This window comes from Pseudomonas sp. MDT1-85 (assembly GCF_054898065.1).
In genome coordinates, this window is sequence record NZ_CM142715.1 from 3430284 (window position 1) to 4353029 (window position 922746).

Genomic DNA, 922746 nt, shown 5'->3' on the forward strand with positions numbered 1-922746 from the left:
CGAGGAATTCGCCAGGGTCTGTTCACACGTAGTCATAAGTCTCCACCATCAGAAATCGGGCACATGGCGTATCATTCGATTAATTTAAGATCATCGTAAAATGAGTAAATACTCATGACCCTGACTCAACTCGAGATTTTCTCGCTGGTGGCCGAACTACGCGGTTTCACAGCGGCGGCTCATCGTTTGGAGATTTCCCAATCCGCGGTGTCCCACGCGCTCAAGTCCCTGGAACAGGAATTGGGCGTCGAACTGCTGCGCCGGCATCAGTCTCAAGTCGAGCTGAGCGACATCGGCCAGCAGCTATTACTGCGCGCTCGGGCGATGCTCGGGCTGGCCAACACGGTGCGCCAAGAAGCGGCGGATGCTCGCGGAATGAAACGCGGCACCCTGCGCATCGGCTCGTTCGGCCCGACCTCATCGATCAAATTGCTGCCGAGGATCCTGCAGCATTACCGCGCCGCACACCCGGGCATCGAGGTTCACATCGACGAAGGGCCGGATCGCCAGGTGATCCAGTGGCTGGAAGAGCGACGTATCGATGTCGGCTTCGTGGTGTTGCCCCAGGAACGTTTCGACACTTTTAGCCTGATCGAGGACCAGATGGTCGCGCTGCTGCCTGCCAACCATGTGCTGGCCGGCCGCGACAGCGTGAGCTTGAGCGATTTGTGCCACGACCCTTTTGTGCTGACCGAAGCCGGCTCTTCGGAACTGGTGTCGCGCTTATTCAATGCGGCGCGGTTGACGCCGAACATTCGCTATCGCTGCTCGCAATTGATCAGCACGCTGGACGCCGTCAGCCGTGGCGATGCCCTGACCGTTATCGCCGAAGGCTCTTTGCCTGACGACAACGACAACCACTACGTGAAAAAACCGCTGTCGCCACCGGTCAGCCGCCAAGTCGGGCTGGCGGTGCTCGATCAGCGTCAGTCATCACCTGCGACATTGGCCTTTATCAAACTGGCCTCAAGCCTGAATGATCATTGAACGGCATAAGTGCTGTCGGCCAACTATCATGGCTGAACTCTTCTGGTCGCGCTGGATTTGCGAATGCCACTAAACGTCAAAAGCCGCCGTAAACGTGGCACCCGGATCGCTGTGACTGTTTTGAGCGGGTTGCTCCCGGTGTTGCTGGGGGGCGCCATTCTCTATCTGCAGGCTGAACGTACGCTCAAGCAAAGTACCGAACTGACTGGCGAAGAAGCCGTTCGCCAATTCGAGCTGATGCTCGACAACACCGCGCAAGCGGCGCAAGAGCTATTGCCGCTGGCCGGCCAGAACTGCAACGACGTCAAACTGGCCCTGCGCGAACAAGTCACCCGCCGACCATTCGTGCGCTCGACCAATCTTGTATGGAACACCAACCTCTATTGCAGTTCGTTGTTCGGTGAATATCAGGAAAAGATCAATCCCGGCGATTACACCCAAGGCAAGCTATGGCTAATGAACGGCAACCCGGTCACGCCCAATACCGCGTTGTTGGTGTATCGGCTGAGCGAAGGAAACCAGGGCGCCCTGACCACGCTGGACGGTTATCACCTGAGTAACGTGCTGCGCCTGATCGGTCGCAAAACATTATTGTTACTGCAAGTCGGGCCCCACTGGTTGTCGGCCGACGGCAAGGTCCACGACGATGCCCTGCCCGCCTTGCCCGTGGCGCAAAACACCCTGACCTCCTCGCGTTATGCCTTTACCGTGGCCGCCGGTTTCCCTGAAGGAGAAACCTGGCGTTACATGCGCAGTGAGTATCCTCCGCTATTCAGTCTGTTGATGTTCTTCGGTGTGGTGTCCGGCTCGATCGGGCATGTCCTGCAGAAGCGCTCGATGTCGCCCAGCCGTGAAATGCAGCGGGCGCTGGAGGCAGCAGAGTTCATTCCTTATTTTCAGCCCGTGGTGCATGGCGACAATAAGCAGTGGTCCGGCGCCGAAGTATTGATGCGTTGGCAACATCCCAAGGAAGGCCTGGTGCGCCCGGATCTGTTCATCCCGTTTGCCGAACATTCCGGGCTGATCGTGCCGATGACTCGCTCCTTGATGCGGCAGACTTCCGCATTACTGGCACCCTTGTCGGCATCGTTCGAGGGGCCGTTTCACATCGGCATCAACATCACCGCCAGTCACTGCCGGGACCTGGAACTGGTCGAGGACTGCCGCGAATTCCTCAGCGCTTTCGCCCCCGGCAGCATCAACCTGGTGCTGGAGCTGACCGAACGCGAACTCATCGAGCCGACAGCCATCACCTTGCAATTGTTCGAGCAGCTTCACGGGTTGGGCGTGATGATTGCAATTGATGACTTCGGCACCGGCCATTCAAGCCTGGGTTATTTGCGTCAGTTCAATGTGGACTTCCTGAAAATCGATCAGAGCTTTGTCGCCATGATCGGTGTCGATGCCCTCTCCCGGCACATTCTGGACAGCATCATCGAGCTCTCGGCCAAACTCGATCTGGGTATCGTCGCCGAAGGCGTGGAAACCGTAGAACAAAGTGACTATCTGACCGCCCACGGCGTGAACTTCCTGCAAGGTTATCTGTTTGGCCGGCCGATGCCCGGCGCAGACTTCATTAGAGCATTAAGTGGTCATTAACTAACCACTTTAAGCGCTAAGGTCATGATGATACGCACCAAATTGAATCAAAAGACTACTCTTGTTACATGAAGAAAAAGTCAGGATTTACTCTTGGCCAATTAACTACTACAATTTTTCATGCCTGTGCAGAACTGGCAGGTGAGCCATTATCACCGAGTCGCTTCAAGGCTCTTGGCTTATAGCTTTGTTTGCGGTTGGTATCAGCCAAACACACCATTGGAGTAAAGATATTGTCCAGACTCGCTGAATTCCGTGCAGCTGAAAAGGCCCTTCAAGAACAGCTCAAGCAGTTGGAATCGCTGAAGAACGATGCCGGGCTCAAAAAAGAAATCGAATTCGAAGAAAAGCTCCAGGGGCTGATGAAAACCTACGGCAAGAGCTTGCGCGACATCGTCGCCATCCTCGATCCAAACCCGGCGAAATCCGGCCTGCAACAGGCAGCAGCGCCTAAAACCCGCCGCGCTCGCGTGGTCAAGGTTTATCAGAACCCACACTCCGGCGAACTGATTGAAACCAAGGGCGGCAACCACCGCGGCCTGAAAGCCTGGAAGGAACAATACGGTGCTGCCACCGTGGATTCCTGGCTGCGTGGCTAAGCACTCGCGGTCATAAAAAAAGCCCTGCCAATGCAGGGCTTTTTTCATGGGCAGCGTCTAAATGCAACGATAGTCGTCGATCAACTCGTTACATGCTGATGAACTTTATGCTTAATCCCTTTGGCTATCTAAAAAATGCCAAACTCGCTGAGATCTACTGAATCGCAAACCTTAAACTAAAGTTTCAAGCTGTTTCGAGCCGCCGCTATGTCGTCCTGACTTGCCTTATAAAGGTCTGCCTGCCCCGCATAGGAAAGTACATAGGCCTTATCGGCGTCTACCGCAGCGACCAATGTTTGAGACAGCACATGTCGACCGTTCTGCGTAATCGTGCAGGTTGTTTCCACCGCCGATAGCCGGCTCAAGCTAGTCGTGTGAATTTTAGTGCAAACGCTCTGATAACCACCCTGAAAAAAGTCCTTTTGCACCGACTTACGCATTTCCAGCAGCACGCCCTCCAGGTTCACCTGATGACCACTTTCTACCTGAGTCATGGTCAACTCCATCACCATCACCGGCGTACCGTCCTGATCGTTTTTTACCGCGCGTTGCCGGGATACCTGCGGTTTAGCCTCATCTTGCGGAACCGCTTCCACGGTCCATCCGCTTGGCCAGGTCACGACCGGCGCCTCTGCATAAGCGGGGGTAACACCTGAAAGCAGACACATCAGGACGAACATCGATTGACAGAATCGGGTCATTGCAATGAACACTCACGAATTGAGCCGTAAAGTCTGAGCCTCACCCGGCTGTCAGGCAAGCCTGTGGTTTTGGTTTGGCGATGCTGAGGGCCTTGCGTATCATTGAGAACGTCCCCTAGCCCCACTTATTTTGCGGAGGGCCCATGAGCCTGCACGAACTCAATACATTTCCCGGTGTGACCGCCCAACCCGACACCGCCACCCAGAAGTTCGTCTTCAACCACACCATGCTGCGGGTCAAGGACATCACCCAGTCGCTGGATTTCTACACTCGCATCCTGGGTTTCTCGCTGGTGGAAAAGCGCGATTTCCCGGAAGCCGAGTTCAGCCTGTATTTTCTGGCACTGGTCGATAAAAACCAGATCCCGGCCGATGCCGCGGCTCGCACCGAGTGGATGAAATCGATCCCTGGAGTTCTCGAGCTGACTCACAACCACGGCACCGAGAACGATGCGGATTTCGCCTATCACAATGGCAACACCGACCCACGCGGCTTCGGCCATATCTGCATTTCGGTGCCGGACATTCGCGCCGCGTGCGAGCGCTTCGAAGCGCTGGGCTGCGATTTCCAGAAACGCCTGAACGACGGCCGCATGAAGAGCCTGGCCTTCATCAAGGACCCGGATGGTTACTGGGTCGAGATCATTCAGCCTGCACCGATGTAAATCAAAAATCAAAAGATCGCAGCCTTCGGCAGCTCCTACAGAATCGAGCCTGGCTTGGCTTTTGTAGGAACTGCCGAAGGCTGCGAGCTTTTGATCCACCCACAAAAAACCCCATGATCACTCATGGGGTTTTGTGTTTTCAGCGTCGGCGTTTATGCAGGCGCCGAGGCGCGGATCAAGTGATCGAATGCGCTCAGGGAGGCCTTGGCGCCCTCGCCCACCGCAATCACGATCTGCTTGTACGGCACGGTGGTCACGTCACCGGCCGCGAACACGCCGGGCATCGACGTTTCACCACGAGCATCGACGATGATCTCGCCGCGCGGCGACAGTTCGATGGTGCCTTTGAGCCAATCGGTGTTAGGCAGCAGCCCGATCTGCACGAAGATCCCTTCCAGCTCGACAGTGCGCAGCTCGTCCGACTGGCGATCCTTGTAGCGCAGGCCGTTGACCTTCTGGCCATCGCCAGTCACCTCAGTGGTTTGCGCACTGGTGATCACCGTAACGTTCGGCAGGCTGTGCAACTTGCGCTGCAACACCGCATCGGCGCGCAGTTGTACGTCGAACTCCAACAGGGTCACGTGGGACACGATACCAGCCAGGTCGATGGCCGCTTCGACGCCGGAGTTACCGCCACCAATCACCGCCACACGCTTGCCTTTGAACAGCGGACCGTCGCAGTGCGGGCAGTACGCCACGCCTTTGTTGCGGTATTGCTGCTCACCGGGAACGTTCATTTCACGCCACCGGGCACCGGTCGCCAAAATCACGGTCTTGGCTTTCAAAGAGGCGCCGCTGGCGAAATGGATTCCATGCAGTTCGCCATTTTTGCCCGGCACCAGCTTGTCGGCGCGTTGCAGGTTCATGATGTCCACGTCGTACTGCTTGACGTGTTCTTCCAGCGCCACGGCCAGTTTCGGCCCTTCGGTTTCCTGCACCGAGATGAAGTTCTCGATGGCCATGGTGTCGAGCACCTGACCACCAAAACGTTCCGCCGCCACACCGGTGCGAATGCCTTTACGAGCAGCGTAGATCGCCGCCGAAGCACCGGCCGGGCCACCGCCGACGACCAGTACGTCAAAGGCATCTTTGGCGCTGATTTTCTCGGCCTGGCGCTCGATGCCACTGGTGTCGATCTTGGCGAGGATTTCTTCCAGGCCCATGCGGCCCTGGCCGAAGTTGACGCCGTTCAGGTAGATGCTTGGGACGGCCATGATCTGGCGCTCGTCGACTTCAGCCTGAAACAACGCGCCGTCGATGGCGACGTGGCGGATGTTCGGGTTCAGCACCGCCATCAGGTTCAATGCCTGGACTACGTCCGGGCAGTTCTGGCAGGACAGCGAGAAGTAAGTCTCGAAGTTGAACTCGCCTTTGAGCGAGCGGATCTGTTCGATCACCTCAACACTGGCCTTCGAGGGGTGGCCGCCGACTTGCAGCAGGGCCAGCACCAAGGATGTGAATTCGTGGCCCATCGGGATACCGGCAAAACGCAGGCTGATATCGGCCCCTGGGCGGTTGATCGAGAACGATGGTTTACGCGCATCGTTACCGTTGTCGAGCAACGTAATCTGGGTGGAAAGACTGGCAACGTCTTTGAGTAAAGCGAGCATTTCCTGGGATTTCGCACCGTCGTCGAGGGAAGCAACGATCTCGATCGGCTGGGTGACCCGTTCCAGGTACGATTTCAACTGGGCTTTAAGATTGGCGTCCAACATACGGGCGATTTCCATGCTGTTTGGTGAATAGACAAAAACATAAAAAAAGCGCCCGAGCGAATCTCGCCCGGGCGTTTTTATTGGGCGGTGCAGCTTACTTAGGAGGTGCGGAGTTCCGCCCTGATGAAGCGCGTCACAGACTTAGATCTTGCCGACCAGGTCCAGAGACGGAGCCAGAGTGGCCTCGCCTTCTTTCCACTTGGCTGGGCAAACCTGGCCTGGGTGAGCAGCAACGTACTGAGCAGCCTTGATTTTGCGCAGCAGCTCGGAAGCGTCACGGCCTACACCGCCGTCGTTGAGTTCAACGATTTTGATCTGGCCTTCAGGGTTGATCACAAAGGTGCCACGGTCAGCCAGACCAGCTTCTTCGATCAGCACGTCGAAGTTGCGGGAGATAGCGTGAGTCGGGTCGCCGATCATGGTGTACTGGATTTTGCCGATGGCTGGCGAAGTGTTGTGCCAGGCAGCGTGGGCAAAGTGGGTATCGGTGGAAACGCTGTAGATTTCGACGCCCAGCTTCTGGAACTCGGCGTAGTTGTCAGCCAGGTCTTCCAGTTCGGTCGGGCAAACGAAGGTGAAGTCAGCTGGGTAGAAGAACACGACAGACCACTTGCCTTTCAGGTCAGCGTCCGACACTTTTACGAAGTCGCCATTTTTAAAGGCGTCAGCTTTGAACGGTTTAACTTGGCTGTTGATGATAGGCATCGATGACTCTCCGTCAGGGGTTAAGAAGTTGATGGGGTGAATCCTACCCAGTCGATCGCCGGTTGGCTCATTGGCAAACCTGATGCTGCTGATTGGTTTTCGCTATTAGCCGACAGTATTAATAGAAGAAAACGTGATCTACAGCGCCAATGGCTTTTCAGCGATGCGGGGCATTCCGAGAAACGGGCTGGCTTCAACATAGCGCATGGCCGACTTCATATCCTTCCAGCCCACGTAATTCATCAACGACTTCAAATCCCAACCGCTCTGATGGGCCCAAGTGGCAAAGCCACGACGCAAGGAGTGACTGGTGTAATGCTCGGCCGCAATACCGGCGCGTTCCAGTGCCTGACGCAATAACGGGATCACGCTATTGGCGTGCAAGCCCTCCTCGCTCAAATGGCCCCAGCGGTCGATACCCCGGAACACCGGCCCGCGGACCAACGCTGCTTCAGTGATCCATTGGATATAGGCCTGCACCGGGCACAGGCGCTGCAAGGCTGGCGTCTGGTATGTCTGGCCGAGGTTCTCGCGGTCGCTCTTGCTGCGAGGCAGGTAGAGGGTGATGCCTGAGCCGGCGCTGGCCCGCACATATTCAATCTGCACCCGGCACAACTCATCGCTCCGGAAACCGCGCCAAAAGCCCAGCAGGATCAGCGCTGTGTCGCGCCGAGCCCGCAGCAATCCCGGTTGATCGCCCTGCGCCTTGGCGGTTTGCGCTTCCTGCTCCAGCCAGGCCACCACTTGCTCCAGATGCTGAAGCTGCAACGGCTCGGCCTGTTTCTCCTGCGCCGGGTGCAGCGCGCGAATGCCCTTGAACACTTTGCGCACAACGGGCGCCTTGGTGGGATCGGCGAACCCCTGACTGTTGTGCCACTGCGCCAGCGCGGACAAACGTAACTTCAAGGTGTTGATCGACAGCACACCTGCGTGGGCCACGAGATAGCGCGCCACGCTGTCGCCGGTCGCCGGCAGGAACCCGCCCCAACTGACTTCGAAATGCTCAATGGCCGCGCGATAGCTGCGACGGGTGTTGTCGCGCGTAGCGGCTTGCAGGTAGCGATCCAGATCAGTCATGGGCTCAGTTCTCGAAAACGTACCGCTCTGGCGGGTGAAACCCGGATTACCGCTCATCACACGGGGTAATACCAGTATATCCCGCATGATAAATCACAGGATTTTAACTTTGTTAGCATCATGGTACATTGCGAATATTAGTGGTACGTACCACAGTATCAAATCGTAGGAGAACACATGGCACGTGGCGGCGTAAACAAGGCACTGGTGCAGGCGGCACGCTCAGCAATCCTCGCTCGGGGCGAACACCCGAGCATTGATGCGGTGCGGATCGAGATGGGCAATACCGGTTCAAAAACCACAATCCATCGCTATATGAAGGAGCTCGATGACGGCGCCGAGCCCGCGCAAGCACCTTCCGAGCCTATCGATGATGAGCTGACAAGCCTGGTGTCGCGCCTGGCGCAACGCCTGAAAGAACAGGCGCAAGAACCCATCGACCAGGCACGCGCACAGTTCGAGCAACAACGAAAAGAGCTGGAAACCCAACTGCACGAGGCCCGCGAGGCCAATACCGAACTGCACCAGCAATACGAAATTCAAAGCCTGGCGCTGACCCAGGAATCAGCAGAGCTGCAAGACACCCGCTCCATGCTGCAAACCGAGCAAACCCGCAACGCCGGACTGAACCAGGCGCTGGCAGATTTCGAATTACGCTTGCAGGACAAGGACGAGCAGATCCGCTCGCTGGAAGAAAAGCACCTGCATGCCCGTGAGGCACTGGAACACTACCGCAACGCCGTCAAGGACCAACGCGAGCAGGAACAGCGCCGTCACGAAGGTCAGGTGCAGCAGATTCAGATGGAGTTGCGTCAGGCGCAGCAAAGCGCACTGGTTCGCCAGGATGAAATCACCCAATTGCATCGCGACAACGAGCGCTTGCTGACTGAAAATCGCGGAACGCTGCGGGAGTTGAGCCTGTCGCAAGAGCAACTCAAGCACACCAACAACCGACAGGATCAACTGCTGGAACAGGTCAACCGTATCGACAGCGAACGCACCCTCCTCCAGGAACGCTTGCGCATCGCCTTGCTGGAAAGCCAGTCACTCAAGCAGATCATCGACGAACAGTCGCACATCAACAAAACGCTGGAAGTTGAACTGCTCAAGTTGCAGGCAAGCCTGGATGAAAGCGTGCGTCAGGCCGCTGTCGTTGCGACAGGGCCAGACGCATCAGCCTCGCGTCAGGACGATTAACCCGCGACTGGCGTACGCATGGTGACGAACTCTTCGGCGGCCGTCGGATGCACACCGATGGTTTCGTCGAAATCACGCTTGGTCGCGCCCGCCTTCAGCGCAATCGCCAACCCTTGCACGATCTCGCCAGCATCCGGGCCGACCATGTGGCAGCCCAAGACCTTATCAGTCTTGGCGTCCACTACCAGCTTCATCAAGGTGCGTTCCTGGCACTCGGTCAGGGTCAGCTTCATTGGCCGGAAACGGCTTTCGAAGATCACCACATCGTGCCCGGCCTCTCGCGCCTCTTCTTCGGTCAGGCCGACAGTGCCTATGTTCGGCAAGCTGAAGACGGCGGTCGGGATCATCTTGTAATCCACCGGACGGTATTGTTCGGGCTTGAACAAACGCCGCGCTACAGCCATGCCCTCCGCCAGCGCGACCGGCGTGAGCTGCACTCGACCAATCACATCGCCCAGGGCCAGGATCGACGGCTCTGCGGTTTGATACTGCTCATCGACCTCGACAAAACCTTTCTTGTCGAGTTTGACGCCGGTGTTTTCCAGCCCCAGGTTATCGAGCATCGGACGCCGACCGGTGGCGTAGAACACGCAATCCGCCTCCAACTTACGGCCGTCCTTGAGCGTGGCTGTCAGGCTGCCATCGGCCTGCTTGTCGATGCGCTCGATGTCGGCATTGAATTGCAGGTCCATGCCGCGCTTGGTCAACTCTTCCTGCAAATGCTTGCGCACCGCACCATCGAAGCCACGCAGGAACAGATCACCGCGATACAGCAGCGTGGTCTCAGCCCCCAGCCCGTGAAAAATCCCAGCAAACTCCACCGCAATGTAACCACCACCGACCACCAGAACGCGCTTTGGCAGCTCTTTAAGGAAGAACGCCTGATTGGAACTGATCGCGTGCTCGTGCCCCGGAATCTCCGGAATCTGCGGCCAGCCACCGGTAGCAATCAGAATGTTTTTGGTGGTGTAGCGTTTGCCATCGAACTCGACGGTATGCGGATCGACGATTTTCGCGTGACCTTCATGCAAGGTCACGCCGCTGTTGACCAGCAGATTGCGGTAGATGCCGTTCAGGCGATTGATCTCGCGATCCTTGTTGGCGATCAGCGTCGCCCAGTCGAACTTCGCCTCACCCGGGGTCCAGCCAAAACCTTGCGACTGTTCGAAGTCTTCGGCGAAGTGCGCGCCGTAGACCAGCAATTTTTTCGGCACGCAGCCGACGTTCACACACGTACCGCCCAGGTAGCGACTCTCGGCCACGGCGACTTTCGCGCCAAAACCGGCTGCAAACCGCGCAGCCCGCACACCGCCGGAACCGGCACCAATCACATATAAGTCAAAATCGTAGGCCATTTCTATCTCCTTGGCAGGTCACCAGCATACCTGCGGGCGGCCGTTGATCAAGCTTTGCGCTGAAATGCTCGGGCCGTGCGATGCGCGGCCCAACCTCCGCTTTCGATCAATGGCCCTTTGCAGATTGCGTTTTCGGTGTCCTCAGAGTGCGCCAAGCAATCAAAATCGCCATGAGTGCCAGGCCGAACGTCACCCACGAAACCAAACCGATTCCACCTTCGAATGCCCTACCCGCCTGCGTCATCAATTCTCTTGCTTGATCACCCGACAAGTCTGCCGCCACATGATGGGCGCCAGATAGCGTCTCACTCGCCAGCATCATCTGCACTTCGCTCAGAAACCCCGGAAGCTGCAATGCACTGCGATAGTAGGCGGTGACGAGACCGCCAAGCACTGTCGTCCCCAAAACTACGCCCACTTCATAGGCCGTTTCGCTAATGGCCGACGCAGCGCCCGCCTTTGCCGGTGGTGCGGCTGACAAAATCACATCATTGGACACCGTCGCGATCGCGCCTACGCCAATGTTCAGCAAGGCAAAAGCCACCACTAGAACGGTCAGGCTACTGCCCATGCTGGCGACCAGCAAAAACGCAGCCCCAGCAAACGCCATCAAAATCGGTATCAGCACATGCACCGGTAATCGCTGCGCAACAGGCACGACCGCCATCCCCACTACAATTGCCATGATTTGACCTGGGACCAACGCGAAGCTAGCACTCAAGGGCGACATCTGAAGAACGATCTGCAGGAACTGAGTGGCAAAGAATACGAAGCCGACGAGAAACGAGAGACTCATCAAATTGATCGCGACAGAGCCGCTAAAAGTGCCACTGCGGAACAGACTCAGGTCCATCAGCGGCACGGGCAGTCGTAACTGTCGACGCACAAACATCCCGCCTGCAACTGCGCCTACTGCAAATGTTGTCAGCACCATCCAGTCGATACCATTACTGGCGCTGTGTTTAATGCCATAAACAATGGCACCAAGGGCTACCATCGATTGCAGGATGCTTATCGGATCTAACGGTCCCGAAGCATCTCGCTCGGATTCGGGCAACAACAATGGCCCCAATACCAGCAGTGGCACCAACACGGGCACCGCCAACAGGAAAATCGACCCCCAACTGAAAAACTCCAGCAATACCCCGCCCACCAAAGGACCGAGTGCAGAGCCGACCGTCAACGTCGTAGCCCAGATCGCGACTGCTAATCTGCGTTCTTCTCGATCCTCGAACACCGAACGTATCAACGCCAACGTTGAGGGCATCAGCATCGCACCGAAAACGCCCATACAAGCTCGCCCGGCAATCAGTTGCGTGGCGGTATCGGAATACGCGGTTAGTACCGACACAATGGCAAAACCCAAGGACCCGGCCAGCAACAACTTACGATGACCGATTCGATCTCCCAGACTACCCATCGACACCAGCAATCCCGCCAAGACCAGCGAATAAGCATCGATCATCCACAACTGTTGGCTAGCGCTCGGACGTAGGGCCTCGGCAATTTTTGGTAGCGCGAATCCAAGCACCGTATTGTCAACTGTCACCAGCAACACCGGCAGCATCAGCACGCTTAGGCCTAACCAACGTTTTGATCTCGCTGCGCGGTGTGTCGCCTCACTTATGAATGCCATGGGTAAAACTCCTTACTGCACACAAAAAATTCACGGGACATTTTTCAATGCACCCATGAAACGTTTCCTACGCGCTTCCTTGGCGAGGATTTAATCAGTTCAGCAATGAAAAAACGTGCTGACAATCGACGGCTCCAGAGTTCAAGCGACTGCCCAATGTATTTGAAACGCCTTGTAGGTCGCTTCTGAATTCGTCGTAATCCTGAGCTGTACGATCAGTCTCACCGACTCGACAGAATTTAAGTGTTGATCGGCGAAAACGCCTTTTTTCCTCTCGCCCCCACAAAAGCAAACGCCCCGAACAAGTCGGGGCGTTTGCTTGGGCCTTCACCCGTGTGTTTTCACACCGTCTGAAGGTAGCTTTTCAATACAAGCAGCTCAGGCGCTATCAGTAAGCCTTGCCAGTCTTGTAGAAGTTCTCGAAGCAGAAGTTGGTCGCGTCGATGTAGCCTTCGGCGCCACCGCAGTCGAAACGCTTGCCTTTGAACTTGTAGGCCATGACGCAGCCGTTTTGCGCTTGCTTCATCAGGGCGTCGGTGATCTGGATTTCGCCGCCCTTGCCTGGCTCGGTTTGTTCGATCAGGTCGAAGATGTCCGGAGTCAGGATGTAACGGCCGATGATCGCCAGGTTCGACGGCGCATCTTCAGGCTTTGGTTTTTCAACCATGCTGTGAACGCGGTAGATGTCATCGCGGATCATCTCACCGGCAATCACGCCGTACTTGTGAGTTTCTTGCGGATCGACTTCCTGGATAGCAACGATCGAGCAGCGGAACTGCTTGTACAGCTTGACCATCTGGGTCAGTACGCCGTCGCCTTCCAGGTTGACGCACAAGTCGTCCGCCAGTACCACGGCGAAAGGTTCGTCGCCGATCAGCGGACGGCCAGTCAGAATCGCGTGGCCCAGGCCTTTCATTTCGGTCTGGCGAGTGTAAGAGAACGAGCACTCGTCGAGCAGCTTGCGGATGCCGACCAGGTATTTTTCCTTGTCGGTGCCCTTGATCTGGTTTTCCAGCTCGTAGCTGATGTCAAAGTGGTCTTCCAGAGCGCGTTTGCCGCGACCGGTGACGATGGAGATTTCGGTCAACCCGGCGTCCAGTGCTTCTTCGACGCCGTACTGGATCAGTGGCTTGTTTACCACCGGCAGCATTTCTTTGGGCATGGCTTTAGTCGCTGGCAGGAAGCGAGTACCGTAACCGGCTGCTGGGAACAAGCATTTCTTGATCATATAAGTCCTTGAAAGGGCTGTGTGTTCGAGTTTCGGCGCAGTCTAATCAGGCGGCGGGCACCTTACAATGCCCTGCGCTGGCTAACCGATGCCATCATAGAGAAATAAACCGGCGAATAGTTCAATCGCCTTCCGGTTCGACGGATCGAGCGGTCCCACTCTACGCCCATGAGCGCCGTTTGCGTGCATTTGACGTATCATGGCCCCCTTGATCCCGCCAAGAGGCAGTTATATGTCGGCAGCACAAAACGCAAACGGTTATTCGGTCAGCCAGGACAAGAACGGTCAGTGGTGGATAGTCAATTACCACGACGAACAGGTCGCCGGCCCATTGCCCAGCAAGGCGATGGCGGTGGAAGTGGCTGCGGTGTTCCAGGACGACCGCTCTGCCCCGGCCGCACCCCGTGAAGCAGCGCCAGCTCGGACCCCCCGCCGCAAGAAATGACCAGGACCGGCCCCGGTAAATGCCGTTCGAGCATTGAACGGGGGCCTCGGTGATGGGTTTATCTGTACCGAAATGGCCATTCGCTATAACCTCGCGCCAGCCCTTCCCTTCCCGATGACTGATTCCATGAAAACGATACTGGCGCTGTTTGCAGTTCTTGCCTTGGCGGGCTGTGCCTCGGCTGAAAAAACCTACCTGGACAATGGTGAACAGGGGCTGACCATCGATTGCTCCGGCGAGGCCAATTCCTGGGCCACCTGCTACGAAAAAGCCGATGCCTCTTGCGCCGGCACCGGCTATCGGATTGTCGGCACCGACGGCACACCGTCGCCCCAGGAAAGCGACAAGACCCTGGGCGTCGACGTCGGCAACTACAAAAATCGTAGCGTGGTCGTGGTCTGCAAGTAGCTACATGTGAATTTCGGCGAATTTGATCCCGAGCCCGCGCACGGTCTCGATCAAATCGTCGAGGCGACTGAAGGATTCGACCTCATCGTTATCATTCACCAGGAAAAAACTGCGCCCGGCGCTTTTCTTGAAAAACACGATCCACTCCCCCGGATTCGCCGGGTTCTGAATCACGTGGGTGGCAGAGATATGACCCTCTGCATGGCACTCCCGCACCTGCTCTCGCTTCATGCTCAAACTCCAGAAATGACAATGCCGTCAAAGCGCGACTTTGACGGCATCGATGCTGACTGGGGGTAGTTTATCAGCCGGATATGCACGCGGTGGCGGCATTGCGCACATCCCATGGGCGCAAAGGCACATTGGAGATGCGTTCATGCAGCTTGATGCTGCTGCCGCCGGAGCGGTCTTCGATGTCAAACACCGCTGCCGGCCCGGAGGAGAACTTCTGCGGCACGATAACCCGCACGCCTTCCTTGTGCGGCTCGACTTGCAGGGCTCCACGGCTATCAGCAAGCTTTTCGACCAGGCATTTCGCGTACTCATGGGGATTCTTGCCTGAGATCACGCTCATGGTGGGCAGTGTCTCATTGATGTCCGAAACACTCGCACATCCACCCACTGCCAATGCCAAGGGCCCGACCAGAACTCCCCACTTCATACAAAACCTCCGATAAAGACCTTCCGACAGCTCAAATGCTGGTTTTCTCCGAGGCTCACTGCTTTTATCGCTCATAGAATTCCGTACAACTGTTTTTAATTGTCAAAGCGCACCTCGAGAGCCGGATAATAACCTGTTCGGGCTGATAAACTGCGTCAATCGCCCATGCTATCGTTTTGATTTTGTAGAAAAAGCCCTTCTGGAGGCGCCTCATGAAATTTATCCACCAGCGCGAGCACCTCAACGAAGACGACATCGTCGTCATCCAGTGCTCCCAAATGTGCAACATCCGCTTGATGAACGACGCCAATTTCCGCAGCTTCAAGAATGGCGGCCGTCATACTTACCACGGCGGCGCATTCGACACCTTCCCGGCCCGCATCACTGCGCCGAGCACCGGCTTCTGGAACATCACCATCGACATGGTCACCCGCCGGCCGATCAGCGTGACCCGCAAGCCGAGCCTGACGCACTCGATCAAGATCATCCGTCGCTCCAGCTCGAAACTGAGCTGAGCCCACACGAAAACAGGCAGGTATGACCGTGGCCCAGACGACCAAGTACGTCATCAAATACAAACTCAACGGCGAACGCCGCTTTGAATTCGCCCAGCTGGAGAACGGCACGGAAGAAGAAGCCAAGGCTGCACTCGACGTCATTCATGGCCAGACTGAAGATGTCATCAGCGAGATCAGCGTGAGCAAAGCGCTGTAATGCGATCTGGAGCGACAACATGGACGTCTGCTCCCCTTTCGAATTCGACCGCAAGCGCCGGAGTGTCCACTCCCGCAACGCTCACTAAACTGGCCGCCTCGACCTTTTGGTCAAGGAGTCAGAACCCTTGTTTACCGACCCGATTCACAACGACGCTCTCGACTGGGCCAGGCTTGCGCAGCAACTCGATCAGGATGGCTGCGTGCTAATCCGGTCGTTTTTAAGCCATCAGACCTGCTATGAAATAAGCGCCCTGTACGATCAGCCCGAACCCTTTCGCTCTAAAGTGGTGATGGCTCGCCACGGTTTTGGCCGGGGTGAGTACAAATACTTCAAGTATCCGCTGCCGGATCCGGTGGCCCTGTTGCGAAGCTCGCTCTACCCTCGACTGGTTCCAATCGCCAATCGCTGGTACGAATGGATGGGCCTGCCGACCCGTTTCCCCGAATCGCACGAAACGTTTCTGCAACGCTGTCACGCCGCCGGTCAGGAACGCCCGACACCTTTGTTGCTGCAATACGGCCCGCAGGACTACAACTGTTTGCATCAGGACCTGTACGGCGAACACGTCTTCCCGCTGCAAGTGGCGATTCTCCTGTCAGAGCCGGGAGAAGACTTCACCGGCGGTGAGTTTGTGCTGACCGAACAACGCCCACGGATGCAGTCGCGCCCGCAAGTCATCGGTCTGAAGAAAGGCGACGCGTTGATTTTTGCCGTGAATCAGCGCCCGGTAAAAGGTGTTCGCGGCTATTACCGAGTGACCATGCGTCACGGGGTGAGTCGCCTGCACAGTGGAAAACGGCATACTCTTGGAATCATCTTTCACGATGCGCTATGAACCCATGAGCCCGATCACCTTCGATCTGTTTGCCGATGCCGAACCTGAGCAGCAGCCCAAGCGCGAGCAGATCGGCGAACAATCCTACGTGTTTAAAGGCTTCGCCCTGCCCTGGCTCGACCGGTTGCTGCCGGCACTGGAGGCAGTTCTGGCAGCGGCGCCCTTTCGGAAAATGGTCACGCCCGGTGGCTTTACCATGTCGGTGGCCTTGAGCAGTTGCGGCACATGGGGCTGGACGACTGACCCCAGCGGCTACAGGTACACCCGCGACGATCCGCAGACCGACCTGCCCTGGCCCGAGATGCCCGAGGTGTTTTTCGAGCTGGCGCAAGCGGCGGCGCGTGAGGCAGGGTTTTTGGATTTCGTACCGGATTCCTGCCTGATCAACCGCTATATTCCCGGTGCCAGGATGTCGTTGCATCAGGACAAAGACGAAGGTTCCTACGCGGCGCCCATTGTGTCGGTGTCCTTGGGGTTGCCGGCGACGTTTCTGTTTGGTGGATTCGAACGCAGCGCCAAAAGCCAACGCGTGCCGCTGTTGCACGGCGATATCGTGGTCTGGGGCGGCGTGGACCGTTTGCGTTATCACGGCGTACTGCCGATCAAGCAGGGTTATCACCCTCAGTTGGGCGAACAACGGATCAACTTCACCTTTCGTACCGCGGGATGAATCCGTTGAATTCGACCGCAAGACCCGGAGTGTGGCGTCTCTGCCGGCTGGTTAATCTGCATGAAACGGGTCAACGGACATGAAGCCATGACAACTCAATCGACAAAAAACGCCACCGAAAACGATCCTCGCTGGGCCGCCGTGGTCGCGCGTGATCCCCGCGCCGACGGGCAGTTTGTGTATGCAGTAAAAACCACCGGCATCTACTGCCGCCCCAGCAGCCTGGCGCGCTTGCCAAGGCCGAAGAATGTCGAATTCTTCGACACCGCCCAGCAAGCCCAGGAGGCGGGTTATCGCCCCAGCAAACGGGCCGCGAAAGATCAAAGCGACGTTGCCGCACAGCATGCCACCACCGTGGCCGCCGCATGCCGCCACATCGAATCCGCCGAGACCTTGCCGGCGTTGAATGAACTGGCGGACGCGGCCGGCCTGAGCAGTTTCCACTTCCATCGCGTGTTCAAGGCCATCACCGGCCTGACGCCCAAGGGCTACGCCACAGCCCACCGTTCGCGCAAAGTTCGCGAACGCTTGGCCGACGGTGGCACGGTCACCGACGCGCTGTATGACGCCGGATTCAACTCCAACAGCCGTTTCTATGAGGCCGCGGATCAAGTGCTGGGCATGAAGCCAGGCGATTATCGTGCGGCCGGACAGAACAACGACATTCGTTTTGCCGTCGGCCAGTGTTCTCTCGGGGCGATTCTGGTGGCGCAAAGTGAACGCGGCGTCTGCGCGATTCTGTTGGGGGACGATCCGCATCAATTGGTGTGTGATCTGCAGGACAAGTTTCGCCGCGCCAACCTGATTGGCGCCGATCATGAGTTCGAGCAGTTGATCGCCAAAGTGGTGGGTTTTATCGAAGCCCCGGCACTTGGCCTGGACTTGCCGCTGGACGTACGCGGCACGGCGTTTCAGGAGCGGGTGTGGCAAGCATTGCGGGAGATTCCCGTCGGCAGCACCGCCAGTTATGCCGATATCGCTCAGCGCATCGGCTCACCGAAAGCCGTGCGCGCCGTAGCCCAGGCCTGCGGTGCGAACAGCCTGGCGGTGGCAATTCCTTGCCATCGCGTGGTGCGCAGCGACGGCAACCTGTCGGGCTATCGCTGGGGCGTGGAGCGCAAGCGTCAGTTGCTGGAACGCGAAAACGCGGCTGAGTCCTGAATGCCGATATAGACCGCCACGGTCTCCGGGCCGGTGTAGACCTCGAAGTCCGTGACGAACTTGCGGCGAACCTGCGGGTTATCCTCGAAGTAAGCCCAGATCAGGCCCCACGTCTGGATGACGCTGTCGGGCATCGGCCCTTTGGCGCTGAACACCAGGTAATCACCGCCCTCAATTTGAATTTGCGCAAAGTCCTCGCAGAGCGCGGTGACCGCTGCACCCGCGGTTACATCGAAGTGGCCCGAAGCATCGGACTCGTAGTTGGAATAGACGCCGTACATAAAGGAATCTGGCTGTTTGTGGGCGATTTTGTCGAAAACAGCCTCAACGAAAAATTGTTCCCACATCGGGCCGATACGCGCGGTATCTGGCTGCTGTTCTGCGGCATTGAGGGTTCGCACCTGCAACCCCGAGACACTAAAGGGCAGCACTTCACGCAGCTTTACATCCATTGTCGCTATTTCCTTATGTCTACAGTTTGTCTGTTTGATTGGCGCCAGGACGATCAACGATTGACGTCGACCACCACCCGACCGCGCAATTGGCCGGCGAGCAGGCGATGCGCCGCGTCGACGGCTTCGCTCAAGCCGATTTCATGGCTGATCAGCGGCAGCAAAGCGAAGTCCAGATCCTTGGCCAGGCGATTCCAGGCCAGTATCCGCTTGGCTTTGGGCTGGGTCACGCTGTTAATGCCGGCCAGGGTCACGCCGCGCAAAATGAACGGCGCGACGGAGGCCGGGAAGTCCATGCCTTGGGCCAGACCGCAGGCAGCGACGGTGCCGTTGGCCCGAGTGCTTGCGCAAGCGTTGGCCAGCGTGTGGCTGCCGACCGAATCAATCACCGCCGCCCAACGTTCCTTGGCCAACGGTTTGCCCCGTTCGGACAACGTGGCGCGATCAATGATTTCAATGGCACCCAATTGCTTTAGGTAGTCGTGCTCGGCGGTGCGGCCGGTGGATGCCACCACGCGATAGCCGAGTTTGCTCAGCAGCGCGATGGCGAAACTGCCGACGCCACCGTTGGCGCCCGTCACCAGCACTTCGCCCTGCTCGGGATTCACGCCGTTATGCTCCAGCGCCAGGATGCTCAGCATCGCCGTGTAACCGGCCGTGCCGATGGCCATTGCTTGCGCGGCGGTGAACGCTTTGGGCAACGGGATCAGCCAGTCGCCATTCAGGCGAGCTTTCTGCGCCAATCCGCCCCAGTGTCCTTCGCCCGCCCCCCAGCCATTGAGCAGGACTTGATCACCGACCTTGTAGTCTGGATGACCGCTGACTTCGACAGTGCCCGCCAGATCGATCCCCGGCACCATCGGGAATTCGCGCACCACCGGACTGCTGCCAGTGATCGCCAGGCCATCCTTGAAGTTCAACGTGCTGTACGCCACACGCACCGTCACATCGCCTTCAGGCAATTGATCGTCATTGATATCTTGCAAGGTGGCCTGGTAACCGTTGTCGTCCTTGTCGATCAAAATGCCTTTGAACATCACTGCCTCCCGATGGAATCGCTCAGTTGTCGTGCTGTTGAAATAACACATGAAAACACATCGCCGTAGCCGACTTTAAGCCAATCCTCAAACTCGACTGGCCTTGGGTCAGTCATTACTGATACAAATTCGCTTCTACCGACGTCGGAGAACACTGCACATGAGTCAATGGCCAGACACCCGCATTCTTGACCTGCTCGGGATCGAACTGCCGATCATCCAGGGCCCCTTGGCTGGCGCGACGACGTCGGCCATGGTGATTGCGGTGAGCAACGCTGGCGGCCTGGGCTCGATGCCCGCCGCGATGCTGAGCATCGAGCAATTGCGCGAGGAGCTGAAAACGATTCGCCAACATACCCAGCGCCCATTCAACGTCAATTTTTTCTGCCATCAACCTCCGCCGCCCGATGAGCAACGCGCCCGGGACTGGAAGAACTTGCTGGAACCGTATTACCGGGAATTGGGGGTCGATTTCGACGCACCGACACCGGTGTCCAATCGCGCACCGTTCGATATTGCGGCCTGCGAAGTGCTCGAAGAGTTTCGCCCTGAAGTGGTGAGTTTTCACTTCGGCCTGCCGGAAAAGTCGCTGCTGGATCGGGTAAAAGCCACCGGGGCGAAAATTCTCTCTTCGGCGACTACGGTCGAAGAAGCCATCTGGCTGGAGCAGCACGGTTGCGACGCGATCATCGCCATGGGTTACGAGGCTGGCGGCCACCGGGGAATGTTCCTCAGTGATGACCTGAGCAGCCAAGTGGGGACCTTTGCCCTGGTGCCACAGATCGTCGATGCGGTGAAAGTACCGGTGATTGCGGCGGGCGGGATTGGAGATGCGCGTGGCGTCGCGGCGGCTTTTCTTTTGGGCGCTTCGGCGGTCCAGGTGGGTACGGCTTATTTGTTCACGCCGGAGGCCAAGGTCAGCGCGTCTCACCACAAGGCGTTGCGCACGGCCAAGGAAAGCGAGACGGCGGTCACCAACATTTTCACGGGGCGCCCGGCGCGCGGGATTCTCAATCGGGTGATGCGTGAGCTGGGGCCGATGAGCGCCAAAGCGCCGGCCTTCCCGTTGGCGGGCGGTGCGTTGATGCCGTTGCGAGCCAAGGGGGAAGCAGATTTCAGCACCCTTTGGGCGGGTCAGGCGTTTACATTGGGCGTTGAATTGACCTCGGCAGAACTGACCCGGCGGTTGGCGGATGAGGCGTTGGCGAAATTGACTCATCGCTAAACCTTGTGGCGAGGGAGCTTGCCCCAACTCCAGTCAAGCGCATAAGCGCAATCCATGTGGGAGCGAGCCTGCTCGCGAAGGCGGTGTGTCAGGCGACATCAATGTTGGCTGTGCCGCCGTCATCGCGAGCAGGCTCGCTCCCACAGGTTCCGCACCTATCCTGACCAGCACTAGGTCCATCCCCCTTGCATTCTGCACTCGGCAAGTTCCGTTTACAGGCAATTCGCTATATATTCCGCTATATAGCGTTTCATCTCGCCTACCACGGAGCCGTTCCATGACCATTCGTGCCTCACGCTTTGCCCCCGCGTGCCTGTTCACCGTATTTGCTTTCGGGTCCGCCCAGGCGGATGAAGTCCAGATCGCCGTCGCCGCCAACTTCACCGCACCGATCCAGGCCATCGCGGCCGATTTCGAGAAAGACACCGGGCACAAACTGGTCACCTCCTTTGGTGCAACCGGCCAGTTCTATACCCAGATCAAGAACGGCGCGCCGTTCGAAGTGTTCCTCTCGGCAGACGACACCACCCCGAAAAAACTCGAAACCGAAGGCGACACCGTCAAAGGCTCGCGCTTCACCTACGCCATCGGCACCCTGGCGCTGTGGTCGGCCAAGGACGGTTACGTCGACGCCAAGGGCAAAGTGCTGAGCGACAATCAGTATCAGCATCTGTCCATCGCCAACCCGAAAGCCGCCCCGTATGGCCTGGCCGCTACTCAGGTGCTGGCCAAACAGGGCCTTACCGAAAAGGTAAAAGACAAGATCGTCGAAGGCCAGAACATCACTCAAGCCTACCAATTCGTCTCCACCGGCAATGCCGAACTCGGCTTTGTGGCCTTGTCGCAGATCTACAAAGACGGCAAAGTCACCAGCGGTTCAGCCTGGATCGTCCCGGCCGATCTGCATGACCCGATCAAACAAGACGCGGTGATCCTCAATAAAGGCAAGGACAACCCGGCCGCCAAGGCGCTGGTCGAATACCTCAAAGGTCCGAAAGCCGCCGCTGTCATCAAATCCTACGGTTACCAACTCTAAATGACGCTATCGAGTGCCGATTATTCCGCCATCTGGTTGACCCTGAAACTGGCGTCCCTGACGACTATGATCCTGTTGGTCATCGGCACTCCGATTGCGTTATGGCTGTCGCGCACCCAGTCCTGGTTGCGCGGCCCGATCGGGGCGATCGTCGCCCTGCCCTTGGTGCTGCCGCCCACGGTGATCGGCTTTTATTTGTTGCTGGCGCTCGGCCCTAACGGGTGGATCGGTCAGTTCACCCAATCGCTGGGGCTTGGCACCCTGACCTTCAGTTTTGCGGGGCTGGTGATTGGCTCGGTGCTGTACTCGATGCCGTTCGTGGTCCAACCGCTGCAGAATGCTTTTTCCGCCATCGGCACTCGCCCACTGGAAGTGGCTGCCACCTTGCGCGCCAATCCCTGGGACACGTTTTTCAGCGTGATTGTGCCGTTGGCTCGCCCCGGTTTCATCACCGCGGCCATTCTCGGTTTCGCCCACACCGTCGGCGAGTTCGGCGTGGTGCTGATGATCGGCGGCAACATTCCCGACAAAACCCGCGTGGTCTCGGTGCAGATCTACGATCACGTCGAAGCCATGGAATACGCCCAGGCTCATTGGCTGGCCGGGGCGATGCTGGTGTTCTCGTTTGTGGTATTGCTGGCGCTCTACTCCAGCCGTAAAACCAAAGCGGTCTGGAGCTGATCGATGATTCATTCGCGCTTGAAACTGAATTATTCGGGCTTCTCCCTGAATGTGGACCTGCAACTGCCCGGCCGCGGAGTGACGGCGCTTTACGGCCACTCCGGCTCGGGCAAAACCACCTGCCTGCGCTGCATCGCCGGTCTGGAGCGGGCCGAGCAGGGTTTTATTCAAGTCAACGACGAAGTCTGGCAAGACAGCGACAAGGGGATTTTCGTCCCGCCGCATAAACGCGCCTTGGGTTACGTCTTCCAGGAAGCCAGCCTGTTCCCTCATTTATCGGTGCGGGCCAATCTGGAGTTCGGCCTCAAACGCATCCCTCGCCAACAGCGCCGGGTCGACATGGCCCATGCCACTGAGTTACTGGGGATCGGCCATTTGCTGGACCGCGATCCGCAGAACCTTTCTGGCGGCGAGCGCCAGCGGATCGGCATCGCTCGCGCCCTGCTCACCAGCCCGAAGCTATTGCTGATGGACGAACCGCTGGCGGCGCTCGATACCCAGCGTAAAAACGAAATCCTGCCGTACCTGCAACGGCTGCATGACGAACTGGACATCCCCGTGCTTTACGTCAGTCATTCTCAGGATGAAGTCGCGCGGCTCGCCGACCACCTCGTCCTGCTCAGCAACGGCAAGGCTTTGGCCAGTGGCGCTATCGGCGAAACCCTGGCCCGCCTCGATCTGCCGCTGGCGCTGGGCGACGACGCCGGCGTGGTGATCGAAGGACACGTCAGCGCCTATGACGCCGACTATCAGTTGTTGACGCTGCAGCTACCCAACACGGAGCTAAGCATTCGGGTCGCCCATTCGCCGATGGTCGAGGGCCAAGCGCTGCGCTGCAAGGTCCAGGCCCGAGATGTCAGTCTGAGCCTGCAAGGCGTCGAGCAAAGCAGCATCCTCAATCGCCTGCCGGTCACGGTGATCAGTGAAATCGGCGCCGATAACGCCGCTCACGTACTGATCCGCCTCAACGCGGCCGGTACACCGCTGTTGGCGCGGATCACCCGCTATTCCCGGGATCAATTGGGCGTGCACCCCGGGCAACAGCTCTGGGCGCAGATTAAAGCGGTGGCGGTGCTGGCATGAATCTGTCGGCACCCCGACGATAGCGCGCGGTCAATGGCTTAACGCCCCATGATTCGTCGCCCAGGATTGCCCGCCATGCCAGATACCGCGTTGCCCGATGTTCTGCCGCCCGACCTGCATTACGTCGATGACAGCCAGCCCGGCATTACCCGCAAGCGCCTGCGCGGCAAATTTTGCTACTTCGACCCGGCGGGTCAGCGCATTACCGATCCGGATGAAATCAAACGCATCAATGCGCTCGCGGTGCCACCCGCCTACACCGACGTGTGGATTTGCACCGACCCGCGCGGCCATCTGCAAGCCACCGGCCGCGACGCTCGTGGCCGCAAGCAATACCGTTATCATCCGCGCTGGCGAGAAGTGCGCGATGCCGACAAATACTCGCGCTTGCGGGACTTCGGCCAGGCCCTGCCGAAACTGCGCAAGCAACTGGAAGCACTGCTGGCCGCGCCCGGCTTCAGCCGCGACAAGGTCATGGCCACGGTGATTACCTTGCTCGATGCGACGCTGATTCGGGTCGGCAACACGCAATACGCCCGGGACAATCGCTCCTATGGCCTGACGACCCTGCGCAGCCGTCACGTCGAGGTCAACGGCAGCGCGATCCTGTTCCAGTTCCGCGGCAAGAGCGGCATCGAGCACCAGATCACCGTCAAAGACCGGCGCCTGGCGCGGATCATCAAGCGTTGTCTGGAAATCCCCGGGCAAAACCTCTTTCAGTATCTGGACGAAAACGGCGAGCGGCACACCATCAGTTCCTCCGACGTCAACGCCTACTTGCAGACGCTGACCGGCGCCGATTTCACCGCCAAGGACTACCGCACCTGGGCCGGTAGTGCCCTGGCATTGGCGGTGTTGCGCGAGTTGCAGTGGGAATCGGAAGCCGACGCGAAGCGGCATGTGGTGGAGATGGTCAAGAACGTCGCCCGGCAGCTGGGCAACACACCGGCGGTTTGCCGCAAGTGCTACATTCATCCGGCGGTCGTAGATGGTTTCATGCAGGGCGCATTATCCGAACTGCCGCGATCGAGGGGGCGTAAAAGGCTCAGGGCCGAAGAAGTCGCGCTGGCGGTACTTCTGGAGAAGCTTATCGAGACGGCCGAAACACCGTCAGACCTCTTCGAGGCGAACTAAACCGACGAACTGACCTGTCTGTTTTTTGCATGATTGCAAAGGGCTTCTATGCTTGATCTGAATACGATTAGCTTCGGTGACGCCATGGAAGACATTTTCGTTGTGACACGCTGCAACAAGATCATCATTCATGGTCGCCGGGCCGGAGAACCCGATCACCCACCACCCGATGCTGCCGTCTGGTATCGCATCGCCGATACCCGCACTCGCGGCTTCATCGGTGACGGCTTCGATCTCGAAGAGGACGCCGCGCGCGAATGTCGGCGGCTTAACGCGGTCAGCTCGCCGAAGTCCCGACAGGCCTGAAGCTGACCTGTTTTATTTCCGGGTCTATACTCAAAGGAGCTGAAGGATCAGCGACCCATCGGCAGAAAGCTCGCTCCTCGCGGGCTTTTTGTTGCCCTTTGCCCGATTTCTTTGAACGGAGGTGTATGTCATGTCCGAGAAAGAGTCCATCACCACCCTGCTTACCCTGCTTGACTCCCGTCAGGCGCGCCTTGCCGCTGCATGCAAGGAAATCGCCGATTGGGTTGATAATCAAGGGGGGCATCCGACAGCCCTCAGGATTCGCGATCGTCTGAATGACATCGAGAAAGACACGCCGCAGATTCGCAACGCGCTGTCTTCACTCAAACCTGTCGAGCCGCCACTGCCTCGGTTCAGATGAGTCGACCCAAGTACTTGAGCCAGGCACAAAGCCCCATTCAGGGCACCTGAACGGTGACAATCGTCACCAGGCTTATACCTGCCTGCCTGTCATGCGCTACACACCCACCCGGCCAAATTTGCCGGGATTTTTTTGTTTGTGCCTTTTCCCATTTCACACGGCCTTCACAACTCATCCCCTACAGTGCATCCACTCCTTTCAAGAAATCCCCTGGCCCGCCCGCATGCGGGCCTTTTTTTGCCTGCTATATAACGAACGAACGCCCTCGCCCGCCTGTCGAACGATTACACATCACGAAGGAGATACCCCATGGTCACTCACTTCAAAATCGGCGGGCACCTGGCCTGCGGACACAAAGGCAGCAACCTGACTTCCAGCAGCATACTGACCCGCGTGAAATGCAGAAGCTGCCGCAACACCGATGCGTTCAAAGAAGCGCGCAAAGCCGAACGCAACGCTGCACGTCGGGCCGCACGCAAGGCCAAAGCCACCCACACCGCCAATGACTGGCGCGCAGCCTGGACCCAGCGGCTGATCGAAATGCCCGGCTTGCAAAGACTGCCCCGTGGTTTTACCGGCCAGCCATTCGTGTAGCTGACTCCCTGACCCCCACGGGCGCTATAGGAGAGGAAAACACCGATGAACAGTAGATTGCTTCTACTTTTGATCGTCAGCCTGTGCCCCACACTGGTGATGGCTCAAGGGTGCGACGTCAAAACCCGATCTCAAAGCCCTTCAGTTCCCGTGATCGAAACACACAGCTGCTATGAATACGAAGGCATGCCAGTGGACGCCATCGATTGGTCCTGCAGTAACGAGAGCAAGGAGATGCTGACCAGCACCAAGAAAAAAGTCGAACAGTGCGGTGATCGCTATCGGGCTACCTGCCTGGGCACATTGACTCCAGAGGCGCTGGCCAACCCTCAGTCCATCAGCAAGGACAAGAACAGCAATCCCCTGAACATCCCCGACAATGCCCAGGTCATCACGTATTACTACAGCATCGAGAATCTGCCACAGGTCAAGATCGATTGCGAAACCGGTGGGGGAAAATGGACGGAGAAATAGCTGTTTTCTGAAACGACAAAGGCCTGCATGAGAAACCTCATGCAGGCCTTTGATACCCTACTACCCGTGTTTTATTAGTATTATAAGAAGTAGCTAACTTAAAGTAGCGAACGGAATCACGGGATCCGCTAGAGCAAAGCTGGAGTCATTCGCCATACTACTAAGATTATCCCATAAGATCTCAGCATTCGCGCCTAGCTTTTCTTTACGACGATAGATACTAATTTCCAATGCTATATCAGACTCTGTGTTGCCTGCACGAACCAGGTCCTTCCTTTCTAAATCGTTCCGAACGATCTCCAAAGGAAGCCATGCAACACCTAGCCCGGTTATCGCCATAGAACGAAGACCGTCGGCCAGAGAACAATCGTGGATTTTACGGAGTGCTGACAGATTTGGATTGCCCTTTAGCATTTTTTCAAGCGCCCAACTCAATGAACAATCCTGACGGTAATGAAGGTATGAAATCTCACCTTTAGGCGAACTAACGCTATTCAAAGGTTGCCCAAGCAAATTGGGCGCACTTACAGGAACTAGCCACTCGCGGCCTATCTTCAAACATTCAAGCTCGCCCAGTGATACGGTTTTCTTAAGGTGTTCAATGATGCCGTTATTGTTATCTGCAAAAGCGACAACAAAATCCACCGAGCGGTTTGTTAGGTGCTTGAAGCATTCAGGGAGGTTTGCGAAGTCTATAGAGAAACGAGTTCCTTCTGATTGCCTGCTTACCCTCGGCAACCAAGCTGGGAAAAACGCTCTCGACATGATATGCGGCGCTACAATAGAAATTTGCCGCCTGTTTTTCTCTTGAGTGCGGATAACCGAATTTCTTGTTTTTTCTAACAGCTCTACGATTTCGACAGCAGCAACATGGAACTCCACACCTGCATCGGTAAGCTCTAGCTGGTGACGTGTTCGGTCAAACACCGAAACACCCAACCACTCTTCCAAAGCGGTGATCCTGCGGCTCAAGCCGGAGGTTGTAACATTGCAATGTATCGAAGCCTGGGAAAAACTTCGAACGCGAGCCAGCACAATAAAATCCTTTAAGGTTCGAAAATCCGTCATCTTGCTGATCTCGCAATTTTTTGATGGTCATATCATGACATGCGCAACCAAGGGTCTGAAAGTCAAAAAAACGCTCTAGCATGAAGCTTTGTCAAAAATCCATGCTAAATCCGCAACGCACGGGATTTTCAAACTGATAAAACGTCAACGCCCAGCCAACACCGGATGCAGAAAAAAGGCATCTGCCTGCGCATCGCGCACATACGGCTAAAGGGTATTTAATTATATAACAGGGAAGTAAATATGAATAACCCACAGAAGACACTTATCTTGGGGTGCGCATCAACAGGCGCAAAATTCACGCCTCGCAACCACCATCTAACAGGGGATCAACTTCTCGATTCTATTTGTACAGGCGCTACTATCAAGGGAGACCAGGACGCCATCGTTAAAGAAGCGATCGAACTTTATAACCTGGGGTGCCGCTACTATCATTATCATGCTCGCAACCCGATAACGCAGGAGCAAACAACTGACAATGACATCTATCAAGCAGTGAGTCGAAATATACAAAGCTCCTGCAAAGATGTCCTTCTGAGTTTCGGGGCTAGTCGCAATGGTAAAGAAGTTCAAGAAAACATTAAGACGTTTGGTGAATGGGAACGGGTTAGCCAATGTGCTTTACCTCTACATTTCGGCGGGGCTCATTTTGTCACCATTCAGGCCGCGATAGAACTGCAGATCATATGCGAGCTAGAAAAGAAAATACAAAAACTCGACTTTGAATATATGCACAGCTCTGCTTTTTTCGAAGACATACAAAAATATGTACCCTCTGCACGTGTTGTACAGGCCACCATGGAAACAAACTCCACGAGTAAAGGTGCCGACTACGGGAGCACTTCACCTTCAATACAGTTTCAAGTCTACCGGAGTGCGATTTCAGCTCGCCGACAACTAGGACTGTTTCATGAAGTCGAATGGGTTCAACTTGCCCGAAGCTATGGCATGACACGCTTTGCCGTTGAACACCCCTCTCTACAGCTGGGCAGCTCCGGCCAGCTAAATATAATCTTATTATTTGGATTTTCCAGTCGCCTTCCGTTTCCGTCATCCTACGAGGAGTTTTGCAACATCATCGAAGTAGCCAAAAGTTTGGAGTTCGACATTTCCAATCCAGATTATAAAAAACGCAAGATAACCATCACTGTCGGTGCCGCCATTATCCCCCAGCAAGCCCACTTGCACTACAAAATGGTGGATGTTGGCCCACGCAAAGGAACCGAAATGTGTGCTTTAAGGCGGCTTGCTACATATGCCTGCCAACCTGGAAGTGGCGTTGATATTCTCCGTGTAGGCATGGAAGATACACCCTATGGGGTAGACGAGAAAGGACAGGTGCACATGAGTGACAACCAACAACTCATGGAGTATGTACTTGAAGAAATCAGCTATAATGGTGTGACGCCTGAGCTTAACCCAGAAACAATAATTAATCGTATGGGGCTCGATATTGTCAGGGACGAGCATCTCACAATACAACGCCAAAGGCCGCTGGGCGTATCAGAAAATGATGGAGCTTTTCAATGACTGATGTAAGCAGTTTGCGCCAGAACTCGGGTTATCGCTGGGTTATTCTTTTGATCGCAACGGTGGCCCAAGCGAGTGCCTGTTTCTTTGTACAAGGTATCGGTGCTATTGCAATCTTCGTCCAGCAGGATTGGAACCTGTCCACGATGCAAATAGGACTATTGGTTTCAGCTGCGCAACTAGTTCCTATCCTCGGCTTGCTAGTTGCTGGAGAATTATTAGACCGATTTGAAGAACGCATGGTCGTGGGTATCGGTACGCTCATCGTTGCGGTTGCACTTTGTGCCTCAACACTTGCTAACAGCTACCTATCATTGCTTATGTTTTTGATCGTGGTCGGTGCTGGCTACAGCACTGCGCAACCGGGTGGCAGCAAATCTGTTTCTAGCTGGTTCCCAAAAAGCCAGTTAGGTTTTGCAATGGGTATCCGCCAGGCGGGCTTGCCCTTGGGGGGTGCGCTCTCAGCGGCGGTACTCCCTTATATTGCCACCCGCTGGGGATGGCAGTACTCGTTTTTAGCGGGCGGACTGGTCGCATTGTTTGGCGCTATCACTTTCTTGAGTTTTTATCGCTCAGCCAATCCCAATAAGCCCCCATCGGTAAAATCCGATAAAAAGAAACTCAAAACTATTCTGGCCTCAAGAATGTCCATGCTAAGTGACCCGGCGATGAAGAACATTATGTTCTCGGGCGTTAGCCTTATTTCAGTCCAATATGGGATTTTGATATTCACGGCACTGTATCTTTATGATCTACTCGATTTGAGCATCACTGCCGCTGCCACATTACTTTTGATTGCTCAAGGAGCGGGCGTAGCGGGTCGTATTATTTTAGCGGCTTGGAGTGATCGTTGTAAATCTGGTCGATACTTCCCCGTATTGGTCTGTATGCTCGCCGTTATTCTCGGCCTAATTGTCCTCGTTTGGTCTCCTATGCGCTCTTTTTGGATGTTGAGCATATTAGTCAGCTGGCTCGGGTTCTTCGGGTTTGGGTGGTATGGCCCGTGGGTAGCCTACGTTGCTGATTCCGCCCCCTCGGACAAGACTGGTTTCGCACTAGGTTTAGCCATGGCGATTAATCAAGTTGCCATTGTCATAATGCCTCCCGCACTGGGCTTGTTGAAGGACGTGACACACAGTTATTTGCCGGGATGGAGCATCTTAATAGCCATGACCCTGACTGCACTGCTCTGCACGGCCTGGAGCACATTTGGCTCTTCAAAAACACCGTCGTTGATTAAGGAATAGCCGATGACTTATTTTTGGTCGCTACCATAAAAGGTTAATTTTGAATATCCATAAATATTTTAGTCATTCTGAGCTGTATGAGTTAGCGGAACGCTCCCATTCTGTAAGTCGTGTTTGCATTTGCACTAAAAAAACACTAACAGGATGGGAAAGCCCTCCGATTTCCCTGCCAGAAACGCTGTTACTCGACATTGGCACGCTAATGTATGACGTCGAGGAAGTGTTGACGCTCAGCGAATATCATCCCAAGGATACCCATTACTGGTCATTAGATGCTCCGATTGCACCACTCTACTTCCCCTACAACCTATGTAAAATTTCCGAATGCTCTATTTGCGGTCGCTGTTTTTTACGTTACACCGAGAGCGGTGCTTACCATATTGAGCAGAGGATTCGGAGCCTGGACCCATCCCTGATCATTAATGCGCCTTTACCTGAGACAGCTTGAAAACGGCGGAGGCGCATTTTTGCGCTCCGCCCAGCCGGAGGGGTGTGGTACGACTACCTGGCCCAAGCCGGGTTTTATTTTGCCCGCAAAAAGACAATGCCCGAACAGGCGAACACCGGGGGGGTTCTACAAAGGGGATAGCCGGCCGGCTGATGCCCCAATCTCGACCATCTGCCAGTCCGGTGCTAACCAGCGGTTGGTGAACGCCTACCTGGTGAAGTACTACGACAACGAGAAGGACGGCATTTCACTCACTGAGCCGAAATGAGGCAAGGCAAGCTGAAATGGGAAGATGACCAAGTAAACCCGGCTCTATAGCCCGGCTGCGAGAGCGCAAGAAAGCCAGCGGCCGGATTTTCTACTACTACGACACGGGGGAAAGGACCGCAGAGAGATTCCGCTCGGCAGCGACTACGGGCTGAAACGATCATGGAGTACGCGAAGCTGGAGCGGGATCGTTAGAGATGGGCAGATTTGGGTACTCCAAGGGAAAACAAAGGCCAAGCGGCGAATTGAGGTGACAGGTAAGCTAAAGGTTTTGATTGATCGAATCTCCCGAAAGTCAGGATATAAGGTCCGCTCGACGCGACTGATCGTGTCTGAGGATGGCACGCCAATGACGGTGGCGATGTTGCGTAGGGGGTTTGATATGGCCAAGGAGGCCGCTGGTGTGTCGAAGCCGGAGTTTCAAATGCGCGATTTGCGCGCAAAGACCGGTACGGACAAGGCTGAATCAAGTGGCGACATCATGCAAGCCAAGGATCAACTTGGGCTACCACCGTTGTTATGACGAGCAGTACAACGCCACCGAAAGGGCAAAAAAGTTTCGCCAACCAAGTGAGTTGCGGACCAACTCCCAAATAGCGGACCAGAAACAAACAAGGGTTTGCATTAGCTTTCGCCCGCAAACCCTTGATTTTTTAGATGGTGCCCGAAGCCGGAATCGAACCGGCACGCCCTTACGAGCGGGGGATTTTAAGTCCCATGCGTCTACCAGTTTCGCCATTCGGGCGGTAGCGCGGTAAAGCAGTCTGGAGACTGACCAATAACGATTGGCAGCTCTGACGCTTATGCAGCAGAGGGGGAAATATATACATCCCGCCCCGGTGAAGCAAGTTCGCAAATCCCCTTTTCAAGACTAAATCTTGCAGGGCTGTGAAAATAAAAAAGCTCCGTAGATCATGGATCTACGGAGCTCGTTTAAAGTGGAGGCCGAAGTCGGAATCGAACCGGCGTAGGTGGATTTGCAATCCACTGCATAACCATTTTGCTATTCGGCCTCAAACATCTGACGTCAGTAGCACGACATCAAACGTGTAAACTCGTATCTGGAAACAAGAGTCTAATCTAGCATCCAACCCTTTGAAATCTAAGGGGTTTTCGTATTCCCTAAGCAGGAATGGACGCAATTCTGGACTGGTTCGAAAGGCATGTCAAGAACTGGAGGAAAATAATTCCAGGTCGTGCCGCCGGTGTATGTTCCAAAGACCGCCGGAGCCTTAAAAGATTGCAGCCTTCGGCAGCTTCTACATGGATCGCGTACATCCGAAGGCTGCGATCTTTTGATCTTGTGCCCTTTAATGACTAACCGCCACCACCCGTTGCAACCTCTGTCGATACTGGCTGGGCGTTTCCTGCATTTCATGGCGCAAGTGTCGATTGAAGTTCGACAGTTGGCATACTCCACTTCAAAGCAGATATCTGCGACGCTGAAACTGCTTTGCGCCAGCAACCGGCAGGCGCGCTGGACCCGCAGCTTGCGCGTCAGGTCGGTCGGCAAGCTGCTGTCTGCGGCGCTCACCGCGCAGATGCCGGTGGAGCAGGCCCTGGCCTCGGCCCAGCAAACCACCGAACGCGAGATGAAGCGCGCTGGTTATCTGTAGGAGCGAGGCTTGCCCGCGAAGAACGATGACGCGTAATACCCGAAAAACGACGGCGCATTCTTCGCGGGCAAGCCTCGCTCCTACAGAGGGTCTTCGCAGACTCACGACCGCTTTTAATGCCTCAATGAAGGGCGTCTTTTTAGCTCTTATGAATGGATGGAAAAAAGGAAACGCCTGGAAGGAAAAAGCGCCCTCATCACCTTACGCTCAATCCAGGGCCAGCCCATGCCTCAAAGACGAAACCGATCCACCGATTGCGAAAGCTGACCCGCCAAAGTAGACAGCTCATCGGTGGTCGAGGCTGTCTGGTTGATGACCTTGCTATTGCCTTCGGACATGCCGGCAATCATTTCCACCTGGTGGGCGATTTCGTTGCTGGCCAGGCTCTGTTCGCCGATTGTGCGGCTGATGTCATTGACCAGTTCAGTGGTGTTGAGCGTGGCCTGGAGGATTTCGCGGATGGCGCGTTCGACGTCGGCGGTCACCGCCATGCCTTTGTCGACCTGCGCTACGCCCGCCTCCATGCTGGTGACCGCCTCACGGGTGCTTTGCTGGATGCGCGCGACCATGGTGGCGATTTCCTGGGTGGAGGCGCTGGTACGGCCCGCCAGGCTGCGCACCTCATCGGCCACCACGGCAAAACCACGGCCCTGTTCACCGGCGCGGGCGGCCTCGATGGCGGCGTTAAGCGCCAGCAGGTTGGTTTGATCGGCGATGCCCTTGATCACCTGAATGATGCTGAAAATCCCCTCGGACTCCTTGTCCAAGGTGCGGATCACCTGAGCCGACTGCTGCGCCGAACGTGCAATACCGTCCATGTCGCTGACCACCTGATGGATCACCCGACCGCCGTTCTTGGCCAGTTCCTCGGCCTGGTTGGCCATGTCCAGTGCGCGCTCGGCATGCCGGGTAATTTCCTCGATGCTCGCGGTCATTTCACTGGCGGCCGCGGCCATGGTGCTGGCGGCGACGCTTTGTTGCTGGCTGCTGCCCGCGACCTGATGGCAGCCGCTGCTCAATTGCTGGCTCATGCCGCTCACGCCATGGGCGTTGCTGCGAACCACCTCGATCATGCCGCGCAGGTCGCGTTGCATGGTCGCCAGGCTGCGAATCAAGGTGCTGGCCTCGTCCGTGCGGGTGGGTTCGACAATAGGTTCGCTCAAGTTGCCATGGGCGATGCTCTCGGCAATGCGACTGGCGATCTGCAACGGCCCCATGATGCTCAGAATCACCCAGCGTCCCTGGGCGAGTAGCAGTAACAAGCTGGCGATGAGGACGGTGCCGAGGGTGAAGTTAGCGCTGCTGATCGCTTGCTGAGTGCCCGCACTGGTCTGTTGGGTATTGGTTTCGATCAGCTCGCTGAGGGCGGCCATCTGGTCTTCCAGTTGGCTGAACGCGGTATTGAACGTGCCGAGTTGCTGCTGTGCGGTATCCGGATTTTCCAGCGCCAGCGCGACAATGCGTTCGGCGGCACTGATGTACGTATCAAGGCTGGGCTTGATCTTGTCCAGTGCTGCCTTGAGGGTGGCATTGATTGGCAGTTTGAGGTTGTCACCGAGCACCTCACGAAAACGTGCCGCATGTTCATCAATGGAGCTGCGCACCTCGGCTTTGCTGCTGGTGCTTTTGCCCAACCCGACCAGCATCGCCGAAAACACATCCGCGCGCAGCGCATCGTGCATCATGTCGGCTTCGAGGTGGTTACGCAGCGCGGTCATGCTGACCTCGTTGTCACTCACCGCTTCAGCCATCCGGGTATTTCCCAGATAGCTGACCAGGCTCACGATCAGGGCGGTGAGCAAACTGGTGCCGATCAACAAAAACAAACGCAACTTTATGGACATTTGATGATTCCCCTGGCGGCATCTGCATGGTCGGCTGACTTGCTTTGCTCTTGGGGTTATCGACTGTTCCAACCGGTTACTTAGGCTTATTTCCATTTGAGCCGGTTTTTACGACCTGTGGTATGCCCTTATCGCGTTTTGATCTTGTGATTCGGCGACGCAGCGTTCTCAGTGGCCGCGAATGTAGTGCTCCAGTTGCCGAATCAGATCGGCCTGCTCGACGATGGCTTCCTTGACCAGATCGCCGATCGACAACAACCCGATCAGCTCGCCGCTCTCCACCACGGGCAGATGGCGCAAATGACTGTCGGTCATGACCGCCATGCAGCGCTCGATGCTCTGCTGACTGTCGGCAGTCACCACCGGCGCGCTCATGATCTCGCGCACCGGTGTACCGACCGAAGATCGCCCCTGTAGAACCACCTTGCGGGCATAGTCGCGCTCGCTGATGACACCGACCACCTGCCCGTCTTCGATCACGGGCAACGCGCCTACGTTCTTCTCGGCCATCATTTTCAGGGCGTCGAGAACCATCTGGTCCGGTGCGATGCTGTGCACCTGCTGGTTTTGCACGACTTTCAGTTTGAGCAACTGTGCGGCTGTCTTCATCAACGTTCTCCGATACGGTTCAGGGCGGCAATCATGCCGCCGCGACTTCCACGATGCCGGCGTTCAGGCGCACCGGCCATACGCGCAGACGCTGCTCCGGGTACTCCAGGCAACTGCCGTCTTCAAGACGGAAATGCTGCTTGTAGATCGGCGACGCCACCACCAGATCACCCTTGAGGCTGCCGATCAGTCCGCGGCCGATGACGTTCGCGCCGGATTGCGGATCATGGTTGTCGATGGCGTAGAGGGTGCGCCCCTCAGCCTGCGGCAGGTAGAACAGCGCCACCTGCGCGCCGTCGAGCCAGACGACGACGCCGGAGTTGCTGACCAGATCCCGCTGGCTGCACACCGCTTGCCAGGCCTGAGCATTGGCCGCAGTTGCAGGGGCTTCGACACGCTGGGTAGTGGGCTGGCTCATCAGGCATTCTCCTCGGTGACAGGGATAAGGTTGAGTTCGGCGGCCATGATCGGCCGGCGTTGACCACGTTCCTGAACAAAATGAATGTCAGGGTCTGGGCGTTGATCGTTGACGAAGGTGCGGAAGCGCTTGAGTTTTTCAGGGTCTTTGAGGGCATTGGCCCATTCGCATTCATAGCGGTTGACCACCAGTTGCATCTGCGATTCGAGTTCCGCGCCCAGGCCCAGGCTGTCGTTGATGACCACGTCCTTGAGGTAATCCAGGCCGCCCTCCAGGCTTTCACGCCAGACCGAGGTGCGCTGCAATTTGTCGGCGGTGCGGATGTAGAACATCAGGAACCGGTCGATGTAGCGGATCAGGGTTTCATCGTCCAGGTCAGTGGCGAACAGCTCGGCGTGGCGGGGACGCATGCCGCCGTTACCGGCCACGTAGAGGTTCCAGCCGTTCTCGGTGGCGATCACGCCCACGTCCTTGCTTTGCGCCTCGGCGCATTCACGGGTGCAACCGGAGACCGCGAACTTGAGCTTGTGCGGCGAGCGCAGGCCTTTGTAGCGATCCTCAAGGGTCAGGGCCATTTTCACGCTGTCCTGCACGCCATAACGGCACCAGGTGCTACCGACGCAAGACTTCACCGTGCGGGTCGATTTGCCGTAGGCATGCCCGGTTTCGAAACCGGCCTCGATCAGCTCGGACCAGATGTCTGGCAACTGATGCAACTGCGCGCCGAACAAGTCGATCCGCTGGCCGCCGGTGATTTTGGTGTAGAGGTCGTATTTCTTCGCCACCACGCCAATCGCGATCAGCTTGTCGGCTGTGATCTCGCCCCCGGCAATGCGCGGCACCACCGAGTAGGTGCCGTTTTTCTGCATGTTGGCCATGAACGTGTCGTTGGTGTCCTGCAACGGCACCAGCGAGGCGTCCATGATCGGCTGGTTCCAGCACGAGGCGAGGATCGAGCCCACCGCCGGTTTGCACACGTCGCAACCGGTGTGACCACGGCCGTGCTTGGCCAGCAGTTCTTCGAAGGTGATCACCCCTTCTACCCGCACCAGCGCATAAAGCTCTTGACGGGTGTAGGCGAAGTGTTCGCACAAGCTCTTGTCGACGCTGACGCCACGGGCAATCAATTCATGTTCGAACACTTGCTTGAGCAGCCCCGCGCAACCACCGCAACCGGTGCACGCCTTGGTCTGCGATTTGAGCAGGCCCAGGTCGGTGCAGCCACCGTCGATGGCTGAGCAGATCGAACCCTTGGTGACGTTATGGCACGAGCACACGGTCGCCGACTCGGGCAATGCGCCCGGGCCCAGGGTTGGCGCGCCGGTGGACGATGGCAGAATCAGGCTGGCCGGTTCCGACGGCAAGGCAATGCCGTTCTGCATATATTGCAGCAGGGTGTCGTAATAGCTGTTGTCGCCGACCAACACCGCGCCGAGCACGCGCTTGCTGTCAGCATCCACCACCAGGCGACGGTAGCTGGCCGTCGCTTCATCAATGAACTGATAGCTGCGCGCACCCGGCGTCTGGGCGTGGGCGTCGCCGATGGAACCGACATCGACGCCGAGCAGTTTGAGCTTGGTCGACATGTCGGCGCCCTGGAACGGCTCCGCCACTTGGTTGCACAGCAGCGATGCGACGCCACGAGCCATCTGATAACCGGGGGCGACCAGACCGAAGAGGCTGCCGTTCCAGGCGGCGCACTCGCCGATGGCATAGATGTTCGGATCGCTGGTCAGGCACTGATCGTCAATCACCACGCCGCCACGCGGACCGATGTCCAGCGCACATTGGCGGGCCAGCGCATCTTGCGCGCGGATGCCGGCGGAGAACACGATCAGGTCGGCTTCGAGGAATTCGTCATTGGCAAAATTCATCCGGTAGCGGTACTGCTCGCCGGCGCTGATCGACTGCGTGCCACGGGACAAGTGCACACCCACGCCGAGTCGCTCGATTTGCGCCTTCAGCGCCAAGCCACCCTGCTCATCCAGCTGCACCGGCATCAGACGCGGGGCAAATTCCACCACATGCGCTTCCAGGCCCAGGCTTTTCAGGGCGTTGGCGGCTTCCAGACCAAGCAGGCCACCGCCGACCACCACGCCACGCCGGGCATTGGCCGCCGCGGCACGAATCGCGTCGAGGTCTTCAAGGGTGCGATACACCAGACGCGAGTCGCCTTCTGCACCTTCAATAGGTGGCACAAACGGATAAGAGCCGGTGGCCAGAACCAGTTTGTCGTACGAGACGCAACCTTGTGCGGTGATCACTTGACGGCGGTCGCGGTCGATTTCCAGCACCGGCACGCCCAGATGCAGGGTGACGCCCGGCGTCTGATACAGAGAGGCTTCGCCCAGGGCCAGCGACTCGGCATCGCGACCGCCGAAATACTCGGACAGATGCACACGGTCGTAGGCACGCATCGGCTCTTCGCTGAAGACATGCAGCCGATAGTGGTCGAGGGCGCCACGCTCGATGAGCTGCTCGACACAATGATGTCCGACCATGCCATTGCCGATCACGATCAGCGTTTGCAGTTTGTTCAATGCGGCGACATTGGAATTCATAGTAAGCACCCAGCCAAAGCCAATCACGGTTAAAAAAAGCAAAAAAAACGCCTGAAACCTCTCGGTTTCAGGCGTCTTTGCCTGTTCTTCGCGGTGTTCGACCTGGCGCCTTCGCCGGATCCACCGATGTTGCCCACGACCTGCTCGGCCGGTCGATCTTCGTTGATCGAGTGGGCTGCCCATCTTTTGTCGATGGACCTGAGGGGATCAATGCAGCCTTTGTGCCAGTCAGTGGGTCGATACTTCATTTTCGCTCTGAACAACCGGGGAATCCGCTTGCAGACTGCGCAATAGACGAGTCTTGCAGGGGTTAGACGGTGTTTCAGAAACCCGGTGCATGGAACCGTTGCGGGCACTCCCCACATGGCGAAAACTCTGTGCCGATGCACGTTTTTATGGCGTCGCGCTTTATAAAAGTGCATGCAGCGGTCAAGACCGCTCGCGATCAATGCCAGTCAGATAAGCCGTAATGCGATCTGTAGCAGCTGGCGAAGCCTGCGTTCGGCTGCGAAGCAGTCGTGAATCCGGCTGATGCGGTCTGCCTGACATACCGCGATCTCTGATTTTACGACTGCTACGCAGCCGAACGCAGGCTTCGCCAGCTGCTACAAAGAGTGCGTCGCGGCTGAAATTGCTTAACTGACCGGCATTTAGGGCAAGCTCCCTCGCCACACAAGCCCGCTCCCACATGGATTGCGCGTTTTTTCGAGGTTTTCAGCGCTTGTAGGAAGTGCGTGTCGGATTGCTAAACATCGACTAAGGGCGGCTGTTTAAGCGCACTCAAGGTTACTTCCTGCAAGCTACAAGATCTTGCGCCGTTGCCTACGCTTACGCCAGAATCCGCCGGCTTGTGCGCCTTGGGGTTGCTCGGTAACTTGATTCGCGTCACTGCCCATCAGTGATCGGGTTTAGCAGCCCGTGTTTGTTAGTGAGGTGCATAGCGTTTCCTTCAGTCAGGTATTCATATCCCTGCACTTGATGGTGGCTGTGCGCAGGGCGCCCTCGGGCGCGCCGGTTTTGCTAACTCCCCGGTCTGCTAACCTGCGTACAGCCGCCACCCTTCGTTTAGCAGCGACGTGTGAACGGCTCCATTTCAGGAGTTGGTAAATAATATGTTTAAGGTTACGCCTAATCCTCCGGACACCGATCCGATATCCCCGTACGAACCCGATTCAAAAAAACTCAATGAGGCCGCCGAGCGAGCCCTCGACTTTCACTTCCCGTCGAATGCCGACATCAAAGCCACGCCGCGAACACGCAGCACCCTGTTTTCCGTGGCCCCAGAAGCCACGGCCGAAACCCTGGCGGTGTTTTTGGTCGAGACGCTGGCCTCGGTCGATGTGATGGTGCATCAGTTGGTGGATCATCTGGAGGGGGAGTCGCGCTACGCCCTGCTGGGCATTTCAAACAGCATCATGGTGGCGGAGATCACCGCGAACCGAGTTCTGGATCACATTAATACGCCTGAGTAGGTGTGGACTGTTGTGGTGAGTGAGTTACTGACGCAGGGTGCGTAGTGATCCTTTTTTGGGGCCGCACCCCAGCGGGAGCAAGCTCCCTCGCCACAGGTTTCTCGGCGCCATTCGGGCAAGCGTCAATGCCGATCTGTAGCAGCTGCTACAGCTGCTACGAAGAGCGCGTCGCTGCTTAACTTGCCGGCATTCAAGCAAGCATTGCCTTCAGCAGCATCGCGTATTTGTACTTTCACGTATCTCGAGACCGCGACCTTTTGGCGCATGCCGGCTGGCCATCGATTGAGCGCCACAGGGCAACTGTTTGTTAACATCCCTGCGCTTTTTTTCATCGATTGATCAGCCACTGTAGATTCCCGGTCGCTACACAGGATGCTTTTTTCCATGAGTACGTTGTATACCCGTCGCACGGTCCTGCAAGGCATGAGCCTGTTGAGCCTTGGCCTGCTCACCGGCTGCGATGACAGCAGCAAGCTGTCGTTCAAGTACGGCAAGGACCTCAGCGACAAGATCATGGGACGTACCTTCAAGCTCAAGGACGCCCAGGGCGAGTACCGGATGCTGGGCAGCTACCGTGGCCTGATGCCGATGATCTTCTTCGGCTTCACCCAGTGTCCGGCGGTCTGCCCGACGACGCTGGCCCGTGCGGCACAGGCGAAAAAACTGATGGGCCGCGATGGCGAACGCCTGCAAGTGATCTTCATCACCCTGGACCCTGAACGCGATACGCCGCAAATGCTCGACGCCTACGTCAAGGCCTTCGATCCGAGTTTCGAGGCGCTGTACGGCACACTGGAAGAAACCGCCGCCACCGCCAAGGAGTTCGGCGTGTTTTATGAAAAGGTCCCGAGCGGTTCGACCTACACGCTCTCCCACACCGCGACCAGCTTCGTTTTCGACTCCCGAGGCAATTTGCGCCTGGGGCTGTCCGCGTCCCTTAATGCTCAAGAGTGTGCAGAAGACCTGCTCACCGTCATGGAGGTCTGCTGATGACTTCGTTCTGCGCACCACGTATTAAACAGCTAGGCATTAAACAACTGATGCTGGGCCTTTCCCTGATCGGCATGGCCTGGCAGGTTTGCGCCCAAACTCAGGTGAATGACGCCTGGGTTCGTGCAACAGTGGCCGGCCAGCATTCGACCGGTGCCTTCATGACCCTCCAGGCCAACAGCGACAGTAAACTGCTTAGTGTGCAGTCACCGGTAGCGAACACCGTGCAGGTTCACCAATCCAGCATGAAAGACGATGTGATGAGCATGAGCCAGGTCGAATTCGTCGCGCTGCCGGCCGGCAAACCGGTGAGCTTTGATCCCCATGGCTACCACATCATGCTGATGGACCTGACGGCTCAGGTTAAGGAAGGCGATAAAGTGCCCCTGACCCTGACGGTGGAAAACGCCAAGGGCGAGAAAGAGACGATCAAGGTTGACGCCGAGGCGCGGGCGCTCGGCATGCAGGATCACAGCAAGATGCATTGAGCGCTTTGCTGAGGACTTGTCGGCAACACTTCGTCAATAACGAATTGTCGGTGAAGAATAATCGGCTTTTCTTCACCGCGATCTCCGCTAGCATGATCCCGTCGGCTCCAGAACAAGACTACGCAGGGAGAGCGACATGCAGCCCATTAACATCGGCGAACTCTGGATGTGGGTCGCCTTCATCGTCTTCGTCATCGCCATGCTGGCTATGGATCTGTTTGTCTTCGGCGGGCGCAAGGCTCATCGGGTATCGGTGCGGGAGGCGTCGTGCTGGGTGATTGCCTGGTGCGCGCTGGCGCTGGCCTTTGCGGGATTGCTCTGGTGGTACTTGAATGCCGAGTTCGGGCCCGAGATCGCCCATCGCAAAACCCTCGAATTCCTCACGGGCTATTTGATCGAGCAGTCGCTGTCGATCGACAACATGTTCGTCTTCGTGACGATTTTCGCCTACTTCGCCGTGCCGCCGGAGTTGCAGCGCCGGATGCTGCTGTACGGTGTGCTCGGGGCCATCGTGATGCGTGGGGCGATGATTTTCGCCGGCGTGTGGCTGGTGTCGCAGTTCGGGTGGGTGCTGTATGTATTCGGTGTGTTCCTGATCATCACCGGGGTCAAGATGCTGGTATTGGCCCATCAGCGGCCTGACCTCCATAACAACCGCTTATTGCGTTGGATACACGGCCATCTGCGCGTCACCGACGGGTTTCATGGCGAGCGTTTTTTTGTGGTGCAAAACGGTCGGCACTGGGCGACGCCGATGTTTCTGGTGCTGGTACTGATCGAGGCCAGCGACCTGATGTTTGCAGTGGACAGCATCCCGGCGATCTTCGCCGTCACCACCGACCCGTTCATTGTGTTCACATCGAACATCTTTGCGATCATGGGCCTGCGGGCTCTGTACTTCCTGCTGGCCGACATGGCCGACCGCTTCCACCTGCTCAAATACGGTGTGGCGATCGTGCTGGTGTTCATCGGTGCCAAGATGACGCTGATACCGTGGTTTCACATGCCGATTGAATGGTCGCTGGCCGTTGTCGGCGGGATTATTCTGACTTCGGTGCTGCTGAGCCTGATCTTGACCCACAAGAAGGATCAAATGCGATCCCCGTAGGAGCTGCCGCAGGCTGCGATCTTTTATCGATCACGAAGATCAAAATCAAAATCAAAATCAAAATCAAAAGATCGCAGCCTGCGGCAGCTCCTACCAAGCCCCGCGACATCCTGTCCATCTGCTGCGGGTGGTACACGGTGGTCATCGACTGGTAACCTGCGCCCTGCTCTTTCAATGACGACGGTGACGCATTTGATCAGCAGTACCCCCCCACTGGCCCGCGATATCGACGGCAAAGCCATTTCTGCCCAGGTTCTCGACGAAGTTCGGGAAGAGGTTCTGGCCCTGGCCGGCCAGCAGATCTACCCCGCTTTGGCGGTCCTGTTGGTGGGCGACGACCCGGCCAGCCACGTTTATGTGCGCAATAAACTGCTGCGGGCCAAGGAAGTCGGTATCCGCTCCCTTGAATACCGTCTGCCGGAAACCGCCAGCCAGGCCCAGGTTCTGGAATTGATTGCGCAGCTCAATGCCGACGCCTCGGTGAACGGCATCCTGGTGCAGCTGCCCTTGCCGGCCCGTATCGATGAGCAAGCGGTGATTCATGCCATCGATCCGATCAAGGACGTGGACGGGTTTCATCGGGAAAACGTCGGCGGGCTGGTGCAAGGCATGGAGGTATTGACCCCCTGCACGCCCAGCGGCTGCATGCGCCTGCTGCATGAGACCTGCGGTGATGACTTGAGCGGCTTGCACGCGGTGGTCATCGGCCGTTCGAACATTGTCGGCAAACCGATGGCGACCTTGCTGTTGCGGGCCAATTGCTCGGTCAGTGTGGTGCACTCGCGCAGCGTCGATGCCCCGGCGTTGTGCCGTTTGGCGGATATCGTGGTCGCGGCGGTGGGCCGACCAGAGTTGATCGACGCCAGTTGGCTCAAGCCCGGCGCGGTGGTGATCGACGTCGGCATCAACCGCATCGCCAGCGAGTCCGGCGACCGTCTGGTCGGCGATGTCAATTACGCCAGCGCCCGTACCGTCGCCCGTGCGATCACCCCGGTACCCGGTGGCGTCGGGCCGATGACCATTGCCTATCTGCTGAAAAACACCCTGATCGCCAGCCAGTTGCAACGCGCCGCACAGGCCCGCGGGCAGCAGCCTGTGGACGACCTGGCGTTGAACTGAATACAACGCACACGGCCCACTTCAAGGTGGGCCGTATCGATAATGCCAGTCAGGCGCGGAACCTTGAAACCCGCGCGCTTTATAAAGCCTTGCGCACCTTGGTCCCAGCGAATCGCTGCGTCAGTTAAAGCCGCACCCAGTTAGCTGACTGAAGGGGCGGAATCACTGACGCTTTGCTACTGAATGTCAGGTCACGGGGCTGGCTCGGTATTTTGGCGACCGGCTGCAGAAAGCCGAGCAAGGCCTGCTGGGTGTCATTCCAGGCCGTCGGGTGTTCCATATCGAGGAAGTGCCCGGCGTTCTTGATGGTCTGAAACTGAGCCTGACGGCTATGAGCCGCAAAAAGACGAGCATCTTCCACCGAGGTGTACTCATCCCGTTCGCCGTTGATAAACAGCAGTGGGACTTCGATGGCATTGGCACAGGAAACATAGCAATGAGTATCTTGGGTCAGCACCTCATTGACGTGAAAATGCATCTGCCGGTATTCGTGTTCGTCCAGGCTGCTGACATGGCGCTCATTGAAACGCTTGAACAGCGACGGCAGGTGCTTGCCGATAGTGCTGTTGATCAAGCGCCCGACATTGCGCCGATCACAGGCCTGAAGAAAATGCCGGCCGCTCTCCAGATAATCGCGCATCGGGGTATTGATCCGCGCGGCGAATGAACTGATCACTGCCTTTTCGATTCGTCGTGGATGCTGCGCCAGCGCCAGCAAGGTCGCCGCCCCGCCCCAGGAAAAGGACATTACATGCTGCGCGCAAAAGTGCTCGATCAACTCCAACAGAATTGCGGCCTCGTCTTCCTTGCGGATCGGTTGGTCGTGCTGGTTGTGTTGTTTCGATTGACCGGCGTAGGGCTGATCGTAGAGGACTACGTTGAAGCGTGGCCGCAGGTATCGCACCGTTTGGGCAAAAGATGCGGTCGTTGCCAGCGAGCCATTGACCAGAATAATGGTCTTGTCGGCGGTGGCGTTGAGATAATGCTCGGTATAAACCTTGTACTTCTTACCAATCTCGACGATCGCAGTTTTCAATGTCATTTCATTCTCTTCCTTGAACAAATTGGATCAACACACAGCGTGAATGACTATCCGGCTTCCTCCGGGCAAGCCTGACAGCAAGAACCAGCGACAACGGTACAAGGGCGCTGAGATGAACACCATGACCATTAAGTCACAAACCGACCAGTGGCTCACAGTTAAGCAGGGATTCTTCCATCTGCAAGTACGCAAGCTTGAAAGTGGCGACCCTGACGCCCCGCCGACATCCGTCTATGATTGTTCATTACCCCCTCGATCCACCGAGGAGTTGGAAGATGTCGCTGACCCTTTACTACCATCCGCTGGCGTCGTTCTGCCACAAAGTGCTCATCGCGCTTTACGAAAACGGCACCGAATTCGAAAGAAGGATCATTGATCTTGCGGACGCTGCCGACCGCGCAGAACTGCAGGCATTGTGGCCAATCGGAAAGTTCCCAATTATTTGTGACCCTGCTCACCAGCGGAATCTGCCGGAGTCCAGCATCATCATCGAGTACCTGGAGCGACTGTATCCAGGCACACACAGCCTGATTCCAGACGATTGGGAAAGCGCGCTGGAGGTCCGGTTATGGGATCGTTTCTTCGACCATTATGTACAAGTGCCATTGCAACAGATTGTCAGTGATCGACTACACGCGACCAACGGTGATTTGACCAGGGAGCGGTCTACGCTGGAAACGGCGTACGGCATGCTCGAGCGCCGAATGGCGTCCAGAATCTGGGTGGCCAGTCCGGCGTTCAGCATGGCCGATTGCGCCGCCGCCCCGGCACTTTTCTATGCCAGGACGCTCGTGCCGTTCCCCGCCGACTACCGGCATTTGAGCGCCTATTTCGAGAGGTTGGTACAGAGACCGTCATTTCAGCGAGTGATTGCCGAAGCCAGGCCTTGGTTTTCGCTCTATCCGTTTGCGGAGGCCATCGAGCAGCGGTTTCGCCAGGCGCCGGAAAACGCATGACCCCGGCGTTTGCGATGTGGCTGGAAGGGATTTGAAAGGCTGTGAGCGATGGCCGGGGGTGTGAGGCCCTCCGTAGGAGCTGCCGCAGGCTGCGATCTTTTGATCTTTCCCATAGACGACTCGTTGCCTGAACCGGTTTCAAGCTCAAAAGATCGCAGCCTGCGGCAGCTCCTACAGTTACCCAGCGATCGTTGCGATGACACTTTCATTTCATGATCGATCCTCTTGTATGATGCCCCGCTTCAAGCGTGAGCCGCAGGCTAAGACCCGCCATCCCCAGGCCCGCAGTCGTCGAGGATTTTTCATGAATAGGCTTTACCGGACCTCCCGCCAGGGAGTGGCCGCCCCGTGGTTCGCGTTCAATCCCCTGAACCTGGGCCTGGGCCTGCTGCTGTCCAGCGCCGTGCCTTCGGCCTGGGCCGCGACCGAACTGCCGACGGTGACCGTCACCGGCGAAGACACCTCCGGTTATCAGGCCGACAGCGCTTCGGTCGGTGGTTTCGAGGCGGCGCCATTGCTTGATACACCGGCGTCGATTTCGGTAGTCAATGAAGCCTTGATCAAGGATCAGCAGGCCCGTCTGCTCAGCGAAGTTCTGCGCAACGACGCCTCGGTGGGTGAAAGCTACGCGCCGGTCGGCTACTACGAAAACTTCGTCGTGCGTGGCTTCTCTCTCAATTCCGCCAGCAGCTACAAGATCAACGGCCGTACCATCACCGGCGAGCAGAACGTCGGGCTGGAAAACAAACAGCAGGTGGAGTTGCTCAAGGGTCTTTCCGGTCTGCAAAGCGGTGTCAGCGAGCCCGGCGGGCTGGTCAACTACGTGACCAAGCGGCCCGCCGATGTGCGTTCGGTTACCGTCTCCACCGATGATCGCGGCAGTGGTTACCTGGCCACTGATGTCGGTGGCTGGTTCGGCAGCGAGCAGCAGTTCGGCCTGCGCGCCAACCTGGCCCACGAAGACCTGCATTCCTACGTCGAACACGCCAATGGCCAGCGCGATTTCGCCTCGCTGGCGTTCGACTGGAACATCAGCCCCAATGCGCTGCTGCAACTGGATGCCGAGTACCAGACCAAGGAACAGCGCTCGGCACCGGGCTATCAATTGCTCGGCGGTTCCAGCCTGCCGCACCACGCCTCGCCGAAAAAGCTGCTGGCACACCAGAGCGGTTCGAAGCCGGTCACCACCGATGCGCTGAACCTCAACGGCAACTTCGAATATCGCTTCAGCGACCAGTGGAAAGGCAGCCTCAGCGCCTCGCGCAGCCGGGTGGTGATCGATGACTACAGCTCGTTCGCCTGGGGCTGCTACGGCTCCGCCAGTTGCGCCAGCGCGGCGGTGCCGAACTACTTCAGCCTCGAGGGCGACTACGACATTTACGATTTCCGCAGCCCCGACGATACCCGCCGCAACGATGAGGTGCAGGCAGCCCTCAGCGGCCGCTTCGAAACCGGTGGCCTGGGCCACGAACTGAGCGTCGGGACTAGCGCGTTCCGCCGCGTAGTGGACAAACGCGATGCTATCAACCAAATGATCGGCAGTGCCAACATCAACAGCGAGCCGGCTGATTTTGCCCGCTACGACGGCCCGCTCAACGATTCCTACCGACGCCTGGACAGCCGTCAGTACGGGCTGTTTTTCAACGACCGGATCAGTTTCAACGAGCAATGGCAGGCAGTGCTGGGCGGGCGCGAAGTGCGCCTGGATGAAGAGACCTTCGACAGCCAGGGCGACACCACCCGGCACACCCAACGCTATGAGTTTCTGCCCCAGGCCGCGCTGATCTACAAGCCGCTGCAAAACCTGTCGCTGTACACCCGCTACAGCAAGGGCCTGTCCCTGGGTGGCGAAGCGGCGTGGTTCACCACCAATGCCTATGAAATCCTCGTGCCCACCGTGTCGCGACAAATCGAGGCGGGTATCAAATACGACTGGCAGCGCATCAGCCTGGCCGCGGCGCTGTTCCAGATTCGCCAGGCCTACCAGTACTCGCGACCGAATGACGACGGCACGTTCACGTTCACCCAACAGGGCGAACAGAAGAACACCGGGCTCGAGCTCTCGGCCAATGGCTGGGCCAGCCAGCGCCTGCAGATTTCTGCCAGTGTCGCGGCGATTCGCGCGCGGGTCACCGACAGCGGCACGCCAGCTTATGAGGGCCACCAGGCAATCAACGTTCCGACCCTGCGCGCCAACCTCTACGGCGACTATGCCCTGCCCTGGTTCGACGGCCTGGCACTGCTCGGCGGAGTGCAGTACAGCGCCAGCAAGTACGCCAACCGCCAAGGTGAAGTGCAGACCGATGCCTATGCCATCTTCAACATCGGCAGCCGCTACAGCACGCGCATCGACGGTTACGACACCGTGTTCCGCCTGACCGTGGACAACCTGTTCGACAAACGCTACTGGCGTGACGCCGGTGAATACATGGGCGATGGCTACGTGTTCCAGGGCGCCCCACTGACCGCCCGGCTGAGCGCCTCGATCAACTTCTGACCGTGCGCTCCGATTGTTTCAGCTGAGGAGCCCAGACCCCTAGCGACGGGCCAACTCGTGCCGGATGCATTGTTCGTAATACGTTTGCTTGATACCAGCAGGCTTGAGACGCGAGGGACTGTTATAGGTTTGTTCGGTAATTCCCATGGCCGTCATGCGCATCCACGGCCGGGGGAATTTTCGCGATTGCAGTTTCTTGCGTGCCCCGTAAAGCGTGAATCCGGAAAGCTTCGCCGCTTGCGCGTCGGCGGCTATGTCGGAGCCCCAGCTGCAGACGAAACGACTGTTCTTGCTCAGGTCCTTTGCCTGAGCCTCAAGCGAGAGAGTCACCAGGGCAAACGTTGCAGCCATCCATACCAAAGTCCGCATATCGCCAATGCCTAACCTTCTGAAAAGAAAGCAAGTTTGACCACGAAACGGAGATCCGGGGGCCAGCAGTTCGCCTCATCCTTATGTGTTTTTTTGGGTCTCGATCGGCACAGCAAAGACTCTTTCACGGTGTCCGAAACTTTTTTGAGCTTTAACCAAGCCTTGCAGTCTCTAGTTTGAGAGCGTCGTGGTTATCGACAGTTCATTGGCAGCGAACGCGCGGTCAGGCGGGTGGAGGCATCGATGTCAGATTTTGAGCATGTCATTCAGTCCTTTAATGCCAGGTTGGTGATGATCGGCTCTGGCTGTATCGGCAAAGGCGTACTCCCGCTGCTGTTGCGCCATCTTGAGCTTGAGCCGCAGCGACTGTTGATCCTCAGCCCCGATGACGATGGACGCTTGCTCGCGCAGGAATTCGGCGTCGCCCATAAGTCCGAGCAACTGGATCAGGGCAATTACGAGGCGGTACTGGACCCTCTGTTGAGCGCTGGCGATTTCCTGCTCAACCTCTCGGTGGGGGTATCGAGCCTGTCCCTGATTCAGTTCGCCCAGCGTAAAGGCGTGCTGTATCTGGACACCTGTATCGAGCCGTGGGAAGGCGGTTATACCGACCCCGACAAATCCCTGTCCGAAAGATCCAACTATGCATTGAGGGAAGCGGCACTTCAGCTTCGGGGCGAACGTGCGCAAGGTCTGTCCACCGCCATGTTGACCCACGGTGCCAATCCGGGGCTGGTGTCTCACTTGGTCAAACAGGCACTGGTCAACCTCGCCCAGGATTTGGGTGACACAACGCCCCTGCCCGCGACTCGCGAAGAATGGGCGCAACTGGCCAGCCGACTGAATATCCGCTGCATCCACATCGCCGAACGCGACTCGCAGTATTCATCGCTACACAAAATCGCCGATGAGTTCGTCAACACCTGGTCAGTGGACGGCTTCATCAGTGAAGGCAGCCAACCGGCGGAATTGGGTTGGGGCAGTCATGAGAAAGCGCTTCCCGAGGATGGTTATTACCACGCCTTCGGGTGCCAGGCCGGGATCTATCTGCAACGCCCCGGTGCCTCTACGCCGGTTCGTACCTGGACACCCTCGACGGGGCCCACCCATGGGCTGCTCGTGACCCATAACGAAGCCCTGTCGATTGCCGACTTCCTGACCCTTGGCCAGGGAAGGCAGCCGACTTACCGCCCGACCGTCCACTACGCTTATCGGCCCTGTGATGATGCCTTGCTCTCGGTGCATGAACTCGCCGAGCGCAGCTGGAAACCCCAGAGCGGCCAGCGCCTGCTCGATGACGAAATCCTCGACGGCAGTGACGAGCTCGGCGTGCTGCTGATGGGGCATGCCAGAAACAGTTACTGGTATGGCTCGCGCTTATCGATCCAGCAAGCCCGGGCCCTATGCCCCTATAACAGCGCCACCAGCCTGCAAGTGACGGCGGGCGTGCTGGCCGGTGTGATCTGGGCTATTCGCAATCCTCAACGCGGCATTGTCGAACCGGATGAATTGCCCTTCAGGGAGATTCTGCAGATCTGCATGCCTTACCTTGGCATTGTAGAAGGCATTTATTCCGACTGGACGCCCCTTACCGGACGTCACTCACTGATGCCCGAGCAGACCGATGAATCCGATCCGTGGCAATTCGTGAACGTCAGGATCACTTGAAGGCCTGACGTGGTTTGCTCCACGCCAGGTAACGTCTGCGGTACGGCTCAAATACCGGAACCGTTCTGAAATGAGTCGCCTGAACCGGACTCTCTTTGCCACGCCCGGTGCAGCAGCTCGATGACCTCTTCGTCGGATGTCTGCGAAAAGTCCGTGTACCAATGGCCGATCGAAATCAGCCAGTCGGGGATGAGCGGGCAAATCAGCTCGTCCACTTCGTCGCGCAGCGCCTCTGCCGTCTCAAGCGGTGCCACCGGCACGGCAACGACGATGCGAGATGGCGCTTGCAGGCGCACAGCCTGTATCGCGGCCATCATTGTGGCGCCTGTCGCCAGGCCGTCATCGATCAGAATCACCACCTGATCCTTGAGCGCCACCGGTGCGCGCGATGCCCGGTATACCCGCTCGCGACGCAACAATTCCTGCGTTTCCTTTGCAACCACGGCATCGAGCGTGCGTTGATCAATACCGTTAGCCCGCAGCGCATCGTCATTCACAATCTGTATGCCGCCACTGGCAATCGCGCCCATGGCGAACTCCTGATGGGTCGGTACTCCCAACTTGCGCACCAGCATCAGGTCCAGGCGAACCTCCAGGGCCGTGGCCACTTCATAGGCGACCGGAACGCCGCCACGGGGTAAGGCGAGAACGATGACATCGGCTCTTTTAGCGTATTTAAGCAACGGCTCCACCAGGCCTCGGCCGGCATCCACCCGGTCATGCAAGATGGTTTGCAATGAAGGACTAGTCATTTGAAAACCTCCCTGGGGCGGGAGCCCCAAAAATCGGGCGTTCGTTTGACGGCGGCCATCATTCCGATTGGAGCACCTGCCCCTAGACCGCCAGAATGCTGCAAGGCACCTGATACAGAATATGTTCGGTCGTGCTGCCAAGCAGCCGTTCCAGCCCCCGGTATTGGGTCCTGCCCACCACGACCACATCCATCTGATGCTGGTGGGCAAATTCGCTCAGCACCGAGACAGGGTGCCCCATGATGAAATGCCGACAGTCAGAGGGCACACCGAACCGGGCGGCCAATTTGAGAAAAGACTTTTCCAGGTCGCTGCGCAGTTCCCGGGTGAGCTGCGCGAGCGTCAGACCGCCGCCCATATCCGCCAGAAAAGCTGCCGAAATGTCACAGGCGTACAGCAGATGCAACTCGGCATTGCACTGCAACGCCAAGCTCGATGCCTGCAAGATAATCCGGTCATTGAATTCACTGTTCGAAGGCTCAGTGTCTGAGACGTCAACCGCGGCCACCACCTTCTGCGGCAAGGCGTGACCTTCGCCGCCCACCAGGTAAACCGGTACCGGACAATGGCGCAACAAACGCCAATCCAGCGGTGTGAAAAATGCGCGCTTGAACACGGGCTCATGCTGCACTTGCTTGATCAACAGATCCGGCTGCATTTGCGTGACGAGGTCAAGGATGTCCTGGCGCATGTTGTCGGCCCATGCAACTTCGGCTGTCACCTCGATCCCCCGGCCGTGCATCTTTACCACCTGCTCATCGAGCCAGTCGCGGTGCTCCTGCAGGTAGCTCGCCCGAGCCATTTTGCGGTCGCCCTCTTCGAGCAGCGACAGAATGTCCAACGAGGGAATCAGGCCGGCGATATGCAAGCTCGCCCCGCTGGCCTTGGCCAGGGCAGCACCATGGTTTATCGCAGGCGAATGACGCAGCAGCGGGTTGATGATCAGTAATAACCGTTGATACTGGCTCATGATCTGACTCCAGACAGATTGATCATCGACGCCGGCTCGAGAATCCAGCATCAGGCCCAGACGCCTCCCTTAAAGCTTCTTGGGCCTTGATTTATATCAACTCCTTGAATAAGGCATTGAAGGGGCCACTTGAGAAGAATAGTTCACATCGGTGCCGTGCATCCCGTGTCGTACTCATCCGCGATGGCCGTTCGCCTGAAAATGCCCACCAGATTGCGATCCACCTCACGCGCCACCAAAGCCCCTCTTCCGTGGCACTGGCGATCATCATGTTGCGCTCGTTGATCTCCTCCGACGGGTGCAGGTTGTTCATATCACGCTTTATAAAAGTGCGCCCTCCAGGCAACAGCCCGGAGAAGCCCTCTCTACAAGGTGTATGAAAATCCCGCTTGTAGGGTTCTCGGCGCGCCCGGATAGGCGTAAACGTTGCCAAAGGCGCCTTCATCGTAGTGGCTGTCGAACACATTCTTCAGGTCAAGGTTAAGCCGCAGGTGCTCGTTGACTTTGTAAAAGCCGAGCAGGTCGAACACCTCGTAGCTATCCATGGAGAAGGCATTGGCCGCGGTCTGGCCGGCGCGCTCGTCGACATACTTGGCGCCCAGCCCCAGGCCCAGCCCTTTGAGACCGCCGTCCTGAAATTCATAAACGTTCAGCAGACTGAAACTGTTGCGCGGAATGTTCAGCAGGCGGGTACCTGACTTCAACACGTTGTCCTGGGTGACTTCGGCATCCACGTAGGCGTAGCCACCGATCATCCGCCACTCTGGCGTGAGGTTGCCGGCCACATTCAAATCAAAGCCACGGCTACGGACTTCGCCCGCCGCAACGCTGAAGGTCGAGTCCACCGGGTCTGTCGTCAGGACGTTGCGTTTTTCGATCTGATACACCGCGGCATCCACGCTTAACTGACGATCAAGGGCCTGCCACTTGACGCCCACCTCGTAGGACTTGCCTTCTTCTGGTTTGAAACCGCCCCCCGTTCGACTGGCACCGCTGTTGGGCTTGAAGGACCGCGCCGTGTCGGCATAGATCGCCACGGTCGGGGTCAAGTCGTAGATCAGCCCCAGGCGCGGGGTGACGGCGTTGTCGCTGTTGGTCCAGCTCACACCGTTGACGAGATAGTTGTCGTAATCATGTTCGAAGCGTTCGAAACGTACGCCTGCCAAGGCTTTCAGGCGCTCGGTGAGCGTTACCTGGTCTTGCACGAAAGCGGCATAAGTCTTGAGGTTTTCCTGATCGTGGGTGGTGGTGCGAGTCAGCGCTGGACGCGGCTGCCCGTAAACCGGATTGAAAATATCGATGGGGTAGGCACCCACCGCCCCACTGGAGCGACGGATGATCGACTTGTAATCGTAATCCTCATATTCGATGCCCGTGAGCAACGTGTGGTCGAATCCACCGGTGGAAAAATGCCCGGTCAGATTCAACTGAACATCAAGGTCTTGCCACTCCAGCTTGCGATAGTTGAAGTTGCGCCCCAGCGTTCGGCCGTCGGCAGCGACACCGTTGGCTTCGATGGCATTGCCTTGCAGGCTGCCGTCGAGAAATTGCGTGCCGCCGCCCAAGGTCCAGTTGTCGTTCAGGAAATGCTCGAAACGCACTTGCGCCATGTTGTTGTCGTTGTGCAGCTTGCCGATATCCTTCTCACCGAAAAAAGTATCCCGCGACGCGACACCAATCTGATTGCGATAGCGAGTCACGCCCCGATCGAGCGGCGCGTTGTTGCGCATGAAATCGCCTTCGAAGGTGATACGGGTGGTGTCGTTAACCTGCCAACCGAGCACCGGCGCCACACCGTAACGCTCGTTTTCGACGTGATCACGGAAGGTTTCGCCGCCCTCGCCTATCACGTTCAGCCGATAGGCCAGTCGCCCTTCATCGTCCAGCGGTCCTGAGGCATCCAGCGTGCCGCGACGCATGCCCTGATCGTTGAGCTGACTGCCCAGGGTGACCGTGCGCTCGGCCAGGGGTTGTTTGGACACCACGTTGAAAGTGCCGCCCGGATCGCCACGGCCATAGAGCGTGGTGGCTGGCCCACGCAGGACCTCCAGGCGCTCGATGGTATTGGCATCGGGCATGTTCGGGTAACCGCGGTTGATCGGGAAACCGTTGCGGTAGAACTCACCGGTGGTAAAGCCACGCACGGTGAAAGTGGTCAGGCCCTGACCACCGAAATTGTTCGCACGGCCCACGCCTCCGGCGTAATCGAGAGCGTCTTGCAGGCGGGTGGCGCCGAGGTCTTCCACGACATCCTTGGTGACCACAGTGATGGATTGTGGGGTTTCATGAATCGGAGTGTCGGTGCGCGTCGCACTGGCCGAACGGGTTGCTCGATAGCCCTGAACCGGCCCTTGAGCCTGTTCTTCCAATGTGCCGTTGATGTCGATCGCTTGTAACTCTATTGACGCAGGATCGGTGCTTGTTCAGCCCAAGCGGGCTGGGAAATAGCTTGGATCACACACAAAGAAACGAGAGTTCGACGCATCGACATACAACCTTAAGAAGATGCCGGGCACACATTAGGAGCCCGGCGAAAATTGATGTTGGATAAAGACTGAGGCGCCTCCCATTCCGCCCGGCATAAACATCAGCGAAACGGGTCAGCGCATCAGTGCACAAGGATCAGAACGTCACACTGGCGCTGAGCCGTGCCGTGCGCGGCTCGCCGACATTGACCGCCAGCGCCCCAGATTGGAACGCACGCCATCGCGCAGGATCGAGCCGTCATCGTTGGTGCCGAAACCGCGCTTGACCAGGGAATCCCGCGAGCCGCCCAAGGTATTGCCCTGACTGACGCCGCTGACGAACTTCATCGCGTCGTCCAGCGAGCGCACCTGATAGTCAGCCAGGGTTTGCTGGGTGACGACATTGACCGATTGCGCCTCTTCCTTGATCGGCACATTGCTTTTGCTCGCGGTGCTGGCTTGAGAGGTGGTGTAGCTCGTGTCTTGGCTGACGCGGCTTGCCTGAATATCAGTGGTCGGCAGTTCGAGTGCTTGCTGTGCCCACAGAGGGCTGACAAACATAACGCAGGAGAGCGTTGGCAATGCGTGTTTCATGAAGACCTTGCGGCGGGCAAAGGGGTGGGGCTGGCTCAAGACGTCGCACTCGATGAGTTGGTAATAACGATTCTCATTGTATTGTGCGATAAATTCTCAGTAAACACCCTTCACGGCCATCTGCGCGCTCTTGATCCCCCGCATCGGCAGGGTTTGTGTGTTGACTGCCGATGTCTACTTCAGCAGGAGCTGTGTGTGCGTCAAAAAAATCACCTGTTAAAACAGCTGGTTGAAGCGCCTTAATTGATTATTGGACAGAAGGCTATATTTTTGACTAGTGACATTTGACAGGCCGTCTGGAGTGGTCGATACCTAAGAGGGTCGACGTATAACAAAAGATGTAACTCCATTAATAGATATACGTCGCCCCCTGCGTTTAAGCTCACGACCGAAAGTGCTTGTTTTTCAAAGGACCCGGGAGTTCGGACCCTGCGGTAGCTTTGGCCATCGCAAAGAATACCCTTCCCTGATGACGCGGCGATATCACTTATAGCGTTAAGTAACGTTTACACTTTCGACCAAGAGTTCTGATTGAGCGCGGCCCAAGTAACAGAACTCTCCTGCACTAGGGTGGCGCACACGCCAGATTATTGACTCACCATTTTTTGTCATCGTTATGTATGCATTACATGCTTCATTGTTGATACACCTGTTCCATCGACTTAACACTTTCGCGATTCCTCATTCTCCAAAGAGTTCATTGGAAGCGCGGTGGCATTGCTCATGCGCGAACAGGCATGCTTAACCCATAATTACGGAGCTTGCCAGAAATGCTGACGAGTACCCAAGGTGCCCACTGGTATCTTTTGCAGTGCAAGCCGCGTCAGGATGAACGGGCACAAATCAATTTATTGCGACAAAACTACGTCATATTTTGCCCGCAAATTATTAGCGAGCGCGTGATTCATGGCAAACCCCATCAATCGCTTGAACCTCTCTTCCCAGGGTATCTTTTCATTCAGCTGAGCCGTGACGACAAATGGGCGCCCTTGCGTTCTACCCGCGGTGTCAGCCGCATTGTCGATTTCAATCACGGCCCGGCGACGGTCCCGGACGACGTCATCGAGCATCTGCGCACCCGGTGTTTCAAACCACCAGAATTACACACACCCCAACCGTTCAAGCTTGGGGAAACGCTGCAAATAACCCGAGGGCCACTGTCGACACTTGAAGGTATTTTCCTGAGCATGTTGGGCGATGAACGCGTCATGATTCTTCTTCACTTCTTGAATAGAGAACATCAAGTTCGCGTGCCATTGACTGATATCGAGCGACCACGGCCTAATTTATAAATAAATCATTTCTCTTTTTAACTAGCGCACTTTACAACCACCTGTGCAACCCCCAAATACAACGCTGTAATTGCCAGCACTCTTTTAAATTATCGCACTCTGCCCAGTTATTAATTTAACTTACAAACTCCTCTCCCATGAATAAATTATTGATAGCTACCGGCATTACACCACCCCATTCATCCACTGTTTTTCCGGTCTATAGTCATTGAACTCACCCCCAGGAGCAATGATATGACCCTCAAGACCCGCGGCCCTTTCGCACTGATCATGATGTACTTATGTCCCGGAACGGCCTGGAGTCTTGATCCCCAGTCCATTGATATTTATGGGTTCGACTTCACCCCTACCCTGCTGTTTTCAGAAAGTTATGACGACAATTTCCGCGAACTGGAGCGGGCGCAGTCTTCCATGGTGACAAAAGTGGCGCCCACTTTCGAACTCAAGGCTGAAGACCGCAACAGTGCCTACCGACTTATCTGGCAGCCTACCCGGTACATTTATCATGACGACTCGGATGCTTCTAATACGGCACAACGCGTGCGACTCAATAGCATCATGGAATTCACCGACCGCCATCGCCTGAAACTTGAAGCGGAAGCACGTAAATACGAACGTACGACGTCGACCGCTGTCGATGGCGTCAATGACAAGATTCGCAGCAACCGCGTCAATGGTCTGTATACCTACGGCGCCAGGAGCGCTGCCAATCAGATCGATCTGGGCGCCAGTTACGCTCAACTTCGCTACGACAATTCAGGCGGGATCAACGACGACAAAGAGCGCAATACCACTGGCCTGACTACCACCTGGTACCACCGCATCGGCAGCAACACACGTGGATTGCTGGAATACGATCATACCGACTTTGATTACCTGTCCAACAGCCGTCTCAACAGCACATCCGATGCGGTCCTCGCCGGTGCCGAATGGGATTTCACCGCACGCACCACCGGTAAAATCCGCGTTGGTTATGAGCGCAAAAACTTCGATGACAGCAGTGTCGATGACCTCAGTAACCCGACCTGGCAGGTGGATCTGCGATGGAAACCACGAACCTATTCGACCTTCTCGTTTGTTGCCCGCCAGGCCATGGCCGAGGGCGACGACGGTGCTGATGCCGTCAAAACCACCTCAGCCCTGGTCGGCTGGCGTCATGGCTGGACCGAACGCATCACCACGGTGGCCGAAGTCGGGCTGGCTCGCTATGAGTACGAAGGGCAGGAGCGCACTGATGACCTTCGTGACTACAACCTCGCCGTGGAATACGCAATGCGCCGCTGGCTGGATATCGAGCTGGGCTATCGCTACCGCAAGGATGACTCCGATGCTGACAATCAGAGTTTTGAGCGCAACATTTTCTTGCTCAGCTTCAACGTAAGCCTTTAAGAGGTTTTCTTTATGAACTCGCGAATGCTTGGCTTGTTGTTCGTGCCGTGGCTGTTGCCCGCGACTTTTGCAGCAGACACCGGCGCCCAGTACAAACTGGCAGCCGGTGATGTATTGCGCATCACCGTGTTCGGTGAGCGGGATCTGAGCTTCGAGAAAATCCGTCTCAACGATGCCGGAATGTTCTCCTATCCATTCCTGGGTGAAATTGCCGCCAAGGGACTCACGCCCAAACAGGTAGAAAAGGTCATCGTCGACGGGCTGAAGCAAGGTTACCTGGTCGATCCCAAGGTCAGCCTCAACCTGATCGCCTATCGCTCGTTCTACATCAATGGAGAGGTACAGAAACCCGGCAGCTATCCGTTCGAACCCGGGCTGACGCTGGAGAAAGCCATCGCCTTGGGCGGCGGCCTGACCGAGCGAGCCTCGATCAAGCGGGTGACCATCGTGCGCGGCGATGGCTCCCCACCACTGACCGACAAAATCACGCGCGGCACCGCCATCGCACCCGGTGACACCATATCCATTGCACAAGGCTTTTTCTAATCATGGACAATAGCCCAAGCCTATATGTCGAACGTCCGATCCAGCCGCATGTGCCGCAGCATCAGCAGTACAGCGAGGAAAAGGACACCATTGACCTGCTCAAATACTGGAGGGTGATCTGGCGCGCCCATTGGAAAATCGGCTGGTTGGTACTGCTTGGCTGTGTGCTTGCGATGGCCACCTTGTCGTTCATTCCCCCGCAGTACATCGGCAGCACCACCTTGCTGATCAAGGAAAAAACACCACCGTTGCTGGTCTTCCAGCAAGCGACGGAGTCGAGCTCCGGTAACGTCGATTATTTGCAGACGCAACTGGCACTCCTGCAGTCGCGGGACCTTGCCGAACGGGCGGTAAGAAAGCTGAACCTCACCACGCACCCGGTGACCGATCCACGCCAGCAACCACAGCCATGGTTCGCGCCGCGTAGATGGCTGGCATCGCTTGAGCTTGGCCAATGGCTGCCCGTAGTAGGCCGTTTGGCACCGGTTCAGGTGGTGCCCTCTGAAGCCGATGTCTTCAATCAAGTCACGCAGAACCTCATGCAGCGTACCAGCGTCAAATTCGTCGGCAAGAGCCAGCTGATCAAAATAGAGGTGGAGTTGACCGACCCTGGCCTGGCGGCCGCTACCGCCAATGCGATTGCCCAAAGCTTCATCGACAGTCAGCTCGACAACAGTCTTAAATCCTCGCAGACCAATACCAGCTGGATGAACTCACGCCTGATCGAGTTGCGCAATAACCTGCGCAATGCCGAAAACAAACTTCAGGGCTATCGGGAAGAACAAGGCCTGGTTGACGTCGGCGGTGTCGCTACCATCAGCGCCAATGAACTGGAATTGACCGGCAACCGCATGATCGATGCCCGCCGTAATCTGGCAGAGGCCGAGAGCCAGTACCGCCAGGTACAGGCCCTGAGCAATGGCAACCTGAGCAAACTGTCCAGTGTGCCGGCCGTCCTGAGCAACCCTCTGGTGCAGAAATTCCAGGCGCAACAGGCCAAGGCCCAAGCCAAGGTCGAGGAATTGTCGGGGCGCTACGGGGCAAAACACCCGACCCTGGCTGCCGCTCGCGCCGAATTGCGTATGGCCACCGACAGTTTGCGCCTGCAGGTTCAGCAAGTGGTTGCCGGTATCGAACGTGAATACCAACTGTCCCTGGCCAATGAAAACTCACTGCGCAAGTCATTCAACAGCAACAAGGCGCAATTACAGGACATTTCGCGCAAAGAGTTCCAACTGCGTGAGTTTCAGCGTGAAGTCGACAGCAGTCGCGCGCTGTATGAGACCTTCATTACCCGTTTGAAAGAAACCGCGGCCACCTCAGACATGGACTCCACCAAGGCACGCGTCGTCGACCCTGCGATTGTTCCTCTGTTACCCAGCAAGCCGCGTAAAACACTGATTCTGGCGATTGTCGCCGTCGTGTCTGCGCTGGTCGGCGTAGCGCTGGCCTTGCTGTCGGAAACCCTGAACAAAACCTTCAAGACCGACGAAGCAATCGAAAGCACGCTTGATGTTCCCCTGCTCAGCGTGGTGCCGCTAGTCACGAGGAAAAGCCGCCGGCAACTCGCGCGACTGTTCGACGACAACGACCATCCGCGTTTTTGCGAGACCATACGCAACCTGCGCACCTGGTTGATGTTGCACAGCGGCGATACGTCGTCACAGGTGGTACTCGTTGCCTCGACCATGGCCGAAGAGGGTAAAAGCACCATCGCCAACAACCTGGCGTACTCGCTCACCATGCTCGAGCGTGTCTTGTTGATCGACGCCGACATGCGCAAACCCAGCCTGTCGCTCAACTTCGATTTCCCGGCAAACAGCCCGGGGTTGGCCAATATCCTGGCGGGCACTGCGCGGCTCGAGGACTGTATCCGCACTGTCGGCAATCTCGACATGCTGCCGGCAGGGACGCTGTCGCCACCACCGCTGGATCTGCTCAGCTCGCCGCGCCTGGCCCCGATGCTTGAGGCGCTGAAGTCGCGGTACCAACGCATCATTATCGACTCTCCGCCTGCACAAATGGTCAGCGATGCCTTGTTGCTGGCCAAGCATTCGGACGCGGTGATCTACGTGATCAAGGCCGAAAGCACGCCTGTCAGCCAGGTGCAGAAGTGCCTTGCGATACTGCAGCAGAGTCATGCGCCGGTGTTCGGTGTGGTGCTTAACCAGGTTGACCTGAGCAAGGCCCGCAAACAGGGCTACAGCCATTCCGATACGTTCCAGAACTACGACTACATGTCCCGGTAAAACCTTGCGCCTGTCTCACCCGTAGTCTTCCTCCCACATCTACCAAAAGCTGCTTCATCCCAGTCGAGCTATACCAGCGTGCGGGAACGAGGGCGTGCAGTATTCGCCGCCGAAGTCCAACCCATGCCCGGAGGTTGCGCCGATGACATCGCTCTATACCGCTCACATGACGCGCCGCCGAGGCCTGACCTTCTGGGGCCAATGGCTGTGCGCACTCAGTCTGACCAACCTGCTGCTGATGCTGCTCGTGTACTGGCGGGTCGGCAGCCTGACCAGTGAATACCGCGTTCTGATGATTCTCACCGTGCTCGGTTCGGTGCCGATTTACAGCATCATGCAGGTTTACCACAAGCGTCATGAGTGGTTGTCCGGGCTCGGTCGGCTACTGGCGGCCTGGATGATTTTGCTGGCCGTTCTGATCAGCATTGCCTTCGTCACCCAAACCAGCGTGATTTTCTCGCGGCAGGTGATCATCGTCTGGGCCGTGCTGGGTTACCTGATTCAGGCGGCGAGCTTTTTGCCCCTGCATTACCTGGCCCGACTGCATTCTCACAAGCTCTGCAACGAGCGCCGCGCGGTAATCATCGGGACGTGTCCGACCGCCCAAAAGCTGGCGAGAAAACTGTCCAGACGCAATCGCGTACCGCTACTGGGTTTTATCGCCACCGCCGACCATACCGGCCCGGCACCGAGCATTCTGCCGCTGCTGGGGCGCATCGATGAGGTTCGCGAAATCATCACCCGTCTGCACATACGTCGCGTGTACATCGTCTTGCCGATGGCACAAGCCGCCATTATTGAAGCGCTGTACATCGACCTGCTGGACACGAATGTCGACGTGGTCTGGATCCCTGATTTCGGCAGCATGGTGCTGCTCAATCAGTCGATCTCGGAAATAGAGCGAATGCCGGCCATCTACCTCAACGAGAGTCTTATCAGTTCGCACCCCGGCAGCCTGCTCTGCAAAGAGCTGTTCGAACGTAGCCTCGCCGCCGTGTCCATTATTGTGCTCAGCCCCTTGCTGCTGATCGTGGCGGCAGCCGTGAAGCTTTCATCGCCCGGCCCGGTGTTGTTCAAACAAAATCGCTATGGCTGGAACGCTGAGGTGATCAAGGTCTGGAAGTTTCGATCGATGCGTGTGCACGACGACCACGAAGTGCGTCAGGCCACCCGCGAGGATGACCGCATCACCCCGCTTGGGCGTTTCTTGCGCCGCAGTTCCATCGACGAGCTACCGCAACTGTTCAACGTGCTCTGCGGCGAAATGGCCCTGGTCGGGCCGCGACCGCACGCGGTCACGCACAACATCTATTACACCGGCAAGGTTCGCGCCTACATGGCCCGTCATCGCCTCAAACCGGGAATCACCGGGTTGGCCCAGATCACCGGGCATCGAGGTGAAACCCAGACGTTGGAAAAAATGCAGCAGCGCGTCGCCCAGGACCTCAACTACATCAACCAATGGTCGTTGTGGCTCGACATCAAAATCCTGGTCAAGACCCCTTTCACGCTGTTCTCCAAAGACACCTATTGAGGAGTCAGGCAATGATCGACCTGGAATTGATCGGGCATTACGCACCGAATTTGCTGGACGCCAACAAGGCATTTTCCTTCATCAATTTCGCGTCCGTCGGCAGTCTGTTCGACCGGGACCCGACATCCATCGCCTATTTTTGCGACGGCATGCTGATGTCGACCTTCATGTCGCGCATCACCGGCCGCACGATCGGCCGGGTCAGCTTCGACTTCACCTCCATCGCCGACGCTGTGTTCAGCTGCGCCGAGAAACAAGGCAAGCGCCTTTATTTTGTCGGTGCCCGGCAAGCCGAACTGGACCTGTTCCTCAATAAGATCAAGGCTCGCTACCCCGCGCTGATTATTGTCGGTCATCACAATGGTTATTTCGATGCAGCGCAGGCCGCGTGCATCCAGGCAGACATCTGCCGCAGTCAAGCGAACATCCTGATCGTAGGTTTGGGCGCCGGGCTTCAGGAGCAGTTCGAGCAGGATGCCCTGCGCGCCGGTTTCACCGGGGTGGCATTTACCTGTGGCGGTTTCATTCGCCAAGAGGCCACAGCCACTCACCAATATTACCCTGAGCTGATCAACCGCCTGCATCTGCGCGCGTTCTATCGGATGTACCGCGAACCGCACACCATCAAACGCTACCTGATCGATTACCCGACCAATTTTGTTCATCTGTTGGTGATGATCATCCGGCGAAAAGTGACCATCAATATCACTTATCCCTAAGCATCCAGCACCGAGCAACGACCATGCATATCCTGTTCATCCTCAAGGACTTCAAGCCCGATGGTGGCCTCGAGCGTGTCCAGCAACGCCTGGCCAGACAGTTTCTCAAAGATGGCCAGCGTGTCAGTTATTTCGTCATGAACGGCGACACGCCAGACGATGCAGGGGCTGCCACGCTCAATGGCGGCGGCAATGGAATCGTCGGTCTGCTCAAGTCCATCGTACTGCTGCGCCGGATTATTCGTCGCGGGCAAGTGACTCACCTCATCGCCGCCAAAGAACAAGCCAACCTTTGCACCTGGTTTGCCACCTTGGGTAGCCCATGCAAGGTTATCTATAGCCGTCATGCAGCACTGGATTGCAGCGAACAAAAAATCAGTCCCGCCACCCTGCGTCTGCTCTATGCGTTGTACCTCTGTGGCAACGGTCGGGTAGTGACGGTTTCCAACGGCTTGCGCCAGTCCCTCGCCGAGCGGGTGCCCTGGGGTCGCGAACGCATTCGTTATTGCCCCAATGCAGTGGTCACCGACCAACTGGTCAGTGCCGCACAGACGCCCATGCTCACCGGTTTGCCGACCGAGTTCTGGTTAGCGGTGGGACGGCTGGTAGAACCGAAAGGTTTCCACCTGCTGCTCGATGCCTATGCCATGGCCTTGCGCAGCGCCGCGCTGCCGGATCTGGTGATCATCGGCGATGGCCCGCAACTTGACGCGCTGACCTCACAGGCCAGCCGGCTGGGCATCGAGGGCCGTGTGCATTTCACCGGTTTCCTGAGCAATCCCTATCCTTTTTTCAGGCACGCACGACTGCTGATCCTGAGTTCGTTTCATGAAGGCTTGCCGACCGTGCTGATCGAAGCCTTGGCGCTGGGTACGCCCGTGTTGGCCTGCGACTGCGAAACCGGGCCCAGGGAACTGCTTGATAACGGCCGCCTCGGCGACCTGGTCAAGGTCAATGATGTAGCGGCGCTGGCCGAAGGGATGCTGCGTAGCGTGACCTCGCAAAGCCAGGCTGCGCCAAGCGGGGAAGTGGCCGCTGAAGCCGTCCGACAGTACACCAGTCAATCCGCCGCGCAAGCTTACTACCAGGTATGGAATCAATGAAAAGGTTGCTGATTATTCTGCAGGACTTGAGCGGGGGCGGCGCCGAAAAAATGATGGTGCGCCTCGCCGGAGCGCTGACTGATGCAGGCAATGACGTGACCTTGCTGATGCTCACCGGCGCAGGTGTGAACTCGGCTGGCCTCGACCCCCGGGTCAAACAGGTGGAATTGCACAGTGCGCGAAGCTCCCGGGCAGTGCCGGCGCTGGCACGCTTTCTTCGCCACAATCGCTTTGACGCGCAACTGGCGGCCCTCACCCATGTCAACGTCGTGGCCATCGCCGCTGCCGCGCTGTCCGGTACGCTGGCACGCCTGCACGTCAGCGAGCGCAACGCGTTTTCCCATGACAAACACGTCAATCCCGCATTGAAAGTGCGTACGGCCTATCTGCTGGCACCACTGCTGTATCGACTCATTCCCAATCCTGTGATTTGCGTCTCGCGCGGCGTCGCCCAGGACCTGGTCGACACCACCATTACCCGCCCGCAGGATGTCACCATCGCTGACAACCCGGTGCTCGACAACGATTTTCGCGACAAGGCGCCGGGACGTCCGAATCACCGCTGGCTGTCGAAAAAAACCACCCCGGTGATTGTCGCCGTAGGTCGCCTGGCACAGCAAAAAGGCTTCGACGTATTGCTCGATGCCTTCGCCCGATTACCCGATCCCAATACCCGATTGATCATTTTCGGCGAAGGCGCGCTCAGAACCGAATTGCTCGAGCAGGCCGTCACCCTGGGGGTGGCCGACCGATTCGATCTGCCGGGCTATACCAGCGATCCATTGGCGGAAGTGGCAGCGGCCGATTGCTTTGTGCTGTCGTCGCGTTTCGAGGGCAGTCCCAACGCGCTGGTCGAGGCCATGTCCACGGGCACCCCGGTGGTGGCGACGCACTGCCCTTATGGCCCACAAGAGATTCTCGACAATGGCACGGTCGCCCCGCTGGTGGCGGTCGACGACCCTGATGCACTGGCACAGGCCATCACCGTGGAACTGACGTTGCCGCGTGATGCAAACCGCCAGGCGCGCATCGATGCCGCAGCCCGTTTTGTGAGTGCCTGCGCGGCGAAGACCTATCTCGATGCACTGCTTGGGAGCCAGTCGTCATGAACACACTGGAAGTCAGGTACACCACGCTGCGCGACGCCTTCACGCTGTTCGGCGTGCTGTTTTACTTTCAGGTGATCGGTTTTTTTTTCGGGCTGGCCGATGTGGCGAATATGAACGCAGTCGAAAAAGACCTCGAAGGCAACGTGGTCAACCAGATTTGCGGGCTGATTACCCTGCTGGTACCGCTGTTCTTCTTCATCCGCAACAAGGTCTTCCTCAGCAAAAGCTTTTACAGGAACAACGTCTTTCTGCTGGTGTTCATGCTCAGCCTTGCCGTGTCGATCAGTTGGTCCCACGACCCGATGTTAAGTTTCAAACGTTTTGTGGCGATGATCAGCGTGGTCTTCTTCGCCGGTTTCGTCGCCTACAACTACAGCCTCGAAAAAATCGCCTTCATGCTCGGCTGCATCATTGGCGCCGCGGCACTGTTCGGCTTGCTACTCGCGCTGTCCAAACCCGACATTGCATTCATTTACGGCGGTATACGCGACGGTGCGTTCAAAGGGATCTTCCCGGATAAGAATGCCGGCGCCCGGCTCAACGCAGTCGCCATTGTCTTGCTGCTGCCGATGATCCGTCAGCACAACCCCTGGGCCATCCTCTGCGCGTTGTGTTCACTGATCACGGCGATGCTGGCCCAATCCGCCACCGCCATCGCCCTGATTGTTGCCGGCACCGTGAGCTATTGGTACTTCCTCACGTTGATCCGTTTGCACATCAACCGCTCACAGGCGGCATTCCTCGGCACGACGATCATCTACTTGCTGATCTGCCTCTTTTTATACGGCAATTACGCGCTGCTGCTGGAACTGACCGGGCGTGACCCGTCACTCACCGACCGCACGCGCATCTGGGAACTGCTTACACCGCTGATCGACGCCGAACTCCTCAAGGGTTACGGCTTCGGCGCCTTCTGGTCCAGCCCGAGCGCCGAGGTATTCATCAGCCGCTGGGGTTACATCGGCAATGCCCACAACGGCTACATGGAAACCTTGCTCAACGGCGGCATCATTCAGTTGATCGCGCTGATCCTCATGCTGATCGAGGCGCTGATCAAACATTATCAAGCCGTGGTGGCGGATCAGTCGGCACGCTTTCACGCCATCGCAATGGTCATCATCGGCTCGTTCATGCTTACCAACTTCGTGGCGTACGTCGTTCCCAACTACCGCTCCGCAGAGTTTCTAGTGTTCTGCGTTCTGGCCCTCTCATTCCGCCATCACCACCTGACATACCCCCAGTTGTCACCGGCAACCCTGCGTCAACGTCCGCCTGGCAAGGCATTACCACGCGACTCGGCCAAGGCGTAACAAGAGGAGAAATAACCGTGTCAGACCAAGCCCTCCCTTCACCCCATTCAGTGTGCGTCATAATCGCGATGTATAACGGCGCCGACAGCATTGAGCAAACACTGGCGTCCGTGGCCGGGCAAACGCGACTGCCCGATCACGTCATCGTCATCGACGATGGTTCCACCGATGATGGCCCCCAACGGGTCAAGGACTTCGTGGCGCCGTTTCGCCTGACGCTGTTGCACCAAGCCAACGAAGGCCAGGCCAGCGCCCGCAACCACGGACTGCAGCACTCTGAAGAGACTTTTGTGGCGTTTCTCGATGCCGATGACAGATTTTATCCGCAAAAGCTGGAGCAACAAGTGGCACTGTTTGAGGAACTGAGTCGTCAGGGACGGCCGGTGGCGCTGGTAGATTGCTACGTGCATAACGATTACAGCGACGGCAGGCGAATACTGGAAGACCGGCAAAAAAACGGTAGGCATTTCGACGATCTCATCCGCGCCAACGTCGTCAATGGCGTGTCCTCCGTGATGGTCAGACGCGACGTGATCATGCAACTCGGCGGCTTCAATGCCAGCCTGCGTTACTCCGAAGACCGCTTCATGTGGACCCGGATCGCCGAACACTGGGAGATCCACACGGTGCCAGAGGCGCTGCAGCAGCGCATGGTCAACAGCGACAACATGACCGCGCAACCGACAAGGTACTACCCGTACAAGATCAAGTTCATCGAAGCGTACCTCGCCCAGTTTGGCGCGCAGCTCAGCAAGCAGCAACGGATCGATTTCGGGCTGGGCGGCCACAGCGACTTTCTCGAACTGTTTTCCCGCAGAGGCGAGCATGCCCAGGTGATCGGTGTGTACCGGCGAATGCTGGAGTATTCCTGGCAAACGCTGATCTTCAGGAACGGCAAACCGACACTGCGCTTCCTCTACGCGTGCGTCCGATCATTGCGCAAGGCAGCTGCGTCAACCACCGCTCATTGAGCCGGTATCCGCCATGGCCAATCACCGTCTGGTTAAATTGATCTGGATTTTCACCGAGAAATTCGGACTGATCCTCCTGTCGATGATTACCTTTGTCGTATATGCCAGGCTGATGTCGCCGGCAGAGTTGGGTGTGGGCACGGTGATCATTGTGATCGTCGAGATGTTCGCCATCCTCTACTCGTCAATACTCGAAGATCCGCTGGTACGGTTGGAGCGTCTGGAAGAAAAACATGTTTGCACGGCCTTCTGGTTCGCGGTGCTGATCAGCCTGGCCTCCATCGTCGTCATATCGTTCGCGGCCATGCTGTATACGAAATCCCTGGTGCTGCAATGGATGACGGCGGCCGCCTCGGTGAAAATTCTCTTCACCATGATGGCGCGGGTCTATGTCGTGGAAATGCGCCGCGCCAGCAACTTCAAAATGCTGGCCTCGCGCACGCTATTGGGCAAAGTGGCCGGCGGCGTGGGGGGAATCGCCATTGCGTTTTGGGGATTTGGCGCCTGGGCCGTGATCGCTCAAGCGCTGATCATGGAGTTCGTTTCCATCGTCGTATTGATGCTCGGAAACCGCCGGCGGATTGCCTTCTACATTGACGGGCCCTTCCTGCGCGAATTGTTGACGGCCGGAGCACCGGTTGCCATCAACGTGATGAGTTGGCAAACCCTGCAGCGCGGCGTCAATGTGGTACTCGGCATCACCGCCGGCGCCCATGCCGTCGGCATGTTCAATATGGCCATGCGCATCATCGATCTGCCTCGCTCGGCGATCTATAACGGCCTCTTGAGTTATGCGCTGCCGGTGTTCGCCCGGCGCGGAAGCGATACTGCGCGGTTGATCGAGGTGATCAGCGACTCGACGGCCATCAGCGGGTTCCTGCTCACGCCTCTGTTCATCGGAATCGCGTTAACGGCCGAGGACATCATCCTGTTGATATTCGGCGCGAAATGGGCAGACGCCATTCCCTTGCTGCAAGTACTTGCCTGCACGGCGGCCATCGGCAACACCGCCATGTACGCCATGACAGCCCTGGTGGCGGTCAATCGAACCCACCTGACCGTCAAGGCTGAAGTGGCAACCACCCTGCTGGCGCTGGCGCTGGTTTACAGCCTGGGTCACCTCTACGCAGGCATGGCTGCAGCCCTGGCCTTGCTGGCGCGGATAGTGATCATCACGCCCCTGCAGGTCCGCGGGCTGAACACGGCAATAGGTTATGGCTGGCGAGCATTCATCGAATCCAATTATCGCAGCATGATCGCCTCGCTCATCATGGCCGCCGCCGTGGTGCTTGTTTCTCCGTACCTGGATTTTCGGGGCTATTGGCATCTGGCCGCCAACATCGCAATCGGCACGCTCACTTATGCGCTGGCCTATAGCGCGTTGCACCCACGATGGCCGCAAGAATTCAAATCGGTGTTCACTGCTCGTTGAATGCTCTGATCGACGCATCGAGGCTTGGTGTCGGTGTACAGGTGCGTTTCTGCGGTTGTGCCCGCCAGCCGGCACAACCACAGAATCGGATATGGACACCCGCTCCCGCAACCCGCAACCCGCATGAACCGCAGGGACCACACGACCCGCACGGACTGCACTCCTCATCTTGTCCAGTCTTCTTGTGACCGGAGCGCCTTATCATGGGAAAAACCACGCTGATTACCGGTGGGACCGGATACATCGGTTCCCATACCACCTTGGCCCTGATCAATGCCGGCCAGCAGGTACTGGTGCTCGATAATCTATGTAACAGCTGCCGCGAATCGCTCACACGGCTGGAGCGTTTGACCCTTACACGGGTCGACTTCATTGAAGGCGATATTCGCAATACAAAGCTGCTCGACGATATTTTCAGCCGCTACGACATCGATGCCGTGATGCATTTTGCCGGCCTCAAATCCGTCGAGGAAAGCGTTCGAAAGCCGCTGGATTATTACGCCAACAATGTTGTCGGCACGCTCAATCTGTGCCATGCGATGGCCCGCCACGAAGTCTTCAAACTGGTGTTCAGCTCATCGGCCACCGTGTATGGCGTCCCCCGGCAGATACCGATCATTGAAGACCTGGGCGCCGGCAAACCGATAAGCCCCTACGGTCGCACCAAGCTCATGACTGAAGAATTGCTCGCCGATCTGTGCCTGTCGGATCCGCGCTGGAACATCGCTGTGTTGCGCTACTTCAACCCCATCGGCGCGCACGAGAGTGGGCAGATCGGCGAAAACCCCAATGGCCGGCCCAACAACCTGCTGCCTTGCCTGACCCAGGTCGCGATGGGACGAGTGCCCGAACTTACAGTGTTTGGCAGCGACTATCCCACTGTCGACGGAACGTGCGTGCGCGACTACGTCCATGTGGTCGACCTTGCCGATGGCCATCTCAAAGCACTGCAAATATTGCAGAGCAGAAACGGCATCCATGCCTGGAACCTGGGAACCGGTATTGGCTACAGCGTTCTGCAGATCATCCGCGCCTTCGAGGACATCACCGGCATTAACATCCCCTTCCGATTCGCGCCGCGCCGCGCCGGCGATATCGCTGAATGCTGGGCCAACCCCACCAAGGCCGGGCGTGATCTGGGCTGGTACGCACAGCGCGACCTGGTGCGAATGATCATTGATACCTGGCGATGGCAGCTGCGTAATCCGCATGGATACCACGCCCAGTCCGATTTACCGGCATCGACTGCGTCAAAGCAACGGGTATGAGCAAAAGGCCCATGTCCAGGTATGCCCTGCTGATCGTCCTGGCGGCGGTTGTCTGCGCCGCGTCTGGCGCGCCCCCCAAGCCGCTCGCCAACGGTCTGGTGCTGTGGCTTGACGCTGCCGACGCCTCGACAATGACCCTCGATGACCACAGCCGTCTCTTGCGCTGGCACGACAAGTCCGGCAAGTCCAACGACGCTTCCGTAGACGATGCAGCAAGCACTGCGCTGCCGTTGCGCGTGGAAAACGCCATGAATGGCCTTGCAGTGGTGCGTTTCAGTGGTGCTTCGGCGTTCCTCGGCAAGGCGATTCGCGCTGAAAAAGGCCCCGTTACCGTATTGGTCGTGTCACGCCGACTGAGCGAACAAAGCAGCGCAGAGACCTGGCAGCGGCTGTTCAGCTCGCGCCCGCAAATCGCCGATAACGACAACGTGGCACCGAATTTCGCGATCAGCGTGCAACAGACCACCGCCTACGATCCGACCCTGTTTTTTCTGGAACTCAACGACGTGCCCATCGGGCCCTACGCGGTGGGGCGCAATGTGGTGGGCAGCACCGAAGACCTGCGCGGCGACATCGCCGAAGTACTGGTGTACGACCGCCGCCTGGCCTCGCTCGAAGAACGGCAGCGCGTATTTCAGTACCTGGCGAACAAGTGGTCTGTCGCCATGCCCAAGGCTGCCAATTCCTGGACCCGTGTCGGCCCCCTGGGCACAACACCGAAACAGATCAACGCCCAACTGCCGCTGTCTGATCAAGGCAATGTCGGCCAATGGAGGCTGGACCCACGATTCTGCGACGACTTCGATGGCGCGACCCTTGATGCCAGTCGCTGGCACGTCAACAATGCCAAGGGCACTGAATCGCTCGGGCGTAAGCCGGCGCTGTTCAAGCCGGACAATGCCTACTTGAGCGATGGCCATCTGAACATCGTTTTCCGCAAGGAAACCTTGCCGCAAAAATACGTACGACTCGGCTATGAAGGCTATAGCTCGGCAATGGTCCGTACGATCGAGCGCAGTTTTTACGGCTACTACGAAGCTCGCGCCAAACCGATGGACTCGGCAGGTTCCAGCGCCTTCTGGCTCGCGTGGACGGGGCTTGCCGATAACGCCACGGAAATCGACATCTTCGAAATCGGTGGCAAAACCAAAAACGCCTCCTTCGACCGTATGTACAACATGAACGCCCACGTTTGGGCCACGCCGCAAAGCACCGAGCACTTGAGCGATGGCAGCAACTGGATCAGCCCTTGGCGGCTGGCCAGCGACTTCCATGTCTACGGTTTTGACTGGCAGCCCGACACGTTGCGCTGGTACGTAGACGGCGTCCTGGTACGCGAGGCAAAGAACACCCACTGGTTTTTCCCGATGGAGATCGTCTTTGACAGCGAGGCCATGTGGAAGTGGTTCGGCGTTGTCGACGACGCCGACCTGCCCTCCACCTTCCGCGTGGACTACCTCAAGGTATGGCGCCGCGGTAGATAGCTGAAGTTCGATCGGTTTTTCTTGAACGGCCCCAACCGCTTTTCGTAGGAGCCAGGCTTGCCGGCGATGGCGCTCTTAAGGACGCCTTCGCCGGCAAGCCTCGCTCCTACAACATTGCCCCAAGCCCGGGAACACACACATAAAGAGGTCGCAACAATGAACGGTACGATGACTTCCGATCAAGCGATAGCCTGCCTAAACCTGGCGCTTGAACGTAACAAACAACTGTTCTGCGAAGCCTATCACTTGAGCCACGCCGCCCTTGATCTTCTCGACCAGCCCCATATGGACGTCGAACAGTTCACGCAGTATCAGAAGAAAAGACGACAGGCCGATCTTAAATACCTGGAAGCCATCGAGCACTTGCGATTAATCATGACTGAATACCCTGTGCATCTCTTATCAGCCAGACACTCAATACATCAGCCGCAGATTTCGACTGAGGAATGATGACGAATTTTGACCTCAGCGAGTCGCTGACTCACCGAGGATGAACACCATCATTATCAGGAGCCACAGCAGATACAGCCAACCCCCAGCCCTGATGGCGATAGAGGCCCAGGTAAAATATCAACAGCAGCAGAAACTGCCCGGCAGCGGCGAACATGTGCTGGCGCTGCTGACGCCGTTGATCAGTGGCAACCGCTCGCTCCTACAGAGGTTGTGGTTGCGGGGTCTTCGGTGGAGGTGAGTGAACCTGGAGTAGCAGCGTCGCCTGCGGTTTAAGGTGCCTGCACAGATCAACCGACCTTGTCGTTGCCCTGCTCTGGCGTTTCAATGCCGGGTTCTACCTCGCCAGTTTGTGGCCGGGTTTTGGTGGTCGATGCCGTCTGCTCATCAGGCGCTTCATGCGGGTAACCGGGCATCCCTCGGGCGTCACTCGGGCCTTGGCGATGGTCTTCAGCGTTCCTTTGCTTGTCCCTGTCTGTGGTGGCATTCGGGTCTTCATCGCGGCCAGCGGTACCGAGCACGCTGCCGTCGTCATTGGGGTTACTCAAATCCTCGGTGGGCTCATCCTTGGTGGTAGAAGGATCGGGTTTCATATCAGTCTCCAATACAAGGTAATGGGACTTCTTTGGAGACACTGTCAGTGCCGGAGTGCAGCGCAATTGACGAATGGTGCCTGCGACCTGAGCAATGATGTGTGTGCAAAAGGCTTTTTGCGGGCCAAAAAAATGGACCTCTTTTCAGAGGTCCATTTTTTATTCCGGGTTGCCGCAAGCAGGTCTGGCTCGACCCTCATCGCACTCTACAAGCACTCATCCATGAAACTCACCACCGTCCCCATGCAGCCAACCCGCTCCTCGACATGGGGCATGTGGCTGGAGTTCTCGAACAAGGCCCAACGCGCGTTCGGGATTTGCTCCAGATAGGGTTTGACCACCGTCGGTGTGGCTTCATCGTAGCGACCGGAGATCACCAGCGTCGGCACGTTGATATGCCGCAAGCGGTCGACAATGGTCCAGTCTTTCAGGCTGCCTATCACATGAAACTCCGTCGGCCCGCTCATGGCATGGTAAACGGTGGGGTCGGCATCGACCTGGGCAAACGTACGCGCGACTTCGTCCGGCCAGGGAAGGACGCGACACACATGGTTGTCGTAAAAAACCCTCGATGCTTCCTGATAGGCAACCGCTTGAAAATCCCCTGTCCGTTCGTATTCAAGCAATGTTTCATGCACACCGCCAGGCAGTAGTTTGCGTAAACGGTTGGCTTCCTCAACCCAGACGCGCATATCCGCAGGGGAATTGGCGAGGATCAAGGCCCGTAGTCCCGCAGGTTGCCGTACGGCGTGTTCACTGGCGAGCATGCCGCCCCAGGATTGCCCCAGCAGCGCGTAATTGTCGCTGATTTCCAGATGATCCAGCAGGTTGTCCAGTTCATCGAGAAACAGCGCTACGTTCCAGAACGAAGCGTCTTTTTCCGGTAGGTGGGTCGAGCGACCGTTCCCCACTTGGTCGTAATGAACCACCGGATAGCCACTCGCGGCGATGTCCTTGAAAGCGTCGACATAATCATGCGTGCAGCCCGGGCCGCCATGCAGAATCACCAGTGGCGTGTTTTTACCGTCGAACCGACCGGTGACGCGGTACCAGGTCTGATAAGGACCAAAAGGTGCGAAGCCTTCGCGTATTTCGATAGATGCCATTTCTCTTTGCCGTCCCTGAAAAACCGTACGGCACACGATACCGGGATCAGATCCTCGAAATAACTAGAGAAACAAATAGGTTTCTGCCCTATTTCAGCTATCGAGCAATCGATAGTGGGTAGCCCTGACTACAGCCTGGACCCGATTCTTGGCCCCGAGTTTATGCATGGCCGAGGTCAGATGGAGGCTGATGGTGGCCATTGAGCGATTCAGTTGTTGGGCGATTTCGACCGCAGTCAGGCCCTCAGCCGCCCATTTAAGGCACTCGCGCTCACGTTTGGTCAGGTGAATGGGCGGCGTGTGAGCCTCTTTGCCGAGCAACGGATAGGCCGCTTCCTGCAAGGCATGGGAAATCAGGCTGAAATCCGCCAGGGTCCGCCGGGCATCGCGCAACACACTGGCGCTGCTGCCGGTACGCAGCCCGGTCAAGGAGGCGAAACCGCCTCTGGGCAGATGAATCGGGACCGACACACCACAGGTCAGCTGAGTGTCTTCCAGATAACTCACCACTGGCGCATGGCACTGACTGATCACCGGCTCCAACAACGTGTCCGTCCCGGGTTTGTAAGACCAGACAAAGGGTGAAACACAATTGAGTGCTACCTGCTGGACAGGATCGATCTGGTAGTAACCCTCTGTACACCAACGCGTATGCCAATCGGCTGGAGTGTTGCGCAGTTTGAGCACCGAGGGCGTGATCAACTTGCCTTCATGGTCCAGTGGCACCGGGCTGTAGTCGTACACCAAGGCATCAAAGCCCAGCTCCTCGGCTAAGAGCATGGCGTTGTCCATCTGCTCATCCAGGCTCTTGCCCGACAACAGGCGGGGGTTGAGGTCAGATAGCTTGGTTTGCATCCATTGCGCTCCCTAATTAATTTCAATCCTGAAATTCAGCACGTAGAATGCCACGCGTCGGCGCGGGACTGCCAGACAAAACCTATAAGAAATACTAGCTTTTGGGCGCATGACTTACTCAGTAAGGTTGAGCCATTTGGTCAGCGTGCGAACCGGCCAGCATCATAAAGGGAGCGTGCGATGTGGCGTGAAATCGAACCGGACCAGCACTATAACGTTGAAGTCGACGGCCACAATCTGGTGGTTTACAGCTTTGGCGAGGGCGATGAAGTCCTGCTGTGCCTCAATGGAGGCCCAGGGCTTCCCTGCGATTATCTGCGTGACGCCCATGGCTGGCTCAAGGACAAGGGGTTGCGAGTTGTCGCCTTCGATCAACTCGGCACCGGCGCGTCTGACAGACCCGAAGACCCATCCCTGTGGGACATCACCCGTTATGTCGCTGAAGTGGAAACCGTCCGGCAGGCCCTCGACCTGGGCCGTGTGCACTTGATGGGGCACTCTTGGGGTGGCTGGCTGGCGATCGAATATGCCATTTACCACCCTCACGCACTCAAAACCCTGATTCTGGAAAACACCGTAGGCGATATCCCGCACCTGTCTCAGGAACTGGAGCGTCTGCGTGGCGCGCTGGGCAGTGAAACCGTGGCCATGATGCAACGCCATGAAGCCATGGGCACCCTCGATCACCCGCAATACCAAGCGGCGATCACTCTCCTCAACTATCGCCACGTCTGCCGTCTGGACGAGTGGCCGGCACCGGTCACGCGCTCTTTGGGCGACTGGAACATGGGGCCTTACACAACTATGCAGGGGCCGAATGAGTTTCTCTACGTTGGCAACCTGAAAAACTGGAACCGTCTGCAGGAAATGGCCGATTTCACCATGCCGGTATTGATTACCACCGGCCAGCACGACGAACTGACGCCGGCCTGTGCAATGCGCATGAAAATGGCGCTCAAGGATGCTGCGCTGCATGTGTTCCCCAACAGCAGCCATATGCCCTTCTACGAAGAACCTCACGCCTACTTTCCGGTGTTGCTGGATTTCCTCCAGCGGCACCGAGGTTAGTCGATGAATCTGTCGCGTTACCGTTTCATCCTGTCACGCCCCCTGCAATTGCTGCCGGTGCTGTTTGGCATCAGTCTCATCACGTTTGTGCTGGTGCGCTCGATTCCCGGCGACCCGGCGCGCGCCCTGCTCGGTTCGCGCAGTACGCCGGAGGGGCTGCTCAGGGTTCGCGCCCAGTTCGGCCTCGACCAGCCGCTGTGGATGCAGTACTTCTACTTCCTGAAAAACCTGTTCAACGGCGATCTCGGCCAATCATTGCTGTACAAGGTCGACGCCTTGACGCTGATCAGCACGCGAATCGAGCCCACGTTGTTTCTGGTGCTTGGCAGCGTGTTGCTGGCCATGTTGATCGCGGTGCCATTGGCCACCGTTGCGGCCCGCAACAAGGGTGGCTGGGGCGACAATCTGATCCGCCTGTTCACCACCGCCGGCCTCGGCATGCCGGCGTTCTGGCTGGGGATCATGTTGATCCTGCTATTCAGTGTGCAACTGGGCTGGTTCCCGGTTTCCGGCTATGGCCGTTCCTGGCTGGACAAACTGCACCACATGGTCCTGCCCTGCCTGACCATTGCCCTGGCGTTATCGGCGGTGTTGGTACGCAATCTGCGGGCGAGCATGTTGATGGAGTTGCAAGCCGACTACGTCACCGCTGCCCGGGCTCGCGGCCTGTCTGAAGACGCGGTGTTTCGACGCCATGTGCTGCCCAACTCGCTCGTACCCGCCGTCAACCTGCTGGCGGTGAACATCGGCTGGCTGATCAGCGGCACAGTGGTCATCGAGAGTCTGTTCGCCATTCCCGGGATCGGCCAGTTATTGGTCCGGGGCATCTTCACCCGTGACTACATGGTGGTCCAGGGCGTGGCGATGGTGCTGGCCTGCGCCACCGTGGCGGTAAACTTTCTCGCCGATGTGGTGACAGTGGCCATCGATCCACGCGTGAAAATCCGATGAGCAGTCAGGCAACGACCGCCCCCCGACTGAATCTGCGCCTGGGTTTGCGCAACCCTCGATTGGCAATGGGAGTGGGCCTGGCAATCCTGCTCGGTTGGCTGGTGCTGGCGATCTTCGCGCCCTGGATCGCGCCCTTCGATCCAATCGCCCAGAACACTGATATTCGTCTGCTGGCGCCCCATCTGGCCCACCCGTTCGGCACCGACAATTTTGGCCGCGACGTCTTGTCTCGAGTGATCTGGTCGGCCCGCATCGACTTGCAGCTGGCAGTGATCGGGGTGATTTTCCCGTTCCTGATCGGGACTTGTGTCGGGGCCTTGTCCGGCTACATCGGCGGGCGTTTCGACACGTTCTGCATGCGCCTGATCGATATCATCCTGGCCTTCCCGTTTCTGGTGTTGATGCTGGCGATCATGGCAATCCTCGGCCCCGGCCTGATGAGTTTCTATATCGCCATGGCCCTGGTGGGCTGGGTGTCCTACGCACGATTGATCCGTTCGCAAATCCTGATACTCAAGGAAAGCGATTTCGCCCTGGCCGCCAAAAGCCTCGGCTTCGGCCATGGGCGTATTCTGTTTCGGCACCTGCTGCCGAACGCGATGTTCGGCTCGATCGTGTTTTCCATGTCCGATGCAGTGCTGGTATTACTCAACGGCGCGGCGGTCAGTTACCTCGGCCTCGGGGTTCAACCCCCGACCGCCGAGTGGGGCACGATGGTCGCCGAAGGCCAGAGTTTCATCACCTCCGCCTGGTGGATCTGCACCTTTCCGGGGTTGGCGATCGTCACCCTGGCCATGGGCTTCAGCCTGCTGGCCGACGCTGTGGCCGAACATCTGGGTGAACGCTCATGAGTGCGCCTGTGCTGAAGGTCGAAGAGCTCAGCGTCATCGCCCGTAAGGGAGAGCACGAAGTGACTGTGGTGGATCGCTTGTCCTTTGACCTGGCCGAGGGTGAAGTGCTCGGACTGGTGGGAGAAAGCGGCTCCGGCAAGACCATGGCTTGTCGCGGCTTAATGAGGCTGCTGCCGTCGCCGAACCTGCGAGTCGAAGGCAAAACCGTGCAACTGGCCGGGGAAAATCTGTTGCATCTGGATGACGCCGGCATGCGTCGCATGCGTGGGCGTCAGCTGGGAATGATTTTCCAGAATCCCAGCAGTCATCTTGACCCGTTGATGCGCATCGGCGAGCAGATTGGCGAAGGCATTCGCCTGCACCAAGGCGCCAGCAAACGCGAAGCCCGCGCCCAGGCCATCGACGTACTTCGACAAGTGGGCATTCCCGATCCGCAGCGGCGAGTCGACAGTTACCCTCACGAGTTTTCCGGCGGCATGCGCCAGCGAGCGTTGATCGCCGTGGCCCTGGGTTGCAACCCGAACGTGCTGATTGCCGACGAACCGACCACCGCCCTCGACGTCACGGTGCAAGCGCAGATCCTGCGCCTGCTGTTGGATCTTCGTGACCAGCGTGGCCTGTCAATCATTTTGATTACCCATGACCTGGGGGTGGTTGCCCAGACCTGCGACTCGATTGCCGTGATGTACGCCGGACGCTTGTGCGAGCACGGCAACAAACACGAGGTGCTGGCGTATCCACGCCACCCCTACACCGCTGGATTGATCGACTGTCAGCCGGCCACCAGTCACGGTCACGCATTACTCAAGACCATCGCCGGGCAACCGCCCCTGCTCGACGCCCTGCCCCAAGGGTGTCGCTTCAATCCGCGCTGCCAGCAAATCGGCAATCGATGCACAACACTGATGCCGAGTTTGCAACCCGTCAGCCATGGACACCGCATCGCTTGCCATTACCCCTTGGCCGCCGGAGATCGCTCATGACCCTGCTCAAGGTCAAGGATCTGCAGGTGCGCTTCGCCGCGCCAGGCACGGGTCTGCTGGGCATGAACCGGCAATGGCTGACAGCGGTCAACGGCGTCTCGCTGACCCTTTCGGCCGGAGAAACGCTCGGGCTGGTCGGCGAGTCGGGCAGTGGCAAAAGCAGCTTGGGACGGGCGATCCTGCACCTCAACGATATCTACGCCGGGCAGGTGCTGTTCGACGGCATCGACATGGCCCATGCCGGGAAGGTTGATATCGAGCGGCTGCGTCATGAGACGGCGATGGTTTTTCAAGACCCTTACGCCGCCCTCAACCCACGCCTGAGCATCGGCCAGACTCTGGCAGAAGTGCTCCGGGTACAACGCAAAGTGCCGGAGCCACTGATTGCCGCCCGAGTCGATGAACTGCTGACTCTGGTTGGCCTGCGCCCCGAATTGGCCTCGCGCAAACCGCACGCCTTGAGTGGTGGCCAATGCCAGCGTGTCGGGATCGCCCGCGCGCTGGCCGTGGAACCGCGCCTGATCGTCGCCGATGAATGCGTGGCCGCGCTGGACGTGTCCATCCAGGGGCAAATCATCAACTTGCTGCTGGAGTTGCGCCAGCGCATGAACCTGGCGATTGTGTTCATTGCCCATGATCTGGCGATCATTCGCCGGCTCTGTGATCGGGTGGCGGTGATGTACCTGGGCAAGATCGTCGAAGAAGGCCCCGTGGAGGAAGTATTCCGCTCCCCGCGACATCCTTATACCGCCGCACTGATCCAGTCGATTCCGCAAATCGACCCGGCCCGGACGCTACCCACCGACCCTTTGCCCGGCGAACCAACCAGCCCTTTGCAACTGCCATCCGGCTGCGCCTTTCACCCACGCTGTCGCTACGTTCGTTCCACTTGTAACCAGGTGGCGCCCCCTACCCGTCAACTCGACGCTCGCCGTTACGACTGCGTGCTCGAAGAGCCACTGTCTTAAAAACAATGCACCCATCAAGAAGGAGTTTGACCATGCGATCCAGGCATTTGAAATTGCTCGCCGCAGCCACATTGACCGCTTGCACCCTTGCCAGCGGTATCGCTCAGGCGGCCGGTGTACTCACCATCGGTTGCCGTGAAGAAAGCACCACGTTCGACCCGATCAAGAGCGCGCAAAACCGCGATACCTGGGTGTTTTCCAATGTCTACGACACACTGATTCGGGTCGATAAGGCTGGCAGCAAGATGGAGCCCGGCCTGGCTGAAAGCTGGAAAGTTTCCGACGATGGCCTGACCTACACCTTCAAAATGCGCGCGGCGAAGTTCTCCGACGGCTCGCCGATCACGGCCGACGATGCGGCATTCAGTCTGTTGCGCACTCGCGATAACAAGGCCTCGCTGTGGAGCGATGCCTACAAACTGATCGACACGGCGAAAGCGGCCGATCCGCGTACCCTGGTGGTCACCCTGACCGCTCCGTCGGTACCGTTCCTCTCGCAACTGGCTTCGCCGACCGTGTCGGTTCTCTCGCAGAAGGCCATGACCCGCATGGGCGAAGATGCCTATGCCCAGGAGCCTGTGGTCTCAGGCGCATTTTTTGTCAAGGAATGGCTGCGCGGCGACCGCGTGAAGCTGGAGAAGAACCCGCATTTCTGGCAGGCCGAAAAGGTCAGCCTGGATGGCGTGGAATGGATTTCCATTCCGGACGACAATACCCGGATGCTCAAGGTGCAGGCAGGCGAACTTGACTCAGCGATCTTCGTACCGTTTTCGCGAGTCGATGCGCTGCGCAAGGATCCCAACCTGACCATTCACTCCGACCCTTCCACTCGGGAAGATCACCTGCTGATCAACCATGAGCACGGATTGCTGGCCAAACCTGAAGTACGTCAGGCACTGGACATGGCCATCAACAAAAAATCGGTGGTCGATACCGTCACCTTCGGCCATGGTCAGGAGGCTTACTCCTACATTCCCAAGGGCTCGCTTTACCACTACGCAGACAATTTGAAGCGTCCATTCGACCCAACCAAAGCCAAGCAGATGCTGAGCGATGCCGGCGCAGCGGGTATGAAGCTGAACTATGTGGTCAACGCTGGCAACGAAGCCGATGAGCAGATTGCTGTGCTGGTTCAGCAGCAACTGGCGGCCGTTGGTGTGACCGCCACCCTGCAAAAAGTCGACCCAACCCAGAGCTGGCAGATGCTGGTCGACGGTGACTACGACCTGTCCGTGATGTACTGGACCAACGACATCCTCGACCCGGACCAGAAAACCACCTTCGTTCTGGGCCACGACACCAACATGAACTACATGACCCGCTACAAGAATGACAAGGTCAAGAATCTGGTGTCAGCCGCCCGAGTGGAAGCGGACCCGGCCAAGCGTGAGCAGATGTACGTCGACCTACAGACGGTCGCCAAACAGGACGTCAACTGGATTGACCTTTACTACAGCCCGTACATCAACATTTCGCGCAAGAACATAGAAAACTTCCAACAAAACCCACTGGGGCGTTTCTCGCTTGAGGAAACGGTGAAGAACTGAGGAATAGTTGCGCTGAAGCAAGCGGCTCCAGCGCAACCCGGACTGATCCAGAAATAAAAAATGGACCTCTGAAAAGAGGTCCATTTTTAAGACAATCATCCCGGACTCCCGCAATACCTGCCGGCGGAGCCATACTTGGATGAGTATAAGGAAAATGGCAGGGGCGGCTGGATTCGAACCAACGCATGGCAGGATCAAAACCTGCTGCCTTACCGCTTGGCGACGCCCCTGTATCTTTATTGCGAGCAACATTGAGATGTTGCGTCCTTGCGCTACAAGCCCCCTGTAAGGGCCTCTGCAAGAACGGGCGGGAATTTATCAACTTTCGCTTCGTCTGGGAAGGCCAACACAAAAATATATTTGTTTTAAAACAGATGCTTACTCTTGATGCTGGAGGGTGCCATGGCGACTGTTACCGACACACTGAAGCTGTTTCTCGCCGGCGATGTCATGACCGCCCGCGGCATCGACTCAGTACTGCCGCATCCTGGCGATCCGCGTCTCTACGAAGACTACGTCAAGAATGCCGGCGTTTACGTCCGGCTGGCAGAAAGGCTCAATGGCCCGATTCCCCTCCCCGTCGACTTCACCTATGTCTGGGGCGACGCTTGCTGGTGTTCGGCCTCGGCGCCCCCGACAGCGGTATTGAACCGGACTGGGCCGCCACGGATAGGCGCGCGGGCGTCGCGCGGCTGGAAGATCTGTCGATGCAAAGCCTGCGCCCCGTGGCCGAACGGATTCTGGAGGGCAAAAAACCGGGGGATCTGGTGGTCGCCTCCATTCATTGGGGCGGCAACTGGGGGTTCGATATCCCGCGCGAGCAAGTCCGGTTCGCCCATGCCTTGATCGACGAGGCCGGAGTTGACGTGGTGCACGGGCATTCCTCGCACCACATCAAGGGCATTGAGGTGTATCGCGAACGCCTGATTCTCTATGGCTGCGGTGATCTGCTGAACGACTACGAAGGCATCGAGGGCCACACAGACTTTCGCGGCGATCTGGGCCTTCTGTACTTTGCCTCGCTGGACCCGGGCGGGCACCTGCAATCGCTGGACCTGATCCCCACTCGCCTCTGTCGCTTTCGCCTCTGTCGCGCCGAAGGGGATGACCGTCAATGGCTGCAGGACACCCTTTCTCGCGAGTGCGCACGCTTGGGTAGCAGCATCCAGCCGGGCGCGAAAAATGCCTTCGAGTTGCGTTGGCGGGAGCGTCTGAACACGTGAGAGCCCTGGCCGCGACGCAATCTATGTAGCAGCTGCCGAGCCCCAGCGAGGCTGCGTTCGGCTGCGTAGCAGTCGTGAGTCCGACAGATGCGGTTTGCCTGACGTATCGCAATCTCTGATTTTACGACTGCTTCGCAGCCGAACGCAGCCTCGCTGGGGCTCGACAGCTGCTACAGGCGAACGCAGGCTCGGCAGCTGCTACGGATAACATTACGGGGAACCTTCCCGGTTCTTTTTTTGTTTCTGCGTCGCTTTTGCATTTTTGTGCGACAGATCCCACTTCAGGGACTCCCGTACCACGCCCTCGTGGTGTTAGTTTGGAGAAGTTTCTGACTCATCGAACAGATATTTCTCACAAACTGCCTGCAAAGGAATGCCTCAACAATGGATTTATCACTCAAGCACCTGGCCGCGACAACCCTGATGCTGGCCAGCCTTTCGTCGTTCACCACGTCAGCGCACGCCAACATCACCCCGCAACAGAGCGCGTCCATCCTCAAGACTTTCAGTGACGCGTCAGTAACCGATTTCAGGCAGTTCCTGAGTCGCCTGGCCAAGAGCGACCTTGCCAAAACCAGCGATCTCGGCCCGGCAATCAGTGCCTTTCAGGGCAACAAGCCTCTCACCCCTGAACAGCAGAACGAAATCCACCGACTGCTTGGCCTCTATGCGCGGGTGAAATACGGCAATGCGGCCACCGAGACCCTGCGCGAGCTGGTGGCAATCCCGACCTTCCGCGTGGACGGCGTTGCTCAGCACGACAATCCCGAATTCATCAAGATCGCCGACAAGCTCAAGGACCTTGCCCAGGCCTTCAACCTGAACTTTCGCAACATCGACAACCGCGTCTATGAAATCTCCCTCGCCGGCAATGGCGACGAAGTCGTAGGCATTCACGCGCATGCCGATGTGGTGCCCGTGACGCCGGAGAACTGGGTCCTGAAAGACGGCACCCGCCTCGATCCGTTCAAGGTCACCCTGGTCGGCGACCGCCTGTATGGCCGGGGCACCGAGGATGACAAGAACGGCATCGTGGTGGCGCTCTACGCCATGAAGATCATCAAGGAAGAGAAGTTGCCACTGGCGAGGAATTTCAAGCTGCTGGTAGACACCACCGAAGAAACCACCGGCGACGCCATCCCCTATTACTTCGAACACAACCCGACACCCAACTACAACCTGGCGCTGGATGGCGGCTACCCGGTGGTGATTGCCGAGAAAGGCTACGGCACCGTCATGGCGAGCTTTGCCCGGCGTAACGCACAGGGTAAGGGTGCCGAAATCACCTCAATGACCGGCGGCCTGGCAACCAACCAGATTCCATCGACTTCAGTCGCCACCTTGTTGAGCGACAAGCCCGCCGAATTGGCCGCCAGTCTGCAGAAGGCAGGTAGCGATTATGCCAAGCGCAATGGCGGCGACTTCGAGGTGAGCGCCAAGGTCGTCGGCAAGGACGTCCAGCTGACGGTCACCGGCGTTTCCGCCCACTCCTCCGAGCCCGAGTCAGGCGTCAACCCGGTGGCAAGAATGCTGGACTTCATCAACAGCCTCGACGGGAAGGTCGCGCTCAAGCACAACCACATTACCGACGCCGCCCGCTACGCCGCCGAAAACTGGGGACTGGACTACCTGGGAGGCAAATTAGGGGTCGGTTTTTCCGATGACTTCATGGGACCGCTGACCGCCTCCCTGACCTATGTCGGGATGGATGAAAAAGCCTTCAAGCTCGCGGTCAACCTGCGCGTGCCGAAGGGCAAATCCCCTGAAGTGCTCAAGACCGAAATCGCCGACAAGCTTGGCGCCTGGAGCAAGAAGACCCACATTGCAGCGGCCTTCGACTACTCGATTGCCGAGCCGATGCACCGCAACCCTGAGGGTGAATGGGTCAAGGCCCTGCTGGCCGTGGCCAGCGAAAACCTTGGCATGGAACACAAGTTCGGCACCTCTGCCGGCGCCACTTCGGTCCATGAGTTGCCCAATGGTGTGCAGTTCGGCCTGGCCAGGCCCGAGGTCAAGTACACCGGCCACAACGACAACGAGTTCAAGACCGTCGACCAGTTCCTGCTGGACCTGCAGATCGTGACCGAAATGTTCGGGCGCATCGGGCAGTTGCCGAAACTCTGATCCCGCTTTCGGACCCGCTATTCTGGCGGGTCTGTCAGTCAAGACGTAATGTTATCCGTAGCAGCTGCCGAGCCTGCGAGGCTGCGTTCGGCTGCGAAGCAGTCGTAAAATCAGCAACTGCTGTGTGTCAGGCAGACCGTGTCTGCCGAACTCACGACTGCTACGCAGCCGAACGCAGCCTCGCAGGCTCGACAGCTGCTACATTCGAGTGCGTCGCGGCTGAAATTGCCTGGAATTCAGTGGGATCAATTTATGCCGCTAAGTTTTCATAAAATGCACGCCAATGGCGATGATTTCGTCATTGTGGACTCACGAAATTCGGCCAATCCAATCACAAGTGCCCTAGCTCGGCGAATGGGTGATCGGCACCGAGGAATCGGATTCAATCAACTCGCGGTGATGCTCGATTGCGATGATGCCGTTGCGCGCTTGATGTTCTGGAATGCCGATGGTTCCACGCTGGATGCGTGTGGCAGCGCTACGCGGGGGGCCGCGGATAGGCTGATGCGCGAATCAAATACGACGTCGATAGCACTGCGGACCAACCGTGGTCTACTCACGTGTGAGCGAACCTCAACCGGTACGATTTCCGTCAACATGGGGGAACCGCTTTTCGACTGGTCGGATATTCCCCTGGCCCTGGAACTGGATACCGCTGTTTTGCCACTGGCGGGTGAGCCAGCAGCGACCAGCATGGGTAATCCGCACTGCACCTTTTTTGTCGATGATCTAACCGCCGTTGATATAGCGACCCTCGGACCGACCATTGAAACCAACCCTCTATTCCCCCTCAAGACGAACGTGCATTTCGTCCAGATCATTAACCGAAAGCACATTCGATTGCGCATTTGGGAGCGCGGCGGTGGTATTCCCCTCGGTTCCGGTTCCTGCTCTTGTGGCGCCGCTGTTAACGGAATTCGTCGTGGCTTGTTAGACCCTTGCGTTGAGGTTGAATGTGATGGCGGCACCGTAACGGTTCAATGGGATGGCGTGGGACCGGTCTTTCTCATCGGGCCGGTAGAGACAACGTTTTCGGGAACTGTTCACGACAGCCTCTGCTTCAGGCCATGAATCGGCGGCCATCGCATAACTGACCTATTCTGAATCGACCGACAAAAGATCACCCTTTTGAGGTACCTGAGCTCGTTACAGCAATGGAGGCTGAATGATGAAGGAGCATTCGATTGAGTTTCGCGCTGGAGAGGCGCCTACGCCGCACTCTGCGCCCCTCGCCATGACCCGTTCCACCCAATCTCCCACGCTCAACAGCCGCATCGAGCTTTATACCCAGGAGGCGATGGTCAACTGGCTAGGCCCGTTGCAGCTAATGCGCACGGGCATACAAACGGCTGTCGCCACCACGATGGGAGCCTTCGCGGACCCGCGCGAGGTGCTGGCCATGCTCAACCCTCGGGACTCTAACCCGCCTATCCAGGTGGCTGCCGACGGTGACGTGTGGATCGACTATCTGGCCGATACTGGCGATGGCTGGGACTCCACCTACTCGATGGCGCTGTGTGTCAGCCATGCTGTCGAGTTGCCGGAACACCAACTCTCGCTGCCCCGCGGCGACGTGCTGCTGCTTGGCGGCGATCAGGTCTATCCCACGCCGGCCCGCAACGGTTACCGCACCCGTTTCCTTGATCCCTTCCGCGCCGCATTTCCCGCGCCGGTACCCAAGGAGCGCCCTGATGACCAGGACCAGCCCGTGCGGCAGCCGGGTGCACCGTGGATATTGGCGACGCCCGGCAACCACGATTGGTATGACGGTCTGCGCGGTTTTTCCCAACTGTTTTGCGAGCAGAAGCCCATCGGCGCCTGGGAAACCCGCCAGCGCACCGGTTACTACGTGCTGCAATTGCCCCATGGCTGGTGGATCTGGGGCCTGGATCTGCAGTTTGAGTCCATGATCGACCGACAGCAGAAGCAATACTTCGAGCAGATGCACGCCAAACTGCAGCCAGGCGATCGCGTGATCCTCTGCACACCCGAGCCGAGCTGGGTAGACGAGGCCGAACGACTAGCACGCGAAGAGAAGGCCTTGTCTTCGATCGAGACCCAAACGCCGCGCTTTCGCAGCCTGCGCGAGATCGAGGAACTCTTGGGTGACCACCTCGCGGTAGTCCTGGCCGGAGACTCGCACCACTACGCGCGCTATCAGCCAAAAGCGGGCACCCAGGCGCCGCAGCGCATCACCTGCGGAGGCGGTGGCGCCTTCTTGAATGCCACCCATCAACTTCCCGATCCGCCCAAGCCGATCAACGTTGGCGGAACCCGGCAGCACTATAAGCTGGCGGCGGTCTACCCGGACAAAAAGACCTCCGAGCAACTGCGTAATCGGGCATGGCGGCTACCTACCCGCAATCTCTCGTTCTGCGGCATGCTTGCCATCTTGTACCTGCTGTTTGACTGGATGGTACAAAGCGCCAGCACGGTGCCCCACCCGGCACGAGGCAATCGCAGCCTGATGGACGTGTTGTCTGACCTCCAAGCGTCTATTTCCAACATCAGCGAAGTTTGGCGACACCTGCTCCTGGTCATGTCACACAGTCCTTCGTCGGTGATGTTCGCCGTGATCATTGTGCTGGGTTGCGCAGTGTTCTCAGCCGCCGGGGTCAAGCGCACCCGAAAGCTCGCCTATGCCATTGGCGCGGCTCACGGGTTACTTCATCTGGGACTGGCGATCGGACTGCTGTGGCTGATGGGCCGTGTCAACATCCACTACTTGCAGTTCGAGGTAGAAAACCTGCATCAGGTTATGTTGTTCCTGGCGGAGACGCTGGTGCTCGGCGGCAGTTTGGGAGGCCTGCTGTTCGGTGCCTGGATGGTGATGGGCAACACCTTTTGGGGGCTACACAGCGAGGCGGTTTTTTCCTCGCAGTGCATCGCCGACCACAAATGCTTCCTGCGCATGCACTTCAAAGGCGACCAACTGACCCTTTACCCACTCAAGTTGGAGAAGGTCTGCCGGCGCTGGTCCCTGGGATCAGGAGTCGCCCAACTGGCGAAGGTGCAGCGCACCTGGAGGTTGCGGGCAACGCCTGAAAGCACCGGCCCGCGATTCGTGCCAGCCTCGGGTGCGCTCGAACTGCAACTGATCGAGCCGCCCATCGTGATTCTGCGTGGAAGAGCCGCCTCATGAACTCTTCGTAGGAGTCAGGCTTGCCGGCGAAGGCGCTTTCAAAGACGCCTTCGCCGGCAAGCCCGGCTCCTACACAGATGAAGCAGATATCAGAACCAGGTTTCCATCTGTATGCCGTACTGCCATACACCGCCGGCGTTGAAGTCCGACTTGCCGAAGTTGTCGGTGGAACTGTATCTGTCCAGGTCCGAAGACCAGTTCATCAGGCTTGCGAACACTCGCAATTCGGGGCGTGTGAGCAGGTCTCCAACGTCAGGTTTGAATGTCGGGGCGATCGTGAATTTCCAGAAGTTACCGTCGACCGCATTACGCTGCATGTAGCCCTTGGGGTCGAGGTCCATGGTTTGCCAGCTCATTTCGTAGGCCATCTCGAAATTGCTGTTGATTTCATTGGCCAACCGCACGTTCAGGGTCATCCAGCGGTAATCGTCACCCTTGACGTATCTGTCCTTGCTTTGTTCGGCCAGCAAGCTGGGGCCGATGCGCCAGCCAGGCGCAATGGGTGTCTCGCCATAAAGCGCCAGACGCAGCGCGCGGGCATCGTCGATCAGTTCGCCATCCGAACCGATGTTCTTGACCTCTGCGCCCAGACCTTGCCCATAGAGCAGTGCCGTTTTGAAGAAGCCTTCCCTGCCGAAAAAGTCTTTCTGGTGATTGGCCAGCATGCTGTGCAAGCCGGAATCCGCAGGCGTCAGGCCCGCTTCATTGGTGCGGGTGGCAAAGTCGTTTTTCTTCGAGCCAATGCCATTGAACATCCACTGCCACTGACCATTATCGAAGAACTGGTTGGAGGTCAGGATGTAGCTTTCCACATCGGCATTAACACCGCCCTCACTGAAATCCCCGTAGTTACGCCCGATCAAGGAGTAGTTTGAGCGCCAGTTCTTGTTCATCTGCACATCGTAGATACCTCCCCCGGTGCCGGCCAGAAAGATGACGTCCGAATCCAGCCAGTGGATATCGAAATTGTCCCTGTCGAAGCGTTTACCTGCCCATAGGGTGGAGTTCTCGAACGTCGAATTGCCTTTGAAGGCGGCCAGATGGTCGAGTTCGGTGAATACCTGACGCACGTTCAGGTTGCTCTCGTCGGCCGTCCAGTCATTGGAACTCTCCACACCGTCGGCGATGGACACCGTGAATTTGGAACGGGTGCCGTTCTGCGCATAGATTTCTTTCGACAGGTCTATGCGCATGTAGGTGTCGTCTTCGTTGCCGAGTCGCCCGACGGCGCCACCGACTGAACCGGCAGGCGTTGTATAAGGGCCGCCACGACCACCCCCCAGCCCATCGTTGATCAGCAATCCGGAACGGGCGTAACCCTTGAAGCTGAAGCCGTCAGTCAGGTGTCCGCTGCTGCCCTGCTTTTCCATGCTTTGCTGACGGGCTTCGAGTTTTGCCAGTCGAGTGTCCAAAGTAGGCGGCGCACTGGCTGCTGCAGTAGACGCAGCCGGCTGCAAGGCGGGCGTGGAAAGTTTGATTTGCTGCAATTCCCTGGCGAGTGCCTGGGTTTGCTGTTCAGCGGCGGCTGCACGTTTTTCCGCGGCGCTGGCACGGGCTTCAAACGCGGCCATTCGTTGTTCCAGAGTCGCGGCCTGAGAGGTCGCCGCCGAGGTGCCGAGCACGCCTGCGAGTAGCCAGCTTGATGCTTTCTGCATGGGGATCTCCTGTTTTGTTTTTATTGTTTTGTCCTGCGATCAACCTTTTCTTTCGGGAGTTGTGATTTGCCAAAATCGACGAAAAAAAGGATGCCTCATCGCAAATACGCTGCTACATTTGGCGATGTTAACGTTAACTTTTCTAAAAACAAAAATAAAGAGGGCTTTATGAAACAGCTCAAATCGTTCCTCCCCGCAGCACTGCTGACCCTTTGTGCCGGGCTTCCATCCCTCTCGAGCGCAGCCGATTTGACGATCTCGTGTGGGGCGGTGGGGGCGGAGTTACAACTCTGCAAGGAGGCTGTCGAGGCGTGGTCGAAACAGACCGGCAACCACGTCGAGGTGGTCTCAACACCTAACTCGGCAACCGAGAGGTTGTCGTTCTACCAACAGATCCTCAGTGCGCAGTCCAGCGACATAGACATCATTCAAATCGATATGGTGTGGCCGGGAATGCTGGCCAAACATCTGATGGATCTGCGCGAGGTGCTTCCTGCCAACGCAACACAAGGCTACTTCCAGGCACAGGTGGATAACGCCACGGTGAACGGACGGCTGGTGACGATGCCGTGGTTCACCGACTCGGGTCTGCTGTATTACCGCAAGGACTTGCTCGAGAAGTACAACCAACAGGTTCCCCAGACCTGGGAAGAAATGACCGCTACCGCCCGGAATATTCAACAGGCCGAGCGCACTGCCGGGAATCCCAATGCGTGGGGTTACATCTTTCAGGGGCGCGCCTACGAGGGCCTGACGTGTAATGCGCTGGAGTGGATCAGCAGCCAGCCGCAAGGCGGGCTGGTCAATCCGCAAGGCGACATCGTGGTCAACAGCCAGGCCTCAAGAACGGCGTTGACCCTGGCGAAAAGCTGGGTAGGAGACATCTCCCCGCGTGGCGTACTCAATTACACCGAGGAAGAAGGCCGGGGCGTATTCCAGTCGGGCAATGCGCTGTTCATGCGTAACTGGCCGTATGTCTGGGCCTTGGTGCAAAGCCAGGACAGTGCGGTAAAAGACAAAGTAGGGGTCGCTCCCCTGCCCCGTGGCGGCGAGACCGGCAGCCATGCCTCCACCCTCGGTGGCTGGGGTCTGGCGGTATCGCGTTACAGCGCCCATCCAAAACTTGCGGCAGAACTGGTGAGCTACCTGACCAGTGCCCAAGAGCAAAAACGCCGCGCCCTGATAGGCGCCTATAACCCGGTGATCGAGTCACTGTATCAAGACCCCGAATTGCTCGCGGCCATGCCTTATTACGCTCAGCTGCACAGCATTCTCAACGATGGGGTGATGCGCCCCGCCTCAATCACTGCCGATCGCTATCCACGGGTCTCCAATGCGTTCTTCGATCGAGTGCATGGCGTGCTGGCGGGCGAGTTGCCTGTCGATCAGGCGCTGGCCGAACTGGAAAGCGAACTCACGCGCATCAAACGCCGGAACTGGTAAGCCACAAGGAAGGAAATCACCATGTCTGTCTCTACTACCCATGCCCCCTGTGAGGAGCTGCTGCTCACCAGGGAAACGCCCGTACAACGTCGCCGCGTGCGCGCTGCCTGGCTGTTTCTGACGCCGATGCTGCTATGCCTGGCCCTGGTGGCGGCCTGGCCGCTACTGCGCACACTCTGGTTCAGCCTGACCGACGCCAACCTGGCGGACACCGGTGGCGGAACCTTCATTGGCTTGAGCAATTATCTGTTCCACAACGGTTCCAGCTGGTCGGGCATTTTGGTCGATCCGCAATGGTGGAACGCGGTGCGCAACACCTTGCATTTCACCGTGGTGTCGGTGGGGCTGGAAGTCGTACTGGGACTGCTGGTGGCGTTGCTGCTGAACATCAAGTTCACCGGCCGCTCTCTGGTGCGTGCGTTGATTCTGATTCCATGGGCGATTCCGACCATTGTCTCGGCGAAGATCTGGTCATGGATGCTTAACGACCAGTTCGGCATCATCAATCACCTGATGCTGAGCCTCGGCCTGATTGACGCGCCCCTGGCCTGGACGGCAGATGCGGACCTGTCGATGTGGGCGGTGATCATCGTCGACGTCTGGAAAACCGTGCCGTTTGTCACGCTGTTGATGCTAGCGGCCTTGCAGATGTTGCCAAGCGATTGCTACGAGGCTGCCAGGGTCGATGGCATTCATCCGCTGAAGGTGTTCTGGCGTGTCACGCTTCCCCTGCTGATGCCCGCCTTGTTGGTGGCGGCGATCTTTCGCATCCTCGACTCGCTGCGGGTATTCGACGTGATCTATGTGCTGACCTCGAACTCGTCGAGCACCATGAGCATGTCGGTGTATGCCCGCCAGCATCTGGTGGAGTTCCAGGACGTTGGTTATGGCAGCGCGGCCTCGACGCTGTTGTTTCTGGTGGTTGCGGTCATCACCATGCTTTATCTCTACCTCGGACGCCGTCAACTGGAGGTCCGGTCATGAACCTGCGCCTACTGAAAAAAGCGCTATTGCGCCTCGGGTTCTGGTGCCTGATCGGGGTGTTGCTGCTGTATGCGGTCTTCCCTTTCTACTACGCCATCGTGACTTCACTGAAGCCGTCCAGCGCCTTGTTCGAGGTGAGCTACTGGATCGAAAACCCCGACTTCTCCAATTACGCGGCGGTGCTCAATCAAGCCTCATTCCTGCGAGCGATCGGTAACTCGCTGGTGGTTGCGCTGTGCGTGGTGACGCTGGCGCTGTTCCTCAGCCTGACGGCGGCCTATGCCTTGGGCCGGGTGAAGTTCCGTGGGCGTGGCACGGTGTTGATGATGGTGCTTGGCGTGTCGATGTTTCCTCAGGTCGCGGTGTTGTCGGGGCTGTTCGAAGTGATCCGGGCCCTCGGGCTGTACAACACGTCCTGGGCGTTGATTCTGAGCTACACGATTTTCACCCTGCCCTTCACCGTCTGGGTGCTGACCACGTTTATGGGACAACTGCCCCATGAGCTGGAAGAAGCGGCAATCATGGATGGCGCTTCACCCTGGGTCACGCTGACCCGCGTGCTGTTGCCGCTGCTCTGGCCCGCACTGGTCACCACGGGCTTATTGGCCTTCATCGCAGCGTGGAACGAGTTCCTGTTCGCCCTGACCTTCACCCTCACCGACACCCAACGCACGGTGCCGGTCGCCATCGCCTTGATTTCCGGCGGCAGCCCCCATGAGTTGCCTTGGGGGTTGTTGATGGCCGCCTCGGTGGTGGTCACCGTCCCACTGGTGATTCTGGTGCTGATCTTCCAGCGCCGAATCGTTTCCGGTCTCACTGCCGGCGCGTTAAAGGGTTGATGCCCAACAAAGACAAGGAACAGCATCGTGATCAAATTGAAACTGGACAACGTGAACAAACAATTGGGCGGCGCGCGGATTCTTCGCGACGTCAGCCTGGAAATCGCGGCGGGTGAATTCGTGGTATTCGTCGGCCCTTCGGGCTGCGGAAAGTCGACCCTGCTACGACTGATCGCCGGGCTGGACTCGATCTGCGGCGGCGACCTGCTGATCGACGGGCGTCGGGTCAACGACCTGGAGCCGCGCGAGCGTGGCGTCGGCATGGTGTTTCAGTCTTATGCGCTGTACCCGCACATGAGCGTCTACGACAACATCAGCTTTGGTCTCAAACTGGCCAAGACTGAGAAGACCAGCCTGCGCGAGCGCGTGCTGAAAACGGCGCAAATCCTGCAGTTGGACAAACTGCTGCAACGCAAGCCAAAGGAACTGTCTGGCGGGCAGCGTCAGCGTGTGGCCATGGGCAGAGCCATGGCGCGGGAACCGGACATTTTGTTGTTCGATGAACCGCTGTCCAACCTGGATGCGTCCTTGCGGGTGCAGATGCGCAACGAAATCGCCCGACTGCATGCTCGACTCGGCTCGACCATGATCTACGTCACCCACGATCAGGTTGAAGCGATGACCCTGGCCGACAAAATTGTCGTGCTCAATGGCGGTCGCGTAGAACAGGTCGGCTCACCGCGCGAACTTTATGAACGGCCGGCCAGTCGCTTTGTCGCCGGTTTTCTCGGTTCGCCCAGAATGAATTTTCTTGCGGCGCGCCTGCATGCTCCAGGCGAAACCAGCCTGATCGACACCCTCGTATGGGGTATCACGTCCCTGCCCTTCGACAGCTCGAACCTGGCGGCAGGCACGCCGCTGAGCCTGGGGATTCGCCCGGAGCACGTATCGCTCAAAGCGGCGGATGAAACCGCCGGCGTCGTCGTGACCGCGGTCGAATACCTGGGCAGCGAAACCTATGTGCACCTCGAGACAGGTCAGGATGAGCCAATGATCTGTCGTTGTGAGGTCAACGCCGGATGGCAAGCGGGCGATCGGGTTGAACTGCTGCTGGACATCGACAACCTGCACCTGTTCGACGCCAACGGCGCGGCCTTAGGGCGCCACCCACACGCCATTGAAACCCTGCCGGATGGCGTCTCTCTGCGCTCGACACGAGCAAGCGCCCTATGACTGTGTATTTGAATCCTATGAACGACCCAATGTCCGCTGCCCTTGAGATTGCGCAGCATGCGCTGAGTGACGGCCTGTCTCGCGTCGTCGATGATTATCGGCCCGGTTATCATCTTGCCCCTCCCGCGGGCTGGATGAACGACCCTAACGGGGTGGTGTACTTTCGTGGCGAATACCACGTGTTCTATCAACACCATCCCTTCGAAGCGAAATGGGGCCCGATGTATTGGGGGCATGCCAAGAGTGCCGATCTGGTTCATTGGCAGCATCTGCCCATTGCGCTGGCGCCGGGCGATGACTTCGACCGCGACGGTTGTTTTTCCGGTAGCGCAGTGGTGTGTGGCGATACCCTAGCACTGATCTACACCGGGCATACCTGGCTGGGGGACGTGGGTGACGAGCGCTCGATCCGTCAAGTCCAGTGCCTGGCCACCAGCACCGACGGCATCCGCTTCGTCAAGCATGGCGCCGTGATCGACACCGCACCGCAAGACACGATCATGCACTTTCGTGACCCCAAGGTATGGCAGGAGGATGACGGCTGGTACCTGATTGCCGGCGCACGTCTGGGCGACGTGCCGTTGCTGCCGCTGTACCGTTCCACGGATCTGCACACTTGGGAGTTCCTCGACTATGTCTCCAGCGGCAGCGCGGGCGATGGTTATATGTGGGAGTGCCCGGATCTGTTCCGACTGAACGGGCGCGATGTGCTGCTCTACTCCCCCCAGGGCATGCACCCCCAGGGTTACGAACGGCTCAACAAGTACCAGACCGGTTATCGAGTGGGCCGACTCGATAACGAATGGCACTTCACCGGCGGGCCTTTTATCGAGCTGGATAACGGCCATGATTTCTATGCTGCACAAACGCTAGTGGCCGCCGATGGCCGGCGCCTTGTGTGGGCGTGGCTCGATATGTGGGAAAGCCCGATGCCGAGCCAGGCCCATCACTGGTGCGGCATGCTCGGTTTGCCGCGCGAACTTGAACTGCGTGCAGATCGCCTTTGCGTGTATCCGGCACGGGAGCTCACCGCTCTGCGCAAGGCGCCATTGCCGGGCACGCCCTGGTGGGATGAATCGGGAACCCGGTGCGTGCCGGAAGTGAATGGCGACATGCTCGAAATCCATGTGCATCTGGATTTGCGCGGCTGCACCGACGGCCACCTCGGAATCGCCTTGCGTTGCAGCGACGATGACCATGAAGAAACCCTGCTCTACTACGATGCGTCGCTGCAGCGACTGGTGCTGGACCGCAGCCGCTCGGGCGCGCAAGTCACCGGTCAGCGCAGCGTGTCGATAGACCCGACACAAGAGCGACTGGAATTGCGCGTGTTTCTCGATCGCTCGTCCATCGAGGTGTTCGACGAAAACGGGCGCTTCAGCCTCAGCAGTCGCCTCTACCCCCAGCCTGGCAGTCTGGGTGTGAAGCTCATTGCGAGCGGGAGTGGCGGACGTGTCGCCATTCCCAGAGCATGGCCTCTCGCCTCGGGATGGCTATGAACAGCGTCATACGAGTCGCGAGAAGCGCAGGCCATGTGTCATGATCCTGCGTCAACCTGACCGGCCTCGCCTCGCATGACTTCAGTGAAAGACGTTGCACAGCTGGCCGGCGTGTCCCTGATGACGGTTTCTCGAGCGCTCAATAATCCGGAAAAACTGAGCCCCGAAACCCTTCAGCGGGTGCGTCGCGCCATTGACGAACTGCAATTCGTACCGAGCCTGTCGGCGCGCAAGATGCGTGGCGACAACCTCCAGTCGCGAACCATCGGTGTGTTCGCGCTGGACACCGCGACCACACCGTTCGCGGTCGAGTTGCTGCTGTCCATCGAACAGACCGCGCAGCAGGCGGGCTGGAATGTGTTCATCCTTAACCTGTTGAGCAACCCGCCCACCGACCAGAACATCGACCTGATGTTGTCGCACCGTCCCGACGGGTTGATCTTCAGCGCCATGGGGTTTCGCCAGGTGAGCATTCCCGAGCGCTTGAAGAGCAAACCCCTGGTGCTCGCCAATTGCCTGGCAGATGACAGTGGCCTGGTCAGCTATGTGCCCGACGACGAAACGGGGCAGTATCGAGCCGTACATCACGCGTTGAGCCAAGGCTATCGGCGCCCTCTGTGCATCAATCTGCCAAAACAGAGTCTGGCCTGGGGTCTGCGACAAAAAGGCCTGCAGCGTGCCTGTCAGGCATTCGGCCTGGCGCCTGACGCACTCCTGCAATACGACCTTTCCGATCATGACGCCTATGGTGAAACCGCAGCCATCCTCGACCGACACATCATCGAGGGTCGCCCCCAATTCGACATTCTGATTTGTGGCAACGATCGGATTGCCTTTTGCGCCTATCAGCTGTTGTTGGGCCGTGGCCTGAAAATTCCCGCCGATGTCGCCGTGCTCGGCTATGACAACATGATCGGCATCGCCGAACTGTTCATCCCACCGCTGACCACGGTGCAACTGCCGTACTACGAGATCGGTCGCAATGCCGCCCGGCACCTGATCGAAGCCCTGGAGGTATCGGGCGCCCAGCCGGTTGATTGCCCATTGGTGGTCAGAACGTCGTTATGAGCTATCAAAACCCTTTACCGAGGAGCAAGCCCCTCGGTAAAGGGCTGCGTGATTACTTGGGTGGAACGAAGTTATCCAGCATTCGATTCACCGCCAATTCCCCCAGCATGATGACCTGCTGAAGCGCCAGCAGGGTATTGCGGTGGGTGCCGTCTACCAATGCAGCGATGTCGCTGGCCATGACACTCGCCGATGCCAGGTTCTCACACGTTTGAACCAGCAAGGTTTCATGATCGACATCCGGCGCGACCATGTACAGGGTGCTGGGTTTGCGTGGGGTGTTGTTCATGATCGCTGCCGGGTTGAGATAGAAATTGAGGGCGCGCTCGGCGGCTTCGTGGAATTTTTTTGAATCGTCAGATTCGTACGGGGATGCCGGATCGGTGTCCGGTGGGTTGGGCGTAACTTTGAACATAGTAGAAACTCCGATGCTTCTTAAAAGGAGCCAACACCATCTCGCTACCAAACGGAGGGTGGCGGCCATACGAAGGTTGGTAGACCGGGCATCGGAACCGGCGCTCCCGAAGGAGCCCTGCGCATGGCCACCATAAAACGCAGCCCTGAGAAAGGAATGCCGAAGGTGACGCTATGCGTCGATGCTGAGGGTCTACCAAACCCGATCGCTGCTATTCAGCGACAGGGAAACGATAGAGCTCAAGCCATCGGCGGACAAGCCGGCGGATTCTGTCTTAACCGTAGGTAACGACGCAAGGTCTTGTAGCCCTTCGGGAAGTAACACGGAGTGTCTTTAAACACGCATCGTTAAACGCGTGAAAGCTTTCAAAAAAATCGAGGAAACGTCCGACATTTTTCCGGGTGTATTGCGGCGCGGCCGACCCGTTGCCCGCTTGAAACCCTGCAGAGCGTTTGAATTGGGGTTCTGGTAGGCGGTGCCGGACCGGTCACCGCCCATTGGACGTTTTTTTCTTGTAGCTGCCCTTGGCTACCTGCTCGGCGAACGAGACATCAACCTGTTGCAGCTCGGCGATCAGGCCTTGGGCGGTGGCCGTCAGTGACTTGACCCAGCCAGCGGCCGGGGCGTCATGCTGGGGGTGCCCGATGACCATCGGGGCTTCGTGCAGAGCCGGGTCATACGCTCTCACTGTGGCAGCCAGATCGGACTCACTAAAGTCGAAACTGACGCCATTCATAGCGGTGTGCGTGCCGGGCTTGAAGATGTGCAGCGGTTTCATGGCTGTGCGCTGCATAGAGGTGATGCGCACAGCCTGGGCCAACGGATGGCCCAGGGCTTTTAATCGGGTTTAAAGAGTGTTTTTGAAGTTGGGGTAATCGAATTATGGCGGCTGGCGGTTACCAACTCCCGTAGGGAATGCCATATTTCTCTATGTAGCGTTTTGTATTTTCACTGACCGGGTAGGCATAACGCCCCTCATTCTTGCCCTGGTCTGGCCCCAGTGGCTCAATCTCTGCTTGGACTCGAGTCACTTTGATCGGACGATAGCATGAGTCTTTCACCCATGCCTGAACCACGCCGCCGGGCGCCAACCCCAGATAAACAGTCGCCATAAACCGAGCTTCTTTCTCAGGTGTTTGCGAGCAACGCTGGCTGGTTGAAGACTCCATCAGTTGACGGGCTTCGTCGGGAATATCCACCCATGCTCGATAGGTTTTTTGCTCTGCGATTGATTGCCATCGAACAAATATACGTTTGGGCAGATCGGCGCCGACCACTGTTTTCCCGCTACCACCCACCCCGACCCACCCACGAGCGGATTCTTTGCCATCTTCTGGTTCACCGCCGGCGGCGGTGCCGCTACCGGTCCTGAAAAAGACCTTTCCCTTGATATCCTGTACAGAACTGTCCTCCACCCAAACCTGCATATAGTTCGGCTCAAGGAACGTTAATTCCCACCAGCTAGACCTTGGGTCACTTTTTCCCAAGACGGGGGCTGTCGCCTGACAGCCAGTGAAAAGTAAAACGCCCAGCAGGGCTACTAATATTCTCATTACCAAAGCGTCCAATCAGGTACGTGAGGATGTTGCACGCGGACCGCATCCTCCGTAGGAGCATTGATGTAAACAGCCGCGATACCGCTACCATCCGTTCTACCAAGGGGATGATTCCAGTTGGCTGAGGTGTGGATGTACTTCAGTTTCAGCAACTGCTCTTCTTCTGGCGTGGTGCTGTAGTCACCGGTGACAAACCTGTCACAAAGAACCTCGAGTTCTTCTGGAATGGCATATTCAGATTTGTCTGGTACCTCTTTAAACCGGACACCTTTTTCCTTTGCCAGTTGATACATCACCCTCAAATAGACCTTTGAGAGCTTTCCACTTACTGAACGCTTGAGTTGCAACGCGGCATACACACGCTTCTTTCCAGAACTGAGCCTGTCTTGCTGAACCTTCGGTACTACAAACGACGCGGGCGTCACGATTTCCAATAGTTGCGGTGGCCAGCCTTTAGCGATCCACTGGCTTTTCACTCGCGCGGCGTCACGATAGATCGATGTGGTGATGACGTCTGTATTGATCGGCACCTCAAGTGTTTGCATTGGACTGACCAACACGCATTCCTGTATGTCGTCGAGGTAACTACCACCGATATCCGAATGGACGCCGGGTAGCGTAATTTCCGGGTGGTCAGGCTTGACGCGACTGAGCGCAAAGTTAGCCCGGCACTCATCACGAGCCACCAGATGGACGACATCCTTGAAGAACCTGCGATCCAGGTAAAGCTTTACGCCTGGCGCGATGGGACTTTTCACTCTCCCAAAATTGGTGAATCCGGCAATGGAGGGCACAGTATCGAATAGCCCGATAAAGCCCATATTGATTCCATTACTGTACTGATCGTTAAAGCTTCGGCTGAAGTCGTTGGCGTTACTGCGCAGCAGATCCCCCAAAGGACCTTGCTTGCCCCTTACGATCTCGTTGGAGAAATGCCGGGCGGCAGCTGCACCTCGGCTAAAACCGAAAGTATCGAAAGTCAGCGACACTATTTCACTATTGGGGTTCTCTTGCAGGACGTTGTTAACAAGCTGTTTGATAAGCGTAAATGAGTACTGAACACGGCCGGCAACACCGGTATCACCACGCCCCATACCCGAGCCAACCATGCTGTCTTTTTCATTGGCCTCAGTGCCTATGCCTTCTACATAAACAGCGCGTGATGCAATCTTCGTAGGCCCGTCGCCTTCAGCTATCACTGTCGAGTAATACAGGTCATGGAGTTTTTTTACATTGGTAGGACCCGCTCCATAACTGCTGTCCGGGTCACGCATGTAAGGCTTGCAACTGGTATCAATATCTTCTGGTGTGATGGCATGTTGCGCACCGCAGCGCAAACCAGCGGCTGTATTGTTGGCGTTGTTGCCAGTGCCATCAAAAAACACGCCTATGCGTAACGCAATACCGATTTTGTCTGGCGCTGGTGCGGGCTCTTTACCGTGCTTTTCGTATTCGGCCCAGCGCTGGGCATGAAGATCGACCGGCGTGACACCTGGATTACGATAGTTTTGTGGTTGATTGGGTATTGCCGGTTTGGGTACGTAGCCAGTCATTCCTTGATTCCTTGGTCCTTGTGGAGCAGACCGCAGGGTGACACTCAGGGTTCTTGGAATCAACGCATGGCACTTGGCTATTCAGTCCGTGCCCGCCGCCAGGTTGATATGTTCGCCCCGCTGACTGACGACTGAGCGGGGCGTCTCTTATTGCACGGGCTGCAACTCTATTTCACAAACCATCCCAACCTATGCCGGGCTATCCCGGAATAGCCCAGGTTTATCTCGCTCACGCCTTGGGATTTATCTCAGTCCTAAACATGAAGGTAGTACGACGCCCCCCTTTGCGTAAAACCCTTCCCCCCTCCAAAGTAGTCTGAAACTCCCACCCCGCTTGGGAGTATCAGCCGATGCGCAATCCCTGGCGCTTAGCCATAGTGGCGACCCAAGGTCAACGGTCAGGCCTCGATGACCGCATCTGCCCAGGAAAAAGTCATGACCATTGACGAACAAAACTCATTGCTGACAACGTCGATTACCGCCAATGCTTTGAGCGTCGCGGCGACCGGCGAGGATGTTTCGCTGGACGAAACGACGGGGTTGCAGAACGCCACCGCCACGCCAACCCCTGCGAGTGACGCTGACGACAACGACATTCTGGTAACGGTTCTACCCTCGGCCTTCGCTACCCGTTTGACCGCTCTTGGGGCAGGTACCGCAACGGGGGCGGCCTTGAGTGGCTATACCGGTGCAGCGGGCAACACGGGCAGCAATGCGTTCACCCTCACCGACGCGACCGGCATTACCGATATCAGCTTCGTCGGCAGCACTGGTGCACCGCTCAATGGCCTGGACAGCGGACTGGATACCCTCGATGGCACCAGCATCCTTCTCTATACAGACACGAACAACAACATCGTTGTGGGCCGAGCCGGGAGCGCAACCGGCGCGATCGTGTTCGCTGCCTATATTGAAGAAACCGGATCGCCGGTCACGGGCGGCAAGATCTGGACCGTGGCGTACCAACCGCTCAAGCATCCAGATACTACGAACGCCGATGACTCGCTCAATCTCCTGAACAAGGTCTTCATCGGCGCCAGTCAGGATCTGGAATTCAGCCTGGATGGGGCACCATCGGGCCAGCAGTTGTTCCTGATGTTCACGACCGAGGGCGCGACGGCTGATGTGAACGGCCGGATTCCCGGTGTCTCGATCATCGTCACCGGCCGGGATCCGCTGAATCAGTCGGCAAGCAGTGCTGCCATCACCAGCGCCGACACGGTCAACAGCAGTCAGGGCGGCGGTAACACGACCCTGGGCACCAACAACCAGGCGGTCACCGAACAGGAAGGCCTGCGCTTCAGCTTCGTCACCGGTTCCAGGGCGGACGTCACGATCCCCAACCTGAGCCCAGGCGAAGCGGGTGTCGAAGCGAACATCGATTTCACCCAGTACTTCGGCGCCCGCGCCGCGACCTTCAAAATCGTGCAGGAAACGGGCGGCACGACCGCGAAGATCTTGCTCACCGCCTACAAGAACGCCGATAACGTCAGCGGATCGCAGAGCGGCGTCAACTTCGTCGACAGCTACGCCAACGACAGCACCGAAAAAGTCGCGATCACCAACGGCAGTGTCACCGTGAAGACGTTCGCGGGCGTTACCATCACCACCGCTGTCATCACCTACAACGCCGACGGCACGGTGTTGATCACCGGGATTCCGACCGACTCGCAGATCACTTACGGCACGGCGACCGATCACAACCGCGTACTGATCGAAAACGCCGGGTTGCGACCGAGTCGATCTGACCGGCCTCATCAACGCGGTGGTGACGGTGACCGACGGCGACGGCGACACCAGCACCGACAGCGTCGGCATCGGCGACGACATCAACTTCGACGACGACGGACCGGCAGTCTCAGCCAACAACACGGTGCTGCTCGACGACGATGCGCTCACGGGTGGCAATGCTGGCGGCACGGGCGACGATGCAAACTCGGCTAACACAAGCGGCACGCTGGGCCACGACTTTGGTCAGGACGGGGCCGGCACAGTGGCCGATGGCACGCTGGGGATTGACGTCGATGACGACACCCCGATCGTGACGGCCACGTCGAGCCTGGTCTACGCGAACAGCAGCAATGGGACGTCTTTGACAGATGAAGGTGGAACAGGCGTCTTCGCTTACTCGATTGGCGCGGACACGCATGTGGCGCCCTACAGTGCGTCGAACTCCGACTTCCTGTCCGTGGCCCTCACGGGCGTCACGGTGGGAGCGAACGCGATCACCAACAAATCGGTGAGTTGGGTCTCGGAGACAGATAGCCAGGCGGTGTTCAACGTGGGCTTCACCTATGTGTCCAACAATCCAACACAGGGAGCGACCACCAACACCACCGGCACGCTGACCTTTGACAAGGTGGCTGACACCTATACCTTGAAACTGAATCAGGAGATTCAGAGCTTCAGCATCCTGAACACCTCGACGCCTGGAAACCCCCTTCAGGGCTATGCGCTCAATCAAGCCACGACCGCTGGATCGAATCCGCCGGTTTCGGTGATGACGCTGGCCAGCAACTTCTTTGTGCAGTTCGAGGGGTTTGGCGTGAACAACGGCCTCAGCGGGTGCGGACACGTTCGTGATCGCCGACACCGACGTCGACGGGCTGTTCTCCACGGCCTTGACTGTCATCGATGGCGGCTTTGCCACCGGCAGTGACACATTCAACTTCACGGCACCGGGTTCGAGCACGAACTACACCGAAGTACTGGCACCGGCCACCCACTTGGCGGCGTTCACCGCCGCCGCTGATATCGCGCTGGACGGCGCGAAGAACTACTACTTCGGCGTCGTTGGAGGCGACGGCTACCTGGCATTCGACGGCGACGGTTCGGGTATCACCACCATCATCCAGTTGGTCGGGGTGACTGATATAGCAAGCACCGACATTGTCTGAAAGCCACTGAGGGCACACGGCCTGGCTCCCACAAGGGGCCAGGCCGTTTTCATTGGGCCTATGCGATGGCGCCCCTTAGCGTCCTCATCCCCTTTCTCCCTCCCAAGTAGGCTGAAACTCCTACCCCGCTTGGGAGTATCGGCCGATGCGCAATCCCCGGCGCATGCTCATAGTTGCGAACTATGGTCAACGGTCAGGCCTCGATGACCGCAATTGTTCGGGAGAAAAATCATGGCTATTGGAATCACCGGCGTGGACGTTTCGCTGGACGAAACGGCCGGGTTGCAAAATGCCACCGCCACTCCAACCCCTCCAGGAGATGCTGACGACAACGACATTCTGGTGGCGTCCCTACCCTCGGCCTTCTCTACCCGTTTGACCGCACTTGGAGCAGGTACCGCAACAGGTGCGGCCTTGAGTGGTTATACCGGTGCCGTGGGCGACACGGGCAGTGATGCGTTCACCGTCACCGACGGAGCAAGCATTACCGATATCAGCTTCGTCGACAGCGCTGGGGCACCGCTCAATGGCGTGGACAGCGGACTGTTTACCCTCGATGGCACCAGCATCCTTCTCTACACAGATACGAACAACAACATCCTTGTGGGCCGAGCCGGGAGCGCAACCGGCGCGATCGTGTTCGCAGCCTATATCGAAGAAACCGGATCGCCGGTCACCGGCGGCAAGATCTGGACCGTGGAGTACCAACCGCTCAAGCATCCAGATGCTACGAACGCCGATGATTCGCTCAATCTGCTGGATAAAGTATTCGTCGGAACCAGTCAGGACCTGGAGTTCAGTCTGGCCAATGCGCCCTCCGGTCAGAACCTCTTCCTGATGTTCACGACGGTGAACCCGGCCACTGAAACGGTCGATGGTGTCGTGCGGATCACGGATCCCACCATCATCGCCACCGGCAAAAACCCCGCAGACCAGTCAAGCGGTGCCAATATCAACACGGGCGACACAATCAATACCAGCCAGGCGGGTGGCCCGACCACCTTTGGCACCAACAGCCAGATGATTACGGAACAGGAAGGCATTCGTTATTCGTTCGTCACCGGTGCCAGGCAGGATGTGACCATCCCCAACCTGGATCAGACCGAAGCAGATGTTGAATCCAACATCGACTTTACCGGCGTCGTCAATGCGAAGACGGCCAATTTCGACGTCGTGCAGTTGCAAAGCGGCAAGAGCGCTGTCGTAAAAATCAGCGCATTCAGCACCACTGCTGAACCTGGCGTGAATTTCATCAACGGCTATACGAACGATACGCCGGTGGCCATCACCAATGTGCTCGTTACCAACATCAGCACCGGGCAGGTGATTGAGAACTCAAACGGATCGGTGAATGATCCGGCCATTACCATCACCATTACTGACGGGGTTGCAACCATCACCGGCGTTTTGGCCGGCTACCAGATTCAATACACCACAACGGCGGATCACAACCGCGTGCTCATCGAGAACGGGGCGGCCCTCGACGCCAGGGGCAATAACCACGCCGATTTTGATATCGGTGGGTTCACACTGCTCCAAACTACTGTTACGACCGCCGAAATCGGCTCCAGGATCATCTTCGAAGATGACGGCCCAGCACTCGCCTTCGGCAACCTGATCGGGACCGGTAGCGTCCTGCCGCAAACTGGCTTCTGGAGTAATTCGGCCGGCACCGATGGGCTGAGTGCGGCCGGTCTGGATATTTCGGTGAACAGCCAGTTCACCCTCGTCAGGCCCGACAACACGACCACCACCGGCACCGCCACCCTCACCGAGCTGGTGCTCTCACCAGACGGCAATGGCGCGTACCAATTCGAAGGGACGTTGACCGGCGATTTCGACAACAACGTCGCTACAGCGGATACCACCATCGACTACACGCTGACCGCCTATGCCAATGGCAGCTATGCACTGGATCTGGTGCAAGGCTTCAGTTCGACGGTCGTGCTCAGCACCGCCGATGGCTCGCTCTCTGCCGGCGGTCCGGACCCAGTGCGCACATTGTTAATTCCGAAGACGAGTGACCCGACCATTCCTTCGGCATCCGAGGAGGTTGTGTTCTTTTCCGCGAAGGCGCTTGCGTCGACTTCGGACATCCTGACCGGTATCGGGCTTGGAGCACCCGACCCCACCGAAGCCCAGATACAGACCAACCCCCTGCCCTCGTACATCGACCCGAGGGCCATGAACGTCAGCACGTCCGGCATCGGCGTCGCCAATAACGTCCTCCAGGGAGACAACCTGGTGGCAATCGGCGCTACCGATGAAAGTTTCGTCGTTAATCCGGAGAGCCTGGTGACGGCCATGAAGGTCTTCATCGACAACTCTGTAGCGGGTTACAACACAGCGACCGAGGACCTGTACTACAGGATCTACTACGAGGATGGCACGACTTCGGACCTCATCGAGGTGAATACCCTGACTCCAGAGCCCCGTGGACAGGTGTCCTTCCTCATTGAGCAGGAAGGCACGACGCTGATCGACGCTGTTCAGCTCACGATGGGCCGAGGCGACATCAAGATCCCGGTGATCCAGTTCATTCAGGAGACCGAGAGCCTGGCCAGCGATATCCAGCTGACGTTCAACGCGACGGTGACGGACAGAGATGGGGATTCGGCGACGAGTACGTTCGACGCCAACCTGTTCGCCAACGACTTGGCAGGCAACTTCGACTACACGCTGGTGGGCACGGGCGGTGAACGTGATGCCTTCAACGTCGATTTGTCATTCACCGAGAACCTGTACCAGGTCACCGGCTTCGATGCGGACGCAAATCTGCGAGACACCTTGGTACTCAACGGCGACCAGAGCGCTACTGTCCAGATCGACAACAGCGGCACAGACAGCATCGTGTCGGTTGCCGAAACTGGCGGAGACGTCACGACTATCACCTTGGTCGGGGTTGATCTTCTGACTAGCGACATTGTTCTTGGCAGCGTCTAAGGCGTCGCGCGCGTAAAAGGATGCGAGGGTGGTGTAAACCACCCTCGCATTGTTTGGTCAGTTCCGATAGTAGATCCGCACGATCGCATCAACCCCGGCACCCAGCGGCAGACGCGCCAAAGGCTGTCAGATCGTCTTGTTCCGACGTGAAACCAAATCCAGTTCCACCCACGTGGACTCGGGTGGTTTTTCGTTGTTGGTGAGCCCGTGCTTCAGCGCATACATCAGCAAGTCGATGCGATTGATCAGATTAAGCTTTTGATAGATGTTGCTGAGGTGGTTGTGCACGGTGTGCTCGCTGATGCCCAGGCGCCCGGCTATGCACATGTATTTGGCGGACGGGTCCCCCACAATGGCGCGAATCAATTCCCTCTCGCGTAGCGTCAGCCGAGCCTGTTTTGCCTGCTCCAGATTGCATTTCAGATGTATTTTCCCGGTCGCCGCATAGCCGGAAAGCCCACCGGCCCAGGCTCTATCCAGTCCGGTGTCACGGTGGTGGACCGTGATAATGGCCTGGATGATCGATTCCGTCGGGTCTTCCGCCAGCACGATGCCGCGTGCACCCGCCTCTATTGCCTGGGCAACGGGGACGGCTTCGTACAGGCCCTTGAGCACCAGCACTTTCATTTCGGCGTTGCGGGTGAGTCCCGCAACGACCTCTAGCGGGTTCAACGCATCCGGAAAGAAACTGAAAAAAATGACATTGGGACGCAACTGATCGGCGAGATCCAGCGCATTGGTATAAGTGGTGGCCTGGCCGATCACTTCCATCCGAGGCTTTCTGGCATTGATCAAATCTTGAAGGCCCATGAGAACGAGGGGACGACAATCGATCAGCATCACGCGAATGGGTTTTCTATGGGTCGTCATTACTTTCCTGACTCCCTTGAAAAATGAACTCTGACCTCCCTCCCTTGGCCTTCCTGGATCAGCAGCTCGTTCACCTGCCCTCCGTGATCGAAGGACAGATGCGAACGCCGACAGGCCTGAACGGTGCCCGCCCGGATATTCGCCTTTGGGGACACTTCCCTGGCTTCAGAGGCAGGGGTTGCAGACATTTCCAAAAGCCGGGCAAAGCCATCGAGGAAACATAAATAGGAATAATCATCAATAACTTGCGCATGATGATGTTGCTCCCTCGAGCTGCTCAACTGAGTCTAGGTCAGCTCAGCGCGCCGCCAGCCCACCCATCCGCCAGTCGTCGATCCAAGCCTTACGCGAGTAGCCAGGCAGATGTCCCCAACACCCACTCGCCCTAAAAAATCAAGGTCTTAGGCTCGCAGGGGCGGCCTGCGACCAAGGTCCGCCTACGCTCAAAATCGTCAATTAACCGACGAGTGGTTTGCGCCCGGGCGCAATCGCAATACTGACGTCAATTTCTCGGCAAAACGTGCCTCGCCGAGCCATACGAATGCAGCCAGTCTGCTCGGATTGGCGTCCAGTCGTAACGGGGATACATAGTTGGTATTGCGGCTGGATCAGGGGGATGTGAAGTTTTGGCTGGAACTGCCGGGGCTCAACCAGCCATTAACGCTTTCGACACTTTCGGCGGGCAGCTTTCCCGCCCAGCGATTGAGTGTGAGGACATTAGTGACGAACTCGTATTGCGTCTTGAGCAGGTCACGACGAGCCCGGAATTCGTTGCGTACGCTGGTCAGGACATCGACGGCATTGACCATGCCGTAATCGAGCGCTTTTTCTGCCGCCACTCTGGACAGCTGTGCCGAGGACAGGGCATTTCGGCTCGCATTGATCTTTTCTCCGCTCGAATTGGCGGTCAGGTAAGCGCTGGTGATCTCTTTGACCACCCGGCGCCGGATCGCTTCCAGTTCCTGCTCGGCGGTAATTTGATCCTGGTAAAGCCCACGGACCCGCGCCGAAGTCGAACCGCCGCTGTACAGCGGCACTTGCACGCCAATACCGGCGACATAACTGTCGGTGCGCGGCGCCAGGGCATTGTTGTAGCCCTCGTTGGTCTGCTGCGCGCTCAGCGTTAGGCTCAGGGTCGGATAGTGCCCGCCCTTGCCGCTGCGCAACGCAGCGCCCGCTGCTTCGACACCGCTTTCGTTGGCCTTGAGCGCCGGGTTTAGCGCTATACCCTCGCGCACCCAGGTATCCAGACTCTGCGCCGAAACCCGTAGCTGCACGTCATCGCGAATCCGGTTGAGCCTCTCCTTGACCGGACGGCCGACGATCTCTGCCAGTGCCTCGCGACTGATACTGGCCTGGTTGCGGGCATCCAGTTCCTGCGCCGCCAGCAAATCTACCCGGGCCTTGAGGTCGAGCTGATCAGTAATCATTGCCAGCTGCTTTTCGTACAACGCATTGACTCGGTCCAGACTCTTTTGCGTGGTTCGACGCTCTGCCTTCACCAACTCCAGTTCATCTTCGGCCGCCAACGCGGTGAAGTAACGCTCTGCCAAGTCCATTGTGGCCTCGGCCTGGGCATCCAGCGCTTGCGATTCGGACTGCCTGGCCAGACTTTTGAATTTTTGGTAGTTCTCCCAAGCGGCCTTGTTGTAGAGGTACTGACGCAGCACCAGGCTGTAGTTTTCGCTATCGTAACTCTGCTCCACCAGGTCGCTCTCCTGATGAATCCGATTCGTCCCGGCGTTCAGCGATACCTGCGGGAACAGCGCACCCATGGCCTCGCGCTGATGTTCCTTACCCGCCTGCGCTTGCGCATAGGAGGCCAATACCCGCGGATCTTCCAGCCGTGACTCACGATACAACTGCATGAGGTCGGTGGAAAACGTCGAGGCACTGACCCCGGCCGGCGTTGTCGCAATGGTTTGCGCCAGGGCGGCACCCGCTGCCAGCATGAACGCACCGCCCAGCAGAACGGCCGACGCGCTCATGGTTATTCCTCGATCATCGATTGAGCCATGGCATCGCGGGCTGGCTGCATCAAGTACTGCAACAGCGTGCGTTGCCCGGTGATGATCAATACGTCCGCTGGCATCCCCGGCAACAACTTGCGCTCACCCAAGGTGCGTGCACCCTCCTCGGTTACCCGCACCCGCGCCAGGTAATAGGCCGTCCCGGTCTTTTCGTTGGTCAGCCGGTCAGCCGATACGCTGCTGACCTCGCCTTCGATCACCGGAGTGGTCGAGCTATTGAACGCGCCGAAGCGGATATCGGCACGCTTGCCGATGGCGATACGATCGATATCCACCGGCGCCACCTGCGCCTCTATGACCAGTTCGGAAACCGATGGAACGATGTCCAGCAGCGGCGTCGCCGGGCTCACGACACCACCAATGGTGTGCACGGTCATGCCAATCACCATGCCCGCGTCGGGTGCGCGGATGACGATACGACTGAGCCGGTCTTCCAGGGAGGAGGTTTTCTCTTGCAGGTCGTACATCCTGGTCTGAACCTCGGCCAGCTGCTTGGCGACCTCGGTATTGAAATCCTTGTCGACTTGCAGAATCTGCAGCTGTGTTTCGTTGATCTGCAGACGAGTCTTGTTAATCGCGGAACGGTGATCAGCCACCTCCGACCTGAGCATCCCCAGCTTGCGTTCCTGCTCGAGCAGACGTTGTTTGTCAACGAACCCTTGCTTGAGCAGGTCGGTCAATTCATTGATTTCACCGCTGTAGGATTTCTCCAGATGAACCTTGGCACTGATCATCGCCTCCAGTCCCTTGATCTGTTGACTCAACTGACCAATGCGCTCCTGCAGCACCGCTATCTGGCCCAGCCGTGATCCCCGTTGCGCGTTGAATACCTGGGTCTCACCCTGGCGCGCTTCGGCACCTCGCAGACTGGCGGGATCGGCTATCTCCCCAAAACTGATCGCCGCCAGTGCGTCGCGCTCGGCTCTGAGTCTTGCTTCCATGGCTTGGGTCGCGACCAGCTGGCCTCGGGTCATCTCGTATTCGAAGCGCAGCTGGGCATCATCAAGAATGATCAGCGGATCATCACCCTTGACGATGTCACCGTCATGGACCAGTACCGCTTTGACGATGCCCCCTTCAGGATGCTGGACCGTTTTGCGGTAAGTCTGCACGGTGACCACCCCCGGCGCGTACGCGGCACCGTCGAGGGGCGCGAGCGCCGCCCAGGTGCCGAACAGGCCGAAGGTCACCCCAACAATACCAATGCCCAGGCGGCGTACTTTACGATCAGATATCGGCAGGCCGGCGAAGCTTTCAATTTGACGACTGGGCATCGTAGGGTTCATCGGCATCACCCTTGCTGGTTTTGACCGAAGCCATGCTGGCGCCTGCCGACATGGCGTGCTTTTGTGCCTGCTGTCTCTGCGCGTTGAGTTCGGCGAGCACCTGCTCGCGTGGCCCGTAGAGACTGATAACCCCTGCGTTCATCACCATCAGCCGGTCCAGTTGCGACACGATGTTGGTTCGATGGGTAATGACAAACAGGGTCGCGCCGCTCTGCTTGATCTGCTGGATAGCTGCCACCAGGGCGCGATCACCGACTTCGTCAAGATTGGAATTGGGCTCGTCGAGAATAATCAGCCGCGGGCTGCCATACAGGGCACGGGCCAGTCCGATGCGCTGGCGCTGCCCTCCCGACAGCATGAGGCCCTCGCTGCCAATGACGGTGTCGTAGCCATCGGGCAACAGCAAAATCATTTCGTGAACGCCAGCGGTCCTGGCAGCTTGAATGACTTTCGCCGAGTCGACCTCGGCGAAGCGGGCAATGTTCTCGCTGACACTGCCTTCGAACAGTTCAATGTCCTGGGGCAAGTAACCTATATACGGCCCAAGTTCATGTTTGTCCCACGCGCTGATGTCCGCGCCATCGAGCCGGACCACGCCATGCACCGGCGCCCATACCCCTATCAGTGCCCTGGCCAGGGTCGACTTGCCCGCGGCACTTGGACCGATGATTCCGACAACGCAGCCGGCAGGTACGCTGAAACTTATGTTGTTGATGATCGGGGTTTTCGAGCCTGGTGCCGCGACGACCAGATTCTCCACCTGCACGTGTCCCTGAGGCGCAGGCAATGACATGCGTTCGGGCTGAGCCTGTTGTTTGTCGAGGATGTCGTTGAGACGGCCGTATTGCGAGCGAGCCGCAATAAAGCCCCTCCAACTGCCGATGATCAGATCGATGGGGGCCAATGCGCGCCCTAGCAGTATGGCCCCGGCAAACACCAAGCCTGCCCCTACCTGATGGTCCACGGCCAGGTACGCCCCAAGACCAAGAATCAATGATTGCACCAGGATCCGGAAGGTCCTGGAAAGCGTGCTGACGATGGCACCTCTATCGCTTGCCTGAGCCTGCAGCAACAGGACGTTTCTTTGGCGAAGTCCCCAACGGTCCATAAGGGTTTCAAGCATGCCCATGGATTCGATGACTTCAGCGTTACGAAGATTTTTCGTGGTGTAGAGCGTCGCGCCGATATGTTCCTTGTTCGCCTGGGCCAGCGCCGGCCCCGTCAGTTTCTCATTGATAAACGCGAGCAATAACAACAACAGCGCACTGCCCGTCGCTACCCAGCCAAACCAGGGATGAAACATGAACATCACGGCGATATAAATAGGCAACCAGGGCGCATCGAAGAAGGCGAACAAACCGTTACCGGAGAGAAATTGTCTCAAGCCCGTCAGGTCGTTGAGCGACTGGGCCGAAGCATCCATGCCACCACTGTCCAGAGCCCGTTTGAAACTGGCCTTATAGACCTGGCGACTGAGCAACACATCCAGCCGGGTACTGACCCGAACCATGATGCGCGAACGGATCCATTCCAGGGAGCCGAGCGTGATGATCAGCCCGGTCATGATCAGCGTCAGCATTGCCAGGGTTGTCAGGCTTCCGCTGGCCATCACTCGCCCATATACCTGAAGCATATAGAAGGTAGGCACGAGCATGAGCGCGTTGATGAAAAAGCTGAAAAAACCAACAGAAATAAAGCTGTCTCTACAGGCTTTCAACGCATTTTTCAGGCTGTTTTCAGGTGTGCTTCGCATTGCAACCCCTGCTCGCAAAAACCATCTTCTGGAGCTTAGATCATGCCGAACCCCTGTGTGCAGCCATCGGGCAGTCAAGCCCACGCACTGCGACAAAATCCATCGCAGTGCGCAGCGCTCGCGGGCTGGCGGGTGCCAACCGTTTACAGATCGGTGATTTCCTTATGGCGTGGTACCAGCGCCTTCATGACGCTCCATGCCACCAGATAGGCCAGCGCGCAGATGGCAAACATGATCATGTAGCCGGTATGAATATCACCGATCAGCTTGTAGTGATCGATCACCCAACCGCCGATCTTGGTCATCGCTACGCCGCCCAAGCCGCCGGCCAAACCGCCTATGCCGACCACCGAGGCGATGGACTTTTGCGGAAACATGTCAGACACGGTGGTAAAAATGTTGCAAGACCATGCCTGGTGCGCCGACGCGCCCACGCCAATCAGCAGCACCGGCACCCAGAAACTGATGTAACCCAATGGCTGCGCCAGTAACACCAGCAGCGGGAAGAAAGCGATCACCAGCATGGCTTTCATGCGACCGTCATACGGCGCGTCGCCGCGTGACATGAAATAGCTGGGGAACCAGCCGCCGCCGATACTGCCGACCATGGTCATGCTGTACAGCACGGCCAGCGGCATCACGATGGCCTGGCCTTTCATGCCGTATTGCGCCGACAAATAGGTGGGAAGCCAGAACAGGAAGAACCACCACACTCCGTCGGTCATGAATTTACCGAAGGCGAAGGCCCACGTCTGGCGGTAGGTCAGCAATTTGAACCACGATACTTTTTTGTCGGCGACAGCCGGTACCGGGCGGGTGACCACCGGCACGACCTGGTCGCTGCGGATGTAGGCCAGTTCCTGCGCCGACAGACGTTTTTGCTGCTCCGGTTTCTCGTACAGCGCAATCCAGACGCCCACCCAAACGAAGCCCAACATACCAATCACGATGAAAGCCGCTTCCCAGCCCCATAGGCTGGCGATCAGCGGCACGCAGATCGGCGCCAGGATCGCGCCCACATTCGCACCGGAATTGAATATGCCGGTGGCGAAGGAACGCTCCTTCTTCGGGAAGTATTCTGCGGTGGCCTTGATTGCAATCGGGAAGTTGCCCGCTTCGCCTATCGCCAGCACAGCGCGCGACAACATGAAGCCTGCGATCGAAACCGGAATCATGGCAATGCCGAACGCGCTGCTCACGGCACCTATCCCCTCACCCATCGGCACCGCAAAGGCGTGCATGATCGCGCCGGTCGACCAGATGCAGATCGTCAGCACATAGGCAGTCTTGGTGCCGATCTTGTCCACCACGCGACCGGCGAACAGCATGGAGATCGCGTACACAAACTGGAAGACAGAGGCGATGTTGGCGTAATCGCTGTTACTCCAGCCAAATTGCGTCGTGCGAGAGCCCGGCCCTGATCAGGTTTTCAGCATGACTTCAACAATCCCCCTCCCCGACCATCAATGGCTGAGCATCTCCAGCGGGCAACTACGGGTGATGGATTCGACTCGCTCGGCACTCAGCTCAAACTCCTCGAACCATTGCCCGCTCATCTCCAACCACGGACGAATGTCTGGCTGGCTGGTCTGGCCCAGGTCCGAGCTGTAGATCACACGGGGTACATCGAGCAGTACTTTGCAAAAGTCTTCCTTGCTCTGATAGCCGAGCAGGTAAGTTAATGCAGTCTGCTCGATGTACAGCGAAGGCAGGCTGCCCAGGTCGAGAAGGTCTTGCGCGTTCAGGCCAGTCAGTGGGTTTGCGGGCTGGTTGAGCATCAGGCGTGGCACTTGCAGGCGATCGGCCGCTTCCACCAGGCGCAGAACCTCTTCGCGGTTGGCGTGCCCGGTGGAGATCACCACCGGGTAGTCACGGCTCATGCGCAGCAGGTCCAACGTGGCAAAGGTCAGCTGACCGCTGCTGTCGCTGACGGTCAGCGGTTTGATCGGTCGCTCAGTCAGGATTGAGTGACTGAGCGAGCGGGCCAGCCGACTGGTATGCGAACGGCCGGTCACGGTGGGCAGGTGCACGACAAAACGCAGGTCGACGGCATCGTGCTGACACAGTGAACGCTCGACCACCCGCCAATCGAGGCCGCCGGCGATTTCATTGAGCACGATTGAACCGGATACCGGCAGTCCTTGTTCGCGGGCCTCCCAGGCTTGGGCGGCGGTACAGCCCAAGTGATTTTTGAGCACCACCCAACCGTCCAGCGCCTGGTAATGGTGACCGGCCTGCAGCGCGCTATGACGACGCAAATAAGCATCAGGGCCGGCGTGGTAGTGAACATCAATAAAGCGTGCGCGAGAGGCCGGGGTGGCGGTGGTCGAAGCACTCATGCATGAGCCTCCAGATCGATTCCCAAGTGTGCTCGCACACTGGCGCGCACGCGCGCGAGGTCATCGAGCAGCGGGCGCATCCCGGCACCGGGAACGCTGACGGCCAGGTGTTGCGCGGAGGTCTTGAAGCTGACATTGGTGGCCCTGACCAACTGCGAGTCCGCGCCGAAGATGCTCAACAGGCGCCCCGGCCAGGCCGCCACTTGAGACTCCACGTTGAGTGCGTTCAACAAACGAAAGCCTTGATCCAGACGTCGCCCGGCCTGTTCCTCGGCGTTCGCCGGCGCATCCGGTTGGCGCACCGGCGGCTTCGCATGAGCCGGTAGCACCCATTGATCGAGCAGCATCAGCGCGGTGTCGACATCACCGGCGCTGGCCAGCTCGGCCATCGTCCCCAGTCGGCGATCCAGGACTTTGTCGGCCTTGGTCGGTGAAGAGATCAACAACGCCCGGGCCACTTGCTGGCCCACGGTGGTGGCGAGCAATCCCTGAACCACTGCCCCGCCCAGGGCCGAACCGGCGATCAGGGCAATTGGCCCAAGCGGCTCGATCACCGCGGCCCAGCGCTGGGTGAAGCTGACAAAATCCTCGTGGTCTTCGGCCAGTAGCGAGAGCGTGTCAAAGATGATGATCCGATAGCCTTTGTCGACCAGCGACTCGGTCAATGGGGCGAAAAACTGTCCCTGGTCCCAGGCGGGCATGACCGGCGACATCACCACGACCAGTTCCGGGCCCAGACCAAACTGCACATGTACGGGGGCATTGCTGTTCATATCGATTCCTTTCCAGAAGAACACGCGCTGATCGCGTCAATCAAACAGTGTGCGAGCGCCACGCAGGGCCTGTTCCGCGCCGCGCAACGTCTGCTCGACGATGGTGGCAGCGGGCAAGACATCGTTGATCAGATCGGCGACTTCACCCGCCCAGATCGCGCGGACGTCGGTGTTGTCTTCGCGCAGCGCCTGGGCGTAGTCCTCGCCGACACTGGCCGGAGCCTTCACCAGTTCGTGCTCGAAACCCAGCCAGCGGGCAGTGAAGTTGTTGGCCAGCGCTCGACCGCTGTACTGCTCTGGCCACTCGATACCCCGCACCAGGTCAAACGCGCGAGTGCGCACGGTATCGCCAGCGGTGGCCCGGACCAGCCGTTGCTTGAGTTTGTTGGACGGCAGCGCCTCTTCACTGGCCAGAAACCGCGTGCCCATCATCACCCCATCGGCGCCCAGCAACAGGGCAGCGGCCAGACCCCGGCCATCGGCAATACCCCCGGCGGCGATCAGTACCACGTCGTCGCCCACCGCATCGCGCACGGCCGGGATCAATGGAAACGATGCCCGCCGCAGGCTGTGCCCGCCGGCTTCGGCGCCTTGCACGATCAGTGCATCGGCACCGGCCTCCAGGGCCGCCAGCGCCTGATCGACGTCATGCACCTGAACGATGGCCAGCGCCCCGCTCTGCTGGATCGGAGCGATAAAAGGCCGGGCATCGCCAAACGACAGGGCGACCACGCTGGGCCGATAAGACAGGGCGAGTTCCAGCAGTTCGAAGCGCTTGGCCACGGTGAACATCACCAGGCCAACGCCCCAGGGTTCCTTGACGTCTTTCATCAGCTCCAGCTCGGTTTTCATCCAGTCCGGATCGCCATAGCTGGCGCCCACCAGACCGAGCCCGCCGGCCCGTGAAACCGCCGCGGCCAGTCGTCCGCCGGAAGCACCGCCCATGGGCGCCAGGACCAGCGGGTTGGTGGTTTTAAGCAGTCGAGTCAGCGCAGAGTCGAAATTGCTCACGGTGTATCTCCTTGATGTACCGATAAAAGAATTCGCCGAGCGGCAAGCCCGCGACACGCAACGTGCGCGGGCCTGCACCTCGCTTAAACGAGCGCCGCGGCCACCGGGGCACAGGCTGCCGGGATGTAGTCGTTGACCTTGTACAAGTGGAACTCCCAGGTACCGGTCTCTTTCAATCGGTTGTAGCGGCTCAGAAATTGCTCATCGGAAAACAGCGAATCGAACTCTTCTTTGCTGCTCCATTGCGCCTGGTTGATCACCGTCTTGCCGTCGATGCTTTTGAACAGGCGGCTCCACTGGAACGACGGGTAAGCCTGCGCCACGTAACTCACTGCCGAGCGCAGTACATCGAGGGCGGCGTCCTGTTGGCCTTCGAAGACGTGCACGACGTTAACCAGAAAAATCGCGTCGCTCTCATCAGGGGTCGGTGCTTGGAATTCAGTCAGGTTGTTCATGGTTGCCTCCTGGCAAACGTAGATTAAAAAATTGTCGCGGCTCAGTGAATCAGTGAATCAGTGAATCAGTGAATCAGCGCGCAAGACTGTGCCGGTTTACCGTCCTGCCAGAGCAGAGGCGAAATGCGTTCGGTGACCAGCGAGCGCTCGACCCGACCGACAATCACCTCGTGGGTGGCGTAGGTCAGTCGGGCATCCACGCTGCAGAACAGCGTGGCCTGGGCGTCAGGCAGATACGGCAAATCGTCGAACGCCGCCCAGTCACCCTGTTCGAAACGCGCATGCCCCTTGAGCTGGCCGGCAAATACACCGACCAGTTGGCTTTGCGCCGCATCGAGCAGGTTCACGCTGAACCGTTGATTGGTCAGCAACGGCTCACACAGACTGGCCGAGCGGTTGATGCAGATCAGCAGCGAGGGCGGATCGGTACACAACGAGCTGACCGCCGTGGCGACCATGCCGCTGCGTGCATCGCCAACGCCGGTGGCAATGATGGTGACCGTGCTGGTCAGGCGCCGCATGGCCCGCTTGAAGTCCTCGGCCGGCTCCGGATTCAATGGTTCGACGGCCAGCGCCAAAGCGCTTCGGGCACTCATGCCACCGCTCCAATGATCCGCCGAGCGCTGTTGTGCGGCTGGCGCAGACCGGCGTCCTCCATGCGTGGCAAGACGTCTTCGAGAAACTCGTCGAGGCCACTTTTGTAGTCGAGCCAGGTCAGGCAGATACCGTCGATGCCCAGGTCGCTGTAGCGCTGGAATTGCTCGGCGATCATTTCGGCGGTGCCCACCAATGGCACCCCGGCGAAACCGGCCTTGAAGTGGAAGCGGAAGCGCTCGGCGTCTTCGGTGCTGGCGAACATCCCGCTCTGAATGCCGATCTCCGAGGTGACGTTATCCAGTGCGACTTCATCGCCATGCTGATTGACGTAGTAGTCGAGGTATTTCTCTGCTTCTTCCAGCGTGTCTTTCTGCACGACATAGGAGTAGACCCAGATCTGGAGCTCGCGGCCAAATTCAAGGCGTGCCAGGTCGCGGTAGGCCTTGATCTGCGCGCGAATGGTGTCGTCGTCATCTTCGTGCTTGAGGATCAGGAACGCCGCGTCGCAATGCTCGGCACAAAACCTTCGACCGCGCTCGGAACCACCGGCATTCATCAGGAATGGCTGGTTGAGCGGTTTGGGTTGGGCGAAACCTTGGGCAATGTTGAAGAAGTCGCCCTTGAAGTCGAAATTGGCCGGCTCGTTCCAGGCCATCCGGGCGACGTTCAGCCACTCATCGGCATGGTCGTAGCGCCGGTCATGTTCCAGCTGCACGCCGCCGTTGAACATGCCCATTTCTTTACCGTACCACCCGCAGATCATGTTCAGACCGAAGCGGCCACCGCTGATATGGTCGATGGTCGCGGCCTGCTTGGCCGCGAACAACGGGTGCACGGTCGACAGGTGCGAGGTGGTAAACAGGGCGATCTGTTCGGTCACCGACGCCAGCCCCGCGGCCCAGGTGTAGGTTTCGAACGACACGCCCATCGGATCGCTGGCGCCACCCCAACCGCGCCAGCGCCCTACCGGCAGCAGCAACTCGAGGCCTGCCTTGTCGGCTTTTTTGGCGATTTCCAGATTGCCGTTCCAGTCGCTGGCATTCAAGCGCTCCGGAACGGTGGTCAGGGTGCAACCCCCTTCGATATTGAGCGCGAACACCCCCAGCTTGATTTTGTTGGTGCTGCTGCGCATCGGATTGGTTTTTACCAAATGGTTCGAAGTCATCTCTCTTCTCCTTAAGTGAGCGTCATGTGCCGTCTCGCATGACGCCTGTTCATCGCACGCAGGTAGGCCGCTCAGGCGGCGCTCGGGGTCTTGGCCTCAGCTGCAAGCCACGGTTGGTCATAACGGTGCAGGCGTCGCGCCTCGGCCAGCGACAGGCCTTGCGCCACCGACTCGATGATGTCGCGCTCGGTCTTTTCCACCGATTGGGCGCGCTTGATGACTTCCTCGGCCTTGTCGATGGGGATCACCAGACAGCCGCTCGCATCGCCGACAATCAAATCCCCCGGATTGACCGTCACCGCACCGATCTGCACCGGCACCTGGGTAGCCTTGAGTTGCACGCGATTCTTTCCCGATTGCATAAACCGCCCACGGCTGAACAGCGGGTAACCGAGTCGGGTCACGGTGTCGATGTCGCGGGCAGCACCGTCGATCACCGTGCCGCGGATGTTCCGGCTCAAGGCCACATGGGTGAGGATGTCGCCCCAAACGGTAGCGTCCAGGCGCCCGGCATTGCTGGACACCACCACGGAGCCCGGGGGGACGTCGTCAATGTAGTTGGCGGCGTTCTTGAACCCGTCGTTCTGGTTGACCGGCTCGTAAAGCACGGTGAAGGCAAAGCCTGAGCAACGGGTGCCCGGGACTTGTTGAGCGATACCTTGCAACCCGGCATCAATGCCGAGGCTGTCGAGGGCATCACTCAGTGACGCCGTATCCAGAGCAGCGCATTGCTCCAACAGGGCGCGTTGTTGCACGGAGAGTGAAAGGTCGCTCATGCATGGCTCCTTGCGGGCAAAGCCCGGCCGTTGTCGGTTGGCGGGTTGAGTAGGCGAAGGTTGAGCACGCTTCTTTCGATGATGGCCGCGGCGCATTGCCGGGTGGTTGCGTGACCACCGCTGTCGTAGGTCTGGCAGTCGTGCTTGACCACCTGGGCCACCGCCTGCTCGATGGCCAGGGCCTGTGCGTGGTAGCCCAGGTGTTCGAGCAGCAATGCCAGAGACAGAAACATCGCGCTGGGGTTGGCCTTGTTCTGGCCGACATGCGCCGGGGCGCTGCCGTGTACCGGTTCGAAGTAGGCCCCGGCATCACCGATGTTCGCGCTGGGTGCGAAACCGAGACCGCCCATGACCCCGGCACCGAGATCGGACAGGATGTCGCCGAACATGTTCTCCGCGACGATCACCCCAAAGCGCTCCGGACGACGAATCATCCACAGGGCGACGGCGTCCACGTTGTCGATGTTGCAGGCGATGTCCGGGTAGTCCGTGGCAACGCTTTCGAGGATGCCCTTGGCAAACGCGCCGCTGTAACGCAACACGTTGGGCTTGTCCGCCAGGGTCACACGCGGGTAGCCGTGCTTGCGGGCATAGTCGAAGGCATAGCGAAACAGTCGGGTCAAACCGGCCCGGGTCTGCAATCGCACCGTCATCGTCGCATCCTCGGGCGAGTCGCGGTGCCAGGGCGCCCCGGCCAGTTCCCGCGCCTTGAGCACCGGTTCGAATTCGGCGGGTATCGCGGCAAAGTCCAGCCCGGCGTAGAGCCCTTCGGTGTTTTCGCGGATCACCGTGAAGCGAAACCGGCCTTCACCCAGGACATCGGTGACTGGCCGCACATTGGCGTACAGACTCAGGCGCTGACGCAGCTGAATCACCGGCGAGACGTAAACCCGCGAGGTGTTGCGCAAATGCTCCGGCAGCTCGGCCTCGGCTTCCTGCAAAGCCTTGCTGGTGATGGCGCCGAGCAACGTGGCGTCGGCGGCGGCGATTTTTGCCCAGGTCTCGGCCGGCACCGGGTCACCGCCGGTTCGCCAGCACTCCCAGCCGATCTGACCGAAATCCAGGTCGATGGGCAAGGCCAATGCCTCGAAGATCGGCAGGATAGCCTCGACCACTTCCACGCCGACACCATCGCCGGGCAGCACACAAACTCGATGACGCGGCTGGTCCGGCAACGTCGATGGATGAAGTGTCGCCATTACATTTTTCCTTCCGCGGAAAGGCGAGCCGGGAAACCGGCTCGGGAAATCACCGTCGGCCGTGCAGCGTGCCGCGCAAACAGGTCCTGCTCGTGCATCGCTCTGAGCGCCTGGAAGGTCGAGTTGATCTGCAACCGGGACATGGTGTCCTCCAGCCGTTGCGACACATCGAACGGCAGGTTGTAAGCGCCCAGCATCACGTCCATGAGCGGGGCTGGCAGACTGCTCAGAGGCACACTTTCAGCGGTGTATTCGGACAATTGCAGGGCCTTGACCAGGTCATAGCCATTGGCACTGCCAATGCGTTCCAGATAGGCGATGAACATGCCCAGGTGCAAGTTGCCCGCCCCTTTGCCCATGCCGCAAATCGAGGTATCGATGTATTCGGCGCCGGCATCGATGGCGGCGATGGAGTTGGAAAGTGCCAGGGAAAGATTGTTGTGCGCATGAAAGCCCAACGGCGCATGCACTCTTCTGGAGATCCGGCTGATCAGCAGTTCGACATCATCAGGAATCATGTTGCCGTTGGAGTCGGCAAAATAAATGATATCGGCCCCGGCCCCCTCCGCACGCAACGCAATGTCGGTTACAGCACCCGGTGTTTGCGTGGTGATATGGGTGATGTTGGCACTGGCCAGGAAGTTGAACGACTTGGCCAACTTGATGGTGTCCAGCCCTTGTTCAAGTTGATCGGCACGCAGGCATACCCGAATCATTCCGACGCCATGTTCGGCCAGCATTTCAAAGTCTTCGCTGACCACATTACGCGGGTGAACCATGACACACAGCCCTAGTTGGCCGTGTGTGGCGCGGCGTAATGAATCCAGATATTCAGGGCTGACCGAACTGCTCAGCCCATGTTCTTTTTTGCGAATGAAAGAGCCATTGCAATAGCCCACTTCAGCGTGAACTACGCCTACATCAGTCAAGTGCCCGACTGCATTGGCGGCATAGTCGGCAGTGAACTCAAAATTATTACGATAACCACCATCACGGAGCGTTACATCAATAATTTTTACTTTGCTCATGATCCAATTCCTTCTGTGGGTTCTCTTAAAACTCTGGACACGCACGCAAGTACGCTCCGGTTTTATCCAGTAGTAACGAGGCCGTAATACAGGATTATTCCTGACAGGTTTTTACGAGGCATGAGTCGAGGGCCGCGAAGGCCGAATACAAAAGTCAAACATGTTTTTTTCAGCGTTAGATGCCGCCATCGAACACGTTCAATGGGCAAATGGAATCATGGCTGTTTTTTTATTATGGGGGTGTCCGCAATCGGAGAGGCGCGCGCCGTGTCCGGTGAGATGGACTCTTGAAAACCCTGGCACAGGTTTTCAATCGTCGAAGGAAGCGTGTTTCTTATTCTTGGACTGATACTGGAATCTGCCCGCTTGTTTGTAAACTCCCCGTATTCACCCTAGGGGGTTAAAAAATTCACCTTGTGTTAATTCAATAGTGAACTACTCCCCTCTCAAAAAAACGTCTCAGAAATAATGCTCAGTCGGAAAACAACTGACCAGGAAGTCCATTAACGAACGAATAGGGGCTTCCTTGCGTAAATCTTCATGCACCACCAGCCAGATATCGATCATCAGATCCGAATTATGGAACTGGGCCTTTTCCAGCGCCGGGTCTTTCAGGCCATAAAAATTGGGCAACAGCGCGATACCGACACCGGCACGTGCTGCCGAGGCCTGTACTTCAAGGCTCCTGGCGCGCAATACCACAGGGCGCTCCGCAGCCACCTCGCGCAGCCACACCTGTTGTCGGGAGTGTTCCATGCTGTCGTCATAGACGATGTACTCGTACTGTTCGCTGGTGTGCTCTGTCAGATAATGCGCGCTGCCGTAAAGCCCAAACGACACGGTGCCGATCTTGCGCGCCACCAGGTCCATCTGGGTCGGGCGGCACAAACGAATCATCAGGTCCGGTTCGGGGTTGCACAGGGTGCCGATATCGTCCTGCATCAGCAGGCTGACATTGATCGAGGGGTGTTCACGACGCAAGCGTCCCAGGTGCGGGGCAATGAACTCGGACGTCAGCAGGGGCGGCGCACTGACCGAGAGGTCGGCGACCATTTCCGTTTGCACCGAAAGCGCCACCTTGGAAATCGCCTTGGCGTCTTTCTGCATTCGCCCGGCAATTTCGGCGATGCGATGACCAAACGGCGTCATTTCATAGTTGCGTTTGCGGCGGTCGACGAGTTTGAGGTTCAGTGATGATTCCAGCGCCGCGATCCGCCGCGCGACGGTGGCATGTTCCACGCCCAGCTCCCTCGCCGCGCTGCTGAGCGACTGCGTGCGGGCGAAGGTGACGTAATGGCGCAAGTTCTCCCAGTCGAACTTGCTCATGTCGCGCGATTCCAGACCCACGGGCCCGTTGCAGGAAGCATTGTGCACAGGTAACGAGTTCATGTGGCCTCGATCGATTCTCAATGGAATGACAATCCAGGCGGTCGACCCAAAGGCTTCCTTCCTGGAGATCCTTGTTTGGGAAAAAACATTCGATGGCGGCCACGCACTGACGAAAATACAACCCCCATCCGTGCGGGCTACGATGCATCGTTGTTCAACTCAGTCTGCGGCGATCTGCGCTCCTCCCTTGCGCGGCTCGGCACTGAAAAACAGGACTTTGACCACGATGACCAATACGGCCAACGCGGCAAATAGAAAACCACTGTACAGGGTGCCCTGCAAGCCCATGCGTGCCAGAAACCATCCGCCAGTTGTCGACCCGATGGTCACGCCCAGATTGATGAACGAGATGTAAATGCCCGTGGCGAACTCGGGCGCTTCCGGCGCTTCGGAGGTCAGCCATATTTGCGTGACGATCAGCCCGCTGGTATGGGTCGCGCCCCAGATCACCACGATTACCGGCATGGTCATCAGTGACGGGCCGGCGAACAGGTACAACAGCCCATAGGCACCGGCCAGCAGGATCGGGTGCAGGATGGTTGTCCGAACCATGTTCTGCCCGATCAGTTTGCCGGCATACAGATTGCCCGCGACGCCGCCAATCCCGAAGATCACCAGCAGGATGCTGATCATCTGCGCGCTCATGCCCGCTTCCTTGGCCAGGTACTCGGCGGAGTAGCTGTACACGGAAAACATCGCGGCAAAAATCAGCGTCGAGGCGGTAATGTTCAGCCAGAGCGGGAACTTGCGCAGAATGGCCAGCTGCTCTTTATAGGAAATGCGGGTTTTGTCGGGCGCGTCCGGCAGCCGGGCAATGATCCCCAGGCCAGCAATGCAGTTGACCACGGCGCAGAACAGAAACGAGGTTTCATAGGAAAACTGCGCCGCGATCAACGTCGTCAACGGCACCCCCAGCACCATGCCCATGCTGGTGCCGACAAAGGCTTTGGCGGCGGCGCGGGTAGACTCCTGCGGTGGGTACAGTGAAACAGCCGCGACAAAGGCCAGGGAAAAGTACACGGGGTGAAACAGCGCCGGGATGATGCGCAGCACCATCAGCGATTCAAAGTTGGGTGCGTAGGCCGACAGCACGCTGGTGCCGGCAAAAATGAACAACGCAATCGTCAGGATCTTCTTGCGATTGAAGCGCGACAACAGCAACACCATGATCGGGCCGAAGACCGCAATGATCAGCGCGAACAGCCCCACCAACAATCCGGCCTGGGACGCACTGATCGCAAAGCGCTCGATAATCACCGGAAGAATCCCGACGACGCCGAACTCAATGGTGTAAACGCCAAACAGGCCCAGTGCGAGAAAGTAGATCGGATGGAGCATTTTCATGAGTCGGACTCCAGCGTGACCACGACTTTGCCGAACTGCTCGCCCGCTTCCAGATACTGATGGGCGGCAACGATCTGTTCGAAGTCGAAGGTTTTGGCGATGACCGGACGCAACGTCCCCTCCTCCAGACCGGCGATGACATACGCCTTGGCGGCCTCGAGCAAGGCTGGCCGGGAGGTGATTTCGTGCAGCAGATAGCCGCGCAACGCCAGGCTTTTGCCCAGCACCTTGAACAGCGGGAAAGGCGCGGGCTCGGGGCTCAGAGCGCCATACACCAGAACGATCCCGCCAGTAGCGGCAACGTCGACCAAATGCTCCAGAAACGGCCCACCCACCGGATCGAAGATCACCCGAGCGCCCTTGCCTGCCGTGAACCGTTCAACCTGTTGATTGAAATCCGCCGACTCGCTGGCCACCACGTGCGCGGCGCCGGCAGACAACAACTGCTCGCGCTTGGCCAGAGTGCGGCTGACGGCGATCGGGATGGCGCCAACCTGATTGGCAATCTGAATCGCCGCCAGGCCGACACTGCTTGAGGCAGCCGTAATCAGAACGAATTCGCCGGGCTGCAATGCCGCGACATGAATCAACGCGCCCCACGCCGTGATGTACTGCATCCATACCGCCGAGGCTTCAGCGAATGACAGGTTGGCGGGATGCTTGACCAGCATCGCCGCCGGCACGACGGCCAGTTCGGCATAGGTGCCCCACTGCGCAATGGAGGCCGGTGGAATCAGGCTGACGATGTCACCGACCGTAAACTGGCCGGCGCGTGCGCCGACGGCCTCGACGATACCCGCCGCTTCATACCCCAGACGGGAAGGAAACTGTGCCTCTTCCAGATACTGGCCGGAGCGGAACATGGATTCTGCCCGGTTCAGACCAATCGCTTTGACGGTGATCCGTACTTCATCAGGCCCCGGTTCAGGCACGTCGATGTCATTGATCCTGAGCACTTCCGGACCACCATATTGGCTAAACCGCACGACGCGCGTCATTGACTGTCTCCTTGTTTCGTTGATTGGCGGTAACTGTAAAGTGAGTGCGAATACTGAAAAACAAGCTGCTGTTCCATTCTTAGCGGACAGTTATGTCCGCAACCGATGGCGCAAAGTCGTCCGCCACCGAGCGTGATCGCCGTGTCGCGAGCAGCCGCAGCGCGACATAGAACACCGGGGTGAATAACAGGCCGAACAGGGTCACCCCGAGCATGCCGAAGAACACCGCGACGCCCATGGCGTGACGCATTTCGGCACCGGCACCGGTAGAGAGCACGAGGGGTACGACCCCCATGATGAAAGCGATCGAGGTCATCAGAATCGGGCGCAAACGCAACTGACTGGCTTCAATGGCTGCGCGCACGATGCTGCGTCCCTGCTGTTCGAGCTCACGGGCGAACTCGACAATCAGAATCGCGTTCTTGCTGGCCAGCCCCACCAGCACCATCAGGCCGATCTGGGTAAAGATGTTGTTATCGCCCTGGGTCAGCCACACCCCGAGCAGCGCCGACATGATGCTCATGGGCACGATAAGCAAGATGACCACCGGCAGCAGCAGGCTTTCATAGAGGGCGGCCAGCACCAGATACACCAGCAGCATGCAAATCAGCAGGATCCACAACGTGGAGTCGCCGGAAATGATTTGCTGGTAGGTCAACTCGGTCCATTCGAACTTGATGCCCTTGGGCAGCGTCTCGGCCGCGATTCGCTCCACCGCGGCCTGAGCCTGACCGGATGAATAACCCGGCGCGGGGCCGCCATTCAGGTCGGCGGCGGTGTAGCCGTTGTAGCGCACGACCATTTCCGGCCCATAGGTGGGGTGAACCTCCACCAGGCTGGCCAGTGGAACCATGTTGCCGTCGGCATTGCGGGTCTTCAGTTGCCCGATATCATCGGCGTGGGCGCGGAACGGCGCATCGGCTTGCACCCGGACCTGATAGACCCGGCCCAACAAGTTGAAGTCGTTGACATACAAGGAGCCCAGGTAGATCTGTAACGTATCGAAGACATCGGTCATGGCAACCTGCGACTGCTTGGCCTTGACCCGGTCAAGATCGACCTTCAATTGCGGCACATCGATCTGGTAGCTGGAAAAGCTTGGCCCCAGTTCCGGTGCCAGCGCGGCTTGCTTGAGGAAGGCGCGAACCGCTTCATCAAGTTTTTCAAACCCCAGCGCGCCACGGTCTTCGAACTGCAACTTGAACCCGCCCAAAGTACCCAGCCCCAACACCGGAGGCGGCGGGAACACCCCGGTAAAAGCTTCCTTGATCGCGGAAAACTGCTGGTTCAGCGCCGAGGCGATGGCCCCGGCACTCATGTCCGAACCCTGCCGATTGGCGAACGGTTCGAGGATCACGAAGATGATGCCGGCACTCGATGAGTTCATCAGGCCATTGACCGACATGCCCGGAAACTCCAGGGTGTGGGCCACGCCAGGTTGCTTGAGGGCGATGTCGTTCATGCGCTGGATGACTTGCTCGGTGCGCTCCAGCGAGGCGCCATTGGGCAGTTGCGCCAGGCCGACCAGAAACTCTTTGTCCTGGGCCGGCACAAAACCACCAGGCAACGAATGGCCAAGCCAGGCCGTGAACCCCAGCAACAGTGCGTAAAGGCCCAGGGTTATGCCCTTGCGCTGAATCACCCGGCCCAGATTGCTGCCGTAGGCCTGCTCGCCCCGCGCCGAGAGTCGATTGAAACGGCTGAACAATGGCCCCAACAACCGATCGATAGCCCAACTGAGGCGATCTCGCGGTGCGTCGTGGGACTTGAGCAACAGTGCACAAAGCGCCGGTGACAAGGTCAGGGAGTTGAACGCCGAAATGATGGTGGAGATGGCGATGGTCAATGCGAACTGCTGATAAAACTGTCCGGTCAGCCCGGGCATGAACGCCAGGGGTACAAACACACTCGCCAGCGTCAGCGTGATGGCGATGATGGGCTTGCTGACTTCCTCCATGGCCTTATAGGACGCGTCCTTGGGGCTCAGGCCGCGAGCAATGTTGCGTTCGACGTTCTCGACCACCACGATCGCATCGTCGACGACGATACCGATGGCCAGAACCATGCCGAACAACGACAGGGCATTGATCGAAAAACCACACGCGAGCATCAGTGAGAGCGTGCCGATAATCGACACGGGCATCGCCAGCAGCGGAATGATCGAGGCCCGCCAGGTTTGCAGGAACAGGATGACCACCAGCACGACCAACAGCGTCGATTCGAGCAGGGTCTGGATCACCGCCAGAATGCTCGAGCGGACAAACTGGGTCGGGTCGAACACAATCGTGTAGTCGACGCCGGCCGGCATGTCTTGCTTGGCCTGGCGCATGATGTCGCGCGCCTGATCGGAAATCGCCAGGGCATTGCCGCCGGCCATCTGGAACACGCCGAAACCCACGGCAGGCTTGCCGTCGACCAGTGAGCGCAAACCGTAGTCCGACGCCGCCAGTTCGACACGGGCGACGTCGCGCAGAAAAGTCACCGCCCCGCCCGGCGAACTCTTGAGGATGATGTCGGCGAATTCCTTTTCCGTTTTCAGCCGGCCCTGAGTGTTGACCGACAGCTGCTGAGCCACGTCCGTACGCATGGGTTGACCACCGATGACGCCGGCCGCGACCTGCACGTTTTGTTCACGGATAGCCGCTACCACATCGTTGGCGCTCAAACCGCGCTGGGCTACTTTTTGCGGGTCGAGCCAAATGCGCATCGCATAATCGCCGCCACCCCAGATCCGGACTTCACCGACGCCCGGGATGCGCTCCAACTGGTTCTTGATATTGAGAATGCCGTAGTTGCGCAGGTAAGTAGCGTTGTACTGGTCATCGGGCGAGATCAGGTGAATCGCCAGCGTTTGGGTCGACGATGACTTCATCGTTACCACCCCCAGCCGTCGCACGTCTTCCGGCAGGCGTGGCAAGGCTTGCGAGACACGGTTTTGCACCAGTTGCTGGGCCTTGTCCGGATCGGTACCGACCTTGAACGTGACACTGAGCGTGAGGTTGCCGTCGCTGTTGGCCTGGGACTGCATATACAGCATGTCCTCGACGCCGTTGATCTGCTCTTCCAGCGGCGCCGCCACAGTCTGCGCCACCACCGCCGGGTTGGCGCCGGGGTACTGGGCGTTGACCACGATCAGCGGCGGGACCACATCGGGGTATTCCGAGACCGGCAAGCGAAACAGCGAGATGATCCCGGCCAGCAGAATCAGGGTCGAAAGGGCTCCGGCAAAAATGGGGCGGTCAATGAAGAAGCGCGAAAAGTTCATTGACCTTCCCTCGCATCGACGCGTTGGGCGAGCAAGGGTCTGACGGTATCGCCCGGCCGCGCCCGGTGCAGGCCGTTGATCACCACCCGCTCGCCGGCTTGCAGGCCGGAATCGATGATTCGCAAGTCGCCCACCAGGTTGCCGGGGCTGATGCGCCGATACTCGACCTGATCATTAGCGGTCACTACCAACACAAACTTCTTGTCCTGGTCCGTGCCGATGGCGCTGTCGTCGATCAGCACGGCCTGACGCGGTGGGCCGCCGCCGAGTTTGATCCGGGCCAGCATGCCGGGCCTGAGCAGGCCGTCGGCATTGTCGAAACTGGCGCGCACCCGCAACGTAGCCGACTGCACGTCGAGCTGATTGTCCATCGACCCCAGTTTGCCCTCGCGCGAATAGTCCGTTTGATTGGACAGCCCGAGCATGACCGGCACTTCATTGCCCTTCGCACTGCCGTGATTGAGGTAGCGCAGGAACGTTTGCTCGTCGACGTCGAAAGCGGCATAGATCGGCGAGAGTGATACCAGGGTGCTCAACGGCGCGGCATTTTCACCGGCGCTGACGATATTGCCCGCGGTCACCAGGGCACGGGACATGCGTCCGCTGACCGGCGCCGTGATGCGAGTGTGGGCCAGATCCAATCGGGAACTGTCGAGTATTGCCTGGGCCTGACGGACATTGGCTTGCGCTTCGCTGGCGGCGTTCTGTTTCTCGTCCAGGTCGCGCATGGCGATGGCATTGGAGTTGATCAGTCGTTGGGCCCGGCCCAGATCGGTTGCGGTGTACAGGCCTCGCGACTTCGCCGCCGCCAGACTGGCCTGGGCCTGTTCGACCCGGGCGGTATACGGCCTGGCGTCGATTTCGAAGAGCAAGTCGCCTTCCTTGACGATCGCGCCATCCTTGAAATGCACAGCAACGATCGTCCCGGACACCAGCGGCCGGATGACTACTTTTTCGACCGCCTCCAGACGTCCGGAATAGTTCTGCCAGTCGGTCACTGGCCTGGACAACGCCATGGCCACATCGACTTCGGCGGCCGCTGGCACCACGCTGGCCTTGGCGATAGTGGACGGTTCCCCGCGTAGCACGGTCACCAGGGCGACGACGATAGCGCAAGCAAGACTGGCGCGGAGCATGAGCGCACTGCCCGAACGTTTGGGTCGGATCGAGTCCATAAACAACTTCCCTGTTATTAAGCGACGTGAGTCGAAGCAATCTGTCGAGGATGGATCAAGGCGCGGTTTCGGGGTTGCCCAGGCTGCTGCCCAGCGCCTTGGCTTTCCCGGTTCGCCCCCAGCGCTGCATGACCGGTCGCTCGATAAAGTTGAACAACAGCCAACCACCGAAGATGGAGAGCGCAAAGGTGGCCGCGACGATCAACGTGGCCGCCCCGTTATCGAACAGTCGGCCGCCGAGCAGTTGTGTCGCGCAGGTCATGATCAGCAGATGGATCATGTAGAAACCAAAGGAGATTTCGCCCAGCCAGACCATCCAGCGACTGTTGAGCAACCCCTTGCGATCCTGCAGGTCACTGGCGGCAATCGCCGTGATCAGCGCTGCAATCGGCACCAGCGTTACCAGGTTCAGGCTGTACTGGAACGGCACCCACATGGCCGCCAGATACCCGCCGATCATCAGCGCGAAAGCCCTGGGCACGCTTAATTCGATCCAGCGCCCAGCCATGAGAATGCGGGCCATGAGCATGCCCAGCACGAACTCGAACATGCGCGCGGGCGGGAAGTAGTAAGACCACCACCATTGGCTCAGGGAAATCGGGTACTCATTGATAAACGGCGTGGCAGGTACCAGCAAACGTATCGCCACGTGCGTCAGGGCCAGGCCGGCGACCATCGCCCAGGCCCAGTGCCACAGGCGTTCCTCGGAAATTTTCCAGATCAGCTTGAGTGCCAGCGGAAACAGCAAATAGAAGAACAACTCGCAGCACAGCGACCAGGACGGCCCGTTGACGCTGAGGAAGGTGTCCATCCGTGGAATCCAGGAATGCACCAGCAACAGGTTGGGCAACCAGATTGCCACGCTGGCGGCAGGCACCGCAAACAGCGCCATCGCCAACACCCAGGTCGCGATGTGGTTAGGGTAGATTTTCAACAAACGGCGTTTCCAGAAGCCTGTCACGCTGTCGCCTTTGCGAGCCGACCAAGTGATCACGAAGCCACTGAGCACAAAAAAGAACGACACGCCGAGCCATCCACCACCGCTAAAGATCCGTTGAAAGGCATCGATCACATTGGCGTCGGCATAGGGGTTGAAACCGATGATCCGGGTCAGCGAGGCGTGAAACATGAACACCATCGCAGCCGCCAGAAAACGAATCCCGGTGAGCGAGTCGAGCTTGCTGTGGATATGCGAATGATAGAACTCTGCGTTTTTCATTTCCGATCCCCAAATAGTCATGGCACGCCCCAAAACACCTGCGTGTGCAGGCGTGCTCCCTGTAAAAAATCACACGACAATCTCAGCGGCGTTGCGAGCATTGCAGGCAATGTTGCGAGGGTCCGTTGACCCCAGGGGTACGGCTAAATGCAGACATTTTTAGCGGCGGAACGCGGGGCGAGCCGCCTTTTTTTGTGCTGGCGGCCGGTCCCCGGACAGGGACCGGCACGAAGGTCATTCCCCGTAAACGGCGTTGCACAGGTCGACGGTGAATTGCCCAAACATGCCTTCGAAGGCTGTGTTGGTGAAGGCGACGACCGTCAATTGCTCCGCCGGGTCGACGAACCAGGAGTGTCCATAGGCACCACCCAATCGCCAGCTACCGACCGATTCGGCTGTCTGTGCGGCAGCCGGGTCCTTGAGCACGGTAAAGCCCAGACCGAAGCCGCGACCGGGCCAGTTTTCCAATTCGTGCTCGCCCGTCTGGTTGGTGGTCATTTCATCGACCAGCGCTTCAGGCAACAACGGCGCGCCGCCTTTGCGCAGGGTTTCGAGCAGCTGGAGGAACTCACCAGCGCTGCCGATCAAGCCCGAACCACCGGAGTTGAAAGCCTGTGGGTCCAGGGCCCGGCTCGGCTCCAGCTTGATGCCGGCGGTGCCTTCGAAAACCGGCACCACTTCCAGCTCTTTCATGCGCCGCGGCTGTGGTTGATCGTTCAGGTACGCCGGGGTCAGGCGGCTGGCGTCGGACACCCCGAAACCGACATCGCGCAAGCCCAGTGGCTTGGCGATCAGTGCCTCGATTGCAGCGGCCAGCGAGGTGCCGGTGACTGCAGCGATCACGCCGCCCAGGACATCGGTCGCAATCGAGTAGCCCCACGAACTGCCAGGTTTGTACAGCAAGGGCGCGAGGCTCAGGCGGCGCAGGTTTTCTTCCAGCGTCACGTTGCTGCGCTCCATGCCATCGGAGACGCCGGCATCACGATAAGGACCACCCTGATCGCTTTCCAGAAAACCATACGTGAAGCCTGCGGTATGGCTCAGCAATTGACGCACCGTGATCGTCGCTGGCTGGCCGTCGCTCAGGGTCGGCTTGAAGTAAGGCAGCCAGCGGGTAATGTCATCATCCAGGTTGAGTTTGCCTTGGCCGATCAGCGCCAGTGCCGCCACCGAAACAATCGGCTTGGATACCGAAGACAGCCGAAACAAGGCATCCTCGCGCATCGGCAACTGCGTCTCGCGGTCGGCCAACCCGGCCGCGCGCTGGTAAATGAGTTTGCCGCGGTGAGCCACCAGCACCACTGCGCCCACCAGGCGCTGATCGTGCAAGGTCTGCTCCAGCACCGCGTCGATGCGCGAAGCCAGCTCGACGGGTTCAAACGAGCGTAGAGACTGTAATGGGCGAAGCGGTTCGTTGACTGACATTGGCGGACCTGAATAGTTAGGTGAATAAGTCGATGTCTCGATGGTAGAGGCGGCCGTTGTCGGGAAACAGAGGTTACAATTCCGAGGTCCACGGACCTTTTTGTCCGCAATCAAAGGAGTGAGTGTTGGATAAGCTCAATGGCATCACGGTGTTTGTGCAGGTAGCCGAAAGCCGCAGTTTTGTTGGGGCCGGCCGTTTGTTGGGGATCTCCGCCTCGGCGGTGGGCAAGAGCATCGCGCGCATGGAAGAGAAACTCGGCGCACGCCTGTTCCATCGCAATACCCGCAGCATCAACCTGACCAGCGAAGGCTCGTTGTTTCTGGAGCGCTGCCGCCGGGTGCTCAACGAACTGGAAGCCGCCGAGCAGGAACTCTCCAGTTCCAGCGAGACACCACGAGGTAAACTGCGCATCAGCCTGCCGCTGCTGGGCAACGTCCTGTTCATGCAGCTCTCGCGATTCATGCAGCACTATCCAGAAATCCAGCTGGAACTCGACTTCACCGATCGGCTGGTGGACGTGGTCGAGGAAGGTTTCGACGCCGTGGTACGCACTGGCCAGTTGCACGACTCCCGGTTAATGGCCAGGAAACTCGACAGCTTCGGCTTCTACCTCGTCGGCGCCCCCCGTTACTTTGCGAGCCACGGCTACCCGCAGAATGTCGAGCAACTGCAGGAACACCACTGCCTGCATTACAAACTGCCCTCCACGGGCAAACTGGAAAAATGGCCATTGTCAGGGCTTGCCGAAGGCACCGAATTGAAAGTACCGGCGACGATGGTCTGCAATAACCTGGAAATGCTGATCCACATGGCCCGCCAGGGACTGGGCATCGCCTGCGTCCCCGAGTTTGCGGTGCGCGAGGCACTGACGGCCGGAGAACTGGTGTCCATACTGGACGACAAAGTGCTGCGCACGCTGAACATCCAGGTGGTATGGCCGTCGAGCCGCTACCTGACGCCGAAGTTGCGAGCGTTTATTGATTTTGTTTGTGATGAGGGTGTTCGAAATCAAGGCTTTTGCGGGGCCGATAAAGCCTTGCCGTGACCCAACGAGCAGGGCTCATTCAGAACGATCCTGAAACCGCGCCCGATACCGCCCCGGGCTTTCCCCCGTCCACTTCTTGAACGCCCGATGAAACGCACTCGGTTCCTGAAATCCCAACTGCTCGGCTATATCGCTGATGCTCGCCTTGCTCTGGCGCAGCCGTTCAAACGCCACCGCACGCCGCACTTCATCCTTGATTTCCTGATACGAACAGCCTTCACGTCCCAGCTTGCGGCGAAAGGTGCTGGGGCTCAGGTGCTGTTCCAGGGCAAAGGACTGCAAGGTCGGCCATTCGCCGTAATGGCTGTGGCGCAGGCGCTGATGAACCTGCGACGCCAGCCCATGCTGGTTGCGAAAGCGGATCACCAGCCATTGCGGTGCGGTGCGCAAAAACACTTTCAGCGAAGCCAGGTCTTGAATCACCGGCAGCCGCAGGTAGTCACTGGCGAACTCGATTTCGGTGCGTTCGGTGCCAAAGGTCAGGTTGGGGCCCCAGAGCATGGCGTCATCACGCAGCGACAAACGCTGATGACGAAAGTCCGCCCGATCGATCGAAATGCGCCGCCCACCCAGCCAGCACAGCAGACTGATCATCAACACCAGAAACGTTTCCTCACCCATCCGGCTGACCTCGCTGTTCTGCGAACAGGTCTGCGAACAGGTCTGCAAGCTGATGACCGCACGCTTGCCACGCACACTCAACGTGCCGCGAAAATCACGCAGGAACAGGGCGAAATTGGCGAGGCACTGACGCAGGGCTTTTTCCAGCGTCGGCTCCTGAATCAATGCCCGACAGATCAAGGCAAAACTGCCTGGTGGCATTCCATGGGAATCCAACTGGAAAAATTCGTCGTTCAACTCACGAATCTGCACCAGCCACAACGCGGCGAAAGCCGTGGCCGGCACCCGTGCCGTCGGCTGATCCATCAGTGCCGGATCAATGCCCACTTGTTCGAGTACTGCCCGCAGACGCTGCGGTTCCTCACGTAGCGCATGGATCATGGGGTACATGAAGTAAACCGCCACCGAATCCGTTTCCCGCATTTGAAGGCCTCCCTCGTCACATCTGAACATGGCAAAAAACGCCATCACCCTTGAACAGTTTTGGCATAGGCCAGTGGCGCTGCTGATTCTAGACTCGTGCCCAACAAAAAAGACCTATTCAGAGAGCCAACATGAACCATTCCGATATTTTTGTAGTGAGCGCCGTCCGTTCTGCCATTGGCAGCTTTGGCGGTTCACTCAAGGATGTGCCGCCTATTCAGTTGGCAACCGACGTTTGCCGCGCCGCTATCGAACGATCAGGCCTGGCGCCCGAGCACATCGGCCATGCGGTGATGGGACATGTGATCCCGACCGAGGCGCGCGATGCCTACATCTCCCGGGTCGTAGCGATCAATGCTGGTCTGACGAAAGAAACTCCCGCCTTCAACGTCAACCGCCTTTGCGGTTCGGGTTTGCAGGCGATTGTCAGTGCCGCGCAAAGCTTGATGCTGGGGGATGCGGGCGCTGCGCTGGCAGGCGGCGTCGAGTCCATGAGCCGAGGCGCGTACTTGTTGCCGCAGGCGCGCTGGGGCGCACGCATGGGCGACATGCAGGCCGTCGACTACATGCTTGGGGCGCTGCAAGACCCGTTTGCCGGTTTCCACATGGGTATCACCGCTGAAAATATCGCCGAGCACTATGGCATCACGCGCCAGACCCAGGATGAATTGGCGCTTCTCAGCCAGCAGCGTGCTGCGCGGGCGATTGCCGAAGGGCGTTTTGCCGGGCAGATCGTGCCGATCGAAATTGCGACCCGCAAAGGGACAGTTTCGTTTGCCACGGATGAGCATGTACGGGCAGAGGTCAATGCCGAGCAATTGAGCCGCATGAAACCCGCCTTCAAAAAGGACGGTAGCGTCACCGCCGGCAACGCATCGGGCCTCAATGATGGTGCCGGCGCACTGATCATGGCCACGGGCCAAACTGTTCAGGAACAAGGCCTCAAGCCTATGGCCCGACTGGTGGGTTATGCCCACGCAGGCGTTGAACCTTCGATGATGGGGCTGGGCCCGATTCCCGCCACCCGCCTGGTGCTCAAGCGCGCCGGTCTGACCGTTGCCGACCTTGATGTGATCGAGTCCAACGAAGCCTTTGCTGCCCAGGCCTGTGCCGTAGCGCAAGAACTGGGCTTCGATCCGCAGAAGGTCAACCCCAACGGTTCGGGCATCTCGCTGGGCCATCCGGTGGGCGCCACTGGCGCGATCATCGCCACCAAAGCCATTCACGAACTGCATCGCTGCCAAGGCCGTTATGCCCTGGCGACCATGTGCATCGGCGGCGGCCAAGGCATCGCCGTGTTGTTCGAGCGGGTTTGATAAGGACATGCGCATGAATCTTCAGAACATTGGCGTCATCGGCGCCGGCACCATGGGCAATGGCATCGCACAAATCTGCGCCTTGGCCGGCCTCCATGTGACCTTGATCGACATTTCCGAGAGTGCCTTGCAAAAGGCAATCGCCACCGTCGATAAAAACCTCGATCGGCAGGTCGTCAAGAACACGCTGACGCACGAGCAAAAACTCGCTGCCCTCGACAAGATTCGCACCAGTACCGATTACAGCAGCCTGCAAAATGTGCAACTGGTGATCGAAGCCGCCACCGAAAACCTCGACCTGAAATTGCGGCTGCTGCAACAAATCGCCGCGCAGGTCAGCGCCGACTGTGTGATTGCCTCCAACACGTCGTCGCTGTCCATTACTCAACTCGCTGCCAGTGTTAGCCAGCCTGAGCGCTTCATCGGCCTGCATTTCTTCAATCCGGTGCCGGTGATGGGCCTGATCGAAGTGATTCGTGGCCTGCAAACCAGCGATGCCACCCATGCCATGGCGCTGGACATGGCGACCACACTCGACAAAACCGCGATCACCGCGGGCAACCGTCCGGGGTTCGTGGTGAACCGGATTCTGGTGCCGATGATCAATGAAGCAATCCTGGTGTTTCAGGAAGGCCTGGCCAGCGCCGAAGACATCGACGCCGGCATGCGCCTGGGCTGCAACCAGCCGATCGGTCCGCTGGCATTAGCGGACCTGATCGGCCTGGACACCGTGCTGGCAATCCTTGAAGCCTTCTACGACGGCTTCAACGACAGCAAATACCGCCCCGCTCCACTGCTCAAGGAAATGGTCGCCGCCGGTTACCTGGGACGCAAAACGGGGCGCGGCTTCCATGCCTATGCCTGAGCGTTGCTCGCGCTTCGCCGAATACCGGGACAAGGTGCTGGAGCTCTTTGCCAGCAAGGGTTTCGGTCAGGTCGGCATGCGTGAGCTCGCGACCTGCCTGGGGCTCGCCCCGGGCTCGCTGTATCACCATTACCCCAGTAAGCAGCACATGCTGCTCGACCTGATCGAGGAGTTTTACGAAGAGCTGCTGGCCACTTTGGGGCGTATCGAACAAGCAGCCCCGGCAAAACGCGACAGACTCAACCAACTGATCCGCGCGCACCTCAATCTGCATCAGGAAATGCCCTGGCATTTTCGTCTGGTGGAGCGCGACAGCGGCTGCCTGAATGAAGAACAGCAGCAACGGGTTCGGCAACTGCGCGAGCAGTACGAACGCAAGTTGCTGCTGATGCTCGGCGCCCGACTCCGATTCAGTGAACAGGCCCTGTTGGCCGCCGGTCATGCCATTGCCGCCTTGCTCAACAGCGCGCCCAGTTGGCTGACGCACTATTCGCTGGATGAACAAGAGCGCGATAACCTGATGGAAAACATGGTGAGTGGCGCCATCGAGCGGTTGCTGGCGCCAAAACGCACGCAAGAGGCGATGCCAGTCAGTTAAGCGCAATCCATGTGGGAGCGGCGGTGCGACGATTCGACTTGCTCGCGAAGACGGCGGCATAGTAAACATTGATGTTGCCTGACCCACCGCTTTCGCGAGCAAGCCCGCTCCCACAGGTTTCGCACCTTAACTGACTGGCCATTGGGGCAAGTCCGACAAATGACGCACAAACAAAAACGCCGCTCAATGAGCGGCGTTTTTGCGTTTAGCGCGGAATACGTGATTCACCTGTATTTTTGCGCGCCTCAGGCGTTGCAGTTCCAGGGACGGTCTCCATTCTCATCCTTGATGCGGGTCGGCAGGCCCATCACATCAAGCGCCTTGAGGAACGGCTCGGCCGGCAGCTCCTCGACGTTGGCCATGCGCTGCACATCCCATTCGCCACGGGCGACCAGCAGGGCTGCCGCCACAGGTGGCACGCCAGCGGTATAGGAAATGCCCTGGCTGTCGGTTTCTGCGTAAGCTTCTTCGTGGTCGGCCACGTTGTAGATGAACACTTCGCGCGGCTGGCCATCCTTGGTGCCTTTGACCAGGTCGCCGATGCAGGTCTTGCCGGTGTAGCCAGGCGCCAGTGAGCTCGGATCAGGGAGCACGGCCTTGACCACTTTCAGCGGCACGACTTCCAGGCCTTCAGCGGTTTTGACCGGTTGCTCGGAGAGCAGGCCGAGGTTCTTGAGTACGGTGAACACATTGATGTAGTGCTCGCCAAAGCTCATCCAGAAACGCACGTTGGGCACGCCGAGGTTCTTCGACAGGGAGTGCACTTCATCGTGGCCGGTCAGGTACAGGTTCTGCGCCCCTACGACCGGCAGGTCGTCGGTGCGTTTGACTTCGAACATTGTGTTGCTGGTCCACTGACTGTTCTGCCAGCTCCACACTTGTCCGGTGAATTCGCGGAAGTTGATTTCCGGATCGAAATTGGTGGCGAAATACTTGCCATGGGAGCCGGCATTGACGTCGAGAATGTCGATCGAATCAATACGGTCGAAATACTGTTGTTGTGCCAACGCTGCATAGGCGTTGACCACACCCGGGTCGAAGCCCACACCGAGGATGGCGGTGATGTTCTTCTCTTTGCATTCCTCGAGGTGCTTCCACTCGTAGTTGCCGTACCAGGGCGGCGTCTCGCAGATTTTGCCCGGTTCTTCGTGAATGGCGGTGTCCAGGTAGGCCACGCCGGTATCGATGCAGGCACGCAGCACCGACATGTTGAGGAAAGCAGAACCGACGTTGATGACGATCTGCGATCCGGTCTCGCGGATCAGCGCCTTGGTCGCCTCGACATCCATAGCGTTCAGCGAGAAAGCTTTGATATCAGCGGGCTCTTTGAGGCTGCCCTTGGCCTTGACGCTGTCGATGATGGCCTGGCATTTGGAGATGTTGCGCGACGCGATAGCAATACGACCGAGTTCATCGTTGTGCTGCGCGCACTTGTGGGCCACCACCTTGGCGACACCTCCTGCACCAATGATAAGTACGTTCTTCTTCAATTTTTCTCTCTCTCCTTCTCTGCCAGCTTACGAAAGACTGGACATGTAGTCGTTGTAACCAAACTCACGAACCACCTCGACACTACCGTCGAGTTGTTTCACCACGATGGACGGCATTTTCAGGCCGTTGAACCAGTTCTTCTTGACCATGGTGTAACCCGCTGCGTCGATGAACGACAGCCGATCGCCGATGGCCAAGGGACGATCAAATTGATACTCACCGAAAATGTCGCCGGCCAGGCAGGATTTGCCGCACACCATGTAGGTGTGTTCGCCCTCGCTGGGCGCCAGCTTGGCATTCAGGCGATAGATCAGCAGATCGAGCATGTGCGCCTCGATGGAGCTGTCCACTACGGCCAGGTGCTTGCCGTTGTAGAGGGTGTCGAGCACGGTGACTTCCAGCGACGCGCTCTGAGTGATGGCGGCTTCGCCCGGCTCCAGGTAGACCTGCACGCCGTATTTCTGCGAGAAAGCCTTGAGCCGCGCGCAGAACTCGTCGATCGCATAACCTTCACCGGTAAAGTGAATGCCGCCGCCCAGGCTGACCCACTCGACCTTGTGCAGCAGATGGCCGAAGCGCTCTTCGATGGTGCACAGCATCTGGTCGAACAGGCCGAAGTCGGCGTTCTCGCAGTTGTTGTGGAACATGAAGCCCGAGATCTGCTCGATGACCTGCTCGATCTTCACCGGATCCCACTCGCCCAGACGGCTGAACGGCCGCGCCGGATCTGCCAACAGATAATCCGAGCTGCTCACCTGCGGATTGACCCGCAGACCGCGCACCTTGCCTGCTGAAGCCTCGGTGTAGCGCTGCAACTGACCGATGGAGTTGAAGATGATCTTGTCGCAGTTGTCGAGCATCTCCTCGATCTCGTCGTCGGCCCAAGCCACGCTGTAGGCGTGGGTCTCGCCAGCGAACTTCTGTCGACCGAGCTTGAGCTCATAGAGCGACGACGACGTAGTGCCGTCCATGTATTGCTGCATCAGATCGAACACCGACCAGGTGGCGAAGCACTTGAGTGCCAGCAGGGCCTTCGCCCCGGACTGTTCGCGCACATAAGCGATCTTCTGCATGTTCGCCAGCAGCTTTTGTTTGTCGATGAGGTAGTACGGCGTCTTGATCATTTCGAGGCCTCCGGCAAGGCCAGCCAAAAAAAGGATGCGCATTGTGCCTTCACTGGCTACATATCGAAAGAGCAGAGAGTGCAGTTCGCTGAGACGTCCTTAATTGGATCCGGGAGCCAGCGTCACCGGCAACTTGAATGGCAGTCAGTCCGTTGTGCTTAGAATGATGTATAGCGGGGCGCCGCGCTACGACGCTGCCAGGTCTTTACGATGACGAACATTTTTTTGCGGTCGTGAATTTCCAGGAGTGAATGACGAAAAAATCCGAGACAGGAATGAGTCGAAAGCAGTCACCCCACCGTGCCCTCGAGATCAAGGGCTGATAGGGATTCGAAGCCCTTCTTGGTGCTTGCCAGGCCACCATAGGCCAGCTTCAGCCCGTGATAATTCTTTACATCTCAACCTGTGTTCCCAGTTCTATCACCCGATTCAACGGCAACTTGAAGTATTTCAGGTTGCTATTGGCGTTCTTGAGCAAAAACGCGAACAGAGTTTCTCGCCAGCGCGCCATACCAATGCGTTTGGTTGGGATAACTGTCTCTCGGCTCAGGAAATAGGTCGTACGCATCGGACTGAAATCCAGCTCAGCCAAGTGACAGAGGCTCAACGCCAGGGGGACATCGGGCTCCTCGATAAAGCCAAAGTGCAGACTGACCCGGAAGAAGCCTTCACCATAGGCTTCAACCTCAAACCGTCGGTCAGCACTCACCCTAGGGCTGTCTTCAGACACCACGGTGAGCAACACCACTTGCTCATGCAGTACTTGGTTATGTAATAGGTTGTGCAGTAGCGCATGCGGAACAGCATCGGCCCTGGCCGTTAGAAACACCGCCGTGCCTTGTACGCGATGGGGTGGTTGCGAGCCGATGCTGCTGATGAATAACGGCAGAGGCAGCGCGGTTTCGTCCAACCGTTCAACAATGATCTTCCGGCCCCGTTTCCAGGTGGTCATCAAAATGAACAGGGCAATACCGGCAATCACCGGGAATGCACCGCCCTGGAAGATCTTCGGTGCATTGGCCGCAAAGTACAGACTGTCTACCAGCAGAAAACCGAGCAGCATCGGAATCGCCAGCCAGCGCGGCGTTTTCCATAGCAGCAGGACGACCGCCGAGGACAGGATGGTTGTGATAAACATGGTCCCCGTCACAGCGACTCCATAGGCTGCGGCCAACGCACTGGACGATTCGAAGCCAATCACCAGCAGAACAACACCGACCATCAACGCCCAGTTAACGGTACCGATGTAAATCTGCCCCTGCTCCTGACTGGAGGTGTGCTGAATAAACATGCGAGGCACGTAACCCAGCTGGATGGCCTGGCGGGTCAGGGAGAAAGCGCCGGAGATCACGGCTTGAGAAGCGATGATGGTGGCCAGTGTGGAGAGCGCGACCATCGGCAGCAGTGCCCAGCCAGGCGCAAGCAGATAAAACGGATTGCGCACCGCCTCCGGGTTCTCGAGGATCAAGGCACCTTGGCCAAAATAATTAAGTACCAGTCCTGGCAATACCAAAATGAACCAGGCGCGGGCAATGGGCTTGCGACCGAAGTGGCCCATGTCGGCATACAGCGCTTCGGCGCCCGTCAGCGCGAGCACCACTGCACCAAGGATGGCCACACCGATTCCCGGATGAGCGATAAAAAAATGCGCTCCCCAGTATGGATTGAGCGCTTGCAGTACTTCCGGACGCTGCAAGATGCCATAGATCCCCAGCGCACCTAACACGACAAACCACAGCACCATCACAGGGCCGAACAGGATACCGATACGAGCCGTGCCGTGTTTCTGTATCAAGAACAGCGCCACCAGCACGATCACGGACAAGGGCACAACCCAGTGCTCGATTCCGTCAAACGCCAACTGTAGTCCCTCAACCGCAGAGAGCACCGAAATAGCCGGGGTGATCATGCTGTCCCCGTAAAAAAGTGCCGCACCGAAGAGACCAAGCAGAACGAGTACTTTACTCATGTACGGATAGGGAGCGGCCGCCCGGCGAGCCAATGCCGTCAGCGCCATGATGCCGCCTTCGCCCTGGTTGTTGGCGCGAAGAATAAACAGCACGTACTTGATCGAGACTACCCAGATCAACGACCAGAAGATCAATGACAGAATGCCCAGCACGCCATCGTGATTGGCCTGAACACCGTAATGACCGGCAAACACTTCTTTGAGGGTGTACAGGGGACTGGTGCCGATGTCCCCGTACACCACTCCGACAGCTGCGATGAGCAACCCCACTCCTGACGTTTTGGAATGGGAGTCTTCGTGTGCACCGGTCATTGTTTCACTCAAGGGTCGCGTCTCTGAAATTGCTAGGAGAAGTGCATGCCGTCCTTGGGCGATACGATTTGCCAGTGCCATTGGAACTGTATGGCGTATAGAAGATCTAGAAAATCGCAGCCAGTATCGGTGCAGGTAAAAACACCTACCGTAAAAAAATCGTAAAAATTCAGGTGAGTAACATTGTGTCTAAACGACTTCCAAGACCTCCATTTTCGGCAAGACTGGCATCCAGAACTTCTCATCAGTCATCTCGGGGCTGTTTCCGGCCATAGGCCGGCCAGCGGCCCTGAGCTATTCTGGCTGGCGGCCAATCTCGCCGGCCTGTGCATGGGCGCCAGTCAATCGGCCGGCCGCGCGATAGTCGGTCTGCTGGCGCCGCCGACGCGCCTGGCGGAATTTTCGGTCTGGGGGCTGGCAGTCAAACTGTCGGCGATCCTCGGCCCCATGACTTACGGCCTGACCAGTTGGCTATCCGGCGGCGATCACCGCCTGGCGATGCTGATCACCGGCAGCTATTTCGTTGTCGGCCTGCTGATCCTGGCTGGCGTCGACCTCGAGCGCGGGCGGCAGGCAGCTGTCAGCTGTACCGGGAGTCTCGAAAAGTGAGAGGGACTATCCATATCGGGTCAGTTTTCGCCTGTCGCGACTGCCTAAATTCGGCCAAAAGCCGCCATTTCGGGAGGCGCGATCTAACACCGCTCAGTGCTGCCCCAGCAAGGGCAAACCATTGGTGTTGTGCTTCACCGATGGATTCAATCGTCATTCAGTGCTTCCATTCGCTGAACTAAAGAAATGGTCATTACATTATGAAAATCAACATCGAAACGAGTGTTGCCGCTCCGATCGCTGACACTTGGCAAGCTTTCAACAATCCCGAGGACATCGTGCAATGGGACGCCTCTGACGATTGGCACACCACTAGGGCATCGAATGATCTGAAGGTTGGCGGGAAGCTGTTGTTGCGCATTGAAGCCAATGACGGCGGCCTGGGATTCGACTTCGCTGCCACCTACACGCAGATAGAGCTAAACCGACTGATTGAATTTCGAGACGACGACGGCCGCGTGGTTCGATTAGATTTTGTCGAATCTGACAAGGGCGTCACGATTCGTCAGACCTTCGACGCCGAATCAACGCAACCGGAAGATCAGCAGCGCAAGGAATGGCAAATCGTCCTTAACCGCTTCGCTCGATACGTCGAGCGGCAATTCACCACGGAGTAACAGCGAAGCCCATAGAGGCTGCACCCGATCACTTAAAGCTTCGCGTACTCGCTCATGCCTTGCAGTAGTCTCCCCGCTTCCGGCAGCGGGTTGGAATGGTCGCTAAAATCCTTAGCCACCCTGCAACTTAGCGAACGTCTGCATAGGGTCGGATCAAGCCCTTCGCGGCCGGCAACAGTCAAGCAGTGACGCTACAACCCTTTCTCCACAGATATTTTTTCAATCAGCTGCATCCAGATAATCCTCCCGCGGGTAGTACAGGTAGTAGCCATAGCTGCTGAACTGATCACTTTCTGGAGAGATTTGCATGAACGCTAAACGATTCCTGTGCATTGTCAGTACTACGCTTGCAGCTACCTGCTTGTTGGTCACAGTGCCAGCTGCCTATGCGCAAACAGATCTGCCCGACAGCATCAAGGTCCCGGACGGTCATAAGATCACGCTGGAGACCGTGGGGACGGGCGAAATCACGTATGAGTGTCGCGACAAGGCTAACTCCGTTGGCCAGACTGAATGGACTTTCGTCGGCCCCAAAGCGGTACTTAATGATCGCAACGGCAAACAGGTCGGCACTTACTTCGGACCACCTGCTACCTGGCAAGCTAAAGACGGCTCTAAAATCACCGGGACACAACTGGCAGTTGCCCCCTCAGGCACCGGCGACCTCCCCTATCAGTTGGTCAAGGCCAACCCTGCTGAAGGTAAAGGCGCGATGAACGGTGTCAGTTACATCCAGCGGGTGGCCGTTAAGGGCGGCGTAGCGCCTATGACCGAATGCTCCGCCGCAAACAAAGGCAAACGGGAGGTAGTGAAATATCAGGCTGACTATATTTTTTGGGCAGCCAATTAAGCCAACGATCCAGACCAGGTTGTTAGCGCACAAGTCGTCTACTCTGCTTCGATGGAACTCCAGCCCTATGGCTGGGGTATTTACCACCTGCTGATGGCTGAGAACCTTGTCCTTGCCCGAGCCCTGTTTTGACTATGAAGCCTGCCTCATTGCTTGCGCCCGAGGCGAGCAGCAGGCACTGAGGGACTTGTATGAGCAGGAAAGTGCTCGTCTTTTGGGTGTTGCCAAGCGCATCGCTCGTGATAACGCCCTGGCCGAAGACATCGTGCACGATGTCTTTATCAAGATTTGGACCCGTGCCGCCAGTTTCGATCCAGCGAGAGGCTCTGCGCGTGGCTGGATTTTCAGCGTAACGCGGCATCTGGCGCTCAACTTCATGCGTGATAGCGCCAGGGAGGTACAAGTCAGCGAGCAACGGGAAACGGCACTGCAAGCTTCAGCGTCCATGGAGGCAGCGCTAGAGAGTGTGGACGCCTTCGATTATCGAGCCCGTTCAGGGCGTATTTATGTGTGCCTCGAGCAACTAGAGCCGGCCCGTCGCAACTGCATCCTTCATGCGTATGTCGATGGCTATTCGCATTCAGAAATTTCACAGAAACTGGGCGCACCGCTGGGGACCGTCAAAGCCTGGATCAAACGCAGTCTGGTGGCATTGCGGGAGTGCATGGGATGACCATAATCCCGCAGGATGACAGCCCCGACAACATTGAAGAGCTGGCGAGTGAATATGTGTTAGGCACGTTGTCGGCAGAGCATCGCATCGAAGTACAAAAGCGTCTTGCTCAGGACGCCGATTTGCGAGCGGTTGTGGATGCATGGGAACAACGTTTGCTTGCGTTGACCGAACTGGCTGAACCACAAACACCTACGGCATTACTCTGGGGGCGTATCGAGCGCAGCTTGAACAGCATTGACCGGCGAGCACCACGAGTGACGGCCACCGCGCAGCCAATGTCACGGTGGAACCTTCTTCCGCTATGGCGTGGGCTGGCGGGGACAGGTCTTGTCGCAACGTTGTTGCTCGGAACAATGCTACTGACACAAACAGCTCCGGTGAATCCGACCACCTACCTAGTCGTTCTGGTGGCTCCGCAGAACCAGGCGCCCGGCTGGGTGATACAGGCGAGCAGCCCAAGAGAAATCCAACTGATACCATTGGGGGTCGCGCAAGTCCCAACCGACAAAGCACTTGAGTTCTGGACCAAAGCGGATGGCTGGCAAGGTCCGGTATCCCTTGGACTGGTCAAACCTGGGCAAACGCTTTCTGTCCCCTTGGATAGATTGCCGCCGCTGGAACCCAACCAACTCTTTGAGTTGACTCTAGAAAACCCCAATGGATCGCCGACTGGCAAACCCACAGGACCGATTCAGTTCATTGGACGGGCCGTTAAAGTGATCTGAGCGAGCGCTTTGGATGAAAAGGCCGCAGAGGCGGCCACTTGTACGGTCGCGGGCGTTGGTGGCTTGTCTGCATCTACCGGTCCAACCCGTGAACAAGCCCTACCTCGCTTGCACCCTCACAGACGATCACCCTGCGGGCGAGAAATTCCTCGGAGTCAAGCCGGATAGTACTTTGCACGTCATCGGCGACACCTACCAGTTGGACTAGATGCGCACCGTCCAGTCCTTTTCGGACCACGAATATCTGGTCTCCGCTGAGTTCTCGTACGGCAACCGGCGAGTGTGCTTCAGGAATGCCTGTAGCGGTGGGGTTTTTTTCTTCGCGCCGAGGAGTCGAGCAGCCTAACAAGCCGGTGCGGTTCCAGGCCATATTCCACCTCGTCCACAGTGTGGGCAAGACGTCTTTATTGAAGATTCTCAAGATTTGCGAGAGCGTGCTCTGGCGCCCTTCCTTTAGGCTCAGCCTGCGGAACTCCACCCACTGATCAAACACGGCCTCGAAGGTATGCTCTGTCGCAAAACGAACAGCACGGCGCTGCTGTTTTACGGTGCTCATAGGGATTGATGCCTTGGGCAACCAAGGCACGCGCTTCATCACGACGGGTACGCGCTTCTTTGAGGCTGATTTGCGGGTAACAACCCAAGGACATGCGCTTTTGCTTGCCCGTCCAGTGGTAACGAAAAAGCCAGACGTTTCCGCCGCTGGCCGTCACATTGAGTGTGAGACCATCACCGTCACCGAGGGTGTAGTCATTACCGGTAATTCGGGCGTGCCGAACGGTCATATCTGAGAGTGCCATAGCGAGCTCCTGAACAGAGTCAGGGCCAGATGCTCGTCTCGCTACCCAAGCTGCTCCAGCAAAAAACCGATTCAATGCACATCCAATCCAAGATCCTCATTCGGGACTTAAATCGGGACTTAAAAACACTGGATGGTGCTGGATTTCAGTGGTTCCCGCCGGAACGAAAAAAGGACCCGAAGGTCCTGATTTCAATCACTTACAGAATTCAGTGGAACTCTGCAGCGCAATATTTGGAGCGGGAAACGAGACTCGAACTCGCGACCCCGACCTTGGCAAGGTCGTGCTCTACCAACTGAGCTATTCCCGCGTCTTGGTGAGGCGCATTCTATAGAATCCTGATGCCCCGTCAACCCCTTGATTCAAAATAGTTTATTTCTTTTCCACGTCCGTCTTCAGATGCGGCCAGGCAGCCCGCAAGTATTGGACCATGGACCACAACGTCAGGCCAGCGGACACCAGCAGCAAGGCGTAACCCATCAAGACCCAGAAGCTGAAGTCCGAGGGATTGGCCAGCAGGATCACCAGCGCCAGCATTTGCGCCGCGGTTTTCCATTTGCCCAGGTTCGACACCGCAACATGAGCGCGGGCACCGAGTTCGGCCATCCATTCGCGCAGTGCCGAGACGACAATTTCGCGACCGATGATAACGGCGGCCGGTAGCGTGAGCCACAGGTTGCCATGCTCTTGCACCAGCAGAACCAGGGCAACGGCGACCATCAGCTTGTCCGCAACAGGATCGAGGAAGGCCCCGAACGGTGTGCTTTGTTCCAGACGACGGGCCAGATACCCGTCGAGCCAGTCGGTCGCGGCGGCAAATGCGAAGACCGAGGCGGACGCCAAATAGCTCCAGTGGTAAGGCAAATAAAACAGCAAAATGAAGATCGGGATGAGCAGGACGCGTAGAACGGTAATCAGATTAGGGATATTCATCGGCACAACTGGCTACGAGGTGAGTTGGGCATTCTACTCGCTGTGCAGATTTGCATAAATCAACTCTGCGAGCTTTTTGCTGATTCCGGGTGCTTTGGCGATCTCTTCGATGCTGGCACGAGACAGCTCCTGCAATCCACCAAAATGTTTCAATAAATCGCGGCGACGTGTCGGTCCGACACCGGCAACGCCCTCAAGCGTGGACGTGCGGCGAGTTTTCCCACGACGTGCGCGATGCCCGGTAATGGCGAAACGGTGGGCTTCGTCGCGTATCTGCTGGATCAAATGCAGCGCGGGGGAATCGCCGCGCAAGGTGAATTCATGGGCCGCGTCGTTGAGGTACAGGGTTTCAAAACCGGCCTTGCGCGTCGCGCCCTTGGCAACGCCCAGCAAAATCAGGTCGGGCACGGCCAGTTCGTTAAGCACGTCACGGGCCATGGACAGCTGACCTTTACCGCCGTCGACCAGCAGGATGTCCGGTAACTTGCCCTCCCCATCCTTCAATTTGCTGAAGCGTCGGGTCAGGGCCTGGTGCATCGCGGCATAGTCATCGCCCGGCGTAACGCCTTCAATGTTGTAGCGGCGGTAGTCGGATTTGATCGGGCCTTCCGGGCCGAACACCACGCAGGACGCCACAGTGGCTTCGCCGCTGGAATGGCTGATGTCGTAACACTCGAGACGTTGCGGTGGCTCGTCCAGGTTCAGCACTTCGGCCAGCGCATCGAAACGTGCCGCAACGTGTTGCCGATTCGCCAGACGTGCACCTAGCGCTTGCTCGGCATTGGTAACCGCCAATTGCTGCCAGCGCGCTCGTGTGCCGCGCACTCGATGGCTGATGGTCAATTCACGACCGCGCAGCTCTTCGATGGCTGCGATCAGGGTCGGAAAATCTTCGTGAACCACGTTGACGATCAGCTCGCTCGGCAAGTCCCGTTCAGGACTGCTGATGAAGTATTGGCCGAGAAACGCTGCCATGACTTCGGAAACGTCTTCCTCAATACCCACCTGCGGAAAGAAGTTCTTGCTCCCCAACACCCGACCACCGCGCACGCTGATCAAGTGTACGCAGGCGCCACCCGGGTTGACGAACGCCGCAATCACATCGATATCGCCCGTCCCGCCTTCCATGCTCTGCTGGTCCTGGACCCGACGCAGCAATGAGATCTGGTCACGCAATTCGGCGGCGCGCTCGAATTCGAGGTTGACCGCTGCTTCCTCCATGGCCGCAGACAACTCGTCCGCCAGGGCGTTGCTGCGCCCTTCAAGAAACATCACCGAATGGCGTACATCTTCGGCATACAACTCGGGCTCCACCAGCCCCACACACGGCGCCTTGCAGCGTTTGATCTGGTATTGCAGACAAGGTCGAGCGCGGTTCTTGTAAAAGCTGTCTTCACACTGACGAACAAAAAAAGCCTTTTGCAGCAGACTCAGGCTTTCGCGAATCGCCCCGGCGCTGGGATAAGGGCCGAAATATTTACCCTTGGCCTTTTTCGCCCCCCGATGAATGCTCAAGCGTGGGAACTGGCCATCCGAGAGAAAGACGTAAGGGTAGGATTTGTCGTCGCGCAGCAGGATGTTGTAGGGCGGACGCCATTCCTTGATCAGCGTCTGCTCAAGCAGCAAGGCTTCGGTTTCGTTGGCCGTGATGGTGGTTTCGACTTGGGCGATACGGCCCACCAGCGCGGCGGTCTTGGGGGCAAGACCGGCTTTGCGGAAATAGCTCGCCAAACGCTTCTTGAGATTCTTGGCTTTACCAACATAAAGCAGGCGCGCATCGCAGTCGAACATGCGATAGACGCCCGGCCGACCACTGACCGTCGACAGAAAAGCACTTGGATCGAAGATTTCAGTCATTTTCAGAGGCTGGCATCAACCATGCCGTGACGAACCGCCAGCAGCGTCAACTCGACATCGCTGCTGATCGAAAGCTTCTCGAAAATACGGTAACGGTAGGTATTCACTGTTTTTGGCGACAGACACAGTTTGTCGGAAATGATCTGCACCTTCTGACAGCCGACAATCATCAACGCAATCTGGATTTCCCGCTCCGACAACGCGTCGAAGGGCGAATCATTGGTTGGCTGAAACGATTTGATCGCCAATTGCTGCGCAATCTGCGGGCTGATGTAGCGTTGCCCGGCAAACACCAGGCGAATGGCCTGGACCATTTCCGGCAATCCGGCGCCCTTGGTCAGGTAACCCGCGGCACCTGCCTGTAACAGCCGGGTAGGAAACGGATCTTCTTCGCACACGGTGACCGCGACGACTTTGATGTCCGGATGACTGCGCAATAATTTGCGCGTGGCTTCAAGACCGCCGATCCCGGGCATCTTGACGTCCATCAGCACCACATCAGGTTTCAACTCACGTGCTTTAAGCAGGGATTCCTCCCCTGACTCAGCCTGGCCGACTACTTGCAGGCCATCGATGTCAGCCAGCATTCGTGTAATGCCTGTACGAACGAGATCATGGTCATCGACTACTAGCACCCTAATCAAGCAGACACCTCGCGATTTGGTCTTATTGGGTTGCCGGACACCTTAGCAAAAAGCAACTGGCAGACCTAGCGGCAAGCAGCATATAAAAAGTTTCAATTCATCTGGCAAGGCTTGCCACCTGTGTGTTTCAGCGATGCAGCTCATTGATATCACGCTGCATTCTCAGGAAACACTCGTCTTTACCGACCACCTTCAGACCCTTTCTCTCGTAGAGCATTTTCGCCGGATTATTTTCAAAAACAGTCAGACGCAATGACGGGCGTCGTTCCTTGCACGCCATGGCGAATACCTGATCGATCGTCCAGGAACCGGCGCCCTGCCCCTGGTACGCATTTAATAAATGCAATTCGCGGATATACAAGGCTCTAGCGTCTCGGCTCAGACTGACATACCCCATCAATGTGTCATTACACACAATCAGCCAGTTTTCGCGGCCTTCCCAAGCGACGTCGAAGGCATCATCCAGCCACAACAACTCATGTTGAATGTAGTAGCGAAGCATATTTCGACAAGTCAGGTCACGAGCAAAGTCCAGGTCCCGAGACGTTGCCGGACGCAATTCGAAACCCATTCAAGCCTCCGCCACAGCCACGATTTGCCCTTCCCAGCCGTCAGCATTGCGACGAGCAACGACCATAAGGTTCCCCGTACCCGGCGCCGCCACAATCAACGTCCCGTCCGCCGCCCAGATTGCACTGCGCCCTGCCGACTCCCAGCCACCCGTTGCGCCACCATGGTTGGCCATCAGAACCGCCATCGAATGGGTGCAAGCATAGCCTTGCAATAGCGCGGTATCTGGAGCGTAGCCGTTTTCTGTGATCAACACGCCCGCGGCATAAAGATCAGCGCCCTGCCCAGCCGCGGCAGCCGCGTGACTGGCGTGAGAAAAATCGGCGCAGACCGCCAGCGCGACAGTGTCGGTACCGATCTTCAATGTCGAACCGCCCGTTCCCGGGGCAAACGCCACTTCCTCGCCCGCGTGCAAATGTTGCTTGCTGTAAACCCCGAGCGAACCATCGGCGCCCAATACCAGAGCTCCGATCAATATCGGCGAATCGTCCGACAGACGAATCGGCATCCCAACGACACTGGTCACACCGACTTCTCGTGCGAAATCGCGCAGCGGTTGCAGCACCCCCGCGTCTGGCGCTATGGCCAGCTCCGCCGCCAGGCCGCGTTCGTACCCGGTCAGCGATAACTCCGGAAATACCAGCAATTGCACGCCCTGCTCCGCGGCGACCTGCATGAAACGCTGGTGCCGGGCAATATTGTCGGCCAGGTCGCCGGCAATGGAGATCGATTGAGCGGCGGCAATGGTCAGTGTTGTCATGGCTCGTCCTTGTGACGTTGTGGTGGTTGGGCGCAGCGCAAAGTGTGTCACACCCCCCGACGTACTCAAGCGATAGAAAAGCTCATGATCATCGATAGCATTTTCTGATTGAATCCGCGTACCGGCCTCTAGTAAGCTCGGCGCATTCATTGGAGACAGACCATGCTCAACGCCCTCTCACAGCTTCGTACCGTCAGCGCCCCGCGCTCGGTTGCGGCTGCCCGGGCGAATGACGTTTGTGCTTCGGTCAGCTTTTATTTTGGGTATTGGTTTAGCCACTGGCGCGCCTGATACCCATACGGCGCCCACTTTAAACGGGTCGCCACCAGAGAATTCTCAACCCCCGGTCGGCTCCCCGACCGGGGGTTTTGTTTTTTCAGCTCCCTGCATTTAGCTGCATACATTTTTAGCGTCAACCAGACAATTTGAGGATTCACGACATGAACTACGCCACTGATTACCGTTACGACAGTTTTACCGCCTGGCGATTTACCAGCCTCCGCTCGGGACAGCCTGCCGCCTCCGATCGGTCACCCACAGGTGGCAAGCACACACACGCAGCCAATCCGGCCAATTGTCGAACACCCCAGTAGGGCCGAGCGCGCGGGAACGAACCCGCCGCCAGCCCAGGAAGCCCGAATATGAACTCGTCCGTCTCTGCTCTGCCACTGTCCACCCTGAGCCCTGCCAATGAAGCGCTGACCTTGCGTCTGCCCAGCTCATTGCAACTCAAACAGCAATTACCCCTCAGCAATGCCCTGACCCGGCAAGTCGCCGACCACCGTCAGGCGGTTCGCGCGGTCCTCAACGGTGAAGACTCCCGCCTGCTGGTCATCGTCGGTCCGTGCTCGATTCACGACCCACGTTCAGCCCTCGAATACGCCGCCAACCTGGCCCGTCTGTCTGCCCAAGTCAGCGACGAGATGCTGCTGGTGATGCGTGCCTACGTCGAAAAACCCCGCACCACGGTTGGCTGGAAAGGCTTGGCCTACGACCCGCATCTGGATGGCAGCGACGACATGGCGGGCGGTTTGACGCTGTCCCGCGAATTGATGCGCGAAATGCTCCAACTCGGCTTACCCGTTGCCACCGAACTGCTGCAACCCATGGCCGCCGGCTACTTCGACGATTTGCTGAGTTGGGTCGCGATTGGCGCCCGTACCACCGAATCACAGATCCACAGGGAAATGGCCAGCGGCCTGAGCATGCCGGTAGGGTTCAAGAACGGTACCGATGGAGGTGTGGCTATCGCCAGCGACGCCATGCGCTCGGCTGCTCATCCGCATCGCCATTTCGGCGTCGATAGCCAAGGGCACCCTGCAATCATTCAGACACCGGGCAACCCTGACACCCACCTGGTACTGCGTGGCGGCCATCGCGGGCCGAACTATGACCGCGACAGCATCGCCCAAGTGCACAGCGATTTGACCAGACTCAAGATCCCGGCGCGGATCATGGTCGACTGCAGCCACGCTAACAGTGGTAAAGATCCATTGCGTCAGCCAGCCGTGTTCAACGACGTGCTTGAACAGCGCCTGCGAGGTGATCGCTCACTGATCGGCATGATGATTGAGAGTCACCTGTTCGAAGGCTGTCAACCACTGAGCCCGTCGCTGCGTTATGGGGTGTCGGTAACGGACGGCTGCCTTGGCTGGGCCGGGACGGAACAATTATTGTTGCAGGCAGCCGAGCGACTTCGAACGCAACGCCATACTCAACAGCCAGAGTGACCCATCCCCGCCTTCCGGTTTTCAATCGAAAACCGGAAGGCGATCGACGTTAAAACCGATTTATGAGTGCACTTGCACTAACGTGGCTTCGGACTGCTGGCTCACATCGTCGAGACGCTCGACCGAATAAGATACTCGGACCGTCAAGTCCTGATGCTCGCGCCAGAACCTGTAGGGAACGATAAATACCAGCGGTTGACCGGCCATTTCCCTGGAGACTTCACGATCATCGCGATGATTGAAATGCTCACCGTCACATTTCAGATAAACCAGTTCCCCCTCTTCGGCCTGAGCATTGTCGATCACGACGGTGACACCATCGATCGCATCTTGCACATCCAGCCAACCCTCATCGGCTTCCAGCACAGTGGGTGGCAAAAGCGGTTCTCGTTCCAGCGGGCCGATCAACAGTTGTGCAGGCTCCGAGAAACGTGACGCTTGCCCGTTCTGCTCGACGCAGTAGCCGATCGCAACGGCTTCCCCGAGATTGAGTGCAATACAGTCGGGACCCACCCAGAACGACAGTTCGTCGCCGACTGCGAAGGATTCGATTTTCAATGTGTCATTGAAGCTCGCTTGTGGCGTAACACCAGCCCAAGACAGCAAGACTCGATCTCCAGCCGCCATCCGGGCATACGGCCTGATCGTTACGCGTGCGCCTTGCGCGACTCGGTCCGGATCGAGCATGCCGCCCACCGCATCGTTCACAATCACCGGCAGCAAATCTGGCCGGGCATCACCGACGCCCAAATACAAACGCCCGGACTCCACAGGTTCGCAAAGGCGCGCAGTGTAGACAGTGTAATAAACCTCAAGTGACCCGCCGTCCAGCGCGGCGATGTGTACGGCCGATACGCAAAAGACAATTGACCTGCCCACCTGAGCTTCGCTGACAAACCGCGATACCTCATGCCGATACACAACACCCTCTGCATCGATACCTGTCCAGAACATGATCAGTTTGTCTCCGCAGGCCATATCCGGGTAAGGCGCGACGGTGATAATGGCCTTATTGTCGGACGGATCGAGCCTGGCGTTCTCCGCCTGATCCAGCCGTGGCGCCACCAGGCATTGCTCTACAACATTCAAGCTATCTGCTTCATAAGTAGCCATTCATACACTCCAGTCCTTGGAATCAATGCCGCCTTGAGGTCGGCATCGAACGAGGCTTATTGAAACCCGCAGTGCTGATTCGCGCTGCCGGACAATCGCGTCGGCTTGCGCGGTAAAAGGACGTTTCAGAAGTAGGTCATTGCGAGGAAGCTCGCCTTCATCGCTAAAAAGATGTCCGGATATTCCGACCAAGACCTCACGTTCATCCGAACTTTCGTACCATTTCTATTCCGTTTTCATCAGGTTACAGCGGCTTTTTCATACATCGCCGAGCAGGTGGTGTGCTTTAGAGTGCCCCCTTGAGCACACACCTGACCCTACTGCAAAAAAGGAATCTACATGCTACGGAATGCAACCACTCAGTATCCGATCCTGCTGGTCCATGGGCTGTTCGGCTTCGATCGCATCGGCAATCTGGAACTGTTCCATGACGTCAAACTGGCCCTGAGAAGTGCCGGCGCGAGGGTTTTCATCCCTCATCTGTCAGCCACCCACAGCAATGAAACTCGCGGCGAACAACTGTTGGCCCAGATCGATCGGGTGTTGCAAGGAACCGGTGCAAGCAAAGTCAACCTGATCGGTCACAGTCAGGGCGCACTGGCTGCACGGTATGCGGGAGCGCTAGCGCCGGAGGCGGTCGCTTCGGTGACCTCTGTCAGCGGGCCGAACCATGGCTCGGAACTGGCCGACTTTCTGCGCAAGGCGCTGACGCCCGGACGCCTGCCGGAACAGGTCGCCGGAGCGGTGGCCACACTGTTCGCCGACTTCCTGTCGTTGCTCAGTGGCAGCCGACACCTGCCGCAGAACGCCATCGCCGCGCTCAATGCACTGACTACCGAAGGCGTCGGCGCATTCAACGACAAGTACCCTCAAGGGTTACCGAAAACCTGGGGCGGCAAGGGTCGCGAACTGGTGAACGGCGTGCGCTACTATTCCTGGAGCGGCACCCTGCAGGGAAATATTGTCGATGAGGGGCTTCATGCACTCAATCCGCTGCACGGGTTCCTCCGGGCCTTCTCCCACTATTTCACCACCGAAGCCGAGCAGAATGATGGGTTGGTCGGCCGATTCAGCACCCATCTGGGTAAGGTGATCCGTTCGGACTACCCGCTGGATCATCTGGACAGCCTGGGCCAGACAACCGGTCAGGTCCGCCAGGGCATCGACCCGATCTCCCTGTATGTCCAGCATGCCGAACGCTTGAGAAATGCCGGCCTTTAAGCAATGCCAGGATGGCGCGCGGTAGGCGGAACTGATATTGACGGAATTGATATTGACGGAACTCATATTGACGGAACTTTGAGAGAGAAATAGCCCACTGAATCCGGTAGGCTCCGCACTTTATTGAACATTGAATGGAGTATTTTCCCATGGCCAAAGCCACTGCCCGTCACATCCTGGTTTCCAGCGAAAAAAAGTGCAACGAACTCAAAGCCCAGATCGAAGCCGGCGCCGACTTCGCCGAAGTAGCCAAAGACAACTCCACCTGCCCTTCCAGCCGCCAGGGCGGTGACTTGGGTTCGTTCGGCCCGGGCCAGATGGTCAAGGAATTCGACACCGTGGTCTTCAGCGCGCCGATCAACGTGGTGCAAGGCCCGGTCAAGACCCAGTTCGGTTACCACCTGCTGGAAGTGACCAGCCGTCAGGACTGATCAACGCTTTGAGTTTGCTACATAACGGCCCGCCTTTTGGTGGGCCGTTATGTTTTCGTTACGTGATACGGCTGGCGAGGGACGCGCCGCTAGCGTACAAATTGTGGTTATCGACCACCCGGCTCCAAGGCTGACAATGCGACTGGCTTTCCCTACTTTATTGTTCACTGCCGTGGCCCTGTTGCTGAGTGCCGCAGGTGTGAACGCTGCACCGCAACATGCGTTGACCGTGTACGGTGAACCGGCGAAATATCCCGCTGGCTTCAGCCATTTCGCCTACACCAATCCGCAAGCGCCCAAGGGCGGCACGATGCGTCGCTCGGCAATGGAAATCGGTCATTTCGACCATATGCTGCCCTACATCGACAAAGGCACGGGTGTTACGCAGATTGACGGCTTGATCTACTCGCCCCTGGCCCAGCGCTCGCTGGACGAGCCCTATACCGTTTATGGCCTTGTAGCCCAGCAGATGGAGCGTTCCGAGAACGGACTGTCTCTGCGCTTCTATCTGAATCCGAAGGCTCGTTTCGCCGACGGCAAGCCGATCACCGCCGAAGACGTGCGCTACACCTTCAACCTGCTGATGACCCAGGGCAGCCTGCGCTATCGCACGCAATTCGCCGACGTCAAAGGCGTCGAAGTAGAGTCGCCACTCACCATTCGGTTCGACTTCAAAAGCAACGAAAACCGCACCCTGCCCCTCGACATCGCCACTTTGCCGGTATTTCCCGAGCACTGGTGGAAAACCCGCGACTTTGCCAACGGCGGCGGTTACGAGCCGCCACTGGGCAGCGGGCCGTACCGCGTGAACAAGGTCGACTCCGGGCGCAGCATCACCTTCGAGCGTAATGCCGACTGGTGGGGCAAGGATTTACCGGTCAGCCGCGGCCTCTACAACTTCGATCATTTCAGCATCGAGTACTTCGGCGATACCGACGTCGCCCGTCAGGTGCTGCGTGGCGGCGCCTATGACTACAACCGCGAATTCTCCGCCACCGCCTATTCCATCGGCTACGAAAGCCCGGCCCTGAGCGACGGTCGCCTGCAAAAAGCCCACTTGGCCAAAGAGGCACCGCAAACGGCCCAGGGGTTTGTGTTCAACCTGCAAAACCCGATGTTCCAGGACCGCCGAGTGCGTCAGGCCCTGGCCATGCTGTGGGATTTCGAATGGAGCAACCGGCAGATGATGCGCAACATGTACATCCGCCAGCAGAGTTTCTTTTCCAATACCGACCTCGCCGCCCGGCAACTGCCCGATGCAGGTGAACGGGCGATCCTCGAACCGCTGCGCGGGCAGATTCCTGACGAAGTCTTCACCCAGGTCTTTGAAGCACCGGAAACCGATGGCAGCGGCGTGATACGCGATAAACAGTTGCAGGCCCTGAAACTGCTCGAAGAGGCGGGCTGGAAACCCGATGGCGATCAACTGGTCAACGCCAAAGGTCAACCGCTGAGCTTCACCTTCCTGATCAGCCAGAACGGCATGGACCGACTACTGCTGCCTTATAAGCGCACCCTGAAACAAATCGGCATCGACCTGAATATTCGCCACATCGACGCCTCCCAGTACGTAAACCGCCTGATGTCCCGGGATTACGACATGATCGTCACCGGCTACCCGGTTACCACCTCTCCGGGCAACGAGTTGTACAACTATTTTGGCTCGGCGGCGGCCAACGATCCCGGCTCCAACAACTATATGGTGCTGAAGAACCCGGCGGTCGACACGCTGGTCAACGGCCTGGTTCGCGCCACCACCCAGGCTGACATGCTGCGCTACGCCCATGCCCTGGACCGCGTCCTGCAATGGAACTTCTATTGGATTCCCAATTATTACCCGCCGGGCAGCTCGACCGTGTGGTGGAACCGTTTCGGCATTCCCTCTGTGCAAGCGAGCAATGACGAAGCCATCGAGAGTTGGTGGCAAGTGAGTACCACCCCGCTGACCAACCAACAGATGACCGCCGAGCTCATCAAGCGCGGCAAGCCTGGAGGACCGCACTGATGTGGGCTTACGTACTGCGGCGCTTGCTGCTGATCATTCCGACACTGGTGATCATTCTTCTGGTCAATTTCGTTATCGTCCAGGCCGCACCCGGAGGCCCGGTGGAACAAGCCATCGCGCAGTTGCAAGGCATCGGCGGCGCGAATGTCGGCGGCGGTTCCAGCGACGCCGTGCAGGGCAGTTCGCGTGCCAGCCGTGGGCTAGACCCGCAGTTGATCAAAGAGATCGAAAAACAATACGGCTTCGATAAGCCCGCGCCAGAACGCCTGTGGCTGATGCTCAAGAGCTACGCCCGCCTCGACTTCGGCAAGAGCTTTTTCCGCGGCGCCACGGTCACTGACCTGATTCTGGAAAAAATGCCGGTGACCATTTCCCTCGGGCTCTGGGCCACGCTGATCACTTATCTGGTGTCGATCCCTCTGGGCATCCGCAAGGCTGTGCACCATGGCAGCCATTTCGATATCTGGAGCAGCACCGCGATCATCATCGGTTATGCGATGCCGGCGTTCCTGTTCGCGATGCTCCTGATCGTGGTTTTCGCCGGCGGCACCTCGTTGAACTGGTTCCCGGTGCGCGGCCTGGTCTCGGACAACTTCGAGTCGCTGTCGACCCTGGGCAAAATCACCGATTACTTCTGGCACCTGGTGCTGCCGGTGACGGCGCTCGTGGTCGGCGGTTTCGCGACCCTGACCATCCTCACCAAGAACTCCTTCCTCAATGAAATCACTCGCCAGTATGTAGTCACCGCCCGGGCCAAGGGCTTGAGCGAACGCCGGGTGCTTTACGGTCATGTGTTTCGCAACGCCATGCTGCTGGTGGTATCGGGGATTCCGCAGGCGTTCATCAGCGTTTTTTTCGCCGGCTCGCTGTTGATCGAAGTGATTTTTTCCCTCGATGGCCTAGGGCGCATGAGTTACGAAGCTGCGGTGTCACGGGACTATCCGGTGGTATTCGGTTCGCTGTTCATCTTCACCTTGTTCGGCCTGCTGATAAAACTCATCGGCGACCTTTGCTACACCCTGGTCGACCCGCGTATCGACTTCGCCGCGAGGAACGCCTGATGTTCAAGCTCTCGCCGCTGGGCCGTCGTCGTTTCGAGCGTTTCAAGAAAAACCGCCGGGGCTGGTGGTCGCTGTGGTTGTTTATCGGCCTGTTCCTGCTGACTCTGGGCGGCGAACTGATCGCCAACGACAAACCGCTGCTGGTCAGCTATCAGGGCTCGCTGTATTTCCCGGCGTTCAAACGCCACACCGAGCAGGAGTTTGGCGGGCAACTGCCGTTCCAGGCCGACTACCGCAGCGATTACGTGCGCAAGCTGATTCACAAGGATGGCTGGATGCTGTTCCCACCGATTCCATTCAGCGACGACACGCCCAATTACGACCTCAATCAACCGGCGCCGAGCCCGCCGTCGAAGGTCAACTGGCTGGGCACCGACGATCAGGCCCGCGACGTGTTGGCCCGGGTGATTTTCGGCGCGAGGGTGTCGATTCTGTTCGCACTGGCGCTGACCTTCGTCAGTGCGTTGATCGGCATTGCCGCCGGTGCGCTGCAAGGCTATTACGGCGGCTGGGTCGACCTGCTCGGTCAGCGCTTGCTGGAAGTCTGGTCGGGGCTGCCGGTGCTGTACTTGTTGATCATTCTGTCGGGCTTCGTTGAACCGAATTTCTGGTGGCTGCTGGGGATCATGGCGCTGTTTTCCTGGCTGGCCCTGGTGGACGTGGTGCGCGCCGAGTTCCTGCGCGGGCGCAACCTCGAATACGTCAAAGCCGCCCGTGCGCTGGGCCTGACCGACCGCAAGGTGATCGTGCGGCACATTCTGCCGAACGCGATGAACGCCACCCTGAGTTATCTGCCGTTCATTCTGACCGGGGCGATTTCTACCCTCACGGCGCTGGACTTCCTCGGCTTCGGCATGCCGGCCGGCAGTGCGTCCCTGGGCGAATTGATCGGTCAAGGCAAGCAGAACCTGCAAGCACCGTGGCTAGGTTTGACGGCTTTCTTCACCTTGGCGTTGATCCTTTCTTTATTAGTGTTCATTGGCGAAGCGTTGCGTGATGCCTTTGATCCACGCTCTTGATCGATAACCATGACGCGGACTATTGATATGACTGACAACCTGATCGAAATCCGTGACCTCAACGTGGCCTTCAGCGGCCAGACCGTGGTGCGCAACCTGTGCCTGGACATTCGCCCCGGCGAGTGCCTGGCGCTGGTCGGCGAGTCGGGGTGCGGCAAGTCGGTGACCGCCCACTCGATTCTGCAACTGCTGCCCGAGACCGACACTCAAACCACCGGCAGCATTCGCTATCGCGGCCAGGAATTGATCGGCGCCGACATCAAGGTTTTGCGTGAGCTGCGCGGCAACCGGATCGCGATGATCTTCCAGGAGCCGATGAGTTCCCTCAATCCGTTGCACAGCATTGAAAAGCAGATCGGCGAAACCCTGCTACTGCATAAAGGGCTGGGCGGCAAAGCGGCGCAAGCGCGGATTCTCGAGTTGCTGCAACTGGTGGGCATCCAGAAACCCGAAGAGCGGCTCAAGGCCTATCCCCATCAATTGTCCGGCGGACAGCGGCAACGGGTGATGATCGCCATGGCGCTGGCCTGCGAGCCGGAGTTACTGATCGCCGACGAGCCGACCACCGCGCTGGATGTGACGGTGCAGCGCAAGATTCTGTTGCTACTCAAATCGCTGCAAAAGCGGCTCGGCATGTCGCTGCTGCTGATCAGCCACGACCTCAATCTGGTGCGCAGCATTGCTCAGCGAGTGTGCGTGATGCACGCCGGGGAAATTGTCGAGCAGGCGCCCTGCGAAACACTGTTCACCGAGCCGAAACACCCTTACAGTTGCGTGCTGCTGAACGCCGAACCGGAAGGTGAACCCCTATCCCGGGACGAGCGTGAAAAGGTCCTGGAAGTGAACAATTTGCAGGTTCGGTTCGCCATCGGTGGAGGCCTGTTTCAGCGTAAAACTTACCTGCGCGCGGTGGACGGCATCAGCCTGAATGTTCAGCGCGGCAAGACCTTGGGCATCGTCGGCGAGTCCGGATCGGGCAAGTCCACGCTCGGTCAGGCGATCCTGCGCTTGCTCGATTCCGAAGGCAGTATTCGCTTTCAGGGTGAGGCGCTGGATGGCTTGACGCAAAAGCAGCTGCGGCCGTGGCGCAAGAAGATGCAGGTGGTGTTCCAGGACCCCTTCGGCAGCCTCAGCCCGCGAATGTCGGTGGCGCAGATCATCAGTGAAGGCCTTGAGGTTCACAGCCAGTCCACCCCTGACGAATGCGAAGCACAGGTGATCCGTGTACTGGAAGAAGTCGGCCTCGACCCGCAAAGCCGTCATCGCTACCCGCATGAATTCTCCGGCGGCCAACGCCAGCGCATCGCCATCGCCCGCGCGCTGGTGCTGAAACCGGCGCTGATCCTGCTCGACGAACCGACCTCGGCGCTGGATCGCACGGTGCAAAAACAAGTGGTCGCCTTGCTCCGTCAGCTTCAGGAGAAACATGGCCTGACTTACCTGTTCATCAGTCACGATCTGGCGGTGGTGCGCGCCCTGGCCCACGACATGATCGTGATCAAGGATGGCAAAGTGGTGGAAAGCGGTGCCAGCCACGACGTGTTCGACTCGCCGCAGCATCCGTATACCAAAGAGCTGTTGGCGGCGGCGCATCCGGGGTGGGCATAATCTGTGTCATGCAGTTGGAGCGCGTCGCGGCTTTCGCGAGCAGGCTCGCTCCCACAGGGGATTTGTGAACGACACATATCCCCTGTGGGAGCGAGCCTGCTCGCGATGAGGCCCGCACAGACAACAAACATTCTGGACATGAAGCCCATGAACACCACCGAAAACCTCAAGGATTACCAGCGCGTTCGCACCCTGGCGATCCGCTCGCTGTTCGAAATCATCGAGCAATCGAGCGAGGGCACGGTGATTGTCGACCGCGATGCGAACATCGTCTGGATGAACGAGCGTTATGCCCGGCGCTTCGGTCTCGACTCGGCCGCAGGTGCGATCGGCAGGGCCTGTGAAAGCGTGATCCCCGGCAGCCTGTTGCGCGATGTGGTGCGCACCGGACGGCCAATCCTGCTGGACATGCAGGACACCCCCAAGGAACCGCTGGTGGTGATGCGCCTGCCGATTCACGACGTTGCCGGCGCAGTGATCGGCGCCATCGGTTTTGCCCTGTTCGATGAATTGCGCAGCCTGTCGCCGATGCTCAAGCGCTACCTGAGCATGCAGGAAGAACTGGCCTCCACCCGTTCGCTGCTGCGGGCGCGGCAGACCAAGTACAACTTCGCCCATTTCATCGGCACCAGCGCCGCCAGCCTGGAAGTCAAACGCCGCGCCCGGCGTAGCGCCAGTGCCGAGTCACCGGTGTTGTTGCTCGGCGAAACCGGTACCGGCAAGGAACTGCTGGCCCAGGCGATTCACGGTGCCTCGCCTCGGGCGCACAAAGCTTTCGTCAGTATCAACAGCGCGGCGATTCCCGAATCGCTGCTGGAAGCCGAATTCTTCGGCACAGCGCCCGGCGCGTTCACCGGCGCTGATCGCAAGGGTCGCACCGGCAAGTTGCAAATCGCTCAGGGCGGCACGCTGTTTCTCGATGAGATCGGCGACATGCCGCTGCCGCTGCAAAGCAAGTTGCTGCGGGTGTTGCAGGAAAAGGAATTCGAGCCGGTGGGCTCCAACGAAGTTATTCAAAGCGATGTGCGGGTGATCGCAGCCACCTCCACCGATCTGGAAGCGGCGATCAAACGCGGCGAGTTTCGTGCCGATCTGTATTACCGCCTCAACGTGCTGCCGATTCAGGTCCCGCCCCTGCGTGATCGACTCGACGACCTGCCAGCCCTCAGCGAAGCGATCCTCGAGGAGCTGCGCAGTCAGCACGAACTGAACCCCGAAGCCCTGGATTTGTTGGGTCAACACGCCTGGCCGGGGAATATTCGTGAACTGCGCAACGTGCTGGAACGCGCGGCGTTGCTCAGTGATGACTTGATGCTGAACGCGGCGGATATCCGCGCGGCGATTGGCAGTTTTACCCCGGTGCAGCGTGTGGCGCCTCCGGCCATCGAGCCGGTTGCCCATGAAACCTTCAGTGAGGCTCGCGAACGGTTTGATCGGCAGTTGATAGAATCCGCCCTCGCGCAATGCGGCGGGAAGGTTATCGAAGCAGCGGCGCGGTTGGGGCTGGGGCGGTCGACGTTGTACAAGAAGATGGTGGCGTTGGGGATTGCAGAATCTCCATAAAGAGACATGGATCTCTATTGGTAGATATGGCCTCTTCGCGGGCAAGCCTCGCTCCTACAGGGTGGTGCAATGGCGCAAAATACCCCCCATCCCGTAGGAGCGAGGTTTGCCCGCGAAAGCGTCAGCCCAGCCAGCAAAAATCTCAATACAGAGACGAAAATCTACACTACCCTCTCACAAATCAATAATTCCTTTTAATTTCAATAACTTATCTTCTGGCACGAAACTCGCTATAGCCCTTCCCACAAAGCTTCACCTACAAAAATAACAATCCAGGAGACACACCATGAGTGTGATCATTGCCTTGGCAGCTCTCACGCTGCTGATGGTGGCTGCTTACCGTGGCTACAGCGTTATCCTCTTTGCCCCGATCGCCGCCCTCGGCGCCGTCCTGCTCACCGACCCTTCCGCCGTTGCCCCAGTCTTCACCGGGGTGTTCATGGAAAAAATGGTCGGCTTCGTCAAACTGTATTTCCCGGTGTTCCTGCTTGGTGCCGTGTTCGGCAAGCTGATTGAGTTGTCGGGCTTCTCGCGCTCCATTGTCGCAGCGGCAATTCGTTTGCTCGGCACTCGCCAGGCGATGCTGGTGATCGTGCTGGTCTGCGCCCTGCTTACTTACGGCGGCGTATCGCTGTTTGTGGTGGTGTTTGCGGTCTACCCGTTTGCCGCCGAGATGTTCCGCCAGAGCAATATTCCCAAACGCCTGATCCCGGCGACCATTGCCCTCGGCGCATTTTCGTTCACCATGGACGCCCTGCCCGGTACGCCGCAGATCCAGAACATCATCCCCAGCACCTTCTTCAACACCACCGCCTGGGCGGCACCGTGGCTGGGAGTGATCGGCACGATTTTCGTGTTCAGCGCCGGTATGTTGTTCCTTCAGAGCCAGCGCAACAAGGCCCAGCGCAGCGGTGAGGGATACGGCTCAGCGTTGCGCAACGAGCCGGAAACCGCGCCGGACATCAAGCTGCCTAATCCATGGATCGCGCTGTCGCCGCTGTTGATGGTGGGCCTGATGAACCTGCTGTTCACCCGCTGGATTCCAGAGTGGTACGGCAAGACTCACAGCCTTTCGCTGCCGGGCATGGCAGCGCCCGTGACCACCGACATCGCCAAACTGACAGCGATCTGGGCGGTTCAGGCAGCCTTGCTGGTGGGCATCGTCATGGTGCTGGTGTTCGCCTTTCAGACGATTCGCGGCAAGTTGGCCGAAGGCAGTAGAAGTGCGGTCAGCGGCGCGCTGCTGGCAGCGATGAACACCGCATCGGAATACGGTTTCGGTGCGGTGATCGCCTCGCTACCGGGTTTTCTGGTGCTGTCCGGCTGGCTCAAAAGCATTCCCAACCCGCTGGTCAACGAAGCGATTACCGTGACCCTGTTGGCCGGCATCACCGGTTCGGCGTCGGGTGGCATGAGTATCGCCCTGGCGGCGATGTCCGAGACGTTCATCAGCGCCGCCCACGCCGCCAATATTCCATTGGAAGTGCTGCACCGGGTCGCCGCGATGGCCAGTGGCGGCATGGACACCCTGCCGCACAACGGCGCGGTGATTACTTTGCTGGCGGTTACCGGTTTGACCCACCGCGAGGCCTACAAAGACATTTTCTGTATTACGCTGATCAAGACACTCGCTGTTTTTGTGGTGATCGGTACTTACTACGCCACTGGCATTGTGTGAGGTATTCATGACGACTCTTTCGGGCAAGACCGCACTGGTCACCGGTTCCACCAGCGGCATCGGTCTGGGGATCGCCCTGAGCCTGGCCAAGGTTGGCGCCAATTTGATTCTCAATGGTTTCGGCGATGTCTCCAGGGTGATTGCCGAAGTCGAACAATTCGGTGGCAAGGTAGGCCATCACCCCGCCGACGTCAGCGACCCGGCGCAGATCGCCGAGATGATCGAGTACGCCAAGCGTGAGTTCGGCGGCGTGGATATCCTAGTCAACAACGCCGGCATCCAGCACGTGGCGTCGGTGGAAGATTTTCCGGTGGAGCGCTGGGATTCGATCATGGCGATCAACCTGTCGTCGGTGTTTCATAGCACCCGTTTGAGCCTGCCGGGCATGCGCACCAAGGGCTGGGGACGGATCATCAACATCGCTTCGGTGCATGGCCAGGTCGGTTCGGTGGGCAAGGCGGCGTACGTTGCGGCCAAGCATGGCGTGATCGGCCTGACCAAAGTGGTCGGCCTGGAAACCGCTACGACGAACGTCACCTGCAACGCCATCTGCCCGGGTTGGGTGCTGACGCCGCTGGTGCAGAAGCAGATCGATGATCGCGCCGCGACCGGGATCGACCCGCAGCAGGCACAACATGATTTGCTGGCCGAGAAGCAGCCATCCCTGGAGTTCGTGACGCCGCCGCAGCTGGGAGAGTTGGTGCTGTTTTTATGCAGCGAAGCCGGAAGCCAGGTGCGTGGTGCTGCGTGGAATATTGATGGTGGGTGGTTGGCGCAGTAACCTGCCGCCAGCCCCTGTGGCGAGGGAGCTTGCTCCCGTTCGGCTGCGAAGCAGTCGTAAATCGGTTTTGGGACAGCTTCGCTGTCCAGCGGGAGCAAGCTCCCTCGCCACAGTAGACTGTGTACACATAAGAAGAGGCCAAGCCATGTCCGACATCCTCTGGCAACCCGGCACCGAGCGCATCGGCAAGTCCCGCATGGAGGCCTTCCGGCGCTTCGTCAATCATCGACATTCCCTTGATATCGCCGGCTACCCTGCCCTGCACCAATGGAGCATCGATCAGCGGGCAGCTTTCTGGCAGGCCATCGTCGATTTCTTCGACATCCGTTTTCACGATCAACCGGACGCGGTGCTGATAGAGGGCGAACAAATGCCCAGCGCCCAGTGGTTCCCCGGCGCCACGCTGAATTTCGCCGAACACCTGCTGCGCCGTCGCGACGATGCCGTGGCGGTGGTGGCCATCGGCGAAAACGGCCAACGGGAACAACTGACCTGGGCCGAACTGGCGAGCCATGTCGCCGGTTTTCAAAACGGCCTGAAAGCCGCCGGTGTCGGCCCTGGCGACCGGGTGGCCGCGTGCATGCCGAACACCTGGCAAACACTGGTGGCGATGCTTGCCACCACCAGTCTGGGCGCGATCTGGTCCTGTTCATCACCCGACTTCGGTACCCACGGAGTGATCGACCGCTTCGGCCAGATCGAGCCGAAAGTGCTGATCACCTGCGCCGGTTACCGCTACACCGGCAAAGAGATCGACCAGACCGCCAAGGTTAATGAAATTCTCGGGCAACTGCCGTCCTTGCAGCAGTTGATCGTTGTGCCTTACGCACGCCCCCAGGCGCGCATCGAAGACTTCCGCAGCCAGGCCAACGTGACACTGTGGGACGATTTCTACGACCCGGGCGGCGAGCCGCAATTCGTTCCCGTGCCCTTCGCTCATCCGCTGTACATCCTCTATTCCAGTGGCACTACCGGCGTGCCCAAGTGCATTGTTCACAGCACCGGCGGCGTGCTGCTGCAACACGTCAAGGAACATGGCCTGCACACCGATCTCGGCGCCGGCGACCGCTTGTTCTACTACACCACCTGCGGCTGGATGATGTGGAACTGGCTGGTCTCGGCCCTGGCAGTCGACAGCGCCGTGGTGCTATACGACGGCTCGCCATTTCATCCAGGTTCGGAGCGTTTGATCGATCTGATCGACGACGAACGCATCAACGTCTTCGGCACCAGCCCCAAATTCCTCACCTCGCTGGAAAGCAATGGCATGAAGCCGTGCGAAAGTCATGATCTGAGCAGCCTTAAAACCGTGCTGTCGACCGGTTCCGCGCTGTCGCCGCAAAGCTTCGATTATGTCTACCGCGCGTTCAAGTCCGACTTGTGCCTGTCCTCGATGTCCGGGGGCACCGACATCGTTTCGTGCTTTGTGATTGGCAACCCAGTGCTGCCGGTACGCCGTGGCGAGATGCAGTGCAAGAGCCTGGGCATGGCGGTCGAAGTCTGGAACGACGCCGGGCAGCCTGTGATCGGGGAAAAAGGCGAGCTGGTGTGCACCCGCCATTTTCCGGCCATGCCCATCGGTTTGTGGCATGACCCAGACGGGGAGAAGCTGCGAAAGTCCTATTTCAGCCTGTTCCCCGGCGTCTGGGCCCAGGGCGATTACGCCGAGCAACTGCCCCATGGAGGGATGCTGATCCACGGCCGCTCGGATGCGGTGCTAAACCCCGGCGGCGTCCGCATCGGCACGGCGGAAATCTATCGTCAGGTGGAGAAAGTCCCGCAGGTGCTGGACAGCGTCGCCATCGGTCAGCAATGGCAGGATGACGTGCGAGTAGTGCTGTTCGTGAAGTTGCGCGACGGTGTCGAGCTGGACGAAGCGCTGCAACAACAGATTCGCCAGGTTATCCGCGCCAACACCACACCACGGCATGTGCCGGCGAAGATTGTCGAAGTCACGGATATTCCGCGGACCATCAGCGGCAAAGTGGTCGAGCTGGCGGTGAGGAATGTGGTACATGGCCAGAAAGTGAAGAACACCGATGCACTGGCCAATCCCGAAGCGCTGGAGCAGTTTCGGGATCGACCAGAGCTCAGCACTTAAAATTATGCGTGTGGGATTATGTTATTGAACATGCGCGCCAGGCCTCGGCGCATCAACAACAAGGGTGTTCAGTGTAATGAGTACCGGCTCGATAATTGCGTCGTCGCCACTCGCATCCAGCGCGGCGCGCAGGCTAGTCATATTGTTTTCATAGGTGCCTTTGTCTGTTCTTAGCTGGCTCAGCAACGAGGTGGCCACAGCCAGTGAGTCAGCATTTTCAAAGGCTTTGGCACCGGGGTGACAGGCGGTGCCCTCATCTGTAACAGGAAGACGCCCAGATGCAAGGTTCAGTAGCGCAGCCACGTCCAGCAACTGTCCACTGCCAGCGTCGCCCCCAGCGTCATGGGCATAGCCGACATCATTGGTCTGCGCACTGCCATGAAACAGCTCATGAATCAAGTCATCTGCAACGACGTCATGGTTGAAACCCAGACCAACGAAGTGCCTGTTGAGATTGGGAGTATAGATTTCGATGAACGGCGTATCGGATTGTCCGGTTGCGCCTTTCCATCGGTTGTAAGCATCCGCATTGAAAGCAGCAATGTTGTCAGTGTCCTTGAACGGATCGAGGACAAAGTTGCTCATGGAAACGCCTGCAACGTCTGCCCTGACCAATCTCAGATAATCGAGGAACCGGTTGAATGCAGCGCTCGAGTTGTTTCCCAACAGTATTTTGATGACGGCGTTGCGTTCTGCCGTGAAGTCATTGCGGGTCAATACCTGAATCGCGTTGTCGATTTTTGCACGCGCCCGCGGCAAGCTTTGCTCAATGAATTGCCGGGTATAACTGATGGGCAATGTCTTATTGTTGCGTGGCAACCGGACAGGTGCCACAAAGGTAAAGTTGCTCAGTTTTGGGCCCCAGGGTTTACCAAATCGATCCAGGGCATACCATTGGAAATTACTACGCGCCGCCAACACGGTGAGCGCGCTATCGGTTGCACCACGGGGCCGCCAGGTTCCCTGTCCGGTAGGTGCGCTATTGGCTGCACGGATCAGGTCGTAGCTTTTATGACTGCCATGAAGGTTGCCCAACTGGGATTTCGCCTGTCCGAGGAGCTCTATAGCTTGCCTGTTAAAGCGCAGCGCTCCCTTGTGGATGAGTTTTCCGGCTCCGAACAGCGCCGTCGGTACGCCATCCACGGGATTGAACAGAGATATGGACGTCGCGAAAGCGAGCTTGGTCAGGCGGGCGGCTTTGGACGCCACAGAGATAGCCTTGGCCGAGATGCTCAGCGCTTTGGCCCCAGCCCCCACAAAGGCCCCTCCCAATGCAATGGCATCCATGACGCAACCATAGATGCCGTCTACCACCCGATTAGCCTCTGCGGATGATATATCTTCAATGCACTTTTTAAAGGGTACGACCAGGTCGACAAAGTAAGTTGCTATTTTTTCGCCCTTTGCTCGCTCACGTTCAAGCTCTGTGGGTACGGTAGCGACTTGCTCAAGTTCTTCAAGCGTTATGATCGGATGGTTATTGACGATAAACTCGGCCATTCGAACAAGCTGCGGATTACTAAAGTTTTTATAAATGCTTCGCTCAACCTTTGTCGGTTCGGCAGCCGCAGGGAGCTCACCCATTTTTTCAATAATCGCCAGACCAGTATCGGCATAAGTATCGGCTAAGACGCCTAAAGCATATTCACCAAAACTAATCCGTAGCGCTTCTAGAGGCATGGGCAGGCTCTGTGCCTTCAGATCACCGTTAAAATCCATTCTGGCGGGGGCGTTGAACTTTCCGTTTTGGGTTATCAGCGCCCCAAGCGCATTGTTTTTACGTAATTCACCTCGTAACGTAAACAGTTCATAGCACGTCACCGTGCTTCCATGAGAAACACACATCACAATCCCGAAGCGCCCCTTGGCAGCATCTTTGCCTTGCTGGGTTTCATAGTCCCTCTCAAAGGTGAGCGGCCCACCCAAACGACTCGAAGATGTCTCTAACGCGCTACTGCGAACGGTAAAAAAGGTGACCTTTCCTTTAAGGAAGGCTTCCAGGTCATCAGGGAACATGTTTGAAAGAGCCAACCTCACATTCGCAACCAGCGAACTGTTCAGATTGACTAAATAATCCCGCAATTGACGGTGAAACTCATTATTATTGGGTCGCAGACGCCGCAACCGCTGAAACTCTTCGTGAATGCTGACTGCCGAGGGATCATGTTGGTTTGGAACTTTATAACCGGTGACAGCGGCATGCAAATTTGGCGTATTGGAAATATGTTTGTCGGGAAAAACACCACGCCGATCCCACTCCCCTCCCACCAAGTCACCCGACATATGTAAGTCGACCATGGACATGGCAGTAGGTGATGCATAAAGACCGGGGCGCTGATGAAGAGTTTTTTCTTCCAGGAAGTCACAAAGTGGCGCGGCGTCTTCCAACGCCTCCCGTGCAATATTTCTTCTGTCGGGCAGCGCGCGGGCCACCTGTGTGAAGTTTTCCGTGTACCCCTGGAACGCAGTTATCGCTCGCTCCGTGGTTTGCATTTCCGCTTGAGTGAGTTCCATCGTCGTCACGATGCCATTAAGCAACGCCCAGTCAACGACTGGATCGATCATCGCCAGATCCCGCAGTCGTGCCTGTGCTTCACTGAGGGGCTCCAGTTCGGCATACGCCATGATTTGCGCATACGTCATCACACGCGCAGCCCCCTTCCTGACGGTTTCCACCAGTGCTACTCCATGACAGAAGCTTACCCAGCCAACCGAACCCATCGTCAGCGACGACGGAATTCCCTTGACCAAAAACTCTGGAGCGATTCCCGCCAGTAGCAGATGCGTCGCCAATGGGGCCAAAGCAAAATCAACCGATTGTTTGGCACGGAGAAATGCTTGCAGCTCCTCGAGAACGACCGACGATGGGCGTTCAACGTTGCTCGGTGCATACAAGCCAAACCCGCCGACACTCTTTCGACGTTGGGTGCTACCAATGGACGGCTCCAGATCCAGCAAAATGGCCGTTATCAACAGCTGCCCGATATCTTGAGCAGCAACAACCTGTTCGGGCTTTGCGCCAAACCAATCCAGTTTTTCCAGATACTTCTTGGCGAATGCCTGTGAAAAAGAATGGTTTACCAACTCGACGATCCGTTCGGCGGTATTATCCTGTGTTACTGCGCCCCCCTTTGTTTTACGGTACAGCGTATCCAGCAGTTTGTTGCCTGGACTGAGACTTTGGGCAGTAACTTGACGAATGGCGGCGCACTGTTCCGCGGACAACGCGACCAATAATAGATCATCCGTATCAAGTTGCCCCCAATAGTTGCCCAGCTCGTCGACTGCAGGATCAAACTCAAAATAACCGATCAGATTTTTTGTTTGCGTCGCATTTTCCGGAGCTTTCAGATCATGAAACTTTAGCCACTGATCGAGCGTCACATTGTTATCCAGCCAGATAAAGCCACCCGCCTCTTTTGCAATATCCGTCAACACCGCCAGGGAATAACGGGTTGACTCGCTATATTGGAAATACCCAGCTGCAACGAGATCTATCCATCCTGAATCCCCATACACTTCCAGCTTGCCGGAATGGGTGATACGGATAAGACCGTCGTGATCCCGGATACCCGACTGGACAATCGCACTGGATACGGGCGACGTCCTGAGCAGGTCGTTAAACAAAACACTACCGGGCACATAGACTTCAGATAACGAAGACCCCACCTGCAATTCCAGTTCATAACCATACCAGTTGATTGACTGACCACCGGAATACTTGTCCAGAGCGCTTTTTAGCTCACGCAGTACTAATTCCCGCTCCGTAGCGTCTGATTCCGATCGTAGTTGCTGCTCCTTAATGGCAGTGACAGACGACTGATAAATTTTGTTTTTAAATACAGCACTCATAATTCAACTTAACCTAATTAACTAACTGACCATTTCAGAGAGCAAAGTCTTACTTCCCAGCACGAAACAAGCCAGCAAGAATTTATGAGCAGTCATTTCCAACTGTCCAACTAACCCACCAATAAGTTCGTCAACAGATTACTCCATCAACCCCCATTCGCCAGAAGATGAAACAGCCGCCAAAGTTCCGTCCCCATGAAGTTTCAGGCGCAACTTCAAGTTATTGACCGAGTCCGCGTGTTTTAACGCTTCATCCTCGCTGACCACCCCTTCCACTACCAACGCATATAGCGCGCCATCGAAGGTTTGCATGCCCATCTCCGCGGACTTTTCCATGATTGCCTTGAGTTCACCCAGTTCGTTGCGCCGAATCAGATCGCCAACGGTCGGCGTTCCCAGCATCACCTCCACCGCCGCCCGGCGCTGCCCATCGCGGGTCCGCACCAGACGCTGGGAAACGAAGGCCTTGAGGTTATTGCCCAGGTCATGGAGCAGTTGCGTCCGGCGCTCTTCGGGAAAGAAGTTAATCACGCGGTCCAGCGCTTGATTGGCGTTGTGCGCATGCAAAGTGGAAATTACCAGATGGCCGGTATCGGCAAATGCCAGAGCATGCTCCATAGTCTCGCGGTCACGGATCTCGCCGATCAACACCACGTCCGGCGCTTGGCGCAGGGTGTTTTTCAACGCCGCATGAAAACTGCGGGTGTCGACGCCGACCTCGCGCTGGTTGACGATCGACTTCTTGTGCCGATGGATAAACTCGACCGGGTCTTCGATGGTGATGATATGGCCGCTGCTGTGACGGTTGCGGTAATCGATCAGCGCCGCCAGCGAGGTCGACTTGCCCGAACCGGTCGAGCCGACGAACAGTATCAGCCCTTGTTTGAGCATCACGGTTTCGAGCAGCACCGGTGGCAGCTTGAGGTCTTCGAAGCGCGGAATGTCGAGTTTGATGTTGCGCGCCACGATAGACACATCGTTGCGCTGCTTGAAGATATTGAGCCGAAAGCGTCCGACACCGGTCAGGGAAAGCGCCAGGTTCATTTCCAGTTCGCGATCGAACTCCAGGCGCTGTTCGGCGTCCATGATGGACGCGGCAATGGCGGCGATTTCTCCGGGCTTGAACGGTTGCTCGGCCAGGGGCTTAAGCACACCGTCGAATCGCGCGCTGGGTGGCGCGCCCGTGGACAGGTAAAGATCGGAGCCATTGCGGCTGGCCAGAATCTGCAACAGTGCGTCGATTTCCATGGCAAAAAGCACCCGCGAAGCATTCAAATTGAAAAAAATGACCCAAAACGGATCATTCAGCGTCTACCACCCTGCAAGGATAGTAGACGCCGCCACACCGACTCACGCGCAGGACATTGTAATGAACGCACCACCGACCGCCAGCGACGCCCAGGCCTTGATTGCCCGACTGGACTGGACAGACAACCCGCTGGGCGCCTCCGATCACTGGCCGCAGAGCCTGCGCACCGCCGTGGACATTGTGATTCACTCGCCGATGCCGATGCTGTTGCTGTGGGGCCCGCAGCTCACCCAGATCTACAACGACGGTTTCGCCTTCCTCGCCGGCAGCAAGCACCCTCACGCTTTCGGACAACCGACGCACCAGATCTGGCCAGAACTGAAAGACTTCACCGACCCGATTTACAGCGCCGTCCTACAGGGCCAGGTGCGGACCTACAGCGAACAGCGCTTTACCTTGCAGCGCGACGGGCGAGATTCCGACTTCTGGCTGGATTTGACCTACAGCCCCATTCGCAATGAAAGCGCCGAGGTCGCCGGGATTCTGGTCACGGCCATCGAAACCAACGAACGCCGTCGCATCGCCCTGGAACTCGAGCAACGCTCCGCCGCGAGCCTCAAGGCCCAGCAGGAAACCGAGCAGCGCCTGCAACTGGCGCTGGCCGCCACCGATGCCGTCGGCACCTGGGACTGGGACATCGGCGAAGACCGTTTTATCGCCGACGCCCATTTCGCCCAATTGCATGGCGTCGACGCAGGCCTGGCCAGCCAGTTGCCCATCAGCGAATACCTCCACGGCGTGCACCCGGAAGACCGCGCCATGATTGCCCGCAGCATCAAGCATTGCATCACCCATGGCAGCGAGTACGCCGAGGAATATCGCTTGCTGCAAACCGACGGCCAATTGCGCTGGGTGTTTGCCCGGGGTCGTTGCTACAAGGATCATCATGGCCGGCCGATTCGTTTCCTCGGCGCCGCATTGGACCTGACCGAACGCAAACACATCGAACAAGCCCTTCGCCAGAGCCAGACCGAGCTGCAACTGATCATCAACGCCATGCCGATCCTGATCAGTTACGTCGACAGTGAGGAGCGCTTTCGCCTGAACAATGCTGCTTATCTGGAATGGTACGGCCTGACGCCCCAGGAGCTTTACGGCCGTACCATCCGCGAAGTGCTGGGCGATGAAGCCTATGCCCTGCGCGGCGAACACATCGCCGAGGCGCTGAAAGGCAAGGCCTGCAGTTTCAGCATCAGCGCCGCGCATCGCGATGGCAGCACCCGTCAGGCCCTGATGAACTACCTGCCGCGTCATGGCGCGGACGGCGCGGTCAATGGGTTTTACATCTTCGTGATCGACGAGACTGAGCGCAAACAGACCGAAGAAGCCCTGCGCAACCTCAACGAAACCCTGGAAGAACGCGTGAGCGCCCGCACTCAGCAATTGGCCGAAGCCAACCAGCGGCTGCAGAACGAGATGTTCGAACGCGAGCGCGCCGAAGACGCCTTGCGGCATGCGCAGAAAATGGAAGCGGTGGGACAGCTCACCGGCGGCATCGCCCATGACTTCAACAACATGCTTACCGGGATCATTGGCAGCCTCGATTTGATGCAGCGCTACATCGCCGACGGGCGTGCCGCCGAGATCGGTCGTTTTACCGAAGCCGCGGTGTCTTCGGCCCACCGCGCCGCCGCCCTGACCCATCGGTTGCTGGCCTTCTCCCGGCGTCAGTCGCTGGATCGCAAGCCGCTGAATGCCAATCAACTGGTGCATTCTCTGGAAGATTTGTTCCGCCGGACCAAGGGCGACCCTATCGAGCTCAAAATGCAGCTGGCCGATGAAGTCTGGCCGGTCAGCACCGACGTCAGCCAACTGGAAAACGCCCTGCTCAACCTGGTCATCAATGCCCGGGATGCCATGCCCGAAGGCGGCGAGCTGCTGATCGAAACAGCCAACGTTCACCTCGACGGTAGCGACATTACCCCACTGGAGCCGGTCAGGGCCGGGGATTACCTGATGATTGCGGTAAGCGACAACGGCACCGGCATGAGCCCGACAGTGTTGGCCAAGGCCTTCGACCCGTTTTTCACCACCAAACCCATCGGCCAGGGCACCGGCCTTGGACTGTCGATGATCTATGGCTTCGCCCAGCAGTCGGGCGGGCACGTCAGCCTTCACAGCCTGCCGGGCCAAGGCACCAGCGTTCGCCTGTATCTGCCACGGTTGCATGTCGCGGTACCGGAACACTCGTTGCTGCCGGCCACCGGCGAGACACCGGCAGCGGTTGCCGGTGAAACCGTGGTGTTGGTGGAAGACGATTCGGCGGTGCGCATGCTGGTGCTCGACCTGCTCAATGAGTTGGGTTATCACGCCCATGAAGCCGAAGACGCAAAGGCCGCCCTACCCTTGCTGGAATCCGACCTGCGGGTCGATCTGTTGGTGACCGATGTCGGATTGCCGGGCATGAACGGTCGGCAGCTGGCGGAAATCGCGCGTCAACATCGCCCGGATCTGAAGGTGCTGTTCATGACCGGTTATGCGGAAAAAGCCGCCGAACGCCAGGGCTTCCTGGAAGAAGGCATGGACATGGTGGCCAAACCGTTTTCCATTGACCTGTTGGCCAACAAGATTCGCACGATGATCGGCCAAGCGGACTGAGTTAAGGCATAATCGCGCGCCCCACGCTGGCACCAACATAGCCACCACCGTTGCAAGGTACTGCCAATGAAAGCCCAAGCCCGCCATATTCTGGTGAAAACCTCGGAAGAAGCCGAGCAGCTCAAACAACGCATCGCCAAGGGCGAAGCCTTCGATGTGCTGGCCAAGAAATACTCCACGTGCCCGTCCGGCAAACGCGGCGGCGACCTGGGCGAAGTGCGGCCCGGGCAGATGGTCGGGGTGATTGATGCGGTGATCTTCAAAAAACCGCTGCGGGTGGTGCATGGGCCGATCAAGAGCAAATTTGGTTATCACCTGGTGCAGGTGTTTTACCGGGATTGAGTGGCTGGCTTTAGGGCCCCTTCGCGAGCAAGCCCGCTCCCACATTTGATCGGTGGTGTTCACCCGTTATGTGTTCACTGAAGATCTAATAATGCGGGAGCGGGCTTGCTCGCGAACCGATTGCGCAGCAAACGGCCATCCTCCGCTTACCTTGGAATCAACGCCCCCGGCACCTGAATCACCCGACTCGCCAACCTGTGCCCCGACTCGGCAGCCTCAACCGGGCTGCCACCCTTGAGCCGACAAGCCAAATACGCCGCGCTGAACGAATCCCCCGCCGCCGTGGTGTCCACCACCCGGTCGACTACCTGAGCCGGCACTTCGAACGACTCACCGTCACAGCGAATCAGACACGCCTCGGCACCGCGCTTGAGCACCACTTCCGGTGTGCCCATCTGCTCGTAAGCGGCAAACACCGCCGCGCAATCGGAAAAGTGGAACAGCGCCTGCTCGTCGTCAACCGTCACCAACGCCAGGTCGATATAGGGCAGAACGCTGCGATAAGCCGCTCGTGCCTCTTCAATCGACGCCCACAGGCGTGGTCGATAATTGTTGTCGAACACGATCCGCGCATCCCGTTGCCGGGCTTCGATCAGGGTTTCCAGCAGTTTTTCCCGCCCCTGCACACCGAGCACCGCAAGGGTGATGCCGCTGAAATACAACACGTCGTAATCCGGCAGCGCCGCCAGAATCGGCGCGGCCGCTGGAGTGGTAAAGCAATCGCGCACTGCCGCTTCGTTGCGCCAGTAGAGAAAGCGCCGCTCGCCGGCCGCATCGGTCTGGATGCAATACAGGCCAGGCAAGCGACCGGGCAAACGCTGGACCATGTCTAGCCCGATGTTTTCGCTGGCCCAACTCTGGCACATCGCGTCGCTGAAACTGTCATCGCCCAGGGCGGTGACGTAATCCACCGTACCGCCATTGCCCAGTTCACGGGCCAGGTAGACCGCCGTGTTCAGGGTATCGCCGCCGAAGCTTTGTTGCAGCGTGCCGTCGGCGCGCTGCTGCAATTCGATCATGCACTCGCCGATCAGGGCGATGCGCGGGGTGTTGGGGCCCAGGGTGTTGATGCTGCTCATTGTTTTTGTAGTCTCTGGTGTTTCTGAGTTGTCTGGTATGGCCCCATCGCGAGCAGGCTCGCTCCCACAGGGGAAACGCATTCCATTGTGGGAGCGAGCCTGCTCGCGATGGCCGCACCTCGGTCTGGAACCTTAGAAACAGGTTTCCATGGTTTCGATGACATTCAGTTGCTCATCCACCAAACACCCAATGCGCCACTTGTCGAACGTCAGGCACGGGTGCGAAGTACCGAACGAAATGATATCGCCCACGCGCAATTCAACCCCCGGCGCCACGGTCATGAACGCGTGCTGGTCCATCACCGCCGTCACCTTGCAGGCACTCACATCATCGCCGGTTGCCGGCACCACGCCGGCCTTGTAACGCAGCAACGGCACCGGCAAACCGGCGTCATAGGCGACGTCGCGCTTGCCCAGGGCGATCACCGCGAAACCCGGTTCCGGCAATGACTGCACATGCGCCCAGACTTCCAGCGCCGGGCGCAAACCTTCGTGCAGGTCGCTGCGACGGTCGAGCACGCAGCATTGCGCTTCTTTGTAGATACCATGGTCGTGGGCCACGTAACTGCCAGGACGCAGCACGCTGAGGAAACGCCCGCCGGCATTCTGCGTTTCGAACGACTCGGCGATCAGGTCGTACCAGGCCGAACCTGACGCCGTGATGATCGGCTTGGCAATGGCGAACGCTCCACTGTCCTGCAATTGCATGGCCAGATGCACCAGAGAATCGGCGAACTCACGGATACCGCTCACCGCGTGATCGCCGTGAATCACCCCTTCGTAACCCTCGATCCCGGTCAGCGCCAACGCCGGTTGCGCCGCGATAGCCTTGGCCAGCGCCAGCACTTCGGCTTCGCTGCGGCAACCGCAACGACCGCCGACCACGCCGTACTCGATCATCACGTTCAGGCGCACACCGCGCGAGGCGAAATACGCGCCGAGGTCCGCGACGTTATCCGGGTGATCGACCATGCAATAGAAATCGAAGGTCGGGTCTGCCAACAGATCAGCGATCAGCGCCATGTTCGGCGTGCCGACCAATTGGTTGGCCATCAGCGCCCGATGCACGCCATGGGCGTAAGCCGCGCGGGTTTGCGTGGCACTGGCCAGGGTGATGCCCCAGGCACCGGCGTCCAGTTGGCGGCGAAACAGCGCCGGGGTCATGCTGGTTTTACCGTGCGGCGCCAGTTCCGCGCCGCTGTTGCTGACAAAGTCCTGCATCCAGCGAATGTTGTGTTCCAGCGCTTCGCGGTGCAGCACCAGCGCAGGCAGGCTGACGTCGCGCACAAGATTGGCGCCTGTGTGGGCAAAGCCCTTTTCCACGGCGGCAGTATTTTTGGCAGAAGACATAGTCGAACTCCTCACATTCGCGGCCGCAGGCAGCCGCTATTATTCGTTGATGCGACGGGCCAGGCTGTTGGCGCTGTCGATCAGCACCCGGCGATAGTCGTTGTAATTGTTCTTCGCATCGGCCCGTGGGGCGACGATGCACAGGGTCGCAATGGCCACGCCGTTCGGGTCTTTCACCGGGGCGGCGAAGCAATGGGTAAACGTGTCGGCGACGCTATCGAAGGAAAAGAATCCGTCGATAGCGGCCTGGCGGATTTCCTCGAGAAACCGCTCCAGCGGCAGACGTTCGCCATCGGGCAGGATGAAGTCGTCGGGGTCGATCAAATCGACGATCTGCTGATCGCTCAGGTGCGCCAGCAACAGGCGCCCGGAAGCGGTCCAGGGGATTGGCGCGTTCTCGCCGATGTCCGAGGAAATGCGGAAATGCCGCTCGCCCTCTTTCATCAACGCCACGGTGTATTTGCGCCCATTGAGCAGGCACATCTGCGCGGTTTCACGGGTCTGGCTGACGATCTCTTGCAAGGCAAGATCGGCCTCGCGGGTCAGGTCGAAATGACGCAAATGCGCCTGCCCGAGGAAGTACAGCTGACGGCCGAGGTAAACGTGACCGTCCTTGCCCACAGGTTCGAGAATGCGCCGTTCCAACAAGGACGCGACCAGTTCGTAGACCGTGGATTTCGGGCTGCCGATGCCGCTGGCGATTTCATTCGGGCGTAGGGGCTGGCCGATTTCCTTGAGGAAATCGAGAATGTCGAACGCCCGGTCCAGACCGCGAGCCCGGCGCTTGATGGTGTCTTCGGTCATGTTTCAGGTTCCCATTCAAAGTGCCGGGAGTTTAACCAGAGTGCGGTGGCGACCGTTAGGCCGCCATCGCGAGCAGGCTCGCTCCCACATTGGATTGCTTTACCCTGTGGGAGCGAGCCTGCTCGCGATGAAGTCACCGCGGTTCAGGCCTTTTTCTTGTACGCGATGCAGTCAATCTCGACCTTGCAGTCGACCATCATGTTCGCCTGCACACACGCCCTCGCCGGTGCATGTTCGCTTTTGAAGTACTCGGAAAACACTTTATTGAAACTCCAGAAATCCCGCGGGTCTTCCAGCCACACGCCGGTACGGACCACGTCTTCCAGACCGTAACCGGCCTCTTGCAGAATCGCGATCAGGTTTTTCATGGTCTGGTGAGTCTGCTCGACAATGCCGCCCACAATGATTTCGCCATCCAGCGCCGGCACCTGGCCAGACACGTGCAGCCAGCCATCGGCTTCGACGGCGCGGGCGAAAGGACGGGGCTGGCCGCCACCGGCGGTGCTGCCGGTGCCGTAACGAGTAATGCTCATGGGTGTTTCTCCTGATTGAAAAAGTTAAAAGCGAGTGTTCTTGAGGAATTCCGCCAGACGCGGCGATTGCGGGCGTTCGAACAGTTCCTTGGGCGGCCCCTGCTCTTCGATCCGCCCCTGATTCATGAACACGATCTTGTCCGACACCTCGAAGGCAAAGCGCATTTCGTGGGTCACCAGCAGCATGGTCATGCCGTCTTCGGCCAACCCCTTGATCACGTTCAGCACTTCGCCGACCAGCTCCGGGTCGAGGGCCGAGGTGACTTCATCGAACAGCATCAGGCTTGGGTTCATCGCAATTGCCCGGGCAATCGCCACGCGCTGTTGCTGGCCGCCGGACAACTGACCGGGGTAATGATCGCGACGTTCCAGCAGGCCAACCCGCTCCAGCCATTTTTCCGCCAGCGAAACGGCTTCATCCTTATGCAGCTTTTTGACCTTGAGCAAGCCAAGGGTGACGTTCTGCAGCGCGGTGAGGTGCGGGAACAGATTGAATTGCTGGAACGCCATGCCAGTCATGGCGCGATGCCGGGCGATGACTTTTTCCGGGTGCCGCACGCGCTTGCCGTTGACCTCGTGATAGCCGATGGATTCGCCATCGAGCAGAATCTGCCCGCCCTGGAACTCTTCGAGCATGTTCACGCAGCGCAGCAGCGTGGTTTTGCCTGAGCCGCTGGAGCCGATCAGCGTGACCACGTTGCCGCGCTGCAGGGTCAAGTCGACGCCCTTGAGCACTTCGAGCTGGCCGTATTGTTTGTGCAGGCCGCGGATGTCCAGCAGCGCTTGATCCTGTGTCGAAACTTGAGCTTGTGTCATGGCAAGGCCACCCGCTTTTCAATGTGCCGGCCGAGTAATTCGATGGCGTAATTGATGATGAAAAAGAGCAAACCGGCGAACAGGTAAAACTCCAGGGTCATGAACGTCCGGGCGATGATCTGCTGAGTGCTGAGCAGCAATTCGGCAACGCCGATCACCGACAACAGCGTCGAGGCCTTGACGATCTCGGTGGACGAGTTGACCCAGGTCGGCAAGATCTGCCGCAACGCCTGGGGCAACAACACGTAGCCCAGTGCCTGGTAAAACGTCAGGCCGATGGCCTTGCTCGCTTCCATCTGGCCACTGGGCAGCGCTTGCAATGCACCGCGCACAATCTCGGCGACGTGGGAGCCGCAAAACAGCGTCAGCCCCAAGGTGCCCGCCCCGAATGCGCTGATTTGCCAGCCCAGTGCCGGCGCCATGTAGAAGCAGGCCAACACCAATACAAACACCGGCGTGCCGCGAATGATGTCGACGTAAAACCGGAACGGCGCACGCATCCAGAACGTGCCATAGGTGAGCACTAAACCTGCAACGATGCCGAGCAGCGTGCCCAGCAAAATCGCCAGCGCCGAGCACTGCACACTGGTCAGAAAACCCTGCCACAGGACTTCCCGCGCCACCCATAACTCATGCAACCAACTGGGGGATTCGTACATGGGAGGCCTCCTATCGGCGAATCGCCAGACGCTGTTCGAGGTAACGCAGCATCATGGCAATGAGGTAACAGGCCGCAACATAGAGCGCTGTGGTCACCAGCCAGGTTTCAATCACCCGGTAGCTCTCGACATTGATCTTGCGCGCGTAATAGGTCAGCTCCGGCACGGCAATCGCCGCCGCTAACGAAGTGTCCTTGAACAGCGAAATGAAGTTGTTCGACAGGGCCGGCAGCACATTGCGCAGCATCACCGGCACGGTGACGTACGCCTTGACCTGCCACTCACCGAGCCCGATAGCCAGGCCGGCTTCACGTAGCCCCTTGGGAATGCTCAACAACCCGCCGCGAAACACTTCGGTCAGGTACGCCCCGGCATACAGCGACAGGGTGATGATGAACGACGGGATCTTGTCCAGACGAATGCCAAGGCTTGGCAACGCGAAGTAGATCAACAGGATCAACACCAGAATCGGCGTATTACGGATCACCGTCACATACACCGAAGCCAGCACCCGTAACGCGCGGTGCTTTGACAGCAAAGCAAACGCCATCATCAGGCCGATCACGCAACCGATGGCGATCGACACCAGCGCCAGCTCAAGACCCAGACCGAGCCCCGCCAGCAAGGTGTCGAAGTCGCGCCAGACGGCGGCAAAATTCAACTGATAGTTCATGGTCAGCAGTACCTTGAGCGGGGCGATTTAAAACCGCCCCGCTCTCACGGGATCATTTGTATTCGACGGGGAAACCGATCGTAGGTGTCGGAAGGTCTACACCGAACCACTGCTTGAACGACGCCGCGTAAGTCGGGAACTCAACGCCAGTCATGGCTTCATGCAGCACAGTGTTGACGAAGTTCAGCCAGTCCTGATCGCCGCGTTTGACCGCACACGCGTAGGTTTGCGGGCTCCAGGCATAGGCCGGGCTGCGATAGCGACCAGGGTTCTGCACCATCAGGTATTTCACCGACGACTGATCGGTGGCCGCCGCATCGGCACGGCCGGAGTTCACCGCCTGATACATCAAATCCACGCTGTCGTACTGGTCGACCTTGGCCTTGGGCAACGCCTGATGCACCAGTTCTTCGGCGTACACGTTCTGCAGCACCGCCACGATCACACCGTCACCGGCGGCTTTCAGGTCGTCGATTTCCTTGTATTTGCTGTTGGCCGGCAACAACAGGCCCACACCTTCGCGGTAGTACGGCAGGGTGAACGCCACTTGCTGGGCGCGGCTGGCGGTCACGGTGATGAACTGGCAACTCATGTCGACCTTGTCGGTCAGCAGATTGGGAACTCGCGCATCGGACGACTGCACCACAAACTCGACTTTGCTCGGGTCGTTGAACAATCCTTTAGCCACCATCCGCGCGATATCAATATCAAAACCCTGCAACTTGCCATCCGCTCCCTGGAAGTGCCACGGCGCATTGGTACTGCCCGTGCCCACGATCAACTTCCCACGGGCCAGCACGCTGTCGAGCTTGCTGTCTGCCGCTTGGGCGACACCCATGACAGCGGCCCAAGCCGCGAGAACGAAAACACACGCTTTAAACAAAGAAGGTCGGCGATGCATGGCAAGCACTCCAGGGTCATGTTTATTCCGCTATACCGGAACTTGGTATGTAACAACGGAATAGACAGCAGAAAGTGTGCCACAGAATCGGCAGAAAATCCTGGGTTATGAAAATCCAGTTGATTCAGTTGGTTAGAAAAAAACCATTGGAACTATCTCGCACGCCCCCTGGCATGCGTTCGCTACCGAACGCAACCCATTGGGAAGTAACGCCACATTCAGGTGCTGTGCGATCAATCCATGCACCCAGTGCCGGAGACAGACGCCGCGAGGTTCTTGACTGCAAGTGACCGCTCATCGGGTTTACTGACTTACCTGTCAGAACTGACAGTTGTGGAATGCCTATTCGAATTGCCTAATTACTCAGCACCTCAATGCGGTGCAAACCACTAAAAACGAACGATTCCAAAAAGGATTTTTGCAATGGCTAATTTGATCAAGAACGGTGACTTTTCTCAGCAAGGCAATGAATGGACAGCGACTAATCCAGAGAACGTGAGCTATGTAACCGGGCATTGCATTATCGCTGCCCCGGATTCGATCAGTCAGGACGTCCCCACCGGTCCCGGCGCCGGTGGACAGTTCATGCTGTCCGCAAGAATGAAAACTCTCCCCGGCTCTGCTGCCCGGATTCAAGTGCAGCCGATCCCCACAGGCGAGCCGGTTTACCTTGACCTCCATGGCGGTCAAGACTGGACCGTGTTATCCAAAAAATTCGAAGTCCAGATCTCCACGATAAAGTTCAAAGTCACGCTGGAAGCTAATGACGGTGAGTTCGGCACTTTGAGCTCTTACTTCGGCGATGTGACGCTATCGAAGCTTCTCTAGTACACCGCTGAGGCCTGACACGCGAGTTATTGTATGGCGCTGACTCGCGTTTTGTTTCGCGTTAGCACGCCGCCGATGCATCCCGAGAGAAAGGAGTTTTTCAATGAACTCGACAGCCCCCCACTCAACATTACCCCCCACCTACCGCAAGGCCCTGAAAACCTGGCGGCCGGTGATCCTGTATTTCGGCAATCAGCACTGTCCGGCCTGCGAAACAGCCGGGCCGATTTTTCGTCAGATTGGCGAACGATATCGCCATCACGCGAACATCTATATGCTGAACACCAGCGAATCCCCTCGACACCCGGACGTCACCGGCACACCCACTGTGCTGTTTTACAAGGAAGGGAAGCTTCTGAAGAAGCTCAAGGGGATTGGAACCCGGGAAACCCTGGAAGAAAATTTCAAAAAGCACATCGGCAAGCTCAGACCCAAACAGATTGCCCGCAAACCCCGCCACGACTTGCCATGGTTGCAGAAAACCTTCAGCACTTTGTGTACCGCGCCTCGGGCACGGGAGCTATTGAATGTACGGTTGATGAGTAATGCTTAAGGCCTGCGTTCGTACGCCCCCGTAGGAGCTGCCGCAGGCTGCGATCTTTTGATCTTATCGTTGCAACTGACGCCGAAGATCAAAAGATCGCAGCCTGCGGCAGCTCCTACGCCGACCGGGTACACCCGTGATTCTGCGGCGCTCGCTATTGAACCGCGGGCGCAAGCCCAGACCGCAAGTCTCGGCGGTATGGGCGTTGATTCTTGACCAGTTGTACATCGCTCGACGTACCCGTCAGTACCGGCAGGCCATGGGCAAATAACCGAAGATGAAACCCGCCAGGCTGTTCATCGTCCGGCGAAGCGCAACCGCGACAACATGCGCAAATCGCCCTCGAGATAATAGTCATCGGTCCAGCTGTCATCCGGAGCCAATGGCCGGACCTGCTTGAGTTGCAGTTTCTTTGCAAAGTAGCGGAACCGGTAATGCTCGTAAAAGCGCAGCAGTTCCAGCCCATAACGATCGGCCAGGTTGGTGTCGCCACGGATGATCAGGTAGTTCTCGTCATTGCCGTTGCTGGCCGCGGCGCTGAGGTTGTGGCTGCCGCTGATGATGGTCGGTGTGTCGGTGGTGAAGTCGACGACGATGGCTTTGGTGTGCACCAGCAGGTTGCCCTTCTGGCCTTTCATGTTTTCCTTGAGCCAGCCTTCCAGACCCGTATTGAGCAGCGCGGTGGCGGCGAATTGAGCGGTGCGGTCAGCGTGGAAACCGGTGATGCGGCTCACGGTGTTTTGCAGGCCGTACCGCAAGATGTCGTCGTTAGGCAAGCCGAGCAACGCGTTGAGCACTTCGTCCGGCAAGGCAAACGCCGTGACAAACAGCAGGTCTTTTTTGGCTGATTCGATGATTTCGACGAACTCACGCAAGTCGCCCTGGCCCGAGCGCGGTGAAAAGCCGGCGAACAGCGCCTGATCCGGCTGCATCGGATTGTTTTCCGTGAGCCATTCCCGGGTGGCGCCGACGTCCGCCGGCGTGGCCCAGAGCTGCTCGAAGGTTTGCAGATAACTGGCACTAACCCCAGCGTCGTCCAAAACATGCACAACGTTGGCCTGACGATAAACGCCATTGGCGGTGAAATTGGTGCTGCCGCAGAGTACCGCTTCGGGCTGATGCAGCCCTGCTGCGTCGAGCCGGCTCAGGACCATGAACTTGTTGTGAAAGATGTTGTGCGTGACCCGCCCGCGCTTGTTCGCCGCCGGGATTTTTTCCAGGCTGGCTTCGTTCAGCACAGTGGTGTCTTCGTCCGGTTGGGCGTGGTACAGAACCCGCACCTTTACGCCGCGCTCAAACGCGGCGTTCACCGCATCAACAATCACCTTCAACTGGTATTCGTAGATCGCAATGTCCAGCGCCCACTGGCCATCCTCGGCTCGTTCGATGAACCCGAGCAAGCGTGCGAGCAAACCATTTTCCAGCCATTGTCGCGGCGCGTCGGGCCAGGCTTCGATGGGCAGTTTCTTGTTGGCGCTGAGCAGCGCATCGAGGTCGGCGAATTTGCGCTGGAAGGCCTGGCTCGCGGCCACCGCCCGGTTGAATATCACGTTCTGCCCCGCTGGAAGGCCATTGTCGGTGGTGAGCGTCACTTCCAGAAACTCACCCAGCTGCGGCGCATCGGCGGTGCCGTAGGCCAAGTGAATCCGATAATGGATCGTCACACCTGGATTGACCGCGTAATCGGCCCACCGAAATTTCTGCAACGGCGCGGTATCGCTGGGGGTGGCGTGAAATTGGGGGAACGTATGAGTTTTACCGGGGAAAGTCAGGCTGTTGAACAGAAACAACCAGGGTTTACTGCCTTGCTGTTTTTCGATGGCGAAACCCAGCAGGCCTTTACGACGGGGTTCGGCCAGATCGAACGCCAGCAACACGCCGTTGGTGCCAGCGTAGGCTTTGACGCGAAAATCGTCTTGATCGTTGCGGGCTAGAACGCGCATGTGTCACTCCTGTGATTGGCTTGCTTACAGCAGCATAGGGCAGCGATGTAGATGAGCTGCGATTATCCGATTCCGAGGTGATGCCATCGCGAGCAGGCTCGCTCCCACATGGGATTTGTGAGCGCCGCGGATCAAATGTGGGAGCGAGCCTGCTCGCGATGGGGTCGATAGTGTCAGCACAAAACTCAACCTGAAATCAGCTCATCGATATGTCGATAATCAACCTGCAGCTGCGCTGCCAACATCTTTGCCCGACCGAGGCGAATCGGCCCGCGCTCAATGTCGATCAGCAGCCCCGGACACTCCAGTGCCGGCAACGTTGACCATTCCTTCACCCGTCCATCCGTCACCAGCAACAGCCTTTGCTGCTCTGCAGGAAAGCGTTTTTGCCGTGCCGCCAGCCAACGCCCTGCCTCGCCCAGCGCCGCCAGCATCGGCGTACCGCCACCGGCACCTAATCCCTCGAGCCAATCGCGCAAGCCCGCGGAGGCTTTCAAGCCTTGCACCTGCCACTTCGGCACATGGCCGCTGGCGGTCAGCAACGCCAAGCGTGCACGCTGTCGATAGGCATCGTCGAACAGTTGCGCCAGCAGGCCCTTGGCATCGCTCAACGCTTGATGGCGCCGGGTCGAGGCCGAGGCGTCGACGATCACCAGCCATAATTCATGAGGACTGCGGGTACGCAGGTGAAACAGCACATCGTCGCGTTGACGCGGTCGGCCATTGAGCAAGGTGCCAGGCCAATTGATCGAGCCGCTCAGGGCTGTATGACGTTTGCCCTGTTTACCGTGATCCAGCCGTCCTGCGCGGGGTCTGGCATTCGCCCCCGCGTCTGATCGAGGGCGAATGCCTAGGGCTTTTTTGGCCAGCTCGGCACTTCACGTCGAGCGCCGACCGGCAGCGCCTGGGCGGGCATTTCGCCCCACTGGCCCTGACCTTCGCTTGGGTTGGGATTCTGATTGGAAGGCGGCTGTGCTGCGGGGGATTGGTGCGGCGCTGGTGGCGAGTTTTCGCGACGGCGATGGCGCAAGGCAAACTCGGCGACCGCGTCGATATCTTCTTCGCCAATGGCATTCGCTCCGCGCCAGGCTGCATGAGCCCGAGCAGCACGTAGCCAGACCAGATCGGCCCGCAGGCCATCGACGCCAGCAGCAAAGCAGCGCTCGGTGATCTGCGCCAGCGCGGCATCGTCCAGCGGAATGCTCGCCAGTGCTGAACGCGCCTTTTGGCAGCGCTCGCGCAGTGCGTGCTGCTGGCTTTCCCACTCGGCGCAGAACCCTTGCGGGTCGCTGTCGAAATCCAGTCGACGACGAATGATCTGACCGCGCTCGGCGGGTGCGGTGTGACCACTGAGGGCGACGTTCAGGCCAAAGCGGTCGAGCAATTGCGGACGCAGCTCCCCCTCTTCCGGGTTCATGGTGCCGATCAGCACGAACTTCGCCGAATGCCGATGGGAAATCCCGTCGCGCTCGATCAGGTTGGTGCCGCTGGCGGCCACGTCGAGCAGCAAGTCCACGAGGAGATCGGGCAGCAGATTGACTTCATCGACATACAACACGCCGCCGTCGGCCTTAGCCAACACACCGGGAGAAAATTGTGCGCGGCCTTCGCTCAGGGCCGCGTCTAGGTCGAGGGTGCCCACCAACCGTTCTTCGGTGGCGCCCAGAGGCAAGGTGACGAATTGACCGCTGGCCAACAGATCCGCCAGGCCCCGGGCCAGGGTCGACTTGGCCATGCCGCGCGGCCCCTCGATCAGTACGCCACCGATTTTTGGATCGATGGCGGTCAGGTACAGCGCGAGCTTCAAGTCATCGGCGCCGACCACGGCGGAGAGCGGGAAATGGGGGCTGTCGGTCATTTTTAAATCTCAGTCATGGTCGGTGATCCATCAGCAAATATCACAGGCACCTTTATCCCTGTGGGAGCAGGCTCGCTCCCACAGATTTAAGCGCGTTAGCTGTCTTCTTCTATGTCCAGCAACAAATTCTCCAGCGCCTCGCGGTACTCGCCCGGCTCTTTCCACATCCCCCGCTGCTGCGCTTCGAGCATGCGCTCGGCCATGTCGCGCAAGGCATGGGGATTGTGTTCGCGGACAAACTCCCGGGTTGCCGGATCAAGCAAATAGGCGTCCGCCAGCAACGCATATTGGTGATCGTCGATCAACTGCGTGGTGGCGTCGAACGCAAACAGGTTATCGACCGTCGCCGCCAGTTCGAACGCGCCTTTATAGCCGTGACGCTTGACCCCGTCGATCCATTTCGGATTGGCTGCCCGGGAACGGATCACCCGGTTAAGCTCTTCCTTCAAGGTGCGGATCTTTGGCAAGTCCGGCTGACTGTGGTCGCCGTGATAACTGGCCGCCGCTTCACCGCTGAGGCTTTCGACGGCCGCCAGCATGCCACCCTGGAACTGGTAATAATCGTTGGAATCGAGCAAGTCGTGCTCGCGGTTGTCCTGGTTTTGCAGCACTGCCTGCACCTGGCTCAGACGCTGGGCGAATTGTTCGCGGGCGGCGGTGCCTTCGTCAGAGCCGCCGTAAGCGTAGCCGCCCCAGTTCAGGTAAACCTCGGCCAGGTCTTCGCGGCTTTGCCAGAGGCGACCGTCGATGGCGCCCTGCACGCCCGCTCCGTAAGCACCCGGTTTGGCCCCGAAGATGCGCCAGCCGGCCTGCCGCCGCGCCGCTTCTTCATCCAGACCGGAATCCAGCAGCGCTTGCCGCTCAGCGCGGACCTTGGCCGCCAACGGGTTGAGATCGTCCGGTTCATCCAGCGCGGCGACCGCTTGCACGGCGGCGTCGAACAGCCGGATCAGGTTGGCAAAGGCATCGCGGAAGAATCCGGAGACCCGCAAGGTCACATCCACGCGCGGGCGGTCCAGCAGGCTCAACGGCAGAATCTCGAAATCATCGACGCGCTGGCTGCCAGTGGCCCACACCGGTCGCACGCCCATCAGCGCCATGGCCTGGGCGATGTCGTCGCCGCCGGTGCGCATGGTCGCGGTGCCCCAGACCGACAGACCGAGCTGACGCAGGTGATCACCGTGGTCCTGCAAGTGCCGCTCAAGAATCAGATTTGCGGATTGGAAACCGATGCGCCACGCGGTGGTGGTCGGTAGGTTGCGCACATCCACCGAATAGAAATTGCGCCCGGTGGGCAGCACGTCCAGACGACCGCGACTCGGTGCGCCGCTCGGGCCAGCCGGGACGAATCGACCGCTGAGGGCGTCGAGCAGACCGCGCATTTCCGCCGGGCCGCAGGCGTCCAGGCGTGGAGCGACGACTTCGCGCAGGCTGTCGATGATGGCATGCACCTCGGACCAATTTGCTTTCTGTGGGAGCGAGCCTGCTCGCGAAAGCGGTGGGTCAATCGACATCAATGTTGAATGATCAACCGCTTCGCGAGCAGGCTCGCTCCCACAGGGACCGGGGTTGGTTTGAGGCGTGCTCAGTGCCTGCGAGATCAGCTGCGCGGCGAACAGTTCCAGACGCTCACGGGTATCGCCCGCCGTGCGCCAGGCTTCATCGCTGGTCGACAACAAGGCATCCGGCCGAGGACCGCTCCAGGGCTCGGCCAAAACGCAATCCAGCGGATCGAAGCCCAACGCGAACGCCTTGGCCAGAGCCCGCAGCAAGCTCGATTGCGCCCCACGACCGTCGCCGCGAGGAATACGCAGCAAGGCCAATAAGGTGTCGATTCGCAACCGCCCGGTCGGCGATTCGCCAAAAATGTGCAGGCCATCGCGAATCTGCGACTCCTTCAAGTCGCACAGGTAAGTATCCAGACGCGGCAACCAGATCGCCGCATCGGCGTCACTGTCGAGCTTTTCGTCCAGCTGCAGTTCACGGTCGATGTGCGTGTCGCGCACTAGTTGCAGAATGTCGCGTTGCAGCTCCCGGGCGCGGCGCGGATCGAGCAATTGCGCTTCGTAATATTCGTCGGCCAACAATTCGAGATTACGCAGCGGACCGTAGGTTTCAGCGCGGGTCAGCGGCGGCATCAGGTGATCAATGATCACGGCCTGCGTACGGCGCTTGGCTTGGGCGCCCTCGCCCGGGTCGTTGACGATAAACGGATAGATGTTCGGCAGCGGTCCAAGCAATGCGTCCGGCCAGCAGTTTTCCGACAACCCGACGCCCTTACCCGGCAGCCATTCGAGGTTGCCGTGCTTGCCGACGTGGATCACACCATGAGCGCCGTAGGTGTTGCGCAACCAGAAGTAAAACGCCAGATAGCCGTGAGGCGGCACCAGGTCCGGGTCGTGATAGACCGCGCTCGGGTCCACCTGGTAACCCCGGGCCGGCTGAATGCCAACGAAAGTCAGGCCGAAGCGCAGACCGGCAATCATCATTCGTCCGCCACGGAACATTGGATCGTTTTCGGGCGAGCCCCAGCGCTCCAGCACGGCTTGGCGATTGGCCTCGGGCAGCGCGTTGAACATCAGGTTGTAGTCGTCCAGCGCGAGGCTTTGTTGGCAGGGACGCTGGTCGAGGGTGTCGAGGTCGTTGCTGACGCCACCGAGCAATTGCTGGATCAACGCGGTGCCGCTGTCCGGCAACTCGGCCGGCAGCGGATAACCTTCGGCGTGCAGCGCTCGGAGGATATTCAGTGCGGCGGCCGGTGTATCGAGACCCACGCCATTGCCGATACGCCCATCGCGAGTCGGGTAGTTGGCGAGGATCAGGGCGATGCGTTTTTCGCCGTTGGGCACTCGCGCCAGATCGATCCAGCGCCGCGCCAACTCGGCGACAAAATCCATGCGTTCCGGTTGCGGCCGGTAGCAGACCACGTCGGACTGACTGCGCTCGCTGCGCCAGGCCAGGTCCTTGAAGCTGATAGGCCGACTGATGATCCGCCCGTCCAGCTCCGGCAGCGCGATGTGCATCGCCAGATCCCGCGGGCCGAGGCCTTGTTCGCTGGCGCGCCAACCGGGTTCATTGTCCTGGGCGCAGATCGCCTGAATCACCGGAATATTGCGGCGGAACGGCCGCAGGTGCGGTGTTTCGGGGCTGGACTGGGCGAAACCGGTGGTGTTGAGAATCACCCCCGCCTCGACTTCATCCAGCAAGTCCTCAACCACCGTCAGGCAGCCGGGCTCTTTCAGACTGGCCAGCGCGATTGGCAACGGGTTCAACCCCGCCGCCTGCAAACGCTGGCAGAAAATATCGATGAAACAAGTGTTCGCCGCCTGCAAATGCGAGCGGTAAAACAGCACCGCCGCCACCGGCTGATCAGCTTGCCAGTCGGCTTGCCAATCGCTCAGTTCAGCGGGGCTTTTTTGCGGGTGGTATATCGCGGTGCGTGGCAGGGTTTGCGGCTCGGACCATGGGTAGTCGCGGCCCAGCCAGCGATTGGCGAGACAGCGAAACAGGTCGAGCGCATTGGCCATGCCGCCCTGACGCAGGAAGTGCCAGAGCCGATCGCGGTCTTGCGGAGTTACGGTGCTCAGGTCACTGAGTTCCGGGTCCGGGCGATCATCCCCCGGCACCAGAATCAGCTGCACGCCGCGCTCGGACAATTCCACCAGACGCTCGATGCCGTAACGCCAATAGGCGATGCCGCCGTGCAGCGAGATCAGAATCACTTTGGCGTGGCGCAGCACTTCGTCGACGTAGAGATCGACCGAGGCGTGATTCTGCACCTGCATCGGGTTGGCCAGACGCACGCTCGGGTAATCATCGGGCAACTGCTGCGCCGCTTCGGCGAGCAACGCCAGGCTGGAATCGCCGCTGCACAGGATCACCAGTTCGGCGGGGGTTTGTCCAAGGTCGGCAATGTTGTCGTCCGACACGAAACCGCCGGGCTGGGTCCTGAGCAGGTGCATGGTTTAAACGCTGAGCGCGGCGCGCAATTGCGCTTCGAGCGCAGCGGCATCCAGATCCTGACCGATCAACACCAGACGGGTGGTGCGTGCTTCTTCAGCGCCCCACTGACGGTCGAAGTGCTTGTCGAAACGCGTGCCCACGCCCTGGATCAGCAGGCGCATCGGCTTGTTCGGCACCGCGGCAAAACCTTTGACCCGAAGGATGCCGTGCTGGACCACCAATTGAGTCAGCGCGTCCATCAGCAGGCTTTCGTCGGCTTGCGGCAGTTCGATAGAGATGGAGTCGAATGCGTCGTGGTCGTGCTCATCGTGATGACCGTCTTCACCTTCGTGGTGATGATCGTGATGGCTGTGGCGGCTGTCGATGTGTTCTTCGGAACCGGCGCCGAGGCCGATCAGCACGTCCAGTGGCAGACGACCGCTGCTGGCTTCGATGACTTTCACCGCTGGCGGCAGCTCTTCGGCGACTTCCAGGCGCACGCGGGCCAGGTCTTCAGCGCTGATCAGGTCGGCCTTGTTGAGGATCACCAGGTCGGCGCTGGCCAGTTGGTCGGCGAACAGCTCGTGCAGCGGCGATTCGTGGTCCAGGTTCGGGTCAAGTTTGCGCATGGCATCGACCTGATCCGGGAACGCAGCGAAGGTGCCCGCAGCGACGGCCGGGCTGTCGACCACGGTGATCACCGCGTCAACCGTGCAGGCGCTGCGGATTTCTGGCCACTGGAAGGCTTGAACCAAAGGTTTTGGCAGGGCCAGGCCCGAAGTTTCGATCAGGATGTGGTCGAGGTCGCCGCGACGAGCGACCAGTTCGCGCATCACCGGGAAGAATTCTTCCTGAACCGTGCAGCACAGGCAGCCGTTGGCCAGTTCATAGACACGACCGTTGGCTTCTTCTTCGGTGCAACCGATCGAGCACTGCTTGAGGATTTCGCCGTCGATGCCCAACTCGCCGAACTCGTTGACGATCACCGCGATGCGGCGGCCCTGGGCGTTGTCGAGCATGTGGCGCAGCAAGGTGGTTTTGCCCGAGCCGAGGAAGCCGGTAACGATGGTGACGGGGAGTTTGGCCAGTGTTTTCATCGGATGCCCTTTGGCAAGGTGGCGGGCATACGGGACGACGACCGCTGCTGCAAATGCGCGCGGAAGATTTCGCCACCGGATCACCCCGCCCGGTTGTAGTGAGAATTCGTTTCGAGGCAGGTCTCCTGGCTGACGGTGTGCCGACCTTGTTGGCCTGGCATTCGCTGCGCCTTCCCGCGAACCTGATGGATCAGGGCTTGCAGTGGCGTGGCAGCGAACATCACCGTTCACAGTTGCGGGGGCAGCCGCGGCATCGACCGCGTTCCCTTCTTAGCTTCGGCAGACGCCGAAGAACCTCGAAAGCGCAAGGCTACGCATCGTGTGGGGGCGGGTCAATGTCTTGTAGCGCCGCCACCGGCCCCATCGCGAGCAGGCTCGCTCCCACATTGAAATGCGGTCACCTGTGGGAGCGAGCCTGCTCGCGATGGAAACGCCTCGGTATCGAGTTGAGACCCCCTGCCAATTGACGCCCAACCCCCGCACATGCTCTCCTACACGCCTTGTTACGGGTGCCCTTCACAGGGTGAAACGGGAAACCGGTGAATCATGTGCTTTACTCTAAAGCCATGTCAGTCCGGTGCTGCCCCCGCAACGGTAAGCGAGTGAAGCGTCAGATCCACTGTGCCTGTCATATGGCATGGGAAGGTGATGCTTGCAGGTTTCGGCGTTAGCCCTGCCCCTCGCGAGCCCGGAGACCGGCCCGCAACACAAAGTGACTTTTACGTTCACTGAATAACAAACCCGCGGTGGGCGGGCGCTGTTCGAAATCTCTGCGTGCCCCGGCGTGCGGAGGTTTTCATGCGCTCTATTCACCCGCTGACAGACCAGAGGGAAGCGCCATGTCGATCATCAGCAGTACCGCCAGCAGCACCGCCAGCACTACTTCAACCCTGAGCCAACGCCTGACCGCCGCTTTTTGTGCGTCGATCCTTGGCGCGTGCCTTGTGTATTTCGCCGGTTTCTCGCACATCGAAGCGGTACACAACGCCGCGCACGATACCCGTCACAGCTCCGCCTTTCCGTGCCATTGAGACCTGCTGACATGATCAAGCGTATTGCGCAAACCGCAGGTTTCAGCGGGCTGCTGGCCGCCCTGCTGCTGACCCTGCTGCAAAGCTTCTGGGTGGCTCCGCTGATTCTGCAGGCCGAGACCTACGAAAAATCCGAGCCGGCCGCTGTCGAAATCCACGAGCATGCCGCGGGTGCTGTCACCGCTCACACCCACGACGCCGAAGCCTGGGAACCTGAAGACGGCTGGCAGCGCGTGCTGTCGACCACCGGTGGCAATCTGGTGGTCGCGGTCGGTTTCGCCCTGATGCTCGCGGGCCTCTACACCTTGCGCGCTCCACGCCGTACCTCTCAGGGCCTGCTCTGGGGTCTGGCCGGTTACGCGACGTTCGTGCTGGCGCCCACCCTCGGCCTGCCACCTGAGCTGCCGGGCACTGCCGCGGCGGATCTGGCGCAACGGCAGATCTGGTGGATTGGCACTGCCGCGTCTACCGCTGTCGGCATCGCGCTGATCGTGTTCAGCCGCCACTGGCTGATGAAGATCCTCGGCGTGGCGATTCTGGCCGTGCCTCATGTGATCGGTGCGCCGCAACCGGAAGTCCATTCGATGCTGGCGCCGCAAGCCCTGGAAGCGCAGTTCAAAATCGCTTCGCAGCTGACCAACATGGCGTTCTGGCTGGCCCTGGGCCTGATCAGCGCCTGGTTGTTCCGCCGTAAAAGCGATGGGCAATACCGCGCATGACTGACGTCAGCACAGCGCCGACCCTGGTGGTCGGCCTGGGCTGCCAGCGCGGCTGCCCCGTCGGCACGCTGCGGGCGCTGCTTGATCAGGCGTTACAGGCTCATCAAATCGAGCTTCGTGAGATCAAGGCCCTGGCCAGTATCGACCTCAAGCGCGAAGAACCCGCCCTGATCGAACTGGCCGAACAGCTGGCATTGCCGCTGATGTACTTCAGCAGCGAACAATTGGCCGGTTATGAACCGCAACTCAGCCACCACTCGGACATCGCGTTCGAACGCACCGGCTGTTACGGCGTAGCGGAAAGTGCGGCGCTGGCATTGGCCGAACAATTGGCTCAGGCACCGGCAAAGTTACTGATTCCACGACAAAAATACGCCCAGGCCACCCTTGCATTGGCCAGCGCCGCGTAAAATCCCCGATAATCCCCACCTTCGATCATGAGCAATCTTCATCTGAAGCCTGCCCATACCCTTTTTCTGACAGGAAACGACGATGACCGTCTACTTCATTGGCGCAGGCCCCGGCGACCCGGAACTGATTACCGTCAAAGGCCAGCGGCTGATTCGTAGCTGCCCGGTCATCATCTATGCAGGCTCCCTGGTGCCCGCCGCCGTACTGGAGGGTCACCGGGCCGAACAAGTGGTCAACAGCGCCGAATTGCACTTGGAACAGATCATCGAGCTGATCAAATCCGCCCATGCCAACGGCCAGGACGTGGCCCGGGTGCATTCCGGCGATCCGAGTCTGTACGGCGCGATTGGCGAGCAGATTCGCTACCTGCGTGAACTCGACATTCCTTTCGAAATCATTCCCGGCGTCACCGCCACCGCCGCCTGCGCGGCCCTTTTGGGCGCTGAACTGACCTTGCCGGACGTATCACAGAGCGTGATTCTGACCCGCTACGCCGACAAAACCGCGATGCCGGCCGGTGAAGAACTGGGCAGTCTGGCGCAGCATGGGGCGACCATGGCGATCCATTTGGGAGTCAATCATCTGGAGAAAATCCTCGCCGAACTGCTGCCGCACTACGGCGCCGATTGCCCGATCGCAGTGATCCATCGGGCGACCTGGCCGGATCAGGATTGGGTGGTGGGGACGCTGGCGGATATTGCCGAGAAGGTTGAAGCCAAGGGATTTCGCCGGACGGCGCTGATTCTGGTGGGCCGGGTGTTGGGCAGCGAACACTTCAGTGAATCGTCATTGTATCGCGCGGGGCGTGCGCATTTGTACAGGCCATAGGGCCCCATCGCGAGCAGGCTCGCTCCCACAGTTGACCGCATTCCAATGTGGGAGCGAGCCTGCTCGCGATGGGGCCAGTGAATTTCACCCATAAAAAAACGGTGCTCACGGGCACCGTTTTTTATGTTTGCAGCGAACACCTTAGTAGTAGGCGTTTTCTTTCTGCGTGTGGTCGGTCACGTCACGAACGCCCTTGAGCTCAGGAATACGCTCGAGCAAGGTGCGCTCGATGCCTTCGCGCAGGGTGACGTCTGCCTGGCCGCAGCCCTGGCAACCGCCGCCGAATTTCAGCACGGCGATGCCGTCTTCGACCACATCGATCAGGCTGACCTGACCGCCGTGGCTGGCCAGCCCCGGGTTGATCTCGGTTTGCAGGTAGTAGTTGATGCGCTCGTTGACCGGGCTGTCGGCGTTGACCATCGGTACTTTGGCGTTTGGCGCCTTGATGGTCAGTTGGCCGCCCATGCGGTCGGTGGCGTAGTCGACTACCGCATCGTCCAGAAATGCTTCGCTGAACGAGTCGATGTAAGCGGTGAAGCTTTTGAGCCCCAGCGCCGTGTCTTCAGGTTTTTCTTCGCCCGGCTTGCAGTAGGCAATGCAGGTTTCGGCGTACTGGGTGCCAGGCTGGGTGATAAAGACGCGGATGCCGATACCCGGGGTGTTCTGCTTGGAGAGCAGATCAGCCAGGTAATCGTGGGCGGCGTCGGTAATGGTAATAGCGGTCATGGAAACTCCTCGCAGGCTTGGACGCAGTTTACGCCAATCATCGCGCCGCACAAAGTCCCAGTGTTTTTGTCGGGAAAGATGCACCTGTCTAAACACCTGATCACCGCCGAATCCCTGTAGGAGATCAAGCTTGCTCGCGAAAGCGGTCTGACAGTCGACATCTACGCTGAATGTCAGACCGCTTTCGCGAGCAAGCTTCGCTCCTACAGGGGGTCAACGGTGTTTCAGAGGTTTTCGTAGCGATTCATGTCCAGCACGCCCTCTTCCACCGGGTCGGTGTCGTGGATGTAGCGGCTCAGATCGTGGAAATACTGCCAGAACTGCGGATGGCTGCGGCGAATGCCCCAGCGCTCGACGATTTTCTCGAAACTGGCAGCGTCCTTCGCGTTTTCCATCGCATCGACGAACGCGGGCAGTTGCCCGGCCGGGATGTTGAACATGAAGTTCGGGTAGCTGCTGAGCACACCCGGATAAATCGTCAACGTATCGAGCCCCGGCTGATAGCGCATCGACTCACCGAGCAGGAACGCCACGTTGCTGTGGGCGCGATTACGCAGCAGGCTGTAGACCTCGCGCTTGCCGCTTTGGGTCTCGATACGCAACATCGTGGCTTCCGGCAACTGATCGATGACCTTCAACCCCGCAGCCGGACGTGAAGTCAGGCGGCTCAAGGCCTGTTCGGCGTTCTGCAAAGCCAGATCGATGTTCGGCCGCGAGCAGTAAGCGCCATCGCAGCGGTTGATCGGGTCGGGCCTGGCATTGAGGTCGCCGTACCGGGCCAGCAATTGCAGGGCGAAATCGCGTTTTGGATCTTTTTCGTCCAGCGTCAGTGCCGTCGGTTTGTCGTTATCGATGTACTCATAATCCAGCCACATCTTGAACTTGCCGCCGTTCTGATACCAATCGTCGAGGTAGCCGTCCCGTGAGTCGGCCGGCATCAGACGCAAGAAGTTCTGCTCGGCACCGTTGCGAATCAGGTCGAAGTACAGCCGGGTCTGGGCCTGATGGGACACGTTGCCGAACACATCGAAGTTGACCGCCAACTGGTAATACGTACGTTCCAGCAATGGGTAATCGAACAGCCACATCGTCTGCGGCACGTCACCGATCAGACCCTTGTTCACCGAGGCGCTGTCGAAATGCCGGAAGATGCTCAGCAGCGCGTTGTCATTGCCGGCCCACAGGGTCGACCAGCTCGGCGCCGACAGATCGGCGTAGCTGTCCCGGCGCAGGGCTTCATATTCGTTGCGTTTGTCGCGGTAGGCGTGCCACAGGCTCAGAACACTGCCGACGTCATCGTTCTGCCCCGGCATCGCCAGCAACGGCGTGGCCTGGCCTCGATAGTTCGGGTCGGTGATGTAAAGGTCATGCTCCGGCGCCTGGAACAGCGCCCAGAAGTTGTCGCGAATCACGTCGGTGGCGATCTGGCCACGGCAGACCGGGCCACGAATAAAGGTGCGCACGAAGTATTCGGCGTTATCGAGCATGAACTGGTAACGCGCCTGAGCCGGGATCGCCTCAAAGGTCGTGAACGGATTGGCCCGTCGCTCCGGCCCGTAACCCGGCAGCGCGTTGACCTGCCAGTTACCGCTGTAAAACAGGCTTTTGATCCGCGCCATCTTCGCCGCGCTCAGCGGATAGATGATGTGGGTCTTGTGCACGATCACGCCTTGCACCGGCCATAAACGGTAGTAAACCTGAGTGCCCGGATCGTCATTCGGACGGCGGGTGTTAATCAGATCGATCGGCTGCCCCGTCGGCGTGCGCGAACGTACCCACTGAAAGAAATGCCCCGGCTCGCCGTCCTTGAAATAGATGTGCGCCAGGAACCAGTGCTCGAACAACCAGCGCCCGACCAGGCTCTCCCGGGCACCCGGCGCGTTGAGGAGGTTTTCCCACTGCACCACCTGCAAGGCTTCCTTGGCGCTGGGTACCAGACCCTGTTCATCAATTGGCGCGCCAGAAGCCAGCCAGCGGTGCAACGTCTGGTATTGCTGATCGGTCAGGCCGGTGACCGCCAACGGCATGCCTTCTTTCGGGTGGGAGCTGGCGTAGCCGTCGAACTCCGCCGGCATGGCGCACATGTTTTCCCGGTTCAGGCCCAGGACGATGTCTTCCGGCAACTTGGCGTTGGGTTGCAACGGGGTTTTGTGGCCCAGTTCAAGCATCCGCGCCATCAGCGCCGCCTGGCTGCCTTGGGCGTCGAGCACCGAATAAAAGCCCTTTTGCTGCCAGGCACGCTTGTCGAAGGCGTCATAAAACAGCCGGGTCGGCGCTGCGGCCTGACTGCGCTCACCATCATAGACAGGCGCCTTCGTCGCGCCCCGGGCCGCCCCTTCGCCACTGCCCAGATTGAGCTGACAGGCGGAGTCGTAGCAGGCATGGCAGGCCACGCACTTTTCAGTGAAGATCGGTTGAATGTCGCGGACGTAGGAAATATCCGGACCTTGTGCAGCGGCGCCCCCGCTTAAAAACAGCATCAATAGGCTGGTGACGACGCGATACGACATATCCCTGGTCCTGATCATGAGAAAACGCCGCGATTCTACCGGTGTGGCCTGCGCACCAACATGAACGATATTCATGCAAAACCCGCACATGCTCCAAAAGCGCACAGGTTTGTTATTATCCCGCCCCTTCGTCATGGCCTTACCGAGTAGTCCAAATGTCCGATCGCAGCGTTCGCCTTCAAGCTCTCAAGCACGCCCTCAAAGAGCGCATCCTGATTCTCGATGGCGGCATGGGTACGATGATCCAGAGCTACAAGCTCGAGGAGCAGGATTACCGTGGCAAACGCTTCGCCGACTGGCCGAGCGATGTAAAAGGCAACAACGACCTGTTGGTGCTGACGCGCCCGGACGTGATTGGCGCTATTGAAAAAGCCTACCTGGATGCCGGCGCCGACATTCTGGAAACCAACACCTTCAACGCCACCCAAGTGTCCCAGGCTGACTACGGCATGCAGGGCCTGGCGTACGAACTCAACGTAGAAGGCGCACGCCTGGCGCGCAAGGTGGCGGACGCCAAGACTCTGGAAACCCCGGACCGACCACGCTTCGTCGCCGGCGTGCTCGGTCCTACCAGTCGCACCTGCTCGTTGTCGCCTGACGTGAACAACCCCGGCTACCGCAACGTGACCTTCGATGAACTGGTGGAAAACTACACCGAGGCCACCAAAGGCCTGATCGAAGGCGGCGCCGACCTGATCCTGATCGAAACCATCTTCGACACCCTCAACGCCAAAGCCGCGATCTTCGCTGTGCAAGGGGTTTACGAAGAGCTGGGCGTCGAGTTGCCGATCATGATTTCCGGCACCATCACCGACGCCTCTGGCCGCACCCTCTCCGGCCAGACCACCGAAGCGTTCTGGAACTCCGTGGCCCACGCCAAGCCGATTTCCGTCGGCCTGAACTGCGCCCTTGGCGCCAGTGAACTGCGCCCGTACCTGGAAGAACTGTCGAACAAGGCCAGCACCTACGTGTCGGCCCACCCGAACGCCGGCCTGCCGAACGAATTCGGTGAGTACGACGAACTGCCATCGGAAACCGCCAAGGTCATCGAAGAATTCGCCCAAAGCGGCTTCCTGAACATCGTCGGCGGCTGCTGCGGCACCACGCCGGGCCACATCGAAGCCATCGCCAAAGCGGTGGCCGGTTATGCGCCGCGTGAAATCCCGGACATTCCGAAGGCCTGCCGCCTGTCGGGCCTGGAACCGTTCACCATCGATCGTAGCTCCTTGTTCGTCAACGTCGGCGAGCGGACCAACATCACCGGTTCCGCCAAGTTCGCCCGGCTGATCCGTGATGACAACTACACCGAAGCCCTGGAAGTCGCCCTGCAGCAGGTCGAAGCCGGCGCCCAGGTGATCGACATCAACATGGACGAAGGGATGCTCGATTCGAAGAAGGCCATGGTGACCTTCCTCAATCTGATTGCCGGTGAACCGGACATCTCCCGCGTGCCGATCATGATCGACTCCTCCAAGTGGGAAGTGATCGAAGCCGGCCTCAAGTGCATCCAGGGCAAGGGCATCGTCAACTCGATCAGCATGAAAGAAGGCGTCGAGCAGTTCATTCATCACGCCAAACTGTGCAAGCGCTACGGCGCCGCCGTGGTGGTGATGGCCTTCGACGAAGCCGGCCAGGCCGACACCGAAGCGCGCAAGAAAGAAATCTGCAAACGCTCCTACGACATTCTGGTCAACGACGTCGGCTTCCCGCCTGAAGACATCATCTTCGACCCGAACATCTTCGCCGTGGCCACCGGCATCGAAGAACACAACAACTACGCTGTGGACTTCATCAACGCCTGCGCCTACATCCGCGATGAACTGCCGTACGCCCTGACTTCCGGTGGCGTGTCGAACGTGTCGTTCTCGTTCCGTGGCAACAACCCGGTGCGCGAGGCGATTCACTCGGTGTTCTTGCTGTATGCGATCCGTAATGGCCTCACCATGGGCATTGTCAACGCCGGTCAGCTGGAGATCTACGACCAGATCCCGGCCGAGCTGCGCGACGCCGTCGAAGACGTGATCCTCAACCGTACCCCGGAAGGCACCGACGCCCTCCTCGCCATCGCCGACAAGTACAAGGGCGACGGCAGCGTCAAGGAAGCCGAGACCGAAGAGTGGCGCAACTGGGACGTCAACAAGCGTCTGGAACACGCGCTGGTCAAGGGCATCACCACCCACATCGTCGAAGACACCGAAGAGTCGCGCCTGTCCTTTGCTCGCCCGATCGAAGTGATCGAAGGCCCGCTGATGTCCGGCATGAACATCGTCGGCGACCTGTTTGGCGCCGGCAAAATGTTCCTGCCGCAGGTGGTGAAATCCGCCCGCGTGATGAAGCAGGCCGTGGCGCACTTGATCCCGTTCATCGAGCTGGAAAAAGGCGACAAGCCGCAAGCCAAGGGCAAGATCCTCATGGCCACGGTCAAGGGCGACGTGCATGACATCGGCAAGAACATCGTCGGCGTGGTGTTGGGCTGCAACGGCTACGACATCGTCGACCTCGGCGTGATGGTGCCGGCGGAAAAGATCCTGCAAGTCGCCAAAGAACAGAAATGCGACATCATCGGCCTGTCCGGTTTGATCACGCCTTCGCTGGACGAAATGGTTCACGTGGCCCGCGAGATGCAGCGTCAGGACTTCCATCTGCCGTTGATGATCGGTGGCGCAACCACGTCCAAGGCGCACACGGCGGTGAAGATCGAGCCCAAGTACAGCAACGACGCGGTGATCTACGTCACCGACGCCTCCCGCGCCGTGGGCGTGGCAACGCAGTTACTGTCGAAGGAACTGAAGGCCGGTTTCGTCGAGAAGACTCGCCTGGAATACATCGAGGTTCGCGAGCGCACCGCCAACCGCAGCGCCCGTACCGAACGCTTGAGCTACCCGGTGGCCATCGCCAAGAAACCGCAGTTCGACTGGAGCACCTATACGCCGGTCAAGCCGACGTTCACGGGTGCCAAGGTGCTGGACAATATTGATTTGAAAGTCCTCGCCGAATACATCGACTGGACACCGTTCTTCATTTCCTGGGACCTGGCCGGAAAATTCCCGCGCATCCTCCAGGACGAAGTGGTCGGTGAAGCCGCCACCGCGCTCTATGCCGACGCCCAGGAAATGCTCGCCAAGCTCATCGACGAGAAGCTGATCAGTGCCCGTGCGGTGTTTGGTTTCTGGCCCGCCAACCAGGTCCGCGACGACGACATCGAACTGTATGGCGATGACGGCAAGCCGTTGGCCAAGTTGCATCACTTGCGCCAGCAGATCATCAAGACCGACGGCAAGCCGAACTTCTCGCTGGCCGACTTCGTTGCCCCAAAGGACAGCGAAATCATCGATTACGTCGGCGGGTTCATTACCACTGCCGGTATCGGCGCTGAGGAAGTGGCCAAGGCCTATCAGGACGCTGGCGACGATTACAACTCGATCATGGTCAAGGCGCTGGCCGACCGCTTGGCCGAGGCCTGCGCCGAATGGCTGCACCAGCAAGTGCGGAAGGATTACTGGGGTTATGCCCAGGATGAAACGCTCGATAACGAGGCGCTGATCAAAGAGCAATACACCGGCATCCGCCCTGCTCCGGGCTACCCGGCCTGCCCGGATCACACCGAGAAAGCCACGCTGTTCAAACTGCTGGACCCGGAAGCGGAAGAACTCAAGGCTGGCCGCAGCGGTGTGTTCCTCACCGAGCACTACGCCATGTTCCCGGCGGCAGCGGTCAGTGGCTGGTACTTCGCGCACCCGCAGGCGCAGTACTTCGCCGTGGGCAAGATCGACAAGGACCAGGTGCAGAGTTACACCTCGCGTAAAGGCCAGGAGTTGAGCGTGACCGAGCGTTGGCTGGCGCCGAATCTGGGTTATGACAACTGAGAGCTCTTGATAACGGGAGCGTGCGTACTCGCTCCCGTTATCGGTCAATCAGATGCCACTTTGACTCAGTTAGACCGTGACGGCCCCGGTTGCGGCGAAAGCGTTCCCGGCTGTTCATTTGGCCCAGCGAGCGTCTGAAGATCCAGCATTTCTCTTCGGGTCAGGTTGATCAGTTTTTGTTTACGGAGTTTTTCAGCCTGTTTGCCCAGCTCTATGACTTCCTGGTCATACTCCTGCTCACTGACTTCACCGCGCTCTCGACGATCTTCCAGGTCGGACAGTCGCCCTACACGCTCATCGGCGACAGCGTCATTGATGACGCGCATGTCGTCTGGATATCGCTCTCGCAGATACGTCGTCCAGTAATCGCGAGACACCATGCTGTTCAACAGCGCATCGGAGCGCTCCGCTTCGAGGATGGAAGCGCGCGTGTCAGCCAACAATCGTCCTCTTATCGGGTTGTCGAACGCCATGTTCAGGGGTTGCCCCGGCAAATCCAGCCCGTCGGGCCAACCGCTGGTCAAACCTATGCGATAGCGCAGACGCACTTCCGCCCTGTCGCGATTGAGCGCCGCGGCTTCTGCCAAGACGTCGACCCTGTCCAATCGAAACAACTGCCGAGACAGACTGACCAACGCCTGACCGCGCAGCATTGGACGTCCGGGGGAAATGTTGCGCAAAGCGTGATACACGAACACTCGAACTTCAAGTTCGCTGAATGTCAGGGTTCGACCGTCGATGCAGGTGCCGTGAGTTTCGGCGTTATGGAACAGCAACTCCCGCAGTTCGCTGTTTTCGGTGGCAGCATCCATGACACTCCAGAGCCTGCGTGTCAGGTCTGCGCGAGCATATCTGAACTCATCGGTATCACGCAGCAGCCTGATCAGTTGGAAAAAGCGCTCATGATTGTCTTCTTCAGCCAGTTGTTCCCAGGTTGTTCGTCTGCCCGTTGCCAGCTCGGCGGAGGTGTCGGCGAGCCAAGGTTCCAGCGCTTCTTGCGCAATGTCGAGCGCCGGGTTGAGCAGCGGTTCAGCAGGCTGAACAGCGGCTTGGGCGTCCGAACCGTCAGAGTCGTCGTCTTCATCTTCATCATCGTCCGCCGAATCACCTGAATCATCCGAGCCCTCGGAGGCCGTGTCGTTTTCGGTCAGGCGGCGTTCTATCTGATGGTCCAGCTCCGTTCGTGAAATTCCCGTCACATTGCCCTGCCCGTTCGCATCACTGTAATCCCTGAGTTGTTCGAGGGATGTAAGCGACAGCTCCAGGTTGTCGGACAGATCTGTGCCGGCGAGCAAGCCGTTGTGGCTGCCATCAAGCAGCGCCGCTGGAAATTCCGTGAGGTCGTTGCCGCTCAGGTCCAGCACTCGCAGACGCTGAGCAGCCAACGCACCGTCCGGCCAATGCGTAATCGCGTTGTGGCTCAGATTCAGCGTTTCGATACGGTTGAACGCGGTCGTGCTGAAGCGTTCCAGGTTGTTGTGGCTCAGATCAAGCCAGCGCAGGCGCTCGCCGCCTAATTGTTGGTACAAGGGAGTCGGGTCGGAAAAATGGTTGGCGGCAAGCTCCAATCGCTCGAGTCGGCTCATGTATTGCACCGCCGCAGGCAGTGCCGTCAGCTCATTGGAGCTCAAGATCAACCTGTTGACCTGAGGAAAAGCATTCAAAAACCCATTGGAGCCATTTGCGGTCAACCTGACACCCGACAGATCCAGCGAGGTCACAGACGGAAGCTGCACCACCAGTTCCGGCAAATCACCCAATTGCAGGCCGTTCAGGTTCAGCGTCTGGTCAGCGGTACCCAAGGGATCTATCAGGCCATTTTGCCAGAGTTCGCGAATTCGCAATGCTGCCATCGAGCGCGTTTCAGAAGACACGATGCTGCGCGGCGTCCGCATTTGCCGGATATAAAGCCAACCATTCAATTGGCGCGTCAGCGACTCATACGTTTGATACCAGGTATTAATCTGCGCTTCTATCTGGACATCGCTCATTGCGTCGCGACGTAACTGCAAGACGCGGTTCACCGCTTGTTCCTGCGTCATGGCCGGATTCAAGCCCTGAAGGCGTCGTACAAATCCCTCGGGGCCCTGGATATCGGCCAGTTGTTCGGGCAAAGGCAGCAAATGACGGGCGATTGACCGGCCGTTTTCGGTGGGTGGGAAGTCAATGGGCACCAGCCCCTGATCAAAGCGTTGCAAAGCCCCCTCTGGCAAGCCTTTGGCAATTTCGATCCGCTGGCGTGCCGCCCTCAGCGAGGCCTCGCCTTGTACGCTGAATTCGTTCCCGCTCAACAGAGTGTTCATCAGGACATCGTCATGAGACAGCGCTGCGGGTGGCAGTGACGACAATTCGTTGTAGCGTACATCCAGCAAGGACAACGTTGGCAGATTTTCGGCACCTTCGGGCCAGGACTGCAACTTCGTCAAGCGCACATTCAAGGCTTTCAGACGAGTCATCGCGCTGACGTCCAGCTGTGTGAGCGGGTTACTGCCCAGGTCCAGGTATTCGAGATTGGTCAAGCCGTCAAATTGAGCCTGAACGGTCGGCGTCATGGCGATATTGTTGTTGTGCAGATCCAGCCGTGTTAACTCAGGATGAGCACTCGGGAAGATCGGAACTTCGGTCAGGCCCGTTCCACTGATGTCGAGCGTTTGCACGCCACCAAACGCCTGGGTAAACCCACGTACTTGCTCGATGGGTGCATCCAGCCATCCGAGACGAAGCGTTTTGACATGGGGAAACATGCCCATGGGCAAATGTGGCAAATGTGTGATCTTTTGAGCGGCCATCCGCAAGGCCGGGTCCGGCAACTCAAACACCGACACGTCTGCCGATAATCCGTAACGTTGGCGAATCGCACCACGCCAGCTTTTGACGAGGGCGTTGAACACATCGGCGCCAAACCCTGATACCGAGTCAGTTCTAAGTTGTGCTTGCCTCAATCCTGACCGTGGTGTGGGACTTACATAGAAGGGCCCGAAGATTTCCGCATGCTCTGCACTCAGCGCTTCAACGGCCGCTAACCGTGTCCTGGGCGTGTCCCAGACAGTCATGATTTCTGACTGAAACCCGCGCTCCATGAAACCGGGTGCTCCCATCAGGAAGGACAGTTCCCCACGTGCGTACTCGTTGACCATTTGGTGAATGTTACCGATGTGCCCCAGCGGGCCCTTGTAACGCTGCACATATTCAAACGCAGGCTTGAAGGCGTCATGGCTGAACGCAGACCAATCCAGCGAAAGCCCCGCCCACTGCTTTTCATGTCCTTTATAGAACGAATCGGGAATCCGGCTGATAGCCGTGTTTGACAAATCCAGCCGTTCGAGGTGCTCGAGCTTCTCAACGTAGGCAGGCCATTCCATCCGGGTGTGGGGAGCGTCAATTCTCAGTGATTTCAGTTGGGTCATTGAGGACAGATCGACCCGGCTGAGCGCGTCCGAGTTGAATCCGGTGTAGTTGATATGCAAGGTTTCCAGCCCCGAAAGCGCGCTCAGTCGCTCGGGAAAATCGGGCGCGAAAGCGTATATGTCGGATACAAACGTCAAACTTGTCAGTTGCCGCATCTCAGCCACCGCACTCGGCAACGACGAGAGCGACTGACGTCTGCCTGCCAGCCCGGTGAAGTAGCTTCCATCACCGCCTATCCAGAGTTTTTGAACATTGGGAAAACGTTCCAGAAATCCATCGGCGTTGAAGTCAGTCAGACCGCGCCCTGCCACTGTCAAGTCATGAACATGTGAAAAATCGGCGTCGATGCCGGGTAATGGCACATCACACATAAGGTTCAAACGACCCGCCTCCACCATTTCGGCGGCCAACGGTGCGTTGCGCCAACTGGTTTTGAGCGCCTGCGCGACTTGTGTATTCGGGTAAAAGCTTGCACTGCCGGGCGCGCCAACCCATTGATCAAGCGACCCGTTCAGCGCCTGCCATTCACGCGTTCGTGTCTGTAACACGTTGTAGATTTGCGCCTCGGTCAAACCCTGGTGCTGTCGGATAAAAGCGTCCGCCTGCTGTTCGCCTGGATAGAGCGTCTCCACTCGCGATGCCAAAGAAGGCGTCAAACCCCGACCCCGCCCACTGGCGTAATAGCCCAGCAGTTTTTCATTCACCCGCACCGGCGGTTTGAACGGTTTAGCGTGTGGATCAAGCAAGCGTAGCGCGTCAGCACGATGAGCATCGGCGTAGTCAGTGAGTTTTCGTTGCAGTTCGGCACTCTGACTGACCTCAGGCACGCCCAGGCTTGAACGTGCGTCATCGGGTAACGCATGCAGGAGGGAGGCATAAAAGTTATCACCCTGCCTTGGCACGCTATTGAGCGGCTCGCCGCGGTCATTCAATGCCTGAAACTGCGGGCCATTTTTAATCAGGTATTTTTTCTGTGGCGCTGTCTCGTTGCCAATGCTGTCCAGCAGCGTCCCGGTATCGCTTTGCTCGCGGACCTCCAGACGCACGGAGTCCGGCCAGCCTGGCAAGTTCTCGAGTGAATGCAGGGCCAGTCTTCGGCTATCAGCAGAGGCGATATTTTCACTGCGCAGCCCCGCATAGGCCCGTGTCTGGCGTCCTTGGCGGGCATACCAGCGTGCCTCCTCAAGCATCCTCAAAGGAAGGCGATGCCTGGCGTCCAGTCGTTCAAGTTCGCCGGGGCCGCTGTGGGCAAGAACTTCCTGCGCGGCGGCTTCGCTGAGCCCAGGGCACTCGCGCTGTAACCTCGCAACCCTCGGGTCGACCGGCTCGGCGCCCTTATAGAAGCGGTCGAAAAGAGACGGTTGGCGGGTCTGGGCGTAAGCGGAAAATTGCTTGCCGAATTCTGTCGGTCTGGCGTCACGAACACGCGCCCCTCCCCCGCCGAGCAAGTGCGTGATTTCTGACTCATCCAGCGCTGCCACAATGCGCGCAGGCATGTCCCCCTTCAAAACATCGACGCGACTGATCTTTATCGGAGGCTTCGCGGCAATACCCTGAAAATGCCGCGCGGTGCCGTATTTCGCCGGCATGCCGGACAGATCGCTCCCCTCGTACACTTCCAGCACCCTGTTGGCCGGCCACCGCGGCATTTCGGTCACCAGCGGCAATACCTGGAAATAGTCACCATCAACAGGTCTCGCGCCATTCAATTGTTCCATGACCTGTCCCGCCCTCGCATCAGCCTTGAATAGCCGGAGCGCATCCGTCAACTCAGGAGGCGGCGCGCTGTGGTCCACGTGCATTTTGCGCAGCGCAGCGTCACTGACGCCGCTGACATCCGCGGCCCGGAGCAGCGCTTCGTCAGCTAATTCCTGGGTGTCGTGTCCGATACGGCGCAAAAGGGTCAACCGATCCCAGTCCAGTGGGCGTTCAAGTGTGTGGCGCCAGGCGCCAAGGCCATTACTCTCCAGGATAGGCTGGTATGCAGCGGAATCGGTCGGATGCTTTATCCGCCATTTTTGAATGGCTTCGTCAAACACCTTTTCGTAAACCTTGTCGCCCATCCGGATGTAGGTTTTGCCGCTGATCACGTGCTGCCCCAGCCTGTTCGGAACGGCACTGGCGTCGAGCGCCGGGTGACTTTCATACCCGCTGACGTCGGGCTTCCATAGTCGGGTTTCGCCATTGGGCAATGTGACCGAATGCAAGCTCTCTATTACCGGCTCAGGCGGGACCGCCCGAAGTTTGCCGACGCCAACCCCGACACCGGCCATGACACCGATCAAAGCAATGTTCTCTGCGACGTCCACCAGATGTGCTTTAGCCGCTCGCTTATCGCCCTCGCTCCACTCGATGGCGCCCTCCACGGTTTCGTATAGCAATTGTCCCGCCATCACCGCCATCATCACTTCGCCAAGCACCGGGACAAACATCGACACCAGGTTCAAGCTCAGCAAACCAAATTCCATCAGTTGGGCCAGTTTCAACTCGCGCGCTTTGACGTCAACGTCGTCGGTGGGCACCGCATGGCTGCGCGCATCGGCAATGACTTTTTGGCAATGTTGCTGGTACAGATAGGCCCACAGGTCCTCATTCTCGGTCCAACCGCCGCGGCCCTCGTGTTTCAAGGACGACAAGGCAATGAAGGGATCCGGCTCCGGCTCCAGTTTGGGCGGACGTTCGGGCGGTATTTCCTTGATTCTGATCAACGGCGAAAGCGGAGTGGCATAGTCGATTATTTTTTTCCACGGCGATCGCCAAAGATCAGTCGGAGAGTCAGCGGCTTTCTGGGTGAACTGACTGAAGTAATATGGACGTTGATCGTAGGCGACAAACTGGCTGAAAAAACGTTGATAGGCGGTAGGGGCTGCAGCTTCGGTCTGTGAGGCATCTCGCGCCGTGAACAGACGCTTGAATGTTTCCTGACGTTGCGCCGCGGTATAACGCTTCATGGGATGCGCCGGATCATGGGGGATGTAAACAATCACCTCATCTGAATAACGGTACTTTTCACAGATAGAAAATGCTACGCAGCCCGTCATACGCTTTCTCATCAAGCTGACGTCTTCAAACCAGACTTGTTTTTTGCCCATCCAAGGGTGGATTTCACCGTCGATGACCGAAAGAATCATCGTGTGATCCCTGGGCTCAATGTCCCCGGTCAACAACGCTTGCTCCGCCGCGGCCCTCATTGTTGCTTTCTGGCTCGCAATAAAATGCTCTCGCAACGTCTCCCCAGGGACTGCATCGGCCGCCTGGAAGAAGGACTTCAGGTAGGTCTGATATTTTGCCCCAATGTCCAACCTGCGACAGAGGCCGAGAAAATGCCTGACCGGCAGATGGATGCTCACCGGCTCGAAAGTGCCGGGCGTCGTGGTCTCTACAACAAAGCCGGAGGTCTTGTGATAAGCGCCTTCGGCGCACTCGTAAGCTTCGAAATTATGCAACGTCGCCTGCAGCATCGGCAGCTTCATGACTTCGAAGGATGAGAGCTCAATTTCGAGGATGCCGGCGGCCAGCGTTCGCCTCAGGCACAGCAAGGTTTTGTTGACATCCACCTCCACCTGATACTCATCCTTCAACGCCTCGATCAGCAACGGCTCGGCGAATGCATCGATGTTTAGAAAGCTCGACATCGATTTGTCCAGCCGGGCCTGCGCGACGACACTGGCTTTGAAATTGGCATCGACATTGTTGCGTTGTTGGGGTGAAGCGCTCAGGTACCAATCAGGCGTGCGCGTTCCAGCGTCCTTGAATGCCTGTCTTCGTTGCGGTGAGGCATCGACAAGCCATTGGGGAATCGTTTTTTCAAGCACCTGGGCATGAATGCTATCCGTTGCCGATGGCCTGACGTTTTGGGTTGCGTTTTGAAATTGCGAGGACATGAGTCACTCCTTTATTAGGGAGCGACAGCACACCATCTCAGGCACGCTCGACTGCGGTATATAGTTATTGCAGACGTGGCAATCGGTGACGAAAAATTTCACCGGCCGAGCTTCTTACGCCATCGTTCTTTGATTGCCTGCTGATTGTCTATGCTTGGGCAACACGAATGCAGTGGAGGGGTTTATGGACGATCCAGTCGACAACAAACCGCCGACGTTGTGGCAGATGCTGCAGAGCGTCATGGCAGCGGCTTTCGGGGTACAGAGCGGGAAAAACCGGGCGCGCGATTTCACTCACGGCAAGCCGAGTCATTTTGTCCTTCTGGGGGTGTTGTTCACGGCCGTGTTTGCGCTGACGCTGTTCGGCATTGTGAAACTGGTCTTGCATCTGGCAGGGATTTGAGTCAGCCCGGTGACGGCCCTTGGACCATCGCCCGGACGGTGTCGGTTATTGATGACTCACCCAGAACACTGCGGTGCCCACAACCAGGATGATCAGGAACAAAATCGCCCAGGCATCGACCGTGCTATCGCTTTTCCTTGCTTTGGTTGGGTTGCTCATTGCATCGCCTCTTGTCGGTTTTATCGGTGATTGCATAAAGACTCGAGCACAGTTAAGACGATGATTGCCCGCACCACAAATGTGGGTTTTGCTCCCATGAGTTTCATTAGTCGTTTTGGTTCTTTACATATACTCAAACATCACTTTTGCGCATAACTGCAAACTGGTATCTTGCCTCCGCTCCGTTGGGAGTGCGCGGCCGTGCGCGCAGAATTGCCGAGGCAGCATCGGGTTCCAGCAAGCGAAAAACGCCACTGGATCCGACCGGCCCAAGCCTGAGAACAGGACTTATATGTACGTATACGACGAGTACGATCAGCGGATCATCGAGGACCGCGTCAAGCAGTTCCGTGATCAGACCCGACGCTATCTGGCAGGCGAGCTGAGCGAAGAAGAATTCCGCCCTTTGCGTTTGCAGAACGGGCTTTATATCCAGCGCTTCGCGCCGATGCTGCGTGTAGCGGTGCCTTACGGTCAGCTGACTTCGCGTCAGACGCGAATGATGGCCAAAATCGCCCGCGACTACGACAAGGGCTATGCCCACATCAGTACCCGGCAGAACGTGCAGTTCAATTGGCCGGCGCTGGAAGACATTCCGGACATCCTCGCTGAACTGGCCACCGTGCAAATGCATGCGATCCAGACCAGCGGCAACTGCCTGCGCAACGTCACCACCGACCAGTTCGCCGGTGTCGCGGCCGACGAGTTGATCGACCCGCGTCCGTGGTGCGAAATTGTGCGCCAATGGACTACTTTCCACCCGGAATTCGCTTATTTACCGCGCAAGTTCAAAATCGCCATCAACGGTTCGACGTCCGACCGTGCGGCCATCGAAGTCCATGACATCGGCCTTGAGCCGGTGCATAACGCCGCGGGCGAACTGGGTTTCCGTGTGCTGGTCGGTGGCGGCCTGGGCCGTACGCCGGTGGTGGGCGCGTTCATCAACGAGTTCCTGCCATGGCAGGACCTGTTGAGCTACCTCGACGCCATTCTGCGGGTCTATAACCGCTACGGTCGTCGTGACAACAAGTACAAGGCGCGGATCAAGATTCTGGTCAAGGCCCTGACGCCTGAAGTGTTCGCGCAGAAAGTCGACGCGGAAATGGAACACCTTCGCGGTGGCCAAACCACGTTGACCGATGCCGAAGTGCATCGCGTGGCCAAACACTTTGTCGACCCGCAATACAAGGCTCTGGACAACCAGACGGCCGAGCTGACCGAGTTCGACAAACAGCACCCAGGCTTCGCCCGCTGGCGCACCCGCAACACCCTCGCGCACAAAAAGCCGGGTTACGTTGCCGTGACGCTGTCCCTGAAGCCGACTGGCGTTGCGCCGGGCGACATCACCGACAAGCAGCTCGATGCCGTGGCCGACTTGGCCGAGCGTTACAGCTTCGGTCAGCTGCGCACCTCCCACGAGCAGAACATTATTCTGGCCGATGTCGAGCAGAGCCAATTGTTCGCCCTGTGGAGCGAGTTGCGCGAGCAAGGTTTCGCCACACCGAACATCGGTTTGCTGACCGACATCATCTGCTGCCCGGGCGGTGACTTCTGCTCCCTGGCCAACGCCAAATCGATCCCGATCGCCGAATCGATCCAGCGCCGTTTCGACGACCTGGACTACCTGTTCGACATTGGCGAGCTGGACCTGAACATCTCTGGTTGCATGAACGCCTGTGGTCACCACCACGTCGGCCACATCGGCATTCTCGGGGTGGACAAGAAAGGCGAAGAGTTCTACCAGGTGTCCCTGGGTGGCAGCGCCAGTCGCGATGCGAGCCTGGGCAAGATCCTCGGCCCGTCTTTCGCACAGGAAGCCATGCCTGATGTGATCGAGAAGCTGATCGACGTGTACATCGAACAACGTACCGAAGACGAGCGCTTCATCGACACCTATCAGCGTATCGGCATCGACCTCTTCAAGGAGCGCGTCTATGCAGCGAATAATTAAGAACAACGAAGTCGTCGACGAAACCTGGCACTTGCTGCCGAAGGACTTCAACATCGACGACATCAGCAACTGCGACGACCTTATCGTCCCGCTGCAACTGTGGCGCGAGCACAGCCGTATGCTCAAGGCTCGCGATGGCGGCCTGGGTGTGTGGCTGGACGCCGATGAAGAAGCCGAAGAAATCGGAGATGACGTCGATCAGTTCCAGGTCATCGCCTTGAACTTCCCGGCCTTCACCGACGGACGCAACTACTCCAATGCTCGCTTGCTGCGTGACCGTTATGGTTTCAAAGGCGAACTGCGGGCAATTGGCGATGTACTGCGCGACCAATTGTTCTATATGCACCGCTGCGGCTTCGATGCCTTCGCAATCCGCGCCGACAAAGACCCGTACGAAGCTTTGGAAGGTCTCAAGGACTTTTCGGTGACGTACCAGGCCGCAACGGACGAACCGCTGCCGCTGTTCCGTCGCCGCTAAGTACATCGCGTAAAAAAAGCCCTGAATCGGAAATTGGTTCAGGGCTTTTTTGTGTTCGGCGCCTACTTACCAGAAGCGTTGCTGGGTCAACCGGCTCCACCAGCTCAGCAATACACGATCGACCGAACCGCTGGCCGCGATACCGATGCGCTCCTGCAGGCTTTTGCGTTCGGCGTAATGCAAGTGATAGAGCTCGGACTGTTTGGCTCGTTCGGCAAGGTATTCATCGCTGGTCTTGAGTTCATCCACCAGTTGCTTGTCGAGCGCCGCAATGCCCAGCCAGATTTCTCCGGTGGCCACTTCGTCGATGGCCAGTTGCGGGCGATAGCGGGAAACGAAGTTCTTGAACAGCTGATGGGTGATGTCCAGGTCTTCCTGGAATTTCTCCCGGCCCTTCTCGGTGTTTTCACCGAACACCGTCAAGGTGCGCTTGTACTCACCGGCTGTCAGTACTTCGAAATCGATGTCGTGTTTTTTCAACAGGCGATTGACGTTGGGCAACTGCGCCACCACGCCGATCGAGCCGAGAATCGCGAACGGCGCACTGATAATTTTCTCGCCGATGCACGCCATCATGTAGCCACCGCTGGCCGCGACCTTGTCGATGCATACGGTCAACGGCACGCCGGCTTCACGAATCCGAGCCAGTTGCGAAGACGCCAAACCATAGCTGTGAACCATACCGCCGCCGCTTTCCAGGCGCAGCACCACTTCATCTTTCGGCGTGGCGAGCGTCAGCAGCGCGGTGATTTCGTGGCGCAGGCTCTCAGTGGCCGACGCCCTGATATCACCGTCGAAATCCAGCACGAACACCCGCGGTTTGGCCTCGGGTTTCTTCTTTTGCTTTTTATCGGTTTTAGCCTGGGACTTGCGCAAGGCCTTGAGCTGATCCTTGTCGAGCAAGGTTTGCTCCAGGCGTTCACGCAGCCCTTTGTAGAAATCATTGAGGTTGCTGACTTGCAGCTGCCCGGCCGACTTGCGCCGACCTTTGCTGCGCAACGCCGCAAAACTGGCCAGGACCACCAGAATGGCGATCACCAGAGTCACGGTCTTGGCCAGAAAAATGGCGTACTCGAACAAAAGCTCCACAGGGACTCCTTCAATCAATGCGCGGGGTAAACACGCGCGGGATAGCTCCAGCATACCCATCCGCCGGCCCGACGGCCAGCCGTGAAACCTCTGGCAACAGGCCTGTAACGGGCATTTCAAACAAGCGTATGTTTTTTCATTGACAGCTCACCGCCATCCTCATAACCTCGCCAAACCTTCAACGTACCGGGATGACGCGGACGTGGGCAGCATCTACTTGATTCGACATGGCCAGGCCTCCTTCGGTGCAGACGACTACGACGTCCTGTCGCCGACCGGTATTCGTCAGGCAGAACTCCTCGGCCAGCACCTGGCCGAACTCGGTGTCAGCTTCGATCGCTGCCTGTCGGGCGACTTGCGCCGCCAGCAACACACCGCCAACAGCGCGCTGGAACAGTTCGCCGCTGTCGGGGTGCCGGTGCCGGTGCTGGAAATCGATTCCGCTTTCAACGAATTCGATGCCGACGCAGTGATCCGCGCCCTGCTGCCGGCCATGTTGGATGACGAGCCCCAAGCGCTGGATATCCTGCGCAACGCCGCACAGAACCGTGCTGAATTCCAACGTATCTTTGCCTTGATCATCGAGCGCTGGCTCGCCGGCACCTACGATACACCGGGGCTGGAGAGCTGGCTGGGTTTCGTCGAACGGGTGCAGGCCGGTCTGCATCGATTGCTCGAACACGCCGACAATACCCAGAAAATCGCCGTGTTCACCTCCGGCGGCACCATCACTGCCCTGCTCCACCTCATTACGCAAATGCCCGCAAAACAGGCCTTTGAACTGAACTGGCAAATCGTCAACACCTCGCTCAACCTGCTTAAGTTTCGCGGTCGCGAGGTGGCCCTGGCTTCCTTCAACAGTCATGCACACCTGCAACTGCTGAAGGCTCCGGAACTCATCACGTTTCGCTGAGTCCGGATTATTGTGACCCTGGCTGTAATAACCCAGCTCTAATTACCCAAGAAAGGATCGAACCATGACCTCCGTAGCTGATGCCGTACAAGCAATGAAAGCCAAGTTCAACCCAGCCGCTGCTGCCGGTCTGGACCTGGTATTCGGTTTTCGCATCGACGACACCAAGAACTTCTCGCTGATCGTCAAAGACGGCACCTGCGAACTGCAAGAAGGCGAGAACCCGGACGCCCAAGTCACTCTGGTAATGGACGGCGAAACCCTGCAAGGCATCGTCGACGGTTCGACCGACGGCATGCAAGCGTTCATGGGCGGCAAACTGCGCGCTGAAGGCGACATGATGCTGGCGATGAAACTGTCCGAGCTGTTCCCGGCCTAAGCACGCCGCTCCCGTCTTTCGGGAGCACGTCTGGCTGCCAACGAATCCCGCCCCTTGTGGCGGGATTCGTCGTTTCCGCTCTCGCAAAACGGCTATCTGCGGATTTGCCGACTATATTCCTTCTGGCCGCATGCGTCAGACATCGGCTGTTTGCCCTCGCTTCTTTTTTGAAGACTTTGTGGAGAGCACTGCCATGAGTCCACCTGACGAGCACAACGACTTCAGTCGTCGCCGTGTATTGCAAGGTCTTTCGGCAGGCACCGTCGGTGCCTGGGTCAGCCCACTATTTGCAGGGAGTAAAACCATGCCCGATGCCCCGGCCGATCTGATTCTGTACAACGGACGCCTGCACACCGTCGACCGCAAAAAACCCCAGGCCAGTGCGGTCGCGATCAAGGACGGACGCTTCGTGGTGGTCGGCAGCGATGCCCAGGCCATGGCGCTGCAAGGCCCCGGCAGCCAAATCATCGACCTGCATGGCCGCACGGTAATTCCCGGTCTCAATGACTCCCACCTGCACTTGATCCGTGGGGGGCTGAATTACAATCTCGAACTGCGCTGGGAAGGCGTCCCGTCCCTGGCCGATGCCTTGCGCATGCTCAAGGATCAGGCCGATCGCACGCCAACGCCGCAATGGGTGCGGGTGGTCGGTGGCTGGAACGAATTCCAGTTTGCCGAGAAGCGCCTGCCGACGATTGAAGAACTGAACAAGGCCGCGCCGGACACCCCGGTGTTCGTGCTGCACCTCTACGACCGCGCCCTGCTCAACCGTGCCGCGCTGAAAGTGGTCGGCTATACCCGCGACACGCCGAACCCGCCGGGCGGCGAGATCCAGCGCGATGCCAATGGCGACCCCACCGGCATGCTGATCGCCCGACCCAACGCCATGATCCTCTACTCGACCCTGGCCAAGGGGCCGAAGTTGCCGTTGGACTATCAGGTCAACTCGACCCGCCAGTTCATGCGTGAACTCAATCGGCTGGGCGTCACCAGCGCCATCGATGCCGGCGGCGGTTATCAGAATTACCCGGACGATTATCAAGTCATCCAGCAACTGGCCAAAGACCAGCAGCTTACGGTGCGCATTGCCTACAACCTGTTCACTCAAAAACCCAAGGAAGAGCTGACCGATTTCAAAAACTGGACCAGCACTTCCCATTACGGTCAGGGTGATGACTTCCTGCGGCACAACGGTGCCGGGGAAATGCTGGTGTTCTCGGCGGCGGATTTCGAAGACTTCCTCGAGCCGCGTCCGGACCTGCCGCAAACCATGGAGCAGGAGCTGGAACCGGTGGTCCGCCACCTCGTCGAGCAGCGCTGGCCCTTCCGCCTGCACGCCACCTACAACGAATCCATCAGCCGCATGCTCGACGTGTTCGAGAAGGTCGACCGGGATATTCCGTTCGACGGTTTGCCATGGTTCTTCGATCATGCCGAAACCATTACCCCACGGAACATTGAACGGGTTAAAGCCCTCGGTGGCGGCATCGCCATCCAGGATCGCATGGCGTTCCAGGGCGAGTACTTTGTCGACCGTTACGGCGCGACGGCGGCCGAAGCGACACCACCGATCGCACGCATGCTCGCCGAAGGTGTGCCGGTGGGCGCCGGCACCGATGCCACGCGCGTGTCCAGCTACAACCCCTGGACCTCGCTGTACTGGCTGGTCAGCGGCCGCACCGTTGGTGGCCTCGCGCTGTACCCGCAAGGCTTGAGCCGTGATACGGCGCTGGAACTGTTCACCCACGGCAGCGCCTGGTTTTCCTCCGAACAAGGCAAGAAAGGCCAGATCAAGGTCGGGCAACTGGCGGACCTGATTGCGCTGTCGGCGGACTATTTCCACATCGAAGACGAAGCCATCAAATGGATCGAGTCGGTGCTGACCATTGTCGACGGCAAGATCGTCCATGGCAGCGTCGAGTTCGAAAAACTGGGGCCACCGCCCATCCCGGTGGTGCCTGAGTGGTCGCCGGTGGTGAATGTGCCGGGGCACTGGAAACCACTGGCGCCGCTGACTGCGCAAGTGCACCAGTGCGTGGGCGCTTGTGCGGTGCATGCCCACAGCCATGAGCGGGCGCGGTTGTCGTCAGCGCCGGTCAGTGACTTTCAAGGGTTCTGGGGGGCGTTTGGCTGTTCGTGTTTTGCGTTCTGAAAAGAGAAAAGATCGCAGCCTTCGGCAGCTCCTACAGGAATAGGTGATCCTCTGTAGGAGCTGCCGAAGGCTGCGATCTTTTGATTTTGCGCCTCTGCAACACCCACTGACACAAGCTTGATCTCGATCAGTTGCTCACCCCCTCGCAACCACTACTATCGCGCTTCCATCGAAGGCCACGGACGGCTCATTGGGAGCCTGCGGCCCAAAATTCTCAAGGAAGAGTCAATCATGCGGTCATTGAAAATCATTCTGCTGGCGTCAGCATTCAACGGCCTGACCCAACGGGCGTGGCTGGATTTGCGTCAGGCCGGTCACTCGCCCAGCGTGGTGCTGTTCACCGATGCAGACGCGGTGTGCGAGCAAATCGAACACTCCGGTGCCGATCTGGTGATCTGCCCGTTCCTCAAGGACCGGGTACCGCAACAGGTGTGGAGCAACCGCCAGCGTCCCGTGGTGATCATTCACCCAGGCATCGTCGGCGACCGTGGCGCCAGTGCGCTGGACTGGGCCATCACCCGCGAACTCAGCCGCTGGGGCGTGACAGCGTTGCAAGCGGTGGAGGAAATGGACGCCGGGCCGGTCTGGGCCACCTGTGAATTCAACCTGCCCCAAGGCTTGCGCAAATCCGAGTTGTACAACGGGCGCGTCAGCGATGCGGCAATCTCCTGCATCCGCGAAGTCGTGGAAAAATTCATCGCCGGTTTCATTCCGGTGCCCTTGGATTACAGCCAACGCCATGTGATTGGCCGCTTGCAGCCGAACATGAAACAAGCCGACCGGTCCTTCAGCTGGCACGATAGCTCGCGCTTCATCAAACGCAGCATCGACGCCGCCGACGGCCAGCCCGGCGTATTGGCGAGCCTGGCTGGCGGTCAGTATTACCTGTACGACGCTCACCTGGATTCGCGCAGCGGCATGCCGGGGGAGATTCTCGCGGTGCATGACGATGCGGTGCTGGTGGCGACCGGCGATACCAGCCTGTGGATCGGCTCGCTGCGACACAAACCCCAGCCCGGGGAAGAAACCTTCAAACGCCCGGCCCGGCATGTGCTCGCCGAACAGCTGGCGCAAGTACCGACCCTTGATTGGTCGATCGCCTCCCAGCCCTTCAACAATGAAAGCTATCAACCGATCCGCTATCGCGAATCAGGCCACGTCGGCGAACTGACCTTCGAGTTTTACAACGGCGCGATGAGCACCCAACAGTGCCAGCGACTGGTGGAAGCCCTGCGCTGGGCCAAGTCCCGGGATACTCAAGTGCTGCTGATCAAGGGTGGACGCGGCAGTTTTTCCAACGGCGTGCACCTCAACGTGATCCAGGCCGCAGCGGTTCCGGGGCTGGAAGCCTGGGCCAATATTCAGGCGATTGATGACGTCTGCCAGGAACTGCTCAGCACCCGGCAACTGGTGATCAGCGGCTTGACCGGCAATGCCGGGGCCGGCGGCGTGATGCTGGCGCTGGCGGCCGACATCGTCTTCTCCCGGTCCGACATCGTGCTCAATCCTCATTACAAAACCATGGGTTTGTACGGCTCCGAGTACTGGACCTACAGCCTGCCCCGCGCTGTCGGCCAGGCAATGGCGGAAAAACTCACGGAAGATTGCCTGCCGATCAGCGCCACCCAGGCGTTGCAACTGGGCATGGTCCAGGAAATCGGCCCGCGCTGCCCCGACGAGTTTGGCCTGTGGTTGTTGCAGCGGGCCAATGGTGCGTTGAGTGATCCGGCGTATCAGGCGATACGTGAGCGTAAAAGCCAGCTCGATACTCAACTGATGCAGCATTGTCGCAATGCAGAACTGGAAGAGATGCAGCTGGACATGGTGCAGAACCGCAAACAGTTTGCCGAGAAGTGCCGAAATTTTGTGTTCAAGCGCAAGGCGTGTGGCACGCCGCAGCGGTTGGTGGCTGAATGGGCGACTGTTCGGGATGTTGAATTGGCCGGGTGATCGGTAGCGCCTGCAAAAGATCGCAGCCTTCGGCAGCTCCTACATTGGAATCGCGCACGCCGTGAAATATCGGGCGAACACAAATTCTGTAGGCGGGGCCGCAGGCTGCGATCTTTTGATCTTGATTTCTATCCGCTGGCGGCGCCTGCTCTTACAATGCCCGCACCTCCCACATCGGCCAGCCCATGGACATCGATCTCGCCCGCACTTTTCTGGAAATCGTCCGCCACGGCAGTCTGGCCGCGGCGGCTGAAAAACTGCACGTCACCCAAACCGCGATCACCGCCCGGGTGCAGAAGCTCGAAAGTCAGCTCGGCAGCACGCTGTTCGTGCGCAACCGCGCCGGGGCGCGCCTGACGCCGAACGGTGAGGCTTTTGTGGTTTACGCCAATCAACTGGTGCAGACCTGGGAAGCAGCGCGCCGGGACTTGCCGCTGCCCGAGGGCTACCGAGATGTGCTGCACATCGGTGGCGAGGTCAGTCTGTGCAACCCGTTGATGCTCAGCTGGGCCGGCGAGCTGCGCGAGAAAATTCCCAGCCATGCCCTGCGCATGGAAATCCGCGACGGCGAAAACCTGCTGCGCCAACTGGAGCTTGGGGTGCTGGATGCGGCGCTGGTCTATCAGCCCGAGTACTGGCCACGCTTGCAAGTCGAGCAGGTGCTGGAAGAAAAACTCATCCTGGTACGCCTGGCCGGACAGCCTGATCCTTACGTGTATATCGACTGGGGCCCGGACTTCCGTCGTCAGCACGATGCCGCGCTGCCGGAAAAGGCCAAGGCTGCCTTGAGCTTCAACCTTGGACCGCTGGCCTTGCAGTACATTCTGGAAAACGGTGGCAGCGGCTATTTCCGCACCCGCGTGGTCCAGAGTTACCTGGAAAGCGGCGTGCTGGAGCCAGTGCCCAAAGCCCCGGAGTTCAGCTATCCGACCTATCTGGTTTACTCCCGGGACCGTGACTCGGCGACCCTGCAACGAGCCTTCGATTTGCTGCGCGAAGTGATCAAGACGGACGACGACTGGTCCCAGCGCTGGAACCCCTTGACCTGACGCCAGGCGTCTTGCACCGGAGCATGGCGCATGTGGCCTCAAGGTTGGGCCGGCCTCTGCGGTGGGATCGACTAATCTGCTGGTTATAACAATAACCACAGGTGAACGCAGTGAGGCAGACCACCGAAGCATTCCGCGCGCGCTACCGTGCCGACATTCATCAGCTCTACAACCCCTGGCTGCATGGCGCCTTTGTGTTGCTGTTCGGTTTGCTGGCCATCGGCGGATTCTGGAGCACCGTGCATCAGGTACAACCCCTGGAATGGCTGACGGTGCCGCTGACCCTGTTGTTTTTCAACTTCGGTGTCTATGTCGTACATCGGCATCTGGGGCACCATAAGAAGCGTCTGGCGCGAATGTTCTACGCCCGTCATGCCGGTGACCATCACAGCTTTTTCACTCCCGGCCACATGACCTACGACAGTGCCCGGGACTGGCGGGTGATTCTGTTTCCGGCCTGGCTGATTGTATTGCATACCCTCGTCATCACAGCGCCCGCCTGGTGGCTGTTGACTCTGCTCAACGGCAACGTCGCGGGGCTGTTCGGCGGTTGCATGGTCCTCGGTTACCTGACCTATGAAGTGTTCCACGCTTGCGAACATCTACCACCCGGCAACCCGCTGACCCGTTTACCGTGGATTCGCCAGATGCGCCGTTTGCACGCGCTGCACCATCGCCGCGAGCTGATGCAGGAGCGCAATTTCAATATCGTGTTTCCACTGATGGACTACCTGTTCGGCACCCTGTACTGGGAACCGGAGCAAGTACCTCCGCACCTGATGAGAGCGCCCATGACCCGCCTGCAGCACGTGGTCGACATCGCTGGAAATCCGATCGCCGTGCTCGCGTACGCCAGCACCGCGACACGTTGGCCGGAGTGGCATCCGTCCTCCCTCAAAGTTGATGGCCAGAGCGGTCCGTTATATGCCGGGGCGCGGTTCGAGGAAGACATTCGGGCCGGCGGGCGTGAGGGGCACTTGAGTTGGGAGGTCGACGAATACTTGCCCGGTCGCCGCTGGAGCGCTCGGGCCCAAGGCGATCATGGGCTGTCATTGATGGTGACTTACGAGTGCGAGGCCGAGGGCGACGGCACGCGGTTTGTCCGCACCCTGGAATATTGCTTCAGCGGTGTGCTGATGCGCATCGCCAATCGATTGTTGCTCAAGCGGCGCATCAAGCGTGAATCGGCGCAATCGATGCTGGCGTTACGCGAGATGGCGCAAAAACATCTGGCCTCGACAGGAGTCACCGCGTGAAAAGAGCCCTCAAGGTTCGGCATTTATTGTTGCTGTTGATCATTGTGATTGGCGGCTTCCTGTTGTTATTACCCACCAAAGTCCAGCCAATCGCGTGGACACCGTCACCGGCGCCCTCACTCATCGATGGCATCTACACAGACAATCAGCGCCTCAAAGGCGTGGAGCGTGTCGGCGCCGCCGACATCGACGGTCCGGAGGCGTTGCTGCTGGAGGAAGGCGTCCTCATTACCGGTCTGCATGACGGCCGGTTGATTAGTACCAGCCTCGACGGCAAGACCACCAAGGTGCTGGCCGATACCGGTGGCAGGCCATTGGGCCTGGCGCGCCATCCCAATGGTTTGCTGGTGATCGCCGATGGGGTCAAGGGTTTGCTGTCGCTCGATGCTCAAGGCCGTGTGATTGCATTGAGCACCACGGCCAATAACGTGCCCTTCGGCTTTACCGATGACGTGGTCATCGACAAGTCCGGGCATTACGCCTATTTCAGCGATGCTTCCAGCCGTTGGGGTTACGGCAAGGATGGCGAGGCGATCATCGAGCACGGCGGCGACGGTCGATTGCTGCGTTATGACTTCCAGACCGGCACGACGACGGTCTTGCTGGATAAGCTGGAGTTCGCCAACGGAGTGACCCTGGGGCCTGACGATGCGTTTGTGCTGGTCAACGAAACCGGCGCCTATCGCATCAGCCGCTATTGGCTGACCGGGCCGAAAGCCGGGACCCACGATCTGTTCATCGATAATTTGCCGGGGCTGCCGGACAACCTGGCATTCAATGGCCGCGACCGTTTCTGGGTGGCGCTGTATGCACCGCGCAATGCACTGCTCGACGCCACGGCGCCCTACCCTCTGGTACGCAAAATGATCGTGCGCGCGATGACGGTCCTGCCCATACCGGTGGAGAACCGCGCCTTCGCCCTCGGCCTGGACCTCGACGGCAAAGTGATTGCCAATCTGCAGGACGCCAGCAGCGGCAACTACTCACCCATCACCACCGTGCGCGAGTATGGGGACTGGTTGTATCTGGGGTCGCTGAAAGCGCGGCACATGGCGCGGTTGCCGTTGAGTACGGCATTGAAATAGGCGTTGCAAAAAAAGATCGCAGCCTTCGGCAGCTCCTACATTGACCGTGTGCACCGTGATCTTGCGGATACACCCGAACCCGTAGGAGCTGCCGAAGGCTGCGATCTTTTGATCTTGAATCAACGCGGATCCATCTCACCATCACGTACCGAATTGTCTGTCTCTTCGCGCACTCGCTCCGGGTCGATGTCAGTCACGTCATCCTGTTCCAGAGGCGTTATGTCCTCATTGTCCGGCAATTCATCGATGCCCGGTTCATCCTCGGGGTTGACAGTGGTGCGTCCCGGGCTCAGGGGTTCGGGATGTATCGGGATCGGGTCGTAGCCGCCCTGTTCTTCGCTGGGGTACTTTTCTTTATGGGGGGGCATGGGGCACCTCGCACGGGCCGCAAAGTCGGGCTCTGATCGTTCGAGGTGCCGGTATTTGTCCCCGTTCCAAATTTTCAGTCACCGGTCGTCGGTGGCTTGATATGGCACATCAGGACGATGCCTGAAGTTGTTTGACGATCTTGTCCTTGACCTGCAAGCGCTTCTCTTTGAGCTTCTTCACTGCGTCATCGCTGGGCGCATCTGATTGTGCGGTCTCAGCCTTCACCACCTCCGCGTCCGCCTGGGAGTACTTGTTGATCAGTGAATCCAGTAACGGATCCTTGGTGCGTTTTTGCTGGATCTCTTCCTTCGTGCAGCGTAAGTCCTGATAAAGGTCATGAGTCACCGGCATGGAACACCTCCGTTTGTTGATCGGTAGCAAACGCGATCGATTGCGCTCACCAGCTATCAGAATGGCCTTGCTTATGGTGTTCTGTCGACCGTCTATCAGACCAGCGGTGTCCGTTCGTCGCCCTGTCGCAAATGCGATAAAACCTTTGCACAAATGTCCATCTCCATTGAATAACGATCACCCGGATCGCCCATAAAAACCTGTGTGGAGAATGACCGATGGACGGATTCAATCTGCGTCACCTCGCCTTGGCCGTAGCCTTGAGCACCAGCATGGGCACGGCTTTTGCTGCCACTTCCAACGACTTCGTCGATGACGCGGCCGAGGTTGGCATCGCGGAAGTCGAGACCAGCAAACTGGCCCTGGAAAAAAGCTCATCGGCCGACGTCAAGGCGTTCGCCAAGATGATGGTTACTGATCATTCCAAAGCCAATGAAGAACTGGCGGCCCTGGCGAAAAAGCACGACATCGAGATGCCGGACACGACGACGGTGGTCAAACAGGCCAAGGAAAAAATTCTCGACCTGCGCGATGAATCCTTCGATACGGCCTATGCCAACAATCAGGTGAAGGCTCACGAAGAAACGATTGAACGGTTCAAAAAACAAGCCAACACAGTGACGGACGACAAGACCAAAGGCGCTGTCGAACTCAAGGCCTTTGCCCAAAAAATGTTGCCGGCGCTGGAAAAACACCTGGATATGGCGAAAAAACTCCAGGCGGCTCATCCCGATAAATAAGCCCCACAGGAACAAGGCGTGCCCGGTGATCGCTCATCGCGGGTAAGCCTTGATGCCAGTCAGTTAGCCCCCTGTAGGAGCGAGGCTTGCCCGCGAACAAGACTCCGCAGTTGTATCAGGTCCCCCGCGTCATCGTTCTTCGCGGGCAAGCCTCGCTCCTACAGGGCGCGGATCGCATTACAACCAACAGGTCTCAACCACCCAGTACGTTGCGGAGCTTACTCAACAGCGCTTCAGGGCCATAAGGTTTGCTCAGCAGATAAGTGTCGGGGCTGAGTTGGTGATTGCGCGAAATAATGTCCCGGGTGTGACCGGAGGTAAACAGCACCGCCACCGGAGGATTCTGCACCTTGGCCCAGGCGGCCAGGTCCGAGCTTTTGATCAGACCGGGCATGACCACATCGGTGAAGATCAGGTCCACCGCCACGCCATCGAGCAACATCTGCATGGCCAGGTCACCGTTGGCCGCGGTCAGTACCTGATAGCCCTCTTCACGCAACAAGTCCACCGCCGAGCCACGCACCGCTTCGTTGTCTTCGACCACCAGAATAGTTTCGTGCCCGCCTCGGTGCTGCGGATCATGGCGCGTTATTTCACCGGGCAACGGGCGCAAGCTGCGCGGGAAATACAGCTGCACCCGAGTGCCCTGCCCGACGACGCTGGAGATCTCGATATGCCCGCCGCTCTGTTTGACGAAACCGAACACCATGCTCAAACCCAGGCCGGTACCCTGGCCGTCGGCCTTGGTGGTAAAAAACGGTTCGAAGGCCTGTGCGAGCACTTGAGGCGGCATGCCGACACCCGTGTCAGCCACCGCGACGCAAACATAGTCGCCGGCGACGATGCCCTTGCCTGCGCAAAACTTGCGGTCGAGGGCAATGTTCTCGGCGCTCAGGGCAATGGTCCCCTCGCCATTCATGGCGTCTCGGGCGTTGATCGCGAGGTTGAGAATGGCGTTTTCGAGTTGATTGCGGTCCACGTAGAGATGCCATGGAGCGTCAGGCGCCGTCATCTTGATCTGGATGGTTTCCCCCAGCGCCCGTTGTAACAATTCTCCCAGGCCTTCGAAGATCTGCCGTGGATCGCAGACCGCCGGCGACAAAGGCTGGCGACGGGCGAATGCGAGCAATTGCGACGACAGTTTGGCACCGCGCTCGACCGCGGCAATCGACGCGCTGACCCGGCGTTGCACGTTGGCGTTGTCCGGCTCGTGACGCGCCAACAAATGCAGATTGCCGGCGATTACCTGCAACAGGTTGTTGAAGTCATGGGCCACGCCGCCGGTAAGACCGCCGATGGCTTCGAGTTTCTGTGACTGACGCAGCTGCTCTTCGGCCGCCAGCCGCGCTTCGACTTCGTCGGCGACGCGCTGCTCCAGGTTGCGGGTGAATTTGAGCAAGGACTCTTCGGCAGTCTTGCGTTCGTGGATGTCAATCAACACCCCAGGAAAGCGGAACGCCTCGCCTTGCTCATTGAACTCGCAACACCCGCTGGCCAGCACCCACAGGTAACTGCCATCGGGACGCAGAACCCGGTATTCGGCGTTATAGGGTATGCCGGTTTCCACCGACTGATTGATCAGCTCCTGAACCCAACTGCGGTCGTCGGGATGAATCTGCATCTCGGCGATGAGCGGTGGCAGGTTGGCCAGGTCCTGGTCGGGCGGGTAGGAAAACGTGCGGGCGAAGCGTTCGTCGGCAGACAGCACGTTAGCCTTGATGTCCCAGACGAATGAGCCGAGCAAAGCCCCGGCATTAAGAGCCAGGCGAACTCTTTCGTTGTCGGCGCGATAAGCGCTTTCGGCTTCCTGGCGTCGGCGCTCGGAAATCACATGATCAGTGGTGTCGACCACCATCGCCATGACCCCGGCGGGGTGCCCGTCATCATCGGCGACGGGACTGTAGTAAAGATCCATCCAGACATCTTCGGGTACGCCGTCACGCAACAGCACCAGGGCTTTGTTGTGATAGGACAAGGTACCGCCCGCAAGGCAGATATCCACCACATGCCGATTGAATTCGGCGACCTCTGGCCAGCCCAACTCCACCGGGGAACCCAGCAGGTAAGGATGCCGCCCACCGGCAAATCTGGAGTAGGCATCGTTATAGATCATGTAACCGGGCCGCCCCCACAGCATCACCATTGGCAGGGGTGAGGCGAGCAATAACTGCACCGCGCTGCACAGGCTCCCGGGCCAGGTATCGATGCGCCCGAGTTCGGTCAGGCTCCAGTCGAACGCGCGAATGCGTCCGGCCATTTCGCCGCTCCAGCCGGTACATCCGTGGCTATTGTCTAGAAACTGCATCGACTGGCCTATGTCCTGTGAATGACATGTCTTCAGGCAGTGCAACGGCGTGAGGAGACGGTGCGTGCCCGTTTGTTTCGAGCACCGCCAACGCCAATGGTTTCATAGAGGTATAGCTGATTCTCGACAGCCCCCTGTGACAAGCTGTCTCGCCACAGCCACAGGGAGGGGCATCAGTCGGTGCCGTATTTCGGCGAACGCGGCCCGTACAACAAGCCCGCCGGATGCCCTGCCGACAGCAGCCGTGCACTGGTAATGCCGGCAATCGGGTGACCGGCGTCGGTCGAACTGTTGATGATCTGTTTGACTGCCGCGGTAATCAACATGCCGATCAAACCGCCGCCACCGTTGTTGCCACCCTCTTCGCTCGACGCCCTGGCGGTACCGGTCCACAAGGTGGTGCCAGTCTTGAGGTCCACCAGTTTGGCGCTGGCGGTGACTGCGGTTTCGCTGCTGATCACCAGGTAGCGAGTGCCGTATTCACTCACGGTGATGTAGAGCGCGGCATCGGCACCGAAGATCTCTTGCAGTTTGTTGGCGGGTGCCTGGTGGATGTCCGCCGGGGTGGTCAGACCGTTCTGGCGAAACGTCTCATCGACCAGCGTGATCGGCAACACGTAGTAACCCGCTTCAGCCAATGGATACGTGACCTGCGACAGCAGGCTGTAGGACGCCTTGATGTCCGGCGAGTTGTTCAGCGGCGGCAGCACCAGAATGGTTTTTGGACGACTTTGTTTGTAAGCCGAATAGTCCACGGTCTTGGGACTGACACAACCGCCAAGGACTACCAGCGCCAGCAGGCAGGCCATCAGTTTCAAGGAGCGCGCAATCATTGGGTGTCTCCGGTCTTGGCGTTTTTAAGCAGAAAGTCCATGTACGGCGTCGACTCGGGAAACAAAGACTTTTCGGTTCTGAACTGCTGCACCATTTGATCGTCCTTGCCCATGCTCAGGTACAACAGCCCCAAATGAGCGTGGTAGCCAGGTGGCGGTGTCTTGCCGGTGGACTTGATCTTTTGCAAGTCGCGTTCCAGGGCTTCGGCCTGAGCTTCCTTGGGCTCTTCACCTTTGAAATACTCATAAACCTGTGGCTGATAACTTTCCCATTGGTAAAGGGTTTTCGGGCTGCTGCAGCCGGCTAACAGGCCACTCAACAGCAGCATGGACGCCATTAACGCCCACGACAGATAACGCTTGAACATGCTTGTACCGCTCCTTGTCATCGACCTTGATCAGTTGCCCGGTTTCCAGGCACCGGAATTCATACCGTCCACCAAACGATTGATTGCCTCGCGCATCGCCAGGTCGAGCACTTTGCCGTTGAGGGTCGAGTCGTAGGCAGCGGTCCCGCCAAAGCCGATGACTTCGCGATTGGACAAGGCATACTCGCCCGCGCCCTGAGTCGAATAAACGACTTCCGATGTGCTGATATTGACGATATTCAGGTTGACCTTGGCGTAGGCCACCTGAGTCTTGCCGCGCCCAAGAATGCCGAACAGCTGGTGATCGCCGGTCTCTTTGCGACCGAACTCGGTGACATCGCCGGTCACCACAAAGTCAGCCCCCTTGAGGCGCTGGGACTGGCCCTTGATCGCGGCTTCCTGCTGGATCTCGCCCATGTTGTCGCGATCCAGCACGCTGAAGCGGTTGGTTTGCTGCAAGTGAGTGATCAGGATGGTCTTGGCCTGACCGCCCAGGCGATCCACACCGTCGGAGAAAATCCCGCGCATGTAGCTCGAACGGTTGTCGAACTTGCCGACCGCCATGGGCACTCGAACTCCCGCATAGGCGCGGCTGGCGCTTTCGACTTTTTCTACCGGCAATGCCCGGGAGCTTTCGGTCGCACAGCCAGCCATCGCGCCCAATACTGCAATCGCGGCCCCTGATACCACCATCCGAGAAATCATTCTCACTGTGCATTCCTTTCTGAAAAACGGTTTATCCCGGCACGGCAACGGCCAGTACGTTGATGGCCAGCATTATGCCAAAGTGCCATCACCGAAGACAGTTTTAAAATTTTTGACGCCAGCGCATTGACCGACACTGTTTTCCTGCGCAGGTGACATCTTCGGTCAATGTCGCAGGGGTCAACGGAAATCCCGGCTGCGCACATGGATACCGTCGAGCAATGAACTCAGGTCGCTCAAGCGTCCGGCAATCAGGTGCCGCACCTCGCCCTCCTTTTCCCAGCGCCCATCGACCTTGAGCAATTGCGAGCCGACCAGTACCTGCCGTTGCCGTTCGGCCAGGTCGCGCCAGACCACCACGTTGACGTTGCCGAACTCGTCTTCAAGCGTCACGAAGGTCACACCGCTGGCGGTGCCCGGGCGTTGCCGGCCGGTCACCAATCCGGCGACGCTGACCGGTCGGCCGTGCTCGACATCCATAAGTTCTTTCGAACTGCGGCAACGCCGGGCTTTCAATTCACCCCGCAGCAAAGCCAGCGGATGCGGACCGAGGGTGGTGCCAACACTGTTGTAATCGGCTTGCAGGTCCTCGCCCACGGTGGGTTTGGGCAGAGACACCGCCGGTTCTTCCTGACTCGGCAAACCGGCAAACAAGCCGAGCTGCTTCTGTACCCCCGCCACCTCCCAGCGCGCCCGATGCCGGTCACCGGCCAACCCGCGCAACGCACCGGCATCGGCCAGTTGCTCCTGGGCGCGAGCATCGAGTCGTGCCCGTTCGCCAAGGTCGGCGATGTCGGCAAACGCCCCTTTCGACCGTGCGACTTCAATACGCCTGGCATCGTCCTCGCGAAAGCCTTTGATCATCCGCAACCCCATGCGAATGGCCGGTTGCGCGCCGGTGATCGGTTCCAGGCTGCAATCCCAGTCACTGGCCCGTACGTCCACCGGACGAATCTGCAAATGATGCCGGCGGGCGTCCTGAAGAATCTGATCCGGGCTGTAGAAACCCATGGGCCAACTGTTGATCAGCGCACAGGCGAACGCCGCCGGCTCGTGGCATTTCAACCAGCAACTGGCGTAGGTCAGCAAGGCGAAACTGGCGGCGTGGGATTCGGGAAAACCGTAATTGCCGAAGCCTTTGATCTGCTCGAAGATCTGCGCGGCGAACTCCGCCGTGTAGCCGTTTTTCTTCATCCCGTCCGCCAGTCGCTCCTTGTGCGGTTCCAGTCCGCCGTGGCGTTTCCAGGCGGCCATGGAACGGCGCAATTGATCGGCCTCGCCGGGGCTGTAGTCGGCGGCAACAATCGCGATCTGCATCACCTGTTCCTGGAACAGTGGCACGCCCAACGTACGCTTCAGCACCACTTCAAGTTCTTTCGACGGGTAGATCACCTCTTCTTCGCCCTTACGCCGCCGCAGATAGGGGTGCACCATCCCACCTTGAATCGGCCCCGGACGAACGATCGCCACCTCAATCACCAGGTCATAGAAAGTCGTGGGCTTGAGCCTTGGCAGCATCGACATCTGAGCCCGGGATTCAATCTGGAACACCCCGATGGTGTCGGCGCGTCCGATCATCTCGTAGGTTTGCGGGTCTTCGGCCGGCACCGTTGCCAGACTCAGGTCACGGCCACGGTGCCGACGCAGCAGATCGAAACAACGGCGAATCGCACTGAGCATGCCCAGCGCCAAAATATCGACCTTGAGCAACCCGACCGCGTCCAGATCGTCCTTGTCCCACTGGATAATGGTGCGCTCGGCCATGGCGGCGTTTTCCACCGGCACCAGGCTGTCCAGGGGCTGCTCGGAAATCACGAAACCGCCAGGGTGCTGGGACAGGTGCCGGGGGAAACCGATCAACTGCCCCGTCAGGCTCAGCACCCGGCGCAACACCGGGCTGTCGGGATCGAAACCACCTTCGCGCAGGCGCTCGACGGGCGGCGCCTGATCACTCCAGTGGCCGCAACAGTCGGCCAGGGCATTGACCTGATCGGGCGGCAAACCCAGTGCCTTGGCCACATCGCGGACTGCGCTGGCACCATGGTAAGTACTGACCACCGCCGTCAGCGCCGCGCGGGTCCGGCCATAACGCTGGAACACGTACTGCAGGACTTCTTCACGTCGCTCGTGCTCGAAATCCACGTCGATGTCCGGCGGCTCATTGCGCTCTTTGGAGAGAAAACGCTCGAACAGCAGCGTGCTCCGCTCCGGGTCGATCTCCGTGATCCCCAGCACGTAGCACACCGCCGAGTTGGCCGCAGAACCGCGCCCCTGACACAGAATGTGTTGCTTGCGGGCGAAATTCACAATGTCGTGAACCGTCAGGAAATAACTTTCGTACCCCAACTCGGCAATCAGCTGCAGTTCCTTGTCGATCTGCACCAACACCTCGGCTTTAGGGCCTTTTTCCCAGCGCCACTGAATACCCTTTTCAGCCAACGCCCGCAGCCAGGACGTGGCCGTTTGACCGTCAGGCACCAGTTCCCGGGGATATTGATAACGCAACTGACTAAGGTCGAACATGCAGCGCCGGGCGATGTTCAGCGTTTCGTCGAGCAGTGCCTGCGGATAAAGATCGCACAAGGCGGCGAGGCTGCGTAAATGCCGTTCCCCATTGGGGTGCAGACGTAACCCGGCCTCGGCCACCGGCAGGTGATGGCGGATCGCGGTCATGGTGTCCTGTAAGGCCCGCCGGCCGCGGGCGTGCATGTGCACATCGCCGCTGGCCACCGCAGGGATTCGCAGTTCCCGTGCCAGGGTCAGCAGCGCCGTCAATCGCCGGGTGTCGTCCTGCCCGCGATGTAACTGAACGCTCAGCCACAGGCGCTCGGCGAAGATCTGCTTCAGCCAGTGGCCCTGCTCAAAGTCATCGACGGCATCCGGCACCCACAACGCCAACAGCCCCGGCAAAGGCTCGCCAAAATCCTCCCGCAGCACCTGATATTGGCCTTTCTGCGTGCGGCGTCTGGCACGGGTGATCAGGCGGCACAGGGTTTGGTAACCCTCGAGGTTTTCCACCAGCAGCACCAGTTTCGGGCCGTCTTCGATGCGTATTTCACTGCCGATGATCAGCGGCAACTCCACAGCCTTGGCCGCCTGCCAGGCGCGGACGATACCCGCCAGGGTGCATTCGTCGGTGATCGCCAACGCTTGGTAGCCCTGCTTTTTCGCCCGTTGAAAAAGCTCAAGCGCACTGGAAGCACCGCGCTGGAAACTGAAGTTCGACAGGCAGTGCAGCTCGACATAATCGACACTCATGCGAACCAGCCTTGCAGCCACAACGGACCGTCTTCACCCACCGCTCGATAGGCCCAGCCCTGCTGACCGGAACGGGTTTCGATCAGGTAATAATCGCGGCGCACATCATCGCCGTCCCACCAGCCCGACTCGATGCGTTCCGGCCCCATGAGGATGCGCGTCGAGCCTTCGTGTACTGCCTGCGGTTCAGTCAGTAGCCAGCCCGGGCGTTGCACGGCAGGCAATACCTCACAGGTCTGGCTGTTGACACTGGCCTGCCACGCACATTCCGGCCGATGATCGGCCTGGAACCGCAAGCCCTGCACCGCGTCATCCCCCAATCGTGCGCGCAAGCGTTCGCGCAGTTGCTCCCAGGGCAAGGACTGCTGCGGACGATCATCGAACAGTTCCTGGTACTGGGGCACAAAGGCCGGTAGCTCTTCGGCGCGCAGACGAAAACCGCGTACCGGCGCCTCGACCTGAACCTGCTCCAGACGCCCTCGGGCCAGTTCGAACAGCATCGCCGGATCGCGCTCGGCACTGAGCAGGCCGACCTTGATCAGCGTGTCTGGCAACCCGGCGTGCTCCAGGTGCAGGTCAAAACGCTGCACACCGCTGTCCCGCCCGCAGAGGAACGCCGCCAGATCGCCGGTCAGCCTGCGCAATGGAAACAGCAACGCCTGATGGGATTGCACATCGAAGTTGAGTTCGATGCGCACATCGAAACGGTCCGGCGGCAGGTAAAACGCCAGCGCCAGCCGTCGCTCGCCGAACAGGGTGTCCAGATGCTTGAGCACCTGAGCCTCGAAACGCCGGGCCAGGCTATGTCGTGGCAGCGCCTGCACCTGACTCAAGGTGCGCAGCCCCATGCGCGACAGTGCCGTGGCAACGCTTGGTTCCAGAGCGATCCGGTCGACGGGCAACTGCCCCAGGTGGTGCTGCAAGGCTTCATTGTCCGGCACTACCAGACCGTCATAAACGTTGGCCAGCACCCGCGCCGCCACCGGATTGGGCGCGGCGACAATCCGGTGACGAAACCCCAGCTCGCCAAGTTCCGCCCGCAACCGCGCCTCGAACTGCGGCCAAGGCCCGAACAAGCCCAGGCTGGATTCGATTTCAAACACCACGGCTCGTGGGTAATGCACGCTGACCTGAGAGCTGAACCGATAGGCCCAGGCGGCCAGGAACTGCTGCCAGTGTTCAATCTCGGCGGCATCGTATTCCGCGGTGACGAACCCTTTGCTCAGGGCCTGAGCGGCGGTCATCGACTGGCCGGGCCTCAAGCCCAGCGCCCGCGCCGAACCGTTGACCGCTTGCAGCACCCGACGCTGGGCCGGGCCGGTCAGCAGCGCCAGCGGCTCATCGGGGTCGGGGCGCTGACGCAGTACCGCGTCCAGCGCCAATTGCGGGAAGAGAATGCACACCCAGCGCATGGCAACCTCAATGCCCGACGGCAAAGGCAATCGGCGCCGAACGGGCCAGCCCGCCCCGGCACTTGAGCACCCGCAACTGCGCAGGTTTGGCGTCAATGGCGATGCGCAGGGCCGCTGGTGACGGGTTAATGGCTTCACTGAGCGAGCGATAGGCGAACGCCAGGGTCTGACCGGTTTCCGCCGCCACCTGCAAACGTCGCAATGCTCGATCATCGGCCTTGTGCGGCCAGCACAACACCGCCCCGCAACTGCCTGAACGCAGGCATTGTTCCGCCGCCCACAGCGCATCGCGCTCGCTGGCGTGGATGATCGACAGTTGTCGCAGATCGACCCCGGCGTTCTGCCAGGCCTGGGGATACGGCACGTAAGGCGGCGCCACCAGCACGATGCGCTCCCCCGCCGCCGACAGCCGCGCCAGCGCCGGCCACACCAGTTGCAACTCACCCAAGCCCTGCCCGGCCAACAGGATTTCAGTCAGCGCCGCTTCCGGCCAACCGCCAGTGGGCAATGCCGCATCCAGCGCCGCATGCCCGGTGGGTTGCGGGCTGACAGTCGGTGGCGCAGGCCGGCCCTTCCAGACCTGGCCGCCATTGAACAACGTATCCAACGCAACGACGGCGCCCATCACCCTTGCCTCACCAGACCGCAGAACACGCCTTCGATGGCCAGATCCTGATCGGCTCGAACAATAATCGGCTGGTAAGCCGGGTTGCGCGGTAACAGGCGAACAGAATCGCCGACCCGTTCAAAACGCTTGATGGTGACTTCGCCGTCGAGCCGCGCCACGACGATCTGGCCGTTGACCGCCTCTGGATTGCGGCGCACGCCCACCAGATCGCCATCGAGAATACCGTCCTCGATCATCGAATCACCCTGCACCCGCAGCATGTAATCCGGTAGCCGCGAGAAGATCGACGGATCAAGCAGCAAACGGCTGTGGACTTCGGCATCGGCACCGATCGGCGCACCGGCCGCCACTCGACCGAGTACCGGAACATCCAGCAGCTCGGGCCGCGGCGGTTGATTCAGCAGCCGGATACCTCGCGCCTGATGCGCATTGACCTCGATAAAACCGGCTTCGGTCAGCGCGAGCACGTGCTTGCGCGCCACGCTACGGGAGGCAAAACCAAAGGTCTCGCTGATTTCAGCGAGGCTCGGGGGCTGACCGTGTTCGGCGATTCGATCGCGGATGAAGGTCAGGATGGCGGTACGGCGGGGAGTTAAAGTCGTCATGGAGTACATTTGTACTCTTTTGGGTTTTTCCTGACAAGCACTTGTAGGAGCTGTCGAGTGAAACGAGGCTGCGATCTTTTGACTTTGCATCAGCCGCGCTTGAGGATCTGGTCCATCACCCAATCGGTCTTCAACGCCTGCTCGGCCAGCGCCGGGTGCTGCGTTTCGCCACGGATGTGGGCATTCATGCCCAGCACGTGGTGCCACTGGATGTGTTCGTGATGTTCGATGTGCAGGCTGAGGTGTTCATCGGCCTCAAGCTGCACCGGGTGTTCGTCGAACACCGAAAAGCTGATCCGGCCTTGGCTGCCGATCACCTCGACCCGGTCCTCTCGACGGTCCGCCACGAAGTTCCAGCAGCCCATGCCCAACGCCCCGGAGGCAAACCGCCAACTGGCGCTGACGGCATCTTCGGCGGCATAGAGGCCAGCCTGATGCGCGGTGAAACCGGCGACCTCGACGATGTCACCCAGCAGGTACTGGAACAGGTCGAGGCCATGGCTGGCGAGGTCGGCGAAGTAACCACCACCAGCAATCGCCGGATCAGTGCGCCAGTTATCGGTGCCGCCAAGATCGCTCGATGAAGGCGCTTTGGTCAGCGTCCAGGTCAAGTGCCGGACTTCGCCGATCCGCCCTTGGGCAAGCCATTGCCGCACCTGCTGGAAGCGCGGCAACGAGCGTCGATAATAGGAAACGAACAGGTGCAATCCGGCCTCGGCAAAGGCCTTTTGCATCTCACGGCTTTGCCCGGCATTCAGCGACATCGGTTTTTCGACGCAGCAATGTTTGCCGGCGGCAGCCACTTGCAGGCTGTAAGCGTGATGGCTGTCGGGGGGTGTGGCGATGTACACCGCGTCCACCTCGGGGTCGTTGATCAGCGCGCCGGCGTCGGTGTAGACCCGGGCAATGCCATGGCGCGCGGCGTAATCGGTCACTGCTTCCAAACGCCGCCCCATCACCGCCACCAGTGCCGAGCCGGGCGCCTTGTAGAACGCCGGCCCGCTCTTGCGCTCGGCCACACTGCCACATCCAATCATGCCCCAGCGCACCACGTTCATAGACAATCCTTTGAGGTTTAGCCGATGCGCAATGCGCGCAGGTCGAGGCGACCGTCCTTGAGTGGTGGGCACCAGTAGTAGCCCCCGGTGATCGGTCGGCTGATGCGATACAGACCGTCGGTGATGCCGTCTTCCAGACCGCTCATGCGCCGCAACTGGGACTCGAATGCATCGAGGGAAAAACCGAAGGCCAGGAACATCAGGCCGGCGCGATCGCCTTCGATCCACGGCATCGAGCGACGGACCACGAAGGCTTCGGGTGTGAAGCTTTCCTGGGCGGTGCGTTTGACGTGGGCAGAGATCGGCGCGTCGTCGAGTTCTTCGTTGTCGCTCAAGCGCCGGCCCATGATGTTGTCCTTCTCGTGGGACGGCATGGCGTGAAAGCCTTTCAAGTCATGCTGCCACTGCTGGATCGCGGCGAAGCTGCCACCGACCAGTCCCTCAGCGCCTTCGCCCAACAACGCGGCGGCCACAGCGGCTTCGTCGTGAGGGTTTTCGGTGCCGTCTTCGTAGCCGGTCAGGTCGTGGCCGGTCATGTGGCGGAAGGTTTCGTTCATCTGCACCAGACGCAGGGCCGGTGCCAACGCGGCTTCGATCGCATGACTGCGATTGAGCAGTTCACCACGGTCAACACCGTGTAGCCAGCACCAGAGCGCGTGTTGGGTCGACGGATTGTCGACGCCGACACCGACCAGCGCAGGAAAAGCGCGCAGCCCGTCAATTTGCGCGTGCAGCGCTTTGACCAGGGATTCACCGAAACCGACGACCGCCGACTTTCCGTCCACCAGGCGCATCAGGTTATCCAGCGCAGCCGGCAGTGCCTCGGCGGATTCAAGGGCGAAGAACATATGACGAGCTTGAGGCGGAACAGGGGTGGCGAGAATGCCCGGCTGGTAATAACTCATATGAACTCCTTCAGAAAGAGCGTGAAGTTTAACCGGGGGATCGTTACTTGTGTGTTTTCAGGGCCAAAAGATCGCCTCGTAGCAGCTGCCGAGCCTGCGAGTCCATCCAATTACAGGGCTTTCAGGACCGGATGAGTCGGCAGCGCCAAAAAATCATAAGATGAGCCATGACAAGCGAGTCCGAGGTCTGCTAAAACGATTCATCAGTGCATCAGCCAATCCAGACGGGGTAGCGATATGACCACAGCACAAATCCTTTGCAACCTGTTTCCCACCGCCGACAACGTCCCGGAAAAATACCGCCTCAACGGCCCGACCGAGCAGCGCGAGTATCTGGTCGATGGCGAACTGAAAACCTGGTCCGGGCCCCTCGCCCAAGTCCGCAGCCCGGTGTACCTGAGCGGCGCGAATGGCGATGAACAGGTGATTCTCGGCAGCACGCCGCTGCTCGATGCCGAGACCGCATTGACCGCGCTCGACGCAGCCGTCCGCGCCTATGACCGCGGCCAGGGCCTGTGGCCGACCATGCGTGTGGCCGAGCGTATCCAGCACGTCGAAACCTTCCTGGCTCGAATGCGCGAACAGCGCGAGGCGGTGGTCAAATTGCTGATGTGGGAGATCGGCAAGAATCTCAAGGACTCGGAAAAAGAATTCGACCGCACCTGCGATTACATCGTCGACACCATCAATGCCCTCAAGGAACTCGACCGCCGCTCCAGCCGCTTCGAACTGGAACAGGACACCCTCGGCCAGATCCGCCGCGTTCCGTTGGGCGTGGCGTTGTGCATGGGGCCTTACAACTACCCGCTGAACGAAACCTTCACCACGCTGATTCCGGCGCTGATCATGGGCAACACCGTGGTGTTCAAGCCGGCCAAACTTGGCGTGCTGTTGATTCGCCCTCTGCTCGAAGCGTTCCGCGACAGCTTCCCGGCCGGGGTGATCAACGTCATTTACGGCAGCGGTCGCGAGACCGTCAGCGCACTGATGGCCAGCGGCAAGATCGATATTTTTGCGTTCATCGGCACCAACAAGGCCGCCAGTGACCTGAAAAAACTCCACCCAAGGCCTCACCGCCTGCGCGCGGCGCTGGGCCTGGATGCGAAGAACCCCGGCATCGTTCTGCCGGAGGTCGATCTGGACAACGCGGTCAATGAAGCCGTCACCGGTTCCCTGTCGTTCAACGGCCAGCGCTGCACTGCGCTGAAAATCCTCTTCGTCCATGAAGATGTGGTCGAGGCGTTCATCGAAAAATTCAACGCCAAACTCGCCAGCCTCAAACCCGGCATGCCGTGGGACAGCGGCGTGGCCCTGACGCCATTGCCGGAGTCAGGCAAGGTCGATTACCTGCACACCCTGGTGGCAGACGCGGTCAGCAAAGGTGCAGCCGTGGTCAACCCAAACGGCGGTGAATCCCGAGCATCGTTCTTCTACCCGGCCGTGTTGTACCCGGTGACACCGCAGATGCGCGTCTATCAGGAAGAACAGTTCGGCCCGGTCGTGCCGATCGTGCCTTACCGTCATCTGGACACCGTCATCGATTATGTCCTGGAATCGGACTTCGGCCAGCAACTGAGCATCTTCGGCACCAACCCGGTGGCGGTTGGCAGGCTGGTGGACACCTTCGCCAACCAGGTCGGCCGGATCAACCTCAACGCCCAGTGCCAGCGCGGTCCGGACACCTATCCGTTCAACGGCCGCAAGAATTCCGCCGAGGGCACGCTGTCGGTGCACGATGCGCTGCGGGTGTTTTCGATCCGGACCCTGGTGGCGACCAAGTTCCAGGAAAGCAGTAAGGAGCTTCTCAGCGAGATCATCAGCGGCCGAAACTCGAGCTTCCTGACCACCGATTACATCTTCTGAGGTCTGTTATTGCGCCGCCACCCGTCGAAGCTTCAGGCTCCAGCCTTGTTGCATCCCGGCGGCGGCCAACAGAATCGCGGCGACACCGATCCATTGCAGTGGCTCCAGGCGATGGCCAAAGGCGAACCAGTCAACGAAAATCGCCGCAATCGGATAGATGAACGACAGCGCACCGGTCAGCGCTGTCGGCAGCTTTTGAATCGCGCCGTAGAGCAACACATACATCAGACCGGTATGCACGATGCCCAGGGTTACCAGACTGGCCCAGGCATCGGGCGTTTGCGGCATCGCCGAGAAATGCGCAAAGGGCGCGAGCAACAGCACGCCGGTGCAGACCTGGATCAACGCGATCAGATGCGGTGGCGTACCGGTCAGGCGCTTGATGATCAACGCGGCAATCGCGTACAGAAAGGCAGCCCCCAGCGCCAGACCAATCCCCATCAGGTAATCGTTGCCGCCCTCGCCCTGCTCACCATGTGCGCTGACAATCGCCAGCATCCCGAGAAACGAAATGCCCAGCCAGAACAGTTTCTGCAGGGTGATTTTCTCCCCCAGAAACAGCGCGGCCAGCCCCACCAGCATGAATGGCTGGACGTTATAAACCGCCGTGCCAATGGCAATCGAGGCGCGGGAGTAGGACGCGAATAACAGCACCCAGTTGCCGACAATCGCCACACCGCTCAGTACGGCCAGCAAGAAAGTGGTGGACGTCAAAATGCCAGGGCGCAGAAAGCCGAACGCCGCGCAGATCAGCAATAAGGTGGCGGCACCGAACACGCAGCGCCAGAACACCACGTCCAGCACCGGTTGCCCGGACACCAGCACGAACCAGCCAATGGTCCCGGAAATGAGCATGGCTGCGGTCATTTCGAATGAGCCGCGACGTAGTGTTTTTTCCATCATTAACCTCCTTTGTTTGAGCCCAAAGTATGCCAATCCACCGAGGGGCTACTCCAGCGCAAAAAACAGGCTAAACTCGGCTTCCGCCTTTTTTATCAAGGCTTATTCAGCCGATGACCTAACAGGGGTTCCCATGACCGATAACATCGACCAAGTGCTGATCAGCGCGTTGATGGAAGACTCACGCCGCTCGCTCAAGGCCCTGGCACAGATCAGCGGCCTGTCCTCGCCCAGTGTCGCCGAGCGCCTGCGTCGCCTCGAAGAACGTGGCGTGCTCAAGGGATATACCGTCGAGATCGACCCCAAATGCTTCGGTTACCAACTCCAGGCCATCGTCCGCATTCGCCCGCTGCCGGGCCAGTTGCAGGAAGTCGAGCGACAGATTCAGGCCATTCCCGAATTCACCGAGTGCGACAAAGTCACTGGCGACGACTGCTTCATCGCCCGCCTGCATGTGCGCTCGATGGAACAACTGGACACCCTCCTCGACCGCCTCAACAGCCACGCCGAAACCAGCACCGCCATCGTCAAGAAGACACCGGTCAAGCGCCGGCTGCCACCGATGGCATGAGTGCTGTTTTGTTCGCAAAGGCGTAGTTTGATCTTTTTCCGGCGAAGGATTGGCGGTATGAAAACTCAAGCCATGTTACTGGCGGCGGTGATGCTCACCGGTTGCGGCACATTCCAGACCGTGGTGCGCAGTGACGAGGCAGCGGCGAAGAGTCTCAGGGAACAGAAAACCTACTGCGGTGCAGTTCCACGGATCTACAGCGGCGTGACTTATGATTTCTGCACTCTGCATGCGCCACCGGGCCCGGGCATCGATGAGTATAAATACAACAATGCCACGCCCTTTGTGTTGATCGACGTAGTCATTTCCGGCGCTCTCGACACCATGCTGCTGCCCTACACCATTTATCGGCAGCAGGCCGATGGCAGCATTGTCATTACCGAATAATCCTGGCCGCCCAGGCGCGCAGATGATCGGCGCCCCGATTTGCAAGCAATAAAAAACCCGCCGAAGCGGGTTTTTTACTCAAGGCTGGCGATTAATCATCGCGGCTCATGATGCCGAGCAATTGCAACAAGCTGACGAACAGGTTGTAGATCGATACATACAGGCTGATGGTCGCCATAATGTAGTTGCGCTCGCCGCCGTGAATGATGGCGCTGGTCTGGAACAGAATGCACACCGACGAGAACAGCACGAAACCTGCGCTGATCGCCAGTTGCAGACCGCTGACCTGGAAGAACAGGCTCGCCAGTGTCGCGCCCAATAGCACAAAGAAACCGGCCGTGATGAAACCACCGAGGAAGCTCATGTCCTTGCGGGTGATCAGCACATAAGCCGACAGGCCGCCGAACACCAGCGCGGTCATCGCGAAGGCCGAGCTGACTACTTCCGCTCCGCCCTGCATACCCAGGTAACGGTTGAGAATCGGGCCGAGCAGGAAACCCATGAAGCCAGTCAGCGCGAACGCAGAAACCAGGCCCCACGCCGAATCACGGAGTTTGTTGGTGAGAAAGAAAAGGCCGTAGAAGCCGATCAGCACCACGAAGATATTCGGGTAGCCGACACGCATCTGCTGCGCGACAAACGCCATCACGCCGCTGAATGCGAGTGTGAGGGCGAGTAAGCCGTAAGTGTTGCGCAGGACGCGGCTAACCTCTAGCTGCTCAGCCTGCACGCTGTTATTAACTGCGTAATCCTGTTCGCGCATGGCGACACTCCTGTTGGGTTTGAAACGTTCAGTCGCAAAGATCATAACAGACGCTCTGTAACAAGCCATGCAGAGAGTTTGACAGTGTGTTTCATTCAGGTATTATGGCGCCCGCAACGCAAACGGAGGTGTGGCCGAGTGGTTTAAGGCAACGGTCTTGAAAACCGTCGACTGTAACAGGTCCATGAGTTCGAATCCCATCGCCTCCGCCATCTTTATACGACAAAGCCCTGATTTTTCAGGGCTTTTTCGTTTCTGGGGTTTGGTAAACATGTCACCGCTCGGCATGTGTTCCATACCTATTATGGGAGCGTTCCATAACTCAGCCCATTTCGAACCTACCTGGGCCCTCCACGCCGAACCGGCTGCCAACGTAAATGCTGTAAAGATTGTTGAACGCGACTTCTGCCTGGGGCATTCTTCGCGACGCACATTTACATGGACGGTAATATTTGATGCGCCCCGCACCTATGGATGTGCCCATCCCCTGCGCCTGCACGCTCGATACCTCGCTTCATCCCAGCGGCCTGAAAACCTCTTTACGCCTTTATGGGCTAGCTCGCATCGTCGGTTTCAGCGACACACCTGCGAGCACACCGGTTGAAATTCTTTGCGCGACGTCCGGCGAAGGCAAGGCCATTCGCGCCTTCGTTTCAAGGCTGGACGCTGAGTTGGTTGCCAGGTCAATGCCTGACTCAGGCTATCGTGTGGTACCGCTGGCACAATTCGACCCCACTGGATTTATCCGGCAACACCAAGGTTGGCTGACCGTCCACATCACCTGCGGTTTTGCCTCACAGCGCGGCACATTACGATTCGCAGATGGCGACTTGCCAAGCTTGGGCTGGTTTATTCATGCCCAGACGGGCACCTGGAGCCCGGGACGCTTCATCCACTGGGGCGAAGAAGTCGCCGAGATATTGCTCAGTACCTACCGCAGCGTCGGCATGCCCAATTACAACGCTTGGCTCAACCAGCTTGATGGCTATTCCATGCAGGCCATGGACAACTGCGTCGAAATCGCCTGGCAGGCGTTATTGGCTTGCCGTCCCATGCGCGAAAACCACCGAGCACTGTTCAACCCTAGGGATGAGTGCTGGCGCTTTTCCGACTCGCCCATCGACCCCTATTACCCCATTTGAAACATTGAAATGGAACTTCCCATGAGCGGCAAACCTGCTGCCCGAGTGACAGACCCCACCAATTGCCCGCTTCCGGGGCATGGCACAAATCCTATTGTCAGCGGCTCTCCCAATGTGAACTTCGATGGCCTTGCCGCCGCTCGAATGACCGATAAATCCGCATGCGGTAGCCCGATCAGCGAAGCCGTCAGCGCTACGGTTTTCATCAATGGGCTGAATGCCGCAACCCAAGACAGTACCGGTGGCCACGGCAACGTAGTTATGGCTGGATCCGGCACGGTCATTATTGGCGACACCTTCGTACCAGCCCCCTTCAGCGGCCTGCTGCCGATGCCAGTGCACTTCAGCGACAAGTTCAGACTAGTTGACCAAGACTCGGGCGAGCCTCTACCCAATCTTGATTACGCCATCCAGCGCGCTGACGGCAGCATGGAACACGGCGTAAGTGATCCGATGGGGTATACGCATGTAGTGAGTTCGCACCTGCCCGAAACAATCAAACTGTTTCTGGAGGACTAAGGCATGGCAGCAGATGCTCTTCATACAACCGACTGCACACAATCCTCCCCAGACCAAAGAACAAGTTTCATTATTTCTGCTTTCCCAGAGGGGCAAACAGAGAGCGTCAAAATCTATACTGGTGACTTTCATCATGGCTGAAGTGGTTAGCAAGAATGGCAGAAAAATGTCTCCCGTAGCCACCAGAGCGGTGACGCCCGTCAAAGACGCCACCCCAAAAACTGTATCGCTGGACGCCAGGAAACAGATAAGGCGGGCCGAGAATGAGGAGTATTTGAAGGATAAGAACGTGAAGGCATTTTTGGTTGCCATTGCCGAATCCGAAGGCGGTAGCTACCACGCGAAATATGGTTATGGCTGGGCACCGGGTTTTCAATCCGGGAAATGGACTTTCACTGATGAGTCCACCCATCCGGGGGGCCGGTTACGGTGGAAAAACTACGGCATCGGGCATGTATCAAATTACCATTGCCACTTGGCGCGAGTATGCCGGAAAGATGGGACTCACCGACTTTACGCCTAATACGCAAGACCTTATCGCGGTCGACATTCTGCGCACCCTCGGTGTGATCGACAAGATCAAGGCCGGCGACATCCCGGGAGCAATGCCGAAGGCGGCAACGAGGTGGGCGGCACTCCCCGAAGGGCCTGGTAAGAAAAATCATTATCCGCCGCAACCGTATGCCGAGTATCCAAAGTTTTTGGCGAGCTACAAATCGGCTGGAGGGACTGTCAAATGAAGGCTTCAATCATTGCGCTCGTCGCACTTTATTGCATTGGCACCAGCGCAGCCTTTGCCGATGGCTCACAGGCGACAAGCGACAGGCGCGGGCCGGCAGGCATCGCCGTCGGTGAGCCCTTGGTCGCAGCCAGGGCCAAGCTCGTCAAGCAAGGATGGAAGCCGACGCGGATGCATACCACCGATGGCTATGAATATAGTGGCGTGGAGCGGGAGCTGGCTGCACGCAAGTTCTTCGAGGTCGATGTCTGCTCTTTTGATAGCTCGCGTTGCATCTTGTTCTACTCAAAGAACGGCGCTTGCCTGCGCGTCGACACCATTGGGGAGCAATTCAATGACATGACGGTTACGCGATGGGCCGATGAGTGTCCTGACGCGCCTCCAAAACCAAGTAAGCGCGGCGCGGGATAGCAACCGACCATTTTGACTGGGGCGACATTTGCCAGTGCCTGGCCCCTGCCGACAAGAAAGCACCTGCGCCACGGCGCCCTACCGCCCGAACAAAATCAAACAATCAAACCTCCCTGCAATAACCAAGACTGTGCGTACAAAACACCTATCCGGCACTCGCCAGGCGCCCTCGACTCGTGTTTGTCTTGGGCACGTGAAGAAGTGTTTTCGTTCGTGCTCTATTACTGGCAACACGTTTCGGTGGCCGATCGCGCTCCCTGGGTACCAGCCAACGGGCTGTCAGTCTTCGAAAACCCGTATCTCCCTTTCCGATACTAGAACGCGCGCCCGGCAGCAATCTTGACCATTGCGGCTATCATCAATGGCTTCGTCATCAAGCAGCCGGGTTCTGGTCTACGCTGAAAGCATGATCGGAGGGCTCCAACCATGTGCGGACGTCTTTCCCAATACCGGGGCATTCATGACTTTGTCGTAGCGCTCAGCATTCCAAACGCACTGATCAACTATGCAGGCGACCAGCCTTTCGAGTGTTACAACGCCGCGCCATCCACTCAGCTCGCCCTCTTTCACCAGGAAGGTCAGTTTCTGCGGGCCGACATGGTTCGCTGGGGCTGGCGACCGCATTGGATCAAAGACCGTGCCGCACCGATCAATGCCCGTATTGAGAAAGCCGCCCACGGCTCATTCTTCCGCACGATCTGGCCGCACCGGGCAATCATCGCCATCGACAACTGGTTTGAATGGGTTGATGAAGGCGGACCGAAGAAGCAACCCTACCTGATTCGCCAGCGGGATCGGGCGCCGATTCTGTGCGCCGCGATTGGCCAGTACCCGAGCGCCGAGTATGGTCCAAGCGAGCATGACGGCTTCGTGATCATTACCGCCGATAACGCCGGCGGCATGCTGAACATTCATGACCGCCGGCCTGTGACGCTTTCACCGGAACGGGCCCGCGAATGGCTGGACCCGGCCACACCCCAAAAACGCGCCGAACAAATGGTGCTGCTGCAAGGGGAGCCGAGCGAGGCGTTCGAGTGGCTCCAGGTAGACCGGGCAATCGGCAATGTGCGGAATCAGGGACCGGACCTGATACGACCGATTGGAGACTCACTTCTCTGACCTGGCTTACCGACCGCAGCGAAAACTACCAGCAGCGCTGCTTGCAGCAATATCAGTTCTGCTAATACTCTTGTCGCCATGAAAACACGCCGCCCCCTTACCCCTGAAGAAGTCGCCGAAAGCATCAGGCTCAAGGCTATTTACGAACAACGAAAGTCTGCTGCCAAAGCGGCTGGATCAAATCTCACTCAAGCGAATGTGGCTGAGGCTTGCGGATGGTCTGGCCAAAGCGCCTTCAGTCAGTACGCAACCGGCAAGGTTCCACTGAACGTCGAGGCGCTTCTGAAACTGGCAAAAGCCTTGCGCTTTGATGCCAGTGAAGTGAGCCCACGCCTGATGTCGACCGTTGCTAGCGTCCAGCCTTCCGAGCGCATCCAGCCAAGCGTAGTGATGTCGGACATCCAACCTTGGGATGACGACACGCCTCTGGATGACGATGAGGTCTACGTCCCCTTCCTGCGCGAAGTGGAACTGGCGGCCGGATCAGGCCGCTTCGTGATTGAGGAAAGCGACAGCGCCCGGCTCCGATTCTTCAAGAAAGACCTTCGCCATAACGGCGTTCAGTTCAGCAACGCGAAGTGCGTGGTTGTCAGCGGCAACAGCATGCTGCCAGTGCTGCGTGACGGCGCAACCGTGGGCATCAACGTCGGCAAGAGCTCACTGGGCGATATCGTTGACGGCGACATGTACGCCATCAACCACAGCGGTCAGCTACGTGTGAAGCAGGTTTACCGACTGCCGACGGGCATCCGCCTGCGCAGCTTCAATCGCGACGAGCATCCGGATGAGGACTACACCTTTGCCGAGATCCAGGAACAGCAGATCGTGATCCTCGGCCACGTATTCTGGTGGGGGATGTTTGCCCGCTGATTGAGTCGAACCGTAGACCAGTTTTTTTACCTATGAAGCCCGCCTGACGCGGGCTTTCTTATGACCATCGAAAATATTATTAGCAGTGCTATTTACTTAAAATATAAGCACTGCTACTTTTACTTTCAAACCAAGACAACGCCACCCAGCATCGAAAGTCGCGGCGCGAGCAACAACGAAGCATCACTTCTGCCCATTCATCGAGTGGGCAGTGGGATGTAGGCCTACATCAAAAGCGCAAGGCTCAACGGAGCAAAAGGTGACATCCAATGAACTGAGGTAAATGACCATGACTGTAGACATCAGCAATTACACAATCGCTACACCGCTTCCTATCTCCGAGACCAACCCCATCGCACTTGAGCTCATTGGCTGGCGGGCACTGCTCGAATGTCCGGAAGTCGTTTCGATGCTTCCAGATGGCTCGCTGCAAATGACGGCGCCGACGCTCGGTGCTTCGAGCAAAAGCACGCACCGGACTCGCTGCGAGTGGAAAGAGCCGGGTTATTGGCTGTTCACCAGTGCTGCCGATCACTGGAACCGACAAGAAATGCGGCTGACGAAAGTCAACTCGCTGCAGAAGGTCGTGATCGGCCAGATTCATGTAAAAGGTTCAGAGCGACCACCGGTAAAAGTGTTTTGGAACAAAGGCCGAATCACCATGGGGTTCCGCTCGAGTTATCTTCAAGAAGACCCGGTGAACTCCACGGTTCTGGAAAACGTGCCGCTTGGAGCACTTTTCAAAATCAACATTCACGCCAATTCGAATGGCGCGATCTCCGTTTCGGCGAGCTGTAACGGCGTCAAATCGACCTCCGCAATCATGCGCCTCGACAACACCTGGGACACGAAAACGCTGGCCTTCCACGGAGGTGTGTACAACCAGATCGATTACTCCGACACCACCGATCCAGAAGACGGTTCGGTCTGCATCATCAGCGACCTTTCCATCACCCACGCTTGATATCGCCTGAGTAAAACGGACCTGTAGGAGCCAGGCTTGCCGCACTGGCTCCTACGAAAGCGGATCAACGCTTTGCGTGCAGCGCATCAACGGGCAGCGATTGGAAGTCATCCACCACCTTGTCTGTAGTAATGACCGCATCAAGGCCCCAGTCGCCAGGCAGGTGCCAATCCTCTCCAAACATCTCCGCCGGATGCATCGTCCGTTCGGAACCATTGCCGCACGCCAGGGACTTCGCCGGACAATACAGATCGCATCCCCAACAGATCCGCTCGGGGTGCTTGGGGTTGACGGGGAAGTTCTTGGCCATGCCGATCTCCGATCATTGAGTGGCGTCGTTCCAACCTACAGCCCTTGGGCATTGCCAGCCTTGATACATATCAAGAATCGACATCGAGCCCCCTGCGCAGTCCCGAGCCATCGGTTTAATTGCTCAAAACTTGATAACAATCATTATTGTTCGCAGCAAAGCTTCCTAGACTCGGGCTCCTACTCGTCTGTGTTCAGGAAGCTATTATGCGTACCCCTTTTTCGCTATCACTCGCCCTGCTCTTGCTCACACCACTGGCTCACGCCAAGGAATACCCGATCGGGGAACCACAGTTGTGTCCCGGGCTGGAAGTCGGGGCGGTGTATCTGCAGCCGATAGAAATGGCACCTGCAGGGATGATGCGCGCCACTGCGGATTCCGACGTCCACCTGGAAGCCGACATTCGGGCTACTGCGGACAATCGACAGGGCTTTCAGGAAGGCAGTTTCGTCCCCTACCTAAACGTCTCTTTCAACCTGAAAAAACACGGCAGCGCCCCAGAGATCAAAGGCGATTTCCACGCCATGGTGGCCAATGACGGTCCGCATTATGGCGACAATGTGAAGCTGCTGGGCCCCGGTAAATATAAGCTGACGTTCACCGTCCTGCCACCCGGCGGTCATGGCGCCCTCGGGCGCCACACCGATAAGGAAACCGGTGTCGCTCCCTGGTTCGAACGCTGCGAACTGCACTACGAATTCATCTACGCCGGCATCGGTAAAAAAGGTGGCTATTGAATGAAGCGCCTGCATCTTGCCTGGCTGATTGTGGCCGGAACAGTTGCACCGTTGACGGTCCATGCCGAGTTGCCGAGCTTTGAGCTGATCCTGCGCGACGGCCACTTCACGCCTGCCTTGCTGGAGGTGCCGGCCGGACAGCGCTTCAAGATCGTTCTGAAGAACGTCGGCCAAGGTCCGGCCGAGTTCGAGAGCACGCCGTTGCGGGTTGAAAAAGTCCTGTCGCCGGGGGTGACGACCTTCGTGGTCATTCACCCCCTGAGACCCGGTCACTACCCCTTTTTCGACGAGTTCAATCCCCAATTGCCCGAAGGCGGCATCCTCGCGAAATAACCTGTTAGCGCACGGAGCTTCCATGAATCAATCAATGTTCATCGTCTGGCGCGAAAGCGTCGAGGCGTTGCTGGTGATCGGTATTCTCCAGGCCTGGGCCAGCCAGCAAGGCCAACGTAATCGTTTGGTCAAATTCCTCTGGGCGGGTGTGGTGCTGGGGTTGATGCTCTCGGGCCTGCTGGCGGTGTTGATTCTGTTTGCCGGTGAGGCCATGAGCGGGTCAGCCAGTGAATGGTTCCAGGCCGCACTCGCGCTGGTTGCCAGCCTGTTGATGGTGCAAATGGTGAGCTGGATGCGCCGCCACGGGCGCAGCCTCAACCACGACTTGCGACGACACGCCGATAGCCACCTGGCCCGACAAGGTGGCGCAGGTCTATTACTGCTGGCAATGCTCGCGATCAGCCGCGAAGGCAGCGAAACGGTGGTTTTTCTCTATGGCGCCGGCGCCCGGTTGCGAGGTCCGCAGCTCGGTTTGTTTGCCGTCGGCGGCGTATTGGGGTTAGTGCTGTCGGCGCTGACCATTACGCTGCTGCACAGCAGTCGCCGATTCATTTCATGGCAACGATTTTTTGCCATCAGCGAAGTCATCTTGCTCATGCTCGGCGCGGCGTTGCTGGTCAGCGGCACCGAGCGAATCGGCGGCCAGTTGCTCGCTCTGGATTTGCCGGACGTGGTTTACCGCTTCGTTGGCGAAGCGCTTTGGGACAGCAGCACGTTGCTGAGCGACAGCCATGGATTGGGTGGCTTTCTTGCCGGGTTTGCCGGTTATCGCGCGACGCCCAGCGGCATGACCTTGTTGGTGTGGATCGGTTATTGGCTGGCCGTCGGCGGCTGGCTACGGCAACGGACTGCGGAAAACCTGCCATGCCCGACCTGAGCCGGCGCAATCGATGGCTCCAACGACTGGGCGACGGGATGCGTCGCCATGCGCCCGTCATCCGTGGGGTGCAGTGGGCGGTTGTAGTGTTTTACGCGGTGCTGTTGGTGACCCCGGCGCTGTTGCCGCTACCGGACAGCCAGGCACGGATACTCGACAACCTGACCTTGCTCGCGCAGTTTCTATTCTGGGGGATCTGGTGGCCGTTCGTGTTGCTGTCGATGGTGTTGTTCGGCCGACTCTGGTGTGGCGTTCTGTGCCCGGAAGGTTCGCTCAGCGAATGGGCCAGCCATTACGGTAAAGGCCTGGGTGTGCCGCGCTGGTTGCGCTGGGGCGGCTGGCCAACATTGGCGTTCTGCCTGACGACCCTCTACGGCCAGTTGATCAGCGTCTATGACTACGCCCAGGCCGCGCTGTTGATTCTAGGCGGTTCGACCGTCGCCGCGGTCATCGTCGGGTTGTTGTTCGCCCGGGGCAAGCGAGTCTGGTGCCGTTACCTGTGCCCGGTCAGCGGTGTTTTCGCCCTGCTCGCCCGGCTGGCCCCTGTGCACTTCCAGGTCGATGAACAACGTTGGCTAGAAAATGCCGCCCCCCGCCTGCCGCCACCCAATTGCGCTCCCTTGCTCGATATCCGCCGCCTGCAAGGCGCCAGTGATTGCCACGCCTGCGGACGCTGCAGCGGGCAACGCGGTGCCGTTCAGCTGATCGCCCGCTCCAGCAATCAGGAGATTCTTCAAGCGGCGCAAACCCTATCCCCTTGGGATACACGCTTGCTGCTGTTCGGTGTAATCGGCTTGGCCATGGGCGCGTTTCAGTGGACGGTCAGCCCATGGTTTGTCGCCCTCAAACAATCCCTTGCGCAGTGGCTGGTCGAACATAACCAGCTCTGGGCCCTGCAGGACAACGCCCCTTGGTGGCTGCTGACCCATTACCCGCAGCTCAACGACAGCTTCAGTTGGCTCGACGGTTTCAGCATCGTCGCTTACCTGAGTTTGAGTTCGATCGTGCTCGGCACGGCGTTGATGCTGCTCCTGCGTCTGACGGCCCGACTGGTGCGAGATCGCACTTTGTATCAGCCCTTGGCGCTGACACTCACGCCTCTGGGTGCTGCCGGACTGTTTCTCGGGCTGTCGGCCACCACCGTCAAGTTGCTGCGTTATGAAGGTCTGCTGCTGGAGTGGGTGCAACCGGCCAGGGCCTGTCTGTTACTGGCCGCGATGGGCTGGAGCCTGCTATTGGGCTGGAAACGGCTGAGTCGCGAAGGTCTTTCCCGAGTGCGACGCGGGTCCGCCATTGCTTGCCTGCTCCTGGCCGAAGGCCTGGTGGGATTTGGCTGGTGGTTGCAATTCTGGGGCTGGGCTTGAGTTCCCCCAGCCCCCGTTACCCCCGCAACACGAAGGCTGGAAACAACTCGCGCATGGCCTCCCACAACTCTGGCAACAATGCTTGAGCCGACACGCTCGGCAACAGCGGATCGAACATCCGCTCGGTGCGAACCAGTTGCACGGCGAAGCGTTTGACGCCGAGCGCATTCAAGCGTTTTGCCAGGATCAGCAGACGCGCCGGCTCGAACAGATGCCAATGCACGGTGGTACGACATTCGTAGTCGACACCACTGGCCAGCAGATGCTCGAGGCTGCGCCAGTTGGCGGTTCCACTGCCCTCGACCCGGGTGATGGCCTGACAATCCTCGGGCAGCGCCTTGACGTCGAAACCGACCCAATCAGCACCGGTCAATGCCTTGGCGAATGCAGCAGGCTTGATGCCGGCGCTGTGCAAGCCGATGCGAAATCCCATTTCCCGCACCTCATCCATGGCCCCGAGCAAGCCGTCCTGCAAAGTGGGCTCACCGCCGCTGAACACCACGGCATCAAGCAAGTCCTGACGACGTTGCAGAAACGCCAACACCCGCCGCCAATCCACTTCCTCACTGCCACGAGGGGGAATCAGCTGCGGGTTGTGACAATAACGACAACGCCAGGCGCACCCCTGGCAAAACAACACGCAGGCGAGCTGTCCCGGATAGTCGATAGTGGTCAGGGGCACCATGCCCCCGACCCGAAGCATTCGACTCATTGGCGCCCGGCCAATGCCGCGCCTTCAGTGAAGTGCACGCGCTCGCGGTGTTCCGACTGTTTACCCGGATTGAACGCCGACACAGGGCGGTGATAGCCCATTACCCGAGTCCAGACTTCGCAGCGTTGACGTTGAGCCTGGGGCAATGTTTGCGATGCAGTCATGGTGAAGCTCCTTGCGGTTGAGTGGATCGAAATCAATGAACGGCGCCGGCCTTCTGTTCTTGCAGCAGCAGGACCTCGTCGCATTTGGGGCAGAACTCATGTTCGCCATCGAGGTAGCCGTGCACCGGGCAGATCGAGAAGGTCGGGGTCACGGTCAGGTACGGCAGACGGAAGCGGCCAAGGGCTTTGCGCACCAGTTGCTTGCAGGCCTCGGTCGAGGAAATTCGCTCGGCCATGTACAGGTGCAGAACTGTGCCGCCGGTGTATTTGCATTGCAGTTCGTCTTGAAGTTCCAGGGCCTCGAAGGGGTCTTCGGTGTAGCCCACGGGCAGTTGCGAGGAGTTGGTGTAATACGGCGCCTGCACACTGCCAGCCTGGAGAATATCGGGATAGCGCTTGAGGTCTTCCTTGGCGAAGCGGTAAGTGGTGCCTTCTGCCGGTGTCGCTTCCAGGTTGTAGAGATGACCGGTTTCCTCCTGGAAACGCAGCAACGTGGCACGCACATGATCGAGCATCTTCAGGGCAAACTGCCGGCCATGCTCGGTGTGCATGCCCTCCTCGTCGCCGCTGAAATTGCGCAGCATTTCATGCAAGCCGTTGAGGCCGATGGTGGAGAAATGGTTGCGCAAGGTGCCCAGGTAACGCTTGGTGTAAGGGTACAAACCGGCGTCCATGTGATGCTGAATGACTTTGCGTTTGACCTCCAGGCTCTCCATCGCCAGTTCCATCAGCGTGTCCAGGCGCTGCAACAAACCACTGGTGTTGCCCTTGAACACATAGCCCAGACGGGCGCAGTTGATGGTCACCACGCCGAGCGATCCGGTCTGTTCCGCCGAGCCGAACAAACCGCCGCCGCGCTTGAGCAACTCGCGCACATCCAGCTGCAACCGGCAGCACATCGAACGCACTTGATTGGGCTGCAGGTCCGAATTGAGGAAGTTCTGGAAGTACGGCAAACCGTAACGCGCGGTCATCTCGAACAAACGGTCGGCGTTTTCACTGTCCCACGGAAAATCATGGGTGATGTTGTAGGTCGGGATCGGAAAGGTGAACACTCGTCCTTTCGCATCGCCAGCCTGCATCACCTCGATGTAGGCGCGGTTGAGCAGGTCCATTTCGACTTGCAGGTCGCCATAGGCGAATGGCATTTCCTCCCCGCCGATGACGGGTATCTGCTCACGCAAATCCTGCGGGCACACCCAGTCGAAAGTCAGATTGGTGAACGGCGTCTGGGTACCCCAGCGCGACGGTACGTTGAGGTTGTAAATGAACTCCTGGATCGCCTGGCGCACCTCTTGATAACTCAGCTGGTCTTTGCGCACATAGGGTGCCAGGTAGGTGTCGAACGAGCTGAATGCCTGAGCACCGGCCCATTCGTTTTGCAGGGTGCCGAGGAAATTCACCATTTGCCCCAGGGCACTGCTCAAGTGCTTCGGCGGACCGGCTTCGACACGCCCCGGCACACCGTTGAGCCCCTCGTGCAACAGGGTGCGCAGCGACCAGCCGGCGCAGTAGCCGGCGAGCATGTCGAGGTCATGCACATGCAAATCCGCCTCGCGGTGGGCCTGGCCGATGGCTTCGCTGTACACCTCGTCCAGCCAGTAATTGGCAGTGACTTTGCCCGATACGTTCAACACCAGCCCGCCCAGTGAGTAACCCTGATTGGCATTGGCCTGGACTCGCCAGTCTTCACGGTCCAGGTACTCGTTCATCGAGGTCGCCACCTCGACCATGGTCCGGCGGTCACGACGCAAACGCCCGTGTTGTTCGCGGTAGACGATGTAGGCGCGCATGGCGAAGAAAAAACCGGCGTCCATCAGCACCCGTTCAACACGATCCTGGATCTGCTCGACATGCAGCCTTGGCAGTCCGTCCAGCCGGGCGATTACCGCCTGAAGCAAACCTTCAACCTCAACCTCGGTGTACTCCCCGGTTGCCTTGCCGGCAGCGATCAATGCCTGACGGATTTTGTCCGCATCGAAGGCAACCAGACTGCCATCGCGCTTGTGCAAGCGGTTACATCCTACTGAGATCAGCGTGCTCTGCATTCGGCCTCCAGATACTACATATAGATGTTTATAGACAAACAAACACAACATGCAGTGAAGACTACGGATAAAGGGCTGATCTGCAATTGATCGATATCAAGATTTGGCGGTGAAAAAAACGCCCGATGACGGCAAAAGAAAACCTAATGTGGGAGCGAGCCTGCTCGCGATGACTGCAGCACATTCAACATTGATGTCGACTGTTCTACCGCTATCGCGAGCAGGCTCGCTCCCACATTGGATTTGCTGTGTTTTACAGATCAGCTCAACCGCCACTCATGTTCATGAACCGCACAATCTGTACCTCCCCATCGGGGCTGAAATCGTGGCGCAATGGTTTGCCGCGCAGTGCTCTCTGGATTGCGTTGATCAACGGCTGGTCATCCAGCGGATACCGGCGCAGCAAGCCACGCAAATCCAGGGCATCGTCCTGCCCCAGACAAAGCAACAGCTTCCCTTCAACAGTCATCCGCACCCGATTACAGCTGCCACAGAAGTTGTGGCTGTTGGGCGAAATAAAACCGATCCGGGTATCGGGATGGCGTTCCAGGCGCACGTAGCGCGCCGGGCCACCGCTGTTCTCGGTGCTGTCGAGCAACCGGTGCTGGCTGGCGATCAGCGTGCGCACTTCGTCGCTGGAACAGAACGATTCGCCCCGGGAACGACCGACGTCGCCCAAGGGCATTTCTTCGATGAAACTGATATCGATGCGTTGGTCGATGGCGTATTGCACCAACGCAGGGACTTCATCGAAGTTGCGCCCTTTCATCACCACGCAGTTGAGCTTGATCCGCTCAAACCCCGCGTCCCTCGCCGCTTCAATGCCGTTGAGCACCTGGTCGAGATCGCCGTTACGGGTGATCGCCCGAAACTTCTGCCCGTCCAGGCTATCGAGGCTGATGTTCATCCGCTTGACCCCGGCGTCGACCAACGGCCGGGCCAGACGGCCCAGTTGCGAGCCGTTGCTGGTCATCACCAGTTCGCGCAAACCGGGCAAGGCGGCGATGTTGCGGCACAGTCCGACAATGCCGGGACGGATCAGCGGCTCGCCGCCAGTCAGACGGATTTTGCGTACACCCAGGCCAACGAACAGCGTCGCCAAACGCTGCAATTCCTCCAGCGTGAGTACCTGCTGACGCGGCAGGAACGTCATGTTTTTCGCCATGCAGTACACACAGCGAAAATCACAGCGGTCCGTCACCGACATCCGCAGATAATCGATCTGCCGTCCAAAACCATCCTGCATCACAGCGTTCATCACTTCTCCCGGTTTGCCCAATGCTCACTGCACCAGCGGTGAGTCGGCGCCCTGCAAGTGGATGCCACGAATATCGGCTGCACCGATCAGGGTTTGCAGGTATTGCACCAGCGCTTTCTGCCAGACGCCTTGCTGCAACTGCGTGCGGATCGCCGTCGACACCACTTCATAGGGCAGCGGCATGCCTTCGATTCGCTGATCGACACTGACCACATGCCAGCCGTAGCGACTTTCCAGCGGTTTGCTGGCCAGGCCCGGTGCCAGGGTGAATAGCTGACGCTCCAGCTCGGGCACGGTCTGGCCCTTGCTGATCTGTCCCAAAGAACCGCCTTGAGCTTTCGACGGGCAGGCCGAATATTTCACCGCCAGCTCGGCGAAACTGCCGGGGAATTCTTCCAGGCGTTGCAACAGGATTTCCGCCTGAACATGCGCCAGCTCGCGGGCCTCGACATCGTCCGGCGCACATTCGAGCAGGATGTGCCGCACCGCCAGCAACGGTGCGCTGTGGAAGCGTCCGCGATTGTTTTCGTAGTAACGCAGACTCGACTCCTCGTCGCACTGCGGCACTTTCACCTCACGTTCGAGCAGCAAACGCGTGGCCGCTTCTTCTTCGTTCTCACCGGCGCCGATCTCCAGCGACACGCCGAGTTCGGCAATGCGCTGCTGCAACAACTCGCGGATCACCAACGCCCTGGCGGCCAGGTACACCGCTTCCTCGCGGCTTTCGGCCGGGTGATATTGCAGCTCCTGGGCCATCGCCTCCGGGGTGATCGACACCTCGTTGACGCTGATGATCGGCCACTCCTGTTCACTGCTGGCGATCAACTGCGCCGGGGCGTCATCGGCCACCGCAGGCTCAACCGGCAGGGCTTCAAACTGCGCCTGTGCGACCGGCGCGATGTCGAGAACGTCCTCGGCTTTTTTTGAAGAACCGCAGCCACCGCTGCCCCCGTTACCGCCACCACATCCACATCCACCTGACATGATTGTCTCCTCAATACTTCTGACGAACGATTTGATAACGACGCCCCAGGTACCAGATCGGTGCGCTGATCATGTGTACGAGACGGGTGAAGGGGAACAGCACAAACAGGGTCAAACCGAGAAACACATGCAACTTGTAGATCAGCCCGACCGGCGCGATGGCCGCCGCTGCTTCCACCGGACGCAACAGCACGGTGTTCTGCGCCCAATCGGCGAGCATCACCATTACCGAGCCGTCCATATGCGCGGTGGACGCCGCAATCGTCAGCAGACCGAGCAGCAACTGCGCCAGCAGCACCAGCAGAATCAGGATGTCCGAAGGGCTGGAAGTGGCACGTACCCGAGGATCGGTGAGCCGCCGATTGACCAGCATCAGCAAGCCGATCAAGCACAGCAGGCCAAAGAATCCGCCGGACACCATCGCCAGCAGCTGCTTGTTCTCAGTGCTGATGACATGGTGATAAACCGACGCAGGCGTCAGCAGGCCGACGAAATGCCCGGCCAGCACGAACAGCACACCGATATGGAACAAGTTGCTCGCCACGCGCATGCCACGTTGGTTGAGCATCTGGCTCGAACCTGCTTTCCAGCTGTATTGCGACAGGTCGAAGCGGGCCCAACTTCCGATCAGGCAAATCGCCAGGGCGACGTAGGGATAGACCCCGAACAACAACAGGTTCCATTTAGACATTGCCCACCTCCTTGGCTGGCACGGCGGCCAACCCTTCATGCTGAAAATCCACCCAGTGCAACGGCACCGCGCTTTCCTCACGGGCCTTGCCCGGTGCGCTTGGCAGTCCACTGCAACGGTCCTGCTGTTCGGCCTGGAGGAAGTCCACGGCCTCCTCTTCCCAGATCTTGTCGAGGGCTTCGAGGGAGTCGTCGCGAGGTTCCGCCGCGACCTGCGCCCGCAGGTCGGCGACCGCTTGATGCGGCTCGGCCCCGGCAATTTGCAGCAACGCCCGGAAGCAGCTGGCATAGGCGCTTTCGCGCTCTTCCAGACGTGCGGCGAGCAAGGCCAGCAAGTGCGAAACATCCGCCAGGCCCTCGCGGGCCTCGATGTCTTCGCGGGTGGACAGGAACTCCAGGTACAGCGGGATGTAATCGGGCAGCTCTTTGACGCCGATGGCAAAACCGGCTTCTTCGTATTGCGCCATCATGTCGACCATGGCCTGGCCACGGTCGCGGGATTCGCCGTGCACATGCTCGAACAACAGCAGCGACAGCGAGCGCCCCCGACCGAACAGCGCACCGTAGTGCTCCTGCCCATCCATCAGGTCATTGGCGCAGATCAGCTCGAGCAATTCGAATAACGCACCGCGCTGCGTCGGGCTGATTTCCCGTGACTGGATGATCGCTTGCTCCAGTTCGTCGCGACCGCTAATGAGCGTCTCGGTCGGGTAGTCGAGCAGCAGCGAAATCACTTTGAGAATTTGCATGCTCATTCCTCCCACAACTGGACGGTTTTCAAGATGTCGCGGCGGTTGGCCTTCTTCGCACCGAACATGTTGGTGTCGGAACTGCCGCTGCAACCGCTGCCGAAACTGAAGCCGCACCCGGAGCGCTCGGCGAAGGCGTCGCTCATGGCGTCTTCACGGTGCGCACTCGGTACAACAAAGCGGTCTTCGTAGTTGGCGATTGCCAGGTAGCGATACATCTCCTCGACCTGCGCCACGCTCAAGCCGACATCCGCCAGCACTTGCAGATCCTGAACCCCGTCGACTTGCTCGGAACGTTTGTAGGCACGCATTGCCAGCAAGCGTTTAAGCGCACGCTTGACCGGTTTTTCATCGCCCGCCGTCAGCAGGTTGGCCAGGTACTTGAGGGGAATACGCAGGCTGTCGACATCCGGGATCACCCCGTTCATACCGACGGTGCCGGCAGTGGCGGCGTTCTGGATCGGCGACAGCGGCGGTACGTACCAGACCATCGGCAAGGTGCGATATTCCGGGTGCAGCGGCAGTGCGAGTTTCCAGTCCACGGCCATTTTGTAGACCGGCGAACGCCGGGCTGAATCGATCACCGACTGCGGTACGCCATCGGCCAAGGCCTGACGAATCACTGCCGGGTCGTTCGGATCGAGGAAGATCTCCAGCTGTTTCTCGTACAGGTCCTGCTCATTGGCGGTGCTCGCCACTTCGCTGATGCGGTCGGCGTCATACAGCAACACACCAAGGTAGCGGATGCGCCCGACGCAGGTTTCCGCGCAAACAGTCGGCATCCCGGCTTCGATACGCGGGTAGCAGAAGATGCATTTCTCGGACTTGCCGCTTTTCCAATTGAAATAGATCTTCTTGTACGGGCAACCGCTGATGCACATCCGCCAGCCACGGCATTTTTCCTGGTCGATCAGGACGATGCCGTCTTCTTCACGCTTGTAGATCGCCCCGCTCGGGCACGACGCCGCGCATGTCGGGTTGAGGCAGTGCTCGCACAGGCGCGGCAAATACATCATGAAGGTGTTTTCGTACTCGCCGTAAATGTCCGCCTGGATCTTGTCGAAGTTCTTGTCCTTGCGACGCTTGGCGAATTCGGTGCCGAGGATTTCTTCCCAGTTCGGGCCCCACTCGATTTTTTCCATGCGCTTGCCGGAGATCAGCGAACGCGGCCGCGCGGTGGGTTGATGCTCGCCCAGCGGCGCGGTGTGCAGGTGCTGGTAATCGAAGTCGAACGGTTCGTAGTAGTCGTCGAGGCTCGGCAGATCCGGGTTGGCGAAAATGTTCGCCAACACGCGGAATTTACCGCCGATGCGCGGGTTGATCGTGCCGTTGGCATTGCGGATCCAGCCGCCCTTCCACTTGTCCTGGTTTTCCCATTCTTTCGGGTAGCCGATGCCGGGTTTCGATTCGACGTTGTTGAACCATGCGTATTCCATGCCTTCACGGCTGGTCCAGACGTTTTTGCAGGTGATCGAACAGGTGTGGCAACCGATACATTTGTCCAGGTTCAGAACCATGCCGATTTGTGAGCGAATCTTCATCTCAGTTCTCCTCGATATCGGTCGGCAGGGGACGCGGCAGGTCATCGCCGGATGAACCATCGAGCCAGTCGACTTTGGACATTTTGCGCACCACGACAAATTCATCGCGGTTGCAACCGACCGTGCCGTAATAGTTGAAACCGTAGGCCTGCTGGGCATAGCCGCCGATCATGTGGGTCGGTTTGAGCACCACCCGGGTGACCGAGTTGTGGTGGCCGCCACGGGTCTTGGTGGTTTCCGAACCTGGCACGTTCACGATCCGTTCCTGTGCGTGGTACATCATCACCATGCCGTCCTTGACTCGTTGGCTGACCACCGCACGGGCGGTCAGTGCACCGTTGATGTTGAAGCACTCGATCCAGTCGTTGTCCTCGATACCGGCGCTTTTCGCGTCGTTCTCCGAGAGCCAGACAATCGGCCCGCCACGGCTGAGGGTGAGCATCAGCAGGTTGTCGCTGTAGGTGCTGTGGATGCCCCATTTCTGGTGCGGGGTGATCCAGTTCAGGACGATTTCCTTGTGGCCGTTGCTGCGCTTGCCTTTCACCCCTTCGATGGTGCGGGTGTTGACCGGCGGCCGATAACTCATCAGTTGCTCGCCGAACGCCTGCATCCACGGGTGATCCTGGTAGAACTGCTGGCGACCGGTGATGGTGCGCCATGGGATCCCTTCGTGAACGTTGGTGTAGCCGGCGTTGTAGCTGACGTGATCGTCTTCGAGACCTGACCAGGTCGGGCTGGAAATGATCTTGCGCGGCTGTGCCTGAATGTCGCGGAACCGAATCGCCTCGTGGGCCTTGGACAGCGCCAGGTGGCTGTGGTCGATGCCGGTGAATTCCGACAGCGCGGCCCAGGCCTTGACGGCGACCTGGCCGTTGGTTTCCGGCGCCAGGGACAGAATCACTTCAGCAGCATCGATCGCCGTGTCGATTTTCGGCCGACCCTGGCTGATACCGGCATCGCCTTCTTTGTGATTGAGTTCACCGAGGAATTTCACTTCGTCTTCGGTGTTCCAGTTGATGCCTTTGCCGCCGTTGCCGTGTTTCTCCAGCAATGGCCCGAGGGACGAGAACTGCTTGTAGATGTTCGGGTAGTCACGCTCCACCACATGCAGGTTCGGCGCGTTCTTGCCCGGCACCGGTGCCACACCGGCGCTTTTCCAGTCGGTGCCGCCAAACGGTTGGGCCAGTTCGCCGACGCTGTCGTGCATCAACGGGATGGTCACCAGATCCTTTTCAACGCCCAGATGCCCTTCGGACATGCTGGAAAACGCCTTGGCGATGCCTTTGTAGATTTCCCAGTCGGAACGCGATTCCCATGCCGGGTCGATCGCTGCCGACAACGGGTGAATGAACGGGTGCATGTCCGAGGTGTTCATGTCGTCTTTTTCGTACCAGGTTGCCGTCGGCAACACGATGTCGGAATAGACGCAGGTCGAGGACATGCGGAAGTCCAGTGTAGTGACCAGATCGAGCTTGCCGATGGCGCCCTCGTCCACCCATTCGGCTTCTTCGGGTTTGCAGTCGCCGACCTGGCCGATGTCTTCGTTCATCACCCCATTTTTGGTGCCGAGCAGGTACTTGAGCATGTACTCGTGGCCCTTGCCCGAGGAGCCCAGCAAGTTGGAACGCCAGATGAACATGTTGCGCGGGAAGTTGACCGGGCTGTCCGGCTGTTCGCAGGAGAAGCGCAGCGAACCGTCCTGCAACGACTTGACCACGTAGTCTTTCGGGTCCATGCCGGCCGCAGCCGCGTCGCGGCAAATGTGCAAAGGGTTAGTGTTGAGCTGCGGTGCGCTGGGCAACCAGCCGGCGCGTTCGGCGCGGATGTTGTAGTCCAGGGCATGCTCGGGGAACTGCGATTTATCGGCCAGCGGCGAGAGCACGTCGTGCATGCTCATTTTCTCGTGACGCCATTGCGAGCTGTGGGCGTAGAAGAAGCTGGTGCCGTTCATTTGGCGGGGCGGACGGTTCCAGTCCAGGCCGAACGCCAGGGGCAGCCAGCCGCATTGCGGACGGAGTTTTTCCTGACCGACGTAATGCGCCCAACCGCCACCGGTCTGACCGACACACCCGCAGAGCATGAGCATGTTGATCAGCCCGCGGTAGTTCATGTCCATGTGGTACCAGTGGTTCATCGCCGCGCCGACGATGATCATCGAGCGGCCCTTGGTCTTGTCGGCGTTATCGGCGAACTCACGGGCGATCTGGATGGCTTTCTCGCGGCTGACGCCGGTGATCTGCTCCTGCCACGCCGGGGTGCCGGGCACCGAGGCGTCGTCGTAATCCTTGGCCACGTTATCGCCGCCGAGGCCGCGATCGATCGCCAGGTTGGCGGCCGACAGGTCGAACACGGTGGCGACTTTGGCCACGCTGCCGTCCGCCAGCACCACGTTATGCACCGGCACGCGGCGGTATTGCACGGCATCGCCGGCCACGTGCTGGAAGTGCTCGTGGGACTCGCCGGCAAAATACGGGAACGCCACTTCGGCGACGTCATCGCCGATCAGGCTCAGCTTCAGATCGATCTCACGGCCTTCGCCGCCTTCACGAGGCAGGATGTTCCACTTGCCCTTCTCGCCCCAGCGATAACCGATGGAGCCCTGGGGTGAAACCAGTTCACCGCTGACATCCAGGGCGATGGTTTTCCATTCCGGGTTGTTTTCCTGGCCGAGGTTGTCGGTCAGGTCACTGGCGCGCAGGAAGCGGTCCGGCTGGTAACCGGCGCCCGGTGCCTTGTCGACCATTTGCTTGAGCAGCACCAGCACCGGCAAATCGGTGAAGCGCTTGGCGTAGTCGGTGAAATAGGCGCTCGGTTTGTCCAGGTGGAATTCTTTGAAGATCACATGGTTGAACGCCTGGGCCAGCGCCGCATCGGTGCCTTGCTTAGGGTTCAGCCACAGGTCGGTGAGCTTGGCGACTTCCGAGTAATCCGGAGTGATCGCGACCGTCTTGGTGCCCTTGTAACGGACTTCGGTAAAGAAGTGCGCGTCGGGGGTGCGGGTCTGCGGGACGTTGGAGCCCCAGGCGATGATGTAGTTGGAGTTGTACCAGTCGGCCGATTCCGGCACGTCGGTCTGCTCGCCCCAGACCATCGGCGAGGCCGGTGGCAAGTCGCAGTACCAGTCGTAGAAACTCAGGCAGGCACCGCCGATCAGCGACAGGTAACGCGAGCCTGCGGCGTAGCTGACCATCGACATGGCCGGAATCGGCGAGAAGCCGACGATCCGGTCCGGGCCGTATTGCTTGATGGTGTAGACGTTGGCTGCGGCGATGATCTCGTTGACTTCCTCCCAGTTGGAACGAATGAAGCCACCCATGCCGCGCTTGCTTTTATAGGAGTCGGCCTTGACCTTGTCCTCGACAATGCTGGCCCAGGCTTCCACCGGCGCCATGGTCTGCCGCGCATCGCGCCAGAGCTTGAGCAACGGCTTGCGGATTTTCGGGTACTTGAGCCGGTTGGCGCTGTAGATGTACCAGCTGTAACTGGCGCCACGTGGGCAGCCACGGGGCTCATGGTTAGGCAGATCGTTACGGGTACGCGGGTAGTCGGTCTGCTGGGTTTCCCAGGTGATCAGGCCGTTCTTGACGTAGATTTTCCACGAGCAGGAACCGGTGCAGTTCACCCCGTGGGTGGAACGCACGATCTTGTCGTACTGCCAGCGTGAACGGTAGACGTTCTCCCAGTCGCGAGACTCTTTGCGGGTCTCGCCATGACCGTCGGAAAACTCGTTTTGCTTACGGTTGAAAAACCGCAATTGATCCAGTAAATGACTCACGGTGTAGTCCTCTCAGGCTTTGTCGCGGAGTCTGTGCCCCGCCCACGCAATGGTTGGATGCAGCTCGGCTCAGCAGGGTGTCGCGGCGCCTTTGCGCGCGTACCACCACCAGGTCACCACGATGCAGCTCAGGTAAAAGCCGACGAACATGTAGAAGGCCATCTCCGGGCCGCCGGTCTGGGCCATCGAAGTGCCGAAGGATTTGGGAATGAAGAACGCACCGAAGGCACCCATCGCAGAGCTGAAGCCCAGGACGGCGGCCGACTCCTTGCCGGCGTTCTTCAGGGCCTGTTCGCGGATGGCCGGCGATTGCCCGGCAGACGCTTTTTCATGCTGGGTGCGGAAGATCACCGGGATCATCCGGAAGGTGGAGCCGTTACCGATGCCTGTGGTAACGAACAGCAGCATGAACATGCCGAGATAGCCGTAGAAGTTGCCGGGCTCACCGTTCTGCGGCAGGAAGTGCATCACGCCGAAGACCATCACGATCATCAATACGAAGTTCCACAGGGTCACCTTGGCGCCACCGAGCTTGTCCGCCAGCCAGCCGCCCAATGGACGTACCAGGGCACCGACCAGGGGGCCGAGGAAGGCGAATTTCAGAGCGATAACATCAGGAAAGGAAGTCTTGATCAGCAGCGGAAAGGCCGCGGAAAAGCCGATGAACGAACCGAAGGTCGCCAGGTACAACCAGCACATCAGCCAGTTGTGCTTGCGCTTGAAGATCACCGCCTGTTCGCTGAACGAGGCCCGGGCGCTGGACAAGTCGTTCATGCCGAACCAGGCAATCAACGTCACGGCGACAATGAACGGCACCCAGATGAACCCGGCGTTCTGCAGCCACAACTGGCCACCGTCCGGCAGCACTTGTGGCGATCCGCCCATGAAGCCGAACACACCGAAGGTAATCACCAGCGGCACACAGAACTGCATCACCGAGACGCCCAGGTTACCCAGTCCGGCATTCAGGCCCAGGGCCGTGCCCTGCTGGGACTTGGGATAAAAGAAGCTGATGTTGGACATGCTCGACGCAAAGTTGCCGCCACCAAAACCGCAGAGCAAGGCGATCAGCACGAACACGCTATAAGAGGTGCTCGGGTCCTGCACGGCGAAGCCCATCCAGATCGATGGCAACAACAGCGACGCGGTGCTCAGGGCGGTCCAGCGACGGCCGCCGAAGATCGGCACCATGAAGGAATAGAAGACGCGCAAGGTCGCCCCGGACAGCCCCGGCAACGCCGCCAGCCAGAACAGCTGGTCAGTGGTGAAGGTGAAGCCGATGGCGTTCAGACGCACGATCACCGTGCTCCAGACCATCCACACCGCAAAGGCCAGCAGCAGCGCAGGAATGGAAATCCACAAGTTGCGCGTGGCGGTCTGTTTGCCGCTACTTCCCCAGAATGCTGGGTCCTCGGGGCGCCAGTCATGAATGACCGGGCCTTTGTCAGGCTTTTGCAGAACGGACATGTTCTTCTCCTAGGGCAATGCTGGAAATCGGGGACGGGGTCAGCAGCGGTGCTTTACCCAGCACCGGGCTTTTGCGTATTTCGCTGAAGTACATCCAGGTGAGGGAGACCCAGACCACGCCGTACATCAACATGAAGCAGGAAGAGCGCACGCCGGTGAGGTCCACCAGGGCGCCGAACAGGATCGGCAGCACGAAACCGCCCAGGCCACCGGCGAGGCCGACGATGCCGGACACCGCACCCATGTTTTTCGGGTAGTCGTTGGCGATGTATTTGAAGACCGAGGCCTTGCCGAACGCGAAGGCAATGCCCATGACGAACAGCAGCACGGTGAACAGCGCGGGATTGAGGCCGATGTGGAAATCCACCGGGCCGTTGATCGTTTGCACTTGCAGTTGGGTCTGGGGATACGAGAGCAGGAACAGGCAGATCCAGCTGACCCACAACACCCACCAGGTCACGCTTTGCGCCCCCCAGCGATCCGACATCCAGCCGCCGACGGCACGCAGCACGCCACCGGGCAGGGAAAAACAGGCCGCCAGCAGCGCCGCGCTTTGCAGGCTGAAACCGTATTCCTGCACGTAGTACTTGGTCATCCACAGCGCGAGGGCGACGTAACCACCGAAGACGATCGAGTAGTACTGGCAGTAGCGCCACACCGCAGGGTCCTTCAGCGAGCTCAATTGCTCACGCAACGAGGCGCCGGTGGCGCTGCGGTGGTCCTTGTTTTCAGCACTGAGGAACCAGAACAACAACGCGGTAATAAAGAGGATCGCGCTGAAGACTTTCGGCACCAACTGCCAGCTGCCGGCAGCGATCAGCGCCGGGGCGAGAAACTTGGTCACCGCAGCTCCGGCGTTACCGGCGCCGAAGATGCCCATGGCGAAGCCTTGGTTCTCCTTGTCGAACCATTTGGCGACATAGGCAATCCCGACCGAGAACGAGCCGCCGGCCAGGCCGACGAACAAGCCCAGCACCAGGAACTGCCAGTAGGCGGTGGCGTGGCTGATCAAATACAGCGGCGCGACGCAGGCCAGCATCAACAGGAAGAACACGCTGCGCCCGCCAAAGCGGTCGGTGAGCAAACCCAGCGGCAAACGCACCAACGAGCCGGTCAGCACCGGGGTCGCGGCCAGCAGGCCGAACTGGGTTTCGTTGAGCTGGAGAAGGTCTTTGATCGGCACCCCGAGCACGGCAAACATCATCCAGACCATGAAACAGACAGTGAAGGCCAGCGTGCTCATGCCCAGCACCAAGCCTTGTCGTACACGCGGTGGGTTCACAATGCTCTCCAGTCAGTTAGCCATGGCGGCAGACTAGAGAGGCCAACCCCGCAAAAACTTGATCCATGTCAACGAAGGCCTAGGGGGCATAGGCCTATGCTTGTGCGGTCTACCTCTAAGGAGGTAGTACAGGAAAACCCTAAAACCGGCGGTTTATCAGCGTCTTAAGGTTTTCCACCAAGGTTTTTGCTGGCAAGGATCAGTCGACAACTCTTTAGAGGTAGCGCGCCCGGGATCGGCGGCAAAACCCATCCTGGAGCTGCACATGCTCGGTTTTCCTGATTTTTTCCGGGACCTGCGCTAATGATCCGCTGGTTGCGCAGTTCCCTGCCCGCTCGCGCCGGGCTGGCGGTGATCCTGATCGCCGTGCTGGCGCTTGCCAGTTCGTTGAGCGCCGGGTTGATCGCCTGGTTCAGCCAGGGCGATGCCGCCGCCATCAACACCGCAGGCTCGGTGCGCATGGAGACCTATCACCTGAGCTGGAAACTGGCCGCGGGTGCAACCGGCGAAGAAATCATCGCCATCAGCGACAGCCTGCAAACCCGCCTCAACAGCCAGTCACTCAAAGCGGTGCTGGAAGATGGCCCGACCGCTGCCCTGCAAATCAGCTACGGGCAAATCCAGCAACACTGGAACGAGGATTTGCGCCCGGCACTGGAGCGTGGCGATGCCGCCTATTTTCAAGTCCAGGCCCTGCCCTTCGTTGAACAACTGAACCAGTTCGTCAACCTGTTGCAGCGTCAAAGCGAACAGAAACAAGGCTGGCAACAGATGATCCAGGGCCTCGCCTTGTTCACCACCCTGTTCGTCCTGCTGATTGGGCTCTACGAATTGCAGTACGGAGTCGTCATGCCCTTGAAAGAGTTGGTGGACGCGACCCAGCGCTTTCGTCGCGGCGACTTCAAGGTGCGGGTCAACCATCAGTCCCACGACGAACTGGGCCAGTTGGCCACGAGTTTCAACACCATGGCCGAGACGATCGAAGACTCGCATCGCACTCTGGAGAGTCAGGTCCAGCAAAAAACCCTGAACCTGCAACAAGCCAATGCCGCCCTCGAGTTGCTGTACCAAAGCAGCCGAAGCCTGGCCACACGCCTGGCCAATGCCGAAGGTCTCGATGAATTGATTCGACGCTTCCAGCAACGCTTGCCCGGCTTGCGCCTGTCGCTGTGCCTGCAAGGCGAACTGCAGGCACCGGCCCAACAGTTACTGGCCCTGCACGGCGCGAATATCCGCGAAGTCTGCGCCAGTAGCGACTGCGCCACTTGCCAGAAACACCACAAAGCCAATCCGCAAACCTTCAGCATCAGCAACCAGGGCAGTGAACTGGGTGAACTGAAGGCGCACTTTGTCGACGGCCACCCCATGCAAGCCTGGGAAACCCAACTGATCCAGGCCCTCGCCAACCTGATCGGCACCTCGCTCTCGCTCAAGCGCCAACGGGAACAGGATCATCGCCTGCTGCTGCTCGAAGAACGCACGATCATCGCCCGCGAGCTGCATGATTCACTGGCCCAGGCCCTGTCCTACATGAAGCTGCAAGTCAGCCGCATGCAGACCCTGATGCGCCGTGGCGAACCGGTCCAGACCCTGGAAACCGTCACCGCCGAATTGCGCGAGGGGCTGAACAATGCCTATCGCCAGTTACGCGAGTTGCTGACGACTTTTCGCTTGCAGATTCACGACGCGGGACTGGTGCAAGAACTCAAGGACACCGCCGAGGAATTTTCCCGTCGCGGGGAGTTTCAGGTGCATCTGCACGTCGACACGCTGGCCTTTCAGCTAACGGCCAGTGAACAAATTCATATTCTGCAGATCACCCGCGAGGCGCTCTCCAACTGCTTGCGCCACGCCCATGCGCAAAACGCCTGGCTGCAACTGCGCCAAGACGGCGAGACCGTCAGGTTGTCGGTCGAAGACGACGGTCGCGGCTTCAGCGGCAACGTCGACCAACGCGAACACCACGGCCTGAACATCATGGATGAACGGGCTCGCAGCTTGCACGGCCAGCTGCAGATCATCTCCAGGGAACCCCAAGGCACCCGTGTCCAACTGGAATTCCACCCGGAATTTCTCGGGCAGCAAACAGAAGGTAGCGTCACATGAACCCGTCCCTGCAACACACCATCCTGCTGGTCGACGACCACCCGATGATGCGTCACGGCATCCGCCAGATGCTCGAACTCGAAGATGATTTCCTGATCGTCGGTGAAGCCGGCAACGGTGAAGAAGCACTCGTTCTGATCGAACCGCTGCAACCGGACCTGGTGTTGCTCGATAACAACATGCCGCAGATGAATGGCATCGAAACCCTGCGCCAATTACGGGCGATGCACCACACCGGCAAGGTGCTGCTGTTCACGGTGTCGGACGCCGAAGACGATATTCGCGACGCACTGCGCCTGGATGCCGACGGCTATCTGCTCAAGGACATGGAACCGGAACTGTTGATCCAGTACATCCGCGATGCCTTGAACGGCGCCTTGGTGATCAGCCCCGGCCTGACTCAAGTCATGGCCCAAGCGCTACGTTCTCCGCCTCGCCAGGCCGTGGTGGAATTGACCGAACGTGAACGTCAGGTGTTGAAAACCATCGCCAGCGGCTTCAGCAACAAGGTCATCGGGCACAAGCTGGGCATCACCGAAGGGACGGTCAAGGTCCACGTGAAAAACCTGCTGCACAAACTCGGCTTACGCTCGCGGGTGGAGGCGGCGGTGTGGGCCATGGAGCATCTGCGCAGTGCGGGCTGAGGGGTATGCCTCTTTGGAGGTAGGCCTGCAGAGGCATAGGTCATCCGGCTTGCGCTCTCTACTATGACGGTCAGCGGAGGTACGCCATGCTGACCCACCCTTCCATCGTTTTAACGTTGCGCCGTCATCATCTGTTCAGCCAACTGCCGGAGAAAGTCTTCGAGGAAGTCTGCAGCCTGGCCATGCTCAAGCGCCTTAGCTGTCACAGCACCCTCATGCATCAAGGGGATCCGGCCAGGCGTTTTTTCCTGCTGGTCAGCGGCCAGGTCAAGTTGTACCGGCTCACCGGTGAAGGCCAGGAAAACCTGGTGGAGATCATCCAGCCCGGCCAGACCTTTGCCGAAGCCTTGCTGTTCAGCCAGGCCCGGCTCTACCCGGTAAGCGCCACGGCGCTGAAGGACAGCGTGCTGGTGAGTATCGAGGGCAACCATTACCGCAATGCCCTGGAAGACCAGCCGAAAGTCTGTCTGGCGATCCTGGCGAGCATGAGCGTTCACCTGCACCTGCGTCTGCGTGACATCGATACCTTGACCATGGCCAGTGCGAGTCGCCGGGTGATCAATTTCCTGTTCCAGGAACGCAATCCGGTCAGCGGTCTGATTGTCTTGCAGGTGTCCAAACGTCTGGTTGCGTCGAAGCTGGGGATTCAACCGGAAACCTTCTCGCGGATTTTGCATCGTCTGGTGGAGTGCGGCCTGATCGCCATGGAGCGTCGCCATATCAGCATTCTCGCTGAAGAGGAGCTGGCGGCGTTTCAATAGTCGGAATTGACCGTCATCAAGGCGCGATGCCACGCACCTTGCACACTGGCAGAGTCCATCCACGGAGAGTGCAAATGCCCCGTTCAACCCTGCCTTTGGTTTACTCCTGCTCAGGTTGCTCCAACGTCGCCCAACTGGCCAACACCCTGGCCGTGCGACTGGACCGCAGCGGCCTGGCTGAAATGTCCTGCATCGTCGGGGTCGGCGGGCATGTGGCGGCGCTGGTCAACAAAGCGCGCTCGGGGCGCCGGATCTTCGCGCTGGATGGCTGCCCGCTGCAATGTGTTGAAAACTGCCTCAAGCAACATGGCCTGCATGCTGATGTGCATCTGATTCTCAGCCACTATGGGCTGCGTAAACGCCATGGTGAGGATTGCACGCAGGCGCAGAGTGATGAGTTGTTTGAAGGGATCAGGCAGTTGATTGCCAATGATGCTCGCCAGCATGTAAGCCGGCAGGAAACGATGGCCTGACGAACAACAAAAACCCTGTGGGAGCGGGCTTGTCGGCGCCCACAGTTGAGCAACTGCGGACCTGAGATAAATCCCAATGAGTAAGCGAGATAAATCCGGCCCATTCCAGGATAGGCTGACAAAAATTGGGACACCCTGTGCAATAGGGTTGCAACCCACGCAATAGAAAACGCTCCGCTGAGTCATCAACTGACGGGGCAAACATATCGACCTGCCGACCATACTTGCCCATGGATGCCGAAGGAATCTGCAGCCTGAAGCGGAAAAGGCCATCCTCGACTTAGCGTTAGCCCACCTGGAAGCCATCGCGAGGATGTTCGATAAAGATATTTAGCTGCGCTTTAAAAGGACACCCGTTGGCCGTGGCGACCGCTGGTCAGTGCGCAATAAAAAACGCATTGTCTTACGCATGATCATACGCAATAATTCGCAGGTAGCGGTACTCAACGCTTCCTGACGACTGAACTGACAACTGAACTGACGAGATAAATGACATGAGTGCACTCCTAGACCGAGCTGAGCAGGCAGTGTCTGCCACGGCTATGGCACGTAGTTTTGGAGCGCGATTGAAGGACATCGCCAGCGGGGAGGTAACCCACCTGGTGATATTCAAGGACAACGAACCAGCAGCGGTTTTAGTGGGCGTAAACGCCTACCAAGCGCTGCAGGACGAACTTGAAGATCTGCGCTCAGAACTACTAGCCATCGAACGCCTGTCCAGCCTCGACAATACAGTCACAGTGAGCCTTGAAGACATGGAGGCTCGCTTTAGTTAGGCAAAATGCAGATGAATTGGAATGTTCGGTTTCACCCTGCTGTAGAAGATGATCTCAAACAGCTCGGAAGCGCCGAAGCGAAACGCATTCTGAAAGTCATTCGGGAGCGCATCGTTTCAGGAGAGCCCGACAAGATTGGTAAACCCCTTCGGGGAGCCTTGGCCGGATACCGCCGGATAAGGACAGGTGATGTGCGCATCGTTTATCGCGTGAACGGTACTGAAATCGTTTTAGTTTTGTGCGTTGGTGCTCGCCGAGACGAAGAGGTCTACGATTCTGCGACTAAACGAGTCTGATTAAAAAACCCGCTTCGGCGGGTTTTTTCTTTTCCCGCCCGAGAAACCCGTGGCGAGGGAGCTTGCTCCCGCTGGGCTGCTCAGCAGCCCCAAAAAAGGAACAGCAGCACAGCCCAACGTCAGTCATCCACTCACCACAGCAGACCACACCTACGCAGGCTCAATTTTATCCAGCACCCGGTTTGCAGTGATCTCAGCCACCATAATGCTGTTTGAAATACCCAGCAGCGCGTAGCGCGACTCACCCTCCAAATGATCCACCAACTGATGGACCATTACATCGACAGAGGCAAGCGTCTCGACCAAAAAAACCGCCAAGGTTTCGGCAGTGGCCCCAGGGTCGACGGAAAACAGGGTGCTGCGTGTACGCGCGGTAGCTTTGATGTCGGCATTCGACGGGAAGTGGAAGTTCAGAGCCCGCTCGGCGGCCTCATTGAGCTTCTTTGAATCGGGTTCATACGGGGAGACCGGATCGATGTCCGGCGGGTTTGGCGTGACCTTGAACATGGTAAATCCTCGTTTACTAGTGGAGCTGCCACGTTCGTTTCCAAGCGAAGGGGTGGCAGCTGTACGCGGGTTGGAAAACCAGGGTAAACGAGCCCGGCAGACCTATAAGGTCTCCCACGCACAGCCGCCATAACGGAATGCACAGAGTGCGAAAAAGTACGTTATGAAGAGTGCCTTCGTGTCGTTTACCCGTCGAGTTTCCAAGCCCGACCGCTGAATGATCAGCGACACGGAAACGATAGAACCAAGCCCCACGACACACAAGCCGGCGGATTCTGGCGCAGCCGTAGGCAACGGCGCAAGGTTTTGTAGCTTTCAGGACGTAACCTTGAGGTTGCTTAAACAAGCAACCTCCGGCGATGTTTAATAAGCCAGAGCCCAAGTTTTTCGCGCTCGGCATCAAGCAATGTCGATTACCCCGCCGCCAACCCCTTCCCCGCCCGCTCCAGATTGCGCCACAACCAAACAGGCAACACATCAGGATCCAGACTGTCGATCAGATTCTTCAACGCCAACCCCAACTCCGTATCCCCCTCAATCACCAAACGCCGGCGAAAAAACAGCGTATCCGGATCTTCCTGACGACTCGCCAGTAGTAAAAACTCCCGCCAGTTACCACTGATCGTCACATGCGCCACGGCGCGCTCGGCAATCCGCAACCCTTTACTGCTGAGCGTCAGATACCAGGACAACCCCAGATCCGGAATCCGCAGACACAACCAACGCCCACGCAAAACCTCAAACTCACCATCGCGCAACGGCCCGGCGAGGCAGCGATTCAGCGCCTGTTGCAACGCCAGTCGCTGCACGGCAAAAGGCACCCGGCGCACCAACGGCAACACCCGGTCGGCACCTTTCAACAGCCACTTTTTTCGACTCAACACAGGCCGACCTCCTCGACACGCAGCATGCCGGCCTGGCCATGCCAATAACCATTGCACCCTTCGACAAACAGCGGCGGTGTCTCGCCCAGACGAACCCGTTGATAGGCCGCGACCACTTCGGCCATGCCCTGAGCGCGAGGGCTCAGACGCAACAGATCGGCGCCACAGGCCACCAATCCGGTGTAATCCGCCAGCAGATTGGTCACCTCCGCCGACATCGTTTGTATACCGTTGATGGTGAACAGCGCCTGCCCTTCCTGACTGGTCAACGGCAGGCCGTCGGGGTAGTTGATGCAGCAAAACTGGCAGTCGTCCTTGGGCCGGTTTTCCGCCCGAGCCGTAAAGCAGCGTGCGGAATAGGCCAACGGCAAATGCCCATACGCAAAGATTTCAACTTCCGGCACTGCATGGCCCAGTACGCGTACCTGTTCGATCACATCACCAATCAGCGCCGCCGAACATTCCACGGGCGGCACCCAGCGGGTCATCCCGCAGTCCAGCAGTTGCGCCAGCGTATGACCGTTGTACAAATTCAGCGCCGGGCCGCCCACGAACGGCAACTTGCGCTCGGCCAAAAACTGTACCGCGCCCATATCGTTGGCCTCCACCAGCAACTGGCCGTTGTCGCACAGCCGGCGCAGGCTGGAGAGTTCGGACGCCGCTTCGATCAGCGTCAGGCTGGAAAGCACCAATTGTGCCTGGCTGCACTCCTGCAACTCACGGCCCAAACCCAGCCATTGATCCAGTGAAAATGCCCGGCGTTTCGAGCACACGGTTTCCCCCAGGTAAATCACATCCAGGGGCAAGGCCGACATCTCGGCGTAAAAGTTGCTGAGTTGTTCTTTGTCCCAATAAAACAGAACCGGTCCCAGGCTGAGCTTCATGTCGCGCCCCTCATTGCCATGATCGATGATAAGCACCCAGAGTGGTCTGGCTGCCTTCGGACAAACCAGCCAGCACCTGACGCCATTCCTCCTTGACCCGAAAACTGCCCGGCGCGCCGCGATGGGCGTCCAGGGCCGCGCGCCAGACACGGGTGACTTGTTCGACATAGGCCGGGCTGCGTTGACGGCCTTCGATTTTCACCGCTTCGACGCCGATGGCCGTCAGTTCCGGCAGCAAATCCAGGGTGTCGAGACTGGTGGGTTCTTCCAGCGCATGAAAGCGTTTGCCGCCGACCAGGAAGCGGCCCTTGCACAACGTCGGGTAACCGGCCGGTTCGTCAGGGGTGTAGCGATCGATCAGGACTTCGCTGAGGCGTGCGCTCAAACCTTCGGCATCCTCGCTCCAGCGCACAGCCTTGGCTGGCGAACAGACACCGCACAGGTTCGGCGACTCACCGGTAATGTAGGAAGACAGATGGCAACGCCCTTCGGCCATGATGCACAAGCTGCCGAAGCCAAACACTTCGATGGGCACCGGGCTGCTGGCGGCGACCTGGCGTACTTGCGCCAACGACAACACCCGTGGCAGCACCGCGCGACGAATGCCGTAGCGCTGCGCATAAAACTCCAGCGCGGCGGCATGGGTCGCCGAGCCCTGGACCGACAGGTGCAACGCCAGTTTCGGGTGACGCTGACTGGCGTAGTTGAGCACCCCGGGGTCGGCGGCGATCAGCGCATCCACGCCGAAATCAGCGGCACGATCCACCGCCCGCTGCCAGCGCTCCCAGCCCTTGGGTTGCGGGTACGTGTTGACCGCGACGTAAAGTTTGCGTTGATGCTGGCGGATGTGGACGACCGCGGCGTCGAACTGCTTGTCGTCCATGTTCAGCCCCGCAAAATGCCGGGCGTTGGTGTCATCGCGAAAGCCGACATAGACGGCATCGGCGCCTTGGCGCACCGCCGCTTTCAGCGCAGGCAGATTCCCTGCCGGGCAGACCAGTTGCATGGGTAATCCTCATGAAAAAACGCATCCGGGCCATCGCCTGAGGCCCATGACGCGAAGGTCCGGGGCGATCGAAAAAGGCGCTGCCAGTCTAGCGAGACCGGCAGGCACGGCCTTGACGGCAATCAATTGCCATCAATGCATCAGGTCGGCGAAGGACAGGAACATCACGTTGTCGTGCTTGAGCACTTGCTGCTCGCACTCGATCACCGCCAGCCCATCTGCCCAGCACGCGGCGGTCAACATGGCCGAGCTTTGCTGAGGGTGCAGTTCCACGCTCAACTGGCCGTCGGCGCCGGGCGTCAATCGGGCCCGCAGGTACTGCCGGCGTTTGTTACGCTGCAACCAGTCGAACCCGGCTGGCACGGCCAACGGCACCGGCAGCACGTCAGTCACGCCTTGGGCCCTGAGCAGGAACGGACGCACCACCACCAATGCGGTAATCAGCGCCGCCGAAGGATTTCCCGGCATGCCAATCCACGGTTTGCCGGCCACTTCGCCAAAGGCCAGTGGCTTGCCCGGCTGGATGGCCAGCCGCCAGAAATCGACGTTGCCCAGTTCCTCGATCGCCTGTTTGAGGTGATCTTCCTCGCCCACGGACACGCCACCGGAACTCAACAGCAAGTCGCATTCCGAAGACGCCAGGCTCAAGGCATGCCGGCTAGCCGCCAACTCATCGACCATGGCGCCATAGTCGTGCACCTCGACGCCCCAGCCGCGCAACAACGCGGCGAGGCAATACCGGTTGCTGTTGTAAATCTGCCCCGGCGCCAACGGATCGCCTGGCTCACGCAGTTCATTACCGCTGCTGAGCAGGCACACCTGCAACGGCCGATAGACCTCGACCCGCGCGATACCTGCGCCGGCCAGCAACCCCAATTCTTGTGCGCGCAGGCGTTTGCCGGCCTTGAGCAATAGATCCCCGCGGCGAACTTCCTCAGCCTCCTTGCGCACATGATCACCAATGGATACAGGCGGGAACCAGACGCGCTCGCCCTCGACCCTACAGCGCTCTTGCGGCACGACGGTATCGGCACCCGGTGGCAATGGCGCGCCGGTAAAGATCTGCACCGTTTGCTGCGCGAGCAAGGGTGAACACGCTTGATCCCCCGCCGCAATTCGCCCGCCAATCGACAAACAACCACCCGCCTGGGGCAGGTCAGCTGCCCTGAGGGCATAACCGTCCATGGCACTGTTGTCCCAGGCCGGCAGGTTAACCGGGGAATGAATGTCCGCCGCCAAAACACGCCCCATGGCTTGATCCAGACGGACCATTTGCGCCAGGGGTGGCGGCGGTGCCTGGTCCAGCAGACGGCTGATGGCCTCGTCCACCGGCATCAGGTTGCCAATGTCGCACACCCGGCCGGTCATGAGCGTGTCCCGCAGGCGTCGATGACCCGCTGCGCTTGCGGTTTCAAATGCGGGGCGAAATTGCACGGGCCGGTGCGGCTGTCCAGTTGTTCGAGCAGGATCTTGTTCCAGGCAGTCCGGCAGGCACCCGGCGAGCCTGGAACGCAGCACACCAGCACGCCGTTACTCATGCCGGCCAGTGCCCGGGACTGCAGGCTGGACATGCCGATCTCCTCCAGAGAAACCTGCCGGAACAGTTCGCCGAAACCTTCCACATGTTTGTCCAACAGCGGCAGCACCGCTTGCGGTGTGTTGTCGCGAGCGGTGAAACCGGTGCCGCCGGTCATCAATACCACTTGCACCTTGGGGTCGGCGATCCACCGGGAAACGGTGGCGCGGATCTGATAAATGTCGTCCTTGACCAGATCACGATCGATCAACACATGCCCGGCTGTTTGCAGCAAATCCGTCAGGGTCTGTCCTGAAGTGTCGGTGTCAAAGGTGCGCGTATCGCTGATGGTCAGTACGGCGATGTTCAGGGGTTCAAATGTGCGTTGCGCCAGATGGGCCATATCCAGGTCTTCCCGTAGATGAGGGTATGGCCCAAAGCCTGAACCGGAATAGCGAGCGAGCCTATTCCTCCAAGGAGGTACCTCCACAGGGACATAAGGAGAATGTGTCGGACTCACAAAACCTGTGGGAGCGAGCCTGCTCGCGAATGCGGTATGTCAGTCGCACCTAATGGACCTGATACACCGCATTCGCGAGCAGGCTCGCTCCCACATTGTTCTTCATTGCTGCACGATCTGTTCAAGGCGCCAACCGGCTTCGCTTCCACAGACCATCGCGCAAACGGTAATCGAGTCGATCATGCAAGCGGTCAGCCCGCCCCTGCCAGAACTCCAGACGTTCAGGGTGCAGGCAGTAACCGCCCCAATGCTCAGGGCGCGACACGGTCTGGCCAACGAAGCGCTTGATGGTTTCGGCCAGCATGGATTCCAGCGCTGCGCGACTGGCCAGCGGACGGCTTTGCGGTGAAGCCCAGGCCCCCAGGCAACTGGCCATGGAACGAGAATCGAAGTACGCATCCGACAACGCCGGATCAAGCCTGGACACCTGCCCTTCGATACGCACCTGACGCTCCAGCCCCGGCCAGAAAAACGTCATCGCAGCATAGGGATTGGCGGCCAGTTGCTGACCTTTGTCACTCTGGTAATTGCCGAAAAAAGTAAAACCTTCATCGCTCAACCCCTTGAGCAGCAGAACCCGACAGTGCGGCCGTCCTTCACGATCGACCGTCGCCAGCACCATGCTATTGGCCTCGACAGGTGCGCACTCGGTGTCGCGGGCCTGTTGCAACCACTGCCGGAACATTGCCAGCGGATCGTCCAGCGCCGCCTCATCTTGCAGGCCATTAAGGGTGTAGTTACGGCGCATCTGAGCCAGGGAAAGCGGCATGACGGTGATCTCCAGAAGGTTTTACGCAGTGTGCGAGGCACTGCGCAAAGCCACCTTGATCACCATCAACACTGTCGCCTACTTGAGACGCAGCCGCCGGGCCAGTTTGTGCAGGTTGCTGGGGTCGACTTCCAGGATGCGCGCGGCGCTGGCCCAGTTTTCCCCGGACAGGCTCAGGGCCTGGAGGATTTTCTTGCGCTGGTAATCGTCGACGGCTTCGCCCAAGGGCTGGAACGGCAGATCAGCCATAACGTCCGGGGATGGCTCGACCACCGTCCCCGATGCCGCCATCGCGCTGTCGAGATCGAGAATTTCAGGCTCCAGCGTCATGATCAACGCGCGACTCGTACCGCGACTGAGCTGCTTCAACGCGGCCCGACTGATCACGTGTTCCAGTTCGCGCACATTGCCCGGCCAGGTGTAAAGCAGCAGCGCTCGCTCGGCCGCCGGTGACAGGCGCAAGCCGCGCAGGCCAAGCCGCGCCCGATTGAGTTCAAGGAAATGCCCGGCCAGCATCAACACATCGTTACCGCGCTCGCGCAGGGGCGGAATCGGCACCGGATACACCGAGAGCCGGTGATACAGATCGGCGCGAAACAAGCCGTCGCGGATGCTGTCCGGCAGGTGCCGGTTGGTCGCGGCGATGATTCGCACATCAACATGCAACGGCTTGTCGGCACCGAGACGCTGGATCTCGCCGTTCTGCAGGGTGCGCAGCAACTTCGCTTGCACGGCCAATGGCAATTCACCGACTTCATCGAGAAACAGCGTGCCGCCGTTGGCGGCATCGAAACGTCCGGCACGGTCACTGGTGGCGCCGGAAAACGCACCTTTGACATGCCCGAACAACTCACTCTCTGCCAGCGACTCCGGCAAGGCGGCGCAGTTCACGTGTATCAGCGGCTTGTGGTGGCGCCTTGAAAGACGATGCAAGCGCCGGGCGAACAACTCTTTGCCGACGCCGGTCTCGCCCAACAGCAATACCGGCAGATCGGAGTCGGCCAGTACATCCAGCTCATTGAGCAACTGATGCAACACCTCACTCTGCCCGAGGATCTCGCCCTCCTCGACCGGCATTCGCAAGTCCTGGGGATCGCTGCGGGACAGACGCAAGCTGCGGTTTTCCTGCTCGAGCCGGGTGACCCGCACGGCGGCTTCGATCTGCAAGGTGCAGCGCTTGAGCTCTTCCCGCGCGCGGCTGTCGAAGGTCCCGGCGTGCAGCGCATCGAGGGTGATCGCGCCCCAGATCCGCCCCTCGACATACAGGCTCACGCCCATGCAGTCATGCACCGGCAGCGGTTCGCCGACGTGGTTGTCGAGCAGGCCGTCATAGGGGTCCGGCAGGCGACTGTCGGGTTCGAACCAGGTCGGCTCGCGCGACGCCATGATTGCCGCCAGACGAGGATGCTGGGCGATGACGAACCGGCGCCCCAACGCTTCATGAACCAGCCCCACCGTCGCAACGGGCCTGAGGCTATCGTCATCCAGCCGCAACAAGCCCACGGCGCCACTGTTGAAGTATTCGCGCAGGGTCTGGACCAGTCGTTGCAACCGCACGGCATTGGGCAACTCGACGATCAGGTCGGCTGCCAGGCTTTCTCGCAGCATGGTAGTAATCACCCTCTATGGTTGGATTCACCCTAAAGCGTCAGGGTGTCTATCACCACAACTAAAAAATAATTCATGTTTTTCAATCACTTAAATATGGCATGCCGGATGCAATGAGCCTGGGGAACCGTTGAAACCCAAACAAGGAACCCTGATGAGCCAGACCCTATTGGAACAAAGCCTCGGCCAACTGGCCTGCGACATTCCCGGTGCCACCCGGATCTTTCATACCTTCAAACTGGACTTCTGTTGCGGCGGGCATAAAAGCCTGCGTGAAGCGGCCCTTGGCAAAAACCTCGATCCGGTCCTCATTGCCGACGCCCTGAACATTTTGCAAGACGCCGGCGAAACCCAGCACGACTGGCGTAACGAACCTATGGAACTGTTGATCGCCCACCTTCTGACGCGCTACCACGCCCGCCACCGCGAGCAACTGCCGGAACTGATCCGTCTGGCTCGTCGCGTCGAGCAGGTCCATGGCGCGCGTAGCAGCTGCCCCAACGGCCTGGCCGATCTTCTGACCGACATGCAACAAGAACTCGAAGGCCACATGCTCAAGGAGGAACAAGTGCTGTTCCCGATGCTGCAACAAGGCATCGGTGCTCAAGCGGCTCCGCCGATCCAGGTGCTGCGCTTCGAACATGATCAACATGGCGAAGCACTGGAGAAAATGCTCGCCTTGACCAATCACATCATCCCGCCTGCCGATGCCTGTAACACCTGGCGTGCGCTCTATCGCGGGCTGCTGGAATTCAAAGACGACCTGATGCAACACATCCATCTGGAAAACAACGTGCTGTTCATCAACGCCCTGAACCCTCGTCACTGATCGATTTTCGGAGGCCGCTTTCGCGAGCAGGCTCGCTCCCACATGGGGTGGTATTCCAATGTGGGGGCGAGCCTGCTCGCGAATAGCATCACCACGGATTTATGGGTTTTCCAGCACGATCAACCGTGCCAATAGAACATCGCCTTGGCCAGGATCACGATCAACACCATGTGCCCCAGGATGCTGCGGCGAATCCAGGTGGCGCGAGTCGCGGTCAGGCGCGCTTGGGTCAGCCAATAAGCCAGCAGCAAGTAATGGCCGATGATGCTCAGCGCCAGGATGATCTTCAGGCTCAGCAACGTACCAAAGCTGCTGGCCAACGGCTGACTCAATGCGCCCCGGTACTGCCACGCCAAGCCGATGCCGGCGCCATACAACAGCAACACCACGCCATGCAGCACCTTGCGCGAACGCACGGCAATCGCCTGATCCGCCGTGGATTGCGCGGTATCCGCCAACTGCTGACGGGCGCGATGCCAGATAGCCACCTCGAAAAACAACGTGCCGATGAAGGCAATCGCTGCCAGCAAATGCGTGACCAGTAAAAAGGGATACATCAGCGCCAGCCTCTGTCAGTTCGCGTGTTCATCCCGGATGACCGTCGACCCGGGCCCGCAACAGCATCGGCCCGTAGCGCCAGGCGTAAAGCGCAAACGCCAGCGCCCAGCACAGACCGGCCAACCACAATGCCGGCAAGGGAAAGAACTCGATCAACACGACCCGGCTCAGGCACGCCAGGTTGAGCAAGATGAACGCCAGGGTCATTCCCGACGGTGGTTCCAGCGCACGGCCGGTATGCCCGAGGCTGACCCGCGCGATCATCGCCAGCACCAGGCCACCCATAGCCCCTATGGTCAGGCAATGCACCACCAGACTCGGATTGATCGGCACGCCGAAATGCCACAGCGCCATCCCGAGACACGCCACCGCCAACCAGCCATAAGCCAGGTGCAGCGACCACAGTAACGGCACGCTCCAGAGTGCCCGGTCATGCCAGCGCACCAGTCGCAGCAGATGCCCCGCACCCAGCACCGCGAACAGCAGGCCCACCCAGACATTGGGGTTGAGCGCTGGTCCTGCGGCATACAACAATGCCACCAGCGGCGAGCCCACCAACAGCAGTCGATCCAGCCAAGGCCAAGCAGCAACGCCTTCCACCCGACCAAGGCCACGCTGGGTGAAGAACGGAATCACCCGCCCGCCGATCAACCCCATCATCGCCGCCACCAGCCAAATGCCGGTCAGCACACCCTGGCGCTGCCAGCCTTCATGCCCCTCGGCCAGACCGTACAGGGACAACCCGTCGGCCACGGCCAACAACAGCAGAACCACCACAATCGGGTAGTTACGTTTCTGCCGCACCTTCCACAAGGTGAAGCCCATGAGCACCGCCACCGCCAACGGGAACGCCATTTCCAGCACCGCGAGCAACGGCCACGGCACATTTGCCATCCAGGCCACCCGCGCCAATAACCACAGCAGCGCCAGAGCGGCCAACGGTTTGCCGCTGAGGCCGGGGCGACCGGTCCAGGTCTGCACGGCTGTCAGCAGAAAGCCCGCGATAATCGCCAAGCCGAACCCGAACAGCAATTCATGCCGATGCCAGCCCAGCCAACCGCCTGCCGGCTGCCAGTCGGAAATCGAGCCGCTGAAGGCCGCCAGCCACAGCGGAATGGCCAGCACCGCCAACAGGCAGCCGGCGAGGAAAAACGGCCGAAAGGCCAGCCGTAACAGCGGCGCGATTGCCATCGCTTTACGGCGGTCAAGCACTTGCATAAAGCCACTCCTTTACCTTGCTGCTGACCTGACGCAAACCCGCACGCGTCAAGGTAAGTCCGGGGGCAATGATCGGGTATTGGCGATCAATTGCCTTTGTCGCAGATCAAGGGTGCAAGGGGCGTGCCTTGCAGCTTTCTCGTATTCCTGTGGCGAGGGAGTTTTCCCTTGTGGGAGCGAGCCTGCTCGCGATAGCGGCGGTACATTCAGCATCAATGTCGGCTGACCCGCCGCTATCGCGAGCAGGCTCGCTCCCACAAGGTGTTTGGATCAGGGTACAAATGACCCATTAATAGTTATTTAAACCCTAAACCTCGAGGTCATTTTTACCCTCTTATCTGACAACCCCAATAAACAAAGGCCTCCAGGCATGGCCCGCGTCTTGCTCAAGCTTTCAGCAATCAAAGAAACCTTGATCCTTCTCGATCCCCAGGAGTCGTCATGAAAAAAGTCATCCAGCCACTGGCCTGGTTTGTGGTGTTGACCTCGGTTCTGGCGTTGGCCAGCGGCGTCTCGCTGGGCCTCGTTTGACTTGATCGCCATCCCCTCCTCAATCTTCAGGATGAATTCTCATGGTGCTTCATCGCGTCCATCACCAGATTCTGCGCAGTCATCACTTGTTCGAGCCGTTGAATGAAGAACAGCTGGATGAATTGATGAGTACCAGTCACTTGCTGAGCATCGACAAGGGCGAGCCGTTGTTTCGTCAGGGTGAGCCAGCCGATTCGTTCTATTTCATCATTGCCGGCGCGGTGAAAATCTACCGACTGACACCCGATGGGCAGGAGAAAGTGTTTGAGGTCATCAGCGATCGACAAACCTTCGCCGAGGCGATGATGCTGATGGACACCCCGAACTATGTGGCCTCGGCCGAAGCGATCTGCCCCACCCAGCTCTACCGGTTATCCAACAGCACCTACATGCGCCTGCTGCAGAGCAATAGTCGGCTGACCTTTGCACTGCTGGGCAAGCTCTGCGTTCGCTTGCATCAACGGGTCAACGAAATCGAGACCCTGTCACTGAAAAACGCCACCCACCGGGTTGTGCGTTATCTGCTGACGCAACTGGTGCGCCAGCAAACCGTTGACAGCCAATTCGAGCTGCCGATGGCCAAGCAGCTGATTGCCGGGCACCTGTCGATCCAGCCGGAAACCTTTTCGCGGATCATCCGCCGCTTGATCGATGAAAACATCATCACTCAGGACGGCCGTCAGATTGCCATTCTTGATCGCCTGCGCCTGGAACAGTTCGAGTGAGTGCCATGCCCGTCTGCCTGTATTGCCAACACGCCAATCCACCACAAGAAATCGAGTGCCGCCAATGCGGCATGCCCCTGCCGGCACTGGCCGCACATGCAGCGCAACGTCGGTTGCGCCGATTCAAGTGGTTCTGCATCGGCCTGACAATCTTCTGCGTAACGATGTTTTTCTGGCTGCCGCGCAGCATCAGCTGATGCTGCGTTGATCAAACCGAAGTTCAAGGCTGGGTCAGCTGGCGGTACAACTGCGGCAAGCGCAGAGGTAACTGCTCAGGCTGACGGATCAAGGTGTAGCCATTGGCGCCAAACATGTACGGCAGGTAATCCCCGGATTCGCGATCGATCGTGATACAGAACGGCGTCAGCCCCTGACGCCGCGCCTCCAGCACCGCCTCGCGGGTGTCTTCAACACCGTAGCGCCCTTCATACAGATCCAGATCATTGGGTTTGCCATCCGTGAGCAGCAGCAATAGTTTGCTGCGCCGCTTGCTCGTGCCCAATAGTTGCGTGGCCTGGCGAATGGCGGCGCCCATGCGCGTGTAATACCCCGGTTTGAGCCCTTGAATGCGACCTCGGGTGGTGTCGTCATAACGCTGGGTGAACGCCTTGAGTTCCTGCATGCGCACTTGATGACGACGCAGCGAGGAAAACCCGTACAGGGCGAAATCATCACCGAGCACCGACAAGGTTTCGCCGAACAGCAGCAGGCTGTCGCGGATGACATCGATGACGCGGTGTTCATTGTTCAAGTGGGCGTCGGTGGACATCGACACGTCGGCCAGCAACAGGCACGCCAGGTCGCGGCGAGTCTGCCGCTGCTCCATGAACAGACCGCGTTCGGCACACTGGCCATGCTCGCGCTCAACGTGAAAATCCAGCCAGGCCTGCATGTCCAGCTCTGATCCCTGAGGTTGCTGGCGTAACCATTGACGATCATTACGCAGGTGCTCGAACTGACGCCGCAAGCGGTGCGCCGAGGCCTTCAACCGTAATGGCAGCGGCTGCGCCTCACAGTCACGGGGCACCATCATTTGCAGATTGACGAAGCTGTCCTGCATTTGTTGTTTGCGGTAGTCCCACTCCGGCAACTTAATGCCCTCGCCGAGGGGAATATCGTCGACATCGGCCGGTGGCAAATCCAGGTGCAGTTTGAGACCGCCGCCCTTGCGCAGACGGGTGCGCGACAGGGTCAATTCATCCAGATCGTCGGCGACTCGGGAGGCGTCCGGGTCTTCGCTGTCGTTCGACCAGCGATCCAGGTCGACGTGCTCGGTCCAGCTGAACAGGTTCTCCAGACGCACGATTAACAACCCACCGTCGCGGCTGCCTTCATCGATCCGCTTGGCGCGTTTGCTTCCGCCCTTCTGCTCACCGGGCGGGGTTGTCAGCGATTCTTCCGACTCGTCGCCCAGATCCGCAGCCTGCGGGCTGGCGAGGTTTTGTGGCGGGTACAACCACAGCGGCAGCGGCCACGCGGCCCGTTCGCTGCGAGGGAAATGCTCAACACTGCCGGGTTCGCGTAGCGCCTGACATAACGCCCGTTCCAATGCGGCTTCGCTGGCGTTCAACGAGGCCGGATCGGGGCGCAATTGCAGATGGGCATCGACCAGGCGTTTATAGCGAGCGCGCAACGCGGGATAGCGTCGCAACAGCTGTTGCGTCCAGCGTTGATTGTCCCGCCCCCAGTGACGCATCTGCCCGGCCTGTGCCGCCAGCAATGCGAGCCAGCGATAGAGTTCCTCGTTCAGTGCGATTTCAGGGAAGACCGCCAGGCTCGATGGCAGCCGCAAATTATTCGCGTCACACCACGCCAACGGCACTTGTTTGCAGGTGCCGGCGATCTGCTGCAACAGGTTTCGACGCAGCAGCAGATCGCGGTCGCTGGCGGCTTCCACACCGACGCCATTGGCACCGCCCATGGCACGAAACAACAGCGCCAGCGGGCGTTGCTGGCTGGCCAATTCAACCCGTGCTTCAGGGAAGTCCGGGCTGGCACGCCGAGTGATGAAACGATGCCAGACACTGCCTACCCACTCTTCCAGTTCGACGGTAAACGCCATGATGCTTGCCCTTCCTGGAAACCAAAAAAACGGCCCGCTGTATCAGCCGGGCCGACCTTTTCTAGCCATTGCACTCGTTCATGAAGGTACAACCGCAGCCGGTGCGCGCAAGGCGGCGCGGCTACGTTGCTTGAAGCTGAGCAGGTAACAGAGCAAGCCTGCGAAGAAGCCGAGACCGGCGCCCAGACGCGCCCAGAACAGCACCTGCAGATGTTCGACCGTGGCCATGAATGGCAACGCAATCCCGTCGGCCTGCCAGCGTTGCAGGTAAACCTGGACGACCCCGGCAGCGGTCAGGAACAGCGTGATCATCACCATCGACAGGGTCATCAACCAGAAGCCCCAGATTTCGAAGGTTTGCGAACGCTCGTCAGCGGCTTCACCCAGCCCGCGCAAACGCGGCATGGCGTAGCTGATCAAGGTCATCACGATCATCGCGTAAGCACCGTAGAAGGCCAAGTGACCGTGCGCCGCCGTCAGTTGCGAACCGTGGGTGTAGAAGTTGACCGGTGCCAGGGTGTGCAGAAAACCCCAGACGCCCGCACCGAAGAACGCGGTGACCGTGGTGCCTTTGGCCCACAGCGTGGCGGCGCGATTCGGGTGTTGCCGGCGACGATTCTTCACCATGCTGAAGGCGAAGATCACCATGGCCAGGAACGGTAGCGGTTCGAGTGCCGAGAAGATCGAGCCGACCCACAACCAGACCTCGGGCGCACCGATCCAGAAGAAGTGGTGACCGGTGCCGATGATCCCGGTAATCAGCGCCATGGCGATGATCACGTACAGCCATTTCTCCACGACTTCCCGGTCGACACCGGTGATCTTGATCAGGACAAAAGCGAGCATCGAACCCATGATCAGTTCCCACACGCCTTCCACCCAAAGATGCACCACCCACCACCAGTAGAACTTGTCGCGGGCCAGGTTGCCGGGGTTATAGAAGGAGAACAGGAAGAACACCGCAAGGCCGATCAGCCCGGTCATCATCACCATGCTGACGGTGGTCTTGCGACCTTTGAGCAGGGTCATGCCTATGTTGTAGAGGAAGCCTAGGCACACCACCACAATGCCCATCTTGGTGATGGTCGGCTGCTCCAGGAACTCCCGGCCCATGGTCGGCAGCAACTCGTTGTGGGTCAGTTTGGCCAGGCCCGCATAAGGCACCAGCAGATAGCCGAGGATCGTCAGCACGCCCGCGGCGGCGAATACCCAGAACAGAATGATCGCCAACTTCGGACTGTGCAGTTCACGGTCGGCCTCTTCCGGAATCAGGTAGTAGGCAGCGCCCATGAAGCCGAACAGCAGCCAGACGATCAGCAGGTTGGTGTGCACCATCCGCGCCACGTTGAAGGGAATGATCGGGAACAGAAAGTCTCCCACCACGTATTGCACGCCCATGATCAAACCGAACAGCACCTGACCGAGAAACAGCATCAGGGCGAACACGAAGTACGGTTTGGCCACGGCTTGCGAGGCGAATTTCAGATGCGGATTAGCAATGCTCATCGCTTAGCCCTCCTTGTTTGGCGGCCAGCCATTGGTGTTGATGTTCGAGCTCCATTTGAGGAACTCGGCGATGTCATCCACCTCTTGCTCGCTCAACTTGAACTGCGGCATCGCTCGCCGACCCGGTACGCCCAGCGGCTGCATTTTCATCCAGGCATGCAGAAAGGGTTTGAAGCCCGCCTCCCCGCCGCGCCGCTGGAACACGTTGCCCAGCTCAGGCGCAAAGTAGGCGCCCTCGCCCAGTAGCGTGTGGCAGCCGATGCAGTTGTTTTGCTCCCAGACCGTCTTGCCGCGGATCACGGATTCGGTTAACTGCGCTTCATTGCTGCGCTCTGGAAAGGTCTGTTCCGTGTGATAGGTCAAGGCCAGGAATATCAGGAAGAAGAAGATGCTCCCCCCGAAGTAGATATTCCTGGCCATGCCTTTGGTGAAGGTCTCTGACATGGTCGCTTCCTCTTTGCTTGGCGTGCCCATGATAGGAAGCGAAGGGTTGAAACCTGCTTGATGGCGATCAAGAAAGGCAGATGGTTTTGGTCGGGTATTACCGACAACGCAGAACGAATGTGGGAGCGAGCCTGCTCGCGAAGGCAGAGTGTCAGTCAACATGGATGTGGAATGTGACGGCCCCTTCGCGAGCAGGCTCGCTCCCACATTGGAGTTGCGCTGTTTTACAGACTGTATTCTTAGTCGACCAACACCAACGTCAGCCCCACAACGGCCGCCAACACCAGCGCCCAGCTCAACATCAACCGCCGCCACAGTCGTGGCGCGCGACGCATTTCCATAAAGCCATCGGTGATCAGCCAGGCTTTGCCGACCGCCACCAACAAAATGGCAATCGACAGCAGCCACGTCGCGCCCATCTGTGTCAGCAGCACCGTGCACACGCTTAATGTGGCCAGCGCGGCCCAGCAGACGAGCAAAAACCCTGAAGCCGACATCACAACCTCCGTCAATTCAGAACATAGACCAGCGGAAACAGCACCACCCAGATCAGGTCGACCATGTGCCAATACAGCACACCCGATTCAAGCCCGCTGCGGTTGGCGGCGTTGTACAGGCCACGACGGCAACGCTCGGCCAGCCAGCCGAGGATGACCATGCCGAGCAGTACATGGAGAAAATGAAAACCGGTGAGGATCCAGTAGAGGGTGAAAAACGTGTTGTGCTCCATGCCCAGCCCCGAGGCCAGCAAGTGTCGGTATTCCGTGATCTTCAACACCACGTAGACACTGGCGGCGAGCAACGCTGCCAGCAGGTAGACAGCGCCGTGGCGGGACCGAGAACGTTTGACTTGCTCCTGGGCCAGCGCGGCGAACAGCCCGGCGGTGAGCAGGCTCAGGGTCATCGCCAGGCCTGTAGAAGTGTTGAGCAACTGACGGCTTTCGCTGAACAGTTGCGGTTTGAGTGCCTGGGTCACGGCGAACGCCAGAATCAGGATGGCGAACACCGACAGCTCGGCCAGAATGAAAAACCACATCGCCAGATCGCCCGGCAAGTGACCCGGCGCAACGCGTCTGGACTCAGCCGAAGTGGACATCAACCACGTCCATCAGCGCCGCAACCGTCAGCGGATCATCACTCAGCGGCTCGGCCAGGCAGGCCATGCACGCTTCACGCGGGCTCATGCCGGAGCGGATCATTCGCGCGGTGAAAATCAGCAACCGCGTCGAGGCGACTTCCTCCAGGTCATGTTGATCCAGCCTTCGCAGGGCCTGCCCCAGCCTGACCACTTGCGCCGCCAGCGCGCTGTCCACCTGCGCTTCCCTGGCGACAATGCGCTCTTCATCGGCCACCGGCGGATAGCCGAAACGCATCGCCACGAAGCGTTGTCGGGTGCTGGGTTTCATGCCTTTGAGCAGGTTCTGGTAGCCGGGGTTGTAAGACACCACCAGCATGAATGACGGCGGTGCCTGCAGCACTTCGCCGGTGCGCTCCAGGAACAACTCGCGACGATCATCGGCCAGCGGATGCAACACCACCACCGTGTCCTGGCGCGCCTCGACCACTTCGTCCAGATAACAGATACCGCCTTCACGCACCGCGCGGGTCAGTGGCCCATCCTGCCACCAAGTGCCTTGGGCACCGATCAAATGACGGCCGATCAGGTCGGCAGCACTCAAATCATCATGGCAAGCCACGGTGTACAGCGGCAGTTTCAGCCGATGGGCCATGTGTTGGACGAAGCGGGTCTTGCCACATCCCGTCGGGCCTTTGATCAGCACCGGCATTGCGTGTCGCCAGGCTTGCTCGAACAGCGCCTCCTCATTGTTGAGCGGTTGATAGAAGGGTTCGCAAGACTGGATTCGGTCCATGGGCTGCCTGTTCCAAAAGCGGATTCAAGCAACACGCTACGGGCCCCTGCGACAACCTGGCAAGTGACATGGCCGGCAAACTTGATCGCGGTCAAGCGAGCATTGGCCTGCTCGGGCATAGCCTTGCACGGCACTAAGAACCTGCGTTCTGCGCTGCCGTTTCAGCACATCGCAAAGGTCTTGCCTGAGGAGAAATGGAATGCTGATCAGCAATAGAAAAACGTTTGCTCTGACTTTCGCCACATTGTGTTCGGCGCTGGCCCTTGCGGTGACTCATGCGGCCCGGGCCGACGAGCCCGCCGCCGCTGCGGCCAGCCCGCTGATGGTCAAATCCGCCGGAGCGCCCGACATGAGTCAGGCCGAGTTCGACTCTTCCAAGGAAATTTACTTCCAGCGCTGCGCCGGCTGCCACGGCGTTCTGCGCAAAGGCGCCACCGGCAAACCGCTGACACCGGACATCACCCAGTCCCGCGGGCAACCGTTTCTGGAGGCGTTGATTACCTACGGTTCGCCGGCGGGCATGCCGAATTGGGGGACGTCCAATGCGCTGACCAAGGATCAGATCACGTCAATGGCCAAGTTCATTCAGCACGCGCCGCCGACGCCGCCTGAATGGGGCATGGCCGAGACGCTGAAAACCTGGAAAGTACTGGTCAAGCCTGAGGATCGTCCGAAGAAGCAACTGAGCAAACTCAACCTGCCCAACCTGTTTTCGGTGACGTTGCGCGATGACGGCAAGATTGCCCTGATCGACGGTGACAGCAAGAAAATCGTCAAGCTGATCGAGACCGGTTATGCGGTGCATATCTCGCGGATTTCCGCCTCGGGTCGCTACCTGCTGGTGATTGGTCGAGACGCGCGGATCGACATGATCGACCTGTGGCCGGTGGAGCCGACCAAGGTCGCCGAAGTCAAAGTGGGCATCGAGGCGCGCTCGGTGGAGACCTCCAAGTTCAAGGGCTACGAAGACAAATACACCGTCGCCGGCTCCTATTGGCCGCCGCAATTCACCATCATGGATGGCGAAACCCTGGAGCCCAAACAGATCGTCTCGACCCGCGGCATGACTGTCGACAAGCAGGAATATCACCCCGAACCCCGAGTCGCGGCGATCATCGCCTCCCATGAATGGCCGGAGTTCATCGTCAACGTCAAGGAAACCGGCAAGGTCATGCTGGTCAATTACCAGGACATCAAGAACCTCACCATCACCTACATCGATGCCGCGCCCTTCCTGCATGACGGCGGTTGGGACAGCACACACCGCTACTTCATGACCGCCGCCAACAACTCCAACAAAGTCGCCGTGATCGACTCCAAAGATCGCAAGTTGGCAGCTTTGGTGGAGGTCGGCAAAACCCCTCACCCAGGGCGCGGCGCCAACTTCAACCACCCGACCTACGGCCCGGTCTGGGCCACCAGCCACCTGGGTGATGATGGCATTTCCTTGATCGGCACCGACCCGGTCAAACACCCCCAATACGCCTGGAAACAGGTCGCCTCACTCAAGGGCCAGGGCGGCGGATCGCTGTTTATCAAAACCCACCCGGACTCCCGTCACCTGTATGTCGACACCACCCTCAACCCGGACGCCAAGCTGAGCCAATCGGTAGCGGTGTTCAACATCGACAAACTCGACGCCGGCTACACCGTGCTGCCCATCGCCGAGTACGCCGGCATCAAGCAAGGCGCGATGCGGGTGGTGCAGCCGGAATACAACAAGGCCGGCGATGAGGTCTGGTTCTCCGTGTGGAGCGGTCAGTCAGAGGAATCGGCGCTGGTAGTGATCGACGACAAAACGCTGAAGCTCAAATCAGTCATAAAGGACAAACGACTGATCACACCCACCGGAAAATTCAACGTCTACAACACCCAACACGACATCTATTGAGCTCCATCAATGCAAGGAATCCCCATGAAAAATACTCTGCTTTCACTGTTCGCCCTGACCGCTGCGCTGAGTGTGCAGCCGGCCATGGCCCAAGACGGACAGGAGCTGTTCAAGAGCAAACCCTGCGCTGCCTGCCATTCCATCGACACCAAGCTGGTCGGCCCGGCGCTCAAGGATGTCGCGGCCAAGAACGCTGGCGTGGCCGGGGCCGTGGACACCCTGGCCAGCCACATCAAGAACGGCACGCAAGGCAACTGGGGCCCGATGCCAATGCCGGCCAACCCGGTGACGGATGAAGAAGCGAAGACACTTGCAACCTGGGTCCTGAGTCTCAAATAGCCAACTGGAGGGCGTCATGAAGGTTTATCGACACGCTGCGATTCTGGCGGCCCTCCTCCTCATTTGCGCAACCGCGGTTGCCGCACCCGGCGCCAAGCGTCAGGCACAACTCGAACACCTGCTGGCCCAGGACTGCGGCGCCTGCCATGGCCTGCACATGACCGGCGGGCTGGGTCCCGACCTGACCCGCGCAACGCTGGCGGGCAAATCCAGGGACAGCCTGATAGCCACCATCGGCCAAGGCCGGCCCGGCACCGCGATGCCCGGTTGGGCCCCGCTGCTCAGCCCGGATGACATCCGTTGGCTGGTCGATCTTCTTCTCCAGGGATATCCCGCACCATGATCCGTTCAACCCTGCTTTTAGCGGCGACCGGGCTGTTGTTGTCCGCGTGTGTTCAGTCCCCCTTGCGTGGTACCGGCGATCTGGGCGTGGTGGTGGAGCGCGCCACCGGCAGCGTGCAAATCATCGAAAGCGACACCCGCACGGCACTGGCGCGACTCGAGGGTTTGGGCGATCTGTCCCATGCCTCGGTGGTGTTTTCCCGCGACCAGCGTTATGCCTATGTGTTCGGCCGCGACGGCGGGCTGAGCAAGATCGACCTGCTGACCCAACGCATCGATCAACGGGTGATACAGGGCGGCAACAGCATCGGCGGCGCGATCAGTCAGGACGGCAAACTCATCGCCGTGTCCAACTACGTGCCCGGCGGGGTCAAGGTGTTCGATGCCGAAACCCTGCAATTGGTGGCCGATATTCCGGCCACGCCCCTGGCCGATGGCAGCAAGCGCTCACGAGTGGTCGGCCTGGTCGACGCGCCCGGTCAGCGTTTTGTATTCAGCCTGTTCGATACCGGCGAGATCTGGACCGCCGATTTCAGTCAGGGCAACAGGCCGCGGATCAGCCGTTTCACCGACATCGGCCAGCAACCCTACGACGCGTTGGTGACCCCGGATGGTCGCTATTACATGGCGGGACTGTTCGGCGAAGACGGCATGGCGCAACTCGACCTCTGGCATCCGGAGCGCGGGGTGCAGCGAGTGCTCGGTGATTACGGACGCGGCCAGGCGAAATTGCCCGTCTACAAAATGCCGCATCTGGAGGGCTGGGCCGTCGCCGATCACCAGGCCTTCGTGCCCGCCGTCGGCCGTCATCAGGTGCTGGTGATGGATTCGCGCACGTGGAATCAGACCGCTGCCATCCCGGTGGCCGGCCAACCGGTGTTCGTCACGTCGCGGCCGGACGGTCGACAGCTGTGGGTCAATTTCGCCTACCCGGACAACGATCGAGTACAGGTCATCGACAGCGAAACCCATGCAGTGGTCGCCGATCTGCGGCCAGGGCCAGCGGTGCTGCACATGGAATTCACCGCCCGCGGCGATCAGTTGTGGCTGTCGTTACGCGATGGCGATCAGGTTCAGGTCTGGGACCCGTACAGCCTGAAGCAACTGAGCACCCTTCCCGCCACCGCGCCGAGCGGCATCTTCTTCAGCAGTCGCGCGCAAAAAATGGGCTATTGAAATGAACCTCGACCTGCTCAGCCGCCAACTGATCGACCGTTTCCAGCACGGCATGCCGCTGTGCGCGGAACCTTACAAGGAGATGGCGCGGATTCTCGGTTGTCGCGCGGCCCAGGTGATGGCTTGCCTGGAAGAAATGGATCAGGCCGGCACCCTCTCACGGATCGGCCCGGTATTCGAACACAGTCGCGCCGGGGCCAGCACCCTCGCCGCCCTCGCCGTGCCCGCCGAACGCTTGCAACAGGTCGCCGAGCACGTCAGCCAATACCCCGAGGTCAACCATAACTACGCGCGGGAGCATTTCTACAACCTGTGGTTTGTGCTGACCGGCCCTGATCGCCAACACATCGAACGTGTTCTCGAACAACTTGAAAAAGACACCGGCCTCATGCCGCTGGATCTGCCGATGTTGACCGCTTACCGCATCGACCTCGGTTTTGCCGTGGGAGAAAGCTCATGACGCCAGGGTTGAGTCCCAAACAGGCACTGGCGCTGCGTCGGCATCTGGAAGGCGGATTGCCGTTGGTATCGCGTCCCTATCAGGCCCTTGCCGAACGGATAGACGCCGACGAAAACCAGGTGCTCGCGCAAATGCACCAGTGGCATGAGCAAGGGCTATTTCGCCGGATCGGCCTGGTGCTCAACCATCGCGCACTGGGTTTTACCGCCAACGCCATGCTGGTTTTGGATGTTCCGGACGCGCTGATCGACGAAGTCGGCCAGCGCCTGGGTCGGGCGCACGGCATCACCCTCTGCTACCAACGGCCGCGGCGCCTGCCGCAGTGGCGCTACAACCTCTTTTGCATGGTTCATGGGCGCCAACGTGAGCGGGTCGAAGCGCAGATCCAGACGTTGCTGGAACAACACCTGCTGAGCGACCTGCCCCATCAACTGCTGTTCAGCACTCACGCGTTCAAACAGTGCGGCGGACGCTTTGCACCCTCACCAACCGGAGCCCCCACCCATGGATGACCTCGACCGTCGGCTGATCAACCGCCTGCAACTGGGCCTGCCGCTGGTGCGCCACCCGTGGCAGGCACTGGCCGCCGAACTGGAGAGCAGCAGTACCGAACTGCTCGGCCGCCTCCATGAATTGCTGGAAGACGGCATGCTCACGCGCTTCGGCCCGATGTTCGACATCGAACGCCTCGGTGGCGCCTTCACCCTCGCGGCGCTAGCGGTGCCGGAAGAACGTTTCGACGAGGTCGCCGAGCAACTGCACGCCCTACCTGAAGTGGCGCACAACTACCGACGCGAACACGCCTGGAACATGTGGTTCGTGCTCGGCTGCCCGACCGAACAAGGTATCGCCGAGACCCTGCAGCACATCGAAACCCTGACCGGCCTGCCGCTGCTCAACTTGCCAAAAGAGGAGACTTACCATGTCGGTCTGTACTTCCCGGTCTGAAGACAGCCTGGCTCACCGTTTGATCGAGTTGACCCAGGCCGGCCTGCCATTGCTGGACGACCCGTGGGCCTGGCTCGCCGAACAGCTGGACCTAAGCATCGAATCCACCCTGGATTTGCTCAAGCGCTTGCAGGCCGAGGGCGCCATCCGGCGCATCGCCGCCGTCCCCAACCACTATCGCCTGGGCTATCGCTACAACGGCATGACGGTCTGGGATGTGCGCGACACGGACATGTCGCGCCTTGGCGCACTGATCGGGGCGCAGCCCTTCGTCAGTCATTGCTATCGACGCCCTCGACGAACCGCGTGGCGCTACAACCTGTTCGCCATGGTCCATGGCCGCAGCCGCGAGGAAATCGACAGCTACCGCGAACACCTGCGCTACTTGCTGGGTGACGCCTGCGCCGCCGACGAGATGTTGGTGAGCAGTCGCATCCTGAAGAAAACCGGTTTGCGGCTACCGCCAGTACCACGCTGAACACGCGCTTGTTCAAGGAGATTTGCATGTTGAGGATCAGCCAATACCTGCTTGCCCTGACCGGCCAGGCGCCCGCCCCCAGAACCAGCCCACCGGGCAGCAACCGGCCGCCGGTGGTGATCTGGAACCTGCTCAGGCGTTGCAATCTGACCTGCAAACACTGCTACGCCACGTCCGCCGACAGTGTCTTTCGCGACGAACTGGATACGCCCGCCGCGCTGACCGTGATCGACGATCTGCACGACGCCGGGGTGAAGGTGCTGATTCTTTCCGGCGGTGAACCGCTGCTGCGCGACGATCTGTTTGTGCTCAGCGCCTACGCCCGCACCAAGGGTTTCTTTGTCGCGCTGTCCACCAACGGCACGCTGATCAATGAACAGAACATCGCGCAGATCCGTGCGGCGAATTTTGACTATGTCGGGATCAGCATCGATGGCCTGGAAGCCACCCACGATGCGTTCCGCCAACTCAAGGGCAGTTTCGCCAGCTCCATGCGGGCGATCCGCCTCTGTCGCGAACAGGGCATTCGCGTCGGCCTGCGCACTACCCTGACCCAAGAGAACCATCAACAATTGCCCCAATTACTGGCGCTGATGCGCGAGTACGACGTGCAGAAGTTTTATCTGTCGCACCTCAACTACAGCGGTCGCGGCAAACGCAGCCGCAAGCTCGACGCCCGGCAGCAGATGAGCCGCGAGGCGATGACGCTGATCTTCGAACAGGCCTGGGAAGACATCGAGCAGGGTCGCGACAGCGATTTTGTCAGCGGCAACAACGATGCCGACGCGGTTCTCTTGCTGCACTGGGTGGGCCTGCATCTACCCGAACATCAGCCGCGCCTGGAACACATGCTCCGCGCCTGGGGCGGCAACGCCTCGGGCAGTGGCATCGCCAACATCGACAACACCGGCGAAGTGCACCCCGACACCTATTGGTGGCAGCACTCGGTGGGCAATGTCCGGCACACGCCGTTTCGCACGCTCTGGCTGGACCGGCCGGACGCCTTGTTGCAGCAGCTACGCGTGCATCCGCGCGCCGTCGGTGGCCGTTGTGGCCAATGCCGTTGGTTGAGCATCTGCAACGGCAATACCCGCACCCGCGCCTGGGCCGAAGGCGACCTCTGGGGCCAGGACCCCGGCTGCCATCTCAGCGATGAAGAAATCGGTATGCCGCCATTAATGACCATCCCTTGCGTCATGCACTGAAGCACCCGCCTGGCGAGCCATCTGGCAAAGGATGGGGCCGGCCCACCTGATGAAGAACCAAGGACGTCCCATGCACCCATCAATTGTTTTACCGGCCGCACTTGCGTCCCCGTTCAGACCGGGCGAAGTGGCCCTGGTCGGCGCCGGCCCCGGCGATCCACGCTTGCTGACCCTGCGCGCCTGGAGCCTGTTGATGCAGGCCGACGCCGTGGTTTACGACCGCCTGATCAGCCCCCAGCTGCTGACGTTGATCCCCCTCACCTGCGCCCGGCATTACGTCGGCAAGGCCAGCGGCTGCCACAGCCTGCCCCAGAAACAAATCAACGAACTGCTCGCCGACCTCGCCGATCTGGGGCAGCGCGTGGTCCGGCTCAAGGGCGGCGACCCGTTCATATTCGGTCGTGGCGCCGAGGAGCTGGAGTATCTGCTGCAACGCAACATTGACTGCCAGGTAGTCCCGGGCATTACCGCCGCTTCCGGGTGCAGCGCTTACGCCGGCATTCCGCTGACCCACCGGGACCTGGTCAACTCTTGCCGCTTCATTACCGGGCATTTGCAGCGCGATGGTGAGTTGCAATTGCCCTGGAGCAGCCTCGCCGACAGTAGCCAGACGCTGGTGTTTTACATGGGGTTATCGAATCTCGGGATTATCGCCCAGCGCTTGATCGAAGCAGGAATGGCCGCCGACACACCGGCGGCGCTAATCAGCAATGGCACGCGTCCCGACCAGCACGTCGCCCGAGGCATGCTGCACCAGTTGCCGACCCTGGTGCTGGATTGCCCACCGGGCATTCCGACGCTGACGGTGATCGGCAAGGTGGTCGATCTGTTCGCCACCCAACAACAGGAATACCCGGCGCGCTTTTACCCCGCTCCCGTGTTGCAACGCCACGGTAAGGTGGCGATATGAGGCGCATGCTGCTTGCCCCATTGTTATGGATCGGTGCAGCCCATGCCGGCGCAACGGCTCCATCCTCCGACGCGGCCGCCGACCTCTACCAACAGCATTGTCAAAGCTGTCATGGCGCCAACCGTTTCGGCGGTACGGGGCCGGCCTTGCTGCCGGAGAGTCTGAGCCGGATCAAACCCGATGAAATCCGCAGCGTCATCCAGAACGGTCGGCCCGCGAGTCAGATGACCGGGTATGCCAATGTGTTCAGTCCAGCACAGATCGACGCGCTGGTGGATTACCTTCAGCAACCACCCGCCACCCCACCCACCTGGAGTAACGACGACATTCGCGGCAGTCATTCCATCCTCGCCGATATCAGCAAACTGCCCGACACGCCCCAGCATGGCGCCGATCCGCTGAACCTGTTTGTGGTAGTGGAAGCCGGCGACCATCACATCGACATCCTCGACGGCGATCGTTTCGAAGTGCTGGCGCGGTTTGCTTCACACTTTGCGGTGCATGGAGGACCGAAGTTCTCGCCGGATGGACGCTTCGTCTACGTCGCCTCACGCGATGGCTGGGTCAGCCTGTACGACTTGCACAACCTGAAGCTGATCGCCGAGGTCCGCGCCGGGCTCAATACCCGCAACCTGGCGGTGAGCAAGGATGGCCGCTGGGTGCTGGTGGGCAACTATCTGCCGGGCAACCTTGTGGTGCTCGATGCCCGCGATCTGTCACTGGTCAAAACCATCCCGGCGATCGGCCAGGACGGCACCGCGTCACGGGTCAGCGCGGTCTACACCGCCCCGCCACGGGACAGTTTCATCGTGGCGCTCAAGGATGTGAAGGAAGTCTGGGAGTTGTCGAGCGCCGGCACACCGGACTTCGAACCACGACGGATCCAGGCCGAAGATGTGCTGGACGACTTTTCCTTTTCACCGGACTACAAGCAACTGCTGGCCACGTCGCGCAAGGCCAAGGGCGGCCAGGTGATCGACCTCGACAGTGGCAAGGTGGTCACCGACATACCGCTGCCGGGCATGCCGCATCTGGGGTCCGGGACCTATTGGAAACGCAACGGTGAGTGGGTGTTCGCCACGCCGAACATCAGCAAGGGTCTGATCTCGGTCATCGACTTCAAGACCTGGAAACTGATCAAGGAAATTCCGACGCTGGGGCCGGGGTTCTTCATGCGCAGTCACGTCAACTCGCGGTATGCCTGGACCGACGTGTTCTTCGGGCCGGACAACGATGCGATCCACCTGATCGACAAACAGACACTGGAAATCGCCCACACCTTGCGCCCGATGCCTGGCAAGACGGCCGCCCACGTTGAGTTCACTCGCGATGGTCGCTACTTGTTGCTGAGCATCTGGGCCACCGATGGCGCGTTGATCGTGTATGACAGCAATACCCTTAAAGAGATCAAACGCCTGCCGATGAACAAGCCGTCGGGCAAATATAATGTCGGTAACAAGATTGAGTTTGTGGAGGGGACTTCGCATTAGGGCTTGGGTTTGGGCTTGGGTGTATATCCGTTTCTGCGGTAACGGCTTCTATTGGTTTCGCTTTTACAGCGAGTCACTTTCGAAAAGCCTGCGCGGCCCGGCGGAAAGTAACCAAAGCGCTTTTGCCCCTGTCGTTCGGTGCCTCGCCTAGGCTCGGCATGCCCTCGCTCCGGTCCTGCTCCGTGGGCCCGCCTCCACTGCGCAGAACCTCCACTCGGCCTCTCGAGGGGGCGAGTACCGCAACAGCAAAAGCGAGGCGGCCTGCGGGCCGACCTGGGCATCAAGCGGGCGCGCTTCGCTGACTTGATCGTTCATAGATTCTGGACTTGCAATGAGTACCTGTGGGAGCGAGCCTGCTCGCGAAGAGGCCCTGTCAGTCGACATCAATGTTGAATGTAAGTCCGCCTTCGCGAGCAGGCTCGCTCCCACAGTTGGATTTTTGGCGGGCATGACATAGGTGTCCACCGCCGATGACCTTGACGGACATCAGGTCGGCTATCAGGCCGCCTCGCTTTGGCTTTTGATCTGGCTTTTGATGTTGATCTTGACGTGCCCCGTCGGAAGGCCGAGCGCAGGTTCTGCGCAGTGGGCACCGCGGCAAGGATGCCGCGGTAGCCGCCCCCGGCCATGGATGGCCGATGGCGGCGGGCCCACGGAGCAGGACCGGAGCGAGGGTATGGCGAGCCTAGGCGAGCCACCGTACGTCAGGGGCGAAAGCGTTTGGTTACTTTGCGCTTTTCAAAGTAACCCGCCGTAAGGGCGGAACCCTAAGCCGCCGTTACTGCAGGAATGGATATGTACTCGGTCGCCTTCGCAACCCGTTCACCCATCACCCCAAGGTATAACCGTTATCAACCTTCCAATCCTGCCCATAGACACCCCGGGCGCCTTGGGACAGTTGAAAAATAATCACATTGGCCACCGCCGACGCATCGAGAAAATGACCAGGCAGCAGACGCTTGCCAAGGGTATCAGCGACGTCATCGAGCTCCCCATCGCTCAACCCCAGGTTGTCCCACATCGAGGTCGCGGTCGGCCCCGGCGAGACCAGATTGATTCGCACGTCATAACGCGCAAACTCCACCGCCAATGTGCGCGCCTGAGCCGCCAGCGCTGCCTTGCTGGCAATGCAGGCAGCCAGACCGGGAAAGCTCGAACCGGTCAGAAAACTACCGACAAACACCACCGAAGCCGGGTTCGCCAACTCACCGCGCAATGCCGCCAGGGTGTTCAACGCCCCGGCACCGTTGACCGCCCATTGGCGCTGAAAGGCCGGCATGTCCAGGCTGTCGGCCATTTCGGCAATGCCCGCGTTGGGCACCAGATAATCCACCCGCCCTAGCGCCGCCGCCCGCCGGGCCAGCCCTTGCAAGTCTTCCTCGCACGTGACGTCCCCGGCACACCATTGCAGCCGCTCGCCGTAGATCTGTTGCAAGGCTGGCAATTCACCGACGGTGCGTGACATCGCCAGCACCTTGACCCCGCGCGGCAACAGCGCGGCGCACAACGCTAGGCCAATCCCGGAGCTGGCGCCGGTGATCACCGCCAGACGATCCTGAAACTCGGTTTGCATCATGTTCTCCTGGGCATCGTTAATGCCAAGCACTGGGGACGTTGTGAGTCCCTATCTTTGAACAGATACAGAAATACTGACTTGACGGCGATCAGATTTTCTTGATGACACGTCGGGTAATCGGCCGATCAATGAGTCGAGTGCGACATCGCTGTCTGCTGCTGAAGCACCGCCTGATCGATCTCGCTGAACCGCAGCACACGACCGCCCTGGTCGGCGGCCAGCTCTTGCGCAGCCTGCTGACTGGAGAAGGACGCCAACACCACACCCATTGCCCCCTTGAGCTGGGTGCCGACCACGTAAAACGCATCCTTGGCATCGATCAGATGCGAATCATTGGGTGCGTTCCACGGGCTGCGGCCCATGTCGTGGACATACAACCGGGCCTCGCCATGATGATTTTCCGGTTGTAACCACCAACCGATCATCTCCGCGGTGGAGCAGAATTTCTTGATGCCGCTGCGCTCGACAACTTCGCCCTTGGGCCCGGGGAAGCCGTCGATGATCATGCCGCAAACATGGCATTCATCACTGGGATGGAAGGCAGCGGCGGCGTCGTTGTAGGTGACTTGCACGGGTTTGTCACAGGCCGCCAGCAGCAGACAGACCATCAGGCCCGCCATGGCGCGTATCGTCGTCGAATAAAGATTACTCATCGTCAGATGCTCCAAAACCAAGGTATGAATTCATGTCGCCCGTCGACGGAACAGCAACCAGGCCAAGCCCAAAGGCACCGCCACCCACAGCAACAGGCAGAACCAGAGCATCGAGCCCGGCACAGGCAAATCGCTGCCCAGCGTCAGCACGCCAGCGCTACCGGCGCCGGGCTCGAAACCGGAGAGATTGATCAGGCGATAGACGTCGGCGGGGTTGAGCAGCAGTAACCAGGGCAGCACCTTCGGGTTGAACTGCCCTTCGCTCAGCACCAGCAGTGCCAACAGCGCCAAGTCGAATACCAGCACGAAGAAGAACCACACCCCCAGCGCTAGCCCAGCGGCCGTGGACTTCTCGGCAGACACACTGCTCAGCACATAGGCCAGCCCAAGAAAGCCCCAGCCCAGCAACGTCGACGACAGCATGAATCGTCCAAAAGCCCAGAGCAGCAGGTTCAGTTCCACGTCCTCCACCAGCACCGCAATCGCGAGCATCGCGCAGCCGAAACCGATGAGGGTCGCCAGCGCCAGGATCAATCCGTGGCCTACGAATTTGCCAAGCAGGATGTGCCCGCGCCCCAGTGGATAGGTCAGCAACAGCAACAACGTGCCGCTTTCGTCTTCGCCGACGATGGCGTCATAGGCCAGCAGCAAGGCAATCAGCGGCATCAGGAATGTCGCCAGGCTGGCCAGACTGGCGATGGTCGCGGGCACCGAGGTGAAGCCCAATTGCCCGGAAGCCGCCGCCCCCAACCAGGCGATGCCAGTTGCCAACACCGCGAACAACAGGCTGATCGCCAACAACCAGCGGTTGCGCAAACCGTCATTGAATTCCTTGCGGGCCATGTTCCAGATCGGATTCATACGGTCTCTCCACTGGGGGTCGCACCGGCCCGGCCCATGTAATAGCGGTAGATGTCCTCCAGGGACGGTGGGGCGATTTCCACGTCGGCCGGCTCGTGTTCATTGAGCAATTGGCGCAACAGGTCCAATTTGTTGCCATTGAGCGCAGCCACTTCAAGACCCTCCACGCCCCAGCGCTGGGTGAGGTGCCCGGCGTTGTTCCAGGATTGCTGCAAGGGCCCGGCGTGCTTTAACCCATTGGCGCGGATCAGCGTCGGCAACCCGGCTTCCTCGCGCAGACTGCGCAGACTGCCGAGGGCCAGCAGGCGCCCCTGGGTCAGAATCGCGGCACGGTTGATATGCGCCTCGACGCCCGGCAATACGTGGGAACAGAGAATGATGCTGGTACCCTGGCTGCGCAGCCGATCAAGCAACCGATAGAGGTCTTGAGTGGCGATGGGATCAAGGCCGACGGTCGGCTCGTCGAGCAGTAACAAGCGCGGCACGCCGAGCAAGGCTTGCGCCAGTCCCAAGCGCTGGCGCATGCCTTTGGAATAGGTCTTGACCCGTCGATGCGCCGCGCCCGCCAGGCCGACTTCCTCCAGCAGCACGTCCACCTGCGCGGGCGCTGCGCCTTTGAGTCGGGCGAAATGACGCAAGGTCTCCAGGCCGCTCATCTGCGGATAAAAGGTCACGTTCTCCGGCAAATAGCCCAGCAAACGCCGAACCTGCGGATCACTGGGCAATCGGCCGAACACCCTGACCTGCCCTTCAGTGGCCTGAAGCAGACCGAGCACCAGTTTCATGCTGGTGGTCTTGCCCGCGCCGTTGTGCCCGAACAAGCCCAACACTTCACCTTCGCCCAGGCTCAGGTTCAATTGATGCAACACAGTGGTGTGCCCATAGCGCTGGCTGACGCCTTCCATGTCGATGACGTTCATGCGGTGGGCTCCTGGGTCAGGGGTCGTGTGGTGGGATTCATCAGTGGATGGCTGTCCAGGACGCCCGGCGATTTCATCACCGGAAAGGCCCGTTGCACCCAGCGCAGCAATTCGATCCCGGGGCTGTTCATCAACAGCCGCACCTGCGGGTATAGCCACAGCAAACGGTCGACGTTGTCGTTGGGTTCGTAGGCGATATCGCCCAGGCCATCGTTGTTGCGATCCCAGCCCAGGTAATCGCTCCAGTAATTGCCCCGGCCATCTGCCGACCATTCCTGCAAGCGGGTGGCGACGTATTTGACCTGCCGTTGGTTGCCGACAAAGGCGTTGTCGGCGAGCCGGTTGTCTTCGGAGCCGGCGGTGAGGTGAATGCCCACGGCGCTGTGCTCGAAGTGGTTGTGTTCGATGCTGTTGAACAGCGAGTTGTAGATGAACAACGCCTTGCCCTCGGCGCCGCTGATCATGCTGTCGCCGGTCGAGCCGTCGCGCACGTCTGTGACGAAATTGTCGCGCAAGGTTGAATAGGTGATGTAGTTCATCAGGATGCCGTAGTTCTGATCCTGTTCGGAGCGGTTGCCGATCACCGTGAGCTTGCGGCTTTGCATCAAGGCGTAGCCGGTTCGGGTGCGGCGGGTGGTGTTGCCGATCAGCCGGTTGTCGTTGGCGAACATGTAATGCACGCCGTAACGCAGGTCTTCCAGGGTATTGCCCTGCAGCAGGTTGCCGTTGGAGGTGTCGATGTAGATGCCATCGCGGGTGTCGCGCACCTGGTTGCCGATGACCCTGGCGCCATGCACCGCATACAAATGAATACCGTTGCCGCGATCCTGGGAACGCAGCGCCGGATCCCCCTGGATGCGGTTGTCGATCAGGCTCGCATCCTGAGTCCCGTCGACCCAGATACCGAAACCCTGGCCTTGCAGGCGATTGCCTTTGATCACCGCGCCACGGGCCTGTGGCTGGAGGAACACCGCCGCATTCATGGCCGTGAGGTCGTGCCCCCAATCCAGAAAGGTACAACCCTCGATCCGGACATCAGGCGCGCTGACGATCACGCCGTTACCCTGCCCTTGCGCCTGAAACACCGCGCCGGGCTCGCAAACAATCTGCATCGGTTGATCGACACTGAACGAGCCACGGTACTCGCCCGCCGGCAGGTGCCAGCGTTGTTCAGCGTCAATCCGCAACGGCAACGTGGTGATGGGTTGCACCGCCAGCGCACTGCCGGACATCAGCAGGAGCGCAAACGCGACCACCTTGATCGGATTGCACTTGATATCGGTCATCGGCCCGCTCCCATCGATTGGCAACCGTCAGGCCCGCTCGACCTTCATGCGGCCCACCATTTCCATGTGCAGCGCATGGCAGAACCAACTGCAGTAGTACCAATGCAGGCCGGCCTTGTCGGCGGTAAAGGTGATGGACGAAGTTTGCTGCGGGCTGATCTCCATGCTGGCGCCATGGTTGGTCATGACGAAACCGTGGGACACGTCCTCGATCTGGTCGATATTGGTGATGATCACGGTGACCTCATTACCCTGCTTGACGGTGAACTCGGTCAACCCATAGGCCGGGGCCATGGAGGTCATGTAGACCCGCACATGATTGCCGTCGCGGATGACCTTGTTGTCGGTCTCCAGGTTGATCCCGTCTTTCTTGGCCAACTCCACGGTGGCGGCGAAGAACGGGTCGTTGCGGTTCCAGATCTTTTGGGTCTTGATCTGGTCCCGGCGCGCCAGGATGCAATCGTGGGGTTCGGCAAACGCAGGGCCGTCATGCACCAGCTTCATCTCGTCGCCGGAGATATCGATCAACTGATCGTTCTCCGGGTGCAGCGGCCCGGTCGGCAGGAAGCGGTCCTTGGAGAATTTGCACAACACCACCAGCCACTTGCCGTCCGCTTCACTGGTTTCGGTCAGCGAGGCGTGGTTATGCCCGGGCTGGTAATGCACGTCGAGCTTCTGCTTGATGTAATTGACCTTCTCGCCCTTGTAGGCGCGTATCGCTTCCTCCATGTTCCACTTCACCACCTGGCTGTCGATAAACAGCGTGGTGTAGGCGTTGCCGCGACCGTCGAAGGTGGTGTGCAACGGGCCCAGGCCCAGTTCCGGCTCGGCGACGATCACCTCGCGCGGGTCCTTGAATTTATCGGCGAACAGGTCGGCCAGCCGGTCGATGGCAATCATCGAGACCGTTGGCGACAGCTTGCCGTTGGCAATGAAGTACTTGCCATCGGATGAGGTGTTGAGGCCGTGGGGGTTCTTCGGCACCGGGATATAGCGAGTGAATTCGGAATCCTTGCCATCGGTTTTACGACCGTCGACCACCGGCACTTTCGAGTCTTCCAGGGTGATGAACTTGCCGGCCTTGATCGCGGCCTCGATGCGCGGAATATTGAACACCACGACCCAGTCGCGCTCGTTGCGCATCATGCCGCCAAGGTCGTAAGCCTTCTCCGAGTTGTAGCAGGTGGACGCGGCGTACTTGCCGGTGTAATCGGCGTCGGAGTTGTCCAGGTTGCCATCGACAATCACCTGGAACGCCATCTCCATTTTCTCGGCATCGATGGCGTTGAACATGGTGAAGCTGTTCTTGTCTTGCAGGTCGAAGGTGCTGCCGTCATTGGGGTGCGGGATGACGAATTCGGCATTGGCGAACACGTACTTGGTGTAAGGCACTTTTTGCAGACGCAGGCCGTGAATGGCTTGCACGTTCGGCACGGTGAGGATCTTGTCGCACTTCATGATGTCCAGGCGGATGCGCGCGACCCGGGAGTTGGCCTTGTCGTTGATGAACAGGTACTTGCCGTCGTACTTGCCATCGGTCATGGAGATATGCGGGTGATGGCAATCGCCATTCTGAAATTTCGCACTGTCGCCCAGGATCCGTTTGCTTTCGTTGGTCAGGCCCCAGCCGGTGGCCGAGTCGACGTTGAACACTGGAATACGCATCAACTCACGCATCGACGGCACACCCAGCACCCGCACTTCGCCCTGATGGCCACCGCTCCAGAAGCCGTAGTATTCGTCCAGCTCACCGGGGCCGACATGGATTTTCGCCTGCGCATCCTTGACCGCCGCGGCCCAGGACTCACGGCTGAACACCGCGCCGCCGAGGGTCGTGGCCCCCGCCAGCACCGCACCGGTGACGGCACTGCTGCCCAGAAAACCGCGACGACTGAGTCCCGCGCGTTCTTCTTCCTGCACGGGTTTTGTGGATTTTGTGTCAGTCATGTTGCGTACTCCTTGAAGAGATAAAACGGTCACTGCAGAGGTGCGCTCGCGAGCTTCATTCAGCAGCCGGCACTTCCACGACAGGTATCAGTTGCACCGCCACGGGTGCCGGTTTGCCGCGCTTCTTGCGCTTGTTGATCAGCGGCGGGCATTTGTCTTCGTTGTGGTAGGTCATCTGGCAATCGAGGCAGTAGTGACACTCGTTGGCATTGATCCGACCATCTGGATGAATCGCCTGGATTTCGCATTCCTTGGCGCACAACTGGCAGGGGCTGCCGCATTCCTTGCGGCGCTTGAGCCAGTCGAACAGGCGCAATTTGGTCGGGATTGCCAGCGCCGCGCCCAACGGGCAGATGTAGCGGCAATAGACTTTGCGCGTGAAAATGTTGATGACCAGCAGCGCCACCGCGTAGAGCACGAACCACCACTGGCGGTCGAACCTGAGGGTGATGGCGGTTTTGAACGGTTCCACCTCGGCGAACAGCTCGGCGGTGGCCATCGATTCCAGGGAGATGCCGAAAAGCAGCAGCAAGATGATGTACTTGATCGCCCACAGCCGCTCATGGATCGCGAACGGCAATTCGTATTGGGGAATTTTCAACGTGCGCGCGGCTTCGTTGATCAGCTCTTGCAACGCGCCAAACGGGCACAGCCAGCCGCAGAACACGCCACGGCCCCACAGCAAGATGCTCGCGGCGGTAAAGACCCAGAGCATGAAGATCAGCGGATCAGTGAGAAACAGCTCCCAGCGAAAGTGCTCGAACAGCGCATGAACAAAGGTCAGGACATTGACCACCGACAATTGCCCCAGGGCATACCAGCCCAGAAAGACCACGGTAAAGAGCAGGTAACCACGACGCAGCCAGTGCAGAAAGCGTGGCCGACGGGTGAGTTTGTCTTGCAGAAACAGGATGGCCGTCAGCAGCAACAACGCACTCGCGAGGACGGCGATCTGGAAGTGTTTCTGGTACCAGATGTTCAACCACATCGGCCGGCTGGCTTCCTCGATGGCCGCCCGTTCCTCGGCACTGGGTGCAGGTCGCTCAAGGTAGGGCTCGGGCAGTTGACAAGGCAGTTCGAAGCTGCTGAAGGTGCCGCTGACCGGTCCCGTCTGACGCCGCACCAGGAGCTCCAGGGACCAGGGCGATCCCGGATCGAATCCGGCCGGTTTGCGCACAATGAACACCGACATTTCAGTGAACTCGGGCATGCCCTTGGCAAACACGTCGGAGAGCCGCTGATGGTCCATGTCGCGAAAGCTGATGACGTTGCCGAACTGGCGCAATTGCACCCGATCGAAAATCCCGCCGCGCACATAACCCGAGCCTTTATAGGAAAACAGCCCACGACCCAGCACCACGATAGCCTGCTCGCCGGGTTTGAGGTCCTGCATGAGGAAGCGATATTGGTTGTCGCCCAGCAGCGCGCGGCCAATGGTCGGTGGGTTCAAGTCGGCGGTGTACAGCTCGATAAAGGTGTCATCGACTTGATCCGGGCCTGCGTTGTCGACGCCTTCGGCTTCGGTGCCCTTGAAGGCGGCATCGACCTGCCCACGGGTCAGGTTCAACCGGCGAATGGCGCCGTTACCGGTCAGTTGCTCCCAGGTGGCAGGCTCGAAAAAGTCCTGGCGCACGACGGCGGGCTTGTTCACCACCCCACCCTTGTCCTCGATCAGCTTCAGCGATATGGCCACTTCATGGGCGGCACGCATGATGACTTCATTGACCACCATGGCGGTGACCGTTGCGCCGGCGATGGCATCCACGGTGACCGCGCTCGGGTCGCTGGAATGGCCGACGACTACCCGCTGGCTGACCTTGATCCCTTTGTATCGGGCGCTGAAGCCATGGAGTTTTTCTTCGGGGATGCCGATCAGCAGAATCGGTTCGTGGTGCTCCAGCACATAGGCGTCCTGAATCACCCCGGCGGTGTCGAGGATCACCTGAGTGTTGATCGGCTTGCCCGAGTAGGCCGGAATGTCCACCACATCCAGGCTCTGGAACACATACCCGATGACCTTGCCGGCCGCGGACAGCGTGCGCACCTTGAACTTGCCTTCGGCTGCGGACACCGAATCGGTTTGAGGGAAAACCTTCTCGATGCGCTGCTGCTCGATGTCGCCGTATGACTTGGCCTGCACCGTCGCGAACGCTGCGATCATCAGCAAGACCATCACCACCAACCCGACGCTCCAGATGCGCAGGTTGCCATGTGTCGAAGGCTGATGGATTGTCATGAACTCGCTGATTTCAATGGGGCTTGCGGCCATGTTAGGCAGCGTTGTGCGCCCTGCCCTTGATTGAAATCAACTCGATAACATTCCTTGCACCAGAGCGCTCCGAAACCTCAAACGGTGCGGGAAAACCGGCCTTTTTGCTCCCCTCCCAAATAGGCGTCAAACGCCATCGCCGCACTGCGCATCATCAAATGCCCTTGCGGCAACAGCACCAACTCGTCGCTGTGAATCTGCAACAGTCCATCACGCACCTGCTCGTCCAGTTGCGCCAGCCCATCGGCAAAATACTCGGTGAAGCAAATACCATGACCGGCTTCGAACTTGGCGAAATCGATCCTGCCGTGGCACATCAGGTCGCTGATCACTTCGCGGCGCAGCAAGTCATCGGCGCTCAAGCGATAACCACGATGCACCGGCAACAAACCTTGATCGATACGGGCGTAATACTGCGAAAGTTCCTTGACGCTCTGGCTGTAGCTGTCGCCGACCTTGCCGATCGAAGACACTCCAAGACCGATCAAGTCGCAGTCGGCATGGGTCGAGTAGCCCTGAAAATTGCGTTGCAGGGTGCCAGCGGTGCGGGCCAGCGCCAGTTCATCTTCCGGCAAGGCGAAATGATCCATGCCGATATAGACATAACCGGCTTCAGTCAGCCGGCGGATGGTCAATTCGAGCAACTCCAGCTTGCGCTCCGGTGGCGGCATGTCCGCCGGACGAATCAGCCGTTGCGCGCGTACCAGCTCCGGTAAATGGGCGTAGCTGTAAGCGGCAATCCGGTCCGGGCGCAGGGCGATGATCTTGCCGAGGGTGACGTCGAAACTCTGCACTGTCTGCAGCGGCAGACCGTAAATCAGATCGACGCTGATCGACTTGAATTGCGCCTCGCGCGCCGCCGCGACCAGTGCATAAATCTGCTCTTCACTTTGCTGCCGATTGACCGCCGCCTGCACGTCGGGGTCAAAGTCCTGCACGCCGAAACTCAGACGATTGAACCCCAATTGACGCAGCGACTGGATCTGCTCGGTGTTGATGGTGCGTGGATCGACCTCGATGGAGAACTCATGGTCATCGCTGTCGTCCATGTCGAACGCCTGGTGCAGGCATTCCATCAAGTCTGCCAGCTGTTCACTGGTCAAATACGTCGGCGTGCCACCGCCCAGGTGCAGTTGCGTGAGTTTGCGCGTGCTGTCGAACAACGCTGCCTGCATCACGATTTCACGCTTGAGGTACGTCAGGTATTCGACGGTCCGATGGGTTTTCTGGGTAATGATTTTGTTGCAGGCGCAGTAGTAGCAAAGGCTCTTGCAGAACGGAATATGGATATACACCGACAATGGCTTGGGCACCGCCGCCAGGTTGCTGTCGGAGGCGGCACGCTGATAGTCGTCGACGGCAAACGCCTGATGAAACTGCGGCGCCGTGGGGTAAGAGGTGTAGCGCGGCCCGGGGCGGTCATACTTTTCGACCAGGGCTCGATCGAAATCGAATGCAGGTTTCATGATCAATCAACTCGCAGGTGGGTTAATGCCTTGCACTGCCCAAATCCTTTTCAAACAGGCTGCAGATGGCATCCACTTCCGGCCGGCCGGCGGGAAGAATGCTGATGAAACGGTCCGACAATTCAATCAACTCGTCACGACTCAATTGCTCCAGCAATGGCCAGACAGATGCAAAATACTTGGAGAAAATCAGCCCATAGCGCCGTTCGATGGCGCGGATATCCAGCTCTTGATCACACGCCAGTCGCTCCATAACCATGTGCCGTATCTGATCCCCCGCCTCGAAACGCCAGCCACGACATGTCGGCAATTGGCCCCGGTCCAGTTGCTGCTGGTAACGCTCGATTGCATCGGTGTTTTGCGTATACAAATCGTCGATCTGACTGATGGCCCCCAAACCGAACCCGATATGGTCGCAATAGCCATGACAGGTAAAACCGTCACAAGTACGACGTAACCGGCCGCGCTCCTGAGCGATCGCCAGATCATCGTCGGGCTGCACAAACTGCCCCATACCGATGTAGTGATAGCCCTCGGCGATCAACTGTTCGAAGGCGATCTGGCGCATCGCGCCTTTATCGTCCTGGCTGCACAGTTCCCTGACCTTGTCGCCGAGCCTTGGCCGATAGCGGCGTGGTGGTCGGGTATAGTCGAACACCATCAGCCTGTCCGGCTCCAGCTCAATGATCGCCGCCAGCTTCAGCGCGAAGCTTTCTGGCGTTTGCCAGGCATGACCAAAACCCAGATCGACATTGATGGATCGATAACCAAAGGTGCGGGCGGCATCAATCAGTGAATGAATGGGGGCCGGGTTCTGGTAGCAGGCCACCGACATGTCACAGTCGGTGTCGATATCCGGAACGCCAATGCTGACATGATTGAATCCCTGGTCGCGCAACGCGCCCATGGTCGACCAATCGGTATGGTGAAGATCCACGTCGACGCTGTAGTCGCCGCACTCATGCTCGAGAAAGTTGAACCGGCCACGCAGATGACTCATCAGCCGTTCGAGATGAGCGATGGTGGGTGTTCCGCCGCTCAGATGAAATTGTTCGACCCGTTGCTCTGCACCCAGATGGCAACCAAGGAGGTCGATCTCCTGCTCCAGGCGCTGAAGATACTGTTCGATGCCGCCGTGCTCGCAGGAGACGTCGAGTGGGGAACAAAAGGCTGGCTTGAGGCTGGAAGGCAGCTGCACGTTCAGGGCGATCGGGCGTCGTTTCTGGCGGCTGACGCGCAAGGCACGGAGCAAATCCAGAGAGCCGATGCCGTCATGAAACTTCTGCGTGTCGGCATGACAGTTGGGGTCGAGTACGCCCTGATCGCACCGAGCGATCAGCTCGCCGGGGGCGTGAGAAAAATCGAGCATGACAGGTCTCCGAGACTGGCTGCGGATCAACAGTGTCCGGGATCGGCGATCAATGCTCCTTGACTTGTATCAAGCGCAAGCCAAGTGCTTGCAGGACAGACCATCGGTCAGAAACGGTCACCACGTCAGGTAAAACATCCCCTTGGCCAGCAGCACGATGACGACCATATGGCAGAACAGACTGCCATGGATGAAATGCAGGTATCGGGCGTTCATTCGGCCGCTTTTGAACAAAAACATGGCAACCAGGAAATGCAGCAGCACGCTCACGGCGACCATGATTTTCAACAGCAACAAGGTGCTGAACGATGAGGCCATTGGCGTTGCAAGGACGGGCAAATAGCGCAACCAGACCATGCCCAACCCCGCGCCGAACAATACCAACAGCACCCATGGCATCAGGGTGCGGGCGCGGCGGCCAATACCCTGCTCGACCAGCAGCATTACTTTGGCGGGTAACTGTTTGCGGATGCTTTCCAAAAAAAGGACTTCGAAGAACACCGTGCCGATAAAGATCAGGGCGGCAAACAGATGAAAGGTAAGAAACAGCGGATAGAGCATGATTTTTCGCCCTCGATTCAGCTGTCGGTTTCTCCTGAGAATACAGAGCAGCTCGATTCAGGCGATTGACATCAATCAAGAAACCCGCGAATCCCGGATGCGGCCTGGCCGCGTGTCGCAAATGCCCCTGCTTTTTGAAGGCGTTGCTGGTCAGACAGCCTCAAAGCTCACTCTGAAACTATTGTCTAAGCTTAAGCTTCAGCATGAGGGCTCAGCCATGTGCGGACGACTTTCGCAATATCGAGGTGTTCACGAGTTCGTGGCGGCGCTGAGCATGCCCAACGCCTTGGTCAACAATGCTGGCGATCAGCCGCTCGAGCTCTACAACGCCGCGCCGTCGACTCAGCTCGTCCTCTTCCACGAAGAAAGCGGCGTGCTGCATGCCGACAGGGTTCGTTGGGGCTGGCGACCGCAGTGGGCCAAGGGACACGCGACACCGATCAACGCCAGGGTTGAGAAAGTTGCCCACGACCCGTTCTTCAAGGAGATATGGCCGCACCGGGTAATTATTGCTATCGATAACTGGTTTGAATGGGTTTACGAGGGCGGCCCGAAGAAACAGCCTTACCTCATTCGTCGCAAGGATCGCGCGCCGATCCTGTGCGCCGCCATTGGTCAGTATCCACGATACGAAAATGAACCGGACGAGCATGACGGCTTCGTGATCATCACCGCGGACAGTCAGGGCGGCATGGTGGATATTCACGACCGGCGGCCGGTGACGCTCAATCCCGAACGGGCCCGGGAGTGGCTTGATCCGGCCACGCCAAAAGAACGCGCCGAACAGCTAGTGCGACTGGAGGGGGAGCCCGTTGAGGCGTTCGAATGGTTCAAGGTCGATCGGGCTATCGGCAATGTACACAATCAAGGTTCGGACCTGATCGTGCCGATCAGTGATTAACTTTCCTGACGCAGGCCTGGCACGCCACCTCGACTACTAGCGGCTTTTCAAATACCCCTTGAGGAAAATATCCCGGCGCTCCAGCCGACCGATGTTGTGGTGCTTGCAGATCTGATAGACCCGGTAAAAAAGTTGCCTATTGACCTGCGGGTAATCCGCCAGTGCTCGTTCGGCCAGTGCGTCGTAGTTTGATTCGGTGATGTACCGATAGATCTCGTGGAAGTAGAAATGGCCCATCTGGAAGCCCAGGGGTTCGCTGAAAAAGGTTGTGGGGATGGAGAAACTGTTCTCCAGATCGACCGCCTACCCCCCGCACTCCCCTCCCAGTTGCAAAAATTGGCAGCCCTTAATCCACTGAATCATTACTTTAAGGAGTCTTTCAACTGCGTCGCCTTCCCGTGCTCAACCAGGACAAGCCGTCTGGTGGGTGTCGTATCGCTGGGAAACATTGCCAGCACTCGATCCCAATCCGCGGCCGCTACTGTTCTGCAGGGCGTAGCGCAGGCTCATTAACCGGCGCTCGTCAGGATTAAAGTCCCCATAAATCTGGCACGTGCTCGCCTGGCTTGGTCTGGAACTATTCCGTCCGGAATGCGGTTTCAGGGGTCAGGCGAGTTTTTCCGTAAGCATCCGCTGGTGCATGGGGGCAAGGCGCGCCTTTCACTGGATCCCATTTCAGCGACAGATCAGTTCGGCTCGACAAGCAGGTCTTTGTCCTCCGCGCCTAGCGCGGGATCCTGATCTTCCAATTTGTCGGTTTCACGCTTCTTTTTCAGTCGGGCTCGAGCACGCTCGATGTCATAAGTCTTTCCATCGGCCAAGGCATCCAGGGTTGTTGAAATTCGATAGAAACCACCACACGGCTCGCAATAAATACGCAAGCCGCCCCCGAACGAAAGATCTTCCAGCGCATTGGTGTTTCCACACAGCGGACAGTTCATAGCCACCTCCTGACTATTCAGTACAGCCGCTTTCAGCCCGCCATAAACGCTGACAACCGGGATCGGTGTGGGTGACGAATAGCGGGGACATGTTGATATCGACATGGGCTATCCGTGGAGGTTGCTTGTTTTTTCTCGATGATCGAGCAACACCTGCGTGAGCCCCTGTAGGAGCTGCCGAAGGCTGCGATCGATCTTGATCTTTCAGGAGCCGCTGAAGGTCAAAAGATCGCAGCCTTCGGCAGCTCCTACGAGAGATGGGGTTATAGCCAGGACAGACGGATTCTAATCCGCAACCAACGGCTGCCTGGAGCGAATCGGCGCGATGACCGACTTTTCCTCGGTGTCGCGATGCAATAAGGAAACGTAGTAGTCATAGGTGGATATCAACGGCACCGGATCGTCATTGCGCGCCATCTCAAGCCATCGCCTTGTGTGTTCGATGTCAAAGAATTCGTTCTTGAATTTCATTTTCGCCACAAGGTTCGCCGAGACCTTGTAGCGTCCACATCCGGCCGAGCATCTGACTTCTGACCATTCTTCAGCCGGGTGAACAGTATTGGAGGCAGCCTGACAAATTAAGCACTTCATGTTCGATCTCCGTATCCATGAATTACCAACTGTAGACGATCCGCGACCCAGGAGCGTTCACTTGGCAGAAAGATAAGAACATCAAAAAGTGAAGAGCCCAGCGCAATGGCTGGGCTCCGGTTATCTTCTATTTTCGAGCATTTTGTCGGCGAGCGCTTTGGCCCTTTGGATTAGCAAATTCTGCCTGTCTTCGTGAGTGGCTTCTCCTACCACCGGTGCCGTCAGATTGCTTTCCGCAATCAACGCGGCACAGAAGTATTGATCCCAAACAGCGCTTTGCTCCGACGCCTGTCTGTTCATTTGGTCGGCGATCATATGCGGCTCCTTCTGATGAGGTAGCCTTTTTAGTTTACGCCCGAATCGTGGACAACCCCCGACGCGAAGGATGATCGGCACCTCATTGCAATGCGTCACTGGCGACAAGTCGTTTCCTCAACTAGGATTTTTAGCGCACAGGACTTCGCCCACTGTGTTGTCGGGCGACTCATCAAAGGAGAGATAGATGACATCTACTCGTATTTCCGAGCAAACCTATCGTGGATGGTCCAACCCCATCTTGCTCGAACTCAAGGAGAGAGAACATCAGCTAAGCCCTTCGGCACGCCAGGCTCTGCAAAATGTCCTGGTAGAGAGAAGGCTTCTTGACACCGGTAACCCATCCGGCAGCGATCGGCGAAAGGCTGATCCGGCCAAGTAAACGTCGGCTTCAATAGCGTTACCCCATCCGCTCATCATCTCGCTGCTGGCGCTCCGCCGGCAGCGTGTTTATAAGCCACTACCAAATTCCAGACAAAAAAAAGCCCAGGCAGCTGATGGACGCCTGGGCTTTAAAAATGCATAAACCGTGGTGGTGAACGCGGGGCAATATTAACCAATCGCGCGACTTGTAACAAGATATTCTGACTCACTGTCCAGTTACTAAATCCCTAACCCTTTAAATATCCACACTATTTTTAAGTCATCTGTTGACTGTTCCGCTCCCAACACCATCGCTTGCAACGGAAAAAGCCCCCCGTGCATCGCGCACCAGCTCACGCCATTCGGCGTTGTTGATGACTCCGGCCCCTTCCATTTCATCCGCCGCCTTCAGCAGTTTGTCGTAGTGTTCTTCACAATCCATCCCGGCCTCCGGTTTTCTCAAGAGCCGGTACCAGGCCTCAAGGGCTGTCTTTTTTCGATCATCATTCATAGCCAAACTCCCATGGACTGTCAGCTCTTGGAAGTTGATTCAGGAATGACCGTTCCTCAGTTCCGACATATGGCTCCGACATATGGCTCTGATATACGGCTCCGATATACGGCTCCGACTCGGTCCGGCCAGGTCCGACATACGGCAGCTGCGGGTTACAAACAATCCCGGACAGTCTGGCGCAACGCCCCTGACTTGGCCCACGGTGGCCCCTGATAAAGCGATACCCGGCTGCCATCCTTCGATTTCACGATGTCCAGAATTTCGTCAGCCGTGATGATGCTCGGTGCGGTGATCCGGTAGCCGTTGGAAATCGCCGATTGCGTCGATCCAGGAATATCCTGACGCCATAATGGCAGTACACACGCGGCATATTCCTTGGGCGCCTTCTCGCTGTACTTGCTGACATTGGGTTCGCCGGGCACCACGGATGCGGGTAATGAACAGCCCGCCAACACAGCCACCGTTATTCCCGCCATCAACCTGCGCATGACACTTCCCCATTCTGAAAAACGGGAAATGTAGCCTGTCCTTGCGCAGACATCCAGCGGACCATTGACGATCTCTATAACGGGGCTTAGTCCTGCGCCGGCCCGCCCCCCGAGTCGGGATCGGGATCGGGATCGGGATCGGGATCGGGATCGGGATACGATCTCGCATTCAAGTACGCCATCCACCGCTCATACGCTTCATGCTGCCATTTAGTGATCCGCTCCCATTCCGGACCGCTCAACTGATGCGCAGAGATCAGCTTCATCATCTCCGTGGTAGCCGCATCCAGGTCAACGATCAGCTCATGCGCATGGTGCCGAAAATCATCGGTAGTCGTCATTGTGAAGATGGCCTCGCCCCAGCGAATAAATCACTACCTCAATACGACAGCAGAGCTGTTTACTTCGTTAATGTTCCCGACCAATGGAAGCACCTCTCATCGCTATCCCTTCACACAGACCACCTGTCGCAAAGTGTGCAGCACTTCCACCAGATCACGCTGGGCGTACATGACTTTGTCGATGTCCTTGTAAGCCATCGGAATCTCATCGATGACCGCCGCATCCTTGCGGCACTCCACATGAGCGGTCGCGCGGATCTGGTCCGCGACAGTGAAGGTATTTTTGGCTTTGGTGCGGCTCATGGTCCGACCAGCACCGTGGCTACAGGAACAGAATGATTGCTCGTTGCCGAGACCTCGAACGATGAAACTCTTGGCACCCATGGAGCCGGGAATGATCCCCAGTTCGCCCTTCTGCGCCGATACCGCGCCCTTGCGGGTGACCAGGATGTCTTCCCCGAAGTGCCGCTCTTTCTGCACGTAATTGTGGTGACAGTTCACAGCCTCCAGCGCGACCTCGAAGGGTTTGCGGATCACTTGCCGCGCTGCCTGAATCACCGCCTGCATCATCAATGCCCGGTTCTGCCGAGCGAAGTCCTGAGCCCAGCCCACCGCTTCGACATAATCATCGAAGTGCCGGCTGCCTTCCTTGAAATAGGCCAGATCACGGTCCGGCAGATTGGCGATGTGCTGGCGCATGTCCGATTGAGCCAATTGAATGAACAGTGTCCCGATGGCATTGCCAACGCCACGAGAACCGCTGTGCAGCATGAACCAGACGCGGTTGGCCTCGTCCAGGCAGACCTCGATGAAGTGATTACCGGTACCGAGGGTGCCCAGGTGCTGACGGTTGTTGGTGCTGGCCAGTTTCGGGTATTTGTCAGTGATCGCCTTGAACCGTGAGCTCAGCGCTGCCCAGGCTTGATCGGCCTGGTGTGGGACGTGGTTCCAGGCGCCTTCATCGCGGCGACCACGGCTCAACGTACGTCCATGAGGCACGGCCTTTTCGATGGCACTGCGCAAGCCGTGCAGGTTGTCTGGCAAGTCGTCGGCGGTCAGTGAAGTGCGCGCGGCAATCATGCCGCAGCCGATGTCCACCCCCACGGCCGCCGGAATGATCGCGCCCACGGTGGGGATCACGCTGCCGATAGTGGACCCTTTGCCCAGATGCACATCCGGCATCACCGCCAGGTGCCTGAAGATGAACGGCATCTTCGCGATATTGATCAGTTGCTGCCGGGCTTCGCTTTCAACCGGAACACCCTCGGTCCAGAGTTTGATCGGCTTGCCGTTGGCGACTTCCAGCAGTTGGTAGACGGGCTGTTGCATGATTTCGACTCTCTTGCGATCAGACGAACATAACGCTCCATGCAGGTAAATGGGACTACTATTTCGTAGCGGGGAATTGCAGGAGGTCATCATGTGGCTTAACGAATATGAACAGCAACTTCGGCGCGACCTGCAAGGTGTAGCCTCGGACCTGAGGTGGTCGGCGGTAGAACTTTCGCGCATCGCAGAGCAGTTGCGCCTGGCTGGCAATGATGTGGACGCAGAGGCAACGCTAAGGCTGTGCGCGTTGTTCCAGGGCGATGAAGAACGATTGGCGGGCTATGCCGAGGAAGTGAAAGCAAAAGCCATCAGTCGAACGAAAAGTCATTAGAGAGTGATGTCCTACTGGCCACGTCGTTGAGTATTCCCCCTCCACAGGCGGGATGGACGGCAACGTTTACTGACCCGTCAGACAGCGATGAAAAAGCCCCTTAAGAGAGTCTTGAGTCAGTGAGAAACTTGTGGCGAGGGAGCTTGCTCCCGCTCAAGTGCGTAGCGCTCACAAAAATCGGCAAGGGTTGTCAGATTTCTGGGGCTGCTACGCAACCCAGCGTCGGAACGCCGCCCGGACCAAGCTCGCTCTCCACAAAGGTGCGCATGACCAAAGTCTCGCTGGACCTTGCCCGGCGGAAAAGTAGAGCCCGGCGAAACTGCTGCGGGCGCGGCCATGCGAGAGCTTTACGAAGAAACAGGACTTGGGGTTGATGGCCTGCTGTACCTCATGGAGCTGGAGACAACCAGTACCCGACACCATGTATACGAGGCGTCGGTCGTAAACCTGACAGTGGCTCGGCCACAGAATGAAATCTTCGACTGCATCTGGTATCCGTTGGACGCCGTCCACAACCTGAAAATAAGCGACGCCACGCTCAGAATCGTCAAAGCGTTTCAGCGTCGCTTGTAGGTTACAGGTATTCAGGCTTTAGCCGACGTCACTCGTGAGCTTCTCAGCCCAAATCGCCGCCACCGACCGGCATGACCATACCGGTGATATAGGAGGCTTCGTCGCTGGCCAGAAACAGGATAGCGCTTGCCTGCTCATCCAGCGTGCCGTAGCGCTTCATCAAACTGCTGTCGAGGGAAACCGCACGCCCTGCCCCGGATACCGCCAGCGCTGCTCTTCGCACACCGACTCCAGCAGTCGGGTGGGGACTTTCAGGATGAATTTTTCGCAATCACTGGAATAAGTCAGATCAACCGGATCATCAGGGTTGATCAGCAGTAACTCGCCAGGCGCGAAGTAGTGTTCCTGGCCATGGCCACGCCACAGGCAGTTGCCGCGCAGCAGCACTTGCAAGTGATAGATGCTGTCTAGCGCATGGGACATAACCCGCACGCTGGCGCCGTAACTGATGCGGCACAGGTCGAGGCTGGCGAATTTGCGATGATCGAGGCTGGCCAGCGGCCGGCCGGCCCTGGGCATCTGGACGCAATGATTGCCGACATGCTGATTGACGTAGCCTGATACCGCGTAAGGGTCGGCGTGGTCGAAGACTCTGCTGCGATGACTCAACAATTGCGCTTGCATCATCGGATCACTCTCATTGTTGTTATAGGGTGCGTCGGGCCATTCCAGGGCAGTGCTCGCATCGATGTGTCAGTTGACCGACCTGTGGGAGCGAGCCTGCTCGCGAAACGGCCATCAGCTTCAACATCAACGTTGACTGACACACCGCTTTCGCAAGCAGGCTCGCTCCCACAAAGGTCCGGCTGGGCGAGGATATCAGTCCTCGAGCGCACGAACCCGTTCGTGGCGTTGCTGCTCCTCAGGCTGGGAAGACGACTGCAGCGTGAAATCAAAATCGATTTCGGCAAAACGCCCGCTCACGCCATGGGCCGCCGCACGCTGCGGATCATCGCTGAAGGTGATTTTGGCAATCAGCTCATCACGGGTGGCGTAGGCGAAATCGTCATGCAGGTACTGATCGCCGTCGAGGTTGATCTGGGTGGTCAGGTGGCGATGATCCGCTGCCGAAATGAAGAAGTGGATGTGCGCCGGCCGTTGACCATGACGGCCCAGTTGATCGAGCAATTGCTGGGTCGGACCGTCCGGCGGGCAGCCGTAGCCCGACGGCACGATGCTGCGAAAACGGTAACGGCCCTCGGCATCGGTGACGATGCGTCGACGCAGGTTGAATTCCGATTGAGTGGTATCGAAGTACGAATAAGTGCCGCCGGTATTGGCGTGCCAGACATCCACCACCGCGCCGGCCAACGGTTCGCCGGCGGTATTCTTGACCTGGCCCTGCATGAACAGCACCACACCCGGATCGACGCCGTCATCCAGCCGCGCTTCGCCTTCCGATAGTGGCGCACCCGCCACGTACAGCGGCCCTTCGATGGTCCGCGGTGTGCCACCGGCCTTGCCGGCCTGCTCGTCTTCGGCGTCCATCAGCAGGTCGAGGTAATGCTCCAGACCGAGCCCGGCCACCACCAACCCGGCCTCTTGACGCGCACCCAGCACGTTGAGGATTCTCGTACGGCTTTTTCCGGGGGCCAATATAGAATTGGTCTGGCTCGATACCTTAAAGGTATTTAACCGATCAACGTCCGGAGGCCTCATGGAACTGCGTCACCTGCGGTATTTTCAGGTGTTGGCTCAAACCCTCAACTTCACCCGCGCCGCCGAACTGCTGCACATCGCCCAGCCGCCGCTGAGCCGGCAGATTCAGCAGCTGGAAGATGAACTCGGGGTGCTTCTGCTGGAGCGCGGCCGACCGCTGAAGCTGACCGACGCAGGGCGGTTTTTCCATGAACATTCCACCGCCCTGCTCGAACAACTCGGCAAGGTTTGCGACAACACACGGCGGATTGGTTTGGGCGAAAAGACTTGGCTGGGCATCGGCTTTGCGCCATCGACACTCTACGGCGTGCTGCCGGAACTGATTCGTCGACTGCGCAGCGGCGAGCCGCTGGCGCTTGAGTTGGGGCTCTCGGAAATGACCACGTTGCAACAGGTGCAGGCGCTCAAGGCCGGGCGCATCGACATTGGTTTCGGGCGAATTCGCATCGACGACCCGGCGATCATCCAGACTGTTTTGACTGAAGACCGGCTGGTCGCCGCCCTCCCCGCCGGCCATCCATTACTGGCCGGACCGATCAGCCTTCGTGACCTGGCAAAAGAACCCTTCGTGCTCTACCCCGGTAATCCGCGGCCCAGCTACGCCGACCATGTGATCGCGTTGTTTGAATCCTATGGCGTGCACATCAATGTGGCGCAATGGACCAACGAGCTGCAAACAGCGATCGGTCTGGTGGGTGCGGGAATCGGGGTGACGTTGGTGCCGGCCTCAGTGCAATTACTGCACCGCGACGACATTGGCTTCACCCCGGTGCTGGAAGACAACGCCACCTCGCCGATCATCCTCAGCAGGCGCGTGGGCGATGTATCGCCGGGGTTGAATCATTGTTTGCGGATGATCGATGAACTGCTGCCGCGCGAAGGTTCGACAATCAGGCCATGACCCCGGCAAACGCTCGGCGCCCGGCACGCATTTCGGTGCGAAGTTCGCCGATCAGGTTGGAAATATCGCGGACACTGGTCAACTCGTCGGGCGATACGCCGGTGATCAACAGCTCAATCCGCCCGGTGCTGCGATCGAAGACCTTGATCCGCAATGTTTCATCGCGATTCACGGTGCATTCGCAGGACAGCGGTTTGAAACCGGACTCCACAATGCTGCAAAGCTGGGGAACTGGAATCATGGCGAGCGCCCTCGGGGACGGTTTTCCGATTGGATCCACTCAGCGTAGATCAACTTCAATAAACCCGCGCCAGCGAACGCTAACAATTAGTGTTAGCTACTTCTCACTTTGAACAGTTAATCGCCCGACATCGCTCAGTGGGTATCTGCGCCCCATAACCAGTTCCAGATCCCTGGCAGCTCAACCGCCTCTGAACTGTCACGGACAGTACGCGCCATGGCCGCTCGCTGCAGTGCTGCCGTGTCGTCGTAAAACGCTTTCTGCGCCGTGACCAGACCTGTGGCACCGGCACTGTCGAGGAGAATTTGCAGGTATTCCCGGGTATGCCGGGCGGTATAGCGATTCAGGTCGTGAAAGGTCACCACCACCGGAATCACCCCGTCCACCGTCGGCAACTCGCCGAGGGCAATGCGCTCGCGGACTTCGGACAGTTGCCGCAGCATATTGGCCCGCCGACGGGGGCTGGCGTTGAAGCCCCAGATCTTGCCGTCATTGGCGCTCAGGTCGGTCAGCATTACGTGCATGCCATGCTGTTGATAGGCCGCAAAGGTGCGCTTGTCGTAGTTCCAGAATGGCGGACGCACCAGAGTCGGCGAGGCTTTGCTGATCACGGCGATGTCTGCGCTGCCATCCGTGAGCGACTGTTCCAGCTCTTCCGGGTCCAGCGAACGATGGTTGGTGTGCCGGGGCGTGGCGGTGTGGAAGCCCAGCAGGTGACCTTCGGCGTGTTCGCGACGCATGATCTGTCGACCCGCTTCACTGCCGCCGGCGCGTGAGTCACGGGTCTGCACGAAGAACACGGCTTTGATGTCGGGTTGCAGCGGATTGCGCGCAAGACTGTCGAGCACCGTGACGGTCGGGTTGTAAAAACCCGACGCGCTAGGCCCGTCGTCGAAGGTCAGCAGAAAGCGGATCGGTGCTTGTGTGCGCAGACCCAGTTGCGTCTGCGGCGTCATTTCAATGGGCGCGGCGATGCAGCCCAACAGGCCGACTGCGATAGCGAACGCGGAGAGAACCTTGACCAACTGTTTCATGTTTTGCCTTGGACCAGACCTTGCGGTCATCACGTTTAATGGCAAAAACCCCTCGCCCATACATCCTTCGACCGGTCTGCAGATCGCTGCAAGCCGAGGTTGGATAAGGGTACACAGTGTTTGGTTCCAGCGCCCGCTCCCGGACTCTGGCGCCCGTCTGACTGTTTTGCCCCAAAAATCAAAAGATCGCAGCCTTCGGCAGCTCCTACATTAAATGGCGTAGGAGCTGCCGAAGGCTGCGATCTTTTGATTTTGATTACCAGCCGATCAGGGTTTCAACGGACGCTCTTGGTCGCGATCCGACAGCTCTTTACCGTCGTCAGGATGCTTCCAGTCCGGCCGCGAACGCCTTTGCCGCTCGAGCTCTTCTTCCGTCGGTTCATCGATGTCCTCATCCGGGTCCGGACGCGTCGGTTCAGTGGCCATGTCCACCTCCCTTCCTTTTTCAAAAAGATCTGTCATCTGTTTTAAGCGTAGAACAGTTTCGGATGAGACGACTCAGAGCCACCACCGCAGCAAAAAGAAGAACCCCATGCTCAACAACATGCTGAGCAAGGTGTTGCGGGTGTAAATCACCAGGCCCACCGCCACCAGCGAACTGATCAGGTACGGGTTGTCCCATTGCAGGTTCAGCTGCTTGTCGGGCATGAACACGATGGGACCGCAGATTGCTGTAAGCATGCCCGGCACCGCGAAACCGAGGAACTGCCGGGCATTGCTGCTCAAACGCAGCGGCAGTCGAGGTTCAAGAAATACGTAGCGGTTCAGGAATACCAGCAGGCCCATCCCGATAATCACAGCCCAGACCATCATGTGCGCCCCACATAGAGTTTATTGCAGATAAAGCCCGCGGTCATGCCCGCCAACCCCGACAGCACCAGGGCCGAGCCCCATTGCCAATAGCTGAACAGCACCGAACAGAACAGTGAGACCGCCACGCAGACCACCGTCGGGACGTTGCGCACCACGGGTGTGATCAAGGCGATAAAGGTCGCCGCGATGGAGAAGTCCAGCCCAAGGTGTTCAAGGCCCGGAATGCTGCTGCCCAGCACAATGCCCGCCAGGGTGAAGAGGTTCCACGCGATGTAGAACGTCAGGCCCACGCCCAAGGCATACCAACGATTGAACTGCTGTTTGTCATGCTGGCTGGTCAGGGCGAACAACTCGTCGGTGAGCAAAAAGCCCAGCCCCACACGCCAGCGGCCCGGCAACGGGGAAATCACCGAACGCATGCTCATTCCGTAAAGCAAATGCTGGGAGGTCAGCAACAACGTGGTCAACAGAATCGAAAAGACCCCGGCGCCGCCCTTGAGCATGCCGATGGCGACCAATTGAGCCGCGCCGGCAAACACAATGCTCGACAGCCCCTGGCCTTGCAGCGGTGTGAGATTGGCCTCGATGGCCATGGAACCGGCCAGCAACCCCCAAGGCGCGGTCGCCAAGGACAACGGCATGATGGCCGCGGCACCGCGAAGGAATGCACTGCGCGGCATGAGTGAGTTGGACATAACGCTCTACAACCAGAGAAAGACCCCAGACTGTGCCAGCAGTCGCGGCCAATGGCTTGAACAATCTTGCGCACTTTTGGCGATCATCCGGCGCGAGTACCATGGAACGATTCACATAACGCGTCAGGGAATCGACATGCTCTACCGAATCGCCGCCGACGGGCTGGTCCTGTCTCACTTGTTGTTCATTCTGTTCGTGCTGTTCGGCGGGCTGCTGGTGCTCAAATGGCACCGCCTGGCCTGGTGGCACCTGCCCGCCGCCGCGTGGGGCGTGATCGTGGAAGTTTTCCACCTGACGTGCCCACTGACCGATTGGGAAAATCTCATGCGCCAAGCGGCCGGGCAAACCGGTTACGGCGGCGGTTTTATTGAACATTATGTGTGGCCGATTATTTATCCGGCCGGGCTGACCCCCACGATTCAGCTGGGGCTGGGCAGCGTGGTGCTGGCGATCAACGTGCTGATCTACCTGCGACTGATCCGGTTATGGAGGTTGCGGCACCCGACTCGTTCAGGGCAGTAAGCGGTCTGGTTGAGTTCAGTTGGCAATGACGCTCATGTTCCGGCCACTGGCCTTGGCCACATACAGCGCCTTGTCTGCTGCGCCGATCAAGTCTTCAGGCTGGCTCTGCGACGTCTGGTTATAGGCGCAGACCCCCAGACTGACCGTGACGATGCCTTCGGCGCTGCCGCTGTGCTTGATGTCCATTTGCTGAACCGCGCGCCGAATCTTTTCTGCCACCAGGAACGCCCCCACATAATCGGTGCCAGGCAGCACCACCGTAAACTCCTCACCACCGAAGCGGGCAGCAAGATCGCCGGGGCGCTGGATGTTGTCGGTGATAATGGTGCTGAGCTTGCGCAAACATTCATCGCCCGCCAAATGACCGTAGTGATCATTGAAACTCTTGAAATGATCGACATCGATCATCAGCAACGCAAGGCTGGTGTGCGTGCGCCTGGCGCGGCCCATTTCCGCCAGGATGAACAGGTCGAATTGACGCCGGTTGGAAAGCCCGGTCAGTGCATCCTCCAGGGCCAGCAACTTGAGGCTATGGTTGACCTCAATGAGTTTGTCCCGAGCCTCCAGCAATTCGTTCTGAATATTATTCTGCTGATTCATCACGCGGATCAGGCGATAACCGAGAACGCCCAGAAACCCCAGCAGCAATGAGACGATGCCCGCACTGAGTATTGACTCCTGCCGCCAGCCGGCCAGGACTTCCTGCTTGTCGAGCGCAGCAAAAACGATAAGCGGATAACCCATGACCCGTCGAAACCCCACAACCCGCTCCACCCCGTCCACGGAGGATTTGACGATTGCCGTACCGGAATCGCCCTTGGGCAACAGCTGGGTAAACAGCGGCCCCTTGGCGATGCTGGTGCCGATATCGGTTTCGTTGAACGGTCGGCGAACGACGATGGTGGCGTCGTCGGCGATCAAATTGACCACCCCGTTATTGCCCATGTCGATACTGTTGTACAGGTCCAGAAAATGGTTGAGATAGATCGAAGCCACCACCACGCCGGCAAACCGCCCATGGCATTGGCCCGCACAGCGTTGTTGGAGTTGGCGACCCAGCGTCCTTCTTCGTCGAAAATGAACAGCCCATGGATCTGCGCCAGTTCACCGCGCTGGGCCTGGAGCAAACGTTGCAGCCTGGGAATTTTTGCCGGTTCCATGCCGTCGTTTTCGAGGCGGTCCACCACGGCAAACAGCAGCGTGTCGGCCTGCTTGATCGATGCCTGCGCCTGTGAGGCCAGGGTTTGCGCCAGGTTGGACATCTCCACTTCGCTGCCGCGCAAATGATACTGCCGCGCGTTCCAGCCTTCCCCGATCGCAATGGCCGTCATGGACAGGCACACCGCAACGAGCAGGAAGACTGCGTATCGAACCCTGAGTTTCGACTCAACCTGGCCAGGCACCCAAGGCGTGGCGAGCCGGGTGCTTTCAATACGATCTTTGACGGACGGATGCCCCATGACGCTTCCTTAATCCCTTATGACATGGCGAATTTTCTCGTTCGCCCTTTTAGCGCCAGCCAGCCGTGGCTGGCGCTCGGACCACTATGACTCATCAACGAATACGATAGGTGATTTGCACGAAAATGCTCATCGCCCGTGATCGTCAGCCTACTTCTGAGTCTGCTTCACCACCTCAAGCCAGGCCGGATTCAAATGCGTCTGTTCGGTCTCGATACCCAGCGCGTCCATCCGCGCCTTGTGCTGGTCCATCTCACGGATCAGTTGGCTATGGTCGCTGGAGTTGCCGTCCAACTGGTGCATCTGGTTCAGTCCCAGATGATAAAAACGCAGCAGCTTCATGGCGCTCGGATCACCCTTCTCCACTGCCGCCGTGACCTGGTGCATGACGTTGGTGATGCTCATCAGGCTGCGCTTGAGCTGCCAACCGTAGACCGCTGGCGCCATCCATTCCTGGGTCCAGAACGTGCCGCGCATCAGCGCCGCCATCAGCAACAATGCGGCAAACACCCCGCCCACGTTGAAACGCAGATTGTCGCCGCCGGGCTCACCGAACAACGCCACCGCCGCCGTGGACAGCACCATCGCCAGCGCCAGGAACATCAGGGTGATGATCACCGTGCTGCGCCGCGTCTGGCGTCGATAGGTTTCGGCATTCATTGGCTGGATTTCGAACATCGCGACGGGGTTCCTTGCATCAATGGTAAAAGGCTCTGTGACAAAAAGACTGCGGGGCATTATCGCCTCTGCGGAGGATTTAGCTATGCTGGGGCTCCTTTTCATCTTTCCATCGTCAAACGGGGGAACATGGCGATACAGCGCAGTTCGTGCCATCTTCTCCATGGATACACACTATTCGGATGCCATGCGCCTGCCGGCGGGTGACATCGTTTTAAGGATCATTGAATGACCCAACGACATGTAATCAACGCCTCGGTCAGCCCTAAAGGCAGCCTGGAAACACTGTCCCAACGTGAAGTACAGCAACTGAGCGAAGCCTCATCCGGCATCACCTACACCCTTTTCCGCCAGTGCGCCCTGGCCATCCTCAATACCGGCGCCCACGTCGATAACGCCAAGACCATTCTGGAAGCCTACAAAGACTTCGAAATCCGCATTCACCAGCAAGACCGTGGCGTGCGCCTGGAACTGCTGAACGCCCCGGCCGATGCCTTCGTCGACGGCGAAATGATCGCCAGCACCCGCGAAATGCTCTTCAGCGCCCTGCGCGATATCGTCTACACCGAAAACGAACTCGACGCCTTGAGCATCGACCTGAGCACCTCTCAAGGCATCAGCGACTACGTCTTCCACCTGCTGCGCAACGCCCGCACCCTGCGCCCCGGGGTCGAACCGAAAATCGTGGTGTGCTGGGGCGGCCACTCGATCAATACCGAAGAATACAAATACACCAAGAAAGTCGGCCACGAACTCGGTTTGCGCAGCCTGGACATCTGCACCGGTTGCGGCCCGGGCGTGATGAAAGGCCCGATGAAAGGCGCGACCATCGCCCACGCCAAACAGCGCATCCACGGCGGCCGCTACCTCGGCTTGACCGAACCCGGGATCATCGCCGCCGAAGCGCCGAACCCGATCGTCAACGAACTGGTGATCCTGCCGGACATCGAAAAACGTCTGGAAGCCTTCGTCCGCGTCGGCCACGGCATCATCATTTTCCCGGGTGGCGCGGGCACAGCCGAAGAGTTCCTCTACCTGCTCGGCATCCTGATGCACCCGGATAATGAAGGCCTGCCCTTCCCCGTGGTCCTCACCGGGCCGAAAAGTGCCGCGCCGTATCTGGAACAGTTGCACGCCTTCGTCGGTGCCACCCTCGGTGAAGCCGCGCAGCAGCACTACGAGATCATCATCGACGACCCGGTTGAAGTGGCGCGGCAAATGACTCAAGGCCTGAAAGAGGTCAAACAGTTCCGTCGCGAGCGCAACGACGCGTTCCATTTCAACTGGCTGCTGAAGATCGACGAAGGCTTCCAGCGCCCCTTCGACCCGACCCACGCCAACATGGCCAACCTGCAACTGAGCCGCAACCTGCCCTCCCACGAACTGGCCGCCAACCTGCGCCGCGCGTTCTCCGGCATCGTCGCCGGCAACGTCAAGGACAAGGGCATCCGCCTGATCGAAGAGCACGGGCCCTACCAGATCCGTGGCGATGCCGCGGTCATGCAGCCGCTGGACAAATTGCTCAAAGCCTTCGTCGCCCAGCACCGGATGAAACTGCCGGGCGGCGCGGAGTATGTGCCGTGTTATCGGGTGGTGGCTTAATACGCAAAACCCTGTGGGAACGGGCTTGAGCTGGCGTTTAAACCACTGAAAACAAGGAACCCCGCGTGATGCGGGGTTTCTTGTATTTGGGAAACTCAGTCAGGAACCCATTGTGGCGAGGGAGCTTGCTCCCGCTGGGTTGCGAAGCAACCCCAAAACCTGCAACCGAGTGTTTTCAGGCACACCGCATTCAACGGTTTTACGACTGCTGCGCAGCCGAGCGGGAGCAAGCTCCCTCGCCACAACAAGCCCCATTGCCATAGAGCTTGGCTAGCCTCGTGGATCGAGATTATCCAGCACCCGGTTGACTGCCAGCTCCCCAAGCATGACCACCTGTTGAATCCCCAACATCATGTTGCGATGTGGCATGTCCATCAATCCGGCGAACTCACTGAGCATCATGCTCGCCGACGCCAGGGTTTCGCAGGCGTTGACCAGCAGGGTTTCGTTATCGACCTTCGCACCCACATGGTAAATGGTGCTGGGTTTGCGCTTGGTGTCTTTGGGGATGGGTGGCTTGAGATAGTGGTCGAGGGCGCGGTCGGCGGCTTCGTTGAGTTTTTTGGAATCGAGGGATTCGTAGGGGGATGCTGGATCGGTTTCCGGTGGATTGGGTGTCGGTTTGATCATGATGAAGCTCCTAGAGTCATGGAGCAGCCACGGTTCGCTGCGAGACGAAAAGAGGTGGCAGCTATACGCAGGTCGCAGACCGGGACTCTAGAACCGGCAGACCCGAAGGTCTCCCACGTACAGCCGCCATAACATGAACGGACAGGCGTACCTGTTCACGAACGGAGGATGTTGTGCGTCTAGAGATACACGGGCTGCGAGACCCGATCGCTGATTCGTCAGCGACCCGGAAACGATAGAGCCCGGCCTCAAGGCGCACAAGCCGGCGGATTCTGGCGCAGTCGTAGGCAACGGCGCAAGGATGTGTAGCCTGGGTGAGTGTCTGGAAGTGTCGCTTAAACATCGCTTGTTTAATGATCTGACACCGGGCCTTGTGGTGGCTGGACTGGCCTCATCGCGAGCAGGCTCGCTCCCACATTTGATCTGCAGCGTTCGCAAAAAATGGATTCACAGCAGATCCCTGTGGGAGAGAGTCTGCTCGCGATGAGGCCCGAAAAAACACCCTCCAACTTTCGGTCAATCCGCCAATCGCGCCGCAAGAGACTTGGCCTGGCTCGCCACATCAGTCACCGCCGTGCTCTCCCACCACATCCCGCGCAACGGTGGGCCCATGGCGAACAAACGGCTGGCGACCTGTCCCTCAGCGCTTAGTACCGCGCCGTCATCCGCGGCCGCAATCCCCAACGCCAATGGCCCCGGCCGCACCAGCCCGCGCGCCAATAGCTGCTGCGGCAATGGGCGCGCCACCCGCCGCCAGTCATACTCGATGCCACTGGAGTTGATCAGCGCCGCGCCATGCACCACGCAGGTCTCGGCCTCGCCACGGCGACGGATGCGGATATTCACCCCGCCGGCCGATGAAGGTTCCAACCTTTTGAACGATGCAGCATGAATCCGCAACCGCCCTTCCCCGTGCAGCCGTTCCACCAACTCGGCACTCAATGGCGGCGAACGATGATGATGGCTTTCCCACCACGGCCGCACATGCCGCACAAACTGCCGACGCTGCACATCCGTCGCCTGACTCCACAGCCGCCCGATATGCGCTCGCACGGTATCCAGTGGCGCTTGCCAGTCGATGCCCTGAGCGATGGCGTCGTGGCAATGCCGGCGCAGTTCGCGCATCAATTGGCGCGGCGTGCGGATGCTGTGATCCTCCGCCAAAAAATCCGCCCAGGCCGGAGGCTGTCGCCGCACGTGAGGCAGCAGACCATGCCGGGAAAACACTTCGATCGGCCCGCGATGCCCGGCCTGTTCCAGCGACACCACGGCATCGACCATGGTCAGGCCCGAGCCGATGATCAGTACCGGCGACTGCGGATCGAGCTGACGCATGGTGGCCACATCCCAGGGATCGAGCGCCGCTGCGTTCAAGCCGCTGGATTCGGTTTGCGGCGTGCGCGCGGCGGGGAACATGCCAGTGGCCAGTACCGCATAGGCGCCTTGCAAACGCCGGCCATCGTTCAAGGTCAGGCGCACCGAATCGATATCGATCCGCACATCGACCACTTCCGCGCGCACATGCTCCACCGTCGAGCCATGCCGCGCGCCCACCACCTGTGCCTCGGCCAGACGCTGCTGCACATACACGCCAAACAGACCGCGCGGCGGGAACAGTTCACTGACCGGCACATGCTGCTGATCCGACTCCGGCCAACCACCCGCCGCGATGTACTCGGTCAGCCATTGGGTCAAATCATCAGCGTTGTCGGGATCGACGCTCATCCGCGCCGCGTTGCCGTTGAGCGTATGGCCCAGTTCGACCGCGCTGTACGCTTCGCCCCGACCAAGTTCGGCCCGCGGTTCGATCACCAGCACCTGCCGCTTGCCCGGCAAACGCAACAACTGCGCCGCCAGCATCGCGCCGCTCAGGCCGCCGCCGATGATCAGGATGTCTACGTGACGGATGGCGGGGGTCAACTGTGCGCTTGGTGTTTCAGTCATGGCGTTCTCACGGATCCATTGAGGCGTACTTGAGCCACATTAGTAGCTTGCTCGGCAAACAGGAAGCTCACCATCCGGTGTTGACCGGCGAAGGTCAGATCACCACATTACGCACAAACCGCGCCGCCACCGCCCCATCATTGCGATAGGAATGCGGCTGGTTGCTAGCGAACATGAAGAACTCACCGGCAGTGATGTGTTGCTGCTTATCGCCCAGGACCAGGGTCAGGCAACCTTCAAATACGTAGAGCTGTTCGCTCCAGCCATCGGCGTCCGGTTGCGACGGGTAAATTTCGCCCGGTTGCAGGCACCATTCCCATTGTTCCACTTCGCGGGTGGCGGTGGCTTTTGACAGTAAAACGGCTTTGCTGCCGGGGATCGTTCCGGCCCAAGCGACTTCGTTGATGCGACTCGGGTCGCGGGCCTCCGGGGCCTGGATCAGATCACTGAAGGCCACGTCCAGCGCTTCGGCCACACGATCGAGGGTGGTCAGGCTGACGTTCTTCTCGCCGGCCTCGATAGCCACCAGCATCCGGCGGCTGACCCCGGACTTTTCGGCCAGTGCGGTCTGGCTCATGTCGGCGGCGTGGCGCAGACGTCGGACGTTCTGGCTGACGTGCTGGAGAACCGACGCCCGTTGGGTGGAATCTTTGTGCACTATATTGCTCACTTGATGGTGTTGCGCAGTATACTGCCCAACTTCCGGCGCATTGTGCGTCTCCCTCAGGTAGCGTGCAAGGTCATGACGTCGGTGAACTCCTCCCCTGCTTCCTCCCGTTTCTCACGGTTCAGCAAAGCTGAGTGCGTGTTGGTGTTGATCACCATGGTCTGGGGCGGGACCTTTTTGCTGGTCCAGCATGCAATGACCGTCAGCGGGCCGATGTTTTTCGTCGGTCTGCGTTTTGCTGCAGCAGCAATCATCGTTGCCCTGTTCTCCTGGCGTCATCTGCGCGAACTGACCCTGTTCGAACTCAAGGCCGGGGCGTTTATCGGCGTGGCGATCATGCTCGGTTACGGCTTGCAGACCGTGGGCCTGCAGAGCATTCCTAGTAGCCAGTCGGCATTTATTACCGCGCTGTATGTGCCGTTCGTGCCGTTACTGCAATGGCTGGTGCTGGGTCGGCGTCCGGGGTTGATGCCGAGCATCGGGATCATGCTGGCCTTTACCGGGTTGATGCTGCTGTCGGGACCGGCCGGCGCTTCGTTCAATTTCAGCCCTGGTGAAATCGCCACATTGATCAGCGCCGTGGCGATTGCGGCAGAGATCATTCTGATCAGCACCTATGCCGGCCAGGTCGACGTGCGCCGGGTGACGGTGGTGCAACTGGCGGTGACTTCGGTGCTGGCGTTTCTGATGGTGGTGCCGACTCAGGAAGTGATTCCCGGGTTCTCCTGGTTGCTGTTGTGCAGCGCATTGGGCTTGGGCGCGGCGAGTGCGGCGATTCAGGTGGCGATGAACTGGGCGCAAAAAAGTGTTTCGCCAACGCGGGCGACGCTGATCTATGCCGGGGAGCCGGTGTGGGCCGGGATTGTCGGGCGGATTGCCGGGGAGCGGTTGCCGGCGATTGCGTTGGTGGGCGCGGGGTTGATTGTGGCGGCGGTGATTGTCAGTGAGTTGAAGACAAAGGGTAAGGTTGCTTCGCCTGAAGAAGAATTGGAGCAGGAAGCACAGGGTTAAGCCCCCATTTCTACGTTGCTTGATAGATAGCCATCGCGGGCAAGCCCGCTCCCACAGGGTCTGGAGGTGTATACGCGATTTGTGTACAACCAAAATCTCTGTGGGAGCGGCGGTGCGGCGATCCGACTTGCCCGCGATGGGCCGGGACAGGCGAAATCGTGCTCCCTGAAACAAGGAAAAACAGAAATTTTCCATCCACTTTGTAGGATTCTGCGACAGCTTGGCGTTTGGTGATCCGGGAGCTGGCACGTATGATGCTTCACAAACTTCCGCAGATTAGAAGCCTATGTCTTTGATAGTTCTACTGCTTCTACCTTTTATCGGCAGCTGTCTGGCAGCCTTGCTGCCGCACAATGCGCGTAACACCGAATCGCTGTTGGCTGGCCTGGTTGCCCTTATCGGCACCGTCCAGGTCGCCCTCTTGTACCCGCAAATCGCCCATGGCGGCGTGATCCGCGAAGAGTTCTTCTGGCTACCCAGCCTGGGCCTGAACTTCGTTCTGCGCATGGACGGCTTCGCCTGGCTGTTCTCGATGCTGGTGCTGGGCATCGGCACGCTGGTTTCTCTGTACGCCCGCTATTACATGTCGCCGGACGATCCGGTGCCGCGCTTCTTCGCGTTTTTTCTGGCGTTCATGGGCGCCATGCTGGGATTGGTGATCTCCGGCAATCTGATCCAAATGGTGTTTTTCTGGGAACTGACCAGCCTCTTCTCATTCCTGTTGATCGGCTACTGGCACCACCGCGCCGATGCGCGACGTGGCGCCTATATGGCATTGATGGTCACCGGTGCCGGTGGCTTGTGTTTGCTGGCGGGGGTCATGCTGCTCGGCCATGTGGTCGGCAGCTACGACCTGGACAAGGTCCTGGCCGCTGGCGATCTGATTCGCGCACATGCCCTCTACCCTATTCTGCTTCCCCTGATCCTGATCGGCGCCTTGAGCAAAAGTGCGCAATTCCCCTTCCACTTCTGGCTGCCCCACGCCATGGCGGCACCGACACCGGTTTCGGCGTATCTGCACTCGGCGACCATGGTCAAGGCCGGGGTCTTCCTGCTCGCACGCCTTTGGCCGTCGCTGTCCGGCAGTGAAGAATGGTTCTACATCGTCAGCGGGGCCGGGGCCTGCACCCTGTTGCTCGGCGCTTATTGCGCGATGTTCCAGAACGACCTCAAGGGCCTGCTGGCCTACTCGACCATCAGCCACCTGGGCCTGATCACCCTGCTGCTGGGGCTGAACAGTCCGCTGGCCGCCGTGGCCGCGGTGTTCCATATTCTCAACCACGCCACGTTCAAAGCCTCGCTGTTCATGGCCGCCGGGATCATCGACCACGAAAGCGGCACCCGGGACATTCGCAAACTCAGCGGTCTGTTCAGGCTGATTCCGTTCACCGCCACGTTGGCCATGGTTGCCAGCGCCTCGATGGCCGGGGTGCCGCTGCTCAACGGTTTCCTGTCGAAAGAGATGTTCTTCGCCGAAACCGTGTTCATCAACGCGACGGCCTGGATCGAAATGACCCTGCCCATCGTCGCGACCATCGCCGGGACGTTCAGCGTCGCCTATTCCCTGCGCTTCACCGTCGATGTGTTCTTCGGCCCGACCGCCACCGACCTGCCGCATACCCCGCACGAGCCGCCACGCTGGATGCGTGCGCCGGTGGAATTGCTGGTGTTCACCTGTCTGGTGGTGGGGATCTTCCCGGCGCAAGTGGTCGGCCCGTTGCTCGCGGCGGCGGCATTGCCGGTGGTGGGCGGCACGCTGCCCGAGTACAGCCTGGCGATCTGGCACGGCTGGAACGCGCCGATGATCATGAGCCTGATCGCCATGTCCTGCGGCATCATCCTCTATCTGCTGCTGCGCAATCAGCTCAAGCGCGGGCGCTTCATGCACCCGCCGGTGATCAGCCACTTCAACGGCAAGCGCCTGTTCGAGCGCAGCCTGGTGATCATTATGCGCCTGGCCCGTCGTCTGGAGCGGCACATCAGTACCCGACGCCTGCAAACCCAACTGTTTCTGCTGGTGCTCGCTGCGGTGCTCGCCGGATTGATCCCGATGCTGCATAGCAGCCTGAGCTGGGGCGACCGGCCGAAAATTCCGGGCTCGATCGTGTTCGTGACCCTCTGGCTGCTGGCGATTGCCTGTGCCCTTGGCGCGGCGTGGCAAGCCAAGTATCACCGGCTCGCGGCCCTGACCATGGTCAGCGTCTGCGGCCTGATGACCTGCGTGACCTTCGTCTGGTTCTCGGCGCCGGATCTGGCGCTGACGCAATTGGCAGTGGAAGTGGTGACCACGGTGTTGATCCTCCTCGGTCTGCGCTGGCTGCCGCGACGGATCGAAGAGGTCTCGCCATTGCCGAGCAGCCTGCGCAAGGCGCGGGTGCGCCGTATCCGCGACTTGCTGCTGTCGATCACGGTCGGTGGCGGCATGGCGCTGCTGTCCTACGCGATGCTGACCCGCCAGACGCCCAACGACATTTCTTCGTTCTACCTCAGTCGCGCCCTGCCCGAAGGTGGTGGCAGCAACGTGGTCAACGTGATGCTGGTGGACTTCCGTGGCTTCGATACCCTTGGCGAAATCACCGTGCTGGTGGCCGTGGCCCTTGCCGTGTTCGCCCTGCTACGACGCTTCCGTCCGCCGAAAGAAAGTCTGCAGCTGCCGGCCCAACAGCGCTTGCTCGCGCCCGACGTGGTCACCGACCTGGTCAACCCGCGTCACGCCAGCGACACCGCGCTCGGTTTCATGATGGTGCCGGCGGTGCTGGTGCGTTTGCTGTTGCCAATCGCGCTGGTGGTGTCGGTCTACCTGTTCTTGCGCGGGCACAATCAACCCGGTGGCGGTTTCGTCGCCGGCCTGGTGATGTCAGTGGCGTTCATCCTGCAATACATGGTCGCCGGGACCCAGTGGGTCGAGGCGCAAATGAGCCTGCGACCGCTGCGCTGGATGGGCACCGGGCTGCTGTTCGCCACGGTCACCGGGCTCGGGGCGATGGCGGCCGGGTATCCATTCCTCACCACCCACACCTGGCATTTCACATTGCCGCTGCTGGGCGACATTCACATCGCCAGCGCACTGTTCTTCGACATCGGTGTGTACGCCGTGGTGGTCGGTTCGACGCTGTTGATCCTGACCGCCCTCGCCCACCAATCGGTACGCGGTCATAAAACCAGCGCGCAACCCAAGCCCGTGGCCAAAGCGGCTGCCACGCAAGGAGCCATCTGATGGAAGAAGTTATCGCAATCGCCATCGGTGTGCTGGCCGCGTCCGGCGTGTGGCTAGTGCTGCGGCCACGGACGTTCCAGGTGGTCATGGGCCTGTGCCTGCTGTCCTACGGCGTCAACCTGTTCATCTTCAGCATGGGCAGCCTGTTCATCGGCAAGGAGCCGAACATCAAGGACGGTGTTCCTCAGGATTTGCTGCACTACACCGACCCGCTGCCGCAAGCGTTGGTGCTGACCGCGATCGTCATCAGCTTCGCCATGACTGCGCTGTTCCTGGTGGTGCTGCTCGCCTCCCGGGGCCTGACCGGCACCGACCATGTGGATGGCCGGGAGCCTAAAGAATGAATCCAATGGCGCACCTGATCGCTGCACCGATTCTGCTACCGCTGCTGACCGCCGCAGTGATGCTGATGCTGGGCGAGAAACACCGCCCGTTAAAGGCCAAAATCAATCTGTTCTCCAGCCTGCTAGGGCTGGGCATTGCCGTGATGCTGCTGCAATGGACGCAAACCACCGGCGTGCCCGGCTCCATCGGTGTGTACCTGCCGGGCAACTGGCAGGTGCCGTTCGGTATTGTACTGGTGGTCGATCGTCTGTCGGCGCTGATGCTGGTGCTGACCGGGATCATCGGCGTTAGCGCCCTGCTGTTCGCCATGGCCCGCTGGGACGGCGCCGGTTCGAGTTTCCACGCGCTGTTCCAGATTCAATTGATGGGTCTGTACGGCGCCTTCCTGACGGCGGACCTGTTCAACCTGTTTGTGTTTTTCGAAGTGCTGCTGGCCGCTTCCTACGGGCTGATGCTGCACGGTTCGGGCCGGGCGCGGGTGTCGTCGGGGCTGCATTACATCTCGATCAACCTGCTGGCCTCGTCGCTGTTTCTGATTGGCGCGGCGCTGATCTACGGTGTTACCGGCACGCTGAACATGGCTGACCTGGCGCTGAAAATCCCGCTGGTGCCGGAAGCCGATCGCGGCTTGCTGCATGCCGGCGCGGCCATTCTGGCGGTGGCGTTCCTGGCCAAGGCCGGGATGTGGCCGCTGAACTTCTGGCTGGTGCCGGCCTATTCCGCGGCCAGCGCGCCAGTGGCAGCAATGTTCGCGATCATGACCAAGGTCGGCGTCTACACCTTGTTACGCCTGTGGACGCTGTTGTTCTCCGGGCAGGCCGGGGCATCCGCGTACTTCGGTGGCGACTGGCTGATCTACGGCGGCATGGCGACCATCGTCTGCGCCGCCGTGGCGATCCTCGCCGCGCAACGCCTGGAGCGCATGGCCAGCCTGAGCATTCTGGTGTCGGCAGGCATTCTGTTGTCGGCCATCGGTTTCGCCCAGCCGAACCTGATCGGCGCTGCGCTGTTCTATCTGGTCAGCTCGACCCTGGCCTTGAGCGCGTTGTTCCTGCTGGCCGAGTTGATCGAGCGCTCGCGTTCGGCCGACGAAATGCCGCTGTTCGATGACGGCGAGCTGCTTCCACGGCCCCTGAAATCCTTGCAGCCGCCCAAAGGTTTCAACCTCGATGACGACCGCAAAGCCGTGGTTGGCCAGGTGATTCCCTGGACCATGGCTTTCCTCGGTTTGAGTTTCATCGCCTGCGCCCTGCTGATCATCGGCATGCCGCCGCTTTCCGGGTTTATCGGCAAACTCAGTTTGCTCAGCGCCCTGCTCAATCCGCTGGGGCTGGGTAATGGCAGCGACGAACCGATATCGAACGGCGCGTGGGGGCTACTCGCCCTGTTGATTCTGTCCGGGCTGGCCTCGCTGATCGCTTTCTCGCGTTTGGGCATCCAGCGTTTCTGGGCCCCGCAAGAGCGGCCATCGCCATTGCTGCGGCGCCTTGAATGCGTGCCGATCATCATTCTGCTGGGGCTGAGCATTGCACTGACGTTCAAGGCTGAACCGCTGATGCGCTACACCCAGGCCGCCGCTCAAGCGTTGAATAACCCGCAGCAATACGTAATGGCGGTGCTCGGCACCCGCCCGATTCCGAACCCGCAGGCCAGCGCAGCACAAGTGGAGGTGCAACCATGAGGCGTCTGTTTCCTGCACCCTGGTTGTCGCTGGCGTTGTGGCTGCTGTGGCTGGTGTTGAACCTCTCGATGAGCCCCGGCAATCTACTGCTGGGCGCCGTGCTGGGGTTCTGCGCGCCGTTGATGATGCGCAAGCTGCGGCCGCTGCCGATCCGCATTCGTCGTCCCGGGGTGATTTTGCGTTTGTTCTTGCTGGTCGGGCGCGACGTGCTCGTGTCCAACCTCGCCGTGGCTTGTGGCGTACTCAACGCGGGCCGTCGTGCGCCTCGCTCGCGGTTCATCAAGGTGCCACTGGATTTGCGCGATGCCAACGGCCTGGCGGCGCTGTCGATGATCTGTACGGTGGTCCCCGGCACGGTCTGGTCGGAGCTGGCGCTGGATCGCAGCATTCTGTTGCTGCACGTTTTCGATCTGGATGACGAAAGCCAATTCATCCAGCACTTCAAGACGACCTACGAGCGGCCCTTGATGGAGATCTTCGAATGAGCGCATTGCTGTCGAACGCGATCCTGCTGAGCCTTTTCATCTTTTCGGTGGCGATGATTCTGACCCTGATCCGCCTGTTCAAGGGCCCCTCGGCCCAGGATCGAGTTCTGGCCCTGGATTACCTGTACATCATCGCCATGCTGATGATGCTCACGTTGGGCATTCGTTATGCCAGTGACACTTACTTCGAGGCGGCGCTGCTGATCGCCCTGTTCGGCTTCGTCGGCTCGTTTGCCCTGGCCAAATTCCTGCTGCGTGGCGAGGTGATCGAATGAGGCCTGAATTGTCTCTGTGGGTGGAAATTGCCGTGGCGATTCTGCTGGTGCTCAGCAGCCTGTTTACGCTGATCGGCGCGCTCGGGCTGTTGCGGATGAAGGATTATTTCCAGCGCATGCACCCGCCGGCACTGGCCTCGACCTTGGGCGCGTGGTGCGTGGCATTGGCTTCGATCATTTACTTTTCGGCGCTCAAATCGGCGCCGGTGCTGCATGCCTGGCTGATCCCGGTTCTGTTGTCGATCACCGTGCCGGTGACCACGCTGCTACTGGCTCGGGCGGCGCTGTTTCGCAAGCGCATGGCGGGGGATGATGTGCCGGCGGAGGTGAGTAGTCGGCGCACGGAAACGGGGAGTTAAGTTCAGAAAGTTTTGTTGACCGTGCTGACCTCATCGCGAGCAGGCTCGCTCCCACAGGGATTTTGTGAGCGCTGAAGATCCAATGTGGGAGCGAGCCTGCTCGCGATGGCAATAGCCGGGTCGAATCAAATCCAGGCCACTGCCAACAACCCGGCCCCCAACACCACACACAGCGGTGAATAAGCCCAGGTATCGAGCCGGGCAAACTGCGAATCCTTGACCTCCTTGAAAAACCCCACCAAATTCGAATCGCCAATCGCCCGGGCGAACATCAGCATCGCAATCGCGCTGATCACCCATTGCAGCGACCAATGATGCACCGTGGGCAGATACAGCCCCACCCGCAGGCACACCAGCATCGCTATCAGCAGTAAACCCACCGCCACCAGCAACGTGGCAAAGCCCGACGGCTTGAACGCGGGCCTTGATACCCCACCGCCCTCCCCGGGCACTCGCGGCACCGCCGCCTCGCTGCCCCACTTGCCACCCGCAGCCCAATACAGGTGGACCAGGCTGATCAATAAAAAGATTGCAGCAATCCATTGCGCGACCAAAAGGCTCATGTTCAGACATCCAGCGTGAAATGTTGCAGCAGGATGAACTTCCTTGCGCGTTTTTGTAAGGGTATTCGCTATCCCCCCGTAGGAGCTGCCGCAGGTTGCGATCTTTTGACCTGGCTTTGAAAAACAAGATCAAAAGATCGCAGCCTGCGGCAGCTCCTACGTGTTTCAAGTACACCCGAGAATTCCCGGGCGTACATAACTCGGTTTATTTCAGGGCCGCAGAGACTTTGTCCGCCACATCCTTGGGCACCCAGGCCTGCCACACGTCCGGGTGCGCCTTCATGAACGCCTCCGCCGCTTGACGTGGCGGCGTGTGTTTTTCGCTCATGTCAGCCAGGGCCTTGTTCAACGCTTCAATCGGCAAATCGACCTTGCTGAAGAACTCGGCAATCTGCGGGTATTGTTTCTGGAATGGCGTGGACACGCCGATGGACAGCTTCGAGGGTAACGAGCGAGTTGGTTTCGGATTGGGGTTGTCGGCGTCGGTCAGGGTTTTCCAGGCTTCGGCGTCGAACGGCGGTTCTTGCAGCTGAATCAGCTTGAAGCGGCCGAGCAACGGCGTCGGCGACCAGTAATAGAACAGGACTGGCTTGCCGCGACGAATCGACGAACTGATCTCTGCGTCCAGCGCCGCCCCCGAACCACTGCGAAAGTTCACGTAGCTGTCGTCCAGCCCATACGCCTTGAGCTTCTGCTTGTTGACCACTTCCGACGTCCAGCCGATCGGGCTGTTGAGAAAACGCCCTTTGCCTGGGGTTTCCGGGTCTTTGAACACGTCTTTGTAGCGAGGCAGATCACTGATACTGCGCAGATCCGGCGCCATCGGCTTGATGCCCTTGGCCGGGTCGCCCTTGATCACGTACTCCGGCACCCACCAGCCCTCGGTGGCACCCTTGACCGTATCGCCCAGGGCCGCGACTTTGCCCTCGGCCTCAGCCTTGACCCAGACCGGACTGCGACCGGCCCATTCTTCGCCAATGACCTGAATGTCATTGTTGGCCAATGCGGTCTCCAGGGTAATGGTCGTCCCCGGCAAGGTGTCGGTCGGCAAGCCGTAGCCCTTCTCGACAATGATCCGCAGGATATCGGTGATCAGGCTGCCACTTTCCCAGTTCAGGTCGGCGAAATGGATCGGTGCCTGAGCGGCGAACACCGGAACGGGTGAAACCAATAAACCGAACGTGGCCAGGGTAGCGGCCAGTAACCGTCGAAATCCCTTCATGCTTTTGCACCTCGTGCTGTTCACAGCAATAGCAGGATGGCCTGACAAAGAAGACCGCAAGCCTCTGAATACTCAGTCATCTGACTGTAGTTGAGGTTCCTGCTTTCGAGGGGCGAGGATTACTTTTCGCAAGGTTCCTGCAAGCGTGCAAGCTCTCTTCTGACCATGCTGGCGTACGCCGCCGGACGCAACAGGTAGATCTGTGACGCCACCCAACTCAGCCAGGCTCCCTGTAGAACGGCCTTTTGAGCCAACAAGCGCTGCGCCTCGGCGTGGGCACTGGTCTGGTTCTGTTCGTGAAAGTCGACGCGGGTCAGGGTCATTACTCGCTGGCCTTGAAGGTTACCAGTTCGCCCTTGCGCCACTTGGCGGCCTTGGCGGTCACCGCTTTCAGGGTTTTGGTCAGGCCTTCCTGCATTTGTTGATGGGCCGCGAACACCATCACCACGCTATGACCTTCCTTGAACACAATGCCGTAGCCGTCTGCGGTGGTCACGAACGCGTAATCCCCCAGCCCGTACACCGTCATCTTGATTTCGCGGAACTTGATGTCCAGCTTGCCACCTTCGCGGCTGGGCAATACCGAGGCGCTGAAATGATCGCCGACCTTGAGTTTAAGCCCTGGTTTGTCATCCACCACCAGCGCTGATTCAGTGTCGAGCTCGGCAATGTAAATGCCTTCAGCGTTCTGTTCGGTGATGTAGATGAAACGTGACTGAAACTGTTTAACCAGCTTTGCGCGCAAATCACCCAGTACGAACAAAGCATGCATATCGAGATTACTTACTGCCAAGGAAACATCCCCACATCTGAAAATGACGCCGTACGCCGGAAACGCGCACAGCAGAAAAAAGCGGCAATGCCGAGGTGTAGCCAAATGACCCGGGTCCAATCCTGGGAATGAGCAGAGGGCCCATTCATCGCGAGGTTTGAGAAGATTACTGGAACATCCCTCACGTCGTCTTGCCTGGCGGTCGTCAGATGTTGAAGGAAAACGCCCTTCTGACGGCCAGATAAAACCGGATTACCAACTTTAGGGAAAAATCTCTTTAAAAAAAGCACTTTTCCGACATATCGCCAGTAAAAAATTGCTTTAGATGGGCATCAATCGCCAACCATTGATGGCGATTCTAGAGCAGCCATGCTCACCGAGACTACCCATAACAACGTACACACGTCGGTAAAACCACGAAAAGGACTTCATATGTGCACACTGACTCACTTTGCCCAGCCTCACACACGGCACACAAACGGCTCGTTACCTCTGCATTCGATTGGGCTCCGGCCGCAGGACTTCTTGGCTGAAGAGCGTCTACTCCCGCGCTTTCAGGTGGTATTGGCCGGCAACGCCTTTTTCCACATCAGGGAAATATCCACCGGACGTGTAAGAGGTTTCCGCGGCAATCATAACGAAGCCTGCGCCCTTGCCCGTTCACTCGAGGCACGCAGCTGAGGCACCTGTGCATTCACTTCTATAGACGTTTCGTCATGTCGGCGACTTAACTCAGCCGCCGGCAGGCAACTACTGCCATACTGCCCGACCAATGAAACCCGTCCACAGGGCGGACGGCGTTCAATACAACAACTATTTCCAAGGGAAGACTGCTACGTGACGGAATTTGATATCGGTGAATTTTTTATCCGGGGCGAAGCCAGAGAGGTCGAAGGCGAATTCCAGGCAGTCATTATCATGCGCGCCAAACCGCCGTTGACCGCTGTGACGTATCACCAGGTCGAAAAGGATCGCTGGTTCAAGACCGCGGATGTCGCGGCCGTCGCCGCCCAGGAAGCCGCGAAAGCCCTGAAGCTTGCCGTTGATGAAGGGGCATTGAAAGCCTGATCATCGGATTTGCAGTCTATGCTCATCCCTGCTTTTGAATATCGCTATCGAACTCCTGAAGCGCGGTTCTCTCAGATGCCTCTCAGATGCAATGAAGCCGCACCTCGGACCTCGCACTCGACGCGACGGATTATCTGCAAGGAGATGAAGATGGATTCACCCACTCATGACTTGAAAGGCTTGTTCGACCAGCTCGGTCTGGACTCCAGCGAGAAGGCCATCGACGATTTCATTGCCTGTCATTCACCTTTGGCCGACGACAAGAAACTCATCGATGCCGAGTTCTGGACCCCGCAACAAGCTGGCTTCCTCAAGGAACAACTGCGTGAAGACGCCGATTGGGCGCATGTGGTCGACGACCTGAACCTGCGCATGCACCAGATTCACTAGCCTGAGGCTCAATGCAGGCTGTCGGGCCTCTCAGCGAGGACTTTGCGGCTTGTAACCCAGGCGCAAACCACCCCAATGCCGACCCTTGAGCATGATCGGCACCGACAGGTCGTGCATCAGTTCACCGGTGTCGCGGGTGTAAGTCTGCAACAGCACGGCCTGTTGATGGCTGCCACAGCGGAGCCCGGTACGGTCGGCGAATTTGCGTTTGGTGCGGTTTTGCAGGGTATCGACCTGTACATCACCGGTCAGCGGCTTGCTGAACACGGTGTTATGGGTCGGCACATAACCCTGCTGCGTGCAGGCGATGGCGAACACCAGGCCTTCATGGCGCGGCAGCAACGGTTCCTGGATCGTCGGCAATACCTGATCGGTGTAGCGGTCGAAGCGGGTCTGGTATTTGGCCGGGCTGGTGTTGGGGATCGCCTGATAATTGCGATCGAACAGATCATCGAGGCTGATCCGGCCCTGATCGATATCCGCTTCGAAGCGCGCCGCAATCTGACTCGCCCCTTCACGGGCCAGGTCGTAAATCCGCTGGTGATAGTCATCCAGCCCGACTTCGGCCAGGCGTTCGCTGATGGTTTCGGCCTGCCCTTCCATTTGCACCGCTGCCTGGGCGAGCCGCTGGGTCTGCTGGTCGCTGATCGCCAGATCGCTGCGCATCTGTTCGATGGCGTGGAACAGACTGTCGAGTTGTTCGCGGTTGGTATCTGCGCCCTGAGCGATTTCCCCGACCTGCCTTTCGACGCCGGCGGCCAGGCGCGCGATGTTTTCCAGGTGCTGTCCGGTGTGCTCGACTTGCGCGACGCCGGTATTGAGATCGCTGGCCAGTTGACGAATCTGCTCCACCACTTGCGCGGTGCGTTGCTGAATGTCGGCGACCATCTCCCCGACTTCACCAGTCGCCGTCGCCGTGCGCGCGGCCAGCCCCCGAACCTCATCGGCTACCACCGCAAAGCCGCGACCGTGCTCGCCGGCCCGCGCCGCCTCGATGGCCGCGTTCAGCGCCAACAAATTGGTCTGGCTGGCGATGGACTGGATTACCAGCGTGACCCGCTGGATATCGTCGCTGCGCAGGCTCAGGGCTTCGATCAGCTCGCGGCTGCTGCTGGCGCGCTGACTGAGTTGATGCATGCGCGCGATGGACTCGACCAGTTCCGTGCGCCCTGCCGCGCTGCTCTGATGAGCTTCACTGGCCGCGTTCAAGGCTTCCCGACTGAGTTTCGATGTAGCGTGTTCGGTGGCGATCATTACTTCGGCGCTGCTGACAATCTGCGCCGCGGCGTTGAGCTGCGATTGCAGTTTGTCCGCCAGTTGCTTGACCGAATAGGCCACGCCGGCGGCCGACAACGCGTTATGACTGGTGGTGTAGGAAAGATCGCGAGTCAACCCGGCGATGGTGCTGGAACTGTCCGCGGGGGTTGGGTCAGGGAGAGTGCGCGAGCGCAGGCGCGGCAACCAGATAATCAGCACGGCCAATGGCAGGCCAAGGTAAAGCGACCAGCCAGCCAATGCCATGGCGCACAGCAATAGCATCAGGGCAATGCTTTGCAGGGTCGGCGTCAGCCAAAGGTTTTTCGGCAAAAGTACTGGTGCAGGCATTGCCTCAACCAGAGATCCGTCTCTCGTCATCTTCGTCACCCCACGCGTCTTCTAATTGTTGTGATCGCATTAAACGCCACTACAAAGCCATTATCTATGGTCCATTAGTAGTGGGGGGTTGAAGCAGATCAATAGAAGTGCGCGGGTTTTTTCGCAGACGTCGAAACGCAAAGATCGCAGCCTTCGGCAGCTCCTACAGAGGTTCGCATAAACCTGTAGGAGCTGCCGAAGGCTGCGATCTTTTCAGAGGCAACCCGTTATTAACGGGTTACCCCACAGAATCAGGCCTGACGCTGGTGCTTGTCGATCTGTTCGTGACGCTCTTGAGCTTCGATGCAGTACTTGGTGGTCGGGCTGATCAGCAGGCGTTTCAGGCCGATGGCCTCGCCGCTGTCATCGCACCAGCCGAAGCTGTCTTCCTTGATGCGTTCCAGTGCCTGTTCCAACTGAGGCAGCATGCGCTGGTCGCGATCGATCGCGTTCACCAGCCAGGTGCGCTCTTCTTCGACGGAAGCCGCGTCAGCCGGATCGGCCGGGGTGTCCAGGCTCTCGATGGCGATGCGATTCTGCTCGATGCGCTCATGGGTTTCGACTTTCATGTTCTGCAACAGCTCGGAGAAAAAAGCATGTTGCTCGGCATTCATGTAGTCATCCGCCGGCATGGCCAGCAACTTGTCCTTTGTCATTGATATCTCTATAAAAAAACGTGCATTAAGGCGAATTAGGGAGCGATCCGTTGAACCTGAAGCGGTCATTGGAAAGGCGCCGTTTATTCCAAGCGCCACCCGGCACTCAATTTACGAGGGGCGGCAGTCTAAGGCCGACTTGAGGCCTCAGCAACTGAAAAGACAGCAAATCTGTCCGACAAAGCCCTGAAAGTGCGCTACGGCAGGCTTTTAGCCGCTTATCGGAGTGCGTTTATAGCAAGAAATTCAGTCGAGCGGCTGTATATAGAAGACAAACGGCTGCGCCACGCGGTTTAGGCGTGGCGCATTTTTGCGTTTAATCCGGCTTCAGCGCTTGAGTTTGCGCTTGTTGCGGTACTGGTCGATGACCACCGCCACCACAATAATCAGCCCCTTGATGATGTCTTGAATATAAGCATCAACGCCGACAAAGGTAAAGCCGCTGGCCATGACCCCGAGAATCAACGCGCCGATCACAGTGCCGGTGATCCGCCCGACGCCACCGGCCAGGCTGGTGCCACCGATGACCGCCGCGGCAATCGCGTCCAGTTCATAAGACATGCCCATCCCGGCCTGCCCGGTCGCGGCCCGCGCCGACGCTACCACCCCGGCCAGGCCCGCAAGCAACCCGGCGATGCTGTAGACGATCACCAGATGCCGCTTGACGTTGATCCCGGAGGTGCGCGCCGCCTGCATGTTGCCGCCGATGGCGTAGGTGTACTTGCCGTACTTGGTGTAGCGCAGGGCGATGTGAAAGATCACCGCCACCACCAGAAAAATGATCACCGGCATCGCGCCGTGTCCGATGGCCGTGTAGGAATCCGAGAGCATGCTCACCGGCTGACCTTCGGTGTAGTAGCGCGCCAGGCCGCGGGCCGAGACCATCATGCCGAGGGTCGCAATGAACGGTGGAATGCCGGTGATCGCAATGATGCTGCCGTTGATCGCCCCCGCCAGCAATCCCACCCCAAGCCCGACGATCACTGGAATCCACACCGGCAAGTCAGTCAGGGACGGAAACACCGCCCGGGCAAAGTCTGAGGTCTGGGCCAGGCTGGCGGCAATCATCGCCGACAACGCCAGCACCGAACCGGAGGACAGGTCGATACCGGTGGTGATGATGACCTGGGTCACGCCGATAGCCAGCAGGCCGATGATCGACACTTGCAGGATCATCAGCACCAGACGCTGGGAGTTCATCAGGAAGCTCTGGTCCCGCACGATCCAGCCGAACATTTCGAAGACCAGGCCGATGCCGATCAGCACCAGGAAAATGCTCAACTCGGTCGGAAAGCGCCGGCGACTCTTGACCGGTGCCACTGCAGGCTTGTTTTCCAGTATCGCGTTCATAACCACTCACCCTTCAAATGAAATCCATGTGGCAAGCCACGGGACTGTGTTCACCCTTGATTCAATGACACTGGGACATGCCCGAGGCCAGTTGCATCACCCGTTCCTGGGTCGCTTCGCTGCGGTCGAGGGTGCCCATCAGGTCGCCCTCGTGCATGACCATGACTCGGTCGCTCATGCCCAGCACTTCCGGCAGTTCCGAGGAAATCATGATCACCGCCATGCCTTCGCTGGCGAGGTAGGAAATAAGCCGGTAGATCTCGGCCTTGGCGCCCACATCGATGCCCCGGGTCGGCTCGTCGAGAATCAGGATGCGTGGATTGGTCATCAGCCAGCGCGCCAGCAAGGCCTTCTGCTGATTGCCGCCGGACAGCGTGTCGATGCATTGCTCCAGTGACGGCGTTTTCACTCGCAGCTTCTTGCACATGTCTTCACACAACGCCCGCAGGGCTTTCTGCTGGATGAAGCCGTTGCCGACGTAATGGGGCAAAACTGCCATTTCCATGTTCTCCAGCACCGACAGGCACGGGAACAGACCACTGAGCTTGCGATCTTCGGTCAACAGCGCGAAGCCCTTCTCGATCGCCATGTGCGGATCGCTGATGCGCACCACTTCGCCGTCGAGGCGGATTTCGCCACCGTCGCTTGGGGTGATGCCGAAGATCGCTTCGGCGACGTTGGTCCGTCCCGAGCCCATCAACCCGGCGATACCAAGGATTTCACCGGCATGCAGGTCGAAGGAGACGCCTTTGAAAATGCCGTCCAGCTTGAGGTCGCGTACCGACAGCAACAGATCGCCGATCGGCTTCTCGCGCACCGGGAACAATTGGCTCAGCTCACGACCGACCATCATCGAAATCAGGCTGTCGCCGTCCATGCTGTCGGCCCGTTGCAGGCCGATGTAGGCGCCGTCACGGAACACCGCCACTTCATCGGCGATGCTGAACACTTCATTCATTTTGTGAGTGATGTAGATGATGCCTTTGCCCTGGCTCTTGAGGTCGGCAATGATCGAGAACAGATGCGCGACTTCTTTATCGGTAATAGCCGAGGTCGGCTCGTCCATGATCAGGACGTCGGAGTCATAGGACACAGCCTTGGCGATCTCGACCATCTGCCGTTCGGCGATGCTCAGGTTGCCCACCTGCTCTTCCGGGTCGAGATTGATCCGCAAACGCTCCAGCAGTTTGGCGGTGCAACGGTGCATTTCGCGATGGTCGATCATGTGCAGACCGTTGAGCTGCTCGCGGCCGATCCAGATGTTCTCGGCGATGCTCATGTGCGGCATAAGGTTGAGTTCCTGGTGGATCATTGCGATCCCGGCCTGGAGCGCAGCCAGTGGTGTTTCGAAGACCACCGGTTTGCCCCGCAAGCGCAACTCGCCGGCGTCCGGCTGGTAGATGCCGGCAATGATTTTCATCAGGGTGGATTTGCCGGCGCCGTTCTCGCCCATCAGCGCCAGCACGGAACCGGGACGCACCCGCAGTTGTACGTCGGACAAGGCCACCACACCGGGAAACCCCTTGCTGACGTTGATGATCTCCAGCAGGTACGGCTCATCGACAGGTGTTGCAGTTGGCTGGACACCCATTAACGGGGTGCTCGAAGCAGTCGCTGAAGCGAACATGATCAGGTACTCCATCAGCAAGGTCGCGCGGCAACCTTGCGTGCTTATTGTTGTTATCGAACGGATGGGCTATTTGAACGTGTCGACGTTTTGCAGCGTGATCAGGCGATATGGCACCCACACGGCCGGCTCGACTGGCTCGTTTTTGGCCATTTTCACCGCCGTGTCGATCGAACCGTCCGCCTGACCCTTGGCATCCTGGAACACCGAGACCAGCAGAGAGCCCTTCTTCACCGCGTTCAAACCGTCGGGCGTACCGTCGACACCGGCGATCAGCACACTGCCTTTGGCGACGCCGGCCTGTTGCAGGGCCATTGCCGCGCCAATCGCCATCTCGTCGTTGTTAGAGACCACCGCGTCGAATTTGCGGCCCTGGGTCAGCCAGTCGTTGACCAGGGTCATGCCCTTGTCCCGCGACCAGATGCCGGTCTGCTCTTGCTCGATCTTGATGTTCGGGTACTTGGCCAGCACGTCCTTAACGCCCTTGGTGCGGTTGGTGGTGGAGTTGTTGGCCAAGTCACCGAGCAGAATCACGATGTCGCCCTTGCCGCCCATTTTGTCGGCCAAGTACTGCATCTGCATCTGGCCGGCCTCCAGATCGTTGGAGGCGACAGTGACCACGCCTTTGGGCAGGTTCATGTCATCGGGACGACGATTGACGTACACCAGCGGAATACCGGCCTTGACCGCCGCTTCGGTGATTTTCCTGGTGGCGGCGGTATCCACCGGGTTGACCACAATGGCGTCGACATTCTGGCTGATGAAGCTTTCAACCTGGCTCAACTGCCTGACCACGTCGCTGCGCGCATCTTCGAACTGCAGCTTGACGCCATCGGGATAGGACTTGGCTTTTGTGTCCATGGATTCGCGCAGGTAGGTCAGCCAGGTGTCATCGAACTGCGACATGCTGACGCCGATCTTCATGTCAGCGAGTGCGGCGCCGCTGGCGAACATCAGGGACAAGGCCAGCGAGGCGAAACGGATCTTGGTCTTCATGAAAGGTCTTTCTCCACATTCTTGTTGGTTTTATGGATAAGGCGTGACGATTTCAGTAAGTGAGCAAGCGGGAAAAGGATTGAAACGAGGCGCGTGGCAGGTCGCTTTGAAACGACTTTATTGGAATTTAATTTCCATATCAACTAATTTTAGAATTTTATTCTGATTTTATTCCATGACTCTCAAACGGGCTCAGTGCCACCACTTGATGCCGCTCGAAGCTTAGCCGCGCAGCGTCTAGCACGCGGGTGGTCGCCAGTGCATCACGGGCGTCGACCGGCAGTGGGCCACCGCTCTGTAACGCGGTTTGTAGCTGCAAATAGAACTGGTTCCAGCAGCCACGCTCGGACGGCACCCGCTCACGCACCTCGCCCTGCTCGAACCAGCCCCAGCGCCGGTGCTCTTCGACGCCCCAACGCTCGCCTTCGGATTTCGGCGTGAGCCCGGCGAGGGTCGCCGCCTCTTGCCCGTCCAGGCCATCGACGCTGTAGCAGCCCTGGGTGCCGGTCACGCGAAAGCGCGGGCCGGGAGTGTTTTGCAGGCAACTGCCGCCCAGGTGCGAGATCACGCCATTGGCATGGGTCAGGGACATAAAGAAGCCATTGTCGAAGACCTGGCCTTTTTCGAGGTAATCCAGTTCGGCGTAAACCCGGGTGACGGGGCCGAACAAGAGGAGCGCCTGATCCACCAGATGGCTGCCCAGATCGCGCAGGAAACCGCCGCCGCTGCCGTTGTTCACCGACTGCGGCGAATAGCGCTCGATCCGCGATTCAAAACGGGTGACCTGACCCAGCGCCCCGGACTCGATGAGTTTGCGCACGGTGAGAAAATCCGAATCCCAGCGCCGGTTCTGGTAGACGCTCAGTTGCACGCCCTGGCGCTCGGCCATGGTGATCAGGGTTTGCGCCTGCTGCGCATCAGCGGCGAACGGTTTGTCGCTGACCACTGCCACATCGTGTTCGATGGCGTCGAGCACCAGCGCCGGGCGACCTTTGAGCGGTGTGGAGATCACCAACACATCGACCCCGGCTTCGACCAATTGGCCGATACTGTCGAACGCCTGCACACCGGGATGTTCCGCCGCCAGCAGTTGTCGGCGCTCGGCAGAACGGGTGACCACGCCCACGAAGGTCGCCGCTGGCAAACTGCTGATCAGCGGAGCATGGAAAAACCGGCCGCCATGGCCGTAACCGACAAGTCCGATACGCATGATTAATTCCTGTATTCACACGGTCCGTAGGAGCGAGACTTGCCCGCGAAGGCGTCAGCACATTCAACATTGATGCCGGCTGAACTTCAGCCTTCGCGGGCAAGCCTCGCTCCTACAGGGGGTGGAGTTATTGGCAGAGTTCGCGGGTCACGCGTTCGAGCATCATCCGGTTGGACTCGTCCGGCCGATCCTCCCAGGCGAATACCGAGACTGTTGCGATGCCATCGAACTTGATCTCGCGCAACGTGCTGAAAAACGCTTCCCAGTCGACCTCGCCCTGGCCGATGTCCAGATGCTGGTGCACGGTGGCGGTGACGCCCGGCGGATTGACGATGTAGCGCAAGCCCGAGGAAGCCTTGTGGTTGTAGGTGTCGGCGATGATCAGGTGGCTCAGCTTTGAGCCGGCGTACTTGAGCATCGAGGCGATATCACCGACACCGTCGTCATAGAAAAACGTGTGCGGCGCAGCATAGAGGTAGTTGATCCAGTCGCGATCCAGCCCACGAATGATGTCGACCGACTCGTTATTGCGCTCGCAGAAATCATAAGGATGCGCCTGGATATCGAGCTTGATGCCTTCGCGTTCAAACTCGGGGATCAGCTCGTCCATGGAGCGCATGAACTGGTTTTCGCACACCAGCGGGTTGTCCGACTGGCCGGTGAACTCGGTGTTGACCAGTTCGCAGTCCATCTCCACGGCAATCTGGATCGCGCGCTTCCAGTTACGCACGGCGGCCACGCGCAAACCTTCATCGGCGGCAGCCCAGTGGTACATCGGTAATAAGGAAGAGAGTTTGACCCCGGTGTCGCTCAGGGCTTTGCGAAACTCCTTGATCCGCGCCTTGTCGACCCGTGGGGCTTTATAGAACGGCAGGAAATCTTCCCGGGGCGACAGCTCGATGTGTTCGTAACCGAGCTCGGCAACCTTGTCGACCATCTTGCCCAGGGACAGGTTGCGGTACATGTAGGGGTCTAGTGCGATGCGCATTAGTGTTGTTCTCCTTAGCCAGAAATCGACACCATCCCCTGTAGGAGCGAGGCTTGCCCGCGAAGGCGTCGGCACATTCAACATTGATGTCGGCTGAACGTCCGTCTTCGCGGGCAAGCCTCGCTCCTACAAGGGTCAGTGGTTAGCCGTAGAAGCGGGGGCGATCTGGCAGGCCGACTTTGACGATCTGCCCGCTGTTCTGCGCCTCGATGCACGCATCCGCCGCCACCGCTGCCGCAAAACCATCCCACGCCGACGGCCCGCCGACCTGCCCGGCCCGTACGCCATCGATAAACGCCTGCAATTCGACGTCATACGCCGCAATGAACCGATCCTTCCAGTCCATCAGAATCGCATTGGACAGCTTCGCCCCGCTGCGCAATTGAACTTGCGACGGTTCCGGCAGTTTGGCGATGCCGGTCTCCCCCACCACTTCGCACTGGATGTCGTAGCCGTACTGGCAGTTGACGAACACTTCCACATCGATGCGCGTGCCCTTGGCGGTTTCCAGCAGCACGATCTGCGGGTCTTTCAAATGGGCGTGGGCCTTGCTGGTCTTGCGCGGGAACACCACTTGCACCGACACATAATCGTCGTCGAGCAACCAGCGCAACACGTCCAGTTCATGGATCAGTGTGTCGGTAATAGCCATGTCGGTCTTGTAGTTTTCACCCACGGTCGGGTTGCGGTGGGCGCAGTGCAGCATCAGCGGTTCGCCGATCTGGCCGCTGTCGATCACTGCTTTCAACGCCCGATATCCTTCATCGTACGGACGCATGAAACCGACCTGCACCAGCCGCTTGCCGTGGGCCACTTCGGCCTCGACGATCTTGCGGCAACCTTCGGCGGTGACCGCCAGCGGCTTCTCGCAGAACACCGGTTTGCCGGCGGCAATCGCCGCCAGCACGAACTCTTCGTGGCTCGGGCCCCAGGAGGTCACGAGGATCGCTTCGACTTCCGGCGCCTTGATCAGCGCATGACCGTCGGGATAAACCTCGGCAGTCAATTTCAAATCGGAAACGACCTTGGCCGCTTGCTGCAAATTGATGTCGGTTACCGCGACGACCTGGCTGTTGAGCAAGGTCTGGCTGCAACGACGGATATGGTCCTGGCCGATGGCCCCGGTGCCGATGACGCCGATCCGCAACGAATTGGAAAGCAAAGACATATAAACACTCCTGTGGGTTCGTTCAGGGCAATCAGTATTGACGGGCCTGGGCCAGTCGTTCATTGAGGGTCTTGGCCACCGCATCGGTGCGGGCGCTGGTGGAGACTTGCGCCACGCCGACCCGCCACCACGACAGGTATTTGTGAATCATGGTTTTGGGCAGGACCTTGATGTCGATCAGCGTCGACACCGTCTGCAACCGCGCATCCGCCAATGCAGCTTGCAACTCTTCAACGGTGTTCACTTTGTAAGTCTTGCAGCCGTAAGCCGCCGCGCTCATGGCAAAATCCACCGGCACGAAACCGCCATCGAGCTTGCCGGTTTGCGGATTACGGAAACGGAACTCGGTGCCGAAGCTGTCCATGCCGTGTTCCATTTGCAGGTTGTTGATGCAGCCGAAGGTCATGTTGTCCAGCAGCACAACGTTGATCTTGCGTCGCTCCTGGATCGAGGTCGCCAGTTCCGAGTGCAGCATCATGTAGGAGCCGTCGCCCACCAGCGCGTAGACCTCACGTTCAGGCTCGGCGAGCTTCACGCCCAGTGCGGCGTTCACCTCGTAACCCATGCAGGAATAACCGTACTCGACGTGGTAAGTGTTCACGCCCTTGCTGCGCCAGCTGCGCTGCAAGTCGCCGGGCAAACTGCCGGCGGCGGCGACGATCACGGCGTCATCGGCCAGGGTTTCATTGAGCACGCCAAGCACACGGCTTTGGGTCAGGCAGGAACCGGTCAGCTCGATGAATTCGCGCAGCACCGCCGGGTCCATGTGGTCGTTGATTTGGGGGACGAAATCTTTCGCCTGGTATTCGACCTGATAAATGCGATCCACTTCCTCATCCAGTTGCGCCTTGGCCTGGCTGGTTTGATCGCCCCAGCTGGAGCGATAGTCGCCCAACACATCGGCCAAGGCGTTCAAACCGGTTTTGGCGTCTGCCAGCAGCTGCACGCCGTCGAGTTTCAGGGCATCGCAAGGGCTGATATTGAGGTTGAGAAATTGCACATCCGGGTGTTTGAACAAGGATTTCGAGGCGGTGGTGAAATCGCTGTAGCGAGTGCCGACACCGATGATCAGATCAGCATCCTTGGCCAACAAGTTCGCCGCCAGGCAACCGGTTTCGCCGATCCCGCCAACGTTCAGCGGATGGCTGGACACCACCGCGCTTTTGCCGGCCTGGGTTTCGGCGAAGGGAATGTCGAAGCGCTCGGCGAATGCCTGCAACGCTGCATTGGCGCCGGAGTATTTGACCCCACCGCCGCAAATAATCAGTGGTTTGCGCTTGCCTTTGAACAGGGCCAACGCATCGCCAAGCATCGCTTCGGTGGCCGGACGGCGCTCGATGCGGTGCACGCGTTTTTGCAGGAAGTAATCGGGATAGTCGTAAGCCTCGGCCTGGACGTCTTGCGGCAAGGCCAGGGTCACCGCGCCGGTTTCAGCGGGGTCGGTGAGCACGCGCATGGCGTGGATCGCCGCGGTCATCAGTTGCTCGGGACGGTTGATGCGATCCCAGTATTTGCTCACGGCTTTGAAGGCATCGTTGGTGCTGATGCTCAGGTCGTGGAACTGCTCGATCTGTTGCAGCACCGGGTCCGGTTGGCGGCACGCGTAGACGTCGCCGGGCAACAGCAGCAAGGGAATACGGTTGGCGGTGGCCGTCGCGGCAGCGGTCAGCATGTTCGCCGCCCCCGGGCCCACCGATGAAGAGCAGGCGTAGATCTTGCGCCGCAAGTGTTGCTTGGCGAAACCGATGGCGGCATGGGCCATGCCTTGCTCGTTGCGGCCCTGATGGACAATCAGGTCGCCGCTGTCCTGTTCCAGGGCTTGCCCCAGACCCAGCACATTGCCGTGGCCGAAAATGGTAAAGATCCCGGCGACGAATTTGCTCTGAACCCCATCGACCTCGATGTACTGGTTATCGAGGAATTTCACCAGGGCCTGGGCCATGGTCAGTCTTGTTGTGGTCATGCTTGCACCTTTTTGTGAATGCAAATCCGATCAATGTGGGAGCGGCGGTGCGGCGATCCGACTTGCTCGCGAAGACGGCGGCACATTCAACATTGAAGCCCGCCTGACACACCGCTTTCGCGAGCAAGCCCGCTCCCACAGTTGATCTCCATCAGCCCGAAAGTGTTGTCAGGCCAGGGATTTCTGCAGGTGATCCATGCTCGCGCCAATCGCCGTCTGGATATCCGCCAGGCCATGAACGCTGTCGGCGAACGGTTCGAACGACAGGTAGCCGCTGTAGCCGGTAGCGAGCAAGGTTTCGATCTGCGCCGCGTTGCCGAGGATGTCGCCCTCGCCCACCAGCACCCGATGGCCGTCGCGGATGGTTGCCAGTGGTGCCTCGGCATCTTCGACGCCGGAGATGTGCACCAGCCCGGTCAGCTCGGGGAAGAATTCATGTTCGCTGGCCAGGTGATGATGAAAGGTGTCATGTACCAGATGGAACACATCCAGCCCACCGATGGCTTTGATTGCATCGACCGCGGTGCGTTTACGCCGCAGCGAGCATTCTTCGAAACCCAGCGGCTCGATGAAACCGAGGATGCCGTGATCACGCAGAATCGGCGCCAGTTCATTCAACGCCGTGCGCAGCCCGGAAGCACGCTGCGCTTCGGTTCGTGGATCGGCGCGGTCGTTCAACGGGCACATCACCAAACCCTGCGCGCCGCAATCACGGGCATAAGCAGCAAGCTTCATCGCGTGTGCGTGGCGCTCGTCATTCCAGACATCGAACGGATACAGCGCGTTGATCGACAGCACGGTGATGCCTTTGGCCGCGCACAACTCACGCACGTGTTCGGGCGCGGTGCCGTCCTCGATCTCGACACCCTTGAGGTCGTTGCGGATCTCGATGGCGTCGGCCTTGAGGGTCACCGCCAACTCAATGAACGCGGGCAGGGACAAACGTGGGGCGACCATACGGTTCAGGGCGAAACGCAGGGGTTTGCTCATTTTTTGTTGTTCTCCGCACACGTGAATTATTTGGCTGTCGGCATGCTGAATTCAGGGCCCTTGGCGATGCTGTCGGGCCAGCGCTGCATCACGCTTTTGTAGCGGCTGTAGAAGCGGATGCCTTCTTCGCCGTACGCGTGGTGATCACCGAACAACGAGCGCTTCCAGCCGCCAAACGAGTGCCAGGCCATCGGTACCGGAATCGGTACGTTGATGCCGACCATGCCGACCTTGATGTTGCGGGCAAACGAGCGGGCGATGCCGCCGTCGCTGGTGAAACAGGACACGCCGTTGCCGAATTCATGGGCGTTGATCAGTGCCACGGCGCTGGCGAAATCCGCCACGCGAACGATGCCCAGCACCGGCCCGAAAATCTCTTGCTGGTAGATGCTCATCTCGGTCGTGACGTTGTCGAACAGCGTCGCGCCAACGAAGAAGCCGTTCTCGGCCCCCGGCACCTTGAAGTTGCGCCCGTCGACAATCAGCTGCGCGCCCTGGGCCACGCCTTCGCCGATAAAGCCTTCGACCTTGGCCTTGTGCTCGGCGGTCACCAGCGGCCCCATGTCGCTGTCGCCCTGCATGCCGTTGCCGACTTTCAGTTGATCGATGCGCGGCAGCAGCTTGGCAATCAGTTGGTCGCCGACATCACCGACGGCCACGGCAATCGAAATCGCCATGCAGCGTTCGCCGGCCGAGCCGTATGCCGCCCCGATCAGCGCATCGGCCGCTTGGTCCAGATCCGCGTCGGGCATGACGATCATGTGGTTCTTCGCTCCGCCCAGCGCCTGTACGCGTTTGCCGCGCGAGGTCGCTTGCTGGTGGATGTACTCGGCAATCGGCGTCGAACCGACAAAGGAAATCGCCTCGATGTCCGGGTGTTGCAGCAAGGCGTCGACGGCAGTTTTGTCGCCCTGGACCACGTTGAACACACCGTCCGGCAACCCGGCTTCGGTCAATAATTTCGCCATCAGCAAACTGGCCGACGGGTCGCGCTCGGAGGGTTTGAGGATGAAACAGTTACCGGTGACCAGCGCGATCGGGATCATCCACAGCGGCACCATCACCGGGAAGTTGAACGGCGTTACGCCGGCACAAACGCCCAACGGCTGGCGCAGGTTCCAGTTGTCGATACCGCCACCGATGTTGTCGCTGAAATCGGTTTTCAGCAGGTTCGGCGCACCACAGGCGTACTCGACGATTTCGATGCCGCGTGTCACTTCGCCCTTGGCGTCCGAGAACACCTTGCCGTGTTCGCGGCTGATGATTTCCGCCAGTTCGTTGTGATGACGGTCGAGCAGCTCCTTGAACTTGAACATCACCCGCGAACGGCGCAGCGACGATTGCTCGGACCACGCCGGGAACGCCTTCAGGGCTGAGGCGACGGCATCGTCCACGGTCTTCTGGCTGGCCAGTCCGACTCGCGCCTGAACGCTGCCGGTGGCCGGATTAAAGACATTGCTGAACCGCTCGCTGCCGCTGTCTTGCACCTGACCGTCGATGTAATGACCTATTACCGGGGCGTCACTCATTGTTCTTGTTCTCCGTTCGAATGTGGGAATTCAGGCTTTTAGTTCAGAGATCAAGCAGCCAACTGTGCTGCGGATCGTTATGGAACTGCCAGACACGTTTCGGGCCGGCCATCACGTTCAGGTAATACGACTCGTAGCCGTAGGGCACGCTGACCGGGTGATAGCCCTTGGGCACGACCACCAGGTCGCTGTTTTCCACGGCCATGGCCTGGTCGATGCTGCGATCGTCGGTGTAGACCCGCTGGAATACAAAACCCTGGGGCGGGTTGATCTGGTGGTAATAGGTTTCTTCGAGAAAGCTCTGGTGCGGCAGATCGTCGGTGTCGTGCTTGTGCGGCGGGTAGCTCGATGAGTGCCCGGACGGTGTGCGCACTTCCACCACCAGCAGCGAATGGGCTAGCTCGGTGTCTGGCAGGATGTCGCAGACGTAGCGGGTGTTGGCGCCCTTGCCGCGCACGCTGCGTTTCATGCTGTCGGGCTTGATCAGCCGTGGGCTGTAGGAGCTGCCGAAGGCTGCGATCTTTTCGCTTTTAGCTTCAGTAGTGGCGCCGGGCGCGGCGCAGACGGCGATCTGCACGTCGCTGAGTGCGACCACTTGCGCCTGACTGCCCGGGGGCAAGTACGCCGCGAACGGCGATTTGTCTTCGAACACCGAATGGCGATCGCCAATGTTGTCCCAATCGAACGCGCCCTGCCCCGGCGCTTCGCCTTTGAGGCTGACACGACCGCTGAGCAGCACCAGACACAGCTCCTTGTCACCAGCGCTGACCGGCAGGGTTTCGCCGAGGCTCAGGCGGTAAGCGGCGAAGCCGACGTATTCCAGCTCACCCTGCGCCAACTCGACCATCGTCCGACCGCGTGCATTGCTTTTGACCAACAGGCTCATCGCGCGGTCCTCTCGTTGAGCAGTGCACGTAAGGTGTCGTAGCCTTTTTTGGCATAGGCGTAACTCGGTGCCACCGCCGGATCCTGCTCGGCCTCCACCACCAACCAGCCGTGGTAATCGGCGCCCAGCAGGACATCGAGCAAGGCGCCGAAATCAATGTCGCCATCGCCGGGCACGGTGAAGGTGCCGTTGATGATGCAGTCCGGGAAGCTCCACAGGTTGTTGCGCGCCAGTTGTACCACCGGTTTACGCACGTCCTTGAAATGTACATGGCAGATGCGTTCGATGTGTTTGCGCAGCACCTGCAACGGTTCACCGCCGCCCATGTAGCAGTGGCCCGAATCGAACAACAGGCCGACTTCACTGCCGGTCAGCGCCATCAGTTTGTCGATGTCGGCCGGGGATTCGACGTAGGCCCCCATGTGATGGTGATAGGCCAAACGCACGCCTTGGGACAGGGTGAAGCGCGCCAGTTCGGAGAGTTTGTCGGCGTATTCCTGCCAGGCTTGTTCGGTGTGAAAACGTGGGCGTTCTACCAACGGAACGCGCTGGCCTTGAATCGAGTCGGCGACTTCACCGTAGACCAGCACTTTGGCGCCGTTCTTCGCCAGCAGCTCGACATGGCTGGCGATGGCGTCGATTTCCTCGGCCACGGAACGCCGGGCCAGACGACTGGAATACCATCCGGAGACCAGCGCCAGATCGTAAGGCCGCAGCACGTCACCGACGCCTTTGGCATCCTTGGGGAATTTACCGTTGAGTTCGAAGCCTTCGTAGCCGATTTCCTTGCCTTCGCTGAGCGCAGTGCTCAACGGCGTCTCGCCACCGAGGGACGGCAAGTCGTCGTTGCTCCAGGAGATCGGGTTGATGCCAATTCGGATAGCGGGCATGGCTGCACCTTTTATTGTTTTCTAAATTACCGTTGAGTCTGAGGCCGCCTTCGCGGGCAAGCCTCGCTCCTACAGATCACCGCAGATTCCCGTAGGAGGCTTGCCCGCGAAGAACGATAACGCGGTGTCACGTCAGGCCCGGGCCGTGCGCCAGGCATCTATCAATTCGACGAACGTGCCCTTCACCTGGCGGATCAGCGTTTCGTCGTCGATTTCACCGGCCATCCACGCGCGGCTCGGTTCCTGAAAAATCGTCCGGCCCACGGCGAAACCACGACAGGTCTGGCTCTGGCTGGCTTGCTGAAACCCTTCGGCCAACGCCGCCGCCGGGGCATTCAGGCCTAGCAGCACCACGCCACGGCAATACGGATCGCGTTCCTGAATCAGCTCGTCGAGTTGTTTCCACTCCTCGGCGCTTTGCGCTTCGATCTTCCACCACGCAGGATAGATGCCCAGGTTGTAGAGGCGTTTGAGCGCGCGATACAGCACGTCCGGATGCGTCGACGGGTGATCCTTGGGCGGAATGATCTCCAGCAGCAGTTCATGACCGCTGACCTGAGAGGCCTGATACAAACCCTTGATCTGCGCTTCCTGCTCCAGACGCAGCAGCGGCTCGTCGTCGGGGTGGAATTGCACCAGGCATTTGATGATCTGTTCTTGCGGCCAGGCGATCAGGTTACTGCCGATCGAGCGTCCGTGTTCGAACGCCAATGGCCGCGAACCCTGCACTTCCACCGGCCGCGCCACCCACCAGCCGCGACCGGTGGCGGCGTTCAGCGAGTCCTGGCCGAAGCGTTGATCCGCCAGCAAGCCGACATCGGCGTCGATGCCCTGCTCATGCAAATCCGCTTCGACCCGCTCCACGGCCTGGATAAAGAGTTGTTTGAGTTCGCCGATAGCGTTCAGGTCGCGCCCGCCCTTGTGGGCCAGCTCCACCAATTGCCCGCGATGGTCGAAGGCGAAGATGAACAGCTGCTTCCACTGTTTGCGCCGCACGCTGACCTGATGCAGACGCTGCAACACGGCGTCCTGATCCGGCCGGGTGATCGGCACTGGGCTGTTGAATAGATAGTCGAGTTCGGCGCGGGTCGGCATCGCCGGGGCGCAGGCATGGCGCGACACCACCAGACCGCCGCAGGCATTGGCCAACTGGCAGCAGCGCTCGTCGCTGGCGTCCTCCAGCCAGCCGCTGAGGAAACCCGACATGAAGGCATCGCCGGCCCCCAGCACATTCAGCACTTCGACGCGCACACCGGGATAGATCGCGCCGTCTTCGAGACGCGCCGGAATCGCTCCATGAATCACCGTGCAGCCTTGCGGGCCAAGCTTGACCACCAACGTCGCCGCGCTCAGTTGCCGGACGTTGCGCAATGCGGTGAGCAAATCCTCGGAGCCACCGGCGATCAAAAATTCTTCTTCCGTGCCGACGATCAGGTCGAAACGCGGGAGGATTTTCTGCACGTGCTGGCTGACGTTCTGATCAGCGACGAACCGGGTTTCGCCGTCCGCCTTGCCCGCCAGGCCCCAGAGCACCGGGCGATAGTCGATGTCCAATACCCGTTTGACGTTGTGCTTCTCGGCATAATCCAGCGCCTGAATGCTCGCCTTGTAGACGCCGTCGGTGGAGAAATGCGTGCCGGTGATCAGCAAGGCTTTGCTGGAAGCAATGAAGGCTTCGTTGATGTCTTCGGCGCGCAACGCCATGTCGGCGCAATTTTCGCGGTAGAACACCAAGGGAAAGGTTTCGCGGTCCTTGAGGCCCAGCAGGACCATGGCGGTCAGACGTTCGGGATCGACCTTGATGCCGCTGACGTCGCAGCCTTCGCGGGTCAGGGATTCAACGAGGAAGCGGCCCATGTGGTCGTCCCCTACCCGGCTCAGCATCGCCGACTTCAGACCCAGCCGAGCGGTACCGAAGGCGATGTTGGCGGACGAACCGCCGAGGTATTTGGCGAAGCTGCTCACATCTTCCAGCCGCGCCCCGACTTGCTGCGAATAGAGGTCGACGCCAAGGCGCCCGAGGCAAATCAGATCCAATTGACGCCCACTGGCAAAACGAGTCTGGCCCATGCTGGCTCCTGTTATTTTTATCTGCCTGCGTTCGAGGCGATGAAGGCACCGAACACTCTTGGTGGATGCAGACTAAAACGACCGAGGCCGAACAATCAATAATTATTCTAAATATTTTTTACGTGGAATATTTTTTCCAATAAGCTTCTACACAAGCGCTCCAGACACAGTGCATCGTTTCAGCAGACCCCCAAGGCGGGCGCAAGCTCAAGATTTTATTCCGGCCTACCCTGTAGACTGCGCACAGCCAACCTATTGTCAGGGGATGACGCGTCCTGTCATCTCTATAAGCACAAGCCAGAAGGATTCCTTATGTCCCGCACCGATCAGCCGGCTACGACCGAGAGCACGCCCGACAGCGATCTCGCCAGCCCTCCGATCAATGCCGAGCGTTTGTTGCAGCTGATCACCGATGAATACGAAAGCCTGCCGCGCCAGCTAAAACGCATCGCCAGCTACATGAGCCAGCAGAGCGACCGGATTATGGTCGACCGCATCAGCGACATCGCCCGTGAATGCGAAGTGCACCCGTCGGCCATCGTGCGGTTTTCCCAGCGTTTTGGCTTCAGTGGTTTCAGCGAAATGCAGGCGCTGTTTCGGGAGGCCTATACCCACAAAACCACGCCGGTGCAGAACTACCAGCAACGCATCCGCAGCATGATCGCCAACAAGTCGCAGAAGGCCTGTGGCGGCGACCTGGCGCGCGAGTGCATCAACGCCACCCTGTCGGGCATTGAACGGCTGGGGCTGGAACTCGATGACCAGGCCTTCGATAAGGCCGTGGACCTGGTGGTGAATGCCGACAACATCTACGTGGTCGGGGTGCGCCGCTCGTTCGCGGTGGCCGATTACCTGGTCTACAACTTGCAACACACCAACAAGCGCATCCATTTGGTGTCGGGTCTGGGCGGCAGTTACCGCGAGCAGATGCGCAGCGTGCGCGCCAATGATCTGGTGATCGCCATCAGCTTCACGCCCTACGGCAAGGAAACCCAGCACTGTCTGCGTATTGCCCAGCACAATCAGGCGAAAACCCTGATTATCACTGACAGCAACCTTTCACCGTTGGCCAAGCGCGCCAACACCGTGCTGCTGGTCAACGAAGGCAGTTCGTTTGCCTTCCGCTCGTTGAGTGCGACCTTGTGCCTGTGCCAGGCGCTGTTTATCGCCGTGGCTTATCGACTGGAATTGAAGGTTGATGAGATTCATGAGCAGGTGGGGTTTGAGGATTAGTGCGAGCTTCAAGGATCAGCGCGTTCACGGCGTATGCCGAGGGGCTTGAGGTGTTTGTCGGTACGCCGATCGTTTGAGAATTGTGGCGTCAGTTCCGAAGCCATCGCGAGCAGGCTCGCTCCCACAGGGGTTCTGCGTCGGATGCAGAAATAGGCGACCGATGGAGATCAATGGTGGGAGCGAGCCTGCTCGCGATGGCGTCCTCAGCCCATTTTCTTCAAGTCAGGCTCTAACGCCACCTCAAACCGATCCGCCAGAAACGGTGTGATGTCCAGCGGTAACGGCTCGTTGTTCACCAGTTTGTCCAGCAACACCCCGGTGATTGCCGACGTCAGGATGCCGGTGCGAAAATGTCCGCAGGCATTCAGGTAACCCTCTACCCCTTTCATCGGCCCGAGAATCGGCAGCTCATCCGGCGAACCCGGACGCAACCCGGCCCAGCAGCGTTTCAAATTGATGTCGGCCAGCGCCGGAATGCAACGCAGCGCGCCTTGCACCAGGCCGCTGATTTCCGGGTAGGTGGTGGTCACGTCGAAACCCTTGTCTTCGGTGGTGCTGCCGATCAGGATTTCGCCGTTGTCTTTTTGCGCCACGTAGCAGTCGCTGGTGGTCAGGCAACCGCGCAGGATCTTCGGCATGCGCTCGGTCAGCAGGATCTGGCCCTTCACCGGGTTCACCGGAATGCGAATGCCGGTGGCCTGCTCGCTGAGATCGGCAGCCCAGGCACCGGCAGCGTTGATCAGCGTATCGCAATGGAACACGCCGGCCTCGTCGGTCTGCACGCCGCTGACCCGCGAGCCGTGGTGCAACACGCCGATGACGTTGGTATTGAAATACAGATCCACACCGTTCTGCCGCGCGCCTTCGGTGTAGGCATCGGCCAGGCGGAACGGACTGACCTGATGGTCGCAGAGAAACTCGAGCGCGCCCCTCGCCTCATGGCTGACACTCGGTTCGGCTTCGCGCAGTGCCGCTTGATCGAGCCAGCGCACCTGATCCGCCAGGTGCGGAATGCAAGCGACGATATGCTCGGCATAGAGCCGGTCTTCATCGTCATAAATCACGAATTTCAGTCCGGTCTTTTCGAACTTGAAATCCATCCCGTGATTCGCCTGCAACTCCCGATGCAAGTCCGGGTACATCGCGTTGGACTGCAAGGCGAAATCGAAGAACGACTGCGGCAGGATGTGCGGCGTGCTGGAGTCCACCGCCACGGCCGCGCCATGGGCTTCGCGCTTGCGATTGGCCGACATCATGCGAAAGAAGATCACCCCGCAGCCCAGGCCCACCGACTCACCGATCGCCCACAGGCCGCCGGCCGAAGCACGGGTCGCGTTGCCCGGACGCTTGGCGTCGATCAACGCGACTTTCAGGTGTTTGCGCTTGGACAATTGATAGGCGCAGGATGCCCCGATCACACCACCGCCGGCGATGACCACGTCGTAGAACTTACTCATGGCTTGCGGCCTCCGTGCCGACAGACTGGAACGCGGAAAAAGGAATCGGGTCGACAGGGAAACGCGGTCGCAACCAACCCACATCCTGCCGGCCGGTGGCTTCGCGCAAACGGTCGGTGCAATAACCCACACACATGCGCCCCTGACAATCGCCCATGCTCATACGGGTGCGCATTTTCAGGCTGGCGAGGTCTTGCACGCCCTGCTCCAACGCCCGATCGATGTCGGCGCGGGTCGCGTGTTCACAACGGCAGATTACCGTGTCGGCGGCCGGCAATGCGGTTTGCCCGGCACCGCGTTCGGTGTAACGGTCGACGGCGGCACGAAAGCGCACGATGGACTTGAGTTTCGACAGGTAACGGTCGCGCCTGACAAGCGCCAGCTCCGAGTCCAGCACATCCCGTTGCAGCAGGATCGACACCGCCGCAATCCGTCCCGCGAGCATGGCCGCCTCGCCACCGCGAATCCCGCCCATATCACCGGCCAGATGCACGTGGGGCTCGCTGCTTTGCTGCCAGACATTGGCGCTGGCCCGCAGATAACCGTCATCGCTGAAACCGTGATCCAGGCCCATTTGCTGACTGAGTTGCGTGCGTGGAATGAAGCCGTAGCCGACCGCCAGGGTCTGCGCGGCAACTTGCTCGGCGCGGCTCAGATCCGGCTCCCAGGTGCTGGAATACGGCGCGACGGTCACCGAACTCAACTCGCCCTCGCCCTGTGCCTCCACCACGCCCCAGCCATAGTGCATGGCAATGCCGTGCAATTTCAGGTACGCGAGCATGCTCAAGCCATCAAGAAACAGCTGCGGCTTGTTCAACAGCGCGAGGCTTTCCCGAGCGATTTTGCCGAACGCGCACGCCTCGTAAACCCCGGCAACGCTCACCCCGGACGTGTGCAGTTGGCAGGCCACCAGCGGCAACAACGGGCCGGTGCCAGCGATCACCACCGGCCCCTGCGGTTTAACGACACCGCTCTTGATTTGCAGTTGCAGACCACCCAGCAGAATCACGCCGGGCAAGGTCCAGCCGGGAAATGGTACGCTGCGTTCATGGCAACCTGCAGCCAACAGCAACTGCGAATACTCGATCTCCTGCAAGCGCTCATCGGCGTCCAGCATCACCAGTGCGCGAGTTCCTTCAGCACCGACCACGCGATGGTTCAAACGCACGTCGATCAGGCCCGACTGCTCCCGGAACTCTCCATGCAGTTTGGCCAACGCTTCTGAATAGCGCGGCCCCAGATAGTCCAGTTGAACGTTATCGCGCAAGGGGCCGCGATAGACCACACCGCCGAGCCGCGAGGCTTCTTCCAGCAAAGTACACCGCACCGCATGCCGGGCAAGTTCAATGGCCGCGGCCATACCCGCCGGCCCGCCGCCGACGATCACCGGATGCAGGCTCATAACACCTCCTGGCCGGTGATGCGGTTGACTTGGGTTTCGACGTCCATGCCCTCACGCACGATCGTCTGGCAGGCACGACGTTTGTGCCGGCCATTGATTTTCACCAGGCAGCATTGACACACACCCATGCCGCAATAGGCACCGCTGACTTGATCGTGATCGTTACGGGCCACTCGGCGAATGCCCAGTGATTGAATGACCGTCAGGACGGTTTCGCCGATGGCGGCGCCGACGGTTTGGCCATTGATGCGCACAGTCATGTCCGCCTGCACCAGCGGCTGGATATCGAAGGTTCTGTCTTGGCGTTGCATTGCAAAGTTCATCCTTGAAAAGATCAGGTAAGGGTTGTTCCGCTCCATGCTGCACTTACGCCTTGCCGGCTAACCGGATAGCGCAACCGTTGCGCGCCAGAGCACTGTAGCCGATGCCGCAGGAAGCGCTTGGAACCCTTATATTAGGGAGTATCGCCGAAAGAAATATTGATCCAGGCCAGTGAAAACACCTGCGTCCTGGCAGACCGCTTTCGCGAGCAGGCTCGCTCCCACAGGGGTTATGGGGTGGGCACAAAACGTCTGAACCCCACGAATCAAGGTGGGAGCGAGCCTGCTCGCGAAGACGGCATGGCCGGCAACATCGTCGCTTTGGCACCCGAAAAGCAAAAACGCCGCTTCTACCTGAAGTAGAAGCGGCGCAGGCAAGTGCCTCAAAGGGGGTCAAGTGAACAAGGCAATCAGAATGATGATCGGGATCGGTACGCCGATAAAGAACAGCAATATAGAGCGCATGAGGGTTCTCCTGGGTTAGCGAACAGGTGGCAGCGTCGTGGTTGTGGTGGTGGTCACGTAGGCATCGGTTTCCAGGTACTCCACGGCATCCCGACGACGACCGCCGAAGATCGCGGCGAGGCTGGCAAAAAATGCACCGGCCAGCAGCGCGACAAACATCCACAACGCGGACAAGGCTGCGACTTTAGCTGCGGTGTCGGCTGCTTGTTGTGCGGCCAGTTTGGCATCGGCGACGGCTTTTTGGGTGCGGGCATAGACTTCATCGACACGACGTTCGGCGTCCGCTTGAGTGAGGTTGGTCCGCTGGGCGACCAGTTGAGCCAGGTAGACCCGATCCTCGGGCGCCAACTGACCGTCGTTGCGCAGGCTGCGCGTGAAGATCCGGGTGACGGTGCCATTGACGGCGTCCTCGCTGACGGCGACTGGCCGATCATCGCGAAACAGGCTGTCGATGAAGTAACCGTACGGGTCACCGTCGGTATTACCGACCGCGCTGCCGGCAGCCTGGGTCATGGCACTGGCAGCACCGCCGGCGACCGTTGCCCCGGCCTGTACGCCGCCGCTAACGATGTTGCTGACTGAGCCGACCACCAGGGTCGCGGTCACCAGCGTCGCGATACACCAGGCCAGGAAGCCATGGGCCGTGTCACGGAAGTAGACCTCATCGCCGTGCATGTAGGCCCACCTCACCCGCAGGCGACCGGCGATGTAGCCGCCGAGCCCGGACGCCACGATCTGGGTAAAGGCCAGCCAGACAATCGTCGAAATACCCAGGCTTTTGGCGCTGACGCCTTCATGGGCCCACGGCGAAACCGCCGAAAAACCCAAACCAAATCCAAGCAGCACGAGGATCAGCGACAACGCCGCAGCCGCCACGGCCCCGGCGAAGATAGCGGCCCAGGACACGCCCGAGAGCGTGCTGAACTCATCTGCGGCAGGATAAAAACCATCAGAGGATCTGTTCATTGTTGTAGTGCTCCAGGCAAGTGTTACAACTCGTCAAATGAGCAATTGCAGTCAACGTGCCAGTCGCGCCACTTAAATAAATCGTTCTATTTCAATTGGTTGAAAACAATGAACTTATCAGGATCATGCAGTTTGCAAGGAGTCAGTAATATCGGCGGGTTTTATGCATTGCGTTGGTAGCGCTTTTTTTCGGACCGCGAACGTATTACTTGCGCTTGTAGCTCTTCTTGCCGCTGGGCGTCAGGCAATACACCCCGCCTCTTGGCCCGGTGCAGAACGTTCCGGTGCCGCAGGCGCAGCCATCAGAATCCTGCAACAGCGTTTGCGGACGCGCTTGGCTTTCACTACCAAACATCGCCGAGCAACTTTTCTTCGAGCCACTGATGGAGCCGTCATTGCACAGAAACAGATCGCCGTCGCAACGATCGATGCCGCCCTTCTTCCCCGAACATGGCGTGTTGGCAGCCCAGGCAGACGAGCCGAACATGCACAACAACAGCAGAAACATCGGCATCCAGCCACGAACCATTAAAGTGCGCACAGTGCAGCTTCCCTTTAGAGTTATGGCCGGATGATATCAACGTTCCAGCCAGGCTCACGAGGCAACATGAAAGTTAATTTAAAAAGGCCGCGCGTAATTCTTGGCAAAATGAGCCCACTTCGTATTGAACCGATTATCAGGCAAGCCCTATGACCCGTATCTTGACCATCGAAGACGACGCTGTGACCGCCCGGGAAATCGTCGCCGAACTGAGTAGCCACGGCCTTGACGTGGACTGGGTCGACAATGGCCGTGAAGGCCTTGCGCGTGCGGTCAGCGGTGACTACGACCTGATCACCCTCGACCGCATGCTGCCGGAGCTCGATGGTCTGGCGATTGTCACCACTCTGCGCACCATGGGCGTGGCCACGCCGATCCTGATGATCAGCGCACTCTCCGATGTCGATGAACGGGTCCGCGGCTTGCGCGCCGGCGGCGACGATTACCTGACCAAACCGTTCGCCACCGATGAAATGGCGGCCCGGGTCGAAGTTTTGCTGCGCCGGCAAAACACCGTGACCGCCCACGCCACCACATTGCGCGTGGCCGATCTGGAGCTGAACCTGATCAGCCACGAGGCCAGTCGCGACAGCCAGTTGCTGACGCTGTTGCCCACCGAGTACAAGTTGCTGGAATTTCTGATGCGCAACACCGGGCAGATTCTGTCGCGGATGATGATTTTCGAAGAGGTCTGGGGTTATCACTTCGACCCCGGCACCAACCTGATCGACGTGCACATCGGCCGTCTGCGCAAAAAGATCGACCCGCCAGGCAAAGTCCCACTGATTCGGACGGTGCGAGGCTCGGGTTATGTCATTGCTGAACCCCTCTAAAGGCTGGCGCTCCTCCAGCAGTCGCTTGCTGGCGCTCTACAGTTCGTTGTTCGTGGCCTGGAGCGGAATTCTCATGGGGGTCATGTATTACGAAGTGTCCAGCTACCTGGACACCCTGGCCAAGCATTCGTTGATGCAACGTCAGCATCTGTTTTCACGCTTTTCGGGCGCGCAACTGGAGGACGCCCTCGCCGCCAGCGTGACCTTCGACGTTCGCGGCATTGATGCCTATGGCCTGTTCGATGACCAACGGCACCACCTCAGCGGCCCGTTGCGCCAGATCCCCGAAGGCCTGCCGCTGGACGGCAAGATTCACATCCTCAGCGACTGCGTCGACGCCGACGACCCGACCCTGCCCGCCGACAGCTGCGATGCCTCGGCGACCCGGACCCTGGACGGGCGCTGGCTGGTGCTGGTGCGGGACAATGGTTCGCTGTTTGCCGTGACCCGAATCATCCTGCACGCGCTGCTGTGGGGCGTGTCGCTTACCATTCTGCCCGGCATCGCCGGCTGGCACTTATTGAGACGTCGCCCACTGCGGCGGATCCGGGCGATCCAGGCCAGCGCCGAAGCCATCGTCGCCGGTGACCTGACCCGACGCCTGCCGCTGTCCAACCGCCGTGACGAGCTGGACATGCTCGCCGCCATCGTCAACGCCATGCTCGAACGCATCGAGCGTTTGATGAACGAGGTCAAGGGCGTGTGCGACAACATCGCCCATGACCTGCGCACACCGCTGACGCGCCTGCGGGCGCAGCTGTACCGGATTCAGCAGCAGGCCGATGACGGTTCGACGCTGGCTGTGCAACTGGATTCCGTACTCGGCGAGGCCGATACCTTGATGGCGCGTTTTCGTGGCTTGCTGCGGATTTCCGAGCTGGAGGATCGCCAGCGCCGTTCGGGTTTCGTGCAACTGGACCCGGTGCCGTTGCTGCAAGAGTTGCATGACTTTTATCTGCCGCTGGCCGAAGAAGGCGAGCTGACCTTTGAACTGCAAATGCCCGAGTCCCTGCCCCGACTCAACGGCGACCGGGCGCTGCTGTTCGAAGCCTTGGCGAATTTGCTGAGCAACTCGATCAAATTCACACCGCCGGGTGGCGAGGTGATTTTGCGTGGGGTGAATGACGCTGGGCATACGCGAATCGAAGTACTCGATTCCGGCCCCGGCATAGCGCTGGCAGAACGCGAAGCAGTATTTCAGCGTTTCTACCGCACCGAGGGTGGTCATCCGCAAAGCGGTTTTGGCCTGGGCCTGTCAATCGTCGCGGCAATTGTCAGCCTGCACGAGTTTACGCTGGAAGTGGGCAGCAGCGTGTTGGGTGGCGCGCAGCTGGTACTCGATTGCCGGCAGAGTTTGATTCCTCAGGCCTGACATCATTTTCATCACAAAGAAGCTCTATGTGGGAGCAATGATTACTGTAGGAGCCAGGCTTGCCGGCGAAGGCGCTCTAAAGGCTGCCTTCGCCGGCAAGCCTGGCTCCTACAGAGCGCAGTGTCAGACAATATCAATGTTGACTGGAAGGCAGCCATCGCGAGCAGGCTCGCTCCCACAGGATTTGCTTAAGTCAGCGATGACTCAATACCCCGGCACTTCGCGCAGAAACACCGGCAGATCAGTGATCGGCGGCAGGGCCGGAATTTCGCAGTACATCTGGACCACCCAGCCTCGGTGATAACTGGCGTGGTTGACCACATGCAACAGCATCGCGCCGGCGCTCATGACCCCGCTTTCGCCCGAGACGGAGGTGAATTCGATGGGTTTATCCAGCGAATCGTCGGTCTGGGCCGAGCTCCATCCACAGAACCATTGATCGATCTCCTGCTGCACCAGTCGCAGCTCGGTGAGTTCGGGATGGAGCAGACCATGGGAGGTTTTGAAGCCGTGGCCGCGCCCTTCCAGATGCGCTTGCCAAATGCAGTCGACCACGTAGATATGGTTCAAGGTGCCGATGATGTTGTTGAACACCGAGATCCGTTTGCGGTTGAGCTCTTCCGGTGGCAGCGCCATGAGGCTGTCGAAGAGTCGCTGATCGGCCCAGCGCCTGTAATCGGCGAGCATGCGGGCAGTGCGTACGTTGATCATCAGAGGTCTCCCATATCGATGGGCGCATTGCCAAGAATAGCTCCCCGCTGATCATCGGTCACGCCGATCGCATCCCTTGTAGCAGCTGGCGCAGCCTGCGTTCGGCTGCGTAGCAGTCGTAAAACCATACGCTGGGGTGGGTCAGATAACTGGAGATTATCGCGCATGACCACGAAGATCCCATCACGAGTTGCATACGGTCCCTGTAGGAGCTGGCGAAGCCTGCGATCTTTTGATCTGATCTTTGGCGGTCGCTGAAACGCCAAAGATCAAAAGATCGCAGCCTTCGGCAGCTCCTACATTCCATCCAACAGATCGCAGCCTTCAGCAGCTCCATCCAACGCCATCAAAACGGCAATTAACTGTCAATTAGCTGAACCATTACACACTTCAATAACCGAACCCCGTTTAACCGGCCATCAAGTGCACTTTTACGATTGACTTAACCCGCCTCGCTCAGTAAATTGCCCGGGCCGGCAACAACGGCCTTTTATCAACTCACAAAAGAATCCAATGGACACAGTATCTAGTCGCTGTCGGATGACTGCAGAAATGCAGGATCTGGCACATAACCCAGAGAATGACGGGACTCGACTTTTCGGTCGGGTGAGCTGCGCTAGAGCCTGAGGCTCCACCGTAACTTGCCTCACCGGAATCAGTTCCGGCCCAGAGGCATGTTATGAACTTCAAAACTACTGTAATGCCAGGCGTACGCGCCTTTGCATCGACCATGCGGGTCAAGCTTTGCCGTGAGCGTCTGTTGACGACTCGGCCCAGCGCCCCGTTTTCCACCCCTTCTGTCCACGCCAAGGCACAACCTCGTGCCAACTGGCGCGTCTGCCCGACGACGGGCCGGCTTCAGCAACGCTGGAGCTTCGACGAAAGCCAGGACCCACCGAGTCGGCGCATCGCGCGCCTTTTCCAGCAGGCGAGCCTGATGCTCGGCCTGTACGTTGGGGCACGCACTTTCAATTGATCTGAAGGCACTTTTTATTTTAAGGAGCTTTTGATTTCAAGGAGCTTCCAAAGTCCTTCCTGAACGGTTTTCTTAAAACGAAATCCGACAACTTCTTATTGCCTGTTAAAAACAAATTTTATTGGAATAGTTATGGACGAAGCCAGTAGTCGGTTCGCTGCCTATCACTTATTAGTTGATGGACTGCGAACGTTAAAACATCAAAACACAATCATCCGACTCGATCGCCTATTTGCGGCTCGACATACGTGCGCTCGTCTTTGATTAGCTGAGTATCTGTGTGTCGTGCCGCAAGCCTGCGGCAGGAGCACAGCAATGACCCTTGTAAAAACCGCAAAAAAAACCACCCGCAGCGCCTCCAGCGACAACGCCAAGCTGTCGATGCGTGCCGCCCGGGAAGCGCAAAACGGCCTGGCCGAAACCCTCACCAACCTCAACGCCACCGCTAACGGTTTGACCGAACTCGAAGCTGAAGGCCGTCTGGCGCGAGGAGGCCACAACGAAGTCGCCCACGACAAGCCGCCTCACGCCATCGTCCAACTGCTCAAAGCCCTGAACAATCCCTTCATCTATGTACTGCTGACCTTGGCCGGCATCAGTTTTTTCACCGACTACTGGCTACCGATCAGCCAGGGTGAAGGCGACGACGCCGACCTGACCAAGGTCATTATCATCATGACCATGGTCAGCCTGAGCAGCCTGCTGCGGTTCTGGCAGGAATACCGTTCGGCCAAGTCCGCCGAAACCCTCAAGGCCATGGTGCGCACCACTGCCACCGTCCTGCGTCGCCCACAAAAGGGCCGCCCGCCGGTGCTGCGCGAAGTGCCGATGCGCGAACTGGTGGCCGGCGATATCATGCAGCTCAGCGCTGGCGACATGATCCCGGCGGACATCCGCCTGATCGAATCCCGCGACCTGTTCATCAGCCAGGCCGTGCTGACCGGCGAAGCCTTGCCCGTCGAGAAGTACGACACGCTGGGGGATGTGGCGCAGAAGTCAGCGACCGGCAGCGCAGCCGATCAGTCCAACCTGCTCGACCTGCCGAACATCTGCTTCATGGGTACCAACGTGGTCAGCGGCACCGCCAAAGCGGTGGTGGTCGCTACCGGTTCGCGCACCTACTTCGGCTCACTGGCCAAAGCCATCGTCGGCTCACGGGTGCAAACCGCGTTCGACCGCGGGGTGAACAGCGTCAGCTGGCTGCTGATCCGTTTCATGCTGGTCATGGTGCCGATCGTGTTCCTGCTCAACGGCTTCTCCAAAGGAGACTGGAGCGATGCGTTCCTGTTTGCACTGGCAGTGGCGGTCGGCCTGACTCCGGAAATGCTACCGATGATCGTCAGCGCCAACCTGGCCAAAGGCGCCATGGCCATGGCCAGGCGCAAAGTGGTGGTCAAGCGCCTTAATGCGATCCAGAACTTCGGTTCAATGGACGTGCTGTGCACCGACAAGACCGGCACCCTGACGCAGGACAAGATCATTCTTGAGCACCACGTCGACATCAATGGCCAGCGCGACGATTCGCTGCTGGAACTGGCCTGGCTCAACAGCCACCACCAGAGCGGCCTGAAAAACCTGATGGACCAGGCGGTCGTGCAGTTCGCTGATCGTAATCCGACGTTCCGGGTGCCGTTCGCCTACAGCAAGGTCGATGAACTGCCGTTCGACTTCGTCCGTCGACGTCTGTCGATCATCGTCAAGGACAGCCGCGACGATCACCTGATGGTGTGCAAAGGCGCGGTCGAGGAAATGCTGAGCATCGCCAGCCACCTCCATGAGAACGGCACAGTCGTTGTGCTGGATGAGCAACGTCGCAACGACTTGCTGGCCCTGGCCAACGAATACAACGAGGAAGGTTTCCGGGTGTTGCTGGTGGCGACTCGTGAGATCCCGAAAACTCAGTCGAAGAACCAGTACAAAACCAGCGATGAGTGCGAATTGGTGATTCGCGGCCTCCTGACTTTCCTCGATCCGCCCAAGGAAACCGCCGGCCCGGCCATCGCTGCCCTGCGCGACATGGGCGTGACCGTCAAAGTGCTGACCGGCGACAACGCCGTGGTGACCAGCAAGATCTGCCGCGAAGTCGGTCTGGAACCCGGCACGCCGCTGCTCGGGCAAGACATCGAGAAGATGGACGATGCCACCCTCAAGGCGCGGGTCGAGGAACGCACGGTGTTCGCCAAGCTGACGCCACTGCAGAAATCCCGGGTGCTCAAGGCGTTGCAGGCCAACGGTCACACCGTGGGTTTCCTCGGTGACGGCATCAACGACGCCCCTGCCCTGCGCGATGCCGACGTCGGTATTTCGGTGGACAGCGGCACCGACATCGCCAAGGAATCGGCCGACATCATCCTCCTGGAAAAGAGCCTGATGGTGCTCGAAGAAGGCGTGCTCAAGGGTCGCGAAACCTTCGGCAATATCATGAAGTACCTGTGCATGACCGCCAGTTCCAACTTCGGCAACGTGTTTTCGGTGTTGGTGGCCAGTGCGTTCATTCCGTTCCTGCCGATGCTGTCGATCCACCTGCTGCTGCAAAACCTCATGTACGACATCTCTCAGTTGGCGCTGCCGTGGGACAAGATGGACAAGGAATTCCTGCGCAAGCCCCGCAAGTGGGACGCGAAGAACATCGGCCGTTTCATGCTGTGGATCGGGCCGACCTCGTCGGTGTTCGACATCACCACTTTTGCCCTGATGTGGTACGTGTTCGCCGCCAACAGCGTGGAAATGCAGGGCCTGTTCCAGTCTGGCTGGTTCATTGAAGGGCTGCTGTCCCAGACCCTCGTGGTGCACATGCTACGCACGCAGAAAGTCCCGTTCTTCCAGAGCACCGCGGCGTTGCCGGTGATTCTGATGACTGGGCTGGTGATGGTGTTGGGCATCTACATTCCGTTCTCGCCACTGGGCACACTGGTCGGTCTGCAACCGCTGCCGTGGGCGTACTTCCCATGGCTGGTCGGCACCTTGCTCAGCTACTGCGTGTTCGCGCAGATCATGAAGACGCTCTACATCCGTCGCTTCAAGCAATGGTTCTGATGGCCTGAACACCGCAATCCATGTGGGAGCGAGCCTGCTCGCGATAGCGGACTGGCAGGCAACACAAGTGTTGAATGTACAACCGCCATCGCGAGCAGGCTCGCTCCCACAGGTTTTTGTGTTCGCCGCATCTTTGCACCACCCTCCGGCTCCCGGGCCGTCAATTAAATGCAGTACGCAAAAAGGGAGAGTCCTCATGTCGGGAACTACTCTACTGATCAACCTCGCAGGCTCCATCGCCCTGTTGCTGTGGGGCACTCACATGATTTCTTCGGCGCTGTTGCGCGGCTTCGGCACGCCACTGCGTCAATGGCTGGGCCACAACCTGAATAACCGCTGGATGGCTTTGTTGTCTGGCATCGGCATCACCGGGGTCCTGCAAAGCAGCACCGCCGTCAGCCTGATGGCAACGTCGTTCACCGCGGCCGGGACGCTGGGACTGGCGCCGGCACTGGCGGTGATGCTCGGCGCCAATATCGGTTCGACCCTGGTGGTGCAACTGCTCAGCGCCGATGTGTCGATGCTCACACCGATCGTTCTGCTGGCGGGTCTGATCGTCTTTCGGCTGCGTGATGACTCGCGTTACGAAAGCGTCGGTTGCGCGCTGATCGGCCTGGGGCTGATGCTGCTGGCCCTGCACATGCTCGGTTCGACACTCGCCGAAGTGGAAGGCACACCGATCTTCCAGCTCATCATGCAGAGCCTCGATGGCGACCTGCTGATTGCACTGCTGGTGGCGCTGATCCTCACCTGGCTCTGCCACTCCAGCGTGGCCGTGGTGCTGCTGATCGTCTCGTTGGCCGCGACCGGCATGCTCTCGGCCAGCACGATTGTCGCGCTGGTACTGGGGGTGAATATTGGCGGTGCGCTGCCTTCGGTCATCAACGCCGGCTCGAGCGTCGGCCGACGCCTGCCGCTGGGCAATCTGCTGGTGCGGACGGTCGGTGCCCTGGCGGTCTTGCCGTTTGCCGGGTTGCTCGCTCAGGTACCGCTCGCGCCCTCGACGCTGGTGGTGTGCCTGCACACTGGTTTCAATCTGCTGCTGGGATTGGTGTTCATCGGCCTGACCGACGTGCTCGCCAATGCCCTCACCCGATGGCTGCCGGCGCCTGAGCGGGATGTCGACCCTGGCATGCCGCACTACCTGGATGAAGCTGGTCTGGAAGTGGCCAACATCGGCTTGTCGAATGCCGCGCGCGAAGCCTTGCGCATGGCTGACATGCTCTCCGCCATGCTTGGCCGGATGCTTCAGCTGCTCCATACATCGCTACCAGCCTGCGCCGATGACGTGCGGCGGATCGATCAATCCCTGGACCTGCTCAGCGCGGCGATTCGGGCCTATCTGGCCGACATCGGCAAGGAAGGCATCAGTGACAGCGATGCCGATCGCTCCCAGGAAATCCTCACGTTTGTGATCAACCTCGAACATGCCGCGGACATTCTTTCCAGCAGCCTCGCGCAGTTGGCCATGCGCCGCTTGCGCCGGGGTGAACAGTTCTCGGCCTTCGAACTGGGCAACATTGCCCCGCTGCACGATGCCGTGCTGGAAAGTTTGAGCCTGGCGATCACCGTGTTCCTGCGCGAAGACATCGCCACCGCGCACCAACTGATCCATCGCAAGGAGGTCGTCAGGAGGCTCGAAGCCTGCGCCAGCCGCGAGCACTTTCGCCAGTTGCAGGAAGACAAAAGTCTTTGGGCGGAATCCGGCGATATTTTCCAGCGGGTGCTGCGTGATTACCGGCGTGTGCATCACCACATCGCCGCGCTGGCGTATCCGCTGCTTGAACGTGCCGGTGAGCGCTCGATCGAAAATATCGATCTGGTGAAGGATAATCCGGCAAAAGCAACTTCTGACGCAGCGCAATCCTTGTAGCAGCTGCCGAGCCCGCGAGGCTGCGTTCGGCTGCGCAGCAGTCGTAAAATCAGAAATTGCGGTGCATCAGGCAAACCAAGTCAGCCGGACTCACGACTGCTGCGCAGCCGAACGCAGCCTCGCGGGCTCGGCAGCTGCTACGGATCGTGTTAAGGATTAACTGGCTGGGTTCTGAGCGGTCACCTGTGCATATATCGAATCGGCAGGGAACTCCTGAGCGCTGCCAGGCATCCTAAATTATGTGTTACTTCCTTTCGCTTTCGGAGGACGCTGTCATGCGCCATCTGTTGCTTGTAACTTCGCTAGTGCTTTGTTTGCCCGTTGGTTCGGCCATGGCCGATGTGGAGGCAAAAGATGTCGCCACTTCGGCTGGGGTCTCCGCATCGCTGTACTCGACGTTCAAAGATGACAAAATCGTGATTCCCGCACAGGATGACGCCTCTAGCTTCGTGGCGAGTGGCGGTACGATTCGCGGCGTTTACCTGGAGTCGGTGTTGAAGGAGATTCGACAAAATAATCCCGACCTCAAGGCAAGCGACGAAGACTTGGCCAAAGCGATCCTCGCTCAGTAAGGTCCCGTCGGTCGCTGAAACCTGTAAAAGTCAGCCGTGGGGCTCGCAACACTGGGATAGTGTTCGGGCCCTAGGTTGCTTACGCCCCGCCGTTCAGGCGCGCCCAGCCCGCAACCAATTGCGCGCTGATGCTAACGCCGCCGCACACCACAATCACCACATCATGGGCCTCGGCAATCGCGGGATGGTTCAGGTACGCCACCGCCAATGAAACGCCGCACGCCGGCTCGACCAACTGACGCAGGTCGTTGGCGTAACGAACCACGCCCATAATCGCCTCATCATCGCTGAGCACCACGCATTCGTGCGCAAAGTCGAGGATGTGCTCCACCGGCCAGGCCGCCACCTGCGCCGCGCCAAGTGATGTGGCGACGGTGTCGATGCGCGGCAATCTGACCGGGTGGCCGGCACTGATGGCGGCCGCGAAAGACGCCGCGCCCTGGGTTTCGCAAGCAACGATCCGACAATCCCTGCGCTGATGACGGATCAGTCCAGTGAGCAGCCCCGCCAGCAAACCTCCGCCGCCCACCGACGTCACCAACACATCGACCTGAGGACAGTCCTCAAGGATTTCATCGACCATCGTGCTGTGCCCTTCCCACAACACCGGATGATCGAAGGCTGGCACGTATTCCGTATCAGCACCCTTTGCGAGCTCTTTCGCCCGTTGATTGGCTTCGTCCCAGACCTTGCCGTGGACGATCACCTCGGCACCGGTTTTCCTGATCCTGGCGCGGGTGGTTTCCGGGGTAGTGTTCGGTACCACAATGCAGGCTTTCAGCCCAAGGTTGGCCGCGGCCACGGCGGTGGCTAACCCGGCGTTACCACCGGAAGGACAAACCACTTTGCGCTTGCCCTGCTCCGCTGCCTGGCTACACAGCAGGCCCATACCGCGCAGTTTGAACGAGCCGCTGGGTTGCAGGTTTTCCAGCTTGAGCCAGATTCGCCGGGCCGGGGTCGACAGGCCCGGGTGCAGAATCAGGGGCGTTCTGATGTGAAGCATCGTGTGCTCCTTGTGACGCCCTCGGCTCATCGAGATGTTCAACGAGCCGGGAGTGAATAGATAGAATCATCCTTATCCAAGCTTAGTTCACCCAGCCCTCCGGCTATCGTTCTGGCGATGCGCTGGCAACCCTGGTGATGACGATTGATTCCCGGAATCTACTGAAATCACCACAAATCTACTGTGGGAGCGGGCTTGCTCGCGAAAGCGATTCATCATTCAACATTGATGTCGACTGATACACCGCCTTCGCGAGCAAGCCCGCTCCCACATTAACGTGCGTAGAGGCTGATTTGGCTGTGGAGATCCACCCGCGCCTCGACCGAGTCATAACAGGCCAAAGTGGTATGCGGGGTCTGGAGCGGATGAACGTGGGTCGCGGTGATGACCATGACGTGACCACCCGCCGCTTCACCTGCGCGAATCCCCACGGCGGCGTCTTCGAAGATCAGGCAATCGGTGGGCTCGACCCCTAACCGACGAGCGGCCAGCCGATAACCCGCAGGGTCGGGTTTGCCGGCGCTGACGTCTTCCGCCGTGATCATCACACCCGGTTCGGGAATGCCTGCCGCCGCTATTCGGCGCAGGGCCAGCGCCCGTGGCGCGGAGGTGACGATGGCCCATTGGTTGGCAGGCAACGACTTGAGGAAACTCGCCGCGCCGGCCACCTCGACAATCCCTTCCACATCCTCGATTTCCGCCTCGGTGATCCACGCGGCTTCAGCTTCAGCGTCTACACCGGGCAAGGCCAGACGGTTGATGGTGTCGATGGCGCGAACGCCGTGGATGGTTGGCAGGAAGGTATCGACATCGACGCCGTGGCGCAGGGCCCAGATGGTCCAGATCCGCTCGGCGGCTGCGATGGAATTAAGGACCGTTCCGTCCATATCGAACAGAAAAGCGCGGTACGAGGTGTTGAACACGGTTGCTTGAACTGACAAAGGACGATTTCCAGAACCAGGCGAATGTTGTCACGCAATGTACATCACCCGCGTAGGAGCTGCCGTAGGCTGCGATCTTTTGATTTTGCTTTTAAAAGCGAAAGATCGCAGCCTGCGGCAGCTCCTACACGGTCCGGTTCGAATGCAAGGCGGTTTGCACACAATCGAGCAACTTTCCCACCGCCCAAGGCTTCTTGATGAACGCCACCCGATGCTTGACCCCCGAACTTTCCGGGGTTTCGAAGCCGGACATGATCATGATCGGTTTGTCTGGCCAACGGTCGCCGAACTGATTGGCCAGGTCCGCGCCATTGAGTTTGCCCGGCATGGTGATGTCCGTCAGCAACAGACCTACCTCCGGCGCGTGCTGCTCCAGAAACTGTGACGCGGCGTCCGCGCTGACCTGTGGTTCAACCGCAAAGCCTTCCTCCTGAAGAATTTCGCACAGAAACTCCAGGATCAACGGGTCGTCCTCAACCACAAGAATCAAACCGTCAGACAAGTGTGCGCCCGCCGTCGATACTGGACTCATGACTGTGCCACTCCCTGATTGCGCAAATAGTTTCGCAGGCTCAAATCCGCCACCTACAGGTATGAGCAGCGGACTTCGTGGAAATTCATTTTTGATACAGTCAGACGACGAAATCAGCTGAAGTGCATTCTTTGTCGCCAGTTGCTACAGATTGGTCCGGTTTTGATGCCGGTTTCATCGCGTCCTGGTCAAGCAGTATCTGGCCAAGGCTGGCGTGGAACTGCCGGTGGGCAAACTGGACATGGGCGTCTACAACTTGAGCGATCGCAACTACGAAACGCTCTACATGCAGGCCAATGCGGCCGCGCCTTACCCTCATGCCGAAGGGCGTCGATTGGCGGTCAGCTATTCGGTGGATTGGTAAACGCGCGCGCGGTTGGTTCGTGGGGGGCGAATTGTGGTTAAAATGCCGCCCCCTTTAAATGGCCGATCTTGCCCGATGAATCCAGACGCCCTCTCCGTCCTCCACGACCATTTGCTGACAGCGCTTGCGGATGCACCCGCGCAAACCCGTCGGCTGTTCCACGGCCGTGGCCGCTGCTGGCCGGGGCTGGAGCAGTTGACTGTCGACTGGCTGCAGGGCGTGGTGCTGGTCTGCGTGTTCAAGGAACCGCAAGCGTCGCAACTGGACGATTTGAAGCAGCGGCTGATGGCGATCACGCAATCGCCAGCATGGGCGAAATCCGGCGCGCACACCTTGCTGCTGCAACATCGATACCTGCAGGAAAGCACCACCGAATGGCTGCTCGGGGAGCCGATCGAGGAGATGACGATCACCGAGGGCGGCCTGCATTATCGCGTGGACCTGGGCCGCAAACAGAACACCGGCCTGTTCCTCGACATGCGCTACGGCCGCGATTGGGTGCGGGCCAATGCTGATGGCAAGCGGGTGTTGAACCTGTTCGCCTATACCTGCGGGTTTTCGGTGGCCGCCATCGCGGGTGGCGCTACGCATGTGGTCAATCTGGACATGGCTCGCTCGGCCCTGAGCCGTGGCCGCGACAATCATCGGCTCAATGGGCATGATCTGAGCAAGGTGAGTTTTCTCGGCCATGACCTGTTCAAGTCCTGGGGCAAGGTCATCAACAATGGTCCTTACGATCTGGTGATCATTGACCCGCCGTCCTTTCAGAAAGGCAGTTTTCTGCTGACCAAGGATTACCAGCGCGTGCTGCGCCGCCTGCCGGAATTGCTCAGCCCTCAGGGCACGGTGCTGGCCTGCATGAACGATCCGGCTTTCGGTGCGGACTTTCTGATCGATGGCGTCACCCGCGAAGCGCCGAGTTTGCGGTTTGAGCAAAGGTTGGAGAATCCGCCGGAGTTTCCGGATGCCGATGTTGAGTGCGGGTTGAAGGCGTTGGTGTTCAGGCAGGGTTAGATCAAAAGATCAAAAGATCGCAGCCTTCGGCAGCTCCTACGGGGGTTGGGTACACCCATTACATTGAGGTTGCATACGATCAATGTAGGAGCTGGCGAAGCCTGCGATCTTTTGATCCTGATTCAACGCGGCTGCAACACCAGGGCAAACAACTCTCCATGCCCACTCACATTAAGCTTGTGATAGAGATTGCGCCGATGCACCTTCACCGTTTCCGGGGAAATCCCCAGTTGCTGGGCGATGGCTTTGCTGGAGAAACCCTGGAGAATCAGCCGCGCCGTTTCTACTTCGCGCACCGACAAACGCGCATCGAAACGATCCAGCAGAGTCGCCAGATCGCCAGCCACGGCCTCGGCGGTCGGCCCTTCCGGGGGCACCAGTTGCAAATGACGGCGCATGGCCGCCAGCACCCAGTCGCGCACGCACAAAAGACGACCCTGCTCCTCAAGGGTGAACGTCGTCGAGCGCCCCAACGATAAACCGAGCACCGCGCCGTCGACGTTGACCATGAACTGCAACTCGTCGCGACCCACCACCGAGCGGAAGTAGCTCAGGTAATACTCGCTCTGCTGAAACTGGTCGGGAGCCACCGCGGCCAGGCTGTGCAAGCCATCGGCAATACCGGCACAAGCGGCCTGGTAGAACGGGTCGAGCAGGTACATGCCGGCGCTGTAGTCCGCCAGTTCTTCATCCTCGTCGGCGCCGCCCCTGGAGTCGAAATCAATCAGCAGCCGTGGCACCCGTCCCGATCGCATCACCGCGACCAACGCGTTATCCAGCGGCACCAGCAACCGCAATGTGTCCACCAGCGCACGCCAGAAACCGTCCTGCCCCAACGCGCCAAACACCCGCGCCAATCCCTGGTGCACCGGCAATTCTTTGAGCAACGCGTCCACGCCCTACCCCTTTCGAGTAACCCATGATGGGAATGGGTGAGTCCCCCGCCTGCCGATACGCTGCAAGCACCTGATCATCACCGGCCTGCAGCAGGCCAGGAGTGCCGCATCATGAGTTGTCATCGCTCGCATATCAACCTGGGACTGGGCGCCTGTTTGTGCGCTTCGCTCTCGGCGGTCGCCGCTGACGCCCCCACCGTGAACGTCTACAACTGGTACGACTACATCGGCCCCAACACCTTGCAGGATTTCAAGCGCGACACCGGAATCCAGCCGGTTTACGACACCTTCGACAGCGCCGAAGTCCTGGAAGGCAAACTGCTGACCAGCCGCAGCGGCTACGACGTGGTGGTGGCCAGCAACTTCAGCCTGCCGACGCTGATCAAGGCCGGGGCGCTTGCACCACTGCCCCGCGCGCAAATGCCTGACTACAAAAACATGGACACCGCGCTGCTGGCGAAACTGGCCAACAACGATCCGGGTAACCAATACGCTGTGCCGTATCTGTGGGGCACCAACGGCATCGGCTACAACGTCGACAAGGTCCGCGCCGCGCTGGGCGACAAGGCGCCGGTGGACTCTTGGGAGCTCGTGTTCAACGAAGCGAACCTGGCCGAGCTCGGCGGGTGCGGCGTGGCGATGCTCGACTCGCCTTCGGAGATGCTGCCGGTCGCGCTGCATTACCTGGGCCTGCCGCCCAACAGCACCAACCCCGAGGACTACAAGAAAGCCCAAGCGCTGCTGCTCAAGCTGCGCCCGCACATTGCCTACTTCAATTCTTCAAAATTCATCAGCGACCTGGCCAACGGCAACATCTGCGTGGCGGTGGGTTGGTCCGGCGCGATGCTGGAAGCCAAGACCAACGCCGAACAAGCGGGCAACGGCGTGAAGATCGCCTACAGCCTGCCGAAGGAAGGTGCGCCGGTGTGGTTCGACACCTTGGTGTTGCTCAAGGACGCGCCACATCCGCAGCAAGGCCTGGCGTTCATCGACTACTTGATGCGCCCCGAAGTCATCGCCCCGGTCACCGATCACTTGTCCTACCCCAACGGCAACCGCAACGCGACCAGCCTGGTGGCCGAGGCGACCCGCAACAACCCTGCCATTTACCCACCGGCCGAAGCCATGGCCAAGCTGTTCACCCTGGAACCTCTGCCCAAAGCGACCGAACGCGTACGCACGCGCGTCTGGAGCACTGTGAAAAACGGTCAGTGATTCCGAATGCCGCCCAGCCGAGCGCAATCCCATGTGGGAGCGAGCCTGCTCGCGATGGGGCCATCAGGTTCCACACTGGCGGCGACTGATCCACCGCTATCGCGAGCAGGCTCGCTCCCACAGGTTCCGCACCTGACTGGCATTTGTCAGTAAGCCCATTTTTTTTGCCACGAATTGACGATGAGAGAAACGATGAAACCACGAGCCCGCGACCTGAACATTCAGTTCGGCCAACTGCAACCCGGCCCCCTCAATGCCATCACCGATGTGCCCGGCGTACGCATCGGCCACAGCAATGTGCGAGGACAAACCGCCAGCGGCCGCGACATCTACACCGGTGTCACGCTGATCGAGCCCCGTGCCGGTTCCGCCAATCAACAGCCGTGCTTCGCTGGCGTCCATGTGCTCAACGGTAACGGCGACGCCACGGGGCTTGAGTGGATTCGCGAGGCCGGGCTGCTGACCAGCCCGATTGCCTTCACCAACACCCACAGCCTGGGGGTGGTACGCGACGCGCTGATCGTTTTGGATCGTCAGGAGCAACCTGACGACGGGCGCCTTTACTGGAACATGCCGGTAGTGCTGGAAACGTTCGACGGCTTGCTCAACGACATCAACGGTTTTCACGTACGTCCTGAACATGTGGCCCAAGCGCTGTGCGCAGCCGTCGGCGGCCCGGTCATAGAAGGCGCGGTGGGCGGTGGCAGCGGGATGATCTGTCATGAATTCAAGGGTGGGATCGGCACCGCATCGCGACGGCTGAATAGCGCTCAAGGAGGCTGGACCGTCGGCGCAATCGTCCAGGCCAACCACGGCATTCGTCACGAACTGCGCGTCGACGGTTACCCCGTGGGGCGTTATATGGAGCAGGTCGACTCGCCCTTCCTCAAAGCCTCCCTGCCGCATCCGGGCATGGGCTCCATCGTCGTTTGCCTGGCCACCGACGCGCCTCTTTTGCCGCACCAATGTACGCGCCTCGCGCAACGTGCCAGCCTGGGCCTGGCCCGCACCGGTGGCGGCAACGAAGACCATAGCGGCGACATTTTCGTCGCCTTCGCCACCGGTAATCAGCACGTGCCGCCGGCCGCTTACGAAGGCAAAGGCGCGCCCACCTGCGACCACCTGAGGATGGTCAACAACGACCACATCAGCGAACTGTTCCTGGCCGCCACCGAAGCTGTGGAAGAAGCCATCATCAACGCCCTGCTGGCCTCGAACACCACCCAAGGCAACGGCCATACGGTGCCGGGCCTGGACGCCAACACCTTGCTCAAAGCGCTGCGCCAGGCCGGTTGGCCGGGGGGATTAGACTAATGGTACTTGAGTGCCAGCCCCCGGCTTCTTACGATGATGATACGTGGCGGTTGGAGGTTTAAGCCGTTGCGTAGGTGGTGAGTGAACTGAACCCCAATAAGCTCACCACTTGTTTCATGCGCATCTTGAGCCTCTGGCTCTACTTCCTCCCCATCAAAGAGCTCGAGGCTCTTTTTTTGTCTTTCAAAAAGCATCGGCGTTGACCGGTCGGCAATGGTGAACATCCTGAGCCGCGTCGCTGCATCTGGATCCACCGAAAAGTTCACGACCGATCACCCGCGCAGCCTCCAGATGAACCGTCGGCGCCTGGACTTCCGATTCGAGCAGCAGCTCGGACGTCACAACGCAGGCACCGCAATAATCGAAAATCCCATGGTCGATCTGCGTCTTCATGGCGTCGGCATAACCATGGCGCGCATAGGTTCCCGCGTCGGCGCCACCGACACCCACAAGGTGAACCCGCAGATGGCGAAGCTTCTTCTCTAACTTGGCATCCATACTGAAATCGAATGCCCAGCCATTGGCGAACACCCGATCGATCCAGCCTTTGAGCAGCGCCGGCATCGACCACCAATAAACCGGATACACCAGCACCAGCGCATCGGCGCGATCGATCCTCGCCTGCTCGGCGGCAACATCGGCGGGGGGTGGTGCTTCCCGGTGATGGACGGCGAGATCGGCCGCGCCGAACAGCGGATCGAACCCTTGTGCCCAGAGGTCTGCGATTTCGAAAGAATTGTCGGGATCGGCCCCGGATAAACCTTCAGCGATTTGCTTCGCGAGGTTATGGGTGAGCGACCGGGGATCATGATGAGCCACAACGATGAGCGCGTGCATGTCGAAAACTCCTGCCAGGGAATGAGTGATTGAGGGCTAGAAGCGAGCCTTATATACTCTTGGTAAGTTACGATCAGTAAGCTACTTTTGGTACATAAGCATGTCAAGCACCGAAATACCCGAGCAGGATCCCAGCCCGCAACCGCGCCGTCGGATGTCGCGGGAGGAGCGCCAGCGCCAGTTGCTGGACGTCGCCTGGCAGCTGGTTCGAGAGGAAGGCACGGAAGCGTTGACCCTGGGCCGGCTCGCCGAACAGGCAGGGGTTACCAAACCGGTGGTTTACGACCATTTCACCACCCGCCCCGGGTTGCTGGCGGCGCTTTATCAGGAGTTCGACGCGCGTCAGACCGCACTCATGGACGCCGCGCTTCAAACCAGTGAACCGACGCTGGCCAGTAAGGCAATGGTCATCGCCTCGTCTTATGTTGATTGCGTGCTTCTTCAGGGCCGCGAGATACCCGGCGTGATCGCCGCGTTGACCAGCTCGCCCGAACTGGAAAAGATCAAGCGCGAGTACGAAGCGATCTTCATGGACAAGTGCCGCAACGCCCTCCTCCCCTTTGCCGGCACGGGCGAAATCACGCCAGCGAGTCTGCGGGCGATGCTCGGTGCAGCCGAGGCGCTGTCCCATGCCGCCGCGACCGGAGAAATCACGGCGGTGCAGGCGCAGGACGAACTTTTCGCAACGATCGTGACGATGGTCGAAAGGAGCGCCAAGACTCGCGCACAGCCGCAGTAGGCTCGCGCAGCGCACGCCTCAACGACGCCGATACTTGGCCGGAGTCTCGCCGACCTGGCGGGCAAATAAGCGGGTGAAGGTGGCAACGTCACGGTAGCCAATTTCAGCGGTAATACGCGCGATGCTCCAGCTGCTGTTGGTTAATAACTGCTTGGCTTTCTCCACCCGTGCCGCCTGTAGCAGGGCCAGCGGCGATTGGCCGGTTTGCGCCTTGACGCGCCGCAGCAGGGTGCGCGAGCTGACGTGAAAGGCCTGTGCCAACTGCTCAAGGTCGTAGCTCGCAAGCAAACGCTCGCTCAGCCACTGCGCCACGCTTTGCGCAAACGACGGCAGGCCTTTTGGCATCAACGTGGCGTCCATATAGGGTGCCTGGCTGAGCCGCTGATTTTGCAGCAGGGTAATCCGCGCCGTGGCGCTGGCCACTTGAGCGCCAAAGCGACCCTTGACGATATGCAGCGCCAAGTCGAAGGCCGAGCTAACCGCACCCGTGGTAATCACCGCGCCGTCCTCAAGCAAAATCGCCTCCTGGCTGACCTTGGCGGTTGGGTAGCGACTGATCAGCTCTGGCGCAAACAACCATGCGGTGGTGACATTGCGGCCGGCGATCAGACCCGCTTCGCCGAGTAGAAAACTGCCAATACAGACTGCGGCCACCGGCGTGCCGCGGGCAAAGGTCTTTTGGATAAAGCTGATCTCGCGCGCCAACAGCGCAAGCGTGGCAGCCCACTGCCCACGGCCGCTGATTTGCGGGCCGGGAATGATCAGCAGATCGTATTTGCCGGTTGGCTTTTTCACACCCACGGCAATCCCGCCCGCACAGGTAACGCTACGCCCGCCGAGCCCCACCACCTCGAGTTCAAACGGCGTGTGCTCGGTGTTTTTAAGCTCACGGGCAATGTGGCTGGCGATCAGCAGCACATCGACCACCGCGAACACTTCGGTACCCATGCAGCCGTCATAGGCCAGGATCGCGATGCGGCTAATGGTCATTTTCTACTTTTCTCGCGGCAACTGACTCGACTGGCGATATTGCCATTATAAATGTCGATCTAGCCAGCACCAAAACAAGCCTTTGCAGCACATGATTCGCCGTGCAACTCGCACCCCACCTCGAGCCGAGGCGGGATGAACTTTAATGATGAACGAGGCACGGCATGAAAATCACTCAACTGCGCAATGCAACCTTAATCCTGCAAATCGGTGATTACCGCATCTTGGTCGACCCCATGTTGGCGGGCAAAGATGCCCTGCCACCCCTGGGGCTATTCAATGGCCGGCGGCAACGCAACCCAACGGTTGAGCTACCGGAACTGGCCGAAAGCGAGCTGGCCCTGGTGACCCACTGCTTGCTCACTCATTGCCAGAAAGGCCACTTCGACCATCTCGACCGGGCGGCGAAAAAATGGCTGCGCGAACAGCAAATCCCGGTTATTTGCACGCCTCACGACGCGGCGTATCTAACCGAGCGCGGCCTGAATGTGCAGCCGCTGCCGGAGGATCATCACAACCCCTGCCGGTTTTTCGAAGGCACGATTAACACCCTGCGCTGCACCCATGGCGAAGGTTTGGTCGGAAAATTCATGGAACACGGCGTCGGCTACCTGATTGCAATGCCCGGCGAGCCAAGCCTGTATCTGTCCGGCGATACCATCATGACCGCCGCCATTCGTGACTTTGTCGCCAGCCAACAACCGGATGTATCGGTGATCCCGGCCGGCGATGCCAGCCTCGATATCGGTGGCGACATCATCATGGGCGTCGAGGATGTCATCGAGTTCACCCGTTTGGCCAAGGGCATAGTGGTTGCCAACCACCTGGAAGCCCTCAGCCATTGCCCGGTAACCCGCACCGAGTTGCAAACCGCAGCGTTCAGCGCCGGCATCGCTGCGCGTTTACGCATCCCACAGGATGGCGAAACCCTCGAGTTCAACCGTTAGGCTCAGCCACCCATATGGAACTCGCCTGACTCAACAGCTAGACCGTCCCCCCTTGATTGTCGATATCGAGGTGCGCCGAGACTTGCGCACAGCAACGGTAGGCTAAGCTCTTGGTAGCTCATCGCTCGCAATGCTCGCGCACCCGATAATTCATGGGTGACAGGCCCAAACCTTTCACGCAGGACTGACGTGATGACCGAGCCCCTCCTCAGCTTTGATGCACTCAAGCGAGCCGCTGCCGCAGGCGAGATCGATACCGTGCTGGTCTGCATGGTCGACATGCAAGGACGATTGGTTGGCAAGCGCTTCCAGGTCGAGTTTTTCATCGACAGCGGTCACGAAGAAACACACTGCTGCAATTACCTGCTGGCTGACGACATCGACATGGAACCGGTGCCGGGTTATGCCGCGGCCAGCTGGAGCAAAGGCTATGGCGACTTTGTACTGAAACCCGACATGGCCACCTTGCGTCGTGTGCCTTGGCTTGAGTGCACGGCACTGGTGCTCTGCGACGTGCTCGATCATCACCACAGAAGGGACCTGCCGCACAGCCCGCGGGCGATCCTGAAAAAGCAGATCGAGCGCCTGCGCGAACGCGGCTATACCGGCATGTTCGCCTCGGAGCTGGAGTTCTATCTGTTCGACGAGAGTTACCAGGCGATCCACGAGCGCAACTACCACAAGCCGAAAACGGCCGGCCATTACATCGAGGATTACAACATCCTGCAGACCACCCGCGAGGAGCCGGTCCTGCGGGCTATTCGCAAACACCTGCAGGCGTCCGGCATTCCGGTGGAAAACTCCAAGGGCGAATGGGGGCCGGGGCAGGAAGAGATCAACATCCGTTATGCCGATGCCCTGACCATGGCTGACCATCACGTGATCATCAAACACGCCTGCAAAGAGATCGCGCAACTGCAGGGCAAGGCGATCACGTTCATGGCCAAGTGGCGCTATGACGCCGCCGGTTCCAGCAGTCATGTGCACAATTCGTTGTGGGACAAAAATGCCAGGAAGCCACTGTTCTTTGATCCCAAGGCCGAGTTTGGCATGTCGAAGCTGATGCGCTCCTGGGTGGCCGGGCAGCTCAAATACGCCAACGACATCACCTGTTTTCTCGCGCCCTATATCAACTCGTACAAGCGCTTTCAGGCCGGCACCTTCGCGCCGACGCGGGCCGTATGGAGTCGGGACAATCGCACCGCAGGTTTTCGTTTGTGCGCGGAAGGCAGCAAGGCCATCCGCATCGAATGCCGCATCGGTGGCGCCGACCTCAACCCCTATCTGGCCTTCGCTGCCTTGATCGCCGCGGGCCTGGCCGGAATCGACGAGAAGCTCAGCCTGGCGCCGCCCTTCGAGGGCGATGCCTACGTCGACGAGCACTTGCCTGAAGTGTCGAAAACCCTGCGCGAGGCCTGCGCCGCACTCAAGGCGTCGAGCATGTTGCGCGAGGCGTTCGGCGATGAAGTAATCGAACATTACGTGCACACCGCCGAGTGGGAACAGAAAGAGTACGACCGGCGAATCACCGACTGGGAACTGCAGCGCGGCTTCGAGCGCTATTGAGCACGCCATGAGGACTACGAAGATTCAGCTCATCTCACCGGTCGATGGCCAGATCTATGTCGAGCGTCGGTGTGCCGATATGGCGCAGATCGATCAAGCGCTGGCCGACGCCGCAATCGCCCAGGTGCAATGGAAACGCCGGCCATTGAGTGAGCGCGCCGCGTTTTGCAGCGCCGCCGTGGACGCGATGCTGGCGATGAAAGACCAGATCGTGCCGGAGCTGGCCTGGCAGATGGGCCGCCCGGTGCGCTTCGGCGCCGGCGAGCTGCGCGGTTTTGAAGAACGTGCGCGGCACATGATCGCCATTGCGCCTGAGGCGTTGGCGGCAATTGAACCTGCGCCTGTCGCCGGTTTTCGGCGCTGTATCAAACGTGAACCGCTGGGTACGGTGCTGGTCGTCGCCCCCTGGAATTACCCCTACCTGACGGCCGTGAATACGATCATTCCGGCACTGATGGCGGGCAACAGCGTGATCCTCAAACACGCTTCACAATCGCTGCTGGTCGGCGAACGGTTCGCCGAGGCGTTTCGTCGCGCAAATCTGCCCGAAGGGCTATTCCAGAACCTGCTGCTTAGTCATCTTTATACCGCGGCGATCATTGTCTCTGAACGGGTGCAACAGGTTAACTTCACCGGTTCGGTCGACGGCGGCAAGGACATGCAAGCCGCCGCCATGGGCCGCTTCCTCGGCGTGGGCCTGGAGCTCGGCGGCAAAGACCCCGCCTATGTCCGGGTAGACGCCAACCTTGAGCATGCGGTGGAAAACCTGGTGGACGGCAGTTTCTTCAACTCCGGGCAAAGCTGCTGCGCCGTCGAACGTATCTATGTCGATGAAAAAATCTACCCGGCCTTTGTCGAGCGCTTCGTCGCCTTGACCCGCCAATACGTACTCGGCAATCCGCTGGACGAAGCCACCACCCTCGGCCCGCTGGTCACGCCGAGCGCCGCTGAATTCGTTCGTGGGCAGATCGCCGATGCGCTGGCACAAGGGGCCAGGGCGTTGATCGATCCAAAGGACTTTCCCGCGGACGCGCCGGGCAGCGCCTACCTCGCGCCGCAGGTATTGGTCGACGTCACCCATCAAATGTCGGTAATGCGCGAGGAAAGCTTTGGCCCGGTGGTCGGCATCATGCCGGTTACCAGCGACGACGAAGCCATCGCGTTGATGAACGACAGTGAGTTCGGGCTCAGCGCCTCGATCTGGACGCAAGACCTCGCTGCCGCCGAACGCATCGGCGACGAGATCGCCACCGGCACCGTATTCATGAACCGCTGCGATTATCTGGACCCGGCCCTGGCCTGGACCGGGGTGAAAAACAGCGGGCGCGGCGTAACGCTGTCGCGCCTTGGCTATGAACACCTGACCCGCGCGAAATCCTTCCATCTGCGCCACGAGATCTGAGCCATGAGCCTGACCGCGAACTGGAACTACCCCACGAGCATCCGCTTTGGCGTCGGCCGCATCGCCGAACTGGCCGAGGTCTGCCGCAGCCAAGGTATCCAGCGACCGTTGCTGGTCACCGACAGTGGCTTGGCGCGTGCCCCGATCACCGCGGCGGCGCTGGAATCCTTGCGCTCTGCCGGTCTTGGTGTCGCGCTGTTTTCTGACCTCAAACCCAACCCCGTTGAAGCCAACCTGGCGGGTGGGCTCGATGCGTGGCGTGCAGGCTTTCATGATGGCGTGGTCGCCTTTGGCGGTGGCAGTGGCCTGGACATGGGCAAGCTCATCGCGTTCATGAGCGGTCAGACCCGACCGGTTTGGGATTTCGAAGACATCGGCGACTACTGGACACGCGCCGACGAAAGCAGCATCGCCCCGGTCATTGCAGTGCCGACCACCGCGGGCACCGGTTCCGAAGTCGGCCGCGCAGCGGTGATCATCGACGAGCGCACGCACACCAAACGCATCATCTTTCACCCGAAAATGATGCCGCGCGTAGTCATCAGCGACCCAGCCCTCACCGTCGGCATGCCGGCAAAAGTCACCGCCGGCACCGGCATGGATGCGTTTGCCCACTGCTTGGAATCGTACTGTTCTCCCGGCTTTCATCCGATGGCCGAAGGCATTGCGGTGGAAGGCATGCGCCTGGTGGCCAACGCCTTGGTACGAGCGGTACACACCCCCTCCGACCTCGACGCGCGCGCGCAAATGCTGGCGGCTGCGGCGATGGGCGCTACCGCTTTCCAGAAAGGGTTGGGCGGGATGCACGCCCTCGCGCATCCGGTGGGCGCCCTGTACGACACCCACCACGGCATGACTAACGCCACTTTCATGCCCTATGTGCTGAAGTTCAATCGCCCGGCCATCGAAGAACGCATCACCCGTCTGGCGGCTTATTTGCGTCTGCCCTCCCCGGGCTTCGACAGCTTTCTGGCCTTCGTCCTCAAGCTGCGCAAAGACATCGGCGTGCCGCATACGCTGTTTGAGCTGGGCGTGGATGACAAGCAGGCCGATCTAATCGCGGACATGGCGATTGTCGACCCCTGCGCCGGCGGCAATCCGTTACCGTTGACACGAACTGGCGCGGCAGAAATTTTCGACGCGGCGTTCCACGGCCGGCTCTAGAACAATCACCTATCCATGGCCAACGTGTGAGCACGCAGCCTGGATGGGTTTCAACCGTTAGAGGCAGGAGCAGTACGACAGGGGGTTGAAGACAAACCCATTCGGCACGCACCACGCGGATGGATGTGGATCAAAACCTGAACAAGAGCACACGCTATGAGTCCAGTAAGCCAACCCGGCGCCACCGCGCCACAAGACGACGACCTCAAGGTGTTGCACAACATGGGCTATGCCCAGCAACTCTCGCGACGAATGGGCGTTTTCTCCAACTTCGCCATTTCCTTTTCGATCATTTGCATCCTCTCGGGTGGCATCAACTCGCTGGCCCAGGGCACCTCGGGTGCGGGCGGTGCGGCAATCGGCATCGGCTGGCCACTCGGCTGTCTGATCTCCGGGGTTTTCGCCATGGCCATGGCCCAGATTTCCTCGGCCTACCCCACCGCTGGTGGCCTCTATCACTGGGGCTCGATTCTCGGTAACCGCTTCACCGGCTGGCTGACGGCCTGGTTCAACCTCTTGGGGTTGATCACGGTGCTCGGCGCGATCAACGTCGGTACCTACTACTTCTTTTTCGGAGCCTTCGGACCGGCCCTGGGCATGGAAGACACCATCACCACACGAATCACGTTCCTGGCGATCCTGACCGGCGTCCAGGCGTTGTGTAACCACTTCGGCATCGGCCTGACGGCAAAGCTCACTGACTTCTCGGGCTACCTGATCTTCGCCACCGCGATCGCGCTGACCATCGTCTGCCTGATCGCCGCACCCAGCTATGAGTTCGCCCGGTTGGTGACCTTCGGCAACTATTCCGGCGAGGCCGGCGGCAACGTCTGGCCACAGGTGTCGAACAGCTGGATTTTCATGCTCGGCCTGCTCTTGCCGATCTACACCATCACCGGCTATGACGCCTCGGCGCATACCTCCGAAGAGACCCGTCAGGCAGCCTGGTCAGTGCCGCTGGGGATGGTCAGCTCGGTGGCCTGGTCGTTGCTGTTCGGCTGGGTGATGCTCTGCTCGTTCGTACTGATGCTGCCGAGCATGGACGAAGCGGCGAAGCAGGGTTGGAATGTGTTCTTCTGGGCGATGGACACTCAGGTGAATCCGACGATCAAGATGGCGCTTTACCTGGCGATTTTCATCTCGCAGGTTCTCTGCGGGCTGGCGACCGTGACCTCGGTCTCACGCATGATCTTCGCGTTCTCCCGTGATGGCGGCCTGCCCTTCTCGAAAGCACTGGCCTCGGTCTCACCGACCCATCGCAGCCCGGTGGCGGCGATCTGGACCGGTGCCACCCTCGCGGTATTGTTCGTCTGGGGATCGTCCCTGGTGTCGATCGGCGAAACACCGGTCTACACGATTGTGGTCTCCTGTACGGTGATCTTCCTGTTCTTCTCTTTCATCATTCCCATCGTACTGGGCCTGTTTGCCTACGGGACCTCGAAGTGGCCGACCATGGGACCGTGGAACATGGGGCGCGGGTTGTACTCGTTGTTCGCCATTCTCTCGATCCTTTCGATGGTGCTGATCTTTGTCATCGGCATTCAGCCACCGAACGATTGGGCGCTGTACATCACGCTCGGTTTTCTGATTCTGACGGCGATTGTCTGGTTCGCCTTTGAAGCCCGGCGCTTCCAGGGCCCGCCGGTGGGCGAGATGATCATCAAGCGTCAGGCAGAAATCGCAGCGGCTGAAGAGGCGTTGAATAAACAAGCGGGGGCGTAAAGCGATCTGTAGCAGCTGTCGAGCTTGCGAGGCTGCGTTCGGCTGCGAAGCAGTCGTGAATACGGCATCCACGGTTTGATTGATGCACCGCGTCGTCTGGTTTTGCGACTGCTGCGCAGCCGAACGCAGCCTCGCAGGCTCGACAGCTGCTACAGCGCCCCGCTTTTTTTGGCGCCGAACCGAATCCGGATCAACCAACAGGAAGCGCGCAGATGGACCGTCGCACGGCGAAAGATTTTGCCCCTGAACTGCTCGAACTGTACGACTACTACGCCCACGGCATAATCAACCGGCGAGAGTTTCTTGATCGTGCGGCGCTGTTCACCTTGGGCGGCATGACGGCCTCGGCCCTCCTCGCCGCCCTGAGCCCGAATTATGCGCTGGCCGAGCAGGTGCAATTTACCGACCCGGACATCATTGCCGAGTACATCACCTACCCCTCGCCCAAGGGTCACGGCCAGGTTCGGGGTTATTGGGTGCGCCCTGCGAAAGCCACCGGCAAGGTGCCGGCGGTGGTGGTCGTGCATGAAAACCGTGGGCTCAACCCTTACATCGAGGACGTCGCCCGGCGTCTCGCCAAAGCGGGGTTCATCGCGCTTGCCCCAGATGGCCTGACGTCGGTGGGCGGCTATCCCGGCAACGATGACAAAGGCCGGGAACTGCAGCAGACCGTCGACCCTGAAAAGCTCATGAATGACTTTTTCGCCGCCATCGAGTGGCTGATGAAGCATGACGCCACCACCGGGAAAGTCGGCATCACCGGCTTCTGTTATGGCGGCGGGGTTGCCAATGCCGCAGCCGTGGCGTATCCGGAATTAGGGGCCGCTGTGCCCTTTTATGGCCGTCAGGCAAAGGCTGAAGATGTCCCCAGAATCAAAGCCCCGCTGCTACTTCACTACGGCGAACTGGATACGCGCATCAATGAAGGGTGGTCCGCTTATGAGCAGGCGTTGAAAGCGGCCGGCAAGACGTATGAAGCCTATATCTATCCAGGCGTTAACCATGGCTTTCATAACGACTCCACGCCTCGATACGATGATGCCGCCGCCAGGCTTGCCTGGGACCGAACATTGGCTTGGTTTCGGCGCTATTTGGCTTGATTAATCAAATACGAATAATGGCGATAAGGAACTTGGCGCTTACGAAGAAGTAACCGAACAGGTCCTCCTTCATCGCCAATCTTGATATTGAACATACCGCCACCTAACCCATCGCGATTAATAAAATAATATTAAAAATTACTCTTCTATTGCCCATTGCATATTTATCGGCGCCTGCTTAACTGCAAAAACTGCTGATGACAGCAGTGTTCGCAACTACCACGGAAGGAGTCGTTATGAGCCGTTCACCTTCTCATCCCATCCCCCCTTATGGGGCCGCCATCCATGACGCGATCACGGAAGGCAATCTGCAGCAGATGAAGACGTTATTGAAACAACGCGATGCATCCAAGCCTGAACCCAAAGAGCTACAGACCGCTTACGATAGTTTAGCCAAGGAAGTTTCTCGGCAGGAACAGCGCTAGCTCTGTTTCCCCCTTATTGCAATGGAGGCAATAACCATGTCTGGTTCTAATCAGCAACCTGTCGGTTTGTTCCCGCTCGGCTACCGAATTGGTACTTCGATGCCGGGTGCACAAAGTCTGGCACTCAATCTTCTGGTCTTTACCCCTGATGAAACTGTCAACGGCACCGCTGCAATCACTCAGGCGACCAACCCGCCGCTGGATGTGCATTCCGATGTCTGGGGCGAGTACACCTACCTGACAGTCATGTCACCCGGCGCCAGCAAAATCCTGATCACCGCCCAAGGCAATCACGGCGGCCCGGGCTCGAATTCCATCGTGAATTTCAAGTTGCAACTGGTAGTGGGCACCGATTGGAAAGAAGGTATTGCAAACTACTCGTACTTTAATGGTCAGCAGTGGGTCGAGGTCAACAATGCTCCCGCCCATCTCATTGAGGCGGTGCCGTCCCACGTCTCTCCGCTGCCGTTGGAACCCGGCCCGGTGATTCCACCGGAGTCATCTTATCCGCCCATCATGCCGCTGTACGCCGCCCCGATTCAAAGTGCAATGGCCAGTGGTGACCTGGCCCAGATGAAAAATCTGTCGCGCCTGGTCCAGCAGCAACTGGATCAGCAACCCCAACTGCAGACGGCGCTTGAAACGGCCAAGGAAGAAATCAGCCGGCAGGAACGCCGCTGACTCGACCACGAAATATGCCCGACTTGTCTTGAATACAAATAAGGGAGTAGCACCATGTCAATCGGACTTTTTCATACCCGCCTCAACGTCAGTAATCACCTGCTGGGCGCACCGGTTTTAGCGCTCGATCTGCTGGTGGATACCGCAAAGAAAAAAGTCAGCGGGATTGTCAGTATTGTCCAAAGCACCTACCCGCCCCTCAACTTCCGTGCCCGTGTCTGGGGTGAATACTCTGAGGCCAAATTGGTGCCGACGGCGGAGAACCACATCATTCTCACCCTGGCGGGCAGCCCGAGCGGCCCTCTCAGCCAGATCGCCCAGACCTTCGGTTTGAAGGGCATTTTAGGCGGCGATTGGGCGAGCGGTTATGCCGACTACAAGTACCAGGAACAGGGCCACTGGCATTACGTGAAACACGCAGCGGTCAGCCAGGCTCCCGTTATTGTGCGCCCAGAGCATCCGCACCATGCAGTGCCGCTCTACGCCGTCGCGGTACAGCAAGCGCAAACCAGCGGTGACCTGGCGCAACTGAAAGCCGTGGTCAGCCAGGGTGAACAGCAACTGGCCCACAGCGGTGCACTGCGCAATGCACTGGACCAGTTGAACGTTGAAATCGCCCGGCTGGAGGCTCGCTAACCCGCACTGCCCGGGCTGGCCCCAACCTGTGGGAGCGAGCCTGCTCGCGATGACGGCGGTACATTCAGCGCCAATGTTGGCTGACCCGAAGCTATCGCGAGCAGGCTCGCTCCCACAGGGCTGCGGTGTTCAGTCCTTAACTGACTGGCATTAGCCGAGCCCGGGCTCTTTTCAACTTCAACAGGTAAATCCGGTCGCGCCACTGACCCAAGGAAGGCGCGAACACTTCGATGGATTCGTGCCGCGCACGCATTGTGCGCAAGGATTTCCCATGTCAGACAGTCGCCCTGCCCGCTACCTCAGTGAAACCGACCTCAAACGCTACGTGCCCGTGCATGTGGTCTGGGAAATCACCCTGGCCTGCGATCTCAAATGCCTGCATTGCGGCTCACGCGCCGGTCATCGACGCCCCGACGAATTGAACACCCGGGAATGTCTGGACGTCATCGATTCCCTGGCGACCCTCGGCACTCGCGAGATCACCCTGATTGGCGGTGAAGCCTATTTGCGCAAGGACTGGACCCAATTGATCCAGGCCATCCACGATCACGGCATGTATTGCGCCATACAAACCGGCGGACGCAACCTGACACCGGCGAAAATGCAGGCAGCGGTGGATGCCGGGCTCAATGGCGTCGGTGTTTCACTGGATGGACTGGCCCCGCTGCATGATGCTGTGCGCAATGTTCCGGGCTCGTTCGACAAGGCGGTGGATACCCTGCGACGGGCCAAACAGTCCGGGCTTGCAGTGAGCGTCAACACCCAAATCGGCGCGGCCACATTGCCCGATCTGCCTGAGCTGATGGACCTGATCATCGGCCTCGGCGCCACTCACTGGCAGATCCAGCTGACGGTCGCGATGGGCAATGCCGTCGATCACCCGGAGCTGTTGTTGCAGCCGTATCAACTGCTGGAAGTGATGCCGTTGCTGGCGCGTCTGTATCGCGAAGGTGTCGACCGCGGCCTGCTGATGAACGTGGGCAACAACATTGGTTACTACGGTCCTTATGAACACATGTGGCGTGGTTTTGGCGACGAGCGCGTGCACTGGAGCGGCTGCGCCGCCGGCCAGACCGTGCTGGCACTGGAAGCCGACGGCACCGTCAAGGGTTGCCCGTCATTGGCAACGGTGGGGTTTTCCGGCGGCAACGTACGCACCATGAGCCTGCACGATATCTGGCACTACAGCGAAGGCATGCACTTTGGCCGACTGCGCGGTGTCGACGACCTGTGGGGTTACTGCCGAAGCTGTTATTACAACGACGTCTGCCGTGGCGGCTGCACCTGGACGTCGCACTCCCTGCTCGGCAAACCCGGCAACAATCCCTACTGCCATTACCGCGCGCTGGACCTGCAAAAACGCGGGCTGCGCGAGCGCATCGTCAAACTCGAAGACGCGGCAAAGACCTCCTTCGCCGTCGGACGTTTTGACCTGATCACCGAACGCATCGACACCGGCGAGAAGGTCAACAGCGTCAGCGACAGCGGCCAGGTGATCAAACTGGCCTGGGCGAACCAGGGCCAGAAATCGCCAGACGAAGGACGTATTCCACCGCAACTGGCGCTGTGTCGCGGTTGCTTGCAATACATCCATGCACACGAAGTGACCTGCCCCCACTGTGACGCCGATGTCGCCGCAGCAGAAGCCATGCACCAGACAGACCGTGCCCGGCAACAAGCGATTATCAACACCTTGACCGGCCTGCTGGGGATGCCGAAAAATATCTTGATGTGACCGTTGTCACGCACAAAAAAAACGCCACTCTGGGAATGGCGTTTTGTGCATTGGCGAATCGAAGACAGAGACATTCGGTGCGTATCAGATCGCCAAGATCGCAGCCTTCGGCAGCTCCTACAATATTTTCGTACACCTGGAGCTGCCGAAGGCTGCGATCTTTGTGTGCGATACGAACGACAGAAACCATTGCCTGACTCCTTCACTTCAACGCAGCCCATCTGCGCTGTGGAGGAAGTATCGGCATTCGATTTCAGGTGAACAATACCGCTTTACTGCAGTTCACTACCGCATGCAGTGCAGCCGTTGGAATCTCGCAGCGTCAGCGCGATTCCCAGTGCCAGGACGATCAACAGCGCGGCGACGGCAAACGTTATCCGCATACCGTTGGCGACGGCAGCGGGAGGTGCCGTGGTGATGTCTGCCGTCGCCGAGGCGAAGGCAAACACCGCGCCCATGACCGAGGCTCCAGTGATCAGTCCGAGATTACGCGACAGGCTGAGCATGCCGGCAATCACGCCACGCTGGTCCGGGCGGATGTCGGTCATGATCGCGGTGTTGTTGGCCGCTTGGAACAACGCGTAGCTGGCAGTGATCACCGCAATGGGCGCGAGGTAACCGAAAATGCCGAAACCCGCCGGCATCATCGATAAAGCACCCGTGCCGAGCGCCATCGCGGCGAGCCCGACGACGGTCATGCGCCGAGTGCCAAAACGGTCCACCAGGCGACCGGCCGGCACCCCGGTCAGCGCAGCCACCAGCGGGCCGACTGACAAGGCAAGACCGACAAACGCCGTACCGAGGCCAAGCGCACCCGAAAGATAAAACGGCCCGACCACCAGCGTCGCCATCATCACCGTCGAAACGAGCGTGCTCATGGCCAGGCTTGGGCTCAAACCCGACTCGCGGAACAGCGCCAATTTAATCAATGGCGAGGCAACCCTGGCCTCAACGAATATAAAAATCCCGGCGCCGACAACAGCCGTCAGCAGCAGCGCAATGTTGAGCGGCCCCAAATCACCGCGCCCGATCGTCATGGCCAGCGCATACGCCGCAAGGGTCAGTGCCAGCAGCAACGTGCCGGCCTTGTCGAAACCCACCCGCGGCGCTTTCGCCCGCTGTGCATCCGCCGGCAAATAGCGATACGCGAGCCAGATGTTCAGAATGCCCAGTGGCACGTTGAGCAGAAAAATCGCCTGCCAGCCGAAGCCGGAAATCAACAACCCACCGAGTGACGGCCCCAGCGTGGTGCCGACCGCCGACATCGTGCCGAGTAATCCCATCGCGCTGGCGGTCTGCGCTTTAGGCACCGTCTCTGCGACAAACGCCACGGTCAAGGCCAGCATGATCGCCGCCCCGAGCCCCTGCACGGCCCGGGCGCCAACCAGCCACCAAAGCGACGGCGCGACACCACACGCCAACGATGACAGGGTAAAAATGCCAATGCCCGTCAGCAGCAAGCGCCGACGGCCGACGAGGTCACCGAGTCGTCCGACACTGACAATCAGCGTGGTGATCGCCAGCAGATACGCCAGAACGATCCACTGCACTTCCTGAAAGGAAGCATCGAACGCCTCGGCCAGTATTGGCAAACCCGCGTTGGCAATGCTGGTGTCGAGTGAGGGCATCAACATCGACAGCGAAAGGCTCGCGAGCGCCCAGGGAACCGAGCCTGATTGAGTGATGAGTTTCATGGTTTGGCCACGTTTTGAAAGGTAGATCAGCAGCGTATTCCCGCGCGTGGCATGGCGGAAGACGCATGACTTGCACTTGATAGGTGCGTTTGACGCCATGTCATCCGCACGCCGTGCTAACGTTGGGGCATGACGACTCCCGACCTGAATTTACTGATTACCCTGGATGTGCTGCTCGCCGAAGGCAGCGTCGCACGCGCCGCCCAACGACTGCGCCTGAGCCCGTCGGCCATGAGCCGGGCGTTGGCGCGATTGCGTGAAACGACGGGCGACCCGTTGCTGGTCCGGGCCGGACGCGGTCTGGTGCCGACGCCCCGAGCACTCGAACTGCGCGAACAGGTCAGTCGATTGGTGCAAGATGCCGGAGCCGTTTTACGCCCCGCCGAACAGCTCGACCTCAAGCAACTGATGCGCACGTTCACGCTGCGCACCAGCGACGGTTTCGTCGAAAACTTCGGCCCGGCGCTGATTGCCCGCGTCGGTGAGCAAGCACCCGGCGTGCGCTTGCACTTTGTGCAGAAGCTGAACAAAGACAGCGCCGCGCTTCGCGACGGTTCCGTCGACCTGGAAACCGGCGTGGTCGGCGGCGCGACGAGCCCGGAAGTGCGCACCCGCGCGTTGTTCGAGGATCGCTTCATCGGCGTTGTGCGCACGGGGCATCCGCTGAGCCAGGGAGCGGTCACCGCCTCCCGTTATGCCGCTGGCAGGCACATCCTGGTCTCACGTCGAGGGCTCGATAAAGGGCCGATGGATGAAGCCTTGGAAGTGCTGGGACTGGAGCGCGAGATCACCACCATCGTCGGCGGTTTCTCGGCCGCGCTGGCGCTGGCTCGCGCCTCGGACCTGATCGCCACCGTGCCCGCGCAACACACCCGAAACCTGCGCGCAGGCCTGCACGGTTTTGCCCTTCCGTTCGAGCTGCCGCCGATCACCATTTCGATGCTCTGGCACCCACGGATGGATGCCGACTCAGCGCATCGGTGGTTGCGTGAATGTGTTCGAGAGGTTTGTACGTAGCCCAAGGTTTTCTGCTCCCTCACATAGCACATCACCAACCTGCATCCCATTTCCATCGCCGGGGATGGCATGTCCATTTCACCCTCAAATGCGCTCACGGCATTAATGAACTAGATAGAACAATGCTCATTAGATGATGACTAAGGCAAGAACTGTAAAGCGACTTGCCAATCCACAGAAACATTAAAAAACAGAGACTTAGCCTCTCTTAACGTTTGATCTCAAGAGTGGCCGACTGCAGCACCAATAGAAAATTGTTGCCTTTGGTAACGGCTTCAGCCTAGGATTGTGAGATGGGTTCAACCCTGCGTTAGAACTTCATTGGATATGGACTTCCTACATGAGCGATGACTTATGAAACATAGCATTGGATTGCTGCGCATTTACTCTCTTGATCCCTCCAGTACAATTCAAGGCCATTTTTTTCATGCCAGGCATTGACGTCTTTGCATCATTTTTTGGCGTCCTTAATTTAGTTCAATGCTTCGACAAGCATTGCTTTGCATTTTTTTCTGGGTAAGCACTAGAGGGGCCTATGAAACCCATCGACAACATAATAATTATAGGCTTTGGCAGCATTGCTCAAGGGCTACTGCCGTTACTAGTCGCCAACTACACGGCGAAGATTATTATCTTCGACAAAGAAATGGATGAGACACGGCAACATATCGCCAAAGAGTTTTCGGCCGACTTGAGTCAGGAGTTCATCACCGAGGACAACTTTTCAGAGATCATCTCCCCGTTACTTGGCAAAAACAGCTTTCTCTTGAATCTGGCAGTATCCGTTTCAAGCATCGCGCTGATCAATCTTGCTCAACGACGCGGGGCGCTTTATCTGGATACCTGTATAGAGCCTTGGGAATATGCCAACGAGAAGGATCGCGGCTTCACCAGCAATCATTGCTTGCGCGAGGCTTTAAAGAAATACGCACACACTAATACTGCGACAACGACAGCACTTGTCGCGCATGGCGCGAATCCCGGATTCATCTCCATTCTGCTCAAAAAAGCCATGCTTGAAATGGCTGTCATTAATGGCATTCATGATCGTCCAACGACCCAGTCAGAGTGGGCTGCGCTGGCCAAGAAGCTTGAAGTGCAAGTTATACAGATATCGGAACGAGATACTCAAGTCACTTCAAGGACTCGTGAGCCTGACCATTTTATATGCACTTGGTCAGTGGACGGATTCATTACTGAGTGTTTACAGCCAGCGGAGCTGGGCTGGGGCTCTCATGAAGAGACGGTACCTCATGGCGCGAAGGTTTACGACCACTCATTGGAGTTGGCCGAACGAGGGCGAGACGTCAGGGTAAAAAGCTGGTCACCTAATTATTTAGAGTTTGGCGCCTATTTATTAACACACAACGAATCGCTGTCCATTGCAGAGTATTTAACTTTAGGAGACCCCGCTGCCCCCCACTATCGTCCGACGGTTTACTATGCCTATCACCCTTGCGATCAAGCGGTAGAGTCGATGCAACTGCTTAAAGGCGGCCATGAGAACGACATCGTCTCCAAGGAAGTATTGAAAGACGATATTATCTCCGGGATAGATGAGCTGGGTATTTTTCTCATTAGTAAAAAATATAAATCCTATTGGCTTGGGTCTAATCTATCAATTGGCAAAGCCAAAAAGATGGCAAAGTACAATAGCGCGACCAGTTTGCAAGTAGTGTCGAGTATCGTCGCGGGAATGAAATGGGCTGCACAACATCCTGACTCAGGTATTTTGGAGTCGGACAATATCGACTGGGAATATATCTTCGATTTTGCGGAGCCGTTCTGGCAACCTATTGTTGCGCAGGAAACAGACTGGAAGCCAGGCCTACCGGATGATGCCTTATTGTTTCAGAATTTCCGGATACCTTCTGAGCACTGAGTCAAACACAAATAGAGTGGAAAACATCATGGATGACGTTATCAGCAGTGTCAGTCAATACGGGGCTCGTTCGACACCAGACGCCGCTGTGGTTCTGGCAAATTTTCAATTCCCTCCCATTGAATTAAGCGTTGAAGAACGCGCTGAATGGAAGGAAATACTGTTTGACTCAATTATTACAGAATACGATGCCAGGCGTTTGTATTGGCACTTGGAAAGCCACTATGCAGAATATTTTCCGACGCTGGTGGAAGTATTAAACCCTTGGTTGCGGGACGAAATTGATCATGCATATGGTTTTGCATTGATCTATTCATCCTACACCGGCCTGCCGCTTGATGAGGTTGTACTGGAAGCCGAAATCAGAAAGCCTGACTTCACCATCATTGAGCCAATAGCCAATGATCCTTACAAGCTGCTCATCATGTTAGCGTATGACGAGATCATTACGACGCATGTTTATCATCGCAGCATCGCTAAATACGATCAGTTCGACTCCCAACAACTCTCGACATGGATCAGAAAAACCAAGAAAGACGAGGTGAGTCATTTTTTCTCGTTTGTGCAAAAAGCGAAAGAGCTATTCCCTGACCGAACAAACGAAGTCTCCTCCATACTTGATGAGATCTTTGACATCGACTTCCATAAAGAAAGCTACACCGGAACATTTGTCCTGGATCATAACACGCCAGATTTCCCCATCTCCAAACAGGAAATCAAGAACATGATCATCCCTGCTATCGTAAAGAAATTTAACGAATAGGGTTGCTGGCTTACCAGGAATAAAATAAATGAAACGGCCATTCTTAACCAAAAGACATTGGAGTTCCAGGGCTCTTTTTAATGAGATCGCTGACAGTGGATGGGTCAATCCGGGGATCGACCTCAAGTACCAGGAATTCTTCATGGCGGATTTGGTTTCAGAATATGACTCTGTAAACCTTTACCATCATTTGCACTCACGCAGAGGCACATTCTCACCCTACTTTGTTCAATATCTGGATTTCTGGTTTTCCGACGAGCGAAATCATGCTGATGGTTTCTTTGAACTTAATCGTCTTTTATTCGGCTCAAGCGAAGAAGAATTGATTGATCAGTTGAAAGCAAGGGTTGGCAACTTCGAGGGCCTGGATGAAATATTGTCCAGCGAGTTCAATCTGCTACTCATGTTCGCTTACGATGAGTATGTCTCGGTCAAGACCTACAAAAAAGATACATTTTATAGCGAATTTGGACACCCTGCGTTCAACACATGGATTAAAAACCTGATAGCCGATGAAGCCATCCACTTTGGGAATGCGATAAAAATCCTCAAACGTACCCATGCTGCACAATTGGACAAAGCTGAAGACGTGCTTCGCAGTATCGTTAATTTTGAAGGAGGGGCCTATCAAAACACTTTCCTCTTCGACCATGACGGCCCTCACTTCTTGCTTGATGACGCTGAAATCGGAAGTATTGTAATAGAAGAAATCTTATCAGCATTGGCCAAGGGTCAAAAATGAAAAATAGTTATTATGTGATCGCCTCCCTGATATTGATGATCTTCGGTGAGATTCTGACAATTTACAGTGAAGTGTACGCGTCAAAGCTGCCTGGCAAGTTCATGGAAACGCCTGAAATGTTTATCAAGCCCATGGTCCTTATAAGTATTGCCGGAATAAGTCTGGTTTTTGCCTATTGGCTTGGCTATCAAGGCACTGGAAATATTTGGGTGGTTACGGTCGCCTCACTGACGCTATTGCTTATTTTAGAGCCCATTGTCATCTACGCAATGCTCAAGGAGCTTCCTCAACGGGGTGCACTAATTGGCTTTATTCTAGGTGCGGCTGGATTAGTTTCAACCGTAGCCCTTTAATACACGATCAGGTGTCAATCATGATAACCCAAGAGAAAACAATGACCTGCACTGTCTGTGGCTATGAATACGATCCCGCGGTGGGAGATTCTGAAAACGGAATACCACCAGGTACTTCCTGGGAGGACATCCATGACGATTGGCTCTGCCCGGACTGTCAGATGCCTAAAGGGGATTTTGAGTAATCTAAAACAAGCCATCGAGAGGGGCCTGGAAGGCTGTGATTATGGGCTGGCTATAACTGGCCCAGCCTCACCCCTCAGCCTTCCTCCTCTGAAGCCCCTTCAACCGCAAACTCGCCCGTTGCGCCGCCGCCATTTTTTCCGGGCGCTTCATGCGCTTCCATTTTCTGATGTCGTCCTTGGTGCGGCCACAACTGACACACAACTCACCGCTCAACTGGCAAATGGAAATACACGGATTTTCGATATCCTTGGCCACGTTTCAATCCCGCGTCGAGCGCTTGGGCGCCAAGCGTTGCTGCCAGTTGCCGGCATTGGCGCGCTGACATTGTTCTTCAGAATCGAACTGCACATGGGCCGCTACCGGGCTGACGCGAACGTCCGCTTCGCTTAACGCCACGGCCGTCAGTTCGACCATGCGCTCGCCCTGCCCGCTCGCCAGCGCCTGATCCTTGGTAACTGATCCATAAACCCCACCTATCCAAAAACAGGTGGCGCGTTCAGCGCGTGAGATCGGGTGTGAAATCAAATCATTCTGGCGCGGAGACCATTCGTGGCGGTTACTTCATTTTTTGTGGCTTCATATCCACTACCGTCCCCGCCTGCACGTTTTTGATCGGTGACAGTAAGTGCGGCGAAATATTCCAGCGCTGGCTGGTGTCGGTTACCACTGTGACGGTCTTGCGGTTGAACTTCATGACGGTACCGGACAGGCGCTCACCATTGGGTGAATCGAAGCTTACCCGTGCTCCCGGATGGAACTGCATCATCGATTTATGAGCCTCCAACGACTCCAACATCTTCAGCCGTTCGATAATGTGATGATTCAATGTCACTAATTCATCGACGCTCAGATGATCAATATTGATACTCATGATGCCCTCCAATTCCAGGGTAGTAACGCCTCAACATCTTCAACCGATTCAGCCTGCGGTAATCGTTCCAGTACGTGGCGCAGCCACGTATAGGGCTCCTGGCCGTTAGCTTTGGCGGTTTCGACCAAGCTGTAGATCTGCGCACTGGCTGCGGCGCCCTTGGGCGTATCGCTGAATAACCATGCCTTGCGCCCTATGACAAACGGCTTGATTGCTCTTTCGGCGGCATTGTTGTCGATCGGTAAAAAACCGGCCTCCACGTAACGCTCCAGCCGGCTCCAGTTGCTGGCCAGATAACTGAGCGCCTTGCCGAGAGCACTTTGCGATGCGACTTGCGGGTGAGTTTTCTCCAGCCAGCTTTTCAACTGCGCGAGCACCGGCAAGCTCTGTTCCTGGCGACCGGCAAAGCGCTGCTCATCCGTCATTTCTTTCAAATCACGTTCGATACCGTACAACTTGTTGATCATCGTCAGCGCAACATCGGCCCGACCGGTTTTACCCTTGGGCTGCACTTTCTGCGCATCGACAAATTTGCGCCGTACATGGGCCATACAAGCCAAACGCTCGACACCCGGCTGTGCGGCCAAGGCGTTATAGCCGGCGTAATCGTCAGTCATCAAATAACCACGATAGTCGCCGAGCAGCCGCAATGGCACCTCCTGCGCTCGGCTGGTGGTGTAGTCAAAAAGAAGGACTGGTCGCTCCGGTGGGCCGCTGGCTTGTACCCACATCCAGGATTGGCTGGTCGGGTCTCGACCTGGCTCTTTCAGCACCTGCACTCGCGTTTCATCGCAGTGAACAATCGGACTTTCCAGTAACCGATCACGCATCAGATTCAGCAGCGGCTGGAAGTGTTCGCAGCACTGGATCACCCAGCGCGCCAGAGTTTGACGCGGGATATCGACACCGTGGCGAGCGAGGACTTTTTCGAAGCGGTGCAGCGGCAGGCCATCGACGTACTTGGTGGTCAGCAGCATCGCCAGCACGCTGGGGCTGGCCATGCTTTTATCGATCAGTTGCGCGGGTTTGTCGGCAGTGACCGGTGCTGTTTCGCAGCCTCGGCAGCCGTAGACCTTGCGGATATGTTTGATCACCCGGATCTGCATCGGCACGATCTCCAGCTGTTCGCTGGTTTCCTCGCCGATGGCATGTTTGCGGCAGCCGCAAACGCAGGTCAGTTCGTGTTCGGGGAGTTCGTGGATAACTTCGATGCGTGGCAAGTCAGCCGGTAGTGGCTTGCGTTTGCCACGGCGTTTGGTCGGGGCGACAACTTCTTCGTCAGCAGCAACAGGCGCTAGCGTGTCGATACTTTCGGCTTCATTAAACAGCGGCAGTTGTGGTGTCGCCGGATCAGCCGTTTGCTCAGACTTGCGCCCGAACAGGCGCTGACGAAGCAGCGCATTCTCTTCTTCAAGAAAAACGACCTTCGACTGCATCTGAGCAAGTAATTGCTTGAGCGCAGTCAGATCATCGGGAAAGTTGTCGGGCCTGGAAATCATGGCCCGGATTATACCCAATCAAGCAACAAATCGCGGCGTCAAAACCTGATGCGGACGGTTGCGCCAAAGGTCAAAACCGTCAAGCAGCCAGTTCAGTTCCTGGACGCTCAATACGATGGCTTCGTCAGTAACGTCGGGCGAGGTTTTGAAACGCTCGGACTCCAGGCGCTTAAGCCAAAGGCAAAAGCCATTGCGCTCCCAGTAAAGGATTTTCACTCGGTTCCGGGGGCGATTCAGAAAAACAAAAAGTACCGGGTCGAATACCGCCACCTTGATATCCAGTTCGACCAGGGCAGCGAGGCCATCGATGGATTTTCGGAAATCCACGGACTTGGGGTAGAGGTAGACTTTTTCGACTTTGGCGTCGGGTCGCATCATGGCGGACGGCTCCAGAAAAATTCGGGAGCACAGCATCCGCGATCATATGGTGGCTTTGAATGTGGGGTTCATGGCGCGCTTACGCAGAACCCGACTATTTGCGCTTGGGCGGTTTCGCACGCCTCGGTCAGGGTGGCGACCAGGCGACGTTCGATGTGGGCCTGATCGCGTTTGCTTAAAGACATCGGGTAAGGGTCCTTGAATGGCCGTCGATGGAAAGGGCTCATCATACGATAACGGGCTGATCCGAGAGTTGCTGCGTCTGTCCTGCCATCTTCGTGGGCAAGCCTCGCTCCTACAAGTTTTGTGGCGTTTACATTATTTGCAGGCGACGCAAATTCTGTAGGAGCGAGGCTTGCCCGCGAAGAGGCCCAAACACCCGCCGCAAATCCCGGCCCTGAAAAAGCAGGTGATGAATATTGCGAAGGGCCAGATAAAAGAAAATGCCTATTACCCCCCCAATACTCCACCTATTAGCTGACTGCTTTATAGGCGTCTAACCTTATTGGAGCGCTGGCGTAAGCTGGCCGGTTGAGACTTGATAAAAGATACGAATGAGTCAGAAGCGTACTAGGCTTGCCGTGGGCCACCGTGCTGGCAACTCGATTGCTGTTCTCCAGATTTCCCGTGTGACCACGACGATCGGTAGATCGAACGGCTACAGCCTATGTCATTGATTTCGCTCGTCGCTATTGCGCGCCCACCCCGGGCCGGATAGCCGGATGAATACGACCAAAGGTAGCGCACACATGGCAAATGAATCGAAATGCCCGTTCAATCACGCCGCCGCTGGCGGTGGCACGACGAACCGCGATTGGTGGCCGAACCAACTGAATCTGAAAATCCTGCACCAGCACTCGCCCTTGGCCGACCCCATGGGCGAAGACTTCAACTATGCCGAAGCGTTCAAGAGCCTGGACTTTCAGGCCCTCAAGCAAGACCTGCGCGCACTGATGACCGACTCGCAAGACTGGTGGCCGGCAGACTTCGGCCACTATGGGCCGCTGTTTATTCGCATGGCCTGGCACAGCGCCGGTACCTACCGCACCGGTGACGGCCGTGGAGGGGCTGGCTCCGGCCAGCAGCGTTTCGCACCGCTCAACAGTTGGCCGGACAACGTCAGCCTCGACAAGGCACGCCGGCTGCTTTGGCCGATCAAGCAAAAGTATGGCCGCAACATCTCCTGGGCCGACCTGATCGTGCTCACCGGCAACGTCGCGCTGGAGTCCATGGACTTCAAGACCTTCGGTTTTTCCGGCGGTCGGCCAGACGTCTGGGAACCGGATGAGGCCGTCTACTGGGGCTCCGAAAGCAAGTGGCTGGCAGGTGACACCCGCTACGAAAAAGACAAAAAAGAACCCATGCAAGAACCCGGCGAAGGCCCACTTGTAGCTGAGCCAGGGGAAAATGAGGACAGCCGTACCGACAAAGGGCGCAACCTGGAGAACCCGCTCGCCGCGGTACAAATGGGCCTGATTTACGTCAACCCCGAAGGCCCGGAAGGCAATCCGGATCCGCTCGCTGCGGCGAAGGACATCCGCGCGACCTTCGGGCGCATGGCGATGAATGACGAAGAAACCGTTGCGCTGATCGCCGGCGGCCACGCCTTCGGCAAGACCCACGGCGCCGGCCCTGCGGACAATGTCGGTGCCGAGCCCGAAGCCGCTGGTCTCGAAGCACAAGGCCTGGGCTGGAAAAGCACTTTCGGCAGCGGCAGGGGTGGCGACACCATCACCAGCGGCCTGGAAGTGACCTGGACCACTACGCCCACAAAATGGAGCAACAACTACCTGGAAAACCTGTTCGGCTTCGAGTGGGAACTGACCAAGAGCCCGGCGGGTGCGAGCCAGTGGACAGCCAAAGACGGTGCTGGCGCGGGCATCATTCCGGATGCTCACGACCCATCCAAGCGGCGTAATCCGATGATGCTGACCACGGATCTGGCCCTGCGATTCGATCCGATCTATGAACCGATTTCGCGGCGCTTCCTTGAGAACCCCGATCAGTTGGCCGACGCATTCGCCCGCGCCTGGTTCAAGCTGCTCCATCGCGACATGGGCCCCCTCTCCCGCTACCTCGGCCCGGAAATGCCCAACGAAGAACTCCTGTGGCAAGACCCCCTCCCGGCGGTCGACCATGCCCTGGTCAACGACAGCGACATTACCGCACTCAAAGGCAAACTCCAGTCCTGCGGCCTGTCCGTGTCGCAACTGGTGTCGACTGCCTGGGCCGCGGCTTCCACCTTCCGTGGCTCCGACAAACGCGGCGGGGCCAACGGCGGACGCCTGCGTCTGGCTCCGCAGAAATTCTGGCAGGCCAACCAGCCTGAGCAACTGGCGAGCGTACTGGCGAAACTCGAGAGCATCCAGAACGAGTTCAACAGCGGCGGCAAGAAAATCTCGCTGGCAGACCTGATCGTGCTGGCCGGTTGCGCCGGTGTCGAGCAAGCGGCAAAAAATGCCGGCCATACCGTGACAGTGCCTTTCACGCCGGGACGAATGGACGCCTCGCAAGAACAAACGGACGTCGAATCCTTCGGGTTCCTCGAACCCGCCGCCGATGGCTTCCGTAACTACCTCAAATCCCGCTACAGCGTAGCGGCCGAGGCCTTGCTGATCGACAAGGCGCAACTGCTGACACTCACCGCGCCAGAAATGACCGTGCTGATTGGCGGTATGCGCGTGCTGAACACCAACGTCGGACAGACCCGGCACGGGGTGTTCACGAAGCAGCCGGAAGCGTTGACCAACGACTTCTTCAAAAACCTGTTGGACATGAGCGTGGAATGGAAACCGGTCTCGGACGACAACCAGGAGTTTGAAGGACGCGATCGGAAAACCGGCGACCTTAAATGGACGGGTACGCGTGTTGATCTGGCGTTTGGCTCGAATGCGCAGTTGAGGGCGTTGGCTGAGGTTTATGCCTGCGACGACGCGAAGGAGAAGTTTGTGAATGACTTCGTTGCGGCTTGGGCCAAGGTGATGAATCTGGATCGGTTTGATTTGAGATGATCTGAGCAATACTGCTGAAACCCGCAACGCCTCCCTTTGTGGAGGCGTTGTGTTTTTTCTCCTTTCACATGCACGTTGGCAACTCACAAGACTCACAAGCTCCCCTACTCGGCGCGCGCATGCTCCAACACCACTTCCAGTGGGTGGCGCAGTTGCCTGTTGGCCCGACGTTTTACCTGACTGCGGCAGGAGTAACCCGTTGCCAGTGCTTCTCCCGTCTTGTCCAGCTTGCCGGCCCATGACTGCTCAAAAATGGTCCGTGAGGTGTCCTGGTTGCGTGCCTCATGGCCGTAGGTACCGGACATGCCACAACAGCCAGTCGCTTCCGTCACCAACTTGAGTCCAAGCCGGGCAAACACGGCTTCCCATTGCGAAGTACTGGCCGGCACATTGGTCTTCTCGGTGCAGTGCGCCAACAAACGGAATGTCTGAGTAGCGGGGTGCGGATTTTCAGGCAACACATCGAAAAGCCACTCCTGGGGTAGCAAGACCTTGGGGCAATCATTGAGCCCCGGTACTTTCTGATATTCCTGGCGGTAGACCAGCGTCATCGCCGGGTCCAGACCCACCAGCGGTACTTCGCAGTCGGCTAGCGCCTTGAGTTGACTGGCGTTACGGATCGCCGCTTTGGCGAAGGCGCCGAGGAAGCCCTGCACATGCAAAGGCTTGCCGTTGGCACTATAGGGCGCCAGAAACACGCGATAGCCCAACTGATACGCCAACTGGATAAAGCTCGCCAGCAGCGGGGTTTCGAAGTAACGGGTGAAAGCGTCCTGCACCAACACCACGCTGCGCTGACGTTGCGCGACGGTGAGCTCGCGCAGGGCTGGCACGCTGGCGACAACGACCTTGCAGCGGGTCAACGTGGCCTGCAAGTCGTAACGGTTGATCAGCGGGCTGTCGAGCATGCCGACGTGTCGCTCAAGCAAGCGGCTCATCCATTTTGAGCCCATTACCGCGTTGTACAGGCCCGGCGCGTAGGCCATGTAAGGAATGGTGAACTCCAGCGAGCCGATCAGGTAATCGCGAAGCGGACGTTGATAGCGACCGTGATAGAGCTCCAGAAAACGCGATCGGAATTCCGGGACGTTGACCTTGACCGGGCATTGTCCGGCACAGGATTTACAGGCCAGACAACCCGCCATCGCGTCGTACACCTCATGGGAGAAATCCGCCTCGCCACGCGAGCGCGCCAGGTTATTGCGTAACCGCGCGGGCAACCCGCTCAACCACGACAATCTGCCCCGCGCCGCTTCCAATACATCGATATTGGCCGCGCCTTGCAGACGCAACCATTCGCGAATCAATGACGCCCTGCCCTTTGGCGAATGCTGGCGTTCACGGGTGGCTTTCCACGACGGGCACATTGCATCGTTGGGGTCGTAGTTGTAGCAAGCGCCGTTACCGTTGCAGTGCACAGCGGTGCCGAAACTTTGCCAGACGCGCTCGTCGATTTGCCGATCCAGCTCACCGCGCAGCGTCACTTCGTTAACCTTGAGCAAGCCTTGGGCGGCATTCGGCGGCGTGCAGATCTTGCCGGGGTTGAGCTGATTGTGCGGGTCGAACGCGCCCTTGAGCGATTGCAGCGCCGGGTACAGCTCGCCAAAAAACTCAGGGACATATTCCGAACGCAATCCCTTGCCGTGTTCGCCCCACAGCAAACCACCATAACGCCGCGTCAGCTTGGCCACGGCATCGGAAATCGGCTTGACCAGCGCGGCCTGGGCCGGGTCTTTCATGTCCAGCGCCGGGCGCACATGCAACACACCGGCGTCGACGTGCCCGAACATGCCATAGGCCAGGCCATGGCTGTCGAGCAAGGCACGGAACTCAGCGATGTAGTCGGCCAGTTTCTCCGGCGGCACGGCGGTGTCTTCGACGAAGGGCTGCGGGCGAATCTCGCCTTCAACGTTGCCCAGTAGCCCGACCGAACGTTTGCGCATGGCGTATACGCGGGTCACTGCTTCGGCACCTTCGGCCAGCGTGTGGCCCAGCCGCTCGATCGTCGTGTCGGCCTGCAGACGCTCCACGAACGACGCCACACGAGCGTTCACTTGCGTCAGGTCTTCCCCGCTGAACTCCACCAGATTGATACCCTGCGTCGCGCGCTCGGCGTCCGTCGGGAAATACTCGGCGACGCTATGCCAGACAATGTCTTTCATTGCCAGCATCAACACTTTGGAGTCCACGGTTTCGATGGACAGCGGCTTGTGCGCCAACAGCGCGTTGGCGTCGCGCAGCGCATCCATGAAGCTGCCGTAGCGGACGTTCACCAATACCGAATACTTGGGAATCGGCAGCACGTTGAGCTTGGCTTCGACGATGTAGCCCAACGATCCTTCCGCACCGCACAGCACGCTATTGAGGTTGAAACGACCATGCTCGTCACGCAGGTGCGCCAAGTCGTAACCGGTCAGGCAGCGATTGAGTTTGGGGAACACCGACTCGATCAGGTCGGCCTGGGTTTCCTGAATGTGCCGCGCGGTGCGGTACACCTCGCCGATGCGGCCGGGCTGCGTACATGCCACCTCCAGCTCCGCATCGGACAGAGGCTGGCTGTGCAGACGCTCCCCGCCGAGCAGTACGCTGTGCAGTTCCAGCACATGATCGCGGGTCTTGCCATAGGTGCAGCTGCCTTGGCCGCTGGCGTCCGTGTTGATCATGCCGCCCACGGTGGCGCGGTTGGAGGTCGACAGCTCCGGGGCGAAAAACAATCCATGAGGCTTGAGCGCGGTATTGAGCTGGTCCTTGACCACGCCCGCCTGCACCCGCACCCAACGCTCGGCGACGTTGATTTCGAGAATGGTGTTCATGTGCCGCGACAAGTCGACCACGATGCCATCGGTCAATGACTGGCCGTTGGTTCCGGTGCCGCCGCCTCGCGGGGTCAGGTTGATCTGGCGAAAGCGTGGTTCGGCCATCAATGTCGCGATGCGCACGATATCGTCCGCGTCGAGGGGGAACACCGCCGCTTGCGGCAGACGCTGGTAAATCGAGTTGTCGGTCGCCAGCACGGTCCGAGTGGCATAGTCGGCGCTGAGCTGACCGCGGAAACCGCTGGCGCGCAGGGCTTGCAGAAATTCCGGGTACTGGGCCGCGGGTTCAACGGTCGTCAACGGGGCGATCATCGCAGGATGGTCTCTTGTAGGTCTAATCACTGGAAAATCAAAACACTTGTCGCCTGAGCATTAATAGGTCAGCCTCAGGTCGTCGGCTGCGCCAATGATCCTGCAGGTTCTGGTGCCGGACAAACGGATAATCCTGCCGCTATCGATGACTTTTACGAATGAATTACCGCCACCTCACCCCCTCGATGTCGTTGCTGCTGGCTTTTGAAGCCGCCGCCCGACATGAAAGCTACACCCGCGCCGCGATGGAACTCTCGCTGACCCAAAGCGCAGTCAGCCGCCAAGTCCAGGCGCTGGAGCAGCAACTGGGCCTGACGCTGTTTCGCCGTGAAGGCCGGCAGGTGCAGTTGACCGATGTCGGTCGTCTTTATCAGCGGGAAATGACCGAAGCGCTCGGACGCATCCGCAGCGCCACGTTGCAGGCCATGGCTTATCAATCAGGCAGCGGCACGTTGCGCTTGGCCACATTGCCGACCTTCGGCTCGAAGTGGTTGTTGCCGCGCCTTCATGACTTTTACAAAAGCCATCCTGGCATGCTGGTGCACATCAACTCCCGGATCGACGCCATTGACTTTGAAACCAGCGGAATTGATGCCGCGATCGTCGTCGGCAATGCTGATGTACCGGGCCTGATCAGTCATCGGCTGCACACGGAAGAACTGATGGTGATCATTTCTCCGCAAGCGGCCAAGGCCCATGACGCCTGGACCCCGGAGCGCATTGGCGGGCAGACCCTGCTCAATGTCGCGAACAATTCCAATGTCTGGGGCGAGTGGTTCAGCCACCACGGCTTGCCCCATCGAATGATGCGCCTGGGGCCGAGTTTCGAACTCACCTCACACTTGATCCAGGCCGTCAGAGCCGGCATCGGAATAGGTCTGGTGCCTCGTATTCTGGTGGCCGACGAATTGGCCAGCTCAGAGCTGATCAGCCTGGACCTGCCCTTCGCCAGTCAGCGCAGTTACTACCTGACCTACCCGCCACGCAACGAAATGCTGCCGTCACTCATGGCGTTCCGTACCTGGTTGCTGGAACAGATATGAACGCCCGGCAGAATGATCACCGCCCGAGGAAGGCGTAGCCAAAACCCACCACCTTGGCATCTTCGCCATAGCCGCCCAGGAATGAAACACCGACAGGCAGGTTGCCCTTGATGGTGCCTGCGGGAACCGTGATCTCGGGAAACCCCGTAGCGGAGGCAATGTACGACGACGCATAGGTGTCACCGGATTTGCAGACGTAACTGTCATCGGTCACGCCGTGAACCACCGAGGCAGGGCAATTGATGGTCGCGAAGAACAGGCTATCTACGTTGTTCTTCTTCATGATGTCCATCAGTTGCGCGCGCAACTGCGGGATCTTTCTGGAGAGGATGGAGATATACAGCGGCGAGTCGGTGCTTGCACCATTCGATACCGCTTCCAGTCCGGCCAGGCGTGCCGGGTTCATTCCATGCAGACCGTTTTCAGCCTGATTTTTCCTGGCCAGATCGAGAAACTGCGCCAGCGTTCGAGGTTGGCTGGTGTTGAGGGTGGCCAGGTAGCGTTCGAACTGCGGCTTGAATTCACTCTCTCCAACGGGGCCCAATACATCGCTCCATAGCGTTTCAAACGCCTTGGGAAGGTCGATGGAGACCACATGAGCACCGCGCTTGCCGAGGGTTTCCTGTGCCGTTTTAAAGACTGCATCCACCTCAGGGTTGGCGCCTGTGAAGTTAGTGATCACGCCAATGGTTTTGCCTTGCAGCGAGGAGCGGCTCAGCGCTTGCTCAAACTGTATTTTGTCTGCCGCAAGGTCAAGGGTCGCCGAATCGCTTTTGTCCTGTCCCTTGATCGCATCCAGCACGATGGCCTGATCCAGCACACTGCTTGTAATCACTCCGCCGGTATCGAAGGCGAGAGAGAGCGGAATGATGCCGCTACGACTGATCAGACCCAGCGAGGGTCTAAAGCCCACCGTACCGGTGACGCTGGCCGGCGCGCGGATCGACCCGCTGGTATCCGACCCCAGCGCAAAGGGTGCAAACGCTGCAGCGACGGAGGCGGCAGAACCGCTGCTGGAGCCTGAAGCGTCACGCTTGGTATTTCTGGGATTCAGCGTTTGACCACCAAACGAGCTGTAGCCAAACCAGCCAAAGGACGCAGCGAGTTCCGACAGGTTGGCTTTGCCGAGAAGAATCGCTTGCCCGTCGATCAACTTCTTGACGGCGAAGGCATCCTGGCTCGGCACCGACGAACGCAGTACGTAGGATCCGCCAGAGGTGACCATACCGGCGGTGTCGAAGTTGTCCTTCGCTACGAAAGGAATGCCGGCCAGCGGTGCGTACTTGGCATCGGGGTTTCTGGCGCGTTCGGCATCCCATTGCCTGGCCTGTTCGATCGCCTGATCATTGAGGGTCACCAGCGCATTGATGTTTTGGCCCTGATGGTTGTTCGCGCGAATGTTATCCAGATAGTGCCTGACCAGTTGCTCGGAACTGATGTCCCCATTATTCAATGCATGACGCATATCGGCGAGCGTCATGCGGTCGATACCGTCATCTGCTTGAGCACTGGCCGCCAATACCAGATACGAGCAAGCCACGAACTTTTTATTCAACTGCATGGGTAATTCTCCTAGTGGGGACAGGCGAACGAAACCAGCTCGCACCTCATGTGGGTGCAAGGGAATGGGAGGGAGGCAGGGGTAAAAAAGGCCGGCGTTATTCTGCCGGCCCCGGAAAGTTCTAAAGACAACGTCGAAGATCGCAGCCTTCGGCAGCTCCTACAGCAACTTGTTTTTCTGCAAAAATTCCTTGGACACACTCTCGATAGACTCACGGCCCACGTCGACCCGAGAATTGAGACCCGCAATGGTGTCGTCGTCCAGTCTGGAGGAAAGAGCGTTGAGCAATTCGCCGATCTTGGGATTCTCGTTAAGGACTTCAGTACGAATCACTGGCGTCAGCGCATAGCTGGGGAAGAATCCTTTGTCGTCCTTCAGGACAATAAAGCCGAACGCCGGAATCCGCCCGTCAGTCGACAGCACCAACGCCACATTCACCTGACCATCCCTGAGTGCCTGATAGGTCAATCCGCCGTCCATCCGGATGACGTTTTTACGCTCGAATTCAAACTTGTACGTGTCTTGAAGAGGTTTCAAACCATCAGGGCGTGAAAAAAACTCAGCGTTAGAGGCGAACTTATAGGCTTTGCCTGCTCCGAGATTTTTTGCCAGATCGCTGATCGAGACGATCCCCTCCTTATCGGCCTCTTCCTTGCGCATGGCAAAGGCATAAGTGTTATTGGCTTTTGATCGGTTCAGCCACGTAATGCCCTTCTCTGCGTCAAGGGTGCTGATCCTCTTATACGTTTCGTCAGCATCAAGTTTCTCCAGGACTTTGTTGTAGGTAATCAGCGAAGTGCCGGTGTATTCCCAATACACATCAACCTGACCGTTTTCTTGCGCCGCGCGCAATACAGATGACCCCAAGTCAGGGCGTTTATCGACGCTGTATCCATGGGTGCGCAGCAATTGAGTCGTCATTTCAGCAACCAGTTGCTGTTCTGTAAACTTCTTGCCGCCGACCACAATCGTGCTGTTGGCAAAAGCACTACCCACCAAACTTCCAACAAGACCCAGCGTAAAGATCAAACGGACCAGCATTCGATGAATCATCATGCACCTCGTATTATTAGTTTATGTCCAGGTCTTCAAATTCAATCGCGCCCGGCCAACCTCAAGCCCCGTGACACCGCGAGGGTTTGAATCAAACCGCACCCTAGATCCACCGCGATTGCCAAAAAGGCGGTCGACGCGGCACCAGCCAACATCATTGCGAAGTCGTTCAGGTCGATACCGGTAAAGATCAACTCACCTAGCCCTCCTCCACCCACCAGAAAGGCAAGCGGCGCAGTACCGACGTTGATGGCGAGCGCCGTACGTATGCCCGCGAAAATCACGTTCATCGCATTCGGAATTTCGACTTTCCACAGCGTTTGCGCAGGCGTCATGCCCATGGCCTCGGCCGCTTCGACCAAGTGCTGCGGCACCGCGCGCAATCCTTCATAGGTGTTGACCGCCACGGGCAACAAGGTCGCGACAAACAATCCAATGATGGCCGCGCCGCTGCCTACGCCGATAAAGCTCATGGCCAATGCCAACAGTGCGAGCTTGGGTATCGCCTGCCCCACATTGAGGAACTGCATAGTTGCCATGGCGTAACGCTGGTTCGCAGGACGGCTCATCCATACGCCCAATGGAAGCGCAACGAGCAGGGCCAGAACCCCACTGATGGCAACGATCTGCAAATGCTGAACGGTCAGGTAGCTGATATCGCCCCAGTAGTACTGGAGCCCTTCCCAAAATCTGATCATCAAGTCAGACATCGTCAGTGCACCGCCGGAGTAATGTTTTCAACAAGTCGTGCCAGGATGTCGGCCTGGTGGACATAGCCGATGAAGCGTCCGTCGCTGTCGTTGCATAACGCCCAGTTCTGGCCGCGACCCAGTAGTTGCGAGAGCACTTGGCGCAGATCATCGCCCGGCTTCACGATCAGTTGCGAGCGCAGGGCGATGCCGCTGTTTGCGCCCACGACCTGCATCTGTTCCCGTGGAGGGATCCTGCTGGCGACGTCAGCGGCACGCAGCAGACAGAGTCGTTTCATGATCCTGTCGCTGCCCATGAAGTTCTCCACGAACTCGCTGTTTGGCCTGGCGAGAAGATCATCCGAGCTGCCGAACTGCTCGATTTTTCCGTTATGGAACAGCGCGACACAGTCAGCCATCTTCACGGCTTCGTCGATGTCGTGACTGACAAAAAGCACGGTCTTGTTGACTTGGCGCTGGATGCGCATGAACTCGTCCTGGATCACTTCCCGGTTGATGGGATCGATCGCGCCAAATGGCTCGTCCATCAACATGACGGGCGGATCCGCTGCCAGGGCTCGGGCCACACCCACGCGCTGCTGCTGGCCTCCCGAGAGTTCGCACGGGTATCGCTTCAGAAATTTTGACGGCTCCAGCGCGACGACTTCCAGCAATTCCGCTGCTCGCTTGCGGCTTTTGGTTTTATCCCATCCCAACAGATTCGGGACGACGCAGATGTTTTCCTCTACGGTCATGTTCGGGAACAAACCGACTTGCTGAATCACATAGCCGATCGATCGTTTGAGGGTGACGCTGTCCAGTTCGGACGTATCGCGACCGCCAATTCTGATCGTTCCCGACGTGGGCGTGATCAGTCGGTTGATCATTTTCAAGGTCGTGGTTTGCCGCAGCCAGACGGCCCGAGCAGTACGCAGATTTGCCCCTCTTCAACGTTGAATGAGACATCTTCTACTGCGGTGATTGAGCCAAATTTCTTGTTCAGGTTCTCGATCTGGATCACGTCGTCGCTTCCTTCATTCGGCCAGTGGCCACTTTGTTCTTGTTCAGGCCTTTTGGCGTCAGGAGGAGCTGCAGGGCGTACAGCGCATAGTCGGCCGCAATGGCAATGATGCTGATGACGATGGCTCCGGCTAACAGCTGTCGGGTATCAGATTGAGCGATGCCGCGAATAATGAGACTGCCCAAGCCGCCGGCGCCGATATAGGCGGCGATAGCCGCGATACCGATATTGATAACGGTCGCCATCCGCACGCCCGCCATGATGAGTGGGACCGCTATCGGCAGCTCAACCTTGCGCAGCCGTTGCCAGGTAGACATTCCCATCCCGATCGCCGCTTCGCGCAACGCAGGATCAATGTTAGAGATCGCTGTGGTGGTGTTGCGGATGATGGGCAGCTGGGAATAGAGAAAAAGCGCAATGACCGCCGGCACTACGCCGATCCCATAACCAATCAGGGACAGCGCCGGGATCATCAGCCCGAACAGCGCGGCAGAGGGGATCGTCATCAGGACAGCAGCAAAGGCCAATACCCAACGGCGGGTTTTGGGGTGCTGGGATATCGCGATCCCGACAGGCACGCCGGTCAGAATCGCCAACCCCACCGCGATGGCCACGATGAGAAGGTGCTGTCCGAGTAGCAGGCTGATCAGCCCGCCGTTTTCCAGAATGAAACTCAAGGTTTCCATGGTTGTCAGGCCTTCTTCGCGTCATTGTTGTTTTTGCCGGCTGTGCATCTGGAAGTGGACGCCGGATTTGTAACGAACCTTACCTCGCTCCTGAACGGAGCCTGAGCTTTGGGTTCGACGATTTCTATCAAAAAACCGACGTCCCGAGGTCCGCCAGCGTGCAGTGCGAGGTGAAGGGTCGAGCGAGGAAGGAAGTATGCAGGATCGCCGAATTATCAAGGCTTAACTGAGCGTACCTCCTGTCGGGCCAAGTCATTAGCTTGCTATGCGGTTTTGTAGAGAGAGGGGTTTTTCGGCGGATTAGCGTTCGTTGACCAACGAGTTCGGTGACTGCAACTCAGGAATGAGCATCATCAAATTTCCGCCGCTCTTCGCCGGGCGTGCATCCCCACACACGACGGTAAGCAGCACCCAGATGTGACGCCGAGACGAACCCGCAGCTATAGGCAATGGAAGCAATGGGTTGGGTGCTTTCACGCAGCAACCGGCGTGCTTCGTTAAGTCTGAGTTCAAGATAGAATTTTTTCGGCGTCATCCCGAAGTGCTGATGCCACAATCGTTCCAATTGACGGTGCGACAGATTGCATCGGTCGGCGATCTCTTCGATGCCGACAACGTTCTCCAGATTATTTTCCATGAACGCAATGGCCGCCGTCAGCCGCTTATCGTGAATCCCGAACCGCCACTGTATCGACATCCGCTGATGTTCTTCCGGGGCTCTTATCCTTGCGTGCAGAAATTGCTCTGCGATGCTGGCGGCGAGTTGATTGCCATAATCAAGCGCGATTTGCGCCAGCATGAGATCGATTGCCGCCGTCCCCCCTGCACACGTCCACCGGTTTCCATGGTTGACGTACAGCTCTCTGGTGACTTCGATAGTGGGAAACTCTTCCGCAAATTGACCGATGGACTCCCAGTGCAACGTGCAGCGCTTCCCTTCCAGCAATCCGGCTCGGGCAAGAATGAAAGTACCGGTACTCAGTGCGCCGACCGTTATCCCTCGTGCCGCTGCGCGCTGTAAAAAGCGCAGCATCTTGGGTGGTTTTTGATGCTCGATGTCCAGGCTCGCCAGCACAAAAACGCGATCAACCTCGGGCGCTTGCTCGATCGCCAATGTCTGGATCTCGATGCCACTGCTGGAGCTGACCGGCCCACCCGTTTCCGTGAGAAGTGTCCACTGATAAAGCGTCTTTCCCGAAAGCCGGTTCGCGGCCCGCAAAGGCTCGCTGGCGCCAGCCAATGCCATCATGGAAAACTGAGGGAGAATGAGCAGCCCGATTCGCTTGGTGGTGTAACCCTTCACAGGCGTCGCTGGTTCACGGGGGCTCGTCATCGCCAGATCCTTATCAGGGGGCCAGATCCTTAGCAGAGGGGCCAGCCGTTCAGATAGTACCGCTTAGGCCGGCCCGAAGGAGTGGCTTTGGATTGGCTATGTTAGGGCCCTTGAGGGGAAACGTCGCTGGGGAATGCGCCGCGACGCTGGAAATCGCTGTAAGACCTCGTTGCGAGGCCTTACAGGATAATGGCGAGCGAATCAGCCGCGCGCGCGAATAGCCTCATCGATACTCTGGATCATCGATTCGAACACGGGACTGTCGACTTGATTCTGCTGGCCATGTTGCATGTGCGGCATGATCAGCGCGCTCGCACCTGCATCACCCGGATAGTGCCGGTGCAGACGCTCAGACTCTGAGGGCATGTGCAGGGTGTTCTCGGCGCCGTGGATAATCAGCGCAGGCGGGAAGTTTTTTGCGCCTTCCATGGACTGCTCCGGGTCATACGCCACATACGACTTATAGGACTTCGCAGTCACGTGGGTGCAGCCAGGCCAGCGGTCAGCACCACCCGCTTCGGTATAGCCGCCCAACTGCTGATCAACATAAGCCTGAGTTTCAGGATCAAGCGGATAATATCCAAGGCTTGTCGCTTCGGTTCCGGTATCAAACGGGGGAATAGGCGCGTCATCCGGGAGTTGGTGAATGGCTGCGTCCGCTACATCTTTGTCTGCGCGCAGGGCTTGCAGCTTGCGGATGTTGGTGTAACTCATCGGCACCCAAAACCGGATCTGCTCATCGCCTGCGGCAGCAAGCTCAGCCACTGCACCAAGGCTGGCCACCGCCCCCATCGCCCATGACGCTACCACGGGCATCTCACCAAAATTGTCGCGCGCCCATACAACCGCACCGAGGACTTCATCTTTCTGGTCTTCGAGGGTGACATTGGTGATCACCCTGTCACCCGCCTGGACGGTGTTTCGTATGTGCTTGTTGGTAAAAAATCCCGCCACGTCGTAGGTCATGACTCGATAGCCCCGGGCTGCCAGGGCGCGACCGAAAAGCTGACCGTACATCGATACCCCGCCCGTGAAGCCGGAGTTGAAGACTACAGGTGGAAGTTTGCGGGACGAAGCGTCGATTTCTTGAGGTTCGAATACCATTCCCTTGAGACTCAGCGTTTCGTCTCCGTACTTGACAGCAAAGTTGATTTCTTTAGTCGTAATGTTCGTCATCGCTTGATATCTCAAAGTTGGGCTACGGACGTAGATCAAATTACCAACTGGCCAGATGCTCCACGGAGAAGCTGGTCAACAGGAATCCGGGTTTCTGTAGAAACATGATGTGCAACGGCATCAACAAAGTTAAAAGTTTTGGGCAAATCAAACAGATCGGAATACGGCCCACCGTCGTTGTTGGTACCAACATGAGGTGCATCGGTTGCTTCCAGGAGAATCTTCTCTGCGCCGACTGTGCAAACAATCTGCACGACAAAACGCGCTGTTTCCTCGGGACTGACAGAAGTGCGATAGCCAGGGCCCTTGAACCACACATTACCTCGTCTGCTCGCCTCGGTGAGCAGAGCGATATAAGCCGGCTCCGCGGGACCCCGCTCGCTGTAACAGCTGCCTAGATGATCGATGATGACGCGGACATCGTCAGGGATCTGTCGCAATACGCGCAGATTGGTCTCTGCTTCTTTCGCGTAAATGTGGAGATGCTGGTGCGGGAGCAGGCGAGAATAAAACGCAGACCACTGCCCATCACTGAAGCGTGTATCAGATACAGTTTCAGGCCTTGCATCGTGTAGAACGATTCGGGCACCTACAACTTGCGAGTGCGCAAGACGTTCCTGTGTGGCGTAGGCAGGGTCCGCCTTAATTGTTCCTACCAGTTTGACTCCCCCGTAGCGCACGGGGTTTGCAACCTGGAGACGCTTGAGCTCTTCAAACGAAGCGAATACGTTTTCCGAGTCCGGCAAGATACTGAGGTGCACATTATTGATCACCGTCGGGGCAATTCCGGCAGTGATAAGTTTATCCAGATAAGCGGTAAGCGGATGCGGCTCCGGTAACGCATAAGGCAGCGAGCCAGCTACCCGGCGAAGATCTTGCGAAGTGTAAAAATGAACATGACTATCAATTCTTTTCGTCGAAGGCAGCATGATTATTGTTTCCTGCTTTTGTGCGAAAACAATAATCGTCGTCAGTGCTTCGTCGCTCCCGCCAACTCGACGTGTAGTATCAAAATTTCGCCATGTACGATTTGACGGGCACGGAGGATCTCAAGGAGAGAGGCGCCCTCGCAAAGCAATGCTTAATCAGATTTTCCAGTGGCCATTCAGGTGATGGCGAAATTTTGTTGTCGTGACATTCGTCAGTCACCTCTCTTACACCGGAGAGATCGTGGCAAGCGCACCAATCAAAATGGTCAACACCAGAAATCCGCCCAGGAAAAATGCCATCTTGCCCATGGGGCCTCCTACGTTATGAGTTTGCGGTGCAGCGGCTACCACAACTGCTGACCGTGCTGTCATTGTGAGCCGGAGGCTGATCCCATTACAGATGCAGATAGCCAAGAAAAATACGGATCAGAACGACATCGCCCCCGAACACCCCGACGGCTCATCGCGCCACCTTCTGGTTAGCGCTTACCTTGGGTGCAGAACGGCGGGACCGCACGATGGGCTGGCTGCAAAGGTTGGTAGCAGCCATCGCGACCGGCAGAATTCGGCCAGGTGGACATTCAGAAACCGTGCACCAGGTAGGCTCCTGAGGGAACTCGATATCGCAGCTTCTTGCATTTGCCGGGTGCAGGCTGATGCCCCGGCGGACGATCAGGAAACCAGATTCGGCATTTGCCCGGAGGCGGCATATGGCCGCGGGGAATCTCAACCTCAGCGTACGCCCGCTCTGGCTCGACATTAGCCATTTGCAATTTTCCTTCGGGCCCGGCTCTGCCAGCCGTCGGTGCATCCGAAACCCGATCTGTCTCTGCGCTAGCGAAGTTGCCAGCGTCGCGCCCAGTGTCCGGAGTGGATTGCTCAACAGCCGCCATTTCCACTTCGCGGCGCCTTTGGGTCTCCTCTTCCAGCCCCTTCTGTACTGCGACCAGGTCCTCTTTGGCATTGGGTGGAGTCCCCGAAGACTGGGCCTGCTGCGCCGCCTGGATCAATTGGAAATTGCGGTTGCGCAACTCGACGTTGCGACCAACCCGCATGTTCGAGCGCACCGCCAAGGTTTCAGCCTGCTGGTACTGCCCCTGCTGAAGACGCAACACACCGAGGTAATGCAGCGTCGCGGGATTGTTCGGCTGGATATGCAGGGCACGCTCCAGCGTGGCGGCGGCCTGGTCCAGTTGGCCATTTTCATACTGCCGCGAGGCTGTTTCGATCAGGGTGGTTGATGCGCTGTTGCTTTGTGCGGGCGCTCTTCGCTCGGCAGCGACAGAACAAAACGACGCGACGGCGCAGAACACCAGGATGAGGCCGGGCGGAAAACTCTTGGTTGGCATCAGGGGGCGGACTCGATTGAATTCGGAGGCACTGCCGTAAAACCGACCACAGCGCTGCTCGGCATTTCCGATATAGGGCCGCTATTGACCTGGCCAATACCCTGAAGTTCCTGCTGCAACGGCCGTCGCAACCAGTATCATTTTTTACCGCTTCCCAAGAAGCCCGACTGTCTGCAATGGGTTGTGGTCACTCACAGCGGATGTCGATATCAGACTTGTTCAGTAAAGGATAAGAATCCAGTTCAGCTTTTGACGTGTGCCCACTCTATAAACCGCTCTGAAAAGCCAACGACAGCGAAGCAGTCGCCTAACTTACGCGCTGGGCTCGTTCAGATTCATCCAGGTGCTCCAGCAGCACCGCTATCGTTGCATCCCGCAGCTTGATTGCCTCCATCCAGCCCGGCCCCTGCGCCAACAGCGGGGGACAGACGTTGACGTGGATTGCACCGTGGCGCGGGAACCACTGACCGTCGCGCAACACCCTGCGCGTGCCGCGGATTGCGACCGGCAGCAGCGGCACGCCGACACGCGCGGCGAGCACGAAGGCGCCCATGTGGAAGGTGCGTAAGCCTGGCTCGCGGGTAAAGGTCCCCTCGGGGAAGAACATCAGCGGCTGGCCAGCCTGTAGCGCCTCGGCCAGGGGCTCCGTGTCTGCGGCGCTGCGCTTCAGGTCGAAGCGTTCGACGAAGCGGGCGCCGAGCTTGCGCAGGAACAGGCCGGCGATCCACTGGTCAGCCAGTTCGCGCTTAGCAACGAAGCTGAACTGCGGCGGCAGGGCCGCGCAGAGTATGACGCCGTCGAGGTAGCTGGCATGGTTTGCGGCCAGCACGCTCACCCCTGACGCAGGCAGGCGCTCCAGCCCCGAGACGCTGAACGGCACACCCGCCAGGCGCAGGAACAGTCGTGCGGCCGCGCGGGTAAAGCTGCGGCACCAACGCTCGCACGGCAGGATCGCGACGCCAAGCCAGGTCAGCGGTGTGACCAGCCAGAACAGCAGCCAGATGTAAGCGGCATACAGCGCGGCGCGGCAGGTCTGCCAGCTGCGGCCGAAATGCGCGCGTACGGCCGGCAGCACCAGGCGCAGTAGCTGGCGCCACACGGCGAGGTGTGACCGACCCACTTCGCCGCGCTCATACAATTCACGGCTGGCAGCACGACGAATCTTGCCGCTGGAGGTCTTCAGTACGCTATGCGGTGGCGCCAGAACGATATCGTCGGGCGGCACACCGGTGAGATCGACCACGATGCGGTTGACCTCCTGCTGCAGGCGTTGCCGCGCGACAGTTTCCTTCTCGTAGCTTTCCGCCAACACCACCAGGCGCTCGGTGCCGGTGGCCGGGTCAGGACTGCCGAACACCGCAATGCAGCCTTTGCGCAGGCCGGGCAAATTGCCGACCGCCGCTTCGACATCATAGGGATAGATGTTGCGCCCGGCACGGATGATCAGGTCCTTCGCGCGGCCGGTCAGGTAGACCTCACCGCCGGCCATGTAGGCGAAGTCGAGCGAGTCGAACCAGCCATCGCGCAGCACCCGGCGGGTCTCTTCGGGGTTACGGTAGTAGCCACCGGTGGTGGACGGCCCGCTGAATTGCAGGTGACCTTCGCTGCGCTCGGGGACTTCAACCCCGCTGCTATCGACGATGCGAATCTGATGGCCCGGCAGCGGCCGGCCGCTGGAGACGAAGCGCAAAGTTGCGCTGGCGTTCGCTTCGGCGGGCAGTGCATTGCCGCGGGCCTGGAACGCCTCGCGCTGCACCCGGTCGATCAGCGGCCCTCGGTTCAAGGGAGGAAAGGCCACGCCCAACGTGGCCTCGGCCAACCCATAGACCGGCGCCAGTGCGGTGGGCGCCAAGCCATAGCGAACGAAACGTTCGGTAAAGCGTTGCAAGGTATCCGGGCTGACCGGCTCGGCACCGTTGAAGGCCACGCGCCAACTGCTCAAGTCCAGACCCTCGAGGTCGCCGTCAGCGAGTTTGCCCAGGCACAGTTCGTAGGCAAAGTTGGGCGCCGCCGACAACGTGCCGCGGAAGCGGTCGATGGCCCATAGCCAACGCGCCGGCCGCGCGAGGAAAGCCAGCGGCGACATCAGCACCAGGCTATAGCCGTAATACAGGCTGCCCAGCCAGGCACCGATCAGGCCCATGTCGTGGTACATGGGCAGCCAGCTGACGAACACGTCCTGCGGCCCCACTTTCAGAACCCCACCCATGGCGCGCAGATTGGCCAGCAGATTGGCGTGACTGACCATCACGCCCTTGGGTTGGCCAGTGCTGCCCGAGGTGTACTGCAGGAAGGCGATGTCATCCGGTTGCCGCGGCGGTGTGACGCACTCGCCGCCCTCGCCTGTGAGCTCGGCCACGCTGGCAATGCGCGTCAGGCTCGGGACTTGCGGCCGGAGCAGCCGGGCGAGCAGCTTCGCTTGCGTCACGGTAATCAGCACTTTGGCTTCGGCGTTGCGCAGGATGCCGGCCTGGCGGCGCAGATGGTCCTCTATCTGCGACAGGCGTAGCGGTGGGTAGATGGGCACCGGCACACCACCGGCCAACAGGATGCCGAAAAAACCATGGAGAAAATCGCGCCCTGTGGGCAGCATCAGGGCCACGGTCTGACCGGTCTGCAAGCCACTGCGTTGCAGCCCTGCGGCCACGGCCAGGGCGCCCTGGTACAAGGCGCCATAGCTGAAGTCTTCCGGCTGGTCACTTTCACCCAGCAGGCGCACGTGGGGATACTGCGGCTGATGGCGCACCTGCCATTCCAGCACCTCGATCAGGGTCCGCGCGGCGTCCGGCGTCTGTCCCGTTGCTGTCGGGGTCTCGCTGTAGTCTCTGGAGGGCAATGGGCGTACCGCCTCGGCGCCCTGCCTGCTGTGCAGCACGAGCAGTACATCAGCGAGTGTGTCCGCCGAGGCGAACAGGTTTTCCGGTAAGTGCACACCGAATTCGTGCTCGATGCGTGACCAGAGCTCGACCCGGGCCAGGCTGTCTACGCCCAGGTCCCGGTCCAGCACGCTGTGCAAGGTGACTTGCAAACCTTCTGCCGCCTGCGGGCGCAACTCGACCACGGTGCGCCGGGCAATTTCGAGCAACTTTTGCGCGTCCCCATCTGAATGGGAAATGGCGCGGGTTTCTGGAGGCGGACGAGACATCGGCGGCCCCTCATGACAGGACACTCTGTGTGTAGATCCTTGCCAATTGCCATTATGCGCCTATGGCGGCGACTGGGAATGCCATCATCGATTGCAGCGCTCGCAGGATGGCTGAGCCGGGGCTAGGCTCTCAAGGACGCAGCGCCTACAGAGAGATCGCCATGCCAGCCAGCCTTGCCCCCGGAGTGACGCGCCGAGAAATCTGGGCTTGGGCGATGTTCGATTTCGCCAACTCCGGCTACACAACGGTGGTGATCACCGCCGTGTTCAACGCCTACTTCGTCGCGGTGGTCGCCAAGGGCGAAGCCTGGGGTACGCTGGCCTGGACCAGCGCCACCGCCCTCTCCTATGTCCTGATCATCCTGACCGCGCCGCTGATCGGCGCCTACGCCGACGCCTTCGCCTGCAAGAAGCGCCTGTTGTTGTTCAGCACGGTCGGTTGCGTCGCCTTTACCTCTGGACTCGCGCTGGCCGGACCGGGGGAGCTCGGTATCGCGATCCTTTTCATCGTGCTATCCAACTTCTGCTTCGGCTGCGGCGAGAACCTGATCGCCGCCTTCCTGCCCCAACTCGCCCGTGCAGATGCCTTGGGCAAAGTGTCCGGTTGGGGCTGGGGGTTCGGCTATATCGGCGGCCTACTCAGCCTGGGCGCCTGCCTGGCCTTCGTCAGCTGGGCCCAGGCGCAGGGCCAGACTGCGACGCAGTTCGTGCCGGTGTGCATGCTGATCACCGCGGCCTTGTTCGCGGTAGCCAGCGTGCCGACCTTCCTGTTCCTGCGCGAACGCAGCCAGCCGCAGCCAGGACGCGGCGGCACGCCTATCGCGCAAGCGGCGTTGGCGCGCTTCGCGCAGACGCTGCGCGAAGCCGACCGCTATCGCGACCTGCTGCGCTTCCTTGCCTGCACCGTCTGCTACCAAGCCGGCATCTCGGCGGTGATCACCCTGGCGGCCATCTATGCCAATCAGGTCATGGGCTTCAATACCCAGGACACGCTGCTGCTGATCTTCGTGGTGAATATCACGGCCTCCATCGGCGCCGTGCTGTTCGGTTGGTTGCAGGATCGCCTCGGCCATCGCGCCACGCTGGCGCTGACCCTGTTGGGATGGCTCGGCATGGTCGGCATGGTCTGGGTCGCACGTGGCCCTGAGCTATTCTGGCTGGCGGCCAACCTCGCCGGTCTGTGCATGGGCGCCAGTCAATCGGCCGGCCGCGCGATAGTCGGTCTGCTGGCGCCGCCGACGCGCCTGGCGGAGTTCTTCGGCCTCTGGGGGCTGGCAGTCAAACTGTCAGCAATCCTCGGCCCCATGACTTACGGCCTGACCAGTTGGCTATCCGGCGGCGATCACCGCCTGGCGATGCTGATCACCGGCAGCTATTTCGTTGTCGGCCTGCTGATCCTGGCTGGCGTCGACCTCGAGCGCGGGCGGCAGGCAGCTGTCAGCAGTACCGAGAGTCTCGAAAAGTGAGAGGGACTATCCATATCGGGTCAGTTTTCGCCTGTCGCGACTGCCTCAATTCGTCCTGGCCAATTATCTGCCCTCCGCGAAGGGCAGCTAAGGGGTCGGTTGCAGTCATCGCTGAAAGCGGTCTATTGCCCCTACCGCTGATGCAGTAAGCAACATGGAGAACACCGACTGACTTCAGGAAACAGTTCCCTCCAAAGCCATAGGCGACCACTGATATCAGCTCAACAACCAGCGCGACATCAGACGCGTCGTCAACGGCATCAACCCATAGACCATACTGAATGACACCACCCCGGCAACCGCTACCTTGAATAGCCAGACCGGCAGACGCAGATCAGACAGTTCAAGCCCAGCCGCCAAAATCCACGGCACAAAAACGGTCAATGGCAAGACGATCATCCAGGACAATACCCATTGCTTCCATCGCTCGACGGTCACCCGACCTTGCAATGGCTCAAACCAGAATTTCGAATCATCCTCAGTACGGGGGTAGTCCTGCCGCAACCAGGGCAAGGATTCGCGCAACAAGGCATGACGTACCCGGGATTCCAGCCAGGCCGTGACATGCCCCTTGCTGACAAAGCGCAGGATGATTGCGTAGCGCAAGTGCGAGCCGACCGGTTTGAGCACATCCGTCGCCAGATAACCCGGAAACTGCCGATGGGCGTCGATGGCTTTGTTCATCCATTGCTCATACAACGCCTGATACTGCGGATTAACCTCATGCACAATCACACTGACGCCGATTTCAGCGTCAATGCTCATGGTTGCTGCCGCCGGAGCACGGCCCGCTGGTAGAGGCGTTCGCGCGCCAGAATCATCGGGTCGTGACTGGGTGCGATGCCATCGGGCAAGCGCCCGGGGTTGAAATCAAGCCGCTGCTGGGCGAGTTGTTGCGCCTCGGCCGGGACCAGCGCATCGAGGGTCAGAATCCCCAGCTCGACTTCCTCGTGGTTGCGCGACCAAGGGATCGAACCATCTTCGATGGCATCCCCCGGCGCCGCCAGTTGCACCACCAGACGTAACTTCACTGCCCCCTTGGCCAGTCGTGCGCCGATTTCGTCCTGCAAATAATCGGCTGGCATTGCGGCGGCTTGCTGATCACTCAATGCAGGCTCTGCCCGCAACGGTTCAATACGGTAGCGACCGATAAACACTTCACCCTGACGGTTGCTGAACACCAGGGTATTCACGCCAAAGTATTCGATACCGGCGTAACTGCTCGGCGCGGGCTTGGGTGTCTGAAGGAAGTGCTCCGCGCGTGGATGACTGGCCAGAAAGGTTTGCAGCGGCAGCGGATCCGGCGGCGTGGCGACGTTGGCGGCAATGCCTTGCAAAAAACTCAGAAAGTCTTCGGGCGTGGCCACCGGAAAGCCGTTGAACGAGTGCGTCACGATGTCCGTGAACTCACCGTCCGGCAGCGTAAAGCGAACGGCCAGACCGTGAGGACTGGCCTGCGGATCGCCGTCCTCGGTGGCCGGCACGCCGCTGAAGTTGGAGAACCTCAGCACCACCGGCACCGGTTGCCCCTGCAAATGGGCAGCCCGGCTTAGTACGGGAGCTGATGGCGAAGCCGCAAAGGTTCCGCTTAGCAATACACCCTTGGCATGGGTCATGCGAAATCCCGGGTGATGGCCGAACGTCGCGGCGAGTGCGTCAAGTAAAGCGTCGTAAAGTCTGTCCTGGGACATGGGGGCACTTCTCATGGGCGACACATTTTTCTGGTTGGCGGCAAAGGCAGAGGACGCGGCAAGCGTCCCTGCCAGCAGCGCGCCGATCAATAATCGGGTTGGCTGCATCGGATTCAGCCTTGGCGCAGGCCAGGATTGAGGGCGATGTGTTTGTACTCGACAAAGTCATCCATGGCCGCCACGCCGTTGAGGCGCCCCTGCCCCGACTGCTTGAAACCTCCTTCTTCGAACTCGTCGTAGACCACGGCCCAATCGTTGACCCACACCGTGCCCGCCTCCAGTTCGCGAGCCACCCGCAGCGCGCGGTCGACATCGCGGGTCCAGACACTGGCCGCCAGACCGAACTCGCTGTTGTTGGCCAGTTCGATCGCCTCGGCTTCGCTGTCGAATACCTGCAGCGTCAGCACCGGGCCGAAGGTCTCGCGCTGGACGATCGCCATATCGGGGTCGCTGACCCGCAGCAGTGTCGGGCGATAGAACGCGCCCCTGGCCAAAGGCCCCTCGGTCACCGGGCCGCCGCGAACGATGACTTGGGCACCGGCGGTAATCGCCTCCTTCACGATTTGATTGACCCGTTGCACGTTGGGCTTATCGATCAACGGACCCATTTCGCTGGCCGGGTCCGCGGCGGGCCCCACACGCACGGCTTCCAGTCGCGCGGCCAGACGCTCGGTCAACGCCGTGGCGATATCGCGTTGCACCAGCAGCCGCGAACCGGTCATGCAGAACTGGCCGGCGAATACTGTCAGCGCTTTCACCAGAGTCGGGACGGCTGCATCGAGGTCGGCGTCGTTAAACACCAACATGGGTGTTTTCCCACCCAGCTCCAGGCCAAAACGTTTGAGGTGTTGCGCACCCACGGCTGAAATCGCCCGGCCGGTGGTGGTGCTGCCGGTAAAACTGATTACCGGAACCCGGGGTGATTCCACCAGATGAATGGAGCCGGCCGCGCCCTGCTCGCTGAACAGATTGATCACGCCGCGCGGCAGCGACAGCGCCTCGCTCATGATCCGGGCCACCAGGCAGTTGGTCTGGGCGGTTTGTCCGGGCATTTTGATGACCGTGGTGCAACCCGCCGCCAGCGCCGGTGCCAGCGAGCGAATCATCAGCACCACCGGCGAGTTCCACGGCACGATGATGCCCGCCACGCCGACCGCCTGACGAATCACCAACGATAGCTTGCCGGGCCGGGGCTCGGCCGCTCGACCGTATTCGGCACGCGCCAGAGCAGCGTAATAGCGCAACTTGGAGGGCACCATGCCGACCTCGAACTCGGCTTCGGGTCTGATCTTGCCGTTTTCCAGCGCCAGGGTGTCGATCAGTTCATCGGCGTTGCGTTCGAAGGCGTCCGCCAGTTCCAGTAAAACCTTGGCGCGCAATTGGCGGTCATCTTTCCAGGACGATTCAGCGAACGCCCGTTGCGCAGCTTCAATCCCTTGTTGCGCTTCGTTCAAGCCACCTTCCGCGTAACGACCAATCAACTCGTAGGTCGCAGGGTCGATGGAGTCTTTGTAAACACCGGAGTCCAGCCATTGGCCGTCGATCCAGTTCAAAACCGGGGTGCTGTTCATAGAGGCAGGTTCCTGAGGGTCAAGCGTAAAGACGGGCAATGTGCTCGGCGGTGGCAATCACGGTGATGTTGGTGGCGACCGATGGCACGTCGGGAAAGATCGAAGCGTCCACCACGCGCAGCCCCTGCACGCCGATGACCCGCGCTTGCAGGTCGACCACCGCCCGCGCATCCCCAGGCTTGCCCATCGGGGCCGTCGAGGTCGGGTGGTGATAGGTGTCGAGACTGGCTTTGACACTGGCCAGCAAGGCCTCGTCCGAGTCGTTGCCTGGACCGGGGTTGAGCTCGGAATGAGTCAACGAATTCAAAGGCCCCGTGGTGCCGATTTTGCGGGCCAGGCGGATGCCATCCAGCAGACGCTGGCGATCCTTGGGCTCGGCGAGAAAATTCAGGTCGATGTTCGGCGCCACGAACGGATCGCGACTGGCCAGCGTCACCTTGCCCCGAGACAGTGGCCGGGTCAGGGCTACCGCGAGCACGAAGCCAACGCCGGTCGGACTCTGTTCATGGGGAAACAAGTGGGTGGCCGTGATATGCAGATCCAGCTCGCCATTCTCGGCAGAACGGCTGCGCGTCCAGAGTTTGGCCCCGATAGCGGGCGACTGGCTGCCGATCACGTCAGGCTTGGCGGCATAGGCGTTGTAATAGAACGGGTGATCCACCAGGTTCTGCCCGACTGCAAGCTCGGCGACTTGTGGAATCTGCAATGCATGCAAGTCCTCGCCAGGACCAATGCCGGAACGCAACAGGATCGCGGCGCTGCCGTAGCTACCCGCCGACAGGATCACTTCACCGGCCAGCAGCTTCTCACCGTTGCCCAGTTGCACACCGATCGCACGAGTACCGTCGAACAGTACTTTGTCCACCAGGCTGTCGGTACGGATATGCAGGTTGTCGCGGGCGCGCACCTCATCGGTGAGGTACGCCATGCCAGTGTTGACCCGCACGCCGTTGACGATGTTCATCGGGTACGGGCCCACGCCGTGGGCGTCAGCGCCGTCAAAGTCCTCAATCACCCTGTAGCCGTTGGCGAAGGTCGCGTAGATGAAGGCGCGCTGCATGGGAGTGACATCGGCCTTGCCCAATTGATGCACCGGCAGCGGCCCTTCATGGCCGTGCAACGGGCTGGCACCACCGCTGTGAGTTTCCAGTTTTTTGAACGAAGGCAGCAGCTCTTCATAGCTCCAGCCAGGCAGATCCCAGCGCTTGAAGTCGCTGGCACGGGCGCGGATGGCCACCGCTCCATTGATTGCCGAACTCCCTCCCAGCACCTTACCGCGCAAGGCGCCGATGGGGTGGTCGATGTAGCCCGGTCGGGTCTTGTAACCCCATTCGAACTCAGGATTGCCATTGGCGCCGACGATGTCACTGCTGGCAATGATCTCGGGGTAATTGTGCGGACTGTAGCTGTGGCCCGCCTCAAGCAATACCACCTGACGCTGGTTGTTTTCGCTCAAACGACGGGCCAAAACCGCACCTGCCGAGCCACCGCCGACAATGATCACGTCAACCGGGGCGCTGTGAGCGGCACGCTTGCCGGTACTACCGCTTGACTCCAACGCCTGCACCAAACCACTGCCCGCCGCCAATGTCGCGGCGGCCACAACACCGCCGGCCAGAACAGCACGGCGAGCAGGATTGTTAAGGGTACTCTTCATCCGTCTTCTTCCCTGTCAGACGCCAGATTGCGTCTGTTGGGAAAAAGCATATGGGAGGGCGCGCAGGCTCATAAGCCGGCAAAAGACGATTCCACGTTTCGTTATTCTCGAACGAATCAACGCTGTGGCTGCGAGTGAGCCGTCAGCATTTGCTCCCACACTGGCGGGCTGCCGATCTGCTCGATGAGGAAGTTGATCAGCGCCTGAAGCTTGGGCGAAGCTCTCTGGGATCGACGGTAGACTGCCGAGATATTGCCGCCACGCGGGGCATAAGGCGCAAGCACCTCCTTAAGCTCACCGGCGACCATCGCCTGCGCCGCCAGGAAGGTCGGCAAAATCGCCAGGCCCATACCGGCCTTGGCGGCTTCCAAAAGTTGATGGCCATTATTGGTGCGCATACGGCAGCGCACACGGAACGATTCCAGGGTGTTGTTCACCGGCAGCGTCCACATGCCGTGGGGTTCGCGATTCACATAGAGCATGGCGAAATGCTGGGCCAGCTCTTGCGGGGTTTGCGGTGTGCCGTGAGCGGCCAGGTACTCCGGACTCGCACAGATGATGTGACGGTTGGGCGTAATGGTCTTGGCGACCAGCGAGGAGTCAGGCAACTCGCCGATGCGGATGGCCGCGTCATACTGCTCTTCGTGCAGGTTGACGTGGCGGTCATCAAACTCGACATCCAGCCGCAACTCGGGGTAACGCACCGCGAATGACGACAGAATCGGCGTCAGGTAGCGAATGCTGAAGGCCATCGGCGCGGCAAGCCGCAGGACCCCGCGCAAACTCGATTGAAACGCCAGCACCGCGTCTTCGGCATCTTCGACATCGGCCAGAATACGCACGCAATAACGGTGAAACACCTCGCCAGACTCAGTCAGCCGGGCCTGACGACCACGCTCCAACAAGATGCTGCCCAGGCGCTTTTCCAATTGCTGGATCCGCAGGCTGACCATTGACTTGGCGATACCCAAACGCCGGGCGGCTTCGGAAATACTGCCGGTGTCCACCACCATGGCGAAAGAATGCATCTCGGACAGTTTGTTCAAATTTTGGTCATCCTGAGAAAGTCGGGAGCATACCTTCCCGATGGCATGCCCCCTCGGAGTTTTTTATGCGCACTGGCGGGATTTTTTAATGGCATCGGACAACTTTTCCGCCACCATGATGACGGTCGGGTTCAAGTTGATCAGCGGGATCTCGGGAAAAATAGACGCATCAATAACACGCAGCCCTTCTATGCCGTAAACGCGCCCTTCCTCATCCACCACGGCGTTTTGGTCATCCGGCAACCCCATCGGGGCCGTCGAACAAGGGTGCTGCAAAGTGCCCACACCTTTTGCCAGCACGGCACGAATTTGCTCCTTACTATCGTCAGTGGATGAGCCTGGATAGAGCTCTTCCACGATCATGCTTTTAAGCGGTTCGGTGTTGGCCAGTTTTCTGGCCAGACGGAAACACTCGATCATCCTGTTCATATCATCCTCACTGCTCAAATGATTCAGTTCGATAACAGGTGCCTCTCCGGGATCGCGACTTTTCAAACGCAGGCGGCCGTGGGACGTGCAATGCATCAGTTCCAGCCCCAGCGAAAACGCAACACCGGTCGGACTGCTGGCGGGGTCGAGCAAATGCGAGGGAGAAATAGCGATATCCAGTTCTTTATCCGAACCGGCATTGGATGAGTGGGTCCACCACTGCGCCCCCACCACCGGATGATCCTGCTCCTTCAACGCTTCTGTTCCACTGAAATTCATCCAGAAGAACGCATGATCGAGCAGTCGAACACCGACCGGCGCCTCTTTGACCAAGGGAATATCCAAGGCTTCAAGGTCTGCCCTGGGGCCCACACCTGAACGTAGAAGAATGGCAGCAGAGCCATAGGCGCCAGCACAAAGAATGACTTCTCTGCCGTGGACTTTTTCACCTCCAGCCAACAGCACGGACTGAACCTTGCCGCCTTCAATCAACACTTTGTCGATGAGGCTTTGATCCAGGATCGTCAGGTTTGGGCGAGCGCGGACTGCACGAGTGAGATAGGCCATCCCGGTGTTAACGCGTACACCGTTGATCACGTTCATTGGAATGGGGCCAGCGCCGTTATTGGCCTCTGGGTCATTAAAGTCGTCAACTTTGTTGGCTCCGCAAGCCCAAGCCGCCTCGACCATTGCGCGCTGTACAGGAGTGATGTACTCCAATGACATTTGGTGAATCGGCAGCGGCCCGCTGCGGCCGTGCCATTGTTCTTCACCGTGCGGGGTGCGCTCCATTTTTTTGTAATAGGGCAGCACCTCTTCAAAGCTCCAGCCTTTCAGGCCTTTGGCAGTGAAGCGCGCAAAGTCAAAAGGCAAGGCCCGGCAGGCAACGGCGCCATTGATGGCAGAACTTCCGCCCAGTACTTTTCCACGCGGAACGTAGACCGCTTGCGGTTGATCGACCGGCGTTGCGAAATACCCCCACTCATAACGTCCATCCGCGTTGGCGGCGATGATATTGCTACTGTAGATCACTTCTGGATACTCATCGGGCTCAAAGGCTCGACCCGCCTCAACCAACAGAACACTAAGTTGTTCGTCTTCCGACAAACGTGCCGCCAATACGGCGCCGGCAGAACCGCCACCCAGAATGACAAAGTCGAATACCTTGCTATTTACAGTCATCTTTCATATCCCTATTTATTGATGTGACGACTTTGATTTACATCGCAGGTCATGTTCAGCGCGTGGTGTTCAGCGCTTCGGTAATGACCTTGGCCACGTCTGCCGGGCGGGACTGATGCGGCACATGGCTGGTGGGCAGTGCCGTCGTTGTGGCGTTTATTTTCCTGGCGAGTGCGCGCTGAAGTTCAGGTGCAATCATGCGATCGCGCTCACTGACGATGTACCACGATGGCTTCTGCTTCCACGCGGCCACGCTGATGCGTTCGTCGAACGCTCGGGCATTGATGGCGCCTTGCGTGGCGGCCATCAATCGGGCCTGCGCGGCGGGCACGTCCGGGGCGAAATCCTGCGCCATACCGTGCTGCGTGAGCGACAGATACCCGGCCTTGTCGGCCACAAATTCGCGCATGCCCGGCGACGGCGGATAGTCTTTACCGAGCTCACCCGTGGTCTGCCCGACGTCCGGGGCGAAGGCGGCCACGTAAACCAGCGCCGCTACCTTGTCACTGGCACCGGCTTCAGTGATCACACTGCCGCCCCACGAATGCCCGACCAGCACCACTTTGCCCGGCGCCGTTTCAATAGCGCGACGGGTTGTGGCCACATCATCGGCCAGCGAATTCAAACCGTTCTGCACGGCCCGTACTTCCACACCCTTGGCCTGTAACAAGGTGATCACCTTCGCCCAGTCAGAACCGTCGGCAAACGCCCCATGCACCAGCACAACGGAAGGATCATTTGCAGCATTGGCACAACACACCGAACCCAGTGCGGCCAAACCCAAAGACATGGCGAGAACTGTCCTGCGTAACATCTGTATCTCCTTAAGTGAACCAACCAAACAGCGGCAATCTAGCCGCCGTGCTGCCTGGTCAACTAGGCCCCAATAGTTGGTTTCTCTTTCCCATACAGTGGACGATCCTTCTTGTATAGTTGGCCTCCTTTGGCTGAATGAACGTCGCCCAGTGCTCGATCTCAATGACCTTCAGTACTTTGTTATGGTGGTGGACCACGGTGGCTTCGCGCCGACTGCTCGGGCGCTAGGCATTCCAAAATCCAACCTCAGCCGACGGATCGCACTGCTCGAAGAAAGACTCGGTGTGCGCTTGATCATCCGTAACACCCGCAGTTTCAAAGTGACGGAACTAGGGCTGACGTACTACGCCCATTGCCGTTCAATGCTCAAGGAAGCAGAAGCCGCTGAAGCGGCGGTTGCCATGACCCGCTCCGAACCTGGCGGCTTGCTGCGTGTCACCTGCCCGACGGTATTACTGGAAGAATGCGTAGGCAGCATGATCACGCGATTCATGGCCATGCACCCGCGAGTCGAAGTGCATCTGGAAGCCAGCGACCGTCAAGTAGACGTGGTGGCCGAGGGCGTTGATCTTGCCCTGAGAGTACGCCCGCCTCCCCTTCAGGACTCGGACCTGGTTAACCGGGTTATGTCCCAGCGGCCACAATGTCTGGTCGCCAGCCCCGCGCTATTGCAGCGCCTGGGCGAACCCCAGGAACCGGAAGACCTGTCACGCTTCCCCAGCGTCCATCACGGCAGTCCGCAACGTGATTACAGCTGGACGTTGTTTCATCAGAATGGCGCGGAATTTACCATTCAACACCGCCCGCAACTCATCACCAAGGGACTGCCCATGCTGCGATGCGCGGCGATAGACGGCGTCGGTGTTGCACAGATGCCTATGTCCCTGGTGCACGACTACATTGATCGCGGGCAACTGGTGGTGGTTTTGCCTGACTGGGCTCCGAGGACTGAAATGATCTACGCCGTGTTTGCGAGCAGGCATGGGATGCTGCCGTCGATGCGGATGTTGATAGATTTCATGGTGGAGCAATTCAGGTTGTTGGATGACCCGGCGCGTGGGATGCGGGTGAGTCCGCTGGTTTGATAGGAGCCACGAGGGTGTAATTAGTTTTGAGTAAACGGTCATTTGGCAGGAGACTACCTACCCCAAGGAAATCCAATGACCGAGTCAAAACCCAAGCGCGCCAAACGAATCAAGCCTGATCCTGAGCTGGTTAAACTGGCTGACAGCCTTCCCAGGTGTCAGCAGAGATATCAAAAGTCGTGCCAGCCAGCATCTAGCCATTACTTTTCAAGGGGTTGGATGGCTGCGGTGGTGGCTTTGTCGACGTTCATGGTGAGAAACAGAAAAAAGTGCGCAAGAAGTTGCGCAGTACTGCGCAACTTCTTGCGCACCTCCGCAATAGTCTTCACTCGATGTCTACTCTGTTCGCGAAAGCCGGAAATCATGATAAACGACGGTCAATAGCTACCCTTGAACTGGCGGCTTTCGGCCAAAAGCAGTCGTTTGAGACTGGCTAATGGGTGTCCCCTTTTCCCTTTGGTAGTGTCCTTACGTTGGGGACGCGAAGCTAACAGCCGTTGAAAAACTATCTGCGTTGGCAATACTGCGTTAAAGACGGTCTCAAAATGCTCATTTACAGTTCGTAAACTCCGCTTTTTCGGCCGTTTTTGCTTTGTCTTGCCTGTCTCGCCTACGTTTTTCAACGGCCTGCTAGCGGGCTTGCACGACCTTGGGCAAGCCCGCTAGCAGGCATCAGCGATCAATTCCGCTCGGATTGCAGCAGGCGTGGCTTTAACATGCCGTTGGCGATTATCGACACGGGCTCTTCATCGCCGTGCTGCTGGCAGAGGAATTCGCGTATCGCTTCGGCGGTTCGCCTGGCGCTGGTCACCACGAAAAAATGCCCCTCTCCCTGCAGGACGTGCAGTTCGGCACGGCGAATGGTGCGGCGCAGGATGTGCGCATTGTACAGCCGCACCAGGGTGTCGCGTTCGCCGGTGAGGATCAGCGTGCGCTGGCGCAGACGGAACAGCCGCAGCAGGCTTGTCCAGCCGACCAAGGCGGTGAGTTGGTGGTAATAGGTTCGCGGGTTGACCGTGAGCATGCCGTTCACCACACCGAAGCGCAGCAGCGTCTGTATCGAATTGCGCGAGCCTCCTTGCTTGTGCAGTTTGGCGCTTTTTCTCCTGCCAAAAAAATCCAGGATGTCGGCGGGCTTCACCAGCATCGCCGGGCCGGCCGAGGTCGCCGCGAGGATCAGCCGGCGCACCATGCTCGGGTAACGCAGGGCGAATTCTTGCGCCAACGCTCCGCCCCAACTCACGCCGAACACATCGACCTGGTCGATTCCCAATTGCTTGAGCATCTCGGCGATCAGGTCGGCATGGCGCGGCAGACGCATCGGCCAGCGGGGCATTTGCGATTTGCCGACCCCGGGCACGTCCAACGTAATGGTCCTGTAGTCCACCAGTTCATCGCGCAGGGGATCGAAGGTACGGATCAAACCACCCAGGCCGTTGAGCAAGAGCAGCGGTGAGCCTTGGCCGCGGATTGAAACGTTCAACTGCAAGTCTTTAATGGTTAATTTGTGCGTTGTCATGGTTTTCCCCTTGGCCTACCCGCTGTTAAGACAGCGTCTGGCTTTTGCGTTGCAAAAAAGGGTGACATTTTTGGCATGGCTCTGCGAATCATCGAGATATCGTCGATTGGCTCCGCGCGGTTTAAAAGTACCGTTGGGCTGGGCATCTGCGCGGCGCGGGTCATACTGCCAATGGCGAGGAGCCATCGTCTGCTGTCGGGATGGCACACGAATCCACCCCCAAGTTCACCCCCCATTCCCAGGCGATTGCATGGGGCAACACCGCGCCGAAAAATACGACGGCTTTAAATTACTCAGAGTCAGCACGGCTCCGGCGAGAAGGCCCGGCCTGCTGAGTGCTTTGGAGGCGCCTGCATTTGTTCCGTGTTCTTTGACCATAAGTACCAGGCGATGAACAGGATAAAGGCAACGCTGAGCCATTTCACCGCGATGAAGACCGACTCGAACTGCAGGGCCAGTGCTGTAAGTCCGAGGGTGGCGCCAGCAGTCCAGGCAAACCTGATCTACAGGCCGCGTTGACGTCGATGTGCGTCGCTAATCCAGGATGAACAGGTCCCCTTCCACATCCGTATCGCCGTGTTTACGACTCTCCGCCGCAGCGTCGTATACGATCATCAGAACCTCCCCAGGCTGCTCGCCCGATTGGAACAGACACATGCCCTCAGCGTGATCGTTGCCTTGCCCGAAAGGCACCTCCAGCACCTTCTCCAATTGATCGGTGAAGACCACGCTTTCCTCGTCGGACGCGAAACCGCCGCGCCAGCGGAAGACCGTTACCGGACCGTCCTGCTCCATGGTGGGGCCCGCCAGGATCAGCAGATCGTCACCGCGGGTGCACAGGTCACGCAAGCCCAGGCCATTGAACGCGAAGAAGTGCTTGCGGTAGCGGCGCCCATCCCGACCGATCTTCTTCAGCACCAACGTGTCAGACGAGGCGTCGTTCAGCTCGGGTTCGATCTCCAACAACACGGCCCAGCCGCGTAGAACCGGTCCTCGCAGCCCCAGCAGAAGGCGCGATCCGATCAGCAAGCGTACTCTTCGTCCAAAGCATGCACTCGTCCTAGCCGACCCGTCCACCGCTGAAGGCTTAGGTCCCTTCGCTGCAGCAGCTAAGCAACCCGGATTAGTTCCATCAACTCCAAAAATAGCCGACTAACGGTGACCCTCGCAGGCACAAAGCCTGCAACAACCACCTCGACGAACATTTGACGTCAATCTACCGCCATACGTAATCAGCAGACCCAATTGACACAGCTCAATAGTGTCGGTTCGAGCGCAACTGTGGCCGCAACATTCCCCGCATACAGGATTATTGACATGATCGACCTCGCCACCTGGAATTTGAGCATCCCTGAAGGCAGCCCACCGGCCACCATAGAAACGCCTCGATTGGCGCAAGGCTTCAAGGGCCAGTATTTCAGTTCTGAAGCCGCTACCCTTTCCTTCTGGGCACCTGTGACCGGTTCCAGGACGGCCAACGCCATTTACCCGCGCAGCGAGTTGCGGGAAACCTATAGCGATGGAACGCTGCGCAACTGGCAGTATTCGGCGGCGGATAACATTCTGCGGGCGAGTCTGACCGTCAATCAGGTGCCCAGCACCGGGAAAATCGTGATTGGTCAGATTCACAACAAGGACAGCAACAGCCCCATGGTGAAGCTGGAATACCAATACAAAACGTCGGCTTCGACGGGAAACATTGTCGCCAAGGTGCGCATGCGCCCCGACGATGAAGAGGGCCAGGTCATTACCATTGCGACGGGTGTGCCGCTCGACCGCAACTTTTCCTACCAGATCCACCTCAGCCCGAAGGGCGCGCTGGGCATCAGCGCAGCAGGATACAACTGGAGAACCACCATCGACCCGAGCTGGAAGACCAAACCACTGTATTTCAAAGCGGGTGCGTATGTGCAGGACAACACCGGCTATCCCACCGAGGGCGGAAAAGTGACGTTCAGGATGCTGGAGATCCAACACAATATTTAGTCGCTTCTTTAGGTCACTACCGTTGGCACGCCGATCCGAAGGGTGAAGACTTTAGTGGGTTTCCTCGTCGATCGGCTACCAAGTGGCTAGCTGTCAGTGAACTCAACCGCGCGGGCGGCAGATGCCCTCGAAGCCTTTCAAAACCATTGCGTGCGCATACAGTGAGATACGCTGCTATCGCAGGCGGGTGTCGAAGGTGGCGGCACGCATCCTTACATGGTGCGATCACGTTCACTATCGCAAAGAAGGCGAGCGGGACGAGGAATGCAATCAGATGGGTGGCGGAGGCTACCCAGAGAAGATTTATCCTGAATTATGAACGCTCTTTCCTGCGCCCGGTGCTGGATTGAGTTAACTAACCGTAAGGGCGTCGGTCGATCGCACCATTTCGCGATTGGCAGCTATCGGCCAAAAGCGGTCATTTTGGTAGAAAATAAATCCGTCCCCTTTTTCCTCTCGAACCGAAGCTACGGTGGTCGTGCACCAGTACGACGAAGCCGGCCTGGCAGAAAGCTTCGGCGAAGCGCTCGATGCCGTGGTACTTGGTGCCGGCGTAGCCATGCGCCATAGTGATGGTCGGATGATGGCCCGTGCCTTCGGGGACGAATAGCCAGGAGCCGAGGTTGATGCCGCCATCAGCCGGGAAGGACACATTGGCTCTGCTGACCATGCAAGTGGGTCTCTCGTTAGTTGGCGTTCTTCGCGATGAAGCTTGCCGTCGCCGAAATCAACTCATCAACCTGCTTCTCGTCCTGGAACGCATTGAAAAAGTGATCCATCGGCCTGACGAACAGTTCGCCCTCGCCGTGGTGGTAGCGGATCAGGCTCTGGCCCAGGGCGGGTTGCGGGAAGACAATATCGTCCTTCGTGCCGACGGCGACGAACAGCGGGCCGTCATAGCCGGCGATCTCCGCAGCCGGAACCAGGGTGAGCAGACTGACGAAGAAAGCCGACTTGACCTTGAGCGGCTGCCCCTGCGGCATCGGCAACTCCACCGGCCTGTCACCGCTGGCCAGGGCCTCTTTGATCTTCTCGGCCCCCCACAGCAGCGGGAACGACGCCGGCATGTTGGTCGCCGGATTCCACAGCGCTACGGCGTCCAGTTTATGCGGTGTACGGGCCGCCACTGCGGTGGACACGGCACCGCCCATGCTCCAGCCGACCAGAGCCATTCGGTTGGCATCGACGCGGCCGGAGTTGGCGAGGTAGTCGAGCGCGCCCAGTCCGTCCGCTACATGCGCGTCCAGCGTGGCGTCTGCGCTATCTCCATCGCTGGCGCCGCCGGCGAAGCGATAGTCGATACGCAGACTGGCGATACCCTGGTCGGCCCAGATGCGCGCGGCGCGTGCAAAGATCCCCTCCTTGACAGCAGGTATCTTCACTTCATCCCGGCTACCACCAAAGCTGTGCAGCAGCAGAGCGACCGGTGGTTTTTCCACGCCCTCGGGCAGGTTGAGTGTACCGACAACCTTCATGCCATCTACTGTGAAGGTGACGGTTTGCTCAGCTGCTTGGGCAAACACGGAAAAGACGAGAAGAGCGATGGCCAGTGCCATACGGCTAAGAGAGGTGAACATGATGAATTCCTCAAGGATGATGGGCGGGTTGTATCTCGTCCGTTTACTGATCGGTTGAGGACTTCGCGTTCTTGTTGGCCGAAGATTGGCTGAGCAGCCCGACGCCGCTATACCACAGCGGGCCGAGGTTAATTCGGTTGGGATAGAGCTTGATCATCTGGTCAAAGTACTCACGAGGAGTCGGCTTCTGCGCCAGTAGCCGTTGTGCATCCAGCAGGTACTGGCGGGTTTCATCCAGGATGGCCGGATCGTCGGGGAGGGATTTCTGCTTGTGGCCCGCAACCACAGCACGTGGTTTGAGCGCCTTGACGCGATCTATCGCCTCTATCCAGGACTGCAGGCCGCCGTGCCCGCCTTCGAGCAGGTACTGATGCACACCGTTGTAGGCGACATCGCCGGCCACCACCAGGCCGATGGCAGGCACATGCAATACGGTGGTGTCGTCGGTGTCGGTGTGGCCGACCTCGACCGGGAGAACGACATTGCCTTCCAGCAGGAAGCCGTCGGCCGGAACCGGTTGGGCAAGAATCGGTGTCTCGCCAATCAGGCCGGGGAAGTCCTTGTCGAACACTCGCTCCCGGCCGACCGTCGCCTGCAGATGCATGAGTTTGATCGTGCCTTCGGTCGCATAGACGGTGACGCCGGGGAACCGCGCCATGAGCTGCTTAGCCCCGAACCAGTGGTCGCCATGCCCATGGGTGACATAGATGTATTTCAGTTGTTTGCCCGAGGCCGCTACCCAGTCAGCGACGCCTTTGGTCTGTTCGAGCGTCATCGGCGGATCGACCAGTACAGCCTCCTTCTCCCCGAAAATCAGGGTGGACGAAATCGGCGAGGATACGACGGGCTCGCCGTTCGGTAGTCGAGCGCCGGAGGCCCGTTGAACCCCATCCGAGACGAAAACCTCGTACGACAGCTTAGTGGTGTTGCCACCTTGCGCCTTGCCTGCTGCGGGATCGGTGGCATGGGCCAGACTGGAAATGGCAGCAAAAACAGTGGCGAGTACCGTGTGGGTGGATGTCATGTGCATGATGGAACCTCCATGAGGCCTACTATTGGGATCGCGGTTGCCACGTGTCGGACGCGACGAAGCCGTCCACTGCACCAGCCTGTTCAGCGCCTCAGTAAGTCTAGACTGTGAGGAGTCCACCAGGAGAACGAAATGAACCGTTCTTGGCTTCGCGGACGCTTGATGAGTGGGAGTAAACCATCAGCGTGATGGATCACAATCATTGGAATGGGGGGGGCAGCACCTGCAGCACGAGTGGATCACAATCGCTGGAACAAGATGTCAGCATCACTGGAATACACATCTGTCGCGGATCAGTCGGCCTCGCAGAGTTCCGTGGGGGTGAGAGAAACGTTCCAGGGCAGCAGTTCGTCGACCCGATTGATCGGGTGCTCGGCGATGCGCTCCAGCACGTGTGTCAAATAGGCTTGCGGGTTCAGGTCGTTGAGCTTGGCCGAACCGACCAGGCTGTAAATCGCAGCCGCTCGTTCTGCGCCGGCATCGGAACCGACAAACAGGTAATTCTTGCGACCCAACGCCACGGCGCGCAGCGCCCGTTCGGCGGCGTTGTTGTCTATTTCGACTCGGCCGTCATCGCAGCAGCGCGTCAACGCCTGCCACCGATTGAGGGCATAGAGGATCGCACCGCCCAATGCCGATTTCTTCGACAGTTGAGTCAGCGTCTGGTTAAGCCAAGCGTGTAGTTGTTCCAGCAGCGGACTTGCGCGGCTTTGCCGAACCGCTTTCCGCAGGTTGGGCGGTTGCCCGCGAATCTCGCTTTCGATGACATATAGTGCCGCAATCCGTTGCAACACCTCGGCGGCAAGCGGTGAAGCCTGCTCTTTGTAGACGTCGTAGAACTTACGTCGGGCATGAGCCCAGCACGCGGCTTCCTGAATGGTGCCCGTGGCATACAACTGAGCAAAACCGGCGTAGCCGTCAGCCTGCAAGATCCCACTGAAGCCCTTGAGATGAGTGCGCGGATGCTGCCCTTTGCGATCCGGCGAATAAGCAAACCATACCGCCGCCGGCGTCGTGTAACCCGCAGGTCGGTCGTCGCGCACATACGTCCACAGGCGAGCCGTTTTGGTTTTGCCGTTGCCCGGGGCGAGCACGCCAATCGGCGTGTCGTCGGCATGGACTTTATGGCCGCTCATGACGTGACGCTCAAGGGCGCCGATCAGTGGTCGCAGCAACTGACTGCTCTGGCCGACCCAGTCGGAGAAGGTGGAACGCTCCAGATCCACACCCTCGCGGGCGTAGATCTCGGACTGCCGATACAGCGGAAGGTGATCGACAAATTTGGAGACCAGGACATGAGCCAATAACCCTGGGCCAGCAAGGCCTCGGGCTATCGGGCGGCTCGGTGCCGGCACCTGGGCGATGTGCTCGCAGCATCGGCAAACCCACTTCGGACGGACATGGCGAATGACTTTGAAACGTGCCGGAACGTACTCCAATACTTCGGCCACATCCTCACCCAAATGGCGAAGTTTCCCACCGCAGCCAGAGCATTGCGACTCGGGCTGATGCACGTGCGTTTCGCGAGGCAGGTGTTCAGGTAACGGCTTGCGCCGAGAGACGGTGCGAGGTGGCGGTTCGGTTGGAGGCGTCAATTCAGTCTGACTGACTTCCAACTCTTCAAGACTCAGCTGGAGCTGGTCGATCATCGCCTCCAATTGCTCGGAGCTGCGACCGAACTGCGTGCGACGCAGCTTGGCGATCATCATCTTCAAGCGCTCAATCTCTGTCCTCTGGGCAGAGACCAGGGCCTTCAAGGTTTGAAGATCATTCGGCAGGGAGTCGGTCAGGAGTGTCATGACCGAATATTACTGGGGATTTTTTCAGCGCGGCAAGTCAGACCGCGAGGACGGGTGCTGTACGAATTGGCCTGCGCCCATCGATACCCTCCAACAGCATCGACAACTGCGCAGCGGTCAGTGACACACTGCCGCTGGTTGCTTGCGGCCAGACAAAGCGTCCTTGCTCCAGCCGTTTGCAAAACAGGCACAAGCCATCGCCATCCCACCACAACAACTTGATCCGGTCACCGCGTCGTCCGCGAAAGGCGAAGATCTGACCGGAGAACGGGTCGGCTTCCAGTTGAGTCTGCACCAAGGCCGCCAATCCATCGAAGCCACGGCGCATGTCCGTGACGCCGGCGGCGATCCAGATACGGGTTCCAGCGGGCGGGGCAATCATCGCAATAACTGCTGCAAGACGAATTGCAGCGTCTGCGGATCTGGTGCGCCCGTGATACGCAGCTTGGCTTTTCCTACCTCAACTGCGATCTCGGAATGACACTCTGCCTGTGGCTGGACGACTTGCGGCAGATCCATTGGCGCCTCGATCACCTGGACAGGCAAAAACGTTGCACTCTGGTTGACGGGGCCGAATGCCCCTTCCTGATATTGGTGCCGCCAGCGAAAGACCAGGTTGGCATTGACGTCATGTTCGCGAGCGATCAACGACACGGAGGCGCCCGGCTGGAGAGTGGCCTCGACGACTTTACGTTTGAACTCTGACGAGAAGTTGGGGCGGCGGCCAGTTCGACGGGCAGGGGCAGTTGTATCCAAGATAGTGCCCACTAAAAAATGGTGGACACTAATTTTGCTAATTTTTGAGGCTATCAGGAGTGGGTACTGACCGGACGGTTACGTTCCACCTAAGTAATCACTCAGCCCTTTACCGAGAGGCTTGCCCCTCGGTAAAGGGCTTTGATAGTTGCAATGCGAAGGGCGCATCCAGCTTCACCCTCAAACTCCCTTTCAAAAGCGCCAGCGGTGACTGGTCACCAAACGGCCGAGCACGCGCTGGGGCTGCTCCGCAGCCCAACGGGAGCAAGCTCCCTCGCCACAAAAGCATCTCCTTTTGGCGACTCTCGCAAATCATCTGCACTGAATCCCAAACACAAAAAAGCCCACTTGACCGTCACCGATCCAGTGGGCTTTCCGATTACGCTTCTACTTACAAAGCCATATCCGTCGCAGCATTAGCCTTCGGCGCCTTGGCCGGAGCAGCCGGAGCAGCAGCTGGAGCCACCACCTGACCAATCGCCGGCGGCGGAGTCAGCTGCAATACCTTGGAGGTATAAGCCCACTCTTCCGCAACCTTCGCAGGATTGCTGTTCAACTGAGTGCCATAGCTCGGCACGATCTGACGCAGCTTTTCCTGCCAGGCAGGCGTTGCAACCTTGTCCTTGAACACTTTCTGCAGCACGGTCAGCATGATCGGTGCGGCAGTCGATGCGCCCGGCGATGCACCCAGCAGACCAGCAATGGTGCCGTCCGCAGAAGCAACGATCTCGGTACCCAACTTCAGCACGCCACCGACAGCTTCATCACGCTTGATGATTTGCACACGTTGGCCGGCTTGCCACAGGCGCCAGTCTTCGGCTTTGGCGTTCGGGAAGTATTCTTTCAGGGCGTTGAGGCGGTCTTCGTCAGACAGCATCAGTTGGCCTGCAAGGTACTCGACCAGCGGGTATTCCTTGATGCCGACCTTGGTCATTGGCCACACGTTGTGCGTGGTGGTGGTGGTCAGCAGGTCCAGGTAGGAACCTTCTTTCAGGAACTTGGTGCTGAAGGTCGCGAATGGGCCAAACAGGATGACGCGCTTGCCGTCCAGCACGCGGGTGTCCAGGTGCGGAACCGACATTGGCGGTGCGCCAACGGAGGCTTTGCCGTAGGCCTTGGCCAGGTGTTGTTCGGCCAGGGTCGGGTTTTCGGTTACCAGGAACGAGCCGCCAACCGGGAAGCCTGCGTATTCCTTGGCTTCAGGAATGCCGGACTTCTGCAGCAGGTGCAGCGCACCGCCGCCCGCGCCGATGAAGACGAACTTGGCGTCGGTTTCGGTTTCGGTGCCGTCTTTCAGGTTTTTGTAGCTGACGCGCCAGGTGCCGTCTTCGTTCTTGGTGATGTCTTGCACTTCGCTAGACAGTTTCAAGTCGAACTTCGGCGTGGTTTGCAGGTGCGCGACGAACTGGCGGGTGATCTCGCCAAAGTTCATGTCGGTGCCGAGCGGGCTCCAGGTGGCCGCGACTTTCTGGTTGGGGTCACGCCCTTCCATCATCAGCGGAACCCACTTCTTGATCACAGCCGGGTCTTCGGAGTACTGCATGCCGGCGAACAGCGGGCTTGCTTGCAGGGCTTCGTAGCGCTTCTTCAGGAACTTGATGTTGTCATCGCCCCACACAAAGCTCATGTGCGGAGTGGAGTTGATGAACGAACGCGGGTTCTTCAGCACGCCTTGCTGAACTTGCCAGGCCCAGAACTGACGGGAGATCTGGAAGGCTTCGTTGATTTCAACGGCTTTGGCGATCTGGACGTTGCCCTTATCGTCTTCCGGGGTGTAGTTCAACTCGGCCAGGGCGGAGTGACCGGTACCGGCGTTGTTCCAGCCGTTGGAGCTTTCCTGGGCGACGCCGTCGAGGCGCTCGACCATTTCCATCGACAGACCGGGTTCCAGCTCATTGAGCCAAACACCCAGCGTTGCACTCATGATGCCGCCGCCAATGAGCAGCACATCGACTTTCTTTGCCTCTTCCGCGTAGGCGGACGTGATCCCCATCGACAAAGCCAGCCCCAGCAGGGCCGTGTTCAGTTTCTTAAACATCTGTAGCACCTATGATAAACGCCATCCGCCCCCAATCCTCAATCATGAGCAACCCAGGTGTACGGGTACGCAGGCAGCGTGCCGTGGGTTACTGCATCTACAAGGATTTGAAGGTGGGCACACAAGGCCGACGTGACTCCATCGACCTCAGTTATATGTCCCTCGTGCACTGACTTTTTATCATTATTGGCTCAGTTACTTGAGCGACATTGATTCTGTCGGACGTCTGTGGACGTACGAACCGAATAAGTCAAACCAAGTTAATGCGACAGAATATCACGCCTCGGCCAGCCTGCGCGCCCGAAAGGACTCAACAGTCTAGTCGGGACGAGACCCGCGCACTGCGGTTTCGCCCAAACGATTCAGCACAAACGCCTTGGCGTTGCGCGTCATCTGGTCGAGATGCCGGTCGCGCTGCTTCTCTGCATCGATCATCGCCCGCTTGCCGTGTTTCTGCAGCAGATACGTATGTATCTGCCGCACCTCCAGAGAACTGTAGATTGATGTGACATCCAGTAAACCCATCAAGCCTTCGGTGCCGTGATCACGGGTGTTCATCAGCACTTGAGTGCCGCGCACGCCCAACACCTGGAAGCCCATCGATTCGAACCAGGGCACCTTGGCGACGGTGCAGGTCAGTTCGGCATGCGGGTAGCGGCCGAGCATGTCTTTCAGCATCGCCCGGGCGACGCCTCGCCGCCGATGGCCGGCCTGCACCGCCATATACGCCACGCCACACGCCTGGGGATCGTCCTTGACCGGCAGGTACAGCAGAAAGCCGACGACCATCTCGGGGTCTTCGTCATCCGTTGCAACGATCAGTTCGACAGCAATGCCTTTGGCGCCGCTGAGCGCTTCGAGGTAGAGATGAACCTCATAACCCACCGCGTATTGATAGACGTTGTACAACGGGTTGCTCGGCGCGATGCCCACCATGCTGATGTCGGTCAGATTGTCGACGACCATCTGCAGGATCTGGCTGTTGATGGGCTCCGGGCACGGAGTGGCAAAGTGGGTGAGCTGGGGCATTGCGTTTCTGACTCCGGGTTAAGGCTTACTGAGCATCAGCCCCGCTATTGTCACAGATCGAGCCCCTCGCGGGAAAATCACCGCTCGGGCGCGACGATGCGGAAGCGGATGCTGATGTCGTTGGAGACAACCTTGTCGCCCCACTCCCCTTCCCCGATGTTGAAGTCGCTGCGTTTAACAACGATGTCGCCATCGAAAATCCCGATGGCATGTTCCGGTTTCAACAGCACCTTCACCTGCAACTCGCGCGTCATGCCCCTGAGCGTGAGGTTGCCGGTGATCAAGTAGCGATGGTCGCCCAGTGCTGCCACTCCAGTCGATTCAAAGGTCGCCACCGGATAGTTCGCCGTGTTGAACCAGGCAGGCTTTTGCAGCTCGCTGTTGGCATCGCTGGCCCCGGCATCGATGCTGGCAAGGTCGATGGTCAGCGTGGTGCGGGCCGCGGTGGGGTTCGCGGTGTCGAAATCGAGCGTGACGTCGAACTTGCCGAAGGTGCCATACGCCCTGGTGCCGAACTGGTTATAGGTGAACGAGATCTTGCTGGCGGTGGTGTTCACCTGGGTGTATTCGACGGCGTAGGCGCTGGGCAAGGTGCCGACCAGGAGGATGGCGAGCAATGCGGCGAAACGCGGGAATCGAGGGGTCATGGGATTCTCCGGTTGAAGCGCCTTGGGATTCGATCACCGCACAGGTGTGTCAGTGAACTTAAGCAAATATTCGATGTTTATTCCAGTGAAGCAGTGCCCCTGCGCCTCAAAGCCCCAACCCTGCAGACTTTGGACTCGCCGGAAAGCCCGATGCGCCTAAAGTTGTGTCCTTGGCCGCCGACTCCCTTTTGTTAATCCCTCTTGCGAAGGACCGTAAAGTAGTGAACCTGCAGCGTAAAATTGACGAGGTTTTCGGGGGAAAAGCCTTCGAACGGCCGCTGTTCTATTCCTGCCCGGGAGGTTTGCGATTTGGCCTTTCCGAAAAGGGAACTGCCATTGAACAGTTTCTTCTCGCGCTTCAAAAAGCACGATGCATTTGCGCGGACATTTTCCCTGACGAAGGATCGCTCGTTGTCTGTCTTCGTGTTCGCTCCGGGACAAATCCCTTTGCACTCCGATCTGCTTTAGCAGAGCTTCGAGCCGCTGGCATCGGAATCCCCTCGAATCATTCCCGATGGAATAACCCCATTCATCTGGATGACTGGTTTGATGAAAGTGAAGAAGAGTATTGGGTAAACGTCGCCTTTCATGCCCCTTTGTCGCTACTTCAGAATTTTCTCTGGTGTGCATTGGCGAAGGATTTTGGAGACATTCGGCCACGTCCGTTTTGTGACATCTACCTCTTCAACCTGAGCCAGCAGGTTATGGCATTTCCCTACGATGATCGCGGCATGGATGTCGTCGGTCCGAACAGGGCTGCTCTGGCGCAGCTATATCAGAAACATCAGCGTTTTTTACTAACCCATGATCGGCCAGTGATGGATGAGGTATTCGGCGTTTAGGAATCTCATCGTTGATAACGCTGATTAACATCATCAAATCAGACGGGCTCTGAACCCAGCAATGAACATCGATCGCCTCCTGAAGAAGCAGCAACTGAATGTACAAGAACAAAATGCCGTCAGTGCTTACGAACTCGCGCCGACCGCAAAAAAGTGGCGGATCGACGGCGTCCCTTCTGCATTGAACTGCTTCGGCAAAAGCCAAGGGATCGACTGGTCTGAAACGATCGTGCTCGAGCTAGAGGTAGATTTTCCCGGCATGCCCAGTTTGTTTGGTCTGCTGCTCACAGCGTTGGATCGCTTCATGAAATTTGAACTGAACACGGACTCCAGACATGAGCACGTGTTGAACGTCGAAACCTGGGAGGACGTTACGGACAAGCAGGATTTATCCACTTCCAACCGAGGGAGAGGACAAGGATTTGGGGCTATTGCTATCCAAGTACGCAATGCTCTAAATGCGGAATAAGGGAAAAACTTCACTGTGCCCGAAGGCGCTGACAACAATCCCTAAACGGTCCTTTACCCATCGCGCCATTACTGGATAATGCCAACCTGCCACCATCAGGCCCGAACCTTGATTCCTCAAGGTTTTTTATTGCTACAGCCTGACAGTCGCCTTCAAGGACGGACGATCGGCTACGAAACAAGGAGTCAACACAGTGATATCCCCGCAAGATTCAGCAATACCGCTTACCCGCACTCAGAAAATCACCTCATTGATCACCCGTGGTATGGCAGGCCTCGGCGTCGTGCTGGGCGCCATGTGGGCGTTAATCACTTATGCCGTGCCGGACCCTAGCGTGTTCGGTTTCAGCTTCATCAGCTGGAAAAACGTGGTGTTGCTGGTGAGCACATTTCTGTTTCTGGGAGCCGTTTCAATCGGCTGGCAGATTCGTAACTTCACGCCGATGCTCCGCGGCGCATTGCAGTTCTTCATGGTTGCCAGTTTGTCTTTTGGCTTCTTCATCTTGGGCACCGAATATGCCAAGCCCTCTTTCGAATTTGCCAAATTGCAAGCCAAGATCGTCGAAAACGAAGGCAACAACCTGCTCGGCAAGCGTATGGAAGTGCTGGATAACGTTCGCATCGAACTGGAAGGCTGCGAAAATATCGGCCGTCTACCCACCTGCACTTTTGAACTGACCAACCTGAATATAGATCGCAGCTTTCGCTTCGACGACGGCACCCGACTATTCGACGAGTCTGGCGGCCCTCTCAAGTTCGAGTCGATCCGGGTAGGCCAAGTCGAGGACAACGCCTGGCTACGCTTCCCGCTGATTCGCAACGTACCGACACGCGTTACGCTGATCTTCCAGCAGAGCAACAGCAAGCTGAGCAAAACGCCTGCGATCAAGTTAGTGTTTCGGGATGGGAATGATGAGGCGCTTACCGTCAAATTCAGTGAGATTGTAATGCGCTAGATGCTGGAAAAAGGGCTCTTTACCGGTTCCAGGAAAGTCCTCGGCGTTGAGGACTTTCCTGGTTTTTTCAAACGGTAGCGCCACCAACCCGAGAGATCAGACGCTCGGATGGGTGTGGTAAATCTTGCTGACGATGGTCCACTTGCCTTCTACCTTCAGCAGGTTGAAGAAGTCGGTGAAGCGGAACCCCGAGACGTTGTCGGTATCGACCCGCGCACTGGCAGCCGTGCCGACGATGTCGATGCATACGATGGCGGCTTTGGCTTCCGGGGATGGACGGAACGCATTGTCGATGACGTCGTAGAGATTCTGGATCGCGCCGCCGACGAGCTTGTCGCCATCGACGCCAAACATGGTGGCCTGCTCGTTGAAGGCGGGCTTCATCAGCGCACTATCGGCCTTCGCGCCGCCTTCGTTGTACTGGTTCAGCACCTCGACAATCGCATTGTATTCCTGAACGTAAGTAAGACTGCTCATTGCATGACTCCTGATAAGTAACTGACACGGGTTATTGCACGGAACCTGTGGGAGCGGGCTTGCTCGCGAAAGCGGACTGACAGTCGACATAGATGTTGAATGTTATGACGCCTTCGCGAGCAAGCCCGCTCCCACATGGATTGCGTTTAACTGAAGGTTGGTGGCTAGGTTTTCTGCGCCACTCGGGCAACTGAAGGCTCAATGCTGACCTTTTCCCACTTGGCGATGACCAAGGGGGCAATCGCATTGCCCAGCACGTTCAGGGTGGTGGTACCGCTGTCGATAATCCGGAAGATGCCGGCAATCAGTGCGACCCCTTCCAGTGGAAGACCGGCAGACGCCAAGGTGGCGGACAGGATGATGATGGCGAATCCGGGAACCCCGGCAGCCCCTTTGGACGTCAGCACCATCGTCACCACCAGCAGGATCTGCTGGGACAGCGACAGGTCGATCCCATAGAGTTGCGCGACAAAAATCGTCGCCACGCCGAGGAAGATCGACGCGCCATCCAGGTTGAATGCATAACCCACCGGCACCACAAAACTGACGATACGGCGCGGCACGCCATAGTGTTCCAGCTTGCTCATCAGCTGCGGCATGACCGACGCCGACGCGGCGCTGGAGAACGCCAGAATCAGCTCATCACGGAAATACTTGATCAGTTTGAAAATATTCTCGCCGATCAGGTAGCAAATACCGCCCAGCACCACCAGCGCAAAGACAATCAGTGCCAGGTAAACCACACCGATCAACTTGAGCAAAGGCAATAGCGAGGCAAAGCCAAAGGTCGCCACGGTAGCGCCGATCATGCCGAATACGCCGATCGGCGCATAAGCCATGACAATACTGACGACCTTGAACATGGCATCAGAGATGCCTTGAACCACCGCCACCACCGGTGCGCTTTTTTCTCTGGGAAGTGAATTCAACGCCAGGCCAAACAGCACGGCGAAGAACAGTACCGAGAGCAACTTCGCTTCCGACATCGCGACAAAAACGTTATCGGGAACGATGTTCTGCAGGATGACGAGAGCGCCCTTCGAAGGCTCCATGTTGACCGAAGCGGTGTTGTGGGAAATGCCCGAAATATCAGTGCCCGTGCCGGGCTCGAAGATATTGGCGAAACACAACCCCATCACAATGGCCAGGCCGGTAATCGCGAAGAAATACCCCAGCGACTTGACGCCCATGCGCCCAAAGGACTTGTTATCACCGCCACCGGCAATCCCCAGGATCATGCAACAGAACACAATGGGCACCACGACCATCTTCATCATTTTGATGAAGATATCGCCAAGGGGTTTGAGGACTTCAGAACTGATCCACCCTTGATACTGCGGGTGCGTATTGAAGTACCAACCGACGAGCACGCCAAGCACAAGCCCGGCAACTATTTGCCAAACCAAAGGGATACGTTTCATGTCTAGCCTTCTTGTTTGAATGAAAGGACTGCGTTACGTAGCAGTTGCTAGAGTCATGAGCTTCCAGCTCACTTGAATTCGAATGGCACAACAAGGTTGTGCCATTGCTTTTATTACTTGGCGAAGAGCTGGCTCATATCCTTGAATGCCTTGAACTCAAGTGCATTGCCACAGGGATCGAACAGGAACATCGTGGCTTGTTCACCGATCTGCCCCTTGAATCGAATGTAGGGTTCAATCACAAACTCCGTACCAAAGGACTTCAGGCGCTCGGCCAGGGCTTCCCACTGCTGCCACTCCAGGATGATGCCGAAGTGCGGAACGGGGACGTCGTGCCCGTCTACCGGATTGCTATGGACGCTCTCCTGAGAAGCAGTTCTTGGGTGCTCATGGATAACCAGTTGGTGACCGTAGAAATCAAAGTCGACCCACTGCGTGCTGGAGCGACCCTCTTGCAGCCCGAACACTTCACCGTAAAAAGTACGTGCCGCCGCGAGGTCATAAACAGGGATCGCCAAGTGAAAAGGAGAAAGGCTCATCGGAACTCCAATCAAGGTTGTTATCGGTTTTGTTTTGAGTACGGAGCCAATCGTAGAGCCGCAGACCAAGCAAAAAAATCAATATATATTTCTTAGAAACACAATTAATATTTGTGAATGATCAAAGAACTGAAAACACTCATTGCCGTCGCGCGGGAAGGCACCTTTGCCGCTGCCGGGAACAGGATCGGCCTGACCCAGGCTGCCGTGAGCGCCCAGATGCAGCGTCTGGAGGCCGAGCTGGGTTTCCAGATTTTCGACCGCAAGGGCCGCTCGGCCCACTTGAACAGAATGGGGCATCAGATACTTCTGCAGGCGCAGGAGCTGCTTCGCCTTTATGACAATCTGGGGTCCATCACGGTTGGGCTGCCAGCCAGTGTTCTGGTGAACATCGGCGCCATCGCTTCCGTGCAGCGTTCGTACTTACCGGATGCGCTCGCCAAATTTCACCAACAGTGTCCGCAATGCCGAACCCGTGTGATCCCCGGTCTGTCGATGGAGCTGGTCAACCTGGTGGATGCCGGCGAGATCGACATGGCGGTGATCATTCGCCCGCCCTTCTCGCTGCAAAGCGATCTGCGCTGGACGACCCTGGCCCTTGAGCCCTACCGGCTGATCGTTCCGCGCGATGTGCCCGGAGAAGACTGGTCGGCACTGCTTTCCAGCCAACCCTTCATTCGCTATGACCGATCATCGTTTGGCGGCCGGCAGGTCGATCGCTTCTTGCGGCAGATGCATTTCACCTTGCGTGAAGTGTGCGAGCTGGATGAACTGGAGGCCATTATCAAGCTGGTCGAAAATGGCGTCGGCGTAGCGCTGGTGCCGCAGACGGCGACCCATCAGGACTGGCCCGCCGGGGTGCGCGTGCTGGATCTGGGGCAACACACCTTTCATCGTGATATCGGCCTCGTCCATCGGGCCCGGAAAAGTTTTACCGAACCAGTACGGGTACTGGCCCAACTGATCGTTGAGCAGGTTCAGAGCGGCTACGAATAAGCCCCAATCATCCACTTCACTTTTTCCAGCGCCTCGCGCAGTGCGCCCATCTCCACAGAGCCCAGCGCCAGACGAAACGCATGCGGGACATTGGCCGAAGTGGCAAACGGTTCAGCAGTTGAAACCGACACGTTTTCGCGCATCAACGCCATGGCGATCTGGTCGGCCCGTGCGTCTTCCGACAATGGCAGCCAAAGAAAATATGATGATGGATGGCGAATGCAGCGCAGCCCCGCCAATACCTCGCCGGCCACGACCTGCCTCGCTTGCGCATCCTGGCGCTTTTCAGCTTCCAGTTGCATGACGGTGCCGTCGTCGAGCCATGCAGTGGCGATTGCCGTCATCACGCCCGGGGTGTTCCAGGTGGTTGCTTTGATCGTGCGCTCCAGCGCGGGGACGTGTTGAAGGGGGGCGACGACGAAGCCGACGCGCAGTCCGGTGGCCACACTCTTGGAGAGGCCTGACACGTAAATCGTCCTCTCGGGGGCGAGTACCGCCAGCGGCGCGGGGGGATTTTCCGCCAGGAAGGCGTAAGCGCCGTCCTCGATGATCAGCAGCTCATGCCGACGTGCAATCGTCACCAGATACTCGCGTTGATCGGCACTCATCACCCATCCCAGCGGATTGTGCAGGGTCGGCATCGTGTACACGGCGCGCACGCGTCTCTGCCGGCACAGATTTTCCAGCGCCTCAAGATCAGGGCCGTGATCGAGCACTGGAATGGGCACGATCTCAAGGTGCAGTGAGTCGGCCAGGGCCTTGAATCCTGAATAGGTCAACGCATCCGCCGCAATCACGTCACCGGGTTGCAACAGCGCCATCATTGTCACGGCCAGACCCTGCTGGGCACCGGTGACGATCAGCACCTGCTCCGCCTCGACCGTCAGACCTCGGACGCGCAGATGGCGCGCCACAGAGGCGCGCTCATGCGGGCGCCCCGCGTGTGGCTGGTAGCGCAGCAGCGATTCCAGATCGCCGGCCGATGCGAGCTGGCGCAGGGCATTTCGCAATAGCTCGGCCTGCCCTGGAAGCGCCGGATAGTTGAAGTTCAGGTCCGTCATGCCAGCCGCAACGCTATGCTGGTCGATGTTCTGGCCTGGCGACCACGAGGTTTCCCTGACGAAGGTCCCCCGCCCCATCTCCCCGCTGACCAGGCCCATGGCTTCCAGCTCCGCATAGACCCGGCTAGCCGTCACCAAGGCCAGGCCTTCCGTTACCGCCAATTGGCGGTGGGTCGGCAAGCGCGTTCCCGGCAATAGTCGTCCGGAGCGGATGTCCGCGGCAAATTCATCCACCAGTGATTTGTAGCGTGAACGAGGCATGCGCAAGTGTATCCATGACAATATTTTGATTGTATTGAGTTTCGTCCATACGATGCCTCCCATGCAACCTGCATAAAGGGGATCCTCAATGGAACGCACATCGAACCTGCAACATCACACCACGGAAAAGACCGCGAGCGGCTGGCTCAACGGGTTCATCGGCGTGCTCATTTTCAGCGGCTCGCTGCCGGCGACACGGGTGGCCGTTCTGGAATTTGACCCGGTCTTTTTGACGGTGGCCCGAGCCAGTATTGCTGCCCTTCTGGCGCTGTGCATGTTGCTGCTTTTCAACGAAAAACGACCGGCCAAGAGTCAGCTTCTCTCTCTGGCAATCGTGGCTCTGGGCGTTGTATTGGGGTTTCCGCTGCTGACGGCGCTGGCGCTGCAATATGTGACGTCTGCGCATTCCATCGTCTTCGTTGGCCTGTTGCCACTGGCCACCGCAGCCTTCGGGGTCTGGCGCGGTGGCGAGCGTCCCCGGCCGGTTTTCTGGTTTTTCTCGGTGCTGGGAAGCCTGCTGGTGGTGGGGTTTGCCGTCTCCCAAGGCCTGACCGCTTCTCCTGCGGGGGACATCCTGATGTTGCTGGCCATCCTCGCCTGCGGACTGGGCTATGCAGAAGGCGCGAAGCTTTCCAGAACACTGGGCGGCTGGCAGGTGATTTCCTGGGCTCTGGTGCTGTCGTTGCCCGTCATGATCCCGCTGACCTGGTTCCTGGCCCCGCCTTCGCTCTCGGGAATCACCCCGATCGCATGGTTCAGCCTGGCTTATGTCTCACTGTTCAGCATGTTTCTCGGCTTCGTTTTCTGGTACCGCGGGCTGGCTCAGGGCGGGATTGCCGCCGTCGGTCAGCTTCAACTGCTACAGCCGTTTTTTGGCCTGGCGCTGGCGGCCACGCTGCTGCACGAGCAAGTCAGCCTTGGCATGTTGGGTGTGACCGTTGCGGTGATCCTTTGCGTGGTCGGTGCGCGCAAGTTCTCGAAATAGACGGCTCCCCGTCGGAAACCGACTGTTGGTCGGCCTGGGAGCCGCAGGAATACTAACCTTTTAAGGTAAGGAATTTCAGCAAAGGCGTGCTGAGTATTTCGCTGCCGAAGAAGCCCGAAGCCATGAACGCGGACAAAAAGGTGCAGATCAAATCCAGCTGAATCCAAGACAGTACTTCGCGCAAAAAAAGCCCCTTGTCGGGAAACCGGCACGGGGCTTTTTTGATGTGGTCTAAAAATAACCGGGCGGGCGCGGCTAATGCCTGTCAGTTGCCGCGACATATTCTCTGTAGCAGAGCTGCCGAGCCCGCGAGGCTGCGTTCGGCTGCGAAGCAGGCGTGAAACCGGAGATTATGGTGTGTCAGGCAGACCGCGTCAGTCGGATTCACGACTGCTTCGCAGCCGAACGCAGGCTTCGCCAGCTGCTACATGACATTAGGCGGGCGCGGCTCGTTATGAACGACCTGCGTTCTCACGCTGAGCCAAGGCCATGAAAAAGAACGACCAGTGGAACCTGTCCTACTTCGCGATCGCTTTTATCGTGCTGAGCCTCATGCAGATGTTCTTTGGCGAGCGCCAAGCGGTGCAGCCCCTCCCCTACAGCCAATTCCTGCAACTGTTGAACGAGCAAAAAGTCAGTGATTTGCAGGTCGAGAAGGACCAGATCAGCGGCAAGTTGCAAGAGCCCATCGACGGACGCGACCGGTTCTCCACGGTGCGGGTCGATCCGGCGCTGGCGACCGAACTTTCTCAATCGGGCGTCGGTTTTACCGGAACCACCGAAAACACCTTTATGAGCAGCCTGTTGGGCTGGTTGTTGCCGTTTATCATCATCATGGTGTTCTGGCATTTCCTGTTTCGCGGGATGGCGGATAAACAAGGCCTTGGCGGGCTGATGAATGTCGGCAAGTCTCGGGCCAAGGTCTTTGTCGAACGTGACACCGGGGTGACCTTCGCCGATGTCGCGGGCATCGACGAGGCCAAGGCCGAACTGGTGGAAATCGTCTCGTTTCTCAAGAACAAGGAGCGATACGCACGCCTGGGCGCGCACATTCCCAAGGGCACCTTGCTGGTCGGCCCGCCCGGCACCGGCAAGACGCTGGTGGCCAAAGCCATCGCCGGTGAAGCCGGTGTACCGTTTTTCTCGATCTCGGGGTCCGAGTTCGTCGAAATGTTCATCGGGGTCGGGGCTGCCCGGGTACGCGACCTGTTCGAACAGGCCCGGCAGGCGGCGCCCTGCATCATCTTCATCGATGAACTCGATGCGCTGGGCAAGATGCGCGGCATGGGTACGCTGGGTGGCAATGACGAAAAAGAACAGACCCTCAACCAGTTGCTGGCTGAACTGGACGGCTTCGATCCCCGTGAGGGCGTCGTGTTGCTGGCCGCGACCAACCGGCCGGAAGTCCTCGACCCGGCGCTGTTGCGGGCCGGCCGCTTCGACCGGCAGATTCTGATCGACCGCCCCGATCGCAAAGGGCGGGAGGCGATCCTCAGGGTTCATCTGCAGAAAGTCACCGTGGAGCCAGGGCTCGAGGGTGCGCGTATCGCCGAAATCACCACCGGTTTCACCGGCGCCGACCTGGCCAACCTGGTGAACGAAGCGGCCATCGTCGCCACCCGGCGCGGTGCCGACGCGATCAGCCTGGACGATTTCACCGCAGCGGTAGAACGCCTCATCGCGGGGCTCGAACGCAAGAGCAGCCTGCTCGATCCCGAAGAGCGTCGGGTGGTGGCCTATCACGAAATGGGGCATGCGCTGGCGGCCAGCACGCTGCCGGCAATGGACCCGGTGCATAAGGTGTCGATCGTGCCCCGCGCCATCGGCTCGCTCGGCTATACCCTGCAGCGACCGACCGAGGATCATTTCGTGATCAGTTGCCAGACACTCAAAGACCGGATTGTGGTGCTGATGGCCGGCCGCGCTGCCGAGTACCTAGTCTTTGGCCAGATCTCCACCGGGGCCGCCGATGATCTGGGCCGCGCGACCGATATCGCCCGCCAACTGATCACCCGGTTCGGCATGAGCGCCGAACTCGGGCAGTCGGTGCTGGAGCGGCAAAACGCAACGTACCTGGGAGATCGCATGGCCACGGTGGGCGAAAAGGATTATTCGGAACAAACCGCCCGGGAAATCGACTTGGGCATTCGCGCCCTGCTCGATGAAGCCTATCAACGGGCCAAGGCCTTGCTGGAAAGTCGCCGGGCCGACCTGGATGAGGGGGCTCGCCTGTTGCTGGAGCGAGAAACCCTCACGCCCGAGGAATTCCCGCCTCTGCTGCCGTTGAAGCCAGCCCCGGCATTACCGCGACCGTGACCCCACTGATCCCCATTTAGTGTTTTTTCCGGCACTGTTCGCCAACAACGCTAGGCTTACAAACAATGTGGTGATTATTCGCCATTTTGCAGGGAGCGCAAAAATGGAAATCATTAACCGTTGGCAAAACCTCTCTCTAAGGATGGCCCAGGGAGGAATGCCGCAATGAAATTTTCCAATCATTACAAATGGACTGCCTTGGGCGCCATTGCGCTGACCCTTTTAAGCGTACTGATATTTTTGCTGATCAAATCCTATTCCTACGACACCTCGACCTACTTCGCGTCTCGCGACTTCGTTCGCCAACTCAAGCAGTTCGATGCCAATTGGAACGTGAAGATTCTGAGAGCAAAAATCGGCATGAACAACAACCTGCTGCTGGTGGCGCACCCTGAAGCAGAGCAACGTTGGGAGCAGCTCGACAACCTCAACGCTACCGGCCCGCTTTCGACCCTTTGGCAATCTCGACGGCAGGGTTATCTGGATGCGCTGGAAAACAAAACCCGATTGGTTGAGCAATTCAAACAGCACAACACGGTGTTGCGAACTTCACTGGATGCCCTGCCTGAGCTCGAAGATGACATTCAGGCGCTGCGGGAAGATTTCAACGACAAACACCCGGAGGGGCATCTTGCAGCGGCCGCACTGGTGCTCGATCTTACGTTGGACACCCTCGAATACGCCCTCTATGCCTCCACCGAAAGGGCTGAGGAAATCTCTGAACATCTGAAACATCTGAATGAATACATCAATCAACTGCCGTCGGAACAGCGCCCGCCTTTCACTGCATTTGTAGGGGCTGTGAATGCCATTGTTCGAGAGCAGCCCATCGTCAATGACCTGCTTGATCGCATCAGTGTGATTCCGGTCGCACAGCAGCTGGACAGCATCAACGAGTTATTGAACGAGACCCAACGGCGCACCGGCGCGACAGACCGCCAATATCACCTTTATCTCGGGATATGCGCCGGCATTATGGCGCTGCTGTTGTTGTACCTGGCGGCCCGGCTGGTTCGCAGTTATGCCGTGATCAACAAGATGAACAACGCGTTGCAAACGGCAAACGAGCGATTGGAACAACGCGTCGAGGAACGCACCCGCGAGTTGATCGAGGCCGAACGCGAATTGGTCGATGCTGCGCGAATGGCCGGCATGGCGGAGATCGCAACCAATGTGTTGCACAACGTCGGCAATGTACTGAACAGCGTTAACGTCTCGGCAGATTTGATCACCCGCAAATTGGCGATGAGCAAAACCCTTGGCCTGGGCAAAGCGGTAAACATGATGAACGAGCATGCCGAAGACCTGGGGCAGTTCATGACATTCGATGACAAAGGCAAACTGCTTCGCGGTTACCTCAATCAACTGGTCGACTCCATCGCGACCGAGCAATCGAGCATCGTCGATGAACTGACACAACTCACTAAAAGCATCGATCACATCAAGGACATCGTTTCCACTCAACAGGCCTATGCCGGCGCGGCCAGGCTGGTCGAGCCGTTGAACGTCGTCGATCTGTTCGAGGATGCGTTGCGCATGAATTCCGGCGCCTTGAGTCGGCACCATGTTGTCGTCATCAAGGACTATCAGGACACGCCAACGATCATCGGCGACAAACACCGGCTGCTGCTGATCCTGATCAACCTGATCAGCAATGCCAAATATGCGATGTCCAAGGTCAGCAACCGTCAGCGCCATATGACGCTGGGCGTCAAGATTATCGATAACACAACGCTGCGCCTCAGCGTAGAAGATCAGGGCGAAGGGATCGCTGCCGAGAACATCACCCGCATCTTCAATCACGGTTTTACCACGCGCAAGGAAGGCCATGGTTTTGGCCTGCACAGTTGCGCGCTCGCGGCGGTAGAGATGAACGGGCACCTGCGTGTCCATAGCGATGGACCGGGTCATGGCGCGGTTTTCACGCTGGAGATTCCGCTGGAGACTGTGCATGTGCCGGCAGCCGCGGTCCTGCAATAACGTCGGCCCGCCAATGCCCGTCAGTTAAGCGCAATCCCTGTGGGAGCGAGCCTGCTCGCGAATGCGGTGTGTCAGGCAACATTAATGTCAACTGACACTCCCTCTTCGCGAGCAGGCTCGCTCCCACAGGTTCCGCATTTGGCAGTAGTCACTCCGTCAACACGACTACCCCACCAAGGCCATCAACTGTTGACGCTGCGCATCCGTGAGCATCGGGCCGAAACCTGCACCGGCGTTTTCCGCCATGTAGCGCGGGTTGCTGGTGCCGGGGATGACACACGTCACCGCCGTGTGAGCCAGCAGGTACTTGAGCGCCAGTTGCGCCCAGCTGTTGACCCCCACTTGCGCGGCCCATCCCGGTAACGGTTTGCCTTTCAATCGAGCGAGCAAATCGCCGCCGCCGAAAGGTCGATTGCAGATCACCGCCACACCGCGCTCACGACACAACGGCAGGATTCGTTTCTCGACACCGCGGTCGTCCAGGGCATAGTTGATCTGCAAAAAGTCCATCGGCTCGGCTTTCAACACGGCCTCCACTTCGTCGTAGGCCGACGCGGTGTAGTGGGTGATGCCGATGTAGCGGATGCGCCCTTCTGCTTTCCATTGGCGCAGGATGGGCAGGTGGGTTTTCCAGTCCAGCAGGTTGTGAATCTGCATCAGATCGATACGGTCGGTCTGCAACAGCTTGAACGACTGCTCCATCTGCGCGATGCCTTCTTCGCGACCACGGGTCCAGACCTTGGTGGCCAGAAAGGCCGGCGAACGAGGTCGATGGATCGACAGCAATTCACCGGTCGTCTGCTCGGCGCGACCATACATCGGCGAGCTGTCGATCACCGTGCCGCCCTTCTCGAACAACGCGATGAGCACGGCGGGCAGTTGCTTGTAGGCGGCGTCGGAAGGTGCGACATCAAAGCCACGATAGGTGCCCAACCCGACCATGGGTAACGGCTCGTTGCTGGAAGGAATGGCTCGGGTCAGCATGTTCTTGCCTCCTGTTTCCGTCGACGGCGCCGATGCGGCAAAGGCCGGATCGAAGGTGAAGACCGCCGAAACACCGGCAGCCAACGTGAGTATTTTTCTACGGCTGAAAACAATCATAGGCAAAGACCAATGCCAGTCAGTCAAGGGGCGGAACCTGTGGGAGCGAGCCTGCTCGCGAAGAGGGAGTGTCAGTCGACATTAGTGTTGCCTGACACATCGCATTCGCGAGCAGGCTCGCTCCCACAAGGATTGCGCGTCACTGACTGGCATTGGGCACCTCTCCTGCACAGCTGAAATTGCTGAACTACACTCTGACGGCACTCAAGCAATAGCTGTCTTAAGGCCCAAAGCAGTCCATGTCGTCCACTAAACTTAGCCGAATGTCGCGAACCTTGGTGTCTCTCTTCGCTTTCATTGCCATTGCATACTTGGTGCTCTGCTTCGCACTGTTCGTGTTTCAACGCGCCCTCATCTACTACCCGCAACCACGCGCCATCGACGCACCCGAAACGCTGCTGACGTTGCAAGTCGCCGATGCACAGGTGTTGGTGACCGTCAGGCCGCACGACGGCCCGAAGGCGTTGATCTACTTCGGCGGCAATGCCGAGGACGTTTCCCGCAGCCTGCCCGACTTTTCGCAGGCCTTTGCGGATCATGCGATCTATTTGCTGCATTACCGAGGCTACGGTGGCAGTTCCGGGTCGCCGTCAGAAGAAGCGATTCAGCGCGATGCCATGACCTTGTTCGACATGGTCTACAACACCCATCCCACTGTCGCCGTGGTCGGGCGCAGCCTGGGTTCGGGCGTCGCCGTGCGCCTCGCCAGCCAACGCCCGGCTTCTCGGCTGATCCTGATCACGCCCTACAACAGCCTTGAAGACCTCGCCGTCCGCCAGTTCGGCTGGTTCCCGGTGAAGTGGCTGCTTCGGGACAAGTTCGAATCCTGGAAATACGCCTCTCACATCACGGTCCCCACGCTGTTGATTGCCGCCGAGCACGATGAAGTCATACCACGCTCAAGCACGGAAAAGCTCTACACACATTTCGCCAAGGGCGTGGTCTCGATGCAGGTGATACCGGGCACGGGCCACAACTCGATATCCGAGAGCCCTCAGTACCTCAAGCTGCTCGGCGCCGCGTTGTGAGTCAGGTGTAGGCCAACAGACGGCCGCAAAGCACCACTGGGTTCTGGACGAGATTGCCAGCAGGATTCTGCGGGTTTGGGGATGGCCGGCCCCATCGCGAGCAGGCTCGCTCCCACAAGGGATTTGCTGTGAACCCATTTTTTGCAATCGCCGCAGATCAAATGTGGGAGCGAGCCTGCTCGCGATGGGGCCCGCAGCCCCTCACTCGTCAACATTCAGCGCATAAAACTCATGCAACTTGGCCTGCAACAGTTTCTTGTCAGGCAGCTGAGTCTGATATTCCGCGATCAATGCGGGCGAAAGCGAACGGTTCAGGGCGTACTCGACGACTTCGTCATCTTTGCTGGCGCACAGCAAGACCCCGAACGCCGGGTTTTCATGGGGCTTACGGACGTTGCGATCCAACGCCTCAAGGTAGAAGTCCAGCTTGCCGAGATATTCTGGTTCGAAGCGTCCGACCTTGAGCTCAATCGCCACCAGGCAATTGAGCCCACGATGGAAGAACAGCAGGTCCAACGCAAAGTCGCGGCCGCCAACTTGCAATGGATACTGCGAACCGACGAAACAAAAGTCACGCCCCAGCTCGATCAGAAAATCCCTGAGCCTGCGCAGTAACCCGTCATGCAAATCAGCCTCGACATGGCCTTGCGCCAAATCGAGAAATTCGACCAGATACGTGTCCTTGAATACACTCATAGCCTCGGGATGCATTTGTCTCACCAGTGGTGAGACTTTTGCGGGATTGATGACGCTACGTTCGAATAACGCGGCTTTGAACTGGCGCTCCAACTCCCTTTTCGACCACTTTTCCTGAATCGCCATGCGCAGGTAAAACTCACGCTCTTCCGGACGTTTGCTTTGGTTGAGAATGATCAGGTTTTGGGTCCAGGGTAATTGTCTCAGCAGTGCTGAGACTTTTGCATCGTGCCTGTACGCCTCGTAAAACTGGCGCATACGAAAGAGATTCGGTCGGGTGAAACCACGTAATCCCGGCTGAGTACGCGCGAGGTGAGCAGCCAATTGAGCGACCACTCCATCCCCCCATTCCGCCGCTTCGTTCTTCCGGCTGATGTAAGCCCCGACCTGCCGGTGCAGTTCGATCAACTCGGTATTGACAGCCTGCACCGCTCGCTGCCGGGCGGTGATGATCAGTTGCGTGATTTCGTTAAAGCTTGCGCCAATGGACGGCGCAGTAGAGCTGAGGTCATTCACGTGAAGGCGTTCCTGTTTAGTAGGCGATGCTCTCTAGTACTCCTCACCTTGAAACAATAAAAATCACGAAGTGTTTCGGCGTGAAACAGTGTCACTGTGATTACGGAATTGGTCAGCAGCCTGCTGACCAATTCAATAGTGACAGCACCGCTGTCACAATTGCCCCCTCACGGATAACTAAACCCCTTAACCAACGTCAACTCCCCCACCGCCCGCATCGGCACCAGGAACGTCTCCATCTTTTCATTAGGCGTCCCCTCCTCCGTAATCACCGTAATCTGCGCCGTAGTCAGGGGCTGAACAGCCTCTTCCTGTCCCTCCTCATCACTGCGATACCCGCCACCGTAGTAGTTCACGTACACCAGATATTGCCCCTTGATCGGCGCCGGCATGGCGAAGATTTCCGGGCCGTAGCCGGTGGTGACGTCGACGTCGAGTGCGCCGCCGTTGGCCGCGACGCGATCGCCGTACCAGATGTGGCCCCCGTCAGGCGTGACGACATGCAGGTCGAGGTCGGTGCCGTCGCTGTCCCAGGCCAGCAGCACTCGCAACTTGGCCGGGGTGGCGCCGCCGCTGGTGTTGAGGAACTGGGTGCGATGCCGCTGTTGACCATCGGGGCTGCGGACTTCAACGCTGTTGCTGCCGTTGGGGAATGAGAACGGGCGATCGTAGCGGCCGGCGGGGTCAATTTTCAGCGGCATGCTGACGCCGTTGACGATGAGTTTGCCGGGCTCATTGCCCTTGGGCGCGGATTTGATCTGGCCGGTAATGCGAGCGGTATTGGCCTGCCCCACCGGTGTGTTGACCGAGGAAGCCGGGTAATTAACCGTCTGACGAAAGTTTTCGCCTTCGCCTTCAGGCGCGCCCGTGCGCCAGCCGCCGACGGGCGTGTCGAGTTTGACCGCGCTATCGGTGGCGAACGTGGTCGGCCATACGCAAAAGGAACAAAGGAACAGGAGGACCTGTGGGTAACGGAGTTTCATGGCCTATTCCAGCAAGAGGTGGCGGGCGAGCCCTTCGATGTAGGTTTCATCCTGGCCGTTGGGGTGTGCTTCGAAGGCCAGGTGCAGGTATTCGTGGGTCAGGTCGAGTCGGTCTTGCAGCGACAGCACGCCGCGCACGTAAATGCGCTGGCGTTCGCGATCGACAAAAGGACGGCCGAAGGCCAGGCGGCAGACAGCGAAGGTGTTGACTTCGTTGTAGCCGATCTCACTTTCGAGGCGTTGGCGCCAGCCGCGGCGTTGGCTGAGCAGCCAGTTTTGCGCGCCAGGCAACGCTTCGCAGGAGGCGACGGGGTTGTCCCAGCGGCTGAGGCTGGCACGCGGGTAAGCGTGCAGCAGGATGGCGTCGTAGCGTTGACCGGCATTGGCCTGTTCGACGGCTTGCAGCCAGGAGAGCTTGTCCGGCCCGGGTTGGTCGGAGTGATAGGTAACGTTGCTGCCGGCGAGGACCAGGTCACTGGTCCACGCGGCGATGTTGCGCGATTCGGTCGCGGCTGGGCGTGGGGCGACGCGCTGTCGGCTGCTGCTGTCATCGATGCTCAGGCAATCGCCGTTGCGGGTAGCGTTTTGCAGCAGGTAGGTGCGGATCGCAACGCTCAGGGCTTTGGCGGCTTCGGCGGGTTCCGGTCTGGCTTCGCGCTGCAGGACGCGCGCGACGTATTCTTCGCGGTCCAGGCGGGCGACGAGCTTGTCTTTGAGCAAGAACAACTCGCCGTCGCTATGGATATCGAGTTGATTGCCATTGGCGAACTCGACGCGATAGTCGCCTTGCAACGGCCCGGGCGCTAACACACGATCCCCCGACAGTACGCGTTTCAGCGGATAGCGCGCGAACAGGCCGACCTCGACGCACTTCCCCGCCTCGGCAGGCCATGACGAAGGCAACACCGTCGCCAGTGCCGGACCGTAATTGCGCAAGACCATTTGACTGGTGCCGCGCCCACCGGCCCAGATCGGTGTGCCGTCCGCCGTCCAGCCAGCAAACCCGCCCTGACGCGACGAAGGATCCTGATCCCCCAGCCAGCTCCAGGTTTTCACCCGTAACCGACCACCGAGTTCGCCCACGACATTGCCGTCAGCAGCATTCAGCACCACATCGAGCAACACCCGCCGCGCCTGATCCTGCGCCGGCATCACGGCCAATACCTTCAGCAACTCAGCCACCGAAACCCGGGTCTGCGGTTGCAACGACGGCAAATCCAGCAACCACTTCGGTGCTTGTCTCGCCTGCCAATACTCGCGCCACTGCGCGCCAGCAATGCCCAGACGCGCAGGCTCGAAATACAACCCGCAAGACCTCACCAATGCCTGATCGCGCTCAATCCTGCCGCCCACCGTGCAGCAATACACTTCTTCCTTCGATTGCCCGCGACACTCATAAGCCGGTTCACGCGCGCCGGTGTCCACCAGCCAGCCGTAGACAAACAGTTTCCACAAACTACCCAGCGGTGTCTGCAGATCAGCAGGCAATGGCTCACGTGAGATCACCTGCGTCTGGCTCAACGAAAGCCATTCACCCTTGAAGCCCAGTCGCAACGGCTCGTCCTGCGCTGTCGCCAGCGCAGGCATCAAACACAACAGCCACCAGACCAGACGCCGGGTCATGTCAGTGGACCGTGACCTGGCCGAGTGCCGGCTTCTGTTCCTGAGCCTGGTTCTGCGGTGCGTAGACTTGAGTGAAACGCACCGGCGGCAGGTTGAACTGGCCTTTTTGCGAGAAGCGCACCAGATGACGCAGACGCAGTTCGCCGCTCAGAGCATCCACCGGGATCGCGTAGGCCATTTGCCCCGGTTCGAAACGGGCCTTCTCCAGCGCGGTCGGCTCGGTGCCGGCCTTGCCCATCAACTTGATGCCCCACGTGGTGCGCTCGACGTCCGCGCCCGGTGGCAGCGGCACTTCGAGCATGCCGTAGCGCAGCGGTTTCGCGGCTTTGCTGGTGACGATCACTTCGTCCAGGTACAGGCTGTCGCTGGACAATGGTTTGGTGCCGACGGCTTCGAGTTTGAATTCGAACGCTTCGTCACCCGGCACCAGACGCGACAGACGACGAGTGATGGTCACGGCCATCGGGTCCACCGGCGGTTGCTTGCTCTGGAAGCTCAACGCGGCGCGAAGCGGGCGTTCTTGCTCCCCGGTCAGCGACAACACTGTCGGCACGGGCGCAGGCCCCTGCCACGTCCAATACATCTCACCGGTATCACTGTGTTGTTTCTTCCAGCCTGCACCCGGTGCGAGCGCGATGGTCGGCGATGCCTGTTCGATGCTGCGTTGCAGCCAGGTCAGCGCCAAGGCTCGTTCCAGAGTCGATTGTTGCGGCAACAAGCGTTGCAACAACGCTTGAGCGTGAGCCTGATCGAAGGCTTGCAGCGACAGGTTCAGCGCTTCGACAAACGGTTGAGAGCTGGCGGCCACTTGTTGTTGCGCAACTTCCAATTGACCATTGAACGCCGACGGCAGATTGACCTTGGCCTGACGCGCCAAAGAGGCGATCAGCACCCGAGCGCTGGCCAGACCCAATGCCGAATCCGGATCGCTCATAACCAGGCTCTCTGCGCCATCGTCCATCATGCTCGCCGCATGGCCTTCGCCGGCTTTCACCAGATCGTCGATCAAACCGCTGAGCAGCGTGTTCACTGGCAATTGCATCTGTTTGGCAAACGACAGAATCAACGCCCGCTGCAACAGCGGCGTGTTCTGCGCCTGCTTGGCGTACACCTCCAGCACCCGCTGCCAATGCTCCGGCGGCAGGCTCAGTTCCAGCGCTTTGCTGGCGTGCCAGTCGGCGTAATAGGCGTAAGCGGTGAGGAACGCATCCGGCTCACCGTCATAACCCCACCAGGTGAAGCTCGCCGACGGGCCGGCCATTTGCACCAGACGCAGGCGGCTGTTCTGCATGATCAAACGCAAGCGATCGCGAATCTGCGGGTTCGACGACAAGGTCGGATAAGCGATGCTCAACGGCAGCAAACGGCTGGCGGTCTGTTCGACGCCGCCGTACGGATAGCTCAGCAGATCATCAAGCGCCGAACGGAACAGCGCTTGCGGGCTGTCATCCAGACGCAGGCGAATATCTGTGGCGTCGGCCGGCAAGGTCAGCGGCGTATCACCGCTGGCCACGTCCAGGCTTTGGCTTTGCGTTACCTGCCAGCCTTCGCCGGTCGCGGTCAGACGCACGGCCAGGGCATCAGCGGTTTTGCCGTCCTGCACCAGCTCGGCGGTCCACTCGCCATTGGCCACTGTGAACGCTGGCAATGCGATGTAGTTGATGCCGTTGTTCAACGTGACCGGCACACGTTGCTCGGCGCCAGCGTAATGAATCACCAGCTCAGCCTTGACCGGTTTCTCGGCCTGACTGAACGCGAACACACCGAGATCCGGTTTGTCGCTGTTGCGGAACTTGGTCGGGCCGCTCCACTTCAGGTACAGCGGTTTTTCCGAGCGCACGAATTGCTTCTTCTGCCCGACCTGACCGTCATCGGCAATGGCGCGGGCGGTGATGCGCCAGCGGGTCAGCGAGTCTGGCATTTTGAAGGTAAAGCGGGTTTTGCCATTCGCATCGGTGATCAATTCAGGCTGCCACGCGGCGGTGTCGACGTCTTCGCGACGCGGCCGCTCCAGCACTTTCACGCCACGCTCGCTGCGGTTGGCTTTGCCCGGCGCGCCAGGGCTGCCCGGCAACGCGACGTCGTAGCTGATGAACGACAAACTGGCGCTGGTGCGCACGTTGTTGCGGCGTGGGTGATAGAAGAACTGGTCGATGGTCGGCGCGACTTCCGGTTGCAGCGCGTAGACCATTTCATCGACCACGCTGACCGTCAGGTGCGCCGGAATCGGCTTGCCAGCGAACTGGGTGGTCAGGTCAACCGACACGGTATCGCCGGGCTGATACGCCTCTTTATCGGTGGTGATAGCTACGTCGATTTGCGGCGCAACCACTTTGATGCCGGCGTTCTGGAAGCTGTACTGACCGCCCTTGGTGTAGAGCACGGAAAAGGTCAGGTTTGGCGCGAAGTTGTCCTTCACCAGGATGCGCGCGCGGTATTGGGTGTCGCTGAGTTTCTCCATCTTCAGCCAGTCGCTGCCCTTGGACAGCAGCGCCGTGGCCTCGACCTTGTCGCGCTCCAGCGACAACAGCGCATCGATAATCGGCTCGGGGAAAGTGATCAACGCGAGCGCTTCGTCGCCGGCCTTGTACTCGGGTTTATCGAGGACGATTTCCACGGTGCCGGGCACCGCTTTGACGCCATCGCCGGTGACCGAATGACCGGTCGCGCCAAGCACGCGGCCATGGTCATCCTTCAGCGTCAGGTTGTAAGTGCCCGGACGGTCGAAGGCCAGGGTGAAGCCTTTATCTTTTGCGGCAAGTTTGCCTTCGCCGGTGCTCTGGTCCTCCAGACGCACCCAGCTGTAGCCGCTCGGGTTGACCGCTTTGCTCTGCTCGCTGCCACCTTCGTTGGCATAGCTGAATGCAACCTTGCCACCCACCGCGCTGAACCGCTGAGGTGCGCTCAAGCGGAAACTCGCAGCACTGCGGTCGATGAGGATTTCCTTGGTGGTCTTGACCCGATACGCCGCGCCATCGCTGGCGAACACGGTAAGCATGTAGCGGCTCGGTTTCTCGGCGGCGGGCAGATCGAGGCTCGCGTTGCCCTTGGCGTCGGTGGTCAGCTCCACCGGGAATTGCCCGAGGTATTGCAGCTCGTTATCGACCATTGACAGTTGTTGGGCGCGCAGGCTCAAGCTCAACTTGGCGTTAGCCACCGGTTTGCCGTCCGGGTACAGCAGCACCAGACTGCCCCTCACCGGTTCGCCCGTGCGGTAATCCTGCTTGGCCAGGTTCAGCGAGATTTCGAAGTGCGGCTTGATGTATTCAGCGACACGGAAGGCACTGCTGTAGGCCTGATCCTTGTAGCTGAAACGCAGTTCATAACCGCCCGCCACCGCGTTGTCCGGCAACTGGAAGCGACCCTGAGTACCGGCCTTGGAATCGAGCTTCAGCGCCAACGATTGCAGCGCGGTGCCGGTGGCATCGAGTACGGTGACGTTGACGTCGGCAGCGGTCGCTGCCACGGAATCCCGCGCATTCTTGAACTCGCGCCCGACGATTTTCAGCGACACCCAATCCCCCGGCCGATACAGCGGCCGGTCGGTGAAGGCATAGAGTTTGGTGTCGTAGATTTCGCTGTCGTAATAGAAGTTCTCGGAGACGAACACCCCGCCCTCTTCATCCTCGCCGATCACGAACGAGCGCTCCGGGCTGACGTGTTTCAGGCGCAGTAAACCATCGGCATCGGTAGCGCCGCTGCTCATCACGCCCAGGCCATCGGTCCATAGCACATTGACCTTGGGCACCGAACTGCCTTCGTGTTTGCGCGCGGCCCACACCAGCAATTCATCGCCAGCAATCTTGCTCACGGCCACGGTGTTGGAAACGAAAACCATGGTGGTCGCGCGGTATTTGCCGATCAGCGCTTCCACCAGATACAGGCCCGGTTTCAGGTTGCCCAACGGGATGTACACGTTGCCCGGCGAGACACTGACGAACTCGCTGGAAGAACCGGCCAGGTTCACGCCGACAGGCGGCTGGATCGGTTTGGCTTGCCACAGCGGATAACGGAATTGACTGACCACCGGCAGGCCCGGAATCAACGCGAATTGCGGCTGTGCGTCGTAGGGCGTTGGCGCGGCGATGGCGGTGCCCATCTTCAGTTCCGGCACTTCCTCGGTGACTTGTTTGCGCGACTCATAGGAAAACGCCCGCTGCATCACCCGACGGGATTTGCGGTACCAGTTGTCCCACAGGTACGCGAGGGTGTTCGACAAGCCTTCGCCCTTGAACTGGCCATCGCTGACCACGCGGTGCAGGTTCTTCTGGCGCTTGAGGAAATCCAGCGGCTTGTCGATGCGATACACACGAATGTCCGCGCCGCCGTAAGGCTCCATACGGAACCGGCGGTAATCGCGGCCCGGCGCTTCGAGGCGAACCATCGCCTGTTCGTCGCTGGCGAAACTGCTGTCGGCCAGCAGGAAGAAACTCTCACCGGAGACCGGCGTATAGCCGCTTGGCTCGACGGTGTCTTCAGCATGGACCGCGGCCAGCGGCATGAACAAGGCCAACAACAAAGGCAGTTTTGAGCAAATGCGCAGCATGCGGGCACCGATCATTGGGAGAGGAAGTTCAGTCGATAGACGCCGATGAAGTTGGGGTTGGCTGCGTCGGGTATCCATCGGGTGTCCTTCCATGTCATGAGTTGTTGCAGGCTTGCGGAGCGCATGCCGTTGTCAGTGGGGGTGGTAGTGCCGGTGTGATAGGCGATGAAGCGGCCCATCCAGATCATCAGGTGCTGGTCGTCACCCTGATCGAAAAACATCAAGTCGCCGGGCCGGGCCTGGGCCAGATCGCGGCCGACCAGATGACTGTTGAACTGGATCAGTTTGATCGCGTTGACGTAGGGCCCGACCTTGCCGCCGCCCTGCTGCCATTGCTGGGCGAGGCCGCGTTGGGCGTCGCTCAGTTGCAGTTCCGGCGGCAGGTAGCGATTGGACAGGCCATTGCTGCGCAGCCATTTGTCGTCATGGACTTTCAGCGCTTCGTTGGCGGCAAACCGCACCAGCCCGGCGCAGTCCTGCTGATACCAGCGCGGGCTCGGGCCTTGGGTCAGTTGTTCCTGGGCGATGCGCACGAACCAGGCGCGGAATACCTGGGATTGCTGCGGGTCGAGCGCCGGGGCTTCGCTGGCAAAGGTGCGAGTCCCCAGCAGCAACGCCAACAGGCCGAGGCCTCGGATGAGTGCGGTCACAGGGCTTTCCACTCCAGCGGCAGCCACTGCCAGTGGCCGTCGGGCTCACTGCCTTTGGGCAAGGTCAGGGCGTATTTGCCATAGCCGCCGAGGGTGCGCAGTTTCGGGATCAGGTAGGTTTGCGCGGCGTTGTAAAACACCGGTTCCATGTCCTGCGGCAGGCTGTCGAGGGTTTCCTGTTGCATCAGTTGCGCCATGGAATCCGGGCCGAAATAGATCGGCATCAGCAGGTCTTTCGGCAGCACGTCAGCCATGGGCGGGAAGCGTTTGTCGAGGGTGCCGAGGGCTTTGTCGACCAGTTTGTCGTCGAGGGAAAACAGCAGCGTCGAACCATGGCGCGCCAGGCTTACGCGCATAAAGGCTTTGCCGGTGATTGCGTCCGGTTGCTCGGCATCCTTGGCCTTATAGGGACCGAAGTTGGAGCTGACCTGGCGCTGCCACTGATGGCTTTGGCCTTGCTGTTTCTCGACCACCGGGAACGCGTGATCGGCGACGTTGCCTTCGTAGGCGCCGACCATCGAGCCGAACAGGTTGCCCAGATCGCCGTCGAGTTTGGCGCTGTCATCGTCATTCAGGCTGGCCACCAGCAGCGGCGTGTACAGCCGCGAATCGGCGTACCAGCACAAGCCAGCGGCACCGGCCATGTGTTCGGTCAGGGCTTGGGCAACGGCGTCGTCGGCACCGAGTTTCACCAGCAGCGGTTTCTGTTGTTCGGCGGCCAATGGCAAGGCCACGCAGGCACTGGCACCCATCGGCATGGCCTGCCAGATTGGTGTGAAGTCGAAATCTGGCTGGTTTTCCAGTTCGTCCATGGCCAGAAAGCTGTGCCAGCCTTTGTCGTCCATGTCGAAACGCAGGCCGGCGAAATTCGGGATGAAGCGCTGATACCCCATGGCCAAAACGCTGGAATTGACCGAGAGACGCTGTTTTACCTCGGGCGTACGCGGTGGCAGGCCGAAGGCTTCGGGGAACAATTTGTCGCCGTTGAGCAAGGCGGCGATGGCCTTGGTCGAAACGCTGCCGGTGTCCTCCGAGGCGCCGTTTTCCGGGTCATAGAGCTTGGCCGGATTGGACAGCACCACCAGTTTGTCGCCATGGGAGGCGAACACCAATGACTTGTTGGCGTTGTAGTTGAGCTGATAAAGCGTGACGGCGTCGGCGCCGACTTTCACCTCGCTGAGTTTGCTCAGCTGCGTATCATCCAGCGCCACTTTCGCCAGCGGCTCCAGCACCTTGGCCAGCCCGCCGCGATCCATCACCAACAGGAAATCCTTGAGACGCCCATCCGCCCCGCGCCACAGCGCCACATCCGCCGGTTGATCGAACAGCTGCTCGATCAGGCTGTCCTGCAACTTCAGGTCATGCTCGTAAATGATCCGCCGCAGACTGCCAATCAAGCCGAGACGGTCGGCGTGGGCTTCGTAATAGAAGACGAAATCTTCGGTCAGGGTTTCCTTGAGAAACGGCACCGCCAGCAAATCCTTGGGCAGCTGGCTCAGGGAATGGGTTTCGAGCAAACCGTCCGGCCGGCTCATGCCCAGTTTGTCACTGGCCAGTTCCGCAGGCGGAGCCTTGGGTTTGTTCAGGAACCACCCTAACCCGCCTGCCACGCCAGCCACCAGGCACAGCCCGATTACCAGCGCCGGCCAGCGACGGGAAGTGTTGGCGGCAGGTGCGTCGGCGGCCGGGGAAGCGGCCGGGGAAACGGCCGGTAAAATAGTCCTATCACTCATGTTCACAAACCCAAATCATCCCTAGTGCGGGATGTTTAATAGTTGAAAGTCTTGACCAGCAGCAGGTCGCCGATCGCCCGCAAAGGCACGATGAAGGTCTCGCGTTTTTCGTCGACGGTGTTTTCGTTGAGCACCAGATTGATTTGCGAGGTGATCACCTCGTTCTGGTTGCTGGTCTCATCGAGGTTATAGCCGCCGCTGCCGAAGTTGCCCCAATAGTTCACGTAAACCAGATAGGTGCCATGCATCGGCGCGGTCATGGTGAACATTTCCGGGCCGGGGCCATCGACCCCGTCCGGGTCCAGGCCGCCGCCATTGCTCATCGCCGGACGAGCCCAGAACGCATGCTGGCCGTCGGGGGTAATGATGTGCAGATCGAGTTCGGCCTTGGGATCGTCCCAGCCCAGCACCACGCGAATGCGCGCCGGCGTGCGCAGGTTGTTGGCTTCATAGAATTGAACGCGCTTGAGCGACTTGCCCTCGGAACTGCGCACTTCGACGCTGTTGGACCCGGCACCGAACGCATATGGCCGGGCAAAACGTCCTTGGTCGTCGGTGTACAAATTCAGGGGATTGCCGTTGACCGCCAGGCTGTGCGGCGGTCGGAGGGCGCCGAGGGCCTTGAGCTGGCCTTCGATCATCGTGCGATTGCGTTGCACGCCCCGGTCGATGGGCGGCGTGGGATAGGCAACTCGAGGGTTTTCACTGCGGTCCAGCAAGCCGTGATAGCGCCAGCCGCCCACCGGCTCCGACAACTCGGCCGAGGGCTCGGCCCATGCGACCTGGGCGCCGACCAGCGTGATCAGCAGTGAAAGAACACAACGCATGTAACGCCTCCTGCCATGCATAACGAAACCTGGCGCCCGATCCTCGGCGCGGTGTTTGACTTTGACTGCTGGGCCTTCAAAAAATGATAGAGCCAGACGCCCAGTGCCAGTCAATTAAAGACTTGAACACGGCAGCCCCTGTGGGAGCGAGCCTGCTCGCGATAGCGGCGGGTCAGCCAACATTGATGCTGAATGTACCGCCGCTATCGCGAGCAGGCTCGCTCCCACAAGTTGCGCATCTAAACTGACTGGCATTACGCCACAGGCCGGCAATATAACATCGCCAGCAGTCCATTTTTCCGATCTTTTTCTGCACCGGACTGTCTTTCCCCGATAACCCGATCGTCGCCCCGCCACCCTCTCGCGTCTTCCGGGTCTTTAATGGTTGCAGGATTTAAAGCTACCGCAACCCTCTGCACACGCATCGGGAGACTGGACATGAAAATCGTCGTCATTGGCGGTACCGGACTGATCGGCAGACACCTCTGCAAAAACCTGCAAGCCCTGGGACATGAAACCCTGGCCGCGTCACCGAGCACCGGCGTCAACGCCCTCACCGGCGAAGGATTGAAAGACGCCTTGCAAGGCGCCGACGTGGTGGTCGACGTGGCCAACTCGCCCTCCTTCGAAAACGCCGCCGTGCTCGATTTCTTCGAAACCAGCGGGCGTAGCCTGCTCGCCGCCGAGAAAAACGCAGGCGTCAAACACCATATCGCCCTGTCGGTGGTGGGCACCGAGCGCATGCTCGAAAGCGGGTACTTCCGGGCGAAAATGGCGCAGGAAACACTCATCAAAAACTCAGGCATCCCTTACACAATCCTGCGGGCCACGCAGTTCTTCGAATTCATCGGAGCCATTTCGTATTCAGGCGTGCAAGAAGGCGACACCGTGCGTTTAACTTCCGCCGAGCTACAACCGATCGCCGCGGTCGATGTCGCGACGGCGCTGGCGAAAGTCGCCGTGCAAGCGCCGAGCAACCAGACCCTGGAAGTGGCCGGCCCTGAGCGCTGGCCGCTGGTTGAATTCGTACGCTTGTTTTTGCAACACACCAACGACCCGCGCCAGGCCCAATCGGACGACACGGTCCCCTACTTCGGCGCGCCGATCGATGACCACTCGCTCACGCCGGGAGAACACCCCATCATCGGGCCGACGCGCTTCGAGACCTGGCTCAAGAGCAGTGCTTGATAAACGAGGCCCTACACCAACCGCTCAATCTTCTGATGCTGCCAGACCATTTTGTAATACAGCGTCTGCAGCATCAGCATGCCCAGATAGGCCACCGGAAACGCCATCCAGACACCTTGCAGCCCAAAGCGCGCATCCAGCAGATACGCCACCGGCAACTGCACCCCGACCACGCAAACGATCGAAACCGCCACCGGCACCAACACCGTACCGCTGGCACGCATGATGCCGCCGATGATCGCCTGAAAGCCAAACACCAACAGGCTCCAGAGCATGATGTGCAACAGGTGTTCGGCCATCACCCGCGTGGAATCATCCGTGAGGAACAACCCCAGCAACCAGTGCGACAACAGGTAACCCAACACCACCAAACCACCGGTCAGGCACACGTTGATCAACAGCCCCGTGCGCAAAATCGGCCCCATCCGCTCGATGCGCCCCGCCCCGATGGCCTGCGCGCCGAGGATCGACGCCGTGATCGCAATCGACAGCGCCGGGAACTGCACGTAATTGACGATCTGCGTCACCGCCCCGTACGCCGCCGTCGCCTGAGAACCGTGCTGATTCACCAGCGCCAGAATCACCAACTCCGACAGCGATAAAACCACCATCTGCAACCCGGTCGGCAGCCCGATGCGCAACACCTTGCCGAGGATCTCCAGATCCAGCCGCATCGCCGCCAACATCTCCCGATCCGGCGCCAACGGATGCCCCTTGCGAATCAACCGCCACGCCAGCCACCCCATCGCCGACAAGTTACCCGCCAACCCCGCCCACGCCGCACTCTGAATCCCCATCGGCGGCAGCCCCAACCACCCGAGAATCAACGCCGGCGTCAGCGCCAACCCGACACACGTCGACACCACCAGCGCCAACAACGGCGACACCGTATCGCTCACCCCACGCAGCAACTGCGTGAACAACACAAATACCAACAGCGACGGCAAGATCCACATCATCACCTGCGCATACGCCACCGCATCGTCCAGCACATCCACCGGCGTGCCCAAACCCTGCAACGCCGGCCGGGCAAACACACTGCCCAACACCGCCGCCACCAACCCGATCATCGCCCCCAACAGCAACGTCGAACCAGCGATAGCCTTCACCAAATGCAACTCGCGAGCGCCCCAGGCTTGACCGATCAACACCCCGGCGCCAGCGCCGAGGCCAATGACCAGGGCGATGAAGAAGAACACCACGGGGAACATGCCCGATACCGCCGCGAGGGCTTGGGTGCCGAGCATTTGGCCGATGTAGATGCTGTTGATGGTGCCGGACATGGATTGGAGGAAATTCGACAGAACCATGGGGGCGAGAAACAGGAGGTAGGTTTGCCAGAGGGGGTGTTGAGGGGTGGGGATTTGCATTGAGGGTCCGTCTCGGGTGGGGGCTGGCATTTTGGAAATTCTACGCTAGGGGACCGGAATAACGCGCTTCTATTTTGCGGATTCGGGTAGCGTAGTAATGCCTGATTTCGGCTCAGTAAAAACACGCCGGATGCGTTGAAGTCCGGGATCTGCCTGGCTACCTGAAAAATCGGTGGAGTTGGAGGTCCAATATACGATCAGCAATTGTTACAAGTTCAATTTTATCTAGCTATCATGGCGCCCCCTGCTATTTAGCTGTATCGCCCGGCTTTTTTCGTTCGCATTGAGTCTGCGCGGCTCCTTTGAAAAAACTCAGTCACCACCATAAGCATATGCAAAAAAAATATATAAATAAAAATTGGATCCAATGCATTGTTTCTAAAGACTATTTCCTAAATAGACATTAGATCCACCCAGAAACATCCCGAATTATTTCGATTGACCGAAAATACGGCCTGCATATAATCAGCCTCCTCATGGCTGAACGACTACATTGGTTTCTATGGACAGAAAAGTTATCACGTCAAATTTATTATTGCTCGCTGCTGCTGTTATTTGGGGTTGTGCGTTTGTTCCACAAAAAATAGGCATGAGTTCGATCGGCCCCTTCTGGTTTACTGGATTACGATTTGCGTTAGGCACCCTGCTTATCATCCCTCTTGTTTTTTTTGAGAAAATCAACCGACCTCTTTCATGGAGAGATTGGTCGACGGGCGTTATCATCGGCTTGATATTGTTTGGCGGTATAAACCTTCAACAGATAGCGCTCAAATATGCTTCGGTAGCGAATACGGGGTTTATCACCGGGCTGTACATAGCCCTGGTTCCTATTCTGTGCAGCTTTTTAGGTCATCGATATTCTGTAGGTGTCTGGTTCGGCGTTGCCCTGGCCACGGTGGGTTTATACCTTCTGAGTGTTCATGGAAACTTTGATGTCAACCCGGGAGATCTGTTGACGTTGGCAAGTGCTTTCTTTTGGGCATTTCAACTTATAGCACTTTCAACAATCGGACATCGGCTGCCCTCTATTAGACTGGCCATCGTCCAGTCTGGAACGTGCGCTGTTCTTTCGCTTACCATTGCAATAGTGGCCGAGCCAATTTCATTGAACATGATCCATAACGCTGGCGTGCCGCTTCTGTATGGCAGCGTATTATCTGTCGCTATCGGGTTCACGTTACAGATACTTGCACAACGACATATAAAAGCAGCCCATAGTGCAATCATCTTGAGCATTGAATCTGTGTTCGCCGCTCTTGCAGGTTGGCTGATCTTGAGTGAGTGGCTTGGGCCCAAGGAACTCATGGGTTGTGCCTTGATATTGATTGGCACGATTTTGTCTCAGCTATCGCCGGAAAAACAGCGCAAGGAAAAAACTAACCTGGCCCAGGAAGCGCTGTGACTCAAAGTCTATGTGTGATTGGGACGAGTCGCCACCCTCTGTGCCAAGTCATTGATGCACCTAAAATTTTAGTATTACAGTTGCAAATAACCAAGGAGGAAGGTAATGAGCGTCACAGAAAAAGAGAGGCTTTCAGACGATGAACGCGAGTCGCTCACAGCTGATCCGGAGCGCCAAGATGAGGCGCACACCAAAGGCGCTTATGATTACTTGTCGGACAATACCCTGGCGGCTCGCTATTCAGTCATATCAGGTTTGATAGAACAGTATGATTGCGACCTTATACTTGATATCGGCTGTTACGTAGGTGGACTCAGAGGAGCTATTAATCGCACCCGGGCCTACCACGGTATCGATATTTCTCCGAATGCAATCAGTGATGCAATAACCAAATATGGCGACTATGAGCGTACGGAGTTCAGTGTTGGCGATATCCGCAGTGAGACCCTGAAGTTACCGCAATACCCTTGCGTGGTATGGGCGGGTATCGGCTTTGGTTATTCGGATAAGGACAGCCGGTGCTTTGCTGATTTATTCCAAAAAGCCTGGAAACTCTGCGACGATAATGGCTTGCTGATTTTTGAATGCATTGAAGACTACGCTTGGGTACAAACGCATATCGAAGCGACTAGCAGGCTTTTAACCGCTTTCCATGTGACCTATTCCTTGGCTTCAGTGCACAATCGCAGAGCGGTTTTCGTGGCGCGCAAAGTACTGAAATAAAAAAACACTGCAGCTTTCGCTGCAGTGTTTTTAGTGACTGCGGGGTGTGCGACTGACGAATCTCATGTGATTACCAAACGGATCATCTATCTGCAGCACATGTTTTTTATTTGAAGTCAAAAGAAGTAGTTTGTTGGTCGACAGCCTGGACTTCAATTCAGCATATAACTCATCGATTTCATTGACCGAAATCAAAATTGTCATTCCTGGTTCCGCATCCCCCTCATGCTCCGTCAGGTGGAGAACTAAATCTCCTCGACTGACTTGTAAGTAGGCAGGGTAATTATTTTGTCGATGCTGCCAGTCTATCGAAAACCCCAGGCAATCCACATAGTATTCGCGGGCCAATTTTTCAGAAGAAATTTTAAAGATCGGAATTGCGTTTGATAGCTCCATGCTTGCCTTACCGAGTGAGTTGGAATGCATCTGAAAATACAGGTCGGGATTTGCGTGGTCAAGAGCTTTAATTTGCAGGGCACGCAAGCTGACAATGCATGTTTTTACCCCTGGCGCGAGCTGTGAAAGGTTACATATTTAAATTTTAAATACATGTCCCGACGGCGCAACCTTCGACACTTTATATGGAAATGATTTCAAACAGCACCTGCTCCAGGATGACAAAAAAACATTTAATGTGAGCCTGTTTCAATGCCTGCGGCCGGGTCACCAGATAGACTTCCATGGCCGGCCTCCCCCACCTCACGGAGGTGACGAAAAATTCAAGGTGCGAACTTAGACATTTGCTGCCTGGCTTGATCAGAGTGTCCATCGGCACCGGACCTTCTCACGCTGATTGTCTGCGCCAAGTGCCGGGGGATGTGCCGAACTGGCGTTTGAATGCACGACTGAACGCGGCGGATTCGTAGCCAACTGCAAAGCCGCTTTGCGCCACATTACCGCGACCTTCGCGCAGCTGTTGAGCCGCCACATGCATACGCCAGAGCGTCAGGTATTGCATTGGTGGCTGTCGACCAATGCCGTGAATCGCTCCGCGAATGCCGAGCGCGACATGCCCACTTCAAACGCCAGGGCTTCTGCAGTCCAGCCCTCGGTTGGACGAGCATGGAGCAGCGCCAGTGCGCGCCCGATATGCGGATCTCGCAAACCCGCCAGCACCCGCGCCGCTCAGCGGGGAGGCTCGCGACATACTGGCTGACGGCTTCGACGAATAGCAATTCGGAGAGCTTGGCGATGACCGTTGTCGAGCCGAGGCGCCCCGCCGCAATCTCACTGACAGCGTAACGGAATGAGCTTTCAATCCAGGCTCCCGAAGCCGTCGCGCGCAAGTCTAATTTCAATAAAGATGGCAGCGACGAAAGCAACGGACTGAAGGGTGTTTCAGAGCAGAGGAATCCGCACAATAGCTGCGTGACCTTGCCGCCCCCGGCCATACTTCTCTTCGCAAATATGGACCTTCTGCTAGGCTAGCCATCAGGGTTAAAGGGCCACAGGGAGAAGGCCGGATGTTCACATTCGAGAAATTATGGAGAAGCCACCCAGAAATATTTGGAGACGCAGCTCCGTGCAGGACCAACGGCGCCAAGAATTTCAGTGATCAGTGTGCTATCAACCTCGGCGTGGCACTACGTTGGGCCGGTGCCGATCTCGACAAGCTCAAGAGTTTCCGCCACTGCTGGCAGCGCCCCAAGAGCGAAGGACATGTTTTGGCGGCAGAAGAAATGGCGCAGGCGTTAAGCCAAACCAAAATTCCCGGCCTGCATGCCGTCAAAAAGCTAAAGCCGAAAGACTTCGAGGATGACCTTGAAGGGCAGCAAGGCATCATTTTTTTCAAGGACTTCTGGCGCCGAGGAAACGAGACCATTGGCAATCGCAGCGGCGATCATATCGACCTGTGGAACGGGCGTAGGCTAACCGACTGGCTGAGTTACCCTCGTATTCAGTTGGGGTTTTCCATTGAGGGCAGTTTCTCCGACTACCACGAGTCGAAGGGAATATGATTTTGGAAGGTCATATGAAAATTATTAAAGGGGCATTGTTCGTCACGTTGATTGTTGCCTTGGCTATCGGGGCATTTAATTTGATATTCGTGGCAGTGTCTGGCTACTTTGGGCCGTTCTACGAGGGGGATGCGGACCAAAGTCGGAACTTTGCAATTTGGCTTTTGGGGGCAATGCGCGCCTAAGGGTTTGGCCCCCCAACGACCAATCTTGATATGTCGTTGTTTGCTTGGCGCGCATCACGCTTCGTTTCGGATATGGACAGTTAGCTTTTGTCGATACTTTATCTCCGAACAGTATCGTAATCGAATGGTTTGGTTCCATAGAAAGAATGGATTTCTGTTGCCCAGGACTCGTCGGCCATATTAGGCCAATTATCCTTGTCAAAACCAGGTGCATGTTCCAAACGTTCTTTGTCTACGTTTAACACGAAGCGCTTATTTACTGTATCGAGTGTCAATGCATTCCAGGGTACCGCAAACAGTTTTTCTCCCATGTTAAGAAAGCCACCAAAAGATAGAACCGCATAACTCACTCTACCGCTGCGGACATCCAGCATGATTTCCTTGATATCTCCCAAATCCTCTTCATTATGGTTATAAACATCATTTCCAATGAGTGTGTCTGCCCCCATCAGATCGGGGCCAGGCCCTTGTTCATCGGAGTCGGCATCTCGCAGGATGTTGGTTTTGTACATGCCATAGGTATCGCGATCTTCGTAGTTCATTACTATCTCCTATCAGCAATCGCCAATCGATCAGAAAATGTATCCATTGCCTTGATGGCTGTATTAGTGGGAGTCACCCGCTTTCGAAAAAGTCGAATTTTCTCTCTGCATGACGACGAATGGTAAATAGGAAGTAAAAAGAAGTTAATCAGCTTTTAATTAGCGTGCTATCCATGCGTTTTAAGTCTGGATAGCTACTGCGAGCAAACTTATTTGAATGATAGCTAATATAGGGAAGTCACAGCAAAATCCAGAGCAGGACATAAAATTGGCAGGCGAATGTCTGCTTCTGGCCGATAGCTGCCCTTGGTGAAGGGGAGTTATCGGCCAACAGCAGCCGCAACATCGACTCCGCGGCTACCCGTTTCCCGCATGATGGCGTCGACATAATCCTCCTTTTCATTGTCGATGATCACGTCGGCACCCAAACTTCGCGCGAACTCAAAGTTTGCTTCGCGCACGGTCGTGAACACCTTGCTCCCATGGCTTTTGCCAGTGGATCGTCACATGACCGACTCCTCCCGCTCCGCCGTGTACCAGAACGCTCCCCTACTCAGAGCGCCGCACGCACGATCAGTGCTTCCCACGCTGTCCCGCCAACCAAGGTCAGGCTTGCCGCCTCAAGGTGGCTCAGCGAAGGAGGCTTCTTCCCGATAATGCTTTCGGCAGCGACCAGAAGTGGGCGCTGCTGGTATCAGGAACTCAACAATTAGCCATTGCCCCGATTCACGCTTACCATGCTCCCAACTCGTATCACCGCGGCGGCTGCCCCCACCACTCGCCAACTGTTGGACAGATTCACCCTTAGGATATCCCGACGACTTTCGCTACATGGATCCTGAGCTGGTGGGCTTGCTCGAAAACGCAGTGGAGCCCTATCTCACTACCTAATTTTTGTGCGAAAACCTCTGCCATCATTCAAGAACTTACAAGCCGAGTAGAAAACATGAATCGTCGTAAAAAAATAAAGCAGTTATTAAAGGCTCACGCTAAAAAGGCCAGCGCCAAATTGGCACCGCCAAGCAAGTCTAAATACATTAGTAAAGCCGACCGATTGAAACTGGCTGCTGAATCCAGTCACGACTCAATCGTTTCCTCTGAGAGCTGATTCCAGGTATTTGAGGCACTATCGGAATTCACAAATCTGGTTGGGCCAGGCATTCCGACGTCGCCCGGTTTTACTGTTGACTTGCAGAGGCCATATCCTTTTTTTGGGTAATTGTCGTATGGAACTTCAGCAAGAGAATAACAGTGAGGTACGATGCAGATCGAAAGATCTCTGAAGTGGTAGTCAGGGAATATCAATAAGGTTAACCACTCATACCTCTTCCGACGGCCCACTTTTTTTCCGCAAACGGAGTCACTTACATGGAAGTCATCAATCAGTTGCAACCCGCAGAGTGTGCAGGCATGGAGGATATCCGGCGCGAAATCGATGCCCTGGATCAGGCCGTTATCAAGCTGTTGGGCAAGCGTTTTCACTATGTGCAGGCTGCCTCGAAGTTCAAGACTTCAGCGACTTCGGTGCGTGCGCCGGAGCGTTTCAAGGCGATGTTGGCGACACGTCGCGCGTGGGCCGAGGCCGAGGGCTTGAGCCCGGATGCAATCGAGAAGATGTACAGCGATCTGGTGAACCACTTCATTACCGAAGAGATGAAACACTGGGCGGCTCATCAATCCGTAACCTGATCCACCGCACAACGACCAAGTAGTTCTACAAGAAAGGGAAGCGACCTTATGAAGTCCGTCAGAATTCGTACCCTACAAAGTACTGACGCCGAGGCGTTGCTGACATTTGAATTGGCCAATCGCGAGTGGTTCGAGCGTTTCATAGATGCGCGCGATGCTGCTTTTTACTCGCTGCAGGGCGTCACCGACCACATTGCAGCTTATTTATCTGATTTTGCCGCCGGAATCTGGCACCCATTTGTCCTAGAAGATGTTGACGGAAAAATAGTTGGGCGAGCGAACCTGAAAGGCATCGACATGTCCGAGCGGTCGGCAGAAGTTGGCTATCGGATTGCTCAATGCGCTTGCGGACGGGGACTGGCAACGCAGGCGGTGAGGCATTTGATCCAGGAGGCGCAGTTGCATTGGAACCTTAAACAACTGGTTGCCAACGTATACGCTGAAAATATCGGCTCGGCAAAAGTACTCGAACGGTGTGGCTTCCTGATCGAACCTATATCCCGGCAAGAAGGGATAGAGCAAGAATATCGGTTTGGCCTTTCGATTTAGATGATTGAAAAAGGGCACCTTGTCAGGTGTCCGTTTTTTTTACAGTTGGCCATTGCAGTTTCTGACGACGAACCCGGCTGATACAAAGAGGTCAAAGCAGGTGATGACGTCGCCAATGATCCAAGGGCTCATTCAACGGCGAAGTCAGTGGCTCACATACTTTAGGGGTGCGCCGGATAATTTCAGCAGGCTCGGATGCTGCCGAGGGGCAAGTGCTGACTGCTGCTCACATCCAATGCTCCCGTATCGGAGTACTAACATGACTCAGTCAATGCGGTTCTTTCTATCGATCGTCCTTGCGACACTGGCATCGGCCAGCTTCTTGAACACTGCGGGTGCGGCAACCGCCGAGGATCTGGATGTCGACTCTCGGCAAGCGTTGCAAACTCTCTACAAGTCGACGCCATTTGCTGAAAGCATTTCGCATAACGCCAAAGCGATTCTTATCTTCCCGAAAATCATCAAGGCGGGCCTTGTGTTTGGCGGCAGCTATGGTGAAGGGGTGTTGTTGAAGGACAAGAAAGTAGAGAATTATTACAACTCCGTAACCGGGTCCTGGGGGCTGCAAGCAGGCGCCCAGTCGTATGGCTATGCGGTTTTCCTGATGACCGACAAAGCCGTGGACTACATACGTCAAACCAAGGGTTGGGAAATCGGCGTAGGACCCACCGTTGTAATGGTTGATGAAGGGGTGGCGAAGAATCTGTCTAGCACGACGATAAAGGACGATGCCTATGCGTTCATTTTCGACCAGCAGGGGTTAATGGCCGGGATCAGCATCGAGGGAACCAAGATTTCCCTGATCAAGCGCTAAAACTGGTCGTTTGGCGCATGGATGCGCCAGTCCATACAGGCGCCCTCTTGAAGCCATACGGGGTCCAGCTGCTGATTAAAGCGCTCTGCCCAGTCAACGACCTACACCAGCACGGTCAACCAGGCCGACACCAGCAGCAAGAAAGCCAGTGCAGTGTTCATGCGTTTGAATGCCTGCGGCGAACCAAACGCCCGGGCACTGCCCACGCCGAGCAATCAAATAAGCATGAGGCGCCAGCCCAAAGGCTGCCTTGAACGCCCGCGTCAGACGAAAGCGATCAACCCCACACGCTTGGGCCAGATCATCCAGGCCGATGTCTTCGTAGACATGAGCATGCAAATAGTCACGCGCAACCTGGGCCACCCACGGCAGGCGCGGATCAAAGGCCTGACGCTTGCGCCAATCAAGATGACAAGTGAGCGCGCCCAACAAGGTGTCGATAGCGCTCTGGCGCACAATGCGCAAGTCGCCCTCATGGAGCGCGTGGAAGGCTTGAAAAATGGCAGTGGCCAGGCGCGGATCCTGGCTCAGGGTGTCGGCAAAACCCGGCTGGCTGTTGGTCGGCGCGTGCTCGAACAACGCGTGCAACTCACGCTCAAGCCAGTGCGGATCGTAGGCATGCGCCTGAAAGTGGGCACGAATCGATTCAATCCCGGTATCGGCGTCCTGGGACAACTCAATCCAGTTGCGTCTGTCCACGGAAGGCTCCATCGGTAATGGTTCAGCGTTTATCTGTGCGGACGACTAAATTACCGCGCAATGGAAAAGGACGTTTAGAAGATTTGTGCAGGTTCCTCGGCAAATGCGGCTGGCGTGCCGTCGGTGGCGCAGCCTAACATGCGGTTCAAGCCGCTCGCTCGGGACCGGCTAAAGACTGCTCCAAACGCTAGATACTCATCCAACCTTACCGTTACGGAGCCTATGAAATATGTCAAACATCGTCGCATGGACGCTGTTCGCCTTGGGCGCCTTCCATATTCCATTCGGTATTATCAAGTTCAAAACAGCATTCGCCGCCGCTGTAGACTCTGGCTTCGTTGACCAGTTCAGAGCGCACGAAGATCGGCGTACTGCCCTCTGGTTTACCCTGCTGGGGCCGCTTTTTATGCTCGCAGGGCATACAGCGATTCACGCCGTAGCAGTGGGTGATCTCGCGCTACTTAAAATTGTTGGCATCTATGTGCTGATGATCTCGATCATTTGCGTCATTGCTGTTCCAAAATCGGGGTTCTGGGCAACGCTACTGGTTTCGCCGCTGATCATCGCGGCAGGGTATGGCTTGTACGCCTGACAAACGGTTCATCGTTCGCTCCGCTCCCGTGCGCTCAAGCCAACAGTTCGGTGATCCACCGAACCTGCCGGACAACGTCTTGCACTTTCTCCTCGGGCACGGCCTGCCGCGCTTGGGCAAAGCTGGTCAAGGTCTGCTGCTTGTGGCGCAGAATGCGCTGCCACTTGACCAGGAACGCCGGGCTGCGTGCCTGCATTTGCAGCGGGCCGAAGTACAGTTCCTCGGCGGTGTACAGCACCGGCCCGGCGCGCTCGGCGACGATGATCTCGTAGTAGAAGCGATTTTCCCGCAGCAGCTCCTCGCAGAGGATGCGGTAGCCATTTTCCATTAGCCATTGGCGCAGTGGCTGCTCGCCGCCGTTGGGCTGCAGGATCAATCGCTCTTGGCCGCTCAGGTGCGCCTTGCCGCTGTCGAGGATGTCGCGGATCGTCTCGCCGCCCATGCCACAGATACTGATCGCCGTGATCCCGTCTCCCGGCTCGATCGCCGCCAGGCCATTGGCCCGGCGCACGGTGATCCGCTTGTCCAGGCCGTTCTCGCGCACGGTGCGTTCGGCCGAGCGGAACGGCGTCAATGCCACCTCGCCGGCCACCGCAACCGCGATCGCGCCACGGCGCATCAACGCCACCGGCAGGTAGCCGTGATCCGAGCCGATATCGGCCAGGCGCGCACCTGCTGGCACATGCGCCGCCACGCGCTCCAGGCGCATGGACAATGTCTGTTCGTTCAACTGCAGTTCCTTTTCACCACGAGTGTCCGAAACCTTTGGCCGGATCGGGGCGCGATTTTGTCGAGTAACGCCGTGCATTTCAAATTTCTGCGACCAGAGCGATGACTCGGCCCAACGATCACTGCACCGCTCGGAACACAGCGTGCAGATACTGCGCAGATTTGAAGCCGCAACTGGAGGCAATGTCTGTGTGAGCACCCGGACCGGGCGTTATTCGGCCAGCCGGTGATCAAACGACAAGATGGGCCGGCAGTCAGGGGGTACCAATAAGATAGCCCCCCCAACGACAGGCATCGTCGCTACTCTTCAGTAAGTCCTTCGCGCACCCACCGTCTGACCTCAGCCTGTATGGCATAAGCCGGTGCCTCCACAGCATTGAAATCTTGTGTATACCGCTGGGCAAATCCTTCTACCCCCCATTCCTGATACTGCTGCACGTGCTTTAACTCGTGAGCCCAGAGCGCGATGTTCTGTTCTGCTGTTTGAGCGTCCCGGAAGAGGATGATGTCGACCAGCGTCACGGCACCCACATCGGGGTTTTGCAGCATGGCAGTGGCTGCGTTGAATTGGCCGTTGTCGCTCACTTTGTAGCGCGCGGTATCGAGGACGCTGGGGTCGTACCAGCGCAGCAGTTGCTCGCGGATGTGCGGCGGAATGGATTGGATGCCGGCGGTGGCTGCTTGAGCGCGGGCTTGGGTCAGCCACAGCGCCAGCGCAGGTGCCGCGATCTGGTAGATGCCTTGAGGCAGGGGGCCGAGCAGCGGTCCTACGTCTGGCAGGCAGATGCAGCCGTCCAGGCACACTTGTTTCTCGCCAGCTGGGCAGGCGTTGGTCTGGGCTGGCACTTCAAGCGGCAGGCAAAGAACCAACAGCGCCACCAGGCGCGTGGTGATGGGCGGCATTGGGCGCTCCAGGCACGGACGCAGGGCGAACAATTGTCATCATTGATCGACGACCCGCATAGCTTTAGGGTAGTCCCGAACCAGGTATCCCCAAGATAATCGCAGGAAGCGATAGATCACTGTTTCCTGCGAATCCCCCCACGTTAGTAGACATAGCCCATAGTTGTCTGTCGCGAAAGGCAGCAATCGGCCAGTAGCGGACAGTCAATGAAGCAGTAGCGTGCGACCGAGATCAATCACAGGTAAATGCGGCTGAGACAACTCAAAACCCTGCTCAAGGAGCACCAAAGCGGGCGAGCGCAGCATCGATAAATCGTCGGAGTTTGGCTGTTCTCTGACGATTGGCCGTGTAGAGCAAATGCATTTGTCGGCTCGGTGCTTCGTAATCAGCTAACAGTCGAACTAACTCGCCGTTGCGCAACGCGGGCTCAAGAAAGTCATCGGGTCCAAGGACAATCCCGAACCCGTCCAGTGCTGCCGACAGCAGTGCTTTGCTCTCATTGACCTGCAATCGACTGACGACTTGTACCCGTTCAACTGCGGAGCCTTTGCAGAATACCCATTCGCGGTCGGCCGGCCGGGACCAATAGGCATACCCCAGACACTCATGGTTCTTCAGATCATCCGGTATTTGCGGCACTCCGCGGTCGGTCAGATAGCTCGGTGCCGCACAGGCTACCAACCGATAAGGCGCCAACGGCCTAGCGGTCAAACTGGACGCGGTCAATGGGCCAATCCTGAAAGTCACTTCATAACCCTCCTCCACCAGATCGACGAAGCGATCGGTCAAATGCAGATCGATTTCGACCTCCGGGTGTTGACGCAAAAACTCCGTCACAAAGGGCATAAGGCTATAGGAGCCGAACGTTACGGGAGCGCTGATTCTCAGTTTGCCGCGCGGGGTGTCGTTCATGATCTGCACAAGGGAGTCGGCAGCCTGAGCCTCGCTCAGAATGTGCTTACAGCGTTCGTAGTAAGCGCTGCCCAACTCAGTCAGGCTCTGGCGTCGGGTGGTTCGGTTCAGTAGTCGCGCACCTAGCCGCTGCTCAAGAGCGGAAACATGCTTGGCCACCATCTGCGGCGATAGGCCCAATCGCTCGGCGGCGCTGGCATAGGAGCCGGATTCCGCCGCCATCACAAACGCCCCCATGCTCGTCAGGCGATCCATCATTCAATACTCCTGGTAACGAGACTAAGTAGCCGATGATTATTTATCTGCCGTTGGTTGGCAATCATCATAGTTTCTTCTTACCAACCAGCGGAGCAAGGACATGCGTATCGGCATTATTGGGGCAGGCTTCATCGGACGTGCAGTGGCGCAATTGGTCATCGCGGCGGGACACGAGGCGATGCTCAGCAATTCACGTGGGCCACAGACCATGAGCAGCGTGCTCAGTGGCATTCCTGGCAGTCAGGTCGGCACTATCGAGGACGCAGCACAATTTGGCGAAGTTGTACTCGTGGCAATTCCTCTTGAGCATTACCGAAGCGTGCCGGCCAAGTGGCTAGAGGGCAAAACCGTGCTGGATGCCAACAATTACTACCCGGAACGCGACGGTCACATTGCCGCTCTCGACCGATTCGAAACCACCACCAGCCGCCTGCTCGCCGAGCATCTGCCCCACTCCAGCGTGGTCAAGGTGTTCAATGCAATCCTCGCCCAGGATCTGGTGCAGGACGCGCGCCCGAAAGCAGCGCCCGACCGACGCGCACTGCCGATCGCGGCGGATGATCCAGCGGCGAAAGCGCTGGTGATCACGTTGCTGGACGAGATTGGATTCGACGCGGCAGATGCGGGCAGCCTCGATGAAAGCTGGCGATTCGAACGGGCTAAACCCGCCTACTGCAAACCGCTGGATAAAGAGGGGCTGAAGGTTGCCTTGGCTGCGGCCCATCGGCAGGTCGAATTGCCCGAGGGATCGTGGCGCCGCTGAATACCCAAAACCGCCTGGATCGAGAGAAGACTTGGAGTTGACTGAGGACAATGTCAGCTTTGGGTCGGATAGCGACGGTCTGGCCTAGACCGTCGCAGTGGATGGTCAGACTTCTGTCTGCTCTGCCATTTACAGAGCATCGTCGACCTCGATGCCCAAGTACCTGACAGTGCTTTCGAGCTTCGTATGACCAAGCAAGAGTTGGACTGCTCTCAAGTTCTTTGTCCTGCGATAGATCAACGATGCCTTGGTTCGCCGTAGCGTGTGAGTACCGTACATGGTCGGGTCAAGGCCAATGGCTGTTACCCATGCTTTGACTATTCGAGCGTATTGCCTGGTGGAGAGATGATCTGAGCCATGCAACCGGGTCGGGAACAGAAAGTCCTCACTGCGAAGATGGGCCTGATGCATCCAAGCCTCCAGAACCGTTCGTGTTTGCTGAGTAATTTCAAACTGCACAGGATGCTGAGTTTTCTGCTGCATCACGATGGCCCGTGACGACACATGCTCCCCATGCGCAATGTCTCGTACTCGCAGCTTGGTTAAGTCACAGGCACGCAGTTTGCTGTCGATGGCCAAGTTGAAGAGAGCCAGATCCCGTGTCTTCTCCGCGAGCTGGAGTCTGACCCGGATGGCCCAGATATCTCTGACTCGGAGCGGGGCTTTCTGCCCTACAAGCTTTCCCTTGTTCCAAGGCTGATGGCGATATTTAGCAATAGTGTTCATGGCATGTCCTCCAGGTTGAGGGAGGACAAGGGTGGATCAGTCACAGTGTGTGGTGGTCGCTAACCGACCCTTCCATCAGGCTGATCAGGGCCTGACCCGATAGCTCAGAGCACCCCGGGCACCACCAGGGTCAACCAGGCAACACAGGGTCCCACCAGGGCAACCACCGCGCTGTAGATCAGCAGGCTGCGCAACACTTTTTCTCGCTCCTGCGGGGGTGTATTGGCAACCACCAGCGCACCATTGGTGGAGAACGGGCTGGTGTCGACGATAGTGGTGGAAATGGCGATAGCCGCGACCACGCCGACCGCACTGATGTGGCCCTGGCTCAAGAATGGCACGGCCAGGGGAATGATCACCCCTAGCAACGCCGTAGACGAAGCGAAGGACGAGATAATTGCGGCAGTGAAGCACAGCAGCAAAGCGACCAGCAGCGGTTCACCCAAGCCGGAGATGCCATGGGCGACATAGTCGATGGTACCGATGGTCTGCATCACTCCGATGTAAGTGATGATCCCGGTGATCAGCAGAACAGTCGACCAACTGACCTTGTCAATGGCCGCTTTCTGCGCCTTAGGCGCGAACATGGCCAGGACTACCGCGACCGTCATGGCCACCAACCCGATATTGAACTTGAACACTAATGCCGAGATCGTCAGGGCCAACAGCCCGACCAGCGTCGACAGCTTGGCCCCGTCCAGGCCGCTGAGGGTCTGTAGCGGCGCACCGGCACCCGTCAGGTCAGTACGATGATAAGCAGGGGACGCCGGCGTACCGCCGTGGCCAAGAATGGCCAGCGATGCACCAGCAGCATGCAACTCGAGACCGGGCGGGACCGCCACCAATGACAGGCGAGCGCTACGTAAACCACCGAAGACTACGAATACCACCATGGCAATCCCCAGGTTGAACAGCAGGCTGGCGATGAACAGAGTGAACGGTGCATAAGGCAGCCCGGAGGACGCAACGATCTGATTGGTTATGCCACCGAAAATACTCACAGGGGAGAAACTGCCGCCTTGAGCGCCGTGAATCACCATCAGTCCCATGAGCACCGGGTTGATGCGGTACTGCACGGCGAAGTTGAGAGCAATAGGCGCGAGGATCGCTGCCACCGCAGGGCTCAGCGCACCGAAACCGGTGAGCAGCGCCGCCACCACGAACATCACCCAGGGTATCCAGGCGACATGGCCACGCACCATCAACACTGCCCGTTCGATCAGCCAGTCGATGGTGCCGTTGTTCTGGGCGATACCGAACAAATAGGTGACACCGACCAACGTCAGGAACAGGTCACTGGGAAAGCCGGCGAAGATGGTCGCCGGTGTCATGTCCATTATCACCGAACCGACGATAAAGGCCGCTGCGAACGCCAGCGCGCCCATGTTGATGGGCAACACGCTAGCGATGCCGAAAATGACCACTAACACTAAAATTGACAGAATTTCATTATCCATTTCAATCTGACTCCCCGCATTCGGACGGTCCCGCAGGTACCGTCCTTGTTGTTATTTTTTTTCGGGATGTTTAGCAACCGATTCACGTCGGGCCGGACGTGCGCCGAAACGAGGAAGCGTGCCTTGCCTGCGAAGTCGGTCGTACAAACACAGAAGCTTTCAAATCTGTCGTGCTAATTGCCATTAAATGCTGCTGGCCGGCGCTCGGCAAAGGCTGCCAGTCCTTCGTCAAAGTCAGCACTTTCGCAGGCTTGTCGGCGCAGTTCGGCAATCTGCTCCATCGCCTGCACCGGAATCGGTTGCAGGTCTTCGAGGATACGCAGCTGTTCCTTGACCGCCGCAACGGCCAGCGGTGCTTTGCTGGCGATGCCGTGTGCCAGTTCCAGCGCGGTCGCTTCCAGCACATCAGTGTCGACCAGTCGGTTGACCAGACCAAACCGTTCCGCCCGCTCCGCATCGAGCTTCTGTGCAGTGAAAAACATCTCCTTCAACACATGAATCGGCAAATTGTTGAAGAAGCGCAGCAATCCACTGGTGGTGTACGGCAATCCAATGTTCACTGGAGTCATGGCAAAGCTTGCGCTGCAGTCCGCGACGACCATGTCGCAGCTCATTACCAGATCCACCGCGCCGCCCCACACCGAGCCGGACACCAGGGCAATCACCACGCCGGGATAGGCGCGGATGCGGCGCAATACCTGTTCGAGCGGTTTGCCATAGGCAATCGGGTCGCGGTCGTGTTGCAGTTCGCGGATATCGTGGCCGGCACTCCACACGGATTGGCCGACTTCGCTGCCGAGGATCACCACCGGGATGCGTTGTGACGCCAGGGCGACGAGACTTTCGTCGAGCGCCGTCAGCAGTTGCGCGCTGAGTGCATTGCGGTGTGTGGGGTTGCTGAAGACCAGCCTCGCGATGCGTTCATCGACCCGGTTGACGGTCACGGTTGTGGAAGAGGCTGGATTCATCGTGCGGCTCCTGTCGATTGCGCGCCGGTCATGTCATCGGAGTTCTGGAACACTATTTTAGCGGCGAGCAGTGCGTTGATTGATGCAGCGTCGAAACCGGCTTCGCGCAATACTTCGACGGTGTGTTCGCCAAGCAGTGGCGGTGGGCGGCTGACAACGCTGTCAGTGGCGCAGAACACCGGGGTCACTACCTGCCGCAGTGCACCAAGTGTCGGGTGCGTGAGTGTCTCGGTCAGTTGGCTGTGCAGCACCTGCGGGTCGTCGAAGACCTCATCGAGTGTGTTGATCGGGCCGGCGGGTAATCCTGCGTCGACGAACAGCGAGGTCCACTCGCGTTTGCTGCGGGTTTTCAAACGACTTTCCAGAATCTCTTTCAATTCGTCACGACGTTCGACCCTCGCTTCATTGGTGGCGAAGCGCGGATCGTCCGGCAGCTCGGGCAAACCGAGCAGTACGCACAAACGCCCCCACATGGCCGAGGTGATCGGCGCCAGATTGAGCGGGCCATCCTTTGTCTGGAACACGCCGTAAGGTGCAATCACCGAATGGGCGTTGCCGGTGCGGCGCGGCACATCCCCCAGGCTGAGATAGCGTTGGCCGTGCACACTCAGCAACCCGACCAGACTGCCCAGCAGCGACGTGCTGACATGTTGGCCGCGCCCGGTGCGCTCGCGCTCGAGCAGCGCGGCCAGCACCGCTGTCACCAACCACATGCCCGAAGTCAAATCGCCGATGGCAGTGCCGGTGCGTGTCGGGTCGCCATCGACGAAACCGGTCAGGCTCATCAGCCCCGAGTAGCCTTGGGCGATCTGGTCGAAGCCCGGCCAACTGCTCATCGGCCCGTCGGCGCCAAAGGCGTTAATGCTGCCCATTACCAGTCGCGGATTACGGGCGCTGAGCACCTCATAACCGAGGCCCATGCTTTCCAGCGTGCCAGGCTTGAAGTTCTCGATGACGACGTCGGCGTCATCGATCAGCTGCTGGATGGTGGTCAACCCTTCGGGATTGCGCAAGTCAATGCACACGCCGCGCTTGTTGCGGTTACACGATAAATAGTAGGTGCTCACGCCCCGGTCGAAGGGACCCCAGGTGCGGCTCATATCGCCAGTCGGACCGGGCTCGATCTTGATCACATCGGCACCGAGGTCTGCCAGCACCATGGTGCAGAACGGCCCCGACAGTGCGCGACTCAGGTCGACGATTTTCACGCCTTGCAAAGCTTGCATAGGACTCTCCATTGAAGGGTTGAATACGGGCCATTGCGCCAAGGCCTTTGAAGCGCTACTTGCCTTTGACGACCGTTAGCGCTTCGTGTTGTGAGACGAGTCTAGGCGCCGTATCTCATATCCCTCAAATATGATATTCCTCTGCACTCATCGGAAAATCATATGGCTTGGGAGGGTACACATGGACCTGCGCCAGTTGCGGTATTTCATCAAGGTGGTCGAGTGCGGGAACATCACCCGCGCCAGTGAAACGCTGCATATCGCGCAGCCAGCCATCAGCCAGCAGATGCGCAACCTGGAACAGGACATGGGCATGCAACTGCTCGAGCGCAGCGTGCATGGCGTTGTTCCCACGGCGGCTGGGCAAACGCTTTATCGGCATGCCATCGAACTGCTGCGCCAGGCCGACGGCACCCACGAACTGCTGCGCCAGGACGCCGAATTCCCGCAAGGCAAAGTCTCGGTCGGTATGCCGTCGAGTACGGCGCGTATGCTGGCAATTCCGCTCGCGCGCACGATTCGCAGCCGTTATCCGGGCATCAAGTTGGAATTGATCGATTCTCCGAGCGCCGAACTCGGACGTCTGATCACGGTAGGGCGAGTGGCACTGGCGGTGAATGTCGATGCGGTCGAAACCCGGGGCATGGCTTTCCGGCGGCTGTTAACCGAAACGCTGTACTTGGTGGCGTGGCCGGAATTTTCATTATCGGATGAACCGGTGTCGATTGAGGCATTGGCGAAGATGCCGCTGGTGCTGCCCTGTGCTCCGAACACCATTCGCAGTCGGGTCGAATTTGCACTGCAGGAGGCCGGCCTGAAATGCGAGGTTGAATTCGAAGCCAATTCCACCGACCTGTTGTTCTCAGCCGTCAAGGCGCAGCTCGGTGTCACGATCCTGCCGTGGGCCGCGGCCCATGTTGAGCTTGTGCAACACAGGCTCAAGCTGGCCAGGATCGATCATCGACTGTTCAAGCGGGATCTTTCGCTGTGCTGGCATGACACGGTTGTAGAGAGCAATGCCGTGCAGAAGGTCAAGTCGACAATTTTCGAGCTGTTCGAGGAATTCGAGCGGCAGCCGGGGTGGGCAGATGAACTGGTCAAAGGAAAGAACCTCTAAGACTACTGACGGGCTGCTTTGGGTCGGATAGCGACCTCCACTCATTTGTGACTGATACACCCTTGTCCTCCCTCAACGTGGAGGACGAGCCATGAACACTATTGCTACAAACAGCCATCAGCCTTGGAACAAGGGAAAGCTTGTCGGGCAGAAAGCCCCGCTTCGAGTCAGAGATATCTGGGCCATTCGGGTCAGACTCCAGCTTGCGGAGAAGACACGGGATCTGGCAGCACCTAGTGCAATTTGAAATCACTGAGCACACCCGAACGGTTCTGGAGGCTTGGATGCGACAGGCCCACCTGCGCAGTGAGGACTTCTTGTTTCCGACCCGGCTGCACGACTCAGACCACTTATCCACCAGACAATACGCTCGAATAGTCAAAACGTGGGTGACCGCCATTGGACTTGACTCAACCATGTACGGTACTCACACGCTACGGAGAACCAAGGCATCGCTGATCTATCGCAGGACGAAGAACCTGAGAGCTATCCAGCTTCTGCTTGGTCATACGAAGCTTGAAAGCACCGTCAGATACCTGGGAATCGAGGTCGATGATGCCCTTGAAATGGCGGAACAGACGGAAGTATGACCACCCATAGTGACGGTCGATGCTAGACCGTCGCTATTCGACCCATAGCTGCCCTTCGCGGAGGGCAACAATCGGCCAGAAGTCGCCTTTCATGAACAAATCGCGTCTGCAACGCTGGCGGCTTTTTATCCGCAATCCGGAAAACTAGCTAAGCAAGTTAGCTATGTGTTAGTTTCACTGTCCTCGTTACGATCAGCCCTTGAATCCTGGACAGCCCCGCATGAAGTCGCCTTTGTCTCCTTCATATCCAGCCGAAGATCCACGCAGCCTGCAAATTGCCAGCGATGCCGTCGCCCAGCAGCTGCAACAAATCGCCATCCTGACACGTAAAGCCGCCAGCAATCTGGGCACGGCCTTGGGCATTAATCAGACCGACGTGGCGGCACTGGAGCACCTGATCACTGATGGGCCACTGCCGCCGACCGAACTCGCAACGCGTCTTTCAGTGACTACCGCAGGCATTACCCAGGTCATCGACCGGCTGGAGCGCGCCGGGCATGTGGTCCGTGAGCGTCAGCTCAATGACAAGCGCCGAGTATTGGTGTGTCCTGTACCCGATTCGGTGGCGGAGGCTTATCGGCATATCGCGCCAATGCTTACTGGTCTGGGGGCGGTGCTCGGCGCACTCGATGGGGAGGATCGCTCAGTGGTCGAGACGTTTCTCGGGCAGGTGATCGAGGTCTATCGCAGCACTTTGCCAGGCAGTACTGACCCCACCCTTGAAAATCAGGACGCCTGATGAAAGCACAAAAAGTTCTTGTGACCGGAGCAAGCATCGCCGGGCCAGCGCTCGCTTATTGGCTGTCCCGGTATGGCATGGATGTTACCGTGGTCGAGAGGGCGCCTGCGTTTCGCGATGGCGGGCAGACGATTGACGTACGTGGCGCCGGTCGCGTCGTCGTTCAGCGTATGGGGTTGGAGGATCTGATTCGGGCGAACACGACCCATGAGCAGGGCATCGCCTTTGTCGACGAGGACAATCGCACCAAGGCGTTTATCGATGTAAATGCTTTCGACGGTGAGGGGCCGATCGCTGAACTGGAGATCCTCCGCGGCGAACTTGCCAAGCTGTTGATCCAGCATAGCCAGGACCGGGTCAGCTACCGATTCGGCGACAGCATTGAAACCATGGACGACAAGGGCGAGCGGGTTCATGTGCGCTTCGAGCAGGGAGGCGAGCAGGTTTACGATCTGGTGATCGTGGCTGAAGGGATTGGTTCGACGACGCGCAATCAGGTGTTCGGCAACGAAGTCCAGCGCCGGCCTCTTGATCTCTACACCGCCTATTTCACCGTGCCATGGCAGCCGAGCGATGGCCAGGCCATGCGCTGGTACAACATTCCCGGCGGCCGCTGTGTCTGTTTGCGTCCGGACAACCTAGGCACCACGCGCGCCTTTCTGTCTTTTCAGCAGGTGCCGAGCGGGTACGAGAAGCTCGCGCAGCACGAACAAAAAACCCTACTCAAGCAGTTGTTTGCCGGCGCCGGTTGGGAGACACCTCGCGTGCTCGACGCGCTGGAGGATGCAACCGACCTTTATCTGGACGCGGTGGGTCAGGTCAAAATGCCCCGCTGGTCCAAGGGGCGCATCGCGCTAGTGGGGGATGCAGCCTATTGTGCATCGCCCATCAGCGGCATGGGCACTAGCCTGGGTCTGTGCGGCGCTTACGTGCTGGCTGGCGAACTGAGTCGTCACGCCGACCACGCCCACGCGTTCGCGGCCTACGAAAAACTGATGCGTCCTTACGTCGCTCAGGCGCAAAGCGTACCCAAGTTCGCGCCGAGACTGGCATCACCGCATTCGCGACTTGGCATCGCACTTGGCCATGCGGTGTTGAGGATGGCCACCGCGCCGGGGTTTAAGACCATATTCGGGAAAATCCTTTCTCCGAAAGCTGATGCCATTGAGCTGCCGAGTTATGACGACCAACAGCGGATATAAATTTGGATGACCGCTAGGGCATCATTGACCTCGATTCCCAGGTATCTGACGGCTTTCAAGCTTCGTATGACCAAGCAGAAGCTGGACAGCTCTCAGGTTCTTCGTCCTGCGATAGATCAGCGATGCCTTGGTTCGCCATAGTGTGTGAGTTCCGTACATGGTTGGGTCAAGGCCAATGGCTGTCACCCACGCTTGACTATTCGAGCGTATTGCCTGGTGGAAAGATGGTCTGAAGTGTGCAATCGGGTGCACCTCGCATCAACCGAGTTGATCGACGACTTTTATCTGCGTCAGCCCTACCCGCTCAGCCTGCTCTAAAATCTCCGTCGGCGTCGCGTCCGCAGTGGGCATGATCAGGCTGTTCTCACCATCCCCATAATGCAGCTGTAGCAGGTGCATCGCCGCCTCATGGACAGGCAGTTGAGGCTACTCGAATTCGAACATGTATGTGCGGGGCTCGCCGTTGAACAGGTAATCCAGGGTGTAGTTGCGCATGGTGCGATCCTCATAGAAGGTGGTGGCCGTTTTTACACACTCTGGGCCAAAAGCAGACTTTAACTCTGGCTCGCGAGTAAGATCCGGGATAACGAGGACCATCGGACCCATGTTTATGCCAGCATCCCAAATTCGCTCCTCACCCGCGCCGTTGCTCAAGCAAGGCGAGACGGTGCTCTTGTTCGACGGCGTATGTAAGCTGTGCAATGGCTGGGCGAGGTTCTTGATCCGTCATGACCGCCACCGGCGCGTGCGGTTGGCGGCAGTACAGTCGCCCGAGGGGCAGGCACTGCTTGCTTGGGCAGGTTTGCCCTTGGATCAATTCGACACCATGGCCGTAATCCGCGACCGACACTACTGGGTGCGTTCGGATGCATTTTTTGAAGTCATCGCCCTGCTGCCCGCCCCTTGGCTGCCGTTGAAGCTTTTGCGCAGCTTCCCACGCAAGCTTCGAGATTGGGCATACGATCGCATTGCGTTGAATCGCTATCGGCTCTTCGGCAAATACGACACGTGCCTTTTGCCTGACCCTGATCATGAGCAACGTTTTTTGAAAACTCCATTATGAACGCCTTGGTACGCATCAACTGGATCGCACGAGGAGGCCTGGCGTTCATGTTTGGCTACCATGGCCTGGTTCCCAAGTTGCTATGGCTAAGTCCAGGCGAGCGGACAATGATCCAATCCCATGGGATCAGCCAGGTGGAGCTATTCGCCAATATTGCCGGGGGACGCGGTATTTGCCCACTACGTTTCAACCATTGCTGGCATCGATAGTCACCATCACGTCAATGAAGTTCTCATAAAAAATCCTCGGCGTAACATCCGCTCCATACCCAACCAATAACACCCCGGAGCACACCATCATGAAACGCCAAATCCTCCTCAGCATCGCTTTCTCGGTTTTTGCAGTTAACGCTTTCGCCGCTTCCTCTGCTCACCCGGTCGTCGCTGAAGGCGGCTCGGATCGCCTGATTGAGAACCGCGTCGCCGAAGGCGGCTCGGATCGTCTGATCGAGAACCGCGTTGCTGAAGGTGGTTCGGATCGTTTGATTGAGAACCGCGTCGCTGAAGGTGGTTCGGATCGTTTGATTGAGAACCGCGTCGCTGAAGGTGGTTCGGATCGCCTGATTCAGAATCGTGCTGCATGAATGAATGGCTTTACCGCAACACTTCAACCAAAAAACCCGGCCTCATCAGCCGGGTTTTTTCATGCGTTTTCAGTGCCCGACTGGGTCATCAAAGATGATCACCGCTAGCACTCCAGCATCACTACCGGGTCTTCACAGTGATGAACATTTTGATGCGATCGTGGATTTCCTGAATGGCATGACGAAAGGATCATGTTTTTCACTGGTGACGGGGTCCTCGAAATTCCACACGATCACTTCTCCGGCGGTGGGCATCCGAGAAGCACGCTGGAGTCTCTCGATCACGTAGGCATCGACCCCACAGGGTTACGCAGTAAAGCCATCGATGAGTTCGAGGGGCAGCCGTTCCATTACGTGATTACGCTGTGTGACAAGTCATCCGAAGGCGGGCGTCAATCTCACTGGCCACAAGCCCGGCGCTAAAGGCTTCGAAGTGTTCGCAATCACTGTGCCGAAGTAGCGCTTGTGCCATCAGTGAACGAGCATCATTTTTTTCGCAAACGAACAGAACCCGGAGTTTGTCAGGCATCACGTCTTCACCTCTTGTTGATCCGAACGCCGCCAGCATGAGCACCAGGCCATCGGGCAAGGTACTTTTTCGACCGATTCCGCTGAGCACGGTTTGCGAGAATCTTGCCATTTGTTCGATGACATCATGATGACACTCACTAGCCTTTTCAAAAGAACGACCGTCCGTAACCCTGCCCCGGCACCCTCGAACCCTTCGCTATCCTTATCAACACACACCGCTGGCTCTGCCGAATGCATGGCTGGCGGCATCTTCGTCAGGAGTAAGGATCCGGGTAAGGAGTACGCCACTTCAACAGAGTATCGAATAATGAAAATGCTACTGATGGTCGAGTTTCCCCACGAGCCTTTCAACGCGCATGTCAGGTCCGGGAAAATCGGCGAAATCATGAACCGCATCCTGGAAACCATTAAGCCGGAGGCGACCTATTTCACTGAGCAGGATGGAATGCGAAGTGGGATTTTTCTGATCGATATAGAAGACCCTTCCGAAATTCCCGGCTATGCGGAACCCTTCTTTCTCAACTTCCAGGCCAACTGCAAATTCCGAGTGGTCATGAGTGCGCAGAACCTGCAAGACGCGGGTCTGGAGGAACTCGGGAAAGCATGGGCGTGACACGTGCCCGACGTTGAGCGCGCTTGTCCATTCCGGCTCTGCGCCAGCCCTTGCCGACCGTATTATCACCTGTCGTTCGGGCTGACGCAGTTTGCGCATTCTCTCAGGCATCGGCTTCAGAAGCGCAATATCGCCGCGGCTCCGGTGCCGGTCGGCATGACGTGCTCTGGAGGTAGCATCACCACTTCCCCCCCTTGGCGAAGGACCACAAGAATCAGCTCCTCAAGCACATCCGGGGCGTGCTCGTTGCCGCTTTTATCGAGAATCAACTTGCCTTTGTTCTTGTCCAGCGTACCGGGGATTTGTCGGTCCGCTTCCACCAACAGAAGCGCAACGCGCCCTTCGAAGGCCGCGTTGGCGATATCGTCCAGACGCGCCCCCGCAAGCCCCTGTCCCACCGCTATACCGTAGCGATTCAAGGCATCGATGAGCCGATCTTCGTGAATATCCTGTATCAACCTGGCGCATTGCGCCCTGAGTTCTTCGACGTTTGAAAGGGATGGATCGCTATTGATGCCCTGAGGCAAGAGCTGCTGGTTATGGCTGACAGCCCTGAACACCGCCTGATTTTCAGGCAACGCCGCCAACAGCATCGGCAATCCCGAGGGCAGGGAATGATGTTCCTCGATGGCTTTGTCGACCGCGCGGAAAAACCGTTCCCGGTCCACGTTGATTTCGTCCTGCTTACCGCCGCCGGCAAACTCGTGCGTCATCGAATCGCCGCGCTCGCCGCTTCTGCCATAACCGCCCGGATGTCCTTGCTGGTTGCGTGGCGTCAGCTCACTGCCCAGTGCATCGTTCTGATTGCGTGGCACTTGTGGCGCCAGTTCGATTTTTTCCAGTTGCCGGGAAGAACCTTCATACATCCAGACCTCATCGCGGGTCAGGCACAGCATCTGGTAACGCTCCAGGGATGGCTCAAGACATAGCAGCGGCTTGAGGGCAGGATGGGAACTGACGAAAGCACCTTCGGGCAGTGGCTGGTGCACGCTGATGACTTTGAAATAATCCCGGGTGCCGAATACAGCGATGCCCTCACCATTGGAGCGCCAGAATGACGGATCTTTTCCCAGGGCCAGAAACGGCTGGATCAATGGTTCCGCATCCAGTTCCGGATACCGCACTTGCAGCAGTGATTGCAACTGTCGGACCAGATTCTTATAGCGAATCGGATCCTGATTGCGCTCCGCAGGTGTCCGATGGGTCGGCATATACAGTGAAAGACTTGGCTGTGCGTCGAATGCCAGCAGCTCAGCCAATACTTGCCGGGTAAAGGGTTCATGAAAGGTCATGGCCCGCCTCCTTATTCTTCAGCCGTTTATTGTCGGTAGAAGAACATCGACTGAGCGGAGTTCCCGGCATGGGATAACTGGTAATCGCCTTGAGGGTTACCTGCGACGCTTATGAAAAAGCCCGGTAAAAACCGGGCTCTTCATGTGAAAACGCATTCGCCAGTCAGGCAGAGCACTGCGCTTACTGAACGGTTTTCAGCTTGACCACATCACCGGAGATTGTGGTGGTGTAACCGGTCAAGACCCAAGCCCAGAACCAGTTTTCCTGCACTTGGGTATTGATCATCGCGTCGCCGCCCTTGGCCTTGATCGCGGCGTTCTGAGCGCGGATGAAACGGTTGTTCTGCTGGATCGGGATGAGGCCAAACAGCAGGAGGCCAGTGGCGGTCGCTTCACTGTGGCCGACAACGGTGTACTGGCTGCTGTCGTACTGCTGAGTCTTCATCGGGGCGCCGGTGCAACCCGCCAGAACCAGACCGAACAGGGCTACGGCAACAACTTTGCTGAGATAATTCACTGAGTCACTCCATTAGAAATACCCGGGATCCGTCTCTCGGGCGGCGCATACTTTAACGGATGAAATGGCTCTTTGATATCACCAATACAGCCTTTACGCGGCAATCATTTTGATTAGGCACAGATTATTGCGGCTGAAATGTCTGAAGGTAGGCCAGCAGGTTTTCAATCTTCTGCGGATCGCTAAGGCCCCAGAAAATCATCCGGGTTCCGGGGACTACTTCTTTTGGCGCTTCGATGTAGGCGGTAAGTGTTTCGCGAGTCCAGATGAGGCCTGATGATTTCATTGCAGATGAGTATTGGTAGTCCGTCGTGCTTCCCGCCGGACGTCCAAAGATGGCATTGAGTTGCGGGCCAAAAGAACCCCGTGCCGAAGTCCCTACTTGATGACAGCCGCCGCAAATACGGTTAAATAGTTTCTGACCGGCTTCAGCATCCCCCGCCGCTTCTGCTTGCATGCTGAATAATCCGGTATTGAGCATCAAGGCGAAGGTAAGTACGGCGGCATTCTTCATGTGGAGCTCCAAATCAGATGTTGCTGACAGCAAAAGCGGGCGGCTATTTCATCATGACTGGCGGCTACACCGAAGCGTTGAAGTTAATCTATAACTCTCTTCGTCCCTTTAACGTCGTTGCAGGAGCGCCAGAATGAAACCCGTCGAACCCTTTTATCGGGACGCTGGCATGGGACCGGGCGTTGTCTGCTTTCATGCCAATGCGAGTCACTCGGTGCAGTGGCGTGGACTGCAAGATCACCTGGCCGCAAAGTTCCGGGTCTTGGCGCTCGATTCATTTGGCGCCGGCAAGAGCCCGGCATGGCCCACCGATCGAATTGTCACCCTCAGCGAAGAAGCGCGCTTCGCCGAGCCGGTGCTCGCTCGCGCCGGCGAACCGCTCATTCTGGTGGGTCATTCTTATGGTGGGGCGGTGGCGTTGATCGCGGCGTTGCAGAACCCCGGCCGGGTGCGCGCCATGGTTTTATATGAGCCAACATTATTTGCCCTGCTCGACGCCGAATCGCCTCCACCCAATGAGGCGGATGCCATCCGGGAAGTCGTCGCAAGCGCCGGGCTCGCGCTTGAGGCGGGTAACCTGGATGCAGCGGCCCAGCACTTCATTGACTACTGGATGGGTGTCGGTGCCTGGGAGCAAACCCCGGAACAACGCAAGCCCTCCATCGCCGCCGCGGTGGCCAATGTGCAGGGCTGGGCTCACGCGTTGTTGAACGAGCCGACGCCATTGCAGGCATTCCGTTCGCTCAACCTGCCAGTGCTTTTCATGGTCGGCAAGGACTCACCGGCATCATCACGGGCAGTGGCGCGGCTGCTGACCGGCACACTGCCGAACGTTGAAGTGGTGGAACTCGAGGGGCTCGGTCATATGGGGCCGGTGACGCATCCTGAGATCGTTAATCAGGTCATCGTGCAATTTATTGAGCGCAGTTGACCTGATTTCACACCGCTACAGCGCAGGACGTTGCAGTTTGACCCACTCCTGCACCGTAGGCCGCTGCCATTGGCGTTGCGCGTATTCCACCAGCGCGGGTGGCATGGCGTCACCGTTGAGGATCAGCCGGTTGAGCATCAAGGCCAGGTCCACATCGGCGATCGACCATTGGCCGAACAGGTACTCGCGGCCGTCAGCCAGTAGCGCTTGTGCGGCACCGATCAGCTTGCGCGCAGCCGACTCGGCAGCGGGCGACAAGGGTGCTGATTTGAGACCATAGAACACCACCAGCGTGGATCGCTCCTGCCGAATGGGCAGCAGGTCACTGCGCAACCATGCCTGGACTTGTCGTGCCTTCGCGCGTTGCATCAAGTCTTGCGGGTAAACCGGCGTCTGGGGGAAAACGTCTTCCAGGTATTCAGTGATCGCCGACGATTCAGACAAGGCAAAATCGCCATGCACGAGCGTCGGTACGCGCTGGGTCAGCGAGAGATTGGCATAGTCTTGTGTCTGGTTTTCGAAGGCATCGAGGTCCAGCGGGCTCAGTTCGAATTCGATGCCCTTTTCGCGAAGGACCACGAAAGCCGACATGGCATAGGGGCTGGTGAATTGAGCATCAACGTACAGGCGCAGGCGGGCATCATTCACGGGGTCATCTCCATATGGTGAGCACACACGCTACGAGATCCAATGCCATAAAGAAAATGCATGATTTTTATGGGGGCATTCCTGAGTGGAATACCTGTTGGCGGGCAGTGCCTGAAATGGTTGCCCCCGCATGTGAAATTGATCCAATTGCACTTTTCACATGAAGAAAGTCATTTGTGCACCTATCTCGCTCGATTTCTGCGCCCTAAAGTGCACCGCTCTACTCAGCCCTCGGCGTATTTATGAATCTCTGGTTTCGACTGTTCCTCATGCTGTTTCGTCGCCCTTGGCGCAAGCCGGTCGATGCGCTGGCCACTACCGTCATCCGCATGCGCGTCTGGCCCCTCGATCTCGACCTCAACCGGCACGTCACCAATGGCCGCTATTTCACCTTGGCCGACGTGGGTCGCATGGACTTCGTCCTGCGCAGTGGTGCCTACCGCGTAGCCCTGCGCCACAAGGCTGTGCCGATCGTTGGGGATACCTGGGGCAAGTTTCGTCGAGAGCTGAAGCTGTTCGAATCGTTCGAGATTCATACCCGAATTCTCGGCTGGGACGATAAGTGGAGCTTTATGGAACACCGCTTCGTGAGCAAAGGACGCGTGATCGGCGTCGTTATCATGCGAGGGCTGTTCCGCGCGGCCAAAGGCACGGTCTCACCTGTTGAGTTTGTCCGGGAACTTGGATTGGCTGAACAGTCACCCGAGATGTCGACGTGGCTGACAACCTGGTCGCAAAGCTGCGACGACATGAGCCGCCAACTACGAGAGGAAGAAGGCTTGGCGCCTCAGCTTCATCCTGTCTCCGAACCCTAACAGGCGGCCAAATAGAAGCTAATATTCACCTCAATCCCCCTGCCAAGGACTGCAATCATGAGCCGGCTCGAGTTACTGACCAAATGGAACCGCATGATTGTTCGGTTACAAATTGAACACGAAATCAGTGCCCGGGATTTCGAGAAATTCAGCTGGAAACTGGGTATCCCCTGCGTTGTTCTGTCAGCGATCGTCAGCGCCAGCGTCTTTGGCTCAATCAGTGACTCTTCGCCCGTATGGCTCCAATACGTGGCCGGCGTCCTGTCACTTCTGACCCTGGTGTTGAGTTCGGTTCAGACCTTCCTGAACTTTGACACCCGGGCTGCAGGGCACAAAGACACCGCCGAGAAACTCGGGGCGATATCTCGTGAGATTCAGGACGAAATCGCCAGCGGCAAGGACGAGGTTATCCTGGGTCCCATCGTTTTTGACATCCGCAAGCGCATTGATTCGATTCTTCTTGATGCGCCGACCTTGCCCAAGTCGACGATAAGGAGACTGGGGGATGTTCGCGTCTACACAGAGCCACCGCCAGCGAGGCAAGACACCGTCCCGGCTTGATTAGAGGCCAGAATCTGGTCCGTCGCATCGTGAAAGGAGGTGTTTGAAATGCAACTCATCACGTTGAAAATCGACAAGCCACAAGAGACGAACTTCATTTTGGGTCAGACGCATTTCATCAAGTCCGTCGAGGATATTCATGAAGCGTTAGTCAATGCCGTGCCAGGTATCCAGTTTGGCGTGGCCTTTTGTGAAGCCTCCGGCAAATGCCTGGTGCGATGGTCCGGCACCGATACCGCCATGATCGAACTGGCGCAGAAAAACGCGCAAGCCATTGCCGCGGGACATAGTTTCATCATTTTCCTGGGCGACGGTTTCTATCCGCTGAACGTGTTGAACACCGTCAAAATGGTTCCAGAGGTGTGCCATATTTTTTGTGCAACGGCCAATCCGACTGAGGTGATTGTTGCTGAGACGGAACAGGGGCGCGGGATTCTGGGCGTGGTGGATGGCTTCTGTGCCAAAGACATTGAAGGTGATGAAGACATTTTGTGGCGCAAGAACTTGTTGCGGCAGATCGGCTACAAGTTGTGATTTGAACTTGTACAGACGAAAAGCCCGCACAAGGCGTAATGCCAGTCAGTTAAGGGCAAATCGGACATGTAGGAGCCAGGCTTGCCGGCGAAGGCGTCTTTAAGAGCGCCTTCGCCGGCAAGCCTGGCTCCTACGAAAAGCGGTTTACTCGCGGGTTTAAACATCGAGCAGGCTCACCTGCCAGAATTCTGCACAAGTTGCTCAACGAAAAACTCCACATGCCCTCTGGGGTGAGTCGGCAATGGCCAGGTGTCGACGTTGTGAGCCAAGGCCTGGAAGGCTTGTGCGCATTTGGAACGGGGAAAGGCTTCAAACACTGCACGCCCCTTCTGCGCGGCTTTGTGCGCACATTCATCGTTTGGTATCGCACCAACGTATTGCAGCGAGACATCCAGGAACATGTCGGTAATCTTTTCCAGCTTGGCAAACAGATTGCGGCCTTCCGACGGACTGCCCGTCATGTTGACCAGCACCCGAAAGCGGTGCAAACCGTAATTCAGGTTAAGCAATTTGATCAGCCCGTAGGCGCCGCTGATTGAGGTGGGTTCATCGCACACGACCACCATCACTTCCTGGGCCGCGCGGATGAAATTGACCACTGAGCCACCGATACCGGCGGCCGTATCGATCACCAGCACATCCAGCTTATCGCCAATATCGCTAAAGGACTGGATCAGCGCACGGTATTGCGCAGGCTCCAGATGAATCATGCTCTGCAAGCCCGAAGAGGCAGGGGCAACACGAATGCCTCCAGGCCCAGGCACCAGCGCGTCGGACAGCTCGCAACGCCCTTCGATGACATCGGCCAGTGTGTAGCGCGGGGTCAGCCCCAACAGAATATCGATATTCGCCAGGCCCAGATCGGCGTCCAGCAATACGACGCGCCGGCCCATTTTTGCCAGCGCCAATGAAAGGTTAACCGCCACCGTTGTCTTGCCCACGCCACCTTTACCGCCAGTCACAGCGATAACTTGCACGCAATGCACATCATCCATTTTGTCTTCCCTTCCTTGCGCATCGTGTGCCAGTACGTCATGGCCACCGTCCAGATGCCGCAAGAATAGCTGAAAAGCGCGAAATAGCCGCGTTGTCTTCCCACGAGAGACATTTCGCCACATGCCATCGACCGGTTTAACGAAAAACGCCGTTAATCCGGTGATTCAGAGAATGACACTGCGTTGCTGAATGCTCGCTGGCAGATGTACCAATACCGATACATCTAAATCCAGACATCATTGATGGCGGTTCTTTCTCCTTCCTGATCGCCGGTATTCAGCACGCCACGCGGCTCGATCAGTAACATTTTCACCTCTCGCTCAGCATAAGGCTTGTGTTCGACGCCCTTGGGGACGACGTACATTTCTCCCTGCCTGACCACCACGGCCCCCTCTCGAAGATCAATGCGAAGCTCGCCTTCGAGGACGATGAAGGTTTCATCGGTGTCGGCATGGGAATGCCAGACAAAGTTGCCTTCGATTTTCACTACCTTGAACTGGTAGTCGTTCATTTCGGCAACGACCTTGGGCGCCCATTGCTCGCTGAACAAAGCAAATTTTTTGGCAAAGTTAATCGCGGTGCAGGTTGTCACGCCGGGTTGGGAATGCATTTGAGTCGCCCTCACTTGCCAAGTTATCGAGGTCTGACTTTAGGAGAGGATCGGCACTGCGTATTGCATGATTGTGCAAGTCGAGCGCCCTTAAACAAGGCCCAGCCTTTTCATCCATCGACCGGGTGAGACGCCGTAGCTCTGGGTAAACTGACGCGTCATGTGGCTTTGATCGAAAAAGCCTGCGGATATGGCCGCTTCCGCCATCGAGTAGCCCCCGAACATCAGTGCTCTTGCCAGATCGAGACGTCGTTGCGTCATGTACCGATAGGGGCTCGTACCGTACAGCGCACGAAAATCACGGCTCAGGCTCCAGCGGTCTCGACCACTCGCCTGCGATAACTCCTCCAGGGTAATGACTCTATCCAGCGACTCATGGATCAGCGCACGCGCGCGTTCGGCCGCTGCAAAGTCAAACGACTTGCGCCGCCCGCGTTGACCCGAGAGCACATCCAGCGCTTGCGCGAGATCGTAAATGGCATCGTCTTCTTCCAGGGGCTCGATGCAAGCGTCGAGGTTCTGCAGCAGCACCTGGGTCGCGGCATAAAGCCGTGGATCGCTCGATATACCACCCGCGATGAAGGGCAAGGGCTTGCCGCCTAATACTTGCTGAATCAAAGCAGGTTCGATGTAGATCATTCGATAATGAAAACCCGCCTCGGTGCCGGCTTCACCGTCATGCACCTCGTCCGGATGCAAAACGATGGTTTTCCCGGGCAGGCTGTGACGCTTGGCATTGCGGTACTGGAAGCTTTGAACACCCGACAGCGTTCGTCCGATGGCGTACGTATCGTGGCGATGCGGGGTAAATCCATGGCCGCCAAAAAAGGCTTCGATACGCTCCATTTTCAACGGCTGAGCCGAGCGCTTTACCCAGTCTTTGTCACCCCTGGTTTTCGTCATGTCCCTGTACCCCCTGAAGGATGTCAGTACGGTACCAGCCAGCGTGGCTGATGTCTCCGGCGGGCTGCCCCGTGCATGCCTGAATCAGCCCCCACGACGGCGCCGCTAAATTTGTCTCTTCCCCTCATGAACCAGTCTTCAGACCCGCAGTCTTAGCCGTGCCGTAAAAGAAGCTCACCCAACGAAGCGCTCCTACGGTCATTGCTCGCCCCTATCCCACTTTACTGTCGTCATCTCATCAGAGTTGTTCGTTCATGCGCCCAACCGTCCGCTGCTGTCGCTTTATCTCGCTGTGCCTGATGCCTTTACTCCCGCTGCTCGCCAGCCCCGCCCATGCCAGTGGGGAGCGGCAACTGGTGGAAGTCATCAACGACTACCGCGCCGATCCCGATCGCTGCGCAGGGCGTGCGGTCAAGCCGTTGCGGCCGCTGTCGCTGAAATCGAACCTGGCGTTGCCGGTCGGCTATGGCGGCGGTTTGCGCAACGCCTTGAAAGCTAAAGGCTATCAAGCGGTGACGGTGCGCACCATTCGCCTGGTCGGCGCACAAGATGCCGATGAAGCGTTTGACATGCTTGAGAGCGATTACTGCGGGGCGCTGCTCGATACCCAGTTCGCCGATATCGGCGTCACTCGCGCCCGCAGCGAATGGCAGATAGTGCTGGCGCAACCGGTGCTCGACGGACGTGTCGGCGATTCGCGCGCAGCGGGCAAGGCGTTGCTGGCACAGGTCAATGCGGCACGGGCCAGGCCGCGCCTGTGCGGGCGCCAACGCTTTGCCGCCGTACGACCGTTAACCTGGAATGCCGCCCTGGGGGCCGCCGCGCAAGGGCACAGCAAGGCAATGGCCTACGGCAATTACTTCGCCCACCGCGATCCCGACGGTGATATGCCATTGGATCGGGCCAAAGCCGCCGGCTATCGAGGCCGTCAGATCGGCGAGAACATCGCCGCCGGGCAAAGCTCACCGAACAAAGCGATGGCCAGCTGGCTGGCCAGCCCCGGGCATTGCGCCAACCTGATGAATCCGATGTTTACCCAGGTAGGCGCAGCCTATGCCGCCGATTCGCGCAGCGATGAGGGTGTTTATTGGACCATGCTTTTTGGCGCGCCTTGAGTGACGCGCCTTCCATAACCTCTGAAATGCCAGTCGGTTAATCGCAAACCCTGTGGGAGCGGGCTTGCCCTAATACCAGTCAGTTAAGAGATAGAACAAGCGATGAGTAACCTGTGGCGAGGGAGCTTGCTCCCGCTGGGCCGCGAAGCGGCCCCCCTTATCCCCAAAAAGAGGGGGACTGCTTCGCAGTCCAACGGGAGCAAGCTCCCTCGCCACAAGTTCAGTATCACGCTTAACTGACTCGACGGATCGATTACTTCGGTTGCGCCACCGTGCGCAAATAAGGTTTCACCGTTTTGAAGCCATCCGGATATTTCTTCCTGGCGTCCTCATCGGAGACCGAAGTGGGAATGATCACGTCCTCGCCCGGACGCCAGTTCACCGGGGTGGCGACGGTGTGCTTGGCGTTCAATTGCAGAGAGTCGAGCAGACGCAGCACTTCATCGAAGTTGCGCCCGGCACTCATCGGGTAGATCAGCATCGCCTTGACCTTTTTGTCCGGGCCGATGATGAACACTGAACGCACCGTGGCGTTGTCCACGGCAGTCCGCGCGCCGCCACTGGCATTCGGATGAATCATGTCGTAGAGCTTCGCCACCACCAGGTTCTCGTCCCCGATCATCGGATAGTTGACCGCATGCCCCTGGGTCTCTTCGATGTCTTTGGCCCAGGTTTGGTGATTACTGACAGGGTCGACGCTGAGCCCGACGATCTTGGTGTTGCGTTTATCGAACTCTGGCTTGAGCCCTGCCATGTAGCCGAGTTCGGTGGTGCACACCGGGGTGAAGTCCTTGGGATGCGAAAACAGGATCGCCCACTTGTCGCCGATCCACTCGTGGAAATGCAGCGGGCCTTCGGTGCTTTCGACGGTAAAGTCCGGTGCTTCGTCGCCAATACGGATTGCCATGTTCGTTCTCCTTACTGTTGAGTCGTAGGGAAGCCGCTGGCTGCTATTCCAACGGCGTTCAGGATCTGCGTTGAACCTGTCAACGCGGATCAGTATAGGAGACGCTTGACCACAAGGCAGTTATCGCCGCGCCCACTCTGCAGCCCTTGATCGACGGGGCCTTCAAGCCTTCGAGTTACCTTCGACCGACACCGCAAGCCCGGATGTCCTGGCCACCCAGTAGTAGAGAATGCCCGGCACCACCAGCCCGACGATCCAGGAAATATCGACACCGCCAAGCCGCGCGACCATCGGTCCGGAATAGAAGTGAGTGTCGACAAAAGGCAGCTGAACCAGCACACCGAAGACATACACGCTGATCCCCAACACATTCCAGCGGCCATAATGCCCCGCCGGGTCGGACAACGCGGGAATGTCATAACGCTCTTTGTTGATGAAGTAATAATCCACCAGGTTGATCGCGCTCCACGGGGTGAAGAAGGTCAACAAAAACAGAATGAAGTATTTGAACGTGGTGAGAAACGAGTGCTGCCCCAGCAATGCAAGCGCGGTGGACGCGCCGACAATCGCCAGCACAAACAGCATGCGTTTGCCGGCGGATATCTCGAAGCCTCGACGGAAGCCACTGATAATGGTGGCCACGCACATGAAGCTGCCATAAGCGTTGAGGGTCGACACCGTGACCTTGCCGAACACCACGCTCAAGTACAGCAAGGAAGCAATCACCCCGGTACTGCCCAACCCAACGATGGTGGCGACTTCATGCCCGCGAAAACTCGTGCCCGCCAACGCAGCGGCGAACACTCCCAGCACCATGGACGCCTGGGCGCCCAGTACCGTCCCCAGGCCTACGGCGGTGAACGTCTTCCAGGACGACGTCTTGCTCGGCAGGTAGCGTGAGTAGTCGGCCACATAAGGGCCGAACGCGATCTGCCAGGACGCTGAAAGGGATACCGCCAGCAGGAATGTGCTCCAGCCGAAATGGCGATTTTCCAGCAACAGACCGATGTCGTTGAGCGTCATCAATCGGGTAAACAGGTAGACGAAAGCAATGATGCCCAGCACGCTGGCCACCCGTCCGACCCAGTGGATGACCCGATAACCGAAGATCGTCAGAAACGCGATGCAGGAGGCGAAAATCAGGATCCCGGCGCTGTCGCTGACATCAATCAGTTGGGCAATGGCCTGCCCCGACAGTACCGCGCCGGTGGCGCTGAAACCGAGGTACATCAGGCACACCAGCACAATCGGGATCGCTGCCCCATAGACGCCGAACTGCACGCGACTGGAGATCATCTGCGGCAACCCGAGCTTCGGCCCTTGAGCCGCGTGCAGGGCAACCACCGCACCGCCGAGCAACTGGCCGATCAGCAAACCAATCAGTGACCAGAACACATCGCCACCCAGCACCACGGCCAGAGCACCGGTGACGATCGCGGTGATCTGCAGGTTGGCGCCGAGCCACAGGGTGAACTGGCTGTAGAGGCTGCCATGGCGCTCGGCCTCGGGAATGTAATCGATCGAACGTGTCTCGATCAGGGGACTTCGCTGCTGACTATCGCTGACCTTGGTCATTACGGTGCTTTCCTGTGAAGAACAGTTTGTTGTTTTTATCGTGTCGGCTTTTAACGCTTAGAAGGTCTTGCTGGCACTGGCTACCACGGTGGCAGTGCATAGATCGCCATAGCCGTACCAGCTCGCGCATTCGCTTTTCGACAGGTCGGTATCGATGTAGCTGAGGCCCCAGGTCACGCCGACGAAATCACGGGTCAGTTTGGCTTCCCACTCGGTGTAGGCATCACGGCTTTCACCGTTGGTGGACCAGAAAGCCGGGTCTTTGACATCGTTGCGACCCACGCGCAGGTCCAGGCCGATCTCGGCCGGCAATTCGATTGTGTAGCTGAGGTAGGTGTAAAGGGTGTCCTGATCCTCGCCAAAGAAGTTCGGCGTATCGTTTGAGTAGTTGGCCCCGAGCTTCACGCCATAAACGTCAAGGATGGCGTAGACCTCACTCATGTTGAATTGGCCTTCCTTTGGATAGTCGTACTTGAGGTACCCCAGATCGAGACTGATTGCTTCGGTCGCCTGCCAGTAGTAGCCCGCGTAGTACTCGAGTTCCTGCCGGGTCTTGTAGGGGCCGCCGAAATCGACATTCGAGGTCCAGGCGCCAATGTACAAGCCGCTGCTATGCACCAGCGTGGCGCCGGCCTGAACCGCCGGATCCCCCAGGGTTTGCGAAATGCCACGCGTGCGGTAGTCACTGACAACGCCCAGGGTCATGTCCAGGCTGAAGTTGTCGTCAAGTGTCAGTGCCTGACTGGTCAGGGGAGCCAATACAAGGCTGGCAAGGGTCAATGCTGAGCGTACGTTCATACAAGTCTCTTATTTTTATGGATCAGCGGGTGATTTCGGGCATGGCGTTGCCCAGCCCCTCGCAATGCGAGGAGCAGGAGCATTTTTTTCGGTGCTGCCGGCGGGTGGTCGTCAGGACGCGGGCGCGTAAACCTGCTTGCCAGCGAAGAAAGTCTTCAGGACCTTGGTGTCGAACAGCTCGTCATCGCTGACCTTGAACACATCGCGGTCGAGGATGATCAGATCGGCCTGTTTGCCGGGCGCCAGCGAGCCAATCTGCTGCTCCAGCCGCAGGACTTTGGCGGCATTGAGGGTGTAGGCGTAGAACATGGTCTGGCGATCAATGCTTTCATTGGCATTCAACACACCCAGCGGCCCTTTGCGAGTGCTTGCCTGGGCGATGGCATTCCACGGGTTGGGACTGGACACCGGCCAGTCACTGCCACCGGCGATGAGCGCACCGGCGTTATGCAGAGACCTGGCGGGATACTGATAACCGTAAGCGAACGCGCTGATGTACGGCTTGACCAACTCCACCGTGTAAGACTCGCCGGTAGCCCACAGCAGTTGCATGGAAGCGATCACGCCAAGCTGCTTGAAGCGCGGGAATTCCTTTGGATTGACCAGTTGCAAGTGAGTGATGCTGTGGGCCATCGGTGTCGGGTTGAGTTTGCGCGCGTATTCAATGCCATTGAGTGACTCACGGACGGCACGGTCGCCGACCGCATGCGTGTGCACAATCCAGTCACGCTTCTCCGCCGCGACTACCAACTCACCAAAGTGTGCCGGGTCGATCAGCAACTGACCGTTCTTTTGACTGTTGGTGAACGGAACAATCACCGCTGCCGTCTGCCCCGGGAACTCCAGAACGCCGTCCGCAAAGACCTTGATGCCAGGGAAGCTCAGGTTGGGCACGCCCTCGAATTTCTTCATCACCTTGGCCAGCACCTCCAGGTCCGCCGGCCGGCTTTTTGGGTTGGCCAGCAGCAGCGCCGCGACGTGGGCATTGAGCTCGCCCTTCTCTGCCAGTTCGCGGTAAAGCGGTAGAACACCGTAACTCTTTTCGGTGGCCTGGAAATCGAACAGCGAATCACCACTTCCGGCATTCGCTGCCGCGTCCATCCAGGCGGTAACGCCATATTGATTATTGACCTTCACCGCCTCGCGGGCAGCCTTCAGCATGACCTCGTTACCGGGCGCGGGGATCTGACTGCGCACCTTGTCCCAGCGCGACTCGGCGAACAAACCATTGGGGGTGAAATCCGCTGCGTGCCCGACGAAACTGCGGTCCTGTTCCGACAGGCCTTTTACCAGTGCCGCGTCGATCTTCAGACGCTTGAGCATCGCGTTGTTGGCCCAGCCGGTATGCCCGTCAATCCCGCTGAGGACCACCGGTTGGTCTGCCCAGCGTCCCTTATTGAAGCGCTGACCGAGTTCGCGGCTTTTCTCCCAATAAGCCGAACTCACCCCGGCAATGCTGATCACGTCACCGGCCCGTGCACGCCCCGCTTCATCCTGCTCAATTACCCATTGCTCGAGTTCCGGCAATGGCTTTACTTCATCCAGCAGGTTGGCCCCCTGGCTGTTGAAGGCCGCAACGACCGGGTGGCTATGGGTATCAATCATTCCAGGCATCAGAACTTTGCCCGCCAGATCAATGCGTCGCGTCTGGGCATCGGCCAGGGCGTTGATCTCGGCATCGCTGCCCACTTTTAGAATCTTGCCGTTTTGCACTGCCACTGCCTGAACCAGTCCTTGACCGGGTTCGGCGGTAAAGACCTTGCCGTTGAACAGCACAAGATCAGCGGCAGCCATGGCCTGCACCGAGGAAAGGGCCAGGGCTGCGGCCAACAGGTTGGGAATGAATAGTTGCATCGGAACACTCTCTTGTTTTTATTGGGCGATTCGGGATGTGGACGCTTGTGACAATGCCTTCGGATCAAGTCCAACGAACGGCGCCTTGGCCCACACGACCTTGCCGCCAACCATCGTCAGCAGCACCTCGTTTCGACCCAGCTCATCCTCCGGCACCTGCATGAAGTTCTTGTCCAGCACGATCAAGTCGGCGAACTTTCCAACCTCGACCGAACCGACGACAGCCTCCAGTTTTAGTTGCTCGGCGGCGTTCATGGTGATGGTGCGCAGCACGTCAGTGCGCGTCAGCGCCGGGTCGGCATTCAACCTGCCCGCATACTTGGGGCCATAGCTGTGCGGGTTCAGCGGATCGCCTGAACGGGTGACCCCGATCTTCAGCGCCAGGAATTCGTCGAGCGGGTCGACGGGCCAGTCACTGCCATAGGCGACGCGGCCGCCAGCGCGGCTGATGCTGCCGGATGGCTCCATGCGGGCAAAACGCGCAGGCCCGAGATGATCGCTGGTGCCGTCGACCGTGGACGGCGCCTGCTGGGCCCACTGAAACGACATGTTGGCGGTCACATCGAGCGCCTTGAAGCGTGCATAGTCGGCGGGGTCCACCGATTCGGCGTGAGTAATGGCCGGACGAAATCCGTTGCCCGGCAGTTGCTGGCGCACGTACTCGATACCGTTCAACGAGTCACGCACCGCTCGGTCCCCGGTGGCGTGAAGGTGCGGATCGAGGCCGGCCTGCACCGCTTGCAACAGCAACGGATTGAGCACTTGCGGCGGGAAATACAGCTCACCGATATTCTTGCCAGGTGTCCACTTGGGCGCAACATCGGTGCCGGCATTGCGCAAGTACGGCGTCAACATGGCCCCGGTATCCGCTGGAGCGTTGATGATGCCGTCCATGAACAATTTGACGTGGCGCATGCTCACGCCCGGCGCGACTTTGGCCTCGCCCTGGTCGTAGGTATTGGCCAATGCCTTGGCCTCGGCAATGGTTTTCGTCGGGTCTGCAGCAGCGGCGGCAGGGTCGAGTTTGATCGCCAGCAAGGCCCGTGCGGTCAACTCACCCGACTGTTGCAGGGTGGTAAACGCTTTGCCATTTTCAGGCCCCGACAAGGCATCGAAAAAACTGGTGATGCCTTGCTGGCGCATGGCGTCGAGCGCCGCGCGGGTCTGGTTGAGTTTTTCTGCGTCGCTGGCCGGCGGCACCACGGCAGCCATGGCATCGGCGGCACCGTCTTCGCAGATACCGGTCGGGTTGCCGGCGCTGTCGCGCACGTACTTGCCATCACCCGGATTGGCCGTGTGCTTGTTGATGCCTGCCACGGCTAGGCCACGGGAGTTTGTCAGCACAGTATGGAAGTCGGTGGAGCGGACCTGAATCGGGCGATTGGTCTTGAGTGCGTCCAGCGTCGATTTGTCGGGATCGCCGTCGAGCCCGGTCATGCCCATGCGGTCCCAACTGCCCACTTCAAGCCAGACATCCGGGCCCTTGCCCTTGTCGGCATCCAGACATGCCTGAATGGTTTCCTGGAAAACCTTGCGGGTCATCGTCTGGTATTTCAGGTCGCACAACGTCATGGCGCGACCGCCATCCCCCGGATGCATGTGCGCATCGACAAAGCCGGGCATCAACATGCGCCCCGCCAGATCGATCAGCTGGGTCTGCGTGCCTATGTACGAGGCAACCCCTACATCGCTGCCAACATAGACGATCTTCCCGCCCGTGACGGCGATCGCCTGCTGGACGGAGTTCTTGCCATCGACGGTGTAGACATAGCCGTTGCGCATCACCATGTCAGCCGGTGTCGAACCCTGTGTCTGACACCCCGTCAGCGCCATGCAGGAAAATGCCGTTGTCGATGCAACGGCGATAAACAGCCTGGAAAATTTCAACTGCCTCACCTCTATTTTTATAGTTTTGGAAGTGGCCCGAACAGACGGCCGCAAGCCTCTGATATGCAGGGCATACCCTATAGGGCGCAGGTGTCGGATGGACCTCTACAAATGAGGAGGGGTGAGGTAAATAGTTAGCAGATACGAGACCGCTGAAGGGGTGTTGTTAATGCTATTCAAGGGGTGTTCAAGCGGATAAAAGCATCCGCTTGATCGTGAAGCTCGACGGACAGACATCTTCGGTAGTCGGGTGACGCATGAGCGTCGGGCATTGAATTTGAATTTTTCATGGGGATTCGGGCGAATTAACTGATCAACGTCGGGGCGCAGGTTTGCTGGAAGCCTGCGCCGCGGAAACTCCATCGATCGTGTTTTTTATAATTTTTCATGGCTACCAGGAACCGTAGGGAATACCGAACTTGTCGATGTAGGCTTTGGATTCTTCTGAAAGGGGCCGATGCTTTCCGTTGGAAGTGCCTCCGTAAGGGCCTTCGGGATTGATCGTTCCTTGCACGCGGGTGACTTCGGTCGATTTTAGGCAGGGCCCTCCCAACCACACTTTGGCAATACCGCCAGGCGCCAGACCGACAATCAGCAGTTTTCGGTAGTCGGTTATCCATTTACCATCTGCGCCGCAATAAGCATGTTCTCCCTGCAGCATGGTGTTTCGCGATGACTCGGGAATCTCGATGTAGACTTCATAGGTCTGCGGTTCGGCCATGGATTGCCAGCGTACATAAACCAAACGAGGTAGCTCAGCTCCCGTTACATATCGACCTTTTCCTCCTGGATCTTCAAACCATCCCTTTGCGTCGCCCCTAAAATGAGCTGGTATGCCTTTACTCAGCGGGCGGGGGTAAGCAATGGCAGGTATTCCGCTACCTGCACCTCGGAACACATGCTCATTAATATCCACGACATCTGCGGTTTCGATCCAGACCTCCATATAGTCGGGGGCAAAAAAATCTAGGCTCCAGGCATCGTAAGGTAGTGATTTGCGATGGTCTTTGACGCATCCGCCCAAGAAGAGCGCTAGCGCCATTGCAAAGCTCGCTCTAACCAGAGACGAGTTCTTAAGCATTGGAAATTCCACCGAGCGAGGTATCTGGTGATAGTTCATGGGTTACCAGGAGCCATAGGGAATGCCAAATTTATCGATGTAAGCTTTGGACTCTTCTGAAAGGGGCCGATGTTTTCCGTTGGAAGTGCCTCCGTAAGGGCCTTCTGGATTGATCGTGCCTTGTACGTGGGCGACCTCGATCGCTGGCAGACAAGGGCCTTTTACCCAGACTTTAGCGATCCCCCCAGGGGCCAAACCCACAACCAGCTGTTTTCGATACTCCGTTATTACCTTGCCGTCAAAAGCACAAAATACATCTTCGCTCTTGCGCATGAGTTCTCGAGCTGACTCTGGAACTTCAATGTATGACCCGTAGGTCTGTGGTTCGGCCAGCGACTGCCAGCGAACATAGATCAAGCGAGGCAAGTCAGCGCCTGTGATGCGGCGGCCACTGCCCGTTGGCCGTTCAGGCCAACCTCCGGGTTTACCGTGAAATTTTGTCGGCATACCTTTGCTGAACGCACGGGGATAACCCGTGGATACTCCTCCACTACCTGCACCACGGAACACGCGTTCATTGATATCAACGACATCCGCCGTTTCAATCCAAATTTCCATGTAAGGCCGCCCCAAAAAATTAAGCTCCCAAGCGTCATAGGGAAGTGATTGGTTCTGAGCGAGGGCACACCCTCCCAATAACAACGTAATAAAAAGCGCGTAACATGTCTTAAACATGGATGACCGTTTAAACATTTGGATGCACCACGCGCTTATGGTTTTCGGCGGGGCGATTGATAAACACGATGTTCAGGTCGCTATTGTTACCTCTGGTAGCGTTCCAGTTCGCGGACAGGTGAATATAACGCTGAACGAGCAACTCCTCTTCCGCGAGGCTCAGACCCGCACGACGGGTTTCGCCCAGCGCATAAGCCATCAGTTTTTTGGCGATGGGTTGGAGCTCGACCGGTAATGCATATTTTTGGTCTTCTGCATCAATAAAGGCGAATGGGACATCGTGCTTCGCCGCCAGCTCGCGCATGATGCGCAGGTAAATCAAGGCCAGATCATTGCGTACTTCCCGCCAACAGTTGATGGCGGCATACACATGTTTCCATTTGTTCTTGTCGCCTTTGGCGCTGCTACTGAACTCCACCGCCCAGGTCTGCACTTCCAGCGGCAGGCCATAAAGATTGAGCTGATCCTGAAGGCGAACCAACTCAAACTGCGCCGCGCGATAAGAGGAAGACTCGGTGGAGGGCAGTCGGACGTTTTCCTCACTGCGGTGCGGCTTGCTGAGCAGAACCCGTTCGAAGATGCGCGGTAGATAGCCGCCGCCCAAGTCAGAGTGGGCACCCGGCAGCACGATATCGGCAGCACCAGCACTGTTGAGCGAAAAATTGTGGCGGCGCTCGTCACGCGCCACCAAATGCACGATTTTTTTCGCGATGTCAGGGGCCAGGTACAAGTTGACGCCAGGATTGTTGGCGTCGTGGACGCTAAAGTCGCCGTCGGCCATGCTTGCTACGGCGGCAGCGGTGTCGAAGATGCCGATAAAGTTGATGGAGACATCGGTGTTGGTGCGCCAGGAAAAAACCTCCATGAACAACGACTCATTGGCTGGTAGTAGTGCTGCCAACAGGCTCTCTTCTCCTTTCAATACTTCATTGGCGAAGTGACGAGCAGCTGCGGCGCCGCGACTGAAACCGAAAATGTCGAACTCGATACGCGCAATTTTCCGGTCAGGATTCACCCGTTCAAACCGTCTAATCCTGTCAAGAATGAGTGCAGGGCATTGCTCAACCCTCGCCAATACGCCCTGTGCAGCCACGCCGGTAGCTTGTGAATAAAGTGAATCCTCTTCACCACTGCTAGTACCGATGCCCTCCAGATAAACGGGGATGTACCCGATGGTTTCCTCAGCAGCCAATTGCCGATTTCTGTCATCGCTGTACAAGTCATATAGCTTCACCACATTGCTCGTGTCATTCCCATAACTGTTATCCGGCGCACTCCCCTTGCCGTCGTAGCCATACTTCTGGCAAAACTGCCGAATATCCTCAGCCTCCTCCTCAAGATTCACATCCCGCGCATAACAACCAGCAACCATTTCACTGTTGGATCGGTTATTACCGGTGCCATCAAAAAACACCCCGATCCGCAAAGTGATTCCTTCTTCTTCGACTTCTTCCTCCTCTTCCTCCAGCTCATCCGATTCATTCTCTTCCGATGGTGGAACCGCAGGTGCGACGGATACCAACAAGCCCGCCGCTGCGCTCTGCAGTAATGTATGCGCCGCCATACCCGGCACCGGAGCACCACCGACTTCAATCGCGCTACTACTGAAAATACCGTCGGCGTTGAGCACGATGTACTGATCGCCGACCTTTATGGAAAGGCTCTCACCGCCATCTATCACCAAGTGTGCGCCTGCCTTGATGTGCACGTGCTCCCCGGCTTCGACGGTCAGCGTTTTATCGACTCTTGTGTGGCTGTCGCCAGAGACATTCAGATAGTTGTTGGCGTTAACCTGGATCTTGCGATCCGACATGACAGTGAGGTGCTCTTCAGCCCCCAGCACCGTAATACAGTCGCCCTTGATGGTGACTCGATGCTCGTTACCCACCTCCAGCCGACTATCATTTACGACCTTCTGTTCCAGATCGCGCTGGGCACGCAGGTAGATCAGTTCCTGCCCGGCGCGGTCTTCAATCGACAGTTCGTTGTAACCGCCTGTGCTGGGGGAGCTGTGGCTGCGCAGCACGGTTTTGGTTTTGTTCTCGGGCAATGGATAGGGGACGGGTGTGACCTTGTTCGGCACACAACCGGTTATCAATGGTTGGTCGGGATTGCCTTCCAGATAGGTGACCACGACTTCCATGCCGATGCGCGGAATGGTCACCGCGCCGAAACCTTCCCCCGCCCAGCTCGACGACACCCGCAGCCAGCAACTGCTGTGTTCACTGTTGCGCTCGGTCCGGTCCCAGTGGAACTCGACTTTGACGCGACCATATTCATCGCAGTAGATCTCTTCGCCGACAGGCCCGGTGACACGCGCGGTCTGGCAGACCAGCACAGGTTTTCGGGGAGGCATCGGTGGCCGATAAAACACGTCCCAGGGAATCGCGCTGAAGCGGTTGCGGTAGCCCTGGGTAAAACCGTCCTCCGGTTCGACGGCGCTGGTGACTGACTCTTCCAGCACTTGGGGTTGTTTACCCGAGTGGGTGACACTGAGCAGCAGCCAGAGGTCGTTGTAGGTTTTGCGCGAGTGTTCGGTCAGGTCAAAAAAGTGGCCACTGCGCAGGGTCGACTGGTCGCTTTTGCCCTCCGCCAACTGGTAATCAGCACGGTGCCGCTCCAGCGCCTGCCGGGCGAGCTGTTTACCGCGTTTTTCGCTCTCGAAAAACAGCGGGTAGCGATAGTCTTCAAGCTCAGGAGTGAACTCGGCGGTGAAGCGGCTTTCCAGCAACAGACTCGGGCGTTTCAGGTCGTAGTGTCGGTGGGTGGTCATGCTGGGGCGGGTGCTGAAACGCAGGGAGAACTGGCTGACCACCGGGTGCTCCGCCACCATGCCGGAGTCTTGCTGATAAGGGGTTTCGCCCAACTTGGGAAAGCAGGTCTGGTCGTCGGTGAACACCAGCAGATGCCCTTCCCGGGAATGCTGGTGGTGCCACGCGATGCCGTCCTCGGCGCACAGCCGCTGGATGAACTCGAAATCATTTTCCCCGTATTGAGTGCAGTACTTGCGCTCGGGACTTGTCCTGACATGGAACGTATATGCATCGGCCTGAATGCCATGCCCGTTGAGGATCTGGGCGATGATCTGCGGCACCGTCTGGCGCTGGAAAATCCGCTGATCGTGGCTGAACTGCAGGTAGTGCAGCGCCGGTACCAGGGTCAGTTGATAGCGGGTCAGGCGTTTACCAATTTCTCCCGCAAACACCTCCTCGATACGACCATGAATACCTTCGCCGTTCAGGCCGAACTGCAGAAATGCGGGTTGGCTGAGCAGACTCTCCAGATCGAAATCGGGGTACTCGCTGACCAGGTCGATGTGAATTGAGTACAAGGAGCTGATGGTTTCAGTGCCTTCAAAGGCCAGCACTTTGAAATCGTTGCGGACCGTTGGGATCACAAGCGTGAAATGGGCAGCATTGGCAGGTGCGAACATGCGCTTATCCTTTTGCTTTTTCGCTCGTCCTTAAGCTGAGAGAGGAAACAAATCGCGCTGCTCAAGCCATCCCCGGCGTGAACAAGTGCAAAACTGCCGAGCAAGTTAGCAAGGAGGCAAAGGAATGAATGTCGGACGCCTCCAGAAAACACGTCAGAGTTTTCCGCATTTCAAAATGTTGCATCAGTGAGTCTGAGAGGGGCAGTAAAAGTGTTGCGGAGGTTGCAGGAGAACGGTCTGCGCTATACCCTTTCGGCGTCGTTGCAAAATCAGCGACCGGGCGTAGGAACCTGAAATGAATTAAGGCGCAACAGCGCTCCATAAGTATTGCAGGCGCTTTTTTTGTGCCCGCAATAGCGTTCTATGGCGGCTGTGCGCGGGACACCTTCGGGTGTGCCGGGTGCCTTGATTCCCGGTATTCCTACCCTGCGTACAGTCGCCACCCAATCCCGTAGGAAGGACGGCAGCGGCTTCTCTAATCAAGGAGTTCGACCATGCACAAAACAAATCCGTCCGACATTCAGACCGAACACTCAGAACTGAAAACCATCGGCTTCACCCCCTTCATCTATTGCTCGGATAAGCCACTGTTTCACGTCAGTGCCGGCGTACCCATTGGCGACGCATTGGCACAGGCTTCCGATCTGCTGTTCCTCGCCAAGTCATTTGCCGAAGATGCAGCCTTCAACAAAGAGCGACCGCCACGCCTGGGCCGCGCACTATCTGACGGCGATGAGTAAAGCGGTGATTGATGATGTGGTGAAAGTACTTACCCCACGACCTGCTCGAACCGAAAAGGAGTCCGAACAATAGCGGCCGATGAACCGTGGTATCAGCCCCGAGTTCTCGGGGCTTTCCCGGGCTTAATCCCGGCGCGTGACCACCGCGAGCGAGGTCGCGGAACGCAGGACATAACCCAGTTCCACCTTGCTCTTCACGCCCAGTTGCAAGTAGCAGTTGCGCAGATAGGTGCGCACTGTCGCAGGACTCAACTCCAGGATTTTGGCAATTTCCTTGTAGGAATGGCCGGCGGCAAACAGCATCGCTGCCGTCCGCTCACGTGGCGCAAGCATCGCCCCGCGCGACTGGGCTTCGAGCGACAGGATGACGTGTTCAGCGTTAGGGCTCAGTGTCAGGGCGCAGCGGCCCAGGCGCATGACGCAGGGTGCCTTTTGCAGTTGCGCGATCACCTGCGCGGGAAGCATTGAACCGTTCCAGCCGGGTAACTCACGTTCAATGGCTGCGCATAGCGTTGCCCCCACGTACAGCAAGCTGCCGTCCATGCGTGCGACGCCAAAGTCCGACGCCCCGTTGCCCGTATCGAAGCGGATCATGTCCTGCACCTGGAATCGCCACTGCTGCAACAGGTGGTCGCAGAAGGCCGAAAACAGATCGGCCTCGCTGTCGTTGAAAGCCGAGGCATCAATGCCTCGATAGAGGCAGACGAAGAACATCATGCCGCTTTCGGGTAACTCGAAAGTGATGCACATCAGGTAGTAGAGGTCGTGGCGCCGAGCGAACGTGTTCACTTCTTCATTGGGGTCGGTGAAACCGCTGTCGCGCACGACCTCACCGGGTCGACTCATGGTGTCATGGGAGAATTTGTCGTTGCGCGCGCACGTGTGCCACTCGGCGGCAAACGACTCGGGCAGATTGATTCGCCCGTGCATCCAGTTTCTGGGCGAAACATCGACGCCCGACGCAGACATCTCGCCCCACCAGGCCGAAGCGAAGGGCACCAGTTGGCTGAATGCCTGCAGGCCGTCGGTGATAAACCGGGATGCACCGCGATCTCGGGCAAGACGCCCCAGGTGCAATACGCAAAGGTTGAACGCTTTCAGCGTTGCCATCGACGTCTTGGCGCCGACCTCATCACCCTCCTCCATCGTTCTGATCCCGTTCGCTGCATGGCGTATTATTTTTTTGACCATGCCATAGGCGCAGCGATTGCGTCCAGCACCAGGCGAGCAAACTCACTCGCCACGGGGCTGGCGGTGTTTTCAGACTTTGATTTCACTGGCAGGCATGACATCGATCCGCGCCACGGAGCCGGTCAGGTGCGCCAGATCCTTATTGTGTTCGGCGATGATGTCTTCGGCGCTCATCATGCCGTTGTCGATGGTGGAATGGGCGTCGGCCACCAGCACGATGTCGTAGCCCAATTGATGCGCCTCGCGGACGGTGGCGTTGATGCAGTAATCGGTTTGCAGGCCGCAGATGATCAGGCGGGCGGCGTCCAGCTCTTGCAGCTGTTCATGCAAGTCGGTCTGGTAGAACGAATCCGAGGTGGTTTTGTACACGTGCAGGTCTTGGGGTGAAGTCTTCAGGCCGTCGGCCAGTTGCCAGCCTTCGCCACCATATTGCAGCAGGTCGCCCTTTTCTTCGTGCTGGATCAGGATGACCGGGATGTTGGTGGCTCGGGCTCTGGCGCTGAGGTCGTTGATGGTTTCGATGATGCGCTGGATATCGAAGCATTCATACTCGCCGGTACACAGCGCGCGTTGGACATCAATGATCAGGAGTGCGGTGCTCATGGCTTCCTTCCTTAGATAGGTCGGTAGAACGATGGATTTCAACTCCCTTTCGAGCATGTAGCAGCTGTCGAGCCTGCGAGGCTGCGTTCGAGCGCGAAGCGGTCGCGATTTCAGCGAATGCGGTTTACCTGGGTGAACTTGGTCAACCGTTTTTACGACTGCTTCGCAGCCGAACGCAGTCTCGCGGGCTCGGCAGCTGCTACAGGGATCGGGGCCACCCGGGGAGTTCAGGTGGCCGCTGATCGCCTGTTTCAGTAACCGAGTGACAACCCGGTATTACGCCGTGGATCGTTCGCTCCATAGAAGCGGTTCTTGCCTACTGGCTTGCCTTCCAGCGAAGGCGCACCTACCAGAATAGCTGCGATATGGTTGGGGTCCTGCGGGCCGGCAAATTTGTGCCCCCAACTTTCTAGCATTTTCTTGGTGTCCGGGCTGGTGGCGAAGTTCTCCAGGTTGGTTTCTTCCGGCAGCCATTGCTGGTGGAAACGCGGCGCATCCACCGCTTCCTGGATGTTCATGCCGTAGTCGATCACGTTGAGGATGGTCAGCAGGGTGGCGGTGATGATGCGGCTGCCACCGGGGGTGCCGACAACCATGACGACTTTGCCGTCCTTGGTGACGACGGTCGGGCTCATGGACGACAGCGGTGCCTTGCCGGGGGCGATGGCGTTGGCTTCGCCCTGCACCAGACCGTACATGTTCGGCACGCCGATTTTCGAGGTGAAGTCGTCCATTTCATCGTTGAGGATGACCCCGGTTTTGCTCGCCATGACGCCGGCGCCGAACCAGTCGTTGAGGGTGTAGGTCACCGACACCGCGTTGCCCCATCTGTCGACGATCGAGTAATGGGTGGTGTTGCTGCCTTCGTGGGGCGCGACGCCGGGTTTGATCTCGCGGGAGACGCCGGCCTTCTGTGGATCGATGACTTCGCGGATTTTGGTCGCGTAGTTTTTATCCAGTAAATGGGCGATCGGATTTTTCACAAAGTCCGGGTCGCCGAGGTAGCTGTTGCGGTCCACATACGCGTGACGCATCGCTTCGATCTGGTAGTGCATCGCCTGAGCCGAGCGGAAGCCCAGGTCTTTCATCGGGTAGCCGTCGAGGATGTTCATGATCTCGCAGATCACCACGCCACCGGAGCTTGGCGGTGGCGCCGAGACCACATGATAGCCACGGTAATCGCACTCGATCGGCGCCAGTTCGCGGGTCTGGTATTTGTCGAGGTCGGCCTGGGTGATAATGCCCTTGTTGGCCTGACTGGAGGTGACGATGGCGTCGGCCACCCAGCCTTTATAGAAACCGTCGGCGCCCTTCTCGGAAATTTCCCGCAGGGTTTTGCTCAAGTCTTTTTGTACGAGTTTCTGACCGACCTGCATCGGCTCGCCATTGCTCAGGAAGATCGAGCCCGAGTCGCGCATGTCTTTCTTGAAGACGTCAGTGGCGTACTCCAGCAAGTCGACATCGCCCTGCTCCAGCACAAAACCGTCTTCGGCAAGCTTGATCGCCGGGGCAATCACTTCCTTGCGGGGTTTGGTACCGTATTTCTTCAGGGCCAGTTCCATGCCCGAAACGGTGCCCGGCACGCCAACGGCAAGGTGGCCGCGGGTGCTCAGGTCCGGGATGACATTGCCCTCTTTGTCGAGGTACATGTCGGGGGTCGCGGCCAGCGGGGCTTTTTCACGGAAGTCGAGGAAGGTCTTGCGCCCGTCCGCCAATTGAATCGTCATGAAACCGCCGCCGCCCAGGTTGCCCGCCGCGGGGTACACCACCGCCAGCGCATAACCTACCGCAACGGCGGCATCGACGGCGTTGCCGCCATTCTTGAGCACATCGACGCCGACGTGGCTGGCCAGATGCTGGGCGGTGACGACCATGCCGTTTTCGGCTGCGACCGGGGCGACGGAGGCCGCGTGGGCGGTCAGGCAACTCAGCGCCAATGCGGTTGCCATGAGCGATTTGGTAAAAGGTTCGAACTTCATGAGTCGGTCTCTTTTTGTTTTTAGGTTCTGTTCAAAAACAGAGGAAACGGTTCAAGAGCAGTAGGCAAGTATGGCTGGGATTGCGTATTGCGCCTCCCCGACGAGGCAGTATGCTGAGTCCCCTGTTCAGCACTTTTACGGAGTCCGTCGGCATGTCCTACACCTTCACCACCCTGGCGTCTCCGGTCGGCGAATTGAAACTGGTCGCTAAAGGCGCGCGACTGGCGGCCATCCTCTGGGAAAACGACAAACCGGGGCGGGTAAGGCTGGGACCGATGACTGAAGCGGCGGACAACCCGATCCTGGTGCGCACCGCACAGCAGTTGCAGGAATACTTCGCCGGCACGCGTAACCGTTTCGAGCTGGAACTGGATTTTTCCGGGACGGAATTTCAGCAGAAGGTGTGGCAGGCGCTGCTGACCATTCCGTTTGGCGAAACGCGCAGCTACAGCGAGATTGCCCGGCAGATCGGCAACCCCAGCGCGGTTCGTGCGGTGGGTGCGGCTAATGGCAAGAACCCGATTTCGATTATCGCGCCGTGTCATCGAGTGATCGGTGCGTCGGGGAAACTGACGGGGTTTGCCGGTGGGCTTGAGGCGAAGGAGCGGCTACTGACACTGGAAGGGTACGAGTGCCACGGGGCCGGCAGGATGGATGATTTGTTTATCTAATGGACAGGGAACATCTCACAGGAATTACCTAAATCGCCGCCCGCAATTCCCGTGGCGACAAGCCATAGTGTGAGCGAAAGCGTACTGCAAAGCGTGAGGCCGAGGCGTAACCGCTGGCACCGGCAATTTCCCCGATGGGGCGAGAAGTGGTTTGCAACCATTGCAGCGCCGTAGCCAGTCGAACACTTTCCAGAATATTCCTGAAACTGTCCCCCTCATTGGCCAATTGGCGACGCAAAGTCGACTCACCAAGGTTCAGGTGTTGTGCAACGTGCGCAACAGTCCAGTCTCTCTCCGGGCTGCCCATTACCAGCTGCTGCACCCGTTCACACAGTGGATCGTTGCGGTCCATCAGCAGCGGCCCGGCCTGACCGCCGAGGCACAGGCTCAGGAGAACCGCTTCCCCATAGTGGGTGCGTAATGCATCTGGAGCGTCCGCATTGATGGAGGCCAATAACTGATCCCATGCCTGTGTTGTATGCCTGTCCAGAGGGACACATAGATCTGACTTCAGGGCACGGTGATGGCTCATGATCTGCTGGCCATATCGGCTGCTGAAGTTACGCAGTGTCGAACCGGGAAAGGTCACCACATCGGCGATGTAGTGACCGTGAAGGCCGGGGAAGTTTGAGATGCCAAGCTCGCGCCCGGCCGGCATCAGAATCAGATGTTGCGGCCCTGCACGCATCTGCCGGTCATCCCATTGCAGCAGCTTTTCTCCCTGCCGCACTCGACACAAGGCGGTAGCGAATATCGGCACCCGTTGCAATGTATGGGGCTGTCGCGCCCGTATGACACAAGCATCGATAATATTTTCCCGGTGCTGTATGCCGAAACAAGGGCGCATCGTTCTTAACGTCCGTAAGTTGAAGTAATGGTTGCTTTGGCCAAGGCGTTGGCATTGAGCATATAGCCCACCAAGGCTCCGCTGGCCTGGTTGTCGAGGGGTAGCTTATCGACTTTCAACGCCCATACGGTGAATTGATAGCGATGCGGCTTATCCCCTACTGGAGGGCAAGCCCCGCCAAATCCCGGTTGGCCATAATCGGTTCGCCCTTGTACTGCACCGGCAGGCAGGTTCGAACCGACGCCTCTTGGCAAACTGCTGGTTGAAGCGGGTAAGTTGACCACCGTCCAATGCCACCAGCCGCTGCCGGTCGGCGCATCAGGATCGTAGACCGTGATCGCGTAACTCTTGGTACCCGTCGGGGCATGGCTCCAGGAAAGTTCGGGAGAAGTATTACCCCCTTCGCAACCGAAGCCCTGGAACACCTCGCGACTGGTCAGCGGGCGGTTCTCGGCAATGTCCTGGCTTTTCAGCGAGAAGTCGGCAGCGTGCCCCGTGAGGACGACCCCCATGGACAATGCGGATAGGACTATTCTGATGTTCATCGTGACCTCATCTGTGTGTTGGCGTGAGGTACGAGTCTAGAGAGCGCGAAGGCTGGATACTGTGCCGAAATGCTCGACCATTGTGCCTGAACGCTCTCTCGAGTCAGACGAGCCGGACTTGTATACCACGGTGCCGCAAGCCGGCTCAAACCGTTCCGAAGACATCCTTCATCGTCGCATACTGCAGCAGCATGATGGTCTTGGCATCGCAGATCTCCCCGCGATAAAACGCCGCCAGCGCGTCATCGAACTTCCACTCCAGCACTTCCAGTTCTTCGGTTTCTTCCTCCAGCCCGCCACCATCACTGACTTTCGAAGACACATCGTACTCGGCCATGAAGAAATGCAGCTTTTCAGTCACCGAACCGGGGCTCATGTAGGCCTCGAAAACCTTCTGCACATGGTGGACGCGATAGCCGGTTTCTTCTTCGGCTTCAGCGCGAATGCGCTCTTCAGGCGCAACGCCTTCCAGCAGCCCGGCGGCCACTTCAATCAGCAAACCATCGTGGCCGTTGACGAACACTGGCAGCCTGAACTGGCGGGTCAATACGACGGTTTTCTTCTCACGGTTGAACAGCAGAATCGCCGCGCCATTGCCCCGGTCGTAGACCTCGCGAGTCTGACGCTGCCAGTCGCCGTTGTTGCGCAAGTAATCGAAGGTGATTTTCTTCAGCAGATACCAGTCGTGGGACAGCACCCGGGACTCGATAATGTTGACCCGCTCGGCTGTGTTCGACATGACAATCCCATCCTTATGTTCGTCAGAAAGCGTCCATGTTAGGCGAAAACAGAAAAGCCCGGCATGACTGCCGGGCTTCTTTTTATCGCTGGTCGGCGACTTCAGGAGTCGCTGCTTTCTTGTCCGAAGGAATCTTCGTGTACCCGAAGGTTCTTTGGAAACGTATGGATTCAGAGGTTTGGCGTTATTTGAAATCCACGTCGAACGCTTGATAGAACGCATTACCGGTGTTGGCCACGATCCACATCAGCACAATGACGTGATGGCCTTTCTTGTTCGCCGGCAATTTCACTTCGTGGTTGACCTTGGCCTTCATCTCGGCGGAATGGCTGTAGTACGGCACTTGGGTGTAGAAGTCCTCGAAGAACGGCTGTGCCTCCAGTTGCGCACGGCTGATGCGTTGTTGCGGGTCCCAGCCGTCCTTGGTGATGAGCCAGCGATAGCCACGGGTGACGTGGGGCGCGGTGTACTCCCAGGTGACTTTGAAGGTCTGGCCAGGGTCGACATTCAACAGTGGCCAGGTGAACGGACGGTTGAGTTTTTTGCTCAATTCCTCGTTGGTGAAGTTGATGCAATCACGGTCGTCGACCTTGCCGCCGCTGAGGATGTGGCCATCGGCGGGAGGGGTCACGCTGTCGCTGTCGGTTTGATACGGCGCCGGGAACGGGCCTGCGGTCAGCGACGGAAAATTCTTGCCGCCTTCCATTTCGTTGACCTGCCAGTTACCCAGCAACCCCTGCTCCACGGCAACCGCGCCGCGACTGGAGGGGGATGTGACACGACCGTGTCGAAGTTGCGTTTGAGTCTGTGGTTGGTTCATCTTTTTCACTCCGTTGATTTAAGAACTCTCCTTCCCGAGGAGAGGCCTTCAACCTAACGGAGCTGGTTTTTTTGTCCATCGACCCATTTCTCGGGTGGATCATGCGTTTGTGAACCATTCGCCCGTAGATGCTGGATATATAACCAGTACGCAAAATCAAATCCTACGCCCCTTGTGGTAAAAGGATTACAGCGCAAGGTAACGATTGGCCCGCTTTCACCCTCAGGAAAGTTGCGCCTTGTATTCTTTTTGATACTGCCCGGCGAGGGTTTCTTTCTGTTGGTCGTCGAGCAACTTGCCGGCCATCTGGAAGAACTTTTGCTCCTCTTCTTTCAGGTGGTGATGGACCTTCTCCGAGAGCTTTTTCGCCGTTGCCAACCAGGACGGACTGGACATTTCGGTTGCATCCAGCGCTTCCATCATCTCGTCCATTTCGTGGTGTTCGGAGATGGCGTGGCGGCTAAGATCCACGCCGTTGTCGAACTCCATCAGCGGCATGTAGAAATGGCGTTCTTCAGCGGTTGCGTGGGCCTGAAGCTCGGATTTGAGCCGTTTGTAAGCCTCGACCCGTTCCGGGGTGTCGCCACTGGTTTGAATCAGTGCATCGGCATAGCGGCGCTGACGGTCGTGGCTTTCGCGCAAGGCTTCAAAAATGTTCACGGGCTGTCCTCATTGGCTGCGTTCAGCAATGATGCTGTTCAGGCTAGACATTCCCGGCCCCCGAGGGTTCCTTGGGCTGCGGGGGATAGAACAATCGCCGCAACCGGGATAGGCTCCGTGTTCACTGCCATAAGGATGTGTTGCCTATGACCCTGCGAATCGAATTGTCGAAAAATGCCACTCAGGAAGAGCGCGAGGCGATCCTCACACCGCTACGCGCCTACAACGCCTCAAAGGCCGGGGTCACGGTGTCGGAGCAGATTGCTTTGCTGGTACGCAATGACAGCGACGAGATTCTCGGCGGGCTTTATGGCCGGGTGTTTTACCGGTGGTTTTTCATTGAGTTGTTGTCGGTGCCGGAGCAGGCCCGGGGACAAGGGATGGGCTCGAAGCTGATGCAGATGGCCGAAGACCTGGCGCGGGAAAAAGAGTGTATCGGGATCTGGCTGGACACCTTTGACTTCCAGGCGCCAGAGTTTTACAAGAAGCATGGCTACAGCGAGTTGGGGCACATCGCCGACTACCCGCCGGGCCACAAGCGCTTCTTTTTCCAGAAGCGTTTGATGAACGACGCCTAATCCTGTGGGAGCAGCCCCATTTATGTGATCGACACCAGACAATTGTGGGAGCGAGCCTGCTCGCTCCCACAGGGGAGGTGCGTGGCTCATCAACTCAGAGGCAGGTAGCCAACGCCGCCAAACGGCGCTTGGCGACAAAATCGTCATGCTGCGCGTAGTAGCTCAACGCTGTACCCGAGGCATCGGTGGTCACGTCCACGAAGGACTCGGCCGAACGGGTATACACCGTGGAGCCACCCTTCTTGCCCGGCTGCAAATACGCGCCCGCATCGACGCCGAATACCGCCTCGTCCTGCCAGGCAAATTGCACGCACTGGGCGACGACTTTTTCCGGTTTGTCCGAGGTCAGGGTTTTGTACGGGGTTTTGGTGCGGGCGTCATTCATCGCCGATCCGGCGCAGCCCGCCAGCAAGGTTGCGGCCAGCGCCACCATCAGAATTCGCATTGCGTTCGCTCATCAAGAAAAAGCGGACTGTATCACCGCGGCGCGGCGTATCGTTCTGCTTTACTTCATTTATACCGCGACACCGCGCAACGATTCGCGCACCCTGTCGCGCCATTAACGCCGCATCGCCCATTTTTCTGGGCGCATTTTTCTGGAAAGGTCATGACACCCAACGCCGAATACTACAAACCGACCGCTGAATACGCCGACAAGCTGATCAGCCAGATCGGTCAGACGCCTTCCTGGATCGCCAAGCGAATTGGCGTCACCGACAAGCGGATTCGCTACATTCTCGATGGCGAAAGAACCGTCAAAGGCGAAACCACGCCGATCCAGATGACCTACCCCGAGCAATTTGCTCTGGAGTGTCTGGCCGCGGCCGCCAAGGCGAGCAAAAAGCAGTCTTCCAAGGAGTGACCATGGCGGCAACCGAACAGCAACACGAGCAGGCGCTGAAAAAGTTTCTCGATGAGCGTCCTGAACTGCGCGTCGAACTGGATAACCTGAATCCACTGTTGGCCCAAGCCAAGGGCGTGACAGTGGCGCAGTACCGCGACGAGCGCTTGCATGAAGCGTTCGAAGCCGAGGCTGAGCGCCTGGGTTTGTTTGCCTGGGAGCTGACGCTGCAACTGACCGCCGCCACGTCTGAGGATTACCAGGCCCAACGCCTGGAGGTGCATAAGGAAGTCGCGGAGATGGCCGGCATGGACTGGCTGGAGTATTGCGAGTTATATGGGTTAACCAAATAATCATCGCCGCTCAAGGAAGCCTTCGATGCTGCCTTCGCCTTCAAGTACCCGGGCCACGCCGGGCCATTTGCATACTCATAAATGGCGCGGGCGCATCGGCCTGTCGCTGGTCGCCAGTTTGTCGGTGCTCGCCGGCATGACCGATGCCATTGGCTTCATGGCCAGTGGCGACTTCGTGTCCTTCATGAGCGGTAACACCACCCGCTTGGCCGTGGCGATCAGCGATGGCGACTTGGGGTTGACCCTGCGCCTGATAATCCTCGTGGCCACATTTGTCGCCGGCAACGCCTTGGGCATTGTCGTCAGCCGTTTCGGTGGCCGACGGGCGTTGCCGTTGCTACTGTGCATCGCCACTCTGCTCTGCGGCGCTGCGGCATGGCCCTATGAGACGCAATTGCCGGCGCTGCTGGCAGCGATCATCGCTATGGGCATGCTCAATGCCGCTGTGGAAGAAGTGAACGGCCTACCGGTCGGGCTGACCTACGTCACCGGTGCGTTGTCGCGGTTTGGTCGTGGGCTGGGGCGGTGGATGCTTGGCGAGCGGCGCAATGGCTGGCGGGTGCAATTGATTCCGTGGGCCGGGATGTTTGCCGGTGCGGTGATTGGTGCTTTGCTGGAACATCATCTTGGGCTCAAGGCGCTGTTTGTCAGCGGGCTGCTGGCCGGGGTGCTGGGGTTGCTGTCGTTGAAGATTCCGCGGCGTTGGCAGTTGGGGTATATGCCGCGCTGATTGGGTTATTTCATTCAACATTGATGTTGCCTGACACTCCGCTATCGCGAGCAGGCTCGCTCCCACAGGGGGCCTATGGTGGATTCAAATTTTATGTACGACACAAATCCCTTGTGGGAGCGAGCCTGCTCGCGATGGCAGCGACTCGGTCTACGAGTAAACGCCCTTCGCCGCCCCCCGATAAAGCTTTATCATGGCCGCAGTTTTGCTGATCGAGTCCGTCATGAAATTCGCCATTGCGCTGTTTTCCGCCGCCCATGCGCCCTCCTCGCGCCGCGCCTTGCTGTTTGCTCAAGCAGCGCTGGCCGGCGGGCATGAGATTGTCCGGTTGTTTTTCTATCAGGATGGCGTCTATAACGCATCCGGCAGCGTGGTCACGCCTCAGGATGAGCAGGATTTGCCCAAGCAATGGCGCAACTTTGTCAGCGAGCATCAACTCGATGGCGTGGTCTGTATCGCCGCCGCCCTGCGCCGTGGGGTGTTGAACGAGGAAGAAGCCCAGCGCTATCAGCGTGAAGCGGTAGCGGTGGGCGCGCCTTGGGAATTGTCCGGCCTCGGCCAGTTGCATGACGCAGTTCAAGACGCTGACCGTTTGATTTGTTTCGGAGGCGCGTGAGATGGCTAAATCCTTGCTGATTATCAGCCGTCAGGCACCGTGGTCCGGGCCGAATGCGCGGGAAGCGCTGGACATCGTGCTGGCCGGCGGTGCCTTCGATCTGCCGATCGGCCTGCTGTTTCTCGATGACGGCGTGTTCCAGCTCGCTGCGAAACAGGACGCCAAGGCGTTGCAACAGAAAGACCTGAGCGCCAACCTGCAAGCCTTGCCGATGTTTGGTGTCGAAGACCTGTTCGTGTGCGGTGAAAGCGCCGCGGCCCGTGGTCTGGACCCAAAAGGTCTGTCGCTTGAAGAAGCCCAGGTGTTGGCCGCCCAGGAAATCACCGCCCTCATTGACCGTTACGACCAAGTGATCACCCTCTGATGTCGACTTTGCATGTGTTGTCTCATTCCCCTTTCGGCGACGACCGCCTGAGCAGTTGCCTGCGCGTGATCGGCGCTAACGATGCGCTGCTGCTGAGTGGCGATGCGGCTTATGCCTTGCAACCAGGCACCGCACCATTCAGCGCGTTGCATGCTCGCAGCCTGAAATTGTTCGTGCTGGCCGAAGATGCTCAAGCACGGGCCCTGAAAGTCCCGGATTGGGCCAAGGCCATTGATTACCCGGCCTTCGTCGAGCTGTCGATTCACTACGACAAGGTCAACAGTTGGCTATGAAATCCCTGACGGTCGGCGCCCGCGCCATTGAACTGGACAAGGACGGTTTCCTGGTCGAACTGAGTGACTGGTCTGCCGAGGTGGCCGCCGCCCTCGCCGCGGCCGAAGACATCGAGTTGGGCCCGGAACACTGGGAGATCCTCGAACTGCTGCGCAGTTTCTACGACGAATTCCAGCTGTCCCCCGCCACCCGCCCACTGATCAAGTACACCGCATTGAAACTCGGCCCCGACAAGGGCAACAGTTTGCACCTGAACCGACTGTTCAAAGGCACCCCTGCCAAACTCGCCGCGAAACTGGCGGGCCTGCCCAAACCGACGAATTGCTTATGACCGACTATCCAGCACTGACCCTCGAAACACCCGCCGAGCACCCGTTCGCCCAGTTCGTGCGGATTCTTGGCAAAGGCAAACGTGGCGCCCGCGACCTGACTCGCGAAGAAGCCCGCCAAGCCATGGGCATGGTGCTCGATGAAAAGGTCGAGGATACCCAGCTCGGCGCGTTCCTGATGCTGTTGCGGCACAAGGAAGAAAGCGCCGAGGAAATGGCCGGGTTCACCGAAGCCTTGCGTGAACGCCTGAATCCACCGGCGCTGGCGGTCGATCTGGACTGGCCGACGTATGCGGGCAAGAAGCGTCACCTGCCGTGGTACCTGCTGGCCGCCAAGTGCCTGGCGCAGAACGGCGTGCGCATCTTCATGCATGGAGGCGGCGCGCACACGGCCGGCCGGCTGTACAGCGAACAACTGCTCGAGACGCTGAACATTCCACTGTGCCGCAATTGGCAGCAGGTCGGCGCTGCCCTCGATCAGGGCGGTCTGGCGTTCATGCCATTGGTGGACTGGGCCCCGCAACTTCAACGAATGATCGATCTGCGCAACACCTTGGGCCTGCGCTCGCCGATCCATTCCCTGGCGCGGATTCTCAATCCGCTGGGCGCTCGCTGCGGCCTGCAAAGCATTTTCCACCCCGGCTATCAGGCCGTGCATCGCGATGCCAGCGGTTTGCTCGGCGATACCGCCATCGTCATCAAGGGTGATGGCGGCGAAATCGAGATCAATCCGGACGCCGACAGCCACTTGTATGGCACCACCGGCGGCGAAAGCTGGGATGAAGAATGGCCACAGCTGTCGACCCAGCGCCACGTCAAACCGGCCACGCTCGATCCAGAGCATTTGAAAGCCGTGTGGCGTGGCGACGTGGTCGACAGCTACCCGCAAATGGCGCTGATCTCGACCATGGCCCTGGCGTTGCGCGGCCTCGGCCAGACCCGCGAGCAAGCGTTCGAAACCGCCCAGCAGTATTGGGATGCAAGGGACCGATCGATTTAACCGATCATAAACGCCCAACCTTTGCGCTTTTTGTTCGAACCTATGCGCATAGACTCCTCTCCAACGCTTATCGGTTGAGGAGTTTTGAACATGGGTTTGTTAGTCGAAGGCCGCTGGCAAGATCAATGGTACGAAAGCAGCAAGGACGGCACGTTCCAGCGTGAACAGGCGCAACGTCGCAACTGGCTGACCGCCGACGGCAAGCCAGGCCCGACCGGTGTCGGTGGTTTTGCCGCCGAGGCTGGTCGCTATCATCTCTACGTATCCCTCGCCTGCCCGTGGGCTCATCGCACGCTGATCCTGCGTAAGCTAAAAGGCCTGGAAAGCCTGATCGATGTGTCAGTGGTCAGTTGGTGGATGCTGGAAAACGGCTGGACCTTCGATAAAAAACGGGGCTCGACCGGCGACAAGCTCGATCACTTCAATTTTCTGCATCAGCGCTACACCACCGATACCGCCGACTACACCGGCCGCGTTACCGTGCCGGTGCTCTGGGACAAGCAGACAGATCGCATCGTCAACAATGAGTCGGCGGAGATCATCCGCATGTTCAACAGTGCTTTTGATGAGTTGACCAGCAATGACCTGGATTTCTACCCGACGCCATTGCGGGCCGAGATCGATGCGCTGAACGAGCGGATTTATCCAGCGGTGAATAACGGTGTGTACCGCGCCGGGTTTGCTACGTCGCAGCAGGCTTATGAAGAAGCGTTCGATGAGTTGTTTGGTGAGCTGGATCGGCTGGAGCAATTGCTGGGCGCGAATCGGTACCTGACGGGGGAATACCTGACGGAAGCGGATATTCGGCTGTTCACTACGATGATTCGTTTCGATGCGGTGTACTTCGGGCACTTCAAGTGCAACCTGCGACGGATTGCCGATTATCCGAATCTGTCGAACTGGCTACGGGAAATTTATCAGTGGCCGGGGATTGCCGAAACGGTGAGTTTTGAGCACATCAAGAATCATTACTACGGCAGTCACAAGACCATCAACCCGACCGGGATCGTACCTAAAGGGCCTGCGCAGGATTTCACTGCGGCTCATGATCGGGCGCGGTTGAATGGGAAAGGGGTTTGGCGCAAGAACCAGGACTGATCGTAATTCTGTATTGATTTTGAGGGCCCCATCGCGAGCAGGCTCGCTCCCACATTGGATTTGCGTCGTTCACAAATCCCCTGTGGGAGCGAGCCTGCTCGCGATGGGGGCGACTCGGTCTCTAGACCTGCGCCTGAGCCCCTTCAAACCACGCCAATTTCTCGCGCAGTTTCACCACTTCCCCAACGATCACCAGCGTCGGCGCATGCACTTCATGCTCCGCCACCAGCCGTGGAAGGTCGGCCAGGGTGCCGGTAAACACCCGCTGATTGACCGTGGTGCCCTGCTGGATCAACGCCGCCGGGGTATCGGCCGCGCGACCGTGCTTGATCAACTGCTCGCAGATGATCGGCAAGCCCACCAAGCCCATGTAAAACACCAGGGTTTGCGCCGGCGCGACCAGGTCGGCCCACGGCAAGTCGGTGGAACCGTCCTTGAGGTGCCCGGTGACGAACCGCACCGACTGCGCATAATCACGGTGAGTCAGCGGAATCCCGGCATACGCCGCGCAACCGCTGGCCGCAGTAATGCCCGGCACCACCTGGAACGGGATGCCATGGGCCGCCAGTTCTTCGATCTCTTCACCACCGCGCCCGAAGATAAACGGATCGCCGCCCTTCAACCGCACCACGCGCTTGCCGGCCTTGGCCAGATCCACCAGATACTGGTTGATCTGTTCCTGAGGCACGGCGTGATCGGCGCGGCGCTTACCCACGTAGACTCGCTCGGCATCGCGACGGCACAAATCCAGAATCGCCGGCGCCACCAGACGGTCATACAGCACCACGTCGGCTTGCTGCATCAGACGCAAGGCGCGGAAGGTCAACAGGTCGGGGTCACCCGGCCCGGCGCCCACCAGATAAACTTCGCCGGTAGCGACAGGTGCTTCACCATTGATTTTCGCCAGCATCAAGCGCTCGGCTTCGGCGCCCTGCCCGGCCAGTTGCCGGTCGGCAATCGGGCCTTGGAATACATCCTCCCAGAACGCCCGGCGCTGCTGCACATCCGGAAACAGGCCTTTGACCTGAGTGCGAAAACGCGCCGCCAGGCCGGCCAGTTGACCGTAGGTGGAAGGAATCCAGGTTTCCAGTTTGGCGCGAATCAACCGCGCCAACACCGGCGCATCGCCGCCACTGGACACCGCGATGATCAACGGAGAACGGTCGACAATCGCCGGGAAGATCACGCTGCACAGGGCCGGCGCATCCACCACGTTGACCGGCACGCAACGCCGATGGGCATCGGCGGAGACTTGCGCGTTCAGCGGTTCGTCGTCGGTGGCGGCAATGATCAGCCCACAACCGTCCAGATCCGTTTCGGCGTAGCCACGCACCAGGCACTCACCACCGCTGCCGACCACTAGCTCGCGCAGTTGCGGTTCGATGTCAGGCGCGACCACCCGCAGCAGCGCACCGGCTTCGGCCAGCAGGCGGGATTTGCGCAAGGCAATCTCCCCTCCGCCGACGACCAATACACGACTGCCGCGAAGGTTATGAAACAGCGGCAGATAGTCCATTTAGCCGATGACCTCAAGGCCACCCATGTACGGCTTGAGCACCTCAGGCACACGGATCGAACCGTCGGCCTGCTGGTAGTTCTCGAGCACCGCCACCAGGGTACGACCGACTGCCAGGCCGGAGCCGTTCAGGGTGTGAACCAGTTCAGGCTTGCCGGTTTCCGGGTTGCGGAAACGCGCTTGCATGCGGCGGGCCTGGAAATCGCCGCAGTTGGAGCACGACGAAATCTCGCGGTATTTGTCCTGGCTCGGAATCCACACTTCCAAGTCGTAAGTCTTGACCGCGCTGAAGCCCATGTCGCCCGTGCAAAGCGCCAGGGTGCGATACGGCAGTTCCAGCAGTTGCAGGACTTTTTCGGCGTTGGCGGTCAGGCCTTCCAGCGCTTCCATCGAGGTCGATGGTTCTACGATCTGGACCATTTCAACCTTGTCGAACTGGTGTTGACGGATCATGCCGCGAGTGTCGCGACCCGATGCACCGGCCTCGCTGCGGAAGCACGGCGTGTGTGCCACGAACTTGATCGGCAGCAGTTTCGAATCGACGATCTCGCCAGCGACGATGTTGGTCAGCGACACTTCAGCGGTCGGGATCAGGTACAGATCGGCTTCGCCTTCACGGCTGATCTTGAACAGGTCTTCTTCGAACTTTGGCAGCTGACCGGTGCCCTGCAACGCAGGCGCCTGCACCAGGTACGGGGTGTAAGCCTCTTCGTAACCGTGTTCGTTGATGTGCAGGTTGATCATGAACTGCGCCAGCGCACGGTGCAGACGGGCGATCGGGCCGCGCAGCAGGGCGAAACGGGCGCCGGACAGCTTGGCGGCGGTTTCGAAGTCCAGCCAGCCGAACTTCTCGCCCAGGGCCACGTGATCCTGAACCGGGAAATCGAAAGCTTTAGGCGTGCCCCAGCGGCGCACTTCAACGTTGCCTTCTTCGTCATCGCCGACCGGCACCGACTCGTGCGGCAGGTTAGGGATGCCCAGCAGGATCGAATCCAGCTCGGTCTGGATCGCGTCCAACTCGACTTTACCGGCGCTCAACTCACCCGCCATGCGCTCGACGTCCGCCATCAATGGCGCGATGTCTTCGCCGCGCTGCTTGGCCTGACCGATGGACTTGGAGCGCGCGTTACGTTCAGCCTGCAGTGCCTCGGTACGGGACTGGACGGTCTTGCGCTGTTCTTCCAGCGCTTCGATGCGCGCAACATCCAGCGTGTAGCCACGGGATGCCAGGCGGTCCGCTACGTCCTGAAGGTTGCTACGTAACAGTTTGGAATCGAGCATGTCGGTTTCTCGTTATCAAAGTTTGGTCAGGGACAGGCCAGCCCAGGTGGCGAGCAGCCCGCCGAATACGCTGATGGCCGCATAGACTATAGCCAGCGGCATTTGCCCGGTTTCCAGCAGGCGCACCGTATCCAGTGAAAAGGATGAAAAAGTCGTCAGCCCCCCGAGGAAGCCGACCATCAACCCGGCACGCACCTCGATCGGCACTTCCGGGCGCAGCAAAAACAGACCGTATAGAACGCCGATCAGCAAACAGCCCACGATATTAACGGCCAGCGTCGCGGTATAGAAGTGCCGCGGCCAATTCGCGTTGATCCAGTTACCGGTGGCGAAGCGCAATAGCGTACCGGCGACACCGCCGACAGAAACGGCAACGATCAATGGAATCACTATTTTCTCCGCTGCCGTGGGCTTAGACGATCAAGCTGCGCGAGGTGGTTAAGCTTTTCGCCGATCTTCAGCTCCAGGCCGCGGGGCACGGGTTGATAGAATCGTTGTGGTTCTAGCTCGTCCGGGAAGTAGTCTTCGCCAGCGGCGTAGGCATCCGGCTCATCGTGGGCATAACGGTACTCGTCGCCATAGCCCAATTGCTTCATCAATTTGGTCGGCGCGTTGCGCAGGTGCAGCGGCACTTCGAGCGAGCCGTGTTCGGTGGCGCTGCGCATCGCGGCTTTGAAGCCCATGTACACCGCATTGCTTTTCGGCGCGCAGGCCAGATACGTAATGGCCTGGGCCACCGCCAACTCCCCTTCGGGGCTACCAAGGCGCTCCTGCACTTCCCACGCCGCGAGGCACAGGCTCAGGGCGCGAGGGTCGGCGTTGCCGATGTCTTCGCTGGCCATGCGCACCACGCGCCGGGCCAGGTACAGCGGATCGCAACCGCCGTCGATCATCCGCGCGAACCAATACAGCGCGCCATCGGGATTGGAGCCGCGCACCGACTTATGCAGCGCGGATATCTGATCGTAGAAGGCTTCGCCGCCCTTGTCGAAACGCCGACGGGTATCACCGAGCAGACTTTGCAGCAGATCGACGCCGATTTCGCTGTTGTCTTCGGCCAGGTCCGAGGCGTTTTCCAGCAGGTTGAGCAGACGCCGGCCATCGCCATCGGCGGCGGACAACAGCATCTGAAAACCTTCATCGCTGAGCGTCAGTTGCCGCTTGCCCAACCCACGCTCTTCGGTCAATGCGCGATGCACCAGCTTGCGCAGGGCCGCTTCGTCGAGGCTTTTAAGCACATAGACGCGAGCCCGGGACAAGAGCGCGTTATTCAGTTCGAATGAGGGGTTTTCGGTGGTCGCGCCGATGAAAATCAGCGTGCCGTCTTCAACGTACGGCAGGAACGCATCCTGCTGGGACTTGTTGAAGCGGTGCACTTCGTCGACGAACAGGATGGTGCGTTTACCGTACTGCCCGGCCTGCTGCTTGGCGACTTCCACCGCCTGGCGGATTTCCTTTACGCCGGCCAGCACCGCCGAAACCGTTTCGAAGTGCGCATCAGAGACTTCCGCGAGCAGCCGCGCCAACGTGGTTTTACCCACTCCTGGCGGTCCCCAGAAAATCATCGAATGCAGGGCACCCTGCTCCAGCGCTTCGCGTAAAGGCTTGCCGCGAGCGAGCAGGTGTTCCTGACCGACGTACTCGTCCAGATTGGCCGCGCGCAGGCGTGCGGCCAAGGGCTGAGCGATCGGGGCACTGCGAAACAGATCCATCACTACTTGCGAAACCTCACTGCCTATCAGTCAATAATCTGAACACCGCTGATCCCTGTGGGAGCGGGCTTGATCGCGAATGCGGTGTGTCAGACAACATTGATGGCGACTGACACTCCCTCTTCGCGAGCAAGCCCGCTCCCACAGGTTATGCGTCTTACTCCTGAATCACGTCCGCCCCTTTAGGGATGTCGAACTTGAATTTGGACGCAGGAATCGGCTCGTTGGCCTTCACGCCAGTAAACAGGATATTGGTGCGCTGGCCGACGCTGTCAATCAGCTGCATGTCATTGACCAGACCGTTGCGGAACGACAGACGCAGGCTGTCGAACAGGGTGTCTTTGGTTTTCGGCTTCAAGGTGAAGTCGATCACGCCGCCGGCTTCCTTGGCGCTGATGTCGAAGCTCTGGCTGATCTTGGACACGTCACCGGACAACAACAGTGCCGGAGTCTGGGTCAGACGCTGGTCGAGGGTCTTGATGGTGACCTGCTCCAGGTCCGGGTCCCACAGGGAAACCTTCTTGCCGTCGGAAACCATCAGTTGTTCTTGCGGCGCATCGGTGTGCCAGTAGAACAGGCCCGGGCGCTGCAAGGACATTTGACCGGCGGTTTCCTGCAACTGGGTGCCGCTGCCATCGAGGGTCAGCTGGGAGAAACGCGCGGTCAGGGTCTGGGATTTTTCCAGCAGTTGAGTCAGACGCGCCACGTCCTTGTCATCGGCGTGGGCCGAGAGCGTGGTCAAAGCCAGTACCGGCAGCAACAGCATGCGGATAAGACGCATGGGAGTCCTCATAAACATTCGTGGGAGTGCGGGCAGCGCCTCAAGACGCCGCCCCTTTCAAAACCGGATCAGTCGCGCACCGGGCCAGGGGCCAGGACTTCACGCGAACCGTTGGTGTTCATGGACGTCACGACCCCGGCCATTTCCATGGCTTCGATCATGCGCGCCGCGCGGTTGTAGCCGATTTTCAGCTTGCGCTGAACCGCGGAGATGGACGCACGACGGCTTTCCAGTACGAACTGCACCGCTTCGTCGTAGAGCGCATCGGTTTCGGCATCATCGTCACCGCCACCGCCGCCGTTTTCAAAGCCGCTACCGGCCTCTTCGACACCGGCGAGGATGTCATCGTTGTATTCCGGCGCGCCGCGCAGCTTCCAGGCTTCAACCACCCGGTGAACCTCGTCATCGGACACGAAAGCGCCGTGAACACGAATCGGCAGACTGGTGCCCGGCGGCATGTACAACATATCACCGTGGCCCAGCAGTTGTTCGGCGCCGCCCTGGTCGATGATGGTCCGCGAATCGATCTTGCTCGACACCTGGAACGCCATACGGGTCGGAATGTTCGCCTTGATCAGACCGGTGATCACGTCCACCGACGGCCGCTGGGTCGCGAGGATCAAGTGGATACCGGCCGCACGAGCCTTCTGCGCGATACGGGCGATCAGCTCTTCCACCTTCTTGCCGACGATCATCATCATGTCGGCGAATTCGTCGACGACCACGACGATGGTCGGCAGTTTTTGCAGCAGTGGCGCTTCGTCGTGGATGCTTTCGCGCTTGTACAGCGGATCGCTCAACGGCTCGCCGGCATCCTGGGCTTCCTTGACCTTGGCGTTGAAGCCCGACAGGTTACGCACGCCCATCTTCGCCATCAGTTTGTAGCGCCGTTCCATTTCGGCGACGCTCCAGCGCAAGGCGTTGGCGGCGTCCTTCATGTCGGTGACCACCGGGCACAGCAGGTGCGGAATGCCTTCGTAGATCGACAGCTCGAGCATTTTCGGGTCGATCATGATCAGCTTGGCGTCTTCCGGGCCAGACTTGAACAGAATCGACAGGATCATCGCGTTCACACCCACCGACTTACCGGAACCGGTCGTACCGGCCACCAGCAAGTGCGGCATTTTCGCTAGGTCGGTGATGACCGGTTTGCCGCCGATATCATGCCCCAGGGCCAGAGTGACCGGGGACTTGAAGTTATCGTACTCGGGGGTCGACAAGACCTCGGAAAACCGCACGATCTGCCGGTCTTCGTTAGGGATCTCGATACCGACCGTGGTCTTGCCCGGAATCACTTCGACGACACGCACACTGGTCACGGCCAGGGAACGGGCCAGGTCTTTCGCCAGGTTGGAGATGCGGCTGACTTTGACGCCGGCTGCAGGCTGGATTTCGTAACGGGTAATGACCGGGCCCGGGTGAATCGAATCCACCGAGACTTCGACGCCGAATTCCTTGAGCTTGATTTCCAGCAAGTGGCCGACGGCTGCCAGGGATTCGGGCGAATAATTGAGTTGTTTCTTTTCCGCGGGGTCGAGAATCGAGATCGGCGGCAAGGTGCCTTCCACGGCGCTGTCGACGAACAACGGTGCCTGTTTCTCTTTCTGCACGCGCTTGCTTGGCTCGGGCGCCTTGATCGGAGCCGGGGCAATCACCGGCGGCACCTGCTTCTCGCGCTCGGACATATGCTTGCTCAGGGCCTGTTCGCGTTCGATCAGGCGCTCCTTGACCTTGGCCTGCTCGCGTTTGTCGGTGACGGTCGGCGCGACCACGTCATGCACGCGATCGTCGACTTCACGCAGTTGGGCAACCAGTTGCTTGCGTTCGACACGGGCCGCCCACCAGCGATTGGCCGCGCCCTGAAACAGTTCGAACAGATCAAGGGTGATCTTGCCGGTGACGTCCATCACCTTGAACCACGACAGGTCGGTGAACACCGTCAGGCCGAACAGGAACAGCGCGATGAACAACAACGTGCTGCCCTGGATGTTCAGCGCGTTCCTGGCCAGATCGCCGAGGCTTTCGCCCAAAGCGCCACCCGCGCCGGCCGGCAGACCGGTCGCCGCGTGGAAATGGATGTGGGCCAGCGCCGCACCCGACAGCACCAGAAATACCAGACCGATCAGGCGCCAGGAGAACAGCCAGCCACTCCACTGCCACGGCTCGTGGCGCTGGCGGAAGATCTGATACGCCTTGATCGCCAGCAGCAACGGGAAAATGTAGGCGAAGTAACCCAGGACCATGAACAGGATGTCGGCGCTGTAAGAGCCGGCAGGCCCGCCGAAGTTCTGCACATCGTCGATCTTGCTGTTATGGCTCCAGCCCGGATCGTCTTTGCCGTAGGTCAACAAAGCCATCATCAGGAACAGGCACAAGGCGCCGATGGCGATCAATGCACCTTCCTTGAGCCGGTAGTGCAATTGCTGGCGCCAGAGCGGGACGACTGTTTTAGGTGCTGCGGTGGATTTCTTCAAAACGCTTCTTTTCCTGCGCCCATGGCGCGTCCATCTGTTGAATGACGATAAAAACTGCCCAATCCAGGCAGGTAAAAAAGTTAACAGGCGTAACTGGGACTACTTTTAACACTGCGCCCCGGTTTTTCGAAATACGGCACGCACCGCTTTTTTGATACAAACACTGTTACAAGCAGGCATTGTACGGGTTTGTTCGCCCGATGCCATGCTTGAGCCCCTTGGGTGCAAGCATAGCCAACAGCACAGTACGCGCAGTCCAATTTGAGCATGCATTCTCTTTTGTGACAAAGGCTTATGAGGTGTTTTTATGAGTGAAGCGAAGCATTCCCGCCTGATCATTCTGGGTTCCGGCCCCGCCGGTTACAGCGCAGCCGTTTATGCCGCTCGCGCCAACCTCAAACCCGTTGTCATCACCGGCATACAAGCAGGTGGCCAGCTGACCACCACCGTCGAAGTCGACAACTGGCCCGGCGACGTCGAAGGTCTGACCGGCCCGGTACTGATGGAACGCATGCAAAAACACGCAGAACGCTTCGACACAGAGATCGTTTACGACCACATCCATACGGCCAAGTTGCAACAGCGCCCGCTCGAGCTGATCGGCGACAGCGGCACCTACACCTGCGATGCGCTGATCATCGCCACCGGCGCTTCGGCCCAATACCTGGGGCTGCCATCGGAAGAAGCCTTTGCCGGCAAAGGGGTTTCGGCCTGCGCCACCTGCGATGGCTTCTTCTACCGCAACCAGGTGGTCGCGGTGATCGGCGGAGGTAACACCGCCGTTGAAGAAGCGCTGTACTTGTCGAACATCGCCAAAGAAGTCCACCTGATTCACCGTCGCGACAAATTGCGTTCGGAAAAGATTCTTCAGGACAAGCTCTTCGAAAAAGCCGCCAACGGCAATATCCGCCTGCACTGGAACCAGAATCTGGACGAAGTGCTGGGCGATGCCAGCGGCGTGACCGGTGCCCGTCTGCGGCACAGCCATACGGGCGAAACCAATGAGTTGCCGCTGGCCGGCGTATTCATCGCCATCGGCCACAAGCCCAACACCAACCTGTTTCAGGGCCAACTGAAAATGCGCGACGGTTATCTGCTGATCAAGGGTGGCAGCGAAGGTGACGCCACCGCCACGGACATCGAAGGTGTGTTCGCCGCCGGTGACGTGGCCGATCATATTTACCGCCAGGCGGTGACGTCCGCCGGGGCCGGCTGCATGGCCGCGCTGGATGCCGAAAAGTATCTCGATGACATCCCCACCGTTTGACGGTTAACCTCCTACAAGGCGGGCTCAACGGCCCGCTACCGCCCTCCCCTTCTGCAAGCCCGGATGCCATGCTGACTTGGTTACAACGCAACACCCTGACCTTCCCGCCGCTGGAAAAAGCCATGCGCGACCCCAACGGGCTGCTGGCCGCGGGTGGCGATTTGTCCGCCGATCGTCTGATTCAAGCCTATCGTCACGGCTGCTTTCCGTGGTTCTCGGAGGGCCAGCCAATTCTCTGGTGGGCGCCGGATCCGCGCACGGTACTGTTTCCCGACGAACTGCATGTCTCCCGTAGTTTGAACAAACTGTTGCGCCAACAGCGCTATCAGGTGACCTTCGATCGGGATTTTGCCGCGGTCATCAGCGCCTGCGCCGCACCGCGCGAGTACGCTGACGGCACCTGGATTACCCAAGCGATGCAGGATGCCTATGTCGAACTGCACAGACGTGGTTACGCCCACTCGGTGGAAGTCTGGGACGATGGCGTGCTGGTCGGCGGGCTCTACGGCCTGGCTATGGGGCAGTTGTTTTTTGGCGAGTCGATGTTCAGCCGCGCCGACAACGCCTCCAAATATGGCTTCGCCACCCTGGTGCGACACCTGAAAGACTCAGGTTTTGTGCTGATCGACTGCCAGATGCCTACCGATCATCTGCACAGTCTGGGTGCCCGAGCGATTCCTCGCCGCGAATTTGCCGGCTACCTTGCGCGGCACCTGGATCAACCGGGCCGCTCCAACTGGGTTTGCTGAGCGACTTCTGCGCGCGTGGCTTACACTTAATGCGGGGAAACGAATTGAGAGCGCCCCTTAATCAAAAGCTTATCCCGAGGGTTGATCATGACCGAGTTGGCGCGTTTGAAGTTTTATGCCACTCAGCCCCACTCTTGCAGCTATCTGCCCGAGGAGCAGGCCACCACGCTGTTCCTCGACCCTAGTCAGCCCATGGATGTGCATGTCTACGCAGATCTGTCGGAGATGGGCTTTCGTCGCAGTGGCGATCATCTCTACCGGCCCCATTGCCAGCATTGCAATGCGTGCGTACCGGCGCGCATTCCTGTGGCGCAATTTACGCCCAACCGTCAACAGAAACGCATTGTCAAACGCAATGCCGACTTGCAGGTGCGCCCGTCCAGACCAAAGTTCAGCGAAGAGTATTTCGACCTCTATCAGCGCTACATCGAACAACGTCACGCCGATGGCGATATGTATCCGCCGAGCCGCGACCAGTTTTCGACCTTCCTGGTACGTGACCTGCCATTCTCCCGCTTCTACGAATTTCGTCTCGAAGGCCGACTGTTGGCTGTGGCGGTCACTGACTTGCTGCCTAACGGTCTGTCGGCGGTCTACACCTTCTACGAGCCCGGGGAGGAGCGTCGTAGCCTGGGGCGTTACGCGATTCTCTGGCAGATTACCGAAGCCCGGCGCCTGGGGCTGGAAGCGGTCTATCTCGGCTACTGGATCAAAAACTGCAAAAAAATGAGCTACAAGACCCAATATCGCCCTATCGAACTGCTGATTAATCAGCGTTGGGTCATCCTGAGCTAGAACCCCTTGGCTTAAACCCCATTTTTCGGGCACAATGCACGCCGCTTTTGCCTGGCGCAGTTGCACCGGGCCATTCATTGGACACCGAGGGCTTTACTGCATGTCGAAAGAAGACAGCTTCGAAATGGAAGGCACTGTCGTCGACACCCTGCCCAACACCATGTTTCGTGTGGAGTTGGAAAATGGGCACGTCGTAACCGCGCATATTTCCGGCAAGATGCGCAAGAACTACATCCGTATTCTTACCGGCGACAAAGTGCGCGTCGAGCTGACGCCCTATGACTTGAGCAAAGGGCGCATCACTTACCGCGCTCGCTAATCAAGTCAATACAAAACGCCCGGCTATGCCGGGCGTTTTTGTTTGTGCGGTTTTACCTCATGCACTTTTGGAAAACCGCACATATCCCCTGTGGGAGCGAGCCTGCTCGCGATGGCGTCGACAAATTCAACATTGATGCAAGCTGAACCACCGCTTTCGCGAGCAGGCTCGCTCCCACAGGGGTTTGGTGTGTTCTTCAAGACAGCAAAAAGGCGCCTTTCGGCGCCTTTTGCTTTGTTGCGGTTAACGTCAGGCCATTTCAGCCGTGGTCTCGAACTCGAAGGTCAGCTCGCCGTCCTTGATGTCGATGTGTACCACACCGCCATGTTCGGCCAGTTCGCCGAAGAGGATCTCTTCGGCCAGCGGACGCTTGATCTTGTCCTGAATCAAACGCGCCATTGGGCGAGCACCCATTGCCGAGTCGTAGCCGCCCGCTGCCAGCCAGCTGCGAGCAGCGTCGGTGACTTCCAGCAGCACACGCTTGTCTTCCAGCTGCGCCTGAAGTTCGGTAAGGAACTTGTCCACCACGCTTTTGATGACCTCATGGCTGAGGCGACCAAACTGGATAATGGTGTCCAGACGGTTACGGAACTCCGGCGTGAAGCTCTTCTTGATCACTTCCATCGCATCGGACGAGTGGTCCTGATAGGTGAAACCGATCGAAGCACGCGCTGCGGTCTCGGCACCGGCGTTGGTCGTCATGATGACGATCACGTTACGGAAGTCCGCCTTGCGCCCGTTGTTATCGGTCAGCGTACCGTGGTCCATGACCTGCAACAGCAGGTTGAAGACTTCCGGATGCGCCTTCTCGATTTCATCGAGCAACAGCACGCAGTGAGGCTGCTTGGTAATGGCTTCGGTCAGCAGACCGCCCTGATCGAACCCGACATAGCCTGGAGGTGCACCGATCAGACGCGATACGGTGTGGCGCTCCATGTACTCGGACATGTCGAAGCGAAGCAGTTCGACTCCCAGCGCCTTGGCCAGTTGCCGCGCGGCCTCGGTTTTACCGACACCGGTCGGCCCTGCGAACAGGAACGAACCGACTGGCTTGTCAGGTGACTTGAGGCCTGCACGGGACAGTTTGATCGCAGTCGACAGCGAGTCGATCGCCGCATCCTGGCCAAATACCGTGAGCTTCAGGTCACGCTCAAGGTTACGCAGCAGCTCTTTGTCGGAACTGGTGACGTGTTTTGGCGGAATTCGCGCGATTTTCGCAACGATGTCCTCGACCTGAGGCACTTCGATACGTTTCACGCGCTTCTCGATCGGTTGCAGACGCTGATAGGCGCCTGCCTCGTCGATGACGTCGATCGCCTTGTCCGGCATGTGCCGGTCATTGATGTAACGCGAGGCCAGTTCAGCAGCGGCGCGCAGGGCTTCATCGCTGTATTCGATGTTGTGGTGCGCTTCGAAACGTCCTTTCAGGCCACGCAGGATGCCAATGGTGTCTTCCACCGAAGGTTCCGACACATCGACCTTCTGGAAGCGCCGAGCCAGAGCACGGTCCTTCTCGAAGATCCCGCGGAATTCCTGGAACGTGGTCGAACCGATGCAGCGAATGTCGCCCGAAGACAGCAATGGCTTGAGCAGGTTCGAAGCATCCATGACGCCACCGGACGCAGCGCCCGCACCAATGATGGTGTGGATCTCGTCGATGAACAGAATCGCCTGCGGACGTTTTTTCAGCTCATTGAGCAGCGCCTTGAAGCGCTTCTCGAAATCGCCGCGGTATTTGGTCCCGGCCAGCAAGGCCCCCAGATCGAGGGAATACACCACGCTGTTGGCCAGCAGATCCGGCACCTGGTTGTCGACAATGCGTTTGGCCAGACCTTCGGCAATCGCGGTTTTACCCACGCCTGCCTCGCCCACCAGCAGCGGGTTGTTTTTGCGACGACGCGCGAGAATCTGCGCGACGCGCTCGACCTCCAGCTCACGGCCTACCAACGGATCGATACGACCCTGGCGCGCGAGTTCGTTGAGGTTGCTGGCATAAGCATCCAGAGGATTGCCTGAAGAAGAAGACTCACCGCCCTCGTCGTCCTGCATATCTTGTTCACCTTCAGAGTGATCGCCATGCCCCGGTACTTTGGAAATGCCATGGGCGATGTAGTTGACGACATCGATGCGCGCAACGCTCTGCTGTTTCAGCAGAAACACTGCCTGACTCTCTTGCTCACTGAAGATTGCGACCAGCACGTTGGCGCCAGTCACTTCGCGTTTGCCCGAGCTCTGTACGTGAAAGACAGCACGCTGCAATACACGCTGGAAGCCCAGGGTTGGCTGAGTTTCACGATCCTCGTCATGAAGAGGGATCAATGGCGTGGTGGAGTCGATGAACTCCTGCAGATCATGCTTGAGTTTGTCGAGGTTTGCGCCGCAGGCACGCAAAACGGTGGCGGCAGCCTCATTATCCAATAGGGCCAGCAGAAGGTGCTCGACGGTCATGAATTCATGACGCTTCGAACGAGCCTCCTTGAAGGCAAGATTGAGGGTGACTTCGAGCTCGCGGTTTAACATAGCTTCACCTCATACCCAAGTGGTCGGCGATTAACCGTCCTTCTCGATTTCACAGAGTAGCGGATGCTGGCTTTCCCTGGCGTACTGGTTGACCTGCATGGCCTTGGTCTCCGCGATGTCGCGGGTAAACACTCCACATACTGCCCGTCCTTCTGTGTGGACGGCCAGCATGACCTTGGTCGCCAGCTCGCGATTCAGGTTAAAAAACACCTCGAGCACTTCGACGACGAAATCCATCGGTGTGTAGTCATCGTTGAACAAAACCACCTTGTACATCGGTGGCGCCTGTAAAGCAGGCTTAGCCTCCTGAACAGCAATGCCTGCGGAATCGTCGTCGTGTTCCTCCGGATGATCTTTTTGGAGAGTCGAGCGATCCTGATTGAATGTTAGTCGAATCTGGCTGATTGCATGCATGGAAAGAAAGGTTCGTCAGTTGTGCGAATACAGTGGTGGGGGCGGCCATCGAGGATTTCAACTCCGACTGCCCGGTCACCTTGACTATCGGAAAATCGGTGTTACAAACAATAGAGCCCACAGTGGGTAAAAAAGGTCCGCGGAGTCAATCTTATTTGCAAGATTTGACTGTGGATTAACTGGATGATACTCCAGTGATGGAGTCTGTTGCAGAGGGATATGGGTATGTCAGTCGGTAAGGTGAAATGGTTCAACAATGCCAAGGGGTTCGGTTTCATTAACACCGACGCCAGAGAAGGTCGCGACGAGGATGGAAAAGAAATCGATTTCTTTGCCCATTATTCGGCCATTAAAATGGACGGCTACAAGACCCTCAAGGCCGGACAAGCCGTAAACTTCGAGATTATTCAGGGCCCCAAGGGGCTTCACGCAGTGAATATCGCATCTGCTGACAACCCTAACGAACAGACTGCGCCCGCCACCCGGCAACAAGAAACTGTCTCGAGCTGACGTAACCTAATCATCCAGTCATAAAAAACCGCCCGAAGGCGGTTTTTTTGTCCGCTGACTTACATGTGCGAGATCAGCGCATCACCAAACGCGGAAGACGACAGCAGTTTCGCGCCCTCCATCAGACGTTCGAAGTCATAGGTCACGGTCTTCGCGGAGATCGCGCCGTTGGTGCCTTTGATGATCAGGTCGGCCGCTTCGGTCCAGCCCATGTGACGCAGCATCATCTCGGCGGACAAGATCAACGAACCCGGGTTGACCTGGTCCTTGCCGGCGTACTTCGGCGCAGTGCCGTGGGTCGCTTCGAACATGGCCACGGTGTCGGACAGGTTCGCACCCGGCGCGATACCGATACCGCCCACTTCAGCCGCCAGGGCGTCGGAGAGGTAGTCGCCGTTGAGGTTCAGGGTCGCGATCACATCGTATTCGGCCGGGCGCAGCAGGATCTGCTGGAGCATGGCGTCGGCGATGGCGTCCTTGACGATGACATTCTTGCCGGTTTTCGGGTTCTTGAACTGCATCCACGGACCGCCGTCGAGCAGGGTCGCGCCGAATTCTTCAGCGGCCACTTCGTAGGCCCATTCCTTGAAGGCACCTTCGGTGAACTTCATGATGTTGCCTTTGTGCACGATGGTCAGCGAGTCGCGGTCGTTATCGACTACATACTGCAGAGCCTTGCGCGCCAGACGCTTGGTGCCTTCCAGGGAAACCGGCTTGACGCCGATACCGCAGTTTTCGTCGAAACGGATCTTGGTGACGCCCATTTCTTCTTTAAGGAACTTGATGACCTTGGTCGCTTCCGGCGAACCGGCTTTCCATTCGATACCGGCATAAATGTCTTCCGAGTTTTCGCGGAAGATAGTCATGTCGACGTCGCCTGGCTTCTTGACCGGGCTCGGTACGCCTTCGAACCAGCGCACCGGACGCAGGCACACATACAAATCGAGCTGCTGACGCAGGGCCACGTTCAGCGAACGGATGCCGCCGCCGACCGGCGTGGTCAGAGGACCTTTGATGGAAACCACGTAATCCTTGACCGCGTCCAGGGTTTCCTGAGGCAGCCAGGTGTCCTGATCGTAAACCTGAGTCGCTTTCTCCCCGGCGTAGACTTCCATCCAGGAAATTTTGCGCTCGCCGCCGTAAGCCTTCTTAACAGCAGCATCGACAACCTTGATCATGACCGGGCTGATATCAACGCCAATACCATCACCTTCGATGAAGGGGATGATCGGGTTGTTAGGAACATTGAGAGAATGGTCTGCGTTGACGGTGATTTTGTCGCCGACGGCTGGAACCTGAATCTTCTTGTATCCCATGCTGTACTCCATTGTTTGGATTGAACATCTGGCTGCGTTCGAGCGTACCCCAGTTAAATCGGCGCGCAAACCCTATGTTCCACCCATCTGCCGCAAAGCTGCACAGTTCGCGACGTACAAGCCTGAAAGCAAAGGGAAAAGCGCCAAACTCAAGCACGGCGACCGACTCTACGCGTCGCACTCCCCTGCGACCTTTAGACCAATGGACGAAAAACGTTGCCTATGAACCATCGGCAGATTGCCAGCTACCTATGTATAATGCCGCCGCTGACCACAGAGTCACGACGGCCGACCGCTCTATCACAAGACGTTGGGCCCGAATAAGCCGGATTGTTACCGCAGTCCAACCGCTTGACGCTCGACTGATGCACCCAACATCACCGCGAAGAAACCTCGACATTCGGCTCATGGATGACTTTGAACGAACGCGCTTACCCGGCGCCCCTCGAGTTTCTGCGCACGCTTTAGCAAAGAAGAGAGAGTTAATCCGAATATGCCCACCCGCTCGAAGATCATCTATACCTTCACCGACGAAGCTCCAGCCCTCGCCACCTATTCACTGTTGCCTATCGTAGAGGCTTTCACCGCCTCGGCTGATATCGCCGTTGAAACCCGCGATATCTCTCTTGCAGGGCGCATTCTGGCCAGCTTCCCCGAGCAATTGGGTGACAAAGCCGTAGCCGACCACCTCGCCGAACTGGGCGACCTGGCCGTTACGCCTGAAGCCAACATCATCAAGCTGCCGAACATCAGCGCTTCGGTTCCGCAACTGCAGGCCGCGATCAAAGAGCTGCAAGCCCAGGGCTTCGCACTGCCGGACTACCCGGAAACCGTGACCAGCGATGCCGACAAGCTCGCCAAGTCGCGTTACGACAAAATCAAAGGCAGCGCCGTGAACCCGGTTCTGCGCGAAGGCAACTCTGATCGTCGTGCACCACTGTCGGTCAAGAACTACGCGCGCAAGCACCCGCACAAAATGGGCGCCTGGGCCAAAGACTCCAAGTCCCACATCGCTCACATGAGCACCGGCGATTTCTACGGCAGCGAAAAAGCTGCCCTGATCGACGCCGCTGACGCCGTCAAAATCGAACTGATCGCTCAAGACGGCACCACCACCGTCCTGAAAGAAAAAACCACCGTACAAGCCGGTGAGATCCTCGATTGCGCCGTTCTGAGCAAACAAGCGCTGCGCAGCTTCATCGCAGCCGAGATCGAAGACGCCAAAGCCAAAGGCGTGCTGCTGTCGGTTCACCTGAAAGCCACCATGATGAAGGTCTCCGACCCGATCATGTTCGGCCAGATCGTTGCCGAGTTCTATAAAGACGCACTGGCCAAGCACGCTGACGTGCTGGCACAGATCGGCTTCAACCTGAACAACGGCATCGGCGACCTGTACGCTCGCATCAAGGCTTTGCCTGCCGAGCAACAAGCGCAGATCGAAGCGGACATCCAGGCGGTCTACGCCGTTCGTCCGTCGTTGGCCATGGTCAATTCCGACAAAGGCATCACCAACCTGCACGTGCCTAGCGACGTCATCGTCGACGCCTCGATGCCAGCGATGATCCGTGACTCCGGCAAAATGTGGGGCACCGACGGCCAGTTGCACGACACCAAGGCTGTGATCCCGGATCGTTGCTACGCCACCATCTACCAGGCTGTGATCGAAGACTGCAAGGCTAACGGTGCTTTTGATCCAACCACCATGGGCAGCGTGCCAAACGTTGGCCTGATGGCGAAAAAAGCCGAAGAGTACGGCTCGCACGACAAGACTTTCCAGATCAAGGCGAATGGCGTGGTTCGGGTCTCCGACAGCGCTGGTCGCACTCTGCTGGAACAGTCGGTTGAAGCCGGCGACATCTTCCGCATGTGCCAGACCAAAGACGCGCCGATCCAGGATTGGGTCAAACTGGCCGTCAACCGTGCCCGTGCAAGCGCAACTCCGGCGATTTTCTGGCTGGACCCAATGCGCGCCCACGACGGCGTAGTGATCGAGAAAGTTCAGGCTTACCTGAAGGATCACGACACTGCCGGTCTGGATATCCAGATCATGGCGCCGGTCGATGCAATGAAGTTCACTTTGAAGCGCACTCGCGACGGCAAGGACACCATCTCGGTGACCGGCAACGTGCTGCGCGACTACCTGACTGACCTGTTCCCGATCATGGAACTGGGCACCAGCGCCAAGATGCTGTCGATCGTTCCGCTGATGAACGGCGGTGGTCTGTTCGAAACCGGCGCCGGCGGTTCGGCACCGAAGCACGTTCAGCAGCTGCTGGAAGAAAACTTCCTGCGCTGGGATTCGCTGGGTGAGTTCCTCGCCCTCGCCGCGTCCCTCGATCATTTGGGTGTGACGTACAACAACCCGAAAGCGCTGGTGCTGGCCAAGACCCTGGATCAGGCCACTGGCCAGTTCCTGGACAACAACAAGTCGCCATCGCGTAAAGTCGGCAACATCGACAACCGCGGCAGCCACTTCTACCTGGCGCTGTACTGGGCTCAAGCCCTGGCCGCCCAGACCGAAGACGCTGCACTGCGAGCGCAGTTTGGCGAACTGGCCAAAACCCTGACCGAGAACGAAGCGACCATCGTTGCCGAGCTCAACGCCGTTCAGGGCAAGCCAGTGGACATCGGCGGTTACTACCACGCCAATGCCGAGCTGATCAGCAAGGCCATGCGCCCAAGCAACACCTTCAACGCCGCGATTTCCGCGCTGGTTTAAGGTTGTAAGGGAACATCACAAGCCCCGGCCCTGCGCCGGGGTTTGTGTTTGTGGCGTTCACACATATTTATCTACCAGAACCGGACCTGTGGGAGCGAGCCTGCTCGCGAATGCGGCATATCCTTCAACACTGCATTGACTGACCTACCGCTTTCGCGAGCAGGCTCGCTCCCACATTGATCTTTGTTCCAATTTCAAAAATCGAGGAAGCTTTATGGATTGGCTACCCCACATCACCGTCGCGACCATCGTCGAAGACAACGGCCGCTTCCTGATGGTCGAAGAATCCAAGGGCGGACGAACGGTGCTCAACCAGCCCGCCGGCCACCTCGACCCGGACGAAACCCTGATCGAAGCCGCCGTGCGCGAAACACTTGAGGAAACCGGCTGGGATGTCGAGCCCACTGGCGTGGTAGGCATTTATCTCTATACCGCCCCGAGCAACGGCGTGACTTACCAACGGGTCTGCTTCACCGCAAAACCGCTCAAACATCACCCGGACTATCAGTTGGATGACGGCATCGTCGGCGCAAAATGGCTGACGCGTGACGAACTGCTGCAACAGCGCGCAAACTGGCGCAGTGAGCTGATCATCCGCTGTATCGATGATTATCTGGACGGCAAACACTTCGGTCTCGAACTGATCCGCCCTTCTCTTTAGCCTTGCGGGCTCCAGCCTGCTAGAATCGCGTCCTTTTTCAAGACACTCATTGAATCCCTATGCGTGATCCAGCCCCTTCTGACACACAAAAGAAGCGCGTCATTGTCGGCATGTCCGGCGGCGTGGACTCTTCCGTTTCCGCTCTCCTGCTGATCGAGCAGGGTTATGAGGTGGAAGGCCTGTTCATGAAGAACTGGGAAGAAGACGATGGAACGGAATACTGCACCGCCATGGATGACCTGGCGGACGCTCAGGCCGTGTGCGACAAGATTGGCATCAAGCTGCACACCGCCAACTTCGCCGCCGAGTACTGGGACAACGTGTTCGAGCATTTCCTGGCCGAGTACAAGGCCGGTCGCACGCCGAACCCGGACATCCTCTGCAACCGCGAAATCAAGTTCAAGGCGTTCCTCGATTACGCCATGATGCTCGGCGCCGACCTGATCGCCACCGGCCACTACGTGCGCCGCCGCGACATCAATGGCCGCACCGAATTGCTCAAGGGCCTGGATCCGAACAAGGACCAGAGCTACTTCCTGCACGCCGTCGGCGGTGAACAGATCGCCAAGACGCTGTTCCCGGTCGGCGAGCTGGAAAAACCCGAAGTGCGCGCGATTGCCGAGAAACACAACCTGGCCACCGCGAAGAAAAAGGATTCCACCGGGATTTGCTTTATCGGCGAACGCCGCTTCAGCGACTTCCTCAAGCAATACTTGCCGGCCCAACCAGGCGAGATCAAGACCACCGAAGGCGAAGTCATCGGCCGCCACCACGGCTTGATGTACCACACCATTGGCCAGCGTCAGGGCCTGGGCATCGGCGGCTTGAAAGACGCCGGTGACGAGCCATGGTACGTGCTGATCAAGGACCTGGAACACAACGAGCTGATCGTTGGCCAGGGCAATGATCACCCTTATCTGTTCTCCCGCGCCCTGCTCGCTTCGGACATTTATTGGGTCAACCCGATCGATTTGACCGAGCCGCGCAAGCTGACCGCCAAAGTGCGTTATCGCCAGAGCGACCAGCCTTGCACGCTGGAGAAGACCGCCAGCGGCTACCGCGCGACCTTCGATGACCCGCAACGCGCGGTCACCCCAGGCCAATCCGTGGTGTTCTACGACGGTGAAATCTGCCTTGGCGGTGGCGTGATCGAAGTGGCCGAACCCTGGACCAGCAAGGGTCAGCGTTCATGAGCCCGACTCAAGAGCAACTGACGGCCCTGGGCGGTGTGTTTCTGGCCGCCGTACTGGTCGACAAGATCGCCAAGAGTGGCCAGACCAATGAAGCAGGCCTGACCTGCATGCTCGGCAGCCTGTTGATTCGCGACCCCAAGAACACGCTGGAAGTCTATGGCGGTGACGACATCAACCTGCGTGAAGGCTACCGCGCATTGATCGGCGCCCTGGAACGCGACCCCAGCACCCTTCAGCGCGAACCGCTGCGCTATGCCCTGGCGATGCTGGGGCTGGAGCGTCAACTGGCCAAGCGAGACGACATGCTGGACGTGATCGGCAAGCGTCTGCCGCAGATTCAGTCTCAGGTCGAGCACTTCGGCCCGGCTCATGAAAACGTGATCGCTGCCTGCGGTGCGTTGTATCAGGACACCCTGAGCACCCTGCGCCAACGGATTCAGGTGCATGGCGACATGCGCAACCTCCAGCAACCGAGCAATGCGTCGAAGATTCGCGCGCTGTTGCTGGCCGGGATCCGTTCGGCACGCCTGTGGCGGCAGTTGGGCGGTCATCGCTGGCAGTTGGTGATCAGCCGGCGCAAGTTGCTTAAAGAGCTTTACCCGCTGATGCGCAGCAGCTGAACCGCGCCCGCAATACCGCTTTGTAGTCAGTACGCGTAATACGCCGGTCAGTTGGCAACGGACCGGCGGATTTTTTCATGTATGATACGCGCCCCATTTCGTTGCCCGACTGTCCGAGAACACCCCATGCAGCTCTCTTCGCTCACTGCGGTTTCCCCTGTTGACGGCCGCTACGCCGGCAAAACCCAGGCCCTGCGCCCAATTTTCAGCGAATACGGTCTGATCCGTGCTCGCGTTCTGGTTGAAGTGCGTTGGCTCCAGCGCCTGGCCGCTCACCCTGCCATCAGCGAAGTGCCGGCGTTCTCCGCCGAAGCCAACGCGGTGTTGAACACCCTGGCGGAAAACTTCTCTCTGGAGCACGCCGAGCGTGTCAAAGAGATCGAGCGCACCACCAACCACGACGTCAAAGCCATTGAGTACCTGCTCAAAGAGCAAGCGGCCAAGCTGCCAGAACTGGCTGCCGTCAGCGAATTCATCCACTTTGCCTGCACCAGCGAGGACATCAACAACCTGTCCCACGCCCTGATGCTGCGCGAAGGCCGTGATGACGTGATGCTGCCGCTGATGCGCCAGACCGCCGAAGCCATCCGCGAGCTGGCCATCCGTTTCGCTGACGTGCCGATGCTGTCGCGCACCCACGGCCAACCGGCTTCGCCGACTACTCTGGGCAAAGAGCTGGCGAACGTGGTTTACCGTCTTGAGCGTCAGATCGCTCAAGTCGCCGCTGTTCCGCTGTTGGGCAAGATCAACGGCGCTGTCGGCAACTACAACGCTCACCTGTCGGCCTACCCTCAGATCGACTGGGAAGCCAACGCCCGCGCCTTCATCGAAGACGAGCTGGGCCTGGGCTTCAACCCGTACACCACGCAGATCGAACCGCACGACTACATCGCCGAGCTGTTCGACGCGATCGCGCGCTTCAACACCATCCTGATCGACTTCGACCGCGACATCTGGGGCTACATCTCCCTGGGTTATTTCAAACAGCGCACCATTGCTGGCGAAATCGGTTCCTCGACCATGCCGCACAAGGTCAACCCGATCGACTTCGAAAACTCCGAAGGCAACTTAGGGATAGCCAACGCACTGTTCCAGCACTTGGCGAGCAAGCTGCCGATCTCCCGCTGGCAGCGCGACCTGACCGACTCCACCGTACTGCGCAACCTCGGTGTCGGCTTCGCCCACAGCGTGATCGCGTACGAAGCCAGCCTCAAAGGCATTAGCAAACTGGAGCTCAACCAGCAGAAGATTGCTGCTGACCTGGACGCGTGCTGGGAAGTGTTGGCCGAGCCGATCCAGACCGTAATGCGTCGCTACAACATCGAAAACCCGTACGAGAAATTGAAAGAGCTGACTCGCGGCAAGGGCATCAGCCCTGAAGCGCTGCAGACCTTCATCGACGGGCTGGACATGCCGGCGCAAGCCAAGGCCGAGCTGAAACTGCTCACCCCGGCAAACTACATCGGCAACGCTGTAGCGCAAGCCAAACGCATCTGATCGACCGCTTTACCCGTTTGAGACGCCCGGCAGCGCCGGGCGTTTTTATTCCCGTCTGAAAAGTGCTTTTTTTCAATAGGTTACACATGAATCCTGATACTCCTCTTCAACTTCTGGGCGGCATCACGGCGCGCGAATTCCTGCGCGATTACTGGCAGAAAAAACCGCTGCTGATCCGTCAGGCGATTCCTGATTTCGAAAGCCCGATCGACGCCGACGAACTGGCTGGCCTGGCGCTGGAAGAAGAAGTCGAATCGCGCCTGATCATTGAGCACGGCGAGCGCCCTTGGGAATTGCGCCGCGGCCCGTTTGCCGAAGACGAATTCAGCAAGTTGCCGGAACGCGAGTGGACCCTGCTGGTTCAAGCCGTTGATCAATTCGTGCCGGAAGTCAGCGAACTGCTCGAGCATTTCCGCTTTCTGCCGAGCTGGCGCATCGACGACGTAATGATCAGCTTCGCCGCCCCGGGTGGCAGTGTCGGCCCGCACTTCGACAACTACGATGTGTTCCTGCTGCAGGGTCACGGCAAGCGCAACTGGAAAATCGGCCAGATGTGCGACTCCGAGAGCCCGTTGCTGCAACACGCGGACCTGCGCATCCTCGCTGATTTCGAAGCCACCGATGAGTGGGTTCTGGAACCGGGCGACATGCTCTACCTGCCGCCGCGCCTGGCTCATTGCGGCGTGGCCGTTGACGACTGCATGACTTACTCGGTCGGTTTCCGTGCACCGAGCGCCGCTGAAGTGCTGACCCACTTCACCGATTTCCTCAGCCAGTTCCTGTCGGACGAAGAGCGTTACACCGACGCCGACGCCCTGCCGGCGGTCGATCCGCACCAGATCCAGCACGACGCGCTCGATCGCCTGAAAAGCCTGCTGGCCGAGCACATGAGCGACGAGCGCCTGCTGCTGACCTGGTTCGGCCAGTTCATGACCGAGCCTCGCTACCCGGAGCTGGTAGTTGGTCCGGAAGAGGTTGAAGAAGACGACCTGCTCGCCAGCCTCGAGCAAGGCGCCGTGCTGATCCGCAACCCGAGCGCGCGCCTGGCCTGGTCGGAAGTCGATGACGACCTGCTGCTGTTTGCCAGCGGTCAGAGCCGTTATCTGCCGGGCAAACTGCGCGACCTGCTGAAGATGATTTGCGCCGCCGATGCACTGCACGTCGACAATCTCGGCGACTGGCTGAGCGACGAAGACGGCCGCGGCCTGCTGTGTGAACTGATCAAGCAGGGAAGCCTGGGGTTTGCCGATGAATAAAATTCACGTACGTGTCGCAGACTGGCAAAAGGACAACGCCGAGATCCGGCGCATTCGTGAGACGGTGTTCATCGCCGAGCAATCTGTTCCGCCTGAACTGGAATGGGATGCTGATGACGCAACGGCAGTCCACTTTCTGGCCTTTGAAGGCGACTTTCCGATCGGCACCGCCCGCCTGCTACCCGATGGTCACATCGGCCGGGTGTCGGTGCTCAAGGACTGGCGCGGCTTGAAAGTCGGCGATGCGCTGATGCACGCGGTGATCGGTGAAGCCGAGGAGCGCGGGCTGAAGCAGCAGATGCTGAGCGCGCAAGTGCAGGCCACAGCGTTCTATGAGCGCCTGGGCTTCAGTATGGTCAGTGAGGAATTCCTGGAAGCCGGGATTCCGCATGTGGACATGGTGCGTCATTCGGCATAACACCGAGGTGCTGCCATCGCGAGCAGGCTCGCTCCCACAGTGGATTGATGGTGTTGCTGCAATCTGTAACAACACCTAAAACCCTGTGGGAGCGAGCTTGCTCGCGATGAGGCCCGCAAGAACACACAAAACGCCCCGCCATCAACGGATGTCGGGGCGTTTTGCTGTCTGTGATTCAACTCGCACCACGCCGGGCCGACAAACTGGCACTATCAATACTTTAAGTTGGCGGAGATAACGGAAATGTCCCTACGCACCCTGCTCACCACGCTGCTATTGACCTGCAGTTTTTCGGTCATGGCCGCCACCGAGATCGTGCCACTGAATTATCGCACCAGCGCCGACCTGCTGCCGGTGGCGCAGAACTTCATCGGCAAGGACGGCCAAGTCAGCGCCTATGGCAATCAGCTGATCGTCAACGCAGAACAGCGCAAGATCGACGAACTCAAGGCCGTGATCAGCCAACTCGACGTTGCCGCCAAGCGCTTGCTGATCACGGTCGACACCAACGAAAACAACTTCCAGGGCGATCAGGGTTACTCGGTGAACGGTGCCAAGCCGAGCCAGACCCGCATCATCAACCACAGCACTGACAGCCGTGACGGCGGTATCCAGCAGGTTCAAGCCAGTGAAGGCACACCCGCGCTGATCCAAGTCGGCCAGAGCGTGCCGCTCACCAGCACGCAGACCGATTCCTATGGCGACCTGCGCAGCCAGACCGAATACCGCAACGTCACCCAAGGCTTCTACGTCACCGCCAGCGTCACCGGCGACATCGTTCACCTGGCAATCAGTACTAATCGTGACCGGATGAGCCAGGAACGTGCCGATGTAGTGAACGTGCAAAGTACCGACACAACTGTCAGCGGCCGACTGGGCGAGTGGATCACCCTGGCCGGCGTAAATCGCCAGACTCAGGCCGACAAACAGGGCCCGACCCTCAGCTACTCGACTCAGGGCCGGGATGACATGACTCTGCGGGTGAAAGTCGATACGTTGGACTAAAGCACCGAAAACTGACTGATTAGTCGTATTAGACCAAAGATGTAGTGCTTGAAAAAAAGCACTACAAAACGTTTGACGAGCCAAAAAAGCAAAGGCATGATGGCCTCGCTCCCGCTAATCAGAGGCCCTGGCAAGGGCTTTCGAGTTGTTGTTCGCACCTACCCCGCGAGCCGATTCGTGTCTGTACCGCCCACAAGGTGTGTTTGACGAGGTTGCCGACTGGAACGAAGTTGTCCCGAGGGACGGAAGCGTAATTAGGTAACCCGGCTCCACACTGAAGTTCGCACCAAGGCCCACGACGCCTGAATGCGCTCGCCAGTTCGCCCTTACCTGCTCACTTCCCCAAGGGCCCATCGTTCATCCCGTCGCCTTCCCCGCCGAACCCTACTTGACCGCCTAAGCTTCTGGTCAGCGAGCAGCCTCTTACGCCCTTCTTGAAACGCGTACTTGGCTGGAGCAGTAATTTTCCACCCAAGAACGACTTTTCATAAAGACGCGACGAGGTTTATCTCCATGGCACTGACACGCGAACAGCAAATTGCAGCCCTCGAAAAAGATTGGGCTGAAAACCCGCGCTGGAAAGGCGTGACACGCAATTACTCCGCTGCTGACGTCGTCCGTCTGCGTGGCTCGGTTCAACCTGAGCACACCTTTGCAAAAATGGGCGCCGACAAGCTTTGGAACCTGGTGACCCAGGGTGCCAAGCCGTCCTTCCGTCCTGAGAAAGATTTCGTCAACTGCATGGGCGCCCTGACCGGCGGCCAGGCTGTGCAACAAGTCAAGGCCGGTATCCAGGCGATCTACCTGTCGGGCTGGCAAGTGGCTGCGGACAACAACTCCGCCGAATCGATGTACCCGGATCAGTCGCTGTACCCGGTGGATTCGGTTCCGACCGTGGTCAAGCGCATCAACAACTCGTTCCGTCGTGCCGACCAGATCCAGTGGAAAGCCGGCAAGAACCCGGGCGACGAAGGTTACATCGACTACTTCGCCCCTATCGTGGCTGACGCTGAAGCCGGTTTCGGCGGCGTATTGAACGCCTACGAACTGATGAAGAGCATGATCGAAGCAGGCGCCGCCGGCGTTCACTTCGAAGACCAACTGGCTTCCGTAAAAAAATGCGGCCACATGGGCGGCAAGGTACTGGTTCCTACCCAGGAAGCCGTGCAGAAGCTGACCGCTGCTCGTCTGGCAGCTGACGTTGCCGGTACACCGACCATTATCCTGGCCCGTACCGACGCTAACGCAGCCGACTTGCTGACTTCCGATTGTGATCCGTACGACCAGCCATTCGTGACTGGCGAACGCACCCAGGAAGGTTTCTACAAAGTGCGCGCCGGCCTCGACCAGGCCATCGCTCGCGGCCTGGCCTACGCACCGTTCGCCGACCTGATCTGGTGCGAAACCGCCAAGCCGGATCTGGACGAGGCTCGTCGCTTCGCTGAAGCGATCAAAAAGGAATACCCGGACCAACTGCTGTCGTACAACTGCTCGCCTTCCTTCAACTGGAAGAAAAACCTGGACGACGCGACCATCGCCAAGTTCCAGCGCGAACTGTCCGCCATGGGTTACAAGCACCAGTTCATCACCCTGGCCGGCATTCACAACATGTGGCACAGCATGTTCAACCTGGCGCACGACTACGCCCGCAACGACATGACTGCCTACGTGAAGCTGCAAGAGCAAGAGTTCGCTGACGCCTCCAAGGGTTACACCTTCGTGGCTCACCAGCAGGAAGTGGGCACCGGCTACTTCGACGACATGACCACCGTGATTCAAGGTGGCACGTCCTCGGTGACCGCGCTGACTGGTTCGACCGAAGAAGAACAGTTCCACTGATCTGCTTCGTTTAAGCAAACGGCCCTTGCGGACCGAATAAAAAGCTAACCGCAAAGCCGCTCATCTGACGCCCCGACTGGTTCGGGGCGTTTTTTTGCCTGTGATTTTTCGACCACTGCAAAACCCTGTGGGGAGCCGGGCTTGCCCGCGATGGCGGTGTGTCAGGCGCTGCAGATGTTGACTGACAGGCCGCTATCGCGGGCAAGCCCGGCTTCCACAGGGAATAACCCACAAAATTGTGCGAAAAACATTGATCCAGAGCAGTTTCACGACCCGGAAAAGTGGGTAAAACGAGCACGCCTGCTACTTGCAGTAACGCGCATATAAGACAACTGCCCAGCCACTCACCCGTTAAACAGTTTGAAAACAGCGTCAAATAATATTGATTATCATTTAGCGGCAACTATGTTCGTTACATTCCCTACAAAACATATTTGACAAAACCCCCGCTAATGCCCGAGCGGCATGGGCTACAGGGCTTTGGAGGCACGCTATGTCCTTATTCTTGTAAATAATTTCGCTATCTGAATTTTACTTGCTCGGTGTTTAGCCATAAAATCACCGCGATTGATTGCTGCGACATATCGTCACTGCTTTGTTTCTTTTCAAGCTCAGAGACCTTTGCTCTCTGTTAAGGATTACCAGCATGCCCGAAGCGACCGGACTCATGGCCCACAACTGGGGCTTTGCCATTTTCCTTCTGGGTGTCGGCGGCCTTTGCGCCTTCATGCTCGGCGTCTCCAGCCTCCTCGGGTCAAAAGCCTGGGGTCGCAGTAAAAACGAACCGTTCGAGTCCGGCATGTTACCTACCGGTGGCGCCCGCTTGCGGCTCTCAGCCAAATTCTATCTGGTCGCGATGCTCTTCGTGATCTTCGATATCGAAGCCCTTTTTCTCTTTGCCTGGTCTGTGTCCGTCCGCGAAAGCGGCTGGACCGGATTCGTCGAAGCTCTCGTTTTCATAGCAATTCTGTTGGCAGGTCTTGTCTACCTATTCCGAGTGGGCGCCCTTGACTGGGCTCCGGAAGCTCGTCGTAAGCGGCAAGCGAAGCTGAAACAATGAGGCTTTGGCAATGCAATACAATCTCACCAGGATCGACCCCGATGCTCCTAACGAGCAGTATCCGATTGGCAAACGGGAAACCGTTTCCGATCCGTTAGAAGATCAAGTTCACAAAAACATTTTCATGGGCAAGCTCGAAGACGTGCTCAACGGCACGATCAACTGGGGGCGCAAGAACTCCCTGTGGCCGTATAACTTCGGTCTTTCGTGCTGCTACGTGGAAATGACCACCGCCTTCACGGCGCCCCACGACATCGCGCGCTTTGGCGCCGAGGTTATCCGGGCATCGCCGCGTCAGGCGGATTTCATGGTTATCGCCGGTACCTGCTTCATCAAGATGGCGCCGATCATTCAGCGTCTCTACGAGCAAATGCTCGAGCCTAAGTGGGTTATCTCCATGGGTTCGTGCGCCAACTCCGGTGGCATGTACGACATCTACTCCGTCGTTCAAGGGGTGGACAAGTTCCTGCCCGTGGACGTCTACGTGCCTGGCTGCCCGCCCCGCCCTGAAGCTTTTCTGCAAGGCTTGATGCTCTTGCAAGAGTCGATTGGACAGGAGCGTCGCCCACTTTCCTGGGTCGTCGGCGATCAAGGCGTGTACCGCGCCGAGATGCCTTCGCAAAAGGAACAGCGCCGCGAACAGCGAATCGCAGTCACCAACCTGCGCAGCCCCGACGAAGTCTGATCCAGATCTGCTTCTTTTATAGAACGAGACACTGGCTTCATTCTTTACGTTGACCGAAAGCGATAAATAACCATGACTACAGGCAGTGCTCTGTACATCCCGCCTTATAAGGCAGACGACCAGGATGTGGTCGTCGAACTGAACAACCGTTTTGGCCCCGAGGCGTTCACCGCCCAGCCTACCCGCACCGGCATGCCGGTGCTTTGGGTTGCCCGCGCCAAACTCGTTGAAGTCCTGACCTTCCTGCGCAACCTGCCCAAGCCGTACGTCATGCTCTATGACCTGCACGGCGTGGACGAGCGTTTGCGCACCAAGCGTCAAGGGCTGCCTAGCGGCGCCGACTTCACTGTGTTCTATCACTTGATGTCGATCGAACGTAATAGTGACGTAATGATCAAGGTCGCCTTGTCCGAGAGCGACCTCAGCGTGCCGACCGTTACCGGCATCTGGCCGAACGCCAACTGGTACGAGCGTGAAGTGTGGGACATGTACGGCATCAACTTTGCCGGTCACCCGCACCTGACCCGCATCATGATGCCGCCGACCTGGGAAGGTCACCCGCTACGCAAGGACTTCCCGGCCCGTGCCACCGAGTTCGACCCGTTCAGCCTGACCCTGGCCAAGCAACAGCTTGAGGAAGAAGCCGCGCGCTTCAAGCCTGAAGAGTGGGGCATGAAGCGTTCCGGTGCGAACGAGGACTACATGTTCCTCAACCTGGGTCCCAACCACCCTTCGGCGCACGGTGCGTTCCGCATCATTCTGCAGCTGGACGGTGAAGAGATCGTCGATTGCGTACCAGACGTCGGTTACCACCACCGTGGCGCCGAGAAGATGGCCGAGCGTCAGTCCTGGCACAGCTTCATTCCGTACACCGACCGTATCGACTACCTCGGCGGCGTGATGAACAACCTGCCGTACGTGCTCTCGGTCGAGAAACTGGCCGGCATCAAGGTGCCCGAGAAGGTCGACGTCATCCGCATCATGATGGCCGAGTTCTTCCGGATCACCAGCCACCTGCTGTTCCTGGGGACTTACATCCAGGACGTGGGCGCCATGACTCCGGTGTTCTTCACGTTCACCGACCGTCAGAAGGCGTACACAGTGATCGAAGCCATTACCGGCTTCCGTCTGCACCCGGCCTGGTACCGCATCGGTGGCGTCGCTCACGACCTGCCGCGCGGCTGGGAAAAACTGGTGAAAGACTTCATCGAGTGGATGCCAAAGCGTCTGGACGAATACCAGAAAGCCGCACTGGACAACAGCATCCTGCGTGGCCGGACCATCGGCGTCGCCGCCTACAACACCAAAGAAGCCCTGGAATGGGGCGTCACCGGTTCCGGCCTGCGTTCGACCGGTTGCGATTTCGACCTGCGCAAAGCTCGCCCTTACTCCGGCTACGAGAACTTCGAATTCGAAATCCCGCTGGCGGCCAATGGCGATGCCTATGACCGTTGCATCGTTCGCGTCGAAGAAATGCGCCAGAGCCTCAAGATCATCGAGCAGTGCATGCGCAACATGCCGGAAGGCCCGTACAAGGCGGATCACCCGCTGACCACGCCGCCACCCAAAGAGCGCACGCTGCAACACATCGAGACCCTGATCACGCACTTCCTGCAAGTTTCGTGGGGTCCGGTCATGCCGGCCAACGAATCCTTCCAGATGATCGAAGCGACCAAGGGCATCAACAGTTATTACCTGACGAGCGATGGCGGCACCATGAGCTACCGCACCCGGATTCGTACTCCAAGCTTCCCGCACCTGCAGCAGATCCCTTCGGTGATCAAAGGCAGCATGGTCGCGGACTTGATCGCGTATCTGGGTAGTATCGATTTCGTTATGGCCGACGTGGACCGCTAAGCATGAACAGCCCGCTTATCCAGACAGACCGTTTCGCCCTGAGCGAAACCGAGCGCTCGGCCATCGAGCACGAGCTGCATCACTACGAAGACCCGCGCGCGGCGTCGATCGAAGCCCTGAAGATCGTCCAGAAGGAACGTGGCTGGGTGCCTGACGGCGCGCTCTACGCCATCGGCGAGATCCTCGGCATCCCGGCCAGCGACGTTGAAGGGGTGGCGACGTTCTACAGCCAGATCTTCCGTCAACCGGTTGGCCGTCACATCATTCGCGTCTGCGACAGCATGGTCTGCTACATCGGCGGCCACGAGTCGGTGGTCAGCGAAATCCAGAGCAAGCTGGGCATCGGCTTGGGTCAGACTACCGTCGACGGTCGTTTCACCCTGTTGCCGGTCTGCTGCCTCGGCAACTGCGACAAGGCGCCGGCGTTGATGATCGACGACGACACGTTCGGTGATGTGCAGCCTGCCGGCGTTGCCAAATTGCTCGAGGGCTACGTATGACCCTGACTTCCTTCGGTCCAGCCAACCGCATCAAGCGTGTCGCTGAGACTCACCCGCTCACCTGGCGTCTGCGTGACGACGGCGAAGCCGTATGGCTCGACGAGTACCAGGCCAAGAACGGTTACGCCGCTGCGCGCAAGGCCTTCGCCGAGATGGCCCAGGACGACATCGTCCAGACCGTGAAAGACTCCGGCCTCAAGGGCCGCGGCGGTGCAGGCTTCCCCACGGGCGTGAAGTGGGGCCTGATGCCCAAGGACGAATCCATCAACATCCGCTACCTGCTGTGCAACGCGGATGAGATGGAGCCGAACACCTGGAAAGACCGCATGCTGATGGAGCAACTGCCCCATCTGTTGATCGAAGGCATGCTGATCAGTGCTCGCGCGCTGAAAACCTACCGTGGCTACATCTTCCTGCGTGGCGAATACACCACCGCCGCCAAGCACCTGAACCGTGCCGTGGAAGAAGCCAAGGCAGCAGGCCTGCTGGGTAAAAACATCCTGGGCAGCGGCTTCGATTTCGAGCTGTTCGTCCATACCGGCGCCGGGCGTTACATCTGCGGTGAAGAAACCGCACTGATCAACTCGCTCGAAGGCCGCCGCGCCAACCCGCGCTCCAAGCCGCCCTTCCCTGCCGCCGTAGGCGTGTGGGGCAAGCCGACTTGCGTGAACAACGTGGAAACCCTGTGCAACGTGCCGGCGATCATTGCCGACGGCGTGGACTGGTACAAATCGTTGGCCCGCGAAGGCAGCGAAGACATGGGCACCAAGCTCATGGGCTTTTCCGGCAAGGTCAAGAACCCTGGTCTTTGGGAATTGCCGTTCGGCGTCACCGCTCGCGAGCTGTTCGAAGACTACGCGGGTGGTATGCGCGACGGTTACAAGCTCAAATGCTGGCAGCCAGGCGGCGCCGGTACCGGTTTCCTGTTGCCGGAACACCTGGACGCACAAATGTACGCCGGCGGCATCGCCAAAGTGGGCACCCGTATGGGTACCGGCCTGGCCATGGCGGTGGACGACAGCGTCAACATGGTGTCCTTGCTGCGCAACATGGAAGAGTTCTTCTCCCGCGAATCCTGCGGCTTCTGCACCCCGTGCCGTGACGGTCTGCCGTGGAGCGTCAAGCTGCTGCGCGCGATCGAGAACGGTGAAGGGCAAGCCGGCGATATCGAGACCCTGCTGGGTCTGGTCGGTTTCCTCGGCCCAGGCAAGACCTTCTGTGCACACGCACCGGGTGCCGTGGAGCCGTTGGGCAGCGCCATCAAATACTTCCGTCCAGAGTTCGAAGCCGGCATCGCGCCTACCAGCGCCGTCGTCCCGCCTCTGGCAAAGCCGATCGTAGTCGGCGCGTAAACGCTTAAAAAGGCGAAGGGTCCGTGCCCTTCGTCTTCTCGTGTGATGACGCCGTAAACGGCTGTGTTGATTCACGCGAATAACAAGATTCCATTAGCCACGCCCGCTGACACCGGGCCAACGAAGAACTTTGAACCATGGCCACTATCCACGTAGACGGCAAAGAGCTCGAAGTCGATGGGGCAGACAACCTGTTACAGGCATGTCTGTCGCTAGGCCTCGATATCCCTTATTTCTGCTGGCACCCAGCCCTTGGCAGCGTTGGCGCTTGCCGCCAGTGCGCGGTCAAGCAGTACACCGACGAGAACGACAAGCGTGGTCGGATCGTCATGTCCTGCATGACCCCCGCCACCGACGGCAGCTGGATCTCCATCGAAGACGAAGAAGCGAAAGTGTTTCGCGCCAGCGTCGTTGAATGGTTGATGACCAACCACCCTCACGACTGCCCGGTCTGTGAGGAAGGCGGTCACTGCCACCTGCAAGACATGACCGTGATGACCGGCCACAACGAGCGCCGTTATCGCTTCACCAAGCGCACCCACCAGAACCAGCAACTGGGCCCGTTCATTTCCCACGAAATGAACCGCTGCATCGCTTGCTATCGCTGCGTGCGCTTCTATAAAGACTACGCTGGCGGCACCGACCTCGGTGTATTCGGCGCCCACGACAACGTGTACTTCGGTCGCGTTGAAGACGGCACCCTGGAAAGCGAGTTCTCCGGCAACCTCACCGAGGTCTGCCCGACCGGTGTGTTCACCGACAAGACTCACTCCGAGCGCTACAACCGCAAGTGGGACATGCAGTTCTCGCCGAGCATCTGCCATGGCTGCTCCAGCGGTTGCAACATCTCCCCGGGCGAGCGTTACGGTGAACTGCGTCGTATCGAAAACCGTTTCAACGGTTCGGTTAACCAGTACTTCCTGTGCGACCGTGGCCGTTTCGGCTATGGCTACGTTAACCGCGAAGACCGCCCGCGTCAGCCACAACTGGCGGGCGGCGCCAAGCTGAGCCTCGACGAAGCGCTGGATAAAGCTGCTGACCTGCTACGCGGTCGCAACATCGTCGGTATCGGTTCGCCGCGCGCCAGCCTCGAAAGCAACTACGCGTTGCTGGAGCTGGTCGGCGCCGAGCACTTCTACTCCGGTATCGAAGCGGCTGAACTTGAGCGCATTCGTCTGGTGGTGCAGGTGCTCAAAGACAGCCCGCTGCCAATCCCGAACATGCGCGACATCGAAGATCACGATGCGATTTTCGTCCTCGGCGAAGACCTGACCCAGACTGCTGCGCGCATGGCCCTGGCCCTGCGTCAATCGGTCAAGGGCAAGGCCGAAGACATGGCCGACGCCATGCGCGTTCAGCCATGGCTCGATGCCGCGGTGAAGAACATCGGTCAGAACGCGCTGAACCCGCTGTTCATCGCCAGCCTGGCTGAAACCAAGCTCGACGACGTGGCTGAAGAATGCGTCCACGCAGCTCCTGACGACCTGGCCCGCATCGGCTTCGCCGTGGCCCACGCCCTCGATGCCAGCGCGCCGGCCGTTGAAGGTCTGGACGCTGAAGCCCTCGAACTGGCTCAGCGCATCGCTGATGCCCTGCTCGCTGCCAAGCGTCCGCTGATCATTGCCGGTACCTCGCTGGGTTCCAAGGCATTGATTGAGGCTGCTGCCAACATTGCGAAGGCCCTGAAGCTGCGCGAGAAGAACGGTTCCATCAGCCTGATCGTGCCAGAGGCCAACAGCCTCGGCCTGGCCATGCTCGGTGGCGATTCGGTCGACGCAGCCCTGCAAGCGGTGATCGACGGCAAGGCCGACGCCATCGTCGTGCTGGAAAACGATCTGTACACCCGCACCGACAAAGCTCGTGTCGATGCTGCCCTGAACGCCGCGAAAGTGGTGATCGTGGCGGACCATCAGAAGACCGGCACCAGCGATCGCGCGCACCTGGTTCTGCCAGCGGCCAGCTTCGCTGAAGGCGACGGTACGCTGGTCAGCCAGGAAGGCCGCGCCCAGCGTTTCTTCCAGGTCTTCGACCCGACTTACCTCGACGCAAGCATTCTGGTTCATGAAGGCTGGCGCTGGCTGCATGCCCTGCGTTCGACCCTGCTGAACCAGCCGATCGACTGGACCCAACTGGACCACGTCACCGCTGCTGTTGCTGCGAGCAAACCGCAACTGGCGCGCATCGTCGATGCCGCACCGTCCGCTGCGTTCCGCATCAAAGGCCTGAAACTGGCTCGCGAACCGCTGCGTTACAGCGGCCGGACCGCCATGCGCGCCGACATCAGCGTGCACGAACCGCGTACTTCTCAGGACAACGACACCGCGTTCTCGTTCTCCATGGAAGGTTACTCGGGCTCGGTCGAGCCGCGTCAGCAAGTACCATTCGCCTGGTCTCCGGGCTGGAACTCGCCGCAAGCCTGGAACAAGTTCCAGGACGAAGTCGGTGGTCATATCCGCGCTGGCGACCCGGGCACTCGCCTGATCGAAAGCACCGGTGATTCGCTGAACTGGTTCGCCAGTGTTCCGCGCGCGTTCAACCCGGCTCCGGGCACCTGGCAGGTCGTGCCGTTCTTCCACCTGTTCGGTAGCGAAGAGAACTCTTCCAAAGCCGCGCCGGTTCAAGAACGCATTCCAGCCCCGTACCTGTCGCTGGCCAAGTCCGAAGCCGATCGCCTGGGCGTCAATGACGGTGCCCTGCTGAGCCTGAACGTGGCCGGTCAGACCTTGCGTTTGCCGCTGCGCATCAACGAAGAGCTGGGTGCCGGTCTGGTCGCATTACCGGCCGGTATCGCCGGCATTCCGCCCGCGATCTTTGGCAAATCCGTTGACGGTCTGCAGGAGGCAGCGCTATGACCTTGTTCACTCCTGAAGTGATCGACGTAATCATCGCGGTCCTCAAGGCCATCGTGATTCTGCTCGCCGTGGTGGTGTGCGGCGCGCTGTTGAGCTGGGTCGAGCGTCGTCTGCTCGCCCTCTGGCAGGACCGTTACGGTCCGAACCGCGTCGGCCCGTTTGGCGCGTTCCAGATCGCCGCCGACATGATCAAGATGTTCTTCAAGGAAGACTGGACCCCGCCGTTCGCCGACAAAGTGATCTTCACGTTGGCGCCGGTCGTGGCCATGAGCGCCTTGCTGATTGCCTTCGCGATCATCCCGATCACCCCGACCTGGGGCGTGGCGGATATCAACATCGGCATCCTGTTCTTCTTCGCCATGGCGGGTCTGTCGGTCTACGCGGTGCTGTTCGCCGGCTGGTCGAGTAACAACAAGTTCGCCCTGTTGGGCAGCTTGCGGGCCTCGGCACAAACCGTGTCGTACGAAGTGTTCATGGGCCTGTCGCTGATGGGCATCGTGATCCAGGTTGGCTCGTTCAACATGCGCGACATCGTTGAATACCAGGCGCAGAACCTGTGGTTCGTCATTCCGCAGATATTCGGTTTCCTGACCTTCTTCATCGCTGGCGTCGCCGTGACTCACCGTCACCCGTTCGACCAGCCGGAAGCGGAACAGGAACTGGCCGACGGCTACCACATTGAATACGCCGGCATGAAATGGGGCATGTTCTTCGTCGGTGAATACATCGGCATCGTGCTGATTTCGGCGCTGCTGGTGACGTTGTTCTTCGGTGGCTGGCACGGTCCGTTCGGCATTCTGCCGCAGATCCCGTTCATCTGGTTCGCACTGAAAACCGCGTTCTTCATCATGTTCTTCATCCTGCTGCGCGCCTCGATTCCGCGCCCACGGTATGACCAAGTGATGGATTTCAGCTGGAAGTTCTGCCTGCCGCTGACCCTCGTCAATATGCTGGTGACCGCTGCGGTCGTGTTGCTCAACACGCCTGCCGTCGCGGCTCAGTGAGGATAGAGAATCATGAAGTACATTTTTGACATCGTGCATGGCTTCTTCACCCAGCTTCGCAGCCTGGTGATGATCTTCAGCCACGCCTTCCGCAAGCGCGACACGCTGCAGTACCCGGAAGAAGCCGTGTACCTGCCGCCGCGCTTCCGTGGGCGTATCGTGCTGACCCGCGACCCCGACGGCGAAGAGCGTTGCGTAGCCTGCAACCTGTGCGCCGTGGCGTGCCCGGTCGGCTGCATTTCGCTGCAGAAAGCTGAAACCGACGACGGTCGCTGGTACCCGGAGTTTTTCCGTATCAACTTCTCGCGCTGCATTTTCTGCGGCCTCTGCGAGGAAGCCTGCCCGACCACCGCGATCCAGCTGACACCGGATTTCGAGATGGCCGAGTTCAAACGTCAGGACCTGGTGTACGAGAAAGAAGATCTGCTGATCTCCGGCCCCGGCAAAAACCCTGATTACAACTTCTATCGTGTTGCAGGTATGGCGATTGCCGGTAAGCCGAAAGGCGCCGCGCAGAATGAAGCCCAGCCGATCAACGTGAAGAGCTTGCTGCCTTAAGGAAGAAAGATGGAATTCGCTTTCTATTTCGCATCGGGTATCGCTGTTGTGTCCACGCTTCGTGTGATCACCAACACCAACCCCGTGCACGCCCTGCTCTACCTGATCATTTCGTTGATCGCCGTGGCCATGACCTTTTTCGCCCTCGGCGCGCCGTTCGCCGGTGTGCTGGAAGTGATCGCCTATGCTGGCGCCATCATGGTGCTGTTCGTGTTCGTGGTGATGATGCTGAACCTGGGCCCCGCCTCGGTTCAGCAAGAGCGCGTCTGGCTCAAGCCCGGCATCTGGCTCGGCCCGGTCGCACTTGGCACCCTGCTGCTGGTTGAACTGCTGTACGTGTTGTTCAGCGACGCCAGCGGTCAGGCCATCGGCCACACCACCGTAGACGCAAAGGCCGTGGGCATCAGCCTGTTCGGTCCTTATCTGCTGGTGGTCGAACTCGCCTCGATGCTGCTGCTTGCCGCAGCCGTCACGGCGTTCCATCTGGGCCGTAACGAAGCCAAGGAGCAATGACGATGCCTGCTATCCCTTTGGAGCATGGTCTGGCGGTCGCCGGCATCCTGTTCTGCCTCGGTCTGGTCGGCCTGATGGTCCGGCGCAACATTCTCTTCGTGCTGATGAGCCTGGAGGTCATGATGAATGCCTCCGCTTTGGCGTTCATCGTTGCCGGTAGCCGCTGGGGTCAACCGGATGGACAGATCATGTTCATCCTGGTGATCAGCCTGGCAGCCGCCGAGGCCAGTATTGGCCTGGCGATTCTGTTGCAGCTGTATCGCCGCTTCCACACTCTCGATATCGACGCTGCCAGCGAGATGCGCGGATGAACCTTCTCTATCTGACTTTCGTATTCCCTCTCATAGGTTTCCTGCTGCTGTCGTTCTCACGCGGTCGCTGGTCGGAAAACCTTTCGGCGCTGATCGGCGTCGGCTCCATTGGCCTGTCGGCAATCGTCACTGCTTACATCATCTGGCAGTTCAACGTTGCGCCACCTGAAGGCGGTCACTACACCCAAGTGTTGTGGCAGTGGATGGCGGTGGAAGGCTTCACGCCGAACTTCGCGCTGTACCTGGATGGTCTGTCACTGACCATGCTCGGTGTGGTGGTCGGCGTCGGTTTCCTGATCCACCTGTTCGCGTCCTGGTACATGCGCGGTGAAGCCGGTTACTCGCGCTTCTTCGCCTACACCAACCTGTTTATCGCCAGCATGCTGTTCCTGGTCCTGGCCGATAATCTGCTGTTTGTGTACTTCGGCTGGGAAGGCGTGGGCCTGTGCTCGTACCTGTTGATCGGTTTCTACTACAGCAACCGCAACAACGGTAACGCAGCACTCAAAGCCTTCATCGTGACCCGCGTCGGCGACGTGTTCATGGCCATCGGCCTGTTCATCCTGTTCCAACAGTTGGGCACGCTGAACATCCAGGAACTGCTGGTCAAGGCGCCTGAGCACTTCAAGGCCGGCGACTTCTGGATCGTTCTGGCGACCCTGATGCTGCTGGGCGGTGCTGTCGGTAAATCCGCGCAACTGCCGCTGCAAACCTGGCTGGCGGATGCGATGGCCGGCCCTACCCCGGTTTCGGCACTAATCCACGCCGCGACCATGGTGACCGCCGGTGTCTACCTGATCGCCCGTACCCACGGTCTGTTCGCCCTGGCGCCAGACATTCTGCACCTGGTGGGTGTTGTGGGTGGCGTGACGCTGGTGCTGGCAGGTTTTGCCGCACTGGTTCAGACCGACATCAAACGGATCCTCGCCTACTCGACCATGAGCCAGATCGGCTACATGTTCCTGGCCCTGGGCGTAGGTGCGTGGGACGGCGCGATTTTCCACCTGATGACCCACGCCTTCTTCAAGGCACTGTTGTTCCTTGCGTCCGGTGCGGTGATCGTTGCCTGCCACCACGAGCAGAACATCTTCAAGATGGGCGGCCTGTGGAAGAAACTGCCACTGGCCTACGCCAGCTTCATCGTCGGCGGCGCGGCCCTGGCGGCCTTGCCTCTGGTGACCGCGGGCTTCTACTCCAAGGACGAAATCCTCTGGGAAGCGTTCGCCAGCGGTAACCAGGGTCTGCTTTATGCAGGTCTGGTCGGTGCCTTCATGACCTCGCTGTACACCTTCCGCCTGATCTTCATCGCGTTCCACGGTGAAGCGAAGACCGAAGCGCACGCTGGTCACGGCATTGCTCACTGGCTGCCACTGTCGGTGCTGATCGTTCTGTCGACGTTTGTTGGCGCGATGATTGTTCCGCCGCTGCACGGTGTACTGCCACAAAGCGTCGGCCATGCCGGCGGCGACGCCAAGCACAGTCTGGAAATCGCCTCGGGCGCCATCGCCCTGGCCGGTATCCTGCTGGCCGCGTTGCTGTTCCTCGGCAAACGTCGCTTCGCCACGGCCGTCGCCAACAGCGGCATCGGCCGCATCCTTTCGGCCTGGTGGTTCGCTGCCTGGGGCTTCGACTGGATCTACGACAAACTGTTCGTCAAGCCTTACCTTGCGATCAGCCATGTACTGCGCAAAGACCCGCTCGACCAGACTATCGGTCTGATCCCGCGTATGGCCAAAGGCGGTCACACCGCCCTGAGCCGCACCGAGACCGGTCAATTGCGTTGGTATGCCGCCTCGATGGCTGCTGGTGCCGTGCTGGTAATCGGCGCCGTCGTGCTGGTAGCGGTCTGATATGAACCTTGCGAACTTGCGAAAGGAAACGAGCCCGTCATGATTCTGCCTTGGCTAATCCTGATCCCCTTCATCGGCGGCCTGCTGTGCTGGATGGGTGAGCGCTTCGGCGCTACCCTCCCCCGCTGGATTGCGCTGTTGACCATGTCCCTGGAACTCGCTCTCGGCCTCTGGCTGTGGGCCCACGGCGACTATTCATTTGCTCCGGCGCCTGGCGCCGATCCGACCTGGGTGATTGAGTTCAAACACGTCTGGATCCAGCGCTTCGGCATCAACGTGCACCTGGCCCTCGATGGCCTGTCGCTGTTGATGATCCTGCTGACTGGCCTGTTGGGTGTCCTCTCGGTACTCTGCTCGTGGAAAGAGATCCAGCGTCACGTGGGCTTCTTCCACCTGAACCTGATGTGGATCCTGGGCGGTGTCGTCGGCGTGTTCCTCGCCCTCGACCTGTTCATGTTCTTCTTCTTCTGGGAAATGATGCTGGTGCCGATGTACTTCCTCATCGCGCTCTGGGGTCACAGTTCTTCGGACGGCAAGAAAACCCGGATCTACGCAGCGACCAAGTTCTTCATCTTCACTCAGGCTTCCGGCCTGATCATGTTGGTGGCGATCCTGGGTCTGGTACTGGTCAACTTCAACGACACCGGCGTGATTACCTTCAACTACGCCGATCTGTTGAAGACCAAGATGTCGATGACCACCGAGTACATCCTGATGCTCGGCTTCTTCATCGCCTTCGCGGTCAAGCTGCCGGTGGTGCCGTTCCACTCCTGGTTGCCTGACGCTCACGCCCAGGCGCCAACCGCGGGTTCCGTGGACCTGGCCGGTATCTTGTTGAAGACTGCGGCGTATGGCTTGCTGCGTTTCGCCCTGCCGCTGTTCCCGAATGCCTCGGCCGAGTTCGCGCCATTCGCGATGACCCTGGGCCTGATCGGGATTTTCTACGGTGCGTTCCTGGCCTTCGCGCAAACCGACATCAAGCGTCTGATCGCCTTTTCGTCCGTTTCCCACATGGGCTTCGTGCTGATCGGCATCTACTCCGGCAGCCAACTGGCGCTGCAGGGCGCGGTGATGCAGATGCTGGCGCACGGTCTGTCGGCGGCGGCACTCTTTATCCTCTCCGGTCAGCTGTACGAGCGTACTCACACCCGCGATATGCGTGAGATGGGTGGCCTGTGGTCGAAGATTGCCTACCTTCCAGCCCTTAGCCTGTTCTTCGCCGCCGCATCGCTGGGCTTGCCGGCGACCGGTAACTTTGTCGGTGAGTTCCTGATTCTGATCGGCACCTTCGCCAGCTCGCCATGGATCACTGTGCTTGCAACGTCCGGCCTGGTGTTCGGCTCGGTCTACTCGCTGATCATGGTCCACCGTGCCTTCTTCGGCCCGTCGAAATCGGACGCGGTGTTGCATGGCATGGACGGTCGCGAACTGATCATGGTGGTTGGACTTGCGGCGCTGCTGATCTACATCGGCGTGTACCCGCAACCGTTCCTCGATACCTCTGCCGCGACGATGCATGGCGTGCAGCAGTGGCTCGGCACCGCCTTCACTCAACTCGCTTCGGCCCGGTAAGAGCGCTATGGAATTCACGACTCAACACTTTATCGCGCTTGCGCCGTTGTTGATCACCAGCGCCACGATCATCGTGGTGATGCTGGCTATCGCATGGCGCCGCAACCACTCACAGACCTTCCTGCTTTCGGTGGCAGGTCTGAACCTGGCTCTACTGTCGATCCTGCCAGCCCTGAAAGTCGCGCCACTGGCCGTGACTCCGTTACTGCAGATCGATACCTTCGCCTGCCTGTACATGGCGCTGATCCTGGTCGCCACCCTCGCCTGTGTCACCCTCGCCCACGCCTACCTCGGCGATGGCGGTTCGGGTTACCCGGGCAACCGTGAAGAACTTTACCTGCTGATCCTGATGTCCGCCGCCGGTGGCCTGGTACTGGTCAGCGCGCAGCACCTGGCCGGATTGTTCGTCGGTCTGGAACTGCTCTCGGTACCGGTTTACGGTCTGGTGGCGTATGCCTTCTTCAACAAGCGTTCGCTGGAAGCCGGTATCAAGTACATGGTGCTGTCGGCTGCCGGTTCCGCGTTCCTGTTGTTCGGCATGGCCCTGCTCTACGCCGATTCTGGCAGCCTGAGCTTCAACGGCATCGGTCAGGCCCTGGCGGCCACCGGTCTGCCAAGTTCTCTGGCTCAACTGGGCCTGGGCATGATGTTGATCGGCCTGGCGTTCAAACTGTCGCTGGTACCGTTCCACCTCTGGACCCCGGACGTTTACGAAGGTGCTCCGGCACCGGTGGCAGCGTTCCTGGCCACCGCGTCCAAAGTCGCTGTGTTCGCGGTGATGGTGCGTCTGTTCCAGATCTCGCCAGCGGCGAGCAGTGGCGTGCTGAGCGACGTGCTGACCATCATCGCCATCGCGTCGATCCTGTTCGGTAACCTGCTGGCACTGACCCAAAGCAACCTCAAGCGTCTGCTGGGTTACTCGTCCATCGCTCACTTCGGTTACCTGCTGATCGCCCTGGTGGCGAGCAAAGGCCTGGCCGTGGAAGCCATCGGCGTGTACCTGGTCACTTACGTGATCACCAGCCTCGGCGCGTTCGGCGTAATCACCCTGATGTCCTCGCCGTACAACGGCCGTGACGCGGATGCCCTGTACGAATACCGTGGCCTGTTCTGGCGCCGTCCGTACCTGACCGCCGTCCTGACCGTGATGATGCTGTCCCTGGCCGGTATCCCGCTGACCGCGGGCTTCATCGGCAAGTTCTACATCATCGCCACCGGTGTCGAATCGCAGCAATGGTGGCTGGTCGGCTCCCTGGTACTGGGCAGCGCCATCGGCGTCTTCTACTACCTGCGTGTGATGGTCACCCTGTACCTGATCGAACCGAACCTGCGTCGCCACGATGCCCAGCTGCACTGGGAACAACGTGCGGGCGGCGTGATGCTGCTGGCGATTGCCGCCCTGGCATTCTTCCTCGGCCTGTATCCACAGCCGCTGCTGAACCTGGTTCAGCAATCGGGGTTGGCGGGTTGATCGCGTAGCGCACTCGGTAGAAAACAAAAACGGCACCTTCGGGTGCCGTTTTTGCGTTTGTGGGATTTGTTACTGCCGCCCTCCCTCCTTCTGCAATCCCCCGAAAGCTCTCGCCGAATTGTCCGCTTCGTCCTACAGCTTTATTGCCTAACCTGTGGCGCGCGGATAAATCGGATTTCCCCTACGCCTAAAACAGAATCACCCGGCATTCAAACTTGAGGCTGCTCGCCAAAGTCCCCCGTTTTACGGATCGGGACACGAACGTGACCAGACTCATCCCCAAAAGTGAACTCCATGGCCAACGCGACCAAGTACTCGACACCTACCAAGCCATGGAAGACTTCCGACAGGCACTGAACCGCCCGGACGATCTGCCTGGCTTCGACGAACTGCTAAACGCAGTGGGCCTCAATCGCTCCAACTACATGCAGGGGGCCAACCAGCGAAAACTCATCGATGCCGTCAGTAACGGTGACTGGGCAATGGTGAAGCCGCGCGTCGCTACGGATAACGGTGGAGCCTCCTGGAACGCCTTCAAACCTAAACCCGAGCCATCACCGGCAGAGTATCTGGTGGAAGAACACGCCTTCACCCTGCCCAAACCGGCAGAGTCCGGCTTCCACATCGTCCAGACACCCATGACCCTCGAAGCGCTGGAACGCTCGCTGTACGAAATCACACCCAGCGGTGTGCTGCGCCGCGAGTTCCGCTCGCTCAATCGCCATCTCGGTGAACGGGTAAAGCCAGGGCAAATGGTTATCTTCAGCGACTCGCGCAACTACATGTGCCGTCGCGAAGAAGCGCAAATGATGGCGGCGGCGGAGAAAGTGAATGAAGCGCTTAAGGATCTGACGGATGAAGAGGCTTCGTTCATGGTTGAGCACCATGAGGTGATTGAGCCGTTTGTCGAGGTATCGGCGGGCACACTAGGCGTTGCGTCATTCATGATCGGCCAGCATCTGGAAGGATTAAAAAATACCCTCAAAGAACTAGAGGAGCTGCATCAACAGCAATATCGCCAGTATCGTCACCTGCATTCGCCGGAGTTCTTTGCCAAACGCAAACGACTGATGGCAAAGCTGGATGCCAGCCTTGGGCCGCTCATACGCAAAGGCACAGGCATCGCGGATCATCCAAAGCTCAAACGTGCACTAGGGTTGTCGAGCCGCAGGATCATTCACCGCTGGGACAAAGCTGGTTCGTCCACACAATTACCAGGATATGCAACCAACATCGCAGGCGTTGCAAGAGCAGCGAAGTACATGAAGGGAGGTGGCTATCTCGGTATAGGGTTACAGCTAGGCGCGTCCAGTTCAAAAATTCATGAGGTATGCACTTCTGGCCGCGAGGCAGAATGCAGGCAAGTGAGGTTTGTTGAAGGTGGAAAAATGGTAGGAGGTACTTTTGGAGCTATTGCCGGCGGTGTCGCTGGGGGAAAATTAGGTACGACAGTGTGTACAAAACTGAAGGGGCTCGGAAAACTTGTGTGTGTGCTGGTGGTCGGCGCTACAGGATCCACGTTAACTGGAACAGTGCTGACTGATGGCGGCGAGCTTGTGGGTCAAGAAATCCACGAGTATTCCGAATAATGGAAGTCTCCCGCACAGCATTTGCCTGGACTTGGGGGGCACTGATCCTGCTGAGCGTGATCGATACCGCCATGATTTTCTACGCCGTTCACACAAAGCTCGAGTCTCTGGAAGACTACTTTAAGCAGTGGCGTTCCATATCCATAAACCACCGTGTCTTAGGTGGGGGGCTTCACGGAAAAGTTGTTCGACTCGCCGCCATCAGTTTTTTGATTTCATCTAAAAAAATTCAGAGCCAGGAACCCGATTTAATGGAAGACGTGCAACGCCTTCCGAAGGGACTCAAGTTCTGGGCGACATATCCATTTCATATAGCCTATTTCGTGACGGGAACAACAATCGCTCTTTGGTTGTATGGAAAATACAGCGGTCTATTTGATTGAATAGCAAACCGTCGAGACACCTAAAAAATAATAGGCTTGAAGATGACTATGCCAGTCAGAGTCTTATGGATGGCTAATGAACCTCGACCAGATAATTGGCCACGCTAATGCATTTTTCATCTTGTGGGTGCTGGTATTTTGGTTTGGATAGCGGCGAGGTATTACCTGTGATTGGTCCTCATCTTGACCTCATTTACCTCTTCTCATGGGGAGGTGTACTGCTACTTATTTTCCTCAGCGAAGCGATCGTTTTGTTTGCCGCCTATTGGCTGCTTGATCAGATGGAAGACCACTTCATTGCGTCTCATCTTGTGAGCATTAATCGGAAAACGTTGGGAAATGGCCCATTGGGGCGAATGAAAAGAGTAAGGCAGATAGGAGCATTAACAGGCCGTTTCACCTATTTTCAAATGCTGGATCGGTATGCGGTCATGGAGGCGGAGGTTTTTCCGGAGCACTTGAAAAAATGGGTGAGTATTCCGGGAAGCCTCATGCGAATCGCTGTGACTGGAGCCGGCCTACTTTTGCTTTGGGTCGGTTTCGAGCGGTTATGCATGACGGTCTCCAAACCGGCGAGCGACCTGAAGCTGCTGTGTGTGGCCGCATTGATCGCCTGTGTTGTGGTGGCATTGGTGGCGCTGCTCGTACGGGCATACGTCAGCTTTTTCAAACTGGCTGAGATTGAATCTTTCCTGAAAGAGTCCTACTTCGTCGCTCGCAATCGGCGGGTGATGGGAAACAGCTTTTATGGCCGCACCTGTCGCTTGTCCCACATCTCGATCATGCTTTTACTGGACTACGATTTTTTGTGGGGAAGTGATCCGGACGCAATAAATGAGATTGCTCGCTTTCCGTTGCCCCTGCGACGTTGGGTCATTATTCCCGCTCGAACGACTGGCTATTCTTTTCTAGGTTTTGGCATGATCTATCTCGGCGGAATCATCTTTGGGGTACTTGCCTAACAGCAGCGAGACAGGCTGTCAGTCTTTTAATAAAAAACGCGGCCCTGCAGCGCCGCGTTTTTTTGTGCCCGCCCAGCCTCATTGATTAGCCAGCCGGCTCGACGTTATCCAACGCCTGATTCACCGCCAGTTCCCCCAACATGACCACTTGCGCAATCCCCAGCAGGGTCTTGCGGTGGGTGCCTTCCAGTAGAGCGGCGAAGTCACCGAGCATGACCGTAGCCGAGGACAATGACTCGCTGGCATTGGCCAGCAGGGATTCGGTGTCGGCTTTGGAGTTGGCGAAAAACATCTGATTGGGGGTGTAGGGCGTGGCCATGATTTCGACGGCGGGATTGAGGTAATCATCGAGCACGCGTTCGGCGGCGTCGGGGCGTTTTTGGGTGTCGATGGAGGCGTCGGGGGACGTAGCGTCGGCTTCTGTTTCGGGAGGGTTGGGTGTTGGTTTTTTCATGGTGAAACTCCACTGAAAAGTTGGAGCTGCCCCATTCGGTTTCCGGACGAAGAGGTGGCAGCTGTACGCAGGTTGGAAACCCGGGCAGCGGCGACCCGGTCGACCCGAAGGTCTCCCACGCACAGCCGCCATAACGGAGTGCACACATTCAAGGTGCGCAAGGATACGTTATGAAAGGCGTGTTGGCGCCACTGTTACTGATCGGGGTTTCCAGTCCCGGTCGCTGAATTGGCAGCGACGTGCACAGGCTAGAGACCGGACGTCCGACGGACAACCTGAAAACATTGTGGGAAGGTTCTGTATTTCCCACACAACTTTAAACATTCAGAATTGAAATACGCACTGTGTAGGAGCTGTCGCAGGCTGTGATCTTTTTACTCTTCATCGCCCTCCCACTTACAGGAAGATACCTGCAAGGCGGTGGGCAATAGCTGACATCCGGCAGGAGGTATTTGCCGTTAAATTCGAAGATCAGCTATCAAGAGAGATCGCGAATCATGAAACGAGATATTTGTGCCTAACGGGTAGAAGGCTTCTACGCCTTGGCCGCTGGGCGCCGGTTTCCAGTGGAAGAACCCTGTGACCCGCGTATCGGAGCGATGAAAGGAAAACTGGTTATTCCTGACGATTTCGACGTGCCTCTGCCCGACGACATGATCAATAGTTTTGAAGGCCCTCAGGATTGAGAAATGACCTCGAACATCATCACCGTCGATCGGCTAATTGTTGCAATGTCCATGACAGAGCCAATGAAACTGCTCACCGCCGACCCATTGGTGGCCAGTTACACAGATTTAGCAATTTTAGTTTAACCGCCCCCCTCTCCCCTCTCCTCCCCAATATCCAGAATCGCCTCGCGGGTGAATCAGCCGCGTCCTACATCCCGATCCTGCCTGCGACTTTAACGTAATGACTTGACCGAATTGGCAGGCACAGAAGCCTTGACCTATTCGATTCTTGTGATAGAAATATACGCAGGTAACGTACAGAACATGGACGCTCTTTTTATCGAATTACCCGTATTTCAAAAGCATCGAAGTGACTACCTGGATGATGATCTGTTTCACCGGTTCCAGCAGGAGCTGCTGCAAAACCCGGAAGCGGGAGATGTCGTCGAAGGCACCGGAGGTCTGCGCAAAATTCGAGTGGTGGATGAGCGGCGAAACAAGGGCAAGCGCGGCGGACTAAGGGTGATTTATTACTGGTGGTCCGGCTTCGACCAATTCTGGCTCTTTACCCTGTATGGCAAAAACGAACAGGACGATCTGATGCCACAACAGAAAAAACTGCTTAAAGAAATGCTTTATCGAGAAATCAAAGCGAGAACGAGCGATGAAACGTGACATTTTTTCCGAGCTGGTAGAGGGGTTTGAAGCCTTGGCCGATGAGCGCCAAGGCAAAGTCACTCTACGCACGCACAAAGTAAAACTGGCCAAACTGGCTCCGATTACGGCTGAAGAAGTGGTTGGCATCCGCCAGCAACTGAATCTCTCCCGGCCGGTGTTTGCGATGTACTTGCGCACCAACACCCGGACGCTGGAGAACTGGGAGCAAGGACGGGCAAAACCTAATGCTCAGGCGACAACGCTGATCCGGCTGGTTGAGCGCTTTCCGGAGACGGTTCAACAATTGGCGGCGCTGACCTGAAGTGTTTGCGGTGTTTTCAATGACGCCATCGCGAGCAGGCTCGCTCCCACAGGGGGACCACGTTCTGTCAGAAATAATGCGGTTCAATGTGGGAGCGAGCCTGCTCGCGATGGCGGTGGAACAGGCAAAAAGTAAAACGGCACCTTTCGATGCCGTTTCGCTTCACGCGGTCCAGCTGTTTACTTACGCGCCGCCTCCCACGATTTCAGCAGCTCGGCATAGCTCACGGTTTCGCCTTTAGGCTTCTCGTTCGCCAATTTCGCTTTCGGCGCACCCGGCTGATCGAACCAATACTGCGCATCCCGCTCCGGATTCATTTTCGGCCCGCAGGTCGGTTGTACCTTGGAGCGTTCCAGACGGGTCATGATCGCATCCTGATCCTTGGCCAGACCGTCCAGTGCCTGTTGTGGTGTTTTCTCGCCACTGGCGGCTTCCGCGATGTGGCTCCACCACAGTTGCGCCAAACGTGGATAGTCCGGCACGTTGGTCCCGGTCGGGGTCCATTGCACGCGGGCCGGGCTGCGATAGAACTCCACCAGCCCACCGAGTTTCGGTGCCAGGTCGGTCATGGCTTGCGAGTTGATGTCCGACTCGCGAATAGGGGTCAGGCCGACAATGGTTTTCTTCAGGGATACGGTTTTCGAGGTCACGAACTGCGCGTACAGCCAGGCCGCGAGTTTTTGCTTTTCAGGGGTGGACTTGAGGAAGGTCCAGGAACCGGCGTCCTGATAACCGAGCTTCATGCCCTCCTCCCAGTACGGACCTTTCGGCGAAGGTGCCATACGCCATTTCGGCGTGCCGTCGGCGTTCATCACCGGCAGTCCCGGTTTGGTCATGTCGGCGGTAAACGCGGTGTACCAGAAGATCTGCTGGGCAATGTTGCCCTGGGACGGCACCGGGCCTGATTCGGAGAAGGTCATGCCCGCCGCTTCCGGTGGCGCGTATTTTTTCATCCAGTCAACGTACTTGGTGGTCGCATACACCGCCGCCGGGCCGTTGGTATCGCCGCCGCGGGTCACGCTGGAGCCGACCGGATGACAATCCTCGACGCGGATACCCCACTCATCCACCGGCAAGCCGTTGGGGATGCCTTTATCGCCAGCGCCGGCCATGGAGAACCAGGCATCGGTGAAGCGCCACCCCAGCGACGGGTCTTTCTTGCCATAGTCCATGTGGCCATAGACGCGCTTGCCGTCGATTTCCTTGACGTCTTCGCTGAAGAATTTGGCGATGTCTTCATAGGCCGACCAGTTCACCGGAACGCCCAACTCGTAGCCGTACTTTTCTTTGAATTTCGCTTTCAAATCCGCCCGCTCGAACCAGTCGGCGCGGAACCAGTAGAGGTTGGCGAACTGCTGGTCGGGCAGTTGATAGACTTTGCCGTCCGGCGCGGTGGTGAACGAGATGCCAATGAAGTCTTTAATGTCCAGGGTCGGCGAGGTGTAGGCCTTGCCTTCGTTGGCCATCAGGTCGGTGATCGATTCGGTCTTGCCGTAGCGAAAGTGAGTACCGATCAGGTCCGAGTCGTTGACCCAACCGTCATAGATGTTCTTGTCCGATTGCATCTGGGTCTGCAGCTTTTCCACTACGTCGCCTTCCTGCAGCAAGTCGTGGGTCAGCTTGATCCCGGTGATTTCGGTGAAAGCCTTGGCCAGCACCTTGGATTCATATTCGTGGGTGGCGATGGTTTCTGACACCACTTTAATACTCATCCCGCGAAATGGCTCCGCCGCCTTGATGAACCACTTCAGCTCTTCGAGCTGCTGATCGGCCGTCAGGGTGGACGGCTTGAATTCACTGCCGATCCATTTCTTCGCGGCGTCTTCATAGGCATCGGCCCAGGCAGATGCGCTCAAACCGCTGAGTGCCAGCATGGCTGCCAATGAAATGCTATGTCGCAGCTTATTGTTTTTATCGAACATAAGACCTCCTGTTTAAGTGGCGGAGCACGATTGCCGAGCGACTCGACTAGCCCCAACGCATCACAGCCAACAGCCACACCAGGGACAACGCGAACGCTACCCAGATGCTCCAGTCGGTGACGCCGATTACCAGCAAATGCAGGTAGGCGCTGCCGAGAAGACCGATAAACAGCCGATCGCCACGGGTGGTGGCAATCGGCAAAAAACCACGCCGAGGGATGCTCGGCGAGCGCAATTCCCATGTCGTCATGCCCGCCAGAGTCAAGGCAATGACGCTGAAGAACGCCGCCGTGGGGCCAGTCCAACTCATCCATTCCATCATCAGTTCCTCATACCCGGCCCAGGGCAAAGCCCTTGGCCACGTGGTTGCGAACAAACCAGATCACCAGCATGCCCGGCAGGATGGTCAATACGCCCGCGGCCGCCAGCACACCCCAGTCGATGCCAGACGCCGAGACCGTGCGGGTCATCACCGCCGCGATGGGTTTGGCGTTCACCGAGGTCAGGGTTCGCGCCAGCAGCAGCTCGACCCAGGAAAACATGAAGCAGAAAAACGCTGTGACACCGATCCCGGAGCCGATCAGCGGGACGAAGATCTTCACGAAGAACTTAGGGAAACTGTAGCCGTCGATGTAGGCGGTTTCGTCGATTTCCTTAGGAACGCCGGACATGAAGCCTTCAAGAATCCACACCGCCAACGGCACGTTGAACAGACAGTGAGCCAACGCCACCGCGATGTGGGTGTCGAACAGCCCGATCGAGGAATACAGCTGAAAAAACGGCAGCAGGAACACCGCCGGTGGCGCCATGCGATTGGTCAGCAGCCAGAAGAACAAGTGCTTGTCACCGAGGAAACGATAGCGCGAAAACGCATACGCCGCCGGCAGCGCCACGCTCAGGGAAATCACCGTGTTCAGGCTCACGTAGTACAGCGAGTTGAGATAACCGGTGTACCAGCTCGGGTCAGTGAAGATCACCTTGTAGTTGGCGAAGGTGAAATCCTGGGGAAACAGCGTCAGACCGCCGAGGATTTCGGTGTTGCTCTTGAAGGACATGTTCAGCAGCCAGTAGATCGGCACCAGCAGGAACAGGATGTAAATCAGCAACGGGATAAGCTTTCTCTTGCTCATGGCGGGCCTCACCGATTGGCGTCAGAGTGAGTCATGGCGGTGTAGAACAGCCACGACACCAACAGGATGATCAGGAAGTACACCAGCGAGAAAGCCGCCGCCGGGCCGAGGTCGAATTGCCCGATGGCCATTTGGGTCAAGGTCTGACTCAAGAAGGTCGTGGCATTGCCTGGACCACCACCCGTCAGCACGAACGGCTCGGTGTAGATCATGAAACTGTCCATGAACCGCAGCATTACCGCGATCAACAGCACGCTCTTGAGCTTGGGCAGCTGGATATGTCGGAAAACCGCCCAGGCCGACGCCCGATCAATCCGCGCCGCCTGGTAATACACGTCCGGAATCGCCCGCAGCCCGGAGAAACACAACAACGCCACCAGCGACGTCCAGTGCCAGACGTCCATCACCAACACCGTGACCCAGGCGTCCATGGTGTTGGCCGCATAGTTGTAGCTGATGCCCATGGCATTGAGGCTCGAACCGAGCAAACCTATGTCGGCCCGGCCAAAAATCTGCCAGATCGTGCCGACCACGTTCCATGGAATCAGCAATGGAATCGCCAGAATGATCAGCACCACCGACGACCACCGCCCCTTGGTCGGCATGGTCAGGGCGATGGCGATGCCCAATGGGATTTCGATCAGCAACACGCAGCCGGAATAGATGAACTGGCGCAGCAGCGAGTCATGCAACCGTGGGTCGAGCAGCACCTGCCTGTACCAGTCGGCGCCGACGAAGTAGCGGCTGGACTGGTCGAAGATGTCCTGCACCGAGTAGTTGACCACGGTCATCATCGGGATCACCGCACTGAATGCCACCAGCAGGAACACCGGTAACACCAGCCACCAGGCCTTGTTGTTCTGCACCTTGTTCATGGCAGCACCTCCAGCAAGTAATCATCGGCATAGACCATCAGCCATTGCGCCGGAAAACTGATGTACGCCGTGCCTTCGGGCACCGGTTTGTCTTCGGCCAGGCGTACTTTCAGCGGGGCGCCGTCGAGGTTCAGGGTCATGATCTTGTAGGTGCCCAGGTCTTCAACGTGTACGACCTGTGCCTGCATCGCGTCATCACAGGGTTCGTCCCACACATGAACGAACTCCGGACGAATACCGACCTTCAGGGTTTTCCATTCGGAATCGGCGATTCGTTTCTGCATCGCGTCGGACAGTGGCAAGTGGGTCGAAGCGAAACCGACACCGCCGACTTGAGACTGAACCTCGATCAGGTTCATTCCCGGGCTGCCTATGAAATAACCGACAAAGGTGTGGCTCGGCCGCTCGAACAATTCCCGTGGCGTACCGAACTGCACGATCTGCCCGCCATACATCACCGCGATTTTGTCAGCGAAAGTCGAAGCTTCGAGTTGATCGTGGGTGACGTAGACCATGGTGATGTTGAACTGCTCATGGATCTGCTTGAGCTTGCGCCGCAGCTTCCACTTCAGGTGCGGGTCAATCACTGTCAGCGGTTCATCGAAAAGGATCGCCGACACGTCATCGCGCACCAGCCCACGGCCCATGGAAACTTTCTGCTTTTCATCGGCGGTAAGGTTGCGCGCCTTCTTGGACAGCAATGCCTGGAGGTCGAGGACTTCAGCGATTTCGTGCACCTTGGTGTGAATTTTCGCTTCCGCCATGCCTTGATTGCGCAATGGAAAGGCCAGGTTATCGAACACCGTCATGGTGTCGTAGACCACCGGAAACTGGAAAACCTGGGCGATGTTGCGCTTTTCCGGGGTCAGCTCGTTGACCACTTTACTGTCGAACAGCACTTGGCCCTGAGACGGGCTGAGCAACCCGGAAATGATGTTGAGCAAGGTCGACTTGCCGCACCCCGAAGGCCCGAGCAGCGCATAAGCACCGCCCTGCTCCCAGACATGATCCATCTCGCGGATCGCGTAATCCTCAGGGCCGGTCGGCGTTGGGGTGTAGCTGTGAGCAAGGTTCTGCAAACGGATTTCGGCCATCAGGCAACCCTCGCAATGCGGCGCCCAGGCGCCTGAACCAGCCGCCCCTGCCTATCGAACACAAACAGTTTATGGGTCGGGATATAGATGCGAATCGGCGCATCGACGTCGTATTCGTGAACCCCCGGCAAGTGCAGCACCAGCAGGAAATACTCGTTGCGCACGTGCAAGAAAGTTTCCGAACCGCTGATCTCGGCCACTTCGACGGTCACCGCCAGTTCGAGGTCATCGTCATTGCTCGGCACCAGCGAAATGTGGCTGGGGCGCACGCCGAAACGGAACTCACCCTCGCCCACCGGCCGCAGATCAACGTTCAAGGGGAAGTGCACAAAATTGGCGAAACTGACTTCGTTGCCGGCGATGCGCCCCGGCATGAGGTTGATTGGCGGCTCGGAGAACAATTCAGCCGCCAACACGGTTTGCGGCTGGTGATACACCTCGGCGGACTTGCCGCTCTGAATCACCCGGCCTTCATGAAGAATCGTGGTGGTGCCGCCCAGCGCCAGGGCTTCGTTGGGTTCCGTGGTGGCGTAAATTGCGATGGTGTGCCGGGCCTTGAACAGCTCACGCATTTCCTGGCGCAGCTCTTCGCGCAACTTGTAGTCGAGGTTGACCAGCGGTTCGTCGAACAGAATCAGCTCCGCGTCCTTGACCAGCGCCCGGGCCATCGCGGTGCGTTGTTGCTGGCCGCCAGAGAGTTCCAAGGGATAGCGCTGGAGGAATTTCTCGATGCGCAGCATCTTCGCGGTTTCCAGCACTTTGCTCTGGATCAGCTCATTGGATACCCCGGACTGACGCAACGGCGAGGCGATGTTCTCGAACACCGTCATGGTCGGGTAATTGATGAACTGCTGATAGACCATCGACACGTTGCGCAAACGCACCGGACGCTGGGTGACGTCGACGCCGTTCATCAGGATGCGGCCGCTGTCGGGCTTATCCAGACCTGCCATCAGGCGCATGAGACTGGTTTTGCCGGACAGCGTGCGACCGAGCAAAACGTTGAACGATCCGGGTTCGAAATTAAGGCAGGCATCGTCGATCCAGGTCTGACCCTCGACGGTGCGGCTGACGTGCTCCAGGATTAGTGACATGGCTCGGCCTTTTTATTATTGGAGTCAAGCGACCGGAGCACTACAGCGACATTCATGCCAGAAATTCCAAGCGGTTGATCTGGCTTGAAAAACCCGAAAAAGAAGGGAAAACCGCGTTCGTTGCTGAACAGAAATGAACAACCGCGACTGAACAATTGAACAATCCGTCGGTTGACAATGAACAATAGTGAACAACACTCTATAGATGCTTTTTTTGTGGCCCGCCGCATTCATGGCGTGATGTAACGCGGTCCCATCTGGCATGTACGCGGTCTCTGTAGGAGCTGCCGAAGGCTGCGATCTTTTGATCTTGATCTTCGCTGTCTCACGGGCGTCAGGATCAAAAGATCGCAGCCTTCGGCAGCTCCTACAGGGGATCGGCGGCGCCCGATAACAATAATAAAAACGCTGTTTCAGAGGCTGAATGCCATGGCCGCACCTGCCCCGCCGCTCTCCCACGACGCCATCATCCAGGACTCCTGGTCCCGCTGCCGCGCGTTCGGGCTCGATCATCAGAGCGCGCCGGCGTTCGATCAGCTGCCGGCCGATGGCATCGCCCAGTTGCTGGAGAGCCAGCATTCACTGGTGCAGACCACCCATCAGGAAGTCCTGCCGTACTACGAGAACATCCTCAGCAACTCCAATTGCCTGATCATGCTCGCCGACCATCAGGGCCAGGTGCTGACGTCCTGGGGCACCCAGCGTTTCATCGAGCCGAGCCTGACTCGCGGTTTCAGCGCCGGCGCCAGCTGGATAGAGCGTTGCAGCGGCACCAACGCAATCGGCACCGCGTTGGCTTGCGAGCAGGCAGTGCACATCGAGCACGATGAACATTTTCTCAAGGCCAACCGCTTCATGACCGGTTCCGCCGCGCCGATTTTCGATGCCGAGCGCAAGGTGATCGCGGTACTGGATGTGTCCAGCGACAGCTACCTGCCGCCGTCGCACACCTTGGGCATGGTCAAGATGATGAGCCAGACCGTGGAAAATCGGCTGATCCTCAATCTGTTCCATGGCCAGCATTTCCAGCTGACCTTCAACACCGGACTGAACAATCTCGACAGCCAATGGGCCGGGTTGCTGATCTTCGACGAAACCGGTCAGGTACTGTCGGCTAATCGCCGGGCCGACAACCTGCTGGGCATCAGTCTGTCGCGGGTCAGCGTCGAAAGCCTGTTCAAAGTCTCATTGCTGGAGCTGTTGAACCAACCGGACGGCCTGCCGTTTGCCCTGCAAGCCTCGGGGCGCAACCGCTTTCAATGCCTGTTGAAGCGACCGAAACAAGCGCCGATTCAAGCCCGAGTGTTTGCCAACCCCATCGTGATGGCACCCGCCGCGATCAGCCTCAATACGCTGCATTTTGGCGACAGCCGCGTGGAAAAAGCCGTGCGCCAGGCCGAGCGCTTGCTGGAAAAGGACATTCCCCTGTTAATCCACGGGGAAACCGGGGTCGGCAAGGAAGTCTTCGTCAAAGCCCTGCACCAAGCCAGTTCACGCAGTAAACAGCCGTTCATTGCCGTCAACTGTGCAGCGATCCCCGCCGAACTGGTGGAGTCCGAATTGTTTGGCTACGAGAAAGGCGCATTCACCGGCGCCAATCAGAAAGGCAGCATTGGGCTGATCCGCAAGGCCGACAAAGGCACGCTGTTTCTCGATGAAATCGGCGACATGCCGTTGCCGACCCAGGCTCGGCTGCTGCGAGTATTGCAGGAGCGTTGCGTGCAACCGGTGGGCAGCAGTGAGCTGTTCCCGGTGGACATTCGGATCATTTCAGCGACTAACCGCTCGTTGCGAGAACAGGTTCAACTCGGCCGGTTTCGAGAGGATTTGTATTACCGCATCGGTGGTTTGACCCTGGAACTACCGCCGCTACGGGAACGCAGCGATAAAGAAGCGCTGTTCAAACGGCTGTGGGAACAGCACCGCGAACCGAGCCAATGGGCTGGCCTGAGCCGTGAAGTGATGGAGCTGTTCAGTCGTCACCCGTGGCCGGGGAATTTGCGCCAGGTGAGCAGTGTGATGCAGGTGGCGCTGGCCATGGCCGAGGAACAACCCGTGCGGCCGGAGCATTTGCCGGATGATTTTTTTGTCGATCTGGAGATGGAGCCGGTGGATTCGCCGGAGACGTTGTCGGTGGATTTGAATGATGCCGAGGAATTGAATCGCCAGTTGCAGGCGGCTGGGGGGAATATTTCCCATTTAGCCCGCAGGCTCGGGGTTAGCCGGAATACCCTTTACAAGCGATTGCGCCAGTCAGGTGACTGATCGTTCCCACGCTCCGCGCCGCTAATTCAAACTGTTCGATGCTCAATCCAAAATAGGCATAGCTCACTGTTTCCATTGCTTGAGTGAATAGCTCTCAATTGGCGCCGCATAAATACTCATCCAGACAGTACTAAAAGGTTGGCTCGGCATACATCGCTGACGCGGTACCAAGTGCGCGCAGACCAATAAGCACGACCACCACCATTACCAGCCCCGCAACAATGGCTACACCGAACCCTGCCCGTGCGCCATAGACGTCGATGATCAGGCCCGAAAGTACTCCACCGAGCGCTACGCCGATGCTGATGCCTGTCGTCATCCACGTTAGTCCTTCGGTGATCCTGGACGGTGGAACAATGATCGAACCGAGATTCATGACGATGACCATCGTTGGCGCGAATGACATACCTGCCACAAAGAGCATTCCCGCAAGGATGTAGACGTCCGGTGAGAAAATGGGCAGTACGGCTGTGACTGCCGTTACCAGTACCCCAACAAAGAACTGCTTTTCAATCGGTAAGGAAACCCTTAACGCGCCGAATGTCAGGCCAGCGATCATTGAGCCGAGTGCATAGGCTGCCAAGATGAAGCTGGCGGACGTTGGCCAGCCTTGTGCGTTGGCGAAGGCAACTACAGCCACATCGATTGATCCCCCAATAACACCCATCGCTAGAAGCGCCAGAACGATGGTGCGAACGCCGGGGATAAGTAAGGCCGAATTTGCGTTCCTCCTGCTGCCCGCGACGACCTTCGGTTCTGTCTGCCGCTGCAGAAGAAAAGCAGTCACACCGATTACCAGCAGCAGTACGGCAACAAGAGGTCCGGCTTCGGCGAAGAAGCTGATGCTCAGAGCAATGGCGAGTGGTGGGCCGATAATAAAGGCGAGTTCAGTTAGAACAGTGTCCAGTGAGAAGGCCGTGTGTAGTTGCGGCTTGCCACGGAAAAGCTGTGTCCAGCGCGCTCTTATCATGGCAGGCATGCTGGGCATTGTGCCCGCCAGTGCCGCAAGAATAAAAAGCAGTACAGCCGGGGCCCTTATGTAGACAGCAAGTATCAGCGCCAGCAACATACCAATACTGAAGACAGTCACAAAGGGCAGAACCCGACTCTGACCTCGCTGATCAACGAGTTTCGATATTTGCGGGCCGATCAGCGCATTCGCCAATGTAAAGGTACCTGCGACAGAGCCAGCCAGCCAATAAAGGCCTGTCTGCTGCACCAACATAGTAATGATGCCGATGCCGATCATTGCCTGTGGCAGACGGGCAATGGAGCTCGTGATGATTAACCCCATGACGCCGGGGGTTGTCAGTAGCTCGCGATAGGGATTAGCCATGATTTCTCCAGTTTATAGTTCGACGCTGATAAGTATCCCGCTACACGTGACGTAAACAATTGGATGCGGTTTACCTGCGACAAAAATGTCCATTTGAGCAAGCATACAAGTGGGTAGTTACAAAATTTGCAACAGCCCCCACTTGCATGCCGGCTAGTGGCGCCTGTAAAGCTAACGCTCAATCATCCTCGCAAAAGTGCTCGATTAAATGCTTCAGCCAAGTGCTTGCGATTACTGACATCAGCCATCATGGACAGATGCCCGCCCGGAACAGAAATAGAACGAATAGCCAAATCAGGTAATCGTTCTCTCCACCCGCCTACCATATCAACCTGAGGCAGACTGGTACGCTCACGATCCGCAGCGTAGAAATGATAGAGATTGATCGGTAATGGCACTGGCTTATAGGCGCCGGCAATTTGTGAAAATTGATAAATGGCTTGCCATTTAACTGTTTCCAGTGAGATATCTGCATTTAAATCATAGCCTCCCAGATCCTGGGCTTTTCTTATCAGCTCACCCAACTCATCACACTCACTTAATATATCGAGTTCATTACTCTCCGCTTCGGAAACCACCGATTTAACATGCTCAATAAAATAGTGCTTTATATCTTGATTTTTATAAAGCAACTTATGTGGCGCCGGAACATCAATAAACCCTAAAAATTCAACGCTGGCATCTTTGCACATAAGCGCATGGGCGATGGCGTAAGCGAGGATTCCTCCAGAAGAATACCCCGCAATTCGATAGGGCCCTTCAGGCTGAATCGCCTGGATGAGCGGTACCATTCTTTGCGCCATGACCTCCATTGAGTGAGGAAAAGGTTCGCCAATGGCCGACCACGGCAACACATGGATCGGGCAGCTCACCCGGATCTGTTGTGTCAGAGAAATAGCATACGAGTAATCAGCTAATCCCGAAGGAACAAAAAAGACCGGGGACTCAGTCCCGGCACTGCGCACCGTGATTACTCCGACATGCCGATTAAGCAAAGGAGACTGTGCGATTTGAAAGGCAAGGTTAGCCATACGCGGGTGTTCAAAAATGTCACTCAGCGAACACTCCAAACCATAACTCCTGATTTTTTGCATCAGCTGGACGGCCATGAGCGAATGGCCGCCGAGGGCGAAGAAGTTGTCATGGCGACCCACCTGCTCAACCCCGAGCAACTCTGACCAAAGCGCTGCCAGGATAGTCTCAGTCTCACCTTGTGGGGCCTCATAGACCGCATGGGCAAAGGCCTCCCCCTCAGGAACAGGCAACGCCCGCCGATCAAGCTTGCCGTTAGGCGTCAGTGGCAAGCTTTCAATGAGTACAAAGGCAGACGGCACCATATAGTCGGGTAAACGCTCACTTAGATAATCACGTAGTCGTCCTGCAAGCGGTAAACCCGCCTTGGAGTCGGTCTTGAATATAGAGGCATCATTGTCCGAGACCTCTGGCTGAGCCACCACATAAGCGATCAATCGCTTGTCGGTGTCTACGCCTTGCACCTCCACAACCGCCTCGAGGATGGAGGGATACTCGGTCAATCTGGCCGCGATTTCGCCCGGCTCAATCCGCAAGCCCCGTATCTTTACCTGGTCGTCATTGCGGCCCAGGAACACCAGGTTTCCGTTCGACAGATAACGGGCCAAATCCCCCGTTTTATACATACGCGCGTCAGGCTTGCCTACAAAATGATCGAGCAAGAAACGCTCGTCCGTTAGTTCGGGGAGGTTGAGATATCCACGTGCAACACCGATCCCGCCGATATACATCTCACCCACCGCGCCCATCGGAACAGGCTCGCCATGCGCGTCCAGAAGGTAGATGAATGTGTTTGAAATCGGACGGCCTATCGGAACAGGATCAACATCATCAGACGAACAGCGATGGACCGCAGCCCAGACTGTCGCTTCCGTCGGGCCATATTCATTGAATAATTCAACGGCAGTAAATGCTGTAGTCACTTCCTGAATCAGCTTCGCAGGACACAATTCACCTGCCACGATCACCTGACGGAGTTTTCCATATCCGAGCTGGGCGACTTGAGGCAGAACCAGTCTTGCGAGAGACGGCACAAGCAGCACCGATGTGACGCTGTTTTCAATCAAAAGGCTGCTGATAATTTGTGGATCCATGACTGCTTTGCTGCCTGGTAAACACAAAGCACCACCGGTTGTTAACGTTCCAAAGATGCCTGCCACGGAACTGTCAAATGCCATCGATGACAATAGTAAAAACACCACATCGGATCCCGGTTTATAGACCGTGGTTCTTGCCAGTGTCGATGCAATCAATCCACGATGTTCGATCATGACGCCCTTGGGCTGTCCGGTTGAACCCGATGTGTAGATGATATAAGCGAGGTTGCGGGGTGTAAGGCCGAGAACCTGGAAATTGGCATCAGCCTCCGTCAACACCCCTGCCTGGGATTCATTGGGATCTAGCACGATATGGGTCTGCAACGCCTCACCCAGCACTTGCCGCCCGGCCGCATCGGCCAGCACCAGGGCCGGCGCCGTATCGGCAAGAATGTAAGTCAGTCGATCTCCCGGATAGGCGGGATCAAGCGGCACATAGGCGCCACCCGCCTTCAGGATCGCCATAAGGCCAACAACCATGGCCGCAGAGCGCTCGACACAGATCGCCACCCGCTGGTCTGGTCCAACACCCAACTCGATCAGCCGATGTGCCAGTCGATTTGCCCTGGCATTGAGCTCAACGTAACTGAACGCCTCCCCCTCAAAGATCAGTGCCATCGCTTCTGGACTGCGCGCGACCTGCGCCTCAAATAAATGATGAATGCACAAATGATCCGGACAGGGTACATCCGTCGCGTTCAACGTCTTGAGGAGCAATGTACGCTCAGACGCAGGCAGAATGTCCAGCTGTCGAACCGGGCGGAGCGGCGAGCGCTCCAAGGTCTGAGCCAGACTTTCCAAGGCCTGCTCCATATAGCCACACACACGATCGGAATCGAACGGCGTGACCACTTGGGTCGTCAATCCCAGCGAGTGACTGAAATCTTCCACAGACAATGTGAACGGATAATTGGTCCGCTCTTGTTCACTCAAGAATTCGACGCCGGGCATTTGCTGCATGGTTTGAACAATATTGTCCGCACCAGACAGATCATTGTGCCGATAGTTGAGCAACGCGCTGAACAGTGGCGTACCGGTAGCGACCCCACTGCACCTTTGTGCCAGCGCCAGCGAGGCATGCTCGTGAGCGAGCAACTCAGCCAATCGAGCATGAGCCCGCTGGACACCCCCGGCGGTATCAACAACACCTGAGTCCAATCGGATCGGTAGCGTGTTGATGAACATGCCCATGGCTCGATCTGACCCATCTCCCGCTTGCATGCGTCCAAACAACACCGTACCAAACACGACCTGTTCCTGACCGCTGGTGCGTGCGAGTACCTGAGCAAAGGCAACGTGACACAGACTGGCGAGACTCACACTCAATCGTCTCGCCTGCGCCCGCAGCCGATCATTCAGTTCGGCCGAAACCATGCGGTGGGTCTGCCCCACCTGCGTGCCGTCCAGATGTACTTCCGCCAATCCAAATGGAAGCGTCGGCTCTTCTACTTCAGCCAGCATTGATTTGAAGAAACGCTCATGCTCCTGCACGCTCTTGCCCATACGCACCTGACCGATCAGGTTGCGGAACGGCTGAGGCGATGGCAGTTTCTCCCCGCGCTTGGCAAGGAAGGCTTGTACTTCGTTATAAAAAAACTGCAATGAAGAAGCATCATCAATCAAGTGATGCTGAAGTTGCAGCAAAACAAAACGGCCTTCGACAGGATCATGGGCAACAATAAAGCGCAGCACCGGTGCCTGGGTCAGGTCAATTCGGTGGCGGCATGAATCAAAGCGCCGGGAAAGCTGTTCGGTAATGGGGCCATCTGCCGGATCGAGAACAATATCAGTGACTGAGAGTGGAGCCTGGCGCCAGACAACTTGCGCGGCGCGTGACATCCCTTCCCAGACAAAGGCGGTACGCAAAATGTCGTGACGGTCTACCACTTGTTGAACTGCGCGGAGGTATCGCTCCAATGTTTTACGATCAGCAAAGGCCATCTGGGCCACCAGCAAATAGGGGTCGCCTTCTTTAGCCAGCATGTGGTGGAACAGGATGCCGTCCTGCATCGGTGAGAGTGCATAGATGTCCTGGATGTTGGCTGCCCCGCCAGGAACCTGTGAAACGATCAAGTCGACATCCGATTGGTTGAGTTCAATCAACGGCAACAGTTCGGGCGTGATTCTGGACGTTTCAGGCCTGATCAGGTTGGGCGGCACCACCACCTCGCTGTGTTGGCCCAGCGTGCTGGACAGCACCAACAACACGGGCGTCTGGAACAGATCACGCACAGCAAGGCTCAAGCCCTGGCGGCGCAACCGCTCGACCAACCGCACAGCCAAGAGTGAATGGCCGCCGAGGGCGAAGAAGTTGTCGTGGCGACCGACCTGTTCAACGCCAAGCAGCTCTGACCAGATCCTGGCAAGGATGACCTCTATCTCGCCTAACGGCGCCTCGTAAGCCGCATGGGCAAAGGCCTCGCCCTCAGGATCCGGCAACGCTCGCCGATCAAGCTTGCCATTGCCCGTCAGCGGTAAGCTTTCCAGGCGTACAAAGGCAGACGGCACCATGTAGTCAGGTAAACGGCCACTCAGGTAATCACGCAGTGTTCCCGCCAGCGCCAACCCAGCCTCAGAGCCTACCGACGTGTCATGAACCTCGGACTGCGCCACTACGTAAGCAACCAGGCGCTTGTCGGCCTTCTCGCCTTGCGCCACCACCACCGTCTCACGAACGGAGGGGTGTTCGGCCAAGCTGGCCGCAATTTCACCCAGCTCAATCCGGAAGCCGCGGATCTTGACCTGATCGTCATTACGGCCAAGGAACGCCAGATTGCCGTTCGGAAGATAACGGGCCAGGTCCCCCGTTTTATACATCCGCGCGTCAGGCTTGCCGGCAAAAGGATCGAACAAGAAACGTTCTGCGGTCAGCTCGGGACGGTTCAGATAACCACGCGCAACGCCGGCACCGCCTACGTACATCTCACCCACGACCCCCATCGGAACAGGCTGGCCAAACGCGTCCAGAAGATAGAGAGTCAAATCAGGCAGGCGTTTACCGATCCCGCTGTCGTCTTGTTGCGCATCGGATGAAGTCAGCGGGTACCAGGTGACGTGAACCGTGGTTTCCGTGATCCCGTACATGTTGACCAATTGCGGAGCCGACTCGCCACGCATGCCATACCAATCGCGCAGGGTCGACGGCTGTAGCGCTTCGCCGCCAAAGATGACATAGCGCAACTGGTCCGACGACGGTTGTACATACTCCATCAAGGCGATGAAGGCGCTCGGGGTCTGGTTCAGGACGGTGACGCCCTGTTCACTAATCAACTGATAGAACGCTTGCGGAGAGCGGGTAATGGCATGAGGGACCAACACCAGCGTGCCGCCATAACGAAGAGCGCCCCACAGTTCCCAGACCGAGAAATCGAAGGCAAAAGAGTGGAACAGGCACCAGACGTCGCTGTTCGCAAAACCAAAGGCGGCGTGGGTCGTATCGAACAGACGCACCACCTGAGCATGCTCGATCATGACCCCTTTGGGCTGCCCGGTTGAACCCGAGGTATAGATGATATAGGCGAGGTTGCTGGAGGTAAGCCCGGGAACTTCAGGGTTGGCGTCCGCCCCTGTCAATGTATCAGCCTGGACCTCATCGGGATCGAGCACGGTATGAGCCTGCAAAGCACTCCCCAGCGCCTGGCGCCCGGCCGCATCAGCCAGCACCAGGACCGGCGCCGTATCGCCAAGAATAAACGCCAGTCGCTCCCCTGAGTACTCCGGATCGAGCGGCACATAGGCGCTGCCGGCCTTCAGGATCGCCATCAAGCCAACAACCATGGCCGTGGAACGCTCGACACAAATTGCTATTCGCTGGTCAGGCCGAACGCCCAACGCAATAAGCCGATGCGCCAGCCGATTAGCCCTGGCGTTGAGTTCGCCATAGCTCAGAGACTCTTGCCCAAAGACCAGTGCCGTTGCCTCGGGACTACGCGCAACTTGCTCCTCAAATAGATGATGCATGCACAGATGAGCTGGGCAGGACTCCTCCATCGAGTTCCACGTCTTGAGCAACAATGTGCGCTCGGACGCATCAAGCAGGTCTATTGTGGCTACAGTCTGGCTTGCATCCCTCGTCATCTCGGCAAGGGCGGTCTTCAGATAACCTACATGACGCTCAATCGTGGCCGAATCAAACAATGCAGTTGCATAGCCAAGTGCACCAACGATTCGATCGCCCGCTTCGGCCAGGTTCAGCTCCAGATCGAACCGCGCTACATCATAGGAAGAACCAACCGGACTGACTTCAAGGCCGGGAAAGGCCCATTGGCCTGCATCATGGTTTTGCCAGGCAAACACCACCTGAAACAGTGGCGTATGGCTCAATCGTCTTGGCGGCTGCGTGATTTCCACCACCTGCTCAAACGGCAGATCCTGATGATCCTGGGCCTTGAGTGCCCGCTCGCGTACTTGAGCAATGAGGTCGGCAACGGTCGGGTTGTCGCCAACATCAATCCGCAGCGCCAGTGTGTTGATGAAGAAGCCGATCAGCGGCTCAATGTCGCAATGGCCCCGGTTGGCACTTGGCGCTCCGATCACAATATCGTCCTGCCCCGACAGGCGTGACAGTACGATTGTCCAGGCCGACAACACGGTCATGAATAGCGTCACACCCTGCTGCTGGCTAAAACGCTTGAGGGTAGTTGTCAGCTCTGCACTGAGTTCGATCGGCACAGAGGCGCCCACCAAGGACTGCTGCTCAGGCCGCCGCCTGTCTGTTGGCAGATCGAGCAGCGTTGGTGCATCGGCCAGCACCTGCTTCCAGTAAGCCGCCTGCTCATTTAAGCGCTCCCCCGACAGCCATCGCCGCTGCCATGCGGCATAGTCCGGATATTGGATTGCCAGCGGCGGCAATGGACTGGCTTGATGGTTGCTAAACGCCGTGTACAGCACACTTAACTCAGGCAAAAGAATGCCGAGCGACCAGCCATCCGAGACGATGTGGTGTTGTGTGAGTAGCAATACATGCTCATCAGCAGATGAGGGGACAGACACTCGGATCAGGCAAGCCCGGACCAACGGCCCTGTAGCAAGATCAAAAGGCGCCCGAACCTCTTCGGTACAAAGCCCTGCAAGCTCGGCTTCTGTGTCCGATCCAAGGAGATCAATCCGGCGCAATGGCAAACCCTGGTCGCAGGCCAGCAGACGCACTTCGACCTCCCCCTCTTCGGTGACAAAGACCGAGCGCAATGCCTCATGGCGCGACCACAGTGCATCAAGGGCCTGCTGCAAGACCGTCAGGTTCAACTGGCCACGTAATCTCAGAGCCAGGGGGATGTGATAGGCATCGCTGATTCCACTATCGAGTTGCGCCAGAAACCACAGTCGCTGCTGAGCAAAAGACAGCGGCAAGGACTCATCGCGAGAAATTGCCCTGATCGATGCTCGCGCCACAGCGCCAGCGTTGCGTTGAGCCTCAATCGCCAAAGCCACAGCCTTGAGCGTTGGAGAGGCGAACAAGGTTGCCAGAGGTAATTCAGCCCCAAATGATGCGACGCGACTGACCAGCCGCACGGCAATGAGCGAATGGCCGCCGAGGGCGAAGAAGTTGTCATGGCGACCGACTTGTTCAACACCAAGCAGCTCTGACCAGATCCCGGCAAGGGTGACCTCTATCTCGCCTAACGGCGCCTCGTAGGCCGCATGGGCAAAGGCGCCCTCCTGCGGAACAGGCAACGCCTTGCGATCAAGCTTGCCATTGGCCGTCAGGGGGAAGCTTTCCATTCGCACAAAGGCAGACGGCACCATGTAGTCCGGTAAACGACCACTCAGATAATCATGCAGCGTTCCCGCCAGCGCCAAGCCAGTTTCAGAAGCTACTACCTTGTGCTCAGAGACATCCTTTTCCAGAATCTCGGACTGAGCCAAAACATACGCGACCAGGCGCTTGTCGGTCTCCTCGCCTTGCGCCACCACCACCGCCTCGCGGATGGAGGGATGCTCGGCCAATTTGGCCACAATCTCACCCAACTCAATGCGGAAGCCGCGGATCTTGACCTGGTCGTCATTACGACCAAGAAACACCAGATTCCCGTTCGGAAGATAACGGGCCAGATCCCCCGACCTGTACATCCGCGCGTCAGCCTTCCCCGCAAAAGGGTCGTGCAAGAAACGCTCTACCGTTAGTTCGGGACGGTTCAGGTATCCGCGCGCAACCCCCGCCCCACCGATATACATCTCACCCACCGCCCCCATCGGAACAGGCTGGCCATGCGCGTCCAGAAGATAGAGGTTCAAATCCGGCAGACGTTGACCGATCACGCTGTCGGCTTGTTGCGCATCGGATGAAGTCAGCGGGTACCAGGTGACATGGACCGTGGTTTCCGTGATCCCGTACATGTTGACCAGTTGCGGGAGAGATTCGCCACGCCCCCCATACCAGTCGCGCAGGGTCGACGGCTGCAGCGCTTCGCCGCCAAAGATGACATAGCGAAGTCGGTCCGATGACGGTTGTACATGCTCCATCAAGGCGGTGAAGGCGCTCGGGGTCTGGTTCAGGACGGTGACGCCCTGTTCACAAATCAACTGGTAGAACGCCTGCGGAGAGCGGGTAATGGCATGAGGAACCAACACCAACGTGCCGCCATAACGAAGGGCGCCCCACAGTTCCCAGACCGAGAAGTCGAAGGCAAAAGAATGGAACAGGCTCCAGACGTCGCTGTTCGCAAAACCAAAGGCGGCGTGGGTCGTATCGAACAGGCGCACCACCTGGGCATGCTCGACCATGACCCCTTTTGGCTGCCCGGTTGAGCCCGAGGTATAGATGATATAAGCGAGGTTGCTGGGAGTAAGCCCGAGAACTTCAGGATTGGCGTCCGCTCCTGTCAACGTGTCAGCCTGGACCTCATCGGGATCGAGTACGGTATGAGCCTGCAAGGCGCCCGCCAACGCTTGGCGCCCGGCCGCATCAGCCAGCACCACGACCGGAGCCGTATCGGCAAGAATGAAAGCAAGCCGCTCGCCCGAATTGTCTGGATCGAGCGGCACATAGGCGCCGCCCGCCTTCAGGATCGCCATCAGGCCAACAACCATCGCTGGGGAGCGCTCGACACAGATTGCCACGCGCTGGTCAGGTCTGACGCCCAACGCAATCAGCCGATGCGCCAGCCGATTAGCCTTGGCGTTGAGTTCGCCATAGCTCAGAGACTCTTGCCCAAAGACCAGTGCCGTTGCCTCAGGACTGCGCTCAACCTGCTCCTCGAATAAATGGTGAATGCACAGATGATCCGGATATTTAGAAGTAATCAGATCTTGCACCTTTGCCTCCCAGAAGCAAAAACGTCACTTCTATCGATTGATTGCACCTAAAGAGCGGACAAGTGCAAGTTCCATGAAATATTATCCATTGAACCATACCTCCTTTACGTCACCACGATCGCCCATGGACAAAACAACGAAAAAGGCAGTTTCTTACTCATCTATCGGAAAATTCCGACAACACTAATACTGGTGTTATTTTTTTCCATATCAGATAGATCCGTACACCAAGAATTAAGGAGCGCTTTAAATTTCGCACCTCGAGCCATTTCCAACAACTCCAACTCACCAAATTAAATATTAATGTGAGCATCACTATTGCATGCTCGAAACTCAGGAAGGACATGGACTCTCGACTAATCCACAACGAAAAATCCGGAAGCATCGGATCCCGTAATATGAAAGCCATGTTTTTTCACTATCGGACCAACAACATCATTTGAATACCCCTCCTGCAGCCAAACGTCGTTAAAATTCATTCGCCACGACAAACCTGACTAAGCACTCGACGAATTAATAATAAGCTTAAAACAATTCTTCCAAGACAATACCAGCCACATATTAGTCATCAGCAATAATCAAAATACACATCAACCAAAAACATACCAACCGACGAACCAACTAATAGCCACCAACAAAACAAAACTAGCACACCGAGACATTCGAGCAAAAAAAACTTAAGCTCAAGAAATACTACAAGCCTTTAAACACTACTCTGCACCCAGCTTCGGATACATTTAAAACAATGCACCCCATTTTTTAAGAACCAAAGAAAACACCTTGCTAGCCAAGTGAGCCAACCAAAAGAAATTTAATAAATAATGCCTTCATGTTATGAAAATCTATTATTACTTTGCCGAACGCGCTCAGCTTACAGCGTGAATTTGATCCACAAAATTCCCCCGGCCAGGCGCACCCAAAAAACAAAAACCCGCACAAGGCGGGTTTTGTTTTGTAGCAAACGCGGCAATCAGTCAGCCAATCGCCAGGTCGTCCCACCTTTGCCGTCTTCCAGCACCACACCCATGGCGGTGAGTTGGTCGCGGATGCGGTCGGATTCGGCCCAGTCTTTACCGGCACGAGCCGCCAGACGCGCAGCAATCAGCGCCTCGACTTCGGCTGCGTCCACGCGCCCTTCGGCACCGGCCTGCAGGAAGTCATCGGCCTCAAGCTGCAACACACCCAGCACGCTGGCCAGTTCCTTCAAACGAGCCGCCAAACCCGCCGCCGCATCAAGATCGCTCTCGCGCAGACGGTTGATCTCGCGGACCATCTCGAACAGCACCGCACAGGCTTCCGGGGTACCGAAGTCGTCGTTCATCACCTGAGTGAAGCGCTCGACAAAGGCTTCGCCACCGGCCGGCGCCACGTTCGGCAGGCCTTTCAACGCGTGGTAGAAACGCTCGAGCGCGCCTTTGGCGTCCTTGAGGTTGTCTTCCGAGTAGTTGATCGCGCTGCGGTAGTGGCTCGATACCAGCAGGTAACGCACGACTTCCGGGTGGTACTTTTCCAGCACGTCGCGAATGGTGAAGAAGTTGTTCAAGGACTTGGACATCTTCTCGCCATTGATGCGAATCATGCCGCAATGCATCCACGCGTTGGCGTAGGTCTTGCCGGTGGCCGCTTCGCTCTGGGCGATTTCGTTTTCATGGTGCGGGAACTCGAGGTCGCTGCCGCCGCCATGAATGTCGAAGGTCTCGCCGAGGCAGCAGGTCGACATCACCGAGCACTCGATGTGCCAGCCCGGACGTCCGTCGCCCCACGGCGAAGGCCAGCTCGGCTCGCCCGGCTTGGCGCCTTTCCACAGCACGAAGTCCAGCGGGTCCTGCTTGGACTCGTCGACTTCGATCCGCGCGCCGATGCGCAGGTCTTCGATCTTCTTGCGCGACAGCTTGCCGTAACCCATGAACTTGGCGACGCGGTAGTACACGTCGCCATTGCCTGGGGCGTAGGCATAACCCTTGTCGATCAAGGTCTGGATCATGTTCAGCATGCCAGGGATATGATCGGTGGCCCGCGGTTCCATGTCCGGCTTGAGGATGTTGAGGCGCGCCTCATCCTCGTGCATCGCGGTGATCATGCGCTCGGTCAGCGCGTCGTACGGCTCGCCGTTCTCGCGGGCACGATTGATGATCTTGTCTTCGATGTCGGTGATGTTGCGCACGTAGGTCAGGTTATAACCGCTGAACCGCAACCAGCGGGTCACCAGGTCGAACGCGACCATGCTGCGGCCATGGCCAATGTGGCAGTAGTCGTACACGGTCATACCGCAGACGTACATGCGCACATTGTTGCCATCCAGAGGCTTGAAGACTTCTTTGCTCTTGGTGAGCGTGTTGTAGATCGTAAGCACGAATGCTCCTTAACGCTGAATCACTGGCCCCACGAATCGCGCAGGGTCACGGTACGGTTGAACACCGGAACACCTGGCTTCGAGTCCTTGATATCCGCGACGAAGTAACCTTCGCGCTCGAACTGGAAACGGTCTTCCGGCTGTGCATTGCCAAGCGAAGGCTCGGCACGACAACCGGTGAGGACTTGCAGCGAGTCAGGGTTGATGTTGTCCAGGAAACTGGCGCTGTCTTCGGCCTTTTCCGGGTTGGCCGAACGGAACAGGCGATCGTACAGACGCACTTCGCATTCAACGCTGGCGGCGGCCGGCACCCAGTGCACCACGCCTTTGACCTTGCGGCCTTCAGGGTTCTTGCCCAGGGTTTCAGGATCGTAGGAGCAACGCAATTCGATGATGTTGCCATCGGCGTCCTTGATCGCTTCGTCGGCACGGATCACGTAGCTGCCGCGCAGACGCACTTCGCCGTTCGGCTCCAGGCGCTTGTAGCCTTTTGGCGGCTCTTCCATGAAGTCTTCACGGTCGATGTAGAGTTCACGGGCGAACGGCAGAACGCGCACGCCCATGTCTTCTTTCGGGTGGCAGGCCAATTCGAGGTTTTCGACCTGGCCTTCCGGGTAGTTGGTGATCACGACTTTCAGCGGACGCAACACGCACATGGCGCGTGGGGCGCTGTGGTCGAGGTCGTCACGGATGCTGAATTCGAGCATGCCGAAGTCGACCACGCCGTCAGAACGGTTGGTGCCGATCATTTCGCAGAAGTTGCGGATCGATTTCGGCGTGTAGCCACGGCGGCGGAAGCCCGACAGCGTGGACATGCGCGGGTCGTCCCAGCCATTGACGTGCTTTTCATCGACCAGTTGCTTGAGCTTGCGCTTGCTGGTGATGGTGTAGTTCAGGTTCAGGCGGCTGAACTCGTACTGACGCGGCTTCGCCGGTACGGGCAGGTTCTCGAGGAACCACTCGTACAGCGGACGATGGCTTTCGAACTCCAGGGTGCAGATCGAGTGAGTGATGCCTTCAATGGCGTCCGACTGACCGTGGGTGAAGTCATAGTTCGGGTAGATGCACCACTTGTCACCGGTCTGGTGGTGGTGAGCGTGACGGATGCGATACATGATCGGGTCGCGCAGGTTCATGTTCGGCGAGGCCATGTCGATCTTGGCTCGCAGCACGCGTGCGCCGTCCTTGAATTCACCGGCCTTCATGCGGGCGAACCAGTCCAGGTTTTCTTCCACGGAGCGATCACGGAACGGGCTGTTCTTGCCCGGCTCGGTCAGGCTGCCACGGTATTCCTTGGCTTGCTCAGGGCTCAGGTCGTCGACGTAGGCCTTGCCGGCCTTGATCAACTCTACCGCCCAGTCGTGCAACTGGTCGAAATACTGCGAGGCATAGCGCACTTCACCAGACCATTCGAAGCCCAGCCATTTGACGTCGCTTTCGATCGCGTCGATGTATTCCTGGTCTTCCTTGGCCGGGTTGGTGTCGTCGAAACGCAGGTGCGTGACACCGCCGAATTCCTGGGCCAGGCCGAAGTTCACACAGATCGACTTGGCGTGACCGATGTGCAGGTAGCCGTTGGGCTCAGGCGGGAAACGGGTGACGATCTGCGTGTGCTTACCCGAGTCCAGGTCCGCCTGGATGATCGGGCGCAGGAAATTGACCGGCACGGCAGGGCCGGTCTTGGAATTCGAGGTAGGGTCGACAGTGGGCTTGCTCATAGGATCCTTGAACGTACAAGTGCGCGGCCAGTTGGCCAAATCAAAGCGGCTGTTATAAATCAAAGGGGCTTATCATAGCCGATGCTGTCAAGTGGCTGACAGAGCAGGCCGGCAATCGGTTGCATTTAATCGGTTGCCAATGAAAAACAGCCTCGAAATTCGCGCCCGGCACGCTAAACTGCCTGCCTTGGCCGACACTGGCCAGACCGGTTGAGGGCCTGAACACCCCGAAACCCACGAATTCATAGAAAATACATCTTTTAAAAAAGAGTCCCCGATCATGACCCAAGTCAAACTGACCACCAACCATGGCGACATCGTCCTGGAACTGAACGCCGAGAAAGCCCCGATCACCGTGGCCAACTTCATCGAGTACGTCAAAGCCGGTCACTACGAAAACACTGTTTTCCACCGTGTCATCGGTAACTTCATGATCCAGGGCGGCGGTTTCGAGCCAGGCATGAAAGAAAAGAAAGACAAGCGCCCAAGCATCCAGAACGAAGCCGACAACGGCCTGCCGAACGTGAAGTACAGCGTGGCCATGGCCCGCACCATGGAGCCGCATTCGGCTTCCGCCCAGTTCTTCATCAACGTGGCTGACAACAGCTTCCTGAACCACAGCGGCAAAACCGCTCAGGGTTGGGGCTACGCCGTATTCGCCAAAGTAGTTGAAGGCACCGACGTGGTCGACAAGATCAAAGGCGTGGCCACGACTTCCAAAGCCGGCCACCAGGACGTACCAGCAGAAGACGTGATCATCGAGAAAGCCGAGATCATTGAGTGATACTGCTGATTTCAGACTTGCATCTGGAAGAGGAGCGCCCGGACATCAGCCGGGCGTTTCTGGATTTGCTCGCTGGACGTGCCCGCTCAGCGAGTGCGTTGTACATTCTGGGCGACTTTTTCGAGGCGTGGATTGGCGACGATGCCATGACGCCCTTTCAGCGTTCCATCTGCCAGGCCCTGCGCGAACTCAGCGACAGCGGCACGGCCATTTTTCTGATGCACGGCAATCGCGACTTCATGCTTGGCCAGGCTTTCTGCAAAGAGGCCGGCTGCACGTTGTTGAAAGACCCGAGTGTCGTGCAGTTTTACGGCGAGCCGGTGCTGTTGATGCACGGCGATAGCCTCTGCACTCGCGACGAAGCTTATATGAAGCTGCGTCGTTATCTGCGCAACCCGATCACCCTGTTTATCCTGCGGCACCTGCCCTTGCGCACTCGCCACAAACTGGGGCGCAAGCTGCGCAGCGAAAGCCGTGCACAGACGCGGATGAAGGCCAATGACATTGTCGATGTCACGCCGGAAGAAGTGCCGCGGGTCATGCAGCAATATGGCGTGAAAACCTTGATCCACGGGCACACCCACCGCCCCGCCATCCACAAGTTGCAGATTGGCGAGCAGGCGGCCAAACGCATTGTGTTGGGGGATTGGGACCGTCAGGGCTGGGCGTTGCAGGTGGATGAGCAAGGGTTTGCGTTGGCGCCGTTCGATTTTGCCCCGCCACCGCAGCTGGCAGCACCCGGCATCTGAAGGCCGAGCTCCCACAGGGGTTACTTAATGGCCTGAGGCAGCCGGCCCCGCCTTCGCCGCAAACGGCGGTTTCGCCAGCCACACCAGCAGAATCAACCCCATGAACGCCCACCCGAGCAACGTGAAGTAATCCACGGTGGAGAGCATGTACGCCTGGCTGGTCAGCACATGATCCAGTTGCGCGTAGGCCGGGTTCCCCGCCCCGCCGAGCGTGTTCAGCGCCTCCCGGGTTGCCGGCTCATACGTGGTAATGCTTTCACTCAGATACGCATGGTGCTGATCGGCCCGGCGAATCCAGATCCAGGTGGTCAACGATGCCGCAAAACTGCCGCCCAGGGTCCGCAGGAACGTCGCAAGGCCCGCGCCGTCGGCAATCTGGCTCGGCGGCAAATCCGACATCAAAATGCTCAAGGTCGGCATGAAGAACAGCGCCACGCCAATGCCCATGAACAGTTGCACCAGCGCGATGTGCTGGAAGTCCACCTCGTTGGTAAATCCGGCGCGCATGAAGCAACTCAAACCGATGCACAGGAACGCGCCACCGGCCAGCAATCGCAGGTCGAATTTGTGCGCGTACTTGCCGACAAACGGCGAGAGCAGCACCGGCAAAATACCGATCGGCGCCACCGCCAGACCCGCCCAAGTCGCGGTATAGCCCATCTGAGTTTGCAGCCATTGCGGCAGGATCAGGTTGATGCCGAAGAACCCGGCGTAACCTCCCACCAGCACGATGGTGCCGATGCGAAAGTTGCGATGGGCGAACAGCCGCAGGTTGACCACCGGATGTTTGTCGGTCATTTCCCAGATCACGAACACCGCCAGCGCAATCACTGAAATAGCCGCCCCAATGATGATGAAGTTCGACTCGAACCAATCCAGGTCATTGCCCTTGTCGAGGATCACCTGCAACGCGCCGACGCCAATAATCAACGTGATCAAACCCACGTAATCCATCGGCTGGTAACTGGTCACCACCGGACGCGCCTTCAGTTGCTGGCGCACCACCATCACCGCGAAAACCCCGATCGGTACGTTGATAAAGAAAATCCACGGCCAGCTGTAACTGTCGGTGATCCAGCCGCCGAGGATCGGCCCGGCAATCGGCGCCACCACCGTGACCATCGCCAGCAACGCCAGGGCCATGCCTCGCCTGGCGGGTGGATAGACTGCGATCAACAGTGTCTGCGTCATCGGATACAACGGCCCGGCCACCAGACCTTGCAGCACCCGAAAGCCGATCAACTCTGGCATCGAGGTCGAGATGCCACAGAGAAACGAGGCCAGCACGAACAGTATCGTCGCCCAAAGAAACAGCTTCACCTCACCGAAACGCCGACTGAGCCAACCGGTCAGCGGCAGCGCGATGGCATTGCTCACGGCAAACGAGGTGATGACCCAGGTGCCCTGCTCCGAACTCACGCCCAGGTTGCCGGAGATCGTCGGCAAGGCCACGTTGGCGATGGTGGTGTCGAGCACCTGCATGAAGGTCGCCAGCGACAGGCCGATGGTGCTGAGCAGCAGGCTGGGCGGCGTGAAAGACGCGTTATTGCTCATCGCAAATCCTTTGAAACCTGATTGGCACAGCGCCTGTTACTGACGCAGCGGACCTTGTGGGAGCGAGCTGTGGCGAGGGGGCTTGCCCCCGTTGGGTCGCGAAGCGGCCCTAGAAGATGGGACTGCTGCGCAGTCCAACGGGGCGATGCGGCGTTCCGACAAGCCCCCTCGCCACAAAAGCTCGCTCCCACAGGGTCGGTGTGATGGCGAATCAGCGGTGCGCGGTTTTACTGACCGCGGCGCTGTTGTCGTGGATCAACTGGGTAATCATCGCGTCGGCCTCGGCCAACTGACGGTCGTAGACGCTGGTGCTGAACGACGCTTTTTGCGGCGATTGTTGCGCCAGCACCGGACCGCTCTGGTCACGCAGGTTCACATCGACCTGAGTCGACAGGCCGACCCGCAATGGGTGCTTGGCCAGCTCTTCGGCGTTGATGTGAATCCGCACCGGCACCCGCTGCACGATCTTGATCCAGTTACCGGTGGCGTTCTGCGCCGGCAGCAAGGCAAACGCACTGCCGGTCCCGGCGCCGAGGCTGTCGATGGTGCCGCTGTATTTGACGTCGCTGCCGTAAAGGTCGGCCTCGATGTCTACCGGCTGACCGATGCGCATGTCACGCAGTTGGGTTTCCTTGAAGTTGGCGTCGATCCACAGTTGATCCAGCGGGATCACCGCCATCAGCGCGGTGCCCGGCTGGACCCGCTGCCCCAGTTGCACGCTGCGTTTGGCAACGTAACCGGTGACCGGCGCGATCAAAGTGCTGCGAGCATGGGTGAGGTACGCCTGACGCAATTGCGCGGCGGCGGACATCACGTCCGGGTGCGACGACACCACGGTGTCATCGACCAGCGCGCTGGTGGTCATGAGTTGTTGTTTGGCGTTGGCCAGGGCGTTTTGCGCCGAGGTCAGGTCATCGCGAGCGTGAGACAGCTCTTCTTGGGAAATCGCCCCGCCAGCGGCGAGGTTTTTCCGGCGACTGAAGTTGTCCTGAGCCTTTTGCACTTCGGCCTGCTGCGCATTGACCTGGGCTTTCATGCCGTCGACGTTGCTGTACAAGCCACGAACCTGGCGCACGGTGCGGGCCAGATTGGCCTGGGCACTTTGCAGACCGACTTCGGCGTCGTTCGGGTCGAAGTTGACCAGCACCTGGCCTTCGTGGACCAGGTCGCCATCGTCGGCACCGATGCTGATCACGGTGCCAGTGACCAGCGGAGTGATTTCCACCACGTTGCCGTTCACATAGGCGTCGTCGGTGCTTTCGTTCCAGCGACCGTAAAATTCGTGATAACCCCAAACGCCGAGCCCGGCGAGGATCACCACGATGGTCAGCGCAAACAGCATCACTTTACGTTTGCGTGGATTGCTCGTGTCTTGAGCGTTGTCAGGGGCTTGGGATGTATCAACAGTGGCCATGACGAGTACCTTGAATTAGTTGTGCTGCGTGGCTGGGGTTGCGTTGGCCGCGGTCAGGGTTTCGCCCTGGAAGCCGCCGCCCAGCGCCTGCATCAGTTGAATCGACAGGTCAATCTGCTCGGCATTCAGGTTGGCCAGCTGACGCTGGGCCTGGAGCAATTGCTGCTCGATGCTGAGCACGTCCAGGTAGTTACCGATGCCGGAACCGTAGCGCTGGACCACGGTGTTGTAAGAATCCTGGGCAATGTCGGTGGCGTGCTGCTGGGCGCCGATTTGCCGGCCGATATCGCGTAACTGGTTGATGGTGTCGCTGACATCGCCCAGGGCTTTCACCAGGCTTTTGTTGTACTGCGCCACCGCGAGGTCGTAATCGGCGTCGCGGGAATCGAGGTCGGCCCGCAAACGGCCGCCGTCGAAAATCGGCACCGAGATCGTCGGCGCGACATTAAAGAAGCGACTTGCCGAACCGAACATCGCATCGCCCAGCAACGACTCGACACCCGCCGCCGCGCTCAGGTTGAGGTTGGGGTAGAACTGAGTCTTGCCTGCCGCGATGTTTTTGCTCGCGGCTTCAACCCGCCAGCGCGCGGCTACCATGTCTGGACGACGACCAAGCAATTCCGCCGGCAGCACCGACGGCAAAGCCACGGCGCTGGCCTGAAGAACTTTCGGTCGGGTGATTTCGTTGCCGCGATCCGGACCTTTGCCCAGCAGCACGGCCAGGGCGATTTTCGCGCTTTGCAGGCGTTTCTCGGCGTCGATCAGGCTGGCTTCGGCGCTGGCTTCCAGGCTTTCGGTCTGCTGGAATTGATACTGACTGTCGATCCCTGAACTCAGGCGACGCTGGCTGAGGTCGAGCATTTGTTGGGTGCGCTTGAGGTCTTCGCTGGCCAGGTCATGGATGATGTGCGCCTGCCCCAGATCGCTGTAGGCGCGGGCGACGTCAGCGGACAAAGTCAGTTGCGCGGCCTGCTGATCGACTTCGGCGGCACGGGCCTGGCCCAATGCGGCTTCCCAGGCATCACGCTGACCACCCCAAAGGTCGAAGTTGTAATTGAAACTGGCACCCACGTTGCGCACGGTGGAGTAAGTGCCGCCCTGCCCGCTCGGGTCCTGATCGCGAGCCAGACGCGAACGGCTGACACCGGCGCTGGCATCCAGGGTCGGCATCCGCGCGGCATCGGCGGCATACGCGGCGGCGCTGGCCTGATGGGCACGGGCGTCGGCGATTTGCATGTCAGGGCTGTCGTGCAGGGCTTCGCGGATCAGGCCGTCGAGCTGCGGGTCGCCGAGGTTTTTCCACCAGTCGCTTTTCGGCCACGCGGCAGGCGACAGGGTCACGCCGCTGAGGGATTGCCCGGCCTTGAGATTTTTCGCATCGAGGCTGACGCCTTCGGTGGTCAGGCCGCTGTAACTGGCGCAACCGGCGAGGCTCATGGCCAACAACACCAGGCTCAATCCACTACGCAGGCTTTTACTGTTCATTACCACCTACCCGCTGCAGGGTGATCGAGTCACCCGCGGCTACCAGAATTTTCTTCAGGATCTGTTCCAGGGTTTTCAACTCTTCCGGGGTGATGGCGCCGGCCAGTTCATTCATGGCCTCGGCGCCGATCTGCGGCAGCTGGTCGGTCAGCTGCTGGCCCTGTTCGGTCAGCACCAGTTGAACCTGACGCCGGTCTGCCTCGGAGCGTTGGCGGGCGAGGAAACCTTTCTGTTCCAGACGATCGAGCATGCGAGTCATCGAACCGCTGTCCAGCGACAGGTGGCGGCACAGCTCAGCCGGGGTATTGACGCCGAACTGGGCCATGATGATCAGCACTTTGAACTGCGCGGCCGTGATGCCGTGGGGTTCCATGTGCGTGTCGATGATCCGGTCTTTGAGCAGCGCGGCGCGTCCGAGCAGGAGGCCGAGATGGCAATTATGGAAATCGTATGAGGTGAAATGTTTCATCTGACCACCAATTAGCTGCCTAGGCAGAGAATGTATGTCGAGATATTACTGCCTAGGCAGAGAATGTCAACGTAATAGTTAGGTTGCTTTCTATTTGACTGATAAATGGTGCGGGATTTTTCGGTGATCACTCTGACGCCATCGCGGGCAAGCCCGCTCCCACAGGGATCACACTGAACCTGTGGGAGCGAGCTTGCTCGCGATTGGAGCGACTCGGTTTTTCTGAAGAAACGGGGTTAGAAATCCCGCTTGTAGAAGATGTCCAGCGAACTGGCCACGCCGCTGGCGGCTTCGAGGTAGACCTTCTTGCTCAGCTTGTAACGCAAGGCAATGGTGTTGGCCGGCTCGAACACGCCGACGCCATAACGCAGGCTGAGCTTCTCGGAGATATTGCCGCTGGCCACCACGGCGGTGTTGGCGCCGCTGCCTTGGGTATCGAGCTGGAAGTCCTGAATCCCCAAGTCCTTGGCCAAGCCGCTGGTTACACCCGAACTGCCCATCAAACCCAACCCGAGGGCAGCCTGGGCGAGCATGTTGTTGTCTTCACCAGTGGTGCTTAGCGGACGCCCCAGCACCAGATAGGACAATGCCTGCTCCTGACTCATCGCCGGTTCGGAAAAGATCTGCGTGGTCGGCTGCTCGGCGCTGCCACTCAGGCGAATGCCGGCGATCACATCATGGGTCTGGCGAATCGCTTCGATGTCGAGGTACGGCTGATCGATCGGACCGGCAAACAGCAGGCGCGCCCGGCGCACCGTCAGTCGCTGACCGTAGGCGCGATAACGCCCGTCGTTGAGCCACAGCTCGCCACGGGTGTCCATGTTGTCGCCGATATGCACCTGGCCTTGCAGGTTGGCGGTGAGGCCAAAACCGGCAAAGCTGAGTTTGTCCTGCCCGACCACCACATCGATATCCATCGCCATGGCCATCGGCGGTTTGCCTTCTTCGGTCTGCTGACCGACGATCACCGTGTCATCGGAGACCTTGACCGTGGACGGTGGCAGCTCGCGCACGATGATCTCGCCCTTGGGTACCAGCACCTTGCCGACGATTGCCAGTCTGTCGTCCTTCATGGAAATCTTCAGGTCCGGCGCGACTTCCAGCTCGGCGTAGGGTTCGACGGTGACCGGCAACTGCGAACCCTTGAGCGCCAGATCCACCACCAGCGCCTGGCCCCAGGTGATGTTGCCATTGAGGCTGCCCTGCCCGCTCTTGCCGCTTTTCCAGCCGCCGTTCAGTTGCACGGTTTCGCCGGCAATCACAGCTTGAAGTTGCAAGGCTTCGAGCGCCATCGGCAGTTCAGGCCCGGAGATTTCACCGTCGCGCAGCTCAAGGTTGCCGTTGACCAGCGGTGCCAGCAGTCCGCCGGACAGTGTGCCGCTTCCGTTCAAATGCCCGGTGAGTTTCTCGACCATCGGCACAAACGGCCGCGCCACCGACAAGTCCAGACCACTGAGGCGGAATGAACCGGTCAGCGGTTTGTTTTTCGGTATCGGATTGATCTGCGCCTGAACCATCAGCTCACCGAGCTTGCCACCGACAAAGTTGAGGTCGGTGTCGATGCGTTTGGGTGTGAGTTTGCTGGTGAGTTTCAGGGTCTGGTACGGGAAATCCAGCCATTGCTCCTTCTCGCGCATACGCAACGTGCCGCCGCTGGCGTCGATGCTGATCTGGCCATTCGGGCCGCTGGCCGGCAAGTCCAGTTGCAGGTCGGCGTTGAGCTTGCCCTTCCAGGAAAAATCCTTCGGCAACCACTGCGCCAGACTGTCGATGGGGAATTGCTTGAGGTGGTAACGCAGCTTCGGCTCGGGCATCAAGCGCTGATCTTCGCCGCACAGGCTGGCCGTACCTGACACCCAGCAATGGGCGCCGAAGTTGATTTTGCCGTCCGCCAGTCGCTCAAGCTTCGCCGGATTCTGCAGTTTCCAGTCCTGACCGCCGGCCTGGATATCGCCGCTGGCCAGACGCCCGCGCCAACTGCCCTTGTCTAGCGTGCCGTCGAGGCCGAGCGCAAGTTTCAGCTTCGGTCCTTGCAGATCGAGGGTCAGTTTCTGGTTTTTGATGTCGCCCTGGCCGCTGGCGGTCAACGTCCCCAGCGACGTTTCACCGACTCGAATCCCACTGCCCTTGAGGTCAATTTTCGCCCGCTGAGCACTGTCGAGGGTGGCGTCCAGATTGAGGCTTTGCAGGCGATTGTCTTCGAAGGCCAGTTGCGTGCCTTGCAGGCCGAGCTTGCCTTGTGGCGCCTTGAGCGTGCCGGCGACATCGACCCGGCCATTGAGCTGACCGCGCAGTTGCGGCCAGAGCTGGGCCAGACGTGGCATCTTGATGTCGATCCGGCCGGCGAGTTTCTGTTGCAGGCTACCTTGGCCATTGATGCTGTTGTCACCGAGGCGAATCTGCAACGCGCTGAGGTTCCATTGCTCGCCGCCGCCATCGGCTTTGGCTTGCAACACCGCCGGTTGCCCGCGCAGCTTGCCTTTCAGGTCCAGGTCGGCGGTCAGGCTGAGCCTTTCATTTTTCATCTCGCCTTTGCTGCGCAATGGCCCAGCCAAGGTGCCTGGCAACTCCGCGAGCCAGTACGCCGGGTTGATTGCCGAGAGATCCAGCGCTGTATCCCAGGCGATACCATCGGCAAACTGCAGGTTCAGGTGCCCTTCGGCCTTGCCCTGCCCGGCTTCGAGTTTGAATTGCGGCAGGTGGATTTTTGTCAGGTCGCCGCTGAAGGGGCTGTTCAGACTGAAGGCTCCGGCCGGGCCATCCAGTGCGGCCTTGAAGTTACCGAGGTAGTTGCCGTCGGTGTAGGAGACTTCGCCGTTGAAACTGCGCAGTGCCACTTGCGGCTCGTCGATCAACGGATAGAGACGGTGCCACGGGAAATCCAGCCAATCAATTTTCGCTTCAGCACTCAGGCCTTTGCTCCAATCCACAAGCCCTGTGAGCTTGAGACTTTGTTTGTCGTTGGCCGTCAGGTCAAGAGCGGCGATCTGCGCGCCCTTGGCGTCAACCTTTCCTTGCAGTAACAACGCGACCGGGCCAAGTTCTGCGGGTAACGTGGCTTTGCCGAGCAACTGGTAGCCGTTTCTCAGGTCGCCGTCGCCGGTGAGTTCCAGTTGATTGAGTTGCAAGGTATCCGGTAGATCGGCGCTGGGTTTGAAGCCGTCGGCAGTGATGCGCACTTTGGCCGGCAGGTTTTCCACCAGCGGTTGCAGCTCGCCGGTGAGTTGGCCGTTCAGGTAGCCGCTGCTGTCGGCTTTCAGGTTCAGGGTTTTCAGCAAATCGCCATCGACCTTCAGGGCCAGCGCCCAAGGCTCGGTACCCGGCGCCGGCAAGGTCAGTTTGCCTTCAGCGGTCAGCGGCCAATTGCCGCTTGGCTGCAACAGGCCGGACAGGTTCAGGCTCAGTTCATCACGCTGCAAATGCACCGAGTCGATCTGCAAACCCTTCTCAGTCCAGTGCGCCGCCAGTTGCAACCCCTTGAGCTCTTCACTGCCGTTGAACAGCAGACGACCGATTTTGACGTCGCCCAATTCGATGGCCAGCGGCAATTTCAAGTCCGGAAGACTGATCGGCCCGTTGCTTTCCTCCTCCACGCCCGGCGGGAATTGCAGGCTGACCTGCTCGGCCTGCAATTGCTCGATGCACAATGTCATGCGCATCAGGCACAGCGGCGACCAGGCGAAAATCGCTTTGCTCAGCTCAACCCGACTGCTGTCCTGCTGCCACACCAGATGATCGGCGCTCCACTGCCCACCCAAACGGCCCTGGAAATTCTCCACAGTCAAACCCGGCACAAACCCGAGTGCCCAACGACTGCCCGTCGGAGTGCCCAGCACGGTGATCAGTGTCAGCACGATCAGCATCAGCAGCGCCGGAATCGCCAGCAGCGTTATTTTCAAACCACGCTTCACAGCTCAGGCCCCATGGAAAAGTGCAGTCGAATGCCGCCGTCGTCGTCCATCGCGTGGGCCAGGTCGAGGCGAATCGGCCCCACCGGCGAAACCCACCGTATGCCGATACCGACACCGGTCTTGAGGTTCGGCAATTCGAGTGTGTTGAAGGAGTTGCCCTGGTCAATGAAGGTTGCGACCCGCCATTTTTCGGCGACGGAGTATTGATACTCGACGCTGCCGGCCACCATATAACGGCCACCGATACGGTCGCCATCGGAGTTTTCCGGGGACAGGCTCTGGTAATCGTAACCGCGCACGCTCTGATCGCCACCGGCGAAGAAACGCAAGGACGGCGGCACGGATTTGTAGCCGTTGGTGGCGCTGCCACCGACCTGCACCCGACCGAGCAAGCGGTGTTTGTCGAAGACCGTGGTCAGGCCTTTGACCAGCGCCGTGCCGTAGATCAGGTTGGTGTCTGAACCCAATCCTTCCTTGGCGACTTTGGTTTCGAATTGCAGGCGATAACCGTTGTGCGGGTCGATGCGGTTGTCGCTTTTCAGATACGAATAGCTGACACCCGGCATCAGCAAAGTACTCAGGCCTGAGTCGTCGCCGAGTCTGTATTCCTCGCGCTGCCACTTGAGCGATACCACCCGCTGCCAGCCGCTGGGCAACTTGCTGTGCCACTCGGGGCCGACGCTGAGCAACTTGCTCAGGCTGTCCTTATCGGCGATTTCTTCGCTCTGATAGCCACCGGCAAAGCGCAGTTTGTCGGTCAATGGTGGATCCAGCGGAACGTCGTAAAACAGCCCGACGTTCTGTCTTGGCGCCGAAGTCTCAGTCTCCCAGCCATAACTGTGCCCCTGAGGATTGACCCAATGGCGGGTCCAGTTGGCTTTGGCCCGTGGACCGACGTCGGTGGAAAAACCCAGACCCAACCCCATGGTCCGTGGCTTGCGGGTTTCGAGTTTGACCGCCACCGGGATCACGTCGTCCTTGGACGCGGTCGGCGCCGCGTCCACGCGCACACCCTCGAAATAGCCGCTCGATTGCAGCGCCTGATTGAGTTCGGCGATCAGTTCGGAGTCATAGGGCGCACCGGCCTTGAACGGCACCATGCGTTGCAGCAGGTCTTCGTCGAACGGCGTATCGCCTTCAAAACTGACTTTGCCCAGCGCATAGCGTGGGCCGCTGTCGTAGATCAATTCGATGTCGGCGACGCCAGCCCGCGGGTCCACCAACAGTTTCTGGCGGGTGAAGCGCCCACTGAAAAAGCCGTAGCGCGAGGCCTGGTTCTGGATCAGCCGCTTGGCGTCTTCGTAACGGCCATGGTTCAGGACCGCGCCGGGTTTTAGCAGGTCGCTTTTCGGTACACGGAAGGATTTGAACGAGGCCGCCGGGCCGTCGATGCGCACCGTGACGTTGCGCAAATGGATCGGCTCGCCGGGGTCGATATTCAACACCAGGCGCGGCGTCTGGCCGCCCTTCACGTCGCTGTCGATTTGCGGCTGGTAATAACCCAAGGCCTGGGCGGCCTTGCGCGCCTGTTCTTCGGCGCCGCGACTGAAGCGCAGCAAAGCTTCTTCATCGCGATCGCCGAGGCTACCGATATAGCCTTCTATATTGGCTTTTAGTTCTTCGTTGGACGGTTTGATCCGCACATCCAATTCACTTTGCGCCAGCGCCGCGCAGCTGGAAATCAGCATCAGCACGCCACTGGTAAATCTTCCGGAAAACTTCATAGCGCGGATGCTATCACGAGCCTGGGGGCCTGATAGAGCCTGACCTGCTGCTAAAGTTCTACTGCTATGCCGTTGCCGTTTGTAACACCTGCGGATTCGCGTGAAAAAACACGTGTTCAAGAATCGGTCCTACGGCCACTTCGCCGATTTCCTCGTAGCCCTGACGCTTATAGAACTCCAGATAACGAGGATTCCCGGTGTCGAGGATCACGCCCTGTGAGTGCTCATCGACCGCGCACCAGTTATGGACCGCTTGCAGCAATTGTTCGCCGAAGTGCTTGCCCTGGAATTGCGGATGAACCCCCAGTAATGGCAAAACGTGCACCGAATCGGACGGCACGCACGCCATCACGGCGGCGTGGTAATCGAGGTAGCGTCGGGTACAGCGAAACCCGGTGCTGAGCACCATCCGCAGACGCCAGGCCCAGCTTTCGGTGATGCCCAGGCGGCGTTGCGGCGGTGCGATCAGGGCGATGCCGATCAAGCGATCATTCACCAGCAAGCCGATGGCCGGCAAATCCTGAAGAAAGTGTTGCTTGACCAGTTCACGCACCGTCGCCCTTACTCGTTGTTCATAACCGGGGCGCTCGGCTTCGAACAGGTAGCCGAACGTCGGCTCGTGCCGGTACGCCTGGTACAACAAGGAGCGTGCTTCGCGGGAATAGCCGCTGTCGAGCATGTGAATATCGGCGATGACGGTCGAGGTTTCGGGCATAACGGTAGATCTCCCTGGGCGCGGCTCAGAAGGTCGCGTTCTTATTGGTACGAGCCTTTGGGTAGCTTCACAGTTCCCCACACAGGTATAGACCAAGCCAGGATCTTCATCGACTGGGCTGACGCCTTCGCGGGCAAGCCACGCTCCTACAAGAGCGCGGCTTGCCCGTGAAGAGGCCCGATCTGCCAGCACATCTCTGACAGAACACAACGAATCCCCTCACCCCAAGACTGGCCCCCGTCCTACATGTCAGCTAGCATCGCACTTTTGCCAGGACTGCCGACCATGAAGATCGTCTCCTTCAACATCAACGGGCTGCGCGCTCGCCCGCATCAGCTGGCGGCGCTGATTGAGAAACATCAACCGGACGTGATCGGATTGCAGGAAACCAAGGTCCACGACGACCAGTTCCCTCTGGCCGAGGTTCAGGCGCTGGGTTATCACGTGTATTACCACGGGCAAAAGAGTCACTACGGCGTGGCCCTGCTTTCGCGCCAGGAACCGATTGCGTTGTACAAAGGTTTCACCACTGACGAAGAAGACGCTCAGCGGCGCTTCATCTGGGGCACGTTCGCCGACGCCAATGGTTTGCCGGTGACCATCATGAACGGCTATTTCCCACAGGGTGAAAGCCGCGACCACCCCACCAAGTTCCCGGCCAAGGAACGTTTCTACAGTGATTTGCAGCAGTTGCTGGAAAGCCAGTTCAGCAACGACCAGCCGATTGTGGTGATGGGCGATGTGAACATTTCCCCGGAAAACTGCGACATCGGCATCGGCCCGGACAACATGAAACGCTGGCTGAAAACCGGCAAATGCAGCTTCCTGCCCGAAGAACGCGAATGGATGGCCCGCCTGAAGAATTGGGGCCTGGTGGACAGTTTCCGTCACCTGAACCCGGACATTGCCGACCGTTTCAGCTGGTTTGACTACCGTAGCCGCGGGTTTGAAGATGACCCCAAGCGCGGGCTGCGGATTGACCTGATCATGGCGTCCCATGGGTTGTTGCCGCGAGTGAAGGATGCCGGCGTGGATTACGACTTGCGCGCGATGGAAAAGCCGTCCGATCACGCGCCGATCTGGCTTGAGTTGAGCTGATCCCAGAACACGACACGGGCCTAATGTGGGAGCGAGCCTGCTCGCGATGGCGGACTGTCAGCCAACATCAATGTTGAATGTCACACCCTCATCGCGAGCAGGCTCGCTCCCACACTTGGTAACTGTCATCGTTCAGAAACCTTACTGACTTATTCTCCCGGCACTTTCTTTGGCTTCATAAGGTGCCGGCATGACCCTGCGCGTGTTGTTCCTGTTGCTGCTCGGCGCGGTGCTGCCGGTGTCGGCCGGCGACTTGCCGACGCCCGAACGTGGCCCGGTGTTGCGCATCCAAGGCTCCAACACCATTGGCGCGGCATTGGGCCCCGCGTTGGTCGAGGGGTTGATGCGTGAACAGGGCCTGCTCAAGGTTCACCGCGAAGCCCCGGACAAAGCCAACGAACAACGCATCGTCGGCGAAACCGTTCAGGGACGCCGAGTCGAAGTGGAGGTCGCGGCCCACGGTTCCAGCACCGGGTTCAAAGCCCTGAAAAACGCCTCTGCCGATCTCGCGGCCTCCTCGCGCCCGATCAAGGACAGCGAACGGCTGGATCTCGAACCGCTGGGCGACCTGAAAAGCCCGATTGCCGAGCAAGTCATCGCCATCGACGGGCTGGCAATCATCCTTCATCCGCTCAATCCGCTGAAGCAACTCAACACCGTACAACTGGCGCGAATCTTCAGCGGCGAAGCGAAAACCTGGGAAGAACTCGGCGGCACCGGTGGGACGATTCATCTCTATGCGCGGGATGATCAATCAGGCACTTATGACACATTCAAGGAACTGGTCCTCAGCCCGCGAGGGAAAACGCTGAGCAGCAACGCGAAACGCTTCGAATCCAGCGAGCAATTGTCCGACGCGGTCAGTCTGGACCCGCAAGCCATCGGCTTCATCGGTTTGCCTTATGTGCGCCAGGCCAAAGCCGTGGCCATTGTCGATGGCGACTCCCAGGCCATGCTGCCGCTCAATAGCCTGATCGCGACGGAAGATTACCCGCTGTCCCGTCGGCTGTTCTTTTACCTGCCGCCGAATGGGAAAAATCCCTGGGCCAAGGCCTTGGTGAAGTTTGCCCAAAGCAGCAAAGGCCAGGCGATCGTCGCGGCCAATGGTTTTATCGCACAGACCGTTCAGGCCATGGCCGTCACACCGAATGCGCTGATGCCCGAGGGTTATCAGGCGCTCAGCCGTCATGCCCAGCGCCTGACAGTGAATTTTCGTTTCGAAGAAGGCAGCGCGACGCTGGACAACAAGGCCCGACAGGACCTTTCGCGGGTGCTCGACTATATAAAGCAGCACGACAAAACCAATCGGCAAGTGACGCTGGTAGGGTTTGGCGACGCCAAGAGCGACCCGGCGCGGGCTGATCTGCTGTCGAAACTGCGAGCTATGGCGGTGCGACGAGAATTGGTGAAAAGCGGCGTGGTGTTTCGCGAGATTCGCGGTTTCGGTGCCGAGATGCCAGTGGCGACCAACAGCGGGGATGAAGGGCGGATCAAGAATCGGCGGGTTGAGGTTTGGGTGTATTGAAAGTGCAGTGGTGAATGCACTGACGCCATCGCGAGCAGGCTCGCTCCCACAGGTTTAGTGTGACCCTGTGGGAGCGAGCCTGCTCGCGATGAACGATAACGCAATGTTTGTTAATGCCCGCTACGCATCATCTCTTTAGGCACGTACTTGCCGATCTCGAACTTGCCAATCGCCGCGCGGTGCACTTCGTCCGGGCCGTCGGCCAGGCGCAGGGTACGTTGCATGGCATACATGTAGGCCAGCGGGAAATCGTTGGAAACCCCTGCCCCGCCATGGATCTGGATCGCCCGATCGATCACCCGCAATGCCACGTTCGGTGCGACGACTTTGATCTGCGCGATTTCGCTCTTCGCCACCTTGTTGCCGACAGTGTCCATCATGTACGCCGCTTTCAACGTCAGCAGTCGCGCCATGTCGATCTCCATCCGTGAGTCGGCGATTTTGTCGATGTTGCCGCCCAGGCGCGCCAGGGGTTTGCCGAACGCAGTGCGGTTGACCGCACGTTTGCACATCAGCTCCAACGCACGCTCAGCCATGCCGATCGAACGCATGCAGTGATGAATCCGGCCTGGGCCGAGTCGACCCTGAGCAATTTCGAAGCCGCGTCCTTCACCCAACAAAACGTTTTCGTACGGTACCCGGACGTTTTCGAACAGCACTTCGGCATGACCGTGAGGCGCGTCGTCGTAACCGAACACCGGTAGCGGACGCACAATTTTCACACCAGGCGTATCCACCGGCACCAGAATCATCGAGTGCTGCGCATGGCGCGGTGCATCCGGGTTGCTCAGGCCCATGAAGATCAAAATCTTGCAGCGCGGATCGCAGGCCCCTGAGGTCCACCATTTCTTGCCGTTGATCACCCATTCGTCGCCATCACGCACAGCGCGGGCAGCCATGTTGGTGGCGTCGGACGAGGCCACGTCCGGCTCGGTCATGGCGAACGCCGAGCGGATCTCGCCGCGCAACAGCGGTTCGAGCCAGCGTTGCTTCTGTTCTTCATTGGCGTAACGCACCAACACTTCCATGTTGCCGGTGTCCGGCGCGGAGCAGTTGAACGGCTCAGGGCCCAGCAGCGAGCGGCCCATGATTTCCGCCAATGGCGCATATTCGAGGTTGGTCAGGCCGGCGCCGAGTTCGGATTCAGGCAGAAACAAATTCCACAGACCTTCAGCCTTGGCCTTGAGTTTGAGTTCCTCCATGATCGCCGTCGGCTGCCAGCGATCGCCCTCGGCGACCTGGCGTTCGAACACCGCTTCAGCGGGATAAACGTAGGTGTCCATGAACGCGGTCACGCGCTCACGCAGTTCTTGCACTTTGGGCGAATAAGCGAAATCCATGGGCAGCTACCTTCTAAAGGGAGGTTGTTCAGGTCATGCAATCGATGCTAGAACAGCGTTGATAATTTACCTAGCCTATTCTCGGCGTGTATTAACATTCATCACCGATATATGATCGACTGATCGAGCCACCTTCCTAAAACAAGAAGCAGAGAGCGCAGCGCAATGAATCTGAGCAAGGTCGACCTCAACCTTTTTATCGTCTTCGACGCGATCTACACCGAAGCCAACCTGACTCGCGCCGGGCAGATTGTCGGCATTACTCAACCGGCGGTCTCGAACGCTCTGGCCCGCCTGCGCGAGACCTTCAACGATCCGCTTTTCGTGCGCACCGCCCAAGGTATGGTGCCCACGCCGATGGCGCAAAACATCATCGGCCCCGTGCGCAACGCCCTCTCCTTGCTGCGGGTCTCGGTGCAGGAAAGCCGCATTTTCAACCCGTTGCAGGCGGTCAAGACCTACCGCATCAGCATGACCGACCTCACTGAAGCGGTGATCCTCCCGCCACTGTTCCAGCGCCTGCGACGCCTGGCGCCGACGGTGATCATCGAAAGTTTCCTGTCCAAACGTCGCGAGACCACCAAGGAACTGGCGGCCGGACGTCTCGATTTCGCGGTGGATGCGCCGCTCAACACCGACCCGCAGGTGCGTCACGTCAAGTTGATGGAGGACCGTTACGTGTGCGCCATGCGCAAAGGCCATCCGTTGGCGGGCAAAGAGAAATTCACCCTCGACGATTACCTGTCGCTGACCCACATCCATATCTCCAGCCGTCGCAGCGGTCTGGGTTATGTCGACCTGGCCCTGGGCAAAATGGGTATTCAGCGCAAGATCGCCCTGCGCTCCCAGCATTACCTGATGGCGTCCCAGGTGTTGCAGCAGACCGACATGGTCATGACCGTGCCGGAACGCTTCGCCCGTCGTCATGACTTGTACTCGGTGAATCTGCCGGTCAAAGAAGTTCCGCCGGTGGAAACTCACCTCTACTGGCACGAAAGCACTGACCAGGACCCGGCCAACCGCTGGATGCGCGAGCAGATGATCGAGTTGTGTCAGCAGGTCACGGCGCATGAGAAGAAGCTGGATAAGGTGTAGTACGTTAATCCGCGTCATCGTTCTTCGCGGGCAAGCCTCGCTCCTACAGGTTTAGTGTCGATCATTTAATCGTGTTTAGTGTCGATCATTTAATCGTGGCTCGACGCGAACCTTGTAGGAGCGAGGCTTGCCCGCGAAGAGGCCGGTGATACCAACGAAGATCCATGCCCCTTGACGTAAACGTCAACCTGCCATTAGCTTAGCGCCATGACCTTTTTCGAGCGCATCCATGAGCAGTCAGACCTATAGCATTTCCGACCTCGCCCGCGAGCTCGACATCACCACACGGGCCATTCGCTTCTATGAAGAGCAAGGCCTGCTCAGCCCCGAGCGCCGCGGTCAGGAACGTATTTATTCACCCCGTGACAAGGTCAGCCTGAAGCTGATCCTGCGGGGCAAGCGCATTGGTTTTTCCCTGGCCGAATGCCGCGAGCTGATCGAGCTCTATGACCCTTCCAGCGGTAACACCAAGCAACTGCACAGCATGCTGGCGAAAATCGCCGAGCGTCGGGAACAACTCGAACAGCAACTGCTGGACATCGAACAGATGAAACTGGAACTCGACACGGCTGAAGAGCGCTGTACTCAGGCGCTGGAGCAAACGATCAAGAGCCAGCAGCTCGTGTAGGAGTTGAGCTTGCTCGCGAAAGCGGTATGTCCTTCAACATTGATGTCGACTGACCTGACGCTTTTTCGCGAGCAAGCTCAGCTCCTACAGGGTTCTGTGAACATTCATACAATTTCAACAGGTCGATTCCCATGTCCCTACCCACCCACGTACGCCTGGTCGAAGTCGGCCCCCGCGACGGTCTGCAAAACGAAGCCCAGCCCATCAGCGTTGCCGACAAGGTGCAACTGGTCGACGCGCTGACCGCCGCAGGCCTGGGCTATATAGAAGTCGGCAGTTTCGTCTCGCCCAAATGGGTGCCGCAAATGGCCGGTTCCGCCGAGGTCTTCGCGCAGATCCAACGCAAGCCGGGCGTGACCTACGGCGCCCTCGCCCCCAACCTGCGGGGCTTTGAAGATGCCATCGCCGCCGGGGTCAAGGAAGTCGCCGTGTTCGCCGCAGCGTCCGAATCGTTTTCTCAGCGCAACATCAATTGCTCGATCAGCGAGAGCCTGGAGCGCTTCGTGCCGATCATGGAAGCCGCCAAACAACACGGCGTCAGCGTGCGCGGTTATGTGTCCTGCGTGCTGGGCTGCCCTTATGAAGGTGACATTGCACCGGAACAAGTCGCCCGGGTTGCTCGTGAGCTCTATGCCATGGGCTGCTACGAGGTTTCGCTGGGAGACACCATCGGCACCGGCACCGCTGGCGCGACCCGCAAGATGTTCGAAGTGGTGTCGACCGATGTGCCACGTGAAAAACTGGCCGGGCACTTTCACGATACCTATGGCCAAGCCATGGCCAATATCTACGCCAGCCTGCTGGAAGGCATCGCGGTATTCGACAGCTCCATCGCCGGCCTCGGCGGTTGCCCATACGCCAAGGGCGCCAGCGGTAATGTCGCGACCGAAGACGTGGTTTACCTGCTCAACGGGCTGGGTATCGAGACCGGAATCGACCTGGACGCCTTGATTCGGGCCGGTCAGCATATTTGCTCGGTGCTGGGGCGCCCGACCGGTTCGCGCGTGGCCAAGGCCCGCAGTGCACAGTGACAGCGTGGATGTGTCCGGGTGTTACCGCGTGTACTGAAACGTGGGCGGAAACGAGTAACACGGAAACAAATTGTCAGGTTTGGGTCGGTAGAAAAATCTTATGAAAAACTCAAGCAATTGTATTTAAAGGGTTTTTCAAAGTTGGCACGGCTTCTGCTATCTCTATGGCATAACAAGAATAAAAACTGCAAACCAATAAAAATAAGACGTAACGACTCTGACATAACAAGAACAACACGGCAGAGACGCAGCTAACAGATTTTTTTGGAGAGGATGTGCTTTTCAGGGTGCTTTTCGAAGTAACCCGCAACCGGGCAGAGAACAATAAAACTACCCTCAGGTAGCTCCCGAACTGGTTGGATCGCTTAGCGAAAAAGTAGATCAGCGCTCAAAAAAATACGTTTGCTCTTGATCCCGGATGGGGATCGACAAAAACAGCGGTAAAGGGCCACGGTTACCAAAAACAACAACAGACCGCCCCTCAATAATAAAAAAAGAGCACGTACGACAAAATTAAAGGGGAGCTTCGGCTCCCCTTTGTGCTTTCTCGTGTTTGCCATTTCCACTGCGCCCCCTTGTGGGAGCGAGCCTGCTCGCGATAGCGGTGGTTCATTCGACATCTATATTTGATGTGCTGCCGTCATCGTCGGAACGCCGCCCGGAGCAGGCTCGCGCTCCCACAAGGAATTGTGGTCAGACGTGATTACCTCGCAGCTCCTCGATGCTGATCTCACGCATCCGAAACTTCTGGATCTTCCCCGTCACGGTCATCGGAAACTCCTCGACGAACTTGAAGTAACGCGGCGTCTTGAAGTGTGCGATGCGCTCCTTGCACCAGGCTTGCAGTGCCTGCTCGGTGACACTGTGGCCGGGGTGGAATTTGATCCAGGCAACGATCTCTTCGCCGTAGCGGGAGCAAGGAATGCCGATCACCTGCACATCCGCTATCGCCGGGTGGGTGAAGAAGAACTCTTCCAGCTCCCTTGGGTAAATATTCTCACCGCCGCGGATGATCATGTCCTTGTTACGCCCAGCGATGCACACGTAGCCTTCGTCATTCATGCTCGCCAGATCGCCGGTGTGCATCCAGCCCGCCTCATCGATAGCCTCGGCGGTGCCTTGCGGGTTATTCCAGTAGCCGAGCATCACGCTGTAGCCCCGAGTACATAGTTCACCGATGGTGCCGCGGGGTACCAGGTTGCCCGCCTCGTCGGTGATTTTGCTTTCCAGTTGCGGCTGGGTTCGGCCAACGGTGGTGACGCGCAATTCCAGCTCGTCTGACGAACCGGTCTGCAAAGACACAGGGCTGGTTTCCGTCATGCCATAGGCAATCTGCACTTCGCTCATGTGCATTTCGCTGATAACACGACGCATCACTTCGATCGGACAGGTCGCCCCGGCCATGATCCCGGTGCGCAGGCTCGACAGATCGAACTCGGCGCGCTTGGGCTGATCGAGCATGGCGATGAACATGGTCGGTACGCCGTAAAGCGCGGTGGCCTTTTCTTCGGCGACGGTGGTCAGGGTCAGCAGTGGATCGAATGCATCGTTGGGGTAAATCATGGTACTGCCGTGGGTCATGCAGCCGAGGTTGCCCATGACCATGCCGAAGCAGTGATAAAGCGGCACGGGAATGACCAGACGATCACTCGCGGTCAGGCCAAGGCTTTCGCCGACCATGTAACCGTTGTTGAGAATATTGTAATGACTGAGGGTCGCGCCCTTGGGGAAACCCGTGGTGCCGGAGGTGTACTGAATGTTCACCGCCTGATCGAAATGCAGGCTGTCCTGGCGCTCTCGCAATTGCTCGACCGACACGCTGGCCGCCAGATCGGTCAGTTGCGACCACGGCAGGAAACCCGACGGCGGCTGCGCATTCAGGCTGATCACCCCGCGCAGTTCCGGCAGGCGTTCGCTCTGCAACTGGCCGATGGATTGCTCCGCCAATTCCGGTACCAATCCTTGCAACATGCCGTGATAGTCGGAGGTCTTGAAAGCCCCGGCACAGACCAGCCATTGGCAACCGGACTGCTTCAACGCGTATTCGAGTTCGGAACTGCGGTAAGCCGGATTGATGTTGACCAGAATCACGCCGATTTTCGCGCTGGCGAACTGGCTGATGCACCATTGAGCACAATTCGGCGCCCAGATGCCGAGCCGGTCACCGGTCTGCAAGCCCAGCGCCAACAACGCTCTGGCGTGCAGGTCGATGGCTTCTGCCAACTGCTGCCAGGTGTAGCGCAGCTGTTGATGACGCACGACCAACGCCTCCCCGTTCGGGTATTGCGCGACCGTGTTATCGAACGCCTGACCGATGGTCATCGCCAGCAAGGCTTTGTCCTGGGAACCACGGGTATAGCTGCGCTGCGGGCTTGCACTGGGTTGATCCATGACGACCCCTATTGTCTTTATTGTAGGAGCGAGCGATGCGCGATCCGACTTGCCCACGATAGGCCACAGCGTCTAGCCATAGGACCGCGTCATCGTTCATCGCGAGCAAGCTCGGCTCCTACAGAATCACCTAAGTTGACGTTAACGTAAAGGGAGATTGACAGCCATTCATCACAGGCTTACGTTAACGTAAAGGTGAGAGCCGAATCACTGCTCCCCCCACCCTACAAAAAAGCCAAAAGGTGTCCCATGAGCTACCCATCCCTGAACTTTGCCCTCGGTGAAACCATCGACATGCTGCGCGATCAGGTTCAGTCCTTCGTCGCCAAAGAGATCGCCCCGCGCGCTGCTCAGATCGACATCGACAACCTGTTCCCGGCCGACCTGTGGCGCAAATTCGGCGACATGGGCCTGCTGGGTATCACCGTGCCGGAAGAGTACGGCGGTGCTGGCCTGGGCTACCTGGCGCACGTCGTCGCCATGGAAGAAATCAGCCGTGGTTCGGCCTCGGTCGCTTTGTCTTACGGCGCCCACTCCAACCTTTGCGTCAACCAGATCAACCGCAACGGCACTCACGAACAGAAAAGCAAATACCTGCCGAAACTGATCAGCGGCGAGCACATCGGTGCCCTGGCCATGAGCGAACCGAATGCCGGTTCCGACGTGGTATCGATGAAATTGCGCGCCGACAAACGTGGCGACCACTACGTGCTCAACGGCAGCAAGACCTGGATCACCAACGGCCCCGACGCCAACACCTACGTGATCTATGCCAAGACCGATCTTGAAAAAGGCCCGCACGGCATCACCGCCTTCATCGTCGAGCGTGATTCCAAAGGCTTCAGCCGCAGTAACAAGTTCGACAAGCTCGGCATGCGTGGCTCGAACACCTGTGAGCTGTTTTTCGATGACGTTGAAGTGCCGGAAGAAAACATCCTCGGCGTGCTCAACGGCGGCGTGAAGGTGCTGATGAGCGGCCTCGATTACGAACGCGTTGTCCTGTCCGGCGGCCCGACCGGGATCATGCAGGCCTGCATGGACTTGATCGTGCCGTACATCCACGACCGCAAGCAGTTCGGCCAAAGCATCGGCGAATTCCAGCTGATCCAGGGCAAGGTCGCCGATATGTACACCCAACTCAACGCCAGCCGTGCCTACCTTTATGCGGTGGCCCAGGCGTGCGAGCGCGGTGAAACTGCCCGCAAGGATGCCGCCGGAGTCATCCTCTACAGCGCCGAATGCGCGACCCGAATGGCCCTCGACGCAATCCAGATTCTCGGAGGCAACGGCTACATCAACGAATTCCCGGCCGGTCGTCTGCTGCGTGACGCCAAGCTGTACGAAATCGGCGCCGGCACCAGTGAGATCCGTCGCATGCTGATCGGTCGCGAACTGTTCAACGAAACCCGCTAAACGGAGCTGCACATGGCTATCCTGCATACCCAGCTCAATCCCCGTTCGGCGGAGTTCGCGGCCAACAGCGCGGCGATGCTCAAACAGGTCGACGCCCTGCACACCCTGCTCACTCAAGTGGCTCAAGGTGGCGGTCCGAAGGCTCAAGAGCGCCACACCTCGCGAGGCAAACTGCTGCCGCGTGAACGGATCAATCGCCTGCTCGATCCGGGCTCGCCGTTTCTGGAAATAAGCCAATTGGCGGCCTACGCGGTGTATGGCGAAGACGTTCCCGCCGCTGGGGTGATTGCCGGCATCGGCCGGGTGGAAGGCGTCGAATGCATGATCGTCGCCAACGATGCCACCGTGAAAGGTGGCTCGTATTACCCGCTGACCGTGAAAAAGCACCTGCGCGCGCAGACCATTGCCCAACAGAATCGCTTGCCCTGCATTTATCTGGTGGACTCCGGCGGCGCCAACTTGCCGCGTCAGGATGAAGTGTTCCCCGACCGCGAACACTTCGGGCGGATCTTCTTCAACCAGGCCAACATGAGCGCCATGGGCATTCCGCAAATTGCGGTGGTCATGGGTTCCTGCACCGCCGGTGGTGCCTACGTGCCGGCCATGGCCGACGAAGCGATCATGGTTCGTCAGCAGGCAACGATTTTCCTCGCTGGCCCACCGTTGGTGAAAGCCGCGACGGGTGAAGTGGTCAGCGCCGAAGACCTCGGCGGGGCCGATGTGCACTGCAAGATTTCCGGGGTCGCCGACCATTACGCCGAGAGCGATGAACACGCCCTCGCATTGGCCCGGCGCAGCGTCGCCAACCTCAATTGGCGCAAGCTCGGCGAACTGCAACAACGCACGCCGATCGCGCCGCTGTACAGCAGCGACGAGTTGTACGGCGTGGTGTCGGCGGATGCCAAGCAACCGTTCGACGTGCGCGAAGTGATCGCGCGCCTGGTGGACGGCTCGGTGTTCGATGAGTTCAAGGCGTTGTTCGGCACGACATTGGTCTGCGGCTTTGCTCACTTGCACGGTTACCCGATCGCGATCCTCGCCAACAACGGCATCCTGTTCGCCGAAGCCGCGCAGAAAGGCGCGCACTTTATCGAACTGGCTTGCCAGCGCGGCATTCCATTGCTGTTCCTGCAAAACATCACCGGCTTCATGGTCGGCCAGAAATACGAGGCCGGCGGCATCGCCAAGCACGGCGCGAAACTGGTGACGGCCGTGGCGTGCGCCAAGGTGCCGAAATTCACTGTGATCATTGGCGGCAGCTTCGGCGCCGGTAACTACGGCATGTGCGGTCGGGCCTACGACCCACGCTTCCTGTGGATGTGGCCGAACGCACGGATCGGCGTGATGGGGGCCGAACAGGCGGCAGGCGTGCTGGTACAGGTCAAGCGTGAGCAAGCGGAGCGCAGTGGCCATGGTTTCAGCGCCGAGCAGGAAGCCGAGATCAAGCAACCGATTCTCGATCAATACGAAGAACAGGGGCATCCCTATTATTCCAGCGCTCGACTGTGGGACGACGGTGTCATCGACCCGGCGCAGACCCGCGACGTGTTGGCCCTGGCCTTGTCGGCGTCGCTGAACGCGTCAATCGAACCGAGCCGCTTCGGCGTGTTCCGGATGTGATCCGACCTTGTAGGAGCGAGGGCTTGCCCGCGAAGGAAGCGCCGCGGTGTACCTGTTGCACCGCGTCATGCCTGTTCGCGGGCAAGCCTCGCTCCTACAGAATAGAGTTGTGGAGACGGACAAACATGAGCGACTTCAACACCCTCGAACTGCTGAGCGATCCAAGGGGTTTTGCGACCTTGTGGCTCAGCCGTGAAGAAAAGAACAATGCCTTCAACGCCGAAATGATCCGCGAACTGATCCTCGCGCTGGACAAAGTGTCGAGCGATGCCAGTCTGCGTTTTCTATTGATCCGTGGGCGCGGCAAGCATTTCAGCGCCGGCGCCGATCTGGCCTGGATGCAGCAATCGGCCGAACTCGATTACCACACCAACCTCGACGACGCCCGGGAACTGGCGGAGTTGATGTACAACCTCGCCAAGCTGAAAATTCCGACTGTGGCGGTGGTTCAAGGCGCGGCCTATGGCGGCGCGCTGGGCCTGATCAGTTGCTGCGACATGGCCATCGGCGCCGACGACGCGCAGTTCTGCCTGTCGGAAGTGCGCATCGGTCTCGCGCCGGCGGTCATCAGCCCGTTCGTGGTGCAAGCCATCGGCGAGCGCGCGGCACGGCGCTATGCCTTGACCGCCGAACGTTTCGGCGGGCAACGGGCTCGGGAAATCGGCTTGTTGTCGGAGAGCTACCCGATGGCTGAACTGGAGCAGAAAGTCGATCAGTGGATCGACAACCTGCTGCTCAACAGCCCGGCGGCCATGCGCGCCAGCAAAGACTTGTTGCGTGAGGTCGGCCATGGCGCGCTGACCCCGGCGCTGCGACGCTACACCGAGAACGCCATCGCCCGAATCCGCGTCAGCCCCGAAGGCCAGGAAGGCCTGCGCGCCTTCCTGCAAAAACGCTCGCCAACCTGGCAAGCCCAAACCACCCTCAAGGAGCCGCGTTGATGAGCGCACCTGTTCTCACCACATTGTTGGTGGCCAACCGCGGCGAAATCGCTTGCCGGGTGATGCGCACCGCCAAGGCTCTGGGCCTGACCACCGTGGCCGTGCACAGCGCCACCGACCGTGACGCCCGGCACAGCCGCGAAGCCGATATACGCGTCGACCTGGGCGGCAGCAAAGCCGCCGACAGTTACCTGCAAATCGACAAGCTGATCGCCGCGGCGAAAGCCAGCGGCGCTCAGGCGATTCATCCCGGTTATGGTTTTCTCTCGGAAAACGCCGGGTTCGCCCGCGCGATCGAAGCGGCCGGCCTGATCTTCCTCGGCCCGCCCGCCTCGGCCATTGACGCCATGGGCAGCAAGTCCGCGGCCAAAGCCTTGATGGAAACCGCGGGCGTGCCACTGGTGCCCGGCTATCACGGCGAAGCCCAAGACCTCGACACCTTCCGCGACGCCTGCGAACGCATCGGTTATCCGGTGTTGCTCAAGGCCACGGCGGGAGGTGGCGGCAAAGGCATGAAAGTGGTCGAGGAGGTCAGCCAACTGGCCGAAGCCCTGGCCTCGGCACAACGTGAAGCGCTGTCGTCGTTCGGCGATTCACGGATGTTGGTGGAAAAATACCTGCTCAAGCCACGCCACGTGGAAATCCAGGTGTTCGCCGACCAGCATGGCAATTGTCTGTACCTCAACGAACGTGATTGCTCGATCCAGCGCCGGCATCAGAAAGTCGTCGAAGAAGCACCGGCTCCGGGTCTGAGCCCGGAACTGCGTCGGGCCATGGGTGAAGCCGCCGTGCGCTCGGCCCAGGCCATCGGTTACGTCGGCGCCGGCACAGTGGAGTTTTTGCTGGATGCGCGCGGTGAGTTTTTCTTCATGGAGATGAACACTCGCCTGCAAGTTGAACACCCGGTCACCGAAGCCATCACCGGCCTTGATCTGGTGGCGTGGCAGATTCGCGTGGCTTGCGGTGAAGCGTTGCCGATGACCCAAGACCAGGTGCCGCTGATCGGCCATGCGATCGAAGTGCGGCTGTATGCCGAAGACCCGGGCCATGATTTTCTGCCGGCCACCGGGCGTCTGGCGTTGTACCGCGAATCCGCCGAAGGGCCAGGGCGTCGCGTGGACAGTGGCGTCGAAGAAGGCGACGAGATTTCGCCCTTTTACGACCCGATGCTCGGCAAGTTGATTGCCTGGGGCGAAGACCGTGAACAGGCGCGGCTGCGGTTGCTGAGCATGCTCGACGAGTTTGCCATTGGCGGACTGAAGACCAACATCAACTTCCTGCGCCGAATAATCGGCCACCCGGCATTTGCCGCGGCGGAGCTGGATACCGGTTTTATTCCGCGTTATCAGGAACAACTGCTGCCAGCACCTTCAGACCTCAGCGATGAGTTCTGGCAAGCGGCCGCGCAGGCATTTGCCCAGAGCCAGCCAAACACGACCCGCGTTGATGACCTGAGTTCGCCTTGGAGTATCGGCAACGGATTCCGTGCCGGATTGCCGACAGAAATCACCCTGCATTTGAGTTGCGAAGGGCAAGACCGGGCGCTGACCCTGGGCGATGCCGATGCTCATACCGCGCAGCTCAAGGGTGAATACCTGCTGACCGAACACAACGGCTTGCGCCGCCAGCATCGGGCAATCCGCCGTGGCGACACGCTGTATCTGCAATGGGACGGTGAGCTGCGCCGCATCGAGGCGTATGACCCGATCAGTGCCGTCGAAGCCAGTCACAGCCATCAGGGCGGCCTCACCGCACCCATGAACGGCAGCATCGTGCGAGTGCTGGTGGAGGCCGGGCAAACGGTCGACGCCGGGGCGCAATTGGTGGTGCTGGAAGCGATGAAAATGGAGCACAGCATTCGCGCGCCCCACGCAGGGATTATCAAGGCGTTGTATTGCCAGGAAGGCGAGATGGTCAGCGAAGGCAGTGCGTTGGTGGAGTTGGAACACGCGTGAAATGAAGATCGGTCCTACGCGTTGCGAGGACCGATCTGATTAGAATTTGGCAGTCGCCTGAACCACCACGCCGATGATTCGGCATTCTTCGGTGTAAAGAGCTTTCGGATAGGTCGGATTGAGCGGGACCAGGTAACGCTGCCCGCCCTCTTCGATCAGTTTGCGAAAAACCGCCTCGGCGCTACCGGGCCATTGGGCGATCACCAGTTTTCCAGGCTCCGGCACGATGGCCGGGTCCACCAGAATCAACATGTCCGCGGCAATGCTCACACCCGTGGGTGCGGTCATTGCATCGCCGACCACCACCAGCCAGAACGCCGCGCCCTGTGCGTGGTAATCGGACAGCTCGAAGCGCGGTTTGCTGACAGTCGATGAAGCGCCGTAGGTTGATAGTTCTCCATCGCGCACCTCCCCGGTTTCCCGCCAGTCACTGACCGGGTAGCGAAAGTACGGGTTGTACTTTTGCGTCAGAGAGATCTCTTCATCCTGTGAGATCTGCGGTTCCCTGATCACCATCGCGACTTCCAGATAGTCCATCCCCAGCGCCTGCAAGACACGGTTCATCTCTTGGATGCGGGGCTGACGACGTTTATTCAGCCAATGGCCGACGCCGCCCTGGGACATTCCGATGCGCTCGGCGAGTATCTCTTGAGTGACTTTGAGTTCACTCATTTTGGCCTTGACCAATTCAATCCATTTATCCATGTGCGGCACGATACGTGGGGTACTCCGACCAACAAAACACAAATTGTAGTATTTAAATTCAAGACACAAATACAGTAAGTACTAAGCTGGGCTCACGGATTTGAATCTATTCACGGAGCTTGCCATCGTCATGACCATCCCCAGCATTACCCTGCCCGACACGCAATTCGACACTACGCTCAACTCGCCAAAAGGCTCTGCTGCCGCGCAGCGGGCGCTGGACTATTACTTGAAACCAGCTGTGTCAGAAGAGGCCAGCGAAGAACGTTTCTTCGATGTGAACCGTAACATCAGCAGCGAAGAGGCACTGGTCCATGCTTCGGATCTGTTGCGCTGTGCTGCCGCCACCGCACATGAATCAGCCAACCAGCTGCAGGGCGCAAGCCGGGATCTGGCGTTTTCGACGGTGCACATGATCGACATGGCCAAGGCGATGGTCGACCGCTCCCTGGAGGGCAATCAGAACGTTTGACGAGGAAGCGCTTTGGAGGAAGACAGGAAAAATTTTCCAATCGTGCGGATAAAAACATTTGACTTGCAAATGATAATGATTATTATTGCAACAACTGGTCGCGAGATCAGTCGATGGCCCAAGGGACCTCAGGTCGGTCTCCTGGACTATCTCCTCATCAGGCTAATCACGGTTTTTGACCCGGCTTTTTGCCGGGTCTTTTTTTACCAGTTATTCTGGCTTTGGCTTCAGGCTAATGAAGTCTGTCGGTGCTGCAAAATTCGATTGGCGCGGATGATATCAAAAGAATATCTGGTGGCAAGAGAGGCCCGGTTACATTGGGCCAAACTAACGCAAAATAGCACTTGAGAATCACTCGCACAGTCTCTAAGCTGCGTCGGCGTCAAGGAGGACGCCCCCCATTTTCACCCTCGCAATTTCCCCCGGTTTCTCCCTCCCTTGCGTGTAAAGTAGCAGCCATAAAAATCATATTCAGGAATTGATTATGGCCGTGGCTAGATCTTCTTTCGACATCAACGCGAACTTCGACAGTGGCAACATCGAAGTGCTGGACATCAGCAATCCTTTGCAAGCGCTGCTGGCGATCAAGCCAGACACTCGCAGCCAGCATTTCCAGTGGTTCCACTTCAAGGCCAGCGGTCTGCACGTCGGACAGGAGCATTGGTTTCGCCTGAACAACGCCAGTAAATCCTCGTACAACAAAGCCTGGGATGGTTATCAGGCCGTGGCGTCCTATGACCACGTCAACTGGTTCCGGGTGCCGACCATCTTCGAAGGCGACTGCCTGCGTTTCAGCCTTGAAGCCACTGCTACCCATGCCTGGTTCGCCTATTTCGAACCTTACAGCCGCGGCCGCCATGACTGGCTGATCGAACAGGCCCTGACCAAGGCCGGCACCGAACTGCTGGCCACCGGCAAGAGCGTTGAAGGTCGCGACATCCAGTTGTTGCGCAAAGGTACGGGGGCCGAAGGTCAGCGCAAGGTCTGGATCATCGCCCAGCAACACCCCGGCGAACACATGGCCGAATGGTTCATGGAAGGCGTGATCGAGCGCCTGGAAAAACACGACGATCCGGTGTTGAAAAAACTCCTGGCCAGCGCCGACCTGTACCTGGTGCCGAACATGAACCCGGATGGCGCCTTCCGCGGTCATTTACGCACCAACACCATGGGCCAGGACCTGAACCGCGCCTGGCAGAGCGCCAATCAGGAAGTCAGCCCGGAAGTGCTGTTTGTTCAGCAGCAGATGGAAAAGTATGGCGTCGACCTGTTTCTCGACATCCATGGCGATGAAGAAATCCCCCACGTGTTCACCGCCGGTTGTGAAGGTAACCCGGGATATACGCCACGGATCGAAAAACTCGAAGAACATTTCCGCAGTCATCTGAAACATCAGACCAAAGACTTCCAGACCAAATACGGCTATACCCGCGACGAGCCTGGCAAAGCTAACATGACCCTGGCCTGCAACAGCGTCGGCCAGAAGTTCGACTGCCTGTCGCTGACCCTGGAAATGCCCTTCAAAGACCACAACGATGCACCGAATCCGCTGACCGGCTGGTCCGGCAAACGCTCGAAGCAGTTGGGCAAGGACGTACTGACAACCATCGCCGACATGGTCGATACCTTGCGTTGATTATTTAAGATCAAAAGATCGCAGGCTTCGCCAGCTCCTACAGGGTTTTGTGCATGCCTGTAGGAGCTGCCGAAGGCTGCGATCTTTTAATCTTTTGATCTTTTACTCAGCAACAATCCGCACACAATCCTCCGGCCCTAACAAACGCCCATCTTCGGCACGCAACTCCAGCGGCCGCACCGGTCGACCGTTCTCACGATCGACAACCCGCGAATGCGCCTCCCCCGCCTCAAAGAAAAACGCCTCGCCCCACTGCCGCAATCCGATGATCAACGGGAACAGGCCCTTGCCCTTCTCCGTCAGCACGTATTCCTGATACGCGCTGCCGTCCGACGCTGGCACCAGATCGAAAATCCCATGAGCCACCAATGTGCGCAGGCGCGCCGAGAGAATGTTTTTGGCCATGCCCAGATTGCGCTGGAACTCGCCGAATCGCCGCAGGCCATCGAACGCATCGCGCACGATCAGTAACGACCACCAATCACCAATCGCGTCCAGTGAACGGGCGACCGGGCATTCGGCGCCTTCCATGCTTGTACGTTTAACCATGACCGTGTCCGCCGGCAACAAATGTGGTTGCAATATAAAACCAGACTCCCTAACGTACAACTGGTTTTATTTTGAAACCACACAAGGGAGCCCGTGATGAAACCTGACCACCCGTTAAGCGGCGCAGTGGTGTTGCTGTTTGCCGTCGCCTGCGGCCTGGCCGTCGGCAATGTGTATTACGCACAACCGCTGCTCGACGCCATGGCCGAAGCCTTCGCCATGGATCCGGCAACCATCGGTATCGTCGTCACCCTTACCCAGATCGGTTATGGCGTAGGTCTGTTGTTGTTGGTTCCACTAGGGGATCTGCTCAACCGCCGCCGGCTGATCGTCGTGCAAACCCTGCTGTCGGCCTTGGCTTTGTTGATGATCGCGTTTGCCTTGAACAGCATCTGGCTGTTGCTCGGCATGGCGCTGACCGGATTACTGGCGGTCGTGACGCAAGTCCTTGTGGCCTACGCCGCGACTCTGGCCATCCCGGCACAACGTGGACGTGTGGTGGGCGTGATCACCAGCGGCATTGTCGTCGGCATTCTGTTGGCACGAACAGTGGCGGGCGGCATGGCCGATCTGGCCGGTTGGCGTTCGATTTATCTGTTGTCCGCCGGGTTGACCCTGCTGATGGCGCTGCTGTTGTTTCGTGTGCTGCCCAAGCACGAAGATGCGCGACCGGCTAGCGCTTACGCTGCGTTGATCGGCTCGGTATTCACGCTGTTCAAGGAAGAACCGGTATTGCGTCAACGGGCCATGCTCGCCCTGCTGACCTTCGCCAGCGCCATGGTGTTGTGGACACCCTTGGTGCTGCCGCTGAGTGCCCCGCCGCTTTCACTTTCCCACACCGAAATCGGGATGTTCGGCCTGGCCGGAGCCGCCGGTGCGCTGGCCGCCGCTCGCGCCGGGCATCTGGCCGATCGCGGGCTGGGTCAATGGACCAGTGGACTGTCGTTGCTGCTGATGCTCGCCTCATGGTTGCCCATCGGATTCACCCAATCCTCGCTATGGGCGCTGCTGCTTGGGGTGATCACGCTGGATTTGGGTTTGCAAGCCGTTCACGTTACCAGCCAGAGCATGATCTACAGCGTGCGCCCCGAAGCGCAAAGCCGACTCACCGCCGGCTACATGCTGTTCTACTCGATCGGCAGCGCCGTAGGCTCTATCGGTTCGACGGCAATGTACGCCTGGGCGGGATGGATTGGGGTGTGTTGGCTGGGTGCGGGCATCAATGCCGTGGCGTTGATTTATTGGTGGCTGACGTTGGCCACGAAGGACCAATCGGTAGAAGTGGCGTCACACTGACGCGTAGGAGCTGCCGCAGGCTGCGATCTTTTGATCTTGGGGACACCTTCGATTTTTAAGATCAAAAGATCGCAGCCTGCGGCAGCTCCTACACTGACCGCGTACATTCGCAGAATTTAGCTGCGCGTGCTGGGATCAGCCGCGATCTTTACCCCGCAACATGCTGTTCAGCACCTCATCGCGGCGCACCCACCCGTGAAACAACGCCCCGGCCAAATGCAGCAGCACAGTCAGAAACCGCAGATACGCCAGATACCCATGCGCCTTGCGCAGGAACGCAAACACTTGCGCATTCGTCGGCAGGATCGACGGCAACTGCAGCGAACTACTGAGCATCACCGGGTCGCCGGCCGCCGAAATCATCGCCCAGCCCAGCAGCGGCAAAATCAGCATCAAGGCGTACAACAAGATAGGTGAAGCTTTGGCCGCGAGCGCTTGCCAACCCGGCAGGTCCGCCGGCAGCCGTAGTTGCCGAGTCGAAAACCGCACGGCCAGGCGCACGATTACCAGCAATAGAATCGCAACGCCCAAAGGTTTATGCAGGTTGATCAGCCACTCATGACGCTCGGACACCGAGGCCGCCATGCCCGCGCCGATAAACAGCATCGAGAGGATCATCAGCGCCATCAACCAGTGCAGCAGCCGCGCCAATGGCGCGAAATGATTCGGTTGAGCGCTCATTGTCGGGGCTCCTGTTTGGCGTTGGGCAATTCCTTCACTTCGCTGGTGCGGCGCAGGTAGGAACGGGCGTAACCCGCTGAGCGAGCGGCGAGCAACGGGTCGTCGGAGCCTTCGATACCGCTGGGCAACACCAGCGGGTCGTTGATGTCACGGCATTCGCCATTGAGTTGCGGCTGGATGCTTTCGAGCACCAGCGTGCCGGCGTTCAGCACTTTTCGGCCGTCGGGCCAGGCTTTGCTCGCGTCGTTGACCGGGTCCCCGGGGTTCGCAGGGTGATGTTCAACTGCCAACGCAGCGGCCCGGCAGACAAACGCTGCACCAGATCTTTCTCAAGGAAATCTCCGCTCTCGGGGGCCGTCGCGCCTGCCGCGTCCCGAGCCACTGGCGTCATGCTCCAACGCACTGCCTGCCGTTGCCCGACCGCGTTCACCAGGTAAAACGCGTTGACGCTGTTATAGGTTTCCGTTGCGTAACTGGCCGAGGGTTTGGCAGTTTTGATCCAGGCCAGAAACCGCGCGGCTTCCGGATGAGTACCGAAGAACGCCGGCACAGCCGCCGGGTTCGGTGTGCCGGTCGCCGGATCCGGTGACTGTGCTTGTTGCAACTGATAGAACGCCTCGGGCGTGCCCACCGGGAACACCGGCATGCTGTTCATCCCGGTACGCCACTGCTGGCCGTTTGCCTGGGTAAAACGCAACGCCAGGCTGCGGCGGCTGCTCAGCACCGAACAAGGGCCGGTGGCGATGGTGGTTTATGAGGACCGGAGTGGGCACAAGATCAGCTTCTACGTCCGTCCACCCGGGCCGAAAAATACTCTGCTGCCTCGCGGTAGTCGCAGTGATGGCGAGTTGCAGGCCGAGTACTGGTCGGGGGCGGGGTACAACTACGCGATGGTCAGCCCGAGTGATACGCCGGCCGCGCAGATGCTCAAACAGACGCTGAAGTTTTGATCTCAGGAAACGGAGACAACACCAATCGAATGTGGGAGCGTGGCTTGCCCGCGAAGAATACACCGCGGTTTTTCAGGTATTACGCGTCATCGTTCTTCGCGGGCAAGCCTCGCTCCTACAAGGGATCGAGGTACAACACAAAACCATTGTAGGAGCGAGGCTTGCCCGCGAAGGCGGCCTGACAAGCACCACAACTTTCCCGCTATCATGTCGCCCATTTCCAGGCCCCCACGCCCTCCTCCTGATCAATAGCGAACCTGCCCATGGATACCCTCGCACAACTGCGCGCCGGCCAACTGTCGGGCATCACCCGCCTGGATCTGTCCTGCGGCCTCACCGAGTTCCCCCGGGAAATCTTCGACCTGGCGGACTCGCTGGAAGTGCTCAACCTTAGTGGCAACGCCTTGCGCAGCCTGCCGGACGACCTGCACCGCCTGACCCGTTTACGCGTGCTGTTCTGCTCGGACAACCTGTTCACCGAACTGCCCGCCTGCATTGGCCAGTGCGCCGCGCTGACGATGATCGGCTTCAAGGCCAATGCCATCGAAAACGTGCCGGGCGCCGCCCTGCCGCCGCTGTTGCGTTGGCTAATCCTCACCGATAACTGCATCACGGATCTGCCGACCGAACTGGGTGAACGCCCGCATCTGCAAAAGCTCATGCTGGCCGGCAACCAGTTACAGCGTCTCCCCGAAAGCCTGAACCATTGCCATCGACTCGAACTGATCCGCATCGCCGCCAATCAGCTCACCGAGCTTCCCGAGTGGCTGCTGACCCTGCCGAGCCTGACCTGGCTGGCGTACGCCGGTAACCCGCTGGAAACCGAAGCCGATGCCGCCGCCCTCGAAGCCACGGCGAGTATTCCCTGGTCCCAACTGAGCCTGGAGAAAAAACTCGGCGAAGGAGCATCGGGAGTTATTCATCAGGCGTTGTGGGAGCAGACGAAACAGGTCGCGGTAAAACTCTACAAAGGCGAAATGACCAGCGATGGCTCGCCGCTGCACGAAATGAACGCCTGCATCACCGCCCGCATCCACCCCAACCTGATCCGGGTCGAAGGGCGGATCGTCGGCCATCCGCAAGCGCAGGCCGGGCTGGTGATGCAACTGATCGACCCGAGTTACCGCAACCTGGCCGGGCTGCCGAGCCTGACGTCCTGCACCCGCGACGTCTACGCCGACGACACCCGTTTCAGCGCTGCCGTGGCACTGCGCATCGCCAGTGGTATTGCTTCGGTGGCTGAACATTTGCACCGCCAAGGCATCACTCACGGCGACCTCTATGGTCACAACATCATGTGGAACGAGCACGGTGATTGTCTGTTGGGCGACTTTGGCGCGGCGTCTTTCCATGCCACTTCGGACGGCCTTGAAAGCCGCGCGCTGCAACGGATAGAGGTGCGGGCGTTCGGGGTCCTGTTGGGGGAATTGCTGGAGCGGATCGACTCGGGGTTGAGCGATGAAGGGCGTGAGGCGTTAGAGGCATTGCAGCAGCGCTGCTGTCAGCCGGATGTGCTGGCGCGACCGGGGTTCAGCGAGGTTGTGCGGGAGTTGAACAGCTGGTGACCGCTACGCGGTCATTCGCGAGCAGGCTCGCTCCCACAATTGATCTGTGGCGTTCACAAATCTCCTGTGGGAGCGAGCCTGCTCGCGATGATGGCCTGCCAGGCAACAAAAGCCGTCAATGACACACAGACTTAACCCGCCAACCCGACAAACATATCCTGCACGTCATCGTGGTTATCGAGGCCTTCAAGGAACGCTTCGACTTCTGCCATCTGCTCGTCGCTCAGCCCAGTGACCGGGTTCTTCGGCTGATAGCCCAACTTGGCCGACAATACGGTGAAACCCTGCTCCGGCAGCGCTTTCTGTACCGCATCCAGGTCCGCAGGTTCGGTCAGGAACAGCGTCGCGCCGTCTTCACCCGGTTCGAAATCCTGGGCACCGGCTTCGATCGCAGCCATTTCCGGATCGGCGTCAGGGCTGTCCGGGGACGCCTCGATCATCCCGACGTGGTTGAAGTCCCAAGCCACCGAACCGGAAGCGCCCAACTGGCCTTTACGGAACGCGACGCGGATTTCAGCGACGGTGCGGTTGATGTTGTCAGTCACGCATTCAACGATCAATGGCACCTGATGCGGTGCGAACCCTTCATACGTCACGCGATGGTATTGCACGGTTTCGCCGAGCTGGCCAGAGCCTTTCTTGATCGCGCGTTCCAGGGTTTCACGGGGCATCGAGGCTTTTTTCGCCTGTTCAACCACCAGACGCAGGTGTGCGTTAGTGGCGACATCGGCACCGTTACGGGCAGCAATGGTGATTTCTTTCACCAGTTTGCCGAAGATTTTGCCCTTGGCGTTAGATGCCGCTTCTTTGTGTTTAACCTTCCACTGTGCGCCCATTACTCACTCTCTTGATCTGTGGCGCCGAGACATCTATTGGCCGACGCATGGCGCAAGTTTATACGGCCTAAAGAGGCCAATCGACCAAAAATTCCAAGATCTTCACCCCGTGATGAATCGACATCTTCACCAGTGTTTGTAGGGCGATTCTGAAAAGTCGATTTGCGGTGACGCTTCAGGGCTGTGGTTTCGTACCCTCTGCGCCCATCCTCCCTGGCAGAAGCGCGTTCGATGCACAACGACAAGGAAAGCCCCTTCACCCTGACACTCCTCGACGGCGGTTTGAGTCTGCAGGTGTTGCAGTTCAGTGGCCGTGAAGGTCTCAACCAGCCCTATCGATTCGACATCGACGTGATCGGCCTCGCACCGGCGATGCACCTCGACCAATGGCTGCAACAACCGGCATTTCTGAAGATGGCGGAAGACCAGGGCATTCATGGCGTGATCCACAGCGTCAGTCGCGAACATCGCGGCCCGCACCGGGTCGGCTACTCCCTGGTGCTGACGCCCCATCTTCTACACTTGGATCGGCACAGTTCGCGTCGGGTGTTTCATCGTCTCAGCGTGCCCGCGATCATGCGCCAGTTGCTGGAGGAGCATCAGCTGCCCGAGCACAGCTATCGCTTCGAACTAGTAAACGGCTGCTACCCGCCCCGACCTTTTTGCATTCAGTACGATGAGAGCGATCTGGCCTTCCTGCAGCGGCTGTGTGAAGAAGAAGGCATCCACTATCACTTCGAACATCAGCACGACGGACACGTGCTGGTGCTGGCCGATGACAGCCTGAGTTTCCCTCAGGAACCGCTGCTGATGCCATTCCAGGACGACGCACTCAACGACTCCGCCTTGCCAGTCATCAGCGAACTGTTCCAGCGCCATGACCCGGACCTCGCCCCGGCACGATGGGAGGCCAGAAACCGCGGCGCGCGGGTGATCGGCGATGGAGCGGCCAACCACCCGCTCACCAGAACGGGGCCGGCGACGGCACGCCCAGCCCCCGAACAACTTCATCGCGACCAGCTCAGCCATCGACTGCTGGAACGCCTGCGTTGCCAGCAACGGCAAATTCACGGCCAAAGCAACCACAGCGAACTGCGCAGTGGACGGATCCTGCAGGTGGCGCAGCATCCCCTCTCGAGTTTCAATGATCAGTGGCTGCTCACCGATATCCGGCACCGGGGGCAGCAGCCGTCGATTCTCGCCGAGGACCCGCCTGGAATTGCCCGGCGCTACAGCAATCAGTTCACCGCCATTCCCTGGTCAACGGTCTTCAGGCCGGCGCTCAAACAAGCCAGGCCGAGCATCCCGGGCTATCAGACCGCCCGAGTGCTGGGCCCCGTCGGGCAAGCCGCGGCGCTCGATGATTTGGGCCGGATACAGGTCAGGCTATGGCCGAGGCTAGCGTTCGAGGCGGATGAATCCGATGGGCTCTGGCTACCGGTCGCCCTCGCAACGCCGGACGGTCGGATCGATCCGTCCAGATTGCCCATGGCCGGCACCGAGGTGTTGGTCAGCTTTCTCGACAGCGACCCGGACCGGCCGGTTTTGTGTGCCGGCATGGGCCACACCCAGCCTTCCCGCCCAGCTCCGGAGCCACGCCGCGATGGCCGTCTGCTGCTCGATTGGCTGGTCAACCGCTCGGATCTCGCCCCCTGAGCCTCATCCCTTGTCGGCCTTGCCCGCCGCCGCGGCAAACTTGGCCAGGCGCACGTCGAGGTGTCTTGGCCGACGCCCGTGATCCTCGGCGCGCTCCTTGCGGCGGATGGCGTTGCGCACCATCAGCGAACCCAGATAACGGATCGGTTCCGGCGGAAAAAAGCCCAACGGGCCATCCACCAACGGCGAGCGGGTCCAGGTATTGTCCAGCCCCAGCACCATCGAGGCGAGAATCTGCCCGCCCATATGGCAAGGCCCGACGCCGCTGCCGGAGTAACCGAAACCGTAGAACACATTGCCGCTGGCGCTCATCTGGCCGAAGAACGGCAACCCCGTCACCGAGCGATCCGAAGGCCCGTTCCAGGTGGCCTCGACCTTGACCTTGGCGAACGCTGGAAAAAATTCGCTCAGGCTGTGCTGCAACAGGCCGGCATAGGGCGACGGCTGATCGAACACCGGCAGCATTCGCCCACCGTAGGCGAAGGTATTGCCGCCCTTGCCGAGCATGATTCGACCGTCTGGAGTGTTGTGGTAGTAGTGCACGAAAATCCGCGAATCGAGCACTGTCACGCCGCTGGTCAAACCGATCTCGTTAAGCAAATCCGGCCGCGGTTCGGTGATCAGCATGTCGCTGGAAACAATCGCCACACTGCGTTCGAACTGTGGAAACGCCCGGGCCATCCAGGCATTCATCGCCAGCACCACCCGGTCGGCGCGGACCGTGCCATTGGGGGTTTTAATCCCCGCAGGCTTGCCCTCCACCAGGCCGGTCATCGCGGTGTTTTCATGAATCTTCACCCCCAACTGCAAGGCCACCCGGCGCAAGCCGCGTACCAGTTTGGCCGGCTGAACACTCGCAGCAGCCGGGGAAAACCAGCCCTCCAGGTGTTTGCTGGAACCGGCCATGCGTTGCACATCCGCCAGTGGCCGCTGGGTGAAAGAGTTGATGCCGTTGCGCTCCAGCGCCGCGATCACCGCGTCGGTCGAGCCGCATTGGGCGCGGTTGGTAGCGGTGTAGAGCGTGCCGTCGAGGCGGTAATCGGCGTCCACCGCGTACTGTTCGCAAAAGGCGCCGATGGCGTGGATGCTGCGCTCGGACTCCTTGACCAAGCGCACGGCCTCTTCGACGCCGAATAGCCGTTCCAGGGTGAAGTACTTGGCCGACCACGACAGCGCACAACCACCGTTGCGCCCACTGGCACCGGCACCGCAGATGTCCGCTTCGATCAGCAGCACGTCGAGTTCGGGGTTCTGCTGCTTGAGCATGATTGCGGTCCACAACCCGGTGTAGCCGCCACCAACAATGCAGACGTCGGCGCGGGCATCACCTGGTAAAGGTTCGCACGGCGCGCAGGACTCGGCCGCCAACGCCTGTTCCAGCCAGTAAGGTCTCATGGGGTAATCCTTATGTACGCAGGGGTTTTACGGTCATCGATTGATTAGGCACACATGCACTTTCCGGACGCAGACCAGCCGGGCGGCTGTTCCAGTAAGGAATCAGCACCAGAGCGGAGAACAATGCGCAGCCGGCAAAGACGATGAACACCGTGACCGAGTCGAAGTACCCCGGCAACAGCCCGCCGAGAATCGCCCCGACCGAGCCGCAACCGTTGACGAAGCCCGCCGCCGTGGCACCGGCCTTGGCGGTACCGAAATCGATGGCTGCCGCGCCGCTGATCATCGAGTCAGGTCCGTACAGGGTCAGGCCCATGACGAACAAAAGTGCCACCACCAGCAATACGCTGCCGGTATGCAGGGCGCCCATGAACAGCGCCAGGGAAACGGTGAGTGCCAACAAGCTCAGCACACAGGCCGGCATGCGTCGGGCGCCGAACAGTTTGTCCGAGGCCAGTCCCAGCAGGATCGGTCCCAGCAGCCCTGCCAGTTCGAACGCGGTGGGAATGATCGCTGCGCCGACCTTGCCCACTGTGGGCATTTGCTCGAAGACAATCACCGGCCCCCACAACAGAATCGCGTAGCGCGCCGGTTTCAACAGAAAGTACGCCAGCCCCAATACCAACACCGTACGGTTGCGCAGGATTTCCCGCAGCGGCTCCAGGATGCTGATCTTGCTTTGAGCGAGCGCCTCTTCGGCAGTTAATGCAGGTTCCGGTTCGACCGCTGGCAAGCCAACGTCTTCTGGTTTGTTACGCTGGAAAATAAAAAACAGCACGGCGACCAGCCCAACCACCGCCGCACTGGAAATGAACGCTGCGTGCCAGGTGCCGATCAGTGTATACGCCCACCAACCCGCAAACGGTGAAGCCACCAGCCCGCCAAAGGCGTAGCAGGAGCTCCATAAACCGAGCACTCGCCCACGCTGCTCAGCAGGAAAGAAACTGCCGATGTTCTTGCACAGCCCCGACCATCCGGTGGACTGCGCCAGCCCTTGAATCAGCATGCACGTGGCGAAAATCGGCAACGTCGCAAAGCTGCCCATCACCAGCGCGGCCACCGCGGAAATCAGCAATCCGCCGAGCACCACAACCCTTGGGCCGAAGCGATCGGCGAGAATGCCCCAGGTGAATTGCCCGATGGCGTAAGCCGCCAGGTAGATGGCGTCGAGGTTGGCCATGGCCATTTTGTCGAGGGTGAAGTCGGGGTCTTCGGCGATCCCCAGTTTGGCCACGGAAAAGGCTTTGCGGGTGAAATAGAAAGCGGCATACGCGAGCCAGGTAATGGCGAAAATCTGCACGCGCCAACGCTTGATGGTACCGATGGGACTGTTCATTGTGGTTCTGACCTCAGGGTGTGAGTGTGCCGGCAGAATTGGAAGAAAACGCCTGTGTTTTTTATTGTTGAGCACTGCGGTATCGCCTGTTCCCTGAGGCGATACCGGTCAGATGAGTCCTGCTGGTTGCACGCATGGGCTCATGGCCACCGTGCTGTTCGACTGAACAGTCACTGGGGCTGAAGCGGATAAAAACAATTACTGATTAATAAGTGAAATCGATTTATCGTATTTCAAATATAAGCTCAGCTTGTTACTGGCTAAGCTCGTTACTGGAGAGTTCGATGTCGGTATCCCACGCCCAGCTCAAAGCCTTCCACGCCGTCGCGGTCCACACGGAAGCTTTACCAGGGCCGCCGAGCGGCTGTTTCTGACCCAACCGGCGATTTCCGACCAGGTGCGCAAGCTCGAAGAGCGTTTCGGTGTGTTGCTGTTCCATCGCAACAAGCGCTCCGTGCGCCTGACCGATCTGGGCGAACGCCTGTTGAGCATCACCCAGCGGCTGTTCGTCATCGAGGCCGAGGCGCAGGAGTTGCTTCACGCGTCTCAGGCGTTACAAACCGGCAGCTTGATTCTGGCGGTGGATGCGCCGGTGCATGTGCTGCCGCAGATTGCGCGGTTCTGCGAGCGCTACCCCGGCATCAGCGTGAAGATTGAAACCGGCAACACCGATGAGTCGCTGTTTCGGTTATTCAACTATCAAGCCGACCTGGCCCTGTTGGGGCGCGATGTCAGCGACGATCGTTTGCTCTCGTTGCCGCTGCGCAATGACCCGATGGTGGCCTTCGTTTCACGCCATCATCCGTGGGCCGATCGCGAATTCATCTGCCTGGCGGATCTGGACGAGACGCCGTTGGTGCTGCGGGAAATCGGCTCGGTGACGCGGCAAACCCTGGAAGAGGAAATGACCCGGGCCGGCTTTCGCATCCGCCCGGCGATTGAAGTCGAAGGCCGGGAAGCGGCGCGCGAGGCGGTGGTGGTCGGGATTGGCGTGGGGGTGGTGTCGGCCGCTGAATTCGGCGCGGATTCGCGGGTGTGCGCGTTGCCGATTACCGATTGCACACGGCGGCTGACGGAGACCCTCGTGTGCTTGCGCGAACAGAGTTCGCGGCGGGTGGTGGCGACGTTTCTGGAGATGGTTCGCGAGAGTCTGTAGGCAGGTCCGGCCTCATCGCGAGCAGGCTCGCTCCCACATTGGTTTTTCATTGGTCACATAATTTGTGATCCACATAGATCCCCTGTGGGAGCGAGCCTGCTCGCGATGCAGGCACCTCGGTCTATCTGCCAGGCGCCAACCCAAAAAACGCCTGTATCAAGCGCAAATCCCGTCGCCGTTCCATGCACCCAATCATGTGCCGATTGACCAACCCCTCGCCAATAATCGGCACCGCCGCCACCCGCGGATCGTGGCTGACTTCCACCGACGACACCACGCCCACGCCCAATTCTGCGGCCACCGCCTCGGTCACGGCCTCGCGACTGTCCAGTTCCAGCAACACCCGTGGATTGACCTTGGCCTGAGCGCACGCCTCGTCGAACGTGCGTCGGGTAATCGAACTCGGCTCACGCAAGACCATGATCACCTGATCCAGCTCCTTGAGCTGTACCCCTTTCGACTTCTGCGCCCACGGATGCCCAGCAGGCACCAACGCGCAAATCCTCGACTCGCTCAACGCTTGCAGGTGCAGCCCCTTGCGCGGCTCCACCTCGGTCAGCACCGCCACGTCGGCATGCTCCGACAACAACGCTGCCAATGTTTCCTGAGCATTGCCCAACCGCAGGTTCACGGTGATTCGCGGATAACGCGCACGCAAACTGGCGAGCATCGGCATGACCATGTGCGGCCCGTCCGCCGCCACTTCCAGGCGGCCGGTCAGCAACTGCCGGTTGGCCTCCAGCATCACCTGCGCCTCTTCAGCCAGGCCAAACATCGCTCGCGTAACTGCCGCCAGTTTGGTGCCCTCTTCTGTCAGCTCGACGCGCCGCGCGGTGCGTCGCAGCAAAGTGATCTGGTAGTGCTCCTCCAGCGCCTTGATGTGCCCGGTGACGGCCGGTTGGCTGATGAACAGGCGCTCGGCGGCGCGGGTGAAGCTGCCTTCGCGGGCCACGGCGTCGAAGGCGCGTAGCTGGAACAGATTCATGAATAACCCTCACTGATGGCTGGCATAACAACAAACAATTTGATTGATAGCTCACCGAATTGCAATTTATGTCCCGTAGCTTCATCCCACTGAGCTTTTGCGAGGACACATGAATGAGCACTGCCGAGCCGATCCTGCTCACCCCCGGCCCATTGACCACATCGAGCCGCACCCGTCAGGCGATGATGGTCGACTGGGGTTCATGGGATGACCGCTTTAATCAACTGACCGCCAGCCTCTGCGAACAGCTACTGACGATCATCAACGGCGGCGACAGCCATCACTGCGTGCCGTTGCAAGGCAGCGGCACATTCGCGGTCGAAGCAGCCATCGGCACACTGGTGCCTCGCGACGGTAAAGTGCTGGTACTGATCAACGGCGCCTACGGCAAACGTCTGGCGAAAATCTGCGAAGTGCTCGGCCGTTCGTTCAGCACCTTTGAAACCGCCGAAGACGAACCGACCACCGCCGCCGACGTCGACCGCCTGCTGCGGGCCGATGCCAGCATTACCCACGTCGCGCTGATTCACTGCGAAACCAGCACCGGCATCCTCAACCCGCTGGCGGAAATCGCCCACGTCATCAAGCAACACAGTAAACACCTGATCATCGACGCCATGAGCTCGTTTGGCGCCCTGCCGATCGACGCCCAAGACGTGCCATTCGACGCACTGATCGCCGCCTCGGGCAAATGCCTGGAAGGTGTGCCGGGGATGGGCTTCGTCTTTGCGCGCAAAGAAGCGCTGGCCAATGCCGCCGGTAACTCGCACTCACTGGCGATGGACTTGTTCGACCAGCACACCTACATGGCCAAGACCGGCCAATGGCGCTTCACCCCGCCGACCCACGTGGTCGCGGCACTGCACGAAGCGCTGCTGCAATACAACGAAGAAGGCGGCTTGCCCGCACGGTATCAACGCTACGCCAATAACTGCCAGGTGCTGCTTGATGACATGGCCAAACTGGGGCTGCGCAGCTTCCTGCCCGCAGCGATCCAGGCGCCGATCATCATCACCTTCCACGCGCCGAAAGACCCGCGCTATCAGTTCAAGGAATTCTACGAGCGGGTCAAGGCCAAAGGCTTCATCCTCTACCCCGGCAAACTGACCCAAGTCGATACCTTCCGCGTCGGCTGCATCGGCCACGTCAACCAGGCCGACATGCACGCGGCCGTGGCGGCAGTCGCCGAGGTGCTGCGCGAGATGGAAGTACTCGAAACCTAAATTAACAGACACCGCCGTCCCTGTAGGAGCGAGGCTTGCCCGCGAATGCAGACGACACGGTCCGTCATTAAAACCTCGTTATCGTTCTTCGCGGGCAAGCCTCGCTCCTACAAGGGACACCCATATGAACTATGCAAATCCAACCAAACTCCAGGCCGCCATCCTCGACTGGGCCGGCACCGTAGTCGACTTCGGCTCTTTCGCGCCAACGCAGATTTTCGTCGAAGCCTTCGCCGAGTTCGACGTCCAGGTTTCCATCGAAGAAGCCCGCGGGCCGATGGGCATGGGCAAGTGGGACCACATTCGTACCCTGTGCGATCAGCCGCAAGTCGCCGAGCGTTACCGCCAAGTGTTCGGTCGCACCCCGACCGACGATGACGTCACCGCCATTTACAAACGCTTCATGCCACTGCAGATCGAAAAAATCGCCGAACACTCGGCACTGATCCCCGGTGCCCTGGACACCATCGCTAACCTGCGTCAACAAGGGATCAAGATCGGCTCGTGCTCCGGCTACCCGAAACAGGTCATGGACAAAGTGGTCGAACTGGCCGCCACCAACGGTTACGTCGCCGATCACGTGGTCGCCACCGACGAAGTACCCAACGGTCGCCCTTGGCCGGCTCAGGCATTGGCCAACGTGATCGCCCTGGGCATCGACGACGTCGCAGCCTGCGTGAAAATCGACGACACGGTGCCGGGCATTCTCGAAGGTCGCCGCGCCGGCATGTGGACCGTGGCGCTGATCTGTTCCGGCAACGCGCTGGGTCTGAACTACGAAGGCTATCGCGCCTTGAGCAGCGATAAACTGGCCAGCGAACGCAAGCGCATTCACGCGATGTTCGAAGGCTCGCGGCCGCACTACATGATCGACACCATCACCGACTTGCCCGAGGTAATCGCCGACATCAACAAGCGCCTGGCCAACGGCGAGATGCCGCAAACCAACTGATTGCACTTCTCGCGTCATAAAAAAGCGCCAGCTCCTTTAACGGAACTGGCGCTTTTTTGTGGCCGAACACTTGATCCAGAGCATTGAACAGACCATTCGCCTCAAGCAAACCGGCAAAACAGGATTACAGTTAACCCACGCCGTCGAACAAGAACGGTGACTTCAGACCAGACCTGTGAGGAACACCGTATGCCCTGGAAGAATTCCGAATCACGCTATAGCAGCGTATCGATCGCGCTGCACTGGTTGATGCTGGTGCTGTTGATAGTGGTTTACGCCTGTATCGAATTGCGCGGGATCTTTCCCAAAGGCAGTGACGGCCGGACGCTGATCAAGGAAGCGCACTTCATGCTCGGCCTGACGGTGTTCGTGCTGGTCTGGCTGCGGCTGTTCGCCCGCAGCCTGGGGCCGGCACCGCAGATCTTCCCTGCCTCGCCTCGTTGGCAAACCCTGCTCGCCAAACTGATGCATTGGGCGCTGTATTTTTTCATGATCACCATGCCGATTCTGGGGTGGCTGATTACCAGCGCCGAGGGGCATCAGGTGATGTTCTATGGCATTGACTTGCCGTTGCTGATCGAAGAAAACAAACCGTTGGCCAAGGAGCTTGAGGGCTGGCATGTGCTCGGCGGGACGATCGGCTATTGGCTGATCGGACTGCACGCCGTGGCCGGGCTTTCTCATCACTATGTGGTGCGCGATAACACCTTGGTGCGGATGATGCCCAAGCGCGGATGAGCCCGGCTACTGAAAGCACCGACCCCCTGTGGTCAGTTAAGCCATAAGGCGATCTGTAGCAGCCTGCGAGGCTGCGTACGGCTGCGAAGCAGTCGTAAAATCAGAGATTACGGTATGTCAGGCAGACCGCATTAACCGGATTCACGACTGCTGCGCAGCCGAACGCAGCCTCGCAGGCTCGACAGCTGCTACAGTGAACTGAAACCCCGGCGGCCCTGCAAGCCGCCGGTGTGGATGAAGATCAGCCGCGTGCCCCGGGTAAATTTACCCGCCTCGACTTGCTGCTTGAGCGCCAGCAGTGCTTTACCGGTGTACAGCGGTTCGAGGGGAATGCCGCTGACCTGTTCGGTTTGCTCGATGAACGCCAGCAACGGCGGGTCGACTTTGGCAAAACCGCCACCGCTGGCGTCGAACAGTTCATAAACCGGGTCCTGCAAACCTGCCTCGCGGACAATCATCTCGACCTGCTGCGCCACACCATGATCGTCAGGCACCGCCAGCGCGCCATACACCGGATGCTCACCCCACTCGGCCAGAACCAGACCGGCCAAGGTGGTGCCCGTTCCGCAGGCCAGCCACCAGCCATCGTAATTGCTCCAGCTTAGAGCGCTCAGTTGCTCGCAGGCCATCTCCTTCAGTCGCATGCAGCCCTTTGCCCCAAGCAAGCCGCCACCACCTTCCGGCACTGGATGTAGCTCGGGGTATTGCTCCCGCCATGGCGCCCAGAAGCCTGGCTCGTGCCGCGCTCGATAACCGCCATAACCCAACCAGTGCAAGTGCATGCCGAACGCCTGCAAGTCCTTTACCGTCGGTGTTTCTTGCGGATGCCCGCGCAGCAGGCCGACCGTGGTGAAACCAAAGCGTTTGCCTGCAGCGGCCAATGCATGGAGATGGTTGGAATGAGCACCGCCCAGGCTGATGATGCCTTGGGCGCCGGTCTGGTCGGCGGCTTTCAGGTGTTCGATGAGTTTGAACCATTTGTTGCCGCTGATCAGCGGGTCGATCTGGTCCAGACGCAGGATCGCGACGTCGATGCCGGCAGTGGCGAGCCAGTCGAGGTGAAGGGATTCGAGAGGGGCTTGGGGTAGCCAGTAGGCAGGAGGAGAAAGCATTGACGCCTGATTGTTCTGAGAAAGAGCCCGCATTCTAGTCGCTCAAAGGAACCCATCGCGAGCAGGCTCGCTCCCACATTGGATTTGCGTCGGTCACAAAATACGTGAACACCACAAAACCTGTGGGAGCGAGCCTGCTCGCGATGGCCATTGGCATGTTAAACCTGCGTATTACAACTCAGCCGCCAACCGCGAACCCTGATTGATCGCGCGCTTGGCATCCAGCTCCGCCGCCACGTCCGCGCCGCCGATCAAATGCACGTTCTGCCCGGCCGCGACCAGACCGTCCTGCAACTCACGCAACGGATCCTGTCCGGCGCAGATCACGATGTTGTCCACCGGCAGAATCTGCGGTTCACCGCTTTCGCCGATGCGGATGTGCAGGCCTTCGTCGTCGATCTTCAGGTACTCGACGCTGTTGAGCATCTGCACCTGCTTGTTCTTAAGTCCCGTGCGGTGAATCCAGCCAGTGGTTTTGCCCAAGCCGTCGCCGACCTTGGACTTCTTGCGTTGCAGCAGGAACACTTCACGGGCCGGCGCATGCGGCTCAGCCTTGATGCCTGCAACACCGCCGCGCGCTTCGAGGTGTGTATCGATGCCCCACTCCTTCCAGAACGCTTCGCGGTCCTGACTGGTGGCCACGCCCTCGTGAACGAGGAATTCCGACACGTCGAAACCGATACCGCCGGCGCCGATCACCGCGACGCGCTTGCCCACCGGTTTGCGCTCCAGGATTACGTCCAGATAGCTCAGCACCTTGGCATGCTCAACGCCCGGAATCGCCGGCACCCGCGGTGCGATGCCGGTCGCCAGGATGATTTCGTCGTAACCGCCCTCGACCAGCTGCGCCACGTCCACACGGGTGTTCAGGCACAGCTCGACGTGGGTGGTCTGCAACTTGCGGTTGAAATAGCGCAGGGTTTCGAAAAACTCTTCCTTGCCCGGCACGCGCTTGGCGATGTTGAACTGGCCGCCGATTTCGCCGGCCGAATCGAACAACGTCACCTGATGACCACGTTCAGCAGCCACGGTCGCGGCGGACAAACCGGCAGGCCCGGCACCGACCACGGCGATTTTCTTGATCTGCTGCACCGGCAGGTAATTGAGTTCGGTTTCATGGCAAGCCCGCGGGTTCACCAGGCAACTGGTCAACTTGCCGCCAAAGGTGTGATCCAGGCACGCCTGGTTGCACCCGATGCAGGTATTGATTTCATCGCCACGACCGGCCGCAGCCTTGTTGACGAAATCCGGGTCAGCGAGGAACGGCCGCGCCATGGACACCATGTCGGCATCGCCTTCGGCCAGAATCTGCTCGGCCACTTCCGGGGTGTTGATGCGGTTGGTGGTGATCAGCGGAATTCCTACCTCCCCACACAGCTTGGCCGTGACCTTGCTGAACGCCGCACGCGGCACCTTGGTGGCGATGGTCGGAATCCGCGCTTCGTGCCAGCCGATGCCGGTGTTGATGATCGTCGCACCGGCCTGCTCGATGGCCTTGGCCAATTGCACGATCTCTTCCCAACTGCTGCCGCCTTCCACCAGGTCGAGCATCGACAGGCGGAAGATAATGATGAAGTTCGGGCCGACCGCTTCGCGCACCCGGCGGACGATTTCCACCGGCAGGCGCATGCGGTTTTCGTAAGCGCCGCCCCAGCGGTCAGTGCGATGGTTGGTGTGGGCCGCGAGGAACTGGTTAATGAAATAACCTTCGGAGCCCATGATCTCGACGCCGTCGTACTCGGCTTTTTGCGCCAGGGTCGAGCAAGTGACGAAATCGCTGATCTGCTTCTCGATGCCTTCCTCGTCCAGCTCTTTAGGCTTGAACGGGTTGATCGGCGCCTGAATCGCGCTCGGTGCCACCTGCTTCGGGCTGTAGGCATAACGTCCGGCATGAAGAATCTGCATGCAGATCTTGCCGCCCGCCTCGTGCACTGCCCGGGTGACGATCAGGTGCTTGAGCGCCTCTTCCTCGGTAGTGAGTTTGGCCGCGCCGGAGTAAACCCCGCCCTCATCGTTCGGGCCGATACCGCCGGTGACCATCAGGCCTACCCCGCCACGGGCACGCTCGGCGAAATACGCAGCCATGCGCTCGAAACCGCCGGGCTTTTCCTCGAGGCCCGTGTGCATCGAGCCCATCAGGGTGCGGTTGCGCAACGTGGTAAAACCCAGGTCCAGCGGGGCCAACAGGTGCGGGTAATGAGCGGCGGCCATCGGTAACTCCACAACGAGCGATCACGGAAAAAGTGCAGGAGCTCTTCGGCCCCCGTCAGTCATGTTCGACAGACTAAGAGTCGCACCGCTGTCACTCAATGACCGTAACTGACAACTTATTGATCCAAATGTGCAGCGCCCCTTGGCAAGCGCGGGCATGAGCCCTACCCTAGTCGCGAACCCTGCCATGAGTTTTCACTACGATTGGAATTCTTTTCATTAAGAATGGAATCAGCCAACCATAGCCGGCCGTGCCGCGAAAACTTTAAACGCCAGCATGGCGCCGTTTGTGAAGGTTTATGTCGTGATGTCGGGCCATAGCTAGAAGAATTTCCGCGGTGCAGCGCTGAACAACCGAACGCCGAGCTCTACACCCTAGAAGTTGTATTTATCGAGTCGACGCTTAAAAGCTTCTGCGGATCCCTCCATGATATCGAGCACCGCGGTCGTGGTATCTGTCTGATCGAGCCCTCCCGCAGCAAGCCTAGCACCTCGACCCTGCGCAACCTCCAAGGCATATACCAGGTCCGTGTCGGCATTCACCGGCAAGTTGGCGTTATGCGTGGCCAAGATTAACTGACGCTGGTTCTTCACTTGGCGCAGCAGTGGCACCAACTCTCGATAGATGAAATTGGAATCCAATTCGTCTTCTGGTTGGTCAATGATGATTGGCCCTTCCCCTTTGGCCAACAGCAAATTCAACACCGCCGTGTTGCGCTGCCCTTCTGACAAGGTATTGCTCTGCACGCTTCCCACCAACGTTCGATCCGCCCGGTACAACTCAATATCGACTCGCTCTTCAACCCGGGTTAGCCGGGCATTGCGCCATTGATGCTTTTGTTCGTTGAAGTAGAGTTTTAGCTCTGCCTTATACTCCAGCAGGGGTAACGGCAACTGACGTTCTTCGGCAAGGACTTCTCGAATATGCAGCCAGGGCGAATCAGCCTCGGGCTCAACTTCTCTCAGGTGTTGCAGAAAACTTTCAAACAACACCTTGCCAATGTGCTCCCATGCCCGGCCTAACCGACTGCGACCATCGGGCGCCATGAGGTTCCATGCTTGAAGAAAGCCTTGATCATCCGCCATTTGCTGAATCAGCACACGAATAGAGCCTCGAGCCTTGTCACTGATCTCTGCGGCAACACGCTGGCGAAGCGTAAACTGACGAACCCACAGCAGGCTCATGTCGTGTAACGCAGCACTCAGGCGATCGCGTTGCGGAGCAAGTACCTCCAGGCGCTTTTTCTTTTCTTGCAACGATAGCTGCTTGGCCTGACGGGCCTTGTCAATTTCCTGCAATCGCGCGACATCTTGTGGTTGTAAACCACGTTCGTGACACGCCGAAAGAAAGGCTTCTTTGGTTCCATCCAACTCCTTCGATACGTGACCCCACCCGTCCCCTTGTTCAAATAATTGGGTCGCGTCTTGGTTCATCTGCTTCGCAAGTGCCGCCACCTGTGCCTGGTAGTTTCCCCTAAGCGTGCCCGCCTCTTGAGTCAACTTGTTGAACCAGTCAGCTTTGGGCCATGCCTCAACCTGTCCGTCATTCAAAATGCCACGAGAAGAAAGCTCACCAGCCAGCGCGCTCAAACGATTGATATCCTCAGTCACTTGGCTTTTGACCTGTTCGACGTAACGCCGAGCAGTTTCCGCTCGCTGGTAAAGTTGAGCCTCCTCCAACACCTCACTGCGAGCTTGCCACTGGCGGTTCAATTCCTGGAGCTCTTGATTGAGGACCTTGACCTCCGTGTTCAAGGCGCTGAGCTGATCCATGGCCGCGAACAGTTGCTGGATCTCGGCATGCAAAGTGTCCTCTTGGCCTTTGAGTCCTTGAAGCTCTGCTGAGCAAGCCTCATCAATCATCGTCAGCAGACTGCCGCCACCATGGACTCCGGTTAGCTCACTGATTTGCTGCTGACTGTAGAACTGAACAGGTAGCTGTCGCAGGTACACCGCGAGGTCGTGGGCTTCTCCTTGCAGCAGTGCATGCCCCTGCGGAGGCTTCAGCGAGATAATATCGACCTGACCTGGAACACTTTCCCAGCCCACCTGAATTTCAGAGTCATCGGTGTAGGTGGCTTTTACCCGATCGAACTTCGCACGCGTCGAGTCCGAGAAGGTATCGCCTTGATCCCGGCCGAACGCGAACCTAAGGAGTTCCAGCGCCGTAGACTTTCCCGTCCCTCGCCCACCAATCAAGGTATTGAGATTCGGTGAAAAGTGGATTTCCAGGTCGGCGAGGAATTTGAGTCCCTGGCACTTCAGGAACACGATCCGCGGATGGGTTTGCTCATCGGAGGGACGTAGGAGTTGCAGTCGAAGTCGTGATTTTCCATCCAGAAACGCTTGCCGTAGCGAGGCAATCGACGGTTTGGACGACTTGACCCACGTGTGACGATAACCCAGCGCATTCGGTAAGGGGCGGCCTTCTGCATCTGCTTTCAGCGACTTTGCATCCGAGGACTGCACATAGGCTGGTTGTAGGCCGGCGCGCGACCAATCCTTGTTGCGCCCCTGGAGAATGGAGCGGTATTTCTCTGAAATGGGGTAGCCGGTCAACTCTAACGCGAGCAAGCCTGGTAATTGATAGTCATCAATATTCCGCGAGGCGGACAGCAAACCATCCTGCTGATCGGCATGCGCCGCGATCACAATTCCGCCATGCTCCTTCTGCACCGTATCGAGCAAGGTTTTCAAGCTGATCGTCTGCTCGCCTCGGCGAAGCGCTGCTGGTTCTCCCCCCTTGAAGCGCTGGTTCTCCGCCAAACCCAACTTGATCAGGATCATGTTGACGCGCTGCACGTGGCGCATTTTGGTAGCCGGATCGAACAGGCATAAGACGTGGTAGCCGATGTCGACTTCAAAACCGGGCAGAATGAAAAGGGGCGCACGGCCAAGCTCCTTGGCAACCGATTTATTCTGCTCAACCAGGTGGGTGAGGAACCAGTCGCGTGGCTCGGATTTTTCCGCGAAGTTGTGGTCGGTGATGCCAATCACTTCCAGTTCAAGCTCATGACATCTTGTAAGAAAGCGCTTGGCTTTACTCTGAATGTCTTGCTCGTCAGGCACACCGTTTTGAAGGGGTCGCCGAGGGCTCAATAGACGCAAGTCATCATCTGCCCAGTGCTTGTTGTCTTCTGGTGTCTGCACCTGAAAATCTGTTTTGAACCAGCGCATGCCTCGATATTCGCTCACCCGACCTCCTTTTTCTCTCGCGAGCTTTTGCAATTGATGTCAGCAGTATTTAGCGTGGATGAAGGGCTTCACTCACAACCACCGATTTGAAACCACGATACACACCCCGGGTGGAAAGCCGATACCCCCCGTGGCCCCGGTGCCGGGTTAGTGGAGCCGACAGATGACCCGCGGCCGGCCAGCCCAGGTTGGCCTTACTGTCCCCGTGGATGGTGATTCCAGCAACCGCACTTCCCCCCACACTATTAAAATGCCACCCCTTCCGCTACTTGAATTAGCATCTCTTCCACCAGGCATACCCTGACTGGTGGAGAGCAGCGCAAAGGGGGGGTTACCCAAAAAGCGTGCCTTGGCTTTGCTGAGCCAGCGCTGGGCTTTTTGGCTGTCGCCAAAGAGCACCTCGGCCATGGCTGTGATGTGCGCAAGACGAAACAGGCGATCACTCTCGCTTACGCTCAGGCGCTGACCGCGAGCCAACCGGGTGTTGAGGGTGTTAGAGCCTGCTGATACCCTTGTCAGGAGCCGTCCGCCGTTCGCCTTCAACAGCTCTGCGCGGTGTCGGTCCAATGATCGCCACAGCGCTCGTCGTCGCTCTCGGTGCCCGTCAGTTTGCCAATGGCCGACAGTTTGCCGCCTCGCTGGGACTGACACCGAGGCAACACAGTTCTGTGTGGTAAGGATCGACTACTCGGTATCAGCAAGCGCGGTGATACGTATCTGCGAACATTGATGGTGCATGGCGCACGCTCGGCGCTACGCACAGCCAAATCCAAAGAGGATCGGCTCAGCCAGTGGGCCGTTCGTTTAGCCGAGCGATCGCATCCCAATGTGGCCGCTATTGCGCTGGCCAACAAAACTGCACGCATGGCTTGGGCGATGCTGCGTCACGGCACTGATTACCAACCGAATCAGGCAGCGGCCTGATCTATTTACCCGACGTGTTCTACGAGAGAAACAACTCTTAACCACGATTGCGAAGCAACCTGAACGATGGCAAACCGGTCGAACCGGCGTCGGCAAAACCCTCGAATGTCCAAGTGCGAAAAGCACGAAAAAGCGATCGGGAGCCGGCGCGCGAATAGCCCATCATGGCCCTGCATCGAAACGATGCCGTATTTAGAGGCCGAATATACGTGTGCAGTCGGCACGGGAGCCAAAGCAACGGGGCTTGCAATGAGGAGGAGCCATATACGGACATTCGCCTTCAGCCGCTCCGAGTGGCCCTGAGAATCTTTCGAGCGAGTCAAAATGTGGAGTGGCAGGTGCGTCCGCGGCCGTTGCAATAATTTGGCCCTGTGTCACGCCCCACTTGAGCTCCAATCGAATGAACAACTCGGCGACACCAATAATCACAGCTCGCGTTCCGATGCAGCGAGCTCCTGAAAACCCTCTGCGTTGGTCAACGACCTAGCCAATCTAGATATGAAATCGAATCTCCCGGGGAGGATTCAATCGGGAGAAGGCCTGATGCTATCATGGCGGTTTGTTATCAACAGGGAGCGACTGATGGATTTAGCGTACAGGATCAGGATGAAATTTGGCACCTCACCTCACGAACCCAACCATATTCAAGTACTTAATATATCGTCAGAAGCCGTGAGATATTCTAGATCCGGAAATGGTCTAGACACGGCTAAATGGGCGGAATTAGTAAAGAAGTATTGCCCTTCTGCCGGTCAGTGGGCTTATAGAGGGCTTGATAATTCCGACATTAGAACCTTACTTGCGTTAGCTATTCAGGTCACAGAGGGGCGCGCGGAATGATAGGTGGAAACTTTAGAGATTTTCTCGAGCAGACAGCAAAAATACGGAGCTGGTTGCCTAGCGCAATGGATCTCGCAAGGATAGAGAGCCATTTACAAGCGCTAAGAGCTTCAAAAAAAGTCATCACATCCACCGATGTTGCATTGATTGTCGCACGGCAATGTCCTAGCACGCAGTTTTTTGTCACCGCTGGTGTTGATAATAAAGATATCACGATGCTGTTAACCATGGCCTTGCAACAAACTAGACGATGAACGTGTTAAGAAGGCGATAGACTTGAACACAAAAGAGCAGGACGTTGTTCTCGCCAAGAATAAGCTCGCGGACCTTAAATCTCGCTACGTTGACGCTCTTACTAAGTATGTACTTACAACTCAAGGTGAGTGGGATGCAGCGGTTGCAACCCCTGCTCTCTTAGAGGTACAACGAAAGGGCGCTAAATACTATAATTATTGCGAGGAATTCGTCGGCAATAGCAGTTTGCTAGGTGCTCATGGTGATGGCTTATGGGCGCAGGGTTTCGCTGAGGACTGTTATGCGATACTGCAAACTATGCCACAGCATTTTACACTTTTGCAGGTAGGCTTCGAGAAGTTGGGCATTGGCGGTGACTATAGGCCATCCAGTACTGAGTACGCGAATATGCAGCGGCTTTGCAAAAAGTACTTGAAGAACCCCCTCATCTGCTCGTTGCGTCAAAGCTTAGTCGAAAGTAGTTTGCCAACCTACGGCCTTGATAATCGAGAGGGATTTACGATGACCCCCGGCGTCCGAATAGGAATTTCTTTCGTTTTTGGTGTGGTGTTTCTAATAGCTATTGTTGCTATTGCAATATTGCTGCCGACTCCAACTGATTTCCAATACATAATTTTTCGACTCGTTGCCGCGCTGTCTGCTGCTGGTGTTGTGGCCGTAATGTCTGGGTTTATTGAGATCAAATTGGGCGGTTGGCTACGAGCTGGTGGTGCACTCGCCGTATTTGCAGCAGTTTTTTGGACGAACCCTGCAGAAAACATGATGACGAAACAATCCAGTGAGCCAGCATCTAAGCAACATGTACCTCCAGGCCCTCCCGTCTCTTATCAACCAAAGCTTGAGTATCACAAGATCAGTAAACATCTAAAGGACTATACACCTGGTACAAATTTTGGTGTGGCTAGTATAGAACTTGAATATGTTGAGGTGTCTGGGTTGAATAATACCTCTCTGGAGAAAAAAATAAACTCACAGATTCAGAATCAGATAGGTATAAATGAAAATTTTGATGGCACCGAAGATCGTATTATGCATATTAAGAGTGCTTCGATCGACGAAGATGTTTTAAGTATTGTTGCAGAAGGTTATTTTTTTGGCCATGGTGCAGCGGCCGCACACAATGAAGTCGTTAGTATGAATATAAATATACGAAACGGCGAGCCTGTTGAGTTTAAAGATCTCTTTCGGTCGGGTTACGCCAGTAAAATAAATTCGATGGCCAGTGCGGAGCTAGCTAAGACGATACCTGACAACTGGTTTGAGACTGTATCTGATAATCAGTGTTATTATTTTGATAGCAGCTACCTGTATTTGTGTTTTTCAGAGTATCAAGCTACCGCCGGAGCAAACGGAATTGTGACTATACGGTTGAGCCTGGATGACTTAAGAGGCCTGGTCAGTTTGAGTGGTCCGTTGGCTTACATTCTATAGAGCAAAGATTGACGGTTTTATCTGCAGAAACGCAGGCTCCCGGCCTTGTTTGCGTTTGAGTAATTTTAATGAAAAAAGAGATAGCGCGCAGGATGAGTAAAAGGTTAGCCGGCTGTCAAAATTTGGATAGACGTTTTTTCTGGTGGCCAATCGGTACGGAAGCGGCCGTATGGGACCATCTTCATCGGTATCAACGCTGCTCCAGATTTGCTCTAATTAAAAAATCGGTAGATGGCTTGTCAGTTTAGGTGAAATATTATGGATTTTGAAAGTGCGCCGCACGCCAATGTGGGCTTCTTTGTTAAGAATAAGATAGTTGTTGATGAAGGGATTTCCAGTGATGTTGTACTTTGGCGATACATGAGTCTTGAGAAATTTATCCATCTTCTTGATACGTGCACATTATTTCTTTCTCCAATTGCCTTTTTTAAAAATAGCGATCCATTAGAAGGCCATCTACCCAGAAAGTTTCATGAGATGATTGAATCTCATTTTCGATCCGCGAGGCAAGATAGCGCTCTTGATAGAGATGGTGTGCCTGAGGAGTTGTCGGGCTGGATGAAAGAGTGGAGTTTGATATCAGATAACAGACTGAGGCTTATGCGAGAAAAGACTCGCGGCCGTCAAAGTATCTGTTGCTGGTATGAAAGTCAATTTGAGTCAGAGGCAATGTGGAAGTTATATGGTGATAACCATTTCGGCATCTGGTGATGTTCCAGAGCCTTGATGATCAGGTCGTGCCCGACGTGGTCGAAGAACGCGCTGATATCCACTTCCAGTACCCAGTTCCTACGACGCACCGAATGGAACATTGACGCAAAGCATCGTGGGCCGATCTTCCGGGCCTGTACCCATACGAGTCAGGATGGAAAATCGGATCGATCACAGCCTCCACATATCTTTTCACTGCGCCTTGGGCTACCCGATCAGAGACCGTTGGAATGCCCATGTTCGCCAGCGCGGCTCGGGCTGAAGTCGTAAACGACCGCCGCCATTTCGGAGAACTGGCTGGTGGCGTAGGCCCAGACATAAACTCGATGAGTTCTCTTCGCGCCAGGCGTCAGCATTTACACCGTGCATCAGCACGGCTTAGCGCAACGTATCAACCAGCGGCTGTAATTGCACGCCGCAGTTGCCCACCCATTGCGCCAAGGTCGAGCGAGCAATAGGCAGTCCGGCGCGGCCGAAGATTTGTAACTGATCCATAAACCCCACCTATCCAAAAACAGGTGGCGCGTTCAGCGCGTGAGATCGGGTGTGAAATCAAATCATTCTGGCGCGGAGACCATTCGTGGCGGTTACTTCATTTTTTGTGGCTTCATATCCACTACCGTCCCCGCCTGCACGTTTTTGATCGGTGACAGTAAGTGCGGCGAAATATTCCAGCGCTGGCTGGTGTCGGTTACCACTGTGACGGTCTTGCGGTTGAACTTCATGACGGTACCGGACAGGCGCTCACCATTGGGTGAATCGAAGCTTACCCGTGCTCCCGGATGGAACTGCATCATCGATTTATGAGCCTCCAACGACTCCAACATCTTCAGCCGTTCGATAATGTGATGATTCAATGTCACTAATTCATCGACGCTCAGATGATCAATATTGATACTCATGATGCCCTCCAATTCCAGGGTAGTAACGCCTCAACATCTTCAACCGATTCAGCCTGCGGTAATCGTTCCAGTACGTGGCGCAGCCACGTATAGGGCTCCTGGCCGTTAGCTTTGGCGGTTTCGACCAAGCTGTAGATCTGCGCACTGGCTGCGGCGCCCTTGGGCGTATCGCTGAATAACCATGCCTTGCGCCCTATGACAAACGGCTTGATTGCTCTTTCGGCGGCATTGTTGTCGATCGGTAAAAAACCGGCCTCCACGTAACGCTCCAGCCGGCTCCAGTTGCTGGCCAGATAACTGAGCGCCTTGCCGAGAGCACTTTGCGATGCGACTTGCGGGTGAGTTTTCTCCAGCCAGCTTTTCAACTGCGCGAGCACCGGCAAGCTCTGTTCCTGGCGACCGGCAAAGCGCTGCTCATCCGTCATTTCTTTCAAATCACGTTCGATACCGTACAACTTGTTGATCATCGTCAGCGCAACATCGGCCCGACCGGTTTTACCCTTGGGCTGCACTTTCTGCGCATCGACAAATTTGCGCCGTACATGGGCCATACAAGCCAAACGCTCGACACCCGGCTGTGCGGCCAAGGCGTTATAGCCGGCGTAATCGTCAGTCATCAAATAACCACGATAGTCGCCGAGCAGCCGCAATGGCACCTCCTGCGCTCGGCTGGTGGTGTAGTCAAAAAGAAGGACTGGTCGCTCCGGTGGGCCGCTGGCTTGTACCCACATCCAGGATTGGCTGGTCGGGTCTCGACCTGGCTCTTTCAGCACCTGCACTCGCGTTTCATCGCAGTGAACAATCGGACTTTCCAGTAACCGATCACGCATCAGATTCAGCAGCGGCTGGAAGTGTTCGCAGCACTGGATCACCCAGCGCGCCAGAGTTTGACGCGGGATATCGACACCGTGGCGAGCGAGGACTTTTTCGAAGCGGTGCAGCGGCAGGCCATCGACGTACTTGGTGGTCAGCAGCATCGCCAGCACGCTGGGGCTGGCCATGCTTTTATCGATCAGTTGCGCGGGTTTGTCGGCAGTGACCGGTGCTGTTTCGCAGCCTCGGCAGCCGTAGACCTTGCGGATATGTTTGATCACCCGGATCTGCATCGGCACGATCTCCAGCTGTTCGCTGGTTTCCTCGCCGATGGCATGTTTGCGGCAGCCGCAAACGCAGGTCAGTTCGTGTTCGGGGAGTTCGTGGATAACTTCGATGCGTGGCAAGTCAGCCGGTAGTGGCTTGCGTTTGCCACGGCGTTTGGTCGGGGCGACAACTTCTTCGTCAGCAGCAACAGGCGCTAGCGTGTCGATACTTTCGGCTTCATTAAACAGCGGCAGTTGTGGTGTCGCCGGATCAGCCGTTTGCTCAGACTTGCGCCCGAACAGGCGCTGACGAAGCAGCGCATTCTCTTCTTCAAGAAAAACGACCTTCGACTGCATCTGAGCAAGTAATTGCTTGAGCGCAGTCAGATCATCGGGAAAGTTGTCGGGCCTGGAAATCATGGCCCGGATTATACCCAATCAAGCAACAAATCGCGGCGTCAAAACCTGATGCGGACGGTTGCGCCAAAGGTCAAAACCGTCAAGCAGCCAGTTCAGTTCCTGGACGCTCAATACGATGGCTTCGTCAGTAACGTCGGGCGAGGTTTTGAAACGCTCGGACTCCAGGCGCTTAAGCCAAAGGCAAAAGCCATTGCGCTCCCAGTAAAGGATTTTCACTCGGTTCCGGGGGCGATTCAGAAAAACAAAAAGTACCGGGTCGAATACCGCCACCTTGATATCCAGTTCGACCAGGGCAGCGAGGCCATCGATGGATTTTCGGAAATCCACGGACTTGGGGTAGAGGTAGACTTTTTCGACTTTGGCGTCGGGTCGCATCATGGCGGACGGCTCCAGAAAAATTCGGGAGCACAGCATCCGCGATCATATGGTGGCTTTGAATGTGGGGTTCATGGCGCGCTTACGGCCCATTTACCACGGATGTGGCGTTCGACCGTGAAGACGCCTGGTGTGTAGTCGAGCTTTTCGCTGGCATCTTCGCCGATACGTTTGAGCGCGCAGCCGCATTGGCAGTGGCTGTTTGATGGATCAGCGTCCGAGGGAACTGCGGGGGCAGCGCAGCTTGCTTGGGTTGCTGGGTACTTTGCCTTCAATGGGCGCCGGTTGCAGCGCTGCAAGCTCAGCTTCGATTGCGGCTATACCCGCTTTTGTTCCAATGAAACTTGAGTCGGTAAGTCAGTCCCGTCAGCAAGAGCATCTCAGCATCGAGATCCCCTTTGGTCAGCAAAAACTCACCGTGAAATGACCACCTTCAGACCCTCATAGATGTGCGCGTTTTATCCGTGAGCTTGCCCGCTGATCCGCATCGACGCCATGTGACTCGCCACAGAACCCATGGATATGCGCGCCGGTACCGAAACCGCGCTGGCCAGAGTGGTTGCAAAGACCTGTGTATTTTTTAGCTCCGCATCTAATTCGATATATTCAATAACAATTTTCGATGGCGCATTTGCTTCATTAACACTCAATCACGCAATTGTTTAAAAACGTCGAGTCCAGGCGAACATGAAATATTATTAATCTTCCACCCATTCCGTTTACGCACCCCGTGTAGTGATATAGCATCAGTCAAACAGGAGTGATACAGGCTTGTTGGTTTATTCGTGTTCTGCATTCAATTTGAAATGTTTAACAGACTAGTTAATTGACTTGCTGGAGATCGGAAATTGGAAACAATGAACGATGCTATTTTGTCTGCTCTGGATAATCCACAGCAAAGCGCAATGCGAAAGATTACTGTTATAGAAGAGAGCGGCGAAGAAAAAAGTATTTCCTATGGGGCGTTGGCGCAGCAAGCGCTGGCGGTTTCTTCGGCGCTGCTCGAACTGGGGGTTGCACGTAACGATCTGATTATTCTGGCTCTGCCGGCATCCATCGATCAATTGCTGCTACTGACAGGATGCGTTTTGATTGGCGCCCTGCCCTGCACAGTAGCGCTGCCCGGAAGACTGATGGCAGACTCGCCGCGCAACCAGATTTATGTTGCATGTCAGTTGTTTGCGCCGCGCCTGCTGATCGCCTCCGCAAGCAATACACCAGGACTGCAGAGTTTGCTTGCTCACATGCCAGTACGTGTGATCTCGACCGCAGAGGTGAGCGTCGCTGCCAGCGCAGGTTTTCCGATCCGCGTGGAACGATGCGACGCGGACAGCGGCCATCATGTGCAACTGACCTCGGGCTCGACCGGCCGGCCCAAGGCCGCCATCCTGAGTCATCGCAATGTCATCGCTAATGTGTGCGGAATCGGCGGTGTCGTTGGCTACAGTGCCGAGCGTGGCGATGCCTCTGCTTCCTGGCTGCCGCTGCATCACGACATGGGCCTGGTGACGTTACTGTCGAACATGTATTGCAAGGCGCCCCTGCTATTGATGCAACCGGCCAGTTTTATTCGCAATCCACTTGGCTGGCTCAAGCGCATGTCCAGCTTTGGCGCAACCACCACTGCGGCACCGACGTTCGCCCTGCAATATTGCATCCGCCGTTACCGCGAAGCGTCGATGAAAGATGTCGACCTCAGCAAGTTGCGCAATATCTTTGTCGGCGCTGAAAGGGTGGATGAAGTCTGCCTGAGAGATTTTGCGCAGACGTTCGCGCCGCACGGTCTTTCACGCTCTGCACTGCAACCCTGTTACGGCATGGCGGAATCGACGCTGGCGGTGACCATGCATGACACGACCTTTGATTATGACGCCCAGGCGCTCTGCTACGTTATTCCTGACCGTATCGACTCGGGTTCACTGATCGACCATTGGCAGGCACGCCGCGCCGACGATGACAGCCAGAGGGTGGAAACCGTGCTGTCGATGGGCCGTCCGATTGCCGGTATGCAGGTCGCCGTGAGGGCCCCGGACGGTTCCGATGCCAAGGACCGCGAAGTTGGCGAAATTTTCATACGCGGTTCTTCGATCATGTCCGGCTATCTGCCCGCCGAAGGCCAGACCGAGCATTACCAGAGCGGCGACTGGTTTGCCACCGGTGATATCGGCTATCAGGTGGATGAACACTTGTTTGTCCTCGGCCGCAAGAAAGAACTCATCATCATCCGTGGCAGTAATTATTTTCCGCACGAAATCGAAGACGTCGCTGCATCACACCCTTTACTGGCCAGAGGTGGCAACGCAATAGCCGCCTTCGGCGTCTACGACGAAACCCAGGGCACCGAAAACCTGGTGATTCTGATCGAGCTCGAAACGAAACAGGCTCAGACCGATCTGCGTACCCAACTTCAAGTCAAGTTGCGCGACAAATTCGGATTTGGTGCCCATGCCATCACCTTCGTGCCATCCGGAAGTTTGCCACGCACCACCAGTGGCAAACTTAAACGCCTGGAGTGCCGGAAAACCTATTTCCAAACAGCGCTGGATGACAAAGATAAAACTGATACAGCACAGCTTATTACCGAAAGTAAAACCGAACTAGTGACAGCGCAAATCTGACGCCTTGCAACTTTAAAATACTGGATCACTCACTATGCAAATATTGACGCAAGGCATTGATACGAGTCCGCCACACCATTCATTGTTGCAACTTTGTGCACAACCGGTTCTGCACCGTTTATCGACATATGGCGAACTTCCTCAGCAGTTGATCCAGATTATTTCGCGCGCCACGGTGCGACTGATGGATTCAGACATGTTGATATCGCAGACGATGCAGAACAATGAGCACGACGAACAATTGAACCGGCCCTCGGTGGCCCTGACGCAGCCGACCCATGAATTGGAACATATTCTGGACCGCATCCAGCAGGATGGTCTGGCGTTGCACTACCGGTCATTCATGCAAAACTTCGCCCATTTGTTTTCGCTGTTCCTGACGCCGGATCAATATGAACGGGCACGCGCCAGCATTGATGGCGGCAGCGCCCTGCGTTTCCTGATGAGTGATGCGGGCGGTCCTACGCTCAATAGCTGGCGCACTATCGCCCATCCGGAAGGCGAAGGCTTCAAGCTGCATATCGACAAGGTATGGGGCATGTATGCCCACCTTGACGGCATGGCCATCGTGGCCGCCCGCACGCCTGGCTCGTTTTTTCCGTCGGCGTTCCTGGTGTGGCCCGAGCACTACAAGACACTCAAGCGCACCCTCTGCGGCGCGCCCTTCCTTGGCGATGTCGTGCAGTTGGCGAACGTTAAGGGCACGGTGCAGGTTTCCCAGGATGATCGCCTGAAAGTTGGCGGCCCTGCGGTGCTCAACAAATACCTGACGACCGTACGGCCTTTCCTGGTGCGCGCACTGATGGCCCATGTTGACTGGCTGGCGAGTCAGGGGCGCATCGAACTGACCCAGGAAGAACGCGCGTCACGCGACTTCATCGCCGCCGCCGCCCGCGCCAAGACGCAATCCGAGCGCTACGAGAGCGAAGACGTGCAGCGAGTGCTGGCACTCAAATTCGCCTCCAATGAACTGCTTCTGCATCTGGTCAGCCGTTCGGCCGTGGCGAGTTTTCTCGACCAGCGTGACCTGCTCGCGTTCACCAAAATGGAAGGCAGCTCTTACCGCTGTTATCACGAATTGCGCGCAAACATGCGCGTGGCCAAGCCTATGTCCGAATCACTCTAACCCCCTCTCACTCAAGGAGAAGCACCTGTGACCACTACGACTGAAACCCTCAACACTCTGGAACTCCTGAAGAAGGAAGCCGCCAAGATCCTCAACATCGAAACCGTCGATACCCATGTCGGCCTGGGCGAACTCGGCATCGACTCGCTCAACGTGGTTGAACTGATCGTGTACTGCGAACAGCTCTACGGATCCATTGACCCTGAGCAACTCAATATCACGCAGTACACCACCCTGGAGCAAATCGACACGCAGTTGCACCAGCAACAAGAAGCTTGATCGCCAGCCACCCTCACAGCAGAGGCTCACCATGTCGAACTCGCAGCCCCTTGCATCACCGCCCTCGCTTTGCGCCGTACCGGCTTTCAGGGTTCATACGGTAGCTTACCGGCGCACAGAAACACCTTTTGTGTCGCCCCAGGTGACCTTGGTGGATGCAGCGTTGGCGTTGGGGCAACGGGTAGGCGATGAGGCCTGCCTTTACGCAAGCGACGCAGGCCCTATCGACGATTACGTGGTGAGCTCCACCGTGCTGTCACAGTTTTTGGCTGACGGTTCGCCACATGCGCGCTATTTCCAGGATGCGATAGCCACCCGATACGGTCGCCTTCCCGACTGGGTTACCAACGTCTATGAATGCACTGGATGGGGTTTCATCCTGCGGTATATGCAGAGGAAGGCGCAGTTCAACGGTCGTCGCAGGTTGTTACTGCAGATTGTCGATGCTGATATCCACAACTTTACTTACTGGTTAGGCAACAATCGCTGGGGTAAATCCGGTTTTGGCATCTGCACGTTAATCATTGACGTGATTCCAGATGCCACAAACATGCTGGTCATCGGCACTTCAAGCCAGGCTAATGCGCTGCTGCAATTGGGGCGAAACCTGCGCAGATTCACCGAAAGCCGGCCTGGTTTAGGCATCGCGGTACCTTTCTTCCCAGAGATGTCGCGCCGCGCCCTGTTCAAGTGCTTCGACACTTCTTCCGTGCACGCCGACCATTACCCGCGATTCGGTCATTCCTTCGGCAGCGACCCTTGGCTTTCGCTGCTGGGCCAGCTCGGCGCGGGTTCCGCACAAACCGGTAGCGACTGCGTTGTCTCTTCGCTGGCGATGAACGGCTATTTTTCGATTGCTCAGATAACGCTCGCGCCCGACCTGCACTATGCATTGGAAGGTGAAACATGAAGCGCACGCAAACCTGCTCCCTGCTGCTGCGGCGCAATCCAGAGCATAACTTGGCTATCCCTTGTTCGGCTCGCAACCTGCCACTGCTCGAAACCCAAGACTATGCACGCAGAAGTGTGTATGCCCACGACAATCCCATACCTGTGCTGGTCAACAACCAGCAGTACTACGCCCTGCTGTCTACGCTGGCCCGGCACATATGGGATAGCTGCGGTGAACAAACACTTCTCCTGGCGCAAGCACGAATGCCTTCTATCGACCTTGCGTTGCCAGCAAACCTGCTTGATCCACGCGTGACGATGGGCGCCCATTTATGGAATGAAGCCTTGTTTTGGGCACACCAGATACAGACGCCGGTGGTCTGGATCAGCGCCGAACGTATTCGGCGCGACCTGTGGGACGGTGGCGATAACCTCCTGCAAATCGCCGCCTGGAATACGGCAGAAACGCCAGCCATCACCGACTGGTTCTTACCCGACCTGGACTACTTCGCGGCGCAGGTGCACCCATCACCTGTTCATGAGCAGTTCACAACATCTCAATCGAAATGCACGGAAGTACAGGGGTGACCATGCAAACAGAGCACGCACAGATACAGATATTGGATGATAGCCAGCCGATCAAGTGGAATTTCTCGGTCGAGGCTTACATGTCGCAGACCTACGATTTCAGCGATGACAACTTGAATGCGCTGTATCAGAAAACCAAGGCCAACCAGTGGGATGTCAATACCGACATCGACTGGAGTTACGAGCTCAATCCAGACAATCCACTGGGCATGCCAGACGGCACGCTGCTGATCTACGGCACCGATATCTGGAACAAAATGGATGAAAAAAACCGTGCCGAAATTCGCCATCATTCACAAGGCTGGACCCTGTCGCAGGTACTGCACGGTGAACAGGCAGCGCTGATTTGCGCGGCGAAACTGGCGGTGGCAGAAGAAAGCCTTTCGGCCCGCCTCTGCGCCGCCGGACAAATCATCGATGAAGCCCGGCATATCGAAGCATTCGGCCGCCTGGTGAACAACAAGCTGCCGATCAGCTACCCCATGAGCAAGGCGCTCAAAGGCCTGCTGGAAGACACCATTACCAGCAGCAAGCTCGACATGACCAACCTCGGGATGCAAGTGCTCGTCGAGGGCATTGCGCTGTCACTGTTTCAAAGCATGGTCGCCTACACCAAGGACCCCTTTATCAAAGACCTGATGACCCGCATCCAGCGCGATGAAGCGCGCCACTTTGCCATTGGCCGCATCACGCTGGGCCGGGTGTACAAGGAAATGACCGCAACTGAACGCAAGGAGCGCGAAGAGTTTGTGATTGAAGGCGCTTACACCTTGTATGAACACCTGTGCGCCGACGATATCTGGGAACCGATGGGCTTATCCAAAAAAGAGTGCAGCCACCTGGTCAGAAACTCGGAAGTCGCCAACTCCATGCGCCGTTCCATCTTCCGGCGGCTGGTGCCAACCATCCGCGAAATGGGTTTGCTGACGCCCCGTGTGAGCGATGCCTTTGAGAAGCTCAAAGTGCTGGACTACGCCGCCATGCCGATGCCGGTCTGACAGGAATCCAGCCATGACGCCCCCAACGACCGCTGCAAAAACCCGCCCCTTCCCCTACTCGATCGGTATTGACGCCGCCGCTTACGAATTACCCGGCGAACGCCAGGATATCCATGACTGGGGTCAGCAACACAGGTTGCCAGCCGAACGCATTGAGGTGATCCGCAAAGCGGGTTGCCGTTATTTCCATGTGGCCCCTGACATCGACGAGGTCGAGCTGGCAAAGCGCGCCGTCGCTCGCCTGCAAGATGAGCAAGGTTTCAAGGGCAGTGACATCGGCGCGTTGATCCATGTGCATACCGGGCTGTTCAGCGTACCGCCGGCGCCACGCAGTCTGCCGATGGAAGTGGCGACAGCCTTCGGCATAAAGCCGATCTGGGCCGGCTCCATCGCACAGCTCAATTGCTCGTCGATCAGCGTCGCCATTCAGATGGCCAAGGCCTTGATGAATGTGCATGCCCAATTGCACTCGGTGCTGATCGTCACGTCCGACCGGGTGTTTATCGAACGTTACCGCGTGCTGCAGGCGAGCATATTGAGTGATGGCGCGGCGTGCCTGCTGGTCACCCGTAACAGCCGGCGTAACCGGGTCGGTGCAACGGTCGTGCGCAACTATGGCAGCTGGTATCTGGGCTCCGTGACCAACAACGGGGTGAAAAAGGAAATGTTCAATCTGGAGTGGCACTACACCCGCAAAGTCATGCAGGAAGCCGTGGCCGACTGTGGCATGACGCTCAGCGATTTTTCCTGCATTTTGCCCTACAACTCCAACCACTCGGGGTGGAACGCCTTCTGTAATGCGATGGCGATTCCATCCACGACGCTGTATTCCGACAACATCCTGCTCAAAGGTCATTCCTTCGGCTCGGATCTGGCGATCAACCTCGCCGATATCGGCTTGAGCAAGGTCGATGACGGGGCGCACCTGATGAACATTACGGAATCGGACAACGGTTCTTTTTCGGCATTGACCCTTCATCCGGTGAATTGAAATGACAATGACCGACGTCTCCATGCCCGTTTGGTGCGACGAATCAGCGACCGACCGATGGCTGCTGGATCTGAAAACGCCCTGCTATGTACTGGACCCGACTGTGGTATTGGCGCGTTTCGCTGATTTGCGCGCGCGTTTGGGTACACCTTTGATTGTGTCGCTCAAGGCCAATCCAAATCTGGATCTGTTGATCCGTTGCGGCCACGCATTCACCGACGGTGTTGAGCTGGCCAGCCTGGGCGAACTCGATATTGTGGCGGGTCGCATCAACGCGCCCAAATACGTGAACAATCCGTCAATGGATGAAGCGTTCATGCGCGCTGCCCTGGCCTCGCGCTGCACCTTCATTATCGACAGCCTGGAGCAGGCACAGCGACTGATTCAGGTGATCGGCAAACACCCCGCGCCGCACACGGTATTGCGCTTGAATGCGGGTCTGCTGGTCGCCTCAGGCAAACACCCGGCGGACCATTTCGGCATGAGTCAACACGACGCCCTGCTGACGGCCGGTGCATTGTCGCAGGCAAACGTGCCGGTCATCGGCCTGCATACGTTTGCGGGCTCCAACAGTTTTCACAGCGATGACAAGGGTGCCGCCGACCTTGCCCATGCGCTCGCCGCCTTCGCGCCGCAAATAGCTCGGCTCACCGGTAAGCCGGTTGAGTTTCTTAACGTCGGTGGCGGTTTCGCCGACCATTACCATAGCCAGCCCGGCACGTTTGACGCTTATCGCCAGCGTATCGCACCGTTGCAAAAATCATTCAAGGTCGTCCACGAATCCGGGCGCGGAATCTATGCGGGCGCAGGCACCTTCGTCACCCGCGTGCGCTCAGTAAAGGCGTTGGGTGAGCGCTACGTTGCCGTCTGCGACGGCGGCCTGAGCCACAACTTCCTGTTGGCTAAAACTGAATCCATGTTGAAGAAATACGCTGAGCCGCGCTTGCTGCGGCGTCAACCGGTGCCGGTTGACGCCACGCAATTGCCGATCCAGTTCGTGGGCAGCACCTGCAGCCGCGCCGACGTGATCGGCTGGAGCCATTGCTTGTCGGCCCCACCGAGCGTGGGCGACCTGGTGATCTTCGACAACTGCGGCGCCTACAACCAGACGTACAGCGTCAGCGGTTTTCTCTCGCACAGTCCGGCTCACACCTATGTCCACCAGTCCTAGGGACGTCACCATGACCGCCCACATCAGTTTGTACGACGTTTTGCAAGACAGCGCCCAACACCATGGCGACCGTCGTGCGTTTGCCCAAGGCGCAAGGATGGCGACGTATTCCCAGCTGCTGCAAGACGTGCGCCTGACGGCCGAGAGGCTGGCAGACAGCGGCGTGCAAGCGGGTGAACGCGTCGCGGTGTATGCCGCCAAGCAGTACGAAACCGTGGTCATGCTCCTGGCGATCAATGCCCATGGGGCGATCCTGGTGCCCATCAATCCCCAGCTCAAGGAGCAACAGGTACGCCATATCCTGCTGGACAGCGGCACCCGCTTGCTCGTCAGTACGGGCCCACGCCTCAGACGTATCGAGGCCGCGCTAAAGGACATCTACCTCGCTACCTGGCAACTGGAAAAAATGCAGTTCGCTGACCTGAACACGCCGGCCAACACGGCGCTTGTGAACGCAGTCACAGACAGCGATCCTGCCGCAATCCTGTACACCTCCGGCTCAACGGGACGACCCAAAGGCGTGGTGCTGTCGCAACGCAACCTGGTGTCTGGCGCCTACAGCGTCGCTCACTATCTGCGCTTGCGGGCCGATGACGTCATCCTGGGCATATTGCCGCTGAGCTTCGATGCCGGGCTCAGTCAGCTGACCACCGCGCTGGCAAGCGGCGCTTGCTACGCCCCGCTGGATTTCCTGCAAGCGGCTGAAGTCCCGGCGTTCTGCGAAGCCCATGGCGTCACCGCGATTACCGGCGTGCCGCCACTGTGGATGCAACTGGCGTCAGTGCAGTGGCCGGGGCCTACCGGCGCACGCATTCGGTGTTTTGCCAATACCGGCGGGCACATGCCGACGCCTTTGCTGGAAAAACTCAGAAGTGCATTTCCTGACGCGCTGCCCTACCTGATGTACGGCTTGACCGAGGCTTTCCGCTCGACCTACCTGCCACCGGACGCTGTCGTCACGCGCCCCGACTCCATCGGCAAGGCGGTGCCTAACGCCGATATCCGCGTGATGCGCCAGGACGGCAGCGAATGTGCCGTTGGCGAGCACGGCGAATTGGTGCACCGCGGCGCGTTCGTCACGCTCGGGTACTGGAATGACCCGGAACTGACCGCGCAACGCTTTCGTCCCTGGGCACGTCCAGGCCAGCAGATTTCGCGCGACGAAACGGCGGTCTGGTCGGGCGATATCGTCTACCGCGACAGGGACGATTATCTGTATTTCGTGGCGCGCAGCGACGACATGATCAAGACCTCCGGCTATCGCGTCAGCCCCACCGAAGTCGAAGAAATCCTGTTTGCCGCGGACGAAGTCACTGAAGCCGCTGCGTTTGGCGTGCCGCATCCGCAACAGGGCGAAGCCATCATCATCAGCGTATTTACCCAACCGCAGAAACAGGCCAGCGCTGAAGCACTGATCAAGCTGTGCAGGGAAAAACTGCCGACCTACATGGTGCCGCTGCACGTGTCCTTCCATGACTCGCCCTTGCCGCGCAATCCGAACGGCAAGATCGACCGAAAGCAGTTGAAGCAGCAGTTTTCCGAGTTTTTCTCAACTTCACTTACCGTCACGGAATAACCTCATGCTTCGAATCTGCGGTATCGCATCCCACGTTCCCGACGCTACCCCGTTCCGGGCGGTACAAGCCCAGGAAAAAAACATCGGCTATGGCCATCTGCTGTACAAGACGGCTGTGTTTTCCATGCCGCGCGGCAGGGGCAGGCTCGACGCCGAAGAAGCGCTTCGGCTGCTGCCCACGGCGAGCATCGCACTGCCGGTCGCGCCGCCCTTGCAAAGCGGTGCCGACCTGGCGCTGGAGGCGGTCGCGTTATTGCGTGAACAAATCCCGGCAGAAACCCTGGCAACGGTGACCCACATTGTGGTGACCAATACCGCCCTCAACCAACGCATTAATGAATCGGTCGCAGGCCGTATCCAGCATGCACTGGGTTTACCCGACGCGCTGCCGTTCGCCATCGGCCAATCGGGGACGGCCGGCGTGTTCAACGCACTGACCATGATCGAAGCTCTGGTCAGCCTCGGCGGCACGGTGCTGTTGGTGGCGTCTGATAAATGGCTTTACCCGTTCTTTCGCGCCTGGGGTGATCTGGTTGTTTACGGTGACGGCGCAGCCGCCATCTTGCTCGATGGCGATGATCAGACTACGTCTGGCTGGGGGTCGATACGCGCCTGCGCGATGCACTATGGCGCGGCCATCGACAATCCGTGGGCACTCGAACCCGCCGCCCTGGCGGAACGGCTCCATCCGATGGCGGTGAGCGCAGCGCAAACAGCGCTCGAGCGTTCCTGCCTGAATGCCAGCGATATCGATTGGGTGTTGCCCGCGGGATTCAGCGATGGCTTCACCCTCGGCGTCAGTCGCGAACTGGGCATTGCGCAGGAGCGACATTTCGAATTGGGTGCCCGTGGCCATCAGTCGAGCGCCACCCCCTTGCTGTCGCTGCTGCGCCTGCGTGCCACCCTGCCTCCCGGTACAACGGCCACCGCCTTGCTGTGGGATGCGGCTTTGTGTGGCACCGCTGGCGCCATCGTGGCCGAAATAACGGCTGGCGCCTGAACCAGAATGCAAACCGCCTACCTATTAGTCAGGACAACCTATGTCTGCTTATAAAGTCAGCCTGCGTGAGCTTCGTTTTTTTCTCTGGGAACTGCATAAAACCGACCAGCAGTTTCTCTCGCGGGCGCCGTTCAACGACAGGAATCGCGCGTACTACGATGCCTTGCTGGAGCGCGCCAGAACGTTCGCTTATGAATTGGGCAAGGCCTATCAAGCCTCCGACCGCCAGGAATGCCGCTTGCTGGAAAACGGCAACGTCGAAATCCCCAAGGAGTTTCACGGGCTCTGGCAACGCTACAAGGATGAGTGGATTCAGGTACTGGGCAACGACAGCGAATCGCAGCAACCGACCATGCCGCCGCTGATCCGGCAAACCATCCAGGAGATGTTCATGGGGGCCAATCCGGCGTTCATGACCTACGGCGGCTTCAATTTGCCGGCCATCAAGCTGTTCAAGCTGCACGGTAGCGCAGCACAAAAGGCCACTTATCTGCGCAAGCTTCAGCGCCACGACTGGGACGCGTGTTTCTGCGCCACCGAGAAGCAGGCCGGTAGCGACCTGACAGCGGTCACCACCCTCGCAACGCCGCTTGAAAACGGCGAATACTCCGTGAGCGGCGAAAAGGTTTATATCTCGGCCGGCATGCATACCCTGACGGAAAACACCGTTTACTTCGTGTTGGGTCGCATCAACACCACGACCGCGACCTCCTATTCCCTCTCCTGCCTGCTGGTGCCACGCTTCTGGCCCAATCCAGAAACCGGAGCGCTGGAAGACAACCATGTCGAGTGCGCTTCATTGCTGCGCAAAATGGGCTTGAAAGGCTGCGCTAATACCCAGTTGGTGTTTGGCCGCAGCGGCACCACCCGCGCTGTACTGCTGGGTGATCGCAAGAATGCCGGATTGCTGCAACTGATGCCCTTGATGAATCAGGCGCGTATGAGCACGGCGATTATCGGCCTGGGCCTGGCGTCCAGTGCCTATCTGCATTCAGTCGAATTCGCCGGCAAACGGCTGCAGGGACGAGCCATCACTCGTACTTCCGATGCCAGCGCACCGCAGGTGGCCATCATCGAGCACGGCGATGTGCAGCGCATGCTCCTGGAAATGAAGGCTCGGGTTGAGGGCTGCCGCGGGCTGCTCGGCAAGTTGACCGGCGCATCAACCCAGGCGTTTGTGCTGGAAGCCGAGTCGGTAATGGACGAAGCCCGGGTCGAGAAATACCGCAAGCTGGTGCTGCTGTTCACCCCGGTGTGCAAGGCTTTCGTCTCAGACCAGGCGTGGAAAATCTGCGAGCTGGCGATACAAGTGCATGGCGGTGTCGGCTACACCGATGCCTACCCGGTTGAGCAAAATGCGCGCGACGTAAAAATCCTGTCGATCTGGGAAGGCACCAACTACATCCAATCCCAGGACCTGGTGCGCGACAAGCTTGGGTTCGGCAGAAACTCACGCTTGATCAAATATCTTCGCGAGGAGCTGGACGCCTTCTTGCGCAACAAAACGCAGGTCAGTGCCGAACTGCAGGATCAATTCCCGCTACTGGAAAATGCCATGGCCGCCGTCGAGCAGGCGCTCTCGGCGATCGGTGAGCACGTGCGCGCAGGCCGCACCCACGAAACCAGTCAGTTTTTTACCCGGTTCCTGGAAATGATCGGCCTCACCGCCAGCGCCTGGGTCCTGCTTGAATCAGCCTGCCTGGCAGAGCGTCAACTGCACCAGCCACTGGCTGGCGAAGAAGCCGCTTTTTACCGTGGCAAGGTCAAGATCGCGCACTATTTCTTCAGCAATATCCTGCCGACGGTAACGCAACACGCACACACCATAGAAAACCTGCAGGCCGCACACTGCAGCATTGCGCTGGATGAACTGGTGCAGGCAGACACTCAGCTACAACCCTCAACATTGTTTGGCGGGCCGCGCACCCTGTATCGCGGCACCAATATCGACGGCGCCACGCTTGAGCCGAATGAAGGCCTGTGGGTCAGGGGTCATAATCTCAATGAGCTGATCGGCATCGTCGATTTCGCCACTGCGTTATGGCTGGCGTGGTTTGGCACCCTGCCGTCCACTGCCGAGAGCCAGGCGGTTGACGCCGTGCTGGTGCAGATTGCCGGCCACTTGTCGGAGGTGCCCGTGTATCGGCGCGGCATCGAAGCGGTTGCCGACGGCGGCGCCGGCATGGTGCAGGCAGCGGCATGCGGCTTTCTCGGTGACATGACCGCGCTGGAAAATCTCGCCCTCACCGAAGCGACCGCGCGCGGTTTGCCCACGCATGCGGATTTTATTCAGGGCCTGATCAGCGTTGCGGCTGCGCCACACTTCCTGCAAGCGGCACTCGGTTACGCAGCGCCAGCCGCAACGTGCGCCCAACACGCCGAGTGTGTGTTGACGGCAATGGGCGTGACCCACAGCGACTCGCTGTCAGTGCGTGTGGTTGACGCACTGCTGGTGGCCTGGCACGCCGGGTTCGGCTACATCACGCCGACGGTGCTGGTGCCTCGTACGGCAATCGGCACCGGCGTCACCCTTGCCCAGGCGGTGGCGGCTGGTTTTATGGCTAGCGGGCCCAAACATGTCGGCGCAGCCGAAGAAGCGATGACCTGGCTCAAGACCATCAGGGCGCAGGACAGCCATGAGGACATACAGCGAGCGGTAGACCACGCGCTGGATCAGCCGGGCAACCTCTTGTTCGGTTTCGGCCACCCGCTGTTTGTGCAGGACCCACGGCCGCCGCATATCCGTGCCCTGTTTACCAAATGGGGGTTCGGCATGCGCCACCTGGAGGTCTACGACGTCGTCTGTGCCCACGTCCTGGCGCGTAAAGGCCTGCGTCCAAATATCGATTTCATCACCGCCGCAGCCCTGCTCGATCTGGGCGTCACGAAAGCGCGCTGGAGTGTCGGCCTCGGGCTGTGCGGCCGGGTGGCTGCGATGATCGCCCATGCCATCGAGCGTCGCGATCGTCCCGCTTTCGGAGTCAGCAGCAAAGCCGCGCGCAAGTTGTTGGCGACCGTTCCAGTTGGCTGGTTGTAGGACAGCCATTGACACTCCGATGCTAAACCACGTGCTTAATACGGGAGCTTAAAAATGTTATTGAAAAACCTGCGACCTGCCGACGAATACGATCACTTTGCCACGCAAGCCCTCGAACCCTGGGATGTGTTGTTCGTCACCCGCATCCGCCAGATTGCCCGCGACCTGCCGCCCGGCGTGCTGGTGGATATCGGCACCGCCACCGTCGTGGTGCCGGTGCGCCTGGCGGCCGAGCCGGTATTGAAGGACTGGCGTTTCATTGGCCTCGATCTGGACGAAACCATGCTCGACGGTGGTCGACCCCGCATCGAAGCGTTGGGCCTGAGCGATGTCATCGAACTCAAGGTGGGCGACGCCATGGACCTGCCATTTGCCGATAACAGTCTGACAATGGCTGTCAGCCGCGCCACCTTGCATCATTTGCCGGACAAGGTGAAAAGCCTGACCGAGATGTATCGCGTACTGCAGCCGGGCGGGGTCGGCCTGGTGCACGACATGCGCCGCGATGTCGCCCCCGACTTGCTGGAAAAATTCACGCAAATGCGCGCTTCGGTGGGTTATCCACCGACCCATGTTGAAGAAAAGGTCACTTTGGAGGAGGCGCGGGCCCTGGTCGTCGAGGCGGGCCTGGACCATTGCACGGTGGTGAGCAGCCCCCGTTCCGGCATGGGCGCACTGGGTTTCGAAATCCTCATCAAAAAGCCCTTGCTGGCTTGAGACGCACCTCGCTGGAGAAAACGCTATGGATCTGGTAAAGCACTTTCAGGAACTGCTGGGCAGCTCGCGGGTGCACTGTGGTTTCCTGTCGCCCAAACGCCTGCCGCTGGTGATTACGCCAATCGACAGCACGCTAAGAGATAACGGCGAGGCTTTTGCGACGTGGTATCGCCACAATCAGGCGCTTTTTGAGCGCATGCTGCTGGAATTCGGCTGCCTGCTGTTCCGTGGTTTTCCATTGCGCGACAGTTCGGACTTCCAGGCTATTGCGCACTGTTATCCCGAGCATGCGTTCGGTTATATCGGCGGCGCCACGCCACGCAAGAACATAACGGGCAAAGTCTACGAATCGACACGCATCCCCGCGACCCTGAAAATCGGACTCCACCAGGAAAAGGCCTACATGGCGCACTTCCCACAGAAGCTCGCGTTCTTTTGCAGGCAGCCCTCCACTGAAGGCGGCGAGACCATACTGTGCGACATGCGGGCAGTTACCCGCCGCCTGCCAGCGCAATTGATCGAACGCTTTCGCGCTGCACGCATCCTGTACTTACGTAATTTCCGCGCACCCAGCACGCCCGAGAACGAACCGCGCAATGCCAATATGCGCGAATACCACCGCCCCTGGGATGAAGCGTTCCTCACCGATGATCCGCAGCGCGTGGAGCAGCTCTGCCGCGATACACAACTTGATTACTGCTGGCTCGAAGATGGCAGCGTGACGGTGTCGCATACCGGTGACGCGATGTTGAAACATCCGCTGACGGGCGAAGCGATCTGGTTCAATCAACTGTCGACTCAACATAACAATGCCCGCTCACTGGGTGAGCCTGGTTACGCCTACATCCAGCGCGCCTATCGGGACAAACCGGCCCGCCCTTACGATGTACGACAGGGTGACGGCACGCCGATCCCGGAGCAGGAAATCGCGCCGGTGTACGATGCGCTGGAGGCGGAGGAAGTCGCCTTTCCCTGGCATCGCGGTGACATGCTGTTGATCGACAACATCGCCGTCGCCCATGGCCGCAATCCGTTCAAAGGCGAGCGCGATGTTCAAGTCGCGTTGTTCGATTGAACATGAATAGCCAAAACCTGCTGACTAACCAAACACACGCGTCGACCGACAGTGCCGTGCAGCCCGAGAAGTTGCTGGTACGCACGCGCAACGACGGCCCCTGTGCAGCGTCGGCCAAACTGATCCGGGTCGCCGTCGGCAGTTTCCGCTTTGAGGTCCGCGACCTGCACCTCCAACGCGGTCGGCATACCGCCATCATCGGCCCGAACGGCGCCGGCAAGACCACCCTGATCGAAGCGTTGCTGGGGTTCCGTCAGGCGCACCTGGAAGAGGCGCAGATTCTCGGGATTGCGGTGGCGCAGTTTCTGCGAAGCACCCGGCACCGCAAACGGCTGGGGGTGCAATTGCAGCGGGTCGAATATGAAGACTCATCGAACGTCCGGGAGATCCTCGATTTACATCTGGCCCTGTACGGCAAGCAAGATCCGCAGGTGGTGCAGGCACTGGATGTCGATGCACTGCGCAAACTGCCCTATCGGGCACTGTCACGCGGTCAGAAGCAGCGGCTCGATCTGTTCGTGGCGCTGGCACACCGTCCGGAGATTGCGGTGCTTGACGAACCCTTTACCGGTCTTGACCGCGCGTACATCGAGCGCGTCGCGCACCTGCTGCGCCATGACCTGGCTGACCTGACCATCATCATGATTTGTCACTCGGTGGAAGAACTGGATACCGCAAGCGATGTGGTATGGGTGTGCAGCGGCGGCGTTGAGTATTGCGGCGATAAAGAAGCACTGAAGAACCAGGTGGTCGGCGCCTTCCACGCCTCTCTACGGCTGGATGATATTGAGCTTCTAAACGCCATCCGTCGCCAGTTGGAAAGTGATAGCGCCACGCTGCGGCTGTCGATGCCATCGGACACTGAGCTCAGCGTCTATGGCACGCAGCAACTGGACCCGTCCATACGCAGCCTGATCGCTAATGTCGCGTTCCAGCACTTTGAGTTTGGCCCCACCGATTACCGCGACATGCTGCACATCTGCGCCAGGGGAGAACAGGATGTTTAGCATCTTGGCAATATTGACGCGCAACGAGCTGCTGGGTTTCCTGCGCAGCAAGTCGTCGCTGTTCTGGGCGATGGGCTTTCCCATCCTGTTACTGACCGTGATGCTGATGGCTTTCGGTCAGCGTGGGTCACTGGGTACGGTGAAGGTCGAGTTCCTGGATGCCGGCGTTCAGGAAAGCGCGGACACCCGGTGCAAGGCCGCGATCGAGCAGGCATTTGCTGGCGCAGATCCGGTAAAGGCCGAGTTTTCAACGGTAAGCAGCCCTGCCACCGTCGCGGCAAACACGGTGCGCATCGTATTCGCGGCAGGCGACGGTCCGTTGCAGGTGCAATATGACTTCAACGGCCAGCTGGCGGTACGCGCCGCAGCGCGCGTGATCGAGATCGCCGCGGTCAGGTGTTCGGCGGCCAAGCGCGGCATTGTGTCGGCAGACCTGGTGCATTTCGTAGATGCGGCGTCCGGCGCCAAGTCCTTCGACTATGGCCAGTTTTTTACCACCGGCATTCTGGTCATCGTGTTGATGTCACTCGGCATCATGTCCACCGCCCTGTCGATCGCCGGCCTGCGTGAACACAATGCACTCAAGATCTACGCCTGCTTTCCGGTGCCGAAGCTGGTTTTTCTGGCGTCCGTGCTGTTGTCGCGGGTGGTGATGATGCTGGTTTCGGTGGGGACCTTGCTGCTTGTGGCGCGTTATGGGTTCGGCATCGACATCTCGCTGTGGAGTATGCAGACCTTGCGTGCGGTGCCGGTGATCCTGCTGGGCGGCGCCATGTTGCTGTGCGTCGGCATCCTGCTGGCCAGTCGTACCTCCTCGGTGAAGGAAACCGAATTGCTGTGCCACCTGATCCATTACCCGGCCCTGTTCTTCGGCAACCTGACCATTCCGTTGAACGATGCGCCAGCCTGGATCAAGAACATGCTCTCGGTGGTTCCGATCAACCAGTTTGCCTCGGTACTGCGTCAAGTGATGCTGGACGGTGCTTCCCTGCCTTCGCTGTGGCTGCCTTTGCTGACCATGGCAGGCTGGACCGCGTTGTTTCTTACCGCCGCCACTTTAATGTTCCGCTGGCACAAGCGTTAAGCCGGGGACTCACTTATTTCATTGCGTCACTCTTTCAAGGAAAAAAGCATGTCCGTCAGCAAGTTAGCGCGTGCCTATTTGTCGAATGCCAGTGCATTCATTCCGGTGATCGTATTCCTGATGTGGGGGCGTTTCGGACCGGGTGACGCAGGCGTGCGCTGGGATACTGCGTATGTGGTCAGCGGCATTCTCAGCATTGGGCACATGTTCTGGCTGTTCAAAAGCCGGCCCGGTCATTGGATCGCGTTGGGCGTCGACCTGTATTTGCTGATCGGCGCGCTGTTGGCTGCGGTATCTGCCGCTGCGTTGCAAGTCTGGGGTCAGGAACTCGGCGCTGCGCCCGTGCTGGCGTGCGTATTGGTGATTGGCGTGGGTGCCACCTGGTTTTCTCCACTCGGTTTCGTCGGCGAAGCCAGCAACGATCAGGCGTTGGTCCGACGGCTCTCCGTGATGCTACTGATTGCCGCTGCAATCGCAGTCGCGGTGTCGCTGGTTTTGCGCCATAACACGTTGCTGGGCGGCGTGTTGCCGATCATCGCACTGGTGCTGGTACGCAGTCAGTTGCAGAAACGCGTGGCTGTGGCGCAATGAGCGACATGGAACATATCCAGGCGTTTCTGGCCGAAGTGGCCGAACAGCTGGGGCTGGCGTCGCTGCTAACCGGGGATGCCTGTGCGCCCTATGAAACCGACGTGATGCAATGCCGCGGCCGCGCTGCGGCGGTCGTGATTCCGCGGGATACCCAGGCGGTCAGCGCGCTGATGCGATTAGCTGTGCGCCATCGCACACGCCTGGTCGCCCAAGGCAACCGCAGCGGGATGGTGGGCGGCGCCGTACCTGACAACTCCGGCAAGCAGGTGATCGTTTCCCTTTCGCGCATGCGCCGTGTGCGCGAGATTGATCCGCTGAACCGCACCGTCATCGTCGAAGCGGGCGCGCTCTTGTCAGAACTGAATCGCACGCTGGAAACCCATTCTCTGTACTTTCCTATCGATATCGGCAGCGATCCGGCGATAGGCGGATTGATCGGCGCCAATGCCGGCGGCAGCCGCTTGCTCAAGCATGGCGACGTGCGGCATAACCTGCTCGGCATCGAAGTGGTGCTGGCCGATGGCGACGGCACGGTGGTGCAACTGCTCGCGCCGTTGCGCAAGAACAATACCGGGCTGGACCTCAAGCAAATGTTTGTCGGCACCGGCGGCGCATTCGGCATCATTACCGCAGCGACGCTTGAGCTCAAGCGCATCGACCAGTCGACGCAAAGCATGTTTGTGGCCTTGCCTGACCACCGAACAGCACTTGAGGTGTTGCAGACCTTCGAAGAGCATTTTGGCGATCTGCTCTGCGCTTTCGAAGTGATCTCCGAGGCGGCGCTGGCCATTACCCTGCGCAATTTCCCCACGCTGCGCCACCCGTTCGGGCAATCATCGGCACGCTGTTATGCGTTGATCGAGATCGCCAGCAGCATGCCTGGCTTGCACGCGCTATTTGCAGAGCGATCCGAACAGGTGTTGGAGCAGTTGTATGAAAGCGAGCGGATTGTCGACGCCGTCCTGGGGCAATCCAGCAGCTTTTGGCCGCTGCGCGACAACCTGCCGCTGGCCATCGCCAGTGAAGGCATTCCACTCTCGTTCGACGTGGCGTTTTCGCGCTCGCGCCTGGTGGCTTTCCGCGAGCAGGCTGCACAGTGGCTGCAGCACGAACATCCGCTGCTGCAACTTTACGATTTCGGCCATTTTGCCGACGGCGGCTGTCATTTGATTGTGCTGGTGCCCCACGCCCATATCGCCCAATACGGCATCGCCCGGGTAGTCGCTGTGCGTAGCGGCCTCTATCGGCTGGTGTGCGAAAACGGCGGCTGCTTCAGTGCAGAGCATGGCGTCGGGCCGGTGAATGCAGCCTATTACAGCAAGTACACGACGCCCAAGGTGCAGGAAATCAGCAGGGCCATGCAGCAGTTGATGGATCCGCAGGCCGTTTTGGGGCGCTACCGCTATACATAAAACGAAAAAATGCAGGTCTGACGATGGCACAGCAAGCTAGAGGAAATTCGATGATTACCGGCGACATGCTCATCGGCCAGTCGGCCGTGCGGGGCAGCAAAGGGTTGCTGTCGGCAATCAATCCTGCCACCCATGAAAAGATAGGTCCCGACTTCGGCGCTGGCGGTATCGCTGAAATAGAGCAAGCCTGCCTGCTTGCCCAGCAGGCCTGCGACAGCTACCGCGAAACCACGGCGCAGCAGCGCGCTGAATTTCTGGAAGCGATCGCCACCGGCATCCTCGCGTTGGGGGCGACGCTGATCGAGCGCGCAGCCCTGGAGTCGGGATTGCCGGCAGCGCGCCTGATCATCGAGCGGAGCCGCACCGTGAGCCAGTTGCGGCTATTTGCGAAGGTCGTGCGCGACGGTCACTATCTGGGCGCCACCCTCGACGCTGCCTTGCCGGCGCGTATCCCTTCGCGCGCCGACCTGAGGTTGCGCAAGATCGCGCTCGGCCCGGTTGCTGTATTTGGCGCCAGCAATTTCCCCCTGGCCTTTTCGGTTGCCGGCGGCGACAGCGCCGCAGCCTTGGCCGCCGGCTGCCCGATAGTGGTCAAGGCCCATGAAGCTCATCTGGGTACGTCTGAACTTGTAGGCCGGGTGATCCAACGGGAGGTAGCTGCCCACCAGTTGCCGGAGGGGGTTTTTTTGCTGCTGATAGGCGACGGCAATCTGTTCGGCCAGACCCTGGTCAGCCATCCTGCGATCAAGGCAGTTGCCTTTACGGGGTCGCGGCAAGGCGGCCTGGCGCTGACACGAACAGCGGCGCAGCGGCCCGAACCGATTCCGGTATACGCCGAAATGAGCTGCATAAATCCCATGTTCCTGTTGCCACATGCACTGTCGACGCGCTCCAGCGAAATCGGCCGTGCATTCGTTGACGCTATGACGATGAGTGCTGGGCAATTGTGTACCAATCCGGGCTTGGTGATTGCTCTGGAAGGTCAGCATCTGAACCAGTTTTGCAGCACGGCCCTAGAGGCGCTGTGCAAAAAAGAGGCGGCAACCATGCTGACGCCGGGGATTCATCATGCCTACCTCGCCTGTACCCAGGAGATAGGCAATATCAACGGTGTTACGACGCTGGGGCAAGGTTGTCCGGCAGAAAGGCCATGTGCCGCGCAACCCACATTGTTCGCAACGGATGCAAGCACCTTTCTGACGACAGGACGACTGGAACACGAAATATTCGGTCCCAGCTCGCTGATAGTCGCCTGCAAGAATGAAGATGAAATGCTTACAGTCGCCGAGTACCTGTCAGGACAGCTGACTGCGACATTGCAACTGGATGACGCTGATCATGCGCTGGCAAGAAAATTGTTGCCCATCCTTGAGCGCAAGGCGGGCCGCATCCTGGCGAACGGTTATCCCAACGACGTCGAGGTATCTCATGCGATGGTGCACGGCGGCCCGTTCCCGGCGAGTTCGGATAGCCGTAGCAGCGCAGTAGGCGCCAGTGCCATAGACCGGTTCTTGCGGCCGGTGTGTTATCAAGACTTACCTGCCGCCTTGATGCCAGCAGCACTACAGGATGGCAATCCGCTAGGACTATGGCGGACGGTCAATGGCAAATGTGTTCTTGCCTGAGCCGAGTAGATCTTGTTGAAGTAGATGTTCAAGCAGCGATTTCGATGAAGCCGTAGAAGCTGTTCCTTGAGAGACCAGCTCCTCCCAAGCACTAGCCATGCCGTGCAGGCGCCATTCTTCGAGTTCCGTCATAAAGGCACACATTGCGATTCTCCTTATAGGTCGTACGGAGCCGGTCATAGCGCGCCGTATTGGCAACAGGCGCCACCTTGAGTTGCAGGCTGTTTTCTAGGCAGGGAGGTGGTACGGTGGAGGTCAGGCGGGCAAGGACATTGAGGATGTGATCGGCGCTCAGACTTCCCGACTCAAGTACCGGTTCCAGCCCCACCATCACCGGTTCGAAACCAGCAATAGGCACGGCGGCCAGTACCTGCATCATGATTCGATTACCGTTTGTATGACGCCTCAGTCCCCGTTGAGAAGCCGTAACGGCTTCGGCAGATCGGCAAATGGCGGGCCATACGCAGTGCACCAGGCTTGCGTTCGATAAGTGGGATGTAATGCTGCCAGTCAAAATTGATCTGATCTCGATCAAAGAGGCGCTCGTTGCTGGCACGATCCGAGAAGGATACAGACGAATGCTGAACCAAGAGTGTTAACGCCAATGCAGAATTGACCCACGTGATGACGTGAGCCTAACCCACCTTTAAATCAACACAACTTCAGCAAAGGTAGTGGTTTGCGAGGAGTCTGACCGGGGCAGTGATATTTCGGCAACTGGGTCAATTCGGCGCCGGCGCCCTCACCTTGGCTCTCTCGACGCTCGTGCAGCGTGATTTCAGCAATTATTGCACGCTGCCAGTTGCGGTCATTACGGTACAGCCACATGCATCCAGCACACCCACACGGCATTTTCTCTTTAATGTCAGCAAGAAAAGCTGCACGGATCTGCGCTCGCTGCTTCTCAAACCTAAGCACTGACCTACAGTGTTGTAATTCTGGGTCGATGCGGATTGCACGATTAACCGAGGACAGTGAAATACCCAAGGCAGAGGCTATATCCGTGGAGCTTATGCCAGCGGTAGCGCTATTTTGAACATCGGTTACTAGAACAGCCGTCATCACTCTGGGAAACTGTCGAACAGCTATTCCTTGTCGAATGAGGGCGGTCTTGATTGTCCCAACTGATGCCCCATTAAGCCGCGAAAGCTGCCTTAATGACCACGATCCTTCAGGAATCACTAAGTGGCCAGCGTTGCTGTCACTGTCTGGATCATCCATTTCCAGGACTGTCAGCGCCTTAGCCGGAAGCCGGTCGACTTCCGTCACTTGGTCGCATCGAAGCCCTAAGATCCTCTCATGATCAGATACTTTAATGGGTGATGGCTGCAACGTGGTTTGCGCAGAAGCTTTACAATCCAAGCGGGAACAATTTCCTCGTCTGGCGGTGACAGACTCAGAAATTCCTCTGCATCGGGCAGCAGCCTAAAGTAATCAGCTGCGGCACGAGCAAGCATCTGGAGTCTTAAGCGATGGCCATCGCAAAGCCCTTTGTTCACACACCCTGCCACAAGGTTTTGATGCAAATTCTCTGGAATCAGCGGGGTGAGCTTCGTATGCGTCCGGGCATCACGCCTTGCGTGATTAAACCGGCTGCCAGTTATGCGGAAGCAACTGATCTATTTCACTCGCCCGTTGCGTCGGCAGGCGCGTGAGGACGTCCTTCAAATAAGCATACCGATCATGCCCGTTGAGCCGCGCCGACTGGATCAAGCTCATGATCGCCGCCGCCCGTTTGCCGCTGCGCAGCGAACCTGCAAGTCGAGTCAGCCGAAGGGAGTTTCACCCCTCGACTGCTCACAGAACCGTACGTGACAGTCTCCCGTCATACGGCTCTTGATCACACATTCGATGCACGTAGTAAATACCAATGCGCGAACAGCTCCGGATTCTCTCTTCGAACTAGACGCAGCCGATGCTCCGCTTGACGTATAGAGATTCGGTACTTGCTCTTCATCCATTTGAGCAGGCGCGATTGCAACGCGCTCCACAATCGATAGCTGAAGTTTCTGTACCAGAATTTACCGTAGTATTCGATCCATCCTCGAATCACAGCGTTGTACCTGCGAGAAAAATCCCTCAGGTCATCCGTCGTGGATCGATGGATGCGCCAGTGTTTGATCGTGTCTACCATCCTGCGCATCGCCTTCATCGACGCTCCCGGCATGCACTTACGAAAGAGTTCGCCCTTGGAGTTCCTCAGGGTTCGCACCTTGAAGTCATATCCAAGAAAGGTGAAGCTCGTCGCGACATTGTGCCGCTCGAATGTGTCGATGTAGACAATCTTCGACTTTTCTTCGTTGATGGTCAGACCCACTTCACTCATCCGTCGCGTCAGGCTCTCCCTGATTCGAACAGCCTCGCTCATCCTTGTGCAGTGAATAACAATATCGTCGGCATACCGTTCAAACGGCACGCCGCGATGCGTCCTGTCCATCCAACGATCAAAGGCGTAATGCAGGAATAAATTGGCTAACAAGGGCGAGATCACACCCCCTTGAGGTGTCCCTCGTCCCCGCTCCTGAAGCAACCCCGTCTCACTCTGCATCGGCGCTTGCAGCCAGCGTCGACAGTACAAGATCACCCATTTCGGCATCTGGTGATGTTCCAGAGCCTTGATGATCAGGTCGTGCCCGACGTGGTAGAAGAACGCGCTGATATCCACTTCCAGTACCCAGTTCTTACGACGGCACCGAATGGAACATTGACGCAAAGCATCGTGGGCCGATCTTCCGGGCCTGTACCCATACGAGTCAGGATGGAAAATCGGATCGATCACAGCCTCCACATATCTTTTCACTGCGCCTTGGGCTACCCGGTCAGAGACTGTAGGAATGCCAAGGATGCGCTCCTTGCCGTTGTCTTTTGGAATGCGCTTTTCCCGTACAGGTGGCGGGAAATACGACCCTGAACACAACCGGTTCCAGATGCGGTAGAGGTTATGATCGCGTTGCCGATCAAAGTCCGTGAGCGTCTGACCATCACAGCCAGGCGCGCCACGATTGCGGCGTACATCCTGATACGCCATCCACACCAGCGATTTCGGTATTTCGAATGCTTTTCGCTGCACTAAAACGTCATCCTCGTTTGAGTTGTGTCCCGCACAACGAAAGTGATCCCCACCCCTTCGCTCCAGCCCCATTACAGGTCTTTCATCACTACTACGGGTGAGTCCGTCCCTATCCCCACGGTACGTGCCGAGGATAGGTTCTCACGTTCCCCAAAATGGCCTAGCTCAGGTTCTTGCTGCCTTAACAACGGGTGCCGTGCAGTCGGTAGACAGGTGTCCTCTGCACTTCTCGGGGCCCGGCTATACAAGCCCGTTTTGACACCAGCGGAGATTTCGTCGCTTTATCAGTCAGTTCACTTGCGTTCAACTACCTGGGCCTTACGTGACAGTAGTTTCTCTGCCTTTTCCCGAATCGCTCACCACCAACATGCTGAACATGTTCGCAGCATCGGGTCGTTTGATCAGTGCGCCTGTACGCCCTGACCGGAGGGCCTACCTCCATCCACCTTGGAACATGGAGTGTCATGCCGCCGTTTTCATGTCGTCGTCATGACGCCTCCTTCGTGACACACAGAGCCAGTTTTTGCGACCCAACGCCCACGGTCGGATTTGGTTGTCGGGTAGTCTGAACGAGCCCCATGAAAGACAGGACATGGTGTGCACTTAAATTTAAGTGGGCACCAGTTCTAGCCTTTTAAGCGGGTATTTCATGCAGCCACAACGCCGTTCCTACTCCAAGTCTTTCAAAATCCAGGTCATTCAAGAGTGTGCCCAGCCCGGCGCTTCGATTGCCAGTATCGCCCTCAGCCATAGCCTCAATGCAAACCTAGTCCACAAATGGATTCGAGTGCATGCGCAGAAAAGCACGGCGCTGCAACCTGCATTCATTCCGTTACCCATCCAGTTGGCCGGAGCAAATTCGCCCGCAGCACCCTCGAATATCTGCGTTGAGATCCAGCACCCGCGCGGCACCGTCAAAGTGAACTGGCCGACCGAAAGTGCTGCTGCCTGCGCGACCTTTCTTCGAGACTTGCTGCGATGATCCGCATCGATTCCATCTGGCTCGCCACCGAGCCGATGGACATGCGCGCCGGTACCGAGACGGCATTGGCCAGAGTGATCGCGGTGTTCGGTGCGGCGAAGCCGCACTGCGCTTATCTGTTCGCCAACCGCCGCGCCACTCGCATGAAGGTTCTGGTGCATGACGGCTTCGGTATCTGGCTGGCTGCTCGCCGATTGAACCAAGGCAAGTTCCACTGGCCAGGTATTCGCCAAGGCTCTGAACTGGAGTTGGCTCCCGAGCAACTTCAGGCTTTAGTACTGGGCCTGCCATGGCAACGCGTAGGTTCCGGCGGCTCGATCACACTGCTTTAACGGCGGCCATTAGCCTATCGGTCTATCGCCGCGAACTGCTTGCTCTGGCAAAATCGGCGCCATAACTTCGCTCCCCAATCTCGACCACCTTACCCCTGAACAACTGCGCGCTTTGGCGGCGCAGTTGATACAGCGTGTCGAGACGCTCGACCATCAAGTCGACATGCTGGGTAAGACGGTCGAGACGATGGGCAGGAAGATCAATCGCGATCAAACGGTGATCGAGAAGCTGACCCACGAGATCGCCCAACTCAAGCGTTTGAAGTTTGCCAAGCGCAGCGAGCAGATGAATCCTGAGCAGGCCAGCTTGCTCGATGACCTGATCGATACCGATATCGCGGCGATTGAAGCTGAGCTTCAAGCCCTGCAAACATCTCTAACGCCGACCGAGAAAAAGCAAAAGCCTAAACGCACTGCGTTGCCGGCAGAGTTTCCACACACGTTGATCCATCACGAACCGGACAACACTCACTGCCCATGTGGCTGCGCACTCAAGCGCATCGGTGAAGATGTCAGCGAGAAGCTCGACTACACGCCCGGCGTATTTACCGTTGAGCGCCATGTCCGTGGCAAATGGGTCTGTGATGACTGCGAAACATTGATCCAGGCACCGGTTCCGGCGCAGATCATCGACAAGGGCATCCCGACTGCCGGGTTGCTGGCCCACGTCATGATCGCGAAGTTTGCCGACCATCTGCCGCTTTACCGGCAGGAATCGATCTTCGGTCGTGCCGGCTTGGCGATTCCACGTTCAACTTTGGCTCAATGGGTTGGTGTGACTGGGGTGCAGCTGCAACCTCTGGTCGATGCACTGCGCGACGTAGTGCTTGGACAGCAGGTTATTCATGCCGATGAAACACCCGTGCAGATGCTCGTGCCGGGCTCAAAGAAAACCCACCGCTCTTATGTCTGGGCCTACGCCACCAGCCAGTTCTCGAACTTGGCAGCGGTGGTTTACGACTTCAGCCCCAGCCGCGCCGGCGAGCACGCTCGCAACTTCCTGCAAGACTGGAAGGGCAAACTGGTCTGTGATGATTTTGGCGGCTACAAGGCCAGCTTCGCACTCGGCGTGACCGAGATCGGATGCATGGCCCATGCGCGACGCAAGTTCTTCGAACTGCACGCGACCAACAAGAGCATGCTCGCCGAACAGGCCCTGCGCTACATCCAGTTGCTTTACGAAATCGAGAGTGAAGTGCGCGACCTGGAGCCGGATTTACGGCGCCGAATACGGCAAGAAAAAGCCGTACCTGTGATGGATATGCTGCATGCCTGGATGATGGCCCAGCGCGATCTCGTGCCTGAAGGTTCAGCCATCAGCAGAGCGCTGGATTACAGCCTGAAACGCTGGGCAGCGCTGTCGCGCTACCTCGATGACGGGGCCGTACCCATTGACAATAATTGGGCGGAGAACCAGATCCGGCCGTGGGCTCTTGGACGCAAGAACTGGCTCTTTGCAGGGTCGTTGCGCAGCGGCAAACGGGCGGCGGCGATTATGAGTTTGATCCAGTCTGCGCGGCTGAATGGCCATGATCTGTACGCTTATTTGAAGGATGTACTCACGCGTCTGCCAACGCAGAAGGCGAGTGAGATCGAGCAATTGCTGCCGCATAGGTGGCAGCCGGTCTAATCACGCAAGGCGTGATGCCCGGACGCATACTCCCAGCACACGGCTCAAGCCTCTACAAAGGCACTATTAAGTACCCGGCTATACCTCTTTAACATTGGCGTACTGCTGATCTCTGGTAACTGATCCACGAACCCCACATTCAAAGCCCGGACTTGATCACTGATGCTTTGCTCCCGATGCTTTTCAGGAGCCAGCACCTCATGATGCGACCCGACGCCAAAGTCGAAAAGGTATACCTCTACCCCAAGCCCGTAGACTTCCGAAAATCCATCGATGGCCTGGCCGCTCTGGTCGAGTTAGATATCAAAGTCGCGGTGTTCGACCCTGTGCTTTTCGTTTTTCTGAATCGCCACCGTAACCGAGTGAAAATCCTCTATTGGGAGCGCAACGGCTTCTGTCTTTGGCTCAAGCGCCTGGAGTCCGAGCGCTTTAAAACATCGCCCGATGCCACTGACGAAGCCATTGTGTTGAGCGTTCAGGAATTGAACTGGTTACTCGACGGTTTTGACCTGTGGCGCAACCGTCCACATCAGGTTTTAACTCCAAGATTCGTCGCCTGACGGGTATAATCCGGGCATGACTTTCATGCCCGACGACCTTCCAGACGATCCTGTGCTTCTCACTCCAGCCACTCTTTCGAACAGCCAGTGATGATGAAGTCATCTGCATAACGCACCACGCGCATCTTTCGGGCTGTCCACTTTGCATTGGGAAATTTCTTCGCCAGCATCGCTTCCAAACCATCCAGCGTCATGTTGGCCAGCACCGGAGAAATGATGCCTCCTTGCGGTGTTCCGGCGTGGCTGGGGAATAGTTCGTTCTGGTAGACGTAGCCCGCCTTGAGCCATTTCTGCAAAATCGCCTTATCCATAGGGATGTTGGCGATCATCCAGTCATGGCTGATATTGTCGAAACAGCCTTGAATGTCGCCCTCTAACACCCACTCCGCGTTTGCTTTTCGTGACAGCACACCAAAGCACTGTGCTGCGGCATCCGCAGTTGAGCGTTCCGGTCTGAACCCATAAGAGTTCGGATCGGCGGTGGTTTCCGCGATCGGTTCCAGAGCCAGCAAATGCAACGCCTGCATGGCCCGGCATTTCATGGCGGGAATTCCGAGAGGTCTCGTCTTACCGTTTTTCTTCGCAATAAAGACTCTGCGAAGCGGAAGCGGCGAGTAGCCTCGCCTCTTCAACGACGCAATCGCGTGGGTCTTGGCCCTCGGTGTGTTCCAAGTGACCTTGTCCACACCGGGGGTGTTTTTGCCTTTGTTTTCAGACACCCGTTTGACGGCCAATGCTTTGCCGCTGAACGAGTGAGTCAGCAACCATTGCAGGGCTTTCGCCTTGTTATGCCTGCCGTCTTGTATAGCCTTCACAATACGCGTTTGCAGCCCTCTTACTCGACGTTGGACATCGGCCCAGTTGATGCCGTCCCACGCCGTGCCAGAAGGTGCACACGCCAGTGTTGCTGCGTTCATTTGCTCTCCTTCCGTTGAAAGGGTTCTACACACTCTCTTGTGAGGAGAGACCATGAGGACGTCTGCCCGCTTTCGCGTGAAGTGATGTCTCAACTTCTATCCAGCCCGTTACAGGATTGCGTTCGCTTTTTCCTCGTTCCTTTGCCCGCACCGCCATAGGCAATTTTTGCAAACGGCTGTCCCCAAGGGGAGCGATACGGGATTTCCACGTTCCGCTTACTGAAGTACGTCGGGTTAGGTGCCTGCTCTAGACCGGGAGGCCTATGGGTCACGAACGCGTAGCCGAAAGACGCAGTTCCCACCTCCGTTACCCTTTTGGTTAGAGCGTAAAAGCCATTTCCGCTCGTTCAACGTAACGATCTTTATGCAGGTTCACATGTGTTCACCGTACCGACTATCTAGTACTCATCCGGCTATGGCTGCCAGAAGGGTACGCCTCTCGCGATTGATACCCCGCACCTTGCGGTGCCTCGTTACATTGTCAAAGGCGCTCTTGATTCAGCCTTCTAGATTCACCCGGTGACACGGGTGGTTCCCTCCAAGTGGGAACAACTTCTGTAAGCGACTTCGTGTCGCACCTCCGCCGCGTTGTTGTCGATAGGTAAAAAACCAGCTTCAACGTAACGCTCCAGCCGAAGCCAGTTGCTCGCCAGATAATTAACCGCTTTAACCAGCACGCTTTGCGGTGTCACTTGGGACTGCGTTTTATCCAGCCAGCTTTTCAACTGCCCCAGGATCGGCAGGCTCTTTTCCTGACGACCGATAAATCGCTGCTCGTCACTGACATCCTTGAGCTCACGCTCGATGCCATACAGCTTGTTAATCATCGCCAGCGCGATATCGGCTCGTCCGGTCTTGCCTTTGGGCTGCACCTTTTGTGCTTCCACGAACTTGCGCCGTGCATGAGCTGCGCATTCCAGACGTTCCACGCCCGGTTGCAACGCCAACGCGTTGTACCCGGCGTAATCGTCGGTCATGACATAACCACGGTAACTTTCCAGCAAGCGCAAAGGTACGTCCTGCGCACGGCTGGAGGTGTAATCGAACAGCACGACTTTTCGCTCTGGCGGGCCGCTGGCTTGCACCCACATCCAGGATTGGCTGGTCGGGTCTCGATCCGGTTCCTTGAGTACCTGGACGCGAGTTTCATCGCAGTGGATGACAGGGCTTTCCAGCAACCGGTCGCGCATCAGATTCAACAGCGGTTGCAGATGCTCGCCGCACTGGATGATCCAGCGGGCAAGCGTCTGACGAGGGATTTCTATGCCATGTCGACTCAGCACCGTTTCAAAACGATGCAGCGGCAAGCCATCGACATACTTGGTGGTCAGCAGCATCGCCAGGACGCTCGGACTGGCCATGCTCTTTTCGATCAGTTGCGCTGGTTTGTCAGCGGTGACCGGGGCTGTTTCACAACCGCGGCAACCGTAGACTTTTCGGATGTGTTTGATGACCCGGATTTGCATCGGCACGATGTCCAGCTGCTCGCTGGTTTCTTCACTGATCACATGCTAGCGGCAGCCGCAGGCACAGGTCAGTTCGTGTTCAGGCAGTTCGTGGATGACTTCGATGCGCGGCAGATCGGCCGACAGTGGCTTGCGCTTGCCACGACGTGGCGCTGGAGCAACAACTTCTTCGTCAGCGTCGCCGATTGAAGGCATCGGCTCGCTTTCCGGCTCATTGAACAGGGCCAGTTGCGGCGTGTTGGGCTCAACGGTCAGTTCTGATTTGCGGCCGAAGATACGGTCACGCAACAGCTTGATCTGTTCTTTCAGATCAACGATGTGGGTGGCGTAAGCTTCTTTGACTTCCTGATCGCGCGAGCGTGCTTCGTAGGCTTCAAGCAGCATCTGTTTGAGAAGTACGGGGTCGTCTGGAAGGTTGTCGGGCAATGATCGCATGCCCTGGATTATACCCGTCAGGCCACAAACCTTGGAGTCAAAACCTTGTGCGGGCGGTTGCGCCAGAGGTCAAAGCCATCCAGCAGCCAGTTCAGCTCCTGCACGGTCAGCACGATGACCTCGTCCAGCTCATCGGGTGAAGTTTTGAAACGCTCGGACTCCAGGCGCTTGAGCCAAAGGCAGAAGCCATTGCGCTCCCAGTACAACACTTTGACCCGGTTGCGGTGACGATTCAGAAAAACGAAGAGTACGGGGTCGAACACCGCAACTTTGATATCCAGTTCGACCAGGGCAGCCAAGCCGTCGATGGACTTTCGAAAGTCCACCGGTTTCGGGTAGAGGTACACTTTTTCAACGCTGGCGTTGGGACGCATCATGGTGATGGGCTCCTGAGGGAAATCGGGAGCACAGCATCAGCTGTCAGCTATCGGCTTGGAATGTGGGGTTCGTGGAGCGGATACGAAACTTCTGCATTTCGGTATTCAACGAGACTTTGACGCCTACTGGCGGCATAACCTGTTCGGCCCTTGGTGGCGGGGTTATTCGCCACTTACTACGGCCTCGGCTGACTTCTGCACGCTCATCCCGTCGCCTCTCGACGCTCGGTAGCACAGTGGCAAACGTGCAGATCTCCCAGGGTAATTCGCGCGACCTTCCTGCTTATGCCTGTCGGATTTACGTCACAGCGTTCCGTGGTAAGTAGGCCGTAGGAGTTTCACCTTCAGCCTCTCGCAGAACCGTACGTGAGCCTCTCAACTCATACGGCTCCCGTTGCCCAGTCGAGACTCATCTCCATAGACATGCCAGTGCACGAACAACGATGGACATGCTTCCTTCATTCGGTTGAGCCAGTCAGCACTGCGGCGCTTGCGCCCCGCCAATGGCTTGTATTTCCGACGGGCCCAGCGTTGCAGCTTCAAATCAAAGTGATTGAAGACCTTGTGCATCACCGTTTTGTAGAAAGCTCCATAGTAATTCCACCATCCACGAAGAATGGCGTTGTACTGCGTTGACAGTTCAAAAAGGCTGGCTGGTGTTTGCCGCTGGATATTCCAGCTGCGAGTTCGTTGACGCATTCGTTTTAACGCCTCATTACTAGCTCCGGGCAGAAAGCTGGTAAACCGGCGTCCATTATTGCCCCATGCCTCCCGTGGCCGGAAGGTGAACCCCAGGAACGTGAACTGCGTCGTTGGGTACGCTGCCTTGCGGTTACTGTCCTTGCAATAAACGATCTTCGACTTTTCCGGGTGCATGGTCAGTAGGCACTCTTCCAGATGGGCCTTGATTGCCGCCATGACCTCACACGCCTGCTTTTCGCTACGGCAGTGAACCACCGCATCGTCGGCGTAGCGTGCAAATGGACAACCTGGAAAAGTCCGTTGTATCCAGGCATCGAATGCATAGTGCATGAACAGATTCATCAATAAGGGACTGACAATCCCACCTTGGGGTGTACCGCTTTCACGTGGTACCTGAACGCCGTCAGCAGTCTCAAACGGCGCTTTAAGCCACCGTTCGATATACAACAGAATCCAGACATCCTTCACATGATGCCTCACAGCTTTGAGCAGCAGCTCATGATCGATATGATCAAAAGCCCCCTTGATATCAAACTCCACCACCCAATTCATATTCCAGCAGCGCCTGCGAGTGATCTCGACCGCCTGTTTGGCTGATTTTCCCGGCCGGTATCCATAGGAATCCGAATGAAAAAGACAGTCCAGACGCGGCTCTATAAGCAGCTTGACGGCGGTCTGAGCCACCCGATCGGCTACTGTCGGAATACCCAGCTTGCGTTTGCCTCCTGATTGCTTCGGAATTTCCACCTGCCGAACCGGTGGCGGAAAATAGGAACCCGACGACATGCGGTTCCAAACCTTGTACAGGTTCCGTTGCAGCTTCTGCTCGAACTGGGCAATAGATTGTTCATCTATCCCAGCGGCTCCTCGATTGGCTTTCACTCGCTGGAAGGCCTCCCAAACTATCAGTTTGGAAATGCTGTACGACTTTGCTGCGCTCATGCCGCTCTTCCCCGCCGAAGCCGGTTGACGACATAAGCGAGCTGGGCAACGCCATTACAAGAACTTCATCACTACTACGAATGGCTCCGCCCCTCGGCCTTTGCATCGGTATTCTTTCTTGCGGTGATAGCCGCTTGTCATTTCCCTTGGCATCAAAGGCGAGGTTCTCACGTTCCATATCAAAGCCTGTATTGAGCTCATGCCGCCTATACACCGGCTGCCATCTGGACGGTAAGCAGGTGTCCTCCAGACTTGCTCCCAAGGCTACTTGCCAGCCTCGGTTCTGACAGCGCTTGAGCCCTTAACGATGCGTCTTCGGACGGTTTGCTTTCGCTCATCTGCTCAATACGTACCTGACGCCTTTATTGACGCCTTTTCCACGGTCGCTCACCACCACGCCTTTTGAACGCAGCAGCACCGGGCGGTTTGAAGCCAGCTCCTGCAAGCGGACTTCGGGAGGCCTACTCCCATCTTCGATACAGCATCGCTGGCTTACGCCAGCGTTCGTGACACACGCAAGTATTGGGCTTTGAAGATTTTGGCCTTCTTACCCCGCTGCGCCGCCTCTATCCGCTTCCTGTTCGTCAGGCCAGCATTTTGCCTCGGGCTTCCTTCAGATTCGCAGTCACCCGCGACACCCTTGCCTCTGGCTAACACTTCCCCTTGCCGGGTGTGTAGAGGACTTTCACCTCCAAGTCACCAGCGAGGCCACCACAGCCAAGCTGGTTGCGCTTGCGCGCAACGCGCCATGCCTGGCGCACCATAAAAAGCGCCCGTTTATCGGGCGCTAAATATAACACTTATTCCAAGGGAACAGAGCATAAAAGAAGTCAGTGTCGGGAACGGTTCGAAACAATCAGGTATCGGGCTGTTGCTTCTGTTTGGTAGTGTCTGCTGCGGAAGAACCATTGTTTTTGGTCTGGGCTGTCAAGGTCTTCTGCGCGGCTTCAGCGTGGGCCTTCACCTGGCTGGCCTGGAACGCCTCCCAACGGGCGCGGGCCCGGTCAGAACCGTCTTCGGCAAAGGCAGCGACAGAAGTAACAGACAATAGGCAGGCAACGACAAGAGTTGACCGTTTCATAGAATCAGTTTCCTGAGATGATAAAGTTGAGTGCGGCTTGGGCTATATAAAAGTTATGGATGGCACTTTAGCAAGTGTCATTATCAACTGATCGCTAAGTGCTCATAAAGATAACACCCCATCAGTTTTCGCTCGTGCAACGTCCTTGAACCTGATAGTCCAGAACATGCTCCCGCCCCTGATGATCCAGGTAATCGATACGTGCGGGAATCACACCGCACTGGTCCGAGAGATCAGTCATGGATATGACTTTGGCAACGTCCATGTGAACGTAGAAACCGGTCTTGTCGTAAATCACCGGTGAGGTCTCGGTAGTGTCAGCAAAAACTGAACCGGTGGTAAGTAAGGCGGCAAATCCAAGCATAAAAAATTTCATGGATGTATTTCTCTAGGGGGCTACTTGTTATCTGGCAATGTGCTCACAGCAACTACAGACATACAAAACAATGACAAAGCCGCAATGCAATCTCGCCCAAAGTTGAGACTTATGAGCCGTAGCCAAGTGAAATAGATATAAGGGCTAATAAACAGAACAGTAAGTGACCCCAAAGAACTTTGGTTGAATGAGTGAATGACCTCGCCAAACGAACTCAGCGCGAAGAAAGGGAGGAGTAATGATCATGAAAGGTATCCAATAATAGGTAATGCGGGATGAGCCAACGAATGGCTCAAACTCATGTTCCCACTCCCACCCAATATGCACGAAGTCATTTTCTGCATGCTTGCCATACCCAAATAGCATGGCTCCATCCTCCCTCCCCCAACAAGAACGCAAAGGCCACCGTCGCGCCTGAACATCGCGCCAATACATATCAAAAAGGCATGTATCACATATAAAACAAGCACTAGTGCATACGTCAGCAACAGGCGACGCTTTGCCACACCTCTTGGCCCTGCCTGGCGCCGCCCGGTAACCAGAACACTTCACTTCAGTTTATAGGGAGCTCCACTTTGAAGAACATCTTGCGAATCGCCATCGCTTTAGGCTTCGCGGCACTCTCCACCGGCACATTCGCCGCTACGACCAGCCCTGACACATCGCACTCCATGGGCATCCAACTGCTCGGCTCTGGTGGCCCAATCTCTGACGACGCCCGAGCTTCGTCGGGCGAGATTGTCTGGATCGATGGCAAGTCGCGACTGCTCATCGACGCTGGCGGCGGTACGTACCTTCGCTTTGGTCAGGCGCATGCCCGGTTGGAAGACCTGCACTTCATCGGCATTTCGCACTTCCACACGGACCATAGCGCCGACTTACCCGCCATTTTGAAGGGTGCGTATTTCATGGCCTCGGGTAACACGACTGCACTGGTCGGTCCGAACGGGTCGGATTCATTCCCGAGCATGACGGAATTCTTCCATGACATGTTCGGCGCCAAGATCGGCTCGTTTGCCTACCTCGAGGGCCTGCATGATGGCAGCGATGGGTTGAACCTGAAGGTCAGCCCGATCATCAATGTGGATCGCCACGCCGAGAAAGCGCCTCTCGTTTATCAGGATGCCGAGGTCAAGGTACATGCCTACGGCATTCCGCATGGCGATGTACCGACCCTGGCGTTCCGCATCGAAAGCAAGTACGGCACGATCGTGATCTCCGCAGATCAGAACGGCAGCCGCGACGGATTCATCGATTTTGCCAAGGGTGCTGACATCCTGGTCATGCCGGCAGCCATCGACGACGACGCCGACGCCACCTCTAAGTTCCTCCATGCAACGCCGACGGTCGTCGGCAAAATCGCCGCAGCCATCAACCCAAAAATGCTCGTCCTCAACCACTTTATGGGTAAATCCCTGAAGAACAAGGACAACAACGTTGCAATCATCAAGCGCTACTACCACGGCCCGGTTTACGCAGGCCGTGATCTGTCGCGCTTCGAAATGCCATGACCCAGGAGCCCCTCATGAAACACACACTCGCACTATCCATCGCCGTTGCCTCGCTCGCCTCGCTCGCCGTCATTAGCCAGCCGGCTCATGCCAGCGAGACCCCGCCACCGGCCATTGCCAAGACCACCAAGGGTGGCGGCAAATGTTCCAGCGGCAAGTGCGGCACCGAGAAGATCTACAGCAAGGCCAAGATCAGTCAGGATCCACAGGATCGCTTGGTCCGCACACGTGACGGCAAATGCGGCCTGACCGCTCAAGGATATGACGTCGCCGAAACGACCCTGAGGAAGCTCGCAGAAGGGGTCTGTGGCCAATGAACATCCAAGGACGAGGGCTTGGGCTCCGGCGCGAGTTTGCCTTGCCTCTCGCCAACGGTCCCATTCGGACTGATTTCGACTTTTTAGAAGTCGTTCCAGACAACTGGATGCGGTTGGGCGGAGAGAGCCTGGAGCACTTCGACGCCATTGCGGCCAAGTATCCGATGGTGGCACACAGCTTGAGCCTGTCCATCGGCGACGAGCAACCGCTGGATATGGATTACCTGAGCGCAGTGAAGACCTTTTTGGACAACTACGACATTGCGATCTACAGCGATCACGTAAGCATGTCCCGCGATAGCCGCGGCTACCTTTATGAGTTGATTCCTGTGCCTCGCACGCATGCAAACCTGCAGCTGATGGTCGACAAGGTCAAGGCAGTGCAAGACTACCTGTCCCGGCGTATCTCGCTGGAGAATATCTCCTACTACTACGATGACGAGGGGCAGATGACCGAAACCGAATTCATCGCTCGCCTGATAGACGCTTCGGGCTGTGGGATGCTACTGGATGTCAATAATGTATATGTCAACGCACGCAACCACGGATCCGATCCGCGCGCATTCATGGATGCATTACCGACGGACGCAGTGACCTACTTTCACGTGGCTGGTCATCTCGATAATGGGCCTCAAGAGCAGGTCTTGGACACACACGGCGCGAATGTTTCGGCCACAGTTCTGGACTTGGGTGCGTATGCGGTTCATCGGTTCGGCGAGCGGCCCATTGTGCTGGAGCGCGACAACAATATCCCCAGCCTCGACGTGCTATGTGAGGAACTGCGCGGCATCCACCAGGCCATGACCGGCTCGACGGGGAATCTGCAATGAATTTTCGCATCGCCCTAGATATCGCCAGCGAAGCTGAGCGCCGTTGTCAGGCCGTACGTCGCGGTGATCTGGGCCCCTATGGTGAGTTGGTCCGCGCGAACGCTCAAGAGCTAGTAGCCACGATGTTCCCGCGGTTTAGTCAACATCGCGGTGCCAAGCGCCTGCGCCAGGATATCGACGCATTCTACAAATGCTTTGGTGCAGCGCGGGCCGAATTCATTCACCTAGCGACCGAGTTTGTCCGCTTCATGCAGCCGCGCCTGCCTCCGGGTATCGGGCGGCCCCTCATCGAGTACGAATGGATGTTGTTTGACGTCGAGATCGATAAGACCGCAGTTCCCCATCCCCATGGAGGGGACACGCGTCGCCCGACCCGCCTTCACCTCAACCCCACCGTGCGATGGCTGGCCACTCCGTTTGACCTGCACGCGGACGACCGACTGGCGGAGCAATCGCTGCTACGCAACGACGCGCCTTATGTCTATGCCGTCTTTCGCACATTCGACCATAGGATCGTGACGCAACAGCTTTCAAACCACGACATCGCTGAACTGTCCACCTTTGTGGGCGGTGAGCGAGTCGTATCCCCGATGGAATCAGCCCACTGGTTCACGCACGCGCTTCAGCGCGAACTCATCTCCTCACACCACGAATAGTAAGGCATCGCCATGGCTAAACTGATCGCACTCTTCAACCACGGCCTCGAAAAGTCCAAAAAACTGGATTTCGTAGCGCTACTTTCCATCCGCCTGTATCTGCTGCCAACCCTCTACGAGGGCGCCCACTCCAAAGTCACCGGTTTCGGTGGCCTGGTCGAGTGGTTCTCCACCCCGGTGGCCCAAGGCGGCCTTGGCATGCCCTTGCCCACTCTGATGGCCACACTTGCCACGGGTACTGAAGTAGCGGGACTCATCTGCATCGCCCTAGGTCTGTTCACTCGCATTGTCACCATTCCGTTGGCAATCTTAATGACCGTCGCCGGCTTGTCCGTGCACTGGGCGCACGGCTGGGCCGCGATTGCCGGAAAAACCACGGAAGCAAGCATGCGCCTCAATGGTCTCATGACTTGGCTGCAGCATTCCTTCCCGGGCCGCTTCAACTATGTTACAGAATTGGGGGATCCAATAATCCTCAACAACGGGATCGAGTTCACGGTGACATATGCGGTCATGATCATGGTGCTGTTCTTCTATGGCGCAGGTCGCTATGTCAGCGCCGACCATTGGCTGGCCAAGGTCTTCCCGCGTTGGCCGAAGTGACCACACGGCCAGCGCAGCGGTTCGATTCAATTTAGCGCGCACTACGCTGGCCCTCTGGTCAATTTCGCCGGGTATGTCCGTCAACGACCGACGACGGGTAACAGCTAAACCCAAGCGGTGTTCTGAGGATTCCCTTTGAATAGCTTTGGGCCGGGCTCACCGCTCGGCCCTTTTTTTGATCTTCACAGAATTCCGGGAAACACAGAAACAGGATCGCCGATTTGATTGATGATATTCGTGCGAGCAAACACATCTAAAAAGCCGGCGTTCTTATACACGACATTAATACGTTCCTTCCCTTTTGGGCGGACATTTCTATCGACACCACCAAACCTGATGGTGACGTGCTCCACATCACGCTGACGCCTCCCCCCGGTGTCAGGATAGTTGTCGCCTCTCCGAGTTTTCCTGAAAACGCATATCGGGGGCGGAAAGAGACTGGTCGTGCCGTACTATTCACCTGAACGCAAAGCCGCATTACTCAAGATGCTGCTTCCCCCGCTGAGCCTGACGATGGCCGAGGTTTCCCGGCGCGAAGGGGTCAGCGACATGTCGCTGTCCAACTGGCGTAAGAAGGTCAGTTTCCAAGGAAATGTTGTGCCAGAAGACAAGCCACTCACCGAGAATTGGTCCGCTGAAGCCCGGTTCGCTGTCGTCCTCGAAACGGCCAGTTTGTCGCAGCTTGAGCTGGGCGAGTATTGCCGACGAAAAGGCCTTTATCCCGAACAGGTCAATGCGTGGCGCCAAGCCTGCATCACCGGTCAACAGACCGTTCAGGCTCAGCAAAAAGTCGACCGCGAACAAGCGCGAAAAGACAAGAAACGCATCCAGGAACTTGAGCGCGAACTGCGCCGCAAAGACAAAGCGCTGGCCGAGACCGCCGCGTTGCTGGTGCTGCGAAAAAAGCTCAACGATTACTGGGGGATCGACAGCGATGGATGTGAACACCGCTTTTGACCTGAAGGTCCCCCGGCATTGTTCAAAAGCGCGGGCGGTCTACAACCTTTTCCGTGTAGTCGCCAAATATGGCCGAGAAGTGATCGACCGGAGGGGCGAGGCCAATCGACTACGCCATGACCAGCTTACTCATAAGGTCATCAAGCAAGCGCGCTGACTGCTCTTGCGCATCCACAGAGCCTGAAAAAACCGGAACAGTAGGTTCAATACAGGATTTGATAGAGGCCAACCAGTCGTTGATGACGGTCTATTTGATGAAGGCCGAGCTCAAAACTCTCCGGGCGCCGGTTACTGCCTGGGGCTGGAGGATCGGCACGAAAACAATGGCTGCGCCACGCTCATAAAAGCGCGATATAGGGTCTGATCCAGTTCGCAAACGGCTAAAGACTTATTGGTGGAGCATCGTAAGCCGGGTTCTCTGGCTGATGCACACAGCGCAGTTGAAAGGGATAAACAACCGAGTCAAAGTCATCAAGCAGATGGCTTATGGTTACCGGGATAGCGAATTCTTTTTCATGAAAATCAACAGCGTCTTTCCCTGTAATCCGTGAAGAACCTTTTTTTGCCCGTCGTTCGCGGTTACTACTCGAGCAAGGAAAGCAATTCGCGCTCGGCCGGCCCATCAGGTACGGCCGCACGACGCACAATGCTAAACGTTCGGCGAAGCGTGAGTTGCGCGCAGGGTAAAGGGATGAGTACGTCGTTGGCCAATTCATCCGTGATACTGATGGCGGGCAGCCAGGCAATGCCGCCGCCATGAATGGCAGCCTGCTTGATGGCCTCTGTGTTGCCAAACTCCATGATCGATCCCTGCTGCACATCCAGATCTTCGAGTACTGCCGCAATCACTTCGCGCGTACCTGATCCCACCTCGCGCATCAGTAATGGCTCGTCATCGAGATCCCGGGGTTTGATGGCGGTAGCATCGGCAAACCGGTGCCACGCGGCCACTACCGGCAGCAAATCGTCCTCGCGAAAATTGGTCGCTATCAAACCGTTTATATGCAAAGGACCTTCAATGAAACCCAGCGAGTAGCGCATGTCCGCAACGGCCTGAGAAACCTGTTCAGTGTTACTCACGAAAAGACTTACCTTCACACCTGGATTGTTACTGCGAAAACGTGCAAGAACGCGCGGCAACACGTATGTACCGATGGTATTACTCGCCGCTATGGATAAGTGACCAATCTTGGCGCTTGCGAGTTCCTTCATCGCCTGGTCAGCCGTTCTGACAATATCAAAGAGGCGATCGGCATATTCAGCAAGAACTTCGCCGGCGTGCGTCAAACACATGCCACGCGGTTGGCGTTCAAAGAGTGTCAGACTGAAGCACTCCTCCAGTTTGCGCAATTCGCGAGACAAAGCCGGTTGCGAGATGTGCAAAGCCTTTGCGCAGGCGGTAATGCTGCCGGTTTTGGCAATCGTGTGAAAGACTAAGAGGTGATGAAGGTTCATATAGGCGAAGAATGGCTATGACCAAATGCTAGTGGGTACTCAGTCCATCCAAGATCTAGGCAATGCGGTCAACACAAGCCGTAAAATCGAAGTGACATGACAGCGCTGAGCTGACACCGAGGCTAAGCAAGTCAAACAATTGCGCGATATTAGCCTATCTGCTACTCCCTGCCCATCGTTCCCCCAAAAGTAGATCCAGCCAGAATAGAAACACGCCCCTTGCCCGCCGATCCGCACACGCAACTGTCCGAGCACCGTCGAAATGGTTCCGAGCTGGACGTTTCTGGTGCATCTATCGCCCTCGGCAAGATCGGCGTTTTTCAAGGTAGTTGTCGCGTCAACCGTCTAACTATGCCGCTCTTTTCTCGACCTGTTGCTCTCGATCCGGGTTCAATAGCACGGTACCGATCGGCTCCCAGTTACGTGTTCGACCCGACCACCGTTCCGGCTTTTTCTCTTTGGCTCGTTCGTACAGTTCATGTCGCCGGGCCAGGACCTGATGGTCCAGTCCTCGATGCCGCTCAGCCGGCGTGACAAACCGGATACGGCTATGCCGGTGCTCGTTGTTGTACCAACGCATGAAATCCCTCACCCAGGCTCGGGCGGCGTCCAAACTGGCAAAACCATCCTGCGGCCATTGCGGGCAGTATTTCAGTGTTCTAAACAGCGACTCCGAGTAAGGATTGTCGTTGCTCACCCGTGGTCGGCCCCGCGAGGGCGTGATGCCCAGTTCGTACATTTGCTCAACAGCGTCACCGATTTCATCGGCGCGCCGTTGTCCGAGTGCAGCACCAGCGGTTCGTGTAAACACTGCTCGCCGATCACGCTGCGTTGCAGCAGTGCGGCGGCTTTCTCGCCGCTTTCCGCGTCGTAGACCTCCCAGCCCACGGCCTTACGGCTGTAAATATCCTCGATCAGATAGAGGTAGTAATACTTTCCGCGTATCGGCGACGGCAGGTACGTGATGTCCCATGACCACACCTGACTGGGCGCTTTGGCCGCATGAGTCGTCGGTGCTGCGTACCGCCTGGGGCGCTGACTACGGCCTCGATGCTGCTGTTGACCCTTCGCGCTCGCAAGACGCGATAAAACGTCGCTTCAGACGCCAGATAACGCCCCTCGTCAGCCAGCCTCGGTACGATCTGACTCGGCGGCAAATGGGCATACGCCGGGCTGTTACACAGTGTCACGATCGCTTGTCGTTCGATCTCGCTCAACGCATTACGCGGCGTTGACCGTGTGACAGTCGTTCGGGCATCGGCCGGGATAACGTCTGTTTCAGTCCATCGCTGCAAGGTCCGCAGCGATAAGCCGATTTCCCGGCAGGCCCTGATTTTTCTGGCTCCCGCCGCGACCGCTTTGCTCAGCCAGTCAACGAGCAACTGCCGTTGTGGCAAAGACGTCAGTTGTCCTCGTTGTCGATCCCCCAGTAATCGTTGAGCTTTTTTCGCAGCACCAACAACGCCGCTGTTTCAGCAAGCGCCTTGTCTTTGCGGCGCAGTTCGCGCTCAAGTTGCTGGATGCGTTTCTTGTCTTTGCGCGACTGCTCGCGGTCTTCTTTTTGCTGGGCCTTTTCCGACTTCTGGCCGCTGATGAAGGCTTGTCGCCACGCGCTGATTTGCTCGGGGTAAAGGCCTTTGCGGCGGCAATACTCGCCCAAGTCGATCTCGGACAAGCCGGCCGCTTCGAGGACGACAGCAAACTTGGTTTCGGCTGACCAGTTCTCGGTCAACGACTTGTTTTCGGACACTGCACTTCCTTCAGAACTGAGCTGCTTGCGCCAGTTGGACAAAGACATTTCGCTGACCCCTTCGCGCCGGGAAACCTCGGCCATCGACAGGTTCAGCGGGGGAAGCAGCATCTTGAGTAATGCGGCTCTGCGTTCAGGTGAATAGTACGGCACGACCAGTCTCTTTCCGCCCCCGATATGCTTTTTTTAGGGAAAACCGGAGAGGCGACAACTATCCTGACACCGGGGGGGCATATCCTTCGATAATACATAACTGCGGTTACCCGTTGAACTTAGTAAAGCTCGCTTCCCTGCCTCCTCTGTCAATCGATAGAAGTGCTACTACGCTACAGATCAAGAGAGTCCAGCCTAATGCCTGTGTCCAAGCCACCAGAATCATCGCTGCACCAATCATCAAGTAATACAACAAACCAAACAACGCGCCTGCCGTACCGAGGCGGTCCTGATACGCCGCCAGCGCTCCACCCAATACATTAGGAATAGCCAGACCGAACGCCAATACTACCAGTAACATCGGCCATACAAACAGCCAGCTGCTCTGCAGTAACAGAACAAGCAAAGCGCCCAAGAACAACAGGCCACTGGCTGTTTTCACCAGGTTCGAGCTGCGTACGCCGTGCTTTAGAAGAAATTTGTTCAACAACGCCCCCAGCCCAGAACCCAGAGCCAGCAATACCCCGCTATAGCCAAAGGATTTGGCCGTCATTCCCAAGGCGTCAAACAGGAAAGGCCCTAGACTGTAGTAGCTGAACAGTGCAACGTTGAACACGGCCACCAATAAGGCAGCCCGCCATATCGCGCGATCCTTGAGCATTTGAACCAAGGTGCCCAATAGTGGTGCCGGGGACGGTGTATCCGGGCAAGTCTCCGGTAAACGCAACAGACACCAAGCCAAGAGCGCCATGGACAAAAATAACAGGCAGGTCAGCACACCTCGATAACCGTATAAATGCACCAAGCTCGCACCAGTAAACAGACCAATTGCCGGGCTTGCACCCAAGGCCATGCCCGCAATGGAATACACATGCGCTAATTCGGTGCCACGGTAGCGGTCGCGCAATAGTGTTTGAGTGACCACCGAGCCAACCGCAGCGCCGAACGCCGCCAATGACTGGGCAACCATTAGCCCCTCAAAGCTTTGGGCAAGCAACGCAAGCGCGGATCCGAGTACATAAACCGTCAAGCCTGCCAGCATTGCGGTGCGTCGCCCCAACCGGTCACTGATCCGGCCCCACACCAACACACCAAGCGCAAAGCCAATAAAAAATACTGAGAGTATTTGGGATGCGGCCTGCGACCCCACACTAAATGTCTGTCCGATATCCGCCAGCGCCGGGCTATAGATAGCCTGAGCAATTTGGGGGAACATCGCCAACGATATCGTAAGCACTAGAAAACTTCGGGAATTCATCAAACACCCTCGCAACAGGAAAGTAGCGCATTCTAAAGCAGTAACTTCGGCGTATTATCTGGAACTCGACAATTAATCTTCGAAATCGGACAACTCATGGCCTTCCTGGAAACTAATAGCCCCTTTGATCCTGATAGTGTCAATGCGCCAGTAGTCGGTATCCGCGCCTTCCATCGCAATCATGATTCCGGCATGCACCAACATAACTGCGGGCAATTGATGCTCACCCTGAAAGGCAGTACCCGAATCACTCTGGACGATCAGCTGTGTTTGCTGCCGCCAATGCGTGCAGCGTGGATACCCGCAGGGGTCAGGCACCGCTGCGTGATACAGCAAGCAGCAGAATATCGCTCGGTATACTTGAACCGAATACTGTGTGTACCGGCAGGTGATGTGGCGCGAATGATCGAAGTCAGTCCGCTGCTATGCGCCGTTCTAGAAAGCATGACGCAGGCTCCGTATGACACCGACTGGAGTCGGGGGAAATACGCCCACCTGCTAGGTCTGTTCCTGATTGAAATAGCCGAGGCGCCGAGGCAACCATTTGTTCTGCAATTGCCTCAGGATAAACGCCTTGCGCCTTTGCTGGCACACCTTGATCGGTTGCCACCAAACTTGCAGACCCTAGTCACTCGCGTGGGCGCAAGTGGAAAGACTATCCACCGTATCTTCTTGCGCGAGACAGGGATGGGGTATCAGCAATGGCGGCAACAGTGGCGACTGATGCGTTGCATTGAACTGCTTGCTACCGGACATAGCCTTGATTACTGCGCGTTTGAACTGGGTTTTAGCAACAATAGCGTGTTGATTGCTTTCTTTAAAAGCTTGACTGGAACCACGCCGCGGAACTACCTCAAGAAAAGTGTGGATTTCGAAAAAAAGGCTAAGATCGATGCTACCTAATCCCTCAGTGCGAGGAGCCGCTGTCAGTCTACCGAAGAGATGTCAAAACTCGACATCCGGAGATTGGGAAACTCATACGTATCACTGACGGCGTTTTTCAAGGTACTTGTCGCGTCAACCGTCCTACTATGCCGCTCTTTTCTCGGCCTGCTGCTCCCGATCCGGGTTCAGCATCACCGTGCCGATCGGTTCCCAGTTACGCGTCCGACCTGACCAGCGCTCCGGGGTTTTCTCCTTGGCTCGTTTGTACAGCTCATGGCGCTGCGCCAGGATCTGATGGTCCAGTCCTCGATGCCGCTCAGCCGGTGTGACGAAGCGGATGCGGCTATGCCGGTGCTCGTTGTTGTACCAACGCATGAAATCCCTCACCCAGGCCCGTGCGGCGTCCAAACTGGCAAAACCATTCACTGGCCATTGCGGGCAATATTTCAGCGTTCTAAACAGCGACTCCGAGTAGGGATTATCATTGCTCACACGCGGGCGACCGCGGGACGGCGTGATGCCCAGGTCGTACATCTTGCTCAACAGCGTCACCGATTTCATCGGCGCTCCGTTGTCCGAGTGCAGTACCAGCGGCTCGCGTAAACACTGCTCGCTGATCACGCTGTGCTGCAGCAGGGCCGCCGCCTTTTCGCCGCTTTCTTCTTCGTAAACCTCCCACCCCACCGCCTTGCGGCTATAAATGTCTTCGATCAAATACAGGTAGTAATACTTGCCGCGTATCGGCGACGCCATATACGTGATGTCCCAGGACCACACCTGGTTAGGCGCGTTGGCGGCATGCGTCGTCGGAGCCGCGTGCCGTCTGGGCCGCTGGCTACGGCCACGGTGCTGCTGCTGGCCTGCCGCACGCAGGACGCGATAAAACGTGGACTCCGACGCCAGATAACGCGCCTCGTCAGCCAGACGCGGAACGATCTGACTCGGCGGCAGATGGGCGTATGCCGGGCTATTGCACAGCGTCACGATGGCTTGCCGTTCGATCTCGCTCAAGGCATTACGCGGCGTAGGCCGCACGGTAGTCGTGCGGGCATCGGCTTGAACATCTTCAGTCTCGGTCCAGCGCTGCAAGGTCCTGAGCGAGAGCCCGATTTCCTGACACGCCCTGTTTTTTCGGGCCCCGGCCATGATCGCTTCGATCAACCAGGCCACCAGTAACTGCCGTTGCGGCAAAGAGGTTAGCTGTCCTCGTTGTCGATCCCCCAGTAGTCGTTGAGCTTTTTTCGCAGCACCAACAACGCGGCGGTTTCAGCCAGCGCCTTGTCTTTGCGGCGTAGTTCTCGCTCAAGTTCCTGGATACGTTTCTTGTCCTTGCGAGACTGTTCGCGGTCAACCTTTTGTTGGTTCTGAACGCCCTGCTGCCCCGTGATACAGGCTTGACGCCAAGCGCTGACGTGTTCGGGGTACAGACCTTTTCGTCGGCAATACTCACCCAGTTCGAGCTGCGACAGACCGGCGGTTTCGAGGACTACAGCGAACCGGGCTTCAGCAGACCAGGTCTGCGGGAGTGACTTGTCTTCAGGCACTGTGCTTCCTTCAGAACTGACCTTCTTGCGCCAGTTGGACAAAGACATTTCGCTGACTCCTTCGCGGCGGGAAACCTCGGCCATCGATAGGTTCAGCGGGGGAAGCAGCATCTTGAGTAATGCGGCTTTGCGTTCAGATGAATAGTACGGCACGAACAGTCTCTTTCCGCCCCCGATATGCTTTTTCAGGAAAAACCGGAGAGGCGACAACTATCCTGACACCGGGGGCTGATTAAATATCATTTCGACTTCGTGTCATCGGAATTAAGCGAGGGCTATTTTTGTGAAATAAAAATCTTAGAGGAAAAGCGATGATAGGCGCACTTCGTTTGCGCGGGGGCTGTCAGTTCTTTGCGTGCGGGCCGGTAACAGCCCGCCGCCAAGTAGGCCCCTACTTCAATACGTCGGCCTGATTAAACATTCCCCGTAAATAATCTCAATCTGATTCATAGCATTCTTCCAGTCATGAACCGCACTGTCCAGCTTAAAAACTGCCTAAGTATTGTCCGAAGTAGCCATCTATATTTGACGCACTCCGTATCATGAATCGGATCCCTGATTGTCCTTGACGCCAACAAATGCACTGAAAAAAAACTATATCATGCACACTCTGATAAATTCGATCATTCTCCCAGACTGGAACAACAAGGGAGATATCCAGCGCCAGAAACCTTCATTACGATAGTGATTGATAGGCTGCGCAAGAACCTTCCGAGTGTTATTGACCTTATAAACCTATTGTTTTTTATAGAAACTTTATGCAAAAAACAGAAAAGACGACTACAACTTAACGAATGACTCATTAAGCTCTCTCGTAGTTTATCCAAGGTATCGAGAGCATTACTATGAAGCCGTGTTTCACGCGTTTTCCCAATCTCGCCGTTTCGCAGGAAAGTTCGAATAAAGTCGGCATGATTCTCCGTACATATGGTGGCGTAGCAGCCCTGATTGCCATCACAAGTGCTTCCGCCGACCCGCTGTCCGCGCCCAACCTTTCCAGCACCTTGCAGCCGAACGACAACCCTTTTGCTATTGATGCCGGCCAGTTGGGGAAGGTCTACATAAGCGGGCAAATGTCGGGGGTCAGCCTGTGGCAGAACCATGTGGTCAATGCGCCCGGCACCAGCAACTCGGAGTTGCTGTCCGATCTCAGCAACGGTCAGGTAGAAGTCCAGACTATCAGGGGCCCGCTGCAGTTCTACATTCAAGCCGGATCGTATGCGTTGCCCTCCCTCGGCACGACTTATCTCAAGTCAGGCAAGACCGTGGACAGGCTCTACGACGACGTACCTGTCGGTTACCTAAAGGCAATGATCAGTCCGGAAATCTCCGTGATGGTCGGCTCGCTGCCGACAATTATCGGCGCCGAGGCTACCTTCACTTTCCAGAACATCAACATTCAGCGCGGGCTGCTGTGGAACCAGGAGCCTGCCATCAGCCGTGGTGCGCAGGTCAACTATTCCGGTGGCAAGACCAACGCGGCGCTCTCGCTGAATGACGGTTTCCATTCCGGCAAGTACAACTGGATCACAGGCTCCTTCTCATACGCTTTTGATGCCGCCAACACCTGGAGCGTGATCGGCGGAGGAAACTTCTCCAGCAACTCCGAATCCTCAGTCGCAACGCCCACGGCGCAAAACAACAGCCAGATTTACAACTTAATCTTCACCCACACCGATGGGGCGTTGACGCTCACGCCTTACCTGCAATATATCCAGGTCGATGAGAACTCGAAAGCAGGTATAGATCGCGCAGCACAGACATACGGGGCAGCACTCCTGGCCAAATACAGTTTCTCCGGCCACTGGTCGATCGGCGCCCGCGCCGAATACCTCCACAGCAACGGCGGCGACTGCGGATCTGATGAGGACTGCTCGCCCACCAACTTGCTTTATGGGACAGGCTCCAACGCCTGGTCCCTGACCACTACACCTACCTATCAGGACGGACACTTCTTCGTGCGCGGCGAAGTCGCCTATGTACGCGCCGAGAACACTGCCTCCGGCTCAACATTCGGTGACAACGGTAGCCAGCGCGATCAGGTTCGTGTACTCGCGGAGACCGGTTTTCTTTTCTGATTGGGTCGTATGCCAGACTTGAATGCGCTTGCTGTTTCACAAACCTTTAGGAAGCGCAGTTCTACCTTTGTGGCGACTGCCAGCAGAAAGACGAGGCTGGCAGAGAGTGGGTGAAATTGTTTCGCGAGGAATGGGCCAGCGCTGGTCGTTCGGCCCTGCCGAACTTGCGCTGTGAGGCGAGGAAGAAAAAGGTTTTCATTTCTACGCAAACCAATGATTTGCCGAGCCGACCATTGAATCATCAATCGGGTTCATCCAGCAGCAGTAACGCCCCGGATCGTCATTTCTCGTACTCGAGAAAACCGCCAAGAGCTGCCGTCAAATGCGAGACCGAGCCAGTGTAAGGGCTGCCAACGCCTATTGGTTTGGCACTAGCGCAATCATTCATTCAGCGTGGAGGAAACGGGTGTTGGTGTTCGAAACGTCTTCATCCGGTTGTGCCTCAACAACTTTCGCCAAGTAAATAATAATTAACACTTGCCCTGTGCAGCGATGAGTACAGTGGAATGGCGCGCACTCGTCGCGTTGACAAGCTACCGGTAGAGACCTCCTGTTTCTGCGTATAGAACGAGCCGATGTAGTGGCAAAGAGCCGTCACAACCTCATCCGACATTTTCAGGGATGTTCATCGCCATGCATTACCTAAAAAGAACCTTTGATATCCAGCCCCTAGCGCAGGCAGATTTGACCACGTACATCAATGGTCAACCTGTCAGCGCCGCCATCGGCGAAACCGTCCTTACGGTCCTCCAGTCCCTTGGCCTGCGCCAGATAGCCCGCAACGATCACGATCAAATCAGCGGTGCCTATTGCGGCATGGGCGTGTGCCAATGCTGCCTGGTGAAAATCAATGGGCGGCACAAGCGTCGTGCCTGTCAGACCCTCGTGTGTGACGGCATGACCGTCGAAACCCAGGTCAATCGCATCGCCGAGCAGGAGGTTTTATGAGCCTGCATCCGGTGATTGTCGGTGGCGGGCCGGCGGGCATGGCTGCGGCCATTGAACTGGCCCGACATGGCGTGCGTTGCACGTTGCTTGAAGAAGCTTCGCGGCTGGGTGGCGTGGTTTATCGCGGACCACTGCGCGATGGCGTGCAACTCGACTATCTGGGGCCGCGTTATTCGCAAGTGCTGGCCAAGTTGCATGGCGAGTTTCAGGAACAGTCGGCCCTGATCGACGTACGCCTGAATCATCGAGTGGTTGGTGCCGAGGGGACTCGTGCGCTGGTGGTGCTGGATGCCGACGAGCATCTCCACAAAATCGAATACCCTCAATTGCTGCTGGCCGCGGGTTGTCATGAGCGCAGTACGCCCTTTCCCGGCGGGACCTTGCCCGGAGTGATTTTGCTCGGCGGCCTGCAACTGCAAATCAAAAGTGGCGTGGTCAAGCCCCAGGGGCCGGTGGTCATTACCGGCACCGGTCCGTTGCTGCCGCTGGTGGCGTGTCAGTTGCATGCATCAGGGGTGACGGTCGCCGGAGTTTACGAGGCGTGCGCATTCGGCAAGATCGCCCGGGAAAGCCTGGCGCTGTTGAACAAGCCACAGTTGTTTCTCGACGGCTTGAGCATGTTGGCATTCCTGAAGCTGCATAGCATTCCCATACATTACGGCTGGGGCGTGGTCGAGGCCCAGGGCGACGGCGAGTTGAAATCCGTCACCGTGGCACCGTATTCCCGCACCTGGGAGCCAGACCTGAGCCGCGCCGAAACGATTGCCGCGCAGACCCTGGCGGTCGGCTACGGCTTTATCCCGCGTACTCAACTCAGCCAGCAAATGGGCCTGAACCACGGCTTCAGCGACGACGGCTACCTGCGGGCCAGCGCCAATATCTGGCAGCAAAGCAACGAGCCTCACGTGCATCTGGCCGGTGATATGGGCGGGATTCGTGGCGGCGAAGCGGCGATGCTGGCGGGACGGATCGCGGCGCTCTCGATTCTGCTGCAGCGGAACGTGCTGGACACGGAGCTGGCATTGGTCAGGCGTGATCGCTTCCTGTCGAAGCTCAAGTCAATCGTGCGCTTCCGCGCGGCGGTCGATCGCTACACCGAACGCGGCGCCGGGCAGACCGCATTGCCGGCCGCCGATACGGTGATTTGCCGCTGTGAACACGTCACCCGCGCCGACATCGACCGGGCGCTGGAGCAGGGCGTGCAAGACATGGCCAGCCTGAAAATGCGCACCCGCGTCAGCATGGGCGACTGCCAAGGGCGGATGTGCGTCGGCTATTGCAGCGACAGGCTGCGCGAAACCACCGGGCGCCAAGACGTGGGTTGGTTGCGACCGCGCTTTCCCATCGATCCGATTCCGTTTTCAGCCTTCCACAATGCCGCCGCGGAGGTTGCCAGCCATGAGTAAGTTCTATGACGTGGTCATCGCCGGCGGCGGTGTGATCGGGGCGTCTTGCGCCTATCAACTGTCCAAACGCAAAAACCTCAAGGTGGCGCTGATCGACTCCAAGCGGCCGGGCAATGCTACCCGGGCTTCGGCCGGCGGCTTGTGGGCCATCGGCGAGTCCGTAGGGCTCGGTTGCGGGGTGATTTTCTTTCGGATGATGTCGGCCAATCACAAGCGCGAAGCCCACGATTCGGCGGTGGTGGTGGACTCCAGCGCGCCGCACATCCTGCCGCAGTCGTTCTTTGATTTTGCCTTGCAGTCCAACGCGATATACCCGGCGCTGCACAAGGAGTTGCAGGACAACCACGGGATGGATTTCAAGTTCGAGAAGACCGGCCTGAAGTTCGTGATCTACGACGACGAAGACCGTCTCTACGCCGAGCACATCGTCGCCTGCATTCCCCACCTGGCCGATCAAGTGCGCTGGCTCGATCAGGCAGCCTTGCGCGAAGCCGAGCCGGCCGTCAGCCATGAGGCGAAAGGGGCGCTGGAGTTTCTTTGCGATCACCAGGTCAGCCCGTTCCGCCTGGCCGATGCCTACACCGAAGGCGCGCGGCAGAACGGCGTGGACATGTACTTCAACACCAACGTCACCGGTGTGCTGCACCACGGTTCGCGGGTCACCGGCGTGCAAACCGCCGAGGCCGGGGTGTTTCACTGCGATACTCTGATCAACGCCGCGGGTGCCTGGGCGGCCGACCTGAGCGAGCAGGCCACCGGCATTCGCATCCCGGTGAACCCGGTGAAGGGCCAGATCCTGCTGACCGAACGCATGCCGAAGATCCTGCGCGGTTGCCTGACCACCAGCGATTGCTACGTGGCGCAGAAGGACAACGGCGAAATCCTGATCGGCAGCACCACCGAAGACAAAGGCTTCGACGTCACCACCACCTACCCGGAAATCGCCGGCTTGGTGCAAGGCGCAGTGCGCTGCATTCCGGAGCTGGCCGACGTCAACCTCAAGCGCACCTGGGCGGGGCTGCGTCCGGGTTCACCGGATGAACTGCCGATTCTTGGGCCTATGAAGGGCGTGGAGGGGTATCTGAATGCCTGCGGGCATTTCCGCACCGGGATCCTGACATCGGCGATCACCGGGGTGCTGCTGGATAAGCTGGTGAACCACGAACCGTTGCCGCTGGACATCACGCCGTTTTTGGCGGATCGGTTTGTAGTGGTCAACTAATCCCGGACACTACGTTAAGTTTTCTTCGGCCCGAGCTGGCGCCAGCCCCGCTCGGTACACAAGGCGAAGCTGAGTGTGATAAAAAATAAATTAATGAATTAACCGCTAAGGCTACTAGCGAGCCAGAGTTAGGGATGGTCTGAAGTAGTCATCGATATTTGACGCACTGCGTTTGATGAATCGGCGGCTACTGTCAATCGTCCTTGGCATTAATCAATCCATAGTCAAAGAGGTTATATCATGCATAATCGGAAAAACTTGGTAATTCTCCCGGGTTGGAGCAACGATGGAGATAGCCTGTGGCAATATCAAATCCAGCACCTTACTGAGCAATATGATATCAAAACCATCGTCGTTTCTAGTCAAACTACCGCCAGCGACATGGCAGACGAAGTGTTACGGTTAGCACCAGAAACCTTCATTTTGTTAGGGCATTCGCTGGGAGGGTTCATCGCACAACATGTGGCCATCAAAGCGCCAGAGCGTGTCGAACGCTTGATCCTTATAGGAACCTTTCCAGGCAATATACCCGAAGATCAGCGTACTTTCTTCAAGCAAGGCATGCTTGAACCTTTACTCGATGGCACCATCACTGAGCATTGGCCAGCACTCAATCAAACCTGTGTCGACCCAGAGCGTTCAGAAGATGGTGAGTTGCTAGCAGCGTTGGCTGCGGGCCAGAATCTCTCCAACGAGGGCCTGATCAATCAAACTAACGTTTTGATCAGTGCGCAAGACATCTCAGAAAAATTATCGACAGTGGATATACCTACGCTGATTATTTATGGCCGCCAAGATCAGTTATTCACGATGACTATGCAGGAATTGATGCTCAGTAAGTTACCCAGCGCCACATTGGAAGTTATTGAAAACTGTGGACACATGCCATCTCTGGAGCAACCTGAAACCACCACTGACATATTAGTGTCATGGCTGACTTCTCGATAAAAGTACGTGATCCATGAAGCACACCTACCGCCAGATGCGCTTTCCGTTTACCGTGGCATTTCCGGTGTGCAGTTCCACGGTAGCAAGGCTTAAAAGTCCTCTACCTATTTGGCCGGCGGAAAACGTTCCAATACGTGGCGCAGCCACGTATTGGGCTACTGGCCGTTGATCTTGGCGGTTTCAACCAGGTTGCAGATCTGCGCGCTGGCCGCTGCGCCTTTGGGCGTGTCGCTGAATAACCAAGCCTTGCGCCGGATCACAAACGGCTTGCTCGTTCTTTCGACGGCGTTGTTGTCGATCGGTAAATAACCGGCTTCGACGTAACGCTCTAAGGAAACTCTGAAAAAGACTTCCTGATTTGGCAAAATCTCCGGACACCAGTCGCCGAGTTTTTCGATGATGAAACAGATGACCTTCGCTGACGCAGAGTACGCCCGCAAGCGCAAGCAGACCCGCAAGGAATTGTTCCTAATAGAGATGGATCAGGTGGCGCCCTGGAAGGGCTTGATTGCCCTGATCGAGCCGCATTCCAAAGGGTGAAGGGGGTCGTCCGGCCTACCCACTAATGGCGATGTTGCGCGTGCACCTGATGCAGAGCTGGTTCGGCTACAGCGATCCGGCGATGGAAGAAGCTTTGTATGAGACGACCATCCTGCGTCAGTTTTCCGCTCTGAGCCTAGAGCGAATCCCGGACGAAACCACCATTCTCAACTTCCGCCGCCTGCTTGAAAAACATGAGTTGGCGAGTGGAATTCTCGGCCTGATCAATGGTTATCTAGGCGACCGTGGTTTGTCGCTGCGCCAGGGCACCATCGTCGATGCCACGCTGATTCATGCGCCCAGTTCGACCAAGAACAAAGACGGCAAGCGCGACCCGGAGATGCATCAGACCAAGAAAGGCAACCAATACTATTTCGGCGCCAAAGCCCACATCGGAGCCGACGATGAGTCAGGTCTGGTGCACAGCGTGGTGGTCACTGCGGCTAATGTTGCGGACGTCACGAGGTCGACAAACTGGTGCATGGAGAAGAAAACGTGGTCTGCGCCGATGCGGGTTATACCGGCGTCGAGAAGCGCGAAGAGCACGTGGGACGTGAGGTCATTTGGCAGATTGCAGCCCGGCGCAGCACTTACAAAAAACACGGAAAACGCAGCGCCTTGTACAAAGCGATACGCAAGATCGAGAAGGCCAAGGCTCAGGTTCGCGCCAAGGTCGAGCACCCGTTTCGGGTTATAAAACGTCAGTTTGGCTATGAAAAAGTGCGCTTTCGGGGTTTGGCCAACAACACTGCGCAGATGGTGACGCTATTCGCCCTGTCGAACCTGTGGATGGCACGCCGATACTTGTTGGCGAATGTAGGAGAGGTGCGCGTGTAATGCATGAAATGGCTGGTGCGAAGCACTTGCAGCGACCGAGAAGGCTGAAAAAATGAAGACAATTGATCAAGTTTCGACGTGCTTCGTTTTTTGAAAAGTGAGGCTGGCTCGATAGCCGAAAAATACCCGGTTATTCCAGAACATCCTTAGTGGAAAAGAACGGTTGAAGCAATCACCAGCTCAGCCTACAAAGAAAACTTTACATATTTAGGGATTGCTGAGTTAACCGCTCAGCCCACTAAAATAAAAAGCTCAGGATTTTTGCAAAACAATAGAAAAACTTATCGGTGCGGTATTAGATAAAAAACTTAACCCCATCATTGTTTGTAGCGCCTCCACACCCTTTTTCAGTCCGTAATCTGAAAGATTGATGATCAGTGGTTGCAAGGTATTTATCATAATCTTGTCATCACTGAGGCGTACATAGCGAATATTGCTATTGATTGTCTTTTCAACGCCATTGAACTTAAGGACACCGTCGACCTTAGTATCTACGATCTCTCCAACTCCAAGTGTTTTAAGGTGCGTCAGATCTACCTTTCCATTAAAATGAGCCGTCGGGTTTTTGACCACATCGAACAATATCTCTCGCAGACGCTCATCTCGTAGAGGAGTACCAGTATCGACACTACCCAGTGCTACTTCGAGATCAATATTACCGACATCGTCTACCTGACCTTCTATTTTTCGGAAGACCTGCACTTCAGTGACTGCTGATGCCCCCAGAGCGACGGCCTTGACAGTGGTAAAATTGAAATTTGAGAACTCGTTTTGTATCTGCCAATTGGCTAACGCAAGCGGGGAAATCAAAAAGCCGCCAATGAGCATCATTTTTCTTAGCATAAATACACTCCTACTTCGGTTAGTTGCCGCTTTACATACGTAGCTCTAGACTCGAATTAGTCCATAGATACTATACTTTTCATATCGCATCATGATGTCTCAGCCCCCTGCCCCGCAAAATAAAAACTTTATCCCAACTAAATTAACATCTTCCGCCCACTGCAAATCCAAGGAATTCAGTCTTGGTTCCTTGGGCGAGACACCGAGAAAAGCAAGCGCACACTTTCAATAATATTAAGCTGTCGATCGCTCATGCAAGAAAAATTTTATGAAATAAGCGATGCGCCCAACTGATTGGACGCAACCCCACCTCCGCCCCCATAAAACTTACAGCATCCTGTCCCTCGACCTAAATGTAGGACATAAAGCTCGAGGAGCAGGTATTCTGATTGTCCGACATACTTCAACTGCGATCCAGCTCATCAGCCTTTCCATAACCGGCTTATTTAAACAAACAAAGAGCATCAAGAGTCAAATTAAGATTTGTTCATTGAGGGACACCAAAAATATAAAAAGCCTCATCTTGCATATCCAAAATAATTTCAATACGTTCAACAAAAGTATTCACGCAAACAGAACGGATAATGTATGGAAACGCAGAAATCATTGCGAGACTACCTAATGCTGCTTGCCATCGGCATGGTTTGGGGAGGGCAATTTTTATTCAACGCACAAGCTGTACAGGTGTTTCCACCGGTTACAGTTGCCGCTGCCCGGGTGTTGATTGGCGCGGTTACCCTGAGCATCCTGACGGGTTTTATCTCGGAGCCCTCGACCCCGCGCGCTAAACGCTCATTCTCCATCGGTGTATTGTTTTTGCTCATCGCCTTATTTGAGGCCGTGCTGCCGCTGTTTCTGATCGTCTGGGGACAACAGCACGTGGACAGCAGCGTTACTGCAGTCATCATCGGTAGTGTCCCTATCATTACCTTGATTTTGTCGATTTTTATGAGTAAGCGTAAAGGTTTTACTGTTTATTCCGGACTAAGTGTCGTCCTTGGTTTTATCGGTATTGTGGTACTGGTCCATCCCAGCACAGGCGGCACAGGCGGAAAGTTCATCTACGAAATTGCCATTTTTCTCGGAGCAGTGAGCTTTGCGTTCAGCCTCAATCTATTGGAAAGAATCCCGCACAGCAGTCCGATTCGCTCAGTGAGAAACATCTTGTGGATTTCTTCAGTTCCATTAGTCATCGCTGCACTAATACTGGACAAGCCGTGGTCGTTGGCCTGGAATCTTGAGGGCGCGCTTTCAGTGCTGGTATTAGGCACGATTGGCTCCGGACTTGCATATTTGATGTATGCCTCGTTGACTCAGCGCTGCGGTTCTGTATTTACCTCACTGTCCAATTTCATTGTTCCCTTGGTTGGTGTCATCCTAGGCGTGGCTATTCGTGGCGAGAACTTTGGCTCAAAGAAGGATTGGTGCTGGTGTTGATCATTGCCGCACTGGCCGTCAACGAAGCAAAATTGCTATTTAGAAAAAATGTTGGGCCTGTCTAAGGTTTGTTGACGTTTCGCACTCCCCATTGATGAAAACTCATTGCCCGTACGCCATTACTCCGGCGTGGCGGGCAACTGACTACTAAAGCGTTCCTCCGAGCTTTCCAGCATCATATCGCTCCCCACTCTTATCGTTGCTAGTAGTCATAAACCTAATCGCTTGCCTCTCCCTTATCGTAGAGGGGAACGAAGTCGTGTCTATCATGAGGTTCGCTCACCGGCGATCTTGAATTAACCAGTTGGCCGCACAAGGCCCTAGCCTGAATTAATGCACATTAAATTAATTTAACGTGTATCAGCTTTTGTTTTCTCGTTAGATAAGTGTATATCCCAACCATAAAGAAACAACCATCTATACCCCTCCCTAATTCTTCCTGCCGCTCGTGACAGCTGTATTAATCAGTGTGTCGCACGATGAACGAATCAAAGTGGCGCTATTCCTGGAGAGTAATCGTGCTAAACAAAACGTATCATTCTTTTTCCGCTCCTGATGAATGTCTAAAGCTGAAAAGTGTGTGCGCCAGCTACTCGTAGAGGCAAAAATCGAGCTGAACGGTTCATCACCCTCGGACATGCAACTTTACCGCAACAGAGCCTTCAACCGTGCACTGGCCAAAGGTCATCTTGGCCTAGGCGAGGATTTCATGGACGGTGGCTGGGATGCTGAGGCATTGGATGAGTTCTTTTACCGTCTTTTGCTCAGGTATGATTGATCGAGCTAACCCTGCGACCCTGTTATTCCATTCGTTCTGCGCCAGATATCTGAATCTGCAAAACAGGAATCGCTCTTGGCAAGTAGGTGAACAGCGTTACGACTTAGGCAATGATTTTTATACCCGGATGCTCGACTCACGCATGACTTACACATGCGGGTACTGGAAAAACTCCAGTACGTTGGAGCAAGCACAATTTGCGACACTGGATCTGATTTGTAAAAAGCTGGGATTGGCACCTAGCATGCGAGTGCTGGATATTGCTTCATGTCTCACGCTGTAGAGAATCTATGGTGTCGAGTGCGTTGGCGTGACCATTTTCAAAGAACAAGCCGAGTGGGGACGACAGAACTATGCGCATCTCCCCATTGAGTTTCGCCTAGAAGACTATCGGGATATAAACGAGCAATTTCGACCACATTGCCAGCGTCGGTATGTTTGAGCATGTGGGTCGCAAAACCATCGAACCTATATGGAGGTAGCTCATCGCTGCCTGGGCAATTGCCACTGGCCTATCGCCGGGTGGACGGCGGCTTTGCCGTAAGCGCTCCATGAAGCCCACATTCCAAGTCGAAATCTGATGCTCGAAGCTGTGCTCCCCAACTCTTTCTGGAGCCAGCACCTCATGATGCGACCCGATGCAAAAGTCGAAAAAGTGTACCTCTACCCCAAGCCAGTGGACTTCCGAAAGTCTATCGATGGCCTGGCTGCACTGGTCGAGCTGGATATTAAAGTCGCCGTGTTCGACCCCGTGCTTTTTGTTTTTCTGAATCGCCACCGTAATCGAGTGAAAATCCTCTACTGGGAGCGCAACGGCTTTTGCCTTTGGCTCAAGCGTCTCGAGTCAGAGCGCTTCAAAACATCACCCGACGCCACCGAGGAAGCCATCGTGTTAAGCGTTCAGGAACTGAATTGGTTGCTCGACGGTTTTGATCTGTGGCGCAACCGACCACATCAAGTTCTGACTCCAAGATTCGTTGCCTGACGGGTATAATCCGGGCATGAATTTAATGCCCGAAGACCTTCCTGATGACCCTGCCTTGCTCAAGCAAATGTTGCTTGAGGCATTCAGTCGTCAGCAGGTAACGGCTGAGGCATACCAGACTCATATCGTCGATCTGAAAGAACAGATCAAGCTTTTGCGCGACCGTTTGTTCGGTCGCAAGTCCGAACAGACCGTTGAACCCAATACGCCGCAACTGGCGCTGTTCAACGAGCCCGAAAGCGAGCCGATGACTCTGGTCGGCGACGCCGACGAAGAGGTTGTCGCTCCGACTCCACGTCGCGGTAAGCGCAAGCCGCTGTCGGCTGATCTTCCGCGTATCGAAGTCATCCACGAACTGCCTGAACACGAACTGACCTGTGCCTGCGGTTGCCGCAAGCATGTGATCAGTGAAGAAACCAGCGAACAGCTGGACATCGTGCCGATGCAGATCCGCGTCATCAAACATATCCGCAAAGTCTACGGTTGCCGTGGCTGTGAAACGGCTCCGGTCACCGCTGATAAACCCGCTCAATTGATTGAAAAAAGCATGGCCAGTCCGAGCGTGTTGGCGATGTTGCTGACCACCAAATATGTAGACGGCTTGCCACTGCACCGTTTCGAAACGGTATTGAGCCGACATGGCATTGATATCCCAAGGCAAACACTGGCGCGCTGGGTGATCCAGTGCGGCGAACATCTGCAACCGCTGTTGAATCTGATGCGTGACCGATTACTGGAAAGTCCGGTCATCCACTGCGATGAAACCCGCGTCCAAGTGCTTAAAGAACCAGATCGCGACCCGACCAGCCAATCCTGGATGTGGGTACAGGCCAGTGGGCCACCGGATCGCAAAGGCGTGTTGTTCGACTACACGTCCAGCCGTGCGCAGGAGGTGCCGTTGCGCCTGCTGGAAAGTTATCGCGGCTATGTCATGACTGACGATTACGCCGGTTATAACGCGCTGGCGTTGCAACCGGGCGTGGAGCGTCTGGCGTGCATGGCTCATGCGCGACGCAAGTTCGTGGACGCGCAAAAAGTGCAGCCTAAGGGCAAGACCGGGCGTGCCGATATCGCGCTGACGATGATCAACAAGCTGTACGGCATCGAGCGTGAACTCAAGGACGTCAGCGATGAACAGCGTTTTACTGGCCGTCAGGAAAAGAGCCTGCCGACCCTGAACCAACTGAAAAACTGGCTGGAGAAAACGCAGCCGCAGGTGATGCCACAAAGCGTGCTGGGCAAGGCCGTGAATTATCTGGCCAACAACTGGAGCCGGCTGGAGCGTTACGTGGAGGCTGGTTTTTTACCGATCGACAACAACGCCGCCGAAAGAGCGATAAAGCCGTTTGTGATCGGGCGCAAGGCATGGCTTTTCAGCGATACGCGCAATGGCGCTACCGCCAGTGCGCAGATTTACAGCTTGGTCGAGACCGCCAAGGTCAACGGCCAAGAGCCCTACACGTGGCTGCGCCACGTACTGGAACGACTGCCGCATGCGCAGTCGGTGGCCGACTACGAAGCGTTGTTGCCATGGAATTGCTCGCCAGAGATGCCACGGTAAACGAGGCGGTAGTCTGGCGGTAGGTGTGGTTCATGGAGCGGATACGCTTTGCCGTCCTGGCGCGCCTCTCGAGCGAATCCATGCCCAGCTGGACCCCGGAGCTGACCTCCTGCTCATAAGTCTGGGCCTGGGCCAGCTCGGCGATGTCGAGGCCGATATTCGCCACGTCCAGTACGGTCCCCGCGGCCTCCGTCACTTTACCCACGATCTCGCTAACCTAGGCGAGCCCTTCGCCCAGCTTGCTCCACTCGCCGCCCTCCTTGAGCAGATCCCCCACCAAGCCACCCAACTTGCTGAGGTCCTTCACCGTGGCGAGCGCCGAGCCGGTGACATTGACCCACACATGGGCTTCGAGGGTTTTCGCCAGCGACTCGGAGAACCCTTCGGCTTCTTTGCCTCCCTCAGCCTGTTCGTTGCGATGACGCTCATGCATCAGCTCGATGATGGTCTGGATGGCAAAGCCGGCGTTCATCGCCTCCATGCCGTCTAGGTGACTCACCCCTTCGATTGGTTTGAACTGGCCGTGCTCAACGGTGAAGCCCTTCTTGATCTTGGCCGGTAGGTCCCGCACGTAGCGCAGCGTTTCGCGCAGGCGCGAGTTTTCCACCTTGACCGTCTTGACTTCATGCGCAGCCGACTGGGTGTCGGTAAAGGTGAGTTCATGGGTGGTGTCGTCATAGTTTTGGAACAGCGGCGCCCAGGTCCGTTTGTCCATTTTCTCCTGGTCCATCATCTTGCCCAGGCCTTGCTCCAGCTCTTCACCTCGGCGCTGGGCGTCGAGGGTTTGCCGGGCCGTGGCTTCGGGCTGATTTTAGGTAAGACGGGGGAGGAGGTAGCACGAATACCGTCGAGTTCGCCCAGTTGTTTGACGCCACCACCTGGGGCTTGGCCTGAGAGGTTCAACTGGGAGAGCGCTTGGACCTTGGCGTCATCCAGCCGCACCACGTTTAGAGAAACCTCGCCATTCTGAGACGACACCTGATAGTCATTGTTCTTAGCCGTGAAAAACTCCGTGAATTTTTTGAGCGCCGCATTTTTATCAGCGTAACGATTTGGTCGTGCGCAGTGCCGATCGTGCACCGTGGATCATCAGTATTCGCAGATAAGCATCCCCGCGCTTACTGATGTCAAACAGTCGATCCTTGCCGCCAGAGCTGTGTTGCCTTGGCGTCAAACAGTGGAGCAAACTCGCGACACCGCACCTGCTTCCCATTGCCACGGCTGACACAGCGTCATGGGTCTGATGAGCAATGATCTTTTGTCAGCCCTGCGCTCTCGATAGTTAACTCTCGTCTCGCGAAGTCCCGTAACGGACTCCATAACAAAACCAGTAAAAGGGTTGGGCGATGCAAAGCAGTGGCGCATTGCTGTAAGTATTATTAGTCGCGATCGTCATGATCGTGGTGCTGATTATCAGGTTCAGAGTGCATGCCTTTCTGGCACTGATCGCCGCATGCGGCCTGGTCGGGGTCGGCTCGGGAATGCCATTGAGCGCCAAGGTCGACTCCTTCCAGAAGGGCCAGAGCAATTCCTTGGGCTTTCTCGCCGCGATCATCGGAATGGGCAGCATTCTCGGGAGGGCCATCGGCTGGACCTATGTCACCGACTGAGCGTTCTGGGTGGTCAAGGAAATACCTGGCTGGTCGATGTGCTCAATACCTTTACCAGTACCACAGTCCTGGCCTCAGTGGTCGCGCTGATGCTGACTCTGGCCCTTTCCCATTTCATTTAAACCTTTCCCACAGAGTCAATACCCATGATTGCAGGCCAGACACTCGACACCTGGACCAGCCGTTACCCGCAGCTCAAAGAACTGATGGCGTTGCGTGAAACCACCTGGTTCACGCCCACCCGTGCACCGCTGGCCGATGGCCTGAACGACCTCGAACTGACTGCCGCGGACGTGGCTGACGCTAGTGCGCGCCTTGAGCGTTTCGCCGCGTACTTTCGCTCGGCCTTCCCCGAGACATTGGCGAATCACGGCATCATCGAATCACCGATCCAACCGCTGTCGGCATTGCAGGCGGTTCTGGCTCGCCGCTATGGGCAGGCCCTGCCCGGCGCGTTATGGCTGAAGCAGGACAGTCACCTGCCCATATCGGGATCGGTAAAGGCTCGCGGCGGCATCTACGAGGTGCTCAAGCACGCCGAACACCTGGCCTTGGATGCCGACCTGCTGCGCCTGGACGAGGACTACAGCGTACTGGACTCGCCCCGGGCCCGAGCGTTCTTCAACCAATACCGGATTGCCGTGGGCTCCACGGGCAACCTGGGCCTGTCCATCGGGCTGATGGGGGCCAGGCTGGGCTTTCAGGTCACGGTGCACATGTCCGCCGACGCCCGTCAATGGAAGAAGGACAAGTTGCGTGCCCATGGCGTGAGTGTCATGGAATACGAAAGCGACTACAGCATTGCGGTGGCTCAGGGGCGTCGGCAGGCCAGCAGCGATCCTGCCTGTCATTTCGTCGATGATGAAAACTCCACCGACCTGTTCCTCGGCTACGCCGTGGCCGCCGAGCGCCTGAGCCGACAACTGGAGCAGGTCGGGATCAAGGTCGATGCCCAGCACCCGCTGTTCGTCTATCTGCCCTGCGGCGTCGGCGGCGGTCCTGGCGGTGTGGCATTTGGCTTGAAGCTGGCTTTCGGTGACGCCGTTCATTGTATATTTGCCGAGCCCACCCACTCGCCGTGTATGTTTCTCGGGGTTTACACTGGGCTCCACGACGAGGTGTCGGTGCAGGACTTCGGCATCGACAACCTCACTGCCGCCGATGGCCTAGCCGTCGGTCGCGCTTCGGGGTTTGTCGGCAGAGCCATGTACCGCCTGATCGAGGGTTACTACACGGTCAGTGATGACGAGCTGCATGCCCTGGTCTGGCTGATGGCGGAATACCAACAGCTGCATCTGGAGCCGTCGGCAGTGGCCGGTGTACCGGGCATCGCACGCTTGCATTCATGCCGCAGCGAGTACCTGCAGCGCGGCGGCATGAATGCCGAGGCTTACGCTCGTGCCACCCATCTGGTCTGGGCAACAGGCGGCAGCATGGTTCCGGAAGCCGAGATGCAGGCCTATCTGGCGCAAGGCGCCCATGTGCTGCAAGGCGCAATGACACACTGACAGGAGAAGCGCTGACTTGTACAACCTACCGCCCAGACTGGATGCAAAGCTCAACAGCAGTCAGTTTTCGAACCTGTTCACCTTCCAGGTCGCGGCCCGTCATCTGAGCTTCAACAAGGCCGCCGATGAGTTGTGCCTGACCGCCAGCGCGGTCAGTCACCGCATCGCCCGGCTGGAAGCGGAGCTGTCGATTCAGCTGTTTCAACGGCTGACCCGCCGGGTGCAACTGACCGAGGCCGGTGAGCGTATCTTCGAGATCCTCCAGCAAACCCTGGGTGATCTGTCCGAAGTCCTGACCCAGCCGGTCGACGCCGACCTGGCCGGGCCGTTGACCCTGTACGTCCATCCGTCCATCGCGCATTCCTGGCTGGTTCCGCGCCTGGCCGAGTTCGGTCTGCGCTTTCCCGGGGTGAAGCTGGACCTGCGCGTGGGCAACGACCGCATCGACTTTCGCACGCGGCAGATCGATCTGGCGCTGTACTATGGCAACGGCGAATTCCATGGCCTGGTCACGCACAAGCTGATACAGGAGCGGGTCGCACCGGTCTGCAGCCCGGAGTACGCCGAGAGCCATCGACTGTCCGGCGCGCTTGAGCAACTGGAACAGTGCACCCTACTGCATGACTCGCTGGCCTGGGACCACGCCGCCTTCGACTCCGAATGGGCACTGTGGATCCGCCAGTATGGTGGTGGCGTGCCCATGCCGAAACTTGGAGTGACCTTCGATCGCTCGGACCTCTGCGTAACCGCCGCCATCCACCATGCTGGCCTGGCGATCGGACGCGAACGCCTTGTCAGCCAGGCGATCCTGCAAGGCAAGCTGGTGCTGCCGTTCGCAGGTTTTGCCCGCTGTGGCGAATACGATTACTACATCGTCCATCCGACACTTGAGGCATTACCGCGACGGGTGTCGGCCTGTATCGCATGGCTGCACGAGTGTGCGGCGCAGACGTCGGGGATCTGAAAGCCACCACAGGGATTGCGGGCAGAGGGCGATTATCGGGATCAGGCCCCTGCACCGCCCTTCTTGCGCAAACTCTTCAACCGCTGACTCGCCCTCCGCGCCACCCTTTTTTCCGGGCGCTTCATGCGTTTCCATTTTCCATTGGCGGATGTCGTCCTTGCTTCGACCACAACTCAGGCACAGATCGCCGCTCAACTGGCCACCTCACTGGGGTTGGCGACACTGCTCGGGCTGCGCGTTGAGCAACGGCAGGCTTGAGAACGCCAAGGCGCAGGGACGATGAGCTCAACCTCCTTCTGGTAGCCATTAAGCTGGCCCGTCCCTTGCACGCACCCCAAAAGCCTCTCGGCCGGCCTTCATGATTGATGAAGCCGGTGTCTGGGAGGGTCTGCCAAGGGTGAATTGCGACCTTGAACATTTTAGATCTCGACCACAGCCTGACTGCCCAGGCGCCCATCAAGTGGCTGCTCGACAGCGGCCGTGCCAAACGCCTCGACTTGCTCGACCTCGGCCCGAAACTGCGGCTGTGGTCCAGCGAACGGACCTGGCGCCGCTTCGCCGAACGCTTGCAGCAACGGCCCCGGCACAACGGCCCGCAACCGGAAATCTTCTTCATCGGTTCCGGTGATTACCACCACCTGACCCCGGCCTTCCTGACTGATTTGCCGGAACCGGTGAGCCTGATCCACTTCGACAACCACCCCGACTGGGTCCGCTTCGCGCCGCGCAGGCATTGCGGTTCGTGGGTCAATCAGGCGCTGAAACTGCCGAACATCCAGCGCATCGTCACCCTCGGTCCGTGCAGCGATGACCTGCAAAATCCGCAGCTCAAGGGCGGCAATGTAAAAGCGCTCAAACGCGGCGTGTTGCAGCTGTTTCCGTGGCAGCACGCCCCTTCGAAAGTGTGGGGACGGGTCGGTGACGGCGCCGGCCATCAACAGCAGGAAAACCTGCTGCACTGGCGCAATCTGGCGGAGCTCGACTGGCCAGTATTTCTCGAACAGATGATCGCCAGCCTGCCCACCCGCGCGGTGTGGATCACCGTAGACAAGGACGTGTTGGCCAGCGAAGACGCGGCGACCAATTGGGACCAGGGCGGCATGCGCCTGAGCCATTTGCTGCAAGCCATACGAGCCTTGGCGGCCAGCAAGCGAATCATCGGCATCGACATCTGCGGCGAGTACGCCCGCCCGGCCTTCAGCAACGCCCTCAAACGCTGGGAAGCCAAGTCTGATCAGCCCCCGGCTGAACGCTGGAGCGAGCCGATCTGCTGCGCAATTCGGCGACCAACCAGACGCTGATTGATTTGTTCGAGGAGCTGTTTCCATGACCTACACCGTGATTGTGCTGCTTTGGGAACACTCAAGGTTGAAGTCAAAGCGCGCGTCCAACGCCCCGCCCGGCTGGCTGATGTCACATTGCGCGCAGCAACCGTGACCCTGCGCGCCCCTGACAGGTCGGGTTATAAATTGCCCAGTGTCTCGATCAATGCTGTTTTGGCCCGTGAAGAAAACGCCATAGACGGCGTTGAGCCTCTGGAGTGGATGCTGTTGACCAGTCTGCTGGTCACCCGCCTGGAACAGGCGAGCACCGTGGTTGAGTGGTACGGGGTACGCTGGTCTATCGAAGTGTTTTTCAATGTGCTGAAGAATGGCTGTCAGGTCAGTCGATTGCAGCTGGAAACCGAGGAACGGTTGTTAGCTTGGGAGGCTACTTAGGGCGCAAAAATGACGGACCTCCCGGCCCTAAGGCCATGTGGATAGGGATGCAACGAATACGTGAGTTTGTTATCGCATTAGAAGCCCAGCGTGCGCTCATCGAGAGTTATGTAGAACGATGAGTGCTCCGCGTGGGAATGCATCCCCGGACGCTCCGCGTCCCTCCCGAAGCGGACGCGGAGCGTCCATTGAGGCATTCCTTTGCTGCGCGTGGGAACGATCAGTGTCTAAAGAGCTCGCCTGGGGTAAACCCGAACAATCCCTTGAACGCGGCAATAAACGCCGAGGTCGAGTCATAACCGCTGGACAGCGCAGCCGTGGTCACGCTGTTGCCGTCCTCCAGCAAACTCAACGACAGCAGCAACCGCATGCGCTGGCGCCAGCTGCGAAAACTCAACCCGGTTTCACGCTGGAACAAGCGCATCAGGGTTTTCTCTGAAGTGCCCAATCGCTCGGCCCATTCATGCAATGTCACGTTCAGCTCCGGGCTTTCGATCAGCTCGTTGCACAACCCAAGCAAACGCGGGTGACGTGGCAACGGTAGAGAAAACCCGACTTCCGGTAGGCTCGCCAACTGATCCAGCAGCACCCCGACCAAGCGCGCTTCGCGGCTGTCGCCCTGTGGATAATCCACTGGTAGCAGGCAGAAGCTCTTGATCAGCTCCCGAGCCAGAGGCGTAACTTCCAGCACCCGACAATGCTGGTCCGCCCAGGCGCACTCCTCGCGCCGCACATACAGGCTGCGCATCTCTACGCGCATCGAAGTCACCACGTGGTGCTCCAGATCAGCCGGAATCCAGATACCCCACTGCGGCGGCGCAAAGAAACTGCCCTCGGCGGTGTGCACGCCGAGGATTCCGCTGATGGCGTAGGAAAATTGCGCCCAATCGTGGCGATGAGGTGACGTCCACGAACCGACGCCGAGACTTTCCACACGGGCATACAGCGAACGCGGCAACGCTGTCAGGGTCGGGATTGTCCGCTCAAGGGAAAGTTGTCCGTTAGTCGGCATTGATTGGCCTTATGTCGCAAGACGGGCGGAAGTCATGACCTTAGGCTAGGTCATCCATTCTTACAAGGCCTTCGGTGCCCGTTATGCATGCCTTCAAACACCTCAAACGCATCGTCACCGACTGGTTCCTGTGCGGGATGCTGATCGCCACGCTACTGTCCTACGTCTTCCCGACATTTGGCGCCACGGGCGGCGCGATGCACGCCGAGTGGGTGATCAATATTGGCGTGTTTCTGGTGTTTTTCTTGCACGGGGTCAATCTGTCGAGCGAGCAGATCAGCCACGGGTTGAAAAACTGGCGCTTGCACCTCATGGTCCAGGGCTTCACCTTCCTGGTGTTCCCGCTGATCTGGCTGGTAAACGACAAGCTGCTGGGCTCACATGTTCCATCGCTGCTGATGCTCGGGTTCTTCTACCTGTGCGCCCTGCCCTCGACCATTTCCTCTTCCGTGGCCTTGACCGGCAGCGCCGGTGGCAACGTACCGGCGGCGATTCTCAATGCCAGTCTGTCCAGCGTGCTGGGGATTTTCCTCACGCCATTGCTGGTGAGTTTGGTGGTAGGCAGCGGTGCTGGCGGCATCGACCTGGGCTCCACCCTGCTCGATCTCTGCGCTATGTTGTTGCTGCCGCTGGTGCTCGGTCAATTGCTGCGGCCGGTGTTCGGCAAGTTTTTCGGTCGACACAAGCGCTACACCAACATTGTCGACAAGCTGATCATCCTGCTGCTGGTCTACGCCGCATTCTGCAACTCGATGGTTTCCGGGATTTGGCAGCAACAGGGCTATACGGTGATTGTCAGCGCACTGGTTGGCAGTGCGGTGCTGCTGGCGATCATTCTGTGGATGACCACCCGCACCGCCCGTGCCCTGAAGTTCAGCTCGGCCGATGAGATCGCCGCGGTGTTCTGCGCCAGCAAAAAGTCCCTGGCGGCCGGCGCCCCGATGGCTGCGCTGATCTTCGGTGCCAACCCGGGGCTTGGGTTGATCCTGTTGCCGATCATGATCTATCACCCGTTGCAGCTGATCGTCTGTTCGGTGATGGCCGAGAGTTATGCCAACCGCAATCGGGTACTCGCCGAGCAGCAAAACACTGCCGCCCTCAGCGCTCAATAATTGCCTTCACACCCTGACCGCCAGCGGCGCAGATCGAGATCAACCCACGCCCCTTCTCGGCTGCATCCAGCAGCTTGGCGAGGTTGGCGACGACTCGCCCACCGGTCGCGGCAAACGGATGCCCGGCCGCCAGTGAACTGCCTTTGACGTTGAGCCGACTGCGGTCGAGCGAACCCAGCGGCGCGTCGAGGCCGAGCCGGGTTTTGCAGTAGTCCGGATCTTCCCAGGCCTTCAAGCGCTTCAAGTTTGCCAAGCGTAGCGAGCAACTAAGCCCGGCTTAGAGCAGCTTGCTCGATGACTTTATCGACACCGACATCGCGGCCATCGAAGCCGAACTCGAGGCGCTGCAACCCGCTCCAGTTTCGACCGAGGCTCGGCAAAAACTTAAACGCACCGCCTTGCCGCCACAGTTTCCGCCGACCATTTACCGCTCTACTGTCAGGAATCGATTTTTGATCGAGCCGGTTGGCCATCGCGCGCTCGACCTTGCCGCTTGGCGCAATGGGTTGGCGTGTGCTGGACTTGAGTGTCGCAAGCGTTCAATCGCACAACCTGCCCCGAGACATAAGCACTTTCTGGCGAGAGGAAAAACCGCAGCGCGCCTTCGAGTTGGCCTTCAGCCCCAGCCCCGACATACAGCAACTGTAAGGTGCCGCCGCTGCGCAGCTCCTTGGCCAGTGAACGACTGAAGCCTTCCAGCGCACGTTGGGCACTGGCGGTGAAGGGCTCGCTCAAGGTCTGCGGTGCACGCCCGAAAATCACCAGGTGGGCACTGTGGTCGAGGTTTTTCATCAGCGGCTGAAAGAACTCGCGCAGTTGCTTGAGTGCTCGGTCGGACCAGATCGCTGACATCGAACACCACGGCTTTGAGCTTGGGACCGTGGCCCGGAATCCACGCCTGGGCCACCAACGGTTCGGGCCCATAGCTGTAAATCTGCTCGGTGAGTTTGTTGACAATAAGCTGAGGTTCTGCGACAACGGACCGCCACCGATCAGTAGCGCACCCTCGACAAGACGCAGGTGACCGGCCACGCAGCGCTCCAGACGAACCGGCGACGGCAGGCCAAGGGCTCCAACCACGCGAAGGCCGAATTGGCGAAATCGATAGAGCGATCTGACATGGAACACTCTCCGGCAGCTGGGGGTTCAAAGTGTGGACCGCGAATAGCGATCAGTCGTTCGATCCGCGAGGGCGGTTGCATGAGCTGAGTGCAACACGGCTATTGAATTGAAGCAGGAGCCTCATGTTGCAAGCCCATCAGCTGAGTGAATACCTCGATCGGACACAGCCAGTTAAATCGCTTGCGCGGTCGAATGTTCAGCAAATACGCAAACTTGTCCAACTCCTCTTGGGTGTACTTGGACAGGTCGGTTCACTTGGGCAAAAACTCGCGAACAAGGCCGTTGGTGTGCTCGTTGGTTCCACGCTGCCATGGGCTGTGCGGGTCAGCAAAGTAAACAGCAATACCCGTCTTCTGGGTGAGTTCGGCATGCCTGGCCATTTCCTTGCCCTGGTCATACGTTATGCTTTTACGAGCGGCCAGCGGCATGCCATTGAGCGCCGCGCTGAACCCTTCGACCGCCTCGGCATGCCTGGCCATTTCCTTGCCCTGGTCATACGTCATGCTTTTACGAGCGGCCAGCGGCATGCCATTGAGCGCCGCGCTGAACCCTTCGACCGCCGATGTCGCCGTAGCGTCATTCATTTTCACCAGCATCAAATAGCCGCTGGAGCGCTCAACGAGTGTCCCGACCGCCGAGGCGTTGTTCTTCCCCTTGATCAAGTCGCCCTCCCAGTGCCCCGGCATCAAACGGTCTTCAACCTCCGGCGGGCGCAGGTGAATACTGACCATATCCGGAATCTGGCCGCGGCGATCAACGCCCCCAGCGCGCGGTCTACGTGTGCTCTTGCCTTGTCGCAGGCCACCGCACCAGCTCCTTGCGCAACTCCCCCACGGGCATCGTATAGATCGCTTTATAGATGGTTTCCCGGCAAACGTAGGCTTCTTCAAAATGATCTTCATGACGCGCAGCTTGCCCGCGATTTGCTCTGGAGAAAAGCGTTCTCGAAGCAAATGGAGCACCAGTTCGAAACGCTCATTACCCATGACCAATTTTCCGGTCGGACGGCACGTGAGCAACATAACCCCCATTGAGGGACCGATTGCGACGGAGCTCGCGGCTGATAGTCGAGGGGCTTCGGCCAAGCATTCGAGCTATCTCGCGCTGACTAAGGCCCTGATATTGCCCGGACCTGGATCGTGGCGTGCACTTCAATGCTGAGTTCTGTATGGGACATGGCGACACCTTACCGGAGGGTGAGGTGCAAGCCTGGGCCTTGCTCCAGCTCATCTTTGGCCCGCGTTTTATTGCCACCAGGTTTTACACGATCTCACGCACATGGACCAACAGGTCGCCAGGCTGACAATTCAGGTGAGTGCAGATCGCGTCCAGGGTCCCTAAACGAATGCCCTTAATCTTCCCTTGCTTCAATAATGAAAGGTTGGCTTCGGTAATTCCGATGGCAGCGGCGAGTTCTTTGGATTTGACTTTGCGTAATGCAAGCATCACGTCCAGTTGAATGACTATTGACATGCTGATCTCAAATAAAAGAACGGCTTTCTGAATCCAGTTCACTGGCCTGCCGCAAGATGCGCGCGATGACCGAGATACAGGCAGCTAGGAATAGCGCAACGAAACTTGGCGCAGTGAGGCTTAAGGTGATCATACGCTCGCCGACCGGGGCATTCATCGTCACCCACATGCTGAGCACTGGCTCACACAGAAAATCCAGAAGAACCCAGATCGCTACCGCCCGTCCCATCTTGCCCAAGCGCAACGCCGCCCCAGTGGAAAAATACTCGCCACGGGCATAGCACTGAAACAACCGGCGCAGATGGTTCAAACCAAGTACCAGCGCCAACAACGGCACGCTCGACAGCACGATCCCCCCCAGCGTCTGCCACCACGGGATCAACACCGCTTGATCGGCGGCTGAGAGCAGGCGATCAATGAACAAGTGCTCAGTGAGCGCAAACCCCAGGCCATACGTCGTGCCTAGGCTGGGAAAAAGCCACACCATAGCGTTGAGTAGCAACATGCTGACGATAAACAATAGGGTGACAGCCGCCATACGCTGGCTGAATTGAGCAAGATTATTGGAAGTCATGTGAAGCCCTTAAGAATAATGTGAGCAAAGCCTAACAACAAATTTATCTACAAACAATAATTAATTATCGAATAGCATAAATTTTTCGAATTGCGTTAGGTCAATAGATAATTGGCAACTACCGATCGTGCTTACTGCCTTCGTTCCCGGCGTTGATCCGGAAGATCATAGTGCCGCCTAACTGTGGCGGCTCGCGTTTGAAATCAGCCCGGCTCGCATTTAACGGCATTTCTGGCTCACATTATCTGCAACCAACCAAGGCCACGGGCTCACATTAATTGCAACTGAGCTTGCATTCCACGGCGTCGGCTTGCATTTCATCGCGACGGACTCACGCTATCTGCAAATGACCGGGTCGGTTTTAGGTTCACAAAGGAATGCCGGCCGCGAGCATCTTATCGCACAGCTCGCTCGCCCGTTCGGGGTCCAGCGTGTTGTTGAACAGCGCCTTGAACTCGTGCGCTTTGGCGTTGAACTGTTCCACGAGGTCTTTCATGCGATAGCCAACCGACGTAACAGTACGGTTTACCACTGCCGATCACCCCACATATCGCGACCAAGCGACCTTCCAGTACGGCTCCGCGAACGTCCTTTATCAGATCTTTGTGGTGTTCAGTTTCATAGTAACCGGACTGTTTGAACGGCACCGTCAACCCGAAATGCTGCATCACTTCAGCGCGCATGTTGAGCCCCCTTCTTATGTCGGGAATATTCGCGCACGCAGGCCAGAACAACACGGCGTGTCAGCGTTTCGGCCAGCACCTGGTCGATGAATATTTTGTCTTCAATCGCAAGCTTGGCCAGCGGTTTAGCCAATTCTTCGGCGATGGCCAACTTGGCCGCGATCACCGTCGGATAGTGGTATTTGTGTGCGTGTGGGTCGAACGGCTGACGTGGAACGCTCACTACTGATGTGGGAGCATCCGTCAAGCGCACGTCGGTACCTGATAGCGCCGCAATCGGTAGCCCAAGCTGGTCAGCCAGCAAGCGGATGCGGTCTGCGCGTTCATCCGTCTTGGTTCGTTTGAATGCCCGATAACGGCGCAGCGGAATAGGCCGTCTACCGGATAGTAGGTGTAGCGGCTCGCGTTTGAAAACACGCGGGCTCGCATTCAACGGCATTTCGCTCACATTAACTGCAACCAGACAAAGCTCCCGGCTCACATTAATTGCACCTGAGCTTGCATTCGACGGCGCGGGCTCGCATTTCATTGCGACGGGCTCACGTTATCTGCAAATGACCGGGGCGGTTTTAGGTTCACAGAGGAATGCCGGCCGCGAGCATCTTGTCGCGCAGCTCGCCCGCCCGTATCGGGGTCCAACGTGTTGTTGAACAGTGCTTTGAACTCATGTGTTTTGGCGTTGAACTGTTCCACCAGGTCCTTCATGCGATAGCCATTGCGCGTCAACGTACATCAAGCAATGGCTGGAAAAGCATCCTCGCTTCAAATTGCACTTCACGCCGGCCAGCGCGTCCTGGCTGAACGCCGTGGAGGGCTGGTTCGCGCAATTGGAAAGACGAGCGCTGTACCGGGGCACGGCACCTTCACCAGCGTGGCCGACTTGAAAACGGTTATCCGCCAATTCATCGAAGCCCATAACGAGCACTCGGCCAAACCGTTCAAGTGGAATAAAACGGCTGAGGCCATCATCAGTTCAGTGCATAAAGCAAAACTGAGTGTGACCAAAATAAGATAATTGATTAACCGCTCAGGCCGCTAGTTCATAACATGTCGTCATTGCCTGTCCACCCCGGGTGCCGTCCAAACGCCTCGAACAGTTCAAAAATGGTCGCCTTGACCTTTTGCACTGCGTTGCTCTGCACGGCCGTATCAGGCCAGCATAGAGATAGATCACGCGTGAACAGCCGATGATCGATCCTGGCCAGCTTGAGCTTATGCTGATCAAGTTCGGCATGGGCAGCTGCCCAAGACAAGATCGTGACACCCAGCTTTGCCAGAACGGCTGCGAACAACACGTCCGTGGAGTTGGCTTCGAACTCAACCTCACAGTGCAGACCGGCCTCCTGCAGTGCCGACTCGACTCGACTGCGAATCGTGTTCGGTGCACAGAGCAACACCAGCGGCATCTTCGCCAAGGCGTCGATCGTCACGGGCTCATCGGGTAACGAGAATTCCGGCCACGCAATCAGGTACAGCGTTTCGGTGAGCAACCGCTGCGAGGCCACGCCACGGGTTCCGACTGCATCGACATTCACCGCGAGCGCAACCCGCCCCACCGTGATCAGCTGGCCGAGATCGGCACTCGGTGCATCGATCAACTCCAGCTTGATACCCGGATAACGACTGCGGATCGTGCGAGCGAGCGGAACCGCCAACATACGAGCCGTACTCGACGGCATGCCGACCGATACCTTTCCCTGCGGGAATTCGGCGTCCTGACGTAGCAGTTCCCGGGTGCCGTCGGCCTGGCGCAGCAGCTCGATGGCATGCCGGTACAGCGTCTGGCCTGCTGCGGTGGGTACCACGCCCTGCACACTGCGCTCAAGCAATTGCATGTCCATATCCCGTTCCAAATTGCGCATCTGCTGACTGATCGCAGGTTGTGCGATGTGCAGCCGTTCACTGGCGCGGGTGATATTTCCGCACTCAACCACTTTGATGAAATACCGCAACTGGCGCAGGTCCATGGGAGGGCGTCCAAAGAGTCTAACTCTATATAAAAATCCGATGGGACCAAAGCAATTTCATATTTGTGGTTTACGAGGAGCAGCCCCTAGACTAAATTCATTATCTAGGCCCGAGCAGGACCACGGGATATCTTAATGTTCAGAGCATTAATAGCATCACCAGCCAGTGTGAAACCCGTCAAATCGCAGCTGACCCGCGAGCAGATCCGCAGCTTTTGGACGGTCTACTTGGGATGGGTACTTGATGGCGTGGATTCGGTCATCTTCGCGCTGCTCCTGATTCCCGCCCTGACCGAGTTGCTGTCCAACTTGTGCATTACCCCGATACCCGTCACCATCGCCATGGAACAGCGAACCTGTACGCAGCTTTTGACATTATGACCGGTCAGGTGATTGGACGGATTACCCAGCGCCATCGGCGCCCGAGAGTTTCTGGCTTTTCTACAACAGATCAATCGCAGCACGCCAGCCGGATTGGATTTACATGTGATCCTGGATAACAGCTCAACCCACAAAACTGCCGCCATCAAGCAGTCGCTGGAAAAACATCCTCGCTTCAAATTGCACTTCACGCCGACCAGCGCGTCCTGGCTGAACGCCGTGGAGGGCGGGTTCGCGCATTTGGAAAGACGAGCACTGTACCGGGGTACCTTCACCAGCGTGGCCGATTTGAAAACGGTTATCCGCCAATTCATCGAAGCTCATAACGAGCACTCGGCCAAACCGTTCAAGTGGAATAAAACGGCTGAGGCCATAATCAGTTCAGTGCATAAAGCAAAACTGAGTGTGACCAAAAATAAGCTAATGGATTAACCGCCAGACCACTAATATCAACAGCCCCTCAGGAAAATTCAACATGCAAATAAGTGATTTATGCATCAGACCAAGAAAGGCAATCAGTACTATTTCGCAATGAAGTCCCATATTGGCGTGGATGCGGATTCGGGGTTGGTTCATGGCGTTGTCGTACCCGCTTGAGGTCCTGCAGCAATTCAACGTCGTAATCCCAACGCTGAAATCAGTATAGCATTGTAGATATCGAGCACAGCTGTTTGGCAACCGCTCTTATCGACAGCACAAACGTCCTTGAGTACTTGTTCATTGTGTTGCCGCTGACCGAAAAAAGTTACAGCTTCTTTATTCTTAAGCCTTTGGAGTTGCAAGTTTTTTGATTTAGTGTGGCGGCGTCCGAAACAACAAAGCTTCCGATAGAGCTTCCACCGGAGGTGAAATTCTGCTTAATTTGAACGCAAGCCAACCATCGCGAATAAACTATGTGATTGCAGGACTGGGGGCGCTAGTTGGGAGTTTGGTGGGCTCATCAAATTTTTTGTGCATGCTCTACCGGCACAACCATTTTTGGGCTACACATGTACTTCCTAGCGTACCTGGGTTTAACAGCCGCGCTAGTGTACTGCTTGATGATGATCAGTTACATCGATCAACTGAATGGTATCACTGCCACCGCGGGTGAATGGCTCGAAAGGTTGCAACCTATGTTTTCTTCGTGCTCGTTTTGGCCAACTTCACCTCCGTGTTCTGGAGAGCGGTTTTCAACCTATGCGTGGAGGAGGTCAGCAGCACTACCAATTGCTTTACTCAGGCAATGTGATGAAGCCTTGAGTTGCTTAAGAAAGGACTGAAGTAGCCAGCATGTCCGCTCTGCGTGAGGTTCAAAAAGACGCTGGTACTTCAGACCTTCCCTAAATCTCGATTCAGTAGCGTGGTATTTCCTTATATGAAAGTCTTGAAAAGCCAGGATATCCTGGCACTTGGTTTTATGACGTTTGCCCTGTTCGTCGGGGCTGGCAACATCATCTTCCCACCTATCGTCGGTTTGCAGTCTGGGCCTAATGTCTGGATGGCGGCGTTGGGCTTTCTAATCACCGCGGTCGGTCTACCGGTGATCACCGTTGTCGCGCTGGCCAAGGTCGGTGGCGCCATGGACGCCTTGAGCAGCCCGATCGGTAAAATTGCCGGTGGCGTGCTGGCGGCCGCGTGCTACCTCGCTGTGGGTCCACTGTTTGCCACCCCGCGCACCGCGACCGTGTCCTTCGAAGTGGGCCTGGCGCCGTTGACCGGCGAAAGCCCGCTGGCGCTGCTGCTCTACAGCTCGGCGTACTTCCTACTGGTGTTCTTTATCTCGCTGTATCCAGGCCGTCTGCTGGACACCGTTGGCCGTTTCCTCGCGCCACTGAAGATTATTGCACTGGCCGTACTCGGCATCGCCGCGTTCGCCTTGCCGGCGGGCGACATCGGCACCGCCACGCCTGAGTACGTCGCGGCACCGTTCTCCCATGGTTTCATCAATGGTTACCTGACCATGGATACCCTTGGCGCACTGGTGTTCGGCATCGTTATCGTCAACGCCATTCGTTCTCGTGGCGTTGAGTCTCCTGCCTTGATCACTCGTTACGCGATCATTGCCGGGCTGATTGCCGGTGTTGGTCTGGCGCTGGTCTATGTCAGTCTGTTCCGTCTGGGCTCGGGCAGCCACGAGGTGGCCGTCGGTGTTACCAATGGCGCGGCGGTATTGCACGCTTATGTGCAACACACCTTCGGCTCCCTGGGCAGCGGTTTCCTGGCGGTCCTGATCTCCCTGGCCTGCCTGGTGACGGCGGTCGGTCTGACCTGCGCTTGCGCCGAGTACTTCAGCCGCGTGCTGCCACTGTCCTACAAGACGCTGGTGATCATCCTGGCGGCGTTCTCGCTGCTGGTGTCCAACCTGGGCCTGACCAAGCTGATCGCGTTCTCGATCCCGGTGCTGACCGCGATCTACCCGCCGTGCATCGTTCTGGTGGCGCTGAGCTTCTGCAAGGACTTCTGGCTGGAGCAGGGTCGCATCGTTGGCCCGGGTGATGCTGGTGTCGTTCCTGTTCGGCATGATCGACGCCTTGAAAGGCGCGGGTCTGGCGGGCTGGATGCCGACTCAGTTGGCGCACTTGCCGCTGGCCGAACAAGGTCTGGCGTGGTTGGTGCCTTCGATGATCACCCTGGTGGCTGCGGTGATCTGTGATCGTCTGTTGGGCAAGCGCAGCGAAGCCTTGGCTTAAGCCTTAAAAGCCTGTCATGCTTGATGCCGTTCGCTTAAGCGAAGCAGCCTTGCGATTCACCGGTAACCGGGTTTTAGACATCTTCACCTACGCTGGGTCTCGACGGCCTGAAGCATTAATGAGATGGTCCCCCCGCACCCTGCGAGGGCTACGCTTTCGCAGGGTGTTTTGTTTGTGCGCCAGGCTGGCGCGTTGCGCGTAGCGCAACCAGCTTGGCTGTATGTCCACGCTGGTGACTTGGAGGTGAAAGTCCTCTACACACCCGGCAAGGGGAAGTGTTAGCCAGAGGCAAGAGTGTCGCGGGTGACCGCGAATCTGAAGGAAACCCGAGACAAAATGCTGGCCTGACGGACAGGAAGCGGATTAGGCGGCACAGAGGGGTTAGAGGGCAAACTTCCTCGAAGCCCAATACTTGCACGGAACGCTGTGACGTAGATCCGACAGGCATAAGCAGGAAGGTCGCGTGAATTACCCTGGGAGATCTGCACGTTTGCCACTGTGCTACCGAGCGTCGTGAGACGGCGGGATAAGCGAGCAGAAGTGAGGCCGTAGTAAGTGACGAATAACCCCGTCACCAAGCGCCGAACAGGTTATGCCGCCAGTAGGCGTCAGAGTCTCGTCGAATGTCGAAGCAGAAATTCTCCGAGGGAGAACTGTGGCCCCAAGTTCCGGACAGAATCCGCGGGCGACGGCTGGCAGTGCACAGGCATCGGCGGGGTCTGTGGCGTGGACGAACTTTCCAGCTTAGACCAGAACTCGTCACTGAGCAGCAATCGGGCATTGCAACTAGTTTTGTTTCGGTGCAGGAACCACAACAATACGAGTTTTCTATTTTTTATCAATAGGTTAGCGCGAAGCGTCAACAGACCCTAGGAAAGGTACAAATGCCCCTCACGACAGAGGGATATCCCAGCTTGGGCAGAACGCACCCACCCAGCGAGGGCCTCAAGATCCTGTTGTAGCGACTCGGCCTCCGACCAGATGCAGGCATTGCAGTAGGCACCGTCAGTGGAGCGCCCTCTACAAGGGTTAGGGCCATCGCGTGGAGCTTCAGCAACTCATCACGGACAGCTACAACTCCACCCAGCTCAGCCAGACAGGTATCCAGTCGGTCCACCAACCGCAGAATCTGGGGGGTGTCAAAGCTATCTCGCAGCCTGTCCAGTGCTGCGGCATCCACTTCGCCGTAGGGCGTCACTCGAAACAAAGCCGGTGGAATGTGCATCAGTGCGTCTCCTCACCTTTGCTACTGGGCGCCTGTTGTCCACGAATTGACCCCGCGGCCGGCTGGAAAATGGAATCCTTGATCCAGGGTTCCGGTGGACGCTTGAGGCTGAGATTGAATTCGCCAAAGCGTTTGACATTGCTGTTCAGGTAGGGGCTGAGAAACGATACGTCTTCATCGGTAAACTGCCAGCAATCGCGGGCGAGTTGCTTCAGGATGCGCATCATGTCGACGGTGTTCTGCAAGATCACTGAGGAGGCGATCATATCGTTGTAGCGCAAGCGCTTCTGTTGCTCATCTGGATCGTTCTCAGCGATGACATCGCCGCCGAAGGATAGCTACTTCGAGAAGCCGTTGTAGGACTCGATCTTGTTGGTATTGGCCGTTACTTCTTGGCGCAACTCACGGTTGCCAATCCATTTGAGCAGGAAAATGGTCCGAATCACACATCCCAGCTCCTGCGCTGCATGGTAGAGCTTGTTACGCCGGCTATAAGAGCCAAGTTTACGCAGCAGCATTGGTGAGGATATTTTGCCGGCCTGAATCGACAGCGCCACCTGCATCAGATCCTGCCAATGAGTCTCTATCTGGCTCCAGTTGACGGTATCAGTGAAGAGACTATTGATGTGCTTGTACTTGGCCGAGCGATCGGGCCGGTACATGGCCAGGTTGCGCCAGTCGCGGATGCGAGGCATTAGATTGATACCCAGCAAATGAGTGAATGCAAACACTGTTGCGGACTGGCCTTGAGCGTCTGAATAAACCGTATCGACATCAACACTATGATCCGCTTTCAGCAGGTCCTCGATGACATAGATGGCCTCCCAAATGCCTGGCGGGATGAAGTGCTGGAAGACCGCGATGCAGTTATTTGCCACATGCCGGTAGGCGACTGCGCCAATCTTGCGATAACGGAAATGGTAGCCGGCGAGCAAGTTTTCATCGTAGAAATCGAACTGAGTTCCGTCCGCTGCGACCGCCTTGCCGTCACCCCCAAGTTGGGTAAATCGAGCTGGAGATAGAGCTCGACCAGCTCGCGGTTGGCCTTATGCAGCTTCTCGAGTAGTAGGTGCCGACGATTGGTGTAAGACAGCATGTGTGGGGTCACGTTACCCGCCAGGTGGCGAGCGGCCTGGTTCGGTCCTAGGTTGCAGCACATGGCAAAGATCGTCATCAGGTAGCGCTCGGCCGGTTCCTTTAGCTTGGGATCGCTGCCGGACATCGGCCCGAAATGGCGGGTGAACTGAATCCAATGCTCAATGTTGGCCATGATGTCGAGCACATGCCTGGCAGGCATACGCTGCGTGATCGCCGTTTGTAGTGAGATTGCTGAAGGTGGGGTATCACGGGCGACCACTCGGCGCAACACCGGCTCCCCTGCCTCATTAATCGAAACATCGCCGTGGCAACTGGGAAATTTGTCGTCTAACTGCTGAGCGGTGCTCTCAAGTTGCTCCTTCAAGCTGGCGACAAACTCTTTGGCGAAACTCGGCAGGCCAACTTTTTCGCAGTACTCTGGCAAGCGTACCAGACACTCATCCCAAGGCAGTAACTGTTTGCGGTAGTCCGCAAACGATTCCGAGCCTAGTACACAGATATCGCCAGAGCGAAGTTCGTTGGCCAGGTGGGAAAACACGCAGACTTCCAGACGGCGCCGGTTGGTCGGTGGCCCTTCGCTGGGCGCGCGACGGACGACTTTGATCCAGCGATCCGAGGCGAACGACAAGTCCGCATGCTCGTCGATCCATTCCCTATGCAAGTTCTCGTTGTCCTGGACCAACTGCAGAGCCTCGATCAGCGAGCGATCCTGGGTTGTTGGCTCCAGTTGCAGCAGATGGCTCAAGCGGAACAGCAATGAATTTGAAGTGCATCCAGAGTAGCAGGAGATAGTTACTGCCGCCCGTGGCATGGACTTCGGCGCAGGCTTGGCGAAGTTGATCAAGATTCTCGACGACTCTATTGAAAATCTTTTCCTGAATAGCAACCTGGGCGTCTTCAGCCACGTCATTGAGCGTCGAGTAGGCCGGCAGTTCGTAGCCTCGCTCAAGCAGCTCGCCAATCAGAACATTGATGACGTCAACACGCTGATCAAGCACCATCACCGCTTCGTGGGCAGTTTCCTCGGTAATTTTCAGAGCATCGCTCCCATAAAACGGGGTGATCTGTAGATATTGGCGGATAGCTGTTTGATGACGATACAAGGTTCGCTGGTTCGCATAACGGGGAATTATACGAACCCCGTAACTGAGGCAGAATCTGACATGATTGACGATTTCAGCTGGAATATCTTCCAGAGCGGGAAAGTAATGTATCTGTTGGAATGCTTTAAGCAGAACGGCTAACCCAATGGTAAGAGCGGGGCTTTTAGCCGTTCTAGATAGCCACTCGAGCTCCGATTCTGAGAGCGAGTAGCTCTGATGAAGTTCTTTCGACGACAGATTCGCTGGCAGCTTCGGACAGGCTGTCCGCTCCAGAGAGGCCATGGAGTTCGTCCCTCAAGAAAAAGCAAAAGCTTCAGCATAGACGTTTGAATCGGCACGAGGAAAGAACAACAACAAAAAATTTAATACTAGCTATATCATAAGGTTACAGGACAAATGTCCTAATTTCCTTATCTCTGCATGATCCCTTATTGAAGTCGATAGCTTGATTAAAGTAGTGGGCACTCTTTTGCACCCACTACACGATTTGACTAGTCAGGGTCCGCAAGCTTTGGGCCTGAAAGTCGTTATCGACCTAATCGCGGATAATTTTTTCCCAGCATCGCTGCATGTGCAGCTCCCCCGCTAACCCCTCGATCATCTCAATGCGGGTCAGTGATGCGACCAACAGACAGGAGCTGCGCGCCCCATGATGAAATGGTTACTGCCTAGTGAAATAATGAAGGCATAACCAAAACCACCCAAACTTGTAAACCAAAACACTTCACCTGCTTATGAACCGTCGCATACCTGGAAAGGTTACTGTGCCAGAACAAAGTCCGCTAACTGCTTCAACTCAGCCGGCTGCAAACCTGGAAAGGGAGGCATCGGTATCGCCCCCCAGCGCCCGGTACCACCGTGGCTGATGTGGTCGATTACTTGCGAGATCGCCTGTGCATTGCCTTTGTAATGCATGGCAACCTCATGGTAGGCGGGGCCAACCACTTGTCGATCAATAGCATGACAGCCGAGACAGGCGTTTTTATCCAGAAGAGCTTTCACATCTACAACCGCAGGCTTCTCGACCGTATTTGATGCAATTTCTATTGCTTTGGTCGCTGATTTATCCGCGACAGTCGCATTACCTGAATAGGTAGCGGCCAGATATTCACCGACCAGGTTTACGTCACTTTCAGAGAGCGGGGCTCCATACGACTCCTTCATTTTCCTGGCCAACCCAGTCCATTGCTTCTGGTTGAAACCGGGAGGTTGATACTCAATATAATCGGCGGAATGACAGATTCCGCATTTCTGTTGAGCAACGACATAACCTGGTAAATCCGAGGGGCGCAGGACAATAGTTTCAGCAGGCAGCTTTATCGTCAATGGAGATGCTACTGCGCAGATCGGAAGGGTACAAAATGTAAACAGCAGAGCTTTATACTTCCAGAATATATTCTTCATCTTGAATTCCTACACGACCGTAACTGGAGTGGTTTCAATATTATTCTTTACGTAGATCGAGGGGTTCCACAGGGCTTTCACCGGCTGTTGCTCTCCCTGCCCGCCTTTGGCACGGACTTGCAACCCAACCTTTCCCTTTCCTTGAGGCCGCCACTGCAACGTCCACTCGCGAAATGAATAGTTACCCAGGTTTTCGCCCAGAACGGCCAGTTGCCAGTTTTTCCCACCGTCTTCGGATACTTCAACTGACCGAATGCCATGCCCACCGTCAAACGCGAAACCTTTCAGCGTAATGGTCTCGTTGACTTTTACTTTATCGCCAGATTTCAGGCTGGTAATGAAAGATCGTACTTTCAGTTTACCTATCGGTCGGGTCTTGTCGGGCACTGTGCCTGCCAACACACATTGGCAGTCATTGTCAGGAATTCGGTAGGCCTTTGCCATGAAGAAACCTTCGAATGTATGGTCGATGACCTCTATTTCACTTAAATGCTTGACCCAGTAAGTACCGAAGTAGCCAGGAACAATTAATTTGATGGGATAGCCATTGAGAAACGGGATATCGGTACCGTTCATGGCCCAAACAATCATCGGTTCGTCACTAAGTGCCAGATCTATACCGATCGACTTGATAAATTCGGGTGTCGTCGGCAAGACCGGGTGATCCAAGCCGCGAAAGGTGACTTGTTCAGCACCGGCCTGGACTCCGGCGTGCTTAAGCACGGTCTTCAACGGTATGCCCGTCCACCGCGCATTACCGACAGACCCGTTACCCAATTGCGCACCAAACACCCGTGGTGATCCATAACCCCGGCTGTTACCTGAGCATTGGTTTACTGCCACTACCTCTACATTTTCCCCCAACGACTTAAGCTCTGACATGCTTAAGCTCAGCGGCTTATTCACTAAGCCTTTGATCTTTAGTTGATAGTTATCTGCATCGATCGAAGTAGGAATATTAGCGAGGTGGTAGCGAACAAAGAACGCGTCGTTGGGCGTAAGTACCGACTCATTGAATACCGAAAATGGAGTTTCCAGATGCGGTGGACGAGAAGTGACACGCATCAAGGGTCTTTTTTGTGGATACGTCACCAACTCTCGAGTTCCGTTGGCAAAGCTCTGTGTTTCCGTTTCTGCTGCTTGGCTACGCAATGGTTTAAACGCTAGACCTGCCGCTACCAGGCTCGCCCCCTGGAGAAAGACACGGCGTTTAATATTGTTTCCGTTATCGGTGGACATGACTTCTACACTCTCAATACGAAAAATTGATTGGATATTACACTCTTTACTTGATTTTTTTCGAAGCGCTGCCATTGCGCAAACTTCGTGCGCAGATAGTTCATCAGATCAATAACGTGGTTGGTCAGCTGGAGAGCCAACCTCAGACTGGCAAGTCTGAGGTTGGTATTGATTAGTTGACTATTTAGCTAGGGAGGCGATACATGGGGAGACGAAAAGGTTTCCCCGATACGCGCCAGCGAGCGTTCTGGAAGCGACTATCAACCACATGACCACCAGCACAAATACCAGGCATCCCCCAAAGATATTGAAAAAGGTGGAGTGCAACATTGAGCCCAGCTTGAGCGTCGTGACCGCATAGACGCCAATAGGGAAGGTAAACCCCCACCATCCCAGATTGAAAGGAACACCAGCTTTGAAGTAGCGGACAGTAATCAAGACTGCCATTGTCATCCACCATAAACCCAGGCCCCAAAAAAGGATCCCGGAAATCATACCGATGCCTTGAGCAACCTCTCCAATGCCTCCCAGCCCCTGAGTCGAAAAAATAGCAGGAGCGTCGGCGCCTATGACCAGCATGCCCAGAGCGCCTGTACCGATAGGACCCAACGATAACCAACTGGATGCGGCCATGTTTTCATGGGGAAGTTTGTGCAAAGCCATGCGCAACAAAAGGATGACCAGGATGCTCAACGCGACTGGAACCGAATAGGCCCACAGCACGTAGCTGGTGATCAACATGAAGAATTGGGCGCCCGTATCGATCAAGTGCGGAGCCAGCAAGCCGCCACTTAAAGCCGCCACTTCTGCGGCAACCACGGGCAGCAACCATACGGCGGTCATTTGATCAATGCTGTGCTGTTGACGTGTGAACATCATGAAAGGAATCAGGACACCACAGGCCAGCGCCATGGCGACATCGATCCACCACAGTGCTTCAACAAGTGGTATGACGCCAGTTCCCCAGCGAGGGACGCCAAATGCCAGAAAGCCATTGATAATAGTCGCCAACCCCATCGGAATAGTGCCGAAGAACATCGAGACCGTGGAGTGCCCGAAAATCTGCTTGGCCTCATCAAAAAACATGAGCCACCGAGCCATGTACATGACAATAAAGGTGCAGAACAGAACGATGTTCAACATCCAAAGTCCTTCGGCTATGGATCGCAGGCCGGGTATCGCTATCGGAAACTGAGCCAGTGCCAAGGCAAGGATGCCTGTACCCATGGTGGCGGCAAACCAATTCGGCGTGAATTGGCGTATCGCCTCCAGTGGTCGACTCAAATGGCTAAGGGGTTTGGTTCTCGCGCTTATGGCAGCGAGATCTCTAAGTGACATGGCAACCTTCCTGATGTCTGAATGACCATTTGTACATTCTAGATGTTTTGCTTATCTGCATTTCACCGTATTTTCGAGATACGTTATCGTTTACCGATAAGTGGTTTTTTGTGCGGTGCCGTTTCTTCCGCGAGCTGACTTGGATAGACAAGCTGAACAACAGAATTTTTGACACTGATCGCACATTCATTTGCCACTTAAGCAAAACACGCGCCACATTCAACGGCTCTTGATTACGCGAAACGGATGTTCAAACTTGGCTCGCACCTACGCCTTTGCGTCGCTCTTGGGCGAGGTTTTCTTCATAGCTCCCCTAGGAAGCGGGAGCTGACACCAAGTCGTCATTCGAGATAAACACAGGGGTACGTGCTAGTAAAACCAGGACTAACACACCGATTAGCATTACAGCTGCAACAAACATAAGCGCGGCATTGTAGTTTCCAAAATGACTGGTTAAATAGCCTGTAATGACGGGACCAATCACCTGTGCAGCCCCGTAACTCAAAGTCAGTCGAGCCATAGCTTTGGCTGGATTACCGGGATAGTATCGCCCAATCAGCACAAGGGTCAGGCTAACGACACCTACAAAGGTACCTCCAAACAGTACAGCACTTAATAATATGCATGACACACTAGAACTAAACACAGGAAGAAGGATTGACACAATCTGCAGCAGGTACGCAATTATCAATGCCTGAATAGTTCCACAACGGCGTGCGACGCGATCCCAGATAAAGCTGGTGGGAATAGCAGCCAAGCCTACCAAAATCCAAACCCAGTTCCCCTTCCCACTGAATGCTGGAATCCTGTCAATTATATCTACGATAAATGTAGCACTAACGACATAGCCATAACCGGCACACAGGTAGGACAAGATAAGCAAGGCCATCCAGAATTTTGAAGGCAGCTTATTTTCCGAATTGGTTAATTTGCTGTCCGATATGGAAGGCACCGGCATCCAAAACCAGGCAATAACAAAAAACACACCACCTAAAAAACCCAATCCAAACCAGTCTTCTGACCAGTCGAGGTGCGAGGACATGAACTCCACGGCAATACCGGAAATCACTATTCCAATACCCATCCCCATGAAGTGCAAACCAAGCTCAGGTTTATAGCCATGACGCATCAACCAATTCAATACCAGGCCGGATGCCAACAGCAAACCGGCTACGCTGGACATGCCCGAAAAAAAGCGCAGCAACCCCCAGAGCATAATGCTCTGGGTGAGTCCCATCGCGAGATTGGAGATTATCGCAATCAGCAATCCTGCCCTGTAAAGCAAGAATTTGACCTCAAGTCGTGAAATACTGGCCGCGATGAGGGCTCCACACATATAACCCGCATAGTTCCATGTGGCGAGCCATCCACCATTGACAACCGTCAGCCCGGCCTGGTCATGCATAATCGGCAGCATGGGGGTGTAAGCAAACCTAGCCAGTCCGACACTTAAAACCAACGCGCAGAGCCCAGCCAAAATGACCTTGATTCGCAAAACACTGCTGTTTAGGTGTTGCATGGTTTCTAAAGAACTCATCGCAGCCTCTCGGGTTCGTTGCCTGGCCAGAATTATGCGTGCGTTATGTATAGGCGTCGCTCGATGAACCGCCCAACACTATCGATGAACCGACAAGGCATGACATGACCCGAAATGACTTGATTGCTATGGCCTCCCTGCCTCATCTCGAAAAGCTCCCCACACCGGTCTATCTCCGCACTCAGCAGCTGCAAGCTGGAGAGTTCTTCCCGATACACTCCCATGGCTGGAATCAGTTTGTTTATTCGACCGTCGGCAGCCTGGTCGTACAACTAGAGCACTCGAGGTACCTCATAACACCCATGCAAGGGATATGGTTGCCATCAGGAACCCGGCATACTACAGGCACGTTACATGGAGCGGCGTTTCGAAATCTCTATATTGACGACTCACTCGGCCTGGCTCTCCCCTCCGTATGCCAAATGTACAGCATCACACCTTTACTGAGGCAGTTGGTTGTGGAGCTCAATAAAATAGAGACTGAAAGCGAATCTCAAACATACATACAGCACCTGCATCAACTTTTAGCCGACCAATTGTGTCGATTGCCCCCTATCGATTTATATCTACCATGGCCACACTCCCATCGCTTGCAAAAATTATGTGAAGCGATTTATCAAAACCCTTCAGACTCCGTTTCAATGGAAGACTGGGGAATGCGTCTTGGAGCGTCAAGCCGAACATTAACTCGCCATTTTGAAAAAGAAGTTGGCATGACGCTTCGTGACTGGCGTGGACGTCTCCGCTTGTTCAGAGCCATTGAATGGTTGGAAAATGGCGCACCAATAACGCAGATATCTATAGAGCTTGGTTACGCTTCAGCGTCCGCATTTTCTTACATGTTCCGCTGCAATATGGGATGCAGCCCCAGCCAATGGCTCAAACGAATCGTCGGGATTTAGAAGAAACTGGCTGCGGTAGACGTGTAGCTGCGATCATGCGGTTGGTCAAATCGTCCATGATCAGCGGACATCGAGCAACTGAGGCCCCAATAAACGGTTCTTGATAATAGGGTCTAAAGCGGATTATCTTGCGAGCCCTAAATTAAAGAGGCTCTTATGCCAGAACTGAAAACGCTCAGTCTTTTTTTGCTCACCGCTCTAGCGGAAATCATAGGCTGCTATTTTCCCTATCTCTGGCTGCGGGAAGGTAAATCCATACTGTTGTTGGTGCCAGCCGCTATCAGCCTGGCGCTTTTCTCGTGGCTGTTGACGTTGCATCCTGCCGCCGCTGGGCGTGTCTATGCAGCTTATGGGGGCGTCTACATTTTCGTTTCCATCCTGTGGCTGTGGCAGGTGGACGGTATCAAACCAACTACCTGGGACGTAGTTGGAGCGTTTGTCGCTCTGTCTGGGATGGCGATCATCATGCTCGCTCCTCGCGCCTAGCCATCACGCTGGTTTCGTTTGCCGTATAAGCGTACCCGCTCAGTCATCCAGACCGCGATTCTCTGGTCGAGTTATCCCTCTATTCGTCGCTGCCCGAGCATAGTGCAGTGATGCCAAATTTCTTTTACGGCACTACCCGAACCGCCAGTGCAAATAAGCATCGGGCAGGGCAACAGTCAGCTCCTTCCTGTACTTAACTTATCGCCCACGGTATAAATTTATCTACTGCGGGCGGCGTTTTTCAAGGTACTTGTCGCGTCAACCGTCCTACTATGCCGCTCTTTTCTCGGCCTGCTGCTCCCGATCCGGGTTCAGCATCACCGTGCCGATCGGTTCCCAGTTACGCGTCCGACCTGACCAGCGCTCCGGGGTTTTCTCCTTGGCTCGTTTGTACAGCTCATGGCGCTGCGCCAGGATCTGATGGTCCAGTCCTCGATGCCGCTCAGCCGGTGTGACGAAGCGGATGCGGCTATGCCGGTGCTCGTTGTTGTACCAACGCATGAAATCCCTCACCCAGGCCCGTGCGGCGTCCAAACTGGCAAAACCATTCACTGGCCATTGCGGGCAATATTTCAGCGTTCTAAACAGCGACTCCGAGTAGGGATTATCATTGCTCACACGCGGGCGACCGCGGGACGGCGTGATGCCCAGGTCGTACATCTTGCTCAACAGCGTCACCGATTTCATCGGCGCTCCGTTGTCCGAGTGCAGTACCAGCGGCTCGCGTAAACACTGCTCGCTGATCACGCTGTGCTGCAGCAGGGCCGCCGCCTTTTCGCCGCTTTCTTCTTCGTAAACCTCCCACCCCACCGCCTTGCGGCTGTAAATGTCTTCGATCAAATACAGGTAGTAATACTTGCCGCGTATCGGCGACGCCATATACGTGATGTCCCAGGACTGGACCACACCTGGTTGGGCGCGTTGGCGGCATGCGTCGTCGGAGCCGCGTGCCGTCTGGGCCGCTGGCTACGGCCACGGTGCTGCTGCTGGCCTGCCGCACGCAGGACGCGATAAAACGTGGACTCCGACGCCAGATAACGCGCCTCGTCAGCCAGACGCGGAACGATCTGACTCGGCGGCAGATGGGCGTATGCCGGGCTATTGCACAGCGTCACGATGGCTTGCCGTTCGATCTCGCTCAAGGCATTACGCGGCGTAGGCCGCACGGTAGTCGTGCGGGCATCGGCTTGAACATCTTCAGTCTCGGTCCAGCGCTGCAAGGTCCTGAGCGAGAGCCCGATTTCCTGACACGCCATGTTTTTTCGGGCCCCGGCCATGATCGCTTCGATCAACCAGGCCACCAGTAACTGCCGTTGCGGCAAAGAGGTTAGCTGTCCTCGTTGTCGATCCCCCAGTAGTCGTTGAGCTTTTTTCGCAGCACCAACAACGCGGCGGTTTCAGCCAGCGCCTTGTCTTTGCGGCGTAGTTCTCGCTCAAGTTCCTGGATACGTTTCTTGTCCTTTCGAGACTGTTCGCGGTCAACCTTTTGTTGGTTCTGAACGCCCTGCTGCCCCGTGATACAGGCTTGACGCCAAGCGCTGACGTGTTCGGGGTACAGACCTTTTCGTCGGCAATACTCACCCAGTTCGAGCTGCGACAGACCGGCGGTTTCGAGGACTACAGCGAACCGGGCTTCAGCAGACCAGGTCTGCGGGAGTGACTTGTCTTCAGGCACTGTGCTTCCTTCAGAACTGACCTTCTTGCGCCAGTTGGACAAAGACATTTCGCTGACTCCTTCGCGGCGGGAAACCTCGGCCATCGATAGGTTCAGCGGGGGAAGCAGCATCTTGAGTAATGCGGCTTTGCGTTCAGATGAATAGTACGGCACGAACAGTCTCTTTCCGCCCCCGATATGCTTTTTCAGGAAAAACCGGAGAGGCGACAACTATCCTGACACCGGGGGCGGGCACCCTGCCGAAAAGTACGCAGCCAAACATGAATTTTTTTTCACAACGCCCCCACCTACTTTTAGTGGCAAAATACTATAACTGTCGTGAGTTTCTCAGCAGGTGGACCGGCATGCCCAGTAGTTTGACAGTAGAAGAAGATGCTGTGACGGCCAGGACGTGTGAAACTGCCCTTCAAGTTACAGGTCAGAAGTTCAATCTGATTAGTCGTGGGGCCCGTCACGCCGAGCAACCGCTGACTATGCTGCCCACCGAGTACAAGTCGCTGAACTTTCTGATGCGCAATACCCGACAAATTCTCTTCAGGGTGATTTTCGAAGATATCTGGGATTATCACTTCGACCCCAGCACCGATCTGATTGACGTGCACATCGGCGGCTTGCGCAAGAAGATCTATCCGCAAGGCTTGACGTCATTGATTCGGACTGTGCGAGGCTCGGGCGATGTTATTACTGACCCCCTCTAAGGGCTGGAGCTCCTCTACCAGTCGACTGCTGGCACTGTATAGTTTTCTCTTCGTGGCGTGGAGCTGCATCCTCATGGGAGTGCTCTACTATGAAGTTTTCACCTACCTCGATGGTCTTGCCAAACACTCACTGGTGCAGCGCCAACACCTGTACGCGCATTTTAAGGGTGATCAACTGGACGAGGCCCTGGTCACCGGCATGTCGTTCGATACAAACGAAGCGGATACCTACGGGTTGTTCGATGAGCAGAAGAAGCCGCTGAGCGGACCAATCCGACAGTTCCCTGCGCAACTACCACTGGACGACCAGATTCACGAGCTTAGTAGCTGCAACGATTCCGACGATCCCACCCTCCCCCGAGACAGGTGCGACGCCGTGGCGATACAGACCCAGAATGGACAATGGCTGATATTGGCCCGATATCACGGTTCGCTGTTCGCCGTCACCCGGATCATACTGCAAGCGCTGTTCTGGGGTGTTTCCGTGATCATTATTCCCGGGCTTGTAGGTTGGTTCTTGCTACGTCGCCGCCCGATGCGCCAAATTCGAGCCATTCAAGCCAGCGCCGAGTTGATCGTCGCCGGCGATTTGGCCTGTCGCCTACCACTGTCGGATCGACGCGACGAACTGGACATGCTGGCTGCCATCGTCAATGCCATGCTCGACCGCATCGAACTATTGATGAACGAAGTCAAGGGTGTGTGCGACAGCATTGCCCATGATTTGCGCACGCCTCTCACTCGGTTGCGTACGCAGCTCTACCGCATCCAGCAACAGGCTGCCAAGAGCTCGCCCGAAGCCTTACAGATGGATCAAGTGATTGCCGAAACCGATTCGTTGATGGAACGCTTTCGCGGCCTGCTGCGCATCTCTGAACTGGAAGATCACCAGCGCCGCGCAGGCTTCGTTCAATTAGACCCGCAACTGTTACTGCTGGAGCTTCATGACTTCTACTTGCCGCTCGCCGAGGAAAGCGGACTCGCGTTCCAGTTGCAGGTACCGGAATTGTTGCCCCCCCTGTTAGGTGACCAGGCATTGCTGTTTGAAGCATTGTCCAACCTGCTGAGCAACTCGATCAAATTCACGCCTCACGCTGGTGAAGTCGTCCTCAGAGCTGTCAACGATGCAGGCAATATTCGAATCGAAGTGCTGGACTCCGGCCCCGGTATTTCCCCTGCCGAACGGGCTGCTGTTTTACAGCGCTTTTATCGCAGTGACAAAAACAGCCAGCAAAGCGGCTTCGGGCTGGGACTGTCGATTGTTGCAGCAATCGCCAATCTGCACGGATTCAAGCTAGAGGTCGGTGCCAGCGAGCGTGGCGGTGCTCGAATGACTCTCGACTGTCGGCAGGATTTTATTTCAAACAGGTAATGTATCGCTGACTAATCGTCAACTCCGTTGTTGGCCGGTCTCGACAATTCTGAATAGATTACATCGATTGCACAGCATTTTTTCCTCACATAACCTGACATGCCCCCCTGATGAAAATAGAAATGGATTACCACGCGAAGATATCTGGCATTGTTGAATTTCCTGTTTGTCACGTACGCGGCGGGACGTCTACCGGACTAATAATCTCAAAAAATTCGATTCCAGAAGATGAGTTATTGGTAGAGGAGTTACTGCGGCACCTTATGGGAGTGCCCTTGGTAAATGAATGCCCGAGTAATAATCAGATAACAGGGCTTGGCAGAGGCACTCCTACCAGCAACAAAGTATTCATCGTCGACAAATTGCCCGGTGAATCAAAAATGATCAGTACGCTGGCGCAATTGGCGGCCAGCAAGAGCCATATCGACTGGAGTGTCAATTGCGGCAATATGTCGGCTGCTTTGCCACTTTATGCTCTGGATCAAGGGTGGCTGGAGCCAGCGGATCCGACCAGTCAGATCGAGATTTACAACACCAACACAAAAACGACGATGCATGCACGCCTGGAATTTCAGGACGATCACCTTCAGAGCAATACCCGCATACCTGGCGTCAACGGAGTGTTTCCAGGAGTGGATCTGTTCCTACGTAATCCTGTGGGATCAAAAACAGGGATGCTGTTTCCAACGGGCCACCGGACCGAAACGATCAATGGCATCGCAGCGACTTGTATCGACGTTGCGGTACCGATGATCATAGTGAAGGCCGAAGACCTTGGCAAAACGGGGCTCGAAACACCTGCGCAACTGGATGCCGACTCCCACTTCAAAACCTTGCTCATTGAGTTGATGATCGAGGGAGGGTTGCGTATGAAGTTACGCAACCGGAGTGGGACTTTGATGACGGGCGATGAACTGCGCCGCAGTGAGACAATTCCGAAAATTTGCATCGTCAGCGCTGCGCAAGGAAGTGGAGATATCAACACACGTTACTTCACTCCGCAAAACGCGCATCCTTCTTTGGCAGTCTCGGGGGGATGTTGTCTCGCAGCGGCATGCCTGGCGCAAGGTACAGTTGCGCATGAACTGGTAGAAGCAGCTCATGCACCCTGCGACACGACCTCTGAGTTCCGCGTTTCGATCGAGAACCCTGCTGGGGTACTCGACACATTGATAACAGCCAGGGTGGATGAGGCTGAAGTCATTATCGATGCGGCCGCTTATCGCCGGAGCGCTCAAATTCTTCTGAAGGGCGTGGTGCCCCTGTATAACGCCTCTTCGGCATTGATTAAAGCGTTGGTGTCTGTGGGCAATAGGGAAACGTGATGCGGACAGACCTTTGGGGTATCGCCCAAAGGTCAAACAGCCTGGGGACTCGGTCACCTACGGCGTTTTTCAAGGTAGTTGCCGTGTGAGCCGTCTAACAATGCCGCTTTTTTATCAACCTGTTGCTCTCGATCCGGGTTGAACAATGCGGAATGGATCGACTCCTATAGAACGTGACTTTTTCATTTTCGAGAATCGGTAGGCCGCCAATCGTTTCTGCCAGTCCTCGACACGCGGCCGGGATAATGGTGCCAGAATAATCGGTTATACGTGTCGAAAAGCTGCCGAGCATGGCGTTTAATTGTCCATCACCCAAGTCGCTGGCTTTCATTTCGTCTTTGCCCAATTCTATGATAGCTGCACAGAGCAGGGGGACAATCAATTATCAAGCAACCGATACCCCACCCCTGCCTCGGTCAGGATAAACCTCGGCCGAGTTGGATCATCTGCCAGTTTCTGGCGCAGATGGCCTATCACAATCCGCAGGTAATGGCTGTCTTTGGTATGGGTCGGCCCCCAGATATCCTTAAGCAATTGCTGCTGGGTAATGACCCGCCCCGGGTGCCGCGCCAATTGCGCCAATACCGCGTACTCCTTGCGGGTCAGAGCGACTTCGGCACCATCGAGCAGCACCCGGCGATACGCCAAATCCACGGTCAGCGGGCCAAAGGTCAGGGCTGCTTGTCGGGTTTCACCGGACGGTGCCTGACGCAATAAGGATCGAACCCGCGCCAGAAACTCCTGAATACCGAACGGTTTGGTCACGTAATCATTTGCACCACTATCCAGTGCTTCGACTTTCTGTCCTTCGCTGGCGCGTACCGACAGCACCAAAACCGGCACCGTCGACCATTCACGGAGTTCGCGCAGCACTTGTTGGCCATCCATGTCGGGCAGGCTGGGGTCAAGCACCAGCAAGTCCGGTTTGTTCAGAGCAGCCTGGGCCAAGCTTTCGGTGCCGGTGCCGGCTTCAAGCACTTTATAGCCTTGGGAGGCTAAGCTAATACGCAAAAATTTGCGGATCTGCGGTTCATCGCCGATGACCAAAATAGTCGCGGTCTGGCTCATGGTTTAAATCAGAAAAAAGTGGTGCGAGAATAAACTAAGCAGCTTCAGGTTTCACCCTCTGCCTCGGTTGCTCCAGCAACGGCAAGGGAATGGTGATATAGGTGCCATGTCCGCCTTTGCGATCAGCGACGCTGATCCGCTAGCCAACCACTTGGGCGACATTAGGCGACACCAGTTAATAAACGACGCACATAACCAGAGTCATCAGAACAAGCAGACTCAAGGTAGGACGGATCATCGGGGACATTTCGAAACCATTGATTCAGTTAGAACGCTACAACTCGCTGAATTGATTCTTTGAATCCTACCGAACTAAATTGCAGAATTTCCTCCAGTGCGTCGGAAATTAATCTTTAGTTCCACTGAGCGATATTTTCCAGCGGCAGTTTAATCACAACCTTCGAGGAAGCCAGCCACCGTTCAACGGTCACTTTCTTGGATGCTGATGGAAATCCTGTAACGCACGCCCAAATGGTGCCGTCGCTGACAACGTTAACTCAGTGGGCTGGTGCATATCGGGCCGATGTGCTTGCTAAACCTCAGGCACATTTACACCGCGAGTTACGCGTTCGAGCAAGTCCGCCAACAGCAGCTTAGAGAGCGTTTTATTGACGGAACAACGGGAGCCGACTCATTTTGCGGTTCGTGCAGACACATCAAAAACCAGCGCTCAAGCGCCCACTAACCTGTGAAGCTTTTACATGATCACTCCATGCAGACCATTCGTATTGCCACATACCCAATATCTTTACTGTCGGGTTGGAGCAAATAGGTCTGCTTTAGATCTTTTGGCCAAGCAACTACTTGATCATGTTCAACGGAAGCTAGAGGGCAACAGCGGATCCTGTTCGCCGATGAAGCTGATGCAGCGCTTTCGAAAAAATACAGAATGGAAAACGTCTCCGATGGACCTAATGAAACGCCAAGTCATCCGTACGATGTGCGTCCGCCCCCAAGCCGAAGAAACCGCTTAGATTTACGCTAAAAAAAGATAGCCGTACTGGACAAGGTCGTGATCAGGTTGTGCAGAGAATGTACCGAGATCGAGGTACTGGGCTCCAATAAGACCAGTACCATTGTTTTTCAGAACAGATGAATTGTCGATGGCAGGTCGTTCAGGATTCTCTCCACATGCGAGATAAACGCTCGGGCTTTGGCGCTTGCCATCCTTCCCGTCGGCGTCACGGCCCATAATTCCCTAGGTGGAAGTTTCCAGTCGTTCAGCACTGTCTTGACCTCTCCTCTGGCCAGTTCCGGCATGAACATCCATTCAGCTGTCATGGCCAAGCCCTGATGGGTGAGGACACCTGCGCGGATGCCCTCCGAAGAACTGACGCGCAGGCGCCCGTGAGGGACGACTGGCTGTTGCCGGCTGCCTTGGGTAAAGATCCAATGCGCGCTTTCTCCCAAGCTATAGATCACCGTCTGGTGGTGCAGCGTTTGAAACGATGATCGAGAGAATCGCGCTCTGCGGACTGCCCGAACGCATGGCATTCAGCGTAAGCAATTGCAGGATACGGCAAACATGGCTGGCAGAATCGCGAAGTACTTGACGTCGCTGGCTATGAAAAACGTTGTTAGCGCGCTGCGTGCCACCTGCAATATTACCAATCTGCACACGTTCAGTAGCTTACCACCAGGGAATATGTGAGTTCTGGAACCACTGCTCGCAGAAACCGGCTGTTTGTCGAGGCGGTACGCTGGATTGCTCGCACAGGTGCGCTCTTGCGGGATTTTCCCAAACACTTTTGGTGATTGGCGCCGCGTTTATGTGTCCGGGAATCATGAACACGCAGGCAAAAGAGGCCGACACGGAACATCTGATGGTGGACGGCAGTCACGTTCGCGTTAATTAGCGTGGAGCTGCAAAAAATATCGACCCAGCCCAACAGACGTCGGTCCCATTGTCATACACCACGTTTATCTATACGCCGCCGCAAGGTAAATACATGGACTCCCCAAGCCGCTGCCCCCCCCAAAAGGCCGCCTGTAATAATATTAATGGCACGTAATGCTGCCAGCGGATCTGAATGCGTAATGAGCGCGACACCCAGTGCAGCACACGCGCACCGTATGGACATCGCAACGACATAGCGTCGAAAACCTACCAGCGTTAACAAGCCAATTACCGTTATCAATGGGACTGTGATCGCACTTGAGGGTATGACAAAGCTCAGGCATATTCCTAAGGGCGCACCGATTATGGCGCCGAGGATCCGATTGTAAAGTTTCTTGTTTCCCGAATTGACATTGCCTGTAACTACGCTGGCAGCAGACCAAATTACCCACTGGCCATAAGGCAGTTGCAACCACTCAACAACGGCAGCTGCTATTGCGACCGCGATAGCAACGGTCAGCATCGCCTCACCGCCCGAGACAGGGTGACCAAATTCTTTCCTTGAGAATATTTTGCCAAAGTGCGCGATGACACTGCCATCTACCGGCTTGACACCAATATGTTCAATAACAGCCAGAAGTATTACTGGTAACACTGCTGCAATTATGAACGGTAAAAAATGGACAGCGTATGCCATTAAACCGGAGTTTGGCGCGCGATCGCTCACTTCAAAGGTAAGGTAGAGCGCTGGAATGAACGTAAAGTTTCCCAGTGAGCGGAGTTTCGCTCCCTTTGCTGTTAACAGGATTGACAGGGATGCTAATGCCGCCGTACACATCACAAATACAACCGGCACCGCAAGAGAAGCCACTAGAATAACAAAGCCCGCAGCGATTGCCGCACCATGAAGTAGAACCCCGATGGGGGCCAGTCCTGACCGTTCACGCCCAATGTAGGCGGAGATAGTCGCAACCGTCGCTAGTAGCCAGCGACTATCTTCTGAGATCAAGGCCAACACGGGAGTGAGAACTAAAATCGCCCGAACCAGATCGTTTACATCGACTTCGCCCTCTCTCCCGAATATGAGCATTGCTCAGGCCGCCAAATCTTCAATCTTGATGATTTTTGCAATTGCACCCAGTACTTTCATTGACTCTTCGTGCTCGGCCTGATTACCTGCAGCGCAAGCATCCTCGATCACCACAACCTCATAGTCGCGGTCATGCGCGTCGCGGACGGTGCTCTGCACAGCCCAAACGCTGCTCACTCCAGCGATAATCAAGCGTTCAATTTTATTGGCGCGAAGTATTGCCTCCAAACCAGTGCCATAAAACGCATTGACTCGAGGCTTTACGATAACCGCGTCAGCAAGATTTGCGTGCAAGTCAGGATGGAATTCGAGTCCGCTCCCCCCGAATTTGAGCGCGCCAATCTCGTGGGCTCGGCCAAAGAAAGGCGAGTGTTTTGGCTGGTCAATATAGCCTTCGGCAAAACCTACTTTTACCAGAACGGAGAGCCAACCCTCAGCCTGAGCTTTGCTTAGTAACTGGTTTGCCTTCGCAATAATGCCGCGCTCGGCCGCGTGTGCCGCGGAGTTTGCCAATTTCCCAGCTGGACAAATGATATCCGCGATATAATCCAACCCGATAAACGCCGTTTTCATCTTTAAACCCTTCCCGTGTTAATTCAATTCTTCAGATCCACCCGCGAATAAATGCATATTCGATCAAGGAGCTCGCCGGCCTCCAATAGAAGCACGCTCTCCTTACCGGTAAGAATATGTTCCATAGCTTCAGCCAACCAAAGCTCGCGCTGCATACGGCTTGCGTTAAGCATCTGATAGCCCTGCGCAGTCACGGCCACGCGGACTTTGCGACGATCCACCAGGTCCGGGGTCCGAACGATCAGATCATCTGCTTCAAGTTCTCGTAATGCCGTCGCCATATTCGAAGAGCGCCAGCGAAGATCCGCTGCCAGCTCCGACGGTGTCGCCTTCCCGCTATAGCGATCGGCAGCACCCAACAACAGCAATCTCGCCCAGGATCGTTGGTCGTCTTTCGACTCTTGGCGCAAGCGCCGAGTGACCCCCATTAATTGCTCGCGTAAGCGAGATATCTGTTCGTGCTTAATTTTCGTCATGTCCTATATTTTCATAGCTATGCAACAATAGCAATATCTGATTTCCATGATTAAATCCAGCCCAACTCTTTCGCCAACGTTCGCCACGAAACGTCAACAGACACTAGGAACTGTCAACGTTTAGCGCTTGGCGCACACGAAAAACCACGAGCGATCAGGGCCCTAACGTACAAATGGCCGGACGATGGTTAGGCACACGGGCAAACTTGGCTCGCTGAGCGCGTCCCTGACCTTCAAAAATTTTCTTGTCTTTTTTGCGGCCATTCGCCATTATTGCAAGAAACTACTTTCATATTTAAATCTTTGGGTCCAACGATAGTGACGATGGAGCCAAATCAACATGTAGTCATCGACAAAGTAGCGAGCTGATGCCTCTGCTTGAGACAGCCGAGCAACCGCACGGACGTGATGCCAACGTCGACGACATTCTGACCTGAGTCTTTCCCTTCGTCCTTCCTTGAGAAGTTTTCATGAAACTGAAAATGGCTTTCGGCTTTGCTGTTCTTCTGGGGGCACTCCCCCCTTTCACTTACGCTGAGAACGTAACACCCTACCCTGATATAGCCGATATTTCCCACGCCGAGCCGGAGACGGCCATGCTTTTCAAATCATTTTTTTCGGTCAAGAGCAAGAAGAATATCGATGAAACCATGTCTTATTTTTCTCCACACTTACTCACCTATACCGATGCCACTTTTGGCTGGAACCAAGACAGTCCAGACGCAATAAGAAAGGTCTTACCCAAATCAGGGAAGGGTCTCTCCTACCCGACACGAATTCTAGGCGGCTCAATCAACGGAACGGGTAGCGCTATTGTCGAGTTTACCGATACGCCGGAGTTGTTTGGCGGGGATCTGAGAATCGTCGGCGCCGTAGATTTTAATGATGGCAAGATCATTCGTTGGACTGACTATTGGGACAGCAGTAGTTACGACGACGAACGCTATCATCAACTTCGCAAGCCAAAAGATAAATTTCCGACTGACTTCAAAGAATCCGGGATACAGCAGAACTCCAGCAAACGAATAAATATAGTAGCGCGCAAGTTACAAGACGCTCTAAATAATGGTGACGCACGGGCAGCCGCCGCACTCTTCACTTATGATGCAATTTTCGAAGACTTGGCTGTACGAACACAAATCCGGGGACAGACGGCAATTGAGCGGTATTTAAACCGCGTTCGATCCGTTGCGCCTTATTTGACGGGATCTAAATTGCGCCATGTGGTGGGTAGCGATCTCGGTGGTGGCTTTGAATGGTATGGCTCTGCGTTAACCCCGGTTTCAACGGGGATTATGGAACTCACGCTAGATCAGGATGGCAAGATCAGCAGGGCCGCGTCCATGTATGACGGAAGGCTACTTGGAAAATCGAAAGCCAATGATCTCAGATCATTAGCTGCAGAACCTTGAGCAACGTCACGTTTTAGGGTCTGTTGACATTCCACATCGGTAGCCAGAGGCCCCACATGCCATGGCTACCACGCTTGCAAGAAGTCCAGCAGGCTGGAATTTCTTTCCCATTGCGCAACGGCCACGCCGGGGGCAGGGTTGACGTCTATCCTGGAGTTTTTTTCGTAAATGCTGAGCCCCCCATATAGGCACAGTTGGTTCATCTGCAAAGTGGCGGGCCGCACCGCATATCGATTATTCATTCCGCAGCCACTGTGCAGATACGGTATACGCAGCGGCGACCTCCCCGCAGTAGATGCTCTTCCCGCGTAACCTGCCCCCATCCCTGCATCAGCATTTGAAATTGCGCTAATTCCGACGTGCAGAATCCTTGGCACTTTGTTGCCGCAGCGCAAATCGGACAATGGTCCTCGATCAATAAAAAATCATCACCATCGCGCTCAACCCGGGCCATATACCCTTCCGCGTCACGGGCGTCTGCCAGTCGCATGACGCGTTCGGCCAAGGAGTTTGCCGAAGCCAATTGCGCCTGATACTCGGCTAGCTGCTGCGTGCCACGGTGCTCGATGATCTGGTTAATGCCCCCCTGACCAAACAGGTGCTCAACAGAATGAATGATCTGCACTGTGAGCTGGGCGTGCGTATCCGGAAATCGGGCATGACCTGCTGTAGTCAATCGCCACAACTGCTTGGGTCGGCCAACACCGGAACGTGAGACCACGCTATCAACCATGCCTTGTTCGACCAATCTAGCCATCTGTTGCCGTACCGCTTCGGAAGTCAAGCCGAGTACCTTTGACATGCCCGCGGTGCTGCATGCGCCGTGGGTTTTAAGGTACCTCAACAAATGTTCGGATGAGCGCGACGCCGTGTTTTCAGAACATTTTCTAGCATAAGTCATCAGCTACTCGATAAAATTGCAAGCGTTATCCTATTTCATTAAGACATCTCACTCGGCAGGGTTCAAGTCTGTTGACCCCAAAAAACAAAAGGGATGATGTATGGAAAGCTCCGGGATCATTGCGAGTTATGCTGCTTGCCATCGGCATCGTTGGGGGAAGCTTAATTATAAATTTTACAAGCGCACGCTAGTGGCCTGAGCGGTTAATCCATTTATTTATATCTTGCTCAGGAATGTACTAAGCGCCCAATATCAAGGCTTGGTTATGCGCATGGCCCGACCGACTTCCCCCTTCGCTTTAACGCCTTCTGATCGCGTTGTCCTGACAGGTTGGTTACGTATGAGTACGCTGGAACAGAGCCTCGCCCTGCGTGCACGTATCCTGCTTCTACTGGCGGATAGATTGACGCCCAAGGTCATCAGCGAGCAGTTGCAGGTCACGCCGCCAACAGTGTTCAAGTGGCGAAAACGCTATCTGGAGGCGGGCATCGAGGGCTTGAGCGACCTACCACGTAGTGGTCAGCCGCTCAAACTCGGGGCCGAAAAAGTCAACGAGATCCTCGCACTGACTACCCGGCGAGTACCCAAGGAGGCGACTCACTGGAGTGTTCGCCTGATGGCCAAGTATGCGCGGGTCACTACTTGGCAGGTGCGTCAGGTCTGGGCTGCTTCCGACCTCAAACCCCATCGTCTGAAGACCTTTAAAATCAGCAACGATCCACATTTCGCCGACAAGGTGGTCGACGTGGTCGGGCTTTATCTGAATCCACCAGACAACGCCCTGGTGCTTTCTGTGGACGAGAAAACTCAGATTCAGGCCTTGGATCGCACCCAGCCAATGTTGCCTCTGCCCCCGGACAGATCGAGCGTCGGACGCATGATTACAAGCGCCATGGAACAGCGAGTTTGTACGCGGCATTCGACATCATGACCGGCCAAGTCATCGGGCGGATCACGCAACGCCATCGCGCCAACGAATTCCTAGCCTTTCTGCACCATATTGATCGCAGCACACCTGCTGCACTGGATCTGCATGTCATTCTGGATAACAGTTCAACCCACAAAACGGCCGCAATCAAACAGTGGCTGGAAAAACGTTCACGTTTCAAATTGCACTTCACACCGACCAGTGCGTCATGGTTGAACGCCGTGGAAGGCTGGTTTGCACAACTGGAAAGGCGAGCGTTGTACCGGGGTGCCTTCACCAGCGTTGCCGACCTGAAGACAGCTATCCGCCAATTCATTGAGGCCCACAATGAGTTCTCAGCCAAACCGTTCAAGTGGAACAAAACGGCTGAAGCCATTATCAGTTCGGTACACAAGGCAAAGCTGAGTGTGATAAAAAATAAATTAATGAATTAACCGCTCAGGCCACTAGCCACCGTTCGCAGCGCCCACAGCTTAGCGCATCGGCTGTTTAAGTGGAGCAAGTGTTCGTGGGATCCGCTTTCTGTAATAGTGCCGCGTTCCATGACCAGGATTCGATCCGCGGGCTGGAGGGTGTTGAGTCGATGGGCGATGCTGATGACGTGCGACCCTGGATGATCTCCAGTAAGCCTGTCTTGTCCAGATAGATCGGCCTAAGCCAGTCGCAAGCCGTATCGAAGATGCGATGGCGAAACAAGCTGAACACGATGTGTGACCACGGCCACACTTGGGGATCAGCGAGAGGATAATCATGTCATTACCGTTCCACCCGCTGCCTGATAGGCAGCAAGCAAATGTTCAATTGGGTTTTCGTGCTGTCCATAACCAGAGCCCGGAAGACTGGCCCAGACATTCGAACACTTCGAAACAGCGAGTTCGAACCTGCCCGAATCGATGAGGAGGAGTGCGCCATGTTCGCGAAGTTGCTGTAGCGCATACCGATCCTGCGACACTGGCGAAAAGTCGGGCAGGCGCATCTTCGCCTGATAGATTTTCCACCATCGGTAGATGATCTGGTAACGTCCCGCAGCGGTCGAGCACATGGCTCTATTGAGCACGTTCGGATGATGCGTGTACCCCTCAAAAAGTAGCGGCTTCGCGGGCATGCTTCCGACGAGGACGTTGTAGCCGTCATCGCTTTTCGCGAGCAATGGCGCACCTAACTCACTGACGGCAATCATATCGAGGAATGCAGCGCGGTTCTGGCCCCCTGATGCTGCCGCATCAAGGCGTGTCATTGTCGTCCTCCTTCGGTGGATTACGCTTGACCGTCGTGTAACGACCGATGATTAAGAGCAGGAATACAGCCAGTGAAACGTAGCGTTCCGTGCCTTGCGGCAGCGCCGCTTTCAGGTCGGGTGGCATGGTATTCCAGGCATTGATCAACGAGGGGCCGAACGCGGTGATGGCCGCACACGCGGCGCTGATGATGACCGTGCCACGCTTGTGCAGCGTGCGCCAGTTGTCGACAAGTGTGAGCTTCATGGTCTGCTCCTAGACATCTCCGATGTCTTGTGACCGAGGCATAAAACTATCGGCAAAAGAGCCGACATACACGCAGGTCTACCGGCCTGCCGCGGAGAATCCGCGTTCCTGTTGCAGATAAAGCGAATTCAGAAACAGCATCGCCGCGAAACAGCCAAAGACGATGACCGCGATCAAGGTTGCTCCGCTGAAGGGGACGCTTAGAAAGAAACGCACATCCAGCAAGGGTTCGGCGAGTCGTCGCTCGTAAGTCACGAGGCCTGTAACCGAAGCCGCCGAGAGCATGAAAAGAAAAGTTGACGATGCGCTCGACTTTTGACGAGGCTGCGTGTTTTCCCATCTGGTGACTTTGATCCAGCGGTCCGAGGCAAACGACAAGTCCGCATGCTCGTCGCCCTACCCCCTACGCAGGTTCTCTGTTCTCACGCAAGATAGTGGGTGGGTCCATGGCTCCGAACATGCCGGCGTAGCTGGTGTGCCATGCAATGCAGCTGGCGGTTGCTGAGCGTCAACCGCCCCCTGAGCTGAGCACTCGCTCGGATCTGGGCAGCCAATACGCGAGCGCGAGTTACAGATCGTTGCGGGGCAAAATGACATGCTGCACAGTATGAACCGCAAAGGTAACTGCTGGGAAACTCAAGGTAATCGCCACTGATCCCTCCACCCGCCGCGACATCCCCAAGTTCTGCATTTTCCTGGTCATGAATTGATCGAGCAGCAGGAAGACACTGGCACCTGTTTGGACTGGATTCGCAAGAAGCTCGATTAACCCGCCGAACAGCTGATCCGAATCCACTTGCGCGCACTGCGCGCCAAGCGGATCGACAACATCAGCGCCGAGCAACTGAAGCCCAGAATCGAGCCTTGCCACAGCCCACTCGGACCGCTGGCGGTGCCGAACCAGTCGGTCAGGCCGAGGGCGTAACCCACCGGCAAGCCGATCCCCCAATAGGCGAACAGCGTCAGGACCATCGTCACCCGAGTGTCCTGATACCCGCGCAAGGCCCCGTCCGCCGTCACCTGAATCGCATCCGAGAACTGGTACAACGCCGAGTAGATAATCAGCATCGACGCGGCCTGAATCACCTTAGGGTCAGTGGTGTAAATCGTCGCGATGTGCTCACGCAGCAACAACATCATGCTGGCGGAGACACAGGCATAGATCAGTGCAGAGCCCATGCCGACACCGGCGGCAAAGCGCGCTTCACGGGGTGCTTCACGGCCCAGCGCCTGACCGACCCGCACGGTCACGGCCATCCCCAACGAGTAGGGAATCATGAACACCAGCGAGCTGAAGTTCAGAGCGATCTGGTGCCCGGCGACCACGGTGGCGCCGAGGCTGCCGATCAGTAGGGCGATTACCGCGGAAATGCTCGACTCAGCAAACACTGCGATACCGATTGGCAGGCCGATGTTCAGCAGGCGCTTGATCACCGTCCACTGGGGGAAATCGAACGGGCTGAACAGTTGACTCGACTGATACGCCGGCGCCCAACGGGTCCAGCCCGCCATGCCGAGCATCATCATCCACATCACGATCGCCGTGGCCCAGCCACAACCAACACCGCCCATGGCCGGTACACCGAAATGGCCGTAGATGAAGATGTAGTTGAGCGGAATATTCAGCGCTAGCCCGCACAAACCCAGCACCATGCTCGGGCGAGTACGGCCCATGCCATCGCTGAAGCAGCGCAGTACATGGTAGAGCGCAGCCGCTGGCAACCCGGTGGCGATACCGCGCAGGTACTCCATGCAAGGGCCGATCAATTCGGGGGCGACCTTCATGACATGCAGTACCGGCTCGGCACTGAACAGGATCAGCGTCGCCATCAGTCCGACCACCAACGCCAGCCATAATGCCTGGCGTACAACAGGGCCAATCTCGCCATGAGTGCCCGCGCCAAAGCGTTGTGCGACTTTCGGCGTCGTCGCCGATAGCGTACCGGTCATCAGCAGGAACACCGGCACCCAGATTGAGTTACCCAGCGCCACAGCCGCCAGATCCCGCGGCCCGACGCGACCCGCCATTACCGCATCGACGAAACCCATGGCGGTGGTCGCCAACTGCGCGATCATGATCGGCAAGGCCAGGCCGAGCAAATTACGCAGCTCGAGACGAACCCGGGCAGGGCGGTTGAGGGCAGTTGCAGCGGGATGATCAGTCACGGAATTCAAGGGCGAAACGTCCAGTTTTTTAAGGCGCACGGCGGCGCATTCTATGCCTTGAAGTAATGGTTAGGTGTAACGAACTGCAATCCAACGCGGCCGACCAGCATTAATTGCAAGTGAGTTGACATTCGAACGGCTCCCCAATGGGAGCAGTATTCGAGTCCAGGTGGAGCAAAAAATGCTGAGCTCGGCGAGGGGCGCGGGAAAATGTACCGTGTCTGGCTCAGGCAAGATGGCATGTGTCCTCACCTGCCTGAAGCCCATCACAAAGCGAACCCCTTGGGATATTCGCCACATTGTAAAGAGGACTGATGGTAGGTCAGGCGCAGCAAGCAATCTTCAGATGTATCATCTCAATTGTCGGAGAAATAAAAGTATACCGAATATGAGGCCGTGTAACCGGGCTTCGAAAGATGCCTTTGTAGAGGCTTGAGCCGTGTGCGTTGAAAGGCGCTGACATACAGCATCTCTTGAACTTGCTACCGCTTGCGCACGGACATAGATCGTCTTCGAGCATGACCCTGTCGTAATTGTCATCAAGCCAGAGGTTGCGACTCAGATGGTAGGCCAACGCCGTGAGCACGTGACTCAAAGAGATTTTCTCAATAACGGTTACCCGCATACGGATGTAACTCAATAGCCGCAGAGGCGTAGAGGCGTAGAGGCGTAGAGGCGTAGAGGCGTAGACAGGATTGTAGTGGTGCCACTATGGTTTTTCAGGCGCTCGATGACACTACTGAACGCCTCGTTGCAAATGCACTCACCCCAATACTCAGGAATGAGGCTAGGGCGGCAAGCAGCATCGCCTCAGACATTCCTTTAGAAAAAGCCGCCGTGTCTGTATGGGCAATCATCGCGCCGAAAATCGCCACCCCCACAACTCCGCCAAGCTGTCGTGCAGAGGCCATCAACCCAGAGGCGATGCCGGCATCGTGCTGGCTCACAGATGAAAGCATCGAGTTCGTTATGGAAGGAACGGAAATCGCACTTCCGATCCCCACCAACATCAGCGCTCCATTAAGCAGCCATGGAGAGCTTTGCGGTGAAATTTGCGACAGCGCTAAAAAGCCAATGATCAGGACGGAAAAGCCTGTGGTGATGATTCGATTGGCGCTTACGCGCTTAGCGATACGCGATGACGCCATCGTGGAAACAGTAAGCACTGCCGTGAGCGGAATGAATGATAGCCCTGTGAGGAATGAATCATAGTGCAAGAAAGTCTGGAAATAGATGCTGAAGATAAATACTGTACCGTAGAACGTAAAGTTAATTACGGCTCCAGCAAGTGACATGGTACCCAGAATTTTGTTGGTGGCTAATCTGGGCGGCAACATCGGGTCTTTGATCCACCGCTCAATCATTACAAATAAAACTGCGAAAACGATGGCGACGGCTATCGCGCAAAGGGTCTCAACCGTCCAACCCTGCGCGCTCGACTCCGTTAACGCATAGGTCAATGTCGCCAGGGATACTGCGATACTGCCTTGCCCAAGGAGATCAATTTTTTTATTGATACGTGGAGAGGCCGGTGCAAAGTGCAGGATCAAACCAATCGCCAGTAACCCGACCGGAATATTGATCATAAATACGCTCCGCCAACCGAAATATTCAATCATCAAGCCGCCTACGACCGGCCCAGCTGCCATGGCGATGCCCCCGCATGCCCCCCACATGGCCACCGCTGATTTTCTTTGATCAGGATCCTCGAATGACAATCGAATCAGTGTCAGAGAGGTGGGAACCAGAAACGCTGCCCCCGCCCCTTGGAGAATCCGCATGATAATCAAGGTGGTCAGGTTGCTAGCCAGGCCGCAGCCGATGGACGCCAGAGTGAAGAGAGCGAACCCTGAAGCGAGGGCTGTCTTGGTACCAAATTTATCTCCGCAAGCCCCTCCGAGAATAAGCAACGCAGAAAAAACCAGGGCATAGCTATTAATAACCCACTCAAGACCCGTAAGGTCGGCATTAAAGGCAGCCTTCAGCGATCCCAGGCCGACGTTGACGACGCTTACATCAAGCTGTACCAGGAAAAAGCCAAGGCAGCAGGCCACTTGAATTGCGAGCAGTGAAGACGATTTTTTCGGCATCTGGGATTTAGCACTGAAAAATGATCAACCGAGCCTATCCGTTGACTCTGTATGCGTAAATACTAAAATACTCCGACTATCCATGCGAAATTGCATAGTTTATGAATTGGGAAGACTTACGCGTTTTTCTTGCTATCGCCAAAGCCGGGACGTTGTCAGGCGCCGCGCGGATCTTGAACATCGACCAAGCCACTGTGAGCCGACGTCTGACGTCGCTGGAAAGCGATCTGAAGGTACGTTTGATAGACCGATTGCCGCGCGAGTCGCGCCTTACCGCGATTGGCCAGGAGGTTCTCGCAAAGGTTGTTGATCTCGAGGCCAATGCCTTTGCAGTTGAGCGTATGTGTCTGACGTCCCGTGCGGACGAGCGCTCGAAAGTGACCATCACCACGCCACCTATTCTGGCCAGACATTTTTTTGCGCCCAATCTCCACAACTTGTCCCAACGCCACCCGCTAGTCCAACTGACCGTTCTTAGTGAGCCTCATTTCGTGTCGTTGTCCCGGCGTTTTTCAAGGTACTTGTCGCGTCAACCGTCCTACTATGCCGCTCTTTTCTCGGCCTGCTGCTCCCGATCCGGGTTCAGCATCACCGTGCCGATCGGTTCCCAGTTACGCGTCCGACCTGACCAGCGCTCCGGGGTTTTCTCCTTGGCTCGTTTGTACAGCTCATGGCGCTGCGCCAGGATCTGATGGTCCAGTCCTCGATGCCGCTCAGCCGGTGTGACGAAGCGGATGCGGCTATGCCGGTGCTCGTTGTTGTACCAACGCATGAAATCCCTCACCCAGGCCCGTGCGGCGTCCAAACTGGCAAAACCATTCACTGGCCATTGCGGGCAATATTTCAGCGTTCTAAACAGCGACTCCGAGTAGGGATTATCATTGCTCACACGCGGGCGACCGCGGGACGGCGTGATGCCCAGGTCGTACATCTTGCTCAACAGCGTCACCGATTTCATCGGCGCTCCGTTGTCCGAGTGCAGTACCAGCGGCTCGCGTAAACACTGCTCGCTGATCACGCTGTGCTGCAGCAGGGCCGCCGCCTTTTCGCCGCTTTCTTCTTCGTAAACCTCCCACCCCACCGCCTTGCGGCTATAAATGTCTTCGATCAAATACAGGTAGTAATACTTGCCGCGTATCGGCGACGCCATATACGTGATGTCCCAGGACCACACCTGGTTAGGCGCGTTGGCGGCATGCGTCGTCGGAGCCGCGTGCCGTCTGGGCCGCTGGCTACGGCCACGGTGCTGCTGCTGGCCTGCCGCACGCAGGACGCGATAAAACGTGGACTCCGACGCCAGATAACGCGCCTCGTCAGCCAGACGCGGAACGATCTGACTCGGCGGCAGATGGGCGTATGCCGGGCTATTGCACAGCGTCACGATGGCTTGCCGTTCGATCTCGCTCAAGGCATTACGCGGCGTAGGCCGCACGGTAGTCGTGCGGGCATCGGCTTGAACATCTTCAGTCTCGGTCCAGCGCTGCAAGGTCCTGAGCGAGAGCCCGATTTCCTGACACGCCCTGTTTTTTCGGGCCCCGGCCATGATCGCTTCGATCAACCAGGCCACCAGTAACTGCCGTTGCGGCAAAGAGGTTAGCTGTCCTCGTTGTCGATCCCCCAGTAGTCGTTGAGCTTTTTTCGCAGCACCAACAACGCGGCGGTTTCAGCCAGCGCCTTGTCTTTGCGGCGTAGTTCTCGCTCAAGTTCCTGGATACGTTTCTTGTCCTTGCGAGACTGTTCGCGGTCAACCTTTTGTTGGTTCTGAACGCCCTGCTGCCCCGTGATACAGGCTTGACGCCAAGCGCTGACGTGTTCGGGGTACAGACCTTTTCGTCGGCAATACTCACCCAGTTCGAGCTGCGACAGACCGGCGGTTTCGAGGACTACAGCGAACCGGGCTTCAGCAGACCAGGTCTGCGGGAGTGACTTGTCTTCAGGCACTGTGCTTCCTTCAGAACTGACCTTCTTGCGCCAGTTGGACAAAGACATTTCGCTGACTCCTTCGCGGCGGGAAACCTCGGCCATCGATAGGTTCAGCGGGGGAAGCAGCATCTTGAGTAATGCGGCTTTGCGTTCAGATGAATAGTACGGCACGAACAGTCTCTTTCCGCCCCCGATATGCTTTTTCAGGAAAAACCGGAGAGGCGACAACTATCCTGACACCGGGGGGCACAGAGGTGGAGCGATCATGTTAGCGACCCGCGTCGACCACGTTGTTGGGCATCTGAGGGCCAAGGCATTGGTGAGGACGTTATGCGATTTAGCTGGATGTCGAAGGAAGCCTTATAGCTTGCGAATCTGGTGGCAACAGCACCATGAGGGATTGGAAGATAAACCCAATCGGAAATGGGCGGCGTATTTTGAAGGTGCCACACCCCGGCCAAGCTTGCTAAAAGATATGTACGCGGACTATCCCTCGCTCAAAGCGCTGTTTGATAATCCCCTGTGGTTAGCTCTGTCCGACGATGCCGGGAAGAGACAGGATTGGGATTGCCTCGCCGAAGACATACGAGTAGGTGGCCAACCCTTGGGCGCGTTCGACAGTAGTACTTCGTCCCTGTTGTTTAGCCGGGTGGATTGGCCTTGTTTGGGTTTGATGATTATCTTGCTCAGGACGCGGTCGAACAGGTTTGCGCTGCACCGAAAATGGTTGCAGATGAATTTCAGTCATTTCTTCTACTTGGCATGCCTGCAAGCACCGTTGCGGGATTTCTATGCTGAGTTGTACAGCCTGCTGAACAGCCTGCTATCGCGGGATTTTGATCTGTATGCATTCAAAAGCTGGCCAGGCACTGTCGAAGAGTTTAAGGACCAACTTGAGGTCTATTACTATTTACTCGACGGTATCAAGGCGCTCAATTGGCTGGATGACGTTGAAGCGCAACGTGCATTGCTGCTGTGGATTCTGATTGAGGTCGATTCTGGGCTCATGACTTACATCGCTGTGGTGCGTGGGCGTTGGCCTCTCCAATGGCCACTTAAGCTAAGGCGGATATGGCTGCGACAAAGCAAGCTTTGGAAGGGGATGCCTATTGCGTTAGACGGTTATCAGTTACCAGCTCCGCTCTGAGAAAGCACGCTCAATGCTGACGCTGCCCCCGGTGTCAGGATAGTTGTCGCCTCTCCGGTTTTTCCTGAAAAAGCATATCGGGGGCGGAAAGAGACTGTTCGTGCCGTACTATTCATCTGAACGCAAAGCCGCATTACTCAAGATGCTGCTTCCCCCGCTGAACCTATCGATGGCCGAGGTTTCCCGCCGCGAAGGAGTCAGCGAAATGTCTTTGTCCAACTGGCGCAAGAAGGTCAGTTCTGAAGGAAGCACAGTGCCTGAAGACAAGTCACTCCCGCAGACCTGGTCTGCTGAAGCCCGGTTCGCTGTAGTCCTCGAAACCGCCGGTCTGTCGCAGCTCGAACTGGGTGAGTATTGCCGACGAAAAGGTCTGTACCCCGAACACGTCAGCGCTTGGCGTCAAGCCTGTATCACGGGGCAGCAGGGCGTTCAGAACCAACAAAAGGTTGACCGCGAACAGTCTCGCAAGGACAAGAAACGTATCCAGGAACTTGAGCGAGAACTACGCCGCAAAGACAAGGCGCTGGCTGAAACCGCCGCGTTGTTGGTGCTGCGAAAAAAGCTCAACGACTACTGGGGGATCGACAACGAGGACAGCTAACCTCTTTGCCGCAACGGCAGTTACTGGTGGCCTGGTTGATCGAAGCGATCATGGCCGGGGCCCGAAAAAACAGGGCGTGTCAGGAAATCGGGCTCTCGCTCAGGACCTTGCAGCGCTGGACCGAGACTGAAGATGTTCAAGCCGATGCCCGCACGACTACCGTGCGGCCTACGCCGCGTAATGCCTTGAGCGAGATCGAACGGCAAGCCATCGTGACGCTGTGCAATAGCCCGGCATACGCCCATCTGCCGCCGAGTCAGATCGTTCCGCGTCTGGCTGACGAGGCGCGTTATCTGGCGTCGGAGTCCACGTTTTATCGCGTCCTGCGTGCGGCAGGCCAGCAGCAGCACCGTGGCCGTAGCCAGCGGCCCAGACGGCACGCGGCTCCGACGACGCATGCCGCCAACGCGCCCAACCAGGTGTGGTCCTGGGACATCACGTATATGGCGTCGCCGATACGCGGCAAGTATTACTACCTGTATTTGATCGAAGACATTTATAGCCGCAAGGCGGTGGGGTGGGAGGTTTACGAAGAAGAAAGCGGCGAAAAGGCGGCGGCCCTGCTGCAGCACAGCGTGATCAGCGAGCAGTGTTTACGCGAGCCGCTGGTACTGCACTCGGACAACGGAGCGCCGATGAAATCGGTGACGCTGTTGAGCAAGATGTACGACCTGGGCATCACGCCGTCCCGCGGTCGCCCGCGTGTGAGCAATGATAATCCCTACTCGGAGTCGCTGTTTAGAACGCTGAAATATTGCCCGCAATGGCCAGTGAATGGTTTTGCCAGTTTGGACGCCGCACGGGCCTGGGTGAGGGATTTCATGCGTTGGTACAACAACGAGCACCGGCATAGCCGCATCCGCTTCGTCACACCGGCTGAGCGGCATCGAGGACTGGACCATCAGATCCTGGCGCAGCGCCATGAGCTGTACAAACGAGCCAAGGAGAAAACCCCGGAGCGCTGGTCAGGTCGGACGCGTAACTGGGAACCGATCGGCACGGTGATGCTGAACCCGGATCGGGAGCAGCAGGCCGAGAAAAGAGCGGCATAGTAGGACGGTTGACGCGACAAGTACCTTGAAAAACGCCGATCCAGCCAACGTCCAATATCCAAAACAGGCGCTCGGCCGTATGTAGTAGAACTACAAGTTCATAAAATTTATGGTGACCATGAACCACGGTTTTAGCTTGGTATGACAGTGTTGGTATTGAGCGCGAAGAGACCGCTTGAGGCGGTACTGGTGCCCCATGAGGTGCCGTTAATGTGAGCAAACAGGAGTTTTTATGCCTATCTTAGACGCTACCAGGGAATTCCCAAAAAAGTCTCACTACGGCAAGCACTCCGTGTACTTTCCCTCTCAGAAAAACCAAACACAGATCGTGTGCGATAGCACACTGGAAGCCGATTATTGCGTTCTACTGGAGTTTGAGCCCACGGTGGAGCGCTACCAATCTCGACCTAGCATCTTCAAAATCAGCGTCGACGAACGAATCCACGATTACACCCCCCACTTCCTGGTAGAAACTACCGAGCTGGTTTACTACACCGAAATAAAACTTGACTTCACCAAACTTTCCGCCCGAGGCAACGCTAAATTAAAGGCCGCCAGTTGCTACTTTAATCAGCTGGGTCGCTCATTAAAATTCGCCGATGAGAACACCATTCGTCGAGGTGAGTACCTGCGGAACTTAAAATATCTGTACTTGCACTCTTTCAACGTTGGGGCAGATGAGCGCGGCGACTGCGCGAGGCAATTAGAGGCACTCACCTTTCCGATCCGGCTGGGGAATCTGTTGGCGAAACAGAACGGTCCCAGCACTCGCTCCATTTACAAAGCGATATTCGACCAGGTCCTAATATTCGATTTGCGTCAACGACTGACAATCAATACGCAACTAGAGGTCCGCAACGATGGACATCAGTATTCCGAAAGTCGGTGCTCAATACACGCTGGATAATCAGGTGTATGAAATCATCTCAATTGTCGACGATAGCATTTCACTGTGTTCACTAGTTCATCATTACCACCGCTACCTTGACGTCAACCTATTTGCATCGATGGAGCAGCGCGGCGTCTTAGTACAACATCAACAGGCAGCCACTGACTTGAGTGAGGCCGCGCAATTGATGTCATTACCCCCTACGCAACGGGCACATTTAAACTACCGCCACTACTACGTCGAAGCCTATGACAAGTCATCCCATAGTCGGTTATCAAAAGCGGCGACCCTCGAACTGATTGGCCACGTGGCCAAAAAAATTGACGATCATCATCCGCCCAGCATTTCGACGGTGTGGCGCTGGACTCACAAGTACCGCATGAGTAATCGAAATCCCTTTTCGATACTCAAACGCTACGCCCCAAAGCGCCAAAAGCGTATTCTTCACAACACGGAGGAACTCATAACCCATTATATACAGACATCTTACCTGCAGCGAGAATGCCCGAGCGTTATGCATGTATATAAACTACTGAAGTCCCAAATGACGGTGGAGAACAAAGAGCGGCGTAAAAGTGGATCCTTAACCGTCGAAATACCTTCATACGCAACATTCAGGCGGCGAATTCTAGCTTTGGACCGTTTTTTGGTCACCCTAAAGCGTTATGGATTAAAAGCTGCGCAGCGCATTCATAAATTTGGAGGGCACTTGTATGTGGACAATGATCTATATGGCAACAACCACTTCGACTCCCAGAGAATGGATGTCAACATTATCGATCAGCAAGGTAACTGTATTGGTCGCCCTAGTCTGTCGGCATTTTTGAGTCCTGCGTGGCGCGGGTGCTCAGGCCACGACATCGACATAGGGTCACCCTGTGCAGAAAAAACCATGCGTGCCGTGATCCGCGCCATTATAAAGCACGGGAAATTTGCGAGTATCACTACCGATCATGGAAAAGAAATATTCAATAACTGGACACAAAACACATTCAATACGCTTGGTATCATAATCGACTACGTTCCTGTCGGGGATCCCGATGCCAAGGCGTTTATTGAGCGTTTTTTCGGTACTGTTAACACAAGTTTTTGCCACAACCTGCCTGGTACCACGAAAAGCAACCCCACAGCGCTTGGTGATTACCCATCTGAGGAACGCGCCTGCATGACACTCGACGACCTGCGGAGTGCATTCGACACTTGGCTTGAGGTCTACCACAACACGTGGCATTCAGGCTTAGGTACCAGTCCTGCAAAGAAACGTGAAGAATTGGAAGAATTGTCTCCTCCGCCAGAACGTTACTCCCTAGAAGATCTGCAACAACTGTGTCTCAGCGTCTGGCGGTTGAGGATCTCCAGAGGGAAAGTGACATGCAAGAAACTGTTTTGGACCGGACCCGGACTTCCCGAAATCGCTCAAAGGCTGAAAGCCAACCAGACAGCCATTGTTTATTTCAACCCTTGCGACCTTGGCATGGTTTGGGTTGCCCATCCCGATACACCCAAAGAGTGGCATCCGGCCGATGCGACTCGTAGTGACTACCAGAATGGCTTGACCCTTACAGATCATGAACAGGTCGTGCAAGCATTCAAAGATGAAAAAAGGAAGTTTGATATAACCCAAGCCTGCCAGAAAATGTACGAACTAAACCAGATGATCGAATCATTCAAACGCAAATCACGCAAAAAACATTCCAAAAAAAAACAGTCACGATCGTCACAATTATCAACACCGCCCAGCGGATCGCCAAGCATACTTGACTCGACGGACTACCCCACCTTCCGCATCAAGGGTGATCCACATGAATAAGGATGCGCAAGCCAAACTGTTGCAGTTCAAGGCATTTACTATCGCACATCCGCAATTTCGAGAGGCGCTGGATACCATTCACCGGTCGATACAAGCCACCCAACTCCGAGGAGAACCAAGCTGCTCGTTATTACTCGGTGCCCCTGGCACGGGCAAGACACGTGTGTGCCAACAACTAACGGGCGAATTTGGGCCACGAACGATTATACGTACAGAAGGAGGAATACAGGATATCTATCCTTCGATTTATTGCGGAATCCCTAACAACGTAACGATCAAGGGTGTGGTCATTGCTCTGCTACAACGATTTGAGACCTACAACCTATACCAGCCGATGGCGTCTCTGGAACATCGCCTGATGAACTTATTAAAGAACTGCCAAACAAAACTCATCATACTGGATGAATGGCAACACCTGTTACGCCGCGGGGCTGCACGAACACAGGAAACAGTCTGCGATTGGGTTAAGGTACTCACCGATATATTTTCGGGCGAAGTCGTGTTAGCGGGCACACCGGAGTGCGAGCTTATTATAAAAAGCCACCAAGCCTTGGCTGGCCGCTTCCCTTACTTGGCGCATCTTCACCCTTTTACCTTGAGTTCGCCTGAAGACTACAACGACTTCGTGCGGCTGATCAGAGCTTTTTCCCAGGAAATAGTTAAGACAATGGAGTTCAAGGAGATCCCCCCCTTAACGGACGAAAAGCTGATTTTGTCTTTGTATTCCATAACCGGTGGAAACATGCGTTCCATTCGAATCCTGTTATACGAAACGTTGAGTGACGCCTTGGAGCGGAACGATAAAAACCTACTGGTATCCGACTTTGAGGCTGCTGTCGAACGCATAATTTTAAGCACACGCCTGACCAATACCAACCCGTTTAACATGACACTCAGCCAGCTTCGAAAAACCCTATATAAATAGGTATCAATCATGTTTCGCTTGAACTACACCCCATTACCCCTACCCAACGAGAGCGCTGTCAGCATGTTATTGCGCTGCGCCACTATCAACGGATACAAAAGCCTTAAACTCCTTAATCGCGCCTTTGAACTGGAGCTAAATGATAATGTTGCGCGACTTTGGCAAGGATGCGCCACTCACCGTCTCCTCACACAACACTCCGCAATAACGCCTGAGGACAAGGCCCAGATAGACAACGCTTTTCATCAATTGACACATGAAAGAGGAAGGAACTTCATGAACATCCACGGGGTGACATTTCCCGCGTCGATCTTGAGACAGGAATTGGCCCTCTGCCCAACTTGCATCCGCACCGGATGCCTCAACCGAATGCATATCTACCGTTGGTCAGACGTTTGTCCTCTACACGGTGAGAGCTTTCTCCAACGTTGCCCGCAGTGCAGTAGTCCGTTTCAGTGGTTAAAGCTTGACGATTTTTATTGCCCATGCGGTTTCGATTTGCGCACGGCACCCACGACTCTACAAGAAAACCACTCCAGCAAAATCATTGATCGCGCCATGTCAGAGAATAATAATGACTTTTTCTCATTGCTCATGGCGTGCATGAACGCACTTCGGTATCTGTCGACAACCGACAATCGCGCCATGCTTTTAGATGTCTGCGTTAATATTGCTGATGGAAAAAAATCGTCTTTTTTTGAGGAAATGTTCAAATTACAGAAAAAAATGCCTTCTCTGCACCGCCGCGCCTTGGTCGCGCCCTTTATCCTGAGTCAGCATCCGATCCTCAGCGGATATGGTATGGAATATTACTTTGTCACACAACAATCAAAACCTACAGGACATCCGGTTGATTGTAGCTGTGGGAATTTATTATTCACCGACAAGGAACTTGAATTTGTGTTTGCAACCAAAGAAAATGTCACCCAGTTAAAGTTAGATAAACGCTGCATCACCGCCCACAATCGGACAATCTTCCAAACGACCTTGTACAACTGCCCTGACATGTGCGCCTCGCTAATCAACCATAACGCCATCACCTGGGATGATAAAGATAAAATTACAATAAAACCATCACCATCAAAGCTGCTCAACGTCAACGAGGCAGCAGAAGTCTTGCACACCAGCACTGCCAGAATCCGTAAACTTGAACGAGCAGGGCTATTAAAATCAGTCGTACTGCATAATATGGAAGGATTATTCACAACTCTACCCTTGATCAAAGAATTCAATGATAGGTATATATTGAAATCAGAAATCCGCTCGAGAACCACACTAAAACCTGCTGTAGTCAATTACTTCCTATCTCAAACTTCCCCTTTAAAAATAGGTGGTGCGCCTTATGCTGCTGACCTTCCAGTTTGCCGGCGAGACAGCCTACCTAAGGAGTTACTGCGCGCAATGAATGACATCGCAACCAATATTATTCAGCACCCACTTGGACCAAACAGTCTGATTACGTTTTCTGAGGCGGCCAAGCAACTCAACGTCAATGTTAAAGACATAAAACCTATGTTGGAATTGGGAATTCTTAGAGTTGCGCATACGACAAAACCGAATGGTACCGTCGGACGAGATTTCTGCACCGGCAATAGTTTGGAAGAAGCGCTCATATGGCGCGCCAGCCATTCCTCCTTGTCTGAAGTTTCCATTAAAGCCAAGTGCAACCAACATCTGATCCACTCGAGATACATTACCAGTGGTTTCGCTGACTTCATCGAACTAACCTGCAACAAATTTGTTACTACAGATACTTCAAAAAAAATTGTAGCTCACTACAAAAAATTTACTACACTTCATTATTTTGCAAATGAAGCGGGATGCACTATCAAAGCAATCTCAAAACTAATATTGAATGAAAAAATACACGCACTACCCAGCGACGACCCGAACTACATAACTGGACAAATCGTCTTTAATCGAACTCAAGCAAAACAAGCATTGTCCGAATTTTATACAGTGCAACCTCGAACCATTCGAATCGCTGCAAAGGACACTCATTACATTTGACGGTGCCAACCATTTCAGACAATCATGGCAACTCACCCGCTCCAACCAACAATATATTACTCAAACGCAACTATCACAAACTTAAAGCACACTCTTGAATTGACGTAGCCTGACACCCAACCGGCCATCTTCAATGCATTTACAGAAAGCAGCTAACGCTAAGCGCCCGTTATTTGATCTCGATTAAGCGAATAATAACTGCATCGAATTTTAACTTCCCCCTTCTCTTCAGGCACATTTTCGGCTTTATAGGATTTTATAGCAACTGACTATCATCGAGCTATCCAAAGCGGAAATCTCTCATACCAACGTGCGCACCACAAATAAAGCGATCGAATTCTTCCCGTCTCGATCATGATTGCACTCTTACTTTAAATCCTCCCCGCCCATAACTTCCGACCTCACGCGCCGAACGCCAAAGTCTCCACGCACCTGCGTGCAGTCTCAACTCAAACGATCGAAACGCTCGCCGATTTCATTTGAAACGGAAAAAAAATTTACTTCAGGTGGGAAAATTCTCGCCAACCTATTGATTTGCCGTAACCTTCGATTCTAACCATACTGAGAATTCATGCCTGCACACGGCCGTTGACTGTTTTCCCATGCGCAAACTTTTGTACCTGACCTTCTCCATGGCGTTGATCGCCGCTCTCACGACCTACGCGATGTGGGCCGCGGACCGTCCGGTGGGTCATTACCTGTCGGACCTGCGCATCAGTCTCGCGGTCGATCAGGGCGCCCCCGCCGATCGCGGCAACCTGCTGGGTATCCAGCCCGAGTTGTTCCCCACCGACTATCAAAGCCCCGAACGCCTGCACCGCAAGCTCGCGGCTTACTTGCAGAAGGCTCAGGATCAGGGCCTGCTGAACGAAAAAACCATCGTCGTACTGCCTGAACATGTCGGCACCTGGCTGATGATCAGCGGCGAAAAAGATGAGTTGTACCAGGCCACTACGCTCAAGGAAGCCATGAACTGGCTGGCGGTGAGCAACCCGTTGCAGTTCATCAGCGCCCTGATCAGTGCCGAGGGCGGCAACCGTCTCGACGATGCGCACTTGCGGATGAAAGCCAAGAAAATGGCCAGGGATTACCAGGCGCTGTTCGGCGGCTTGGCGAAAGAATTCCGCATTACTCTGGTGGCCGGTTCCATCGTGTTGCCCGAGCCGAGCGTCAGCGATGGCACCCTGAAAATTGGCTGCGGTGCCCTGTACAACAGCAGCGTAGTGTTCGGTCGCGACGGTTTGCCGATCGGCCAGCCGCAGCGGCAAATGCACCCGACTTTCGCTGGGCACGACACTGTCCAAGCCCATTCCGAACACGCGATCAACGTCGTCGATACACCGGCCGGACGCCTGGGCGTGCTGATCGGCAGAGACAGTTGGTACCCCGACAACTATCGCAAACTCGACGATCAAGGCGCGCAACTGGTGGCGGTCCCGGCGTTCGTCGTCGGGCGCGGGTCCTGGGATCAACCGTGGCCCGGCTACAAAGGCCAGTCCACACCGAACTCTGTGAGCCTCAAGGCTGGCGAACTCAGTGAAGGTCAGGCCTGGCATCGGTTGACGCTGATCGCCCAACCATCCGGTAGCCAAGCCATCGCCGGCATGAGCGTGTTCCTGCGCGGTCAGTTCTGGGACAAGGGCAGCGCCGGTCAAAGCTTCCTCAGCAGCAACGGGCAACAATTCGCCGACGGCGATGCCCGGGGCGCGCGTTTGCTGAACCTCTGGCTGTAACGATGAAACCGCAGCCGATGCGCCTCGGGGATTTGTCGGTGGGCTTCGTCCATAGCCTGGCCGACGCCGTGCGCAGCCATGGCCTGGACCCACAACCACTGCTCGAACAATACGGCCTCGATGCCGCACGGCTGGCCGAGGCAGGTGCCCGCCTCTCGATCCCGCGCTACATGCGCTTGGGTCACGGCGCCATTCAACTGACCGACGACCCGGCACTGGGTTTGCGCATGGGCCGGCTCAGTCGCCTGAGCCAGGCCGGCCTGGCCGGAGTCACCGCCGCCCAGGCCCCCACCGTTCGGGAAGCGGCGCGCTGCCTGATTCGCTTCGAAGCGCTGTATGGCTCCAACTATCGCGGCCAGTCGAGCTTTCATGAAGACGCCCAAGGCGCCTGGCTGCGGTTCTATTCCATCAGCCCCTACAACGCCTACAACCGCTTCGTGGTGGATTCGATCATCGCCGGCTGGTTGCGGCAATTATCCAGCGTAAGCCCTGCCCCGCTACGCGCTGAACGGATCGAGATCGAGTTTGAAGCGCCGGATTACCGCGAGGCGTACGCCGTGCTGGGGGATTGTCCGATTCAGTTTGGCGCCGAACAGAATCAACTGCGCCTGAGCCTGGACAGCCTCGCCCAGCGCAACCCGGAACACTGCCCGAGCACCTGGCGGCACCTGCTGCAACTGTGTGAACGGGAACTGGAACAACTGACACGCACCCGCAGCCTGCGTGAACGCATCACTCAGTTACTGGGGCCGTTGCTCAATGGTGGTCGGGAACCCGACCTGGAAGAAGTGGCGGCACGCCTGAAGCTGCCAACCTGGACCTTGCGCCGCAAACTCGCCGAGGAAGGCACGCAATTTCGTACAATTCTCAACGACACACGCCGCGACCTCGCCATGACCTACATCCGCGACACCGAACTGGCGTTCGGAGAAATCGCCTACCTGCTGGGGTTTGCCTCTGCCGAAGCTTTCCAGCGGGCCTTCAAACGCTGGAACGGCCAGACCCCCGGCGAGTTTCGCCGCAGTCATCGCCAATCCGCGTAACGTTTACAACTCGGTAGCGTCTTCGGCCGGTTCCAGCGGGTCCAGTTCAAACGCCTGATACTCGAGCAGTTCTTCTTGATAATCGTCCATTATTAAACCCCCATCGCTTGGTGAAAAAATCGTCTGAATAAATGACCAGCGCTCCGAGCATAAAGTGTCTGCATGAAAGAAAAATGACACGGGCATGACACTACGTTGCTACTGAATAAACGTAGCAGGTGGTCAGGAATTTATCGCAGATTTTTTTCGATACGAGCTGTAGGAATACGGCTCGATTTGATGTGGATCAATCTTGGAAGGTGTTACGGGATCGGAGACATCTGACCCGATCCCGTAACACCGGCCGATTACTGCCCGGAGACAGGCATGGCCGAAATCGGCTCGCTCGGAGGGGGCATGGTGCTTGAGTCTGCCGGTGGCGTCACCGTTTCTGTGGACGAAGCCGGCTGGCTGCCCTGCTCTGGAGTGATCGGCGCCGTTTCAGCAGGTGGTGCAACGGGCTCCGAACTGGCTGGAGCGGTTTCGGCTGGTGCAGGTTCGGCTGCCGGCGCTGGAGCAGGTTCTGCCGCCGGGGTCGGAGTCGGCGCCAACTGAGCCGGCGCAGCCTTGGCTTCAGGCACACCCAGGTCGGTCTTCGGCTTCTCGGTGATGTGCGCGGCCTTCTTCGCTTCCGGCGGCAGGAACAACTCGACCAGGGCAAAGAAACGTTCGTAGAACTTGGCCGAGGACACGGTTTCACTGGCGACCTTGACCATCGAGTCGTCGGATGAGCCGATCGGCATCGATACCGAGCCCAACACGCCGACACCGAGGCTGGCGGAGTTGTTGGTCTTTTTCAGCGCATAACGGTCCTGCAAGGCGTTGGCGAACATCGTCGCGTGATGCCCTTCGCTACCGTCATCGGCACAGACCACGCTGAAGCTGATCTCCATGTGAGTCTCGCCAGTCTGCTGGAAGCTCTTGTGTCCACTGACCAGCTTTGGATCGCTGCTAGTGATGATGTAACCCTGACTGAGCAAAGCCCGACGGGCGGCCTCGCAGGTCTGCTTATCGGTCACCGGGTAATTGCGCGAAAACGTTCCGGAGTCGTCGAAGTTCTCATGCTCGTAGATGGCGGCTTTCTTCGATGAACAACCGGCAGCGACGGCCAGCACCACGGCCAGCCCCACAACCCGCATGGGAATTGATCTAAACATTGAACATCCTGAGGAAAACGGTTCGGGGCGTATTGTGCAACAGATCGATGCTTAGCGTCGCACCGTTTAGTGTCTTGAAACAGTTACAAGTCTACTGACTGTCATTGACAGGAAAAAGTCCGTTCGGATGGAGATCAAAAGATCGCAGCCTGCGGCAGCTCCTACATGGAATCGCGTACATCAGTAGGAGCTGCCGAAGGCTGCGATCTTTCGATCTTCGCCCATAAAAAACCCCGGCCGTCTGGCCAGGGTTTTTATGTTGCAGGACACTCAGTCAAGCATCAGAAACGCTTGATCTCAGCCTCGCTTTCCAACAGTTTGCGGTAGGCCGCAAAATCTTGCTGGCCAATGCGCGAGGCGAGGAAGCGACGGTATTGAACCTTCTCTTCTTCGGTCGGCGCCGCGGCTTCGTTCACACCGTTCAGACGCACGATCACCAGGCTACCATCGGCCAGGGTCACGCTGCTGAAGGTCGGCTTGTCTTTGGAGACAGGCTTGGGCATGCGGAACAGCGCTTGCAGCACAGTTGGGTCGACCCCTTCCTGAGCGCGAGTCGCGGCTTCGGTGACTTTCCAGCTCTGGCCATCGATTGCCTTGTCCAGAGCGGTCTTACCGTCGCGCAGGCTGACGATCAGTTGATCAGCCTTGGTCTTGGCGGCAGCACTGGCGTGCTCCTTGGTCAGCTGCGCACGGATGCTGGCAGCCACGCTTTCCAGCGGCAGTTGCTCAGGCTTGCGGTGTTCCTTGGCGCGCAGCACGATCACGGTTTCCGGGTCCAGCTCGATGGCGGTGCTGTTGGCACCCTCATCCAGCACTTCAGGACTGAACGCAGCGGTCACCACGGCACGGTTGGCCGCAATACCCTCGCCACCTTCCCGGCCGAATGCCGCGGACGTGTGGACAGTCAGCTTCAAGTCTTGTGCTGGCTGGGCCAGATCGGAGGCTTCGAACGACGAGTCTTCCAATTGCTTGGTCGCCTCGACGAAACGCTGCTCGACCTGCTGGGCTTTCAGCTCGCGGGTCAGCTTGTCTTTCAGGCTGGCAAACGTTGGCACTTCAGGGGCTTCAACGCCCAACAGCTTGATCAGGTGGAAACCGAAGTCGGTACGAACCGGCTCCGAAACCTGATCCTTGGCCAACGAATACAGGGCTTTTTCAAACGCTGGATCGTAGACGCCCGGACCTGCAAAACCGAGGTCACCGCCATTGTTCGCCGAGCCTGGATCCTGGGAGAATTCCTTGGCCAGGACCTCGAATTTCTCGCCTTTGGCCAGACGCGCCTGCACTTCTTCGATTTTGGCCTTGGCTTGCGCCTCGGTCACCTTATCGTTCACTTCGACCAGAATATGCGCAGCCCGGCGTTGCTCGGACAGGTTCGCGGTTTCTTTCTGATACGCCGCTTGCAGGTCTTCGTCCTTGACGCTGACCTGATCAAAGAAGGACGCCTTCTTCAATTCGAGGTAGTCGATGACCACCTGATCCGGCGTCATGAATTCCTTGGCGTGTTCGTCGTAGTAGGCTTTGACTTCGTCGTCAGTCAGTTTCACCGCTGCAGGATCTGCCTTGACGTTCAAGGTGGCGAAATCGCGGGTCTGTTTTTCCAGACGGGCGAAGGCCAGAACCTGTGCATCGGTGACAAAGCCGCTACCGGCCAAGCCAGCGCGTAGCTGACCGATCAGCATTTCCTGAGCCAGCATCTGGCGGAATTGCAGACGGCTATAGCCGAGTTGACGGATCACCTGATCGAAGCGATCGGCGTTGAACTTGCCGTCCACCTGGAATTCAGGCGTTTGCAGGATCACCTGGTCCAAAGCCGCTTCGGAGAAAGCGAATTTCGATTTTTCTGCGCCTTGCAGCAGCAGTTTGCGATCGATCAGGCCTTTGAGGGCCGACTCGCGCAGCATTTTTTCGTCGAGCAAGGAAGCATCGAAATCCTTGCCAAGCTGTTGCATGAGCTGACGGCGTTGCATATCAACCGCCTGGTTCAGCTCGTTTTGACTGATTTCTTCACCATTGACCTTGGCCGCATCCTGGCTGTTGGTCGTCGCCTGGAAAATGGCCTCGATACCGGTGAAAGCCATCAGTACAACGATGATCCCGATAATGGTCTTGGCAATCCAGCCTTGTGAATTGTCCCTGATATTCTGCAGCATGCGTCCCCCAGAAACGGTTGAACTTCAAAATTAGGCAACCGTGGAGCGTGGGTAGAATCCGGATAGAAGAAAGGCGCATCCGAGGATGCGCCTTCTCGTAACTGGCGGAGCGGACGGGACTCGAACCCGCGACCCCCGGCGTGACAGGCCGGTATTCTAACCGACTGAACTACCGCTCCGCTGCCAAGTCAGGAATGACCCCGACCCGGATAGGCAAAAACCTGAATCGAACTTAGTTGACAGCTTCTTTCAGTGCCTTACCGGCTTTGAAACCTGGTTTTTTGGCGGCGGCGATTTCCAGCGTCTTACCGGTCTGTGGGTTACGACCGATGCGAGCTGGACGATCAGTTACGGAGAAGGTACCGAAACCAACCAGAACAACAGAGTCGCCAGCCTTGAGAGCGCCAGTGACGGATTCGATTACAGCGTCCAGCGCACGGCCAGCAGCAGCTTTCGGGATATCAGCGGATGCAGCGATAGCATCAATCAGTTCCGACTTGTTCACTCTAAGTCCCCTTATATCTATTTGAGTTTGATTCTAAGTTTTTTGGTGAAAGCAAAAAAACGAGTGCTGAATGGCCTACAGACACTTAAGAGCCGCTTTATAACAAGGGCTCTAAAAAACTGTCAACAAGCCCCCCAGGCATATGCGTACTAATGCGTGCTAATTCTTTCCTTAGAGTCAGTCTCGCGCTTTTCATCCTTTGCAACGATCTCCGGAACCACATCCGGCAAGGGCTCCGGCGCGTATTGCAGCGCAATTTGCAGGACCTCGTCAATCCATTTAACTGGTTTAATCTGCAGATCTTGCTTGATATTGTCAGGAATTTCCTTCAGATCGCGTACGTTCTCTTCAGGAATGATCACCGTCTTGATTCCACCACGGTGAGCAGCCAACAGTTTTTCTTTCAAACCACCAATTGCCAATACCTGACCACGCAAGGTGATTTCGCCGGTCATGGCAACATCTGCGCGTACAGGAATGCCAGTCAAAGCTGATACCAGGGCCGTGCACATGCCTACACCGGCGCTAGGGCCATCTTTCGGCGTTGCCCCTTCAGGCATATGGATATGCGTGTCGCGCTTCTCGTGGAAGTCCAGAGGAATCCCCAGGCTCTTCGCACGGCTGCGGACAACAGTCAGGGCTGCGGTGATCGATTCGACCATCACGTCACCCAGAGAACCGGTCTTGATCAGTTGGCCTTTACCCGGTACGACCGCGGCTTCGATGGTCAGCAATTCGCCGCCCACCTGAGTCCATGCCAAGCCTGTGACTTGGCCGATCTGATCCTGCGACTCAGCCAGACCGTAACGGAATTTACGCACGCCCAGGAAGTGCTCGAGCATGTCGGCAGTGACCTTCACCGAGAAGCGTTTTTCCATCGCATGCTCTTTGACAGCCTTGCGGCAAACCTTGGCAATCTGGCGCTCCAGCCCACGCACACCGGCTTCGCGGGTGTAGTAGCGGATAATGTCGCGGATCGCTTCGGCGTCGAACTCCAGCTCGCCTTTCTTCAGACCGTTGGCTGTAATCTGCTTCGGCGAAAGGTATTTGACGGCGATGTTGATCTTCTCGTCTTCGGTGTAACCCGGCAGACGAATCACTTCCATCCGATCCAGCAGCGCCGGCGGAATGTTCATGGAGTTGGAGGTGCACAGGAACATCACATCGGACAGGTCATAGTCGACTTCCAGATAGTGATCGTTGAAGTTGTGGTTCTGCTCGGGATCGAGCACTTCCAGCAACGCCGACGCCGGATCGCCACGCATATCGCTGCCCATTTTGTCGATTTCATCGAGCAGGAACAGCGGGTTGCGGACGCCCACCTTTGTCATCTTTTGAATCAATCTTCCTGGCATCGAACCGATATAAGTCCGGCGATGACCACGAATTTCCGCCTCATCGCGCACACCACCGAGGGCCATGCGGACGAATTTGCGGTTGGTGGCGTGAGCGATCGACTCCGCCAGAGAGGTTTTACCCACCCCAGGAGGACCGACCAGGCACAGCACCGGACCACGAATCTTCTTCACGCGCTTCTGCACGGCGAGGTATTCGAGGATCCGCTCTTTGACTTCTTCCAGACCATAGTGGTCGGCATCGAGAATGTCTTCGGCACGGGCGAGGTCCAGGCGCACCTTGCTCTGAGCCTTCCACGGCACTTGCACCAGCCAGTCGATATACGAACGCACCACCGTCGCTTCCGCGGACATTGGCGACATTTGCTTGAGCTTGTTCAGTTCGGCCTGAGCCTTGGCCAGCGCGTCTTTCGGCAGACCGGCGGCATCGATACGCTTTTTCAGCTCTTCGATTTCGTTGTGGCCTTCGTCGCTATCGCCCAGCTCTTTCTGAATGGCTTTCATCTGCTCATTCAGGTAGTACTCGCGCTGGCTGCGCTCCATTTGCTTTTTAACGCGGCCGCGAATGCGTTTTTCGACTTGCAGCAGATCGATCTCGGCATCCAGCAACGCCAGAACGTGCTCGACCCGGGCCGACAAATCGATAATTTCGAGGATTTCCTGTTTCTGCTCGATCTTCAAGGCCATGTGCGCGGCCATGGTGTCGACCAGGCGGCCTGGCTCGTCGATGCTGTTCAGCGACGACAGGACTTCAGCAGGGACTTTCTTGCCCAGCTGCACATATTGTTCGAACTGAGCCAGCAGGCTGCGGACAAACACTTCCGACTCGCGCTCAGGCGCGTCGGCTTCGTCGATCAGCGAAACTTCGGCACGGCAGTGGCCGTCGACTTCGCTGAAGCGCTCCACGGCGCCCCGCTGCTCGCCTTCGACAAGAACCTTGACCGTGCCGTCAGGCAGCTTGAGCAGCTGCAGAACGGTAGCGATAGTGCCTACGCGATAAAGTGCTTCTTCACCGGGATCGTCGTCAGCAGGATTTCGCTGAGCCAGCAGAAGGATCTGCTTGTCGCCCGTCATCGCTGCCTCGAGGGCTTCGATGGATTTCTCGCGCCCCACGAACAGCGGGATAACCATGTGCGGATAAACCACGACATCACGCAATGGCAGGAGAGGCAATTCGATGGTTGTCTTCATGATTTCGCCTCTACGGCGGCCATAAGGCCGTAAACAGATGGAAGTAAGCTTGAAACCAAGATGGGGGCTGTTTTCAAAAAAAACAAGCGCAAATAAAATGTTGAAACGCCTTAAAAGCAAAGGGGCCCGAAGGCCCCTTCTTTATTTCAGCAGTGTGACGCTTAGGCGTCCGGCGCTGCCTTGGCAGTCGGCTCACTGTTTTCGTAGATATACAGTGGCTTGGACTTACCTTCTATAACGCTTTCATCGATCACTACTTTACTCACCTCGGACTGCGAGGGGATCTCATACATAGTGTCGAGCAATACACCTTCGAGAATTGAACGCAGTCCACGGGCACCGGTTTTGCGTTCCAGGGCACGTTTGGCGACCGATTTCAGCGCGTCGGCCCGGAATTCCAGGTCCACGCCTTCCATCTCGAACAGCTTGGCATACTGCTTGGTCAGAGCATTTTTCGGCTCGGTGAGAATCTGCATCAACGCAGCCTCATCAAGCTCGTCCAGCGTGGCAAGTACCGGCAGACGACCGACGAATTCCGGGATCAGACCGAACTTGACCAAATCGTCAGGTTCGACTTCACGCAGGGACTCACCGACTTTCTTGCCTTCTTCCTTGCTGCGCACTTCTGCGTTGAAACCGATGCCGCCCTTGGTGGAACGGTTTTGAATAACCTTTTCCAGACCGGAGAACGCACCACCGCAGATGAACAGGATGTTACGGGTGTCGACCTGAAGGAATTCCTGCTGCGGATGCTTGCGACCACCCTGAGGCGGAACGGAAGCAACTGTACCTTCGATCAACTTGAGCAGGGCTTGCTGCACGCCTTCACCGGAAACGTCCCGGGTGATCGACGGGTTGTCAGACTTGCGTGAGATCTTGTCGATCTCATCGATGTAGACAATGCCCATCTGGGCTTTTTCTACATCGTAATCGCACTTCTGCAGCAGCTTCTGAATGATGTTCTCGACATCTTCACCGACATAACCCGCCTCGGTGAGGGTGGTTGCGTCGGCGATGGTGAACGGAACGTTCAGCAAGCGGGCCAGTGTTTCGGCAAGCAGGGTTTTACCCGAGCCTGTCGGGCCGATCAGCAAGATGTTGCTTTTGCCGAGTTCGACGTCGTCATTCTTTTTGTCACGCTGGTTCAAACGCTTGTAGTGGTTGTACACCGCTACGGCCAGAACCTTTTTCGCACGCTCCTGACCAATCACGTACTGATCAAGGATGCCGCTGATTTCTTTAGGCGAAGGCAATTTATGCGCGCTGCTTTCGGCCTGGGCTTCCTGCACCTCCTCACGGATGATGTCATTGCACAGGTCGACGCACTCGTCGCAGATAAAGACCGAGGGGCCGGCAATCAATTTGCGTACTTCATGCTGGCTTTTGCCACAGAAGGAGCAATAGAGCAGCTTGCCGTTGTCCTCGCCGTTGCGGGTGTCAGTCATTCGTTCGATCCAAATCCGATAGGCTTGCAACACAAGATGAAGGCTATTGCGGGCTTTTTCAAGCCCGCTGGTGATCGGACCGGCCGACCAACCTTATTTTGAGCTGCTTATTTTAAGCGGGGCGCTGATTGATCACTTCATCGATCAACCCGTATTCACGCGCAGCATCTGCACTCATGAAATTATCGCGGTTGGTATCGCGCTCGATTTCTTCAAGAGTGCGCCCGCTATGCTTGGCCATCAGCGTGTTGAGACGCTCACGAATGAAGAGGATTTCCTTGGCATGGATTTCGATATCCGAGGCCTGGCCCTGGAAACCGCCCAGGGGCTGGTGAATCATCACACGCGAGTTCGGCAGGCAGTAACGCTTGCCTTGGGCACCGGCCGTCAGTAGAAACGCGCCCATGCTGCACGCTTGACCGATACAGGTGGTCGACACGTTTGGCTTGATGAACTGCATGGTGTCATAGATCGACATGCCCGCCGTCACCGAACCGCCCGGCGAGTTGATATAGAGATGGATGTCCTTGTCCGGGTTTTCCGCTTCAAGGAACAGCAGTTGCGCACAGATCAGGTTGGCCATGTAGTCCTCTACCGGACCAACCAGAAAGATCACTCGCTCCTTGAGAAGGCGCGAGTAGATGTCATAGGCGCGTTCGCCACGAGCAGACTGCTCGACAACCATCGGGACCAGGCCGCCTGCGGCCTGGATATCAGAGTTCTGCTGAATATACGAATTACGGAACATGCTCTGCAGTCACTCCCAAATAGTTATGTCTTGAATACGCATAAGCCAGCACGAAGGCTGGCTTATGTGTGTACTTCTTATCGCAAAAACAATCAGTCGGCTTGTGGAGCTTCTACCGGCTTGACCGCTTCTTCGTAAGAGACCGATTTGTCGGTCACGCTAGCTTTCTGCAGAACAGTATCCACAACTTGTTCTTCCAGCACAACCGAACGGACTTCGTTCAGTTGCTGGTCGTTCTTGTAGTACCAGGACACAACCTGCTCAGGCTCCTGATAAGCCGAAGCCATTTCCTGAATCATCTCGCGAACGCGGGCTTCGTCAGGCTTGAGGTCAAATTGCTTGACCACTTCAGCCACGATCAGACCCAGCACAACGCGGCGCTTGGCTTGCTCTTCGAACAGCTCGGCCGGCAGTTGGTCAGGCTTGATGTTACCGCCGAACTGTTGAACAGCCTGCACGCGCAGACGGTCGACTTCATTGGACAGCAGAGCCTTTGGCACTTCGATCGGGTTGGTGGCCAGCAGACCATCCATAACCTGATTCTTGACCTTGGATTTGATCGCCTGACGCAGTTCACGCTCCATGTTCTTGCGAACTTCGGTGCGGAAGCCTTCCAGACCGGTTTCCTTGATGCCGAATTGAGCGAAGAATTCTTCGGTCAGTTCTGGCAGTTTAGGCTCGGAAACGGTGTTCACGGTCACGGCGAACTCAGCAGTTTTGCCTGCCAGGTCGAGGTTCTGATAGTCCTCAGGGAAGGTCAGGTTCAGAACGCGCTCTTCGCCGGCTTTAGCGCCAACCAGACCGTCTTCGAAACCAGGGATCATGCGGCCGGAACCCAGCACCAGCTGAGTGCCTTTGGCGGAACCGCCTGCGAACACTTCACCGTCGACTTTGCCGACGAAATCGATGCTCAGTTGGTCTTCGTTCTGAGCAGCGCGATCGGCGACTTCGAAGCGGGTGTTCTGCTTGCGCAGGACTTCCAGCATCTTGTCCAGATCGGCATCAGCCACGTCAGCGCTCAGGCGCTCAACAGTGATACCTTCGAAACCGGCAACGTTGAACTCCGGGAACACTTCGAAGATTGCGACGTATTCCAGATCTTTGCCAGCTTCCATCGATTTAGGCTCGATCGAAGGAGCGCCAGCCGGGTTCAGCTTCTGCTCGACAACAGCTTCGTAGAAGGAAGACTGGATCACATCGCCCACGGCTTCTTGACGTGCATCAGCACCGAAACGGCGCTTGATTTCACTCATAGGCACTTTGCCTGGACGGAAGCCAGCGATCTTGGCCTTTTGGGCGGTCTGCTGCAGACGCTTGTTGACCTGAGTCTCGATGCGCTCAGCCGGCACGGTGATGCTCATGCGGCGCTCAAGAGCAGAAGTATTTTCAACAGAAACTTGCATGGATATTCCTCGTTGCACAGACGTTAGCCGGCCGTTTCCGACCCCAGAATCAAGGGCATGCATTCTAGTGGGTCAAACTCAAGAAGTCACCCTACTGAAAACGGGTAAAAAAGCAGCAGGCAATTTATAGGTGCGAATGCACGAATGCACCTCGCCCCGATGGCAATTACAGCCAGTCACGCCAGGGCTCTGCGCCAACCCTTCTATATATAGAAGAGACTGCCAACAATCTCCCTGACAGCCGATCTTGCGAGCAAGGCCGGCGGGCAGCGTGGCATCATCGAGAAACATAAATACGACGAAACGCCCCGCCGCTGCGACCCAGAACCTGCGGCCGCTGAAACAAAAAAGGCGCCAGACTGTTAAATCTGGCGCCTTTCGAAATATGGGGTGGACGATGGGGATCGAACCCACGACAACGGGAGTCACAATCCCGTGCTCTACCAACTGAGCTACGCCCACCATATTGCGTTACAAAGAATGAACAACTTCTTTGTTGAGCCCCAATCATGCCACCGGCATGAGCGAAGCTTTATTTGGTGCGGATGAAGAGACTCGAACTCTTACGCCTCGCGGCGCTGGAACCTAAATCCAGTGTGTCTACCAATTCCACCACATCCGCGGATTGAAGCTGTTAAAGCAAAGGCGCCAGACTGTTAATCTGGCGCCTTTCGAAATATGGGGTGGACGATGGGGATCGAACCCACGACAACGGGAGTCACAATCCCGTGCTCTACCAACTGAGCTACGCCCACCATATCGCGTTACTTGTGCCAAAGCTGCCTAATGGCGCACCCGGCAGGACTCGAACCTGCGACCATCCGCTTAGAAGGCGGATGCTCTATCCAGCTGAGCTACGGGCGCCTTGTTAGCTGTAACCTTGAAGGACTACAAACTAAGTGCTTTTCAGTCTTGCAAAACTTTGATTCTGCTCGACCTTCTCAACCAGTGCTAGGCTGTGCCCGACAAGTGCGACGAATAGTATAGAGCCCCCCAGAGGGCGTCAAATCCTTTTTAAAAAAAATTCATTTAATTAAAGGGGTTAGAGGAATTTGCAGACCAAGCGCCTTTGCCCTCACCTCATGACATGCGAGAATGCGCTCTCTTTTTTTCCCCTCTCGATGGTTAATCACGCGCAATGACTGCACAACTAATCGACGGCAAATCGATCGCCGCCAGCCTGCGCCAGCAGATCGCCAAACGAGTCGCCCAGCGTCGCCAGCAAGGCCTGCGCACGCCCGGCCTCGCGGTGATCCTGGTCGGCAGCGATCCTGCCTCTCAGGTTTATGTCTCGCACAAGCGTAAAGACTGTGAAGAGGTCGGCTTCCTTTCCCAAGCCTATGACCTGCCTGCCGAAACCACTCAAGAAGCACTGACCGACCTGATCGATCGCCTGAACGACGACTCGGCGATTGACGGCGTTCTGCTTCAGCTGCCTTTACCTGAACACCTGGACGCCTCCAAATTGCTGGAGCGCATTCGTCCTGACAAGGACGTCGACGGCTTCCACCCTTATAACGTCGGCCGACTGGCCCAGCGCATTCCGCTGCTGCGTCCGTGCACACCTAAAGGCATCATGACGCTGCTGGAAAGCACCGGTGCCGATCTATACGGGATGGACGCGGTCATTGTCGGGGCTTCCAACATTGTTGGCCGTCCGATGGCGATGGAACTGTTGCTGGCCGGTTGCACCGTGACCGTTACCCACCGCTTCACCAAAGATCTGGCGGGCCATGTCGGTCGCGCCGACCTTGTGGTGGTTGCCGCCGGCAAGCCGGGCCTGGTCAAAGGTGAGTGGATCAAGGAAGGCGCGATCGTGATCGACGTCGGTATCAATCGCCAGCAAGATGGCAAGCTGGTCGGTGACGTGATCTACGAAACCGCCCTGCCCCGCGCCGGCTGGATCACGCCGGTACCGGGTGGCGTTGGCCCGATGACCCGCGCCTGCCTGCTGGAAAACACGCTGTACGCCGCGGAAACACTGCACGGCTGAGTTCATGCCCGCTTGCAGCGCCGCATTAAAGAACCCCGCTATCGCGGGGTTCTTTTTGCCTGCAGAAAAAGCTCGACCATCCGCCGGAAAAGCCTGTTTCCAAGCACTTTCCGCTGAACATCGAACAACCATCGACAGTTCTTCAGCCATACTCCTAAAATGCGTCGCTTTTTAAAGAAACAGCCCGTTACAGAACGGCATATCCACCCTTTATGAGTCCGCCAGCGTGAAAATCCGTCTTTCAATCCTGAGCCTATTTTTTGCATTTACAGGGACTTTCACCGCGCCAACGATCAACGCCGCAGAAACCACTGCCGCACCCCGAGACATTTCACAACTGAAGATCGCTTCCGGCAGTGTCTTGCTGATGGATATGCAAACCAACAAAGTGATCTATGCCAGCAACCCTGACGTCGTAGTGCCAATCGCGTCCGTCAGCAAACTGATGACCGGCCTGGTGGTGGTAGAAGCCCGGCAGAACATGGACGAATACCTTTCCATCAACATCAGCGACACTCCGGAAATGAAAGGCGTGTTTTCCCGGGTCAAACTCAAAAGTGAATTGCCGCGCCGAGAGATGCTGCTGATTGCCCTGATGTCGTCGGAAAACCGTGCCGCTGCGAGTCTGGCCCATCACTATCCGGGCGGCTATGTCGCGTTCATTGCCGCCATGAACGCCAAAGCCAAAGCGCTGGGAATGACCAGCACCCATTTTGTCGAACCGACCGGCCTCTCCCCTCGCAATGTGTCCACCGCCCGCGATCTGAGTAAACTGCTGATCGCCGCACACAAGTACCCGCTATTGACTCAGCTGAGCACCACCAAGGAAAAAACCGTCAGATTCCGTAAACCCAACTACAGCCTGGGTTTCCGCAACACCGACCATTTGGTCAACAAGCCAAACTGGGACATCAAGCTGACCAAAACCGGCTTTACCAACGCGGCCGGTCACTGCCTGGTGCTGGTCACCCACATGGGTAATCGTCCGATGGCGCTGGTGATTCTGGATGCCTTTGGCAAATACACGCACTTTGCCGATGCCAGCCGTATTCGCAGCTGGGTCGAAACCGGCAAGAGCGCCAACGTGCCGTCCGTTGCCCTGCAGTACAAGTCCGACAAGAATCTCAAGCATCGCCAGAGCGGCGTGGTTGAAGCATCGAAATAAGGTCGAAACGCCTTCAAACGGCCCGTAAACAAAAGCCCCGAATATTCGGGGCTTTTTTGTCCGCAATTAATCGTTGGGCAATGGCATCTGATCGTCATCTGGAATGCCATCACCGGCACTTGGGTCTTTCCAACCCTGCGGATGCTTTGTCGGCACTACTGTCGGCCTGGCCAACGGGTCCCGTAACGGGCTGTCCGGATCCATCACCGGATCCAGATCCCCTTCGGGGGTTGTTGGAACACTGTCTGGAGGATCTGGACGTTTGTCGTCGAAGCTCGAATCGGTAGACATATGCACCTCTGACTAGGGCTTGGGTTTCAGATCGCCAAGTGGATCGTAAGGCTTCGCGGGAGCCTTCTTGCCCGCCTCACCCGGTTTTACATCCCTGGGCGCCTTGGCGGGCCCGATGGGATCGACCTGAGGATCGGCGAGGTCCGGAGAATCGGGGTCGAACCCCAACTCATTATCGGACGAATGCTCGGATGAGTGCGGGCCAGTGGGGGTATTGGAATGAGCCATGGGCGCCTCCTGGTCACGACCCGGCAAGTCATCCGGGCCCTTTACATCAGAGGCCAATACCCCTGAGTGGTGCCCTACAGATGACGAACGGAAACTACTGCGCGCTCAACGCTTTTTTCGCCCGGGCTGCCGCCTGTTCCTGACCTGCCTGGGCAAGATCGCTCGCCGCTTTCAACCAGCGCGGCTGATCGACGTTGGCCGGAATCTGGTCCGGCTTCTGAATCAATACGGCCCAGCCACCGGCATTCTCGAACGCCGATTCAAAGGCGCTGAACCCCATCAGCAACCGACGATCCATCCCGGCGCGCAGCAGCACGGTCTGCTTCTGACGGTTGTAACCGGCGAGAATGGCGTATCGAGGCTCTGCCCAGAACGCTGAGCCTTCAGTGAAGCGCACCATTACCGGATAACCGGCAGCAACCTGGGCCAGCAGCGCCGGCAAATGGCTGTCGAGAGGGTAGACCACCATCCCGTACTCACGCGCGAGGTTCTGCATGTTCTGCTGCAAGCGGTCTTCGGCACCCGGCAAATGCAGAGGTTTGTCGAGCAACCCCGGGGTGATCACGATGCCCTGCCGGGACAACAGGCTGGCCAGCACTTGGGGTCCGCTTTGATAACTTTGCCCTCGGTAAAACGTACCGCTGAGTTCGACGCGCTCTGGCAGACGTTTGATCTCAGGCGCCACGCTCCCCGCACAACCCGCCAGGCCGGCGATGCAGCCAACGATCAGCACCAAAGATCGAATTCGAGAAAATACCCGCACCATCATCACTCTCTTGTTCAGACGCCAGGTATCCGCACTCCCGGCTTGGCCGTCGATCATAGGATGCCGCGCGGCAGCGGTATAGCCTTTACCGGCAGTTGATTGCATTCGATAGAGCGAACTGGTTGGTGACAGGCGACCTTTGGTCAATAGCCTGAAATACAGCAGCGGCTAAACTGACATTTACCAAGGAAGAGTGTGTGCCCGATGCAGGGCAAAGAGGAGGCACTGATGAGCCTGACAATGACCATTGTAATGTTGATATCCGGCTGGCTGGCCGTGGCCGCCGCCATGCTGTGGGGCGTTTTGCGTATCACCCGCCGGCACCATCACCACCCGGTTCAATCGGCACCTGTGGCGAAAACCGATCAGCCGACTGCACGCCCCGCTACCGCGCACTGACTGGACATGCAGGAGCCAGGCTTGCCGGCGAAGGCACCCTCAAGAACGCCTTCGCCGGCAAGTCGGGTCGCCGCACCGCTGGCGCCTACGAAAAGCGGTTCATCGGCCGCCTGGACTCTTTCGAGTTCAGGCGGCCGTTTCATTTAACGAAGGTCAAGCTTCAGCAGCGATGCGCTTCTGCCTGGACCGACGCGACAGCATGTTCAAGCCTTCGATCGTGGCCGAGAACGCCATGGCCGCGTAGATGTAGCCTTTCGGTACATGGGCGCCAAAACCTTCGGCGATCAGCGTCATGCCGATCATGATCAGGAAGCCCAGCGCCAGCATCACCACCGTCGGGTTGTCGTTGATGAACTTGGCCAGAGGGTCAGCCGCCAGCAACATCACCAGTACCGACACCACCACCGCAATGATCATGATCGGCAAATGCTCGGTCATGCCGACAGCGGTAATGATGCTGTCGATGGAGAACACCATGTCCAGCAGCAAGATCTGACCGATCGCAGCGGCAAAGCCCAGGGTCACGGTCGAGGTAGCAGACAGCGGATCATCCGGCGCCGGGTCCATGCTGTGATGGATTTCGGTGGTCGCCTTCCACAACAGGAACAGGCCACCGGCAATCAGGATCATGTCCTTCCAGGAGAACGCCTGGCCGAGAATCTCGATCACAGGTTCCGTCAGCTGGACGATGAATGCGATGGTGCTCAACAGGCCCAGGCGCAGGATCAACGCCATGCCGATACCGATGCGCCGCGCCTTCTGGCGATGCTGTTCGGGCAGCTTGTTGGTGAGGATCGAGATGAAGATCAGGTTATCGATGCCGAGCACGATTTCCATCACCACCAGCGTGGCCAGGGCGACCCACGCGGTGGGGCTTGCAGCAAGTTCTAAAAGGTATTCCATGGGTCAGTCCTGACTCGTTGTAGACGGTTTAGATTTCCTGGGACGAAGATTCGGTTTTGTCCGTTTCTTTGGCCGATTGTTCTTTCTTGCTGATCAGGCCGCCAGTGGCATCGCTCAACGCTTGCTCGGCAGCTTTGTGGGTATCGTCAATCGCCTGTTTGGCGGTTTCGGTAGCCTTGCCCATCAATTGTTGAGCGCTTTTCTCGGCCTGGTCGCAACCGGCCAACACCAGTAAAGACGTTATCAGCAGCGCCGTGGTTTTAAGCTTCATGATGCATTCCTCGATAGAACAGACAGAACCGAAAGGCGATCCGTCGATAGCGAGGCATTCTAAGGAAGCAAACACTTCAGGGAAATTCGTATTTTTAGCGGTTATACTTCGGCTACAACGAATCCAGACATCGTATTTGTGTGTGTGTGTGTGTGTGCCTGTAGGAGCTGTCGAGTGAAACGAGGCTGCGATCTTTTGATCTTGCTCTTAAAAAATAACATCAAAAGATCGCAGCCTCGTTTCACTCGACAGCTCCTACAAGTCCTACAACAGCTCCTACGGATGATGTGAACAAGGGGATTTCACCAACATGTTGAATTATCGGCAGCTGCATTACTTCTGGGTGGTGGCCAAGACCGGGAGCATCGTGCGCGCCTGTGAGCAATTGAACCTGACGCCACAGACCATCAGCGGGCAGATTTCCCTGCTCGAGCAAACCTATGGCATCGAGTTGTTTCGCCGTGTCGGCCGGCAGCTGGAACTCACCGAAGCCGGGCGCCAGACCCTGCCCTACGCCGAGCAGATGTTTCAACTCGGTGGCGAACTGGAGTTGATGCTCAGGGCGCAGCCCAATGAGCAACAGATTCTGTTTCGGGTGGGCGTCGCCGATGTGGTGCCCAAATCCATCGTCTATCGCCTGATCGCGCCGACCATGGAGTTGAGCGAGCCGCTGCGTATCACCTGTCGCGAGGACAAACTGGAACGCTTGCTTGCCGATCTGGCGATTCAACGCCTTGATCTGGTGATTTCCGACAGCCCGATGCCCTCGAATCTGGACATCAAGGGCTACAGCCAGAAACTCGGGGAATGCGGCATCAGCTTCTTCGCCACCTTTGAGCTGGCGGCGCGATATGGCCAGGACTTCCCCCGCAGCCTGCATGGCGCCCCGCTACTGATTCCCGGACCGGAAACCGTGGTACGCAGTCGCTTGCAACGCTGGTTTGCCGAACAGCAGATCCAGCCGCGGATTGTCGGCGAATTCGACGACAGTGCCTTGATGCAGGCCTTCGGCCAATCCGGCAGCGGGATATTCATCGGCCCGAGCGTGATTGCCGACGAAGTGAAACGCCAATATGGCGTGGAGGTGATTGGCCAGACCGACGCGGTGCGCGAGTCGTTCTACGCCATCTCGGTGGAACGCAAGGTCAAGCACCCCGGCATTGTCGCCATTACCGAAGGTGCCCGACGCGAGTTGTTCGTCGAGATGTGAGGCGTCAGGCGCAGATTTCGCGAGGCTTGAAGGTCATCAGCGCCATCGCCAACAGGATCGAGACAAGGATAAAACCGGCCGCCGCGAAACCCAGGCCGCCCAGGCCAACACTGTCGATCACTCGTCCACCGACCATCGCGCCCAGACCGATTCCGAGGTTCGCCCCGGCGATGTTCAGCGATGCAGCAAAGGCCGGAGCCTCAGGTGCGGCCTTCATCAGGCGCACGTGGCTGACCAGGAACAGCGCGGCCTGAGTCAGGCCCCAAATCCCCATCGCTGCCGCCAAACCGAGGGGTGAATGAATGTTCGGCACCAGCGCCACCATCCCGGCGATCATGAAGGCACAGAACGTCACTGAAGCGATCAGCGGATGCCGATCCACCGCGCGACCGCCCAACGAATTGCCGATCAAGCCGACCGCACCGAAGCCCATCAGGCACCAACCGACCACCGTGCCGTTGAAACCGGCCAGCCGCTCAAGAATGTCCGCCAGGTAGGTGTAAGCGGTGAACATGCCGCTAAACACCAGGATCGATAACAGCACATGCCCCAGCATCAAAGGGCTGCGCAGGATTTTGAACTGCGAACGGAAGCTCACTTGATGTTGGTGCAGGTTGGTTCTCGGCAGGTAGATAAACAGTAGCAACGCCTTGGCAAACGCGATCACCGCCAGAATGCCAAAGGCACTGCGCCAGCCGAACGCATCGGAGATCAGCGTACCTACCGGAATGCCGAACACCGTGGCGCAGACAATGCCGAAACCGATCTTGGCGATGGCCCGCCCGGCGTAGTCCGGCCCGACGATGTCCACTGCGGTCTCACTGGCCAGCGCCCAGAACACCGGCAACCCCAGCGCCGGAATCAATCGGGCAATGGCCATCACCCCGATGTTCGGCGCCAGTGCAGCCAGCGTGTTGGCCAGGCCGAACATGATCAGCACGCTGATGAACAGTTTGCGCCGTTCAAACCTGGCGAAGTACGCGGTCAGGAACGGCCCGAAAGCGGCCACGGTAAAGGCGAACAGGGTCACCAGCAAACCCGCTTGAGGGATGCTGACGTCCAGATCACGGGCGATTGACGGCAACAGGCCGACGATGATGAATTCCGTGGTCAGCACCGTAAAACCGGCGGCGGACAACAGAAGAATGGGCAACAGCATGCAGAACTCCAGAGAAACGACGACACCAGCGACAGCCCGAAGGCTCACTGGCAGAACTTGAAAATGAGGATGGCGAAGCTTAACAGAGTGTTTCCAGACGAGGTTGCACGAACCTGCAAATCGCGTTGAACAATCGGGTGGCAGATCGTCACAGGTCTGAAGGATCACGGCTACGCTGTGATAAAGTCCGCGGCCTGCGGTACTTATACTTTGCTCATCGGCCTCATCGGCATTGATGTAGCGACCCTTCGGTTCCCTCCATGTGGCCTGCCCGGCTTTTTGCTGCATGAGCAGAACCCTGCACCCTAATAAAATCAGAGATGCCGTTATGACCGCTTCATCCCCTTCTCTCTTGCAACGCCTGAAACGCAGCAGCCTGGTCACGCAAATCATCATCGGCCTGATCGCCGGGATTGCCTTGGCGTTGTTCGCGCCTGAGCTGGCCAAGTCCACCGCCTTCATTGGCAAAGTGTTCGTGTCGGCGCTCAAGGCTGTCGCGCCGATTTTGGTGTTCGTGCTGGTCATGGCCTCGATTGCCAACCACAAACACGGCCAGGAAACCCATATCCGGCCGATTCTGTTTCTGTATTTGCTGGGTACTTTCGGTGCGGCCGTGGTGGCGGTGATCGCCAGTACGCTGTTTCCGTCGAGCCTGGTGCTGGCTACCCAGGATGTGGCCGTAACCGCACCGGGCGGCATCAGCGAAGTGCTGCAAAGTCTGCTGCTCAGCGTGGTCGACAACCCGGTCAGCGCGCTGATGAACGCTAACTTCATTGGCATTCTGGCGTGGGCAATCGGCATGGGTGTTGCGATTCGCCATGCCGGCGAGACGACGCGCGAAGTACTGGGCGATCTGTCCAATGGCGTGACCTTGATCGTGCGTCTGGTGATTCGCTTTGCGCCGCTGGGGATTTTCGGCCTAGTGGCCTCGACCCTCGCCACCTCCGGTTTCGGTGCCTTGATCGGTTACATGCATCTGCTGGCCGTGTTGCTGGGCTGCATGCTGTTCGTGGCGCTGGTGATGAACCCGGCCATTGTGTTCTGGAAGCTGCGTCGCAACCCGTACCCGCTGGTACTCACCTGCCTGCGCGAGAGCGGCATCACTGCGTTTTTCACTCGCAGTTCGGCGGCGAACATTCCAGTCAACCTGGAATTGAGCAAGCGCCTGGGCCTGCACGAAGATACCTATTCGGTGTCGATCCCGCTCGGCGCCACCATCAACATGGCCGGCGCCGCGATCACCATCACCGTGCTGACCCTGGCCGCCGTGCACACCCTGGGCATCGCCGTGGATATTCCAACGGCCATCCTGCTCAGCATCGTCGCGGCGATCTGTGCCTGTGGCGCTTCGGGCGTGGCCGGCGGTTCGTTGTTGCTGATTCCGCTGGCGTGCAGCCTGTTCGGCATCCCAAGCGAAATCGCCATGCAGGTGGTGGCAGTCGGCTTCATCATCGGTGTGTTGCAGGACTCGGCGGAAACCGCGCTGAACTCCTCCACCGACGTGCTGTTCACCGCGGCCGCGTGCCAGGGTGAGGAACAGAAGACGCAGAAAGCCGGGAAAGCCCAGCGTCTGGCATAAAAAGATCAAAAGATCAAAAGATCGCAGCCTTCGGCAGCTCCTACAGGGTATACGCCGATCCAATGTAGGAGCTGCCGAAGGTTCGGGCCGCGATCGGACGATCTTTTAGCGATAGCCGCAGCAACACCTGTAAAAAAAAGCCCGCCCAGGCTTACACCTTGGCGGGCTTTTTTTATTTCTGGACTAGATAGGGGCGGTTTAGAACGCGCCCATGTAATCGCGCTTGCCCACTTCCACGCCGTTGTGACGCAGCAATGCGTAAGCAGTGGTCACGTGGAAGAAAAACTGCGGCAAGCCGTAGCTCAGCAGGTAAGCCTGGCCAGTGAAGCGCTTCTCTTTAGGCGTGCCTGGACGGGTAACGATCTCGATGCCTTCCTTGCCGTCGATCTGCTCGGGTTTGATCTCGCCGATGAACGCCAGGACCTTGGCGATCAACGCTTGCAGTTCAGCGAAGGTGGTTTCGGTATCGTCATATTTCGGCAGTTCGACTTCAGCCAGACGCGCCGAAACGCCTTTGGCGAAATCAACGGCGATCTGCACCTGACGCACCAGCGGGAACATGTCCGGGTACAGACGGGCTTGCAGGAACGCGTTCGGGTCAATGTTTTTCGCGGTAGCGTGGGCTTCGGCCTTGTTCAGGTTGTTGCTCAGGGCGTTGAGCATTTGCTGGAAAACCGGAACGGAGGCGGCGTACAGGGAAATAGTCATGATGGTCTCGTGTGGTGACAGGAGTAAAAACGTGGAGCGATTATAGCCATGCCTGACTTCCCTGCGGCTTGTCTTTTATCCTGCAAGGATTAGGCTAGGCGGCTTCGACTGCATGCTTCGACTGCCTAGGGAAAAGCGCGATGAGCACTGAGCAAGAAACGACCTCCGACGAACCGCGGCTCAACAGCACGGAAATCCGCATTCTGGGCTCGTTGATCGAGAAACAGGCCACCAGCCCGGAAACCTATCCGCTGACGCTCAATGCGCTGGTGATTGCCTGCAACCAGAAAACCAGCCGCGAACCGGTAATGAACCTCAGCCAAGGCCAGGTTGGCCAGAGCTTGCGCGTCCTGGAAGGTCGCGGTTTTACCAGACTGGTGATGGGCAGCCGTGCCGACCGCTGGGAACATCGGGTCGACAAGGCGCTGGAACTGGTGCCGGCCCAGGTGATTCTGACCGGGCTGTTGTTCCTGCGCGGCCCGCAGACGGTCAACGAACTGCTGACCCGCAGCGGCCGCATGCATGACTTCGAAGATGCCGAACAGGTGGTGCACCAGCTGGAACGTTTGATCGCCAGAGGTCTGGCGCTGTTGATCCCGCGTCAGGTCGGCCAGCGTGAAGACCGTTATATGCATGCGCTGGGCGATCCGGCGGATATCGAAGCGATCCTGGCTGCCCGGCAGAATCCGGCGGAGCGTGGCGCCAGTGGCGGTGTGTCGGTTGAGCGAATCGAAGAGCTTGAAGCGCGGATTGCGGCGCTGGAAGAGCGACTGGCACGCCTCGAATAACTGCCGCGATCCCCGTAGGAGCTGCCGAAGGCTGCGATCTTTTGATCTTGATCTAGCGGCAAAAGATCAAAAGATCGCAGCCTTCGGCAGCTCCTACAGGGGGCAGCCTCGCAGGCTCGGCAGCTGCTACAAGATGCGTTTCGCCTGAATAGCTACTCGCCGTCCCAATAATCCACACCATCGGCCTGCCTGGCGACGGCGACGAAGCCCGAAGCATTGCCCTCGGCATCGACCTTGAAGTCGTCCATCACCACGTATTTGCCGGAATCCGGGTATTCGCAAATGTCCGGCGATTGCTGGCTGCTGACCGCCAGATAGCGCAATTCGCCGTTGCTGGTGTTGATGATCTGATGCGCGGCTTCAGGACCGCCCGCCGGGCAGGCAATCACGTCACCGGCGCGGATCGCAAAGCGTTCGGCGCCAAGGCGAACCTCCCCTTCCCCAGCCACGATGTAGAACATCTCTTCATTGACCCGATGGTTATGAAAAGGACTGCCGCGCATGCCCGGCTCCAGGGCATACAACCGATAACCCAGCTTTTGCGCGCCCAGTTGCTGGCCGATGCGGGCAAAGCGTTGTTGATAGCGGCCGGCAGCGTCTCCGGTGGGAGCAAACTCTTCGGGCAGCGGTAAAAGTTCGGCCTGATCCAGGTTGAGAATGGCGGGATGCATGAAAACCTCGGTCACGGTGGCTGGAGAGCAAGTCTGCGCTTGCTGGTGGCCAGTATAGGCGGGGGATGTTCGTGGGCAAGTGAAGTGGGGATTGGCAGAGACCGAGTCGCGGCAATCGCGAGCAGGCTCGCTCCCACAGGTTCAGCGCTGACCTTGTGGGAGCGAGCTTGCCCTAATGTCAGTCAGTTAAGCCGTAATGCGAGTGCGTCGCGGCTGAAATTGCTTAACTAACTGGCATTCTGGCTTGCCCGCGATAGAGGGGTCGGTACATTCAAAAAAATCGGAACGATCAGCCCCGGGCAAACGCCACGGCTTTCTGGAATTGCTCCTCGGTCGGCCGCACGCCGGTGTACAGCACGAACTGTTCCAGCGCCTGGATCGCAATCACTTCCAGCCCGGTGATCACCCGTTTGCCTTCGGCACGACCGCGCACGATCAACGGTGTTTCCGAGGGGATCGCCACCACATCGAAGACAGTTTCAGCGGCAGCAATAGCGTTAGGCTCGAACGCCAGTTGATCGGCTTCCAGCCCGCCGGACATGCCGACGGGTGTGACGTTGATCAGCATCTGCGGGCGTTGAGCGCCCAACTGCGCCTGCCAGTGATAACCCAACGATTCAGCCAAAGCACGCCCGGCTCGCTCATTGCGGGCCACGATCACGCCGTTTTTGTAACCGCCATCGCGCAAGGCACTGGCCACAGCCTTGGCCATGCCGCCACTGCCGCGCAGGGCAAAGGTTGAGTCCTTGGGAACATGACGGGTTTCAAGCAACTGGGCGATGGCGATGTAATCGGTGTTGTAGGCCTTGAGGTGACCGTTGGTGTTGACGATAGTGTTGATCGATTGAATAGCCTCAGCCGATGCATCCAGCTCATCGACCAAAGCAATACAGGCTTCCTTGAATGGCATCGACACGCCGCAACCCCGAATGCCCAAGGCGCGGATGCCACCAACAGCGCCCGGCAAGTCCTGGCTGCTGAAGGCTTTGTAATAGAAATTCAGGCCCAGTTGTTCGTACAGATGATTATGAAACCGCAGGCCGAAGTTGCCGGGGCGCCCCGAGAGTGACATGCACAGCTGAGTGTCTCTGTTGGGGTTCATCTGCATTGGAATCTCCTTCAAATAGCACTTTCGGATGGACGGGATTAGCCATCTCACCGGATTCTGATCGATCATAAAGGCCTGTCTGCACGCGGCACACAGCCGTAAAGAAGCCGGTACAGACCTTACACAAAATTTACCCAACGGCTGTGCTGATTTTAAAAAAATGCTGTCTTAGAAGTATCCCCGCGACAACTTGTGTCTATTGCAGACGCGAGCGCCGGGTCGAAGAACCGAGGACTTATCATGATCCGTAAAATCCCCACAGTAGCCTTGCTGATCGGTGCTCTCGCTATCGCAGGGCAGGCACAAGCAGGTGGTCGTGGCTGGGAAGGTCCGGCTGTGTTTGGTGCGATCGTCGGCTCGGCAATCATCGGCTCAGCAATTATCGGTCGTGACCGGCCAATTTATGTGGAGCAACCGGTTTACATTCAGCCACAACCGGTATACGTGCAGCCACCGCCTGTTTATTACCAACCGGCGCCGGTCTACGTTCAACAACCGATGTACTACCGCCCGGCACCGATCTATTACGGTCCGCCACGCGGGTATGGTCCACCACGCGGCTATTACGGCCCTCCCCATGGTTATTATCGTGGCGACCGCTGGTAACACGCTCATCAGGCCCCGCTTTTACAGCGGGGCCTTTTTTGTGACCACTGGCTGGACGAAGTCTGAATAAATCTCGTCAAGGTCGCTGTCGGGACAGTACCGGCAGGCAAAGTTGGTCATATTTATGTCATGTCCGGTCCGCAAGCTTGGATCTGTCCGTAAACAACAGGTTGATAAAAACAAGGACGACCTCATGCCCACACAAAACCCGCATCGCATTGTCGGCTTGTGCACTTCCGGCAAGGTGTACAACGCACTGACCGAACTCAAACACCTGGAAGGTCATCGCAGCGCAAAATTTCTCTCGCTGCTGGCAGAAAACCTGGTGCGCAAAGGCCTGCTCAATGAGCAGGAAGTCGTGCATATGCTCGATCAAGTGGTGGATTGACCGTAGGACTCATTGGCATCAATGACGACTATCGAAAGCGTTGATTGTCCGTTCAAGCGTCCGATCCGTAAGGTGGCCTCCATAGATTAATGGAGGTACTTATGACTCAAGTCCAGATCATGTCTGTTATCGGCAGCGCCGTTCCCGCACCGCTCAGAGCGCGGGGATTGCTAGCCTGTTGGTATCTTATGCAGGACGGGGAACCGATCAGCGGCCCGCTCACCTCGCTTCCCGCCGCCCAGGCCTTGTCGCAACGTATCGGCTCCGGCCAGTTCAGCGCTTAAGGCAGCTGAACCCGTGGATTGGAATCGATGTAAATGGCCCAGCTCGACACGAACAACGCGGCGATCAACGGCCCGATGACAAAACCGTTAATACCGAAAAGCGCCAGGCCGCCCAGGGTCGAGATAAGGATCAAGTAGTCGGGCATTTTGGTGTCCTTGCCCACCAGGATCGGTCGCAGGACGTTGTCCACCAGGCCGATCACGAACACCCCGAACAAAGTGAGCACCGTGGCCTGCCAGATCGCGCCGCTGAACAGGAAATACACCGCCACCGGCATCCAGACAATCCCCGCCCCCACCAACGGCAACAGCGACAGAAAAGCCATCAACACCGCCCAGAGCAGCACGCTCGGGATGTCCAGAAACCAGAAGATAAAACCGCCCAATGCCCCTTGCGTGATCGCCACCACCACATTGCCCTTCACCGTGGCCCGCACCACGCGATTGAACTTGAGTTGCAAGCGACGCTTTTGGTTATCTTCCAGCGGTATCGCCGCGCGCACTTTGCGCGCCAGTTCGGACCCGTCCCGCAGGAAGAAAAACAGTAGGTACAGCATGACGAAAAAGCCCACCACGAATTCGAAGGTACCCTGACCAAAACTGAATGCCTTGGTCGCGACCATCTGGCTGCCTTGCATCGTGCTCTTGATGATTTTCTCCCGAAGCCCGCTCAGCTCGCCCATGCCGAAACGATCGAGCAAGTACTGAACGTACGGCGGCAGGCTTTGCTTGAACTGCGACACATACCCGGCGATGTCCAGTTCACCGCTTTCGATCCTGTTGTATAGCGCCGCGCCTTCCTGAACCAGCAAGGTACTGATGGTGATCACCGGCAAAATCGCGATCAGCACACAGAGAATCAAGGTGCACAGGGCCGTCAGGTTGCGTGGCCAGCCGAACCTCAGCTGCAACTGATGCTGCAAGGGCGCAAACAGAATGCCGAGGATAACCGCCCAGAACACCGCGCCATAAAACGGCAGCAGAATCCAGATGAAGGCAATGCTTACAAGCGTCAGCAAGACCATCAGCGATCTGTTTTGCAGCTTCGTTTCGTTCATGTCCAATCCATGTCAGTGCACAGGGGCGCCAACGCGCGTCTTGATGTTTAGTCCGCCACGGTTCGCTCGAGTGCCATCCGTTTGTTATGAAGCATAGATCCAGATCAATAAACCCCGCGGACAAGCCGCTTACCCTTGCCGGCTTTTGCGATCGACACTGCCATGACCAGCGCCATGACGCTCACAACCCCGGAACTGCTCGCCCCTGCCGGCACCCTGAAAAACATGCGTTATGCCTTCGCCTATGGCGCCGACGCGGTATACGCCGGCCAGCCGCGCTACAGCCTGCGGGTGCGCAACAACGAATTCGATCACGCCAACCTCGCGCTCGGCATCGCCGAGGCCCAGGCTCAGGGTAAGCGCTTCTATGTGGTGGTGAACATCGCCCCGCACAATGCCAAACTCAAAACGTTCTTGAAGGACCTGGAACCGGTGATCGCCATGGCACCGGACGCGCTGATCATGTCCGACCCGGGCCTGATCATGCTGGTGCGCCGGCACTTCCCGCAGATGCCGATCCACTTGTCAGTGCAGGCCAATACGGTGAACTGGGCCAGCGTCGAGTTCTGGCAGCAACAGGGCTTGAGCCGGATCATCCTGTCCCGCGAACTGTCGCTGGAAGAGATCGAAGAAATCCGTCAGCACGTCCCGGCAATGGAGCTGGAGGTGTTCGTCCACGGGGCGCTGTGCATGGCCTATTCCGGGCGCTGTCTGTTATCGGGTTACATGAACAAGCGCGACGCCAATCAGGGCAGCTGCACCAATGCCTGTCGCTGGAAATACTCGGCGACGCCGGCCAGCGAAAATCAGCTCGGTGAAATCGTTCAGCAGTTCCGCCCCGAACCGACCCTGGGCATTGGCGCGCCGACCGATCAAGTGTTCCTGCTGCAAGAAGCCAATCGCCCTGACGAACTGATGCCGACGTTCGAGGATGAACACGGCACGTACATCATGAACGCCAAGGACCTGCGCGCCGTCCAGCACGTTGAGCGCCTGACGCAGATGGGCGTGCATTCATTGAAGATCGAAGGCCGGACCAAATCGCACTTCTATTGCGCGCGCACCACTCAGGTGTATCGCCGCGCGATCGATGATGCGGTGGCTGGCCGGGCGTTTGATCGCAGCTTGATGACCGATCTGGAATCCCTGGCCCAGCGTGGCTACACCGAAGGTTTTCTACGCCGGCATGTGCATGACGAATACCAGAACTACCAAAACGGCAGCTCGGTTTCAGAGCGCCAGCAGTTCGTGGGCGAGTTGACCGGCGAACGTCGGGATCAGCTAGCCGAGGTGCGGGTGAAGAATCGCTTTGGTTTGGGGGATCACTTGGAACTGATGACACCTAAGGGCAACTTCCATTTTGATTTACTTCAGCTGCAGAACGTCAAAGGCGAGGCTATTGAAGTCGCGCCCGGAGATGGGCACACGGTGTATTTGCCGATTCCGGATGCGGTGGATGTGCGCTTTGGGTTGTTGATGCGGGATGTGGGCGCGAGTTAAAAGCCGTCAAAAACAAGGCGCCAATTCTGTGACTGCTGCGTATCAAACACTGTCACCCAAGTGCGCAATAAATAAGCGAGGTAATAACACGGATGGATCTGCCAGTACCGAAGTAAATCATGGGTTGTACATTAATACGGCATCTCGACTCGCGTTCTTTGATCGCGAGGACAATGACAACTGCTTGTACCACGCCTGGAAAGACGGCGCGTTCCGACGCGCAACCAGGCTGGCTTTATGTCGCGTTCACGATCCAAGAGTAAACAGTGAACAGTGAACAAGCTGGGCACCGCATGGCTGGGACCGAATGCACATAGGATGTGCGACAGCCCCGGCATCGCGCCTACTTCACACTCAAAACGTTGGCAAAAACATTACCCAGGCCAAACTGCAGATTACTTCCACGAAAACGCCTTGCTGTACAGAAAAACAAATATAGCCTTCAGCGATCCAATAAGCATTTCAAAGGCCCTCTAAAACGGCCGCCGAATAACTCTCCACGTCCATCGCCAACCCGGCCTCTGCCAGCGCCTCCAGCAAGGCCGCTTGCGCCTCGAAGCGCAACCCGCGCTTAAGCGTCCGCGCTGCGTGCATTTGATCAAGTAACACATGGGTCACTTGATAAGGCGTGCTGATTTTCAGGCGCTGTAGCCAGACGGGAAGTTTCTTTTCGATTTTACGTTGCCTGGCATCCGCGACACCCGCTGCCTTATCCGAAAAAGTATTTTCTGAAACCGCCACTATCTCTCCAAACACATCAGTCAACTTCTTTAATATATAACCCAACATCAAATCATCATAGGCGATCAACACTCACACTCCATCGCTCCGAAAATCATTTCTCTCGACAAATACACCCATTACCGCCCATCACGTTACACCTTATTGAACAATCATTAGTGGACGCATTCTAACATCCCCACTTTCTACTAATACATAATGCTTTAATAACACACTAACAAGACTCGCTGACGTTTTATAACAATCATTGACACCCCAACGCAGACACCCTAGATTAATGGCACTCTGCCAACGCCCAAACAAGACAACGCATAAACTTTGTTAAGTTAATGGAATGCTGAGTTTCTGAGTTATTTCATTTCCTGGTACAACGCATGAAATATGTAGACGACATTACAAAACTCTTTACACGTTTTGGCGCCAATGCAGAGAGTTACCAGGAAATACAACCGAACTACAAAGATTTCAAAGACGACCCGGTTACGATGGCTGAGCCAGAACCGGCGGTGGCATTGCCTCCCCCAAACCCAGCGTTCCCTGTGTTTCTGCTGGATGAGCCACAGCCTTCTTTATTGATTGGCGCGGCGGTCGAGCCTGTGAAGAATGTTGTCCTCTCGCTACCTTCGCCCAAATCCCCTCCCCTGACCGAGCCACCTGCGAGTTCTGCTACGGGTGACCGTCAGCGATTGAGCGACCTGTTGCGTGAACTCAATCAGGTTCGTCGAGACGGTCTGCCAGAAACGACTCGCAAGCGGACCAAAGCCAAGGTCATTGCTATCGTTTCGGCGAATGGTGGGGTGGGTAAAAGCACCGTCGCGGCAGGCCTCGCAAAAACACTTCGGCGCCCTGGCGGGCGAACCATCGCGATTGATCTGGACCCTCAGAACGCGCTGTCCAGCCACTTGGGTATCACCAGGCAGGTTCCCGGGCTGCTACAGCTCAAAGAGCAGGACGTAGACTGGAGCGCTCATCGCCTGCCGGGCTTTAGCGACAGTGAGTGCCTGCCCTTCGGCACTGGCGAGATGAACGATCGCCGATTGCTCAGGCAGTTGATGCTTGAAGATTCTGACTGGTTGAATCAGCACCTTGCGTCAATGGACCTCAGCGAAAACGATACCGTGATCCTGGACACGCCTTCGGGTGCGACCGTCTATTCGCAACAGGCACTCGACGCCGCCGATCTGGTGCTGGTGATGACGGTGGCCGACGCGGCTTCCTACCTGGCACTGGACACTATGACCCAGTGGCTGGAAACCAGCCGGCGACGCGCGCAGCGGCACCGGTATGTGCTCAACCAACGGGATGACTCGCGTTCGTTCAGCAGGGACATGGGCGTGCTGTTTCTGCGGCGGCTCGGCGCTGACCTGATCGGGACGATTCGCCTCGATCACCAGTTCAACGAGTCGCTGGCCTATGGTCGGGACCTGCTGCAGTACGCACCTGAGAGCATTGGCTGTCAGGACATTCTTTCGCTGTCAGTCGCGGTCCATGCCCTGCTTTTCGCGGATGCTTCCAGCCAGCAGGGCACGCCATGACCGCCCAGCTGAATCAGCTACCTGCAAAGACGTGGTGGTTGCAGGGGCTACTGGATACTTTCCAGGCTCGCGTCAGTCGATGGCCCCTATGTTGGCGCCAAGGCCTGAAGATCTTAGCCGGGCTGATCGCAGCATCGTTGGTGCTGGGTATCCTCACTGCGCCGCTGAATCTGTATTCCCAAGCCGCGTTTGCCGCCGTCTGTTTTGCCGCCAGCCTGATCATCCGCAAGCAAGCCGGGCGTCTGGCGATTCTGACCCTGATCACCCTCTCGCTGATCGCTTCGTTGCGTTACATGTACTGGCGCCTGTCCGACACCCTGGACTTCGACAACTGGCAGGATGCCGTATTTGGCTACGGGCTGGTGCTGGCCGAACTGTATGCCTTGCTCGTCCTGGTGTTCGGCTATGTACAGACCGCCTGGCCGTTGCACCGCAAACCGCAGTTTCTGCAACAGCCGCCCGCAGAATGGCCGACGGTAGACGTCTTCATTCCTACCTATAACGAATCATTGGGTATCGTCAAACTGGTGGTGCTCGCGGCTCAGGCCATTGACTGGCCCGAGGGCAAACTGCGGGTGCACATGCTCGATGACGGACGCCGGGAGGAATTCAAGGTTTTCTGTCAGCAGATTGGTGTCAACTACATCACCCGCGACAACAATCAACATGCCAAGGCCGGCAACCTCAACGAGGCACTCAAAGTCACCGATGGAGAGTTCATTGCCATATTCGACGCCGACCATGTGCCCACCCGCTCCTTCCTGCAGATCACCATGGGCTGGTTTTTAAAGGACCCGAACCTGGCGTTGCTGCAAACGCCGCATTTTTTCTATTCACCCGATCCGTTCGAAAAAAACCTCGATACCTTTCGCTCGGTACCCAATGAAGGTGAGCTGTTCTACGGCCTGGTGCAGGACGGCAACGACCTGTGGAACGCGGCCTTCTTCTGTGGCTCCTGCGCGGTCATCCGGCGGACTCATTTGCTGGAAGTCGGCGGCATCGCCACCGAAACCGTGACGGAGGATGCGCACACGGCGCTCAAGCTCAATCGCCGTGGTTTCAATACCGCTTACCTCGCCGTTCCGCAAGCGGCGGGACTGGCCACCGAAAGCCTTTCCCGGCACATCAGCCAGCGCATTCGCTGGGCGCGGGGCATGGCGCAGATTTTTCGGACCGACAATCCGTTGTTTGGCAAAGGACTGAACCTGGGGCAGCGCATCTGCTACCTCAACGCCATGATGCACTTTTTCTACAGCTTGCCCCGTCTGGTGTTCTTGACCGCACCCTTGGCCTACCTGTTTTTCGACGCGCAAATTTTCCATGCCTCGGCGTTGATGGTCACGGTCTATGTACTGCCGCATATTTTCCATTCCAGCCTGACCACCTCCAGCATCCAGGGACGCTTCCGTCATTCCTTCTGGAACGAAGTGTATGAGTCGGTATTGGCCTGGTACATCATGCGACCGGTGCTGTTGGCCCTGATCAGCCCTTCGCTGGGCAAATTCAACGTGACCGACAAGGGCGGCACCATTGAAAAGGATTATTTCAACTGGAAGCTCGCGCGGCCTTATATCGTCCTGCTGACCTTGAACATGATCGGTCTGGCGATCGGCGTGGTGAAACTGATCGGGAGTGATTCTGCCGAGGCCACTACCCTGCTGATCAACCTGGCCTGGACCGTGTACAACATCGTCATCGTCAGCACCGCCGTGGCGGTGGCTACTGAGTCCTCTCAGGTGCGCAACGAACCCAGGGTGCCCGCGGATCTGCCCGTGCGCGTCTATCGCGAAGACGGCACCTGGTTCGATTGCATAACCCGGGACTTCTCACAAAACGGCGTGGGTCTGGCACTGCCACCGCAGGTTCAGCTCAGCGTCAATGAGAAGCTGCGACTGTGCATTCTGCGCACACCACCCTCAAGCCTCTTTCCCGCAAATACGGTCTTCAGCAACGACAACGTAGCGGGCGTGCAATTCGAGGGTTTGACCCTGCGCCAGCAAAGCGAGCTGGTGCGACTGACCTTTTCACGGGCCGACACCTGGGCCAACACGTGGGGTAACGGCCGCCTCGACGCGCCCATGTCGGCGTTGCGCGAGGTCAGCAGCATAGGCTTTCGCGCCATCCTGCGCTTGTTCGTTGCAACCCTAAAGGACAGCCAGGCACTGCTGCGCAGACGCCCGGACACTCCATCACCCATCGACTCCACCGCGGACACGCAACGATCTTGAAGCCTTCCATTCGCCGGACCTTTCTTCCTCGTCGCTCACTCATGCTGATCACCTGCTCGCTAGTGGGCTGGAGCGGCTGGGCATTGAGTGCTGCCGCCCAAATCAGCGCCACAGAACCGGCGGTGATGCCGGTCGCAGCGTTACCCGGGACCGATGCCCCGGGCAACAGCTATACCCGCACCCTCAAGGAGCTGGGCAAAAGCTATTCGATGACCCTTAAAGGCGTGGAGGCTACCGACAGTGTGAACTTCGATGTGCGCGCCGATGAAGTCGTCACGGCTGCGCAGGTCACGCTGCAGTACAGCTACTCACCGGCGCTGCTGGCCGACCTTTCGCAGATCAATGTGCTGGTCAACGATCAAGTGGCCGCCAGCCTGCCCCTGCCCAGGGAAGAGGCCGGTAAATTGCAGACCCGGACCGTGCAGATTCCGCCGCAGACCATCACCGAATTCAACCGGCTCAGCCTGCAGTTCATCGGTCACTACACGATGCAATGTGAAGACCCTTTGCACTCCAGCCTGTGGGCCAGGATCGGCAACGAGAGTCAGTTGAGCCTCCAGGTGTCCTCGATTAAACAGCCCAACGACCTGTCCGCTCTGCCGCTGCCCTTGTTCGATCGTCGAGACGCCTCGCCCCTGAAGCTGCCCTTCGTGTTTGCCGGGCGCCCGGGCGGTCCTGAGCTTGAGGCTGCCGGTATCCTGTCATCCTGGTTTGGCGCCCTGGCCAGCTACCGCGGCGCAACCTTCCCCGCCAGCCTCACCGGCCTGCCGGCCAAAGGCAATGCCGTGGTGTTTGTCAGCGGCAGCGAATCAACGACCTTGAGTGGCTTGCCGATCAAAGAGGCCACGGGGCCGACATTGACACTCGTGAGCAACCCAAATGACGCTCAGGGCAAACTGTTGATCGTCTCCGGGCGCGATGGCGCCGATCTCAAGGTCGCCGCGACAGCGCTGGCCCTCGGTGGCTCGGCCTTCTCCGGGCAGAGCGTGGTGATCGACCGGATCGACTCGCTCAAGCCACGCCGACCGTACGACGCGCCTAACTGGCTGCCCTCCGATCGCCCGGTTCGCCTGGGTGAACTGGCGCAACCCGCAGAGCTCAATGTGTCGGGTTATAACCCGGGACAAATGACGGTTGCGCTGCGCTTGCCACCCGACCTGTTCAACTGGCGTGAACCCGGCGCGCAACTTGACCTGAAATACCGCTATACGCCGCAACCGGTCTCCACCAACTCCTCGTTGCTGGTCAACTTCAACGACACCTTCATCAAGTCGATCGATCTGCCCTCGATCGAGAAACTCGGCAGCAGCGACAGCCTGCTGGCAATGCTCAAAACCGACGACAGCCTGGCCCGAACGTCGCGCATGCTGTTGCCGCTCAATTCCGTAGCGCTGCAATCACGCCTGCAATTTCGCTTCATGTATGACTACATCAAACAGGGCGAATGCCGCGACATCATCATCGACAACATGCGCGGTGTGATCGACCCGGACTCGACCCTGGACCTCAGCCAATATGAACATTTCATGGCCATGCCCAACCTCGGGGTGTTCAAGGACAGTGGCTTCCCGTTCACCCGCATGGCCGACCTTTCTGAAACATCGGTGATCCTGCCCAACGAGCCAAGCGCGGCCGATCTGAGCGCCTACCTGACCCTGCTGGGCCGCTTCGGCGACTCCACCGGTTATCCGGCCACCGGCGTGAAGGTGGTCCACGCCGACCAGCTGGCCGAGCAACGCGACCGGGATTTGCTGGTGCTCGCCTCGGGCAACAATCAGCCGCTGCTGGAGCAATGGCAAAGTCTGCTGCCGGCCAAGGACGAAGACGCTGCTCAGTACTTTGAACTGTCTGACCTGCCCTTGCGTCTGCGCAACTGGATCAGCCCGGATACGAAAACCAATCTGCGTGAAGCGCGCAGCAGCTTCAGGTTTACCGCTGACGACGGCAGTGCTTATCTGACTGGATTCGAATCGCCGCTCAAGAGTGGGCGCAGTGTGGTGTTTATCGCCAGCGCAAGGCCCAACGGCTTGGCCGACGTGACCAACGCCCTGCTCAGCAGCGAAGAAAACGCCCACGAGTTGCAAGGCAGTCTGGTGGTGGTCAGGGGCAAGCATGTCCAATCGCTGGTCGCCGAGCAGGATTACTACGTCGGGAGCTTGGGCCCATTGCGCTATCTGCAGTGGTACCTCTCGCAAAACGTAATGGCGCTCATGCTGTTCACTCTCCTCGGGATCCTGCTGCTTGCTTCGATGGCCTACCTGGCCCTGCGCTTACGGGCCAAACGTCGTCTTGGTCAATGAGCCGCGCATGCCTGTGTCGTCCATGAGCAGCCGGGGTGTTTCATTTCGCCGGTGCCTGCGCGGTAACACGCGCAGGTTGAGCGCTGTGCTTGCGCTTGCCCTGCTGGCGCCTGCGGTAGCGGCCGCAACCCCCTGTGAGTCGCCAGCCTGGCCACTGTGGCAAACCTACGCAACGCGCTTCGTTCAAGACGACGGTCGTGTTCTGGAATCGAGCCTGGAGAACAATCACAGCACCTCTGAAGGGCAGTCCTACGGCATGCTCTTCGCACTGATCGGCAACGATCAGCCACGCTTTGACAAACTCTGGCGCTGGACCTCAGCCAACCTCGCAGGCTCCGCCACCGCCACACGCCTGCCGGGCTGGTTATGGGGGCAAGGCACGGACGGTCAGTGGCGCCTGCAAGACGCCAATTCGGCCGCCGACGCCGACCTGTGGATCGCCTACGCCTTGCTCGAAGCCGCGCGCCTGTGGCATCGGCCAGACTATCACCAGGATGCCCTGCACTTGATGGCGACAATTGAAGCGCAATTGGTTGTCAAGCTGCCCGGGCTGGGCCCGATGGTATTGCCTGGACCACAGGGTTTCGTCCAGCCGGACGCTCTCTGGCGCCTGAACCCCAGCTACCTGCCACTGCCCCTGTTACGACGGCTGGCCAAGGAAGCACCCTCGGGGCCCTGGCAAGCGATTGCCAACAACACCGCGACGATGATTGGCCAATCCAGCCGCCACGGTTTCGTCGCTGACTGGGTCAGTTATCAAGGCACTTCAGCGCAATCGGGCGCCTTCACAAGCGACCCGATCCACGGCGACACAGGCAGCTACGATGCCATTCGCGTGTACCTCTGGCTGGGCATGAGTGATACCTCCGAAGCGCTGGCAGCGCTCCTGCTCAAACGGCTGGACGGCATGGCCCGCAGCACTGTCGCGACGGGTTCCCCCCCAGAAACAGTCCAGATTCTCCACGGCAGTGTTCAGGGTCAGAGCCCGTTCGGATTCTGGGCTGCACTGATTCCCTACCTTGAGGCGAAGGGGCTGCCCGGGTTGGCCGATCAGCAACGACGCCGCGTGGAACTCGCCTTGCGCGAGGCGCTGGCCAGGCCTGATGCCGACGCCGGTCCGCCGCGTTACTACAACTTCATGCTTAGCCTGTTCGCCCTCGGATGGGCAGATAAACATTACCGATTCCGGGAAGACGGAACGCTGAAACTCTCCTGGGAGACCGCATGCACGCGCACCACCGCACGCTAGCCATCGCCGTCATGAGCGCATGGACGGCCGCAGCTGCCCACGCTCAAAGTCCGACACCCCAGACATTACTCGTCGAGCAAGGGCAGTACTGGCAGTCGCACAACAACCCTCAACGCGCTGCGGAAGTCTGGCTGAAAGTCCTGCTGCTGGACCCGGCCCAGGCTGACGCACTGTATGGCCTGGGCTTGATCGGCGTGCAACAGGGCAAGCCACAGCAGGCGCAGCAATACCTCGCCCGCTTGCAGGCCATCCAGCCACCGCCTCGGCAGGCACTGCAATTGGCGCAGGACATCAGCGTGGCCCAACCGCAGAACCAGCAGCGTCTGGAAGAGGCTCGGCGCCTCGTCGATGCCGGTGAGCGTGACAAGGCGACCGCCGTATTTCGCTCGCTGTTCGATGGCCGTCCACCTCAAGGTACGATCGGCCGCGAGTATTACAACAACCTTGCCTTCAATCAGGCGGACTGGTCTGAAGCACGCAGCGGATTTCAGCGCCTGCAACGTGAGATGCCCAACGATTCGATCGTCGCGCTGTTTTACGCCAAGCATCTGGTTCGCCGTGAAGACAGCCGTGCCGAGGGCATCCGCGCCCTGGCCGCGCTGACCCAGCGTACCGACATTGCCGGTGATGCCGACGAAAGCTGGCGCCTGGCGCTGACCTGGATCGGTCCGCCCAATCCGGCACAGGTACCGTTGTTCGAGGCGTACCTCAAGACGCATCCGGATGACGTGGAAATCCGCGCGCAGATGAACAAGGGCAAGCAACAGGTAGCAACGACGGCCAGCAAGGAATGGCAACCGCCCGCCGAAGTCGCGCGCGGCCTGAAGGCGCTCAAAGAAGGCGATCAGGCCACCGCCGAACAGGCTTTTCAAGCGCGCTTGAAAAGCCTGCCCGATGATGCTGACGCGCTGGGCGGCCTTGGGGTTATTCGCCAGCAGCAACACCGACTGGCCGAAGCGGAAAAGCTTCTGGGTCAGGCCACGCGGCAACGCGACGGCAGCCACTGGCAAGTTGCGCTGAACGAAGTGCGCTACTGGTCGGCGTTGCAGCAGGCCCGCGACGCCCAGGCCAAAGGCCAGACAGCCCAGGCACAGGTCTCGGTCAACCAGGCGCTGCGGCTCAATCCAAACGGGGTGGATGCTCGCCTCGCCTTGGCGGATATTCAGGCCAGCGCGGGCCAGTTCGATGACGCTCAGCGCAGCTATCGGCATATTTTGAACCAGCGCCGCGACGACCCTCAAGCACAGGAAGGGCTGGTCAATGTGCTGCTCAAGAGCGGCAAGAACGATGAAGCCCTGCAACTGATTAACAGCCTGCCCGCCACCGGACAGGCAAAGATCGGCCAGTCCGCACGTCTGCAAGCCTTGCGCGCGACGCAACTGGCCGCCCTCGCCGAACAACGCAACGACCTGCCCGCTGCGCGCAACGCCTTGCAAGACGCGCTGCGCTACGAACCGGACAACGTCTGGACGCGTTTCGCCCTGGCTCGCCTGAACCTGGCGATGGGCGAACCGCAAAAGGCTCGGGACCTGATCAGCGCCATGCTCCAGGCCCATCCCGACAATGCCGATGCGCTTTACGTCAGCGCCTTGCTGTCGGTCCAGATGGGTGAGTGGAAAGCCGCCCAGACAACGTTGGGACGCTTGCGCCCCGACCAGCGCACCCCGGACATGGACGCGCTGGCCGCTGATGTCAGCCTCAACCTGCAACTCAGTCAGGCGATCGAGTTGGGCAAGCGCGGACAGCGCCAGGAAGCCCTGACCTTGCTCGATCGTATTCAGCCGATGGCCAACAACAGTCCAGATCGCACGGCGAGCCTGGCCTCGGCGTATGTCGACATCGGCGAGCCAACCCGCGCGCTGGCCCTCATGCGCGGCCAGTTGCAGAACACCACGGCGCCCTCGGCGGACTTCATCCTGCAATACGCCGCTGTCCTGCTTAAAACCGGAGAAGACGCACAGGTCAACGAGATTCTGCGCGACCTTCAGAACAGGCCCTTGAACGCGCCGGCTCGCAAGCGTTTCGACGATTTGCTCTATCTCTATCGCATCCGCCAGGCTGACCAGCTGCGTGAGCGAGGCGATCTGGCCAACGCCTATGACACGCTGGCGCCCGCACTGGCGCAACGTCCCGGTGACAGCGCTGCCGTCGCGGCGCTGGCACGGATGTACTCGGCCAATGGCGACACGGCAAAAGCCCTCGAACTCTATAAACCGCTGTTACAACGTCAGCCGAACGACCCGCAACTGCTGTTGGGTGCCGCCAACGCGGCGGTGTTGGCACATGACACTGCCTTTGCCGAACAGGCACTGCAACAGCTGCTCAAGACTGAGTCCGGCAACCCTCAAATGCTGACCGAGGCCGCCCGCCTCTACCAGAACATGGGCAAGACCGGCACGGCGACCGATCTGCTGCGCAAAGCGGTGGCCATTGAACAGAACGAGAAACGCAGAAGCCAGGTCGGCCAACTGGCCGGTTCGACGGTGGCGCCCAACCCTTTTGCCGGGGTGTCGGGGTCACGTAATGAAGTCAGTCGCGACACCTTGCTGGCAGCGATCCCGCCACCGGTTCAAGAGATGCCAGGCCGCATGACGTCTCCCCCCCCTTTTGGCATCGACGCCCCGCCAAGGCCGCAGCAGGCGAGCAATGCATACGCGTCGCAGCTGCCGCGCGCGGCACTGGTGAGCGAGGACATCAGCCCCGCGCAACTGGCGCTGAATAAAATCCTTCAGGAGCGCAGTGCCTACGTCACCCAGGGCGTGAGCATTCGCAGCAACAACAGTGAGTCGGGGCTGAGCAAACTGACCGATGTTGAAACACCTCTGGAAATCAATATCCCGCTGGATGAAAGCCGCGTCGCCCTGCAGGTGACGCCGGTCTCGCTGAACGCCGGCAGTGCCAGCGACGAGGCGCTGTCGCGTTTCGGTAACGGTGCGCAGAGTGGCAGCGTCGGCTCGCAAAAAGCCGAGGGTGTCGGCCTTTCCGTCGCTATTCAACGGCCCGCGGATGGGCTCAAAGCCGATCTCGGCACCACCCCGCTCGGCTTCAAGTACACCACCGCCACCGGCGGCATCAGCATTGATCGCCCCGTGAGCGACACCTCTAATGTCCGTTACGGCGTGAGCGTTTCCCGGCGTCCGGTGACTGACAGCGTCACCTCGTTTGCCGGCACCACGGACAAACGCAGCGGGCAGTCCTGGGGCGGCGTGACCGCTAACGGCGGGCGTGGCCAGTTGAGCTTTGACGACAACGAAGTCGGCGTCTATGGCTACGCCTCCTGGCACCAGCTGTTGGGCAACCATGTCGAGTCCAACAACCGCAGTGAACTGGGCAGCGGTGTGTACTGGTACCTGCAAAATGCAACGGACAGCAAGCTGACCGTCGGCCTGAGCATGACCGGTATCAGCTACGCCAACAATCAGGACTATTTCACCTACGGCCACGGCGGCTATTTCAGCCCGCAGACATTCTTCGCCCTGGGCGTGCCAGTGACCTGGGCACAACGCTCCGGACGCTTGACGTATCAAATCAAGGGCTCGGTCGGCGTGCAGCATTTCGAACAGGACAGCGCCGACTATTTCCCCAACGACAAAGCCCTGCAAGCGGCCTCGGGCCTGCGCTACGAAGGGCAAAACAAAACCGGGATTGGCTATAGCGTCGCCGCGGCAGCTGAATACAAGGTCGCTTCGAACTTCCTGCTAGGCGCCAATCTGGGCCTGGACAATGCCCATGACTACCAACAACTCAGCGGTGCCCTGTCTTTGCGCTACCAGTTCGAAGACATCAGCGGCCCCATGAGCCTGCCGGTCAGCCCGTACACCTCGCCTTATTCCAACTGATCATTCTGGAGCTTTCGATGCCCACTTCTGCCCTTGCCGGCCTGTCCCTCCTTGTTCTCGGGGAGAGCCATATGAGCCTCGCGGACCATTTGCTGGAGCCGCTGCACGACAACCTGACTCGCCAAGGCGCTCAGGTTCATTCCATCGGTGCCTGCGGTGCCAGCGCCAGCGATTGGCTGATCAGCAAAAAGGTCGACTGCGGTGCCGAGCGCAAAGGTAACGACAAAATCGTGATCAAAGGGCGTGAGGCAACCACCACACCGATTCAGGACCTGATCGCCGCCGACAAACCTGACCTGGTGGTACTGGTCATCGGCGACACCATGGCGTCCTATGACAAGCCAGTGTTTCCGAAGGCCTGGGCCTGGCAAAGCGTCACCGGCCTGGCCAAGGCCATCGCGGCCACCGGGACCCGTTGCGCCTGGGTGGGCCCGGCCTGGGGCAAAGCCGGTGGCATGTACCAGAAGAATGATGCCCGCACCCAGTTGATGTCGCAGTTTTTGGCCGCGAACGTGGCGCCTTGCACCTACATCGATTCGCTGACGCTCTCCAAACCTGGGCAGTGGATCACCACCGATGGGCAGCACTTCACCGTCGCCGGTTATCACGCATGGGGCACTGCAATTGGCGGTGCGCTGGCCAAACTGCCCGCCGAGCGCGTCAGCAGCGCAGGAGCCGGCAAATGAGCCGATCCGCATGTGGCTGGAAACTGTTAGCGCCCTTGATGCTGAGCTTGCACGCCCAGGCCGCTGACATTGCCCTGTACCCGACGGGCCCGGATCAAGACTCAGCTTTCCTGCGTTTTATCAACGCCGCCGACCGACCATTGCAGCTGCTGGCCGAAGGCTCACGGGCCAGCCTCAAACTGGAAGGCTCGAATGCCGTGTCCGACTACCTGCCCGTGCCCGCCAACCAGCCGATCAAGGGCACCCTGGAACGCAACGGCAAAAGCCTGCCGCTGGACATTCAGGTGGCAGCAGGCGAATTCGCCAGCGTGATCGCTTTGCCAGACAGCGCTCAAGGTATTCGCCAGGTCGTCATCCGTGAGCAACCCGACGACTTCAATAGCCTGAGAGCCTCGTTGGCATTTATCAGCGCCGATCCAGCGTGCACCCAGGCCAGTTTGCGCGCTGCGGGGAAGAACGCCGACCTGTTCAAGGAAGTGGCCGACGGCAGCGTGCAACGCCGCGCCATCAATCCGGTCAGCCTGTCGGTTCAATTGGTCTGCGCCCAAACCAACGTCGGCGCCCCACTTGACCTGGGCCAGCTCAAGGCCGGCGAGCGCTACAGCGTTGTGCTGCTGCCTGGCGCAAATGGTCCTTACCTGTTGCTCGCGACTGACGTCCTGGCCCACTGATCGGATCGCGCCACCACCATGGTTTTTGCCTCTCTCGAGTTTCTGACGTTGTTCCTGCCGCTGTTTTTGTGCACTTATGCAGTGTGCCCAGCCGCCTGGCGCAACGTCACGCTACTGATCGGCAGCTGGCTGTTCTATGGCTGGTTGAGCCCTCGGTTCCTCGCTGTGCATGTGATGTTGACGATCACGGCGTGGGGGGGTGGCTTATTGATCGATGCCTGGCGACAGGAGAGCAAGGGCCGTGTGCGAATACTTGTGGCCCTGATCGTGCTCAACACAGCAATGCTCTGCTGGTACAAGTACGCCAACATTGTCGCTGGCACATTGAACGAAGCGATGGTCTGGTCCGGAGCCGCGCCCCTGTCCTGGCAACGGGTCATCATGCCGGCCGGATTGTCGTTTGTCGTGCTGCAGGCGATTTCCTACCTGGTGGATGTGCATCGTCGCACCGTGCCGGTCGAGCGCAGCTTCATCCATTACGCGACCTATATTTCGATGTTCGGCCACTCGGTCGCCGGCCCCATCATTCGCTATGACTGGGTCCGGCGCGAGTTGCATCGACGTTCCTTCAACGCGCAGAACTTTTCGCTGGGAGCACGCCGGTTCATGGTCGGGATGTGTATGAAGGTTCTGGTGGCCGACACCCTGTCGCCCGTCGTCGACGTGGCGTTCAATGTGCAGACCCCCAGTTTTTCTGACGCCTGGCTGGGCTGCCTGGCCTACTCCCTGCAGCTGTTCTTTGACTTCGCCGGCTACAGCTCCATGGCCATTGGTCTGGGACTGATGCTGGGCTTCCACTTTCCAGAGAACTTCAACCATCCTTATCTGGCTAACAGCATCCAGGATTTCTGGCGCCGCTGGCACATGTCGTTGTCCAGTTGGTTGCGTGACTATCTGTATATCCCGCTGGGTGGCAATCGCCACGGCCCCCGGAAAACCTATCGCAACCTGTTCCTGATCATGGCCATCGCCGGCCTCTGGCACGGTGGCGACAATTGGAATTATCTACTGTGGGGCTGCGCCCATGGCATTGCGTTGTGTGTTGATCGTGCCTGGAACCGCTCCTCCCTGCCCCCTGTACCTCCCGTGCTTTCCCATGGGCTGACACTGCTGTTCGTCTGCCTGGCATGGACACTGTTCCGCGCCCCTGACTTTCACAGTGCACTGAACCTGTATGCCGGACAGTTCGGGCTGCAGGGCATTGCCCTCAGTGAGGAACTGTCCGCGACCCTGCGCCCGATCCATGGCCTCGCGGGGTTGTTGGGTGTGCTGAGTATCGTCGCACCGCTGCTACGCCCTTACGCTGAAAAACACCGGGTCGGCGTAGCGCTCGCCCTTTGGCCCATTGTCGGTTTCATGCTGTCGTTCGCGCTGACCGCCAGTCGCGAAACCGTACCCTTTCTGTACTTTCAATTCTGATGAAGACGCCAGAGCACACCATTACGCTTGCTCAACCTGACGATCCGGTCGCACGCACCAGCCCATTGGCAGGCGCATCTCTGCTGATATTCCTGTTCGTCGGGCTGCTGTCCTCTGGCTGGCTGATCGGGTCAGGGCAAATAGCGCCGCTACCACCGGGATTATCGGCGACGCAGATTCTTGACGGAGCTATCACCCATAAAATCGCCAAGGAGCTGTCGAAAGCCGCCTTCCCCACCACGTTCGCCAAGCTGGAACGCGGTGCCAGTTGGCTGCTCCTCAGCGACACCGGACCGAGGGTTCGCTCGGGTTGTCCTGACTGGTTGTTTTTGGCCGATGAGCTCAAGGTCGATCATCAAGCGCAGCGCAATGCCGATGCCAAAATCCAGGCAGTGATTGATCTGAACCAGCAGCTCTCCCAACGTGACATCAGCCTGCTGGTGGTCATCGTTCCAGACAAGAGTCGCATCGCTGCTAAGCAGCATTGCGCACTGCACCGCCCAGCCGCTCTCGAAGGGCGCATCCAGGCGTGGGCCTCGAAGTTAGACGTGGGTGGCGTGTCGAATCTGGACCTCACCGGTGCGCTGACGCCACTGGGGGCCAGCGCCTGGTTGCGCACCGATACGCACTGGAGCGAATCCGGCGCGAAGGCGGCGGCCGATGCCATCACGCAGCGCCTGAAGACCTTGGGCATCAGCGCAACGCCACACAGGTCGTTCAACGAAAGTCATGCCCCGCTCGCGGTGCGACCTGGCGATCTGGTCCATCTCGCGGGCATCGACTGGCTACCGCTCAAATGGCAACCCGCGCCCGAAATGGTCGCCCAAACCAGCACCCACGAACTTCCCGTTGCGTCAGCCGACAGCCCTGATACCGAGGCAGACCTCTTCGGCGATGCCGACCTCCCCAACACCGTGCTCATCGGCACTTCATTTTCGCGCAACTCCAACTTCGCAGGGTTTCTGCAGCAGGCACTGGGCGCCCCCGTAGGTAACTTCGCCAAAGACGGCGGAGCGTTCTCTGGCGCGGCAAACAGCTACCTCAACAACCCGGCCTCCAAAGAAACGCCGCCAAAGCAAATCATCTGGGAAATCCCGGAGCGGGATCTGCAGTCGGCTTACATCGACCCCATTGCCTATCGCTCGTTGTGGTAGGTCAATCGCATCCGGCGACGGTGCTTTTGTAGGCGCGAGGCTTGCCCGCGAAGAACGATGACGCGATGAACCTGCACCCACAAAAAACCCGGCGCATCGGCCGGGTTTCGTTTATCGCCTGTCGTCTGACAAGGGTGTTTCTTCATCCGGCGCAGGCATGTCGTCATCCACAGCCGGATCCAGAGCCGGGTCCCTCCAGTCTTCAGGACGATCAACGTCCGTATCGGCCGGGTCTCGCGAAGGGTCCATGCCGGGTGGTGCGTCGTGATCCATCGACGGATCGTCCCTATCGGGAATGGGTCTGACAGGGTCGTTATCAGAAGTCCCACCTTGAAGGATTTGCTCGTAAACCATGACGCACCTCACTGATGAGGTCCAGCGAATCTGGGCCGTACAGGTTGGAAACGAGCCTGCAAACGGGGTGCTATCGAGGAGACCAACGGCGGCTACCGATCAGCCGAAAAGCGGTCGCGACTGTTAGTCAGGTGCAACCACATCGCCGCCCGCGCCGCGTCCGGGTCCTGGCGTCTGATGGCGTTGAGAATCGCCTCGTGTTCGAGGTTGGCGAGTTGCCCGAGCTTGCTCAAATCCGCCGATCCGCGCTCGGCGGCATTGACGCGGGTCCGGGGGATCATGGCGCTGCCCAGGTGCTGCATGATCTCGGTGAAACACACATTGCCGGTGGCTTCGGCGATCAGTAGATGGAAGCGTTTGTCCGCCTCGACGCAACTGTCGTTGTTGGCCAACAGGCTTTGATAGTCATCCAGCGCTTCACGCATCTGCGCCAATTGCTGGTCTGTGCGACGCACCGCTGCCAGCGCCGCGGCCTGGGTTTCCAGGCCCATGCGCAACTCCAGAATACTGCGCACGCCCAGCGCGGTATCGACGTTCAGTCGCAGCCCCTGATCCGGTGCTCGCTCGAGGACAAAAGTACCGATGCCGTGACGGGTTTCCACCAGCCCCGAAGCCTGCAACTTCGAGATTGCCTCGCGCACCACTGTGCGACTGACGCCATGCTCCAGAACAATCGAATTCTCCGACGGCAGCTTGTCCCCCGGCACCCTCTGGCCGAGCAGGATGCTCTGGGTCAGTTTGCTCACCAGATCATGGGCCAGGTTATGGGCACGCTTGCGGGCAGGTGCGTCGATGTCTTCTTGCATGGTGATTATCCGTAAAGCGGGTTATCCGGATCGTAGCACCGTGCTCGCTTTTCGGTGACTGGAATCTCGCCTCAAAAGTGAAACGCCACGTCCTGCCGCTGTTCGTGATCATGTTCATCGTCAACTACATCGACCGTGTGAACATCGGCTTCGTCCGCGCCCACATGGAACATGACCTAGGGATTGGCGCTGCCGCCTACGGCTTCGTCGCCATTTGCTTCGCCGCGCTGGGTTTCAAATCCGCATCGTCGCTGTTCTGGCCAATTCCCCAGGCGTACCTGGATGCCCGGATTGCTGCAGGCGTGATCGCACTGATCAACTCGGTGGGCAACCTCGGAGGCTTCGTTGCGCCGACCACCTTCGGTCTGCTTGAAGAACACACCGGGTCGATTCAGGGCGGGCTTTACGGTCTGACCGCCACCTCGATCATCGCCGCGATCATCGTCTTCGCCGCGCGCAATAAACCGAAACCCGCACCTGTGGTTGCCTTGGGCAAACCAGCACCTAATCACGCCTGAACACTCATGTAAGAGCACGGTTTAAAGGACAAGAAAATGAACCCACAAGAAGCCGCAAAAGCCCCGATCATCACCAGCATGCAGGTTGTGCCGGTGGCCGGCCACGATGGCATGCTGCTCAATCTGAGTGGCGCCCACGGCCCGTTTTTCACCCGCAACATCGTGATCCTCAAGGACAACGCCGGCCACACTGGCGTCGGCGAAGTGCCGGGTGGCGAGCGTATTCGCCAGACGCTGGAAGATGCGCGCGCACTGGTGGTCGGCAGCCCGATCGGCACTTATCAGAAGATCCTCAATCAAGTGCGCCAGACCTTTGCCGATCGCGATGCCGGCGGGCGTGGCCTGCAGACCTTCGACCTGCGCATCACCATTCACGCGGTCACCGGCCTGGAGGCCGCCCTGCTCGATTTGCTCGGTCAGCACCTGGATGTACCGGTCGCGGCCCTGCTCGGCGAAGGCCAGCAGCGCGACGAAGTGAAGATGCTCGGTTATCTGTTTTATGTCGGTGATCGCAACGAAACCGATCTGGCCTACCGCAGCGAACCGGATGCCGACAACGACTGGTTCCGTGTGCGTCACGAAAAAGCCATGAGCGCCGACGCCGTGGTGCGCCTGGCCGAAGCCGCCCACGCCCGTTATGGTTTCAAGGACTTCAAACTCAAGGGCGGCGTGTTGAGCGGCGACGAGGAAATCGAAGCGGTCACCGCCCTCGCCGAACGCTTTCCCGATGCGCGCATCACCCTTGATCCGAATGGCGCCTGGTCACTTAAGGAAGCGATCCGGCTGTGCCGGGATCAGCATCACGTTCTCGCCTACGCCGAAGACCCGTGCGGTACGGAAAACGGTTACTCCGGTCGCGAAGTCATGGCCGAGTTCCGGCGTGCCACGGGCCTGAAAACCGCGACCAACATGATCGCCACCGATTGGCGGGAAATGGGCCACGCGATTCAGCTGCAATCGGTGGACATTCCTTTGGCAGACCCGCACTTCTGGACCCTGCAGGGCTCAGTTCGAGTCGCACAGATGTGCCACGAGTGGGGCCTGACCTGGGGCTCGCATTCCAACAACCACTTCGATATTTCCCTGGCGATGTTCACCCACGTCGCGGCGGCCGCGCCGGGTGAAATCACGGCCATCGACACTCACTGGATCTGGCAGGACGGCCAACGCCTGACCAAAGCGCCGCTGCAAATCGTCGACGGCTGCGTGCAGGTACCGAAAAAACCTGGCTTGGGGGTTGAGCTGGACATCGATCAACTGGCCAAGGCCCATGAGCTGTACAAAGGCATGGGACTGGGCGCGCGGGACGACAGCGTGGCGATGCAGTTTCTGATTCCGGGGTGGACGTTCGATAACAAGCGGCCGTGTTTGGTGCGGTAACCCTGAAACACTGATTTCCCTGTGGGAGCGAGCCTGCTCGCGATGAGGCCGTAACAGCCAACATCATCATTGACTGTCACACCGCCATCGCGAGCAGGCTCGCTCCCACAGGGGAGGTATTCACACTAATTCTGCTGTGCCACTTGTAGTAGCCATTGCTTGAACGCGGCCATCGCCGAGGTTTCAGGCCGCGACTGCAAGCGGGTCAGCCAGTAGCTGCCCGTGGTGATCCCGATGGTGAACGGTTGCTCGATTGCGCCCGCCGCCAGTTGGCGAGAGAACATCAAGGGCGGAGCCAACGCAACGCCTGCCCCTTGCAACGCCGCTTCCATCATCGCCAGCGAGGAATCGAAGACGATGCTCCGGGGCGGTGCGGCATGGGCCGAAAGACCAGTCGCCTGAAACCACTCCGGCCACTCATCCGTGCGATAAGAGCGCAACAGCGTTTGCTGCAACAGATCGGCCGGTGTGTGCAATTGCCGCGCAATCTCGGGAACGCAGAGCACCGACAGCGGCGCCTCGATCAACCGCACCGCTTCGATCCCATGCCACGCTCCCGCGCCAAATCGAATCGCGTAATCCAGGCCTTCCGCGGCCACGTCCACCCGGTTGTTGTTGGTCGAAAGACGCAAATCGATAAACGGATGTTTCGTCTGAAAATCCGCCAGCCGCGGTAACAGCCAACCGACCGCAAACGTCCCCACCGCCCCCACCGTCAACACCTCGCGAAAATGCCCGCCCTCGAAGCGCTCCAAGGTCTCGGCGATCCGGTCGAAACATTCGCGCAACACCGGCAGCAGGGTTTCACCTTCGCTGGTCAGCATCAGGCCTCGGGGCAGGCGTTTGAACAAGGTCACGTTAAGCTGGGCTTCAAGGCTTTTGACCTGATGACTCACCGCCGCCTGCGTGACACACAACTCCACCGCCGCCCGGGTGAAACTCAAATGGCGTGCCGAAGCCTCGAAAGCGCGCAACGCATTCAGCGGCAGATGAGGTCGAATCATGCTAACTCCCAAAATTTTCTAATGGCTCATCCGAAATATCGTCGTTTGTCGGTCTTCGCCAAACTGCATAGATTCGGCTCGTCCAGCAACGGACCGGCTTAAAAACCGCTCGGAGTGTAGCGGTTAACACAACAGAAACTCATGGAAAGTGATTCAATCATGCCTAAAAAAAATCAGAGAAAACTCGCGTCTTACAGCGCTTTCGCACTTCTGCTCGGCGTCAGCCACAGCTTTGCTGATGACCGCATTGAAGCCATCGTAAAGGCAACCATTGAACCGGTGATGCAGCAACAGAAGATCCCCGGTGTCGCGGTCGCGATTACCGTCAATGGCAAACCGCATTACTTTAACTATGGCGTGGCCTCGAAAGAAAACGGTAAAGCCGTCACCGAAAACACCCTGTTCGAGATCGGTTCGGTGAGCAAAACCTTCACCGCCACCCTCGCCGCCTACGCGCAGGCAACAGGCAAACTGGCCCTGTCGGACAACGCCAGTCAGGTTCTGCCGGCATTGCACGGCAGCGCGTTCGACAACATCAGCGTGCTGCAACTCGGCACCTACACCCCCGGCGGCCTGCCCCTGCAATTCCCCAGCGATGCAGACCATCAGGACGAAATGCTCGGCTATTTCAAGCAGTGGAAACCGACCTACGCTGTTGGCACTCATCGCCAGTATTCAAACCCCAGCATTGGGTTGTTCGGCTATCTGGCTGCCCACAGCATGGGGGCGCCGTTCAATGAGCTGATGGAAAAAACCTTGCTGCCGAAACTCGGCTTGAAACACAGCTACCTCAAGGTGCCGCAGGATCAGATAGCGCTTTACGCCCAGGGTTACAACAAGGACGACAAGCCAGTGCGGGTCGAGCCGGGCGCGTTGGCTTCCGAAGCGTATGGCATGAAAACCAGCGCATCGGATCTGCTTCGCTATGTTGAAGCGAACATGAATCCGGCGTCGCTGGAAAAGCCTTTGCAGCAAGCCATCGCCACCACTCACACCGGTTACTACACCGTCGGCGAGATGACTCAAGGGTTGGGATGGGAGTTCTACAATTACCCGGTAACGCTCGATACATTGCTGGCGGGCAACTCGTCGCAGATGGCGTTTGAGGCTCATGAAGTCCAGTGGCTGAACCCGCCGCAGCCGCAACGCGACACTGTGCTGATCAACAAAACCGGCTCAACCGGCGGCTTTGGCGCCTATGTCGCCTTTATCCCGGCCAAAAACATCGGCATCGTGATCCTGGCCAATAAAAATTACCCGAACGCTGAGCGAGTCAAAATCGCCCATGAAATTCTGAGTGCACTGGACAAATAGCCGCCAACACCCGGGCAAAATCCTGCAACAGCGACGCATCACGGCCGACGCCATCGCTCAGGGCAAGTGTTTCCAGCAGTTGCGTGACACAGCGAACGCGATACGCCGCCGTGTCATGCAACACGTCGACAGGCGCTTCGGTATCGATCAGCAAGGACGGAATGTTGCAGTCGATGCCGGTAATTGGCATGTATCGAGCCATGGTTGAACCTCCCTGATCAATGCTGAGTGCCTGGCTGAACAGCAGGCGCGTCTTCGGGCGGATCGATAGTGTCCAGTGCGCGGTTCACCAGCAATTCGGCGACCACCGCCAACTGCTGAATCGACAGCGCCACGTTGCGGTTAGAGCTTTCCAGCTTGCAGGCCAGATCCGTGATCAAGACATTCAGGGACGCGAGGGTTTCGCAGGCGTGGCTTAGCAGGGTTTCGGTGTCGACGCCCGGGACGATGGTGAAGATATGGCTTATCGGGTCGGCTCGCCTGGGGTTACGCAAGCGAGCGCTGACGACGCGCTCAGTGGCCTCAGGATCGAGGGGGATCGGAATCGGTTGGGGTTTCGGGAGGGTTGGGTGTGATCTTTTTCATATGCGAAGCTCTTTTTTGGTTTCAGGGAGCTACCCATCTCATTTCCACAGGAGGGTGGCAGCTGTACGCAGGAAACAGCGAGGTACAGCGAAGACTGAATCGATTGCTTGAGCGCCTGCAGGATGGTGACTTGGACGAAGCCAGGAAATTGTTTTCCGAGCTGTCACTGGAGCTTTCAGACGGTCATCTGGAGCTGGCGAAAGCCGCACTGTTGATCCGCAAACTGGAGTTGCGTCGTGCGTAAGATCAACAAGGGTATTGAGCCGGAGGCGCTGACTCGATGGAAGCGCTTGAACAGCACATTACGTTAGTCGGAGCACGTAAAACTCTGGTGGATGCGTTGATATATACTCAGAACCTGCCACCCGACGAGTTGCAGTATGAGGACGAAGAGTTCTTGGGCTTACTTCTGGAAGACCTGCAAGCGCCTGATGTCGGGCAATGCCTTCAGCCCTTCTCACCCGTATTGGTTAATGTGATCCGTCATTTGCTGGCTCGACCTTAAACAGTCGGGACTTTCTACCAGAGGGCTGAGGCGGTTGAAAACGACCACTTCAGCCATTTTCGACACGCCTTCTGGAATCGGACTAATCCCCACACACTCATCCCTCCTACCTGAAGAGATCTCCACAGGGTTCAGTGGCAATTCAATCATCCGGCTGCTCAGGCGGCTTGGCAGGTTTCGCCGGTTTGCCTTTTGCGCCCTTGACCGGGGCAGTTTCGGTGACCGGCGGAGGTATTGGCACCGTTGCTTCTTTCTCGGCTGCAGGCAGTTGATCGATGGTGGCGAAAATCTCTTTCAGCTCAACCGCCCCCGATTGTTCAAGCTTCTTTTCGCCGTCCTTGCCGACCAGGATGATTTTGCTCTTCGCCCCGGCGCCCAACTTGAGCGAGCGGATCAACGCCATCGTCGTTTGCGGGTCGAGGTCTTTGCCGTCGCGCTGGCCCATCGTATTGATCACGGTGTACAGCACCATGTTTCGCTCGGTGAAGCCCTTGCGGCTGGCGGGTTCATCCAGGGATTTTTTCAGGTTGACCCAAGTGGGATCGACCGAACTGGGCGCGATGACAATCAGGGGACGGGCCCTGCCCACGTCTTTAACCAGAGGGGAATCGTCATCGGCGGCGAACAAGGGGCCGACGAAAGCCAGCAGGGCAGCCAGGGTCAAAGACCTGATGAGCATGCGCATCTCCTTTTGATATCCACGCTCTAATGATTGCGCATCGCGGCGAACGTTCCGGGTGACGCACCGCAATTGTGTTTCGCCTTGCCCAAGCTTAGGTCAGGGCGGTCATTGCGCAACAGCCTGAGCTAATCTCATAGCACGACTCGCACGACCTGATTCGCCGTGAGGACTTTTCCATGAGCGCTCAGTTGAACCACACCATCGTCTGGTGTCGTGACAAACAGGTTTCAGCCCGCTACCTGACCGACCTCCTCGGCCTGCCCGATGCCGAGCCATTCGGACCGATGCTGGTCGTCAAGTTCGACAATGGGGTGTCGCTGGACTTCTACAACAACGACCCGCCGATTGCCTCCCAACACTATGCGTTTCTGGTTGGCGACGAGAACTTCGATGCAGCCTTCGCTCGCCTGCAAGCGCTCAAGCAGCCCTGGTGGGCCGATCCTGGCAGGCAACGGCCGAACGAGATCAATGACTACGGCGGTGGCCGGCGGGTGTATTTCGATGACCCGGACGGGCATCTGCTGGAGATTTTTACCCGGGAATAGAGACTAATGCCAATCCGCAGAACCTGTGGGAGCGGGCTTGATCGCGAAGACGGCGCCACAGTCAGCATTGATGTCGCCTGATACACCGCTTTCGCGAGCAAGCCCGCTCCCTGACTGGCATAGAGACCCTTCATTTTTGCGGGTCATATACCGAACGGAAAGGTGTCTTCCTCGTGCTCCATGAATTCAGGCGCCGGCAATGGCGAGACCGCGTGGGTTTTTTCGATCCAGACGAAAGCGTCGAACTGCTCCGCCAGCACGGCTTGAAAGTAATGGCTCTGGCGCTCGGTCCTGGGTCGATAAATGACGCCGATGGCGCGTTCAAGTAACGGTTCGGCCAGTACGTCGAGCAATTCCTCGCTCGGTGACGTCCGCCAGTCAAGCAGCGCTGCGGGAATGCCGGCTTTGAGAAACAGTTGTTCCCAGCTGTCGGCCAATGCGGGGATCACCTGTTTGACCTGCATCGGTTCGTCCCAGTCATCGGCGGCCGCGACGGTGCCGTGGTCGGTGCCCATGCCGATCAGCACCGCTTGTGAGCCGTAGGCGGTGCGGCACAACTGGCCCATGTTGAATTGCCCCTCCCAACCCATTTGCGTCGCGGCGGCGTTGCCGATGTGTGAGTTGTGCGCCCACACCACCGCTTTGGCGCCTCCCCCGCGATGCACCATCAGGGTTTGCAAGGTGTCGAACATGTGCAGGTCACGCAGGTTCCACGAGGAAGTCGAGCCGCGGTACATGGCGCGGTAATACTGCTCGGCGGCCCGCACAACGCGGGCGTTCTGGGTGGCACTGAAAAACGCCTCGTCGTCGGCGACCATCGGATCGAGCCGCTCGCCCAGCAGCACATTCAATTGCTCGACCACGGCGTCCTCGCACGTGGCCAGGTTGCCCCGCTCGGCGAAATGACCGTACAGCGCCGGGTCGTCATGCCACGGCGTCAGACAGCTGTAGCGATGTCGGGCGTCTTTCGCCAGCTGCGGGTCGGTCTTATCGAGATAGCCCAGCACTTCGTCGATGGAGTGACGCATGCTGTAAACATCCAGTCCCCGAAACTCCACCCGCTGCGAAGGCGTCAGCCCGCGATTATAGTGGTGCAGCCAACGGGTGAAGGTCTGCACGGCCGTGTTGCGTCACATCCAGGTGGGGAATCGGGCGAAGGCCTGTTTTTTCCAGGCGGAGCGGCCCAGGTCGCGGACACATCGGTCGATCTGGCCGGCATCGGGCCAGTCGGCTTCTATCGCGACGATGCCGAAGCCGTGCTGCTCGATCAGGCGACGAGTGATCGCCGCTCGGGTCTGGTAGAAGTCCTGGGTGCCGTGGCTGGCTTCGCCGATCAGCACCACGCTGGCATCGCCAAAACGGTCGAACATTTCGCCGAATTCAGGTGAGTCGAGTGCAGGCAACGGCTCGGCATGACGGCGCAGCACCTCGGCCGCGCCGGGTGGCTCGCCGCGAGGGCGGTTGAACCGTCGTAGAAGATCGTTTACGGGGCTGTTCATGGACGTCATGACCTCATCTGAGCGTGGTCATAGTTTTGACTACGCCAGCGAGGGCATGATTCCGCTAAATTCTGGGATCTATACGGTGCGCGATCAGAACGCCAGTTTGTAGCCGATCAGCACCAGCATCGTCGCCAGGCACGGACGCAGCAGTTCGTCGGAGATACGCCCGGTCAAATGGCTGCCCAGGTAAATCCCCGGCAGCGAGCCGACCAGCAAGTAGCCCAAAATGTGCCAATCCATGTTGCCCATGCTCGCATGGCCCAGGCCGGCGACCAGGGTCAGGGGCACCGCGTGAGCGATTTCGGTGCCGACCAGGCGGCGGGTAGGCAGCATCGGGTACAGAATGAACAGCGCTACTGTGCCCAGAGCGCCAGCGCCGATGGAGGTCAGGGCCACCATGGTGCCCAGGACCAATCCGGTGATGACGGTCAGTGCATTCAAGCGGGGACCGCTAGGGTTGTAGTGTCCGCCAGCCCGTTTGTGGGCGAAATCGAGCAAACGTTTCTTGAAGAAAATCGCCAGCGCCGTGGCGAACAATACGAAGCCCAAGGCTTGTTTGATGACGGCGTTCATCGCGTCGGGCGAGGTCTGCAAACTGCTCAAAAACCACAGCGTCAGCGCCACCGCCGGCACACTGCCGAGGGTCAGCCAACCGGTGATCGCCCAGTCGATGTTCTTGTTCTTGCGATGAACCAGCACACCACTGGATTTGGTAATGGCCGCGTAGAGTAAGTCCGTGCCCACCGCCGTGGCCGGGTTGACGCCGAACCACAACAGAATGGGGGTCATCAACGAACCGCCCCCGACGCCGGTCATGCCGACAATAAAGCCGACCACCAGACCTGCAACGACCAACCCGAAATTACCGAATTCCATTAATACGCCCAGAAAATCGCAGGGAAATAACCGGCCCGCAGCATAGCGATTTTTCTTATAACCAGTTATATCGATGCGGTCTATCGTTATGCCAACTCATTGAGCCGGAACACGATTTTTTCCTGGCCGCATTCCCTTGTGGGAGCAAGCCTGCTCGCGAAGCGGTGTATCAGCCGAACTCATGGTGACTGACACAACGCTTTCGCGAGCAGGCTCGCTCCCACAGGGATTGGGTGCATCATTCGTTTTATTGCACCGGCAAGAAATTCAGGAACAACAAACTCTGGGCGTAGTTGAGGCCGATCCGTCGGTAGCGTTCGTCGAGCATCTGGGTCAGCAGATCCAGCCGCGCGACGATCTTGCCGAACTCCACGGCAAAACTCAGGTTACTGCCCTCCTCCGAGATTTCGTTGGAAAACAGCAAGGGCTCGCCTTGCTTGTTTTGTCGCTGACTCAAGATCCAGGTGGCTTTCTCGATGTTGCGCGCGGCATTGCTGACGAAGGTCGGGTTGATCGCATCCGTCATGTAGAACTCCAGCCGATTGCCATGGGCGGTGACCAGCATGCTGCCGATGGCATAGATGAAGGCACCGACCCGGTCGCCGAGGAATTCCGGACTCATGGCGTAGCTCAACGCGGCGAGGTCTTTTTTGCCGCCGAGGGTGGGCAGTGGTTGTTGCTGTTCAATGGCCATGCGCACTTGTTTTTCTGCGGTGCCGACATCGAGGAAGCCGGATTTTTTCAGCTCGTCCGGGTTGCGCAGGTAGAGCTTGTTCATCAGCAGGTAGAGGCTTTGGAGGTTGTCGCGCATCGCCAGGGTCGCCATACGGTCGACGCTGGTCTGGAGGAATTCCTGGGGTTGGCCGTTGCGAAACTGGCTGACGATATCGTTGCCCGGCTGATGGCTGCAGCCACTGGCGAAGAGCATCGACAGGCTAATCAGCAGCCAGCAATAACGGCGAATGTGCGGGGTGAAGCGGGGTAAAACTCGAGCCATGGGTTCTTGAACTTGGGCATGGGCCGGCGGTGGGGATCGCCGCGGGCTGGCCAAGGATAGAACCGCGAAAGCCGAAAAAGTGCAGTGCCGGTGGTCCGTAAACGCGGCCACCCTTGTGTGCCGCCCGCTACACGCCGGTCACCGGCAAACTGATCCCTCCCGGTGAACTCGCCCCGGTCGAGGGCACACCCATGGACTTCACTCAACCGACCGCCATCGGTCAACACATCAAGGCGGGGGCGTTTACTCTGAAGACTCAGCATTATCCCGATTCGCCGAACCAGCCGAACTTCCCTTCCCCTCGGCTGGATCCGGGCAAGAGTTATAGCCAGACTACGGTGTATAAGTTTTCTACCCTGTAGATCAAAAGATCGCAGCCTTCGGCAGCTCCTACAAGGGCGAGGTACACCCGTGATATCAAGGACGGCTGCCGGGCGAGATCAAAGATCGCAGCCTTTGGCAGTTCCTACACCGGCCCCCAATATCGGGTATGCCCCCGCCCCTGTAGGAGCTGCCGCAGGCTGCGATCTTTCGAGATGCCACGGAACCACCGGGTTATTTTGCTGCCAACTGAAGTATCGATCGAGCTTCGCAAAGGAGGATTCATGCGTACTCTTGAGCTGGCCGGCATCCATGTGCCGGTCATCGGCCAAGGAACCTGGCGCATGGGAGAGGAACGCTCCCGACACACAAAGGAAGTTGCAGCGCTGCGGTTGGGCATCGAGTTGGGCATGACCCTGATCGACACCGCTGAAATGTACGGCGAAGGAGGCGCTGAAGAGGTGGTGGGTGAAGCCATCGCAGGCAGGCGCGATCAGGTTTTTCTGGTCAGCAAGGTCTACCCCTACAACGCCAGCTGCCTGGGCATCCCCCAGGCCTGCGAACGTAGCCTACGGCGTTTGAATACCGATTACATCGATCTTTACCTGTTGCACTGGCGCGGCGAGTATCCCCTTGAGGAAACCGTCGAAGCCTTCGAACGCCTGCGTGAAAGCGGCAAGATCGACCGTTGGGGCGTATCCAACTTCGATCTGGACGACCTGGAAGAATTAGCCTCGCCGACCTGCACCACCAATCAGGTGCTGTATAACCTGGAAGAGCGCGGCATCGAGTTCGATTTGCTCCCCTGGAGTCAACATCAAAGGATGCCGGTGATGGCCTATTGTCCGATCGGCCAGGGCGGTCAGATGCTGGCCAATTGGACGCTCAAGCAGATTGCCGCCCGTCACGAGGCGACACCGGCGCAGGTAGCGCTGGCATGGATTCTGCGTCAGAACGGCGTGATCGCCATCCCCAAAGCGGTCCGTCCCGAGCATGTGCAGCTCAATGCGCAAGCGGCGCAGTTGCGGCTTGAAGTCGGGGATCTGGAGGCGCTGGACCAAGCTTTTCGCGCGCCACAACGCAAGCAGCGGTTGGCCATGGTCTGAGCCATCGCGGTTCTGTCAGAGGGCATCGGCATGAGAAGTACCGATCAGCTCGACTCGTTCAATTTGCCACGCTTCGTCCAGGCGCAGGACCCTGTGTTCGAGTGGGTGCAGGAGGAGCTGCGCGCCGGCCAGAAGCGCCGGCACTGGATGTGGTTTATCTTTCCGCAGTTTTCCGGGCTGGGTGACAGCGAGATGTCCCGCTACTTTGCCATTCGCTCCAGTGAAGAAGCCACCGCGTATCTGGAACATCCGTTGCTGGGGCCACGATTGCGCATGTGCACGCAACTGGTTCTGGACATTCCCCAAAGCTCGATCGCCAGGATTTTCGGTCACCCCGACAATCTAAAGTTTCACTCATCGATGACGCTGTTCGCCCAGGTTTCGCCAAAAGGCAGCCTGTTCCACCAGGCGCTGGATCGGTATTTTCACGGCATACCGGATGACTGGACGTTGTCGCTGCTGGACTCAAAACAGGCCCAGTTGCCCCCCAATCAGCGTTGAGAAATCGTTACCCACGAACGGCAGGATCGCATCCGCCACCGGTTGCAGCTGCCGGGTGACGTAATGGTCGTAGTCGATAGGCGCGCTGCGGATTTCCAGCGGCTCGGGGCCGGCGACGGTGATTACATAACTGATCCAGCCGCCGTTCTGATATTGCCGCGGGCGTCCCTGCTGGTCGTTGTAGTCGTCGGCGATCCTCGCTGCGCGCACATGGGGCGGCACGTTACGTTGATAATCATCGAGGGTACGGCGCAGGCGTTTGCGATAGATCAGGCGCTCGTCGAATTCCCCGGCCAAGGTCTTGCGCACATAGTCACGCACGTAATCCTGATAGGGCTTGCGATTGAAGATGCGCAGGTACAATTCCTGCTGGAATTGCCGGGCCAGCGGCGACCAGTCGGTGCGCACGGTTTCCAGACCCTTGTAGACCATTTCATCGGTGCCATCGGCACGGGTGACCAACCCGGCATAGCGCTTCTTGCTGCCCTCCTCGGCACCGCGAATGGTCGGCATCAGAAAGCGCTTGTAGTGGGTTTCGAACTGCAACTCCAAGGCACTTTCCAGTCCGTATTCCTGCTTCACATGCTCGCGCCACCACTGGTTGACGTGGTCCACCAGCGCGTGGCCGATCTGCGCGGCTTCGGCCTGACCGTGGGCGCGGCGCAGCCAGACGAAGGTCGAGTCGGTGTCGCCATAGATCACCGCGTGGCCCTGCGCTTCGATCAACTGGCGGGTGCGCAACATGATCTCGTGACCGCGCAAGGTGATGGACGAGGCCAGCCGTGTATCGAAGAAGCGGCAACCGCTGGAGCCCAGCACGCCGTAGAAGGCATTCATGATGATCTTCAGGGCCTGGGACAACGGCGCGTTGTGTTCGCGTTTGGCGGTTTCACGACCTTCGGCAACCCGGGCGACAATGGCCGGCAAGCAATGCCGGGTTCTTGAGAAACGTGCACCGCGAAAGCCCGGCACCGACGCACTGTCGTCGGGATGCTTGAGCCCTTCGATCAAGCCCACCGGGTCGATCAGAAAAGTGCGGATGATCGACGGATAGAGGCTCTTGTAGTCGAGCACCAGCACCGATTCGTACAGCCCGGGTTGCGAGTCCATGACAAAACCGCCGGGGCTGGCCTCCGGTGGTTTGCCCCCGAGGTTCGGTGCGACAAAGCCCTGCCGGTGCATCAACGGCATATACAGGTGAGTGAACGCCGCCACCGAACCACCGCTGCGGTCCGCCGGCAAACCGGTAACGCTGGCCCGCTCGAGCAGGAAGGTCAGCAACTCGGTCTTGGCGAAGATCCGCGTCACCAGTTCGCAGTCCTTGAGGTTGTATTTCGCCAGGGCCGGTTTGTCCTCGGCGAACATGCGATTGATTTCGTCCATGCGCTGGTATGGGTTGTCGATCGACTTGCCTTCGCCCAGCAGGGTTTGCGCGACGTTTTCCAGGCTGAATGAGGGGAAGCTCCAAGTCGCCGAACGCAGTGACTCGATGCCGTCGATGATCAACCGGCCAGCGGCCGCGGCGAAATAATGATTGCGACTGCCGTGCTCGCGCCACTGCATTTCTTCACCGCCACGCCCCAGCTTCAGCGGCACCGCCAAGCGACGAGCATGTTCGTGCAGTACGCGCAGATCGAACTGCACGACATTCCAGCCGATGATCGCGTCAGGGTCGTGCCGGGCGAACCATTCGTTGAGTTTTTTCAGCATCAGGGTTCGCGAGTCGCAGTATTCGAGCTGGAAATCCACTCCACTGTCATCGCCATTGGGCGGCCCGAGCATGTACACCTGCCGCTCGCCGCAGCCTTCCAGGGCGATGGAATACAGCTCGCCCTGGGCGGTGGTTTCGATGTCCAGGGAGACCAGCCTGAGCTTCGGTCGGTAGCCGGGATCGGGTTTCATTTGCGCGTCGAGCAGCAAGCCTTCGGCGTTGGGCGAGCCGCCGAACAAAACGGGGGCGGTGATGAAACGCTCCATCATGTAGCGTTCCGGCGGGCGGACGTCGGCTTCGAACACATCGACGCCTGATCTGCGCAGCGCGGTTTCGAGGCGCATCAACTGACCGTGCTGCTGGCAATACAGGCCGAGCACCGGGCGGTGTTCGAAGTCCAGCAGTGCCAAGGGCTTCAGCTCGACGTTTTTCTCGCCGCGCAGCAGCGCTTCGGCTTGCTCACGCTGGACCGCCGGAATGAACGCTACCGACGGTTGATGCGGCAGGCGGATGCGCCGGGGACCGGCATCGGTCGCCAGCCAGAACTCGACTTCCGTGCCGGCGGGGGTATCGCGCCAATGCCGGGTCAGGACGAAGCCCTGCTGTAAATCCACCACTGCAACCTCAACGATCTGATTCAAGGGGTAATTCTACGCGTGATCGATGGCGATAGTGCTCTGTGGCGAGGGAGCTTGCCCTAATGTTGGTAAGTTAAGACGCGGAACCTGTGGGAGCGTGGCTTGCCCGCGAAGAACGATGACGCGTAGTACCTGAAAAACCGCGGTGCATTCTTCGCGGGCAAGCCACGCTCCCACAGGATTTCGTCGCTCAAATTTCTTAACTTACCGGCATCAGGGGCGGGCTTTTACAAAGAAAATCGCTGAATGACGCTTTTCGCGCTATATGTGCCGCTTTCTGCCTTGCTCTGCGAGCGCGTCTCTACGATTCTTCAAGAACAACGACAACACCCGAGAAGCCGCCATGAAAACCGTCGCCCAACTGCTCAAGTTAAAGGCCCAACAGAATCAGGAAGTCCATACCATTGCGCCTCATCAAATGGTGCTGGAAGCGCTGATGGTGATGGCCGCAAAAAACGTCGGCGCATTGCCGGTGGTGAAAGAGGGAAAGGTCGTCGGCATCATCAGCGAGCGTGACTATGCGCGCAAACTGGTGCTCAAAGGGCGCTCCTCCGTCGGCACACCGGTCAGCGACATCATGGTGGCGCCGGTCATCACCGTGGACACCCATCAAACCGTCGAAACCTGCATGGGCATCATGTCCGAAAAACGCCTGCGGCACTTGCCGGTGGTGGAAAACGGCGAGTTGATTGGCTTGCTGTCCATCGGCGACCTGGTCAAGGAAGCCATTGCCGAACAGGCTGAACTGATTCGGCAGTTGGAACAGTACATTCGCGGCGAGTGATTCTGTCCCACCACCAATCCCCTTGTGGGAGCGAGCCTGCTCGCGATGGCGGCCTGACATTCAACATTGATGTTGGATGCTATGGCCTCATCGCGAGCAGGCTCGCTCCCACATTTGTTTGGCGGTGTTCTTAAGACGGCCAATGCCGCGCGAAAACCGGTGCCAACGCAGGGTGCCGGTCGAAGCGTTCGAGCCAGGCGGAGAACCCCGGCCGCGCAACGCGCAAGTGCTCTCGGGTGCCCGCCCACCGTGTCACCACTGCCGCCAGAATATCCAGCGCGCCCGGCGCTCCCTCGCCCAGGTACAACTTTCCGGCAAACTGATCGGCAAACACCTCCCAACTCCAGTGCAGGCGCTGCCGGGCACCGGCCATAAGATTTTCCCTCGATGATTCGTCCGCCTCGGCCAACCAGCGCTCGGGGTAATCGATGATGCCGATAGCGGCATAGCAATTGCTGACGATGTACACCAGGCCCCGAATAACCTGATCACGCTTGAGCGGGTTTTCCGGCAGCAGGTTCGACTTCGGGAACGTGAGGCCCAGATGGATCAGGATGGCCGCACTCTCGGTGAGAACGCCGCCATCGGGCAGTTGCAGGGTGGGAATCTGCTTGAGCGGGTTGAGCTTCTCCAATGCCTGAACCGCCTCCGGGGACGATGAAACATCGATGAAGCGATAAGGAACCTCGCACAGTTCCAACGCGGCTTCGATGGCGGCCGCACCTGAGTTCTGATGCCCGTAGAGCTGGTACATGACTAAATCTCCTCTGCGACTCTTTCTTTGTAGCAGTTGCTGAAGATTGTGTTCGGTTGCTTCATCAGCCAATACCCATTAGTCAAGCGTTGACTGCTCCAAAAGATCGCAGCCTGCGGCAGCTCCTACGGATTTGCGTACGACTTCGACCCCATGGGTGTACCCGGTCGGCGTAGGAGCTGCCGAAGGCTGCGATCTTGGCGGTCGGCGGTCACTTCCCCGCGCGCTTCATGCAGCGTTGATAACGCTCATCGACCCGCTTGGCGAACCATGCCGTGGTGAGTTTGCGGGTGATTTTCGGGCTTTGCAGGAGGATCCCCGGCAACACCGCTCGGGGTAACGGCCGGCCTTCGGCCTGTTCGGCCAAAGCAAAGACCCGCCGATACAGCTTGGTGTCCTCGAATTCGAGACCTTTACCTTCCTCCAATTGATCCCGAATGGTCAGGTTGCGCATGTCCAATTGCTTGCCGAGGGTGCGCACCGCCAATTCCGTGGTGCCAGGCATGATTGAACCGTAGCGCACCAGATCGCCATCCAGTGCCAGCGGGATGCCGGTCGCACGACTGACTGCGTTCTGAAACGCCGCATTGCGGCTGGCGTACCAACCGGCGTTGAAATCGGCGAAGCGATACAGCGGCTGCTTGTAGCTCACCGGATAACCGAGCAAATGGGCAATACCGAAATACATACCGCCGCGACGCGTGAACACTTCGCGGCGAATCGAGCCGTTCACCGGATAGGGATAATGACGCGCCTGCTGCTCGGCGAAGTCGATGCTGACCTGCATCGGCCCACCGGTGTGCACCGGGTTGAAACCATCGAACAGCGTCCGCCCCATGGGCACCATTCCGATGAAATCATCGAAAATCGCGCTGAGTTCTCTTTCGCTGCGCGCGGCATTCAGCCGGTCGCTGTAGCTTTTGCCATTGGGTGAACTGACCTGCAAGGCACCGCTCACCAGCAAACCGGGAATGTGGGCCTTGGCGGCACGGCGGTCGATCTCGTCCCGGGCGATCTTGCCCAGGCCCGGCACCCGCGGATCAGCCTGAAACGTCGATTCCTGCTCAGTGACCGCGAGTACCGAACACAGGTTTTGCGTGGTCGGTGGAATATTTTGCGCGGCAAACGCCGCGTAGATGTCCGTGGCCCAGCCTTGGCGGTCCGGTGTCTTGGCTGGTAGCAGACGCATGATCTCTGCCTTGACCTCGGCAGGCTTGCGGGGCGGCGGTTCCTGAGTGCGTTGGGTACCGCAACCGGCCAGAACCAACAGTGCCGCGACGCTCATGATCAATCGATTGGCTTGCATGGTGCTCCATCAAAATCCGTTGAGCCGGGTTAACCATACGATCAATGGCATGGCGCAGGCTATGACTGTGACAGTCGCGGACTGTTCCCCTGTAGCGGTAGCGCTTGTAGCAGCTGTCGAGCTTGCGAGGCTGCGTTCGGCTGCGCAGCAGTCGTGAATTCGGCGAACACCGTTTACCTGAAAGAACTCAGTTGCAGGTTTTACGACTGCTGCGCAGCCGAACGCAGCCTCGCGGGCTCGGCAGCTGCTACACGCGTGGTTTCCGTTGGGCAGCCGGGCGGCCGGTGCATCCGGGCTGGACCATACTTGATCCACATATCGTGGAGGACAGGCTCATGAACCGTAGCGATGTGCTGATCATCGGTGCCGGCCCGACCGGACTGGTACTGGCGCTGTGGCTGAGCAAACTGGGAATTCGGGTGCGCATCATCGACAAGACGTCGGAACCCGGCACCACCTCACGTGCGCTGGCAGTACAGGCACGAACGCTTGAACTGTATCGCCAGCTCGACCTCAGCGACACCGTTGTGCAAAACGGCCATAAAGTGGCCGCGGCCAATTTCTGGGTCAAGGGCGAACCGGTCGCACGCCTGCCGCTGAGCACCATCGGCGAGGGTCTGACGCCCTACGCGTTTCTGGAAATGTATCCGCAAGACGAACACGAACGCCTGCTGATCAAACGCCTGGAGGCCTTCGGTATTACGGTGGAGCGCAACACCGAACTGCAAAGCTTCGAGGAAACCGGCGACGGCATCACCGCCCGGCTGCGCTTGCCCGATGGTCAGCAGGAAACTTGCCAGGCCTGTTATCTCGCAGGTTGCGACGGCGCCCGGTCGATTGTGCGCAAAACGCTGGACACCGGTTTTCCGGGCGGCACTTACCAGCAGATTTTTTACGTGGCGGATGTGCAGGCTCGTGGCCCCACGTTCAACGGTGAACTGCATGTGGACCTTGATGAAGCCGACTTCCTCGCTGTATTCCCGTTGGCCGGCGAAGGTCGCGCCCGACTGATCGGCACCGTTCGCGACGAGCGCGCCGACCGTGCCGAAACCCTCCAGTTTGAAGACGTCAGCAGCCGGGCCATCGAGCATCTGAAGGTGCAGATCGATCAGGTGAACTGGTTCTCGACCTACCGTGTGCATCACCGGGTTGCGGATCACTTTCGCACCGGGCGCGCGTTTCTGTTGGGTGACGCCGCCCATGTCCACAGCCCCGCGGGTGGCCAGGGCATGAACACAGGGATTGGCGATGCGATCAATCTGGCCTGGAAACTCGCGACAGTGTTGAGCGGCGGCGCCACGCCCAAACTGCTCGACAGTTATGAAACCGAACGCATCGCCTTTGCCCGGCGCCTGGTAGCCACCACTGATCGGGTCTTCAGTTTCGTCACGACCGATGGGCCAATTGCCGACTTGGTGCGGATGCGCGTGGCACCTTTTTTGATCCCGAAAATGATTTCGCTGGAACCGGTTCGGGAGTTCATGTTTCGCACGGTGTCGCAGACCACCCTCAACTATCGCGGCATGCCGTTGAGCGAGGGCGTTGCTGGCCATGTTCACGGCGGTGATCGCCTGCCCTGGGCCCACGACGGTGAAGGGGACAATTTCGAATCGCTGAAGGACCCGACCTGGCAAGTGCATGTGTATGGCGACACCAGTGACGAGATGATCGCCTGGTGCACCGAGCATCACTTGCCGTTGCAGGTGTTCGACTGGCGGCCGGCGTTTGAAACGGCGGGGCTCACACGCAACGGGTTTTACCTGCTGCGGCCGGATACGTATGTGGCGATTGCCGACTACAGCGCCGATCCGAAGGTGATCGAGCGGTATTTCCGGGACCGTGGGATTCGGCCTTTCTTCGGCTGAACCCAAGAATGGAGAAGATCAAATAATGTGGGAGCGAGCCTGCTCGCGATGACGGCGGCACATTCAAAATAGATGTAGCTGAACGTCCGCTATCGCGAGCAGGCTCGCTCCCACATTAGATTTCTGGTGGGCTTTAGATCCCGGCCAGGGCCAGGTCCATCGCAAAGTAGGTGAAGATCAAATCCGCCCCGGCCCGTTTGATCGCCCCCAGGCTCTCACGCACTACTCGGTCTTCATCGATTGCCCCGGCCTGGGCGGCGAATTTGATCATCGCGTACTCGCCGCTCACTTGATACGCCGACAGCGGCAAACGCGAGGCTTCGCGGATGTCGCGGATGATGTCCAGGTATGCGCCGGCGGGTTTGACCATCAGCGCGTCGGCGCCTTCCTGCTCGTCCATCAGCGATTCACGCACGGCTTCGCGGCGGTTCATCGGGTTCATCTGATAGCTTTTACGATCGCCCTTCAGCGCACTGCCGCCAGCCTCGCGGAACGGGCCATAAAGCGCCGAAGCGAATTTGGTCGAATAGGCCATGATCGCGGTCTGGCTGAAACCCGCTTCATCGAGCGCCCGGCGAATGGCCCGGACCTGCCCGTCCATGGCCGCCGACGGTGCGATCACATCGGCGCCAGCCCGGGCGGCGGCCACGGCTTGTTTGCCGAGGTTGATCAGGGTCTGGTCGTTGTCGACTTCGTGGTGGTGCAGCACGCCGCAGTGGCCGTGATCGGTGTACTCGCAGAAACAGGTGTCGGACATCACGATCATTTCCGGCACGGCGTTCTTGGCGATGCGCGACATGCGCGACACCAGGCCGTTGTCGCTCCAGGTGTCGCTGCCGCTGCTGTCCAGATGATGGGACACGCCAAACGTCATCACCGACTTGATCCCGGCCCGGGCGTAACGCTCGATCTCACCGGCCAGCTTCGACTCGGGAATGCGCATCACCCCGGGCATGCTCTTGATCGGCACGAAATCGTCGATTTCTTCCTCGACGAAAATCGGCAGCACCAGGTCGTTCAAGCTGAACTCGGTTTCCTGGAACAGGCTGCGCAGGCTCGCATTGCGGCGCAAACGGCGTGGACGTGCTTCGGGGAACTGACTGGGCATGGGCCTTCCTGAAAAACGGCGGAAAAAGACGAAAGTTTTAGGGGGCGAAGATTATGCCTGCAAGGCGCGAGGCACAAACCTCGATTGCTCAAGACTGCGTTACCGCGGCGGCAACAATCACCGCATTCCCCTGTGGGAGCGAGCCTGCTCGCGATTTGCGGACTGTCAGTCGACATCATTGTTTAATTGCACGCCGTCATCGCGAGCAGGCTCGCTCCCACAGGTTAAATCGCCAGTACTCCTGTAATACAGGTCACCACTGCGCCGCCAATCCAGATCTCATCCCCAACCTGCTCGACCTGAATCCGACCGGCGCGGCCCATGGTGAGGCCCTGGCTGACGACATAAGACGCCGGGGCCAGCCCTTCGCCGAGTAACCATTGGGCAATCCCGGCGTTCAGGCTGCCGGTGGCGGGGTCTTCCGGCATGCCATCGCCAGAGATGAACGCACGCACTTCGAACTGCGCTTCAGCACCATCGCGTTCGACGCACCATGGCGCGATGACACCGACGGCGAGGCCAAGCATCTGCGAATGATCCGGCTGCAGGTCCAGTACCTGCTGACGATCCTCGACCATCACCGCCAGCCAACCGGCACCGTTATCGACCCATTGCGCCCGCACAATCGCACCCGGCGCCAATCCCAGGCCGCGCCGTACGCGTTTGACCAGTTCGGCGTCCACCGGGCCGGACCTGAGCAGGGGCGGCGCGAGAAACGCCAGCTCAGCGCCCTGTCGCCGCACCCGCACCAGGCCGACGCCGCATTCCTGAATGATCTCCTCGCCCTTGGGCACCCCACCGGCCTCGAGCCAGGCATGACAGGTGCCGAGCGTCGGGTGACCGGCGAACGGCAACTCCTGAAGAGTGGTGAAGATGCGTACTCGATAGTCGGCCCGAGGGTCTCGGGGCTCGAGCACGAAAGTGGTTTCGCTGAGGTTGGTCCAGGACGCGAACGCCGCCATGCGCTCATCGCTGAGCCTGTCGGCGCCGAATACCACCGCCAACGGGTTGCCCTTGAGCGCGACGTGGCTGAAGACATCTACTTGCTTGAAATCGAATGAGCTCATTGCCTGCCTTGGTGATGAGGGATTCAAAGGGGTTGCCTGGGAATTTCCAGACCGCGAATCACCGCCGGCCTGGCCAGGAAACGTTCCAGCACGCGGGTGACATTAGGAAAGTTCTGGATACCGACCAGGTCTCCGGCCTCATAGAAGCCGATCAGGTTGCGCACCCACGGAAAGGTCGCGATGTCGGCGATGGTATAGCGCTCGCCCATGATCCAGTCGCGCCCTTGCAGGCGGCCATCGAGGACCTGGAGCAAGCGCTTGCTTTCGTCGACGTAGCGATCACGTGGACGTTTGTCTTCGTAGTCCTTGCCGGCGAATTTGTTGAAGAAACCGAGCTGGCCGAACATCGGCCCGATACCGCCCATCTGAAACATCAGCCACTGAATGGTCTCGTAACGCGCCACCGATTCCTGCGCCAGCAGTTGCCCGCTCTTGTCGGCGAGGTAAATCAGAATCGCCCCGGACTCGAACAACGCCAGCGGTTTATCCCCCGGACCGTGGGGGTCGAGGATCGCCGGGATCTTGTTGTTGGGGTTCAGTGACAGAAATTCAGGGGACAGCTGATCATTGGTGTCGAAGCCCACACGATGCGGCTCGTAGGGCAGCCCGACTTCCTCGAGCATGATCGAAACCTTGACGCCATTGGGCGTTGGCAAGGAATAGAGCTGGATCCACTCCGGGTACTGGGCCGGCCATTTTTGAGTGATGGGGAATGCAGACAAATCGGTCATAAGGGGCATCCACGAGAAAATCGGAGCGAAGATCATAATGTAGGAGCTGCCGAAGGCTGCGATCTTTTGGCGTCCTCAGGGGGCGCCGAAGAGAAAGATCAACAGATCGTAGCCTTCGGCAGCTCCTACAAGGAGTAAGGTGTGTGCCGTGTCCATAAATCCGCAACATCCAGTCGATAACCTTTTCCCCAATCCGTTCAAGGTTGCCGTTAAAGTGCCAGGCACCTCGCTCGGATCGAACCATAGGGCTTCAGAGGACTCTGAGCATTGCCCCGCAGGAAACGGACCGGGTCAATGACATGGAAAACACCCGATGCTGGGAGCTCGCGGTGTCAAGGTTTGTCAGCCTTAACCGAATACGCTGAAGATGACCTATTCGATGATGAATCCATTGAAATTCGCCCAACGCTTCAAGCATCGCGCCTATATCTTCCTGCCCTCCCTGTTGGCGGTCAGCGCGTTGTTCTTGTCGCTTGAATCCAGTGAAAGCCGCGCCCAACCGGCGGACGGCACCCAGACACTGGTCTTCTTGCGCCACGCGGAAAAACCCGCCGGCGGACTGGGTCAGCTCAATTGTCAGGGGCTGAATCGCGCCATCGATCTGGCCACTTTGTTGCCGGAAAAATTCGGCAAGGCCAACTACGTGTTTGCCGCCAACCCGACACGCAATGTCGAGGAAGGCGAACTGGATAATTCCTACAGTTACATCCGCCCCCTGATGACCATCAGCCCCAGCGCGATCAAGCTCGGCTTGCCGGTGAACATCAACTTCTCGGCCAACGACACCAGCGACCTGGCAGATGAACTGCTGCACGACAAGTATCACAATTCGGTCATTTATACGGCCTGGTCCCACGGCTACCTGCCCGAGCTGATCAACAAGGTCGCCGGAGAAGCCGTCGGCAAAAAACAGAACATCACCGATGATTGGGCATCCAGCGACTACGACTCGCTGTACGTGCTCACGCTGACCTGGCACAACGGCAAGGCCAGCCTGAAGAGCCACAGCTACAAGCAAGGTCTGGATAACGGTCAGGAGACCTGTCCGACGTAAGCGGTCGGGCGGCGCCTGTCAGGGCCTCTTCGCGGGCAAGCCTCGCTCCTACAGGGGATCTGAGTGAACACAGCATTTGTGTACAACAAATATCCACTGTAGGAGCGAGGCTTGCCCGCGAAGGGGCCAGCAAATCCGCCACCTAACCCCGCTGATTGCCCCGCGCTCTCAGATATTCGAGCACCGCCCCCCGCTCCCCGACAAACTCGATCCGCGCCCCTTTCTTCTCCCGCTGAAACGCATACATCGGGTCGTAATACTCGCGCAGTAACCCTTCGATCCAGCCCCGGTGCCTGTCCACCGCACCGCTGTTCGCCTGTTCCGCCAGCGCGTCTTCCATCAAGGTCAACATCCGTTGATGACGTTCGCCGCCCAACCGTTTCTGGACATTGTTCAGGCTCGCCAGCAAACGCTCGGAAAACAGCGCGAAGCCTTCATCGCCATGCACTTCGATGAACTCGGCGCACAAGTCCACCACGTAATCGCGCAGGATTCGTTCGACTCGTCCTTCCAGGCTGTCTTCCAGCCAGACCATCGGAAACTGCTGCATGCCCTGATACAGCGGTAACGGCAAGGCGCAACTGCCGACCATGCGGCTCTCGTCTTCCAGCACGAACTGTTCGATGCCACGGGCCCGCTTCTTCAGTACGTCCACGGCCAGACGGTTTTCAAAGTCGATGTTGGAGGGTTGGCCGGTGGCGCGCTTGCCGAAACTGGAGCCGCGATGATGGGCGTGGCCTTCAAGGTCCAGTCCGTTGCTCAATTGCGTGAGTACCTCGGTCTTGCCAGTGCCGGTCATGCCGCCCAACAAAACGAAATCGCACTGGGTAATGGCCTGATCGAGCGTATCCAGCAAAAAGGTGCGCATGGCCTTGTAGCCGCCGCCGACTCGCGGATAGTCGATACCGGCCTCGTCCTTGAGCCATTGCTGAACGATCTGCGAACGCAGCCCGCCACGAAAACAATACAAATACCCATCCGGATGAGCCCGGGCAAAATCGGCCCAGGTCTGGATGCGCTCGGCCTTGATCTCGCCGGCCACCAATTGATGTCCCAGCGTGATGGCTGCTTGTTGGCCTTGCTGCTTGTAGCAAGTGCCGATCCGTTGCCGCTCAAGGTCATTCATCAGCGGCAGGTTGACCACACCGGGGAATGAGCCCTTGAGGAATTCGACCGGCGCACGGGTATCCATCATCGGCCGGTCGTTGATAAAGATGTCGCGGTAATCGGTGAAGTCGATGGACATCAAAACACCTCTACCGCGTTAGTCTGTCGCTCGACCAGTTCGCCAATCGGCTCAAGGGTCAGGCCAAGTTCGGCGGCCACCACCAAAAACTGTTCATTGCCCTCAGGCGTGACCGCAATCAGCAGGCCGCCGCTGGTCTGCGGATCGCAGAGCACGCGTTTGTGCATTTCCTGAAGCCGTCCCAATTTGCTGGCGTAGCTGTCGAAATTGCGCAGCGTGCCGCCCGGCACGCAGCCTTGATCAAGGTAATACTCGACACCCGGCAGGCGCGGTACCCGGTCATACTCGATGCGGGCGGTCAGGTTGCTGCCGTCAGCCATTTCCACCAAGTGCCCGAGCAGGCCAAAACCGGTGACGTCGGTCATCGCGGTCACGCCGTCGAGTTTGCCGAAACGGCTGCCGGGTTTGTTCAGGGTGCACATCCAGTCGCGGGCCAGGCCGATGTCGGCATTGCGCAACTTGCCCTTCTTTTCGGCCGTGGTGAGGATGCCGATACCCAAGGGTTTGGTGAGGTACAGCAAGCAACCGGCGGTGGCGGTGTCGTTGCGCTTCATGTGGCGTTTTTCCACCAGCCCGGTCACGGCCAGGCCGAAGATCGGCTCCGGCGCATCGATGGAATGACCGCCGGCCAGTGGAATCCCCGCTTCATCGCAGACCGAACGCCCGCCGCGAATCACTTCCCGGGCAATCTCCGGCGCCAGTACATTGACCGGCCAGCCGAGGATCGCAATTGCCATCAACGGATCGCCGCCCATGGCGTAGATATCGCTGATGGCGTTGGTCGCGGCGATGCGACCGAAGTCGAACGGATCATCGACGATCGGCATGAAGAAGTCGGTGGTCGAGACCACGCCGCGTTCTTCGTCGATGGCATACACCGCCGCGTCATCGCGCGAGGCGTTGCCGACCCAGAGTTTCGGGTCCAGGTTCTGCGCACCGCTGCCGGCCAGAATCACCTCCAGCACCTGGGGCGAAATCTTGCAGCCACAACCTGCGCCGTGGCTGTATTGGGTCAGACGAATCGGCTCGCTCATTCGGGGATTGCACCTTGTGAAGTCAATGCCGAGGATTCTACAGCAACCCCATTTTGTAGGAGCTGCCGAAGGCTGCGATCTTTTGATCTTTATCTTCGGCAGAGTTGAAATCGCCCAAAGTCAAAAGATCGCAGCCTGCGGCAGCTCCTACAGGGAACAGTCGACACCACTTTGGTGCATATCTCATCCAGATCCCTTCGCCCCCCGAATTCCACTCCTTTCCCCATCACCTCGAATTCCTTGACCGAAAGGACAGTTAAACCGTCAATTCCTTAGATTTTTCCGTACGTTGAGCAAAACTGGTATGCCTTGTGCAAACGTTTGCTAGTCGCCGATACCGGCCTGTTCACCACCTAACCGCGCAAACCCGCACCACCGGGCTTCGATCCGCACTAAAAGGGATTTTTAATGCATTGCACCTCTAGCCGCGTGACTTGCTCACGCACATTGGCTGTTTCCTTGCTGCTGGCCAGCGTTACAGGACTACTCAGCAGCCACGTTTTGGCCCAACCTGCCACCGCCGAAGAATCCGCCCAGGGCGAAGCCCTCAGCCCTGAAGCCAGCCCGCCGAAGAAAGGCGCCTACCTGTCGGACTGGTTCAACCAGGACCTCACCGTCATCGGCAGCAAAGACATCAGCTTCGGCCCGCAGCCGGCCGACGACATCTACCTGGAATACGAGTACTTCGGCCGCAAGGGGCCGTTCGAGCTGTACGGCTATATCGACATTCCGAAGATCTTCGACATCGGCAACAGCCATGATAAAGGCGTGTGGGACCACGGCTCGCCGGTGTTCATGGAGCACGAACCGCGGATTTCCATCGACTACTTGGCCGGCCGCAGCCTGGCCGTCGGACCGTTCAAGGAATGGTACGTGGCGTTCGACTGGATTTACGACCACGGCAGCAACCGCGCCAACCGCGCCAACACGCTCTACAGCGGCCTCGGCACCGACATCGACACCCATTCGCGGGTCAACCTGTCCGCCAACTTCTATGGCCGTTACCAGTGGGAAAACTATGGCGCCAGCAACGAGTATTCATGGGACGGCTACCGCGCCCAACTCAAGTACATCGTGCCCATCAGCAGTTTCAGCAACGGCGCGTCGTTGACCTACATCGGTTTCACCAACTTCGACTTCGGCTCCGATCTGCACAAGGACAACCCGGCCCGCACCGCCAACGCCACCGTGGCCACCAACGTGTTGCTCTACGCCTTCACCCACTTGCGTTTCACCCTGGTCGGCCGTTATTTCCACAACGGCGGCAACTGGGACGACGGCAGTGAGTTGAATTTCGGCGACGGTGATTTTCGCGCGCGTTCCAACGGCTGGGGCTACTACGCCGGTGTCGGTTATCAGTTTTAAGGCTCATTTGAATCACGCTTGAAGTATCCGTCTGCGACAGAATTGGTCGGTTTGGGAGAAAGGCGTGCCTGAGGTCTGAGTTCGGCTTCAGGCCGTCATCGCGAGCAGGCTCGCTCCACAGAGGTCTGTATCGGTCACAAATCCTGTGGGAGCGAGCCTGCTCGCGATAGGGCCAGAACATTCAACATAAATGCCGACTGTGACGGTTCCGCCGACACATCTTGGGCCTTAAGCTAGGATCATTGGGGGGCCGGGAAGGCTCCATGACAACGAGGCGTCCGGCTGTCGCCAGTCACTGTCACCGCGACAATCCGAGTGAATTTTCCCCGCGCCTCGCGATCCCTCTATAACTACAGGGAGGAATACAGGCTTTATGAACAATGCAAAACTTTTCGTTATTGAATACACCCTTCATGGCCAGCCCAAGTCTTTCATTATCCGCCTGGACAAAATGGACAATGCAGAGGCTTGGCACTGGGCAAGTTGCGACGCCGGAGTCGGCCGGATCCCGCGCTTTGGCCGTGAACGGGTGCAAAAGACCAGCAAACCGCTGGCGGAAAAATTCGGCATCGAGAATGTGACCTGGCGACCGGCCAGTTGAGCGTCAAAAAGGAGGGGAAAGATTCAAACCGAAGTGGAGCCTGGACGGCTCCACTTTTTTGGCTGAACGGTCAGTGTTGAGCACACTTGCAGCCTTTAGTGACACAAGGTTCGCCGTTTTCGTGGTGCTTGGCGCAGGCTTCACAGCAATAGTGCTTGCCGTGACGCACGATAGGGTGTTCACCCAGCTTACAGTTGCATTTCGGGCAGTCGCAGGTACCGTCGTTCATCAGTCTGACTCCGTGGTTAGGGTCGTCCGGGTGCCGCGGGTGCGTGACACCTGAAGCAAATGACCGTCCATTGCGCAAACGGGTTCAAACAAACGCTTGGGCGGTGTTTGCTTACTAATGAGGGTAGTCGCGATGCCGCATCCCGGTAGCAGCTGTCGATGCCTGCGTTCGGCTGCGTTCGGCTGCGAAGCAGTCGTGAGTCCGGCTGACGGGGGCTGCCTGATGCACCGTAAGTTCTGGTTTTACGACTGCTTCGCAGCCGAACGCAGCCTCGCAAGCTCGGCAGCTGCTACAGATCGCATTTGCCTGGAAGTCCCCTCGCCACAAAGCAATATCAATCAAATGCGGAATTGCCCGACCAGCTGCCCCAGGCGTTGACCGAGGTCGGCCAGGCTGCGTGAGGTCTGCGCGCCGAGCTGGGTTTCGTCGGCGACGCTGTCTACGGCCACGGCAATTTGATGCACGCTGCGGTTGATTTCTTCGGCCACGGCGGTTTGCTCTTCGGCGGCGCTGGCGATCTGGGCGTTCATCGAGTTGATGGTGCCGATCAACTGGGCCATGGCGTCCAGAGAGGCCCCCGCTTCGTTGGCTTGGGCCGACGTGCCGTCGCCGGCCTCGCTGGAGCGGCGCATGGCTTCGACTGCCGATTGGGTGCCGGCCTGCAAGCGGTCGATCATGCCCTGGATTTCCTGGGTGCTGATTTGCGTGCGACTGGCCAATGCCCGCACTTCGTCGGCAACCACCGCAAAACCACGCCCGGCCTCACCGGCACGGGCCGCTTCAATGGCGGCGTTGAGCGCCAGAAGGTTGGTCTGCTCGGCAATTGAACGGATCACCCCGAGCACGCTGACAATCGACGACACGTCTTTCTGCAGGCTATCGAGAGACACGCCGCTGCTGCGAATGTCGTCCACCAGCGCATGAATCTTCACGATGCTGCCGGCCACGACACGCTTGGCGGCCTGGCCTTCTTCGTCGGTCTGCTGAGCGGCGACGGCGGCATTTTGCGCACTCTTCGCCACTTCCTGGGCCGCCGCCGACATTTGGTTGATCGCCGTGGCCACCTGATCGGTCTCGTGACGCTGACGTTCCATGGCCTGATCCGAGCGCTGGGCCTGATCGGAGACCTGATTCACCAGCCCGGTCAGTTGCGAGGTCATTTCAGTGATCTGCCGTACCAAACCGTGAATCTTGTCGACAAAACGGTTGAACGAGCCAGCCAGTTCGCCGAGTTCATCCTGGCTGGTGATGGTCAGGCGCCGAGTCAGGTCGCCCTCGCCCGCCGCGATGTCGTCGAGGTTGGCTTTCATCAGGTTCAGCGGACGCAGAATGGTGTTGGCCAGCAGCATCCCGGCAGCAGCAATCACCAACAGCACCACCACGGCAATCCCGACAATGCTCAGCACCACGCCTTGCATGCGCTCCTGGACCTTGGCTTCAACTAACGCGACCTGAGCTTCGATGCCGTCGAGGTTGACCGCCGTACCGAACGCCATGTCCCATTTCGACAGGTATTCGGTGTAACCGAGCTTGGGCACAAGCACTTGGGTGTTACCGGGCAGCGTCGAGCTGTATTGCAGGTAGTGGGTACCGTCCTTGGCGACTTTCACCAGGTCACGGTTGACGTAGACGCCGCTCGGATCGCGGTTGTCCTTGAAGCTCTGGCCCACACCTTCGGGGCTGTTGGCCTTGAACAGGCGCACGGTGTTGGAGTCGTAGCCGAAGAAATAGCCGTCCTTGCCGTAGGTGATGCTCGACAGCAACTTGATCACCTGCGCCCGCGCCGCATCATCGCCGGGGGCGGCTGCGTCGTAGAGCGGTTTGATCGTGGTCATGGCGACAGCGACGTAACTTTGCAGAGTCGCCTTGGCATCGCTGAGCAGGCGCTGACGGGTTTCCTCGACTTCCTTGCGGGCCTGTTCCTGCAGAATGAACAGCATGGTCAGGCTGATGACCAACGCAAAGAGCAGCACCGGGAGGACGGCAAGGGACAGGACTTTAGCCTTCAGGCTCATGCGCATGGCGTTCACTCTTTTGATTTTGTTGGCGTGGTTAAAGGCTATAACGGCACGCCAATTCAAAAGTTGAACGCGGTCTTTGTGGGAGCGAGCCTGCTCGCGATGGCGGCAATACATTCAGCCTCAATGTGACTGACAGATCGCAATCGCGAGCAGGCTCGCTCCCACAGGGGTAGTAGCCGTTACAACACCATCGCCGCCACCCAGCCAAACGCCAGCAGCGGCAGGTTGTAGTGCAGGAAGGTCGGGACCACGGTGTCCCAGATGTGGTGATGCTGGCCGTCGATGTTCAGACCAGAGGTCGGGCCCAGGGTCGAGTCCGACGCGGGTGACCCGGCATCGCCCAACGCACCGGCGGTGCCGACGATGCACACGATGGCGATCGGGCTGAAGCCCAGTTGCACGCATAACGGCACGAAAATCACCGCCAGAATCGGAACGGTGGAAAACGACGAGCCAATGCCCATGGTCACCAACAGGCCCACCAGCAACATCAGCAGCGCGCCGATGGCTTTGCTGTGGCCGATCCACGAAGCGGAGGTTTCGACCAGCGTCTGCACTTGCCCGGTGGCTTTGATCACTTCGCCAAACCCGGACGCGGCGATCATGATGAAGCCGATCATTGCCATCATCTTCATGCCTTCGGTGAACAGGTCATCGGTGTCGCGCCATTTGACGATGCCCGACACAGAAAAGATCAGGAAGCCTGCCAGTGCCCCGATAATCATCGAGTCCAGCAACAACTGAACAATGAACGCGGCGGCAATGGCCAGACCGGCGACCATCAAGCTCAACGGGTTGTACTGCACCGCAACCTGTTCGACTTTCTCGATTTTCTCGAGGTCGTAAACGCGCTTCTTGCGGTAGCTGATAAACGCTGCCGCCAGGCCAAACACCATGCCCAGCGCCGGAATGCCCATGGCATGGGTGACGTTGATGCCGCTGATGTCCACCCCGCTACGAGCGACGTTGGCCAGCAGGATTTCATTGAGGAAGATATTGCCGAAGCCCACGGGCAGGAACATGTACGGCGTGATCAAACCGAAGGTGATGACACAGGCAATCAATCGACGGTCCAGTTGCAGTTTGGTCAGCACATATAACAGTGGCGGCACCAGCAACGGGATAAAGGCGATATGAATCGGCAAAATGTTCTGGGAGGCGATGGCCACCACCCACAGCAGGCCGATCAGCAGCCATTTGACGCTTCCGCCACCGTTGGCGTGCTGGCGATCGACCATGGCCAAGGCCCTGTCGGCCAGCGCATGGGCCAGGCCAGACTTGGCGATGGCCACCGCGAACGCGCCGAGCAAGGCATAGGACAACGCAACCGTCGCGCCGCCGCCAAGGCCGCTGTTGAAAGCTTTCAGGGTCGCGTCGATGCCCAGGCCACCGGTCAAGCCGCCGACCAGCGCGCCCACGATTAACGCGATCACCACATGCACGCGGGACAGGCTGAGTATCAGCATGATGCCGACCGCGGCAATTACTGCATTCATTGTTGTTACCTCAAAAGCAGCGCGGTGAGGCAATCACCGCCAAACGGAATGAGTCCGGCCGGCAGTCTGTAGGAGGCCGCCAGTGGATGAAGAAAAGGGTTTTATTAGAGGGCGCGCACTGTGCCGGACCGCTGCCGCCTTGTCAAAGCCAACACCACGCCCTGTAGGAGCTGCCGAAGGCTGCGATCTTTTGATCTTCTGGCGTCATCGAGGCGTTGAAAATCAAAAGATCGCAGCCTTCGGCAGCTCCTACAGGGTGTGAATCAGTTGCCATAAGGGTGTGAGTCGATATTCGGCACAACGACATAAAGAAAGCCGAATCACAGCCGATACCGTGCAAAGTCTCAGATATTTATCGAATAAAAGGATGTTTCCATGTCGCTCAGACAACTTTCCATCCAATGGAAAATCACCCTGTTGGCCGGGCTGTGCCTGGCGGGCATCGTGACCCTGCTGGTAGGGCTTTCGCTGTATCGCATGGAGCACAGCTCCGCGCTGGTGAAAGCCTCAAGCATGGAGATGTTGACCGAAGCCGCCCAGGCGCGCATCGAGTCCCAGGGGGAAGTTCAGGCGCTGGGTATTCGTCAGCAGTTCATGGACGCCTATCAATATGGCCATGGCTTCTCGCGGCAGGTGCTGTTTTTACGCGATCAGGCCGAGAAGCGCTTTCTCGATGCCTTCGACCTGCGTGAAGACCTGACCCGGCAGGTCAAGTCAGCCTTGCAAGACAACCCGGAACTGCTCGGCCTGTCGCTGGTATTCGAAGCCAATGCGCTGGATGGCAAAGACGAACTGTTCGCCGGCCAGGCGGAGCTGGGCAGTAACGACAAGGGCCGTTTCGCCCTGTATTGGTCGCAACCTGTGCCTGGCAAGGTGACCTCCATGGCCCTGCCGGAAAGCGACATGGCCGACACCAGCACCGGCCCCAGCGGCGAGCCGGCCAACGCCTGGTTCACGTGCCCGCGCACCACGCTCAAGCCCTGCGTGATCGAGCCCTACTTCTATGTGATCGACGGCCAGAACGTGCTGATGACCAGCATCGTGTTCCCGCTGATGGTCAACGGCAAAGTCATCGCCTCGCTGTCGGTGGACATCAACCTCAACAGCCTGCAAGCGATCAGCCAGAGCGCCAGCAAAAAACTCTATGACGGTCAGACCAGCGTCAGCATCGTCAGCCCGGTCGGTCTGCTCGCCGGCTACAGCCCGGACGCCAGCAAACTCAGCCAACGCCTGGACGCCGTAGACACAGCCAACGGTGCCGAATTGATCCGCAGGCTGAGCACCAGCAACAAGACCGAGAGCCTGCACAGCAACCAGCAACTGAAAGTGCTGTCGCCGTTCCAGCCGATTCCCGGTGGCAAATCCTGGGGCGTGCTGCTCGACGTGCCAGAGAAGGTCCTGGTCGGCCCCGCCGAAGCGCTGAAAAAACAACTCGACAACAGCAACACCGCCGGTACGCTGATTGAACTGTGCCTGGGTGTGCTGGCGGCACTCGTCGGCCTGCTGTTGGTGTGGCTGATGGCGCGTAGCGTGACCCGGCCGATCCTCGGCGTGGCCCGCATGCTGGAAGACATTGCCAGCGGCGAAGGTGACCTGACTCGGCGCCTGGCCTACGACAAGCAGGATGAGCTGGGCCAGTTGGCCGGTTGGTTCAACCGTTTCCTCGACAAGCTGCAACCGATCATCGCCCAAGTGAAACGCTCGGTGCAGGATGCCCGCAGCACGGCGGATCAGTCGTCCGCCATCGCCACCCAGACCAGCGCCGGCATGGAGCAGCAATACCGTCAGGTCGATCAGGTCGCCACCGCGTCCCACGAAATGAGCGCCACCGCCCAGGACGTCGCCCGCAGCGCCGCGCAGGCGGCACAAGCAGCGCGCGATGCCGATCAGGCGACCCGTCAGGGTTTGACCGTGATCGACCGCACCACCGCCAGCATCGACCACCTCGCCGCCGACATGAGCGCAGCCATGGTGCAGGTCGAAGGCCTGGCAGCGAACAGCGAGAAAATCGGTTCGGTGCTGGAAGTGATCCGCGCCATCGCCGAACAGACCAACCTCTTGGCGCTGAATGCCGCCATCGAAGCCGCCCGTGCCGGTGAAGCAGGACGCGGTTTCGCCGTGGTGGCCGATGAAGTCCGCAATCTGGCACGGCGTACTCAGGAGTCCGTGGAGGAAACCCGCCTGGTGATAGAGCAGTTGCAGAGCGGTACTCAGGAGGTGGTGAGTTCGATGAACAACAGCCATCGCCAGGCTCAGGGCAGTGTCGAGCAGGTCGGTCAGGCGGTGACGGCGTTGCGTCAGATTGGTGATGCAGTGACGGTGATCAGCGACATGAACCTGCAGATTGCCAGTGCGGCTGAAGAGCAGAGCGCGGTGGCTGAAGAAATCAATAACAACGTGGCGACCATTCGGGATGTGACCGAATCGCTGTCGGGGCAGGCCAATGAATCGGCGCGGGTGAGTCAGTCGCTTAACAGCCTGGCGAATCAGCAACAGAGCTTGATGGATCAGTTTCGCGTGTGACGCAGACTCCGCGTCCACCGAAGATCCAAATGTGGGAGCGAGCCTGCTCGCGATAGCAATGGCACATCCAGCATCTAAATGGCCGGCAGACCGCCATCGCGGGCAGGCTCGCTCCCACAGGGGTTAGCGGTTGTCCGCAAAATTTGCAGGCAACACAGATCCAATGTGGGAGCGGGCTTGCTCGCGAAGGCGTTGTGTCAGGCGACATTGATATTGACTGTACCGCCGCCTTCGCGAGCAAGCCCGCTCCCACAGGTTTATCGGTGTCCTTCAGATTGGTGTTAGCGTTTGGGCAACTCGATCGTGACTTTCAACCCTTCCCACTCGCTTTCCTGCAACTTCAACACCCCGTCCCACGTGTCGACGATGTCGCGCACGATGCCCAACCCCAAGCCATGCCCATCCGTCTGTTCATCAAGCCGGGTACCGCGACTGAGCACCTGAGCGCGCTGGTCTTCGGGTATCCCCGGTCCATCGTCTTCCACGCTCAACTCAAACCCTTCAGTCGTTTCGACCACGCTCAACCGCACCTCGGCATCCGCCCATTTGCAGGCGTTGTCCAGCAGGTTGCCAAGCAACTCCAGCAGATCTTCGCGATCCCACGGCAGTTGCAAACCGGCAGGCGCGCGGTAGCTCAGCTCGAGGTGTTCGCCGTGAATCATGTTCAACGTGGCCAGCAATCCCGGCAGTTCGGCATCGCAATCGAACAGCGCCCCTGGCAGTGCATCGCCGGACAACCGGGCGCGGTTGAGTTCGCGATTGAGTCGTTGCTGAACCTGCTCCAATTGCGCCTGCATGACTTTGCGCAGCTGCGGCTGAGCATCGAGTTTTTCGCTGGAAGCCAGACTCAACAACACCGCCAGTGGCGTTTTCAAGGCATGGCCAAGATTGCCCAGCGCATTGCGCGAACGCTTGAGGCTGTCTTCGGTGTGGGCCAGCAAATGGTTGATCTGCGTCACCAGCGGTTCCAGCTCCAGCGGCACTTCTTCGTCGAGTTGCGAGCGCTGGCCCTGCTGCAACTGAGCGATTTGCTCGCGGGCATTTTCCAGCGGGCGCAAGGCGCGGCGCACGGTGATTCGTTGCAACAGCAAAATCAACAACAACCCCGCCAGGCCCAGCCCCAGACCGACCTGTTGCATGCGGCTGAAACTCTCACGTATCGGGGTGTAATCCTGTGCCACGCTAATGGAAATCGCCTGGCCCAACCGGCGATAGTCCGAACGCAACACCAGCAACTGCTGCCCTCCCGGCCCCAGTTGCAGGTTGCTGTGCAGGCCGACATGGTCGAGCTGCGGCAGATCCTGATCCCATAGTGAGCGGGAACGCCAATGCCTGTCGGCAAAGTCGATGCGAAAATAATGCCCGGAAAACGGTCGCTGATAGGCCGGCGACAAGTGCCGCTCATCCAGTTGCAACCCCTGCGGCCCACGCACCAGCGCCACCAGCAGGTTTTCGCTGTCGTCGCGCAGCCCCGCTTCCAGGTAGCGCTGCAAGCCCATTTCGAACAGCCATAAACTGGTTTGCGCCAGCACCAGGCCAAAGATCACCATCACGCTGATCAGGCCCAGGCTCAAGCGGCGCTGGATCGACCTCACTGGGCTTGCCCGCCGAACCGGTAACCCTGACCCCGACGGGTTTCGATCACGCTGCGGCCGAGTTTGCGTCGCAGGTGATTGACGTGGACTTCCAGCACGTTGGAATCGCGCTCCGTTTCACCGTCGTAGAGGTGTTCGGCGAGGTGGCTTTTGGAAAGGATCTGCTCGGGGTGCAGCATGAAGTAACGCAGCAGGCGAAACTCGGCGGCGGTGAGCTGGATGTCGGCGCCGTCGCGGGTCACGCACTGGCGACCTTCATCCAGATGCAAACCGGCGGCCTTGAGCGTCGGCTGATTGGCGTGACCGTGAGAGCGGCGCAACAGTGCCTGGACTCGCAGATGCAGCTCTTCAGGGTGAAACGGTTTGGTCAGGTAATCGTCTGCGCCGGCCTTGAGGCCTTCGATCCGCTCAGCCCAGGAACCGCGCGCCGTGAGGATCAGCACCGGCGTGGCCAAGCCGCCGGCCCGCCATTGCGCCAGCACGTCGAGCCCCGGCAAACCCGGCAGGCCGAGGTCGAGGATGATCAGGTCATAGGGCTCGCTGCTGCCCTGGTACACCGCATCGCGGCCGTCGGCCAGCCAGTCCACGGCGTAACCCTGCCGGTTGAGGCCGGCCATCAATTCGTCGGCCAGCGGCACGTGGTCTTCCACCAGGAGCAAACGCATCGGTCAATCTTCCTTGTCTTTCAGTAAGTGGCCGGTGGTGGCGTCGAGGTCCAGCTCGCGCACCACGCCTTCGGTGGTCAACAGCTCAACCTCGTAAATGTAGACGTCGTGCTTTTCCTCAAGCTCGGCTTCCAGCAGCTTGGCCCCGGGATAGAGGTCCAGCGCTTGCTGCAAGAGCTGCTCCAGCGGCAGGATCACACCTTGTTGGCGCAGGCGCAGGGCCTCGTCCTGATCCAGGTCGCGGGCCATGACCACCGAGCAAAAAGCCAGGAGCGCCAGCGCCATACGACTGCTGGCGCGCCGATTAAAAGAAAACACCTTCATTACGTATCCTGATGATCCTTGAGAACCTGCCCGCTGACAGCATCCAGTTCCAGGTCCCACTCAAGGCCCTGCGGGTCGCGCAGTTCCACCTGGTAGATGTACTTGCCATACTCTTCTTTGAGCTCGGTTCCGCTGATTTTGGCGCCGGGGTGTTTGGCCAATGCCGTGGCGTTGAGCTTCTCGAAGGACACAATGGTACCAGCGTCGCGCAGTCTCAGGGCTTCGTCGGGGCCCAGGTCGCAAGCGTGGGCGATGCTGGCGGTCAGACTGATGAGGGAGGCGGTGAACAGGGCAGTCAGGATTTTCATGGGTGTCTCCGTATTTTTTTATGTGTTGCTACGAAAGCTACCTTAGTGATTCGAACTTAACTGAAACTGAATCGCCATCATTGATGATTGCAATGCGACATCACTGACCCACACAAATCCCCTGTAGGAGCTGCCGAAGGCTGCGATCTTTTGACTTTGATTTTTGGTGTTCATGACGCAGCCAATCAAAAGATCGCAGCCTTCGGCAGCTCCTACGGGGGTTGTATGCCAATGAAACACTCTATAATCCCCCGCCTGCCAGACATCGAGACCGGTATGACCGCGATCCACATCAAGTTCCCTTCCCTGACCCTCAAGGCCGGCCCGCGCGCCTTGGCGCGCATCCGTGCAGATGGCTTGAGCGCCGCTGATGTGGGCACACTGCCGGGTGCCGCCGGTGGCCCGAAAGCGTTGGGAATTCAAGGGCTGGATCTGGCGCTGTTCGGCGAATGGCTACCGGCGGCGCCCCGGGAGCGTTCGCTGATTGGCGCGTCGGTGGGCTCCTGGCGGTTCGCCAGCGCCTGCCTGCCGGATGCCGCCGAAGGCCTCCGCCGCCTCGGTCATCTGTATACCGAGCAGAATTTCGCCAAGGGCGTGACCATGGCGCAGATCAGCCAGAGCTCCCGGCGCATGCTCAATGATTTGCTCGACGGCCGCGATGCCTCGATTCTGGATAACGCCCACTACCGACTGAACATCTTGGTGGTCAAAAGCCACGGCCTGCTGGCGGACGATCATCGTGGTCGGCTGGGGCTGGGCCTGTCGTCGGTGATCGCCGACAACCTGCGCGGGCGCGCGCGGCTGTCGCGGCATTTCGAGCGGCTGATCATCCACGACCCGCGCCTGGCGCCACCGGTCAATGCATTGAACGACTTCCCGTCGCGCTTCGTTGCGATGGATACCGGCAACCTGCGCCAGGCCCTGCTCGCCTCGGGTTCGATCCCGATGGTCATGCAAGGCGTGCGCGATCTGCCGGGTGCCGGCGTCGGGACGTTTCGCGATGGCGGCCTGCTGGACTATCACCTCGACTTGCCCTACAGCGGCAACGACATTGTGCTGTATCCGCACTTCACTGATCGAGTGATCCCTGGTTGGTTCGACAAGAGCCTGCCGTGGCGCCGGGCCTGTCCGGCGCGTTTGCAGGATGTTCTGTTGCTGGCGCCGTCGAAGGAATATCTGTCGCGCCTGCCCTACGGCAAACTGCCGGACCGTAACGATTTCAAGCGCTTCATGGGCGACGCCCCGAGCCGGCAGAAATACTGGCGCACGACGATGGATGAAAGCCGCAGGCTGGGTGACGAATTCCTCGAACTGACCGCCAACGGTCGCTTGGGCGAGCGCTTGCTGACCCTTTAGTCAGTGTTTTGCCCAGAGCTCTGGTAAACTCGCCGCCTGCCCACATCGCCGCGGCGATCGCCACCTGACAGAGCTGAACATCACTGTGGAAATTTTTAAAGAATTTACCTTCGAATCCGCCCACCGCCTGCCCCTCGTGCCGGACGGCCACAAGTGCGGTCGTCTGCACGGTCACTCGTTCAAAGTGGCGATTCATCTGAGCGGCGACGTCGATCCGCACACCGGCTGGATCCGCGATTTCTCGGAAATCAAGGCGATCTTCAAGCCGCTCTACGAGCGCCTGGACCACAACTACCTGAACGACATTCCCGGCCTGGAAAACCCGACCAGCGAAGTGCTGGCCAAGTGGATCTGGACTGAATTGAAGCCCCTGCTGCCGGAACTCAGCGCGATTCGTATCCACGAGACCTGCACCAGCGGCTGCATCTATCGCGGTGAGTAAACCGATCTGAAGACAACGCAAATCCCCTGTGGGAGCGTCGGTGCGACGATTCGACTTGCTCGCGAAGGCGGCCGCCTGATACGACGCCTTCGCGAGCAAGTCGAATCGTCGCACCGCCGCTCCCACAGGTGGAACTGCGTTTCGTCAGTGAATAGAGAAACAGCCTTCAACGGCTGTTTTTTTATGCCTATGCTTTTTGGCTCGCACACGCCAAGAGGACGTATCCATGGCTGACTGGCCGCTCGCTCAGACCTATCGCTTCAACGGGCACTCCGTGCGCTACGCCGTGCGTGGCGACGGTCCGCCGCTGGTGTTCGTGCATGGCACGCCCTTCTCTTCTTATGTATGGCGCCGGATAGCGCCTCACTTCATTACCACGCATCGGGTGCACTACTTCGATCTGCTGGGTTACGGACAATCCACGCAGCCGGACAGCGATGTGTCGCTGGGCGTACAAAACCAACTGTTGGCGCAATTGCTGGAGCACTGGGGCCTTGAACGGCCAGACGTGGTGGCCCACGATTTCGGCGGCGCCACCGCGTTGCGCGCGCATCTGCTCAATGGCAAGGATTACCGCAGCCTGACGCTGATTGATCCGGTGGCGCTATCGCCTTGGGGTTCGCCGTTCGTGCAGCATGTGCGCCAGCATGAAGCAGCGTTCAGTGGACTGCCCGATTACATTCAGCAGGCGATTGTACCGGCCTATATTCGCGGCGCGATCAAGCGCGAGATTCCCGATCATGAGCTGGCGCCCTATGTTCGGCCATGGCTTGGGGAACCTGGGCAAGCGGCGTTCTACCGACAGATCGCGCAGATGGATGAACGTTATACCCGCGAGGTCGAAGAGCTGTACCCGACGGTTCGCTGCCCGGTACAGATTCTTTGGGGGGAGGACGATCAGTGGATTCCCATCGAGCGCGGGCGGGCGCTGCATCAGATGATTGCGGGGTCGCAGTTTCATGCCATTGCCAATGCCGGGCATCTGGTTCAGGAGGATGCGCCGGAGGCGATTGTGGCGGCGATATTGCGGTTTTTGCCCCTGCACAAATCCCCCTGAAAAAACCGCATTTAATGTGGGAGCGAGCCTGCTCGCGATAGCGGTCTGACAGTCACCCGAGTAGTGAATGTGCCACCGCTATCGCGAGCAGGCTCGCTCCCACATGGGTGCTGTGTTCCTTCAGGCGCACCGCTTTCGAGCCCTCTCCGAGCCAAATCCGCCTGCTCGTCTATAAATAACAACACCCTCGCGCCATTGGCACGAGCACTGCAGCACCCTCCGCGTCCTCCATCCAGCAAGGAACGCCACATGACGCAGAACGATACGGGCAACGATTATCCCCTCAGCGAAGTCCCGATGCATGCCCGCAAGGGACTTGCCTCCACCGCCATGGTGCTACTGGGTTTTACTTTCTTCACCGCGACCATGTTTGCCGGCGGCAAGCTCGGTGTGGCGTTCAGTTTCGGCGAGATGATGGCGGTGATTATCGTCGGCAACCTGCTGCTGGGGATCTACGCCGCGGGGTTGGGCTACATCGCCTTCAAGAGCGGCCTCAACTCGGTGTTGATGGGACGTTTCTGTTTCGGTGAAGTAGGCAGCAAACTCAGCGACCTGATCCTCGGTTTCACCCAGATCGGCTGGTACGCCTGGGGCACCGCGACGGCAGCCGTCGTACTCGGTAAATATTTCGAACTGAGCGACGGCACGGTTCTGGGACTGATGGTGCTGTTCGGCCTGGGTTTCTGTGCCACGGCATACATCGGCTATCGCGGGCTTGAAATTCTGTCGTACATCGCGGTGCCGGCCATGATGTTGCTGCTGATGCTGTCGATGTGGGTCGCGACAGTAAAGGTCGGCGGACTCGAGGGCTTGCTCGCGGTGGTTCCGACGGGAACGCTGGATTGGTCGACCGCGATTACCCTGGTGTTCGGCACGTTCGTCAGCGGTGCGACGCAAGCAACCAACTGGACACGTTTCTCCCGTTCGGCGCGGGTAGCGGTGCTGGCGAGCCTGATCGGCTTCTTCGTCGGCAACGGTCTGATGGTGTTGATCGGTGCCTACGGCGCCATCGTCTATCAGCAACCGGACGTGGTTGAAGTGCTGCTGTTGCAAGGCTTCGCCATGGCCGCGATGGCGATGTTGCTGCTCAACATCTGGAGTACTCAGGACAATACCATCTACAACTTCGCCGTCGCCGGCTGCAACCTGCTGCGCACCGGCCGGCGCAGAACCGTTACCCTGGCTGGCGCGGTGATCGGCACGCTGCTGGCGCTGCTGGGCATGTATGACATGCTGGTGCCCTATCTGATTCTGCTGGGCACGGTCATTCCGCCAATTGGCGGGGTGATCATGGCGGACTTTTTCTTTCGCTATCGTGGTCGTTACCCCCGCCTGGCCGACACACGGTTGCCCGCGTTCAACTGGCCGGGGCTGAGCGCTTACGCGGTCGGCACAATCGCCGCCTTCAGCTCGCCGTGGGTCGCGCCGCTGGTAGGGATTGCCGCCGCCGCGCTAACGTATGTGCTATTGACCGGGGTACTGGGTGCCCGTACCGCCGACGCACCACTACAAGATCTCTAGAAGGATTCGCCTGATGCACATCATCAACGCCCGTCTGCGCAACCAAGAAGGCCTGCATGAGTTGCACCTGGAAAACGGCCTGATTCACAGCATAGCCCGGCAAACCGAAGCCCCGTCACTGGGGCCTGACGACTTGGACGCCGGCGGCAATCTGGTGGTGCCGCCCTTCGTCGAGCCACACATTCATCTCGACGCCACCCTGACCGCCGGCGAACCGCGCTGGAACATGAGCGGTACGCTGTTCGAAGGCATCGAGTGCTGGGGCGAGCGCAAGGCGACCATTACTCAGGAAGACACCAAGACCCGCGCCAAGAAGACCATCCAGACCCTCGCCGCCCACGGCATCCAGCATGTGCGCACCCATGTCGATGTCACCGACCCGGAACTGACGGCGCTCAAGGCGATGCTCGAAGTCCGCGAGGAAAGTCGCCACCTGATCGACCTGCAAATCGTCGCGTTCCCTCAGGAAGGCATCGAGTCGTACCGCAACGGCCGGGAGCTGATGGAAGAAGCGATCCGCCTGGGCGCCGATGTAGTCGGGGGCATTCCGCATTTCGAATACACCCGGGATCAAGGCGTCAGTTCGGTGAAGTTCCTCATGGACCTGGCCGAGCGCACCGGTTGCCTGGTGGACGTGCATTGCGACGAAACCGATGACCCGCATTCACGCTTCCTTGAGGTGCTGGCCGAAGAAGCCCGCAGCCGCGACATGGGCTCACGCGTCACCGCCAGCCACACCACGGCCATGGGCTCTTACGACAACGCCTATTGCGCCAAGCTCTTTCGGCTGCTCGGGCATTCGAGGATCAACTTTGTCTCCTGCCCGACCGAAAGCATTCACCTGCAAGGACGCTTCGACAGCTTCCCGAAACGCCGTGGCGTGACCCGGGTGAATGAGTTGCTCGAAGCGGGGATGAATGTGTGTTTCGGCCAGGATTCGATCGTCGATCCGTGGTATCCGCTGGGTAACGGCAACATTTTGCGGGTGCTCGAGGCTGGATTGCACATCTGCCACATGCTGGGTTATCGCAATCTGCAAAGCGCACTGGATCTGGTGACCGATAACAGTGCCAAGGCCATGAACCTGGGCGATCGTTATGGGCTGGAACAAGGGCGACCGGCAAATCTGCTGATTCTGTCGGCGGACAGTGATTATGAGGTGATTCGTAGTCAGGGTTTGCCGCTGTATTCGGTTCGCGGGGGCAAGGTGTTGATGAAGCGGCAGATGCCGGTGGTGGAGTTTTGCAGCGATCTGAGCTGAAGTTCAGGTTGTTTGGGCCGACGCCATCGCGAGCAGGCTCGCTCCCACACTGGATCGTTGTGAACACAAAATACCGTGTCCACCAAAGATCTAATGTGGGAGCGAGCCTGCTCGCGATGGCGATCTAAAATTCAACCCATCAACCGCGCCGTACCAAACAACCTGACCCGACTCAATTCGCCATCCAACTCTTCCAGCAAAATCGGCGCCGTGCCGCCAGGCATAACCACCTTCACTTCCCCCGCCGCTACCCACCCTACTCGCCACGCCGCACACGCCACCGCACTGGCGCTGGTGCCCGACGAGGCGGTCGGCCCTTCGCCGCGCTCGAACACCCGCGCAACGATTCGCCCCTCGGATTCAAGCATCGCCCATTGCAGGTTCACCCCTGCCACACATGGCTGCCCTGCCCCGGTCGGCATGGCGTAGGCGATGCGGGTCAATCCTTCGGCCAACGCCGACTCGCGCATCTGCGCGTTACTCGGCAACGCATCGGCGCCGGTCACCAACGTTACGCAATGGGGATTACCGATGCGCACGAACTGGCTGTGATTCCAGGCAGAATCGAGCGCTGACAATGGCCGCACATGACTGACTTCGCGCCCCTTCAACGTCACGGGTTCAACGCCTTGCGCCCCCACCGCTTCAGGCCCGAACGATGGCTGCCCCAGGTCCAGCCAGAACCCCTGCACGCCATCGATTTCAGCGGGTTTGACTGAAGTCTCCACCGGCGAAACCGCGTCGCTCTTGTCGTGATGAACCCGGAGCTGACAGGCCTCTTCCGGTATCAGCCCTTGTTCGCCAAGGGCCTGGGAAAAAATCGTCAGGCCGTTGCCACTGCGCTCGGCCAGGGTGCCATCGGTGTTGACGATCAACAGGTCAAAAGGCGGCGACGATTGAAACGGCCCCACCAGCAAACCATCGCAGCGATGTGCCTTGCTGCCGGGTGGTTGTGTACCCGGGGCCCAAGCGCAGAACGCCTCGATGGCCGACATTGCCCAGGCCTCACGGGTCTGCGCGGCATGGCTGGCCAGCGCAGGCAATTCGATACCGCTACTGCACACGTCGTCCGGCGTCACGACCACGTAGATATTCCCTCGAGCATCGTACATCCGCGTCCTGGCGCCCCCCTCTATGAACAATTGATACGTCGACGATATCGCGAAACAGCGGCTGGCTGTGCAAGGATGTCACCCTGCCTGACTGCGACCCGCCCGGACGAGGTGATCGAACCCTTTGCGGTTGTTCACTGTCCCTTGGGGACGCAACGTTTTTTGCCAAGGATCGATATGACCAACCTCAACACCCAAGCCACCTTCGTCCCCGGACGTCTGGAACAGATGTCCACCCGCATCGCCTTCTTCATCGCAGGCTTCGGCATCGCGGCCTGGGCGCCGCTGGTGCCTTACGCCAAGGCGCGGGCCGGGCTGGATGAAGGAACCCTCGGGCTGTTGCTGCTGTGTCTGGGGGTGGGCTCGATTCTGGCGATGCCCATGGCCGGTATTCTGGCTACGCGTTTCGGCTGCCGTCGGGTATTGAGCGGCGGGACTTTGTTGATCTGTGCGGCACTGCCGCTGTTGGCGACGGTGTCTTCAATTCCCGCGTTGATCGCCGCGTTGTTCATGTTTGGCGCGGGCCTGGGCACGGTGGACTCGACGGTGAACCTGCAAGCGGTGATCGTCGAGCGGGCCAGCGGCAAGACCATGATGTCAGGGTTTCATGGGTTGTTCAGCCTCGGCGGAATCGTCGGCGCGGCGGGTGTCAGCGCCCTGCTCGGCTTGGGGATGTCGCCACTGGGGGCGATGCTGGTGGTGATCGTGCTGCTGGTGGTGGCGTTGCTCAAGGCCGCGCCGCATCTGTTGCCCTATGGCAGCGAAAGCTCCGGCCCGGCGTTTGCCGTGCCGCATGGCATCGTGCTGTTTATCGGCGGGATGTGTTTCATCGTGTTCCTGGCCGAAGGCGCGGCGCTCGACTGGAGCGCGGTGTTCCTGGCACAGGAGCGCGGGATCGACACGGCATATGCAGGGCTGGGTTACGCGGCGTTTGCCCTGACCATGACCGTCGGGCGTTTGACCGGCGATGCCATTGTCCGGCGCCTCGGTGCTACACGAGTGATTGTGTTTGGTGGGTCGACGGCTGCGACGGGCCTGGCGCTGGCGACATTCGCACCGAGTTGGGAAGCGGCACTGGTGGGTTATGCGCTGCTGGGCGCTGGCTGTTCGAACATTGTGCCGGTGCTCTATACCGCCGTGGGCAAACAGACCGTCATGCCGCAAAGCATTGCCGTGCCGGCCATTACCACTCTGGGTTATGCAGGGATTCTCGCCGGGCCTGCGGTGATCGGCTTTATCGCCCATGGCAGCAGCTTGAGTTTTGCCTTTGGGTTGATGGCGGTGTTGCTGGTGGCCGTGGCGATTGGTGGCAAGGTGTTGAAGGTTTAAAGCATCGCGAGCAGGCTCGCTCCCACATTTGATCCGCGTCGTACACAAATGTTGTGTTCACCGAAGATCTATTGTGGGAGCGAGCCTGCTCGCGATGAATCCACCTCGGTCTATCAGAACCCGACGCTGGCCTGCACAAAGAATGTACGCGGTGCGCCGACGTACATCCCCGAGTTGTTGTCGCTGGAGCGGGTGAAGTATTGCTTGTCGAAAATGTTCTTCACCCCCGCGCCGACTTTCAGGTTCGACAGTTGCGAGCCGAAGTCATAACCGCCACGCACGTTCCAGGTGACGTAACCCGGGATGTCGCCGTACTGGCCGTCCGCGCTGCCTTCAGTGATGTAGTTGCCGCTGAAACTGCCATCAGCGTTCACCGCGGTGCCCGGCGAGCGCTGTTTGGACTGGGCAAAAGCATCGAGGTTGTAGGTCCAGCGGTTGACGTCGTAACGCAGGCCGGCGGTCGCCACCTGACGCGAGTAGAACGGTAGGTCACGGCCCTTGAAGCCCGGAATCTCGCCTTCATAAACGGCGCGAGTGTAGGTGAAACCGGCGCTGGCGGTCAGGCCGTCGAGCCGTGGGTCCAGCGCCGCCATGTCGTAGTGCACCGAGGCTTCAAGGCCCTGGTGCGTGGTGGCGCCGAGGTTGGTCCAGCCCACATCGTTGCTGATGTATTGCAGTTCTTTATCGAAGTCGATGTAGAACAGCGTCACTTCCCCGCCCCACACATCATCGTTGTAGCGCGTACCGATCTCGTAAGTCTTGGCCTTTTCCGGGTTCAGGCCATTGGCGGTGTTGTCACCCGAACCACCCTGACCGAGCTGGAAATATTGCAGGCTGCCAAATGAGGTTTCGTAGTTGGCGAAAAGCTTCCAGGCCTCGGACATGTGATACATCACGCTCAGGGCCGGCAGCGGTTCGTTGCTGTCGATGCTGCGGCGTTTTTCCTGCACAGGTTTGCCGGCGGTGTCGAGAACCGGCCGGTCGTGCCATTCGGTGCTGATGCTTTCAAAACGGATGCCGGGTGTCACGGTCCAGTTGCCGACGTCGATCTTGTCATCGATGTAAACGGCGTGGGCTTCGGTGCCGCCGGTGCGATCCTGGAACACATGACCATCGGAGGTTCTGGTGACCACCGGCTGATTGTTCACCAGCGCCAGGCGGCTCGCCTCTTCATGCATGCCCTCTTTCAGGTAGCGATAACCGACACTGGCCTCCTGAGTGGTCGGGCCCAGATCGAACACATGGGACACGCGCGGTTCGATGCCGAAGGTGTAGTAAGTGCGCGGATAGGAACTGAGCGTTCTCTGGTCGCGAGCGGCGATGGTGCTACCACGGAAGCTGTCGGAATAGTAGGTCAGCACTTCGGCCTGGGTACGGTCGTCGATCTGCCGAATCCACTTGAAGGACACGTCCTTGCGGCGGCCGCTGAAGTTGTCATGGTCGCGGTCGGACTGAAACGGATCAGCGTCGTACTGCTTCTGCGTCAGGCCACCGGGCATGTCGGCGCTGGCGTCGTAGTAATGGAAATTGAGGCTGAGATCGTCCTGGTCGGTGGGCGCCCAATGGGTCTTGAGGATCACGTCGTCGATGTCATTGCTGTTGTTGCTTTTGCGATAACCGTTGCCATTCACGCCGGAATACAACAGCGCCACGCCCATGCCGTTATCGGCGGTGCCACCGAGAAACGCAGTGTCGATGTGTTTCCAGCCACCGCGCTGAGTGGTTTCCAGGGTGGTGCCGATTTCGCCGGTGGCTTTCTCCGGGATCGCGCGGGTGACGAAGTTGATCACGCCACCCACGTTTTGTGGCCCATAACGCACGGAACCGGCGCCACGCACCACGTCGATGCTGTCGAGGTTGCCGGAAGAAATCGGTGCCATGGACAGCTGCGGTTGCCCATAAGGGGCGAAGGCGGCCGGCACGCCGTCGATCAGCACGGTGGAGCGTGGCGACAGGCGCGAGGTCAGGCCGCGCACGCCGACGTTCAGGGAAATATCGCTGCCGCCGGTGCCGTTGGCGTCCTGTACTTGCACGCCGGGTACACGACGCAATACGTCACCAACGTTCATGGCGCCCTGCTCGACCATGGCTTCACGACGAATCACCGTGCGCGCGCCGGGATGGTTCTGCACCACGGCGGCGTCGGCATCGCCGAGCCAGTCGCCGACCACTTTGATGTCGGTCACGCCCAACTCCAGCGGACCGTTGGCGGCGGAAGTCGGGGCAGGCATCAGGGTCACCGAGCCTTCATCGATCTGATATTCCAGACCGCTGCCTTGCAGCAATTGGCGCAAGGCTTGTTCTGGCGAAAGATTACCGTCCACTGCCGGGGCCTGTTTGCCGGCCACCAGTTCAGGGCTGAAAAAAACCTGCAGCGAGGTTTGCTGACCCAGCTGACTCAAGGCCTGACCCAGCGGCTGCGCCTGAATATGAATGGCATTGGCAGCGAACGCCTGGGGCAGCGCCGAGCTGACCGCCAGGGCGAGAGCGAGGGGCAGCCAGGATGTTTTGTTATTTTTAGCGGTGGTTTTCTTCACGTCGAACATTGTCCTGTGGATCGCAAGAGTGTGCGGCTGTTAATGCAAACCAGTTGCAGTTGGACAAGAAGACGAAGAACTCGAAAAAAACCTGACTCTATCGGGCAATTATTTCCTGACTGCCGTCATCGAGGGTCCGAATGGCCACCGGCAGAATGCTCGGCAAGGCCTTGAGCAGCGCGTCGGTGTTGTCGGATTTGAACACGCTGGTCAGGCGCATATTGCCCACTTTGGCGCTACCGACCGTCAGCGGCTTTTCCCGATAACGCGACACCTCCTCGGCCACTTCGCTGAGGCTGGCGTTGTTGAACACCAGTTTGCCGCTGCGCCACGCGGTCAGTTCCGCAGGGTTGACCGTATAGGCGGCGGCCACCTTCCCCAGGGCATCGACGCGAGTGCCGAGGCCGGCGGTAAGGCTGACGAAATCGGCGCCGTCACCTTGCACCTTGACCGTGCCCTGCTCTACTACGACACGGGTTTCGGTGCTGTCGCGACGCACGTCGAAACGGGTACCAGTGACTATCACTTTGCCGCTGCCCGCCTCGACCACGAACGGTCGGCTGCTGTCGTGCTCGACGCTGAACATCGCCTCGCCTTGCGTCAACTCGATGCCGCGACGATCTTTTTCATAGCGCACCTGCACCCGACTGCGGCTATTCAGATCAATCACCGAACCGTCCGGCAACGCCACATGACGACGTTCGCCAAGGGCCGTGGAATATTCAACCGTGTAGGTCGCCGGAGGGTTCAAGCCACTGAACAACCCCAGGCCGAGCGCCACCGCCAACACACTGGCGGCCACCGCGTAACGCACCAGCGGATGACGTGTGCGGCGCGCCGTCGGGGTTTCGCACAAGGCGTGCAAACGCTTGGCCGGCAGCAGATCTGTTGCCGCCCACAAGCTCTGGAGCATTTGATATTCATCGCGATGCTGAGGGTGTTCGTCCAGCCAGATCTCGAAGCCTCGCCGCTCTTCGGCGTTGACGACAGGTTCCTGCAAACGCACAAACCACCGCGCCGCGTCGTCGCGAACCGTTGTTTGCCCGCACGCACAATCACGAGTATCCATCATGGAAAGTCCTGTTTGGCTGGGGATGAAAGGGCGCACCGCAGCTGCCTTTCGTAGGAGCTGCCGAAGGCTGCGATCTTTTGACTGTCTTGAAACCGCTGGAGAGCAAGATCAAAAGATCGCAGGCGTCGCCAGCTCCTACAGAGGCTGGCGATCTTTTCGGGCTGCGAAGAATCATGGCTGTAGTCCGTCCAGGCGATCACGCAAATGCCGCAGGGTGCGGATCATATACTTTTCCACCATGTTCTTGGACAGCCCCAGGCGTTCGGCGATTTCGGCCTGGGTCAGGCCTTCGATCTTCTGCCAGACGAACACCTTGCGACAGTTGACCGGTAGCTCGGTGAGCGCCCGTTCGATGGAATCCGCCAACTGGATCGCGTGCATGAAATGCTCCGGGTCGCCGGACGACGACACACTGTGATCGATCGCCGCCGACTCCATGGCACTGCGCCGATCCTCACGCCGATAACCGTCCACCGCGATATTGCGCGCAGTCTGGTGCAAATACGCCCGAGGTTGGTGCACCGCCGCCGAATCGCACTCGAGCACCCTCACGAAGGTGTCGTGGGCCAGGTCCTCGGCCTGCTGACGATTTCTCAGGCGACGGGTCCAGGTGCCGATCAACTCTTCGTAATGCTCGAAAAAGCCGTGTCTGCGGGGCAGCTTGGGGGTCATTGCGGTGTGCTGTGGGGAGGAAGCGTGAATAGTAATGCTTCCTATTAAGACGAAGCAATGGATTCCCGTCGGCGCGTTGACGTACGTTCAAGAGGAGATGAACACAGCATCAGGCCGGGTATAGCGTTGGGGGCGATAAAGCGGATTGGGAAGACGCTGACCGGTCTCGAACGAGAGGGTCGACAGCCCGCGAAAATCATCGCGGGCCGTGTAACCGTATCAATGCGTGGTGATTACCTCCAGTTGGCCGCCAGCACAGGCTGCAACGCCTGTTGCTCGGCAGCGCCAAAGGTCATGGTCGCCGGTGCCGCCGGCGCAAACGCCGCCATCGCCTGGACCAGATGCTCGACATTACTGTCCATCAACCGATGACGGTCGCCGGCCATGATGTTCCGTGGACGTTCAGGGGCGTCGGCATACCAGTTATGCAGCGTGACCTCCTGCTTGCTGCCGATGACCGATATCTGCAGATCCTGCCCTTTGTGCTGGAACCACAGATAATCGGGGCTGATGTCCTTGCCAAAGACCAACTCGCCCATCCCGCCGCTGAACTCGAGGTCGTTGACTCCGTGCCCGACTTCCACCGTTGGCATGTTGCCGCTGACCAACACCTTGTTATTGCCATCCCCCAGTTTCACCGTGGTGAAAGACCCGGAGTCGGTAATGGTGTTGTTGCCATGGCCGACGGTGAGCTTGTCGACATCACCGGTCACAACGTTATTGCCATTGCCCAAGGTGATATTGCCTCGGCGGCCCGTGACGTTCACCTTATTGTCACCGTTGCCGGCAAGCACTTTGGCATTCGAGGCCTCGACATTGATGGTCTTGCTCTCGTCGCCCAGCGTGACATCGGCGAAGAAGCCTTTGACCGTCATGACGTTGGGATCGGTGACTGCCGGTAGAGGGTCCGCAGTCGAAGATGTTGAACCGCCGCGAATTCTGTCTCGGATTGACGCAAACGTGGTGTCCGCCGTTTGCCCTGCGCCCCAAGTATCATCCGGCTTCAGCCGCGGATCTTGCGCACCCACGACGTCAGGAACGGTGACCGGTCGACGCGTCGGGATATCAAGGTCGCGATGAGCGATATCGATCATCGGGATATCCGGAATGACAATCGGCCGAGGGCTCGGAATATCAGTCGGCGTGCGCCCACCCACATCACGTCCGACCGGACCGATATCCGGTACTTTGGACGGCTCCAGGGAGCCGACACCGCGTTCTGCCAGGATCTGCTCAATTGTCTTGGTCTCCGGCACCTTGATGTCCGGAATCGTGACCGAAGGTCGCAGCACCGGATCAATTGTCGGGACGCTGATGGTCGGCTGCAGATCAATGGGAGGCAACGGTACGACCACCGAAGGCTTGTCGATGCCGGGACGCTCGACAATCGGTGTCAGCGTACCCGGTACAGTGACCGTCGGCTGCTCGGTCACCGGTGTCACCACCGGCCCGACCGTCGGCACCACATCCGGTGCATGCTCGGCGAAGATGAAGTCCGACGCACTGACCTGCGCGACATCCAATGCATCCAGATACAACAGCTTGGTGTTCGAATCGCTGCGCGTCACGTACACACCATGAATCTGCGTCAGGCCATTGAAGGTGGCGCGGTTCTGGTGTTCGACGGTCAACTGGCTGAAATCGGTGACGCCGGTCTGACGCAGGTCGATCTTGTCGACGCCATGCCGGAACCCGCGCAAGGCGTTGCTGTAATCCTTGGCGCCGGGTTGAGTCGCCACCACAAACACATCCGACGTTGCGCTGTCATGGCTGTAGATCGTGCCGTTCAGCGAGGCCACGGTTTTGCCCTGAGCGTCGCTGCTGTACATCACGCCTTTACCGCCACCGTTGAGCACCACGGTGCCCAGGCCTTCTTGCGGCTTGACCGCCGAAGCATCGCTGTTGACGTAAGCCGTCGGCGCCACAAAGCTGTCCTGGAACTTGAAGCTCGCTGCGGTGATGCCAGCGAGTGCCTGATTTTTCAGGACGATGCTCTGGCCCTTGCCCAGGTCAACCTTGACGTCCGCGCCCTGCTGCGTCAGCTGCAGATCAGCGAATTTTTTCCCGGCAAACCCCACCAGATCGACGATTTCGCCACGGGCAGCTTCGAAGTTGCTGATGGTATCGCTGCCCGCGTCACGGCGATGGACCACAAAGAAGTCCTTGCCCGCACCGCCCGTCAACGTGTTGTTGCCACGCCCGCCGTCGAGCAAGGCATCGGCCTTGCCGGCCACCAGCGTGTCGTTGCCATCGCCGGTGACGACGTTCTGAATGCCCGACGGATTTTTCACCGTCAACGCCGCGCCGCCGATGCTGGCGACACCGGTCAGCAAATTGACCGAGGTATCCCCAGAAACAGCCGCCGCATTGAGGGTATTACGCCCGCCCGCCACGCCATTGACCGCATCATCCAGCACCGCACGGTTGGCATGCCCAACCACCGATTTGAGGTATTCGTCGGTGTAGAAATAGGTGTCGTCCGCAGTGCTCTTGCTGCCGTACAAACGCAGCGACCAAGTGTTGAGTGTCACCGGCAGACCGGAAGCCGAATCGGTCACCTGCAGTGTCCAGTTACCCGCGGAGCGCTCACCGAAGTCATGGGTCGACATGAAGGTGTACTTGAACGAACCGGACTGCGTGCTGCCCAAGTCGGTTGGACTCGCGCCCGGCATGCCGTCCGGGACCTTGCCCTGGCAGTTGAGCAGTACGCTCTGAGTGCCGTCGGGGGAAATCAGTTTGAGCGTCAGGTCGCCAAGACGGCCAACCTGAGCGTCGAAATCGATCTCGACGTGCTCGACATTCAGACCGGCATTCATGGCGATGGACGACGTCAGCGTCGCACCCGCCCCCAACGGTTTCCCGAGGGCACCGCTGGAGGCGCTATAGACGTATTCGTTGGCGCCGGTACTTTGGGTCATCCACGCCTCGGACAAGCGCACGGCAGCCCGCGCATCGACTTCGCCAAAACCGTAGTCGTTGCTGGTGTGCATGCCCCCACCGTTCCAGCCGTGGGCGCCGTTGTCGCTCCACTGAGTGGACGGGTCGTTGATCTTGCGCGCCGATAACGCGAGGATCTGCTGCACATCCCGATAGCCCAGGTTCGGGTTGGCTTCCAACATCAGCGCGACAATGCCGGAAACAATCGGCGCGGCAAAACTGGTGCCTTGCATGCTGGTGTAGTCATTGCCAAAGGTAGAACCGCGTTCGGTTTCCAGCATATGGCTGGTGGACACAACATTGCTGCCCGGCGCCGAAACCAGAAGGCTTGCACCTGGGTTGGAGAACGGCGAGGAGCCAATCTGCAGTGTCGACAAATCACCCTGTGCGTTGATTGCGCCGACTTCCACCGAAAAGCGGTTGTTGTTGGTCAACGATCCCTGGGCATTACCGCCGGTTGCACGGCTGTTGCCGCCTGCCGCGACAATGACGGTGCCCAGACCACCACGACCGTTACTCGCGGCGTACTGGGCATTCATGCTCAGCGCCGTGGCGGTATTGACGAAGCCGTCCTGAAAGCTGCTGAGGGCGAAATCGTTGGTGAACCCCCAACTGTTATTGGCAATGTCAAAGCTGACCATATGCCCCAGCCCCGCGAGGTCGGCGCCGCTATTGGCCAGGTAGTAACCGCCCAGCGTTGCGCCGTAGGCCACACCCACACCGCCGACGCCATTTTTGGCCGCGACCATGACACCCGCCACCATCGTTGCGTGGTTGGACACCAGACCCGGCAAGGTGCCATTGGTCTGTTGAGTCTGCAGCCAGGCCTTGTCGACATTCGGCGCCAGGTCGGGGTGAACGATATCAAAGATTTCAGGTGCGGTGGCGAACTGGCCGCCTGGCTCGAATTGACCGATTCGCACGCCTTTGCCGGTGTAGTCCTTCCAGACCGGCAGCACGTTGGTATCGCTCAAGTACCATTCCTGAGCCGCCAGCGGATCAAGCGGTACTTCCGGCGTCAGCAGGGTCACCCCGGCACGCATTGGCGCGGTCTGTCCGCTGCTCAGGTCCACCACCGATGCCGACAGGTTGCCGGCGGCATCGGCCACACCGTATTTGAAGCTGATCAGACCGGTGTAACGCGCATCCGGGCTAAACAACACATCGCCCTGGGCGGTGAGGCTGACCGTACCGCCGACCGCATCGCCGACGTTGGCAATGCGCAGCGCACCCTGACTGTTGAGGCGCTGATCGTTGGCCAGCAGACTCTCTGCGGAAATCAGGTGAACCTGAGTGCGATCGAAGGCCTTGCCGTCCTTGTCACGTGTCAGCACGTCCGCCACGGGCATGGCGTTGGGGGTTTGCAGGTCAACGGCGGAAATGTCCGAGAAGTTGAGCTTCTGGATATTGGTCAGCGTGACCGTGCCGTCACGCCCGGCGACCTTGTCGGCCACTTCATAACCGGTAGCGGTGTGGGTGATCCGGTAGTCGCCATGGTTGCCGTGCAGCGTCACCAGGTTGATCCCGCCGTCGCCGTCGATGGTCGCATTGCCGTGGCCGACTTCGATGATGTCATTGCCGACGCCGCCGTAGATTTTATCGGCGCCGCCACCGGCATGGATGATGCTGCCGGCTTCGGAGGCGTAAATGGTGTCGCCCTGTGGCCCGGCATAAATCACGGCTTTGCCGCTGCCGCCGATGATGGTGTTGTGGCCGGTGCCGCCGACCAGTACGTCGTTGCCGCCGCCGCCGATCAGTGTCGAATCCCCGGAGCCGCCTTTGATAAAGGCACTGGAGTTACCTCCACTGATAATGGTGTCGTTGCCACGACCACCTTCGGCGATGGTCAGGCCAGCCTTAGCCATGTTTAACCTAACGCCTTCTTCTCCGACGATAATCGCCGTGTCATGGCCGCCGTTGCCATGAAAGTTGGCCGTATTGTCTGATCCGCTGATGACAAACACATCATCGCCTGCACCGCCGTTATAGGTGTTGCTGCCCGCGCCACCCACCAGCCAACCGCCAACCGGTGCAGCGATCAAGGTGTCGTCGCCGCTGCCGCCATACAAATTATTCACCCCCAGTTTTGCCGCATCCAGGGTTTCCCCCGTGGTGCTCTGGCTGGCATAAGCGCTCGTCGTTCGGCTGTTGACGCCGCTGGTGGTCGAGGTCACCCGCGTGCCGGTGCCCTGACTGGTCAGGGTATTGCTGACCGGGTCGCCAAGGAAATCCACCGCCAGCGCTTCCTGGCTTTTGCCATTGATGGTGAACGAACCGGTGGCAAGCACCTTGTTGCCGTCACGAATTTCAGCATTGCTGGAAGCCGCGCGGACGTTGATCTGGGTAATGCCCAGCTCGGCCAGCGTCTTGAGTTCACCAGAATCGACTTTCGCGTCATGCGTGCCGTCAACCCAGACCCGCAACTTGCTCCAGATCGGATCCTTCTGATCGATCACGCCGTCCTTGTTCGCGTCTTCGCTGGCCAACGCCGCGAAACCGTCCTTGAACCGCGTCTCGCCAGCAGCACCGTTGATGCCCATCTTGCCGCCGTAATACTCGGAGAACATCTGGCTGACGTCTTTGATCTGGCCACTGCCATCGTCGATCACCAACATGCCGGTGCTGCGATCCGCCCAGCCGCTACGCTTGACCGTGCCACTGTGGTCGGTATCGAACAGCACACCGTCGCGGATGTCGGTCATGTGCACGCCATTGCCGGTCAGGTCCAGCAACAACGGGTCAACGTACGTGTTGAATGTCGACATCGCCGACAAACCGTTCAGGGTCACTGCACTGCGCAGGCTGAAGTCCGGCTTGGCGGCGTCCGGGGTCGGGTAGAACTGCGACAGGTAAGTGTTGGGGCGAGGGTTGGGGTCCAGCTGCATTTCACCAGGGCGGATACCGCCTGAGGCGAGACTGGCCATCTGGGTAGAGGTGAAATCGGTTTTGTTGAGCATCCCGCCGAGGGCAAAGATGTTGTGCGTCGCGGCGTTTTGAATGTAGCCGTTGGCGACGTCTTGCTGGGCTTTGCTTTCGCCTTGGATGTGTTGTTGGGGTTGGGGGGATGGGTTGATGTCGATGTTGATCAGGTTGGATGTCTGAAGGACAGTAGATACATCACCAGCGCCAAGCCACAAACATTGCTGACCATTTTTTGCTTCATAATATTCACCGTGACGCGTCAAGTCGTCACGAATGATTTGGCCACCATAAGTATGCAGAAGATTGCTGACTGGATTTATGTTATCTGCCGGGAAAAGAGCACCCTCGAACTCTTTGCCATTATAACCAATGGACCTCAATGAAGCATATACAAAATCCACGCAACTATTAGTCAGAAGCCTATAACGCGTATTATCAAATCCGCCGGACGCAGGATTCTCCGAAAAAGCCTTTAAATTTTTATATTGATCCTCAGTCAATACCACGCTTACTTCATAGACCGTCTCCTTGTAGCCAGCATTATCATTCCGACCTATTTGCCCTGGCCCGCGCACTTCATCAAACTTTGATTCAAAGCCATAGCTAGAGTTCTCGCCCACCCCATCGCTTAAGGCATACCACATATGCCCCCCTGACGATGAGTGGCTATCGCCAGCCTTGTGGTCGCCTTTATCCTGTTGATAGACATATTGCGCGCCTGCCTTTGCGACTTTATAAGTCACACTATACTTTTTTTCCACTTTCCCGCTCCTTAAAAAGCTCACCACAATGCTTCAATGCTTTGGATTATAATAAGAAAACTCTACAAATCCCTCGATACCCCGGAACGCTTCCAGATCATCAAGCGTGCTAACTTCAACCGAATAACTTCCAGGTGAAAGCTCCAACGTTTTAATCAGCCGTACCGCGGTATTCAAACGCCTCCCCTCATAGTCAAACCCCTGCCCCCATTGGACACCTATTGTTATTAAGTTTTTATCAAAGAATATCTGCCCATCTTTCAAGACCCTAAGATGGATGGGAATAGCGACTCCATCAACGCTATAATCCCCCCAAACTTCAATCTGCTTGAGTATCTCAGTCAGACCGTCTCTTTTGGTAAACAGCAAAGCAAATCTATAGTCACCGGTCTTCCTGACCACAAACTCTACACTGGCGGACTGATCCGCCCGAGAAACATCCAGAGGTTTTACTATTGATATAGGTGCAGAACAGGCTGCCAACAAAATGCAAGCAAAACCTACAACTCCTTTGCGTAAGACACTTATCATTCTATGCACAACAAACTCCATCCTTGACATCCATTAAAAACAACAACACCGCTAGCCACCTCACGCATATACAAGAGCATTAAGGCGGAGCATTAAAGGGGACAGATTTATTATCTGAAACCAGAACCATTCCGAAAAATAAATCTGTCCCCTTTTCACATGGCCGACAAGCCGTTCATAGTCATGGTATTGCGCAGGCTGAAATCCGGTTTTTCGGGGCTGGCCGGCTGGTAGAACTGTGTCAGGTAGGTGTTGGGGCGAACGTTGGAGTCAAGCTGCATTTCACCGGGGCGAATACCACCCGAAGCCAGGCTGGCCATTTGGGTGGAGGTGAAATCGGTTTTGTTGAGAATCCCGCCGACGGCGAAGATGTTGTGCGTCGCCGAGTTTTGAATGAAGCCGTTGGCGACGTCTTGCTGGGCTTTGCTTTCGCCCTGGATGTGTTGTTGGGGTTGGGAGGATGGGTTGATGTCGATGTTGATCAGGTTGGATGTCTGAGAGGCTGGTTTTACCTCATCAGCGCCAAGCCATAAACATACCTGACCATTTTTTACATCATAGTAGTCGCCCTTGCGCGTCAAGTCGTCGCGGACAATCTGAGCGCCGTGGGTGTACAACAGGTCATGTAATGGCTTGATACTATCTTTGGGGAAAAGGTCCCCTTCAAATTTTTTGTTGTTGTATCCAATCGATTGCAAAGAGGCAAATACAAAATCCACACAACTATTGGCAAGCAGATTATACATTGAAGAATCAAAACCATTTGAGACAGGATTCCTCGAGAATATTTGTAGCTTATTATATTGATCCTCCGTCAACATAATATTTACTTCATATTCGGTATCCCTGTACCCAGCATTATCCAGCCTCGTAACTTGACCAGGACCAAACATCTCATCATTTTTTGACTCAAACCCGTAACTTTCACTACTCCCCGAACCATCATTCAAGGCATACCACATATGCCCACCGGGAGAAATGTGGAGGTCCCCAGCCTTGTGCTTGGCTTTGTCCTGTTGATAGACATATTCAGCTCCACTTTTCGCGACCTTATAAGTTACGCTGTATTTCTTTTCCATCTACCCTCCTCCTTACTAACAAAAATGCTTCAATGCTTTGGCTTATAATAAGCAAACTCTATATAACTTTCGACTCCACGAAACGCCTCTACATCTTCGAGGGTGTTGACCAGAACGGAATAAGCTCCAGCAGGCAACTCGTAAGTCTTGATGAGTCTGACCGCTGTATTCAACGTACTACCTTGATACTCAAAGTTCTGCCCCCAAAACACCCCATTGGTACTAATGTTTTCGTCAGAAAAAATCTTTCCATCTCTAAAAATTCTAACGTGCACGGGTATTGAAATGCCTTTTCCGCCACTTTCGCCCCACATCTCACTTTGCCTGTTCATTTCCACCAAGTTCTTACCTCGAACAAACAACAATGCAAATCTGTACTCACCCACCCTCTTGACCACGAAATCCATAGAGACCTGTTGATTATCTCGAGAGACGTCCATAGGTTTAACTATCCATAGAGGATCTGCACAGGCCACTAACAACACACAAAGCAGAGCAATAGCCCATTTGCGCAATATATTTATAACTCCATGCACAGCCAGCTCCTTTTTTTCGATTACCAACAACATAAGACCACTAAAAGACCACTAAAGAAAAGCGGGGACAGCCCACGATTAAATCGATGGTTTACAGCCGCGCAGTTTCAGAAAAAACGTGGTCTGTCCCGTTTATGGTGCATGTATCTATATACGCCTTGGTAGTCTTTTTTATCTTGCAACTGTTTCAATTTTTCCAGTTGAGCCGATTCCATGTTTACGGTATTCATTTACCCTTGTCCGCTCCATACATAATTCGCTTAAGAAAGCTCAACGCAAAGCTATCTATCTTCCTTAAATCATTACCAATACTTTGATATTGATAAGAAATCCTTAAATCATCAAACAGCCGCTTAGCTATAAAATTGCTGCTCATTTCACTAACAGCCACCTCCACTCCATCATTACCTGTAAACCTGAACGTAACGCCGCTACCAATCTCATAAACTTTCATCCCATTGATCGTTCCAATCGCACTACGCCCTTCAAAAATCGCCATAGTGTCATAGGGGGGGATTGAAACATGGAACATTCTAAATGTTATTATTGAATCCCCTACTTGAGCGCCAACTAATTTCATACTGGGATATTCAACAGACATAGTGAGAACCCCCCCACCATCATAAACAACCAACCGACAATCTTCAGGAACCATATGAAAGCGAAATACTCCCCCTGACTTCTTGCTATCTGAAAACTCACAACCCGAAAAATCATCGCCATCCGACATTGAATAAATCCTCATGTATGGATTATCTTTCGGCTCAGGAATCAGGAAAAACAGAAACAGCAAAACAGCTATCCCCACGCCTAACCAATACAAAAACCGCTTTGCTAATTTATTCATTGCTCTCCCTTAATCAACAAATAATTAACGACCCCAAAGAGACCGGCGAACAAAATTACTTACTTAACGATAACCAGCAAACATAACCAGCACATCCCTGGGCGCACTAAAAGGGGACCACTAAAAGGGGACAATTGTATTTTCTGAAGCCAGAACCATACTAAAAAATAAATCTGCCCCCTTTTTCCTGGCCCCCTTTTTCCTATAGTCATATGCTGCTGGATAGTCCTTCTTATCCGACAGCCGTTGCAGTTCTTTTAACTGACTTACTTAGCAGCTAACTAACTAATACTGCAAAGGAAGCACCATTCAAATCTGCCCCCCTTTCGCATATAGACAACACTTATTCAACCAAGACCTTATCGAGAACATTGAGAACAAACTCATCTACCGCTCTCACATCAACAAGTTCGCGCAAATACTGATAAAACACCCACAACCCCGACTTGTACATTCGACTTGCCCGAGCTGTATTAACATAGTCCGAAACATACACAGGCACATTATCCGCCCCCGTAAATTTCCGCTCCAAAAAACCAGCAAACTCATAACTCTCAACCCCATCAGCGACATGCACAGGTGCCTTGCCAGCCAGGTGCCTATTTGCGTCGAATCCATCCATGGATATGCGCTCCATAAAAAAAAATATGGGCATCCTATTCCCCTCCCAACCGTTATGCACAATCTTTAACTGTGGATAATCACGGCGAACTGAATACTACCCTTATCGTAGTTTATGAGCCGACACTCCTCAGCACTCATATTAAACCTGAACAGCCCTCCATTCTTTCCGTCACCCGAAAACTCACACCCATCAAAACCACTTTCATCCCGAGACAAAATCTTCATATAAGGATTATCTTTCGGCGCAGGGATCAACCAGTACAAGAATAGCAAGACAGCCGCTACTGCCCCCACCCAATACAAAACCCGCTTAACAAAAACATTCATGATTTACCCTTAACCGAGAACCGTTACAAAAACAATCAACGAGGTAGGTCATAACCTGCCAGCGCCCATCTCTATCTACCTGACATCAGCCGACAGATAACTGACACAACACCCTGTAAAAAACCCAAATAACGAAAAATTCACCAGCACATACAAACGTGCAAAATACACAAGAACAACTTCCTTTCTATCCGACAGATACAACCCAACAAAAATATTCACACAGATCAACGCCCTCAAATCAGGGTAAAGGCCGACAAAGAAAGAATCGGGCATTTTCGCGACGAATTTGAGCCCTAAGAAGATGAAAACCCCGGAAAAAGCCGCCATTAAAAAGTACTGGCTGTAAAAAGTGCGCTGTTCCTGCCTTAACAACTCCATACTTACCTCCTCGGCAATAAACAAAGGGGACACCCATTAGCCGGAGAAAATTCAACGCAAAAACATCCATTTTTTTAGATCGTCATCAGCACTTTCATACAGTCTGCAGGCTGTTAAAAACAAAAACAGTGTCCGAGCAAAAAGGAGCTATCGCGCCTCCCCCCGCACGCATGACATGAACTTTCCACCCGGAGAAAGATAAACCATCGTCATCACATCATCATCGGAATCGGGGCTAAGAGATAATAACTTGATAGCGCCATATTTCAGAAGCGTCAGAGCACCAACAACCACCAATATAAATCTCAACCAACGAACAACTCTCAGAATACCCACCCTGACTTTCATAAATCCCCCAACATCAACAAAGCCAAAAGATTCATCTCTTGGAGCCTGGTTCTTTCCACAAACAAACACACCCCAATACCCCTTCCCGGCAATATTCAACGCTCTCGCAAACTCTCATCCATATGCTGTTGCAACGGACTCAGGAAGTACTCGATCACCCGCCGCTGATCCGTCTTCACTTCCGCCGTCACCGACATCCCCGGCGACAGCGCCACTCGCTGACCATTGACCAACAGGTGATCGGACTTCAGGCGAATACGGCTGCTGTAAATCAGCCCACGTTTTTCATCTTCGATGGCGTCGTTCGAGACGCTGAGCACTTCGCCGTCGACGGTGCCGTATTTGGTGAAGGTGAAGGTTTCCACTTTTACCGTGACCGGTTGGCCGGCGCGGACAAAGCCGACGTCCTTGTTTTCCAGCATCGCTTCCACTTCTACCGGCTGATCCGCCGGGACGATGACCATCAACGGCTGGGCCGGAGTGACCACGCCACCGACGGTGTGGATGGCCAATTGTTGAACGGTGCCATCCACCGGGGCTTTGAGGCTGGTCAGGGTTTCCTGATAGCGGGCCTTGGCCAGTTCCTGAACCAGGCTCGCGGCTTTTTGGTTGGCCTCTTGTTGCAGGTCGAGCATGGCGCGGCGATTCTGCGCGACGACCCCTTCGCGCCGACGCCTCGCCTCGCCCTGGGCGGCGGTGGATTGCAGCACGCTGGCTTGCTGCACACTCAACTGACGTTGCAGGTCCAGGCGAGCCTGTTCCTTTTCCAGGTATTCATGACGCGCCACGTACTGTTGCGTCAACAGCCGCTGGTAGTCCTCGGCCAATTGCGTGGCGATCGGCACGGTTTGTCGCAGGCTGGCCACCTGGGCCTGGGCAGACTGGATTTCGGCGTTGCGCTGGAGGATTTCTGCGTCCACCAATTCCAGGTTACTGCGGTATTCCTGGTACTGCCCTTGCAGCCAGCGCTGGGCACTGAGCACCTGTTGCGGATCGGCGTCGGCAATCGCTCCGATCAACGATGCCGGGGACTTTTGCTGATTGATTGCGTCAAGCATCGCCGCACTTCGGGCGCTGTCGATGCGGGCCGCCAGCAGGTCACTCTGAATCCGTCTGACGTCGGCATCGGCAGCCGTCGGGTCGAGTTCGACCAGCAACTCGCCGACTTTCACCGCCTGACCATCACTGACATGGATCGCCCTGACCACCGCCGTTTCGCTGGATTGAATCAGCTTGGTTTTGCCGCTGGGAACGATCTTGCCCGAGGCCACGGCGACCACTTCGATCTTGCCGATGCAAGCCCACAGCAACGCCAACACGGCAAAGCCCATGATGCTCCAGACAAAGATTCTCGGCGCCGGATGCACGGGGGTGTCCTGCAACTCCAGCGCGGCGGGAAGAAACTGCGCTTCATGTGGCAGACGCTGCACGCTGTCCATCTGTTTGCGCTGGCGCCAGGAGTGTCGCCAGGCGTGACGGTAGCGCTGCAATAACGAAGGCGTTGCGCTCATGGGAAATCGGTCCTTGAATCCGGAATACAGTGAGTGCCGCCGCGCCCGATATCAGGCGCGGTCGACAAACCAATGACGAGTGATTGAAGGGCTGCTCAGCCCTGTTGCATACGGTGCAGACGCGAATAGTGGCCGGCCTGATGCGTGAGCAATTCGGCATGGCTGCCCTGCTCAACGATTTGCCCGCGATCGACCACCAGAATGCGATTGGCGTCGCGTACCGCCGACAACCGGTGAGCGATGATGATCACCGTGCGACCTGCGCAGATGCTTTGCATGTTCTGCTGGATGATCCGTTCGGACTCGTAGTCCAGGGCGCTGGTGGCCTCATCGAAGATCAGGATCCGTGGGTTGCCGATCAAGGCGCGCGCGATGGCTACCCGTTGCCGTTGGCCGCCGGAAAGTGAGGTGCCGTGCTCCCCCACCATGGTGTCGTAGCCCTCGGGCAATTCCAGAATGAATTCATGAGCGCCAGCCATGGTGGCGGCATGCATCACCGCTTCGAGCGGTGCGCCCGGATCGCTCAGGGCGATGTTTTCGCGGATGCTGCGGTTGAACAGCATGTTGTCCTGCAACACCACGCCGATTTGCCGACGCAGGGAGGAAACGTCGGCCAGTGCCAGGTCCATGCCATCGACCAGCACCCGTCCGCGCTCTGGCACATACAAGCGCTGGAGCAAGCGCGTCAGCGTGCTTTTGCCGGAGCCGGAACGCCCCACCACACCAATCACCTCCCCGGCAGCGATCTGCAGGCTGACCCCGCGCAAGACTTCCGAGCCATCGGCGCGATAACGGAAATGTACCTGGTCGAATTCGATCTGCCCCTTGAGAGGGGGCAACGCGCTGCGAGTAGCTTGGGAAAGCTCGGTGCGGGTGTTGAGGATATCGCCCAGGCGCTGCACCGAGACACCCGTTTGCTGGAAGCTGGTCCACAACTGCGCCAGGCGCATGATCGGGCCGCTGACGCGACCGGCGAGCATGTTGAAGGCAATCAGCTCGCCCACCGACAGCTGACCGTCGATCACCAATCGAGCCCCCAGCCAGAGGGTCGCCACGGTGACCAGTTTGCCGATCAACGACACGCTTTCATTGGCGATGGTAGACAGGGTCTGGGTCTTGAAACCGGCAGCGACATAAGCCGCCATCTGGTTATCCCACTTACGGATCGCCTGGGGCTCGACAGCCATGGATTTCACCGTGTCGATGCCGTTCACGGTCTCTACCAGAAACGCCTGGTTCTCCGCGCCGCGAGTAAAACTGTCCTGCAACCTGGCACGCAGCAGCGGCGTGACAAACAGCGAGACCAACACGTACAAGGGCAACGACAGCAGCACGATCAGGGTCAGCCAACCGCTGTAGTAAAACATCACCAGGATGAACACCAGAGAGAACAGCACATCCAGCAACAAGGTAATGGCGTTGCCGGTCAGGAAGCTGCGAATGTTTTCCAGTTCGCGCACTCGGGCGACCGAATCACCGACCCGACGCGCCTGAAAATACGCCAGAGGCAGGTTGATCAAATGCCGGAACAACCGCGACCCCAGCTCCACGTCGATGCGGCTCGCGGTATGGGCAAACACGTAGCTGCGCAAGCCGCTCAAGGCGGACTCGAAGATCATGATGCCCAACAACCCCGCCGCGATGACATCGAGGGTGGTCAGTCCGTGGTGCACCAGCACTTTGTCCATGACCACCTGGAAAAACAACGGCGTCACCAACGCAAACAGCTGCAAGGCAAAGGACACCAGCAGCACTTCGCCCAGCAACTTGCGGTATTTGACGATGGCGGGAATGAACCAGGTGAAGTCGAACCGCGAGGTTTCACCCGGCAACCCGGCTTCGGAACGGACCAGCAACAGTTCACCGGTCCAGCGCGCCGCCAGGGCCTCGAAGGTGATGACTTCAGGACGATCCGATCGCGGGTCCTGAATCAGCGCCGTCCCTTGGTCCAGCTTGGCAATGATGAAAAATGTGCCGTCGACATTCGCCGCAATCGCCGGTAACGGCGTACGGTCCAGACGGGGGATGGTGGTGTTGACCGATTTGGCCTTGAGTCCCAGCTTGCGTGCGGCGAGCAGCAGTTCACGTTGCGTGAACGGCTGATTCGCCGGAGCGAATTCGTGAGCCAGTTGCTCGGCGGATGCCGCCACCGAATGAAACCGGGCCAGCATCACCAGACACACGAGGCCGGTATCTGGCGCAGGCGACTCGGCGCCCCTTCCTTGATCACTCATAAGCTTCCATGCGTGCCGCCTAGCGGCAATAAGTTCCAGATATTTCAATACGTTACATAAAATCTGAAACAATTAGTATCAATACGACATCACTGTCTGAGATTTATTTCACTCAGGCGTATGAATCGATGATCAGAACGCCTTGCGCTCCTGCGGCGGCAGGAAATCCCGATCCGCGTCGTAGTCCTTTGTCAGGTACATCGCCAGATCGGTCAGGTCTGTTGGGCTCAACGTCCCCGCCGCATGCTTGAGTTTGAGCGTATCGATGATGTAGTCGTAACGAGCGTTGTTGTATTCACGCACGGCGCTATACAACTGGCGTTGGGCGTTGAGCACATCGGCGGTATTACGTGAGCCCAGATCACGACCCACCTGGTTGGCCTTGACCGAAGCCTGGCCGGAGCGAATCGTCTGTCGGCGGGCAATGACCTGCTCGATATCGGAATTGACGGCGCGGTAGAAATTGCGGGTGTTCTGCACCACTTCGCGGCGCCGGTCTTCGCGCTCGTCTTCGCTCTGGGCCAGACGTTCGGTCGCTTCGCGCACTTGCGAGCGAGTCATGCCACCGGCGTACAACGGAATGTTCAGCTCCAGGCCGATGCTGCCTTGCGCGACATTTCCTCGATAGCCGTTACGCCCGAAGTCGGTGGGGTTGCTGTAACCGAAGCTGTCGTTATCGCCCTTGCGCCAGGACGCCACCGCATCGACGGTCGGTGCATAACCGGCCTTGCGCTGGCGATTGGTTTGCTCGGCAGCAATCACCGCGTAATTGGATGGACTCGCCCAAGCCGAGGCGTCAATGCGCCACGGTGGCAGTCTAATCAGCCAACGACAGCGAGGGCGAGTCCATGAAAAAGCATACTTCGATTGATCAATCCCTGTCTTCTTCCGATTTGTCGGCCTGCACAACCGTGGCGGTCGATCTGGCCAAGCAGGTCTTTCAGGTCGCCGGTGAAGACGTCCTCGGCCAGGTGCACTACGAGCAGCGGATCAAGTCGCGCGAGGCGTTTTATGAGTTTCTCCGCCAGTTGCCGCCTCATGTCGTGGTTCTGATGGAGACCGGTCCGGGTGCTCAAGCTTGGGCCCGGCAGTTGCAAGACCAAGGCAATCTGGCGCGGATTCTTCCAGCCGGTTTGGTGGCCACACATCGCAGCGGGCCTAAAAATGATCGCAACGATGCGCTGGCGATTCTGCGGGCTGGTCGCGATGAAAAGATCTACGCAGTGCCGGTCAAAAGCGTTGCGGCGCTGGCAATGCAGGCGTTGCATCGCGCCCGCCAAGGCTATGTGCGTCGACGCACGGCGGTGAGTAATCAGATGCGCGGCCTGCTGCTCGAGCACGGCGTGGCCTTGGCGCAGGGCGATGTTGCGATCAGCCAGAAAATTCCGCGGGTACTGGAAGATGCCACCCAGCCGGTGCCGGGCCTGCTGCGTGAACTGATCGACGAACTGTTGGCCGAGTGGCGCCATTTGGGCGAACGCATCAGCGTGCTGACGGGGCGCCTGGAAGTGGCCGCCAGCGCCGACATGACGGCGAAGCGACTGATGACTGTGCGCGGCATCGGCCCAGTCACTGCCACGGCACTGGTGGCCAAGGAAACCAAGCCTGAGCGATTTCCCAATGCCCGCAAGTTTGCCGCGTACTTTGGCATGGTGCCTGACCAGCACAGCAGCGGGCAGACGGTCCGGCTGGGGGACATGACCAAGCGAGGTGATGTTTATTTACGCAGCCTGATGATCCAGGGAGCCCATGCGGTGCTGCAACAACTACGACCTGATTCCCAGCAACCCGATGACCGCCGCTTGTTGCGCTGGATGAGCCGGCTGGGTCGTAAGGAGGCTGCGATCAGGCTAGCCAACCGCAACCTGCGAATCGTCTGGGTGCTTCTACAGAGTGACCAGACTTATCGTCGCCACGCTGGTGATGGCCAGCAAGCGACGATGAGCCACTGAGCGACAGAGTTCTGCCACCGAGGTACTGACTGTCCGACCCTTTGCTGAAGAAAAATTGACCCCAGGTAAGACCGGCGTGGATTGATGCCTAAGCTGCTACTGGCCTTCGAGGCCTGACTGTAATCGGCATACCACGAGCTTTTCCAATTTTGGCCAGAAGCCGAAGACGGCTTCCACGAATAGGCCTAATACATAGATGCAACAGGGCGACGGTTTTTTCAAAAGCGGGTAGACAGTGGGGGCGAGTCCATACATAGCTGCTGGCCTGCAATGCAAGGTTCTGACGTACCGCGCGGCTGACCCATTCGTTGGCATCGTTGGGGGCCGGAAGCTCCACGGGTAGTTGATGTTGAATGCCCTCGATTGCCGAATACTGCTGGCGCGTCAAACGAGACAGCGCCTCAAACGCATCATCGACCTTGCGCTCGGCGAGCTTTCGATTGGCGCCGGCATTGTCATAAGCGGCCTGGGCGTCAAGCACATCGGTGATGCTCGATGCCCCATTCTCCAGACGCGCCTGGGCCTGTTGCTGTTGCCGCTTGAGCGCCGCTTCCTCGGCTTTGGAGGCTGCCAACAAATCCAGCGCACGCAAGGTTTCGAAGTAGGCCTGAGCCGTTGTCAGCACCAGCCCCTGTTCTTTCGCACCCAATTCAAGTTCGGCCTGTGCGGTACTGGCATGAGCGGCTTCGAGTTGAAACCAGCGATCGGCACGAAACAGCGGCTGGTTGAGGTTGGCCTGAAATACCGTGGTGCTGCGGGTGCGTGTCAGGCCGGGCTCATCACGTTGCAGGCGCACCGACTCCACCGTGCTCCCCGCATTGAGCGTGGGCAGTAACCCGGCCTGGGCTTGCGGAACACTTTCGCGTCGAGCCCGGTAATCATGGCGCGCCGCAGAAAGCTGAGCATCGTGCTCGACCGCCTGACGGTAAACCCCCAACAAATCGGCGCGATCGGGACTTGCCTCGGCAATAACCGGGATCGTTACTATTGCAAGAGTGAGCAGCGGTGTAAAAAAACGGGTGGAGAGAGTCATAACAATCCATGTTGCATTCGAGTAAAACGATTCAGCCAGGCTGATCGGGGCGCGCATCCTACGCCGAGCCCAGGACAGCAACAAGGCCGATCTATAGCCACTGGCCATCACCTCAGAAAAAGTCCTGCTCGCAGGCGCTGGATCTCGTGGTAGTGGCGATAACACTCTTATTCGCATTACCCAATCCAGAGAGTCACACCCAAGATCAGCGAATACAAAATCTGTGTGCGGCCGGCGATCAAAAATGTGGGGCTTGCTCGCGAAAGCGGTGTATCAGGCAACATTAATGTCGACTGATACGCCCACTTCGCGAGCAAGCCTGCACAAGGGGATGTGGCTTAGATGTTTTTCTCCTCGATGCCGGCTTGCAATGTCTGGCTGTCGTAATGACCACCCACGGTCACGGGGCCGAGTTTGACGCTGTGCTCCCCGACGGCGGAACCGTCCGGCTTGCTGCTCTCGGTTTGCGCTTTCTCCGGCAGATCCAGACCGGCCTTGACGCCGTGATCGCGGTTGCTCAGGTCGGTGGTGCTGACCTTGGAGCCCCCTAAATCCACGCGACCCTCAGATGAAGCAATCTGTGCGCCGGTCAGTTGCGTTGCACCGCCAACCTTGAGGCTCACCCCTTGTGTGCCGCTGATGCCGGAGGCTTGGCCGACGCTGTCCTTGTGGGCATAACCGACGTCCAGTTTCAGGGTCGGTTCGTAGTCCGTCCCGCCCGGTTTACCGTTGTCGGCCACTTTGTCCTTGTCAGCGGGCGCTGCTTTCTTGCCGGTCAAACCGAGGTCAACATCGACCTTGGCGATGGTCTGGCTGTCCTGACGACTTTCCACTTCAAGATCGCCGCCAACCTTGCCGCTGACTGTTGCGGCATCGATCCGCGCACCGGCCAAATGCATATCGCCCGCGCTGTTCAACACCACACTGTGAGCCTTGATCTGGCTGTTCTGCTGAGTCGTGCCTTGCAGGTAATCCACGCCCACCTTGGCCCCGGCATTGAAGCCATGATCAGTCTTGGCGACGTCCTTTTCGTTAGCGGCGGTCGGTGTGCTGTTGCTCAGATTACCGCCGGCATTCAGGGCGACGTTCCAGTTCGTGCGGTTCTGAGTGGACTGGGCCGAATCCTGATAGATGCCGCCGTTCTGCGCATCGAGGGTGATGTTTGGCGCGCTGACCTGGGTGCCTTGCAGGTGGATCGAATCAGCGCTGAGCTGAATCTTGTCCTGGCTGCTGAGGTGGCCCCCGGTCAGCGTCTGGCTGTTTTCATTGACCCGGCCGATGTTGAAGTTCGCGCTCAGGTTGCCGCCCTGATCACCGCTTTTCTCGGTGCTGGTTTTGCTGCCACCCACATTGAGGCCACCGCCGAGGTTACTGCCGCTGGCGCGGTGAGTGTCGGTGGCAGCTTGCAGATCGAGTTTGCCGCCGGCCTTCAGGTCGATGGTGCCGCTGGTATCGACTTTCGTTCCTTGCAGGAGCTGGTTGCCGTTGCTGCTCAATTGCACCGGACCTTTGCCCTCAATACTCGCCACTCGGGCCTGGCTGTCCTGAGTCTGATTGCCTGTGTGATCGAGCTGGAAACCGACGCCGAGATTAACATTCGAGCCGTTGGTAGCTGGCGCAGTGCCAACGTTCAGCGAGCCATTACCCCGTAGGCCGGAACTGTCACTGCTCTGGCGGTCATTGGCCTGATTCAGCGCCAGTTCGCCACCGCTCTTGATGCTCACACCGCCCTGCCCACCGTTGAACTGGCTGCCTTCAAACTGGCCGTCGTGGCGCAGGTTGATGTTCACCCCGTCGTTGCCGGAATAGCCGCCGACCACCGCCGTGGAATTGTCTTTGCGCGTCTGGCTGCTGCCGCCCGCACCGCTGCCGCTGACATTCACATCCTCACCGGTTTTGGTGTAGACCCGCACGTCAGCCTTGGCGTCCAGCGCCTGATCGGTGCTGCTGTGGGTGTTGGCGGCGGCAGTGGCCACCAGGTTGTCGGCGCTGATGTCTACCTTGCCTGCGCCCGCCTGATACCGCGTGCCTTGGTCCTGCAGCGTGCCGGCGACTTTCACGTCCACCGTGCTGCCGTTGAACTGGCTGACCACGACGTTGCCGGTTTGCTCGGTATGGCTGCCACTCTGATGACCGACCGCCACGTCGATGCCGCCATTTGGCTGGCCGAGGTTGGCGAGTGCGTCCTTGTCCGGCACCTTGCCGTCCAGCACGCCTTCGACGGCTTTGGCGATCGGCCGGGCGATGTCCTTGTATTCGACGTTGGCACCGATGTCCGCCGACCAGTCGCTCTCGGTGTGAGTGCGACTGTCGCTGTTGCTCGCGGCCCGATTGTCGACTTCCCCGGCGACCACGTTCAGACCTTTGCCAGCGTTTACCTGCGCGCCTTCGGTGATCAGCTTGTCAGCGTTGATGTTCAGTTTGCCGCTGCTCTGCACGCTGGTGGTTTGTGCGGTGGTTTTGCGGGTGGTGTCTTGAGAGGTGCTGTGGGTGAAATCGACGCCGCTGCCGGCACGATCCAGGCCGCCGGTGTAGTAGAAACCGCCACCAGTACTGCGCTTGCCCGTCGAGGTGCTGTGGCTGTCCTGCTCGGCCAGCAGCGACACGTTTTGACCGCTCAAGGTCGCGTCGCCGGCCGTCGCCTTGACCTCGGCACCTTTGATCGTCAGATCACCACCCGCCGTCAGCTGCACGTTAGCGCCGCTGAGGCTGGAGCCCTGCTGGTTCACATCGTTGCTGCTCGCGGTTTGCTGCTTGTCTTCGTAATGCACGCCGACGCGGTACTGGCCGGCACCCGGGGCGTTTTCCTTGGCATAGGCATCGAAGCCACGGCTCTCGGTGGTTTTGCCGGACTGATGGGTGTTATGCGCGGAATGCACATTGACGTCCCCGGCCGCCTCGGCGCTGAGGGTGCCATTGGCCTTGACCGTGGCGCCGGCCACTTCGATGTTTTTGGCGCTCTTGAGCTTGAGGTTGCTGTCGGAGATCAGTTCGCTGCGCACCGTGGTGCTGTCCTTGGCGTTCTGACGGGTTTCATCCTTGGTGATGCCGAAAAACTTGCTGTCCTTGTCGTGGCTGTTGGCATGGGAGGTGTCTTGCACGCCATCGATGACCAGCGAGCCTTTGTCGCTGATCACGCTGGCCTCGCTGCCGCCGCGCACCTGACTGCCGCTGATGCGTACATCGTCGGCCTCGACGATCAATTTGCCGCCAGCATTGACCTTGCTGCCCTGATTCAGAGATTTGCCCTGATCCGCGTCGCCGGTCTTGCCGAAGAAGCCACCGCCCACCAGATCGCCGGAATAACGGTTGTCGCTGTTGCGCTGGGTGCGGCTGGCGCTGGTGATCTCGACCTGCTTGCCGGCGAGCTGGATATCACCCTTGCTGCTCAACTCCGCGCCCTCGGCACGTAACAATGCCGCCGTGGCCAAGGCGATATTGCCGCCCTTCAACTGTGTGGTGATGCTGCGCTGCTCTTCACTACTGGTGTCCCAGATGGCTTTCCACAAGTGTTTGCGGTGATTGCCCTGATCGGTTTGGGTGTGGGTTTCGGTGGCCGCTGTCAGGCGCAGATCGCCACCGCTCTGGACGTTGAGGGTGTTGGCGGCATCGACCTTGGCCGCTTTGAGTTCGGTGTTGCCACCGGACGACAACTGAGCGTCACGGCGAGCGAGAATCTGGCTGCCGTGCTGGCGCGAGTCGCTGTCGATCTGGGTCCGGTCGTAGGTTTCCCAGGTGATGCCGATGGTGCTGTTGCTCCAGTTTTCGCGCTTCTCTTGAAGCTTGCGGCTTTCGACGGTGGTCAAGGTCAGGTTGCGTTTGGCGTCGACCTTGACGTCATGGCCACTGACATCGGCGGCGGCCAGCAGCAGATCCTTGCCGCTGTGCAGGCCGACATCGCCCTGACTGCTGCGCACGCCGGCACGGACCACATCGAGGCTGTCGGGAACGGCCTGACCGCTGATGCTCAGGTCACCGGCGGAACGAATCTGCACGCCGTCACGGCCGTCGACCTGCACCGGACCGACCCGCACGCCCGCGCCTTCGGCGGTGCTGACGATGTTGATACGGCCGGCCTGCATGGCGCCGAACAGGCTGGCGTCAATGCGTTGGTCTTGAGTGTTGCCGGCCGGGTCGACGGTTTTAACCTGGCCGCTGGCGTAATCCACCTGGTTGCGGCCAACGGTGAGGTTCAATTGATCCCGAGCGCTGAGGCGGCCCTGGCTGTCGATGCGTGGGGCGATCAGGTTGACCGAGCCTTCGCGGTTTTGCAGGCCCGCGCCTTGAATCTGCAAGGAGCCGGTAGCGTCGCGGGTGCTGAGGGCTTGCAGCTTGCCGTCGTTCAGTTCGGGGCGCCCGACCACCAGATTGGCGTTCGGGGTGTTGATGAAACTGCCGCCGTTCACCGAAATCCCGTTGGGGTTGGCCAACACGTAATCGGCGGCGCGACCAAAGATTTCCTGAGCGCCGTTGAGGGCCGAAGGGTTGCGGCTGATCACTTCATTGAGGATCACGCTCGCGGCCTGCCCCTGGAATTGCGGGTTGGCCGCCAGTGGCCCGGCGAGTTGCGACTGCCCGGCCTGCAGCGCGTTGTTCAGCACCAGACCCTGACGGTCGACGTTGTAGTCCAGGAACTGGTTGTGGGAAAGGCCGGACCCGTTAGGCGCAACGATATTGACGATCGGCACGCCGCCCTGGGTTTGCAATTGCGCGGTGCCACCGGGGCCTGGTGCGACCACTACGCCACTCGCGAGGGCGCTTGGCAGGTGAGTGATAAGAAACAGGCTGGCAATCGCCCAGCGCAGTTTGCCCCGTGGAGAAAGATGAAACGCAAAGGTTTGTGCAGGCATAAAAACTCTCCATGTAAGTGCGGCATCACGTTGCGCGCTGAGTTGTTGGCCGTGGCTGTGGCGCTCAGGTCCGACGGCTGTTTGTCGGTGTTCATATCTGCAACCCCACCCGCATCAGCCAGGTCTCTGGCTCATGCTGCAAACCGCTGGGCGTGTTGAGGCTGCGTTGGTAATCGACGTCGACTTGCAGGTTTTTCCAGCTCAAATTGACCCCGGTGCTGGCGCCACTCAGGCGTTGCCCTTGAGCCCCGTGGTCGGCCTTGATCCAGCCGTTGTCCAGGCCCAAACGTGGGGTGATCTGCACTGGTAGAGCGCTGCGCAATGGCAGGCGCAGGGTGTTGCGCCAGATCGCGCCGCTGGCACCGGACGCACTGCTGACCCGATAGCCGCGTACCGCGGAATCGTCGGTGCCCAGCAATTGCTCGATGGCCGGCAGCGGATCGGGGCTGTATTGCACGTTGAACTGACTCTGCCATTGCCAGGCTTGCTGACCGAGCTGGCCGTTGCGCCACTGGCTGAGGCCGGCGCGGTATTTGCGAAACTGCGCCTTGGGCAAGTTATTGACCTGGTGTTGGGCATCGTCGTCCGCACCGAGCCAGCGCAAGCCCTGGGCGTAATTGATGTCCAGGTTCCACACCGCGCGGTTGAGCCAGAACAGGTTCAGCCCGGCTTCGGCCACGGTCAGGGTCGGGCTCTGGATGCCCAGACGAATGTTTTCCAGGTAACTGTCGACGTCCTTGTGGGCCAGTTGCAGGTTGGCGCTCAACTGGCGGCTTTGATCGCGCCACAGCACTCGGTCGGCGCGCAGGCTGAGTTGGTCGGTGATGCCGGTGCTGTGAAATGTCAGCGTACTGAGTTTGAACGGAGCGCGGTATTCGGCGTGGCTGGCAAACAGGCTGTAGGTCCAGTAACCATAGGGAATGGCGTAATAAAGGCTGGCGTTGCGGCTGTAGCGGTCGCCCTGATTGAGAGTGTCGCTGACGTTCAGATTGAGTGCGTCGTTGAGTTCCAGCGGGCTGTCCAGGCTCAAGCTCAGCGTGTCGCGATCCCGTCCGGTGCTGGCGCTGCCGAGGTTGTCCATGCCCAAGCCCAAGGCCCAGCGCGACTGACCGCTGGTGCGCGAACGAAGGATGATCCGCGAGGCGCCAGGCTGGCTGCCGGGAGCGATGTCGGCGGTCAGGTCGAGGGAGCGCAGGCGGTTCAACTGATCCAGGCCTTGCTCCAGATCCCGCAGGTTCAGCGGCTTGCCAAGCATTCCGGGGAACGCCCCGCCGAGGGACACCGGCAAGCTCTGGTCGGCCAGCTCGATGGACTCGACGTAGCCTTCATCGACCACGATATCCAGCGACTGCCTCGCCGCTGGCGCGTTGCGCAGGTACGGCCGACTGGCGATGTAACCCGCCTCGACATACAGACCGGTGATGGTCGCCAGCAGATGATTGATCTGACTGACGCCCATGCACGACGACAGCTGCGGTTTGATTCGTTCGTTGAGTGTCTGGCTGCTGATCAGCGTCACACCGCCAATGCGCGTTCCACTCAGGGGCCAGCAGCGCTTATCGGCGGGCACCGTCGCAGGAATGGCAGACGTGACCGGCGCCGCACCGAAACTGCCGCGCTCCAGTTGCCGGCGACGCTGTTCCAGTTGCAGTTGTTGCAGGTCGCGCTGTTGTTGCTGTTGTTGGCGCAACACCTCCTGGCCTGGAGCAGAGGGCTCGGCCGCCTTGAGCGAGGAAACACTCAGGCTCAGCAGCAAGGCCAACCACAGCGTGCAAGCCGTGGGAGTGCGACGAGGAACAGCGCGAAACGAATACGGCACTCAACATCCTTGCGACACATCAAATGGCTTAATGCCACTCCATCAATGCGCGTGATAGTCAGATCGTTCCTACGCAAATGCAAGACATGTCCTACAGCACTTACACTTCTTAAACAATTGGTCAGCTTTCTGTCCTCGCCAACAGCAAGGCCAGCGCGCCGCACACCATCAAGGTTTCACCCAACGCCTGACTCCAGGCTGCCAATATCAGCCCACCGCCAATCAACAGGTAATACAGCAAACCAAACAATGCACCCGCAGTGCCCAGTCGATCAGCGTAATTCACCAAAGCCGAGCCGAGGATGTTCGGGATTGCCATACCGAACGCCAGTACCACCAGCAACATCGCCAGTACGAACAGACCGCTGTCCTGCATCAGCCATACACCGATGCCACCCAGCAATGCCAACAACGCCGCAAGACGAATCAACCGCGGCCCCCTCACCCCTCGATGGAGCAAGCGCTTGTTGAGCCAGGCGCCAAGACCGGAACCCAAGGCGAGGATCACTCCGCTGTAACCGAACAACTGCGCACTCAAGCCCAGTCGTTCGAATACGAAGGGGCCGAGGCTGTAGTAGCTGAACAAAGCAATGTTGAATAACGCCACCAATAGCGTCGAACGCCAGATATCGCGGTCTTGCAGCATCCGCCACAGCGTCTCGAACAGGTTCGCGGTGGTCAGGTGCTGCGGTCGGGTTTCCGGTAACGCGCGCAAACACCACAGCAACAACCCCAGCGACAGCAGCAACAGACAGCCCTGCACACCTCGATATCCAAAGGCTTGCACCAGAGTCGCACCGCTGAACAAGCCGATCGCCGGACTCGCGGCAAGGGCGATCCCCATCACCGAAAACACCTGCGCCAGTTCCGCGCCCTTGAAGCGGTCACGCAGCAGGGTTTGCGTCACTACCGAGCCGACTGCCGCGCCAAACGCTGCCAGTGCCTGAGCCTCCAGCAGGGCGTTGAAGGTACTGGCGCTCAGCGCCATCACTGTCGCGCCGACGTACAACGCCAACCCGGCGAGCATCGAAAGCCGACGACCAATACGGTCACACATCCGGCCCCACACCACCACGCCGAACGCGAAGGCCAGGAAATACACCGACAGCGTTTGCGCCGCCGCTTCGGGTCCAACGGCAAACACTTGACCGATATCCGCCAGCGCCGGGCTGTAAAGGGTTTGGGCGATTTGCGGGAACATCAGCAAGGCGATCGCCAGGACCAGCAGGCTTCTGGAATTCATCACGATTTCACTCTTCAAGAAAAAACTGCCGAGGAGTTTAAGAGGCCGTGACTGACGTATTATCAAAATCCTGACAATCAATCGTTGAAATCGGACAACTATGGCCTGGCTCGATGCACATGCGCAATTCAACCCCGACACCTCCCCGGCACCGGTTATCGGCATCGCCGCGACTGTGGGCGATCACGATTCCGGGCTTCATCGACATGCGTGCGGGCAGTTGTTGTTCACGCGTCAGGGGTGCATGCGCATCACGCTGGCCCAGCAGTTGTGCTTATTGCCGCCGTCCCGCGCCGCATGGATTCCACCGGGTATCGTTCACCGTGCCGTGATGCAACAGAGCGTGGACTATCGATCCATTTACCTGAAACCTGAGTTATGCGCCGAACTGCCGCAACAGGTTTGCGTCATTGAAGTCAGCCCGCTGCTGCGAGTGGTACTGGAACCGATCGCCGGAGCCGACTTCGACACCGATTGGCAACAGGGCAAGTTCGTCCACCTGTTGGGCCTGTGCCTGAGCGAAATTCGTGATGCCACGCAACAACCGATGTTGCTGCCTCTGCCTCGGGACAAGCGCCTGATACCGCTGCTCGCGACGCCAGAAAAACTGCCACCGGAACTGCAGGTGCTGGAAAGACAGATCGGAGCCAGCGGCCGGACGATCAGCCGAATCTTCCAGCGTGAAACCGGAATGAGCTATCAGCAATGGCGCCAACAGTGGCGGTTGATGCGCGCCATGGAATTACTCGCCACCGGGCGCAACCTCAGTTACAGCGCCTTCGAACTGGGATTTGCCAGTGACAGCGCGTTCATCGCGTTCTTCAAGGACATGACGGGCATCACCCCTGGCGCGTGGCTTAGATAAGCGACGACCGGCAGCAGAAATTAACTCCAGCGAATACTACCTGCGTCATATTACATTCGTAATAAAGCATCGTTTCCCACAGGTATTTCTCCATGACCAGCATGCCCAGCCTTGACCCCGACCTTGCTGTCGCGGTGAACACACCCCGGCCTCGCCTGCTTAAAAGGCTGCTCTTGCTGACGGCGGTCATCGCGGCGCTGGTGTTTATCGGGCTGTACGCCAACCATTGGTGGACCGCCGGCCGTTTCATCGAGGAAACCGACGATGCCTACATCGGTGGCGACATCACCGTGATCGGGCCGAAAGTTGCGGGGAATATCGAAGAGGTGCTGGTCACCGACAACCAGAAGGTCAAGGCCGGGGATGTGCTGATCCGGCTCGACGCCCGTGACTATCGCGCCAATCTGGCCAATCCGAAGGTGCGGTAGCTGCCGAAGAAGCGTTGCTCGCCAACCTCGACGCTACCGAGCAACTGCAACACGCGGTGATCGGCCAGGCCCGCGCCGGCATCGATGCCGCCGGTGCCGAAACCGCTCGCTACAAACGCTTGGTGAACAGCAATGCCGTCTCGGTGGAAAGCGCACAACGGGCCGACGCCACTTTCAAGACTGCACAGGCGCAGAGTGCCCGGGCTCAGGCCGAATTGCTGGCCGCGCAACGCCAATTGAATGTGATTGAAACCCAAAAACAGCAAGCGCGCGCCGCGTTGATACAGGCGCGGGCCGAGCGTGATCTGGCGCAGTTCGGTTACACCGATTTGAAAGCCCCCATCGACGGCGTGATCGGCAATCGCCGGGCACGGGTTGGCGCTTACGCCCAGGCCGGTTCGCAACTGTTGTCGGTGGTGCCGGCCAGCGGGCTATGGGTCGATGCGAATTTCAAGGAAGATCAGCTGTGCTGTGGCTGCTGACCCTACCGCGAAGCGTAGACGCGAACCTATGGCGATGCTTTTTTTTTGTTGATCATGGTCTGCTTCATCCTCGCCACAGCGATGGTGCTCTTGATGCGCAAAGTACAACCACCGGCTGCGCCGTCAGCGAATGCCCATTGAGCGGATTCAGGTACAAGTCACTAATAACAATCGGCCAGTCAAAGTGGAATTCGGCAACAAACTAACCTTCTGTGCGTAGAACGCCACAGATTTAAGCAAAGAAATCACGTACAGCCGCCATAAACGAACTACTGATAAATATATTGATTGCGACGACAGGTATGAACATCACTGCCTTCGCCGGCCTGGACAATTTTGAATCAAACAGCCTGTCCGCAAAATAAAAAATCAGTTGAGTCAGCCCCCATACTGAGATCGCCAATAAAAAAGTAAATAAAAAATCCGACATAGGACCTCTTCTTCAAAGAGCGATATAAGTTAAACTTTAATTGGCTTGAACTCCACAGCTCCAAGCCCGGCGGAGTCTCCAAATCAAAACGAATGGGTCAATGGTTACGCCGCACCACCATCTGGACCGTTAGATCGCATCAAATAACCGCCGCCAAGCCCTCCGTAGAAAGACGCCATTGCCGTGCCTGCTGCTTGAGCAGTCGTTGCCGGGGTAAAGAATCCGAATACTCCGCCCGCGACGCCTGCGCTCGCAGCTCCAGTCCAAGTGGCTGGCTGCCCACCCCCTGCTTGCATTCCAATATATCCAGCGACACCAACGACTGCTCCTGCCACTGCACCGGGCGGACCGACAGCACCACTGATTGCTTCGATTTCCATTTGAGTTAACGCACGCATTAGAATCATCCTTTTATGAAATGATATCTCTCAACACTTACCGATCTAATTTCTCGACCGAGCCGCGCATGGACAGGTTCTCGAGCACTTGGGTGACAGCACGAATTCGGTAGCTGGCCGCGTCTGTCAAAATATCCAACGGTGCGTGGGTATCGACGAACAGGGTGGGCATGTCGGTGCAGTTGCTGGTGAGCGCCATGAAGCGGTTTTTGGGGTGGGGAATTGGTTTTTCGTAGGGTGGATCGGGTGTAAGTGTTGTCATTAGAAACTCCCAAAGAAGAATAGGAACTGCCATCAGCCTTCCTACAGGCTAGGGTGGCAGCTATGCGCGAGGTAGGAATATCGAGACCTTTGGGAAAACTCGACCACGCCAAAGCGTGCCCGCGCATAGCCGCCGCAAATGATCTTACGGACGCATGTTAACGGCCGCAAACCAAGCATTGACGCTATGAGCATCCCATCGGTCTTGAAGGGTTCCTACACCCTGCCACTGAATTTTCAGTGACCACCAGAGACTATCGTTGGAAAACATTCCACACCAGTTCATGGAAACCGCTACGAATTGAAGGAAACTTCCGACGACCTTGTCCGGAAATTTCGCTTCCACACCACTAGGTTCAACTCACCAAGTGGTTTGATCTTCAAGACTGGCTTTCTGAAGATCGTCTTTCCACTCGACGGTTGCTAACCGAAAAACATCTTCAAAAAAAGCCCTGGTATTTTCCATTTCGTCCCATCCATCAGGAAATGAAGAATATGCTTCTGGGTCATATGCTAGCAGCGACTGAAAATCATATGTTTCATCCTGAAGGGAGTCCTTCAGACATTTATAAATCAGAAATTTGTGCCTGTATGTTTTTCTTGTAGGTAAACAGTATTTGATTATTATTTGTTCTCTATCGATCGGGTCATTAGGATCAAGTTTCTCCAGCGCTTCCCCTAGCGTTTCTTCACGATCATAAATATCAACTCCCGCCAAAAAAAATGCGGGTGTTGGGAGGTATGGTTGCCCATCATCTGGATCAATAAACATTTTCCACCTACTTAATAGGATAAAGCGTAAATGGCACGCCAGTTACTGGATCGAACTTCATTTCAAACCCATTCATTTCAATCAATTTCGGATTTTTTTCCGACTTGGGATTGGGTATATAACCCTCTCCCGCGCCAGGAAGTCTCATCCTCACAATATCAGCCTGCTGAGAGTCTTTTCCTGTGAACCGTGGCAAACCTTGTTCTGTCCTTGTTATTCCAAGGTTGTATGCTTTGAGCATAATCTTCCAGTTATAAAATCTGGAGCTTGAATTACCTCTTCTTTTCCTTGGTTTTTTACCAGTAATAGGATTCGTACCATCAATAGCTCGTTGTTTCATTGCGGCATCTGGAACCTCTGGACCATGCTTCCCTACCATGTGCATGCCTTGACTGTCGTTTAATCTATTAATTTCTTTCTTGGCAAGCTCCTCAGTGAGCTTGGGCTTTGGTAACTCAGGTTCCCCCTCATCAACCTTAGCGCCAGAAGCATCATCCGGCGCCTTGCAACCCGGCTTATTCGGCGGCGGACAATTCCCGCTCAACCCCAACGGATCAACCCACCCCGTTGGATTCGGCATGTACTGGTACTGGTTCAGCCCACCCGCCAACTTGATTGGGTCCGGCGTCAGGTACCGACCAACCTCCGGATCATAGTACCGATGCCGGTTGTAGTGCAGACCGCTCTCGGCGTCGAAGTACTGCCCTTGAAATCGTAGCGGTTGCTCAAGTTGCTCGCCGCCGCCGAACGCCAGGTGCGTGACTTTGCCGTAGGCGTTGTACTTCGCCGACCAGACAATCTCGCCACCGAAATCCGTCAGTTCCTGCGGCGTGCCGAGGTGATCGAGTTGGTAATAAAACGGGCACGCCTTGCGCGGCCCCTTGCCGTCGAGCATCGCCAGCGGGCGGAAGCTGCCGGGTTCGTAGAGGTAGCTGCGGTAGTGCTCGCGGCTGCTTTCAGCGACGAGGTTGTCGCCCTGCCAGAAGAACTCGGTGGTGTTACCGTCGACGGTTTTGGCGATGCGGCGGCTGAAGGCGTCGTAGCGGTAACTGGAGCAACGACCGTCCGGGGTGATGACGCCGACCAGCCGGTGCTGGCAGTCGTAGCGGTATTCGGTGACGAGTTTCTGCGCGGTGGCGCGGCGTTCGCGGATCAGGTTGCCGAAGGCGTCGTAGTCGTAATGCCGGTCGCCTTGCACGAGCAGACGATTACCCCGCACCTTCGCGGCGCCGGGACGGTCCTGCATCAGCAGGTTGCCCGCCGGGTCGTGGGCGAAGCTTTCCGGTGGGTCGTGGCGGGTGTGGCGCACGCGGGTCAGGCGGTTGAGCGGGTCGTATTGATAATTGCGTTGGCCGTGGCGGGTGTCGGCGATCTGGTCGAGATTGCCGTTGAGGCTGTAGGCATAGTCGCGGCGGTACAGGTTTTTTTGCTGCTGGCTGACGGCATGGGCTTTCAGCCGGCCCTGGTCGTCGTAGGCGTATTCACTGAGCAGCAGGCCTTGCTGGCGGTTTTGTTCGCGACCGAAGGCAAATTGGTGAGTGGTGAGCCGCGCGCCGTTGAGGTCGATGGCGGTCAGCGCGCCGCCCTTGGCATGGTGGTAATCGAGTTTGCTGCCGTCCGGCAGGCGCAGGCGCTTGAGTTGGCCACAGGCGTCGTAGCCATAACGCAGGGTGCCCCAGCCCTGGTGCTCGGTGATCAGGCGGTCCTGTCGGTCGTACTCGAATTCCAGCGGATGATCGTGGCCGTCGTCGACACTGGTCAGTCGGCCCAGCGAGTCGTAACGGTATTCGACCTGGATGCCGTCGGGCAGGGTCTTGGTCAGCAACCGTCCGGCCGGGTCTCGCTGATAAGCCGTAACCAGCTGCGAGCCGTCGTCTCCGAACTCGGTTTTCTCCAGCAGGTGCCCATTGAGGTCATAGGCGTACGCGGTACGGCGGCCGTCGAAACCGGTTTCCTGTCGGATCAGGCCGTTGGGCGTGTAGTCCAGCCGATATTTCTCGCCGGATTCGTTTTCGATTTCCGTGAGCAGCAGCTGCGCGTTGTCGTAGCGGTAACGCAGTTGCGTGCCGTCGGGGTTGATCCGGCGGCTGACCAGGTGCAGGTCGTCGGCGTATTCGTAACGGGTGATGCGGCCCAGTTCATCGCGCTCGGCGGTGATCTTGCCGTAGGCGTTGTAGCTGAAGGCGCGGCTGGCGCCGGTAGGCAAAATCGTCTGGAGCAGTCGGCCGATGGCATCCCACTGGTACTGGGTGACGGCACCGTGTTCGTCCTGACGGGTAATCTGCCGCCCCAACGCGTCGTAGGAAAAGCGCCGCTGACCACCGTCCGGCAAGGTCTCTTCGAGCAACTGCCCCAAAGCATTCCAGACGAACACATGGCGGCTGGTGTCCGGGTAACGGATCGACAGCAAACGCCCCTGAGGGTCGTAGTGATAATGGGTGACCTGGCCATCCGGGTCGGTGGCTTCGGTGACATCCCCCTGCGCATTGCGCCGATAGGTCCACACCGCTTTGCTGCGATAGCGTGCATGCAGGAAACCGTTGCGATACTCGTAGGCCGTTGGTTCGTCCTCCGGCGGAATCATCGCCACCAGCCGTCCGACTTCGTCGTAGCGGTATTCGGTGACGGCGCCCAGCGGATCCTGCTCAGCCACCAAGCGGCCGTTGTCGTCATAGGCCTTGAGCTGTTCACCGCCATCCAGCCCGACCTTGCGCACCAGCCGCGCGCGGTCGTCATGAAGGTAAACCTCTTGGCTGCCATCGACGTTATGAACCGTGACGCTGCCCTGGTCGTCCCAGACATAGCACGCATCCATCTGCGCGAACGACGCCCAGTGCCGAACGCAGCGCGCCGCCTTGCCGGACCGTTCCCACGCCCAGAAGAAACTCGCGCCACCGGCCAGTTGCCGCTGCAGGATGACGTGCCGGTCGTCGTAGTCGTAACGCTCGCTCTCGCCAGCGGCATTGCTGGCTTCGATCAGTTGATCGCATTCGTCGTAGCGGTAACTGACCAGCGTCTGTTCGGTGTGCCAGGCCTCGTCGAGGGTCTGCGCCGGGACAAACACCTGATAGTCGACAGCGATCAGGTGGGCGCGGTCGTAGCGCAACAGCAAGGCACGGCCGGCACCGTTGTCGAGGCGCTGGATGCGCGCCTGGCGGTCGCGGCTGATGCGCAGGCGGTTGGCGTACGCGTCGCTGATCGCCGTCAGCCGACCGTTATGAAAGTGGTAGAAACGTGCGTCGTTGCCGGCCTGGGCGAGGATCAGTTCCTCGGGATCATCGCCCAGATAAATCGCCGCCCGCGACAGGCTGTTGTGGATCGCCGGGCGTTCAGCGGACGGGATAGGGAACGTGGTGCGCCGGTTTTCGTGGTCGATCCAGATGACCTGATCACCCTCGATTTCCAGTCGATGGGCGAGCGAATGGCTCCAGCCAAAACCGAGGCCACAGTCGATCTCGGCGGCGCTGGTGCGATAGAGCCGGGTGAAGTTGAACGGCAGGATTCCGTCCAGCGAACCGTCGGTGAGGGTCAGCAGTTCTTCGCCGGTGACCATCGACACCGGGCATTTGTTGGTGGCGGTTTTATCGGCCGAGTCGGCGCTGTCGCCGTTGGGGTTTTTCGCCTGATCCGGGACGTCGTCGTGGTGTTCGTTTTGCTTGAGCGTGGTGTTGCGTTTGGCATCCCAGCGCAGTTGCATCCGACCTTTTTTCAGACCCGCTGCAACACCGCGTGCAGCGACTTTCTTGTAGTGGTCGACGTACTCCATGAAGCTGTCGATGATCGTGAAAATCGCTTTGATAAAGCGCACCACGGCATTGATGATTCGCGCGCCGTAGTTGACCAGGCGCATGCTCAGATAGGCGATCCCGGCACCCGCCCCGGCGAACGTCAGGACAATCCCGATCAGAATGTCGATCAGCAATTGCACCACACCCGCCGAGACCGCTTCAGCGGTTTTACCGGCAATCTCGCTGGGCGGTAGCATTTCCAGCCACAGGCTGGCCGTTCGCAGCAGTAAACACAGAGCCGCTTCGTCACTGGCCAGCAGCTGGATTTTTTGCATCACCTGCGGTGATTTTTCCGCCAGCTCGCGCAACTGATCGGCACCGCTGCCCAACCGCTTAGCGAACCGACCGGGATCCTTGAGGATGTCCGACAGCAGGCTGATGCTGTCCCACACACCCTCGATCGCCGCCCAACTCCCCGCGAGCATTCCATTGCCTACAGCAACCGAAGATGATTCCGACCACTTCGGCTTGAACGTCTGCCATTCCTCACGCAGCCAGTTCTCGAGCTTCGTGGTCAGGCCGCCATAGGAAGAAAAAAGCTCATCAACTTGTTCCGGCGTCACTTCGTTGTGAACATGAACGCGGTAGAACTTGCCCTCTTCCCCTCGGAACGTTCCCTTGCCGTTTTCATCGAGCGTGACCGGCGTCGACTTACCGCCATCCATCGCGATCACATCGACCTGAATACTCCCCACAGGAATGTCATAAACCGATTCGAACTTGCTCTCGATTTCGAGCTTTCCACCTTGCGGGCACTGGACGACGGTGGAGATAAACTCGTCATCGTTGCTACTGACAACGGTGCTGGAACTTCCGAACCATATGATCCGTTCCATGCCCATCAGCGAAGGCAGATCCGCCACGTGGCTGACGTTGTCGGCGGCCTGGCTGAACCATTGCTTGAGCTGTTCGCGATAGAGCGAGAGGGTGTGCGGGAAGCTGTCGAGTTCCTGCTCGATGCGGGCGATGTACTCCATCAACGCACCGAACGGCATGAAGTGGAGTGAAAAACCGGGTCGAACATGAGCAATCCCTCGCGCAGGAAATTTGGCGCGCGAGACTTTGCGGGGGATCGATCAGGAAAGAAGTCGGGAAAGGTGGAAATGGATGTAGGGGGATTCGCTGATTAGCAGCGACTAAATAACCCACAGGTTTTGCGTCTTGACTGACTGACATTAGAGCCAGACGTTACGCCTGAGGCATTTTGCGAAAACCCACGGCCAGGCGATTCCAGCTGTTGATGGTGGAAATCGCCACGGTCAGGTCGACCATTTCCTTGGGGCTGAACTCGGCGTTGAGCAGTGCATAATCTTCGTCCGGGGCGTGGGTCAGACTCAGTTGGGTCAAGGATTCGGTCCAGGTCAGCGCTGCGCGCTCTCGATCGGTGAAGAACGGTGCCTCGCGCCAGGCCGTCACGGCGAACAGCGACGTGGAGTTTCCCCGTCCTTGATAGCATCAGCGGTGTGCATGTCGAGGCAGAATGCGCAGCCGTTGATCTGCGAAGCGCGCAGCTTGACCAGCTCGATCAGCGACTTTTCCAGCGGCAGTTTCGAGACGGCGGTTTCCAGGGCGATCATGGCTTTGAGGCCGTCTGGGGAGGCGGTGTAGAAATCGATACGAGGTTGCATGGTGAGCTCCAATCACGGGTGGGATTGGCGCTACGTTAATACCGACCTGAGGTTGAACAAATAGCCAATTATTGGGAAGTTGAGGATGCCAATGGACCAGAAGATTTTCAGTGACTGTGCCGACGCTTTCGCGAGCAGGCTCGCTCCCACATTTGATCTTTGGTGTTCATACAATTGATGCCTGCACAAACCCCATGTGGGAGCGAGCCTGCTCGCGAAGGGCCGGAACAGGCAACACATCAAGCGCTACGCCTGCGCAACCACTGCAAAAACCCTTTCTTCGCCACCGCCTTAGGCACTTCCTGAATCAGCGTCTGAGCCGTATGCATCCGGAAATCCAGCAAGGCCTTCATCGCTTCGCTGATGTCATGCCGCGCATCCAGGCACGGCTTGAGGTATTCCTTCTCGATGCGATAGAGCGTGCAAAAGGTCTTGGCCGAAAAGTCGGCGAGCGCCGATTCATCGGAAAGAATCCCGGCCTCGCCAATCACCTCACCCGGCCCCATGCGTCCGGCCTCGAACTTTTTGCCACCACGGCTCAGGGCGACTGACACCACGCCGGATTCGATGATGAACAGATGATCGCTGACCTCCCCCGCCGGCAGGATCATTTCACCGGCGCGGAAGGTTTGCAGCTTCATGTTCTGGCTGAAGGTTTCTTTCTCTTCCTGACGCAGGGTCGAGAAGATGCTCGAGCTATCCAATAGCGCCCGCGGCCGTGACAGCGCAGCAGGCGCGTTAGGCTCGACGCTCGATAACAGGCTGACGCCGGACGCCTGCAAATGCCGGAATGCCAGGTCGAACAACTGATTACGCACCATGCGCTTCTGATCCATGGAGACCACGAAGCCGCTGATTTCGTAGTCCACGCCAGTGCTGCCGGAGCTTTTCAACGACACACTCGGCGCCGGTTTGGCCAACAGAAAGCGGCAGCCCTGCATGGCCCGCTCCAGTGCATCAATCACCGTTTGCGGACGCGCATGGGGGCTCACTTGCAGGCTGATCGATACCCCGAAAATGTCACTGGGTCGGCTGAAGTTGATGATCTTGGCCTTGGCCGCCAATGAGTTGGGAATCACTGCCATGCTGCCTTGCGCGGTTTGCAGGCGCGTGGCGCGCCAGTCGATGTCGGTGACCCGGCCTTCGGTGCCGTCGATGGAGATCCAGTCATCCAGTTGATAGGGTTTGGTGGTGTTCAGGACGATCCCGGAGAACACGTCGCTGAGGGTGCTTTGCAAGGCCAGGCCGACGATGATCGCCAACGCCCCGGACGTTGCCAGCACGCCCTTGACCGGCAACTCGAGCACGTACGCCAGGGCGGCGATGACCGCGATCAGGAAAATCACTGCGCCTAGCAGATCCTGCAACAAACGCCCGGTGTGCCCGACCCGTTGCATCATCACCGCGCCGATCAACACCGTCAGGGTGCGCGCTGCATACAGCCACCAGCCGATCTGCAAACCCGTCGCCGCCAGGTGCAATGGCACATTGTCGACCCAAGGCGCCGGTGCCATGGGGTTCAAGCCTTCGTTGAACAGCAGCACGCTGAACAGCGAAAAAATCACCAGCCGCACCGCCAGTTTCCAATTGCTGCCGCTGGCGGTGATCAAACGCCACAACACCAGATCGATCAGGATCAGGATCAGCGCGCTGAGCAACGGGTGATCGGTAAGCAGTGACAGCATCAAGCAACTCCAGCAATAGTACGGATGGGCACAGTGTAGGAGGATTTGATGTCTTCAGAGCAACACAAAACACTGTGGGAGCGGGCTTGTGTGGCGAGGGGGCTTGCCCCCGTTCGAGTGCGCAGCGCTCGCAGATCCTGGGCCCGCTACGCGGACCAACGGGGGCAAGCCCCCTCGCCACAAGCCCGCTCCCACAAGTTATGTGTGTATGTGCTGCCAGGGTTTACTTGCTGTTGGTGAGAGTGTTGTAGCTAGTCATCAAGTTGCGGTAGTCCGGGATGTGGTTGGAGAACAAGGTGCCCAAGCCTTCCACGTCATTGCGCCAGTCGCGATGCAGTTCACAGGCCAGGCCGAACCAGGTCATCAGCTGTGCACCGGAGGACGACATGCGATCCCATGCCGATTGACGGGTCAGTTCGTTGAACGTGCCAGAAGCATCGGTCACCACGAACACCTCAAAGCCTTCAGCCAGGGCCGACAGCGCCGGGAATGCCACGCAGACTTCGGTCACCACACCGGCGATGATCAGTTGTTTCTTGCCGGTAGTCTTGATCGCCTTGACGAAGTCTTCGTTGTCCCAGGCATTGATCTGGCCTGGGCGAGCGATGTACGGCGCGTCCGGGAACAGTGCCTTGAGTTCCGGCACCAGCGGACCGTTGGGGCCGGTTTCGAAACTGGTGGTCAGAATCGTTGGCAGCTTGAAGTACTTGGCCAGGTCGGCCAGGGCCAGCACGTTGTTCTTGAAACGGTCCGGATCAATGTCGCGCACCAGAGACAGCAGGCCCGCCTGATGATCGACCAGCAGAACGGCGGCGTTATCCTTGTCGAGACGTTTGTAGGAAGTAGTCATTGCAGTAGTCCTCGCGTGTTATCGATGCCGAACGGGCCGGCGTGAGTGAACTCTGATTTTTCGTTTAAACGCGGCCAGGCAAGCGTAGTCAGCCAAGCCCGGCACGCCACTGCGTTACAGCATTGAACTCAATTGTTCATCCGGCCGAACTGGCCCGACTGGAAGTCGGCAAAAGCCTGGTGAATCTCCTGCTCGCTGTTCATCACGAACGGGCCATGGCCGACGATGGGTTCGTCGATCGGCTCGCCGCTGAGCAGCAGCACCACGGCGTCGTTATTGGCTTCCAGACTGAGCTGATCACCGTCGCGCTCGAACAGCGCCAACTGGCCTTCTCGAACCAATTCCAGACCGTTGACCTGAACCGTGCCGCGCAGCACCACCAGTGCCGTGTTGCGCCCTTCATGCAAATCCAGAGTCAGTAATTTGCCGGCGTTCAAACGAACGTCCCACACGTCGATCGACGTAAAGGTCCGCGCCGGGCCGCTATGGCCTTCGAACTCACCGGCGATCAAGCGCAGGCTGCCAGTGTTGTTCTTCAGTGCGATGTTCGGGATGTCACCGTCGAGAATCGTCTGGTAACCGGGCTCGGCCATCTTGTCCCTGGCCGGCAGGTTGACCCACAGCTGCACCATTTCCAGGGTGCCGCCACTCTTGGCGAAACCTTCGGAGTGGAACTCTTCATGAAGAATCCCCGAGGCCGCGGTCATCCATTGCACGTCGCCCGGGCCGATCTTGCCGCCACTGCCGGTGGAGTCGCGGTGTTCCACTTCACCCTTGTAAACAATAGTCACGGTTTCGAAACCGCGGTGCGGATGCTGACCAACGCCACGACGTTCAGTGGTTGGGGTGAATTCAGCGGGACCGGCGTGATCCAGCAGCAGAAACGGGCTGATGTGTTTGCCCAGGTTGTCGTAGGAAAACAGCGTGCGAACCGGAAAACCATCGCCGACCCAATGAGGTCGTGGGCTGGTGTAGATACCGATGATGTTTTTCATCTTTTCCTCCAAATCTGTTGTGTGACGCGATGGACAAAGCTTAAAACCGACGTCTTGGGTGCGCTAGACTGCAAAAATCAGTCTTAGCGTTCTATTTGGAGAACGATGGTGGAAGACCTCAACACCCTGTACTACTTCACCCAAGTGGTGGAACATCACGGTTTCGCCCCGGCCGGGCGCGCGCTGGACATGCCAAAATCCAAGCTCAGCCGACGCATTGCCGAGCTCGAAGAACGCCTCGGCGTGCGCCTGCTGCACCGCACCAGTCGGCATTGCTCGTTGACCGAAATCGGTCAGGCGTATTACCAGCGTTGCCTGGCCATGCGCGTGGAAGCCGAAAGCGCCGCCGAACTGATCGAACGTAATCGCTCCGAACCCCAGGGACTGGTGCGCATCAGTTGCCCGACGGCGCTGCTGAGTTCCTGGGTCGGGCCGATGCTGACCCGTTACATGCTCAAATACCCGTTGGTGGAGTTGTTTATCGAAAGCACCAACCGCCGGGTCGATCTGATTCACGAAGGGTTCGATATCGCTCTGCGCGTACGCTTTCCGCCGCTGGAAAACACTGACATGGTGATGAAGGTGCTGGGCAACAGCACCCAATGCCTGGTGGGTATTCCCGCATTTTTGCAGCGCTTGTCGTCACCGGCCACGCCGGCTGACCTCAGCGGTCTGCCGAGCGTGCATTGGGGTGGTGCGCAGCGTGAATATCAGTGGGAATTGTTCGGTGCCGATGGCGCCAGCGCGCTGATTCGTCATACCCCGCGGATGGTCACCGACGACTTGCTGGCCTTGCGTCACGCGGTGCTCGCCGGGATCGGCATTGCCCATCTGCCCCAAGTGGTGGTGCGCGATGAGATTGCCGCCGGTCGACTGGTGGAACTGGTGCCGGGCTGGACACCCAAGTGCGGGATCGTGCATGCGATCTTCCCGTCACGACGCGGATTGCTGCCGTCGGTGCGGACCTTGATCGACTTTCTGGGTGAGGAATTCAGTCATAGTGATATTGCTTAGAGGCAGCGGCAAACCGAGGCTTGAGGTGAGGCTCTAAACCGCACCGTGGCTATCGCGAGCAGGCTCGCTCCCACATTGGATCTGCGTACACCACAAATCCCCTGTGGGAGCGAGCCTGCTCGCGATAGCGTCAGATCAGGCATCATCAATACCACCGACATATCACAAACCCTGGAGTCATTTGATGTCTATCCCCCCATTGCGCCGAAGTGGGATTGAGCGTCAGCCTTGGTTCAAATGCTTGTCCAGCGATGACATAGCGTGCTGCAACCGATCGACGGCTTCGTCGAGCAGCGCCGTGTTCCCCTCATCGATGACACGCTCCAGCTGTTCGCAATGCTCGATCAAACGCACCGCCCGGACCATGCGCGCACTCCCCTTGATGCGGTGCGCCAGGTCTTGCAGACCTGGGCGATTGCCACTGGCGTGCGCCTGGAGCAGATGGGTCCGATCACTGCGGTTTGTAACCGCCAATTCGCGCACCAGGTGATCAAGCAGCGTGCGGTCTGCACCGACGTATTGCTCCAGACCACTCAAGTCCATTTCGGGCGAGGATTGTTCTTCAATAGTCGCTGGCGCTTCGCTTGCAAATCTTGCGGCCAGCCATGCACTCAAATCCGCCAGCAGGATGGGTTTGAACAGGCAGTCGTCCATCCCCGCCTCCAGGCAACGGACTTTTTCCTCGCGCTGCGCATTGGCGGTAAAGCCCAGAATCAGCGTCGCTGGTAATCCTTGGGCGCGCTCTTCATCGCGGATTGCACCCGCCAGTTCATAACCACTGAGCGTGGGCATATTGCAGTCGGTAACCACCAGATCGAACTCATGCTCACGCCACAGCTCAAGCCCGCGCGCGCCCTCTTCGGCCTCCAGAACACGATGCCCAAGGTGGCTCAGTTGCCGTGAAAGCAACAATCGATTAGCCGGGTGATCGTCGACCACCAGAATCGTCAGGGGCCGCGTCGGCATCTGCAACCCGCTATCCACAGCCTCAATGCAAGGCAACGGTTGCAGTGCGATCAGCTCAAGGTTGATATCAATCTTTGTGCCTTGTCCAGGGACGCTGTCGAGTTGCAACCGGCCGCCCATCATTTCGCACAGGGTACGACTGATCACCAGGCCCAACCCGGAACCGCCGCGAGCTGACTGCGGGTTATTACTGGCCTGGGCGAACGGGCTGAACAATCGTTGCCGGTCAGCGGCGCTGATGCCAATGCCGGTGTCTTGAATGCGCACACTGACCGCCAGATGCTCCGGCGTCACGGGCGTCACCCGTAGCGTCAGGCTCACCTCGCCCTCCCGGGTAAACTTGATGGCGTTGCTCAGCAGATTGGACAGCACCTGTTTGAATCGGGTGGGATCGATCAACACCTCGCAATCGCTGTGTTCATCCAGATCAACTCGCCATGCCAGCTCTTTCTGCCGCGCAAGGCCTTCGAAAACCCGACACACCGATTCCACTAGCCCTCGCAAATTGGCCCGCTCAGGTGCCAGGGATAAATGCCCGGACTCGATACGGGCGATGTCCAGAATGTCACCGATCAGCGCCAGCAATTGCTGTGCGGCACCGGACGCCACCTCAATGGCAAAGCGATCGGTGACGCCCTCGTCCGCACGTTTCAGGGCCAGTTCGAGCATGCCGATCAGGGCGTTCATCGGTGTGCGGATCTCATGGCTCATGGTCGCCAGAAAGGTGGTTTTGGCGCGGTTGGCATCGTCCGCCTCGTTTTTGGCGTCCTGCAATTGCTGCAACCATTGCTGGCGCTGGCGGATCTGTCGGCGCTGCCAGGCGATCCAGCCCAAGGCGAGCAACAGCAAGGCGCCAGCCACGGCAAAAGCCTGAAGAATGCCCTGACGATGGCGCAGCCAATAGCTGTCATCCAGCACTACATCATGACTCCAGCGGGCCACCAGATTGTCCATTTCCTGAGGCGAAATGCTCAGCAACGCCTTGTTCAGAATCGAATGCAATTCCAGCGCGCCGCGATGCGTGGCCAAGGCAATGCGGGCAGGTTGATCACCCACGGTGCTGCTGACGCGCAGACGATCACGGTAATGTCGAGCGATCAGGTAACGGGCGACAATCAATGAACTGAGCGTCGCATCAGCCTGCCCCTTGATCACCCATTCCATGCCCTCGGCCGGGCTTTGCACTTCGACCAGGCGCACCTGCGGCGCCCGGGTCTGCATATACCCGAACAACGGATGCCCCCGATAAATCGCCAGGCGTTTACCGGCCAGATCGTCCACCGTTCTGGGGCTGCCCGTCGTCGCTGCACTGACCAGCACAAATGGATTGCTGAGGTAGGCGCGGGTAAAGAGCAATGAGTCTTCACGCTCGGTACTGGGGGTGACCACCGGCAACAGGTCGATCTCGCCGTTCTGGAGTCGCTCGATTTGCCGGTCCAGTGAGCGGCCGCGTTGCACCTGAAAGGTCAAACCGCTGCGCTGGCTGATCAGCGTCAGCAACTGCGCCGTCAACCCGCTGAGCCGGCCTTGGGCATCGTAGAACGTCAGCGGGGCAAAATTGTCGATTGCGCCGACAGTGACCGTCGGATGCCGGTCCAGCCAGCGTTGTTCACTGGGGCTTAAACGCACCTGTTGTTGACCTGCCGTATTGGCCCTGCCGGCACTCCAGCGCACCTCGATGACCGCGCGCTGTTCCATCGGAATCGCCGCCAGAGCCTTGTCGATGATGCCTGTGAGACGCGGATTGTCTTTCGCCAGAGCGAAGCCGAACGGATTGGCATCCAGACCGGAGGGCCCCGCCAGATGCACATTGTTGAGGTAGTTATTGTTGATCAGGTAATTGGCGCTGATGAAGTCGCCGAGGTACACATCGTCTGGCCCGAACGCTACCGCTCCGAGCGCGTCGAGTGCCGAGGGATAACGCTGCAAATTTGCATCGGGATAAAACGCTTCAACGGTCTTCGCCGGCAAATAGTCATCGACCATGGCGATGCGTTTGCCGGCAAGGTCGACAGGGATTCGCTCGTCCAGTCGGGTGATCAGCATCGGCTGATCTTCGGCATAGGCTCGGGACAGGGTCAGCGCGGGGTCGGCCGCTTCGAAGTTGTTCGATGTTCCGAGCAGATCCAGTTCATGGCGTTTGAGGGCGTCCATGGCGGCTTCACGAGTGGCGTAGCGCAGCACGTCGATTTTGACGTGCAGCAGTTGCCCCAGCAGCTCGGCATAATCGGCGGTGATGCCCTCCAGCTCATCGCGGTGGCGCGTCACTTCGAACGGCGGGTAATCCGGCCCTGTTACCCCGAGCCGCAGGGCCCGTTTATCGCTTAGCCATAGCCAGTCCTTCTCATCCAGTTTGACCTGAAAGCCCTCCACGGTGGAGCGCCCCAGCAATTGCAACAGCTGCGGCTCATCGGCCATTGCCGCAGGTACCTGCATTAAAAGGCTCAGTGCCAAAGCCGATAGAAACATGCGCATGATCGGGTTCACTCAGATCAGGCGATTGCGCTTGGCGAAGTCCCGCAGGTGCACCGCCGCGTTCAGCCCGAGCTTCAGGATTAAACGAGTCTTGTAAGTGCTGACCGTCTTGTGACTCAGGTGCATCAGCTCGGCGATTGTTTTGTTGGCCACGCCCAAGGCCAGATACCGCAGGATCGTCAGTTCGCGGTTGGAGAGGTTGTCGATCATCTGTTTTTCGCTGCGTTGCAGGGCGTCCTGCGATCCCGAAGGCAGCCGCGCAAAATAGGTATAACCGGTCATGACCGCATGCACGGCTTTTTGCAATTGACTCAGGACGTTGGTCTTGGCGACATACGCCATGGCCCCGGCGCGCATGCAACGATCTTGAAAGAACTCCGGGTCCAGCGATGTGAACACCAGCACCAGGCAGGACCAATCACTGGCCTTGATCCGTTCCAGCACATCCAGCCCATCGCCTTCGGGCATGACCAGATCCAGCACCACGAGCGTGGGTGAATGCTCTCGGAGCATCGACAACGCTTCGCTACCGCTGGACGCCTCATAAATCCGTTTGAAACCCTCCTTCTCCAATACGATTTTGACTGCGGCGCGTACCACCGGATGATCGTCCACAATCAGCACTGACTTCATGGTAATTCCCTGTGCAAAGACCTGACGATTGCGCACGAATGCACGCCGGATAACAACGAACCGGGCGCCACGGCTGCGCTAAGACTTTTGCATGGAAGGCAGAAAGAATGTACCTGACAGAATTGATAGTACCGATGAACGGTAGTCCCGAAAATCAACCGATCCGTTGCCGATATCGCGCTTGATTCAAGGGGGGTGCAGCTTCACACGCCGGTGGATCGATGCGCGTCATCAGCCGTTGAATGGAGGCAAGATCAGGCGGCGCGGCGCGGCCTTCGTAGATCAAGGCGTGCTGAACCTGGCGGTTATCGCGAAAGAACCCAGACAGGTCCAATGCCCCACCCGCCAGTGAGGCATTGATGACAACCAGATCGAATGGCTCGCAGCCGTACTCGACCAGGGTCAGCATCTGCGCAAGGCTGGGTACCAGCGCCACCCGGTAATAACCGAGCTGATTGAACAGCCGTTCGGTTTTCATCCGGTGAAAATGTTGCTCGTCGGCGATCAGGATACGCAGGGCTTTGTTGATCATCGCGGGCCTCCAAGTCAATCAATGACTGATGAGTGAGGCGGCAAGGCTACGCAAGACTCACGGAGCATTCTGTAGGACGTTTCCTAAAAACTGTGTCACTTGTCCCTCAGCACATGGATCTCAGGGAACGGGCCGGGATTCGCCGCGCCGTTGCAGCGCGGGATTCTTCAGAAAGGTTCAGGGCTCAGGATTCTGGATTTGTGGTGCTTCGCAGGGCCCTGTCGCGAGCAGGCTCGCTCCCACAGTGGATCCTCAGTGAGCACAGAGTTTGTGTAAGACAAAGATAAAATGTGGGAGCGAGCCTGCTCGCGATGGCGGCCTCACAGCCACCACAAATCTCAGCTGGCAGTCGCCAACAACACATCCATCACCGACCGGCCATGCCCACGGGTTTTGCCATGGTCATACAGCGAACCGGCAATTTCATCG

Annotated in this window: 776 protein-coding genes, 10 tRNA genes, 78 pseudogenes and 2 riboswitches (2 of these 866 running past the window's edge); of the genes and pseudogenes, 409 read left to right on the top strand and 455 right to left on the bottom strand. The window is 58.2% G+C overall.

The window, feature by feature from the left end; all coding sequences use genetic code 11:
- Positions 1-36, bottom strand: partial view of a DMT family transporter gene (locus tag ACYZT2_RS15400; RefSeq protein WP_461965271.1) — the 5' end (the start) only. Its footprint begins 912 nt before the window's first position; only the first 36 of its 948 coding nucleotides appear in the window; it begins with the start codon at positions 34-36; its stop codon lies beyond the left edge, outside the window.
- Positions 37-114: 78 nt separating this feature from the next.
- Between ACYZT2_RS15400 and ACYZT2_RS15405 the strand changes: the two genes are divergently transcribed.
- From ACYZT2_RS15405 to ACYZT2_RS15415, 3 genes are all read left to right on the top strand, one after another.
- Complete coding sequence (locus ACYZT2_RS15405; RefSeq protein WP_461965273.1) at positions 115-987, top strand: LysR family transcriptional regulator; 873 nt, start codon at positions 115-117, stop codon at positions 985-987.
- A 63-nt stretch (positions 988-1050) separates the two neighbouring features.
- On the top strand, positions 1051-2586 hold the full coding sequence (locus ACYZT2_RS15410) for an EAL domain-containing protein (RefSeq protein ID WP_461965275.1): 1536 nt from the start codon (positions 1051-1053) through the stop codon (positions 2584-2586).
- 233 nt (positions 2587-2819) lie between these two features.
- Positions 2820-3185, top strand: a complete 366-nt coding sequence (locus ACYZT2_RS15415; RefSeq protein ID WP_461965277.1) for a histone-like nucleoid-structuring protein, MvaT/MvaU family — start codon at positions 2820-2822, stop codon at positions 3183-3185.
- Between the two features lie 176 nt (positions 3186-3361).
- On the opposite strand, the gene ACYZT2_RS15420 is transcribed toward ACYZT2_RS15415, so the two are convergent.
- Complete coding sequence (locus ACYZT2_RS15420; protein WP_461965279.1) at positions 3362-3865, bottom strand: DUF4946 domain-containing protein; 504 nt, start codon at positions 3863-3865, stop codon at positions 3362-3364.
- A gap of 164 nt (positions 3866-4029) precedes the next feature.
- Here ACYZT2_RS15420 and gloA point away from each other — a divergent pair, with 164 nt between their 5' ends.
- Entirely contained in the window at positions 4030-4551 is a 522-nt protein-coding gene (gloA, locus tag ACYZT2_RS15425; RefSeq protein ID WP_461965281.1) for a lactoylglutathione lyase, read from the top strand.
- A 152-nt stretch (positions 4552-4703) separates the two neighbouring features.
- Here the strand turns inward: gloA and ahpF are convergent, their stop codons facing one another.
- The 3 genes from ahpF to ACYZT2_RS15440 all read right to left on the bottom strand — a co-directional run bounded on the left by ahpF (position 4704) and on the right by ACYZT2_RS15440 (position 8048).
- Positions 4704-6266: an alkyl hydroperoxide reductase subunit F gene (ahpF, locus tag ACYZT2_RS15430; RefSeq protein WP_461965283.1), complete on the bottom strand. Its 1563-nt coding sequence runs from the start codon at positions 6264-6266 to the stop codon at positions 4704-4706.
- A 141-nt stretch (positions 6267-6407) separates the two neighbouring features.
- Positions 6408-6971 (bottom strand): alkyl hydroperoxide reductase subunit C, encoded by a 564-nt coding sequence (gene ahpC / locus ACYZT2_RS15435; protein WP_038983195.1) that lies wholly within the window; start codon positions 6969-6971, stop codon positions 6408-6410.
- Between the two features lie 138 nt (positions 6972-7109).
- Positions 7110-8048, bottom strand: a complete 939-nt coding sequence (locus ACYZT2_RS15440; protein WP_461965285.1) for a site-specific integrase — start codon at positions 8046-8048, stop codon at positions 7110-7112.
- A 177-nt stretch (positions 8049-8225) separates the two neighbouring features.
- Between ACYZT2_RS15440 and ACYZT2_RS15445 the strand changes: the two genes are divergently transcribed.
- Entirely contained in the window at positions 8226-9245 is a 1020-nt protein-coding gene (locus ACYZT2_RS15445) for a DNA-binding protein (RefSeq protein WP_461965287.1), read from the top strand.
- Here ACYZT2_RS15445 and gorA read toward each other — a convergent pair.
- From gorA to galU, 3 genes are all read right to left on the bottom strand, one after another.
- Positions 9242-10600, bottom strand: coding sequence for a glutathione-disulfide reductase (gorA, locus tag ACYZT2_RS15450; RefSeq protein WP_461965289.1), 1359 nt, complete (start codon positions 10598-10600; stop codon positions 9242-9244). The genes ACYZT2_RS15445 and gorA overlap by 4 nt on opposite strands.
- A 106-nt stretch (positions 10601-10706) precedes the next feature.
- Complete coding sequence (locus ACYZT2_RS15455; protein WP_461965291.1) at positions 10707-12236, bottom strand: MFS transporter; 1530 nt, start codon at positions 12234-12236, stop codon at positions 10707-10709.
- A gap of 388 nt (positions 12237-12624) precedes the next feature.
- A complete protein-coding gene (galU, locus tag ACYZT2_RS15460; protein WP_007900040.1) occupies positions 12625-13464 on the bottom strand; it encodes a UTP--glucose-1-phosphate uridylyltransferase GalU in 840 nt (279 codons plus the stop codon).
- 232 nt (positions 13465-13696) lie between these two features.
- On the opposite strand from galU, the gene ACYZT2_RS15465 reads away from it, so the two are divergent.
- Together ACYZT2_RS15465 and ACYZT2_RS15470 are read left to right on the top strand one after the other, a co-directional pair.
- Positions 13697-13909: a hypothetical protein gene (locus ACYZT2_RS15465; protein WP_461965294.1), complete on the top strand. Its 213-nt coding sequence runs from the start codon at positions 13697-13699 to the stop codon at positions 13907-13909.
- 126 nt (positions 13910-14035) lie between these two features.
- Complete coding sequence (locus tag ACYZT2_RS15470) at positions 14036-14317, top strand: hypothetical protein (protein ID WP_095053888.1); 282 nt, start codon at positions 14036-14038, stop codon at positions 14315-14317.
- On the opposite strand, the gene ACYZT2_RS15475 is transcribed toward ACYZT2_RS15470, so the two are convergent.
- Together ACYZT2_RS15475 and ACYZT2_RS15480 are read right to left on the bottom strand one after the other, a co-directional pair.
- Positions 14318-14548 carry a hypothetical protein gene (locus tag ACYZT2_RS15475; protein WP_461965297.1) on the bottom strand — a complete coding sequence of 77 codons (231 nt, stop codon included), beginning with the start codon at positions 14546-14548 and terminating at the stop codon, positions 14318-14320.
- Positions 14549-14621: 73 nt separating this feature from the next.
- Entirely contained in the window at positions 14622-14978 is a 357-nt protein-coding gene (locus tag ACYZT2_RS15480; RefSeq protein WP_461965299.1) for a hypothetical protein, read from the bottom strand.
- 212 nt (positions 14979-15190) lie between these two features.
- Between ACYZT2_RS15480 and ACYZT2_RS15485 the strand changes: the two genes are divergently transcribed.
- From ACYZT2_RS15485 to ada, 5 genes are all read left to right on the top strand, one after another.
- Positions 15191-15493, top strand: a complete 303-nt coding sequence (locus ACYZT2_RS15485) for a DUF1883 domain-containing protein (protein WP_038983189.1) — start codon at positions 15191-15193, stop codon at positions 15491-15493.
- A gap of 28 nt (positions 15494-15521) precedes the next feature.
- Positions 15522-15692 (top strand): hypothetical protein, encoded by a 171-nt coding sequence (locus ACYZT2_RS15490; protein WP_162232616.1) that lies wholly within the window; start codon positions 15522-15524, stop codon positions 15690-15692.
- A gap of 127 nt (positions 15693-15819) precedes the next feature.
- On the top strand, positions 15820-16530 hold the full coding sequence (locus ACYZT2_RS15495; RefSeq protein ID WP_461965301.1) for a 2OG-Fe(II) oxygenase: 711 nt from the start codon (positions 15820-15822) through the stop codon (positions 16528-16530).
- A complete protein-coding gene (gene alkB / locus ACYZT2_RS15500) occupies positions 16520-17200 on the top strand; it encodes a DNA oxidative demethylase AlkB (protein WP_461965303.1) in 681 nt (226 codons plus the stop codon). The genes ACYZT2_RS15495 and alkB overlap by 11 nt, the downstream gene beginning before the upstream one ends.
- A gap of 87 nt (positions 17201-17287) precedes the next feature.
- Positions 17288-18361 (top strand): bifunctional DNA-binding transcriptional regulator/O6-methylguanine-DNA methyltransferase Ada, encoded by a 1074-nt coding sequence (ada, locus tag ACYZT2_RS15505; protein WP_461965305.1) that lies wholly within the window; start codon positions 17288-17290, stop codon positions 18359-18361.
- Here the strand turns inward: ada and ACYZT2_RS15510 are convergent.
- Complete coding sequence (locus tag ACYZT2_RS15510) at positions 18325-18813, bottom strand: GyrI-like domain-containing protein (RefSeq protein ID WP_461965307.1); 489 nt, start codon at positions 18811-18813, stop codon at positions 18325-18327. The two genes, ada and ACYZT2_RS15510, sit on opposite strands and share 37 nt — an antisense overlap.
- A 53-nt stretch (positions 18814-18866) precedes the next feature.
- A complete protein-coding gene (gene acuI / locus ACYZT2_RS15515; RefSeq protein ID WP_461965309.1) occupies positions 18867-19850 on the bottom strand; it encodes an acrylyl-CoA reductase (NADPH) in 984 nt (327 codons plus the stop codon).
- Between the two features lie 160 nt (positions 19851-20010).
- Here acuI and ACYZT2_RS15520 point away from each other — a divergent pair, with 160 nt between their 5' ends.
- The 9 genes from ACYZT2_RS15520 (at position 20011) to ACYZT2_RS15560 (ending at position 26744) form a co-directional block, all read left to right on the top strand.
- The gene (locus ACYZT2_RS15520; protein ID WP_461965311.1) at positions 20011-21075 is read left to right on the top strand and encodes an NAD(P)H-dependent flavin oxidoreductase; all 1065 of its coding nucleotides are present in this window, start codon (positions 20011-20013) and stop codon (positions 21073-21075) included.
- Positions 21076-21352: 277 nt separating this feature from the next.
- A complete protein-coding gene (gene modA, locus ACYZT2_RS15525; protein ID WP_461965313.1) occupies positions 21353-22111 on the top strand; it encodes a molybdate ABC transporter substrate-binding protein in 759 nt (252 codons plus the stop codon).
- Positions 22112-22792 carry a molybdate ABC transporter permease subunit gene (gene modB, locus ACYZT2_RS15530; RefSeq protein WP_461965315.1) on the top strand — a complete coding sequence of 227 codons (681 nt, stop codon included), beginning with the start codon at positions 22112-22114 and terminating at the stop codon, positions 22790-22792.
- Between the two features lie 3 nt (positions 22793-22795).
- Positions 22796-23875 (top strand): molybdenum ABC transporter ATP-binding protein, encoded by a 1080-nt coding sequence (gene modC, locus ACYZT2_RS15535; RefSeq protein ID WP_461965317.1) that lies wholly within the window; start codon positions 22796-22798, stop codon positions 23873-23875.
- Positions 23876-23950: 75 nt separating this feature from the next.
- Complete coding sequence (locus ACYZT2_RS15540) at positions 23951-25009, top strand: DNA topoisomerase IB (RefSeq protein ID WP_461965319.1); 1059 nt, start codon at positions 23951-23953, stop codon at positions 25007-25009.
- Between the two features lie 48 nt (positions 25010-25057).
- Positions 25058-25315, top strand: a complete 258-nt coding sequence (locus ACYZT2_RS15545; RefSeq protein ID WP_461965321.1) for a hypothetical protein — start codon at positions 25058-25060, stop codon at positions 25313-25315.
- A 130-nt stretch (positions 25316-25445) separates the two neighbouring features.
- Positions 25446-25676 (top strand): hypothetical protein, encoded by a 231-nt coding sequence (locus ACYZT2_RS15550; RefSeq protein ID WP_461965323.1) that lies wholly within the window; start codon positions 25446-25448, stop codon positions 25674-25676.
- A 309-nt stretch (positions 25677-25985) separates the two neighbouring features.
- Positions 25986-26270, top strand: coding sequence for a hypothetical protein (locus ACYZT2_RS15555; protein WP_095053683.1), 285 nt, complete (start codon positions 25986-25988; stop codon positions 26268-26270).
- A 45-nt stretch (positions 26271-26315) separates the two neighbouring features.
- Positions 26316-26744 carry a hypothetical protein gene (locus ACYZT2_RS15560; protein ID WP_461965325.1) on the top strand — a complete coding sequence of 143 codons (429 nt, stop codon included), beginning with the start codon at positions 26316-26318 and terminating at the stop codon, positions 26742-26744.
- Positions 26745-26837: 93 nt separating this feature from the next.
- Here the strand turns inward: ACYZT2_RS15560 and ACYZT2_RS15565 are convergent, their stop codons facing one another.
- Positions 26838-27812 carry a LysR family transcriptional regulator gene (locus ACYZT2_RS15565; RefSeq protein ID WP_461965327.1) on the bottom strand — a complete coding sequence of 325 codons (975 nt, stop codon included), beginning with the start codon at positions 27810-27812 and terminating at the stop codon, positions 26838-26840.
- Positions 27813-28055: 243 nt separating this feature from the next.
- Between ACYZT2_RS15565 and ACYZT2_RS15570 the strand changes: the two genes are divergently transcribed.
- From ACYZT2_RS15570 to ACYZT2_RS15580, 3 genes are all read left to right on the top strand, one after another.
- Positions 28056-29342 carry a 3-keto-5-aminohexanoate cleavage protein gene (locus ACYZT2_RS15570; protein WP_461965329.1) on the top strand — a complete coding sequence of 429 codons (1287 nt, stop codon included), beginning with the start codon at positions 28056-28058 and terminating at the stop codon, positions 29340-29342.
- Positions 29339-30589, top strand: a complete 1251-nt coding sequence (locus ACYZT2_RS15575; RefSeq protein WP_461965331.1) for an MFS transporter — start codon at positions 29339-29341, stop codon at positions 30587-30589. The genes ACYZT2_RS15570 and ACYZT2_RS15575 overlap by 4 nt, the downstream gene beginning before the upstream one ends.
- Before the next feature lie 920 nt (positions 30590-31509).
- Positions 31510-31827, top strand: coding sequence for a site-specific integrase (locus ACYZT2_RS15580; RefSeq protein ID WP_461973124.1), 318 nt, complete (start codon positions 31510-31512; stop codon positions 31825-31827).
- A gap of 135 nt (positions 31828-31962) precedes the next feature.
- Here ACYZT2_RS15580 and ACYZT2_RS15585 read toward each other — a convergent pair.
- The 3 genes and pseudogenes from ACYZT2_RS15585 to ACYZT2_RS15595 form a co-directional block, all read right to left on the bottom strand.
- A tRNA-Leu gene (locus tag ACYZT2_RS15585) sits at positions 31963-32049 on the bottom strand.
- 194 nt (positions 32050-32243) lie between these two features.
- Positions 32244-32317, bottom strand: a tRNA-Cys gene (locus ACYZT2_RS15590).
- A 297-nt stretch (positions 32318-32614) separates the two neighbouring features.
- A pseudogene (locus ACYZT2_RS15595) lies at positions 32615-32808 on the bottom strand (helix-turn-helix domain-containing protein); the annotation flags it as partial.
- Between the two features lies 1 nt (position 32809).
- On the opposite strand from ACYZT2_RS15595, the pseudogene ACYZT2_RS15600 reads away from it, so the two are divergent.
- A pseudogene (locus ACYZT2_RS15600) lies at positions 32810-32920 on the top strand (hypothetical protein); the annotation flags it as partial.
- Between the two features lie 230 nt (positions 32921-33150).
- Here the strand turns inward: ACYZT2_RS15600 and ACYZT2_RS15605 are convergent.
- From ACYZT2_RS15605 to nirB, 5 genes and pseudogenes are all read right to left on the bottom strand, one after another.
- Complete coding sequence (locus tag ACYZT2_RS15605) at positions 33151-34014, bottom strand: methyl-accepting chemotaxis protein (protein ID WP_461973126.1); 864 nt, start codon at positions 34012-34014, stop codon at positions 33151-33153.
- Positions 34015-34056: 42 nt separating this feature from the next.
- A pseudogene (locus tag ACYZT2_RS15610) lies at positions 34057-34860 on the bottom strand (MCP four helix bundle domain-containing protein); the annotation flags it as partial.
- A gap of 72 nt (positions 34861-34932) precedes the next feature.
- A complete protein-coding gene (locus ACYZT2_RS15615; protein WP_461965333.1) occupies positions 34933-35373 on the bottom strand; it encodes a CBS domain-containing protein in 441 nt (146 codons plus the stop codon).
- Between the two features lie 31 nt (positions 35374-35404).
- Entirely contained in the window at positions 35405-35791 is a 387-nt protein-coding gene (gene nirD, locus ACYZT2_RS15620) for a nitrite reductase small subunit NirD (RefSeq protein WP_461965336.1), read from the bottom strand.
- Positions 35791-38352 (bottom strand): nitrite reductase large subunit NirB, encoded by a 2562-nt coding sequence (gene nirB / locus ACYZT2_RS15625; RefSeq protein WP_461965338.1) that lies wholly within the window; start codon positions 38350-38352, stop codon positions 35791-35793. The genes nirD and nirB overlap by 1 nt, the downstream gene beginning before the upstream one ends.
- 1112 nt (positions 38353-39464) lie before the next feature.
- On the opposite strand from nirB, the gene ACYZT2_RS15630 reads away from it, so the two are divergent.
- The 5 genes from ACYZT2_RS15630 (at position 39465) to ACYZT2_RS15650 (ending at position 43529) form a co-directional block, all read left to right on the top strand.
- On the top strand, positions 39465-39824 hold the full coding sequence (locus tag ACYZT2_RS15630) for a DUF6124 family protein (RefSeq protein ID WP_461965340.1): 360 nt from the start codon (positions 39465-39467) through the stop codon (positions 39822-39824).
- 384 nt (positions 39825-40208) lie between these two features.
- Positions 40209-40814 carry an SCO family protein gene (locus ACYZT2_RS15635; RefSeq protein ID WP_461965342.1) on the top strand — a complete coding sequence of 202 codons (606 nt, stop codon included), beginning with the start codon at positions 40209-40211 and terminating at the stop codon, positions 40812-40814.
- Entirely contained in the window at positions 40814-41302 is a 489-nt protein-coding gene (locus tag ACYZT2_RS15640) for a copper chaperone PCu(A)C (RefSeq protein ID WP_461965344.1), read from the top strand. The genes ACYZT2_RS15635 and ACYZT2_RS15640 overlap by 1 nt, the downstream gene beginning before the upstream one ends.
- A 136-nt stretch (positions 41303-41438) precedes the next feature.
- Entirely contained in the window at positions 41439-42410 is a 972-nt protein-coding gene (locus ACYZT2_RS15645; RefSeq protein ID WP_461965346.1) for a TerC family protein, read from the top strand.
- 192 nt (positions 42411-42602) lie between these two features.
- Positions 42603-43529 carry a bifunctional 5,10-methylenetetrahydrofolate dehydrogenase/5,10-methenyltetrahydrofolate cyclohydrolase gene (locus ACYZT2_RS15650; RefSeq protein ID WP_461965348.1) on the top strand — a complete coding sequence of 309 codons (927 nt, stop codon included), beginning with the start codon at positions 42603-42605 and terminating at the stop codon, positions 43527-43529.
- Positions 43530-43653: 124 nt separating this feature from the next.
- Here ACYZT2_RS15650 and ACYZT2_RS15655 read toward each other — a convergent pair whose 3' ends face one another.
- Positions 43654-44571 (bottom strand): alpha/beta fold hydrolase, encoded by a 918-nt coding sequence (locus ACYZT2_RS15655; protein ID WP_461965350.1) that lies wholly within the window; start codon positions 44569-44571, stop codon positions 43654-43656.
- 275 nt (positions 44572-44846) lie between these two features.
- On the opposite strand from ACYZT2_RS15655, the gene ACYZT2_RS15660 reads away from it, so the two are divergent.
- Complete coding sequence (locus tag ACYZT2_RS15660; protein ID WP_461965352.1) at positions 44847-45527, top strand: glutathione S-transferase family protein; 681 nt, start codon at positions 44847-44849, stop codon at positions 45525-45527.
- A 304-nt stretch (positions 45528-45831) separates the two neighbouring features.
- The gene (locus ACYZT2_RS15665) at positions 45832-48024 is read left to right on the top strand and encodes a TonB-dependent siderophore receptor (protein WP_461965354.1); all 2193 of its coding nucleotides are present in this window, start codon (positions 45832-45834) and stop codon (positions 48022-48024) included.
- A 39-nt stretch (positions 48025-48063) separates the two neighbouring features.
- Here the strand turns inward: ACYZT2_RS15665 and ACYZT2_RS15670 are convergent, their stop codons facing one another.
- Complete coding sequence (locus ACYZT2_RS15670) at positions 48064-48393, bottom strand: hypothetical protein (protein WP_461965356.1); 330 nt, start codon at positions 48391-48393, stop codon at positions 48064-48066.
- A gap of 243 nt (positions 48394-48636) precedes the next feature.
- On the opposite strand from ACYZT2_RS15670, the gene ACYZT2_RS15675 reads away from it, so the two are divergent.
- Positions 48637-50061, top strand: coding sequence for a homospermidine synthase (locus ACYZT2_RS15675; RefSeq protein WP_461965358.1), 1425 nt, complete (start codon positions 48637-48639; stop codon positions 50059-50061).
- 47 nt (positions 50062-50108) lie between these two features.
- Here ACYZT2_RS15675 and ACYZT2_RS15680 read toward each other — a convergent pair whose 3' ends face one another.
- The 4 genes and pseudogenes from ACYZT2_RS15680 to ACYZT2_RS15695 form a co-directional block, all read right to left on the bottom strand.
- Complete coding sequence (locus tag ACYZT2_RS15680; protein WP_461965360.1) at positions 50109-50813, bottom strand: phosphoribosyltransferase; 705 nt, start codon at positions 50811-50813, stop codon at positions 50109-50111.
- 82 nt (positions 50814-50895) lie between these two features.
- Entirely contained in the window at positions 50896-51783 is an 888-nt protein-coding gene (locus tag ACYZT2_RS15685) for a universal stress protein (RefSeq protein ID WP_461965362.1), read from the bottom strand.
- A gap of 365 nt (positions 51784-52148) precedes the next feature.
- Positions 52149-54268: pseudogene (locus tag ACYZT2_RS15690) on the bottom strand (TonB-dependent siderophore receptor).
- Between the two features lie 208 nt (positions 54269-54476).
- Positions 54477-54842: pseudogene (locus ACYZT2_RS15695) on the bottom strand (TonB-dependent receptor plug domain-containing protein); the annotation flags it as partial.
- Between the two features lie 770 nt (positions 54843-55612).
- Here ACYZT2_RS15695 and rfaH point away from each other — a divergent pair.
- The 14 genes from rfaH to ACYZT2_RS15765 all read left to right on the top strand — a co-directional run bounded on the left by rfaH (position 55613) and on the right by ACYZT2_RS15765 (position 71698).
- Positions 55613-56134 carry a transcription/translation regulatory transformer protein RfaH gene (gene rfaH, locus ACYZT2_RS15700; protein WP_461965364.1) on the top strand — a complete coding sequence of 174 codons (522 nt, stop codon included), beginning with the start codon at positions 55613-55615 and terminating at the stop codon, positions 56132-56134.
- 234 nt (positions 56135-56368) lie between these two features.
- Positions 56369-57523 carry an outer membrane beta-barrel protein gene (locus ACYZT2_RS15705; RefSeq protein WP_461965366.1) on the top strand — a complete coding sequence of 385 codons (1155 nt, stop codon included), beginning with the start codon at positions 56369-56371 and terminating at the stop codon, positions 57521-57523.
- Between the two features lie 12 nt (positions 57524-57535).
- Positions 57536-58069, top strand: coding sequence for a polysaccharide biosynthesis/export family protein (locus ACYZT2_RS15710; protein ID WP_461965368.1), 534 nt, complete (start codon positions 57536-57538; stop codon positions 58067-58069).
- A 2-nt stretch (positions 58070-58071) separates the two neighbouring features.
- Positions 58072-60318 (top strand): GumC family protein, encoded by a 2247-nt coding sequence (locus tag ACYZT2_RS15715; protein WP_461965370.1) that lies wholly within the window; start codon positions 58072-58074, stop codon positions 60316-60318.
- A gap of 142 nt (positions 60319-60460) precedes the next feature.
- Positions 60461-61852: an undecaprenyl-phosphate glucose phosphotransferase gene (locus tag ACYZT2_RS15720; protein ID WP_461965372.1), complete on the top strand. Its 1392-nt coding sequence runs from the start codon at positions 60461-60463 to the stop codon at positions 61850-61852.
- An 11-nt stretch (positions 61853-61863) separates the two neighbouring features.
- Entirely contained in the window at positions 61864-62571 is a 708-nt protein-coding gene (locus ACYZT2_RS15725; protein WP_461965374.1) for a WecB/TagA/CpsF family glycosyltransferase, read from the top strand.
- Positions 62572-62594: 23 nt separating this feature from the next.
- On the top strand, positions 62595-63674 hold the full coding sequence (locus tag ACYZT2_RS15730; protein WP_461965376.1) for a glycosyltransferase: 1080 nt from the start codon (positions 62595-62597) through the stop codon (positions 63672-63674).
- Entirely contained in the window at positions 63671-64783 is a 1113-nt protein-coding gene (locus ACYZT2_RS15735) for a glycosyltransferase (RefSeq protein ID WP_461965378.1), read from the top strand. The genes ACYZT2_RS15730 and ACYZT2_RS15735 overlap by 4 nt, the downstream gene beginning before the upstream one ends.
- Positions 64780-66093: an O-antigen ligase family protein gene (locus tag ACYZT2_RS15740; RefSeq protein ID WP_461965380.1), complete on the top strand. Its 1314-nt coding sequence runs from the start codon at positions 64780-64782 to the stop codon at positions 66091-66093. Before ACYZT2_RS15735 ends, ACYZT2_RS15740 begins: the two co-directional genes overlap by 4 nt.
- A gap of 17 nt (positions 66094-66110) precedes the next feature.
- Positions 66111-67064, top strand: coding sequence for a glycosyltransferase family 2 protein (locus ACYZT2_RS15745; protein WP_461965382.1), 954 nt, complete (start codon positions 66111-66113; stop codon positions 67062-67064).
- A 37-nt stretch (positions 67065-67101) separates the two neighbouring features.
- A complete protein-coding gene (locus tag ACYZT2_RS15750; RefSeq protein WP_461965384.1) occupies positions 67102-68496 on the top strand; it encodes an oligosaccharide flippase family protein in 1395 nt (464 codons plus the stop codon).
- Positions 68497-68699: 203 nt separating this feature from the next.
- A complete protein-coding gene (gene galE, locus ACYZT2_RS15755; RefSeq protein WP_461965386.1) occupies positions 68700-69764 on the top strand; it encodes a UDP-glucose 4-epimerase GalE in 1065 nt (354 codons plus the stop codon).
- A gap of 11 nt (positions 69765-69775) precedes the next feature.
- The gene (locus ACYZT2_RS15760; RefSeq protein ID WP_461965388.1) at positions 69776-71248 is read left to right on the top strand and encodes a family 16 glycosylhydrolase; all 1473 of its coding nucleotides are present in this window, start codon (positions 69776-69778) and stop codon (positions 71246-71248) included.
- 156 nt (positions 71249-71404) lie between these two features.
- On the top strand, positions 71405-71698 hold the full coding sequence (locus ACYZT2_RS15765) for a hypothetical protein (RefSeq protein WP_461965390.1): 294 nt from the start codon (positions 71405-71407) through the stop codon (positions 71696-71698).
- A gap of 290 nt (positions 71699-71988) precedes the next feature.
- On the opposite strand, the gene ACYZT2_RS15770 is transcribed toward ACYZT2_RS15765, so the two are convergent.
- From ACYZT2_RS15770 to ACYZT2_RS15780, 3 genes are all read right to left on the bottom strand, one after another.
- Positions 71989-72291 carry a hypothetical protein gene (locus ACYZT2_RS15770; protein ID WP_461965392.1) on the bottom strand — a complete coding sequence of 101 codons (303 nt, stop codon included), beginning with the start codon at positions 72289-72291 and terminating at the stop codon, positions 71989-71991.
- Positions 72292-72497: 206 nt separating this feature from the next.
- Positions 72498-73397, bottom strand: coding sequence for a proline iminopeptidase-family hydrolase (locus ACYZT2_RS15775; protein ID WP_461965394.1), 900 nt, complete (start codon positions 73395-73397; stop codon positions 72498-72500).
- Positions 73398-73490: 93 nt separating this feature from the next.
- Positions 73491-74252 carry a LuxR family transcriptional regulator gene (locus ACYZT2_RS15780; RefSeq protein WP_461965396.1) on the bottom strand — a complete coding sequence of 254 codons (762 nt, stop codon included), beginning with the start codon at positions 74250-74252 and terminating at the stop codon, positions 73491-73493.
- 180 nt (positions 74253-74432) lie between these two features.
- On the opposite strand from ACYZT2_RS15780, the gene ACYZT2_RS15785 reads away from it, so the two are divergent.
- Genes ACYZT2_RS15785 through ACYZT2_RS15810 form a run of 6 tightly spaced genes read left to right on the top strand, consistent with a single transcriptional unit; the run spans position 74433 to position 80620 of the window.
- Positions 74433-75320: a proline iminopeptidase-family hydrolase gene (locus tag ACYZT2_RS15785; protein WP_461965398.1), complete on the top strand. Its 888-nt coding sequence runs from the start codon at positions 74433-74435 to the stop codon at positions 75318-75320.
- A 3-nt stretch (positions 75321-75323) separates the two neighbouring features.
- On the top strand, positions 75324-76271 hold the full coding sequence (locus ACYZT2_RS15790) for an ABC transporter permease (RefSeq protein ID WP_461965400.1): 948 nt from the start codon (positions 75324-75326) through the stop codon (positions 76269-76271).
- Positions 76268-77122, top strand: a complete 855-nt coding sequence (locus ACYZT2_RS15795; protein ID WP_461965402.1) for an ABC transporter permease — start codon at positions 76268-76270, stop codon at positions 77120-77122. Before ACYZT2_RS15790 ends, ACYZT2_RS15795 begins: the two co-directional genes overlap by 4 nt.
- Positions 77119-78105, top strand: a complete 987-nt coding sequence (locus tag ACYZT2_RS15800) for an ABC transporter ATP-binding protein (protein WP_461965404.1) — start codon at positions 77119-77121, stop codon at positions 78103-78105. The genes ACYZT2_RS15795 and ACYZT2_RS15800 overlap by 4 nt, the downstream gene beginning before the upstream one ends.
- Positions 78102-79073 carry an ABC transporter ATP-binding protein gene (locus tag ACYZT2_RS15805; RefSeq protein ID WP_461965406.1) on the top strand — a complete coding sequence of 324 codons (972 nt, stop codon included), beginning with the start codon at positions 78102-78104 and terminating at the stop codon, positions 79071-79073. Before ACYZT2_RS15800 ends, ACYZT2_RS15805 begins: the two co-directional genes overlap by 4 nt.
- Before the next feature lie 32 nt (positions 79074-79105).
- Positions 79106-80620: an ABC transporter substrate-binding protein gene (locus ACYZT2_RS15810; protein ID WP_461965408.1), complete on the top strand. Its 1515-nt coding sequence runs from the start codon at positions 79106-79108 to the stop codon at positions 80618-80620.
- A gap of 155 nt (positions 80621-80775) precedes the next feature.
- On the opposite strand, the gene ACYZT2_RS15815 is transcribed toward ACYZT2_RS15810, so the two are convergent.
- A tRNA-Gln gene (locus ACYZT2_RS15815) sits at positions 80776-80850 on the bottom strand.
- Between the two features lie 172 nt (positions 80851-81022).
- Here ACYZT2_RS15815 and ACYZT2_RS15820 point away from each other — a divergent pair.
- The 4 genes and pseudogenes from ACYZT2_RS15820 (at position 81023) to ACYZT2_RS15835 (ending at position 87109) form a co-directional block, all read left to right on the top strand.
- Positions 81023-81843: pseudogene (locus tag ACYZT2_RS15820) on the top strand (CapA family protein).
- A gap of 384 nt (positions 81844-82227) precedes the next feature.
- Positions 82228-83967, top strand: coding sequence for a dipeptidase (locus tag ACYZT2_RS15825; protein WP_461965410.1), 1740 nt, complete (start codon positions 82228-82230; stop codon positions 83965-83967).
- 252 nt (positions 83968-84219) lie between these two features.
- Positions 84220-85038, top strand: coding sequence for a diaminopimelate epimerase (dapF, locus tag ACYZT2_RS15830; RefSeq protein WP_461965412.1), 819 nt, complete (start codon positions 84220-84222; stop codon positions 85036-85038).
- A 97-nt stretch (positions 85039-85135) separates the two neighbouring features.
- A complete protein-coding gene (locus tag ACYZT2_RS15835; RefSeq protein ID WP_461973128.1) occupies positions 85136-87109 on the top strand; it encodes a metallophosphoesterase in 1974 nt (657 codons plus the stop codon).
- 89 nt (positions 87110-87198) lie between these two features.
- Here ACYZT2_RS15835 and ACYZT2_RS15840 read toward each other — a convergent pair whose 3' ends face one another.
- Positions 87199-88764, bottom strand: a complete 1566-nt coding sequence (locus tag ACYZT2_RS15840; RefSeq protein ID WP_461965414.1) for a carbohydrate porin — start codon at positions 88762-88764, stop codon at positions 87199-87201.
- A 168-nt stretch (positions 88765-88932) separates the two neighbouring features.
- Here ACYZT2_RS15840 and ACYZT2_RS15845 point away from each other — a divergent pair, with 168 nt between their 5' ends.
- The 6 genes from ACYZT2_RS15845 (at position 88933) to ACYZT2_RS15870 (ending at position 95770) form a co-directional block, all read left to right on the top strand.
- Positions 88933-90207: an ABC transporter substrate-binding protein gene (locus ACYZT2_RS15845; protein WP_461965416.1), complete on the top strand. Its 1275-nt coding sequence runs from the start codon at positions 88933-88935 to the stop codon at positions 90205-90207.
- A 21-nt stretch (positions 90208-90228) separates the two neighbouring features.
- A complete protein-coding gene (locus ACYZT2_RS15850; RefSeq protein ID WP_461965418.1) occupies positions 90229-91191 on the top strand; it encodes a carbohydrate ABC transporter permease in 963 nt (320 codons plus the stop codon).
- Positions 91188-92030, top strand: coding sequence for a carbohydrate ABC transporter permease (locus tag ACYZT2_RS15855; RefSeq protein ID WP_008074255.1), 843 nt, complete (start codon positions 91188-91190; stop codon positions 92028-92030). Before ACYZT2_RS15850 ends, ACYZT2_RS15855 begins: the two co-directional genes overlap by 4 nt.
- Positions 92031-92057: 27 nt before the next feature.
- Positions 92058-93203, top strand: a complete 1146-nt coding sequence (locus ACYZT2_RS15860) for an ABC transporter ATP-binding protein (protein WP_461965420.1) — start codon at positions 92058-92060, stop codon at positions 93201-93203.
- Positions 93200-94702: a glycoside hydrolase family 32 protein gene (locus tag ACYZT2_RS15865; protein ID WP_461965422.1), complete on the top strand. Its 1503-nt coding sequence runs from the start codon at positions 93200-93202 to the stop codon at positions 94700-94702. The genes ACYZT2_RS15860 and ACYZT2_RS15865 overlap by 4 nt, the downstream gene beginning before the upstream one ends.
- Positions 94703-94777: 75 nt before the next feature.
- Positions 94778-95770, top strand: coding sequence for a LacI family DNA-binding transcriptional regulator (locus ACYZT2_RS15870; protein ID WP_461965424.1), 993 nt, complete (start codon positions 94778-94780; stop codon positions 95768-95770).
- A 52-nt stretch (positions 95771-95822) separates the two neighbouring features.
- On the opposite strand, the gene ACYZT2_RS15875 is transcribed toward ACYZT2_RS15870, so the two are convergent.
- From ACYZT2_RS15875 to ACYZT2_RS15890, 4 genes are all read right to left on the bottom strand, one after another.
- Positions 95823-96185, bottom strand: a complete 363-nt coding sequence (locus tag ACYZT2_RS15875; RefSeq protein WP_461965426.1) for a DUF6124 family protein — start codon at positions 96183-96185, stop codon at positions 95823-95825.
- Positions 96186-96672: 487 nt separating this feature from the next.
- On the bottom strand, positions 96673-96963 hold the full coding sequence (locus tag ACYZT2_RS15880) for a hypothetical protein (RefSeq protein WP_461965428.1): 291 nt from the start codon (positions 96961-96963) through the stop codon (positions 96673-96675).
- Positions 96964-97081: 118 nt separating this feature from the next.
- Positions 97082-97738: a DUF2931 family protein gene (locus ACYZT2_RS15885; RefSeq protein WP_461965430.1), complete on the bottom strand. Its 657-nt coding sequence runs from the start codon at positions 97736-97738 to the stop codon at positions 97082-97084.
- Positions 97738-99294, bottom strand: coding sequence for a phospholipase effector Tle1 domain-containing protein (locus ACYZT2_RS15890; protein ID WP_461965432.1), 1557 nt, complete (start codon positions 99292-99294; stop codon positions 97738-97740). Before ACYZT2_RS15890 ends, ACYZT2_RS15885 begins: the two co-directional genes overlap by 1 nt.
- Before the next feature lie 435 nt (positions 99295-99729).
- Here ACYZT2_RS15890 and ACYZT2_RS15895 point away from each other — a divergent pair, with 435 nt between their 5' ends.
- From ACYZT2_RS15895 to ACYZT2_RS15905, 3 genes are all read left to right on the top strand, one after another.
- On the top strand, positions 99730-101238 hold the full coding sequence (locus ACYZT2_RS15895; RefSeq protein ID WP_461965434.1) for a DUF5801 repeats-in-toxin domain-containing protein: 1509 nt from the start codon (positions 99730-99732) through the stop codon (positions 101236-101238).
- 635 nt (positions 101239-101873) lie between these two features.
- Positions 101874-102191, top strand: coding sequence for a hypothetical protein (locus ACYZT2_RS15900; RefSeq protein ID WP_461965436.1), 318 nt, complete (start codon positions 101874-101876; stop codon positions 102189-102191).
- Positions 102192-102422: 231 nt separating this feature from the next.
- Positions 102423-105134, top strand: a complete 2712-nt coding sequence (locus ACYZT2_RS15905) for a DUF5801 repeats-in-toxin domain-containing protein (protein WP_461965438.1) — start codon at positions 102423-102425, stop codon at positions 105132-105134.
- A 126-nt stretch (positions 105135-105260) separates the two neighbouring features.
- Here the strand turns inward: ACYZT2_RS15905 and ACYZT2_RS15910 are convergent, their stop codons facing one another.
- The 21 genes and pseudogenes from ACYZT2_RS15910 to ACYZT2_RS16010 all read right to left on the bottom strand — a co-directional run bounded on the left by ACYZT2_RS15910 (position 105261) and on the right by ACYZT2_RS16010 (position 131231).
- Positions 105261-106004 carry a response regulator transcription factor gene (locus ACYZT2_RS15910; protein WP_461965440.1) on the bottom strand — a complete coding sequence of 248 codons (744 nt, stop codon included), beginning with the start codon at positions 106002-106004 and terminating at the stop codon, positions 105261-105263.
- Between the two features lie 608 nt (positions 106005-106612).
- Positions 106613-107992 carry a TolC family outer membrane protein gene (locus ACYZT2_RS15915; protein ID WP_461965442.1) on the bottom strand — a complete coding sequence of 460 codons (1380 nt, stop codon included), beginning with the start codon at positions 107990-107992 and terminating at the stop codon, positions 106613-106615.
- Positions 107993-107994: 2 nt separating this feature from the next.
- Positions 107995-109308, bottom strand: coding sequence for an HlyD family type I secretion periplasmic adaptor subunit (locus ACYZT2_RS15920; protein ID WP_461965444.1), 1314 nt, complete (start codon positions 109306-109308; stop codon positions 107995-107997).
- Complete coding sequence (locus ACYZT2_RS15925) at positions 109289-111073, bottom strand: type I secretion system permease/ATPase (RefSeq protein WP_461973130.1); 1785 nt, start codon at positions 111071-111073, stop codon at positions 109289-109291. The genes ACYZT2_RS15920 and ACYZT2_RS15925 overlap by 20 nt, the downstream gene beginning before the upstream one ends.
- Before the next feature lie 143 nt (positions 111074-111216).
- Positions 111217-112476, bottom strand: a pseudogene (locus ACYZT2_RS15930) (MFS transporter); the annotation flags it as partial.
- A 60-nt stretch (positions 112477-112536) separates the two neighbouring features.
- Positions 112537-113412, bottom strand: a complete 876-nt coding sequence (locus tag ACYZT2_RS15935) for a DUF6282 family protein (protein ID WP_461965446.1) — start codon at positions 113410-113412, stop codon at positions 112537-112539.
- Positions 113409-114185 (bottom strand): alpha/beta fold hydrolase, encoded by a 777-nt coding sequence (locus ACYZT2_RS15940; protein WP_461965448.1) that lies wholly within the window; start codon positions 114183-114185, stop codon positions 113409-113411. The genes ACYZT2_RS15935 and ACYZT2_RS15940 overlap by 4 nt, the downstream gene beginning before the upstream one ends.
- Before the next feature lie 36 nt (positions 114186-114221).
- Positions 114222-115196, bottom strand: a complete 975-nt coding sequence (locus tag ACYZT2_RS15945) for an NAD(P)H-dependent flavin oxidoreductase (protein ID WP_461965450.1) — start codon at positions 115194-115196, stop codon at positions 114222-114224.
- An 83-nt stretch (positions 115197-115279) separates the two neighbouring features.
- Complete coding sequence (locus tag ACYZT2_RS15950) at positions 115280-115651, bottom strand: antibiotic biosynthesis monooxygenase (RefSeq protein WP_461965452.1); 372 nt, start codon at positions 115649-115651, stop codon at positions 115280-115282.
- 65 nt (positions 115652-115716) lie between these two features.
- The gene (locus ACYZT2_RS15955) at positions 115717-116247 is read right to left on the bottom strand and encodes a flavin reductase family protein (protein ID WP_461965454.1); all 531 of its coding nucleotides are present in this window, start codon (positions 116245-116247) and stop codon (positions 115717-115719) included.
- Positions 116244-117413: an LLM class flavin-dependent oxidoreductase gene (locus tag ACYZT2_RS15960; protein WP_461965456.1), complete on the bottom strand. Its 1170-nt coding sequence runs from the start codon at positions 117411-117413 to the stop codon at positions 116244-116246. Before ACYZT2_RS15960 ends, ACYZT2_RS15955 begins: the two co-directional genes overlap by 4 nt.
- A 71-nt stretch (positions 117414-117484) precedes the next feature.
- Positions 117485-118189: an RraA family protein gene (locus ACYZT2_RS15965; RefSeq protein ID WP_461965458.1), complete on the bottom strand. Its 705-nt coding sequence runs from the start codon at positions 118187-118189 to the stop codon at positions 117485-117487.
- Positions 118186-119388: an isocitrate/isopropylmalate dehydrogenase family protein gene (locus ACYZT2_RS15970; protein ID WP_461965460.1), complete on the bottom strand. Its 1203-nt coding sequence runs from the start codon at positions 119386-119388 to the stop codon at positions 118186-118188. The genes ACYZT2_RS15965 and ACYZT2_RS15970 overlap by 4 nt, the downstream gene beginning before the upstream one ends.
- Positions 119388-120416: a beta/alpha barrel domain-containing protein gene (locus ACYZT2_RS15975; RefSeq protein WP_461965462.1), complete on the bottom strand. Its 1029-nt coding sequence runs from the start codon at positions 120414-120416 to the stop codon at positions 119388-119390. The genes ACYZT2_RS15970 and ACYZT2_RS15975 overlap by 1 nt, the downstream gene beginning before the upstream one ends.
- A gap of 459 nt (positions 120417-120875) precedes the next feature.
- A complete protein-coding gene (locus tag ACYZT2_RS15980) occupies positions 120876-121742 on the bottom strand; it encodes a LysR family transcriptional regulator (RefSeq protein WP_461965464.1) in 867 nt (288 codons plus the stop codon).
- Between the two features lie 222 nt (positions 121743-121964).
- Complete coding sequence (locus tag ACYZT2_RS15985) at positions 121965-123149, bottom strand: MFS transporter (RefSeq protein ID WP_461965466.1); 1185 nt, start codon at positions 123147-123149, stop codon at positions 121965-121967.
- Positions 123146-124147: a zinc-dependent alcohol dehydrogenase family protein gene (locus tag ACYZT2_RS15990; RefSeq protein WP_461965468.1), complete on the bottom strand. Its 1002-nt coding sequence runs from the start codon at positions 124145-124147 to the stop codon at positions 123146-123148. The genes ACYZT2_RS15985 and ACYZT2_RS15990 overlap by 4 nt, the downstream gene beginning before the upstream one ends.
- Before the next feature lie 79 nt (positions 124148-124226).
- On the bottom strand, positions 124227-127412 hold the full coding sequence (locus ACYZT2_RS15995; RefSeq protein WP_461965470.1) for an efflux RND transporter permease subunit: 3186 nt from the start codon (positions 127410-127412) through the stop codon (positions 124227-124229).
- Positions 127409-128587, bottom strand: coding sequence for an efflux RND transporter periplasmic adaptor subunit (locus ACYZT2_RS16000; RefSeq protein WP_461965472.1), 1179 nt, complete (start codon positions 128585-128587; stop codon positions 127409-127411). The genes ACYZT2_RS15995 and ACYZT2_RS16000 overlap by 4 nt, the downstream gene beginning before the upstream one ends.
- A 55-nt stretch (positions 128588-128642) precedes the next feature.
- Positions 128643-129806, bottom strand: a complete 1164-nt coding sequence (locus ACYZT2_RS16005) for an acyltransferase family protein (RefSeq protein ID WP_461965474.1) — start codon at positions 129804-129806, stop codon at positions 128643-128645.
- Positions 129807-130040: 234 nt separating this feature from the next.
- Positions 130041-131231 (bottom strand): serine hydrolase domain-containing protein, encoded by a 1191-nt coding sequence (locus ACYZT2_RS16010; protein ID WP_461965476.1) that lies wholly within the window; start codon positions 131229-131231, stop codon positions 130041-130043.
- A 125-nt stretch (positions 131232-131356) separates the two neighbouring features.
- Between ACYZT2_RS16010 and ACYZT2_RS16015 the strand changes: the two genes are divergently transcribed.
- Positions 131357-132277 (top strand): LysR family transcriptional regulator, encoded by a 921-nt coding sequence (locus ACYZT2_RS16015; RefSeq protein WP_461965478.1) that lies wholly within the window; start codon positions 131357-131359, stop codon positions 132275-132277.
- Between the two features lie 15 nt (positions 132278-132292).
- On the opposite strand, the gene ACYZT2_RS16020 is transcribed toward ACYZT2_RS16015, so the two are convergent.
- The gene (locus ACYZT2_RS16020) at positions 132293-133321 is read right to left on the bottom strand and encodes an AraC family transcriptional regulator (protein ID WP_461965480.1); all 1029 of its coding nucleotides are present in this window, start codon (positions 133319-133321) and stop codon (positions 132293-132295) included.
- 131 nt (positions 133322-133452) lie between these two features.
- Here ACYZT2_RS16020 and ACYZT2_RS16025 point away from each other — a divergent pair, with 131 nt between their 5' ends.
- From ACYZT2_RS16025 to ACYZT2_RS16035, 3 genes are read left to right on the top strand one after another with little or no spacing between them, the layout of a single operon-like run.
- Positions 133453-134637: an acetyl-CoA C-acyltransferase family protein gene (locus tag ACYZT2_RS16025; RefSeq protein ID WP_461965482.1), complete on the top strand. Its 1185-nt coding sequence runs from the start codon at positions 133453-133455 to the stop codon at positions 134635-134637.
- Between the two features lie 13 nt (positions 134638-134650).
- On the top strand, positions 134651-135502 hold the full coding sequence (locus ACYZT2_RS16030; RefSeq protein ID WP_461965484.1) for a 3-hydroxybutyryl-CoA dehydrogenase: 852 nt from the start codon (positions 134651-134653) through the stop codon (positions 135500-135502).
- On the top strand, positions 135489-136100 hold the full coding sequence (locus ACYZT2_RS16035; protein WP_461965486.1) for a TetR/AcrR family transcriptional regulator: 612 nt from the start codon (positions 135489-135491) through the stop codon (positions 136098-136100). The genes ACYZT2_RS16030 and ACYZT2_RS16035 overlap by 14 nt, the downstream gene beginning before the upstream one ends.
- 245 nt (positions 136101-136345) lie before the next feature.
- On the opposite strand, the gene ACYZT2_RS16040 is transcribed toward ACYZT2_RS16035, so the two are convergent.
- The 3 genes from ACYZT2_RS16040 to ACYZT2_RS16050 all read right to left on the bottom strand — a co-directional run bounded on the left by ACYZT2_RS16040 (position 136346) and on the right by ACYZT2_RS16050 (position 141008).
- Complete coding sequence (locus tag ACYZT2_RS16040; RefSeq protein ID WP_461965488.1) at positions 136346-137590, bottom strand: saccharopine dehydrogenase family protein; 1245 nt, start codon at positions 137588-137590, stop codon at positions 136346-136348.
- 27 nt (positions 137591-137617) lie between these two features.
- Complete coding sequence (gene nspC, locus ACYZT2_RS16045) at positions 137618-138715, bottom strand: carboxynorspermidine decarboxylase (protein WP_048393627.1); 1098 nt, start codon at positions 138713-138715, stop codon at positions 137618-137620.
- A 391-nt stretch (positions 138716-139106) separates the two neighbouring features.
- Positions 139107-141008 (bottom strand): potassium transporter Kup, encoded by a 1902-nt coding sequence (locus ACYZT2_RS16050; RefSeq protein ID WP_461965491.1) that lies wholly within the window; start codon positions 141006-141008, stop codon positions 139107-139109.
- A 318-nt stretch (positions 141009-141326) separates the two neighbouring features.
- Here ACYZT2_RS16050 and ACYZT2_RS16055 point away from each other — a divergent pair, with 318 nt between their 5' ends.
- The 5 genes from ACYZT2_RS16055 to ACYZT2_RS16075 all read left to right on the top strand — a co-directional run bounded on the left by ACYZT2_RS16055 (position 141327) and on the right by ACYZT2_RS16075 (position 144473).
- Positions 141327-141605, top strand: a complete 279-nt coding sequence (locus ACYZT2_RS16055) for an MFS transporter (RefSeq protein ID WP_461965493.1) — start codon at positions 141327-141329, stop codon at positions 141603-141605.
- Between the two features lie 200 nt (positions 141606-141805).
- Positions 141806-142222: an SRPBCC domain-containing protein gene (locus ACYZT2_RS16060; protein WP_461965495.1), complete on the top strand. Its 417-nt coding sequence runs from the start codon at positions 141806-141808 to the stop codon at positions 142220-142222.
- Positions 142223-142529: 307 nt separating this feature from the next.
- The gene (locus ACYZT2_RS16065) at positions 142530-143072 is read left to right on the top strand and encodes a DUF3455 domain-containing protein (RefSeq protein ID WP_461965497.1); all 543 of its coding nucleotides are present in this window, start codon (positions 142530-142532) and stop codon (positions 143070-143072) included.
- A 106-nt stretch (positions 143073-143178) separates the two neighbouring features.
- On the top strand, positions 143179-143745 hold the full coding sequence (locus tag ACYZT2_RS16070; RefSeq protein WP_461965499.1) for a sigma-70 family RNA polymerase sigma factor: 567 nt from the start codon (positions 143179-143181) through the stop codon (positions 143743-143745).
- Positions 143742-144473, top strand: a complete 732-nt coding sequence (locus tag ACYZT2_RS16075) for an anti-sigma factor (protein ID WP_461965501.1) — start codon at positions 143742-143744, stop codon at positions 144471-144473. Before ACYZT2_RS16070 ends, ACYZT2_RS16075 begins: the two co-directional genes overlap by 4 nt.
- Before the next feature lie 76 nt (positions 144474-144549).
- Here ACYZT2_RS16075 and ACYZT2_RS16080 read toward each other — a convergent pair.
- The 8 genes and pseudogenes from ACYZT2_RS16080 to ACYZT2_RS16115 form a co-directional block, all read right to left on the bottom strand.
- Positions 144550-144859 (bottom strand): annotated as a pseudogene (locus ACYZT2_RS16080) (ATP-dependent endonuclease); the annotation flags it as partial.
- Positions 144850-145273: pseudogene (locus tag ACYZT2_RS16085) on the bottom strand (integrase arm-type DNA-binding domain-containing protein); the annotation flags it as partial. The pseudogenes ACYZT2_RS16085 and ACYZT2_RS16080, both read right to left, overlap by 10 nt.
- Before the next feature lie 234 nt (positions 145274-145507).
- Positions 145508-145583: transfer RNA gene (locus ACYZT2_RS16090), tRNA-Gly, on the bottom strand.
- A 62-nt stretch (positions 145584-145645) separates the two neighbouring features.
- A complete protein-coding gene (gene pgsA, locus ACYZT2_RS16095; RefSeq protein ID WP_008066866.1) occupies positions 145646-146206 on the bottom strand; it encodes a CDP-diacylglycerol--glycerol-3-phosphate 3-phosphatidyltransferase in 561 nt (186 codons plus the stop codon).
- A gap of 33 nt (positions 146207-146239) precedes the next feature.
- Positions 146240-148063 (bottom strand): excinuclease ABC subunit UvrC, encoded by a 1824-nt coding sequence (gene uvrC / locus ACYZT2_RS16100; protein ID WP_461965503.1) that lies wholly within the window; start codon positions 148061-148063, stop codon positions 146240-146242.
- Positions 148064-148065: 2 nt separating this feature from the next.
- Positions 148066-148707: a response regulator transcription factor GacA gene (gacA, locus tag ACYZT2_RS16105; protein WP_008015884.1), complete on the bottom strand. Its 642-nt coding sequence runs from the start codon at positions 148705-148707 to the stop codon at positions 148066-148068.
- A 127-nt stretch (positions 148708-148834) separates the two neighbouring features.
- Entirely contained in the window at positions 148835-149278 is a 444-nt protein-coding gene (locus tag ACYZT2_RS16110) for a GNAT family N-acetyltransferase (protein WP_461965505.1), read from the bottom strand.
- Positions 149279-150037 (bottom strand): carbon-nitrogen hydrolase family protein, encoded by a 759-nt coding sequence (locus tag ACYZT2_RS16115; RefSeq protein ID WP_461965507.1) that lies wholly within the window; start codon positions 150035-150037, stop codon positions 149279-149281.
- A 641-nt stretch (positions 150038-150678) separates the two neighbouring features.
- On the opposite strand from ACYZT2_RS16115, the gene ACYZT2_RS16120 reads away from it, so the two are divergent.
- Entirely contained in the window at positions 150679-151767 is a 1089-nt protein-coding gene (locus tag ACYZT2_RS16120) for a 3-deoxy-7-phosphoheptulonate synthase (protein WP_461965509.1), read from the top strand.
- A gap of 60 nt (positions 151768-151827) precedes the next feature.
- On the opposite strand, the gene ACYZT2_RS16125 is transcribed toward ACYZT2_RS16120, so the two are convergent.
- A complete protein-coding gene (locus tag ACYZT2_RS16125; protein WP_461965511.1) occupies positions 151828-152880 on the bottom strand; it encodes a hypothetical protein in 1053 nt (350 codons plus the stop codon).
- A gap of 339 nt (positions 152881-153219) precedes the next feature.
- On the opposite strand from ACYZT2_RS16125, the gene ACYZT2_RS16130 reads away from it, so the two are divergent.
- The 10 genes from ACYZT2_RS16130 to ACYZT2_RS16175 all read left to right on the top strand — a co-directional run bounded on the left by ACYZT2_RS16130 (position 153220) and on the right by ACYZT2_RS16175 (position 166348).
- Positions 153220-154101 (top strand): esterase/lipase family protein, encoded by an 882-nt coding sequence (locus ACYZT2_RS16130; protein ID WP_461965513.1) that lies wholly within the window; start codon positions 153220-153222, stop codon positions 154099-154101.
- Positions 154102-154250: 149 nt separating this feature from the next.
- Entirely contained in the window at positions 154251-154532 is a 282-nt protein-coding gene (locus ACYZT2_RS16135; protein WP_461965515.1) for a peptidylprolyl isomerase, read from the top strand.
- 136 nt (positions 154533-154668) lie between these two features.
- Positions 154669-156537 carry an extracellular solute-binding protein gene (locus ACYZT2_RS16140; protein WP_461965517.1) on the top strand — a complete coding sequence of 623 codons (1869 nt, stop codon included), beginning with the start codon at positions 154669-154671 and terminating at the stop codon, positions 156535-156537.
- A complete protein-coding gene (locus ACYZT2_RS16145; protein ID WP_461965519.1) occupies positions 156537-157598 on the top strand; it encodes a microcin C ABC transporter permease YejB in 1062 nt (353 codons plus the stop codon). The genes ACYZT2_RS16140 and ACYZT2_RS16145 overlap by 1 nt, the downstream gene beginning before the upstream one ends.
- Entirely contained in the window at positions 157598-158617 is a 1020-nt protein-coding gene (locus ACYZT2_RS16150) for an ABC transporter permease (protein WP_461965521.1), read from the top strand. The genes ACYZT2_RS16145 and ACYZT2_RS16150 overlap by 1 nt, the downstream gene beginning before the upstream one ends.
- A gap of 27 nt (positions 158618-158644) precedes the next feature.
- Complete coding sequence (locus tag ACYZT2_RS16155; RefSeq protein ID WP_461965523.1) at positions 158645-160225, top strand: ABC transporter ATP-binding protein; 1581 nt, start codon at positions 158645-158647, stop codon at positions 160223-160225.
- 147 nt (positions 160226-160372) lie between these two features.
- Positions 160373-161788, top strand: coding sequence for a sigma-54 interaction domain-containing protein (locus ACYZT2_RS16160; RefSeq protein ID WP_461965525.1), 1416 nt, complete (start codon positions 160373-160375; stop codon positions 161786-161788).
- A gap of 286 nt (positions 161789-162074) precedes the next feature.
- Positions 162075-163466, top strand: a complete 1392-nt coding sequence (locus ACYZT2_RS16165) for a GntP family permease (RefSeq protein WP_461965527.1) — start codon at positions 162075-162077, stop codon at positions 163464-163466.
- A gap of 7 nt (positions 163467-163473) precedes the next feature.
- Positions 163474-164247: a 3-hydroxybutyrate dehydrogenase gene (locus tag ACYZT2_RS16170; protein ID WP_461965529.1), complete on the top strand. Its 774-nt coding sequence runs from the start codon at positions 163474-163476 to the stop codon at positions 164245-164247.
- 145 nt (positions 164248-164392) lie between these two features.
- Positions 164393-166348: an acetoacetate--CoA ligase gene (locus tag ACYZT2_RS16175; protein ID WP_461965531.1), complete on the top strand. Its 1956-nt coding sequence runs from the start codon at positions 164393-164395 to the stop codon at positions 166346-166348.
- A 21-nt stretch (positions 166349-166369) separates the two neighbouring features.
- Here ACYZT2_RS16175 and ACYZT2_RS16180 read toward each other — a convergent pair whose 3' ends face one another.
- The gene (locus tag ACYZT2_RS16180; protein WP_461965533.1) at positions 166370-170200 is read right to left on the bottom strand and encodes a hypothetical protein; all 3831 of its coding nucleotides are present in this window, start codon (positions 170198-170200) and stop codon (positions 166370-166372) included.
- 138 nt (positions 170201-170338) lie between these two features.
- Positions 170339-171448 carry a PilT/PilU family type 4a pilus ATPase gene (locus ACYZT2_RS16185; protein WP_461965535.1) on the bottom strand — a complete coding sequence of 370 codons (1110 nt, stop codon included), beginning with the start codon at positions 171446-171448 and terminating at the stop codon, positions 170339-170341.
- A 121-nt stretch (positions 171449-171569) separates the two neighbouring features.
- On the opposite strand from ACYZT2_RS16185, the gene ACYZT2_RS16190 reads away from it, so the two are divergent.
- Both ACYZT2_RS16190 and ACYZT2_RS16195 read left to right on the top strand, forming a co-directional pair.
- On the top strand, positions 171570-174107 hold the full coding sequence (locus ACYZT2_RS16190) for a PAS domain-containing hybrid sensor histidine kinase/response regulator (protein WP_461965537.1): 2538 nt from the start codon (positions 171570-171572) through the stop codon (positions 174105-174107).
- A gap of 66 nt (positions 174108-174173) precedes the next feature.
- Entirely contained in the window at positions 174174-174449 is a 276-nt protein-coding gene (locus tag ACYZT2_RS16195) for a peptidylprolyl isomerase (protein WP_007898282.1), read from the top strand.
- A gap of 146 nt (positions 174450-174595) precedes the next feature.
- Here the strand turns inward: ACYZT2_RS16195 and ACYZT2_RS16200 are convergent, their stop codons facing one another.
- The 8 genes from ACYZT2_RS16200 to ACYZT2_RS16235 all read right to left on the bottom strand — a co-directional run bounded on the left by ACYZT2_RS16200 (position 174596) and on the right by ACYZT2_RS16235 (position 181264).
- Positions 174596-175528: a sugar kinase gene (locus ACYZT2_RS16200; RefSeq protein WP_461965539.1), complete on the bottom strand. Its 933-nt coding sequence runs from the start codon at positions 175526-175528 to the stop codon at positions 174596-174598.
- 132 nt (positions 175529-175660) lie between these two features.
- Positions 175661-176878 (bottom strand): amino acid deaminase, encoded by a 1218-nt coding sequence (locus ACYZT2_RS16205; RefSeq protein WP_461965541.1) that lies wholly within the window; start codon positions 176876-176878, stop codon positions 175661-175663.
- A gap of 39 nt (positions 176879-176917) precedes the next feature.
- Positions 176918-177682, bottom strand: coding sequence for an IclR family transcriptional regulator (locus ACYZT2_RS16210; protein WP_461965543.1), 765 nt, complete (start codon positions 177680-177682; stop codon positions 176918-176920).
- Between the two features lie 143 nt (positions 177683-177825).
- Positions 177826-178215, bottom strand: a complete 390-nt coding sequence (locus ACYZT2_RS16215) for a RidA family protein (protein WP_461965545.1) — start codon at positions 178213-178215, stop codon at positions 177826-177828.
- 24 nt (positions 178216-178239) lie between these two features.
- Positions 178240-179031, bottom strand: a complete 792-nt coding sequence (locus ACYZT2_RS16220; protein ID WP_461965547.1) for an amino acid ABC transporter ATP-binding protein — start codon at positions 179029-179031, stop codon at positions 178240-178242.
- The gene (locus tag ACYZT2_RS16225) at positions 179028-179690 is read right to left on the bottom strand and encodes an amino acid ABC transporter permease (RefSeq protein ID WP_461965549.1); all 663 of its coding nucleotides are present in this window, start codon (positions 179688-179690) and stop codon (positions 179028-179030) included. Before ACYZT2_RS16225 ends, ACYZT2_RS16220 begins: the two co-directional genes overlap by 4 nt.
- A 10-nt stretch (positions 179691-179700) precedes the next feature.
- Positions 179701-180363, bottom strand: coding sequence for an amino acid ABC transporter permease (locus tag ACYZT2_RS16230; RefSeq protein ID WP_109784714.1), 663 nt, complete (start codon positions 180361-180363; stop codon positions 179701-179703).
- A 52-nt stretch (positions 180364-180415) separates the two neighbouring features.
- Complete coding sequence (locus ACYZT2_RS16235; protein WP_461965552.1) at positions 180416-181264, bottom strand: transporter substrate-binding domain-containing protein; 849 nt, start codon at positions 181262-181264, stop codon at positions 180416-180418.
- A gap of 423 nt (positions 181265-181687) precedes the next feature.
- On the opposite strand from ACYZT2_RS16235, the gene ACYZT2_RS16240 reads away from it, so the two are divergent.
- From ACYZT2_RS16240 to ACYZT2_RS16250, 3 genes are all read left to right on the top strand, one after another.
- Entirely contained in the window at positions 181688-182092 is a 405-nt protein-coding gene (locus ACYZT2_RS16240) for a hypothetical protein (protein ID WP_461965554.1), read from the top strand.
- 103 nt (positions 182093-182195) lie between these two features.
- On the top strand, positions 182196-182645 hold the full coding sequence (locus ACYZT2_RS16245; RefSeq protein WP_461965556.1) for a thioredoxin domain-containing protein: 450 nt from the start codon (positions 182196-182198) through the stop codon (positions 182643-182645).
- Positions 182646-182772: 127 nt separating this feature from the next.
- Positions 182773-182907, top strand: a complete 135-nt coding sequence (locus tag ACYZT2_RS16250; protein ID WP_461973312.1) for a hypothetical protein — start codon at positions 182773-182775, stop codon at positions 182905-182907.
- A 25-nt stretch (positions 182908-182932) separates the two neighbouring features.
- On the opposite strand, the gene ACYZT2_RS16255 is transcribed toward ACYZT2_RS16250, so the two are convergent.
- The 5 genes from ACYZT2_RS16255 to cobW all read right to left on the bottom strand — a co-directional run bounded on the left by ACYZT2_RS16255 (position 182933) and on the right by cobW (position 191476).
- Complete coding sequence (locus ACYZT2_RS16255; RefSeq protein WP_461965558.1) at positions 182933-184579, bottom strand: phospholipase D-like domain-containing protein; 1647 nt, start codon at positions 184577-184579, stop codon at positions 182933-182935.
- A gap of 185 nt (positions 184580-184764) precedes the next feature.
- Positions 184765-185310, bottom strand: a complete 546-nt coding sequence (locus ACYZT2_RS16260) for a vWA domain-containing protein (protein ID WP_461965560.1) — start codon at positions 185308-185310, stop codon at positions 184765-184767.
- 119 nt (positions 185311-185429) lie between these two features.
- On the bottom strand, positions 185430-186437 hold the full coding sequence (locus ACYZT2_RS16265; RefSeq protein ID WP_461965562.1) for an ATP-binding protein: 1008 nt from the start codon (positions 186435-186437) through the stop codon (positions 185430-185432).
- 95 nt (positions 186438-186532) lie between these two features.
- Positions 186533-190399: a cobaltochelatase subunit CobN gene (cobN, locus tag ACYZT2_RS16270; RefSeq protein WP_461965564.1), complete on the bottom strand. Its 3867-nt coding sequence runs from the start codon at positions 190397-190399 to the stop codon at positions 186533-186535.
- 3 nt (positions 190400-190402) lie between these two features.
- Complete coding sequence (cobW, locus tag ACYZT2_RS16275; RefSeq protein ID WP_461965566.1) at positions 190403-191476, bottom strand: cobalamin biosynthesis protein CobW; 1074 nt, start codon at positions 191474-191476, stop codon at positions 190403-190405.
- Positions 191477-191574: 98 nt separating this feature from the next.
- Positions 191575-191790, bottom strand: a riboswitch (cobalamin riboswitch).
- A gap of 176 nt (positions 191791-191966) precedes the next feature.
- Positions 191967-192194, top strand: a riboswitch (cobalamin riboswitch).
- Between the two features lie 121 nt (positions 192195-192315).
- On the opposite strand from cobW, the gene ACYZT2_RS16280 reads away from it, so the two are divergent.
- From ACYZT2_RS16280 to cobM, 4 genes are all read left to right on the top strand, one after another.
- The gene (locus ACYZT2_RS16280; RefSeq protein ID WP_095053480.1) at positions 192316-192507 is read left to right on the top strand and encodes a CbtB domain-containing protein; all 192 of its coding nucleotides are present in this window, start codon (positions 192316-192318) and stop codon (positions 192505-192507) included.
- An 11-nt stretch (positions 192508-192518) separates the two neighbouring features.
- Positions 192519-193226 carry a CbtA family protein gene (locus ACYZT2_RS16285; protein ID WP_461965568.1) on the top strand — a complete coding sequence of 236 codons (708 nt, stop codon included), beginning with the start codon at positions 192519-192521 and terminating at the stop codon, positions 193224-193226.
- Complete coding sequence (locus ACYZT2_RS16290) at positions 193223-193636, top strand: cobalamin biosynthesis protein (protein WP_461965570.1); 414 nt, start codon at positions 193223-193225, stop codon at positions 193634-193636. Before ACYZT2_RS16285 ends, ACYZT2_RS16290 begins: the two co-directional genes overlap by 4 nt.
- A gap of 82 nt (positions 193637-193718) precedes the next feature.
- The gene (gene cobM, locus ACYZT2_RS16295) at positions 193719-194465 is read left to right on the top strand and encodes a precorrin-4 C(11)-methyltransferase (protein ID WP_461965572.1); all 747 of its coding nucleotides are present in this window, start codon (positions 193719-193721) and stop codon (positions 194463-194465) included.
- A gap of 141 nt (positions 194466-194606) precedes the next feature.
- On the opposite strand, the gene nfuA is transcribed toward cobM, so the two are convergent.
- Together nfuA and ACYZT2_RS16305 are read right to left on the bottom strand one after the other, a co-directional pair.
- Complete coding sequence (gene nfuA, locus ACYZT2_RS16300; protein ID WP_007898222.1) at positions 194607-195191, bottom strand: Fe-S biogenesis protein NfuA; 585 nt, start codon at positions 195189-195191, stop codon at positions 194607-194609.
- Positions 195192-195415: 224 nt separating this feature from the next.
- Positions 195416-197701: a fatty acid cis/trans isomerase gene (locus tag ACYZT2_RS16305; RefSeq protein WP_461965574.1), complete on the bottom strand. Its 2286-nt coding sequence runs from the start codon at positions 197699-197701 to the stop codon at positions 195416-195418.
- Positions 197702-197856: 155 nt separating this feature from the next.
- On the opposite strand from ACYZT2_RS16305, the gene metH reads away from it, so the two are divergent.
- Complete coding sequence (gene metH / locus ACYZT2_RS16310) at positions 197857-201567, top strand: methionine synthase (protein WP_461965576.1); 3711 nt, start codon at positions 197857-197859, stop codon at positions 201565-201567.
- A gap of 65 nt (positions 201568-201632) precedes the next feature.
- Here metH and ACYZT2_RS16315 read toward each other — a convergent pair whose 3' ends face one another.
- Complete coding sequence (locus ACYZT2_RS16315; protein WP_461965578.1) at positions 201633-208859, bottom strand: NEL-type E3 ubiquitin ligase domain-containing protein; 7227 nt, start codon at positions 208857-208859, stop codon at positions 201633-201635.
- Between the two features lie 184 nt (positions 208860-209043).
- On the opposite strand from ACYZT2_RS16315, the gene ACYZT2_RS16320 reads away from it, so the two are divergent.
- From ACYZT2_RS16320 to ACYZT2_RS16330, 3 genes are all read left to right on the top strand, one after another.
- On the top strand, positions 209044-209262 hold the full coding sequence (locus ACYZT2_RS16320; protein ID WP_461965580.1) for a DUF2970 domain-containing protein: 219 nt from the start codon (positions 209044-209046) through the stop codon (positions 209260-209262).
- A 451-nt stretch (positions 209263-209713) separates the two neighbouring features.
- Positions 209714-211372, top strand: a complete 1659-nt coding sequence (locus tag ACYZT2_RS16325; protein ID WP_461965582.1) for a nitrite/sulfite reductase — start codon at positions 209714-209716, stop codon at positions 211370-211372.
- The gene (locus tag ACYZT2_RS16330; protein WP_461965584.1) at positions 211356-211850 is read left to right on the top strand and encodes a DUF934 domain-containing protein; all 495 of its coding nucleotides are present in this window, start codon (positions 211356-211358) and stop codon (positions 211848-211850) included. Before ACYZT2_RS16325 ends, ACYZT2_RS16330 begins: the two co-directional genes overlap by 17 nt.
- 66 nt (positions 211851-211916) lie before the next feature.
- Here ACYZT2_RS16330 and sohB read toward each other — a convergent pair whose 3' ends face one another.
- Complete coding sequence (gene sohB / locus ACYZT2_RS16335; RefSeq protein WP_461965586.1) at positions 211917-212939, bottom strand: protease SohB; 1023 nt, start codon at positions 212937-212939, stop codon at positions 211917-211919.
- 202 nt (positions 212940-213141) lie between these two features.
- Between sohB and ACYZT2_RS16340 the strand changes: the two genes are divergently transcribed.
- The 7 genes from ACYZT2_RS16340 (at position 213142) to ACYZT2_RS16370 (ending at position 221723) form a co-directional block, all read left to right on the top strand.
- The gene (locus ACYZT2_RS16340) at positions 213142-213852 is read left to right on the top strand and encodes a histidine phosphatase family protein (protein ID WP_253547988.1); all 711 of its coding nucleotides are present in this window, start codon (positions 213142-213144) and stop codon (positions 213850-213852) included.
- Between the two features lie 64 nt (positions 213853-213916).
- A complete protein-coding gene (locus ACYZT2_RS16345) occupies positions 213917-214231 on the top strand; it encodes an SCP2 sterol-binding domain-containing protein (RefSeq protein WP_310659038.1) in 315 nt (104 codons plus the stop codon).
- 304 nt (positions 214232-214535) lie between these two features.
- Entirely contained in the window at positions 214536-216383 is a 1848-nt protein-coding gene (locus ACYZT2_RS16350; protein ID WP_461973132.1) for an amidohydrolase, read from the top strand.
- Between the two features lie 231 nt (positions 216384-216614).
- A complete protein-coding gene (locus tag ACYZT2_RS16355) occupies positions 216615-218333 on the top strand; it encodes a hydrogenase maturation protein (RefSeq protein ID WP_461965589.1) in 1719 nt (572 codons plus the stop codon).
- 185 nt (positions 218334-218518) lie between these two features.
- On the top strand, positions 218519-219382 hold the full coding sequence (locus ACYZT2_RS16360; RefSeq protein ID WP_007898206.1) for a LysR family transcriptional regulator: 864 nt from the start codon (positions 218519-218521) through the stop codon (positions 219380-219382).
- 110 nt (positions 219383-219492) lie between these two features.
- Entirely contained in the window at positions 219493-220638 is a 1146-nt protein-coding gene (locus tag ACYZT2_RS16365; protein WP_461965592.1) for a sterol desaturase/SRPBCC family protein, read from the top strand.
- Complete coding sequence (locus tag ACYZT2_RS16370) at positions 220635-221723, top strand: SMP-30/gluconolactonase/LRE family protein (RefSeq protein ID WP_461965594.1); 1089 nt, start codon at positions 220635-220637, stop codon at positions 221721-221723. The genes ACYZT2_RS16365 and ACYZT2_RS16370 overlap by 4 nt, the downstream gene beginning before the upstream one ends.
- A gap of 119 nt (positions 221724-221842) precedes the next feature.
- Here the strand turns inward: ACYZT2_RS16370 and ACYZT2_RS16375 are convergent, their stop codons facing one another.
- Positions 221843-222091 carry a hypothetical protein gene (locus ACYZT2_RS16375; RefSeq protein ID WP_461965596.1) on the bottom strand — a complete coding sequence of 83 codons (249 nt, stop codon included), beginning with the start codon at positions 222089-222091 and terminating at the stop codon, positions 221843-221845.
- 109 nt (positions 222092-222200) lie between these two features.
- A complete protein-coding gene (locus ACYZT2_RS16380) occupies positions 222201-222443 on the bottom strand; it encodes a YdcH family protein (RefSeq protein WP_461965598.1) in 243 nt (80 codons plus the stop codon).
- Between the two features lie 218 nt (positions 222444-222661).
- Between ACYZT2_RS16380 and ACYZT2_RS16385 the strand changes: the two genes are divergently transcribed.
- Entirely contained in the window at positions 222662-223183 is a 522-nt protein-coding gene (locus tag ACYZT2_RS16385) for a DUF4142 domain-containing protein (protein WP_461965600.1), read from the top strand.
- Positions 223184-223376: 193 nt separating this feature from the next.
- Here the strand turns inward: ACYZT2_RS16385 and ACYZT2_RS16390 are convergent, their stop codons facing one another.
- The 10 genes from ACYZT2_RS16390 to ACYZT2_RS16435 all read right to left on the bottom strand — a co-directional run bounded on the left by ACYZT2_RS16390 (position 223377) and on the right by ACYZT2_RS16435 (position 235260).
- Positions 223377-225488 carry a hybrid sensor histidine kinase/response regulator gene (locus ACYZT2_RS16390; protein ID WP_461965602.1) on the bottom strand — a complete coding sequence of 704 codons (2112 nt, stop codon included), beginning with the start codon at positions 225486-225488 and terminating at the stop codon, positions 223377-223379.
- A 173-nt stretch (positions 225489-225661) separates the two neighbouring features.
- A complete protein-coding gene (locus ACYZT2_RS16395) occupies positions 225662-226321 on the bottom strand; it encodes a DUF799 domain-containing protein (protein WP_461965604.1) in 660 nt (219 codons plus the stop codon).
- Positions 226318-226659 carry a DUF4810 domain-containing protein gene (locus tag ACYZT2_RS16400; RefSeq protein ID WP_461973134.1) on the bottom strand — a complete coding sequence of 114 codons (342 nt, stop codon included), beginning with the start codon at positions 226657-226659 and terminating at the stop codon, positions 226318-226320. The genes ACYZT2_RS16395 and ACYZT2_RS16400 overlap by 4 nt, the downstream gene beginning before the upstream one ends.
- Before the next feature lie 60 nt (positions 226660-226719).
- Positions 226720-227394, bottom strand: coding sequence for a CsgG/HfaB family protein (locus ACYZT2_RS16405; protein ID WP_461973136.1), 675 nt, complete (start codon positions 227392-227394; stop codon positions 226720-226722).
- Between the two features lie 180 nt (positions 227395-227574).
- Positions 227575-230652 carry an error-prone DNA polymerase gene (locus ACYZT2_RS16410; RefSeq protein ID WP_461965606.1) on the bottom strand — a complete coding sequence of 1026 codons (3078 nt, stop codon included), beginning with the start codon at positions 230650-230652 and terminating at the stop codon, positions 227575-227577.
- On the bottom strand, positions 230649-232064 hold the full coding sequence (locus ACYZT2_RS16415) for a Y-family DNA polymerase (protein WP_461965608.1): 1416 nt from the start codon (positions 232062-232064) through the stop codon (positions 230649-230651). Before ACYZT2_RS16415 ends, ACYZT2_RS16410 begins: the two co-directional genes overlap by 4 nt.
- Before the next feature lie 7 nt (positions 232065-232071).
- On the bottom strand, positions 232072-232689 hold the full coding sequence (imuA, locus tag ACYZT2_RS16420; RefSeq protein ID WP_461965610.1) for a translesion DNA synthesis-associated protein ImuA: 618 nt from the start codon (positions 232687-232689) through the stop codon (positions 232072-232074).
- Positions 232689-233306, bottom strand: a complete 618-nt coding sequence (lexA, locus tag ACYZT2_RS16425) for a transcriptional repressor LexA (RefSeq protein ID WP_461965612.1) — start codon at positions 233304-233306, stop codon at positions 232689-232691. Before lexA ends, imuA begins: the two co-directional genes overlap by 1 nt.
- An 80-nt stretch (positions 233307-233386) precedes the next feature.
- Entirely contained in the window at positions 233387-234355 is a 969-nt protein-coding gene (locus ACYZT2_RS16430) for a Gfo/Idh/MocA family protein (protein WP_461965614.1), read from the bottom strand.
- A 17-nt stretch (positions 234356-234372) separates the two neighbouring features.
- Positions 234373-235260 (bottom strand): Dyp-type peroxidase, encoded by an 888-nt coding sequence (locus ACYZT2_RS16435; RefSeq protein ID WP_217856362.1) that lies wholly within the window; start codon positions 235258-235260, stop codon positions 234373-234375.
- A gap of 237 nt (positions 235261-235497) precedes the next feature.
- On the opposite strand from ACYZT2_RS16435, the gene ACYZT2_RS16440 reads away from it, so the two are divergent.
- Positions 235498-237123, top strand: a complete 1626-nt coding sequence (locus ACYZT2_RS16440; RefSeq protein WP_461965617.1) for an NADP-dependent glyceraldehyde-3-phosphate dehydrogenase — start codon at positions 235498-235500, stop codon at positions 237121-237123.
- Between the two features lie 6 nt (positions 237124-237129).
- Here ACYZT2_RS16440 and ACYZT2_RS16445 read toward each other — a convergent pair whose 3' ends face one another.
- Positions 237130-238023, bottom strand: a complete 894-nt coding sequence (locus tag ACYZT2_RS16445) for a DMT family transporter (RefSeq protein ID WP_461965619.1) — start codon at positions 238021-238023, stop codon at positions 237130-237132.
- Positions 238024-238156: 133 nt separating this feature from the next.
- On the opposite strand from ACYZT2_RS16445, the gene ACYZT2_RS16450 reads away from it, so the two are divergent.
- Positions 238157-238594, top strand: coding sequence for an Lrp/AsnC family transcriptional regulator (locus ACYZT2_RS16450; RefSeq protein WP_461965621.1), 438 nt, complete (start codon positions 238157-238159; stop codon positions 238592-238594).
- Between the two features lie 57 nt (positions 238595-238651).
- Positions 238652-238981 (top strand): YceK/YidQ family lipoprotein, encoded by a 330-nt coding sequence (locus tag ACYZT2_RS16455; protein WP_461965623.1) that lies wholly within the window; start codon positions 238652-238654, stop codon positions 238979-238981.
- Between the two features lie 91 nt (positions 238982-239072).
- Here ACYZT2_RS16455 and ACYZT2_RS16460 read toward each other — a convergent pair whose 3' ends face one another.
- Entirely contained in the window at positions 239073-239744 is a 672-nt protein-coding gene (locus tag ACYZT2_RS16460) for a Bax inhibitor-1/YccA family protein (RefSeq protein WP_461965625.1), read from the bottom strand.
- Between the two features lie 124 nt (positions 239745-239868).
- On the opposite strand from ACYZT2_RS16460, the gene ACYZT2_RS16465 reads away from it, so the two are divergent.
- From ACYZT2_RS16465 to ACYZT2_RS16500, 8 genes are all read left to right on the top strand, one after another.
- Positions 239869-239956: transfer RNA gene (locus tag ACYZT2_RS16465), tRNA-Ser, on the top strand.
- Between the two features lie 240 nt (positions 239957-240196).
- Positions 240197-240886: a hypothetical protein gene (locus ACYZT2_RS16470; protein ID WP_461965627.1), complete on the top strand. Its 690-nt coding sequence runs from the start codon at positions 240197-240199 to the stop codon at positions 240884-240886.
- Positions 240887-240907: 21 nt separating this feature from the next.
- Positions 240908-241405: a PAAR domain-containing protein gene (locus ACYZT2_RS16475; RefSeq protein WP_461965629.1), complete on the top strand. Its 498-nt coding sequence runs from the start codon at positions 240908-240910 to the stop codon at positions 241403-241405.
- A gap of 398 nt (positions 241406-241803) precedes the next feature.
- Positions 241804-242145: a lysozyme family protein gene (locus tag ACYZT2_RS16480; RefSeq protein WP_461965631.1), complete on the top strand. Its 342-nt coding sequence runs from the start codon at positions 241804-241806 to the stop codon at positions 242143-242145.
- Positions 242142-242555 carry a hypothetical protein gene (locus ACYZT2_RS16485; protein ID WP_461965633.1) on the top strand — a complete coding sequence of 138 codons (414 nt, stop codon included), beginning with the start codon at positions 242142-242144 and terminating at the stop codon, positions 242553-242555. Before ACYZT2_RS16480 ends, ACYZT2_RS16485 begins: the two co-directional genes overlap by 4 nt.
- A gap of 426 nt (positions 242556-242981) precedes the next feature.
- Entirely contained in the window at positions 242982-243674 is a 693-nt protein-coding gene (locus tag ACYZT2_RS16490) for an SOS response-associated peptidase family protein (protein ID WP_461965635.1), read from the top strand.
- Between the two features lie 78 nt (positions 243675-243752).
- Complete coding sequence (locus ACYZT2_RS16495) at positions 243753-244544, top strand: LexA family transcriptional regulator (RefSeq protein ID WP_461965637.1); 792 nt, start codon at positions 243753-243755, stop codon at positions 244542-244544.
- A 289-nt stretch (positions 244545-244833) separates the two neighbouring features.
- Positions 244834-245508, top strand: a complete 675-nt coding sequence (locus tag ACYZT2_RS16500) for a polysaccharide lyase family 7 protein (RefSeq protein WP_461965639.1) — start codon at positions 244834-244836, stop codon at positions 245506-245508.
- Positions 245509-245572: 64 nt separating this feature from the next.
- On the opposite strand, the gene ACYZT2_RS16505 is transcribed toward ACYZT2_RS16500, so the two are convergent.
- Positions 245573-245818, bottom strand: coding sequence for a DUF3079 domain-containing protein (locus ACYZT2_RS16505; protein ID WP_461965641.1), 246 nt, complete (start codon positions 245816-245818; stop codon positions 245573-245575).
- Between the two features lie 206 nt (positions 245819-246024).
- On the opposite strand from ACYZT2_RS16505, the gene ACYZT2_RS16510 reads away from it, so the two are divergent.
- Genes ACYZT2_RS16510 through ACYZT2_RS16525 form a run of 4 tightly spaced genes read left to right on the top strand, consistent with a single transcriptional unit; the run spans position 246025 to position 249129 of the window.
- Complete coding sequence (locus tag ACYZT2_RS16510; RefSeq protein WP_461965643.1) at positions 246025-246555, top strand: iron transporter; 531 nt, start codon at positions 246025-246027, stop codon at positions 246553-246555.
- Positions 246556-246888, top strand: coding sequence for a cupredoxin domain-containing protein (locus ACYZT2_RS16515; protein ID WP_461965645.1), 333 nt, complete (start codon positions 246556-246558; stop codon positions 246886-246888). It begins immediately after the preceding gene.
- 22 nt (positions 246889-246910) lie between these two features.
- Positions 246911-247765: an FTR1 family iron permease gene (locus ACYZT2_RS16520; protein ID WP_461965647.1), complete on the top strand. Its 855-nt coding sequence runs from the start codon at positions 246911-246913 to the stop codon at positions 247763-247765.
- Positions 247753-249129 carry a 4Fe-4S binding protein gene (locus ACYZT2_RS16525; protein ID WP_461965649.1) on the top strand — a complete coding sequence of 459 codons (1377 nt, stop codon included), beginning with the start codon at positions 247753-247755 and terminating at the stop codon, positions 249127-249129. The genes ACYZT2_RS16520 and ACYZT2_RS16525 overlap by 13 nt, the downstream gene beginning before the upstream one ends.
- Before the next feature lie 16 nt (positions 249130-249145).
- Here the strand turns inward: ACYZT2_RS16525 and ACYZT2_RS16530 are convergent, their stop codons facing one another.
- The 11 genes from ACYZT2_RS16530 to ACYZT2_RS16580 form a co-directional block, all read right to left on the bottom strand.
- Positions 249146-249841, bottom strand: a complete 696-nt coding sequence (locus ACYZT2_RS16530) for an anaerobic ribonucleoside-triphosphate reductase activating protein (RefSeq protein ID WP_454835487.1) — start codon at positions 249839-249841, stop codon at positions 249146-249148.
- On the bottom strand, positions 249838-250005 hold the full coding sequence (gene nrdD, locus ACYZT2_RS16535; protein ID WP_008153595.1) for an anaerobic ribonucleoside-triphosphate reductase: 168 nt from the start codon (positions 250003-250005) through the stop codon (positions 249838-249840). Before nrdD ends, ACYZT2_RS16530 begins: the two co-directional genes overlap by 4 nt.
- Before the next feature lie 32 nt (positions 250006-250037).
- On the bottom strand, positions 250038-252053 hold the full coding sequence (locus ACYZT2_RS16540) for a ribonucleoside triphosphate reductase (RefSeq protein ID WP_461965651.1): 2016 nt from the start codon (positions 252051-252053) through the stop codon (positions 250038-250040).
- Between the two features lie 265 nt (positions 252054-252318).
- Positions 252319-253311 carry a GTP 3',8-cyclase MoaA gene (gene moaA, locus ACYZT2_RS16545; protein WP_461965653.1) on the bottom strand — a complete coding sequence of 331 codons (993 nt, stop codon included), beginning with the start codon at positions 253309-253311 and terminating at the stop codon, positions 252319-252321.
- 24 nt (positions 253312-253335) lie between these two features.
- Positions 253336-254295: a peptidylprolyl isomerase gene (locus ACYZT2_RS16550; protein ID WP_461965655.1), complete on the bottom strand. Its 960-nt coding sequence runs from the start codon at positions 254293-254295 to the stop codon at positions 253336-253338.
- 10 nt (positions 254296-254305) lie between these two features.
- A complete protein-coding gene (gene narI / locus ACYZT2_RS16555) occupies positions 254306-254986 on the bottom strand; it encodes a respiratory nitrate reductase subunit gamma (RefSeq protein WP_461965657.1) in 681 nt (226 codons plus the stop codon).
- Positions 254979-255734, bottom strand: a complete 756-nt coding sequence (gene narJ / locus ACYZT2_RS16560; RefSeq protein WP_283188169.1) for a nitrate reductase molybdenum cofactor assembly chaperone — start codon at positions 255732-255734, stop codon at positions 254979-254981. Before narJ ends, narI begins: the two co-directional genes overlap by 8 nt.
- A gap of 2 nt (positions 255735-255736) precedes the next feature.
- Positions 255737-257275 carry a nitrate reductase subunit beta gene (gene narH, locus ACYZT2_RS16565; protein WP_461965659.1) on the bottom strand — a complete coding sequence of 513 codons (1539 nt, stop codon included), beginning with the start codon at positions 257273-257275 and terminating at the stop codon, positions 255737-255739.
- A gap of 1 nt (position 257276) precedes the next feature.
- A complete protein-coding gene (locus ACYZT2_RS16570; protein WP_461965661.1) occupies positions 257277-261050 on the bottom strand; it encodes a nitrate reductase subunit alpha in 3774 nt (1257 codons plus the stop codon).
- Positions 261051-261119: 69 nt separating this feature from the next.
- Positions 261120-262517, bottom strand: a complete 1398-nt coding sequence (locus ACYZT2_RS16575) for a NarK family nitrate/nitrite MFS transporter (RefSeq protein ID WP_461965663.1) — start codon at positions 262515-262517, stop codon at positions 261120-261122.
- Positions 262495-263799 (bottom strand): MFS transporter, encoded by a 1305-nt coding sequence (locus tag ACYZT2_RS16580; RefSeq protein ID WP_436273671.1) that lies wholly within the window; start codon positions 263797-263799, stop codon positions 262495-262497. The genes ACYZT2_RS16575 and ACYZT2_RS16580 overlap by 23 nt, the downstream gene beginning before the upstream one ends.
- 303 nt (positions 263800-264102) lie before the next feature.
- Here ACYZT2_RS16580 and ACYZT2_RS16585 point away from each other — a divergent pair, with 303 nt between their 5' ends.
- The 6 genes from ACYZT2_RS16585 (at position 264103) to ACYZT2_RS16610 (ending at position 268855) form a co-directional block, all read left to right on the top strand.
- A complete protein-coding gene (locus ACYZT2_RS16585) occupies positions 264103-265905 on the top strand; it encodes a histidine kinase (protein WP_461965666.1) in 1803 nt (600 codons plus the stop codon).
- Positions 265902-266549: a two-component system response regulator NarL gene (gene narL / locus ACYZT2_RS16590; protein WP_461965668.1), complete on the top strand. Its 648-nt coding sequence runs from the start codon at positions 265902-265904 to the stop codon at positions 266547-266549. The genes ACYZT2_RS16585 and narL overlap by 4 nt, the downstream gene beginning before the upstream one ends.
- Before the next feature lie 86 nt (positions 266550-266635).
- The gene (locus tag ACYZT2_RS16595) at positions 266636-267310 is read left to right on the top strand and encodes a Crp/Fnr family transcriptional regulator (protein ID WP_461965670.1); all 675 of its coding nucleotides are present in this window, start codon (positions 266636-266638) and stop codon (positions 267308-267310) included.
- 74 nt (positions 267311-267384) lie between these two features.
- Positions 267385-267783, top strand: coding sequence for a putative zinc-binding protein (locus tag ACYZT2_RS16600; RefSeq protein ID WP_461965672.1), 399 nt, complete (start codon positions 267385-267387; stop codon positions 267781-267783).
- A gap of 542 nt (positions 267784-268325) precedes the next feature.
- The gene (locus ACYZT2_RS16605) at positions 268326-268559 is read left to right on the top strand and encodes a type II toxin-antitoxin system Phd/YefM family antitoxin (RefSeq protein ID WP_030130731.1); all 234 of its coding nucleotides are present in this window, start codon (positions 268326-268328) and stop codon (positions 268557-268559) included.
- Positions 268560-268570: 11 nt separating this feature from the next.
- Positions 268571-268855 (top strand): type II toxin-antitoxin system RelE family toxin, encoded by a 285-nt coding sequence (locus tag ACYZT2_RS16610; protein WP_030130730.1) that lies wholly within the window; start codon positions 268571-268573, stop codon positions 268853-268855.
- 150 nt (positions 268856-269005) lie between these two features.
- On the opposite strand, the gene ACYZT2_RS16615 is transcribed toward ACYZT2_RS16610, so the two are convergent.
- From ACYZT2_RS16615 to norR, 8 genes are all read right to left on the bottom strand, one after another.
- The gene (locus tag ACYZT2_RS16615; RefSeq protein ID WP_030130729.1) at positions 269006-269362 is read right to left on the bottom strand and encodes a DUF6124 family protein; all 357 of its coding nucleotides are present in this window, start codon (positions 269360-269362) and stop codon (positions 269006-269008) included.
- 413 nt (positions 269363-269775) lie between these two features.
- On the bottom strand, positions 269776-270246 hold the full coding sequence (gene ubiT / locus ACYZT2_RS16620; RefSeq protein WP_461965675.1) for a ubiquinone anaerobic biosynthesis accessory factor UbiT: 471 nt from the start codon (positions 270244-270246) through the stop codon (positions 269776-269778).
- Positions 270240-271130 carry a U32 family peptidase gene (locus ACYZT2_RS16625; protein ID WP_461965677.1) on the bottom strand — a complete coding sequence of 297 codons (891 nt, stop codon included), beginning with the start codon at positions 271128-271130 and terminating at the stop codon, positions 270240-270242. The genes ubiT and ACYZT2_RS16625 overlap by 7 nt, the downstream gene beginning before the upstream one ends.
- 10 nt (positions 271131-271140) lie before the next feature.
- Positions 271141-272136 carry a ubiquinone anaerobic biosynthesis protein UbiU gene (gene ubiU / locus ACYZT2_RS16630; RefSeq protein WP_461965679.1) on the bottom strand — a complete coding sequence of 332 codons (996 nt, stop codon included), beginning with the start codon at positions 272134-272136 and terminating at the stop codon, positions 271141-271143.
- 132 nt (positions 272137-272268) lie between these two features.
- Complete coding sequence (locus ACYZT2_RS16635; RefSeq protein WP_461965681.1) at positions 272269-273504, bottom strand: molybdopterin molybdotransferase MoeA; 1236 nt, start codon at positions 273502-273504, stop codon at positions 272269-272271.
- Entirely contained in the window at positions 273501-274055 is a 555-nt protein-coding gene (moaB, locus tag ACYZT2_RS16640) for a molybdenum cofactor biosynthesis protein B (protein WP_038982823.1), read from the bottom strand. The genes ACYZT2_RS16635 and moaB overlap by 4 nt, the downstream gene beginning before the upstream one ends.
- Before the next feature lie 238 nt (positions 274056-274293).
- Positions 274294-274941 carry a pyridoxamine 5'-phosphate oxidase gene (pdxH, locus tag ACYZT2_RS16645; protein ID WP_461965684.1) on the bottom strand — a complete coding sequence of 216 codons (648 nt, stop codon included), beginning with the start codon at positions 274939-274941 and terminating at the stop codon, positions 274294-274296.
- A 78-nt stretch (positions 274942-275019) separates the two neighbouring features.
- The gene (norR, locus tag ACYZT2_RS16650; protein WP_461965686.1) at positions 275020-276549 is read right to left on the bottom strand and encodes a nitric oxide reductase transcriptional regulator NorR; all 1530 of its coding nucleotides are present in this window, start codon (positions 276547-276549) and stop codon (positions 275020-275022) included.
- Between the two features lie 154 nt (positions 276550-276703).
- Between norR and ytfE the strand changes: the two genes are divergently transcribed.
- Positions 276704-277378 (top strand): iron-sulfur cluster repair protein YtfE, encoded by a 675-nt coding sequence (gene ytfE / locus ACYZT2_RS16655; protein ID WP_461965688.1) that lies wholly within the window; start codon positions 276704-276706, stop codon positions 277376-277378.
- Positions 277379-277497: 119 nt separating this feature from the next.
- On the opposite strand, the gene ACYZT2_RS16660 is transcribed toward ytfE, so the two are convergent.
- Both ACYZT2_RS16660 and ACYZT2_RS16665 read right to left on the bottom strand, forming a co-directional pair.
- Complete coding sequence (locus ACYZT2_RS16660) at positions 277498-277935, bottom strand: CopD family copper resistance protein (RefSeq protein WP_461965690.1); 438 nt, start codon at positions 277933-277935, stop codon at positions 277498-277500.
- A gap of 28 nt (positions 277936-277963) precedes the next feature.
- A complete protein-coding gene (locus tag ACYZT2_RS16665) occupies positions 277964-279154 on the bottom strand; it encodes an NnrS family protein (protein WP_461965692.1) in 1191 nt (396 codons plus the stop codon).
- Positions 279155-279726: 572 nt separating this feature from the next.
- On the opposite strand from ACYZT2_RS16665, the gene ACYZT2_RS16670 reads away from it, so the two are divergent.
- Both ACYZT2_RS16670 and ACYZT2_RS16675 read left to right on the top strand, forming a co-directional pair.
- A complete protein-coding gene (locus ACYZT2_RS16670; protein WP_008075049.1) occupies positions 279727-280410 on the top strand; it encodes a Crp/Fnr family transcriptional regulator in 684 nt (227 codons plus the stop codon).
- Complete coding sequence (locus ACYZT2_RS16675; RefSeq protein WP_123360743.1) at positions 280407-280607, top strand: protein DnrP; 201 nt, start codon at positions 280407-280409, stop codon at positions 280605-280607. Before ACYZT2_RS16670 ends, ACYZT2_RS16675 begins: the two co-directional genes overlap by 4 nt.
- A 23-nt stretch (positions 280608-280630) precedes the next feature.
- Here the strand turns inward: ACYZT2_RS16675 and ACYZT2_RS16680 are convergent, their stop codons facing one another.
- The 6 genes from ACYZT2_RS16680 to ACYZT2_RS16705 all read right to left on the bottom strand — a co-directional run bounded on the left by ACYZT2_RS16680 (position 280631) and on the right by ACYZT2_RS16705 (position 286293).
- A complete protein-coding gene (locus tag ACYZT2_RS16680) occupies positions 280631-282472 on the bottom strand; it encodes a nitric oxide reductase activation protein NorD (RefSeq protein WP_461965695.1) in 1842 nt (613 codons plus the stop codon).
- A gap of 78 nt (positions 282473-282550) precedes the next feature.
- Positions 282551-283978, bottom strand: coding sequence for a cbb3-type cytochrome c oxidase subunit I (locus ACYZT2_RS16685; RefSeq protein ID WP_461965697.1), 1428 nt, complete (start codon positions 283976-283978; stop codon positions 282551-282553).
- 3 nt (positions 283979-283981) lie between these two features.
- On the bottom strand, positions 283982-284422 hold the full coding sequence (locus tag ACYZT2_RS16690) for a c-type cytochrome (protein WP_038982840.1): 441 nt from the start codon (positions 284420-284422) through the stop codon (positions 283982-283984).
- Between the two features lie 239 nt (positions 284423-284661).
- Positions 284662-284919, bottom strand: a complete 258-nt coding sequence (locus tag ACYZT2_RS16695; RefSeq protein WP_461965699.1) for a cytochrome C oxidase subunit IV family protein — start codon at positions 284917-284919, stop codon at positions 284662-284664.
- Between the two features lie 11 nt (positions 284920-284930).
- Complete coding sequence (locus tag ACYZT2_RS16700) at positions 284931-285518, bottom strand: cytochrome c oxidase subunit 3 family protein (RefSeq protein ID WP_461965701.1); 588 nt, start codon at positions 285516-285518, stop codon at positions 284931-284933.
- Positions 285502-286293 carry an AAA family ATPase gene (locus ACYZT2_RS16705; RefSeq protein WP_461965703.1) on the bottom strand — a complete coding sequence of 264 codons (792 nt, stop codon included), beginning with the start codon at positions 286291-286293 and terminating at the stop codon, positions 285502-285504. The genes ACYZT2_RS16700 and ACYZT2_RS16705 overlap by 17 nt, the downstream gene beginning before the upstream one ends.
- Positions 286294-286492: 199 nt before the next feature.
- Between ACYZT2_RS16705 and ACYZT2_RS16710 the strand changes: the two genes are divergently transcribed.
- The 11 genes from ACYZT2_RS16710 to ACYZT2_RS16760 all read left to right on the top strand — a co-directional run bounded on the left by ACYZT2_RS16710 (position 286493) and on the right by ACYZT2_RS16760 (position 295532).
- Positions 286493-288184 (top strand): cytochrome D1 domain-containing protein, encoded by a 1692-nt coding sequence (locus tag ACYZT2_RS16710; protein WP_461965705.1) that lies wholly within the window; start codon positions 286493-286495, stop codon positions 288182-288184.
- A gap of 24 nt (positions 288185-288208) precedes the next feature.
- On the top strand, positions 288209-288523 hold the full coding sequence (locus tag ACYZT2_RS16715) for a c-type cytochrome (RefSeq protein WP_305426539.1): 315 nt from the start codon (positions 288209-288211) through the stop codon (positions 288521-288523).
- A 16-nt stretch (positions 288524-288539) separates the two neighbouring features.
- Positions 288540-288866 (top strand): c-type cytochrome, encoded by a 327-nt coding sequence (locus ACYZT2_RS16720; protein ID WP_461965708.1) that lies wholly within the window; start codon positions 288540-288542, stop codon positions 288864-288866.
- Complete coding sequence (locus tag ACYZT2_RS16725) at positions 288863-290041, top strand: cytochrome D1 domain-containing protein (RefSeq protein WP_461965710.1); 1179 nt, start codon at positions 288863-288865, stop codon at positions 290039-290041. The genes ACYZT2_RS16720 and ACYZT2_RS16725 overlap by 4 nt, the downstream gene beginning before the upstream one ends.
- Before the next feature lies 1 nt (position 290042).
- Positions 290043-290501: an Lrp/AsnC family transcriptional regulator gene (locus ACYZT2_RS16730; protein WP_461965712.1), complete on the top strand. Its 459-nt coding sequence runs from the start codon at positions 290043-290045 to the stop codon at positions 290499-290501.
- Positions 290498-291013, top strand: coding sequence for a siroheme decarboxylase subunit beta (gene ahbB / locus ACYZT2_RS16735; protein ID WP_461965714.1), 516 nt, complete (start codon positions 290498-290500; stop codon positions 291011-291013). Before ACYZT2_RS16730 ends, ahbB (ACYZT2_RS16735) begins: the two co-directional genes overlap by 4 nt.
- Positions 291006-291449 carry an Lrp/AsnC family transcriptional regulator gene (locus ACYZT2_RS16740; RefSeq protein ID WP_461965716.1) on the top strand — a complete coding sequence of 148 codons (444 nt, stop codon included), beginning with the start codon at positions 291006-291008 and terminating at the stop codon, positions 291447-291449. Before ahbB (ACYZT2_RS16735) ends, ACYZT2_RS16740 begins: the two co-directional genes overlap by 8 nt.
- Positions 291424-291927: a siroheme decarboxylase subunit beta gene (ahbB, locus tag ACYZT2_RS16745; protein WP_461965718.1), complete on the top strand. Its 504-nt coding sequence runs from the start codon at positions 291424-291426 to the stop codon at positions 291925-291927. Before ACYZT2_RS16740 ends, ahbB (ACYZT2_RS16745) begins: the two co-directional genes overlap by 26 nt.
- 26 nt (positions 291928-291953) lie before the next feature.
- On the top strand, positions 291954-293132 hold the full coding sequence (gene nirJ / locus ACYZT2_RS16750; protein WP_461965720.1) for a heme d1 biosynthesis radical SAM protein NirJ: 1179 nt from the start codon (positions 291954-291956) through the stop codon (positions 293130-293132).
- A gap of 70 nt (positions 293133-293202) precedes the next feature.
- Entirely contained in the window at positions 293203-294042 is an 840-nt protein-coding gene (cobA, locus tag ACYZT2_RS16755; RefSeq protein ID WP_461965722.1) for a uroporphyrinogen-III C-methyltransferase, read from the top strand.
- Positions 294039-295532: a cytochrome D1 domain-containing protein gene (locus ACYZT2_RS16760; protein WP_461965724.1), complete on the top strand. Its 1494-nt coding sequence runs from the start codon at positions 294039-294041 to the stop codon at positions 295530-295532. Before cobA ends, ACYZT2_RS16760 begins: the two co-directional genes overlap by 4 nt.
- Positions 295533-296361: 829 nt before the next feature.
- Here the strand turns inward: ACYZT2_RS16760 and ACYZT2_RS16765 are convergent.
- The 10 genes from ACYZT2_RS16765 to ACYZT2_RS16810 form a co-directional block, all read right to left on the bottom strand.
- Positions 296362-297105: an SDR family NAD(P)-dependent oxidoreductase gene (locus tag ACYZT2_RS16765; RefSeq protein WP_217858533.1), complete on the bottom strand. Its 744-nt coding sequence runs from the start codon at positions 297103-297105 to the stop codon at positions 296362-296364.
- A gap of 128 nt (positions 297106-297233) precedes the next feature.
- Positions 297234-297761 (bottom strand): nitrous oxide reductase accessory protein NosL, encoded by a 528-nt coding sequence (locus tag ACYZT2_RS16770; RefSeq protein WP_461965727.1) that lies wholly within the window; start codon positions 297759-297761, stop codon positions 297234-297236.
- Between the two features lie 30 nt (positions 297762-297791).
- A complete protein-coding gene (locus tag ACYZT2_RS16775; RefSeq protein WP_461965729.1) occupies positions 297792-298622 on the bottom strand; it encodes an ABC transporter permease in 831 nt (276 codons plus the stop codon).
- Positions 298619-299542, bottom strand: a complete 924-nt coding sequence (locus tag ACYZT2_RS16780; protein ID WP_461965731.1) for an ABC transporter ATP-binding protein — start codon at positions 299540-299542, stop codon at positions 298619-298621. The genes ACYZT2_RS16775 and ACYZT2_RS16780 overlap by 4 nt, the downstream gene beginning before the upstream one ends.
- Positions 299539-300828, bottom strand: a complete 1290-nt coding sequence (locus ACYZT2_RS16785; RefSeq protein ID WP_461965733.1) for a nitrous oxide reductase family maturation protein NosD — start codon at positions 300826-300828, stop codon at positions 299539-299541. Before ACYZT2_RS16785 ends, ACYZT2_RS16780 begins: the two co-directional genes overlap by 4 nt.
- A gap of 27 nt (positions 300829-300855) precedes the next feature.
- Positions 300856-302775, bottom strand: coding sequence for a TAT-dependent nitrous-oxide reductase (gene nosZ, locus ACYZT2_RS16790; RefSeq protein ID WP_461965735.1), 1920 nt, complete (start codon positions 302773-302775; stop codon positions 300856-300858).
- 55 nt (positions 302776-302830) lie between these two features.
- The gene (gene nosR, locus ACYZT2_RS16795; RefSeq protein WP_461965737.1) at positions 302831-305044 is read right to left on the bottom strand and encodes a transcriptional regulator NosR; all 2214 of its coding nucleotides are present in this window, start codon (positions 305042-305044) and stop codon (positions 302831-302833) included.
- Positions 305045-305121: 77 nt separating this feature from the next.
- The gene (hemN, locus tag ACYZT2_RS16800) at positions 305122-306510 is read right to left on the bottom strand and encodes an oxygen-independent coproporphyrinogen III oxidase (RefSeq protein WP_461965739.1); all 1389 of its coding nucleotides are present in this window, start codon (positions 306508-306510) and stop codon (positions 305122-305124) included.
- A gap of 22 nt (positions 306511-306532) precedes the next feature.
- On the bottom strand, positions 306533-307879 hold the full coding sequence (locus ACYZT2_RS16805) for an oxygen-independent coproporphyrinogen III oxidase (RefSeq protein WP_461965741.1): 1347 nt from the start codon (positions 307877-307879) through the stop codon (positions 306533-306535).
- 117 nt (positions 307880-307996) lie between these two features.
- Positions 307997-308440 (bottom strand): CopD family copper resistance protein, encoded by a 444-nt coding sequence (locus tag ACYZT2_RS16810; RefSeq protein ID WP_461965743.1) that lies wholly within the window; start codon positions 308438-308440, stop codon positions 307997-307999.
- 217 nt (positions 308441-308657) lie between these two features.
- On the opposite strand from ACYZT2_RS16810, the gene ACYZT2_RS16815 reads away from it, so the two are divergent.
- Positions 308658-309341 carry an SOS response-associated peptidase family protein gene (locus tag ACYZT2_RS16815; protein WP_461973138.1) on the top strand — a complete coding sequence of 228 codons (684 nt, stop codon included), beginning with the start codon at positions 308658-308660 and terminating at the stop codon, positions 309339-309341.
- Positions 309342-309377: 36 nt separating this feature from the next.
- Here the strand turns inward: ACYZT2_RS16815 and ACYZT2_RS16820 are convergent, their stop codons facing one another.
- Positions 309378-309578, bottom strand: a complete 201-nt coding sequence (locus ACYZT2_RS16820; protein WP_461965745.1) for a hypothetical protein — start codon at positions 309576-309578, stop codon at positions 309378-309380.
- 143 nt (positions 309579-309721) lie between these two features.
- Between ACYZT2_RS16820 and ACYZT2_RS16825 the strand changes: the two are divergent.
- A pseudogene (locus ACYZT2_RS16825) lies at positions 309722-309854 on the top strand (CBS domain-containing protein); the annotation flags it as partial.
- A 173-nt stretch (positions 309855-310027) separates the two neighbouring features.
- Here the strand turns inward: ACYZT2_RS16825 and ACYZT2_RS16830 are convergent.
- From ACYZT2_RS16830 to ACYZT2_RS16840, 3 genes are all read right to left on the bottom strand, one after another.
- Positions 310028-310282 carry a hypothetical protein gene (locus ACYZT2_RS16830; RefSeq protein WP_461965747.1) on the bottom strand — a complete coding sequence of 85 codons (255 nt, stop codon included), beginning with the start codon at positions 310280-310282 and terminating at the stop codon, positions 310028-310030.
- A 285-nt stretch (positions 310283-310567) separates the two neighbouring features.
- Positions 310568-310873 (bottom strand): hypothetical protein, encoded by a 306-nt coding sequence (locus ACYZT2_RS16835; RefSeq protein WP_461965749.1) that lies wholly within the window; start codon positions 310871-310873, stop codon positions 310568-310570.
- Between the two features lie 120 nt (positions 310874-310993).
- A complete protein-coding gene (locus ACYZT2_RS16840; RefSeq protein ID WP_237881667.1) occupies positions 310994-311188 on the bottom strand; it encodes a hypothetical protein in 195 nt (64 codons plus the stop codon).
- Between the two features lie 187 nt (positions 311189-311375).
- Here ACYZT2_RS16840 and ACYZT2_RS16845 point away from each other — a divergent pair, with 187 nt between their 5' ends.
- Entirely contained in the window at positions 311376-311570 is a 195-nt protein-coding gene (locus ACYZT2_RS16845) for a hypothetical protein (protein ID WP_461965751.1), read from the top strand.
- Positions 311571-311831: 261 nt separating this feature from the next.
- Here ACYZT2_RS16845 and ACYZT2_RS16850 read toward each other — a convergent pair whose 3' ends face one another.
- From ACYZT2_RS16850 to ACYZT2_RS16865, 4 genes are all read right to left on the bottom strand, one after another.
- Complete coding sequence (locus ACYZT2_RS16850) at positions 311832-312062, bottom strand: hypothetical protein (RefSeq protein ID WP_461965753.1); 231 nt, start codon at positions 312060-312062, stop codon at positions 311832-311834.
- Positions 312063-312217: 155 nt separating this feature from the next.
- Positions 312218-312553, bottom strand: coding sequence for a hypothetical protein (locus tag ACYZT2_RS16855; RefSeq protein WP_461965755.1), 336 nt, complete (start codon positions 312551-312553; stop codon positions 312218-312220).
- A gap of 86 nt (positions 312554-312639) precedes the next feature.
- Entirely contained in the window at positions 312640-312894 is a 255-nt protein-coding gene (locus ACYZT2_RS16860; RefSeq protein ID WP_461965757.1) for a hypothetical protein, read from the bottom strand.
- A gap of 102 nt (positions 312895-312996) precedes the next feature.
- Complete coding sequence (locus ACYZT2_RS16865; protein WP_461965759.1) at positions 312997-314223, bottom strand: RtcB family protein; 1227 nt, start codon at positions 314221-314223, stop codon at positions 312997-312999.
- Positions 314224-314314: 91 nt separating this feature from the next.
- On the opposite strand from ACYZT2_RS16865, the gene ACYZT2_RS16870 reads away from it, so the two are divergent.
- Both ACYZT2_RS16870 and ACYZT2_RS16875 read left to right on the top strand, forming a co-directional pair.
- Complete coding sequence (locus tag ACYZT2_RS16870; protein ID WP_461965761.1) at positions 314315-314554, top strand: hypothetical protein; 240 nt, start codon at positions 314315-314317, stop codon at positions 314552-314554.
- Positions 314555-314842: 288 nt separating this feature from the next.
- The gene (locus ACYZT2_RS16875) at positions 314843-315127 is read left to right on the top strand and encodes an NUDIX domain-containing protein (RefSeq protein ID WP_461965763.1); all 285 of its coding nucleotides are present in this window, start codon (positions 314843-314845) and stop codon (positions 315125-315127) included.
- A 43-nt stretch (positions 315128-315170) separates the two neighbouring features.
- On the opposite strand, the pseudogene ACYZT2_RS16880 reads toward ACYZT2_RS16875, so the two are convergent.
- The 3 pseudogenes from ACYZT2_RS16880 to ACYZT2_RS16890 all read right to left on the bottom strand — a co-directional run.
- Positions 315171-315305, bottom strand: a pseudogene (locus ACYZT2_RS16880) (SDR family oxidoreductase); the annotation flags it as partial.
- Positions 315305-315751 (bottom strand): annotated as a pseudogene (locus ACYZT2_RS16885) (cupin domain-containing protein); the annotation flags it as partial. The pseudogenes ACYZT2_RS16880 and ACYZT2_RS16885, both read right to left, overlap by 1 nt.
- Before the next feature lie 195 nt (positions 315752-315946).
- Positions 315947-316693: pseudogene (locus ACYZT2_RS16890) on the bottom strand (dioxygenase family protein); the annotation flags it as partial.
- 91 nt (positions 316694-316784) lie between these two features.
- Here ACYZT2_RS16890 and ACYZT2_RS16895 point away from each other — a divergent pair.
- A complete protein-coding gene (locus tag ACYZT2_RS16895; RefSeq protein WP_461965765.1) occupies positions 316785-317687 on the top strand; it encodes a LysR family transcriptional regulator in 903 nt (300 codons plus the stop codon).
- On the opposite strand, the gene ACYZT2_RS16900 is transcribed toward ACYZT2_RS16895, so the two are convergent.
- The 5 genes from ACYZT2_RS16900 to ACYZT2_RS16920 all read right to left on the bottom strand — a co-directional run bounded on the left by ACYZT2_RS16900 (position 317677) and on the right by ACYZT2_RS16920 (position 320470).
- Positions 317677-317928, bottom strand: a complete 252-nt coding sequence (locus ACYZT2_RS16900) for a DUF1652 domain-containing protein (protein WP_461965767.1) — start codon at positions 317926-317928, stop codon at positions 317677-317679. The two genes, ACYZT2_RS16895 and ACYZT2_RS16900, sit on opposite strands and share 11 nt — an antisense overlap.
- 134 nt (positions 317929-318062) lie before the next feature.
- Complete coding sequence (locus tag ACYZT2_RS16905; protein WP_461965769.1) at positions 318063-318962, bottom strand: polysaccharide deacetylase family protein; 900 nt, start codon at positions 318960-318962, stop codon at positions 318063-318065.
- Positions 318963-319229: 267 nt separating this feature from the next.
- Positions 319230-319388 (bottom strand): hypothetical protein, encoded by a 159-nt coding sequence (locus ACYZT2_RS16910; protein WP_253549043.1) that lies wholly within the window; start codon positions 319386-319388, stop codon positions 319230-319232.
- Positions 319389-319460: 72 nt separating this feature from the next.
- On the bottom strand, positions 319461-319772 hold the full coding sequence (locus tag ACYZT2_RS16915; protein WP_461973140.1) for an AzlD domain-containing protein: 312 nt from the start codon (positions 319770-319772) through the stop codon (positions 319461-319463).
- Complete coding sequence (locus ACYZT2_RS16920) at positions 319772-320470, bottom strand: AzlC family ABC transporter permease (RefSeq protein WP_032830637.1); 699 nt, start codon at positions 320468-320470, stop codon at positions 319772-319774. The genes ACYZT2_RS16915 and ACYZT2_RS16920 overlap by 1 nt, the downstream gene beginning before the upstream one ends.
- 136 nt (positions 320471-320606) lie before the next feature.
- On the opposite strand from ACYZT2_RS16920, the gene ACYZT2_RS16925 reads away from it, so the two are divergent.
- On the top strand, positions 320607-320993 hold the full coding sequence (locus ACYZT2_RS16925) for a DUF2784 domain-containing protein (RefSeq protein ID WP_461965772.1): 387 nt from the start codon (positions 320607-320609) through the stop codon (positions 320991-320993).
- Positions 320994-321008: 15 nt separating this feature from the next.
- On the opposite strand, the pseudogene ACYZT2_RS16930 reads toward ACYZT2_RS16925, so the two are convergent.
- Together ACYZT2_RS16930 and ACYZT2_RS16935 are read right to left on the bottom strand one after the other, a co-directional pair.
- Positions 321009-322453: pseudogene (locus tag ACYZT2_RS16930) on the bottom strand (sensor domain-containing diguanylate cyclase).
- Between the two features lie 150 nt (positions 322454-322603).
- A complete protein-coding gene (locus ACYZT2_RS16935) occupies positions 322604-323131 on the bottom strand; it encodes a DUF3087 family protein (protein ID WP_461965774.1) in 528 nt (175 codons plus the stop codon).
- Between the two features lie 228 nt (positions 323132-323359).
- On the opposite strand from ACYZT2_RS16935, the gene ppnN reads away from it, so the two are divergent.
- Positions 323360-324733: a nucleotide 5'-monophosphate nucleosidase PpnN gene (gene ppnN / locus ACYZT2_RS16940; protein ID WP_253549049.1), complete on the top strand. Its 1374-nt coding sequence runs from the start codon at positions 323360-323362 to the stop codon at positions 324731-324733.
- A gap of 270 nt (positions 324734-325003) precedes the next feature.
- On the opposite strand, the gene ACYZT2_RS16945 is transcribed toward ppnN, so the two are convergent.
- The 3 genes from ACYZT2_RS16945 to ACYZT2_RS16955 all read right to left on the bottom strand — a co-directional run bounded on the left by ACYZT2_RS16945 (position 325004) and on the right by ACYZT2_RS16955 (position 327965).
- Complete coding sequence (locus ACYZT2_RS16945) at positions 325004-325363, bottom strand: DUF6124 family protein (RefSeq protein ID WP_461965777.1); 360 nt, start codon at positions 325361-325363, stop codon at positions 325004-325006.
- A gap of 516 nt (positions 325364-325879) precedes the next feature.
- Positions 325880-327307, bottom strand: a complete 1428-nt coding sequence (locus ACYZT2_RS16950) for an FAD/NAD(P)-binding protein (RefSeq protein WP_461965779.1) — start codon at positions 327305-327307, stop codon at positions 325880-325882.
- Between the two features lie 94 nt (positions 327308-327401).
- Positions 327402-327965 (bottom strand): helix-turn-helix domain-containing protein, encoded by a 564-nt coding sequence (locus ACYZT2_RS16955; RefSeq protein ID WP_461965781.1) that lies wholly within the window; start codon positions 327963-327965, stop codon positions 327402-327404.
- Between the two features lie 15 nt (positions 327966-327980).
- On the opposite strand from ACYZT2_RS16955, the gene ACYZT2_RS16960 reads away from it, so the two are divergent.
- The 7 genes from ACYZT2_RS16960 (at position 327981) to ACYZT2_RS16990 (ending at position 335347) form a co-directional block, all read left to right on the top strand.
- The gene (locus tag ACYZT2_RS16960) at positions 327981-328985 is read left to right on the top strand and encodes a DMT family transporter (RefSeq protein ID WP_461973142.1); all 1005 of its coding nucleotides are present in this window, start codon (positions 327981-327983) and stop codon (positions 328983-328985) included.
- A gap of 286 nt (positions 328986-329271) precedes the next feature.
- Entirely contained in the window at positions 329272-332202 is a 2931-nt protein-coding gene (locus tag ACYZT2_RS16965) for a monovalent cation/H+ antiporter subunit A (protein ID WP_461965783.1), read from the top strand.
- A complete protein-coding gene (locus ACYZT2_RS16970; protein WP_008029186.1) occupies positions 332202-332546 on the top strand; it encodes a Na+/H+ antiporter subunit C in 345 nt (114 codons plus the stop codon). Before ACYZT2_RS16965 ends, ACYZT2_RS16970 begins: the two co-directional genes overlap by 1 nt.
- Positions 332543-334228 carry a monovalent cation/H+ antiporter subunit D gene (locus ACYZT2_RS16975; protein ID WP_461965786.1) on the top strand — a complete coding sequence of 562 codons (1686 nt, stop codon included), beginning with the start codon at positions 332543-332545 and terminating at the stop codon, positions 334226-334228. Before ACYZT2_RS16970 ends, ACYZT2_RS16975 begins: the two co-directional genes overlap by 4 nt.
- Entirely contained in the window at positions 334225-334713 is a 489-nt protein-coding gene (locus tag ACYZT2_RS16980) for a Na+/H+ antiporter subunit E (RefSeq protein WP_461965788.1), read from the top strand. The genes ACYZT2_RS16975 and ACYZT2_RS16980 overlap by 4 nt, the downstream gene beginning before the upstream one ends.
- Complete coding sequence (locus ACYZT2_RS16985) at positions 334710-334988, top strand: K+/H+ antiporter subunit F (protein WP_038982602.1); 279 nt, start codon at positions 334710-334712, stop codon at positions 334986-334988. The genes ACYZT2_RS16980 and ACYZT2_RS16985 overlap by 4 nt, the downstream gene beginning before the upstream one ends.
- Positions 334985-335347, top strand: coding sequence for a Na+/H+ antiporter subunit G (locus tag ACYZT2_RS16990; RefSeq protein WP_461965790.1), 363 nt, complete (start codon positions 334985-334987; stop codon positions 335345-335347). Before ACYZT2_RS16985 ends, ACYZT2_RS16990 begins: the two co-directional genes overlap by 4 nt.
- Before the next feature lie 125 nt (positions 335348-335472).
- Here ACYZT2_RS16990 and ACYZT2_RS16995 read toward each other — a convergent pair whose 3' ends face one another.
- The 4 genes from ACYZT2_RS16995 to ACYZT2_RS17010 form a co-directional block, all read right to left on the bottom strand.
- A complete protein-coding gene (locus ACYZT2_RS16995; protein ID WP_461965792.1) occupies positions 335473-335910 on the bottom strand; it encodes a DUF3995 domain-containing protein in 438 nt (145 codons plus the stop codon).
- A 205-nt stretch (positions 335911-336115) separates the two neighbouring features.
- Complete coding sequence (locus ACYZT2_RS17000) at positions 336116-337132, bottom strand: ABC transporter substrate-binding protein (protein WP_461965794.1); 1017 nt, start codon at positions 337130-337132, stop codon at positions 336116-336118.
- Between the two features lie 119 nt (positions 337133-337251).
- Entirely contained in the window at positions 337252-337455 is a 204-nt protein-coding gene (locus tag ACYZT2_RS17005; protein ID WP_461965796.1) for a hypothetical protein, read from the bottom strand.
- A complete protein-coding gene (locus ACYZT2_RS17010) occupies positions 337455-337925 on the bottom strand; it encodes a hypothetical protein (RefSeq protein WP_461965798.1) in 471 nt (156 codons plus the stop codon). The genes ACYZT2_RS17005 and ACYZT2_RS17010 overlap by 1 nt, the downstream gene beginning before the upstream one ends.
- Before the next feature lie 411 nt (positions 337926-338336).
- Between ACYZT2_RS17010 and ACYZT2_RS17015 the strand changes: the two genes are divergently transcribed.
- The 3 genes from ACYZT2_RS17015 (at position 338337) to ACYZT2_RS17025 (ending at position 339362) form a co-directional block, all read left to right on the top strand.
- On the top strand, positions 338337-338585 hold the full coding sequence (locus ACYZT2_RS17015; RefSeq protein WP_461973144.1) for a hypothetical protein: 249 nt from the start codon (positions 338337-338339) through the stop codon (positions 338583-338585).
- Positions 338586-338741: 156 nt separating this feature from the next.
- Positions 338742-338972 carry a hypothetical protein gene (locus ACYZT2_RS17020; RefSeq protein ID WP_007907881.1) on the top strand — a complete coding sequence of 77 codons (231 nt, stop codon included), beginning with the start codon at positions 338742-338744 and terminating at the stop codon, positions 338970-338972.
- A gap of 150 nt (positions 338973-339122) precedes the next feature.
- Positions 339123-339362: a DUF2789 domain-containing protein gene (locus ACYZT2_RS17025; protein WP_008012122.1), complete on the top strand. Its 240-nt coding sequence runs from the start codon at positions 339123-339125 to the stop codon at positions 339360-339362.
- A gap of 30 nt (positions 339363-339392) precedes the next feature.
- On the opposite strand, the gene ACYZT2_RS17030 is transcribed toward ACYZT2_RS17025, so the two are convergent.
- The 14 genes from ACYZT2_RS17030 to ACYZT2_RS17095 all read right to left on the bottom strand — a co-directional run bounded on the left by ACYZT2_RS17030 (position 339393) and on the right by ACYZT2_RS17095 (position 357320).
- On the bottom strand, positions 339393-340997 hold the full coding sequence (locus ACYZT2_RS17030; RefSeq protein WP_461965801.1) for a methyl-accepting chemotaxis protein: 1605 nt from the start codon (positions 340995-340997) through the stop codon (positions 339393-339395).
- A 251-nt stretch (positions 340998-341248) separates the two neighbouring features.
- Positions 341249-341653, bottom strand: coding sequence for a TraR/DksA family transcriptional regulator (locus ACYZT2_RS17035; protein ID WP_007907888.1), 405 nt, complete (start codon positions 341651-341653; stop codon positions 341249-341251).
- 327 nt (positions 341654-341980) lie between these two features.
- Positions 341981-343003: an ABC transporter permease gene (locus tag ACYZT2_RS17040; protein ID WP_008012126.1), complete on the bottom strand. Its 1023-nt coding sequence runs from the start codon at positions 343001-343003 to the stop codon at positions 341981-341983.
- A 61-nt stretch (positions 343004-343064) separates the two neighbouring features.
- Complete coding sequence (locus ACYZT2_RS17045) at positions 343065-344630, bottom strand: sugar ABC transporter ATP-binding protein (RefSeq protein WP_461965803.1); 1566 nt, start codon at positions 344628-344630, stop codon at positions 343065-343067.
- Between the two features lie 69 nt (positions 344631-344699).
- A complete protein-coding gene (locus tag ACYZT2_RS17050; RefSeq protein ID WP_461965805.1) occupies positions 344700-345626 on the bottom strand; it encodes a sugar ABC transporter substrate-binding protein in 927 nt (308 codons plus the stop codon).
- A 157-nt stretch (positions 345627-345783) separates the two neighbouring features.
- The gene (locus ACYZT2_RS17055) at positions 345784-346836 is read right to left on the bottom strand and encodes a Gfo/Idh/MocA family protein (RefSeq protein ID WP_461965807.1); all 1053 of its coding nucleotides are present in this window, start codon (positions 346834-346836) and stop codon (positions 345784-345786) included.
- A 127-nt stretch (positions 346837-346963) separates the two neighbouring features.
- Positions 346964-347824: a sugar phosphate isomerase/epimerase family protein gene (locus tag ACYZT2_RS17060; protein ID WP_063343275.1), complete on the bottom strand. Its 861-nt coding sequence runs from the start codon at positions 347822-347824 to the stop codon at positions 346964-346966.
- 142 nt (positions 347825-347966) lie between these two features.
- Positions 347967-348992, bottom strand: a complete 1026-nt coding sequence (iolG, locus tag ACYZT2_RS17065) for a bifunctional inositol 2-dehydrogenase/D-chiro-inositol 1-dehydrogenase (RefSeq protein ID WP_427623051.1) — start codon at positions 348990-348992, stop codon at positions 347967-347969.
- Between the two features lie 31 nt (positions 348993-349023).
- The gene (gene iolD, locus ACYZT2_RS17070; protein WP_461965810.1) at positions 349024-350955 is read right to left on the bottom strand and encodes a 3D-(3,5/4)-trihydroxycyclohexane-1,2-dione acylhydrolase (decyclizing); all 1932 of its coding nucleotides are present in this window, start codon (positions 350953-350955) and stop codon (positions 349024-349026) included.
- Positions 350956-351123: 168 nt separating this feature from the next.
- Positions 351124-351945: a TIM barrel protein gene (locus ACYZT2_RS17075; RefSeq protein ID WP_461965812.1), complete on the bottom strand. Its 822-nt coding sequence runs from the start codon at positions 351943-351945 to the stop codon at positions 351124-351126.
- Between the two features lie 26 nt (positions 351946-351971).
- On the bottom strand, positions 351972-353474 hold the full coding sequence (locus tag ACYZT2_RS17080) for a CoA-acylating methylmalonate-semialdehyde dehydrogenase (RefSeq protein ID WP_461965815.1): 1503 nt from the start codon (positions 353472-353474) through the stop codon (positions 351972-351974).
- Positions 353475-353517: 43 nt separating this feature from the next.
- Positions 353518-354360: a 5-deoxy-glucuronate isomerase gene (gene iolB / locus ACYZT2_RS17085; RefSeq protein ID WP_461965817.1), complete on the bottom strand. Its 843-nt coding sequence runs from the start codon at positions 354358-354360 to the stop codon at positions 353518-353520.
- Entirely contained in the window at positions 354357-355250 is an 894-nt protein-coding gene (iolE, locus tag ACYZT2_RS17090; RefSeq protein WP_461965819.1) for a myo-inosose-2 dehydratase, read from the bottom strand. The genes iolB and iolE overlap by 4 nt, the downstream gene beginning before the upstream one ends.
- Before the next feature lie 132 nt (positions 355251-355382).
- Positions 355383-357320, bottom strand: coding sequence for a bifunctional 5-dehydro-2-deoxygluconokinase/5-dehydro-2-deoxyphosphogluconate aldolase (locus tag ACYZT2_RS17095; RefSeq protein ID WP_461965821.1), 1938 nt, complete (start codon positions 357318-357320; stop codon positions 355383-355385).
- Positions 357321-357632: 312 nt separating this feature from the next.
- Here ACYZT2_RS17095 and ACYZT2_RS17100 point away from each other — a divergent pair, with 312 nt between their 5' ends.
- Positions 357633-358553, top strand: a complete 921-nt coding sequence (locus ACYZT2_RS17100) for a MurR/RpiR family transcriptional regulator (protein WP_461965823.1) — start codon at positions 357633-357635, stop codon at positions 358551-358553.
- Positions 358554-358756: 203 nt separating this feature from the next.
- Here the strand turns inward: ACYZT2_RS17100 and hcnC (ACYZT2_RS17105) are convergent, their stop codons facing one another.
- The 5 genes from hcnC (ACYZT2_RS17105) to ACYZT2_RS17125 all read right to left on the bottom strand — a co-directional run bounded on the left by hcnC (ACYZT2_RS17105) (position 358757) and on the right by ACYZT2_RS17125 (position 363692).
- Positions 358757-360010 (bottom strand): cyanide-forming glycine dehydrogenase subunit HcnC, encoded by a 1254-nt coding sequence (gene hcnC, locus ACYZT2_RS17105; protein ID WP_461965825.1) that lies wholly within the window; start codon positions 360008-360010, stop codon positions 358757-358759.
- Complete coding sequence (hcnB, locus tag ACYZT2_RS17110) at positions 360003-361412, bottom strand: cyanide-forming glycine dehydrogenase subunit HcnB (protein ID WP_461965827.1); 1410 nt, start codon at positions 361410-361412, stop codon at positions 360003-360005. Before hcnB (ACYZT2_RS17110) ends, hcnC (ACYZT2_RS17105) begins: the two co-directional genes overlap by 8 nt.
- Positions 361409-361723 (bottom strand): (2Fe-2S)-binding protein, encoded by a 315-nt coding sequence (locus ACYZT2_RS17115; protein WP_461965829.1) that lies wholly within the window; start codon positions 361721-361723, stop codon positions 361409-361411. Before ACYZT2_RS17115 ends, hcnB (ACYZT2_RS17110) begins: the two co-directional genes overlap by 4 nt.
- Positions 361724-362212: 489 nt before the next feature.
- Complete coding sequence (locus ACYZT2_RS17120) at positions 362213-363163, bottom strand: hypothetical protein (RefSeq protein ID WP_461965831.1); 951 nt, start codon at positions 363161-363163, stop codon at positions 362213-362215.
- A 205-nt stretch (positions 363164-363368) separates the two neighbouring features.
- Entirely contained in the window at positions 363369-363692 is a 324-nt protein-coding gene (locus tag ACYZT2_RS17125; protein ID WP_461973146.1) for a YdcA family protein, read from the bottom strand.
- A 161-nt stretch (positions 363693-363853) separates the two neighbouring features.
- On the opposite strand from ACYZT2_RS17125, the gene ACYZT2_RS17130 reads away from it, so the two are divergent.
- Both ACYZT2_RS17130 and ACYZT2_RS17135 read left to right on the top strand, forming a co-directional pair.
- Positions 363854-364537 carry a response regulator transcription factor gene (locus tag ACYZT2_RS17130; protein WP_461965833.1) on the top strand — a complete coding sequence of 228 codons (684 nt, stop codon included), beginning with the start codon at positions 363854-363856 and terminating at the stop codon, positions 364535-364537.
- Positions 364515-365909 (top strand): sensor histidine kinase, encoded by a 1395-nt coding sequence (locus ACYZT2_RS17135; protein WP_461965835.1) that lies wholly within the window; start codon positions 364515-364517, stop codon positions 365907-365909. The genes ACYZT2_RS17130 and ACYZT2_RS17135 overlap by 23 nt, the downstream gene beginning before the upstream one ends.
- 204 nt (positions 365910-366113) lie before the next feature.
- On the opposite strand, the gene ACYZT2_RS17140 is transcribed toward ACYZT2_RS17135, so the two are convergent.
- Positions 366114-366620 carry a DinB family protein gene (locus ACYZT2_RS17140; RefSeq protein ID WP_461965837.1) on the bottom strand — a complete coding sequence of 169 codons (507 nt, stop codon included), beginning with the start codon at positions 366618-366620 and terminating at the stop codon, positions 366114-366116.
- Between the two features lie 679 nt (positions 366621-367299).
- Here ACYZT2_RS17140 and ACYZT2_RS17145 point away from each other — a divergent pair.
- The 4 genes from ACYZT2_RS17145 (at position 367300) to ACYZT2_RS17160 (ending at position 373077) form a co-directional block, all read left to right on the top strand.
- The gene (locus ACYZT2_RS17145; RefSeq protein WP_461965839.1) at positions 367300-367596 is read left to right on the top strand and encodes a hypothetical protein; all 297 of its coding nucleotides are present in this window, start codon (positions 367300-367302) and stop codon (positions 367594-367596) included.
- Positions 367597-367911: 315 nt separating this feature from the next.
- Positions 367912-370632 carry a magnesium-translocating P-type ATPase gene (mgtA, locus tag ACYZT2_RS17150; RefSeq protein WP_461965841.1) on the top strand — a complete coding sequence of 907 codons (2721 nt, stop codon included), beginning with the start codon at positions 367912-367914 and terminating at the stop codon, positions 370630-370632.
- Between the two features lie 196 nt (positions 370633-370828).
- Positions 370829-372505 (top strand): Na/Pi cotransporter family protein, encoded by a 1677-nt coding sequence (locus ACYZT2_RS17155; protein WP_461965843.1) that lies wholly within the window; start codon positions 370829-370831, stop codon positions 372503-372505.
- 275 nt (positions 372506-372780) lie between these two features.
- A complete protein-coding gene (locus tag ACYZT2_RS17160; protein ID WP_461965845.1) occupies positions 372781-373077 on the top strand; it encodes a DUF2388 domain-containing protein in 297 nt (98 codons plus the stop codon).
- 79 nt (positions 373078-373156) lie between these two features.
- On the opposite strand, the gene ACYZT2_RS17165 is transcribed toward ACYZT2_RS17160, so the two are convergent.
- From ACYZT2_RS17165 to ACYZT2_RS17175, 3 genes are all read right to left on the bottom strand, one after another.
- Positions 373157-374080 (bottom strand): pyridoxal-phosphate dependent enzyme, encoded by a 924-nt coding sequence (locus tag ACYZT2_RS17165; RefSeq protein WP_461965847.1) that lies wholly within the window; start codon positions 374078-374080, stop codon positions 373157-373159.
- Positions 374081-374352: 272 nt separating this feature from the next.
- Complete coding sequence (locus ACYZT2_RS17170; protein WP_461965849.1) at positions 374353-375021, bottom strand: HAD-IA family hydrolase; 669 nt, start codon at positions 375019-375021, stop codon at positions 374353-374355.
- A 124-nt stretch (positions 375022-375145) separates the two neighbouring features.
- Complete coding sequence (locus ACYZT2_RS17175) at positions 375146-375553, bottom strand: response regulator (RefSeq protein ID WP_461965851.1); 408 nt, start codon at positions 375551-375553, stop codon at positions 375146-375148.
- 214 nt (positions 375554-375767) lie between these two features.
- Between ACYZT2_RS17175 and ACYZT2_RS17180 the strand changes: the two are divergent.
- Together ACYZT2_RS17180 and ACYZT2_RS17185 are read left to right on the top strand one after the other, a co-directional pair.
- Positions 375768-375917, top strand: a pseudogene (locus tag ACYZT2_RS17180) (hypothetical protein); the annotation flags it as partial.
- 75 nt (positions 375918-375992) lie between these two features.
- Positions 375993-376931, top strand: a complete 939-nt coding sequence (locus ACYZT2_RS17185) for a class I SAM-dependent methyltransferase (protein ID WP_461965853.1) — start codon at positions 375993-375995, stop codon at positions 376929-376931.
- Positions 376932-377053: 122 nt separating this feature from the next.
- Here ACYZT2_RS17185 and ACYZT2_RS17190 read toward each other — a convergent pair whose 3' ends face one another.
- The gene (locus ACYZT2_RS17190; protein WP_461965855.1) at positions 377054-377827 is read right to left on the bottom strand and encodes a helix-turn-helix transcriptional regulator; all 774 of its coding nucleotides are present in this window, start codon (positions 377825-377827) and stop codon (positions 377054-377056) included.
- Between the two features lie 111 nt (positions 377828-377938).
- Here ACYZT2_RS17190 and ACYZT2_RS17195 point away from each other — a divergent pair, with 111 nt between their 5' ends.
- Both ACYZT2_RS17195 and ACYZT2_RS17200 read left to right on the top strand, forming a co-directional pair.
- Complete coding sequence (locus tag ACYZT2_RS17195) at positions 377939-379042, top strand: polyamine ABC transporter substrate-binding protein (RefSeq protein ID WP_461965857.1); 1104 nt, start codon at positions 377939-377941, stop codon at positions 379040-379042.
- Positions 379043-379234: 192 nt separating this feature from the next.
- Complete coding sequence (locus ACYZT2_RS17200; protein ID WP_461965859.1) at positions 379235-380356, top strand: DmpA family aminopeptidase; 1122 nt, start codon at positions 379235-379237, stop codon at positions 380354-380356.
- Positions 380357-380539: 183 nt separating this feature from the next.
- Here ACYZT2_RS17200 and ACYZT2_RS17205 read toward each other — a convergent pair whose 3' ends face one another.
- Entirely contained in the window at positions 380540-381193 is a 654-nt protein-coding gene (locus tag ACYZT2_RS17205) for an NAD(P)H-dependent oxidoreductase (protein ID WP_461965861.1), read from the bottom strand.
- Positions 381194-381293: 100 nt separating this feature from the next.
- Here ACYZT2_RS17205 and ACYZT2_RS17210 point away from each other — a divergent pair, with 100 nt between their 5' ends.
- Positions 381294-381932, top strand: a complete 639-nt coding sequence (locus ACYZT2_RS17210) for a TetR/AcrR family transcriptional regulator (protein ID WP_461965863.1) — start codon at positions 381294-381296, stop codon at positions 381930-381932.
- A gap of 18 nt (positions 381933-381950) precedes the next feature.
- Here the strand turns inward: ACYZT2_RS17210 and ACYZT2_RS17215 are convergent, their stop codons facing one another.
- Entirely contained in the window at positions 381951-382922 is a 972-nt protein-coding gene (locus ACYZT2_RS17215; RefSeq protein WP_461965865.1) for a GlxA family transcriptional regulator, read from the bottom strand.
- 164 nt (positions 382923-383086) lie between these two features.
- Here ACYZT2_RS17215 and ACYZT2_RS17220 point away from each other — a divergent pair, with 164 nt between their 5' ends.
- The 10 genes from ACYZT2_RS17220 (at position 383087) to ACYZT2_RS17265 (ending at position 394300) form a co-directional block, all read left to right on the top strand.
- The gene (locus ACYZT2_RS17220; protein WP_461965867.1) at positions 383087-383869 is read left to right on the top strand and encodes an MBL fold metallo-hydrolase; all 783 of its coding nucleotides are present in this window, start codon (positions 383087-383089) and stop codon (positions 383867-383869) included.
- A 192-nt stretch (positions 383870-384061) separates the two neighbouring features.
- Complete coding sequence (locus tag ACYZT2_RS17225) at positions 384062-385435, top strand: glutamine synthetase family protein (protein ID WP_461965869.1); 1374 nt, start codon at positions 384062-384064, stop codon at positions 385433-385435.
- Positions 385436-385442: 7 nt separating this feature from the next.
- Positions 385443-386837: an aldehyde dehydrogenase family protein gene (locus ACYZT2_RS17230; RefSeq protein WP_461965871.1), complete on the top strand. Its 1395-nt coding sequence runs from the start codon at positions 385443-385445 to the stop codon at positions 386835-386837.
- A 3-nt stretch (positions 386838-386840) separates the two neighbouring features.
- Positions 386841-388001, top strand: coding sequence for an iron-containing alcohol dehydrogenase (locus ACYZT2_RS17235; RefSeq protein WP_461965873.1), 1161 nt, complete (start codon positions 386841-386843; stop codon positions 387999-388001).
- A 156-nt stretch (positions 388002-388157) separates the two neighbouring features.
- Positions 388158-389723 carry an amino acid permease gene (locus ACYZT2_RS17240; protein ID WP_461965875.1) on the top strand — a complete coding sequence of 522 codons (1566 nt, stop codon included), beginning with the start codon at positions 388158-388160 and terminating at the stop codon, positions 389721-389723.
- A 212-nt stretch (positions 389724-389935) separates the two neighbouring features.
- Positions 389936-390823: a YghX family hydrolase gene (gene yghX, locus ACYZT2_RS17245; RefSeq protein WP_461965877.1), complete on the top strand. Its 888-nt coding sequence runs from the start codon at positions 389936-389938 to the stop codon at positions 390821-390823.
- Between the two features lie 236 nt (positions 390824-391059).
- On the top strand, positions 391060-391248 hold the full coding sequence (locus tag ACYZT2_RS17250; RefSeq protein ID WP_461965879.1) for a DUF1843 domain-containing protein: 189 nt from the start codon (positions 391060-391062) through the stop codon (positions 391246-391248).
- Between the two features lie 36 nt (positions 391249-391284).
- A complete protein-coding gene (locus ACYZT2_RS17255) occupies positions 391285-391929 on the top strand; it encodes a DUF1842 domain-containing protein (protein WP_461965881.1) in 645 nt (214 codons plus the stop codon).
- A 54-nt stretch (positions 391930-391983) separates the two neighbouring features.
- Complete coding sequence (locus ACYZT2_RS17260) at positions 391984-392565, top strand: DUF1842 domain-containing protein (RefSeq protein WP_461965883.1); 582 nt, start codon at positions 391984-391986, stop codon at positions 392563-392565.
- Between the two features lie 271 nt (positions 392566-392836).
- Positions 392837-394300, top strand: a complete 1464-nt coding sequence (locus ACYZT2_RS17265; RefSeq protein WP_461965885.1) for a GDL motif peptide-associated radical SAM/SPASM maturase — start codon at positions 392837-392839, stop codon at positions 394298-394300.
- 272 nt (positions 394301-394572) lie between these two features.
- On the opposite strand, the gene ACYZT2_RS17270 is transcribed toward ACYZT2_RS17265, so the two are convergent.
- A complete protein-coding gene (locus ACYZT2_RS17270) occupies positions 394573-395994 on the bottom strand; it encodes an MFS transporter (RefSeq protein ID WP_461965887.1) in 1422 nt (473 codons plus the stop codon).
- A gap of 129 nt (positions 395995-396123) precedes the next feature.
- On the opposite strand from ACYZT2_RS17270, the gene ACYZT2_RS17275 reads away from it, so the two are divergent.
- The 6 genes from ACYZT2_RS17275 to ACYZT2_RS17300 all read left to right on the top strand — a co-directional run bounded on the left by ACYZT2_RS17275 (position 396124) and on the right by ACYZT2_RS17300 (position 400936).
- Positions 396124-397011, top strand: coding sequence for a LysR family transcriptional regulator (locus ACYZT2_RS17275; RefSeq protein WP_461965889.1), 888 nt, complete (start codon positions 396124-396126; stop codon positions 397009-397011).
- Positions 397012-397546: 535 nt separating this feature from the next.
- Positions 397547-398893, top strand: a complete 1347-nt coding sequence (locus ACYZT2_RS17280; RefSeq protein WP_461965891.1) for a saccharopine dehydrogenase C-terminal domain-containing protein — start codon at positions 397547-397549, stop codon at positions 398891-398893.
- Between the two features lie 28 nt (positions 398894-398921).
- Positions 398922-399656, top strand: coding sequence for a ferritin-like domain-containing protein (locus tag ACYZT2_RS17285; RefSeq protein ID WP_461965893.1), 735 nt, complete (start codon positions 398922-398924; stop codon positions 399654-399656).
- 28 nt (positions 399657-399684) lie between these two features.
- A complete protein-coding gene (locus ACYZT2_RS17290) occupies positions 399685-400398 on the top strand; it encodes a hypothetical protein (protein WP_461965895.1) in 714 nt (237 codons plus the stop codon).
- Complete coding sequence (locus tag ACYZT2_RS17295) at positions 400395-400751, top strand: hypothetical protein (protein ID WP_461965897.1); 357 nt, start codon at positions 400395-400397, stop codon at positions 400749-400751. The genes ACYZT2_RS17290 and ACYZT2_RS17295 overlap by 4 nt, the downstream gene beginning before the upstream one ends.
- A 41-nt stretch (positions 400752-400792) precedes the next feature.
- On the top strand, positions 400793-400936 hold the full coding sequence (locus tag ACYZT2_RS17300) for a rubredoxin (protein WP_461973148.1): 144 nt from the start codon (positions 400793-400795) through the stop codon (positions 400934-400936).
- A gap of 67 nt (positions 400937-401003) precedes the next feature.
- On the opposite strand, the gene ACYZT2_RS17305 is transcribed toward ACYZT2_RS17300, so the two are convergent.
- From ACYZT2_RS17305 to tnpB (ACYZT2_RS17325), 5 genes and pseudogenes are all read right to left on the bottom strand, one after another.
- Positions 401004-401192 (bottom strand): DUF1289 domain-containing protein, encoded by a 189-nt coding sequence (locus tag ACYZT2_RS17305; RefSeq protein ID WP_461965899.1) that lies wholly within the window; start codon positions 401190-401192, stop codon positions 401004-401006.
- Between the two features lie 3 nt (positions 401193-401195).
- Positions 401196-401387 (bottom strand): annotated as a pseudogene (locus ACYZT2_RS17310) (hypothetical protein); the annotation flags it as partial.
- Positions 401388-401493: 106 nt separating this feature from the next.
- Entirely contained in the window at positions 401494-401808 is a 315-nt protein-coding gene (locus tag ACYZT2_RS17315; RefSeq protein ID WP_448091603.1) for a peptidylprolyl isomerase, read from the bottom strand.
- Positions 401805-403307, bottom strand: coding sequence for an IS66 family transposase (gene tnpC, locus ACYZT2_RS17320; RefSeq protein ID WP_461964919.1), 1503 nt, complete (start codon positions 403305-403307; stop codon positions 401805-401807). Before tnpC (ACYZT2_RS17320) ends, ACYZT2_RS17315 begins: the two co-directional genes overlap by 4 nt.
- 18 nt (positions 403308-403325) lie before the next feature.
- Complete coding sequence (gene tnpB / locus ACYZT2_RS17325) at positions 403326-403685, bottom strand: IS66 family insertion sequence element accessory protein TnpB (protein ID WP_461964917.1); 360 nt, start codon at positions 403683-403685, stop codon at positions 403326-403328.
- A gap of 722 nt (positions 403686-404407) precedes the next feature.
- Between tnpB (ACYZT2_RS17325) and katG the strand changes: the two genes are divergently transcribed.
- Positions 404408-406696 (top strand): catalase/peroxidase HPI, encoded by a 2289-nt coding sequence (gene katG / locus ACYZT2_RS17330; RefSeq protein WP_461965901.1) that lies wholly within the window; start codon positions 404408-404410, stop codon positions 406694-406696.
- Positions 406697-406800: 104 nt separating this feature from the next.
- Here the strand turns inward: katG and ydiJ are convergent, their stop codons facing one another.
- The gene (ydiJ, locus tag ACYZT2_RS17335; protein WP_461965903.1) at positions 406801-409824 is read right to left on the bottom strand and encodes a D-2-hydroxyglutarate dehydrogenase YdiJ; all 3024 of its coding nucleotides are present in this window, start codon (positions 409822-409824) and stop codon (positions 406801-406803) included.
- A gap of 158 nt (positions 409825-409982) precedes the next feature.
- On the opposite strand from ydiJ, the gene ACYZT2_RS17340 reads away from it, so the two are divergent.
- Positions 409983-410867, top strand: coding sequence for a LysR substrate-binding domain-containing protein (locus tag ACYZT2_RS17340; RefSeq protein WP_461965905.1), 885 nt, complete (start codon positions 409983-409985; stop codon positions 410865-410867).
- 16 nt (positions 410868-410883) lie between these two features.
- Here the strand turns inward: ACYZT2_RS17340 and ACYZT2_RS17345 are convergent, their stop codons facing one another.
- The 10 genes and pseudogenes from ACYZT2_RS17345 to ACYZT2_RS17390 form a co-directional block, all read right to left on the bottom strand.
- Complete coding sequence (locus ACYZT2_RS17345) at positions 410884-412428, bottom strand: amidase family protein (protein ID WP_461965907.1); 1545 nt, start codon at positions 412426-412428, stop codon at positions 410884-410886.
- Positions 412429-412587: 159 nt separating this feature from the next.
- Positions 412588-413469, bottom strand: coding sequence for a glycine betaine ABC transporter substrate-binding protein (locus tag ACYZT2_RS17350; protein ID WP_461965909.1), 882 nt, complete (start codon positions 413467-413469; stop codon positions 412588-412590).
- Between the two features lie 53 nt (positions 413470-413522).
- Positions 413523-414179, bottom strand: a complete 657-nt coding sequence (locus ACYZT2_RS17355) for an ABC transporter permease (RefSeq protein ID WP_461965911.1) — start codon at positions 414177-414179, stop codon at positions 413523-413525.
- 14 nt (positions 414180-414193) lie between these two features.
- A pseudogene (locus ACYZT2_RS17360) lies at positions 414194-415191 on the bottom strand (ABC transporter ATP-binding protein).
- A complete protein-coding gene (locus ACYZT2_RS17365; protein ID WP_461965913.1) occupies positions 415188-415877 on the bottom strand; it encodes an ABC transporter permease in 690 nt (229 codons plus the stop codon). Before ACYZT2_RS17365 ends, ACYZT2_RS17360 begins: the two are co-directional and overlap by 4 nt.
- Before the next feature lie 337 nt (positions 415878-416214).
- Complete coding sequence (locus ACYZT2_RS17370) at positions 416215-417210, bottom strand: GlxA family transcriptional regulator (protein ID WP_461965915.1); 996 nt, start codon at positions 417208-417210, stop codon at positions 416215-416217.
- Positions 417211-417411: 201 nt separating this feature from the next.
- Positions 417412-418386 (bottom strand): dienelactone hydrolase family protein, encoded by a 975-nt coding sequence (locus ACYZT2_RS17375; protein WP_461965917.1) that lies wholly within the window; start codon positions 418384-418386, stop codon positions 417412-417414.
- 35 nt (positions 418387-418421) lie between these two features.
- Entirely contained in the window at positions 418422-419315 is an 894-nt protein-coding gene (locus tag ACYZT2_RS17380) for an amidohydrolase family protein (RefSeq protein ID WP_461965919.1), read from the bottom strand.
- Between the two features lie 581 nt (positions 419316-419896).
- Positions 419897-420664, bottom strand: a complete 768-nt coding sequence (locus tag ACYZT2_RS17385) for a tetratricopeptide repeat protein (protein WP_461965921.1) — start codon at positions 420662-420664, stop codon at positions 419897-419899.
- A 307-nt stretch (positions 420665-420971) separates the two neighbouring features.
- Positions 420972-423809: an AMP-binding protein gene (locus ACYZT2_RS17390; RefSeq protein WP_461965923.1), complete on the bottom strand. Its 2838-nt coding sequence runs from the start codon at positions 423807-423809 to the stop codon at positions 420972-420974.
- Positions 423810-423970: 161 nt separating this feature from the next.
- Here ACYZT2_RS17390 and ACYZT2_RS17395 point away from each other — a divergent pair, with 161 nt between their 5' ends.
- Positions 423971-425275 carry an MFS transporter gene (locus ACYZT2_RS17395; RefSeq protein ID WP_461965926.1) on the top strand — a complete coding sequence of 435 codons (1305 nt, stop codon included), beginning with the start codon at positions 423971-423973 and terminating at the stop codon, positions 425273-425275.
- Positions 425276-425491: 216 nt separating this feature from the next.
- On the opposite strand, the gene ACYZT2_RS17400 is transcribed toward ACYZT2_RS17395, so the two are convergent.
- The 7 genes from ACYZT2_RS17400 to ACYZT2_RS17430 form a co-directional block, all read right to left on the bottom strand.
- A complete protein-coding gene (locus tag ACYZT2_RS17400) occupies positions 425492-426040 on the bottom strand; it encodes a hypothetical protein (RefSeq protein ID WP_461965928.1) in 549 nt (182 codons plus the stop codon).
- Entirely contained in the window at positions 426037-426966 is a 930-nt protein-coding gene (locus ACYZT2_RS17405) for a catalase family peroxidase (RefSeq protein WP_461965930.1), read from the bottom strand. The genes ACYZT2_RS17400 and ACYZT2_RS17405 overlap by 4 nt, the downstream gene beginning before the upstream one ends.
- A gap of 113 nt (positions 426967-427079) precedes the next feature.
- Positions 427080-428537, bottom strand: coding sequence for an aldehyde dehydrogenase family protein (locus tag ACYZT2_RS17410; RefSeq protein ID WP_461965932.1), 1458 nt, complete (start codon positions 428535-428537; stop codon positions 427080-427082).
- 19 nt (positions 428538-428556) lie between these two features.
- Entirely contained in the window at positions 428557-430194 is a 1638-nt protein-coding gene (locus ACYZT2_RS17415; protein ID WP_461965934.1) for a GMC family oxidoreductase, read from the bottom strand.
- A gap of 116 nt (positions 430195-430310) precedes the next feature.
- Positions 430311-431240, bottom strand: coding sequence for a LysR family transcriptional regulator (locus tag ACYZT2_RS17420; protein WP_461965936.1), 930 nt, complete (start codon positions 431238-431240; stop codon positions 430311-430313).
- A 63-nt stretch (positions 431241-431303) separates the two neighbouring features.
- On the bottom strand, positions 431304-432851 hold the full coding sequence (locus tag ACYZT2_RS17425) for a GMC family oxidoreductase (RefSeq protein ID WP_461965938.1): 1548 nt from the start codon (positions 432849-432851) through the stop codon (positions 431304-431306).
- Between the two features lie 55 nt (positions 432852-432906).
- The gene (locus ACYZT2_RS17430) at positions 432907-433665 is read right to left on the bottom strand and encodes an alpha/beta fold hydrolase (protein ID WP_461965940.1); all 759 of its coding nucleotides are present in this window, start codon (positions 433663-433665) and stop codon (positions 432907-432909) included.
- Between the two features lie 184 nt (positions 433666-433849).
- On the opposite strand from ACYZT2_RS17430, the gene ACYZT2_RS17435 reads away from it, so the two are divergent.
- Positions 433850-434752 carry a LysR substrate-binding domain-containing protein gene (locus ACYZT2_RS17435; protein WP_461973150.1) on the top strand — a complete coding sequence of 301 codons (903 nt, stop codon included), beginning with the start codon at positions 433850-433852 and terminating at the stop codon, positions 434750-434752.
- Between the two features lie 679 nt (positions 434753-435431).
- On the opposite strand, the gene ACYZT2_RS17440 is transcribed toward ACYZT2_RS17435, so the two are convergent.
- Positions 435432-436271 (bottom strand): alpha/beta fold hydrolase, encoded by an 840-nt coding sequence (locus ACYZT2_RS17440; protein ID WP_461965942.1) that lies wholly within the window; start codon positions 436269-436271, stop codon positions 435432-435434.
- A 534-nt stretch (positions 436272-436805) separates the two neighbouring features.
- On the bottom strand, positions 436806-437300 hold the full coding sequence (locus tag ACYZT2_RS17445) for a DUF3616 domain-containing protein (protein WP_461965944.1): 495 nt from the start codon (positions 437298-437300) through the stop codon (positions 436806-436808).
- Positions 437301-437588: 288 nt separating this feature from the next.
- On the opposite strand from ACYZT2_RS17445, the gene ACYZT2_RS17450 reads away from it, so the two are divergent.
- Positions 437589-438257: a polysaccharide lyase family 7 protein gene (locus tag ACYZT2_RS17450; RefSeq protein WP_461965946.1), complete on the top strand. Its 669-nt coding sequence runs from the start codon at positions 437589-437591 to the stop codon at positions 438255-438257.
- 418 nt (positions 438258-438675) lie between these two features.
- On the opposite strand, the gene ACYZT2_RS17455 is transcribed toward ACYZT2_RS17450, so the two are convergent.
- From ACYZT2_RS17455 to ACYZT2_RS17495, 9 genes and pseudogenes are all read right to left on the bottom strand, one after another.
- Positions 438676-438927 (bottom strand): hypothetical protein, encoded by a 252-nt coding sequence (locus ACYZT2_RS17455; protein ID WP_461965948.1) that lies wholly within the window; start codon positions 438925-438927, stop codon positions 438676-438678.
- A 16-nt stretch (positions 438928-438943) separates the two neighbouring features.
- Positions 438944-439834, bottom strand: a complete 891-nt coding sequence (locus ACYZT2_RS17460; protein ID WP_461965950.1) for an alpha/beta hydrolase family protein — start codon at positions 439832-439834, stop codon at positions 438944-438946.
- 43 nt (positions 439835-439877) lie between these two features.
- Positions 439878-440864 (bottom strand): MBL fold metallo-hydrolase, encoded by a 987-nt coding sequence (locus tag ACYZT2_RS17465; RefSeq protein ID WP_461965952.1) that lies wholly within the window; start codon positions 440862-440864, stop codon positions 439878-439880.
- Positions 440865-441157: 293 nt separating this feature from the next.
- Positions 441158-442663, bottom strand: a complete 1506-nt coding sequence (tnpC, locus tag ACYZT2_RS17470; protein WP_461965954.1) for an IS66 family transposase — start codon at positions 442661-442663, stop codon at positions 441158-441160.
- A gap of 37 nt (positions 442664-442700) precedes the next feature.
- Entirely contained in the window at positions 442701-443045 is a 345-nt protein-coding gene (tnpB, locus tag ACYZT2_RS17475; RefSeq protein WP_461965956.1) for an IS66 family insertion sequence element accessory protein TnpB, read from the bottom strand.
- A pseudogene (locus ACYZT2_RS17480) lies at positions 443042-443338 on the bottom strand (transposase); the annotation flags it as partial. The pseudogene ACYZT2_RS17480 and the gene tnpB (ACYZT2_RS17475), both read right to left, overlap by 4 nt.
- Positions 443339-443810: 472 nt before the next feature.
- Positions 443811-445457 carry a malate dehydrogenase (quinone) gene (gene mqo / locus ACYZT2_RS17485; protein ID WP_461965958.1) on the bottom strand — a complete coding sequence of 549 codons (1647 nt, stop codon included), beginning with the start codon at positions 445455-445457 and terminating at the stop codon, positions 443811-443813.
- Positions 445458-445775: 318 nt separating this feature from the next.
- Positions 445776-446486, bottom strand: a complete 711-nt coding sequence (locus ACYZT2_RS17490) for a GNAT family N-acetyltransferase (protein WP_461965960.1) — start codon at positions 446484-446486, stop codon at positions 445776-445778.
- Positions 446487-446563: 77 nt separating this feature from the next.
- Positions 446564-447133, bottom strand: a complete 570-nt coding sequence (locus ACYZT2_RS17495; RefSeq protein ID WP_461965962.1) for a YceI family protein — start codon at positions 447131-447133, stop codon at positions 446564-446566.
- A gap of 221 nt (positions 447134-447354) precedes the next feature.
- On the opposite strand from ACYZT2_RS17495, the gene ACYZT2_RS17500 reads away from it, so the two are divergent.
- From ACYZT2_RS17500 to ACYZT2_RS17510, 3 genes are all read left to right on the top strand, one after another.
- The gene (locus ACYZT2_RS17500) at positions 447355-447975 is read left to right on the top strand and encodes a DUF3885 domain-containing protein (protein WP_461965964.1); all 621 of its coding nucleotides are present in this window, start codon (positions 447355-447357) and stop codon (positions 447973-447975) included.
- Between the two features lie 61 nt (positions 447976-448036).
- The gene (locus tag ACYZT2_RS17505; RefSeq protein ID WP_461965966.1) at positions 448037-448444 is read left to right on the top strand and encodes a hypothetical protein; all 408 of its coding nucleotides are present in this window, start codon (positions 448037-448039) and stop codon (positions 448442-448444) included.
- Positions 448445-448637: 193 nt separating this feature from the next.
- Positions 448638-449399, top strand: coding sequence for a hypothetical protein (locus tag ACYZT2_RS17510; protein ID WP_461965968.1), 762 nt, complete (start codon positions 448638-448640; stop codon positions 449397-449399).
- Between the two features lie 96 nt (positions 449400-449495).
- Here the strand turns inward: ACYZT2_RS17510 and ACYZT2_RS17515 are convergent, their stop codons facing one another.
- The 3 genes from ACYZT2_RS17515 to ACYZT2_RS17525 all read right to left on the bottom strand — a co-directional run bounded on the left by ACYZT2_RS17515 (position 449496) and on the right by ACYZT2_RS17525 (position 451836).
- A complete protein-coding gene (locus ACYZT2_RS17515; RefSeq protein ID WP_461965970.1) occupies positions 449496-449876 on the bottom strand; it encodes a nuclear transport factor 2 family protein in 381 nt (126 codons plus the stop codon).
- A 164-nt stretch (positions 449877-450040) separates the two neighbouring features.
- Positions 450041-451297 (bottom strand): cation:dicarboxylate symporter family transporter, encoded by a 1257-nt coding sequence (locus ACYZT2_RS17520; RefSeq protein ID WP_461965972.1) that lies wholly within the window; start codon positions 451295-451297, stop codon positions 450041-450043.
- A gap of 113 nt (positions 451298-451410) precedes the next feature.
- On the bottom strand, positions 451411-451836 hold the full coding sequence (locus tag ACYZT2_RS17525) for a VOC family protein (protein WP_461965974.1): 426 nt from the start codon (positions 451834-451836) through the stop codon (positions 451411-451413).
- A 117-nt stretch (positions 451837-451953) separates the two neighbouring features.
- Between ACYZT2_RS17525 and ACYZT2_RS17530 the strand changes: the two genes are divergently transcribed.
- Positions 451954-452832, top strand: coding sequence for a LysR family transcriptional regulator (locus tag ACYZT2_RS17530; protein WP_461965976.1), 879 nt, complete (start codon positions 451954-451956; stop codon positions 452830-452832).
- Here the strand turns inward: ACYZT2_RS17530 and ACYZT2_RS17535 are convergent.
- On the bottom strand, positions 452823-454154 hold the full coding sequence (locus ACYZT2_RS17535) for an aminotransferase-like domain-containing protein (protein ID WP_461965978.1): 1332 nt from the start codon (positions 454152-454154) through the stop codon (positions 452823-452825). The two genes, ACYZT2_RS17530 and ACYZT2_RS17535, sit on opposite strands and share 10 nt — an antisense overlap.
- 88 nt (positions 454155-454242) lie before the next feature.
- On the opposite strand from ACYZT2_RS17535, the gene ACYZT2_RS17540 reads away from it, so the two are divergent.
- The 4 genes and pseudogenes from ACYZT2_RS17540 (at position 454243) to ACYZT2_RS17555 (ending at position 459435) form a co-directional block, all read left to right on the top strand.
- The gene (locus ACYZT2_RS17540; RefSeq protein ID WP_461965980.1) at positions 454243-455139 is read left to right on the top strand and encodes a DMT family transporter; all 897 of its coding nucleotides are present in this window, start codon (positions 454243-454245) and stop codon (positions 455137-455139) included.
- A 71-nt stretch (positions 455140-455210) separates the two neighbouring features.
- Positions 455211-455300: pseudogene (locus ACYZT2_RS17545) on the top strand (Hsp20/alpha crystallin family protein); the annotation flags it as partial.
- A gap of 328 nt (positions 455301-455628) precedes the next feature.
- Positions 455629-457455, top strand: a complete 1827-nt coding sequence (gene ftsH, locus ACYZT2_RS17550; protein WP_461965982.1) for an ATP-dependent zinc metalloprotease FtsH — start codon at positions 455629-455631, stop codon at positions 457453-457455.
- 165 nt (positions 457456-457620) lie between these two features.
- Entirely contained in the window at positions 457621-459435 is a 1815-nt protein-coding gene (locus tag ACYZT2_RS17555; protein WP_461965984.1) for a DAHL domain-containing protein, read from the top strand.
- A gap of 165 nt (positions 459436-459600) precedes the next feature.
- Here ACYZT2_RS17555 and ACYZT2_RS17560 read toward each other — a convergent pair whose 3' ends face one another.
- The gene (locus tag ACYZT2_RS17560) at positions 459601-460419 is read right to left on the bottom strand and encodes an aldo/keto reductase (RefSeq protein ID WP_461973152.1); all 819 of its coding nucleotides are present in this window, start codon (positions 460417-460419) and stop codon (positions 459601-459603) included.
- 356 nt (positions 460420-460775) lie between these two features.
- Between ACYZT2_RS17560 and ACYZT2_RS17565 the strand changes: the two genes are divergently transcribed.
- Positions 460776-461564 (top strand): alpha/beta hydrolase, encoded by a 789-nt coding sequence (locus ACYZT2_RS17565; protein WP_461965986.1) that lies wholly within the window; start codon positions 460776-460778, stop codon positions 461562-461564.
- A gap of 201 nt (positions 461565-461765) precedes the next feature.
- Here the strand turns inward: ACYZT2_RS17565 and ACYZT2_RS17570 are convergent, their stop codons facing one another.
- The 7 genes from ACYZT2_RS17570 to ACYZT2_RS17600 all read right to left on the bottom strand — a co-directional run bounded on the left by ACYZT2_RS17570 (position 461766) and on the right by ACYZT2_RS17600 (position 473138).
- Positions 461766-462776, bottom strand: coding sequence for a PDDEXK nuclease domain-containing protein (locus ACYZT2_RS17570; protein ID WP_461965988.1), 1011 nt, complete (start codon positions 462774-462776; stop codon positions 461766-461768).
- A 167-nt stretch (positions 462777-462943) separates the two neighbouring features.
- Entirely contained in the window at positions 462944-463759 is an 816-nt protein-coding gene (locus ACYZT2_RS17575) for a YfaP family protein (protein ID WP_217857070.1), read from the bottom strand.
- 3 nt (positions 463760-463762) lie between these two features.
- Positions 463763-465382 carry a DUF2300 domain-containing protein gene (locus tag ACYZT2_RS17580; RefSeq protein ID WP_461965991.1) on the bottom strand — a complete coding sequence of 540 codons (1620 nt, stop codon included), beginning with the start codon at positions 465380-465382 and terminating at the stop codon, positions 463763-463765.
- Position 465383: 1 nt separating this feature from the next.
- Positions 465384-469943: an alpha-2-macroglobulin family protein gene (locus tag ACYZT2_RS17585; RefSeq protein ID WP_461973154.1), complete on the bottom strand. Its 4560-nt coding sequence runs from the start codon at positions 469941-469943 to the stop codon at positions 465384-465386.
- On the bottom strand, positions 469940-470578 hold the full coding sequence (locus tag ACYZT2_RS17590; protein ID WP_409373040.1) for a DUF1175 domain-containing protein: 639 nt from the start codon (positions 470576-470578) through the stop codon (positions 469940-469942). The genes ACYZT2_RS17585 and ACYZT2_RS17590 overlap by 4 nt, the downstream gene beginning before the upstream one ends.
- Positions 470575-472311 carry a DUF2138 domain-containing protein gene (locus ACYZT2_RS17595; RefSeq protein ID WP_461965993.1) on the bottom strand — a complete coding sequence of 579 codons (1737 nt, stop codon included), beginning with the start codon at positions 472309-472311 and terminating at the stop codon, positions 470575-470577. Before ACYZT2_RS17595 ends, ACYZT2_RS17590 begins: the two co-directional genes overlap by 4 nt.
- Before the next feature lie 35 nt (positions 472312-472346).
- Entirely contained in the window at positions 472347-473138 is a 792-nt protein-coding gene (locus tag ACYZT2_RS17600) for a YfaP family protein (protein ID WP_461965995.1), read from the bottom strand.
- 438 nt (positions 473139-473576) lie between these two features.
- Between ACYZT2_RS17600 and ACYZT2_RS17605 the strand changes: the two genes are divergently transcribed.
- Positions 473577-474326: an SDR family oxidoreductase gene (locus tag ACYZT2_RS17605; protein WP_461965997.1), complete on the top strand. Its 750-nt coding sequence runs from the start codon at positions 473577-473579 to the stop codon at positions 474324-474326.
- A gap of 11 nt (positions 474327-474337) precedes the next feature.
- On the opposite strand, the gene ACYZT2_RS17610 is transcribed toward ACYZT2_RS17605, so the two are convergent.
- Positions 474338-475696 carry an MATE family efflux transporter gene (locus tag ACYZT2_RS17610; RefSeq protein ID WP_461965999.1) on the bottom strand — a complete coding sequence of 453 codons (1359 nt, stop codon included), beginning with the start codon at positions 475694-475696 and terminating at the stop codon, positions 474338-474340.
- A 502-nt stretch (positions 475697-476198) separates the two neighbouring features.
- Here ACYZT2_RS17610 and ACYZT2_RS17615 point away from each other — a divergent pair.
- Entirely contained in the window at positions 476199-477098 is a 900-nt protein-coding gene (locus ACYZT2_RS17615; protein WP_461966001.1) for a DMT family transporter, read from the top strand.
- 105 nt (positions 477099-477203) lie between these two features.
- Positions 477204-477821 carry a class I SAM-dependent methyltransferase gene (locus ACYZT2_RS17620; RefSeq protein ID WP_461966003.1) on the top strand — a complete coding sequence of 206 codons (618 nt, stop codon included), beginning with the start codon at positions 477204-477206 and terminating at the stop codon, positions 477819-477821.
- A gap of 30 nt (positions 477822-477851) precedes the next feature.
- On the opposite strand, the gene ACYZT2_RS17625 is transcribed toward ACYZT2_RS17620, so the two are convergent.
- The 3 genes and pseudogenes from ACYZT2_RS17625 to ACYZT2_RS17635 form a co-directional block, all read right to left on the bottom strand.
- A complete protein-coding gene (locus ACYZT2_RS17625) occupies positions 477852-478304 on the bottom strand; it encodes a glyoxalase superfamily protein (RefSeq protein ID WP_461966005.1) in 453 nt (150 codons plus the stop codon).
- 94 nt (positions 478305-478398) lie between these two features.
- Positions 478399-478509 (bottom strand): annotated as a pseudogene (locus tag ACYZT2_RS17630) (LysR family transcriptional regulator); the annotation flags it as partial.
- A gap of 96 nt (positions 478510-478605) precedes the next feature.
- A pseudogene (locus ACYZT2_RS17635) lies at positions 478606-479206 on the bottom strand (AraC family transcriptional regulator); the annotation flags it as partial.
- A gap of 78 nt (positions 479207-479284) precedes the next feature.
- Between ACYZT2_RS17635 and ACYZT2_RS17640 the strand changes: the two are divergent.
- Together ACYZT2_RS17640 and ACYZT2_RS17645 are read left to right on the top strand one after the other, a co-directional pair.
- On the top strand, positions 479285-479779 hold the full coding sequence (locus tag ACYZT2_RS17640) for a T6SS effector amidase Tae4 family protein (RefSeq protein WP_461966007.1): 495 nt from the start codon (positions 479285-479287) through the stop codon (positions 479777-479779).
- 14 nt (positions 479780-479793) lie between these two features.
- Positions 479794-479964, top strand: coding sequence for a hypothetical protein (locus ACYZT2_RS17645; RefSeq protein ID WP_461973314.1), 171 nt, complete (start codon positions 479794-479796; stop codon positions 479962-479964).
- 98 nt (positions 479965-480062) lie between these two features.
- Here the strand turns inward: ACYZT2_RS17645 and ACYZT2_RS17650 are convergent, their stop codons facing one another.
- Together ACYZT2_RS17650 and ACYZT2_RS17655 are read right to left on the bottom strand one after the other, a co-directional pair.
- Positions 480063-480506 (bottom strand): PRC-barrel domain-containing protein, encoded by a 444-nt coding sequence (locus tag ACYZT2_RS17650; protein ID WP_461966009.1) that lies wholly within the window; start codon positions 480504-480506, stop codon positions 480063-480065.
- A gap of 341 nt (positions 480507-480847) precedes the next feature.
- Positions 480848-481179, bottom strand: a pseudogene (locus ACYZT2_RS17655) (zinc-binding dehydrogenase); the annotation flags it as partial.
- A gap of 273 nt (positions 481180-481452) precedes the next feature.
- On the opposite strand from ACYZT2_RS17655, the gene ACYZT2_RS17660 reads away from it, so the two are divergent.
- The 4 genes from ACYZT2_RS17660 (at position 481453) to ACYZT2_RS17675 (ending at position 483558) form a co-directional block, all read left to right on the top strand.
- Complete coding sequence (locus ACYZT2_RS17660; RefSeq protein ID WP_461966011.1) at positions 481453-481614, top strand: DUF2986 domain-containing protein; 162 nt, start codon at positions 481453-481455, stop codon at positions 481612-481614.
- A gap of 260 nt (positions 481615-481874) precedes the next feature.
- The gene (locus ACYZT2_RS17665) at positions 481875-482195 is read left to right on the top strand and encodes an isochorismate lyase (protein WP_461966013.1); all 321 of its coding nucleotides are present in this window, start codon (positions 481875-481877) and stop codon (positions 482193-482195) included.
- 48 nt (positions 482196-482243) lie between these two features.
- The gene (locus tag ACYZT2_RS17670) at positions 482244-482744 is read left to right on the top strand and encodes a GNAT family N-acetyltransferase (RefSeq protein WP_461966015.1); all 501 of its coding nucleotides are present in this window, start codon (positions 482244-482246) and stop codon (positions 482742-482744) included.
- A 259-nt stretch (positions 482745-483003) separates the two neighbouring features.
- Complete coding sequence (locus tag ACYZT2_RS17675; protein ID WP_461966017.1) at positions 483004-483558, top strand: lipid-binding SYLF domain-containing protein; 555 nt, start codon at positions 483004-483006, stop codon at positions 483556-483558.
- 93 nt (positions 483559-483651) lie between these two features.
- On the opposite strand, the gene ACYZT2_RS17680 is transcribed toward ACYZT2_RS17675, so the two are convergent.
- On the bottom strand, positions 483652-484257 hold the full coding sequence (locus ACYZT2_RS17680) for an AraC family transcriptional regulator (RefSeq protein ID WP_461966019.1): 606 nt from the start codon (positions 484255-484257) through the stop codon (positions 483652-483654).
- A gap of 229 nt (positions 484258-484486) precedes the next feature.
- Here ACYZT2_RS17680 and ACYZT2_RS17685 point away from each other — a divergent pair, with 229 nt between their 5' ends.
- On the top strand, positions 484487-484849 hold the full coding sequence (locus ACYZT2_RS17685; RefSeq protein WP_305506286.1) for a DUF6463 family protein: 363 nt from the start codon (positions 484487-484489) through the stop codon (positions 484847-484849).
- A gap of 34 nt (positions 484850-484883) precedes the next feature.
- Here the strand turns inward: ACYZT2_RS17685 and ACYZT2_RS17690 are convergent, their stop codons facing one another.
- The 3 genes from ACYZT2_RS17690 to ACYZT2_RS17700 form a co-directional block, all read right to left on the bottom strand.
- A complete protein-coding gene (locus tag ACYZT2_RS17690; RefSeq protein WP_461973156.1) occupies positions 484884-485579 on the bottom strand; it encodes a tRNA (adenine(22)-N(1))-methyltransferase in 696 nt (231 codons plus the stop codon).
- 299 nt (positions 485580-485878) lie between these two features.
- Entirely contained in the window at positions 485879-486481 is a 603-nt protein-coding gene (locus tag ACYZT2_RS17695; RefSeq protein WP_461966021.1) for an eCIS core domain-containing protein, read from the bottom strand.
- 274 nt (positions 486482-486755) lie between these two features.
- Positions 486756-487652: a LysR family transcriptional regulator gene (locus tag ACYZT2_RS17700; protein ID WP_461966023.1), complete on the bottom strand. Its 897-nt coding sequence runs from the start codon at positions 487650-487652 to the stop codon at positions 486756-486758.
- Positions 487653-487752: 100 nt separating this feature from the next.
- On the opposite strand from ACYZT2_RS17700, the gene ACYZT2_RS17705 reads away from it, so the two are divergent.
- Positions 487753-488415 (top strand): NADPH-dependent F420 reductase, encoded by a 663-nt coding sequence (locus ACYZT2_RS17705; RefSeq protein WP_461966025.1) that lies wholly within the window; start codon positions 487753-487755, stop codon positions 488413-488415.
- Between the two features lie 129 nt (positions 488416-488544).
- On the opposite strand, the gene ACYZT2_RS17710 is transcribed toward ACYZT2_RS17705, so the two are convergent.
- From ACYZT2_RS17710 to ACYZT2_RS17725, 4 genes are all read right to left on the bottom strand, one after another.
- Entirely contained in the window at positions 488545-489141 is a 597-nt protein-coding gene (locus ACYZT2_RS17710) for a tyrosine-type recombinase/integrase (protein WP_461966027.1), read from the bottom strand.
- Positions 489142-489245: 104 nt separating this feature from the next.
- Positions 489246-490598 carry an SLC13 family permease gene (locus ACYZT2_RS17715; protein WP_461966029.1) on the bottom strand — a complete coding sequence of 451 codons (1353 nt, stop codon included), beginning with the start codon at positions 490596-490598 and terminating at the stop codon, positions 489246-489248.
- Positions 490599-490771: 173 nt separating this feature from the next.
- The gene (gene scpB / locus ACYZT2_RS17720; protein WP_461966031.1) at positions 490772-491566 is read right to left on the bottom strand and encodes a methylmalonyl-CoA decarboxylase; all 795 of its coding nucleotides are present in this window, start codon (positions 491564-491566) and stop codon (positions 490772-490774) included.
- Positions 491563-492792 carry a CaiB/BaiF CoA transferase family protein gene (locus ACYZT2_RS17725; RefSeq protein WP_461966033.1) on the bottom strand — a complete coding sequence of 410 codons (1230 nt, stop codon included), beginning with the start codon at positions 492790-492792 and terminating at the stop codon, positions 491563-491565. Before ACYZT2_RS17725 ends, scpB begins: the two co-directional genes overlap by 4 nt.
- A gap of 181 nt (positions 492793-492973) precedes the next feature.
- Between ACYZT2_RS17725 and ACYZT2_RS17730 the strand changes: the two genes are divergently transcribed.
- The 4 genes and pseudogenes from ACYZT2_RS17730 to ACYZT2_RS17745 all read left to right on the top strand — a co-directional run bounded on the left by ACYZT2_RS17730 (position 492974) and on the right by ACYZT2_RS17745 (position 496440).
- Positions 492974-493909: a LysR substrate-binding domain-containing protein gene (locus ACYZT2_RS17730; RefSeq protein ID WP_461966035.1), complete on the top strand. Its 936-nt coding sequence runs from the start codon at positions 492974-492976 to the stop codon at positions 493907-493909.
- Positions 493910-494000: 91 nt separating this feature from the next.
- A pseudogene (locus ACYZT2_RS17735) lies at positions 494001-494499 on the top strand (tyrosine-type recombinase/integrase).
- A 220-nt stretch (positions 494500-494719) separates the two neighbouring features.
- On the top strand, positions 494720-495238 hold the full coding sequence (locus tag ACYZT2_RS17740; RefSeq protein WP_461966037.1) for a MarR family winged helix-turn-helix transcriptional regulator: 519 nt from the start codon (positions 494720-494722) through the stop codon (positions 495236-495238).
- A complete protein-coding gene (locus ACYZT2_RS17745) occupies positions 495238-496440 on the top strand; it encodes an FAD-dependent monooxygenase (RefSeq protein WP_461966039.1) in 1203 nt (400 codons plus the stop codon). Before ACYZT2_RS17740 ends, ACYZT2_RS17745 begins: the two co-directional genes overlap by 1 nt.
- On the opposite strand, the pseudogene ACYZT2_RS17750 reads toward ACYZT2_RS17745, so the two are convergent.
- Both ACYZT2_RS17750 and ACYZT2_RS17755 read right to left on the bottom strand, forming a co-directional pair.
- A pseudogene (locus ACYZT2_RS17750) lies at positions 496416-496688 on the bottom strand (tyrosine-type recombinase/integrase); the annotation flags it as partial. The gene ACYZT2_RS17745 and the pseudogene ACYZT2_RS17750 sit on opposite strands and share 25 nt — an antisense overlap.
- A gap of 10 nt (positions 496689-496698) precedes the next feature.
- Positions 496699-496935 (bottom strand): annotated as a pseudogene (locus ACYZT2_RS17755) (hypothetical protein).
- A gap of 115 nt (positions 496936-497050) precedes the next feature.
- On the opposite strand from ACYZT2_RS17755, the gene ACYZT2_RS17760 reads away from it, so the two are divergent.
- Both ACYZT2_RS17760 and ACYZT2_RS17765 read left to right on the top strand, forming a co-directional pair.
- Entirely contained in the window at positions 497051-497503 is a 453-nt protein-coding gene (locus ACYZT2_RS17760) for a thiol-disulfide oxidoreductase DCC family protein (RefSeq protein WP_461973158.1), read from the top strand.
- 298 nt (positions 497504-497801) lie between these two features.
- A pseudogene (locus ACYZT2_RS17765) lies at positions 497802-498083 on the top strand (phage infection protein); the annotation flags it as partial.
- Between the two features lie 124 nt (positions 498084-498207).
- Here ACYZT2_RS17765 and ACYZT2_RS17770 read toward each other — a convergent pair.
- Positions 498208-498350, bottom strand: a pseudogene (locus ACYZT2_RS17770) (arsenate reductase ArsC); the annotation flags it as partial.
- Between the two features lie 121 nt (positions 498351-498471).
- Positions 498472-498615, bottom strand: a pseudogene (locus ACYZT2_RS17775) (arsenate reductase/protein-tyrosine-phosphatase family protein); the annotation flags it as partial.
- 309 nt (positions 498616-498924) lie between these two features.
- Here ACYZT2_RS17775 and ACYZT2_RS17780 point away from each other — a divergent pair.
- The gene (locus ACYZT2_RS17780) at positions 498925-499230 is read left to right on the top strand and encodes a panthothenate synthetase (protein ID WP_461966041.1); all 306 of its coding nucleotides are present in this window, start codon (positions 498925-498927) and stop codon (positions 499228-499230) included.
- 116 nt (positions 499231-499346) lie between these two features.
- Here the strand turns inward: ACYZT2_RS17780 and ACYZT2_RS17785 are convergent, their stop codons facing one another.
- From ACYZT2_RS17785 to ACYZT2_RS17795, 3 genes are all read right to left on the bottom strand, one after another.
- Positions 499347-500522, bottom strand: coding sequence for a baeRF3 domain-containing protein (locus tag ACYZT2_RS17785; RefSeq protein ID WP_461966043.1), 1176 nt, complete (start codon positions 500520-500522; stop codon positions 499347-499349).
- A gap of 181 nt (positions 500523-500703) precedes the next feature.
- Positions 500704-501039: a hypothetical protein gene (locus ACYZT2_RS17790; protein ID WP_095053216.1), complete on the bottom strand. Its 336-nt coding sequence runs from the start codon at positions 501037-501039 to the stop codon at positions 500704-500706.
- A gap of 124 nt (positions 501040-501163) precedes the next feature.
- Positions 501164-501553, bottom strand: a complete 390-nt coding sequence (locus ACYZT2_RS17795) for a c-type cytochrome (RefSeq protein WP_461966046.1) — start codon at positions 501551-501553, stop codon at positions 501164-501166.
- A 133-nt stretch (positions 501554-501686) separates the two neighbouring features.
- On the opposite strand from ACYZT2_RS17795, the gene ACYZT2_RS17800 reads away from it, so the two are divergent.
- Positions 501687-502484, top strand: coding sequence for an alpha/beta fold hydrolase (locus ACYZT2_RS17800; protein ID WP_461966048.1), 798 nt, complete (start codon positions 501687-501689; stop codon positions 502482-502484).
- A 15-nt stretch (positions 502485-502499) separates the two neighbouring features.
- Here ACYZT2_RS17800 and yfcF read toward each other — a convergent pair whose 3' ends face one another.
- Positions 502500-503132, bottom strand: coding sequence for a glutathione transferase (gene yfcF / locus ACYZT2_RS17805; RefSeq protein ID WP_461966050.1), 633 nt, complete (start codon positions 503130-503132; stop codon positions 502500-502502).
- A 242-nt stretch (positions 503133-503374) separates the two neighbouring features.
- Here yfcF and ACYZT2_RS17810 point away from each other — a divergent pair, with 242 nt between their 5' ends.
- Genes ACYZT2_RS17810 through ACYZT2_RS17820 form a run of 3 tightly spaced genes read left to right on the top strand, consistent with a single transcriptional unit; the run spans position 503375 to position 505042 of the window.
- The gene (locus ACYZT2_RS17810; protein ID WP_461966052.1) at positions 503375-503947 is read left to right on the top strand and encodes a thioesterase family protein; all 573 of its coding nucleotides are present in this window, start codon (positions 503375-503377) and stop codon (positions 503945-503947) included.
- 57 nt (positions 503948-504004) lie between these two features.
- Complete coding sequence (locus ACYZT2_RS17815) at positions 504005-504508, top strand: SLATT domain-containing protein (protein ID WP_461966054.1); 504 nt, start codon at positions 504005-504007, stop codon at positions 504506-504508.
- Between the two features lie 48 nt (positions 504509-504556).
- On the top strand, positions 504557-505042 hold the full coding sequence (locus ACYZT2_RS17820) for an adenosine-specific kinase (RefSeq protein WP_461966056.1): 486 nt from the start codon (positions 504557-504559) through the stop codon (positions 505040-505042).
- 173 nt (positions 505043-505215) lie between these two features.
- Here the strand turns inward: ACYZT2_RS17820 and ACYZT2_RS17825 are convergent, their stop codons facing one another.
- The 3 genes from ACYZT2_RS17825 to ACYZT2_RS17835 form a co-directional block, all read right to left on the bottom strand.
- Positions 505216-506037: a MinD/ParA family protein gene (locus ACYZT2_RS17825; protein WP_461966058.1), complete on the bottom strand. Its 822-nt coding sequence runs from the start codon at positions 506035-506037 to the stop codon at positions 505216-505218.
- 224 nt (positions 506038-506261) lie between these two features.
- The gene (locus ACYZT2_RS17830; protein ID WP_461966060.1) at positions 506262-506648 is read right to left on the bottom strand and encodes a cupin domain-containing protein; all 387 of its coding nucleotides are present in this window, start codon (positions 506646-506648) and stop codon (positions 506262-506264) included.
- 90 nt (positions 506649-506738) lie between these two features.
- Entirely contained in the window at positions 506739-507551 is an 813-nt protein-coding gene (locus ACYZT2_RS17835) for an AraC family transcriptional regulator (protein ID WP_461966062.1), read from the bottom strand.
- Positions 507552-507805: 254 nt separating this feature from the next.
- On the opposite strand from ACYZT2_RS17835, the gene ACYZT2_RS17840 reads away from it, so the two are divergent.
- Positions 507806-508666 carry a CAP domain-containing protein gene (locus ACYZT2_RS17840; protein ID WP_461966064.1) on the top strand — a complete coding sequence of 287 codons (861 nt, stop codon included), beginning with the start codon at positions 507806-507808 and terminating at the stop codon, positions 508664-508666.
- 253 nt (positions 508667-508919) lie between these two features.
- Here the strand turns inward: ACYZT2_RS17840 and ACYZT2_RS17845 are convergent, their stop codons facing one another.
- From ACYZT2_RS17845 to tssI, 8 genes are all read right to left on the bottom strand, one after another.
- Complete coding sequence (locus tag ACYZT2_RS17845) at positions 508920-509573, bottom strand: peroxiredoxin (RefSeq protein ID WP_038982589.1); 654 nt, start codon at positions 509571-509573, stop codon at positions 508920-508922.
- A 162-nt stretch (positions 509574-509735) separates the two neighbouring features.
- A complete protein-coding gene (locus ACYZT2_RS17850) occupies positions 509736-511148 on the bottom strand; it encodes a purine-cytosine permease family protein (RefSeq protein WP_461966066.1) in 1413 nt (470 codons plus the stop codon).
- Between the two features lie 57 nt (positions 511149-511205).
- Positions 511206-511946: a TorF family putative porin gene (locus tag ACYZT2_RS17855; protein ID WP_461966068.1), complete on the bottom strand. Its 741-nt coding sequence runs from the start codon at positions 511944-511946 to the stop codon at positions 511206-511208.
- Between the two features lie 111 nt (positions 511947-512057).
- A complete protein-coding gene (locus ACYZT2_RS17860) occupies positions 512058-513800 on the bottom strand; it encodes an amidohydrolase (protein ID WP_461966070.1) in 1743 nt (580 codons plus the stop codon).
- A gap of 18 nt (positions 513801-513818) precedes the next feature.
- Entirely contained in the window at positions 513819-515687 is a 1869-nt protein-coding gene (locus ACYZT2_RS17865; RefSeq protein ID WP_461966072.1) for an amidohydrolase, read from the bottom strand.
- 391 nt (positions 515688-516078) lie between these two features.
- Entirely contained in the window at positions 516079-516768 is a 690-nt protein-coding gene (locus tag ACYZT2_RS17870) for a DUF2931 family protein (protein ID WP_461966074.1), read from the bottom strand.
- 42 nt (positions 516769-516810) lie between these two features.
- Positions 516811-517500, bottom strand: a complete 690-nt coding sequence (locus ACYZT2_RS17875) for a DUF2931 family protein (RefSeq protein WP_461966076.1) — start codon at positions 517498-517500, stop codon at positions 516811-516813.
- Complete coding sequence (tssI, locus tag ACYZT2_RS17880) at positions 517493-520915, bottom strand: type VI secretion system tip protein TssI/VgrG (RefSeq protein WP_461966078.1); 3423 nt, start codon at positions 520913-520915, stop codon at positions 517493-517495. Before tssI ends, ACYZT2_RS17875 begins: the two co-directional genes overlap by 8 nt.
- A 494-nt stretch (positions 520916-521409) precedes the next feature.
- On the opposite strand from tssI, the pseudogene ACYZT2_RS17885 reads away from it, so the two are divergent.
- Positions 521410-521728 (top strand): annotated as a pseudogene (locus ACYZT2_RS17885) (DUF3077 domain-containing protein).
- Positions 521729-521778: 50 nt separating this feature from the next.
- On the opposite strand, the gene ACYZT2_RS17890 reads toward ACYZT2_RS17885, so the two are convergent.
- From ACYZT2_RS17890 to ggt, 3 genes are all read right to left on the bottom strand, one after another.
- Positions 521779-522801: a helix-turn-helix transcriptional regulator gene (locus ACYZT2_RS17890; RefSeq protein ID WP_461973160.1), complete on the bottom strand. Its 1023-nt coding sequence runs from the start codon at positions 522799-522801 to the stop codon at positions 521779-521781.
- Between the two features lie 114 nt (positions 522802-522915).
- Positions 522916-523449: a cysteine hydrolase family protein gene (locus ACYZT2_RS17895; protein WP_461966080.1), complete on the bottom strand. Its 534-nt coding sequence runs from the start codon at positions 523447-523449 to the stop codon at positions 522916-522918.
- A 251-nt stretch (positions 523450-523700) separates the two neighbouring features.
- Complete coding sequence (gene ggt / locus ACYZT2_RS17900) at positions 523701-525428, bottom strand: gamma-glutamyltransferase (RefSeq protein WP_461966082.1); 1728 nt, start codon at positions 525426-525428, stop codon at positions 523701-523703.
- A gap of 152 nt (positions 525429-525580) precedes the next feature.
- Between ggt and ACYZT2_RS17905 the strand changes: the two genes are divergently transcribed.
- Complete coding sequence (locus tag ACYZT2_RS17905) at positions 525581-526099, top strand: methylated-DNA--[protein]-cysteine S-methyltransferase (protein WP_461973162.1); 519 nt, start codon at positions 525581-525583, stop codon at positions 526097-526099.
- A 28-nt stretch (positions 526100-526127) separates the two neighbouring features.
- Here ACYZT2_RS17905 and ACYZT2_RS17910 read toward each other — a convergent pair whose 3' ends face one another.
- The 5 genes from ACYZT2_RS17910 to ACYZT2_RS17930 form a co-directional block, all read right to left on the bottom strand.
- Positions 526128-526946: a helix-turn-helix transcriptional regulator gene (locus tag ACYZT2_RS17910; RefSeq protein WP_461966084.1), complete on the bottom strand. Its 819-nt coding sequence runs from the start codon at positions 526944-526946 to the stop codon at positions 526128-526130.
- A 5-nt stretch (positions 526947-526951) separates the two neighbouring features.
- Positions 526952-527491, bottom strand: a complete 540-nt coding sequence (locus tag ACYZT2_RS17915) for a kinase inhibitor (protein WP_461966086.1) — start codon at positions 527489-527491, stop codon at positions 526952-526954.
- 145 nt (positions 527492-527636) lie between these two features.
- Positions 527637-528230 carry an NUDIX domain-containing protein gene (locus tag ACYZT2_RS17920; protein WP_461966088.1) on the bottom strand — a complete coding sequence of 198 codons (594 nt, stop codon included), beginning with the start codon at positions 528228-528230 and terminating at the stop codon, positions 527637-527639.
- A gap of 184 nt (positions 528231-528414) precedes the next feature.
- A complete protein-coding gene (locus tag ACYZT2_RS17925; RefSeq protein WP_461966090.1) occupies positions 528415-529050 on the bottom strand; it encodes a lytic polysaccharide monooxygenase auxiliary activity family 9 protein in 636 nt (211 codons plus the stop codon).
- 222 nt (positions 529051-529272) lie between these two features.
- Positions 529273-529710: a hemerythrin domain-containing protein gene (locus ACYZT2_RS17930; protein WP_048397272.1), complete on the bottom strand. Its 438-nt coding sequence runs from the start codon at positions 529708-529710 to the stop codon at positions 529273-529275.
- 146 nt (positions 529711-529856) lie between these two features.
- On the opposite strand from ACYZT2_RS17930, the gene ACYZT2_RS17935 reads away from it, so the two are divergent.
- Positions 529857-530288, top strand: a complete 432-nt coding sequence (locus tag ACYZT2_RS17935; RefSeq protein ID WP_461966092.1) for a GNAT family N-acetyltransferase — start codon at positions 529857-529859, stop codon at positions 530286-530288.
- 94 nt (positions 530289-530382) lie between these two features.
- Here the strand turns inward: ACYZT2_RS17935 and ACYZT2_RS17940 are convergent, their stop codons facing one another.
- Complete coding sequence (locus tag ACYZT2_RS17940; RefSeq protein WP_007904889.1) at positions 530383-530733, bottom strand: hypothetical protein; 351 nt, start codon at positions 530731-530733, stop codon at positions 530383-530385.
- A 162-nt stretch (positions 530734-530895) separates the two neighbouring features.
- On the opposite strand from ACYZT2_RS17940, the gene ACYZT2_RS17945 reads away from it, so the two are divergent.
- The 9 genes from ACYZT2_RS17945 (at position 530896) to ACYZT2_RS17985 (ending at position 535913) form a co-directional block, all read left to right on the top strand.
- Complete coding sequence (locus ACYZT2_RS17945) at positions 530896-531150, top strand: hypothetical protein (RefSeq protein ID WP_008008546.1); 255 nt, start codon at positions 530896-530898, stop codon at positions 531148-531150.
- Positions 531151-531152: 2 nt separating this feature from the next.
- Positions 531153-531482 (top strand): DUF6388 family protein, encoded by a 330-nt coding sequence (locus tag ACYZT2_RS17950; protein ID WP_461966095.1) that lies wholly within the window; start codon positions 531153-531155, stop codon positions 531480-531482.
- Positions 531483-531507: 25 nt separating this feature from the next.
- Positions 531508-532212 (top strand): YoaK family protein, encoded by a 705-nt coding sequence (locus tag ACYZT2_RS17955; protein ID WP_461966097.1) that lies wholly within the window; start codon positions 531508-531510, stop codon positions 532210-532212.
- Between the two features lie 223 nt (positions 532213-532435).
- Complete coding sequence (gene tusD, locus ACYZT2_RS17960; RefSeq protein WP_064621317.1) at positions 532436-532828, top strand: sulfurtransferase complex subunit TusD; 393 nt, start codon at positions 532436-532438, stop codon at positions 532826-532828.
- Between the two features lies 1 nt (position 532829).
- Positions 532830-533192 (top strand): sulfurtransferase complex subunit TusC, encoded by a 363-nt coding sequence (gene tusC / locus ACYZT2_RS17965; protein ID WP_052967905.1) that lies wholly within the window; start codon positions 532830-532832, stop codon positions 533190-533192.
- Positions 533192-533485: a sulfurtransferase complex subunit TusB gene (gene tusB / locus ACYZT2_RS17970; RefSeq protein WP_461966100.1), complete on the top strand. Its 294-nt coding sequence runs from the start codon at positions 533192-533194 to the stop codon at positions 533483-533485. Before tusC ends, tusB begins: the two co-directional genes overlap by 1 nt.
- Entirely contained in the window at positions 533482-533817 is a 336-nt protein-coding gene (locus tag ACYZT2_RS17975) for a TusE/DsrC/DsvC family sulfur relay protein (protein ID WP_461966102.1), read from the top strand. The genes tusB and ACYZT2_RS17975 overlap by 4 nt, the downstream gene beginning before the upstream one ends.
- On the top strand, positions 533814-534815 hold the full coding sequence (locus ACYZT2_RS17980) for a glycosyl transferase family protein (protein WP_461966104.1): 1002 nt from the start codon (positions 533814-533816) through the stop codon (positions 534813-534815). Before ACYZT2_RS17975 ends, ACYZT2_RS17980 begins: the two co-directional genes overlap by 4 nt.
- 90 nt (positions 534816-534905) lie before the next feature.
- Positions 534906-535913 carry a glutathione S-transferase family protein gene (locus ACYZT2_RS17985; protein WP_461966106.1) on the top strand — a complete coding sequence of 336 codons (1008 nt, stop codon included), beginning with the start codon at positions 534906-534908 and terminating at the stop codon, positions 535911-535913.
- A gap of 121 nt (positions 535914-536034) precedes the next feature.
- On the opposite strand, the gene cysG is transcribed toward ACYZT2_RS17985, so the two are convergent.
- The 6 genes from cysG to ACYZT2_RS18015 all read right to left on the bottom strand — a co-directional run bounded on the left by cysG (position 536035) and on the right by ACYZT2_RS18015 (position 543677).
- Complete coding sequence (gene cysG / locus ACYZT2_RS17990; protein ID WP_461966108.1) at positions 536035-537429, bottom strand: siroheme synthase CysG; 1395 nt, start codon at positions 537427-537429, stop codon at positions 536035-536037.
- Positions 537430-538710, bottom strand: coding sequence for a serine--tRNA ligase (serS, locus tag ACYZT2_RS17995; protein ID WP_461966110.1), 1281 nt, complete (start codon positions 538708-538710; stop codon positions 537430-537432).
- 15 nt (positions 538711-538725) lie between these two features.
- Positions 538726-539100 (bottom strand): fluoride efflux transporter CrcB, encoded by a 375-nt coding sequence (gene crcB, locus ACYZT2_RS18000; protein ID WP_461966112.1) that lies wholly within the window; start codon positions 539098-539100, stop codon positions 538726-538728.
- A complete protein-coding gene (locus ACYZT2_RS18005; RefSeq protein ID WP_038982565.1) occupies positions 539100-540422 on the bottom strand; it encodes a replication-associated recombination protein A in 1323 nt (440 codons plus the stop codon). Before ACYZT2_RS18005 ends, crcB begins: the two co-directional genes overlap by 1 nt.
- Positions 540423-540579: 157 nt before the next feature.
- A complete protein-coding gene (lolA, locus tag ACYZT2_RS18010) occupies positions 540580-541203 on the bottom strand; it encodes an outer membrane lipoprotein periplasmic chaperone LolA (protein WP_007904916.1) in 624 nt (207 codons plus the stop codon).
- Between the two features lie 68 nt (positions 541204-541271).
- A complete protein-coding gene (locus tag ACYZT2_RS18015; RefSeq protein ID WP_461966115.1) occupies positions 541272-543677 on the bottom strand; it encodes a DNA translocase FtsK in 2406 nt (801 codons plus the stop codon).
- 307 nt (positions 543678-543984) lie between these two features.
- Between ACYZT2_RS18015 and trxB the strand changes: the two genes are divergently transcribed.
- The 4 genes from trxB (at position 543985) to infA (ending at position 546807) form a co-directional block, all read left to right on the top strand.
- Positions 543985-544944 carry a thioredoxin-disulfide reductase gene (gene trxB / locus ACYZT2_RS18020; RefSeq protein WP_461966117.1) on the top strand — a complete coding sequence of 320 codons (960 nt, stop codon included), beginning with the start codon at positions 543985-543987 and terminating at the stop codon, positions 544942-544944.
- 68 nt (positions 544945-545012) lie between these two features.
- Complete coding sequence (gene aat / locus ACYZT2_RS18025; protein WP_461966119.1) at positions 545013-545693, top strand: leucyl/phenylalanyl-tRNA--protein transferase; 681 nt, start codon at positions 545013-545015, stop codon at positions 545691-545693.
- 87 nt (positions 545694-545780) lie between these two features.
- A complete protein-coding gene (locus ACYZT2_RS18030) occupies positions 545781-546488 on the top strand; it encodes an arginyltransferase (protein WP_461966121.1) in 708 nt (235 codons plus the stop codon).
- Between the two features lie 100 nt (positions 546489-546588).
- A complete protein-coding gene (gene infA / locus ACYZT2_RS18035; protein ID WP_002553999.1) occupies positions 546589-546807 on the top strand; it encodes a translation initiation factor IF-1 in 219 nt (72 codons plus the stop codon).
- A 249-nt stretch (positions 546808-547056) separates the two neighbouring features.
- Here the strand turns inward: infA and clpA are convergent, their stop codons facing one another.
- Both clpA and clpS read right to left on the bottom strand, forming a co-directional pair.
- Entirely contained in the window at positions 547057-549327 is a 2271-nt protein-coding gene (clpA, locus tag ACYZT2_RS18040) for an ATP-dependent Clp protease ATP-binding subunit ClpA (protein WP_461966123.1), read from the bottom strand.
- A gap of 30 nt (positions 549328-549357) precedes the next feature.
- Positions 549358-549741: an ATP-dependent Clp protease adapter ClpS gene (clpS, locus tag ACYZT2_RS18045; RefSeq protein WP_461966125.1), complete on the bottom strand. Its 384-nt coding sequence runs from the start codon at positions 549739-549741 to the stop codon at positions 549358-549360.
- Positions 549742-549966: 225 nt separating this feature from the next.
- Between clpS and ACYZT2_RS18050 the strand changes: the two genes are divergently transcribed.
- Positions 549967-550251, top strand: a complete 285-nt coding sequence (locus ACYZT2_RS18050) for a cold shock domain-containing protein (protein WP_461966127.1) — start codon at positions 549967-549969, stop codon at positions 550249-550251.
- 59 nt (positions 550252-550310) lie between these two features.
- Here the strand turns inward: ACYZT2_RS18050 and icd are convergent, their stop codons facing one another.
- Positions 550311-551567, bottom strand: coding sequence for an NADP-dependent isocitrate dehydrogenase (gene icd, locus ACYZT2_RS18055; protein WP_007905029.1), 1257 nt, complete (start codon positions 551565-551567; stop codon positions 550311-550313).
- 493 nt (positions 551568-552060) lie between these two features.
- Here icd and ACYZT2_RS18060 point away from each other — a divergent pair, with 493 nt between their 5' ends.
- From ACYZT2_RS18060 to ACYZT2_RS18180, 25 genes are all read left to right on the top strand, one after another.
- Positions 552061-554286, top strand: coding sequence for an NADP-dependent isocitrate dehydrogenase (locus ACYZT2_RS18060; protein WP_461966129.1), 2226 nt, complete (start codon positions 552061-552063; stop codon positions 554284-554286).
- A gap of 214 nt (positions 554287-554500) precedes the next feature.
- Positions 554501-554947, top strand: coding sequence for an NUDIX hydrolase (locus ACYZT2_RS18065; protein ID WP_461966131.1), 447 nt, complete (start codon positions 554501-554503; stop codon positions 554945-554947).
- A gap of 59 nt (positions 554948-555006) precedes the next feature.
- Entirely contained in the window at positions 555007-556140 is a 1134-nt protein-coding gene (gene mnmA, locus ACYZT2_RS18070) for a tRNA 2-thiouridine(34) synthase MnmA (protein ID WP_461966133.1), read from the top strand.
- A complete protein-coding gene (gene hflD, locus ACYZT2_RS18075; RefSeq protein ID WP_461966135.1) occupies positions 556137-556760 on the top strand; it encodes a high frequency lysogenization protein HflD in 624 nt (207 codons plus the stop codon). Before mnmA ends, hflD begins: the two co-directional genes overlap by 4 nt.
- A gap of 126 nt (positions 556761-556886) precedes the next feature.
- Entirely contained in the window at positions 556887-558257 is a 1371-nt protein-coding gene (purB, locus tag ACYZT2_RS18080) for an adenylosuccinate lyase (RefSeq protein WP_461966137.1), read from the top strand.
- Positions 558258-558343: 86 nt separating this feature from the next.
- A complete protein-coding gene (locus tag ACYZT2_RS18085; protein ID WP_461966139.1) occupies positions 558344-559513 on the top strand; it encodes a ribosomal protein uL16 3-hydroxylase in 1170 nt (389 codons plus the stop codon).
- Positions 559506-559931 carry a GNAT family N-acetyltransferase gene (locus ACYZT2_RS18090; RefSeq protein ID WP_461966141.1) on the top strand — a complete coding sequence of 142 codons (426 nt, stop codon included), beginning with the start codon at positions 559506-559508 and terminating at the stop codon, positions 559929-559931. Before ACYZT2_RS18085 ends, ACYZT2_RS18090 begins: the two co-directional genes overlap by 8 nt.
- Before the next feature lie 243 nt (positions 559932-560174).
- Positions 560175-560936, top strand: coding sequence for a secretin N-terminal domain-containing protein (locus ACYZT2_RS18095; RefSeq protein ID WP_461966143.1), 762 nt, complete (start codon positions 560175-560177; stop codon positions 560934-560936).
- 513 nt (positions 560937-561449) lie between these two features.
- On the top strand, positions 561450-562775 hold the full coding sequence (gene aceA, locus ACYZT2_RS18100; protein WP_253544866.1) for an isocitrate lyase: 1326 nt from the start codon (positions 561450-561452) through the stop codon (positions 562773-562775).
- Between the two features lie 646 nt (positions 562776-563421).
- A complete protein-coding gene (locus ACYZT2_RS18105) occupies positions 563422-563835 on the top strand; it encodes an NADH-quinone oxidoreductase subunit A (protein WP_007905050.1) in 414 nt (137 codons plus the stop codon).
- Positions 563836-563845: 10 nt separating this feature from the next.
- Positions 563846-564520: a NuoB/complex I 20 kDa subunit family protein gene (locus tag ACYZT2_RS18110; protein ID WP_048396919.1), complete on the top strand. Its 675-nt coding sequence runs from the start codon at positions 563846-563848 to the stop codon at positions 564518-564520.
- A 72-nt stretch (positions 564521-564592) separates the two neighbouring features.
- Positions 564593-566377 carry an NADH-quinone oxidoreductase subunit C/D gene (gene nuoC, locus ACYZT2_RS18115; RefSeq protein ID WP_461966147.1) on the top strand — a complete coding sequence of 595 codons (1785 nt, stop codon included), beginning with the start codon at positions 564593-564595 and terminating at the stop codon, positions 566375-566377.
- 2 nt (positions 566378-566379) lie between these two features.
- Positions 566380-566877: an NADH-quinone oxidoreductase subunit NuoE gene (gene nuoE / locus ACYZT2_RS18120; RefSeq protein WP_030130919.1), complete on the top strand. Its 498-nt coding sequence runs from the start codon at positions 566380-566382 to the stop codon at positions 566875-566877.
- A complete protein-coding gene (gene nuoF / locus ACYZT2_RS18125; protein ID WP_461966149.1) occupies positions 566874-568229 on the top strand; it encodes an NADH-quinone oxidoreductase subunit NuoF in 1356 nt (451 codons plus the stop codon). The genes nuoE and nuoF overlap by 4 nt, the downstream gene beginning before the upstream one ends.
- Before the next feature lie 137 nt (positions 568230-568366).
- Positions 568367-571081 (top strand): NADH-quinone oxidoreductase subunit NuoG, encoded by a 2715-nt coding sequence (gene nuoG, locus ACYZT2_RS18130; RefSeq protein ID WP_461966151.1) that lies wholly within the window; start codon positions 568367-568369, stop codon positions 571079-571081.
- Positions 571078-572085, top strand: a complete 1008-nt coding sequence (gene nuoH / locus ACYZT2_RS18135; RefSeq protein WP_007905066.1) for an NADH-quinone oxidoreductase subunit NuoH — start codon at positions 571078-571080, stop codon at positions 572083-572085. Before nuoG ends, nuoH begins: the two co-directional genes overlap by 4 nt.
- Before the next feature lie 12 nt (positions 572086-572097).
- On the top strand, positions 572098-572643 hold the full coding sequence (gene nuoI / locus ACYZT2_RS18140; protein ID WP_218244071.1) for an NADH-quinone oxidoreductase subunit NuoI: 546 nt from the start codon (positions 572098-572100) through the stop codon (positions 572641-572643).
- Between the two features lie 9 nt (positions 572644-572652).
- Complete coding sequence (nuoJ, locus tag ACYZT2_RS18145) at positions 572653-573156, top strand: NADH-quinone oxidoreductase subunit J (RefSeq protein WP_007905076.1); 504 nt, start codon at positions 572653-572655, stop codon at positions 573154-573156.
- Positions 573157-573158: 2 nt separating this feature from the next.
- Entirely contained in the window at positions 573159-573467 is a 309-nt protein-coding gene (gene nuoK / locus ACYZT2_RS18150) for an NADH-quinone oxidoreductase subunit NuoK (RefSeq protein ID WP_007905077.1), read from the top strand.
- The gene (gene nuoL, locus ACYZT2_RS18155; protein ID WP_461966154.1) at positions 573464-575317 is read left to right on the top strand and encodes an NADH-quinone oxidoreductase subunit L; all 1854 of its coding nucleotides are present in this window, start codon (positions 573464-573466) and stop codon (positions 575315-575317) included. Before nuoK ends, nuoL begins: the two co-directional genes overlap by 4 nt.
- A gap of 39 nt (positions 575318-575356) precedes the next feature.
- A complete protein-coding gene (gene nuoM / locus ACYZT2_RS18160) occupies positions 575357-576889 on the top strand; it encodes an NADH-quinone oxidoreductase subunit M (RefSeq protein WP_461966156.1) in 1533 nt (510 codons plus the stop codon).
- Between the two features lie 7 nt (positions 576890-576896).
- A complete protein-coding gene (nuoN, locus tag ACYZT2_RS18165) occupies positions 576897-578360 on the top strand; it encodes an NADH-quinone oxidoreductase subunit NuoN (protein WP_461966158.1) in 1464 nt (487 codons plus the stop codon).
- A 263-nt stretch (positions 578361-578623) separates the two neighbouring features.
- Complete coding sequence (locus tag ACYZT2_RS18170; RefSeq protein ID WP_461966160.1) at positions 578624-579949, top strand: hypothetical protein; 1326 nt, start codon at positions 578624-578626, stop codon at positions 579947-579949.
- The gene (locus ACYZT2_RS18175) at positions 579949-580332 is read left to right on the top strand and encodes a hypothetical protein (RefSeq protein ID WP_461966162.1); all 384 of its coding nucleotides are present in this window, start codon (positions 579949-579951) and stop codon (positions 580330-580332) included. Before ACYZT2_RS18170 ends, ACYZT2_RS18175 begins: the two co-directional genes overlap by 1 nt.
- 95 nt (positions 580333-580427) lie before the next feature.
- Entirely contained in the window at positions 580428-581294 is an 867-nt protein-coding gene (locus ACYZT2_RS18180; protein WP_461966164.1) for a hypothetical protein, read from the top strand.
- Between the two features lie 85 nt (positions 581295-581379).
- Here the strand turns inward: ACYZT2_RS18180 and ACYZT2_RS18185 are convergent, their stop codons facing one another.
- Positions 581380-581748 (bottom strand): DUF6124 family protein, encoded by a 369-nt coding sequence (locus tag ACYZT2_RS18185; protein ID WP_461966166.1) that lies wholly within the window; start codon positions 581746-581748, stop codon positions 581380-581382.
- Positions 581749-582439: 691 nt separating this feature from the next.
- On the opposite strand from ACYZT2_RS18185, the pseudogene ACYZT2_RS18190 reads away from it, so the two are divergent.
- From ACYZT2_RS18190 to ACYZT2_RS18200, 3 genes and pseudogenes are all read left to right on the top strand, one after another.
- Positions 582440-582560 (top strand): annotated as a pseudogene (locus tag ACYZT2_RS18190) (PIN domain nuclease); the annotation flags it as partial.
- 180 nt (positions 582561-582740) lie between these two features.
- Positions 582741-583091: a toxin gene (locus tag ACYZT2_RS18195; RefSeq protein WP_461973164.1), complete on the top strand. Its 351-nt coding sequence runs from the start codon at positions 582741-582743 to the stop codon at positions 583089-583091.
- Entirely contained in the window at positions 583081-583395 is a 315-nt protein-coding gene (locus ACYZT2_RS18200) for a helix-turn-helix domain-containing protein (protein ID WP_030130910.1), read from the top strand. The genes ACYZT2_RS18195 and ACYZT2_RS18200 overlap by 11 nt, the downstream gene beginning before the upstream one ends.
- 179 nt (positions 583396-583574) lie before the next feature.
- On the opposite strand, the gene ACYZT2_RS18205 is transcribed toward ACYZT2_RS18200, so the two are convergent.
- The 6 genes from ACYZT2_RS18205 to ACYZT2_RS18230 are packed head-to-tail and all read right to left on the bottom strand — an operon-like array spanning position 583575 to position 589510.
- On the bottom strand, positions 583575-585317 hold the full coding sequence (locus tag ACYZT2_RS18205) for an ABC transporter substrate-binding protein (protein ID WP_461966168.1): 1743 nt from the start codon (positions 585315-585317) through the stop codon (positions 583575-583577).
- A gap of 46 nt (positions 585318-585363) precedes the next feature.
- Positions 585364-585636: a DUF2160 domain-containing protein gene (locus ACYZT2_RS18210; protein ID WP_038983664.1), complete on the bottom strand. Its 273-nt coding sequence runs from the start codon at positions 585634-585636 to the stop codon at positions 585364-585366.
- A 10-nt stretch (positions 585637-585646) separates the two neighbouring features.
- Entirely contained in the window at positions 585647-586447 is an 801-nt protein-coding gene (locus ACYZT2_RS18215; protein ID WP_007896138.1) for a carbohydrate ABC transporter permease, read from the bottom strand.
- Positions 586448-586455: 8 nt separating this feature from the next.
- Positions 586456-587322, bottom strand: coding sequence for a carbohydrate ABC transporter permease (locus tag ACYZT2_RS18220; RefSeq protein WP_095053159.1), 867 nt, complete (start codon positions 587320-587322; stop codon positions 586456-586458).
- Positions 587319-588416, bottom strand: a complete 1098-nt coding sequence (locus ACYZT2_RS18225; protein WP_461966171.1) for an ABC transporter ATP-binding protein — start codon at positions 588414-588416, stop codon at positions 587319-587321. The genes ACYZT2_RS18220 and ACYZT2_RS18225 overlap by 4 nt, the downstream gene beginning before the upstream one ends.
- Positions 588416-589510, bottom strand: coding sequence for an ABC transporter ATP-binding protein (locus ACYZT2_RS18230; RefSeq protein WP_461966173.1), 1095 nt, complete (start codon positions 589508-589510; stop codon positions 588416-588418). The genes ACYZT2_RS18225 and ACYZT2_RS18230 overlap by 1 nt, the downstream gene beginning before the upstream one ends.
- A gap of 429 nt (positions 589511-589939) precedes the next feature.
- Here ACYZT2_RS18230 and ACYZT2_RS18235 point away from each other — a divergent pair, with 429 nt between their 5' ends.
- On the top strand, positions 589940-591775 hold the full coding sequence (locus ACYZT2_RS18235) for a sigma-54-dependent Fis family transcriptional regulator (protein ID WP_461966175.1): 1836 nt from the start codon (positions 589940-589942) through the stop codon (positions 591773-591775).
- Between the two features lie 130 nt (positions 591776-591905).
- Here the strand turns inward: ACYZT2_RS18235 and ACYZT2_RS18240 are convergent, their stop codons facing one another.
- From ACYZT2_RS18240 to ACYZT2_RS18255, 4 genes and pseudogenes are all read right to left on the bottom strand, one after another.
- On the bottom strand, positions 591906-593111 hold the full coding sequence (locus tag ACYZT2_RS18240; protein ID WP_461966177.1) for an MFS transporter: 1206 nt from the start codon (positions 593109-593111) through the stop codon (positions 591906-591908).
- Positions 593112-593293: 182 nt separating this feature from the next.
- Positions 593294-602452: pseudogene (locus ACYZT2_RS18245) on the bottom strand (non-ribosomal peptide synthetase); the annotation flags it as partial.
- 1012 nt (positions 602453-603464) lie between these two features.
- Complete coding sequence (gene cysS, locus ACYZT2_RS18250) at positions 603465-604847, bottom strand: cysteine--tRNA ligase (RefSeq protein ID WP_461966179.1); 1383 nt, start codon at positions 604845-604847, stop codon at positions 603465-603467.
- 20 nt (positions 604848-604867) lie between these two features.
- Positions 604868-606565, bottom strand: a complete 1698-nt coding sequence (locus tag ACYZT2_RS18255) for a glutamine--tRNA ligase/YqeY domain fusion protein (protein WP_461966181.1) — start codon at positions 606563-606565, stop codon at positions 604868-604870.
- 280 nt (positions 606566-606845) lie between these two features.
- On the opposite strand from ACYZT2_RS18255, the gene ACYZT2_RS18260 reads away from it, so the two are divergent.
- Both ACYZT2_RS18260 and lpxH read left to right on the top strand, forming a co-directional pair.
- Positions 606846-607349: a peptidylprolyl isomerase gene (locus tag ACYZT2_RS18260; RefSeq protein ID WP_052967714.1), complete on the top strand. Its 504-nt coding sequence runs from the start codon at positions 606846-606848 to the stop codon at positions 607347-607349.
- The gene (lpxH, locus tag ACYZT2_RS18265; RefSeq protein ID WP_461966184.1) at positions 607346-608098 is read left to right on the top strand and encodes a UDP-2,3-diacylglucosamine diphosphatase; all 753 of its coding nucleotides are present in this window, start codon (positions 607346-607348) and stop codon (positions 608096-608098) included. Before ACYZT2_RS18260 ends, lpxH begins: the two co-directional genes overlap by 4 nt.
- Positions 608099-608122: 24 nt before the next feature.
- On the opposite strand, the gene ACYZT2_RS18270 is transcribed toward lpxH, so the two are convergent.
- The 7 genes from ACYZT2_RS18270 to ACYZT2_RS18300 form a co-directional block, all read right to left on the bottom strand.
- Complete coding sequence (locus ACYZT2_RS18270) at positions 608123-609652, bottom strand: DHA2 family efflux MFS transporter permease subunit (protein WP_461966186.1); 1530 nt, start codon at positions 609650-609652, stop codon at positions 608123-608125.
- 211 nt (positions 609653-609863) lie between these two features.
- Positions 609864-611066, bottom strand: coding sequence for an HlyD family secretion protein (locus tag ACYZT2_RS18275; protein WP_461966188.1), 1203 nt, complete (start codon positions 611064-611066; stop codon positions 609864-609866).
- Positions 611067-611081: 15 nt separating this feature from the next.
- The gene (locus tag ACYZT2_RS18280; RefSeq protein WP_461966190.1) at positions 611082-612551 is read right to left on the bottom strand and encodes an efflux transporter outer membrane subunit; all 1470 of its coding nucleotides are present in this window, start codon (positions 612549-612551) and stop codon (positions 611082-611084) included.
- Entirely contained in the window at positions 612541-613020 is a 480-nt protein-coding gene (locus ACYZT2_RS18285) for a MarR family winged helix-turn-helix transcriptional regulator (RefSeq protein ID WP_461966192.1), read from the bottom strand. The genes ACYZT2_RS18280 and ACYZT2_RS18285 overlap by 11 nt, the downstream gene beginning before the upstream one ends.
- A 236-nt stretch (positions 613021-613256) precedes the next feature.
- Positions 613257-616931, bottom strand: a complete 3675-nt coding sequence (locus ACYZT2_RS18290; protein WP_461966194.1) for a translocation/assembly module TamB domain-containing protein — start codon at positions 616929-616931, stop codon at positions 613257-613259.
- Positions 616928-618655: an autotransporter assembly complex protein TamA gene (locus ACYZT2_RS18295; RefSeq protein WP_461966196.1), complete on the bottom strand. Its 1728-nt coding sequence runs from the start codon at positions 618653-618655 to the stop codon at positions 616928-616930. Before ACYZT2_RS18295 ends, ACYZT2_RS18290 begins: the two co-directional genes overlap by 4 nt.
- Positions 618656-618719: 64 nt before the next feature.
- Positions 618720-619370: a GNAT family N-acetyltransferase gene (locus ACYZT2_RS18300; protein ID WP_123721999.1), complete on the bottom strand. Its 651-nt coding sequence runs from the start codon at positions 619368-619370 to the stop codon at positions 618720-618722.
- A gap of 285 nt (positions 619371-619655) precedes the next feature.
- On the opposite strand from ACYZT2_RS18300, the gene xthA reads away from it, so the two are divergent.
- Both xthA and ACYZT2_RS18310 read left to right on the top strand, forming a co-directional pair.
- On the top strand, positions 619656-620468 hold the full coding sequence (gene xthA, locus ACYZT2_RS18305) for an exodeoxyribonuclease III (RefSeq protein WP_461966198.1): 813 nt from the start codon (positions 619656-619658) through the stop codon (positions 620466-620468).
- 190 nt (positions 620469-620658) lie between these two features.
- Positions 620659-621993, top strand: coding sequence for a substrate-binding domain-containing protein (locus ACYZT2_RS18310; protein WP_461966200.1), 1335 nt, complete (start codon positions 620659-620661; stop codon positions 621991-621993).
- Between the two features lie 110 nt (positions 621994-622103).
- On the opposite strand, the gene ACYZT2_RS18315 is transcribed toward ACYZT2_RS18310, so the two are convergent.
- Entirely contained in the window at positions 622104-623333 is a 1230-nt protein-coding gene (locus ACYZT2_RS18315; RefSeq protein ID WP_008014296.1) for an acyl-CoA dehydrogenase, read from the bottom strand.
- Between the two features lie 165 nt (positions 623334-623498).
- Here ACYZT2_RS18315 and ACYZT2_RS18320 point away from each other — a divergent pair, with 165 nt between their 5' ends.
- The 3 genes from ACYZT2_RS18320 (at position 623499) to ACYZT2_RS18330 (ending at position 626087) form a co-directional block, all read left to right on the top strand.
- A complete protein-coding gene (locus ACYZT2_RS18320; RefSeq protein ID WP_008068246.1) occupies positions 623499-624428 on the top strand; it encodes a LysR family transcriptional regulator in 930 nt (309 codons plus the stop codon).
- 229 nt (positions 624429-624657) lie between these two features.
- Positions 624658-625056 (top strand): MerR family transcriptional regulator, encoded by a 399-nt coding sequence (locus ACYZT2_RS18325; protein WP_007904077.1) that lies wholly within the window; start codon positions 624658-624660, stop codon positions 625054-625056.
- 131 nt (positions 625057-625187) lie between these two features.
- The gene (locus ACYZT2_RS18330) at positions 625188-626087 is read left to right on the top strand and encodes a hydroxymethylglutaryl-CoA lyase (RefSeq protein ID WP_461966204.1); all 900 of its coding nucleotides are present in this window, start codon (positions 625188-625190) and stop codon (positions 626085-626087) included.
- Between the two features lie 693 nt (positions 626088-626780).
- On the opposite strand, the gene ACYZT2_RS18335 is transcribed toward ACYZT2_RS18330, so the two are convergent.
- A complete protein-coding gene (locus ACYZT2_RS18335; RefSeq protein WP_461966206.1) occupies positions 626781-628478 on the bottom strand; it encodes an AMP-binding protein in 1698 nt (565 codons plus the stop codon).
- Between the two features lie 249 nt (positions 628479-628727).
- Between ACYZT2_RS18335 and ACYZT2_RS18340 the strand changes: the two genes are divergently transcribed.
- From ACYZT2_RS18340 to ACYZT2_RS18355, 4 genes are all read left to right on the top strand, one after another.
- Complete coding sequence (locus tag ACYZT2_RS18340) at positions 628728-629891, top strand: isovaleryl-CoA dehydrogenase (RefSeq protein ID WP_007904074.1); 1164 nt, start codon at positions 628728-628730, stop codon at positions 629889-629891.
- Positions 629892-629903: 12 nt separating this feature from the next.
- Positions 629904-631511, top strand: coding sequence for a carboxyl transferase domain-containing protein (locus tag ACYZT2_RS18345; protein ID WP_461966208.1), 1608 nt, complete (start codon positions 629904-629906; stop codon positions 631509-631511).
- A 125-nt stretch (positions 631512-631636) separates the two neighbouring features.
- The gene (locus tag ACYZT2_RS18350) at positions 631637-632452 is read left to right on the top strand and encodes a gamma-carboxygeranoyl-CoA hydratase (protein ID WP_461966210.1); all 816 of its coding nucleotides are present in this window, start codon (positions 631637-631639) and stop codon (positions 632450-632452) included.
- The gene (locus ACYZT2_RS18355) at positions 632452-634407 is read left to right on the top strand and encodes an acetyl/propionyl/methylcrotonyl-CoA carboxylase subunit alpha (RefSeq protein WP_461966212.1); all 1956 of its coding nucleotides are present in this window, start codon (positions 632452-632454) and stop codon (positions 634405-634407) included. Before ACYZT2_RS18350 ends, ACYZT2_RS18355 begins: the two co-directional genes overlap by 1 nt.
- A 39-nt stretch (positions 634408-634446) precedes the next feature.
- On the opposite strand, the gene ACYZT2_RS18360 is transcribed toward ACYZT2_RS18355, so the two are convergent.
- The gene (locus ACYZT2_RS18360; RefSeq protein WP_253544833.1) at positions 634447-635112 is read right to left on the bottom strand and encodes a LexA family protein; all 666 of its coding nucleotides are present in this window, start codon (positions 635110-635112) and stop codon (positions 634447-634449) included.
- Positions 635113-635242: 130 nt separating this feature from the next.
- Here ACYZT2_RS18360 and ACYZT2_RS18365 point away from each other — a divergent pair, with 130 nt between their 5' ends.
- Together ACYZT2_RS18365 and ACYZT2_RS18370 are read left to right on the top strand one after the other, a co-directional pair.
- Positions 635243-635584, top strand: a complete 342-nt coding sequence (locus ACYZT2_RS18365; protein ID WP_305446184.1) for a DUF6124 family protein — start codon at positions 635243-635245, stop codon at positions 635582-635584.
- A gap of 484 nt (positions 635585-636068) precedes the next feature.
- Positions 636069-637220: a M14 family metallopeptidase gene (locus ACYZT2_RS18370; protein WP_461966215.1), complete on the top strand. Its 1152-nt coding sequence runs from the start codon at positions 636069-636071 to the stop codon at positions 637218-637220.
- Between the two features lie 102 nt (positions 637221-637322).
- On the opposite strand, the gene ACYZT2_RS18375 is transcribed toward ACYZT2_RS18370, so the two are convergent.
- Entirely contained in the window at positions 637323-637769 is a 447-nt protein-coding gene (locus tag ACYZT2_RS18375; protein ID WP_429425732.1) for a winged helix-turn-helix transcriptional regulator, read from the bottom strand.
- A 96-nt stretch (positions 637770-637865) separates the two neighbouring features.
- On the opposite strand from ACYZT2_RS18375, the gene ACYZT2_RS18380 reads away from it, so the two are divergent.
- Complete coding sequence (locus ACYZT2_RS18380; RefSeq protein ID WP_461966218.1) at positions 637866-639065, top strand: MFS transporter; 1200 nt, start codon at positions 637866-637868, stop codon at positions 639063-639065.
- A gap of 135 nt (positions 639066-639200) precedes the next feature.
- Here ACYZT2_RS18380 and ACYZT2_RS18385 read toward each other — a convergent pair whose 3' ends face one another.
- Together ACYZT2_RS18385 and ACYZT2_RS18390 are read right to left on the bottom strand one after the other, a co-directional pair.
- Positions 639201-639746, bottom strand: coding sequence for a cytochrome b (locus ACYZT2_RS18385; RefSeq protein ID WP_461966220.1), 546 nt, complete (start codon positions 639744-639746; stop codon positions 639201-639203).
- Positions 639743-640455, bottom strand: a pseudogene (locus ACYZT2_RS18390) (catalase family peroxidase); the annotation flags it as partial. The pseudogene ACYZT2_RS18390 and the gene ACYZT2_RS18385, both read right to left, overlap by 4 nt.
- A gap of 1 nt (position 640456) precedes the next feature.
- On the opposite strand from ACYZT2_RS18390, the pseudogene ACYZT2_RS18395 reads away from it, so the two are divergent.
- Positions 640457-640696 (top strand): annotated as a pseudogene (locus tag ACYZT2_RS18395) (anti-sigma factor); the annotation flags it as partial.
- 263 nt (positions 640697-640959) lie between these two features.
- A complete protein-coding gene (locus ACYZT2_RS18400) occupies positions 640960-642261 on the top strand; it encodes a leucine-rich repeat-containing protein kinase family protein (protein ID WP_461966222.1) in 1302 nt (433 codons plus the stop codon).
- A 131-nt stretch (positions 642262-642392) separates the two neighbouring features.
- Here the strand turns inward: ACYZT2_RS18400 and ACYZT2_RS18405 are convergent, their stop codons facing one another.
- Positions 642393-643097 (bottom strand): YebC/PmpR family DNA-binding transcriptional regulator, encoded by a 705-nt coding sequence (locus ACYZT2_RS18405; protein WP_461966224.1) that lies wholly within the window; start codon positions 643095-643097, stop codon positions 642393-642395.
- A gap of 231 nt (positions 643098-643328) precedes the next feature.
- Here ACYZT2_RS18405 and ACYZT2_RS18410 point away from each other — a divergent pair, with 231 nt between their 5' ends.
- On the top strand, positions 643329-644753 hold the full coding sequence (locus ACYZT2_RS18410) for a type VI secretion system Vgr family protein (protein WP_461966226.1): 1425 nt from the start codon (positions 643329-643331) through the stop codon (positions 644751-644753).
- A 3-nt stretch (positions 644754-644756) separates the two neighbouring features.
- Here the strand turns inward: ACYZT2_RS18410 and ACYZT2_RS18415 are convergent, their stop codons facing one another.
- Both ACYZT2_RS18415 and ACYZT2_RS18420 read right to left on the bottom strand, forming a co-directional pair.
- Positions 644757-646148: an FAD-dependent oxidoreductase gene (locus ACYZT2_RS18415; RefSeq protein WP_461966228.1), complete on the bottom strand. Its 1392-nt coding sequence runs from the start codon at positions 646146-646148 to the stop codon at positions 644757-644759.
- Positions 646149-646158: 10 nt separating this feature from the next.
- Entirely contained in the window at positions 646159-647484 is a 1326-nt protein-coding gene (locus tag ACYZT2_RS18420; RefSeq protein WP_461966230.1) for an MFS transporter, read from the bottom strand.
- A gap of 284 nt (positions 647485-647768) precedes the next feature.
- Here ACYZT2_RS18420 and ACYZT2_RS18425 point away from each other — a divergent pair.
- Positions 647769-648640 (top strand): annotated as a pseudogene (locus ACYZT2_RS18425) (LysR family transcriptional regulator).
- 121 nt (positions 648641-648761) lie between these two features.
- Here the strand turns inward: ACYZT2_RS18425 and ACYZT2_RS18430 are convergent.
- Positions 648762-649625, bottom strand: coding sequence for a LysR substrate-binding domain-containing protein (locus ACYZT2_RS18430; protein WP_461966232.1), 864 nt, complete (start codon positions 649623-649625; stop codon positions 648762-648764).
- Between the two features lie 113 nt (positions 649626-649738).
- On the opposite strand from ACYZT2_RS18430, the gene ACYZT2_RS18435 reads away from it, so the two are divergent.
- The 3 genes from ACYZT2_RS18435 to ACYZT2_RS18445 all read left to right on the top strand — a co-directional run bounded on the left by ACYZT2_RS18435 (position 649739) and on the right by ACYZT2_RS18445 (position 652538).
- The gene (locus ACYZT2_RS18435) at positions 649739-650848 is read left to right on the top strand and encodes a 2-aminoethylphosphonate--pyruvate transaminase (protein WP_461966234.1); all 1110 of its coding nucleotides are present in this window, start codon (positions 649739-649741) and stop codon (positions 650846-650848) included.
- Between the two features lie 124 nt (positions 650849-650972).
- Positions 650973-651800 carry a phosphonoacetaldehyde hydrolase gene (phnX, locus tag ACYZT2_RS18440; protein WP_461966236.1) on the top strand — a complete coding sequence of 276 codons (828 nt, stop codon included), beginning with the start codon at positions 650973-650975 and terminating at the stop codon, positions 651798-651800.
- A 189-nt stretch (positions 651801-651989) separates the two neighbouring features.
- Entirely contained in the window at positions 651990-652538 is a 549-nt protein-coding gene (locus ACYZT2_RS18445) for a cytochrome b (RefSeq protein ID WP_461966238.1), read from the top strand.
- A gap of 188 nt (positions 652539-652726) precedes the next feature.
- Here ACYZT2_RS18445 and ACYZT2_RS18450 read toward each other — a convergent pair whose 3' ends face one another.
- The 4 genes and pseudogenes from ACYZT2_RS18450 to ACYZT2_RS18465 all read right to left on the bottom strand — a co-directional run.
- The gene (locus ACYZT2_RS18450) at positions 652727-653650 is read right to left on the bottom strand and encodes a 1-aminocyclopropane-1-carboxylate deaminase/D-cysteine desulfhydrase (RefSeq protein WP_461966240.1); all 924 of its coding nucleotides are present in this window, start codon (positions 653648-653650) and stop codon (positions 652727-652729) included.
- Between the two features lie 171 nt (positions 653651-653821).
- Positions 653822-655861: an oxidoreductase gene (locus ACYZT2_RS18455; RefSeq protein ID WP_461966242.1), complete on the bottom strand. Its 2040-nt coding sequence runs from the start codon at positions 655859-655861 to the stop codon at positions 653822-653824.
- Positions 655862-656236: 375 nt separating this feature from the next.
- Entirely contained in the window at positions 656237-659056 is a 2820-nt protein-coding gene (locus tag ACYZT2_RS18460; protein WP_461966244.1) for a TrlF family AAA-like ATPase, read from the bottom strand.
- A gap of 245 nt (positions 659057-659301) precedes the next feature.
- Positions 659302-659548, bottom strand: a pseudogene (locus ACYZT2_RS18465) (antitoxin Xre/MbcA/ParS toxin-binding domain-containing protein); the annotation flags it as partial.
- Between the two features lie 56 nt (positions 659549-659604).
- Here ACYZT2_RS18465 and ACYZT2_RS18470 point away from each other — a divergent pair.
- The 3 genes and pseudogenes from ACYZT2_RS18470 to ACYZT2_RS18480 all read left to right on the top strand — a co-directional run.
- Positions 659605-659980, top strand: a pseudogene (locus tag ACYZT2_RS18470) (transposase); the annotation flags it as partial.
- A gap of 1116 nt (positions 659981-661096) precedes the next feature.
- Positions 661097-662506: a DUF3298 domain-containing protein gene (locus ACYZT2_RS18475; protein ID WP_461966246.1), complete on the top strand. Its 1410-nt coding sequence runs from the start codon at positions 661097-661099 to the stop codon at positions 662504-662506.
- Positions 662507-662764: 258 nt separating this feature from the next.
- Entirely contained in the window at positions 662765-663217 is a 453-nt protein-coding gene (locus ACYZT2_RS18480) for a hypothetical protein (protein ID WP_461966248.1), read from the top strand.
- 227 nt (positions 663218-663444) lie between these two features.
- On the opposite strand, the pseudogene ACYZT2_RS18485 reads toward ACYZT2_RS18480, so the two are convergent.
- The 5 genes and pseudogenes from ACYZT2_RS18485 to ACYZT2_RS18505 form a co-directional block, all read right to left on the bottom strand.
- Positions 663445-663706: pseudogene (locus ACYZT2_RS18485) on the bottom strand (IS66 family transposase); the annotation flags it as partial.
- A 98-nt stretch (positions 663707-663804) separates the two neighbouring features.
- On the bottom strand, positions 663805-664119 hold the full coding sequence (locus ACYZT2_RS18490; protein WP_448091603.1) for a peptidylprolyl isomerase: 315 nt from the start codon (positions 664117-664119) through the stop codon (positions 663805-663807).
- On the bottom strand, positions 664116-665618 hold the full coding sequence (tnpC, locus tag ACYZT2_RS18495; protein WP_461964919.1) for an IS66 family transposase: 1503 nt from the start codon (positions 665616-665618) through the stop codon (positions 664116-664118). Before tnpC (ACYZT2_RS18495) ends, ACYZT2_RS18490 begins: the two co-directional genes overlap by 4 nt.
- 18 nt (positions 665619-665636) lie before the next feature.
- Entirely contained in the window at positions 665637-665996 is a 360-nt protein-coding gene (gene tnpB / locus ACYZT2_RS18500; RefSeq protein ID WP_461964917.1) for an IS66 family insertion sequence element accessory protein TnpB, read from the bottom strand.
- Between the two features lie 83 nt (positions 665997-666079).
- A pseudogene (locus ACYZT2_RS18505) lies at positions 666080-666314 on the bottom strand (IS66 family transposase zinc-finger binding domain-containing protein); the annotation flags it as partial.
- A 536-nt stretch (positions 666315-666850) separates the two neighbouring features.
- Here ACYZT2_RS18505 and ACYZT2_RS18510 point away from each other — a divergent pair.
- The 18 genes from ACYZT2_RS18510 to ACYZT2_RS18595 all read left to right on the top strand — a co-directional run bounded on the left by ACYZT2_RS18510 (position 666851) and on the right by ACYZT2_RS18595 (position 687779).
- Positions 666851-668611 (top strand): AMP-binding protein, encoded by a 1761-nt coding sequence (locus ACYZT2_RS18510; protein WP_461966251.1) that lies wholly within the window; start codon positions 666851-666853, stop codon positions 668609-668611.
- A 196-nt stretch (positions 668612-668807) separates the two neighbouring features.
- On the top strand, positions 668808-669737 hold the full coding sequence (locus tag ACYZT2_RS18515; protein WP_461966253.1) for a hypothetical protein: 930 nt from the start codon (positions 668808-668810) through the stop codon (positions 669735-669737).
- A 27-nt stretch (positions 669738-669764) separates the two neighbouring features.
- Complete coding sequence (locus ACYZT2_RS18520) at positions 669765-670016, top strand: acyl carrier protein (RefSeq protein WP_461966255.1); 252 nt, start codon at positions 669765-669767, stop codon at positions 670014-670016.
- 151 nt (positions 670017-670167) lie between these two features.
- Complete coding sequence (locus ACYZT2_RS18525; protein WP_461966257.1) at positions 670168-670926, top strand: hypothetical protein; 759 nt, start codon at positions 670168-670170, stop codon at positions 670924-670926.
- Positions 670923-671495, top strand: coding sequence for a hypothetical protein (locus ACYZT2_RS18530; protein ID WP_461966259.1), 573 nt, complete (start codon positions 670923-670925; stop codon positions 671493-671495). The genes ACYZT2_RS18525 and ACYZT2_RS18530 overlap by 4 nt, the downstream gene beginning before the upstream one ends.
- A gap of 2 nt (positions 671496-671497) precedes the next feature.
- Entirely contained in the window at positions 671498-672493 is a 996-nt protein-coding gene (locus ACYZT2_RS18535; protein WP_461966261.1) for a ferritin-like domain-containing protein, read from the top strand.
- Positions 672494-672506: 13 nt separating this feature from the next.
- Complete coding sequence (locus ACYZT2_RS18540) at positions 672507-673484, top strand: beta-ketoacyl-[acyl-carrier-protein] synthase family protein (RefSeq protein ID WP_461966263.1); 978 nt, start codon at positions 672507-672509, stop codon at positions 673482-673484.
- A 7-nt stretch (positions 673485-673491) separates the two neighbouring features.
- Entirely contained in the window at positions 673492-674655 is a 1164-nt protein-coding gene (locus ACYZT2_RS18545) for a type III PLP-dependent enzyme domain-containing protein (protein WP_461966265.1), read from the top strand.
- Between the two features lie 10 nt (positions 674656-674665).
- Positions 674666-676231: an acyl-CoA ligase (AMP-forming), exosortase A system-associated gene (locus tag ACYZT2_RS18550; RefSeq protein ID WP_461966267.1), complete on the top strand. Its 1566-nt coding sequence runs from the start codon at positions 674666-674668 to the stop codon at positions 676229-676231.
- A gap of 4 nt (positions 676232-676235) precedes the next feature.
- On the top strand, positions 676236-677231 hold the full coding sequence (locus ACYZT2_RS18555) for a beta-ketoacyl-[acyl-carrier-protein] synthase family protein (protein ID WP_461966269.1): 996 nt from the start codon (positions 676236-676238) through the stop codon (positions 677229-677231).
- Positions 677232-677271: 40 nt separating this feature from the next.
- Positions 677272-680268 (top strand): citrate/2-methylcitrate synthase, encoded by a 2997-nt coding sequence (locus ACYZT2_RS18560; RefSeq protein ID WP_461966271.1) that lies wholly within the window; start codon positions 677272-677274, stop codon positions 680266-680268.
- A gap of 54 nt (positions 680269-680322) precedes the next feature.
- Positions 680323-680985: a class I SAM-dependent methyltransferase gene (locus ACYZT2_RS18565; RefSeq protein WP_461966273.1), complete on the top strand. Its 663-nt coding sequence runs from the start codon at positions 680323-680325 to the stop codon at positions 680983-680985.
- 25 nt (positions 680986-681010) lie between these two features.
- A complete protein-coding gene (locus ACYZT2_RS18570; RefSeq protein WP_461966275.1) occupies positions 681011-682060 on the top strand; it encodes a TauD/TfdA family dioxygenase in 1050 nt (349 codons plus the stop codon).
- 2 nt (positions 682061-682062) lie between these two features.
- Positions 682063-683067: an ATP-binding cassette domain-containing protein gene (locus tag ACYZT2_RS18575; RefSeq protein WP_461966277.1), complete on the top strand. Its 1005-nt coding sequence runs from the start codon at positions 682063-682065 to the stop codon at positions 683065-683067.
- A complete protein-coding gene (locus ACYZT2_RS18580; protein WP_461966279.1) occupies positions 683060-684151 on the top strand; it encodes an ABC transporter permease in 1092 nt (363 codons plus the stop codon). The genes ACYZT2_RS18575 and ACYZT2_RS18580 overlap by 8 nt, the downstream gene beginning before the upstream one ends.
- 48 nt (positions 684152-684199) lie before the next feature.
- Complete coding sequence (locus ACYZT2_RS18585; RefSeq protein ID WP_461966281.1) at positions 684200-684742, top strand: permease; 543 nt, start codon at positions 684200-684202, stop codon at positions 684740-684742.
- Complete coding sequence (locus ACYZT2_RS18590) at positions 684739-686154, top strand: FAD-binding oxidoreductase (protein WP_461966283.1); 1416 nt, start codon at positions 684739-684741, stop codon at positions 686152-686154. Before ACYZT2_RS18585 ends, ACYZT2_RS18590 begins: the two co-directional genes overlap by 4 nt.
- A 50-nt stretch (positions 686155-686204) precedes the next feature.
- Complete coding sequence (locus ACYZT2_RS18595; protein ID WP_461966285.1) at positions 686205-687779, top strand: aldehyde dehydrogenase (NADP(+)); 1575 nt, start codon at positions 686205-686207, stop codon at positions 687777-687779.
- A 9-nt stretch (positions 687780-687788) separates the two neighbouring features.
- Here ACYZT2_RS18595 and ACYZT2_RS18600 read toward each other — a convergent pair.
- From ACYZT2_RS18600 to ltrA (ACYZT2_RS18615), 4 genes and pseudogenes are all read right to left on the bottom strand, one after another.
- A pseudogene (locus ACYZT2_RS18600) lies at positions 687789-687923 on the bottom strand (ATP-binding protein); the annotation flags it as partial.
- A pseudogene (locus ACYZT2_RS18605) lies at positions 687871-688368 on the bottom strand (IS21 family transposase); the annotation flags it as partial. The pseudogenes ACYZT2_RS18600 and ACYZT2_RS18605, both read right to left, overlap by 53 nt.
- 995 nt (positions 688369-689363) lie before the next feature.
- Positions 689364-689537 (bottom strand): annotated as a pseudogene (locus tag ACYZT2_RS18610) (transposase domain-containing protein); the annotation flags it as partial.
- Positions 689538-689619: 82 nt separating this feature from the next.
- The gene (ltrA, locus tag ACYZT2_RS18615) at positions 689620-690849 is read right to left on the bottom strand and encodes a group II intron reverse transcriptase/maturase (RefSeq protein ID WP_461966287.1); all 1230 of its coding nucleotides are present in this window, start codon (positions 690847-690849) and stop codon (positions 689620-689622) included.
- A gap of 649 nt (positions 690850-691498) precedes the next feature.
- Between ltrA (ACYZT2_RS18615) and tnpA the strand changes: the two genes are divergently transcribed.
- From tnpA to tnpB (ACYZT2_RS18635), 4 genes are all read left to right on the top strand, one after another.
- The gene (gene tnpA, locus ACYZT2_RS18620; protein ID WP_461966289.1) at positions 691499-691831 is read left to right on the top strand and encodes an IS66-like element accessory protein TnpA; all 333 of its coding nucleotides are present in this window, start codon (positions 691499-691501) and stop codon (positions 691829-691831) included.
- The gene (gene tnpB, locus ACYZT2_RS18625) at positions 691828-692163 is read left to right on the top strand and encodes an IS66 family insertion sequence element accessory protein TnpB (RefSeq protein ID WP_461966291.1); all 336 of its coding nucleotides are present in this window, start codon (positions 691828-691830) and stop codon (positions 692161-692163) included. Before tnpA ends, tnpB (ACYZT2_RS18625) begins: the two co-directional genes overlap by 4 nt.
- Positions 692164-692224: 61 nt before the next feature.
- The gene (gene tnpC / locus ACYZT2_RS18630) at positions 692225-693793 is read left to right on the top strand and encodes an IS66 family transposase (RefSeq protein ID WP_461973166.1); all 1569 of its coding nucleotides are present in this window, start codon (positions 692225-692227) and stop codon (positions 693791-693793) included.
- Between the two features lie 200 nt (positions 693794-693993).
- Positions 693994-694353, top strand: a complete 360-nt coding sequence (tnpB, locus tag ACYZT2_RS18635; protein WP_258668279.1) for an IS66 family insertion sequence element accessory protein TnpB — start codon at positions 693994-693996, stop codon at positions 694351-694353.
- Positions 694354-694415: 62 nt separating this feature from the next.
- On the opposite strand, the pseudogene ACYZT2_RS18640 reads toward tnpB (ACYZT2_RS18635), so the two are convergent.
- The 6 genes and pseudogenes from ACYZT2_RS18640 to ACYZT2_RS18665 all read right to left on the bottom strand — a co-directional run.
- Positions 694416-695270 (bottom strand): annotated as a pseudogene (locus tag ACYZT2_RS18640) (reverse transcriptase domain-containing protein); the annotation flags it as partial.
- A gap of 578 nt (positions 695271-695848) precedes the next feature.
- Positions 695849-697171: pseudogene (gene tnpC, locus ACYZT2_RS18645) on the bottom strand (IS66 family transposase); the annotation flags it as partial.
- Positions 697172-697188: 17 nt separating this feature from the next.
- Positions 697189-697548, bottom strand: coding sequence for an IS66 family insertion sequence element accessory protein TnpB (gene tnpB / locus ACYZT2_RS18650; RefSeq protein WP_461966294.1), 360 nt, complete (start codon positions 697546-697548; stop codon positions 697189-697191).
- Positions 697549-697923: 375 nt separating this feature from the next.
- Entirely contained in the window at positions 697924-699192 is a 1269-nt protein-coding gene (gene ltrA / locus ACYZT2_RS18655; protein ID WP_461966296.1) for a group II intron reverse transcriptase/maturase, read from the bottom strand.
- Between the two features lie 856 nt (positions 699193-700048).
- On the bottom strand, positions 700049-700273 hold the full coding sequence (locus tag ACYZT2_RS18660; protein WP_461966298.1) for a hypothetical protein: 225 nt from the start codon (positions 700271-700273) through the stop codon (positions 700049-700051).
- 121 nt (positions 700274-700394) lie between these two features.
- A complete protein-coding gene (locus tag ACYZT2_RS18665; RefSeq protein WP_461966300.1) occupies positions 700395-700649 on the bottom strand; it encodes a DUF2790 domain-containing protein in 255 nt (84 codons plus the stop codon).
- Between the two features lie 575 nt (positions 700650-701224).
- Between ACYZT2_RS18665 and ACYZT2_RS18670 the strand changes: the two genes are divergently transcribed.
- The 7 genes and pseudogenes from ACYZT2_RS18670 to ACYZT2_RS18700 all read left to right on the top strand — a co-directional run.
- On the top strand, positions 701225-702160 hold the full coding sequence (locus ACYZT2_RS18670; RefSeq protein ID WP_461966302.1) for an MBL fold metallo-hydrolase: 936 nt from the start codon (positions 701225-701227) through the stop codon (positions 702158-702160).
- 14 nt (positions 702161-702174) lie between these two features.
- The gene (locus ACYZT2_RS18675) at positions 702175-702477 is read left to right on the top strand and encodes a hypothetical protein (RefSeq protein WP_461966304.1); all 303 of its coding nucleotides are present in this window, start codon (positions 702175-702177) and stop codon (positions 702475-702477) included.
- Positions 702474-703307, top strand: coding sequence for an MbnB/TglH/ChrH family RiPP precursor modification enzyme (locus ACYZT2_RS18680; protein ID WP_461966306.1), 834 nt, complete (start codon positions 702474-702476; stop codon positions 703305-703307). Before ACYZT2_RS18675 ends, ACYZT2_RS18680 begins: the two co-directional genes overlap by 4 nt.
- Positions 703304-703963: a hypothetical protein gene (locus ACYZT2_RS18685; protein ID WP_461966308.1), complete on the top strand. Its 660-nt coding sequence runs from the start codon at positions 703304-703306 to the stop codon at positions 703961-703963. Before ACYZT2_RS18680 ends, ACYZT2_RS18685 begins: the two co-directional genes overlap by 4 nt.
- Positions 703964-703975: 12 nt before the next feature.
- Positions 703976-704566, top strand: a complete 591-nt coding sequence (locus ACYZT2_RS18690; RefSeq protein WP_461966310.1) for an HvfX family Cu-binding RiPP maturation protein — start codon at positions 703976-703978, stop codon at positions 704564-704566.
- A gap of 444 nt (positions 704567-705010) precedes the next feature.
- Positions 705011-705501: pseudogene (locus ACYZT2_RS18695) on the top strand (transposase); the annotation flags it as partial.
- Positions 705492-706074, top strand: a pseudogene (locus tag ACYZT2_RS18700) (transposase); the annotation flags it as partial. The pseudogenes ACYZT2_RS18695 and ACYZT2_RS18700, both read left to right, overlap by 10 nt.
- A 31-nt stretch (positions 706075-706105) precedes the next feature.
- On the opposite strand, the gene ACYZT2_RS18705 reads toward ACYZT2_RS18700, so the two are convergent.
- The 3 genes and pseudogenes from ACYZT2_RS18705 to ACYZT2_RS18715 form a co-directional block, all read right to left on the bottom strand.
- Positions 706106-706978, bottom strand: coding sequence for a LysR family transcriptional regulator (locus ACYZT2_RS18705; protein WP_461966312.1), 873 nt, complete (start codon positions 706976-706978; stop codon positions 706106-706108).
- Between the two features lie 349 nt (positions 706979-707327).
- A pseudogene (locus tag ACYZT2_RS18710) lies at positions 707328-708881 on the bottom strand (IS3 family transposase).
- 106 nt (positions 708882-708987) lie between these two features.
- A complete protein-coding gene (locus ACYZT2_RS18715; RefSeq protein ID WP_461966314.1) occupies positions 708988-710139 on the bottom strand; it encodes a multidrug effflux MFS transporter in 1152 nt (383 codons plus the stop codon).
- Between the two features lie 96 nt (positions 710140-710235).
- Here ACYZT2_RS18715 and ACYZT2_RS18720 point away from each other — a divergent pair, with 96 nt between their 5' ends.
- Positions 710236-711042, top strand: a complete 807-nt coding sequence (locus ACYZT2_RS18720) for an AraC family transcriptional regulator (protein ID WP_461966316.1) — start codon at positions 710236-710238, stop codon at positions 711040-711042.
- Between the two features lie 126 nt (positions 711043-711168).
- Here ACYZT2_RS18720 and ACYZT2_RS18725 read toward each other — a convergent pair.
- Positions 711169-712721 (bottom strand): IS3 family transposase gene (locus tag ACYZT2_RS18725; RefSeq protein ID WP_461966318.1). Its coding sequence is split into 2 segments (ribosomal slippage): positions 711169-712259 and positions 712259-712721, totalling 1554 coding nucleotides; the frame shifts between segments, so codons are not numbered across the junction.
- Between the two features lie 692 nt (positions 712722-713413).
- Here ACYZT2_RS18725 and ACYZT2_RS18730 point away from each other — a divergent pair.
- The 5 genes from ACYZT2_RS18730 to ACYZT2_RS18750 all read left to right on the top strand — a co-directional run bounded on the left by ACYZT2_RS18730 (position 713414) and on the right by ACYZT2_RS18750 (position 719170).
- On the top strand, positions 713414-714646 hold the full coding sequence (locus tag ACYZT2_RS18730) for an outer membrane beta-barrel protein (RefSeq protein ID WP_461966320.1): 1233 nt from the start codon (positions 713414-713416) through the stop codon (positions 714644-714646).
- Positions 714647-715279: 633 nt separating this feature from the next.
- Positions 715280-715594, top strand: a complete 315-nt coding sequence (locus ACYZT2_RS18735) for a (2Fe-2S)-binding protein (protein ID WP_461973168.1) — start codon at positions 715280-715282, stop codon at positions 715592-715594.
- Positions 715591-717000 carry a cyanide-forming glycine dehydrogenase subunit HcnB gene (hcnB, locus tag ACYZT2_RS18740; RefSeq protein ID WP_461966322.1) on the top strand — a complete coding sequence of 470 codons (1410 nt, stop codon included), beginning with the start codon at positions 715591-715593 and terminating at the stop codon, positions 716998-717000. Before ACYZT2_RS18735 ends, hcnB (ACYZT2_RS18740) begins: the two co-directional genes overlap by 4 nt.
- Entirely contained in the window at positions 716993-718222 is a 1230-nt protein-coding gene (hcnC, locus tag ACYZT2_RS18745; RefSeq protein ID WP_461966324.1) for a cyanide-forming glycine dehydrogenase subunit HcnC, read from the top strand. Before hcnB (ACYZT2_RS18740) ends, hcnC (ACYZT2_RS18745) begins: the two co-directional genes overlap by 8 nt.
- A gap of 240 nt (positions 718223-718462) precedes the next feature.
- Positions 718463-719170, top strand: coding sequence for an alpha/beta fold hydrolase (locus ACYZT2_RS18750; protein WP_461966326.1), 708 nt, complete (start codon positions 718463-718465; stop codon positions 719168-719170).
- A 104-nt stretch (positions 719171-719274) separates the two neighbouring features.
- On the opposite strand, the pseudogene ACYZT2_RS18755 reads toward ACYZT2_RS18750, so the two are convergent.
- A pseudogene (locus ACYZT2_RS18755) lies at positions 719275-719502 on the bottom strand (IS66 family transposase); the annotation flags it as partial.
- Between the two features lie 67 nt (positions 719503-719569).
- On the opposite strand from ACYZT2_RS18755, the pseudogene ACYZT2_RS18760 reads away from it, so the two are divergent.
- Positions 719570-720547, top strand: a pseudogene (locus ACYZT2_RS18760) (IS5 family transposase).
- Positions 720548-720799: 252 nt separating this feature from the next.
- Here ACYZT2_RS18760 and ACYZT2_RS18765 read toward each other — a convergent pair.
- Positions 720800-721390 carry a YceI family protein gene (locus tag ACYZT2_RS18765; protein WP_461966328.1) on the bottom strand — a complete coding sequence of 197 codons (591 nt, stop codon included), beginning with the start codon at positions 721388-721390 and terminating at the stop codon, positions 720800-720802.
- Between the two features lie 588 nt (positions 721391-721978).
- Here ACYZT2_RS18765 and ACYZT2_RS18770 point away from each other — a divergent pair.
- The 5 genes from ACYZT2_RS18770 to tnpC (ACYZT2_RS18790) all read left to right on the top strand — a co-directional run bounded on the left by ACYZT2_RS18770 (position 721979) and on the right by tnpC (ACYZT2_RS18790) (position 726151).
- Complete coding sequence (locus ACYZT2_RS18770; protein ID WP_461966330.1) at positions 721979-722827, top strand: DMT family transporter; 849 nt, start codon at positions 721979-721981, stop codon at positions 722825-722827.
- Positions 722828-723386: 559 nt separating this feature from the next.
- Positions 723387-723605 carry a hypothetical protein gene (locus tag ACYZT2_RS18775; protein ID WP_461966332.1) on the top strand — a complete coding sequence of 73 codons (219 nt, stop codon included), beginning with the start codon at positions 723387-723389 and terminating at the stop codon, positions 723603-723605.
- Positions 723598-723888, top strand: coding sequence for a class I SAM-dependent methyltransferase (locus ACYZT2_RS18780; protein ID WP_461973170.1), 291 nt, complete (start codon positions 723598-723600; stop codon positions 723886-723888). The genes ACYZT2_RS18775 and ACYZT2_RS18780 overlap by 8 nt, the downstream gene beginning before the upstream one ends.
- Before the next feature lie 342 nt (positions 723889-724230).
- The gene (gene tnpB, locus ACYZT2_RS18785) at positions 724231-724590 is read left to right on the top strand and encodes an IS66 family insertion sequence element accessory protein TnpB (RefSeq protein WP_461966334.1); all 360 of its coding nucleotides are present in this window, start codon (positions 724231-724233) and stop codon (positions 724588-724590) included.
- Positions 724591-724606: 16 nt separating this feature from the next.
- Positions 724607-726151 carry an IS66 family transposase gene (tnpC, locus tag ACYZT2_RS18790; RefSeq protein WP_461966336.1) on the top strand — a complete coding sequence of 515 codons (1545 nt, stop codon included), beginning with the start codon at positions 724607-724609 and terminating at the stop codon, positions 726149-726151.
- A 217-nt stretch (positions 726152-726368) separates the two neighbouring features.
- Here the strand turns inward: tnpC (ACYZT2_RS18790) and ACYZT2_RS18795 are convergent, their stop codons facing one another.
- From ACYZT2_RS18795 to ACYZT2_RS18805, 3 genes and pseudogenes are all read right to left on the bottom strand, one after another.
- On the bottom strand, positions 726369-726866 hold the full coding sequence (locus ACYZT2_RS18795) for a TcdA/TcdB pore-forming domain-containing protein (RefSeq protein WP_461966338.1): 498 nt from the start codon (positions 726864-726866) through the stop codon (positions 726369-726371).
- Positions 726867-726880: 14 nt separating this feature from the next.
- Positions 726881-727231, bottom strand: a complete 351-nt coding sequence (locus ACYZT2_RS18800; protein WP_461966340.1) for a hypothetical protein — start codon at positions 727229-727231, stop codon at positions 726881-726883.
- Positions 727212-727325, bottom strand: a pseudogene (locus ACYZT2_RS18805) (transposase); the annotation flags it as partial. The pseudogene ACYZT2_RS18805 and the gene ACYZT2_RS18800, both read right to left, overlap by 20 nt.
- A gap of 220 nt (positions 727326-727545) precedes the next feature.
- Here ACYZT2_RS18805 and ACYZT2_RS18810 point away from each other — a divergent pair.
- The 3 genes from ACYZT2_RS18810 (at position 727546) to dsdC (ending at position 730233) form a co-directional block, all read left to right on the top strand.
- A complete protein-coding gene (locus ACYZT2_RS18810) occupies positions 727546-727761 on the top strand; it encodes a GntT/GntP/DsdX family permease (protein WP_461966342.1) in 216 nt (71 codons plus the stop codon).
- 146 nt (positions 727762-727907) lie between these two features.
- Complete coding sequence (locus ACYZT2_RS18815) at positions 727908-729269, top strand: D-serine ammonia-lyase (protein ID WP_461966344.1); 1362 nt, start codon at positions 727908-727910, stop codon at positions 729267-729269.
- Between the two features lie 16 nt (positions 729270-729285).
- The gene (dsdC, locus tag ACYZT2_RS18820; protein WP_461966346.1) at positions 729286-730233 is read left to right on the top strand and encodes a DNA-binding transcriptional regulator DsdC; all 948 of its coding nucleotides are present in this window, start codon (positions 729286-729288) and stop codon (positions 730231-730233) included.
- Between the two features lie 41 nt (positions 730234-730274).
- Here dsdC and ACYZT2_RS18825 read toward each other — a convergent pair.
- Positions 730275-730428 (bottom strand): annotated as a pseudogene (locus tag ACYZT2_RS18825) (DUF1289 domain-containing protein).
- Positions 730429-730643: 215 nt separating this feature from the next.
- Between ACYZT2_RS18825 and ACYZT2_RS18830 the strand changes: the two are divergent.
- Both ACYZT2_RS18830 and ACYZT2_RS18835 read left to right on the top strand, forming a co-directional pair.
- Positions 730644-731563, top strand: a pseudogene (locus ACYZT2_RS18830) (arginase family protein).
- 22 nt (positions 731564-731585) lie between these two features.
- Positions 731586-732073, top strand: a pseudogene (locus tag ACYZT2_RS18835) (IS4 family transposase); the annotation flags it as partial.
- A 98-nt stretch (positions 732074-732171) separates the two neighbouring features.
- On the opposite strand, the gene ACYZT2_RS18840 reads toward ACYZT2_RS18835, so the two are convergent.
- Positions 732172-732963 carry an AraC family transcriptional regulator gene (locus tag ACYZT2_RS18840; protein ID WP_461966348.1) on the bottom strand — a complete coding sequence of 264 codons (792 nt, stop codon included), beginning with the start codon at positions 732961-732963 and terminating at the stop codon, positions 732172-732174.
- A gap of 83 nt (positions 732964-733046) precedes the next feature.
- On the opposite strand from ACYZT2_RS18840, the gene ACYZT2_RS18845 reads away from it, so the two are divergent.
- Positions 733047-734075: a bile acid:sodium symporter family protein gene (locus ACYZT2_RS18845; RefSeq protein WP_461966350.1), complete on the top strand. Its 1029-nt coding sequence runs from the start codon at positions 733047-733049 to the stop codon at positions 734073-734075.
- Here the strand turns inward: ACYZT2_RS18845 and ACYZT2_RS18850 are convergent.
- Positions 734062-734310, bottom strand: a pseudogene (locus ACYZT2_RS18850) (acetyl-CoA C-acetyltransferase); the annotation flags it as partial. The gene ACYZT2_RS18845 and the pseudogene ACYZT2_RS18850 sit on opposite strands and share 14 nt — an antisense overlap.
- Between ACYZT2_RS18850 and ACYZT2_RS18855 the strand changes: the two are divergent.
- A pseudogene (locus tag ACYZT2_RS18855) lies at positions 734309-734500 on the top strand (IS66 family transposase); the annotation flags it as partial. The pseudogenes ACYZT2_RS18850 and ACYZT2_RS18855 sit on opposite strands and share 2 nt — an antisense overlap.
- 94 nt (positions 734501-734594) lie before the next feature.
- Here the strand turns inward: ACYZT2_RS18855 and ACYZT2_RS18860 are convergent.
- From ACYZT2_RS18860 to ACYZT2_RS18885, 6 genes and pseudogenes are all read right to left on the bottom strand, one after another.
- Positions 734595-735196 (bottom strand): annotated as a pseudogene (locus ACYZT2_RS18860) (3-oxoacyl-ACP reductase); the annotation flags it as partial.
- Between the two features lie 252 nt (positions 735197-735448).
- Positions 735449-736183 carry an IS30 family transposase gene (locus ACYZT2_RS18865; protein WP_461966352.1) on the bottom strand — a complete coding sequence of 245 codons (735 nt, stop codon included), beginning with the start codon at positions 736181-736183 and terminating at the stop codon, positions 735449-735451.
- Positions 736176-736427 carry a helix-turn-helix domain-containing protein gene (locus ACYZT2_RS18870; protein WP_461966354.1) on the bottom strand — a complete coding sequence of 84 codons (252 nt, stop codon included), beginning with the start codon at positions 736425-736427 and terminating at the stop codon, positions 736176-736178. Before ACYZT2_RS18870 ends, ACYZT2_RS18865 begins: the two co-directional genes overlap by 8 nt.
- Positions 736428-736457: 30 nt before the next feature.
- A complete protein-coding gene (locus tag ACYZT2_RS18875; protein WP_461966356.1) occupies positions 736458-736670 on the bottom strand; it encodes a helix-turn-helix domain-containing protein in 213 nt (70 codons plus the stop codon).
- A 7-nt stretch (positions 736671-736677) separates the two neighbouring features.
- Positions 736678-737244 carry a DUF2975 domain-containing protein gene (locus ACYZT2_RS18880; protein WP_461966358.1) on the bottom strand — a complete coding sequence of 189 codons (567 nt, stop codon included), beginning with the start codon at positions 737242-737244 and terminating at the stop codon, positions 736678-736680.
- Positions 737245-737916: 672 nt separating this feature from the next.
- A complete protein-coding gene (locus ACYZT2_RS18885) occupies positions 737917-738456 on the bottom strand; it encodes a hypothetical protein (protein WP_461966360.1) in 540 nt (179 codons plus the stop codon).
- 202 nt (positions 738457-738658) lie between these two features.
- On the opposite strand from ACYZT2_RS18885, the pseudogene ACYZT2_RS18890 reads away from it, so the two are divergent.
- Positions 738659-738942: pseudogene (locus tag ACYZT2_RS18890) on the top strand (IS630 family transposase); the annotation flags it as partial.
- Positions 738943-738967: 25 nt separating this feature from the next.
- Here the strand turns inward: ACYZT2_RS18890 and ACYZT2_RS18895 are convergent.
- Complete coding sequence (locus tag ACYZT2_RS18895; RefSeq protein WP_461966362.1) at positions 738968-739894, bottom strand: LysR substrate-binding domain-containing protein; 927 nt, start codon at positions 739892-739894, stop codon at positions 738968-738970.
- Between the two features lie 135 nt (positions 739895-740029).
- On the opposite strand from ACYZT2_RS18895, the gene ACYZT2_RS18900 reads away from it, so the two are divergent.
- The 3 genes and pseudogenes from ACYZT2_RS18900 (at position 740030) to brnQ (ending at position 742947) form a co-directional block, all read left to right on the top strand.
- The gene (locus ACYZT2_RS18900) at positions 740030-740275 is read left to right on the top strand and encodes a hypothetical protein (protein ID WP_461973316.1); all 246 of its coding nucleotides are present in this window, start codon (positions 740030-740032) and stop codon (positions 740273-740275) included.
- Positions 740227-740707: pseudogene (locus ACYZT2_RS18905) on the top strand (IS630 family transposase); the annotation flags it as partial. The gene ACYZT2_RS18900 and the pseudogene ACYZT2_RS18905, both read left to right, overlap by 49 nt.
- Before the next feature lie 925 nt (positions 740708-741632).
- Positions 741633-742947 (top strand): annotated as a pseudogene (gene brnQ, locus ACYZT2_RS18910) (branched-chain amino acid transport system II carrier protein).
- A gap of 869 nt (positions 742948-743816) precedes the next feature.
- Here brnQ and tnpC (ACYZT2_RS18915) read toward each other — a convergent pair.
- The 6 genes and pseudogenes from tnpC (ACYZT2_RS18915) to ACYZT2_RS18940 all read right to left on the bottom strand — a co-directional run bounded on the left by tnpC (ACYZT2_RS18915) (position 743817) and on the right by ACYZT2_RS18940 (position 751891).
- A pseudogene (gene tnpC, locus ACYZT2_RS18915) lies at positions 743817-744175 on the bottom strand (Tn3 family transposase post-transcriptional regulator TnpC).
- Positions 744172-746655 (bottom strand): annotated as a pseudogene (locus ACYZT2_RS18920) (Tn3 family transposase). The pseudogenes tnpC (ACYZT2_RS18915) and ACYZT2_RS18920 overlap by 4 nt, the downstream one beginning before the upstream one ends.
- A gap of 477 nt (positions 746656-747132) precedes the next feature.
- On the bottom strand, positions 747133-747777 hold the full coding sequence (sorB, locus tag ACYZT2_RS18925) for a SorB family sulfite dehydrogenase c-type cytochrome subunit (RefSeq protein ID WP_461966364.1): 645 nt from the start codon (positions 747775-747777) through the stop codon (positions 747133-747135).
- Positions 747778-747786: 9 nt separating this feature from the next.
- Positions 747787-749091, bottom strand: a complete 1305-nt coding sequence (gene sorA / locus ACYZT2_RS18930; protein WP_461966366.1) for a SorA family sulfite dehydrogenase catalytic subunit — start codon at positions 749089-749091, stop codon at positions 747787-747789.
- 105 nt (positions 749092-749196) lie between these two features.
- Complete coding sequence (locus ACYZT2_RS18935) at positions 749197-750354, bottom strand: TDT family transporter (protein ID WP_461966368.1); 1158 nt, start codon at positions 750352-750354, stop codon at positions 749197-749199.
- A 313-nt stretch (positions 750355-750667) separates the two neighbouring features.
- Positions 750668-751891: a YbfB/YjiJ family MFS transporter gene (locus ACYZT2_RS18940; RefSeq protein WP_461966370.1), complete on the bottom strand. Its 1224-nt coding sequence runs from the start codon at positions 751889-751891 to the stop codon at positions 750668-750670.
- 104 nt (positions 751892-751995) lie between these two features.
- Between ACYZT2_RS18940 and ACYZT2_RS18945 the strand changes: the two genes are divergently transcribed.
- Together ACYZT2_RS18945 and ACYZT2_RS18950 are read left to right on the top strand one after the other, a co-directional pair.
- Positions 751996-752793, top strand: coding sequence for an AraC family transcriptional regulator (locus ACYZT2_RS18945; RefSeq protein ID WP_461966372.1), 798 nt, complete (start codon positions 751996-751998; stop codon positions 752791-752793).
- Positions 752794-752949: 156 nt separating this feature from the next.
- A complete protein-coding gene (locus tag ACYZT2_RS18950) occupies positions 752950-753279 on the top strand; it encodes a YnfA family protein (protein WP_461966374.1) in 330 nt (109 codons plus the stop codon).
- A 270-nt stretch (positions 753280-753549) separates the two neighbouring features.
- On the opposite strand, the pseudogene ACYZT2_RS18955 reads toward ACYZT2_RS18950, so the two are convergent.
- Positions 753550-755107 (bottom strand): annotated as a pseudogene (locus ACYZT2_RS18955) (IS3 family transposase).
- A 215-nt stretch (positions 755108-755322) separates the two neighbouring features.
- On the opposite strand from ACYZT2_RS18955, the pseudogene ACYZT2_RS18960 reads away from it, so the two are divergent.
- From ACYZT2_RS18960 to ACYZT2_RS18970, 3 genes and pseudogenes are all read left to right on the top strand, one after another.
- Positions 755323-755652, top strand: a pseudogene (locus ACYZT2_RS18960) (winged helix-turn-helix domain-containing protein); the annotation flags it as partial.
- Complete coding sequence (locus ACYZT2_RS18965) at positions 755630-757024, top strand: sensor histidine kinase (RefSeq protein ID WP_461966376.1); 1395 nt, start codon at positions 755630-755632, stop codon at positions 757022-757024. The pseudogene ACYZT2_RS18960 and the gene ACYZT2_RS18965, both read left to right, overlap by 23 nt.
- A 110-nt stretch (positions 757025-757134) precedes the next feature.
- Positions 757135-758349 carry a PrpF domain-containing protein gene (locus ACYZT2_RS18970; RefSeq protein ID WP_461966378.1) on the top strand — a complete coding sequence of 405 codons (1215 nt, stop codon included), beginning with the start codon at positions 757135-757137 and terminating at the stop codon, positions 758347-758349.
- Between the two features lie 378 nt (positions 758350-758727).
- On the opposite strand, the gene ACYZT2_RS18975 is transcribed toward ACYZT2_RS18970, so the two are convergent.
- From ACYZT2_RS18975 to ACYZT2_RS19000, 6 genes and pseudogenes are all read right to left on the bottom strand, one after another.
- Positions 758728-759417 (bottom strand): response regulator, encoded by a 690-nt coding sequence (locus ACYZT2_RS18975; protein WP_461966380.1) that lies wholly within the window; start codon positions 759415-759417, stop codon positions 758728-758730.
- Between the two features lie 1083 nt (positions 759418-760500).
- Complete coding sequence (locus tag ACYZT2_RS18980) at positions 760501-760911, bottom strand: LysR substrate-binding domain-containing protein (RefSeq protein ID WP_461966382.1); 411 nt, start codon at positions 760909-760911, stop codon at positions 760501-760503.
- Positions 760853-761049: pseudogene (locus ACYZT2_RS18985) on the bottom strand (hypothetical protein); the annotation flags it as partial. The pseudogene ACYZT2_RS18985 and the gene ACYZT2_RS18980, both read right to left, overlap by 59 nt.
- 275 nt (positions 761050-761324) lie before the next feature.
- Entirely contained in the window at positions 761325-762344 is a 1020-nt protein-coding gene (locus tag ACYZT2_RS18990) for an FUSC family protein (protein WP_461966384.1), read from the bottom strand.
- A 3-nt stretch (positions 762345-762347) separates the two neighbouring features.
- Complete coding sequence (locus tag ACYZT2_RS18995) at positions 762348-762917, bottom strand: cysteine hydrolase family protein (protein ID WP_461966386.1); 570 nt, start codon at positions 762915-762917, stop codon at positions 762348-762350.
- Positions 762918-762940: 23 nt separating this feature from the next.
- Positions 762941-763393, bottom strand: a complete 453-nt coding sequence (locus tag ACYZT2_RS19000) for a MarR family winged helix-turn-helix transcriptional regulator (RefSeq protein ID WP_461966388.1) — start codon at positions 763391-763393, stop codon at positions 762941-762943.
- A 470-nt stretch (positions 763394-763863) separates the two neighbouring features.
- Here ACYZT2_RS19000 and ACYZT2_RS19005 point away from each other — a divergent pair, with 470 nt between their 5' ends.
- On the top strand, positions 763864-764805 hold the full coding sequence (locus ACYZT2_RS19005) for a nuclear transport factor 2 family protein (protein WP_461966390.1): 942 nt from the start codon (positions 763864-763866) through the stop codon (positions 764803-764805).
- A gap of 238 nt (positions 764806-765043) precedes the next feature.
- On the opposite strand, the gene ACYZT2_RS19010 is transcribed toward ACYZT2_RS19005, so the two are convergent.
- Entirely contained in the window at positions 765044-765706 is a 663-nt protein-coding gene (locus tag ACYZT2_RS19010; protein WP_461966392.1) for a helix-turn-helix transcriptional regulator, read from the bottom strand.
- Between the two features lie 271 nt (positions 765707-765977).
- Between ACYZT2_RS19010 and ACYZT2_RS19015 the strand changes: the two are divergent.
- Positions 765978-767068: pseudogene (locus ACYZT2_RS19015) on the top strand (IS630 family transposase).
- Between the two features lie 314 nt (positions 767069-767382).
- On the opposite strand, the gene ACYZT2_RS19020 reads toward ACYZT2_RS19015, so the two are convergent.
- From ACYZT2_RS19020 to ACYZT2_RS19030, 3 genes are all read right to left on the bottom strand, one after another.
- Positions 767383-767871, bottom strand: a complete 489-nt coding sequence (locus tag ACYZT2_RS19020) for a glycoside hydrolase family 24 protein (protein ID WP_461966394.1) — start codon at positions 767869-767871, stop codon at positions 767383-767385.
- The gene (locus tag ACYZT2_RS19025; RefSeq protein ID WP_461966396.1) at positions 767858-768118 is read right to left on the bottom strand and encodes a DUF7940 domain-containing protein; all 261 of its coding nucleotides are present in this window, start codon (positions 768116-768118) and stop codon (positions 767858-767860) included. Before ACYZT2_RS19025 ends, ACYZT2_RS19020 begins: the two co-directional genes overlap by 14 nt.
- A 78-nt stretch (positions 768119-768196) precedes the next feature.
- On the bottom strand, positions 768197-768496 hold the full coding sequence (locus tag ACYZT2_RS19030; protein ID WP_461966398.1) for a hypothetical protein: 300 nt from the start codon (positions 768494-768496) through the stop codon (positions 768197-768199).
- A 38-nt stretch (positions 768497-768534) separates the two neighbouring features.
- Between ACYZT2_RS19030 and ACYZT2_RS19035 the strand changes: the two are divergent.
- Positions 768535-768752, top strand: a pseudogene (locus ACYZT2_RS19035) (DDE-type integrase/transposase/recombinase); the annotation flags it as partial.
- Positions 768748-768887 (top strand): annotated as a pseudogene (locus tag ACYZT2_RS19040) (sulfurtransferase TusA family protein); the annotation flags it as partial. The pseudogenes ACYZT2_RS19035 and ACYZT2_RS19040, both read left to right, overlap by 5 nt.
- Here ACYZT2_RS19040 and ACYZT2_RS19045 read toward each other — a convergent pair.
- From ACYZT2_RS19045 to ACYZT2_RS19055, 3 genes are all read right to left on the bottom strand, one after another.
- Positions 768884-770293, bottom strand: a complete 1410-nt coding sequence (locus ACYZT2_RS19045; RefSeq protein WP_461966400.1) for an MATE family efflux transporter — start codon at positions 770291-770293, stop codon at positions 768884-768886. The pseudogene ACYZT2_RS19040 and the gene ACYZT2_RS19045 overlap by 4 nt on opposite strands.
- Before the next feature lie 313 nt (positions 770294-770606).
- Positions 770607-770909: a YecA family protein gene (locus ACYZT2_RS19050; RefSeq protein ID WP_461966402.1), complete on the bottom strand. Its 303-nt coding sequence runs from the start codon at positions 770907-770909 to the stop codon at positions 770607-770609.
- Positions 770910-771003: 94 nt separating this feature from the next.
- A complete protein-coding gene (locus tag ACYZT2_RS19055; RefSeq protein ID WP_461966404.1) occupies positions 771004-772374 on the bottom strand; it encodes an MFS transporter in 1371 nt (456 codons plus the stop codon).
- Between the two features lie 101 nt (positions 772375-772475).
- Here ACYZT2_RS19055 and ACYZT2_RS19060 point away from each other — a divergent pair.
- A pseudogene (locus ACYZT2_RS19060) lies at positions 772476-772601 on the top strand (LysR family transcriptional regulator); the annotation flags it as partial.
- A gap of 314 nt (positions 772602-772915) precedes the next feature.
- Here ACYZT2_RS19060 and ACYZT2_RS19065 read toward each other — a convergent pair.
- Positions 772916-774468, bottom strand: a protein-coding gene (locus ACYZT2_RS19065; protein WP_461966318.1) for an IS3 family transposase whose coding sequence is annotated in 2 segments (ribosomal slippage) — positions 772916-774006 and positions 774006-774468 — 1554 coding nt in all. Because the reading frame shifts where the segments join, the coding sequence is not laid out codon by codon here.
- Between the two features lie 196 nt (positions 774469-774664).
- On the opposite strand from ACYZT2_RS19065, the gene ACYZT2_RS19070 reads away from it, so the two are divergent.
- The 8 genes from ACYZT2_RS19070 (at position 774665) to ACYZT2_RS19105 (ending at position 785507) form a co-directional block, all read left to right on the top strand.
- A complete protein-coding gene (locus ACYZT2_RS19070) occupies positions 774665-775444 on the top strand; it encodes a hypothetical protein (protein WP_461966406.1) in 780 nt (259 codons plus the stop codon).
- 100 nt (positions 775445-775544) lie between these two features.
- Positions 775545-777097 (top strand): IS3 family transposase gene (locus ACYZT2_RS19075; protein ID WP_461966318.1). Its coding sequence is split into 2 segments (ribosomal slippage): positions 775545-776007 and positions 776007-777097, totalling 1554 coding nucleotides; the frame shifts between segments, so codons are not numbered across the junction.
- Between the two features lie 232 nt (positions 777098-777329).
- The gene (locus ACYZT2_RS19080; RefSeq protein ID WP_461966408.1) at positions 777330-778004 is read left to right on the top strand and encodes a hypothetical protein; all 675 of its coding nucleotides are present in this window, start codon (positions 777330-777332) and stop codon (positions 778002-778004) included.
- Positions 777958-779796, top strand: coding sequence for a hypothetical protein (locus tag ACYZT2_RS19085; RefSeq protein WP_461966410.1), 1839 nt, complete (start codon positions 777958-777960; stop codon positions 779794-779796). The genes ACYZT2_RS19080 and ACYZT2_RS19085 overlap by 47 nt, the downstream gene beginning before the upstream one ends.
- Positions 779789-780721, top strand: coding sequence for a TniB family NTP-binding protein (locus tag ACYZT2_RS19090; RefSeq protein ID WP_461966412.1), 933 nt, complete (start codon positions 779789-779791; stop codon positions 780719-780721). The genes ACYZT2_RS19085 and ACYZT2_RS19090 overlap by 8 nt, the downstream gene beginning before the upstream one ends.
- Positions 780722-780730: 9 nt before the next feature.
- Complete coding sequence (locus ACYZT2_RS19095) at positions 780731-782731, top strand: hypothetical protein (protein WP_461966414.1); 2001 nt, start codon at positions 780731-780733, stop codon at positions 782729-782731.
- Positions 782732-783333: 602 nt separating this feature from the next.
- Positions 783334-784464: a nitrilase-related carbon-nitrogen hydrolase gene (locus tag ACYZT2_RS19100; RefSeq protein ID WP_461966416.1), complete on the top strand. Its 1131-nt coding sequence runs from the start codon at positions 783334-783336 to the stop codon at positions 784462-784464.
- A gap of 2 nt (positions 784465-784466) precedes the next feature.
- Positions 784467-785507 (top strand): AraC family transcriptional regulator, encoded by a 1041-nt coding sequence (locus ACYZT2_RS19105; RefSeq protein WP_461966418.1) that lies wholly within the window; start codon positions 784467-784469, stop codon positions 785505-785507.
- A gap of 3 nt (positions 785508-785510) precedes the next feature.
- Here ACYZT2_RS19105 and ACYZT2_RS19110 read toward each other — a convergent pair whose 3' ends face one another.
- The 13 genes from ACYZT2_RS19110 to ACYZT2_RS19170 form a co-directional block, all read right to left on the bottom strand.
- Positions 785511-785693: a hypothetical protein gene (locus ACYZT2_RS19110; protein ID WP_461966420.1), complete on the bottom strand. Its 183-nt coding sequence runs from the start codon at positions 785691-785693 to the stop codon at positions 785511-785513.
- 161 nt (positions 785694-785854) lie between these two features.
- A complete protein-coding gene (locus ACYZT2_RS19115) occupies positions 785855-786703 on the bottom strand; it encodes a DUF2242 domain-containing protein (protein ID WP_461966422.1) in 849 nt (282 codons plus the stop codon).
- A gap of 281 nt (positions 786704-786984) precedes the next feature.
- On the bottom strand, positions 786985-788856 hold the full coding sequence (locus ACYZT2_RS19120; protein ID WP_461966424.1) for a SurA N-terminal domain-containing protein: 1872 nt from the start codon (positions 788854-788856) through the stop codon (positions 786985-786987).
- Between the two features lie 102 nt (positions 788857-788958).
- Positions 788959-789035, bottom strand: a tRNA-Asp gene (locus ACYZT2_RS19125).
- A gap of 53 nt (positions 789036-789088) precedes the next feature.
- Positions 789089-789361 (bottom strand): HU family DNA-binding protein, encoded by a 273-nt coding sequence (locus ACYZT2_RS19130; protein WP_002552737.1) that lies wholly within the window; start codon positions 789359-789361, stop codon positions 789089-789091.
- A gap of 149 nt (positions 789362-789510) precedes the next feature.
- The gene (gene lon, locus ACYZT2_RS19135) at positions 789511-791907 is read right to left on the bottom strand and encodes an endopeptidase La (RefSeq protein ID WP_253544804.1); all 2397 of its coding nucleotides are present in this window, start codon (positions 791905-791907) and stop codon (positions 789511-789513) included.
- 161 nt (positions 791908-792068) lie between these two features.
- Positions 792069-793352: an ATP-dependent Clp protease ATP-binding subunit ClpX gene (gene clpX / locus ACYZT2_RS19140; RefSeq protein ID WP_007901798.1), complete on the bottom strand. Its 1284-nt coding sequence runs from the start codon at positions 793350-793352 to the stop codon at positions 792069-792071.
- A 112-nt stretch (positions 793353-793464) separates the two neighbouring features.
- Complete coding sequence (gene clpP / locus ACYZT2_RS19145) at positions 793465-794100, bottom strand: ATP-dependent Clp endopeptidase proteolytic subunit ClpP (RefSeq protein WP_038982405.1); 636 nt, start codon at positions 794098-794100, stop codon at positions 793465-793467.
- A gap of 92 nt (positions 794101-794192) precedes the next feature.
- Complete coding sequence (gene tig, locus ACYZT2_RS19150) at positions 794193-795503, bottom strand: trigger factor (protein WP_461966428.1); 1311 nt, start codon at positions 795501-795503, stop codon at positions 794193-794195.
- Between the two features lie 386 nt (positions 795504-795889).
- Positions 795890-795965: transfer RNA gene (locus tag ACYZT2_RS19155), tRNA-His, on the bottom strand.
- A 75-nt stretch (positions 795966-796040) separates the two neighbouring features.
- Positions 796041-796125, bottom strand: a tRNA-Leu gene (locus ACYZT2_RS19160).
- A gap of 57 nt (positions 796126-796182) precedes the next feature.
- A tRNA-His gene (locus ACYZT2_RS19165) sits at positions 796183-796258 on the bottom strand.
- A gap of 32 nt (positions 796259-796290) precedes the next feature.
- Positions 796291-796367, bottom strand: a tRNA-Arg gene (locus tag ACYZT2_RS19170).
- Positions 796368-796641: 274 nt separating this feature from the next.
- On the opposite strand from ACYZT2_RS19170, the gene folD reads away from it, so the two are divergent.
- Positions 796642-797496: a bifunctional methylenetetrahydrofolate dehydrogenase/methenyltetrahydrofolate cyclohydrolase FolD gene (folD, locus tag ACYZT2_RS19175; protein ID WP_461966430.1), complete on the top strand. Its 855-nt coding sequence runs from the start codon at positions 796642-796644 to the stop codon at positions 797494-797496.
- 226 nt (positions 797497-797722) lie between these two features.
- Complete coding sequence (gene pbpG, locus ACYZT2_RS19180) at positions 797723-798661, top strand: D-alanyl-D-alanine endopeptidase (protein WP_461966432.1); 939 nt, start codon at positions 797723-797725, stop codon at positions 798659-798661.
- Between the two features lie 66 nt (positions 798662-798727).
- Here the strand turns inward: pbpG and ACYZT2_RS19185 are convergent, their stop codons facing one another.
- The 3 genes from ACYZT2_RS19185 to ACYZT2_RS19195 all read right to left on the bottom strand — a co-directional run bounded on the left by ACYZT2_RS19185 (position 798728) and on the right by ACYZT2_RS19195 (position 800003).
- A complete protein-coding gene (locus tag ACYZT2_RS19185; RefSeq protein ID WP_253544799.1) occupies positions 798728-798952 on the bottom strand; it encodes a hypothetical protein in 225 nt (74 codons plus the stop codon).
- A gap of 12 nt (positions 798953-798964) precedes the next feature.
- Positions 798965-799180: a DUF6021 family protein gene (locus ACYZT2_RS19190; RefSeq protein ID WP_461966435.1), complete on the bottom strand. Its 216-nt coding sequence runs from the start codon at positions 799178-799180 to the stop codon at positions 798965-798967.
- Between the two features lie 94 nt (positions 799181-799274).
- Positions 799275-800003, bottom strand: coding sequence for a cysteine peptidase family C39 domain-containing protein (locus ACYZT2_RS19195; RefSeq protein ID WP_461966437.1), 729 nt, complete (start codon positions 800001-800003; stop codon positions 799275-799277).
- 171 nt (positions 800004-800174) lie between these two features.
- Between ACYZT2_RS19195 and ACYZT2_RS19200 the strand changes: the two genes are divergently transcribed.
- A complete protein-coding gene (locus tag ACYZT2_RS19200; protein ID WP_177409362.1) occupies positions 800175-800345 on the top strand; it encodes a hypothetical protein in 171 nt (56 codons plus the stop codon).
- A gap of 153 nt (positions 800346-800498) precedes the next feature.
- Here ACYZT2_RS19200 and ACYZT2_RS19205 read toward each other — a convergent pair whose 3' ends face one another.
- Together ACYZT2_RS19205 and ACYZT2_RS19210 are read right to left on the bottom strand one after the other, a co-directional pair.
- Positions 800499-801248, bottom strand: coding sequence for a TerC family protein (locus tag ACYZT2_RS19205; RefSeq protein WP_461966439.1), 750 nt, complete (start codon positions 801246-801248; stop codon positions 800499-800501).
- A 28-nt stretch (positions 801249-801276) separates the two neighbouring features.
- Positions 801277-801519, bottom strand: coding sequence for a hypothetical protein (locus ACYZT2_RS19210; protein WP_461966441.1), 243 nt, complete (start codon positions 801517-801519; stop codon positions 801277-801279).
- Positions 801520-801829: 310 nt separating this feature from the next.
- On the opposite strand from ACYZT2_RS19210, the gene nhaR reads away from it, so the two are divergent.
- Positions 801830-802729, top strand: coding sequence for a transcriptional activator NhaR (nhaR, locus tag ACYZT2_RS19215; protein ID WP_461966443.1), 900 nt, complete (start codon positions 801830-801832; stop codon positions 802727-802729).
- Positions 802730-802733: 4 nt separating this feature from the next.
- Here the strand turns inward: nhaR and ACYZT2_RS19220 are convergent, their stop codons facing one another.
- Complete coding sequence (locus ACYZT2_RS19220) at positions 802734-803888, bottom strand: MFS transporter (RefSeq protein ID WP_461966445.1); 1155 nt, start codon at positions 803886-803888, stop codon at positions 802734-802736.
- Between the two features lie 328 nt (positions 803889-804216).
- Between ACYZT2_RS19220 and sstT the strand changes: the two genes are divergently transcribed.
- Positions 804217-805467: a serine/threonine transporter SstT gene (gene sstT, locus ACYZT2_RS19225; protein WP_461966447.1), complete on the top strand. Its 1251-nt coding sequence runs from the start codon at positions 804217-804219 to the stop codon at positions 805465-805467.
- Between the two features lie 198 nt (positions 805468-805665).
- Here the strand turns inward: sstT and ACYZT2_RS19230 are convergent, their stop codons facing one another.
- Positions 805666-806175, bottom strand: coding sequence for a DUF1993 domain-containing protein (locus ACYZT2_RS19230; protein WP_461966449.1), 510 nt, complete (start codon positions 806173-806175; stop codon positions 805666-805668).
- A 140-nt stretch (positions 806176-806315) separates the two neighbouring features.
- On the opposite strand from ACYZT2_RS19230, the gene ACYZT2_RS19235 reads away from it, so the two are divergent.
- Complete coding sequence (locus ACYZT2_RS19235) at positions 806316-806963, top strand: YceH family protein (protein WP_461966451.1); 648 nt, start codon at positions 806316-806318, stop codon at positions 806961-806963.
- 152 nt (positions 806964-807115) lie between these two features.
- On the opposite strand, the gene ACYZT2_RS19240 is transcribed toward ACYZT2_RS19235, so the two are convergent.
- Both ACYZT2_RS19240 and ACYZT2_RS19245 read right to left on the bottom strand, forming a co-directional pair.
- Positions 807116-807634, bottom strand: coding sequence for a cupin domain-containing protein (locus ACYZT2_RS19240; RefSeq protein WP_461966453.1), 519 nt, complete (start codon positions 807632-807634; stop codon positions 807116-807118).
- A 289-nt stretch (positions 807635-807923) separates the two neighbouring features.
- Positions 807924-808742, bottom strand: a complete 819-nt coding sequence (locus ACYZT2_RS19245; protein WP_461966455.1) for a shikimate 5-dehydrogenase — start codon at positions 808740-808742, stop codon at positions 807924-807926.
- Positions 808743-808982: 240 nt separating this feature from the next.
- On the opposite strand from ACYZT2_RS19245, the gene ACYZT2_RS19250 reads away from it, so the two are divergent.
- From ACYZT2_RS19250 to ACYZT2_RS19260, 3 genes are all read left to right on the top strand, one after another.
- Positions 808983-809348, top strand: a complete 366-nt coding sequence (locus ACYZT2_RS19250; RefSeq protein ID WP_461966457.1) for a hypothetical protein — start codon at positions 808983-808985, stop codon at positions 809346-809348.
- A 193-nt stretch (positions 809349-809541) separates the two neighbouring features.
- Positions 809542-809736, top strand: a complete 195-nt coding sequence (locus ACYZT2_RS19255; RefSeq protein WP_030131554.1) for a hypothetical protein — start codon at positions 809542-809544, stop codon at positions 809734-809736.
- A gap of 101 nt (positions 809737-809837) precedes the next feature.
- The gene (locus ACYZT2_RS19260) at positions 809838-810020 is read left to right on the top strand and encodes a hypothetical protein (protein ID WP_461966460.1); all 183 of its coding nucleotides are present in this window, start codon (positions 809838-809840) and stop codon (positions 810018-810020) included.
- Here ACYZT2_RS19260 and ACYZT2_RS19265 read toward each other — a convergent pair.
- Positions 810017-811078, bottom strand: coding sequence for an AI-2E family transporter (locus tag ACYZT2_RS19265; protein WP_461966462.1), 1062 nt, complete (start codon positions 811076-811078; stop codon positions 810017-810019). The genes ACYZT2_RS19260 and ACYZT2_RS19265 overlap by 4 nt on opposite strands.
- A gap of 174 nt (positions 811079-811252) precedes the next feature.
- On the opposite strand from ACYZT2_RS19265, the gene trhP reads away from it, so the two are divergent.
- On the top strand, positions 811253-812578 hold the full coding sequence (gene trhP, locus ACYZT2_RS19270; protein WP_461966464.1) for a prephenate-dependent tRNA uridine(34) hydroxylase TrhP: 1326 nt from the start codon (positions 811253-811255) through the stop codon (positions 812576-812578).
- Between the two features lie 462 nt (positions 812579-813040).
- Here the strand turns inward: trhP and ACYZT2_RS19275 are convergent, their stop codons facing one another.
- Positions 813041-813391: a hypothetical protein gene (locus tag ACYZT2_RS19275; protein WP_461966466.1), complete on the bottom strand. Its 351-nt coding sequence runs from the start codon at positions 813389-813391 to the stop codon at positions 813041-813043.
- 302 nt (positions 813392-813693) lie between these two features.
- Here ACYZT2_RS19275 and bcsQ point away from each other — a divergent pair, with 302 nt between their 5' ends.
- From bcsQ to ACYZT2_RS19320, 9 genes are read left to right on the top strand one after another with little or no spacing between them, the layout of a single operon-like run.
- Positions 813694-814854: a cellulose biosynthesis protein BcsQ gene (gene bcsQ, locus ACYZT2_RS19280; RefSeq protein WP_461966468.1), complete on the top strand. Its 1161-nt coding sequence runs from the start codon at positions 813694-813696 to the stop codon at positions 814852-814854.
- Complete coding sequence (gene bcsA, locus ACYZT2_RS19285; protein WP_461966470.1) at positions 814851-817082, top strand: UDP-forming cellulose synthase catalytic subunit; 2232 nt, start codon at positions 814851-814853, stop codon at positions 817080-817082. The genes bcsQ and bcsA overlap by 4 nt, the downstream gene beginning before the upstream one ends.
- 41 nt (positions 817083-817123) lie before the next feature.
- Entirely contained in the window at positions 817124-819382 is a 2259-nt protein-coding gene (bcsB, locus tag ACYZT2_RS19290; protein WP_461966472.1) for a cellulose biosynthesis cyclic di-GMP-binding regulatory protein BcsB, read from the top strand.
- 7 nt (positions 819383-819389) lie between these two features.
- A complete protein-coding gene (gene bcsZ / locus ACYZT2_RS19295; RefSeq protein WP_461966474.1) occupies positions 819390-820631 on the top strand; it encodes a cellulose synthase complex periplasmic endoglucanase BcsZ in 1242 nt (413 codons plus the stop codon).
- Positions 820607-824470 (top strand): cellulose synthase subunit BcsC-related outer membrane protein, encoded by a 3864-nt coding sequence (locus tag ACYZT2_RS19300; RefSeq protein WP_461966476.1) that lies wholly within the window; start codon positions 820607-820609, stop codon positions 824468-824470. The genes bcsZ and ACYZT2_RS19300 overlap by 25 nt, the downstream gene beginning before the upstream one ends.
- Positions 824471-824487: 17 nt before the next feature.
- Positions 824488-825156 (top strand): SGNH/GDSL hydrolase family protein, encoded by a 669-nt coding sequence (locus tag ACYZT2_RS19305; protein WP_461966478.1) that lies wholly within the window; start codon positions 824488-824490, stop codon positions 825154-825156.
- Positions 825153-825827 (top strand): alginate O-acetyltransferase AlgF, encoded by a 675-nt coding sequence (locus tag ACYZT2_RS19310; RefSeq protein WP_461966480.1) that lies wholly within the window; start codon positions 825153-825155, stop codon positions 825825-825827. Before ACYZT2_RS19305 ends, ACYZT2_RS19310 begins: the two co-directional genes overlap by 4 nt.
- Before the next feature lie 18 nt (positions 825828-825845).
- Positions 825846-827246: an MBOAT family O-acyltransferase gene (locus ACYZT2_RS19315; RefSeq protein ID WP_461966482.1), complete on the top strand. Its 1401-nt coding sequence runs from the start codon at positions 825846-825848 to the stop codon at positions 827244-827246.
- Positions 827246-828400 (top strand): alginate O-acetyltransferase AlgX-related protein, encoded by a 1155-nt coding sequence (locus ACYZT2_RS19320; protein ID WP_461966484.1) that lies wholly within the window; start codon positions 827246-827248, stop codon positions 828398-828400. The genes ACYZT2_RS19315 and ACYZT2_RS19320 overlap by 1 nt, the downstream gene beginning before the upstream one ends.
- A 111-nt stretch (positions 828401-828511) precedes the next feature.
- On the opposite strand, the gene ACYZT2_RS19325 is transcribed toward ACYZT2_RS19320, so the two are convergent.
- Together ACYZT2_RS19325 and ACYZT2_RS19330 are read right to left on the bottom strand one after the other, a co-directional pair.
- On the bottom strand, positions 828512-828673 hold the full coding sequence (locus ACYZT2_RS19325) for a hypothetical protein (RefSeq protein WP_461966486.1): 162 nt from the start codon (positions 828671-828673) through the stop codon (positions 828512-828514).
- 173 nt (positions 828674-828846) lie between these two features.
- Positions 828847-829560 carry a FadR/GntR family transcriptional regulator gene (locus tag ACYZT2_RS19330; protein ID WP_461966488.1) on the bottom strand — a complete coding sequence of 238 codons (714 nt, stop codon included), beginning with the start codon at positions 829558-829560 and terminating at the stop codon, positions 828847-828849.
- 200 nt (positions 829561-829760) lie between these two features.
- Between ACYZT2_RS19330 and ACYZT2_RS19335 the strand changes: the two are divergent.
- A pseudogene (locus tag ACYZT2_RS19335) lies at positions 829761-830078 on the top strand (MFS transporter); the annotation flags it as partial.
- A 36-nt stretch (positions 830079-830114) separates the two neighbouring features.
- Positions 830115-831458 (top strand): glucarate dehydratase, encoded by a 1344-nt coding sequence (gene gudD, locus ACYZT2_RS19340; protein ID WP_461966490.1) that lies wholly within the window; start codon positions 830115-830117, stop codon positions 831456-831458.
- A gap of 125 nt (positions 831459-831583) precedes the next feature.
- Here gudD and ACYZT2_RS19345 read toward each other — a convergent pair whose 3' ends face one another.
- Complete coding sequence (locus tag ACYZT2_RS19345) at positions 831584-832462, bottom strand: LysR family transcriptional regulator (RefSeq protein WP_461966492.1); 879 nt, start codon at positions 832460-832462, stop codon at positions 831584-831586.
- Positions 832463-832621: 159 nt separating this feature from the next.
- Here ACYZT2_RS19345 and ampC point away from each other — a divergent pair, with 159 nt between their 5' ends.
- The gene (gene ampC / locus ACYZT2_RS19350; RefSeq protein ID WP_461966494.1) at positions 832622-833776 is read left to right on the top strand and encodes a class C beta-lactamase; all 1155 of its coding nucleotides are present in this window, start codon (positions 832622-832624) and stop codon (positions 833774-833776) included.
- Here ampC and ACYZT2_RS19355 read toward each other — a convergent pair.
- Together ACYZT2_RS19355 and ACYZT2_RS19360 are read right to left on the bottom strand one after the other, a co-directional pair.
- On the bottom strand, positions 833736-833978 hold the full coding sequence (locus tag ACYZT2_RS19355; RefSeq protein WP_461966496.1) for a hypothetical protein: 243 nt from the start codon (positions 833976-833978) through the stop codon (positions 833736-833738). The two genes, ampC and ACYZT2_RS19355, sit on opposite strands and share 41 nt — an antisense overlap.
- Positions 833979-833994: 16 nt before the next feature.
- A pseudogene (locus ACYZT2_RS19360) lies at positions 833995-834361 on the bottom strand (DUF6124 family protein).
- A 280-nt stretch (positions 834362-834641) separates the two neighbouring features.
- On the opposite strand from ACYZT2_RS19360, the gene ACYZT2_RS19365 reads away from it, so the two are divergent.
- Positions 834642-834866 (top strand): hypothetical protein, encoded by a 225-nt coding sequence (locus ACYZT2_RS19365; protein WP_461966498.1) that lies wholly within the window; start codon positions 834642-834644, stop codon positions 834864-834866.
- A gap of 142 nt (positions 834867-835008) precedes the next feature.
- Here ACYZT2_RS19365 and ACYZT2_RS19370 read toward each other — a convergent pair whose 3' ends face one another.
- Complete coding sequence (locus ACYZT2_RS19370; RefSeq protein WP_461966500.1) at positions 835009-835545, bottom strand: DUF4174 domain-containing protein; 537 nt, start codon at positions 835543-835545, stop codon at positions 835009-835011.
- Positions 835546-835724: 179 nt separating this feature from the next.
- On the opposite strand from ACYZT2_RS19370, the gene ACYZT2_RS19375 reads away from it, so the two are divergent.
- Positions 835725-836093: a VOC family protein gene (locus ACYZT2_RS19375; protein WP_461966502.1), complete on the top strand. Its 369-nt coding sequence runs from the start codon at positions 835725-835727 to the stop codon at positions 836091-836093.
- 143 nt (positions 836094-836236) lie between these two features.
- Here ACYZT2_RS19375 and ACYZT2_RS19380 read toward each other — a convergent pair.
- From ACYZT2_RS19380 to ACYZT2_RS19390, 3 genes and pseudogenes are all read right to left on the bottom strand, one after another.
- A pseudogene (locus ACYZT2_RS19380) lies at positions 836237-837592 on the bottom strand (erythromycin esterase family protein).
- Between the two features lie 93 nt (positions 837593-837685).
- The gene (locus ACYZT2_RS19385) at positions 837686-838471 is read right to left on the bottom strand and encodes a sulfite exporter TauE/SafE family protein (RefSeq protein ID WP_461966504.1); all 786 of its coding nucleotides are present in this window, start codon (positions 838469-838471) and stop codon (positions 837686-837688) included.
- A gap of 247 nt (positions 838472-838718) precedes the next feature.
- Complete coding sequence (locus ACYZT2_RS19390) at positions 838719-839468, bottom strand: hypothetical protein (RefSeq protein WP_461966506.1); 750 nt, start codon at positions 839466-839468, stop codon at positions 838719-838721.
- Between the two features lie 113 nt (positions 839469-839581).
- Here ACYZT2_RS19390 and ACYZT2_RS19395 point away from each other — a divergent pair.
- The 3 genes and pseudogenes from ACYZT2_RS19395 to ACYZT2_RS19405 form a co-directional block, all read left to right on the top strand.
- A pseudogene (locus ACYZT2_RS19395) lies at positions 839582-839830 on the top strand (aldose epimerase family protein); the annotation flags it as partial.
- A gap of 243 nt (positions 839831-840073) precedes the next feature.
- Entirely contained in the window at positions 840074-840895 is an 822-nt protein-coding gene (locus tag ACYZT2_RS19400; RefSeq protein WP_461966508.1) for an aldo/keto reductase, read from the top strand.
- 30 nt (positions 840896-840925) lie between these two features.
- A complete protein-coding gene (locus ACYZT2_RS19405) occupies positions 840926-841396 on the top strand; it encodes a DUF1810 domain-containing protein (RefSeq protein ID WP_461966510.1) in 471 nt (156 codons plus the stop codon).
- On the opposite strand, the gene ACYZT2_RS19410 is transcribed toward ACYZT2_RS19405, so the two are convergent.
- Positions 841361-843721, bottom strand: a complete 2361-nt coding sequence (locus ACYZT2_RS19410; RefSeq protein WP_461973172.1) for a DNA polymerase II — start codon at positions 843719-843721, stop codon at positions 841361-841363. The two genes, ACYZT2_RS19405 and ACYZT2_RS19410, sit on opposite strands and share 36 nt — an antisense overlap.
- Positions 843722-844088: 367 nt before the next feature.
- On the opposite strand from ACYZT2_RS19410, the gene ACYZT2_RS19415 reads away from it, so the two are divergent.
- Positions 844089-844529, top strand: a complete 441-nt coding sequence (locus ACYZT2_RS19415; RefSeq protein WP_461966512.1) for a CBS domain-containing protein — start codon at positions 844089-844091, stop codon at positions 844527-844529.
- 130 nt (positions 844530-844659) lie between these two features.
- On the opposite strand, the gene ACYZT2_RS19420 is transcribed toward ACYZT2_RS19415, so the two are convergent.
- Together ACYZT2_RS19420 and ACYZT2_RS19425 are read right to left on the bottom strand one after the other, a co-directional pair.
- The gene (locus tag ACYZT2_RS19420) at positions 844660-845283 is read right to left on the bottom strand and encodes a glutathione S-transferase N-terminal domain-containing protein (protein WP_461966514.1); all 624 of its coding nucleotides are present in this window, start codon (positions 845281-845283) and stop codon (positions 844660-844662) included.
- A 211-nt stretch (positions 845284-845494) separates the two neighbouring features.
- Positions 845495-846589 (bottom strand): DUF1615 domain-containing protein, encoded by a 1095-nt coding sequence (locus tag ACYZT2_RS19425; RefSeq protein ID WP_461966516.1) that lies wholly within the window; start codon positions 846587-846589, stop codon positions 845495-845497.
- Between the two features lie 335 nt (positions 846590-846924).
- Between ACYZT2_RS19425 and ACYZT2_RS19430 the strand changes: the two genes are divergently transcribed.
- The gene (locus ACYZT2_RS19430) at positions 846925-848454 is read left to right on the top strand and encodes an FAD-dependent oxidoreductase (RefSeq protein ID WP_461966518.1); all 1530 of its coding nucleotides are present in this window, start codon (positions 846925-846927) and stop codon (positions 848452-848454) included.
- Between the two features lie 133 nt (positions 848455-848587).
- Here the strand turns inward: ACYZT2_RS19430 and hemB are convergent, their stop codons facing one another.
- The 3 genes from hemB to ACYZT2_RS19445 all read right to left on the bottom strand — a co-directional run bounded on the left by hemB (position 848588) and on the right by ACYZT2_RS19445 (position 851360).
- Positions 848588-849562, bottom strand: a complete 975-nt coding sequence (hemB, locus tag ACYZT2_RS19435; RefSeq protein ID WP_461966520.1) for a porphobilinogen synthase — start codon at positions 849560-849562, stop codon at positions 848588-848590.
- A gap of 224 nt (positions 849563-849786) precedes the next feature.
- A complete protein-coding gene (locus ACYZT2_RS19440; RefSeq protein ID WP_461966522.1) occupies positions 849787-850629 on the bottom strand; it encodes a PhzF family phenazine biosynthesis protein in 843 nt (280 codons plus the stop codon).
- 23 nt (positions 850630-850652) lie between these two features.
- Positions 850653-851360 (bottom strand): glutathione S-transferase family protein, encoded by a 708-nt coding sequence (locus ACYZT2_RS19445; protein WP_461966524.1) that lies wholly within the window; start codon positions 851358-851360, stop codon positions 850653-850655.
- Between the two features lie 379 nt (positions 851361-851739).
- On the opposite strand from ACYZT2_RS19445, the gene ACYZT2_RS19450 reads away from it, so the two are divergent.
- Positions 851740-852414 (top strand): histidine phosphatase family protein, encoded by a 675-nt coding sequence (locus tag ACYZT2_RS19450; protein ID WP_461966526.1) that lies wholly within the window; start codon positions 851740-851742, stop codon positions 852412-852414.
- A 142-nt stretch (positions 852415-852556) separates the two neighbouring features.
- Here the strand turns inward: ACYZT2_RS19450 and mnmH are convergent, their stop codons facing one another.
- Together mnmH and selD are read right to left on the bottom strand one after the other, a co-directional pair.
- The gene (gene mnmH, locus ACYZT2_RS19455; protein ID WP_461966528.1) at positions 852557-853660 is read right to left on the bottom strand and encodes a tRNA 2-selenouridine(34) synthase MnmH; all 1104 of its coding nucleotides are present in this window, start codon (positions 853658-853660) and stop codon (positions 852557-852559) included.
- Complete coding sequence (gene selD / locus ACYZT2_RS19460) at positions 853660-854694, bottom strand: selenide, water dikinase SelD (RefSeq protein WP_461966530.1); 1035 nt, start codon at positions 854692-854694, stop codon at positions 853660-853662. The genes mnmH and selD overlap by 1 nt, the downstream gene beginning before the upstream one ends.
- A 408-nt stretch (positions 854695-855102) precedes the next feature.
- Here selD and ACYZT2_RS19465 point away from each other — a divergent pair, with 408 nt between their 5' ends.
- Together ACYZT2_RS19465 and ACYZT2_RS19470 are read left to right on the top strand one after the other, a co-directional pair.
- On the top strand, positions 855103-856059 hold the full coding sequence (locus ACYZT2_RS19465) for a nucleoside-specific channel-forming protein Tsx (protein ID WP_461966532.1): 957 nt from the start codon (positions 855103-855105) through the stop codon (positions 856057-856059).
- Between the two features lie 373 nt (positions 856060-856432).
- Positions 856433-856660: a DUF6555 family protein gene (locus ACYZT2_RS19470; protein WP_008071169.1), complete on the top strand. Its 228-nt coding sequence runs from the start codon at positions 856433-856435 to the stop codon at positions 856658-856660.
- Positions 856661-856730: 70 nt separating this feature from the next.
- Here the strand turns inward: ACYZT2_RS19470 and ACYZT2_RS19475 are convergent, their stop codons facing one another.
- The 4 genes and pseudogenes from ACYZT2_RS19475 to ACYZT2_RS19490 form a co-directional block, all read right to left on the bottom strand.
- Positions 856731-856889 (bottom strand): metallothionein, encoded by a 159-nt coding sequence (locus ACYZT2_RS19475; RefSeq protein WP_030131524.1) that lies wholly within the window; start codon positions 856887-856889, stop codon positions 856731-856733.
- Positions 856890-857227: 338 nt separating this feature from the next.
- Positions 857228-858049, bottom strand: a complete 822-nt coding sequence (locus ACYZT2_RS19480) for a methyl-accepting chemotaxis protein (RefSeq protein WP_461973173.1) — start codon at positions 858047-858049, stop codon at positions 857228-857230.
- 84 nt (positions 858050-858133) lie between these two features.
- Positions 858134-859024, bottom strand: a pseudogene (locus ACYZT2_RS19485) (cache domain-containing protein); the annotation flags it as partial.
- Positions 859025-859089: 65 nt separating this feature from the next.
- The gene (locus tag ACYZT2_RS19490) at positions 859090-860406 is read right to left on the bottom strand and encodes a Na+/H+ antiporter family protein (RefSeq protein WP_461966535.1); all 1317 of its coding nucleotides are present in this window, start codon (positions 860404-860406) and stop codon (positions 859090-859092) included.
- Positions 860407-861966: 1560 nt separating this feature from the next.
- Between ACYZT2_RS19490 and ACYZT2_RS19495 the strand changes: the two are divergent.
- Both ACYZT2_RS19495 and ACYZT2_RS19500 read left to right on the top strand, forming a co-directional pair.
- A pseudogene (locus ACYZT2_RS19495) lies at positions 861967-862023 on the top strand (hypothetical protein); the annotation flags it as partial.
- A 201-nt stretch (positions 862024-862224) separates the two neighbouring features.
- On the top strand, positions 862225-862929 hold the full coding sequence (locus ACYZT2_RS19500; RefSeq protein WP_461973175.1) for a methyl-accepting chemotaxis protein: 705 nt from the start codon (positions 862225-862227) through the stop codon (positions 862927-862929).
- 281 nt (positions 862930-863210) lie between these two features.
- Here ACYZT2_RS19500 and ACYZT2_RS19505 read toward each other — a convergent pair whose 3' ends face one another.
- The 4 genes from ACYZT2_RS19505 to ACYZT2_RS19520 are packed head-to-tail and all read right to left on the bottom strand — an operon-like array spanning position 863211 to position 865821.
- Positions 863211-864524, bottom strand: a complete 1314-nt coding sequence (locus ACYZT2_RS19505; protein WP_461966537.1) for a sensor histidine kinase — start codon at positions 864522-864524, stop codon at positions 863211-863213.
- Positions 864521-865189: a response regulator transcription factor gene (locus ACYZT2_RS19510; protein WP_461966539.1), complete on the bottom strand. Its 669-nt coding sequence runs from the start codon at positions 865187-865189 to the stop codon at positions 864521-864523. The genes ACYZT2_RS19505 and ACYZT2_RS19510 overlap by 4 nt, the downstream gene beginning before the upstream one ends.
- Positions 865190-865192: 3 nt before the next feature.
- Entirely contained in the window at positions 865193-865513 is a 321-nt protein-coding gene (locus ACYZT2_RS19515) for a PepSY domain-containing protein (RefSeq protein WP_052963131.1), read from the bottom strand.
- Positions 865513-865821, bottom strand: a complete 309-nt coding sequence (locus ACYZT2_RS19520) for a PepSY domain-containing protein (protein WP_461966541.1) — start codon at positions 865819-865821, stop codon at positions 865513-865515. Before ACYZT2_RS19520 ends, ACYZT2_RS19515 begins: the two co-directional genes overlap by 1 nt.
- A 276-nt stretch (positions 865822-866097) precedes the next feature.
- On the opposite strand from ACYZT2_RS19520, the gene ACYZT2_RS19525 reads away from it, so the two are divergent.
- From ACYZT2_RS19525 to codA, 5 genes are all read left to right on the top strand, one after another.
- Positions 866098-867177, top strand: coding sequence for a patatin-like phospholipase family protein (locus tag ACYZT2_RS19525; protein WP_461973178.1), 1080 nt, complete (start codon positions 866098-866100; stop codon positions 867175-867177).
- Between the two features lie 85 nt (positions 867178-867262).
- Entirely contained in the window at positions 867263-867619 is a 357-nt protein-coding gene (gene queD, locus ACYZT2_RS19530) for a 6-carboxytetrahydropterin synthase QueD (protein ID WP_461966543.1), read from the top strand.
- A 226-nt stretch (positions 867620-867845) separates the two neighbouring features.
- On the top strand, positions 867846-868676 hold the full coding sequence (locus ACYZT2_RS19535) for an alpha/beta fold hydrolase (RefSeq protein ID WP_461966545.1): 831 nt from the start codon (positions 867846-867848) through the stop codon (positions 868674-868676).
- Between the two features lie 249 nt (positions 868677-868925).
- Positions 868926-870197 (top strand): cytosine permease, encoded by a 1272-nt coding sequence (gene codB, locus ACYZT2_RS19540; protein WP_461966547.1) that lies wholly within the window; start codon positions 868926-868928, stop codon positions 870195-870197.
- Positions 870198-870210: 13 nt separating this feature from the next.
- Positions 870211-871458 (top strand): cytosine deaminase, encoded by a 1248-nt coding sequence (gene codA / locus ACYZT2_RS19545; RefSeq protein ID WP_461966549.1) that lies wholly within the window; start codon positions 870211-870213, stop codon positions 871456-871458.
- Between the two features lie 131 nt (positions 871459-871589).
- On the opposite strand, the gene ACYZT2_RS19550 is transcribed toward codA, so the two are convergent.
- Positions 871590-872570: a diaminopimelate epimerase gene (locus tag ACYZT2_RS19550; RefSeq protein WP_461966551.1), complete on the bottom strand. Its 981-nt coding sequence runs from the start codon at positions 872568-872570 to the stop codon at positions 871590-871592.
- 177 nt (positions 872571-872747) lie between these two features.
- Here ACYZT2_RS19550 and ACYZT2_RS19555 point away from each other — a divergent pair, with 177 nt between their 5' ends.
- Entirely contained in the window at positions 872748-873899 is a 1152-nt protein-coding gene (locus ACYZT2_RS19555; protein WP_461966553.1) for an MFS transporter, read from the top strand.
- Positions 873900-874012: 113 nt separating this feature from the next.
- On the opposite strand, the gene ACYZT2_RS19560 is transcribed toward ACYZT2_RS19555, so the two are convergent.
- The 13 genes and pseudogenes from ACYZT2_RS19560 to ACYZT2_RS19620 all read right to left on the bottom strand — a co-directional run.
- Entirely contained in the window at positions 874013-876436 is a 2424-nt protein-coding gene (locus ACYZT2_RS19560) for a TonB-dependent siderophore receptor (RefSeq protein ID WP_461966555.1), read from the bottom strand.
- Between the two features lie 97 nt (positions 876437-876533).
- Positions 876534-877508, bottom strand: a complete 975-nt coding sequence (locus ACYZT2_RS19565) for a FecR family protein (RefSeq protein WP_461966557.1) — start codon at positions 877506-877508, stop codon at positions 876534-876536.
- A 171-nt stretch (positions 877509-877679) separates the two neighbouring features.
- Positions 877680-878180 (bottom strand): sigma-70 family RNA polymerase sigma factor, encoded by a 501-nt coding sequence (locus ACYZT2_RS19570; RefSeq protein WP_461966559.1) that lies wholly within the window; start codon positions 878178-878180, stop codon positions 877680-877682.
- A gap of 233 nt (positions 878181-878413) precedes the next feature.
- Entirely contained in the window at positions 878414-884800 is a 6387-nt protein-coding gene (locus ACYZT2_RS19575) for a S8 family serine peptidase (protein WP_461966561.1), read from the bottom strand.
- A 33-nt stretch (positions 884801-884833) separates the two neighbouring features.
- Positions 884834-885352: a DUF5625 family protein gene (locus ACYZT2_RS19580; protein ID WP_461966563.1), complete on the bottom strand. Its 519-nt coding sequence runs from the start codon at positions 885350-885352 to the stop codon at positions 884834-884836.
- Between the two features lie 134 nt (positions 885353-885486).
- Complete coding sequence (locus ACYZT2_RS19585; RefSeq protein WP_461966565.1) at positions 885487-886410, bottom strand: hypothetical protein; 924 nt, start codon at positions 886408-886410, stop codon at positions 885487-885489.
- A 29-nt stretch (positions 886411-886439) separates the two neighbouring features.
- Positions 886440-886979: a DUF5625 family protein gene (locus ACYZT2_RS19590; RefSeq protein WP_461966567.1), complete on the bottom strand. Its 540-nt coding sequence runs from the start codon at positions 886977-886979 to the stop codon at positions 886440-886442.
- Between the two features lie 193 nt (positions 886980-887172).
- The gene (locus ACYZT2_RS19595) at positions 887173-887793 is read right to left on the bottom strand and encodes a hypothetical protein (RefSeq protein ID WP_461966569.1); all 621 of its coding nucleotides are present in this window, start codon (positions 887791-887793) and stop codon (positions 887173-887175) included.
- 343 nt (positions 887794-888136) lie between these two features.
- Positions 888137-888415 (bottom strand): hypothetical protein, encoded by a 279-nt coding sequence (locus ACYZT2_RS19600; protein WP_461966571.1) that lies wholly within the window; start codon positions 888413-888415, stop codon positions 888137-888139.
- 404 nt (positions 888416-888819) lie between these two features.
- Complete coding sequence (locus ACYZT2_RS19605; protein ID WP_461966573.1) at positions 888820-889125, bottom strand: hypothetical protein; 306 nt, start codon at positions 889123-889125, stop codon at positions 888820-888822.
- A gap of 443 nt (positions 889126-889568) precedes the next feature.
- Positions 889569-890984 carry an HlyD family type I secretion periplasmic adaptor subunit gene (locus tag ACYZT2_RS19610; RefSeq protein WP_461966575.1) on the bottom strand — a complete coding sequence of 472 codons (1416 nt, stop codon included), beginning with the start codon at positions 890982-890984 and terminating at the stop codon, positions 889569-889571.
- Positions 890985-891079: 95 nt separating this feature from the next.
- Positions 891080-893218 (bottom strand): type I secretion system permease/ATPase, encoded by a 2139-nt coding sequence (locus ACYZT2_RS19615; RefSeq protein WP_461966577.1) that lies wholly within the window; start codon positions 893216-893218, stop codon positions 891080-891082.
- Positions 893219-893350: 132 nt separating this feature from the next.
- Positions 893351-894016: pseudogene (locus tag ACYZT2_RS19620) on the bottom strand (TolC family protein); the annotation flags it as partial.
- Between the two features lie 95 nt (positions 894017-894111).
- Between ACYZT2_RS19620 and ACYZT2_RS19625 the strand changes: the two are divergent.
- Positions 894112-895170, top strand: coding sequence for an IS110 family RNA-guided transposase (locus ACYZT2_RS19625; protein WP_461973063.1), 1059 nt, complete (start codon positions 894112-894114; stop codon positions 895168-895170).
- Positions 895171-895423: 253 nt separating this feature from the next.
- Here the strand turns inward: ACYZT2_RS19625 and ACYZT2_RS19630 are convergent.
- The 4 genes and pseudogenes from ACYZT2_RS19630 to ACYZT2_RS19645 all read right to left on the bottom strand — a co-directional run.
- Positions 895424-896203 (bottom strand): annotated as a pseudogene (locus tag ACYZT2_RS19630) (TolC family protein); the annotation flags it as partial.
- 338 nt (positions 896204-896541) lie between these two features.
- On the bottom strand, positions 896542-901053 hold the full coding sequence (locus tag ACYZT2_RS19635; protein WP_461966579.1) for a hemagglutinin repeat-containing protein: 4512 nt from the start codon (positions 901051-901053) through the stop codon (positions 896542-896544).
- Between the two features lie 91 nt (positions 901054-901144).
- On the bottom strand, positions 901145-902872 hold the full coding sequence (locus ACYZT2_RS19640; protein WP_461966581.1) for a ShlB/FhaC/HecB family hemolysin secretion/activation protein: 1728 nt from the start codon (positions 902870-902872) through the stop codon (positions 901145-901147).
- Between the two features lie 121 nt (positions 902873-902993).
- Complete coding sequence (locus tag ACYZT2_RS19645; protein ID WP_461973180.1) at positions 902994-904115, bottom strand: MFS transporter; 1122 nt, start codon at positions 904113-904115, stop codon at positions 902994-902996.
- Positions 904116-904215: 100 nt separating this feature from the next.
- Here ACYZT2_RS19645 and ACYZT2_RS19650 point away from each other — a divergent pair, with 100 nt between their 5' ends.
- Both ACYZT2_RS19650 and ACYZT2_RS19655 read left to right on the top strand, forming a co-directional pair.
- Positions 904216-904980, top strand: a complete 765-nt coding sequence (locus ACYZT2_RS19650; protein ID WP_461966583.1) for an AraC family transcriptional regulator — start codon at positions 904216-904218, stop codon at positions 904978-904980.
- A 92-nt stretch (positions 904981-905072) separates the two neighbouring features.
- Positions 905073-905875: pseudogene (locus ACYZT2_RS19655) on the top strand (HlyD family secretion protein); the annotation flags it as partial.
- Between the two features lie 895 nt (positions 905876-906770).
- Here the strand turns inward: ACYZT2_RS19655 and ACYZT2_RS19660 are convergent.
- The 7 genes and pseudogenes from ACYZT2_RS19660 to ACYZT2_RS19690 all read right to left on the bottom strand — a co-directional run.
- Positions 906771-906980 (bottom strand): annotated as a pseudogene (locus ACYZT2_RS19660) (hypothetical protein); the annotation flags it as partial.
- Between the two features lie 360 nt (positions 906981-907340).
- The gene (locus ACYZT2_RS19665; RefSeq protein ID WP_461966585.1) at positions 907341-907751 is read right to left on the bottom strand and encodes a hypothetical protein; all 411 of its coding nucleotides are present in this window, start codon (positions 907749-907751) and stop codon (positions 907341-907343) included.
- Between the two features lie 7 nt (positions 907752-907758).
- Complete coding sequence (locus ACYZT2_RS19670; RefSeq protein WP_461973182.1) at positions 907759-912516, bottom strand: RHS repeat-associated core domain-containing protein; 4758 nt, start codon at positions 912514-912516, stop codon at positions 907759-907761.
- A 211-nt stretch (positions 912517-912727) separates the two neighbouring features.
- A pseudogene (locus ACYZT2_RS19675) lies at positions 912728-913167 on the bottom strand (carboxymuconolactone decarboxylase family protein).
- Between the two features lie 239 nt (positions 913168-913406).
- Positions 913407-914852, bottom strand: a complete 1446-nt coding sequence (locus ACYZT2_RS19680; RefSeq protein WP_461966587.1) for a mechanosensitive ion channel domain-containing protein — start codon at positions 914850-914852, stop codon at positions 913407-913409.
- Positions 914853-915075: 223 nt separating this feature from the next.
- Positions 915076-915702 carry an isochorismate family cysteine hydrolase YcaC gene (gene ycaC, locus ACYZT2_RS19685; protein WP_461966589.1) on the bottom strand — a complete coding sequence of 209 codons (627 nt, stop codon included), beginning with the start codon at positions 915700-915702 and terminating at the stop codon, positions 915076-915078.
- Between the two features lie 128 nt (positions 915703-915830).
- Positions 915831-916697, bottom strand: coding sequence for a pirin family protein (locus tag ACYZT2_RS19690; RefSeq protein WP_461966591.1), 867 nt, complete (start codon positions 916695-916697; stop codon positions 915831-915833).
- Positions 916698-916802: 105 nt separating this feature from the next.
- Between ACYZT2_RS19690 and ACYZT2_RS19695 the strand changes: the two genes are divergently transcribed.
- Positions 916803-917711, top strand: a complete 909-nt coding sequence (locus ACYZT2_RS19695; protein WP_461966593.1) for a LysR substrate-binding domain-containing protein — start codon at positions 916803-916805, stop codon at positions 917709-917711.
- A gap of 222 nt (positions 917712-917933) precedes the next feature.
- Here the strand turns inward: ACYZT2_RS19695 and ACYZT2_RS19700 are convergent, their stop codons facing one another.
- The 4 genes from ACYZT2_RS19700 to ACYZT2_RS19715 all read right to left on the bottom strand — a co-directional run.
- Positions 917934-921152 (bottom strand): transporter substrate-binding domain-containing protein, encoded by a 3219-nt coding sequence (locus tag ACYZT2_RS19700; RefSeq protein WP_461966595.1) that lies wholly within the window; start codon positions 921150-921152, stop codon positions 917934-917936.
- A 12-nt stretch (positions 921153-921164) separates the two neighbouring features.
- Positions 921165-921785 (bottom strand): response regulator, encoded by a 621-nt coding sequence (locus ACYZT2_RS19705; RefSeq protein WP_461966597.1) that lies wholly within the window; start codon positions 921783-921785, stop codon positions 921165-921167.
- A gap of 154 nt (positions 921786-921939) precedes the next feature.
- Positions 921940-922317, bottom strand: a complete 378-nt coding sequence (locus ACYZT2_RS19710) for a response regulator (RefSeq protein ID WP_461966599.1) — start codon at positions 922315-922317, stop codon at positions 921940-921942.
- A gap of 338 nt (positions 922318-922655) precedes the next feature.
- Positions 922656-922746, bottom strand: the end of a protein-coding gene (locus tag ACYZT2_RS19715; RefSeq protein WP_461966601.1) for a lysine N(6)-hydroxylase/L-ornithine N(5)-oxygenase family protein. The gene runs 1247 nt beyond the window's last position; 91 of the gene's 1338 nt are visible here — the last part of the coding sequence; its start codon lies beyond the right edge, outside the window; its stop codon occupies positions 922656-922658.

Bases quoted from the DNA above. Each gene is read 5' to 3' on its own strand.
- ACYZT2_RS15405 (WP_461965273.1), top strand. From the start codon at position 115: ATGACCCTGACTCAACTCGAGATTTTCTCGCTGGTGGCCGAACTACGC.
- ACYZT2_RS15410 (WP_461965275.1), top strand. From the start codon at position 1,051: ATGCCACTAAACGTCAAAAGCCGCCGTAAACGTGGCACCCGGATCGCT.
- ACYZT2_RS15420 (WP_461965279.1), bottom strand. From the start codon at position 3,865: ATGTTCGTCCTGATGTGTCTGCTTTCAGGTGTTACCCCCGCTTATGCA.
- gloA (WP_461965281.1), top strand. From the start codon at position 4,030: ATGAGCCTGCACGAACTCAATACATTTCCCGGTGTGACCGCCCAACCC.
- ahpF (WP_461965283.1), bottom strand. From the start codon at position 6,266: ATGTTGGACGCCAATCTTAAAGCCCAGTTGAAATCGTACCTGGAACGG.
- ahpC (WP_038983195.1), bottom strand. From the start codon at position 6,971: ATGCCTATCATCAACAGCCAAGTTAAACCGTTCAAAGCTGACGCCTTT.
- ACYZT2_RS15440 (WP_461965285.1), bottom strand. From the start codon at position 8,048: ATGACTGATCTGGATCGCTACCTGCAAGCCGCTACGCGCGACAACACC.
- ACYZT2_RS15445 (WP_461965287.1), top strand. From the start codon at position 8,226: ATGGCACGTGGCGGCGTAAACAAGGCACTGGTGCAGGCGGCACGCTCA.
- gorA (WP_461965289.1), bottom strand. From the start codon at position 10,600: ATGGCCTACGATTTTGACTTATATGTGATTGGTGCCGGTTCCGGCGGT.
- ACYZT2_RS15455 (WP_461965291.1), bottom strand. From the start codon at position 12,236: ATGGCATTCATAAGTGAGGCGACACACCGCGCAGCGAGATCAAAACGT.
- galU (WP_007900040.1), bottom strand. From the start codon at position 13,464: ATGATCAAGAAATGCTTGTTCCCAGCAGCCGGTTACGGTACTCGCTTC.
- ACYZT2_RS15465 (WP_461965294.1), top strand. From the start codon at position 13,697: ATGTCGGCAGCACAAAACGCAAACGGTTATTCGGTCAGCCAGGACAAG.
- ACYZT2_RS15470 (WP_095053888.1), top strand. From the start codon at position 14,036: ATGAAAACGATACTGGCGCTGTTTGCAGTTCTTGCCTTGGCGGGCTGT.
- ACYZT2_RS15475 (WP_461965297.1), bottom strand. From the start codon at position 14,548: ATGAAGCGAGAGCAGGTGCGGGAGTGCCATGCAGAGGGTCATATCTCT.
- ACYZT2_RS15480 (WP_461965299.1), bottom strand. From the start codon at position 14,978: ATGAAGTGGGGAGTTCTGGTCGGGCCCTTGGCATTGGCAGTGGGTGGA.
- ACYZT2_RS15485 (WP_038983189.1), top strand. From the start codon at position 15,191: ATGAAATTTATCCACCAGCGCGAGCACCTCAACGAAGACGACATCGTC.
- alkB (WP_461965303.1), top strand. From the start codon at position 16,520: ATGCGCTATGAACCCATGAGCCCGATCACCTTCGATCTGTTTGCCGAT.
- ada (WP_461965305.1), top strand. From the start codon at position 17,288: ATGACAACTCAATCGACAAAAAACGCCACCGAAAACGATCCTCGCTGG.
- ACYZT2_RS15510 (WP_461965307.1), bottom strand. From the start codon at position 18,813: ATGGATGTAAAGCTGCGTGAAGTGCTGCCCTTTAGTGTCTCGGGGTTG.
- acuI (WP_461965309.1), bottom strand. From the start codon at position 19,850: ATGTTCAAAGGCATTTTGATCGACAAGGACGACAACGGTTACCAGGCC.
- ACYZT2_RS15520 (WP_461965311.1), top strand. From the start codon at position 20,011: ATGAGTCAATGGCCAGACACCCGCATTCTTGACCTGCTCGGGATCGAA.
- modA (WP_461965313.1), top strand. From the start codon at position 21,353: ATGACCATTCGTGCCTCACGCTTTGCCCCCGCGTGCCTGTTCACCGTA.
- modB (WP_461965315.1), top strand. From the start codon at position 22,112: ATGACGCTATCGAGTGCCGATTATTCCGCCATCTGGTTGACCCTGAAA.
- modC (WP_461965317.1), top strand. From the start codon at position 22,796: ATGATTCATTCGCGCTTGAAACTGAATTATTCGGGCTTCTCCCTGAAT.
- ACYZT2_RS15540 (WP_461965319.1), top strand. From the start codon at position 23,951: ATGCCAGATACCGCGTTGCCCGATGTTCTGCCGCCCGACCTGCATTAC.
- ACYZT2_RS15545 (WP_461965321.1), top strand. From the start codon at position 25,058: ATGCTTGATCTGAATACGATTAGCTTCGGTGACGCCATGGAAGACATT.
- ACYZT2_RS15550 (WP_461965323.1), top strand. From the start codon at position 25,446: ATGTCCGAGAAAGAGTCCATCACCACCCTGCTTACCCTGCTTGACTCC.
- ACYZT2_RS15555 (WP_095053683.1), top strand. From the start codon at position 25,986: ATGGTCACTCACTTCAAAATCGGCGGGCACCTGGCCTGCGGACACAAA.
- ACYZT2_RS15560 (WP_461965325.1), top strand. From the start codon at position 26,316: ATGAACAGTAGATTGCTTCTACTTTTGATCGTCAGCCTGTGCCCCACA.
- ACYZT2_RS15565 (WP_461965327.1), bottom strand. From the start codon at position 27,812: ATGACGGATTTTCGAACCTTAAAGGATTTTATTGTGCTGGCTCGCGTT.
- ACYZT2_RS15570 (WP_461965329.1), top strand. From the start codon at position 28,056: ATGAATAACCCACAGAAGACACTTATCTTGGGGTGCGCATCAACAGGC.
- ACYZT2_RS15575 (WP_461965331.1), top strand. From the start codon at position 29,339: ATGACTGATGTAAGCAGTTTGCGCCAGAACTCGGGTTATCGCTGGGTT.
- ACYZT2_RS15605 (WP_461973126.1), bottom strand. From the start codon at position 34,014: ATGCAACGCGACCTGCGCGGCATGATCGAGGTGGTTCGCAGCAACGCC.
- ACYZT2_RS15615 (WP_461965333.1), bottom strand. From the start codon at position 35,373: ATGAAGACAGCCGCACAGTTGCTCAAACTGAAAGTCGTGCAAAACCAG.
- nirD (WP_461965336.1), bottom strand. From the start codon at position 35,791: ATGAGCCAGCCCACTACCCAGCGTGTCGAAGCCCCTGCAACTGCGGCC.
- nirB (WP_461965338.1), bottom strand. From the start codon at position 38,352: ATGAATTCCAATGTCGCCGCATTGAACAAACTGCAAACGCTGATCGTG.
- ACYZT2_RS15630 (WP_461965340.1), top strand. From the start codon at position 39,465: ATGTTTAAGGTTACGCCTAATCCTCCGGACACCGATCCGATATCCCCG.
- ACYZT2_RS15635 (WP_461965342.1), top strand. From the start codon at position 40,209: ATGAGTACGTTGTATACCCGTCGCACGGTCCTGCAAGGCATGAGCCTG.
- ACYZT2_RS15640 (WP_461965344.1), top strand. From the start codon at position 40,814: ATGACTTCGTTCTGCGCACCACGTATTAAACAGCTAGGCATTAAACAA.
- ACYZT2_RS15645 (WP_461965346.1), top strand. From the start codon at position 41,439: ATGCAGCCCATTAACATCGGCGAACTCTGGATGTGGGTCGCCTTCATC.
- ACYZT2_RS15655 (WP_461965350.1), bottom strand. From the start codon at position 44,571: ATGACATTGAAAACTGCGATCGTCGAGATTGGTAAGAAGTACAAGGTT.
- ACYZT2_RS15660 (WP_461965352.1), top strand. From the start codon at position 44,847: ATGTCGCTGACCCTTTACTACCATCCGCTGGCGTCGTTCTGCCACAAA.
- ACYZT2_RS15665 (WP_461965354.1), top strand. From the start codon at position 45,832: ATGAATAGGCTTTACCGGACCTCCCGCCAGGGAGTGGCCGCCCCGTGG.
- ACYZT2_RS15670 (WP_461965356.1), bottom strand. From the start codon at position 48,393: ATGCGGACTTTGGTATGGATGGCTGCAACGTTTGCCCTGGTGACTCTC.
- ACYZT2_RS15675 (WP_461965358.1), top strand. From the start codon at position 48,637: ATGTCAGATTTTGAGCATGTCATTCAGTCCTTTAATGCCAGGTTGGTG.
- ACYZT2_RS15680 (WP_461965360.1), bottom strand. From the start codon at position 50,813: ATGACTAGTCCTTCATTGCAAACCATCTTGCATGACCGGGTGGATGCC.
- ACYZT2_RS15685 (WP_461965362.1), bottom strand. From the start codon at position 51,783: ATGAGCCAGTATCAACGGTTATTACTGATCATCAACCCGCTGCTGCGT.
- rfaH (WP_461965364.1), top strand. From the start codon at position 55,613: ATGCTGACGAGTACCCAAGGTGCCCACTGGTATCTTTTGCAGTGCAAG.
- ACYZT2_RS15705 (WP_461965366.1), top strand. From the start codon at position 56,369: ATGACCCTCAAGACCCGCGGCCCTTTCGCACTGATCATGATGTACTTA.
- ACYZT2_RS15710 (WP_461965368.1), top strand. From the start codon at position 57,536: ATGAACTCGCGAATGCTTGGCTTGTTGTTCGTGCCGTGGCTGTTGCCC.
- ACYZT2_RS15715 (WP_461965370.1), top strand. From the start codon at position 58,072: ATGGACAATAGCCCAAGCCTATATGTCGAACGTCCGATCCAGCCGCAT.
- ACYZT2_RS15720 (WP_461965372.1), top strand. From the start codon at position 60,461: ATGACATCGCTCTATACCGCTCACATGACGCGCCGCCGAGGCCTGACC.
- ACYZT2_RS15725 (WP_461965374.1), top strand. From the start codon at position 61,864: ATGATCGACCTGGAATTGATCGGGCATTACGCACCGAATTTGCTGGAC.
- ACYZT2_RS15730 (WP_461965376.1), top strand. From the start codon at position 62,595: ATGCATATCCTGTTCATCCTCAAGGACTTCAAGCCCGATGGTGGCCTC.
- ACYZT2_RS15735 (WP_461965378.1), top strand. From the start codon at position 63,671: ATGAAAAGGTTGCTGATTATTCTGCAGGACTTGAGCGGGGGCGGCGCC.
- ACYZT2_RS15740 (WP_461965380.1), top strand. From the start codon at position 64,780: ATGAACACACTGGAAGTCAGGTACACCACGCTGCGCGACGCCTTCACG.
- galE (WP_461965386.1), top strand. From the start codon at position 68,700: ATGGGAAAAACCACGCTGATTACCGGTGGGACCGGATACATCGGTTCC.
- ACYZT2_RS15760 (WP_461965388.1), top strand. From the start codon at position 69,776: ATGTCCAGGTATGCCCTGCTGATCGTCCTGGCGGCGGTTGTCTGCGCC.
- ACYZT2_RS15765 (WP_461965390.1), top strand. From the start codon at position 71,405: ATGAACGGTACGATGACTTCCGATCAAGCGATAGCCTGCCTAAACCTG.
- ACYZT2_RS15770 (WP_461965392.1), bottom strand. From the start codon at position 72,291: ATGAAACCCGATCCTTCTACCACCAAGGATGAGCCCACCGAGGATTTG.
- ACYZT2_RS15775 (WP_461965394.1), bottom strand. From the start codon at position 73,397: ATGGCATCTATCGAAATACGCGAAGGCTTCGCACCTTTTGGTCCTTAT.
- ACYZT2_RS15780 (WP_461965396.1), bottom strand. From the start codon at position 74,252: ATGCAAACCAAGCTATCTGACCTCAACCCCCGCCTGTTGTCGGGCAAG.
- ACYZT2_RS15785 (WP_461965398.1), top strand. From the start codon at position 74,433: ATGTGGCGTGAAATCGAACCGGACCAGCACTATAACGTTGAAGTCGAC.
- ACYZT2_RS15790 (WP_461965400.1), top strand. From the start codon at position 75,324: ATGAATCTGTCGCGTTACCGTTTCATCCTGTCACGCCCCCTGCAATTG.
- ACYZT2_RS15795 (WP_461965402.1), top strand. From the start codon at position 76,268: ATGAGCAGTCAGGCAACGACCGCCCCCCGACTGAATCTGCGCCTGGGT.
- ACYZT2_RS15800 (WP_461965404.1), top strand. From the start codon at position 77,119: ATGAGTGCGCCTGTGCTGAAGGTCGAAGAGCTCAGCGTCATCGCCCGT.
- ACYZT2_RS15805 (WP_461965406.1), top strand. From the start codon at position 78,102: ATGACCCTGCTCAAGGTCAAGGATCTGCAGGTGCGCTTCGCCGCGCCA.
- ACYZT2_RS15810 (WP_461965408.1), top strand. From the start codon at position 79,106: ATGCGATCCAGGCATTTGAAATTGCTCGCCGCAGCCACATTGACCGCT.
- ACYZT2_RS15825 (WP_461965410.1), top strand. From the start codon at position 82,228: ATGGATTTATCACTCAAGCACCTGGCCGCGACAACCCTGATGCTGGCC.
- dapF (WP_461965412.1), top strand. From the start codon at position 84,220: ATGCCGCTAAGTTTTCATAAAATGCACGCCAATGGCGATGATTTCGTC.
- ACYZT2_RS15835 (WP_461973128.1), top strand. From the start codon at position 85,136: ATGAAGGAGCATTCGATTGAGTTTCGCGCTGGAGAGGCGCCTACGCCG.
- ACYZT2_RS15840 (WP_461965414.1), bottom strand. From the start codon at position 88,764: ATGCAGAAAGCATCAAGCTGGCTACTCGCAGGCGTGCTCGGCACCTCG.
- ACYZT2_RS15845 (WP_461965416.1), top strand. From the start codon at position 88,933: ATGAAACAGCTCAAATCGTTCCTCCCCGCAGCACTGCTGACCCTTTGT.
- ACYZT2_RS15850 (WP_461965418.1), top strand. From the start codon at position 90,229: ATGTCTGTCTCTACTACCCATGCCCCCTGTGAGGAGCTGCTGCTCACC.
- ACYZT2_RS15855 (WP_008074255.1), top strand. From the start codon at position 91,188: ATGAACCTGCGCCTACTGAAAAAAGCGCTATTGCGCCTCGGGTTCTGG.
- ACYZT2_RS15865 (WP_461965422.1), top strand. From the start codon at position 93,200: ATGACTGTGTATTTGAATCCTATGAACGACCCAATGTCCGCTGCCCTT.
- ACYZT2_RS15870 (WP_461965424.1), top strand. From the start codon at position 94,778: ATGACTTCAGTGAAAGACGTTGCACAGCTGGCCGGCGTGTCCCTGATG.
- ACYZT2_RS15875 (WP_461965426.1), bottom strand. From the start codon at position 96,185: ATGTTCAAAGTTACGCCCAACCCACCGGACACCGATCCGGCATCCCCG.
- ACYZT2_RS15880 (WP_461965428.1), bottom strand. From the start codon at position 96,963: ATGAAACCGCTGCACATCTTCAAGCCCGGCACGCACACCGCTATGAAT.
- ACYZT2_RS15885 (WP_461965430.1), bottom strand. From the start codon at position 97,738: ATGAGAATATTAGTAGCCCTGCTGGGCGTTTTACTTTTCACTGGCTGT.
- ACYZT2_RS15890 (WP_461965432.1), bottom strand. From the start codon at position 99,294: ATGACTGGCTACGTACCCAAACCGGCAATACCCAATCAACCACAAAAC.
- ACYZT2_RS15895 (WP_461965434.1), top strand. From the start codon at position 99,730: ATGACCATTGACGAACAAAACTCATTGCTGACAACGTCGATTACCGCC.
- ACYZT2_RS15905 (WP_461965438.1), top strand. From the start codon at position 102,423: ATGGCTATTGGAATCACCGGCGTGGACGTTTCGCTGGACGAAACGGCC.
- ACYZT2_RS15910 (WP_461965440.1), bottom strand. From the start codon at position 106,004: ATGACGACCCATAGAAAACCCATTCGCGTGATGCTGATCGATTGTCGT.
- ACYZT2_RS15915 (WP_461965442.1), bottom strand. From the start codon at position 107,992: ATGAGCGCGTCGGCCGTTCTGCTGGGCGGTGCGTTCATGCTGGCAGCG.
- ACYZT2_RS15920 (WP_461965444.1), bottom strand. From the start codon at position 109,308: ATGCCCAGTCGTCAAATTGAAAGCTTCGCCGGCCTGCCGATATCTGAT.
- ACYZT2_RS15925 (WP_461973130.1), bottom strand. From the start codon at position 111,073: ATGCGAAGCACACCTGAAAACAGCCTGAAAAATGCGTTGAAAGCCTGT.
- ACYZT2_RS15935 (WP_461965446.1), bottom strand. From the start codon at position 113,412: ATGAGTGCTTCGACCACCGCCACCCCGGCCTCTCGCGCACGCTTTATT.
- ACYZT2_RS15940 (WP_461965448.1), bottom strand. From the start codon at position 114,185: ATGAACAGCAATGCCCCCGTACATGTGCAGTTTGGTCTGGGCCCGGAA.
- ACYZT2_RS15950 (WP_461965452.1), bottom strand. From the start codon at position 115,651: ATGAACAACCTGACTGAATTCCAAGCACCGACCCCTGATGAGAGCGAC.
- ACYZT2_RS15955 (WP_461965454.1), bottom strand. From the start codon at position 116,247: ATGAGTGCCCGAAGCGCTTTGGCGCTGGCCGTCGAACCATTGAATCCG.
- ACYZT2_RS15960 (WP_461965456.1), bottom strand. From the start codon at position 117,413: ATGACTTCGAACCATTTGGTAAAAACCAATCCGATGCGCAGCAGCACC.
- ACYZT2_RS15965 (WP_461965458.1), bottom strand. From the start codon at position 118,189: ATGAGCGACCTTTCACTCTCCGTGCAACAACGCGCCCTGTTGGAGCAA.
- ACYZT2_RS15970 (WP_461965460.1), bottom strand. From the start codon at position 119,388: ATGGCGACACTTCATCCATCGACGTTGCCGGACCAGCCGCGTCATCGA.
- ACYZT2_RS15975 (WP_461965462.1), bottom strand. From the start codon at position 120,416: ATGAGCAAAGTAAAAATTATTGATGTAACGCTCCGTGATGGTGGTTAT.
- ACYZT2_RS15980 (WP_461965464.1), bottom strand. From the start codon at position 121,742: ATGAGCAAGTTCGACTGGGAGAACTTGCGCCATTACGTCACCTTCGCC.
- ACYZT2_RS15985 (WP_461965466.1), bottom strand. From the start codon at position 123,149: ATGAAAATGCTCCATCCGATCTACTTTCTCGCACTGGGCCTGTTTGGC.
- ACYZT2_RS15990 (WP_461965468.1), bottom strand. From the start codon at position 124,147: ATGACGCGCGTCGTGCGGTTTAGCCAATATGGTGGTCCGGAAGTGCTC.
- ACYZT2_RS15995 (WP_461965470.1), bottom strand. From the start codon at position 127,412: ATGAACTTTTCGCGCTTCTTCATTGACCGCCCCATTTTTGCCGGAGCC.
- ACYZT2_RS16000 (WP_461965472.1), bottom strand. From the start codon at position 128,587: ATGGACTCGATCCGACCCAAACGTTCGGGCAGTGCGCTCATGCTCCGC.
- ACYZT2_RS16005 (WP_461965474.1), bottom strand. From the start codon at position 129,806: ATGAAAAACGCAGAGTTCTATCATTCGCATATCCACAGCAAGCTCGAC.
- ACYZT2_RS16010 (WP_461965476.1), bottom strand. From the start codon at position 131,231: ATGTCAGTCAACGAACCGCTTCGCCCATTACAGTCTCTACGCTCGTTT.
- ACYZT2_RS16020 (WP_461965480.1), bottom strand. From the start codon at position 133,321: ATGCGGGAAACGGATTCGGTGGCGGTTTACTTCATGTACCCCATGATC.
- ACYZT2_RS16025 (WP_461965482.1), top strand. From the start codon at position 133,453: ATGAACCATTCCGATATTTTTGTAGTGAGCGCCGTCCGTTCTGCCATT.
- ACYZT2_RS16030 (WP_461965484.1), top strand. From the start codon at position 134,651: ATGAATCTTCAGAACATTGGCGTCATCGGCGCCGGCACCATGGGCAAT.
- ACYZT2_RS16035 (WP_461965486.1), top strand. From the start codon at position 135,489: ATGCCTATGCCTGAGCGTTGCTCGCGCTTCGCCGAATACCGGGACAAG.
- nspC (WP_048393627.1), bottom strand. From the start codon at position 138,715: ATGATCAAGACGCCGTACTACCTCATCGACAAACAAAAGCTGCTGGCG.
- ACYZT2_RS16055 (WP_461965493.1), top strand. From the start codon at position 141,327: ATGGGCGCCAGTCAATCGGCCGGCCGCGCGATAGTCGGTCTGCTGGCG.
- ACYZT2_RS16060 (WP_461965495.1), top strand. From the start codon at position 141,806: ATGAAAATCAACATCGAAACGAGTGTTGCCGCTCCGATCGCTGACACT.
- ACYZT2_RS16065 (WP_461965497.1), top strand. From the start codon at position 142,530: ATGAACGCTAAACGATTCCTGTGCATTGTCAGTACTACGCTTGCAGCT.
- ACYZT2_RS16075 (WP_461965501.1), top strand. From the start codon at position 143,742: ATGACCATAATCCCGCAGGATGACAGCCCCGACAACATTGAAGAGCTG.
- pgsA (WP_008066866.1), bottom strand. From the start codon at position 146,206: ATGAATATCCCTAATCTGATTACCGTTCTACGCGTCCTGCTCATCCCG.
- uvrC (WP_461965503.1), bottom strand. From the start codon at position 148,063: ATGACTGAAATCTTCGATCCAAGTGCTTTTCTGTCGACGGTCAGTGGT.
- ACYZT2_RS16110 (WP_461965505.1), bottom strand. From the start codon at position 149,278: ATGGGTTTCGAATTGCGTCCGGCAACGTCTCGGGACCTGGACTTTGCT.
- ACYZT2_RS16115 (WP_461965507.1), bottom strand. From the start codon at position 150,037: ATGACAACACTGACCATTGCCGCCGCTCAATCGATCTCCATTGCCGGC.
- ACYZT2_RS16120 (WP_461965509.1), top strand. From the start codon at position 150,679: ATGAACTCGTCCGTCTCTGCTCTGCCACTGTCCACCCTGAGCCCTGCC.
- ACYZT2_RS16125 (WP_461965511.1), bottom strand. From the start codon at position 152,880: ATGGCTACTTATGAAGCAGATAGCTTGAATGTTGTAGAGCAATGCCTG.
- ACYZT2_RS16130 (WP_461965513.1), top strand. From the start codon at position 153,220: ATGCTACGGAATGCAACCACTCAGTATCCGATCCTGCTGGTCCATGGG.
- ACYZT2_RS16135 (WP_461965515.1), top strand. From the start codon at position 154,251: ATGGCCAAAGCCACTGCCCGTCACATCCTGGTTTCCAGCGAAAAAAAG.
- ACYZT2_RS16140 (WP_461965517.1), top strand. From the start codon at position 154,669: ATGCGACTGGCTTTCCCTACTTTATTGTTCACTGCCGTGGCCCTGTTG.
- ACYZT2_RS16145 (WP_461965519.1), top strand. From the start codon at position 156,537: ATGTGGGCTTACGTACTGCGGCGCTTGCTGCTGATCATTCCGACACTG.
- ACYZT2_RS16150 (WP_461965521.1), top strand. From the start codon at position 157,598: ATGTTCAAGCTCTCGCCGCTGGGCCGTCGTCGTTTCGAGCGTTTCAAG.
- ACYZT2_RS16155 (WP_461965523.1), top strand. From the start codon at position 158,645: ATGACTGACAACCTGATCGAAATCCGTGACCTCAACGTGGCCTTCAGC.
- ACYZT2_RS16160 (WP_461965525.1), top strand. From the start codon at position 160,373: ATGAACACCACCGAAAACCTCAAGGATTACCAGCGCGTTCGCACCCTG.
- ACYZT2_RS16165 (WP_461965527.1), top strand. From the start codon at position 162,075: ATGAGTGTGATCATTGCCTTGGCAGCTCTCACGCTGCTGATGGTGGCT.
- ACYZT2_RS16170 (WP_461965529.1), top strand. From the start codon at position 163,474: ATGACGACTCTTTCGGGCAAGACCGCACTGGTCACCGGTTCCACCAGC.
- ACYZT2_RS16175 (WP_461965531.1), top strand. From the start codon at position 164,393: ATGTCCGACATCCTCTGGCAACCCGGCACCGAGCGCATCGGCAAGTCC.
- ACYZT2_RS16180 (WP_461965533.1), bottom strand. From the start codon at position 170,200: ATGAGTGCTGTATTTAAAAACAAAATTTATCAGTCGTCTGTCACTGCC.
- ACYZT2_RS16185 (WP_461965535.1), bottom strand. From the start codon at position 171,448: ATGGAAATCGACGCACTGTTGCAGATTCTGGCCAGCCGCAATGGCTCC.
- ACYZT2_RS16190 (WP_461965537.1), top strand. From the start codon at position 171,570: ATGAACGCACCACCGACCGCCAGCGACGCCCAGGCCTTGATTGCCCGA.
- ACYZT2_RS16195 (WP_007898282.1), top strand. From the start codon at position 174,174: ATGAAAGCCCAAGCCCGCCATATTCTGGTGAAAACCTCGGAAGAAGCC.
- ACYZT2_RS16200 (WP_461965539.1), bottom strand. From the start codon at position 175,528: ATGAGCAGCATCAACACCCTGGGCCCCAACACCCCGCGCATCGCCCTG.
- ACYZT2_RS16205 (WP_461965541.1), bottom strand. From the start codon at position 176,878: ATGTCTTCTGCCAAAAATACTGCCGCCGTGGAAAAGGGCTTTGCCCAC.
- ACYZT2_RS16210 (WP_461965543.1), bottom strand. From the start codon at position 177,682: ATGACCGAAGACACCATCAAGCGCCGGGCTCGCGGTCTGGACCGGGCG.
- ACYZT2_RS16215 (WP_461965545.1), bottom strand. From the start codon at position 178,215: ATGAGCATTACTCGTTACGGCACCGGCAGCACCGCCGGTGGCGGCCAG.
- ACYZT2_RS16220 (WP_461965547.1), bottom strand. From the start codon at position 179,031: ATGACACAAGCTCAAGTTTCGACACAGGATCAAGCGCTGCTGGACATC.
- ACYZT2_RS16225 (WP_461965549.1), bottom strand. From the start codon at position 179,690: ATGTACGAATCCCCCAGTTGGTTGCATGAGTTATGGGTGGCGCGGGAA.
- ACYZT2_RS16230 (WP_109784714.1), bottom strand. From the start codon at position 180,363: ATGAACTATCAGTTGAATTTTGCCGCCGTCTGGCGCGACTTCGACACC.
- ACYZT2_RS16235 (WP_461965552.1), bottom strand. From the start codon at position 181,264: ATGCATCGCCGACCTTCTTTGTTTAAAGCGTGTGTTTTCGTTCTCGCG.
- ACYZT2_RS16240 (WP_461965554.1), top strand. From the start codon at position 181,688: ATGGCTAATTTGATCAAGAACGGTGACTTTTCTCAGCAAGGCAATGAA.
- ACYZT2_RS16245 (WP_461965556.1), top strand. From the start codon at position 182,196: ATGAACTCGACAGCCCCCCACTCAACATTACCCCCCACCTACCGCAAG.
- ACYZT2_RS16255 (WP_461965558.1), bottom strand. From the start codon at position 184,579: ATGCGCGTTCTAGCCCGCAACGATCAAGACGATTTTCGCGTCAAAGCC.
- ACYZT2_RS16265 (WP_461965562.1), bottom strand. From the start codon at position 186,437: ATGACCGACAGCCCCCATTTCCCGCTCTCCGCCGTGGTCGGCGCCGAT.
- cobN (WP_461965564.1), bottom strand. From the start codon at position 190,399: ATGCACCTGCTCAGGACCCAGCCCGGCGGTTTCGTGTCGGACGACAAC.
- cobW (WP_461965566.1), bottom strand. From the start codon at position 191,476: ATGAAAACACTGGCCAAACTCCCCGTCACCATCGTTACCGGCTTCCTC.
- ACYZT2_RS16280 (WP_095053480.1), top strand. From the start codon at position 192,316: ATGTCGATCATCAGCAGTACCGCCAGCAGCACCGCCAGCACTACTTCA.
- ACYZT2_RS16285 (WP_461965568.1), top strand. From the start codon at position 192,519: ATGATCAAGCGTATTGCGCAAACCGCAGGTTTCAGCGGGCTGCTGGCC.
- ACYZT2_RS16290 (WP_461965570.1), top strand. From the start codon at position 193,223: ATGACTGACGTCAGCACAGCGCCGACCCTGGTGGTCGGCCTGGGCTGC.
- cobM (WP_461965572.1), top strand. From the start codon at position 193,719: ATGACCGTCTACTTCATTGGCGCAGGCCCCGGCGACCCGGAACTGATT.
- nfuA (WP_007898222.1), bottom strand. From the start codon at position 195,191: ATGACCGCTATTACCATTACCGACGCCGCCCACGATTACCTGGCTGAT.
- ACYZT2_RS16305 (WP_461965574.1), bottom strand. From the start codon at position 197,701: ATGTCGTATCGCGTCGTCACCAGCCTATTGATGCTGTTTTTAAGCGGG.
- metH (WP_461965576.1), top strand. From the start codon at position 197,857: ATGTCCGATCGCAGCGTTCGCCTTCAAGCTCTCAAGCACGCCCTCAAA.
- ACYZT2_RS16315 (WP_461965578.1), bottom strand. From the start codon at position 208,859: ATGTCCTCGCAATTTCAAAACGCAACCCAAAACGTCAGGCCATCGGCA.
- ACYZT2_RS16320 (WP_461965580.1), top strand. From the start codon at position 209,044: ATGGACGATCCAGTCGACAACAAACCGCCGACGTTGTGGCAGATGCTG.
- ACYZT2_RS16325 (WP_461965582.1), top strand. From the start codon at position 209,714: ATGTACGTATACGACGAGTACGATCAGCGGATCATCGAGGACCGCGTC.
- ACYZT2_RS16330 (WP_461965584.1), top strand. From the start codon at position 211,356: ATGCAGCGAATAATTAAGAACAACGAAGTCGTCGACGAAACCTGGCAC.
- ACYZT2_RS16345 (WP_310659038.1), top strand. From the start codon at position 213,917: ATGACCTCCGTAGCTGATGCCGTACAAGCAATGAAAGCCAAGTTCAAC.
- ACYZT2_RS16350 (WP_461973132.1), top strand. From the start codon at position 214,536: ATGCCCGATGCCCCGGCCGATCTGATTCTGTACAACGGACGCCTGCAC.
- ACYZT2_RS16355 (WP_461965589.1), top strand. From the start codon at position 216,615: ATGCGGTCATTGAAAATCATTCTGCTGGCGTCAGCATTCAACGGCCTG.
- ACYZT2_RS16360 (WP_007898206.1), top strand. From the start codon at position 218,519: ATGGACATCGATCTCGCCCGCACTTTTCTGGAAATCGTCCGCCACGGC.
- ACYZT2_RS16375 (WP_461965596.1), bottom strand. From the start codon at position 222,091: ATGCCCCCCCATAAAGAAAAGTACCCCAGCGAAGAACAGGGCGGCTAC.
- ACYZT2_RS16380 (WP_461965598.1), bottom strand. From the start codon at position 222,443: ATGCCGGTGACTCATGACCTTTATCAGGACTTACGCTGCACGAAGGAA.
- ACYZT2_RS16385 (WP_461965600.1), top strand. From the start codon at position 222,662: ATGGACGGATTCAATCTGCGTCACCTCGCCTTGGCCGTAGCCTTGAGC.
- ACYZT2_RS16390 (WP_461965602.1), bottom strand. From the start codon at position 225,488: ATGCAGTTTCTAGACAATAGCCACGGATGTACCGGCTGGAGCGGCGAA.
- ACYZT2_RS16395 (WP_461965604.1), bottom strand. From the start codon at position 226,321: ATGATTGCGCGCTCCTTGAAACTGATGGCCTGCCTGCTGGCGCTGGTA.
- ACYZT2_RS16400 (WP_461973134.1), bottom strand. From the start codon at position 226,659: ATGGCGTCCATGCTGCTGTTGAGTGGCCTGTTAGCCGGCTGCAGCAGC.
- ACYZT2_RS16405 (WP_461973136.1), bottom strand. From the start codon at position 227,394: ATGATTTCTCGGATGGTGGTATCAGGGGCCGCGATTGCAGTATTGGGC.
- ACYZT2_RS16410 (WP_461965606.1), bottom strand. From the start codon at position 230,652: ATGAGTGTCGATTATGTCGAGCTGCACTGCCTGTCGAACTTCAGTTTC.
- ACYZT2_RS16415 (WP_461965608.1), bottom strand. From the start codon at position 232,064: ATGCGCTGGGTGTGCATTCTCTTCCCGCAATTGGCGCTGGACGCGGTA.
- imuA (WP_461965610.1), bottom strand. From the start codon at position 232,689: ATGGGCGCCGTCGTTGCGTTGGATACGTTGTTCAATGGCGGCCAGGTC.
- lexA (WP_461965612.1), bottom strand. From the start codon at position 233,306: ATGTACTCCATGACGACTTTAACTCCCCGCCGTACCGCCATCCTGACC.
- ACYZT2_RS16430 (WP_461965614.1), bottom strand. From the start codon at position 234,355: ATGAACGTGGTGCGCTGGGGCATGATTGGATGTGGCAGTGTGGCCGAG.
- ACYZT2_RS16435 (WP_217856362.1), bottom strand. From the start codon at position 235,260: ATGAGTTATTACCAGCCGGGCATTCTCGCCACCCCTGTTCCGCCTCAA.
- ACYZT2_RS16440 (WP_461965617.1), top strand. From the start codon at position 235,498: ATGACCACAGCACAAATCCTTTGCAACCTGTTTCCCACCGCCGACAAC.
- ACYZT2_RS16445 (WP_461965619.1), bottom strand. From the start codon at position 238,023: ATGGAAAAAACACTACGTCGCGGCTCATTCGAAATGACCGCAGCCATG.
- ACYZT2_RS16450 (WP_461965621.1), top strand. From the start codon at position 238,157: ATGACCGATAACATCGACCAAGTGCTGATCAGCGCGTTGATGGAAGAC.
- ACYZT2_RS16455 (WP_461965623.1), top strand. From the start codon at position 238,652: ATGAAAACTCAAGCCATGTTACTGGCGGCGGTGATGCTCACCGGTTGC.
- ACYZT2_RS16460 (WP_461965625.1), bottom strand. From the start codon at position 239,744: ATGCGCGAACAGGATTACGCAGTTAATAACAGCGTGCAGGCTGAGCAG.
- ACYZT2_RS16475 (WP_461965629.1), top strand. From the start codon at position 240,908: ATGAGCGGCAAACCTGCTGCCCGAGTGACAGACCCCACCAATTGCCCG.
- ACYZT2_RS16480 (WP_461965631.1), top strand. From the start codon at position 241,804: ATGAGTCCACCCATCCGGGGGGCCGGTTACGGTGGAAAAACTACGGCA.
- ACYZT2_RS16485 (WP_461965633.1), top strand. From the start codon at position 242,142: ATGAAGGCTTCAATCATTGCGCTCGTCGCACTTTATTGCATTGGCACC.
- ACYZT2_RS16490 (WP_461965635.1), top strand. From the start codon at position 242,982: ATGTGCGGACGTCTTTCCCAATACCGGGGCATTCATGACTTTGTCGTA.
- ACYZT2_RS16495 (WP_461965637.1), top strand. From the start codon at position 243,753: ATGAAAACACGCCGCCCCCTTACCCCTGAAGAAGTCGCCGAAAGCATC.
- ACYZT2_RS16500 (WP_461965639.1), top strand. From the start codon at position 244,834: ATGACTGTAGACATCAGCAATTACACAATCGCTACACCGCTTCCTATC.
- ACYZT2_RS16505 (WP_461965641.1), bottom strand. From the start codon at position 245,818: ATGGCCAAGAACTTCCCCGTCAACCCCAAGCACCCCGAGCGGATCTGT.
- ACYZT2_RS16510 (WP_461965643.1), top strand. From the start codon at position 246,025: ATGCGTACCCCTTTTTCGCTATCACTCGCCCTGCTCTTGCTCACACCA.
- ACYZT2_RS16515 (WP_461965645.1), top strand. From the start codon at position 246,556: ATGAAGCGCCTGCATCTTGCCTGGCTGATTGTGGCCGGAACAGTTGCA.
- ACYZT2_RS16520 (WP_461965647.1), top strand. From the start codon at position 246,911: ATGAATCAATCAATGTTCATCGTCTGGCGCGAAAGCGTCGAGGCGTTG.
- ACYZT2_RS16525 (WP_461965649.1), top strand. From the start codon at position 247,753: ATGCCCGACCTGAGCCGGCGCAATCGATGGCTCCAACGACTGGGCGAC.
- ACYZT2_RS16530 (WP_454835487.1), bottom strand. From the start codon at position 249,841: ATGAGTCGAATGCTTCGGGTCGGGGGCATGGTGCCCCTGACCACTATC.
- nrdD (WP_008153595.1), bottom strand. From the start codon at position 250,005: ATGACTGCATCGCAAACATTGCCCCAGGCTCAACGTCAACGCTGCGAA.
- ACYZT2_RS16540 (WP_461965651.1), bottom strand. From the start codon at position 252,053: ATGCAGAGCACGCTGATCTCAGTAGGATGTAACCGCTTGCACAAGCGC.
- moaA (WP_461965653.1), bottom strand. From the start codon at position 253,311: ATGAACGCTGTGATGCAGGATGGTTTTGGACGGCAGATCGATTATCTG.
- ACYZT2_RS16550 (WP_461965655.1), bottom strand. From the start codon at position 254,295: ATGTCAGGTGGATGTGGATGTGGTGGCGGTAACGGGGGCAGCGGTGGC.
- narI (WP_461965657.1), bottom strand. From the start codon at position 254,986: ATGTCTAAATGGAACCTGTTGTTGTTCGGGGTCTATCCCTACGTCGCC.
- narJ (WP_283188169.1), bottom strand. From the start codon at position 255,734: ATGCAAATTCTCAAAGTGATTTCGCTGCTGCTCGACTACCCGACCGAG.
- narH (WP_461965659.1), bottom strand. From the start codon at position 257,275: ATGAAGATTCGCTCACAAATCGGCATGGTTCTGAACCTGGACAAATGT.
- ACYZT2_RS16575 (WP_461965663.1), bottom strand. From the start codon at position 262,517: ATGTCCGTTCTGCAAAAGCCTGACAAAGGCCCGGTCATTCATGACTGG.
- ACYZT2_RS16585 (WP_461965666.1), top strand. From the start codon at position 264,103: ATGATCCGCTGGTTGCGCAGTTCCCTGCCCGCTCGCGCCGGGCTGGCG.
- narL (WP_461965668.1), top strand. From the start codon at position 265,902: ATGAACCCGTCCCTGCAACACACCATCCTGCTGGTCGACGACCACCCG.
- ACYZT2_RS16595 (WP_461965670.1), top strand. From the start codon at position 266,636: ATGCTGACCCACCCTTCCATCGTTTTAACGTTGCGCCGTCATCATCTG.
- ACYZT2_RS16600 (WP_461965672.1), top strand. From the start codon at position 267,385: ATGCCCCGTTCAACCCTGCCTTTGGTTTACTCCTGCTCAGGTTGCTCC.
- ACYZT2_RS16605 (WP_030130731.1), top strand. From the start codon at position 268,326: ATGGCACGTAGTTTTGGAGCGCGATTGAAGGACATCGCCAGCGGGGAG.
- ACYZT2_RS16610 (WP_030130730.1), top strand. From the start codon at position 268,571: ATGAATTGGAATGTTCGGTTTCACCCTGCTGTAGAAGATGATCTCAAA.
- ACYZT2_RS16615 (WP_030130729.1), bottom strand. From the start codon at position 269,362: ATGTTCAAGGTCACGCCAAACCCGCCGGACATCGATCCGGTCTCCCCG.
- ACYZT2_RS16625 (WP_461965677.1), bottom strand. From the start codon at position 271,130: ATGAAGCTCAGCCTGGGACCGGTTCTGTTTTATTGGGACAAAGAACAA.
- ubiU (WP_461965679.1), bottom strand. From the start codon at position 272,136: ATGCAACTGGTCTGCCCGGCAGGGAATCTGCCTGCGCTGAAAGCGGCG.
- ACYZT2_RS16635 (WP_461965681.1), bottom strand. From the start codon at position 273,504: ATGACCGGCCGGGTGTGCGACATTGGCAACCTGATGCCGGTGGACGAG.
- moaB (WP_038982823.1), bottom strand. From the start codon at position 274,055: ATGGCCCATCTGGCGCAACGCACATTTGAACCCCTGAACATCGCCGTA.
- pdxH (WP_461965684.1), bottom strand. From the start codon at position 274,941: ATGCCGCTTTCCCTGGCTCAGATGCGCCGTAACTACACCCTTAATGGC.
- norR (WP_461965686.1), bottom strand. From the start codon at position 276,549: ATGCTGCGAGAAAGCCTGGCAGCCGACCTGATCGTCGAGTTGCCCAAT.
- ytfE (WP_461965688.1), top strand. From the start codon at position 276,704: ATGAGCCAGACCCTATTGGAACAAAGCCTCGGCCAACTGGCCTGCGAC.
- ACYZT2_RS16660 (WP_461965690.1), bottom strand. From the start codon at position 277,935: ATGTATCCCTTTTTACTGGTCACGCATTTGCTGGCAGCGATTGCCTTC.
- ACYZT2_RS16665 (WP_461965692.1), bottom strand. From the start codon at position 279,154: ATGCAAGTGCTTGACCGCCGTAAAGCGATGGCAATCGCGCCGCTGTTA.
- ACYZT2_RS16670 (WP_008075049.1), top strand. From the start codon at position 279,727: ATGGTGCTTCATCGCGTCCATCACCAGATTCTGCGCAGTCATCACTTG.
- ACYZT2_RS16680 (WP_461965695.1), bottom strand. From the start codon at position 282,472: ATGGCGTTTACCGTCGAACTGGAAGAGTGGGTAGGCAGTGTCTGGCAT.
- ACYZT2_RS16685 (WP_461965697.1), bottom strand. From the start codon at position 283,978: ATGAGCATTGCTAATCCGCATCTGAAATTCGCCTCGCAAGCCGTGGCC.
- ACYZT2_RS16690 (WP_038982840.1), bottom strand. From the start codon at position 284,422: ATGTCAGAGACCTTCACCAAAGGCATGGCCAGGAATATCTACTTCGGG.
- ACYZT2_RS16695 (WP_461965699.1), bottom strand. From the start codon at position 284,919: ATGTCGGCTTCAGGGTTTTTGCTCGTCTGCTGGGCCGCGCTGGCCACA.
- ACYZT2_RS16700 (WP_461965701.1), bottom strand. From the start codon at position 285,518: ATGTCCACTTCGGCTGAGTCCAGACGCGTTGCGCCGGGTCACTTGCCG.
- ACYZT2_RS16705 (WP_461965703.1), bottom strand. From the start codon at position 286,293: ATGGACCGAATCCAGTCTTGCGAACCCTTCTATCAACCGCTCAACAAT.
- ACYZT2_RS16710 (WP_461965705.1), top strand. From the start codon at position 286,493: ATGCTGATCAGCAATAGAAAAACGTTTGCTCTGACTTTCGCCACATTG.
- ACYZT2_RS16715 (WP_305426539.1), top strand. From the start codon at position 288,209: ATGAAAAATACTCTGCTTTCACTGTTCGCCCTGACCGCTGCGCTGAGT.
- ACYZT2_RS16720 (WP_461965708.1), top strand. From the start codon at position 288,540: ATGAAGGTTTATCGACACGCTGCGATTCTGGCGGCCCTCCTCCTCATT.
- ACYZT2_RS16725 (WP_461965710.1), top strand. From the start codon at position 288,863: ATGATCCGTTCAACCCTGCTTTTAGCGGCGACCGGGCTGTTGTTGTCC.
- ACYZT2_RS16730 (WP_461965712.1), top strand. From the start codon at position 290,043: ATGAACCTCGACCTGCTCAGCCGCCAACTGATCGACCGTTTCCAGCAC.
- ahbB (WP_461965714.1), top strand. From the start codon at position 290,498: ATGACGCCAGGGTTGAGTCCCAAACAGGCACTGGCGCTGCGTCGGCAT.
- ACYZT2_RS16740 (WP_461965716.1), top strand. From the start codon at position 291,006: ATGGATGACCTCGACCGTCGGCTGATCAACCGCCTGCAACTGGGCCTG.
- ahbB (WP_461965718.1), top strand. From the start codon at position 291,424: ATGTCGGTCTGTACTTCCCGGTCTGAAGACAGCCTGGCTCACCGTTTG.
- nirJ (WP_461965720.1), top strand. From the start codon at position 291,954: ATGTTGAGGATCAGCCAATACCTGCTTGCCCTGACCGGCCAGGCGCCC.
- cobA (WP_461965722.1), top strand. From the start codon at position 293,203: ATGCACCCATCAATTGTTTTACCGGCCGCACTTGCGTCCCCGTTCAGA.
- ACYZT2_RS16760 (WP_461965724.1), top strand. From the start codon at position 294,039: ATGAGGCGCATGCTGCTTGCCCCATTGTTATGGATCGGTGCAGCCCAT.
- ACYZT2_RS16765 (WP_217858533.1), bottom strand. From the start codon at position 297,105: ATGCAAACCGAGTTTCAGGATCGTCTGGCGGTGATCACCGGCGCCAGC.
- ACYZT2_RS16770 (WP_461965727.1), bottom strand. From the start codon at position 297,761: ATGAGTAATCTTTATTCGACGACGATACGCGCCATGGCGGGCCTGATG.
- ACYZT2_RS16775 (WP_461965729.1), bottom strand. From the start codon at position 298,622: ATGAATCCGATCTGGAACATGGCCCGCAAGGAATTCAATGACGGTTTG.
- ACYZT2_RS16780 (WP_461965731.1), bottom strand. From the start codon at position 299,542: ATGAACGTCATCGACATGGAAGGCGTCAGCCAGCGCTATGGGCACACC.
- ACYZT2_RS16785 (WP_461965733.1), bottom strand. From the start codon at position 300,828: ATGACCGATATCAAGTGCAATCCGATCAAGGTGGTCGCGTTTGCGCTC.
- nosZ (WP_461965735.1), bottom strand. From the start codon at position 302,775: ATGACTGACACAAAATCCACAAAACCCGTGCAGGAAGAAGAACGCGCG.
- nosR (WP_461965737.1), bottom strand. From the start codon at position 305,044: ATGGCCGCAAGCCCCATTGAAATCAGCGAGTTCATGACAATCCATCAG.
- hemN (WP_461965739.1), bottom strand. From the start codon at position 306,510: ATGAAACCTGCATTCGATTTCGATCGAGCCCTGGTCGAAAAGTATGAC.
- ACYZT2_RS16805 (WP_461965741.1), bottom strand. From the start codon at position 307,879: ATGCTCGATTTTTCTCACGCCCCCGGCGAGCTGATCGCTCGGTGCGAT.
- ACYZT2_RS16810 (WP_461965743.1), bottom strand. From the start codon at position 308,440: ATGCTCTATCCGCTGTTTCTTACCTTTCATCTGTTTGCCGCCCTGATC.
- ACYZT2_RS16815 (WP_461973138.1), top strand. From the start codon at position 308,658: ATGTGCGGACGACTTTCGCAATATCGAGGTGTTCACGAGTTCGTGGCG.
- ACYZT2_RS16820 (WP_461965745.1), bottom strand. From the start codon at position 309,578: ATGGGCCATTTCTACTTCCACGAGATCTATCGGTACATCACCGAATCA.
- ACYZT2_RS16830 (WP_461965747.1), bottom strand. From the start codon at position 310,282: ATGAACTGTCCGCTGTGTGGAAACACCAATGCGCTGGAAGATCTTTCG.
- ACYZT2_RS16835 (WP_461965749.1), bottom strand. From the start codon at position 310,873: ATGAAGTGCTTAATTTGTCAGGCTGCCTCCAATACTGTTCACCCGGCT.
- ACYZT2_RS16840 (WP_237881667.1), bottom strand. From the start codon at position 311,188: ATGATCGCCGACCAAATGAACAGACAGGCGTCGGAGCAAAGCGCTGTT.
- ACYZT2_RS16845 (WP_461965751.1), top strand. From the start codon at position 311,376: ATGACATCTACTCGTATTTCCGAGCAAACCTATCGTGGATGGTCCAAC.
- ACYZT2_RS16850 (WP_461965753.1), bottom strand. From the start codon at position 312,062: ATGAATGATGATCGAAAAAAGACAGCCCTTGAGGCCTGGTACCGGCTC.
- ACYZT2_RS16855 (WP_461965755.1), bottom strand. From the start codon at position 312,553: ATGCGCAGGTTGATGGCGGGAATAACGGTGGCTGTGTTGGCGGGCTGT.
- ACYZT2_RS16860 (WP_461965757.1), bottom strand. From the start codon at position 312,894: ATGACGACTACCGATGATTTTCGGCACCATGCGCATGAGCTGATCGTT.
- ACYZT2_RS16865 (WP_461965759.1), bottom strand. From the start codon at position 314,223: ATGCAACAGCCCGTCTACCAACTGCTGGAAGTCGCCAACGGCAAGCCG.
- ACYZT2_RS16870 (WP_461965761.1), top strand. From the start codon at position 314,315: ATGTGGCTTAACGAATATGAACAGCAACTTCGGCGCGACCTGCAAGGT.
- ACYZT2_RS16895 (WP_461965765.1), top strand. From the start codon at position 316,785: ATGGAACTGCGTCACCTGCGGTATTTTCAGGTGTTGGCTCAAACCCTC.
- ACYZT2_RS16900 (WP_461965767.1), bottom strand. From the start codon at position 317,928: ATGATTCCAGTTCCCCAGCTTTGCAGCATTGTGGAGTCCGGTTTCAAA.
- ACYZT2_RS16905 (WP_461965769.1), bottom strand. From the start codon at position 318,962: ATGAAACAGTTGGTCAAGGTTCTCTCCGCGTTCGCTATCGCAGTCGGC.
- ACYZT2_RS16910 (WP_253549043.1), bottom strand. From the start codon at position 319,388: ATGGCCACTGAACCGACGCGTCCGGACCCGGATGAGGACATCGATGAA.
- ACYZT2_RS16915 (WP_461973140.1), bottom strand. From the start codon at position 319,772: ATGGTCTGGGCTGTGATTATCGGGATGGGCCTGCTGGTATTCCTGAAC.
- ACYZT2_RS16920 (WP_032830637.1), bottom strand. From the start codon at position 320,470: ATGTCCAACTCACTCATGCCGCGCAGTGCATTCCTTCGCGGTGCCGCG.
- ACYZT2_RS16925 (WP_461965772.1), top strand. From the start codon at position 320,607: ATGCTCTACCGAATCGCCGCCGACGGGCTGGTCCTGTCTCACTTGTTG.
- ACYZT2_RS16935 (WP_461965774.1), bottom strand. From the start codon at position 323,131: ATGTTCGAAATCCAGCCAATGAATGCCGAAACCTATCGACGCCAGACG.
- ppnN (WP_253549049.1), top strand. From the start codon at position 323,360: ATGACCCAACGACATGTAATCAACGCCTCGGTCAGCCCTAAAGGCAGC.
- ACYZT2_RS16945 (WP_461965777.1), bottom strand. From the start codon at position 325,363: ATGATCAAACCGACACCCAATCCACCGGAAACCGATCCAGCATCCCCC.
- ACYZT2_RS16950 (WP_461965779.1), bottom strand. From the start codon at position 327,307: ATGACTGAAACACCAAGCGCACAGTTGACCCCCGCCATCCGTCACGTA.
- ACYZT2_RS16960 (WP_461973142.1), top strand. From the start codon at position 327,981: ATGGTGTTGCGCAGTATACTGCCCAACTTCCGGCGCATTGTGCGTCTC.
- ACYZT2_RS16965 (WP_461965783.1), top strand. From the start codon at position 329,272: ATGTCTTTGATAGTTCTACTGCTTCTACCTTTTATCGGCAGCTGTCTG.
- ACYZT2_RS16970 (WP_008029186.1), top strand. From the start codon at position 332,202: ATGGAAGAAGTTATCGCAATCGCCATCGGTGTGCTGGCCGCGTCCGGC.
- ACYZT2_RS16975 (WP_461965786.1), top strand. From the start codon at position 332,543: ATGAATCCAATGGCGCACCTGATCGCTGCACCGATTCTGCTACCGCTG.
- ACYZT2_RS16980 (WP_461965788.1), top strand. From the start codon at position 334,225: ATGAGGCGTCTGTTTCCTGCACCCTGGTTGTCGCTGGCGTTGTGGCTG.
- ACYZT2_RS16985 (WP_038982602.1), top strand. From the start codon at position 334,710: ATGAGCGCATTGCTGTCGAACGCGATCCTGCTGAGCCTTTTCATCTTT.
- ACYZT2_RS16990 (WP_461965790.1), top strand. From the start codon at position 334,985: ATGAGGCCTGAATTGTCTCTGTGGGTGGAAATTGCCGTGGCGATTCTG.
- ACYZT2_RS16995 (WP_461965792.1), bottom strand. From the start codon at position 335,910: ATGAGCCTTTTGGTCGCGCAATGGATTGCTGCAATCTTTTTATTGATC.
- ACYZT2_RS17000 (WP_461965794.1), bottom strand. From the start codon at position 337,132: ATGAAGGGATTTCGACGGTTACTGGCCGCTACCCTGGCCACGTTCGGT.
- ACYZT2_RS17005 (WP_461965796.1), bottom strand. From the start codon at position 337,455: ATGACCCTGACCCGCGTCGACTTTCACGAACAGAACCAGACCAGTGCC.
- ACYZT2_RS17015 (WP_461973144.1), top strand. From the start codon at position 338,337: ATGTGCACACTGACTCACTTTGCCCAGCCTCACACACGGCACACAAAC.
- ACYZT2_RS17025 (WP_008012122.1), top strand. From the start codon at position 339,123: ATGGATTCACCCACTCATGACTTGAAAGGCTTGTTCGACCAGCTCGGT.
- ACYZT2_RS17030 (WP_461965801.1), bottom strand. From the start codon at position 340,997: ATGACGAGAGACGGATCTCTGGTTGAGGCAATGCCTGCACCAGTACTT.
- ACYZT2_RS17035 (WP_007907888.1), bottom strand. From the start codon at position 341,653: ATGACAAAGGACAAGTTGCTGGCCATGCCGGCGGATGACTACATGAAT.
- ACYZT2_RS17040 (WP_008012126.1), bottom strand. From the start codon at position 343,003: ATGAACGCGATACTGGAAAACAAGCCTGCAGTGGCACCGGTCAAGAGT.
- ACYZT2_RS17045 (WP_461965803.1), bottom strand. From the start codon at position 344,630: ATGTTCGCTTCAGCGACTGCTTCGAGCACCCCGTTAATGGGTGTCCAG.
- ACYZT2_RS17050 (WP_461965805.1), bottom strand. From the start codon at position 345,626: ATGAAGACCAAGATCCGTTTCGCCTCGCTGGCCTTGTCCCTGATGTTC.
- ACYZT2_RS17055 (WP_461965807.1), bottom strand. From the start codon at position 346,836: ATGCGTATCGGACTTGTCGGTTACGGCCATGGCGGCCGGTTTTTCCAT.
- ACYZT2_RS17060 (WP_063343275.1), bottom strand. From the start codon at position 347,824: ATGCGCATCGCACTAGACCCCTACATGTACCGCAACCTGTCCCTGGGC.
- iolG (WP_427623051.1), bottom strand. From the start codon at position 348,992: ATGTCTTTGCTTTCCAATTCGTTGCGGATCGGCGTCATCGGCACCGGG.
- iolD (WP_461965810.1), bottom strand. From the start codon at position 350,955: ATGACCACAACAAGACTGACCATGGCCCAGGCCCTGGTGAAATTCCTC.
- ACYZT2_RS17075 (WP_461965812.1), bottom strand. From the start codon at position 351,945: ATGAGCAAACCCCTGCGTTTCGCCCTGAACCGTATGGTCGCCCCACGT.
- ACYZT2_RS17080 (WP_461965815.1), bottom strand. From the start codon at position 353,474: ATGAGTGACGCCCCGGTAATAGGTCATTACATCGACGGTCAGGTGCAA.
- iolB (WP_461965817.1), bottom strand. From the start codon at position 354,360: ATGAGCCTGTTGGTCAAAAGCAATGCACGCGGTCGGACGATGGTCGAG.
- iolE (WP_461965819.1), bottom strand. From the start codon at position 355,250: ATGCCCGCTATCCGAATTGGCATCAACCCGATCTCCTGGAGCAACGAC.
- ACYZT2_RS17095 (WP_461965821.1), bottom strand. From the start codon at position 357,320: ATGGGCCAGACTCGTTTTGCCAGTGGGCGTCAATTGGATCTGATTTGC.
- ACYZT2_RS17100 (WP_461965823.1), top strand. From the start codon at position 357,633: ATGTCCCGCACCGATCAGCCGGCTACGACCGAGAGCACGCCCGACAGC.
- hcnC (WP_461965825.1), bottom strand. From the start codon at position 360,010: ATGAGTAAGTTCTACGACGTGGTCATCGCCGGCGGTGGTGTGATCGGG.
- hcnB (WP_461965827.1), bottom strand. From the start codon at position 361,412: ATGAGCCTGCATCCGGTGATCGTCGGCGGCGGGCCGGCGGGTATGGCC.
- ACYZT2_RS17115 (WP_461965829.1), bottom strand. From the start codon at position 361,723: ATGCAACGCCAAGACAGAACCTTCGATATCCAGCCGCTGGTGCAGGCG.
- ACYZT2_RS17120 (WP_461965831.1), bottom strand. From the start codon at position 363,163: ATGAACAGATCCTCTGATGGTTTTTATCCTGCCGCAGATGAGTTCAGC.
- ACYZT2_RS17125 (WP_461973146.1), bottom strand. From the start codon at position 363,692: ATGGTTCGTGGCTGGATGCCGATGTTTCTGCTGTTGTTGTGCATGTTC.
- ACYZT2_RS17130 (WP_461965833.1), top strand. From the start codon at position 363,854: ATGACCCGTATCTTGACCATCGAAGACGACGCTGTGACCGCCCGGGAA.
- ACYZT2_RS17135 (WP_461965835.1), top strand. From the start codon at position 364,515: ATGTCATTGCTGAACCCCTCTAAAGGCTGGCGCTCCTCCAGCAGTCGC.
- ACYZT2_RS17140 (WP_461965837.1), bottom strand. From the start codon at position 366,620: ATGATCAACGTACGCACTGCCCGCATGCTCGCCGATTACAGGCGCTGG.
- ACYZT2_RS17145 (WP_461965839.1), top strand. From the start codon at position 367,300: ATGAACTTCAAAACTACTGTAATGCCAGGCGTACGCGCCTTTGCATCG.
- mgtA (WP_461965841.1), top strand. From the start codon at position 367,912: ATGACCCTTGTAAAAACCGCAAAAAAAACCACCCGCAGCGCCTCCAGC.
- ACYZT2_RS17155 (WP_461965843.1), top strand. From the start codon at position 370,829: ATGTCGGGAACTACTCTACTGATCAACCTCGCAGGCTCCATCGCCCTG.
- ACYZT2_RS17160 (WP_461965845.1), top strand. From the start codon at position 372,781: ATGCGCCATCTGTTGCTTGTAACTTCGCTAGTGCTTTGTTTGCCCGTT.
- ACYZT2_RS17165 (WP_461965847.1), bottom strand. From the start codon at position 374,080: ATGCTTCACATCAGAACGCCCCTGATTCTGCACCCGGGCCTGTCGACC.
- ACYZT2_RS17175 (WP_461965851.1), bottom strand. From the start codon at position 375,553: ATGAGTCCAGTATCGACGGCGGGCGCACACTTGTCTGACGGTTTGATT.
- ACYZT2_RS17185 (WP_461965853.1), top strand. From the start codon at position 375,993: ATGAATCCAGACGCCCTCTCCGTCCTCCACGACCATTTGCTGACAGCG.
- ACYZT2_RS17195 (WP_461965857.1), top strand. From the start codon at position 377,939: ATGAGTTGTCATCGCTCGCATATCAACCTGGGACTGGGCGCCTGTTTG.
- ACYZT2_RS17200 (WP_461965859.1), top strand. From the start codon at position 379,235: ATGAAACCACGAGCCCGCGACCTGAACATTCAGTTCGGCCAACTGCAA.
- ACYZT2_RS17205 (WP_461965861.1), bottom strand. From the start codon at position 381,193: ATGCACGCGCTCATCGTTGTGGCTCATCATGATCCCCGGTCGCTCACC.
- ACYZT2_RS17210 (WP_461965863.1), top strand. From the start codon at position 381,294: ATGTCAAGCACCGAAATACCCGAGCAGGATCCCAGCCCGCAACCGCGC.
- ACYZT2_RS17215 (WP_461965865.1), bottom strand. From the start codon at position 382,922: ATGACCATTAGCCGCATCGCGATCCTGGCCTATGACGGCTGCATGGGT.
- ACYZT2_RS17220 (WP_461965867.1), top strand. From the start codon at position 383,087: ATGAAAATCACTCAACTGCGCAATGCAACCTTAATCCTGCAAATCGGT.
- ACYZT2_RS17225 (WP_461965869.1), top strand. From the start codon at position 384,062: ATGACCGAGCCCCTCCTCAGCTTTGATGCACTCAAGCGAGCCGCTGCC.
- ACYZT2_RS17230 (WP_461965871.1), top strand. From the start codon at position 385,443: ATGAGGACTACGAAGATTCAGCTCATCTCACCGGTCGATGGCCAGATC.
- ACYZT2_RS17235 (WP_461965873.1), top strand. From the start codon at position 386,841: ATGAGCCTGACCGCGAACTGGAACTACCCCACGAGCATCCGCTTTGGC.
- ACYZT2_RS17240 (WP_461965875.1), top strand. From the start codon at position 388,158: ATGAGTCCAGTAAGCCAACCCGGCGCCACCGCGCCACAAGACGACGAC.
- yghX (WP_461965877.1), top strand. From the start codon at position 389,936: ATGGACCGTCGCACGGCGAAAGATTTTGCCCCTGAACTGCTCGAACTG.
- ACYZT2_RS17250 (WP_461965879.1), top strand. From the start codon at position 391,060: ATGAGCCGTTCACCTTCTCATCCCATCCCCCCTTATGGGGCCGCCATC.
- ACYZT2_RS17255 (WP_461965881.1), top strand. From the start codon at position 391,285: ATGTCTGGTTCTAATCAGCAACCTGTCGGTTTGTTCCCGCTCGGCTAC.
- ACYZT2_RS17260 (WP_461965883.1), top strand. From the start codon at position 391,984: ATGTCAATCGGACTTTTTCATACCCGCCTCAACGTCAGTAATCACCTG.
- ACYZT2_RS17265 (WP_461965885.1), top strand. From the start codon at position 392,837: ATGTCAGACAGTCGCCCTGCCCGCTACCTCAGTGAAACCGACCTCAAA.
- ACYZT2_RS17270 (WP_461965887.1), bottom strand. From the start codon at position 395,994: ATGAAACTCATCACTCAATCAGGCTCGGTTCCCTGGGCGCTCGCGAGC.
- ACYZT2_RS17275 (WP_461965889.1), top strand. From the start codon at position 396,124: ATGACGACTCCCGACCTGAATTTACTGATTACCCTGGATGTGCTGCTC.
- ACYZT2_RS17280 (WP_461965891.1), top strand. From the start codon at position 397,547: ATGAAACCCATCGACAACATAATAATTATAGGCTTTGGCAGCATTGCT.
- ACYZT2_RS17285 (WP_461965893.1), top strand. From the start codon at position 398,922: ATGGATGACGTTATCAGCAGTGTCAGTCAATACGGGGCTCGTTCGACA.
- ACYZT2_RS17290 (WP_461965895.1), top strand. From the start codon at position 399,685: ATGAAACGGCCATTCTTAACCAAAAGACATTGGAGTTCCAGGGCTCTT.
- ACYZT2_RS17295 (WP_461965897.1), top strand. From the start codon at position 400,395: ATGAAAAATAGTTATTATGTGATCGCCTCCCTGATATTGATGATCTTC.
- ACYZT2_RS17300 (WP_461973148.1), top strand. From the start codon at position 400,793: ATGACCTGCACTGTCTGTGGCTATGAATACGATCCCGCGGTGGGAGAT.
- ACYZT2_RS17315 (WP_448091603.1), bottom strand. From the start codon at position 401,808: ATGAGTATCAATATTGATCATCTGAGCGTCGATGAATTAGTGACATTG.
- tnpC (WP_461964919.1), bottom strand. From the start codon at position 403,307: ATGATTTCCAGGCCCGACAACTTTCCCGATGATCTGACTGCGCTCAAG.
- tnpB (WP_461964917.1), bottom strand. From the start codon at position 403,685: ATGATGCGACCCGACGCCAAAGTCGAAAAAGTCTACCTCTACCCCAAG.
- katG (WP_461965901.1), top strand. From the start codon at position 404,408: ATGAATACGACCAAAGGTAGCGCACACATGGCAAATGAATCGAAATGC.
- ydiJ (WP_461965903.1), bottom strand. From the start codon at position 409,824: ATGATCGCCCCGTTGACGACCGTTGAACCCGCGGCCCAGTACCCGGAA.
- ACYZT2_RS17340 (WP_461965905.1), top strand. From the start codon at position 409,983: ATGAATTACCGCCACCTCACCCCCTCGATGTCGTTGCTGCTGGCTTTT.
- ACYZT2_RS17345 (WP_461965907.1), bottom strand. From the start codon at position 412,428: ATGCAGTTGAATAAAAAGTTCGTGGCTTGCTCGTATCTGGTATTGGCG.
- ACYZT2_RS17350 (WP_461965909.1), bottom strand. From the start codon at position 413,469: ATGCTGGTCCGTTTGATCTTTACGCTGGGTCTTGTTGGAAGTTTGGTG.
- ACYZT2_RS17355 (WP_461965911.1), bottom strand. From the start codon at position 414,179: ATGATCAGATTTTGGGAAGGGCTCCAGTACTACTGGGGCGATATCAGC.
- ACYZT2_RS17365 (WP_461965913.1), bottom strand. From the start codon at position 415,877: ATGGAAACCTTGAGTTTCATTCTGGAAAACGGCGGGCTGATCAGCCTG.
- ACYZT2_RS17370 (WP_461965915.1), bottom strand. From the start codon at position 417,210: ATGACGAGCCCCCGTGAACCAGCGACGCCTGTGAAGGGTTACACCACC.
- ACYZT2_RS17375 (WP_461965917.1), bottom strand. From the start codon at position 418,386: ATGACGAACATTACGACTAAAGAAATCAACTTTGCTGTCAAGTACGGA.
- ACYZT2_RS17380 (WP_461965919.1), bottom strand. From the start codon at position 419,315: ATGCTGCCTTCGACGAAAAGAATTGATAGTCATGTTCATTTTTACACT.
- ACYZT2_RS17385 (WP_461965921.1), bottom strand. From the start codon at position 420,664: ATGCCAACCAAGAGTTTTCCGCCCGGCCTCATCCTGGTGTTCTGCGCC.
- ACYZT2_RS17390 (WP_461965923.1), bottom strand. From the start codon at position 423,809: ATGTCTCGTCCGCCTCCAGAAACCCGCGCCATTTCCCATTCAGATGGG.
- ACYZT2_RS17395 (WP_461965926.1), top strand. From the start codon at position 423,971: ATGCCAGCCAGCCTTGCCCCCGGAGTGACGCGCCGAGAAATCTGGGCT.
- ACYZT2_RS17400 (WP_461965928.1), bottom strand. From the start codon at position 426,040: ATGAGCATTGACGCTGAAATCGGCGTCAGTGTGATTGTGCATGAGGTT.
- ACYZT2_RS17405 (WP_461965930.1), bottom strand. From the start codon at position 426,966: ATGTCCCAGGACAGACTTTACGACGCTTTACTTGACGCACTCGCCGCG.
- ACYZT2_RS17410 (WP_461965932.1), bottom strand. From the start codon at position 428,537: ATGAACAGCACCCCGGTTTTGAACTGGATCGACGGCCAATGGCTGGAC.
- ACYZT2_RS17415 (WP_461965934.1), bottom strand. From the start codon at position 430,194: ATGAAGAGTACCCTTAACAATCCTGCTCGCCGTGCTGTTCTGGCCGGC.
- ACYZT2_RS17425 (WP_461965938.1), bottom strand. From the start codon at position 432,851: ATGACTGTAAATAGCAAGGTATTCGACTTTGTCATTCTGGGTGGCGGT.
- ACYZT2_RS17430 (WP_461965940.1), bottom strand. From the start codon at position 433,665: ATGTTACGCAGGACAGTTCTCGCCATGTCTTTGGGTTTGGCCGCACTG.
- ACYZT2_RS17435 (WP_461973150.1), top strand. From the start codon at position 433,850: ATGGTGGTGGACCACGGTGGCTTCGCGCCGACTGCTCGGGCGCTAGGC.
- ACYZT2_RS17440 (WP_461965942.1), bottom strand. From the start codon at position 436,271: ATGACAACGCACAAATTAACCATTAAAGACTTGCAGTTGAACGTTTCA.
- ACYZT2_RS17450 (WP_461965946.1), top strand. From the start codon at position 437,589: ATGATCGACCTCGCCACCTGGAATTTGAGCATCCCTGAAGGCAGCCCA.
- ACYZT2_RS17455 (WP_461965948.1), bottom strand. From the start codon at position 438,927: ATGGTCAGCAGAGCCAATGTGTCCTTCCCGGCTGATGGCGGCATCAAC.
- ACYZT2_RS17460 (WP_461965950.1), bottom strand. From the start codon at position 439,834: ATGTTCACCTCTCTTAGCCGTATGGCACTGGCCATCGCTCTTCTCGTC.
- ACYZT2_RS17465 (WP_461965952.1), bottom strand. From the start codon at position 440,864: ATGCACATGACATCCACCCACACGGTACTCGCCACTGTTTTTGCTGCC.
- tnpC (WP_461965954.1), bottom strand. From the start codon at position 442,663: ATGACACTCCTGACCGACTCCCTGCCGAATGATCTTCAAACCTTGAAG.
- tnpB (WP_461965956.1), bottom strand. From the start codon at position 443,045: ATGATTGCCCCGCCCGCTGGAACCCGTATCTGGATCGCCGCCGGCGTC.
- mqo (WP_461965958.1), bottom strand. From the start codon at position 445,457: ATGTTTAAGAAACTGAACACGGCCCTGCTGGGGCTGGCTTTGTCGATG.
- ACYZT2_RS17490 (WP_461965960.1), bottom strand. From the start codon at position 446,486: ATGCCCCAGCTCACCCACTTTGCCACTCCGTGCCCGGAGCCCATCAAC.
- ACYZT2_RS17495 (WP_461965962.1), bottom strand. From the start codon at position 447,133: ATGACCCCTCGATTCCCGCGTTTCGCCGCATTGCTCGCCATCCTCCTG.
- ACYZT2_RS17505 (WP_461965966.1), top strand. From the start codon at position 448,037: ATGAACATCGATCGCCTCCTGAAGAAGCAGCAACTGAATGTACAAGAA.
- ACYZT2_RS17515 (WP_461965970.1), bottom strand. From the start codon at position 449,876: ATGAGCAGTCTTACTTACGTTCAGGAATACAATGCGATTGTCGAGGTG.
- ACYZT2_RS17520 (WP_461965972.1), bottom strand. From the start codon at position 451,297: ATGAAACGTATCCCTTTGGTTTGGCAAATAGTTGCCGGGCTTGTGCTT.
- ACYZT2_RS17525 (WP_461965974.1), bottom strand. From the start codon at position 451,836: ATGAGCCTTTCTCCTTTTCACTTGGCGATCCCTGTTTATGACCTCGCG.
- ACYZT2_RS17530 (WP_461965976.1), top strand. From the start codon at position 451,954: ATGATCAAAGAACTGAAAACACTCATTGCCGTCGCGCGGGAAGGCACC.
- ACYZT2_RS17535 (WP_461965978.1), bottom strand. From the start codon at position 454,154: ATGCCTCGTTCACGCTACAAATCACTGGTGGATGAATTTGCCGCGGAC.
- ACYZT2_RS17540 (WP_461965980.1), top strand. From the start codon at position 454,243: ATGGAACGCACATCGAACCTGCAACATCACACCACGGAAAAGACCGCG.
- ftsH (WP_461965982.1), top strand. From the start codon at position 455,629: ATGAAAAAGAACGACCAGTGGAACCTGTCCTACTTCGCGATCGCTTTT.
- ACYZT2_RS17555 (WP_461965984.1), top strand. From the start codon at position 457,621: ATGAAATTTTCCAATCATTACAAATGGACTGCCTTGGGCGCCATTGCG.
- ACYZT2_RS17560 (WP_461973152.1), bottom strand. From the start codon at position 460,419: ATGCTGACCCGAGCCATTCCTTCCAGCAACGAGCCGTTACCCATGGTC.
- ACYZT2_RS17565 (WP_461965986.1), top strand. From the start codon at position 460,776: ATGTCGTCCACTAAACTTAGCCGAATGTCGCGAACCTTGGTGTCTCTC.
- ACYZT2_RS17575 (WP_217857070.1), bottom strand. From the start codon at position 463,759: ATGAAACTCCGTTACCCACAGGTCCTCCTGTTCCTTTGTTCCTTTTGC.
- ACYZT2_RS17580 (WP_461965991.1), bottom strand. From the start codon at position 465,382: ATGACCCGGCGTCTGGTCTGGTGGCTGTTGTGTTTGATGCCTGCGCTG.
- ACYZT2_RS17585 (WP_461973154.1), bottom strand. From the start codon at position 469,943: ATGATCGGTGCCCGCATGCTGCGCATTTGCTCAAAACTGCCTTTGTTG.
- ACYZT2_RS17595 (WP_461965993.1), bottom strand. From the start codon at position 472,311: ATGAGTGATAGGACTATTTTACCGGCCGTTTCCCCGGCCGCTTCCCCG.
- ACYZT2_RS17600 (WP_461965995.1), bottom strand. From the start codon at position 473,138: ATGCGTTGTGTTCTTTCACTGCTGATCACGCTGGTCGGCGCCCAGGTC.
- ACYZT2_RS17605 (WP_461965997.1), top strand. From the start codon at position 473,577: ATGAAAATCGTCGTCATTGGCGGTACCGGACTGATCGGCAGACACCTC.
- ACYZT2_RS17610 (WP_461965999.1), bottom strand. From the start codon at position 475,696: ATGCAAATCCCCACCCCTCAACACCCCCTCTGGCAAACCTACCTCCTG.
- ACYZT2_RS17615 (WP_461966001.1), top strand. From the start codon at position 476,199: ATGGACAGAAAAGTTATCACGTCAAATTTATTATTGCTCGCTGCTGCT.
- ACYZT2_RS17620 (WP_461966003.1), top strand. From the start codon at position 477,204: ATGAGCGTCACAGAAAAAGAGAGGCTTTCAGACGATGAACGCGAGTCG.
- ACYZT2_RS17640 (WP_461966007.1), top strand. From the start codon at position 479,285: ATGTTCACATTCGAGAAATTATGGAGAAGCCACCCAGAAATATTTGGA.
- ACYZT2_RS17645 (WP_461973314.1), top strand. From the start codon at position 479,794: ATGAAAATTATTAAAGGGGCATTGTTCGTCACGTTGATTGTTGCCTTG.
- ACYZT2_RS17650 (WP_461966009.1), bottom strand. From the start codon at position 480,506: ATGAACTACGAAGATCGCGATACCTATGGCATGTACAAAACCAACATC.
- ACYZT2_RS17660 (WP_461966011.1), top strand. From the start codon at position 481,453: ATGAATCGTCGTAAAAAAATAAAGCAGTTATTAAAGGCTCACGCTAAA.
- ACYZT2_RS17665 (WP_461966013.1), top strand. From the start codon at position 481,875: ATGGAAGTCATCAATCAGTTGCAACCCGCAGAGTGTGCAGGCATGGAG.
- ACYZT2_RS17670 (WP_461966015.1), top strand. From the start codon at position 482,244: ATGAAGTCCGTCAGAATTCGTACCCTACAAAGTACTGACGCCGAGGCG.
- ACYZT2_RS17675 (WP_461966017.1), top strand. From the start codon at position 483,004: ATGACTCAGTCAATGCGGTTCTTTCTATCGATCGTCCTTGCGACACTG.
- ACYZT2_RS17685 (WP_305506286.1), top strand. From the start codon at position 484,487: ATGTCAAACATCGTCGCATGGACGCTGTTCGCCTTGGGCGCCTTCCAT.
- ACYZT2_RS17695 (WP_461966021.1), bottom strand. From the start codon at position 486,481: ATGCCGCCCATCACCACGCGCCTGGTGGCGCTGTTGGTTCTTTGCCTG.
- ACYZT2_RS17700 (WP_461966023.1), bottom strand. From the start codon at position 487,652: ATGATGGATCGCCTGACGAGCATGGGGGCGTTTGTGATGGCGGCGGAA.
- ACYZT2_RS17705 (WP_461966025.1), top strand. From the start codon at position 487,753: ATGCGTATCGGCATTATTGGGGCAGGCTTCATCGGACGTGCAGTGGCG.
- ACYZT2_RS17710 (WP_461966027.1), bottom strand. From the start codon at position 489,141: ATGAACACTATTGCTAAATATCGCCATCAGCCTTGGAACAAGGGAAAG.
- ACYZT2_RS17715 (WP_461966029.1), bottom strand. From the start codon at position 490,598: ATGGATAATGAAATTCTGTCAATTTTAGTGTTAGTGGTCATTTTCGGC.
- scpB (WP_461966031.1), bottom strand. From the start codon at position 491,566: ATGAATCCAGCCTCTTCCACAACCGTGACCGTCAACCGGGTCGATGAA.
- ACYZT2_RS17725 (WP_461966033.1), bottom strand. From the start codon at position 492,792: ATGCAAGCTTTGCAAGGCGTGAAAATCGTCGACCTGAGTCGCGCACTG.
- ACYZT2_RS17730 (WP_461966035.1), top strand. From the start codon at position 492,974: ATGGACCTGCGCCAGTTGCGGTATTTCATCAAGGTGGTCGAGTGCGGG.
- ACYZT2_RS17740 (WP_461966037.1), top strand. From the start codon at position 494,720: ATGAAGTCGCCTTTGTCTCCTTCATATCCAGCCGAAGATCCACGCAGC.
- ACYZT2_RS17745 (WP_461966039.1), top strand. From the start codon at position 495,238: ATGAAAGCACAAAAAGTTCTTGTGACCGGAGCAAGCATCGCCGGGCCA.
- ACYZT2_RS17760 (WP_461973158.1), top strand. From the start codon at position 497,051: ATGCCAGCATCCCAAATTCGCTCCTCACCCGCGCCGTTGCTCAAGCAA.
- ACYZT2_RS17780 (WP_461966041.1), top strand. From the start codon at position 498,925: ATGAAAATGCTACTGATGGTCGAGTTTCCCCACGAGCCTTTCAACGCG.
- ACYZT2_RS17785 (WP_461966043.1), bottom strand. From the start codon at position 500,522: ATGACCTTTCATGAACCCTTTACCCGGCAAGTATTGGCTGAGCTGCTG.
- ACYZT2_RS17795 (WP_461966046.1), bottom strand. From the start codon at position 501,553: ATGAAGAATGCCGCCGTACTTACCTTCGCCTTGATGCTCAATACCGGA.
- ACYZT2_RS17800 (WP_461966048.1), top strand. From the start codon at position 501,687: ATGAAACCCGTCGAACCCTTTTATCGGGACGCTGGCATGGGACCGGGC.
- ACYZT2_RS17810 (WP_461966052.1), top strand. From the start codon at position 503,375: ATGAATCTCTGGTTTCGACTGTTCCTCATGCTGTTTCGTCGCCCTTGG.
- ACYZT2_RS17815 (WP_461966054.1), top strand. From the start codon at position 504,005: ATGAGCCGGCTCGAGTTACTGACCAAATGGAACCGCATGATTGTTCGG.
- ACYZT2_RS17820 (WP_461966056.1), top strand. From the start codon at position 504,557: ATGCAACTCATCACGTTGAAAATCGACAAGCCACAAGAGACGAACTTC.
- ACYZT2_RS17825 (WP_461966058.1), bottom strand. From the start codon at position 506,037: ATGGATGATGTGCATTGCGTGCAAGTTATCGCTGTGACTGGCGGTAAA.
- ACYZT2_RS17830 (WP_461966060.1), bottom strand. From the start codon at position 506,648: ATGCATTCCCAACCCGGCGTGACAACCTGCACCGCGATTAACTTTGCC.
- ACYZT2_RS17835 (WP_461966062.1), bottom strand. From the start codon at position 507,551: ATGACGAAAACCAGGGGTGACAAAGACTGGGTAAAGCGCTCGGCTCAG.
- ACYZT2_RS17840 (WP_461966064.1), top strand. From the start codon at position 507,806: ATGCGCCCAACCGTCCGCTGCTGTCGCTTTATCTCGCTGTGCCTGATG.
- ACYZT2_RS17845 (WP_038982589.1), bottom strand. From the start codon at position 509,573: ATGGCAATCCGTATTGGCGACGAAGCACCGGACTTTACCGTCGAAAGC.
- ACYZT2_RS17850 (WP_461966066.1), bottom strand. From the start codon at position 511,148: ATGACCAAGGTCAGCGATAGTCAGCAGCGAAGTCCCCTGATCGAGACA.
- ACYZT2_RS17855 (WP_461966068.1), bottom strand. From the start codon at position 511,946: ATGAACGTACGCTCAGCATTGACCCTTGCCAGCCTTGTATTGGCTCCC.
- ACYZT2_RS17860 (WP_461966070.1), bottom strand. From the start codon at position 513,800: ATGCAACTATTCATTCCCAACCTGTTGGCCGCAGCCCTGGCCCTTTCC.
- ACYZT2_RS17870 (WP_461966074.1), bottom strand. From the start codon at position 516,768: ATGCTTAAGAACTCGTCTCTGGTTAGAGCGAGCTTTGCAATGGCGCTA.
- ACYZT2_RS17875 (WP_461966076.1), bottom strand. From the start codon at position 517,500: ATGTTTAAACGGTCATCCATGTTTAAGACATGTTACGCGCTTTTTATT.
- tssI (WP_461966078.1), bottom strand. From the start codon at position 520,915: ATGTTCGCACCTGCCAATGCTGCCCATTTCACGCTTGTGATCCCAACG.
- ACYZT2_RS17890 (WP_461973160.1), bottom strand. From the start codon at position 522,801: ATGGAGGAGGGTGATGAGGTCGGCGCCAAGACGTCGATGGCAACGCTG.
- ACYZT2_RS17895 (WP_461966080.1), bottom strand. From the start codon at position 523,449: ATGAGCACCGCACTCCTGATCATTGATGTCCAACGCGCGCTGTGTACC.
- ggt (WP_461966082.1), bottom strand. From the start codon at position 525,428: ATGAAGTTCGAACCTTTTACCAAATCGCTCATGGCAACCGCATTGGCG.
- ACYZT2_RS17905 (WP_461973162.1), top strand. From the start codon at position 525,581: ATGTCCTACACCTTCACCACCCTGGCGTCTCCGGTCGGCGAATTGAAA.
- ACYZT2_RS17910 (WP_461966084.1), bottom strand. From the start codon at position 526,946: ATGCGCCCTTGTTTCGGCATACAGCACCGGGAAAATATTATCGATGCT.
- ACYZT2_RS17915 (WP_461966086.1), bottom strand. From the start codon at position 527,491: ATGAACATCAGAATAGTCCTATCCGCATTGTCCATGGGGGTCGTCCTC.
- ACYZT2_RS17920 (WP_461966088.1), bottom strand. From the start codon at position 528,230: ATGTCGAACACAGCCGAGCGGGTCAACATTATCGAGTCCCGGGTGCTG.
- ACYZT2_RS17925 (WP_461966090.1), bottom strand. From the start codon at position 529,050: ATGAACCAACCACAGACTCAAACGCAACTTCGACACGGTCGTGTCACA.
- ACYZT2_RS17935 (WP_461966092.1), top strand. From the start codon at position 529,857: ATGACCCTGCGAATCGAATTGTCGAAAAATGCCACTCAGGAAGAGCGC.
- ACYZT2_RS17940 (WP_007904889.1), bottom strand. From the start codon at position 530,733: ATGCGAATTCTGATGGTGGCGCTGGCCGCAACCTTGCTGGCGGGCTGC.
- ACYZT2_RS17945 (WP_008008546.1), top strand. From the start codon at position 530,896: ATGACACCCAACGCCGAATACTACAAACCGACCGCTGAATACGCCGAC.
- ACYZT2_RS17950 (WP_461966095.1), top strand. From the start codon at position 531,153: ATGGCGGCAACCGAACAGCAACACGAGCAGGCGCTGAAAAAGTTTCTC.
- ACYZT2_RS17955 (WP_461966097.1), top strand. From the start codon at position 531,508: ATGCTGCCTTCGCCTTCAAGTACCCGGGCCACGCCGGGCCATTTGCAT.
- tusD (WP_064621317.1), top strand. From the start codon at position 532,436: ATGAAATTCGCCATTGCGCTGTTTTCCGCCGCCCATGCGCCCTCCTCG.
- tusC (WP_052967905.1), top strand. From the start codon at position 532,830: ATGGCTAAATCCTTGCTGATTATCAGCCGTCAGGCACCGTGGTCCGGG.
- tusB (WP_461966100.1), top strand. From the start codon at position 533,192: ATGTCGACTTTGCATGTGTTGTCTCATTCCCCTTTCGGCGACGACCGC.
- ACYZT2_RS17975 (WP_461966102.1), top strand. From the start codon at position 533,482: ATGAAATCCCTGACGGTCGGCGCCCGCGCCATTGAACTGGACAAGGAC.
- ACYZT2_RS17980 (WP_461966104.1), top strand. From the start codon at position 533,814: ATGACCGACTATCCAGCACTGACCCTCGAAACACCCGCCGAGCACCCG.
- ACYZT2_RS17985 (WP_461966106.1), top strand. From the start codon at position 534,906: ATGGGTTTGTTAGTCGAAGGCCGCTGGCAAGATCAATGGTACGAAAGC.
- cysG (WP_461966108.1), bottom strand. From the start codon at position 537,429: ATGGACTATCTGCCGCTGTTTCATAACCTTCGCGGCAGTCGTGTATTG.
- serS (WP_461966110.1), bottom strand. From the start codon at position 538,710: ATGCTCGATTCCAAACTGTTACGTAGCAACCTTCAGGACGTAGCGGAC.
- ACYZT2_RS18005 (WP_038982565.1), bottom strand. From the start codon at position 540,422: ATGGATCTGTTTCGCAGTGCCCCGATCGCTCAGCCCTTGGCCGCACGC.
- lolA (WP_007904916.1), bottom strand. From the start codon at position 541,203: ATGCGTCTTATCCGCATGCTGTTGCTGCCGGTACTGGCTTTGACCACG.
- trxB (WP_461966117.1), top strand. From the start codon at position 543,985: ATGAGTGAAGCGAAGCATTCCCGCCTGATCATTCTGGGTTCCGGCCCC.
- aat (WP_461966119.1), top strand. From the start codon at position 545,013: ATGCTGACTTGGTTACAACGCAACACCCTGACCTTCCCGCCGCTGGAA.
- ACYZT2_RS18030 (WP_461966121.1), top strand. From the start codon at position 545,781: ATGACCGAGTTGGCGCGTTTGAAGTTTTATGCCACTCAGCCCCACTCT.
- infA (WP_002553999.1), top strand. From the start codon at position 546,589: ATGTCGAAAGAAGACAGCTTCGAAATGGAAGGCACTGTCGTCGACACC.
- clpA (WP_461966123.1), bottom strand. From the start codon at position 549,327: ATGTTAAACCGCGAGCTCGAAGTCACCCTCAATCTTGCCTTCAAGGAG.
- clpS (WP_461966125.1), bottom strand. From the start codon at position 549,741: ATGCATGCAATCAGCCAGATTCGACTAACATTCAATCAGGATCGCTCG.
- ACYZT2_RS18050 (WP_461966127.1), top strand. From the start codon at position 549,967: ATGTCAGTCGGTAAGGTGAAATGGTTCAACAATGCCAAGGGGTTCGGT.
- icd (WP_007905029.1), bottom strand. From the start codon at position 551,567: ATGGGATACAAGAAGATTCAGGTTCCAGCCGTCGGCGACAAAATCACC.
- ACYZT2_RS18060 (WP_461966129.1), top strand. From the start codon at position 552,061: ATGCCCACCCGCTCGAAGATCATCTATACCTTCACCGACGAAGCTCCA.
- ACYZT2_RS18065 (WP_461966131.1), top strand. From the start codon at position 554,501: ATGGATTGGCTACCCCACATCACCGTCGCGACCATCGTCGAAGACAAC.
- mnmA (WP_461966133.1), top strand. From the start codon at position 555,007: ATGCGTGATCCAGCCCCTTCTGACACACAAAAGAAGCGCGTCATTGTC.
- hflD (WP_461966135.1), top strand. From the start codon at position 556,137: ATGAGCCCGACTCAAGAGCAACTGACGGCCCTGGGCGGTGTGTTTCTG.
- purB (WP_461966137.1), top strand. From the start codon at position 556,887: ATGCAGCTCTCTTCGCTCACTGCGGTTTCCCCTGTTGACGGCCGCTAC.
- ACYZT2_RS18085 (WP_461966139.1), top strand. From the start codon at position 558,344: ATGAATCCTGATACTCCTCTTCAACTTCTGGGCGGCATCACGGCGCGC.
- ACYZT2_RS18090 (WP_461966141.1), top strand. From the start codon at position 559,506: ATGAATAAAATTCACGTACGTGTCGCAGACTGGCAAAAGGACAACGCC.
- ACYZT2_RS18095 (WP_461966143.1), top strand. From the start codon at position 560,175: ATGTCCCTACGCACCCTGCTCACCACGCTGCTATTGACCTGCAGTTTT.
- aceA (WP_253544866.1), top strand. From the start codon at position 561,450: ATGGCACTGACACGCGAACAGCAAATTGCAGCCCTCGAAAAAGATTGG.
- ACYZT2_RS18105 (WP_007905050.1), top strand. From the start codon at position 563,422: ATGCCCGAAGCGACCGGACTCATGGCCCACAACTGGGGCTTTGCCATT.
- ACYZT2_RS18110 (WP_048396919.1), top strand. From the start codon at position 563,846: ATGCAATACAATCTCACCAGGATCGACCCCGATGCTCCTAACGAGCAG.
- nuoC (WP_461966147.1), top strand. From the start codon at position 564,593: ATGACTACAGGCAGTGCTCTGTACATCCCGCCTTATAAGGCAGACGAC.
- nuoE (WP_030130919.1), top strand. From the start codon at position 566,380: ATGAACAGCCCGCTTATCCAGACAGACCGTTTCGCCCTGAGCGAAACC.
- nuoF (WP_461966149.1), top strand. From the start codon at position 566,874: ATGACCCTGACTTCCTTCGGTCCAGCCAACCGCATCAAGCGTGTCGCT.
- nuoG (WP_461966151.1), top strand. From the start codon at position 568,367: ATGGCCACTATCCACGTAGACGGCAAAGAGCTCGAAGTCGATGGGGCA.
- nuoH (WP_007905066.1), top strand. From the start codon at position 571,078: ATGACCTTGTTCACTCCTGAAGTGATCGACGTAATCATCGCGGTCCTC.
- nuoI (WP_218244071.1), top strand. From the start codon at position 572,098: ATGAAGTACATTTTTGACATCGTGCATGGCTTCTTCACCCAGCTTCGC.
- nuoJ (WP_007905076.1), top strand. From the start codon at position 572,653: ATGGAATTCGCTTTCTATTTCGCATCGGGTATCGCTGTTGTGTCCACG.
- nuoK (WP_007905077.1), top strand. From the start codon at position 573,159: ATGCCTGCTATCCCTTTGGAGCATGGTCTGGCGGTCGCCGGCATCCTG.
- nuoL (WP_461966154.1), top strand. From the start codon at position 573,464: ATGAACCTTCTCTATCTGACTTTCGTATTCCCTCTCATAGGTTTCCTG.
- nuoM (WP_461966156.1), top strand. From the start codon at position 575,357: ATGATTCTGCCTTGGCTAATCCTGATCCCCTTCATCGGCGGCCTGCTG.
- nuoN (WP_461966158.1), top strand. From the start codon at position 576,897: ATGGAATTCACGACTCAACACTTTATCGCGCTTGCGCCGTTGTTGATC.
- ACYZT2_RS18175 (WP_461966162.1), top strand. From the start codon at position 579,949: ATGGAAGTCTCCCGCACAGCATTTGCCTGGACTTGGGGGGCACTGATC.
- ACYZT2_RS18185 (WP_461966166.1), bottom strand. From the start codon at position 581,748: ATGAAAAAACCAACACCCAACCCTCCCGAAACAGAAGCCGACGCTACG.
- ACYZT2_RS18195 (WP_461973164.1), top strand. From the start codon at position 582,741: ATGGACGCTCTTTTTATCGAATTACCCGTATTTCAAAAGCATCGAAGT.
- ACYZT2_RS18200 (WP_030130910.1), top strand. From the start codon at position 583,081: ATGAAACGTGACATTTTTTCCGAGCTGGTAGAGGGGTTTGAAGCCTTG.
- ACYZT2_RS18205 (WP_461966168.1), bottom strand. From the start codon at position 585,317: ATGTTCGATAAAAACAATAAGCTGCGACATAGCATTTCATTGGCAGCC.
- ACYZT2_RS18210 (WP_038983664.1), bottom strand. From the start codon at position 585,636: ATGGAATGGATGAGTTGGACTGGCCCCACGGCGGCGTTCTTCAGCGTC.
- ACYZT2_RS18215 (WP_007896138.1), bottom strand. From the start codon at position 586,447: ATGAGCAAGAGAAAGCTTATCCCGTTGCTGATTTACATCCTGTTCCTG.
- ACYZT2_RS18220 (WP_095053159.1), bottom strand. From the start codon at position 587,322: ATGAACAAGGTGCAGAACAACAAGGCCTGGTGGCTGGTGTTACCGGTG.
- ACYZT2_RS18225 (WP_461966171.1), bottom strand. From the start codon at position 588,416: ATGGCCGAAATCCGTTTGCAGAACCTTGCTCACAGCTACACCCCAACG.
- ACYZT2_RS18230 (WP_461966173.1), bottom strand. From the start codon at position 589,510: ATGTCACTAATCCTGGAGCACGTCAGCCGCACCGTCGAGGGTCAGACC.
- ACYZT2_RS18235 (WP_461966175.1), top strand. From the start codon at position 589,940: ATGGCCGCACCTGCCCCGCCGCTCTCCCACGACGCCATCATCCAGGAC.
- ACYZT2_RS18240 (WP_461966177.1), bottom strand. From the start codon at position 593,111: ATGGCTAATCCCTATCGCGAGCTACTGACAACCCCCGGCGTCATGGGG.
- ACYZT2_RS18255 (WP_461966181.1), bottom strand. From the start codon at position 606,565: ATGAGCAAGCCCACTGTCGACCCTACCTCGAATTCCAAGACCGGCCCT.
- ACYZT2_RS18260 (WP_052967714.1), top strand. From the start codon at position 606,846: ATGACCCAAGTCAAACTGACCACCAACCATGGCGACATCGTCCTGGAA.
- ACYZT2_RS18270 (WP_461966186.1), bottom strand. From the start codon at position 609,652: ATGAGCAATAACGCGTCTTTCACGCCGCCCAGCCTGCTGCTCAGCACC.
- ACYZT2_RS18275 (WP_461966188.1), bottom strand. From the start codon at position 611,066: ATGGCCACTGTTGATACATCCCAAGCCCCTGACAACGCTCAAGACACG.
- ACYZT2_RS18280 (WP_461966190.1), bottom strand. From the start codon at position 612,551: ATGAACAGTAAAAGCCTGCGTAGTGGATTGAGCCTGGTGTTGTTGGCC.
- ACYZT2_RS18285 (WP_461966192.1), bottom strand. From the start codon at position 613,020: ATGAAACATTTCACCTCATACGATTTCCATAATTGCCATCTCGGCCTC.
- ACYZT2_RS18295 (WP_461966196.1), bottom strand. From the start codon at position 618,655: ATGAAGTTTTCCGGAAGATTTACCAGTGGCGTGCTGATGCTGATTTCC.
- ACYZT2_RS18300 (WP_123721999.1), bottom strand. From the start codon at position 619,370: ATGCCCGAAACCTCGACCGTCATCGCCGATATTCACATGCTCGACAGC.
- xthA (WP_461966198.1), top strand. From the start codon at position 619,656: ATGAAGATCGTCTCCTTCAACATCAACGGGCTGCGCGCTCGCCCGCAT.
- ACYZT2_RS18310 (WP_461966200.1), top strand. From the start codon at position 620,659: ATGACCCTGCGCGTGTTGTTCCTGTTGCTGCTCGGCGCGGTGCTGCCG.
- ACYZT2_RS18315 (WP_008014296.1), bottom strand. From the start codon at position 623,333: ATGGATTTCGCTTATTCGCCCAAAGTGCAAGAACTGCGTGAGCGCGTG.
- ACYZT2_RS18320 (WP_008068246.1), top strand. From the start codon at position 623,499: ATGAATCTGAGCAAGGTCGACCTCAACCTTTTTATCGTCTTCGACGCG.
- ACYZT2_RS18325 (WP_007904077.1), top strand. From the start codon at position 624,658: ATGAGCAGTCAGACCTATAGCATTTCCGACCTCGCCCGCGAGCTCGAC.
- ACYZT2_RS18330 (WP_461966204.1), top strand. From the start codon at position 625,188: ATGTCCCTACCCACCCACGTACGCCTGGTCGAAGTCGGCCCCCGCGAC.
- ACYZT2_RS18335 (WP_461966206.1), bottom strand. From the start codon at position 628,478: ATGGATCAACCCAGTGCAAGCCCGCAGCGCAGCTATACCCGTGGTTCC.
- ACYZT2_RS18340 (WP_007904074.1), top strand. From the start codon at position 628,728: ATGAGCTACCCATCCCTGAACTTTGCCCTCGGTGAAACCATCGACATG.
- ACYZT2_RS18345 (WP_461966208.1), top strand. From the start codon at position 629,904: ATGGCTATCCTGCATACCCAGCTCAATCCCCGTTCGGCGGAGTTCGCG.
- ACYZT2_RS18350 (WP_461966210.1), top strand. From the start codon at position 631,637: ATGAGCGACTTCAACACCCTCGAACTGCTGAGCGATCCAAGGGGTTTT.
- ACYZT2_RS18355 (WP_461966212.1), top strand. From the start codon at position 632,452: ATGAGCGCACCTGTTCTCACCACATTGTTGGTGGCCAACCGCGGCGAA.
- ACYZT2_RS18360 (WP_253544833.1), bottom strand. From the start codon at position 635,112: ATGGATAAATGGATTGAATTGGTCAAGGCCAAAATGAGTGAACTCAAA.
- ACYZT2_RS18365 (WP_305446184.1), top strand. From the start codon at position 635,243: ATGACCATCCCCAGCATTACCCTGCCCGACACGCAATTCGACACTACG.
- ACYZT2_RS18370 (WP_461966215.1), top strand. From the start codon at position 636,069: ATGGCCGTGGCTAGATCTTCTTTCGACATCAACGCGAACTTCGACAGT.
- ACYZT2_RS18375 (WP_429425732.1), bottom strand. From the start codon at position 637,769: ATGGTTAAACGTACAAGCATGGAAGGCGCCGAATGCCCGGTCGCCCGT.
- ACYZT2_RS18380 (WP_461966218.1), top strand. From the start codon at position 637,866: ATGAAACCTGACCACCCGTTAAGCGGCGCAGTGGTGTTGCTGTTTGCC.
- ACYZT2_RS18385 (WP_461966220.1), bottom strand. From the start codon at position 639,746: ATGAGCGCTCAACCGAATCATTTCGCGCCATTGGCGCGGCTGCTGCAC.
- ACYZT2_RS18400 (WP_461966222.1), top strand. From the start codon at position 640,960: ATGGATACCCTCGCACAACTGCGCGCCGGCCAACTGTCGGGCATCACC.
- ACYZT2_RS18405 (WP_461966224.1), bottom strand. From the start codon at position 643,097: ATGGGCGCACAGTGGAAGGTTAAACACAAAGAAGCGGCATCTAACGCC.
- ACYZT2_RS18410 (WP_461966226.1), top strand. From the start codon at position 643,329: ATGCACAACGACAAGGAAAGCCCCTTCACCCTGACACTCCTCGACGGC.
- ACYZT2_RS18415 (WP_461966228.1), bottom strand. From the start codon at position 646,148: ATGAGACCTTACTGGCTGGAACAGGCGTTGGCGGCCGAGTCCTGCGCG.
- ACYZT2_RS18420 (WP_461966230.1), bottom strand. From the start codon at position 647,484: ATGAACAGTCCCATCGGTACCATCAAGCGTTGGCGCGTGCAGATTTTC.
- ACYZT2_RS18430 (WP_461966232.1), bottom strand. From the start codon at position 649,625: ATGAATCTGTTCCAGCTACGCGCCTTCGACGCCGTGGCCCGCGAAGGC.
- ACYZT2_RS18435 (WP_461966234.1), top strand. From the start codon at position 649,739: ATGAGCACTGCCGAGCCGATCCTGCTCACCCCCGGCCCATTGACCACA.
- phnX (WP_461966236.1), top strand. From the start codon at position 650,973: ATGAACTATGCAAATCCAACCAAACTCCAGGCCGCCATCCTCGACTGG.
- ACYZT2_RS18445 (WP_461966238.1), top strand. From the start codon at position 651,990: ATGCCCTGGAAGAATTCCGAATCACGCTATAGCAGCGTATCGATCGCG.
- ACYZT2_RS18450 (WP_461966240.1), bottom strand. From the start codon at position 653,650: ATGCTTTCTCCTCCTGCCTACTGGCTACCCCAAGCCCCTCTCGAATCC.
- ACYZT2_RS18455 (WP_461966242.1), bottom strand. From the start codon at position 655,861: ATGGCCGCCGCTCATTACCCGCACCTGTTGGCCCCGCTGGACCTGGGT.
- ACYZT2_RS18480 (WP_461966248.1), top strand. From the start codon at position 662,765: ATGGATTTTGAAAGTGCGCCGCACGCCAATGTGGGCTTCTTTGTTAAG.
- ACYZT2_RS18490 (WP_448091603.1), bottom strand. From the start codon at position 664,119: ATGAGTATCAATATTGATCATCTGAGCGTCGATGAATTAGTGACATTG.
- tnpC (WP_461964919.1), bottom strand. From the start codon at position 665,618: ATGATTTCCAGGCCCGACAACTTTCCCGATGATCTGACTGCGCTCAAG.
- tnpB (WP_461964917.1), bottom strand. From the start codon at position 665,996: ATGATGCGACCCGACGCCAAAGTCGAAAAAGTCTACCTCTACCCCAAG.
- ACYZT2_RS18510 (WP_461966251.1), top strand. From the start codon at position 666,851: ATGAACGATGCTATTTTGTCTGCTCTGGATAATCCACAGCAAAGCGCA.
- ACYZT2_RS18515 (WP_461966253.1), top strand. From the start codon at position 668,808: ATGTTGATATCGCAGACGATGCAGAACAATGAGCACGACGAACAATTG.
- ACYZT2_RS18530 (WP_461966259.1), top strand. From the start codon at position 670,923: ATGAAGCGCACGCAAACCTGCTCCCTGCTGCTGCGGCGCAATCCAGAG.
- ACYZT2_RS18535 (WP_461966261.1), top strand. From the start codon at position 671,498: ATGCAAACAGAGCACGCACAGATACAGATATTGGATGATAGCCAGCCG.
- ACYZT2_RS18540 (WP_461966263.1), top strand. From the start codon at position 672,507: ATGACGCCCCCAACGACCGCTGCAAAAACCCGCCCCTTCCCCTACTCG.
- ACYZT2_RS18545 (WP_461966265.1), top strand. From the start codon at position 673,492: ATGACCGACGTCTCCATGCCCGTTTGGTGCGACGAATCAGCGACCGAC.
- ACYZT2_RS18550 (WP_461966267.1), top strand. From the start codon at position 674,666: ATGACCGCCCACATCAGTTTGTACGACGTTTTGCAAGACAGCGCCCAA.
- ACYZT2_RS18555 (WP_461966269.1), top strand. From the start codon at position 676,236: ATGCTTCGAATCTGCGGTATCGCATCCCACGTTCCCGACGCTACCCCG.
- ACYZT2_RS18560 (WP_461966271.1), top strand. From the start codon at position 677,272: ATGTCTGCTTATAAAGTCAGCCTGCGTGAGCTTCGTTTTTTTCTCTGG.
- ACYZT2_RS18565 (WP_461966273.1), top strand. From the start codon at position 680,323: ATGTTATTGAAAAACCTGCGACCTGCCGACGAATACGATCACTTTGCC.
- ACYZT2_RS18570 (WP_461966275.1), top strand. From the start codon at position 681,011: ATGGATCTGGTAAAGCACTTTCAGGAACTGCTGGGCAGCTCGCGGGTG.
- ACYZT2_RS18575 (WP_461966277.1), top strand. From the start codon at position 682,063: ATGAATAGCCAAAACCTGCTGACTAACCAAACACACGCGTCGACCGAC.
- ACYZT2_RS18580 (WP_461966279.1), top strand. From the start codon at position 683,060: ATGTTTAGCATCTTGGCAATATTGACGCGCAACGAGCTGCTGGGTTTC.
- ACYZT2_RS18585 (WP_461966281.1), top strand. From the start codon at position 684,200: ATGTCCGTCAGCAAGTTAGCGCGTGCCTATTTGTCGAATGCCAGTGCA.
- ACYZT2_RS18590 (WP_461966283.1), top strand. From the start codon at position 684,739: ATGAGCGACATGGAACATATCCAGGCGTTTCTGGCCGAAGTGGCCGAA.
- ACYZT2_RS18595 (WP_461966285.1), top strand. From the start codon at position 686,205: ATGATTACCGGCGACATGCTCATCGGCCAGTCGGCCGTGCGGGGCAGC.
- tnpA (WP_461966289.1), top strand. From the start codon at position 691,499: ATGCAGCCACAACGCCGTTCCTACTCCAAGTCTTTCAAAATCCAGGTC.
- tnpB (WP_461966291.1), top strand. From the start codon at position 691,828: ATGATCCGCATCGATTCCATCTGGCTCGCCACCGAGCCGATGGACATG.
- tnpB (WP_258668279.1), top strand. From the start codon at position 693,994: ATGATGCGACCCGACGCCAAAGTCGAAAAGGTATACCTCTACCCCAAG.
- tnpB (WP_461966294.1), bottom strand. From the start codon at position 697,548: ATGATGCGTCCCAACGCCAGCGTTGAAAAAGTGTACCTCTACCCGAAA.
- ltrA (WP_461966296.1), bottom strand. From the start codon at position 699,192: ATGAGCGCAGCAAAGTCGTACAGCATTTCCAAACTGATAGTTTGGGAG.
- ACYZT2_RS18660 (WP_461966298.1), bottom strand. From the start codon at position 700,273: ATGAAACGGTCAACTCTTGTCGTTGCCTGCCTATTGTCTGTTACTTCT.
- ACYZT2_RS18665 (WP_461966300.1), bottom strand. From the start codon at position 700,649: ATGAAATTTTTTATGCTTGGATTTGCCGCCTTACTTACCACCGGTTCA.
- ACYZT2_RS18675 (WP_461966304.1), top strand. From the start codon at position 702,175: ATGAAACACACACTCGCACTATCCATCGCCGTTGCCTCGCTCGCCTCG.
- ACYZT2_RS18680 (WP_461966306.1), top strand. From the start codon at position 702,474: ATGAACATCCAAGGACGAGGGCTTGGGCTCCGGCGCGAGTTTGCCTTG.
- ACYZT2_RS18685 (WP_461966308.1), top strand. From the start codon at position 703,304: ATGAATTTTCGCATCGCCCTAGATATCGCCAGCGAAGCTGAGCGCCGT.
- ACYZT2_RS18690 (WP_461966310.1), top strand. From the start codon at position 703,976: ATGGCTAAACTGATCGCACTCTTCAACCACGGCCTCGAAAAGTCCAAA.
- ACYZT2_RS18705 (WP_461966312.1), bottom strand. From the start codon at position 706,978: ATGAACCTTCATCACCTCTTAGTCTTTCACACGATTGCCAAAACCGGC.
- ACYZT2_RS18715 (WP_461966314.1), bottom strand. From the start codon at position 710,139: ATGAATTCCCGAAGTTTTCTAGTGCTTACGATATCGTTGGCGATGTTC.
- ACYZT2_RS18720 (WP_461966316.1), top strand. From the start codon at position 710,236: ATGGCCTTCCTGGAAACTAATAGCCCCTTTGATCCTGATAGTGTCAAT.
- ACYZT2_RS18730 (WP_461966320.1), top strand. From the start codon at position 713,414: ATGAAGCCGTGTTTCACGCGTTTTCCCAATCTCGCCGTTTCGCAGGAA.
- ACYZT2_RS18735 (WP_461973168.1), top strand. From the start codon at position 715,280: ATGCATTACCTAAAAAGAACCTTTGATATCCAGCCCCTAGCGCAGGCA.
- hcnB (WP_461966322.1), top strand. From the start codon at position 715,591: ATGAGCCTGCATCCGGTGATTGTCGGTGGCGGGCCGGCGGGCATGGCT.
- hcnC (WP_461966324.1), top strand. From the start codon at position 716,993: ATGAGTAAGTTCTATGACGTGGTCATCGCCGGCGGCGGTGTGATCGGG.
- ACYZT2_RS18750 (WP_461966326.1), top strand. From the start codon at position 718,463: ATGCATAATCGGAAAAACTTGGTAATTCTCCCGGGTTGGAGCAACGAT.
- ACYZT2_RS18765 (WP_461966328.1), bottom strand. From the start codon at position 721,390: ATGCTAAGAAAAATGATGCTCATTGGCGGCTTTTTGATTTCCCCGCTT.
- ACYZT2_RS18770 (WP_461966330.1), top strand. From the start codon at position 721,979: ATGGAAACGCAGAAATCATTGCGAGACTACCTAATGCTGCTTGCCATC.
- ACYZT2_RS18775 (WP_461966332.1), top strand. From the start codon at position 723,387: ATGTCTAAAGCTGAAAAGTGTGTGCGCCAGCTACTCGTAGAGGCAAAA.
- ACYZT2_RS18780 (WP_461973170.1), top strand. From the start codon at position 723,598: ATGATTGATCGAGCTAACCCTGCGACCCTGTTATTCCATTCGTTCTGC.
- tnpB (WP_461966334.1), top strand. From the start codon at position 724,231: ATGATGCGACCCGATGCAAAAGTCGAAAAAGTGTACCTCTACCCCAAG.
- tnpC (WP_461966336.1), top strand. From the start codon at position 724,607: ATGAATTTAATGCCCGAAGACCTTCCTGATGACCCTGCCTTGCTCAAG.
- ACYZT2_RS18795 (WP_461966338.1), bottom strand. From the start codon at position 726,866: ATGGACAAACGGACCTGGGCGCCGCTGTTCCAAAACTATGACGACACC.
- ACYZT2_RS18810 (WP_461966342.1), top strand. From the start codon at position 727,546: ATGATCGTGGTGCTGATTATCAGGTTCAGAGTGCATGCCTTTCTGGCA.
- ACYZT2_RS18815 (WP_461966344.1), top strand. From the start codon at position 727,908: ATGATTGCAGGCCAGACACTCGACACCTGGACCAGCCGTTACCCGCAG.
- ACYZT2_RS18840 (WP_461966348.1), bottom strand. From the start codon at position 732,963: ATGCCGACTAACGGACAACTTTCCCTTGAGCGGACAATCCCGACCCTG.
- ACYZT2_RS18845 (WP_461966350.1), top strand. From the start codon at position 733,047: ATGCATGCCTTCAAACACCTCAAACGCATCGTCACCGACTGGTTCCTG.
- ACYZT2_RS18865 (WP_461966352.1), bottom strand. From the start codon at position 736,183: ATGGGTAATGAGCGTTTCGAACTGGTGCTCCATTTGCTTCGAGAACGC.
- ACYZT2_RS18870 (WP_461966354.1), bottom strand. From the start codon at position 736,427: ATGAGCTGGAGCAAGGCCCAGGCTTGCACCTCACCCTCCGGTAAGGTG.
- ACYZT2_RS18875 (WP_461966356.1), bottom strand. From the start codon at position 736,670: ATGTCAATAGTCATTCAACTGGACGTGATGCTTGCATTACGCAAAGTC.
- ACYZT2_RS18880 (WP_461966358.1), bottom strand. From the start codon at position 737,244: ATGACTTCCAATAATCTTGCTCAATTCAGCCAGCGTATGGCGGCTGTC.
- ACYZT2_RS18885 (WP_461966360.1), bottom strand. From the start codon at position 738,456: ATGAAATGCGAGCCCGCGCCGTCGAATGCAAGCTCAGGTGCAATTAAT.
- ACYZT2_RS18895 (WP_461966362.1), bottom strand. From the start codon at position 739,894: ATGGACCTGCGCCAGTTGCGGTATTTCATCAAAGTGGTTGAGTGCGGA.
- ACYZT2_RS18900 (WP_461973316.1), top strand. From the start codon at position 740,030: ATGTTCAGAGCATTAATAGCATCACCAGCCAGTGTGAAACCCGTCAAA.
- sorB (WP_461966364.1), bottom strand. From the start codon at position 747,777: ATGAAGAATATATTCTGGAAGTATAAAGCTCTGCTGTTTACATTTTGT.
- sorA (WP_461966366.1), bottom strand. From the start codon at position 749,091: ATGGCAGCGCTTCGAAAAAAATCAAGTAAAGAGTGTAATATCCAATCA.
- ACYZT2_RS18935 (WP_461966368.1), bottom strand. From the start codon at position 750,354: ATGTCACTTAGAGATCTCGCTGCCATAAGCGCGAGAACCAAACCCCTT.
- ACYZT2_RS18940 (WP_461966370.1), bottom strand. From the start codon at position 751,891: ATGAGTTCTTTAGAAACCATGCAACACCTAAACAGCAGTGTTTTGCGA.
- ACYZT2_RS18945 (WP_461966372.1), top strand. From the start codon at position 751,996: ATGACCCGAAATGACTTGATTGCTATGGCCTCCCTGCCTCATCTCGAA.
- ACYZT2_RS18950 (WP_461966374.1), top strand. From the start codon at position 752,950: ATGCCAGAACTGAAAACGCTCAGTCTTTTTTTGCTCACCGCTCTAGCG.
- ACYZT2_RS18965 (WP_461966376.1), top strand. From the start codon at position 755,630: ATGTTATTACTGACCCCCTCTAAGGGCTGGAGCTCCTCTACCAGTCGA.
- ACYZT2_RS18970 (WP_461966378.1), top strand. From the start codon at position 757,135: ATGAAAATAGAAATGGATTACCACGCGAAGATATCTGGCATTGTTGAA.
- ACYZT2_RS18975 (WP_461966380.1), bottom strand. From the start codon at position 759,417: ATGAGCCAGACCGCGACTATTTTGGTCATCGGCGATGAACCGCAGATC.
- ACYZT2_RS18980 (WP_461966382.1), bottom strand. From the start codon at position 760,911: ATGCCATGCGTTCGGGCAGTCCGCAGAGCGCGATTCTCTCGATCATCG.
- ACYZT2_RS18990 (WP_461966384.1), bottom strand. From the start codon at position 762,344: ATGCTCATATTCGGGAGAGAGGGCGAAGTCGATGTAAACGATCTGGTT.
- ACYZT2_RS18995 (WP_461966386.1), bottom strand. From the start codon at position 762,917: ATGAAAACGGCGTTTATCGGGTTGGATTATATCGCGGATATCATTTGT.
- ACYZT2_RS19000 (WP_461966388.1), bottom strand. From the start codon at position 763,393: ATGACGAAAATTAAGCACGAACAGATATCTCGCTTACGCGAGCAATTA.
- ACYZT2_RS19005 (WP_461966390.1), top strand. From the start codon at position 763,864: ATGAAACTGAAAATGGCTTTCGGCTTTGCTGTTCTTCTGGGGGCACTC.
- ACYZT2_RS19010 (WP_461966392.1), bottom strand. From the start codon at position 765,706: ATGACTTATGCTAGAAAATGTTCTGAAAACACGGCGTCGCGCTCATCC.
- ACYZT2_RS19020 (WP_461966394.1), bottom strand. From the start codon at position 767,871: ATGACACGCCTTGATGCGGCAGCATCAGGGGGCCAGAACCGCGCTGCA.
- ACYZT2_RS19025 (WP_461966396.1), bottom strand. From the start codon at position 768,118: ATGAAGCTCACACTTGTCGACAACTGGCGCACGCTGCACAAGCGTGGC.
- ACYZT2_RS19050 (WP_461966402.1), bottom strand. From the start codon at position 770,909: ATGCGGGTAACCGTTATTGAGAAAATCTCTTTGAGTCACGTGCTCACG.
- ACYZT2_RS19055 (WP_461966404.1), bottom strand. From the start codon at position 772,374: ATGCCGAAAAAATCGTCTTCACTGCTCGCAATTCAAGTGGCCTGCTGC.
- ACYZT2_RS19080 (WP_461966408.1), top strand. From the start codon at position 777,330: ATGCCTATCTTAGACGCTACCAGGGAATTCCCAAAAAAGTCTCACTAC.
- ACYZT2_RS19085 (WP_461966410.1), top strand. From the start codon at position 777,958: ATGGACATCAGTATTCCGAAAGTCGGTGCTCAATACACGCTGGATAAT.
- ACYZT2_RS19090 (WP_461966412.1), top strand. From the start codon at position 779,789: ATGAATAAGGATGCGCAAGCCAAACTGTTGCAGTTCAAGGCATTTACT.
- ACYZT2_RS19095 (WP_461966414.1), top strand. From the start codon at position 780,731: ATGTTTCGCTTGAACTACACCCCATTACCCCTACCCAACGAGAGCGCT.
- ACYZT2_RS19100 (WP_461966416.1), top strand. From the start codon at position 783,334: ATGCGCAAACTTTTGTACCTGACCTTCTCCATGGCGTTGATCGCCGCT.
- ACYZT2_RS19105 (WP_461966418.1), top strand. From the start codon at position 784,467: ATGAAACCGCAGCCGATGCGCCTCGGGGATTTGTCGGTGGGCTTCGTC.
- ACYZT2_RS19110 (WP_461966420.1), bottom strand. From the start codon at position 785,693: ATGCCCGTGTCATTTTTCTTTCATGCAGACACTTTATGCTCGGAGCGC.
- ACYZT2_RS19115 (WP_461966422.1), bottom strand. From the start codon at position 786,703: ATGTTTAGATCAATTCCCATGCGGGTTGTGGGGCTGGCCGTGGTGCTG.
- ACYZT2_RS19120 (WP_461966424.1), bottom strand. From the start codon at position 788,856: ATGCTGCAGAATATCAGGGACAATTCACAAGGCTGGATTGCCAAGACC.
- lon (WP_253544804.1), bottom strand. From the start codon at position 791,907: ATGAAGACAACCATCGAATTGCCTCTCCTGCCATTGCGTGATGTCGTG.
- clpX (WP_007901798.1), bottom strand. From the start codon at position 793,352: ATGACTGACACCCGCAACGGCGAGGACAACGGCAAGCTGCTCTATTGC.
- clpP (WP_038982405.1), bottom strand. From the start codon at position 794,100: ATGTTCCGTAATTCGTATATTCAGCAGAACTCTGATATCCAGGCCGCA.
- tig (WP_461966428.1), bottom strand. From the start codon at position 795,503: ATGCAAGTTTCTGTTGAAAATACTTCTGCTCTTGAGCGCCGCATGAGC.
- folD (WP_461966430.1), top strand. From the start codon at position 796,642: ATGACTGCACAACTAATCGACGGCAAATCGATCGCCGCCAGCCTGCGC.
- ACYZT2_RS19185 (WP_253544799.1), bottom strand. From the start codon at position 798,952: ATGTCTACCGATTCGAGCTTCGACGACAAACGTCCAGATCCTCCAGAC.
- ACYZT2_RS19190 (WP_461966435.1), bottom strand. From the start codon at position 799,180: ATGGCTCATTCCAATACCCCCACTGGCCCGCACTCATCCGAGCATTCG.
- ACYZT2_RS19195 (WP_461966437.1), bottom strand. From the start codon at position 800,003: ATGATCGACGGCCAAGCCGGGAGTGCGGATACCTGGCGTCTGAACAAG.
- ACYZT2_RS19200 (WP_177409362.1), top strand. From the start codon at position 800,175: ATGAGCCTGACAATGACCATTGTAATGTTGATATCCGGCTGGCTGGCC.
- ACYZT2_RS19205 (WP_461966439.1), bottom strand. From the start codon at position 801,248: ATGGAATACCTTTTAGAACTTGCTGCAAGCCCCACCGCGTGGGTCGCC.
- ACYZT2_RS19210 (WP_461966441.1), bottom strand. From the start codon at position 801,519: ATGAAGCTTAAAACCACGGCGCTGCTGATAACGTCTTTACTGGTGTTG.
- nhaR (WP_461966443.1), top strand. From the start codon at position 801,830: ATGTTGAATTATCGGCAGCTGCATTACTTCTGGGTGGTGGCCAAGACC.
- ACYZT2_RS19220 (WP_461966445.1), bottom strand. From the start codon at position 803,888: ATGCTGTTGCCCATTCTTCTGTTGTCCGCCGCCGGTTTTACGGTGCTG.
- sstT (WP_461966447.1), top strand. From the start codon at position 804,217: ATGACCGCTTCATCCCCTTCTCTCTTGCAACGCCTGAAACGCAGCAGC.
- ACYZT2_RS19230 (WP_461966449.1), bottom strand. From the start codon at position 806,175: ATGACTATTTCCCTGTACGCCGCCTCCGTTCCGGTTTTCCAGCAAATG.
- ACYZT2_RS19235 (WP_461966451.1), top strand. From the start codon at position 806,316: ATGAGCACTGAGCAAGAAACGACCTCCGACGAACCGCGGCTCAACAGC.
- ACYZT2_RS19240 (WP_461966453.1), bottom strand. From the start codon at position 807,634: ATGCATCCCGCCATTCTCAACCTGGATCAGGCCGAACTTTTACCGCTG.
- ACYZT2_RS19245 (WP_461966455.1), bottom strand. From the start codon at position 808,742: ATGCAGATGAACCCCAACAGAGACACTCAGCTGTGCATGTCACTCTCG.
- ACYZT2_RS19250 (WP_461966457.1), top strand. From the start codon at position 808,983: ATGATCCGTAAAATCCCCACAGTAGCCTTGCTGATCGGTGCTCTCGCT.
- ACYZT2_RS19255 (WP_030131554.1), top strand. From the start codon at position 809,542: ATGCCCACACAAAACCCGCATCGCATTGTCGGCTTGTGCACTTCCGGC.
- ACYZT2_RS19260 (WP_461966460.1), top strand. From the start codon at position 809,838: ATGACTCAAGTCCAGATCATGTCTGTTATCGGCAGCGCCGTTCCCGCA.
- ACYZT2_RS19265 (WP_461966462.1), bottom strand. From the start codon at position 811,078: ATGAACGAAACGAAGCTGCAAAACAGATCGCTGATGGTCTTGCTGACG.
- trhP (WP_461966464.1), top strand. From the start codon at position 811,253: ATGACGCTCACAACCCCGGAACTGCTCGCCCCTGCCGGCACCCTGAAA.
- bcsQ (WP_461966468.1), top strand. From the start codon at position 813,694: ATGAAATATGTAGACGACATTACAAAACTCTTTACACGTTTTGGCGCC.
- bcsA (WP_461966470.1), top strand. From the start codon at position 814,851: ATGACCGCCCAGCTGAATCAGCTACCTGCAAAGACGTGGTGGTTGCAG.
- bcsB (WP_461966472.1), top strand. From the start codon at position 817,124: ATGCTGATCACCTGCTCGCTAGTGGGCTGGAGCGGCTGGGCATTGAGT.
- bcsZ (WP_461966474.1), top strand. From the start codon at position 819,390: ATGCCTGTGTCGTCCATGAGCAGCCGGGGTGTTTCATTTCGCCGGTGC.
- ACYZT2_RS19300 (WP_461966476.1), top strand. From the start codon at position 820,607: ATGCACGCGCACCACCGCACGCTAGCCATCGCCGTCATGAGCGCATGG.
- ACYZT2_RS19305 (WP_461966478.1), top strand. From the start codon at position 824,488: ATGCCCACTTCTGCCCTTGCCGGCCTGTCCCTCCTTGTTCTCGGGGAG.
- ACYZT2_RS19310 (WP_461966480.1), top strand. From the start codon at position 825,153: ATGAGCCGATCCGCATGTGGCTGGAAACTGTTAGCGCCCTTGATGCTG.
- ACYZT2_RS19315 (WP_461966482.1), top strand. From the start codon at position 825,846: ATGGTTTTTGCCTCTCTCGAGTTTCTGACGTTGTTCCTGCCGCTGTTT.
- ACYZT2_RS19320 (WP_461966484.1), top strand. From the start codon at position 827,246: ATGAAGACGCCAGAGCACACCATTACGCTTGCTCAACCTGACGATCCG.
- ACYZT2_RS19325 (WP_461966486.1), bottom strand. From the start codon at position 828,673: ATGGATCACGACGCACCACCCGGCATGGACCCTTCGCGAGACCCGGCC.
- ACYZT2_RS19330 (WP_461966488.1), bottom strand. From the start codon at position 829,560: ATGCAAGAAGACATCGACGCACCTGCCCGCAAGCGTGCCCATAACCTG.
- gudD (WP_461966490.1), top strand. From the start codon at position 830,115: ATGAACCCACAAGAAGCCGCAAAAGCCCCGATCATCACCAGCATGCAG.
- ACYZT2_RS19345 (WP_461966492.1), bottom strand. From the start codon at position 832,462: ATGATTCGACCTCATCTGCCGCTGAATGCGTTGCGCGCTTTCGAGGCT.
- ampC (WP_461966494.1), top strand. From the start codon at position 832,622: ATGCCTAAAAAAAATCAGAGAAAACTCGCGTCTTACAGCGCTTTCGCA.
- ACYZT2_RS19355 (WP_461966496.1), bottom strand. From the start codon at position 833,978: ATGGCTCGATACATGCCAATTACCGGCATCGACTGCAACATTCCGTCC.
- ACYZT2_RS19365 (WP_461966498.1), top strand. From the start codon at position 834,642: ATGGAAGCGCTTGAACAGCACATTACGTTAGTCGGAGCACGTAAAACT.
- ACYZT2_RS19370 (WP_461966500.1), bottom strand. From the start codon at position 835,545: ATGCTCATCAGGTCTTTGACCCTGGCTGCCCTGCTGGCTTTCGTCGGC.
- ACYZT2_RS19375 (WP_461966502.1), top strand. From the start codon at position 835,725: ATGAGCGCTCAGTTGAACCACACCATCGTCTGGTGTCGTGACAAACAG.
- ACYZT2_RS19385 (WP_461966504.1), bottom strand. From the start codon at position 838,471: ATGGAATTCGGTAATTTCGGGTTGGTCGTTGCAGGTCTGGTGGTCGGC.
- ACYZT2_RS19390 (WP_461966506.1), bottom strand. From the start codon at position 839,468: ATGGCTCGAGTTTTACCCCGCTTCACCCCGCACATTCGCCGTTATTGC.
- ACYZT2_RS19400 (WP_461966508.1), top strand. From the start codon at position 840,074: ATGCGTACTCTTGAGCTGGCCGGCATCCATGTGCCGGTCATCGGCCAA.
- ACYZT2_RS19405 (WP_461966510.1), top strand. From the start codon at position 840,926: ATGAGAAGTACCGATCAGCTCGACTCGTTCAATTTGCCACGCTTCGTC.
- ACYZT2_RS19415 (WP_461966512.1), top strand. From the start codon at position 844,089: ATGAAAACCGTCGCCCAACTGCTCAAGTTAAAGGCCCAACAGAATCAG.
- ACYZT2_RS19420 (WP_461966514.1), bottom strand. From the start codon at position 845,283: ATGTACCAGCTCTACGGGCATCAGAACTCAGGTGCGGCCGCCATCGAA.
- ACYZT2_RS19425 (WP_461966516.1), bottom strand. From the start codon at position 846,589: ATGCAAGCCAATCGATTGATCATGAGCGTCGCGGCACTGTTGGTTCTG.
- ACYZT2_RS19430 (WP_461966518.1), top strand. From the start codon at position 846,925: ATGAACCGTAGCGATGTGCTGATCATCGGTGCCGGCCCGACCGGACTG.
- hemB (WP_461966520.1), bottom strand. From the start codon at position 849,562: ATGCCCAGTCAGTTCCCCGAAGCACGTCCACGCCGTTTGCGCCGCAAT.
- ACYZT2_RS19440 (WP_461966522.1), bottom strand. From the start codon at position 850,629: ATGAGCTCATTCGATTTCAAGCAAGTAGATGTCTTCAGCCACGTCGCG.
- ACYZT2_RS19445 (WP_461966524.1), bottom strand. From the start codon at position 851,360: ATGACCGATTTGTCTGCATTCCCCATCACTCAAAAATGGCCGGCCCAG.
- ACYZT2_RS19450 (WP_461966526.1), top strand. From the start codon at position 851,740: ATGATGAATCCATTGAAATTCGCCCAACGCTTCAAGCATCGCGCCTAT.
- mnmH (WP_461966528.1), bottom strand. From the start codon at position 853,660: ATGTCCATCGACTTCACCGATTACCGCGACATCTTTATCAACGACCGG.
- selD (WP_461966530.1), bottom strand. From the start codon at position 854,694: ATGAGCGAGCCGATTCGTCTGACCCAATACAGCCACGGCGCAGGTTGT.
- ACYZT2_RS19465 (WP_461966532.1), top strand. From the start codon at position 855,103: ATGCATTGCACCTCTAGCCGCGTGACTTGCTCACGCACATTGGCTGTT.
- ACYZT2_RS19470 (WP_008071169.1), top strand. From the start codon at position 856,433: ATGAACAATGCAAAACTTTTCGTTATTGAATACACCCTTCATGGCCAG.
- ACYZT2_RS19475 (WP_030131524.1), bottom strand. From the start codon at position 856,889: ATGAACGACGGTACCTGCGACTGCCCGAAATGCAACTGTAAGCTGGGT.
- ACYZT2_RS19480 (WP_461973173.1), bottom strand. From the start codon at position 858,049: ATGACCTCGCAACTGACCGGGCTGGTGAATCAGGTCTCCGATCAGGCC.
- ACYZT2_RS19490 (WP_461966535.1), bottom strand. From the start codon at position 860,406: ATGAATGCAGTAATTGCCGCGGTCGGCATCATGCTGATACTCAGCCTG.
- ACYZT2_RS19500 (WP_461973175.1), top strand. From the start codon at position 862,225: ATGAGCGCCACCGCCCAGGACGTCGCCCGCAGCGCCGCGCAGGCGGCA.
- ACYZT2_RS19510 (WP_461966539.1), bottom strand. From the start codon at position 865,189: ATGCGTTTGCTCCTGGTGGAAGACCACGTGCCGCTGGCCGACGAATTG.
- ACYZT2_RS19515 (WP_052963131.1), bottom strand. From the start codon at position 865,513: ATGAAGGTGTTTTCTTTTAATCGGCGCGCCAGCAGTCGTATGGCGCTG.
- ACYZT2_RS19520 (WP_461966541.1), bottom strand. From the start codon at position 865,821: ATGAAAATCCTGACTGCCCTGTTCACCGCCTCCCTCATCAGTCTGACC.
- ACYZT2_RS19525 (WP_461973178.1), top strand. From the start codon at position 866,098: ATGACCGCGATCCACATCAAGTTCCCTTCCCTGACCCTCAAGGCCGGC.
- ACYZT2_RS19535 (WP_461966545.1), top strand. From the start codon at position 867,846: ATGGCTGACTGGCCGCTCGCTCAGACCTATCGCTTCAACGGGCACTCC.
- codB (WP_461966547.1), top strand. From the start codon at position 868,926: ATGACGCAGAACGATACGGGCAACGATTATCCCCTCAGCGAAGTCCCG.
- codA (WP_461966549.1), top strand. From the start codon at position 870,211: ATGCACATCATCAACGCCCGTCTGCGCAACCAAGAAGGCCTGCATGAG.
- ACYZT2_RS19550 (WP_461966551.1), bottom strand. From the start codon at position 872,570: ATGTACGATGCTCGAGGGAATATCTACGTGGTCGTGACGCCGGACGAC.
- ACYZT2_RS19555 (WP_461966553.1), top strand. From the start codon at position 872,748: ATGACCAACCTCAACACCCAAGCCACCTTCGTCCCCGGACGTCTGGAA.
- ACYZT2_RS19565 (WP_461966557.1), bottom strand. From the start codon at position 877,508: ATGATGGATACTCGTGATTGTGCGTGCGGGCAAACAACGGTTCGCGAC.
- ACYZT2_RS19570 (WP_461966559.1), bottom strand. From the start codon at position 878,180: ATGACCCCCAAGCTGCCCCGCAGACACGGCTTTTTCGAGCATTACGAA.
- ACYZT2_RS19580 (WP_461966563.1), bottom strand. From the start codon at position 885,352: ATGGAGTTTGTTGTGCATAGAATGATAAGTGTCTTACGCAAAGGAGTT.
- ACYZT2_RS19585 (WP_461966565.1), bottom strand. From the start codon at position 886,410: ATGGAAAAGAAATACAGCGTAACTTATAAGGTCGCGAAAAGTGGAGCT.
- ACYZT2_RS19590 (WP_461966567.1), bottom strand. From the start codon at position 886,979: ATGTTGTTGGTAATCGAAAAAAAGGAGCTGGCTGTGCATGGAGTTATA.
- ACYZT2_RS19595 (WP_461966569.1), bottom strand. From the start codon at position 887,793: ATGAATAAATTAGCAAAGCGGTTTTTGTATTGGTTAGGCGTGGGGATA.
- ACYZT2_RS19600 (WP_461966571.1), bottom strand. From the start codon at position 888,415: ATGGATGGATTCGACGCAAATAGGCACCTGGCTGGCAAGGCACCTGTG.
- ACYZT2_RS19605 (WP_461966573.1), bottom strand. From the start codon at position 889,125: ATGGAGTTGTTAAGGCAGGAACAGCGCACTTTTTACAGCCAGTACTTT.
- ACYZT2_RS19610 (WP_461966575.1), bottom strand. From the start codon at position 890,984: ATGAGCGCAACGCCTTCGTTATTGCAGCGCTACCGTCACGCCTGGCGA.
- ACYZT2_RS19615 (WP_461966577.1), bottom strand. From the start codon at position 893,218: ATGAGTGATCAAGGAAGGGGCGCCGAGTCGCCTGCGCCAGATACCGGC.
- ACYZT2_RS19635 (WP_461966579.1), bottom strand. From the start codon at position 901,053: ATGCCTGCACAAACCTTTGCGTTTCATCTTTCTCCACGGGGCAAACTG.
- ACYZT2_RS19645 (WP_461973180.1), bottom strand. From the start codon at position 904,115: ATGAATTCCAGAAGCCTGCTGGTCCTGGCGATCGCCTTGCTGATGTTC.
- ACYZT2_RS19650 (WP_461966583.1), top strand. From the start codon at position 904,216: ATGGCCTGGCTCGATGCACATGCGCAATTCAACCCCGACACCTCCCCG.
- ACYZT2_RS19665 (WP_461966585.1), bottom strand. From the start codon at position 907,751: ATGTTTATTGATCCAGATGATGGGCAACCATACCTCCCAACACCCGCA.
- ACYZT2_RS19670 (WP_461973182.1), bottom strand. From the start codon at position 912,516: ATGGAGTACATCGCCCGCATCGAGCAGGAACTCGACAGCTTCCCGCAC.
- ACYZT2_RS19680 (WP_461966587.1), bottom strand. From the start codon at position 914,852: ATGCTGTCACTGCTTACCGATCACCCGTTGCTCAGCGCGCTGATCCTG.
- ycaC (WP_461966589.1), bottom strand. From the start codon at position 915,702: ATGACTACTTCCTACAAACGTCTCGACAAGGATAACGCCGCCGTTCTG.
- ACYZT2_RS19690 (WP_461966591.1), bottom strand. From the start codon at position 916,697: ATGAAAAACATCATCGGTATCTACACCAGCCCACGACCTCATTGGGTC.
- ACYZT2_RS19695 (WP_461966593.1), top strand. From the start codon at position 916,803: ATGGTGGAAGACCTCAACACCCTGTACTACTTCACCCAAGTGGTGGAA.
- ACYZT2_RS19700 (WP_461966595.1), bottom strand. From the start codon at position 921,152: ATGCGCATGTTTCTATCGGCTTTGGCACTGAGCCTTTTAATGCAGGTA.
- ACYZT2_RS19705 (WP_461966597.1), bottom strand. From the start codon at position 921,785: ATGAAGTCAGTGCTGATTGTGGACGATCATCCGGTGGTACGCGCCGCA.
- ACYZT2_RS19710 (WP_461966599.1), bottom strand. From the start codon at position 922,317: ATGATCAACAAAGCCCTGCGTATCCTGATCGCCGACGAGCAACATTTT.